The organism is Paenibacillus sp. FSL K6-1122, from assembly GCF_037977015.1.
GTDB classification, from domain to species: Bacteria; Bacillota; Bacilli; order Paenibacillales; family Paenibacillaceae; genus Paenibacillus; species Paenibacillus amylolyticus.
On sequence record NZ_CP150272.1, the window covers coordinates 749,727 to 1,672,472 of the forward strand.

754 protein-coding genes, 5 tRNA genes, 6 rRNA genes, 5 pseudogenes, 4 CRISPR repeat arrays, 5 riboswitches and 2 other annotated features (1 of these 781 cut by a window edge) are annotated in these 922,746 nt (G+C 46.4%); of the genes and pseudogenes, 547 read left to right on the forward strand and 223 right to left on the reverse strand.

Translation table 11 applies throughout. The annotated features are described in order from the left end of the window. Positions 1-438, forward strand: partial view of an IclR family transcriptional regulator gene (locus tag NSQ20_RS03470; protein WP_017690772.1) — the 3' portion only. It extends 306 nt beyond the left edge of the window; 438 of the gene's 744 nt are visible here — the last part of the coding sequence; its start codon lies off the left edge, out of view; the stop codon is at positions 436-438. Positions 439-587: 149 nt separating this feature from the next. After that, a riboswitch (TPP riboswitch) is annotated at positions 588-701 on the forward strand. 417 nt (positions 702-1,118) lie between these two features. Next, positions 1,119-2,903 carry a phosphomethylpyrimidine synthase ThiC gene (gene thiC / locus NSQ20_RS03475; protein WP_340032987.1) on the forward strand — a complete coding sequence of 595 codons (1,785 nt, stop codon included), beginning with the start codon at positions 1,119-1,121 and terminating at the stop codon, positions 2,901-2,903. A 362-nt stretch (positions 2,904-3,265) separates the two neighbouring features. Here the strand turns inward: thiC and NSQ20_RS03480 are convergent, their stop codons facing one another. From NSQ20_RS03480 to NSQ20_RS03500, 5 genes are all read right to left on the reverse strand, one after another. Then, positions 3,266-4,042, reverse strand: coding sequence for a hypothetical protein (locus tag NSQ20_RS03480; protein ID WP_101315048.1), 777 nt, complete (start codon positions 4,040-4,042; stop codon positions 3,266-3,268). 228 nt (positions 4,043-4,270) lie between these two features. Then, positions 4,271-4,960, reverse strand: a complete 690-nt coding sequence (locus NSQ20_RS03485; RefSeq protein WP_076320206.1) for a hypothetical protein — start codon at positions 4,958-4,960, stop codon at positions 4,271-4,273. Between the two features lie 182 nt (positions 4,961-5,142). Next, positions 5,143-5,310, reverse strand: coding sequence for a hypothetical protein (locus NSQ20_RS03490; protein WP_017690769.1), 168 nt, complete (start codon positions 5,308-5,310; stop codon positions 5,143-5,145). Between the two features lie 466 nt (positions 5,311-5,776). Further along, positions 5,777-6,595, reverse strand: coding sequence for a zinc ribbon domain-containing protein (locus NSQ20_RS03495; RefSeq protein WP_340031824.1), 819 nt, complete (start codon positions 6,593-6,595; stop codon positions 5,777-5,779). Positions 6,596-6,668: 73 nt separating this feature from the next. Continuing rightward, on the reverse strand, positions 6,669-7,619 hold the full coding sequence (locus NSQ20_RS03500; protein ID WP_340031825.1) for a YafY family protein: 951 nt from the start codon (positions 7,617-7,619) through the stop codon (positions 6,669-6,671). Between the two features lie 84 nt (positions 7,620-7,703). Here NSQ20_RS03500 and NSQ20_RS03505 point away from each other — a divergent pair, with 84 nt between their 5' ends. From NSQ20_RS03505 to NSQ20_RS03535, 7 genes are all read left to right on the forward strand, one after another. Continuing rightward, positions 7,704-8,399 carry a response regulator transcription factor gene (locus NSQ20_RS03505; protein WP_036614121.1) on the forward strand — a complete coding sequence of 232 codons (696 nt, stop codon included), beginning with the start codon at positions 7,704-7,706 and terminating at the stop codon, positions 8,397-8,399. Continuing rightward, positions 8,392-9,480: a HAMP domain-containing sensor histidine kinase gene (locus NSQ20_RS03510; protein ID WP_036614119.1), complete on the forward strand. Its 1,089-nt coding sequence runs from the start codon at positions 8,392-8,394 to the stop codon at positions 9,478-9,480. The genes NSQ20_RS03505 and NSQ20_RS03510 overlap by 8 nt, the downstream gene beginning before the upstream one ends. Before the next feature lie 99 nt (positions 9,481-9,579). Further along, positions 9,580-10,443 (forward strand): M15 family metallopeptidase, encoded by an 864-nt coding sequence (locus NSQ20_RS03515; RefSeq protein WP_340031826.1) that lies wholly within the window; start codon positions 9,580-9,582, stop codon positions 10,441-10,443. 28 nt (positions 10,444-10,471) lie between these two features. Next, a complete protein-coding gene (locus NSQ20_RS03520; RefSeq protein WP_340031828.1) occupies positions 10,472-11,032 on the forward strand; it encodes a VanZ family protein in 561 nt (186 codons plus the stop codon). 13 nt (positions 11,033-11,045) lie between these two features. Beyond that, complete coding sequence (locus NSQ20_RS03525) at positions 11,046-11,255, forward strand: hypothetical protein (RefSeq protein WP_076329847.1); 210 nt, start codon at positions 11,046-11,048, stop codon at positions 11,253-11,255. 217 nt (positions 11,256-11,472) lie between these two features. Continuing rightward, the gene (locus tag NSQ20_RS03530; protein WP_340031831.1) at positions 11,473-11,871 is read left to right on the forward strand and encodes a hypothetical protein; all 399 of its coding nucleotides are present in this window, start codon (positions 11,473-11,475) and stop codon (positions 11,869-11,871) included. Between the two features lie 35 nt (positions 11,872-11,906). After that, positions 11,907-12,221, forward strand: a complete 315-nt coding sequence (locus tag NSQ20_RS03535; RefSeq protein WP_339285386.1) for a hypothetical protein — start codon at positions 11,907-11,909, stop codon at positions 12,219-12,221. Between the two features lie 110 nt (positions 12,222-12,331). Here the strand turns inward: NSQ20_RS03535 and acnA are convergent, their stop codons facing one another. Beyond that, positions 12,332-15,046 (reverse strand): aconitate hydratase AcnA, encoded by a 2,715-nt coding sequence (gene acnA, locus NSQ20_RS03540; protein WP_036614112.1) that lies wholly within the window; start codon positions 15,044-15,046, stop codon positions 12,332-12,334. A 377-nt stretch (positions 15,047-15,423) separates the two neighbouring features. Here acnA and NSQ20_RS03545 point away from each other — a divergent pair, with 377 nt between their 5' ends. The 14 genes from NSQ20_RS03545 (at position 15,424) to NSQ20_RS03610 (ending at position 32,015) form a co-directional block, all read left to right on the forward strand. Continuing rightward, positions 15,424-16,428 (forward strand): amidase domain-containing protein, encoded by a 1,005-nt coding sequence (locus NSQ20_RS03545; protein WP_036614248.1) that lies wholly within the window; start codon positions 15,424-15,426, stop codon positions 16,426-16,428. Positions 16,429-16,565: 137 nt separating this feature from the next. After that, positions 16,566-17,666 carry a D-alanine--D-alanine ligase gene (locus tag NSQ20_RS03550; RefSeq protein WP_340031832.1) on the forward strand — a complete coding sequence of 367 codons (1,101 nt, stop codon included), beginning with the start codon at positions 16,566-16,568 and terminating at the stop codon, positions 17,664-17,666. A 30-nt stretch (positions 17,667-17,696) separates the two neighbouring features. Beyond that, positions 17,697-18,020, forward strand: a complete 324-nt coding sequence (locus tag NSQ20_RS03555) for a hypothetical protein (RefSeq protein WP_036614107.1) — start codon at positions 17,697-17,699, stop codon at positions 18,018-18,020. 155 nt (positions 18,021-18,175) lie between these two features. Next, positions 18,176-19,177, forward strand: a complete 1,002-nt coding sequence (gene uvsE / locus NSQ20_RS03560; protein ID WP_340031833.1) for a UV DNA damage repair endonuclease UvsE — start codon at positions 18,176-18,178, stop codon at positions 19,175-19,177. 98 nt (positions 19,178-19,275) lie between these two features. Then, positions 19,276-20,148, forward strand: coding sequence for an inositol monophosphatase family protein (locus NSQ20_RS03565; RefSeq protein ID WP_036614103.1), 873 nt, complete (start codon positions 19,276-19,278; stop codon positions 20,146-20,148). Between the two features lie 230 nt (positions 20,149-20,378). Further along, positions 20,379-20,669, forward strand: coding sequence for a hypothetical protein (locus NSQ20_RS03570; RefSeq protein ID WP_047841418.1), 291 nt, complete (start codon positions 20,379-20,381; stop codon positions 20,667-20,669). Between the two features lie 429 nt (positions 20,670-21,098). Next, positions 21,099-22,421: a stalk domain-containing protein gene (locus NSQ20_RS03575; RefSeq protein WP_340031834.1), complete on the forward strand. Its 1,323-nt coding sequence runs from the start codon at positions 21,099-21,101 to the stop codon at positions 22,419-22,421. Positions 22,422-22,671: 250 nt separating this feature from the next. Continuing rightward, positions 22,672-24,459: a histidine kinase gene (locus tag NSQ20_RS03580; protein ID WP_076254942.1), complete on the forward strand. Its 1,788-nt coding sequence runs from the start codon at positions 22,672-22,674 to the stop codon at positions 24,457-24,459. After that, positions 24,434-25,987: a response regulator transcription factor gene (locus NSQ20_RS03585; protein WP_340031835.1), complete on the forward strand. Its 1,554-nt coding sequence runs from the start codon at positions 24,434-24,436 to the stop codon at positions 25,985-25,987. The genes NSQ20_RS03580 and NSQ20_RS03585 overlap by 26 nt, the downstream gene beginning before the upstream one ends. Before the next feature lie 222 nt (positions 25,988-26,209). Then, positions 26,210-27,493 (forward strand): sugar ABC transporter substrate-binding protein, encoded by a 1,284-nt coding sequence (locus NSQ20_RS03590; protein ID WP_076254936.1) that lies wholly within the window; start codon positions 26,210-26,212, stop codon positions 27,491-27,493. 139 nt (positions 27,494-27,632) lie between these two features. Continuing rightward, on the forward strand, positions 27,633-28,535 hold the full coding sequence (locus NSQ20_RS03595) for a sugar ABC transporter permease (RefSeq protein WP_340031836.1): 903 nt from the start codon (positions 27,633-27,635) through the stop codon (positions 28,533-28,535). Between the two features lie 2 nt (positions 28,536-28,537). Next, complete coding sequence (locus NSQ20_RS03600; RefSeq protein ID WP_017690747.1) at positions 28,538-29,377, forward strand: carbohydrate ABC transporter permease; 840 nt, start codon at positions 28,538-28,540, stop codon at positions 29,375-29,377. Between the two features lie 72 nt (positions 29,378-29,449). Continuing rightward, entirely contained in the window at positions 29,450-30,691 is a 1,242-nt protein-coding gene (locus NSQ20_RS03605; protein ID WP_340031837.1) for a rhamnogalacturonan acetylesterase, read from the forward strand. A 907-nt stretch (positions 30,692-31,598) separates the two neighbouring features. Further along, on the forward strand, positions 31,599-32,015 hold the full coding sequence (locus NSQ20_RS03610) for a sensory rhodopsin transducer (protein ID WP_315370613.1): 417 nt from the start codon (positions 31,599-31,601) through the stop codon (positions 32,013-32,015). 87 nt (positions 32,016-32,102) lie between these two features. Here NSQ20_RS03610 and NSQ20_RS03615 read toward each other — a convergent pair whose 3' ends face one another. From NSQ20_RS03615 to NSQ20_RS03630, 4 genes are all read right to left on the reverse strand, one after another. Beyond that, positions 32,103-33,260: a Ger(x)C family spore germination protein gene (locus NSQ20_RS03615; protein WP_340031838.1), complete on the reverse strand. Its 1,158-nt coding sequence runs from the start codon at positions 33,258-33,260 to the stop codon at positions 32,103-32,105. Next, complete coding sequence (locus NSQ20_RS03620; protein WP_340027647.1) at positions 33,257-34,726, reverse strand: spore germination protein; 1,470 nt, start codon at positions 34,724-34,726, stop codon at positions 33,257-33,259. The genes NSQ20_RS03615 and NSQ20_RS03620 overlap by 4 nt, the downstream gene beginning before the upstream one ends. Continuing rightward, positions 34,707-35,813: an endospore germination permease gene (locus NSQ20_RS03625; RefSeq protein ID WP_340031839.1), complete on the reverse strand. Its 1,107-nt coding sequence runs from the start codon at positions 35,811-35,813 to the stop codon at positions 34,707-34,709. The genes NSQ20_RS03620 and NSQ20_RS03625 overlap by 20 nt, the downstream gene beginning before the upstream one ends. A 220-nt stretch (positions 35,814-36,033) precedes the next feature. After that, the gene (locus tag NSQ20_RS03630) at positions 36,034-36,969 is read right to left on the reverse strand and encodes a DMT family transporter (RefSeq protein ID WP_340031840.1); all 936 of its coding nucleotides are present in this window, start codon (positions 36,967-36,969) and stop codon (positions 36,034-36,036) included. Positions 36,970-37,128: 159 nt separating this feature from the next. On the opposite strand from NSQ20_RS03630, the gene NSQ20_RS03635 reads away from it, so the two are divergent. Continuing rightward, positions 37,129-38,523, forward strand: coding sequence for a PLP-dependent aminotransferase family protein (locus tag NSQ20_RS03635; protein WP_340031841.1), 1,395 nt, complete (start codon positions 37,129-37,131; stop codon positions 38,521-38,523). Positions 38,524-38,662: 139 nt separating this feature from the next. On the opposite strand, the gene NSQ20_RS03640 is transcribed toward NSQ20_RS03635, so the two are convergent. Then, the gene (locus NSQ20_RS03640) at positions 38,663-39,982 is read right to left on the reverse strand and encodes a glutamate-1-semialdehyde 2,1-aminomutase (protein ID WP_036668212.1); all 1,320 of its coding nucleotides are present in this window, start codon (positions 39,980-39,982) and stop codon (positions 38,663-38,665) included. Between the two features lie 131 nt (positions 39,983-40,113). Beyond that, positions 40,114-41,157 carry an LCP family protein gene (locus NSQ20_RS03645; protein ID WP_047841428.1) on the reverse strand — a complete coding sequence of 348 codons (1,044 nt, stop codon included), beginning with the start codon at positions 41,155-41,157 and terminating at the stop codon, positions 40,114-40,116. A 212-nt stretch (positions 41,158-41,369) separates the two neighbouring features. Between NSQ20_RS03645 and NSQ20_RS03650 the strand changes: the two genes are divergently transcribed. Genes NSQ20_RS03650 through bcp form a run of 4 tightly spaced genes read left to right on the forward strand, consistent with a single transcriptional unit; the run spans position 41,370 to position 44,513 of the window. Next, on the forward strand, positions 41,370-42,416 hold the full coding sequence (locus NSQ20_RS03650; RefSeq protein WP_036614079.1) for an ABC transporter ATP-binding protein: 1,047 nt from the start codon (positions 41,370-41,372) through the stop codon (positions 42,414-42,416). Position 42,417: 1 nt separating this feature from the next. Next, the gene (locus tag NSQ20_RS03655; protein WP_036614077.1) at positions 42,418-43,212 is read left to right on the forward strand and encodes an ABC-2 family transporter protein; all 795 of its coding nucleotides are present in this window, start codon (positions 42,418-42,420) and stop codon (positions 43,210-43,212) included. A gap of 5 nt (positions 43,213-43,217) precedes the next feature. After that, the gene (locus NSQ20_RS03660) at positions 43,218-44,003 is read left to right on the forward strand and encodes an ABC-2 family transporter protein (RefSeq protein ID WP_036614076.1); all 786 of its coding nucleotides are present in this window, start codon (positions 43,218-43,220) and stop codon (positions 44,001-44,003) included. Positions 44,004-44,048: 45 nt separating this feature from the next. Beyond that, entirely contained in the window at positions 44,049-44,513 is a 465-nt protein-coding gene (gene bcp / locus NSQ20_RS03665; RefSeq protein WP_036668208.1) for a thioredoxin-dependent thiol peroxidase, read from the forward strand. A 91-nt stretch (positions 44,514-44,604) separates the two neighbouring features. Here bcp and NSQ20_RS03670 read toward each other — a convergent pair whose 3' ends face one another. The 6 genes from NSQ20_RS03670 to NSQ20_RS03695 form a co-directional block, all read right to left on the reverse strand. Continuing rightward, the gene (locus NSQ20_RS03670) at positions 44,605-45,732 is read right to left on the reverse strand and encodes an endospore germination permease (RefSeq protein ID WP_076320364.1); all 1,128 of its coding nucleotides are present in this window, start codon (positions 45,730-45,732) and stop codon (positions 44,605-44,607) included. A 97-nt stretch (positions 45,733-45,829) separates the two neighbouring features. Beyond that, positions 45,830-46,954, reverse strand: a complete 1,125-nt coding sequence (locus NSQ20_RS03675) for an endospore germination permease (protein WP_076320365.1) — start codon at positions 46,952-46,954, stop codon at positions 45,830-45,832. An 18-nt stretch (positions 46,955-46,972) separates the two neighbouring features. After that, the gene (locus NSQ20_RS03680; RefSeq protein WP_017690729.1) at positions 46,973-47,209 is read right to left on the reverse strand and encodes a hypothetical protein; all 237 of its coding nucleotides are present in this window, start codon (positions 47,207-47,209) and stop codon (positions 46,973-46,975) included. Positions 47,210-47,215: 6 nt separating this feature from the next. Then, the gene (locus NSQ20_RS03685) at positions 47,216-48,418 is read right to left on the reverse strand and encodes a Ger(x)C family spore germination protein (protein ID WP_051447347.1); all 1,203 of its coding nucleotides are present in this window, start codon (positions 48,416-48,418) and stop codon (positions 47,216-47,218) included. Positions 48,419-48,438: 20 nt separating this feature from the next. Then, positions 48,439-49,953: a spore germination protein gene (locus NSQ20_RS03690; RefSeq protein ID WP_051449560.1), complete on the reverse strand. Its 1,515-nt coding sequence runs from the start codon at positions 49,951-49,953 to the stop codon at positions 48,439-48,441. Between the two features lie 133 nt (positions 49,954-50,086). Continuing rightward, a complete protein-coding gene (locus NSQ20_RS03695) occupies positions 50,087-50,734 on the reverse strand; it encodes a DedA family protein (protein ID WP_036614070.1) in 648 nt (215 codons plus the stop codon). Between the two features lie 240 nt (positions 50,735-50,974). Between NSQ20_RS03695 and NSQ20_RS03700 the strand changes: the two genes are divergently transcribed. The 10 genes from NSQ20_RS03700 to rrf (NSQ20_RS03745) all read left to right on the forward strand — a co-directional run bounded on the left by NSQ20_RS03700 (position 50,975) and on the right by rrf (NSQ20_RS03745) (position 67,209). Further along, positions 50,975-52,276 carry a polysaccharide deacetylase gene (locus tag NSQ20_RS03700; RefSeq protein ID WP_076320366.1) on the forward strand — a complete coding sequence of 434 codons (1,302 nt, stop codon included), beginning with the start codon at positions 50,975-50,977 and terminating at the stop codon, positions 52,274-52,276. 102 nt (positions 52,277-52,378) lie between these two features. Then, positions 52,379-53,368, forward strand: a complete 990-nt coding sequence (locus NSQ20_RS03705; RefSeq protein WP_076320367.1) for a MoxR family ATPase — start codon at positions 52,379-52,381, stop codon at positions 53,366-53,368. After that, positions 53,365-54,630 (forward strand): DUF58 domain-containing protein, encoded by a 1,266-nt coding sequence (locus NSQ20_RS03710; RefSeq protein ID WP_076320368.1) that lies wholly within the window; start codon positions 53,365-53,367, stop codon positions 54,628-54,630. Before NSQ20_RS03705 ends, NSQ20_RS03710 begins: the two co-directional genes overlap by 4 nt. Next, positions 54,617-56,980 (forward strand): transglutaminase domain-containing protein, encoded by a 2,364-nt coding sequence (locus tag NSQ20_RS03715; RefSeq protein WP_340031842.1) that lies wholly within the window; start codon positions 54,617-54,619, stop codon positions 56,978-56,980. Before NSQ20_RS03710 ends, NSQ20_RS03715 begins: the two co-directional genes overlap by 14 nt. A gap of 389 nt (positions 56,981-57,369) precedes the next feature. Further along, positions 57,370-58,908, forward strand: coding sequence for a glutamine-hydrolyzing GMP synthase (gene guaA / locus NSQ20_RS03720; protein ID WP_036668199.1), 1,539 nt, complete (start codon positions 57,370-57,372; stop codon positions 58,906-58,908). A 245-nt stretch (positions 58,909-59,153) separates the two neighbouring features. Next, entirely contained in the window at positions 59,154-59,405 is a 252-nt protein-coding gene (locus tag NSQ20_RS03725) for a hypothetical protein (protein ID WP_036668198.1), read from the forward strand. Between the two features lie 403 nt (positions 59,406-59,808). Beyond that, positions 59,809-59,908: riboswitch (purine riboswitch) on the forward strand. Positions 59,909-60,079: 171 nt separating this feature from the next. Next, complete coding sequence (locus NSQ20_RS03730) at positions 60,080-61,456, forward strand: NCS2 family permease (protein WP_047841443.1); 1,377 nt, start codon at positions 60,080-60,082, stop codon at positions 61,454-61,456. 772 nt (positions 61,457-62,228) lie between these two features. Next, a 16S ribosomal RNA gene (locus NSQ20_RS03735) occupies positions 62,229-63,781 on the forward strand. A gap of 309 nt (positions 63,782-64,090) precedes the next feature. Further along, positions 64,091-67,016: ribosomal RNA gene (locus NSQ20_RS03740) — 23S ribosomal RNA — on the forward strand. A 76-nt stretch (positions 67,017-67,092) separates the two neighbouring features. Further along, positions 67,093-67,209, forward strand: a 5S ribosomal RNA gene (rrf, locus tag NSQ20_RS03745). The 16S, 23S and 5S rRNA genes sit together here, the layout of an rRNA operon. A 183-nt stretch (positions 67,210-67,392) precedes the next feature. On the opposite strand, the gene NSQ20_RS03750 is transcribed toward rrf (NSQ20_RS03745), so the two are convergent. Then, positions 67,393-67,947, reverse strand: a complete 555-nt coding sequence (locus NSQ20_RS03750) for an NADPH-dependent FMN reductase (protein WP_036668406.1) — start codon at positions 67,945-67,947, stop codon at positions 67,393-67,395. 298 nt (positions 67,948-68,245) lie between these two features. Here NSQ20_RS03750 and NSQ20_RS03755 point away from each other — a divergent pair, with 298 nt between their 5' ends. Continuing rightward, positions 68,246-69,253 (forward strand): ketoacyl-ACP synthase III, encoded by a 1,008-nt coding sequence (locus tag NSQ20_RS03755; RefSeq protein ID WP_036668405.1) that lies wholly within the window; start codon positions 68,246-68,248, stop codon positions 69,251-69,253. A gap of 174 nt (positions 69,254-69,427) precedes the next feature. On the opposite strand, the gene NSQ20_RS03760 is transcribed toward NSQ20_RS03755, so the two are convergent. After that, positions 69,428-71,362 (reverse strand): amidase family protein, encoded by a 1,935-nt coding sequence (locus tag NSQ20_RS03760; RefSeq protein ID WP_036668404.1) that lies wholly within the window; start codon positions 71,360-71,362, stop codon positions 69,428-69,430. Between the two features lie 367 nt (positions 71,363-71,729). On the opposite strand from NSQ20_RS03760, the gene NSQ20_RS03765 reads away from it, so the two are divergent. The 24 genes from NSQ20_RS03765 to NSQ20_RS03880 all read left to right on the forward strand — a co-directional run bounded on the left by NSQ20_RS03765 (position 71,730) and on the right by NSQ20_RS03880 (position 101,069). Further along, complete coding sequence (locus NSQ20_RS03765; RefSeq protein ID WP_036668403.1) at positions 71,730-73,859, forward strand: DNA topoisomerase III; 2,130 nt, start codon at positions 71,730-71,732, stop codon at positions 73,857-73,859. Between the two features lie 74 nt (positions 73,860-73,933). Then, a complete protein-coding gene (locus NSQ20_RS03770; protein WP_017690703.1) occupies positions 73,934-74,071 on the forward strand; it encodes a hypothetical protein in 138 nt (45 codons plus the stop codon). Between the two features lie 126 nt (positions 74,072-74,197). Then, entirely contained in the window at positions 74,198-74,461 is a 264-nt protein-coding gene (locus tag NSQ20_RS03775; RefSeq protein ID WP_017690702.1) for a DUF1294 domain-containing protein, read from the forward strand. Between the two features lie 222 nt (positions 74,462-74,683). Next, a complete protein-coding gene (locus NSQ20_RS03780) occupies positions 74,684-75,118 on the forward strand; it encodes a universal stress protein (RefSeq protein WP_017690701.1) in 435 nt (144 codons plus the stop codon). 270 nt (positions 75,119-75,388) lie between these two features. Beyond that, positions 75,389-75,490, forward strand: a riboswitch (purine riboswitch). A gap of 194 nt (positions 75,491-75,684) precedes the next feature. After that, the gene (gene purE, locus NSQ20_RS03785; protein WP_017690699.1) at positions 75,685-76,170 is read left to right on the forward strand and encodes a 5-(carboxyamino)imidazole ribonucleotide mutase; all 486 of its coding nucleotides are present in this window, start codon (positions 75,685-75,687) and stop codon (positions 76,168-76,170) included. Next, on the forward strand, positions 76,167-77,369 hold the full coding sequence (gene purK, locus NSQ20_RS03790) for a 5-(carboxyamino)imidazole ribonucleotide synthase (protein WP_036668401.1): 1,203 nt from the start codon (positions 76,167-76,169) through the stop codon (positions 77,367-77,369). The genes purE and purK overlap by 4 nt, the downstream gene beginning before the upstream one ends. Further along, positions 77,366-78,664, forward strand: a complete 1,299-nt coding sequence (gene purB, locus NSQ20_RS03795; RefSeq protein WP_036668399.1) for an adenylosuccinate lyase — start codon at positions 77,366-77,368, stop codon at positions 78,662-78,664. Before purK ends, purB begins: the two co-directional genes overlap by 4 nt. Before the next feature lie 235 nt (positions 78,665-78,899). After that, positions 78,900-79,772, forward strand: a complete 873-nt coding sequence (locus NSQ20_RS03800; RefSeq protein ID WP_036668396.1) for a phosphoribosylaminoimidazolesuccinocarboxamide synthase — start codon at positions 78,900-78,902, stop codon at positions 79,770-79,772. 570 nt (positions 79,773-80,342) lie between these two features. Continuing rightward, positions 80,343-80,588, forward strand: a complete 246-nt coding sequence (gene purS / locus NSQ20_RS03805) for a phosphoribosylformylglycinamidine synthase subunit PurS (protein ID WP_017690695.1) — start codon at positions 80,343-80,345, stop codon at positions 80,586-80,588. Between the two features lie 4 nt (positions 80,589-80,592). Continuing rightward, a complete protein-coding gene (gene purQ, locus NSQ20_RS03810; RefSeq protein WP_036606071.1) occupies positions 80,593-81,282 on the forward strand; it encodes a phosphoribosylformylglycinamidine synthase subunit PurQ in 690 nt (229 codons plus the stop codon). After that, entirely contained in the window at positions 81,260-83,503 is a 2,244-nt protein-coding gene (purL, locus tag NSQ20_RS03815) for a phosphoribosylformylglycinamidine synthase subunit PurL (RefSeq protein ID WP_036668395.1), read from the forward strand. Before purQ ends, purL begins: the two co-directional genes overlap by 23 nt. Further along, positions 83,488-84,966: an amidophosphoribosyltransferase gene (gene purF, locus NSQ20_RS03820; RefSeq protein ID WP_036668394.1), complete on the forward strand. Its 1,479-nt coding sequence runs from the start codon at positions 83,488-83,490 to the stop codon at positions 84,964-84,966. The genes purL and purF overlap by 16 nt, the downstream gene beginning before the upstream one ends. Positions 84,967-85,255: 289 nt before the next feature. Next, positions 85,256-86,296: a phosphoribosylformylglycinamidine cyclo-ligase gene (gene purM / locus NSQ20_RS03825; RefSeq protein WP_036668393.1), complete on the forward strand. Its 1,041-nt coding sequence runs from the start codon at positions 85,256-85,258 to the stop codon at positions 86,294-86,296. Further along, a complete protein-coding gene (purN, locus tag NSQ20_RS03830) occupies positions 86,296-86,913 on the forward strand; it encodes a phosphoribosylglycinamide formyltransferase (RefSeq protein ID WP_036606067.1) in 618 nt (205 codons plus the stop codon). The genes purM and purN overlap by 1 nt, the downstream gene beginning before the upstream one ends. A gap of 293 nt (positions 86,914-87,206) precedes the next feature. Then, positions 87,207-88,754, forward strand: coding sequence for a bifunctional phosphoribosylaminoimidazolecarboxamide formyltransferase/IMP cyclohydrolase (purH, locus tag NSQ20_RS03835; protein ID WP_036606066.1), 1,548 nt, complete (start codon positions 87,207-87,209; stop codon positions 88,752-88,754). 129 nt (positions 88,755-88,883) lie between these two features. Further along, the gene (gene purD / locus NSQ20_RS03840; RefSeq protein ID WP_127546885.1) at positions 88,884-90,149 is read left to right on the forward strand and encodes a phosphoribosylamine--glycine ligase; all 1,266 of its coding nucleotides are present in this window, start codon (positions 88,884-88,886) and stop codon (positions 90,147-90,149) included. A 719-nt stretch (positions 90,150-90,868) separates the two neighbouring features. Next, positions 90,869-92,206 carry a hemolysin family protein gene (locus NSQ20_RS03845; protein ID WP_100526316.1) on the forward strand — a complete coding sequence of 446 codons (1,338 nt, stop codon included), beginning with the start codon at positions 90,869-90,871 and terminating at the stop codon, positions 92,204-92,206. 231 nt (positions 92,207-92,437) lie between these two features. Continuing rightward, a complete protein-coding gene (locus NSQ20_RS03850) occupies positions 92,438-93,520 on the forward strand; it encodes a hemolysin family protein (protein ID WP_036606063.1) in 1,083 nt (360 codons plus the stop codon). A 251-nt stretch (positions 93,521-93,771) separates the two neighbouring features. After that, positions 93,772-94,725: a ring-cleaving dioxygenase gene (locus NSQ20_RS03855; RefSeq protein WP_340032988.1), complete on the forward strand. Its 954-nt coding sequence runs from the start codon at positions 93,772-93,774 to the stop codon at positions 94,723-94,725. Between the two features lie 14 nt (positions 94,726-94,739). Continuing rightward, on the forward strand, positions 94,740-95,345 hold the full coding sequence (locus NSQ20_RS03860; RefSeq protein ID WP_340032989.1) for an alpha/beta hydrolase: 606 nt from the start codon (positions 94,740-94,742) through the stop codon (positions 95,343-95,345). Positions 95,346-95,562: 217 nt separating this feature from the next. Further along, the gene (locus tag NSQ20_RS03865; RefSeq protein ID WP_340031843.1) at positions 95,563-97,854 is read left to right on the forward strand and encodes a glycoside hydrolase family 3 C-terminal domain-containing protein; all 2,292 of its coding nucleotides are present in this window, start codon (positions 95,563-95,565) and stop codon (positions 97,852-97,854) included. A gap of 366 nt (positions 97,855-98,220) precedes the next feature. Then, positions 98,221-99,111, forward strand: a complete 891-nt coding sequence (locus tag NSQ20_RS03870) for an alpha/beta hydrolase (protein WP_340031844.1) — start codon at positions 98,221-98,223, stop codon at positions 99,109-99,111. A gap of 63 nt (positions 99,112-99,174) precedes the next feature. After that, a complete protein-coding gene (ilvA, locus tag NSQ20_RS03875; protein WP_017690682.1) occupies positions 99,175-100,467 on the forward strand; it encodes a threonine ammonia-lyase IlvA in 1,293 nt (430 codons plus the stop codon). Then, positions 100,467-101,069 (forward strand): GNAT family N-acetyltransferase, encoded by a 603-nt coding sequence (locus NSQ20_RS03880; RefSeq protein WP_339189872.1) that lies wholly within the window; start codon positions 100,467-100,469, stop codon positions 101,067-101,069. The genes ilvA and NSQ20_RS03880 overlap by 1 nt, the downstream gene beginning before the upstream one ends. A 155-nt stretch (positions 101,070-101,224) precedes the next feature. On the opposite strand, the gene NSQ20_RS03885 is transcribed toward NSQ20_RS03880, so the two are convergent. Then, positions 101,225-102,193, reverse strand: a complete 969-nt coding sequence (locus NSQ20_RS03885; RefSeq protein ID WP_340031845.1) for a hypothetical protein — start codon at positions 102,191-102,193, stop codon at positions 101,225-101,227. 316 nt (positions 102,194-102,509) lie between these two features. Here NSQ20_RS03885 and NSQ20_RS03890 point away from each other — a divergent pair, with 316 nt between their 5' ends. Continuing rightward, a complete protein-coding gene (locus NSQ20_RS03890) occupies positions 102,510-105,644 on the forward strand; it encodes a copper amine oxidase N-terminal domain-containing protein (protein ID WP_340031847.1) in 3,135 nt (1,044 codons plus the stop codon). A 451-nt stretch (positions 105,645-106,095) separates the two neighbouring features. Then, complete coding sequence (locus NSQ20_RS03895; protein ID WP_340027605.1) at positions 106,096-107,001, forward strand: AraC family transcriptional regulator; 906 nt, start codon at positions 106,096-106,098, stop codon at positions 106,999-107,001. Between the two features lie 26 nt (positions 107,002-107,027). Here NSQ20_RS03895 and NSQ20_RS03900 read toward each other — a convergent pair whose 3' ends face one another. Continuing rightward, on the reverse strand, positions 107,028-107,840 hold the full coding sequence (locus tag NSQ20_RS03900; RefSeq protein ID WP_340031848.1) for a DUF1129 family protein: 813 nt from the start codon (positions 107,838-107,840) through the stop codon (positions 107,028-107,030). 412 nt (positions 107,841-108,252) lie between these two features. Here NSQ20_RS03900 and NSQ20_RS03905 point away from each other — a divergent pair, with 412 nt between their 5' ends. The 3 genes from NSQ20_RS03905 to NSQ20_RS03915 all read left to right on the forward strand — a co-directional run bounded on the left by NSQ20_RS03905 (position 108,253) and on the right by NSQ20_RS03915 (position 110,458). Further along, a complete protein-coding gene (locus tag NSQ20_RS03905; RefSeq protein ID WP_047840502.1) occupies positions 108,253-108,486 on the forward strand; it encodes a hypothetical protein in 234 nt (77 codons plus the stop codon). 253 nt (positions 108,487-108,739) lie between these two features. After that, on the forward strand, positions 108,740-109,570 hold the full coding sequence (locus tag NSQ20_RS03910) for an alpha/beta fold hydrolase (protein WP_036606057.1): 831 nt from the start codon (positions 108,740-108,742) through the stop codon (positions 109,568-109,570). A 102-nt stretch (positions 109,571-109,672) separates the two neighbouring features. Then, complete coding sequence (locus NSQ20_RS03915) at positions 109,673-110,458, forward strand: class III extradiol ring-cleavage dioxygenase (protein WP_017690674.1); 786 nt, start codon at positions 109,673-109,675, stop codon at positions 110,456-110,458. Between the two features lie 172 nt (positions 110,459-110,630). Here the strand turns inward: NSQ20_RS03915 and NSQ20_RS03920 are convergent, their stop codons facing one another. Then, positions 110,631-110,843 carry a hypothetical protein gene (locus NSQ20_RS03920; protein WP_017690673.1) on the reverse strand — a complete coding sequence of 71 codons (213 nt, stop codon included), beginning with the start codon at positions 110,841-110,843 and terminating at the stop codon, positions 110,631-110,633. Positions 110,844-110,998: 155 nt separating this feature from the next. After that, positions 110,999-111,541, reverse strand: coding sequence for a DoxX family protein (locus NSQ20_RS03925; protein ID WP_036606056.1), 543 nt, complete (start codon positions 111,539-111,541; stop codon positions 110,999-111,001). 337 nt (positions 111,542-111,878) lie between these two features. Here NSQ20_RS03925 and NSQ20_RS03930 point away from each other — a divergent pair, with 337 nt between their 5' ends. From NSQ20_RS03930 to NSQ20_RS03950, 5 genes are all read left to right on the forward strand, one after another. Continuing rightward, complete coding sequence (locus NSQ20_RS03930; protein ID WP_340019217.1) at positions 111,879-112,952, forward strand: DUF3048 domain-containing protein; 1,074 nt, start codon at positions 111,879-111,881, stop codon at positions 112,950-112,952. 317 nt (positions 112,953-113,269) lie between these two features. Next, a complete protein-coding gene (locus tag NSQ20_RS03935; protein WP_017690670.1) occupies positions 113,270-113,890 on the forward strand; it encodes a DUF47 family protein in 621 nt (206 codons plus the stop codon). A 14-nt stretch (positions 113,891-113,904) separates the two neighbouring features. Continuing rightward, positions 113,905-114,894 (forward strand): inorganic phosphate transporter, encoded by a 990-nt coding sequence (locus NSQ20_RS03940; protein WP_036606054.1) that lies wholly within the window; start codon positions 113,905-113,907, stop codon positions 114,892-114,894. Between the two features lie 349 nt (positions 114,895-115,243). Continuing rightward, the gene (gene corA / locus NSQ20_RS03945) at positions 115,244-116,203 is read left to right on the forward strand and encodes a magnesium/cobalt transporter CorA (protein ID WP_036668386.1); all 960 of its coding nucleotides are present in this window, start codon (positions 115,244-115,246) and stop codon (positions 116,201-116,203) included. A gap of 128 nt (positions 116,204-116,331) precedes the next feature. Further along, on the forward strand, positions 116,332-116,793 hold the full coding sequence (locus NSQ20_RS03950; protein ID WP_036668384.1) for a DIP1984 family protein: 462 nt from the start codon (positions 116,332-116,334) through the stop codon (positions 116,791-116,793). 395 nt (positions 116,794-117,188) lie between these two features. Here the strand turns inward: NSQ20_RS03950 and NSQ20_RS03955 are convergent, their stop codons facing one another. Together NSQ20_RS03955 and NSQ20_RS03960 are read right to left on the reverse strand one after the other, a co-directional pair. Then, entirely contained in the window at positions 117,189-118,277 is a 1,089-nt protein-coding gene (locus tag NSQ20_RS03955) for a DNA alkylation repair protein (RefSeq protein ID WP_338707752.1), read from the reverse strand. Between the two features lie 133 nt (positions 118,278-118,410). Then, positions 118,411-119,052, reverse strand: coding sequence for a hypothetical protein (locus tag NSQ20_RS03960; RefSeq protein ID WP_340031849.1), 642 nt, complete (start codon positions 119,050-119,052; stop codon positions 118,411-118,413). Positions 119,053-119,498: 446 nt separating this feature from the next. Here NSQ20_RS03960 and NSQ20_RS03965 point away from each other — a divergent pair, with 446 nt between their 5' ends. Together NSQ20_RS03965 and NSQ20_RS03970 are read left to right on the forward strand one after the other, a co-directional pair. Further along, positions 119,499-119,789: a YerC/YecD family TrpR-related protein gene (locus NSQ20_RS03965; RefSeq protein ID WP_017690665.1), complete on the forward strand. Its 291-nt coding sequence runs from the start codon at positions 119,499-119,501 to the stop codon at positions 119,787-119,789. Position 119,790: 1 nt separating this feature from the next. Beyond that, positions 119,791-120,576, forward strand: a complete 786-nt coding sequence (locus tag NSQ20_RS03970; protein WP_340031850.1) for a CbiX/SirB N-terminal domain-containing protein — start codon at positions 119,791-119,793, stop codon at positions 120,574-120,576. Between the two features lie 145 nt (positions 120,577-120,721). On the opposite strand, the gene NSQ20_RS03975 is transcribed toward NSQ20_RS03970, so the two are convergent. Next, on the reverse strand, positions 120,722-121,291 hold the full coding sequence (locus NSQ20_RS03975) for a TetR/AcrR family transcriptional regulator (RefSeq protein WP_036606049.1): 570 nt from the start codon (positions 121,289-121,291) through the stop codon (positions 120,722-120,724). A 168-nt stretch (positions 121,292-121,459) separates the two neighbouring features. Here NSQ20_RS03975 and NSQ20_RS03980 point away from each other — a divergent pair, with 168 nt between their 5' ends. Together NSQ20_RS03980 and NSQ20_RS03985 are read left to right on the forward strand one after the other, a co-directional pair. After that, positions 121,460-122,386: a 2-dehydropantoate 2-reductase N-terminal domain-containing protein gene (locus NSQ20_RS03980; RefSeq protein ID WP_076253823.1), complete on the forward strand. Its 927-nt coding sequence runs from the start codon at positions 121,460-121,462 to the stop codon at positions 122,384-122,386. 71 nt (positions 122,387-122,457) lie between these two features. Then, entirely contained in the window at positions 122,458-122,874 is a 417-nt protein-coding gene (locus tag NSQ20_RS03985; RefSeq protein WP_338590858.1) for a DUF4395 domain-containing protein, read from the forward strand. Between the two features lie 181 nt (positions 122,875-123,055). On the opposite strand, the gene NSQ20_RS03990 is transcribed toward NSQ20_RS03985, so the two are convergent. Continuing rightward, a complete protein-coding gene (locus NSQ20_RS03990) occupies positions 123,056-123,772 on the reverse strand; it encodes an NPP1 family protein (protein WP_340031851.1) in 717 nt (238 codons plus the stop codon). A gap of 525 nt (positions 123,773-124,297) precedes the next feature. Here NSQ20_RS03990 and NSQ20_RS03995 point away from each other — a divergent pair. From NSQ20_RS03995 to NSQ20_RS04085, 19 genes and pseudogenes are all read left to right on the forward strand, one after another. Then, positions 124,298-125,179 carry a diacylglycerol kinase gene (locus NSQ20_RS03995; RefSeq protein ID WP_076253820.1) on the forward strand — a complete coding sequence of 294 codons (882 nt, stop codon included), beginning with the start codon at positions 124,298-124,300 and terminating at the stop codon, positions 125,177-125,179. Positions 125,180-125,712: 533 nt separating this feature from the next. Continuing rightward, positions 125,713-127,488: a 23S rRNA (uracil(1939)-C(5))-methyltransferase RlmD gene (gene rlmD / locus NSQ20_RS04000; protein ID WP_340031854.1), complete on the forward strand. Its 1,776-nt coding sequence runs from the start codon at positions 125,713-125,715 to the stop codon at positions 127,486-127,488. Between the two features lie 1,391 nt (positions 127,489-128,879). After that, a complete protein-coding gene (locus NSQ20_RS04005; RefSeq protein ID WP_340031855.1) occupies positions 128,880-129,119 on the forward strand; it encodes a phosphopantetheine-binding protein in 240 nt (79 codons plus the stop codon). Continuing rightward, entirely contained in the window at positions 129,116-130,609 is a 1,494-nt protein-coding gene (locus tag NSQ20_RS04010; RefSeq protein ID WP_340031856.1) for a class I adenylate-forming enzyme family protein, read from the forward strand. Before NSQ20_RS04005 ends, NSQ20_RS04010 begins: the two co-directional genes overlap by 4 nt. Before the next feature lie 49 nt (positions 130,610-130,658). Beyond that, positions 130,659-131,714, forward strand: a complete 1,056-nt coding sequence (locus NSQ20_RS04015) for a hypothetical protein (RefSeq protein ID WP_340031857.1) — start codon at positions 130,659-130,661, stop codon at positions 131,712-131,714. A 389-nt stretch (positions 131,715-132,103) separates the two neighbouring features. Next, positions 132,104-133,033 carry an NAD-dependent epimerase/dehydratase family protein gene (locus NSQ20_RS04020; protein WP_211083169.1) on the forward strand — a complete coding sequence of 310 codons (930 nt, stop codon included), beginning with the start codon at positions 132,104-132,106 and terminating at the stop codon, positions 133,031-133,033. Between the two features lie 13 nt (positions 133,034-133,046). Further along, a complete protein-coding gene (locus tag NSQ20_RS04025; RefSeq protein WP_340031858.1) occupies positions 133,047-133,298 on the forward strand; it encodes an acyl carrier protein in 252 nt (83 codons plus the stop codon). Beyond that, a complete protein-coding gene (locus NSQ20_RS04030; protein WP_340031859.1) occupies positions 133,295-134,653 on the forward strand; it encodes a hypothetical protein in 1,359 nt (452 codons plus the stop codon). The genes NSQ20_RS04025 and NSQ20_RS04030 overlap by 4 nt, the downstream gene beginning before the upstream one ends. Positions 134,654-134,697: 44 nt before the next feature. Beyond that, positions 134,698-135,813: a UDP-glucuronosyltransferase gene (locus NSQ20_RS04035; protein ID WP_340031861.1), complete on the forward strand. Its 1,116-nt coding sequence runs from the start codon at positions 134,698-134,700 to the stop codon at positions 135,811-135,813. Positions 135,814-135,840: 27 nt separating this feature from the next. Then, positions 135,841-136,935, forward strand: coding sequence for a radical SAM protein (locus tag NSQ20_RS04040; RefSeq protein WP_340031862.1), 1,095 nt, complete (start codon positions 135,841-135,843; stop codon positions 136,933-136,935). 42 nt (positions 136,936-136,977) lie between these two features. Next, positions 136,978-138,156, forward strand: coding sequence for a radical SAM protein (locus tag NSQ20_RS04045; RefSeq protein ID WP_340031863.1), 1,179 nt, complete (start codon positions 136,978-136,980; stop codon positions 138,154-138,156). A 32-nt stretch (positions 138,157-138,188) separates the two neighbouring features. Further along, positions 138,189-139,193, forward strand: coding sequence for an ATP-binding cassette domain-containing protein (locus tag NSQ20_RS04050; RefSeq protein ID WP_340031864.1), 1,005 nt, complete (start codon positions 138,189-138,191; stop codon positions 139,191-139,193). Then, a complete protein-coding gene (locus tag NSQ20_RS04055; RefSeq protein ID WP_017690646.1) occupies positions 139,171-139,980 on the forward strand; it encodes an ABC-2 family transporter protein in 810 nt (269 codons plus the stop codon). The genes NSQ20_RS04050 and NSQ20_RS04055 overlap by 23 nt, the downstream gene beginning before the upstream one ends. A 4-nt stretch (positions 139,981-139,984) precedes the next feature. After that, entirely contained in the window at positions 139,985-140,797 is an 813-nt protein-coding gene (locus NSQ20_RS04060) for an ABC-2 family transporter protein (protein ID WP_017690645.1), read from the forward strand. 40 nt (positions 140,798-140,837) lie between these two features. Then, positions 140,838-141,686, forward strand: a complete 849-nt coding sequence (locus tag NSQ20_RS04065; protein ID WP_340031865.1) for an FkbM family methyltransferase — start codon at positions 140,838-140,840, stop codon at positions 141,684-141,686. A gap of 5 nt (positions 141,687-141,691) precedes the next feature. Beyond that, positions 141,692-142,645, forward strand: a complete 954-nt coding sequence (locus tag NSQ20_RS04070; protein ID WP_340031866.1) for a class I SAM-dependent methyltransferase — start codon at positions 141,692-141,694, stop codon at positions 142,643-142,645. Positions 142,646-142,691: 46 nt separating this feature from the next. Next, on the forward strand, positions 142,692-143,726 hold the full coding sequence (locus NSQ20_RS04075) for a hypothetical protein (RefSeq protein ID WP_340031867.1): 1,035 nt from the start codon (positions 142,692-142,694) through the stop codon (positions 143,724-143,726). Between the two features lie 367 nt (positions 143,727-144,093). Further along, positions 144,094-144,335: pseudogene (locus NSQ20_RS04080) on the forward strand (AIPR family protein). Positions 144,336-144,367: 32 nt separating this feature from the next. Then, a pseudogene (locus NSQ20_RS04085) lies at positions 144,368-144,778 on the forward strand (methyltransferase domain-containing protein); the annotation flags it as partial. A gap of 125 nt (positions 144,779-144,903) precedes the next feature. Here the strand turns inward: NSQ20_RS04085 and NSQ20_RS04090 are convergent. After that, a complete protein-coding gene (locus NSQ20_RS04090; protein ID WP_047840529.1) occupies positions 144,904-145,845 on the reverse strand; it encodes a 2-dehydropantoate 2-reductase N-terminal domain-containing protein in 942 nt (313 codons plus the stop codon). A gap of 149 nt (positions 145,846-145,994) precedes the next feature. Between NSQ20_RS04090 and NSQ20_RS04095 the strand changes: the two genes are divergently transcribed. Then, complete coding sequence (locus NSQ20_RS04095) at positions 145,995-146,576, forward strand: TetR/AcrR family transcriptional regulator (protein WP_340031868.1); 582 nt, start codon at positions 145,995-145,997, stop codon at positions 146,574-146,576. Between the two features lie 75 nt (positions 146,577-146,651). Here NSQ20_RS04095 and NSQ20_RS04100 read toward each other — a convergent pair whose 3' ends face one another. The 3 genes from NSQ20_RS04100 to NSQ20_RS04110 form a co-directional block, all read right to left on the reverse strand. Further along, the gene (locus NSQ20_RS04100; protein WP_340031869.1) at positions 146,652-148,418 is read right to left on the reverse strand and encodes a leucine-rich repeat domain-containing protein; all 1,767 of its coding nucleotides are present in this window, start codon (positions 148,416-148,418) and stop codon (positions 146,652-146,654) included. 284 nt (positions 148,419-148,702) lie between these two features. After that, positions 148,703-149,581 (reverse strand): GNAT family N-acetyltransferase, encoded by an 879-nt coding sequence (locus NSQ20_RS04105; protein ID WP_340031870.1) that lies wholly within the window; start codon positions 149,579-149,581, stop codon positions 148,703-148,705. Between the two features lie 260 nt (positions 149,582-149,841). After that, positions 149,842-150,048, reverse strand: a complete 207-nt coding sequence (locus tag NSQ20_RS04110; RefSeq protein ID WP_076215046.1) for a DUF2536 family protein — start codon at positions 150,046-150,048, stop codon at positions 149,842-149,844. A gap of 387 nt (positions 150,049-150,435) precedes the next feature. Here NSQ20_RS04110 and NSQ20_RS04115 point away from each other — a divergent pair, with 387 nt between their 5' ends. Next, positions 150,436-151,410 carry a tRNA-dihydrouridine synthase gene (locus tag NSQ20_RS04115; protein WP_340031872.1) on the forward strand — a complete coding sequence of 325 codons (975 nt, stop codon included), beginning with the start codon at positions 150,436-150,438 and terminating at the stop codon, positions 151,408-151,410. Positions 151,411-151,504: 94 nt separating this feature from the next. Here the strand turns inward: NSQ20_RS04115 and NSQ20_RS04120 are convergent, their stop codons facing one another. Then, the gene (locus NSQ20_RS04120; RefSeq protein WP_340031873.1) at positions 151,505-152,560 is read right to left on the reverse strand and encodes an ankyrin repeat domain-containing protein; all 1,056 of its coding nucleotides are present in this window, start codon (positions 152,558-152,560) and stop codon (positions 151,505-151,507) included. Between the two features lie 252 nt (positions 152,561-152,812). Here NSQ20_RS04120 and NSQ20_RS04125 point away from each other — a divergent pair, with 252 nt between their 5' ends. Then, positions 152,813-153,382 carry a hypothetical protein gene (locus tag NSQ20_RS04125; protein ID WP_036668348.1) on the forward strand — a complete coding sequence of 190 codons (570 nt, stop codon included), beginning with the start codon at positions 152,813-152,815 and terminating at the stop codon, positions 153,380-153,382. A 170-nt stretch (positions 153,383-153,552) separates the two neighbouring features. Next, the gene (locus tag NSQ20_RS04130; RefSeq protein ID WP_124118588.1) at positions 153,553-154,719 is read left to right on the forward strand and encodes a cobalamin-independent methionine synthase II family protein; all 1,167 of its coding nucleotides are present in this window, start codon (positions 153,553-153,555) and stop codon (positions 154,717-154,719) included. 191 nt (positions 154,720-154,910) lie between these two features. Here NSQ20_RS04130 and NSQ20_RS04135 read toward each other — a convergent pair whose 3' ends face one another. Together NSQ20_RS04135 and NSQ20_RS04140 are read right to left on the reverse strand one after the other, a co-directional pair. Beyond that, the gene (locus NSQ20_RS04135; RefSeq protein WP_340031874.1) at positions 154,911-155,489 is read right to left on the reverse strand and encodes a GNAT family N-acetyltransferase; all 579 of its coding nucleotides are present in this window, start codon (positions 155,487-155,489) and stop codon (positions 154,911-154,913) included. Between the two features lie 44 nt (positions 155,490-155,533). After that, the gene (locus NSQ20_RS04140; protein WP_340031875.1) at positions 155,534-156,295 is read right to left on the reverse strand and encodes a TVP38/TMEM64 family protein; all 762 of its coding nucleotides are present in this window, start codon (positions 156,293-156,295) and stop codon (positions 155,534-155,536) included. Between the two features lie 159 nt (positions 156,296-156,454). Here NSQ20_RS04140 and NSQ20_RS04145 point away from each other — a divergent pair, with 159 nt between their 5' ends. Next, positions 156,455-157,147, forward strand: coding sequence for a response regulator transcription factor (locus tag NSQ20_RS04145; protein ID WP_340031876.1), 693 nt, complete (start codon positions 156,455-156,457; stop codon positions 157,145-157,147). Further along, positions 157,140-158,480: a HAMP domain-containing sensor histidine kinase gene (locus NSQ20_RS04150; protein ID WP_340031877.1), complete on the forward strand. Its 1,341-nt coding sequence runs from the start codon at positions 157,140-157,142 to the stop codon at positions 158,478-158,480. Before NSQ20_RS04145 ends, NSQ20_RS04150 begins: the two co-directional genes overlap by 8 nt. Before the next feature lie 195 nt (positions 158,481-158,675). Here the strand turns inward: NSQ20_RS04150 and NSQ20_RS04155 are convergent, their stop codons facing one another. Next, positions 158,676-160,211: a carboxylesterase family protein gene (locus NSQ20_RS04155; protein ID WP_340031878.1), complete on the reverse strand. Its 1,536-nt coding sequence runs from the start codon at positions 160,209-160,211 to the stop codon at positions 158,676-158,678. An 81-nt stretch (positions 160,212-160,292) separates the two neighbouring features. Between NSQ20_RS04155 and NSQ20_RS04160 the strand changes: the two genes are divergently transcribed. Beyond that, on the forward strand, positions 160,293-161,102 hold the full coding sequence (locus tag NSQ20_RS04160; RefSeq protein WP_340031879.1) for an AraC family transcriptional regulator: 810 nt from the start codon (positions 160,293-160,295) through the stop codon (positions 161,100-161,102). Positions 161,103-161,104: 2 nt separating this feature from the next. Here NSQ20_RS04160 and NSQ20_RS04165 read toward each other — a convergent pair whose 3' ends face one another. Both NSQ20_RS04165 and NSQ20_RS04170 read right to left on the reverse strand, forming a co-directional pair. Continuing rightward, on the reverse strand, positions 161,105-161,308 hold the full coding sequence (locus tag NSQ20_RS04165; protein WP_074093540.1) for a hypothetical protein: 204 nt from the start codon (positions 161,306-161,308) through the stop codon (positions 161,105-161,107). Next, a complete protein-coding gene (locus tag NSQ20_RS04170; RefSeq protein ID WP_076253794.1) occupies positions 161,309-162,472 on the reverse strand; it encodes a glycoside hydrolase family 27 protein in 1,164 nt (387 codons plus the stop codon). It abuts the gene before it with no gap. Positions 162,473-162,988: 516 nt separating this feature from the next. Here NSQ20_RS04170 and NSQ20_RS04175 point away from each other — a divergent pair. Next, a complete protein-coding gene (locus tag NSQ20_RS04175; RefSeq protein ID WP_340031880.1) occupies positions 162,989-163,696 on the forward strand; it encodes a DNA alkylation repair protein in 708 nt (235 codons plus the stop codon). A 285-nt stretch (positions 163,697-163,981) separates the two neighbouring features. On the opposite strand, the gene NSQ20_RS04180 is transcribed toward NSQ20_RS04175, so the two are convergent. After that, complete coding sequence (locus NSQ20_RS04180; RefSeq protein WP_340031881.1) at positions 163,982-164,557, reverse strand: TetR/AcrR family transcriptional regulator; 576 nt, start codon at positions 164,555-164,557, stop codon at positions 163,982-163,984. A gap of 200 nt (positions 164,558-164,757) precedes the next feature. Here NSQ20_RS04180 and lpdA point away from each other — a divergent pair, with 200 nt between their 5' ends. The 4 genes from lpdA to NSQ20_RS04200 all read left to right on the forward strand — a co-directional run bounded on the left by lpdA (position 164,758) and on the right by NSQ20_RS04200 (position 169,526). After that, positions 164,758-166,143, forward strand: a complete 1,386-nt coding sequence (gene lpdA, locus NSQ20_RS04185) for a dihydrolipoyl dehydrogenase (protein WP_340031883.1) — start codon at positions 164,758-164,760, stop codon at positions 166,141-166,143. A 49-nt stretch (positions 166,144-166,192) separates the two neighbouring features. After that, positions 166,193-166,825: an HlyD family efflux transporter periplasmic adaptor subunit gene (locus NSQ20_RS04190; protein WP_340031884.1), complete on the forward strand. Its 633-nt coding sequence runs from the start codon at positions 166,193-166,195 to the stop codon at positions 166,823-166,825. After that, positions 166,809-167,981: an ABC transporter permease gene (locus tag NSQ20_RS04195; RefSeq protein WP_340031885.1), complete on the forward strand. Its 1,173-nt coding sequence runs from the start codon at positions 166,809-166,811 to the stop codon at positions 167,979-167,981. Before NSQ20_RS04190 ends, NSQ20_RS04195 begins: the two co-directional genes overlap by 17 nt. A 363-nt stretch (positions 167,982-168,344) precedes the next feature. Next, positions 168,345-169,526, forward strand: coding sequence for a DUF4317 domain-containing protein (locus NSQ20_RS04200; RefSeq protein WP_036668338.1), 1,182 nt, complete (start codon positions 168,345-168,347; stop codon positions 169,524-169,526). A gap of 170 nt (positions 169,527-169,696) precedes the next feature. Here NSQ20_RS04200 and NSQ20_RS04205 read toward each other — a convergent pair whose 3' ends face one another. From NSQ20_RS04205 to NSQ20_RS04215, 3 genes are all read right to left on the reverse strand, one after another. Continuing rightward, positions 169,697-170,818: a response regulator gene (locus tag NSQ20_RS04205; protein ID WP_340031886.1), complete on the reverse strand. Its 1,122-nt coding sequence runs from the start codon at positions 170,816-170,818 to the stop codon at positions 169,697-169,699. Continuing rightward, positions 170,815-173,946, reverse strand: coding sequence for an ATP-binding protein (locus tag NSQ20_RS04210; protein WP_340031887.1), 3,132 nt, complete (start codon positions 173,944-173,946; stop codon positions 170,815-170,817). Before NSQ20_RS04210 ends, NSQ20_RS04205 begins: the two co-directional genes overlap by 4 nt. Positions 173,947-174,066: 120 nt before the next feature. Then, complete coding sequence (locus NSQ20_RS04215; protein ID WP_047840544.1) at positions 174,067-175,014, reverse strand: AraC family transcriptional regulator; 948 nt, start codon at positions 175,012-175,014, stop codon at positions 174,067-174,069. Positions 175,015-175,185: 171 nt separating this feature from the next. Between NSQ20_RS04215 and NSQ20_RS04220 the strand changes: the two genes are divergently transcribed. The 9 genes from NSQ20_RS04220 to NSQ20_RS04260 all read left to right on the forward strand — a co-directional run bounded on the left by NSQ20_RS04220 (position 175,186) and on the right by NSQ20_RS04260 (position 188,494). Further along, entirely contained in the window at positions 175,186-176,205 is a 1,020-nt protein-coding gene (locus NSQ20_RS04220; protein ID WP_340031888.1) for a glycoside hydrolase family 88 protein, read from the forward strand. Between the two features lie 13 nt (positions 176,206-176,218). Next, positions 176,219-178,399, forward strand: a complete 2,181-nt coding sequence (gnpA, locus tag NSQ20_RS04225) for a 1,3-beta-galactosyl-N-acetylhexosamine phosphorylase (RefSeq protein ID WP_340031889.1) — start codon at positions 176,219-176,221, stop codon at positions 178,397-178,399. A 210-nt stretch (positions 178,400-178,609) separates the two neighbouring features. Continuing rightward, complete coding sequence (locus NSQ20_RS04230; RefSeq protein ID WP_340031890.1) at positions 178,610-179,458, forward strand: GNAT family N-acetyltransferase; 849 nt, start codon at positions 178,610-178,612, stop codon at positions 179,456-179,458. 199 nt (positions 179,459-179,657) lie between these two features. Next, positions 179,658-181,460 (forward strand): sensor histidine kinase, encoded by a 1,803-nt coding sequence (locus NSQ20_RS04235; protein ID WP_340031891.1) that lies wholly within the window; start codon positions 179,658-179,660, stop codon positions 181,458-181,460. Between the two features lie 11 nt (positions 181,461-181,471). Beyond that, positions 181,472-183,046: a response regulator gene (locus tag NSQ20_RS04240; RefSeq protein ID WP_340031892.1), complete on the forward strand. Its 1,575-nt coding sequence runs from the start codon at positions 181,472-181,474 to the stop codon at positions 183,044-183,046. 175 nt (positions 183,047-183,221) lie between these two features. Continuing rightward, the gene (locus tag NSQ20_RS04245; protein ID WP_340019260.1) at positions 183,222-184,895 is read left to right on the forward strand and encodes an extracellular solute-binding protein; all 1,674 of its coding nucleotides are present in this window, start codon (positions 183,222-183,224) and stop codon (positions 184,893-184,895) included. A gap of 135 nt (positions 184,896-185,030) precedes the next feature. Continuing rightward, positions 185,031-186,005: an ABC transporter permease subunit gene (locus NSQ20_RS04250; protein WP_036606005.1), complete on the forward strand. Its 975-nt coding sequence runs from the start codon at positions 185,031-185,033 to the stop codon at positions 186,003-186,005. A 15-nt stretch (positions 186,006-186,020) separates the two neighbouring features. Then, positions 186,021-186,920: a carbohydrate ABC transporter permease gene (locus NSQ20_RS04255; RefSeq protein WP_340031893.1), complete on the forward strand. Its 900-nt coding sequence runs from the start codon at positions 186,021-186,023 to the stop codon at positions 186,918-186,920. Then, complete coding sequence (locus NSQ20_RS04260) at positions 186,917-188,494, forward strand: glycoside hydrolase family 43 protein (RefSeq protein ID WP_340031894.1); 1,578 nt, start codon at positions 186,917-186,919, stop codon at positions 188,492-188,494. The genes NSQ20_RS04255 and NSQ20_RS04260 overlap by 4 nt, the downstream gene beginning before the upstream one ends. 108 nt (positions 188,495-188,602) lie before the next feature. Here the strand turns inward: NSQ20_RS04260 and NSQ20_RS04265 are convergent, their stop codons facing one another. Then, entirely contained in the window at positions 188,603-189,547 is a 945-nt protein-coding gene (locus tag NSQ20_RS04265) for an alpha/beta hydrolase (protein WP_340031895.1), read from the reverse strand. A gap of 194 nt (positions 189,548-189,741) precedes the next feature. On the opposite strand from NSQ20_RS04265, the gene NSQ20_RS04270 reads away from it, so the two are divergent. The 3 genes from NSQ20_RS04270 to NSQ20_RS04280 all read left to right on the forward strand — a co-directional run bounded on the left by NSQ20_RS04270 (position 189,742) and on the right by NSQ20_RS04280 (position 193,171). Next, complete coding sequence (locus NSQ20_RS04270) at positions 189,742-190,071, forward strand: metalloregulator ArsR/SmtB family transcription factor (protein ID WP_017690603.1); 330 nt, start codon at positions 189,742-189,744, stop codon at positions 190,069-190,071. A gap of 166 nt (positions 190,072-190,237) precedes the next feature. Next, positions 190,238-192,013: a sulfate permease gene (gene sulP / locus NSQ20_RS04275; protein WP_340031896.1), complete on the forward strand. Its 1,776-nt coding sequence runs from the start codon at positions 190,238-190,240 to the stop codon at positions 192,011-192,013. Positions 192,014-192,181: 168 nt separating this feature from the next. Beyond that, positions 192,182-193,171 (forward strand): phosphotransferase, encoded by a 990-nt coding sequence (locus tag NSQ20_RS04280; RefSeq protein ID WP_340031897.1) that lies wholly within the window; start codon positions 192,182-192,184, stop codon positions 193,169-193,171. A gap of 100 nt (positions 193,172-193,271) precedes the next feature. Here the strand turns inward: NSQ20_RS04280 and NSQ20_RS04285 are convergent, their stop codons facing one another. Continuing rightward, the gene (locus NSQ20_RS04285) at positions 193,272-193,991 is read right to left on the reverse strand and encodes a response regulator transcription factor (RefSeq protein WP_076253775.1); all 720 of its coding nucleotides are present in this window, start codon (positions 193,989-193,991) and stop codon (positions 193,272-193,274) included. 257 nt (positions 193,992-194,248) lie between these two features. On the opposite strand from NSQ20_RS04285, the gene NSQ20_RS04290 reads away from it, so the two are divergent. The 14 genes from NSQ20_RS04290 to NSQ20_RS04355 all read left to right on the forward strand — a co-directional run bounded on the left by NSQ20_RS04290 (position 194,249) and on the right by NSQ20_RS04355 (position 213,351). Continuing rightward, positions 194,249-195,469: an ABC transporter substrate-binding protein gene (locus tag NSQ20_RS04290; RefSeq protein WP_340031899.1), complete on the forward strand. Its 1,221-nt coding sequence runs from the start codon at positions 194,249-194,251 to the stop codon at positions 195,467-195,469. Then, positions 195,462-196,421 carry an NHLP bacteriocin system secretion protein gene (locus NSQ20_RS04295; protein ID WP_340027546.1) on the forward strand — a complete coding sequence of 320 codons (960 nt, stop codon included), beginning with the start codon at positions 195,462-195,464 and terminating at the stop codon, positions 196,419-196,421. The genes NSQ20_RS04290 and NSQ20_RS04295 overlap by 8 nt, the downstream gene beginning before the upstream one ends. A gap of 43 nt (positions 196,422-196,464) precedes the next feature. Continuing rightward, the gene (locus NSQ20_RS04300; protein WP_340031901.1) at positions 196,465-198,621 is read left to right on the forward strand and encodes an NHLP family bacteriocin export ABC transporter peptidase/permease/ATPase subunit; all 2,157 of its coding nucleotides are present in this window, start codon (positions 196,465-196,467) and stop codon (positions 198,619-198,621) included. 25 nt (positions 198,622-198,646) lie between these two features. Further along, positions 198,647-201,565 carry an NHLP bacteriocin export ABC transporter permease/ATPase subunit gene (locus NSQ20_RS04305; RefSeq protein WP_340031903.1) on the forward strand — a complete coding sequence of 973 codons (2,919 nt, stop codon included), beginning with the start codon at positions 198,647-198,649 and terminating at the stop codon, positions 201,563-201,565. A 100-nt stretch (positions 201,566-201,665) separates the two neighbouring features. Beyond that, a complete protein-coding gene (locus NSQ20_RS04310; RefSeq protein WP_017690595.1) occupies positions 201,666-202,034 on the forward strand; it encodes a hypothetical protein in 369 nt (122 codons plus the stop codon). Positions 202,035-202,210: 176 nt separating this feature from the next. Continuing rightward, positions 202,211-203,515 (forward strand): cation:dicarboxylase symporter family transporter, encoded by a 1,305-nt coding sequence (locus tag NSQ20_RS04315; RefSeq protein WP_340031905.1) that lies wholly within the window; start codon positions 202,211-202,213, stop codon positions 203,513-203,515. Between the two features lie 7 nt (positions 203,516-203,522). Further along, on the forward strand, positions 203,523-204,359 hold the full coding sequence (locus NSQ20_RS04320) for a GNAT family N-acetyltransferase (RefSeq protein ID WP_076253770.1): 837 nt from the start codon (positions 203,523-203,525) through the stop codon (positions 204,357-204,359). Positions 204,360-204,375: 16 nt separating this feature from the next. After that, a complete protein-coding gene (locus NSQ20_RS04325; RefSeq protein WP_340031906.1) occupies positions 204,376-206,835 on the forward strand; it encodes a beta-ketoacyl-[acyl-carrier-protein] synthase family protein in 2,460 nt (819 codons plus the stop codon). 39 nt (positions 206,836-206,874) lie between these two features. After that, entirely contained in the window at positions 206,875-207,180 is a 306-nt protein-coding gene (locus tag NSQ20_RS04330) for a phosphopantetheine-binding protein (protein WP_083684981.1), read from the forward strand. Beyond that, positions 207,177-207,920 (forward strand): SDR family oxidoreductase, encoded by a 744-nt coding sequence (locus NSQ20_RS04335; protein ID WP_340031907.1) that lies wholly within the window; start codon positions 207,177-207,179, stop codon positions 207,918-207,920. The genes NSQ20_RS04330 and NSQ20_RS04335 overlap by 4 nt, the downstream gene beginning before the upstream one ends. 37 nt (positions 207,921-207,957) lie before the next feature. After that, positions 207,958-208,689, forward strand: coding sequence for a hypothetical protein (locus NSQ20_RS04340; RefSeq protein ID WP_340031908.1), 732 nt, complete (start codon positions 207,958-207,960; stop codon positions 208,687-208,689). A 48-nt stretch (positions 208,690-208,737) separates the two neighbouring features. Further along, positions 208,738-208,953: a hypothetical protein gene (locus NSQ20_RS04345; RefSeq protein ID WP_017690588.1), complete on the forward strand. Its 216-nt coding sequence runs from the start codon at positions 208,738-208,740 to the stop codon at positions 208,951-208,953. A gap of 2 nt (positions 208,954-208,955) precedes the next feature. Further along, positions 208,956-209,915, forward strand: coding sequence for an ABC transporter substrate-binding protein (locus tag NSQ20_RS04350; RefSeq protein ID WP_340031909.1), 960 nt, complete (start codon positions 208,956-208,958; stop codon positions 209,913-209,915). Positions 209,916-210,003: 88 nt separating this feature from the next. Beyond that, positions 210,004-213,351: an ATP-binding protein gene (locus NSQ20_RS04355; protein ID WP_340031910.1), complete on the forward strand. Its 3,348-nt coding sequence runs from the start codon at positions 210,004-210,006 to the stop codon at positions 213,349-213,351. 130 nt (positions 213,352-213,481) lie between these two features. Here the strand turns inward: NSQ20_RS04355 and NSQ20_RS04360 are convergent, their stop codons facing one another. Then, positions 213,482-214,471 carry a DUF4003 family protein gene (locus NSQ20_RS04360; RefSeq protein WP_340031912.1) on the reverse strand — a complete coding sequence of 330 codons (990 nt, stop codon included), beginning with the start codon at positions 214,469-214,471 and terminating at the stop codon, positions 213,482-213,484. 72 nt (positions 214,472-214,543) lie between these two features. Then, positions 214,544-214,909 carry a DUF6713 family protein gene (locus NSQ20_RS04365; RefSeq protein ID WP_340031913.1) on the reverse strand — a complete coding sequence of 122 codons (366 nt, stop codon included), beginning with the start codon at positions 214,907-214,909 and terminating at the stop codon, positions 214,544-214,546. Between the two features lie 168 nt (positions 214,910-215,077). Here NSQ20_RS04365 and NSQ20_RS04370 point away from each other — a divergent pair, with 168 nt between their 5' ends. From NSQ20_RS04370 to NSQ20_RS04380, 3 genes are read left to right on the forward strand one after another with little or no spacing between them, the layout of a single operon-like run. Beyond that, the gene (locus NSQ20_RS04370) at positions 215,078-217,051 is read left to right on the forward strand and encodes a serine hydrolase domain-containing protein (RefSeq protein WP_340031915.1); all 1,974 of its coding nucleotides are present in this window, start codon (positions 215,078-215,080) and stop codon (positions 217,049-217,051) included. A 54-nt stretch (positions 217,052-217,105) separates the two neighbouring features. Beyond that, positions 217,106-217,780, forward strand: a complete 675-nt coding sequence (locus NSQ20_RS04375) for a response regulator transcription factor (RefSeq protein ID WP_036605998.1) — start codon at positions 217,106-217,108, stop codon at positions 217,778-217,780. After that, entirely contained in the window at positions 217,777-219,129 is a 1,353-nt protein-coding gene (locus NSQ20_RS04380; protein WP_340031916.1) for an ATP-binding protein, read from the forward strand. Before NSQ20_RS04375 ends, NSQ20_RS04380 begins: the two co-directional genes overlap by 4 nt. A gap of 77 nt (positions 219,130-219,206) precedes the next feature. On the opposite strand, the gene NSQ20_RS04385 is transcribed toward NSQ20_RS04380, so the two are convergent. Continuing rightward, on the reverse strand, positions 219,207-220,898 hold the full coding sequence (locus NSQ20_RS04385) for a helix-turn-helix domain-containing protein (RefSeq protein ID WP_340031917.1): 1,692 nt from the start codon (positions 220,896-220,898) through the stop codon (positions 219,207-219,209). Positions 220,899-221,130: 232 nt separating this feature from the next. On the opposite strand from NSQ20_RS04385, the gene NSQ20_RS04390 reads away from it, so the two are divergent. The 3 genes from NSQ20_RS04390 (at position 221,131) to NSQ20_RS04400 (ending at position 225,802) form a co-directional block, all read left to right on the forward strand. Continuing rightward, on the forward strand, positions 221,131-222,120 hold the full coding sequence (locus tag NSQ20_RS04390) for an ABC transporter substrate-binding protein (RefSeq protein ID WP_340031918.1): 990 nt from the start codon (positions 221,131-221,133) through the stop codon (positions 222,118-222,120). A 316-nt stretch (positions 222,121-222,436) separates the two neighbouring features. Continuing rightward, entirely contained in the window at positions 222,437-223,816 is a 1,380-nt protein-coding gene (locus NSQ20_RS04395) for an amino acid permease (protein ID WP_169482379.1), read from the forward strand. A gap of 456 nt (positions 223,817-224,272) precedes the next feature. After that, a complete protein-coding gene (locus NSQ20_RS04400) occupies positions 224,273-225,802 on the forward strand; it encodes an acetylhydrolase (RefSeq protein ID WP_340031919.1) in 1,530 nt (509 codons plus the stop codon). A 26-nt stretch (positions 225,803-225,828) separates the two neighbouring features. On the opposite strand, the gene NSQ20_RS04405 is transcribed toward NSQ20_RS04400, so the two are convergent. Then, positions 225,829-226,140, reverse strand: a complete 312-nt coding sequence (locus NSQ20_RS04405) for a hypothetical protein (protein WP_340031920.1) — start codon at positions 226,138-226,140, stop codon at positions 225,829-225,831. Then, positions 226,141-226,833 carry a MerR family transcriptional regulator gene (locus NSQ20_RS04410; protein ID WP_340031921.1) on the reverse strand — a complete coding sequence of 231 codons (693 nt, stop codon included), beginning with the start codon at positions 226,831-226,833 and terminating at the stop codon, positions 226,141-226,143. Positions 226,834-227,023: 190 nt separating this feature from the next. Here NSQ20_RS04410 and NSQ20_RS04415 point away from each other — a divergent pair, with 190 nt between their 5' ends. Then, entirely contained in the window at positions 227,024-227,926 is a 903-nt protein-coding gene (locus NSQ20_RS04415; RefSeq protein ID WP_017690578.1) for an SDR family oxidoreductase, read from the forward strand. A gap of 255 nt (positions 227,927-228,181) precedes the next feature. Beyond that, positions 228,182-229,177 (forward strand): hypothetical protein, encoded by a 996-nt coding sequence (locus NSQ20_RS04420; protein WP_340031922.1) that lies wholly within the window; start codon positions 228,182-228,184, stop codon positions 229,175-229,177. Positions 229,178-229,247: 70 nt separating this feature from the next. Here the strand turns inward: NSQ20_RS04420 and NSQ20_RS04425 are convergent, their stop codons facing one another. Beyond that, positions 229,248-231,770 (reverse strand): transglutaminase domain-containing protein, encoded by a 2,523-nt coding sequence (locus NSQ20_RS04425; protein WP_340031923.1) that lies wholly within the window; start codon positions 231,768-231,770, stop codon positions 229,248-229,250. Positions 231,771-232,089: 319 nt separating this feature from the next. Here NSQ20_RS04425 and NSQ20_RS04430 point away from each other — a divergent pair, with 319 nt between their 5' ends. Further along, positions 232,090-232,494, forward strand: coding sequence for an ester cyclase (locus NSQ20_RS04430; protein WP_340032990.1), 405 nt, complete (start codon positions 232,090-232,092; stop codon positions 232,492-232,494). Between the two features lie 129 nt (positions 232,495-232,623). After that, positions 232,624-235,002 (forward strand): NdvB protein, encoded by a 2,379-nt coding sequence (locus NSQ20_RS04435; RefSeq protein WP_340031924.1) that lies wholly within the window; start codon positions 232,624-232,626, stop codon positions 235,000-235,002. 185 nt (positions 235,003-235,187) lie between these two features. Here NSQ20_RS04435 and NSQ20_RS04440 read toward each other — a convergent pair whose 3' ends face one another. Beyond that, positions 235,188-235,943, reverse strand: a complete 756-nt coding sequence (locus NSQ20_RS04440; RefSeq protein ID WP_340031925.1) for a GNAT family N-acetyltransferase — start codon at positions 235,941-235,943, stop codon at positions 235,188-235,190. A 153-nt stretch (positions 235,944-236,096) separates the two neighbouring features. Between NSQ20_RS04440 and NSQ20_RS04445 the strand changes: the two genes are divergently transcribed. After that, a complete protein-coding gene (locus NSQ20_RS04445; RefSeq protein WP_036605988.1) occupies positions 236,097-236,759 on the forward strand; it encodes a SprT family zinc-dependent metalloprotease in 663 nt (220 codons plus the stop codon). Positions 236,760-236,874: 115 nt separating this feature from the next. Here the strand turns inward: NSQ20_RS04445 and NSQ20_RS04450 are convergent, their stop codons facing one another. Together NSQ20_RS04450 and NSQ20_RS04455 are read right to left on the reverse strand one after the other, a co-directional pair. After that, positions 236,875-237,957: a saccharopine dehydrogenase gene (locus NSQ20_RS04450; RefSeq protein ID WP_340031926.1), complete on the reverse strand. Its 1,083-nt coding sequence runs from the start codon at positions 237,955-237,957 to the stop codon at positions 236,875-236,877. A 99-nt stretch (positions 237,958-238,056) separates the two neighbouring features. Next, positions 238,057-238,377, reverse strand: coding sequence for a metalloregulator ArsR/SmtB family transcription factor (locus tag NSQ20_RS04455; protein WP_017690570.1), 321 nt, complete (start codon positions 238,375-238,377; stop codon positions 238,057-238,059). 184 nt (positions 238,378-238,561) lie between these two features. On the opposite strand from NSQ20_RS04455, the gene NSQ20_RS04460 reads away from it, so the two are divergent. From NSQ20_RS04460 to NSQ20_RS04520, 13 genes are all read left to right on the forward strand, one after another. Beyond that, positions 238,562-238,948, forward strand: coding sequence for a DUF1801 domain-containing protein (locus NSQ20_RS04460; protein WP_340031927.1), 387 nt, complete (start codon positions 238,562-238,564; stop codon positions 238,946-238,948). A gap of 3 nt (positions 238,949-238,951) precedes the next feature. After that, complete coding sequence (locus tag NSQ20_RS04465; RefSeq protein ID WP_340031928.1) at positions 238,952-239,443, forward strand: isochorismatase family protein; 492 nt, start codon at positions 238,952-238,954, stop codon at positions 239,441-239,443. 260 nt (positions 239,444-239,703) lie between these two features. Further along, a complete protein-coding gene (locus tag NSQ20_RS04470; protein WP_340031929.1) occupies positions 239,704-239,913 on the forward strand; it encodes a helix-turn-helix transcriptional regulator in 210 nt (69 codons plus the stop codon). A gap of 199 nt (positions 239,914-240,112) precedes the next feature. Beyond that, positions 240,113-241,696 carry a glycosyltransferase family 39 protein gene (locus tag NSQ20_RS04475; RefSeq protein ID WP_340031930.1) on the forward strand — a complete coding sequence of 528 codons (1,584 nt, stop codon included), beginning with the start codon at positions 240,113-240,115 and terminating at the stop codon, positions 241,694-241,696. Positions 241,697-241,700: 4 nt separating this feature from the next. Next, the gene (locus tag NSQ20_RS04480; RefSeq protein ID WP_340031931.1) at positions 241,701-242,249 is read left to right on the forward strand and encodes a hypothetical protein; all 549 of its coding nucleotides are present in this window, start codon (positions 241,701-241,703) and stop codon (positions 242,247-242,249) included. Positions 242,250-242,654: 405 nt separating this feature from the next. Beyond that, entirely contained in the window at positions 242,655-243,647 is a 993-nt protein-coding gene (locus tag NSQ20_RS04485) for a phosphotransferase (RefSeq protein WP_340031932.1), read from the forward strand. 342 nt (positions 243,648-243,989) lie between these two features. Then, complete coding sequence (locus NSQ20_RS04490; protein WP_340031933.1) at positions 243,990-248,612, forward strand: amino acid adenylation domain-containing protein; 4,623 nt, start codon at positions 243,990-243,992, stop codon at positions 248,610-248,612. 11 nt (positions 248,613-248,623) lie between these two features. Continuing rightward, entirely contained in the window at positions 248,624-249,628 is a 1,005-nt protein-coding gene (locus NSQ20_RS04495; protein WP_100526395.1) for a TauD/TfdA family dioxygenase, read from the forward strand. A gap of 68 nt (positions 249,629-249,696) precedes the next feature. Next, entirely contained in the window at positions 249,697-252,792 is a 3,096-nt protein-coding gene (locus NSQ20_RS04500; protein WP_340031934.1) for an amino acid adenylation domain-containing protein, read from the forward strand. Beyond that, on the forward strand, positions 252,793-256,803 hold the full coding sequence (locus tag NSQ20_RS04505; RefSeq protein WP_340031935.1) for an amino acid adenylation domain-containing protein: 4,011 nt from the start codon (positions 252,793-252,795) through the stop codon (positions 256,801-256,803). A gap of 2 nt (positions 256,804-256,805) precedes the next feature. Then, a complete protein-coding gene (locus NSQ20_RS04510) occupies positions 256,806-257,345 on the forward strand; it encodes an aminotransferase class III-fold pyridoxal phosphate-dependent enzyme (RefSeq protein WP_340032991.1) in 540 nt (179 codons plus the stop codon). 22 nt (positions 257,346-257,367) lie between these two features. Next, positions 257,368-257,604, forward strand: a complete 237-nt coding sequence (locus NSQ20_RS04515; RefSeq protein WP_340031937.1) for a hypothetical protein — start codon at positions 257,368-257,370, stop codon at positions 257,602-257,604. A gap of 296 nt (positions 257,605-257,900) precedes the next feature. After that, entirely contained in the window at positions 257,901-259,244 is a 1,344-nt protein-coding gene (locus NSQ20_RS04520; RefSeq protein WP_340031938.1) for an MFS transporter, read from the forward strand. 194 nt (positions 259,245-259,438) lie between these two features. On the opposite strand, the gene NSQ20_RS04525 is transcribed toward NSQ20_RS04520, so the two are convergent. Continuing rightward, positions 259,439-261,679 carry an S-layer homology domain-containing protein gene (locus NSQ20_RS04525; RefSeq protein WP_340031939.1) on the reverse strand — a complete coding sequence of 747 codons (2,241 nt, stop codon included), beginning with the start codon at positions 261,677-261,679 and terminating at the stop codon, positions 259,439-259,441. A gap of 236 nt (positions 261,680-261,915) precedes the next feature. Then, on the reverse strand, positions 261,916-262,518 hold the full coding sequence (locus NSQ20_RS04530) for a hypothetical protein (RefSeq protein WP_340031940.1): 603 nt from the start codon (positions 262,516-262,518) through the stop codon (positions 261,916-261,918). Between the two features lie 238 nt (positions 262,519-262,756). On the opposite strand from NSQ20_RS04530, the gene NSQ20_RS04535 reads away from it, so the two are divergent. The 7 genes from NSQ20_RS04535 (at position 262,757) to NSQ20_RS04565 (ending at position 267,854) form a co-directional block, all read left to right on the forward strand. Continuing rightward, a complete protein-coding gene (locus NSQ20_RS04535; protein ID WP_036668294.1) occupies positions 262,757-263,329 on the forward strand; it encodes an RNA polymerase sigma factor in 573 nt (190 codons plus the stop codon). Continuing rightward, on the forward strand, positions 263,304-264,152 hold the full coding sequence (locus NSQ20_RS04540) for a hypothetical protein (protein ID WP_340031941.1): 849 nt from the start codon (positions 263,304-263,306) through the stop codon (positions 264,150-264,152). The genes NSQ20_RS04535 and NSQ20_RS04540 overlap by 26 nt, the downstream gene beginning before the upstream one ends. Further along, positions 264,133-265,008, forward strand: a complete 876-nt coding sequence (locus NSQ20_RS04545; protein WP_340031942.1) for an ABC transporter ATP-binding protein — start codon at positions 264,133-264,135, stop codon at positions 265,006-265,008. The genes NSQ20_RS04540 and NSQ20_RS04545 overlap by 20 nt, the downstream gene beginning before the upstream one ends. Further along, complete coding sequence (locus NSQ20_RS04550) at positions 265,005-266,072, forward strand: hypothetical protein (protein ID WP_340031943.1); 1,068 nt, start codon at positions 265,005-265,007, stop codon at positions 266,070-266,072. The genes NSQ20_RS04545 and NSQ20_RS04550 overlap by 4 nt, the downstream gene beginning before the upstream one ends. 210 nt (positions 266,073-266,282) lie before the next feature. Then, the gene (locus NSQ20_RS04555) at positions 266,283-266,759 is read left to right on the forward strand and encodes a GyrI-like domain-containing protein (RefSeq protein ID WP_340031944.1); all 477 of its coding nucleotides are present in this window, start codon (positions 266,283-266,285) and stop codon (positions 266,757-266,759) included. Between the two features lie 208 nt (positions 266,760-266,967). Continuing rightward, entirely contained in the window at positions 266,968-267,417 is a 450-nt protein-coding gene (locus NSQ20_RS04560) for an SMI1/KNR4 family protein (RefSeq protein ID WP_340031945.1), read from the forward strand. Continuing rightward, complete coding sequence (locus NSQ20_RS04565) at positions 267,414-267,854, forward strand: hypothetical protein (RefSeq protein ID WP_076253745.1); 441 nt, start codon at positions 267,414-267,416, stop codon at positions 267,852-267,854. The genes NSQ20_RS04560 and NSQ20_RS04565 overlap by 4 nt, the downstream gene beginning before the upstream one ends. A 101-nt stretch (positions 267,855-267,955) precedes the next feature. Here NSQ20_RS04565 and NSQ20_RS04570 read toward each other — a convergent pair whose 3' ends face one another. Further along, complete coding sequence (locus NSQ20_RS04570) at positions 267,956-268,360, reverse strand: CBS domain-containing protein (protein WP_036605969.1); 405 nt, start codon at positions 268,358-268,360, stop codon at positions 267,956-267,958. A gap of 177 nt (positions 268,361-268,537) precedes the next feature. On the opposite strand from NSQ20_RS04570, the gene NSQ20_RS04575 reads away from it, so the two are divergent. Further along, positions 268,538-270,625 (forward strand): penicillin-binding transpeptidase domain-containing protein, encoded by a 2,088-nt coding sequence (locus tag NSQ20_RS04575; protein ID WP_340031946.1) that lies wholly within the window; start codon positions 268,538-268,540, stop codon positions 270,623-270,625. Positions 270,626-270,738: 113 nt separating this feature from the next. On the opposite strand, the gene NSQ20_RS04580 is transcribed toward NSQ20_RS04575, so the two are convergent. Then, positions 270,739-271,494, reverse strand: a complete 756-nt coding sequence (locus NSQ20_RS04580; protein WP_340031947.1) for a class I SAM-dependent methyltransferase — start codon at positions 271,492-271,494, stop codon at positions 270,739-270,741. Positions 271,495-271,773: 279 nt separating this feature from the next. Here NSQ20_RS04580 and NSQ20_RS04585 point away from each other — a divergent pair, with 279 nt between their 5' ends. From NSQ20_RS04585 to NSQ20_RS04605, 5 genes are all read left to right on the forward strand, one after another. Then, the gene (locus NSQ20_RS04585; RefSeq protein WP_047840603.1) at positions 271,774-272,190 is read left to right on the forward strand and encodes a VOC family protein; all 417 of its coding nucleotides are present in this window, start codon (positions 271,774-271,776) and stop codon (positions 272,188-272,190) included. 286 nt (positions 272,191-272,476) lie between these two features. After that, entirely contained in the window at positions 272,477-273,652 is a 1,176-nt protein-coding gene (locus NSQ20_RS04590) for an FxLYD domain-containing protein (RefSeq protein WP_340031949.1), read from the forward strand. Between the two features lie 14 nt (positions 273,653-273,666). Beyond that, a complete protein-coding gene (locus NSQ20_RS04595; RefSeq protein WP_076253741.1) occupies positions 273,667-274,815 on the forward strand; it encodes a trypsin-like peptidase domain-containing protein in 1,149 nt (382 codons plus the stop codon). A 120-nt stretch (positions 274,816-274,935) separates the two neighbouring features. Continuing rightward, positions 274,936-275,535 carry a TetR/AcrR family transcriptional regulator gene (locus NSQ20_RS04600; protein ID WP_074096742.1) on the forward strand — a complete coding sequence of 200 codons (600 nt, stop codon included), beginning with the start codon at positions 274,936-274,938 and terminating at the stop codon, positions 275,533-275,535. A gap of 32 nt (positions 275,536-275,567) precedes the next feature. Next, positions 275,568-276,788: an MFS transporter gene (locus NSQ20_RS04605; protein WP_101314786.1), complete on the forward strand. Its 1,221-nt coding sequence runs from the start codon at positions 275,568-275,570 to the stop codon at positions 276,786-276,788. A 100-nt stretch (positions 276,789-276,888) separates the two neighbouring features. On the opposite strand, the gene NSQ20_RS04610 is transcribed toward NSQ20_RS04605, so the two are convergent. From NSQ20_RS04610 to NSQ20_RS04620, 3 genes are all read right to left on the reverse strand, one after another. Next, positions 276,889-278,298, reverse strand: a complete 1,410-nt coding sequence (locus NSQ20_RS04610; protein WP_100526412.1) for a glycoside hydrolase family 1 protein — start codon at positions 278,296-278,298, stop codon at positions 276,889-276,891. 42 nt (positions 278,299-278,340) lie between these two features. Further along, the gene (locus tag NSQ20_RS04615; RefSeq protein WP_340031950.1) at positions 278,341-280,239 is read right to left on the reverse strand and encodes a beta-glucoside-specific PTS transporter subunit IIABC; all 1,899 of its coding nucleotides are present in this window, start codon (positions 280,237-280,239) and stop codon (positions 278,341-278,343) included. A gap of 184 nt (positions 280,240-280,423) precedes the next feature. Next, a complete protein-coding gene (locus NSQ20_RS04620) occupies positions 280,424-281,284 on the reverse strand; it encodes a PRD domain-containing protein (protein WP_340031952.1) in 861 nt (286 codons plus the stop codon). Between the two features lie 312 nt (positions 281,285-281,596). Here NSQ20_RS04620 and NSQ20_RS04625 point away from each other — a divergent pair, with 312 nt between their 5' ends. The 9 genes and pseudogenes from NSQ20_RS04625 to NSQ20_RS04665 all read left to right on the forward strand — a co-directional run bounded on the left by NSQ20_RS04625 (position 281,597) and on the right by NSQ20_RS04665 (position 291,638). Next, positions 281,597-281,764 carry a DUF3934 family protein gene (locus NSQ20_RS04625; RefSeq protein WP_074093608.1) on the forward strand — a complete coding sequence of 56 codons (168 nt, stop codon included), beginning with the start codon at positions 281,597-281,599 and terminating at the stop codon, positions 281,762-281,764. Between the two features lie 165 nt (positions 281,765-281,929). Further along, complete coding sequence (locus NSQ20_RS04630; protein WP_036605963.1) at positions 281,930-282,361, forward strand: MarR family transcriptional regulator; 432 nt, start codon at positions 281,930-281,932, stop codon at positions 282,359-282,361. An 80-nt stretch (positions 282,362-282,441) separates the two neighbouring features. Continuing rightward, positions 282,442-283,617, forward strand: coding sequence for an ABC transporter permease (locus tag NSQ20_RS04635; protein WP_340031953.1), 1,176 nt, complete (start codon positions 282,442-282,444; stop codon positions 283,615-283,617). A 702-nt stretch (positions 283,618-284,319) separates the two neighbouring features. Continuing rightward, positions 284,320-285,869: ribosomal RNA gene (locus NSQ20_RS04640) — 16S ribosomal RNA — on the forward strand. A gap of 368 nt (positions 285,870-286,237) precedes the next feature. Beyond that, positions 286,238-289,163, forward strand: a 23S ribosomal RNA gene (locus NSQ20_RS04645). Between the two features lie 74 nt (positions 289,164-289,237). After that, positions 289,238-289,354, forward strand: a 5S ribosomal RNA gene (rrf, locus tag NSQ20_RS04650). Positions 289,355-289,553: 199 nt separating this feature from the next. Next, a pseudogene (locus NSQ20_RS04655) lies at positions 289,554-290,176 on the forward strand (deoxynucleoside kinase). Beyond that, positions 290,173-290,829 (forward strand): deoxynucleoside kinase, encoded by a 657-nt coding sequence (locus NSQ20_RS04660; RefSeq protein WP_036672670.1) that lies wholly within the window; start codon positions 290,173-290,175, stop codon positions 290,827-290,829. Before NSQ20_RS04655 ends, NSQ20_RS04660 begins: the two are co-directional and overlap by 4 nt. A gap of 326 nt (positions 290,830-291,155) precedes the next feature. Then, complete coding sequence (locus NSQ20_RS04665) at positions 291,156-291,638, forward strand: hypothetical protein (RefSeq protein ID WP_053061447.1); 483 nt, start codon at positions 291,156-291,158, stop codon at positions 291,636-291,638. A gap of 554 nt (positions 291,639-292,192) precedes the next feature. Here the strand turns inward: NSQ20_RS04665 and NSQ20_RS04670 are convergent. From NSQ20_RS04670 to NSQ20_RS04700, 7 genes are all read right to left on the reverse strand, one after another. After that, entirely contained in the window at positions 292,193-292,936 is a 744-nt protein-coding gene (locus tag NSQ20_RS04670; RefSeq protein WP_340031954.1) for a MerR family transcriptional regulator, read from the reverse strand. 332 nt (positions 292,937-293,268) lie between these two features. Beyond that, the gene (gene thiE / locus NSQ20_RS04675; RefSeq protein ID WP_340031955.1) at positions 293,269-293,934 is read right to left on the reverse strand and encodes a thiamine phosphate synthase; all 666 of its coding nucleotides are present in this window, start codon (positions 293,932-293,934) and stop codon (positions 293,269-293,271) included. Further along, positions 293,934-294,746, reverse strand: coding sequence for a bifunctional hydroxymethylpyrimidine kinase/phosphomethylpyrimidine kinase (gene thiD / locus NSQ20_RS04680; RefSeq protein WP_340031956.1), 813 nt, complete (start codon positions 294,744-294,746; stop codon positions 293,934-293,936). The genes thiE and thiD overlap by 1 nt, the downstream gene beginning before the upstream one ends. Further along, a complete protein-coding gene (gene thiM / locus NSQ20_RS04685) occupies positions 294,743-295,555 on the reverse strand; it encodes a hydroxyethylthiazole kinase (protein WP_036672665.1) in 813 nt (270 codons plus the stop codon). The genes thiD and thiM overlap by 4 nt, the downstream gene beginning before the upstream one ends. A gap of 927 nt (positions 295,556-296,482) precedes the next feature. Further along, complete coding sequence (locus tag NSQ20_RS04690) at positions 296,483-297,556, reverse strand: ABC transporter substrate-binding protein (RefSeq protein WP_340031957.1); 1,074 nt, start codon at positions 297,554-297,556, stop codon at positions 296,483-296,485. A gap of 167 nt (positions 297,557-297,723) precedes the next feature. After that, positions 297,724-298,554 (reverse strand): ABC transporter permease, encoded by an 831-nt coding sequence (locus NSQ20_RS04695; protein ID WP_340031958.1) that lies wholly within the window; start codon positions 298,552-298,554, stop codon positions 297,724-297,726. Continuing rightward, on the reverse strand, positions 298,541-299,308 hold the full coding sequence (locus NSQ20_RS04700) for an ABC transporter ATP-binding protein (RefSeq protein WP_340031959.1): 768 nt from the start codon (positions 299,306-299,308) through the stop codon (positions 298,541-298,543). The genes NSQ20_RS04695 and NSQ20_RS04700 overlap by 14 nt, the downstream gene beginning before the upstream one ends. Before the next feature lie 158 nt (positions 299,309-299,466). Continuing rightward, positions 299,467-299,569, reverse strand: a riboswitch (TPP riboswitch). A 217-nt stretch (positions 299,570-299,786) separates the two neighbouring features. Here NSQ20_RS04700 and NSQ20_RS04705 point away from each other — a divergent pair. Then, a complete protein-coding gene (locus NSQ20_RS04705) occupies positions 299,787-300,662 on the forward strand; it encodes a radical SAM/SPASM domain-containing protein (protein WP_036606150.1) in 876 nt (291 codons plus the stop codon). A 347-nt stretch (positions 300,663-301,009) separates the two neighbouring features. Further along, a complete protein-coding gene (locus NSQ20_RS04710; protein ID WP_036606151.1) occupies positions 301,010-301,678 on the forward strand; it encodes a pectate lyase in 669 nt (222 codons plus the stop codon). Between the two features lie 181 nt (positions 301,679-301,859). Here NSQ20_RS04710 and NSQ20_RS04715 read toward each other — a convergent pair whose 3' ends face one another. After that, positions 301,860-302,813, reverse strand: a complete 954-nt coding sequence (locus NSQ20_RS04715; protein ID WP_076319322.1) for a copper amine oxidase N-terminal domain-containing protein — start codon at positions 302,811-302,813, stop codon at positions 301,860-301,862. 165 nt (positions 302,814-302,978) lie between these two features. Beyond that, positions 302,979-303,089, forward strand: a riboswitch (TPP riboswitch). A 229-nt stretch (positions 303,090-303,318) separates the two neighbouring features. Here NSQ20_RS04715 and NSQ20_RS04720 point away from each other — a divergent pair. The 10 genes from NSQ20_RS04720 (at position 303,319) to NSQ20_RS04765 (ending at position 317,395) form a co-directional block, all read left to right on the forward strand. Further along, positions 303,319-303,912 carry an ECF transporter S component gene (locus NSQ20_RS04720; protein ID WP_036672660.1) on the forward strand — a complete coding sequence of 198 codons (594 nt, stop codon included), beginning with the start codon at positions 303,319-303,321 and terminating at the stop codon, positions 303,910-303,912. Next, on the forward strand, positions 303,913-305,484 hold the full coding sequence (locus NSQ20_RS04725; protein WP_340031960.1) for an ABC transporter ATP-binding protein: 1,572 nt from the start codon (positions 303,913-303,915) through the stop codon (positions 305,482-305,484). Continuing rightward, positions 305,459-306,253, forward strand: a complete 795-nt coding sequence (locus NSQ20_RS04730; RefSeq protein WP_340031961.1) for an energy-coupling factor transporter transmembrane component T — start codon at positions 305,459-305,461, stop codon at positions 306,251-306,253. Before NSQ20_RS04725 ends, NSQ20_RS04730 begins: the two co-directional genes overlap by 26 nt. Positions 306,254-306,354: 101 nt before the next feature. Next, positions 306,355-308,658, forward strand: coding sequence for a PQQ-binding-like beta-propeller repeat protein (locus NSQ20_RS04735; RefSeq protein WP_340031962.1), 2,304 nt, complete (start codon positions 306,355-306,357; stop codon positions 308,656-308,658). A gap of 131 nt (positions 308,659-308,789) precedes the next feature. Further along, positions 308,790-309,599 (forward strand): ATP-binding cassette domain-containing protein, encoded by an 810-nt coding sequence (locus tag NSQ20_RS04740; RefSeq protein ID WP_340031963.1) that lies wholly within the window; start codon positions 308,790-308,792, stop codon positions 309,597-309,599. Continuing rightward, positions 309,596-310,267, forward strand: coding sequence for a methionine ABC transporter permease (locus NSQ20_RS04745; protein WP_047841707.1), 672 nt, complete (start codon positions 309,596-309,598; stop codon positions 310,265-310,267). Before NSQ20_RS04740 ends, NSQ20_RS04745 begins: the two co-directional genes overlap by 4 nt. Before the next feature lie 51 nt (positions 310,268-310,318). Further along, positions 310,319-311,176, forward strand: coding sequence for a MetQ/NlpA family ABC transporter substrate-binding protein (locus tag NSQ20_RS04750; protein WP_127550507.1), 858 nt, complete (start codon positions 310,319-310,321; stop codon positions 311,174-311,176). A 462-nt stretch (positions 311,177-311,638) separates the two neighbouring features. Then, entirely contained in the window at positions 311,639-313,597 is a 1,959-nt protein-coding gene (locus NSQ20_RS04755; protein ID WP_340032992.1) for a methyl-accepting chemotaxis protein, read from the forward strand. Positions 313,598-313,668: 71 nt separating this feature from the next. Continuing rightward, positions 313,669-313,974 (forward strand): PAS domain-containing protein, encoded by a 306-nt coding sequence (locus NSQ20_RS04760; protein ID WP_338707819.1) that lies wholly within the window; start codon positions 313,669-313,671, stop codon positions 313,972-313,974. A 193-nt stretch (positions 313,975-314,167) separates the two neighbouring features. Then, a complete protein-coding gene (locus NSQ20_RS04765) occupies positions 314,168-317,395 on the forward strand; it encodes a response regulator (RefSeq protein WP_340031964.1) in 3,228 nt (1,075 codons plus the stop codon). A gap of 21 nt (positions 317,396-317,416) precedes the next feature. On the opposite strand, the gene NSQ20_RS04770 is transcribed toward NSQ20_RS04765, so the two are convergent. Together NSQ20_RS04770 and NSQ20_RS04775 are read right to left on the reverse strand one after the other, a co-directional pair. Next, a complete protein-coding gene (locus NSQ20_RS04770; protein WP_036672653.1) occupies positions 317,417-318,091 on the reverse strand; it encodes a response regulator transcription factor in 675 nt (224 codons plus the stop codon). 134 nt (positions 318,092-318,225) lie between these two features. Beyond that, positions 318,226-319,089 carry a helix-turn-helix transcriptional regulator gene (locus tag NSQ20_RS04775; RefSeq protein ID WP_340031965.1) on the reverse strand — a complete coding sequence of 288 codons (864 nt, stop codon included), beginning with the start codon at positions 319,087-319,089 and terminating at the stop codon, positions 318,226-318,228. A 138-nt stretch (positions 319,090-319,227) separates the two neighbouring features. Between NSQ20_RS04775 and fabF the strand changes: the two genes are divergently transcribed. After that, positions 319,228-320,466, forward strand: a complete 1,239-nt coding sequence (gene fabF / locus NSQ20_RS04780) for a beta-ketoacyl-ACP synthase II (RefSeq protein ID WP_340031967.1) — start codon at positions 319,228-319,230, stop codon at positions 320,464-320,466. Positions 320,467-320,584: 118 nt separating this feature from the next. Here the strand turns inward: fabF and NSQ20_RS04785 are convergent, their stop codons facing one another. Next, positions 320,585-321,814 (reverse strand): nitrate/nitrite transporter, encoded by a 1,230-nt coding sequence (locus NSQ20_RS04785; RefSeq protein WP_047844097.1) that lies wholly within the window; start codon positions 321,812-321,814, stop codon positions 320,585-320,587. Between the two features lie 425 nt (positions 321,815-322,239). Here NSQ20_RS04785 and nirB point away from each other — a divergent pair, with 425 nt between their 5' ends. From nirB to NSQ20_RS04825, 8 genes are all read left to right on the forward strand, one after another. Next, positions 322,240-324,354 carry a nitrite reductase large subunit NirB gene (nirB, locus tag NSQ20_RS04790; protein ID WP_340031968.1) on the forward strand — a complete coding sequence of 705 codons (2,115 nt, stop codon included), beginning with the start codon at positions 322,240-322,242 and terminating at the stop codon, positions 324,352-324,354. Between the two features lie 21 nt (positions 324,355-324,375). Beyond that, a complete protein-coding gene (locus NSQ20_RS04795; RefSeq protein ID WP_340031969.1) occupies positions 324,376-326,508 on the forward strand; it encodes a molybdopterin oxidoreductase family protein in 2,133 nt (710 codons plus the stop codon). Between the two features lie 342 nt (positions 326,509-326,850). Further along, positions 326,851-327,270, forward strand: coding sequence for a hypothetical protein (locus tag NSQ20_RS04800; RefSeq protein WP_036606163.1), 420 nt, complete (start codon positions 326,851-326,853; stop codon positions 327,268-327,270). A gap of 24 nt (positions 327,271-327,294) precedes the next feature. After that, positions 327,295-332,265 (forward strand): DUF4132 domain-containing protein, encoded by a 4,971-nt coding sequence (locus NSQ20_RS04805; RefSeq protein ID WP_340031971.1) that lies wholly within the window; start codon positions 327,295-327,297, stop codon positions 332,263-332,265. A gap of 662 nt (positions 332,266-332,927) precedes the next feature. Continuing rightward, positions 332,928-335,639, forward strand: a complete 2,712-nt coding sequence (locus NSQ20_RS04810) for a glycoside hydrolase family 3 C-terminal domain-containing protein (protein WP_340031972.1) — start codon at positions 332,928-332,930, stop codon at positions 335,637-335,639. A gap of 141 nt (positions 335,640-335,780) precedes the next feature. Beyond that, a complete protein-coding gene (locus NSQ20_RS04815; RefSeq protein ID WP_338707827.1) occupies positions 335,781-337,352 on the forward strand; it encodes a glycoside hydrolase family 30 beta sandwich domain-containing protein in 1,572 nt (523 codons plus the stop codon). A 154-nt stretch (positions 337,353-337,506) separates the two neighbouring features. Beyond that, entirely contained in the window at positions 337,507-337,632 is a 126-nt protein-coding gene (locus NSQ20_RS04820) for a hypothetical protein (RefSeq protein ID WP_282615757.1), read from the forward strand. Next, a complete protein-coding gene (locus NSQ20_RS04825) occupies positions 337,629-338,615 on the forward strand; it encodes a WXG100 family type VII secretion target (protein ID WP_340031973.1) in 987 nt (328 codons plus the stop codon). Before NSQ20_RS04820 ends, NSQ20_RS04825 begins: the two co-directional genes overlap by 4 nt. Before the next feature lie 263 nt (positions 338,616-338,878). Here the strand turns inward: NSQ20_RS04825 and NSQ20_RS04830 are convergent, their stop codons facing one another. The 4 genes from NSQ20_RS04830 to NSQ20_RS04845 form a co-directional block, all read right to left on the reverse strand. Further along, a complete protein-coding gene (locus tag NSQ20_RS04830; RefSeq protein WP_017690511.1) occupies positions 338,879-339,667 on the reverse strand; it encodes a formate/nitrite transporter family protein in 789 nt (262 codons plus the stop codon). Between the two features lie 75 nt (positions 339,668-339,742). Then, the gene (locus NSQ20_RS04835; RefSeq protein WP_340031974.1) at positions 339,743-339,973 is read right to left on the reverse strand and encodes a hypothetical protein; all 231 of its coding nucleotides are present in this window, start codon (positions 339,971-339,973) and stop codon (positions 339,743-339,745) included. A 27-nt stretch (positions 339,974-340,000) separates the two neighbouring features. Further along, positions 340,001-340,219 carry a hypothetical protein gene (locus NSQ20_RS04840; RefSeq protein WP_282319340.1) on the reverse strand — a complete coding sequence of 73 codons (219 nt, stop codon included), beginning with the start codon at positions 340,217-340,219 and terminating at the stop codon, positions 340,001-340,003. Positions 340,220-340,613: 394 nt separating this feature from the next. Further along, positions 340,614-341,603, reverse strand: coding sequence for a zinc-binding dehydrogenase (locus NSQ20_RS04845; protein WP_340031975.1), 990 nt, complete (start codon positions 341,601-341,603; stop codon positions 340,614-340,616). Positions 341,604-341,784: 181 nt separating this feature from the next. Here NSQ20_RS04845 and NSQ20_RS04850 point away from each other — a divergent pair, with 181 nt between their 5' ends. The 4 genes from NSQ20_RS04850 to NSQ20_RS04865 all read left to right on the forward strand — a co-directional run bounded on the left by NSQ20_RS04850 (position 341,785) and on the right by NSQ20_RS04865 (position 345,293). Beyond that, entirely contained in the window at positions 341,785-342,645 is an 861-nt protein-coding gene (locus NSQ20_RS04850) for a LysR family transcriptional regulator (protein ID WP_101314612.1), read from the forward strand. Between the two features lie 53 nt (positions 342,646-342,698). Continuing rightward, positions 342,699-343,799, forward strand: a complete 1,101-nt coding sequence (locus NSQ20_RS04855) for a beta-eliminating lyase-related protein (protein WP_340031976.1) — start codon at positions 342,699-342,701, stop codon at positions 343,797-343,799. A gap of 113 nt (positions 343,800-343,912) precedes the next feature. Beyond that, complete coding sequence (locus NSQ20_RS04860; RefSeq protein ID WP_340031977.1) at positions 343,913-344,383, forward strand: SMI1/KNR4 family protein; 471 nt, start codon at positions 343,913-343,915, stop codon at positions 344,381-344,383. 16 nt (positions 344,384-344,399) lie between these two features. After that, positions 344,400-345,293 carry a LysR substrate-binding domain-containing protein gene (locus tag NSQ20_RS04865; protein WP_340031978.1) on the forward strand — a complete coding sequence of 298 codons (894 nt, stop codon included), beginning with the start codon at positions 344,400-344,402 and terminating at the stop codon, positions 345,291-345,293. Here the strand turns inward: NSQ20_RS04865 and NSQ20_RS04870 are convergent. Both NSQ20_RS04870 and NSQ20_RS04875 read right to left on the reverse strand, forming a co-directional pair. Further along, positions 345,290-346,279, reverse strand: coding sequence for an aldo/keto reductase family protein (locus NSQ20_RS04870; protein ID WP_253505796.1), 990 nt, complete (start codon positions 346,277-346,279; stop codon positions 345,290-345,292). The two genes, NSQ20_RS04865 and NSQ20_RS04870, sit on opposite strands and share 4 nt — an antisense overlap. 105 nt (positions 346,280-346,384) lie before the next feature. Continuing rightward, entirely contained in the window at positions 346,385-347,419 is a 1,035-nt protein-coding gene (locus tag NSQ20_RS04875; RefSeq protein ID WP_100527698.1) for a PocR ligand-binding domain-containing protein, read from the reverse strand. Positions 347,420-347,724: 305 nt separating this feature from the next. Here NSQ20_RS04875 and NSQ20_RS04880 point away from each other — a divergent pair, with 305 nt between their 5' ends. The 5 genes from NSQ20_RS04880 (at position 347,725) to NSQ20_RS04900 (ending at position 356,101) form a co-directional block, all read left to right on the forward strand. After that, positions 347,725-348,867 carry a glycerol dehydrogenase gene (locus tag NSQ20_RS04880; protein WP_017690500.1) on the forward strand — a complete coding sequence of 381 codons (1,143 nt, stop codon included), beginning with the start codon at positions 347,725-347,727 and terminating at the stop codon, positions 348,865-348,867. Continuing rightward, entirely contained in the window at positions 348,867-350,636 is a 1,770-nt protein-coding gene (dhaK, locus tag NSQ20_RS04885; protein ID WP_340031979.1) for a dihydroxyacetone kinase subunit DhaK, read from the forward strand. Before NSQ20_RS04880 ends, dhaK begins: the two co-directional genes overlap by 1 nt. A gap of 261 nt (positions 350,637-350,897) precedes the next feature. Continuing rightward, positions 350,898-353,045: a hypothetical protein gene (locus NSQ20_RS04890; RefSeq protein WP_340031980.1), complete on the forward strand. Its 2,148-nt coding sequence runs from the start codon at positions 350,898-350,900 to the stop codon at positions 353,043-353,045. Between the two features lie 465 nt (positions 353,046-353,510). Next, positions 353,511-354,689, forward strand: a complete 1,179-nt coding sequence (locus NSQ20_RS04895) for an alanyl-tRNA editing protein (protein ID WP_036606182.1) — start codon at positions 353,511-353,513, stop codon at positions 354,687-354,689. 107 nt (positions 354,690-354,796) lie between these two features. Continuing rightward, positions 354,797-356,101 carry a DUF1963 domain-containing protein gene (locus NSQ20_RS04900; protein WP_340031981.1) on the forward strand — a complete coding sequence of 435 codons (1,305 nt, stop codon included), beginning with the start codon at positions 354,797-354,799 and terminating at the stop codon, positions 356,099-356,101. A gap of 641 nt (positions 356,102-356,742) precedes the next feature. Here NSQ20_RS04900 and NSQ20_RS04905 read toward each other — a convergent pair. Further along, a complete protein-coding gene (locus NSQ20_RS04905; protein ID WP_340031982.1) occupies positions 356,743-357,090 on the reverse strand; it encodes a DUF1801 domain-containing protein in 348 nt (115 codons plus the stop codon). Then, on the reverse strand, positions 357,087-357,662 hold the full coding sequence (locus tag NSQ20_RS04910) for a GNAT family protein (RefSeq protein ID WP_174806482.1): 576 nt from the start codon (positions 357,660-357,662) through the stop codon (positions 357,087-357,089). Before NSQ20_RS04910 ends, NSQ20_RS04905 begins: the two co-directional genes overlap by 4 nt. 255 nt (positions 357,663-357,917) lie before the next feature. Between NSQ20_RS04910 and NSQ20_RS04915 the strand changes: the two genes are divergently transcribed. From NSQ20_RS04915 to NSQ20_RS04940, 6 genes are all read left to right on the forward strand, one after another. Continuing rightward, on the forward strand, positions 357,918-358,373 hold the full coding sequence (locus tag NSQ20_RS04915; protein WP_101314624.1) for a GNAT family N-acetyltransferase: 456 nt from the start codon (positions 357,918-357,920) through the stop codon (positions 358,371-358,373). A gap of 163 nt (positions 358,374-358,536) precedes the next feature. Continuing rightward, the gene (locus NSQ20_RS04920) at positions 358,537-358,665 is read left to right on the forward strand and encodes a hypothetical protein (RefSeq protein ID WP_340031983.1); all 129 of its coding nucleotides are present in this window, start codon (positions 358,537-358,539) and stop codon (positions 358,663-358,665) included. A 95-nt stretch (positions 358,666-358,760) separates the two neighbouring features. Then, positions 358,761-360,155: an amino acid permease gene (locus NSQ20_RS04925; protein WP_340031984.1), complete on the forward strand. Its 1,395-nt coding sequence runs from the start codon at positions 358,761-358,763 to the stop codon at positions 360,153-360,155. Positions 360,156-360,445: 290 nt separating this feature from the next. Next, complete coding sequence (locus NSQ20_RS04930) at positions 360,446-361,771, forward strand: WXG100 family type VII secretion target (RefSeq protein ID WP_340031985.1); 1,326 nt, start codon at positions 360,446-360,448, stop codon at positions 361,769-361,771. 21 nt (positions 361,772-361,792) lie between these two features. Then, a complete protein-coding gene (locus NSQ20_RS04935; RefSeq protein WP_051446963.1) occupies positions 361,793-362,125 on the forward strand; it encodes a hypothetical protein in 333 nt (110 codons plus the stop codon). 245 nt (positions 362,126-362,370) lie between these two features. Beyond that, positions 362,371-364,125 (forward strand): methyl-accepting chemotaxis protein, encoded by a 1,755-nt coding sequence (locus tag NSQ20_RS04940; RefSeq protein ID WP_340031986.1) that lies wholly within the window; start codon positions 362,371-362,373, stop codon positions 364,123-364,125. Between the two features lie 114 nt (positions 364,126-364,239). Here NSQ20_RS04940 and NSQ20_RS04945 read toward each other — a convergent pair whose 3' ends face one another. After that, positions 364,240-365,151, reverse strand: coding sequence for a LysR family transcriptional regulator (locus NSQ20_RS04945; protein WP_340019325.1), 912 nt, complete (start codon positions 365,149-365,151; stop codon positions 364,240-364,242). 116 nt (positions 365,152-365,267) lie between these two features. Between NSQ20_RS04945 and NSQ20_RS04950 the strand changes: the two genes are divergently transcribed. Continuing rightward, on the forward strand, positions 365,268-366,311 hold the full coding sequence (locus tag NSQ20_RS04950; protein ID WP_076253459.1) for a 2,3-butanediol dehydrogenase: 1,044 nt from the start codon (positions 365,268-365,270) through the stop codon (positions 366,309-366,311). A 323-nt stretch (positions 366,312-366,634) separates the two neighbouring features. Here the strand turns inward: NSQ20_RS04950 and NSQ20_RS04955 are convergent, their stop codons facing one another. Continuing rightward, on the reverse strand, positions 366,635-367,147 hold the full coding sequence (locus NSQ20_RS04955; RefSeq protein WP_340031987.1) for a GNAT family N-acetyltransferase: 513 nt from the start codon (positions 367,145-367,147) through the stop codon (positions 366,635-366,637). 129 nt (positions 367,148-367,276) lie between these two features. Next, the gene (locus tag NSQ20_RS04960; RefSeq protein WP_133386495.1) at positions 367,277-368,041 is read right to left on the reverse strand and encodes an AraC family transcriptional regulator; all 765 of its coding nucleotides are present in this window, start codon (positions 368,039-368,041) and stop codon (positions 367,277-367,279) included. A 182-nt stretch (positions 368,042-368,223) separates the two neighbouring features. Here NSQ20_RS04960 and NSQ20_RS04965 point away from each other — a divergent pair, with 182 nt between their 5' ends. The 4 genes from NSQ20_RS04965 (at position 368,224) to NSQ20_RS04980 (ending at position 374,912) form a co-directional block, all read left to right on the forward strand. Beyond that, on the forward strand, positions 368,224-370,545 hold the full coding sequence (locus tag NSQ20_RS04965) for a beta-L-arabinofuranosidase domain-containing protein (RefSeq protein WP_340031988.1): 2,322 nt from the start codon (positions 368,224-368,226) through the stop codon (positions 370,543-370,545). Between the two features lie 775 nt (positions 370,546-371,320). Continuing rightward, positions 371,321-372,052: a hypothetical protein gene (locus NSQ20_RS04970; RefSeq protein WP_338707846.1), complete on the forward strand. Its 732-nt coding sequence runs from the start codon at positions 371,321-371,323 to the stop codon at positions 372,050-372,052. A 12-nt stretch (positions 372,053-372,064) separates the two neighbouring features. Further along, entirely contained in the window at positions 372,065-373,753 is a 1,689-nt protein-coding gene (locus NSQ20_RS04975) for a VWA domain-containing protein (protein ID WP_100527685.1), read from the forward strand. A gap of 19 nt (positions 373,754-373,772) precedes the next feature. Continuing rightward, positions 373,773-374,912 carry a toxic anion resistance protein gene (locus NSQ20_RS04980; protein WP_047841746.1) on the forward strand — a complete coding sequence of 380 codons (1,140 nt, stop codon included), beginning with the start codon at positions 373,773-373,775 and terminating at the stop codon, positions 374,910-374,912. Between the two features lie 121 nt (positions 374,913-375,033). Here NSQ20_RS04980 and NSQ20_RS04985 read toward each other — a convergent pair whose 3' ends face one another. Both NSQ20_RS04985 and NSQ20_RS04990 read right to left on the reverse strand, forming a co-directional pair. Continuing rightward, positions 375,034-375,573: a hypothetical protein gene (locus NSQ20_RS04985; RefSeq protein WP_101314634.1), complete on the reverse strand. Its 540-nt coding sequence runs from the start codon at positions 375,571-375,573 to the stop codon at positions 375,034-375,036. A gap of 157 nt (positions 375,574-375,730) precedes the next feature. Beyond that, a complete protein-coding gene (locus NSQ20_RS04990) occupies positions 375,731-376,324 on the reverse strand; it encodes a TetR/AcrR family transcriptional regulator (RefSeq protein ID WP_076253452.1) in 594 nt (197 codons plus the stop codon). Positions 376,325-376,516: 192 nt separating this feature from the next. On the opposite strand from NSQ20_RS04990, the gene NSQ20_RS04995 reads away from it, so the two are divergent. After that, positions 376,517-377,275 (forward strand): SDR family oxidoreductase, encoded by a 759-nt coding sequence (locus tag NSQ20_RS04995; RefSeq protein WP_062837478.1) that lies wholly within the window; start codon positions 376,517-376,519, stop codon positions 377,273-377,275. A gap of 180 nt (positions 377,276-377,455) precedes the next feature. Here NSQ20_RS04995 and NSQ20_RS05000 read toward each other — a convergent pair whose 3' ends face one another. Further along, positions 377,456-378,490 carry a LacI family DNA-binding transcriptional regulator gene (locus NSQ20_RS05000; RefSeq protein WP_036672606.1) on the reverse strand — a complete coding sequence of 345 codons (1,035 nt, stop codon included), beginning with the start codon at positions 378,488-378,490 and terminating at the stop codon, positions 377,456-377,458. Between the two features lie 446 nt (positions 378,491-378,936). Between NSQ20_RS05000 and NSQ20_RS05005 the strand changes: the two genes are divergently transcribed. The 4 genes from NSQ20_RS05005 to NSQ20_RS05020 all read left to right on the forward strand — a co-directional run bounded on the left by NSQ20_RS05005 (position 378,937) and on the right by NSQ20_RS05020 (position 384,094). Continuing rightward, complete coding sequence (locus NSQ20_RS05005; RefSeq protein ID WP_340031989.1) at positions 378,937-380,223, forward strand: maltose ABC transporter substrate-binding protein; 1,287 nt, start codon at positions 378,937-378,939, stop codon at positions 380,221-380,223. Between the two features lie 247 nt (positions 380,224-380,470). Beyond that, on the forward strand, positions 380,471-381,826 hold the full coding sequence (locus NSQ20_RS05010; protein ID WP_340031990.1) for an ABC transporter permease subunit: 1,356 nt from the start codon (positions 380,471-380,473) through the stop codon (positions 381,824-381,826). Next, positions 381,823-382,659, forward strand: coding sequence for a sugar ABC transporter permease (locus NSQ20_RS05015; protein WP_036672604.1), 837 nt, complete (start codon positions 381,823-381,825; stop codon positions 382,657-382,659). Before NSQ20_RS05010 ends, NSQ20_RS05015 begins: the two co-directional genes overlap by 4 nt. Before the next feature lie 148 nt (positions 382,660-382,807). Next, positions 382,808-384,094 carry an MFS transporter gene (locus NSQ20_RS05020; protein ID WP_340031991.1) on the forward strand — a complete coding sequence of 429 codons (1,287 nt, stop codon included), beginning with the start codon at positions 382,808-382,810 and terminating at the stop codon, positions 384,092-384,094. Between the two features lie 326 nt (positions 384,095-384,420). Here the strand turns inward: NSQ20_RS05020 and NSQ20_RS05025 are convergent, their stop codons facing one another. Beyond that, positions 384,421-386,577, reverse strand: a complete 2,157-nt coding sequence (locus NSQ20_RS05025; RefSeq protein WP_340031992.1) for an alpha-amylase family glycosyl hydrolase — start codon at positions 386,575-386,577, stop codon at positions 384,421-384,423. Positions 386,578-387,024: 447 nt separating this feature from the next. On the opposite strand from NSQ20_RS05025, the gene NSQ20_RS05030 reads away from it, so the two are divergent. From NSQ20_RS05030 to NSQ20_RS05040, 3 genes are read left to right on the forward strand one after another with little or no spacing between them, the layout of a single operon-like run. Continuing rightward, positions 387,025-388,404: an alpha/beta hydrolase-fold protein gene (locus NSQ20_RS05030; protein WP_340031993.1), complete on the forward strand. Its 1,380-nt coding sequence runs from the start codon at positions 387,025-387,027 to the stop codon at positions 388,402-388,404. Beyond that, positions 388,401-389,819, forward strand: a complete 1,419-nt coding sequence (locus NSQ20_RS05035) for a hypothetical protein (protein WP_340031994.1) — start codon at positions 388,401-388,403, stop codon at positions 389,817-389,819. The genes NSQ20_RS05030 and NSQ20_RS05035 overlap by 4 nt, the downstream gene beginning before the upstream one ends. Then, positions 389,813-391,192, forward strand: coding sequence for a fatty acid--CoA ligase family protein (locus tag NSQ20_RS05040; RefSeq protein ID WP_340031995.1), 1,380 nt, complete (start codon positions 389,813-389,815; stop codon positions 391,190-391,192). Before NSQ20_RS05035 ends, NSQ20_RS05040 begins: the two co-directional genes overlap by 7 nt. Before the next feature lie 336 nt (positions 391,193-391,528). Here the strand turns inward: NSQ20_RS05040 and NSQ20_RS05045 are convergent, their stop codons facing one another. Both NSQ20_RS05045 and NSQ20_RS05050 read right to left on the reverse strand, forming a co-directional pair. Beyond that, positions 391,529-393,301 carry an alpha-glycosidase gene (locus NSQ20_RS05045; RefSeq protein WP_036672597.1) on the reverse strand — a complete coding sequence of 591 codons (1,773 nt, stop codon included), beginning with the start codon at positions 393,299-393,301 and terminating at the stop codon, positions 391,529-391,531. 223 nt (positions 393,302-393,524) lie between these two features. Beyond that, positions 393,525-394,106: a hypothetical protein gene (locus NSQ20_RS05050; RefSeq protein ID WP_036606205.1), complete on the reverse strand. Its 582-nt coding sequence runs from the start codon at positions 394,104-394,106 to the stop codon at positions 393,525-393,527. A gap of 425 nt (positions 394,107-394,531) precedes the next feature. On the opposite strand from NSQ20_RS05050, the gene NSQ20_RS05055 reads away from it, so the two are divergent. The 12 genes from NSQ20_RS05055 (at position 394,532) to NSQ20_RS05110 (ending at position 410,984) form a co-directional block, all read left to right on the forward strand. Further along, positions 394,532-395,545, forward strand: coding sequence for an iron-siderophore ABC transporter substrate-binding protein (locus tag NSQ20_RS05055; RefSeq protein ID WP_036672595.1), 1,014 nt, complete (start codon positions 394,532-394,534; stop codon positions 395,543-395,545). Positions 395,546-395,642: 97 nt separating this feature from the next. Continuing rightward, positions 395,643-396,656, forward strand: a complete 1,014-nt coding sequence (locus NSQ20_RS05060; RefSeq protein ID WP_340031996.1) for an iron ABC transporter permease — start codon at positions 395,643-395,645, stop codon at positions 396,654-396,656. Further along, positions 396,653-397,696, forward strand: coding sequence for an iron ABC transporter permease (locus NSQ20_RS05065; protein ID WP_340031997.1), 1,044 nt, complete (start codon positions 396,653-396,655; stop codon positions 397,694-397,696). Before NSQ20_RS05060 ends, NSQ20_RS05065 begins: the two co-directional genes overlap by 4 nt. A gap of 13 nt (positions 397,697-397,709) precedes the next feature. Continuing rightward, positions 397,710-398,531, forward strand: a complete 822-nt coding sequence (locus NSQ20_RS05070; protein ID WP_062837465.1) for an ABC transporter ATP-binding protein — start codon at positions 397,710-397,712, stop codon at positions 398,529-398,531. A gap of 617 nt (positions 398,532-399,148) precedes the next feature. Next, positions 399,149-400,159 (forward strand): hypothetical protein, encoded by a 1,011-nt coding sequence (locus tag NSQ20_RS05075; protein WP_340031998.1) that lies wholly within the window; start codon positions 399,149-399,151, stop codon positions 400,157-400,159. Positions 400,160-400,337: 178 nt separating this feature from the next. Further along, positions 400,338-401,693, forward strand: a complete 1,356-nt coding sequence (locus NSQ20_RS05080) for a diaminobutyrate--2-oxoglutarate transaminase (protein ID WP_340031999.1) — start codon at positions 400,338-400,340, stop codon at positions 401,691-401,693. Positions 401,694-401,704: 11 nt separating this feature from the next. Further along, positions 401,705-403,120, forward strand: coding sequence for an MFS transporter (locus tag NSQ20_RS05085; RefSeq protein ID WP_340032000.1), 1,416 nt, complete (start codon positions 401,705-401,707; stop codon positions 403,118-403,120). Further along, entirely contained in the window at positions 403,098-404,885 is a 1,788-nt protein-coding gene (locus tag NSQ20_RS05090; RefSeq protein WP_340032993.1) for an IucA/IucC family protein, read from the forward strand. Before NSQ20_RS05085 ends, NSQ20_RS05090 begins: the two co-directional genes overlap by 23 nt. Continuing rightward, positions 404,860-406,863, forward strand: coding sequence for an IucA/IucC family protein (locus NSQ20_RS05095; protein WP_340032001.1), 2,004 nt, complete (start codon positions 404,860-404,862; stop codon positions 406,861-406,863). Before NSQ20_RS05090 ends, NSQ20_RS05095 begins: the two co-directional genes overlap by 26 nt. Further along, positions 406,860-407,636, forward strand: coding sequence for an aldolase/citrate lyase family protein (locus NSQ20_RS05100; RefSeq protein ID WP_340032002.1), 777 nt, complete (start codon positions 406,860-406,862; stop codon positions 407,634-407,636). Before NSQ20_RS05095 ends, NSQ20_RS05100 begins: the two co-directional genes overlap by 4 nt. After that, positions 407,633-409,054, forward strand: coding sequence for a type III PLP-dependent enzyme (locus NSQ20_RS05105; RefSeq protein ID WP_340032003.1), 1,422 nt, complete (start codon positions 407,633-407,635; stop codon positions 409,052-409,054). The genes NSQ20_RS05100 and NSQ20_RS05105 overlap by 4 nt, the downstream gene beginning before the upstream one ends. Continuing rightward, positions 409,014-410,984, forward strand: coding sequence for an IucA/IucC family protein (locus NSQ20_RS05110; RefSeq protein ID WP_340032004.1), 1,971 nt, complete (start codon positions 409,014-409,016; stop codon positions 410,982-410,984). Before NSQ20_RS05105 ends, NSQ20_RS05110 begins: the two co-directional genes overlap by 41 nt. Positions 410,985-411,110: 126 nt before the next feature. On the opposite strand, the pseudogene NSQ20_RS05115 reads toward NSQ20_RS05110, so the two are convergent. Then, positions 411,111-412,669 (reverse strand): annotated as a pseudogene (locus tag NSQ20_RS05115) (IS1182 family transposase). A gap of 263 nt (positions 412,670-412,932) precedes the next feature. Here NSQ20_RS05115 and NSQ20_RS05120 point away from each other — a divergent pair. Both NSQ20_RS05120 and NSQ20_RS05125 read left to right on the forward strand, forming a co-directional pair. Continuing rightward, entirely contained in the window at positions 412,933-413,940 is a 1,008-nt protein-coding gene (locus NSQ20_RS05120) for a restriction endonuclease (RefSeq protein ID WP_101314654.1), read from the forward strand. Between the two features lie 39 nt (positions 413,941-413,979). Further along, a complete protein-coding gene (locus tag NSQ20_RS05125; protein WP_340032005.1) occupies positions 413,980-415,842 on the forward strand; it encodes a TIR domain-containing protein in 1,863 nt (620 codons plus the stop codon). 40 nt (positions 415,843-415,882) lie between these two features. On the opposite strand, the gene NSQ20_RS05130 is transcribed toward NSQ20_RS05125, so the two are convergent. Continuing rightward, entirely contained in the window at positions 415,883-416,428 is a 546-nt protein-coding gene (locus NSQ20_RS05130) for a TIR domain-containing protein (RefSeq protein ID WP_340032006.1), read from the reverse strand. An 18-nt stretch (positions 416,429-416,446) separates the two neighbouring features. Then, positions 416,447-417,841 carry a hypothetical protein gene (locus NSQ20_RS05135; protein ID WP_340032007.1) on the reverse strand — a complete coding sequence of 465 codons (1,395 nt, stop codon included), beginning with the start codon at positions 417,839-417,841 and terminating at the stop codon, positions 416,447-416,449. A 353-nt stretch (positions 417,842-418,194) separates the two neighbouring features. Here NSQ20_RS05135 and NSQ20_RS05140 point away from each other — a divergent pair, with 353 nt between their 5' ends. Continuing rightward, positions 418,195-421,674 (forward strand): glycoside hydrolase family 2 TIM barrel-domain containing protein, encoded by a 3,480-nt coding sequence (locus NSQ20_RS05140; protein WP_340032008.1) that lies wholly within the window; start codon positions 418,195-418,197, stop codon positions 421,672-421,674. A 109-nt stretch (positions 421,675-421,783) separates the two neighbouring features. Here NSQ20_RS05140 and NSQ20_RS05145 read toward each other — a convergent pair whose 3' ends face one another. Continuing rightward, positions 421,784-422,233, reverse strand: a complete 450-nt coding sequence (locus NSQ20_RS05145) for a hypothetical protein (protein ID WP_340032009.1) — start codon at positions 422,231-422,233, stop codon at positions 421,784-421,786. A gap of 169 nt (positions 422,234-422,402) precedes the next feature. Here NSQ20_RS05145 and NSQ20_RS05150 point away from each other — a divergent pair, with 169 nt between their 5' ends. Continuing rightward, positions 422,403-422,876 carry a DUF4362 domain-containing protein gene (locus tag NSQ20_RS05150; RefSeq protein ID WP_340032010.1) on the forward strand — a complete coding sequence of 158 codons (474 nt, stop codon included), beginning with the start codon at positions 422,403-422,405 and terminating at the stop codon, positions 422,874-422,876. Positions 422,877-423,024: 148 nt separating this feature from the next. Here NSQ20_RS05150 and NSQ20_RS05155 read toward each other — a convergent pair whose 3' ends face one another. After that, on the reverse strand, positions 423,025-423,219 hold the full coding sequence (locus NSQ20_RS05155) for a hypothetical protein (protein ID WP_340032011.1): 195 nt from the start codon (positions 423,217-423,219) through the stop codon (positions 423,025-423,027). Positions 423,220-424,087: 868 nt separating this feature from the next. Between NSQ20_RS05155 and NSQ20_RS05160 the strand changes: the two genes are divergently transcribed. The 6 genes from NSQ20_RS05160 (at position 424,088) to NSQ20_RS05185 (ending at position 431,634) form a co-directional block, all read left to right on the forward strand. After that, positions 424,088-425,026, forward strand: a complete 939-nt coding sequence (locus NSQ20_RS05160) for a DUF4183 domain-containing protein (protein WP_340032012.1) — start codon at positions 424,088-424,090, stop codon at positions 425,024-425,026. An 82-nt stretch (positions 425,027-425,108) separates the two neighbouring features. Continuing rightward, positions 425,109-425,393 carry a DUF4183 domain-containing protein gene (locus tag NSQ20_RS05165; protein ID WP_036606220.1) on the forward strand — a complete coding sequence of 95 codons (285 nt, stop codon included), beginning with the start codon at positions 425,109-425,111 and terminating at the stop codon, positions 425,391-425,393. A 254-nt stretch (positions 425,394-425,647) separates the two neighbouring features. Beyond that, positions 425,648-426,799 carry a WXG100 family type VII secretion target gene (locus NSQ20_RS05170; protein WP_340032013.1) on the forward strand — a complete coding sequence of 384 codons (1,152 nt, stop codon included), beginning with the start codon at positions 425,648-425,650 and terminating at the stop codon, positions 426,797-426,799. 3 nt (positions 426,800-426,802) lie between these two features. Continuing rightward, positions 426,803-427,276 (forward strand): hypothetical protein, encoded by a 474-nt coding sequence (locus NSQ20_RS05175; protein WP_047841772.1) that lies wholly within the window; start codon positions 426,803-426,805, stop codon positions 427,274-427,276. A gap of 102 nt (positions 427,277-427,378) precedes the next feature. Next, on the forward strand, positions 427,379-428,041 hold the full coding sequence (locus tag NSQ20_RS05180) for a hypothetical protein (protein WP_340032014.1): 663 nt from the start codon (positions 427,379-427,381) through the stop codon (positions 428,039-428,041). 455 nt (positions 428,042-428,496) lie between these two features. Beyond that, positions 428,497-431,634, forward strand: a complete 3,138-nt coding sequence (locus tag NSQ20_RS05185) for a DUF3427 domain-containing protein (protein WP_340032015.1) — start codon at positions 428,497-428,499, stop codon at positions 431,632-431,634. Positions 431,635-431,728: 94 nt separating this feature from the next. Here the strand turns inward: NSQ20_RS05185 and NSQ20_RS05190 are convergent, their stop codons facing one another. Next, complete coding sequence (locus tag NSQ20_RS05190) at positions 431,729-432,577, reverse strand: hypothetical protein (protein ID WP_100526534.1); 849 nt, start codon at positions 432,575-432,577, stop codon at positions 431,729-431,731. A gap of 264 nt (positions 432,578-432,841) precedes the next feature. On the opposite strand from NSQ20_RS05190, the gene NSQ20_RS05195 reads away from it, so the two are divergent. Continuing rightward, complete coding sequence (locus tag NSQ20_RS05195; RefSeq protein ID WP_133120406.1) at positions 432,842-433,234, forward strand: hypothetical protein; 393 nt, start codon at positions 432,842-432,844, stop codon at positions 433,232-433,234. A 24-nt stretch (positions 433,235-433,258) separates the two neighbouring features. Beyond that, a complete protein-coding gene (locus tag NSQ20_RS05200) occupies positions 433,259-433,993 on the forward strand; it encodes a restriction endonuclease (protein WP_076329400.1) in 735 nt (244 codons plus the stop codon). Positions 433,994-434,073: 80 nt separating this feature from the next. On the opposite strand, the gene NSQ20_RS05205 is transcribed toward NSQ20_RS05200, so the two are convergent. Next, positions 434,074-434,415 (reverse strand): helix-turn-helix transcriptional regulator, encoded by a 342-nt coding sequence (locus NSQ20_RS05205; RefSeq protein ID WP_076253421.1) that lies wholly within the window; start codon positions 434,413-434,415, stop codon positions 434,074-434,076. Positions 434,416-434,556: 141 nt separating this feature from the next. On the opposite strand from NSQ20_RS05205, the gene NSQ20_RS05210 reads away from it, so the two are divergent. The 9 genes and pseudogenes from NSQ20_RS05210 (at position 434,557) to NSQ20_RS05250 (ending at position 439,993) form a co-directional block, all read left to right on the forward strand. Beyond that, positions 434,557-435,072: a hypothetical protein gene (locus tag NSQ20_RS05210; RefSeq protein WP_100526536.1), complete on the forward strand. Its 516-nt coding sequence runs from the start codon at positions 434,557-434,559 to the stop codon at positions 435,070-435,072. Positions 435,073-435,217: 145 nt separating this feature from the next. Then, a complete protein-coding gene (locus NSQ20_RS05215) occupies positions 435,218-435,490 on the forward strand; it encodes a hypothetical protein (protein ID WP_143760349.1) in 273 nt (90 codons plus the stop codon). A 160-nt stretch (positions 435,491-435,650) separates the two neighbouring features. Further along, positions 435,651-436,766, forward strand: coding sequence for a WXG100 family type VII secretion target (locus NSQ20_RS05220; RefSeq protein WP_340032016.1), 1,116 nt, complete (start codon positions 435,651-435,653; stop codon positions 436,764-436,766). Between the two features lie 12 nt (positions 436,767-436,778). Continuing rightward, complete coding sequence (locus NSQ20_RS05225) at positions 436,779-437,090, forward strand: hypothetical protein (RefSeq protein ID WP_047841781.1); 312 nt, start codon at positions 436,779-436,781, stop codon at positions 437,088-437,090. A gap of 200 nt (positions 437,091-437,290) precedes the next feature. Then, positions 437,291-437,929 carry a hypothetical protein gene (locus NSQ20_RS05230; protein WP_133120407.1) on the forward strand — a complete coding sequence of 213 codons (639 nt, stop codon included), beginning with the start codon at positions 437,291-437,293 and terminating at the stop codon, positions 437,927-437,929. A gap of 251 nt (positions 437,930-438,180) precedes the next feature. Beyond that, positions 438,181-438,630 carry a hypothetical protein gene (locus NSQ20_RS05235; RefSeq protein WP_340032017.1) on the forward strand — a complete coding sequence of 150 codons (450 nt, stop codon included), beginning with the start codon at positions 438,181-438,183 and terminating at the stop codon, positions 438,628-438,630. A gap of 40 nt (positions 438,631-438,670) precedes the next feature. Continuing rightward, positions 438,671-439,168, forward strand: coding sequence for a hypothetical protein (locus NSQ20_RS05240; RefSeq protein WP_100526541.1), 498 nt, complete (start codon positions 438,671-438,673; stop codon positions 439,166-439,168). A gap of 227 nt (positions 439,169-439,395) precedes the next feature. Next, a pseudogene (locus NSQ20_RS05245) lies at positions 439,396-439,722 on the forward strand (nucleoside triphosphate pyrophosphohydrolase). Then, on the forward strand, positions 439,706-439,993 hold the full coding sequence (locus NSQ20_RS05250; protein ID WP_243391245.1) for a hypothetical protein: 288 nt from the start codon (positions 439,706-439,708) through the stop codon (positions 439,991-439,993). The pseudogene NSQ20_RS05245 and the gene NSQ20_RS05250 overlap by 17 nt, the downstream one beginning before the upstream one ends. Here NSQ20_RS05250 and NSQ20_RS05255 read toward each other — a convergent pair. Genes NSQ20_RS05255 through NSQ20_RS05265 form a run of 3 tightly spaced genes read right to left on the reverse strand, consistent with a single transcriptional unit; the run spans position 439,951 to position 442,938 of the window. Then, the gene (locus tag NSQ20_RS05255; RefSeq protein ID WP_340032018.1) at positions 439,951-440,721 is read right to left on the reverse strand and encodes a MerR family transcriptional regulator; all 771 of its coding nucleotides are present in this window, start codon (positions 440,719-440,721) and stop codon (positions 439,951-439,953) included. The two genes, NSQ20_RS05250 and NSQ20_RS05255, sit on opposite strands and share 43 nt — an antisense overlap. Next, positions 440,696-441,622 carry a DUF2268 domain-containing protein gene (locus NSQ20_RS05260; protein WP_340032019.1) on the reverse strand — a complete coding sequence of 309 codons (927 nt, stop codon included), beginning with the start codon at positions 441,620-441,622 and terminating at the stop codon, positions 440,696-440,698. The genes NSQ20_RS05255 and NSQ20_RS05260 overlap by 26 nt, the downstream gene beginning before the upstream one ends. Positions 441,623-441,681: 59 nt before the next feature. Then, the gene (locus NSQ20_RS05265) at positions 441,682-442,938 is read right to left on the reverse strand and encodes an MFS transporter (protein WP_340032020.1); all 1,257 of its coding nucleotides are present in this window, start codon (positions 442,936-442,938) and stop codon (positions 441,682-441,684) included. A gap of 276 nt (positions 442,939-443,214) precedes the next feature. Here NSQ20_RS05265 and NSQ20_RS05270 point away from each other — a divergent pair, with 276 nt between their 5' ends. From NSQ20_RS05270 to NSQ20_RS05280, 3 genes are all read left to right on the forward strand, one after another. After that, positions 443,215-444,513 carry a galactokinase family protein gene (locus NSQ20_RS05270; protein ID WP_100526545.1) on the forward strand — a complete coding sequence of 433 codons (1,299 nt, stop codon included), beginning with the start codon at positions 443,215-443,217 and terminating at the stop codon, positions 444,511-444,513. Positions 444,514-444,679: 166 nt separating this feature from the next. Continuing rightward, a complete protein-coding gene (locus NSQ20_RS05275) occupies positions 444,680-444,961 on the forward strand; it encodes a hypothetical protein (protein ID WP_100526546.1) in 282 nt (93 codons plus the stop codon). Positions 444,962-444,996: 35 nt separating this feature from the next. Next, positions 444,997-445,275, forward strand: coding sequence for a hypothetical protein (locus tag NSQ20_RS05280; RefSeq protein WP_100526547.1), 279 nt, complete (start codon positions 444,997-444,999; stop codon positions 445,273-445,275). A gap of 148 nt (positions 445,276-445,423) precedes the next feature. On the opposite strand, the gene NSQ20_RS05285 is transcribed toward NSQ20_RS05280, so the two are convergent. The 3 genes from NSQ20_RS05285 to NSQ20_RS05295 form a co-directional block, all read right to left on the reverse strand. Next, positions 445,424-445,750, reverse strand: coding sequence for a hypothetical protein (locus NSQ20_RS05285; RefSeq protein WP_340032021.1), 327 nt, complete (start codon positions 445,748-445,750; stop codon positions 445,424-445,426). 687 nt (positions 445,751-446,437) lie between these two features. Then, positions 446,438-446,971, reverse strand: coding sequence for a hypothetical protein (locus NSQ20_RS05290; protein ID WP_100526550.1), 534 nt, complete (start codon positions 446,969-446,971; stop codon positions 446,438-446,440). Between the two features lie 340 nt (positions 446,972-447,311). Further along, positions 447,312-447,608 carry a hypothetical protein gene (locus NSQ20_RS05295; protein WP_243391246.1) on the reverse strand — a complete coding sequence of 99 codons (297 nt, stop codon included), beginning with the start codon at positions 447,606-447,608 and terminating at the stop codon, positions 447,312-447,314. A gap of 146 nt (positions 447,609-447,754) precedes the next feature. Here NSQ20_RS05295 and NSQ20_RS05300 point away from each other — a divergent pair, with 146 nt between their 5' ends. From NSQ20_RS05300 to NSQ20_RS05320, 5 genes are read left to right on the forward strand one after another with little or no spacing between them, the layout of a single operon-like run. Further along, complete coding sequence (locus NSQ20_RS05300; protein WP_340032022.1) at positions 447,755-449,197, forward strand: hypothetical protein; 1,443 nt, start codon at positions 447,755-447,757, stop codon at positions 449,195-449,197. A 35-nt stretch (positions 449,198-449,232) separates the two neighbouring features. Beyond that, a complete protein-coding gene (locus tag NSQ20_RS05305) occupies positions 449,233-449,526 on the forward strand; it encodes a hypothetical protein (protein WP_100526553.1) in 294 nt (97 codons plus the stop codon). 30 nt (positions 449,527-449,556) lie between these two features. After that, on the forward strand, positions 449,557-449,928 hold the full coding sequence (locus tag NSQ20_RS05310; RefSeq protein ID WP_100526554.1) for a hypothetical protein: 372 nt from the start codon (positions 449,557-449,559) through the stop codon (positions 449,926-449,928). Further along, entirely contained in the window at positions 449,925-450,188 is a 264-nt protein-coding gene (locus tag NSQ20_RS05315; protein ID WP_340032023.1) for a hypothetical protein, read from the forward strand. Before NSQ20_RS05310 ends, NSQ20_RS05315 begins: the two co-directional genes overlap by 4 nt. After that, the gene (locus NSQ20_RS05320; protein ID WP_340032024.1) at positions 450,119-450,427 is read left to right on the forward strand and encodes a hypothetical protein; all 309 of its coding nucleotides are present in this window, start codon (positions 450,119-450,121) and stop codon (positions 450,425-450,427) included. Before NSQ20_RS05315 ends, NSQ20_RS05320 begins: the two co-directional genes overlap by 70 nt. Before the next feature lie 84 nt (positions 450,428-450,511). Here the strand turns inward: NSQ20_RS05320 and NSQ20_RS05325 are convergent, their stop codons facing one another. Genes NSQ20_RS05325 through NSQ20_RS05335 form a run of 3 tightly spaced genes read right to left on the reverse strand, consistent with a single transcriptional unit; the run spans position 450,512 to position 454,267 of the window. Beyond that, the gene (locus NSQ20_RS05325; RefSeq protein ID WP_340032025.1) at positions 450,512-451,675 is read right to left on the reverse strand and encodes a Ger(x)C family spore germination protein; all 1,164 of its coding nucleotides are present in this window, start codon (positions 451,673-451,675) and stop codon (positions 450,512-450,514) included. After that, a complete protein-coding gene (locus NSQ20_RS05330; RefSeq protein WP_340032026.1) occupies positions 451,672-453,174 on the reverse strand; it encodes a spore germination protein in 1,503 nt (500 codons plus the stop codon). Before NSQ20_RS05330 ends, NSQ20_RS05325 begins: the two co-directional genes overlap by 4 nt. Then, a complete protein-coding gene (locus NSQ20_RS05335) occupies positions 453,146-454,267 on the reverse strand; it encodes an endospore germination permease (protein ID WP_051446976.1) in 1,122 nt (373 codons plus the stop codon). Before NSQ20_RS05335 ends, NSQ20_RS05330 begins: the two co-directional genes overlap by 29 nt. Positions 454,268-454,463: 196 nt before the next feature. Here NSQ20_RS05335 and NSQ20_RS05340 point away from each other — a divergent pair, with 196 nt between their 5' ends. The 21 genes from NSQ20_RS05340 (at position 454,464) to NSQ20_RS05440 (ending at position 476,900) form a co-directional block, all read left to right on the forward strand. After that, the gene (locus tag NSQ20_RS05340) at positions 454,464-455,357 is read left to right on the forward strand and encodes an NAD(P)-dependent oxidoreductase (protein WP_340032027.1); all 894 of its coding nucleotides are present in this window, start codon (positions 454,464-454,466) and stop codon (positions 455,355-455,357) included. A gap of 278 nt (positions 455,358-455,635) precedes the next feature. After that, the gene (locus NSQ20_RS05345) at positions 455,636-456,367 is read left to right on the forward strand and encodes a nuclease-related domain-containing protein (protein ID WP_076319386.1); all 732 of its coding nucleotides are present in this window, start codon (positions 455,636-455,638) and stop codon (positions 456,365-456,367) included. 266 nt (positions 456,368-456,633) lie between these two features. Further along, positions 456,634-457,524 carry a hypothetical protein gene (locus NSQ20_RS05350; RefSeq protein ID WP_340032028.1) on the forward strand — a complete coding sequence of 297 codons (891 nt, stop codon included), beginning with the start codon at positions 456,634-456,636 and terminating at the stop codon, positions 457,522-457,524. Between the two features lie 227 nt (positions 457,525-457,751). Next, positions 457,752-459,527, forward strand: a complete 1,776-nt coding sequence (locus NSQ20_RS05355) for a histidine kinase (protein WP_340032029.1) — start codon at positions 457,752-457,754, stop codon at positions 459,525-459,527. Then, positions 459,524-460,588 carry a response regulator gene (locus NSQ20_RS05360; protein ID WP_340032030.1) on the forward strand — a complete coding sequence of 355 codons (1,065 nt, stop codon included), beginning with the start codon at positions 459,524-459,526 and terminating at the stop codon, positions 460,586-460,588. The genes NSQ20_RS05355 and NSQ20_RS05360 overlap by 4 nt, the downstream gene beginning before the upstream one ends. Positions 460,589-460,859: 271 nt before the next feature. After that, a complete protein-coding gene (locus NSQ20_RS05365; RefSeq protein ID WP_047844113.1) occupies positions 460,860-461,777 on the forward strand; it encodes an ABC transporter permease subunit in 918 nt (305 codons plus the stop codon). 14 nt (positions 461,778-461,791) lie between these two features. Continuing rightward, positions 461,792-462,661 (forward strand): carbohydrate ABC transporter permease, encoded by an 870-nt coding sequence (locus NSQ20_RS05370; RefSeq protein WP_036606256.1) that lies wholly within the window; start codon positions 461,792-461,794, stop codon positions 462,659-462,661. 60 nt (positions 462,662-462,721) lie between these two features. Next, positions 462,722-464,377, forward strand: a complete 1,656-nt coding sequence (locus tag NSQ20_RS05375; protein ID WP_340032031.1) for an extracellular solute-binding protein — start codon at positions 462,722-462,724, stop codon at positions 464,375-464,377. A gap of 342 nt (positions 464,378-464,719) precedes the next feature. After that, a complete protein-coding gene (locus tag NSQ20_RS05380; RefSeq protein WP_036606259.1) occupies positions 464,720-465,166 on the forward strand; it encodes a tellurite resistance TerB family protein in 447 nt (148 codons plus the stop codon). A 35-nt stretch (positions 465,167-465,201) separates the two neighbouring features. Next, the gene (locus NSQ20_RS05385) at positions 465,202-465,795 is read left to right on the forward strand and encodes a TerD family protein (protein WP_036672556.1); all 594 of its coding nucleotides are present in this window, start codon (positions 465,202-465,204) and stop codon (positions 465,793-465,795) included. A 90-nt stretch (positions 465,796-465,885) separates the two neighbouring features. Further along, positions 465,886-466,461: a TerD family protein gene (locus NSQ20_RS05390; RefSeq protein WP_036606264.1), complete on the forward strand. Its 576-nt coding sequence runs from the start codon at positions 465,886-465,888 to the stop codon at positions 466,459-466,461. 93 nt (positions 466,462-466,554) lie between these two features. Beyond that, on the forward strand, positions 466,555-467,136 hold the full coding sequence (locus NSQ20_RS05395) for a TerD family protein (RefSeq protein ID WP_036606267.1): 582 nt from the start codon (positions 466,555-466,557) through the stop codon (positions 467,134-467,136). Between the two features lie 30 nt (positions 467,137-467,166). Continuing rightward, entirely contained in the window at positions 467,167-468,423 is a 1,257-nt protein-coding gene (locus tag NSQ20_RS05400) for a TerD family protein (RefSeq protein ID WP_339189525.1), read from the forward strand. Between the two features lie 191 nt (positions 468,424-468,614). Continuing rightward, the gene (locus NSQ20_RS05405) at positions 468,615-469,835 is read left to right on the forward strand and encodes an HpcH/HpaI aldolase/citrate lyase family protein (RefSeq protein ID WP_081745837.1); all 1,221 of its coding nucleotides are present in this window, start codon (positions 468,615-468,617) and stop codon (positions 469,833-469,835) included. Next, positions 469,765-471,198, forward strand: a complete 1,434-nt coding sequence (locus NSQ20_RS05410) for a phosphoribosyltransferase family protein (RefSeq protein ID WP_340032032.1) — start codon at positions 469,765-469,767, stop codon at positions 471,196-471,198. The genes NSQ20_RS05405 and NSQ20_RS05410 overlap by 71 nt, the downstream gene beginning before the upstream one ends. Continuing rightward, entirely contained in the window at positions 471,195-472,346 is a 1,152-nt protein-coding gene (locus tag NSQ20_RS05415; protein ID WP_340032033.1) for a cysteine protease StiP family protein, read from the forward strand. The genes NSQ20_RS05410 and NSQ20_RS05415 overlap by 4 nt, the downstream gene beginning before the upstream one ends. After that, the gene (locus tag NSQ20_RS05420; protein WP_340032994.1) at positions 472,346-473,194 is read left to right on the forward strand and encodes a hydrolase; all 849 of its coding nucleotides are present in this window, start codon (positions 472,346-472,348) and stop codon (positions 473,192-473,194) included. The genes NSQ20_RS05415 and NSQ20_RS05420 overlap by 1 nt, the downstream gene beginning before the upstream one ends. Beyond that, a complete protein-coding gene (locus NSQ20_RS05425; protein ID WP_036606276.1) occupies positions 473,195-474,244 on the forward strand; it encodes an ATP-grasp domain-containing protein in 1,050 nt (349 codons plus the stop codon). It abuts the gene before it with no gap. An 83-nt stretch (positions 474,245-474,327) separates the two neighbouring features. Next, a complete protein-coding gene (locus NSQ20_RS05430; RefSeq protein ID WP_100526565.1) occupies positions 474,328-475,080 on the forward strand; it encodes a hypothetical protein in 753 nt (250 codons plus the stop codon). 11 nt (positions 475,081-475,091) lie between these two features. Next, complete coding sequence (locus NSQ20_RS05435; protein ID WP_036606281.1) at positions 475,092-476,195, forward strand: toxic anion resistance protein; 1,104 nt, start codon at positions 475,092-475,094, stop codon at positions 476,193-476,195. 138 nt (positions 476,196-476,333) lie between these two features. Then, positions 476,334-476,900, forward strand: coding sequence for a hypothetical protein (locus tag NSQ20_RS05440; RefSeq protein WP_340032034.1), 567 nt, complete (start codon positions 476,334-476,336; stop codon positions 476,898-476,900). A 64-nt stretch (positions 476,901-476,964) separates the two neighbouring features. Here the strand turns inward: NSQ20_RS05440 and NSQ20_RS05445 are convergent, their stop codons facing one another. The 4 genes from NSQ20_RS05445 to NSQ20_RS05460 are packed head-to-tail and all read right to left on the reverse strand — an operon-like array spanning position 476,965 to position 479,937. Beyond that, positions 476,965-477,627 (reverse strand): DUF2642 domain-containing protein, encoded by a 663-nt coding sequence (locus NSQ20_RS05445; RefSeq protein ID WP_340032036.1) that lies wholly within the window; start codon positions 477,625-477,627, stop codon positions 476,965-476,967. Positions 477,628-477,640: 13 nt separating this feature from the next. After that, positions 477,641-478,987, reverse strand: coding sequence for an arsenic transporter (locus tag NSQ20_RS05450; RefSeq protein WP_315371678.1), 1,347 nt, complete (start codon positions 478,985-478,987; stop codon positions 477,641-477,643). Then, positions 478,988-479,125 carry a hypothetical protein gene (locus NSQ20_RS05455; protein WP_155985018.1) on the reverse strand — a complete coding sequence of 46 codons (138 nt, stop codon included), beginning with the start codon at positions 479,123-479,125 and terminating at the stop codon, positions 478,988-478,990. 53 nt (positions 479,126-479,178) lie between these two features. Beyond that, positions 479,179-479,937, reverse strand: coding sequence for a hypothetical protein (locus NSQ20_RS05460; protein WP_340032037.1), 759 nt, complete (start codon positions 479,935-479,937; stop codon positions 479,179-479,181). Between the two features lie 344 nt (positions 479,938-480,281). Between NSQ20_RS05460 and NSQ20_RS05465 the strand changes: the two genes are divergently transcribed. The 4 genes from NSQ20_RS05465 (at position 480,282) to NSQ20_RS05480 (ending at position 485,810) form a co-directional block, all read left to right on the forward strand. Continuing rightward, complete coding sequence (locus NSQ20_RS05465) at positions 480,282-481,334, forward strand: CotH kinase family protein (protein ID WP_340032038.1); 1,053 nt, start codon at positions 480,282-480,284, stop codon at positions 481,332-481,334. A gap of 244 nt (positions 481,335-481,578) precedes the next feature. Beyond that, on the forward strand, positions 481,579-483,381 hold the full coding sequence (locus tag NSQ20_RS05470) for an ABC transporter ATP-binding protein (protein WP_340032039.1): 1,803 nt from the start codon (positions 481,579-481,581) through the stop codon (positions 483,379-483,381). Next, positions 483,362-485,200: an ABC transporter ATP-binding protein gene (locus NSQ20_RS05475; RefSeq protein WP_340032040.1), complete on the forward strand. Its 1,839-nt coding sequence runs from the start codon at positions 483,362-483,364 to the stop codon at positions 485,198-485,200. The genes NSQ20_RS05470 and NSQ20_RS05475 overlap by 20 nt, the downstream gene beginning before the upstream one ends. Before the next feature lie 274 nt (positions 485,201-485,474). After that, positions 485,475-485,810, forward strand: coding sequence for a hypothetical protein (locus NSQ20_RS05480; protein ID WP_076253380.1), 336 nt, complete (start codon positions 485,475-485,477; stop codon positions 485,808-485,810). A gap of 92 nt (positions 485,811-485,902) precedes the next feature. Here the strand turns inward: NSQ20_RS05480 and NSQ20_RS05485 are convergent, their stop codons facing one another. After that, positions 485,903-487,507 carry a bifunctional UDP-sugar hydrolase/5'-nucleotidase gene (locus tag NSQ20_RS05485; protein WP_340032041.1) on the reverse strand — a complete coding sequence of 535 codons (1,605 nt, stop codon included), beginning with the start codon at positions 487,505-487,507 and terminating at the stop codon, positions 485,903-485,905. 273 nt (positions 487,508-487,780) lie between these two features. Between NSQ20_RS05485 and NSQ20_RS05490 the strand changes: the two genes are divergently transcribed. The 5 genes from NSQ20_RS05490 to NSQ20_RS05510 all read left to right on the forward strand — a co-directional run bounded on the left by NSQ20_RS05490 (position 487,781) and on the right by NSQ20_RS05510 (position 491,970). Beyond that, positions 487,781-488,764 (forward strand): phosphate/phosphite/phosphonate ABC transporter substrate-binding protein, encoded by a 984-nt coding sequence (locus NSQ20_RS05490; RefSeq protein WP_340032042.1) that lies wholly within the window; start codon positions 487,781-487,783, stop codon positions 488,762-488,764. Positions 488,765-488,941: 177 nt separating this feature from the next. Beyond that, positions 488,942-489,739 (forward strand): phosphonate ABC transporter ATP-binding protein, encoded by a 798-nt coding sequence (phnC, locus tag NSQ20_RS05495; RefSeq protein WP_340032044.1) that lies wholly within the window; start codon positions 488,942-488,944, stop codon positions 489,737-489,739. Beyond that, positions 489,736-490,587 (forward strand): phosphonate ABC transporter, permease protein PhnE, encoded by an 852-nt coding sequence (gene phnE, locus NSQ20_RS05500; RefSeq protein ID WP_036672541.1) that lies wholly within the window; start codon positions 489,736-489,738, stop codon positions 490,585-490,587. The genes phnC and phnE (NSQ20_RS05500) overlap by 4 nt, the downstream gene beginning before the upstream one ends. Beyond that, on the forward strand, positions 490,584-491,390 hold the full coding sequence (gene phnE / locus NSQ20_RS05505; protein ID WP_100526573.1) for a phosphonate ABC transporter, permease protein PhnE: 807 nt from the start codon (positions 490,584-490,586) through the stop codon (positions 491,388-491,390). The genes phnE (NSQ20_RS05500) and phnE (NSQ20_RS05505) overlap by 4 nt, the downstream gene beginning before the upstream one ends. A gap of 319 nt (positions 491,391-491,709) precedes the next feature. Further along, the gene (locus tag NSQ20_RS05510) at positions 491,710-491,970 is read left to right on the forward strand and encodes a hypothetical protein (RefSeq protein ID WP_340032045.1); all 261 of its coding nucleotides are present in this window, start codon (positions 491,710-491,712) and stop codon (positions 491,968-491,970) included. 494 nt (positions 491,971-492,464) lie between these two features. On the opposite strand, the gene NSQ20_RS05515 is transcribed toward NSQ20_RS05510, so the two are convergent. Beyond that, a complete protein-coding gene (locus NSQ20_RS05515) occupies positions 492,465-495,212 on the reverse strand; it encodes a DUF5689 domain-containing protein (RefSeq protein ID WP_340032996.1) in 2,748 nt (915 codons plus the stop codon). Between the two features lie 261 nt (positions 495,213-495,473). After that, the gene (locus tag NSQ20_RS05520) at positions 495,474-495,950 is read right to left on the reverse strand and encodes an RNA polymerase sigma factor (RefSeq protein ID WP_036606312.1); all 477 of its coding nucleotides are present in this window, start codon (positions 495,948-495,950) and stop codon (positions 495,474-495,476) included. Between the two features lie 216 nt (positions 495,951-496,166). Here NSQ20_RS05520 and NSQ20_RS05525 point away from each other — a divergent pair, with 216 nt between their 5' ends. The 8 genes from NSQ20_RS05525 (at position 496,167) to NSQ20_RS05560 (ending at position 508,899) form a co-directional block, all read left to right on the forward strand. Then, complete coding sequence (locus NSQ20_RS05525; RefSeq protein ID WP_076213505.1) at positions 496,167-496,880, forward strand: response regulator transcription factor; 714 nt, start codon at positions 496,167-496,169, stop codon at positions 496,878-496,880. After that, complete coding sequence (locus NSQ20_RS05530; protein WP_076253375.1) at positions 496,877-498,343, forward strand: HAMP domain-containing sensor histidine kinase; 1,467 nt, start codon at positions 496,877-496,879, stop codon at positions 498,341-498,343. Before NSQ20_RS05525 ends, NSQ20_RS05530 begins: the two co-directional genes overlap by 4 nt. Continuing rightward, a complete protein-coding gene (locus NSQ20_RS05535; protein WP_340032046.1) occupies positions 498,340-499,503 on the forward strand; it encodes a hypothetical protein in 1,164 nt (387 codons plus the stop codon). Before NSQ20_RS05530 ends, NSQ20_RS05535 begins: the two co-directional genes overlap by 4 nt. Positions 499,504-499,715: 212 nt before the next feature. After that, positions 499,716-500,399, forward strand: coding sequence for an ABC transporter ATP-binding protein (locus NSQ20_RS05540; RefSeq protein ID WP_036606319.1), 684 nt, complete (start codon positions 499,716-499,718; stop codon positions 500,397-500,399). Positions 500,400-500,417: 18 nt separating this feature from the next. Beyond that, complete coding sequence (locus tag NSQ20_RS05545; protein ID WP_340019398.1) at positions 500,418-501,788, forward strand: ABC transporter permease; 1,371 nt, start codon at positions 500,418-500,420, stop codon at positions 501,786-501,788. A gap of 28 nt (positions 501,789-501,816) precedes the next feature. Then, positions 501,817-502,893: an efflux RND transporter periplasmic adaptor subunit gene (locus NSQ20_RS05550; protein WP_036606321.1), complete on the forward strand. Its 1,077-nt coding sequence runs from the start codon at positions 501,817-501,819 to the stop codon at positions 502,891-502,893. Positions 502,894-503,463: 570 nt separating this feature from the next. After that, a complete protein-coding gene (locus NSQ20_RS05555) occupies positions 503,464-505,908 on the forward strand; it encodes a glycoside hydrolase family 6 protein (RefSeq protein WP_340032047.1) in 2,445 nt (814 codons plus the stop codon). Positions 505,909-506,562: 654 nt separating this feature from the next. Further along, positions 506,563-508,899 carry a rhamnogalacturonan lyase gene (locus NSQ20_RS05560; protein WP_340032997.1) on the forward strand — a complete coding sequence of 779 codons (2,337 nt, stop codon included), beginning with the start codon at positions 506,563-506,565 and terminating at the stop codon, positions 508,897-508,899. A gap of 201 nt (positions 508,900-509,100) precedes the next feature. Here the strand turns inward: NSQ20_RS05560 and NSQ20_RS05565 are convergent, their stop codons facing one another. Beyond that, on the reverse strand, positions 509,101-509,727 hold the full coding sequence (locus NSQ20_RS05565) for a histidine phosphatase family protein (protein WP_340032048.1): 627 nt from the start codon (positions 509,725-509,727) through the stop codon (positions 509,101-509,103). 181 nt (positions 509,728-509,908) lie between these two features. Here NSQ20_RS05565 and NSQ20_RS05570 point away from each other — a divergent pair, with 181 nt between their 5' ends. From NSQ20_RS05570 to NSQ20_RS05615, 10 genes are all read left to right on the forward strand, one after another. Beyond that, positions 509,909-510,922 (forward strand): helix-turn-helix domain-containing protein, encoded by a 1,014-nt coding sequence (locus NSQ20_RS05570; RefSeq protein WP_076329419.1) that lies wholly within the window; start codon positions 509,909-509,911, stop codon positions 510,920-510,922. 189 nt (positions 510,923-511,111) lie between these two features. Beyond that, a complete protein-coding gene (locus NSQ20_RS05575) occupies positions 511,112-512,617 on the forward strand; it encodes an alpha-glucosidase/alpha-galactosidase (protein ID WP_340032049.1) in 1,506 nt (501 codons plus the stop codon). Positions 512,618-513,068: 451 nt separating this feature from the next. Further along, positions 513,069-513,428 carry a PadR family transcriptional regulator gene (locus NSQ20_RS05580; RefSeq protein WP_036672526.1) on the forward strand — a complete coding sequence of 120 codons (360 nt, stop codon included), beginning with the start codon at positions 513,069-513,071 and terminating at the stop codon, positions 513,426-513,428. Continuing rightward, complete coding sequence (locus NSQ20_RS05585) at positions 513,425-514,120, forward strand: permease prefix domain 1-containing protein (protein WP_340032050.1); 696 nt, start codon at positions 513,425-513,427, stop codon at positions 514,118-514,120. The genes NSQ20_RS05580 and NSQ20_RS05585 overlap by 4 nt, the downstream gene beginning before the upstream one ends. Beyond that, entirely contained in the window at positions 514,117-514,674 is a 558-nt protein-coding gene (locus NSQ20_RS05590; RefSeq protein ID WP_340019407.1) for a DUF4825 domain-containing protein, read from the forward strand. Before NSQ20_RS05585 ends, NSQ20_RS05590 begins: the two co-directional genes overlap by 4 nt. Before the next feature lie 132 nt (positions 514,675-514,806). Further along, positions 514,807-515,577 (forward strand): amino acid ABC transporter substrate-binding protein, encoded by a 771-nt coding sequence (locus NSQ20_RS05595; protein WP_145320967.1) that lies wholly within the window; start codon positions 514,807-514,809, stop codon positions 515,575-515,577. A 112-nt stretch (positions 515,578-515,689) separates the two neighbouring features. Then, entirely contained in the window at positions 515,690-516,349 is a 660-nt protein-coding gene (locus NSQ20_RS05600) for an amino acid ABC transporter permease (protein WP_076319409.1), read from the forward strand. 33 nt (positions 516,350-516,382) lie between these two features. Continuing rightward, positions 516,383-517,138, forward strand: a complete 756-nt coding sequence (locus NSQ20_RS05605; RefSeq protein ID WP_340032051.1) for an amino acid ABC transporter ATP-binding protein — start codon at positions 516,383-516,385, stop codon at positions 517,136-517,138. 226 nt (positions 517,139-517,364) lie between these two features. Next, a CRISPR array of direct repeats spans positions 517,365-517,736; the repeat unit is 33 nt; unit sequence GTCTCACTCCGTATGGAGTGAGTGGATTGAAAT. 207 nt (positions 517,737-517,943) lie between these two features. After that, positions 517,944-518,432, forward strand: a complete 489-nt coding sequence (locus NSQ20_RS05610) for a hypothetical protein (protein ID WP_340032052.1) — start codon at positions 517,944-517,946, stop codon at positions 518,430-518,432. Positions 518,433-518,445: 13 nt separating this feature from the next. Beyond that, on the forward strand, positions 518,446-518,715 hold the full coding sequence (locus NSQ20_RS05615) for a hypothetical protein (RefSeq protein WP_340032053.1): 270 nt from the start codon (positions 518,446-518,448) through the stop codon (positions 518,713-518,715). 244 nt (positions 518,716-518,959) lie between these two features. On the opposite strand, the gene NSQ20_RS05620 is transcribed toward NSQ20_RS05615, so the two are convergent. After that, positions 518,960-519,511, reverse strand: coding sequence for a hypothetical protein (locus NSQ20_RS05620; protein WP_340032054.1), 552 nt, complete (start codon positions 519,509-519,511; stop codon positions 518,960-518,962). A 350-nt stretch (positions 519,512-519,861) separates the two neighbouring features. On the opposite strand from NSQ20_RS05620, the gene NSQ20_RS05625 reads away from it, so the two are divergent. Both NSQ20_RS05625 and NSQ20_RS05630 read left to right on the forward strand, forming a co-directional pair. Next, complete coding sequence (locus NSQ20_RS05625; protein ID WP_340032998.1) at positions 519,862-521,121, forward strand: HipA domain-containing protein; 1,260 nt, start codon at positions 519,862-519,864, stop codon at positions 521,119-521,121. A 221-nt stretch (positions 521,122-521,342) separates the two neighbouring features. Further along, positions 521,343-522,864: a CRISPR direct-repeat array (repeat unit 33 nt; unit sequence GTCGCACTCTGTATGGAGTGCGTGGATTGAAAT). A 170-nt stretch (positions 522,865-523,034) separates the two neighbouring features. Further along, positions 523,035-523,376, forward strand: a complete 342-nt coding sequence (locus NSQ20_RS05630) for a DUF4190 domain-containing protein (protein ID WP_100526593.1) — start codon at positions 523,035-523,037, stop codon at positions 523,374-523,376. Positions 523,377-523,501: 125 nt separating this feature from the next. Here the strand turns inward: NSQ20_RS05630 and NSQ20_RS05635 are convergent, their stop codons facing one another. Next, a complete protein-coding gene (locus NSQ20_RS05635; protein WP_340032999.1) occupies positions 523,502-525,688 on the reverse strand; it encodes a YhgE/Pip domain-containing protein in 2,187 nt (728 codons plus the stop codon). A gap of 77 nt (positions 525,689-525,765) precedes the next feature. Next, on the reverse strand, positions 525,766-526,344 hold the full coding sequence (locus NSQ20_RS05640) for a TetR/AcrR family transcriptional regulator (protein ID WP_100526595.1): 579 nt from the start codon (positions 526,342-526,344) through the stop codon (positions 525,766-525,768). 344 nt (positions 526,345-526,688) lie between these two features. Beyond that, positions 526,689-527,393: a CRISPR direct-repeat array (repeat unit 33 nt; unit sequence GTCGCACTCCGTATGGAGTGCGTGGATTGAAAT). Positions 527,394-527,676: 283 nt separating this feature from the next. Here NSQ20_RS05640 and NSQ20_RS05645 point away from each other — a divergent pair. From NSQ20_RS05645 to NSQ20_RS05690, 10 genes are all read left to right on the forward strand, one after another. After that, positions 527,677-528,468 carry a hypothetical protein gene (locus tag NSQ20_RS05645; protein WP_017690356.1) on the forward strand — a complete coding sequence of 264 codons (792 nt, stop codon included), beginning with the start codon at positions 527,677-527,679 and terminating at the stop codon, positions 528,466-528,468. Positions 528,469-529,085: 617 nt separating this feature from the next. Further along, a complete protein-coding gene (cas3, locus tag NSQ20_RS05650; protein WP_340032056.1) occupies positions 529,086-531,542 on the forward strand; it encodes a CRISPR-associated helicase Cas3' in 2,457 nt (818 codons plus the stop codon). 78 nt (positions 531,543-531,620) lie between these two features. After that, positions 531,621-532,343, forward strand: coding sequence for a type I-C CRISPR-associated protein Cas5c (cas5c, locus tag NSQ20_RS05655; RefSeq protein ID WP_340033000.1), 723 nt, complete (start codon positions 531,621-531,623; stop codon positions 532,341-532,343). Beyond that, complete coding sequence (cas8c, locus tag NSQ20_RS05660) at positions 532,340-534,268, forward strand: type I-C CRISPR-associated protein Cas8c/Csd1 (protein WP_340032057.1); 1,929 nt, start codon at positions 532,340-532,342, stop codon at positions 534,266-534,268. Before cas5c ends, cas8c begins: the two co-directional genes overlap by 4 nt. Next, positions 534,269-535,138 (forward strand): type I-C CRISPR-associated protein Cas7/Csd2, encoded by an 870-nt coding sequence (cas7c, locus tag NSQ20_RS05665; RefSeq protein ID WP_340032058.1) that lies wholly within the window; start codon positions 534,269-534,271, stop codon positions 535,136-535,138. After that, positions 535,125-535,784 (forward strand): CRISPR-associated protein Cas4, encoded by a 660-nt coding sequence (cas4, locus tag NSQ20_RS05670; protein ID WP_017690349.1) that lies wholly within the window; start codon positions 535,125-535,127, stop codon positions 535,782-535,784. Before cas7c ends, cas4 begins: the two co-directional genes overlap by 14 nt. Beyond that, complete coding sequence (cas1c, locus tag NSQ20_RS05675; RefSeq protein ID WP_340032059.1) at positions 535,781-536,812, forward strand: type I-C CRISPR-associated endonuclease Cas1c; 1,032 nt, start codon at positions 535,781-535,783, stop codon at positions 536,810-536,812. The genes cas4 and cas1c overlap by 4 nt, the downstream gene beginning before the upstream one ends. 9 nt (positions 536,813-536,821) lie before the next feature. Continuing rightward, positions 536,822-537,112: a CRISPR-associated endonuclease Cas2 gene (gene cas2 / locus NSQ20_RS05680; protein ID WP_026081267.1), complete on the forward strand. Its 291-nt coding sequence runs from the start codon at positions 536,822-536,824 to the stop codon at positions 537,110-537,112. 193 nt (positions 537,113-537,305) lie between these two features. Beyond that, positions 537,306-539,028: direct repeats of the CRISPR family, unit length 33 nt; unit sequence GTCGCACTCTGTATGGAGTGCGTGGATTGAAAT. A gap of 277 nt (positions 539,029-539,305) precedes the next feature. Next, positions 539,306-539,566 carry an AbrB/MazE/SpoVT family DNA-binding domain-containing protein gene (locus NSQ20_RS05685; protein WP_100528578.1) on the forward strand — a complete coding sequence of 87 codons (261 nt, stop codon included), beginning with the start codon at positions 539,306-539,308 and terminating at the stop codon, positions 539,564-539,566. 2 nt (positions 539,567-539,568) lie between these two features. Beyond that, positions 539,569-539,967, forward strand: a complete 399-nt coding sequence (locus tag NSQ20_RS05690; RefSeq protein ID WP_340032061.1) for a PIN domain-containing protein — start codon at positions 539,569-539,571, stop codon at positions 539,965-539,967. Between the two features lie 283 nt (positions 539,968-540,250). Here NSQ20_RS05690 and NSQ20_RS05695 read toward each other — a convergent pair whose 3' ends face one another. After that, complete coding sequence (locus NSQ20_RS05695; protein WP_076329480.1) at positions 540,251-541,987, reverse strand: HAMP domain-containing methyl-accepting chemotaxis protein; 1,737 nt, start codon at positions 541,985-541,987, stop codon at positions 540,251-540,253. A 458-nt stretch (positions 541,988-542,445) separates the two neighbouring features. On the opposite strand from NSQ20_RS05695, the gene NSQ20_RS05700 reads away from it, so the two are divergent. Further along, the gene (locus NSQ20_RS05700) at positions 542,446-544,419 is read left to right on the forward strand and encodes a CotH kinase family protein (protein WP_340032062.1); all 1,974 of its coding nucleotides are present in this window, start codon (positions 542,446-542,448) and stop codon (positions 544,417-544,419) included. Between the two features lie 92 nt (positions 544,420-544,511). Here NSQ20_RS05700 and NSQ20_RS05705 read toward each other — a convergent pair whose 3' ends face one another. Together NSQ20_RS05705 and NSQ20_RS05710 are read right to left on the reverse strand one after the other, a co-directional pair. After that, a complete protein-coding gene (locus NSQ20_RS05705; RefSeq protein ID WP_340032064.1) occupies positions 544,512-545,453 on the reverse strand; it encodes an NADP-dependent oxidoreductase in 942 nt (313 codons plus the stop codon). A 29-nt stretch (positions 545,454-545,482) separates the two neighbouring features. Then, positions 545,483-545,983, reverse strand: a complete 501-nt coding sequence (locus NSQ20_RS05710) for a MarR family winged helix-turn-helix transcriptional regulator (protein ID WP_340032065.1) — start codon at positions 545,981-545,983, stop codon at positions 545,483-545,485. Between the two features lie 441 nt (positions 545,984-546,424). Here NSQ20_RS05710 and NSQ20_RS05715 point away from each other — a divergent pair, with 441 nt between their 5' ends. Beyond that, on the forward strand, positions 546,425-548,113 hold the full coding sequence (locus NSQ20_RS05715; protein WP_340032066.1) for a methyl-accepting chemotaxis protein: 1,689 nt from the start codon (positions 546,425-546,427) through the stop codon (positions 548,111-548,113). Positions 548,114-548,148: 35 nt separating this feature from the next. Beyond that, a complete protein-coding gene (locus NSQ20_RS05720; RefSeq protein WP_036672489.1) occupies positions 548,149-548,793 on the forward strand; it encodes a Vat family streptogramin A O-acetyltransferase in 645 nt (214 codons plus the stop codon). A 331-nt stretch (positions 548,794-549,124) separates the two neighbouring features. Here the strand turns inward: NSQ20_RS05720 and NSQ20_RS05725 are convergent, their stop codons facing one another. Then, on the reverse strand, positions 549,125-549,397 hold the full coding sequence (locus NSQ20_RS05725; RefSeq protein ID WP_036606368.1) for an HU family DNA-binding protein: 273 nt from the start codon (positions 549,395-549,397) through the stop codon (positions 549,125-549,127). A 99-nt stretch (positions 549,398-549,496) separates the two neighbouring features. Then, entirely contained in the window at positions 549,497-549,697 is a 201-nt protein-coding gene (locus NSQ20_RS05730) for a cold-shock protein (protein ID WP_017690333.1), read from the reverse strand. A gap of 168 nt (positions 549,698-549,865) precedes the next feature. Between NSQ20_RS05730 and NSQ20_RS05735 the strand changes: the two genes are divergently transcribed. From NSQ20_RS05735 to mglC, 7 genes are all read left to right on the forward strand, one after another. Then, complete coding sequence (locus tag NSQ20_RS05735; RefSeq protein WP_047841836.1) at positions 549,866-550,768, forward strand: tyrosine-type recombinase/integrase; 903 nt, start codon at positions 549,866-549,868, stop codon at positions 550,766-550,768. Between the two features lie 334 nt (positions 550,769-551,102). Beyond that, positions 551,103-552,836 (forward strand): response regulator, encoded by a 1,734-nt coding sequence (locus tag NSQ20_RS05740; protein ID WP_340032067.1) that lies wholly within the window; start codon positions 551,103-551,105, stop codon positions 552,834-552,836. Positions 552,837-552,862: 26 nt separating this feature from the next. Further along, positions 552,863-554,650 carry a sensor histidine kinase gene (locus NSQ20_RS05745; protein WP_340032068.1) on the forward strand — a complete coding sequence of 596 codons (1,788 nt, stop codon included), beginning with the start codon at positions 552,863-552,865 and terminating at the stop codon, positions 554,648-554,650. After that, positions 554,637-555,815 carry a substrate-binding domain-containing protein gene (locus tag NSQ20_RS05750; protein WP_340032069.1) on the forward strand — a complete coding sequence of 393 codons (1,179 nt, stop codon included), beginning with the start codon at positions 554,637-554,639 and terminating at the stop codon, positions 555,813-555,815. Before NSQ20_RS05745 ends, NSQ20_RS05750 begins: the two co-directional genes overlap by 14 nt. Before the next feature lie 173 nt (positions 555,816-555,988). Further along, positions 555,989-557,050: a galactose ABC transporter substrate-binding protein gene (locus NSQ20_RS05755; protein WP_340032070.1), complete on the forward strand. Its 1,062-nt coding sequence runs from the start codon at positions 555,989-555,991 to the stop codon at positions 557,048-557,050. Positions 557,051-557,124: 74 nt separating this feature from the next. After that, positions 557,125-558,630: a sugar ABC transporter ATP-binding protein gene (locus NSQ20_RS05760; protein ID WP_340032071.1), complete on the forward strand. Its 1,506-nt coding sequence runs from the start codon at positions 557,125-557,127 to the stop codon at positions 558,628-558,630. A 15-nt stretch (positions 558,631-558,645) separates the two neighbouring features. Beyond that, positions 558,646-559,665 carry a galactose/methyl galactoside ABC transporter permease MglC gene (gene mglC / locus NSQ20_RS05765; RefSeq protein ID WP_017690326.1) on the forward strand — a complete coding sequence of 340 codons (1,020 nt, stop codon included), beginning with the start codon at positions 558,646-558,648 and terminating at the stop codon, positions 559,663-559,665. 280 nt (positions 559,666-559,945) lie between these two features. Here mglC and NSQ20_RS05770 read toward each other — a convergent pair whose 3' ends face one another. Further along, positions 559,946-560,281 carry a hypothetical protein gene (locus tag NSQ20_RS05770; RefSeq protein ID WP_340032072.1) on the reverse strand — a complete coding sequence of 112 codons (336 nt, stop codon included), beginning with the start codon at positions 560,279-560,281 and terminating at the stop codon, positions 559,946-559,948. 415 nt (positions 560,282-560,696) lie between these two features. On the opposite strand from NSQ20_RS05770, the gene NSQ20_RS05775 reads away from it, so the two are divergent. After that, entirely contained in the window at positions 560,697-562,112 is a 1,416-nt protein-coding gene (locus NSQ20_RS05775) for an ATP-binding protein (protein WP_051446985.1), read from the forward strand. Between the two features lie 677 nt (positions 562,113-562,789). Here the strand turns inward: NSQ20_RS05775 and NSQ20_RS05780 are convergent. The 7 genes from NSQ20_RS05780 to NSQ20_RS05810 all read right to left on the reverse strand — a co-directional run bounded on the left by NSQ20_RS05780 (position 562,790) and on the right by NSQ20_RS05810 (position 572,162). Next, a complete protein-coding gene (locus NSQ20_RS05780; protein ID WP_340032073.1) occupies positions 562,790-564,622 on the reverse strand; it encodes an ABC transporter ATP-binding protein in 1,833 nt (610 codons plus the stop codon). Further along, on the reverse strand, positions 564,615-566,399 hold the full coding sequence (locus tag NSQ20_RS05785; protein ID WP_340032074.1) for an ABC transporter ATP-binding protein: 1,785 nt from the start codon (positions 566,397-566,399) through the stop codon (positions 564,615-564,617). Before NSQ20_RS05785 ends, NSQ20_RS05780 begins: the two co-directional genes overlap by 8 nt. Before the next feature lie 83 nt (positions 566,400-566,482). After that, positions 566,483-566,917: a MarR family transcriptional regulator gene (locus NSQ20_RS05790; protein WP_340027338.1), complete on the reverse strand. Its 435-nt coding sequence runs from the start codon at positions 566,915-566,917 to the stop codon at positions 566,483-566,485. 314 nt (positions 566,918-567,231) lie between these two features. Further along, positions 567,232-568,179: an iron-hydroxamate ABC transporter substrate-binding protein gene (locus tag NSQ20_RS05795; protein WP_340032075.1), complete on the reverse strand. Its 948-nt coding sequence runs from the start codon at positions 568,177-568,179 to the stop codon at positions 567,232-567,234. Positions 568,180-568,239: 60 nt separating this feature from the next. Then, positions 568,240-569,256 (reverse strand): iron ABC transporter permease, encoded by a 1,017-nt coding sequence (locus tag NSQ20_RS05800; protein WP_340027333.1) that lies wholly within the window; start codon positions 569,254-569,256, stop codon positions 568,240-568,242. A gap of 2 nt (positions 569,257-569,258) precedes the next feature. After that, complete coding sequence (locus NSQ20_RS05805) at positions 569,259-570,332, reverse strand: iron ABC transporter permease (protein ID WP_340027332.1); 1,074 nt, start codon at positions 570,330-570,332, stop codon at positions 569,259-569,261. Between the two features lie 99 nt (positions 570,333-570,431). Further along, the gene (locus tag NSQ20_RS05810) at positions 570,432-572,162 is read right to left on the reverse strand and encodes an AraC family transcriptional regulator (protein ID WP_340032076.1); all 1,731 of its coding nucleotides are present in this window, start codon (positions 572,160-572,162) and stop codon (positions 570,432-570,434) included. A 489-nt stretch (positions 572,163-572,651) separates the two neighbouring features. Here NSQ20_RS05810 and NSQ20_RS05815 point away from each other — a divergent pair, with 489 nt between their 5' ends. Together NSQ20_RS05815 and NSQ20_RS05820 are read left to right on the forward strand one after the other, a co-directional pair. Continuing rightward, positions 572,652-573,653, forward strand: coding sequence for a Gfo/Idh/MocA family oxidoreductase (locus NSQ20_RS05815; protein WP_036672452.1), 1,002 nt, complete (start codon positions 572,652-572,654; stop codon positions 573,651-573,653). Between the two features lie 21 nt (positions 573,654-573,674). Beyond that, positions 573,675-574,298 carry a pyroglutamyl-peptidase I gene (locus NSQ20_RS05820; protein WP_282319213.1) on the forward strand — a complete coding sequence of 208 codons (624 nt, stop codon included), beginning with the start codon at positions 573,675-573,677 and terminating at the stop codon, positions 574,296-574,298. A gap of 1,201 nt (positions 574,299-575,499) precedes the next feature. Here the strand turns inward: NSQ20_RS05820 and NSQ20_RS05825 are convergent. Then, complete coding sequence (locus NSQ20_RS05825) at positions 575,500-576,342, reverse strand: 1,4-dihydroxy-6-naphthoate synthase (RefSeq protein WP_340032077.1); 843 nt, start codon at positions 576,340-576,342, stop codon at positions 575,500-575,502. Then, positions 576,339-577,244 carry a futalosine hydrolase gene (locus tag NSQ20_RS05830; protein WP_340032078.1) on the reverse strand — a complete coding sequence of 302 codons (906 nt, stop codon included), beginning with the start codon at positions 577,242-577,244 and terminating at the stop codon, positions 576,339-576,341. The genes NSQ20_RS05825 and NSQ20_RS05830 overlap by 4 nt, the downstream gene beginning before the upstream one ends. Positions 577,245-578,577: 1,333 nt before the next feature. On the opposite strand from NSQ20_RS05830, the gene NSQ20_RS05835 reads away from it, so the two are divergent. From NSQ20_RS05835 to NSQ20_RS05885, 11 genes are all read left to right on the forward strand, one after another. Continuing rightward, complete coding sequence (locus NSQ20_RS05835) at positions 578,578-578,967, forward strand: GntR family transcriptional regulator (protein WP_036606399.1); 390 nt, start codon at positions 578,578-578,580, stop codon at positions 578,965-578,967. Further along, the gene (locus tag NSQ20_RS05840) at positions 578,960-579,862 is read left to right on the forward strand and encodes an ABC transporter ATP-binding protein (RefSeq protein WP_047841850.1); all 903 of its coding nucleotides are present in this window, start codon (positions 578,960-578,962) and stop codon (positions 579,860-579,862) included. The genes NSQ20_RS05835 and NSQ20_RS05840 overlap by 8 nt, the downstream gene beginning before the upstream one ends. Continuing rightward, positions 579,837-581,891, forward strand: coding sequence for a hypothetical protein (locus tag NSQ20_RS05845; RefSeq protein WP_340032079.1), 2,055 nt, complete (start codon positions 579,837-579,839; stop codon positions 581,889-581,891). Before NSQ20_RS05840 ends, NSQ20_RS05845 begins: the two co-directional genes overlap by 26 nt. Positions 581,892-582,177: 286 nt before the next feature. Next, complete coding sequence (locus NSQ20_RS05850) at positions 582,178-583,281, forward strand: hypothetical protein (RefSeq protein ID WP_340032081.1); 1,104 nt, start codon at positions 582,178-582,180, stop codon at positions 583,279-583,281. 80 nt (positions 583,282-583,361) lie between these two features. After that, complete coding sequence (locus NSQ20_RS05855; protein WP_340032082.1) at positions 583,362-584,387, forward strand: alpha/beta hydrolase; 1,026 nt, start codon at positions 583,362-583,364, stop codon at positions 584,385-584,387. Between the two features lie 52 nt (positions 584,388-584,439). Further along, positions 584,440-584,979 (forward strand): nickel-responsive transcriptional regulator NikR, encoded by a 540-nt coding sequence (gene nikR / locus NSQ20_RS05860; RefSeq protein WP_340032083.1) that lies wholly within the window; start codon positions 584,440-584,442, stop codon positions 584,977-584,979. Positions 584,980-585,265: 286 nt separating this feature from the next. Further along, positions 585,266-586,924, forward strand: a complete 1,659-nt coding sequence (locus NSQ20_RS05865) for an ABC transporter substrate-binding protein (protein WP_340032084.1) — start codon at positions 585,266-585,268, stop codon at positions 586,922-586,924. A 42-nt stretch (positions 586,925-586,966) separates the two neighbouring features. Beyond that, positions 586,967-587,962: an ABC transporter permease gene (locus NSQ20_RS05870; protein WP_047841855.1), complete on the forward strand. Its 996-nt coding sequence runs from the start codon at positions 586,967-586,969 to the stop codon at positions 587,960-587,962. After that, the gene (locus NSQ20_RS05875) at positions 587,959-588,960 is read left to right on the forward strand and encodes an ABC transporter permease (RefSeq protein WP_340032085.1); all 1,002 of its coding nucleotides are present in this window, start codon (positions 587,959-587,961) and stop codon (positions 588,958-588,960) included. The genes NSQ20_RS05870 and NSQ20_RS05875 overlap by 4 nt, the downstream gene beginning before the upstream one ends. A gap of 2 nt (positions 588,961-588,962) precedes the next feature. Continuing rightward, complete coding sequence (locus NSQ20_RS05880) at positions 588,963-589,919, forward strand: ABC transporter ATP-binding protein (protein ID WP_340032086.1); 957 nt, start codon at positions 588,963-588,965, stop codon at positions 589,917-589,919. Next, positions 589,909-590,514, forward strand: a complete 606-nt coding sequence (locus tag NSQ20_RS05885; RefSeq protein ID WP_340032087.1) for an ATP-binding cassette domain-containing protein — start codon at positions 589,909-589,911, stop codon at positions 590,512-590,514. Before NSQ20_RS05880 ends, NSQ20_RS05885 begins: the two co-directional genes overlap by 11 nt. A 191-nt stretch (positions 590,515-590,705) precedes the next feature. Here the strand turns inward: NSQ20_RS05885 and NSQ20_RS05890 are convergent, their stop codons facing one another. Beyond that, positions 590,706-591,899, reverse strand: coding sequence for a MalY/PatB family protein (locus tag NSQ20_RS05890; RefSeq protein WP_340032088.1), 1,194 nt, complete (start codon positions 591,897-591,899; stop codon positions 590,706-590,708). A 410-nt stretch (positions 591,900-592,309) separates the two neighbouring features. Between NSQ20_RS05890 and NSQ20_RS05895 the strand changes: the two genes are divergently transcribed. Further along, the gene (locus NSQ20_RS05895; RefSeq protein ID WP_076329451.1) at positions 592,310-592,999 is read left to right on the forward strand and encodes a stalk domain-containing protein; all 690 of its coding nucleotides are present in this window, start codon (positions 592,310-592,312) and stop codon (positions 592,997-592,999) included. 130 nt (positions 593,000-593,129) lie between these two features. Here NSQ20_RS05895 and NSQ20_RS05900 read toward each other — a convergent pair whose 3' ends face one another. Beyond that, positions 593,130-595,139 carry a S9 family peptidase gene (locus NSQ20_RS05900; RefSeq protein ID WP_076329452.1) on the reverse strand — a complete coding sequence of 670 codons (2,010 nt, stop codon included), beginning with the start codon at positions 595,137-595,139 and terminating at the stop codon, positions 593,130-593,132. A 563-nt stretch (positions 595,140-595,702) separates the two neighbouring features. Here NSQ20_RS05900 and NSQ20_RS05905 point away from each other — a divergent pair. The 6 genes from NSQ20_RS05905 (at position 595,703) to NSQ20_RS05930 (ending at position 599,891) form a co-directional block, all read left to right on the forward strand. Next, positions 595,703-596,260, forward strand: coding sequence for an STM3941 family protein (locus tag NSQ20_RS05905; protein ID WP_076329453.1), 558 nt, complete (start codon positions 595,703-595,705; stop codon positions 596,258-596,260). Positions 596,261-596,304: 44 nt separating this feature from the next. Next, on the forward strand, positions 596,305-597,171 hold the full coding sequence (locus tag NSQ20_RS05910) for an aldo/keto reductase (RefSeq protein WP_143781503.1): 867 nt from the start codon (positions 596,305-596,307) through the stop codon (positions 597,169-597,171). Between the two features lie 225 nt (positions 597,172-597,396). Beyond that, positions 597,397-597,783, forward strand: a complete 387-nt coding sequence (locus NSQ20_RS05915) for a GntR family transcriptional regulator (protein WP_036606428.1) — start codon at positions 597,397-597,399, stop codon at positions 597,781-597,783. Beyond that, positions 597,776-598,474, forward strand: coding sequence for an ABC transporter ATP-binding protein (locus NSQ20_RS05920; protein ID WP_076251262.1), 699 nt, complete (start codon positions 597,776-597,778; stop codon positions 598,472-598,474). The genes NSQ20_RS05915 and NSQ20_RS05920 overlap by 8 nt, the downstream gene beginning before the upstream one ends. Further along, positions 598,471-599,211, forward strand: a complete 741-nt coding sequence (locus NSQ20_RS05925; protein WP_036672426.1) for a hypothetical protein — start codon at positions 598,471-598,473, stop codon at positions 599,209-599,211. The genes NSQ20_RS05920 and NSQ20_RS05925 overlap by 4 nt, the downstream gene beginning before the upstream one ends. A 179-nt stretch (positions 599,212-599,390) precedes the next feature. Beyond that, on the forward strand, positions 599,391-599,891 hold the full coding sequence (locus tag NSQ20_RS05930) for a hypothetical protein (RefSeq protein ID WP_340032090.1): 501 nt from the start codon (positions 599,391-599,393) through the stop codon (positions 599,889-599,891). Between the two features lie 244 nt (positions 599,892-600,135). Here the strand turns inward: NSQ20_RS05930 and NSQ20_RS05935 are convergent, their stop codons facing one another. Further along, a complete protein-coding gene (locus tag NSQ20_RS05935) occupies positions 600,136-601,020 on the reverse strand; it encodes a WYL domain-containing protein (RefSeq protein WP_339285837.1) in 885 nt (294 codons plus the stop codon). Further along, positions 600,968-602,323 (reverse strand): WYL domain-containing protein, encoded by a 1,356-nt coding sequence (locus tag NSQ20_RS05940; protein ID WP_339285839.1) that lies wholly within the window; start codon positions 602,321-602,323, stop codon positions 600,968-600,970. The genes NSQ20_RS05935 and NSQ20_RS05940 overlap by 53 nt, the downstream gene beginning before the upstream one ends. Positions 602,324-602,694: 371 nt before the next feature. On the opposite strand from NSQ20_RS05940, the gene NSQ20_RS05945 reads away from it, so the two are divergent. From NSQ20_RS05945 to NSQ20_RS05965, 5 genes are all read left to right on the forward strand, one after another. Further along, positions 602,695-604,188: a TROVE domain-containing protein gene (locus NSQ20_RS05945; protein WP_340032091.1), complete on the forward strand. Its 1,494-nt coding sequence runs from the start codon at positions 602,695-602,697 to the stop codon at positions 604,186-604,188. Between the two features lie 26 nt (positions 604,189-604,214). After that, positions 604,215-605,030 (forward strand): nucleotidyltransferase domain-containing protein, encoded by an 816-nt coding sequence (locus tag NSQ20_RS05950; protein ID WP_340032093.1) that lies wholly within the window; start codon positions 604,215-604,217, stop codon positions 605,028-605,030. A 413-nt stretch (positions 605,031-605,443) separates the two neighbouring features. After that, positions 605,444-607,054 (forward strand): 3' terminal RNA ribose 2'-O-methyltransferase Hen1, encoded by a 1,611-nt coding sequence (locus NSQ20_RS05955; RefSeq protein ID WP_340032094.1) that lies wholly within the window; start codon positions 605,444-605,446, stop codon positions 607,052-607,054. Positions 607,055-607,119: 65 nt separating this feature from the next. Next, entirely contained in the window at positions 607,120-609,729 is a 2,610-nt protein-coding gene (locus NSQ20_RS05960) for a polynucleotide kinase-phosphatase (protein WP_340033001.1), read from the forward strand. Between the two features lie 95 nt (positions 609,730-609,824). Then, complete coding sequence (locus NSQ20_RS05965) at positions 609,825-610,454, forward strand: copper amine oxidase N-terminal domain-containing protein (protein ID WP_282319190.1); 630 nt, start codon at positions 609,825-609,827, stop codon at positions 610,452-610,454. Between the two features lie 140 nt (positions 610,455-610,594). On the opposite strand, the gene NSQ20_RS05970 is transcribed toward NSQ20_RS05965, so the two are convergent. Next, positions 610,595-610,987: a RidA family protein gene (locus NSQ20_RS05970; protein WP_101314168.1), complete on the reverse strand. Its 393-nt coding sequence runs from the start codon at positions 610,985-610,987 to the stop codon at positions 610,595-610,597. A 276-nt stretch (positions 610,988-611,263) separates the two neighbouring features. On the opposite strand from NSQ20_RS05970, the gene NSQ20_RS05975 reads away from it, so the two are divergent. Then, a complete protein-coding gene (locus NSQ20_RS05975) occupies positions 611,264-611,515 on the forward strand; it encodes a hypothetical protein (RefSeq protein WP_091015650.1) in 252 nt (83 codons plus the stop codon). A 60-nt stretch (positions 611,516-611,575) separates the two neighbouring features. On the opposite strand, the gene NSQ20_RS05980 is transcribed toward NSQ20_RS05975, so the two are convergent. After that, a complete protein-coding gene (locus tag NSQ20_RS05980; RefSeq protein WP_017690279.1) occupies positions 611,576-612,496 on the reverse strand; it encodes an AEC family transporter in 921 nt (306 codons plus the stop codon). A gap of 121 nt (positions 612,497-612,617) precedes the next feature. Between NSQ20_RS05980 and NSQ20_RS05985 the strand changes: the two genes are divergently transcribed. The 3 genes from NSQ20_RS05985 to NSQ20_RS05995 all read left to right on the forward strand — a co-directional run bounded on the left by NSQ20_RS05985 (position 612,618) and on the right by NSQ20_RS05995 (position 615,442). Further along, positions 612,618-613,133, forward strand: a complete 516-nt coding sequence (locus tag NSQ20_RS05985; protein ID WP_100526891.1) for a mismatch-specific DNA-glycosylase — start codon at positions 612,618-612,620, stop codon at positions 613,131-613,133. A 142-nt stretch (positions 613,134-613,275) separates the two neighbouring features. Next, positions 613,276-613,851, forward strand: a complete 576-nt coding sequence (locus NSQ20_RS05990; protein WP_340032095.1) for a sigma-70 family RNA polymerase sigma factor — start codon at positions 613,276-613,278, stop codon at positions 613,849-613,851. After that, complete coding sequence (locus NSQ20_RS05995; RefSeq protein ID WP_340032097.1) at positions 613,829-615,442, forward strand: hypothetical protein; 1,614 nt, start codon at positions 613,829-613,831, stop codon at positions 615,440-615,442. Before NSQ20_RS05990 ends, NSQ20_RS05995 begins: the two co-directional genes overlap by 23 nt. A gap of 225 nt (positions 615,443-615,667) precedes the next feature. On the opposite strand, the gene NSQ20_RS06000 is transcribed toward NSQ20_RS05995, so the two are convergent. Beyond that, entirely contained in the window at positions 615,668-616,729 is a 1,062-nt protein-coding gene (locus NSQ20_RS06000; protein ID WP_339285848.1) for a LacI family DNA-binding transcriptional regulator, read from the reverse strand. Positions 616,730-616,843: 114 nt separating this feature from the next. On the opposite strand from NSQ20_RS06000, the gene NSQ20_RS06005 reads away from it, so the two are divergent. Then, positions 616,844-618,163: a glycoside hydrolase family 125 protein gene (locus NSQ20_RS06005; protein ID WP_340032098.1), complete on the forward strand. Its 1,320-nt coding sequence runs from the start codon at positions 616,844-616,846 to the stop codon at positions 618,161-618,163. A gap of 310 nt (positions 618,164-618,473) precedes the next feature. Here the strand turns inward: NSQ20_RS06005 and NSQ20_RS06010 are convergent, their stop codons facing one another. After that, positions 618,474-619,529, reverse strand: a complete 1,056-nt coding sequence (locus NSQ20_RS06010; RefSeq protein ID WP_340032099.1) for a Gfo/Idh/MocA family oxidoreductase — start codon at positions 619,527-619,529, stop codon at positions 618,474-618,476. 48 nt (positions 619,530-619,577) lie between these two features. After that, positions 619,578-620,465 carry a sugar phosphate isomerase/epimerase gene (locus tag NSQ20_RS06015; protein ID WP_340032100.1) on the reverse strand — a complete coding sequence of 296 codons (888 nt, stop codon included), beginning with the start codon at positions 620,463-620,465 and terminating at the stop codon, positions 619,578-619,580. A gap of 129 nt (positions 620,466-620,594) precedes the next feature. On the opposite strand from NSQ20_RS06015, the gene NSQ20_RS06020 reads away from it, so the two are divergent. The 3 genes from NSQ20_RS06020 to sigJ are packed head-to-tail and all read left to right on the forward strand — an operon-like array spanning position 620,595 to position 623,770. After that, entirely contained in the window at positions 620,595-621,491 is an 897-nt protein-coding gene (locus NSQ20_RS06020; RefSeq protein WP_340032101.1) for an AraC family transcriptional regulator, read from the forward strand. Positions 621,492-621,549: 58 nt separating this feature from the next. Further along, positions 621,550-622,869, forward strand: coding sequence for an NAD(P)/FAD-dependent oxidoreductase (locus NSQ20_RS06025; protein ID WP_340032102.1), 1,320 nt, complete (start codon positions 621,550-621,552; stop codon positions 622,867-622,869). Next, positions 622,859-623,770 carry an RNA polymerase sigma factor SigJ gene (sigJ, locus tag NSQ20_RS06030; RefSeq protein WP_076329466.1) on the forward strand — a complete coding sequence of 304 codons (912 nt, stop codon included), beginning with the start codon at positions 622,859-622,861 and terminating at the stop codon, positions 623,768-623,770. Before NSQ20_RS06025 ends, sigJ begins: the two co-directional genes overlap by 11 nt. A gap of 20 nt (positions 623,771-623,790) precedes the next feature. Here the strand turns inward: sigJ and NSQ20_RS06035 are convergent, their stop codons facing one another. After that, the gene (locus NSQ20_RS06035; protein ID WP_127547147.1) at positions 623,791-624,474 is read right to left on the reverse strand and encodes a serine/threonine protein kinase; all 684 of its coding nucleotides are present in this window, start codon (positions 624,472-624,474) and stop codon (positions 623,791-623,793) included. Between the two features lie 511 nt (positions 624,475-624,985). Between NSQ20_RS06035 and NSQ20_RS06040 the strand changes: the two genes are divergently transcribed. Next, positions 624,986-625,903, forward strand: a complete 918-nt coding sequence (locus NSQ20_RS06040; RefSeq protein ID WP_340032103.1) for a PD-(D/E)XK nuclease family protein — start codon at positions 624,986-624,988, stop codon at positions 625,901-625,903. Between the two features lie 167 nt (positions 625,904-626,070). Here NSQ20_RS06040 and ald read toward each other — a convergent pair whose 3' ends face one another. Further along, the gene (gene ald / locus NSQ20_RS06045) at positions 626,071-627,204 is read right to left on the reverse strand and encodes an alanine dehydrogenase (protein ID WP_340032104.1); all 1,134 of its coding nucleotides are present in this window, start codon (positions 627,202-627,204) and stop codon (positions 626,071-626,073) included. A 189-nt stretch (positions 627,205-627,393) separates the two neighbouring features. Here ald and NSQ20_RS06050 point away from each other — a divergent pair, with 189 nt between their 5' ends. Then, positions 627,394-629,064 carry a PucR family transcriptional regulator ligand-binding domain-containing protein gene (locus NSQ20_RS06050; protein ID WP_340032105.1) on the forward strand — a complete coding sequence of 557 codons (1,671 nt, stop codon included), beginning with the start codon at positions 627,394-627,396 and terminating at the stop codon, positions 629,062-629,064. 59 nt (positions 629,065-629,123) lie between these two features. Here the strand turns inward: NSQ20_RS06050 and NSQ20_RS06055 are convergent, their stop codons facing one another. Next, complete coding sequence (locus tag NSQ20_RS06055) at positions 629,124-629,414, reverse strand: hypothetical protein (RefSeq protein ID WP_124117151.1); 291 nt, start codon at positions 629,412-629,414, stop codon at positions 629,124-629,126. A gap of 318 nt (positions 629,415-629,732) precedes the next feature. On the opposite strand from NSQ20_RS06055, the gene NSQ20_RS06060 reads away from it, so the two are divergent. Then, positions 629,733-631,802 carry an ATP-binding protein gene (locus NSQ20_RS06060; protein ID WP_340032106.1) on the forward strand — a complete coding sequence of 690 codons (2,070 nt, stop codon included), beginning with the start codon at positions 629,733-629,735 and terminating at the stop codon, positions 631,800-631,802. A 38-nt stretch (positions 631,803-631,840) separates the two neighbouring features. Here NSQ20_RS06060 and NSQ20_RS06065 read toward each other — a convergent pair whose 3' ends face one another. Beyond that, positions 631,841-633,550, reverse strand: a complete 1,710-nt coding sequence (locus tag NSQ20_RS06065) for a sigma 54-interacting transcriptional regulator (RefSeq protein ID WP_340032107.1) — start codon at positions 633,548-633,550, stop codon at positions 631,841-631,843. A 395-nt stretch (positions 633,551-633,945) separates the two neighbouring features. On the opposite strand from NSQ20_RS06065, the gene NSQ20_RS06070 reads away from it, so the two are divergent. Next, the gene (locus NSQ20_RS06070; RefSeq protein WP_340032108.1) at positions 633,946-635,607 is read left to right on the forward strand and encodes a collagen-like protein; all 1,662 of its coding nucleotides are present in this window, start codon (positions 633,946-633,948) and stop codon (positions 635,605-635,607) included. 381 nt (positions 635,608-635,988) lie between these two features. On the opposite strand, the gene NSQ20_RS06075 is transcribed toward NSQ20_RS06070, so the two are convergent. The 4 genes from NSQ20_RS06075 to NSQ20_RS06090 all read right to left on the reverse strand — a co-directional run bounded on the left by NSQ20_RS06075 (position 635,989) and on the right by NSQ20_RS06090 (position 639,153). Continuing rightward, complete coding sequence (locus NSQ20_RS06075) at positions 635,989-636,864, reverse strand: SDR family oxidoreductase (RefSeq protein ID WP_036612068.1); 876 nt, start codon at positions 636,862-636,864, stop codon at positions 635,989-635,991. Between the two features lie 29 nt (positions 636,865-636,893). Continuing rightward, positions 636,894-637,373, reverse strand: coding sequence for a hypothetical protein (locus tag NSQ20_RS06080; RefSeq protein ID WP_036612071.1), 480 nt, complete (start codon positions 637,371-637,373; stop codon positions 636,894-636,896). A 127-nt stretch (positions 637,374-637,500) separates the two neighbouring features. Continuing rightward, positions 637,501-638,058 (reverse strand): MarR family transcriptional regulator, encoded by a 558-nt coding sequence (locus NSQ20_RS06085; protein ID WP_047841886.1) that lies wholly within the window; start codon positions 638,056-638,058, stop codon positions 637,501-637,503. 171 nt (positions 638,059-638,229) lie between these two features. Next, positions 638,230-639,153 carry a proline dehydrogenase family protein gene (locus NSQ20_RS06090; RefSeq protein WP_253506103.1) on the reverse strand — a complete coding sequence of 308 codons (924 nt, stop codon included), beginning with the start codon at positions 639,151-639,153 and terminating at the stop codon, positions 638,230-638,232. A 408-nt stretch (positions 639,154-639,561) separates the two neighbouring features. Here NSQ20_RS06090 and pruA point away from each other — a divergent pair, with 408 nt between their 5' ends. Both pruA and rpoN read left to right on the forward strand, forming a co-directional pair. After that, on the forward strand, positions 639,562-641,109 hold the full coding sequence (gene pruA / locus NSQ20_RS06095; protein ID WP_340032109.1) for an L-glutamate gamma-semialdehyde dehydrogenase: 1,548 nt from the start codon (positions 639,562-639,564) through the stop codon (positions 641,107-641,109). Between the two features lie 129 nt (positions 641,110-641,238). Beyond that, positions 641,239-642,543: an RNA polymerase factor sigma-54 gene (gene rpoN / locus NSQ20_RS06100; protein WP_340032110.1), complete on the forward strand. Its 1,305-nt coding sequence runs from the start codon at positions 641,239-641,241 to the stop codon at positions 642,541-642,543. 126 nt (positions 642,544-642,669) lie between these two features. On the opposite strand, the gene NSQ20_RS06105 is transcribed toward rpoN, so the two are convergent. Next, the gene (locus NSQ20_RS06105) at positions 642,670-644,103 is read right to left on the reverse strand and encodes an aspartate ammonia-lyase (RefSeq protein WP_017690253.1); all 1,434 of its coding nucleotides are present in this window, start codon (positions 644,101-644,103) and stop codon (positions 642,670-642,672) included. Between the two features lie 336 nt (positions 644,104-644,439). Between NSQ20_RS06105 and NSQ20_RS06110 the strand changes: the two genes are divergently transcribed. From NSQ20_RS06110 to NSQ20_RS06120, 3 genes are all read left to right on the forward strand, one after another. Then, complete coding sequence (locus NSQ20_RS06110) at positions 644,440-645,717, forward strand: methyl-accepting chemotaxis protein (protein WP_036612082.1); 1,278 nt, start codon at positions 644,440-644,442, stop codon at positions 645,715-645,717. 198 nt (positions 645,718-645,915) lie between these two features. Continuing rightward, entirely contained in the window at positions 645,916-646,761 is an 846-nt protein-coding gene (locus NSQ20_RS06115) for a hypothetical protein (RefSeq protein ID WP_340032111.1), read from the forward strand. Between the two features lie 267 nt (positions 646,762-647,028). Beyond that, positions 647,029-647,736, forward strand: a complete 708-nt coding sequence (locus NSQ20_RS06120) for a hypothetical protein (RefSeq protein ID WP_339189336.1) — start codon at positions 647,029-647,031, stop codon at positions 647,734-647,736. Positions 647,737-647,886: 150 nt separating this feature from the next. On the opposite strand, the gene NSQ20_RS06125 is transcribed toward NSQ20_RS06120, so the two are convergent. Then, positions 647,887-648,861 (reverse strand): ring-cleaving dioxygenase, encoded by a 975-nt coding sequence (locus NSQ20_RS06125; protein ID WP_076251315.1) that lies wholly within the window; start codon positions 648,859-648,861, stop codon positions 647,887-647,889. Between the two features lie 262 nt (positions 648,862-649,123). On the opposite strand from NSQ20_RS06125, the gene NSQ20_RS06130 reads away from it, so the two are divergent. Then, positions 649,124-649,885: a TIGR02206 family membrane protein gene (locus tag NSQ20_RS06130; RefSeq protein WP_340032112.1), complete on the forward strand. Its 762-nt coding sequence runs from the start codon at positions 649,124-649,126 to the stop codon at positions 649,883-649,885. A gap of 133 nt (positions 649,886-650,018) precedes the next feature. On the opposite strand, the gene NSQ20_RS06135 is transcribed toward NSQ20_RS06130, so the two are convergent. From NSQ20_RS06135 to NSQ20_RS06145, 3 genes are all read right to left on the reverse strand, one after another. Further along, positions 650,019-650,813: an SDR family NAD(P)-dependent oxidoreductase gene (locus NSQ20_RS06135; RefSeq protein WP_036612094.1), complete on the reverse strand. Its 795-nt coding sequence runs from the start codon at positions 650,811-650,813 to the stop codon at positions 650,019-650,021. A 205-nt stretch (positions 650,814-651,018) separates the two neighbouring features. Beyond that, positions 651,019-651,282 carry a YqkE family protein gene (locus NSQ20_RS06140; RefSeq protein WP_211081827.1) on the reverse strand — a complete coding sequence of 88 codons (264 nt, stop codon included), beginning with the start codon at positions 651,280-651,282 and terminating at the stop codon, positions 651,019-651,021. A gap of 482 nt (positions 651,283-651,764) precedes the next feature. After that, a complete protein-coding gene (locus tag NSQ20_RS06145) occupies positions 651,765-652,415 on the reverse strand; it encodes a peptidylprolyl isomerase (RefSeq protein ID WP_076327357.1) in 651 nt (216 codons plus the stop codon). Between the two features lie 256 nt (positions 652,416-652,671). Here NSQ20_RS06145 and NSQ20_RS06150 point away from each other — a divergent pair, with 256 nt between their 5' ends. Beyond that, positions 652,672-653,886: an MFS transporter gene (locus NSQ20_RS06150; protein ID WP_047841895.1), complete on the forward strand. Its 1,215-nt coding sequence runs from the start codon at positions 652,672-652,674 to the stop codon at positions 653,884-653,886. A 168-nt stretch (positions 653,887-654,054) separates the two neighbouring features. On the opposite strand, the gene NSQ20_RS06155 is transcribed toward NSQ20_RS06150, so the two are convergent. The 4 genes from NSQ20_RS06155 to NSQ20_RS06170 all read right to left on the reverse strand — a co-directional run bounded on the left by NSQ20_RS06155 (position 654,055) and on the right by NSQ20_RS06170 (position 656,562). Next, on the reverse strand, positions 654,055-655,515 hold the full coding sequence (locus NSQ20_RS06155; RefSeq protein ID WP_340032113.1) for an IS1182 family transposase: 1,461 nt from the start codon (positions 655,513-655,515) through the stop codon (positions 654,055-654,057). A 161-nt stretch (positions 655,516-655,676) separates the two neighbouring features. After that, entirely contained in the window at positions 655,677-655,868 is a 192-nt protein-coding gene (locus tag NSQ20_RS06160; protein ID WP_036611535.1) for a hypothetical protein, read from the reverse strand. A 39-nt stretch (positions 655,869-655,907) separates the two neighbouring features. Further along, complete coding sequence (locus NSQ20_RS06165) at positions 655,908-656,279, reverse strand: hypothetical protein (protein ID WP_036611534.1); 372 nt, start codon at positions 656,277-656,279, stop codon at positions 655,908-655,910. Positions 656,280-656,400: 121 nt separating this feature from the next. Then, positions 656,401-656,562 carry a hypothetical protein gene (locus tag NSQ20_RS06170; RefSeq protein WP_017690239.1) on the reverse strand — a complete coding sequence of 54 codons (162 nt, stop codon included), beginning with the start codon at positions 656,560-656,562 and terminating at the stop codon, positions 656,401-656,403. 144 nt (positions 656,563-656,706) lie between these two features. On the opposite strand from NSQ20_RS06170, the gene NSQ20_RS06175 reads away from it, so the two are divergent. Together NSQ20_RS06175 and NSQ20_RS06180 are read left to right on the forward strand one after the other, a co-directional pair. Next, positions 656,707-656,988: a hypothetical protein gene (locus tag NSQ20_RS06175; protein ID WP_036611533.1), complete on the forward strand. Its 282-nt coding sequence runs from the start codon at positions 656,707-656,709 to the stop codon at positions 656,986-656,988. Between the two features lie 153 nt (positions 656,989-657,141). Continuing rightward, positions 657,142-659,040 carry a HAMP domain-containing sensor histidine kinase gene (locus NSQ20_RS06180; protein ID WP_036611532.1) on the forward strand — a complete coding sequence of 633 codons (1,899 nt, stop codon included), beginning with the start codon at positions 657,142-657,144 and terminating at the stop codon, positions 659,038-659,040. Positions 659,041-659,117: 77 nt separating this feature from the next. Here the strand turns inward: NSQ20_RS06180 and NSQ20_RS06185 are convergent, their stop codons facing one another. Next, on the reverse strand, positions 659,118-659,360 hold the full coding sequence (locus NSQ20_RS06185; RefSeq protein ID WP_091015589.1) for an NHLP leader peptide family RiPP precursor: 243 nt from the start codon (positions 659,358-659,360) through the stop codon (positions 659,118-659,120). A gap of 66 nt (positions 659,361-659,426) precedes the next feature. Next, positions 659,427-660,362 carry a hypothetical protein gene (locus NSQ20_RS06190; RefSeq protein ID WP_340032114.1) on the reverse strand — a complete coding sequence of 312 codons (936 nt, stop codon included), beginning with the start codon at positions 660,360-660,362 and terminating at the stop codon, positions 659,427-659,429. Between the two features lie 407 nt (positions 660,363-660,769). Between NSQ20_RS06190 and NSQ20_RS06195 the strand changes: the two genes are divergently transcribed. Next, the gene (locus NSQ20_RS06195; RefSeq protein WP_339197612.1) at positions 660,770-661,507 is read left to right on the forward strand and encodes a hypothetical protein; all 738 of its coding nucleotides are present in this window, start codon (positions 660,770-660,772) and stop codon (positions 661,505-661,507) included. 37 nt (positions 661,508-661,544) lie between these two features. On the opposite strand, the gene NSQ20_RS06200 is transcribed toward NSQ20_RS06195, so the two are convergent. Together NSQ20_RS06200 and NSQ20_RS06205 are read right to left on the reverse strand one after the other, a co-directional pair. Continuing rightward, positions 661,545-662,798 (reverse strand): acyltransferase, encoded by a 1,254-nt coding sequence (locus tag NSQ20_RS06200; RefSeq protein ID WP_339197615.1) that lies wholly within the window; start codon positions 662,796-662,798, stop codon positions 661,545-661,547. A 139-nt stretch (positions 662,799-662,937) separates the two neighbouring features. Further along, positions 662,938-663,933, reverse strand: coding sequence for an LCP family protein (locus tag NSQ20_RS06205; RefSeq protein ID WP_339197619.1), 996 nt, complete (start codon positions 663,931-663,933; stop codon positions 662,938-662,940). 184 nt (positions 663,934-664,117) lie between these two features. Here NSQ20_RS06205 and NSQ20_RS06210 point away from each other — a divergent pair, with 184 nt between their 5' ends. The 5 genes from NSQ20_RS06210 (at position 664,118) to NSQ20_RS06230 (ending at position 674,634) form a co-directional block, all read left to right on the forward strand. Beyond that, the gene (locus NSQ20_RS06210) at positions 664,118-664,669 is read left to right on the forward strand and encodes an undecaprenyl-diphosphatase (RefSeq protein WP_076327350.1); all 552 of its coding nucleotides are present in this window, start codon (positions 664,118-664,120) and stop codon (positions 664,667-664,669) included. Between the two features lie 207 nt (positions 664,670-664,876). After that, on the forward strand, positions 664,877-666,613 hold the full coding sequence (locus NSQ20_RS06215) for a methyl-accepting chemotaxis protein (RefSeq protein WP_083677324.1): 1,737 nt from the start codon (positions 664,877-664,879) through the stop codon (positions 666,611-666,613). Between the two features lie 341 nt (positions 666,614-666,954). Beyond that, positions 666,955-669,948: a glycoside hydrolase family 9 protein gene (locus NSQ20_RS06220; RefSeq protein ID WP_083677336.1), complete on the forward strand. Its 2,994-nt coding sequence runs from the start codon at positions 666,955-666,957 to the stop codon at positions 669,946-669,948. 88 nt (positions 669,949-670,036) lie between these two features. After that, positions 670,037-673,312 carry a glycoside hydrolase family 48 protein gene (locus NSQ20_RS06225; RefSeq protein WP_340032115.1) on the forward strand — a complete coding sequence of 1,092 codons (3,276 nt, stop codon included), beginning with the start codon at positions 670,037-670,039 and terminating at the stop codon, positions 673,310-673,312. A gap of 527 nt (positions 673,313-673,839) precedes the next feature. Then, positions 673,840-674,634: an SH3 domain-containing C40 family peptidase gene (locus NSQ20_RS06230; protein ID WP_047841902.1), complete on the forward strand. Its 795-nt coding sequence runs from the start codon at positions 673,840-673,842 to the stop codon at positions 674,632-674,634. A gap of 120 nt (positions 674,635-674,754) precedes the next feature. Here NSQ20_RS06230 and NSQ20_RS06235 read toward each other — a convergent pair whose 3' ends face one another. Continuing rightward, positions 674,755-675,663 (reverse strand): ArsR family transcriptional regulator, encoded by a 909-nt coding sequence (locus tag NSQ20_RS06235; RefSeq protein ID WP_081745958.1) that lies wholly within the window; start codon positions 675,661-675,663, stop codon positions 674,755-674,757. A gap of 179 nt (positions 675,664-675,842) precedes the next feature. Between NSQ20_RS06235 and NSQ20_RS06240 the strand changes: the two genes are divergently transcribed. Next, positions 675,843-677,348, forward strand: coding sequence for an alpha-N-arabinofuranosidase (locus tag NSQ20_RS06240; RefSeq protein WP_100526926.1), 1,506 nt, complete (start codon positions 675,843-675,845; stop codon positions 677,346-677,348). A gap of 529 nt (positions 677,349-677,877) precedes the next feature. Here the strand turns inward: NSQ20_RS06240 and NSQ20_RS06245 are convergent. Then, a complete protein-coding gene (locus tag NSQ20_RS06245) occupies positions 677,878-678,630 on the reverse strand; it encodes an MBL fold metallo-hydrolase (RefSeq protein ID WP_340032116.1) in 753 nt (250 codons plus the stop codon). 131 nt (positions 678,631-678,761) lie between these two features. Between NSQ20_RS06245 and NSQ20_RS06250 the strand changes: the two genes are divergently transcribed. After that, positions 678,762-679,193 (forward strand): Lrp/AsnC family transcriptional regulator, encoded by a 432-nt coding sequence (locus NSQ20_RS06250; protein ID WP_036611514.1) that lies wholly within the window; start codon positions 678,762-678,764, stop codon positions 679,191-679,193. 34 nt (positions 679,194-679,227) lie between these two features. Here NSQ20_RS06250 and NSQ20_RS06255 read toward each other — a convergent pair whose 3' ends face one another. The 3 genes from NSQ20_RS06255 to NSQ20_RS06265 all read right to left on the reverse strand — a co-directional run bounded on the left by NSQ20_RS06255 (position 679,228) and on the right by NSQ20_RS06265 (position 683,385). Continuing rightward, complete coding sequence (locus NSQ20_RS06255) at positions 679,228-679,728, reverse strand: hypothetical protein (protein ID WP_338707952.1); 501 nt, start codon at positions 679,726-679,728, stop codon at positions 679,228-679,230. A 104-nt stretch (positions 679,729-679,832) separates the two neighbouring features. Then, on the reverse strand, positions 679,833-681,650 hold the full coding sequence (locus NSQ20_RS06260) for an ABC transporter ATP-binding protein (RefSeq protein WP_340032117.1): 1,818 nt from the start codon (positions 681,648-681,650) through the stop codon (positions 679,833-679,835). Next, a complete protein-coding gene (locus NSQ20_RS06265) occupies positions 681,643-683,385 on the reverse strand; it encodes an ABC transporter ATP-binding protein (RefSeq protein ID WP_338707954.1) in 1,743 nt (580 codons plus the stop codon). The genes NSQ20_RS06260 and NSQ20_RS06265 overlap by 8 nt, the downstream gene beginning before the upstream one ends. Before the next feature lie 361 nt (positions 683,386-683,746). Here NSQ20_RS06265 and NSQ20_RS06270 point away from each other — a divergent pair, with 361 nt between their 5' ends. The 8 genes from NSQ20_RS06270 to NSQ20_RS06305 all read left to right on the forward strand — a co-directional run bounded on the left by NSQ20_RS06270 (position 683,747) and on the right by NSQ20_RS06305 (position 695,316). Further along, complete coding sequence (locus NSQ20_RS06270; protein WP_315371906.1) at positions 683,747-684,670, forward strand: S-layer homology domain-containing protein; 924 nt, start codon at positions 683,747-683,749, stop codon at positions 684,668-684,670. A 934-nt stretch (positions 684,671-685,604) separates the two neighbouring features. Beyond that, positions 685,605-686,576, forward strand: coding sequence for an ABC transporter permease subunit (locus NSQ20_RS06275; RefSeq protein WP_340032118.1), 972 nt, complete (start codon positions 685,605-685,607; stop codon positions 686,574-686,576). A 15-nt stretch (positions 686,577-686,591) separates the two neighbouring features. Further along, the gene (locus NSQ20_RS06280; RefSeq protein WP_036668765.1) at positions 686,592-687,500 is read left to right on the forward strand and encodes a carbohydrate ABC transporter permease; all 909 of its coding nucleotides are present in this window, start codon (positions 686,592-686,594) and stop codon (positions 687,498-687,500) included. Between the two features lie 41 nt (positions 687,501-687,541). Next, entirely contained in the window at positions 687,542-689,137 is a 1,596-nt protein-coding gene (locus NSQ20_RS06285; RefSeq protein WP_315371907.1) for an extracellular solute-binding protein, read from the forward strand. Between the two features lie 107 nt (positions 689,138-689,244). Beyond that, positions 689,245-690,531, forward strand: a complete 1,287-nt coding sequence (locus tag NSQ20_RS06290) for an alpha-L-fucosidase (RefSeq protein WP_340032119.1) — start codon at positions 689,245-689,247, stop codon at positions 690,529-690,531. A 63-nt stretch (positions 690,532-690,594) separates the two neighbouring features. Then, positions 690,595-691,617: a carbohydrate-binding family 9-like protein gene (locus NSQ20_RS06295; protein ID WP_340032120.1), complete on the forward strand. Its 1,023-nt coding sequence runs from the start codon at positions 690,595-690,597 to the stop codon at positions 691,615-691,617. Between the two features lie 7 nt (positions 691,618-691,624). Then, entirely contained in the window at positions 691,625-694,258 is a 2,634-nt protein-coding gene (locus NSQ20_RS06300; protein ID WP_340032121.1) for a transglutaminase domain-containing protein, read from the forward strand. Positions 694,259-694,263: 5 nt separating this feature from the next. Continuing rightward, positions 694,264-695,316 carry a glycoside hydrolase family 18 protein gene (locus NSQ20_RS06305; RefSeq protein WP_340032122.1) on the forward strand — a complete coding sequence of 351 codons (1,053 nt, stop codon included), beginning with the start codon at positions 694,264-694,266 and terminating at the stop codon, positions 695,314-695,316. A gap of 151 nt (positions 695,317-695,467) precedes the next feature. Here the strand turns inward: NSQ20_RS06305 and NSQ20_RS06310 are convergent, their stop codons facing one another. Both NSQ20_RS06310 and NSQ20_RS06315 read right to left on the reverse strand, forming a co-directional pair. Continuing rightward, on the reverse strand, positions 695,468-697,768 hold the full coding sequence (locus tag NSQ20_RS06310) for an AraC family transcriptional regulator (protein ID WP_340032123.1): 2,301 nt from the start codon (positions 697,766-697,768) through the stop codon (positions 695,468-695,470). Between the two features lie 314 nt (positions 697,769-698,082). Next, positions 698,083-699,597: a glycoside hydrolase family 43 protein gene (locus NSQ20_RS06315; protein WP_127547933.1), complete on the reverse strand. Its 1,515-nt coding sequence runs from the start codon at positions 699,595-699,597 to the stop codon at positions 698,083-698,085. Between the two features lie 170 nt (positions 699,598-699,767). Here NSQ20_RS06315 and NSQ20_RS06320 point away from each other — a divergent pair, with 170 nt between their 5' ends. Then, positions 699,768-700,634, forward strand: a complete 867-nt coding sequence (locus tag NSQ20_RS06320; RefSeq protein ID WP_076319035.1) for a helix-turn-helix domain-containing protein — start codon at positions 699,768-699,770, stop codon at positions 700,632-700,634. A gap of 80 nt (positions 700,635-700,714) precedes the next feature. Here the strand turns inward: NSQ20_RS06320 and NSQ20_RS06325 are convergent, their stop codons facing one another. The 4 genes from NSQ20_RS06325 to NSQ20_RS06340 form a co-directional block, all read right to left on the reverse strand. After that, on the reverse strand, positions 700,715-701,284 hold the full coding sequence (locus NSQ20_RS06325) for a YdeI/OmpD-associated family protein (protein WP_340032125.1): 570 nt from the start codon (positions 701,282-701,284) through the stop codon (positions 700,715-700,717). Positions 701,285-701,295: 11 nt separating this feature from the next. Then, positions 701,296-701,805, reverse strand: a complete 510-nt coding sequence (locus tag NSQ20_RS06330; RefSeq protein WP_340032127.1) for a DinB family protein — start codon at positions 701,803-701,805, stop codon at positions 701,296-701,298. An 83-nt stretch (positions 701,806-701,888) separates the two neighbouring features. Beyond that, positions 701,889-702,806: a YafY family protein gene (locus NSQ20_RS06335; RefSeq protein ID WP_340032128.1), complete on the reverse strand. Its 918-nt coding sequence runs from the start codon at positions 702,804-702,806 to the stop codon at positions 701,889-701,891. A gap of 272 nt (positions 702,807-703,078) precedes the next feature. Then, positions 703,079-703,996 carry a winged helix-turn-helix transcriptional regulator gene (locus NSQ20_RS06340; RefSeq protein ID WP_036668788.1) on the reverse strand — a complete coding sequence of 306 codons (918 nt, stop codon included), beginning with the start codon at positions 703,994-703,996 and terminating at the stop codon, positions 703,079-703,081. A gap of 397 nt (positions 703,997-704,393) precedes the next feature. Here NSQ20_RS06340 and NSQ20_RS06345 point away from each other — a divergent pair, with 397 nt between their 5' ends. From NSQ20_RS06345 to NSQ20_RS06380, 8 genes are all read left to right on the forward strand, one after another. Further along, entirely contained in the window at positions 704,394-705,305 is a 912-nt protein-coding gene (locus tag NSQ20_RS06345; RefSeq protein ID WP_051154000.1) for a glycoside hydrolase family 43 protein, read from the forward strand. Positions 705,306-705,437: 132 nt separating this feature from the next. Beyond that, positions 705,438-706,778 carry a sugar ABC transporter substrate-binding protein gene (locus NSQ20_RS06350; RefSeq protein WP_340032129.1) on the forward strand — a complete coding sequence of 447 codons (1,341 nt, stop codon included), beginning with the start codon at positions 705,438-705,440 and terminating at the stop codon, positions 706,776-706,778. Positions 706,779-706,935: 157 nt separating this feature from the next. After that, positions 706,936-707,826 carry a sugar ABC transporter permease gene (locus NSQ20_RS06355; protein WP_036611613.1) on the forward strand — a complete coding sequence of 297 codons (891 nt, stop codon included), beginning with the start codon at positions 706,936-706,938 and terminating at the stop codon, positions 707,824-707,826. Between the two features lie 26 nt (positions 707,827-707,852). Continuing rightward, the gene (locus NSQ20_RS06360; RefSeq protein ID WP_036611483.1) at positions 707,853-708,695 is read left to right on the forward strand and encodes a carbohydrate ABC transporter permease; all 843 of its coding nucleotides are present in this window, start codon (positions 707,853-707,855) and stop codon (positions 708,693-708,695) included. Between the two features lie 56 nt (positions 708,696-708,751). Beyond that, positions 708,752-710,173 (forward strand): arabinan endo-1,5-alpha-L-arabinosidase, encoded by a 1,422-nt coding sequence (locus tag NSQ20_RS06365; RefSeq protein WP_340033002.1) that lies wholly within the window; start codon positions 708,752-708,754, stop codon positions 710,171-710,173. A gap of 564 nt (positions 710,174-710,737) precedes the next feature. Then, positions 710,738-711,718 carry a family 43 glycosylhydrolase gene (locus NSQ20_RS06370; protein WP_340032130.1) on the forward strand — a complete coding sequence of 327 codons (981 nt, stop codon included), beginning with the start codon at positions 710,738-710,740 and terminating at the stop codon, positions 711,716-711,718. A 193-nt stretch (positions 711,719-711,911) separates the two neighbouring features. Next, a complete protein-coding gene (locus tag NSQ20_RS06375) occupies positions 711,912-712,757 on the forward strand; it encodes an EcsC family protein (protein ID WP_282319150.1) in 846 nt (281 codons plus the stop codon). Positions 712,758-712,815: 58 nt separating this feature from the next. Then, complete coding sequence (locus NSQ20_RS06380; RefSeq protein ID WP_340032131.1) at positions 712,816-713,304, forward strand: YbaK/EbsC family protein; 489 nt, start codon at positions 712,816-712,818, stop codon at positions 713,302-713,304. A gap of 429 nt (positions 713,305-713,733) precedes the next feature. Here NSQ20_RS06380 and NSQ20_RS06385 read toward each other — a convergent pair whose 3' ends face one another. Then, complete coding sequence (locus NSQ20_RS06385; protein ID WP_036668794.1) at positions 713,734-715,008, reverse strand: MFS transporter; 1,275 nt, start codon at positions 715,006-715,008, stop codon at positions 713,734-713,736. Between the two features lie 254 nt (positions 715,009-715,262). On the opposite strand from NSQ20_RS06385, the gene NSQ20_RS06390 reads away from it, so the two are divergent. After that, complete coding sequence (locus NSQ20_RS06390) at positions 715,263-715,475, forward strand: hypothetical protein (protein ID WP_101314161.1); 213 nt, start codon at positions 715,263-715,265, stop codon at positions 715,473-715,475. A 138-nt stretch (positions 715,476-715,613) separates the two neighbouring features. Here the strand turns inward: NSQ20_RS06390 and queF are convergent, their stop codons facing one another. From queF to NSQ20_RS06420, 6 genes are all read right to left on the reverse strand, one after another. After that, positions 715,614-716,105 carry a preQ(1) synthase gene (gene queF / locus NSQ20_RS06395; protein WP_036668798.1) on the reverse strand — a complete coding sequence of 164 codons (492 nt, stop codon included), beginning with the start codon at positions 716,103-716,105 and terminating at the stop codon, positions 715,614-715,616. A gap of 147 nt (positions 716,106-716,252) precedes the next feature. Continuing rightward, a complete protein-coding gene (queE, locus tag NSQ20_RS06400) occupies positions 716,253-717,026 on the reverse strand; it encodes a 7-carboxy-7-deazaguanine synthase QueE (protein ID WP_340032132.1) in 774 nt (257 codons plus the stop codon). Further along, positions 717,019-717,510, reverse strand: coding sequence for a 6-carboxytetrahydropterin synthase QueD (gene queD, locus NSQ20_RS06405; protein ID WP_036611465.1), 492 nt, complete (start codon positions 717,508-717,510; stop codon positions 717,019-717,021). Before queD ends, queE begins: the two co-directional genes overlap by 8 nt. Next, positions 717,507-718,187, reverse strand: a complete 681-nt coding sequence (queC, locus tag NSQ20_RS06410) for a 7-cyano-7-deazaguanine synthase QueC (RefSeq protein WP_076251714.1) — start codon at positions 718,185-718,187, stop codon at positions 717,507-717,509. The genes queD and queC overlap by 4 nt, the downstream gene beginning before the upstream one ends. Positions 718,188-718,573: 386 nt before the next feature. Further along, the gene (locus tag NSQ20_RS06415; protein ID WP_036668803.1) at positions 718,574-719,278 is read right to left on the reverse strand and encodes an AIM24 family protein; all 705 of its coding nucleotides are present in this window, start codon (positions 719,276-719,278) and stop codon (positions 718,574-718,576) included. A gap of 18 nt (positions 719,279-719,296) precedes the next feature. After that, positions 719,297-719,752 (reverse strand): hypothetical protein, encoded by a 456-nt coding sequence (locus tag NSQ20_RS06420; RefSeq protein ID WP_340032133.1) that lies wholly within the window; start codon positions 719,750-719,752, stop codon positions 719,297-719,299. Between the two features lie 331 nt (positions 719,753-720,083). Here NSQ20_RS06420 and NSQ20_RS06425 point away from each other — a divergent pair, with 331 nt between their 5' ends. From NSQ20_RS06425 to NSQ20_RS06435, 3 genes are all read left to right on the forward strand, one after another. Further along, positions 720,084-720,251: a hypothetical protein gene (locus tag NSQ20_RS06425; RefSeq protein ID WP_200868507.1), complete on the forward strand. Its 168-nt coding sequence runs from the start codon at positions 720,084-720,086 to the stop codon at positions 720,249-720,251. Between the two features lie 207 nt (positions 720,252-720,458). Beyond that, the gene (locus NSQ20_RS06430; RefSeq protein WP_017690195.1) at positions 720,459-721,163 is read left to right on the forward strand and encodes a hypothetical protein; all 705 of its coding nucleotides are present in this window, start codon (positions 720,459-720,461) and stop codon (positions 721,161-721,163) included. A gap of 151 nt (positions 721,164-721,314) precedes the next feature. Beyond that, positions 721,315-722,286 (forward strand): WYL domain-containing protein, encoded by a 972-nt coding sequence (locus NSQ20_RS06435; RefSeq protein ID WP_036669185.1) that lies wholly within the window; start codon positions 721,315-721,317, stop codon positions 722,284-722,286. A 57-nt stretch (positions 722,287-722,343) separates the two neighbouring features. Here the strand turns inward: NSQ20_RS06435 and NSQ20_RS06440 are convergent, their stop codons facing one another. After that, the gene (locus tag NSQ20_RS06440) at positions 722,344-723,015 is read right to left on the reverse strand and encodes a 3'-5' exonuclease (RefSeq protein ID WP_017690193.1); all 672 of its coding nucleotides are present in this window, start codon (positions 723,013-723,015) and stop codon (positions 722,344-722,346) included. A gap of 435 nt (positions 723,016-723,450) precedes the next feature. Between NSQ20_RS06440 and NSQ20_RS06445 the strand changes: the two genes are divergently transcribed. Continuing rightward, complete coding sequence (locus tag NSQ20_RS06445; RefSeq protein WP_245837997.1) at positions 723,451-725,397, forward strand: FAD-dependent oxidoreductase; 1,947 nt, start codon at positions 723,451-723,453, stop codon at positions 725,395-725,397. A 370-nt stretch (positions 725,398-725,767) separates the two neighbouring features. Then, the gene (locus NSQ20_RS06450; RefSeq protein WP_076327341.1) at positions 725,768-727,552 is read left to right on the forward strand and encodes a proline--tRNA ligase; all 1,785 of its coding nucleotides are present in this window, start codon (positions 725,768-725,770) and stop codon (positions 727,550-727,552) included. Between the two features lie 598 nt (positions 727,553-728,150). Here the strand turns inward: NSQ20_RS06450 and NSQ20_RS06455 are convergent. From NSQ20_RS06455 to NSQ20_RS06465, 3 genes are all read right to left on the reverse strand, one after another. After that, a complete protein-coding gene (locus tag NSQ20_RS06455; protein ID WP_076327340.1) occupies positions 728,151-729,950 on the reverse strand; it encodes a 5'-nucleotidase C-terminal domain-containing protein in 1,800 nt (599 codons plus the stop codon). A gap of 172 nt (positions 729,951-730,122) precedes the next feature. Next, positions 730,123-730,539, reverse strand: coding sequence for an ImmA/IrrE family metallo-endopeptidase (locus NSQ20_RS06460; RefSeq protein WP_017690190.1), 417 nt, complete (start codon positions 730,537-730,539; stop codon positions 730,123-730,125). Positions 730,540-730,581: 42 nt separating this feature from the next. Next, positions 730,582-731,025 carry a helix-turn-helix domain-containing protein gene (locus tag NSQ20_RS06465; RefSeq protein WP_082219000.1) on the reverse strand — a complete coding sequence of 148 codons (444 nt, stop codon included), beginning with the start codon at positions 731,023-731,025 and terminating at the stop codon, positions 730,582-730,584. Between the two features lie 828 nt (positions 731,026-731,853). On the opposite strand from NSQ20_RS06465, the gene NSQ20_RS06470 reads away from it, so the two are divergent. The 8 genes from NSQ20_RS06470 to NSQ20_RS06505 all read left to right on the forward strand — a co-directional run bounded on the left by NSQ20_RS06470 (position 731,854) and on the right by NSQ20_RS06505 (position 740,772). After that, the gene (locus tag NSQ20_RS06470) at positions 731,854-732,336 is read left to right on the forward strand and encodes an ArpU family phage packaging/lysis transcriptional regulator (protein WP_076327339.1); all 483 of its coding nucleotides are present in this window, start codon (positions 731,854-731,856) and stop codon (positions 732,334-732,336) included. Positions 732,337-732,378: 42 nt separating this feature from the next. After that, positions 732,379-734,103: a GAF domain-containing sensor histidine kinase gene (locus tag NSQ20_RS06475; RefSeq protein ID WP_245837995.1), complete on the forward strand. Its 1,725-nt coding sequence runs from the start codon at positions 732,379-732,381 to the stop codon at positions 734,101-734,103. Between the two features lie 18 nt (positions 734,104-734,121). Continuing rightward, on the forward strand, positions 734,122-734,856 hold the full coding sequence (locus tag NSQ20_RS06480) for a response regulator transcription factor (RefSeq protein WP_076327337.1): 735 nt from the start codon (positions 734,122-734,124) through the stop codon (positions 734,854-734,856). A gap of 188 nt (positions 734,857-735,044) precedes the next feature. Then, positions 735,045-735,620: an NAD(P)H-dependent oxidoreductase gene (locus tag NSQ20_RS06485; RefSeq protein ID WP_036611439.1), complete on the forward strand. Its 576-nt coding sequence runs from the start codon at positions 735,045-735,047 to the stop codon at positions 735,618-735,620. Between the two features lie 47 nt (positions 735,621-735,667). Continuing rightward, positions 735,668-736,126, forward strand: coding sequence for a VOC family protein (locus NSQ20_RS06490; RefSeq protein WP_076327336.1), 459 nt, complete (start codon positions 735,668-735,670; stop codon positions 736,124-736,126). Next, positions 736,123-736,758 (forward strand): VOC family protein, encoded by a 636-nt coding sequence (locus NSQ20_RS06495; protein ID WP_076327335.1) that lies wholly within the window; start codon positions 736,123-736,125, stop codon positions 736,756-736,758. Before NSQ20_RS06490 ends, NSQ20_RS06495 begins: the two co-directional genes overlap by 4 nt. Positions 736,759-737,061: 303 nt before the next feature. Beyond that, entirely contained in the window at positions 737,062-738,012 is a 951-nt protein-coding gene (locus tag NSQ20_RS06500; RefSeq protein ID WP_143781390.1) for a hypothetical protein, read from the forward strand. Positions 738,013-738,921: 909 nt separating this feature from the next. Next, entirely contained in the window at positions 738,922-740,772 is a 1,851-nt protein-coding gene (locus NSQ20_RS06505; protein WP_076327333.1) for a DUF4127 family protein, read from the forward strand. A gap of 4 nt (positions 740,773-740,776) precedes the next feature. Here the strand turns inward: NSQ20_RS06505 and NSQ20_RS06510 are convergent, their stop codons facing one another. Further along, complete coding sequence (locus NSQ20_RS06510; protein WP_076327332.1) at positions 740,777-741,121, reverse strand: DUF3139 domain-containing protein; 345 nt, start codon at positions 741,119-741,121, stop codon at positions 740,777-740,779. 434 nt (positions 741,122-741,555) lie between these two features. Between NSQ20_RS06510 and NSQ20_RS06515 the strand changes: the two genes are divergently transcribed. From NSQ20_RS06515 to NSQ20_RS06635, 25 genes are all read left to right on the forward strand, one after another. Continuing rightward, complete coding sequence (locus NSQ20_RS06515) at positions 741,556-742,479, forward strand: hypothetical protein (RefSeq protein ID WP_143781389.1); 924 nt, start codon at positions 741,556-741,558, stop codon at positions 742,477-742,479. A gap of 400 nt (positions 742,480-742,879) precedes the next feature. Beyond that, entirely contained in the window at positions 742,880-743,080 is a 201-nt protein-coding gene (locus tag NSQ20_RS06520; RefSeq protein WP_083677321.1) for a hypothetical protein, read from the forward strand. After that, the gene (locus NSQ20_RS06525) at positions 743,080-744,543 is read left to right on the forward strand and encodes a phage tail sheath subtilisin-like domain-containing protein (protein ID WP_076327330.1); all 1,464 of its coding nucleotides are present in this window, start codon (positions 743,080-743,082) and stop codon (positions 744,541-744,543) included. The genes NSQ20_RS06520 and NSQ20_RS06525 overlap by 1 nt, the downstream gene beginning before the upstream one ends. Before the next feature lie 248 nt (positions 744,544-744,791). Next, positions 744,792-745,199, forward strand: coding sequence for a phage tail tube protein (locus tag NSQ20_RS06530; RefSeq protein ID WP_076327329.1), 408 nt, complete (start codon positions 744,792-744,794; stop codon positions 745,197-745,199). Positions 745,200-745,375: 176 nt separating this feature from the next. Next, on the forward strand, positions 745,376-745,810 hold the full coding sequence (locus NSQ20_RS06535) for a hypothetical protein (RefSeq protein ID WP_017690174.1): 435 nt from the start codon (positions 745,376-745,378) through the stop codon (positions 745,808-745,810). Between the two features lie 171 nt (positions 745,811-745,981). Next, a complete protein-coding gene (locus NSQ20_RS06540) occupies positions 745,982-747,505 on the forward strand; it encodes a hypothetical protein (RefSeq protein ID WP_340032136.1) in 1,524 nt (507 codons plus the stop codon). A 54-nt stretch (positions 747,506-747,559) separates the two neighbouring features. Further along, positions 747,560-748,189: a LysM peptidoglycan-binding domain-containing protein gene (locus tag NSQ20_RS06545; protein WP_076327426.1), complete on the forward strand. Its 630-nt coding sequence runs from the start codon at positions 747,560-747,562 to the stop codon at positions 748,187-748,189. Beyond that, a complete protein-coding gene (locus NSQ20_RS06550; RefSeq protein ID WP_076327327.1) occupies positions 748,186-749,172 on the forward strand; it encodes a phage portal protein in 987 nt (328 codons plus the stop codon). The genes NSQ20_RS06545 and NSQ20_RS06550 overlap by 4 nt, the downstream gene beginning before the upstream one ends. Next, the gene (locus tag NSQ20_RS06555; protein ID WP_076327326.1) at positions 749,165-749,575 is read left to right on the forward strand and encodes a hypothetical protein; all 411 of its coding nucleotides are present in this window, start codon (positions 749,165-749,167) and stop codon (positions 749,573-749,575) included. The genes NSQ20_RS06550 and NSQ20_RS06555 overlap by 8 nt, the downstream gene beginning before the upstream one ends. Further along, positions 749,568-750,023 carry a DUF2634 domain-containing protein gene (locus tag NSQ20_RS06560; protein ID WP_076327325.1) on the forward strand — a complete coding sequence of 152 codons (456 nt, stop codon included), beginning with the start codon at positions 749,568-749,570 and terminating at the stop codon, positions 750,021-750,023. Before NSQ20_RS06555 ends, NSQ20_RS06560 begins: the two co-directional genes overlap by 8 nt. A 4-nt stretch (positions 750,024-750,027) precedes the next feature. Next, entirely contained in the window at positions 750,028-751,167 is a 1,140-nt protein-coding gene (locus tag NSQ20_RS06565) for a baseplate J/gp47 family protein (RefSeq protein WP_076327324.1), read from the forward strand. A 137-nt stretch (positions 751,168-751,304) separates the two neighbouring features. Continuing rightward, positions 751,305-751,895, forward strand: a complete 591-nt coding sequence (locus NSQ20_RS06570) for a YmfQ family protein (protein ID WP_076327323.1) — start codon at positions 751,305-751,307, stop codon at positions 751,893-751,895. Continuing rightward, positions 751,895-752,608, forward strand: a complete 714-nt coding sequence (locus NSQ20_RS06575; RefSeq protein WP_076327322.1) for a pyocin knob domain-containing protein — start codon at positions 751,895-751,897, stop codon at positions 752,606-752,608. Before NSQ20_RS06570 ends, NSQ20_RS06575 begins: the two co-directional genes overlap by 1 nt. Further along, positions 752,609-753,244: a hypothetical protein gene (locus NSQ20_RS06580; RefSeq protein WP_076327321.1), complete on the forward strand. Its 636-nt coding sequence runs from the start codon at positions 752,609-752,611 to the stop codon at positions 753,242-753,244. Next, positions 753,244-753,663, forward strand: coding sequence for a hypothetical protein (locus tag NSQ20_RS06585; protein WP_076327320.1), 420 nt, complete (start codon positions 753,244-753,246; stop codon positions 753,661-753,663). Before NSQ20_RS06580 ends, NSQ20_RS06585 begins: the two co-directional genes overlap by 1 nt. Before the next feature lie 232 nt (positions 753,664-753,895). Continuing rightward, positions 753,896-754,396, forward strand: coding sequence for a phage holin family protein (locus tag NSQ20_RS06590; RefSeq protein ID WP_340032138.1), 501 nt, complete (start codon positions 753,896-753,898; stop codon positions 754,394-754,396). A 516-nt stretch (positions 754,397-754,912) separates the two neighbouring features. Beyond that, positions 754,913-755,860 (forward strand): glycoside hydrolase family 25 protein, encoded by a 948-nt coding sequence (locus NSQ20_RS06595; RefSeq protein WP_340032139.1) that lies wholly within the window; start codon positions 754,913-754,915, stop codon positions 755,858-755,860. 904 nt (positions 755,861-756,764) lie between these two features. Further along, positions 756,765-758,411, forward strand: a complete 1,647-nt coding sequence (locus NSQ20_RS06600; protein ID WP_340033003.1) for an ABC transporter substrate-binding protein — start codon at positions 756,765-756,767, stop codon at positions 758,409-758,411. A 207-nt stretch (positions 758,412-758,618) separates the two neighbouring features. After that, entirely contained in the window at positions 758,619-759,623 is a 1,005-nt protein-coding gene (locus NSQ20_RS06605) for an ABC transporter permease (protein ID WP_017690144.1), read from the forward strand. 230 nt (positions 759,624-759,853) lie between these two features. Next, positions 759,854-760,753, forward strand: a complete 900-nt coding sequence (gene nikC / locus NSQ20_RS06610) for a nickel transporter permease (protein WP_047841957.1) — start codon at positions 759,854-759,856, stop codon at positions 760,751-760,753. A gap of 1,291 nt (positions 760,754-762,044) precedes the next feature. Further along, the gene (htpG, locus tag NSQ20_RS06615) at positions 762,045-763,925 is read left to right on the forward strand and encodes a molecular chaperone HtpG (protein ID WP_076327316.1); all 1,881 of its coding nucleotides are present in this window, start codon (positions 762,045-762,047) and stop codon (positions 763,923-763,925) included. Between the two features lie 681 nt (positions 763,926-764,606). Further along, positions 764,607-766,022: a dGTP triphosphohydrolase gene (gene dgt, locus NSQ20_RS06620; protein WP_076209597.1), complete on the forward strand. Its 1,416-nt coding sequence runs from the start codon at positions 764,607-764,609 to the stop codon at positions 766,020-766,022. Positions 766,023-766,064: 42 nt separating this feature from the next. Next, positions 766,065-767,069 carry an MsnO8 family LLM class oxidoreductase gene (locus tag NSQ20_RS06625; RefSeq protein WP_340033004.1) on the forward strand — a complete coding sequence of 335 codons (1,005 nt, stop codon included), beginning with the start codon at positions 766,065-766,067 and terminating at the stop codon, positions 767,067-767,069. 284 nt (positions 767,070-767,353) lie between these two features. Continuing rightward, the gene (locus NSQ20_RS06630) at positions 767,354-769,066 is read left to right on the forward strand and encodes a methyl-accepting chemotaxis protein (protein ID WP_051449613.1); all 1,713 of its coding nucleotides are present in this window, start codon (positions 767,354-767,356) and stop codon (positions 769,064-769,066) included. Positions 769,067-769,403: 337 nt separating this feature from the next. Then, complete coding sequence (locus tag NSQ20_RS06635) at positions 769,404-770,381, forward strand: methyltransferase domain-containing protein (RefSeq protein WP_340032140.1); 978 nt, start codon at positions 769,404-769,406, stop codon at positions 770,379-770,381. A gap of 130 nt (positions 770,382-770,511) precedes the next feature. Here the strand turns inward: NSQ20_RS06635 and NSQ20_RS06640 are convergent, their stop codons facing one another. Then, positions 770,512-771,468, reverse strand: a complete 957-nt coding sequence (locus tag NSQ20_RS06640) for a D-2-hydroxyacid dehydrogenase (RefSeq protein WP_076319061.1) — start codon at positions 771,466-771,468, stop codon at positions 770,512-770,514. 207 nt (positions 771,469-771,675) lie between these two features. Here NSQ20_RS06640 and thpR point away from each other — a divergent pair, with 207 nt between their 5' ends. Both thpR and NSQ20_RS06650 read left to right on the forward strand, forming a co-directional pair. Further along, positions 771,676-772,278, forward strand: a complete 603-nt coding sequence (thpR, locus tag NSQ20_RS06645) for an RNA 2',3'-cyclic phosphodiesterase (protein WP_047841961.1) — start codon at positions 771,676-771,678, stop codon at positions 772,276-772,278. A 130-nt stretch (positions 772,279-772,408) separates the two neighbouring features. After that, positions 772,409-773,266 carry a cell wall hydrolase gene (locus NSQ20_RS06650; protein WP_047841962.1) on the forward strand — a complete coding sequence of 286 codons (858 nt, stop codon included), beginning with the start codon at positions 772,409-772,411 and terminating at the stop codon, positions 773,264-773,266. Between the two features lie 275 nt (positions 773,267-773,541). Here NSQ20_RS06650 and NSQ20_RS06655 read toward each other — a convergent pair whose 3' ends face one another. Then, entirely contained in the window at positions 773,542-774,756 is a 1,215-nt protein-coding gene (locus NSQ20_RS06655) for a UDP-N-acetylglucosamine--LPS N-acetylglucosamine transferase (protein ID WP_036611351.1), read from the reverse strand. Between the two features lie 382 nt (positions 774,757-775,138). On the opposite strand from NSQ20_RS06655, the gene NSQ20_RS06660 reads away from it, so the two are divergent. From NSQ20_RS06660 to NSQ20_RS06675, 4 genes are all read left to right on the forward strand, one after another. Beyond that, positions 775,139-775,720, forward strand: coding sequence for a TetR/AcrR family transcriptional regulator (locus tag NSQ20_RS06660; protein ID WP_036611349.1), 582 nt, complete (start codon positions 775,139-775,141; stop codon positions 775,718-775,720). 206 nt (positions 775,721-775,926) lie between these two features. Beyond that, entirely contained in the window at positions 775,927-778,209 is a 2,283-nt protein-coding gene (locus NSQ20_RS06665) for a YhgE/Pip domain-containing protein (RefSeq protein WP_076319160.1), read from the forward strand. Between the two features lie 671 nt (positions 778,210-778,880). Continuing rightward, on the forward strand, positions 778,881-783,479 hold the full coding sequence (gene gltB / locus NSQ20_RS06670) for a glutamate synthase large subunit (RefSeq protein ID WP_076319062.1): 4,599 nt from the start codon (positions 778,881-778,883) through the stop codon (positions 783,477-783,479). Between the two features lie 230 nt (positions 783,480-783,709). Further along, on the forward strand, positions 783,710-783,865 hold the full coding sequence (locus NSQ20_RS06675) for a hypothetical protein (protein WP_017690128.1): 156 nt from the start codon (positions 783,710-783,712) through the stop codon (positions 783,863-783,865). Positions 783,866-783,962: 97 nt separating this feature from the next. On the opposite strand, the gene NSQ20_RS06680 is transcribed toward NSQ20_RS06675, so the two are convergent. Continuing rightward, the gene (locus NSQ20_RS06680) at positions 783,963-784,331 is read right to left on the reverse strand and encodes a helix-turn-helix transcriptional regulator (RefSeq protein WP_036668894.1); all 369 of its coding nucleotides are present in this window, start codon (positions 784,329-784,331) and stop codon (positions 783,963-783,965) included. 378 nt (positions 784,332-784,709) lie between these two features. Between NSQ20_RS06680 and NSQ20_RS06685 the strand changes: the two genes are divergently transcribed. The 28 genes from NSQ20_RS06685 (at position 784,710) to NSQ20_RS06820 (ending at position 811,969) form a co-directional block, all read left to right on the forward strand. Continuing rightward, positions 784,710-785,114, forward strand: coding sequence for a hypothetical protein (locus NSQ20_RS06685; RefSeq protein ID WP_143781080.1), 405 nt, complete (start codon positions 784,710-784,712; stop codon positions 785,112-785,114). 155 nt (positions 785,115-785,269) lie between these two features. Beyond that, positions 785,270-786,028, forward strand: coding sequence for a CpsB/CapC family capsule biosynthesis tyrosine phosphatase (locus NSQ20_RS06690; RefSeq protein WP_036611338.1), 759 nt, complete (start codon positions 785,270-785,272; stop codon positions 786,026-786,028). Positions 786,029-786,060: 32 nt separating this feature from the next. After that, complete coding sequence (locus tag NSQ20_RS06695; RefSeq protein WP_235193748.1) at positions 786,061-786,816, forward strand: Wzz/FepE/Etk N-terminal domain-containing protein; 756 nt, start codon at positions 786,061-786,063, stop codon at positions 786,814-786,816. After that, a complete protein-coding gene (locus NSQ20_RS06700) occupies positions 786,797-787,474 on the forward strand; it encodes a CpsD/CapB family tyrosine-protein kinase (protein ID WP_076251431.1) in 678 nt (225 codons plus the stop codon). The genes NSQ20_RS06695 and NSQ20_RS06700 overlap by 20 nt, the downstream gene beginning before the upstream one ends. Before the next feature lie 187 nt (positions 787,475-787,661). Then, on the forward strand, positions 787,662-788,564 hold the full coding sequence (gene galU, locus NSQ20_RS06705) for a UTP--glucose-1-phosphate uridylyltransferase GalU (RefSeq protein WP_036611572.1): 903 nt from the start codon (positions 787,662-787,664) through the stop codon (positions 788,562-788,564). A 35-nt stretch (positions 788,565-788,599) separates the two neighbouring features. After that, positions 788,600-789,259, forward strand: coding sequence for a sugar transferase (locus NSQ20_RS06710; RefSeq protein ID WP_243391516.1), 660 nt, complete (start codon positions 788,600-788,602; stop codon positions 789,257-789,259). 34 nt (positions 789,260-789,293) lie between these two features. After that, the gene (locus tag NSQ20_RS06715) at positions 789,294-790,670 is read left to right on the forward strand and encodes an O-antigen ligase family protein (protein ID WP_076319065.1); all 1,377 of its coding nucleotides are present in this window, start codon (positions 789,294-789,296) and stop codon (positions 790,668-790,670) included. Then, on the forward strand, positions 790,667-791,125 hold the full coding sequence (pssD, locus tag NSQ20_RS06720) for a PssD/Cps14F family polysaccharide biosynthesis glycosyltransferase (RefSeq protein ID WP_036611329.1): 459 nt from the start codon (positions 790,667-790,669) through the stop codon (positions 791,123-791,125). Before NSQ20_RS06715 ends, pssD begins: the two co-directional genes overlap by 4 nt. Then, positions 791,122-791,601, forward strand: coding sequence for a PssE/Cps14G family polysaccharide biosynthesis glycosyltransferase (gene pssE, locus NSQ20_RS06725; protein WP_036611327.1), 480 nt, complete (start codon positions 791,122-791,124; stop codon positions 791,599-791,601). The genes pssD and pssE overlap by 4 nt, the downstream gene beginning before the upstream one ends. 38 nt (positions 791,602-791,639) lie before the next feature. Next, positions 791,640-792,707: a glycosyltransferase family 4 protein gene (locus tag NSQ20_RS06730; protein WP_340032141.1), complete on the forward strand. Its 1,068-nt coding sequence runs from the start codon at positions 791,640-791,642 to the stop codon at positions 792,705-792,707. A gap of 21 nt (positions 792,708-792,728) precedes the next feature. Further along, the gene (locus NSQ20_RS06735; RefSeq protein WP_340032142.1) at positions 792,729-793,673 is read left to right on the forward strand and encodes a glycosyltransferase family 2 protein; all 945 of its coding nucleotides are present in this window, start codon (positions 792,729-792,731) and stop codon (positions 793,671-793,673) included. An 11-nt stretch (positions 793,674-793,684) separates the two neighbouring features. Continuing rightward, entirely contained in the window at positions 793,685-794,707 is a 1,023-nt protein-coding gene (locus tag NSQ20_RS06740) for a glycosyltransferase (protein WP_076209611.1), read from the forward strand. 43 nt (positions 794,708-794,750) lie between these two features. After that, positions 794,751-795,656 (forward strand): glycosyltransferase, encoded by a 906-nt coding sequence (locus tag NSQ20_RS06745; RefSeq protein WP_340032143.1) that lies wholly within the window; start codon positions 794,751-794,753, stop codon positions 795,654-795,656. A gap of 8 nt (positions 795,657-795,664) precedes the next feature. Continuing rightward, on the forward strand, positions 795,665-797,041 hold the full coding sequence (locus tag NSQ20_RS06750) for an oligosaccharide flippase family protein (RefSeq protein ID WP_036668918.1): 1,377 nt from the start codon (positions 795,665-795,667) through the stop codon (positions 797,039-797,041). Continuing rightward, positions 797,028-798,056, forward strand: coding sequence for a polysaccharide pyruvyl transferase family protein (locus NSQ20_RS06755; RefSeq protein ID WP_340032144.1), 1,029 nt, complete (start codon positions 797,028-797,030; stop codon positions 798,054-798,056). Before NSQ20_RS06750 ends, NSQ20_RS06755 begins: the two co-directional genes overlap by 14 nt. After that, positions 798,053-799,435, forward strand: coding sequence for a sugar phosphate nucleotidyltransferase (locus NSQ20_RS06760; RefSeq protein WP_340032145.1), 1,383 nt, complete (start codon positions 798,053-798,055; stop codon positions 799,433-799,435). Before NSQ20_RS06755 ends, NSQ20_RS06760 begins: the two co-directional genes overlap by 4 nt. 32 nt (positions 799,436-799,467) lie before the next feature. Further along, positions 799,468-800,799, forward strand: coding sequence for a UDP-glucose/GDP-mannose dehydrogenase family protein (locus tag NSQ20_RS06765; RefSeq protein WP_340032146.1), 1,332 nt, complete (start codon positions 799,468-799,470; stop codon positions 800,797-800,799). A gap of 13 nt (positions 800,800-800,812) precedes the next feature. Then, positions 800,813-801,733: an LCP family protein gene (locus tag NSQ20_RS06770; RefSeq protein ID WP_340032147.1), complete on the forward strand. Its 921-nt coding sequence runs from the start codon at positions 800,813-800,815 to the stop codon at positions 801,731-801,733. A gap of 21 nt (positions 801,734-801,754) precedes the next feature. Further along, positions 801,755-803,914 carry a hypothetical protein gene (locus NSQ20_RS06775; protein ID WP_340032148.1) on the forward strand — a complete coding sequence of 720 codons (2,160 nt, stop codon included), beginning with the start codon at positions 801,755-801,757 and terminating at the stop codon, positions 803,912-803,914. A 10-nt stretch (positions 803,915-803,924) separates the two neighbouring features. After that, positions 803,925-804,509, forward strand: a complete 585-nt coding sequence (locus NSQ20_RS06780; protein WP_340032149.1) for a VanZ family protein — start codon at positions 803,925-803,927, stop codon at positions 804,507-804,509. Positions 804,510-804,593: 84 nt separating this feature from the next. Next, positions 804,594-805,115, forward strand: coding sequence for a hypothetical protein (locus tag NSQ20_RS06785; RefSeq protein ID WP_340032150.1), 522 nt, complete (start codon positions 804,594-804,596; stop codon positions 805,113-805,115). A gap of 251 nt (positions 805,116-805,366) precedes the next feature. Further along, positions 805,367-805,615: a hypothetical protein gene (locus NSQ20_RS06790; RefSeq protein WP_340032151.1), complete on the forward strand. Its 249-nt coding sequence runs from the start codon at positions 805,367-805,369 to the stop codon at positions 805,613-805,615. A 32-nt stretch (positions 805,616-805,647) separates the two neighbouring features. After that, positions 805,648-806,556, forward strand: coding sequence for an ABC transporter ATP-binding protein (locus NSQ20_RS06795; RefSeq protein ID WP_036611301.1), 909 nt, complete (start codon positions 805,648-805,650; stop codon positions 806,554-806,556). Further along, positions 806,549-807,340, forward strand: coding sequence for a DUF2705 family protein (locus NSQ20_RS06800; RefSeq protein WP_036668933.1), 792 nt, complete (start codon positions 806,549-806,551; stop codon positions 807,338-807,340). Before NSQ20_RS06795 ends, NSQ20_RS06800 begins: the two co-directional genes overlap by 8 nt. Before the next feature lie 177 nt (positions 807,341-807,517). Then, a complete protein-coding gene (locus tag NSQ20_RS06805) occupies positions 807,518-808,591 on the forward strand; it encodes an AI-2E family transporter (RefSeq protein WP_081745953.1) in 1,074 nt (357 codons plus the stop codon). Between the two features lie 213 nt (positions 808,592-808,804). Next, positions 808,805-809,200, forward strand: a complete 396-nt coding sequence (locus tag NSQ20_RS06810; RefSeq protein ID WP_036611299.1) for a GntR family transcriptional regulator — start codon at positions 808,805-808,807, stop codon at positions 809,198-809,200. Positions 809,201-809,223: 23 nt separating this feature from the next. Continuing rightward, positions 809,224-810,324 carry a DUF5808 domain-containing protein gene (locus NSQ20_RS06815; protein ID WP_340032152.1) on the forward strand — a complete coding sequence of 367 codons (1,101 nt, stop codon included), beginning with the start codon at positions 809,224-809,226 and terminating at the stop codon, positions 810,322-810,324. 55 nt (positions 810,325-810,379) lie between these two features. Continuing rightward, positions 810,380-811,969, forward strand: coding sequence for a stalk domain-containing protein (locus NSQ20_RS06820; RefSeq protein WP_340032153.1), 1,590 nt, complete (start codon positions 810,380-810,382; stop codon positions 811,967-811,969). 117 nt (positions 811,970-812,086) lie between these two features. Here the strand turns inward: NSQ20_RS06820 and NSQ20_RS06825 are convergent, their stop codons facing one another. Continuing rightward, complete coding sequence (locus NSQ20_RS06825) at positions 812,087-813,445, reverse strand: hemolysin family protein (RefSeq protein WP_282319109.1); 1,359 nt, start codon at positions 813,443-813,445, stop codon at positions 812,087-812,089. A 376-nt stretch (positions 813,446-813,821) separates the two neighbouring features. Here NSQ20_RS06825 and cls point away from each other — a divergent pair, with 376 nt between their 5' ends. Both cls and NSQ20_RS06835 read left to right on the forward strand, forming a co-directional pair. Next, entirely contained in the window at positions 813,822-815,261 is a 1,440-nt protein-coding gene (gene cls / locus NSQ20_RS06830; protein ID WP_036668941.1) for a cardiolipin synthase, read from the forward strand. Positions 815,262-815,609: 348 nt separating this feature from the next. Continuing rightward, entirely contained in the window at positions 815,610-816,521 is a 912-nt protein-coding gene (locus NSQ20_RS06835) for a YitT family protein (protein WP_036668942.1), read from the forward strand. 55 nt (positions 816,522-816,576) lie between these two features. Here the strand turns inward: NSQ20_RS06835 and ligD are convergent, their stop codons facing one another. From ligD to NSQ20_RS06860, 5 genes are all read right to left on the reverse strand, one after another. After that, positions 816,577-817,467 carry a non-homologous end-joining DNA ligase gene (gene ligD / locus NSQ20_RS06840; protein ID WP_036668944.1) on the reverse strand — a complete coding sequence of 297 codons (891 nt, stop codon included), beginning with the start codon at positions 817,465-817,467 and terminating at the stop codon, positions 816,577-816,579. Positions 817,468-817,538: 71 nt separating this feature from the next. Continuing rightward, positions 817,539-818,489 carry an RNA ligase family protein gene (locus NSQ20_RS06845; protein WP_036668945.1) on the reverse strand — a complete coding sequence of 317 codons (951 nt, stop codon included), beginning with the start codon at positions 818,487-818,489 and terminating at the stop codon, positions 817,539-817,541. A gap of 53 nt (positions 818,490-818,542) precedes the next feature. Next, a complete protein-coding gene (locus NSQ20_RS06850) occupies positions 818,543-819,640 on the reverse strand; it encodes an endospore germination permease (protein ID WP_036668947.1) in 1,098 nt (365 codons plus the stop codon). Between the two features lie 177 nt (positions 819,641-819,817). Beyond that, positions 819,818-820,687 carry a VOC family protein gene (locus tag NSQ20_RS06855; protein WP_036668950.1) on the reverse strand — a complete coding sequence of 290 codons (870 nt, stop codon included), beginning with the start codon at positions 820,685-820,687 and terminating at the stop codon, positions 819,818-819,820. Between the two features lie 316 nt (positions 820,688-821,003). Then, entirely contained in the window at positions 821,004-821,918 is a 915-nt protein-coding gene (locus NSQ20_RS06860; protein WP_017690092.1) for a Ku protein, read from the reverse strand. A gap of 202 nt (positions 821,919-822,120) precedes the next feature. On the opposite strand from NSQ20_RS06860, the gene NSQ20_RS06865 reads away from it, so the two are divergent. The 7 genes from NSQ20_RS06865 (at position 822,121) to NSQ20_RS06895 (ending at position 828,729) form a co-directional block, all read left to right on the forward strand. After that, positions 822,121-822,417: a hypothetical protein gene (locus NSQ20_RS06865; RefSeq protein WP_036668952.1), complete on the forward strand. Its 297-nt coding sequence runs from the start codon at positions 822,121-822,123 to the stop codon at positions 822,415-822,417. A 4-nt stretch (positions 822,418-822,421) separates the two neighbouring features. Further along, positions 822,422-822,598: an H-type small acid-soluble spore protein gene (locus NSQ20_RS06870; protein WP_026081228.1), complete on the forward strand. Its 177-nt coding sequence runs from the start codon at positions 822,422-822,424 to the stop codon at positions 822,596-822,598. Positions 822,599-822,865: 267 nt separating this feature from the next. Further along, positions 822,866-823,348 (forward strand): tRNA (adenosine(37)-N6)-threonylcarbamoyltransferase complex ATPase subunit type 1 TsaE, encoded by a 483-nt coding sequence (tsaE, locus tag NSQ20_RS06875; protein ID WP_036668953.1) that lies wholly within the window; start codon positions 822,866-822,868, stop codon positions 823,346-823,348. 2 nt (positions 823,349-823,350) lie between these two features. Then, a complete protein-coding gene (gene tsaB / locus NSQ20_RS06880) occupies positions 823,351-824,199 on the forward strand; it encodes a tRNA (adenosine(37)-N6)-threonylcarbamoyltransferase complex dimerization subunit type 1 TsaB (RefSeq protein ID WP_036669213.1) in 849 nt (282 codons plus the stop codon). A gap of 17 nt (positions 824,200-824,216) precedes the next feature. Beyond that, positions 824,217-824,738, forward strand: coding sequence for a ribosomal protein S18-alanine N-acetyltransferase (gene rimI / locus NSQ20_RS06885; RefSeq protein ID WP_036611273.1), 522 nt, complete (start codon positions 824,217-824,219; stop codon positions 824,736-824,738). Beyond that, positions 824,735-825,790: a tRNA (adenosine(37)-N6)-threonylcarbamoyltransferase complex transferase subunit TsaD gene (gene tsaD, locus NSQ20_RS06890; RefSeq protein WP_340032156.1), complete on the forward strand. Its 1,056-nt coding sequence runs from the start codon at positions 824,735-824,737 to the stop codon at positions 825,788-825,790. Before rimI ends, tsaD begins: the two co-directional genes overlap by 4 nt. A 284-nt stretch (positions 825,791-826,074) precedes the next feature. Continuing rightward, positions 826,075-826,433 (forward strand) — a binding site (T-box leader). Positions 826,434-826,499: 66 nt separating this feature from the next. After that, positions 826,500-826,835, forward strand: a binding site (T-box leader). Positions 826,836-827,169: 334 nt separating this feature from the next. After that, positions 827,170-828,729: a 2-isopropylmalate synthase gene (locus NSQ20_RS06895; RefSeq protein WP_091033768.1), complete on the forward strand. Its 1,560-nt coding sequence runs from the start codon at positions 827,170-827,172 to the stop codon at positions 828,727-828,729. 650 nt (positions 828,730-829,379) lie between these two features. Here NSQ20_RS06895 and NSQ20_RS06900 read toward each other — a convergent pair. Then, positions 829,380-831,338: an ABC-F family ATP-binding cassette domain-containing protein gene (locus NSQ20_RS06900; RefSeq protein ID WP_340032157.1), complete on the reverse strand. Its 1,959-nt coding sequence runs from the start codon at positions 831,336-831,338 to the stop codon at positions 829,380-829,382. A 279-nt stretch (positions 831,339-831,617) separates the two neighbouring features. Here NSQ20_RS06900 and NSQ20_RS06905 point away from each other — a divergent pair, with 279 nt between their 5' ends. The 11 genes from NSQ20_RS06905 (at position 831,618) to NSQ20_RS06955 (ending at position 839,900) form a co-directional block, all read left to right on the forward strand. Beyond that, the gene (locus tag NSQ20_RS06905; protein WP_340032158.1) at positions 831,618-832,256 is read left to right on the forward strand and encodes a 5-formyltetrahydrofolate cyclo-ligase; all 639 of its coding nucleotides are present in this window, start codon (positions 831,618-831,620) and stop codon (positions 832,254-832,256) included. 15 nt (positions 832,257-832,271) lie between these two features. After that, positions 832,272-832,775 carry a cyclic pyranopterin monophosphate synthase MoaC gene (moaC, locus tag NSQ20_RS06910; RefSeq protein ID WP_223869015.1) on the forward strand — a complete coding sequence of 168 codons (504 nt, stop codon included), beginning with the start codon at positions 832,272-832,274 and terminating at the stop codon, positions 832,773-832,775. Between the two features lie 37 nt (positions 832,776-832,812). After that, positions 832,813-833,298: a MogA/MoaB family molybdenum cofactor biosynthesis protein gene (locus NSQ20_RS06915; RefSeq protein WP_017690080.1), complete on the forward strand. Its 486-nt coding sequence runs from the start codon at positions 832,813-832,815 to the stop codon at positions 833,296-833,298. A 208-nt stretch (positions 833,299-833,506) separates the two neighbouring features. After that, entirely contained in the window at positions 833,507-833,755 is a 249-nt protein-coding gene (tatA, locus tag NSQ20_RS06920; RefSeq protein ID WP_036611264.1) for a twin-arginine translocase TatA/TatE family subunit, read from the forward strand. Between the two features lie 78 nt (positions 833,756-833,833). Next, positions 833,834-834,616, forward strand: a complete 783-nt coding sequence (gene tatC, locus NSQ20_RS06925; RefSeq protein WP_017690078.1) for a twin-arginine translocase subunit TatC — start codon at positions 833,834-833,836, stop codon at positions 834,614-834,616. Positions 834,617-835,015: 399 nt separating this feature from the next. Continuing rightward, a complete protein-coding gene (gene groES, locus NSQ20_RS06930) occupies positions 835,016-835,297 on the forward strand; it encodes a co-chaperone GroES (RefSeq protein ID WP_017690077.1) in 282 nt (93 codons plus the stop codon). A 73-nt stretch (positions 835,298-835,370) separates the two neighbouring features. After that, a complete protein-coding gene (gene groL, locus NSQ20_RS06935) occupies positions 835,371-837,005 on the forward strand; it encodes a chaperonin GroEL (protein WP_017690076.1) in 1,635 nt (544 codons plus the stop codon). Positions 837,006-837,204: 199 nt separating this feature from the next. After that, entirely contained in the window at positions 837,205-837,645 is a 441-nt protein-coding gene (locus NSQ20_RS06940) for a hypothetical protein (RefSeq protein WP_340032159.1), read from the forward strand. Positions 837,646-837,767: 122 nt separating this feature from the next. Next, positions 837,768-838,004, forward strand: coding sequence for a hypothetical protein (locus NSQ20_RS06945; RefSeq protein ID WP_315371343.1), 237 nt, complete (start codon positions 837,768-837,770; stop codon positions 838,002-838,004). A gap of 219 nt (positions 838,005-838,223) precedes the next feature. Then, entirely contained in the window at positions 838,224-839,276 is a 1,053-nt protein-coding gene (locus tag NSQ20_RS06950; RefSeq protein ID WP_340032162.1) for an NAD(P)/FAD-dependent oxidoreductase, read from the forward strand. A 276-nt stretch (positions 839,277-839,552) separates the two neighbouring features. Beyond that, the gene (locus tag NSQ20_RS06955; protein ID WP_340032163.1) at positions 839,553-839,900 is read left to right on the forward strand and encodes a hypothetical protein; all 348 of its coding nucleotides are present in this window, start codon (positions 839,553-839,555) and stop codon (positions 839,898-839,900) included. Positions 839,901-840,018: 118 nt separating this feature from the next. On the opposite strand, the gene NSQ20_RS06960 is transcribed toward NSQ20_RS06955, so the two are convergent. Continuing rightward, complete coding sequence (locus tag NSQ20_RS06960; RefSeq protein WP_340032164.1) at positions 840,019-840,705, reverse strand: hypothetical protein; 687 nt, start codon at positions 840,703-840,705, stop codon at positions 840,019-840,021. Between the two features lie 151 nt (positions 840,706-840,856). Next, positions 840,857-843,976: a glycoside hydrolase family 2 TIM barrel-domain containing protein gene (locus NSQ20_RS06965; protein WP_340032165.1), complete on the reverse strand. Its 3,120-nt coding sequence runs from the start codon at positions 843,974-843,976 to the stop codon at positions 840,857-840,859. A 105-nt stretch (positions 843,977-844,081) separates the two neighbouring features. Here NSQ20_RS06965 and NSQ20_RS06970 point away from each other — a divergent pair, with 105 nt between their 5' ends. Then, positions 844,082-844,936 (forward strand): AraC family transcriptional regulator, encoded by an 855-nt coding sequence (locus NSQ20_RS06970; protein ID WP_235431527.1) that lies wholly within the window; start codon positions 844,082-844,084, stop codon positions 844,934-844,936. Positions 844,937-844,941: 5 nt separating this feature from the next. Here the strand turns inward: NSQ20_RS06970 and NSQ20_RS06975 are convergent, their stop codons facing one another. Then, entirely contained in the window at positions 844,942-846,996 is a 2,055-nt protein-coding gene (locus tag NSQ20_RS06975) for a helix-turn-helix domain-containing protein (RefSeq protein WP_076251489.1), read from the reverse strand. A gap of 459 nt (positions 846,997-847,455) precedes the next feature. Here NSQ20_RS06975 and NSQ20_RS06980 point away from each other — a divergent pair, with 459 nt between their 5' ends. The 7 genes from NSQ20_RS06980 to NSQ20_RS07010 all read left to right on the forward strand — a co-directional run bounded on the left by NSQ20_RS06980 (position 847,456) and on the right by NSQ20_RS07010 (position 853,600). After that, entirely contained in the window at positions 847,456-848,676 is a 1,221-nt protein-coding gene (locus NSQ20_RS06980; protein WP_076319088.1) for an amidohydrolase family protein, read from the forward strand. Positions 848,677-848,737: 61 nt separating this feature from the next. Beyond that, positions 848,738-849,904, forward strand: coding sequence for a hypothetical protein (locus NSQ20_RS06985; protein ID WP_340019567.1), 1,167 nt, complete (start codon positions 848,738-848,740; stop codon positions 849,902-849,904). 256 nt (positions 849,905-850,160) lie between these two features. Next, the gene (locus tag NSQ20_RS06990) at positions 850,161-851,096 is read left to right on the forward strand and encodes a helix-turn-helix domain-containing protein (RefSeq protein WP_340032166.1); all 936 of its coding nucleotides are present in this window, start codon (positions 850,161-850,163) and stop codon (positions 851,094-851,096) included. A 27-nt stretch (positions 851,097-851,123) separates the two neighbouring features. Beyond that, positions 851,124-851,612 carry a DinB family protein gene (locus NSQ20_RS06995; RefSeq protein ID WP_076216923.1) on the forward strand — a complete coding sequence of 163 codons (489 nt, stop codon included), beginning with the start codon at positions 851,124-851,126 and terminating at the stop codon, positions 851,610-851,612. Between the two features lie 189 nt (positions 851,613-851,801). Beyond that, positions 851,802-852,089: a hypothetical protein gene (locus tag NSQ20_RS07000; protein ID WP_101314123.1), complete on the forward strand. Its 288-nt coding sequence runs from the start codon at positions 851,802-851,804 to the stop codon at positions 852,087-852,089. Positions 852,090-852,227: 138 nt separating this feature from the next. Further along, positions 852,228-852,959, forward strand: a complete 732-nt coding sequence (locus NSQ20_RS07005) for a hypothetical protein (protein ID WP_340032168.1) — start codon at positions 852,228-852,230, stop codon at positions 852,957-852,959. 119 nt (positions 852,960-853,078) lie between these two features. Beyond that, entirely contained in the window at positions 853,079-853,600 is a 522-nt protein-coding gene (locus NSQ20_RS07010; RefSeq protein WP_101314121.1) for a GNAT family N-acetyltransferase, read from the forward strand. 52 nt (positions 853,601-853,652) lie between these two features. On the opposite strand, the gene NSQ20_RS07015 is transcribed toward NSQ20_RS07010, so the two are convergent. Further along, on the reverse strand, positions 853,653-854,003 hold the full coding sequence (locus tag NSQ20_RS07015) for a hypothetical protein (RefSeq protein ID WP_127551345.1): 351 nt from the start codon (positions 854,001-854,003) through the stop codon (positions 853,653-853,655). Between the two features lie 438 nt (positions 854,004-854,441). Here NSQ20_RS07015 and rhaD point away from each other — a divergent pair, with 438 nt between their 5' ends. From rhaD to NSQ20_RS07055, 8 genes are all read left to right on the forward strand, one after another. Then, positions 854,442-855,287: a rhamnulose-1-phosphate aldolase gene (gene rhaD, locus NSQ20_RS07020; RefSeq protein ID WP_340032170.1), complete on the forward strand. Its 846-nt coding sequence runs from the start codon at positions 854,442-854,444 to the stop codon at positions 855,285-855,287. Positions 855,288-855,565: 278 nt separating this feature from the next. Continuing rightward, positions 855,566-857,383, forward strand: a complete 1,818-nt coding sequence (locus tag NSQ20_RS07025) for an APC family permease (RefSeq protein ID WP_282319086.1) — start codon at positions 855,566-855,568, stop codon at positions 857,381-857,383. A 343-nt stretch (positions 857,384-857,726) separates the two neighbouring features. Next, positions 857,727-858,689 (forward strand): sugar ABC transporter permease, encoded by a 963-nt coding sequence (locus NSQ20_RS07030; protein WP_074093958.1) that lies wholly within the window; start codon positions 857,727-857,729, stop codon positions 858,687-858,689. Continuing rightward, positions 858,686-859,507: a carbohydrate ABC transporter permease gene (locus tag NSQ20_RS07035; protein ID WP_036669010.1), complete on the forward strand. Its 822-nt coding sequence runs from the start codon at positions 858,686-858,688 to the stop codon at positions 859,505-859,507. Before NSQ20_RS07030 ends, NSQ20_RS07035 begins: the two co-directional genes overlap by 4 nt. A 371-nt stretch (positions 859,508-859,878) precedes the next feature. Then, positions 859,879-861,237: an ABC transporter substrate-binding protein gene (locus tag NSQ20_RS07040; RefSeq protein WP_340032171.1), complete on the forward strand. Its 1,359-nt coding sequence runs from the start codon at positions 859,879-859,881 to the stop codon at positions 861,235-861,237. Positions 861,238-861,424: 187 nt separating this feature from the next. Next, the gene (locus NSQ20_RS07045; RefSeq protein WP_076319092.1) at positions 861,425-862,579 is read left to right on the forward strand and encodes a copper amine oxidase N-terminal domain-containing protein; all 1,155 of its coding nucleotides are present in this window, start codon (positions 861,425-861,427) and stop codon (positions 862,577-862,579) included. 574 nt (positions 862,580-863,153) lie between these two features. After that, positions 863,154-868,316 (forward strand): S-layer homology domain-containing protein, encoded by a 5,163-nt coding sequence (locus NSQ20_RS07050; RefSeq protein WP_339197705.1) that lies wholly within the window; start codon positions 863,154-863,156, stop codon positions 868,314-868,316. Between the two features lie 296 nt (positions 868,317-868,612). Next, on the forward strand, positions 868,613-868,831 hold the full coding sequence (locus NSQ20_RS07055; protein WP_036669013.1) for an immunity 17 family protein: 219 nt from the start codon (positions 868,613-868,615) through the stop codon (positions 868,829-868,831). A gap of 608 nt (positions 868,832-869,439) precedes the next feature. Here the strand turns inward: NSQ20_RS07055 and NSQ20_RS07060 are convergent. Together NSQ20_RS07060 and NSQ20_RS07065 are read right to left on the reverse strand one after the other, a co-directional pair. After that, a complete protein-coding gene (locus NSQ20_RS07060; protein ID WP_036669017.1) occupies positions 869,440-872,028 on the reverse strand; it encodes a glycine betaine ABC transporter substrate-binding protein in 2,589 nt (862 codons plus the stop codon). Then, positions 871,994-873,223, reverse strand: coding sequence for a glycine betaine/L-proline ABC transporter ATP-binding protein (locus tag NSQ20_RS07065; protein WP_036611218.1), 1,230 nt, complete (start codon positions 873,221-873,223; stop codon positions 871,994-871,996). Before NSQ20_RS07065 ends, NSQ20_RS07060 begins: the two co-directional genes overlap by 35 nt. A 501-nt stretch (positions 873,224-873,724) precedes the next feature. Here NSQ20_RS07065 and NSQ20_RS07070 point away from each other — a divergent pair. Then, complete coding sequence (locus NSQ20_RS07070; protein WP_036611216.1) at positions 873,725-874,300, forward strand: transcriptional regulator; 576 nt, start codon at positions 873,725-873,727, stop codon at positions 874,298-874,300. 128 nt (positions 874,301-874,428) lie between these two features. Here NSQ20_RS07070 and NSQ20_RS07075 read toward each other — a convergent pair whose 3' ends face one another. Continuing rightward, positions 874,429-876,060, reverse strand: a complete 1,632-nt coding sequence (locus NSQ20_RS07075) for a helix-turn-helix domain-containing protein (RefSeq protein ID WP_076319094.1) — start codon at positions 876,058-876,060, stop codon at positions 874,429-874,431. A gap of 187 nt (positions 876,061-876,247) precedes the next feature. Beyond that, complete coding sequence (locus tag NSQ20_RS07080) at positions 876,248-877,534, reverse strand: DUF5050 domain-containing protein (protein WP_340032172.1); 1,287 nt, start codon at positions 877,532-877,534, stop codon at positions 876,248-876,250. A gap of 242 nt (positions 877,535-877,776) precedes the next feature. On the opposite strand from NSQ20_RS07080, the gene NSQ20_RS07085 reads away from it, so the two are divergent. Then, positions 877,777-878,790, forward strand: coding sequence for a Gfo/Idh/MocA family oxidoreductase (locus tag NSQ20_RS07085; RefSeq protein ID WP_340032173.1), 1,014 nt, complete (start codon positions 877,777-877,779; stop codon positions 878,788-878,790). A 32-nt stretch (positions 878,791-878,822) separates the two neighbouring features. Next, entirely contained in the window at positions 878,823-879,809 is a 987-nt protein-coding gene (locus NSQ20_RS07090) for a Gfo/Idh/MocA family oxidoreductase (protein ID WP_340033005.1), read from the forward strand. A 3-nt stretch (positions 879,810-879,812) separates the two neighbouring features. Here the strand turns inward: NSQ20_RS07090 and NSQ20_RS07095 are convergent, their stop codons facing one another. The 3 genes from NSQ20_RS07095 to NSQ20_RS07105 all read right to left on the reverse strand — a co-directional run bounded on the left by NSQ20_RS07095 (position 879,813) and on the right by NSQ20_RS07105 (position 882,476). Next, entirely contained in the window at positions 879,813-880,607 is a 795-nt protein-coding gene (locus tag NSQ20_RS07095; RefSeq protein WP_340032174.1) for a MurR/RpiR family transcriptional regulator, read from the reverse strand. Positions 880,608-880,744: 137 nt separating this feature from the next. Continuing rightward, a complete protein-coding gene (locus NSQ20_RS07100) occupies positions 880,745-881,578 on the reverse strand; it encodes an ABC transporter permease subunit (RefSeq protein ID WP_127551326.1) in 834 nt (277 codons plus the stop codon). After that, on the reverse strand, positions 881,571-882,476 hold the full coding sequence (locus NSQ20_RS07105) for an ABC transporter ATP-binding protein (protein WP_340032175.1): 906 nt from the start codon (positions 882,474-882,476) through the stop codon (positions 881,571-881,573). Before NSQ20_RS07105 ends, NSQ20_RS07100 begins: the two co-directional genes overlap by 8 nt. 444 nt (positions 882,477-882,920) lie before the next feature. On the opposite strand from NSQ20_RS07105, the gene NSQ20_RS07110 reads away from it, so the two are divergent. Beyond that, positions 882,921-884,756, forward strand: coding sequence for an HSP90 family protein (locus tag NSQ20_RS07110; RefSeq protein ID WP_340032176.1), 1,836 nt, complete (start codon positions 882,921-882,923; stop codon positions 884,754-884,756). Next, complete coding sequence (locus tag NSQ20_RS07115; protein ID WP_036611202.1) at positions 884,756-885,805, forward strand: hypothetical protein; 1,050 nt, start codon at positions 884,756-884,758, stop codon at positions 885,803-885,805. Before NSQ20_RS07110 ends, NSQ20_RS07115 begins: the two co-directional genes overlap by 1 nt. Positions 885,806-885,958: 153 nt before the next feature. On the opposite strand, the gene NSQ20_RS07120 is transcribed toward NSQ20_RS07115, so the two are convergent. The 4 genes from NSQ20_RS07120 to NSQ20_RS07135 all read right to left on the reverse strand — a co-directional run bounded on the left by NSQ20_RS07120 (position 885,959) and on the right by NSQ20_RS07135 (position 890,623). Next, the gene (locus NSQ20_RS07120) at positions 885,959-888,166 is read right to left on the reverse strand and encodes a serine hydrolase (RefSeq protein ID WP_340032177.1); all 2,208 of its coding nucleotides are present in this window, start codon (positions 888,164-888,166) and stop codon (positions 885,959-885,961) included. Positions 888,167-888,216: 50 nt separating this feature from the next. Next, positions 888,217-888,987: a DUF3169 family protein gene (locus NSQ20_RS07125; RefSeq protein WP_076251515.1), complete on the reverse strand. Its 771-nt coding sequence runs from the start codon at positions 888,985-888,987 to the stop codon at positions 888,217-888,219. Between the two features lies 1 nt (position 888,988). Next, positions 888,989-889,198 carry a helix-turn-helix transcriptional regulator gene (locus tag NSQ20_RS07130; protein WP_017690042.1) on the reverse strand — a complete coding sequence of 70 codons (210 nt, stop codon included), beginning with the start codon at positions 889,196-889,198 and terminating at the stop codon, positions 888,989-888,991. A 174-nt stretch (positions 889,199-889,372) separates the two neighbouring features. Continuing rightward, the gene (locus NSQ20_RS07135) at positions 889,373-890,623 is read right to left on the reverse strand and encodes an MFS transporter (RefSeq protein WP_340032179.1); all 1,251 of its coding nucleotides are present in this window, start codon (positions 890,621-890,623) and stop codon (positions 889,373-889,375) included. Between the two features lie 123 nt (positions 890,624-890,746). Here NSQ20_RS07135 and NSQ20_RS07140 point away from each other — a divergent pair, with 123 nt between their 5' ends. Then, positions 890,747-892,630, forward strand: a complete 1,884-nt coding sequence (locus tag NSQ20_RS07140; protein ID WP_340032180.1) for an ABC transporter substrate-binding protein — start codon at positions 890,747-890,749, stop codon at positions 892,628-892,630. A 243-nt stretch (positions 892,631-892,873) separates the two neighbouring features. Here the strand turns inward: NSQ20_RS07140 and NSQ20_RS07145 are convergent, their stop codons facing one another. Continuing rightward, entirely contained in the window at positions 892,874-894,367 is a 1,494-nt protein-coding gene (locus NSQ20_RS07145; protein WP_340032181.1) for a serine hydrolase, read from the reverse strand. 248 nt (positions 894,368-894,615) lie between these two features. On the opposite strand from NSQ20_RS07145, the gene NSQ20_RS07150 reads away from it, so the two are divergent. The 6 genes from NSQ20_RS07150 (at position 894,616) to NSQ20_RS07175 (ending at position 903,405) form a co-directional block, all read left to right on the forward strand. Next, positions 894,616-895,815, forward strand: coding sequence for a DUF4367 domain-containing protein (locus NSQ20_RS07150; RefSeq protein WP_340032182.1), 1,200 nt, complete (start codon positions 894,616-894,618; stop codon positions 895,813-895,815). A gap of 394 nt (positions 895,816-896,209) precedes the next feature. Further along, positions 896,210-897,397 (forward strand): alanine racemase, encoded by a 1,188-nt coding sequence (alr, locus tag NSQ20_RS07155; protein WP_339197723.1) that lies wholly within the window; start codon positions 896,210-896,212, stop codon positions 897,395-897,397. Between the two features lie 260 nt (positions 897,398-897,657). Beyond that, entirely contained in the window at positions 897,658-897,939 is a 282-nt protein-coding gene (locus tag NSQ20_RS07160) for a ribbon-helix-helix protein, CopG family (protein WP_017690037.1), read from the forward strand. Positions 897,940-897,942: 3 nt separating this feature from the next. Then, positions 897,943-898,293 carry a type II toxin-antitoxin system PemK/MazF family toxin gene (locus tag NSQ20_RS07165; protein ID WP_024630714.1) on the forward strand — a complete coding sequence of 117 codons (351 nt, stop codon included), beginning with the start codon at positions 897,943-897,945 and terminating at the stop codon, positions 898,291-898,293. Positions 898,294-898,528: 235 nt separating this feature from the next. Continuing rightward, on the forward strand, positions 898,529-900,718 hold the full coding sequence (locus tag NSQ20_RS07170; RefSeq protein WP_339197727.1) for an alpha-galactosidase: 2,190 nt from the start codon (positions 898,529-898,531) through the stop codon (positions 900,716-900,718). A gap of 464 nt (positions 900,719-901,182) precedes the next feature. Beyond that, entirely contained in the window at positions 901,183-903,405 is a 2,223-nt protein-coding gene (locus NSQ20_RS07175; protein WP_340032183.1) for a Tex family protein, read from the forward strand. A gap of 180 nt (positions 903,406-903,585) precedes the next feature. Here the strand turns inward: NSQ20_RS07175 and cmpA are convergent, their stop codons facing one another. Both cmpA and NSQ20_RS07185 read right to left on the reverse strand, forming a co-directional pair. Beyond that, positions 903,586-903,729, reverse strand: coding sequence for a cortex morphogenetic protein CmpA (gene cmpA, locus NSQ20_RS07180; protein WP_017690033.1), 144 nt, complete (start codon positions 903,727-903,729; stop codon positions 903,586-903,588). A 182-nt stretch (positions 903,730-903,911) separates the two neighbouring features. Next, entirely contained in the window at positions 903,912-904,268 is a 357-nt protein-coding gene (locus tag NSQ20_RS07185) for a hypothetical protein (RefSeq protein WP_047842018.1), read from the reverse strand. Positions 904,269-904,387: 119 nt separating this feature from the next. Here NSQ20_RS07185 and NSQ20_RS07190 point away from each other — a divergent pair, with 119 nt between their 5' ends. From NSQ20_RS07190 to NSQ20_RS07200, 3 genes are all read left to right on the forward strand, one after another. Next, entirely contained in the window at positions 904,388-904,849 is a 462-nt protein-coding gene (locus NSQ20_RS07190) for a SprT family protein (protein WP_036669054.1), read from the forward strand. A 93-nt stretch (positions 904,850-904,942) separates the two neighbouring features. Beyond that, positions 904,943-905,018, forward strand: a tRNA-Asn gene (locus NSQ20_RS07195). A gap of 6 nt (positions 905,019-905,024) precedes the next feature. Then, positions 905,025-905,113: transfer RNA gene (locus tag NSQ20_RS07200), tRNA-Ser, on the forward strand. Positions 905,114-905,335: 222 nt separating this feature from the next. On the opposite strand, the gene NSQ20_RS07205 is transcribed toward NSQ20_RS07200, so the two are convergent. Next, entirely contained in the window at positions 905,336-906,034 is a 699-nt protein-coding gene (locus NSQ20_RS07205) for a winged helix-turn-helix domain-containing protein (protein ID WP_340032184.1), read from the reverse strand. 107 nt (positions 906,035-906,141) lie between these two features. Between NSQ20_RS07205 and NSQ20_RS07210 the strand changes: the two genes are divergently transcribed. Both NSQ20_RS07210 and NSQ20_RS07215 read left to right on the forward strand, forming a co-directional pair. Then, on the forward strand, positions 906,142-906,801 hold the full coding sequence (locus tag NSQ20_RS07210) for a flavin reductase family protein (RefSeq protein WP_340032185.1): 660 nt from the start codon (positions 906,142-906,144) through the stop codon (positions 906,799-906,801). Between the two features lie 93 nt (positions 906,802-906,894). Next, positions 906,895-907,566: an MgtC/SapB family protein gene (locus tag NSQ20_RS07215; protein ID WP_340032187.1), complete on the forward strand. Its 672-nt coding sequence runs from the start codon at positions 906,895-906,897 to the stop codon at positions 907,564-907,566. A gap of 64 nt (positions 907,567-907,630) precedes the next feature. On the opposite strand, the gene NSQ20_RS07220 is transcribed toward NSQ20_RS07215, so the two are convergent. Both NSQ20_RS07220 and NSQ20_RS07225 read right to left on the reverse strand, forming a co-directional pair. Then, positions 907,631-908,527 carry a Cof-type HAD-IIB family hydrolase gene (locus NSQ20_RS07220; protein ID WP_338708032.1) on the reverse strand — a complete coding sequence of 299 codons (897 nt, stop codon included), beginning with the start codon at positions 908,525-908,527 and terminating at the stop codon, positions 907,631-907,633. Between the two features lie 4 nt (positions 908,528-908,531). Continuing rightward, the gene (locus tag NSQ20_RS07225) at positions 908,532-909,308 is read right to left on the reverse strand and encodes a DeoR/GlpR family DNA-binding transcription regulator (protein WP_017690024.1); all 777 of its coding nucleotides are present in this window, start codon (positions 909,306-909,308) and stop codon (positions 908,532-908,534) included. 306 nt (positions 909,309-909,614) lie between these two features. On the opposite strand from NSQ20_RS07225, the gene NSQ20_RS07230 reads away from it, so the two are divergent. The 4 genes from NSQ20_RS07230 to NSQ20_RS07245 all read left to right on the forward strand — a co-directional run bounded on the left by NSQ20_RS07230 (position 909,615) and on the right by NSQ20_RS07245 (position 910,563). Continuing rightward, positions 909,615-909,686: transfer RNA gene (locus NSQ20_RS07230), tRNA-Glu, on the forward strand. 106 nt (positions 909,687-909,792) lie between these two features. Beyond that, a tRNA-Lys gene (locus tag NSQ20_RS07235) sits at positions 909,793-909,868 on the forward strand. Between the two features lie 17 nt (positions 909,869-909,885). Continuing rightward, a tRNA-Leu gene (locus tag NSQ20_RS07240) sits at positions 909,886-909,968 on the forward strand. Positions 909,969-910,137: 169 nt separating this feature from the next. Continuing rightward, positions 910,138-910,563, forward strand: coding sequence for a helix-turn-helix transcriptional regulator (locus NSQ20_RS07245; protein ID WP_036610863.1), 426 nt, complete (start codon positions 910,138-910,140; stop codon positions 910,561-910,563). Positions 910,564-910,671: 108 nt separating this feature from the next. On the opposite strand, the gene NSQ20_RS07250 is transcribed toward NSQ20_RS07245, so the two are convergent. From NSQ20_RS07250 to NSQ20_RS07275, 6 genes are read right to left on the reverse strand one after another with little or no spacing between them, the layout of a single operon-like run. Beyond that, on the reverse strand, positions 910,672-911,643 hold the full coding sequence (locus NSQ20_RS07250; RefSeq protein ID WP_340032188.1) for an urease accessory protein UreD: 972 nt from the start codon (positions 911,641-911,643) through the stop codon (positions 910,672-910,674). Further along, positions 911,549-912,268 (reverse strand): urease accessory protein UreG, encoded by a 720-nt coding sequence (gene ureG, locus NSQ20_RS07255; RefSeq protein WP_017690021.1) that lies wholly within the window; start codon positions 912,266-912,268, stop codon positions 911,549-911,551. Before ureG ends, NSQ20_RS07250 begins: the two co-directional genes overlap by 95 nt. A 33-nt stretch (positions 912,269-912,301) precedes the next feature. Then, a complete protein-coding gene (locus NSQ20_RS07260) occupies positions 912,302-912,997 on the reverse strand; it encodes an urease accessory protein UreF (protein ID WP_083677315.1) in 696 nt (231 codons plus the stop codon). Positions 912,998-913,030: 33 nt separating this feature from the next. Continuing rightward, positions 913,031-914,749 (reverse strand): urease subunit alpha, encoded by a 1,719-nt coding sequence (gene ureC, locus NSQ20_RS07265; protein ID WP_338708036.1) that lies wholly within the window; start codon positions 914,747-914,749, stop codon positions 913,031-913,033. Beyond that, the gene (locus tag NSQ20_RS07270) at positions 914,746-915,135 is read right to left on the reverse strand and encodes an urease subunit beta (RefSeq protein ID WP_047842024.1); all 390 of its coding nucleotides are present in this window, start codon (positions 915,133-915,135) and stop codon (positions 914,746-914,748) included. The genes ureC and NSQ20_RS07270 overlap by 4 nt, the downstream gene beginning before the upstream one ends. Positions 915,136-915,152: 17 nt before the next feature. Beyond that, positions 915,153-915,455, reverse strand: coding sequence for an urease subunit gamma (locus NSQ20_RS07275; RefSeq protein ID WP_076209470.1), 303 nt, complete (start codon positions 915,453-915,455; stop codon positions 915,153-915,155). 261 nt (positions 915,456-915,716) lie between these two features. On the opposite strand from NSQ20_RS07275, the gene urtA reads away from it, so the two are divergent. The 5 genes from urtA (at position 915,717) to urtE (ending at position 920,613) form a co-directional block, all read left to right on the forward strand. Then, entirely contained in the window at positions 915,717-916,967 is a 1,251-nt protein-coding gene (gene urtA / locus NSQ20_RS07280; protein WP_338708037.1) for an urea ABC transporter substrate-binding protein, read from the forward strand. A 182-nt stretch (positions 916,968-917,149) separates the two neighbouring features. Beyond that, positions 917,150-918,055, forward strand: a complete 906-nt coding sequence (gene urtB / locus NSQ20_RS07285; protein WP_101314096.1) for an urea ABC transporter permease subunit UrtB — start codon at positions 917,150-917,152, stop codon at positions 918,053-918,055. Positions 918,056-918,076: 21 nt separating this feature from the next. Then, positions 918,077-919,168: an urea ABC transporter permease subunit UrtC gene (gene urtC, locus NSQ20_RS07290; RefSeq protein WP_127544208.1), complete on the forward strand. Its 1,092-nt coding sequence runs from the start codon at positions 918,077-918,079 to the stop codon at positions 919,166-919,168. Then, complete coding sequence (gene urtD / locus NSQ20_RS07295) at positions 919,131-919,940, forward strand: urea ABC transporter ATP-binding protein UrtD (protein WP_338708038.1); 810 nt, start codon at positions 919,131-919,133, stop codon at positions 919,938-919,940. Before urtC ends, urtD begins: the two co-directional genes overlap by 38 nt. Then, the gene (gene urtE, locus NSQ20_RS07300) at positions 919,918-920,613 is read left to right on the forward strand and encodes an urea ABC transporter ATP-binding subunit UrtE (RefSeq protein ID WP_338708039.1); all 696 of its coding nucleotides are present in this window, start codon (positions 919,918-919,920) and stop codon (positions 920,611-920,613) included. The genes urtD and urtE overlap by 23 nt, the downstream gene beginning before the upstream one ends. Before the next feature lie 30 nt (positions 920,614-920,643). Here urtE and NSQ20_RS07305 read toward each other — a convergent pair whose 3' ends face one another. The 3 genes from NSQ20_RS07305 to NSQ20_RS07315 form a co-directional block, all read right to left on the reverse strand. Further along, on the reverse strand, positions 920,644-921,279 hold the full coding sequence (locus NSQ20_RS07305) for a hypothetical protein (RefSeq protein WP_053061478.1): 636 nt from the start codon (positions 921,277-921,279) through the stop codon (positions 920,644-920,646). Between the two features lie 27 nt (positions 921,280-921,306). Continuing rightward, a complete protein-coding gene (locus tag NSQ20_RS07310) occupies positions 921,307-921,510 on the reverse strand; it encodes a hypothetical protein (protein WP_017690011.1) in 204 nt (67 codons plus the stop codon). A 266-nt stretch (positions 921,511-921,776) separates the two neighbouring features. Continuing rightward, positions 921,777-922,478: an urease accessory UreF family protein gene (locus tag NSQ20_RS07315; protein ID WP_161799427.1), complete on the reverse strand. Its 702-nt coding sequence runs from the start codon at positions 922,476-922,478 to the stop codon at positions 921,777-921,779. Positions 922,479-922,746 lie beyond the last annotated feature (268 nt).

Genomic DNA, 922,746 nt, shown 5'->3' on the forward strand with positions numbered 1-922,746 from the left:
GTGAGTCTGTACCTGCGTGATGGCAGTGAACGGATACGGATTCAGGCTGTGCAAAGTGATCAGGCGATCCGCCGAGTTGCTCCCGTTGGTGTTAGACTCCCGCTGTCTGTGGGGGCTTCCAGCAAAGTCCTGATGGCGTTTGCCACGGACGAGGATCGTGAAGAACTGATGAACGGGCCGGAATGGCCGGTGTTTATTGATCCCGCGGTGTATTTAGCGCAGATGGGAGATATCCGGGATAACGGATATGCCACAAGTTACGAGGAACGTGAGCCGGGAGCTGCCGCGGTATCTGTACCGATTATGGATCGCAGAGGCAATATTGCAGCTGCCCTCTCGGTCTCAGGACCTGTCAGCCGACTTTCGCAGGAGACATTGCATGAATACGCACCTGTGTTGAAGGATGCTGCTACGCAAATGGGGCTCATGTTATCCTGATGTTGATGTAAGTTTTTTCTCCAATAGAGTTTGATCATTTGGAATATAAAGGTTGTTTTTATGTTCCGGTTGCGCTACTCTGTAATGGACGGCCCAGCGGGGCCAGCTTCATTGAATATGAACGGCGGCTTATGTAAGCTGCAACTAATTAACGTTACTGGGGGAGTCCGAATTGTCCGGACTGAGACGGAATCGCATGAGATTCCGGACCCTTTGCACCTGATCTGGATCATACCAGCGTAGGGAAGTAATCGGCGATATGACCACAACCACCACATGATGTGACCCTTGTAGGGCTCCGTTAAGGAGCTGCATAAAGGTGCATTATTGGTGATGGACATAAAAGTCGGTTCCTTCGGGGACCGGCTTTTTTATATACAGGGAACGGGCGATATAGCGCGGATTTTATGGGCTTCTTTTTCGATAACCTGCGGAAGTGGGCTTGGATGAGGAGGGAAGTCTTATAGATCGATGATCTGTGGCAGCCTCCGTCTGTTGTTAACTGTACATGAAAAGTGTCTCCCCTGGTCTGGTGTAGGATCGCTCTTTCTTCTCTGCATTGCGCATGATTTGGGACAGGTACGTAAGCGAGCTAATGATGAAACCAACCAAACAAGCGACGAACACTGAGGAGGAGACAAGTGAACATGAGTACAGGAAATCAAACGGGACAACAAGCGATGGAACAGGAACATAACGGTCAGCAGGTGGAAAAAGAAACAGGGGCGGCCGGACGGGTCCAGCCCTTTCCGGGCAGCCGCAAAGTCTACATTCAGGGCTCACGGCCGGACATTGCTGTACCGGAGCGTGAGATAGCCCTTCATGACACGAATACTCCCCAAGGGGTGGAGCATAACGAACCGTTGCGTGTCTACGATACGAGCGGCCCGATGATCGATCCCGCATTTCATGCGGATATCCGCGCAGGTTTGCCAGCCCTGCGCACTCGCTGGATCACAGAGCGTGGCGATGTTGAAGCTTATCAAGGCCGTACGGTTAAACCGGAGGATAACGGACTGAAGCCCGGAGGAAAGAGAGCTGGAGCCGAAGAGTACCCTGGATTACGAGGCAAACCGCTGCGAGCACAGACAGGACGCTGTGTGACTCAGATGCATTATGCGAGGCAGGGAGTCATTACGGCAGAGATGGAGTTCGCCGCTATTCGTGAAGGCGTGGAACCGGAATTTGTAAGACAGGAGCTGGCGAGTGGACGGGCCATCCTGCCGTCCAACATCAATCACCCGGAGAGTGAGCCGATGTTGATTGGTCGTCATTTTCATGTGAAGATCAATGCCAATATAGGCAACTCTTCTGTATCTTCCTCCATCGAGGAAGAGGTGGAGAAGATGACTTGGGCGGTACGCTGGGGATCGGATACCGTGATGGATCTATCCACAGGCAAAAACATTCATACCACCCGGGAATGGATTATCCGCAATTCACCTGTGCCGATTGGTACGGTGCCGCTGTATCAGGCGCTGGAAAAGGTGAATGGCGAAGCGGAAGCGCTGACTTGGGAGTTGTACCGTGACACACTCATAGAGCAGGCAGAGCAGGGCGTGGACTACTTTACGATTCATGCAGGTGTATTGCTGCGTTATATCCCTATGACGGCCAAGCGGATGACAGGCATTGTATCTCGCGGTGGGTCCATTATGGCAGCATGGTGCCTTGCGCATCATCAGGAGAACTTTTTGTACATTCATTTTGAAGAAATCTGCGAGATTATGAAAAGGTATGATGTGGCGTTTTCGCTGGGAGATGGACTTCGTCCAGGTAGTATCTACGATGCGAATGACGAAGCTCAGATGGCGGAACTGGCTACGCTCGGGGAACTGACGCAGATCGCATGGAAGCATGATGTGCAGGTGATGATCGAAGGTCCGGGGCATGTGCCGATGCATAAGATCAAAGAGAATGTGGACTTGCAGATGGAGATCTGTAAAGAGGCACCGTTCTATACGCTGGGGCCGCTGACGACCGACATTGCCCCGGGTTACGATCACATCACATCCGCCATTGGTGCGGCCATGATTGGTTGGTTCGGCACGTCCATGCTCTGTTATGTTACGCCAAAAGAACATTTGGGCCTGCCCAACAAGGATGATGTGCGGGAAGGGGTCATCGCCTACAAGATCGCAGCTCATGCCGCCGATCTGGCGAAAGGCCATCCACGTGCCCAGCGCCGCGATGACGCATTGTCCAAGGCACGCTTCGAGTTCCGCTGGCGGGACCAGTTCAACCTGTCGCTGGACCCGGAACGTGCGCTGTCCTACCATGATGAGACACTGCCGGCAGAAGGGGCCAAAGAAGCTCATTTCTGCTCCATGTGTGGACCAAAGTTCTGTAGCATGCGCATCACGCAGGACATTCGTGCCTTTGCCGCAGACAAAGGGTTGTCCGAGAATGAGGCTGTAGCTGCCGGGATGCAGGAAAAAGCCGAGGAATATCGGACACGCTCCTAAGGGAGCCAAGTGATGAAGGTTTTTTGAAGCTTTAAATTATAAATATTGATTAATGTTTGGACAAGGCCAAACCCGCTTCACCGTAACTCTTGGATTCAATCCAACTTACGCCAAATCTGAAATAGGATACCTGCGATGACAAACAGCACGCCATCAGAAAGTTTAAGATTACTAGCATGTAGAAGTGCGGAAGAACCCATACCGACTAGGAACAAGATAAAAATATATAAAAATCGCATTAATTTATTCACCTCTCTTTTTGAGTGAAATGTGTAAAAGAGAACGATTTTTATATCGTTCTCTTTTGTTAATTTAAATTTATTCTACCTTATATTACATAAACATATTTAACAAAGACTTTATTAATAATTAAAATTTTTAAGTGTACCTCTGGAATCATTATCAGCAGAGCCTGAGAAGCTAACCTCTAGAGCTCCAAAACTCAATCCTACACTGCCCGTACCTTTAATGTGGTAGTAATTGGATTGTATTTGAGATAGACCACTTTGATTTCCTTGCTTTTTATGTTCTATTGTAAAGACGGCAGAGGCAACCTGTTCTGTTATAATAATGCCCCCTTTGAGATCAGCATTGAATCCAACACCATTCTCACCAGTATATGAGAAATTACGTCCACTTCCTAAAGTTGTAAACGTAGAGTTTCCGCTATACTTGACTTTATCTTCATAATACCCAGAACCTGGAACTGTTCTCCAAATTTCTTTATCAAAAGAAGCGCCATAAGCATCAGATAAGCGCCAAAAAGGCATTGATTTCCACTTTCCTGTTAATGCAACCATAAACCGCTCACGATTATTAACATTATCAGTTCGAACTATGGTTATATAATAGTCAAATTGATCATCCTTGATATTTCCAAGTGGTCCAACCTCTCCGTTGAATTCAGGTGCTGAGGCTTTTTCATGAGCCACTACTTCAATTGATCCATCTTCTTTCGAAAGACTTTTCTTAAACTCAGGGCTCCAGGATTCTATTACTTCATAAGGAATACCCTGCTTTAATAAAGTTATATCCAATTTCACAGTTTTATTCTCTGCAGAAGCGAAAGCACTGGTAGGAATAAGTAATAGGCATAGACAGCAAACCAACAGTAACTTCGATAAACGCAATAATTTCAATGTAAAACCTCACCCTCTGAGTAATTTGTTAAATTATAACAATATAAATTTATCATATAACCCTAGGTTTGTATACCTAAATTATGTATATTTAATTATTATTTTATAAATTAGGATTAATATGTATTTATGTAAATAATAAATTAAACATACTTATATTTATTATACTAACTCTTAACTAGATCACAGGAGCACATCCAATTTGTATCAATTAATTGTTTGATGCAGCTACTGTCGAGCCAAGCCCAAATCCTTCTCCAAATACGTTGCAAGCAATGCCAGCGGGCTATGGATTGGAATACCGCGATCTATTGTAACCTGTGCAGCAGCGGGAGCCATAGACAGTTGGGCCGCCACTACCGCTTTACCCGGGTACTGCTCAGCAATCTGCTGTAAGCCTTTTCGTACCGCTTCGAGATACCCTTGCTGATCTCCACGCATAATCAACTCAAATGTCCCAGGGATGCACACCGCTTCCGTCTGAGAGGTCTTGGCAACGTGTAGTTGCCCATTCTCATCCTCTTGCTGTAATGCCTGATTCAACCGTGCCATCGTTCCTTCAATAGTTGCCGGGTTGGTGAATGATATTATGTAATCTCCTGGTACTCGCCGCATCTCCTGCAATAACGGATCATCTATGCCGATCACAGGCACAGGGACCTGTATGGCTTCCTGCTCCAGTACTGTCGCAAACAGGGTGCAGGTGACCAGAATGGCATCGGCATGACACTCAGCGATCCATTGGAGCGTCTGGGCTACCTTCTCGTGAATAATGACCTCGGAAAAGTCAGCGTCATGTTTAAGACGGTCCAGACCTGGATCGACGTAATGGACCAATTCAACTTCATAAGGAGCAAGCGTCTCTTCAATTAAGGCGATGTTGGAATAATGAGCGTGAAAACAACCAATGGTGGTCATGTGCTAAGTCCCCTTTAACAGTTCGTATATGTCATGGATCTTTTAGATATTTAAACCATTATAGAAACATGCCTGAGAACTGTACAGTCGTTTATGGCTCAACGCCAATAACCGCCCTTCCGCCAAGCTGCGGAAAGACGGTTGATAACCTGACTCAACTAGGGTCGGTCCGGTGTCCATTTTTATCTAAGGGAAGGAGAAGCATTTTTCTTCGCCATTTTTTGTTGCAGAATTTCATGAAAGGATAGACCTTGAGTGTTCTCATTCTCCTTTTTAGGAGCAGTGGTCGCCGTGTTGCGCGGATATTGGTGATGGTACGGGATCATTTGCTGAATAGGCATGCGGATCATCTTGGTTCCTCCTTTGATGCGTTTTTTTGGATTATGTATTTCGACTGGTTACCATGCCAGGTGCGCATATAGGTACATGTGACTTGTTAGACGAAATAAAAGAGTTTAAAGCGTAATTCCAATTGGATTGTAGTGATTTTACCCGGTTTTAAGGAGATGTAAACGTTTTTAGGGAAATTCAGGAGTAAAGGACCTAATATGAAAGGTTTGATATGGGAGGATCGAATCGGTTGTTATGTGAATAGTCCCAATTTTAAGGAAGTCAATGGTACCCGCATATGAGGCATATTATCTGGTTAAATGATGCAAAGCATGCTAACTAACTTGGTACCATGGTCGGGTTGTTTAGGGGATAATGTAGTTCCGGATATAACAAAAAAACTGCCGAGCGAACCCGGCAGCTTGCTTGATATGAAGAAGGATGCGATGAAACTTTGATTCTGTCTGAGGTGGTATCGTGTTGGTTTTATCTACTTTGGCGAACAGCGATGTATATATCCACTTGTACACTTTCGGGATTCAGGCTGCGTTCATCATATAATTCAAAATCCCCGGTGAACGTACGATCGCTTTGTTTATCCCATGCCCACACGGCTCCCCAAGCTTCGCCAACAACCTCTGCCATCGGTCCTTTTCTGGAAGTGAATATGGCGTAAGTTGCAGGAGGGAGTAAAATGTCGTCCAATCCCTCAGGCAACGATTCGTTCGGACTGACCTCATGCCCTACCAGTATGGTGTATTCTCCGGTTATCCCATCGGTGTAATCCGTGTAACAACCATAGCGAACAACTTCAGGTGCAGGGAGGTGCTCTGAGGCAAAATAATTGTTCCAGAGTCCCTGAATACAACCTTTGCCACTGATCTCAATGGCGTTGGTTGTGCGGGCGGATACGCCGGCAAGACGTTTGCCAGGGAGCGTGACATAACGAACGGGCTGGGCAGAGAACGAATGCTCTGTTGTTACCTGACCAGGATTAGCGGAAGCAGTAGAGTTTTCAGCCAGAGATTCTGTGTGTTGATCCGTGGTATTTGTGCGCCAACGTTTCAAAAAAGGAAGCTGGTTACGCAGCATCGAACCAGCGGATTCCTCATCCATGCCTTCGTCCTTCAGAATGGCAGTGCACATCTCCGTCATGCCTTCAAGTGACATACCGGGCTGCTCAAACTTGCCCTCTTTGTAACAATAGATACAATACTCACGGGTTGTGCTTCCATCTGCTTCCGTTCCGAATTGGGAAGGGGTTGTGAGCGGCATGCCGCAGCTTTGACATACAGTAACGTTCATGATTAGTTCCTCCTCATATATGTAGAGATTGAATATATCTGAAGTATACGAGGAGGAACTGGACAGCTGTCTGTCAGGTTTGAGTTGGGGGTATATAATTTTGTACAATTTGCTCGGCGATACGGCAGATTTCATCCCGAATATGCTGAGGTTCCAATACTTCAACGTCCGCGCCGAAGCCCAGAATGAACCCATATAACCAGCTATCCTCGGGAAAAGCAACTTGGCTGATATAATACCCAGTCCCATCAGGCATGACGTTCTCGATCCCAAACCATTCTTCCGCAATATGACGGACTCGAGCATGGAATTTCAAGGTTAACCTAGCTTGATTGTCCGGACGGCTCCATTCCTGTTGCCAGGGTCTGTCCTGTGGGTTGATGACTTTACGCTCGAAGTGCTCATTAGCAAGTGTGACATCTTGCATGCGCACAAGCTTGAACATGCGAAATTGATTCCGCTCGTGACAAAAAGCATACAGATACCAGGAATGCTTTTTGAGTACGATGGTATGAGGGTCGGCGGTTCGATGAGTATGGATACCTTCCGCACTGCAGTAGGTAAAGGTTACGGGGCGTAATTGATCCATACCCTGTTCGATAAGTTCAAGCTTGATTTTCAGCGCTTCGGGATGTGTCCAAGTTGAATAATCCACGATGAATCGATTGGTATTGGCCTGAAAATCGTCATTTTTGGATTCAGGGACGATACTGCTGAGTTTTTCGACCAGAAGCTCACGCGCCGCATTAGCATGGGAAGTGGATACACTGCGTAGTGCAGTGACGATGGAAGCGAGGTCCTTGTCTGTTAATACGTTTCGATCCAGACGGTAACCCTCTGCCAGACCAATCCCGCCGCTTGCCCCCTGATACGTCACTACAGGGATACCTGCTTGACCCAATGTATCGATGTCCCGATAGATGGTCCGGATCGATACTTCGAACATATCTGCCAAGTCTTTGGCTTGTACCCGTCCACGATTGATTAGCAGCACTACGATGGCTAATAAACGCTCCAGTTTCATATGTATGGATTCCTTTCATTGGTTTATCTGTTGGATTCAAATATGTTATATTGTTGAGCATCACACATAGGAGTGGAATAAGCAATGAAGCGAATTACGATTCTGATCGCAGACGATGAAGTTGAGATCGCTGATCTGGTTGCTTTACATTTACAAAAAGAAGGATATCACACCATCAAGGCCTTTGATGGGAAGGCGGCGGTTCAAGCTGTTCAGACTCAAGCGATAGATTTGGCGATTCTGGACATTATGATGCCTGGTATGGACGGGTATGAGGTGACACGTAAAATTCGGGAACAGCATCATTTACCGATCATTTTCCTAAGTGCCAAAACGTCAGATATGGATAAAATTACGGGGCTTGTGATGGGCGCGGACGATTATATGACCAAACCGTTTAATCCGATGGAGCTTGTTGCCCGGGTTAACTCCCAGTTACGTCGTTCACTCCAATTCAGCCAGTCTGCGCCTGTGCAGAGGTCCATTCTGGAGAAAGGTGGGCTCATCATCACGCCAGATCAACATCGCGTTACACTCTACGGCAAACCAGTGGAACTAACACCGAAGGAGTTTGACATTTTGTATCTGCTCGCGAGCCACCCCAAGCAGGTGTTCAGTGCAGAAAATATTTTTGAACAGGTCTGGGGAGAAGCCTATTACGAGAGTGGGAATACCGTGATGGTCCACATTCGGACCCTGCGCAAAAAGCTGGGGGAAGATGTGAACAAGAACAAGTTTATCAAAACCATCTGGGGTGTGGGGTACACGTTTAATGACTAAACGAAGAAGTTTTCGTACAACCATGATTATGTTGCTAGGGTTAAGCATGCTTGCCTCTGGTGCAATTACCTATGGGATTTACAAGCTTATGCAAGCCTATTATTCGGGTGTCCGTGCAGAAGATCAGCTCGCTGAATATCGTCATTTTATGAGAAGTATCGGGGATATCTATTTCTTTCTGATTTTATTTATCCCACTCGCCATTCTATTTTTCTTCTGGTTTACCAAACCCTACGCGACGTATTTCAAGGATATTTCTACAGGGATCAGGCATTTGGCCAACGGTGACTTTCAGCATCGTGTGCAGATCTCCTCGAAGGACGAGTTAGGTACGATTGCGGAGGATGTGAATTTGGCAAGTGAGAAGCTAAGGGAAGCGGTAGAACGAGGGGATTTTGCTGAAAATAGTAAGGACCAGCTTGTTGTCAATCTGGCGCATGACCTGCGAACACCGCTGACGTCTGTGCTTGGATATTTAGATCTGCTCATGAAGGATGATCAGTTGACAGAGGAGCAGGTACGGCACTTTACGTCGATTGCATTCACCAAATCACAGCGCCTGGAGAAGCTGATTGATGATTTGTTCGAAATTACCCGTATGAATTATGGCATGCTGCCTATAAACAAGACACAGCTGGATCTTAGCGAACTGCTGAAGCAGATGAACGAAGAACTCTATCCTGTATTTGAAAAGAACCAACTAGTCGCCCGACTAAAAATAGACACTGACCTTACGGTATCCGGTGATGGCGAGCTGCTGGCTCGTGTGTTTGAGAATCTGCTAATTAACGCTGCACGGCATGGCAAGGATGGCATGTACGTAGATATTAATGGATATCGGGATGCAGAACAGGTCATCATTCAGGTAATTAACTATGGTGGACATATTCGTCCGGAGGAATTGCCACATATCTTCGATATGTATTACACCGGAGATCGTGCCCGGACCCCTCAGGAGGGTGGTACAGGCCTTGGACTGTTTATCGCTCGTAATATTGTGGAGCAGCATGACGGTACGATCTCGGCTCAGAGCGACGTGGTACGGACGTTATTCGAGGTTCGTTTGCCCGTCTTCCAATAAGGTTGACGTCAAAATTTAAGAAAAACTTTAAAATTGCCCTGCTTTTTCTTTAACTTGTGTTGTCTATCCTTGATATATGAGGTAAAAGGAGGAACAAGCATGAAAAAGTGGGGCTTTTTGATATGTATTATTTTGATCGGATATATCGTTACGCAATCACCGGGATGGATTCAGCAGAAGGATGAGTTGCCCATCGAGATTCAGAATACGCATGAAAATCCTGCAGGTTATACGGCATCCGTCACTGGAAATATTCATGATCAGGTACATAAGGGGAACTTGTTATTGGTTAATAAGCAATACCCCGTTGAAGCGGAAGGGGTTAAATCCGATATTGTATATGTGGCAGATGAGGATGAGCTGCTTCGTGGATATGGAATCATGGATCAGAAAATCATGTTATCCCGCCAGGTGGCGCAGGAGTTTCAGAAGATGGTCGAAGCAGCAGGCGAAGAGGGAGTCCGATATTTTCTCATCAGTAGTGGGTACAGGGATTTTGCGAAGCAGGACGAGCTTTATCGGGAAAAGGGTTCAGACTATGCGCTTCCTGCGGGACACAGTGAGCACAATCTCGGGTTATCCCTGGATGTCGGTTCCAGCTTGGCTGCCATGAATGAAGCACCAGAGGGAGCATGGCTGGAGAAGAATGCATGGAAATACGGATTTATTTTGCGTTACCCAAAGGATAAAGTGCGCATTACAGGTATTCAATATGAACCATGGCACTTTCGATATGTAGGCCTGCCCCATAGTGCTGTCATGCATGATAATAATCTAGTGCTGGAGGAGTACCTTGAATTGTTAAAAGAAAAAGAGAACATTACTGTTGAAGTAGAGGGTGAGGCGTATCATATCCGCTATTACCGTGCCACCCAAGATATGACCGTGTACATACCTGAACAAGGCCAAACTGAAATATCGGGTGATAACATGGATGGCGTCATCGTCACCGTAAAGAAATAACAGGGCAACACAAAGGAGGAGGAGCAGCATGAAGCACAACAACCAGAAGAAAAGCAAACATTACATCCTTTGGATTGCCGTTTTCACTATCTATTTATATCTGCTGACTAAGCTGATCCTGTTTAAAGGAAGCCCGGTCGATTTTGGCATCGTGAAGGATCGACTGATGGCGTTCTTGCAACAACCGGATCTGGTCCATAACCGAACCGTCAACCTGACACCATTTCAGGAAATCTCACGAGACTGGAACAGTCTGTCGTTACATCGTCCTGGCACCGCAATCCATCTGGTAGGCAATATACTGGCCTTTATCCCTCTGGGCATCTTCATCCCTGTGTTGACGGGCAACAAGTTATTCTCTGGAGTAAAGGTAATCTTGCTGTCTCTGCTGCTCAGTCTGGGCTATGAAGTGACACAGTTAGTGACTGGTATGGGCATATTTGATGTGGATGATTTGATGCTTAATACACTCGGCGGCTTGATTGGATATATTGTTTTCACTATGGCTATGGGTCTGAAAAAGGTGTTGGTGGGAGGAGAATCCCACGTGACGACGAAAAAGTTAAATTCTAAGGAAAGTCACGTGTAAGGAGGAGAAGAACTTGATTATAATGGCTGTACTGTTCATTAGCGCAGGGCTAATATTTCTCGTGTATCCACACAAGGTAACGGATGCTTCGGAAAAACAGATCACGGAGCGAGTGATCATGTCTAGATGGGTTGGCGGCTCGTTAATTGCTCTGTCGTGTTTGTTTCTGATCATGGGCACAATTCAACTGTTAGATCAAGCCGCACATCACATTGGGCATTAAAAGGCAGTTGGCCTCCTTGAAGCAACGGAGAATACACACATACTGAAACCACAGCTCCCCGTAACGTGCAGAGTGCACTTTACGAGGAGTTTTTTAGTGTTTCATAAGGTCTCAAATTTAGGATAGGATCAGTGAACTTTGCGAGTAACATCGTAAATGAGGTAGAGTAGAGATGATGCGTTAGTACCTATTCCTTACAAAAAAAGGAGGACATAATTTGTATTCATTAGCTAAAGAACTAGCAGGACGAATGAAAGCCATTATGCAAATTGAAACCGAAATTGCTGAAGCTAAGATTGATCAACAGGCTGAAGAGATCATACTTGGTATGGAACAGAGAAGATCGGCTTTAATAAATAATGTCACACGTGATGAATTAATGGTCATCCAAACAGTGATAAACGTAGGAAGGTCAGAAAGAGGGTATCGTTATCATTTTAATTCGGAAGACGTTGAGATTATTAACCTTCCCATCGAGTTAAACGAGCATGAGTTGATGCAGAAATATTCCTACTATCTGATACATAAGACCAAAGAGGAATTAGCATATGGAATTGAATATCATACGCTTGTCTCATCATTTCTAAAAGAAGGTATAGAGATCTTGAAACTCTAGACCGTTACGCGACATACTAATAGGAGGTCTGCAAGATGATAATGAAAATTTCGTATTATACGCCAGATGGATTCTACTATTATGTCCCCGATCAATATGCAGAGAAGATGGAAGAGTGGAGAATTGAATTTTCAGATTTTTTGCAGAGTATAGAGGGGAAACATCCATTCACAGAATACATAGAGTCTATTAATTATGAGGGTGAGCTGGAATATGCCGTTTTTGTAAGATGCTACGGAGGAGATGAGTTTGTAGACTGGATTAACGTAGAGAAATTAAAATGCAGAGGTATATATCGTATAGCTGAGCCACCTGATGATTCGGAAGTTGGCTTGAAGATTGATTTTTAAACATATCCCGAGTATAAAAAGCAAAGCAAAAAAAAGCTCCCCGCCACGTGCTGATTGCACGTGGCAGGGAGCTTTTCTGTATAACTTCATCACATTAATGATTTATATCATTAAGCTTTTTTCATCATTTGACGCAATACAGTTTGCAGGATACCGCCGTTATGGTAGTAATCCACGTCAACCATGCTGTCCAGACGAGCGATGACAGGGAATTCGAACTGTGTACCGTCTTCACGAGTTACGGTAACTTTCAACTCTTGTCCTGGCTTCACATCATTGCTGAGGCCAGTAATGTCATACGTTTCACGTCCGTTCAGACCAAGGCTGGACCAGCCGTGACCTTCCTGGAATTGCAATGGCATTACGCCCATGCCGACCAGGTTACTACGGTGAATACGCTCGAAGCTTTCTGCGATAACGGCTTTGACGCCGAGCAAGAATGTTCCTTTTGCCGCCCAGTCACGGGAGCTTCCTGTACCATACTCTTTACCTGCGATAACGATCAGGTTCTGTCCTTCATCCTGATACTTCATGGAAGCATCGTAGATGGACATTTCCTCGTCCGTTGGCAGGTACTTCGTGATACCGCCTTCTGTACCAGGAGCCACCTGGTTACGAATACGAATGTTGGCAAACGTACCACGCATCATGACTTCATGGTTACCACGGCGTGAACCGTAGGAGTTGAAGTCTTTGCGCTCTACGCCATGTTCTTTCAGGTACAGTCCAGCCGGGCTGGATGGTGCAATATTACCTGCTGGCGAGATGTGATCCGTTGTTACGGAATCCGCAAGCAATGCCATAACGCGTGCAGAACGGATATCTGCGATATCGTTCAACTTGTCGCCAAGCTCCTGGAAGAACGGAGGATTCTGAATGTACGTGGAGTTCGGATCCCACTCGTACAGTTCACCTTCCGGTACAGAAATTGAATTCCAACGCTCATTGGCTGTAAATACATTCTCGTACTTGTTGCGGAACATCTGAGCGTTCAGGGAACTAGCGATGGTATCCTTGATTTCCTCGGAGGTAGGCCAGAGGTCTTTCAGGAATACAGGCTCATTGTTCGTATCATAACCGATTGGATCGGTTTCAAAGTCAATATTTACGGTACCCGCAAGTGCATATGCCACAACGAGTGGTGGTGATGCCAGGTAGTTGGCTTTAACCTGTGCGTGTACACGGCCTTCGAAGTTACGGTTACCGGACAATACAGCCGCTACGGTCATATCGTTCTCAGCAATAGCTTCGCTCACTTCGTCCGGCAGTGGGCCGGAGTTACCGATACATGTTGCACAACCGTAGCCCGCAACGTTGAATCCGAGTTTGTCGAGATACGTGATCAGACCTGCTTTTTCCAGGTACTCGGTAACCACAAGGGAACCTGGTGTCAGACTGCTTTTCACATATCCTGGTTTGGTCAGGCCGCGTTCAACTGCTTTTTTCGCCAGTAGTCCCGCTCCAACCATAACACTTGGATTCGAAGTGTTCGTACAACTTGTGATCGCCGCGATCACAACAGCGCCTGCCTTCAGTTCACTGTTGGAACCGTCCGGATGCTTCACAGGTACGGATTGTTCGATTTTCTCATCGCTCAGACCGTAGCCGCCTTTATCTACAGGTGTGCGAATGATGCTGTTGAAGCTTTCTTTCATTTGTGTCAGCTCGATGCGATCTTGTGGACGTTTTGGTCCTGCAAGACTTGGTACAACAGAGCCGAGATCCAGTTCAATCACATCTGTGAATTCAGGATCAACGGTGCTTGAAGTACGGAACATGCCTTGAGCTTTGTAATAAGCTTCAACCAATTCTACCTGCTCGTCAGGACGGCCAGTGTTACGCAAATAGTTCAACGTCTCACTATCAACAGGGAAGAAACCGATCGTTGCGCCATATTCTGGTGCCATGTTGGCTACTGTTGCACGGTCAGCCAGACCGATGTTGGCAAGACCTGGTCCGTAGAATTCTACGAATTTACCAACAACGCCTTTTTTACGAAGCAATTGGGTAACAGTCAGTGCCAGATCCGTTGCTGTTGCGCCTTCGCTCAGGCTGCCTGTCAGTTTGAAACCGATAACGTCCGGTGTTACAAAATAAAGCGGTTGGCCCAGCATACCTGCTTCAGCCTCAATACCACCAACACCCCAACCAACAACGCCAAGTCCGTTGATCATGGTGGTGTGGGAGTCTGTACCTACGAGGGAGTCCGGGAATACAACGGTTTCGCCGTCCACGGTTTTTGTTGCTGCCACGGAAGCCAGATACTCCAGGTTAACCTGGTGAACGATCCCTGTGGATGGTGGAACTGCACGGAAATTGTTGAATGCCGTTTGCGCCCAACGCAAGAAGCGGTAACGCTCTTCATTACGCTCAAACTCAACTTTGATATTGTAATCAAGTGCATCGTTGGTACCAAAAGCATCAACCATAACGGAGTGGTCGATAACGAGATCGACTGGTACGAGCGGGTTGATCTGTTTTGGATCGCCGCCTGCTTTTTTCACAGTATCACGCATTGCAGCGAGGTCAACGACAACCGGTACACCGGTGAAATCCTGCAGAACGATACGTGCAGGGATGAATGGAATTTCCTTGTTATTGTCACGGCCATCTGCCCAGCCGGTCAGTTGTTTTACGTGTTCTTCGGTGATAGCACGTCCGTCGAATTGACGAATTGCTGCTTCAAGCAACACTTTAATGGAGAAAGGAAGCCTGGAAAGATCGCCGTGGCCGTTTTCCTGAAGAGCATCGAGACTGTAGTAGCGGTAAGACTTGCCTCCAACCTCAAGACTGCGAGCGGCGGAGAAATGATTCTTTGCTGACATACATGTACCTCCTTGGGATGTGTCGGTGAGATGAAGAAAACGTTCATTTAGGTGAAGAACAGGCCTTCATCGTTCCGTGTTCTTGTTCGTTAGTTTCATCAGATGAAACGTAATTTCATAATCATAACTTTAGTTTTAAGTATACCGTTTTCACCTCCGTACGTAAAGGTCTTTTTGCCTGATCAAGCAAGCTTTTGGACCGATGAAGGCGTTTTCGTGAAGCGAGCAGGAATAAGATATCTTGTGTACCTGTATTTGCCGAATTTCGGATCTCTCTCCTGAGCCGTGTACATACAACCGAAGACCCTTTCATATGAATAGTAGGAGTTTATATACGCAATGAAATATTCCAGACAGAACTCATGCCAAAGGGGGACATAGGCTTGGAACGGGAATGGAAGAGTGCCTTATATACTTACGTGAACCAGTACAATCGCTGTGAGATCGACTACCGTCCACAGACCAGCGAACGGATCGTTACCGATCCTGACTTCGTGGTGGAACGGGGAGAGCGTATGGCAAGGCTGGACGAATGGTATCGTAAGCGGCGCGCCGTGCCTCTTCGCAGCGAGACCAGCGCCAAGCTTGTGCGCACGCTTATGGATGGCCAGGAAGAAGCGGTGGTGGATGTACAATTGTATAGCAGACTGTTCTACGAGAAGAGCGGGATCACCCACCGGGAGGACCGGATTGAGCGGGAGCGGTTAACCTTTCTGCGGCAGAGTGGTGGATGGATCATTGGACGGGTCGAGCGAGAAGTGCCGGAGCGTCGCCCTGCTGGGGAAGGACGTCCGTTTCAACAAGCTGATTTTGTACAGGCGATGAATCGGCCGTTGCTGAATCGGGAAGTGTTGGGTCAAGGAAGAAGCTCACGGCAACAGTCATATCGCAGAGATCTGGCGGTTGCCTATGCAGATCGGTGGTGGAATGCGGGGAATCCGGCATTTGAGGAATTTGATGTGGATTGTACCAATTACGTGTCCCAATGTCTCTTTGCAGGGGGCGCACCCATCCACTATACTGGTAGAAGAGAAGCCGGCTGGTGGTATAAAGGGTATGTGAACGGCTCCGAAATGTGGAGTTACAGTTGGGCAGTTTCCAACAGTCTGGAGCGTTATTTGTCAGGCAGCAGCTGGGGTCTGACCGCGACAGAAGTGGAGCGTCCTGAGCAGCTGATGCTCGGCGATGTTATTCTCTACGATTGGGATGGAGATGGACGATTTCAGCACAGCACCGTTGTGACCGCGTTTGATGCAGGCGGTATGCCGCTTGTTAACGCACATACGGTTAGCAGCCGTCACCGCTTTTGGGATTACCGGGATTCTTACGCTTGGACGGAGCGGACGGTATACCGGCTTTTTCATATTGCAGATGAGTTTTGATGACGAAAGATTTTCGGGATGCGGTGACGCAGACATCCAGTTCCGTGTAAAATAAGACCAGATAATGCAAGCAGAATAACAAGGGTGCTGAGCATGCAAGCATGACAGCATCAGGCACAGATAATCGGAGGGTACACATGAGTATGGATAAATTAAAAGTAGGCGTCGTGTACGGCGGAAAATCGGGCGAGCATGAGGTGTCGCTGCAAACGGCGTTTGCTGTAACAAACGCATTTGATTATGAAAAGTATGAACTGGTTCCTTTTTATATCTCCAAGCAGGGTACGTGGAAAAAAGGACCTGTCATGCATGCGCCGTTCGCGCAGATTGAAGACTTGAAGCTGGAGCAATCGGCGGGTGGAACGCAGGATGCGCTGAACGCCCTGTTTGGCCGTTTGTATGGCGGAGCAGAAGCTCTGGACGTGATGTTCCCTCTGCTGCATGGTACGTTTGGAGAGGATGGTACCATTCAGGGCATGTTTGAGATGGCGGATATGCCATATGTAGGTGCAGGTGTACTGGCTTCTGCTGGCGGCATGGACAAAGTGGTCATGAAAAAGCTGTTTGCACAGGCTGGCATTGACCAATGTGCCTTTACGTATTTTAACGCGACACAATGGAAGCAGACAGAGCACGAAATGATCGTACAGGTCGAAGATCAGCTGGGGTATCCTTGTTTTATCAAACCGGCAAATCTGGGCTCCAGTGTAGGCATCTCCAAAGCACGTAACCGCGATGAGTTGAAGACAGCTGTCGAGTTTGCACTTCGGTATGACACGAAGGTTGTCATTGAGGAGTTCGTTGAAGTACGCGAGGTTGAAGTCAGCGTCCTCGGCAATGACGAGCCCATGGCTTCCGTTCCAGGTGAGATCGTATCCTCCGGTGAGTATTATGACTATGCAGCTAAGTATATTGATGGTCAATCACAGATGCTGATTCCAGCTCCACTGGATCCAGAGGCCGCAGATCGCATTCGCGAGGCAGCTTTGCAGGCGTTCCGTGCGATTGAAGGTAACGGTATTTCACGTGCGGACTTCTTCATTCGGAAAAATGACGGCGCTTTGCTTATTAATGAAGTCAACACCATGCCTGGTTTCACACCATACAGCATGTATCCACTTCTTTGGCGTGAGACAGGTGTATCGTATGCCGAACTGCTGGATCGCATGATTGAACTGGCACTGGAGCGTTACAACCGCAAGCAGGCACTGAATTACGAGAACGGCGTACAGGCGTAGCCTGCGACCACAAGATCAGGAGGGATATGCATGGGATTTCAGACTGAATTCAATTCCGTATGCAAGTTCAAGAATGAGCAGGAGCTGTTCGAACTGCTTGAATACGGACGCGGCAAAATGGTCAAACAGGGCTTCCGGGTATTTCCTACCGGCCAGAAAGTGATTGCATACACACCGGATAACGTGGCTGTAGCCATCGTCAAGATCGTGGTTTCCATTGCGGAGATCAACTTCCAGGGGCAAGAGGTAACTGAGGTGGAGATGCAACTCATCCGCAAATTGACTGAGGAAGAATCACGCATTCAGACTGCCCTTGCGGATGAGATGTTCTTTGGAGAGCAAGCACAGGAGTAGTTGTTGACTGTAAGTGCGGGTCGGAAGGACGGATTTGCCAGAAAACGATTATGGTCACTCTTTTAGGGTAAAACTTGGTTATATACAGTGACGGTACATCCTGACGGCTGAATATGCCGTGCGGGTTCTCCGCCCTAATAGAGAGGAAGAGATTCATGCTCGTACGCTTTGGTTACGTGGCAATGTCCGTGCTTATAGAGAACGCCTCGCCTTCCCGGACCATGACCATGTCGAGTTTTAACAAAATCGATGACAGGGAAGCGGCGATCCGCAAGCTCGAACGGATTGCAGCCGAGAACCTGCACAATACATTACGTTTGCTCAGGCACAACAAGGGTAGCCATATTCATGTATATCGCTTCTCTTCCAAATTGATTCCACTGGCAACACACGAAGACCTGAATGACTGGGACCCGTTCCCGGCACTGAAGCAGGACTTTGCGGCCATTGGTGATTTTGTGAAGGAAAATCATATGCGTGTGTCCTTTCATCCGGATCATTTTACCGTACTTAGTACCCCCCGCGAGCAAGTTCTGCGCAACTCGATTCGCGATCTTCGTCATCATGTTCGGATGCTGGATGCCATGGGGCTGAATGCCACTGCCAAGAACAATATACATATTGGTGGTGCATACGGGGACAAGCCTTCGGCGGCGCTTCGGTTTGAAGAAAACTTTTTGAAGCTGGATCGGGACATTCAGGAGCGGCTCACACTCGAAAATGATGATAAAACATTCAATGCGCCTGAGACACTAGCCGTGTGCCAGCGCTTGGGATTGCCCATGGTACTGGATATCCATCACCAGTGGGTGAACAACGAAGGAGAACAGGCATGGGATCTGTGGCCTGATATTCTAAAGACCTGGCAGTCACCGCTTGCCCAGGCAGATTCACCGGCTGATCAGCCATTGCCACCCAAAATCCATGTCTCCAGTCCAAAGAGTGAGAAGGATCTGCGAGGTCATGCTGATGGTGTGGAGGTAGAGCCTGTGCTCGATTTCTTGCGTCATATCGCAGCAGACACCCCAAGACTTGACGTGATGATTGAGGCCAAACGCAAGGATGAGGCTCTTGTGCAACTGATGCAGAAGCTGGCATTCTATCACGAAGAGGGTGTGGAGTGGGTGGACGAGTCTACCGTCATCATTCATCCGTAGTGCCAAAAGGGGCCTGGGCAACGAGAAACTTTACGACCTGTGGGGCGTATACTTTTAACAAGTATTTCAACTTTTCGTAGATTGATATAGAAAGTAGAGTGAACGCTTTGAATGAGAAGGAAAAGACACCTTATGTCGTGACAAGCAAAAGCTATACTGCCGTTGCCATTAATGCAGCTTCCAAAGCTGGCGAATGGATCAAAAGCCGTCTTGGGACGGTAGCTGAACTTGGCACCAAATATTCACCCCAAGACCTGGTGACCGAAGTGGATAAAGGAGCGGAGCAGATGATCCGCCGCCTGATTCTTACACATTTTCCCCACCATGCCATTCTGGGTGAAGAAGGCGTCGAACCGGGACCGGAGGCTTCGGCAAAAGCACTGAAAGAGGCCGAGGAAGAAGAGTTCCTGTGGATTGTTGATCCTGTGGATGGAACGACGAACTTTGTACACGGATTTCCGTTTTATTCGGTGTCCATCGCATTGGCTCACAATGGTGAAGTCATTGTCGGCGTGATCTACGACCCTTCCCGTGATGAGATGTTTGTTGCGGAAAAAGGGAAAGGAGCATATGTTCACGGAAACCGGATGCTTGTATCTGGTGAACAGGAACTGGCTCAGAGCCTGATTGCGGTTGGATTCCCGGCAGACACAACCTTTGCGTTGCCACTGAATATGGCCGCTGTGCAGGCGCTTGCTCCGCAAGTTCGTAACTTGCGTGCAGGCGGATCTGCCGCCCTTCATCTGGCGTATGTTGCCGCAGGACGTCTCAGCGCCTACACCGAAGTTGGATTGAAACCGTGGGATATTGCCGCAGGTGCGCTGCTGGTTGAAGAATCAGGTGGCAAGGTGACCGATACCATCGGAACGCCTTACCAACTGTCTGTAAACCATGTTGTTGCTAGCAATGGCAAAATCCATGATGCATTAACAGATGTGCTGAAGGAAGCGAAGGCTACCGGTCTGGAGTGAGTTTATTCAACTCATCCATGCTTTAATTACTTTTAATTGTACATTAACGGAGGGGACAGAAAGCATCTGAAGAAGCGGAGCGCTCGCCTTTATCACCGGATTTCTACCTTGGAAAAGGGAATCAAAGAAATCTGGGGATAACAGCGATCGGAAGATGGTTCTGTACACGAAGTGAAAGTGCAATAGTAATAATTAACGTATGTATGACTTTAATTAAAGGAGCGAAAACAATGGATGAATCCAAAGAACTGGAACGACGGCTCAGTGATATGCTGACGGAAGGGGACATGGAAGAGTCCGGCGACACCAATCAGCGTGAACGCCAGCTGATTCCTCCCAAGTATGAAGTGCGAATCCAGACGGAACGTGATCCAATTGTCGAGGAAACGTTAAAGTACCGGAAGATGGCACGCGAAGTGGATGATCGTTATGATCGGTATCTGGAGCGAGCTACCGGGAACAAACCGGAGAGTGACAAGGGTCATTCGATTGCTGAAGACTCGAATAAGCCGCAATCTTAACTAATCACTGAACGTCATAGCTGAGCTTAACCAGTAACAGGCTCCCCTTTAGGGAGTCTGTTATTTCATGTGTGCTCTCAGTAGAGAGGACAACACCTACTTTAAAATGATAGAATAGAGTAACACCAACCTATGTCATTGGAATGACCAATGTACTATATATTAGTGAGGTTGTTCAAAAAGTCCGCTTTTGATTACGAAGGATGCCTAACGGCATCATCAGCATCGAATATGGAATTCAGCCCAAATAAGCGGGAGGCTTACGAAGTATGTTTCCGAAGGAAACATTTTGGTTGCTCACGTAGTTTTCCTACGCTCCGCTACTCCATTTCTAGCTTCATCCCATCTTCTCGGTACTGAAAACCGACCTTTTTGAACACGTATATTAGTGTAAATTATTATAGATTTGCGAGAAGGAGTGTTACCTGAATGAAGCGTAAACGTATATGGGAAAATACAGCTGCCGGTTTAACGGTAAGCATGTTGGCAGGAATGCTGCTCTTTACATCATCTGCATTGCCTGCACACGCGGCTGACACCAAAACCGGTGTATTGCCAGCGGGTACAAACGAGACTTCGCTGACAGCGAAGAAAGATGCAGTAGCCGTAACTAAGGAGTTCCGCATCGTCACATTGGGAGATTCCATAACGGTAGGTTATGAGCCCAACACAAAAGAATTGCCTTATGGTTATGTAGAACGTTTGCATGAGCAAGGTTTGCTGCATGGACGTACACAGGTGGACAACTACGGGATTGCCGGATTGAAAACCAGTGGCCTGAAAAACTTCACTACTGCAATTAAGGATGGCAAAACGCTGACTTCTGAAGCCATTCAACCAAGTCTTCCTGATCCAAGAGCGGGACAGATCGGAGCCAATACTGCTGCAATCCGTGAGAGTGTAGCACAGGCCAATCTGGTTGCAATTACCATTGGGGGAAATGATGTATCTGAGCTTCTCGGTACAGCAGACAAACTGAGTGATCAGGATCTGCAAGCGAAGGTAAAAGAATTACTCGCAACATATACAGCCAATGTAAGTGCAACGATTAATGATATCCATGAAATTAATCCGACAGCTACAATTGTCATCGCTGATCAGTATCAACCGATGCCAGAAGTAGCCGGCAAGACACTCTATGCCAAACTGATGGAGGCATCCCAAGGTTTCACACAGACCATTGATGGCATTGCAGCACAATTCACTGCTCAGGGTACCGATGTCAAAGTCGCACACGTGGCCAAGGAGTTTGTTGGTGGTGAAGGCACGATGACACATATGATCAAAGATCGTGATTTCCACCCGAACCAATTTGGATATGCGGCCATTGCCGAAGTATTTGCCAAAACGATCTGGGGTGACTACACCAAGCTGACTACACCTGCGACAGGTGAGCCGATGAACATTATTGTGAGTGGCAAAACATTAAATACTCCTTACAAACCGATTATCCGTAACGGCAAAAACTTTGTGGCGATTCAAGACATCGTGAATGCGGTCGGTGCTACTACAGTGTGGGATAACAAAACTTCAACCGCAACCATTACATATGGAGACCGGAAAGTTGCTGTGAAGATTGGTGCCAATGCTGTGAAGGTAAATGGAGCATCGGTTACTGTGGATACACCTGCATTCCTGAATAAGGTAGGCAAAGAGTCCAAAACATATGTACCACTTGCCATGGTGGCTGAAGGTCTTGGCTTTGATGTGCAGTATGTAGCGAAGCTGAAAACTGTTTTTGTTAATCCGTAAATTGTATTTCATGCTTTAACATGATGTTATTCAACAGCCAGAATACCTTGATCTGTTCAAGGTATTCTGGCTGTTTTGTGTTCTTTTTGAGTTGCTGACACAGATGTATACCTTCTCTAATGACCTAAAATGTTGCATAAATATATCTTGTCAGATGACCAATGGATGTGTAAATATGAAAATAACTTACAATAAAACCACTAATGCATAGTATGACAGGCACCCCTCGCAAGCCAAAGGAGCGCTTAGGATGAACAAAATTAAGAACGCTTTCACAACACTGCCGATTCATCACAAAACGATTCTTCTCATCGGACTTTTGATGTTGATCAGCTTTACGTTTTATGCGTCCGTACTCCGATATGTGTTCAGTATCTATGACCGCCAGATCTATGAGAAATCCTCGCAGGTCCTCAATATGTCTTCGGTAGGTATTGAGAATCAACTTCGTGAAATTTCTAATCTCTCCTTCAAGGTGATGTCGGACGAGCCGCTTCAGCAATATCTGCTCCAACTGAAAAAGGCCGAAACGGGTTACGAGAAAAATGGATTGCGTAAAAAAATTACCAACAGGTTAGTCGCTTATGCCGGTTCTGAAAAATACGTCTATTCCATGCTATTTATCGATAATGATAATAACGTTATGGCCGCAGGCAATCGGGAGGGAATTTCGGAGTCGAAGCAAAAGGAACTGGTTGCACTGGGACAGCAATACTCGGGCTCCAATGCATGGCATACCAGTGGGGATAAACAGTCCCGACTCTTGTCGGTCCGACAGGTGAAATCCTTTATTGGCGGAGCATTTACATTGGAGGACCTCGGCACACTGATCATCCGCGTACGGCTGGACCGAATTGTACAGGACCAGATGCAAGAACCGGCTGAGGACTCCCAATTACTCATTACGGATGGAAAAGAAGTGATCTATCCAACAGAATCGTCGGTCAGTGAAGCTGAGATTGAGTCTGAATTGAAGCGCACCCAGCCCTATGGAATTGCCATGTTGGAGCAGGGGAGACACTTTGTAGCTCGTGCTCATTCTTCCTATACGGATTGGACCTATTTGTACACAACCCCGTTTGACCAGATGTTTAAAAAGATCCAGTTTGTCAAACAGTTGGTCACAGTGATCTTCATTATGATCTTTCTGGCGGCGCTTATCATTGGAGCGAGATTCTCTCGCAGTATTACCCATCCGATTGCACAGTTGATCAAAAAGATGCGTAATATCGAAAAAGGTGATCTGGATAAGCTGGAGGAGGCAGCCCTTGGCAATGTTCCGATATCTCCACAGAATGAGGTTGGACTGTTGCATCGCACATTCAAGATGATGCTTCAACGGATACGTGAATTGATTGATGAGAATTATGCGAAGCAACTGGTGATTCGTGAGACGGAGTTGAAAGCGCTTCAGGCGCAGATTAATCCACATTTTTTATACAACACGCTGGAATCGATTAACTGGCTGGCTAAAGTACAGAAGCAACGACAGATCTCGGAAATGGTTGAGGCTCTCGGATTTCTGCTGCGTAGCTCTGTGAATATGTCCGAGAAGTGGATCACGCTGGAAAGAGAGCTGGACATTGTCCGCAGTTACGTGACGATTCAGCGCACGCGTTTTGAGGAAAGACTGGATTTCGACATGGAAATTGCCCCGGAGGTAGGAACGGCACGGATACCGAAGTTAACATTACAGCCGTTGGTGGAGAACGCGATACATTATGCACTCGAACCAAGTATTGATCCCTGCCGGATTCGAATCCGGGCGAGAGCAGAGGGAGATAAGGTGATTATTGAAGTTGAGGACGACGGTCCGGGGATGACACCGGAATTCCTGGAACAACTACACGAAGGACGTATTCAGACAAGAGGACAGGGCATTGGGTTATCTAACATCCAGGAACGAATCAGACTTACCTTCGGCGATGAAGGTGGAATGGTGATGAGCAGCAAGCCCGGATCAGGAACTGTAGTATCGATCAGCATACCTTGGATCAGAGAGGACGATGACGATGTACAAAGTGATGCTCGTAGATGATGAACGTGTCATTCTGGAGGGGATTTCCCAAGTGGTCGATTGGGCCGCGGCAGGAACGGAATTGGTGGGTACGGCGAGGAACGGGATTGAAGCATTGGACAAAATCGGGCAGTCGAGACCGGATATTATTATTACGGATATTTCCATGCCAGGGCTGGATGGTCTCGGACTCATAGAGAAGGCATCTGAAGCATACCCGGGAGTACGTTTCATTATGTTATCCGGCTACAAGGAGTTCGAATATGCCCGCAGAGCGATGCAATATGGTGTGAAGCATTATTTGCTCAAACCCTGCAACGAGAATCAGATCCATGATGCATTAACTGAACTGTTGCAGGAACATCAGGATGCCCAGGTGAAGGAGCATGTTGCAGGTGAGATGAAACAGCGATTGCAGCGAGTCCTTCCACATGTGAAGGAGCAATTTCTGCTGGAGTTCATGACCAACCGCACCTATGGGCCGGTTGATCTGGAGTATTATCAGGAGCTGTTTGATTTGGAGCTTGAAGAGAACGCAGTTCGGTTACTGCTGTTCCGAATTGTAGATGAACATGATTACAGCCACTTATTTGCGATCAAAAACATTGCCAGTGACCTGCTCCCACATGTCCTGTTAAGCACAACCATTGAAGGCAAACTCCTCATTCTGCTCGCGGATTCAGCTGATCCGGCCGGACTGAAAGAAAGTATTGAAGAGGTTCGGGCAGCATTCACCAGACTATATAAATTGGAAGTGACCGCTGCGCTGAGTGAAGCAGATCGAATGATTCAGTCCCGGCGGTTGTTTCGTGAGGCATTGCAGTATCTGAACCATCGCTTCTTTATCGGTGAAGGCAAGCTGATTACGAAGAATGATCTGGTACTGGCGGGAGAATGCGACGGGGTGCATGTAGAGCAGGATGCGGAGCAACTGTGTCAGTTGATCAAATCGGGTAATACCGAGGAAACGGCGGTAGAGGTGGATCGTCTGTTTGATCTATTATCACGTCAGCAGCTGGAAATTGAAGTGACTCGCTCTTACGTAGTGCAACTGTACTCAGCTATGGTTCATGTCTGTCCACCTGAGGAGGCAACGGAATTCACCCAGCGTATGGCAGAACTGCCGCATATCGATACGTTATCTGGTTTGAAGTCTTTTGTTGCAAGCAGTACAGCCCGATTAACTTCCGGTTATTACAAAAACCATATCAGTCGCCAGTCTTCTGCCGTGGAGAAGATGATGGATATCGTGGATCGTCATTTTGGAGAGGCGGATCTCTCGCTCAATGGAGTCGCCCATCAGATGCTCTATATGAATCCGGATTACCTGGGCAAGATTTTCAAAAAAGTCACAGGCGAGAATTTTTCCAATTACGTGAATCGCCTGCGCATTGAACGCGCATGTGACCATATTCGCAGAGGCGGGGATGTGAAAGTATTTGAGCTTGCTGAATTGTTCGGATTTGGCGGGAATTCACAATATTTCAGTCAGGTGTTCAAAAAGTGGACCGGGATGACACCTACGGAATTCCGCAGGATCGGCATATAACAATGAGCTACCAATCATGTGATTCATGTCTGGGGAGGACGAACAGCGCCGAGAGGGGGACTGTTGTCCTCCTCTGTTTTTTGAACCAACAAGACGGTTTTGTGTATTCAACTATGGTCGTACATTTGCGAAAATGACATTAACAAGTTTGTGAAAGCGTTATCAGAAATAAAAAGGATAACTCGTTCACACAACCATATCAACATAAAAGGGGAGATTGGCATGGTGAAAAAGGCAATATTCCTGATGATGGCTGCTTTGCTCGTGTTTACAGCGGCATGTAGCTCAGGTGGAGGAACTGAAGGAGCATCTGGAGATGACTCAGTTACCCTGCGGATCGCTTGGTGGGGCTCGGATGCAAGGCATGAATATACACAGAAGGTCATCGACCTGTACAAATCGAAAAACCCGAATGTCAAAATCGACGTGGAATATGCTTCATTTGATGACTACTGGAAAAAGCTCGCACCACAAGCAGCGGCAAATCAGTTGCCTGACATCGTTCAGATGGATATTTCCTACATCAGCCAATATGCACAGAATGGTCAGCTTGAGGATCTAGCGCCTTATCTGGGCAACCAGATCAAAGTGGACGATGTGTCCGAGAATGTTATCAGCACAGGTGTAATTAACGGTAAACAATACGGTGTACCTGCCGGTGTTAACGTTTTGGGCTTCCAATATGATCCGGCTTTGCTTAAAAAAGCAGGAGTGGATGCAATCCCTGACAATATGACTTGGGAATCGTACGAAGCACTGGGTAAACAAACCGCGGATAAAGGTCTGTATTTGGATGGAGGAATAGCTCCGGATATTTTCTTCCACTACTTCCTGCGTACCAAAGGATTGTCGCTTTACAATGCGGAAGGAACAGGTCTTGGTTATGATGATGATCAATTGTTTGTGGAGTTCTTCGGACTTATGCGCCGCATGATCGAGCAAGGTGCAGCACCTACGCCGGATGTAGCCAACCAAACCAAAGGCATTATTGAGGAATCAGATCTCGTGAAGGAAAAAGGAATTGGCGTGTGGCAATGGTCCAACCAGTTCGTAGCCTTACAACAGGTAGCGAACCGTCAACTCGAAATCGCTCCAATGCCAGGACCAGATATGGAAAAAGGACTATATATGCAGCCAAGTATGTACTGGGGTGTGACGTCCAACTCCAAAGTGAAGGAAGAAGCGGCTAAATTCATTGATTTCTGGGTGAATGACGTGGAAGCCAACAAACTGATCAAAGGTGAGCGCGGTGTGCCAATTTCAGGAGCAATCAAAGAAGCTATCGCACCTGAGCTGAGTGACGCAACAAAACAGGTCTTTGAATTCGTAGCAGCCATGGAGCCTAAGGCTTCACCAATGAGTTCTCCGCCACCGGTTGGTTCACCTGAAGTAATCTCTTCCCTAGCAGATGTGGTTGAAGAATTGAACTTTGGCAAAATTACACCTGAACAAGCAGCAGAGACATTCCGCAAGAACGCCGAATCTGTACTTGCGAACAATAAATAACAGTTGAATGATGGCTTGCTCGTCCCACTTCAGGGATGGTCGGGAATGGGGCTACTCGCAAATGCGAGGGCCTTTCCCCGTCCAGATGACCGAAGCCGGGATGAGGGAGCAAGCTGATCCATGAAGGAGGTTCGTTCCATTGAGGCAGTATTCGTCGTTACGTAGAAACTTAACTGGATATGCGTTCATAAGCCCGTTTATTATTGGATTCCTGGGCTTCACACTCATCCCCATGTTTGTGTCCTTATATATGTCGTTCACGAGTTATAACTTATTCACTTCTCCGCGGTGGATTGGGCTTGATAACTACACCAAAATGTTTTTTGATGACCCGAAATATTGGAACTCGGTCAAAGTGACGTTTCTGTATGTATTCATTGGGGTACCGTTAAGGTTGATCTTTGCCCTCTTCGTAGCGATGGTCCTAAACACTGGCTCTCGTATGATTGGAACGTACCGGACGCTGTATTACCTGCCATCCATAATCGGTGGTAGTGTGGCCGTATCCATTATGTGGCGTAACCTCTTCAGTAATGAGGGTGTTATCAACAGTGCTCTAACGGCAATCGGGGTCGGGCCAATCAGCTGGTTTGGTGACCCGAATGCGTCTCTCGTTATGCTTATCTCACTGTCTGTGTGGCAATTCGGTTCGTCTATGCTGATCTTCCTGGCTGGTCTCAAAAATATCCCTACTGAGATGTACGAGGCAGCAGGTGTGGATGGCGCGAATCCTATTCGAAAATTTTTCAGCATTACCTTGCCACTGCTTAGCCCGATCGTCCTGTTCAATATGATTATGCAGACGATTGGAGCATTCATGACGTTTGTACCTGCCTATATAATCTCCAAAGGCGAAGGTGGTCCAATGGACGGTACGATGCTGTACTCTCTATATCTGTTCCGTCAGGCATTTATGTTTAACAACATGGGTTATGCTTCGGCCATGGCTTGGATCATGCTGATCATGATCGGTATACTCACGGTAGCTGTGTTCCTGACATCCAAGTACTGGGTGTTCTACGAATCTGAAGGAGGGAAGTAACGATGGTTTGGAGAAATGTGAAATGGCCCATTTATCACCTGTTCGTTGCAGCTCTTGCCCTCCTAATGTTGTATCCCGTACTTTGGATGCTCTTCAGTTCATTCAAGGAAAGCCGTACGATATTCGTCACAGCGGATACCCTGTTTCCTGCGGAGTGGATCTGGAGCAACTATGTAGATGGCTGGAAAGGCACAGCGGGAAGACCGTTCATGGATTACATCACGAACTCACTTGTAATCGTAGTGATATCTACCATCGGTGCTGTGATATCGTCATCGCTGATCGCTTTTGGTTTTGCCAGACTGAATTTCAAGGGACGCACGTTCTGGTTTTCCTTGATGATGTTAACACTGATGTTGCCACATGACGTGGTATTGGTTCCTCAGTACATCATTTTCACGAAGCTCGGCTGGCTGAATACTATCTTGCCAATCGTTGTACCTACATTCTTCGGAATGCCGTTTTTCATCTTCCTGATGGTACAGTTCATTCGAACGATTCCGAAGGAGCTGGATGAGGCTGCAACCATCGATGGATGTAACAAATTCAGACTGTATATCCAGATTATTATGCCGCTGATCAAGTCTTCTCTGGCGACTGCAGCCATTTTCTCCTTCTACTGGAGATGGGAGGATCTGCTCGGTCCGGTATTGTACCTGAACTCACCTGATAAATACACCGTGTCGATGGCGCTGAAAATGTTCCTCGATAGCGAATCTGCTTCCAACTGGGGTGCAATGTTCGCCATGTCCATCGTCAGTCTGGTTCCGGTTGTAGCTGTGTTCTTCATCTTCCAGAAACAAATTGTTCAAGGGATGAGCACCAGCGGATTGAAAGGATAAGCCAGATTACTGTATCTTCGTATCTTCGCCCGAATGAACGTTTACGAAAGTTAACCAAGGAGGTTATCGCTTTTGAATAAAGCTCAGGGTAGTCAGGCCGTTGCCATGGAGGCAGCGGCAGAGGGCCAGGCAGTGTCCGTGACCAGCTGGAAGTTTAACTTTGGACCGGACTTGGGAAGAGCAGATGAGACAGGGGATTATCTGAAAGTAACTGCAACAACCGCATATGAGGAACGCGGAGGGTACGGATTCGAGGCAGGATCCCTGGTGTATGAGAAACAACGCATTCGTGATTACGATGTGTCGGATCCCTCGAAACAACATCATAACAATCCGGGGCAGACAACCATGTCTGCCCGATTGCGTTCAGGTTTCTGTATTCCGCTCAAAGCATCGTTCATCGTGGATGTTCCCGATGGAACCTACCAAGTATTACTTGTTGCAGGGGATGAATTGGCTGAGACAGTGACCCGCGTGAAAGCTGGTGAAGGCAGGCTTGTACTGCCAACCATTCGCACACTTCCCGGACAATACGCAGAGGTTAGGTTCTCGGTTGTTGTTCGCGGCGGCAGACTTCGTCTGTCATTCTCCGGTCCTGCACCGAGAATTAATGCTTTGGAGATTACTCTTGCGAATCAGACCATGACCGTATTTCTTGCCGGGGATTCAACCGTAACGGATCAGCCGGAAAGTGGATATCCATATTGTGGTTGGGGCCAGCTGTTGCCTGCACAGTTCAAACATGATGTGGCAGTGGATAATCACGCCCAGTCAGGGCGAAGTTCCCGCAGCTTTATTAATGAGGGCAGATTAAGCGCCATTCTGGAGCGAATCAAGCCTGAAGATTTTCTGTTTATTCAATTTGGACATAACGATGAGAAGCCGGACCCTGAACGTGGGACGGACCCATTCACAACATATAAGGAATATTTGAAAAAGTATATCGATGCTGCACGCGAAGCCAAGGCTCGTCCAGTGCTCATCACCCCGGTGCATCGTCGCTATTTTGCGGATGATGGCACATTGACCGATACCCACGGCGATTATATCATCGCCGTGCGTGAGTTGGCCGAAGAGGAAGATGTTCCGCTGATCGATCTGGCTGAGCGCAGCCGTCTTCTGTTCGAGCAAGCGGGTGTTGAAGGCACTAAGGATGACTTTATGTGGGTACTGCCAGGCGAGTATGTGAACTTCCCATCAGGCGTGGAGGATAACACGCATTTTCAGGAACGAGGCGCCCGTCGCCTTGCCCAGCAGGTAGCAGAAGCCATCCGCGAGTTGCAATTGCAACCGCTACAGATGTATCTGCGGTAGGTTCATGCCCTTAATAATTAAGCGAGTTAATTAAATAACGAGCCAGCAAAAGTTGCCCAGCGAATAGCGAAGGCAATAAACTTTTAAAAAACAGGCGAGCGTAGCAGCGGAGGAGGGCGGAATCGGGTAGAGGGAGCGAAGCGTCCGCCTTTGGAGCGGAATTTCCCCTGCTGAGGGGGAATGAATAGAAATCCCGAGCCAACAGCGGCCTGTAGCCCGATCCGCCCGCCAAAGCGACTGCCCCGCGAGCTACTCAGGGTTTAAAAGCTGTAGCGAGTTAAACGAAGTAACGAGCCAGCAAAAGTTGCCCAGCGAAGAGCGAAGGCAATAAACTTTTAAAAAACAGGCGAGCGTAGCAGCGAAGAAGGGCGGAATCGGGTAGAGGGAGCGAAGCGTCCGCCTTTGGAGCGGAATTTCCCCTGCTGAGGGGGAATGAATAGAAATCCCGAGCCAACAGCGGCCTGTAGCCCGATCCGCCCGCCAAAGCGACTGCCCCGCGAGCTACTCAGGGTTTAAAAGCTGTAGCGAGTTAAACGAAGTAACGAGCCAGCAAAAGTTGCCCAGCGAAGAGCGAAGGCAATAAACTTTTAAAAAACAGGCGAGCGTAGCAGCGAAGAAGGGCGGAATCGGGTAGAGGGAGCGAAGCGTCCGCCTTTGGAGCGGGATTTCCCCTGCTGAGGGGAAATGAATAGAAATCCCGAGCCAACAGCGGCCTGTAGCCCGATCCTTCCGCCGAAGCGGCTGCCCCGCGAGCCCTCGGGTTTTAAGAGTTGCCCCCGCGAATGAGCCGAAGAAATCCCGAGCCAACAGCGGCCCACAGCCCGATCCGTCCGCCAAAGCGGCTGCCCCGCGAGCCCACGCATTTTTAACCTATATTGCACTCGTAAAAAAAGGAGGATGTATTTCAATGACACCTGACCAGACAGAATCAGGCACATCTGCAAGTAAGAATGTTTCAGCAGCTACAGGTCACACCTACTGGGTCATTCCGGATGGTTACATTCCCCCGGAGAGCCGGGGCACATTGGAGAGTCATGAGAGCATCTGTGTACTGAACACCAGTGCCACGGATGCGGATCTGCATATCACGATTTACTTTGAAGACAGAGAACCACTCGAGGGTATTGTCGCCGAAGTGCCAGCGAGAAGGACGAAGCACATTCGCACTGCATCGCTACGATCCGGGGAGCAGTCTATTCCGCCGGGCGTGCCTTATGCGATTACGGTTTCGAGCAATATCCCTGTTATCGTCCAGTACAGTCGTTTGGACACGACCCAGCCTGAATTGGCTTTGATGAGTGTCATGGCGTATCCATTAGGATAACTTCCCCAATCGACCGCATAGCTGGAGATGGTAAGAAGCCCCGTAACCTTGCATCCAATGCAGGTAAGGGGCTTCTATTTTTTCGTTTTATTCACTGTATTTATACGTGCTCGCATTCAGGATATCCACGTGAACCTCCACTTTTCCAAGTTTAAAACGTTGGAGTGGATCCGCCCGGTTATAGACTTCCTGTTTCCATAAGGAAAGGTTGTGGCGATATAAGTGTTCCACAAGACCATATGAATCGATCTTGCGTTCCTTGGTTTTTTCAAACGTATCTCGGATTTGGGATTCGATCTGTTTCTCGGCTTCTTGTTCCATGGCATCTGGAGACCGAGGAGCCCCATGATCTTCGGTGATGGCGCTTTTGACCGTGGTAACCAGATCAAAGGTGATGCCATCACCTTGCTTCTTCGCCTTGATTTTTGTCTTGGGATGATGAAGCAACAAGGTTAAATCAGGAGTTTTTCCACTATTCCCATATACATATAGTGGGTACTGATGTACCCGCTCATAATTTACGTATCGTGTACCATCTGCGTCTGCTCCTGCAACTCTACCCTGACTTGTACCTTTGGATATCACATAAAATCCATCCATTTTAACAAGGGGAGGCGTTTTATCGCCGTTGAACCAAGTCTCGTTCCTCGTTGAAACCGAGGGTAAAAGAACGACGGAAGCGGGTTCCCGTAATCCATCGAGAAGCTGATGGAGCCGGATAGGTTCGTAACCAGAATGCTGTTTGTATAGTCTCATGGGCTCAAATAATTCAATGGTCTGGGCGGATTGGTTCAACAATGCAGAGGGAGAGAGTACATCCGGAATGTTATGCTCTGTAGCGTAGATCCAGGGTGTATATCTCAATTGGCCTGAATGAAGAAGTGTATTAAAGATATCCTCCAGTCGACCATCCAAGACTCTTTTGGATAAAACAATAGCTTTAACATGAGTCCAGAGCGTTAGCTGCTGTGACGTTTCATACAAGTCGTTAATAGCCATGTTCAGTGTTGTACCCTCGCCCCGTCCAGTCCAGATATCCCTAGTCTCCCGGGAAGTTGGCGTTTCCTGTTTTGCAATACTGGAGAAGTCAATCAGTTGGGCATACGCAATATACTGGTTATCTACATAATCAATTCCTATCGCCGTAATGAAGTTTATACTTTGCACCTCTTTGGAATCCCAGCACCCCGTTAACAGGATCATGCAGCTTATAAGAAGGCCGCTTATGGATGCCCATCGTTTCACGGGCGTTTCCTCCGGCGAGTAGAATCCTGTGTATGAAGTGCTTCTGGGCGCTTGGTTCTTTTCATGGAAGGTGGCATGGATACGGCCTGAGTGAAGTCTCCGGGAATGTAGGGAGATACAGGTGACAGATAGGATACGCCATAACATTCCAAGGATACGAGATGCACCAACAGGGCCAAAAGTCCGATCATAAAACCGAATAATCCAAGAATGGAAGAGATGAGTAACATCCCGATCCGGATATGGGCAGTAGCCCCGCTTAGCACAGTGTTCACGAGAATATAACTAGAGATGACCGAGATCGCTACCGTGACAATAATGGTAGGGGACGTAATCCCGGCGCGAATGGCAGCATCTCCAATAATAAGCCCGCCGACAACGCTGACCGTTTGCCCCAACGCACGTGGTAATCTACGCCCTGCTTCGTTGAATAGCTCGAACATAAAAATCATTAGGAACGCTTCCAGTGTCACCGGCATGGGCAGGCCCATTCGAGTGCCAGCAATCGTTGCCAGAAGAGGCAGGGGAATCTGTTCCACATTGAAGCTAGTCAGGCCAATATAGAAGGCAGGAAAGAAACAGGCGATCAGCAGTCCTGAAATACGTAATATCCGTTCAAAAGTAACGATAAAAAAGGGTGTACTTTCGTCCTCCGGAGACTTCAATTGATTGAAAAGTGTAGTTGGTGCGATGACCGCTACAGGAGAACCTTCAATGAGAACGGCAAAACGACCGTTTAACAGGGAATCAACGACAAAATCAGGACGCTCGGTATTATCTGTAAGTGGAAAGATACTCCGAATCCCTCCCATGACAGCTCGTTCCATGATTGAGGTACCCAGAATGCCATCAATCTCAATCTGATCCAGATTGTGCCGAGCTTCTTTCAGAATGTCTGGATTGATAATATCTTTTACATATAGAAGTCCAATGGCTGTCTGGGTACGACCGCCTTTGACATATTTCTCATAACACATCGAAGATGTTTTCATTCGTTTGCGTATAAGGGCCACGTTGGTAGTGAGTTCTTCGGTGAATCCATCGCGCGGGCCTTTAACTGATGTTTCAATAGCTGATTCTTCTGGACTGCGTCCCGGGATATCAGCAATATCCACACTGCAGGACTGCACACCATTGCCGAAAATGATCACTAGTTGTCCACTAAATATCAACATATTAAGCTTGTTAGTATCTGTGAGGTCATCCAGCGGATTCAAGGTTAATCCCAGTTCTTTAGGGTGTGATTCCTCAATGATCAGGGAGTGCTGTTCCAGACGGGGAATAATAAATTGGTTAATTTGTTTACCGTCGACGAGACCGTCGCAATAAAGCAGAATTACGGGCTGATCAGATTCATCTTTGACAGGAAAGGTCTGAATAACGACATCTGCACATGGATTGAACTGCTCTTTCAAAGAGGCAAGCAGTGTCTCATGGGACGTGGTGTCAATCGCTTGATGCTCCATGATGTTTCCTCCTCTGATGGCGTGAATGGATAAAGGCAACCGTCGTTGCGATAATCGCAAGTCCGCTCAGATACACAAGATTGAACGGAAATATGTATTCGACCAGAAGCTTTTCGAAGGTCATATCATCCAGAGGATACAACATGGTTAGAATAAAGAAGACACCTAACGAGATACAACTGATAAGCCTTCTGGTAGAGCTCTTAATATTCCATATTTCTACTACAATATACATGGCGAGACTAATCCGGGTGAACGAGCCTGCGAGCCACTGGTAGATGGAAAAGAAGTCGGTCTGTGCGATGTATTTGCCCAAGGAGGCGATTCGCCATTCTTCAAAGGCGGGATATCGCATTTTGGCAGCCTCAAAAGGATCAAATTCCACAATCGCCCCGATGAGTGGGCCGACTGTCAGTCCCACAAGAATGAGTGCGAGCATCAGATACTGCCATACACGTATACGTTTGGTGAGGTGAGGCTGGATATACCAGATGAACAGCAGTTCAAACATGCCTGCAAGACTGTAAATCATGCCATTCAGCACTGGATGCCAGCCATGTTCTAACATAGGCAGTAGACGACTGTAATCCTTATATTGAGTGTTCACAATTGCAACATAGAAGCCCAGCAGTACCACCAGTGGAAGGATCAATCCTGCCGTAAATGCCAGTGAACGAATACCTTTATACGCAGCGTAGGCACAGAGAGTCATCAAAGCAATACTGGTTACCAATATTGGCGTTTCTGTCAGGTAATTTGTTTTGGCCCAAGTCGTGGTTTCGTGCAGGGTGAAATAGATTGCGCTCAGAAAAAAGAGACTGTTACCAACTCGAAAGAACAGGCCAATAGGCTTGCCGAGACGGGATGTTAACCATTCATGCAGGGTTTGATGCTGGAGGAAACGAGAGACATAGGCGAGCATTAGCGCAAATATCAGAAATGGTCCTGCTGATAACAGGACGGAAATCCAAGAATCCCTTTTGGCCGCAGCTAAAAGGGCAGGAATAATCAGAACATGGCTGATCAAGCCAACGGACAACATGATCAACATCATAGCTTGTAAAAAAGAAGGCTGTGTTCGTTTCATGCTGAGGGGTCTCCTTTTCCCAATAGACTGTCCTCAGCAGTGTTAACGTGATTGGAGCGCTTCATACCGTCAGACGAAATAACGAATACCCATGGCTTCTTTTACCTCTAAGATCGTTTCCCGAGCCGCTCTCCAGTCAAAATGCGGGGGTTGGGGAGGATGGGAGCGTATAACTCGTTGAACCGGCGAACCAACTTCCGCGCTGTCTCAATATGGGGAATCATGCTTTTATCCCACTGACCAGCCTATGTTTGCGACCGCTCATATTGGTGCCTAGCACACCGGCGATAATCAACAATGCACCAATATAGTGATGGCTACCCACTGGTTCATGCAATATCCATGCACCTCCTACGATGGAGATGAGCGTGGACAGATTGCTGAATACACTCATTTGCGAAGCCTCCAGATGGGTCAGGGCATAGCTCGCGAGCAGGGTGGAGATCATGGTGGAGAGAATTGCCAGATAAGCGAGTGCACCCAGATAGGATGTATCTCCAAGTGGTTTGATATAGTCCATCATGGAACCGCTTGACGCATGTCGGATCAGGGAAGCGGCGTTAAATACAATACAGCCAACCATCAGTGTGACCCAGGTTAATTCCATTGGTTTATACTTCTGGGTTAATGGTCTTGCAAGCACACCATACCCTGCAAAACAGACTGTGGATAGTAGCAATAATGCAATACCCTTCAGGTTACTCATAGATACGCCGCTTCCTTGCATCATGAAAATAAAGACCACTCCAGCAACAGATAGAAGCAGGAATAGCTTCTGCATCGTTGATGTGCGTTCTTTCAGGAAAACTGAAGCGAGAACGAGTGTGAATACAGGGGCCATGGCCTGAATAATACCCGCTTCCGATGAGTTGGAAGAGACAAGTCCAAAGGCTTGAAAGGCAAAAAATAAGACGGGAGATAAAAGCCCCAGTGGAATGATGCGCCACAGATCACGAAGGCTCAGTCGGATTTTGATCCAGCCAAAAATGACAGGAATGCTGACAACGATCAGCGACAGCGCGAATCGGTGGGCAAGCACATCAATGGGATGTGCAACAGTGACGGTCATTTTAACAAATAAAAAAGATAGACCGATAATAGCTGCGTACAATACAGCTGCGATATAGGCGTATCCCCGAGTGTGTGTTGTGTTCATGAATGCTCCTCCAATACAGTAGTCATAGCGCTTTATCTTTCATTATCCTGAATTATGTCAGGTTCGAGGCATGTGCTGGCCTTATTCAATATACTGCCAGGTGCATCGTGCTACAATAGATAAAAGGTTAAACTGTATCGGTACAGTTGTTGGAGAGGGATGGGTGCATTGAGAAAATACGAAGTGATTGCCGAAGCGTTAAAGCAATGGATTCAGGAACAGATGCAGCAGCAGGATCGTCGCCAGTGGGCAGATAAGGGCATTCGACTGCCAGCAGTTCGAGTTGTAGCAGAACAATATCAATGCAGTGTAAGCACGGCTATTCGTGCATATGAGTGGCTGGAACAGCGGCATTTGGTGTATGCCATACCTCAATCCGGTTATTATGCCGTACAGAACGGGACAGGTGCTCAGGACATGGACTGGCAGGGAACGTTGGACTTTGCTTCAGCTGCTCCCGATCCAAGGGTGTTCCCTTATGCAGACTTTCGTCACTGTGTGGATCAGGCGATGGAGAAGAAGCAGGCAGAGTTATTTATGTATGGCACGGATCAGGGATTACCTTCGCTTATTCTGCTGTTGCAGAAGCAGTTTGCGGATTATCAGGTGTTTGCGAGAACGGAGCAGTTTTTTATCACGTCAGGTGTGCAACAGGCACTGGCTGTACTTGCATTGATGCCTTTCCCCAATGGAAAGAGAAAAGTACTGCTTGAACTACCGACCTATCATAATATGCCCTCCCTACTGAGTGGATTAAATGTGCCGATTGCCGGTGTGAGACGTGCTCTGGACGGGCTGGATTGGGCATCACTTGAACGTCAGTTCGCTGAGGAAGATATCAAGTTTTTCTATGTCATGCCGCGCTTTCACAATCCGATTGGCACATCTTTGACTGTTGCTGAGAAAAAGAAACTAATCCGGCTTGCACAGCGGTACGATGTCTATCTGGTGGAGGACGATTATCTGGCTGATCTGGAGGACAATACGAAACAGGACCCGCTATGGTCCTATGATACCGGAGGCCGAGTCATCTATCTGAAGAGTTACTCCAAAATTTTGTTTCCAGGTCTGCGCATTGGTGTAGCTGTTCTGCCCTCACCACTAATTCAATCTTTTGGGGCTTACAAAAAAATGCTCGATATCGACACTTCTGTTCTGTCTCAAGCTGCTCTGGAGATCTATGTCCACAGCGGAATGTTTGCTCATCACAGGAAAGTGATTCGTAACCGCTATGCTGCCCGGATGCACACGGTGCATGAGCAATTGGACACATATCCAGACTTTGCTCCATTTATGGACGCTCCTCGAACAGGAGGGGAGCATACCGTATTACCTTTGGCGGGTGATGTGCCGCTTCGTGTTCTGTTGTCCCGGCTCCAAAAGCGCGGAGTCATCGTTGATACGACAGAACGGTATCATCCGGAGGGAACATATCAGGCGCATAAGGATCAGATGTTGCGCTTGAACATCTCCAATGTGCCGAAGCAGCGAATCGAGGAAGGGATGCAGAAGATCCGTGAGGAAATTTTGAAACTTCAGATCAGGCAGAAATAAATTGAAAAATCGGAATGTTGTCCCCGTAAATAACAAAAGGCGTCCACACAAGTTGATCACTTGTTGGACGCCTTCTCATTGAGTTGCTATCTATCAACGATGCAGCTTGTACGCTACATTGTGAATGGAAATATCTAATTTATTCCTGAGCCATCGCCTTGAAGGAAGCTTCTGCGGCTTCCAATGTAGCCTGAACATCCTCGTCTGTATGAGCCGTGGTCAGGAACCAGGCCTCATATTTGGATGGAGCCAGGTTAATACCACGGTCCAACATGTGACGGAAGAAGGAAGCAAACAGCTCTCCATCCGTGTCTTGAGCATGATCGTAGTTCGTAACCGGATGGTCACAGAAATGGGTGGAGAACGCACCGCGGATCCGGTTGATCGTCAGTGCAATCCCATGACGGTCAGCAGAAGCTTGCAGACCTGCCGTCAGATCGATAGCAAGGCGTTCCATTTCTTCGTATACACCCGCCCCTTGCAGGACCTCCAGACATGCGATACCAGCCGAGATGGATGCAGGGTTACCAGCCATCGTTCCCGCCTGATATGCCGGTCCGAGTGGAGCAACCTGCTCCATAACATGTTTGCGTCCGCCGTAAGCACCGATTGGCAGGCCGCCACCAATAATTTTACCAAGAGCCGTCAGATCGGGTTCAATCTCAGCATGATTATCGAGTCCGGCATACGTCTGAGTAGAACCGTAATGGAAACGGAAAGCCGTAATGACCTCGTCGTAGATAACCAGTGAGCCGTTAGCACGTGTCATGGCACAGAGGCCTTCCAGGAAGCCAGGCTCCGGCATAACCATACCGAAGTTCCCAACGATCGGCTCAACCATGACCGCGGCAACATCATCACCCCAGCGCTCCAAAGCATCCTTCAGTGCTTCCAGATCATTGTAGGGCACAGTAATGACTTCTTGTGCAATACTGGCTGGAACTCCCGCACTGTCCGGGATACCCAGCGTAGAAGGGCCAGAACCGGCAGCCACAAGCACCAGATCTGAGTGACCGTGGTAACATCCGGCGAATTTTACGATCTTGTTACGTTTGGTGTAGGCACGAGCTACCCGAATCGTGGTCATGACTGCTTCCGTACCGGAGTTTACAAAACGCACTTTATCCATGGAAGGAATAGCTTCCTTCAGCATTTTGGCGAGCTTGATCTCAAGCTCTGTTGGGGTACCGTACAGCACGCCATTTGCTGCTGCTTCCGTAATGGCCTGCGTAATATGCGGGTGGGCATGTCCTGTAACAATCGGACCGTAAGCGGCCAGATAATCAATATAACGGTTGTCATCGACATCCCAGAAGTGGGCCCCTTGGGCTTTTTTCATAAATACAGGTGCACCGCCACCAACGGCTTTGAACGAGCGTGATGGGCTGTTAACACCTCCTACAATATGTTCAAGTGCTTCTGCGTATAGAAGTTCGGAACGGGAACGTGATGTATTCATAAGATAACTTCCTTTCGTAATGCAAAATATGATAAAGAAACAAACCACAGAAAGATATGATGATTTTCTCATAATAGTATAGCCGGGCACAACGAGAGGGCAGCGTAATGGCTGCCCTCTGCATGTTTAGATTACTGAGCCGGTTGCTCTGACTTCTGATCGTCACCACTGGCTGTTTTATCTTCGGTGCTGGTTGTACTATCATCCGTTGTAGCAGGCGGGTGAATAATATCCTGAATATGCTGCTTCAATTTCTCTTCATTGGTAACCGTCAATACTTGCGCACCGCCTGCTGTACGTTCTTCTTTCAGCAGGTTCATTGGCGGAATCTGCTCACTGCCGTTCATGCTGCTCTGGTATCCGAGTCCACCCAGCTTCCACATATCGGAAAGCGTGAGATTTGTATCTACGTAAGGATTAACCTGTTCCAGAATGGCAGGCAGTTTGGCAATGGTAGTTGTTGACTGCATTTTCGCTGTTACAGCTTTCAGCAATTCACGCTGACGTTCGGACCGAGCGAAATCCGACATCGCATCATGACGGAAACGAACGTACATGAGCGCTGTCTCGCCATCCAGATGCTGATATCCTTTTTTGAGATCAATATCGTATTCGTTATTGTCTGCTTTACTTGTATAGTGCATGTCTTTCTCCACATCAAAATCAACACCGCCAACGGCATCCACCAATTTGATGAATCCCTGGAAATCCGTATACACATAATACTGTACAGGAATGCCGAGCAGGTCGCCGGCAGCTTGCATCGCTGCATTAGGGCCATGGGTGATAGCGGTGTTGATCCGCTCCTTGCCATATCCGTCAATATTGACGTAAGTGTCGCGCAGAATGGAGAACAGATTGATTTTTTTGGTCAGTGGGTCGAGCGATACAACCATCATGCTGTCGGAGCGAGGAACTTCACCTTTTTTCAATCCACGTGCATCGACACCCATAACGAGAATATTTACCGTTTCTGTGCCTTCCCATTTGGGTGGATCAGGAGTATTTACTTTCTCCACATTTTCGATGCCTGCAAATGGTGAATCGTCGCCGTCCTTTGCCAAACCGTCCAACTGATTGAGAATAGAACCGAAATAATATGCCGCTGCTCCTCCAATAATTAACACGAAGGCGGCAAGAGAAATCCATATGGTTCTCTTCGTCTTTCTGGTCATGCTAGCTCTCCTTTGTATTTGAGATGAAATAAAAAAACGAGTTCGAGTATTCAAGTAAGATCTAGTCGGAGCTTTCCGTACACATCTTTTCCCAACATAAGGGCAGGACGCGGCTCCATACTATTTTAAAGCTTGCTGAATTTTGACTGATACCATTATAATTTCTTTTTGGGCTACAAGCAATTTCAACAAAATCCAAGTGAGGTATAATCATGCTGGCGATTGATGTCAAAGATTTGCGCAAGTCGTTTAGCGTCCAGAAAAGCCGAGGTGGGCTGAAGGGCGCGTTCCAGGACCTGTTTGCACGTCAATACCAAGAGGTATTGGCTGTAAATGATATTTCGTTTCAGATTCCGCAGGGCGAAATATGCGGATATATTGGGGAGAACGGTGCCGGTAAATCAACAACGATCAAGATGTTGACCGGCATTTTGGTGCCTACTTCAGGGCAAATATCGGTTGGTGGATATGTTCCGTATCAGGAACGGGAGAAGTTTGTACAGAATATTGGTGTTGTTTTTGGTCAGCGCAGTCAATTGTGGTGGGATATTGGTGTTATCGAATCCTTCCATTTATTGCGCAAAGTATATCGTGTCGGAGAGGTCGATTTCCGCAAACGGCTGGATGAACTGGTTGAGCGGTTGCAGCTTCAGGACCTGCTAAGCCGTCCGGTACGGAAGCTCAGTCTCGGTCAGCGCATGCGCTGTGAGTTAGTTGCAGCATTATTGCATAACCCGAGTATTGTTTTTCTGGACGAGCCAACTATTGGTTTGGATATTGTGGTGAAGTCGGAAATTCGGGATTTCTTGAAAGACATGAACAAGGAGCATGGAACGACCATTCTGCTCACAACCCACGATTTGCAGGACATTGAGGCACTGTGTTCCCGGGTCATCATGCTTGATGCAGGCAACATCATTTATGATGGAGGTCTGGATCATCTCAAGTCCCAGTGGGGTAAGGAGCGGGAGATCCGTTTCAAATTTGGTTCAGCTCACAACATCAGTCAGATGCAGGAATGGACTGCTGCGTTGCCTGTACGTTGGACGGTTGAGAATGAATTGTCCGCATCCGTATGGATTCCGCTGGAACTGAACGTTTCGGATGTACTCGGACGTGTCGTTGGACAAGCTGATATTACCGATATTCAGATTATCGAGATTAACACGGATGAGATTGTGCGCAGTATTTACCAATCCGGTTCCGCCGAGCGTCCCGAGATTGTGGGAGCAGGGAAAGAAGCGGTGGGTGTATCCTGAGATGAATAGTGCATTTATTGATTTTATGCGCATCCGTTTTCTAACGATGCTGGCATACCGGGTGAATTATTACTCCGGCATTTTGATATATACGCTGAATATCGGCGTGTATTACTTTACCTGGCAAGCTATTTACGGTAGCAGTGGTGAACTCGGCGGCTTCACGGCAGCGCAGATGACCACTTACATTGCTGTATCCTGGATGGCACGTGCCTTTTACTTTAACAACCTGGACCGGGAGATTGCCGCAGATATACGGGATGGCTCCATTGCGATTCAATTCATCAGGCCGATCAATTACGTTATGGTCAAAATGATGCAGGGTCTTGGCGAAGGTATTTTCCGCTTCCTGCTGCTCATGATTCCGGGGATGCTCATTGCCATTCTGCTGTTCCCGGTTGAATTGCCTACGGCGCCATCGGCGTGGATTGGCTTTCTCGTCATGCTGTTCTTCAGTTTCCTCATTAATTCCCAGATTAATGTGATAACGGGACTGGCGGCATTCTTTGTGGAAAACAATGAAGGCATGATGCGTATGAAACGCGTTGTGGTTGATTTGTTCTCCGGTCTAATCATCCCGATCAGCCTGTATCCAGGCTGGATGTCTGCGGTGATGAAAGTATTGCCTTTTCAGGCCATTACGTATCTGCCCGGTTCTGTGTTCACTGGAAGAGTGGAAGGTACCGCCATCTGGAGTGTACTCGGTATTCAGGTGTTCTGGTTTGCCGTACTGCTGCTTCCGATGGTATTGATCTGGCGTAAGGCGCGCAAGCGTCTGTTCGTGCAAGGGGGATAACAGATATGTACTATATGGGTCTGATCTGGGAATATTTGAAAAATTACATGAAAACACGACTCACGTACCGTGCTGATTTCTGGGTGGAGATCCTATCGGATCTGCTGTTCCAGGCAACCAACCTGATCTTTATCTTTGTGGTGTTCCGCCACACGGATAACTTGGGCGGCTGGAGTGAGAGTGAAGTGCTCTTTGTTTATGGATATTTTATGGTGCCCTATGGCATCTTCAGTTGTTTTATCAATCTGTGGGGATTCAGTGAGCGGTACATCGTCAAAGGTGAGATGGATCGGATCCTGACACGTCCAGCACATAACCTGTTCCAGATATTGCTTGAAAATGTGGACCCGCCTGCACTCGTGGGCTCGTTTATCGGCTTGATCATCATGATCTTCAGCGGAGCAGAGATGGGTCTGATGCTGGAGTGGTGGCATATCCCTGCCTTAATTATTTTGGCACTCAGCTCAGTCATGATCTATGCCGGCATCTATACCACCCTGACTTCGTTGTCCTTTTATTCGGACGCGCCAACAGGTATCCTGCCGTTGATGTATAACATTCAAGGATATGGACGCTACCCGGTAACGATCTATAACCGTGCTATTCAGGTGCTGTTAACCTGGATCATTCCGTTTGCCTTTGTGGGGATCTATCCCGCAGCGTTGTTCCTGGAGAGGTCCGAGATGCATCGCATGGCGCTGCTTACACCTGTGATGGGATTGGTGTTTGGCTCGATGGGCTTGCTGTTGTGGAATTTTGGCGTGAAGCGGTATCGCGGAGCAGGTTCATAATAACGCCCTATAGCATTTCATGGGGGAGATTAGGGAGGAACTGACATGACGTTAAATGTAGGCGAATTGGCACCGGATTTTGAGCTTCCGTCCAGTACGGGAGAATCAGTAAAGCTTTCGGATTACCGCGGACAGCGGGTACTGCTTTATTTTTACCCCAAGGATATGACCTCGTCCTGTACGCAACAAGCTTGTGATTTCCGGGATCGACATGCTGAATTTGAAGGGCTGAACACGGTCATTCTCGGAATCAGCACCGATCCGATGAAACAACATGACAAGTTTATCGCCAAATATGGACTGCCTTTCACCTTGTTGTCGGATGAAGAGCACGTTGTAGCCGAGCAATACGGTGTATGGCAGCTGAAGAAAATGTATGGCAAGGAGTACATGGGTATGGTTCGCTCCACTTTTCTGATTGATGAAGAGGGGAAATTGATCAAGGACTGGTCCAAAGTTCGGGTCAAAGGACATATCGAGGCTGCGCTTGAGGCTTTGAAGACATTGTAATTAATGAACTAGACATGTGTGAATAAATACATCTTAACCGTTTCATCATTAAAGGCTGTGCTTCGCGGAATTTACCGTGAACACAGCCTTTTTAGGTGGGCAATCGTTTATGATTGGTTGAATTGTTCTTGCTCTTGCCCGAACGAAGCCGGTGCACAAGCAGTAGGAATAGCGGAATAATAAAGCTTACCGTGATATCCCAATCCACCCAAGCGGGCATGATCGTATTGGTGTAGAAAATGACATTGGGAGAAATCAGTACAGCTAACGCGAATAATAACATCGCTGATGGCAGGATGAGAGGTTTATATGTCTTTAACCGAAATAGCTGAGCTGTTCCAACGACAAAGGAGAACATATACAGCAGACTCTTGAAATAGGTAGCAATTAACCAAGCGGTTGCCATGAACGCCTCAATTCGCTCGAAAAAATTCCCGATATTAATTTTCTGGGACAGGGTATAGGAGATGTAGATGTCATGCTGGGTCAGAAAGGGGCCAAATATCATCAGTGAAATGACCAACAATGTGGTTAGTAACAGCCCTCCACATAAAGTAGCGAGTAACATGTCACGTTTGATGTGAGGCCCGGACATCACATAAGGAAGAACCATGGTGATCACGATGAGTTCACCAAAGGAAGTGAATGCTCCTCTAATGATAGACTGCATCAGATGAAGCCAAGGGGTGTTCAAGTAAGGCTGTAGATTTGAACTATCTACTTTGGGCATCAGCCCCATAAATAATAGAATCATAAATGCAACAACGATTGGGGTCAGCATTTCACTGCTTCCTCCTATTGTATGCAAGCCATGCATAAGCCCCCAGACCAGAGCGCACATAAGGATAATTAGAATGACTCGGATGGGGGTCTGAAGGTAGATCTGTGTGGTCATAAAGTCACCGACTTCACGGATACATATGACAGCGCCTATGGCGAAATAAAATAGATATGCAGCTGCTAAAACAGACCCTGCCCACCGGCCAAGTATTTTTTGGCAGATTTCAATAAGAGAAAGATCAGGATGCGTCTGATGAAGTTTGTATAGCACCCACATGATGAGCATGCCGATCGGTTGACCGATAAGAGAACAGATCCACGCATCCTGTTGACCCGAAGCAGTAACCACGGAGGGGTAGAGTAGAATCATGTCCCCAATCATGACGAGAAAGGTAAGGACTGCAAATTGCCTAATGGTGATTTTCTCCTTAATTAACATAGACACCGTTCTCCTTCTCTATATTCAGCATGGATGACTTTCATGGATGAACTCCATTTTTCCATCTAAACCAGGCTCCTTCCCTCAAAAAAAGCACTCATTCCTGTGAGGAATTGTTTGGAGTAACCGATGATGTTCTGTAAGACTTGAGCAATTGTATCAGCAGGAGACAACCCGGCAGAATGATCCCCAGTGTAGTATCCCAATCTACCCAATATGGAACAATGGTGATCACGATAAAAGTAATGCTTGGTGAGATCAGATTGGCTAATCCGAACACAAGTATGGACGCAGGGAGTACCAGTATCTGATACTGCTTAAGCTTGAACAGTTCCGCACAACCAACAATAAAGGCGTATAAGTATATCATCGCTTTGAAGTACGTAGAGATCAGCCAGGAAGAGGCCATAATGGCTTCAATACGTTCAAAAAAGTTCCCAATACTGATTTTCTGGGACAAAATAAACGAAGCATATATGTTATGTTGCGTAAGAAAGGCACCCAAGACCAGCAACGATATGGTAACGAGTGTTGCCAATACCAAACTACCTAGGCCAGCTGCAATAATTACGTCCCGTGTTCGATGAGCCTGCTTGGCAACATAGGGCAGTATCATCATGATAGGAACGACTTCACCGATTGGATATATAATGCTTACCAGAATGCCTTGCGAGATAGAGACAACACCCGTATCACTTACTGGCTTCAAATTTCTGATATCAATCTGAGGAAGCAGGCAGACTGCAAGAACGACAATAAACACAATAACGACGGGCATCAGTAGTTCACTACTTCGCCCCATCGCCTCTAATCCATGAGACACTCCCCAGGCGATCACGATGACGAACATCAGAATGATGATGCGAAGGGGAGTGTACGGGAAGATTTGAGTGGTCATGAAATCGCCGACTTCTCTCGTATGTGTGGAAGCGCCAATAATGAAAAAGAACAGGTAGAAGCAGGAAAAGAAAGTACCTGGCCAGAACCCTAGAATGCTTCGTGCCATCTGCACCAGATTTTTTTCTGGGTGCATGCTACATAGCTTCAGGAACATGGCCATCAGTGCCATCCCCAGAGGAACGCCTATAAAAGCGCAAATCCAGGAGTCTTGTTTGGCATAGGACGTGATGACCGAGGGGTAGATCAGCATCATATCCCCGACCACCATCATAAAGATGAGCGTGGTCAATTGTCTTGTTCCAAGGCGCCCCTGTTCCAGCATAATGGTCCTCTCCTTTTTCTAGGTTCCCGTCAGATGTGCCAGGAATTGATTAACAGGTTCATAGATCCACATGATGATATAGAGTGGACTGGGGAAATCCCACAGGTTGGCTGCAATCACACTGAACCCTGTGGCTATGACGAGCATTCCGCTGTACACTGCTGTTTCCCTCCATTCCTTGCGACGGATGAGACCTGGAAGATCAACCAAGCCTACAAGGCCTCCTATGACAATGACAGTAATTGTAATTAACATCCGGTCTCACTCCTTCAAATCCTCCTTGAATGAATCATCCAGTGTACCTACACGTTTGATCTGTGCATTGGCTTCATATTTAACATCCAGATTCTCAAAATATTGATCCCAATCCTTTTCAATTTTCTTGAAAAATTTAGGATCGGCATGATAAACTTCCTGACCGAATCCAAAAATGTCAATATGGAACTTTCGCCGCACTGAATTCACGGATTTTTCCATCAGTTCTATCAATCGCTCCTCACTGTCCTTTTCCAACTCTTTGAGTGTTTTCATCGAACCAATTTTGATTCCACACTCTACTGCACCAATGGAAGATACATTTTTAATTTTGATGTGGATCACAGGTTGGTCATCAATGACCTTTGCTTTTCGTTGAGTCTTGGTGCGAAGGGTTTTAAAAGTCACATTTCCTCCTTTTCGGCAAGGCAGGTGACCTATGGTAGATACGACATTGTCGCGGATATAGTTGTACCCTTTGGATTCATCTTCCGTTAACCAGCCAATCAGTTTGTCTTTTTTGAATACACTCAATCCTGTTGAAACTAGACGAGCTTTGGACTTAATCGTCGCAATATTGTCTTTGCTTCCGCTTCTCTCTGAATTGCCAAAAATCTCTACACCAGTGATTACGGGTTGTATTCCGGAAGTAAGCATATATTCCATCAACTGATCACCGGTTACAGTCGTTGTAGGAGACCAGGTCTTGGCAGACACGTCCAGAGAATTAAATAACTTCTCTGCAGGTAAATTCTCTAATGGAGTAAGTGTGTCCAATACCTTGGAAGCTGTAGTATTTCGAGCAACCATGACGTAATAATCGGGCCGGACAGTAGGTTCTCGCATTAATGCTTCCATAACATCGTAGATGCCCTCTTTACGGGCATATTCTTCACTGAACACCAGTACACGGATATGTGCCATGAATATACGGCGTGGGCTTGTCTCGGTCAGCTTTTGAATTGCTTCAAACAGCGTGGGCGCCGACGCTTCGTACAGCGTGACAGGAGTGCCATTGCCTCCCCCTGACTTGGAGGAAACTTCATTTGGCACAACGACCTGAGCGCTCACTTTAATCAAATCGCCATCCTTGTCTACACCAAGACCCAGCATAATGCCAAGTTCATTCAGCTCCTGGCGATCCCAGCATCCGGTAAGGAGAGGGAGTAGGAATGCAATGCATACAATTAATCGGAAGCACTTGTTCATACGTTGTTCTCCTTACCGAATTAACGCTTCGTTTTTTTTGTGGTTTGTCTGGTTTTGTTCGGTGTACCCGTAGAGAGTGGCCGTGTTTTCATACGGGACCAGGGCACACGAAACAGCGTATCCTTCAGATCTTTCTGAATTAGAGGTGCAAAGGGGGACATATATGGTACGCCAAAAGAACGCAAGCTGCACAGGTGTGTAACCGTAATGAGCAGAACAATTAGAATACCGTAGAATCCAAAAGCTGCCGCGAGTATCATCAATACAAATCGCAAAATTCGGACAGAGATAGACAGTCCATTCTCTGGAATGACATAACTGGATATGGCCGTTATGGAAACGATAATAACCATTGCTGCGGAGACAACTCCTGCATCTACGGCGGCTTGGCCAATGACCAGTGTTCCGACAATGGAAACGGCCTGACCGACCGTTTTCGGAATACGTATACCTGCTTCTCGCAAAATTTCATAGGTCAGTTCCATCAGTATGGCTTCAATGAAGGCGGGGAAAGGAACGCCTTCACGCTGGGCTGCCAGACTGATGAGCAGGTTGGTCGGCAGCATTTCCTGGTGAAAGGTGGAAATGGCAATATAGAAGGATGGAGCTAGTAAAGCGATAAAAAAGGACAGATAACGAATCAAGCGAATCAATGTGCTGATATCGGCCCGTTGATAGTAATCCTCCGGCGATTGGAAGAAATGCACGAACAAGGCGGGAACCAGCAGCACAAAAGGCGTACCGTCCACGATGATGGCTACTCTACCCTCAAGCAAAGCAGCACAAACCGTATCTGGACGTTCACTATTGTAAACCGTGGGGAATAAAGTTCTGGTTTCGTCTTGTACAAGTTCCTCGATATATCCACTCTCAAGGATACTGTCGATATCGATCTCATCGAGTCTTCGACGCAGTTCTTTTACAATCTCCTGATCCACGATATGTTCCAGATAGAGCACAGCCACTCGGGTTTTGGTAACCTGACCTATTTCTCTTTCTTCGATCCAAAGATGAGGATTACGGATTCGTTTGCGGATCAATGATGTGTTGGTACGCAGGTTTTCGTTGAAGCCTTCCATAGGCCCCCTAACGACGGTTTGGGAGACAGGTTCTCCAACGGATCGATCTTCCCAGCCTGCTGCACCAATCTTCAATCCTCGTACAGATCCTTCAAGCAGTAAGATAGCTGATCCCGAAAGAAGTGCATTCATTACTTCATCCATATCATCGACCAGCAATACATCACTGGCGATCAAGATATCATTCTGGAGGTAGCTGAGATGTTCATCGTCTGCAGAGAATTCAGGGAGATCACGCTTTTGCAATAATGATTCCATAATGGAGTGATTCAGGATCTGCACATCCACTAATCCATCAATGTACAACATGACTGCAGGCCATTTATGTAAACACTGGAGAGGGCGCATCATCAAGTCGTTGCTGTTCCCCATCACTTCCTTGCAGTATTCCATATTTTCGCTTAGATCCGGAGAGATTTGCCTCTGATCTTGGCGTTCCAGCGACGATTCACTCATGCCTTCACCTCACTATACACCCTATATTTTCAAGTTAGTATGACCTGGATGAATTCGGATTATCACAAAAAAAAGGAGCTGCGATTATTCGCAACTCCTTGCCTGCTTATTATAGATGGACTTTTGTCCGAATTTACTTTTGTCTTTGTCGAACAGGGGCTGGCTTGGATACGGTGGATCTTGCTGCCCATGCTTTGCGGTAACGATAGAACACGGCTACGATGAGCAATAGGCCGATTCCTCCCACGATATATGCTGCATATTGATGAGCCAGATGGAATACGGCGTTCCACTGAGGGCCAAATATTTTGCCAATGCCCAGAAACAATACAACCCAGAACAGTGCGCCTGAATAGGCGTAGAGAGCGAATTTGCGAAAGGGAACAGCGGCTATGCCCGCGAAATACCCGGTGAAATGCCTTACACCCGGAATGAAATAACCGATGAAGATTAAGGCATTACCATACTTGGCAAACCACTTTTGCGTTTTATCGAGCTTGTCCTGCTTCATCAGAAACCATTTTCCGTATCGTGTTATAAAGGGCAGTCCTGCTTTGGCTCCAATAAAATAAGTGATGGTCATGCCAATCGTTGTTCCCAGAAAAGCCAGTATGGTGAGGATTCCGAAGTCCAGATGCCCCTTGTAGGAGAGAAACCCTGCGTAAGCCATCGTTGTTTCACCAGGAAAGGGAAGTGCGATGAATTCAAGCAACAAGCCAAAAAACAAAACGCTGTATCCGTAGGACCCAAACAGATGTTGGATCTTCTCAAGCAATTCCAATAGATTTCACTCTCCTGAATACGGGGTGGGAGCATGAATACTCTCCAAGGTGTTTTAATGTGTTCTGCCTGTTCATTATGCTACCTAATCTGAAGCGAAGAATCAATCAGGCTACATAGCAAATTGTGAAAAAATATTAAACAAAATCACGTCTTTTTTCAATGTAGCCTCCATATAATTCTAACAAATCTGCTGAAGTCTATCAGCAAATTACTAGAGACGGTGGAGGTCGATTCGTAAATGGTACAGAGACCGGAATTCAGAATCAAGAAATTAGGGGGAAACTCTGCAACAACCATACATATGTTTTTAGCTGGACAGTGGTCTGTCATTCTCATGCGTATTGCGATATTGTTATGTGCATTTGCTGTATATGCAGGCACGGCTTATGCATCTTCTGCTTCCGGCTCAGGTGATCCAATCCCGGAAGATAAGAATACTCAAGACAAGGTAGTTTATCTGAGTTTTGACGATGGACCGGGTAACCATACCCGTGAAGTATTGGATATTTTGCGTAAGGAGAAGGTTTTGGCTACATTTTTTGTGCTGGGTGAGCAGGCAGAGCGGTATCCGGAGTTAATCCGTGGGCTTGTGGAGGATGGACATGCTTTGGGCAATCATACGTTTAATCATCAATACGAACAGCTGTACAGTGATTTTAAAGTGTTCTGGAAACAGATTAAGCAGACAGAGGAAGTGCTGGAGCGTATAACCGGTTTCCGTCCGAATCTGGTGCGAGCACCAGGCGGTACCTACGGGCATTTTGACCAGAGTTATTTTGATTTGCTCCAACTGGGTGGATACACCGTCATGGACTGGAACGTCGACAGTGGAGATTCCAAGCGTAGAGGTGTTCCGGCCAAAGAGATCCTCAGCAATTCCACCAAAGTACCTGCGGGAGCACGTTCCGTCATTGTCCTGATGCATGACGGTGGTGCACATGCTGAAACGGTAAAAGCACTTCCGGGTATTATCAAATATTATCGTGATCATGGATATCGTTTTGACACCATAAAGAGTACGGATCAACCAGTTCAATTCCGTGTACATCCAGATGGTAAGTATAAGGCCCGCAAGGCGCCAGGAAAGGCCTGGATCGCAGAGCATGTAGAAGCGAACGCGACGTTATGGCTTGCAAGCAAGAAGTTGAAGGTAGAGGTGGGATTGGTTGCAGCTACCTTGCAACCGGGCGAGTTCCGCATGGAGGGGCAGCGAATCATGGTGCCATTGCGTACTTTCATGAAAAAATTCGGGGGCAGCACTCGCTGGGACTCTGAAACAAGGACGGCCATAGCAGTATGGAAGGAAAGAACGATTCATGCAGACAGTGTGAGTGGAACACTGACTACAACCGGGGCAATTGAAACGGGAGCAGTACAGAGTCAAGGTGGAACCATCTGGGTTCCGTTACGTGAGCTACTGGAGCAGATGGGGTTGAGGGTGAATTCCTTAACCAGTAATGAAGCAGAGTGGACGGTAAAGGCGGGCACTTCCAGATCCATTTCGGCAATGAACAACATATTTATGTATAAAATGATCTGAAGAAAGTCATTCTTGCAGGACTATTCTCTCTACTTCCGGGCAACACTGAATCATAGATTACTATGGTTCAGGAATGCTGATGAACGGAAGGAGATCAGAGAAATGTCTTATATCCGAATGGAACATGAACATGCTGTTGAATTGTTAAACAGGGTCATGAAGCGTGTTGAGAGTGTGATTATTGGCAAAAAAACAGAGATTCGTTATGTCCTTACCGCAATGCTCAGTGGAGGTCATGTACTTCTGGAAGATGTGCCGGGTACCGGGAAAACGATGCTGGTTCGTGCCGTTGCTTCTGCACTGGACTGCTCCATGGGCCGGATTCAATTCACGTCCGATGTCATGCCGGCAGATGTTACGGGCACTTCAATCTATCATCCACATACAGCTGAATTCAAGTTTCGGCCCGGACCCGTCATGTCCAACGTTGTCCTGGCTGATGAAATAAATCGCGCTTCACCACGCACTCAGTCTGCCCTGCTGGAGGCAATGGAGGAACGACGTATTACGGTTGATGGCACAACCTATGCCTTGCCACGCCCGTTCTTTCTGCTGGCGACACAGAACCCGTTACAGTTCGAAGGTACGTACCGTCTGCCTGAAGCGCAGCTGGATCGATTTATCATGAGAATTGGACTGGGGTATCCCGATCCGGAACAGGAATTGGAATTGTTAACCCGCATGCAAGGTAGAGAAGCGATTGATGAACTTCGCCCTGTCCTGCTTGCTGAAGAGGTCGTAGCCATGCAGCGTGAAGTCAAACAGGTACATGTTGATCCGGTCGTTAAACAGTATCTGGTGGCTGTTGCTGTAGCCTCTCGCAGCCTTCCGGCGGTCAGACTGGGCATCAGTCCGCGTGGAACACTGGCCTGGATGGCTGCGGCGCAGTCATTTGCCTATCTTCAAGGGCGCAGTTATGTCATTCCGGATGATGTGAAAGAGGTAGCGGTGCCTGTCCTTTCCCACCGTATTCAATTGAAGGCCCAGAACAGAGCGGAGGTTTGGGGGCAAGTACAGGTCATTGAAGAAGCATTGTCATCGGTCCCGGTACCTGTACAGATGGCATCACAGGGAAGGGGACGGAGGCAATGACTGCGCTGGGACAACGGATTGTGAGTGCTGTCTTGGTGGTGGCTTTTGCTTCCTTGTATCAGTGGCATGGGGGCAAAGCGGCGTTGTTTCTATCCGTTATAGCTTTCTTGATGTTCACAGGAGGTCTGTTTTTCCATTGGTTCGGACCACGGCGTATTCACATCCGTCGGAAAATACACACGAACCGGATTGAGGCAGGCGAGCAGGTACGGGTTCTGGTCGAACTGGAATTCAATTGCCGTATTCCATTGTTATGGATCGTTCTGTGTGAGAACACACCTGCAGGTGTTCATCGCAAATTGATTTTCCCGGGAACACGGCGACAATTTTCCTATCAATATGAATGTTCCGGGTTACGCAGAGGAGTCTACAGATGGGATACGGGCAGATTGTATTGGGGTGATATGTTTGGCTGGAATACCCTCTCGGCAGAGACCGCAGGAGGTACACCCCTGATTGTTGTTCCTCAAGCAACGGCTTGGGGGAAGGGTGATTCGGTAGAATTCACAGCGATGATCGAAGGGACTTTGTCAGAGCGAAGAAATAGCCAGGGTAACCGTAGTCCTGAGTTCCGTGAATATCAGCAGGGTGACCCACTGGGACGAGTTCATTGGAAAAGTACAGCTAAAACGGGAAAACTTCAGACCTTTCTGCCTGATACCACGGATCTGGCCTCGCTCGGCATCCTTGTGTATGAAGGCGCGTCGGGTTATGACGTAAAACAACGGGAGAACATGGATGCACCTGCTTTTGAACGAGTGGTTCGTGCAGCTGCCCGCTGGATTCATACCGCTGAGCGGGATGACATTCCTTATCATCTGTGGATGGAAGGCGGCGATAAGAGCTATGCTGCACAAGATCAATGGCAACATGGGCCGTTTCATGCAGATGATGAGAATCATGGACTGGACAAGTTAGCGGGGGCACGAATATCCAAAGCACAATCAGGCTCTATTTCGCTTCGAACGGAGATGCTGGATGGACTGACGAGTGGGTCGCGAATTGTGGTTCTCACAGGTAAGATGGATCAGGTTCTGGCCGAATGGATCATAACTGCAATCGGGTCGGGTTATCGTGTAGAGGTGCAATTGACTGAAGCGAACCAGGACCAATTAGGATCAACGGATAGATTGATGAATGGATTGGGATATGACAGCTTAAGCTTGGAGCGGATTCGTCACAGCGGGGTGCCGATCCATGCGGTTACAGACGTTGCGTTATCTTCATTGGGAAAGGTGGAGGTAACGGATGTGGGAGCGTAATGGTAACCAGCAACCAAATTCCACTGTGGTCGGCTTAGAGTCAATGGACCGTACGAGAATAGAATCGGCCTATTCTGTATATAAAACTGTGAACCAGAATTCTGTGACGGACATAAAGGATGAGGGATATGTTAGCGTACCTGTCCTGTACAAAATTTTTATTTCGGCCATTTTACTTATACTGTCTCTGGAGTGGATATATCCTGTTACATCAACAGATCAGCAGGGCAGTGAACGGTTCTTGTCCGTAATGGCGGGATTAACGGGAGCATTGTTGCTCGCGGGGTTAATTCGTACAGGATGGATCACCGGAGTACTGATCCGATTATTCATTGCACTCACTGCGCTATGTCTGATGTACGGAGGAAGTGATCCTGTCCGTTGGGCCGTTGCATACCCTGGGATACTTTCAGCGGATATGGACACGTTTATAAATAACTGGCGATTCCACTCGATTAGTACAGAAACGAGAGGTTTGTTCATGATGTGCGGCTGGAGTATGCTCATGGCTTCTGTGCAATCCCTCGTATTGTTACGTCGAAGCGTGATGCTGTTTGGCAGTGCAACGCTGCTCTATTTGCTTTTGCTTGAATCCTTTGCGGGGCTGGATGTGTATGCTTCCGTAATACGGTCTGTCCTATGGACTTTTCTTATTCAGGCTCTGCTTCAGCTACTACGTCTCAATGGAGGAGTCACGACTCCGAGTTATCGCGGCAGCCCCTATGGCCGTTGGAGTGCAGTAACTATCGTTGCTTCTGCAGGTATGGTACTTCTCTCCGCGTTACCTGGCCAGTTTGCTTCCATTCCTCAACCTGAACGCATATCTCTGGAACAGATGGGTGAACGCATAGCTCGCTGGGCAGGTTATACACAGCACAGTAGTATCCCTGCTGCAACGGCAGTCACGGGATATAGCACAGCGGACGCGCCTATGGGAGCACCGTTGGTGCAGGGGAACTCCATCTTTTTTATAGCAAAAAGTCCAAAAGTGACGTATTGGCGAGGGGAGACCCGTTCATATTATAACGGTAGTACTTGGAGTGATCCGGGTCAAAGCTTCGAAACGGCAAGTCCATCCGGAATGCTGCGTGCTGATGGTTGGGAGAATCCAACCTATTGGAGTCGCATTCGCCAAACTGTCACGATGCAGCGAGAGTGGAAAGGACCAAATCCACTCTTTACCGGAGGCACACCGGTCAACGTAACGTTCCAGGATAAGAACAAGGATAATCAGGAAAACATGTTTTCTTTGCTGTCTAATCGCGATTCGGCAACATTGTGGCTCGCGAGCTCCGGAAACGATAAGATAGTTAAACATTATTCGGCAGACGTCATGGTTCCTGTCGCAACACCTGAACAGTTACGTCTTCTTGAGGAAACGAATAAAGGGAAAGATCCGGCAGCCATTCGGAGGGATTATCTGCAATTGCCTGCATCACTCCCTGGTCGAGTGAAGACGCTTGCCAAGGAAATCATTCAAGGCAGTGAGACCCGGTATGACGCTGTGCAGGCCGTCAAGACTTATCTGGCTGCTCATGCCGAGTATACGTTGGATACCCGTATGCCACCGCGTGGAACCGATTTTGTGGATGATTTTCTATTCGTCACCCGGCAGGGGTATTGCAATCATTTCTCTACAGCTATGATTGTGTTGCTGCGTGCAGAGGGTATCCCCGCACGCTGGGTTAAAGGTTTTGGCCCCGGAGTTGCTGACCCGGATGTGCCCAGTCAGTATGTGATTTCACAGGGAGATGCACATTCCTGGGTAGAGGTATATTTTCCGGGTGCAGGCTGGATGCCGTTTGAGGCCACGCCAGGCTTCACCATGGCGCAAGGCGCGGGCGAAGATGTGGCAGCACTTGCCGGGCCGCAGCCTGTTGCGGAGAATCCGCCGTATATGAGCGGCGGATTGGCTAATGTGGGCGCATGGTTGCTCGCCCGCGCACGGGCCATTGCCGCGGAGCCATGGCTCGCGGCAGCCCTTGTGGCAGCGGCCCTGCTGGGCGCCGCTGCTCTGGTCCGCATGCGGCGGCTACGCCCCGCGCTGCGGATAAGGCTGCTGCTGGCGTGGCCGCGCAGCAGCTTTCCGGACCGCGAGCGGCTGCTGCGTGCCGCCGCTCCGGTCTGGGCCGCGCTCGCGCGCCGGTACGGCCCGCGGCCGCCGGGTATGACGCTGCGTGAATATGCAGCGTCACCGGCTTTGGCCACAGGCGCGGACGGCGCGGACATCGCGCGGTTTGCAGCCGACTGGGAACGGCTGCTGTACGGTCCAGACCGTCCGCTGCGCGCGGACAGTCTGAACTTCCTGCGCCGGGCACTTCGTTTGGCCCGGCGGTTGCAGGCGTTGTAACACAAGGATGTCACAACGTTACACCAAAGATGCGAAGCAGCTGCCATACAGTCGCTATCGCTTTCCAATAGAGCTTGGCCACTTGTGGGTAGCTTGCGGGCAGATGAAGATCGCCATTGCTGGCGCACTGTTTTTAAACGCAACGTTTGGTTCATCGCTGCATGCCATACATAAGACGCCTTTCGCGCTGCGCTGCGAACGAGGCGTCTTTCCACGATCATACACTTGAACCAGCATCTTGCTGCCAAGCTTTTCTGTTCGAAATTTCATATTTAGAGGCATTTGGTAATCCTGTTTTGAGATGTCGAAAAAAGGAGTTTCGCCTTTCCTTGACGGTATGTTTTGTCGTTGCGTATAATTAGTTTCATTGAATTGAGGGAGGCACGGTTATGAATAAACAGAATGAAATTGTAGTTGTCCTTGACTTCGGGGGTCAATACAATCAGTTAATCGCCAGAAGAATCCGGGATCTTGGCGTATACAGCGAGCTTTTGCCGTATAATACACCGGCGGAAAAGATCGCAGAAATAGCACCAAAAGGGATCGTATTTTCGGGTGGTCCGTCCAGCGTATACGCTGAGAATGCTCCACACGTGGACCCAGGTGTCTATGACCTGGGCTTGCCAATCTTCGGTATCTGCTACGGAATGCAGCTTATGGCCCAGCAGCTCGAAGGTAAAGTAGAACGTTCCGAGAAGCGAGAGTACGGTAAAGCAGATCTTGAGTTTGCCGCTGGATCTACATTGGCAAAAGGCATTGAAGGCGAACATACGGTATGGATGAGTCACGGTGACCACGTGGTTACACTTCCTCCAGGTTTCAAACTGGATGCAGGTACGGAAAGTGCGCCAATCGCTGCCATGAGCGATGATGAGCGTAAATTGTATGCTGTTCAGTTCCATCCGGAAGTACGTCACTCTGTTCGCGGTAACGACATGATTCGTAACTTCCTGTTCGAAGTTTGTGGTTGCGAAGGCAACTGGACGATGGAGACATTCATCGATGACACGATCAAAGACATTCGTGAAAAAGTTGGCGACAGTAAAGTACTGTGTGCGCTTAGCGGCGGTGTAGATTCTTCCGTTGTAGCTGCATTGCTTCACAAAGCCATTGGTGATCAACTGACATGTATGTTTATCGACCACGGTCTGCTGCGCAAAGGCGAAGCAGAAAGTGTAATGGAGACGTTTGTCGGCAAATTCGACATGAAAGTTGTTAAAATTGATGCTCAGGAGCGCTTTATGTCCAAACTGGCTGGCGTGGATGATCCAGAACAAAAACGTAAAATCATCGGTAACGAGTTTATTTACGTATTTGACGAAGAGTCCAAGCAGTTCGATGACTTTGCATTCCTGGCACAAGGTACACTGTACACGGACATCGTAGAAAGTGGTACAGCGACTGCACAGACCATCAAATCCCACCACAACGTGGGCGGTCTGCCTGAGGACATGAACTTCAAACTGATCGAGCCACTGAGCACGTTGTTCAAGGATGAAGTACGTAAAGTCGGTACCGAGTGTGGCTTGCCGGACGAAATTGTACACCGTCAGCCGTTCCCTGGTCCGGGTCTTGCGATCCGTGTTCTTGGTGAGGTTACCGAAGAGAAACTTACCATCGTTCGTGATTCCGACTACATCCTGCGTGAAGAGATTGCCAAAGCCGGTCTCGACCGCGAAATCTGGCAGTACTTCACAGCCCTACCTAACATGAAGAGTGTTGGCGTTATGGGTGATGCGCGTACGTATTCCTACACTGTAGGTATCCGTGCTGTAACATCCATCGACGGTATGACTGCGGACTGGGCACGTATCCCTTGGGATGTGCTGGAGAAAATCTCCGTACGGATCGTTAACGAAGTTGATAACGTAAACCGTATCGTCTATGACGTAACTTCCAAACCACCTGCAACAATCGAGTGGGAATAGGGTATAGACTCTTAACGATAGATTATAAAAAATGCTCTTTTATCTGCGGTATTTCGCAAATAAAAGGGCGTTTTTTTATTAAGAAGAATATTGTGATCAAATTTTTGTAGGGCTACTTTTTTTACAAGTAATAAACTTTCAAAATTAATCCCATTTTAAAGTTGACTTCATGATCCTTTCAGGTCGGGCCTGTACAATAAGTACATACTAAGAGCTATATGGCTACTGAAAGGAGAATTGAATGTATGCGTAAAACCGACTATATGAGCAAATGGAAGATGGGCATTGGAAGTGCGTTTCTGATGGTGATGCTTGCAGGATGCGGTTCAGGAATGCAAGATCTGGCTTCCGGTTCGGGGGAGTTTCCATTTGTGAACTTAGAGGCAGCGGATGCTTCTTCCGATCAGTCCAGTAACCAGGAGTTATCCTCTGACTCAACAACAAACACAAATCAGGAACAACAAGATATACAGGATACTCCGCAGACAGAGATTTAATTAACATAGGACTGATCCGGTAAAAAGTAGTTCCGGCGTATGTCGCAAGTTGCTCCATATACCTAATGAGTTTAAGTCTTCGGAATACGAGATATCGTTATTCCTTGATCATCATTCACCTGATTGCTAAAACGCATCAGAAATATAAGCTAACCTGATTAGAGCGCTTCTCGCCTTTGGATCAGGTTAGCTTTTTTATGTTATCCTGCGGAACTTTCGCCATGAAAGAATGGACATATTCCATTGAGATCTCATCGAAAAAAGCGTATTCATTTGGGTTGTAAACCGCTGAACTGGTTCAATTTGTTAAATAATACGAACGATATTATAAAAGGGTGATATTAATATTCGTTTTTCTCATTGACAAAAACATACTGCCCTCCTAAAATAGTGATGGGAAACAAACAAATAGCGCATACTTATTCGTATAATCCTGGGGATTGGCCCGGGAGTCTCTACGAGATCACCCTAATGATCTGGCTACGAAGAGGAGAAGGCTAAGCACATGAATTCTACATGATTGCGGGGACATCACGCACATTAGAATTTTTTTTGTTCTTAGTAAAGGCATCATGCCACTCCTTGTCAGCTGAACCCTGGGTGAAGAATCTTCATCAGGGTCATTTGTCGTTTTTCAATATGGCTTCAACATCTCTAAGGGGGAGTTAGTAATTATGGATCGTTTCTTTAAATTAAAAGAAAACGGAACAAACGTTAGAACGGAGATTGTTGCGGGTCTCACTACGTTTATGACAATGGCTTACATTCTTTTTGTAAATACGTTGTTCTTGGGACAAGCCGGTGCGGGGATGTCGGATAATGCAGTATTCTTTGCAACAGCCGTCGGCGCCGGATTAATGACTATTATTATGGGATTGTTCGTGAATATTCCGATCGCACTTGCACCAGGTATGGGGCTGAATGCGTACTTCATGACTGTCGTTCTAAGTTCGAATGGAGCGATTACTTGGCAAGCAGCTCTCGGAGCGGTATTCCTTTCCGGTATTGTGTTCATTATTTTGACCGTGACGAAGATTCGTCAAATGCTGCTTGTTGCAGTTCCGCAGTCAATCAAAATGGCCATTACGGTGGGTATCGGTCTCTTTATTACCATTATTGGTTTCAAACTTGCTAATCTCGTGGCTGTAACAGTTAATGTTGCACCAGACGCAGATCTGAGTCAGCCGATTCCGGGTAGCAGTTTTAACTTGTCATTGGGCAACTTTGTAACACATCACGATGCGTTGCTGGCCCTGATTGGTTTGCTCCTTATTGCTATTCTGATGGTTATGCGCGTCAAAGGCGCTCTGCTGATCGGGATCGTAGCAACAACGCTGATTGGTATTCCGATGGGAGTTACGAATCTGAGTGGTCTTTCAGGCGCAAGCTGGTTGCCTAACTTCAGTGATCTGGCGGTTGGACAGCTGGATTTGAAAGGTGCCATCAGTCTCGGATTGTTCGAGATCATCTTCATCTTTACCTTCGTTGAATTGTTCGACACGTTTGGTACGATGGTAGGTACTGCAACGCGTATGGGGATTATGAAGGATAAGAAAAAAGGCGAGAAAACGATCGGTAAAGCGATGCTCGTCGATGCAGTTGGTGTCAGCGCAGGTGCTGCACTGGGTACAAGTACCATTACGGCATACGTTGAAAGTGCTTCAGGTGTTGAGGCAGGTGGACGTACAGGACTGACTTCGGTAACGACAGGTTTGTTGTTCATTTTGGCCCTGTTTATCGCACCGCTTGCGCTGGTTGTTCCATCCGCTGCGACGGCTCCGGCATTGATCATCGTGGGTGTGCTTATGATGAGTCAAGTGCGCAGCATTGAGTGGGATGATTTCCTGCAAGCTTTCCCTGCATTCCTTACCATTGTATTGATGCCTTTCACAGGTGGAATCGCAAACGGGATCTCCGCAGGTATCGTATCTTATGTGATTCTGGCGGTGTTCAGTAACTTGGTTACAGAGCGTAAAGTGAAAATCCACTGGCTTATGTGGATCTTGGCGCTCATTGTAGTTTGCAGATACGTATTTATTGGCGGGGAGTAAGCGTACATTAGTTTTAATGAAGGTACGGAGATAAGTTTGTTACCTTATATATGAGAAAGAAGCGGAAGCCACGGGATTAGACCCGGAGCTTTCGCTTTTTTTTTGTATTCTTTTCTTGAGCAAAATGAATTTCAAAAATGTTTTCCTTCTATATAGAAGGAATGAGTATAATGTTCTATGATCTGTTGGTTGTTTATCCAATGAAATCATCGGTTAATAAGTTCTATAACGCGATGAGTCTATACTGTATACAACTTGATTTCTCTATAATTGGATTAGGAATCATATGAAAAACCTTTTTGCGTATGTGAGTTAATTACTCCGATCATTAAAGTTAGTGCGCAGATGTATCATTTAGCTGGTTATAAGGAGATACTTGTTAAAAGGTCTACAGGGTACTCATTGTATAAGAATTTAATGTTTATCTAAAAAAGACTTGCGTTCCATAACTGTACATGGTATATTCTATTTCCGGCCAAAAAAACACGAGATAACGGTGCGGCAAGCGATTGAAATAAGCTTCGAAAGAAACTTAAAAAAAGAGCTTGCAAAGTTGGTTCGGACATGATATTATATAAGAGTTGCTGAAGAGAACGACATTCGGTAATGAAATAAGTTTGATCTTTGAAAACTGAACAACGAGTGAGTAAACATTCTGCTTGCAGAATGAACGCGAAAGTTTGAGACAAGCCTTGGCTTGGATCGACTGGAGCACAAATGAGATTTTTAATCTCGTCAGATTCAAAATGAGCTTATCGCTCTTTTCAATACTTTATTGGAGAGTTTGATCCTGGCTCAGGACGAACGCTGGCGGCATGCCTAATACATGCAAGTCGAGCGGAGTTGATAGGAAGCTTGCTTCCTTGATACTTAGCGGCGGACGGGTGAGTAACACGTAGGCAACCTGCCCTCAAGTTTGGGACAACTACCGGAAACGGTAGCTAATACCGAATAATTGTTTTCTTCGCCTGAAGGAAACTGGAAAGACGGAGCAATCTGTCACTTGGGGATGGGCCTGCGGCGCATTAGCTAGTTGGTGAGGTAACGGCTCACCAAGGCGACGATGCGTAGCCGACCTGAGAGGGTGATCGGCCACACTGGGACTGAGACACGGCCCAGACTCCTACGGGAGGCAGCAGTAGGGAATCTTCCGCAATGGGCGAAAGCCTGACGGAGCAATGCCGCGTGAGTGATGAAGGTTTTCGGATCGTAAAGCTCTGTTGCCAGGGAAGAACGCTTGGGAGAGTAACTGCTCTCAAGGTGACGGTACCTGAGAAGAAAGCCCCGGCTAACTACGTGCCAGCAGCCGCGGTAATACGTAGGGGGCAAGCGTTGTCCGGAATTATTGGGCGTAAAGCGCGCGCAGGCGGTCATTTAAGTCTGGTGTTTAATCCCGGGGCTCAACCCCGGATCGCACTGGAAACTGGGTGACTTGAGTGCAGAAGAGGAGAGTGGAATTCCACGTGTAGCGGTGAAATGCGTAGATATGTGGAGGAACACCAGTGGCGAAGGCGACTCTCTGGGCTGTAACTGACGCTGAGGCGCGAAAGCGTGGGGAGCAAACAGGATTAGATACCCTGGTAGTCCACGCCGTAAACGATGAGTGCTAGGTGTTAGGGGTTTCGATACCCTTGGTGCCGAAGTTAACACATTAAGCACTCCGCCTGGGGAGTACGGTCGCAAGACTGAAACTCAAAGGAATTGACGGGGACCCGCACAAGCAGTGGAGTATGTGGTTTAATTCGAAGCAACGCGAAGAACCTTACCAGGTCTTGACATCTGAATGACCGGTGCAGAGATGTACCTTTTCTTCGGAACATTCAAGACAGGTGGTGCATGGTTGTCGTCAGCTCGTGTCGTGAGATGTTGGGTTAAGTCCCGCAACGAGCGCAACCCTTATATTTAGTTGCCAGCACTTCGGGTGGGCACTCTAGATAGACTGCCGGTGACAAACCGGAGGAAGGTGGGGATGACGTCAAATCATCATGCCCCTTATGACCTGGGCTACACACGTACTACAATGGCCGGTACAACGGGCTGCGAAATCGCGAGATGGAGCCAATCCCAACAAAGCCGGTCTCAGTTCGGATTGCAGGCTGCAACTCGCCTGCATGAAGTCGGAATTGCTAGTAATCGCGGATCAGCATGCCGCGGTGAATACGTTCCCGGGTCTTGTACACACCGCCCGTCACACCACGAGAGTTTATAACACCCGAAGTCGGTGGGGTAACCGCAAGGAGCCAGCCGCCGAAGGTGGGATAGATGATTGGGGTGAAGTCGTAACAAGGTAGCCGTATCGGAAGGTGCGGCTGGATCACCTCCTTTCTATGGAGAATCGTTTCCTGCAACGGAAACATTCAAATACGCAGCTTAGCTGCAAAACACTCACTCGTTGTTCGGTTTTGAGAGCTCAAACTCTCAAACAGCTTGCTTTTGCATGGAGCTTGTTCTTTGAAAACTAGATATCGAAACGAAACAAACGCGAATTAGAACATTCCTTTAAGCTGAACTTGTGCAAACAAGTCAAGTGTATAAAGGTAGTTAAATTGCTTTTGTGAGGGTATCGGGTGAGAGCGACTTTTGGCTTTGCGCAAGCAAAACAAGGGAAGCGAGCGACCGAAACCGGAACAAAATGGTTAAGCTACTAAGAGCACACGGAGGATGCCTAGGCGCTAGGAGCCGATGAAGGACGTGGCGAACAACGAAACTGCCTCGGGGAGCTGTAAGCAAGCTTTGATCCGGGGGTGTCCGAATGGGGAAACCCAGCTGGGGTAATTTCCAGTTACTCACAACTGAATACATAGGTTGTGTAGAGGCATACCAGGGGAACTGAAACATCTAAGTACCCTGAGGAAGAGAAAACAATAGTGATTCCGTCAGTAGCGGCGAGCGAACGCGGAGAAGCCCAAACCAAAGAGCTTGCTCTTTGGGGTTGTGGGACGTCTCACATGGAGTTACAAAGGAACCGGTTAAGCGAAGAGGTCTGGAAAGGCCCGCCAAAGAAGGTAAAAGCCCTGTAGTTGAAAGTTGGTTCCCTCCGAGACGGATCCCGAGTAGTGCGGGGCACGTGAAACCCCGTATGAATCCGGCAGGACCATCTGCCAAGGCTAAATACTTCCTAGCGACCGATAGTGAAGCAGTACCGTGAGGGAAAGGTGAAAAGCACCCCGGAAGGGGAGTGAAATAGAACCTGAAACCGTGTGCTTACAAAAAGTCAGAGCCCGTTTTAGGGGTGATGGCGTGCCTTTTGTAGAATGAACCGGCGAGTTACGTTCCCGTGCAAGGTTAAGGTGAAGAGCCGGAGCCGCAGCGAAAGCGAGTCTGAATAGGGCGAATTAGTACGTGGACGTAGACCCGAAACCGGGTGATCTACCCCTGTCCAGGGTGAAGGTGCGGTAACACGCACTGGAGGCCCGAACCCACGCATGTTGAAAAATGCGGGGATGAGGTGGGGGTAGCGGAGAAATTCCAATCGAACTCGGAGATAGCTGGTTCTCCCCGAAATAGCTTTAGGGCTAGCCTCGGAAAACAGAGTCGTGGAGGTAGAGCACTGATTGGGTGCGGGGCCCGCAAGGGTTACCAAGCTCAGTCAAACTCCGAATGCCATAGACTTACTTCCGGGAGTCAGACAGTGAGTGCTAAGATCCATTGTCAAAAGGGAAACAGCCCAGACCATCAGCTAAGGTCCCCAAGTGTGTGTTAAGTGGGAAAGGATGTGGAGTTGCACAGACAACCAGGATGTTGGCTTAGAAGCAGCCACCATTGAAAGAGTGCGTAATAGCTCACTGGTCGAGTGACTCTGCGCCGAAAATGTAACGGGGCTAAACACACCACCGAAGCTATGGCTTGATGCTTTGCATCAGGGGTAGGGGAGCGTTGTATAAGGGTTGAAGGTGTACCGTAAGGAGCGCTGGACATTATACAAGTGAGAATGCCGGTATGAGTAACGAAAAGATCAGTGAGAATCTGATCCGCCGAAAGCCTAAGGGTTCCTGAGGAAGGCTCGTCCGCTCAGGGTAAGTCGGGACCTAAGGCGAGGCCGAAAGGCGTAGTCGAAGGACAACAGGTCGAAATTCCTGTACCACCGTAAGCCGTTATGAGCAATGGGGGGACGCAGTAGGGTAGTGACGCGGACTGATGGATGTCCGTCTAAGCAGTAAGGCTGATGTGTAGGCAAATCCGCACATTGTAAGGCTGAGCTGTGATGGGGAGCGAAAATTATAGTAGCGAAGGTCATGATCTCACACTGCCAAGAAAAGCCTCTAGCCAGGTGATGGTGCCCGTACCGCAAACCGACACAGGTAGGCGAGAAGAGTATTCTAAGGCGCGCGGAAGAACTCTCGTTAAGGAACTCGGCAAAATGACCCCGTAACTTCGGGAGAAGGGGTGCCCCGGTAGTGTGAATAGCACGAGGGGGCCGCAGTGAAAAGGCCCAAGCGACTGTTTAGCAAAAACACAGGTCTGTGCGAAGCCGTAAGGCGAAGTATACGGGCTGACGCCTGCCCGGTGCTGGAAGGTTAAGGGGAGTGGTTAGGAGCAATCCGAAGCTGTGAACCGAAGCCCCAGTAAACGGCGGCCGTAACTATAACGGTCCTAAGGTAGCGAAATTCCTTGTCAGGTAAATTCTGACCCGCACGAATGGCGTAACGACTTGGGCGCTGTCTCAACGAGAGATCCGGTGAAATTTTAATACCTGTGAAGATGCAGGTTACCCGCGACAAGACGGAAAGACCCCATGGAGCTTTACTGCAGCTTGATATTGAATTTGGGTACGATCTGTACAGGATAGGTGGGAGCCTTTGAAGCATGAGCGCCAGCTTGTGTGGAGGCAACGTTGGGATACCACCCTGATCGTATCTAGGTTCTAACCTGGTACCGTAATCCGGTGCGGGGACAGTGTCAGGTGGGCAGTTTGACTGGGGCGGTCGCCTCCTAAAGAGTAACGGAGGCGCCCAAAGGTTCCCTCAGAATGGTTGGAAATCATTCGAAGAGTGCAAAGGCATAAGGGAGCTTGACTGCGAGACCTACAAGTCGAGCAGGGACGAAAGTCGGGCTTAGTGATCCGGTGGTACCGCATGGAAGGGCCATCGCTCAACGGATAAAAGCTACCCTGGGGATAACAGGCTTATCTCCCCCAAGAGTCCACATCGACGGGGAGGTTTGGCACCTCGATGTCGGCTCATCGCATCCTGGGGCTGAAGTAGGTCCCAAGGGTTGGGCTGTTCGCCCATTAAAGCGGTACGCGAGCTGGGTTCAGAACGTCGTGAGACAGTTCGGTCCCTATCTGTCGTGGGCGTAGGAAATTTGAGAGGAGCTGTCCTTAGTACGAGAGGACCGGGATGGACGTACCGCTGGTGTACCAGTTGTTCCGCCAGGAGCACCGCTGGGTAGCTATGTACGGACGGGATAAACGCTGAAAGCATCTAAGCGTGAAGCCCCCCTCAAGATGAGATTTCCCAGTATGTAAGACCCCTTGAAGACGACGAGGTAGATAGGCTGGGGGTGGAAGTGCAGCAATGCATGGAGCTGACCAGTACTAATCGGTCGAGGGCTTATCCAATAGCAAGTGATAATTCGCATGTTTCGTTTCGAATCTAGTTTTCAGAGAACAACAACTCTGAAATGTAAGCTACGCGTTTGGTGGCGATGGCGGAGGGGTTCCACACGTACCCATCCCGAACACGACCGTTAAGCCCTCTAGCGCCGATGGTACTTGGACCGCAGGGTCCTGGGAGAGTAGGACGCCGCCAAGCAATCTAAAGACACACTTGATGATATCGAGTGTGTCTTTTTTATTTTAATCCTAAATACTTATATAAACCTTAACAGCCCTGGTAAATAACCAAGGCTGTTTACTATTTCAATATTTATGAGAATGTTAAATAACTTTAAAAGGATCATTTCTTCTCTTTCATCGATTTAAGTACAACATCTGTCTATACTTTCATTTGGTTGCAAGCCTCCCCAAGGATTGTAAGGGAGTTCTGCAATGCATGCTGGGTTTCCGAATCAATGATGACGCCTTGTTTGTTCATTTTCAATGTAATATGAGGAATGGTTAAACAGCCCTCCTGTAGAACTTGTGCATTAATCATGTTTAGTGTGAGCAATAAGGAAGCATGGGCTTTGTCACCTCCCATGGGGCTTGGGGAAGCAGCAATGACAATGGTGGGTTTATTGAGCCATTCTCCAGAAGATACAACCCAATCTAGTGCGTTTTTTAAGACCCCAGGAACGCCGTTTCCATACTCTGGCGTGCAGATAAGGACACCGTCCGAATGCTTAAGTTGGGCTCTCAAGTTCTGTACGGACACTGGACCCTCCTCGACATCGAGGTCAGGGTTAAAATGCGGCAGATCATTTAATCCATCATATACTTCAAACTTAAGGTTAGTGTGAGCCAGTTTAATCATGGCGTGCATTAGTAACGTATTGGAGGACTGATTGCGCAGACTTCCGGAAATGGCAAGGATATTTAATTCTTTTTTCATGGATATAGATCATCTCTATTCTTTAGTAATGTAGGGCAATTAGTTTATTTTCCTCCTGTTTGAATGAGCTGTCTATAAAAAACGCATATAATTAAGACATTCTTCATGTTAGTCAGGGAAAATCCACAATTCTTCATCAAAATGCATGCCATCGTTTGTATTGCTCTGGGTAATAGAATGAAGAGATCACTTTAAAATACAACTAACGAAAGAATCATAATAAATATTTTATAAAATTAGTACCAAGTACTAAGACTTAGTGCTATAATGGTAAAAAACAAGTGAGGTGACTACCGGTATGAAGCATCAATCAAAGGCAACCATCACGGCAATGGGGACGTATGTACCGGATCGAATATTAACGAATGCTGATCTGGAGAAATTGGTCGAGACAAGTGACGAATGGATTGTACAGCGTACTGGTATGAGAGAACGGCGAATTGCAGCTGAAGATCAATTTGTATCTGACCTGGCTACGAAGGCTGTAGAAGATATGATACATCGTTATGATGTAAGTGTAGAAGATGTGGATATGATCCTTGTGGCTACAAGTACACCTGAATATGCTTTCCCAAGTACGGCATCCAGAGTACAGGCTAATCTTAAGATCCCACACACGGGTGTACTGGATTTAAATGCTGCATGCGCAGGTTTTACCTACGGTTTACAGCTAGCCGACAGTCTGGTGACCAGTGGAATGTACCGCAAAGTACTGGTAGTTGGAGCAGAGACATTATCCAAAATTACGGATTACACAGACCGCACGACTTGTGTACTGTTTGGTGATGGAGCGGGGGCCTTCTTGGTGGAGAGATCATCGGGTGCTGAAGGTGACTTTATGGCAGCCATATCAGGTACACATGGAGAAGGCGGTGTACATCTCTATAAGAGTGGTCTGTCTTCGGAGATGAATGGTGTGCCTTTACAGGGCGAAGGTTGTTTAGTTCAGAATGGGCGAGAGATTTATAAGTGGGCTGTACGGACGATTCCAGAGCAATTGGGTAAACTTATAACGAAAGCTGAATTAAGCCCTGACCAGATTGACTGGTTTGTCCCTCATAGTGCCAACATGAGAATGATTGAAGCTGTTTGCGAACGTGGTCCGGTTCCTTTGGAACGTACTTTAACCAGTGTCGAGTATCGTGGGAACACATCTGCCGCTTCCATTCCGCTGGCGCTACAGATTGCAGTGGATGAAGGGAAGTTGAAAGAAGGACAGAGCGTAGCTCTCTTTGGCTTTGGCGGTGGTCTGACGTACGCAGGTCTGGTGCTGAAATGGGGCGTGCCGGACAACGTTCAGGAATGAGTAACATCCGACGGTATGCAACACAAAAATAAATAGAGAACATAAAAGAGACCACCCAAACTTCATGCTGTCATGAAGAAGGTGGTCTCTTTAGTGGGTTAACTCGTTTCAAAAAAGTGATATGATTGCATCTATTTTTTGTGTTAACCGGAATTGCTTAATCCCATAAATATTTTACGGCGTAAGCTTAGGCGCTTGGCGGTGATGTGTACCTTGTTCGTAGCTGTAAGCCAGCTTGATCAAGGTTCCTTCATCAAAGGCACGACCAAGGAATTCCATGCCTACTGGCAAACCATCAGTTGTGAAACCAGCAGGGACCGTAATCGCCGGGAAGCCGGAGAAAGGACTCAATCGGTTGTTACCACCGGAGTTTTGTCCTTCGCCAATAACACCAGCGGCTTGTGTGGACGTAGGATAGATGATGGCATCCAGGTTGTTGTCTGCCATAACTTTCAGCAGGGACTCACGTGTAACTTGGGTGCGTTTCAGGACGATGTCCTTGTATTCGGTAGTCTCCAACGTTTGGCGTGCATCCCGAGTCTTCATTGATTGTTCTTGTGACTTATCAAACTCTCCGGAAGCGATGATCTCGGACAGACTGTGATATGGAGCGTCTGCACCCAATGAGTCCAGATAGTCATTCAGTTGGAACTTGAATTCATATCCGCTGAGACTTGGGTATTTGTTGATCTCAGTCAAGTTCGGGATGGAAATGGGAACTGCGGTAGCGCCCAGTGTCTTCAGTTCTTCCACAGCGGTGTTGATCACGTCAGCAACGGCTTTTTCTTCAGCTTTGTTACTTGGGATGAGTTCTGTGGCCACACCGATGCGTGCACCTTTCAGTCCGTTTACATCCAAGAAGTCTGTATAGCTGGATGGAATTTTGCCAACCGCGTAGGCTGTAGCGACATCCTTTTTATCATAGCCGGCTGTAGCATCCAACATGATTGCAGTGTCACTAACCGTACGAGCCATAGGCCCACCTACATCCTGTGTCAAAGCCAATGGGATAATGCCTTCACGGCTGGACAGTCCGATGGTTGGGCGGATACCCACAAGGCTGTTGAAGCTGGATGGGATTCGGATCGAACCACCAGTGTCTGTACCCATGCCGGCTGCAGCAAAGTTTGATGCAATGGCTGCACCTGTTCCACCGCTTGATCCACCTGGATAGTGATCCAGGGCGTAAGGGTTCAGTGTTTGTCCACCCAATGAGCTGGATGTCGTTATGCCGAATGCGAATTCATGCAGGTTCGTTTTGCCCAAAATAATGGCGCCAGCTGCTTTGAGTTTCTTCACTTGTTCAGCATCGTGAGCAGGAATGGAATCTTTCAGACAGATACAGCCTGCGGTTGTCGGCATGTCATTGGTATCGAAATTGTCTTTTACCAAAACCGGAACGCCATGCAGAGGCCCGCGGGCACCTTGTGCTGCACGTTCTTCATCCAATTGCTCCGCAATTTGGAGTGCATCCGGGTTCAGGGTTAATACGGCGTTGATGCTTACACCTTGATCATCGTATTTTTCAATGCGGTCCAGATATTTTTGAACCAGTTCTTTTGATGTCAGTTTTCCTTGCGTCATTGCAGTCTGGAGATCCATGATGGTTGCTTCCTCCAGGACAAACGGTTTTATGTAGTTATAAATGCGGTCTTTCAGTATGGAGAGGTCATTCTCGGTAAGTACAGCGTTTGGAAGGAAGAGGGAATCGGTATAACCTTTCATTAGCCCTGCCGTATTCAATGCACCAACAGCACCTGCGAAAGTGGCTTCATCCGGGACATCTTTGAATGATACGGTAGTCGAATCCAGCTTGAGCCATTGTTGCAAGGCGACCGCAGCATCTTTACGTTGTACGGTTGTGCCGGAGAGCTTGTCCATGGTAAAAGGAACACCTGCAAGTGTAGCCGCTTCTTCCATAGCCTGAACAAATGCTACCGGAGTTGCTGGCGCTTTTCCTTTGGATACAGCTGCTACTGTTGTTTTACTCGTAGGCGTTGCCGTTGCGGCTGATGCCGAAGGTACCGTTTCTCCCCATGTTGTGGCAACAACAGCACCTGCCAGTAACAAAGCCCCACTTTTTTTCAATACAGATCCATGATAAGTCATGCATCCACGCTCCCTTCCTGTGTCTCATTGATGTGTGTAGCGATTCTGTTTCTATGCTTTTGACACATTGTATAGTTATGTCAGGTAATCTTACAAGGTTTATATTTATCCAAAAAAACGTATACATCAATACTTTACAGTGTTAATACTTACTGATGCTTCTGATTTCGTGTACTCAGGAAAACTATCAAACGAAATAATGTAATTAAAAGTGACATGAATACGACATATTGTTTAAACATGAGGTTACAGAATGCAAGTAGATTGGGAAAGGGAGAAGACAGAGCATACCTTTACCGTGAAATGATATAATGAAAAGATAGGATTAGAAGAGACATAAGGCATTACAGAGAGGAAGAGATATGAAGTGAAGACATTGGTACTCGCAGAAAAACCATCTGTAGCACGCGAAATAGCCAGAGTTATGGGTGCGCGTGATAAACATAAAAGTTATATGGAAGGCCCGAAATATATCGTTACCTGGGCGCTTGGACATCTGGTTGGATTAGCTGAACCCGAGGATTACGACAAAAAGTATGCAACATGGAATCTGGAGGACCTGCCCATTCTGCCAGATCGTACGAAATTGAAAGTACTTAAAGAGACCAACCATCAATATAAAGCCGTGCAGCAGTTGATGAAACGTCAGGATGTAGGCGAACTGGTCATTGCGACCGATGCAGCACGTGAGGGAGAATTGCTGGCTCGTTGGATCATGCAGATGGCGGGGTGGAAAAAAACTTTTAAACGCCTGTGGATTTCATCCCAGACAGATAAGGCGATCAAAGACGGATTTGCTTCGCTGAAGCCAGGCAGTCAGTTCGACCGCCTCTATGAATCTGCACGTTGCCGGGCGGAGGCTGACTGGATGATCGGACTTAACGTGACCCGTGCATTAACCGTTCGTTTCAATGCCCAGTTGTCTGCTGGACGTGTACAAACTCCGACCTTGGGCATGATTATGGACAGGGAAAATGAAATTAACGGTTTCCGCTCGCAGGAGTATGAGACGTTAACGGCAGACATGGGAGGTTTTCAGGCTGTGTGGCGGGCAGCTGGAGGAGATTCACGAATTTTCGACCCTCAAGAAACACAAGAATTGAAGAAACGGGTAGATGGGCGCAAGGGCACGATTGCCCAAGTGAAGAAAAGCGAGAAGGTTGAGCCGCATCCACTGGCATATGATCTGACGGAACTACAACGGGATGCCAACCGGAAGTATGGTTTCTCTGCAAAGCAAACATCAAATGTCCTGCAACGTCTGTATGAACAGCACAAGCTTGTGACGTATCCGCGTACGGACAGTCGATACCTCACTTCGGACATGACAGCTACGTTGAAAGAACGGCTGGATAGTGTAGCCATTGGACCTTATGCGTCTTTGGCACGTCCTTTGCTGCGCAAAAATCTGGATATCACCAAACGTATTGTGGATGACAGCAAAGTTACGGATCACCATGCGATTATCCCAACGGAGCAGACGGTACTTTTGAATCAATTGAATCCAGAGGAACGCAAACTGTACGATCTGATCGTACGTCGTTTTATCAGCCTATTCTATCCGGCAGCGAAGTACGATTCGGTTGCGATCACGGTTCAGGTGGGGAATGACTCCTTCCATGTTAAAGGTACAACGGTGAAAGAAAGTGGATGGCGTGAAGTATACGGCGGCGATTACAGCGATGATGACGATGACCGTACTGATGATGCAGCAGACCATGAGCGTGCGCTTTTGCCAGATGTGCAGCAAGGGCAGTCCGTGACGGTTCAGCGTTGCCATATTAAAAGTGGACGGACGATGCCGCCCAAACGGTATACCGAAGCTGCTTTGCTTTCCCAGATGGAAAAGCATGGACTCGGCACTCCAGCTACACGTGCGGATATTATCGAGAAGCTGGTCAGTTCCGATACAATAGATCGTCAAGGCAACAGCATGCATCCAACCGGTAAAGGAAAACAGTTGATTGAACTGGCTGCCCCGCAGCTTCGTTCACCGGATCTGACTGCCCGCTGGGAAGCTGAACTGGAACGCATCGCTCGTGGGCAAGGGAAACCGGGGCCGTTCCTGGATGGTATCCGTTCAATGGCGAAAGAGTTGGTGTCCACCGTAAAAGGCAGCAAAGCAGAGTACAAGCCGCATAATGTGTCCAATAGCCATTGCCCGGACTGTAACGCACGGTTGTTGGAGAAGAAAGGCAAGCGCGGCAAGTTTCTTGTATGTCCTACCGAGGACTGCGGGTATCGTCGTTCGGCAGAAAAGAGACTCTCCAATCGTCGTTGTGCGCAGTGCCACAAAAAGATGGAAATCAAAGAAGGTAAGGCGGGGTTATACGTACAATGTCTACCTTGTGGTATTACAGAAACGTTGGATAAGGATAAACAGCATGTGAACAAACGCGATCAGCAAAAGCTGGTGAAACAATATGCGAAGCAGGAGTCCATTGGGTCTAACCTTGGAGATCTGCTGAAGGCGGCTATGGAGAAAAAGGGAGAGTAACACGCTTGAGGGTAGTTGAAGTCGTATAAGATCCTCCGTTTTCAGGCAACGTAAGCCAAGGAGGTGATACCTACATGCCGCATAACAAACCAGAGAAGATCCATAACCAGCAAAACAAAGACAGTATTCGGGAAGAGAGTATCGCTGTGCGCCCGGACAAAGCAGCCAAAAGAGCACCAAGCCTGAACGGTATTCCAAAACAGGAGTCCTAGGTTAGAGCGAGGTTAGCGTTATTACACAAAATTGCGTTTCCCTATCCGGTGCGTTGAACATGTCTCTGATGAGGACTATAATGGAGACAGGGAGATGTCCCGGGACAGGGGGATCGCTAGAATTATATGCAAACCGGACTTATATTGTGGTTTTTATTTATTAATGTAGTTGGTTATCTGGTGATGTCGGATGATAAGAGGCGTGCGCAACAGCGTCGTGACCGTACACCCGAACGGACGTTATTCTTATTAGCATTTATAGGCGGTGCTTTGGGAGTCTGGATCGCGATGTATCGGAAAAGGCATAAGACTAAACATCCCAGCTTCACCATTGGCATTCCATTGTTGTTATTCTTAAATGCGGTAATCTATGGTTACTTTATTCAATGAACACATGGAACACATGCGTAACCATTCGAACAAGACTTACGCTGAAGTGAAAGGTGTATCATTAATTCGTCTGATATGTAAATTCATTCGTATAAATGGTTCATTGTGGCTCTGGAACGTTTAAGGAGTTACATGGTTCTGTTATTTAACTGTTAGTTTATTACATGTCAGACCGAAGCTTGCTTCGCGTGCTCTACATATAAAGGAAGGGACGGGATTCACATGTTATTTTCCAAAATATTAGTGGCTTATGATGGTTCCAAAGCTTCAAATAAAGCACTTGATCGTGCGATTGAGCTAGCTAAAGTGTCCCCAAATGCAGTACTGGATGTCATTCATGCTTTTGATTTCCCACGTGTATTTATTGGTGAGGGACTGGCTCCATTGCCACCTTCACTTAATAATGACTATTACAATCTCGCGGTACAGACGACAGATGAAGCAAAAGAGCGAATTCAGGCTGCGGGTGTAACGGCCAATGTGGACCTGATTCAAGGAGCAGCTGCGGAAGTATTGCTTGATTTTGCCAAAGAGAATGATTCTGATATCATTATTATTGGTAGCCGCGGACTGGGTGGTATTCGGGAATTTGTCCTGGGTAGTGTCAGTCACAATGTGGTGCAACATGCGCGGGTTCCAGTACTGATCGTAAAATAATGGATGAAGTGTGTACGCACTGAAAAGCAGGAAGCCGGTTGTCTTCGAGAGATTGAAGAGGAGCCGGCTTTCTTTTATGGGATGAAATGGATGGTTAAGCGAATTTAAAGAAGCAATTCCCGAACATTATATTTGTCAATATGTTAAATGTTCGTCTTTAAGTTGACATTAGCTGTAGGGGATTGTTAGAATGTTAGATGTGTCGATCAGGTAAGAATAAGGTCGAGTAGGAACGAAATATGTAATAAGAGATTACAAAAATGAACGAAGATAGTTTGATAGATATTTGCTCGTATAACGCCGGGAATAGGGCCCGGAAGTATCTACCCGGGAACCGTAAATTTCCGGACTACGAGGAGATACGGCTGAGAGTCGCATGAAACCAGATGCGGACAGCAAGCCCCCTTTTGGCATGCCCAAATGAGGGATACGTATTTCTTGGAGTCCGGTGTCCGGAGAAAATGTGATGTTTTCGCGGGTAGCGGATTTTTTCATTTCACACGTAATAAGAGTTCCTTAATAGTCAGATGTAATCAAAAAAGCGCAGACGGGAGTTGGATGTATTCATGTCACTGCAAGTCGCTGTAATTATGGGCAGCAAGTCGGATTGGGAAACGATGAAACATGCGTGCGAGGTGCTGGACGAACTGGAGATTGGGTATGAGAAAAAGGTGGTCTCCGCCCATCGTACACCGGATCTGATGTTTGAATACGCAGAGCAGGCGATTGATCGAGGATTTAAGGTGATCATTGCAGGGGCAGGCGGGGCAGCACATCTACCCGGTATGGTTGCCGCCAAAACGATGCTTCCAGTCATTGGCGTACCGGTTCAATCCAAAGCATTGAACGGTCTCGATTCCTTGTTGTCCATTGTTCAGATGCCTGGTGGTATTCCCGTCGCAACTGTGGCGATTGGCAAGGCAGGGGCAACCAATGCAGGATTGCTGGCAGCTCAAATGATCGGTGCTTTTGACCCGGATGTCCAACGTCGCTCTGAAGCTCGCCGAGAGCGCATCAAACAAGAAGTACTCGAAAGTAGTGAAGAACTATGAATAGAGCAGGGAACCAATCCGGTATAGCAGGAGAGCTAAAAAAAGTCCTGCCGCCCGGGAAAACAACCATCGGCATTCTTGGAGGCGGACAGCTCGGACGGATGATGACGCTCGCAGGAACGGCAATGGGGTATCGATTCGTTACTCTTGATCCCGCTGCGGATGCACCTTGTGGTCAAGTTGCTCGTCAGATTGAAGCTGGTTATGACGATGCCAAAGCTGCACTTGAACTGGCTCGGCAATGCGATGTCATTACGTATGAATTCGAAAATGTAGATGCAGAAGTGGCTGGGCTGCTTGAACGTGAGTCTTACGTTCCGCAAGGAAGTGCGTTACTGTACACCACACAACATCGGTTGCGTGAAAAACGTGCGATCGAAGCCGCCGGAGTGAGAGTCGCGCCTTATCGGGAAATCATAAGTGCGGATACGATGCTTGCTGCTGTTAGCGAACTTGGAGTGCCCTGTGTACTGAAGACGGTGACTGGAGGCTACGATGGCAAAGGTCAACGGGTCATCCGGGAAGCAAGTCAGGCTGTTGCGGCATACGAAGAACTTGCGGCTACTGGTGCGGAACTGGTGTTGGAACAATTCATCAAGTTTGAATGCGAAATATCGGTCGTTGTAGCGCGTAGTACAAATGGGGAGATCAAAACGTTCCCGCCAGCGGAGAACATTCATGTGAACAACATTTTGCATGCTTCAATTGTACCGGCTAGAGTTGCCGCAGATATCCAGATTGAAGCGCAAAAGCTGGCAGCAGCGGTGGCAGAATCGATGAAGGCTGTTGGACTGCTGGCTGTGGAACTGTTTGTAGCGGCGGATGGAAGACTGTACGTCAATGAGCTGGCACCAAGACCGCATAATTCTGGTCACTATACGATGGAAGCTTGTGCGACTTCTCAGTTCGAACAACATATCCGTGCCATCTGCGGGTTACCACTTGGGGACACTTCGTTATTGAGTCCGGTTGTTATGGTCAATGTGCTTGGAGAACATCTGGAAGGCATTATCGCCAGAACAGGGCAACCTGATGTAGAAGCGATAGAGCTCGGTGTGATTCCCAAGCTTCACATATATGGTAAAACCGAAGCAAAAACAGGACGTAAGATGGGGCATGTGAATCTGCTCTGTCAGGATGTTGAAGAAGGATTGCAATGGATTGAACAAACTAATCTCTGGAGGAATACAAATTCATGATTGAACGTTATAGCAGACCCGAAATGAGAGCCATCTGGACCGAAGAGAACAAATTCCAATCGTGGCTGGAAGTTGAAATTTGTGCATGTGAGGCGTGGGCCGAACTGGGTGTTATCCCTAAGGAAGAAGCAGCATTGCTTCGTCAGAACGCATCTTTTGACATCGATCGCATCTATGAGATTGAAAAAGAAACACGTCATGACGTTATCGCATTTACACGTACGGTATCTGAAAGTCTGGGTGCGGAGCGGAAATGGGTGCACTACGGACTGACTTCCACGGATGTCGTAGATACGGCTCTAGGTTATGTATTGCGTCAAGCGAATGAGATTCTGGAAAAGGATATCGTGAATTTCATTGAAATTCTTCGTGAAAAAGCATTGGCTTATCAGCACACACCAATGATGGGACGTACGCACGGTGTGCATGCGGAACCAACGACATTTGGACTGAAAATGGCATTGTGGCATGAAGAGATGAAACGGAACCTGGAGCGTTTCCGCCATGCAGCAGACAATGTACAATACGGCAAAATCTCAGGCGCAGTTGGAACATACGCGAACATCGATCCGTTTGTTGAAGAGTTTGTCTGCGAGAAGCTGGGCACGAAACCTGCGCCGATCTCGACTCAAACATTGCAACGTGACCGTCACGCAGAATATATGGCTACACTGGCGTTGATCGCAACGTCCCTGGACAAGTTTGCTACAGAGGTACGTGCGCTACAGAAGAGTGAGTTCCGTGAAGTGGAAGAAGCTTTTGCTAAAGGTCAAAAAGGATCTTCTGCGATGCCACACAAACGTAACCCGATCGGTAGTGAAAACATCTCCGGTCTGTCCCGCGTCATTCGCGGACATATGGTATCCGCATACGAGAACGTAACGCTCTGGCATGAGCGCGACATCTCACATTCTTCTGTAGAACGTATCATTCTACCGGATGCAACGATGCTGCTGAACTACATGCTGAACCGTTTTGGTAACATCGTGAAGAACCTGACGGTATTCCCTGAAAACATGAAACGCAACATGGAGCGCACCTACGGGGTACCATTCTCCGGTCGCATCATGACAAAGCTGATCGACAAAGGTTTCAGCCGCGAGCAAGCATACGATACCGTTCAACCACGTGCGATGCAAGCATGGGAAGAACAACGCCAGTTCCAGGATATCGTGAAATCCACACCGGAAATCACGGAAGTGCTGAACGAAGAAGAAATCGCAGATGCATTCAACCCGTCATGGCACCTGAAGCACGTAGACACCATCTTCAAAAAGCTCGGCTTGAACGATTAATATATAAGTCCCATAAGGCTATAGCGCAGAATGATGGTTCAGCAGGGAACGCAGAGGACAGAAATAAGCTGAAGAAGCAAAGCGTTCGCCTTTATCCCCGGATTTTCACTTTGCAAAAGTGGAATCAAAAAATCTGGGGATAACAGCGATCGGAAGATTGTTCTGTCATCGGAGTGGAGTCCGCACCATCAGGATTCTGTCCTTAGCCTTACATCTCCTGAAAGAAGGTGAGCCCATGGCACTGTCCACTGCGGCAGATCTCGTTAAAGCACCTCTGTTATATAAAGGAAAAGTACGTGAATTGTACGATCTGGGTGAACATTTTCTGATCGTGGTTACGGACCGTATATCGGCATTTGATTACGTGCTGGACCCGGCGGTTCCCGAGAAAGGAAACGTACTGAATAAACTCAGCAGCTTTTGGTTCGAACTGACGGGTGACATGATGGAGAATCACGTCGTTCATACCGATGTGAATCAACTGGGTGATCTCATCACAGACCCTGAATTGCTCAAAGACCGCATCATGGTAACCCGCAAAGCAGAACGCATTGATATTGAATGTGTCGTGCGTGGATACATCACGGGTGGGGGATGGAGACAATACGAGACGAGTGGTGAAGTGAATGGCATTAAACTGCCTGATGGACTTCGCAAAAACGCCAAGCTCGAAGTTCCTATTTTCACACCGGCAGCCAAAAACGATGTTGGTCACGATGAGGACATCCCAATGGATCGCATGAAAGAACTGGTGGGAGACGCACTCGCAGTTGAGCTTCAGGAAAAAAGCTTGCGCCTGTACGAATTCGCCCGTGATTACTGTGATCAGCGTGGCATCATTCTGGCAGATTGCAAATTCGAGTTCGGCATCGTGGATGGCAAGGTCATCCTGATTGACGAAATCTTCACCCCAGATGCTTCACGCTTCTGGGCCAAAGAGAATTATGAACTCGACATCGAGATCGACAGCATGGATAAAGAGCCAGTGCGCACCTATCTCGCCGGAACCGATTGGGACAAGAACAGCAAACCTGATCCACTTCCACAAGAGGTAGTAAAGACAACAACCGCAAGATACGTCGATATTTATAACCGTTTAACGAAATAATAAAGTTTAACGTTTGAGCGAGAGGCTATGGGAAAGTTTGGCTTTCGATCGCTGTTGCCCCCGGAATGTTTTGATTGGAATCCTTTTTTCAAAAGGAAACATTCCGGTTGCAAAGGCGAGCACTTCGTTTCTCTAGCTCAAATCTTTCCCTCCGCCAGTGTTCAAACTGGTGGGTGAGGCAATTAAGAGCGGTGGCTTCCCACAGGTAGGGGAAGCCTGAAAAATTAAGAGAATTAAATTCACTAATTACTAAAGTAACTTAAAGACCATTCGCCATTCACTGTTTTGAAGGAATGGTCAGGCTAGACCATTACACACCGTGCAACGTAAAAGGTTTAGGCCTTTAAAAAACGTCGCATGGACTAGCGGAGGGGCGGAATTGTTCTTAAAGGAGCGATAGCGTTCGCCTTTGTCCCCGGGTTTTGACCGCACAGCGGGCCAAAACAATCAAAAAACCTGGGGACAACAAGCGACCGGAAAGAACAATCCGCCCTGGAGCAAGCTCCACACCCCATGTTTAACAGCATAAAGCATTTATCCCGTTCATTACTGAGGAGGAACATAAGGATCATGATCAAAGCAACCGTATATGTCACTATTAAGCAAAGCGTACTCGACCCGCAAGGCGTAGCTGTTCAAGGAGCCCTGCATTCAATGGGATTCAACGAAGTGGAAAGTGTACGGATCGGTAAAGTCATGGAACTGAACCTGGATACAACAGATCGTGCGGAAGCGGAGAAACGATTGAAAGTCATGTGTGAAAAGTTGCTGGCCAACACCGTTGTTGAAGATTACCGCTACGAATTGGAGGGTTAATCTCATGAAATTTGCAGTTCTTGTGTTCCCTGGCTCCAACTGCGACATCGACTGTTACAAGGCAGTGGAAGATGCGATCGGACAAGAGGTTGATTATGTATGGCACACGGCTACAGATCTTTCGGCTTATGATTGTATTTTAGTTCCGGGTGGTTTCTCTTATGGTGACTACTTGCGTTGCGGAGCGATTTCCCGCTTTGCACCGGTAATGAACGAGGTAGCGAAAGCTGCTGAACAAGGTAAATATATTTTGGGTATTTGCAACGGATTCCAGATCCTGACGGAAGCGGGATTGCTTCCAGGTGCATTGATCCGTAACACTTCCCTGAAATTCCGTTGTCACGATACGGTATTGAAAGTGGCAAACGCAGATACACCATTTACACGTGACTATGCACCCGGCGAAGAGATTATCATCCCGATTGCTCACGGTGAAGGCAACTATTATTGCGATGAGGAGACGCTGGCGAGTCTGCAAGCGAACAACCAGATCGTATTTACGTATGGTACCAACCCGAACGGTTCCCTGGGTGATATTGCAGGAGTCTGTAACGAGGCTGGAAACGTGGTCGGCATGATGCCGCATCCAGAGCGTGCAGTGGATTCACTGTTTGGTTCGGAAGACGGCAAACGTATGTTTACATCTATTTTGAAAGCATGGAGGGATCGGCATGACGCAGCAGCTATCCGCTAAGGAACCAACAGCAGAACAGGTCGCAGAACATAAACTTTACGCACAAATGGGCGTATCTGACAGCGAGTATGAGCTGATCTGTGAGTTCATGGGGCGCAAGCCAAACTACACGGAAATTGGTGTGTTCAGTGTAATGTGGTCCGAGCACTGTGCTTATAAAAACTCCAAGCCATTGCTGCGCCGTTTCCCAACGACTGGACCACGTGTCCTGATGGGACCTGGTGAAGGTGCCGGTATCGTGGATATCGGTGATAATCAGGCCGTTGTATTCAAAATTGAAAGCCATAACCATCCTTCCGCAGTTGAGCCTTATCAAGGTGCGGCAACAGGTGTGGGCGGTATTATCCGTGATATTTTCTCCATGGGTGCAAGACCGGTAGCCATACTGAACTCCCTTCGTTTCGGTAAGCTGGAGAGTGATCGCGTTAAATATTTGTTCGAACATGTGGTAGCGGGTATTGCTGGATACGGTAACTGTATCGGTATTCCTACCGTTGGTGGCGAAGTGATGTTTGATGAGAGCTATGAAGGCAATCCGCTGGTTAACGCGATGTGTGTGGGTCTGATTGATCATGACAAGATTCAGCGCGGCGTAGCTAAAGGTGTAGGAAACCCCGTGTATTATGTTGGGCCACCAACAGGGCGGGATGGTATTCATGGAGCAACCTTTGCATCGGTTGAATTGACGGAAGAATCCGAGTCACAACGGACAGCTGTTCAGGTTGGTGATCCATTTATGGAGAAACTGGTGATGGAATCCTGTCTGGAATTGATCGACACGGGCATCGTGCTCGGAATTCAGGATATGGGTGCTGCGGGTCTGACATGTTCGAGTGCCGAGATGGCAAGTAAAGCGGGTAACGGTCTGGAACTGTATCTGGATCAGGTGCCACAGCGTGAAGAAGGCATGACGCCTTACGAGATGATGTTGTCAGAGTCCCAGGAACGGATGTTGTTCGTTGTAGAGCCGAAGGATGAGGCGCAGGCGATGGAGATCTTTGAACGTTGGGGCGTAATCTGTGCCAAAGTTGGTAAAGTAACGGATGATGGTCGTCTGAAATTGATCCACCACGGCGAAGTGGTCGGAGATATGCCAGTAACGGCACTGGTTGATGAATGTCCAGTGTATGACAAACCTTCTTCTGTACCTGCATACTACGAGCAAAGTGCTTCCATCGACACGCTTCGTTACGACGAAGTGTCGGATCTCGGCGGAGCGTTGAAACAAGTGCTGGCATCACCTACAGTAGCAAGTAAAAAATGGATTTATGATCAATATGACTACATGGTGCGTACAAGCACTGCCGTTCGCCCGGGTTCGGATGCGGCTGTAGTTACGATTCGTGGCACACGCAAAGGTCTCGCGATGACAACGGACTGTAATGGACGTTATGTGTACCTTGATCCTGAAGTTGGTGGACGGATTGCCGTAAGTGAAGCAGCGCGTAACATTGTATGTTCCGGTGCAGAGCCGCTGGCAATTACGGACAACTTGAACTTCGGTAACCCTGAGAAGCCGGATATTTTCTGGCAAATGGAGAAAGCGGTAGACGGTATGGCGGAAGCTTGTCGTGTGCTGGATACGCCGGTCATCGGTGGTAACGTAAGTCTATATAACGAAAATGCCAAAGGCTCCATCTATCCAACGCCAGTTGTCGGTATGGTAGGTCTCGTTCATGATACGGATCATATCACGACGCAAGCATTCAAATCCGAAGGTGATGTTATCATCCTCCTCGGCGAAACAAAAGCTGAACTGGGTGGCAGCGAGCTGCAATACGCGGTTCATGGTCAGACGGAAGGTCGTCCACCAGAACTGAACTTGCAAACGGAAAAAGCGCTGCTCAGCACGGTGCTGGAAGCGATCCAATCCGGACTCGTTCGCTCTGCACATGACTTGTCTGAAGGTGGCTTGGCTGTAGCACTCGCAGAGTCTTGTATCAGTGGTAACGTAGGAGCACAGGTGAATGTGGAGACTGCACTTCGTGCAGATCACGCCCTGTTCAGTGAGAGCCAATCCCGTATCTTGTTGTCGGCTACGCCAGAGCAAGCGGGTAAACTTGAAGCATTTGTACGTGAGCGCGGTGTACCTGTTGCTGTGATTGGACGTGTAGAAGGAAGTAACCTGACGATTGAATTGAACGGAACATCAGCCGTGAGCGAACCTGTAGGAGGTTTGGCTCAGGTCTGGGAGGATGCGATTCCATGTCTCATGAACTGACGACAGGACCGTTGTGGACAGGCGATTATTATAATGAAGGGTCCGGCAAGGAAGGACTCGACAAATTGAAAGAAGAATGCGGTGTGTTCGGGGTGTTCAGACACCCTGACGCAGCTTCGCTCTCCTATTATGGACTGCATGCGCTGCAACATCGGGGCGAAGAAAGTGCAGGCATGTGTGTGAGTGATGGCAGCCAGTTTAACTATCATCGCGGCATGGGGTTGGTGAAGGAAGTATTCACCAAAGACCTGATGCAGACGCTGACCGGGGATATTTCCATTGGACATGTCCGTTATTCAACGAGTGGTGACAGTAAACTGACAAACGCACAGCCATTGGTATTTAAATACCGTGATGGCGATTTGGCGGTAGCGACCAACGGGAACATTGTGAATGCACCAACGATCCGGCGCGAGCTGGAGCAGAGCGGGTCCATTTTCCAAACAACAAGTGATACCGAGGTCATTGCGCATCTAATTGCACGATCCTCCAAAGGGCTTGTGGAAGCGGCAAAAGAGGCGTTCCAGCGCATTGTGGGTGGTTATGCATTTCTGATCATGACCAACGACAAACTGCTCGTGGCTTCCGATCCGCACGGACTTCGTCCGCTGACGATGGGTAAGCTGGGAGATGCATATCTGTTTGCATCTGAGACGTGTGCACTGGAAACAATTGGCGCAGAGTTAATCCGTGACATTGAACCGGGTGAACTACTTGTGTTGGATGCAGAAGGTCTACATGAGGATCGCTTTGATCATCACAAACACCGCAAGGCATTATGCGCGATGGAATATATTTATTTTGCTCGTCCGGATAGTGATATGAATGGTACGAACCAGCATGCGGCCCGTAAACGGATGGGAAGCCGGATGGCGATTGAGTCGTTTGTGGATGCGGACTTGGTTACGGGGGTACCAGATTCCAGCATCTCGGCGGCCATTGGATATGCTGAACAGACAGGTATTCCGTATGAAATGGGTATGATCAAGAATAAATACACCGGACGTACGTTTATCCAGCCAAGCCAGGAATTGCGGGAGCAGGGCGTGAAGATGAAGTTGAGCGCTGTGCGTCGCGTTGTGGAAGGCAAACGTGTGGTCATGATTGACGACTCCATCGTACGGGGAACAACTTCCCGACGGATCGTGAACATGCTGCGTGATGCAGGAGCAACGGAAGTACATGTACGGATTACATCACCACCTTTCAAAAACCCGTGTTTCTACGGTATTGATACGCCTGACAGCCGTGAATTAATTGCTTCACAGTTGTCGGTGGAAGAAATTTGCCGTGAAATTAATGCGGACTCCCTGGAGTTCCTCAGTCCCGATGGACTGATTGCATCGATTCAGGGAGATAATCAGGATGATCCGAAGGGCGGACTATGTCTCGCATGTTTTGATCATGATTACCCAACCCGCCTCGACTTTGGCGGCGAGGAAAAATTCGGCTGTAGCTGTTAATCCTTAAGCCCCGCTTTGCGGAGCAACAGGGGCTAGGCAGCCAGGCGAAGCAGCTGCCCAGCGGGCTTGCCCGCAGCATAGCTGAGCGGGGTTCGCTGACCGATGGCTTGCAGCCAACGGAATCGGCGAACAATCCCGCGAGATCACGCACGAACCAACCATAGCAAGATCACACCAGCCACCTCTGCACCGCTTTTTTGGCGGGTGTCCAGAGGGCCTGCCAAGGTCCTATGGGGTCCTCCCGGGCGGGAGGATTTAGGTGGGGCGAAAAAAAAGGAGATGATTCCACTTGTCTGAAGCATACAAAAAGGCCGGCGTTGATATCGCGGCAGGTAATGAAGCGGTTGAACGGATGAAAAAACACGTGAAGCGTACCTTCCGTCCGGAAGTGATGACAGATTTGGGAGGCTTTGGCGCCCTGTTCGGTTTGAACAAAGATAAATACGATGAGCCGGTGCTTGTATCCGGTACAGACGGCGTAGGCACCAAGCTGAAAATTGCATTTGCCATGGACCGTCACGATACCATCGGAATCGACGCGGTAGCGATGTGTGTGAACGACATTGTGGTACAGGGTGCAGAACCACTCTTCTTCCTCGACTATCTGGCATGTGACAAAGTCATTCCTGAGAAAATTGAAGCTATTGTTGCGGGCATCGCTGAAGGCTGTCATCAGTCTGGCTGTGCGCTAATCGGTGGCGAGACGGCAGAAATGCCGGGCATGTACAGTGAAGGCGAATACGATATTGCCGGATTCACGGTGGGTATCGTAGACAAAGCGAAGATCATCAATGGTACAACCATTGCTCCTGGCGACACAGTAATTGGCCTGGCTTCCAGCGGTGTGCATAGTAACGGATTCTCGCTGGTACGTAGACTTTTGTTGGAAGATGCGGGACTTGATCTGCATGATGAATTAGCGGAACTGGGCGGTAAGCTGGGCGATTCTCTGCTGGAACCTACAAAGATCTATGTTAAACCTCTGTTGTCCCTGCTGGAAAAGGTAAAAGTAAAAGGCATGGCACACATTACAGGTGGTGGTTTCATCGAGAATATCCCACGTATGTTGCCTAGCAACGTGAATGTGGATATTGACCACGGCTCTTGGCCGATCCTGCCAATCTTCAACCTGTTACAGGAAAAGGGTGCTGTCTCGAACCGTGACATGTTCACCACATTTAACATGGGTGTCGGGCTTGTACTGGTCGTTAATGAAGCAGATGCATCGGAAGCGCTGCAACAACTGAAAGCATCTGGTGAAGAAGCGTACATCATTGGCCGTGTTACTGAAGGAGATGCGCGAGTAACCTTCACGGGAGCGGATGTTTAATGGCGAACTACCGCATAGCTGTATTTGCCTCGGGTGAAGGGACTAACTTTCAGTCATTGGTCGATGCAGTACGGAATGGTGGGCTGAATGCATCCGTTGATCTGCTCGTGTGTGATAAACCTTCTGCACGTGTTGTGCAGCGGGCACAGGACGCAGGCGTGGAATGTCATCTGTTTACTCCGAAAAATTATGCTTCCCGTGAAGCCTATGAGTCAGAGATCGTGGAAGTGCTCGAATCCAAAAAGATCGACCTGGTCGTTCTTGCCGGATATATGAGATTGCTGACTTCCGTTGTGGTGGATCGTTACGCAGGGCGGTTGATTAACATTCATCCGTCCTTGCTACCGGCATTTGCAGGTAAGGATGCGATTGGACAGGCATTGGAATACGGTGTGAAAGTTACGGGTGTGACCGTGCACTTTGTGGACGGAGGCATGGATACCGGACCGATTATTGCCCAGCATCCGGTTCCCATTTTGCCAGAGGATACGCCTGAGTCAATCAGCCGTTCCATTCATGCGGCTGAACAGCAGTTATACCCTGAAGTTGTTTCCTGGTTCGCGCAAGGTCTGGTTCAGTTAGACGGACGTCACGTGACTGTTAACAAACCGGTTTGATATAAGTTGAATTTTTTTACACATTAACGGAGAGGACAGAAAAAACCTGAAAAAGCGAAGCGTTCGCCTTTATCACCGGATTTTCCCTTTAAGAAAAGGGAATCAAAAAATCTGGGGATAACAGCGATTGGAAGGTTGTTCTGTCATCGGAGTGTCCCGTGTAAACATCTTGGTTCAACTTCTATAACAGAAGTCGAATATTGGTACGCATTTTGTGATATTTCTCGGGAAATAAATCGGCTGTGTTTCGTCAGGAAACGCGAAGCCATGGGACATTAAAGGAGGAGCATATTGTGAGTATCAAAAGAGCGCTGGTTAGCGTATCGGATAAAACGGGCATCGTGGACTTTTGCCGCGAGCTGTCGCAAATGGGTGTGGAGATTATTTCGACAGGAGGTACAAGCAGCCTGTTGTCGAAGGAAGGCGTACCTGTCATCGGAATTTCGGATGTGACCGGATTCCCGGAAATCATGGACGGACGTGTCAAAACATTGCATCCGGCAGTTCATAGTGGGTTGTTGGCTGTGCGTGATAACGAAGAGCACACACGCCAGATGGAAGAACTCGGTCTCGGCTATATCGATCTGGTTGTCGTGAACCTGTATCCATTCCAAGAGACTATTGCGAAACCGGACGTAGCATACGAAGATGCCATCGAGAACATCGATATTGGCGGTCCAACGATGCTTCGCTCGGCAGCCAAAAACCATGCCTTTGTCAGTGTCGTTGTAGACGCATCTGATTACAGCCAAGTGCTGGAGGAAGTGCGCAACGATGGAGATACCACTCTCGAAACTCGCAAACGGCTTGCGGCAAAAGTGTTCCGTCATACGGCGGCTTACGATGCACTCATCTCCGACTACCTGTCCAACGTAAATGGCGATCCACTGCCAGAGCGTCTAACGGTTACTTACGAAAAACTCCAAGATTTGCGTTACGGCGAAAATCCACACCAGCAGGCGGCATTCTACCGCAAACCGCTGGCTGCTCAAGATACGTTGACAACAGCCGAGCAATTGCACGGCAAAGAGTTGTCTTATAATAACATCAACGATGCGAACGCAGCATTGCAGATCGTCAAAGAGTTTGAAGAACCAGCCGTTGTCGCGGTTAAACATATGAACCCATGTGGCGTAGGTATTGGCGCAAGTATCTATGAAGCTTACGGCAAAGCATATGCTGCAGATCCAACATCTATATTTGGTGGCATTGTGGCAGCAAACCGTATTATCGACAGCGATACAGCAGGCAAGTTGAGCGAGATTTTCCTGGAAATCGTACTTGCTCCTGATTTTACACAAGAGGCTCTCGATATCCTGACGAAAAAGAAAAACATTCGTTTGCTCAAAACAGGCGAACTGAATGCTGCTCGTAAACGGGAGAGCCAATTCGTGGTAACGTCTATCGACGGTGGCATGATCGTGCAACAGTCCGATGTACACTCCATCGAAGCAAGCGAGTTGAATGTTGTAACCGATCGTGCGCCATCGGAAGAAGAACTGAAACAGCTGTTGTTTGGCTGGAAAGTAGTTAAACACGTGAAATCCAACGCGATTGTACTTGCTGCGAATGACATGACGGTGGGTGTGGGCGCTGGACAAATGAATCGTGTGGGTGCAGCCAAAATTGCGATTGAACAAGCGGGCGAGCAAGCAAAAGGTGCTATTCTGGCATCTGATGCGTTCTTCCCAATGGGTGATACGCTGGAACTGGCAGCAAAAGCCGGAATTACAGCGGTAATTCAACCGGGTGGTTCGATCAAAGATGAAGAATCCATCAAAGTAGCGAATGAATACGGAATTGCCATGGTCTTCACAGGAGTTCGTCACTTCAAACACTAGAACGAAAAAGGTTTAAATAAGGGGTGTCGCCAGTCATACTTATGACTTATGGTACACCCCCTCTTTTTTAGGTTTTTCAACACGCATTAGCGTAACAAATTCAGTTATGCACGGAGGGGAACAGAACGAATGGATATTCTGGTAGTAGGCGGCGGTGGCCGGGAACATGCAATCATCTGGGCGCTGGCAAAGAGTCCAAAGGTAGACAAGATTCACTGTGCACCGGGAAATGCAGGTATTGCTCAGCTCGCTGAGTGTCATGCCATTGCGGTAAATGAATTCGATAAACTAACGGCTCTGGCTGTAGAGCTTAGAGTGGGTTTAGTAGTTATTGGTCCGGATGATCCGTTGGCGGATGGAATCGTGAATGCATTTGATTCGACAGGTATTCCGGTATTCGGACCTCGTCGTAATGCAGCAGAGATTGAAGGAAGTAAAACGTTCATGAAGGACCTGCTGCACAAATACAACATTCCAACCGCGGCCTATGAGAAATTCGACAATTACGAACAAGCTCAAGCATACCTGAATGAGCAAACAATTCCGGTTGTCATCAAGGCAGATGGTTTGGCAGCGGGCAAAGGTGTGACGGTAGCTTATTCGCGTGAAGAGGCTGATCAGGCACTTCGCAGTATCATGGTGGACAAAGTATTTGGTGAAGCAGGAGCCAAAGTGATTATCGAGGAATTCCTCGCAGGGCAGGAAATGTCCATTCTGGCCTTTGTCGATGGAGAGACGGTTCGTCCGATGGCCGCAGCACAGGATCACAAACCTGTATTCGACAATGACCAAGGGCCAAACACAGGCGGTATGGGTACATACTCACCTTTGCCACATATCCCTGTTTCTATTATTGAGGAAGCCGTGGAGACGATCATCAAACCAACTGCCAAAGCAATGGTGTCCGAAGGACGTCCGTTCCAGGGGGTATTATTTGCCGGACTGATGATCTCGCCGGATGGCAAACCCAAAACGATTGAGTTCAACGCACGTTTTGGTGATCCGGAAACACAGGTTGTATTGCCACGTCTGAAGAGCGACTTGTTTGATATCTTCTGGGCAACCGTTCATGGCAAGCTGGCTGATATTGAGATTGAATGGAGTGATGAAGCCGCAGTATGTGTGGTGCTTGCTTCAGGAGGTTATCCGGGTCCTTATGCCAAAGGTGTAGTCATTGAAGGACTGGATCAAGTGCAAGATGCCGTGGTATTCCACGCAGGTACAGCACGTAGTGAAGCAGGAGACTGGGTTACGAATGGTGGACGGATCCTGGGTGTAGTTGGCCTTGGTGCGGATATTGCCGAAGCTAGAAACAAAGCTTATGAACAGGCGGAGCGTATCCATTTTGATGGTAAACATCAGCGAACGGATATTGCTGCCAAAGCACTCGTATAGAATGAATATAAGAGCCCGTAAAGATGTTTACCGGAAAGGTATTTGCATCTTGCGGGCTCTTTGCTACGTATATAGATGTATCTTGTGCATACGGCCGGACTTGTTTTATACGGGAAAGAATATGGGGAAGATTCAAAACGGGATTAAATCAGGGAAATCACGCATGTTTAATGCCCTAAAGTAAGGGGTAGTATTTTTATAAATTGGACTATACTAAACATGTGAAGATTATCACATTATGAGGTAATATCAATCATATTATATAAAGTATGTAACATACATAGAGACTAATTTGTGAACATTATACTGTAAGCTTGTGGCAAACCATAACGTGCAACTGGATGGTTGAGCGGGAAACATGGTATACTTTTCGGAAACAGGAATGAGTACGAGGGGAGGTGGATATCTATTGGGTAGGCGATATTGTAAATTGTCCAAATGGCGAATCTAGGTGGAGTTAAGCGAGGAACAATTGACAGCATGAGGGGTAACCCGATTTGAATGAAGAAGTTTCTGCAAGTCATTGACTTCATCTTGAATTCCTGTTTTGTAATTTTACAAGGTCAAACGTAAGACTTATACAAAAGATATCATTGAAATCAATTTTATATAAGGCAGACGTCGTGTTGAAAGACTAACAGTTGATGAATGGTTAACACAGTTAACGGATCACGCTGTAACTATCTCTGGAGGTGAATCCCTGAGAACCGGGGAAATCATTGGACATAATTACCATATTGAATATCGTTTTACTTATTATCTTGATTGCATTGACTGCATTTTTCGTAGCATCGGAATTTGCTGTAGTCAAAATTCGTACATCAAGAGTGGATCAACTGGTCGCGGAGGGCAATAAAAAGGCCGTATTGGCTAAAAAAGTTGTCTCGGACTTGGATTATTATCTGTCAGCCTGTCAGCTCGGTATTACGGTCACTGCTCTGGGACTGGGAGCGCTCGGAAAACCGACGGTTGAGAGATTGTTATATCCGGTATTCAATTATTTAGATGTACCTGCTTCAATCTCGTCGATTGCTTCCTATGCGATTGCCTTTATCCTCGTCACGTTCTTGCACGTGGTTGTTGGTGAGATGGCACCGAAAACGTTGGCGATTCAATTCTCAGAAAAACTGACATTAATGCTCGCCCCATCGCTATACTGGTTTGGTAAAATCATGTATCCGTTCATCTGGGCGCTTAATGGAACTTCACGTGTTCTTCTGCGAGGATTCGGTGTAAAGCCTGCCAAACATGATCAAGCCTACTCGGAGGATGAGATCAAAATCATCATGAACCAGAGTTACGAAGGTGACGAGAACAACAAGACCAAGCTTTCGTATCTGGAAAATGTATTTGTGTTCGATGAACGTGATGCCAAAGACATCATGGTGCCACGTACGGAACTGGTGACATTAGATCAGGATATGACCTATGACGATATTATTCCTATATTGGATGAACATAACTACTCACGTTACCCTGTCATCGAGGATGGGGACAAGGACCGCATTATCGGCGTTGTGAATGTGAAAAAGATTTTGCCTGACATGGTAGCCGCAAGAACATATCAACTAAGCGAGTTCGTTCGTGAAATCCCATTTGTTTCCGAAGTTACAAGTATCCAGGATGCAATGATTAAAATGCAGCAGGAACGTGTACACATGGCCGTGGTCGTGGATGAATATGGGGGTACCTCGGGTATCATTACGATGGAGGATATTCTGGAGGAACTTGTCGGTGAGATTCGCGATGAATTCGATGCCGATGAGGTGGCTGATATCCAGGAAACCGGAGAGAATCAATATCTCATTAATGGCCGGGTACTTTTGGATGAAGTGGAGCGGCAGTTCGGACTTAGCTTTGAAGGTAATGAAGAGATGGACACCGTTGCCGGATGGATTCAGTACCAGAAGGGTGTAGGTGTGGAAAAAGGAGACACGGTAGAACACGGCGATTATGTCTGGACCGTTGTGGATACCGAAAACTATCACATCAAACAAGTTCTTCTGGAACGAGTGAGCGGCGCACAGGTTGAGGAAGCTACTAGCGATCTGGCGTGATCTTGTCCGGAAATCTTTTAAAAATTTAAATATTTTTGCGATAACGGAGAGGACAGAATAGACTGAAGAAGCGAAGCGTCCGCCTTTATCACCGGATTTTCCCCTTTTATATAAGGAATAAAAAAATCTGGTGATAACAGCGGTCGGAAGGTTATTTTGTCATCGGAGTGGTCTGTGCAACCTTAATATAAATTTTATTTGGAGGTGAATCCCTCAACCCGAGGGAAATCATTGGACGGAATAATAGCCTTGAATTTATTTTTAGTAGCCGTATTTATAGGTCTGACAGCCTTTTTCGTTGGAGCCGAATTTGCAATTCTTAAAGTACGGATGTCCCGAATCGATCAATTGATCTCGGAAGGTAACAAAAAGGCAGTACTGGCCAAAAAAGTGGCGCACAACCTGGATTATTATCTGTCGGCATGTCAATTGGGGATCACCATCACGGCGCTGGTATTGGGAGCCTTGGGTGAACCTACTGTTGAGAAAATGCTGCATCCGCTCTTTGAGCGAATGGAAGTACCAGCGGCATTGTCTACCGTGCTTTCCTATGGTATTGCTCTGGCGATCATTACGTTCCTGCACGTGGTTATTGGTGAATTGGCACCGAAAACCCTGGCGATTCAGTTTGCAGAGAGAATGACGCTGTTGCTGGCACCACCACTGTATTGGTTCGGTAAAATCATGAATCCATTCATCTACGCGCTAAATGGAGCTGCTCGTCTGTTGCTTGGCATATTTGGTGTAAAACCTGCCGGGCATGATACCGTTCACTCCGAAGAAGAGCTGAAGCTGATTATGGCACAGAGCTACGAGAGTGGCGAGATCAACCAGACGGAGCTGGACTATCTCAAAAACATTTTTGCTTTTGATGAGCGTCTGCTTCAGGAGATTATGATTCCACGAGATAAAATTGTTACTCTGAATAAGGAAATGCCGATTGATCAGATCATTGAAACGCTGAATCGACATGAATACACGCGATACCCTGTTATTGCAAATGGGGATCAGGCTCATTTTGTTGGCTTTATTAATACAAAAGAAATGCTGACGAGTGTGGCTGCGGGTAGAGATTTCAATATGGAGACATTTGTTCACAATACGCCGAGTTTCTCCGAGCGTTCTCCAATCAAGGATGTACTGATCCAGATGCAGCAAAGCCGTGTACACATTGCAACCGTGAAAAACGAGGCAGGTGCTACGGTAGGTATGGTTACGATGGAGGATATCCTTGAAGAGATTGTCGGAGATATCAAGGATGAATACGAGCATAAAGATTTGGTGAATCCACCAAAAAGAATGAAACTGGTTTAAGAAGCAGTAATACAAAAGTGATACAGGAATAAGAAGCAACCTAATCAATCGTTATAACGCTAAGCAGGTTCCCGGAGTGATCGGGGCCTGCTTTTTGTCTTAAATCTTAATTTTAAAATAAAAGCTTGCATATTGAGGTCCAATGGATTAATATAAATTTAAAGAATCTTAATTTAAAGATAAATAACGAAAAGCAATAAATAAAAGAAGATAAAACAACCTATGATACAACTAAAACTAAGGGAGTGGAGATTATGTTCAGAACTTCAGGAATTCATCATATTACAGCTTTTGTTGACGATGCGCAGAAAAACGTTGATTTTTATGCAGCTGTGTTGGCGCTCAGACTGGTGAAAAAAACAATAAACTTTGATGCACCGGACGTGTATCACTTGTATTACGGGAATGAGCAGGGTGCACCGGGCACAATCATTACCTTTTTCCCACAGCAGAATTCAAGAAGAGGTGTCATTGGGTCAGGTCAGACTGGAGTTACCGTATATGCGGTTCCTGTAGGAAGCCTGCCTTTCTGGAAAGAACGTCTTGCTTCCTTCGATATTCCATATGAAAATAAAACCAGATTTGGTGAGCAGTACATTCGTTTCTTCGACAAAGGCGGTCTGTTGCTTGAACTGGTTGAGCGTGAAGGCGGTCAGCTAAGCAACTGGAGTTTCAACGGTGTGACACCGGAGCATGCCATCAAAGGATTTGGCGGAGCCGTATTGTTCAGCCACGTTCCTGAGAAAACCATGGACGTCTTGGTGAGCAAACTGGGTCTGGAGCAAGTCGGTGAAGAGAACGGACTCCTTCGTCTTCAGGCAAGCGGCGATATTGGTCAGATCATTGATATTCAGTCCACAGGTATCCAACGCGGGATTGGCGGAGCCGGAACGGTTCACCATATTGCATGGCGTGCCAAAGATTACGTGGAACATGAACAAATTCAGCAGGATCTTGAACAATCCGGATATCATCCAACGCCAGTCATTGACCGTCAATACTTCAACGCTGTGTATTTCCGGGAGCCGGGTGGTATACTGTTCGAACTGGCTACGGATCCTCCGGGATTTGCACGGGATGAACCAGCAGAGAGCATGGGTGAGAAACTGATGTTGCCTGAATGGTATGAACCACAGCGTGAGCAGATTGAGCAATTGTTGCCACGAATTGAAGTACGTGAATGGAAAGGAGAGTCCAAATCATGACCACAACCAATACAATGAAACATATCTATAAAGCAGGTGCTCAGCCGGATGCGCCAACAATCCTGTTGCTTCATGGCACAGGCGGAACCGAGAATGATCTGATCGGTCTGGCGGAGATGATCGCACCAGGAGCTGGCATACTTGGGGTGCGGGGTAATGTATCGGAGAACGGGATGCCCCGTTTCTTCCGCCGCCTGGCCGAAGGCATTTTTGATGAAGAAGATCTGATTGCTCGTACGGCAGAGCTGGGATCTTTTGTCGATGCAGCTGCGGTGGAATACGGTTTTGATCGGTCCAGCGTGTATGCACTGGGGTACTCTAACGGTGCCAACATTGCGGCAAGCTTGATCTTCCATCAAGCAGATGTATTCAAAGGTGCAATTCTGCATCACCCGATGGTACCGCTGCGCGGACTCGAACTGCCGGATCTGAAAGGTCTGCCTGTGTTCATTGGTGCGGGCGAGAACGATCCGATTGTACCAAGACGTGAAACCGAGGAACTTGCTTCGCTGCTCAGCGGTGCAGGTGCCGATGTAAACACGCATTGGGAGCGTCAGGGTCATCAGTTGACTCGTACCGAGGCAGAAGCCGCGGCAGCTTGGTTTAAGACTCAGGCGTAAATTGGGTGGATAGACGGTTATGAAACGTATAGAGACAGCCTGATCGTGAAGATCGGGCTGTTTTTCCTTTTTATTTTGATCATCGTCAGGAAGAAGAAATGATTGACTGGTGTTATGTAACCGTTACTAACCGGGTAAACATTTGAATGTGTGGTAGATAACCTTGTATGCTTAGTGATATAGCTATGTATCAACATCATGAACTGGAGGGGTTAATGTGGAACGTAACATCAAGGAACTGGTACAGCGTATGACACTGGAAGAAAAAGCGGGTATGTGCTCGGGACTGGACTTTTGGCATCTGAAAGGGGTGGAGCGTCTTGGCATTCCATCCATCATGGTGACGGACGGACCTCATGGGCTGCGCAAGCAGGATGGGAGTGCAGATCATCTAGGACTGACGTCGAGCGTGCCTGCAACCTGTTTCCCTTCTGCGGCAGGATTGGCTAGTTCATGGGACAAGGAGCTGGCGCGTCAGGTCGGGGTGGCTTTGGGTGAGGAATGTCAGGCCGAGGATGTAGCGGTATTACTTGGACCGGGTGTAAATATTAAACGTTCCCCGCTGGGCGGACGTAATTTTGAATACTTTTCCGAAGATCCGTTGTTATCTACGCAGATGGCTACCGGTCATATTCAGGGTGTGCAGAGCCAGGGTGTAGGTACGTCTCTCAAACACTTTGCAGTTAATAATCAGGAAGAACGGCGCATGTCGATTGATGCGGTGGTGGATGAACGGACGCTGCGTGAGATTTATCTGGCGAGCTTCGAAGGTGCGGTGAAGGATGGACAGCCGTGGACGGTGATGTGTTCTTATAATAAGGTGAACGGTACGTATGCAGGTGAAAATGAATGGTTGCTTACGGATATTCTGAAAGACGAATGGGGTCACGAAGGTCTTGTGGTATCAGACTGGGGTGCGGTTAATGAACGTGCAGATGCCCTTGCAGCAGGACTGGAACTGGAGATGCCAACAAGTGGTGGAATCGGTGAGCGTAAAGTGATCGATGCCGTAGAGAGTGGACAACTGCCGCTGGACAAGCTGGATCGGGCGGTGGAGCGTCTGCTTACGCTGATCTTTAATGCCGTTGATCAAAAGCAAGATGGGGCTACATATAACAAGGATGAGCATCACCAACTTGCGCGTAAGGTGGCAGCCGAGAGTATGGTTTTGCTGAAAAATGAAGAAGGTATCCTGCCGCTTGGGCGTGAAGGCGATGTGGCGATAATCGGGGCATTTGCGCGTAAACCTCGCTTCCAGGGCGGGGGAAGTTCCCACATTAATCCGACCAAAGTGGATGATATTGTGGAAGAGATGACACAGGTGGCTGGCGAAAGTGTAACCTTCTCGTATGCCCCAGGTTATCGGATTGAAGCGGATGATGTGGATGAGACATTGATGCATGAGGCTGTTCAGGCAGCACAGTCAGCGGATACCGCTGTTGTGTTTGTTGGATTGCCGGATCGTTATGAATCCGAAGGGTATGATCGTGCCCATTTGCGTCTGCCTGACAATCATATTCGTCTGATTGAAGAGATTGCAAAAGTACAATCACGTGTGGTTGTGGTGCTGAGCAACGGATCTCCAGTGGAGATGCCTTGGTTGCCGCAGGTGCAAGCGGTGCTTGAAGCTTATCTTGGTGGACAGGCCGTTGGTGGAGCGATAGCTGATCTGCTGTATGGAGAGGTGAATCCGTCCGGTAAACTGGCAGAGACATTCCCTGTCAAACTCAGCCATAATCCATCTTATCTGAATTTCCCGGGCGAAGGGGATCGAGTTGATTACCGGGAAGGCATCTTTGTTGGTTACCGCTATTATGATAAAAAAGAGCTGGAGCCACTGTTTCCGTTTGGTTATGGACTAAGTTATACGACATTTGAATATGCTGACCTGAAGGTAGATCGCACAGAATTGACCGATCAGGATGAAGGGAATGTGCAAGTAAGGGTCACCAATACCGGTGACAGAGCGGGCAAAGAGATTGTACAGTTGTATGTCAGCGATGTAGAGAGCACAGTTATTCGTCCTGTAAGAGAATTGAAAGGATTTGCGAAGGTGGCCCTTGAACCTGGAGAGTCCAAAGTGGTGAGCTTCACACTAAACAAACGTTCATTCGCCTATTACAACGTAGATATGAAGGACTGGCATGTGGAGACCGGAGAGTTCGAGATTCAGGTAGGCAGTTCCTCACGGGACATTCATGTGCACACACGTGTGAATGTAGAGTCTACAGCGACATTCCTTCCAACCTATACGCGTAATAGTACATTGGGTGATATCCAGCGTGATCCGGCCCATAAACAGCTACTGGACCAGGCTTTGCAACAATTCCAGGAAGCCAGTGGGTTCGGCGGTGATGATGCCGGTGATCATGCAGATATGATGGATGCGATGATGAAATATATGCCGCTGCGAGCACTGGTTGCGTTTAGCGGTGGGGCCATGACGGAAGAAGCGATGAATGAACTTCTGGAGCAGCTGAACAACAAGGATCATGGTATTCGGGGATAAGGGGCTGCGCCCTTAAACCGAGTATTCGTCCGTCCTTGGATTAAGCGATTACGATTATGCGATACGTGCAGGAACTGCGCACGAAGCAATAAGAAGGTGTATATGAGGCCCAGCCGCATAGTGGCTGGTACAGTTACCCGATCCGATCATGGATCGGGTTTTCTTTTTGCATAAGGAAAAAGGAGGGGGAAAGGAACGGTGTATGGAGGATGATCCTTGCAACGTGACAGAGGTGACAGGACTGCTGTAACTTGCTGAAGCAACATGGTTGTCGTAAAGCATGGATTATTCTATAATGAAGTAATTGATAATCATTTTCAATTAGATTCGGTGATAGATGATTATGCACGTAATCAGGAGGGGAATATGAATCCTAACCCTAGCTTACATACATTTGGTTCAAGTGCGTTTGTTCAGACCCGTGATGGTCGCAAACTACATTATATGTCCAGGGGAACAGGAGAGCTGACGGTTGTATTTGAGTCCGGTATGGGCGCCTCCAGATCAAACTGGGGACTGGTTGCACCAGCCATTGCTGAGCATGCACGTGCAGTTGTGTATGACAGGGCAGGGGCGGGACGAAGTGATGTCGACTCGGCTCCCCGCAGCCTTGAACGCATTGCAGGGGATCTTGGAGAACTGCTGACAGCTCTGGGCCCGGGCCCATTCATTCTGGTTGGACATAGCTGGGGCGGTCCGATTGTACGGGCTGCGGCAGCTGCACATCTATCTCGATTACGTGGCATTATTCTGGTAGATCCATCAGACGAGCATTGCGAAATGTATTTTTCCAAGCTTACTAAAAAGAGCTTTGCCATCAATGGTTTCATTATTCCAATCATGGCGCGAACTGGCTTATATAAGATGCTTGGCAGCAAAGCTGGAAGTGTTCAGCCTTACGATGTGGCAGCGGATCACCTCAAGGAGGATTTCACTGTACGGGCAGCCAGCACGATGCTTGCGGAAGGCAAAACGTTTCTGGATGACATGGCAGCGTTGCTGGAACATCCTCCGGCTCTGGGTAATCTGGAAGTTAGCGTGATCTCGGGTACGAACCCGGGCAAGGTAGAGGGGAAAATCAGACCTGCCCTCATCACGGCGCATCGCCAGACGGTGAGCCAGCTATCCAATGCGAGATGGATTGGGGCCGATCAATCGGGACATATGGTTATGTATACAGACCCTCAGGTCATTATTGATGAGATTGTACGAATGATAAATGATGAGAGCTCAGGCGCAAGAACAGAACAAAAGTGATACAATACAAAGAAAAGCAGTGCGCGACATTGCTAGACAATAAAAGCGGAGTGTGGAGACAACATGAAACCAGTTGAACAAGAACCAACGGGAACCACAAGTCCCGGTCGTGCCAGTGTTGGCATGGAAGATATCGTACGCGCACATCATGTGCTGCGTGAGGTCATTGTAAGAACGCCGTTACAGCGGGATGCTGTATTGTCGGCCAAATATAACTGTAATGTGTATCTGAAAAGGGAAGACCTTCAAGTGGTGCGTTCGTTCAAAATTCGAGGCGCCTATAATATGATTCGCAGTCTGACACCAGCCGAGATGGAGAAGGGTATTGTCTGTGCAAGTGCGGGTAACCACGCTCAGGGTGTTGCTTTTAGCTGTAATGCGCTCGGAATTAACGGCAAAATCTTCATGCCGAGTACAACACCGAACCAGAAGGTGAAGCAGGTCAGACGTTTTGGCGGCAGTAACGTTGAAGTGGTGCTCATCGGGGATACGTATGATGACGCTTATGCTGAAGCGATGCGTGCATGTGACGAACAGGGCATGACGTTTATCCATCCTTTTGATCAACCGAAGATTATTGCAGGTAATGGTACGGTAGCGATGGAAATCATGGAAAGTCTCGATGAGAATGCCGACTATGTATTCGTGACGATTGGTGGCGGAGGGTTGGCAGCTGGCGTGGGAACCTACATGAAGACCGTGAGTCCAGAGACACGCATCATTGGAGTTGAGCCACTTGGGGCAGCTTCCATGAGTGAAGCGATGTTCCGCAAACAGGTTGTGACGTTGGATGATATAGATAAATTCGTGGATGGCGCAGCGGTGAAACGGGTTGGCGACCTCACCTTTGATATCTGCAATAGTATACTTGATGACATTGTGAAAGTGCCGGAAGGCAAAGCGTGCACAACTATTCTGGAACTATATAATGAAAATGCGATCGTTGTCGAGCCTGCCGGTTCCTTGGCTGTTGCGGCGCTTGAGCAATATCGTGAGCAAATCGTGGGCAAGACGGTGGTCTGTGTTATTAGTGGCGGGAACAACGATATCGACCGGATGCAGGAGATCAAGGAACGTTCCCTGATCTATGAAGGTCTGAAGTATTATTTCATGGTGAATTTCCCGCAGCGTGCAGGAGCTTTACGTGAATTCCTGGAGGAAGTTCTAGGGAAAAATGATGATATCACCCGGTTTGAATATACGAAAAAGCATGATAAGGAAAATGGCCCTGCCTTGGTGGGCATCGAGCTGATGTACAAGGAAGATTACCACCCGCTCATTGAACGCATGAACCGCAAAGGTATCGCCTATACCGAACTGAACAAAAATCTAAATCTGTTCAACATGTTAATCTGATGAAACATACCAGTATGCCGTCAGATCACCACGAAACATCTCCTCTGATCAGACCTGCACGCATAGAAGATGCTGATCAGGTTATTCCTTTGCTGTATCAGGCGATAGGAGACATTGCATACGCGCTTGCGGGTGAGGCGGATCATGAGAAGGCGATGCAGATTTTGCAGGAGTTCTATGTACAGGAAAACAACCGGATTAGCTATCGTCATGTGACAGTGATGGAGCGGGATGGGCTGATTGCAGGGATTCTGGTAGCCTATGATGGCGGAGACGCAGATCGTCTGGACCAGCCGATTTTGAACCGCCCTGGACGAAGCCAGGAAGAGAAGTATGCATTGGTCAAAGAAACCCGTCCGGGGGAGTATTATCTGGATACTCTCTCGGTAAGTGAAGCTTATCAGGGGCAGGGCATCGGCCGGGCACTGATGGCTGCTTTTGAGCAGCAGGGCAGAGATCTGGGTCACTCGCAGGTATCCTTGATTGTAGAACGGGACAACGGCCGTGCACTAATGCTGTACGAACGGCAGGGATATGTCAAAGACGATGTGATTGTCATCGCAGGACATGAGTATAATCATATGGTCAAACCGATTCAATAGTGCAGGGAGCTCACGGATTAAGTCAGTTTTGATTATAGAAGCAAGAAGAAACCGCCACAGGAGAAAATCCTGTGGCGGTTTTTGTCGTGGTTATCTGTTAGGATTTAGCCCAAGTTTTGGCTTGAACCGGGTGTTAACCATGGAAGCGGATTAACTCAATAATTCGCGTAGTCGCTGACCGGCACATTCTGCTCCAGCCATTTCTCGACAGCAGTCGTTTTCTCGAATTTGGCTTCGGTTACGATGTCCATGAACTTTTCAAGTTTGGTCAGGAAGGAACTGTCTTCGGATGAGTTACGTTGTAAGACAGCTTTGTAACCTTTCTGGGCATTGGCTGTCATTTTGTTCGTTTCATAGTCAAATAAAGGCGTATTATTCAGGCCATAAAAGGTATACAAGGTATAGTTATTCATCAGGTTCTTCACCTGTTGTACCCGATTGGACTTCGGATATTCGTTCAGGAATCGTTCCTGATTCAAAGCGCGATTGAGTATCTCCTGATAGCCAATGACCAGTGCACCATCATCGGCGGCAAGGTTGCTGGTTTCAACTGCCATAATATTAATGTATTGTTTGATGTCTGGTTTCACGTACGAGATATATTTCTGAAAAGCCATATAATTCATGATCGGATAGAGGGAACCTTCCAGCATAACCAGGCGATAACCGCTATCCCGTGCCTGCTGGAGCAGCGCACGCAGACTGGTGTCGTTGGTGCGGCTCATCAGTTGGGTGAAGCTATCATTCCACTTGTAGGCTTTGATCATCTTGTCTTGAACATTAGGCACCAGTAGACGGTCCGTCATGGCTGTTAACGCCTTGTTGCGGGCATTTTCCAGTTGTAAGACCATCAGAGTTGCATGATAAGTGGTGACTTGATTGATATGAGATTCGAGATAAATATCCGCGGCAGGCAAGCCGTTCTTTTTGTAGAGCATAGACTGAAATGTTTTATATATCGTTGTTGAACTGGCAGTTGTGACTTTGGTATCTGTACTGGAAGATGCGGCTGCAGCGACTCCGGATAAGGGAGCGACAGCCGTTTGGAGCAGCATGAGGATGGCGGTGGCTGTAATGAAGGTGCGCATGCCTTTACGTTTGGCAGATTGGAACGATGATGTCATAGATATGAACCTCCCGTAGTTGAGAAAATGATAGGTGTTGTTCACTAGTCACTATACATTAACCCAATTGGTGCAGGATGTGGTTGCGGAATGGTGACAAATTCTTCTGTTATTTTTAACTTTTGGAGGGTGGAAGATAGAGGAAGTTTTCTGAGAAAATATTTTTTGTACAACTGGAAACTTTTGAGCCGATCGGAACGTCTTAGTTGTGCATAGGTAAATACAGGAATTAATGAAAAGAACAGCGAATCTATTTCGATGTTAACTAAATGCGAGAATGGGGATATGGGATATGAGGAAAGCGGGAGGAAAACAAGTGAAGAAGGTAATGTCAGCGCTGGCTGTATCGGCGATGCTGATGTCCGCACTTCCAACGTCGGTTATGGATGCAGCCGCGAGAATCAGCATATACATCAATGATGCAGAGTTATCATCTGCTCAGGCACCTGTCATGAAAGGTGGACGCGTACTCGTTCCGCTTCGGTCGATTTTTGAAGGATTGGATGCGAAGGTACAATACACGAACAGAACCAAAACGATTGTTGCAACTCGCGATGATCAGGAAGTTACTTTGAAACTTGGTTCCAAAACGGCATACATCAACGGGGAAGCGATATCGCTGGATGTACCTGCAAACACGATTAAGGGCAACACGATGGTTCCAATTCGTTTTGTCAGTGAAGCTTTTGGAGAAAAAGTTTTCTGGAACTCACGCAATCAGCGTGTAGATATCAAGACAACGGCAACACCTCCAGTGGATGAGACACAATATGCTGCATGGAACATCTATGGTTCGGTATCCGGAAGTAACGGAGATGGTCGTGACTTGACCGTGAGCTTCACACGTCCAACTTCAGAGAAGGCGGTATCTGCTTACCGGATTATGCTGGTAAAAACTCGCGATGTGAATAGCTTTACGGAGTCCTCAGCAACTGCCGTACCTTCAGCAAACTATACATCTGTTACACCGAATGGCAGCAACCCGAAACTGACACTTAATGCACAGACACGTGACGTAAACGGGGATTTGCTCAATAGTAATGAAACTTATCGTCTGTATGTACTGACTGTTGGTAACAGCAGCAATAATTATAAAAATGCATTGAACTGGTCTTCCCAAGCATTGAAGCTCAATAATGTGAAATCCACAGTACAGGCGGTTACAAGTCTGCGTGCCGCAGATATTAGTGACTATGGCGATGGCCGCGATCTGGAGATTAACTTCACGCAGCCGAGCACGACATCGAACATTACGTATTATCGTGCTTTTGTAGTCAAAGCGAAGGACTCTTCTGCGTTCAATCTGGCTACAGCGAATAAAGTGTCCAGTGCAAACTCCACGATCATATACAAAGGAAACAGTACCGCAGTGAAAAGCCAGCTGACTTCTTCGACACGGGATACGTCTGGCGAAATGATTAAAAGTGGCACAGCGTATGTGGTCTACATCTTGTCGGTAAGCACTAATACAACAACAGACAGCAAGCTGTCCGCAGCATCATCTTCACTTACGTTGTCCGTGAACACAGCAACGTCTCCAGTAATTACGCAGGTGAAGGATAACTCGGATTATGGAGATGGTCGTGACATTCAGGTGAGTTTCAACCGTTCATCAGATGAGTCCAAGGTGGCGAATTATCGCGTCTTTGTGGTGCGTAACTCGGTTGCCAGCAACTTTAATCTGACAACGGCGAGTAACCTGTCCTCCAGTCTGTACTATACGGTGAATAAAATAGGCAACAACATTACAACGACATTACCTTCATCCATGAAGGACACAAGTGGTTATAATGTAACGAATCTGCAAGATTATCGCATCTTTGTGATGGCGGTGGGCAATCAGCAAAATGGATACACGAATGCGCTGTCAGCTTCCTCCACAGCTCTGAGACTGACAACGACCGGTAACGCGGGAGTCATTAGCAACCTGGCTGTTGCGGATATTGGTGACAACGGTGATGGTCGTGATCTACGGGTTTCGTTCAACAAGGCCGCGGATGAGTCCAGAATCTCTGGATATCGAGTATACGTTGTTCGCTCCGGTAATGCGGGCAACTTCACACTAAGTGCAGCTAATGCGTCGAACTACTATACGCAGGTGAACAAAACGGGTGGTAACTTGTCAGTTACGCTTCCGAATGCATATGATACAAGCGGTTCTAAAGTCCAAGAAGGTGTTAGTTATCGTGTCTTTGTTGTATCGGTGAGCAACAGTGGGAACGCTAGCCAAAACGCAATATCAAGTTATTCAGCATTAATCACATTATCCAAAACTGCTGTATTGACTGCTCCAACAAGCATTACAGCAAAGGATATTGGTGATAGTGGCAATGGTAGCGACATAAGTGTGACGTTTAATAGATCGGCGAATGAGACTAATGTTCATCACTACCGTGTATTCGTGGTAAAGAAAACGAATGTAAGTGGATTTGATCTGGCAGAAGCGAATCGGAATCCTAATTTTATTCCCCAGAGTAAAACTGGAGGAAGCGGAAACTACACTTTGACTTTAAATAATGCAAGAACGACTGATGGCGCAAATATTCGAAATGATGAAGACTATCGTATATTTGTACTGGCGGTGAGCAATACCGGTACTATTTCGAATGCTCTATCTACGGTCTATTATGATGTTTGGTTGTCTGTAACTAGTGAAGTTGGGAAAGTCGCAATCACTGATGTTGATGTTAAGAAAGAAGAGCAAGCTGCAGGTAATGCTACCGATGTAAAAGTGACATATACAAAACCAGTCCCTGATCAAGCCATTGGACGTTATGTGTTAATGGTAGTACCTGCATCTACAACTTTCGATCTAAATGCGGCCAAAAAAACGGCGAAATCCAGCAATTCACTCGATGTTTCTGCAAGTACAGTTACAGAACTTCCTATTTCTTTATCCGATAGTAATGGTGACGAGATCAAAGCTGGAACATACAAGGTTGTTATTTTATCCGAATCATCTGATGGTAAAAGAGAATCAAATATAACTACGTCGACTCCTTTCATAATTAAAGCAAAAAAACAGGCACCAACGACTGTTGATAGCGTAACAGCTCTGGAAGCATCTGCAAGTGCATCTGCAAGTGCATCTGTAATTAATGTTAGTTTCACAAAACCTAAAAACGAAGCTGGAATTGAACGCTATGATATATACATCGTTAAGGAAAGGAGTACCACAATCGATAGCGGTCTGGGCAGCCCAGTAGGGAGTGTAATTAGTGGGGCTAACAATCCTTCAACAGCAAAGATTGAAATTACCAGTAATTCAATGGATTCAGATGGAGTTGTTCTCGGTTCAGGAGATTATAAAATCAGGGTAGTATCCGTAGTTAATGATCCTGCAAAATATACAAACAACAGGTCAAATGTATTTAATTTTCCTATCACGCTAGTATCTTCTGGAACCGACAATGGTACTGGTGCGCAAGCATCTGCTGGAGAAACTCCATAAAAATGATCAAGATTTAATGTTTGGATGCATGGAACATCTGGATATCTGATACAGTTAGTGAAGGGCACGGAAGGATTTTGAAGAAGCGTTAGCGTTCGCCTTAGTCTCCGAATTTCGACCTTTTAAAGGTGAATGAAGAAATTTGGAGACAACAGCGATCGAAGGAACGATCCGTGACCGGAACGGCCATTATCAGAAGAACATTTATTATTCAGTAAAGTAACACGCTAACTCCCTTTCCAAAAGAGAAGGGGAGTTTTTTTATTTCCATTTTGAAAATCTTGTCGTCAAAAAGGTGCCTAAGACCATTGTTACATCGGGAACAAATAATGGATAATAAAGGAAAGATTTCTATATAGATTGAACTAACATTTACATGAAACGGAGTGGCCAGTGTAAATTTCTTTAGTTCACCTTATGTAGAAGCCTATGAGCCGAAAGGAATGATGGAATGCTTGCATTTCGTTTGACAGGCCTGCCGGATTCCCGGTTGCCGCTGTACCTGTATTGTGTGGGGACACAGGAAGAGAAAGTTCTGCATAGACCGGATGGATTTCCGGTGTATCAGTTGTTTTTGTCACGCGGTGGTGAAGGGCAGTTCAAGATAACGGGAAAAGGGACATGGACGATGGGAGCAGGGCAGTTATTCATCGTGGAACCCGAGGTTGCGCATGAGTATGTGCCTCATTCCAAAGCCAAAGGAGAACTGGGTTATATCGGTATTGGCGGTACATCGGCTGGATCGGTACTACAATCCACGGGTTTGCTTCAGAACGAGCCGTGCCATATCTCTGGTTTTGAAATCATCTGGTCACGCATGACCAATCTCTGGCACGCGTTGGATCGAGGAGCAACGGAGATGTGGAACACATCAGCCCTTATCTACCAGCTTATTTTAGATATAGCACAATCGAAAATTCCATCTGATGTCGGTATTGGAGGTGTTGGATCAGGGATGCCCCGTGACGTAGCTGTAAAACACTCTAATCGGGAGACCGATCCGAGCAAGGATGCACTCATCCGAGCAGTAGCATTGATGCATACGCACTACCAGGATGACCTGTTATTGAAGCACATCGCTGACGCAGTTGGTTATTCGGTGCAGCATCTCAACCGATTATTTCACCAGCATTATGACGTGACAGGACATCAATATATGCAACGATTACGTTTGCAGAAGGCTTCGGACTGGATGGACAAGCATCCAGGAGCAAGTGTACGAGAGGCGGCAGAGACCATAGGGATGGAAGTGAACTATTTTATCCGTATGTTCAAGCGGGAGTTTGGAGAGACACCGGGCAAAGGAATCAAACATCGGAACCAGCTCCAAATGGAAAAAGACCTCACGAATTCGTGAGGCCCCTTAATCGCTTATATAACGTGTTATGCTGTTTTCTTTTGTCCAAATAAAGGCCTTACCGTTGCAAGTCCCACAACTCCGATCACTGCACTCACCCACGGAGCCAGTGCAAATACCGGAAGTTTATCACGCAGTGGATACCCTACAAAGAGCACAAGGACCACGATGACGATGTAGATGATGATTCCCTTAAGGTTAACCTTAGGTACGGTGTTCTTGTCCGCTCCTTCATCGTCCGGTCGCTCAGCAAGGCGGCGAAGCATCTCCACCAATGCAATACCGCCAACTGCCGCAACGATCAGAGAGAACAGACTGATGTGTTGGAACGGCTCCGTATCTCCGCCAGTCCAACCCACGAACAATCCCACACATCCTTGAATCAACATGACAAAAGACAAAGCCGCCCAAGCGATCATGGCATACCACATTGGTGTCCGTTTCACACGCTCTGGATTCTCAGTTGGCTGTGGTTCTACAGCGTTGGCATTCTTTTTTGATGAGGCTGTTGGACTATTAACACGGGTTGGGCTGGATTTACCCACCTCAACGGCAGCCGTCTTCTCCGGTGCTGTATTTGTAATCCCGAGTTGTGCATGGATGTCTTGTTCCAGATCAGGTCCGTATAACTCGCGAGCAGATTTGTTATCCCGCTGAGCCTGTACGATTGCTTTTCCGGCGGAGAGTATCCACTCTTCCTGTGTTCTCTCGTCCGCTGGCGCATGACGCGCAATTGTGCTGATCTCGTCATACAGTTTCACATGTTCAGGTGTCATTCGACTCATCTCAGTTATTTGCCGATTCTGTATTTCTTTAAGCTTCTTATAGGAAATCCCCAATGATTGCTCCCCCTGTCTACACACGTTCTGATCTTCCAATGGACTGAAGACCCTGACGGTATTTTAGTATACGGGAAGGGCTCTCGTTTCGCAAAGTCATTCCTTATAAAAAAGCTGCTCATGGTGGACCCATATCCATACACAGGCCAGTATAACACAGGTGCATAACAGTACCAGTTTACCGTGATGTTGAATCCATTCCAGTAGATGTTCCATGAATTCATTCCTTTCGGCAGAAGGATTCCGAGGCATATGCTGCCTATGTTTGTTCGTTTATTTTCCCCCGTTCATGTGAAAAAATACCCTCACGCCTCACAGATCTAACGATTGTGTGAAGTATGCATAAAGAGCAGCCGATTCCATCACAATAGTAGCATTTCCAACAGAAATCCAAGATTGGAGTGTGCTTGTTATGGATAAACAAACAGAATTGACGCGGAAGCTGCTACTGAACAGCAACTCCCGTGGAGTCGTGGACGAGGTTGTATCCTTTGAAGAGAACCTGGAGGATACGGAGTATGCAGAAGAACTGACAGATGGCAATTTGAAGGGAAGAAGTTTCTGGGACAATAGTGATTCGGGTCATGAGCATGAGTGGAATGGACGGGTGGAGACCCACGAGATGTTCCGTAGAAGCTACGAATAACGATCCTGTAACACTTGATTTGAATTCCAAATGATATCCGGGCCAGCTGTCATCAGCGTGGCTCATTTTTTTGTGCTTATTATCCGATAAAATGTAGATTGGTAGTCGACGTAGAAAGGTTTTTACTTACGTTGACTTGAAGGTTACGGGATGATAATATATGAATAACATCTTAATACACACTAAACTTATCGGATTATATATATTTAATAAATAAAGCTCAACAGGCTAAGCGTGGAAAGGGGAAATCGGTATGGAACGTCAGATCAGTATCCGTCATGGACAGGAAGAATTAACAGCCACGATTCATTATCCGGTTGTGAAAGATATCAAGGAGGAGAAGAGTCAGCAGCGAGTCCCTCTGGCGGTCATCTGCCACGGCTTCGTTGGTAGCCGGATTGGCGTGGATCGTTTGTTTGTAAAGACTGCACGGGAGCTGGCTGAAGACGGTTATCTGGTCTTGCGTTTCGATTATATCGGTTGCGGAGAGAGCAGTGGGGAGTACGGAGCGGAGGGACTGGAATCCATGGTGCTGCAGACCCGTTCGGTGCTGGATTACGCGGTGAATTGCAGTGATGTAGATCCTACGCGTGTTACGCTGATTGGTCATAGTCTGGGTGGTGCCGTTGCATTACTAACTGCTGTACGTGACAAACGTGTCAAAAACCTGGTTATGTGGTCCTCCGTGGGTTATCCATTCAATGATATCGTGAAGATTACGGGACGGGAAGTATACGATGAAGGCGTGAAACTGGGTGCGGCTGATTATCTGGGATACAAATTCACACCGACGTTTTTCGAGTCTCTTGCTGAACAACAGCCATTCCAAGAAGCAGTTAAGTTTAGCGGAGATGTACTCGTCGTACATGGCACGTCAGATGAGATTATTCCTGTAGACTACGCATTCCTGTATCAAAAGGTATTCTGGATGCGCCAAGAGGGCCGCTGTGACAAGGAGATCATCTTCCAGGGCGATCACACCTTCTCTTCAGGTAAAGAGCGGGAACAGCTAATTACGCGTACCAGAGAGTGGCTTGGCGAACGTCAGAAGATCGAGCAGGATTGGCAGCACTGGATGATATAAGTGGCAGGATTACAACTGTTTGGGATGTCCGCTTGGAAAAGCGCCTTCTTAAGGGTAAAATAGAGGAGTAAGCATTCTATCCGTGTCTGGAGGTTGGCAGCAATGACATTACCCGCACTTTTCATTGCGCATGGTTCTCCCGCTCTGGCGGTGGAGAGCAATGACTACACTCACTTCTTGAACCAGCTTGGAGACAGGCTGCCGGCTCCGAAAGCCATTGTCGTATTTACGGCGCATTGGGATTGTCCTGAACCGTCCGTGACGATGGATGATACACATCAGACCTTGCATGATTTTTACGGATTTCCTTCTACGATGTATACGATGGAATACCCTGCATCTGGGCAGCCAGATTTAGCGAACGAGATATGTGCTTTGTTCACCCGCAGCAATCTGGCACATCAGCCGATTCGAGGCCGAGGGCTGGATCATGGCGTATGGGTACCGTTGCTCCATATGTATCCCGAGGCTAACATACCTGTGATTGCTGTATCTGTAGACTCGCTGCGTACGCCGCAGGAACAGTATGATATTGGCCGAATGCTGGAACAGCTACGTCATGATGATGTGTTAATCATTGGCAGCGGTGGAACGGTTCACAATTTGCGATTGCTGGGCAATACGGATGAACCGCAAGAGTGGGCGGTTGAATTTGATAACTGGATTGGGGAGCGCTTGCAGCAGTGGAACACAAGAGAACTGTTTCAATATGAGAAAAAAGCCCCTCATGCACGTACGGCGGTTCCGTCGTATGGTACAGAACACATTGCACCTTTGTTCTATGCCATGGGTACAGCGGATATGTCCCGATCAGCGAAGCGTCTATTCCAGTCTTACCCTTACGGAACGCTCAGTTTGAACTGCTGGCAGTTTGGAGACGGCGTGTAACTTGGAACAGACAACAGCCTGATTATGGTGCTTGAAGCCAGTTTCGTACGGATAACATAACGTGTATTAATGCATACAATTACAATATATAAACAAAAGAAGGTTACTGTACACCCTTGAAGGGCTACAGTAACCTTTTTTCAATACGAGGACTTATTCATGCAATAGATCTTTATTTGCGGATTTCGAACAATTCACAGTCTGTACGCGAATGATAAGCGAGCTCACTAACACTGGATTGTACCACTACGGTGTTGCTGTCAAAACGGATAATGATGCCACCGGAGTCAATCTGGTGATTATCTTTAAAAACTCGAACCTTATACTTCATATTCATGGCTTCCTGGAAGTCCGCATCGGTCTCGAGACGTCGCTGGGTCGGCATATCGTGTACTCCTTTGAAGTTCAACTTTATTTCATCATAATACGATTTTCTGTGGATGGGCAAGTCAGTCAGGCATTCAGGCTGATTTTGAAAAGTAAAAAGCCCTGCTCTCCAGGGGGATTGGGAGCAGGGCCGAGAATTCTATGAATGATTGCTTAAGCTGTTTTTTGAGTAGGGCTAATCGTTGGTGTGTCTTTAGGAAGATTTCCTTTGTTGTTACGAGTGAACAATCCGCGAAGGTAAGGCAGTACCCAGTGATCCAGACCGATTTTACCTGCATTTGCACCAGCAACGACAAGGAAGATTTCCATTACAACCAGTTGAGCATTCGTGCTTACTGTTCCCGAGAAGAGGAACGCGAAGTTCATGACCATAGCCATCAGTGCTGCTAGTGTAGTGAAGCAACCGAGGATGAGACCCAAACCTACAAGGAATTCACCCAATGGGATAACGAAGTCGAACAGTCCTGCGTTTGGTACTGCGAATTTCTCAAGGAACGTTGCCCACCATGCTTGAACTGCTGGATGATCACCTGTTGCTTTTTCTACCGCACCGGCCAAGAACCCGCCAGCTTGGAATCCGCCAGTCAATTTGCTCCATCCGTGAGTCATCCAATCATAACCGATATACACCCGAAGTACTGTCAAAATCCACATTGCTACTTTGTTTTCTCTAAGCCATTGGTTTGTGCTGAACATATGAACCACTCCTTCATGGAATCTAGTGTGTGTTGTTTTTGTTTTTCTAAGTGATCACCTTTGATGTCTTTATTGTATAGTTCAAAAGTTGTTTTGTTTGTGATTAAAATCACAATCTAGTTCAAATTTTAAGTAAGGTTTGAGAAGTTCACATTTAGGACATATTTTTCTCGCAAATCGCTGTTTCAAATGTGAATTTCAAGCTGTATCAAGGCCTTCTAGGCGCAGACAAATCGGATGGGGTGTGATTAAATGGAAAGAAATACGTGAAATGGTTGCCCACATGAGACATATATCACAACTTAGAACCAGGCCATATCGTTCAGGAGGTCCTATATTGAAGCTTTTTAAATGGAACAAAGCAGCATCGGCTGCATCTCTGTTTATTCTCTCATTAAGTCTTGTTGCCTGCCAAAACCAGGAGGTGGCGCAGATGCCAGTTCAGCCAGAACCGACACCTGCACCTGTACAAGAAGAACACGTGGAGGAAACCAACACGTCTCTCTATACAGCACCTCTGACGGGTATGCCTGTAGATGAAGCGATTACGCGTCGACCACTCGCCGTAATGATTAATAATGCACCCGCAGCTCGGCCCCAATCGGGTCTAAGTTCAGCCGATATCATTCTTGAAGTTCTCGCTGAGGGAGGCATTACCCGTTTCATAGCCATCTTCCAGAGTGGAGGCGGTGCGGAGACGGTTGGACCCGTTCGCAGTATACGTCCATATCTAATTGAGCTCGGCGAGAGTTATGATGGGGTACTTGTTCACGCCGGAGGCAGTCCGGAGGCGTATTCCATTTTGCAAAGGCAGCAGAAACAGCATATGGATGAAATCTCGAATGGTGGACCTTACTTCTGGCGTTCCTCGGATCGTAAAGCCCCACATAATCTGTATACTTCAGCGGACAAGCTGAGAGAAGGGTCAGACATCAAGGGTTACAGCCATGATTTCAAGTCGCCGGTATACAATTATAACGAAGAAGGCGCGACATCCGCAGGAGAGGCAGTGAAGCAATTTGATATCCATTATTTATTGGATAGTTACCGGGTGACGTATGATTATGATGAAGTTAGCGGACGATATATGAGAATGGTGAATGGCAAGGCAGATCAGGATCTGGATAATGGGACTCAACTTGGTGCAGCAAACATCATTGTGGCAGGTGCAGATCACAAGGTGCTCGATAATGTAGGTCGGTTGTCCGTTAATTTGGAACAGGGCGGGGAAGCCATGCTTTTTCAGAAGGGCAAGATGATTCGTGGGCAGTGGGTGAAGAAGCAGGGGGATATTATCCGGTTTGTTCAAGGTGGCAGTGAAGTTGCTCTTGTACCGGGTAAAACCTTTATCAGCATTGTTCCCAATCAACCGGAATTTTCCAGTCATGTGAAGCTGGCTGCGCAGCAATAAAAGGATGTAATGAAAGAAAACAATGAAACATGTATTCATTTTGTCGTCGAAAAGGCATTATATTTGTCCTTAGCGTGAAAAGTAGAATCGTGTCGATTTTGAATTTTGATGTCGAATTGTAAACGCAGTGTAAAATCTTGACTTGAATTTACCATTATTCCAAATAATTAAGATTCATTTCAGATTAATGTGATAAGAATATAAAAAAGGATCACACCTTTTGTACAAACCATGAAACAAATATGATAAGATATCAAAGGTTGTCATTTCATGTTTCATCGGTTGTCGGCAATTTTTCTCGTAAAGGGGATAGAGCTATGAAGCTTAAGAAGAAGAAGGATATATTTTTTGAGACACTGGAGAATATGGCAGATACGGTTGTTCAAGCGGCAGATTATTTCTCCCAGCATGTTTCCAACCTTCAGGATGTGACTCTTTTTGCTAATGAAATGAAGAAGTACGAGTCGAAATGTGATGATTACGTGCATACGATCATTACAGAACTCAACAAAACATTTATCACGCCGATTGAACGCGATGATATTATGGAGCTGACAACAACACTTGATGACGTATTGGACGGACTCGAAGCAACGGCTTCCCGTTTCTATATGTACCAACTGACAGATCCAGATGATGAGTTCGTCATACAGTTTGCTGAAATTTTGCGCCAATCGGCTTACGAAATTCAGAAGGCGATCCATCTGCTGTCCCAGAAAAAATTGCTCGCGATCCGTGAGTATACCATTCGTTTGAATGATCTGGAAAACCAAGGCGATGAAGTGCTGCGCATGTGTATCAAACATCTCTTCGCTACCGTGTCTGATCCGATTGAACTGATCAAGCGTAAGGAAATTTACGAACGTCTTGAGACAACAACGGATGCTTGTGAAGACGTAGCGAACGTGCTTGAATCCATCATTATGCGTAATTCTTAAGGAGCCAGAGAATAATGGAAACAACGATTTGGGTATTGGGTATAGTCGTCTTCCTTGCACTGGCGTTTGACTTCATCAACGGTTTTCATGACACGGCCAATGCCATTGCGACTTCGGTCTCAACCCGAGCACTGACGCCGCGTCGAGCTATTCTTATGGCAGCGGTGATGAACTTTGTCGGTGCGATGATGTTCACAGGTGTTGCGAAGACGATTGGGGGGAGTGTGACCGACCCCACCACGCTGGATAACGGAATAGAGGTCGTCATAGTCACCTTGATATCAGCGATTATCTGGAACCTGGTTACATGGTGGTTTGGTATTCCGTCTTCCTCATCACATGCACTTATTGGAGCCCTTGCAGGTGCCGTGCTCGTTGGCGCAGGATCTGATAAAGTGAAATGGAGCGGATTCATTGATATCGTTGGAGGTTTGCTATTATCACCTCTGATCGCGTTTGCCATCGGTTATGTGGTCATGACGATTCTCAAATATATTTTCGCCAAACGCAGTCCGCATAACGTGAACAAAGGTTTCCGTACGGTACAGATTTTCACGGCAGCACTGCAAGCATTCACGCATGGTACGAATGATGCACAGAAAGCGATGGGTATTATTACCTTTGCTCTGGTTGCAGCAGGTGTGCAGGATAATCTGGATGTTCCGCTGTGGGTTAAAATTTCAGCGGCAACAGCGATGGCTCTGGGTACGTCCATCGGTGGTTGGAAAATCATCAAAACGATGGGTACCAAAATCTTTAAAATTGAACCGATTAATGGTTTTGCTGCGGATATTTCAGCTGCTTCCGTTATTTTCACAGCAACGTTGCTTCACCTTCCAGTTAGTACAACGCACGCGATCACCTCAGCTATTCTGGGTGTGGGTTCCGCGAAACGTTTCTCTGCGGTGAAATGGGGACTTGCTGGACGTATCATTATTACGTGGTTCATTACGATTCCGATTACTGCGGGACTGGCAGGATTGCTCTACTGGATTATTTTCTAAAAAGAGAAGTTATCCCGAACGAATTCGGGGTTACCAGACCATCTGTTCATAACTGTGTGAATATCGGGATATGTGGACAATTATACAACCAAAATCAAGAGACGCCTGTGCATGAACGTGTGGACAGGCTGGATATGTGGATAGCCATCCGTGGAATGATAAACCAAAAGAAGATATTCCTGTGGATACAGGGAACTGTGGATAGGGAAATGAGAGAAGCCAACAGGGTTGGCTTTTTTTGTTGTCGAGTTTGAATGCGTCTGTGGATATTTTGGACACGTGGGAGACGTACCTATGGTTAAAGTTGTACAATGACGTAAAGATACAGGACAAGGACGTGGTCTAATTTATGATTCGTACACTCGCCATTACACGAGAACATCAAGTCTCCGTTAACGTACCACTTACACAGCTGGATCTGAACGATTACGCCTGGGTATGGGCCGATTTTAACCAGCCAACGGAAGAGGAAAGTCGTTTGCTGGATACATATTTTCATTTTCACCCTTTAGCTATTGAGGACTGTCTGCATGTCTTGCAGCGGCCAAAGCTTGATTATTATGATAATCTGCAGTTTCTTGTGCTGCATGCACTGAACCCGTCCACACTGGAAGCCGAGGAGGTTGACTTGTTTCTCGGATCAAACTTCCTAGTGTCTTTTCATCATGGCGTATTGGAGGAAGTGGATGAAGCGTGGGAACGCTTGTTGCACCATGCACATGAACGAACCATCTGGGCGCGAGGTCCGGTGGCAGCAGCCTATACGGTGATGGACAAGCTGGTCGATCATTATTTTCCGTCTCTATTTGCCATTGAGGATGAACTGGCTGAACTGGAGAACCGGGGTGGACAGGAGTCAGTTGAAGACTTGATGAACCAGGTGTTTGATCTGCGGACTCGATTGCTGAAGCTCAGACGAACGGTAGTACCGATGCGGGATCTGCTCTATCGGGTGGTCAATTCCCAGCATGTACAGCGAACAGGCGAACATACGGCTTATTTTACCGATATCTATGACCATTTATTGAAGCTGACGGATATGATTGAAGCCGATCGGGAGATGACTGCTGACCTGCGCGATAGTTATATTTCCCTGAACTCCAACCGGATGAATCAGATCATGAAGACACTCACGGTGATTACGACTGTATTTATGCCGCTCACACTGATCGCGGGTATTTATGGCATGAACTTTGCCTATATGCCTGAGCTTCAATGGAAGTTTGGGTATGGGGCTGTGTTGCTGTTGATGTTTGTGCTTGGTGGAAGCATGGTGGCCTGGTTTGTAAAACGGGGCTGGTTTAAGTGAGAACGAGTGTAATCAGATGTTAGTAACATAAACTTGTAATAACGTGTATCCACAGGTAAAATATAACGATATGTGAATAGATTCTGGATGAATTATCCATACATATCATTGTGGAAGGATGGGATACGATGAGATTGGCAGAGGCTCTTGTACTGCGTGCAGATGAGCAGAAGAAGATAGCTCAGCTCAAGCAACGTCTGGAACGCGTAGTTAAAGTTCAGGAAGGTGAACAGCCAGCAGAGGACCCACAGTTGCTTATGATTGACCTGGAGAATACGATCCGGAGCCTGACGGTATTGGTTAAGAAAATTAATAAGACCAATGCACAGACTGACTTCACAGCTGGAGTTACGCTTGCAGATGCCCTTGCAGAGCGGGATGGAATCATGCAAGAAAGAGCATCGTTTAACGAGGTTTTGCAGAATGCGTCCATTCGCCAGGATCGGTACAGTCGTTCTGAAGTGAAGTATGAGCGAACCGTGAACATAGCAGATATTCAACAAAAAGTGGATAGCCTTTCGAAATCCTACCGGGAACTGGATTTTAAAATTCAGGAGAAGAACTGGACCATAGACTTAATCGAGGAATAAAACTGCGTCGGTAACCCTATCCAAATGAAGCGAGCATAACCCACCAACGGGAAGTTGGAAACCTGGTAGACGCTGGGCCATGTCTAACCCATATCATCATTTAGCCCAATATTGTTACAAGAATGCGCAGCATGGATGTATCGTGTATCTTTCTAATTGTTACGACCATATGCAGGTCTTTGGATAGCGGTGAGGGTGGGTAAGGGGAATTGCAGTTTGAACTACATATGAAGAAGGCCACTGGGCCATGATCTCGGGCAGTAATAAATGTCGGGAGATGATGTTTGCCAGGTGGCCTTTCTGATTCTTCTATTAGAAGTTTTGAAAAAAATGTATCCACATGTGAATAACTATTCCGCTTCAACAAGCTGTGTATAACTTATGATGACTTCCTTTTACTCCATTTCAAGAACAAAAGAAGTTGTAGCTGCTTCTTTGCCATTCACAAGAATGGTAAGCGTATGCAGACCGGCATAATATTTTCTCGTTGTGATGACTTTGAACGATTGTTTAGTGGCTACCTTGGTTCTGCCTGTCGGGTACATTTTATCGGAGCATTTGAACCGTTTGGGGGCCTGCTTGCCATTTGCCTTCATATAACCCATCTCATATTCAATTCGCAGCATCTGGGACTCGCCGCTCTCGTTAACGACATCAAACGAAAAATGAAGATCCTCGCCAATGCTAATCGTATCTTGGACAAGCTGAAGCTGCTCAATGTGAATCGAATCCTGCTCGTTATAACCAAAAAGACTCAGTGCTTTGCGATGTCCTTTCTTCAGTAATGACCTGCTGGCATGCCGGACAATCCAGTCTGTGTGTGCATGTTGTCCGTACCAGGTCGTGGCCAGATCCATAACCAGTTCAGGGTGGTCCTTGGAGATGTCATTCAGATGATTGGCGACACTTTTGCGAACATAGAGGGACTCGTCCTGTTTCAATGCATGCAGAATCGGAAGTACAGGTGTTGGATCAGTGATAAAGTTCTGGAGTTTCGCACCCCATGGCAAACGTGGCCGGCTGCCCTCACTGGCAAGTCTGCGGATATGCTCGTTGTTGCTCTCTGCCCACGCCATCATATGTTTCATCGTTTGGATTGGATAATGTTCAATAAACGGGCGTACCGCGAACTCCGAGCTGGAATAAGGTGTGAAGAGGGTCAGATACTTCATGGATAACTCGTAATCCTCTGGGTCAAGTCCGTTCACTTCGATAAAATCCGGTACAAACAGATATTCAACGCCTCTCATCGTCGGGGCGGCTTGTTCGATAATATGTAATGCTTCCTCATAATTGTCCGGCAGTACCTGGGTCAAAGCCAGTGTGATTCTGCGAATGCGCGCTTTGAATTCCAACTGTTCCCAGCCTTCGGCGAAAACCAATTCATGAAATTGCTGTGTATCCAGCTTAGGGTAGAATTGACGCATCTGTTCGCCGGTCCGATCGATTAATGCGGGAGTGTATTTATCTTTGATAAGTTCCATGGTCCGCCTCCTTTAGTTACTATCCAGTATACCTCAAATTACAGAAATAAGAACGTAAGTTCCTGGAATTTATTTGTATACGGATGGACGGTGTTAAGGCACCCGCCTTCTGTAAGGGGGTGCCTGAATCTTCTTAACCTTTGTGACTTTTGGGACGGCGCTTCGTGGAATTGGATTTGCGACGGGTTGGAGTCGTATTACGGCGACGTGGAACATTCGTTGCTTTGTTCCGACGTTTGTTTTTGCGTTTGCGGGACGGCTTATATTCTTCATAGTCTGCATCGGCCGCGCTGCTATCCGTTTTTCCTTTTCCAAAAGGCAGAATGCCCATAACAAGTTTCATCATCGGAGCCATCTGCTGGATACCACCGACGACCTTTTGCATTTTGCCTATTCCAGTCATGATTCCATCAATACCGCCGAAGCGGTCGATCATTCCTTTTAACTCACCGATGTTGGCTAATGAAAAGCCGGAACTGCCAGTAGCAGGCGCCGGTACCGGAGCTGGGGGAAGAACCTGAGCTGCACCTCCATAAAAGTTCCCGCCAGCCACACCTTGCCCATAGGGTACGACTGCAGAAGCTTCGACTTCACCAAAGCCCGGGTAATGGGGCTCTACTCCAGGATACATCGGTTGAATCTGAGTTTCATTTAAAGACCTCGGAACCACACCGGGCGGCATATAGGCAGAAGTATGTGCCTGCCGATGAGCATGAGAAGACGGACGCTGCCCTGGTGCTGGCTGGCGGTGATAATAATGCTGTGGCATGAACAATCACGTTCCTTCTATTGGATTTCGGAATTGCGTTCCATGAGTTGCATGACAGATGTACATCATAGACCCTTGTGGAACTCCCTTTTGTTATACTGTATGTCATTCGCGGAGAGACGGCGTAGGCGGGTATCCCGGAAAACGGGATATTTGCGGATTTGGGCGCATGTAAGATGGCAGGTTCACGAAGAGTAAAATGAAGTTTAGACACAAAATTGTAACATTTAGGAGGATTGAAATCCTACATAAGTAATCGGATATATACAGGTGAAAACTGGGAAAAAGCGCGGAAATTTCGCCCGATGTACACGAGGGGAGGACAATAGTACCTTTTGTAAGCGGTAACATGTATTTTTATTCTGTAGTGCGTGAAATCGGTAACGCTTGAAATACCAACTCAGGGTGAGTACAATGTAGGTACACAGTAACCGCTAGGGGATGATGATGAAATGCAGCTGAAAAAGCTAAATGATAAAAGCATTGAACAACTATTCGAGGCTATTTTGACGCTAAAAGATATTGAAGAGTGTTATGTTTTCTTTGATGACCTCTGCACAGTTAACGAGATCCAATCCATGTCCCAGCGGCTGGAAGTGGCTCGTATGTTGGGTAAAGGCAATACGTATAACCAGATTGAAGCAGAGACAGGTGCGAGTACAGCTACAATTTCACGTGTGAAACGCTGCCTGAATTACGGTAATGATGGTTATAAAATGACGCTGGAACGCCTGGGACGCTAACATGAAGAAGCCGGGTGTACTCATCATCAGTCACGGTTCACAGGAGCAGACCTGGGTGGAATCCGTCGATGACGCGATCTCCCGGTTGAATCTGCCTGTTCCATTACCGGTTGAAGCCGGTTTTCTTGAACTTGTGGAAGGACGCCTGATCCAGGACGGTATCGACCGACTGGAAGCACAAGGCGTAACCGATATTCTGGTCGTACCTCTATTTGTTTCGTCCGGGAGTACACATGTGGATGAAATTGAATATGCCATTGGTGCAAAGGAAACACCTGATCGCGAAACGGATCTGGAACCGTTCGATGTGAAGGCTCGGGTTCACTTCGGTTATCCAATGGATAGCGATCCGGATATTGCTGTGATGGTGTGGGACAAAGTCCGATTACTGTCGCAGCAACCGGAGGAGGAAACGATCCTGCTTGTAGGCCATGGGAGTATTCATGATGGTTTTCGCGAGCGTTGGGAAGCTGGAATTTCTTCCCTTGCAGAGCTTGTGCAGGAAGTTAGTGGTGTAGCCCATACGGATTATGCATTGCTGAATCCGGAGAGTGTGTACGACAAAGTGAAGTACTGGAGCGAAGAGCGGGGGAACCGAGTCATTGTGGCGCCGCTGTTTTTGAGTGCCGGTTATTTCACGAGGAAGGTTATCCCGGATCGGCTGCAGGAACTGAACTATGTGTACAGCGGTGAGACACTGTTGCCACATCCATTGCTTGGGCAGTGGCTGGAGCGCCAGATCCAGATTTTGCTGGAGAGATGTAATGAAGTTAAAGCTTCTTCTTGAAGTGATTGCTTTGGCATAGGTGTGTGACCACATCGCTCGCAGTAATGTCGCATCAATTGATTTGAACTCCATAGCTTCATAAACAATCAAACCACGTCGAAGGACGTGGTTTTTGTTTGTTGTAGATCACTTGAAAGAGATTGGGTTATCCATTAATGGGTGCGTGCAATTGCAGATGTAGCTCCAGTAAATTTATTAATTGGTCAACGATCTCCTCGGCCGGATAAGGCATGGAATTCATAATCCACCACTCCAGGAGGCCCACAGCAGCGGAAGCAAGAAACTGTATGGTGATCTCTTTTTTCATACCTTCCTGGATGCCACAGGCATCCATCTGTTCCTCCACTCCCTGGACCAACAATGTCATCAACTTACTACGGAACGCTGGAATACCTTTTTTAGTTAGAAGTGTGGTATAGGTAGAGGCATGCTGTTCCAGATAACTGAAGGTTCGGAGCAACGCATCCTTGGCCGTAACGGGTGTTGTAGTAGGGCTTTCGATCATACAGGCATCCAACAACCGCTGCAAATAGGTCTCAATGCATTGATCCAACAGGTCGAACTTGTCAGCGTAATGCAAATAGATGGTTCCTCGGTTTACATTAGCCCGATCAGCAATATCGTTTATCGTAATTTGCTCAAAATCCTGTTCCTCCAGTAACCCCACAAAAGCTTCAATTATTGCCTTTCGTGTCTTGAGTACTCGTCTGTCCATGGTCCCTCCTATGATGGTTTTCAACAATAAGGAATCATTCGTTGATTATTCAACAAAAACGGATATTTTAACGATTGAAGCACAGTAGGTGCTTTGTTACTCTTATTTTATCAACAAATGTTGATAAAACAACGATTATTTATAAACTATGAAATTGAGGGATAACCAATGAAGATATTAGTGTATGGTGCGGGGGTTTTGGGCAGTCAACTGGCGCATGTTCTGGTGCGCGGCGGCAATGAAGTCACCATTCTGGCCAGAGGGAAGCGGGCAGAGGAGCTGGAGAAGGATGGACTCGTCATCCGGCATTTTTTTCAATTCAAAACGACAGTTGATCAGGTTCGGGTAGCCAGAACGTTGGAAGTGGATGACCAATATGATCTGATTTTTGTTGTCATGAAGTATAACGATTTTCCTTCAGTGTTACCTATTCTGGCAGACAATCAGAGCAGCAATATTGTGATTGTGGGAAACAACGCAGATGCACGAAGCATGCAAAACTTTTTGGAGGAAAACAGCAGGGTAGCAAAACAGGTCGCGTTTGGATTTCATGTGAGTGCAGGGAAGCGGGAAAAGGACCGCATGTTATCGGTCGGTGGAGGCAGCGGACAAATGGTAATCGGCAGTCTGGACGGAGAGATAGGCTTTAAACCTTTGCTGGACCAAGCTTTCCAACATGTGAAATACAAGTTAAATGTTCTGAGCGATATTGATGCCTGGCTGAAAAGCCATATCATCCCCATTCTGATGCTTAATGCGGTGAGTTTTAATGAGGAGCGTGAGTTGATCAAGTTGGACGGGAATAGAAAGCAAATCCAACATATGATTGGGGCGATGGATGAAGGCTTTAGCGTACTTGAGGCTATGGGCATAACGATTATACCGGAGATTCAGGCTAAAATGATCCGCAAGCATCAACGGATGTTGTACCTTCTGTTGAAGATCTATAGCATGCTTCCGGTTCATAAGCTGGTCGCGGGTTCTTTTGGAGAGATTGAGGCGTTAAATAATGCATTTACCGATTGGAAAAAGACAACAGGCATCCCGACTCCCCATTGGGACGTGCTGAAAAGAGATTTTACTATCCTTAAATGAAGTGTTGCTCATTAACCCAATACCGACTACAATAAAACCAACTAATAAAATGGGGATAAGGAGATATACAGATGCGGGAAGTGCCCATGCGTTATGTGAAAGCAAATCAGGTCGGTATTGTATTGTTTGTTTTACTCTCGTTTGTGTTCAATCCAATTGTAGTTCTGGGAGCGCTCTGGAGCATTCAGGTGGTTGGTCTGGCTTCCAGTGGCAAGCTTAATCTGTTTGTGCAGATTGGGAAAGCTGTGTTGACTGGTAAAGGTACAGAGACGCAGGCGGTGGAGCTGCAGCGATTCAACAATATTCTGGCCGTGCTCTTCCTGTCTCTGGCACTCATCTCGTTCTCGCTTGGCTGGGTAGCCGCAGGTTATGTATTCTCCGTCATGCTTCTCGCGGCTGCAAGCGCGGCACTGCTGGGTTATTGTGTAGGCTGCACCGTCTATTTCTGGTATAAACAGCTGCGTGCAGGCAGAAAAATCGGATTTTGAGGTTATCTGATGAGCGATACGATGACAGAATAACTTATTCTTCGAGTAAGGATAAAGACGAGTCATGTTCCGAGGAGCTTTCTTGCGGCAAGCTTTTAGCTGGACCTATATGGCGATCGGGATACGATCGCATTATAATGAAATCCCCCTCAAGTGAGCTGCCACTTGAAGGGGATTTTTTTTATCTGAACCAGGCCTTATTTAAATTGTTGGTAAAATTGTTATCGTTGAAAGGCACGTTGGCGCTACCGAAGTTTGTCGTGTTGAGTGCATTTCTTGCCGCAGAAGTCAGATCGTCCCATCCGATTAAAGGCTGAGTTCCACCAACAGCGTTGGTGACCCCGAGCTCATGGTTCAGCGGCCAGGTACTATTATAGGAAATCAACGGATGGTTACCTTGTGTATTGGTATTGCTCGGTGTAACTTTGGTAAACTGGCCGTGACCGGAATATGCGATAGAGAGGATTTTGGAATTGGCAGCTGCCGGATTATCGACCCACACGACGATTCCTTCCCAATCATGACGATGGCCGAGTCCAGAGGAAGGGGAGTCTTTGGGGAAATACCACGAATACATGATAGCCCACACCCCATTGTGCCATGCGGAGCGGGAGTAGATCTGCCCTGTATTTGAGCTACAGTTCCCATTCGATGACCCGGACGTATTCAAGCCAGCGCTGGTATTGCCCTGTTGATCCACTGCGGGAAAAGGCACACAACCATGATAGACCTTCAAAAACGGCTGAAAACGCTTGGCTGCTTGTTGCATTACGGTGACTGGTGAGACTTCCTGAAATCCGACAACCTGATCATGATTGATTTCTGCTGCTTCAACAACGGTGACCCAAGGAATACATGCCATAAGAAAGACCAGGAGCATTAACATGATTTTTTTCATTTACACATCTCCTTCAAGGGTATGATGTAGTGTTAAGTCGAGGGTTCACTAAAACTATATTGGAAAAAGGTTTATGTTATTTATCTTTTCATCTTAAGATTTGTAAATTTGTAGCATATCTATGTCATAATCATATAAAGATCATCGAAATCGAAGACTAATTCCTGTCCAAGCGGGCAGAATGGTTGATTAATGAAACTATTTTACATAAAAGGTAGTGGGGAAGATTCAGGATCGGTGCGTGAGGTTTATTGGGTAATGGATGGATTAGTAGGTGCCTATATGAAAAAATATACTTATGGATTACAGGCTAGGACATCTTTACATTTGATGATATGATAGGAGTTAAAGGCTTTGGAATGAGACGGAATTCCTGATGCATAGATATAGGTAAGACGAAAGATTAGAGCAACATTAACGGAAGTTCATTATTGTGTAAAAAATATGCCCTTTTGTGGACTGATGCAACGTAAGAATATGAGGTCGTTTAGACTCATGGATAATGTGGAATAGGTGGCGTATGAGATGAAAAAAGCTCGCTTAATATATAATCCGACCTCAGGCCGGGAAGAAATGAAGAAACGTTTGGCTGATATTTTGCAGCGTTTGGATCAAGGTGGTATTGAAGCTTCATGTCACGCAACAACGGGTGAAGGTGACGCAACCCGGGAAGCTGAAATTGCGATTGAGCGCGGTTATGACATGATTATTGCTGCTGGTGGCGATGGCACGTTGTATGAAGTGATTAACGGTATGGCTGAGCGGGAGAACCGTCCTCCGCTGGGTGTGTTTCCTTTGGGAACAACGAATGATTTTGCGCGTGCACTGGGCATTCCGAGACAGTGGGAAGATTACGTGGATCTGGTCATTAACCAGCAACTTCGTCCGCTCGATCTGGGCAAAGCGAATGATAAATATTTTATCAACATTGCCGGTGGCGGATCATTGACTGAACTGACCTATGAAGTACCGAGTCGTCTGAAAACGATGATTGGGCAACTGGCCTATTATATGAAGGGTATTGAGAAAATGGCGAGCCTGTCTCCACAGGAGCTGATTATTCGTGCCGACGGTCAGGAAGAGATCCATGATGAATTCATGTTATTCCTCATCGCCAATACCAATTCGGTCGGGGGATTTGAGAAGTTGGCTCCAGGTGCAACTATTGATGATGGTCTGTTCGATGTGATCGGTGTCCGCAAATGTAATCTGGCTGATATGATTCGCCTCGTAACGCTCGCGCTGCGTGGGGAGCATCTGAACGACAAGAAAGTGGTTCATTTCCAGACGAGTCATATGGAAGTTACGTCCCCGGGATATGTACAATTGAACCTCGATGGAGAGTTGGGTGGCACATTGCCAGCTACGTTTACGAATTTGCGTCATCACTTGATGTTGTATCGTTAAACTTGGGCGGAGAATGTTCGCAGCTTGCGGAAAACAATGATGGCATAGTAGTCGTTGCACAGCATCACACAAGTGGTGAGGAGAGTTGGATTTAGCTCTGCCTTAAGGTGAGATCGAAGTGTATTTTCCAGTTGCTGTGTACGGTGGGATCGCGTATAATCTCATGTGGTCACCATGCGTTAAGCTGATACAGGGCACATTGTGGTGATTGAGTTAACGTGAACAGTGAATATTGAACAGTGAAGGTTAAAGTGCTGGTCTAGTTCGATGGTACTGCGATGGTGGTACACCGTGCTGAATGTAACAGTTTGGTCGAGTGCCGGCTGGCGGCTAACGAACTCAGAAAGCCTTAATATGGCGAAATCGCCGAATTTGCGAAAATAACGAATCTCAGCGTCGTTATTTTGGAGAAATGACCGAAAAAGGTCGGAAAACACCATCCGAGGATGATATAACGTTTCTGAAGTTCATTAGAAATTCGGAACGTTATTTTTTGATGTGATACCATATAAGAAGAAAGAAGTGAATGTACGTTGTCTAATACGAATCGCAGCGGTCGTGGAAAAAACCGCCGGAATTCGGCTGCCTCTCAGGGGCAAGGGAACGCTTCAGCGTCCCGTCAGCCAAGTCAATCATCTCGTCCATCTACACGTCAGCAGGGAAAAGAGGTGCGGCCACAAGGCGCATCTCTTTCTGCCGTTCGTCCAAAGGGAAGAGCGCGTGAATCTGCACCAATCGAAGGACTGCCTGTTAGCAAAAATGAAGAGACCGTCATCGACATCATTGGCATGAACCATGACGGTGAGGGTGTAGGTCGTGCGAATGGATACACGCTCTTTGTGCAGGGTGCGCTTCCAGGTGAAACCGTGCGTGTGCGCGTGATGAAAACCAAAAAGCAATACGGTTACGCCAAACTGCTGGAGATCGTGAAGGCAAGCCCGGATCGTGTGTCCGCGCCATGCCCGATCTACGATCAGTGCGGCGGTTGCCAGATCCAGCATATGAGTTATGCCGGACAGCTTGCTTGGAAACGCCAATTGGTGGTAGATAATTTGCAACGGATTGGCAAGTTGAACGTGATGGTGGAGGATGCGGAAACGCTGGCATCCAACGTGCAGGATGACGCTTCAGTTGGTGAGGCTAAGCTGGCGGAACGGTTGGGAAATGATGCGAACCAGACTACTGGACCGGCTACATCTGAAGTGCAAATGATCGGCAGCAATCGTATTCGCCTTCGCCTTGAAGGTGTCATGAACGAAGAGGATACGGCGCAAGGCATTCGTGTCCTCCCTACGATGGGTATGGACGAGCCATGGCGCTATCGGAATAAAGCACAGGTGCCAATTGGAGCTGCCGAGGGTGGTCTGGTAGGTGGTTTTTACGCCAAAGGAAGTCACCGGATCATCGATATGGAGAGCTGCCTCATTCAGCATGAACACAATGACGAAGTGGTCGCGAAGGTGAAGGAGATTGGCAGTCATTTTGGAATTAGCGCCTATAACGAAGAGACAGGTCGCGGATTGCTGCGTCACGTTGTCGTCAAGAAAGCGTTCCGTACAGGCGAGATGATGCTTGTCCTGGTTACGAATGGTCGAGACATTCCGTACAAAGACGAATGGATTGGCAGTATCCGTGAAGCCATTCCGCATGTGGCGAGCATCTGCCAGAACGTGAACAAAAAACAGACCAACGTCATCTTTGGCGATGAAACCCGCGTCCTGTGGGGCCGTGATGTAATCTATGATTATATCGGTGATGTGCAGTTTGCCATCTCGGCACGTTCGTTCTATCAGGTGAATCCGGTGCAGACGGAAGTACTGTATGGGAAAACGGTAGAGTACGCAGGACTGAGCGGCAAAGAGACGGTGATTGATGCCTATTGCGGCATCGGAACGATTTCTCTTTTCCTCGCGCAACATGCGGATCAGGTGTATGGGGTAGAGATCGTGCCTGAAGCGATCGAGGATGCGCGGAGCAATGCTCTATTGAACGAGATGCGTAATGTTAAGTTCGAAGTTGGTGCTTCTGAGGACGTTATACCACGCTGGAAAGAACAAGGCATCGAAGCTGACGTCATCGTTGTCGACCCACCACGAAAAGGCTGCGACCCGCGTTTGCTCGATACCATCCTGGAGATGAAGCCGGAACGCGTGGTTTACGTGAGTTGTAATCCGAGTACGCTGGCACGTGATCTTCGTGTGTTGGAAGATGGCGGCTATCGCACCGTGGAGGTAACGCCGGTGGATATGTTCCCGCATACGGTGCATGTGGAATCGGTGGCGATGTTAAAATGGAAGGGGCAGGATTAATTCCTACGCCTCTCGTTGTTCCAACTTCCTTATGGATTGAGGACGGGAAATATATAATGTATGGCTTTGATTGAACCGTCTTTAATAACTTCAATTTTTTGAATAAGTCTTTGAAGTGCCTGCTTAAAGACTTGTTGACCTTCAATTTGAAGTTCGGTGAAGCGGGATAATTGCTTTATATAGGCACGGAGTTGTTCTTCCGTGTCTTTTTTTGTACCTGTAATAATGAAGTAATTACTGATTTTGTACACACCCTAAACCTAATACAGATAGAGGTGAATTTTCTTGAACTATAGGGGCATAGATCTCATCAAGTAGAAGCTTCTTATCATCACGCTTGTAGCCAAATGTGGGTAGAGAAGCCTTGTAGGGCGGTTCGTGAAAATATCATCTTCATGTGGCTCGCCGCTGGCCAACAGCCAGACTTTCGTACCAGTAACCTCTTTCTTTCCGAACGGATGAAAGAGGTTACTGGAAACCGTGTTTACCCATGTGCTAGAGTTATAACTGATTTCGATTGGACGTCAAAGCGAGGCAACCTTCATTAACTCAGCTTTGGACGCTGATACACGTGATTCTGTATCGTGTTCGTGAGCGATTCCAGTTTGAAGTCGAGCCGTTCTCCTTATCAATATCTCCGCTCGTCTGTTTCCTCATAAGCTTAACAGTCCCTAGACGAAAACACTTCGACATTGTGGTTATGAAGCATTCTGACAATGTTTATTGTATTGGGCGTATTCTTTATGACTGGAATGGTTGCGTTAACTATATTTTCCCTTTACCATACACATTTTGAAACAATCGCAAATGAGAGAAACAACCAGATGACGAATGGAATTCCAGAGGGCATCAACGGGCTTTTTCAAAACTGTTGACAATTGGTATATTTGTAATTATATTAAATATATCGGGCGCTTGGTGCTGTAAATCTACTAGTGTAAACGCTACCAAGCAAGACTTTACGCAGTATAGTTCGATCCCGTCGAGGAAGAAAATGGAGAGTTGATTGGGGACTTACTCCCAGTTTTATATACACTCTGTTCATTTACGAGTGACATTCATCGTAGTTTTGTAGAGCATTTTCAGCAACGCTTCATTGCTTGGGAAAATGCTTTTTTCTTTGGCTTTGCGATGTTGACGATGGCAACCCTCAATTATTTCCGTCGTTGTACTCTTCGCGTCAAGCTTTTTATGTCCTGCATCGTGTCATACTCCGCCTCCAGCATGAATTGCAGAATCTCTGCATACAACTATGCAAACAACTCTTTCAGTGCAAATTCACCTTGTACATCGTTATGAACTTTTTCTTCTTCACAATACTCTCACTTGCTTATCACGTATACTATCCTCTTTAATCAGCCTTTCTAAAGATTATCTAACGGGGGAATATGATGTCTAAATCAATAGAATATATCTTGAGAGATGAAATTTTTGCTGAGCTGGACATCGAGTATCCGGAAGACCACGATACCCGTTTGTTGGACCAAGGGATCGATTCAGTAGGCTTCATCAAGCTTATTGTTTTAATGGAATCGAAGTTTAACATCTCGATCCCTGATGAAGATCTGTTATTTGAGAAGTTCTCCACGGCTGGATTAATCCTTAATTATTTGACTGTGAAAACGCTATGATGACTATCATTCAGCGTCTATTTCTGGAGGCCTCTGATCGCCAAGATCATATTATCCTTGAAGATCTAAAGCAGCAATGGACTTACGCAGAAGTGATGACAGAAGCTTACTTGATTTCTTTATATATCCACAAGAATTTTGAGCTTGAGTCCGGAAGTCATCTTGCATTATACACAAATAATGAGCCCTTGTTCATTATGGCGGCGCTGGGCATTCAATTCTGCGGTTATGTGTTAGTACCGGTTCCTTATTCGGCGTCCAATACTGAAATTGAAAATATTTTAAATGCCAGTGACGCCAAATTGGTTATCAGCAAATCTGCACAGCCATCGCATTTAAATTGCGACATACCTTGGGTTACCGCTCAGGATTTATCGCAAGAACCAATGCCTTCGTTCGAATCGATCTCGTTAACCAATCAGTCCGATCCCAATCAATGTGCGATTCTCCTTCCTACATCGGGCACAACCGGAAAATCTAAAATCGTTATGTTATCCCATTGGAATGTATTAACGAATGCGTTGGCACATGGCGGAAAGGTGGGGTATACGGATCAAGATTCGTTTCTTGTAACGATGCCCGTTCATTTCAGTTCTACGATTGTCACGCAATTAATTTCTTGTATGTTATATGGAACCCGAATTAAACTTATCAGCTTGCCCTTTCTGCCGCGCACCGCGTTTAAACTGTTTCAGAATAAGGCGGTCACGGCATTCTCAGCGGTGCCTACGCAATTGATGCACTTTGTTTCCGATTTCCATCAGACAAAGAACTGGAGTGCCTTTGATTCAATTGAATTTATTGTAATTAGCGGTGCGGCGATTCCCGCGAAATTAGTAGACCATCTTCAGACTGTATTTCCTCACGCGGACATTATTCAAACCTATGGATTGACCGAAGCTTCTCCGCGGGTGACCATGATGGAACGGGGAGAGCGCTGCCTATCCTGTGGATCACCCATAAATGACGTTTCTATTCGTCTTGTTGACGAAGAAGAGAATGAGGTTGAAGGAGCGGCTATCGGAGAAATTTGTGTCAAGGGCCCGAATGTGATGCTCGGTTATTACAAAAACCCGGAGTTAACGAACGCTACCATTGTTGAGGGTTGGTTAAAGACAGGAGATTTGGGATATTGGAATGAATCAGGGTGTCTTATACTCACAGGCCGAAAGAAGAATATCATTATATCCGGCGGTATCAATATCTATCCGGAAGAAATCGAGGAATTTTTGTACGGCTTGAAAGAAGTGGAGGAGGTCATGGTTGTTGGTGTACACGATGATCTGTTAGGCGAAGTGCCTATCGCATTTCTGAAAGTTTTTAATGAATGCCTGGTTGATATAGATGCACTGACACGACATTGCAACTTGCATTTGTCATCGTATAAAGTGCCTAGACAATGGAGGGTTATAGATAATATTCCAAAAACAAAAACAGGAAAACTGGACAGGGCAAGTACGAAGCGCTTATTGCTAAATGAGATATACTGATTCGGCATCCTTAAGCCATTTAACCAAATAACGAGGGGTGAACGAAAGGTTGAAGAATTCAACTCAAACATTGGGAAGAAAAATATTGCCGGTCAGTTATCCGATGATTACAACCTATACGCAACATGCTCATCTCTTGTCCATACTTACCCATTACGAGTGCGCACATCCATGGATATTTAGCAATTATATTCAATTATTTATTAACAAAGATTATAAACATCATTGGGGAGATTTTTATTTCCCTCTGACTTATGAGCTGCGGCCTTCGGATGCGTGCAAATGGATTACTACTCAAAAGATACATAGAGATACTGTAACAACTAAATGGGACTCTGTTATTCATTTTATTATAGAAAATATTAATGCTAATAACTATGTCCACACCATGATCAATTATTTCTACGTGCCCCTAAGCGATCGCTACAATAAACTTCAATTGCATCATGACATATTTGTTTACGGCTATGATTTGGATAGAGAGATGTTGTATGTTTCCGATTTTTTTAAGAACGGGGTGTATAGTCAGGCTGAGATATCATTTAATGATTTCAATCTTGCGTTCGACACAAATCATCTAACAACCAATCATGATTACCTTAGAGAAATGGTTTATCTGTATACATTCAATGATCAAAATCAGGATAAATTCAGTGCAGATACCCTAGTGAATTCGATAAGAAATTATTTCACTAACAAAACGCCGGAGTATTGGGAGATGTTTAACTACGGGGGCGACAGGGATAATCTTGACTTCGGCATGCAAATATACACAACTCTATTTAATTATGCGAAAGAGACATTGGAAAATAAGGCTATGCTTGATATAAGACCCTTTCATTTAATTTATGATCATAAGAAGATAATGACGCTAAGATTCAAGTACTTGTACGATAATCAGCATTTAATTGAATTAAATCAAGAGCATATAGATGAATTCACAGCTATTGAACTTCAGGCAAAGATCCTTGTGAATCTAGCGATTAAATATAATTTGACAAAGGATACGAGTATTTCCGAAAGCTTACAAACGCTGATTACGAATATAGAAAATGAAGAATCCATATTCCTTGAACGATGGCTGAAGAAGGTAGTTATTCAGTAATGTTGAGGGAGCAGATGATGTCAGTTGTGGATATCTCTTCTTGCACCCGAATAGAAGCTTTAGCGCGAAGCCCGTGGTGATCCGGGCATATTTATGGAAGGAGTGATGCCGGGATTATAATCGTTGGGAGACAGCGTGTTGAGTAAGCCAAACCGTTGCTCTTGTATTAAAGATTCCGTTTGCTGACAGCCTATTGCCTTCTTGTCTTTCAACGATCCGCATTGCTTCAAGCGCTTTTTTCCGGCACAACCACAGCGAATCCACTCACCTCAAGAATCTCTCCTGGTATTTGACCCAACATCTTGTGATTCATGCATAGAACCATATCTGTTCGATTGAATTAATAGTGGTTTCACAAACCTTAAGCAAGGGGGGGGATCATAATATTCATTGTATTAACAGGAGTCGCAGGCTTCATCGGTTCCAACCTTGCCGAGAGGCTGCTGCGGGAAGGCCATACCGTTATCGGCGTCGATAATTTTCTGACCGGGTCTACTGTCAACATAGACAATCTCTTACGGTCGCCCAATTTCAAGTTTATCGAGCATGACGTCATTTATCCGCTCGCAATTGAAGGCCCTGTCGATTGGGTGATGCATTTTGCCAGTCCTGCCAGTCCGCCCAAATATTTGTCCTATCCGATCGAAACGATGAGGGTCAACAGCGAAGGGACGATGCATCTGCTGTATCTGGCCAAAGAAAAGCAGGCTGCTTTCTTCTTGGCTTCAACAAGCGAGATCTACGGTAACCCAACTGTTCACCCTCAGCCGGAAAGCTACTATGGCAACGTGAATTCGGTTGGAGCAAGAAGCTGCTACAACGAAGCGAAGCGGTATGCAGAGGCGATCACCTACTGGATGAACAGGAAATACGGTATACCGGTAAGGGTCATTCGGATCTTCAATACATTCGGCCCGAAGATGGATTTAAATGACGGACGCGTCATTACCAATTTCATTAATGAAATCATGTCCAAGCAAAACCTTACGATTTATGGCGACGGCAGACAGACGAGAAGCTTTCAGTATATCGACGATTTGCTGGAAGGGATTGTGAGACTGCTGAGCACCACGTATGAACAGCCAGTCAATTTGGGGAATCCGGAGGAAGTTACCATACTTGAAGTCGCCCAAATATTGAAGGAGCTAATGAAGTCCAACGCGCAGTTAGAGTTTCTCCCGCTGCCGGAAGACGATCCAAGGAGAAGGAAGCCGGACATTACCATTTCAAGGACGATTATGGACTGGGAACCGGCGATCAGTTTGCATGATGCACTCGCTAGAACGATCCATTATTACCAGGGTCAATATATCCATTAAACGGGAGGTACCTATGCAAGAACAGATCATAGCGATCATATGCGAAATCAAGGAAGACGCCCAACTGGCAAACAGTTTGAACGAGCATTCGAACATCATGGAAGACGGGGGATTGGACTCTTTACAGCTAATTACTTTTGTACTACAGGTGGAAGAGCGTTTCGGTATTGAAATCGATTTTGAACAATTCGACTTCAATCTTATGGAGTCGGTAACGACCTTCTGCAATTATATCTCGGAGCTGCAGAAAACAGCGCCTGTATGAACGATAGACGCAAGTTCGAGCTCATTATCGGGACATTTGACGCGGAACGCTTCTGGCGCGACCCTAATCTAGCCAAACTGCCGTCGTTTCACGATCCTGAAATGGAGAATATCGTGATGGCCATGGATGAGCTGCTCTTCCCATTTTGCGAGGCGCAGGATCAGCTCATTACTCGCTATCGAATGAACGTTTGCCATAAAGAGTATTTGCATGAGATCGGATTTAAATTTCTTTCCAATTCAACCGATCTCGAGAGTCCTGATGTAGGAAGCGCAGGCAGAACCGCCAATATATTCGACCTGCTCACATCAGCCGATCGAATGGGTGACATGGATCTCTACTTGCTGGACGGCGCCCGGTTGTCGCCCTTCGCCGTCATTCCGGGGGCGGATCGTACTGCAGCGCGTTACGGGCTGAAACAGGATTTTCCAGCTATCGAAACGGTTCAGACTGTCAATTCGAAGCTTTATTCAACCGAATTGAACCGTCGCCTTGATCTTCGGTGTGACAGCCAGACGGTCTATTCTCCCGAAGAGCTGCTGGCAAGCGGCTTGACTTTGCTGAATCAAGGACCCTTCCTGATCAAAGATGAGTTTGGGGTATCCGGGAAAGGGAATTTGCTGATCGAGTCGGAAGCGATTTTGCAGCGAGTCACATCCTATGTCGCCGATCAGTGCAGCAAGGGAAAAACGGTTCGGTTTATTATTGAGCCGTTCCTCCGCAAGGAATTGGATTTTTCTTGCCAATTCCACATCGATTCGGACGGTACTTACCGACATATCTCAGTGCAGCAGTTGGTTAATCACAATTTCGCTTACCAAGGCTCCTATACAGCAGACGATAGGTTGCTTCATATGCTGCAGGAAGCGAAGTATTTTGATGTAATGAAACGGGCGGCTCGCGAGCTTTATCGGTCGGGTTATCACGGCGACGTATGCGTCGATTCTATGCTGTTGACAGACGGCCGCATCGTTCCGATTGTTGAGGTGAATGCAAGAAGATCGATGAGTCTGATCAAGCATTACGTTGACCGCTACCTGAAGAAGCACGACACGGCCGGGAGCATGACGCATGCGACTTTACAGTTTGCATGCGATGTATCATTCGATCAATTGCTTGAATCGCTGGACCGCGAGGGTGTTCTATATAAGCCTGATCGAGGATTCGGTATTTTACCGTTAAGCGCGAATACGCTCCTTATTAACAAAGTCGTCAGCGAGTGCAAGGGGATCCGGAATAAGCAGGTGAAAGGCAGATTATATTATTCGTTGATCCAGGGGGAATGGGATAACGAACGATTGACCGCTAAGGTTAAGGAGGTGCTGTCGTCGTTATCCTTCAAGATCGCCCGCTGATGCAGTCCGAAGCGCTTGAAGCCATGAATGGAGGAAGAAATTTTATGGGTAAGCGGAAAGTGACGATTCTATGCTCGGGTTTCGGTCTGGGTTTCTATATTCCCGGTCTGTTAGCTGCAAGTGATTTCGAGAAAAGGGATATCGCGACGGAAGTGCTCGTGTTCGAAAGCTATTTGGAGCAAGACAAGATGGATCATATTGTAGACAGCAGAAAGGCTTACCACAATAATTTCTCACTTGCCAATTTATCGGCCCGAATGCCGATGGATATACGCAACAGCATTGATTATGCCCAGGTCGAGCTATTGCTGGAGGCGTGGAAAGCGGAAGACCGGTACGAATTCATATCGTTATCCGGACACTGGATCTATATTCTGGATTTGTATAGGGAGAAGATGCTGCCGAATCAAATTCATGTAGACCTGCTCTACGTCGATTCAGATCTGGCCCCGTCTTGGAAGAGCTTGAAGAAGTTTCATTCTCGCTATGACGAGTATTACTACAATGCTTGTCTCTATGACACTGACAAGATGGAGATTCGATGCGAAATCCCAGTTCTTCATCGTACGGCACTGCCCTTCGACTCAAGGAAGCGGCGGCTTGTTGTTCATGGCGGCGGCTGGGGGATGGGCACTTATCAAAGTACAATTCCAGAGCTTGCCGGCCATAACTATGGGCTTGATATCGTAGCTTACGATTGGAAGGAAGCGAAGCCCGATCCCGATCACCGATATTGGATGAATGATCCGGAATGGTGTGCATGGGTGAAGAGTGTGAACGGCCTGCACGAGTTTCCGCCATACATCGAAATAACGGGAGAAGACACGAAGTCATACGCCGCTGAGGTTGATCACCATTGGTTATTCGATATCGCTTCGGAGGCGATGGCTATCGTGGCCAAGCCGGGAGCGGGCACATTAATCGACTCGCTTGCATCCGAAACCCCTCTTATTCTGCTGGAGCCGTTCGGAAGTCACGAGCTTAGCAATTTGGAATTGTGGGAATCACTGGGGTTCGGAATACGCTACGAGAAGTGGCGGGAGATGGATTTTTCCGTAGAGGTCCTTAGGGAGATGCATCAAGCGATCATGAACAGACCCGGAGAACGGACGAATTATGTGGATCATTATTGTGCGAGAGTCGCGTTAACGAAGGGGTAAGATTTCAATGGCAGAAGGGGTTATGCGATGAGCGTAAACAAATTGAGTATCGCCCAAGATAAGACAAAGACAAGCTATCCGAGATGGATCGTCATGCAGCTGTTGGAGGAGTGTAATTTACGATGCAAGATGTGCTATGAGTGGGGACTCGAAGGTCCCTATAAAAGCAAAAAAACGTTAGCGCATCTGGATCCGGATCTCATTAAAAAGATCATCGTCGAGTGCAGCCCGGGCAAGCCGTATTACGATTTCTTCGGCGGCGAGCCGCTGATGTACCCTTGGCTGAGCGACATTCTCGCCATGATCAATCATTATGGAAGCATAGCGGACTTCCCCACGAACGGCACATTGCTTGAGCAGCATGCCGAGATGCTAGTCGAGACTGCTCCAAATAAGATCTGGATGTCGCTCGACGGCCCTGAGGAAATCAACGATAGGCAGAGAGGCAAAGGCGTATTCAAGAAAGTAATCAAGGGGATCGAGAAGCTTTATGAGCTTCGGGAAAGCAAGGGCAAGCAATTTCCGAAAATGGGTGTATCCTTTATCATTACGCCCTTGAACTATATGTATGTTGAGGAATTTTTCTTTAAGCATATCGACTTGTCGATGTTGGACCATATCAGCATGGAAGTGCAGCTCTATGCAACGGAAGAGCAGTATGCCCAATATGTGGAGGTTCTTAGTGACAAATTCGACGTGCATGAAGCTCCTTATGCCAAGGGGATGGTCTGGCGGGACACCAGTTCGTTCAGCCAGATCGATATTCCGGAATTGACGAGACAGCTCAATAATGTTAAAGCGTATTGCTTGAAAAACCGCATCCATGTGATCACCTATCCGAAGACGATAGATGAACAAAATTTGAGTAACTATTTCTCGGGGCAATTCCATCAGATGGCTGATAAACGAAATCGGTGCTCCCTTCCATGGGTTTATGCGGAGATTACGGCAAGGGGCGACGTTTCGCCCTGCCATGCCTTCTATGATTTGACCTTCGGCAACGTGAACGAAGAGAGTTTGCTGGATATCTGGAGTAGTGACAAGTACAAAGATTATCGCGCGTATATGAAAAAAAATATGCTTCCGATTTGTACGGCTTGTTCAAGGTATTATATCTATTGATTCATGTGAATGACCTAATAAGTTTAAGAAGGGTGTGTTGATATGAATCCAAAATCAGAGATTAAACATTCCCCAAAGGATTTGCAAATATTGAAACGTACTATCAAGAATACGGTGGAAACAAAGCGGAACATGGAGAAAATAGCGGGTTACGCGACACCGTTGCCAGAGTCGGTCGGGATTAAACTGACGAACCAATGCAACTTGCGCTGTAAGCATTGCTATCAATGGAACGACACCGGATACCATCACTTTATGACACCGGAGCAGCAGCGGGAACAGCTCGACTACGGGCTGCTGGAGAAGCTGATCCTTGAGACGGAACCAGCCAAGTCGAGACTCTATATCTGGGGCGGCGAGCCGCTCGTATACAGCCATTTCGACCGTTTGGCCGATTTGCTTGAAGCCCATCCTCGCGAGACGACGATCTGCACGAACGCGATCCTGATCGAGCGAAAGCTGGACGCCTTGCTGAGAATCTCCGACAATCTGGAGCTGCTCATTGCTCTTGATGGATTCGAAGAAGAGAATGATGCGCTTCGCGGCAAAGGGGTATTCAACAAGGCGATAGATGCTATTCGGATGCTAGTCGAGCTGCGCAAGGAAAACCGATTCAGGGGCAAAATTACGATCCATACCGTCGTTAACGATGCTATGACCGACAAGCTTTACGATCTGCTGGACTTTCTGGAGGACGTCGGTGTAGATATGGTCATGGTCTGCTTCCCGTGGTACATCTCGGACGAATGCACGCAGGGAATGGACGATTACTTTGACCAGAAGTTCGACTTCCTTCCGGCGAGCGAGCACAAGGGCGAACGAAGCTGGCACGCCTTTAACTACAAGCTCGATCCGGAGCGTATCCCTGCTTTGATGAGCGAGTTGGACCGGGTGAATAATCGGGTCTGGAAAATGCGTTTACGCTACCAGCCGAATCTGGATTATGACCAGATCGAAGATTTCGTGCTCGGCAAAGAGGTGAAGAGTAAAGGCACGATGAACAAGAAGTGCCTGGCTCTCTCGAACCGGATGGATATTACGCCCGATGGAACGATTGTTGCATGCAAATTTTTCAAGGAGTTTGAGATCGGCCAATTAAATGAAGCGTCCGTACAGGAATTATGGCACGGCATGACCTACAGAAGGATAAGGGAAATGATGGATGAACGACTGACACCGGCATGTTCCAAGTGCAGTGTCTTGCATTTGCACGGTGTTTAACTATTCTACATGAGCATAAATGAGGTGAACCAGTGAGTATTATCCAAGTGGAACGCTTATCCAAAAGCTTCAATTACTACGAAAAAGAATTGGGTTTCAAAAAATCGCTAAAAAATTTAGTGAAGCGGAAATCACTGATCAAAGAAGCGGTTAGCGAGATATCACTTTTAATCGAGCAAGGCGAGATGGTCGGGTTCTTAGGCCCAAACGGTTCCGGCAAAACAACTACGCTTAAGATGCTGTCCGGCATCTTGTATCCGACAAGCGGGCAAGCGACGGTATTAGGCTATGTCCCTTGGGAGCGAAAAAAAGAATTCAAGATGCAGTTCTCGATCGTGATGGGGCAGAAATCGCAGTTGTGGTGGGATTTACCGGCGAACGAATCGTTGTACCTGAACAAATGCATTTATGAGGTCGAGGATAAGCCCTACAACCTTGTCCTGGATGAGCTTACGGAGATGCTTGATGTTAAAGATCTGCTCAATATTCAGGTACGTAGGCTTTCGCTGGGGGAACGGATGAAGATGGAGTTAATTGCGTCGCTCATCCACCGGCCTAAGGTGATTTTTCTGGATGAGCCTACAATCGGACTCGATCTGATTTCGCAGAAGCGCATTCGGGAGTTCCTGAAGTATTATAACCAGCAGACAAAAGCAACGGTTATTCTGACAAGCCACTATATGGCGGATATTGAGGATTTATGCAAACGAACAATCATCATCAATCAAGGGAAGATCGTATACGACGGCGATCTTCGGCGTGTGAACGAGCTGTTTCATGCAAAAAAGATCATCAAGCTGCAATTTACGGACGAAGTGCCGAGGCAAGCGCTAAGCGACTATGGCGCTATCATGCAACATGACGGCATGAATGCCGTCATGGAGATCGATAAGCATGACCTTCAGCGGCTTTCCAAGATGATGCTGGACCGGTTCCCGATCCTCGATTTCACAGTTGAAGATATACCTGTCGAACGAGGCATCGAAAGCTTGTATCAGAAAGATGGGGTCAGACATGAAAGCCTTACAGAAGTATAAAAGGACGTACATCCTTGCGCTTCAGAATGCGATGGAGTATCGGACCGATTTCTTTATGAGCATCATCAGCGGCGGCTTCATCATTCTCGTCCAATGCTTCCTCTGGACGGCCGTGTTTCGCAGTTCGCCGCAAGAGATTATTAATGGCTATACTTATTCACAGATCATCATTTATTCCGTGTTGTCCGGCGTCGTCTCCAAGCTGGTTTCTGCCGGCTTCGAAGGGGAAATCGCGAATGATATCAAGACGGGTGGACTGAGCAAATTTATCGCTCAGCCCATTCATTATTTCAGCTATCGGATATGCAATTTTTTCGGTGGGAAAACGGTTCAGATCGGGGTCGTCCTTGTCTTATTCGTCATACTGATGATCGTTTTTACTCAGATTTGGGGGTTTCAGCTTAGAGGGGTGCAGATCGTTATGTTCCTCGTCAGCATTCTGTTCGGACTGCTCATCAACTTCCTGCTTTTTTATTCGATTAGTGCTCTCGCGTTCATCATTACCGAGGTTTGGGGCGTTTATATCGCGTTCAACCAAGGCGTCTATCTGCTCAGTGGTGCCATCTTTCCGCTTAATATTTTCGGAGATACGTTTGCCAGAATCTCCAGCTATTTACCGTTTCAATATGTCGTATTCTTCCCGGTTAACATCATCAATGGGAGCATGGCGATTCATGAAATCGTGCGCGGACTCCTCTTACAAGCGGTCTGGGTAATTGTGCTTATGATGATTTCGAAGTTGTCGTGGGATTCCGGGATGAGGAAATATGTAGCCGTTGGAGGTTAGATCTGTGAGTATCAGCTTGACGGAGTTTCGGAAGCATGTACGTATGTTCTTTATTTTCGCAAAGAACAGCTTGGTCGGTTACATGGAATACAAAGCGAATTTCTACTCCGGTTTGATCATGGAGACCGTATTTCTGTTTTCCAAGCTGATCTATATCTTGTTCGTTTTCCAGCTCGGGATCGAAATCAATGGCATTTCTCCTGACCAGATGTTGATCTTCACGGGGACCTATACGATTATGATCGCAATCTATACAGGACTGTTTATGGATAACTTTTATAGATTCGCCGGCCATATCCGCAACGGGACGCTGGACTTGTATATGACGAAGCCGCTTTCGCTGCAGTTCATGATTTCGTTCCGGCATGTTAACTTCGCGTTTCCGATCCCGAACCTGATCGCCGGGATCACGATGATCGTACTGGCTTGGCGGCGTCTTGACATCGAGCCAAGCTTGATCCACGTGGCCGGATATATCGGCGTGATCTTGAGTAGCACGATCGTGACCTATTCAGTGCTTCTACTTCCGCAAATCCTTGCCTTCTGGACGGTGAAGTCCGGTTCGATCTTCGAAATACTCGACAAATGTTGGGATTTGAACAATATGCCGATGTATATATACCCCAAATGGCTGCGGAGAATAGGGCTGTATGTTGTGCCGATCTTGTTCATCACCAACATGCCGTCGGTTTATTTGATCGATCGATTGGACTTGTTCCTTGGGATATGGATTTTTGTAGCTCCCGTTATATCGCTTCTAGTGGTCAGGCTGTTCTGGAAGCTGGCCGTCAAACGCTATGAAAGCGCCAGCAGTTAGAGAAATGCCCTACAAACAAATTGTTGAGAAGGTGAATTGAATGAGCAAGACGGAGTATGAGGGTCATCCATTGCAGACAGAGGCCATTACAAAGAAACGGCTGCACAACGGGATTGAAATCTATCAAAACAACGAAGGAGAGACCGAGTTTCTCTACAACGAGATTTTCCACAAGGAGATGTATTTCAAGCACGGTATTACGCTTCCGGATCATGGCACGGTCCTGGACGTCGGGGCTAATATCGGCATGTTCAGCCTATATGTCAGCAGCAAGAGCGACTGCAGGGTGTATGCCTTTGAGCCACTGCCTCCGACGTTTAAACTCTTGAAGATGAATACGAGCTCGCTGCCTCGCGTAACGACGGTTAACGTCGGGCTTTCCAATGAGATCAAGGAAGCGGAGTTTGCCTATTTTCCTACGATGTCCACGGACTCTGTCCAGATCAAATACAGGGAGAACCACGATCAGGATCTCCGATACGGGTTAATCAACCATTACGAAGATAATTTCGCTGACCCGCGAATGCTAAACCGCTTTGTCGATCATCTTATGTCGCCGAAGCTTCTGAATGAACAAATCTATCGTTGCAAGCTAACTACGATCTCCGAAATGATCCGTTTTTATGATCTGAACCAAATTGATCTTCTCAAAATCGACGTGGAAAAAAGTGAGTTTGAGGTGCTGGAAGGAATCGAACCGGAAGATTGGGGCAAAATCAGGCAAATTGTAATGGAGGTACACGGACTGGACGGAGAGCAGATCAGCAGGCTCGAGAACATCTTCCAAACCAACGGCTTCTATGCCGTGATCGATTACTACGAAGATTTGAATATCCCAAATTACTATAATGTGTACGCGTTGAATCAAATGCATACGTCGGCTGGGTGATAGTCATGTTACAACATCTACATGCAAGGTTGGTATGCTCCAGCTGCAAGGGCGTGCTGGTCCAGTCGGAGGCATTGCTGCAATGCTGCAGCTGCGATGCGGTATATACGAACGATGACCGTTATGTATCGATGCTCGACCGGCGTGAGCAGTTTGTTCACCCTTCCGAATGGAAAAGGAAAGAGGCTGAAATTCGGGATTATAGCGAGATTTCGCACTCTCTTGCGCTGTCCGGTATAGGCCGATTCGCCACCTTCTTAAATTATGGTTACGTCCCGCACGGGAATGAGCAACATGCGGTGATCGAGCCCGACGATGCATGGAATAGAAACTCGGTCAAGCTGCTGCTTGAGACAGTGGGCAGGACGGCGATTCGGGAGCGGCAGGTGATCGACATCGGATGCGGCAGGGGAGGGAACATAGCAGCTCTGTCTAAATATTTTAAGCCGCTGTCTATTGTCGGTCTCGACATCTGCCCGGCGAATATTGCCTATTGCAATGCCAAATCCCGAGGGGGTGAATCTTTGTATCTCGTCGGCGATGCGGAGAATATACCGTTTGCAGACGAGAGCTTCGATGTGGTGTTAAATATAGAATCCGCACATGCCTATCCGAACCGATCACGATTCTATGAAGAGGTGTACCGGATAATGAGAGTTGGCGGCGTATTTCTGTATACGGAGCTGATGCTGGGAGATCAGGTAGCGCAGAACATCAGGCTGTTAGAGGAAGCAGGCCTGTCTGTAATCCGCAATCAGGATGTGACTTCGAATGTTCTTCTATCATGTGATGAGAGTGCGAAGCAGCGTACTGGCACACAAGGGATTGCGAGCAATGCCAAAGCGAGCACGAATATTGGAGATATCAATGAATTCATCGCATTGCCCGGCTCGAAGAAATATGAAGAGATGAAGGCTGGAACGCGGCAATACCGTATGATGAACCTTGTTAAGAGGTAATATAGCCGTAATATCAACAATAATTTTAGTATAGGAGAAATATTTTATGGAAGAAATTATTTCCCTGGACACCTTTCAGCCCTTCGACGGCATGACAAAAATGTATCCTCATCATAATTTTCCTTATTTTAATTGCGGCTACAATTTGTTGTTAACGCTTGCCAGATATTTTAAAAAAGATGAGTTGCCGATTTTGAATAATGTTATTAGTATGTATAGATTTGATAAACAAAAAATACAAACAAGAGGATATTTCAAGTTAGAGGTGTTGGATCTTGAGGAGGGAGATCAGATCCTTGAGGAAATGGGGATCTCTATTCGTAAAAAATCCCCTGAACTAGATACGTTACAAGATGAGATCATAAACTCTATTTCAAGTGGTCATCCGATTTCCATATTTATTGATTTATTTTATCAACGCGGGAGAGACTTTTACTATAACAAAAAACATGGACTGCACCCTGTTTTTGTCTATGGCTTCAATCTTACGAACGAGGAAATATATACGGTTGATGATATCACAGAATACAGACAATATTCTCTGCCATTTTCAGAATTTAAATGGTCATGTATGACTTCGGAACACGTAAAGATGCCAGACTACTTTTGGGAATATGCGCTAGTGCCCCCCGGTAATCATGAGATCTTGAACAATAAGAATTTAGCACATACAACCATCAATACATTCGTAGAAAATATGTGCAGGTATCAAAATGAAATAACGGAAAGTTTGAATAATATACGGTTGTTGGCAGAAAATTACGAGCTCATTATAAAAAATGAAACGATTATAGAAACACTGAGCAGTACTATTTATAGAAAATGTTCTGAGAAATACAGGTTAAATACTCTCTATAAGTACAACATTGATCATATCAATGCAAAACATACGCTTGACCCGTTATTGGACCAAATTATTCATGACTGGAAGACAGTAAGGATTTATTCGAATAAAGCCATCATGTCCCAAAAGTTCACTGGGGAAATCATAGACAAGTGCATTGGTTTATTTACAAAAATATATACGAATGAAGTACATTTTCATAATCAATTATTTTTAATGTTAAAGGCTTTTAGGTAAAATCACATCTAATATTGCTAGAAATGAGCCGCATCAACAGGCATACTGTGCATGTGTCTTTTCATCGTATGAAAACCGCCGCTGTCTGCATCAACACTTTAAACACAAACGGCAGAGATGCCGTTTTTTTGTTTTGATTTTGTTACAGCACACTAGTCATGTGGAGTGTTACTCACTGTTGGTCAGGAAAGACTAATAGTTGAGATGTATTTCCCTATGAACTACCGTGTCCCGTTAGTTCAACGAGGCCGTCTTATCTTTCATTTATGACAGGTGATGATCTTGTAAAGATCTATGATTAATTCGGACAGAGGCTTTTTGAGCAAAATGTAAGGACTTTTCTTCAAATAATCCATATTATAAAGAAATGAAAAGCAATTCACAGCGTGTTTGGGCTCCAAATATAGGAGGGTCACAACGCAGAACACATTGGTTTTATGAAAGAGTAAGTGGAGAATATCTCATCGAACAGGCGTATCTGACAAAAACAGAAAAACTAAATTTCAGCTCGAAAATCCGAAAACTCAACTCATTGAAAAAACCTCTCTATCTAAGAGTGAAAATTCTTGGCTTAAAAAGCCAGATGTTGTATCCAAGGGGGCGCAATAGTTTTGCTTCTTTCGCAGATTACATCACAGAGTGGAACGATCTCTCTTTTCCTGGCGCAACATGCGGATCAGGTATACGGGGTGGAGATCGTGCCCAAAGCGATTGAAGATGCGCGTAGTAATGCGATGCTGAACGAGATGCGTAACGTCAAGTTCGAAGTTGGTGCTTCCGAGGACGTTATTCCATGCTGGAAAGAACAAGGCATTGAAGCCCACGTGATCGTTGTTGATCCACCGCGGAAGGGCTGTGATCCACGTTTGCTGGAAACGATCCTGGAGATGAAGCCGGAGCGAGTGGTGTATGTGAGTTGTAATCCGAGTACGTTGGCACGTGATCTTCTTGTGCTGGAGGATGGTGGCTATCGCACGGTTGAGGTAACGCCGGTGGATATGTTCCCACATACGGTGCATGTGGAGAGTGTAGCGATGTTGGTTAGGGTGTAGTGTTTTGAAGCTACATTTACCTGTTTTAATAAATTACTTTGCCCGAAGCTTCTAAAGCTCGGGCTATAGTTGTTATAACCATTAGTAGAGTTGATGTTGGTCTGAACAATATCAAGTTTTCCAGTTTATCCTTTTTCAATAGCTTTGTGTTGTTGCTCAGTGTTTGCAAATGCCGCAGTAAGACGTGGTGAAGGTATACCTAACTTTTTTGCTTCTCTCACAACTTCAAGTACTGCAAAACCGGCTTTACTATTGTTGTATTCAATGAAAAGTCGCGGTAAGTTGCCCTTTGCAAAAATAACCTTGTTAAACAGCGTGCCGAGAAGTGCTGATGGAATTTTGGTCAACAGTAGAGTAATCGCGTCCATCTTTGCGCCTCTTGCTTTAAGTACAGGTGCCATTTCCCGCATATTCTTACCAACATTTGCGAATGAGTCACGATGATTCATAAGTGCTGGAAAACTTCCCCGTTTTAACACCTCGGTCTCCATCGCCGCATTCACGGCAAAGTGATTCCATAGCCAGCTTTGCATATCCTTTATCCAATTGATTTTAAAATGGGCGCTTTCAAATAGTTCTTTGACCTTGTTGTTTATCTGTTCCGTGCCTACACGTGGTTTTTCCAGAAATATCGTTTTTAAGAAGCCGCCCCTAAGCTTATTGTCCTCAATGCCGCCTCCTGCTCCTGGGAAACCAAAGACAACATTGTTCATAGACAAGGGCAAGATCGATGATTTTAAATCCTGCCAAATATTATTGAAAATAAGGATCGGGGTGTTACCCGCGGTAGTCGATAGTAATTGTGCTGCTTCGGGAAGTTGTTTCGTGTTGACACTCGCAATAATAAGATCGTAATTTGGGCTTATCTCCTCATGCAGCTTGACTTTCCAGTTTTCCTTGATTAACCGTTTCGCTCTTCGTGCGTCCCACATTTCAAGCGCTATATGACTTCCGAAGGTTTCTTTTCTCCCTTTTCTAACGTAAAACTCAACGGTGTGGCCTGCCTTTTCGAAAGCCCACGCGTATTGGGTCGATATTACACCTCTACCGAAAAATAAAATTCTCATCTTAGCCTCCTAATAATCAATATTCATCCTTGTTGATGATCCAACAACGTGTTGTATAATATTATTGTATTGATTCACTATACGGTCATCAACCATCAGATTTTTAATATCTGTCGGATAATTGATCGAACAGCAAACGGAGGCAAATAATGAAAAAGCAACCTGAAATTACGGACAAAACAAGGCAGACATTCATAAATGTATTCTGCGATTTATATAGCCAAAAACCCATCGAAAAAATATCTATTCAAGAGATTGCTAACCAATCAGGATATAATCGGAGTACATTTTATCAATACTTTACAGATATCTATGAGTTGTTGGACTGCGTTGAAGAGCGTATTTTGAAATCCATTAAGGAGGAAATGGCAGGCAGAGAGTTTTCTACACATACTATTCAAGATGCACTTCAATGCTTAGAAAATGCAGAGGAGATTTCAGTTCTTAAAGCTATATTGGGCGACTATGGTTCTGTTCATTTTGTGGAACGCTTGAGAAGAGAAATTCCCTTTGAGCGATTGATTGTGGGTTTTCCAACAGATGATGTCTTGGCACCATATATCATTGAGTTTTACATTTCAACATTAATATCTATGTTTCGTCTTTGGATACGCAACGACAAAGATCTATCGTCGGAGGAATTGATCAAACTGATCGATAGTCTATTTTCAAAGGGGATAACACCGTATCATATCTTTGGCACGGTCAATCCGCAGCGTTCTGGAGTGTAGCGATGATGGTTAGAAAGCTAAACATAAACATAAGGGGTTCGAGAATTTATACATAATTCTCGAACCCCTTCTTGTCTAATACACATGCACACTCGCGCCAACCACAGATTTGTTTTGTACGGAATTACCGGATAGATATACCTTTTGCAGATTAGGCAGCAGGCTTAGGGTCTCGATATTGGAGATGGCATTGTTCTCGAGATGAAGTTCCTCTATAGCTTGCCAGTTGCTCATGAATTCGAGAGAAGCCAAATTGCTGTCTTGCATAGTGAAGGAACGCAGAGCGGACATGTTGGCAAAGTAAGGCATCATTTGATCAATTTCAGTAACAGAGGTATTGTTCATGCTAAAATATGACTGGTTTAAGGTCAAATGTTCAAGTACGCTGTTCTTCGCGGCCGCCTTTTGTTCAAAGTTCAGCCTGCACTCGGAGCACACCAAAGATTTCACCTGCTTCAAACGATATAAGGCGTCGCTTTCCTTGAACAGTGACGAGTCGTAAATGTTTAAGGTCTCTAGGCGGGACAAGCCGTCCAGGGCGCCAAGACGGGTTATTTCACTGATCTCCCAGAGCGAGAGTTGCTCCAGTTTCGGGAATTTACCCAGCGCAGCCAAGTTCAATTCCCCACTTCCGCCACGGAGCGTCAGGTTGGTTGCAGCCGGGGCCTTTAGCCCGGGGAGAAAAGAGCTTGGAATTTCCACTCGCTCTACTTTAGGCAATGTCAGCGCTTCTGCATTCTCGTAGTAGCCGGACAACGTTAATTCCCGCAAAGAGGACAGGCTATTGATGGCTTTTACCGAACCAAGTTGACTTAGAGAAGCCAGGCGTAGTGTAGTAATGGAGTTTTTGCCGGTCAAGCGCTCTAGGCTCGAGATGTTTACATTTTCAATATCTAACGTTTGTAGAGCAGGCATATTTTGCACAAAGTCGATGGACTTTACGTTCGTTAAATAGGACAACTGAAGCTCCTGAAGCTGGGTCAAGGCATACAGCGGCTGCAGGTCTGTGGTTTCACTGTACTGTATGGACAAGGATGATAATCCGGTCATGGACGACACCCATCCGAGTTCATCGACAAAGGTGAGCGACAGGGACTTGATTGGCAATTGGTTTAACAAGTGAAAATCCGTTACGGACTCATCCACATAGGTAATGGATAAAGAGTTCAGATTGGGGAATTCCAGTAGTAGGGCCAACTCCTGATTGCTGCGAAGCTGCGTGGAAAGCTCCGTAATTTTAGACTTGTCGCCAAAGTAGCCCGAAAATGTACTGAAGGATTCGTTAAAAGCGCCAGCATAACTTTTTAATCCGGGCATATGGGCCAAAGTGGTTTGGTCCGTCTGGGATATTTCATAGGTATTCGTCAGGTCCAATGCCGTCAGTCCCCTAAAAGCTTCAAAATCTCGCTGATCAATCCGCTGGCTATTCAGTTTTTTGTCCTGAGTAATATAAGTGATCTTCTCGGCCTGTTCATCGCTGAAGGGATCGGAGAGGCTATATGTAAACTTCCACTGATCATTCTCCGAATGCTCTACGGTTAAATAGCGAATACGAGCCAATTCCTCCTCTGTTGGCAAGGCGGACCCTTTATCAAAGATATCTCGCAAAAATGAGAGCAGAACCTCGCTTTCAGGCATCTTTCGTACAGGCAGATTGGCTTCTGTTTTTGGATAGGTGGAGCTGTTGCTATAATAAAAATATGTACCGATCGCGCCAGTTAGGACTAACATCAGTATCAGCATTACCTTTACGGAGGCAGTCTGCTTCAGCGGTGCTTTAGGGGGCGTTCCGTGGTAATGATTAATAGTCTGGTCTACGTAATAGACATGATTTTGCTTCAATAAAAGCTCTGTTTCACAATAGGGACACTTTAAAACCTCATCCTTCTTGTATTCAATTTTTCCGTTGCAATTGGGGCAGTTTAGCGGGATAAACGCCACGAATGTCCCCTCCTTCATTATGATGGTCATAAGATCATGCTGAACGGTCATCTGATTTCATTATACCTTGTGAATTTACGTTTGATGAGAGAAAGAAGTTTCACATAACGAAGGAGCAGGGAAATCCTGCTCCTTTTTGATCTTTTTTTAATATGGTCAGGTGGTAGGTCTTATTAAATAAATCATCAAGCAATAGATGTAATCGGATGTTTAACGTGCAGAGGGTAGAGATGTTCACCATGGGTTCTTACAAATAAACCTTCATTGGTGATCGAACTTTTTAGATCAAGACCTTGATCATCTGGAGTGAAATGAAAGGTTATTTTCTCCGTATCTTCATCTGCAATCTTATCCAAGATATCTTTCATATTCATTTCGTTTAAGCTAACAACGTCGAAGAGCTCAATATGATTGTCTTCTTTCTGATAAATAACAATGACGTTTTCGTTTTCCAAGTAATAAATATCATCACTAAAGACATTCAGGCAATAAAACATGAGTATTCCTTGAGAATGATGGGTTGCGAAATGCTGAGAAACAGGCAATCTTTCCGATGCCAATTTTTGAATAAGACGTAAATCCTCCGCGTTAGTTACATTTAGTTTTCGGATGTCCGCAGGCTCGGGTGATTTTTTTGCCGTATAATTCATTGAAAAAAGATGTTCTTCCACAGGCTTAAACCCAAACTTGGGGTAAAAATCGAGCACAGATTCATTGGCAAAAAGGTACATATAATCGTACTTGTTCTCGTATTCCTCTAAAACTTTGTTCATTAAACGTGTAGAGAGTCCTTTCCCCCGATAATCAGGATGTGTCATCACCGTGCCGATTTGAATCGCTTTTTTCTTCTCACCGTGAATGATGAGCTCAAGGATGTTAACAGAAACGTTGGCAATAACCTGGTCTCCATCGACATATGAATAAGGAATGTAACGCTCGCCCCAGTATCCTTGTTGATACCAATCTTCAAAATTGATCTCAAACGTGTTGACAGCAAGCTCGAAAAAACTCTTGCGCAGTACTTCATTGTTTTTATAATTCTTCATAAATATTAATTCTTGCATGGTATTACCCCCTTAATCCTCAAAAGTGACTGTTTGTAAAGTGGTACGATCCCGTATTTAACTATGTAAAGTATGATTACAGGTGAAATTCTGCTTATAAGTTGTTGTTGGTTAAGCAAGATTTGTAACAAGAGAAAGTGGAGTTTGATATGGAAAGAGACGCGAGCGAATTCGCGTCTTCTTTTTTGCATGCTTTATAGGATATGCTTAAATGCAATTGCGTCAGTGAACTGTTTTTCACTATTGAAAATCTTGGTCCATTAATCTACGTTAAAATGCACGATTGCACTATATAACATCTTGTTGCGAAAAGGGTCAAACGTTACTTGATGTTGAACTTGCTTCACGCGCAGCATTAATGCTTTGTTCATTCCGATTCGTTCTTCGATCGCTCGTTCCAGTTCACGGAAGTCATAAGCCTGCAAACATTCGACTTTGTCTTTGATCATATCCAGTGAAATTTCCATATATCATTCAGGCCTCCTTAAAATCTCGATTTTCAGGTTAAAAGCCTGTCGAGCTTCATTTTAGAGGAGCTTTTCCAGTTCGGCAAGAGCAATCGGGCTGAAAATCTAATAAAGACGTGATAAAATCGGGAAAGGGCAATTTTGAGATCATCGAACTTCCATTAATCTGAAGATCTAATGGAAGTAATAACAGATACTGCTGTTTGAACAAAGTTACATTTGCATGGTATAAGTGAAGAAGAAGCTAGGACACCATAATGTGAATCGTAACGAAACTGCGAATGATCATGTAAATGATAGCAAGCAGATGTATGAGTTACGAATTTTACTATTTTAACTATTAATGAGGACAGAGACTGTCCTGGAATGTATAGAGGAGCTTTTGAGATGACAAAGGAAAACTTTTGGCGTGAATTGCCACGACCATTTTTTATACTGGCACCCATGGAAGATGTGACGGATGTTGTGTTTCGTCATGTTGTGAGTGAAGCAGGGCGACCGGATGTGTTTTTTACCGAATTTGCGAACACAGAGAGTTATTGTCACCCGGAGGGGCACCATAGTGTGCGAGGGCGTTTGATGTTTACAGCGGACGAACAGCCGATTGTGGCTCATATCTGGGGAGATAAACCGGAATTCTTTCGTGAGATGAGTATCGGTATGGAGAAAGAAGGATTTAAAGGCATCGATATCAATATGGGTTGTCCGGTAGCGAATGTAGCCGAGAATGGAAAAGGAAGTGGATTGATCTGCCGGCCAGCCCTTGCGGCGGAGATCATTCAGGCGGCGAAAGCCGGGGGGCTGCCGGTCAGTGTAAAAACGCGTCTTGGATTTACTGAGGTCGATGAATGGCGCGACTGGTTGACCCATATTTTGCAACAGGACATTGTGAACCTGTCTATTCATCTGCGGACGAGAGAGGAAATGAGCAAAGTAGACGCTCACTGGGAGCTGATTCCGGAGATTAAAAAACTTCGTGACGAGATAGCGCCTAATACACTGCTGACGATTAACGGGGATATTCCTGACCGTGAGACAGGCCTGAGACTCGTGGAGCAATATGGTGTGGATGGTATTATGATTGGGCGCGGTATTTTCCAAAATCCATTTGCTTTTGAAAAGGAGCCAAAGGAACACAGCAGCACGGAATTGCTTGATTTGCTACGGCTGCATTTGGATCTCCATGATCAATATTCCGAGCTTGAACCACGTTCGTTCAGCCCGCTGGCCCGTTTTTTCAAAATCTATGTTCGTGGCTTCCGCGGTGCTAGTGAGCTGAGAAACAGCTTGATGAACGCCAAAACCACTTCTAAAGTACGCGAATTGCTCAATGAGTTTGAAAGCAATGAACAGGTAGAGTAGAGTAAGACGTAATCATGGATACGGAGTATGATTCAGGTAGATTAATAGCAAAAAAGAAGCGGTATCTCTTCCGCTTCTTTTTTTGCTTTGCTGTTTAACGCGTGTACGCAGGCTTCTCCATAGCAACCGGTTGAGGATTGGCAAGCACCCATAACACAGCCAACTCGGATAATCTGGCAGGCGCATCAAAATCGTATCCATTGCGAAGCCTGCTGACCAAGTCTGCTGCCTCTTGGAGAAGTGCGGGGGCGAGTGGCGCACCAGAGCCCAGGTGACGAATCAGTGCATCCAGCATCTTGCGATACTCCGCATCCCAGTTTCCACCGCCATTATCCAATACTTCATGGGACACACGTCCTGTGATGCGGATGATCTCTCCCTGCACCGTTTGAGCGTGGCCTTGGGCCGGAATGAGATATTCCCACAGCTCTTGGTGCTGTTTGGTCCAAGTGGTTGCCTTTACCTGAATGGGGGTAGTCCCATCGTGCATGATCCGATTCGCGACCGGATCGACATCAAATAACTGGTACAGTTTGATCAGCGCGTCTGAAACTTCATCGACCTTGTCCTTATTGAACTTCTCACGGACGAATTCAAAATCCTTACCGATCCGCTTCACCGAATCTTTCATATCCGGGGTGACCGATGCTCCGGCATCCAGCAGAATTGCGGCAATCTCTGCCAGATTGACTATATCGCTATTCCTGCAATTGGCTAACCCCTTAGCTAATGGCGTATTTCCCTGTTTATTTTCTACGTTAATCGTAGCGCCTTGGTTTACCAACTCTTGAACAACTTTGGTTCGATACCCATTGATCGCTGCATGTAACGGTGTTTCATTTTGATAATCCACAGCGTCCAGATCCGCACCTAATTCAAGGAACAGGGGCACATTTCCTGACCAATGTGAGGCATGGGCATGTAAAGGCGTGCGTTGATATTTGTCGCGTGCATTAATATCTGCCCCTTGCTCTACCAGCCAACGAACCAATTCATCCGATATTTGACGAAAGCTGAGGGTCGTACCTTTGCTGTAGCCCCCGCGGGCATCCCATTCGCATTGCTCGAAAACCTCTTTTACGGTAGCGATATCATTATCTTTAACGAGTTTTTCCATATGAGCAGGTAAGGTTGCTTTCTTCGTAGCCATTACACTCTTCCTCTCCTTTGTGAATAACAACGTATGTTCCAATGGTAGGCTATGACGATTTAATAGTAAGTAGATAATTTTCTGCAATTTTATCACATAGGGAATTTTAAAACCAATAACTGGGTTTCTTCCATCATCAATTTGGTTTGCTATGTTATAATTTAGATGAATGTTGATACTGGAGACGGATTGAAAAATATTTGAAATGATCGCCGTAATTCATGCGGTAGGCTTTTGATAATAGGAGGATATATGTCCTGGAGTAAATTGAAGCAACAACTGGAGAGTTTTCTTAGTCCTGCGTTAGTTGGAAGGGTGGAGTACCGTGCTACCAGCTATAGCTATTCACCTGATAAATCAGGCAATTGTTATATTACTGTAGATAAAAAGAATGTACTCAACATGAGTGATACTACAACCCCAATCCGATGGTATCAGTCAGAGCAGGAGATCAAGAGCGACCCGGAGATCATGATTCCTGTGAGCGATGAAGAGATTGAAGCTATCAGAAAAGATTCCAAAGGACCCATTCCCGAGGATCGTCTTCAAGTCATGGCAAGAAGTAGAAAAATCTCCGTACATGCCAAAGAGCTTTTGTTGGCTCAGACCGCACTCAGTAAATCGAATTTTACCGTTGCAGCTACGACGTATTTATCCACTTCTATAGAGGATAATCTGGAGAGCAAGGATATCTTGTTTAATATTCTGGCTTTAATGGACAGACGAGTTGGCAAAAAGCGAATTCTAAATATGTCGGAGCAGGTCAAATTAAAGCATCCAGCCGTTCAGTATTTTTATGAACTGCGTCGTCGTACGGTGTGAAATTGAATAACGTTCACGGATAGAGGTACACTTTGTCGGTGACGGTTTCACTGAAATCTGTCTAATAAGTGGATATAGCTTTTAACTATAACCAGTTATGGTTTTTTAGTATCCCTTCTAACTGCTCTCAGCGTGATATGATCATTGTATACAACGAGGGGGTTTTTTACATGACTGATAAGTTCCAGATCGTAGGAAGTTTATTGCGGCCGGATGAGCTGCTGAAATATAAAACGCAAATTGAACATAATGATGATATCCAATATCCGTTCTATGAAAACTACGAAGGATATGAGAAGTGTGAGACAGAGGCAATCAAACAAGTTGTCGCAAAGGAAATCGAACATAACTTGTCCGTGGTTACCGATGGCGAATTCTCCAAATCGATGTGGCATCTGGACTTTGTATGGGGATTTGGCGGAGTGAAGCGTTACATCGCGGATCACGGCTATTTTTTCAGAGATGTGGACGGAACTTCGAAGTATGAAACACGCAAAGATATTGGACTGCGCATCACTGATAAATTGAGTGGAAAGAACCATCATTTCATTCAACTGTTCCAACAACTGCAAGACACGGCTGGCGAGCAACAAACGAAACTTTGCGTACCGTCTCCTTCCCATATTTTCGGTGAGCTTTCCTGGTCGGATAACATTGGTGGAACGGATGCTGTATATCAAAACATACAGGAGCTCAAAGAGGGTCTTGTGATCGCGTACAAGGAATTCGTGGAGGAATTCGCTGCAGTGGGCGGCAAAATTCTGCAATTCGATGATTGCTTGTGGGAATTGTTTGCAGACGACAACCCGAACTCTCCTTTTACAGGGGAAAATATTAATCAAGATGAAGTATCAGGTCTCGCTACCGAATTCATTGATATTAATAATACCGTGATTGACTTTGGTCATAGTCTTGGCTTGAAAATGTGGACACATAACTGCCGCGGCAATTATGATTCCCGCAACATGGGTGGTGGATCGTATGCCAAAATTGCGAATCTATTCCTGAAGCAATTGAAGTATGATCGTTTCTTCCTGGAGTGGGATGATGATCGTGCGGGTTCAATTGAAGCTCTGGAAGTGTTCAAGGACAGACCTGAAACGGAAATTGTACTGGGTCTGTTGTCATCCAAAACGAGTACACTCGATGATGAAGCACGTGTTGTCCGTTTGCTGGACGAAGCTTCCAAAATCATCGATAAGGATCGGCTGCTGCTGTCTCACCAATGCGGCTTTGCATCTTGTGATGGTGGTAACGAATTAAGCGAAGCTCAGCAATGGGCGAAGATTGATCAGGGGCAGAAGATTGCAAAGCAATATTGGGGCAGCACCGTCTAGGATTCAAGTTGAATGTATTGTGACCTTATAAACACATTGCTCGATCAATAGTGTTATGCACGATAATGAAACGGCGACTTTTCCTCTGGAATCTATCCAGGGAGAAGCCGCCGTATTTGTTGTGGAACGTACACATGGGTACGTACTCATTTCTATAACTTTTTTAAACTAATGATGAGGCTTGTCATTTTTTATTTCTGCGATTCACGCTGTGCCAGCCATTCCTTTTTCAACAAAGCATATTGATACGTATTCTCGTATTTCGGTGTGCCGTCCTCATTTTTGACAAATGAAATGAACTCCAAAAAAAGACCTTCCCGACGCATGCCCAGCTTCTCACACAGTTTCTGAGAACGGAAGTTATCATCCTCGACATAAGCGTACAATCTTCTTATTCCCTGTTCCATAAAGAGATTTTCGATGAAAGCATTGGCGCTCTCACTGGCGTACCCTTTCCCTTCAAATCTGCCATTAAAATTCCAACCTATACTATACGTATCTGAATTCGAATCTTTATCCGTATCGGCATCCCGATCTTCCCTCATACCAAACAGCTCACCGATCAACTCGTTACTGTCTTTCAGACAGACTGCGATGTGGGAATCGTCACTGCTTCTTTTTGCGACCTCTGCCGCAGCGTCTTCCAACGTTGAAATTCGTTGATCCATAAAACAATTCACTCTGGGATTTGCTGTGTATTCCAACAGTCCGGCTGCGTCCGTTACGGTGAAATTTCTCAGGATTAATCGATTGGTTTTAAGTATTTGCATAAGATGATATACCTCCGGTTTTCATATCAATAGATTGGCTTTGTTCATGTTGTATCTCTTTTTATTTTACGAGACGCCCTATTCGTACTATAACTGGGTATAGCCTTGGGTTTGGCTTTGGTACTGTCTGACCGGGAGAACAATCCCACCAATTTCTCCCTATAGATATAACCGAATACGAACCCGATTACAGCGATAACAGAAATAATAATGGCGATGGTGTATTGTTGCATATGAATCGTGGACCCTACAACGGTAGATGCGATGATCCATGGCAGACGACCGACGATAAGGATCGTGAAGAACCTAAACGAACTAATCGATGTAAGTGCGGCGACAAATACAAGCATGTCTTTGGGCAAGCCGGGAATCACGAAAAAGATAAATAAAAAAGCGGAGAACTTCTTCTCATCATGAATTAACGACATCCACTTATTATTTTTCTTTTGCATTAGCCGTGAAATATAAGCGCGACCGATAAAACGAGTAAAATAAAAAGCAATCGCTGAGCCTATAATCAAACCTATTGTAGTATACAAGGACCCAAGTGTAACCCCATAGATATAACCGCCTGCAATCTGTACCACTTCTCCTGGAATGGGTGCAACCACGATCTGAAGAATCTGGAATAAAATAAACATGACCGGACCCCAATGGCCTGTTGAATGAATATACGCTCTGAAGTTGTCCATGGAAGACATGATTTTAATAAGGGCAGGAGAATAATACACCAGTAGACCAATGGACAACATGATGAACAGACCCAACAATATGTTAATCATTACTTTTTTCGAAGGTTGTGGCATACCTGACGACCCCTTTGTCTAATAACTTCTACATATTTACAGTATAAGACGAAATTATTAAGAGATACCTACATAACTTCTGAAGAATTCTTAAGTCGATTGTATTTGCTGGTAGTCGCTAATAGTGCATATTATACTGAAATTAGACGGAGGGATCAGATGAGCAAGAAAATTCTAATTGCTGATGATAACAGTGAAATTCGTGAAATTGTAAGGATTTTGTTAGAGAGTGAGAATTATGAAGTGATTGAAGCGATAGATGGTCAAGATGCGATTGATAGAGTGAACGAAGAGACGGATCTCATTATTTTGGATATGATGATGCCCAATAAATCGGGGCTGAAGGCGTGTCTGGAGATTCGTGAAAAAACAAGCGCACCGATCCTGTTTCTCACTGCGAAAACGCAGGATTCTGACAAACAATTGGCCTTTTCCTCAGGCAGTGATGACTTTTTGTCCAAACCCTTTTCCTATACAGAACTTGTTTCGCGGGTGAAGGCTTTACTGCGAAGGTATTATGTTTATCGGGGCAAGGAGAAGACCGAAGAACAGGACCAAATTATCGTTAAGGATCTTACCGTCCATCAGGATTCAAAAGCCGTGTTTGTTGGGGAGAAGGAGATTGCTCTAACTGAAATTGAATACCAGATCTTGCTGCTATTGGCTAAGAAGCGACGAAAGGTATTCTCGGCAGAAAATATATATGAGAGTGTTTGGGGGCAACCCTACTTTTATACGTGTAATAACACGGTGATGGTTCATATTCGTAATTTGAGAGGCAAACTGGAGGATGACCCGCAGAACCCTAAATATGTGAAGACTGTTTGGGGGAAGGGGTACAAAATTGAATAGATTATTAATCGGAAAAAAGCTGAAGATTAAACTGGTTCTGGCGGTTGTCATTTCTTTGGTCATTTCCATAAGTGCACTCGTTATTTTACAAGTTGTTGGCGAGACTGTATTGGATAGTTATTTAAGCAAATCCACTTTTGTAGAGAACAGGCAGCAAGATGCGCTTGATCGATTCGAAGCATTTGTGGATAACCAGAATGTGTCAACCCGTGATCATGAGCAATTGTCTGCTTGGATAAGACATGAGCGCTACTTAAATCTGTATATTTTTGCAAAAGACAAATTGAGATTTTCCTCCAACACGGAGATTGATCCTGCCATTAATGAAGAGTTGTTAACTCAATTCGTGCCATCAAAAATACCCATCACCACCATCCATTTTGCGGATCAGGATGCCCAGATATACTTGGTTAGCTTTTATGAGTATCAATACTACAACCTCATTCTGATTATTGGTGTTTTCATAGCGGCCATTGTGTTCATTGTTTCCTTTCTACTGATGATTAATAAGAAAACATCTTATATTGGGGTGCTTGAACAAGAGATCAAAATACTCGAAGGTGGAAATTTGGATTATTCGATTACGATATCGGGAAAGGATGAACTGTCATCTCTGGCCCAGAGTATTGATGAGATGAGGAAATCATTTGTGGAGCGGCTGGACAGCGAGGAGAGGGTCAGGATGGCCAACCGTGAATTGATTACGGCGATTTCCCATGATTTGCGAACGCCACTCACGATTCTATTAGGATATATGGATATCATAGAGCTTAACAAATATAAGACACATGAGGATCTGTTGCAGTATATTCATAATAGCCGGGAGAAGGCCTATCAGATCAAAGTGCTGTCAGACAAACTATTCGAATATTTTACAGTATCCGCCGCTGAAGAAGAGGAAGTAGAATTTGAAGTGTATGAGGGCAGAGCGCTTATCGATCAACTCATAGATGAGCAACTAGTGGTTCTGGACGATATAGATGTGCAGGTTCAGACAGATGCACATCATGAGGAGTTTTTGCTGGAAATCAATCTGGTCGCCATGCGTCGCGTAATGGATAATATATTTTCAAATATTCGAAAATACGCCGATCCAGGGCATCCCGTTCATATCCAGATTTCTTTGAAGCAACAATGGGTCATTCTTGAGGTGAAGAATAAGATTAAACGTGTTGGCAAAAAGAAAGATAGCAACGAAATTGGGCTCGTTAGTTGTCAGAAAATGATCCAGCAGCACAACGGGACGTTGACGGTGTCGCAGGAAAAGGATATCTTTTCACTACAGATTACGCTACCTGTCATCTTCAACAAACCAACACAGACTCATATATAACGGATCTCTTGAAATGATGCTGAGTGTTCGTGGAATCCATCTTGCTGTCTAATTTTGTTACCTTAGACTGCTGTAGTGGAGGAGCTTGCTAAATAGGCGAGGCGAAAGAACATCGCTCTACCATTCACACTATACAAAAATAGCCATGCGACAGCATGGCTCTTACATATATCGCGAGAGGGCAAACCTCATGTTTTAAACAACAGGTGCATTCTGTTTCTTGAAATATTGTTCAATTAAAAACGCGAGCATCGGTCCGGGCTCAGCCTGCTGTAATTGAGCCTGATCGCCAAATTCCATGAGATACGGCTGTTCCGTAGTACAAGGAGTCCAATGAGGCATCAGCTTTCCGGTGGAGTCCGAACCGTTTGGATCACCTGTAGCAATAAAGTTGGATAAATAATTACACATCTGGCGAGCCAGATCATAATGCTTGCCTGTGAAAGGCCGCCAGCATTTGGCAAGTGTTTCGAAGAAAAACCACAGATCAACGGAGTGAAAAGTGCCTGGCTGATCCCAGCCCGGAATCTCGGCGTCGAAGTTATAATAGTAGAGAGGCGTTTCAGACGGATGACCGCTATTCGCGCGGATGGCAAGCAGAATGGCATGTTGGATCATGCGGACCGATGCTTGTTGTAGAGCATGTTCGATTTGGCCGGTATCAGCCTCACATAGCTGCAAAAAGGCAGGAGCATCTTCGCCAAATAGCTCCACAGCCATCTGCTTCAGTTCTTCCAGATTGGCTACGGCGGGACGGGTCCAAAATTCGGAAGACGTATGCCCCAGCATTACGGGTATCGCTTCGCGCTCCTTCTGAACAAAACGAGTAAACGGATCGCCTGCGCAGAATTGTTCGTCGATGACGGTTCCCCAGAAGCTTTTGTATTCGAGTGCTTTGTCACGGAGATATTCAGCATCCAGTTGTCTCGCCTCAGCCAGGGAAGATACGCCCAGGAAGCCAAAAAATTCAACCCCTGCTTGCTCTGCATCCCTTAGAGTGGAACGGACAGAAGGCACGCGGACCTTCGGGTACAACTCGGTAGCTATACCGCTCATGATGACGGCTCGCTGGAACAAGCCTTTATTTTGCGGAGAGGTCATCTGGCTGAGTACACTTCCTCCGCCTGCCGACTGTCCGCCGATGGTGATCTGGTCTGGATCACCGCCAAAGGCGGCAATGTTGCGTTTGACCCACTGGGTACCTGCTTGCTGATCAAGATGACCAAAGTTGGCGGGTGCATGGGGGGATTCGGCACTAATCTCAGGATGGCACAGGAAGCCAAAGGCATTCAGCCGATAATTAATCGTCACAACGACAATACCTCTACGAGCGATTCGCTCGCCATCAAATTCCATTTCGGCCGTATGGCCGACTTGTAGCCCCCCGCCAAAATACCAGACAAAAACAGGCAACTTCTCGTCCGTGCGTTTGGCTGGTGTCCAGACATTCAGATACAGACAATCCTCGTCCATGGGCAGGTCGGGATCAACGGCCCATTCGCGGGTATAGATATTGTTATCATCGATGACTGTTGGGGCTTGCATGGAGATAGGGGCAAAATCAAAAGCTTGCAGTACACCTTCCCAGTTCGACTGCGGTTGCGGAGCGCGCCAGCGGTTCTCACCTACAGGAGGTGCGGCAAAAGGAATTCCCTTGAAGCTGGTAATCCGCGGGTCCGCCGCGGGCAGTCCTTGCACTTGTCCATGTTCTACCGTAACCATTCTAAGCATACAACATTCTCCTCTCTGGATTTAGCATGTAAGCGTTACCGAGCATCTGATCAACGTGGCATTAGAAAGGGGGAATCAAGGTTGAATCCGATTTGGCATGAGAGCAGTAGAGCCAGTAATTTGTATTTTATCAGCGGTGGTCACAAGCCAGCTAACCCTCACCAATGGGGGCCAGGCGTGCGTGACGTTTATGCGCTGCATTATATTATCCGCGGCCAAGGGACGCTGGAGACGGGCGGCCGCGTTTTTCGGCTAGTTACGGGGGAAAGCTTTATCATATTTCCGCAAAAGGAGATTTACTATTATCCAGACCCGCAAGATCCATGGGAGTACGTCTGGGTGGAGTTTAGCGGTGAGGATGCCGGGCGGTTGCTGGGGCTGACACAGCTCTCAGAGGTACAACCCGTGGTGTCGGTCTCGCCAGAGACACTGCAGCCTTTTTTCCATCTTGCCTGGAACGCGGGTGCATCATCCTATGAATTACTGCGGGCGGATGCCCGTTTGCGTCTGCTGCTCTCCTACTATATGGAGCATTATCCAAAGGAGCCGCAGGTGGACGCCAAGGATTATGTCTGGCTGGCGAGAAAGTACATCGAGCAGAACTACTGGAAGCCAACATTGACTGTCACGGAGATCGTAAAGGCAGTTAATCTGGAGCGCAGTTATTTGTTTCGTCTGTTTAAGGCAGCAACCGGCAAGTCTGTTTTGGAGTATATTACACACTGTCGAATCGAGCGCGCCTGTGAACTGCTGAAGACGTCGGGCCTGCCAATTCAATCGGTAGCTTATTCTGTTGGTTACAATGATCCGTTATATTTTTCCAAAGTATTCAAGAAATCAACTTCACACACGCCAACAGAGTACATTACGCTGCACCGGACGAAGGTATAAAGTTAACGGAACAGGGCGCAGTTCCCGGACTCTCGGAAATAACGGATCAGCTTCTCAATAGGCTCACGTCCACAGTTCAGCTTCACTCCTATACAATCAATGCACAGAAATTGCTGAGCAGAGCGCGAGATCAATTTGAGGTAGATGCCCACATCGTCTGAAGAGAGCGGGACCTGACAGGAGGTGCACAGGCGATGTTGAGCCATCTATTTCACCAGTTTGGCCCGGACGACGAGGCAATCATGTGCTGCGACAACGGGAGCGAAGCGTTCACGGAATACGCCAAGCTCTTGATGTTCCCAGCAGTCATACAGGGACAGGGCATAACCGGCAGCATAAGGCAGACCCATATCCCAAAATTGCAAAGACAATTCCCGCTGGCTGTCGCTCAGGTTGAAGAAACCAATAGCTAGATCACCATCTGTGAGTACCTTCACCAGCATAAATACATCGTCTGTGTGAAACCATTGCGGTTCTGGTTTAATGCGGTAAGCTCCGCGCGCTTCTACATCCTGATTGATAGCGATCAGGTCAGGATTCAGGAGAATATCTTTTGTGATCTGGTTAGCCTTGCGCACGTCACATCCGATCATTAATGGGGAACCCATCATGGACCAGAGAGAGAAGTGGGTTTTATATTCGATGTCGTTGCATCCGCCGATGCTGCCGATATAATCATTGTTGCTTCCACCGTACATACCTACAATCAGCATATCCATGTCGTTATGGCAGAAGGAGCCGGTGTAGCTTTGTTTGCCCAATTGAGACAGGGCAAGTTCCTTCACTGAATCCCAATTGTCACGGATATCACCGGTGGAGCGGTACATATGAGCCCCCGATTCCCGAATCCAATCGTATACGTCGTCGGCTCCCCAGTTGCAGGCGGAGAACAGGATATCGCGTCCGCAGTTTTTGAGCGCAAGACTCATCCGTTTGTACAGCAGCTCTCCTGAGATATGGCGCGGCTTGAAGCAGTAATCATACTTCAAATAATCAACGCCCCATTCGGCAAAAAGGGCAGCATCCTGGAATTCATGCTCGAAGCTGCCTGGATACCCGGCACATGTATGTGTACCCACGCATGAATACATGCCGAATTTTAGTCCTTTGCTATGGATATAATCAGAAAGCGCTCTCATTCCACTCGGGAATTTCTCCGGGTCAGCCACCAGATTGCCACTCGCATCACGTTCCTTCAGGCTCCAGCAATCATCAATGACAATATACTCGTAACCAGCGGCCAGATAACCTTCCGATACAAACACATCAGCGACATCCCGAATTAATTGTTCGTTAATATCCCACGTAAAGGTATTCCACGAATTCCAGCCCAGGGCAGGGGCAAAGCCTAATACTTGATTGTTGCTCATGCTCTCGCATCCTTCCTCATCTCGGTTTTGTTAACAACACTAAACTGAACATAAACGATGAGTGACGTATCCTGCCATAGCTTAACGTTGCTTGGACATGGACATATGTTGCTCTGCTTGTGCTGGGGGAATTCCCTCTTCCAATCAGGCTCTGGGCAGGTATTCAGAAGTTGCCGGTAGAAGCATAAGAAAGGAAAAATGTCTGTCTGCGAAGAAGTTATATCTATCTTTTCAGGGATCTGTGCAAAACAATGGTATAGAAGTTATGATCGGTTATAATGCTCGAACAGGTTGTCAGAGCAACAGGGAAATTTGAATAGTATTCAGTTTTTTTAGGAAAAATACTCCAGTGGGGAACCCCTCATACGTAAGATAGTAATCCCGCCGTAACAATTATGCATATGCCAGAAGGGTTCCAATTGGATAATGTGCGATTTTCCATCGGTTTTTCGTTAAACATAAGTGTCTGTTTGATTTGATTAGATATATAATTTATAGGATTGGGAGTGTTGTGAAATGAATCGAGATGAAGTAATGCAGGAGCTTGAAGCGCTGGGCAAAGAACGAACGAAAAAAATCTATATCTCCAACGGTGCGCATGAACCGCTATTTGGCGTGGCAACCGGGGCGATGAAACCAATGGCTAAGCGGATCAAAAAGGATCAGCCTTTGGCGGAGGAACTATATGCAACGGGGAATTATGATGCGATGTACTTTGCTGGCGTGATTGCCGATCCCCAAGCGATGACGGAAGCAGATTTTGATCGTTGGATCGATGCTGCTTATTTTTACATGATCTCTGACTTTATCGTTGCTGTGACGTTAGCCGAGACGGATATTGCTCAAGAAGTTTCGGATAAGTGGATCGCCAGCGGAGATGAGCTGAAAATGTCAGCAGGATGGAGCTGTTACTGTTGGTTACTCGGCAGTCGAAAGGATGCTGAGTTTTCGGAGAATAAACTAATGGAGATGCTTGAACAGGTGAAAAAGACGATTCACGAATCTCCGGAACGAACGAAATATTCGATGAACAACTTCCTGTATACCGTTGCAACATCCTATCAACCGTTGCACGATCAGGCAGTGGAGATAGCCAAGGCTGTGGGACCTGTCGAAGTGAACAAGGACATGCCCAAGAGCAAGCTGCTGAATGCCTCTGAGAATATCCAAAAGGCAGTGGAAAAAGGTCGGACGGGCTTCAAGCGTAAATATGTAAGATGCTGAAATTTTCGCCGTATCGTAAGTGTTAACATACGGAACATATGGTTATCTTGGGATTGAAATCCACAATCTCGATGTTACATTGAGGACAGAAACAGCTTATAATGCGTCAGAGAGCCGTGCGCTAACACGACTCTCTAATGCAATAGCCGCTTTTAAGGGCGGTGGGCTTAACAAGAGGATACACAATTAAGTAGACCGCAACCTTTGCAAGGGTGGGCGGTCTATTTGTGTTTCAACTCGATATAGCAGCATCAAATCTACGTATAATATAAAAAACCGAAACCTCTACATATCTTTCCTTTTAACCATTTCTTTGGCTTGCTGCCTGCCCGCCGAGAGAAAGCTGTCGCTAAGCTCAGGATCACTAACAGAGCGTGCAAGTACAAGCGAACCAACCATTGTACTGAACAGTGCACGACCTCTGGACACATCAATCTCAGCCAGATTGGAGATAAAAGCGATCATCCGCTCCAATTCATGGGTAAATACCTGCCGAACCTCTTCGGACGAACGGGATATTTCGCTGGAAAGGGCGGGGAAAATACAGCTCATTTCCGTTTGGTCGCGGTGATACGGACTCAAATAATAATCGATTACTTTATTAATTTTGAAATTCTGCTCTTCCTGATCAGCCACGTTCTTTAGAAGTGTAATGGTATCACTAATGGCATATTCACAGGCTTCGGCAACCAATTGTTCCTTGTTGTCAAAGTGTGAATAGAATCCTCCATGAGTTAATCCAGCTCCCTTCATAATAAACGGGACACTCACCTCCTGGATACCATTGGTGCGAAAAGCCCGAGCAGCACTCTCAACAATCTTACCTCGTACTTTTATCTTATGTCCTTTGGGATAGGGCATGATCACTCACTCCATAGCTTCATCGTTCTGCTTTTCTAAAATATTATAGTCATCATAATAAAGCCTGTCAATTTGGCGACTGGATATCTGTTCATTTTCAAAAGGGACAATACGATTGTTGACGGTCTTAAAATATGATGGTTATAATATATTACGGTCATCATATTTTAAAATGACTTCAAATCGGGAGGTATCAGAATATGAGCAAGCTTGAATCTGTGGATACGTTAGTTATTGGATCAGGTCCAGGGGGATATGTGGCGGCGCTTCGTTCTTCGCAGTTGGGGATGAAGACGGCGATTGTTGAACGTAAACAGCTCGGCGGGGTCTGTACACATGTGGGTTGCATACCATCCAAAGCCTTAATTGCGGAATCGCATCGCTATGATTGGTTCAGACAGTTCAATCAAACTGACTCGGCAGCGACATTTAAGACTGCTCAGGATTTTAAACAGGGGGTTGTGAATAAACAGGCAGGTGGCGTCCACTATTTGTTAAAGACTGCGGGTGTGAACATTCTGGAAGGAGAGGCCCGTCTGGTGGATGAGCACACAGCCATGATCCAGCAAACTGGACAGGAGCAAATCATTTCTTTTAAAAATCTCATACTGGCAACGGGGTCTCGTCCAATTGAGCTGCCAGCATTTCCAGTTGGAGGTCGCATCTTATCTTCCACTGAAGCATTATCTCTACAGGAGGTTCCGAGTAGTCTGATTGTGATCGGCGGAGGTTATATTGGGGTGGAGCTTGGACAGATGTATGCCAAATTCGGAACCAAGGTAACGATTCTGGAGGGAGGCACTCAAGTATTGCCTGGATTCGAGGCGGAACTTGCAGCCCCTGTAGTCAAACAATTAAAGGCGGACGGCATCCAGATCGTAAACGGAGCGATTGCCGAAAAGGTGGAGCACAATGCGGATTCCGTAACACTGCATTATTCAAAAAATCAGGAGCAGCAACAAGTTACAGCAGAATATGTACTGGTTACGATCGGCAGGAAACCCAATACAGACGGCCAGTTAGGACTGGAACGCATAGGTGTGCTCGTAACGAACAAAGGACTGGTTGAGACGGATGAACAGTGCAGAACGGTTATCCCTCACATTTATGCTATTGGAGATATTACAGCCGGTCCGGCACTTGCTCACAAGGCCTCCTATGAAGCTAAAGTAGCTGCAGAGGCCATTGCGGGTCTCACCTCCAAAGTGGATTACAAGGTGATTCCACTTGTTGTCTTTTCTGATCCGGAGCTATCCAGTGTTGGAGTAAGTGAGACGGAAGCCAAAACACAGGCCATTCCAGTGGTTATTGGAAAATCTTCTTTTGGAATCAACGGAAGAGCATTGGCGTTAAGGGAAACCGAAGGTTTTGTGAAAATAGTGGCTGACCCGACTTCAGGAATTGTCATTGGCGCGCAAATCGTCGGCGTGGAGGCATCTACACTGATATCGGAGCTCGCACTTGCGATCGAGATGGGAGCAACCGTGGAAGATCTGGCCATGACGATTCACCCTCATCCCACTTTGGGAGAAGTGATCATGGAGGCAGCCGAGAACGCGGTCACCAAAATGAAAAAGCAGAAATAGTCAGCAAATTTAACCATACACGAGGATTGGGAATGGGAGAGATAAAAAGATGAAGTTAAAAGCAGGTTTGTATATCGGAATTGCGATGGTGCTCATTGTTGGAGGTTCACTTCTGGCTGTTAAAGGAAAGGATGCTGTAAGTCAGGCCGAGAGCAGTAAACAAGGCATACTTGAGGCAGAGCAAACGACATTATTTTATCAGAATAGTCCCGGGACGATGGAAGAGGTTGGTGTGTCTGCAGGTGACTCCGTGAAAGAGGGAGAGGTACTTTTCAAAGTGAAATCAGCGGGGGAGGGAGATAAGGAGGTACTTGCACCGTATGACGGGTTGGTTGACCGAGTTGCTGTAATACAGGGAGATCAAGTCCAAGCAGGAGTCCCGCTAGCAGTTGTGCAAAAGAATACGTATTACACCGACCTTTACATACAGGAAAGTGAAATTCAACAGCTTGAAGTGAATCAAAGCATTGATGTTCATTTCCCTTATTTGGATCAGCCAACGCAGGTGAAGGGGAGTATTATTTCCATCTCAACTGCTCCTCAGTTTGCGAACTTGCGTATGTCGCGGGAAAAAGGGCAAGCCGATTTAAGTATGTTTCTGGTCCGAATATCGATGGATTCGAATACCGATTTGCTTCCGGGGATGACAGCAGAGGTGAAACTTGATGAAATCACTGATTGACGAATGGAAGTACGTCGCGGACAGTAAGTATATACGGCTAATTTTTATTGGGCCAATGATTGCAGCCCTATTTTTTGGATTAATGTTCTCGCAGAATCAACTTAATAAATCACCAGTTGTGGTTATTGATGAGGATCATAGCGAATATTCACGGCAATTGATCTCCAAGATAAATGCGTCACAATATATGAGCGTCAAAAGCGTATATGCGAGCCGAATGAGTCCTGAAACATTGCTTGCCAACGAGCAGGCTGTAGCGGTCATTATGCTTCCCAATCAGTTGGGTTTGCGTCAACAACAAGGGAAATCGACGAATATCGGCATCTTGATGGATAACACGATGCCCTCGGGGTTAACAGGTATTCGCACTGCGATTCAGGAAATCATACTGACAGAGAATATGACCCTTTCCATGACACGTCTGATCCAAAAAGGGATGGATGCCGAGACAGCTAAAGGAATCGTGTCACCATTATCCCTTCAGCAGCGGATGCTGTTTAATCCAACCTCCAGTTATGTCGGTTTTATGGTGCTTGGATTTGTGAATATCGTAGTATTGATGATTACAACAAGTGCAGCGGGCTCAATTGTACCCCGGCTTCGTCAGGAAGGGAAACTGTTTGCAAACGGAAAGTCACCTTTCCAGCTATGGGTTCGGAGTGTACCTTACGCTGTGTTGAGTTCCCTTTCGCTGCTTCTAACCTATGGATTATTAAAGCAGGTGGGGGGAATGCGGTTTGAAGCAGAGGCTTATCTTTTTATCATTCCGTTAGTTGTTTATGCTTTTGCCTTGTCACTCATGGGTATGCTGATAGGATACACTGCCAAAGAAATGTCGAAAGTAAGCCTACGAACCAGTTTTGTATTGTATCCCTCCTTTCTGGCTACGGGAATTCAACTAACGCCACTGGCGTTCCCAGAACCGTTCCAAATGTTCGCATGGGCATTACCCATGAACTGGCTTAACCGTCTGATTCGTGGAATGGCGTTTAGGGACGGGGCGCTGACAGCCTATAGTCAGGAGTTGGGGGCATTGCTGATTATTATTGGCGGAGTGTCCTTGTTCATGGGATTACTGTTTCTGCGGGAAACAAGGAAAGTTTCTTCCAGCAGAGCACCCCTGTTGAATACGGATATATTGCCGAGCAGTAATTAATTTTTTAAGAATCGTTAAACAACGAAAAAAGACGCACGGGAGTCATTCCTGTTGCGTCTTTCTGTTTTCTTTTAAATCTCATTCGTGCTCCCATACGGCGAGCTATTTTCCATATTCAAAAATGGATCGTGATAAAGTGGGAAATACCATAGATTGTTTCTCATTAATCGTCATCATTATATGATATAATTTCTCACTGAGAGTACAGAAATGGAGAGCAAGAACGGCTTGATCCAGCTACTCCATAGCTGAGCCCATTTGTGACCTACTGCTCAGATGAAGACTTCCAAGGGAGCACTGGCTTTTAGGATATAGAGCTGCACGCAGATAAAATTATATATTGTGGGAGTTGTCTAACGAATCATGAATAAAAAAGAAGTCGCGCATATACGCAAGCAGTTTAAACTCGATCACGATCTACTGAATATTTACGATATTCTCAACGTGTATATTACGAAGGAAACCAATGAGGTCTATCACTGGGAGCGTCACCCGTTCGAACTGGTGGACAGAGAGAAGCAGGAGCTGTACATGGGCAATTTCAAAAAATTGCTGACAGGTGATTTGGATCAGAAGTTGTTTGAATTGAAGTTCCAGGAAGCGGCGGAGGATCCAGCACAGGTATTGCTTCACCAGGCGCTGGTAACAGGTGACCCGGATGAATGGCAGGATCTGATGTTGCTGCTCGTGGATCGAATGTTGGTGGATACGAAGTTTGAGCGGGACATGGTAGCTACGTTCGTGCGTGGACAGTATTACTTGCCGACCAAGGCTAGAAACGAAGCTACGGAAGAGAGTGAGAAGAATGAGGTGTTCGCCCATCCGTTCATTCTGTGCAGCGTAAATTCCACGGAGAAACAGCGGAAGACACTCTTGTTTGATTACGTGGAGAGAGAATTCAAATACAACATCATTGTAGATCCGATTATCAAATTAAGCACGCCAGAGCAAGGATTCTTGTACCCTAGCGTGACGGACAACTACTCCGATGTGAATCGTGTACTGTATTGTACAGGGAAATCCAATTTCCCGGATCCGCATTTTGTTGAAAATGTATTGAATGGAGAAAGATCCGTTACCGCACTGGAAGAACGGGCGATCTTCGAAGATATCGTCAAGGAAGTGGCCGGTGAACAGCTAGATTCAGCCACTATTGCACATGTATACGAGGAGATCAACCGAGTCATCGAGATTAACGAAGAGTCCCATGAGGAAGAACCTCCGAAGCTGGATTATAAAGATCTGGAACGTGTACTGACCGCAAGCGGTATAGAGGATCTGACAACGGAGAAAGTAGAACGTGCCTTCGAAACGATCGTTGACAACAAGAATTATGAGATGAAAGCGACCAGTGTTATGCCAAAGTTTACGTCCAAGTCCATTAAGATTGAGACCAAGGTTGCTACGATTTCGGTTAGCCCGCAAGACCTGAGATATGTGAAGCAGGTGAATTATCAAGGCAGACGTTGCATCATGATTGAAGTGGACGAAGATGTCGTGATTGAAGGGTTTACGCTTAATACAGAAAAACTTATAAATGAGTAATTGATTCTAGACCATGATGATGTAAAATCTTCGGACAAGGACGGATGAACGTCCATCTATTGCAAAAAGCCCAAGCCTAAAGCAACACTGAACTGTTCCCTGTCATAGTAGACCGTAGAAGACTACGATGGGAGCAGTTCAGTATGCCAAGGCATGGGCTTTTTGCTGTTTCATGATTGTCGCAACAGTTGTTTGATATCTGCTGCCGGACTGGAGCCAAGCTCCTCTTGGAGCAATTCCTCCAGCACCAGATACTGTCGCTGCGCTTCGGTTCTTCGTCCAAGCGACAGATACAGCAGGATGATCTCGCGATGAATATCTTCCCGAATCGAATCAATCTGGAGGATACGTTCAAAATAATACAGCGCCCGTAACGGCTCGCCTGCCTTCGCGTGATAGTGGGCCGCAGTTTCCATCGTCATGATGAAATCCAGTTCCAGCTGTCTGGACCACGCAAAAGCCCACTCATAATGCCTTCCTTTCAGAAGTTCACCCGTATACAACGTATCCATCCGCTCGAAGAGCTCGGGGCGATGTGCCGAGGCCTGACGCATCTGCCGGAACAAATTCTCGAACTCGTACAGATCACAGTTAATCGCTTCCCGATCGATCCGGATACCGTTCCGGTCCTTGAGAATAATCGGCACGTCACTATTATCGCCGATGGCACGCCGCACGTAGTACAGTGTGGAACTGATGTTAGTCCAGGCTTTCTGCGGACTGAGGTCTTTCCACAACGTATCGGCCAAGGCATCGCGGGTGGTTGATTTGGTATACAGCAAGAATGAAAGTAACTCTTCGGTTTTGGGCGTTCTAAGCTTGATGGGACTGTCTGCTCCAGCACCGCCGAACACGGTGAATTCACCGAACAGACGAACGTTCAGTTTGGGTCCAGGCACCGCTGGTTCAGGTGTTGTCACGGACTTGTGAAGCTTTTCCTGCAACCGTTTGATGCTGCGGTTCAGTCGCTCAGCCGTGACCGGCTTGATGACGTAATCGATGACCTCTTTGTCGAAGGCCTGCACCGCATATTCCTCATAACCGGTCACCAGCACGATTGGAAGCGAAGGATGATGTTTACGCAGTTCACCAATGAGTTGCATACCCGAGATGCGAGGCATCGTAATGTCCAGAAATGCCGCATCGAAGCTATTCTCTGCCGCATATTCACAGGCTTCCTCCGGGTCATGAAACGCACGAGATACCTTGACTTCTCCGCTTTCTGTCAAAATGCGATTCAGTCGCTTCAGCGACAAATCCTCATCGTCCACGATGATGACTTTCATCTTCATGTTTCATAACCCCCGTTCCCATCTGTGCTTAGACGTTGATTTGGAAGATCAAATGTAATCCGCGTTCCCTCGCCGTCCAGACTTTCCATCTGAAGGTGTCTACCATACAGCAGGTTCAACCGGCTGGAAATATTCCATAGTCCAACGCCGTTACTGCCGTCCGTGGATTGCCGAATCTCATCCATTCGTTGCTTGGTTATGCCGATTCCGTTGTCCTCGATGGTGAACCGTGTTTCCGTATCATTCAGATTGCGGATAGACAACATGACCCGACCACCGCGAATGCTGGACATCAGCCCATGCCGAATTGCGTTTTCGATCAGGGGCTGTAACGTGAGCGGTGGAATGTCCATGTTCCGGTTCACATCCGCATCCACATCGATAATGACCTCCAACCTTGAGCCAAAGCGGGCTTGCTCAATCGCTACGTATGCCTCGATCATCTCCAGTTCGTTCATTAGGCTAGTTTTTGAGTCCAGATGTTTAAAGTGCACACTCCGTCGTAAGTAACTCGATAATTGCAAAATCAATTGTTCTGCCCGATTTGGCGCATCCACGCACAATTCGGCAATGGCGTTCAGGGCGTTATACAGAAAGTGCGGGTTCATCTGTGACCGCAAAAAAGATATTTCCGCATCTCGCGCAGCTTGGACGGATGTTTTCATCCGAGTCAAACCGCCGATCCGTGCCAGCAGTTCCTCCGATTCGAACGGCTTGGATACAAAATCATTGGCGCCTTTCTCCAAGGCCAGCTTCAATTGATTAGCTTTATTACTCGCCGTCAACATGAGTACAGGTAACTCGGAAGGAGAGAAGCGCTCCCTGATCCGTTCCAGCAATTCGTAACCCGACATGTCAGGCATCATGATATCAGCAATGACGAGATGCACGGCAGGTAGTTTGTCCAGCAACTCCAGTACGGAAGGGGAGCGTGAAGTGACCGCATAACTGTAACCTTCCAGCTTCAAGAGATTCACTATTGTCTGCAAATTAGCCGAGTCGTCATCCACAACGATGATCCATTCGTCTTTATTCCCTTGTACAATCGTTGGTTCTTCGAACCGGAGTAGCCGATTACCAGGACCTGTAGGAGCGATGGTAAGTGGCATGACGTTGGAACGTTTCTCTCCTTTATTCTCTGCCAGCGGAAAGGTCAGGATGAACGTAGCACCCATGCCGGGTGCTGATTCCGCATGAATGGTTCCGCCATGCAGCTCGACCAGCTTGCGTGTAATGCTTAGTCCTAGACCGGTGCCTCCAGCAACGACTGGCCCCGTATCCGCTTCCTGCTCGAACGGCAGGAAGATATGTTCCAGCTTGTCCGTACCGATACCACGGCCGGTATCCACAATGCGTATTTCCGCTTTGCCTTGCACAACCGTAGCTTTGATGCTTACCGTGCCACGTTCCGTGAACTTAACAGCATTGCCGATCAGATTATGCAAAATCTGAATCAGTCGGTTGCCGTCTGCATAGATCGGCGGGAAATGCGCCGGGATGCGGTTGATAAGCTCCACCTTTTTCGCGCCAAGCAGGAAGGAGTGCATACGCATGACCGATTCGACAAACGAGTACAGATCGGTCGAAGACCGGTGGAGCGGGATGTCGCCATGTTTCATTTTCGAATAATCCAGTAATTCATCGACCAGATAGGTTAATCGTCTGCCACTTCCCGTCACGATCGCCAGATTGTGCGCTTGCTCATCGGTAAGGGGACCTTCTGCGCCTTTAAGCAGGCTTTCACTGATGTTAACAATCGCGTTCAGCGGTGTTTTGAGCTCATGCGAAGTATTGGACAGGAAGTCGTCCTTCACCTTGTCCAGCAAGAGCAACTGATCTTTGAGGGTGCGGACCGTACGATAGGCCTCGAAGAACCGAAGCACCGCTAGAAATAGCATCAGGATGCTGAACAGGACAATGGAAGCCTGCCCGATGTTCATATTTTCCTTGAGCGAGATCGAGAAGAGATTAATGTCCAGACAATACAGCATGATGCTTAAGAGAGCTGCGTACCACAGAAAAGTAGACAGCCGTTCGCCCTTCTCACTAGTTAGGAACTGTTTTGCACATTGATACAGCAACCAGATTAACAGCAACGTGTACATAACGACGACGTAAGGTGCAGCCAGCCCATAGATGGAAATAGGCAGGAGCGCGACCATACATAAGTAAGCTCCGAAGATGATCAGGATCACCGCCGTGAGCAAACCGGACAGGATGCCTGTTTTGAATCGGTAGAAGTAAAAGGTTAACAGACCCAGACATGCCACGGAGCAGAAATCTTTTAATTTATAGAGTGTGCTAAAGGAAATTTCCGTGCCCACCATGGATAACACACGTTCGCTGATCATGCCGTTATAAAGTGCATACAGCAGACAGATTAGACCAATCAGTAGCAGGGAATCGTCTCTGTTTCGGTAGAGTGCAGACCCTAGGTAACTGATGAGGAATATGATCGAAATGGTACCCAGTACAGCAAGCGTGCCAAATTCGATAGCTGTGTTGAATTGATGTTTTTTCAGCATGGCTGCTTGTTCGCCAAAAAAGAGCGGACCCGGAATGCCAGAGTCCGTGTAATCGTAATTAGCCACCCGAATCAAAATCTCAATGTCACCGCCATGATAGGGGAAAAAGCCAATCTGGGGGGAGTTGCCTGGTCGGTAACCTGCGGATTTTGCCACGGCATGCCCGTCTTCCAGCAGCTTGTTGCCATTAATGTAGATCTCGCTGGCAAAACGGATGTTCATTTTTTTGATCGCCAGTGTTCCCTCAACAGGTGCATTACGCAGTACCAGTCGATACGTGGCGAAGCCGTGGGTTGGCAGTCGTTCACCATCCACTTTAAGTCGATTCCAGGAGCCGGGAACGGTTGCATAGGTGTCGGGTGCTTTCGTTGGACCAGCCTGATTCGATGTTGCAGATTCGTCAGGAAGCAATCGCTCCCAGTAAAATTCCCACTCCCCGTCCAGCTTGATCCGCTCGTCTTGTTCAGGGTCCCAGGCCGAGAGGTCCAGAACACCTTGACGGGCATGAAGCGCAGCAGATTGTGGTTCTCTGATCGTTGACAGCAGCAGTACGGTAATAGCGAGTAAAACAGTCAGGACAACGCCTGAAATTTTTAATAACACGAAATGCTGCTCCTTTAGAGATTGTTCAATCCTTTGGTAGCTTCGGACAAAATCTCTTGTATTCTATCGGCATTGTAGCGAATATCTCTGGGGGGCGCAATCACATTTCGACAAATTCCTTCATACCCACCCCGTGAATTCCAATATTGAGGCTTTTGCAGACTGTGCTTCTGTATGAGCGCCTTTGCGCCAGGCTTTAGGCGATTCGCCCATCAGTTTGGCGAAGCAGCGGTTAAAGCTGGAGATGGATCGGAAGCCGACCTGCTCGGAGATGGACAGAATGGAGGCCTCGGTGCTTTTTAATCGCTTGCATGCCTCTTCAATCCGGGTACTGTTCAGAAAATCAAGCGGCGTGGTTCCCATAATTTCATGGAACTTGCGGCGAAAATGCGTTGTACTCAGATGACACAGATCAGCGAGGTAATCGATGGTCACAGGCATCATATAGTTTTTGGTGATAAACTCCAGCACGGGTGAGATGACCAAGTCACCTTGGAGGTCTCTTTCCCGTTCGTGATCCTGAGATGACAAGCGTTCGCTGCTCGCATGAATTCGAAGCAGTTCGATATATAGAGACATCAACAAGCCGTACGCGCTCTCCCGATAGTAGGGGGACTGCTGCTTCATTTCTTCAACGATTGAAGTTGCGAGCATATGAATTTTGGGATGCTGTTCCTTATTCAGAATGCAATTGGTTCCCTGAATCGCCCATAGATTCGGTTCAATGTGAGTTTGTGCTGTTTTGAGCGAATGACGGAAGAGTTCTTCCGGTGAAAAAAAGATATAAGCCCACAGGCTGGCGTTATTAGGTGAACTGTATGTGGTATGCGGAAGATATCGGGGAATGAACGTGATGTCCCCTGCTCGAAAAGGCACAGATTCTCCCTTAATCTCCATGATGCCTCCATCGGAATAACAGATGCCAATCTCCATGTGGTTATGGAAATGAAGATGCTCACTCTTGATATCGGATATTCTCCAGCGGTCTCCACTGAGTAACAGGACAGGGAAATCAATGGGCAGGCTGTAGTGACGATATTCGATGACCGGTTTCTTCGGTTTGGACATTTTCGAGGACTCCTATGTATAAATGATTGAAATTGCACAGTTTTGTTATGAATATGCTTAGATTGAGACTATTTTACTGCGTACAATGGGATAAGTAAAGCGTTTACAAAAATGGACGGACACCTCTCAGGGCGCACTTGGGGGCGTGTGCGCAGGGAGAGGGGAATAACAATGCTTCAAGTGAAATATGACAGAGAACAGATTCTAAACGTAATCGAGAACGTTACCAAGAAAACACTGGATATGGATCTGACATGGGATTGGCCCGGTGGAGTGGCTTATTATGGTGTATCCAGAGCCTATCAAACGACAGGCAACCAAGAGATTCTGGACAGGCTGGTGAAATGGGCAGACGAATATATCGAGCTGGGGTTGCCAAGTTGGACGGTAAATACATGTGCTATGGGCCATGTGCTCATCACTTTATATGAAGAAACCGGGGATCAGAAATATTGGGATATTGTCCTCAGCAAAGTCGATTATCTCCAGAATCATGCACTTCGCTTTGGAGACAATGTGCTTCAGCATACGGTATCGGTTTCCAATGATTTTCCGGAACAGGCTTGGGCGGACACCTTGTTTATGGCGGCATTTTTCCTGCTTCGCGTAGGTAGCAAATTAAAAGATGAAGCCATGATCCAGGATGCGCTGAATCAGTATTACTGGCATATCAAATACCTGCAAGATCCGAGCAGCAGTCTGTGGTATCACGGTTATAACAATATTAACAAGGACCACATGTCCGGATTTTATTGGGGCAGAGCGAACGCTTGGGGAGCCTATACGATGTCTCAAGTGAAACCGCAATTGAACGACTGGTACTTGTATCCGCAATGTATGGATGTAGAGTGTGCCCTTCGTGATCAATTGGCGGCTCTCAAGCTGGTACAGACCGAGAATGGCTTGTGGCGTACGGTTCTGGATGACGAAGAATCGTATGAAGAGGTGTCAGCTTCCGCGGGTATTGCAGCAGCCATGATCAATAACGGTAATCCATTGCATACCAAATACGTGCAAAAGGCACTGGAAGGCATCCTGAACAACATTAGCGAAGATGGGCGCGTGCTTGGTGTATCTGGCGGTACGGCGGTGATGAAGGATCGGGATGGCTATCGCAATATTCCAAAAGACTGGATTCAGGGCTGGGGTCAGGGCCTGGCACTCGCTTTTCTGTCCGATATGTTGAGATAGGGAGGGAACCCAAATGTCCAAATTAACCAAAGGCTCCTTTACACTACCGGGAGAATCCGGTTATGAAGCACTGACGCTTGAACTTGCCAACCGCTGGGGTGCCGATGTGATCCGTGACAGTGACGGTACAAAGTTGTCCGATGAGATTATCAATGCCGGATACGGCATCTATTCAACCATTTGCATTATTCGGGATCATAATGAGTGGGCATCCCGTAATCTGGATAAGTTGCAGCAATGTTTTCTCATTACGAATCCGAAGGTTGCTGTGCAAGATTATGTATCCATCTATCTGATGGAGGACTTCTTCGCTGAACAATTCAGGGTGAATGATTCGAAAGAAGCGTTTAAATATTGGCAAGTTTATGATCGAACGACTGGGGAAGAGGTGCCTAGAGGACAGTGGAATTATGAAAGGGAATCTGGCAATGTTGTCATTACCGGCGTTGCTCCTTGGCATAAATACACGGTGAGTTTCATGGTTTATCGGATATGGGAAGAGATTTCCATGTACAATCACACGACGAATAATTGGGACAAAGAGCATCTGATGCAGATTGACCCGATCTATACAGACACCCAAACCTATTTGCTGGATTGGATGGAAAAGTGGTGCCAAGAACACCCGGAAACAACGGTTGTACGTTTTACGTCCCTATTTTATAACTTCGCCTGGATCTGGGGCAGTGATGAGCGGAATCGCCATCTGTTCTCGGATTGGGGTTCATACGATTTCACGGTAAGTTCGAGAGCGCTGGATCTGTTTGCTCAAAAATATGGGTATTCACTCTCAGCTGAGGACTTTGTGAATGGTGGTAAATATCAGGTCACTCATATGCCTGCGAATCAGCGCAAACTGGACTGGATGGCATTTATCAATGATTTTGTCATTGAATTCGGTAAAAAGTTAATTGATATTGTACACAATCATGACAAGCTGGCGTATGTCTTCTATGATGACAGCTGGGTAGGCATGGAGCCGTATAATGACCGCTTTGAGGAGTTTGGATTCGACGGCATGATCAAATGTGTGTTCTCCGGTTACGAGGCAAGAATGTGCTCGGGCGTTAAGGCTGATACCCATGAGATTCGCTTGCATCCCTACTTGTTCCCAGTTGGCTTAGGCGGGCTTCCTACCTTCAAAGAGGGAGGAGACCCTACCCTGGATGCGAAGAAATATTGGATTAATATCCGGCGTGCGCTGCTGCGTGAGTCGATTGACCGGATTGGACTGGGTGGATATTTGCATCTGGTTGAGCCTTACCCGGACTTTGTGGATTATATCGAGAAGATTGCCCATGAATTCAGGGAAATGAAAGAGCTACATCAGGCTGGAAAGCCTTATCAGATCAAGACAAAGGTAGCCGTGCTGCATAGCTGGGGCAAGTTAAGATCGTGGACCTTGTCCGGTCATTTTCATGAAACGCATATGCATGATCTGATTCATGTGAATGAGGCATTAGCCGGGTTGCCTGTTGACGTGCAGTTTATTGATTTTGGTGATATTCGTCAGGGCGCATTGAAGGATATAGATGTCGTCATCAATGCCGGCTCTGCAGGTTCAGCATGGAGCGGTGGAGAGCAATGGAGTGACCACAAGTCTGTGGACTTATTGACACAATGGGTGTATGAGGGTGGTACCTTTATTGGCATTAACCAGCCTTCGGCAATGGACGGGTACGACAGCTATTTTAGAATGGCTCATGTGCTTGGGGTAGATGAGGATACAGGTGCAAGGGTTGTTCATGGAAAATGGTCGTATGAAGTTAATGATGAGTATGGTTTGGTGCCTGAGGGGGCCAGCATACTTCCGAAAGATAACATTTATCTTACTGATGGATCAGCAGCTGTAGTGAATGAAACGGATGGTCAGATCACACTGTCCACACATGCTTTTGGAAAAGGAAAAGGGATCTACCTGCCTTCCTTCGAATTCAGCTGGGAAAATACAAGACTACTTCTGAATTTGATTCGATTTGCGGGCAATGAATTCCATGAAACAAAGTACATCACGGATAACTTGTATACCGAGTGCGCCTACTACCCCGAGAGCAACATATTGGTTGTGATCAATAATAGCAATCAGGTTCAGTCCACGACGATCAATACAGAGCATGGAAAACAGACCGTGGAATTGGAGCCGTATGATACGGTGATCACCAAAATTGGTTTAACAAAATCGGTATCCCCATAGAATAATGACTCCATAGACCGTATTCCTTAACCAGGAAGCGGTCTATTTTAGTTATTAGGACGTGTCTGAAAACTCTGAAGAAAGCAGATTTTATCGTACGGATATTACTTTATAGTGTTAACACTATTTAGTAGAATATTTAAATAAGGATAGGGATCATGAGCCCTAATATTTTATTGTTTTCATCTTTTTAAAGGAGAGAGTGCCCTAATGTACAGTTATAAATTGTTGGACACAATAAGCATGGAGACACTTCACGAGGCGTTTGTGGATGCGTTCTCCGACTACCAGGTTAAAATGGATTTACCTTTTTGGAAGTTTCAACAGATGCTTCAACGAAGGGGTTATCACCCCGAAATATCTATGGGAGCCTTTAAAGATGAGAGAATGGTCGGATTTGTTATCAATGGACTTCGAAGCTGGAATGGAAAGACAACTGCATATGATCTTGGGACAGGCGTTGTAAAAGATTGCAGGCGGCAAGGCATTACAAGCGATCTGCTCTTGAATATTCAAAAGCTGTTAAAAGAAAAAAATGTAGAGCAATATTTGCTGGAAGTCATCCAATCCAACGAATCTGCAGTTCAGCTGTACAGTAAACAAAACTTCAAAATTCAAAGGGAATTTTCATGTTTCCAGTTGCAAAAAGATCAATTCATACCGCAAACGACCTGCACGGTGGAATGTGTGGAGAGAATCGATGTGGAGCAGTTTAAGGAATTTTGGGATGTGGAGCCCTCCTGGCAAAATTCAATTGATTCCATCTACGCTTTACCGGAAGCTTTTATCTATGTGGTTGCACGTCAGGATCAAAGCATTGTTGGCTATGGCATTATAGATCAAAAAACAGGTGATGTTCCACAGCTTGCAGTGAACCAAAATTACCGGGGCAAAGGTATTGCAAGCAGCATCCTGACAGAGATGGTCCAACGCACAGAATCTCCTAGAATCAGTGTCCTCAATGTGGAGTCTCATCTGAAACCGATGGAAGATTTCCTCTTGGTCAAATCAGGTTTTTCATATCATGTGGGCCAGTACGAAATGCTCTTGAAATTATAACGTGATCGTCGTTTCGACTTAAGATCAGATCGGGTTCATACGAAAATATGTGGGGTGTTAGTGTCTGTCTTGTTGGGCCAGTTGAACGGGAGGTTGATTAAAGGCTTCCCGGAAATCCTGGATTACAGTATCCAACCCATCCTGTACTCGTTATAATAATGTTGATATATGACATGGTTAGAGGAGACAAAGACATAACATGAGCCGAAAGAAATACTGTAAGCGTATTCAGTTTCTGGATGATTGGAGTCTCAAAACCAAGTTGTACATATTGTTCATTTTTTGTGTGCTGGTCCCGGTCCTGGTCACAAATACCGTGTTTTACCAAAGCATCAAAGGTAACATTGAAGAGAAGGAGCATAGCCGATTCAATGAAATGCAGCAAAGGATCAAGTTCAACCTGCGGAACAGTATAGACAATAGCTTGTATGTGTCCAATTTTCTCTATACCGATGGAACGCTGAACCGGTTCATGGAGTTCAAGTATCGCGATCAGGAAGACTATTACTCTGCCTACTATGATATGCTTAGCAACAACAATCTGGTCAGGTACTACTACAGCTACCAGCAGGTGAATCAAATTACGTTTTATGTTGGCAATGATACCTTCGTCAATGGAGGAAACTTCATTAAGCTGGATGATGAGGTGAAGAAAAGTGATTGGTATCAAGCGCTGATGAACACGAGCGACCATATCATGATCTATTCGTATTTTGACAAACAGCAGGCGGAGATGTCGCAAAGTCAGGGAGGACGCAAAGTAAGCATTATTCGTAAGCTGGATTACTTTGGGGAGCAGCAGGTTGAAAAGGTGTTAAAGGTTGATCTGGACTACGCTTTCATCAACAAATCGCTTAAAAATGAGGGAGCAAATGGGAAGGTGTATGTCGTTTCGGATGGCAGGGTCATTTTCTCGAACGATTCAAAAATGAATCAGACGCGCAAGCCGTTTAATCTGATTGCAAACAGTCCAATTGACCCTGTTCAATCGATGCAATCGATCCCCGTCGTATCCGAGGATTGGCAGATTGTCGTCAGCACGGAGAAATTGGACGTTCTGTCGGAGATTGTTAATTCCAAGCTTAATTTGACTTTACTAATCATTCTTAATCTGTTGGTGCCGACACTGCTAATCTGGTTGATATCCAGATCACTGGTCATCAGAGTTGATCGGATAGCGAAACACCTGGATCAAGTGAAGCATGAGAAATTTGAGGTGATATCGGGACCTGTGGGCAAAGACGAGATCGGCAGCCTGACCCATAGTTATAACATGATGGTCATCAAGATCAAGAACCTGATTGAGATTGTGTTTAAGGGCCAGGTGGAGCGGCAAGCCCTTGAGCTCTCCAAAAAGCAGGCGGAGCTGAAAGCCCTTCAGAGTCAGGTGAATCCCCATTTCATGTTCAACACGCTTGAAACGATCCGTATGCGGAGTTTGATCAAGGACGAGCTTGAAACCTCCGATGTCATTCATAAACTGGCACTGCTGTTACGTCAGACGATCAATTGGGGCGATGATCTGATTACAATTGCAGAGGAAATCAATTTTGTGGAGAGTTATCTGAGTATTCAGCAGTATCGCTTTGGTGAAAAGTTGCAATTTGCAATCCGGATCACAGACGAATCCATTGCTGCCATGATGATACCCAAGCTAACCGTTCTCACCTTTGTGGAGAATGCTTGTATCCATGGTATTGAGGGGACGTCGAATGATGGGGTCGTGGAGGTATTATTCGAAATTCGAAGTAATGAGCTGTACATTTCCATTCGAGATACCGGAGTCGGTATGGATCAGGACAAGCTGGCCTCGCTCCGCAAAATGATGCAAGACCCGAGTATGGATCGGATGAGCGAGCTTAGCAGCATTGGTATGATGAATGCATATATTCGGCTGCGGATGTATTTTGATGATTTCGTTCAGGTGCACATATTCAGTGAAAAGGGGAAGGGAACAACGATTGGCATTCAAATTCCTCTTATGCAGGCATCTCAAGAATAAGGAGCGAGGATATGATCAACGTGCTGATTGTGGACGATGAGCCATTTATTCGCCAAGGACTTCTATTGTTAATTGATTGGGAGTCTTACGGGTTTCAGATTTGCGGTCAGGCTTCCAATGGCATGCAGGCATTGGAGTGCATACGCGCTATGCAGCCCGATCTGGTGATTTCCGACATTAAGATGCCGGAAATGGACGGAATGCAGCTTGCCAAAACCTTGTACGAGCAATATAACGGTGACATCAAGCTGATTCTTCTAAGTGGATTCTATGAGTTCGGATATGCCAAGCAGGCGATTAAATACCAGGTGGATGACTACATTCTCAAGCCTATTGTGAAGACCGAACTGGTTCAGGTGCTTGAGGAGTTCAGGGTCGCATTTAATGCGCGGACGGAAGAGAAGCGATATCAGCAAAAAAAAGATCGAATTATTATGGCTCAGCATATGCAGTCAATCTTGCTTGGGGTGGCTGAGGAGGATGCTGTTACGAGTCTGCAGCCCCACTATCAAGATGTCGGCATACTGCGTTGCATCCTGATTGAGGCGGAAGCCGGTCCAGAACAGGGAACGGATTGGTGCGCTCGGGTTGAGGCATGGGTGGGCAAGCCCTTGCCGGGACAAATTTTGAAACCCTTCACAGGTGATAAAAATGCGGTTCTGCTTATGGTTACGGACCTGATGGTGAACCGTGAGGCAGTGACCTTGGAGCAATATTTGACCCGATTACATGCCGATCTGAGCCATGGTCAAGAGGCGGCTATTGCTTGTTATGTCGGGAAGGAAGTACATGAGTTGGAGGCGCTGCACGAGTCTTATCAATCCTGCGGCATAATGAAAAGCTTACGTTTCTTCACCACTTGCAGGCCCATTTATTACTTCGAACTTATGGATACGATCTTATTTGTTAATCGGCCGGGACAGTTCGAAAAACAATTATTTGATGGGCTAGTCAAGTCTATTGAGGAACAGCAGACGGATGAGTTATACAGTCATGCAAAGGCCATTTTTCGATTTTTTCTGGATGAGCGAATCGAGCCTGGTATTGTCCGCATTCACTTGCATTATTTGGCATACACATTGCTGGATCTCGTGAATAACGATACGGTTACTCCAGATTCGGGGTTGATGGAATCGACTTTTCTGAAGGTGAACTACGCGATGTTATCCATGGAGGAAAACATTGAACATTTATGCGAATTCTCGCTCATGTGCGCAGAGAAACTGAAGGAGCAGCAAAAGTCAAATGCGATGGGCGTATTAGCCAAAATCGAGGCCTTCATTCACGAGCATTACAGAGAAAATATCAGCCTGAAATTGCTTGGGGAGCAGTTTTACATGAATAGTGCATATCTGGGTCAGATTTTCAAAAAGCATTTCTCGATCAGCTTCAGTGATTATTTGAATCAATTGCGTATTGAGGAAGCCGCCCGGCTGTTGCGCAGAACAGATCAAAGAGTATACGAAATCGCAACAATGGTGGGATATCGGGATTCCGATTACTTTATTAGCCGGTTCGAGAAACTCATGGGGGAGACTCCTGCACAATATCGTAAAAGTGCCCATGCTGCGTACTCTCTTGATTAACATCCTGCACTCCTTGAAGGAGCGGCGGGATATTTTTTTTCGCAGATGCTGGAATTAGTGGGATTCCATCTATAGTTTATCCCGTTGAGAGGGGCATGGAAGCATGATAATTTTAAGTCAGCCTTTGGAAAGCGCTTTCCAAAAAGCTTCTGTCAATATAATCGATGGAGGGGTCATGATGAAAAAGGATGTTAGAAAAAGAATCAAGTATAGTGCTCTGCTCGCTTTAATACTGGTCATCGCACTCACTGGATGTACACCGGGATCGTCCTCGAAAGGGGAAAAGACAGCAGATGGAAGGGAATTGAAACAATTTTCCGCATTTTTTGCCGTACCGGGAAAAATTGCGCCTGACGATAATCGGGTGTTAAAGGCTATTGAGGAGAAAACAGGCGCCAGAGTCACGATGGACTGGCTTACGGGCCAAACAGCCAAAGAGCGGATTGGTGTACTCATTGCAGGCGGCGAATATCCCGATTTTATCGATGGGAGTGATGGTACTCAGCAACTGGTAGCAGCAGGAGCGTTAGTACCTCTTGAGGATTACATCGATAAATATCCAAACATCAAAAATTACCTGGGCGAAGACTGGAAGAAGATGAAAAATACGACGGATGGACATATCTACTTCATTCCTCAATTCGGCAATATACAAGAAAAGTCGATGAAAGTATCCCATGACGGAGAAGCATTCTGGATTCAGAAGGCCGTACTGGAGTGGGATAATTATCCGACAATCAAAACGCTTGACCAATACTTCGACTTGATTGAACGGTATAAAACAGCTCACCCGACCGTTGATGGTCAGCCAACCATTGGATTTGAAATTATCTCCTATGACTGGCGTTATTTCGCACTGGAGAACCCTCCGCTCTTCATGGCTGGTTATCCTAACGAAGGCGCAGCCATCGTTGATAAAGAAACGCTGACGGCCAAAAACTATAATACCATTCCGGAAGCGAAGGCATATTTCAAGAAGATCAATGAGGTATATCATCAAGGTTTGGTCGATAACGAAACCTTTACAGCAAACTATGATCAATATATCTCCAAAATTTCAACCGGACGTGTGCTGGGCATGGTGGATCAAGGATGGCAGTTCCTTGACGCCGAGGCATCACTCGTGAAGCAAAAATTGTATGACAAAACCTATGTACCGTTGTCCATTACACTCTCCGAGGATGTTAAAGGGCGTTATCAGAACAATCCAATCCTTAACGTGAATGGTGGCCTGGCCATTACAAAGAGCTGCGAGGATATCGAGGGAGCACTTCAATATATTAATGATTTGCTGGACCCTGAGATGGAGGTATTGAGAACCTGGGGACAGGAAGGCGTGGATTACCAAGTAGATGACAAAGGCGTGTTCTCCAGGAATGAAGAGCAACGTGCGAATTCCAAAGATCCGGACTGGGTGCTGGCAAACACGGGAAGCCCGTTGGTCTATTTCCCGCATCATGAAGGCATGACCGCTGACGGGAAAAATGCCCTTGACCCTAAGGAGCAGCCGGAGGAGTATCTTGCTACATTGAATGACATCGACAAAAAAGTGCTGAAGGCTTATGGATATACGAAGTTTACCGACTTCCTTGAGCCTGCGGAGGAAAATGAACCGTGGTTCCCAATCTATACCTATAATTTTGAACCGAATAAACCGGAGACCATCGCCAGACAGAAAATGGACGATGTAAAACGCAAATGGCTGCCCAAAGTGATTATGACTTCACCAGCCGAATTTGATAAGGCTTGGGAAGAATATCAAGCCACGCTCAAGGAAAGTGCAGATATTAAAGCGTATGAAGATGCGCTGACGGAAGAAGTCCGCAGACGTATGGAACTGTGGGGATAAAGGCCTGTCACACAGAAAGGCTATGGGGAACCCCGTAGCCTTTCTTACACGCTAGATTGGGAGATTGGATAGGAATGGAATCGATTCACCCAGACTGGGTGATATAGATAAACTCGTAAGCAAGGAGAGAAAAACATGGCCAAAAAGGAGTTGCAGCCTTCGTTAAAAACCAGCCATATCCCAGCGGGAACAAGCTGGATCGGGTACAACCTGTCCAGAATGAAAAGTCAGCGACAATTAATGTGGATGTCATTTCCGTTTATTGCGTTTATCGCTATTTTTGCGTATGGACCATTATGGGGCTGGTTGATGGCGTTTCAGAATTATAGACCGGGCATTGGTTTTATGGAGCAGGATTGGGTGGGGGTGGATCATTTTCGAACGTTATTCACGGACCCTACATTTTTACGTGTCATTCGCAATACGCTTGCGATGAGCCTGATCAGTCTGTTCCTGGGATTTGTCGGCTCGATTGGTCTGGCGCTCTTATTGAATGAACTGCGAATGGTATTGTTCAAACGCGTGGTACAGACGGTTTCCTACCTTCCACATTTCCTATCGTGGATCATCGTAACAGGTATTGTTGCGAATGTATTATCAACGGAAACAGGAATAGTGAATGTGCTGTTGACGAAATTGGGCCTGATTGATGCACCGATCAATTTTTTTGCCGAACCCAAATACTTCTGGGGGATTGTAGGTCTGTCCAGCATGTGGAAGGAAATTGGCTGGGGTACGATTATTTATCTGGCGGCCATGGCGTCGATTAATCCGAGCTTGTACGAGGCAGCTTCCATCGACGGAGCCGGACGGTTTCGTAAAATGTTCAATGTCACACTTCCAAGCATCAAACCAACGATTATTATCCTGCTTATCATCAACGTTGGTAACGTACTGAACGCAGGTTTTGAGATTCAATACTTGCTGGGGAACGGACTTGTGCAGGATGTATCCGAGACGATCGACATTTTTGTTTTGAAATACGGGATTAATCTCGGCAACTACTCACTTGCCACCGCAGCAGGCATTTTCAAAAGTGTGGTCAGTCTGGTGCTCATATTTATCGCCAACGGGATTGCCAAGTCTCTTGGTGAAGAGCGATTGATATGATAAGGGGGCAGAACTGTGAAGCGATTTAGCAGAAAACGAAGCTTGGGTGACTCTATTTTTTCCATCACCAATGGCATATTTATGTTGCTTGTCATGGTTGTTACGTTATATCCTTTTTTAAACACCATTTCCGTATCTTTCAATAACGGGCTGGATACGATCCGCGGGGGGATCTATCTCTGGCCGAGGGAATGGACGCTGCAAAATTACGTCTCCGTATTCCAAAACCCGAATCTGACACAAGCCGCATTTGTTTCGGTCGCCAGAACTGTGGTGGGAACGGTTGTACAGCTGTTCTGTACAGCCATGCTGGCCTATGTGCTGAGCCGCAAGGAGTATATGTTCAACAAATTGGTCACAACGCTGTTTGTCATGACGATGTATTTCAGCGGTGGTTTAATTCCGGGATACATGCTGATCAAACAAGTGGGGCTGCTGAACAGCTTCTGGGTATACATTATTCCCGGGTTGATCGGGGTGTTCAACATGATCGTCATTCGTACCTACATTCAGGGACTGTCCGAGGGATTGATAGAATCCGCGAAGATGGATGGAGCCGGAGATTTTCGGATTTTCATGCGCATCGTGCTTCCGCTGTCCAAGCCGGTGTTGGCTACAGTCGCTTTGTTCATTGCTGTAGGTCAGTGGAACTCCTGGTTTGACTCCATGTTGTACACGGCGGGAAATCGGAATTTGACCACCTTGCAGTATGAGCTGATGAAATTGTTATCCTCTGCGACCTCACAGGGGGGAACCGTCAATGTGGATTCATTCAAAAATGTAACCAACATGGTGACGCCTGTATCTATTCGGGCAGCAATCACGGTTGTGACGGCAATGCCGATTGTTTTACTGTATCCGTTCTTACAAAAATACTTTGTGACTGGACTAACCATTGGAGGGGTAAAAGAATGAAAAATTCAAATCAAGGCGAAAAATGCACGTATAACAATCCGATTATGCCCGGGTTTTATCCAGATCCGTCCGTATGCCGGGTGGGTGAAGATTTTTATCTGGTGACATCAACATTTGCCTATTTTCCTGGCGTTCCGATCTTTCAGAGCCGTGATCTAGTGAATTGGAAACAGATTGGGAATGTGTTGGACCGCCCTTCACAGTTAAATCTTCAGGGAGCAGGCCATTCACAGGGGATATTCGCACCAACGCTCCGGTATCATGAAGGCACCTTCTATATGATTACAACCAATGTATCACATGGCGGCAATTTTGTTGTAACCGCTACCGACCCGGCTGGGTCATGGTCTGATCCTTATTTTATTGAAGGCGCAGAAGGCATAGACCCTACGATTTTCTTCGATGACGGCAAAGCGTATTACCTTGGTACACGTCCTTGCTCCGAGGGAGTTCGTTACAATGGGAACTGGGAAGTGTGGCTGCGGGAGTTGGATCTGGGCAGTATGAAGCTGGTGGGAGACAGTTACGTTCTGTGGCGCGGGGCGATGGTGGATGTCATCTGGCCGGAAGGCCCGCATCTGTATAAGATCGATGAATATTACTATTTATTGATTGCAGAGGGAGGCACAGGGCCAAACCATGCCGTGACCATTGCTCGTAGTAAAAGTTTGACCGAAGGATACGTCGGGAATCCGAATAATCCAATCATTACACATCGCCATTTGGGTAAACGTTACCCTGTTGTTAATGTAGGACATGCCGACTTGGTGCAGGCTGCGAACGGTCAATGGTTCATGGTCATGCTTGCTTCGCGTCCATATGGAGGGAGCTATAGCAACCTGGGGCGGGAGACGTTCCTTGCTTCTGTCGTTTGGGAGGACGGATGGCCTGTTGTTAATGAGGGCCGCGGAATCCTGGAGGAGCAGGGCACATTGGATTTGAAGCCTGTTCCGGTAGAGCCGCAACTGCGTTTTGACCATTTTGACAGTGATAAACTGGGCTTGCAATGGATGTTCCTGCGCAATCCTCAGGAGGATCTATATTCATTAACCGAACGAAAAGGATACTTGCGGCTGAAGCTGAAACCGCAAACATTGAAGGAAAAAGAAAATTCCAGCTTTGTTTGTCTGCGTCAAAGGCATATGGATTATGTCGCAGCTACAGCGATGGAATTTGTGCCCGGGAATGCCAACGAAACGGCTGGTCTTGTCGTCATTCAGAACGATCTGTATCACGTACGGATTGAGCGTGCTCTGGTCGAGAATCAGCAGGTGCTGCGTGTGGTGACCGTTATAGATGGTCAGGATAGCCACATTGCGCAAATCGCGCTGGATGATGAAGTATCGCGAGTGTATATCAAACTGGCTGCGACAGGTCAGCAACTCAACTTCTATTACAGCACGGATGGAAGTCAGTATCATCTGGTGGCGGAACAGGTGGATACAAGCAGCCTGAGCACCGAAGTAGCCGGCGGCTTTGTTGGCTGTTGTATCGGAATGTTCAGCAGCAGCAACGGTACTTCTTCCGATCAGGTAGCGGACTTTGACTGGTTTGAATATGGTTCATATAAATAATATTTAGATGATAGAATAACAGAAAGTAAGCTCAATCCGGTGGCGGTAGTCCAGGGATTGAGCTTTTTTTCGTTCTTTTGCCAAACGGCTATGGGAAGGCTTTGCAGTTTATTGTCCAGCTTCATGTGTTGAGCTTTTTATGATGTTAATTATTTTACGCTGCGCATCCCTGGCTTCCGGAATCGGATAGAGGACAAAGACATGGTTCATTTTGGGGTAAACGTACGTTTGATGATCGATTCTTTGATCCGTCAGCAGTTTGTCGAGCTTCATATTATCAGGAAACAAACCCTCGTGAGTCCCGATAAAGATGCTGATTTTGCCCAGACCGGCGAAATCTCCGTAGATTGGACTGATTAACGGATCGTTCAACGGTTTGTCAGCTGCCCAGATCCGCCGGATGACATCATACCCTTCGACAGCGAGCATAGGGTCGCGGGTCTCATAATCAAATATGACCGGATTGTCCAGCAACATATCCACACAAGGTGATAACAAGATGATATCTTTGGGCTGCGGGAGATCATGCATCTTCAGATAATGGGCCAAGGCTAGGGATATGTTCCCGCCTGCGGAATCCCCCATAATGGTGAGTTGTGCCGGGTCGTCTACGGAGGCAAGCAAATCCCTGTATAGATTGAGCAGTTTCGGATACGTGTGCTGATAATTAAAATGCGGAACCTTTGGATAGATGGGAGCAACAACTTTGGCATTCAGAGCCTGAGCCATGCGGTCCATGAATTTCCAGTGTAAAGACAGCGGCTGGTGTGTATGCGCCCCGCCATGAATGTAGAGAATGACCTTCTGTTCACGGGAATGCTGATCGTTTAATGTAAACACCTGCATGTCTTCATGGGAGCGATCTTTAATGGAAGATGACAGTTTTGTTTTACCCAAGGTATAAGGTTTAATGTTTTCCAAGCCCATATGATCCAGGTGTTTGCGGGTAAGCTCGCGTGTTGAAAAAGTTTTCTTGGTATCTAACGTTCCGATATATTTCTCGAATAGAAAGCTCGTTAACGAGCGTTTATGATTATGGATATACATGTTCATTAAGGAATCACCCTTCCTGATGGAGTTCAGATATACGGTCTGTGGAGACTATAAGTAAAGTATAAAGGTTGAAGTGTACTTCAAGGTCAATCTTAATTTTTCCATCAAACCGTTTACGGTTAGAGTAAAGCATGGTACCCGTTCTATGTTATGATATTTGCATCTTCAAAAGTTCGATTGAAGGGGCATAGCGTATGAATCAGAGCATACAACAGTTTAAAGCGGATTTTTTCAAAGCGTTGGCACACCCGATGCGGATTCAGATTCTGGAGCTGCTGAGTGAAGGAGCCAAGAACGTGAATGAACTGCAAAGCATTCTGGGATCGGAAGGCTCTGCTGTTTCACAGCAACTGGCTGTATTGCGTAGCAAAAACGTTGTCCACGGAATCAAAGAAGGGACAACCGTCACCTATTCGCTGCGTGATCCGCTGATTAAGGACCTGCTGGCAGTCACCAAACAGATTTTTGACAATCATCTGGTTGATGCCATTTCCATGCTGGAAGATATTCGTAAAGAGTCCTGACACAATAAACAAGAGCAACTGGGTGTAATCTCCGGAGGTTCTTGTTTTTTTGTGTTAGGTTCCTGCTGGGATTGTGCGTAATCCGATTGACAGGACGTATGCAGGGGAGTAGTCTTTTAAATATATTCAAATATTCAAATATATGAAGAAAAGAAGGTTTTTGTACATGAAATGGATGGGGAGATATGCAGGGTACAATGCTGCCGCTTTTCGCAAGGATCTGTTATCAGGACTGATTGTAGGTATCATTGCGATTCCACTCGGTATGGCCTTTGCCATCGCCTCCGGGGTCAAACCGGAGTATGGATTGTATACCACAGTAATCGCAGGGATTCTCATTTCCTTGCTGGGTGGGTCCAAGTTCCAGATTGGCGGGCCAACGGGGGCATTCATTCCGATCCTATTTGCCATTGTGATGCAGTATGGATATGAGAATCTGCTGATCGCCGGAATGATGGCCGGTTTGATGCTTGTACTAATGGGCGTATTCAAGCTTGGGGCATTAATTAAGTTTATTCCAAAGCCGGTGACTATCGGTTTTACGGCAGGGATCGCCGTCATTATTTTTAGCGGACAAATAACGAACTTTCTAGGACTTCGAGGCATCGAGAAACACGAAGATTTCTGGTCCAATATGAAAGAAATCGGGATGCATATCTCGACGATTAATATATACAGTGTGCTTACAGCTGGAATCTGTCTGGCTGTTCTTCTGCTTGTGCCCAAGTTTGCACCGAAGGTGCCTGCATCACTGGTGGGGCTGGTTCTTTCGACGGTAGTCGCAACGTTCTTTTTTGAAGGGCAGGTGGCTACAATTGGTTCGTCCTTTGGCGCCATACCTAACTCCTTGCCTCAGTTTCATGTGCCAGAGATCACTTGGGAACGTATCGTGAACTTGCTGCAACCCGCTTTTGTCATCGCCATGCTGGGTGGAATTGAATCGCTGCTATCCGCAGTTGTTGCCGATGGCATGACCGGAAGTCGGCATAACAGCAATCGAGAGTTGATTGGGCAGGGGATTGCTAATATGGTGACGCCGTTGTTTGGTGGTATTCCTGCAACAGGAGCGATTGCACGCACAGCAACAAATATCAAATCCGGCGCAGTATCGCCATGGTCTGGCGTGATTCACGGTGTAGTGGTTTTGCTGGTACTTGTTCTCTTTGCGCCATATGCATCCCACATTCCTCTTGCCAGTATGGCTCCTGTTCTCATGCTGGTTGCCTGGAATATGAGTGAACGGAGATCCTTCATACATGTCATGAAAACCAAAACGAGTGATTCACTCGTTCTGCTGATTACCTTTTTGCTGACTGTATTTACAAGTTTAACAACGGCTGTAGAGGTTGGGTTGATTCTGGCGGTCCTTTTATTTGTTAAACGGATGAGTGAGATGTTGAAGGTTGCCAAAGTACTACCCGATCCCGATCATAAACATGAGAAAGTCATGGCCCACATGGTTCGGGAAGGACATGACTGCCCGCAAATAAGCCTATACACAATTGAAGGGCCACTGTTTTTCGGCGCAGCGGATATGTTCGAGAAGTCGGTCATGGATTCGATTCATCGGCGACCAGGCACTCTGCTGTTACGCATGGGTAAGGTGCCTTTTATGGATACAACAGGTGAATCCAATCTGGCCCGTGTTGTCAAACATATGGAGAGATCCGGGGGCAGGATTTTACTTTCAGGCATTCAGGCGCAACCGTTGGAGATGTTGAAGAGAACAGGTTTGATTGAACGAATTGGTTCGGATCATATGTTTGAGCACACGGGTGAAGCCATCAATTATGCATTAGTGCATCTGGATGTTCAGAAATGTAGGGGGTGCAAACACTTTGCCTTTCGTGAATGTGCTGCATTGTCGAGCGCTGGCACCGACCCAGAGTGTAATAACCTGCTGAAACCTGGAAAGCAAGTCAATGTAAATAGCCCTATCTAACCTGCTGATGAGAGAGATGGAGCTATAAGAGTCTAGAGAGTATTTGCTTATCAAAATATATATTCTGGAAAATAAACGAAAAATATACTATGTTATAGGTTGATAGGTGAAAGGATTACATCGTTCATCAGATGAGAAATAATCATATTAAACCGAAGGAGCAACCATATGTTCATTCAACCGACTGCTTTACGTTCAGTGCTTAACCCCAGGTACCTGGAGTCTGCATTGAGGAATCACTATGACATTGGAACATGGGAAGAATGTTTGTTTTGGCTTAGAGGACTGAATGATACTTACCGGGTTCGCACGTCCAGTGGCATGTACATTCTCCGTATCTACCGCACTGAAATCACGGAGGCAGATGTTCAGTATGAGCTTTCATTATTGTCTCAACTGAAGAACGTTCTAGGTTCTGCGGAACATACCGACATTGGAGAATACATCGAGAAGAAAGATCATACGGGATATACGGTGTTGGAGGCTGCGGAAGGCAAGCGGGTTGCTGTAATGTTTCGGTATATTGAGGGTACGGAGAACAACCTGGAGGATGAGGAGTCTTGTTACGCCTTTGGTCAATCTGCGGCTGAATTGCATGAGGCTATGGATCAGGTGAACATGGAGCTGCCACGATATGAGCTGGATCTGAAGTTACTTATTGACGAACCCCTTGAGCGAATTATCCACTATATCGGTGAGAACAATGAAGCAGCAGCATTTCTCCATACGTTTGCCACAACGTTAAAAGAACGCATCGTTGCCACTTCCAGACAAGAGCTGGACTTTGGTCTGTGCCATGGCGATATGCATGGGAATAACAATGTGTTTCAACAGGAACATCAGTTCATCCATTATGACTTCGAGTGGGCAGCCAAAGGCTGGCGTGCCTATGATTTAGCTCAAGTGAAAGTTCGAAAAAGACAGTCTGATGAGCGAAAAGCAGCATTATGGGATGCGCTCATGGCAGGATATCGTTCAGTCAGAAGTTTCTCTGCCGAAGATGAGCAGGCGGTTGATCTCTTTATTGTTGCTCGCCGATTCTGGGTGATGGGACTAGATGTTGCTTTTATTGAGAGTGATATGGGTGCGCTGGACTATGGTTCGGATTGGCTGGATAGTTTCGTGGAAGAATTCCGGGAAGCAGATATCGTTAGTTAATCATTCAATGAAAAAGAGAATATAGTTACCATCATCATGCCGCCATTCTGGCGGCTTTTTTAGTTTGAATGAACGTACATACCTGTGTGCTGTAATACGTTTACTCTGCGAATTCAACAGGCTTGTCATTGAATTTGTACCCGACACCCCGAATTGTACGGATATAGTGTGGCTTGGCCGGATTTTGTTCCAGCTTCTTCCGCAGATTATAGATATGTACCATAACTGTATGCGTATCGCCCATATGCACATCATCCCAGAGCAACGAGAAAAGCTGTTCATTTTTGTATACGCGGTTAGGGTTCTTCGCAAGATGGAACAATAATTTGAATTCCTTGGCCGACAAAGCAATGGGTTTGTCACCGACGAGTACACGATGGGTGGCTGGGTCGATGAGTAGTTGATCAAATACCAGCGTTTCATCCACCTGTTCCTCTTGTTTCTGTGGCATGTTGTTTCTCCGAATATGAGCCTTGACTCGTGCAATCAGCTCAATTGGACTAAATGGTTTGGAGATAAAGTCGTCCCCTCCCAGCCCAAGTCCGATGACTTTGTCTGTGGCTTCATCCTTACAACTTACGAACAAAATAGGCACATTACTCGTTTTACGAATCTCGCTACAGATCTGAAAACCATCCATCCCAGGCAACAGCACATCCAGGAGTACAAGATCAGGTGAATGCTCCTGTGCAGCTCGAAGTGCCTCCACGCCAGTGTATGCAGATATAGTCTGAAAACCTTCCCGTTTCAAAGACATCGTTAACAATTCATTGATTTCATGATCATCATCGACGATCAAAATCGTGTTTTTCAAAGACATAGGGCTTTCATTCTCCTTATGTATATCGCTTTGGTCAAAGTCCGTATCCTTCCAATCGTTCGTCGAAAGTCCTCGATGTATTCTGTTTCAAGTATCGCATGTGGACCGGGATAAGTCGATTGGATACATAAAATTTGATATGAAATTGAGGTTAACTTGAATTTCAATTTATGGTCTTGATGATTAGGCTCCTTCTATAATTAATGATATTAAAACTTGGGCGTTCCAGGTTTGAGCTCTGGAGGGAGATAGGTCTAGTGAATGGAAGTGGGGGGAATCGCCTGAAATGGGTGTTGTGGAGTGTGGTACTGCTTGGTGCACTGGTAATCAGTGGGTGTTCATCTGACACTGCGCCAGACCAGATCAGAGAAAAGACGCTTGGAAGCTCATCAAATGAAGTCATCGTGGGAGCTGTATGGCCTTTTGAAAAGCAGAATGAACAATTCCGTGAAGGACTTCAGTTGGCGCTGGAGCAGATTAACAAAGAGGGTGTTCTGGGAGGGAAAAAAATTAAATTGCTGGAGATGGACGATGGCGCTTCCACGACAAAGGGCATGGCCATTGCGCAGCAATTTGCCGATAATCCCTCCGTCAGCGCGGTCATTGGACATCGGGGTTCTTCCGTAACCGTACCGGCTTCACGTATATATGCCAATGCGGGCATTGTACTGTTGTCTCCGGCATCGACCTCGCCCAAACTGACCGATGTGAGCAGTCCTTATATTTTTAGAAATATACCGAATGATAATCAGATCGGGCAATCTCTTGCCCTGTATGCTGCGGGCACGAAACATGAGAATATCGCAATCTACTATACCGATGACGAGTATGGTAGAGGGCTCGCGAATGCATTTGAACGTCAGGCTACCCTATCCGGACAGAATCTGGTTGACCGCGTATCCGGTTATAAGGACGGAGCCGACATGATGCGGATTGCGAATAAATGGGAAACACTGGACACGGATCTGATCATGGTCGCGACTAGGGCTGACGAAGGCATTACGTTTGTCAAAGCAATCCGTGCGGCGGGTATGGATACCCCTATCATTGGGGGAGATGCGCTTGATTCGGCTGAGTTTGCACAAGGCGGCGGGTCCGTAGAAGGCACAATCGTCGCTTCCGTATACGATGATCAGGGACAATCGACCGTCAATCAAGATTTTCGATCAACCTATATTAAACACTATGGTAAGGCACCGGACAAATGGGCAGCACAGGCATATGATTCACTGAAATTACTCGCTGCGGGTATAGAAGAAGCAGGTTCACGAAGTCCGAAAGCGATAGCAGAAGCTTTGTCCGACCTTACATCTTGGGAGGGGGTTACGGGTGAACACTTTTTTGATACCCAGGGTGATGTTCAGGGAATGAGCATTGTAATGAAGAAGTTACAGCAGGGCAAATTTCAGACCCTGAATGAGACGCCCGTTTCAGATTCATCACGAGATTCAGCGAAAGGGGGAGGTCAGGATGAATAAACAGGTTTTTCGAAAAGTAGCCCTTGAGCGGCTGTCTTCTCCTGAACAGCTGGATAATCTGGTACGTGTCACCTCTCCCCGCGGCTGGTTGATGCTCATCGGAGCAGGTTTAATTCTGGCAGCTGCGCTGTATTGGGGAATCTTTGGCACCATGACCACGAGGGCAGAAGGACAGGGTGTATTGATTCGGCCGGGCGGCCTAAAAACGGTACACACCTCTTCAGAAGGCGCAATCTCCGATATTGCAGTGGTGGAGAATGATACGGTTCAGCAAGGAGAGGTGATTGGTCGGATCGAGCAACCGGCATTGCTTGACCAGATCAGGCAAACGAAGCTTGCTATCACCAATCTGCAAAGTGCCTCATCTCAAGGCAAGTCAGGACGTGTTGCGGAGCTGGGCAAGTTAAAACAGCAGCAGGAGCAGCAGTTACTGAACTATGAGTACCAGACTCAAGTGGTCAGTCCTTACACAGGAAAGGTCACCGAGGTGTTAGTTAAGAATGGAATGTATGTGGGTGAAGGAACGGAGATGTTCCGGATGGAGACCTACGGGTCTCAGACGGATGAATTAATAGGGGTTATATATGTGCCCGTAAATCAAGGCAAGCAGTTACTTCCGGGCATGGAAGTCCGTGTCTCGCCAAGTACCGTTAATCGTGAAGAATATGGCTCCATGATCGGGCAGGTCGTTTCGGTATCTGAATTCCCCGTAACGGTACAAGAGTTACAGTCTACATTAGGTAACGAGGGTCTTGTAGAGCAGATGGCCTCACAAGGTCTCTCGCTGGAAGTACGCGTGAATCTCTCACCTAACTCGGAGTTGTCGAGTGGATATAACTGGACAACGAAACAAGGTCCGCCTGTGCGTCTGAATAGCGGAATGACGATGGATGGAACCATTACGGTTCATTCGCAGCGACCGATTGCAACCGTCATTCCCTATTTCAAATGAGGAGTCAATATAGTCGAACAGGCATAGGGAGGATGATGGAGTAGTGGCCCCAAGAAGAGTGAAAACGCCGACGGTATTACAAATGGAAGCTGTAGAATGCGGAGCTGCCTCACTGTCGATCGTACTTTCCTATTACACAAGTTTCATTCCACTGGAGGAGCTTCGGATATCCTGTGGCGTGTCCCGTGATGGCAGTAAAGCGAACAATATTCTCAAGGCAGCAAGGCAATATGGAATGGAAGCCAAAGGGTACCGTAAAAATCCCGAGGATCTGAGAAACATGCCATGGCCGGTCATCATCCACTGGAACTTCAATCACTTTCTAGTATTGGAGGGCATTCAGAAGGATCGGGTGTTCCTCAATGATCCGGTTACGGGCCCGCGGGAGATTACCTTTGAGGAATTGGATCAGTCGTTCACGGGTGTTGTACTGACGATGAAGCCTGCGGAGGGTTATGTCCCACAAGGCAAAACGTCAAGTCTGCTTAGCTCTCTCTCCAGTCGAATCAAAGGTTCGGAGAAGGCACTGGTCTATGCGATTATAGCAGGATTGTTTCTGGTTCTGCCCGGTCTGGTCATTCCGGTGTTCAGCAAAATTTTTATTGATCAGGTCTTACTTGGACATCTGAACAATTGGTTATTCCCGCTTCTGGTTGGTATGGGAATAACGGCGCTGCTGCGTGCATTGCTGATTTGGCTGCAGCGCTACTACTTGCTCAGACTGGAGATGAAACTGGCTTTAAGCTCATCCAGTCGTTTTTTCTGGCATGTACTCCGGTTGCCGATTGAATTTTTTTCCCAACGGCATAGCGGAGACATCGCATCAAGGGTGGCCATCAATGATCGGGTCGCGCAGCTGTTGTCTGGACAGCTGGCAGTCGCTGCACTGAATTGTGTCATGATCCTGTTTTATCTGCTCCTGATGTTGCAGTACAGTGTATTGCTAGCTGTAGTTACGGCAGGGGTATCCCTGCTTAATGTTATATTCATGCAATTCATCACGCGTAAGCGCAACGATCAGAATCTGCGCTTGTTGCAGGAAAGCGGCAAGATGCAGGGTGTCTCCATGAATGGACTTCAGGTTATTGAGACGTTGAAGTCCAATAGCTCTGAGTCTGATTTTTTCGTCAAATGGTCAGGTTATCAGGCAAAACTGTTGCAATCCAATCAGCAATTTGGCGTATCCAATCAGTTTCTGATGTCTGTTCCCACACTGTTGACCAGTCTGGGGGCTGTTGCCGTGTTATTTTTTGGCGGTTTTCAAGTCATGGACGGGGCATTGACCATTGGTTCGTTGGTTGCTTTTCAAAGTCTTGCGGCAAGCTTCAGTCAGCCTGTGAATGAGATGGTCATGCTGGCAGGAACGATTCAGGAAGCAGGAGGAAGCATGAAACGTTTGGATGACGTGTTGCAATATCCGGTGGATCGTCAGATTCAATCGGATCTGGATGAAGCAGACGAACAGAAGGACAGTGCCAAGTTATCCGGTCAGGTACAGATCAGTAATCTGACATACGGGTACAGCAAGCTGGAGGCACCGTTAATTGATCAGTTTAATCTGTCTATTCAGCCAGGCATGAAGGTGGCTCTGGTTGGCGGTTCGGGCAGCGGAAAATCCACGATCGCAAAGCTGATTGCCGGAATATATGAACCGTGGGAAGGTGAGATTCGATTTGATGATCTGCGTCGGGATGAGATCTCCAGGCATCGGATGGGCAATTCCCTGGCCGTTGTGGATCAGGAGATTGTGCTGCTTGAAGGCACGATCAAGGAAAATATTACATTCTGGGATGCAACGATTCCGGAGACAGATATCGTTCGTGCAGCCAAAGATGCCGTCATTCATGACCATATCGCAGAACGTAGCGGTGGGTATGACCACATGATTTCGGAGAATGGCGGTAACTTCAGCGGAGGACAGAGACAGCGGCTGGAAATAGCCAGAGCCCTTTCAGGCAATCCGTCGATTCTGATCCTGGATGAGGCGACGAGTGCACTTGATCCGGCAACAGAGAAATTGGTCGATGACAGTCTTCGGCGCAGAGGTCTGACCTGTATTACGGTGGCTCACCGTTTGAGTACCATCCGGGATGCCGATGAGATCATTGTACTGGAACGCGGGAAGATAATTGAACGGGGAACGCATACGTTTTTGATGGAGCAAAACGGATATTACACCCGTCTTATTCAGAGTCAGTAACAGGGGTGCAGAAGGGGGTGAAAGCGTGGCAGAGCCGATCAGGCCGAAAATGGAGTCATTTTTTACAAAGGTTGGAACGATTCATGATGTGGAAGGAAATAACCCTATTCTGATCACGGATGAGAACAGTGTATGGTACGTGGCTTCCGGTTACGTGGATGTATTCGCTGTAGTCATGGAAGGAGAGAACGCCGGAACAAGACATAAACGCCGTTATATGTTCAGTCTGGATGAGGGAGCGCTCTTGTTCGGCTTTGACAATGGTCAGATGGTGGAGCGAATGGGCTTGTTGTTAACAGCGTCTGTCGGTACCAAAGTATTCCGGATAGATAAGGAGTTACTCCTGAACCGAAGAGTAAACGACCAGTGGGATAACGAGTGGCTGGCATCCAGGGTAGATCAGTGGGTTGGTAGTTGGTCGGCAGCACTGAATGTACGGAATTCACCACTTGAATTTACACTGTTGGAACCTGGGGAAGATCAGAATCTGATACCTGATCAGACCTGGAGGCCGATGCGTACCGTATGGATTAAAGTACAGGATGGCATGGTACTCTGGGGGAAAGAACATCCCGTTACTACAGAAGATGCTTGTTACATACCCGTAACGTCCTCGGGCTGGCTGGAAACGCAACAAGCGGCTGTGGTCGATGTAAAAGTAACACAGTCCTGGTTACCCACAGATCCGTCACTTCACGGGTTATATGCCTTCCATCGATTAGTCGCCAATAGGCTTGCGGTCGTGGTTGCCAAGGAACGCTTGCAGGAACAGGAACGCTTGCAACAGCGTACGGAGCATGATGATTCCTTAATGGACCATGCGCTCAAAAAACTGATTGCCGTTACCGGGCCGGATGAGCAGCAAGTTGTCTCCTTTTATTCTACTGATCCGCTTTACCCGGTAGGCAAGATCGTTGGGGACTATGCTGGTATCGTGATGAAGCCTGTTACACGAAAATTAAAAAGTCAATCGAAGCGTTCACCTGTCCAGGAGATGGCGGAAGCTTCCGGTGTGCGTTCCCGCCAGGTCGCACTTAAAGGGGAATGGTGGGAAGCCGACAATGGACCGCTTGTTGGATACCTGGAGACATCAGGCGAGCCAATTGCATTAATCCCGGCAGGGGCCAATTCTTATCGATGGGAGAATCCATTGCACGGGGAAAATGGGTTCGTTAATGATGAAATGGCGGCTACCATACAGCCGATGGCGTACATGTTTTACCGGCCTTTTCCTGCCCGTGAGCTTGGCATCAAAGACCTGCTTCAGTATGGTGCTCACCACTCGGTTCGTCGGGATCTCGTGATGGTGATTCTGATGGGGGCACTGGCTGGATTACTGGGCATTATGGTCCCGCTCGCCAGCGGTATTCTGGTGGATACCATTATACCGGAGTCTTATCGAGGGCCGTTGGTACAGATGGCCTTTATCCTCATCGCGGTCGTGTTATCAATTGCCTTGTTCCGACTCGCAGGTTCACTTGCCGCGCTGCGTATGGAAGGACGCGTGGAGAATGCGGTTCAGGCTGCCATCTGGGATCGATTGCTGAATCTGCCGGTTTCGTTCTTCCGAAACTATTCAGCCGGAGATTTGGCTTCCAGAGCGGGAAGCATCAATGCGATTCGGCAGCTGTTATCCGGTGCAGTAATCAGTTCGCTGCTAACAGGTGTGTTCTCCATTTTTCAATTTGCATTATTGTTCCGGTATAGTCCTGTTCTTGCCTTGGTGGCGGGTGGTCTTGTCCTCATCTCCATGTCATTTACCTTTGCGATTGGCCTGCTACAGGTACGTTACCAGCGCCGATTGTTGGAGCTTCAGGGACAGATTGCCGGAACAGTACTTCAGCTATTGAACGGAATGAGCAAATTTCGGATGGCAGCAGCCGAGAACCGGGCTTTCTTCTTGTGGGCCAGAGCATTTGCGGAGCAGAAAAAGTGGTCCTATAAAGTTCGGATGCTGGATAGCTTCTCCAGTGTATTTCAAGCCTTTTTCCCATTGCTGACATCAATGGTGTTGTTCTACCTGGTGGTATCTACCCGTTCAGAAATGTCGGCAGGACAGTTTATCGCCTTTTTCGCTGCATTTACCAGCTTCCTTATGGCCATGCTCGGTATGGCTACAGCACTATTATCCGTGGTGAACATTGTTCCATTATATGAACGAGCCAAACCCATTCTCAAAACGTTACCTGAAATCCATGATCAGTTGGAAGATCCGGGTGAGGTGAGTGGAGCGATCGAGATTCGCCATATCCAGTTCCGGTATGAAGAGGATCAGGCACTTGTGTTGAACGACCTGTCGATGGATATCAAATCAGGACAATATGTAGCCTTTGTCGGGGCATCAGGCTGTGGAAAGTCTACCTTGATGCGATTGTTACTGGGTTTCGAACAACCTCAGAGCGGTTCTATTTATTTCGATGGTCAGGATCTGCGTTCGCTTGATATCAGCTTGCTTCGGAGTCAGTTCGGCGTGGTGTTACAAAATAGCAAACTGATGTCCGGTGATATCTTCACGAATATCACAGGAACGTCGGATCTGACGATTCAGGATGCTTGGGAGGCCGCAGCCATGGCTGGATTCGATGATGACATCCGCAGCATGCCGATGGGCATGCACACCGTAATTTCCGAAGGTGGAGGTACACTATCCGGTGGGCAACGGCAGCGTTTAATGATTGCCAGAGCCATTGCCAAACGGCCGAAGATTCTCTTTTTTGACGAGGCAACAAGTGCATTGGACAACCGGACACAGCGTATTGTCAGCCAAAGCCTCAGCAAGCTTCAGGTGACAAGGATTGTGATTGCACACCGGCTCAGTACGATTACGCAGGCGGATCATATCTATGTATTTGATAAAGGCAGAATCATTCAGTCTGGCACCTATCAGGAGCTGATGGAGCAGAATGGGCTCTTCGCGGAACTGGCCAGCCGTCAGCTGGCGTAGATTTGAACTAAACTTGAAGTAACCTTGAGCGTTGCTTGAAACTGGGCTGTTATGCTGAATAAGGTAAGAAACCAAATCGATCTATTGGAGGAATCATTACATGAGTTGGACAGAAGAGCAGATTCAAGAAACGGTTAATGCAGTTATGGCTAAGGCAAGTTCGGATGCAGCATTCCGCGCATTGGCTGTAAGCGACATCTACGCAGCAATTCAGCAAGAAACGGGTCAAGAAGTACCACGTGAGTTCAAAATCAATGTAGTGGATGGAACAGGTTACCACGCAACGATTGTATTGCCAGAAGCACGCGGCGAGGCGGATGAGTTGACAGAAACCGAGCTGGAATCTGTGGCTGGTGGTAGCAAAGACGGCGCAACTGATTTCTTCAATGGCGTGGGTAGTATTGCCGAGGATGCAGCAAGAGCAGCCATCCGTGTTGGAGAGAATTACGGTAACGCACAAGCCAAGTAGTCTTCCTTATATACTTCATACTTATATTAAAAAGCATGGAATGAATTGGAGTGTGATCCCCTACCCAGGTAGGATCGCACTCCAAATTGCTTAACACGAGCCAAAAAGTCCGCTGTCTGAACAGGAATTCAGTGCAGCAGTCACCATGGCTACAATGACGAACAAGAGGTGCCTGCGTGTCAAGGAAGACAGCTTTCTCATTGAAATGGATCAAATCATTCTGGATGATTGTGCTCTGTATGGTAACTGGAATTGCGGCAGGATTATACGTTCCTGAGTTGGCTCATGCCGTATCACGTTTTGGCGATCTGTATCTGTCCTTTTTGAAGATGTGTGTCATTCCCATTATGATGACCGCCATCATCTCTAGCATCGGCAGTCTGTTTATCCAGAGCGGAGCGATGAAGATGATCGTTCGCATGTGCATGGTATATACCATAGCGTTGATATTCTGTGGTCTGTTGGGTCTCAGTCTTGGTGGAATCGCTCGTCCGGGTGCAGGGCTGCCAGAAGAATCCAAACATGTACTTGGGGCTATTGTATACGATCTGAGCGCCGATAACAGTGCCCTGTCCATCGAAGAGAAGCCGCAGGGGATATTTTCGTTTTTGCTTAACATGATTCCATCCAATATATTCACAGCGCTGACGGAAAACAATACGCTGCAAATCTTGTTTTTTTCCGTGATCGTTGGGGTGGCAGTCGGCATGATGCGGACACCGCAGGGAGATGACGTGCTGAAGATTGCTGATGTATTGTTTGGAGCGTTTCAAAAGGTGATCTCCTGGTCCATGTACGCATTGCCTTTTGCACTCTTCTGTATGATGGCAGGGCAGTTCGCGACACTAAATTTGGATATTCTACCTGCCATGATGAAGTTGATTATGATGTTTTACATTTCCAGCGTGATTCTGATTGTGCTATCTATTGTGATCATGGCTGTAACATTGCGGAAGCCTGTCCGGGTCATCCTGTCTGCATTGAAGGATGCGTTAATTCTGGCATTCGGTACACGGAATAGTATCGCCACCGTTCCGACCTGTATGGAGGCACTGAGTATGAAGCTTCAGCAAGATCCGCGTATCGTACAATTGGTCGTACCTCTGGGCATGATCATGTGCCGTTACAGTATGGTGCTTGTGTATACGCTTGGCATCACCTTTACCGTCCAATTGTATGATTTTGACTTTACGTTGTCGCAGTGGATCGTGGTGCTTGCAGGGGCTGTGGTGATATCGATTGCTGGTGCAGGCTCCCCGGGTGTTGTCTCTATTGGCATGATCGCGGTTATTGCGGAGATGCTGGGTCTGCCTTCCGAGGTCACCATCATTCTGCTTTTGGCTATGAATCCAATTATTGATCCTATCATTACGGCTGCGAATGTATCCATACAATGTCTAACCACTTCACTATTGTCAGCCAGAAAGGATAACTATGATCACTATCAAACGGCTAACACTCCAGGACAGGTTGAAGTATAAATCGTTCATGTTTCAGTGGTTATACAAACAAGTGGAACAGAGCTTGAATGATCCAATGGAATCTGAACGGTTCATGTTAATCGGAGCAGAATCGCAAGGTGTCCCCGTGGGCCTGCTTGTGCTTGAGCAGCGGGGTGGATACGGGCATGCAGTCTTACAGTGTATCTTCGTATCGAAGCCATGGCGCAGGCAAAAAATCGCTACATCGTTGCTCCAGGAAGCACGAATTTTAGGTATGGAGAAAGAAATGGCTACGCTCTCTCTGAGCTATTACTCTGACAAGTCTTCGACGGATACGATCGAAGCTTTATTGCATAAGGAAGGCTGGATACAGCCGCAATGTGAATCAGTCGTTTTCCATATCCATCTTGGAAGCGGAATTGCTGAGGCGACCTGGTTAAGGGAACGAGCTATCCCCAATGGGCTGGAGTTATTTCTATGGGCAGATCAGGAAGAGGGGCAACTTAGACAATCCATTGAAACAGGAGAGCTTGATTTCCCTTCATTTTTGTCTCCGTTCAAAACCTTTGCTCCCCTGGAACCAAGCAACAGCTTCGGTATTCAATCCACACAGGGAGTTCAGGGGTGGTCGATGACGTATCGACTGGACGAGGACACGATCTTGTATGATGCACTGTATATTGCGCCGGAATATCAACAGTTCGGTCTGGCTTTTCAGATGCTGGGCAGATCCATCCGGGTTCAAACGGAGGCAGGCATCCCCCACGCGATGTTCACAGTTAACCAAAGTACACCAATCATGATGAAGCTTTCCCGGCAGTGGCTTGCACCGTATTCTTGGAAGACGAGTGAGAAGCGAAGCAGTTATATCCGATTGGGATAAGGAGAGGAGGGCGAATATGAGCGACAGAGAGAATACCAACACGAAGGATCGTATCGTGATTACAGGCATGGGCGTATTATGCGCACTTGGCGATCACCCGCAGATGGTATATGAGCGTATGCTTGCTGCTGAGACCGGAATTCGGGAAGTAACCCGCTTCGACACGGATAAGTTACAGAGTTCACTTGCAGGTCAGTTGGAGGATTCCATCCGTGAAGGAGCACTTGCAGGCACAGCGGAGCTATCCATGGACTTATGTGCACGGTATGCCATCGCTGCTGCGAGGAAAGCGTTAATCGATAGTGGCCTTTCAATAGCACATGCGGATAACATGAAACATCACGACAGGGCAAAAGGAACAGGCAGAAAGCCATCCGTTTTTCCTGCGCGGATCGGACTCACGCTGGGTACGTGTAACGGTGGAGTTCTATCTTTGGAAGAACAGTGGAACCTGTCTGAGTTGGACGTTGATCATACGTCCCGGTATCCATTTTATCAGCAGGGCGATGATGCAGCGCGAGTTCTGGGTGTGGCAGGTCCGGTCGCAACGTTAAATACGGCATGTGCTGCGAGTGGTAATGCCATAGGCTATGCAAGTGATCTCATTCGCTGGGGGTATGCCGATGTGATGCTCGCTGGTGGATCTGATCCATTGTCGCATAGTGTATATGCCGGATTTAATGTACTCCGTGCACTTAATTCCCGTCCCTCTTCACCCTTCAGCACCCAATACGGATTGAATCTGGGAGAAGGTGCTGCTTTTGTGGTTCTGGAGAGACTGGACGCCGCACTTGAACGTGGTGCTACGATCTATGCTGAATTATGTGCCTATGGGTTGAGTAACGATGCCCATCATATGACGGCTTCTCACCCGGAAGGTGCGGGTATACAACGTGCAGTGGAGATGGCGATCAGCCTTGCTGGAGTATCCAAAACAGATATTGAATACGTAAACGCACACGGGACTGGAACACAGGCAAATGATCGTGCTGAAATTAGTGGTCTGCAGGGTAGTTTCGGGCCTAATCTGTCGATTCCTATCAGCTCAAGCAAAGCCTATTTTGGTCATACATTAGGTACTTCGGCTGCATTGGAGCTGGTTACCTCGCTCTACGCTATCAGGCAAGGATACGTTCCCGCTACGCTTCATTTTGAAGAAGCTCGCGAAGGCTGCGAGGATGTTGATATCATTCAACATTCGATGCGTCCGATGCGCCCGGAATATATGATCTGCAACAATTCTGGCTTCGGAGGACACAATGTTTCGCTTGTGCTGCGTACAAATGGAATTGAAGAAGAGCGGTATTCAAGCGTGCAGAATCCTGAACGTGAGAATTCACTTGCAGGGCATCCGGGCGAGGCAGTCCCCCGACGACGTGTTGTCATTACTGGAGTGGGTGCCGTCAGCAAAGGGGATATCCGTAAGGGAAGTGTACTCGGGGCTTTCGGTAAGGATACCAAACAGGTAACGGAGACGTCCTTCTTCTCCTTAAAAGATTACGATAAGAGCAAATATGAGCGCAGAATGAACCAGCTCACACAGAATACGATTGGTGCAGTCCTTGCAGCGCTGGAGGATGCAGCGCTGGGCGAGTCTCAGCGGGAACATACGGGCTTTATCTACGGTACAGCACGAGGAAGCACGAGCAGTATTTCGAACTTTCTGGAATCTGTATTTGTCAAAGGCCCGGAGTATGCAAGTACGATCTATTTCCCGCATACGGTCATTAATTCCATTGCTGGTCAGACGGCTGAGAAATTGCAATTTAAGGGATTCAATAGCTCCTTCAGCACAGGAGGCACTGAGGGATTGACTGCCGCATTGTATGCAACGGGCAAGATCCGAGAGGGAGCCCTGACGTCTTGTCTGATTGGTGCTGGAGATGAACGATCCCAGCTTGCGGAGGATATCGACCGGGCCAAGGGATTGCAGGACAGCCGTTACGAGATGACGGAAGGCAGTGTCTGTATGGTCCTCAGTGACCTGGAAGAAGCTGATCAGACGCGATCCGGGATCTATGCGGAATTGAGTGGACTCGGTGTTGCTTCTGGCGCAGCACATGACGCTTCGAGACAGAGCGAGGCGTTGATCCGGGCAGTTACCGATGCACTCCATGAAGCTGAAACCAGCATGGGGCAAATGGATCTGATTTTGCTCAATTCAGTGGGACGTCCCGGTGAATTGGAGTTAGAGCAGAGCGCCATATCTTCGATCGGGGAAGCTGTGGCCGTACCATCTGTGCCGATCATTAACCTTAATGCATGGGCTGGCTATGGAGAATCGTACAGTTCGATGTTACATCTCGCGGCGGCTGCAGAGCTTGTAAGCCCGGGAGCCATGCACGAACTTGCCAAAGGTACCTACGCCCATCTGGGCCTGCCTGAGCGAACATCTGCATATCAGCATATTTTGACCATCAGTTCTACCGTTAATGGCAGTTATTCTGCGGCAATCGTCAGTAGCGTCGCTGAGTGAACCGTGTTAATTGAAAAAAATTATAGGAGGCTTACACATATGACAGTGAATTACGAGGTAGAGATGGATGAGATCAAACAGACAATCAAACAAACGTTGTTAATTGATCGGCTCAAACTGGAGGACATCACCGCAGAGGAAATTACGGATGACATGATTTTGTTCGGTGAAGAACTGGGACTGGACTCTGTGGAGGCGTTTGAGGTTATGGTTGGTATGGAAGAAGTATACGGCGTGATGGTCGAGGACCTTCCCGCGACAGAGTTGCAGATTCATCTGAAAAATGTGCAATCTATTGCCGAACTGATTATGGCCAGAAAGACCAAAGGAACGCGAGGCCAATGACCTTTCGTGATCACGTCGTTGTGGTTACGGGGGTAACACGGGGCATAGGGCGGGCCATAGCGATGAGATTCATTGCAGAGGGAGCCATTGTGGCAGGCATTTATGTCAGGGATGACGCTGCAGCGGACCGGCTAACAGAAGAGGTGAGTGCAGCAGGCGGACGGATGCAGTTGTTCAAGGGCTCTGTTGCGGACCATGCTTTTGTAGCGGATGTGATGAAAGAGGTATTTGATACATTTGGTCGTGTGGATGTCCTGATCAATAATGCCGGAAGATCGAGCGACCAGATGGCACTGCGGATGGAAGAGCACCAGTGGAATGAGGTGCTGGACACCAATTATGTTGGTGCCTGTTATTGCTCACAGGAAGCAGTCAGCTATATGGTTCTTCAGGACAGTGGAAGCATTATCAACCTGGTGTCGGTGAGCGGTATATATGGCCGGGAAGGGCAGTGTAATTATGCAGCTTCCAAAGGCGCTTTGATGGGGCTGACGAAGTTATATGCCCGCCTGTATGCATCACACAACATTCAGGTCAGTGCCGTCGCACCAGGTATGATTGATACCGAGATGACGGGGGAGGTGTCGCAAGAGAAGCTGAATGATTTTCTGCGCCACACCCTCACCGGAAGGCAAGGGTCTGCGGAAGAGGTAGCTGAGGCGGTAATATACCTCGCAGGACCCGCGGCACGTTATCATACCGGACAGACATTAAAACTGGATGGCGGCTTTTTGCGTTAAGGGCAAACTTGAATTGGACTCAGAGGGAGGGAAGCTAATGAAAACGGCGTATGTGCATCATGCAGAGAGTACAGTTATGCAGATGATGGTTGTATATTTGTTACATCGTGGCTTGCAGATTACAGCAAGCTTCGCCACTTCAGAACAAGCAGAGCAGTTTCATTCCGATCTGTCTGTGCACGACCAGAAGAACTGCCGGACTATCGTTGCGCCGGACCTGGGAATGAAGGGAATTGAATCCGTACTGTCAGCATCTGCCGAGCATATGCAGGGGCTCGACTTCTATATTCATGGTAGTAGCTGGGTGGATGAACTGTCTAAGCTCCAAAGTGATCCGGCGGCTTTTGCTCTAACCAGCCATCGTCAGTTAAGTGAACTCTTTCTATATACCCGTGCAGCAGGTCATTTTATGGCGCGTAAACAGAGTGGACAGATGATCGTACCCATACTGGCAGATATGATGCACTATAGTGGATTTCCTTCTTCTCCGGTGTATAACCAGGGTGCCCAGGCATATGTCAAAAGCTTTGCCAAAGAGATGACGCCTTTTCGAGTCTCGGTCAATACGTTAACGTTTGGTTACTACCGTATGGAGAACCACATAAATGCCGGACGAAGTCGAAGGAAGATCTATGATATGTTCACCTTAAAACCTTCTGTGCCTGAATTGGAAGAGCTTGTACAAGGTCTAGGCCTGTTACTTGATTATGGTCAGGGCATGAGTGGTCAAAATATAACGTGGGGTTACGGTATTCCGTCTGTTCTCTGATATGATCTGAGACAATACGGCTTCAGTAATCTTCGAAAGAGGCAGAAGATGGGATATCAACAGAATGGAAACGATGCGGAGCAGGAGAACCGCCAGTCCGATGAACTGCTGGAAGAAGAACTGGAAGAGGTTGTCGGTGGACTGGCGACTGTTTCAATTGCGCGTTGCAAAGTCTGCCACATTCGAATTGCAGTGTACGAGATGAGCGTATGTGCAGCTTGTTTTCGCAAAACGCAGCTTCCACTTGCAGGAGAAGGGGGCTAACCATGATCAGAAGTTACGGCCGGCTGTGCAGCTTGCTGTTGTTCATGTTAATCATAGGACTTATCCTCTCATCCTGTACAAGCGTATCCCGAGACGCTGCATCAACCATAGCAAGTCCGCAGATTGAAACGGCTCCGTCTCGGGCAACAGAAACGGACATCACAGCATCTAAGGCAGCTAAGGGAAGTGAGCCAAGAGTTTATACTGCGGAAGAATTAGAAGGATATCCGCAAGATATTCGGGATATTTTGAGCAGGGGCAAGCTGAGGATTGGATTGAAGGTAGAGGACCGTTATCCGTTCTTTTACACCGATGAAGAAGGGTTACTGCGCGGGAGCGATGTTGAGCTTGCCAACGACATCGCTCTTAAGCTTGGAGTTAAACCGGAGTATATCCGAACAGCGGATTCTTTCGATGAAGTGATTGATCAGGTGTCTTCCGGGGAGGTGGATGTCGGCATATCCAAATTGAGTATCACCCTGGAGCGGGCGAAGCGAGTACTGTTCTCCAATGCGTATCTCCATTTCAAACAAGCACTGCTGATTAACCGCCTTCAACTTGCGGAGCTTGGCAAAAAAAACGAATTTCCCGATGTGCTAACGCTGCTTCAGCAACGTGGAACACAGATCGGCATTGTGCAAGGCACGTCTTACGTAGGTTTCACACGTGAGCTCTTCCCTACGCAAAAACAGATTGCCTACAAGAATACTTCCGAATTGTTTGATCGTGTGCGGCAAGGCGAAGTGATCGCTGCAGTTTATGATGCTTTTGAAATTTCACGTTATTTGGATCAGAATCCTGCCTACTCCCTTGACCTTCAATATGTGCAGCTGGAGGATCAGGATGACGATATTGCCATCGCCGTTGATCCGCGCCGCATGCATCTCCACCAGTGGATCAATACGTATCTTCACATGCAGGAGAAGAACATTCAGCGCTGGCTTGAAAACTATGGCATCTGAACAATAGGGTTGTGCTATGATACATGCATGAACCCGGTGGTTCGGTTTTTTATTCAGTTAAAAGAGGGGACACAGTGGTGGGAATCTCATGAATAAACGTACTTCTTTCCTGTATTACATCATCCCTGTTATGCTATTTTTTCTGATTTTTACGGTACTGATCTTGATTGAATTACCTTCTAATCAGATGAATGCAGAAGTTCAGGATGGGCGTTTAACGATTACCAGTGAAGCTCTGTCCTCTGGAGAAGGAAGTCGGTTAGATGGCGAGTGGGCATTCTATTGGAAACAATTGCTGGAGCCCAAGGATTTTGCCAGTGAACGAACGGGTCAGGTAAGTTACGTTAATGTTCCAGAATCTTGGGGGAATTATGAAATCAGTGGGCATAAGCTGGATAATACGGGATTCGCCACGTATCGTCTGGTGGTGGATTTACCTGAGCAAGATATAGAGCTGGGATTACTAACCTCAGGGATAACTTCCGCACACCGATTGTGGATTAATGGCAAACTGGTATCCGAAAGTGGGATTGTCGGACGAACGTTAAAGGAATCTTCTTCATATAAGGTGCCTGCTCTAATCCGAATGGAGGCAGGGCAGACTCAAGCTGATATTATCATTCAAGTTTCGAACTATACACATCGAAAAGCGGGTCTGTTTGGCTCTCTAACGATCGGTGAATATAATCAATTGAATCAATCCATGAAATACAAAATTGTATCCGAGAGCATGATTATTGGCTGCATGTTGATTATGGGGCTCTACCATATCCTGTTGTATGCATTGTTGCGCAAAAATCGGGAGTCTCTGTATTTTGGTCTGATCTGCATTCTGCTGGCCATGAAGAACAGCTCTGATTCCCAGTACATTTTATCAGAGCTTATTCCGGGAATGAGTGGTGATACGTTCCTTAAAATTGAGTATTTAGGCTTCTTGGGCAGCTCTCCACTTGCTCTACTTTTTTGTTACTCCATATTCCCCAACGAGATGTCCAAACGATTACGTATATTTTGGATTCCAGGGTTGCTATTCACTGTATTTATCCTGTTCACACCTACTCAGGTATATACGAAGTTTGCGTTGTTCATGCAGGCATACGCGATTCTGATCGGGATTGTGATCATTCAAAATGTGGTCCGAGCTGCCATGAAAAAACTTGCTGGGGCACACTGGATGCTGGCAGGTACCATCGTATTCTTCATTACCGTAGTGAATGATATTTTAATGAATAACGGTATAATTCAAACAGGAATCTATTTCTCATATGGTCTTCTCTTTCTCATTCTTTGTCTGTCGATTATTGTATCCACCAAATTTTCCAATGCCATGAAAACCAATGAACGTTTATCTTCGCGCCTGCTTGAATTGGATCGGGTAAAAGATGAGTTTCTGGCCAATACCTCCCACGAGCTTCGTACACCGCTCAACGGAATTATCGGGCTTACGCAGTCGTTGCTACACAGCATGGATGACCGGTTGGAAGATAACCAGCGAATGCATCTGAACATGATCGTCTCAAGTGGTCAACGTATGTCTTTTCTGATTAACGATATTCTGGATTATGCACTTCTTAAAAATAACGATGTACGTCTGAATCGAACCAAAATAAATCTGCACCAATTAGTTCAGGTAGTCCTCACCGTGGTTAAACCGCTCATTACTGGTAGGGATCTTCTATTACATAATCGAATTGATCCCCATTTTCCACCGATCGAAGCAGATGAGAATCGAATGCAGCAAATTTTGTTTAATCTGGTCGGCAATGCGATCAAGTACACACCATCGGGTCATATCGTGATTCGTGCACGGATTGTGCAGGGCGATATTGAAATTCAGGTAGAGGATACAGGGATTGGCATACCGGAGGATAAATTTGCAATGATTTTCAATCCATTCGAAAAGCTGGAATCCATTGATAACACGGGTACCGGACTTGGACTGAAAATCACCAAGCAACTTGTCGAGCTGCATGGAGGAGAGATTAAAGTACAGTCGAAAGTGAATCAGGGCTCCCTTTTCTCGTTCACCATCAGGCAGCATAAGAAGAATGTTCCAACTGCGCTACCGGATAAGCAAAACAATGAATCCATTCAGAACGGTGTAAGCACCCTTCGTTCTGTTGCAGAAGTTAAGACAGCAAGTTCACATGCTCTTAATAGGGAAGTCAGTTCCGCGAAAGAATCGGAGAGCCAACTTTATCGTGTATTAATTGTGGACGATGAGCCCGTTAACCTGCAGGTGGTGATTCAGCAGCTTGCACCACTGGCATGTGTGTTTGAAATTGCGAACAGTGGCACTGAAGCACTCGTGCGTATCAATGAGTTGCAGAATTTTGATCTGGTGATCACGGATATGATGATGGTCGGCATGTCTGGATATGAACTATGCGGATTGATCAGGGAGCGTTACAGTCTGATTGAGTTACCTATTCTAATTATGACAGCAAGTAATCGAGATGATACAATTACAGCCTGTTTTGCCGCCGGAGCCAATGATTATATATCAAAACCTATTGGACGTAATGAACTCATAAGCCGTGTACGCACACTGTTGTTGTTAAAAAGGTCTGCTCAGGAGCTGAGTCTGAACGCACAGCAGCTTGAAGAGTTGAATCAGCAGTTATCCGAGTTAAATACCAACCTGGAGCATCGTATTCAGGATCGTACAGTAGAGCTGGAGCAGAAAAATAAAGATATGGGCCGTCTGGAATTGTCACGCAGACGATTGCTGAGCGATATATCGCATGAACTGCGCACACCGATGACTGCGATTCAGGGCTATGTGGAGGCAATTGTATCCGGATTGGTGGATAATGAAGAGGATCAAAAAGTATATCTGCAAATGGTCTTGGTGAAGGCGCTGGGGCTAAACCGTCTCATTCACGATCTATTCGAGTTGTCCCGACTGGAGTCGGGCAAGTCTGAAATGATCTTTATCATGATGAACTTGCAGGAGTTAATGGATACCATTCAGGACAAATTCAGGCTGGACATCGCACGTGCTGACATGAGCTACGAATTTCAGATGAACATTACGACTGCTCAGCGAAGTGAATATCAAGTCGTGATTGATATGGATCGGATTACTCAGGTGTTGACCAATCTGGTGTTTAACGCGATTCAGCATACAGGTGCAGGTGGAATGATTCGTCTTCATTGTTCCATTGAGGAATGGGAAAATGACGGTGAATCTCCAGGACGACTTACCATCCGTGTGGAGGACAATGGAGCGGGTATTATGGAAGAGTCACTGCCATTTGTATTTGATCGCTTTTTCCGTGAGAAACATGATCGGCATGTGGTTCAGGGCAGTGGAATTGGACTTGCGATTGCGAAGGAAATTATTCAGTATCATGATGGAAACATACACGTAGAAAGTGAAGTCGGAAAAGGGAGTTCTTTTTATTTCACGTTGCCTCTGTATGTTCTGGATTAGGGAAAGACAAGGATTTACAGTAATTAAGCCATTAATGAGTGGCGTTCAACAGGAAAAACGAGTACTCAGGGTTCACCCGGGTACTCGTTTTTTGTTTTGCACGGAGCGTCTTATGAGTCGAATTAATTTGCTAGTTTGATGATGAAGAAGCGGCAGCAGCCGATGCTGCGGCAGTTGCGGCCATGGCGGCCTGCTGGGCGATGATAATATTTGTGATACTGGTTGAGATTGCTGTCGTAAGCACACCGTTCCGCAGATTCTCCACATGTTGAATGGCTACCAGAGCAGACGAGAACAGGAGCAACTCCTGTTTGTCGATTGACCAGGCACCGAAGCCTTTTTGAGTCCGTAACCAGTCATTTGTTTCCGCGACTTCATCCACTAATGACTCTCTGTCCGAAGGCAGTAGAGAAAGTATCCCGAGAGATGGTAATGTGTACGTTTTGTCCATTCGAAGATCCCTTTTGCGAAAAGCTTCATTTAAGGCAATCACACGAGCAACTGCATCCGGGGTATCCTCTCCAAGAACCAGTACCTGTGTTAACGCCTGCACACTGTTTCTGGAAGAGAACTCTGTTTTTAATTCCCCGTAGAGTTGTTCCATACGTGCCACACCAGTATCTACGTTGAGGTCGGAAAGAGCTAACATGGCAGCGAAAATGTAGTCATCCTGTCCAGTGAGGAAACGATGCTCTGCTTTCATGCCGTCATAAAATAATTTGGCCCGCTCCACCGTAGGTTGAAACTGGTCAGCTGATGTCTGAGTAGCGATCTGATAGGCGGCAATAACCAGATAATCGGAGTTGCGGAATTTGATCTCTTTCATCAAGTCATAGACATGCAAGGTGTCTGCCAGCTTCGTCTCTTCATCCGTTGTAAGGGAGAGCATGGCAGCAATGCTAATGGCCGAATTACCTCTGAATGCAGAGAAAAGTTTTGTGTTTTGCTTAATCAACTCATGGCTTTGACGAATAGCTTCCCCATCCGCTGTTTTATTCTCCGCTGCATAGAGCAGGGCAGCCAGACGTTGCATCATCGCATGTTGCCATTTGAACGACTCCTTGATGATCTGGGTATTGGAAACAAATAATTCAACTCGTTCTGCATGATGCTGCTGCATAGGCACACCTCCATATTCACTGTTATTCAACAATACCCTTCCAGCTTCCTTCATTCTGTCGGTGTAAACAGATTAGATGATTAGGAATATCAAATGAACTAAAGCGATTATTCCCATAGGGTAGATCAATGATCTGGAGAACCCGTTTTTAAATTCATTTCGAGGATGTTTTTCGAAAAAGAAGTGTAATACGGTATGTATGATGAAAAAGATATCCAGCACCCAAAATGTAACGGTCTGATATGAGCTAAAAAGAAGAGAGAGGATGATGGTATACATTGGCAGGTGAATCCAAGTGAAATACCTATAGGCTTTATCATCTTCCATATCTTTTAACACCATAAACAATTTCCACTCGGACCGCCTGATGGCATCCATTTCGTGAAGCAGAAAGAGAGACAGGTTAAACAAAAATAAAACCAGTAAAAAGTCAGGCATGTAAAGTCTCCTTTTCCTATTCAATCTGTTCCTATCTTACTAAAGGTAATTTAATTTGGCAAAATATGAAAAAAAGATTCACGCTCCGTTCATACGTGCTTGATATGCTCTCGAAAGAAAGCGTAAGGAACAGGTATAAAAAAATATGCGGAGTGGTGGGGACAAGTCATGTCATCGTTGATAAGAAAGATTTTTGGGAAAATGATTTTACTGGTGTTATTGTTAGGCATGATATTAGGGGCAACTGGATTAGGGACCATGCCACTATCGGCAGCAGTATCCAATCCGGGATTAAATTCGGGCAAATTGGAGCAAGGAGTCGTAGCGAATCTGGAGGATTCAGATCAGTTAACGGCATTCATGGATGGGATGATGGATGTGCAAATGCGATCTTTACAGATTCCAGGCGCAGTCATTTCAATTGTGAAGGATGGGAAGATCCTGCTCTCCAAAGGGTACGGACATTCGAACATCGAAGAAAATAAACCCGTTGATCCCCAAACCAGCTTATTTCGAATTGCTTCAACAACAAAGCTGTTCACATGGACCGCCGTGATGCAATTGGTTGAGGCGGGCAAGCTTGATCTTGATACAGACGTCAACACTTATCTGAAAACGGTGAAAATACCGAAAACCTATGAGGAACCGATTACGTTGCGCCATCTCATGACCCATACCGCAGGATTCGAGGAGGGCGGTGTAGGTTACCAGATCACTACCGATCCGGGGAAACTTCCCGTCTCTATTGCTGAAACGATGGCGAAACATATGCCTGCACGGGTTAAGCCACCAGGCGAGATGCTGTCGTATTCCAATTATGGCGCTTCACTCGCGGGACTTATCGTCGAAGAAGTGAGCGGTGTTGCCTACAATGACTATATACAGAAAAATATATTTGATCCGCTGGGCATGAATTATGCTACGGTAGAGGAGCCTGTTCCAGCGTCTCTGGAACCTTATGCCGCCCTTGGATACGCCCGAGCTAACGGCGAGTTTGTAACCAAACGGCCAACGTATGAGGGAGGATTTCGTCCTGCGGGATCAGCGAGCGTGTCGGCGAACGATATGGCTCATTTTATGATTGCCCATCTTCAAGACGGGCGATATGAAGATAAACAAATGCTCAAGCCGGAAACAGCCAAACTCATGCATTCTCCGGCATTCCAGTTTGATGAACGTTTACCCGCCATGGATCTGGGCTTTTACGAGTTGAATATGAATGGGCTGCGTGTGATCTCTCATGGAGGGGCCGATGAGCTGTTTAATACAGCGCTTTATCTTGTACCGAACAAAAAAGTGGGCATCTTTGTTTCCTATAGTGGAGGGGAAGGCGGAACGGCAGCAGAAGGGTTGGCGCAAGCCTTTTTTGACCGATACTATCCTGTACATGCAACTGAGCAGCCTAATGAAGCTTCTATTGAATTCGGGGAGTCTCTGGAAAAATATGCAGGCTCTTATCAATTTACACGCCGTAATCACACGAAGATCGATAAGTTTTTCAGTTTTCTGACTCAAATCAATATTGAGTTTTCGGATAACCGACTGTTTATTGGAAGTGGTGCAGATCAGCAAGTGTATACTCCGATTGGCGTGAATTTATTCCAGGAGGTCGGAGGGACACATCAGATGGGGTTCCGCACCGATGCAGAGGGCAAGGTCACGTATCTGTTTCTGGATATATTAAACCCAATGCCGCTGGAACCTGCACCGTTAATGAACCAATCGAAGTTCTGGCTCCTCTTGCTCGGCATTTCGGTTGTTCTGTTCATCACTGTATTGCATGGATTTGTTTATCGCAGACGCGAAATCAGAGTGATGCCAAAAGCGCAGAAATGGGCAGTACGGTTGTCAGCTATTACATCTATATGGGGACTATTAACCTTGGGCGCAACACTTCTCGTGTTGAACATGAATCTGATTGATCGGCTTAGCCATATTCCACTATCTTTACGTCTCTATCTGTTTATGCCGGTTATCCTTGTAGGGTTGACTGCGGCAATATTCATCATGAGCGTCCTGGCATGGAAAAACCAATATTGGACGTTACTGAAGCGTGTGCATTATACGTTCGTAATGGTAGCAGCGGTGATCTTGAGTTTATTTTTCTATCTTTGGAACCTGCTGGGCTGGCATTTTGGTTGAAGACTTCCTCCCAAGTGGAAGAAACAAGATAGATATCGGAGGCATACATTTGATATGACCAAAATCCTAGTTGTGGATGACGATGTGCATATTCGTGAGCTGATTACCTTGTTTTTGCGGAATGAAGGATTCGAGATTGTGGTAGCTAAGGACGGAGCGGAAGCACTGGAGATCGTGGGGAAATCCCCAATCGATCTGGTTATCCTTGATATTATGATGCCGCGATTGGATGGTTGGGAATTATGCAGGGAGATCCGGCGTATGGATCTGAATATGCCATTGCTAATGGTCACGGTAAAAGGGGAATCGGCCCAGAAAGTAAAGGGATTTCAGTTGGGAACAGATGATTATTTAACGAAGCCCTTTGATCCACTAGAGCTTGTAATGCGAGTAAAAGCTTTGCTGAAACGTTACCTGATTGTCTCCTCCCAGACCATTCAACTAGGGGGCATTATGCTGAATCGACGCAGCTTTCAAGTGATTCGTGGAGAAGAAACAATCAATTTGCCTTTAAAAGAATTTGAATTGCTGTTCATGCTGGCAAACCAGCCTGGGCAGATTTTTACCCGAGAACAGTTAATCATCAAGATCTGGGGGAGTGATTACGAAGGGGATGACCGGACAGTTGATGTTCACATCAAGCGACTAAGGGAAAAATTCGCTGGTGATGCACACCATTTTCAGATTGAAACGGCTCGTAGTCTGGGCTACCGGTTAGTCATCACATGATCAAAACCTTATATGCTCGTATTATTTGCACGTTTCTGGTCGTCATTGTTTTCAGCTTGCTGACCTCTTTCTTCATGGGGATATTCCTCTTCAAAAAAGAAGTAAATCATATCGGTCAGAATGACATGATTTCTGTAGGGGAGGAACTGATCCGTCTATATGAGCAAACGCAACCTGAAGACAGGGATGCTTTCATCAAAAGTATGGTTAAAGTGTCCACCTATCCCATTCATCTATATGACGTTTCGGGTAACGTAACCTTTTATGACCTAGACCATACAGAGACCGTTGAAATTGCACCAGAAGTGGTTCAAATGGTGTTGCAGGGTCAGGTCTATCGTTCTCCCGGAGAAGTGGAGCAGACGTTCATCGGTCTTCCTTTTCCATACAAAGGGGAACCACAAGCCATGTTTATGCAGTATTCTCCGCAGAATGAAAATATCATTAATCGGATGGTTTTGCTGGTATTATTGCTTGCACTGTTGATCGGAAGTTTGTGTATCCTTATTGCTGCAAGGTATTTGGTGAAGCCGATTCAGGTGTTGACGCGGGCAACCAAACGACTGGCGAAGGGTGATTTTAATGTGGAAATCCAAACAAAGCGCGTGGACGAAATGGGAGCATTGACGCAGAGTTTTAATGAAATGGCGAGTGAGCTTAAACAGCTGGAACAGATGAGACAGGATTTTGTTTCCAATGTATCTCACGAGATTCAAACGCCGCTGACCTCTATTTCCGGTTTTGCCATGGCGTTGAAAAACAGCAGCCTGGTTGCGGAGGCCGATCGTAACTATTACCTCGATATCATTATTACGGAGAGTGGACGACTATCCAGACTAAGTGATAATCTGCTGGAGCTTGCGTCTCTGGATTCTGATCATCATCCGTTCGAGACAACCACCTATAATCTTGATGAGCAAATCAGGCAAGTGGTGGTGACTTGCGAGCCTCAATGGTCAGCCAAAGGCATTCCAATTCACTTAGAATTGGCGGACGGTATCAAAATAAGGGCAGATCAGGACCAGCTTAACCAAGTGTGGATGAATTTACTAGGCAACAGCATTAAGTTTACTCCCGTGGGTGGGCGTATCGAAATACGCACGAGCCAGTCGGTAGATGGAATCTTTTTCACGATAACCGATTCGGGCATTGGAATAGCGCCGGAGCAGCTGGATTATGTTTTCGAACGGTTTTATAAAACAGACCTGTCACGCGATCGTAGCATTAGTGGTAACGGTCTGGGCCTCGCCATCGTCAAAAAAATCGTGATGCTTCATCACGGAACTGTTGAAATGAAAAGTCAGGTGGGCGTGGGGACAACGGTGATGGTTCATTTGCCTTCCGGATGATTACAAAAATGGATGTTGAGCTGCCAAAGATATTTTTCTGGTAGCTCTTTTTTGTGAGTTTTCAGATTCGTTTATCATCACGAGTTATCAGGGTAGGATTGATTACGCAACAGTTCTGGCAAAGCATGTAGCACTTGCATACGTTCCAGCGCACCCTCCATATTCCAATGCTGCCCTACGTGATACACTTTGCCGTTACACACCGCAGGAAGATCACGCCAATAGGGGCTTTCCATCCAACTCACGTCGCGCTCATAAGAAGTAGGGTCAGTGACGTCCCCATCTCTAGTTGCAGAAATCATAAAAATACGATCCCCTACATAACGCTCAAAATCGCTTTCCTCGATCTTAACAAAAGCCTCGCCTTGCTCTATTAATGTCGCTACTTCATGAGGAGGTCTGAATCCATTGGCATGGTACAGTGTGTTTGTGAGACCTTGAGAGGCCATGACATAGAGATTTCCATCATTTCCGTCCACAAGAACTGTGGCACTTTCGCCGTGTTCAAATGCACCTTTACACACATTCCACATGTATTCAGCCATGGCTTCATAGCGGATCAGCCAACGTTCCGCTTCTTTTTCTTTGCCGAAAATTTGGCCTAAGGTCCGCAAGCGGCTATCCAATGTTTGCTCACGATCCAACACAATGGTTGGAGCAATGGTATTCATTTCATCCAGAGAAATGCCATAGTAGTTGGCGACGAGAATAAGATCGGGCTTCAGCTTTCGAATCTCCTCAGGCTTGGGGGGAAAGCTGATTTCAGTTGTGTTTTGCATTGGAGCGGTATCGATGAATTGGCCTAATAGACTCTTGGGACTACCGACTGGGAACAAATCCAGGGCCATCAAGTCACTTGTTGTATTGCGATCCAGATATACGATACGTGATTTGTCCTTGGGGAGTTCTAATAGCCTTCCTGTAGAGTCACGGAAAAGAATGTCCTTGTCCCTGTCGCTTTGCTTATACATCGCTGCATACTCTCTAGGAGGCAACCCGGTCTTCTGACGAAAACGTCTGACAAAGTAATAATGATCATTGAATCCAACCTGATGGGCGATGGACTCAATGGTCTCTTCTGTCTGCAAAAGCAATTCCTTGGCTCGATTCAAACGAATCTCGGTTAGATATTCAATCGGGGTTTTGTCTGTCAGTGAGCGAAACAGCTCATTGTATTGCCATAAGGAGACCCCGGATATATCGGATAGTTCCTGCACTTTAATTTTCTCGGCGTAGTGTTCCTGCAAATAGATAAGGGTGCGTTTAACGGCATCTCTGGCATTTTCCAAAGAGGGAGCTTTCGTATTCTGCTCAGAGAGAGACAGCATCAGCATATGGAACATAGGTTGATAGGCATTGCTTTCTGCTTTGTTGATATAGGGGCGTTGACGAGTCATATCCTGAATAATGGTGTGCACGCTGGAATAGGAACGATCGGATCGCAACGTACTTCCATCAAAGGCAGGAATTGTGTCAAACCAGACGGACGAAGCCTGAACTTTAATTACATGAAAAGAAAACATATAGACAGCGAACGGCTCATGATCCTGCCTGGTTAGTACAATGTTGCCTCCGGGTCGAATATAAAAACACTGTTCTTCAATGGCAGTAAGGGGCTCTTCCCCCAGATCCAACCTGAAGTTTCCCGAAACGACAATGAGGAGACGATGCTCTTGCGAAGGCAGTATGCTGACGGGTTCCTCCATAAAATCAATCTCGCTAAGCGAATAGATTCCATGTACCTGATCGGTATGTAATAGAAGCTTCATGCCACAATCCCCTTACTAATTGATAACAATTCTCATGGAATAGCATAGTGTAAATACGCTCTTTTTTCAACCAATTGATAGGCGAGATAGAACATAACTTGGTGTTACACCTGCTAAGTATTGTCTGAAAAGCCCTGGAATTGTCCATTGATGCGCCTATACGGGATCGTTACTATAGGTAGAAGATAGTGATAATGATTATCACTAAAACAGAGTGAATGGGGAGAACGTCATGTATAGTGTGAAACGATGGGGATGGTCTATTGGTGTGGTTCTGGTGCTGAGTATCGGCCTGAGTGCTTGCAGTAGCAATGAAGGTGCGTCGGTAAATGACGGAACAACGCAGCAGACAACCGTCAAAGAAAAGGAAGCCGCTGCGGAGAAACCGGAAACCAAAGATTACGTGGATTATCTGGGACGTAAGGTAGAGATTCCAACTGATCCACAGAGGATCGTCTATTATGATAATAAAACCTTCGGGGACATGCTGGTACTTGGAGCAGATGCAGTCGGTCAGGATAGCCGATTCGAATCAATATATCAGGATCAAGTCAAGGACATTGAAGATCTTGGTGCGCCGTTGAATCTGGAAAAGCTGGTTGAGCTTGAGCCAGATCTGATCATCACAGGTCTTCACGCTCAAGGGGAGGAGTTGGATCAGATTGCGAAAGTGGCGCCGACGGTCGGAATCGACGTAGATGCTCCATTGGAGCAGCGCCTGCCTATACTTGGTCTCCTGGTGAATAAGGAGGCAGAGGCACAGCAGTGGCTGGTCGATTATGATGCGAAATCGGAGCAAGCCTGGAATGCGTTCAAACAGAGTGCAAACATCGGTCCGGATGAGACGGCAACGATATTTTTAAACACAAATCGTACGCTGTATGTTATGACGACAGGGCTGGCTGCAGACTTATACTCACCTTATGGACTGGATATACCGGATGAGGTGAACAAGGTAACGATTGATGAAGAAATGCCATGGGCTCAAATATCACTTGAGAGTCTGCCATCATTTACCGGGGATCACGTATTCCTGATGGCAGCTGGGGCAGGGGAAGATTCCGCTGAGAATGACGAACTGATGAAGTCAGCGATATGGAAGGACCTTCCTGCGGTTAAGAACGGTCATGTGTATGTGGTGGAGCAAAAGTGGAATAAACGTGATGCCTACACGATGCATGAATTTTTGAATGAACTGCCTGCCATGATGAAGCAGCAATAGTTCGGTAATAAGTAGTAGAGTTGAGAGAGCCTCCTGTTGAAGGGGGTTCTTTTTGTACTTTTTGTACTATCGTTCTACTCCACACTTTGAAATGGGCTCAGCTTGTACAATCAGACTTCACCTTATCTGACTGCCATATTCATTAAGCGGTTATCCTATACCTATATGTGTAGTGAATCCGTTTCCTCACATTCCTTGTTGTATTTCTGCGGCACATCTCGTACAATTTGGTGAAGTAATTCTGCATTGCGTTAATGTGAATGTGAAAATTAAAAATTACATCAGGAAGCTGTACACAAGAAAAGGGGAGAATCGTTTGGAATCAAAGCAACTATCTAGAGGGCTAAAGCCCCGCCATGTAGAGCTGATTGCACTCGGAGGTACAATCGGCGTTGGTTTGTTCATGGGATCGGCGAGTACGATCAAATGGGCAGGGCCATCCGTGTTGCTGGCCTATTTACTGGCCGGTATCGTTATCTTTTTTGTCATGCGTATTATGGGTGAAATGTTGATTCAGGAGCCGGTCACGGGTTCGTTTGCAACATTTGCTCACAAATATATTAGTCCGCTTGCCGGATTTCTGACCGCCTGGAGCTACTGGTTCCTATGGGTTACGGTGGGTATGGCGGAAGTTACGGCGATTGGTATCTATGTCGGGTATTGGTTCCCGGATATTCCACAGTGGCTGCCTGCACTTGCTGGGGTGCTCATCATTGCGGCGGCAAATCTGGCGGCTGTGAAGTTCTATGGAGAATTTGAATTCTGGTTTGCGATGATCAAAGTGACGGCTATTGTGGCGATGATCGTGATCGGAACAGGACTCATTTTCTTCGGCTGGGGGAATGGGGGTCAGGCCATTGGTCTGTCGAATCTGTTCAGCCATGGTGGCTTCTTCCCTGGGGGCATCAAAGGTTTCCTCTTCGCGCTGTGTATCGTAACGGCTGCGTATCAAGGGGTGGAGATGGTCGGTATTACAGCAGGCGAAGCGGAGAATCCGAAATACACCTTGCGTAAAGCGATCAAAAATATCGTGTGGCGTATTCTTATTTTCTACGTTGGCGCCATATTTGTTATCGTAACCCTGTACCCTTGGAACGAAGTGGGCGAGACGGGCAGCCCGTTTGTGCTCACCTTTGCCAAAGTTGGTATTGTTGCTGCAGCGGGGATCATTAACTTTGTGGTGCTCACGGCGGCCATGTCGGGATGTAACAGCGGGATCTACAGTGCGGGACGGATGTTATACACACTGGCTGAGAATGGGCAGGCACCTGCCTTTTTCAAAAAGCTGTCCAAAGGCGGGGTTCCCCGCAACAGTATCGTCATCACAATCTCCTTGCTGTTGATTGGGGTTGTGCTGAACTACCTGATGCCGGACTCCAAGCTGTTCCTGTACATCTACAGTGCAAGTGTTCTTCCGGGTATGGTTCCATGGTTCGCCCTGGCGTTCAGCCAGTTCCGATTCAGAAAGCGTTGGGGCAACGAGATGGCAGATCATAACTTCAAGTCCAAATGGTTCCCGATCAGCAATTACATTATCATCGTGTATCTGATCCTCGTCATTATCGGTATGGCGTTTAACCCGGATACGCGCTTACCCTTGATTGTTGGAGCTACGTTCATGGCCATCGTGGTGGCTGGATATTTCGCATTTGGCATCGGAAAAAGACAACGGGTAGATGGCGGCGAAGATCGCTAGTATCGTATTCCAAAGTCAATTTATAACGTAATTTCATACGTGCATTCCTTGAATACAATGGAAAACCTGCGGGTGATTCAGCGTCATTCAGGGAGTGCATTTTTTTATCCGCAAAATTCATGCTTGAATCTCCTGTAACTGGAGGTTTTAAGATTGGAGTTATAAAGATTGCACTAAAGCCTATTTACACTTGCCACTTCGATGACAGAACAACCTTCTGATCGCTGTTATCCCCTGATTTTTTGATTCAATTTTACAAAGGTGAAAATCTGGGGATAAAGGCGGGGTGTATGCTTCCGAAGTAGCTTTCTTTCAGAAAGCTTTTAGCATCCGCTTCTTCAGGTTATTTCTGTCCTCTACGTTCTCGTGTAAATGTTTAGTTCAATCTATATAATAGCTGCTGCGCAATAATATCATTCCGATGTAATCCGTGGCAGGATGGGAGGCTTTAAGTATATGAGGACAGTAGAATGGATTTATCTTATTTTTAACCTGCTTATGTTCGTGGGGGTAATCGGGATCGGGAGACAGAGTCAACATTTTCGGAAAATGGTATGGGGTGGATTCGTCATATCGGGTGTGCTGTTGATCATCCATGGTGTGGTCGAAGGACTACGTTGGCCGATGATTCCGGCGTATCTGCTCACGTTGGTTCCACTGGTTGTGTTATTTACAAAGGCAAGACGCCAGCAACAGTCAGGTGTAACCTCGCTGAACAGCAAAGGTTCCGGGGCATCTGCTTCGAAATCACCTGTGGCGGGGAAATTCGGACGTGTTCGAATCATCGCAACGTCTTTCCTGGTGTTGCTATACGCTGTTGTGAGCATTGGCTTGCCGCTGCTGTTCCCGGTGTTTTCGTTTGCCAAGCCAGCAGGTCCTTATGGAATCGGAACAGTATCCTACGACTGGACAGATAACAGCCGTGAGGAGTTGCTGACGAGTTCTGTCGGTGATCAACGGGAGCTGATGGTACAGATCTGGTACCCAACGAATCCAGATGTACAGGGCGCAACAGCTCCTTATGTTAATAAGCCGGAGATCTACGGGACAGCCTTCAATGAAGTGCTGAAACTGCCAAAGCTTTTATTTTCCAGTCTGAGTCAGGTCAAAACACATGCGATACAGGAAGCTCAGTTGTCTGATGCCGAAGCCAAGTATCCGGTTGTTCTTTTCTCTCATGGTCTGCATGGGTATGAAAATCAGAATACGTTCCAGGTCGAGCAGCTGGTCAGTCAAGGTTACATTGTTGTAGGCATTAATCACACGTACAGCAGTCTGGTATCCGTATTCCCGGATGGACGTGTGGCGCAATTTGAATCCGAAGGAAAAGAAGGCTTTGAACAGCTGCAATTCAGTTACATGGACAAGTTGAATGAGACATGGGTGAAGGATGCACAGTTTGTACTGGATGAGGTAGAGAAGTTGGCTGCGGGAGATCCGAGTGGACGCTTTACAGGACATATGGATCTGGACAACATCGGCATGTTTGGGCATTCATTTGGCGGAGCAACGACAGTACAGATGTTAATGGATGATCCACGTGTGAAAGCAGGCATGAATATGGATGGCGTATTGTTTGGCGAGAAACGTATCCCTGCGGAAGGCGTGGGCAAGCCGTTCCTGATGATGAGTGCAGACTCAACCGTTGCAGGTACAAGTGTGATGAGTGACGAAGAGATTGCTGCGATGGGCACGACCCGTCCGGAAGCCGAGAAATATTACGAGGAAGTGTATGAGCGCTATGAGCCGGTAACCGCAGGAGGTAACTTCTGGATGGAGCTGACCAACACCAAACATCTGAGTTTCTCCGACCTCTACCTGATCTCTCCACTGCTCGAATGGACACAGGGTGTAGAAGCGCGGGGGACACAACAGTTGGTCAACGATACAACGATTGATTTCTTCAACCACTACTTGAAAGGGCAACCGCTCCATATGGACAAGGAAGTGGGAGAACATGAATCCTATTCGTTGAAAAAAGGCTAAACGTATAAATGGAAGGAGACTGAAGTTCAGTCTTCTTCCATTTGTTTTAATCGTAACCGCATGCCCTCCTGCAACAAGTTAATGCCATCTACAATCTGGCTCCATTCGGGATTCATCACCTTGCATAGCTTGTTAAAACGCAGAATGCGATCCGTCACAGAGTCCAGCATATATCGGGCCTGTTTGCGAAAAAATACTTCTGGTGCTTCCGCATGCTCGACACTTGCATACATCAACACAAAGTCCCACACCATGCTTTGCACAGCAGGGCTATCGATTGCCCAACGTTTGTCCAGCGCTTCGGTAGTGCGAATGCGAATAGCCTCCATTTTTTTCACCTAGACGTCCGCTTCGACTTGTGGCTGATTCGCCATAATGAAGAATGGAACCTCCAGCCGAGCCAGATCAGCCCAATAGGCCGGATCATTGATCAGTTCCTGAATTTCCTTCCAAGCCAGTGTTTGCTGAGCCGTCAGTTTGGTATCTTTCATCATGTATTTATCAAAAAAGTGCAGAAACGACACTCTCCACTCCTGCGGAATGCTGTCCAGCAGATGGGATTCATCCACCTTGGCAGCAACGAATTGTTTCCGACTGCTCGCATGGGCCGTTAGGGATTCAACCAGACTGGAGATGTAGGTAAGAGACTGTTCCGAATGCAGTGAAGTGTCTTCTTCATGCTGCTTCGCTTGCTGCAAAATGGAGAGCATGGAATTCATCGTGCCGATCTGGGTTTCCAAGGCTTCAATCTGTAGATCCAGTGCCTGTGCTACCGCCAGTTCACCCGACATGAGCTTTCGAATATCCGGTATGCTGAAATTCAGATAACGTAGTGTTGTAATGAGTTCGAGTTGCCACAGGTCTTGCATTGTATAGAGTCGATGCCCGCCTTCCGTATGATTGGAGGGTTGTAACAGTTCAATCTCATCGTAATAACGGATCGTTTTCACCGTGGAGCCGATCAGTTTGGCTGCTTCACCGATGGAATAGGGTTCTTTATTTGCATTCAACGAGATCACCTCATGATTCATTATACAACCTCCAGTTAGGGAAGATTCAATGTGTGACAGTTGTCTGGGAATCCGGTTAGCTTAGTTTAAATTCCACCCAACTCGGTTACAAAGGAAAGAGTGCAACATTTATGAAAATTAAATTCACAACAAATAAAAAAATACGTTTATACGATGGATATCGTGTAAATAACCAAGGAGGAAATTGAACATGGCTAATCAAGACCAGCACACCATGCAAGATCCAACGACCCAATATCCGAAGGCTACACCGGAGTGGAAACAGCAACAGGATGAGCCGGGGCTTCAGCGTGAGATGACACCTGTTCCCGATGCGGGTGAGAAAAGTTATAAAGGCAGCGGACGTTTAACAGGACGCAAAGCAGTTGTGACAGGGGCCGACAGCGGAATTGGTCGGGCGGCAGCGATTGCGTTTGCCCGTGAAGGTGCAGATGTTGTTCTGGCCTATCTGCCGGAAGAGGAAGCAGATGCGCAGGAAGTTGTGAAGCTGATTGAGGAAGCCGGTCGCAAAGCAATTACGATGCCAGGTGACCTGAAGGATGAGAAATACTGTGAAGAACTCATTGAATCTGCGGTAAAAGAGCTTGGCGGGATTGATATCCTTGCTAACGTGGCAGGCAAACAGCAGTTTGTTGAGCAGATTGCGGATCTGACCACCGAGCAGTTCGATGCAACGTTCAAAACAAATGTCTATTCCATGTTCTGGCTCTGCAAAGCAGCTGTGAAACACATGAAGCCGGGCAGCTCCATTATCAACACATCATCGATTCAGGCATACAAACCTTCGCCAATCCTGCTGGATTATGCGACAACGAAGGCATCCATTAACACGTTCAGCAAAGCGCTGGCGCAACAGGTGGGTAGCAAAGGAATTCGTGTCAACGTTGTTGCACCAGGCCCGGTATGGACACCACTTCAGGTCGTGGGTGGACAACCAGTCGAGAAGCTGGCCGATTTTGGCTCCAATACACCGCTTGGTAGAGCAGGACAACCTGCCGAGATGGCTCCGGCATTTGTGTTCCTGGCAAGCCAGGAATCCAGCTATGTGAGCGGTGAGACACTGAATGCAAATGGCGGTACGGTTAGCCCGTAAATAGTTTAGGTAATCCGATCAAGGTATCAGAGGATACGGTCACCATATTGGGGGCGGTATCCTCTTTTTTGTCATTAAGATGAGAGAAATAAAATATTTTTATATATGAAAGCGTTCTTATATAAAACGGATAAGCTACATGGTAATATATTCAAGAACATGATCTTCGCTCCCAGCTCTGAGAGTGCGTTGCTTATACAATGAATCTGTTCAGAACAATACACTATGCCTAGGAATCGAAGGAGGAATTCTGTAATGGCCAAGAATGTACTTAAACTAGGTGACCCTGTCATAAGCACGTACACATCATATGGGACATTAACATCCGTTATGCACGAAGATTTATGGCCATGGATTTTCAATAACTTTATACAAATCAGGTATGCACATGGATGGGGAATTTTTTCGTTTGATTCTCATCAGTTTCTGCTAAGTACCTGTCCGGGAATTTCCTTTTACAACCTCCCACAAGAAATTGTGGTTAGCAAATGGGGAACATCACTTAAGCAAGTGATTACGGAAGCGATAGATATGGGATATTATCTATATATTTATGCAGATAGATACTATATTGCGTGTACAGACTATTATCAAAAAGAACATCTCATGCATGAATTATTGGTGTATGGGTATGACCTGGATCAAAATTTGATATACATTGCTGATAATCTTGATGATGGTAAATTCATACAAAGCGTATGTAGTCTGGATGAACTTGAGAAAGGCTACTGGACCATGTCTAATGAGTACAGTTTTTGGACAGAAGTGAGATTTCTCAAGCCTATCCAGAATATCAATTATGCAATTCATGTGGAGCAGATTATAACGGCGATGGAAAACTATCTTAACTCAAGCGAGACATATGACTTAGTGAGAGATCAGAAATACGATTTTGGAATGCAAGCCATTCAACGCATCTTTACCGACATTGAGCAGGCAGCCCTAGTTGGAGAAACATTGGATTCACGGGTCTTTCATCTTTTGTATGAACATAAGCTACTAATGGAGTTACGTTTATCTTATTTAATGGAGAAATTAATCATTGAGCCAGATGCAACTTTTATGGAATTAAGCACTGTTCTGAAACAGGACTACTTTAAATTGAGAAATATAGTTCTGAAGTACAATATAACGCGTGATACAAGTACACTCAGTAAAATAAGTGAGAGATTACAAGAGAATCTCATGAAAGAGAAAGCATTTATTTCTTCTTTTATTACCAGATTACAACAGGTTAAATCAATGGCTTGAAGTCATCTAACAATAGACAAAAAATCCCCTTTGCTTGTTAGAAAGCAAAGGGGATTCCTGTGTAACTAAGTTACTTCTGCAATGGTTTCGGGTCCAGAATGGCATAACTGCCTAGCGTGGCTAATTGTGCTGTATTCAGAAGGGCTTCATCCACTGCAGCGAGGGCTTCACCGGCAGCTGTCATCAGCTCATCAGAGTCAACAGGTGAGGCGAAACGGAGAATGACCCGGTTCTCTCCTTTTTTGAGTTCACTCTCAGCCTTGGTTTTGTACTCATTAATGGACGCGACTTCGAGACCATTCTGTACATAATAATCATTGGCACCGCTATCGCCATTAAACATCGCGAGCTCGGAATCAAGCCAGTAATCTTGATCCGCTATCGTTTTCTGACTTGCAGCAGTCTCATCATTGGCATTGTACAGGAAATACGGGATGCCGGAGTTCGTCAGGTTGTTGGTGGCATCTACATGGAACCATTCTTTCCCGATTTTGACCTTGTTCCATGCATGTGGAACGCCGCTGGAAGCGCCCGTTACAACGATACTTTCCAATCCCGAGAGATCGGAGAGCAATTTGTAAACGGAAGCATAGCTGGCACATACCCCAACTCCTTTGACCAGAATACCGTATGTGGTAAACGAGTCATTAAACTGTGGATCGACATTTTTGAAGTTGTTCTGCTCCGCATTCTCCAGCGCAGCATCGTCATACTTCGCGTTATCGTTCAGATAATCGTAGATGGCTTTACGTTTCTCGTCTTCGTTGATGCCATCCTTGATAATGGAAGCTACAACTTCGTTTGCTTTGGCAATAATCTCATCTTGCTTCTTCTGGATACCACCAGCCGATTCATTGTAATAAATGGAAAGGGTAAGTGTACCATAGTTGTATTCGAAACCTTCCACACCAAGAATCAATGGATTCTGGTACATCACTTTCAGGACAACATCTGAGAGTGTCGTGAAATTTTGAGCTTCGGGGAAAGCCTTTAACGAAATTTTATCTTGTGCCGCAATCATGTTTTTGGCTAAAACTTCTTCCAACGCGGAATCTGCATTAATCATTGCATCGCCTGTAGCAGGCTGAGGCACAGTTTCCTGATTACCCTGTTCTACATTTTCCTGTGTATTCGATTTCTGCTCATCTACCAGGTTATCTTCATCAGCTTCAGGAGCAGGAGCAGGTGTTTCATTGGAAGCTTCTTCAGAAGCCATATCTGAAGAATTATCAGAAGTATCATCGGAAGCCTCAGTAGATAGAGGATCAGTTGCATCTTCTGAAGTCTCAGTATCGGTTGTGGACTCTGTAGTTGAAGTTTCCGAAGCCGGTGCTTCTTCTGTTTCCGTTGCAGACTCAGGTGCATCATGATTGTTGATGATCGTTGGCACATCAGGTGCAGGGACGTAAGGTGTGTTATTCTTTGGTTCCACCAGACCGTTGCTGGACTCGGCTACGGTTTGCTGAGTGAGTCTGTCCAGGTCTGCTTGGGTCACATTTTCTACACGTACGTAACTTTTCAGAGCTGTTCCTTTAATGTGAAAAGGAATATTTGTTTCATTGAACTCTGAAATCTCTACGCTTTTGGTATCATAGACAATGGTTTCACGGGCTAGAGATCCGTCATTGTACTCAACTGTTGCTTTCTGAGGAAGTACATCTATATTCTTTAATTTCTCCATATACAATTGTTCTTTCAAAGCTGTTGGTAACTGGGAAGCAAGCGGAGCTGTAGGGACACCTCTGCTAAAATTGGATTCTTTGCCTCCACCGATTGCAGTGACGTAATATTCTCCTCGTAAACCATGGTTCTGATGAGAAGTTATCAGTTCCTTATAAGTGCCGAGCCCGCCTTTTCCATCTTTCATAAAATCATTGAAAGACGTTTCTGTCGTTACCGCAATATCTAAAGGCAGACTATTACTGAAAGCGTCCTCTGCGCCAGTTAGAGGTACATTTGTATCGAAATTGGTTAGGTCAGAACGTTCATAAATTTTATATTCGGTTGCACCCTCAACCTTGTCCCAGACCAACGTTAACCGTCTGTCTTTATCAATCTCGTATCTTAGGTTGGGCACAGGCAACTCCGATTTCACTGTAAACGGAATAATGATGGGTTGATCGAGCAGGGTTAGCTTCTCGGCATCCGGATCATAATTCAGACGAATGTAATAAATGGGGGCACCGCCCCAAGAGCCTTGATCCTTGTTCTTCATGGAATCTGAGGTTAAAACGCCCCACCCAAGAGGCCTAATAGAAACGTTGTTGCCATTGGTATCGCGAAGGGCATGTACATCGCTTGCTTTGAGTGCTTTAATATCGGTATGTACACTTATAATGTCAATAGCTGACAGGTTATTCTTCCGTAAATCTGCTTTAAACTTGAACGTAAATTCTTCATCCTGAGCTACGTTGTACATCGGCATGATCGCTTGTTCCGATTCAGAGCCGTATTTCTGCTTCAAACTTAAAATGGTAGAACCTTCTACTATTTCTGTTGGATTATTTTCGGACGGACTGCTTTCCTGCTCAGTACTCTGGCATCCAGCCAGTAACAGGGTGAGCGCAAACATAATGAAAAATAGACGTTTCATGATACACCGCTTTCTTGTTTTTCTGAGTTGCTCTAATGGCTACGTTTCTACACACCGAAAGACTAACAAAATTGGTTAAAACCCATACACGAACCTCTTAACAGCCAAACCTCCTATTAATTTCCTAATATCCTTTGCTAGTTTATGGTCATATTGACGCATTGTCAAGGTGAGAGGGTAGGTTTTAAGTCCTGTAGAACAATAGAACAGTTGTAATTCTGTAGCGGGGGGACCATGTTAAAATACAAGAGTTACTACATATTTATATATATAAACGAAACATTTGAATAGGCTGGATTGGCGTATGACAGCAGAATAGATTGTCAGAACCTTTTTTGAAGAAGTCCGATCAGGCCGGAATCCTGATTATGCAAGCAGCGTCATGGCGGAACAAGTACTGGCCCATCAAGTGATATCTGAAGAAGAGGTCACAGTGACCCGAACCCCTTCCGATTATGCAGATCATGTGCGAGAAATGATCGAAGCTTACGGGGAATTTTCACTCGAAATTCAGGAGTTGCTGACGCAAGGTGATAAAGTTTATGTGCGCTGGAGACAAACGGGTACCCATATCGGCAAAGTGGACGGATACAGTCCAACCAACCTCCCGGTGATTGAAATTGCGAGTGCGGTATACCGAGTGGAAAAAGAACAAATTGCAGAGTATTGGATACAGATCGACAGGTTGGGCATCGAGAAACAATTGGAACGTAATCGGAGCTGAGTTTCTCAGCTCTTTTTTAGTTTTCAGTTCTTTGTAAGCGTTCCCGTGTTATAATGAACAAAGTTGTATACAAGTTACCTAAAACGTTTTCTGTCTTTTAACTCCATAATCTGAAAGTGAGGTTCAGTGATGATTAAAGCAACGGAAGATAATCAATATGTTGAACTAACAAGCCCGACAAGTTTACCGAAGGCATCCGGATTCCTTTGGAATGAAAAGATGATGATTCATGTGAATTGCCGGGGGTACGCGGTGGCCCAATTCATGCAGCCCGAACCTGCCAAATACTCGTACGCGCCCAACCTGGAAGCGAAGACGTTTATGCAACCGGAGCAGCCATACTATGCCCACCATCCGGGACGGTTTGTCTACATTAAAGATGAAGTAAGTGGCGAAATCTTCTCCGCCCCGTATGAACCCGTCCGTAAGCAAGCAGATAGCTATACGTTTGCTGTCGGTAAACACGATATTCATTGGAAAGTGATTCAGGACGACATTTGCATCGAGATGTCCCTGCGTTTGCCGAAGGAAGATGTCATGGAGCTGTGGCGTGTGAAGGTAACCAATCTGTCTTCGAGAAAACGCAAGCTTAGTATCTACCCGTATTATACGGTTGGCTATATGTCCTGGATGAACCAATCCGGTTCATATGTGGAAGATTTGCAGGGCATTGTCTGCTCGGCGATTACGCCGTATCAGAAATATCAGGATTATAGCAAAATCAAAAATTACAGCGACAAAACCTATCTGCTTGCAGATCACAAACCGATTACGTGGGAAGTAAATCATGAGAGCTTTGAAGGCGAAGGCGGACTTCATAATCCTTCGGCCCTTCAGTCGGAGACGCTCGCAGGTGGAGATGCACGGTACGAGACACCTGTGGCAGTATTGCAATATAGAGTCGAACTGGAAGCGGGAGCTGAGCAGGCGTATCGATTTATCTTTGGCCCGGCTCATGATGAGACAGAGATTGAGGGCATTCGTCAGCATTATTTTGTGAAGCAGAATGAGGAAGGACAGGATGGTTTCACCGCAGCCGAGCAGGAGTATGCTGGTTATATTTCGGAAGGGCAAGGAAACATCCAGATCGAGACACCGGACAGCTGGCTAGATAATGTCGTGAATCATTGGTTGCCTCGCCAGATGTACTATCATGGCAAAACCAACCGTCTGACAACCGATCCGCAGACGCGGAATTATTTGCAAGACAACATGGGCATGAGTTATATTCAGCCGCAGATTGCACGAGCTGCGTTCTTGACCGCTTTGTCTCAGCAGCATATAAGCGGCGCGATGCCAGACGGAATTATTTTGCACCCGGACGCAGAACTGAAATATATTAACCAGGTTCCTCATACTGATCACTGCATCTGGCTTCCGGTCTGTATGAAGACCTATTTGGATGAAACGAATGACTATAGCATTTTGGAGGAACAGGTTGCTTTTACAGACAGTGAACAAAAGGTTTCCGTACTGGAGCATATGAATCTTGCAATGCGCTGGTTGATCCATGAGCGTGATGCGCGTGGGTTGAACTATATCAATCAGGGTGACTGGTGTGATCCGATGAACATGGTGGGGTACAAAGGCAAAGGCGTATCCGGCTGGTTAACCATTGCGTCGGCCTATGCGTTCAATGTGTGGGCAGATATTGGTGAACAGGCAGGGCATGGCGAGGTTGCAGCGGAATTCCGTCAGGAAGCCACTCAGACCAATGCGGTAGCCAATGAGTATCTGTGGGATGGGGACTGGTATGCCCGCGGAATTACGGATGATAACGTAGTGTTTGGCGTAAGCAAAGACGTGGAAGGACGCATCTATATCAATCCTCAGAGCTGGGCACTTATGAGCGGTGCTGCGGATCAGGAGAAACAGGAGAAGTTAATCCGTGCCGTAGAGGAGCAATTGGAGACGCCATATGGTGTCGAGAAACTCGCGCCGTCTTTCACAGCGATGCGGGAAGATGTAGGTCGAGTTACGCAGAAACATCCGGGAAGTGCGGAGAATGGTGCAGTGTACAATCACGCGGCGGCGTTCTATATTTACGCGTTGTACCTGGTGGGCGAGAAGGAGAAGGCGTATCGTCTGTTGCGTAAAATGATTCCTGGCCCCGATGCCGAGGATATTCTTCAGCGGGGTCAGCTACCCGTATTTATCCCGAATTATTATCGCGGAGCCTATCGTCAATTCCCACGTACAGCTGGGCGCTCCAGTCATCTGTTCAACACCGGCACGGTGCCGTGGGTGTATCGTTGCCTGATCGACGGATTGTTTGGACTGCAAGGTCATGCACAAGGACTTCAAGTGCGGCCGCAGTTACCAGAAGATTGGAACGAGGCATCAGTTACGCGGTTGTTCCGCGGGGCTGAGCTGAATGTAAATATGAAGAAGGATGCAACTGTCCAGCAAATTGAGGTGCATGTTGACGGTCAACGGATTGCAGGCGACATCATCAAGAATATAGAGGCCGGCGTGAAATATGAGGTGCTGGTGAAGCTGCCTTTGTAGAAAAGCGCAAGGAGTAATGCTGAACGATGTGAAGAGTTTGGAAAATTACGAAGACAAATTAAAAACTGCCTTTCCTTTATAGAAGGAGGGCAGTTTTTGCTTTCAAGATGTTGTTTTGAATTGATACGTTTGTCAGACTGAATATGATGAAAGAATCCACAAGCTAAGCTTGATTAGCAAACACTCTATTCTTTGACTCTGTACCAATAGCTATAAATCTCTGAATAACCCAGCTTGGCGTAAAGTTTCAAGGCAGGTGCATTATTCGCAACCACTTGCAGGTAACTGGAGGTAGCACCTTGTTTTTTTGCCCAATGCAATAGATGCAAGATCATCTGTTCAGCAAGTCCCCGATTTCGAAAGTTAGCGTCTGTAATGATATCATACAACCCGATATAGCCACGTTCGATGACACCAAACCCACAAGCGACGACTTGCCCATCGATCAACAGCGAGATGAAACCTACCTGTGTGCGGATATTGTTCAACATAAGTTCCGTCGTTTCCCGTTGCAGATCATTCACCTGATTTAACCTGCAAAAATGATCCAGCCACGCTGTGGTCAACTGTTCGTCGATCTGTACAGCCTGGTGTGCAGGCTCTTTGATCTCTTCCAGGCTCCTGATCTGGATACGAGTCAGATCCACAACAGTATACCCTTTGTCTTGCAAAAGCTGGTCGAGATGATCCGGCTGAATAAACGGCGTGATTTTGAATATGGTACTTAACTGATTGGAGGCATAGATGCGCTCACATTCCTCAATCTTTTTATGCACATCCAGAGTGGAGTCGTAGATAGGTTGAACGGAGTTGGCACGTTTGGTATATCCTTTGGCAAAACGCAGTACCCAGCCGTCATATAATAAGGTGGACAAGGGTTGCCAGTGGTTAAGCGATAGTTCTTCAATGGTTTTATATTCTGAATCTATGGTATGTGTCATATCCAACCTCCGATTTTATAATTAAATAATAATACATAATTGTGTATAAAAATACAACACAAACATATATATCGCCGAACAGTATGCATTATAGCCGGAGATGGTATACAATTTAATTTGGTTGAATGAATAACTTCAGAAGCGGAGCGCGTTATGTTAACTATAGAATTAAATAATCACAGCATTAACTGTCATATCCAATACGGTAAACGCAAGAAAGTGTCCATCACGATGGACTTACCTTATATGGTAACAATAAAAGCACCCAATGGTACCAGTGAAGACATGATCCGGCAACTTGTAGAGCAGCATGGGGATGTGATTTTGAAGAAATCCGCACTGATGCAGCGAGCGCTTGACGGTCCTCAAGCCAAGGAATACGAAGATGAGGGCAAAGGGAAGTTCCTGCTTTTTGGCAAGGAGCATGCACTGCATGACTTAATCCCTGTAGAGGGGCTGACAGAAGAAGAGCTGCGAGCGAATCTGAAGAAGTTTTATTTTGCCGAGTGTAAACGTATGATTGGGGAGCGCATCGGACGTTATCAGCAAGAGTTGAAGGTGAAGCCGAAGTCAGTAGAGATCGTAGATTCTCCCACCAAGTGGGGCAGTTGTAGCTGGGACAAAAAGCTTACGTTCAATTATCGCCTGGCGATGGCGCCACTGGAAGTGATGGATTATGTCATCATTCATGAACTGTGCCATATTCACCACATGAATCATGATCGCTCCTTCTGGCGGCGGATCGGTAGCATCATGCCGGATTACAAAACAAAAGAAGATTACCTGATGCGAAATGGTCGGGCTATGACACTATAATTCCAGACCCAAGTTTGTACTTGATACGATAGATCCCTCCATTATTATTCGTATAATCCGCGAAGGTCCCACTGTTTGCAGTGAGCGGCTTCGCGGATTTTTTGTTATGTCTGGATCAGGAGTGGGTTACTTGAACGCCGTATTGTGTGAAAAAATGAGTAACCGCATCCATGTCCATTCGATCATCGAACAGATGCTCAGGATAATAGACGCCTGGAGACATAGGCTTGTCCGTTGGCATCAATAGTATCTTCTCGGCTTGAACCGCAGCGCCAAGTGCAGTCATATGGGTCTGACCAACTGGGTCAGAGACCGTCATCGTTCGTTCAACCTCATTCCCTTTTGCATCCAATCCTTTCAATTGAATGACCAGATGATGTGCACTCCCAGTTCCTGGATTATAGAGCAACTTTCGCCGGAATGGCTTGAAACGTTCACCGCTGATCATCTTCCATACTCCAGTTTTAACCAGTCCCGTGAGTGCATAGGTAGATACTTTACTATCGAATGCAATGCGGAAGCTGGTTGAATCAATATGACTGGTATGAGGTAATGTGACGTGATCGGGTGTATCCAATCTGTAACATGGAGTCGTATACCCGTTCGGGAAATGAACTTTGATCGGATCTGTCATGGGATAGACGAGTCGATGTGTATTGGATTCGGTTATCTGAAAAGGAATACTCATCCGGTCCATGAAGGCTGCCGAATCAGGGCCGGCCTTATCCCGCAGCGACCATAGGGCATGAATGTTTACTTCGACATGTTGCAGAGAGTTAGAAAGTATCATGGCAAAGAGTGACGCCGTTCCTGCCATCCATCCAGAGGACAGCACTACCGGAGCATGAAGCTCTTCCTGCTCTATTGTACGGATCGCTTGATTGAACACCTCAGTCCAGCGTGTTATATCGATAAGTGGAATTTTTCTCCGCACTGCCGATACCAGTAGCCGATCATCCAGATCGTTCACTGCATTAATGATTAGCGATATATTCTCTCCTGCGTGAATCAGTGGATCGTCTGCATGGGTATCAACAACAACCGTTTGGACACGATTGGATGGAAAAGGTGCTGCTTTACCCGCAGAACGGCCTCCCAGTACCAATTCCAGATCAGGATGCCTGTCATGCAAAATGCGGGCAAGCTGTGCACCTACAGCACCATAACCTCCAGCGATAAGAACTCTTTTTCTAATCATTCTATATACCTCCGTTGATATGTTTATGTACTTATATGTTTAAACTATTGAACATATAAGAGTGAAGAAAAGGAATGCAGTACACCAGCGCGGTATGCGCTAGCTCTGACATTCCACTTCCACGAGATGAACGAGCTGTTTGAGTAATTCGATCGCATCGTTGAACTCCAGCTTGTAATACATCTCTGTACCTTTTTTCTGAACCGATAACAGCCCGGATTGACGCAATATTTTCAAGTGATGAGAGACCGTAGGGCGTGACATGGGGACATGCTCTGCAATCTGTGATACGTTCATGCTCTCTTGATCAATGAGCAGCGATATGATTCGCTGGCGAACGGGGTCTCCCAAACCTTGAAGATAAGGACTTAGATTCTCGAAAATATCAATAACTTTTTGGTTACCCATCGACTCGTTCATGGCTCACTCCGTTATAATGTTTAATTGTTTAAACATATTATAAGGCTTAGTTCACTTAAAAATCAAATTTAACATTCCAAGTTGCAGGAAAATAGCTGTTCCGCTTGTCCATTTGAAGTACAATATAAACAAATATGCCCGTACCACGAATCCATTGATGTATCCGTGGTGGAAGGAGTCCAAGATGGCTGAGAGTAACCATTATTCGGTGCTGGTAGATGAATATATCTCAGAATTTGCACCTGATGTACAGGTGAGATTACAGGCAATAAGACAGATTATTCGTGAAGCGGCTCCGAACGCCGAAGAGAAGATCAGTTACCAGATGCCTACGTATGCACAGCATGGGAATTTGGTTCATTTTGCCGCTTACCAGCATCATATTGGGTTTTACCCTGCTCCCAGGGGAATTCAAGCTTTCCAGGAGGAACTCTCCAAGTATAAAGGGGGAAAGGGGTCTGTCCAGTTTCCGCTGGATCAGCCATTGCCCGAGGATCTCATTCGCCGGATTGTGGAGTATCGAGTGAAAGAAAATGTGGAAAAAGCTCGGGAGAAGAAGCAGAAGAAGTGATAAATGGTAAAAACGGATCTCACAGCTCAGTTGGGCAAGATTGAAGCGGTTATCGCTGATTTTGAACAGCAACATGAGCCAATCATATACATGAAACATGTAGATTACGATCAGGAGGCTTCTTCACTGTTCTATAAAAATGCTGCGAACCTGGAAATTATAATGGGTACGGGTCAGTATCCCGTTATGGAGAAAAGCAAACCAAGTGCCTTCAGCAATCCGGAGCTAAGAACTTGGCTACAAGAGCATCAAGTAGAACATGTATTTATTGTTGGATTCAACATGGAATATTGTTGTCTGTTTACGGCAATTACAGCGGAACACGAAGGGTTTAAGGTAACCTTGATTGAGGACGCAACAGGTTCGGTGAACACAGCGGAGACGTATGAGATGCCGGGTCTGGATATTCAGGATTTTGTCGGTTCGATTTTGAATTGGTCGAATTGTATTGAAGTTTTATATGTGGATGAGTATAAAGAAGTGTATCGTATCTAGCGTGGTTTACATGTGACGCCGGAGATTTGAGTATGGTATAATAAGAGCAGATTAGACGTAAAATGCAAAGAGAGCCGTGCTGGTAACACGACTCCTCCGAGCAATAGCCGCTTTTAAGGGCGGTGGGCTTCGCTTAGAAAGATGATCAACAATAGACCGCATCCTTTTGCGAGGGGAGCGGTCTATTTGTGTGTATTGGACAGAATAAGGCATTCCTTGTCAACATCACAGTGTGCATTTTAGTTTGGAGGAGAATTCGTATGATCAAGGTTCATTTATCTCGTATTATGGGTGAGAAAAGAATTAATATTGCTGATTTATCCCGACTAACCGGATTACATAGAAATGGGATTGCCAAATTATATAATGAAGAAACCGATGGTGTGAAGTTCGATACGCTGAATCGAATATGTGAGGCTTTGGATTGTGAGGTCCAGGATATCATTGAGTTTATCAAGGACGAGAAGTGATCTTCAACAATTAGCTTAAGGCACTGTACTTCTCAAAAAATGGACATATAGACCGTTACCTTATCGAAGGGACGGTCTTTTTCTGTTTTTGTACACATACTGATCTGCGCCGACTGCAAGCGTTACTCCCTTTCAGCAATTTTTCAGCCAGAGCCATTATAATACTCACGGAATCCTGTATTCGAAAAGGAGTTTTTGCATGTCTAAGGTGCTGCATAAGTCGTTTTATCTCATTTTGCTCGTGTTTGTTGCGGTGTTTATTGCTTCGTCCTTGTTGGTTCGGGCACAGTACAACTACGCCTTGTATGGGGACAATCCCATTTTGGGCATGCAGCAGTGGAGTATTTTTCTCCCGGTCATTCTTTTGCTTCTTGGTTCAGGTGTTGGGTTATATGCTCTATGTCTGAAGCTGAACAAATACAGTCCGAAGGTTGTCATTCCGATTGTGCTGTTATGTTCTCTGGTCATTCAGATCATCATCATTTTTGTATTTCCGAGAGTGCCCACTGATGATTCACAGACCGTTCTCTCACTCGCCATGAACATGCTGTATGACCAAGATTACTCTTCGTTTGAAACGGGTGGTTATCTGTACATGTTCCCGTTTAACTACTCGATCGTCTTGTACCTGAAGACATTGCTGTACCTGTTTCCGGACAACTATCTGGTCATCAAACTATTTAATATTTTGTTTTCAACGTTAACAACGTTCATGATTTATCTTATTTATAAACAAGTGAATGACAGGTCTACGGAACGTGATTACGGTGTGTTGATCTTTGCAGTGACGTACCTGCCTTCCCTATTCCTGAACAACCTGATCTATAACGATGTGATTGCCACAGCATTTCTGACATCTTGTTTATACTTTGTTATTCGTTTTGTACGTGAAAAGTCTTGGAAAACCATCGTCATTGCCGCCGTTTTTCTCGCGATGGGCAATTACTTCCGAAGCATTGGCGTGATCGTGCTAATCGCTGCCATCATATATATTCTGCTGAATATGCGGAGCATCGGAATGAAGAAAGTCATCATTTTCATCTGTGTGCTGGCTATGTTGTTTAATGTACCAACCTGGACTCAGAATGCGGTTCTTCAATCCTCCGGTGCTGTGAGCGAACCTGTCGGAGAGAATGCTGCACCGGTCTATATGTGGCTGAATATGGGCATTAATCTGGAGCGTTTTGGCTTCTGGGACAATATGGAGAGTTATCAGATCTATCAGAGGCAGGCCAACTACAATAAGGCTGAGAGCGCAGCATTGTTCAAACAAGAGATCAGCAACAAGCTTTCTGAAGCAAGTGCGAGTGAGTTGGTGCAGATGTATTACAAAAAGATCATATGGACCTGGACCGAAGGGACATACCAGATGGACCGCTACGGAATCGGCAATGAAAGTTCCATGGGTGCCGGAAGAGGAAGGGGAGGCGGAATCGCGGGCTCCTACAGTTACACCAATGCGATAACAGAACTGTTACAAGGGGATTCGGCTTATCGGACAGGTTTGCTCTGGATTGTATATGTGATGAATTTCTTGATGTACTGTTTTATTTCCATCCGGTTGGTTGGTGGAATTCGTCGTAAACGGTATGATGAAGTCTCCTTAATCCTGGTCATTCTCGGATTCATCGGATTTTATATTCTGTGGGAGATTAAGTCGAGATACATCTACCCTGTATATCCGGTGTTGGTTGTGCTGTCCTATATGGGTTTCAAAGATACGTATGACTTCATATTTCATCGTAAAGGTACCTTGGAGAGATATTCCCTGAGAAAAAGGTGATCATATGCGAAAAAATAAATATTTTACATCGGTTACGCTACTCCTACTGCTGGGATGTTCGGTTATGCTTACGGCCTGTGATGTGATAACCGCCCAGAATATTACCAAGACCAGTTCTGTGCAAGGCATGAACGGTGGCGGTATGCCGAATGGTGGCGGACTGGGCATGAATGGAGGAACACCGAGAGGTGGAAGAGGCACCGCGGGCATGAATGATCGAACAGGCAGTCCTGGCATGACGCAGGGGATGATGAATGCCGACATTACTGGTAGAGTCATCTCCGTGAATGGGAACACAGTGACGCTGGCGTTACTTGAGGTGCAGGACAACTCATCCCCAAGCAGGGAATGGAAGGATACCGGAATGGAGATGAAATTGAATATAAGTGATGATTTTGTTATCACTGAAGGCATCGGGACGCCGGGTTCGGGCAATTCCAGCCCACGTGCGAATTCGTCCATTCAAGTGTCTGATCTTCAAAAAGAAAACATCGTGATGGTGTGGTATAAGGACAACACCGAGACGGTGGAACGGGTGAGAGTTGTCCAGTAAAAAATGATGGGATTATCGTCATTTTGTAATTGCTTACATTTGGCTTATCGGCTATTATGGTAACAACTGGTTTTTTGAAGGGAGTGAGCGTCATGAAACGACGGTCTAAGATGGTATGTTCTATTACTACAATGAAGGTAAGCATAAACTGAATAATTCCGGCAGACCATTCAGATGCAGGGTGAAAACATCCAGTTTCCCAGTCCGATCTGAGATCTGCCGATATATAGGGATATAACTGCTCATTTTTTCTGGCGTATGCGAGGTTTATTTGCTTGTGCAAATTTCTCATACACTCAGAATTTTTAAAAGCCGCAGGCATAGCCTGCGGCTTTTTGCGCGCAAAAATAGGCATTCGGTGGTTACAAGCAATGCACCTAAAACGATCAAAAAGGAGAAATGTCCATGTTAAAATTAAAATATTTATTCCAAAATAAAGACCTTGCCGAGATGATTCTAAAGAATTGGAGTTATGATCCTGAGTCGCTGGATATGTTTCAGTATTATCGCATATCCTCCAATGCCGTGTATCCGTTCAGAGATCAGGGGGAAGTGAGATTGCTTCGTTTTGCCCCGGTAGAGGAAAAAAATCAAATCAACCTTAGCGCGGAATTGGATTTCCTCCGTTATCTTCGAACGAATCAGTATGGAGCCATGGAGACTGTACCTTCTCATTCAGGGACGGAACTTGTAGAGGCTCACACCCCATGGGGAACGTACTATGCTTCCGTATTCAAGCGAGTATCTGGATCGCAGTTAGGAAGCATTGATTTGAATGACTCCATCCTGTACAGCTATGGTCAGGCATTGGGTGAGCTGCATCATCTATCGCGCGCATTCATGCCTGAGCAGAAGAAGAAACGCTGGATCTATACGGATGTTTTGGATTGGATGCAGGAGATCCTGAAGGGTACTTCTGGTGAAACGGCTGCTTTGAATGAGGTGGAGTTTCTTCGAACGTATTTTGCGACTTGGCCGATGACCCAGCAAAATTTCGGTCTCATCCACTACGATTTTGAACTGGACAATGTATTCTATGACGAAGGTAGCCAGTCTTGTTATGCCATTGATTTTGATGACTCGATGTATCACTGGTACGCAATGGACGTGGAACAGAGTCTGGATAGTCTACGTGAGGAGATCGAGCCTGAACAATGGGAGCAGAAGAAACAATTGTTCCTGAACGGGTATTGGTCCAAGGTGGGAGAACGTTATGATCTGGAGAGTATGTTCCCCACTTGTCGCCGTTTTGCCAACTTGTACGGTTATGTGCGTATGCTTCGATCTGTTGCAGAGCAGTGGTCATATGAGCCGGAGTGGATGAGCGGACTAAGAGCGAGGTTAGAGAGGATAATGACAGAAAAGGCAGAGCAATTCGGAAAGGTAGTCGACAGCTAAGATTTGTTCCAATTCACCCTAGGCTAGTCAAGATCCATGAGCACTGAAGTTTGGAAGAATCATTCACGTAAATTGGTCCCTCGGTCAGATGCAGATCCTCTGTATCGATCACGGGGCTTTTCATTTTGTTCGAACTTTACCGAATAATGAAAGGGAAGTGGAAATCTTGTAGAAAGGTTGGATGGGACTTTCATTCTTTCTACGCTGAAAATGGTATTTTGATGTCGAATTATATAAAAAATTGTTAAAAAAACAAATAAAATAGTTATTGATTAAATGTGGGTGGGATGATAAGTTGTAATTAACTTATTTTAGGATAAATTATATATAAAGGAGAATTAGATGGGAAATGTATGCGTCGATCTGCATCCTTTAACAGAGCATCAACAAAGAATATGGTACATGGAAATGTTATATCCAAAATCAGATGTATGGATGATTACATCCAAGATGAGCATACCGGAACCGATCGATTTCACCTTGTTAGAGCGGTCGATTAACAGGGTTTTGAAGACTAACGAACTGCTTCGAACTCGGATTATACTGGATCAAGGTGAGAATAAACAATACATCCAACCTTATGAGTACAGATCACTCAAGCATATTCATGAAGATCCAGCCTTGACCGGTGTGACATGGACTGAGTATGTGGGTAACCATCCGATTCATGTACATAGTGAAGATCTATGTCAGTTTTATACGTATGAGGGTCATGGACAATACGGATACATCATTCAGGTTCACCATATCATCTGTGATGGCCTGGGATTATTCCAGTTGACGAATGAGATTACGGCAACCTATCATGCCGAACTGAAAGATGGTAATACAAGCAGGATTGAATCTACGATTCACGATTATGAATACTATATAAATAGTGAACAACAATATCTCGCTTCCAAACGCTATGTGAAAGATCAGGCCTTTTGGAGAGAGAAGTTTCATACGATTCCCGAATTTATGGAACTGAAAGCGCACAATCCCCTTCTAACTCATACCGCAGCCAGAAGAAAAACGATGAATATGGATCACTCCATGTATGTACGTTTGAAAGATTTCTGTCGTCAGAAGAATGTCAGCGTATTTACCTTTTTTCTCTCAACTCTAGCTATTCTGCTAAATAAACTCACTCACCAAACCGATTTGGTCGTTGGAACCAACTACGCGAACCGTACTAGTAAAACAGATAAAGACATGATTGGCATGTTTGTCACAACCATACCTGTCAGGATCGGGGTAGAACGCTCTGAAACCGTGTTCACTTTGCTGCAACGCATCTCCAATGAACAAAAAGAAATATTGCGTCATCAGAAATATCCGTATAATCAGCTGATCCGTGATCTGAGAGAGTCGCTCTCCTTACCGGAACTGAACAGACTGTTCGGCATATCACTGGTCTATCGTCCAGAACGCTTTGACAAGATGCAAGGACACGATGTCTATATGGACAACAAGTTTAACGGACATGAGACGAATGATCTGCTTATCAACATTATTGAGAAAATCAATGAGGATCGTATCATATTTCAGATGGATTATCGAACCCAGTTGTTCAGTGAATCGTTCATGGACAATCTGCTCGATCAGTTTCTTACGGTTACAGAAGTCATTCTGGAGCATTCTGAACAAAGAATTGAACAGGTCAGTATTGTAAGCGAAGCCGATAAACAATCGATGCTAACCGAGTTTAATGATACCAGGGCGTCTTATCCTAGCGACAAAACGGTCATCCAGTTGTTTGAAGAACAGGCAGCTGCTACCCCTCAACATACAGCACTTATCCTGGGGGATAAGGAGATGAACTACGAACAATTGAATGCCAGAGCTAACGGCTTGGCTACGACATTGATCAGCAGAGGAATCAAGCAACGAGAACTGGTAGGCATTATTGCAACCCACAGTATGGAGATGGTTATCGCGATTCTGGCTGTTATGAAAGCCGGGTGTGCTTACATTCCGATTGATCCCGAGTATCCCGATGAGCGAATTCATCATATTTTGAAAGACTCTCAGGTAAGGTTTGTCCTGGTTAATAAGCTTGTTCATTTGCCGGACGGTCTAGAAGTCATTGACTTGCTTGAAGAAAATGATGGGCATATACCAACAGATAATCTGAATCTGACTATAGATATGAAGGATCTGGCTTATGTCATCTACACATCAGGATCAACTGGAGCACCGAAGGGTGTATTGGTGGAGCATAAGGGATTGACGAACTATCTATGGTGGGCGAGTCAGACCTATGTTACTGAAGGTAAAACGACTTTTTCACTGTATTCATCCATCGCGTTTGATCTGACCATTACCTCCATCTTTACACCGTTAATTACGGGCAACACAATGATCATATACAATTCGTCTCATAACAAGGCATTGATTACTGATGTTGTCCTGGATCCGCGAGTGGATCTGGTCAAGCTGACGCCGGCTCATCTGCAATTGATTCAGGATATGAACATTATGGACAGATCCAATGTCCGAACATTTATTGTGGGCGGCGATAATCTGAGTGCTTCACTGGCTGCGAATATTACCCGGCAAAGCAAACATGAGGTTACCATTTTCAATGAATATGGACCGACAGAGACGGTGGTGGGCTGTATGATCTATGCCTACAATCCACATGTTGACCAAACGGAGTATGTGCCCATCGGCAAGCCCATTCAGAACACATCCATATATGTGCTCGATCAATCACTGCAATACGTTCCTGTCGGTGTTCAGGGTGAATTATTGGTTGGGGGAGACGGAGTGACCAGAGGCTATCTGAACCAACCCGAATTGACGGGCAGAAAATACGTCGAACACCCGGATCATCCAGGCGAGAGATTGTACCGGACAGGTGATCTATGCAGGTTAAGAGAAGACGGTCAGATGGAATACCTCGGAAGAATGGATGACCAAGTGAAGATTCGCGGGTATCGAATTGAACTGGGTGAGGTCAAGGCAGCTTTCTTGAAGATCAAAGGAATCCGAGATGTTGCTGTAAGCGTCAAGACGGATCAGCAATCCCGTCAGTTATGTGCTCATTACGTCAGCGATGCACATGTGACCCGGAGGATGATACGGGATAATCTGGTATCTCTGTTGCCGGAGTATATGGTTCCCACACATCTGATCAAGGTGTCTTCGATTCCACTTACCATTAACGGCAAGATTGATTACTTGGCGTTATCGATAGAGAAGCCACAATCGGATGAAGAAAATGTGTATGTGGCACCGAATACTGTCATGGAACAGACGATATCTACCATCTGGTCTGAGATTCTTGGTCTGGAAGAGGTGGGTGTGACGGATCACTTCTACGAACGGGGTGGTGATTCCCTTAAGTTGATTCAGATCTATACCAGACTTTCCGAGATAGGTTTTGATTTTTCGATTAACGATATGTTTAATTTCCCTACAATCCAATCCTTAAGTTCATATCTGGATCAGGTCATGGAAGAAAAGGAAGGCATGATGAGCATGGAACAAAACACAGTGAAGAGATCCAAAGTGGATGTATTGAACGGAATTATGGACAAGCCGATCTTCCTGTCTACAGATATTCCCAGAGTTGATCCGTCACTCAAAGGTGTAATGTCATTCAACCAGGAATCCCTGTGGCTGGTTGAACAGTTCGAGGGGAAGAGCACCAAATATAATATTCCCGGACATGTCCTTTTTGAAGGCGCATTCTCGGAAGAGGCATACATCTATGCATTGAATCAGATTGTGCAGCGGCATGATGTATTGAGAACGTATTTTGTTGTAGAAAACAATACACCGGTGCAGCGAATCAGGCCTTACGAGCCTTTTGGCATTGAGGTCCAGCATACGCTGAGGGATAATTCCCAAGCCAGTCTGAAGCGTGTAATTGAAGAAGAATCCAAACACCAGTTCAACCTGGAAACCGGGCCGATGTATTATTTTGGATTGTATCGGATCCATGCACAACAATATTTTGCCTATTTTAATTTTCATCACATTATCTTCGATGGCTGGTCTCAGGATATTCTGATGGCTGAACTGGGGTCATACTATAATGCTTATCTGAGGGGAGAAAATGCAGCAACTGAGAATTTGAGTATCCAATATTCCGACTATTCACATTGGCAAAAGAATAAATGGATGACTGCCGAATTTCCGACAGTTCTGAATTATTGGCGCAACCAGTTGGGAAGTACCGTTAACCGATCGGTGAAAGTATTGCCGTATGACCGGGAGCCTTCGCTGAATAATGGGGATACCGGAGATATTCTGCTCGCAGAAATTCCGATACAAACCATTGAAATGATCAAAAAGGCCGGTATGAAAAACAATGCCAGTCTGTACATTACCATGCTCACCGCCTACAAAATGTTGCTGTACTTTTACTCGGGTGAAACCGAGATCGTCGTGGGAACACCCGTAGCAAACCGTAACCGTGCCGAAGTGCAGAGATTGATCGGATATTTCTCCAACAGTCTTGCTTTGAAGACGGTCATGGACCCCGAGCAGTCCATAGACGCCCAGATTGTTTCCGTTAGAAATACGGTATTTGAAGCATTTGATCATCAGGAGATGCCTTTCGGCAAGCTGATTGAACTGCTGAACCCGGATCGTGCTTCCGGGCTGACCCCGTTCTTCCAGACGTGGTTTGTACTTGATGTCAAAAATACGTACAACATCGAAGGGCTGAATATTGCTCAGAATGAAATTTTGTGGGGCCACAGTGGCAAGAGCAAGTGGGATCTGACGTTGAATCTCATCGAGGCTGACCATGTCATGAATGCAGTAGTTGAATACAAAACAGAGTTGTTTGGCAAATCCACCATGAAGAGATTTCTGCATGATTATATGGCTGTAGTGAAGCTGATTGCAGCTGATTCCTCACGGAGTCTTCAAGCTGTACGCCATGATTGGGAGGTGATGGCCCACGAGTACAAGATGGAGTTGCTGAATAGCAGTAAGAGCAAAAAGAAATTCAACAAAATCAAATCTTAGGAGGAATAACTATGAAGAAGAAATTTGATAAAGGTGCGCAGATGGTCATCCAGAAAGAAATTGTGAAGCAATCGTTTCTGGAGGAAGGTCAGGAACTGCCGTTGGTAATCAAACCCAATGTATCCGGTCTGGATCTGAATCAATGGTATCTCAACAATAAGGATATGGTGGAAGAGAAAATTTTGAAATATGGTGGCGTCCTGTTCAGAGGTTTTGATACTACCACACCAGAAAGCTTTTATGGGTTCATCGATGTAAGCTGCCCCGAACCGCTCAGTTATAAAGAAGGAGCGACACCGAGAACCCAAGTACAGGGCAAGGTGTATACGTCAACGGAATTTCCGAACGAGGAATCCATTGCACCGCATAATGAACTGTCCTACGTCATGACATGGCCCAAAAAAATCTGGTTCTCCAGTATCGTTGTCGCTGATGAAGGAGGAGAAACACCTATTGTGGATGTACGGAAAGTATATAACCTCATTGATCCGGACATTCGGGATGTTTTTGCAGAGAAAGGCTGGATGTTGGTTCGAAACTACGGAACTGGATTCGGACAGACCTGGCAGTATGTTTTCCACACGGAGTCCAAGGACGAGGTCGAGCAATATTGCCTGGACAACAACATGGCTTGCCAATGGAATGAGGATGGAACATTGACAACGAAGCAGGTGAGACCGGCCATTACGATCCACCCCGATACAAATGAGAACCTGTGGTTCAATCATATTGCCTTCTGGCATAGCAGTAGCCTGAACGAGGAAGTTCGCAACTTGATGCTCGAGGAATTTGGAGAGAGCGGCTTGCCATACCAGACGTATTATGGAGACGGAACTTCAATTGATGCTGATGTGGCTGCACATATTCGTCAGGCTTATGCCGATGCCACGATCGCCTTTCCATGGCAAGAGGGAGATATTCTTATGCTGGACAATATGCTGGTGGCGCATGCACGGAACCCGTATCAGGGAGATCGAAAAGTACTCGTAGCCATGGGAGAACCCGTGAGTCGTTAAGCCTCAATTGCGCCTGAAGGAAATTACATTCGAACTGAAAATACATTAGAAATGCAGGAGGATTGAACATGGAAAATGTAATGCTGGGTTATCCCCTTTCACCACAACAGAAACGACTGCATGAACTGAATAATAACGGATTAACATCACTGGTCCCAAGTGTAATTGCTGTTAACATCGAAGGTGAATGCTCCAATGATCAGATTGAATTAGCCGTGAAGAGAATAGCCGAGAAATACAGCACACTCCGCACTTCCATAGAAGCCGATCCCAATTATGGGGTCCATCTTCAGAAAGTAGATTCGGAGACCAGAAGCCGATTCCGTACTGCATATTCCGATGAACCGATTCAAGAGCAGGATATCCAAGGGCTGATCCGAAAGGAGTTGGACACATGGACAGGTGATTATTCGCTGGAGGCCATTAACGTGGATCTGTCCGAACGTTCCAAAGTGTTGATTCTCGCTTTTGATCCACAGTTCTCGGATATTGAACCTGCCGTTATTCTAGCGGATTTATCACAATTAATCGTGGCCGAGGTGGACCCTGAACTTTTGGAAGAAGAGGTACCGTACTATGCTGTATCCGAGTGGTTGAATGACCTGTTGACCAATGATGAGCATGCGGAGGAAAGAAGTTTTTGGAACAATAAACGGTTTGATCATGTTGATAAACAATTGTCCATGGTATCCGGTAGCGGAACCACGAGTATTACGATGGCAAGTTTCCCTGTGGAAGGGTCACCAGAATTGTGGGCTGAACTTGAGAAGGTAGCGGAGAAGGCTGGGAGTACAATAGATAACGTTACGCTCGCCTGTTGGAATCTGACTTTGCATCTGCTGGGCGAGGATAAGGAACTAACGGTTGGCGTACATACGCTTGGCCGACAAGATGAGGATTTGGAGAAGGTTGTCGGTGCATTGAATCGATACGTACCTCTGTACTCGGGCTTGAAAGAGGACGACACGCTGACTCAGTTTTTCCAAAGAACGACGAGTGAAGCGAAAGATAGTGCAGAATATGCAGATTATTTTGACTTCAAAATGTTTAGCAAATCGAATTCGAGTCAATCTGTGTTCTCCTATGGATTCGAGAGTCGGGATGCATCATCCGTGGTGGAATCGGGTGGTCACGCGTTCCGGGTTGTGTATCAGTCGGAACAGATTGAACCGGTTCACCTTGGACTCCATATCCAGCAATACCCTGATCGCAGAGATATCGTTCTTCGATATAACGAGGAAAAGTACACTCCGACAGAGATTGGCTACGTAGCGGATATATTCACACATATTTGCAACAAGGCCTATGTGAATCTGGATGAACTCGTATCGTCTAATATCATCCCTGATCATCTGACATTTACATTGCAATCGATTCTTCAAGGAGAGGTTCGGGAATATGCAACCTCTACATTGGTGGAGATGCTGGACGAACAAGCCTTGAAGACACCAGATCAGGTTGCGGTTGTGTCTGGTAACACTCTGCTTACGTTCCGGGAAATCCATGAGAAGTCCAAACAGCTAGCCCACTATCTGCATCGGACAAGAAGTGTCGGGCATGGAGATGTAGTCGGGGTAAGCGTGGAGAGATCTCCTGAACTGGTCATAGCCCTTCTGTCGGTGCTTCGAGCAGGTGCGGCTTATGTACCACTTGATTCGGATTATCCCAATGAGCGATTGTCCTATATCCGTGAGAATGCCCGCATTGAAACGGTGCTGTTGTTGAATAAAAACAATGAACGGCTCAATTCCCTTTTTGCTAATCCTGTGTTTCTTGAAGAAGAAGGTGAGGCAATTGCGACCGAGCCCACGGACGCACCGGCAATCGGAGTAGATGCCAGAGACATCGCCTATATCCTCTATACTTCCGGTTCCACAGGTAGACCCAAAGGGGTCAAAGTGTCACATCAGGCCATCAGCAACCATATGCATTGGATGAACAATGAATTTCCACTGAGCGGGGAAGACGCTGTATTGCAGAAAACATCGATTAATTTCGATGCATCGGTATGGGAATTCTATGCACCGCTCACTACGGGCGCAAGGCTGGTTCTTGCTGAGCCGGACAAGCATGCTGATCCCGACTATCTGCTCGATATTATTCATAAGGAACGAATTACGACATTACAGGTTGTACCTACCATGCTTCAGGCTTTGGTGGAAAAAGAAACCCTCTCTTCAGCACCGTTAAAAAGGGTGTTCAGCGGCGGAGAGAGACTGGGAATTCCGCTCCAGAAGGCTTTCTTTGCTGGTTCCAACGCTCAGTTGATTAACTTGTACGGCCCAACTGAGGCGAGTATTGATACGACTTATCATATCTGTGACAAGGAGAACGTTCATGAAACGATCGGCAGACCGATTCATAATACGAATCTGCTCGTGCTGGACTCGAACCTTAATCTTGTCCCGCCAGGCGTTGCCGGAGAGTTATATATCAGCGGAAAAGGACTTGCAGATGGATATGTAGATGAACACTTAAATGACCAGGCTTTCCTGGCACATTCTTATGCGCCGGACAACGTGATGTACAAAACCGGAGACAGGGTCCGTTATTTCCCGGGTGGTCATATCGAATACATTGGTAGGGTTGACCGGCAGGTGAAGTTAAGAGGTTACCGGATCGAACTCGGTGAGATCGAGAAAGTTCTGAATGAACATCCTCATGTGCGACTTGCAGCGGCGAAGTTGTTAGAGAAGACAGAACCATTGCTGGCTGCCTATGTAGAACTGGATAGCGCTGGAGAGATTCAGGATGTCAAACAGTGGATTTCATCCGCACTTCCCGAATATATGATTCCGAACGTCATCCAAGTGCTGGAGCATTTACCTCAGCTGAGCAATGGGAAAATTGATTACCACGCCCTGCCGGACGTGGATGTAAGTTCTGGGGCGGAATATGCCGCACCAACGACAACCGTTGAGCAGATTGTCGCCCAGATCTGGAGAGCGGTATTGAAGCGGGAGCAGATTAGCATTGATGAGAATTTCTTTGCACTCGGAGGGCATTCGCTTATCGCAACGCAGGTCATCTCTGGAATCAGACAACAGGTTGGTGTTAATCTGCCGCTACGTAAAATATTTGATGCGCCTACCATTCGTGAATTGTCCGAAGTGATTGAGAATCTGTTATTGGAAGCGAATGGTTATTCTGCGGAGGGTAATTAAGTGAAAAAATCTGGTGCAGTGATTAACAAAAGCGAACTGATTGATCGAATATTAAGTCAGATGAATGTGACCAATACAGTACAGCGCACTTCTCGCGACATCAATCGCTTTCCGCTGTCTTTTGCTCAGAAGAGATTGTGGCTTCAGCAACAGATTGAGCCGGGAAGTACGGCATACAACATGGTTTTTGCCAATGAGATTAGAGGAGAGTTCGATGAGTCAGCATTTGAGCAAGCCATCGGACTGATGGTGGACAGGCAAGAGTTACTGCAGATTCGGATTGATTCCGAAGAGGGTGTACCTTATCAGTATATTTTGAAAGAACAACCGGATTATCAATGGGTTGATCTATCGATGTATCCGGAAGATCAGGCCGAAAGGCAGATTGTTGATCAAGTTGAAAGGGCCGATGGCCCTTTTGATTTTACCCGGGATAGACTGTGCAGATTCAAATTCTTTAAGCTGAACGATCACCACCACATTTTTGTTCTGATGATGCATCATATCATCTCGGATGGTCAGTCAATCGAGATCATACGAAGAGACCTATTATCTTATTATGAACATTTCCGCGGAGTGGGCCCATTGCCGGCATATAACCCATCCGCGACCCAATATATAGATTACTCAGTATGGCAGAATCAATTACTGGGAAGTAACGAGTTTGCTAATCAGAAGAGGTACTGGCTTGATCAATTGAAAGGACACTCCTATACGCTCACTTTGCCATATGACCATGAACGTCCGCAGAAACGGAGTGAAGAGGGGAGTTCCGTATACTTCACGATTCCGGCACCTCTTACCAGCAGATTAAGGGAAATCTCGGAGAAGAATCATTCCACGCTATTTATGGTGATGTATACCTGTTTTGCGATTTTGATACGTAAGTATTCGGGTGAAACGGATCTGCTGATTGGTACGCCTGTCTCCAATCGGCCACAGTCCGATTTGGAGAAGATTATTGGTTTCTTTGTTAATACACTGGTACTGCGAAGCCGCATCAATGATCAGCAATCATTTCTGGAACATCTGGACGCTTCCAAAAATACGATCCTTGATGCATTCGACCATCAGGATGTACCGATTGATCTGTTGTTCGATGATCTGATCCAATCCAGAAATACGGGATATTCGCCATTGTTTCAGGTCATGTTCAGTCTGGCGAAGGCGGGAGATTTCGAACAAACAGATCAACAGGCTGTGTTCAGGGAGATCAAGCTGAAGCAGACCAACACATCCAAATTCGACATGTCACTGGATTTGACGGAAGATCGGGATGTGATTAAGGGTACGTTTGAATGTAGTCGGGATCTTTTCCACGTGAGTACGATCGAACGCTGGGCCAGTAATTTTATAGCGTTGCTTGAGCATATTGTGGATTATCCAGGGAAGCCAATCGCAGGGGTTGGAGCCGTTAGTGATGAAGAACGACAGAAAGTTCTATATGAATGGAACGATACCGTAATGGATTACCCTGATCATATCTGTGTACATCATCTGTTCGAAGCATCCGTATCTCAAGCCCCGGATCAAGTGGCTGTGGTGTATGGGGGAGAACAATTATCTTATCGCGATCTGGACCGTCAAGCGAATCAATTGGCTCATCTTCTGATCGAAAAGGGAATTGGACCTGACAAGGCGGTAGCCATTGGCATAGAACGTTCACTGCATTTGCCTATTGCCCTTCTTGCTGTGTTAAAAGCGGGAGGAGCCATCGTGCCTCTGGATCTGGATGCACCTGTGGAGCGAAATCGTCACATGTTAACAGATTCGGGAGCGTCCATCTGTCTCATCAATACGAATACGTTGCCGATCCCGGATGATGTTGCCCTTCTGATCGACGTATCTCAATCTGAAATATATATGGACAAGCCGATAACAGTTCCCTCGACACAAGTGGGGCCTGATCATCTGGTAGCTATTTATTATACGTCAGGCACTACAGGGAAACCCAAAGGGGTATCTGTGCGGCACCAGGGATGGGTGAACCGTATCTGCTGGATGCAGCACCAATTCAAGCTGGAATCCCATGAAACAGTACTTCAGAAAACAACTCTGACCTTTGATGATGTCGGTCTTGAATATTTCTGGACATGGATGGCAGGTGCTAGGGTTGCCCTGTTGGAACCAGGATTTCATCGTGATCCGTATGCGATCATTCAAGCTTTGAAGCAGTATGAAGTGGCCATCATCTTTTTTGTTCCGAGTATGTTGAAGATGATTTTGGAGCGAATTGGTGGGGCGGATCTGGAGCAGTTAGCGTCATTACGGGAAGTATTCTCTAGTGGAGAGGCATTGAAGCCCGAGATGGTTGCAGCGTTTCAGAACCATCTTCCCGAGCGTAATCTGCATAACAGTTACGGGGTAACCGAGGTTTCCATTGATTCGACCATTCATATGAATGTGCAATTAGAAGGTCGCCGTGCTCGAAGAAATATATCCATAGGTCGGCCAATCGGGAACAATTTCATCTACGTTCTGGACGAAATGCAGAATCCGGCGCCCATCGGGGTTCATGGAGATTTGTATATTGGTGGAGTTGGGCTGGCGAGGGGTTACTATGGAGATCCCGTAAAGACCGAACAGGCTTTCTTTGCGAACCCGTTTACGGATGGAAGGATGTATAAGACGGGTGACATTGCTTATTACGACGCCACTGGCAAGTTATACATTGTGGGCCGAATAGACAACCAATTGAAGATCAGAGGCATGCGTGTAGAATTGGGAGAAATCTCCGATGTAATCTCCAGACACGCTGATATACAGGAGTGTGTGATGCTGGCTGAGAGATGGGGAGATGATGAAGAACTGTCACTGAGTGCTTATATTCAGCTGGCTCCATCTTCTGAGATTCTCAGTACGGACCTTCGCAACTTCTGCCGAACCCTGCTGCCGAGTCACATGATTCCCTCACGCTTCATTACGATTGATCGTATTCCTCTGAACAGTAACGGTAAGTTGGACAAGGCAGCGCTGAAGCAGCTGGACCGTGGCACATTGAAGGATTATATCGCTGCTCCGCAGGATGAGCTGGAAGAAAAGGTCATGCAGATCTTCATGGATATCCTTGGTGTGGACACCATCCATCTTCATGAAAGCTTTTTCGATCAGGGTGGACACTCGATCAAAGCCGTCCGTTTAATAGATGTTCTGAACAGAACATTTCATACCGAGCTATCCGTGATCACCTTGTTTGATTACTCCACCGTGACCGAGATTGCACATATCATCCGAGAGGGGAACCTTCCTCAAGATCAATCGGTTGTTGTGTTGAAAGAAGGTGGCCGTGTTGATGACTCGCCATTGTTTCTCCTTCCGACGGGTGGCGGCAACCTGATCAATTATTATGAGTTGGTTAGCCAACTGGAAGGCCTGAATATATACGGATTTGTGCCAAAAGGATATGAAAACGACGAAGAACCGCTCTATACCGTCCAAGAGCTGGCTCAGTATTATTATGGTGTTCTTACGCAATTGCATCCGATAGGTCCCTACCGTTTGCTGGGTTGGTCCTTTGGTGGCAATGTGGCATTTGAGATGGCACGGATCATTGAAGATGCAGGACAACAGCTGGAGTGGCTGATTATTCTGGATGCACCTGCCCGAAGCCATAAACGGGATATTCGTCCAATAAACAAGATGGAGGCTCTTGCCGAATTAGCAAACAACAACGGATATGAGTTCGTGCCTAGCGGAGACTATGAGATTCAGTTAAAGGAAGTCATGCATCACTTTCCAGATGATGGAATAATTAGACATCTCAAAGTGCGTCTGGCCAATGAAGTGGCCTTTGATAACTACTATTCAGCAGAACCGATTCAGTCCGATATCCATCTGTTGTACGCAACCGCTCAGGATGAACAAAGTCCAGTTCCGTTAACGGATGCACAGGTCTGGCACGCCAAGACGACAGGTACATGCACTTCAACGCCTATTCCAGGTCATCATGAGAATCTGATCGACTACAATCATGCTGTGAATGTGGCCCAATATGTGAATCGAATGGTGTAGGGATAGAATACAAGCTTCAATTCTGCGGCCCTACCGGGACTAATGCGGTAGAAGCTGCGTTGAAGCTGGCACGCAAATATACGGGACGTACAGGTGTGTTTTCTTTCATGGGTGGTTACCATGGTATGTCCCTGGGGAGCCTGGCGGTGACCAGTAATCGGGACAGCCGACAGGGTGCTGGCAGAGCATTAGATGGTGTAACCTTTATTCCGTTTCCAAATGAACATAATCATTATTTTGATAGTGCTGCCTACATCGAATATATATTGGAAGACACCCACTCGGGTATTGAGAAGCCGGCTGCCATCATATTGGAGACTGTACAGGCAGAGGGTGGTATCTATGTTGCGGAGTCCTCGTGGTTGAAGAAAATCAGGGCCATCTGTGATCGATACGATATTTTGTTAATATGCGATGACGTACAGGTAGGAAACGGCAGAACCGGTCCGTTTTTCTCCTATGAGCGAGCGCAAATACTACCTGATCTGGTCGTTCTCTCTAAATCCATTAGCGGGTATGGATTGCCGATGTCCTTGCTGTAATGAAACCTTTCGCGGGAACCAGTTGGCCTTTATCGCTGCCAAAGCAGCACTGGAATACAGGGAACAAGTGTCCCTGGAAGAGCAGGTGTATGCGAAAGAAATCATGTTGAAGAAGATATGGAGTGAGGAAATATTGAAGCGGTACCCCAAAATTGATATTCGGGGAATTGGTCTGATCTGGGGCTGGATTTCTTCAAATTCGAACCGGATATTGCCGCAGAGGTACAGAAGGCTTGCTATGAGCGTGGACTTGTTGTAGAGCGAGTAGGCAGACACGATGGCGTGGTTAAGGTCATGCCTCCATTGAACATCTCCAATTACAATCTGCGAAGAGGAATGGATACCCTTAGGGAAAGCATTGCTTCGGTGTTGACGTTGCAAGAGGAGAAAGTTGTGCAAAAGATTTAACTTTGGATGCATCTTTCTGCTTCATGTGGAAGAGAACATCAGATTGAACCAAGCGGAGCATTAATGACTTCGCTTGTCTTCATTCTTCATAGCAGCATGAAAGAGATGTGGAATGAGTTTTAGGTTCGACGTAAGCGGAGGTGGGCCATGGAGATTTTCAAAAACAAGAACTTCAGTTTGATGTTTTTTGGCAGAATCTTGACCAACATCGGAGATAGCTTATATGCGGTATCCGCCATGTGGCTGGTCTACAATCTGGGAGGATCCTCATTTTATACAGGACTCGCGGGTTTTTTGTCCATTTTGCCGAAAATTATTCAACTGTTATCCGGACCGATGATAGATCGGATCCCGATTCGAGGGATTCTGGTATATAGTCAGTTAATTCAGGCCGCATTGTTATTAATTGTCCCTATTGCTGCATACTATGATTTTCTGAGTGTAGGCCTGGTACTCGTGATCACCCCTATTCTGAACATATGTAATACCTGGGTGTACCCTGTTCAGATGTCAGCACTGCCAAGAGTATTGGAGAAACACCAACTCACGCAGGGCAATTCCCTGTTCTCCATCGCTTATCAGGGGATTGATGTGGCTTGTAATGCCATCTCCGGGATACTGATTGTTGCGCTGGGTGCGGTATCTTTGTATTTTTGGAATGCCATCGGTTTCTTCATAGGTGCGTTATTATTCTCCCAATTGCGGATTGCTCCTTATATCATGGAATCGAAAATGAAGAAGGAACAGGATACATATGATGAGACTATTGAACAGGTGAATGGGAGTACATCGTCAGGAATGCGTTTGTTTTTTAGGAATTACACGGATGATTTAGTGAGTGGAATCAGGCTGCTTACACGGACGGCATTGGCCAAATTACTTTTTGGCATTATGGTTATTAATGCTGCGGGAGGAGCGACATTTAGTGTACTTCCCATATATAGTGATGAGATCGGTGGAGCCGATATCTACGGGTTGATGCTGATGGCACAGGCGCTCGGCAGCGTCATTGGTGCAACATGTGCACCGTATCTCAGACTGGAAAATGTGCGTTTGGGTCGGTTGTATTCTGTGGCATACATCATCTCCGGGATCGCTTGGATCGGGTGTATATTTACCCCATGGAGCTGGCTGAGCATTCTGGTATACGGACTGGCCTGGGTTCCCGGCGGAGCCGTTAACGTCATCATCAATACCGTTGTGCAGAAGGGGGTGCCGCAGCAATATTTGGGTTTGGTTTTCTCCGCGACGATGGCTTTAAGCGGTATAGCTATGCCAATAGGCAGCTTGATCGGCGGTACGTTGGGGGTCTGGCTACAGAGTTCTACAGTCATTACCTTATGTGGAATTACCGTTGTTTTGGTAGGTGTATACTGGATGTTCGATCGCGTATCCCGCAATCTTCCCAAGACGGAGCAACTGGATGAAGGATATTTCAATTTCACACCACGTGGCGGCACGGCTCGTTCGAATACCGAAATGGGGGCTTAACACTGTAGCATAATGAGACCGTCGTTCATCTCTAAATTTCATATGTGAAAAAATAAAAAAGGCACCTTCAGAAGGGTATGGGGATAACGATTGGTTATCCCGTGCCTGTTCCATGAGGTGTCTTATTCAGGTTCATTCATGTTAAACCATGTTAAACGTTACCTAAGCAATCGAATATTGCAGGTTAATTGTTGTTACTCGGTATAATCACTTATCGCAGTATGCCCCGCTTCTACACTGATCCAGTAGGAATAATCTTCGCGCAAGTCCACATAGAGGTTAAGTTCCTTTGCATCAAGGTTACTTAGCGTTAGTTTAAAATTGCCATAGGCATCTGTTGTAACCTGTTGCGTCTGGATGTGCTCTACAGCAGGCGAAGGACCATGGATTTTGATCGGCATCGTCTGGTTGGCATACGCCGGGAACGTACCTTGAAGGACCAGTGTGTGATCGGAAGAATATACTGCTTTCATGGTCTGATCCGGTAGTCCGCCGTTCTTTTCATTCTCGGTAGCTTCAGTGGCATTCTTCGGCCTGCTCCATAGTTCGAAGCCTTTTTCCTTCAGGTTCTGGAGAAAAACAACGGCCTCTGCCCGGGTCAAGGATTCTTGTCCCGCATAACCTTGCACCGTAGCTGCGGTTTTGCCTGAAGAGTATCCCATGTTCAGCAGATACCGGATGGCATCGTCGTCCTGGGTATAATTTTTACCGCCAAGCCCCGCCACGATTAAGGCTACTTCTGTTCGGTTCAAGGCACGATTGCGCAGCTTCGGATTCTGTTTGCTGGCATCCAGTTTCAGATTCAACGCGGAAGCATAGGTATAGTAACGATCACTCCAGATGTTTCCTTTGATAGCTTGTCCCTCTGCAGCATCTATGCTCTGAATGACATGGGAATTCGCATACAGCTTGAACAACATAGAGAGGAATTCGGCTTCACTCACCTGATTGTTGGGTTTGAACGTTCCATCCTCGTATCCACTGACCATCTCCTGTTGAACGGCCCATTGAATGGCATCTTTCGCCCAATGTGTACGGACATCAGTTAATTGGGGAATTCCCGTTACCGTAACAGAGACAACCGCTTCTTTCCCTTCAAAACGAATCCGAATTTCGGCTTTACCAGCCTGAAGTCCAATGATTTTTCCATCCTTGATGACAATGCGATCTGACGTCGTGGTGAAGGAAACGTTAGACTGTGGAACATAGGATGTTCCGTTATCATTCACGGCAGTGATTGAAGGCAGATCAATCTGTTCTCCTGCTCGGACTTTCAGGTTTGGTTGTCCTGGCGTTATGCGGGTAAGCGTTGTATCTTGAACACCGTCCACATGGAAGAAACGTGTGGAGTATGAGATTTCCGCTGCTGTACCGTTTTTCTTTTGCAGACCTGTAATTCGAATGTTGAACGTATCGCCGTTTTTTAACAATTGCACATCGTCGGGACGGAATATGATGGCGTAACCATATCCATATCCACCTGTCTCTACATTGAAATAGGCTTGATTAAACCATTGTTTATCCGCAGGGTCCACGTTGTAATAACCGGTTGGGAAGCCACTGTTCTGATTCTTTGCATTAAAGGTCCATGTACGTTGATCGGAAGTCCGAGTCATCTCGACCTGTACCTCAGATAGTGATGGTTTCGCAAATACATCTGTATTCAGTTGAACAGACCAGGCCTGTGTGCTGCCAAAAGCTTCGATTGGAAATGCGCCCTGATTCGGGAACAGGCTGTAGTTGAACGAAGTTCCCCCCGTTCTGCTTTTATCAAATACCTGCATGGCACTATAGTACTGATCATATGTCTTGCCTGCTTCACTACGAGTGGCGAGTCCAAATCCGATTCGTTGCAGTTGTGGACTCAAAATCCAGCGCCGATGACCGAGTCGATCAATATTGGAGGCGTCTGAATCATTCATGTAGGCCTGTATGCTTTTTGTCAGGACGTTATTCTTTGCACTGCTGGTAACGTACAGATTGGAGCTGCTGGCAGACTTTGAACCGGTGTCAAAGAAATCCTTTGGCATATCTCCTGGCTGTTTTGGAGAATGGGACAGGTATCCACCCGTGGAGACCACAACAGCCCCATGCTGGGCTTGACGATTCAATGCCGGATCAAGGACAAGATCGCCCTGTAGCCCCGTGATAAAACGATAAAAGTTGGCTGCATTCAGCCCTTGTTCCAGATAGGCGTCACTTACCACACCAGCAGAGTAGGGAGCACTTGTCGAAGGTGTCTTTGTATACAGGGGAGATGTATCATTGCCATTCATCCACTGATTCCACTTTTGGACAATCTCCTGCTGACTTCGCTCAGGTAACAAACTGTCGACCTGTTCCGCATGTGCCGCTTGAGCACCCCATAACAGAAACAGCAAACCTGCCAAGGGCAGAGTGAACAGTGAATGTATTTTATTTTTCCGATAAACCATGTTTCCAACCCCTCTCATATCTGAACGTACGAAGAACATATGCATGTTCAGCATTATGGTATATTCATCGACATTACAGCTGGTTTTGCTTAGGACCAGGCATGAGAGCATAAGGCCGAGCATGTGAAGGAGGATGTTTAAATTAGGGAGTTGGTGGTTCATTTGTTAAAAAAAGAGCACAGGCCACCCCGCTGATTGGGGACAGCTTATGCTCTTTCTACATATGTATCTACTTTTTAGTCGAGACTCAGGTCGAAATCAGGCTCACACATATAATCTAATGGGTACAAGTCATCTCGTGCCGAGATTAATGCACGGAAATGAAGATAAAGATTATTGGGTTGTACTACAATGCCACCAACACGATGGGGTATAAGTTCAGCCACGACGAAGACATCCTCGGCATTGTTACATTTAAAAAGAACATTTTTCGGATGAATGACTTCCTCCAGGTAACTGCACGTCATCACGTGAAATGTTTGTCCACGCCAGTTTGTCTTGATCACTTTATAGGACTGTGTGCGAACCAGATCCAGATAACGTTCCAGCTGGAACGTATGCTCGAATTGCGTAATATAACCTTTTTTATCTACATCAATCGTAAATTCGACATCATAGCTCACATGCATTTCATCTTTATAAGTTCCGTTCATAACCTTCATGTTGTCAAAGTGTAATCCGAATTCCGGATCATCCACATAGGGAATGGTAATGAGTTCGGGGTCAACATAATCTGTGATCTTGCTGTTCATGGATGGTGCGCTGTAATACTTCGATGGCTGAAGATCAATCGATCCAATCATGCTTCCTGGGAAACCGGGGCTGCAAGTTATTCGCATAGTCATCTCCTTCGTTGTTGGTCAGTAGTTAGACGAACGAGTAGGGAGAAAGTTGCACCAGAATAAGGAAATGAAGGATGAAGCCAGTAGTTCGCACGCCTGAGTAAATTTGGATCAGAGCCAATGTATTAATACTTCTTTTTTGAAATTTTGTTATATTCAGAAAAATATACTTCTATGCTTTTGATCTTTTACTATCCAAATTTCGTTAATTGTTTATAGAGGGGGTGAGGGAGCGTTGAATGATGAAGAGCTTATTCAAGAGATTCGCGAAGGTAGCCGTGCTGCCATGGAAGTACTGGTGAAGCGGCACTATCAGTCGATATTTGCTTATGTTTACCGGAAAACCGGAGAGTACCATACTGCTTATGATCTAACACAAGAGGTATTTGTAAAAATGATGAATTCCTTGGACAAGTATCAGAACACAGGTAAATTCAGTCACTGGCTACTGAAGATTGCAGTGAACCATTGTAGAGATTATTATCGTGGGCGGGAGTTCAAGCAGCAACAAAGAGAGAGTGAATTAACTGAGGATGCGTTCCCTGCCAGTGAACAACAGAATGTTTGGAATATTTTTCATAAGCGATTTCAGAATGAGCAAGTCAGGCGCGCAGTATTAAGTTTGCCTGATCACCAGCGAGATGCAGTCATTCTAAACTATTACAATGGATTGAAGATCAGGGAAGTTGCTGAACTTACGGGAACCAACGAATCGACCGTGAAGTCGCGCATTCGATTGGGGATAACGAAATTAAAGGAGATTATTGTGGGAGGTGAACGGGATGAAAAGCAGAGGAAACGGAGATGAACTGAATCCTGTAACAGAGTTGGAAATAGAAGAGTACAACGAAATTGCTTCATATCTGGATGAGTATCCGGTCGAATTTCCATCCGAGATGGAGATTGACAAGACAATTAGAATGCTGGATACATATATGCCAGATCCCATGAATGCTCACCTGAAACAAAAATCATCTGGGAATTCAGTTAAGGAATTGTTCCAGTTAGTTTATGGTGAGGTCGCTGTCTTCCACAAATCTTACTGGTTAGTTTGTTCAATGCTCTTGTTGTTCGGCTATTGGCTAGGTACTCACAGTACGACAGACCCGTACATGAGTGTGCTCTTTATAGTTCCTGTTCCATTTGTACTTGGTTTGCTAGAAGTTTTTAAAGGTCGAGATCAAGGATTAATGGAAATCGAACTGACCTGCAAAATCACGGCACAGCAACTGATGCTTACCCGTCTAATCGTAGTGCTTATTGGGAATATGGCGTTTGTTGTTTTGCTTAATTTACTTATATCAAGCGAAAAAGATGTTTCCATATCATGGAGTGCTATCGGCCTCTCGTATACACAGCTTATGATAGCAGCAGGTGCAAGTCTATGGCTTGCGATGCGTGTCAGAGGTGGGACAGCCGTCAGTATCTTTTTAATTGTATGGTTCGCGCTGGTTTGGCTTGTACTAAGTAATCCCGAATTGAAGACTCTACTTCAATCGATCCAGCCCACAGTACTTATAGCAATGGCTCTATGCGGAGTTTTACTATTAATCAGTCAGATCTATGAGATGGCAAGGAAATATACATCACAGACAGAAAGAGGTTACGCCTTTGATACTGACCATGGATAACGTATCCAAGAAATACAGGAACAAGTTGGCTGTAAAAGAAGTCTCACTAGAACTATCCAGTGGTGGTGTTTACGGTCTTCTTGGGCCGAATGGAGCAGGGAAGACAACATTGCTTCGCATGATTGTAGACATTTCCAAGCCCACGTCTGGACAAATTTTGTTGAACGGGCAGTCTATCCAAAACATGGGAGACCGTTATCGAAGTTTGTTGGGCTACATGCCCCAGCGATTTGGATTTTATAACCGATTCAGTGCTTATAAATTTCTCATGTATATGTGCTCTTTGAAAGGGATCGGTATTAGTCAAGCTTCAGCACGTGTGCAGGAAACGCTAGTGACGGTGGGCCTTGAAAATCAAGCACAACATAAAATCCGCACATTCTCCGAAGGAATGAAGCAGCGATTGGGAATTGCCCAAGCTTTGTTGAATGATCCACAAATTTTGATTCTTGACGAACCTACAGCTGGATTGGACCCCAAAGAGCGCATTCGATTTCGTAACATTATCGGCGAGCTGGGAAGAGATCGTATTGTAATGTTATCTACGCATATCATTTCTGATTTGGAGTTTTCATGTAAGGAGATGATTTTGTTGAATGAAGGGCAGCTAATCGCCCATAATACTCCGGAAGAGATTATGAACCGGATGAAAAATAACGTATGGAAAGCGAAATTAAATCCGCAGCAACTTGCTGATCTTACCTCTCATTTCAAAGTAAGTGGTTTGTCTTATGAGTCTGATGGAATCGTAGCCAGAATACTGGCCAAAGAACAGCCTGTCCCGCAAGCCATACCAGAATCACCTCGGCTTGAAGATGTATATATGCACTATTTTGGAGAGGAGACGAAGTCTTGATTCGTTTAACTCAATTCGAGTTTTATAAAATTATAACGCGTAAAAGTATTGGTATAGCATTGTCTATTTTAATTGTTTTTCTAGTCGTATACTCATTTTGGAGGCATCCTGGGATAATGGATGGTTCCGCCTTTTACAAACCTTATGAAGGTGCTATTACAACAGAGAAGGTAAAAGTCGCACATAATCAGTATGATTCCATTTGGGATAGTACCAAAGGTAGATACCAATATGGTGCATTGTACGATATTGTGTTTTTTTCTCCAGAGGCGATTAAGAACAGTACACGATATGATGATCGTGGCAACATCATGGAGCGAACAGTGAATGTATCCGAAATTTATTATAATAAACCTTGGGGCTACCTACTGGAATACATTGATCAATTCGGTGTAGTTTTTATGATGATTATGATTCTGTTAGGGTTGGCTCCGGTATTTACCGAAGAATATGTACTAGGTACAGCATCATTACTGCGTAGCAGCAAAAGAGGCAAAAGCAAGCTTGTATCAGCAAAATGCATTGCTTCCATATTGTACGTTGTAATGTGTGCCGTTTTATTTACTGGTGTAAACTTGGTTTTATATTGGTTAAGGTTTGGTAATCTGGCTGGGGCGGATACTTCCATACAGAGCGTGGGCATGTATGTTTACAGCTTTGATTATGAGTTCTCACCGTATACGTTTACTGCTTTTCAATATTATTTAGTTCAATTGTTTACTCATATAGCAGGTAGCTTGGTCTTTGCATCTATTGTTTTACTGGTATCGGTCCTCAGTTCTACATCCTTTATAGCTATAATTGTGAATACCGTGATAGTAGGTCTGCCATACTTGGCCTTTGACGTATTAAATTTGAATTCCGGGTCATTAAATTGGGTCGAGAAATTTTCGATAAGTACCATGATACGGGTAACAAGGCTTTATCAAACACCAATAAACTATTCCTTATTCGGACTGAATATGTCTTATTTAACCTTATATATAGTTGTGATGGCTTTCATGACTGTTTCGACTATACTTGCCACATATCGTATATTCCATAGCCGGGAAGTGTTTTCTTGAGTGAAGCTATGAGTGATTCCTTTTAGAGATATGGTTCGCAGTCACTGCGGACTTTTTTTATTTGCAGGAGTACTGGCACTATTTCCAATCTACTTACTCTTTTGATACAGTAACTGTAGGACATATCGGAGGTACATATCAACTATGAGACAACATGAATGGGTCATGGAGAACCGTGCCCCATATCGCTCTCGGAGAGGAGTCCATCTAATGAATGTGAATGAACATGTGATCGAACAACAGTCTCTTACCTTTGTGGGCATCAAACGAACGTTCTCTTGTGTGGATGGTGAGAATTTAATAGAAATTCCTAAGATGTGGCAGGATGCTTTGGCAGACGGTATTGAGGAACGTTTAAACGGGTTCAATAACGGAGCTATTCCCGGTCTGGTGGGCATCTGTGTAGATCAGAGAGAGCTGAAGGATAATCAAATGGAGTATTGGATTGCTACCTCTTACTCAGGTGAAGTGCCTGAAGGTTTGGTGTCCATCGAACTTCCCGCGTCCCATTGGGTTGTATTTGAAACGGATGAATTAAAGCCGGAAGCGATACAACGGTTGTGGCACTATATTATGACAGAGTGGTTTCTTTCCACTTCATATCAGCATGCAGGGATTCCAGAACTTGAAGTGTACAGAGGTGATGGCATACCTCCCCAAGTCTGGATACCTGTAAAATCACTATAAGAGGTTGTTCAAAAAGTCCGCTTTTGATTACGAAGGATGCCTAGAGGCATCATCAGCATTGAATATGGAATTCAGCCGAAATGTCCGTTGCTCACGTAGTTTCCCTACGCTCCGCTACTCCATTTCTAGCTTCATCCCATCTTCTCGGTACTGAAAACCAATCTTTTTGAACAGGTATTGTGAGCAAAATTGAATTAGGAGGTCTGCGATGTTATCCAATAAAGTGATTGATCATTGCCAGGAGCAAGGCTGGTGGCATGAAGATGTTCCAGCAGCCTACGAAGAAGCATTGCGGAAGCTTGGAATTGATCTTCAATCGGATTTTGCACAATTTTATTTACATGCAGAGGATGGACCAACTTTTTACAGCAGGCATCAGGAGTTGTATCAGATCTGCTGGTTTATGGAGAATACCGTATATATGGAAGACATGAATGTAGCACAGCTTACACTGGGACTTCCCGAGGCGTATATTCCACTGGACAGTTTTGAAGGTGAAGGTGGATTTTTCTACAACCGTCAGACGGGAGAAGTGGTACTGGTGGAACTGGGTGAATCGATTGAACGGTTTCTTAATGGCGAGAGTGAGCCGCAGTGGGCTGATTTCAATGCTTTTCTGGAGTGGTATTTCGTTCTGGAGGAGGAGACGGTGCAATGAAAGATCTGACACCGGAACATGCCGAACTGGAGCGACAAATTGTAGAAACGGTAGAAGCCGGTAATGTGCTGGATGAGACGCAACAACATGAACAAGCACTTATCTATTATGATCAGGCATGGGGCATGTTGCCCGAGCCGAAGATGGAATGGGAGATTGCAAGCTGGATCGCATCCTGTCATGCGAATGCACATATCGATCTGAAACAGTATGGACTGGCCAAGCCTTGGGCTGAGATATCGTTAAGTACGCGGAGTTCGGATAGAAGTACGAGTCCGTTGATCGATCTCGGCATGATCTGCATGAGACTTGAACAGCATGACGAGGCGTATTCATATTTGCATCAGGCGTATGAGTTCGGCAGAGAGCGTGCATTTCAGGGAAGTCCGAGGGACGTGTTGAGTTATTACATTGAAGAGCGGGCTAAGCGTAACTAGAATGATTCCGACCAGACCATGAAACAAAAAGGGTACCCCGGTTTGGCCAAAATATGACCATAGGAGTACCCTTTCGATTATTACGGGATGTTTGGCTTAATCTAATCCGAAATGTTACGCGTATAGTATTCAATAATATCCTTACGACGGATAATACCGAGGAAGACACGATCGACATCCACCACGGGCACAAAATTTTGGTCTGCTGCAAGTGTCAGCATATCCTCCATTTCAGCCTCAATGAATACACATTCATTATATACCCGATTGTTAATCTCATGGACCTGAACCTGATCCATCGTATCAAAAGTCAATCCGGGTGTATTTCGCATTTTCCATAACAAATCGCCTTCGGACAGGGTAGCAACATATTTTCCATCCTGGTCAATCACGGGAACGGCGGTGTAGTGTTGCGATTCCAATTGCTCAATAGCATCTTTCATGGAAGCGGTAGACTTGATATAGGCCACTTCGGCTTTGGGGAGTAAAAAATAGCTGATTTCCATCATCGGGCTCCTTTTCAGCCTTTTGCATAGCAAAAAAGCTTTAGTATGTAATCTCACTCTCCTTATTTAAACATATTATGTGAGCTTTCGGCTATTTTTAATGATAAATTCGTCAGATTTGTTTCATTGTTTAAATGGCTCTGGAAATCTATAGTGTATATTAGAGGTGATGTAACCATGAAATCCAAACGTAAATTAATGTACGGACTGCTGCCCATCTTGTTTGCAGGTGGAATCGGAATGTATCTATACATGCAGAATAACAAAGAAGCAGAGGCCAAACCCCAGACTACCGTGAATCAATACATAGAGCATCTGCAAAAAAAAGAATTTGACCAGTTGTACACCTTGATGACACCTGCTTCGCTGCAAGAGTCGGGCATGAACAAGGAACAATTTGTTGAGAAATACAATGCGATCTATTCGGGTATGGAAGTATCCACCGTCAAGGCGGAGGTTAAACCTGTGGATGTTGACAAAACGGCTTCCGATGGCAGTAAGACCGATGCAGAGAAACAAAACCCGGATATGTATGAGGTGGATTACAACCTGCAACTGACAACTTTTTTGGGTGAAGTCAGTGAGACGCATACATTGAAACTGGTCCGGCACGAGCTTGAGGACGGGGGAAAAAACTGGAAAATTAACTGGCAGCCTTCGCTGATCCTGAATGACATGGTTAAGGGCAGTAAGGTACGAGTGAGGACACTGTTCCCGGATCGTGGAGACATTGTGGATCGTGATGGTTTGCCGCTCGCTACCAAGGGCACGATGAATGAATGGGGCATTGTACCTGAGAAACTTGGTGATAACCCGGACCAGATGATTGCCCGAATCGCGAGCCATTATCAGGTTTCGGAAGATGCCATTCACAAGGCGCTTGCGCAGACATGGGTGAAGCCAGAGTATTTTGTCCCGATTGGTTCAACGGAGGAGTTTGACGTACCAGAATCTTTAAGCGGGGTTACGATGCAAAGCAAGGAAATCCGCTATTATCCACTCGGTGAGGCAGCTGCGCACCTGATTGGTTACGTGCGCAAAGCCACCAAGGAAGATCTGGATAAGGATACGGAAGGGTATTATCGCGCAGAGGATTGGATTGGTAAAGCGGGTTTGGAGCAGTCCATGGAGAAACAGCTGCGTGGTGAACGTGGTGGTCTGATCGAAATCACCGATGAATCCGGTAACTCCCGTTCTGAGCTTATTCGCAAGGATGCTGTAGATGGACAGAATGTACAGCTGACGATTAGCTCCAAACAGCAAAAGAAATTGTATCAGACTTTATCCAGTGGTGGAGACGCCGGTGCAATGGTTCTGATGAATCCGACGGACGGCAACCTGCTGGCGTTGGTCAGTGCGCCTTCCTATAACCCGAACAAGATGGTTACAGGACTTACTCAGGCAGAGTGGGATGCTTATTCGGCGAATGAGAAGCTTCCTTTTATCAACAGAGTCACTACCCGGTATGCACCAGGATCAACCTTCAAAGCGATTACAGCCGCAGCGGGACTGGTGGAGAAGGTGACCACAGCAGACAAAACCCATGATATCTCTGGCTTGCAATGGCGCAAAGATGATAGTTGGGGCGGTTATTATGTCAAGCGTGTGAAGAGTTTATCCCCGGTTAACATGGTCGATGCTCTGGTGTACTCGGACAATATTTACTTTGCCATGGAAGCGATCGAGATGGGCAGCGCCAAGTTTATTGATGGGATCCAGAAATTTGGTTTTGGCGATAACTTTGGACTGGATGAACTGTATCTGAAGCCAAGCCAATATGCCAACGAAGCACATCTGGATCTGTCGTCTGAGGTGTTACTCGCTGATACGTCCTACGGGCAAGGGGAGATGTTAATGTCCCCGATTCATCTGGCGTCGTCATTTACACCTTTTATTAATGAAGGGAAGCTGGTGAAACCTGTTCTGATCGAGGGAAAAGAAAGCACTGACCCTGAGGTAATCATTACTCCGGAAGCCGCAAATACGGTCAAGGATGCTTTGGGAGAAGTTGTTTCCCGGCAGGGAGGCACCGCCCATACCTTGAATTCAATTCCTGGGGGGCTCGCGGGCAAGACGGGAACAGCGGAACTGAAAGCGAAGAAGGGAGAGAAGGGTCAGGAAAACGGATTTTTCGTAGTGTTTGATACCGACTCTCCGACCTTCCTGTTATCGGCTGTAATTGAAGAGGTGAACGGCCGAGGTGGAAGCCACTATGTCGTGGATAAATTAAAGCCTTTTTTGGAAAAGTTGGAGATTACGCAGTAAATCCGATTTAATATATAGCCTCGCAAACATCATAAAAAGACCCGGTCACCATGTTATAGTTCGAACATGAGACTGGGTCTTTTTTAGTTTCATTTTATTCAATATGGGATCATTTATTTCCTTGCAGTGATCATGAAGCGTGCCGAGTTGGTACGAATGCCCTTCTCGTCGTGATGTTCATTCACAAACTGCTGGAATCGCTCGAAGTCAGTGTCTACCTTTCCGAAATCAGGAATGATGGGTGCATGGGTTAGGAGAAACATCAAATCTTCAGGTGTAGCGTAATGCTCCACCACATTATATTCACGGGCCTGAATGTCATGGAAACCTGCTCTTTGAAGTTCATGCTTGTATCGTTCCATCAATGTGCCAGGTTGAATGCCAAGACTCTGTCCACGGCCAAAAGCTTCTGAAAGGTTGGATTTATCATGTTCGCTGACCTGCTGGGTTAGAAATACTCCACCCTGAGCAAGAACCCTAAATACTTCTGAAGCAGAGAATCTTGAGTGTCTGGAAGATACCACATTAAAGAAGCAATCTGGAAAATCCAGTTTTTCTGCGTCCATATGAAGAAAGCGTACATTGGAATGACCGCCCGTAGCATGAAGATTATGCTGTGCGGTCTCAATCATTCCTTGAGCGAGATCAATTCCCACCAGCAATAAAGTTTCTTCCGCAATGGACAGAATGGCTTCTCCACCACCTGTTCCAATATCCAGCAACAGATCGGACGATCGCGTATGGCGAACAACTTCCTCATAGAAGTTCCATCCGATGTTCTCCGAGACAACGTTCATGGAGCTGAAGTTCCAGCCATTCGTCCGGCCTACGCGTTCATAAAAGTCAGCGTAATCTATTTTGTTTTTCATTTTCATATTCCTCCAATGTGAGTTTGTTTGAACAGGACAAGAGAGTTGTGCCAAATCGTTCTAATGTAAATGGTCGAATAGGATCAAATGGGACAGACGTGTCCCTTGATAGCTGGTACGCGTTTTGACCCAGCCCGACGACTAATTACTTCGAACAATACGGAGCAACATCCGTGTCACCTCACAAGTTGGAATGTCTCCATTATATTCAATTGACAGCGTATTCGCGAGGTGTTATTTTGAGGTGGAATGTATTCTAAGAGTTCGAGGTGATCAATGGTGGCTATTCGTGCTAAGCAGATTTTTGTCAATTTACCTGTTCAAGATTTGAAGAAATCCGTTGAGTTTTTTACCAAGGTGGGATTTGAGTTTGACGCCAATTTTACGGACGAGTCTGCTACTTGTATGATCATCGGGGAAAATATTTACGCCATGCTTCTGGTGGAGGAACGTTTCCAATCCTTCATTTCGAAAAAAATCTCCAATGCCGCCGATACAACCGAAGTCATCGTTGCCCTGTCTGTAGATAGCCGTGAGCAGGTAGATGTGATTGTACAAGCTGCCCTCGATGCAGGAGGGAAGCCATCCAACGAACCACAAGATCACGGATTTATGTACGGATGGAGTTTTCAGGATCTGGATGATCACCTGTGGGAAGTTTCCTATATGGATCTCAGCGCTTTTCCTTCGGAGTAAAAAAATGAAAATAACTAGAGCCTTCCTAGATCTATAGGAAGGTTCTTTTGCATCCATTATGACTCGTTTAAACATGAGATCTATAGAACATATGGTGTAATATTCCTTTTTACTATATGATAAATATCGATTCATGTTGGTGTTTTTTAGCAATTGATGCGATAGGCGAACCCCGGGAAAGCGAAGTATACATATGTTCTTAAGTGGAGGGATCAGGGTGTATTGTCATGTATGTGGGACCAAAAACAGTCCGGCGGATAACACGTGCAGAAAGTGTAGAACCAAATTGAAAGAAACAAGCTCTACAGAGGAACAGATCTGGGCAGAAACAGCCATTGACTTGGATAAAGGAACGCAAAAAGCAATTGATTCGTTGTCCCGTCAGCAGCAACCAGCTTCCAAACAGGGAAATACGGGTCAAGGCCTTGCATTTAGCTGGATTATTCCCATACTTCTGGCAGTAGTTGTAGGAGCTTTGCTAACGTATTATTACAAGCAGGAAACAGGTATAAATGCAGAGGTTAAATCACTGCACCAACAGGCGGAACGGGCTGCACTAGAGGGGAAATATAAAGAGGCTCTCCAACTGCTGGACAGCGCTCTAACGAAACGACCGAACTATGATGCACTTATACAGGATCGGCAAGTTACGGCGAAGGCGTTCAACTTGATGAATCAGTTGGATGAGGCGTCCACAAGTCTGAAGACAGGAAAGCTGTCCGCAGGAGACAAGACCATTCAGGCTGTAGCCAAAGCGCTGATGGAGCGGGAAGAACCTGTTTTTGCCAAAGTGCGTGCCGCATTCAACAACAGAAAGGTAACGCTGGCCGTATTGAAGGTGAAAAAGGAAATCGACAGTTTGACAACAATTGAGGCACTAGCCGAGAAGTTGGACACCATATCAGACTTGAAAGGCAAGGAAGCTGAGACAGTAGAGAAGCAAATTGTCGACAAGCTCGCAAGCATAAGTTATAAAGAGGCGGAACAGCAAGTAAAGCAAAAGAATTTCACAATTGCGTTACAAACGGTCGACCAGGGATTGTCCTATGCGCCGGAAAATGAAAAACTGACTTCGTATCGTGAACGGGTACTCAGTGAAAAAAAGGCATTTGAAAAAGCGGAAGCGGATCGCATTCAATTGGCGGAGCAACAGGCTGCAGAAGAAGATCTGATGAATCGAACGGCGGCAGTAAGTGTCGTGAACGTTGATGCGACGCTTGATATGTACGGGGATCTTTATATTAGCGGTTCATTGGTCAATAATGCAACTCGTCCGATCTCTTCCATTACAGTGTTGATTGATATTTATAATATAGACGGTATATACCTGGGCCAAACTTATGCAGATGTGTATCCAAGCTGGCTGGATGTGGGGGAAGAAGGTTTTTTTGAAACCTATTATTATGGTGTGTACGAGGAAGCGGAAATCTCTGTTGTGAATGCAACGTGGTATCTCGAATAGGAGGACAGGTTGGAATGACCAAACGAACATGGAGTACGATCATATCCAGTGCTATTATCATTGGTGCTGGAGCAGGAGGCGTGTTCTGGATACACCAGCATTCAGCAGATCAGTTGCAGGATGGGCCCAGACTGGCAGTTGTTGCCGCGAAGGAAACGGAAAATGCGGCAGCGACGACTGCCTCCAAGCAACCTGTGAAGAAGACACGCAAACAGATTATAGAAGAAAGCCAGAAGAAAGTTGTAACGATCGAGAGTAGTAGCGGATTGGGCTCTGGCTTTCTCTACAATGATCTGGGAGATGTCGTGACCAATGCACATGTGGTGGAGGGGGCGAATGAAGTAACTATTCGGACCTTGAACCATGAGGAATATAAGGGGACGGTTATTGGTATTGGGAATGAAACAGACGTAGCTGTAGTCAGGGTTCCTGATTTGAAAAAAGTTAAGCCGTTAATCATCGCCAAATCCAAAGCTGAGACCGGAGACGAGATTCTGGCATTGGGTAGTCCACTTGGGCTAGAGAACACCGTAACAACCGGAATCATCAGTGGATTGGGGCGTAGCTTTGAAATAGCACCTTACATCTATAGTAACCTCTATCAGATCTCGGCACCAATAACCCATGGCAACAGTGGTGGACCACTCATTAGTGCGGAGACTGGTGAAGTGATCGGCATTAATTCGGCGGTCGTGGAGCAGGAGGGGGGAATAGGATTCAGCATCCCTATGACTAGTGTGCTCAAGCAGGTGCAGGCGTGGTCCAAAAATCCTTCTGGCACAACGTCGGTGCGGACGGTTGGAGATACTCACCTGGGTTCAGCCACTAAGACATTGCAAGCAGAAGGAATTGTAACGGACTTTTATACAAGCCTTAATCTGAGTGATTATGTCACCGCTTATGCACTGCTCGGAAGCGAGTGGCAGAGTGCTACAACATATGCCAAGTTCAGAGAAGGATATCTGAATACAAGTGAGGTGACCATCAGTGAGGTATCCTCAGTCAATAAAGGCGATGACGAGATGGAAGTGAAGGCAATGATTACAGCAAATGAACGCAAAGATGGGGAATATATAATATCGCAATATCGGGTCGAGTATCAGTTGGGTTATGAGAATGGTCAACTGAAAATATTGCATGGTAAAGGTAAAAAAGTGAAATGATTGTGGAGGGAGAGTGGGCATGCGTGCCAATTCTCCTTTTTCATTGCTTATATTGGGTGCATCTGTTAAAATACAGAACGAATGTTCAGTATGCATGGGACGGAGTGAAATGGAATGAGTATGAATAAAAAGCAACTTCAAACCGAGCAGACCAAGAAAAAACTTGCGGATGCTTCCAAAGCCCTTTTTGTACAAAAAGGTTATAAAGCAACGTCCATTGAGGATATTGTAGCTGCGACGGGCAGCAGCAAAGGCAATATATATTACCATTTTAAAAGTAAAGAAGGTCTGTTCCTCTATCTAATCGATGAGTGGGACCGGGAGTGGGAAGAGAGCTGGGCGGCCAAAGAACATCTCTATCGCACCTCCACGGAGAAAATTTATGGTTTGGCGGAACAATTAGTTCTGGACGATATGAATCACCCGCTGACGAAGGCAGCTGATGAGTTCTTCACAGGGGAAAAGAAAGAAAATGATATTGAGGAGCGGATCTCCTTAATGTTTGAGCGGCATATTCAATTTAATAAACAAATGATAGAGCAAGGCATTGAGAGCGGTGAGTTCAAAGCAGACAATGTAGATAATCTCGCGCTCATATTGGAAAGTACCATTATTGGCCTTAGTCAGATGTCACGGGGGATGGAGCCTGATCAGGCTCTTGCGTTATACCGCCAGGCCGCTAGTGTATTCTTGCACGGGATTGCAAAAGATAAAGCTTAAGCAACATTTTGACAACTACGGAGGATGGAATCATGGCATTACTAACACGGAACAGGGGCGCACTGCTGCTGTTAATGTTTAATATTTTTCTCGTTTTTACGGGTATTGGTCTGGTTGTACCGATCATGCCTGCGTATATGGATCTACTGCATATCACCGGATTCACGGTTGGATTGCTGGTAGCGGCATTTTCCTTCACCCAGTTTCTGTTCTCCCCGCTTGCGGGTCGTTGGTCGGATACATGGGGACGTAAAAAAATTATCGTTGGTGGCATGCTGATTTTTGCCGTATCCGAGTTTATGTTTGGTGCGGTCAATGCACCAGTCTTGCTCTTCGCAGCCCGGATGCTTGGTGGTATTGGTGCAGCGATGATCTTCCCGGCGGTTATGGCTTACACCGCAGATATTACAACAGAGGAAGAACGCGGCAAAGGTATGGGATTGATTAATGCAGCGATTACAACCGGATTTATCATCGGTCCGGGAATTGGTGGATACATTGCGGACTTTGGCATTCGAATTCCATTCTACGCCGCTGGGGTTGCCGGTTTGCTGGCATCCATCATTACATTGATTATTTTGCCGGAATCCACGCGAAGCACAGGAGAGCAAACTAAACCTGTAGCTGGTGCAGAGAAGGTCAAAGCTCCGGGTATGGTATCCCAATTGCTCAATTCATACCGTGAACCGTACTTTTTCAGTTTGATCATCGTGTTTGTTATGGCATTTGGTCTGGCGAACTATGAGACGGTATTTTCACTATTTGTGGATCATAAGTTTGGCTTCACGACCAAAGACATTGCATTTATTATTACATTTGGTTCCATCGCAGGTGCGGTTGTGCAAGTATCCCTGATCGGTTGGTTGCTCAATCGATTTGGTGAAAAGATGGTCATTTCAGTCTGTCTGTTATTTGTAGCCGTATTTGTCCTGTTGACCTTGTTTGTAAGTACGTACTGGATGATTCTTGTCGTAACGTTTATCGTCTTTCTGGGTATGGATATTTTACGTCCGGCGATCAGTACACAGATGTCCAAACTGGCACAAGAACAACAGGGCTTTGTGGCCGGATTGAACTCGGCGTATACCAGTTTGGGGAATATCGCAGGTCCAATCGTAGCTGGAGCACTGTTCGATGTGAATATTAACTATCCTTATGTTTCAGCAGCTGCCGTTCTGGCGATCTGTTTCCTGTTATCCCTACGAGTACTCAGAGGGGCCAAAGCGGTAAAACAACCGAAGGCTGAAATGTAATTTTATAATTGGAAAATAAAGCTTCCATATCAATGCATCAACACCAAAAAAGTCGACTACACATGTTTCATGTGCAGTCGACTTTTTTAATAGTACGGTATTAACGGACTTCTCCATTCGTTTCAATTAGTTTTTGATACCAGTGGAAACTCTGTTTGCGGATACGTCTCAATTCCTTGATATCGAATTCCTCACGATCCACATAGATGAATCCATAACGTTTGCTTGACCCTTGATGTGTGCTGACCAGATCGATCGCAGACCAAGGGCAGAAGCCAAATACATCCACGCCGTCCGTAATCGCCAGTTGAATCTGTTCGATATGTTTATTGAAGAATTCAATACGATATGGATCGTTAACCACGTCGCCTTCCTCCAGTTTATCAAAGGCACCCAGACCATTTTCCGTAACAATCAATGGCAGGTGATAACGGGAGTAGATCTGGCGCAGGGTAGAGCGGAAGCCCACGGGATCAATTTCCCAGCCAAACTCCGTTTTTTGCAGATTGGGATTCACAGATCCTCTATATGCGCCCGGTTCACCTACGATTTCATGCTGGTCTCCTGTATGGGAGAAGTCATTACCATCGTTCAGGCTTTCACCAACCGTTTGGGAAGTATAATAGTTAAACGCAATAAAGTCAGGGTTTCCTTGAGCCAGGATGTCCATATCTCCGTCTTCAATGACAGGCGTATATCCTTTCTCTTCGAGATAACTCCAGGCAATATGGTTATAACGTCCATATACCGCCATATCGAGATAGAGCCAGTTACGAATGGCAGCATAGTTATCAGCCGCGAGTGTGTCTTCTGGTTTGGAACTCGCCGGGTAAATTACACCGATATTGGGAGCTGGGCCAATCTTGGCTTCAGGTAGCATTTCATGACACAGGACCATGGCTTTTGCTTGAGCAACCAGCATATGGTGATTTTGCTGATACAGTGTTTTTTGCGGATCAACAAGTGTTGTATCCAGTGTACCCAGAGAGCCAGGATGCAGGATTAGCATATTTTGTTCGTTGATGGTCAGCCAATATTTAACCCGATCTCCGTAGTTCTCATAAAGAGTCTTGGCATATTGTTCAAAAGCATCAATCGTTGCTCGCTTGGACCAGCCGCCTTTTTCTTCAAGCGCATAAGGAAGATCGAAATGATACATGGTCACAATGGGTTCAATACCGTATTTAATTAACTCATTAATGAGGGAATCGTAAAAGGCGAGGCCTTTCGGATTCACTTCACCTGCTCCTTGCGGATAGATGCGTGTCCATGCGATGGAGAAGCGGTAGGCTTTGAAGCCCATTTCGGCGAGCAACGCCACATCTTCTTTGTACATATGATAATGATCACTGGTTACCTTGAAGTCGGTTACGCCTTCCACATGATTCCCCATGTCGATGACAGAAGGGCCTTTACCATCTTCATTCCAGGCTCCCTCAATCTGATAGGCAGAGGTTGAACCTCCCCAGAAAAAATCTTTAGGAAATGGTTTCAGTTGAGTATGTTTCATGGTTAGTTCCTCCTAAATTAAATTCGTATAATATAAGTTGGGTCAGACTACGAGAGTCAGCAGGACATCATTTTTCTGTACCTGTTCCTGAGTTGTTTCGAACACATCCACTTCTTGTTGCGTTAGAGTGACAATGACAGGTGTTACGGTTTCGTATCCGGCTTTCTTGATCTTATCGATGTCAAACTGGATCAACAGATCGCCCTGTCTGACGATATCACCTTCCTGAACAACTGGAGAGAAGTGTTTTCCCTTTAGCGCTACTGTATTGATGCCGATATGAATCAGGATTTCCGTTCCTGCGTTGGTTGTTAATCCAATGGCATGTCCAGTTGGGAAGAGGGAAGTGACAACGCCATCTACGGGAGCGACAACTTCGCCAATCTCAGGGACAATCGCCAAACCTTTGCCCATAGCACCAGTCGAAAAGGCTGGGTCGTTAATGGTATTCAGTGCTACGGCTTTACCAGTAAGTGGGCTATAAATTTGTTCTTTCTTGATCTCCGTTGTTTTGGTCTCAGGTACGACAGGAAGTTCTGCCGGCGTACTTTCAACTGACGTGTGGGGGACAGATTCATTGGTCGCGGAAACTTTGTCTTTGGTTTTGCTTTCATAACCAAACATCACCGTTAATACCGCGGCTACCGCAAAGGAGCAGGCAATCGCAATTACGTAGACAACCGTTGGTGTATAGACAGGAATGGCAAATATATTGTGGAACACATAAGCAGTCATTTTAACACCAAAGTGACCATTGATGGCACCGCCGATCGCACCTGCGATAACCACAATAGGAATCACACGTTTATAACGCAGGATCAAACCGTATACAATTGGTTCAGTGACTCCTGCGAGTAAACCTGTAAGGCTGGTTGAGCCAGCAAGAGTGCGCAGGGTTTTGTTCTTTTTGGCTTTCAGGAAAATACCGAAAGCTACACCGATTTGTGCAAATACAGCTGCAGCAGCCATGGCTTCAATCGGATCGCCGCCAACCCCGATATTTTGTATCGTGATTGGAGTGAAGCCCCAGTGGAGTCCAAAGACAACCATGAAGGTCATGAATCCACCGAGTACAACCCCTGATAATATACCGCTGACACCAATGAGCCAAGTTACGCCGGAGGAGATCCAGTCACCTACCGTGGTACCGAATGGTCCAAAGGCCATTGCGGACAGAGGAACCATAATCATCAAAGCAATCATTGGTACAAGGAACAATTGCAGGTCTTTCAAAATGATTTTCTTGAGTAACTTATCGAGAACAGCGTAGATACTAATGGATATGAAGATTGGGAATACGCTGGCTGAATAATTCATCATGACAACCGGGATACCCAGGAATGATACATCTGAGCCCTTATCCATCAGCCCGGTGAAGCTCGGTTCCATCAGAGCGGCACCAATTACGCCAGCTACATAAGGATTGGCTTTCAGCTTCATACCTAGTGTGATCCCAAGAAAGATGGGCAAAAAATAAAATACAGCGTTGCCGGCAGCGGATAAAATCAAGTATGTGTCACTTGTATCCGACATCCATCCGAGCATGGTCAGGACAGTCAGCAAAGTTTTTAGCATACCTGATCCTGCCATAGCCGGGATTAACGGCGAGAAACTTCCGGATATAATTTCAAAAACTTTGGATAATAGCGAGGTTTTTTCCCCTGTAGACTCAGCCGATGAGGAGGAATCTCCTCCGAAATCCCGGTTTTTCATAATCTCCGCATATACATGAGCCACGTTACTACCGATGACCACCTGGAACTGGCCGCCGCTTTCAACAACGGTAATAATACCATCGTGTTTTTCAAGCGTTTCGCGTTCGGCCTTTTTCGAATCTTTCAGGTCGAATCTCAGCCGGGTCGCACAGTGGACAAGACCGTTGATATTGGCTTCTCCGCCGACGAGACGAACGATGTCATCCCCCATTTTTTTATGATCCATGTTCATTCTCCTTTGTTGTTAAGATTGCCTGAAAACAAAAAAATACCTAAACGAATGGCTATGATCATCGGAAAGATGACCTGTTGCCAATCATTTAGGTATCGCCTGCTTGAGCAGTAACAATCCTTGTCGTTAAGTTGTGAGACCTACTATATATGACGCCGAAATCGTTTGCAAGTTTTTTTTATTCCGCGTCGAGAAGCTCGTTACGGGAAGTGACACGTTGAATATGGATCGTCAAATACACCTTTTCATCAATGGACATGGCACTTTCAAACTTGTCTTCAAGGTACTGATTGATCCGTTGTGTGCATTCAAATGCCTTGCTATATTTGTCCTTCACCTGTTCATACAGAAAGTTATCTCCAGAAGCAAATTGCTCCTGTTCATTACTCAACATACGCTGCACAAAGTATTGCAGGTGGGTAATAAACCGGGAATAATTAAACGAATTTTCATCCAGGGCGATGTGGTAATGGTTGGTCACAATGTTGAAGATATCATCAATAACTTCTGTAATTTCAACGGTTTGTTTCATGCCTTGAGCATCTTGACGAGCGTTTACAAAATGCATCGCAATAAAGCTGGCTTCATGTTCATCCATTTGGATGCCGAATTGTTCCTGGATCAGCTTCACAGCGTTCATGCCAATCCCAAACTCCTTCTTGTAAAACTTCTTGATCTGCCACAAAAGGGAATTCTTCAGCCCGACGGATTTACGGTACCGGGTAATGGCAAACTGAATATGATCGATCAATGATATATAGATATTATCACTAAAAATATCGCCCATTTCCTTTTTGGCATGGCCCACAATTTCGTCCGCTAACTTCAAATATTCGACCGATGTTTCCCCAATCAGATCGATTAATTTTTGTGGTATTTTATCCGATTTCAGCACAAAGGTTTTTTCGATTTTATCCTCATCCACGGGCTGTCCGTTTTTCTTTTTGAAGCCAAGACCGTTGCCAATGACAACAAATTCGTGACCAACTTGGTTCTCAGCCCGAATGACATTGTTGTTAAAAATCTGACGGATGATCATATATGTGTTTCACCTCAATTGGTCGTAATAAAAACAAAAAACCCAAACTAAGGCTTAATAGACAGCCTTGGTTTGGGTATCGCCTGCTTACCAGTAACAATCCCGAAGAAGACGCAGCTTCCTCTTTCAATTATGTCCACTATACCGCTTTCATAACAGAATAACAATACAATGATTTATGGAAATGGACGTAAAGACGTGGATTTTTGGTATAATAAGAAATGCTGGAAGTGAATTAGATGGGCTGGGTTGCATAATAAGTTACCGAGGACGGTCATTTTTAAGCATATACAGGATTATTGGAGTGATAACATGAGCAATGCAAAAGGAAAAGGCGGCACCGGCCGTGGTACGGGTAAAAAAGGATGGAACCGTTGGCAAGCCGCTGCTAACCGGGCGAAAAGTGCACCGAAGCCTTATAAAAGTAAAGGCACAAAGAAGAAGGACGATACCGAAACTTCAAGTGGCAAGCCCGAGTAAGTGTGGCTTGACGATGCCAGAGGAGAGAGCTGCCTGACTAACGGGTGGGTCTCTTTTTGCTTGAAAAGATAAAAAATTAAATTGACAGTAATGTAAATATGGTAATAATATAGAGCTTACGCAAATTAGATGGTAGTGCTACTATATAGAGAAAGGAGCAACAGCATGCCTGTTAATATGGATGAAAATCCACTTGGACTGATTCTGTCACGGACGTATCTGGCATACAAAAAAACAACAACCAGAAATCTGAGTGAACAGGATATTACTCCGGAACAATTTGCAGTCTTGAATGAATTGAGCAAGGCTGGAAGTCATATATCACAGAAAAAACTGGCTGAATTAACAGTGCGGGACCAGACAACGGTAGGCAAAATTATAGACAAGTTGATTCGCAAAGGTCTGGTGACAAGAGAAGAAGATCCACAGGATCGCAGAGCGGTTTTGCTTTGTTTGACGGCGGAAGGACTGGAAATGAATAACGTTCTGACACCAAAGGCAAAACAGCAAGAGCAAGAGGCACTCGCCGAATGTTCTCCTGAAGAGCTTGAAGCATTCATGAATGTGATGAATCGTATCTATGAAAAGATGAAATAAATTTTTTTGAGCAATTATGTGCATGTGCATATATATGTAGTGCAATTATTTTAATTTTAACTAATGGGAGCCGTGAACGAATGAAAAGCTTCAAAGATTTTCTTAAAGTGCCACAGACAAAAATAGGGTTGGTTTTTGCATTAATTGTTCCGCTGTTATTTGTTGTGATCTGGATGACGGGTTATCATCAAGCCACGGAGAGAGTGGATCAACTTCAAGTTGCTCTGGTGAACGAAGACGGGACACAGGGAACAGAGGTGCAGAAGCAGATTGAAACGCTCGCGCCTTTCCATGTCAATGTTCTGGGATCTGCCGAGGAAGCTGAGCAACAGATGAATGCAGGTAACTATGCGATGGTTATTGTTATTCCGGAAGGATTCACTGACCAGATAGAAGGAGGTACAGAGGCGAGCTTGTCCTTTTATATCAATCAGGGAAATGCCGATGTAGCCAAATCCATTGTGGAACATGCTGCGACCGGAATGACTGCACAAATGGGTCAAGGGATTCTGGAATCCAAGGTTCAAGTGACACTCAATAACGATAGTATAAATAGCGATGAACTGAGTGCAGCTATTGGACAAGCGATGGCGAAGATGAATGAAGGGCCTGTGAAGGCTGAAATTAATAAAACGAACAGCGTGAGTGATTTTGCAACATCGATGCTGCCCATGATTCTGGGTTTTATCACCTATATTGCTTCGATGACTATGAATATTCAGTTTAATATTACGTCGAATATCATGAAGCGTACCCATTCCAAATGGGAAATCTTCTGGGGACGGCAATTGCTGTTATTGTGTATAGCTTTGATTGTTCCCCTAATTGTGGATACAGTAGCTCTTCAGTTCACGGATGTTGGGAGCTCCTTCGGCGCTTTGTATGTGTATCATGTGTTGGTGAGTCTGGCTTGTATCTGTTTTACACAAATGAGTTTTGCCCTGTTTGGTAATGCAGGCCCTCTATTTAATGTAGCGATGGTTCCACTCCAGTTGATGACAGCAGGAAATATCATTCCAGCCGAGATGCTGGCGCCATTCTACCGTTATATCGGAAACTTTCTGCCCGCTTCCAATGGGGTACAGGGATTTATGCGTTTGATCTATAGTGGAGAAGCAGTTGGGGGATACATGGTTCATCTTCTATTGATCTCGATTATTACGTGGGGAATTACGTTGCTGCGAGTTGGTATGCAAAAAGCAGGTAATGGACAAATGACGATGACGCCTCCAGCATCAGCACAGGCACAACATTAAGAGTTTCCTTCTATATATAATGTAATAACACACAAGAAAGTGGTTCACGTATAGTTATATGCGTGCATCACTTTTTTTGTTTATCTTTTATAATACCTCTACTTATACTCGTGGTAACTTACAGTGCCCCCAGTAATCTTGCATGACCTTGATAAAAGGACAACCTAAATTGAGCATATTAATGAAGCTAAAATATAAGAGAGGAGATGTAGGCTAATAAGTTTAAAATCAATTAGACATGTATTGCGATGTATGAATGGAAAGAATGTCATTTAAGCTATAATAAACTTTACACTGGGATAGAGGAGAGCAACACAGTAAGAGTAGTTGATTTGTAGTAAATGAATTTTATTAAATTAAGTATTGTAATTAATATCTATACGTGATATATTATTAATCCGGCCAAGAAAACACGGTTCAACACTGGTGTGGCAAGCAAATGAAATAAGCTTCGAAAGAAACTTGAAAAAAGAGCTTGCAAAGTTGGTTCGGACATGATATTATATAAGAGTTGCTGAAGAGAACAACATTCGGTAACGAAATAAGTTTGATCTTTGAAAACTGAACAACGAGTGAGTAAATATTCTGCTTGCAGAATGAACGCGAAAGTTCGAGACAAGCCTTGGCTTGAATCGGCTGGAGCACAAATGAGATTTTTAATCTCGTCAGATTCAAAATGAGCTTATCGCTCTTTTCAATACTTTATTGGAGAGTTTGATCCTGGCTCAGGACGAACGCTGGCGGCATGCCTAATACATGCAAGTCGAGCGGAGTTGATAGGAAGCTTGCTTTCTTGATACTTAGCGGCGGACGGGTGAGTAACACGTAGGCAACCTGCCCTCAAGTTTGGGACAACTACCGGAAACGGTAGCTAATACCGAATAATTGTTTTCTTCGCCTGAAGAGAACTGGAAAGACGGAGCAATCTGTCACTTGGGGATGGGCCTGCGGCGCATTAGCTAGTTGGTGAGGTAACGGCTCACCAAGGCGACGATGCGTAGCCGACCTGAGAGGGTGATCGGCCACACTGGGACTGAGACACGGCCCAGACTCCTACGGGAGGCAGCAGTAGGGAATCTTCCGCAATGGGCGAAAGCCTGACGGAGCAATGCCGCGTGAGTGATGAAGGTTTTCGGATCGTAAAGCTCTGTTGCCAGGGAAGAACGCTTGGGAGAGTAACTGCTCTCAAAGTGACGGTACCTGAGAAGAAAGCCCCGGCTAACTACGTGCCAGCAGCCGCGGTAATACGTAGGGGGCAAGCGTTGTCCGGAATTATTGGGCGTAAAGCGCGCGCAGGCGGTCATTTAAGTCTGGTGTTTAATCCCGGGGCTCAACCCCGGATCGCACTGGAAACTGGGTGACTTGAGTGCAGAAGGGAGTGGAATTCCACGTGTAGCGGTGAAATGCGTAGATATGTGGAGGAACACCAGTGGCGAAGGCGACTCTCTGGGCTGTAACTGACGCTGAGGCGCGAAAGCGTGGGGAGCAAACAGGATTAGATACCCTGGTAGTCCACGCCGTAAACGATGAGTGCTAGGTGTTAGGGGTTTCGATACCCTTGGTGCCGAAGTTAACACATTAAGCACTCCGCCTGGGGAGTACGGTCGCAAGACTGAAACTCAAAGGAATTGACGGGGACCCGCACAAGCAGTGGAGTATGTGGTTTAATTCGAAGCAACGCGAAGAACCTTACCAGGTCTTGACATCCCTCTGATCGATGCAGAGATGTATCTTTCCTTCGGGACAGAGGAGACAGGTGGTGCATGGTTGTCGTCAGCTCGTGTCGTGAGATGTTGGGTTAAGTCCCGCAACGAGCGCAACCCTTATATTTAGTTGCCAGCACTTCGGGTGGGCACTCTAGATAGACTGCCGGTGACAAACCGGAGGAAGGTGGGGATGACGTCAAATCATCATGCCCCTTATGACCTGGGCTACACACGTACTACAATGGCCGGTACAACGGGCTGCGAAATCGCGAGATGGAGCCAATCCCAACAAAGCCGGTCTCAGTTCGGATTGCAGGCTGCAACTCGCCTGCATGAAGTCGGAATTGCTAGTAATCGCGGATCAGCATGCCGCGGTGAATACGTTCCCGGGTCTTGTACACACCGCCCGTCACACCACGAGAGTTTATAACACCCGAAGTCGGTGGGGTAACCGCAAGGAGCCAGCCGCCGAAGGTGGGATAGATGATTGGGGTGAAGTCGTAACAAGGTAGCCGTATCGGAAGGTGCGGCTGGATCACCTCCTTTCTATGGAGAATCGTTTCCTGCAACGGAAACATTCAAATATGCAGGTTCTTAGAACCTGCAACAGCGATTCATTTCGGTCCGTCACTTCAGTGTGGATGAAATGAAGAGCACAAATTACTCACTCGTTGTTCGGTTTTGAGAGCTCAAACTCTCAAAACAGCTTGCTTTTGCATGGAGCTTGTTCTTTGAAAACTAGATATCGAAACGAAACAAACGCGAATTAGAACATTCCTTTAAGCTAAACTTGTGCAAACAAGTCAAGTGTATAAAGGTAGTTAAATTGCTTTTGTGATGGTATCGGGTGAGAGCGACTTTTGGCTTTGCGCAAGCAAAACAAGGGAAGCGAGCGGCCGAAACCGGAACAAAATGGTTAAGCTACTAAGAGCACACGGAGGATGCCTAGGCGCTAGGAGCCGATGAAGGACGTGGCGAACAACGAAACTGCCTCGGGGAGCTGTAAGCAAGCTTTGATCCGGGGGTGTCCGAATGGGGAAACCCAGCTGGGGTAATTTCCAGTTACTCATAACTGAATACATAGGTTATGCAGAGGCATACCAGGGGAACTGAAACATCTAAGTACCCTGAGGAAGAGAAAACAATAGTGATTCCGTCAGTAGCGGCGAGCGAACGCGGAGAAGCCCAAACCAGAGAGCTTGCTCTTTGGGGTTGTGGGACGTCTCACATGGAGTTACAAAGGAACCGGTTAAGCGAAGAGGTCTGGAAAGGCCCGCCAAAGAAGGTAAAAGCCCTGTAGTTGAAAGTCTGTTCCCTCCGAGACGGATCCCGAGTAGTGCGGGGCACGTGAAACCCCGTATGAATCCGGCAGGACCATCTGCCAAGGCTAAATACTTCCTAGCGACCGATAGTGAAGCAGTACCGTGAGGGAAAGGTGAAAAGCACCCCGGAAGGGGAGTGAAATAGAACCTGAAACCGTGTGCTTACAAAAAGTCAGAGCCCGTTTTAGGGGTGATGGCGTGCCTTTTGTAGAATGAACCGGCGAGTTACGTTCCCGTGCAAGGTTAAGGTGAAGAGCCGGAGCCGCAGCGAAAGCGAGTCTGAATAGGGCGAATGAGTACGTGGACGTAGACCCGAAACCGGGTGATCTACCCCTGTCCAGGGTGAAGGTGCGGTAACACGCACTGGAGGCCCGAACCCACGCATGTTGAAAAATGCGGGGATGAGGTGGGGGTAGCGGAGAAATTCCAATCGAACTCGGAGATAGCTGGTTCTCCCCGAAATAGCTTTAGGGCTAGCCTCGGAAACTAGAGTCGTGGAGGTAGAGCACTGATTGGGTGCGGGGCCCGCAAGGGTTACCAAGCTCAGTCAAACTCCGAATGCCATAGACTTACTTCCGGGAGTCAGACAGTGAGTGCTAAGATCCATTGTCAAAAGGGAAACAGCCCAGACCATCAGCTAAGGTCCCCAAGTGTGTGTTAAGTGGGAAAGGATGTGGAGTTGCACAGACAACCAGGATGTTGGCTTAGAAGCAGCCACCATTGAAAGAGTGCGTAATAGCTCACTGGTCGAGTGACTCTGCGCCGAAAATGTAACGGGGCTAAACACACCACCGAAGCTATGGCTTGATGCTTTGCATCAGGGGTAGGGGAGCGTTGTATAAGGGTTGAAGGTGTACCGTAAGGAGCGCTGGACATTATACAAGTGAGAATGCCGGTATGAGTAACGAAAAGATCAGTGAGAATCTGATCCGCCGAAAGCCTAAGGGTTCCTGAGGAAGGCTCGTCCGCTCAGGGTAAGTCGGGACCTAAGGCGAGGCCGAAAGGCGTAGTCGAAGGACAACAGGTCGAAATTCCTGTACCACCGTAAGCCGTTATGAGCAATGGGGGGACGCAGTAGGGTAGTGACGCGGACTGATGGATGTCCGTCTAAGCAGTAAGGCTGATGTGTAGGCAAATCCGCACATCATTAAGGCTGAGCTGTGATGGGGAGCGAAAATTATAGTAGCGAAGGTCATGATCTCACACTGCCAAGAAAAGCCTCTAGCCAGGTGATGGTGCCCGTACCGCAAACCGACACAGGTAGGCGAGAAGAGTATTCTAAGGCGCGCGGAAGAACTCTCGTTAAGGAACTCGGCAAAATGACCCCGTAACTTCGGGAGAAGGGGTGCCCCGGTAGTGTGAATAGCACGAGGGGGCCGCAGTGAAAAGGCCCAAGCGACTGTTTAGCAAAAACACAGGTCTGTGCGAAGCCGTAAGGCGAAGTATACGGGCTGACGCCTGCCCGGTGCTGGAAGGTTAAGGGGAGTGGTTAGGAGCAATCCGAAGCTGTGAACCGAAGCCCCAGTAAACGGCGGCCGTAACTATAACGGTCCTAAGGTAGCGAAATTCCTTGTCAGGTAAATTCTGACCCGCACGAATGGCGTAACGACTTGGGCGCTGTCTCAACGAGAGATCCGGTGAAATTTTAATACCTGTGAAGATGCAGGTTACCCGCGACAAGACGGAAAGACCCCATGGAGCTTTACTGCAGCTTGATATTGAATTTGGGTACGATCTGTACAGGATAGGTGGGAGCCTTTGAAGCATGAGCGCCAGCTTGTGTGGAGGCAACGTTGGGATACCACCCTGATCGTATCTAGGTTCTAACCTGGTACCGTAATCCGGTGCGGGGACAGTGTCAGGTGGGCAGTTTGACTGGGGCGGTCGCCTCCTAAAGAGTAACGGAGGCGCCCAAAGGTTCCCTCAGAATGGTTGGAAATCATTCGAAGAGTGCAAAGGCATAAGGGAGCTTGACTGCGAGACCTACAAGTCGAGCAGGGACGAAAGTCGGGCTTAGTGATCCGGTGGTACCGCATGGAAGGGCCATCGCTCAACGGATAAAAGCTACCCTGGGGATAACAGGCTTATCTCCCCCAAGAGTCCACATCGACGGGGAGGTTTGGCACCTCGATGTCGGCTCATCGCATCCTGGGGCTGAAGTAGGTCCCAAGGGTTGGGCTGTTCGCCCATTAAAGCGGTACGCGAGCTGGGTTCAGAACGTCGTGAGACAGTTCGGTCCCTATCTGTCGTGGGCGTAGGAAATTTGAGAGGAGCTGTCCTTAGTACGAGAGGACCGGGATGGACGTACCGCTGGTGTACCAGTTGTTCCGCCAGGAGCACCGCTGGGTAGCTATGTACGGACGGGATAAACGCTGAAAGCATCTAAGCGTGAAGCCCCCTCAAGATGAGATTTCCCAGTATGTAAGACCCCTTGAAGACGACGAGGTAGATAGGCTGGGGGTGGAAGTGCAGCAATGCATGGAGCTGACCAGTACTAATCGGTCGAGGGCTTATCCAATAGCAAGTTGTAATTCGCATGTTTCGTTTCGAATCTAGTTTTCAGAGAACGATCTCTGAAATGTAAGCTACGCGTTTGGTGGCGATGGCGGAGGGGTTCCACACGTACCCATCCCGAACACGACCGTTAAGCCCTCTAGCGCCGATGGTACTTGGACCGCAGGGTCCTGGGAGAGTAGGACGCCGCCAAGCAACAGGAAGACACACTTGATGATATCGAGTGTGTCTTTTTTATTTTAATGTAAATCATTTTATGTAATTCATTAGTTCTGATTTGACTTGTTATATACATAAAATACTGGCGTTCCAATCCTTAAAGCTGTGATACAATAGGTGAGGTCTATATAGAAAACGGAAACACGCATAAGTACGAGGAGGAACAGTGAACACGATGAAATCAGCCCCGTTTATTGCTGTGGAAGGTCCGATCGGAGCGGGGAAAACAACGCTGGCAACGATGCTTTCCCATGAATTGAATCTTCCGTTAGTTAAAGAAATCGTAGAAGAGAATCCATTTCTGGCTTCCTTTTATCAGGATATCGACGAGTGGAGTTTCCAATTGGAAATGTTTTTTCTGTGTAATCGGTTTAAACAACTGGAAGACACGGGCGTTCATTATGTAGAGCAGAATACCCCAGTCATTTCAGACTATCATATCTATAAAAATATGATTTTTGCCGATCGTACCTTAAAGGGAACGAAACGGGATAAATATCGTCAAATCTATCATCTGTTAACAGATGATCGCCAAAGCCCAACCTGGTGCTCTATATTGAAGCTGAACTCGATACGTTGATGTACCGCATTAACAAGCGTGGACGCTCATTTGAGCAGGATATGGACCCGGCATATATGGAACAACTCATCGCCGATTACAAAACAGGCATGGACTATCTGGCAAATAGCTCAAATCCGCCAGTAATCATTAAGGTCAATGCAGAGCAACTCGACTTTGTGGAACATCCTGAACACTTCAGGCAAATTGTTAATCAGGTAAAGGAGTATATCATATGAATAACTATGGCATTCCTACGAATGCATTAATTACAGTAGCAGGTACGGTTGGAGTGGGTAAATCCACGTTAACGGCTGCGCTTGCACAGCGTTTGAATTTCAAGACTTCTCTGGAACAAGTTGATCATAATCCATATTTGGAGAAGTTCTATCATGACTTTGAGCGTTGGAGCTTCCATCTGCAGATTTATTTCCTGGCAGAGCGATTCAAGGAACAGAAAAAGATTTTTGAACTGGGTGGCGGATTCGTACAGGATCGTTCTATCTATGAAGATACGGGCATTTTTGCACAAATGCATGCAGATCAAGGAACCATGTCTGCTACAGATTTCGAGACATACAGCAGTTTATTTGAAGCGATGGTAATGACACCGTATTTCCCACATCCAGACGTGCTGATCTATCTGGAAGGCAGTCTGCCTTCGATTTTAAACCGTATTACGGAACGCGGACGCGAGATGGAGATTCAGACGGACCGTTCGTACTGGGAACACATGCACGAGCGCTATTCCGTGTGGATTGATCAGTTTACAGCTTGCCCTGTGCTGCGTCTGAACATTGATGAGTATGATGTGCATGATCCGGCATCGGTGGATGCCATTTTGGCACAGATTGCAGCTGTCATTCAGCCTTCCAAGGAAGTGCAAAGGTAAGATAGAGAGAGGTTTTCAATGTAGTTTTCTCGGTTACATTGGTTATATCTATGCTACAGATATGGACAACATCCCTTCTACGGCTATTTATGCTGTTGGAGGGGTGTTTTTTTATGTGCCAAAGGAATGATTATGAGATGTTTGTGGACAAAACTAAAATGATATTCGAGCGAATAAGGAAATAGATGCTTAATATATCTTTTCTATTATGTAAATACATGGCACCAAAAGTAGAAAAATGTTGAATAATAAGTCTTTTTGTGGTTTCATAGGAAAGGTGAATTCTGGAAAAGAAGCATATGCATGACTCAGGAGGGAAAGACAACGTGGAAGAGAAACAAGGAGTTAAAATCGGTATGCCGATCATTGGTGGCTTAATTGCAGCCATTCTGGGAGGCATCGTATGGGCAGCTATTGCTGCAATGACCGATTATGAGGTGGGATTAATTGCGATATTGATTGGAGCGCTCACGGGTTACGCAGTTGTGTTGTTCTCCAATAAACAAATTGCGACGGTACATAAGATTATTGCCGTACTGTTTGCACTTGTCGGTATTTTGTTGGGGAAATATCTGACGGTGGTTTATTTTACTTCCGAACTGTTTGGTGATGTAGGCGTGATGGAACTTGTGTTTGATAGCGAGATGATCAGTGCGTTTGTGGAAACCTTCCAGGAGTACTTCAGTCAACCGATTGATTTGTTATTCATCGTGCTTGCGATTGTGTCTGCATGGCAGATTCCTGGCCGGATGGCGAGAACCAGTCTAGCTACGGATGCATCTTCATCGGATCACGCACCAAGAGCTTAATCAGATAGACGGTGGACGCTTGGCAGTAAAATGAAGAACGTTTGACAGAAGAAACTTAATGCTCATCATCCTAATCATCTGGTGAAAAGGTTATATCGAAGGACTGGGAGCAGAAGAAAAACGTAGTAAAGAGCAATCTACTTTAAAAGATATTTATAAAGTACTCAGAGTGAGCAGCAGTTAGGCATGTTCACATTGCGGCTGAGATACTTACATACATAGGGACGATACGCCTGAGGGTGTACGTCCCTTTTGTGTATACACCAGGTAGGGGGATATTGCTTATAACTTTTGCAACAATTCGGATCGATTTAATTTATTTACAACGTAACCCTAGTATATATCAACATGTTCATAAGGTTAATTACAAGAACGATATGGTCACCCCAGGAGGTAGGTTCAAATATCCGAATGGTCATTTACTGCGAATAAAGCTGATGACGAGAATATTTTTTTTTACAGGACAGGGGGTAACTTCCAGACTATCGTTTACAGTGCACATCTGACAGCAATGAGAATTGAATAATACTGTATGTGGTTGAATAAGGGCTATATTATTTGTTTTGGTCAGCAAATACAGCCATAGCATCTCTCATAAATACTGCCAAACCATCGCCAAACTGATCAATATTGCGTGTGAAGCGTTCATCGTCCACGTACATCTGACCAAGTCCTCTAAAGGCTTCAGGTGGGTAGCTTCCCATTTGGTTTAGCCAAGTGAACCACTCTTTGATGCCTGCCTGTGCCTCCTCAGATGCTGGTTCTATGTGACGAAGTGAAGCCAGATGTTTGTAGATTTCGTTCATTTGATCGGATAGAGCCTTCTGATCTGTGGTTGATTTACTGTGCAGCTTCTGATTTGCGTGATCGACGGCATGGTCTCCCCAACGTTCCCGCGCTTCTTGTTCATACGGATTCTGGCTAAAATCAAATCCTTCGAATTGTTCTTTGGCTGTCATTTTAATTTCTCCTCTCACGTGTAAAACCGTTCTATCAATGGTAGCAATCATTTGGTCCAAGCGTTGTCGCTTCTCCAGCAGAATAAGTCGATGCATTTTAAGTGCTTCTTCCGGATTGAAGGAAGGGTTGGTTATAATGTTTTTGATCTCCTTCAGAGAGAAGTCGAGTTCCTTGAAAAACAATATCTGCTGCAACCGTTCCAGGTTGGCATCTGAATATAATCGATACCCGGCAGAAGTCACTTCGTCCGGGGTTAATAGTCCGATCTCATCATAGTGATGCAGTGTGCGCACACTGATCGAGGCAAGTTCGGCAACTTCTTTTACCTTCATGGCCATGTGTGAAACCTCCTTACAACACCGATTGTACAGTGTCACGTTACGTGAGAGTCAACCGTTGAAAATGAAAAAACAAGATGCGAGCATGGAAGCTGCATCTTGATCATGGATTGATGACAGGATGTGACTGGATATGACTGGATATGACTGAATTATTATAACATTCAGTCACTTGTAGGTGAGCGGCTGTGCTTCTATGTCGAAGACATGGGTTGTTGCCGCGCCGCGGGGTGTTTTGAGGCTCCTCTGTTATGGAGAGGAGCGTGAGCAGTTGTGGGCTGCACCATGTATTCGGTGCAGCCCACGGGGCTGGCAGTGCAGGGAGAGCAGGGCTATGCCTGCATCCCGCGCACTGCCGCAGCGAACTGCGCAGCCGCTGCGCGCACGTCGGCCGCGCCCGCGATGGCGGAGATGACGGCTACGCCGTCGGCTCCAGCCGCCATCACGGCGGCCGTGGTATCGGGCGTAATGCCGCCGATACCCACAATCGGAACTGCGATGCCTGCGGCGCGCAGTTCCGCCACCCCTGCGGGGCCCAGCACAGCGTGGGCATCCGCTTTGGAGCACGTCGGGTACATGGGCCCGACGCCAAGGTAGTCGGCGCCCGCCTGCAACGCACGGCGCGCCTCATCCACAGAGTGGGCGGATACGCCAAGCATCCGCCCATCTCCAATGCGGGCGCGTACAAGCGCCGCGTCCGCATCCTCCTGGCCGACATGCACGCCGTCGGCCTCCACCGCTACAGCCAGCTCCACATCATCGTTCACGATGAACGGGACCCCGTGCTGGCTGCACACCTCGCGAAGCCGCATTGCAAGCGTGATGCAAGCTTCGCCAACCAGGGCGCCAGTTCCCTTTTCGCGGAACTGGAACAGCGTGATGCCGCCAGCAATGGCCTGGCGCAGCACTTCCACAGGGTCTTGCGTTGTATTGACGCTGCCCATCACTAAATACACCTGCATCGCGCGTCGTACCGCTTCTGCATCCCAAGGGCGCATCACTGCTCACCCCGCTGTCTGCGCTGATACGCAAAATGATTTGTTGGCCCATGTCCGGCCCCAATCCCCAGCTCATCTTCGATGGCTGCCTGAATGAATGCTCGCGCGGTCGTAACGGCAGCCAGAACAGGTGAAGCCTTGGCTAACTCTGCGGTGATGGCAGCAGAGTATGTGCACCCCGTTCCGTGTGTATGACGTGTTACCACACGAACATTCTCCAGATAATGAAAAGACTGCCCATCGTAGAGCACATCCACGATCATGCCACTTCCTTCATCATGACCACCTTTGACCAAAGCATACGTTGAGCCCATCTGTACAATCCGTCTTGCGGCTTCTTCCCGCTGGCTCAGATTGGTGATAGACATCCCGGTAAGCAGTTCCGCTTCCGGAATATTGGGTGTTGTGATCAGGGCATGGGGCAACAGCTCCGTAACCAACGCCTTTACAGCTTCCTGCTGGAGAAGGGGGGCGCCACCTTTGGCTACCATCACAGGGTCGATGACCAGATTAGCCCAACGGTATTGCTGCCATTTCTCAGCGACTAGACGAATAATCTCGGCACTATATAACATGCCGGTCTTCGTTGCGGTTGGTTGAAAGTCTTCGCCGGTCGAGTCCAATTGCTGGGCAATGCCATCGTAAGGGATGGGAAAAACGCCCTGCACACCAGTTGTATTTTGGGCAGCAATAGCGGTGATAACGGTCATGCCGTATACACCAAGTTCTTGGAATGTTTTCAGATCGGCCTGAATGCCTGCGCCGCCCCCGTTATCGGAGCCTGCAATGGTTAGCGCTTGAGCAATACTCATACTGCACCTCCACGGATCTGACGGATCTGTGCGCGTTCTGCCAAGAGGTCTGGTGTTACTTGTGCCAGTTGATTCAACAATTCAATCTGGAAGCTACCCGGCCCCTGATGAGCTGTCCGCTCTGCCGCCAGTTCAGCTGCTACACCATAAAACGCTAGCGCTTCAACAACACTGCCTAGAAGATCGGCTCCTGATTCCGCTATGGCTGTAAAAGCGCCAATCACTGAACTGAGCAGACAGCCAGCACCTGTGACCTGAGTGAGCAGGGCATGACCATTACTCGTGAGGAATGTGGATTGTCCATCAGTAATAATATCTTCTTTTCCGGTAATGACCACGACACAGCCAAGTTTATGCGCTGCCCGCTCCGCAATGCCGATTCGGTCGCCCTCACCTGATCCTGCGTCCACACCTTTAATACTCCAACTCTCACCGATGACATTAGCGACCTCTGCCACATTGCCGCGCAGTACCGTGAGACGAAGTTCACGAATGAGCATCTGCACGGTTTCCGTGCGATAGGTGGTTGCGCCAGCTCCAACCGGATCAAGCACCACAGGCACGTGATGCGCATTAGCTGATTGGCCTGCCAGACGGATTGCCTGAACGACTTTGTCATCGAGTGTACCGATGTTGAGTACCACGGCTCCTGACATCTTGGCGACATCAGCGACCTCTTCATGAGCATAGGCCATAAAAGGGGACGCACCGAGTGCAAGCAGACCATTGGCTGTGAAGGGAGCCACGACAAGGTTAGTGATATTGTGTACCAGCGGATTTTGCGTACGAACACGTTCCAGATAAGACATATAATTTCCTCCTTGTTTTGAAGTAACCCGATCGGCGGAAGTCCGATATCTGGAGTCACTCAACAGAATAATTGGATATGAGTTCCCTTGTTGAGTTGGGGCGCAGAGTCTAACAACAGCCAGATGCATTAATGCGGGAAAAGCAGAAACGTAAAATCTAAATCAATTTCATAACTCACTAAAATGGATTTTTGGAACTGGATATAGACAAATTGAATCATTCTGATCGATATCTAGCGAAACAGTAAAAAACGAAACGATACAAAATACAGAAAGTGAACCCAGGGTATTTCTCCAAACTCAGGCAAGCAATACTGTGATGGATGTTAGCATCCAACCAGTGTCTTGAAGTCCAGGCTGGTCGATACCCAACTGATTGGGGCACGATCGATCGGGGCACGACTGGTCAGACGATGTTTCTAAAGAACACAGGACGTCTTATTTGGCTGTCAGGTCCTCCTTTTGAAATGTAAGGAACATCAGACACGTTATTCCCAGAATCTCCTGACCAAAACGCTGCAAACAGCTATTTATTCTGATATAACATGTTTCAGGTTCTTTAGATTTCTGCAACCGCTCCAAATCCCTGAATAGGACGCCTCAGATTCGTTAGCGGTCGTAGCATGCTCTGTTTCGATCAAGTTAAGGAGCGTTTCAGCTCCCAGTAGGCTTGAAGATAAGCGCTAATTACATTACCAAATACATATCAACAAGCCACCCAAACGCATATCAATCTGCCCAGATGCACATCAAGCCAGTCAAACGCATATCAATCTACCCAATTGCACATCAAGCCACTTAGGATTGTTATAAATAAATTCTGATACTCCGATGCTTGCTTCAGGCCAATTCCATTCCACAAACCTTTATGCATCCGATCCTCACGTTCTTGCTAACTTTTCCTTTATTCGCGTTGCTCTCCTTTATTTACTCTCCTTGCAGAGTAATAAAAGCATCCTCGGCTTTCACCGATTCAGGAATCAAATCCTGTTCAACGAGCCATGCACGTACATTTTCCCACGATTCCATTTCCTGCCGACCAAATGGTTGGCCTTCTTCATTCATGAGTGGTAGCAGAATTGCCAGGCTTTTAGTTTCGATCTCCGGGTCAAGCGGTGATGTTTCATTCTCATGAGCGAGCAGAATACTCAAGGCTTCTTCTGGATGCTCAGTCACATATTTCTGTCCTTCCTGGACCGCTTTGACGAACCGGGTAAGTTGGTCTTTTTTTGCTTCAATGCCAGCTTCACTTGCAGTCAGGACCAATTCATAATAATCAGGCACACCATAATCGACGGGGTTAATCGATTTCATGGCATGTCCTTCTTTCTCCAAAATCAATTGTTCATGGTTAATAAAACCACCCATAATCGCATCCGCTTGTCCGGAAGCCAGCGAAGGAATCAGATCGAACCCAACGTCGACCAGATTTATGTTGTCGGGATTGCCGCCATCCTTACTGATCATCGTGCGTACCATCGCTTCGTACAGAGGAATGGAGGAATAACCAACAGTCTTTTCTTCAAGATCTTTGGGTGAACTTACGTTGCCATTTGCTTCGGTCAACAGATGCACAAGCGGGTGGCGAACAACAGCAGCAATGGAACGTACAGGAATGTTCTCGCCACGCGCGAGCAAAATTTGGGGCTGGTAGCTTAGGGCCAGATCAATTTTTCCGGCAGCAACAAGTTTGAGCGAATCATTGGTATCCGCAGGCATCTGAATATCGACATCCAGACCTTGGTCTGCAAAGTATCCTTTTTCCTGAGCCACATAGATGAAGGAGTGTACTGCATTCGGGTACCAGTCGAGCATGATAGACAGTTTATCTTTGGCGTCTGATGCTGGTTCGGTTGCAGACGGATCTGTTTGCTGTGTATTGGTTGCCGAATCTGTTGTTGGCGTATTTTGGCTAGTGTCTGTGGTGCTGCATCCGCTAACGATCAGCAAAAGGCTAATGAGCATGATGGGAAGCAGGGAGTATATACCTTTGTTATTCATAAATGAAGTACCTCATTTCATCGTTTTGGTTTGTAGAAAATGGGCAACAGCATGTTAACGATAATGTGACAGTGAACTGATTAAAGATGTTGCTGAAATTGTGCATAAGATATGTTTTGTTTTGAAGATTGTAACTACTGTATTTACATCTAATTTCTGTCTAAGTATTATCCAACCTTTCTTTTGCCTCCATGACGATGACGCCGTATGCTAAATCGTTTCTCCAGCCAGGTAATCAGTACAAACAAAACGATCCCAAGCAGAGATAACAGCAAAATGGCGGCAAACATCGCATCCGTGTTCATGTTGCTGGACATACGACGGCTGAAGTACCCTAGACCTTTGCTACCACCGAGCCATTCGCCAATCGTTGCCCCAACCACGCAGTACACCACAGACATCTTTAGCCCCGAGAAAAAAGAGGGAAGTGCCAGCGGAACCTGGAGTTTGCAAAAAATATCCCACTTGTTGGCGCCCATGGTGAGCAGTAGTTCACGCTGCTCCGGATCGCCTTGGCGGAGTCCATCGTAGGTACTGACCACAATGGGGAAGAATGCGATTAAAAATACCACCGCGACTTTGCTCCACAACGTGTAACCAAACCACAAGATAAATACGGGGGACAAGGCGATCAGCGGGATGGTCTGACTAATTACAATGAAGGGATATAGGGCCTTTTCAATCGACCGGTTCATATGCATGCCTGTTGCTAGCGTAATTCCGGTCACTATGGACAAGCCAAAACCAACAACAACCTCCATAAAGGTAGCAGGTAGATGGATAGTCAACAGCAGACGGCGATGCTCAACCAGTGAGCTTACGATGGCCGTGGGTGCAGGAATGATAAATGAGGGCACCCATCCCATACGCACAATCGTTTCCCAGATCGCCAGTAATAAGAACATGAGCATAATAAACAAACCATATTGGGAAAACGACCTCGAGAGCCACTTCGAACACCACGCCCAGACGCTGACCTCAGCTCTATCGCTTTGCATGCAATTGTTCCTCCAGTTGTTGTCTCATCTGCACGAGAGCCGGTTCGTAGATCATGTCCGAATGCCTTGGGCGTGGTAAAGGAACCGTCATCTCACGCAACTGCTGACCTTGCCCCCCTGGAGTTAACAGAATGATACGGTCACTTAACAGCAGGGCTTCTTCAATGTCATGTGTAATGAACAACACGGTTTGTCCAAAGCCCTCCCACAGCTCCAGCAACCAGCGATGCATTTCTCGTTTGGTTAAGGCGTCGAGTGCACCGAAGGGTTCATCCAGCAACATGAGCTGCCCGCCTGTAAGCAAGGTACGAAGCAATACCACCCGCTGCCGCATGCCGCCGGATAACTCATCCGGGTAGGCCTGCTCATAACCTGACAGGCCGAACCTTGCCAACCCAGCTAGGATGTTTGCCCGTAACTTGTCCTTGTCCTGTCGGCCTGGTGCAAGCTCGGCAGGCAGCATGCAGTTCTCCATGACGGTACGCCAGGATAACAGCAGATCTTTCTGCGGCATATAGGCGACTCGTCCGAGCCGTTGTCCTTGCGGGACATCAGCTATATCGATGGTGCCAACGGTTGGTTCATGCAAGCCTGCGAGCAGCTTGAAGAGCGTGCTTTTACCTGATCCGCTGGAGCCGATGAGCGAGACAAATTCTCCTTGTTGAACCTGAAGCGACACATTGGAGAGCACGGGGGAATCCTTTTTTTTCGGAAAAGCGAAGCTTACGTTGTGAATGGTTACATGGTTATCCATCTGATCCTCACCCCCTTGATGTCAGACTGCTGCAATAACAACGGCATCCTATACTCTGCAAAAGGAACAAAAAAGACCCACCCATTTCCGGAGAAATGAGTGGGTCTGTAAGTTAAATCCGCAATTTATCTTCACATACATGAAAAAATTCCGCTTACTAAAAGGCCGCTCCACTTCCCTCCGCTGGTATGATCCAGATCAGGTTCAAAGGGTCCGAATAGTCATATTCGTCTCAGCCGCAAGGCTCCCCTAGTGCAAAAGTTCAAGATATGCAGTTGTGTGTTCAGCATATATCACTTGAACATGAACTGTAAAGAGGCAGCATGATGGATTTCTTGAGATGAGCGTGGAGTCAGACCCGAACAACTGAACAATTTACCTGGGCTCCCTAACCCGATATAATAGTAGTGGCGCATATTGGCCGGATCACAAATGCAGGCGGGATTGTTCTCCCTCCGAAGCAGAATGGGGACCCGAGTTGAAAACGTTCAAAAAAGTATATATTGAGATCACGAGTATCTGCAATCTGGCATGCAGCTTCTGTCCGCAGACACAGCGTGCCAAAGGATTCATTGACCCTGAAGTCTTCAACAATATACTGGATCAAGTTAAACCACACACCAATCATATTTATCTACATGTCAAAGGTGAACCCTTGTTGCATCCCAAAATAGATCTGTTGCTCGATTCCGCACATGAGAAGGGACTCAAGGTGAACATTACAACGAATGGTACACTGCTGCCCAAGACTCAGCATAAATTGCTTGGCAAACCGGCGCTGCGGCAGATGAATTTCTCCCTGCACAGCTTCGATGGGCATGAAGGTTCAACAGATCGTGACGGGTATCTGCGTCATATTTTGTCCTTTGTACACGAGGCCGTTAAGCACAATGTCATCATCTCATTCCGACTTTGGAATCTGACGCAGGATAACTTCACAAATGCTCAGATGAATCGAAATCGGGAGACCCTTGAAGTATTGGAACGTGAATTCAATCTCGACTTCCGCATTGAGGAAAAAGTAGTTCCAGGCAGTGGGGTCAAAATTGCCCCGAATGTATACCTGAATCAGGACCATGAGTTCCAGTGGCCAAGTCTGGATGCGCCTGAAGATGACGGTAAAGGCTTTTGCCATGCACTTCGCGGTCAGGCAGCTGTGCTTGTAGATGGAACGGTGGTTCCATGCTGTCTCGATGGCGAGGGTGTGATTAACCTGGGTAATGTGCACGAGAAGTCATTCTCGGAGATTATTGAGGGTGAGCGAGCGAACAATCTGGTATATGGCTTCTCCAAACGCGAAGCTGTAGAAGAGTTGTGTAGAAAGTGCGGTTATCGTCAGAGATTTGGAGCCTGATATTTTATATCAGCAAGCCAGAAGACATTCAAGATCACACATTTGGAGACAAATGTAGTGGTCTTTCTTTGTTATTGGGGATTAAGTGAGGGGTACATACGTTACAAATGAGCATACCAGAGGTTGATATCAGCATATTGTTTGAGAAACCTGATATGCAAAAAATGCCGATATGACAGGGATTGTGCGTTGTCATGATATATCTGATCTAATGATTATTCTAGTTACCTCCCTTATTTGGTAAGATTAGGTTGTAGATCGGACAGAGGTGCACCTCTGACGATCTTCCAGTACAAGCCCAGGCTGTACACTACCAAAAAACGAGAGAATAAGGGAGGAATAAAGTTATGAAAAAAATGTTGACGTTGTTACTGTCCGCTGGTTTGGTTGCTTCTATATTTGGTGCAGTTCCGGCTGCGGCTGCGCCTACGGTTGTAAATTCAACCATTGTGGTTCCAAAGGGCACGACCTATGATGGTCAAGGCAAAACATTTGTAGCTAATCCTTCCACACTGGGCGACGGATCTCAAGCAGAAAATCAGAAGCCAGTCTTCCGTCTGGAGGCAGGGGCCACGCTCAAAAACGTAAACATTGGATCACCAGCTGCTGATGGTGTTCACTGTTATGGCAACTGTAATATATCGAATGTGGTCTGGCAGGACGTGGGCGAGGATGCACTGACATTGAAGTCTGCCGGAACGGTTAACATTACCGGTGGGGCAGCGTATAAGGCTTATGATAAAGTGTTCCAGATGAATGCAGCTGGAACAATTAACATCAAAAATTTCCGTGCAGATGATATTGGCAAACTGGTTCGCCAAAATGGTGGAACTTCCTTCGCAGTTAACATGACGCTGGATAACTCCAACATTTCCAATGTGAAAGATTCGATTATGCGTACAGACAGCAGCACATCACAAGGGAAAATTACGAATACCCGTTATTCCAAAGTACCAACGTTGTTCAAGGGGTTTGCTTCAGGGAAAACGAGCCAGTCTGGGAACACGCAATATTAGACAGAAGATTGAATCGCTGGAGTTGGTAAAAGTTTAAGCTCTGCTTGTAATTTGAAGTTAAAATATAACGCCAAAAAGAGCGTTCCAAGGTCATTGTTACAATGACTTTGTGGGACGCTCTTTGTAATGCAGATGTCATAGTATAGTTCTGCTGAGCAATGTTTTATAGAGGATGCTCAAATTATTGCTCTCCCGGAACTTCAACGATGACTTTGCCTTTCTCGGGGACAACAGAACCGGTATCAATAGAGCCCAATTTGTTCATGATTTCGTAAGAGGTTTCTTCAAGCATGCGAGAGTACTTAAATGATACGAGTGTTTGACCTGCTACGGAAGGACGAGTCCCTGCTTCAGCAACGGCTTTGTTTTTAATAAAGAACAGGTCACCGATGGTTCCGGCATTTTTGCTGATGTTAGCCTGCCATTGTAGCAGTGCACTTCCATTTTTAAGGATATAATAACTGATCAGATCGTTATCCTCAACAACGAAGAAACGATCTTTTTTACCTTGCTCAAAGATGTATTCAATGGATGAATCCACCGGACCCAAAGGATTGCGAATGTCCAGACGTGCTTGTCCCAGTTCAGAGAAGCGTGGCAGATGCAGTGCGGCTTCACGCGCCACAGTCAGATCGGAACTGTTATATTCTTTTACAATCGTAGCATCGGTAGTGTAAATGTAGGCTTCCTTGGCCTTCTGGTTCCACTGCACCTTGGCACCAAAAGCTTCACCGATGGCACGGAGCGGAAGCATCGCTTTACCATTCACCAGAATCGGCGCTGAGGATAATGTCGCATTCTGACCGTTTTTCTTCATTGTTTTGCTGTTAGGTGTAAGGACATACTTATCGCTGCCTGTGCTAATGCTGATCTCTTTTGTTTTGTTATTGTAACCAAACGTATAGTTGCCGAGGAATTGAAGCTCCGTCAATGCCACGTACGTAATACCCTGCCGTATGACAACATCATATTGAGCTTGAACATTGTTAATATAAGCTGTCGGTTTAGGTTTAGTTGTTGCGGCTTCCGCCACAGTGGATGAGAGTAAGGCAGGTGCCGTGCCTGCGGTGAGTATCGAAGCGGCAAGGACCATTTTCCATGTTTTAAGCTGCCAAACAGAATTGTAATCTTTCATCACTATCAATCTCCCTTCTAATGTTTAAGACGGACTACATAACCTAAATGTTTCATATTATGGAAAGTGAACCATCAGATACTTTCCCCTGTTACCCCAAATGAAGCATGATGATTTTTCTAGGGATTGCCACAAATACCCATCTGATGTACATTAGAAGCAATGAAATAAGTGAACCGGGAGCTCAATGAAGTTGGGCTGAGAGAGTGGCCTTGTGCTGCTGACCGTACATCTGATCTGGGTAATGCCAGCGTAGAGAACATGGATTTGCGATATGTAAGGGTGAATTGTGGGAATGAACGTGGATGAACAACAGACCTCTTTGAACTGTGGTGGTGTATCTGCCAGGGCGGAGGGGGGCTGGTTGATATTCCGTATTTCCGACATCCATCCAATACATCATTGTGAAGATTGTCCACTGTGCGTGAGGCCTGCCCGGAACCGGGGAGGCTTTTTCGTTTATTTTGATAACCCCCACAGGGAACAAAGGAAGGACGTAGAGAACATGGCAACAACAGCAGGCAACAAGCGATTGAAACTAACGGATATTCTGGTAACCATCGTGATCGCAGTAGTGTTTGGGGTGATTTACAAGATATGGGGACCTACATATGACTTGATGAAACCATTTGGCGTTCATGCGGAGCAGATGATCTACGGCATGTGGTTTATGGCGGGCACGTTTGCTTTTGTTATCATTCGTAAACCAGGCGTGGCTATTCTTGCCGAAGTTGCGGCATCAACGGTAAGTGCTTTTCTGGGTAGTGAATGGGGCATGTCCACACTTGTATACGGTCTGTTGCAAGGATTGGGAGCCGAGATATTCTTCGCAGCATTTTTGTATCGCAAAACCAATCTGTTTGTCACCTGTCTTGCAGCCATAGGAGCCGCAGCGGCTTCGCTTTTGCTGGATTACCAGTACGGGTATATTGATTCACTCTCGGCCTGGAACTACACGTTATTTATCGGATTCCGCTTCATTGGAAGCATCTTAATTGCTGGAGTGTTCGCTTATTATCTCGCCAAAGCATTGGAACTGACTGGTGTAACGCGTTCGCTCAGACCGGTATCCAAACAAGATTATGAGGCGCTGGATTAGATGAGCGGAGAGGGGAATTCGCAAGCGGTAAGTGTGACGAATCTAAGATGCAAGTTCCCGGGAGAGAAAGCCTTGGTATTTCAAGGCTTGTCTCTTTCTGTGCGTCAAGGAGAGAAAGTGCTGTTGCTTGGCCCGAGTGGCTCCGGTAAATCAACGTTATTGCAAATTCTGAGCGGTCTGATACCACGTTCGGTTGAGATTCCGATGAAATGTGATGATATTCAGGTTCCCGCCAAAGCAGGAGTGGTCTTTCAAGATCCGGATACCCAGTTCTGTATGTCATTTACAGATGAAGAGATCGCATTTGTTCTGGAAAACCGAAATATTCCGCGTGAAGAGATGCCTGCTCTGATTGAATATTATCTGAAACAAGTGGGGTCATCCTTTGAACAGAATCGTGTATTGATCCAGTCCATGTCTCAGGGGATGAAGCAGCGTCTTGCGATTGCTTCGATGCTTGCCATGGACCCGGAGGTATTGTTTTTGGATGAACCCACTGCACTGCTGGATGATGAGGGGACTTCCCAGGTGTGGGATACGGTCAGACGGATCGCCAGTGACAAAACAATCATCATCGTTGAACACAAAATAAACGAGATTGTGGATATGGTCGACCGCATCATTGTGTTATCACCTGAAGGAAAGATTGTGGCGGATGGGCCAGCACAGCAGGTATTTACTCATGAACGGGAAAAGCTGAAGGCTTATGGAATCTGGTATCCGGGTGTGTGGGATGAGCACGAGCAGGCAGCTAAGCAAGAAGAGGGAAGTGCTTCTGGAGAGCTTCAAGTGTGTGTGGATCACGGCATCTCAAGTTTGGAAGCACAGCAATCGTCTGGCTTATCGGATACACCGGGTATATCCCCCATATCTCATGTCTCACCCTTATCGCCTGTATCACCCGGCTATCAGCCTGCACTGGACTTGCAGCAGTTCACCGGATGGCGTGGGAAAACACCCTTCATTCAGGTAGAACAGGCCAAAGTATGGCATGGGGATTGGATTGGTATTGTCGGAACTAATGGAGCTGGCAAGAGTTCATTGTTGTTATCTCTGATGAATATCCTGAAAACAACAGGTCATTATGAGGTGGAAGGTCAGCCTTCTGGCAAAACGGAGCAGCTTGCAGATCGAATTGCGTTTGTATTTCAGAACCCGGAGTTTCAATTTGTGACCAACACGGTCGCGGAAGAAGTGGAATTCTCATTACTGGGGGGCAGGCATACAACGGAAGAAAGACTTGTCAGGACTGATCATATGTTGAATCAATTTGGACTAATCGACCTGTCCGAGCGTCATCCCTATCAATTATCGATGGGGCAGAAACGACGCTTAAGCGTTGCCTCTGCACTGGTGAGAGAGCAGCGAATACTGCTGTTGGATGAACCTACTTTTGGACAGGATGCCCGCAATACGTTTGCCATGTTAGCACAGCTGGAGCAATTGCGGAGAGAGGGAACAGCCATTGTTATGGTTACCCATGATCGTGAAATTGTAAAAAGATATTGCACCCGAATCTGGACGGTAAGTGAGGGGAGGTTATCTGATGCAACTGTCGTTTCCTCACCGTGAAACCTGGCTTCATAACGTCAATCCGGGATTAAAGATGATCACTCTGACGATGATGTTTGTCATCGTTATCCTCATTCACAATCTGAATGTAATGACCAACGTTGCGTTGGCGATGATGCTGTTACTGTGCTGGACAGGTCATCCATGGTATAGATTGATGCTGTACGCATCACCATTCATTCTGGTGTTTATCTCCACGTCTACAGGTATGATGATGTTTGGTAAGGGCCAAACCACATGGTATAAGTGGGGATTGATCCACATAACCGAAGAGAGTTTCTATCGCGGTCTACACTTGGGTTTTCGCTCGCTGACTATGGCCGCGGCAGGGTTACTCTTTGGTCTTACGACCAAGCCTGTGAGACTGTTTTATTCCCTGATGCAGCAGTGGCGGCTTCCCGCAAAATATGCCTATAGCTTTCTGGCCGCGATGCGCATGATCCCCATTTTGCTGGATGAATTCCAGACGCTCCGTTATGCGATTCGTATTCGTGGAACACAGCAACGCGGCTCTCGCTGGAATGTGTATGGTACACTCAAGCGTTACGCTATTCCGCTGCTGGCACAGAGTATTCGCCGTGCACAGCGAATGGCGGTAGCGATGGAAGCGAAAGGGTTCACAGATGGCGCGAGCCGCACGTATTACATTCAGATTGGCTATTCGCGAGCTGATCTGTGGTTTGTATTTTATTATATGCTCACCTTAACAGCTGCTTATTACATCGGGGTTACCTTTCCTTATCATGCTACGATGGTGGATGTAAGGTAATACGGGGAGATAGAGAGAAATATATTGAGGTAACCGGTAACTTTTTCCTGTTTGCAGCGTCTCTATTGGAAATAACTTCTAATGGATGGGGATGAACGAGAGTGAAGACGGGTCCTGACTGGCAGAGAACGGGGTACAAATGGATTACCATGACTGGATTATCAGCTGTGCTGTTGACGGGCTGGATGCTGCTGGATTCCAAAATGGTCGCCCTTGAAGGACAAGCTTTGACTACAACGCCACAAGCATTGGGGGCAAGTTCCCAAGTCTTAACTGCAAAGTTAGCTTACAAACAAGGAGACACCGTTACGCTTATTAATGACATCCCTCTGTTCAAAAACAGAAGGGACGGCAGTGTGGCTGCTGACCAGCTGGGGATTGAATACTATACAACAAAAAACGAAAAGTATACGTTGGCCACGGTTCGAGGTGAGTGGGTGCAGCTTAAGTCAACCGATCATGGAGACTTTTGGCTGCCAAGTTGGTATGCCCTGAAGGAGAGCAGAAGCATGACGGAAACAGCTCCCCAAAGCTTCACACTCCAATCAGGCAGTAAGCTTTATCTGGCTCCAGATAGTTCTACAAGCTGGTCTTTTGAGAAAGCGCTAACGGATAAGGCAGTTATTGTTGCAAAGTGGAAAGGATGGTATGGCGTCTCCATTGCCCCACGAGTCTGGAATAAAGAATCCTTCACGTATCGGCCAGGACTCTTCTGGATCAAGGCACAGGCTATAGAACAGCGGATGAATGTGGCGGATGGTTGGTTCCAACAGGATGCATCGCTACCAACTTCGGTTATACGCCATCTGACAGATATGAAGCTGAACAATGCAATCACCTCCAAACAAGTGGCTGGGTGGTTAGGCGAACCGGATTGGAAAGAGAGTTCAAGCAATTTGAATGATACTGGTTATGCAATGAGTATTGGGCAGACCTGGAGATATGAGCGGGAAGATGCACAATTTCTGGTCACATTCAACAAGAATGGCAAGGTGGTCAGGACACGCTGGAATCTACCACAGGATGAACGAAATGTTGTGGTTTCTGATTGGAACATCAGTCGGGCCGATGAATATGGGTTCACGACAAAAATGTATGGCACAACACTGCCAACGACAATCCCTTGGAAACCGGTATGGACCAACCAGGGGGATATTAACTACACTTTTTTACAAGCAGCCACGGATGACGTGCTCCTGATGAAAGGCGATGACGGTGGATTTAGCGGAGGTTACTACGAAGGTTCCATATATGCCCTTGACCGACATTCCGGCCAGCAATTATGGGGGATTAACGGGGGTTTTGGAAGACAGCAGGCAGAGGTGGATGCAGAGCGCAAATACGTTACAATCTACACCGATTATGACCCTGATAAGAAAAAATACGTGGATCGTATTCGTCATCTGAACTTGAAGAACGGAAAGGTCATGTGGACGTACACTCCTAAGCAAAATTTTAGACTAAATGGCATCACCGCTGCTAAGAACGTTGTGGTTGTGGATAACCCGGTTGTTGAGAGCTCAAGCAACAGTTGGTTAACGGTTCTGGACAGTGCAAACGGAAAAACATTGTGGACGCGAAAACTGGCTACAGGTTATGAATTATTGAACAAGAGTGCAGATGACCCCTATGTGTTGTATTGGGAAAAGAATAAGCTGGTTGCAGCCGATCCGCAATCAGGGCGAACCGTATGGAGCTTAAAGGGCAAACGATCCACCATAGAACAATTTTGGAATGATCCATATACTGGTGGAATTGAACGTCTTGATCCCTTTGCAACCACGAATGCTGAAAGATGGCTATCACTAGATAATCAGTGGCTTCTGCTTGATCTGAACACGGGGAAAAAGCTTGCCCAATTCCCTGCTCGAGTAGGACAGAGATTTGAGGAGCTGAATGATGGCATGTTGTTGATCCGTGAGAACAAAAACGGCGATCATTACGGCGAATATGAAGATTTTACAACCACCCTGTATGATGCCAAGACAGGCAAAACACGCTGGACGATCAAGGGCAAGATTGAACGAGGACTGGTGGAAGAGGATCAGTTGTATGTGATTAAGAACGGTTATCCAGCGGCTTTGGATTATAAAACGGGGGAGACGCGTTGGAATGCCAAAGATACGATTGCAACACTAAGGCATCCGACGAATCAGGGAAGTTATCTGGTCATTGATGATCAGTTGCTGTTGCCCATGGACGAAAATCTTCTCGTGATGAATAAAAAGAATGGAGCACTGTTAGGTCGTGTACATGACGTTGTGATGGGAAACCCGGAGCACCGGGACCGGGATGCGAAGAATGGAATGATTAACCGGATCGGTAATGAAGTGTATGTGGGTTCGTCGAACGGACGTTTTCGTGTATATGAAGCCAGCCGCCTGCAGGAGGCAATCTCACCTTAAAAGCTTGTCTCGTAAGGGATGTTGATTTATTATAAATGAACAGGCTTGCTCGCGCTCCGGTTATCGGCTGTGCGGGCTTTCTTCATGTGTTCTTGAAGAACCATGCATGATCATTCACGGGAGGACTCTCCATGATCTCATTATATGGTGTAAGCAAACGTTATAACGAGCGCGGTTCCCGTGCAGATCAGGGATTCGAAGCATTAAGCTCGGTGTCCCTCGAAGTGGGACAAGGAGAAATACATGGCATCATCGGATCAAGTGGTGCAGGCAAATCCACACTTCTGCGGATGCTCAACGGATTGGAAAAGCCGGATGATGGTGAGGTTGTTGTGAATGGGCAGCACCTGACCCAGATGAATGAACAGAGTCTGCGTCAGGCACGAAGATCCATTGGCATGATCTTTCAACACTTCAATCTTGTCAGTAACCGAACGGTGAGTGGCAATGTCTGCATGCCATTGGAGCTTGCGGGTATGCCCCGTGCGCAGCGAGTTGAACGTGGACTTGAGGTACTGCAGTTTGTTGGACTGGAAGACAAGGCGGGTCAATATCCTGCTCAGCTTAGCGGAGGACAGAAGCAGCGTGTGGCCATTGCACGAGCGCTGGCTAGTCGTCCGGATGTGCTGCTCTGTGATGAACCGACCTCTTCGCTTGATCCACAGACCACGAACGGTATTCTGGATGTGCTGCGACATATCAATGAAACGCTGGGCGTGACCATTGTTGTAGTAACGCATGAGATGGAAGTGGCTCGCAGACTATGTCACAGGATATCCGTCATGAAGGATGGGCGACTCGTTCGTACGTTGTCTAAAGCGGAAGTGAGCAGTATCCCTGCTCCGCAGCCTGATCTGTTGACCTCCTTGCTTGCGGGTGACGAATACGGGATGACAGGTTCGTCTCTGTTCCGTCAGGCAGAACAGGAGGACAAGTCATGAGGTTACCTGAGTCTGTGCTGAAATATCAGCATGAGATATGGCAGGCGATCGGAGAGACTTTTGTCATGGTGGGTATCTCCATTGCGGCAGCTGTTCTGATTGGGTTACCTCTGGGTACACTGCTGTACTTATTCCGGAGAGGACAACGGTATCAGAATCAAACGCTGTCCTTTGTACTCGGCAGTGTCGTTAACATCGTTCGTTCGTTTCCGTTCTTACTGCTGGTTGTATTCATGATTCCATTCACACGGATTGTTGTGGGAACGTCCATAGGTACGCTGGCGGCAACCGTGCCACTCTCGGTCATTGCAATTGCCTACTACGCCAGACTGGTGGAACAAGCGTTGCTGGATGTTCCGAGGGGAGTGGTTGAAGCTGCTGCTTCCATGGGGGCATCGACGATGCAACTTGTGGTGAAGTTTTTGTACGTGGAGGCACGATCTGGTCTTGTGCTGGGACTCACGACAGCTACGATTAGCTTCATCTCTTACTCGACGGTGATGGGTATTGTAGGTGGCGGCGGGGTTGGCGATTTTGCCATTCGCTACGGTTATCAGCGCTTCGAAACGGAGATTATGGTATTTACGATCATCATTATGATTATCCTGGTACAGATGATCCAATTCACAGGTAGCAGACTGTCCCACTGGCTGGATCGCAGATCCTGAACGGTTGGACCGTGCATTGCATTATTAAGAATAACCAATACAGATTATACGATGAGGGGTAGACATGAAATGAAAGTGAAAATGATGCTTATGTTGCTTGCAGTAATGCTGGTTGTAGCTGCTTGTGGCAAAAAAGAAGAAACACCTGCGGCTGAAGGAACAAAAGAAGGTACACAAGCTGCACAAGAAGTTACGTTGAAAGTAGCTACGTTGATTCCGCCGATGACAGATGTGCTGGATATTGTTAAACCGCTATTGAAGGAAGATGGCGTCAACCTGGAAGTTGTTGTGTTGTCAGATAACGTTCAACCAAATACGGCACTTGCGAACAAGGAAGTGGATGCAAACTTCTTCCAACACGTGCCTTACATGACCCAGTATAATGAAGCGAACAATGCGAACCTGGTGGCCGTGCAGCCCATCTATAATGCCATCTATGGCGGCTACTCCAAAAAGTACAAAACGATTGAGGAATTGCCAGAAGGTGCAACGATTGCAATTGCAAACGATCCTTCCAACATTGGTCGCTCTCTCGTGATGCTGGAGCAGAACGGGTTGATTAAGCTGAAAGAGGGCGTAGGTTTTAACGCCACACAGGCAGACATCACCGAGAATACAAAGAACTTCAAGTTTGAGGAAGTGGACTTGTTGATGCTGGCTCGCATGATGGATGATGCTGATCTGGTAGCCATGACTCCGGCATATGCCAGTCCGCTCGGTCTTACACCGAAGAAGGATGCACTGTTAACCGAGAAGGATGATTCCCATTTTGCAATCACCATGGTTGCCCGTGAGGATAATAAGGACTCCGAAGCGATCCAGAAGCTGGCTAAACGCATGGCGGGTCCAGAGGTCAAAGCCTTCTTCGAAGAGAAATATGCAGATATCGCGATCCCGGCATTTAAATAGAGAATACGTTGGTCCAATGTAAATAACCTTTAGATCTGAGCGATAACGCTTGGATCTTTTTTTTGTCGTCCGCTTGTTTATTAACAAGTATTTAGAAAGTTAACAATTTGGTCATATCCCCGGAACACTTTATTTAATAGTTTTTTCGTATAATTTGTTTGAAAATAGTTCTTTTGGATTATAAATTAAGAGATTTGTTCGAGTTTTGTAGTGTAAAGAGTGTTTTTCACAAGAAGTGAGACCTAGTTTTTTGAAAAGATGGTTTACAATCTATGAGAGCTATACAAGAGCTATATAAGTTGTATGAATCATTCAGCAATTGGCGGTTGTTCTGTCATCGGAGTGGCAAGTGTAAATAATCACTAGTTCAACTTATAAGTAGATCAAGTAAAACTAAAATTTATCTGGAAGAGGTAGAGAAATTTGTCCCGAAAAAATAGCAAATCGACCTGGTTCAACAAGATGCATAAGAACTTTAAGACCAAGCTGGTGGTGTCCTTTATTGCTTTCCTGGCCATACCTTCGTTAAGTATTGGAGTTTTATCGTATAACAGTGCAAAAGATGAAGTGGAGAAGCAAATTTTACATAGTGCGATGGAAAATGTGAACCTTGCCAGTGCAACGATAGATCTTTCAGTCAATGCCAAGCGGAACCACATTGAATATTATGCGAGTACACTCGCGGAGCAATTGCGTCAAGAAGATGCCGAGGTTCGGGTTGTGAACGAATTGAAGGGGTATGCCGCACAGAACAAAGATATCATCACCATAGGTGTAGGCACAGAGGCAGGTGTGTATCTGATGTCCTCTGATGCGGAGATGCCTGAAGATTACGATCCGCGAACAAGACCATGGTACACAGAAGCGATGGGTACTCCACAGCAGGTCATTGTTACAGACCCTTATATTTCTGCCGAGACAAAAGAGATTACCATTACGATTGCAAAGGCACTGGAAGACCAATCTGGTGTGGTCCAACTGGATCTCAATCTGGCGGACATTAGTCAATTAGTTAGCGGAATTAAAGTTGGAGAAAAGGGACATCTGATTCTGCTGGATGCCAGCGAAAAGTATATCTATCATCCGACGATGCAACCTGGAACAGATGCAACAGAAGATTTTTGGACACAAGTGTATACGAATGAATCCGGTAATTTCAACTATACCTTTGATCAGGTTGATAAGGTCATGTATTACGCCACGAATGCATCCACGGGATGGAAGGTCGCTGGCACCATGTTCTCCTCTGAAGTTGAGGATGCCGCTGCACCTATTCTGAATCGAACGATTATGGTCATCGTTTCTTGTCTTGTCATCGGAATTTTGATCATCTGGCTGGTGATGCGATCGATTGTTAAACCGATCCGTCAGTTGAAGGATCAGGCGATTCAGGTGAGCGAAGGGGATCTAACCCAGACCATAATAAGTACAAGCCATGATGAAATAGGTGAACTGAGTGAGGCTTTTGGCAAAATGCAGCACAATCTGCGTGTGTTGATTCAAAATGTGGAGAACAGCGCCAGTCAGGTAGTCATCTCATCGGATGAAATGACTCAGAGTGCGGAATCAACCAGTGCAGCCAGTGAGCAGGTAGCGCGAGCCATTCAGGAAATTGCGAGTGGTGCGGAGAAACAGACCGAAGGTATTGAACATAACCATCAGGCCATGAATGAAATTACGATTGGTATTACAAGAATCGCCGAACGTTCCATACATGTCGCTGATTTGGCGAAACATACAACCGTACAAGCAGAAGAAGGCGGCAACACCGTCAAGCAGACGGTGAGTCAGATGCAATCGATTCAAGAGACGGTAGAACAGACAAACCAATTGATTCAGGCGTTATATGAACGATCACACCAAATTTCAGCGATCACGGAGTTAATCGGAAATATAGCCAAACAGACAAACCTGCTCGCGCTGAACGCATCCATTGAAGCTGCTCGTGCAGGTACACATGGCAATGGATTCGCTGTTGTAGCAGCAGAGGTTCGCAAGTTGGCAGAGCAATCCGGGCAGTCCGTCAATGAAATCACCGTGCTGACTACGGCGGTACAGGAAGATATGGCTGCTTCCGTTCGCATGATGGAGAAGGTGACTTCAGAGGTTGGAGAGGGCATGGACATCTCTACAGAAGCGATTCGGAAGTTTGAACGTATTCTGGATAGCATGCGGGAAACGACACCTCAGATTGAAGAGATTGCTGCCACATCGCAAGAGATCACAGCAGGTGTGCAGGAAGTATCTGCAGTATCCAATGAGTTGGCAGGTATTGCTTCAGGCAACGCCGCGGCCTCCGAAGAAGTGGCTGCTTCCTCAGAGGAGCAATTGGCAGCGATGGAGCAGATTTCTTCCTCGGCTCGGGGCTTGTCTACCCTGGCTGAAGAGCTACAGCGTCTGATTAGACAGTTTAAGTATTAAACGGGGTCGTAGAAGAGAGTATCATACCGGGACAGCATCACATCATGTTTCATTAGAGGGAGTGGACAACCATGCAACTGGAACTCAAAGCCTTCTTACTGCTAACGGATGCGGTCATGATTACAGATGAGGAGGGTGTGATTCTGGATGTGAATTCCGTTTATGTAACCAAAACAGGATTCTCACGGGAGAGCACCATAGGTCAGCCTGCCCGATTGCTAATGGATACCCACTGGAGAGGGAACCAGACCTGGTCCGGCGTAGCCAAACTAATGAAGGTTGATCAGGAAGTATGGGAAGCTCAGGTCACCATAACATCGGTACATTTGGATGACTCTCTCTTTTATATCAGTATATTTAATGATGAACTTTCATGAGAAAACACGTCATCTAGCGATAAGAGTATGTTAGCTGAAAGGATCAGTTATTTTCTAAAAAATGGTCAATATCGTCGATTGAATAAGGGAGCACGGCATACTATGATTTGTGTACTGAGGAACTGCGACCATGAATCTGACAACATTCATTGAATGCATGAAATCCTGAAGTCGTAATGTGGACGGTGACCATTTGCTACGCGATCTTGTATTAAATTTCACGCTAATTTTGATCTTTGTTTTCCTAATTCATCACTATCTGAACCATACAAATGCTACCCGTTCAACATCCATCACGACTCGGATCATTATTGGTATTACGCTGAGCATGTTGGGCACGGCGCTCTATTATTTCTCTATTGTGCTTGAGGATGGTACATTGTTGAATTTCCGGGGCAGTGTGTATCTGCTAGCCGCTTATTTTGGTGGGAGTGGCTCTGCTTTCGTTACTTTTGCATTCATGTGGATGTTTCGGATTAATATGGGGCGTAATCCCTTGTTGGAGAACTGGCAGTATGCATTGACAGAGTTGTTGTTTGTCGTAGCCATATGTCTGATCTTTAAGTATATCAGGGGATTTATACAGAAGTGGTTGTCCGGAGCATTGCTGTTGATTACTGTGTATGAGTTTTCTGCACTAAAGACAAATTCCCCTTCTCTGCTAATGATGGGGCAGATTCTCTTTTTTCAATGTATCTGCCTGCTGTCCGTCATATTATTCCTGTATTATCTGAACCAAAATCATCGATATAGGAGATTGGTCATTCAGAGGGATCAGGAAATGCTAGAGATGCTTCGTATGCAGCCGGGTTTTACTTTTAAAATCCGAAAACAGAACGGAAAATTCGAGTATCTTGTGCTTGAGGGAGAGATGCTCTCCCGACTGGGCTTGGATATGAGTAGTCTGAAGCAAGATTACAAACTGGGCACATTGGATATTTTACCTCAGGAAAAGGTAGAATTTCTGCGAAAGCAGTTTAACCGGGCATGGAAAGGGGAGTCTTTTTTTTACGAGATTGAGCATGGGGGTTACTACTCACTGGTGAAGCTTAGTCCGCTGCGAGAAGAGGGTGTGGTGAAATATGTCGTGGGGTATGGACTTGATATTACGGAACACAGAGCGGTTAAACGAAGGATTCAAGAAAGTGAAGAGCGATATCGTACACTTGAACGAGTGTCGACAGACTGGTTTGTCGGTTTGGATAACAACAGATGTATTGTGTCAGTGAATCAGAAATTTCTGGATGTTCTTGGTCTCGGCAGGCAGGAAGTGATTGGGCGTCAGCTTGAAGAATTGTTGTTCATTGAGCAGCTGGAGAACTGGTTGTTCGTTTTCCAAAAAGCCTTACATCACAATATAGCACTGGATACGGAACTGAGTTTCATTGTTGGAGAAGGTCATGAGCAGCATGTTCGGGTTCACCTATCCCCTGTTAAAGTATTAAACTCGAGTGAGAAAATCAAGGCAGTCATTCAAGACATTTCGGATCACTATAGACGTGTTAAGGCTGACAAAGCAAGCCAGGCGAAGAGTGAGTTTCTCGCATTCATGAGCCACGAGATTCGTACCCCACTGAGCGGTATTATCAACTTTTCGTTGTTGCTTCAACGGACAGATCTATCTCCACAACAAAAGGATTATTTGAGTAAAATCAATGCGTCCTCCCAAACCTTGCTTGCCCTCGTAAATGATATTCTTGATTTTTCGAAAATTGAGGCAGGCAAGCTGATGTTGGAGAAGGTCTCTTTTTCACCAGAGGATGTGATCAAACGTGTCGCAGATCAGATCGGTGTGGCCATCGGGCACAAAGATATCGAAGTGATCTTTACAACCGATCCCGATCTGCCATTAACGGTGATTGGTGATCCGTTCCGACTTGAACAGGTGTTATTGAATCTGCTCAGTAATGCGATTAAATTTACGGAGCATGGATATGTAACGTTGCAGGCAGAGGTTCTTTCATTGGAGGCGGAGCGAGTTCATGTCCGTTTTGAGGTACAGGACACGGGAATCGGAATGTCACCCGAACAATTGGAACGGCTCTTTGTCCCGTTTACTCAAGCGGAACCCTCGACGTATCGAACATATGGTGGCTCTGGTCTTGGGCTGGTCATCTGTTACCTTCTGGTCACCTCTTTGGGAGGAAGCTTGCGGGTGGATAGTGTGCTGGGAGAGTACAGTCTGTTTTCATTCGACTTGATATTTGAACTTGCAGATTCGGAAGAAGAAGAGAGCTTCTCCCTGCAGACACACCCTCTCCTATATGGTGCGAATGATGTGGTTATCATTGAAGATGATGAACGGATGGGCGCAAATCTGAAGCAGCTGCTCTATTCATTCGGGATGAATCCGATGCTGTATACTTCCTTGAACCATATGATGGAAAGTGATTGGTATGTCCATCATGTAGATGGGGCAAGTTCGATGTTGATCATGTTGGATATGGATGCAGAGGAGACCGTCAACGGATCGTCATGGGATAGTTTCATGAAGCGAATGAATCAAACCAAATTTCAAATGGTGGGTTATACCCATGCTTTTAGTGAAAATGCCCTGTGGAGTGAGGAGAGATCCTTTCGCCCGGATCTCATGATGATCAAACCGATTACACGTCTGGGATTGTTCGAAGTATTACTTGCACTTCAGGGTGAAGGGCCATTGGAGAAAAAGCGGATGATAGAAGGTGATGAATCCTACTTGCTTAAATCCAAAGGGCACATTCTGATCGCTGAAGATCATGAAATCAATCAACTGGTCATTCGGGCCATGCTGGAACATACCGGATTCAAGGTGACACTGGCAGACAGTGGCACAGAGGTTTTGAAGAAATTGGACGAACAAACATGGGAACTGATTCTGATGGATCTCTATATGCCAGCTATGAACGGAATTGATGCAGCGCGACACATTCGCAAGATGAGGAAATATGATCGTACACCCATTATTGCGCTTACAGCGAATGGTTTAAAAAGGGACCATGAATTATATCTTGAAGCAGGTATGAATGCCATCCTGACTAAGCCCATACATGAACAACAGCTCACAGACATTTTGGAAATATGGATTGATCTAAAAGGCATAAGGGAGATCAATGGAATTGATGCAGATAAGGCGATCAGACAGATGGACGGCAAGCCGCATATTCTGCAATATGCACTCACGAAATTCAGAATGGAGTATGACTCGTTTCAGAAAAAACTGGCGATTCAACTTCAGCAACAGCAGATTGCTGATGTCATTCGTAGTGTTCATTCTCTTCGAGGCGTAGCTGCGAATCTGCATGCAGTGGACCTGATGTGTGCAGTTCTCCAATTGGAATCGCTCTTGTCCCGTCCGTTATTCAAAGATGAGGAACAGCGTTCAGTATTGGAGAAGGTACAACAGGAAATTGATAAAATTACCGAGTCTCTTCCATGGTGATCGGAATGAAGCTGTGTTGTTTTAAGGTGTGAACTTATATCCGACCCCCCAGATGGTTTGAATGTATTGGGGGTTTTTTGGATTGTCCTCAATTTTTTTGCGAAGCTTGGTAATGTGCACATCGATGGTGCGATCATTAATGTAGGCATCAATACCACGAATGGCTTCGATCAGGGCATACCGACTGTAGACTTTGCCAGGATTGAGAATAAACAGCTTCATGATCTCAAATTCGGAAAACGTCATCTCCACGCGCCGGTTATTCAACAAAACAGTTCTTCGGGCCAGATCGAGAGATATTCCGGATTCCTGTTCAGTGACAACAGAGCTGTTCAATATAGAGTAACGACGCAATACGGCCTCAATACGTGCCTTCAGCTCCTGCATACTGAAAGGCTTACATACATAGTCATCAGCCCCGTCTGTTAATGATCGAATCCGCTCAGAAACCTCGGTTAACGAAGAGATGACAATGATGGGGATTGCCGTATGTTGGCGCATGAGAGAACTAGGATTCTTATTACCCGAATCAGGGAGCATCAAGTCAAGAAGCAGGATATCAGGCCGCGCTTGAAGCTGTAGAAGACCATCTCTTGCGTTATCGACACGGATAACATCATACCCTTCACCTTGCAAATACAAGGATAATGTATCGCCTAACATGTTGTCGTCCTCTATGATAAGCACTTTCGTCATGATATTCCTTTCTGAACCCCCTTCTTGTAGAAGGACTAAGATCCATGGATTACTTAATATACCTGATATTTAAAACATGCAACATGAGGATGTCAAGGCTCTAACATGACTCCAAGAAGGTGAGAGACTCCGATTTAATGCTTGCCAAGATGTGGATCAGCTTCACGCTCGATCAGGCGCATCAATTTACGCTCGGTAGCGCTCTCTGGCGCAGGGGTGTAGACACTGCAACGCAGATCAGAACTACCCTGAACCTGCAACGAAGTCAGATCAAACAACATTTTGCCTGCTTTGGAATGCCTGAATTCGATTAAAACGTCCGGGGCACTACTGACGCTGCTTTGTTTCCAAAGGGTATGAAAATCGGGATGTCTGTTCATCATGTCATCCAAAAATAAATTATACCATTCATCATCAACATACTGGCCATAGTAAGCACGAAAAATTGCCAGAAATCCGCTAACAAAATCCTCCCAGTTCACCGCGAGCCTGCGAAACTCCTTTCGATCAAATAACAGACTGATCATATTCCGCTGTTCGGGGGCAATCTTTTCAAAATCGATAAAAACATGCCGGGCTGCATCATTCCAGCCGACAATGTAACAACGCCGATCCGAGATCACGGTAGGACAGTGGTGAAGTTCTTGCAAAATTTTCTGCAAGGAAGGGTGAAGTTGAACCGGTTCTTCTTCCAGTGTGGGTAGCTCCGTATGATGCTCCATGGCGAGCGAAAACAGATATTTTCGTTCATCTGTAGTAAGCCTCAGTGCCGAAGCAATGTTATCCAACACGGAATGGGATACCTGAATATCCCGACCTTGTTCAAGCCAGGTATACCATGTTGTACTCACTCCTGCCAGTTGGGAAACCTCTTCTCTCCTCAGCCCAGGCGTTCTTCTCCGACTTCCAGTGGGTAAACCGACCGATTCGGGGGAAATTTTGGAACGCTGTGTTTTCAGAAAAGTGGACAATGCCTGTAACCTGACATCGTAGTTCAATCCATCACCTTCAATCCTCGTTATCATGGTAGTCATTATACTATTATAATTGACAACTTGTAATAGGATATTCAAAAGTGCACTATTAGTGGCAGAGCGTAAGAGTAAGGTAGACAACAGCGCTGAAGGAGGATGGACATGGAACGAGTCGTGATTACAGGTATGGGAGTTATCTCTCCTCTGGGAAATGATGTAGATACATTCTGGAACGGATTGATTGAGGGTAGATCAGGTGTATCACCTATAGAACATTTTGATACAGCTTCGTACAAAACCAGAATCGCAGGAGTGGTCCGTGATTTTGATGGTGAAGAGCGTTTTGGACGCAAGGAAGCAAGGCGTATGGATCGATTCGTTCAATTTGCTGTTGCTGCTACGGATCAGGCTGTATCACAATCGGGTCTTGTGATGGATGAACTGGACCGTGAACGGGTAGGTGTATATATTGGTTCAGGCATAGGCGGCATCCAGACATTGATGGAACAAGGCAAGGTCCTGTCAGAACGGGGACCTGCGAGAGTCAGCCCAACACTGGTACCTATGATGATCTCCAATATGGCGGCAGCTATGGTCAGTATGAGGTTTGGTTGCTGGGGACCGACATTGTCGCCAGTAACAGCTTGTTCCATTGGCAATACAGCCATTGGAGAGGCTTTCCGGTTAATTCGTCATGGCGGAGCCGATGTCATTATTGCTGGAGGAACAGAAGCGGCTGTAACGGAAGTGTCACTGGCAAGCTTCGGTAATGCGACAGCGTTGTCTACACGAAATGAAGCGTTCCAAGCAGCCAGCCGTCCATTTGATGCAGGGAGAGACGGTTTTGTCATGGCGGAGGGTGCTGGAATTCTGGTTGTGGAATCACTGTCTCATGCTCTAGCAAGAGGGGCGAATATTCTTGCCGAAGTGATTGGATATGGTGCCAGTTCAGATGCGTATCATATGGTAGCTACCCACCCGGAAGGACGGGGTGCATATCTGGCGATGAAAGCATCACTGAAAGAAGCTCAGATTGGACCTGAGGACATTGATGTAATTAACGCCCATGCCACCAGTACGGAGGCAGGTGATCTGTCTGAGACGAGAGCCATTAAACAACTTTTCGGGACAGGTGCCTATGATATTCCGGTCACAGCGAATAAGTCCATGACGGGACATATGCTTGGTGCAGCAGGCGGTGCGGAGGCGATCTCACTTATTCAAAGTCTGCGGCATGGCATCATTCCTCCAACCATCAATCAGGAGCAGAGGGACCCCGAATGTGATCTGGATTATGTGCCAAACGAGGCAAGAAAAGCAGAGTTGCGGATTGGGATGTCTAATTCCTTTGGTTTTGGCGGTCATAATGCGGTTATTATTCTTCAAAAATATTCATCTTAAGCAGAAAGAAAGCCGTAAGCAAAGAACAGCGCTGCCTGATGGGGCTACGCTGTTCTTTGCTTACTTATGGATCACTCGTAAACACTGTACCTTGGTTAACGCCGAGTGGTTGTACGCCTCAGGAAGAGAGGGATGTCGATTCCGCCATGCCTTTGTTACCTCGGCTCAACCAGCTCACACGCCAGCGGGATTGCATGAAGAGAACCAGGAAAAGGGAAGCTGCTGCAATCAGGCTAAGAATGACAAAACCTGGCGTATAGGATTGATAGCTACTATACAGTTGACCGAGAATCAGCGGCAGTGCATACCCGCCCAATCCGCCAGCGGCACCTACAATACCTGTCATCAGGCCAATCTCATTGCCGAAACGTTGGGGAACCAGTTGGAACACAGAGCCATTTCCGGCTCCCAGACACATCATACCGAGGAACAGCATGACTACTACCACAGGAAGCGGTGGCATGAAGGATACTCCGATCAACATGATGCAGGCTCCAGTGTACAGGAAAGTCAGCATGCGGGTTCCGCCAATTTTGTCCGCCAGATAACCCCCTACAGGCCGGAAGAAACTGCCTGCGATCACACAGAAGGTGGTAATGTCTGCGGCACGAACAGGAGAGAGTCCATACTGGGTGTTGAAGAAGATGGTGAGATAGTTACATAATCCAACGAAACCACCAAAGGTTACACAATAGAAGGCACAGAATACCCAAGCATCTTTTTGTTTAAGCAGACTTCCGTATTGGGATAATTTCTTGGGTTCAGGCCGGTTAGGGCTATTCTTGGCAAAGATAGAAAAGAGAATGAATACAATAACGATCGGTATAATAGCAAGTCCGAACACAACTTCCCAGCTGCCAAAATGCGTAGCCAAGCGATTGGCAAATAACGTCGCGAGTACGGTACCGCTGTTACCCGCCCCGGCAATACCCATGGCCAGACCCTGATGCTCCTTGCCATACCATTGGCCTGCCAGAGGTAGCGCAGCAGCAAAGGAGGCGCCTGCGACACCAAGCAAGAGTGCCACCACGTACAGTTGGCTTAAGGAGTCAACCCATAACCAGCCGAGTAATAAAGGAACTAAGGTGACGAGCATCCCGATCTGTGCGGTCAGTTTCGGACCAATATAATCAGACATGAAGCCAAGCACAAGGCGCAGGATGGAGCCGCCGAGAATAGGCAATGCGACCAGATTGGCTTTTTCTAGCGGAGTCATCGGATAATCCAACGCTATGACAACTGCGAGTGGACCAAGCATCCCCCATATCATAAAACTGATGTCAAAATACATAAACGCCCCGAAGAGGGTGGGCTTATGCCCGCTTTTCCAAAAACTTTTGCTCTCCATCATCCATCATCGCTCCTCATCCAATTGAGATCTTCGTGATTTGTCTATGTGCTTGTTAAGGCAGAAAAAGGCCGCAATTCGTCCAGATCTGAACGATTTGCGGCCCCGTTGCCGACAGGCGGTACACGTCATTGTGTTCCCGCATCTGAGTTGATCACAGCACTGTGATTTTGATTCAAATTATAATCAAGAGAAAATATATATGTCAACAAAAATTACATGTAATTTTAAATAATTCATTTTTTTATCTTCATTCGCATTTTTAATGTCAATTTAGTTGACATTAGATTCGGATTCCCTTAATCTGAATCTAATATGAATCCACACAAAGGCGTGTGGATTCCGGAGGCAACGGTGCCCTTTTCCGAATCATGGAGAAGGGATTTTTCTGTTTATTTTCAGGTGAGAGAGATAGGGGGCAGCCCATGAGTAGAAGCAAACTGGTGATTATCGGGAATGGCATGGCTGGAGTGAAGTGTGTCGAAGAGATTATCGCACTGGAGCCTGATACGTATGAGATTGTAATCTACGGCAATGAACCCCGTCCCAACTACAATCGGATCATGTTATCAAAAGTATTGCAGGGTGAGCATTCGTTACAGGATATCATTATCAATGATTGGACTTGGTATGCCGAGCATCATATACGGCTCTGTACAGGTGAAACGGTACACCGCATTGATACCCGTGGAAAATATATAGAGACAGAATCCGGACTAAAAGAAACTTATGATGTCCTTATTCTGGCGACAGGGTCTTCACCTTTTATCCCACCGATTCCGGGAATTGATAAAGAGAGGGTCATGTCCTTCCGAACAATTGATGATTGTACGCGCATGTCTGATTATTCTAAAACCTATCGCAAGGCCGCCGTCATTGGTGGTGGATTGCTTGGGCTGGAGGCTGCGCGCGGGTTACTGCATCTGGGCATGGAAGCTGTGGTGGTACATAACGCACCTTACATTATGAACCGGCAGTTGGATCAGAAGGCTGCCACGATGCTTCAACAGGAACTTGAAGGGCAGGGTATGTCCTTTCTTTTGGCCAAAAATACGCAGAAAATTACCGGGCGATCACAGGTTCAGGGCCTTCAGTTCACAGATGGTTCCAAGCTTGAAGCACAGGTTGTCATTGTCGCTGTAGGAATTCGGCCAAATGTGGACCTGGCCAGACGAAGTGGAATCGCCACCAATCGGGCAATTATGGTAGATGACTATATGCGCACCAGTGTACCGGGTATTTACGCAGTTGGGGAATGTGCTGAACATCGGGGAATTAGTTATGGTCTGGTGGCCCCCTTATACGAACAGGGGAAGGTGCTCGCACATACACTCTGTGGACAGGAAACGCCTGAATACAAAGGATCAATTCCCTACTCACAGTTGAAGGTATCGGGGGTTGATGTTTTCTCAGCGGGTGAGATCAGTGGGGAAGGCATGCAGACTGCAATTCAACATCTGGATGGCATTCAAGGCACATATAAAAAAGTGCTGATGCAGGCTGGCAAAGTGCGTGGAGCCATTTTATTTGGAGATACAACCGAAGGAACGGCATTGCTTGGACTTGTGCAACGAGGCGCAGATGTGGCGGAATTGGCTCCGCGTGAAGGGGCTCCGGACCCGGCTGAGATGGCTGCTGCGGCATTACCGGCTCAGGAGACCGTATGTGCCTGCAACAATGTGACCAAGGCTGCGATAATGAAGGCCATTCAGGAACAGGGTCTCGAGACGGCAGATCAGGTGAAGGAGCAGACCAAGGCGTCAGGTTCATGCGGTGGCTGTCGCCCGATGGTGGCTGCTCTGTTGAAACATACGCATAACCTGAAAAATAACGGGGGTACTGGCGTGGTAGCCACACCAGATAAACCTGCTCCAATGCCTGTTTGCAGTTGTACGGATCTTGGGCATGCAGAGTTGAAGGGAATACTGGCTGACATCAATGTTCTGGAGACAGGGCTACCAGACATATCTTTGATCTTGCAGAAGCTGGGTTGGGGTTCGGAGCTTGGTTGCTCGGTATGTCGTCCCGTAATTCATTATTACTTACAGGTATCCGGTGGAACGATGGTTGTTCGAGAGCTGGAAGGTCACTCAGAGATTCAGGTACGCTGGGATGATCAGATCCCGCTTTCATCCTATGCAAGAGATGCCAGGGGGCTGGCTGCACAGCTTCGTGCGAGTTGGATCGGCGCAGCAATGCCGTCGCCCGTGAATGTAGGAGTCGCACCAGGGCCGGGATCTTTGGTGAGCGCACTGGTGCAGGATATCGGCTTGTTGGCTTCACCATCTGGGTGGGAGATCTACGCAGGCGGTCATGCAGAGCATCCGGTCAAACAAGGTGGCCTGATTGGGGTGTCTGAAACAGAGGTGCAAGCGGCCACACTCGCATCAGCCTGCCTTCAATGGTATCGCCAAACCGCTTGGTATGATGAGCCGTTATGGGCATGGACGGAACGATTGGGATTCATGTCGATTCGGGAAACGCTGCTGGATGACCAGTTACAGAAGGAACTTGCAGCTACACTTCAAGCTGATATATAGATGAAAGGCGGGGATGGAAAGATGGGATTATCCGTGAGTTCAGAACCAACAGCCTCCAAGCTGTATGTAAAGGAAACCCAGTGTCCGTATTGCAGTGTGCAGTGCAAGATGACTGTTGAAGAACTGGCTGCACCTGTTCCAGGCCAGCGTCGTGGTGAGTATACGGTTCAGGGTGTCCCGAATGAAGCCTCTCAGGGCAGGTTGTGTGTGAAGGGCATGAATGCTCATCAACATGCGCTCAGTGGTCAACGATTAATGAATCCGCTCATTCGTCGTAATGGCGAGCTTGAACCCTGTTCCTGGAAGGAGGCCATTCAGACCATCGCAGAGCGGTGTCAGAACTTGAGGGATTTATACGGAGCAGATACGGTCGGAGTATACGGAGGCGGATCTCTGACAAATGAAACAGCCTATCTGCTCGGCAAGTTTGCCAGAGTTGCATTGGGGACAAAATATATCGACTATAATGGACGGTTCTGCATGTCAGCTGCGGCTTCAGCTGGAAGTAAAGTGTTCGGGATGGATCGTGGGTTGACGTTCCGACTGTCTGATATTCCCAAGGCGGGCTGCATTGTACTTGCAGGTACCAATATTGCAGAATGCCAACCTACCCTTCTGCCATACTTCAATCAAGCGAAGGAGAATGGAGCCTTCATTATCGTTATTGATCCACGCAAGACGGCAACCGCTGCCATTGCCGACCTTCATTTGCAGGTGAAGCCTGGCATGGATGCTCTTCTGGCGGATACCATGATGAAGGTGATTATGGATGCCGGATGGGTGAACCCTCATTTTATAGACAAACGAACGCATGGTTACGAGCAATTGATACAAGGGTTGGCTGATCTGCAACTCGAACAGGCGGCACAAGCGTGCGGGGTTGATCTGGCGCTGATCCGTCAGGCGGCGATGGCATACGGTGAGGCAGAGACAGGCATGATCATGACAGCACGTGGTGTGGAGCAGCAGACGGATGGACATATGGCAGTGAGACACTTTTTGAACCTGGTGCTGGCAACTGGCAAAATTGGTAGAGAAGGCTGCGGATATGGTGCCATCACAGGTCAGGGGAACGGGCAGGGCGGACGGGAGCATGGGCAGAAGGCTGACCAGCTGCCGGGTTATCGATCCATTGAAAATGAAGCCGATCGTGCCTATGTGGCATCCGTCTGGGGTGTGGACCCTGCAAGTTTGCCAGGCAAAGGGGTATCCGCCTACGAGATGATGGAGAAGGTTCATGATCAGGAGATTCGGGCGTTGCTTGTAATGGGCTCTAACCCAGTCGTATCCAATCCCAATGTGCGTTTGGTGGAAGAAGGTCTGCGCAAGCTGGACTTTCTGATCGTGGCAGATATGTTCCTGTCGGAGACAGCACGCATGGCTGATCTGGTTCTCCCGGTTACATCTTATATGGAGAATGAAGGTACACTGACCAATCTGGAGGGGCGTGTTCTGCTCCGTGAACAGGGGCGGCCTGCACCGGGAGAAACGCTTGATGATTGGGATATATTATGCCGGATTGCCGCGCAATTGGGTAAAGCTTCTTACTTTGAATATGACACTGCTGAGGATATCTTTAATGAGCTTCGGGTGGCGAGCCGCGGCGGAGTCGCTGATTACTATGGCATTACCTATGAGCGTTTGCGTAACGAGAAAGGGGTATACTGGCCGTGTTCTGCCCTCGAAGATCAGGGAGAAGGACTGCTGTTCGGTGAACGATTCGCTCACCCGGACGGCAAAGCGGCGTTCACATTTGAATCCAGCCCGGGCTGGAATGATATATCTTCGGAGTTCCCCTTAATTCTCACCAATGGGCGTGTGCTGCCTCATTATCTTACAGGGGTGCAGACACATCGCAGTCCGGCACTGGCAGCTCGTGAATTGGAGAACTTTGTTGAACTTCACCCGGCTACCGCTGCCCGTTATCGTATTCACGATGGAGAGTGGGTAGAGATTCAATCGACGTACGGAAGCTTCACGGTTCGTTCGCGCATCAAGGATTCCATTCGGGAGGATACCTTGTTCGTGCCGATGCATTGGGGCGGCATTCAGAATGTGAATCGGGCCACCAGACCAGAGCTAGATCCGTTCTGTCGGATGCCTGGGTTCAAGACAGCAGCTGTAACCATTCGACCGTTGCGTCTGGCGAGATGATTCATACAGGTTTCAGTTTATAAAAGTTCTCAGGCGTCATAAGCTGTTCTAATGGTAGCTTAGCAGCTGCACAGTCCATATTTATATGACACTGTGCGGCTTTTTTTGCGTATATGTACGCAAGTAGGCCCTAGTTCCGTGGTTCCACGTAAACATGAGGATTGGCTCATGAATATGGATTGAATTTTAGTTATGATGTTCATTAGGGGTACATATGTACGTATTTTATATTTTATTTAGAGACAGATAATCATTTCGAGTTTAGGTTATTCCGCATCGTGGTATAGATATCGGGGCTTATGGAAGCTTCTTCAAATAGAGCAGGACAAGGGAGGTAATGCAGTGAATGTATGGATAACGGTAAAAAGTCTGGGCAAGCGCAAGCCGGTACTTGCCAAGCAAGCTGCCGAACTTCCGGAAACAACTCATACGTTAAGGCAGCTCATTGAGAACATGGTGGCTGTACAAGTAAAAGCGCTTCAGGAAAAGAAACAACAGGCAGAATTGTTCGCCTACCTGATGCCGGATGATATTGACGCGCAAGGAGCGGTGGGGAAAGTCGGGTTTGGCGCAGTATACAATGAGGGTGTTCCTGATCTGGAAGTTGCGATGGAGACAGCTATAACCGCATATGAGGATGGGTTGTACAAAGTGTTTCTCAACGATGAAGAATTGCAGGAACTGGATGAGTCACTTGTTGTAAAAGACGGAGATAACGTGGTGTTTATTCGTTTTACAATGCTAGCCGGACGTCTGTGGTAGAGAACGATGAAGGAGGAGAACAGGATGAATCAGGAAGAGCAAGTACAGGTGTATATGGATGGATTGCAGGAAAGAGCCAAGTCGTTAACAGGGGTACAGCTTGAGCTGGCAGGCTATGTTGTGGAGATCGCCGGGTCTACGTATTTACGTGGAGACGAAAAGATGTTTTTGAATACTGATAAGTTGCTTGGAAGGTTGGCTGCAGAAACACAGAAACCATTATTCGAGCCACTACTGGATGTGCTCCAGCATCTGGCGAGCGAGTCATTGGTTGCACGATTCCGTTATATCGCAGAGCGTGCGACTCGTTTCCCATACAGTAACAACTATGAACGCCGCCCTTTCCGCACATCCGATCCGGAGCAGCATGTAGAACAAGTCATCCGTAAACTGATGGGATTGTTCCGTATGGAAATGAAAAATTTCTCGCTGGAAGAATATGTGTCACTTCGTGAGTACAAGCTGGATTATTTGCATGAGATCCGTTGGGTCCTGGCGGATTGTATCGCTTATGAACTGGATCATCAGGGCGGAGATATGAAGCAGGCGCTACATGATATTATCTATGGTGACAATCAGACGGCGCTGTTAACCCATGAAATGATCAAAGGTATATTCATGAGCGATCAGGCGGATGCCTATCAGATGGTGGGTGAGCTACTCGTTGCAGCAAGGTTGCAGGAAGGGCTTCGCCAAAGCATTGTGGAGCGGATGGATGAAGGGACACTGGAAGCCTATATTTACATATTAAAAATCATTATCGACAACAACCTGATTCGTTTCAGTTCCGTGGTAAGAGCGCTTGCCGTATGGACGGGGATCGGTATAGAAGCAGCCAACCAGCGTGTTGCGGCACAGTTGATTGAACAGGCCTATCAGGCGCTTGTGCAACCAGAAGTACGCGAGGCCTGGCAGCAGGAAGCTAACGCCAACAAACTCTTTATCAGTCTTTGGGCGACAGCGGTCATTGAAGAGAATGAATTGAAGAGCAAGATAATCGAGATTATGGATCAAGGTCAGTTATATCAGAAGATTGTTGCTCAATATGTACTGGCTAACAGCCAGAACAGGGAGCTTCGTTTGGACATTGCACGTCGTTATCTGGAGGCGCAGGATACCGAGTTGATGCACTGGATTGTGACCAACTATGATGCGATGTATATGTACAACTGGAGTTTCGAGAATGGAGAGAATCAGCGTAGCGTCTACGTGTGGCCATTGCCTGCTCTTGGAGATAAGGGCTTGCGGCGTCAGGATTTTGATCGGTTCAAACAGATGCTGGCTGCCATTCCAAAAGGCGGGTCAGGTGGACCATCGGGTGTACTTGAGTATGTTCACTACCGGATTGATACGGATGATGTAGTCAAGAAAATGTTATATTTGGCCGCTTATGATATGGACCCGGAATGGATCGGGGAGGTCATCGCAATCAAGGACCGTTTAAGCCCGGAACTGCGCGGAGAACTGTTGTCCCAGTTTGTTCAGCATCCCAATAATGAGGTGCAAAGACAGTTTGTGTTTGAGAGTTTGTCTGATAAAAGCATCAGTAATCGGGAGAGTGCACTCGCCAAAGCGAAGCTGCTCACGTTGACGGTTGATGAGATGAAACAGATGGAGGCGTTGATGAAGCTCAAAACAGGCTCACTTCGTCAGAAGGTCATCCATGTATTGTTACTACAACCCGTGGACCAATTGGAGGTCTCGCTGAAGCGACTTTTGCAGGCCAAGAGTGAACTGCAGCGCTTGGGTGCGCTAGAATTATTGACCGAGATTGCGGCAGATCCAGAGCGGATAGATCAGCAGGAGCAATTGCAGCCATTGGCGCAGCTGATTGAGACACCCACTGCCAAGGAACAGAAACTACTGGATAAGCTGACCGATCAGGGGAGTCGTTACACAGCCTCTAATGGATTTGGTTTATTTGATCCGAAGCGACGTGAGCCATTGCTGGATGAGAAGCGTGATCTCAAGGGCCATAATCCGAAGGATATCTTTACACTCTCACTGGATAAGACCAGACCATTTCTGGAGGGACTTAGTGAATTAGTGCATGAACACAGGGATTATGAGTATCAAGTGGAATACTACGCTGGCTATAAAGACACATTGTTAGTCGGAGCGAGTCTTCGCTCCAAGGTTCCGTATGGAGAGCGGAATGAAATGAAGCAGATGGAACAGTTCCCGCTTCATGACGTATGGGAGAACTATATTCAACATGCCGGGTTCAGCAGTGTGGAACTGATGCAGCTATACATGGCTATACAGCTCGGGGAGTTCAATGGCAATTTGAGCGACCATTACAGTTATTTCCGTGAGCAGTATGACTATGACGAATTGCAGAAGATTCCGTTATTGGAAGGCTGGCGCAAGTCGTTTGCCGAACAGATCTATCCTCTGGATGACATCGAAAAGCTGCAGCAGATGCTGGATTCGTTAACGTATAAGGATCAGGTAGTGGCACTGATATCGGCGGCATTTCAGGATAGCGATCCGATCGACACGTTTGAAATAGCTGAGAAAACCTGGGCCTCCATTATCGCGAGTATGCCTGTTGATCGACTCGAAAAAGAGTCAGGCATGCTTCATATTCTGACTGGACCTTGGAATTATGTAGTTCGTGGCAAAATCCATGACGATAACAGCTTCAAACGTTTCTTCCAGACAGCTTACCAGTTCACCAGTCTTGTAGAGAGTAGTCAACCGCTGTCTTTACTGTCACTTGAAGATTTCCTGCGTGCGTACCAGTTGAACCTGATTGATGATCAAGAGATATATCGACAGGTGCTGGTCGGTGGGAATCGTCAGTTGTTTATTCGGGACTTAACATCCACTCGTACAGAAATGATCGCGAGTGATCCGAAGCTTGTTCAATTGCGAGATGCGGTGGTCGATCGCATTCTGGAGATTGAGCTGACCCGGGGAGAACTCTCTACAGAAGTAAGCACACTTGCCATGAAACTGGATCGAATTGAAGGCATGGAACACTGGGTACATCTGGTCTCGGCGATGGATCAGGATACATTTGTCCGTGGATATATCTATAGTTATGGGGACAACACAACACGTAAAGAGACGTTTAGCTATCTAATTCAGAATTGTCATCCACGAGATGGAGAAGATGAGAAGCGTCTTGGGGAATTGCTCCAGAAGTATCCGGTGAATGAGAAGAAATTGCTGGAAGCAGCCATGTACGCCCCGCAGTGGATGGAGATTGTAGCGAAACATCTGGGATGGGAAGGTCTACGCAGTGCGGCCTGGTACTTCCATGCTCATATTAATGAACGCTTTACTGCGGAGAAAGAAACCATCGTGGCCCACTATTCTCCAATCTCACCACAGGACTTTAATGAAGGTGCGTTTGATATCGCTTGGTTTGAAGAAGCCTATGCTGCTGTCGGGGAGGAACGGTTCAATCTGTTATACGATTGTGCCAAGTACATTTCCGGGGGATCCAACCACCGCAGATCCCAATTGTTCGCAGATGCTGCACTAGGCAAGCTTCGACTGGACGATATGCGTGAGTCCGTGTCAGACAAGCGAAACAAGGATCACTTGTTAACCTACAGTTTGATTCCATTCGCTGTAAATCGCGAACAGGATCTGCGTGAGCGATACGACTTCATTCAGAAGTTTCTGATGCAGAGCAAACAATTCGGTGCACAACGCCGTGCCAGTGAAGGTGTGGCATCGCAGATTGCACTGGGCAATCTTGCTCGTAATGCAGGTTATGCCGATGTTACGCGGCTGATGTGGGACATGGAAGCACGTAAGTTGGATGAGATGAAATCCTTTTTTGAACCTCATGCATTGGATGCTGATACGACAGCGCAATTGGTCATCGATGAGGAAGGTCAACCCGAGATGGTTATCGTTAGCAAAAGCAAGACACTCAAATCTGTACCTGCCCGGTTCAAAAAAGATGGATATATCGCTGAACTGAAAGAGCTGAAATCGGATCTGGTGGATCAGTATCGCCGGGCACGGCAGGAGCTGGAACGTTCGATGACTGCTGGAACGTCATTTACACGTGAGGAAATTGCCAGTCTGATGCAAAATCCGGTTATACAACCGCTGGTAAGAACACTTGTCTTCCAGTCAGGTGACAAGACTGGAAGATTCGATGTATCGTCCAGTGGTTTGGTTGCTCCAGGGCCGGAGGGTACGATCCAGGCACTATCGGAACAGGATCAACTGTTGATTGCTCATCCGCTTCATCTGTATCAGAGCGGAAGCTGGAGTGAATTCCAGCGGGATCTGTTCACCCGTCAGGAGCGTCAGCCGTTCAAGCAGGTATTCCGTGAGCTGTATCTTCCTAACGAGGACGAATTGGCTAATGGTACGGTGTCTCGCCGATATGCCGGGTATCAGATTCAACCGAAAAAAGCAGTAGCTCTGCTGAAAGGACGCCAATGGACTGTCAGTTATGAAGAAGGTCTGCAGAAGGTAAGTTATGAGCATAATCTGATTGCGAATCTCTATGCTATGGCAGATTGGTTCTCACCAGCAGATACCGAGGCACCTACCTTGGAGACGGTGCAGTTCTACGATCGCAAGAGCTACAAACCTGTAGCGCTGCAAGATGTGCCGCTGACGTTCTTCTCCGAAGTTATGCGTGATATCGATCTGGTGGTCAGCGTTGCACATGTGGGAGGCGTAGATCCGGAAGCTAGCCTGACAACCATCGAGATGCGCCACGTCATTGTGAACGAATCGTTGCGTCTGCTGAAGATCGACAATGTACGTTTGGACGGGAATTACGCACGAATTGATGGTGAATTAGGTGAGTATGCTGTTCATCTGGGGAGTGGTAATGTGTTCAAACAAGCCACAGGTGCACTTCATATCGTACCGGTGCACAGTCAGCATCGGGGTCGAATCTTCCTGCCATTCCTCGATGAAGATCCGAGAACAGCTGAGATTCTGTCCAAGGTGATGTTGCTCGCCGAAGATAAAAAGATCAAGGACCCGCAGATTCTTGCACAGTTACAGAACTAGAAGTGATTGAACAGAAGTGAGCCGTCCCTCTTGGGGCGGTTTTTTATTTGCTACTCCGATTTCAATGTAACTTCGAATCTCAATATAACGAGTGTAGAACAAGAATCATGGATGGAAAGTGAACAATATGGAGCAATTCCAACATAAAGGCAGCTGAAGAACCTGTTAAAAGGGACCTCAGTTGCTTTTATATTTTTGGATATTTCAATGGACCGGATTGGTTCCGTTTTCAAATAGACTTAGGACCCAGAGTGTGTCGACATATTCCTTAATCTGATAATTAATTGCATTAATTGGTTGATCGGGAGTGGGTCGAACCGACTGTTTTTAAAAGTAAAGAATTTGTTCTAAAGTAGTTACGGAAATGTAAATAATTCGTTTTCTTGTTTTGTTATCTGAATTATTAATATGGTGATTCCAAAGAACTAGGCTTGTTCCAATCGGTCATTTACCAAATTTAAGGGGATGTAATTCATGATCATGTCGGCTATCGTTAGGAAGCGAAATCTGCTGACTTGCTTGCAGGCTGCAGTTTCAGAAGCCATGTGCAGGACGACCTGAATGCTTGAAAGACTGGGATCAAGCCAGTTCGCATTCCCTTGTATACATGTATTCAATATGTGCACAAGAAAAATGATCAAGAGAGAAGGAGAACTTACAACATGAACAGAAGACTCAATCTGATTTTCCTCAAACGATGGTTTATGTTATTAATCATCGTGGCGGTTGCGGCTATGCCGCTGCACGCCTTCGCCGCGGAGGCGGAATCTGGGGCCAATCGGCCTTGGATGAACAAATCTCTATCAGCGGAAGAACGCACCGAGCTGCTGCTCAAGGAGATGACGCTGGAGGAGAAAGTTGGATTCGTAACCGGTAAAGTAAATAACTATTATGGTTTCTATAATGATGAATTGGAGCGCCTCGGCATTCCGGCATTACAGATGGCAGATGGACCCGCAGGAGTACGTGTGGCTAACCCGGATGTGCAGGACAAAAAGTCCACGGCATTGCCTGCACCCATCGCGCTTGCCGCTTCCTGGGATACCAATCTGGCCAAGAAATATGGCGATCTGATCGGTCAGGAAGCACATGATACAACACATAATGTAGTGCTCGGCCCTGGGCTGGATATTGCACGTACACCATGGGGTTCCCGGAACTTCGAATCTCTCGGGGAAGATCCGCTACTGGCTTCCGGCATGGGTGCAGCGTATGTGAACGGGATTCAAAGTAATCCAGTTATCGCTACAGCGAAACACTATATCCTGAACAACCAGGAGACGGAACGTTTCACGACCAATGCAACAGCCAGCGAACGTGCCATTCAGGAAGTCTATGCACGTCCGTTCCAGGCGATGGTCGAAAAAGCGGATCTTGGTTCAGCAATGTGTTCATTTAACCAGGTGAACGGTACATATGCTTGTGAGAACAAGGAGATGCTGACCAATGTCCTTCGGGATCAGTTTGGCTTCGAAGGGTTTGTCATGAGTGACTACGGTGCAAACTTCAGCACAGCCAAGTCCGCCAATGCGGGTCTGGATCTGGAGACACCGGGAGAGCCTTACGGCAAATGGGGAGACAAATTGCTGGAAGCCGTGAACAATGGCGAAGTCAGCGAGCAAACCGTTGATGAGAAGGTTAGACGCATTTTGCTTCAAATGTTCGATAAAGGGCTGTTCGATAACCCTGTAACGAATACACAAATCAATGCTAAGAAAGACGGCAAACAGGCACGTGAAATTGCAGAAGAGAGCATGGTTCTTTTGCAAAACAACGATAATGTGCTGCCGCTGTCCAAGAAAAACGTGAAATCCATCGCTGTCATCGGTCCGGATGCAGATAACGCATCTGCTGCTGGTGGAGGTAGCAGTCTGGTTAATCCGACGTATACTGTAAGTCCACTTCAAGGCATTCGTAACCGTGCCGGTAACGGTGTGGATGTAAAATATGCTGCCGGAACGGATCCTATCTCCGCAGGAGATGCATTTAATGGACCATCCGCCGTACCTTCTACTCTTTTATCACCAGCGGATGCTCAGGAAAGTGAAAGAGACTATGGTACAGATCGTGCGGAATACGGTCTGCGTGCTGAATACTGGACGAATAAAGATATGGAGGGTAATCCTTCTTTGGTCCGTACAGATCATCAGGTCAACATGAATCTTGGATTCTACAACTATGAAGGTTTTAACGCACAGTCTTCCAAGCTTCCAGTGACACCTACGAAATTCAATGCCAAAATGTCTGCTCGTTGGACAGGGGCGATCACAGCACCTCAAACGGGTGAATATAAACTGTCCCTGACCAGTCTAGGTTCTGCGAAACTGTATGTGGATGATAAATTACTCGTAGACAATCAAGGTGAAACATTGAGTACAACGAAGAAAGAAATCACATTCAAAGAAGGTGAGTCCCACAATATTCGAATTGAGTATCGTACGGATTTCCCGGTACAGACCAATCATGATATGGGTGCACAGGTTCGTTTCGGCTGGGAAGCTCCAGACGACGCTGTGGATATTAAAATGCAAAAAGCAGTTGAGCTGGCGAAAAAATCCGATGTTGCCGTCGTGGTAACTCGTACGTATGACAGTGAAGGTTACGTCGACCGTTCCGACCTGGAGCTGCCGAATAACCAGGAGCAGCTGATCCGCAAGGTAGCAGCAGCCAATCCCAAAACGATCGTGGTGCAAATGAGTGGTCGCGCTGTTGAAATGGATTCCTGGCAAAAAGGAGTGCCATCCATCGTTCAGGCTTGGTATGCAGGTCAGGAACAAGGTAATGCAGTGGCACGTGTGCTGTTTGGTGATGTGAATCCATCCGGTAAGTTGCCAGTGACGTTCCCATCAGATGATTCCCAGACCCCGGTATCCACTGCGGAACAATTCCCGGGTGTGAATGGGGTGGGTAACTACTCCGAAGGTATCTTTGTAGGCTACAAAGGATATGACAAAGAAGGCATGACACCGGCGTTTGCCTTTGGACACGGACTGTCTTATACCGATTTTAATTATCGTAATCTGCATGTGAAAAACACAGGTAAAGGCGATAAGGAAACTGTAGAAGTATCGCTGAATCTGCGTAATACCGGTAAAGTTGCCGGTGCAGAAGTTGTACAGGTCTATGTTGGCAATCTGCCAACCAAAGTCGAGACCCCGGAGAAACAACTTGCTGGCTGGGCGAAGGTTGATCTGAAAGCAGGCAAGCAACAACGGGTCAACATTCAACTGGATCGCAGCGCATTGTCCTATTGGGATGAAACATCGCATGAATGGGTAATGCCTAAGGGTAAAGTCCAAGTGTATGTTGGCAGTGCATCGGATGATATCCGTCTGACAGGCAGTGTGAATATCGGAAGCAAGTCCGGTAAATAAAGTTCAATAAGGGAGATTGGAAGGTTTTTCTCCCGGCGAAGTTATTTCGTTAAATGCAGTTTGTTCTACTTCATATAGATTAGGAAAATGAGTCGTGGCCTAGTGGCCGCGGCTTTTTCCGCAATGGAAGGAGAGTGAAGCATGATAAACATAGGTTGGCGAGAATATCCCAAACGATGGATGATCCTGTTGATCGCTGCTGTTTGTTTTGTCGGTATAGGAATCTGGCTTATCTTCAACCGAAGTGAACAACCCGCTCCGCCACCGGTTGTGGACAAACAGAGAACGGCCGAAGTTTGGTTAACCACGGGAGATCAGCAAAATCTGCTTGCACGACAGAAGCCCATTCCAATCACCGATCACCATGATGCAGACCCAAGTTCTTCAGTTTCTTCAACGCAGGAGCCAGACATTTCTTCGTCGGCGTTCACCATACAGATTGACCCGGACAAGACGTATCAGACCATGGCTGGTTTTGGCGCAGCGATGACGGGTTCATCGGCACATCTGATCAACGAGCTCCCAGAGGAACAGCAAGAGCAACTGCTGAAGGAACTGTTTACAACAGAAGGGCTGAACATGGATATGGTGCGTCATACGATTGGTGCCTCCGATTATTCGGTAGATGAAACAGGTGTGGCTTCGAGTTATACCTATGATGATATCGAGTCTGGCAAGGACTATGACATGGATTCCTTTTCGATCGAAAAGGATCAGGAAGTTGTGAATATGCTGGAGCGTGTAGCTGATTTGAAACCGGATCTTAAAGTGCTGGGCACACCGTGGACGGCCCCGGCCTGGATGAAGTATGGGGAGAAGACTACTAACGGTTGGTATCTGGATTACAACGATCCCCAGGTGTATGAAGCGTACGCGAGCTATTTTGTGAAGTATATCAAAGCTTATCAGGCAAAGGGCATTCCCATCTACGGGATGACGTTGCAAAATGAACCGGAGTTCACCTCGGATAAATATCCGAGTATGAGTATGGGATCCGAAGAACAAGCGATGTTCATTCGCGATTATCTCGGCCCGGCGTTACAGGATGCAGAACTGGACACGCGAATCATCGCGTATGATCATAACTGGGATCAGGCGGTTGAATATACCAGCAAGGTGCTTGGTGATGAGCAGGCTGCTGCATATATCGATGGATCTGCTTTCCACTGTTATGCAGGTGATCCATCTGCCATGTCGGAAGTGCATGAGCGCTTCCCAGACAAAAATATTTATTTTACCGAATGTAGTGGTGGGGAGTGGAGTCCTGATTTTGGCGAGAATCTGAGCTGGCAGATGTCCAATCTCATCATTGGTGCACCTCGCAACTGGGCAAAAAATGTGCTGCTCTGGAACATCGCACTCGATCCGCAAGGTGGACCTACGAATGGTGGCTGTGAGAACTGTCGTGGGGTTGTGACGATTGACTCGGAGAATAATGAAATCATTAGAAATGTCGAGTATTATGCGTTAGGCCACATCAGCCGTTATGTACGTCCGGGAGCTTTGAGAGTTGCTTCCACGCAAGAACAGGGCAAGATCGAGAACGTAACCTTCCGCAATCCGGATGGAACGATGGTGCTGGTTGCAGCTAACACGGGTGAGGCAGAAGTTTCCTTTGATGTAGTCATGAGCGGAGATTCGTTTCGATATATACTGCCTTCCCAATCGGCAGCAACCTTCCGTTGGAAGCCAAAAACGGGGGTAGAACGTTGACTCAAGATTGGAAATTATGGGTACAGATTGAATGATGGACATGGTAAAATAAACGTAGAGTTATTTCAAATTTGATGTATTAAACAAGTCCGATCCCAGGATCGGGCTTTTACATAACCTTTTACTTTTAATAGAAAAGGAGCATACGTTGGACATGTTAGTCGTTGAATATCGGGAACAGGATCATGACAAGTTGGTCGAGATCTGGGAGAGTTCTGTTCGGGCAACACATTGGTTAACCACGGGATATAATGACCACGAAGAGGAGTGTGCAGGATGACACAGATCAAGGTGACACCGGAACAACTGGAGACGGTCAGTGGGCAGTTCGCTCAGGCACATCAGCAATTATCGGGCTTCATGTCCACATTGGACGGCAAGATGAGTGTCATGCGCAGCAACTGGGATGGCATGGAGCGTGAGCGTTTTTATAACGATTATTCAACGGCTCAAGGCACGATGAAATCTGTTCTGGAACTGGTTCTGTCCATTCAGTCGGAGCTTAAGAAGATTGCCGAGCGTTTCCGCACGACAGATGAAGAGGCGGTGAGCCAGGCAATCATGACGGCGCTGACCGCAGCGCGGGCGCTATCAACCATGGGCAAAAATAAAGGCGATGATCTGGACAAAACGCCAGGTCCACCAAAGAACATGGATGAATGGGATGAGAAGGATGCCGAGAAATACCAGAACTATGAGGAAATGCTGAAGAAAGCCAAAGAGATGGGTGACGAAGAACTGGCGCAGCAGATTCAGGCCAGCATGAACATCATTCGGCTTCAGTACGAAGATGTAATCTATCAGACTGACCCCAATACGGGCAAGACGATGAAAATAACTGAGGATTCCATCGTAGGTACGTATCAGGTGAAAAGCGACAAGGGCGAAACAACCACCATCAGTCTGGATAAACAGGGCAATGTGGTGGACTATAGCAAGGATACGGAAAAGTATAGGTATTCGGAGCAAACGCACACGACCAGTCAAGGCGAGCATCTCTTTGGCAAAGCAGCACAAACGGCTACAGCCTACGGGATTGGTCTGCTGCTCACAAGCAAGACGGGCTCTGCCTTTACAGAACATGCCACTGGACTTGGTTCTTCCTTCGTCGCGGACAAATTCCTGTTCTCCGTGCCGGAAGAAGGCGAGACACGTACGATGATTTACCGTACCAATAAGGAGACGGGCAAAATTGAGAATATGATCGTGGTCACGCGCGGCGACAACGATATTGAATATACTCCGTGGCGGGAGTACTTCTAAGCCACGGATGGGTTGGCAAGCGGGCAACACAGGGCAACCTGATTGCGGCCTGCTTGCCGACCCACCCCCTGGAGCCATGTGATTGTGTATCACATGGCTATGCGTGTGGAGGGCAGGCGGCTTATCCGTGAGCCTGCCTATAGAGAAACACCCCGGCAACCTTTTCCCTGAGATGGGAAGGATGCCGGGGTGTTTTGGATTCTTCTTACCGATTAGCCACGGTCGAAGGACCGGGCCGGAAGGAGGGCTTTTTTTGCCAGAGATTAATGTGTCTCTTCATCCAGAAACGGTTTGTTCACCGCATAATACATGAAGCCCATCAGCAGCACACCACCCACCAGATTACCCAAGGTCACGGGAACCAGGTTGTGAAGCACACCTTCAAATGAGATCGTCCCCGGGTGATTCAGCACAAGTGCAATCGCGAACGTACACATATTGGCGATGCTGTGCTCGTATCCCGAGATGAAGAAGCAGAACACAAAGAGCATCATGGCAAACATTTTGGCTCCATTCTCCTTCATGAACATCGGGACAAAGAACGCCATACATACAAGCCAGTTACACAGGATTCCCCGGAAAAAGAGCTGCATGGTTGGAACTTCCATCTTATGCTCCACCACGCTTAACAGAAAACCGTTCACCTGAGACGAGTCGAACAATCCGGTCAGGTAGATTAACAGGGCAAACACAGCTGCGCCCATCAGGTTACCACTATAACTCGCAATCCACAGTTTGATCACTTCGAACCAGCGCAGTTTCTTGCGCAGCGCCGCATACGTGTAATAAAACGTATTGCCCGTGAACAGGTCACCCCCGCCATAGGCGATCAGAATGATGGCCGCGCCAAACGTAATTGCCGCCATCGGATAGGTAAATGGGGACTGCTCCATATAAAAGAAGTTACCTGTCTTAAACGCCACGATGACGCCGAATCCGATAAACATACTGGCCAGCATGGAGCGTGCGAGGTACCTGATTAAACTTTGTTTGTAAATCTTGTGTTTCTTCAGAGCTAGTTGTTCCACGTTGCGTAAAGCTTCCGTTTCCATAATTCTCCTCCAATTGCATGGTGTCTTGCTTACCATTATAACGAAATTATGGAAATTAGGGAGGGTAAACTTGGTTTATTGATTATTACTTCCTTGTTTCAATTGCAGTACCCGCATTGCAGAAGAGCCAAAATCAGGATCGGATTGAAGCGATTCTAGCGCCGATGCTGCACCATTAACTTGTTGATGTGCAACAAGAATAGCAAAGGCGGCTCCTCTGACTAATATGTTTTCTTCTCCGCTGTTTTCGTTAAAATCAGGGTGTACATTGTTGTTATTATGATTCATATCAGACATGTCAGACATATCCTATCGTTCACCTCCTGAAGAATATTATGGCTTGGGCGGGAGAATGATGGGACGGGCAGCCAAGGCTTCTTCCACAATCTGTTCAGGCGTCAGGTCTCGATCATCCCAGAAAATCAGATTACTGATCTCCGCATGTGGAACCTGCTGCTGTAGCTCCGTTAACATGTCATCCAACTCGGCTTCCGTTCCTTCAGAGTCCATCAGTTTGCGAACCAATTCTACCAAATGTAATCTATTGTCCATATCGATACCTCCTGAATGATTCATAGCGTGAACAAACTAGTCATTCCATGGGTTGATTCAATGGATCATACGTAATGAGCGCCGGAAAAAAATTGGGCTCAAGCATCAGACTAATGCGTTGTTCGTCTTGATCAGTATAAGAAATGATATAGTTTCCGAAATGAGACTCGTAGATGAAGTCTTGGAATTGAAAGGAATGTTCGGGATACTTTATCTTCACATATAACGTAGTAACTCCTCGGGCTAAGGTTTCTTTTAACATAGGAATTTGGGCCACAATGATAATAGTAATAAGAACAATTAGTATACGTTTAGCGAGACGGGTCAGATGGATTCACCCCATTATCGTTAATCAATTTTCAACAATTCATGAAGGCCCATCTCAAAATAGATGTCACTCCATAAGGATAGCCAGATTACCAAACTGCTCGCCTTTTTCCATGCGTTCGAATGCTTTTGCTACGTATTGCAACGGATATACGCCATCAATTACAGGATGTATGTCATGTTGCTCCACGAATTGCAGCATCTGGATAAACTCCTCACGGCTGCCCATAGAGGTGCCGATCAGACTGATCTGCGGGAAGAAGATAGAGCGAATCGGTAGGGTCAGATCATCCCCCGAACTTGCACCATACATCACGATACGTCCACCTGGTCTGATTATATCAAAATATTTTGGGAACATGGCTTGTCCGATGCTATCCAAGATGATGTCCACAGGTTCCAGATCGTTCTGCCTACTCCAATCGGCATGACTATCCAATGCATGGGTAGCACCCAAGCGCAGTGCCTCATTTCTTTTGGCTTCACTTCTGGAGGTGACGGTCACCGTGGCACCAGCCGCTACTGCCTTGAGCAGGGCATAGGTTGCAACACCACCGCCAATACCGGGAATGAGCACATGTTCACCTTTCTTCAATACACCGCGAGTGAATAAGGCGCGATAGGCCGTCAGGGCTGAAAGGGACAGCACACCTGCTTCCTCCCAGGATAGGTGGGCTGGCTTAGGCAGGGCATTTTCAGCAGGCAACGTTATATATTGCGCGAGCGTTCCATCCGTAGGGCCACCAACAATATCGGGTACGATGGGCACTTCAGATGCATGTTCCCAACCGAGCGTAGGATGGATAATGACTTCATCTCCTATCGCGAACCCTCTTACGCTTTCGCCAATCGCTACGATAATACCTGCTCCATCGGAACCGGGAACGAGTGGGATGTCCTGAGGGCCGCGTCCTGCCATGATGAATAGATCCCGATGATTGATACCAGCGGATTTTAATTGAATCTGCACTTCCCCGGCTTCTGGTGCCCGAGAGATTGACTCTGTATATTGAAGACCTGCAAGGCCGCTCTGGGCCGAATGGACAATAGCTTTCATGTTCAATATTCCTCCTGTCTGTGTAGCTAGATTTCACTACTGAGCCTCATTGTACAGACGGAGCAGATTCACGTAAAATGAACAAAAATGATTGTCAGTATCATTGAAAATAATAGATAAGCACTTTGCATGAATCGGATGATGCAGAATGCCGATATAATGACGAGCAGGTGATCAGGGTATGGATGCAGGTGATTTGAAAATATTTCAGGCGGTTGCCCGCGAAGGTAGTATCAGTAAAGCTGCGCTCTCACTTAATTATGTGCAGTCCAATGTAACAGCACGGATTAAACAGTTGGAGACTCAACTGCAAGTACCGCTATTTCATCGTTCCAATCGAGGGATGTCGCTTACACCAGCAGGCGAGAACCTGCTTGGGTATGCGGATAGAATATTGGAATTATTATATGAAGCAGAGCAGGCCACACAAGTGGGTAACCCACCAGCTGGTATGCTTCGTCTAGGTGCCATAGAGACAGCAGCTTCTACTTTTCTGACGCCGCTCTTGGCTGAATATACTTCATGCTACCCGGAAGTACAGCATTCGCTTGTCACGGGTGGGACCCATGAACTGAACCAGAAGGTTATCCAACATGAATTGCATGGAGCCTTAATATATGGCCCAATTGATCATCCTGAGCTGAATTATATGAAGATGTATGACGAGGAATTGGTGTTGATCGCTGAACCTGGAGTACATGAGATGTACACGTTATTGTCCAGGCCGATGTTGTTTTTTGAGATCGGATGCACTCATCGCACTCAGGCGGAATCCTTTTTGAACGATCAGGGTATCCACACGCTTAACATCATGGAATATGGAACACTGGACACGATTCTGAATGGTGTATCTGCCGGGCTCGGCGTATCATTGCTGCCACGTTCTTCGGTTACCAAAGCAGAATTAAGAGGTGAGATCGCGGTGATGTCTTTGCCTGATCCCTATTGTCGGTTGGAAGTAGGATTTGTGTATTCCCGTGGTGAACATATATCTAGTGCACTCAGCGCTTTGGTTGAGATTATTACAGAACCAGACCTATAAGAGGTTGTTCAAAAGTCCGTTTATGAACATGCACTATAAAGGAGTGAGTGATCTTGAAAGAAACTGCGTTAACGTTGGGTGATGCATTTAATCAGGCAGACTTTATTGTAGGTGGTCATGGCAGTCGCCAAGTGAAGGTACTTCAGAACGTACTGGACCAGATCGATGGAGAGGTGTTCAGTGACCACTACGGCAACGGCCCACTCATTGAAGAATTTCAGCAACAGATGGCTGACGTTCTCGGCAAGGAATCGGCGGTGTTTTTCCCAAGCGGAACGATGGCGCAGCAGATTGCATTACGGATCTGGTGTGACCGCAAAGATGCAAAACGAGTAGCTTATCACCCTCTGTGTCATCTGGAAATCCATGAGGAAGACGGACTGAAAGAGTTGCATCAGATTGAATCAATTTTACTTGCGGACAAGGATCGTTTGATTCGTTTGGAAGATGTACAAGCGCTTGATCAGGACGTTGCCTGTCTGCTGTTAGAACTGCCACAACGTGAGATTGGTGGGCAATTACCGGCGTATGAAGAACTGGAAGCGATCTCAGCCTATTGCCGTGAACGCGGGATTAAGCTACATCTGGACGGGGCACGCCTGTTTGAGATCACTCCCTATTATGAGAAAACACCTGCGGAGATTTGCAGTCTGTTTGATACGGTGTATGTTTCCTTTTACAAAGGCATTGGAGGTATTGCGGGGGCTATATTGGCGGGTGATCCGGATGTGATGCAAGAATCGAAAGTATGGAAACGTCGGCACGGCGGAGATCTGATTGGCCTGTATCCGTATATTCTGAGTTCTCAGTATTATTTCAATGAACGGATTGGCAAAATGGAGTTGTATTACGAGCAGGCTCAAGAACTCGCCTTCTTACTGAATGCGTGTCACGGGATACAAACGTTGCCCGAGGTACCTGTATCCAATATGTTCCATGTGCACTTTGCGCTCGCTGCTGCCGAAGTTGAACCAATTCTTGTGCAAATGGCTCAGCAGTATGGGATAGGAATGACTTCATATCTGAACAAGACAAGTGGGAACAGCTGTGCCTTTGAACTGTCTACGGGTGATCGTTATGAGAAAGTTCCTCAGGACAAGCTGCGTGCAGCACTGGAATGGCTGGATCAAGAGTTGCGTAAACAGGTGAGATAAGAAGTTGATTTTAATGCTCGACTCTTGTTTGGGTAAGGTGTTGCGCTTCAAGGAGAACTATTGAATTCACAACAGCTGATCAGTGGAGAAAAGTACCTTAAGGGGGAGTTCAAGTGACGTCAATAGAATTGGAACCGATTCGTGATCTTTTGGTAAAAGCCTACGATACAACAATGGGAGATGGATGTACTCCTGAGAAACAACAGAGCATTGAGGATTTTGAGCAAAAGCATAATGTAAAACTGCCCGCAGCGTATCGCGCACTTTTACTTGAGTTCGGTGCATGTAATTTCGGCGACCCTGCCTTGTATTCGGTGAAAGAACTGAGCTGGGCTTATCCGGATTTTTTGGAAGTATACCGTGAATATGAGAAAGAATACGAGCTGCCAGCTGACCTCCAACCTTTCCCGATTGGTGGATTTGGTGAAGGAAGTACGGCTATACTGGATCAAAGTTCAGGCAAGATAATGATGTTGATCCACGATGCAGGGGAAACTCCTCTGCGGGAGATTGCTGTGGACTTTAATGAATTGATGACGATGCTGGCTGAGTCGGCAATCTGGGTTCAGGAACAGATGAATTAACAAGGTAGACGGAAGGATGCGCAATTGGCTTATGGATATTCGGAAGTTAAGATACTTTATCACCGTGGCAGAAGAACTTCATTTTCACCGTGCAGCGGAAAAATTAAATATGACGCAACCACCGCTGAGCCAGCAGATTCAGAATTTAGAGGATGAGCTTGGCGTGAAGTTGTTGGAGCGCACCAGAAAAATGGTTCGTCTCACCCCGGCAGGTGCCGTATTTCTGGAACAGGCAAGACTGATCATGGCCCAGCTCGAACGATCTATTCAGCTTACACAAAAGGCAGATCAGGGCATCATCGGGCATATAACCATAGCCTTTGTGGATTCGGCTTCGGGGAGCATTATGGTGGATGTTCTTAGGAAATTTCGCGCTGCATATCCGCAGATTGAATTGACGCTGCGTGAGATGACTTCATCCCAACAATTGCAGGCACTGGAAGACGGACAGATCCATATTGGATTTTTGCGATATCAGGAAGATACTCGTCATGTCTCGTTCCGCCCCTGTCAGATGGAAACGTTGATTGCCGTATTGCCAGATCAACACCCGAAGGCTTCTCAGACTCAAGTTTCAATTCGAGAACTGGCGGATGAAGATTTTATTTTATTCCCACGGCATCTGGGTTCTCCGTTCCATCGTCTCGTTTTGGATTATTGCAGGGAGCATGGCGTAGATCCTCGAATTACGCAGGAAGCGATCCAGATGTATACGATTGTGAATCTCGTTGCGGCGGGCATGGGCATTTCCATTGTTCCGTCATCGGTGGATGTGTTCCAGCGTAAGGGTGTAGTCTTTCTTCCATTAGAAGAAAATCCGCCCTCCGTACCGTTGTATACGGCATGGCGGACGGATATGAATCAGGAAGTAGTGTCCCGCTTTATGGGCATTGTTGATGAATGTGTTTAACCCGTCTTGGCTGGATCACGCTCAATCCACGGATTCAATATTTCATCAATACGAGTCATGATCGCAGGGTCCAGTTTCACACCAGAAGCTTTTACATTCTCCAATACCTGCTCCGGCCGGGATGCACCGATAATGACGGAACTAACATACGTATGCTGAAGAACCCACGCCACAGCGAGTTGGGGGAGAGTTAGACCAATCTCTTTAGCGAGTGGAACAAGTTGTTGCACAGCGGTAAGAACATCTTCACGTAACCACTGACCAGCCAGTTTATTGAAAAAGGGTGCTCCTGCCTCAGCAGCTGCACGTGATCCGGTGGGCAATGCTGCGTTAGGCGCATATTTGCCTGATAGTATACCCTGAGCAAGAGGAGACCATGTGATCTGTCCCAGTCCTGCTTGATCGCTTGCAGGTACGACTTCTTGCTCAATCACACGCCACAACATCGAATATTGGGGCTGACTTGCAATGAAGGGGACATGAAGTTCCCGCGCCAAAGCGGCTCCTCTTGCAATCTGATCTGCGTTCCATTCACTTACGCCAATGTAATGAACTTTGCCCTGACGCACCAGATCGGAGAATGCCAGAAAAGTCTCTTCCAGCGGAGTATTGTAGTCATAACGGTGAGCGTAATAGACATCGATATAATCCGTCTGTAGCCGCCGCAATGAACCATTGCAGGCTTCCATGATGTGTTTACGTGAAAGTCCGCGGTCATTATGACCTGTGCCGGTTGGGTGACAGACTTTGGTGCATAGTTCAATACTTTCTCTTCGTATATCCTTAAGAGCCTGTCCCAGTACGGACTCTGCCTTGGTATTGGAGTACACATCTGCGGTATCAAATGTGGTAATACCTGCATCCAATGCGGTTCGCACACAAGCTTCTGCTATTCCATCCTCGACTTGCGCTCCATGCGTAATCCAGTTGCCGAGTGAAATCTCACTGACGGTTAATCCACTGTTTCCTAATTTGCGATATTCCATTCATGTCGCCTCCCTAAGTCATCTGGACTCCATTGTAACAATGGCAGATTAATAGGTGAAATATCTTTTAACCTCATCTTTGATACGAAAAAAGTATCAGTGAATCTATATCTTCTCCTGGAGGTATTTGCGATAGAGAGCAGGCGTAATTTCCTCGAACTTTTTGAATATTTTGATAAAATATCCCGATTCATTAAATCCCAGCTCATCACTGATCTGTGAGACAGGCATGTCTGTGACCTCCAGCAATTGCTTGGCCCACTTTATCTTGAGTTTTGCCAGATAGGTGGTAAAGTTCTCACCCGTTTCCTTGGCAAACAGTCTGCTGAAATAACTCGGACTCAGGTGGCATAGATCGGCCATTTGTTTGAGTGAAACTTGTTCACTCTTGTGACTGTGAATGTATTCAAAAGCAGGCTGAAGCACCGGGCTGGAGCTTTCCGTGTCACTTGGGCTGTTCTTCAGATAAGCATCCGCTATCGCATTGGTCATCTCTTTTTTGATCGACTCGATATTACGAATGGAGTAACCCGGCAGAATGGTGGAGAGGTTTAGAGTCTCCTGATTGCCTGAAGCTTTTTCGAACATTTCAACTAACAGATTTTTGTTTAGCGCTTCTTCCACAATGTAGTTGCAGAGCAGGGATAACATGTTAGAGATTTTCACAATCTCTTCATAGGTCATCACAGGTAGCTGGGCGTAATCATCCTTTAATTCCTCCAGCTTGGCTGCATGCATGGGTACGTTTTTGGACGTGACAATTTGCTCCAAGTCGCTACCCTTTTCCGGATCGGCGAGTTTCACTTGTCCTGCCATGACGGCGCCGATATATTTGCCATCAATCGTGATCGGAATCGCGATATCTATAATATTGAAATGGCATAAATACACATAAGGTTCATTCAATCGAACGGCTTCCAGACCACCGCGTGAATCACATTTTTGACAGTAGGGGAGAAGCTCCGGGTCTTTACGGACATTCTGGCAGAAAGCCTGACAGCTGCTGTGACTGGTTACGGGAATGCCTTTATAATCAACGGTGAGGATCGCCAGTTTGGTTACTGTTGCGAGAGAATCTTGTAGACGCTTCCATTTATTTAGGTCCAGAATTTTATTGATATGCAGATATTCTTTGATCATTGGTGCAACCTCCATAGGCTAACCAGATTCATAATTTAGGCCGTTAAAAGTTAGCAAGTTGTACATATTAAGATGTAATGATGACGGGTAATGTATAATGGGAGGTCAAAATTCAACCATCTCATGACAATAAGATACCATGATTGTGCCAAAAAGCAAAAAATTACGATTGTAAATTATAATAATTTGTTATCAAAGTCCACTGTAAACCTGTTGCTCATGCGTTATATTAAGGTCAATTGTAAGAAATTAAAATTTGATGTAATCACTACACTATTTCATATCCTTAGGAGGCATATAATATTATGAGAAAAGCATTTATCAGCCCAACTAAATATGTACAAGGCGAAGACGAGTTGTTGAACCTGGGGTACTTTGTTAAATCCTTCGGAGAATCTGCTTTGCTGATTGCACATCCAGATGATGTACAGCGTGTCAAAGCAAAGCTGGATGCAACAGCCGAGAAATTTAATATTACGTTTGTTGAAAGCGGTTTTAAAGGGGAATGTTCCCGTGAGGAAGTTGCTCGTCTACAAGCGATCGCGAAGGAAAAAGGATGTGACTCTACCATCGGTCTTGGTGGTGGTAAAGCCATTGATGCGGCCAAATGTGTAGCAGAAGGCGAAGCACTGATCATCTGCCCAACGATTGCGGCAACAGACGCACCAACAAGTCACTCCGCTGTATTGTACACACCGGATGGTTCTTTTGATGACTATGCTTACTTCAAACAAAGCCCAAGTGTGGTACTCGTTGATACAACGGTAATTGCCAATGCACCAACACGTTTCCTCGTATCCGGTATGGGAGATGCGCTCTCTACATACTTCGAAGCAAGAGCAACAGCAAAATCCTATTCCCGTGTAAACGCAAGTCTGCCAATGGGTTCCCGCGAAGGATATACCCCATCTGCAGTAGGTACCAATGCGGCGCTTGCACTGGCAAAACTGTGTTATGAAATGTTGCTGACTGACGGTGCAAAAGCAAAAGTAGCGAGTGACAGTAACGTCGTGACACAAGCGCTGGAAAACATCGTTGAGACCAACATTCTGTTGTCTGGTCTTGGATTCGAAAGTGGCGGTCTGGCCGCAGCACATGCAATTCACAACGGTTTGACTGTTCTGGAAGGCACACATCATTTCTTCCACGGTGAAAAAGTATCGTTTGGTACAATCGCACAGCTCGTCCTTGAAAATGCACCAACCGAAGAGCTGCATGAAGTCATGGACTTCTGTCTCGAAGTGGGACTGCCGATCAGCTTGGCGGATATCGGTGTAGACACGATTAGTCAGGAAGAGTTGTTGAAAGTGGCAGAGATCGCTTGTATTCCGGAAGAATCCATTCACGCTATGCCGTTCCCAATCACTGTTCCTGAAGTGGCTGCTGCCATTGCAGCGGCTGACCGCATGGGCCGTGAGTACAAAGCAGCTCGCCGGGAGGTAAAATAATGAAGAAAATTATTAACCAGGCCGAACATGTTGTTATGGAAATGTGCAACGGGATTGCGCTTGCCCACCCGGAGCTTGAATTTCTGAAAAAATATAAAGTCATCAAACGCAGAGAGATCCAGGCGGATAAAGTCAGTCTGATCAGTGGCGGCGGCAGTGGACATGAACCGGCTCACGCTGGTTATGTCGGTAAAGGGATGCTGGATGCAGCGGTATGTGGAGATGTATTCGCATCTCCTTCCCAAATCCAGGTATATCAAGCGATCAAGGCAACAGCCAGCAACAAGGGTACACTCCTGATCATCAAGAACTACAGCGGCGACATGATGAACTTCAAAAATGCAGCACATCTGGCTGAAGAAGATGGCATCAACGTACAGTATGTGCGTGTTGAGGATGACATCGCTGTACAAGACAGTTTGTATACCGTTGGACGTCGCGGTGTTGCCGGAACTGTACTGGTTCACAAGATTGCCGGAGCAGCAGCCGAAGAAGGCCGCAGTCTTGCAGATGTGAAATCCGTTGCTGAGAAAGCAGCTCAGAACGTGCGCAGTATTGGTTTTGGATTCACATCCTGTACCGTGCCAGCCAAAGGCACGCCTACATTCGAAATTGCTGAAGATGAGATGGAATTCGGCGTAGGGATACATGGTGAGCCAGGGATTCGCCGTGAGAAATTGGTATCAGCGGATGAGTTGGCAGGACGTATGGTCGAAGCATTGCTCGCAGACATGAAGCTGGATAAGGATGCATCCGCTGAGATTGCGGTGCTGGTGAATGGTTTTGGTGCAACGCCACTGCAAGAACTATACCTGCTCAACAATACCGTTCAGCGTGAGCTTGCTGGACATGCAGGTCTGAAGGTCGCTACTACGTTTGTAGGCAACTACATGACAAGTATCGATATGGCGGGTGCGTCGGTTACGATCCTGAAACTGGATGATGAACTAAAAACGCTGTTGTTCAAGGAAAGTGATACACCTGCATTTAAAGTATCCGGCCCTCCAGCAGCACAAGTGGCGTATTCCGAAGCGCTGGAAGCTGTTGTGGGTGAAGACGCTCCTGTATCTTACGAAGTGGAGACGGATGCATCAGCTGCGGTCATCAAAGGCAATCAATTTTCACTGGACAATGTCGTCTATCTGATCGATAAAATGGGTGAGATCATCATCAAGAATGAAGTACCATTCTGTGAATTGGATTCCCATGCCGGTGATGGCGATTTTGGTATGAGTGTGGCAAAAGGCTTCCGCCAGTTGAAACGCGAATGGAATCACATCATTAACGAAGATAAAAAAGACATCGGATCATTCCTCGATGCATGTTCCTTGGTCATCATGGAATATTGTGGCGGCGCATCCGGCCCAATCTGGGGTTCGGCATTCCGTGCGGCTGGCAAAGCAGTAGGGGATAAACAGCAATTAAACGTTGCTGAATTCGCCGAGATGATCCATGCAGCGGTGCAAGGGATTCAGTCTACAGGAGAACGTTCCTTCGGACGTGGTGCCGTTGTAGGTGATAAAACCTTGATCGATGCACTCGTTCCGTGTGCCGATTCCTGGACTCAAAGTGCGGAGTCTGGCGATGACTTCAAAACAGCATTTGCCAAAGGTGCAGCAGCCGCCGTTGAAGGTGCGAAGAAAACCGAAGACATCGTGGCACGTATGGGACGTGCAGGTGCCGTCGGTGATCGTAGTCTGGGCTACCCGGATGCTGGTGCGTATGCGCTGGGTGTTATTTTCACAGAATTATCTGAGTCGATGAAATAAGATTGGTCACGGGTTTGCCCAGCGTCATTCATCAGACAGGTATAGAGATTGAGTCAGCAAATGTTAAGCTACTATGCAGCAAGTGACACAGGTAATGGCGCCGGACGTCCGGCGCCGTTATGTGTGCCTTTTTTAGGCCATACTAAGTCAATTTTTACATGTTATCATTTACATCTAATTTGAATAGCTCTTTGGACGTATCTACAATGCACTATTATTCATTCATTTATCTAGTATTTTATATTTATTAAGGGGACCTTTATGAGAACAGTCACATCATTCTTAAAAAAACCGCAGGGGTTGTTGGTTTTATCACTCATTTTGGTCATTTTCGGCAGCTTGTTTGCTGGAATGTTCAACTCTTCCTTTTATTCCGTTAAGGTCAAAGAGATCAAATTCCAAGCCGATCATGGCACGCTATCGGGTCTGCTCTACATGCCTAAAGGGGCAGGTGCGGATGATAAACGTCCGGTCATTATTACAACACATGGATATCTGAATACGAAAGAAATGCAGGATGCACCTGCTATTGAGATGTCCCGACGCGGCTATATTGTGCTTGCACTGGACATGTATGACCACGGGGATTCCCGCTGGAGTGCAGATATTCCGGTAAAGGATCTGTTCGGAACGTTCTGGATATACTCGCAGTTTGATGCAGCCAAATATATTTATGAGCAGGACTTCACCAAGAAAGATGAGAAAGGCAATGCCTACGTGGCAGTCAGCGGTCACTCCATGGGTGGGTTCTCAACGCTGTTGTCAATGTACATGGACGAGATGAGTTCCCTTCAAACAGGATACCGTATGATCTACACAGGCATCTCAGCAGGTGCGGATTACTCTTACGCTGCGGCGGTTGCGCCACAGGATCAGCTTCAGGCTGCATTTGGCAGTCGGACGGTGGGCATGGTCGCGGGGAAATATGACGAGTTTTTCTTCAACAAATCGGATGAAGAGAAAACAGCCGCAGAGAAAGAAGTACAAGGTACGGTGACTCGCAAGGATTTTGCAGCAACGGCTTCGGGTAAAGCCTTCCTTGGCCTTGCACCTGATGCGCCAAGAGGCACGACCGATACATTTACCAAAGTACCATCCGGCGATCTGACCGTAGACGGAAAAGTGGTACGTCCTTCCCAAACGGGTGAGCATATTTTGTTTACGCCTAATCAGACTCACCCATGGAACCATTTCTCGCGTACAACAACCGAGCATCTGATCGACTTTTATGCCCATGCCTTCAATGGTGTAACGTCGCCGAACCAGACAAATGTGAATCTGGATTCTGGCAATCAGATCTGGTGGGCTAAGGAAGCCTTTAATTTTGTCGCTCTGATTGGGTTCTTCCTGATGATCGTTCCGCTGATTACGTTGCTGCTCAGACTTCCGTTCTTGCGTAACGCGGCAACAGGTGAGATTGCAACCGTGTCCGCAGCGGTCAATGGAAAACAAAAAATAATCTATTGGCTCGCTATCGCATTCAGCACCCTGATTCCAGCGATTCTATTCCCAACCTTAATGGATAAAGAGGCAAATGGATTGAATGTGCTTCGCATCATCGCTCTTATTGTAATCGCCGTGAGTGTGCTTGGGGCCATTATTGGGTTCGTGATGGCTGGAAGCAAGAAGAACGATTATACATCAAGCCGCCGGATGAAAAATATTGCGGTAGGCAGCGTAATTCTGGCTATCGTATCTCTGGTGATGTGGATCATCTTCAACTATGCAGATAAGATTGTGGTTACAAGTTCTTACTTCAATGAACCGACTACGAACCAGATTGTCTACTGGGCGCTGGTGTCGGCGTTAATTATGATTCTGGTGACCTTTGCATTCCACTATTTTTCCAAAAAGGATGCAGGAACCCGCTTCAGCGATTATGGGATCAGCCTGAACCCTGTTACGATAATTGCCAGCTTGGTAACCGCAGTACTCGCAGTAGTCATTGGGTACGCATTGTTATTCGTAGTACAGGCGATTTTCGGAACAGATTTCCGGATCTGGACGTTTGCGGTCCGTACGTTCGAGAGTGAACACTTCATTACCGCATTGCGGTATACACCGTTCTTCCTGATATATTACTTTGTCAGCGCGGTTGCTCTCAATGCTAATACACGTGGCAAACGTGGGGGCATGTTCCTGGCCATGGTCCTGAATGTTGGCGGGTTGGTGCTGTGGTTGCTGGTGCAATACGGCAAAGACTTTATGACAGGTGTGGCGTTGTATCCAGGTCAGGCATTGAATGGCATTCTGCTCTTTGCACTGGTGCCTTGTCTCATCATCGCTGCTGTGTATGCACGCAAATTGTTTGAAAAAACGAATAACGTATGGCTCGCCGCATTTGTGAACACATTATTGTTCACCATGGTTACGGTGGCGAATACCGCCCTGTTCTGGAATTTGGTTTAATGTAAAAAAAAGACATGGAATGCACCTAGGATTACACTTGACCACTCTGATTGCAGACCATACTTGATTTGACACTCAGGAACTACACAGACAGAAAACCTTTCGATCTCTCTTATCCCCGGATTTTAATGATTTTTCCCCTGAAGCTAGAAATCTGGTGATAAAGGAGCACGCTTCGCTTCTTCAGGTCCTTTCTGTCTGCTTCGCCCTTGTGTCTATAATAAGTAATATGTCTGCAATCTCCGTTCCGGTGTAATCATAGCTCAAACCATATCCAACGTTACATTAAACGTGGATATAAGTAAGGGGACCGCTCTGTAGCTTGGCTTACAGAGCGGTCTTTTTGATATGGAGGAGCGATCTTGTGTGCCTTAAATTGGATTCGCAGTTCCAGATAGTGTAATCTGGAGGTTAGGTGCAGATCGGTAAAAACCCATTTGAACGAGAAGGGATCGGGATAATTCAATGACGAAAAAAATCTATTATGACTCTGCTTACACCAGAGAGTGGCATACAACGATTACAGGTAGAGTGGACAAGGAAGACGGCGTATATGTCACGCTGGCGGAGACTGCTTTTTACCCGCATGGGGGCGGACAACCTTGTGATCTGGGGCAAATTGGCGGAATCGCTGTTCTGGATGTGAACAGCGAAGATGGTGAAGTATGGCATAAGCTGGAACGCGTCCCTGAAGAGACTGAAGTACATTGTGAGATTGACTGGGAGCGAAGATTCGATCATATGCAGCAGCATACGGGTCAGCATTTGTTATCGGCAATCACTCTGAAGCTGACTGAAGCGATGACGCTCAGCTTCCATCTTGGAACGGAGTATGACACGATTGATGTGGCTGCGGCTGAACTGGGAGCGAATCAATTGACTGCCATTGAACAAGAAGTGAATCGGCAGATCTATCGTAACGCTCGGATCAACACGTCTTGGGTTACTGCAGAAGAGGCTGCACAGTTACCACTGGTGAAGCAACCTACGGTAACGGAAGACATTCGCATCGTTGAGATCGAGGGTGTGGAGTATAACGCCTGCGGAGGAACGCATGTGTCGGCGACAGGTGAGATCGGGATCATCAAACTGTTGAAAACCGAAAAAGTGAAGGGCGGCACCCGCATTTATTTCAAATGTGGAACAAGAGCCCTGAATGAATTCACAGCTACACAAAACGTGCTCAACAGCATCATGGTTAAATTAAAGACCAGCAAGGACGAATTATTGGAGCGCATTGAGAAAATGGAGCTGGAGCAAAAACAGCTGCAAACCGAGCTGAATGCAGTGAAAACAACGAATGATGCTTACTATGCGGATGAACTTCTGGCCGCTCGGCAAGGGCTAGTGATTGCTCAGGTCTTTGAAGACAAATCGCTCAAGGATATGCAGAGCCTGGCCACCAAGCTGACGGCAGACCATGAGGGGCTTGTACTCTTTGCCAGTATCTCAGAGGCCAAAGTGGTTCTGGCACAGAACGGACAGCCGCCTGAATGGGCTTGTGGACCTTTCTTCAAAGGTAATCTTGGAGCCTATCAAGGCAAAGGTGGCGGCAGTGAAAAGATAGCTCAGGCAGGCTTTGCCAGCAGTGAAGATGCGCTTGCCTTTTATGAATTCACCAAGGACCAATTGGGACATCACTGATTCGCATTTTCCTTTAGAGACACGCAGGCATTTAAATATGGAGTAAGGGACAAGCACGTCACATTGTGGCGTGTTTTCCATTGCCAATAGTTGAAGGAGGTTGGAATATGACAGAACGAATTCCGTGTATACGGGAAGGGTGTGCAAATACCATTTTACCAGCAACAGCGTTGAAAACGGGTGGTTATTGCATGCCTTGCAAGCAGGAGATGGAACGCGAGGAGCGTCAGAGATACATTGAAGCGAATCGACGTGACGTGAACTTGTATGCAGGTATCACAGACCCAGTCGAAATTTTGAAAATCATGCACAAACCTCAGGTTCGCGATCCACTAATTCGTTATACTCCCTATGAACAACCCGAGGAACAGGTATATCTATCTTTGTCTGTAGAGCAACAAGATCAGATGAAGGATTACGCGATGCAACGGATTTGTACAGGTGATGAAGATACGGGCAAAGACATTCTGGTATATCTGGTCTGCTACCATGATATATCGTTGACTGCCGAAATTCCTGAGGTGCTGGAACAAGAGATCTATTATCCTGCCATTTTGTATAAAAGTGCCTCGGGTGAGGTTCGTGATCGTCTCTTGCAGCAGGTGAACAGCGATGATGAGAATCGGAACCACATATTGCTCATGCTGGCCCATATCGGAGATGATGTTGTCGTGCGGCAGTTCCGGCAGTGGAGACAATCTCCTCCATCTTGGGCGAACGAATTATACGTGGCACCTGAGCATTACACCACTGAAGCTGGTTGGGAGCTTACAAAAGACGGGCAGCGCAGGGAATTATTCATCACCCCAAGTTATTCACTCTATAAAGTAAAAGAGAATGAAGGACCTAACGTGGAGTTAACCGGAAGTTCACTATCGATGCTGAACCCTAGCACCAATTGCTGTCCATGGTGTGGCAATGCGTTAACCACCTTAATTAGTCTGGATGTTAAGCATCCAGCATTGAATGACGTTTCTTGGCATGCTCAGCAACTTCAGATACAGACTTGCGTGATATGCAGCAGTTACGGTGTGGTTTACATGGAGCTGGACGTAGCAGGAGAACCGTTATGGAGTTCACATAATGTCATGCCTGCGGGAATGGACGAGATTGACCTGGACGACTATGGTAAACTTGCACCGGATGTTGGCCAGCAGTTTCGGATTGCAAATGCATCGCGTCATGCATTCCATGCCAGTGAGTGGGCGATGGAGCCATCGTTATCTCAGGTCGGCGGCCATCCGGGATGGGTTCAAGATGCGGAGTACCCAACATGTCCACGCTGTTCCACGAGAATGAAGGCTGTCGCACAACTGGACTGGGGCGAGGTTGAGAAATATGGTGAGGGTATGTATTACATGTTCATATGTGAGCCGTGTCAGATGACCGCCGTATCGTACCAGCAATCTTGATGGTGGAAGCTAGTATAAAACATTATAAGCAAGTATAAGCAGTCATCTTATTATAAGATTACACCGCTGTTAAGGTTGGAATGACAGTAGTAGACAGACTATAACAAAGGGGCATCCCGAAGTTCTTGGAACTTCATGGGATGCCCCTTTGCCCTGCGCAGGATGGATGTGAGATATCTTTGCTACAGCCAGTCGTTTATGCTATTTATTTAGCCGCCAGAGTGAGAATGGGTTGTTTTTTCTACGTGCAGAGGCCGCTTGTCGTACTCACACAGTCTAACGAACCTAGCACGTCTTATTGGGTGAATTTGCAGCAGTATAGAATTCTAACGAATCATAGCCACTCTATTTCTCCAATTGTCATGGTTTTTCGAAGAAAATCGAAGGGGGTTTCTGTAATAAGACTGCTGAGATTCGTTAGAATTTCATATGCCAGTTTAACTGCGACATAAGGTGTGTCCGATTCGTTAGCGCTTGGCCCAAACCCAAACCCAAACCCAAACCCAAACCCAAACCCAAACCCAAACCCAAACCCAAACTCACCCCATATACTCTAACTGCACATTACCACTCACACATTACCACTCACACATTACTACCTAAGTTACTACTTCGGCGTATGTGCTCTTCACTACATCTCTCTACAATTCCGCAGATGCCTGCTTTAACAAACCAGCCAACCATTCATAGTCCGGCGTATCTTTTTCCTTGAGTTTGATCGTTTTGCGCTCTTCTGGGCCTTCAAATATCCCATCGGGTAGATCGAGTCCGGTTGCATTGAAGATGGTGAAAGACATGGCTTGTTTGGAAGGCGAGATGACCGCAGCGTACTTTCCGTTTTTCAAAAAATGAGGTTTCTTGTATTGTACGCGTTCCTGCACGTCAGGGATGGTATCATGCACCAACTGACGCAGTTGTCCAGCGACTTCTACTTGCCAGGGGATTTGAATCTGTTCAATAAACGCAGTAACTTCTGCATTTTTGGTCATACTTGTTCACCCTCCGTATGGATCTGATTGTGTGTTTCCCATTCTGGTCTTAGGATTCCCATCATCAAGCGGTCATAACGCTTACCATCACGATATACAGCTGAGCGTGCCCGACCTTCCAACTGAAAACCAACCTTTTCATAGGAACGGATTGCTTTGGCATTGTAGGCGATGACATCAAGGCCAACTCGGTCCAGATTCATCTCATGGAACGCATATCGTAAAATAAGATTCAACGCTTCCGTGCCATATCCCTTGTTGCGATGTTTGGCAAGTCCGATGCCAATGGCAAGCTGTCCGCAGCGGTTGTTCCATTCAATGCCATGAATGACGACAAAACCAATCAGCGTATCCTCTTCATGCGTGCGAAGTCTGAAGTAAACTTCCTTGTTCTTCGTTTCGCCCTCATCCTCCAACTGTTTCTCCGAATAGGGAATGGCCAGGTCAGTATCCACATTCCGAAGGTACTCCGGGTCTTCGTTCCATTGCAACATGGTCTGCACGTCTTCAGAGCGTGGTGGCGTCATCTTTAATCGTTTGCTATAAAACAGGTTATCCGTAGTGAGTGTCATAGGGTTCTCCTTTAAATTAAGTTAAGCTTGCTTCACCTTAGTTCCACGTTTAACTCTATGTATATTTCGCAATAGACCTCGCCCCTTTGGCATCTGATAGCCTCATCATACTGGAAATTATAGGTGAATCACAATAGCGTATTTCAGTGGATATAAGTAACCTCTTGTCATAAAACCTAACACGGTAGTAAGATAAAATGATTGATATACATTCAGTGATAAAACCAATAAAAATGTCGGCGGGAGTGGTACGTTATGGAGATCAAAGTGGATGATTTGAGTGGAGTCCAAGTTAAGGCTTTAATTGCGGAGCACTTGCAAGGGATGGCAGCAGATTCGCCTCCAGAAAGTATTCATGCGTTGAATCTGGACGGACTCAAGGAGCCCGAAATTACTTTCTGGTGTGCTTGGGAAGGGGACGACTTGCTCGGCTGCGGGGCTATCAAAGAACTTGATCCAGAGCATGCAGAGTTGAAGTCGATGCGTACCGCTTCGGCTCATCTGAGAAAAGGCGTAGCGAGAAAAATTTTGGCGCATATTATGGAGGTTGCCACAGACCGTGGTTATAAGCGAATCAGTCTGGAGACGGGTTCAATGGATTCATTTATCCCGGCAAGGAAGATGTACGAAGACTTCGGATTTGAATATTGCGAACCATTCGCGGATTATGTATTGGACCCGAACAGCACGTTTATGACGAGAACAATTTAAATGGATTTACATGAGAAACCAGTATTCTGTTTTTTTACAGGATGCTGGTTTTTTTATTTTGCAACATATCGTACATTTTAAGAGTTGGAAAACGAGTAGAATAAACTCAATAATACAGCATTAAAAGCAACGTGGTCTTGTGACGAAGAGGAGGGAGTTGTCCATGATATACTGGTGGTTTGATCATATGAATCCGCTGTTTGCTGTCTTGGTGTTATGTCCCATCATTGCTGTGGTGCTAACCTGGATTGCACACAGATTGCTTCGTGCCATTGTGGGGTATAAAACATAGGTTATGTCCATATATGTTTGGGATGAATTGGCCATAAGGAACTTCTGGGCTGATTGATGGACAATAGGGTATACTGGACATTATGTCTATGAAATATGACAGCATTACAGACGTTTTTTACATCAGGAGGACTTGAATTGGCTCAGACAGAAGGAACACTACAAAAGAAGCTTAAACCAAGACACATCAGTTTTATGGCTATGGGTGGTGTCATTGGAACGGGAATTTTTAAAGGCAGTGCAGAGACGATTGGACTCGCGGGTCCGGGCGTTATTGTCACGTACATTTTTGCCGGATTATTGCTGCTGGTTGTTATGGCCGCGATGGCGGAGATGGCTACGGTGTACAAGAACAAAAATATGAAAGACTTCGTGCAGGAGGCATTTGGTAGCAGAGTATCCTTTGTTATGGGATGGATGTACTGCTTTCTATGGCTATCGGTGTGTGTCATTGAGGTGATTGCCGCCGGAAGTTTTTTGCAGTATTGGTTCAGTGAAGTACCGCTGTGGATGCTGAGTCTGGCATGTGCGGCGTTCATTATACTGGTTAATCTGTTAAGTGTAGGTGTGTTCGGGGAATTTGAGTTTTGGCTGGCCGGGATCAAAATTGCCATGATCATTATTTTTATCTTCCTGGGTGCAGGATTGATCTTTGGCATTATCCCAAGTGACAACACGCCATATCTGCAAAATTATACGCAAGCAGGCGGGTTCTTCCCGAACGGATGGTCTTCGATCTTCTCGGCACTGCTTGTGGTCATGTTCTCTTATGGGGGATCGGAGCTGATTGGTCTGACCCTGACCGAGACGGAAAATGCAGAAAAGGTTATGCCTAAGATTGTGGGCAATTTCATGCTCAGAATTATTCTGTTCTTCACCTTGCCGATTCTCATCATCTGTGGACTCATCCCCTGGAATGAAATCGGGCCGGAGAGCAGTCCGTTTGTACAGGTGCTTGCATCCACGGGACTGCCGGGAGCAGCACACATAATGAACTTTATTTTGGTGACGGCGGTTCTGTCTGCTGCGAATTCAGGGATCTATGGTGCATCCCGGATGATGCACTCCATGGCAGTAGGCGGTGAAGCTCCAAAGGCATTGTCACAGACGAATCGCAACGGAAGCCCTGTTAACACACTTCTGGTGTGCTCAGTAGTTTTGCTCGGAGGTTCCTTGCTAGGCCTGTTCGCGCAGGATCAACTGTTCCGCGTATTGCTCGCAGTTCCGGGGTTTGTCGTAATCCTTGTGTGGATCTGTATTGCTTCATCACAGCTGAAACTACGGAAGAGATATCCGGTTCAACCGACCTTCAAAGTTTGGGGATTCCCTTATATAACCGGAGTTGTTGTACTATGTCTTAGTGTGATTGCGGTGATGTTTGTGTTTGATGAAGGTAATCGGTTCAGCATTAGCATCTGTCTTGCCGTGCTTGCGTTGCTGATTATATGGTCCCTGATTCGATTCAGGAAGACGAATAAACAAACAGTTTAGTATGAATGGGTAGTATACAAATGTAGAACAACACGACATCTCGGCGCTTGTGCCGGGGTGTTTTTTTGTAGGCACTAAGGGAACGATCTTATTTAGGAATGGGAAGATCTGTTTTTGTTATAACTGGGACAAATTAGGGGTAATACGAACTAGATAAATAAACCGGCAGTCTCTACGAAATGATCTGTGTTCACTTTATAATAAAAGCCCATCTGTACATATGAATCTTATAGCATTCTAAACAACAAATGTTCGTATAACAACGAAATATATTTAGAACGAGGTCTCCCATGACAACGATAAAAGTAACTCCTGAACAGTTGATATCTGTCTCGAAACAATTTACAACAGCTCAGAATCAGGTTTTTCAGATGAATAACATCTTGAAACAACATTTATTTGAAATCGAAAGACAGTGGGATGGTAGTACGAAGGAAAGGTTTTATGTTGATTTTATAGTTGCGCAGCGGGTGATGGATGACTTTGTCTCACTATCTTTATCCATTGCCAGAGAGCTTGAAGGGCATGCGGAGAAATTCAGACTTGCTGATCAGCAAGCTGTACAATCCTATGATGCAAGTTGCTTACCACCACCGCCAGATGAATGCAGGGCACCAGCAACCGACACCCGTAATGCTTTTCAGAAGTCTGCTGATAGTTTAGTCGAATTGGGACAAGCCTTTATGCAATCTGCGGATGATCGATATCAAAAGCGTTATGATAGTGTAGGTGGTTTTCTGGATTATTGGACATTTGGTATTCCAAGTGGTCTTGTTCAGGGGTATGTAGACAGGGCGGATAAAGCATTCAACTCCCCGAATGATGCTGCCAACTGGCTCACATTTGGTATCCATGGGACGATACGGGAAGCCACCTTTCCGACCAATGCCTGGTCCAGTGAACACTGGGCAAATATGATTGGGTTGGGAGGTCTAATGGTTGGAGGGGGTTATGCCTCCACGATGATCAAGCCGCATAATCTTCTGACTTCGTCGGGAGGCGGCGCGAAGATTAATTCATTCAATCGTCCGCCTGGTACAGGGCAGTTAACAGGTAGTTTTAATGGACATCAAGATCAACGCCTTCGAGTTCTGGATAACATTGCTGAGAGTAAAAAGGCGAGAGAATCCTCTAAGTTTTCCGAGTATCTGGAGAAGGAAAAAGAGGCGGGGACACGCATAGATAATAGTAAAGATATGTTCAGAAAAGGTATAGATGATCCATTAAAAGAAGTTCTTGGCCCTGGAAGGGAATCTCATCCCGAGAAATGGAAAGAAATTATTGATCACTTGGAATCAAACGGTGTGGAAGTAATTCATAGAGGCGAGGATATGGCGTATTCTCCAAAAAGAGGTGGACCTGGGCAGTTAATTATAAATGAGGATGCTTCAATAGGGGCACTTTTACACGAATACACACATTATCTAGACGATATGAACAAAGGTTTTCCGGGAATGAGTTATCATTTTCAGACTATGAATCGTGTTAAAATGGAATTAAATGCATACATGAGAGAAATAAAAATAGCTGATGAATTAGGTCGAAATGATATTGCTAATGCTCTGTTTGAAAATTATGTAAGAGAAAGGCAGACCCTTACGAGTCATTTGAAATAAAATTTAATGGAGGGTAGAAATATGAATTTAATAAAGAAAATTGAAGAAGGACAATGTTCGATTGATGAGTTGCAACTTTTATTAAATGAAGCAAATCCAATAGTTTTGTATCATGTAATGACTTATATAGGCAAAGAAAAATTGGCGTCAACTGCTATAAATGAAAAGCTGGAGGAACTTACATCCAGAAGAGGAGCATCAGATAAGTTAATAGGTTATTATAAAGTTGGAGATTTAGCCATAGCTACACTCATCAAATTGGACAAAAAAACAGATGAAATAGCTATTTTTAAATCAATGGATGATTTTGATAAAAAAATGATATTTAACTTGATTGAAGAGTTAGAATGGTAACTCAAGTTACAGAATAAAAATAATTATCAATCTTTGAACATACTCTAATGCTTGCATTGGAGTTTTTTTGTTCCAATGAACAAAGCTACCACGGCCATGATAGCGTTTTTATGTAAACCCAATATTTTCTTGCCTAATTCGACATATTCGTTTACTATTTTCCCATACATAGTGCTTCAAGCATGCGTTTTTTGGGTAGCGCCTAGTCAAAAAGGCTTGGGTTCACGGGAGAGGAAGAGGAGCGGATGATTGGTTTTTTTAGAAAACGTTTGGTTGTGCGCATTGTTGCAGTAGTCACACTGGTCATTACGATTATAGCCGTTGGAAGCATGCTGTTACAGGTGGCCAATATGAAACTAGCTGCGCAGGAGGCCATTTCGAGTTACAACATCCAGATTGCTCAGAGTTATGTGAATCAGCTGGATACAGCATCTTATGCCGAGTTTGCCAAGGACCCCAAGGAGAATGACGAATTCTTGAAGATTCGTGATGAACTGGATGACTTTCGCGTAAGCATTGGTGCAATGTATGTGTATTTCGTCAAAATAGATGACAAAGGTACGCCACTTATTATGGTGGATGGTATGAAGGATGCAGATAAAGCCTCACCGATTAATGAAGTTACGGATGTCCCTCAGGAGGCTGTGCAGAAGCTGTTACAGGGGCAAACAGCCAGTTCTTCGATTATTAACAATGAGGAGTACGGCGACTATATTTCCTCTTACGCTCCCATGCTGGATAGTAACGGTGCTGTAACAGGTGTAATTGGGATCGATACGGCGGTATCGGTGATCGGAAGCATTGAGTCAGATATATTGAAATCGAGTATTCCCTTCTATGCCTTATTGCTACTTATTACACTTATAGGCGTTGCTGTTGTCACGTGGTTTATCGTAAGAGGACTGCGGCCACTTCAACCGCTGAAGGCGAGTGTGGAAAAAATGGCACAGGGTGAGCTTGCAGAAGCGAACCAAATTTTGACGTCGTATCGTTTGCGCAGCCAAGATGAGATTGGAACAACATATCAAGCGATGATACATATGTCCGGTAACTTGAATAAGATTGTGAGTGACATGGTTGAAGGCGTAGCAGTAACCACAGATATTTTATCGGAATCAACGAAGGAATTTAATCGCAGTACCGAAGAGATGCTTGAGATGGGCAAGACGGTTGATCAATCTGTCGAACAGATTAGGCAGGGTGCACATACGCAGAAGCAGGGTGCAAGCGATAGCGCGCATGCGATGGAAGAGATCGCAAAAGGCATAACGGATATATCCGAATCCTCGATGGTTGTATCGGATGCGGCATCAAGTGCGCTTTCTACGGCGGAGTCCGGTAAACAGAGCATGACACTGATGAAAACACAGATGGAGAGCATCTCAAATGTCTCAAGTGAAGTTGTAGCGATGGTTCAGGTGCTGAACAACTACTCCCAGGAAATTGGTGGTGCCCTGCACACGGTTCGTGACTTTGCGAGTCAGACGAAGCTACTTGCGCTTAATGCATCCATAGAGGCAGCACATGCAGGAGAACACGGCAAAGGTTTTGCGGTTGTGGCGGATGAAGTTCGGAAGCTTGCTGAGGCCTCAAGCACATCCATGGAACGGATCTCCGACTTGCTGCTTCGTATTCAACAAGAATCACAGCAGATTGGCTCACAGATGGGGGTTACTGCAACCGAGATTGGACAAGGTGTTACGATTACCGCAGAAGCGGAGCAAGCTTTCGCCCATGTAGTTGATGCGTTCCAACTGGTGACCCGTCGCATTCAGGAAGTCTCCGCTGCGGCAGAGGAAATCTCGGCAGGATCGGAAGAGGCTGCAGCCTCCGTCAATACGATCTCGCAGATCTCAGCCGGGGTATCGGATCATTCGGATGAAATCTATCGATTGATGCGTGAACAGTCGGCCATGTTCAACAGGGTGGCACAGACCTCCACCATGCTGGAGCAGCAGACGAATGAGATGAGTGAAGCCGTACGTAAAGTGAAAGTATAGTTTGAGTTAGATGTAGCAATAGTAACGCAAGAGATAGTCAGAAAAGTGTTCCGCTCTTGGAGAAGTTGGTGTTCATCCCAAACTTCCTTCAAAGGGTGGAGCACTTTTTTAGATTTAAACTTTTAAATGATCCAGCTCTATCGCCTGTCTGAAGCGTTGGGCAAATCGTTCTGCGGCTACGGCGGACTCCTTGGACTCCGTCTGCACGAAGCCAATCTGCATTTTCGGTTGATCGATTCCAGCGATCTCTACCATCTTCACCAGACCTTCTTTCCATAAGGGATTTTGGTGAAAGGAAAAGTCGTGACCAATCGTGGCGGCAATATCGTTTCTTAACACCATGTTGATGGCTTCTGAATTATTCGTTTTAAACAGAATGGACAGAGGTCCATGATCATAGGTGAATTCCTTGATGAAGTCTTCGATGAAACCATCTCGATACAGTGCCAGCTTGTGTTCTTTTAATTGATCCGGTGTAACGCGGCTGTGCTTGGCAAGTTCAGACAGGTGATGAGTACCAACTACCAGCTTGCCCGAATACATTGGACTGAAGTGAAGTCCATCGAATTCCCGCAATTGTTTCGCATAGATCGCGATAAAGCCCAGATGGGTTTTGTTATTGCGAATATCTTCGATAATTTCCATGGACCCTTTCTCTTCAATGGAAATGTTAAGTTGTGGGTGCTCACGCTTCATATCTGCAGCAGACTGGACAAGATAGGGCATGACACTTGGAAAAGTAGCCACATGAAGCTCTCCGCTAAGAGAGGAGGCTTCGGCGTTCAGGGATTTCAATTCATCAATCCGCTGTAAAATATCCAGTGCCTTGGCAATGAATTGTTTGCCTTCGGGAGTGGGATGAGTTCCCTGCCGCGAGCGTTCGAATAGGATGATACCCAATTCTTTCTCCAGACGATGAACCGATTGGCTGATCGCCGATTGTGTGACATGTAGATGTTCCGAGGCGGCGGAGAATGACTGCGTTTTCGCAATTTCAACGACATATTCGAGCTGTTCCAGATTCATGATTTCATCTCCGTTTAGCATTAATACAACTAATGTTAACATTAGTATCTATAAATATGAATAATACATGAACAGCGATATAATATATAGACAATCATACAAAGGGGATGAACTTCATGAAAGCAGCAGTATGGTACGGCCATAAAGACGTGCGTGTGGAAGAGCGGGAGGTTCCGGTTGCTCAAGCGGGTCAAGTCAAAATCAAAGTGGAATATGCAGGGATCTGCGGCAGTGACTTGCATGCCTATCATCATGGTGTAGGAATTCAAGAAGGCGAGAATCATCCGCTCTCAGGACAGAAAGCACCGTTGACATTGGGTCATGAATTTGCAGGAACCGTAAGTGAATTGGGAAGTAATGTAAGCGGTATCAGTGTAGGGGATCGAGTTGTGGTAGAGCCGTTGTACCATTGCGGAAAATGTGAGTACTGTATTCAGGGACGTTACAACCAGTGTACTCAATTTGGATTCGTTGGACTGAATGGTGATGGTGGTTTTGCGGAGTATGTTGTTGTTGAAGCATACATGGTTCATCCCATACCGGATAACGTATCTTTCGAAGAAGGTGCGCTCGTAGAGCCTACGGCAGTAGCCTTTCACGCGGTTCGTCACAGCAAGTTGAAAGTGGGGAACAAAGTAGCCGTATATGGAGCAGGTCCAATTGGATTATTGACCATTCTGTCTGCCAAAGCAGCAGGAGCCTCTGAAATCTATGCAGTCGATGTATTTGAGGAACGTCTGGACCTGGCAGCCAAACTGGGAGCCATTCCGGTGAACAGTGCCAAAGTCAATGCAACAGAGGTGATCTTGCAACAATCGGGCGGTATTGATGTGGCTTATGAAGCAGCAGGTGTACAACCAACGATGGATAGCGCCATTGCGGTTGTCAAAAAAGGCGGAGAAGTTGTTGTCATCGCAGCGATTCCAAATCCGCTTCAAGTGAACTTCTTCGATCTTCTGGTCAAAGAAGCGAATCTAACGGCAACGCTGGCATATCGCCACATTTTCCCTGAAGTGATTTCACTAATTGCTGAAGGGTCGCTCGATGTGAAACAGGTCATCACCAAGAAAATTAAACTGGACGACATCGTTCAGGAAGGGCTTGAGCTGTTAATGAGCGACAAGAGCCATGCGAAGATTTTGGTGGAGATTGGCGGTTAAAAAATCAATAGCGATGTATTATTTCAAATGTTATATAAGTTGAACTAAAATTTATTTACACTGACACTACGATGACAGAATAACCTTCCAATCGCTGTTATCCCCAGATTTTTTTCCATTCCCTTTTCTCGAGGGGAAATCCGGGGATAAAGGCGAACGCTTCGCTTTTTCAGGTTTTTTCTGTCCTCTCCGTTATCGTGTAAATGATTAGTGCAACTTATATAGTTGACATTTATAAACGTAAAACAGACCGTCATGAAGATGATCGGTCTTTTTTACACTTCATTCTCTGTTCGCAGATCCCGTGTTGCTGTTACCCTCCACTAGGAATCATAACGGTAACAGATCGCCTTGCCCCCGTCACTCTCGGAGCTGAATTCCTTATCCTCTGTAAATCCAAAACGCTCATATAAACGGATGGCATTAACCATCTGACCGCCCGTATATAAGTACACCGTATTTTTGCCCATCTCTTTGGCAGAATCTACGCATTGCTGGAGCAATACTCTGGCAATCCCGTGACCTCTCCATTTTGGATCAACACCCAGCAGCCGAATAAACGGATAATCGATTGGCAATTCAAAGTTTGGATAAGCGTTGCGTGCTGTTTCGAATAATTGGACTGTACCGACAATCTGATCATCAATCTTCGCGATCCATAATTGCGTCAGGTAAGGATTAACCACAGACTCTCGAATATCTTTTAGGTAGGCTTCCCAGCGTTCATTTTGTTCAAAAGTCTCCCGATACTCGGCATAACTTGCAACAAGGATATCTACAATCTCTGGATGGTCTGCTTCTGTGGCAGGGTGAATCGTAACGGCAGCCGTTGTCATCTTATAATTCCTCTTCTCTTATGGGTTAAGTATGGAATATAGTTTTCTTGCATTTTACCATAACGGATTCAATCCGATTCATTCAAATTTTCTATAGGTAACTCAGTCATTTCTATAGATCATAGCGCATCAGCGATTGAGCTGTGTGGAATACAGATGATTGCGATATTCGGTTGGCGTATTGCCTTCGTATTGCTTGAACATGCGCAGGAATAGCTTGTAGTCGGAGAAGCCGCACTGTCCGGCGATTTCTTTTACACTGGCATTGGTGTTGAGCAGCAATTGTTTTGCCCGGCGAATACGTTCTGTGAGAATATAGGTTTTGAGTCCAGTACCTTTCTCGCGTTTCACCATTTTGGAGATATAGTCTTTGTTAAAATTAAAATTTTCCGCAATCTGACTCACCGTGATGTTTGTATGCAGATGAATATCGACCCACTTGCAGATATGGTCCACAATCGCATTGTGCGGACGATAATCCGCCTCTATATTCCGCTCCAGTTCTCTGAACAACAATAACAAAGCAGCGTTGGCTTCCTCCGGTGAGAAGGATGACACATGCAGCAACTGCTTGAATAACTGATTGGCCATGGAAGGTACCTGAATGGTGGCGTGTGTCCTAAACTGGTTGAATTCTGCCGACATGGCATCATAGTGAACCCAGTAGAAACTGACGGGTGTGTCGCTAATCTGGTAGCCGTAATGGGTGCGACCGGCGCGCAGAAACAACAGATCGTTGGCACGAACTACATATTGTTCCTCTTCCTCCGCGATGTACATCTCACCTTCCAGCATCAAAATGATCTCATGCACAGGCATGCTACGTCTCATGTGGCTCCAGTTGCCTTCGGATATGAACTTGCCGCACAGGTAATGTTCCAGTGGCTTTTGCATAGGACGGATTTATCCACCTTTTCTTGGATTATGAGTCTGATGTAATTGTATTTTATTTGATAGTATGGGGATATTCAAGCTATACAGTAGATTGATGAGTATTAGTCTTGTAGCTAAAAAAACGGATTTTACCCCTCAAGAATCAATGGATATCTATTACATCCCGAGAAGGAGTGAGTGTCATGATTGATACGAAAAAAGGATTTCTGGGACCGGAACATGTAGATCTGTTAAATGGTGTGTTTCAAACATCACAAGAGGTGGGGGAGCGTTACCTGTTATCGCTGGATATTGATCGATTCCTGGCTCCATGCTTCGAAGCTCATGGTTTACCTGCCCGAAAAGAGCGTTACGCGGGTTGGGAGGCACGTACCATCAGCGGACATTCCCTCGGACATTATCTGTCTGCCCTGGCTGTGACGTATCAGGCAACCGGGAATATCACGTTAAAAGAAAGACTGAATTATGCGGTCACCGAACTGGCGAGAATCCAGCAGACCACGGGAAGCGGATATATCGGTGGTTTGTCCGAAGAACCTTTCCACATGGCTTTTCGAGCAGAGAATATCGGTGGATTCAATATCGGTGAATACTGGGTTCCCTGGTACAGTGTGCACAAAATCTATCGCGGCCTGATTGACGCCTATAAACTGACTGGCAACGGACAGGCACTTGAGGTGGTTACTCGATTTGCAGACTGGGCGGTCGAAGGATTGCTCCCGATGACAGAAGAACAGATGCAGACGATGCTTCAAAGTGAACACGGGGGCATGAATGAAGTATTCGCACACTTGTATGGGATTACCGGTAAAGCCTTATATCTTGAGATCGCTAATAAGTTCACCCATCAATTGATCCTGAGACCCTTGGAGCACAAGCAGGACGATCTTCAAGGCAAACACGCCAATACGCAGATTCCCAAAGTGATCGGTGCAGCCGAAATCTACAATCAGGACCATACTCATGAGAGTTATCGGACAGCGGCAGAATTTTTCTGGGACACCACGGTGCATCATCGTTCTTATGTATTTGGTGCGACGAGTATTTCGGAGCATTACGAAGCAAAGGGTATGGAGAGTCTTGGCATCAAAACAGGAGAGAGCTGTTGTACTCACAACATGTTACATCTAACGAAGCAACTCTTTGCCTGGAATCACGATAGCGCCTACATGGACTATTATGAAAACGCCATCTATAATCACATCCTCGGCACGCAGGACCCCGATACAGGGAACAAAACATATTTTGCATCAACGCTGCAAGGCCACTACAAAATCTATGGTACTCACGATACCGCTTGGTGGTGCTGCACAGGATCAGGCATGGAGAACCCGGGCAAATATGCCGAGGCGATTTATTTTGAGGATGAACAAGACCTGTACGTCAACCTGTATATCGCTTCCCAATTGGATTGGGCGTCACAGGGATTATCCCTGAAGCTTGAAACCGACTTTCCTTATTCGGAAAAGGTAACCCTGACGATCACCGGAGGCAACGCCTCGGCTCATCTAAGATTACGTGTGCCCTCATGGCTGCAACAGCCAATGACGGCAACCGTTAATGGGGATACGGAACATCCGTATACACGGATGGAACCCGGCTATCTTTCCATCGAGCGCACATGGACAACGGGCGATGTCATCACAATCACACTGCCGATGTCACTCCGCCAGTACACTGCCCGGGATGATGCCCACAAGGTGGCATTCCTGTACGGCCCAATAGTACTCGCTGGTGCACTAGGAAACGAGGGTCTTCCGGAGGATACGATTGTGGACGAAACAGCGCTGAATCCCAAGACTGCACCTGTACCTGTGATCTGGACGGAGCAGGATGACGTACGAGAGTGGATCAAGGTTGTGGATGCAGACACGTTAACATTTGAACTTAGCAAAGATGTTACTTCCACAGGCGAAGCCGTGAAGCTCATTCCGTTCTATGATGTGCATCATGAATTTTATACCGTGTACTGGCCGTTTAACGATGAAGGGGATGCGCTGGAGAAAGAGTTGAACGATATCACGATCGACAGGGTTCAGGCTGACGGTCAGCAGGATGAGATCGGACATCAACTGGATAGCAACTGCCGTGGAGAGTACCACAACGGTTCAACCACAGATGGCCATAAGAAGTTGCATATGTGGCGAGAAGCTTTTGGCGTCAGTGGGGCTTACTTCAGTTACCAACTGGCAGTGGATCGTGAGGCAACCAATTATCTATGTGTGGCCTATTGGGGAGGAGATCATTCCACGTTTGAACGAGAAGGTACGTTATATGACAGACAATTTACTATTACTGTGGATGGAACCGTCATCGGAGAGCAGCGAATTCATATGAATAAAATTGGCGACGTGTTCTATGTGACCTACGATATTCCTGAGGCGGTTACATCAGGCAAAGATAACGTTACAGTGGTGTTCCAGGCGAAGGGCGACAATGGCTGTGCCGGGAAAGTTGTAGAGGTACGCACCACACGAAGCAAACCGGAGTCCATTTTTTCGTGAAAACAGGCATGGTGTGAAAAGGCGGTGGCCTGTCCACTGGAGGAGAGGGTTTGATAAGAAATCGACTTTCTAATTTCTAACGAACCGCACACGTCTTATATGGGCAATATTGATGAAGTGGGAAATGTAACGAATCTCAGCGATGCTATTTCATTCGAAATAGGCGATAAACAACGTCTTTTCACCTAAAACGGGAACATAACGTGTCTCAGGTTCGTTACATTTTCAGATGAGTTGAAATGCACAAAATAGCGTCACCTCAGTTCGTTAGCTGGAATACAGCATTGTGAAAATTCTTGGAAAGTACTGAGCAGCATAGAAGATACACCCCATTGTGTCACTGCGCATCAGGTCACCGGATCACTGTGGCATCAAAAACTTCACACCAAAAATGAACAACCAATGCATAAGGGACGAAAGCGGATGATCTCCGATTCGTCCTTTTTGCTTTGCTCCTTTTTCAGACAAGTCTTATATAAAAAATGACACGCATAGCTATTTTCCACGTATTACCTGATAACATTTCTTCTCCACAATCTGCTGTCTCGTAAAGCTCACTTTTTATGGATTGACCACAAAATTTCCTGCCAAGTTCCACGTTGTCCCTGAAAATATGAAATGGGATAAGCCCAAACCACGTATATTATGAGTATTCAAATATCCAATCATATCCACCTGAGAGCGTTAACATCATGTACAATAAGAATAAGTTGAACAGGAAAATAACGACACAAAGCTTCAATATATAACATGAAAGGAGGTCGGATGATTGAACATGATTAAGTACATAAAATTGTTGGGGTTGGTCCTCGGTATTGTGGCTGTGAATGTTCTCGCATTCTCACCCGGCTTTATCGGGCTGAATTTCGGGGAGGGCGCATTCACAACTGCGCTATCCGTTACCCTTCTGTTCGGCAGTGCAATGGCACTCTTATATGGAAGTTACACCTTGCTGTTCAGACAACCGGTAGTCCTGCCCGTGAAGCATATCGAAACGCATGAAGATTATGTGGAGGCACTATCTTTTTATAGACGCATCAAAGTCCTCGAAGAAGATATTACGCTGGGGCTGTCCCAACTTAGTCGAATGAAAAAGAAAAAAGAAACACTCCTGAACGTGCTTCATCAACGGTTTGATCCAGGGGAACTGAGCTACAAGAAATTTGCTTCGGTCACATTGGAAGTGGAGAAGTTGTTATACCTGAACATCCGCAGTGTACTCAACCGGTTGAATGTATTCGATGAAGCCGACTATGCCAACATGATGAAATCCAAATCCTCCACACTTCCCCAGAAGCTTTTTCAGGAAAAAACCAAGGTATACAACGATTATCTGTCTTATGTGAAGAATTCGCTCCACACCAATGAGGAAATTTTGCTCAAGCTCGATCAGTTGTTACTCGAGATTTCACGCCTCGACAGCTTTGAAGCCGGAGATATTGAACAGATGCCTTGTATGCAGGAGATTGATCAGTTAATCAAGCACACCAAATTATACAGACAGTGAGGGGTTGCTCGTATGGCCAAGAAGGGAAAGTTTTTTTTCATATCGATTGTAATGCTGGTGCTCGTATTTGGTCTGGTTTATGCAGGGATTACACTAACGTCGAACTTTGGCAAGTCGACCACACAGGTGAGCACAGAGAATGCAGGTAAGGAACTGGGAAAACTGTATGCGGACATTGCGCCAGCGACGGCGGAACCGGTCAAAGGACAGATTGATCTCGACCCGGTCGATGTGGCAGAATCACTGCCGGACATCTCCAAATTTGCGATTGCTGTAGAGAATACAACAAATGATTACGTCGAAATCTTCTCTTCCCCAGAGAAGTCGGGCAGCGGGGTAGACGGCTGGTTAACCGAAGTGGGCGAGGAGTTCAACAAAGCGAACATCACCGTTGGAGGCAAACAGGTATCGGTCAAAATCCGCAACATTGCCTCCGGAACAGCCACCGATTATATCAAGTCCGGTAAGTATATGCCGGATGCATTCACACCTTCCAACGAATTGTGGGGCGAAATGGTTGAGGCCAGTGGGGTGAAGACCGAGATGGTGTCCGAGCGATTGGTAGGGAATGTTCCGGGTATTGTCATCTCCAAAGCGAAATACGATGCACTGGTTGATACGTACGGCTCCGTTAATGTAAAAACCGTGACAGAAGCCATTGCCAACAATGAACTCGCGATGGGATATACCGATCCATTTGCCAGCTCCACAGGACTTAATTTCCTGGTGACTGCACTGAATACGTATGACAGCGCCAACCCGCTTGGCGAGAAGGCCATTGAAGGGTTCGAAAAATTCCAGACGAATGTACCGTTTACAGCATCGACAACGATTCAGATGCGGGAAGCTGCCAAGTCAGGCAGACTGGATGCCTTTGTACTCGAATATCAGACGTATGTGAATACCGCTGATCTGAAGAGTGGATACGTTTTTACACCATTTGGTGTGAGACATGATAGCCCGCTGTATGCATTGGGACAATTGCCACAGAACAAACAGGAAATCATCCAAAAGTTTGCAGAATTCGTAACTCAAGCGAAGTACCAACAATCGGCAGAAGAGTTTGGCTTCAACGGTTTGCAGGATTACAAATCCGAGCTGGCTACCGTGGATGGCGGCACGTTGTTGTCTGCACAGAAAGTATGGAAAGAGAAGAAAAACGGCAGTAAACCAATTGCCGCCGTGTTCGTGACAGACGTGTCCGGAAGCATGGACGGCGAGCCGCTTAACCGACTGAAGGAGTCTTTGCGCAAAGGTCAGAAGTACCTGGGCACCGAGAACAGTATTGGATTAGTTTCTTACTCCAGCGGCGTAACCGTGAATCTGCCGATTGCCAAGTATGATACGAACCAGCAGTCCATGTTTGTCGGAACAGTTGATAGTCTGCAAGCTGGCGGTGGTACGGCGACCTTTGACGGGATCGTGGTGGCGATGAAGATGCTGGAAGATTATATGGCTGCTGATCCAAACGTGAAGCCGCTGATCTTTGTCCTGAGTGATGGCGAGACCAACGAAGGCCATACCCTGAAGGATATTCGTGATCTGGTCGAAACGTACAAAGTGCCAATCTATACGATTGGATACAACGCGGACATCAAGGCTTTGGAGAGCATCTCCAGCATTAACGAGGCTGCAAGCATCAATGCCGATACTGACGATGTCGTGTACAAGATCGGAAACCTGTTTAACGTACAGATGTAATCAAAAGGGGGAACTGTAGATGTCATTTTCAATGGAAATACCGAGCCAGAAGGAAATTCAGAAGGTGATCGAAGAAGAGGTGAAACCCGTGCCCGCCGAGGTCGCGGAGCTTCAACAAGTGGCAAATGCCAACGTAGAGATGATCATGACACTGGATCTCGAATCCCTGGAGAAGCGCAAAGAGATTTTGCAATCCATTGACGGCTTTGGCATGAACACGATGAGATCCTCTTCTGAGAAAAACGCCTTGCTTCAAGTCTCCGTTGGACATCTGTCCAAGACAGGAGACGAGGGCGGTCAGGTCGCCAAAGGCTTGACCGAGCTGCATATGCAACTGAAGGATCTCGACCCGAGTGTGGTCGACTTTGCCAAGACCGGTTTCCTTGGGAAATTGTTCAATCCGCTTCGCGCCTATTTCCTGAAATACCAGAAGGCTGACGCAGTCATCGCTGACATCGTAACCTCTTTGGATAAAGGCAGATCCACCCTGCGTAACGATAATACAACGCTGGAGATCGAACAACAGAACCTGCGAGAACTCACAAAGCGATTGCAAAAGGAAATCCAGCTTGGCATGCTCATGGATGAGTCCATCGACGCGCAGATTGAAGCCGCCAAGGTCCGTAATGAAGACCCTGAGAAAGTCCGATTTATTACGGAAGAAGTGCTGTTTCCGCTCCGTCAGCGGGTGATGGATCTGCAGCAGATGTTAGTCGTGAACCAGCAGGGTATCATGGCGATTGAAGTAGTCATCCGCAATAATAAGGAACTGATCCGAGGCGTAGACCGTGCGAAGAATGTAACCATCTCTGCATTGAAAATTGCCGTAACTGTAGCGAGTGCTTTGTATAATCAGAAGATTGTATTGCAGAAAATTGAGTTGCTGAACCAGACGACCAATGATCTGATCGCCGGAACATCCAAGATGCTCAAGGATCAGGGGATTGCCATCCAGAAGCAGGCGTATGAAGCCAGCATCTCCGTGGATACGATGAAACAGGCGTTCACCGATGTGTTGTCAGCACTGGATTCGATCAGTCTTTATAAGCAGGAAGCTCTGCCAAGAATGCGCGAGACGATTAACCAGTTCCGTGAACTTGCGGATACCGGAGAGCAGCAGATTCAGCGGTTGGAGAAAGGGCAGAAGCTGGGGCTGTGATCAGAAGAGTGCAATAAATTTTACGTATTAGATTGTTATCATAATTCATAATTAGAAAAAGCGACCGTTCCTCATTAAATATGAGGAACGGTCGCTTTTTGGGCTTCTATGAAGATTGGTACTAACTGTCATACCCCAAGCTTCTTGCATAGGCGTATAACTGTTGTTCGCATTGATCCATTAGAACACTAGCGGTGTTTACTTTGGCATTACCCTGTTTTAGTAACGTGTAATTCACTTTGTTCTTGGATACTGCCTTTTGGTACAACAGGTACCCTTCGAGCTGAGTGTAACTTGCCTTGATAAATGTGGCGTGGATTTTCTTGATTTGCGGGTTGGCAGGCTTGATTTGTTTTGCCTTGGATACCAATTTCGTATAATTGGGGATCACCGTATTCGTAAGTTTAAGGTACATGGACTTGCGATTGGTTGAAGTTACCTGGGTGTCGATACTTTCCAAAGCGGTAAAGGCTTTGGCCTCATAAGTTTCAAGAGCAAATAACTGATTAGTGTACTCTTTAAATTCTGCATAACTCTGATCTGAATCTGAATATGTAGAGTTTACTACTTTGGCTGTATCAGCAGAAGCGGGTGGAGAAAGAAGCATCCCACCAAGCAAAACAAAACTGGTAATCAATGATATAATCCACGACTTCTTCAAATGTAATCTCATCCTCCTTTTGTTTGTATTCCATTGGATAACCTAACATATCATTACCAGAAATTACAGGAATACATTTACATAATTTTGGTGGGAAGCTTTCTTGAAATTAATCTCAATCACCCTACTAAAGGGAAGTAAGACGATTCAAAAAATCTCAGTTTTTTAACACGACATTATCCGGCTTGTAATGGATGATCTTGAACAACTCCTCGGCCATGTAGGCGGGGCTGTGCTTGAAATCTTGTCTGATCCACTCCATGATCATGCCAAATATCGCATGAGATTGGTAACTTGCCAATATTTCATGGTTGATGTGCGGAGGGAAGATATGGTTCAGATCCTGTAAGGCCAGATCCCGAAGAACATCACAGATCATGCGCTGGAAGTTGGAGGAAGCCTCAGATTTCACAACCAGTGTGTAGAATTGTGCGTGCTGGTGTACATGCTCAAATATAGTGATCGCCGAAGAGGGCATCAGATTGACTTCGAACTCTTCCTCATCCTGATAAGGTTTGCGGAAAGAAGTTACCAGATCCTGAATCACATCATCGATAATTTCGTTGAACAGGTCTTCTTTGTACTGATAATGCCTATAGAAAGTTCCTCGATTCAGGTCGGCTCGCTGCACAATATCCGTAATCGATATTTCTTTAAAGGGATGTTTTTGCATCAAATGGATGAGTGCATCCTTCAGTGCAGCTTTTGATTTTTTAATTCTTCGGTCCATCGAATTCAGAGTTTCAGACATCTATTTTCCTCCTCGCGAGTTCACTTTATTAATTAAAGTACATTCGGGCTTATAAGTGTTGTTTAACGTACAACTGGACAAGCTTTTACTGATTGAAGTGAAACGCTATGACTTATTATACTAAGGATAAGAGTTAATGAACATTTGTTTGTTAACTTATTGTAAACGAATACACAAAGGAGGATACATGGAATGAAACTTCAAGATAAAGTTGCAGTTGTTACAGGTGCTGGTTCAGGTATGGGGAAAGCAATTGCCACGTTGTATGCTCAAGAAGGCGCGAAAGTCGTCGTATCGGATATTAACGAAGAATCCGCACAAGCGGTAGTGAATGATATTAAAGCCCAGGGTGGAGAAGCGATTGTCGTTCTGGCCAATGTAGCCAAAGAAGAAGATGTGCAAAATCTGATCGATACGACGGTGAGCACATATGGTACAGTAGATATTCTGATTAACAATGCGGGCATTATGGATGGCATGGAGCCGGCAGCAGATATAACGGATGAGAAGTGGGAGAGATTGTTTGCTGTGAACACAACCAGTGTGATGCGGACAACACGTAAAGTATTGCCGATCTTCCTGGAAAAACAAAAAGGTGTTATCGTGAACATTGCTTCGGCAGGGGGCCTACACGGCGGACGGGCAGGGGCAGCCTATACAGCTTCCAAACATGCGGTCGTAGGCTTTACCAAAAATACAGGGTATATGTATGCTGAGCAAGGCATTCGCTGTAATGCGATCGCTCCAGGCGCTGTGGCAACCAATATCAGCACATCCATGGCAGGTATTAGCCATTTCGGTGCAGGGCGTCAACAGCTTGGGATGGCAATCAACCCACGCATCGGGACGAGCGAAGAGATCGCCAAAGTGGCTTTGTTCCTTGGATCTGACGAGTCCAGCTTCGTGAACGGAACTGTCGTTACAGCTGATGCAGGCTGGAGCTCTTATTAATCCATTGAAGTGCAGCCAAGCATGGAGTACGGAAATAGTGTGTGAATTAAGGAAGCCGCATGAGTATATGCGGCTTCTTTTTTTGCACCTATGCACCTATGCAACTACGTACGGTGGATAACAGCATAATATTCCGTGTAGGACAAACGTTTGCATTACTACACGGATACCCGAAATGAATCAATCTGAGGGTGGCCTTGGTTTGGAAAAGAGTGAGGATTCACGCACGATCAGACGATGGGGGATAATGACCGGATTATGAAGCTGTGGTTCCCCACTAAGAATTTTTAACAATACCTGAACGGCTGTATAACCAAGCTGATAAGTCCCAATGTCGATAGAGCTTAGGGGTGGAGAAGCCAGTTCCGATAATGCAATATTGTTAAAACTGACCACACTGATATCTTCAGGCACCAGATAATGAAGCTCGGCAAGAGCTCTCAATACCCCAAAGGCCACATTGTCATCGATGACAACAATTGCGGTGGGTCTGTCCGGCAAGGACATGAACAGCGACATCGCTCTGAATCCACTTTCCTGCAGAAATTCGCCTTCCACAATCCAATCACTATCCGCATCCAGCCCGGCTTGTGCAAGCGCTTTTTGGTATCCTAACATACGATCATGCGATAACGTAATGTCCGGAGGACCGCTGACAAATCCGATTCGCGTATGTCCTTGGGCGATCAGATGATGAGTCGCATCATAAGCAGTCTGCACATTATCGTTATCCACCATGGGTGCATTTGGATGAGCTTCACTGCGACCGATTAACACAAAAGGAAACTTTTCCGCTTCCAAAAAAGAAATGATGGGATCGTCTCGCTTGGACCCAAGCAACAGAATGCCATCCACCCTTCGGCCATGCACAAGGCGGGATATCGCATGCAATTCATTGTCTGATGATGTTTCGGTTGTTAGCAGCAATTCATAATTCATACGGGTGGCATGTGTAATAATACCTCGCAGCAGTTCCCCGAAAAAGTAATTCTGAAACAACTCTTCTGCAGGACGCGGAAGCATAATCCCAAGGGTATGTGTTGTTTTGGAAACCAGGCTCTTCGCGATGATGTTGGGATGGTAGTTTAATTCTTTCATGATTTGCTTCACTTTGAGAGACGTCTTGGTGCTGATTCTGGGATGGTTGGAAATCACCCGTGACACTGTAGAAGGGGAAACACCCGCCAATTTGGCAATATCCTTGATCGTAATCATGTAAAAAAATCCCTTCTGAACAATCGTATAAATATTCTCCTATGGTAATCCAAAGGATACGAGAAATCAATTGCTAACTGCCGAGTAAGGGATGCACGTGAAGTGAAATTAAGGAAGAAAGAGTCAGAACAAGGAAACAGGAAATTACTGTAGGTAGAAGAAGGAAATTGGTTAAAATTGAGCAAATATGGCTTGTGCAAACGTTTGTGCAGATGAAGAACGTTATTGTATGATGTGATTGTTATTGTAGCGCTTACATCAGTAGATTTACATACTTATTGACTTGTTTACCCCTACATATTTAACCGAGAGGTCATCTTGTCTCCCATTTGAGCAAACGTTTGTACAAAATGGAATATGGGATGCAAAACCTGACAACATACGCAGACAAAAGGGTGAAAAGCGCGAACTTTGTTGGACCAAGCAGAGGGAAGGGGACATTTTACATGAGAAAATGGCAAGGGGCAACATTGTCCGTCATGATGGCTTTTACAATGGCTGCGTGCGGGGCTGGAGGCGGAAGTCCATCTCCAACCACGGCAGGTGAGAATCCGGAGGAAGTTGTAGAGCTGACAGCCGAGAACCTTCAGCCTGAAGAAGGGGCAACCCTGGTGATCTGGGAGGATAAAAATCAAAGCAGCTTTATTGAGCAAAGGGTCAAAAAATTCGAAGAAAAATATGGGGTAACGGTCAAAATGGAGGAATTACCTCCAACCGATCAGGTAACCAAGCTGACGACGGATGGCCCAGCGGGTCTGGCGGCAGATGTGGTTGTTTTCCCGCATGATAAGATTGGTAGCGCTTCAGAGGCGGGACTTATTCTGCCCAATGACATATTCGAAGCAGAGACCGCAGAGAACACCAGCGACAACGCGCTGAAGGCAGTGACGTTCAAGGATATCCTGTACGGCTATCCGTACAGCGTGGAGACCTACGCCCTTTTCTATAACAAGGCACTCTATCCAGAAGCTCCGAAAAACTTTGATGAGATTATCAGTTTCGCCAAGACGTTCAATAATGTGAAGTCCAATCAGTATGCGCTGATGTGGGAATTGCAGCAATTTTACTATAACTATGCATTCCTGGCTTCACAGGGCGGTTATATTTTTGGAGACAACGGGATGGATAGCGCGGATCTCGGTCTGAATAACGAAGGTGCCCAGAAGGGCGGACAGTTCTTGCAGACGCTGAAGTCGGAAGTGCTGCCGCTTAAGATGGGTGACGTGAACTATGATATCAAAAAAGGATTATTCTCCAGCGGCAAACTGGCTATGGACATTAACGGTCCGTGGACCATTGCCGATTATCGCAATGCAGGTATTGATTTTGGCGTTGCTCCGCTTCCGGCAATTGATGGCAAACCGATGACCTCCTTCTCAGGTGTTAAAGCCTATTATGTAAATGCATTTACGCAATACCCGAATGCGTCGAAGCTCTTGGCAGCGTTCCTTTCCAATGAAGAAGCTCAGATGGAGAACTTTGACCTGAACGGTACACTTCCTGCGAACAAAAACGTAGCTGCTGATCCGAAGTTGCAGGAGGACCCGATCAATAAGGCGTTCCTGGAACAGTTCAATAACTCGACCCCAATGCCTTCGCTTCCTGCCATGGACAGCGTATGGGGACCAATCACGTCGGCCATTACGGATATCTGGGATACCGATAAGGACGTGAAGTCATCGCTGGACAATGCCGTGAAACAGATCCAGGAAAGCCTTGCCACCGTCCAATAAGGACGAACGACGAGTGCGAAGATATGCATAAGAGCTGCATAATTGAACTTCATATTTACACCAAAACGTAGAGGACAGAAGAAAGCTGAAGAAGTGAAACTAAAAGCTTTCTGAAAGAAAGCTACTTCGGAAGCATAGGCTCGCCTTTATCACCGATCGGAAGCTTATTCTGTCATCGGAGTGGTCAGTGTAAGTACACTTTTGTTCAATGTATACAGGTTAGCAATAGGCAGGGAGGAGAGAGCGAATGCAACAGCAGCATGTCCCGGTGCCCGTTGGACCGAACAGGGAAAGACAACATCGGATGACAGCGGCCATATGTTCCATCATACTGCAAGGTCTTGGACAGCTGTACAATCGACAATGGATTAAGGGAATTTGTCTACTGTTACTGGAGGGAGCGGGGCTTGCGTACCTGCTTCCTCGCCTGTCACAGGCCGTATGGGGCATATGGACACTGGGGGAAAATACACAGCGTTTTGTCAAAGTGAATGGATCCACCGTACTTCAAAGGGGAGACCATTCCATCTTTTTGCTGCTTGATGGCATTATCGTACTGCTGGTGTTTTTTGTGTTTATTCTGATCTACATCCTGAATATTCGGGATGCGTACGTCACGGGACTTGCGAGGGAAGAAGGCAAGCAGACTTTGGGCGCAGCGGCTTCGCTTCGGAGCATGATGGACAAAAACTTCCCGTATCTGTTCCTGTCCATCCCGGCGCTGGGCATTCTTTTCTTCACCGTTATGCCCATCCTGTTTACGATCACGATCGCGTTTACCAACTATTCGGCTCCAGATCATATTCCGCCAGCCAAACTCGTGGACTGGGTAGGCTTCAAGACGTTCAGTGATCTGATCCAGCTGAAATCCTGGAGCCAGACATTCTACGGTGTGCTGACCTGGACAGTCATCTGGGCCATTCTGGCTACAGTCACCACCTATTTTGGCGGCGTGTTAGTAGCACTGTTGATTGAACAGCGGGGCATCCGCTTTAAGAAGCTGTGGCGGACGATCTTTATTTTGCCTTATGCGATCCCACAGATCATCTCCTTGCTGCTTATGCGTAATTTGTTCAATGGTCAGTTTGGTCCGATCAATACGTACATGAGAGCATTTGGGCTGGAGGGATTACCCTGGCTGACAGATCCGTTCTGGGCCAAGGTCACCGTTATTGTCGTCAACATGTGGATTGGTATTCCGGTCAGTATGGTGTTGATTCTGGGTGTATTGACGGCCATCCCTCGTGATCTCTACGAGGCTGCCGAAGTGGACGGAGCATCCGCGTTTCAGAAGTTTCGGATCATTACGATGCCGTTCATTCTTTTTGCCACAACTCCGGTACTTATCATGCAGTTCGCCGGAAACTTCAACAACTTCAATGTCATCTTCCTACTGACCAACGGGAATCCATTACGGGGAGACTACCAGTACGCAGGGGCAACGGACCTGCTGGTAACCTGGCTCTACAAGCTCACACTCGACAATAACAAATTCAACATGGCTTCAGCGGTAGGTATCATCATCTTCCTCATTATCGCTTCATTCTCTATCTGGAACTTCCGCCGCTCCAAATCATTCAAGGAGGAGGACATGATTCAATGAAGACACGTAATAATCCGCTGCGTCTGGCTCTGAGTTATGTGCTGTTGCTGATCATCGCCGTTGTCTCCATCTATCCGGTGCTCTGGATCGTTCTCTCTTCCCTGAGACCCGGCGCGGCATTGTTCAGTGAACGGTTATGGCCGGAAGCATTCACGTTGACCCATTACGGGGAGCTGTTTAATAACCCGTCTTTTATGTACGGCAGATGGTATATGAATACGCTGAAAATTGCCTTTTTCACGATGATCTTCTCCACGTTGATGGTGACACTTGGGATGTATGCCTTGTCCCGTTTCCGCTTCCGTGGACGTAAAACCATTCTCTCCACCATGCTGATTCTCGGCATGTTCCCGAGTTTCATGAGCATGATTGCAATCTATATCATTTTGCTGCAAATTAAATTGCTCGACACCCACGCTGCGCTCATCCTGGTTTATTCATCAGGAGCGGTACTGGGCGGATTTATCGTCAAAGGTTTCTTTGACACCATCCCGCGCAGCCTGGACGAAGCGGCGCGCATGGATGGTGCAAGTCATCTGCGTGTATTCACCAGCATCATCCTGCCTTTATCCAAGCCGATGCTGACTTATGTGGCACTAACCAGTTTCACCGGTGCGTGGATGGACTTTATCTTCGCCCGGCTGGTGCTGCGGACGAAAGAGAACTGGACGCTTGCGGTGGGTATGTGGGATCTGGTCAACCGTTATCAGGACAGTAACTTTACGATGTTTGCTGCGGGGGCGGTACTGATTGCTATTCCAATTACCCTGCTGTTTGTTTTCCTGCAACGATTCCTGGTTCAGGGTCTGACGGCAGGAGCTTCGAAAGGGTAATACCGTGCCATAACAGCATAGTCAGCCGCGATACCTGTGGCACGCCAACCAGGCACTTCCGTGATGTCATGTCTTTATCGACTGGCAAAGCTGCGGAAGTGCCTGATTCTGTATGGGCTCGAATCATGATTAGGGAGGAACGTGATGTATGGGCATGAACCCGTCCAGTGAGCCCGAGATTATCGGATACCAAGATGGACAAGCTGCATTGCATAATACTAAAGCTCCGCCAACACTTTGGCGTAATGTTACCTTTCGCAGGATATTGTACGGCTACGGCATCTCGGTCTTCGGGGATTGCTTCAATGGGATTGCGATTAGCCTGTGGGTGTTACAGACCACAGGCAGTGCAAAGAGCATGGCAGCCGTACAGATCAGCAATATGGCTGTCAGCTTTCTGTTTGGATCGGTGGCGGGTACGGTTGCAGACCGATTGGATCGCAGGAAGCTGATGCTGGCCTCGGATGTATTCCGCGGTGTGATGGCTGTGCTGATTGCGATTAGCCTGTTCGGCTGGCATGCTCCGTTTCCGGTGGTGCTGCTGTTGCTCTCACTCTCCATGTTTTCAAGCCTGTTTCAGGCTCCTGCATTCCACGCCTCTGTAGCAAGTATGGTGGGCAGGGAGCATATTCAACAAGCAACTGGAACCATTCATATGGTGGATAATCTTGCCCGAATCAGCGGACTAGCGGCGGCGGGAGTGGCTGTTGCTGCATTTGGCGGATTCGTTGCCATATTAATTACAGGGGCAACCTTTCTGTTGTCCGCAGTCTGTGTGCTGATGGCGGGCCGCTTTCCTGAGGTACAGCGATCCGTTAGTCAGCAGACCACGTTTGCTCAGGAGTGGCGTAGTTCGTTTGGCTACATCTATCGGAATCCTCTGATCCGATCCATCGTATTGCTCAATCCGGTGCTGATTTTATTTTTCATGTCGGCCATGATGCTGGTTCAAGTGATGGCGGTCAAGGTATGGGAGGCAAATCCGGTGCAGTTTGGATTAATTGAGACCTGTATTCCACTCGGATACATGATTGGCTCTGCGTTGTTGATTGCTTCGGGGAAACGATTGAAGCGAAGAGGGAGATGGGTGTTTATTGGTCTAATTGTGTTGGGGCCGATATATATTTTTTTGGCGAATGTATCCTCACCAATTATGGCGTTGCCGTTCATCGTGGGTGGAGGTGCGATGTTCGCGTGCTGTACGATGCTCACCCAGATTATGCTGAGGACAGCCGTTCCGGACGAGCTGCAAGGAAGAGTCTATGGCGTAGTTGGAACAATCACCAGTACAGCGCCTATTCTGGGATTGACGGTTGTCTCCGTATTGGCAGATCAGTGGGGGGCAGCTTCTGTGCTGCAAGGCGTGGGCATATTACTGTTGGCGACAGGTATTCTGGCCGCTACAACATTGAAGTCGATCCGAACCTATCATTAGAAATGTGATATATAGATCCAATCTATGTTAGTTGAACTATAAACATTTACACGATAACGGAGCAGTCAGATGCAATCCGGAAAAGCGAAGCGTTCGCCTAAAAGATTTCTAAAAGAAAGCTACATTGGAAGCATACGCTAGCTCCAGATTTTCCCTGTATAGAAGGGAATTAAAATAACTGGGGGTAACAGCGATGGGAGATGGATCTGACCGTGTAGTGGTCAAGTGTAGAGTCATTTGTTCAATTTATATAGCATAATCCAATAGCAAAACCCGGAGCATACGCTCGTTAGCGTAACTCCGGGTTAGCTTATAGATGGATTATCTTATTGCCAGTTTACATTGACTGTGGCTGTACCGCTGGTTGGTGTGGTGAACGTGTGGTTGGAACCACCTTCCCACGTAATGGTTGCCCCGTTTTTCTTGAAGAATTTGAACTCCAGTTGTTTCCTGGCTGGTACACTCACATCATAGTACCAAGTTGGGTAGGCGTGGATGACCTGATTGAAAGCAGGACCAATAGCTGTTGTGCCCGTACTCCAGTTGCCCAGTTCTGCCACGTTACCTGTCAGATAGATGTTCTGACCCAGTGTGGTGGAAGCATTATTAATGACAAATCGTACAGTGACCTGATCACCCGTAAGGATGGTGAAGTTGTTATACGCATTGCTGTTAACGCCGTTCGCAGCTACTTTCACAGCATAATTGCCTGCGGCAACAGCTGGGATCGTTACTTTGATCTGCGTATCTTCCCAGGATGTGATCGCAGCACCGGTAACGGCTGTTGTACCGAAGTATACCGTACCTTTGGTGGAGCCAAATCCACGTCCGCTAATGGTAACGACATTACCCGGTTTGCCCATCACCGGACCTACATGCCCGATCGTTGGTGTAGTTTCGCTCGTTGTATATTGCCAGACCGCTGTTGCTCCGGCTGCCAGTGTGAAGGAAGAGACGTTGCCATTGGTGGAAGTGATGTTATTACCGTTCAGTGCACCGCCCAGTACATCGGTGTAGTTGCCTGTTGGTAGTGAAGTGCTTAGATTCGAAATGCTTGCTGGTGTGGAGAGATTACGGTTCACCGCAACAACAGCTACACTTTTGCCAAATTTGCGTTCATAAACGTACACATCATTATTGATCCAGCGTTGCTGAGTGGAGCCATAGGCAATCGCGGGATTGGATTTGCGCAGAGGGGCCAGCTTGCTGATCACGTTGAAAGCAGTGGTTGTTTTGGAGAAGGAAGGCATTTTGGCCCGATTATCAGGGTCTCCGTTACCCGTCAGATACTGCTCGGTACCATAATAGATGGCAGGTACGCCGCGGGAAGTCAGCGTGAAGGCCAGCGCTTGTTCCAGACGACGGTTGTTCACGGCACTTGTTTTGAACCGATCCATATCATGGTTGTCGATGAACGTGACCTGGTCATTCACCTGATTGTAATCTGCCGCTGTGCCTGTAATCATCGAATCCAGAGCATACATGTTGGATGTGTTATCCCTGAAGACGTCACGCACGGCAGAGTTAAAGCGGAAATCAAGCAGGCTCATCCCGGATTCGTTGGCAAATTCCGTGTTATCCGCATCAGATGCAGCAGATCCCAGGAACCATTCACCGAAAGTGAATACAGGTTTATGTGCATAGATGGAGGACATCCAGCTCTTTTGCCAGCCGAGAGGCATATGTTTCACCGCATCAACACGAATACCATCCACGCCCATATCGAGCCATAGCTTGATTGCATCTTTGAAATATTGATCAATGGTACTGTTATTGTGATTCAGGTCAGCGAGGTCATAGAGGTTTTTGTAGATACCATTCTCCAGGGAGGAAAAATCGGAGCCGCCGTTGTGATGGAAATATCCATTTGTATCATTTGTGTATCCGCCAACAAGATTACCGTTATCGTACAACTTGCCATTCTCAGCAAAGGATGTATCGGTTTCCATGGCAGGAGACGTGTGGTTTGGTGCAAAGTCAATGACGATCTTGATGCCTTTGGCATGAGCAGTTGTAATCAGATTTTGAAAATCAGCCATCGTTCCGAAATACGGATTGGTCTTCTTGAAATCACGTGCCCAGTAACCATGATACGCTGTGTTGATCACGCCGCCGTAGTTGATGGTAGCGAAGATATTTTCGACCGGTTGGGAGATCCACAGTGCCGTAACGCCCAGATCGCTAAAATAGTTATCGCTGATTTTGTTGATCAAACCCTGCCAGTCGCCTCCGCAATACAACTTCAGGTTACTACAAGTGGCATCGTAGGCAGCTCCAGTAGGATTGTTGGAAGGATTTCCGTCCAGGAAGCGGTCCGTAAAGATCTGATAGATGACGTCTGTACTAAAGTTCTGCTTGTTGGTAACCGCGGTATCCGCATCGGCATAGATCGCTGAAGCAGGCAGATAGGGAAGTGCGCCCCCTGCAAGTAAACTGAGTGTCAGTGTTGTGCTGAGGAGTACACGTTTGGCCATTTGAAACATAGTAATCCACCCTTCTCGTGAATGTAGTAGTTTAGATAAACAACCAACCCGGCTCTTGAATAATAGCGCTTTCAATACAGCGAAGTGTTACGCAGTGGATTGAAGACTTCCCTCCTTTTGACACGCCAACAACCCCGGCATCTCCTTCGGGAGTTACCGGGGTTGTCCTAAACCGCTCAGGTTTAAAAGCATGGCCCTCGAGTTATGATCACAACGTTATCGTAAGAAATATTGGATCTTATGTCAATAACTTTTTTGGGAGCATTTATTTTCTATTTTTATGTTTACAAAAGCACGTCCGGGGATTTAAACTATTCGCAGATTCACAATATAAGGGCTATGTATCCCGGAACACTTACGTGTGTTCTGGGACAACCCCGTCTCTTCTGAGGCGGGGTTATTTGTATTATGCAGTCGAATCGGGAGAAGAGAGGCGGTTGATGATCGTTGAGTACCCATTCTGTCATCGAATGTTTGGAAGGCATTCAGGCGTCGCGGCTGGGCAATATCCGCAACATTTATGTGTACCTCCCGCCCGGTTACCATGAGCAGGCAGCTCGGCATTATCCGGTTCTGTACGTTCATGCGGGGCAGCGGGCTTTTGGTCTATCCGGGCCAGGTAATGAAACATGGAATATGGATCAGGCAGCGGACGGACTAATTGCCTCCGGGCAGATTGAATCACTGATTATTGTCGGCATTACACATGTCCGTCCAGTCACGCACAACGAATTCTATCACTTCATCGCTCCTGAGAGAGAGGCCGTGAGTGTGGGGTGCTCAGGCATCGCCTATGAACATTTCATCATTCATGAGCTCAAGCCGATCATTGATCATCGTTACCGTACACTGCCGGACAAGTCGAATACCGGGCTGTTGGGTTCATCTGCCGCGGCGCTTTGTACATTGCACATGGGGATGAGAAATCCGGATGTTTTCGGAAAACTGATCATGATGTCGCCATTCTATGTGGATGTGCAGCTGGACGAAACATCGGAAAGTGGACTGTTGGAAGAGAACATGTATCGCTTGCCAGAAGAGGTACCCGACGTTCGAATGTGGATGGATATTGGAGATACGGAAGGTCTGTTTCTGCCTTCCCAGGTCAGAAGGGTAGCTCATCAATTACTTGAACGCGGAGTAGGATCGGATGAGGAGTTGGCATTTCTGGAACAGCAGGGTGCCTGCCATCAGGAAGGTGACTGGGGAGCACGCGTTCACCTCCCGTTACTGTACATGTTCGGCCACGTGGGTAAGCCCTCCTCGCTCGAACTGCTTGGAAGGGATGTCATCGGACTAGAGGGTGGAATGACCGTGTGTATCAATGCACAAATGCACTACGAGAGTGGGTTGGTTCAGAGTCTGCTGCATGGGAATTATACTTCGAGTGACCCAAATGTGCTTCAGGTTCATGCGAGTGGAGAGTTGGTTCCTGTCGGTATTGGAAGTGCATCCATCACGCTGACTGTGGGGGAACTGTCTGCTACACGCATCTATACCGTCGTTCCTGAATTGTCAACTCACGTAGAGGTCTGCATTCGTGCAGAGGTAGCTCCCGACGAAGACTCGGAGGAAACGATATATGGTGGGATGGGTATGAAGCTTGTCCGTTCTGGTAAAGGTCGATATGAAGGTAGTTACCGAGTCCCGCGTGATAGTGGGTTCTCCTTCCGGTTTACACGTGGTTTCCGCCGTTTCGAGACCGATGTGGAGGGCAAACCTATTGCCAATCGGGTATTTCGAGCGACAGATGATATGTCTGTGCATTACCTAATCCAATCCTGGGGCAGTACGTCAGCCAAAACGGGAACAGGAGGCCCAAAATGATCATTCCTTCATTCGCTCCAGTGCTGGACATTCCTTATTATTATCCCTGCAATTTTCCTCTGATTCATGAAGTGCTCCATCGACAAGGATCCATCACAAGTCTTGCACTGCTGGCGGCAAGTCGGTTGTACAGCCTTCCTTCGTGCGGGGATAACGGACTGGTGAAGCCTTATTTTCACAAACTGGATTATGTAGAGCCAATCTGGGAGATGTATGGTCAGCGACAGCTGGAAAGCTTCGAGGAAGGCAAGACGCAGATCCGGCAGTATATTGGCGAAGGTGGGCTTTTTTTGGCTACAGGAACCAGTTATCACCTGCCTTACTGTGAGGATTATCAGAATCCCGAGTACATTCGCAAACATGTGAAGCAGGGCTCCCGACTACATCTGGTAGACCATTGGATTGCTGTATATGGTTTGGAAGATGAGCATGTTCACGTCTACGATCCCGTGCCCTCCAAGTATAAGGGAAAGGTTACTCAAAGGGCCTTTCATGACTTCTGGAAAGGTAACCAAAGCATACCTGAGCTTGCGCAGGCCAAACGCAAAGAAGAACTCCGAACGTATGGAACCATGGACATTCGGGCGACTGTGAAGCTGGACTCTGACGGTTACCGAGACATGTTGATCCAGGCGTTAACAACGCAGATTGAAGAATTTCTGACAGGCCGGACGATTACGCAAGGAGAGCGGAATTTTCATTTTGGACATGTGGTGTCTCTGCGACTCTTAGATGCACTGCGTGGGGCGAATGAAGGGGATCAGGCCAATGAAATGTTAATATCGGGTCTGCTGTTTGATATGCGATGGAGTCGATATTTTCTTCGAGATCTTCTTCAGGAGTCTGCCTTATGGCTCGGTTCTCCATTTGATCAATATGCGAGAGAATTCAGCGAGATCATTGTACGTTGGGAGAAGGCCTATAATATGCTTCAGGTCAGTCGGATAAAGCAGCGTGAGCAGTGGAAAGTACAGCTAACAAGTGTAATTAAAATGTTGGTCACAGATGAATGGCAATGGTATGAGTCACTTCGACAGTCCATACCTCAGGCAGATTGCTTCCCACGTCAGGCCGTGTTAATGATTGGACAAGAACACAGGGAGGATTTGCTCCGTATCGTATTGGATAGTTGCCGGGAGTTAAACGCGTACCATAATACAACGATTCCACTTGGTGAGGGTGGTAACGCTCCACTGTACGGACGAAGTGGGCAACTGGATTCGCTGGAACTCGTGTCATTGCTTGCAGTGGTAGAGCAGGGAATCGAAGATCGATGGGGAACGGGGATGGGAGCCGCACTGGCGGAGATGGCTACTGCTTCCATGCCTGAAAGCCCATATCAGACCGTGGATTCACTTGTTGATTATCTCGCACAGCAATGGGCGCCTGACGGTAAGGAGGATGCAAGATGTTGAACCAATTCTTGCTTGAACGATTCGCGGAACAGGGACAGCAACCTGCGCTGATCTGGAAAGATCAGGAGTACAGCTATCGGTGGCTGCTGGAACAGGTTGGCATCATGAGTAAGTGGATTACAGCAGAAAAGCTGACTGGGCAACTTGTAACGCTGGAGGAAGATTATTCTCCCTATGCAGCGGCAGCATTGGTTGCTTTGCTCGGACAAGGGTGTATCGTGCTCCCCATGGATCGGAACCTGGTTGAAGCCAAACGAGAGGAATATATCCAGCTGGCACAGGTGAAGTGGCGTTTAGGCGTTGAAGAAGGCAAGTTGTGCATTCGGCAAACATGTGAATTATCTGGAGAGGTTCCTGTGTTGTTATCCTCGCTGGCACAAGAAGGCGTAGGCGGACTTGTACTCTTTTCATCCGGATCAACGGGAGTGAGTAAAGCGACTGTGCATCGTGCAGATCGGCTGTTACATGGTTTTCGGCGGCAGGTTCGGCCTTTGCGAACGATTCCATTCATGATGTTTGATCATATCGGCGGTGTGAATACAATGCTGCAATCCCTGTCCAGTGGGGGCTGTCTCTGTATCATTGCAGATCGATCTCCCGAAGAAGTGTGCCGAACGATTGAGAAGTTTCGTGTGCAGGCTCTTCCGGTCTCCCCAACATTCATGAATCTGTTGCTGCTGGGTAGAAATGATGAGGGGTATGATCTGTCGAGTCTCGAAGTTGTGTCATACGGATCGGAAGTGATGCCTGAATCCGTACTGGCAGCCTGGAACCGGAGATATCCACAACTAAGGACGATACAAGCCTATGGCATGTCTGAACTTGGCATTCTGCCAACCCGCTCCAAAGAGCCAGGCTCGCTGCTGTTTTCCATTCAAGATGAAGGGGTCAAGTGCCGGGTGGTGGAAGGAGAATTACAGATCCATACCGAAACTGCGATGATCGGATATTTGAATGCACCTTCACCTTTTACAGAGGACGGGTGGCTACGTACTGGGGATGAAGTTGTGCTGGAGCAGGGTTACATTCGTATTCTGGGACGTCGTTCCGAGATCATTAACGTAGGGGGACGGAAAGTGTATCCTGCCGAGGTCGAGGGTGTTCTGGAAGAGATGGAATGTATTGAAGCGGCCGTAGTTTCGGGAGAACAGAGTGGTATCACGGGTCAGAGGGTGAAGGTGACGATCCGGCTGGCTACAGAATGTACTCTCACCGATCTGCGGCGATCCATCTGGGAATATTGTCAGGACAAGCTGCCTTCATACAAGATTCCGCAGAAAATCGTAATTACACAGGGAGCGCTCGTAAGTTCAAGAATGAAGAAAATACGAAAACCAATGACTTCGACACCCTTCGCCTCGGCTGGGAAATAGGTCGCTGCCTCGAAGAGTTTCACCTTGCTTGAATCGGTATCGCTAACGAACCTCAAACATCGTATTGAGGGGATAATCAAGAAAAGTAAAACCTAACGAATCTCAGTAACGTTATTGCTTCAAAAATACGGCTTCGGGTCTCGAAAATCGACGTATTGGACGAAATAAGGTCTCTCTGATTCGTTAGGCATTTAACCCGCGTATAATGAAGCGAATAAGGTGTGCTGGGTTCGTTAGAATATGACGTACAAGATGCAGAAGAGGCTGTCCTTGGTCGTAAATATGACCTGGAGGACAGCCCTTTGAAGTTATTTTCCCTTGTTAGCTGTATTTATCTCAGGCCTCAGCTGGTTGTTTAACCTCAAGTTGCATCAGGGAGAATCCGTATGCTTCCAGATCGAGGGTCAGTTTATTTTGCCGTGCTTCCACGGTGTTGGATGTGAATAGATTTCGCCAGATGTTACGATCTCCCAAGGGGAGTTCAAGGGTGCATGGTTCATCACCAGCATTAAGAACAAGAAGCATGCGCTCTCCCGTATGCGAATCCAATCGTTCGATGGCAAGACAAGGGTCTCCGGCTTTTGCATATACAATCTTCAGTTCTGTGCTGCGCAGGGCAGGGTGCTGTTTGCGAAGGGCAATCGTACGGGTGAAAAATTCCAGAAGCTCGCGATTCTGCTTGCTCTCATCCCACTCCATACACTTGCGGCAACCCGGATCATATCCCCCATCAAGTCCCACTTCGTCTCCATAATAGATACATGGGACACCTGGATACGTAAGCAGCAACGTAACGGCAAGTTTCATCTTGCGTTCGTCTCCATCACACAAGGTCAGCAGTCTGGGTGTATCATGACTTCCGAGCAGATTGAAGGCCGCTTCGGTCACAGGTTGTGAATAGGCTGCGAGCAGTTTGCCGATCTCATTTGCGAATCCAAGTCCATCGAGCTTGCCATGCACCGTATAGTCCAATACCGAATTGGTAAACGGATAATTCATCACGGCATCGAACTGGTCTCCCTGAAGCCACATGAGCGAATCATGCCAGATCTCACCGAGCAGATAGGCGTCAGGTTTAATGGCTTTTACCGTCTGACGGAATTCGCGCCAGAACTGATGATCTACCTCGTTGGCTACATCAAGCCTCCAGCCGTCAATGTCCATCTCCTCAATCCAGAAACGACCTACCTCTAGCAGGTATGCCTTCACTTCAGGGTGTTCCGTGTTCAGTTTCGGCATGAGCGGTTCAAAGGCAAAGGTGTCATAAGTCGGTATGCCATTCTCCACACGTGGCGGCCAGTCCTTGATATAGAACCAATCTGCGTAGGGGGAAGAGGGACCATTCTTCATGACATCGACAAAAGGAGGGAACTCTCTACCGGAATGATTGAATACCGCATCCAGAACAACGCGTATACCGCGCTGATGACAGGCGTCCACGAACGCTTTGAACTGTTCATTGGTACCAAAGTGAGGATCAACCTTCATGTAATCGCCTGTATTGTATTTGTGATTCGTCGTGGCTTCGAACAGCGGACAGAAGTAAATGGCATTGATGCCGAGCTGACTTATATGATCCAGATGATCCAGCACACCTTGGAGATCGCCGCCGAAGAAGTTCACCGGTGTAGGCTCTCCTCCCCAGGGTTCAGCATTTTTGGGACTGAGGGATGGATCGCCATTGGCATAACGTTCAGGGAAAATCTGATAAAACACAGCGTCCTTAACCCAGGCAGGCGGTTCAAAAATGTCGACTGGATTCATAAATGGAAAATCAAAGAATTCGAGCGGATGATCAGGCAGCGCCTGCTCGAATCCGCGCTCCGTCATCCAGACCGATACCTCTCCTTGAATCAGTTGGAAACCATACCGTAATCGGCGATAGGGAGGTGAAGTCTCAGCTTCCCAATAATCGAACATTTCATCCCGGGCAAAGATGTGCATGGGGATGTGTGTGATCGTCCGATCCCAGGCATATTTGTCTCCCGTAATCGCAATCACCGCATCCAGGTCCCCACGTTTGGACCGAAGTCGGAGGTGCATGGTCGAGCGGTCATACGCATAGGACCAATTGAGTTTGGGGCGATGGTAAACGGCTTCAAGAATCATGTAAATCACTCCTCGTCAGATGATGAAATTCAGATAAAAGTGGCCATTAAACGCAAAAAAAGGCACAACCTCAATTGTTCACGAGGTTGTACCTTTCGGCAGCATAGCCTTTTGATTATAGTGCTATTATACGAACTAACTCAGCAAAAGAAAACACTTTTTTTCCTTAAATTTCAAATTGTTTTATTCGAAATGTAGGACGCATATCTGCAATTACTTTTTTTTATAAATCAAATCCAAGTTTATTGGCGTATGCAGAGAATTCTTTGTGAAATTTCTCGATATTTTTCTTGCCGGTAGCAATTTTGGCATTGGCTTGTTTCAGGACAGCGCTGTTTACCGTTGTTTTGGAGACAGATTTTTTAGCGAGTTGGAATCCTTCCAGCTGTGTATAGCTACCTTTGATCAAGTTGGCATGGATTTTTTGCAATTCCGCATTTTGCGGTTTGATCATCTTCAGCTTTGATACATATTTGGTGTAGTTAGGAATCGCTGTATTGGTCAGTTTCAGGAAAACGGACTTGCGATTGGATGATGTGATGTAAAATCCACCTCCCAAAGCATTGAAGGCTCTCTCCTCATATACCGATGCCATATCCAACTGATCAAGGTAGCCCAGGAAATCTTCTTCTTCGACTGTAGGGATCGGTTCTTGTTCTGACGTGTCAATTTCTTCATAGTATTCGTCTTCCGAATATGTATTGGTTGAGTCATCCGCAGCAGCGGCATAGGACCCTACAGGTGCGAACACCCCGCCGAGCAAGACAAAACTCATAATGATTGATAGTACCCATGATTTCTTCACGTGTTAATATCCCCTATCTATAGATGTGATTTTATTCCAATGGATAATCTAACATAGTACAACAAGAAATTACAGGAATTGTTTTACAGTAAATTCATCAGTCAAACGCATATGAATGAATAATGAGTCACTAGCAAAAAGGACATGTATTAGATGAAGCTAAAAGTAAGAAGAGAGATTTGTATATTTAGCAGGTAAGAAAAAAATTACATATATGGTTTATGTGGAGGCGTATTGTATCGATATATATTGTATTGGTTTAGTTAATTTATCTTTATTTACTGTTGTTTTATGAAGTTACAGAGTTCGACAGGGAGTGAGAAGTTTTTCCAAATAAAATGCTTGTATAATGATTTCATCTCCATTACAATACAATTGATAATGAGATTCAATATCATTTAGATAAAAAAGGGGAGACGGATTTCATGTATAAAGTAAAGAAAAATCTATACATTTATGCAGCACTTATTCTGATGATTTCACTACTTGCTGGTTGTGCTTCGGGTGGAAGTGCCGAGACAACAAATACGTCCAGCCAAGCTGCAAGCAGCAATGAGAGCAATAATGAAAGTGATACAACTGCCAGTGCGACTGAAGATCAGACCCGAGTGATCAAACATGCCATGGGCGAAACCACAATCAAGGGAACCCCGCAAAAGATCGTGACACTGTTCCAGGGTGCGAATGATGTCGTTGTTGCACTTGGCGTGAAACCGACAGGCGTGGTGGAATCCTGGGTTCAGCAGCCAGTCTATGAATATCTGAGAGCAGATCTGGACGGAGTTCCACAAGTAGGACAGGAATCGCAACCCAATCTGGAAGAGATCAACAAGTTGAAACCCGACTTGATTATTGCTACGAAGATCAGACATGAAGAGATCTATGAGCAACTGTCGCAGATCGCACCAACGGTAGTGACGGAGACGCTTTTTGACTGGAAAGAAACGGTGAAAACTGTTGGGGAAGCGATGAATAGGGTTGAGCAATCGGATAAATTGTTGTCTGATTGGGATGGCCGTGTAGCTGATTTCAAAGAGAAAATGGGGGATCGTCTGCCAATTGAAGCAACCATCACGAACTTTAGAGCCGATCAGGTTCGTATTTTCTACATGGGATATGCGGGTAAGATTCTGAATGAACTTGGGTTCACCAGACCTGCCGGACATGACGCAGACACATGGGGAGTTGAATTGACTTCCAAAGAAAACATTCCAGATATGAATGCAGACATGATCTTCAACTTCAATTCAGGCACAGAAACAGATGCCATTCAGAAAAATTATGATGATTGGACCAGCAGTCCACTGTGGAAAAACCTTGATGCAGTCAAGAATAACCAACTGGTTCAGGTCGATGAAGTGGCCTGGAACATGGCAGGTGGATACACATCAGCCAACATGATGCTGGACGATCTATATAAGCAGTTCAACCTGAACTAACGAACAGGAGCAGGACCTGCCATGCACCAGAACATTCGTTAACGAAGTGTATGGGCAGGCAGGTCTTTTATCATTTTACAGATGAAAGAGTGAGAGTATGTTTCCCCTTTTTACAAAGGCAAGCGCCAAGATCTATGGACTGGTTGGTTTATTCATATTACTTCTACTTGCTTGCCTAGCCAGTATGATTCTGGGACGTACGCATATCACGTTTCAGATGGTATGGGAAGCACTGCAATTCTATGACGAAAGTTCTGTGGAACATGTGGTTCTGCTGACGGAACGGTTGCCACGTACGGTTATTGCTGCTGTTGTAGGAGCAAGTTTGGCAGTGGCGGGTGGGCTGATGCAGGCATTGACACGTAACCCGCTGGCATCACCAAGTGTGTTCGGGATCAATTCTGGTGCGATCTTTTTTATTGTTATTGCCATTGTTGTATTGCCCGTATCTTCGCTCACTACCATGATGTGGTTTGGTTTTGCAGGGGCTGCTGTAGCCGCGGCAATTGTATATGGGCTAGGTTCCCTAGGTCGTGATGGCCTGACACCGATCAAAATTGTACTGGCAGGTACGGCAATCTCCGCGTTATTTGCCTCGTTCACACAGGCCATTCTGGTGCTGGATGGAACCGGATTGCAGGATGTACTGTTCTGGCTTGCCGGTTCAGTAAGTGGACGGACGTTGGATATGTTATATCCTGTTCTGCCGTACATGACAGCCGCAGCTATTGTCTCTTTGTTCATGGGCAGAGCCATCAATCTGCTCTTGACGGGTGACGATATCGCCAAAGGCATGGGACAGAATGTACTTCTGGTCAAGGTGCTCATGGGAATTGTTACGGTATTGCTGGCGGGTGGTTCGGTTGCCGTAGCCGGTTCGATCGGTCTCGTCGGTCTGGTTGTCCCGCATATCATGCGTGCATTTGTAGGCAACGATTACCGCTGGCTTGTTCCTTACTCTATTGTAGGGGGAGCGATTCTGCTGCTGTCCGCGGATGTGGTTGCAAGGTTGGTGATCATGCCACAGGAAGTTCCACTGGGTGTCATGACTGCACTGATTGGCGGACCCTTCTTCGTGTATATTGCCCGCAAGGGGGTGACGAAGATATGAGGAAGCTGTTGACTTTCCGCAACAAAAAAGACACTGTCTCAGTGCAATTGGAACGAAAATCACTGGTTGTCATCGGTGTATGTATCCTCTTGTTCCTGATGGCAGGAGTGGTCGGTACCAGTGTAGGCAGTGACTTTATTTCTCCGCTGGATGTGCTCAGAACGATATTTGGTCTGAATGCAGGAGAGCATGACTTCGTCGTGCTGACCTTAAGACTGCCACGGGTGTTATTATCTCTGCTCGTAGGAGCAGCCCTCGGTATGTCAGGCGCGCTTCTGCAAGGCATTATCCGTAATCCGCTGGCCTCACCGGATGTCATCGGAATCACTGGCGGTGCAGCTGTTGCGGCTGTAGGTTTTGTTACATTGCTGGGCGGGGCGGTAAGCATCAAGTTGTTACCACTGTTCGCCATTGTCGGTGCGCTTGTGACTGCATTGATCATCTATGTACTTGCCTGGAAAAAGGGAGTCAGTCCGATCCGCCTGGTGCTGATCGGGATTGGAGTGTCAGCCATTACCGGAGCTGGAACGACCTTTATGCTGATCCTGAGTCCATTCTACACGGCAGGTCAAGCCTATATCTGGCTGACAGGAAGTATATACGGAGCATCGTGGACCGATGTCCGAACGATTTTACCGGTTATCGTAATTGTTATACCGCTGGCGATCTGGTTCGCTCGCAGTCTGAATGCACAGGAGTTCGGGGATGATCTGGCCACAGGGCTGGGTGTAACTGTACAGCGGCATCGTTCAGCGTTGTTGTTATGCAGTGTACTGCTGGCGGGAATCGCCGTTGCGGTTGCCGGAACCATTGGTTTTGTAGGCCTGATCGCTCCACATATTGCCCGAAAGCTGGTTGGACGGATGTTTGGCAGTATGCTGATTGTGTCTGGACTGGTTGGTGCTCTGCTTGTATTTGCGGCAGATCTGATTGCCCGCACTGCCTTTCTACCGCTGGATGTTCCCGCAGGGGTATTCACCGCAGGCGTAGGCGCACCATTTTTCCTGTATTTGTTGTTCAAGAATCGAAATCAGTTTTGAGGAGGAGAGAGCTGTGAGTATTCTGGAAGCCAAGGAGCTTACGATCTCCTATGGAGCAGATCCCATTATTGAAAATTTAAACCTGACCATTCCCAAGGGACAGATTACCGTCCTGATTGGCAGCAACGGCTGTGGTAAATCTACGCTGCTGCGTACGATGGCCCGGTTGCTGAAATCCAGCTCCGGTTCGGTGCTGCTGGATGGCGAAGAGATTGCAAAGCTGCCGACCAAGGAGATTTCAAGGCGCATGTCCATCTTGCCGCAGGGTCCGACCGCTCCAGAAGGATTGACAGTGAACCAACTGGTCAAGCAAGGACGTTATCCACATCAAACATGGCTGAAGCAATGGTCTCGTGAGGATGAGCGTATGGTCAAGCTGGCACTGGAATCCACACATCTGACAGAACTCGCGGATCGACCTGTGGATGCATTGTCCGGTGGACAGCGTCAGCGTGCCTGGATTGCGATGACACTTGCGCAGGGTACCGAAACGCTACTATTGGATGAACCTACAACCTATCTGGATATGACACATCAGATTGATATCCTCGATCTGTTGTTTGAGTTGAACGAACGGGAAGGACGCACGATTGTTATGGTACTTCATGATCTGAATCTGGCATGTCGTTATGCGCATCACATTGTGGCTGTTCACAACAAGTCGATCTACGCAGAAGGCAAACCGGAAGATATTGTTACACAGGAGATGGTTCGTAAGGTTTTCCAGATGGAGTGTGAGATTGCGGTTGACCCACTGTTCGGTACACCAACCTGTATCCCGCATGGAAGGGGAAGGAAGCTGAATGGAGAACAGCGTTATACACAACTGGCTTGAGGATCAAAAAGTCCGTTTTTGATTCGTTCAATAGTTAATCAAAACTCCACATCAACTCCATTGTATGATCATGCAGATAACAAATTAGGCAAGCCGTTGGTAAAACCATGTCCCAGGCTTGCCCGGTTTGTTGTGCCTATTATTCGATAAAAGCATACCTGCATTGACTCAAACTTACACTAAATTAAATCTTATTTTTCCTTAAAAGTTTATTATTGACAATATAACTCGAATTGCCATAAAATAGATTTTATATGATATTGATAATCATTATCAATATTGAATTACAATAAAAATTGATGAACGTATGAGCAATATAAGTTGAATTAATCATTTACATGCAACGGAGAGGACAGAAAAAACCTGAAAAATCGGAGCTATAAGCTTTCTGCAAGAAAGCTACCCCGAAAGAATACACTTGTCTAAAAGCTTTCCGAAAGAAAGCTGCTTCGTAAGCATAAGCTAACCCCGGATTTTTCCCTTGAGAAAAGGGAATCAAAAAATCTGGGGATAACAGCGATTGGAAGGTTGTTCTGTCATTGTAGTGTCAGCGTAAATAATCTTTAATTCAACTTATATAGGAGCGAGTACCTTCATTCGATCGAGGAGGATTTTCAGTGTTTCCGAAAGGGATTCATAATCTGCAAAACCGACTCATTATAAGCAAAGCGAGAGAAATGGGCATCAACTGTGAGCCACTTCTTGAGGGATGCGAAGATTTTCTGAAGCTGTCTGTAGGGGACAAAGAGATCATCATTAACAAAACCAGATCTCATCGTCTGCCGTTAATCGCTGGACTGCTCGCGAAGAACAAGCAGGCATGTAATATGTTGCTGCATGAACAGGGAATGCCTGTACCGTCATTTATCGTGATCCCGGAGATGGGAAGCGAAGCAGTAGCTTTTCTGAATAGATACGGCTCTATTGTAGTGAAACCACTGGATGCGAGCAGCAGCATGGGCGTGACGCTGGATGTGCGTACTGAAGAAGAACTGGAGACAGCCATTCAGCTTGCGAGTGTCCACGGCAGCAGCATTATGTTACAGCAATATGTGACCGGGATTGATTACAGAGTGCTGATCATTAACGGTGAAGTGGCGGCTGTGAACCAGTATCGACCTGTCTATGTCGAGGGAGACGGAACTTCAACTGTTGGGGCATTGATCGAGCAGTTGAATCAGGAACGAATCGAGATGACGCACATTGGGGAGTATGAAGCATTTCCCGAGGTTAATGCAGAAACGGAACGACTGCTGGAGGTATTACATGCACAAGGGACAACACTGGATGAAGTTCCTGCCGCGGGAAAAGAAATCGAGTTATACAATCTCCGCAATTCTGCCGCCGGAAAAATCAGTGAATTCTACAAGGATTGTACCGAAATCATTCATCCCGAAAATGCCCGAATGATCATTCAGGTGGCAAAGACTCTTCAGATCGATGTAGCAGGAGTCGATGTTCGTTGTTGTGATATCCGCACTCCAATCTCCAGAGATGAGGGAGGCATCCTGGAAGTGAATGCCTTGCCAGATCTGACACACCACGTCTTTCCCCATGGTGGAACAACTCGTGATGTGGTTCGGTTATACCTGGAATACCTGTGTCAGGAGCAACTTGAATATAAATAAATATAGCTTATAACAACGTATAGATGACAATATATAACGGATAACAGATAACGGATACCATCATTTAATTTGGACCTCACCATGATTTTGAACCAATACCAGGTCATATGCAAAAGTAGAACAAGAATCACAGGCAGCAGGTTCAGCCTGAATCGATTATAAGGAGCGTTAGAGGGCTATGTCAGTAGAGGTGCAGACGGAATATCTGAAGATGCAAAATGAGAAGGAATCCAATGCAAGATCGTACCCGAGACATTTCCCACTTGTCATTAACAAGGCCCATGGGGTGAAGATTACCGATACGGAAGGCCGCGTATTCTACGACTGCCTGGCTGGGGCAGGAACATTGGCGCTGGGGCATAACCATGACACGGTGGTCAACGCCATTCGCGATGTTCTGGATCAGCAGATTCCGCTTCATACACTGGATCTGGCAACACCGCTGAAGCTTTCATATATGCAAGAACTATTCTCCATCCTTCCGGTAGAGATGCGAGACACAGCCAAAATCCAGTTCTGTGGTCCAACCGGAGCGGATGCGGTAGAAGCAGCCATTAAGCTGGTCAAACATGCAACAGGTGGCAAGTCTATTCTTGCCTTTCAGGGAGGTTATCACGGTTCGACCCAAGCGACAATGTCGATGAGTGGCAACCTGAGCAAGAAACAACATCTGCAAAGCCTGCTGCCCGATGTTCATTTCCTGCCTTTTCCTTATGAGTACCGCTGCCCATTTGGTGTTGGTGAAGGCATGACGGCCCGGTTAAGCGCACAGTATATCGAGAACTTGCTCGATGATTGCGAGAGCGGTATTGCGGCACCGTGTGGGGTCATTGTGGAGACGGTGCAGGGTGAAGGTGGAGCCATTCCGGCAGATATCGAATGGCTGAGGGAGCTGCGCCGAATCACGGCAGAGCGAAGCATTCCACTTATCATCGACGAAGTGCAGACAGGCATTGGACGGACAGGACGAATGTTTTCGTTTGAACATGCCGGGATTGTACCTGATGTAATCATCTGCTCCAAAGCGGTTGGCGGAAGTCTGCCGATGTCTGTCGTCATCTATAAGGAGGAGCTGGATCGATGGCAGCCTGGTGCACACACAGGTACGTTCCGTGGCAATCAGCTGGCCATGGCAGCGGGACTTGCTACACTTCGTTATATTCGGGAGCAGGATGTTTTGAACAATGTGCATCTGCGCAGTGAGCAGTTCATGAATCAACTGAATGCAATGAAAGAGCGGTATGCAGAGATTGGTGATGTGCGAGGCAGAGGACTGATGATTGGCGTTGAGGTGGTTGATCCAATGGGACGCAAAGATCGTCTGGGACATTATCTGCCTAATGGTGCGCTGGCTGAGTCTATTCAGCGTGAATGTTTCAAGAATGGATTAATTGTAGAACTGGGCGGGCGTCATTCAGCGGTTGTTCGTTTTTTGCCGCCGCTGAATATTACGGAGCAAGAATCGGGTGCAATCCTTGCGATCTTTGAGAAATCGGTAGCTGAAGCGATTGCCTTAGCAACAGCCGCATGCTGAAGCTTTCCCTGATGAAGAGGCATGCAGTATTACTCGCGATTCTGATCGGTGCTTTTTCGCTGGTACTGACCAACAGTGCATTTAACCTGCTGCTGCCTTATTTTGTGCAATATTATCAGATCTCTACGACAGCAGGCGGATGGATCATTGCCTTGTACATGCTGGCTATGACGTTAACGATGCCGCTGGCTTCCCTGATTGTGGACCGACTAGGGCGTAAGCAGACGTATATGTTGGGCATCAGTATCTATGGACTGTTCTCGGTAGCAGGTGCGTTGTTTTATCACTCTATTGAAGTACTCTTGCTGGTTCGTTTCATGCATGGCGTTGCCGCGGGGCTGATGATTCCGTTATCACTTGTGCTGTTGTTTGATGTATACGGACCGGAGGTACGAGGGCGAATTACCGGAGCGTGGGGCTTGCTGCTTATGCTCGCTCCGGCTGCCGGACCTACGCTGGGGGGCTTCATCATTCAGTATGGACGGCTTGAAATGCTGTTCTGGCTCAATGTGCCACTGGCTATATTCTCGTTGATCGGCTGCGGTCGAGTCATTCAGACCTATATCCCTGCCCGTAGGAAAAAATGGCATCCAACCAGTGTCATGATGCTGATCTGCGCTGTAGGTGCCCTTAGTCTGGGGGTACAGTTGTACGCAAGTCCTGTCGTGGAAGTATGGGTACCTTGGCTGCTGATTGCTCTCGGTGTGGTGCTGCTCATTCGTTTTGTTCAGACCGAGAACAGTCGCAAGGAACCATTGATCCGGTACCAGTTGCTGCGGCGTAATGCCATCTTTCCGCTGACTGTATTGATCTCGACCATTCAGGATTGTGTCATGTTTGGCGTAATCTTTGCATTGCCACTATTGTTCCAGGATGTCTTCCACCTGTCGCCTGCCTTATCTGGTGCGTTATTCATTCCCTTGTCGATCTGTACAAGTCTGTTCATGTGGATTGGCGGCAGCTTGCTGGATCGCGGTCGGTCCATACATTTTATCGCATGGGGGACGTTGCTGGTTTCGATATCGATCTTATCGTTTGCGGTTCTGCCCATGGGATCGTCAATATGGATCATCGGGATGCTCATGGCGTGCCGCGGAATTGGCGTTGGCCTGTCAGGCATGAGCATCTCTGCAATTGGTCTGCAAGCATTACCAGACGAAGACATGCACGAAGGGTCGGTGTTATCAACCACGATTGAGCGTCTGGCTTCTTCGTTTGCGGTGATGGGCTTGACCTTGTATTACGATCTGCGTTGGCAATGGCTTGCCGGGGCAGGAACGTCCATGGAGATGGCAAAATGGGGAGCACTCAAAGAGATCTGTATCGGACTTGGCTGCGCCATACTGCTTACACTTCCCCTGGTCTTACTTATAACCCGAAAGAAGGTTGGCATCATTGTTCGAGATGGAAAACAAGCTCCGGTCTGAAGCTGAGCAGCAGGCCCATGAACATTCGTGCAAACTGCTGCTGAACTGTTATATCCGTGAGCTTGCGCTAGAGAAGGAAAGCGATATTCGGATCAATCCGAACACGCTGACGTACGCTGTTAATTTTCAAGCCAGTAGGGTGAAGGTGACAGGACGCTTGTCTTATTACTCTGCCACAGGGGAGCATGAATACCTCAGCATGGAATCTGGCGGGGAAACGGTGCATTATGGCGACCTGGTCCGTTGGATCACATCTGAGCTAAGTGGAAATGGGGAACAGGGAGCGAGTTCGGATCAACATGGAATGAAGAAAAGTGTGATGGAAATGAAGCGTTCACTTGAGGTGGAGAATGTACATCCATGGGGTGAGAATACGAATCGGGTAGAGCTGGCGTATGCCAGAGATTTTGCACAAAAGGTAGATAACAGTGTCGGTAACCTCACGTTGTATATCGAACAAGCAGCCGGTCTCGACATCCACGACTATTGCACATCGGAACAGTCTTTGTTGTATGGTCATCCGTTTCACCCTTTCCCGAAGAATTCCAAAGGCTTCAGCGAGCAAGATGTTCAGAACTACAGTCCGGAGTTACGGACATCATTTCAACTCTGTTATATCGCCGTGAGGCCGGATGTCTACATGCAGGAATGGGTCGATGACGAGGCGGCAATGGATTTGCAAGACTTACTGTGGAGCCATGTGGAGCCTATTTTAAAAGAAAAGAGTGAAATGTATGGGCTGCTGCCTGTCCATCCATGGCAATACGCATACATATCACGATTGTCCGAGGTACAGTCCTATTTTCGAGATGAAAAATTAATCCTACTCGGTAGTGCGGGGCCTACCGTCTACCCAACCTCTTCAGTCCGTACGGTTTATGTTCCCGAATGGAACTGCAATATCAAGCTGTCACTGAACATGCAGATCACCAACATGATTCGCACTAACAGTGCTGAGCAGATGCGCAGAACACTGGATGCCTCCAAGTACGTCAGGCAGCATGACTGCTTCGGTGCTGAACCGAACACGCATATTGCGTATGAGACAGGCGTAGCGACTTGTGCTTTTGAAGATGAAGAGTTAACCAGTCTGTTTACGATAGCTTATCGACCCATTGAGTTTGATGTTGAGAATACGTATGTCTTATCCAGTCTGGTTGAAGCACCGCTTCCCGGGATGCGGTCGAGACTGATGGCGATGCTGGGTGGTGGACGTGACATTGCTGAGCGTTGGCTGGAACGTTATCTGAAATGTTCTCTGCTGCCGATTGTACGGGCGGCGGGAGAGAAAGGCATTCATTTTGAAGCTCATTTGCAGAATACCCTTGTGACCTTAAAGGATGGGTTGCCTGTTGAGTTTATCGTCCGCGATCTGGAAGGGGTCAGTGTGGATGAGGAACTTATAAGTGAGCAGGATCGTTCTGCGTCCGATTTATTATTTTATTCGCGAGAGAAAGCCTGGGCGCGGACATCGTACTATTTTATCGTCAATCATCTGGGGTCTCTGATTCATGCCATGGCGCGAGATGTGAACGTCCCCGAGGAGCATTTCTGGAAGCAAGTACGTGAGGTACTTGTGGAGGAACTGGAACGAACGGGCAATGAATATGTGCAACATCTGCTGACAACGGATGCATTTCTGGCCAAACAAAACTTGGTGAGTTGTGTAAGAGGGATTAGCCAGACCCCGGATTACGTGCCGGTGAGCAATGTAATGAAACGAATAGGGAGTGAAGTGCGTGGGAGTCGTGGGATACAGGGCTGAAGCAGGCGGCAGGACAGAAGCAGTCTACGTGGGTGTACAGGAACGGATCATGCGGCAGACACTGGAGGCAATGTGGTTCGAAGGCATTCTGGACAGTCATGTAAGTGGGAGCGAATGGCGAACCGAGGGACTTACATCTTCCGGTCATTCTGTGGCGTACACATGTGAAGCCGAACGGAAGTTTTCATTTGGCCGGGTGAAGGTGAAGAAGGGTTCGATCCAAAGAGAAGGCGTACCTTGCACCGATCTGGATCTGTTTTTGGAGGAAATCATGCTGAACGCGTTGAAGGGTGCAAATGTGACGGCTTTTATCCAGGAACTACTCGAAACGATGGCAAAGGACAGCCAGTGCCAAGCTATATTGCCCTTGAACATTCCGAATGAAGATCGGCATTATGATGCGCTTGAAAGTCACATGACCGACGGTCATCTGTACCATCCGAGTTATAAGTCGAGGTTGGGATTTTCTTTGAAAGACAATCTGGCCTATGGCCCTGAATTTAACTCGGAGGTTTCATTAGTCTGGGTTGCTGTGAAAAAAGAATTTGCTCAGACCGCTGTATCCGCGGGTTATAGCTCGGAAGAACTGGTGGGACAACATCTGACCGTAGAGGATATGCAGCGATTTCAACAGATCCTGCAACAACAAGGTCGAGGGGATATGAATGAGAAATCACAGGCGGGTGCAGACGGGTATCCAATCGATACAGAAGTTCGTGGGACCATTCGTGGAAGTGTTGGGAAGACCAATCATGAAACAGCTCATGGAAAGGACAGCGAAGCAGTCTGCGGCCCTGGAAGTGAAACAGGCAAGGTTAGAGAAATAGGTTCTGACGCAGGTGATCGATATGTGTTCATTCCGGTTCATCCATGGCAGTGGGAGCACCAGTTGGAATCGGTATATGCCCGTCAACTGATGGATGGGGACATCGTATATCTCGGTCCATCGTCTTCGCCTTATCGTGCGCAGCAGTCGATCCGTTCGCTGTCGAACAGAGTGAACCCGGAAGCCCCTTACATCAAGCTGGCCCTCAGCATTACCAATACGTCGAGCACCCGTATTCTGGCACAGCATACGACCCAGAACGCGCCATTGATCAGCGATTGGCTGAATGAACTTGTTCGTGAAGATGAGCTGTTGCAGCAGGCGCAGTTTGGCATTTTAAAAGAAATCATGGGATTGTCTTTCCGTTATGAGCAGTTGCCTGTAACTCAGTATGGACGAGCCTACGGTACACTCGGTGCCATCTGGCGGGAGAATGTTTCTGTTCACCTGAAGCAAGGTGAGACGGCGTGGCCGCTGAATGCGCTGATGTTGGTACAGCCGGATGGTGTTCCATTTATCCAGGATGCTGTAGAACGACATGGTGTGGAAAAGTGGAGCGGGGCCCTTGTTCGCACAGTTACACTGCCGATTATTCATTTGCTCTATGCACACGGGATTGCGCTGGAATCTCATGCTCAGAATATCATTTTGGTACTGGAAGATGATCTGCCGAAACGAATCATTATCAAGGATCTGCACGATGGTGTTCGCTACGTACCGGATCAATTGTTACACCCGGAACGGGCTCCGAAGCTGAACCCCGAGCCGGAAACTCACCGTAAATTCAATCGGTATTCCTTCATCTATGCCGGAGATGTGTCGGAAGTCCGCGATTATACGTATGACGCATTCTTCTTTATCTGTATGACAGATATTGCGTTGGCTTTGGAGAAGTTTGGATTGTCCGAAGAAGAGTTCTGGCAGCTGTGCGCAGGTGTTATTGTGGATTACCAGAAGAAGCACCCGGAGTATATGGAACGGTTCGTTGCATTTGACCTTTTTGCCGAAGATGCACTGATCGAAGAGATGACGAAGCGCCGTCTGTATGGGGATGGAGAGTTATATTTCCGCAAGGCGAGCAATCCGCTTAAGATATCAAAGGATGTACTTGAATCACAGAGGACACCCGAATTAAAGGGAATCGTCGAATGAGGATTAACACGCTGAAGGAAAAAATTGCACGCAAACAGCCCGTATACGGTCTTTTTGTATCGATCCCGCACCCGGTCATCATTGAGATGATCGGACATGCGGAATATGACTTTGTCATTATTGATCTGGAACATGCCGCAACATCCATGGAATCGGTGGAAGAGTTGATCAGGGCGGCAGAACTGGTCGGCCTTACCCCGTTGGTACGTATCTCGAAAGTGGAGCGAGCGGAGATTCTTAAGGTGCTGGATTGTGGCGCACAAGGCATCGTCATTCCGCATGTCGAGCAACTGGAGCAGGTGGAAGAAGCGGTTCGTCACGCCTACTACCATCCGGTTGGCACGCGGAGCTTGAATAGTGGTCGTCCCGGTGTATTCGGGAAATATCCGCTCACGGGATACATTGGGGAAGCGAACCAACAGGTGATGGTTGTACCCATGATCGAAAGTGTGGAGGGCGTGCGGCAAAGTACACAGATTCTGTCTCACCCTCAGGTGAGTTTTGTATTGGAAGGGGCAGCGGATCTGTCGCAATCCCTCGGTGTGCCATGGCAGACAGAGCACCCGGATGTGAGACGTGCACTGGATGAATTGCATGCTACTGCCCAGCAGTGCAAAGTACCTTATGCAACGGTCACCAGAGGTGTGGAGGATATGTCGCTTTGGGCTGAGCGGGGAGTACATATATACGTGCTTGGTGATGATCGGAATACGGCGTTTCGGGCCTTTGCCCAAAAACGGAATGACTACAGGAATGCGGGTGGGCAGATATGAAACCTAGTGTATGGCATGCGATTGATGAACTGCAACGCGGGATGGAAGAACCGGTGTGTGCGTACGTTTACGACCTGGCTGGCATTCAGGAGCAAGTACGTCAGATGTTGGGCAGCATGCCTGGGAACACAGAATTGTTCTACGCCATTAAGGCGAATCCTGATCCGCGGATCATTGAGGCTTTGCTTCCATTGGTGAAGGGCTTTGAAGTGGCTTCGATTGGAGAGCTACTTAAGGTTAGAGCGGTAAGTCGCGAGGTTCCGATTCTGTTTGGAGGTCCGGGTAAAAAGGAGAGCGAACTAATGCTAGCGATCGAGCATGGCGTGAGCTACATCCATGTGGAAAGTTTGCTGGAGCTGCGGCGGATCATTGCGATTGCGAAAGAAAGAGAGAAGGAGCATGGGCAGGCGCAGGTACAGGAGAACAGGCAGAAGCAAGAATGGGAGCAGAAACCGGAGCAGAGATATACGCAAGCATACGGCGAGGAACTGATGCAAGAGCAGAAGCAAAAACAGGATCAAGAAAATGAGCCGAAACACAAGCAACAACAGAAGCAAGCGCAGGAGGTGCGCATTCTTCTTCGAATCAATCTGCGAAGCAGTACGTTACCTCGGACGAAGATTGTTATGGGTGGTGGGCCGAGTCCTTTTGGAATCGATGAAGAGGCGGTGGAAGAAGCCATTGAACTCATTCGTGTGGAAGGCGCGGGTGTGGTTCGGTTAAGCGGGTTCCATTTTCACTCCTTGTCCAACAATATGGATGCCAGGCTGCATGCGGAGATGATCGAGCTGTATTTGCAAAAGGTGGAGCAGTGGCAGCAGCAGTATGATCTACCTGTGGAAGTGGTGAATGCAGGAGGTGGATTCGGTGTCACGTATGATGGCAGTCCCGGATTCAACTGGCCTTTATTCACATCGTTGCTAGAACAAAGTGAAGCCAGACAACGCCTTGCGTCACGTGGAGGCCAGCTGTATTTTGAATCGGGTCGACTTCTGGTGGCAGACCATGGATATTACGCGGCAGAGGTTACGGATATCAAAACCTCTCATGATCAGTATTTTGCCGTGTTAAGAGGAGGTACGCACCACAATCGTCTGCCTGCTTCATGGGGGCATAACCACCCGTTCCAGATTATGGAGACGGACCGTTGGAAGCATTCATTTGCCCGTCCAGAGGTAAGAGGTCGTCGAGTCCATATCGTAGGTGAGCTATGCACACCCAAGGATCGCATGCATTCTGATGCGGAGGTAGCACTGCTGCGCGTGGGAGATATTGTTTTGTTTGAAAAGTCTGGGGCTTATTGCTGGACCATCTCGCATCATGATTTTCTGGGGCATCCGCACCCGGCATTCCATTATCTAACGGAGGACAATAATCATGTCAACACTGATGAAACGTTCCAGTCTGCAAGCCGCTGAACGCCGGATTATGGCGGATCTGATGAATTCATTCTTGTCGGAGCAATTACTCCCACTGGAGGATCACCCATTCATTGATTTTACCGCATCACCTGCACCGTTCCGTCGATTGTACAAGGGATATGACAGCGAAGGTAGGAAAGACAAGGGAAGAACAGCATTAGCAATTTTAGATAATGGGATCGAGACTGGCATCAGGGTGGACGAGCTAGCGGAAACAAATGATTCCGACAAGACAAGTGAGGAAAAGGGCAGCGAGCATAATCAGAATGTAGCTTCTCGCTATAGATTGCACACTCAAGGGGTACTGTGTCTGGTTGAAGCAGGAGTAAGACAGGGGACTCAATGGGTTCAGGGTTCACCGATCTACGAGGAGAAAACTGATGGAAGCTGGGTTCTCCTTAATACTCCGGCAGAAGTTGGACGTGCGGTGTTACAGAGGGCTTTGTCGGATAAGGCCTATTCGCAGTCTGGGGTGGCGGAATTCCTGGTTAGTCTGGACATTGCTGTGGAGCAGTATGCTTTGGGCTGGGAACAAGTCCAGTATCTGTCCGCAAACGTCCCGGCTTCTGCGTATGAATGGTTTATTAAAGGTGAACGTGTTGCGGCATTGCGGGATCGTCCATTTCACCCATCGTCCAAAGCCAAGGTGGGATTCAACGCCGAAGATGTAACACGGTATGCAGCGGAATTCGGGAAGGCGATTTCGCTGCGCTGGGTGGCTATACGGCTGGATGCCGTGCAGCAAGGTTGCGAAGATGGATTGTCCATTTTGGACGTGTTAGACGATGTTCAGCGCGGAGAGGTGGAAGCCGAGTTTGCCCAGAAAGGAATTACGTTGCACGAATACCTGCCTATGCCTGTCCACCCGTGGCAATTGGAGCATGTAATTCTTCCCCGCTTCACTGGAGAGATCGAAGAAGGCAGCATTGTCGTATTGGAGGTAGAAGTGGGCGACGTACAGGCAACATCCTCTCTGCGCTCGATGGCTCCATCAACTGAATCCACCCTAATGCTCAAGCTACCGGTTAGTGTGCTGTCTCTGGGGGCTGCTCGTTATCTTCCGGTAGTCAAACTTCTGAATGGTCTTGCTGGAGAACGCATGTTAAGGCAGGCCGTTGCTTGTGACGAGACGTTGAAGGACAAGGTGTATATGTGTGAAGAGCAGAACTGGTGGGGCTTTATGCCAGAATCCATGGGACTGTTCGATGATCATCCACGCCATCTGGCTGCACAGATTCGTGTGTATCCCACTGAGTTGTTGGGTGAAGCCTACAAAGTCATTCCAATGGCCGCACTGGGTGTGAATCTGGAAGGGCATCATCTATTAAACGAGATTCTGGGGGATACCCTGAGCAGCACGGATGTTCTCGAGTTCTATACCAGCATAGCTACGACGTTTTATGATATCGTGATGCGTCTGTTCAAGGTGGGCGTTGTACCTGAGATTCATGGTCAGAACTGCTGTCTGGTGTTGAAGGATAATGAGGTAAAAGGTCTCTTGTTCCGCGATCATGATTCCGTGCGTTTGTATCAGCCTTATCTGGACAAGCATGGCATTGCAGACCCTGCCTATCACATTCGTCCAGGCTACTCGAACAGCCTGTATAACGAGACGATTCAGAAGCTGATCTTCTATGTGCAGTCTTTGGGGACGCAGGTGAATCTGGCTGCGATCATGGAGGCACTGAGCGAAGTGTATCACATCCCGGAAACGAAGTTATGGGAGATCACGGAGCAGGCTTGGAAGGAAGCGCTGCAGAAAGTGCAGCTTCCCGAATCTGACCGGGCCGCGCTCGCTCATGCGATATTCGAGAGCAAGGAGTGGCCCGTGAAGTTAGTTGTCCGTCCGCTGCTTGAAGCGGATGGGGTGCCTGGCGCGATGCCATCGGGCAAAGGCATAGGGTGGAACCCTTTTTACAAGGGGTAGAGGTTTAGGTGAGTTTAAAGGTGAATAAAACATATGCAAAGAAGTGGGGCTGTCTCAAAAGCCCTGAAAAGCGTATCGGCAAAAAGAAATAACACTCATAGGTTCAAAAAAGGACAAAGCAGAGGTTTATCCTGCTTTGTCCTTTTTGCGTTTTTCCGTCATTGCGGCTTTTTTAAGCAGATTGTGGGCAAGGCAAAGCCACCCGACCTCCAGGCTTACTTTTTGCAAGCCGCGAAGCAGGAATCTTCGGAATCCCCGGTTGTTTTTGATTTGTCCAAATACACTCTCTGGCTCCGTCATGCGCTGAACAGAAAGGGTGTATCCTTCCTCGCTGCGCAGTCGTTCCCTCATCTCGTTTTTTTGCCGCATATAGGTCAGACTGATCGCGATCTCCCGATTGCCTTTGGCTTTGGTGCATGTTGCTTTCAGAGGACATGTACTACAATCTTCACTTCGATAATGGCGGGTACGAATCGTGTAACCACTTTCCGTGACTGTCTCGCTTTCGTACCGAAAATGTAACGTCTTCCCAGCCGCGCAGGTCCATGTATCTTCCGATTCGTTATAGCTCCAGTTGTCCACCTTGCCAATCGCTTGCTTCCACGCCCTGGTTTTCTCCTTGTGATACGTCCCATATTTGACGATTGCCTGGATATTTTGCTCTTCGAAATAGCTGTAATTCTCTTCACTTCCATATCCTGCATCTGCAATGACGGTCTTCGGTCTTTTGCCGAGCGTTTCTTCAAAATGATCGAGATGGGGCTTCAGACATTTCGTGTCTGTGGGTCGCTGGTGCACCGTGTAACCCAAAATAAATTGGTTTTCCGTTCCAATCTGCACATTGTATCCGGGCTTCAATTGACCATTTCGCATATGATCTTCTTTCATTCGCATGAACGTTGCGTCCGGATCGGTTTTGCTATAGCTATTCCGCTCCCCTGCGGTTTGAATCTGGTGCTCATACTTTTGCAGCCGCGGTAGCAAGTCTTTGCGTAACTGGCGTACGGCTTTCTTTACGATTTTGTTTTTCGGTTTTTCTTGTAAAGATTCCTCCAGTTGCTCAACGGCTTTTTCCAGCTTTTCTGCCGTGAGTGCAGACGCTTCCCCGAGCTCAGGGAGGTCTGTACCCGCATGAAGCGCATCTTCTTCACTTTCGGCGGCTTCGATGGTTTGGAACAGGGTATGTACTTTTTCTTGCAGCTTGGCCTGGTACTTGACGACAGCTTTTTTCCAGACAAAGGTGTACCGATTCGCATTCGCCTCAAGCTTGGTTCCGTCCAGAAAGTAGTAATCCATGGACACGTATTGCTCCTGAACCAGCAGTTCCAGCACATGGGTAAACACCGTTTCCAGTACTTCTTTCATCCGCTCGGAACGGAAGCGATTGATGGTCCGAAAATCCGGTTGTTGCCGTCCGGCGAGCCACATGAACATGATATTTTCGCGAACAGTCTTGGCGATTTGCCGGGATGAATAGATGCGTTGGGTGTAGGCGTAGATGATGATTTTGGTGAGCATTTTGGGATGATAACTATGACGCCCCCGCCAGGATACGCCGAGTTGAAAACGGAATCGCTCAGGCGATTGATTGCGTCATTTACAACACGAACGAGGTGGTTTTCGGGGATAACTGTCTCCAAATCCATTGGCAAGAAAAGTTGATCCATGGTATATTGAATGTACAAAGAAACCGTCTCCTTTCAAATGGTGGGTCGCACTTCCATTTTACCAAGGAACGGTTTCTTTTTGTTTTACAATTTGGAAAACAGAGCTGTCCCTACCCATTTTTATGACTTATGGGACAGCCCCTTTTAGATTTGCTTAACAATAATCTTGCAGTTCGAAGTGTAATAAATTACTGAACTATATACAGTCTTCATGCAGGGAATGTCATTTCCATGCCGAAACTTTTAATTAAGTTAGAAATAAGCAAGTTATGGAGGAACTTATGAGTAAAAATAATTGGTTTATTAGAGCCGGAGAGAATGCATATCTCTTTGAAGAGTTCAAAGAAACACAGATGATAGCCATTGGTTGGAATGAAGTAGGTTCATTGGCACAAGTGAGACATATCGATGATGTGAAGAAGCGACTTCGTGACGAGTATCCCGACTATAAGGATGGCAAAGTAAATATAACAGCGGGTCAGTTAATCAGATTTGCTAATGAAATGAAAGTAGGAGATTTGGTTGTTACATATAATCCTCAAACACGCGAGTATCTGATTGGGGAAATTACTTCAGACTATGAATTTGGTGAAGGGGTTATTTCGGACAAAAATCACTATAGAAAGGTGTTGTGGAACGGGCTAGTTAATCGGGATGTTTTAACAGCGAACACACGTAATTCTCTAGGTTCGATAATGACTCTTTTTGCATTGCAAAATGAAACAGTGAAGGAACTGATCCATTTTTTGAAATCCAAAAGTGCTGAGTCTTTTGAATCACAACCGGAAGAAACTGAGAAAGAACAGGCAGAACTAGATACAATCAAGGAAGATGTAATTGAGAGAGCACATGAATTTATAAAGGACAAATTCAATCATTTAGATTGGGAAGAAATGCAGAGTCTGGTAGCTGGTGTCTTAAGAGGCATGGGATACAAAACAAGAATATCTGTAAAAGGACCTGATCGCGGAAGAGATATTATTGCATCTCCAGATGGTTTGGGGCTGCAACAGCCTAGAATTATGGTGGAAGTTAAACATAGGAAAAACGCGATGGGATCCAATGAGATTCGAAGTTTTATCGGAGGGTTAAGACCCGGTGATCAAGGAGTTTATGTTTCAACTGGGGGATTCACCAGAGAGGCTAAGTATGAAGCAGAACGTTCTAACATTCCAGTTTCTTTGGTAGATGCAGATCTTCTGGTAGAGCTGATTAATCAGCATTATGATGCATTTGATTCAGAGGCTAAATCATTAATGCCCCTAAAGAAGATATATTGGCCTTTATAATTTTTATTTTATAACAATAACAATCAAGGAGAAAATATAATGACTGTGTATTTTTTACACCCTACTCTTACTATAAATCAAAATTCGCAAGCTAGTGTTTTATTCAAAGAATGCTTAAAAGAGTTATTAGAACATATTAACGCTTCGCCTGTTCAAACATTAAGTTCTCTATCTTCTGTTAAATTATATCCAGATGATGCAATTGTTTTTTTTAATAATCAGGAGAGAACTTATAGTAAACAGATAGATAGTTTCTTTCATGACGCGTTGGAGGCAGAGTGTCAGGTTATTTCCATAGCTACTTCTAAAGAGACTCGTTATCCACCCTACATTTTTGAAAAAAAACAAGCTTTTGATTTTCTTGAAAACCTCAGGAATCGCTCATTAACTGAAGATAACATTCCTACTTTGGCATTATCATTAGCTAGGAAAATCATCACCAAACTGCAACCTACCTTAACAAAGGATAGGATGAATTTATTTATTAGTCATCGAAGAGTGGACGGAGAAGATATGGCTTCAAGAATCTGTAAACAATTACGGCAAAGTGCTGAGACTAGAGTTTTTCGGGATCTTATTGATATAAGTGTTGGAGAGAGTGCCCAGGAAGTAATTGAGAAACGTTTACTAGAATCGGATGCTGTCATTCTTATTGATACACCGGAGGCCTCGACATCTTGTTGGGTCCAGAAAGAAATTAAGATGGCATTGTCTATTAATATTCCTATCGTCTGGGTTCGTGTGGGAAGTGAATTGAATAGAGGGAGTTTTGAGGTTTTACCTTATGATACACCTCACTTTATTTATGAGAATATGGATCTTGTGAATGGTGAATTCACTCCGGAGGATATTGAAGCTTTTATCCATAGGGCGTTTAACTTATCTAGAGATCAGGCAATAGCTGTATTTGATCATTACAATGAACTTAAATCACTTGCCAGAATTCATAATTTACATATAGAAGAGATTGATCGGAAAAATATGTTCTTACGCATTCGAATACCTAGGGCGGCATCTAGATATGTCCAAAAACCAATCACGCATCTGGTTCAATTTTATGGAAGAAGACCGGAACCGAGGGACATTGAAAATATTAAGGAACTTATTAAGACAAATGATAATCCAACCATAAACACTTTTTACGATTCAGCCTTACTAGTGGCTCCGATTCTAGGGTATGAAACAGCGCAAGTGCTTGATAATGAAGATAGTTTTGTGGATTCTTTTGATGAATTTCTAAACTATATTGAAAGTTGCAATACAATTGGTATTGGGAAAGACTTGAATAAATTCATGGTGATCTCAGGTGCCTTTCCAGATTGCGAGCCTGAATATCAACAACATTTGTTAACAGCAATCCACGCCATTGTTCAAACGTTACTGAGTAGAGGCATTGGAATTATTTTTGGAGGACATCCTACTTTTAGACACATCATTTTTAGTATTGCCGAGAGGCAGAGAATTGAAGATCCTAGAACTATGGTTAAGCTGTATCAATCAAGATGGTTTATCTCAAAAGAGATGGAGGAAGAATTCAGTAAACACTCCACTCTTCATGTTATTGAAGCTGAAAATAATCAAAATGCTAGTTTATTCAAAATGAGGAAAGAAATGATAGAAAATCCAGAAGCAGTTGGGATGATAGTGATAGGTGGGAAAACTGTAAAAAACAATCCTGAACCAGGTATAGATGAGGAAATCAATATTGCTGAAGAATCAAATATGCCTATATTTCTTATTGGTTCAGTGGGAGGAAGAAGTTCGGAAATTGCTTCTGAATATAAAAAGACAGGTTGGATTAGAAGTAACAATGAACTTACCAATGCAGAGAATGAAAAACTACTTGTGAGTCTAGACTATCGTGTACTTACGAAGATGATAATAAGTAATTTGAAGTTATAGCAGCAAAAAACACCCTTAGTGGGTGTTTTTTTAACTGCTTTTATAATGATGATCCAGATTCTTTCAATTTTTGTTCAAGTTGATCTGCAATTTGTTTTGGACTTAACTCCCTTGCATCCAAGTATGCAATGCTATCTGTAATACCAGGGACAGAAGTATCATCCAATATTATGGGAATTATACTGTTGTCGTGTTTTAGAAAATTACGTACTTGTATGCTTTGGAATTCGTGAAGAGTCCACTTCTTCTTCATATAATATTCAGAAATTACAACAACACAATAGCGAGATTTGTTGAAATACACTTCTGCTAAATGCGAATATAAATTGTTTCCTATAAGTTGACTAGATTGGTCATTGTCATAAAAAACTCGAATCTGAGCTTTTTCTAATAATTTAAAAAGCATCTCAACGAAAGACCTATCTTCACCAGCAAAAGATAAACCAATATCAAATTGGAAACTGTTTCTCTGATTAGTATCTTTTTTAGCAGAGGATGCGAGGTTCTCAATTGTAGATATAGTTCCAGCAATATTTGTTGCATGAACTTTACCGCCTGTAATAACTACACCATTATTATTTTTCAACTGTTTCTCCTCCTTTAACTAACTGCTTACAGCGTCTTTGAAGATTTGATTGATTTTCCCCATTTTCCCTGCTACATTCTGTGCATTCAGCGTGCCACCCGTCATCATGACACCATTATTAATAATAGTTTCTTGTCGTGCTTTAAACTCGCTTGTATCGACATTAACTTCATCTAAATATTGAATGATGCTCTGGAATAATCGCTGTTCAATTTTTTTGCGATACATCTCAACATCAGACTTTTGGAAGAAATTTTGTAGGTTATTCGCAGCTGCCATCTCACGTATACTTTTTTCGGCACCATAATTGAATAGTTGATTATCTTTAATCTGGCTTTTCACCTGATTAGTTTTGGATGAGGCATATAGATTTATGAGCCATGTAATGATATTGGCAGGTGATTTAACTATAGAAATAAAAGCGGGAATAATTGATTTAAACAAGGATTGAATGATAAATGCAGTTGGGATCCGCTTGTTTTGTTTATCGATTTCATAAAATTCTTTTTTTAGTGGATGCAGAAGATAGTTTTGGACTTCCAAATAAAGATTTTGTTCTGAACAACTAATTCTAAAAAATGTTGTGAATATAAAATTGCTCTCCCAACCTGTAACTTGTACAGATTTAAAAAAACGGATGTGGTCATCTTGCATAGCTTCAAAATCTTGTAAATCGATAGCATCTACTTTATTTTTTGGGATGCTCATCTCATCTTCTAAAAATCGTTTATCATTTCGGATTCTACTTCCATCAACATAGAGACCATTGTGTAATTTCATTGTTGATATGTTTAAATCTGTCATTTTACTGTCTATGTAGGTATATAAATCTGAACTGTTTAAGTGAATATACTCATCTTTATCTGTATTTCTAAGTTTTGTTTCAGCTGAGAAAGACCAGCCAGATATACGATTACCTGATCCAACAAAAGGTGAGTAATCTGCATAATATATTACGTTACTTTCTTTAACTTCTTCTAAAGCTTTTATTCGTTTCAACATGGCAGGACTTAAATTTGAATAATCATTATCCTCAATATTAAAGTTATCTTTGGACAATTTGTTCTTAACCAGCCACATGGAGTAGATTCTTTGAAATACTTGAATAGCATAAGAAAAAAATAATGGCCATAATAAAACAGATACAAATGCATACAAAATTCCTAACAGTCCAAATCTATCAATAGCGGACAGAAAGCACCACAGAATGGAAACCGAAATTATTCCATCACCAATTAAATCTCGGGATCTTGCTTGTAAACTGTGAGAGGCTATCCTTGTTAAATCTACTCCAAAACAGGGCGGAATAAACTTATAATTGTTATAGACAATTTGATCTAACAGGTCCCGTCTAAATTTACGGTCCAATTCTGCTGCTGCACACAAGTAACGCGTCAACCCTTTTTCTTCCATAAAACTATTGATACCTCCAGTATAAATATAATCGTGATAAAAGAACTATTATAATAATGATTCAAAAGTAATATATTGTCAATTGAATATGAGATTAAAGGCCTGTTTTTTGGATGAATACAGTATGACTTATTGATTTAAAGACATTTGATTTTGATTTTTAATGAATAATTCCATATGTTTTCAAATCTATATAAATTCTTAAAGAATTGACTTATATAAACGCATCAGATGGTATAATCGGGTTATGTGTTATAGTCATACTTGTGTATTACCGAAAAGGTTTTCGGAAAAAGAGACATCTACTGTTGTAACCGCAATCATAATTTACTTCAAGAAAGTGAGAAACTAACATGAATCAGAAGAGACTATTTAATGATGGATGGCAATTTGCGAAAAGCAAGCTGGATGTTACGGAACCTGCGGGTCTGGTGTATGAACCTGTGGAGCTTCCCCATGATTGGCTGATATATAATACGCTTGAACTGTATGAGGACAGCATTGGATGGTACCGCAAGACGTTCCATTACACGAAGGATGGGCAGCAGCTTTTGCTTTGTTTTGATGGCGTATACATGGACTCTTCGGTGTATGTGAACGGGCAGCTGGTTGGGGAGTGGAAGTATGGATATTCTGCTTTTGAACATGAGATCACGAATGCACTGGTGGAAGGCGACAATGAGATTGTGGTCAAAGTGGTGCATCAGAGCCCGAACAGCAGATGGTATTCCGGGGCCGGAATCTATCGCCATGTGTGGCTGAAGACGAGAGACCGCAACCATATTGTTACGGATGGAACGTATGTATCTATTCAGCAACAACCGGTTGGCTGGCAAGTGGAAGTGGATACGGAGTTGAACCTGGAACAGAATCAGCAAGCAGAACTGGTGCATACGATCTTGTATGAAGGTCAAGTGGTGGCATCCAGCCAAGCTAATGTTACGGCTTCGGTGGGTGAGAAAGCAGTTGTATCAGATAGCCAACAGATCATTGTGGAGAATCCAAACTTGTGGAGCCCAGATGCACCGCATCTGTATGAACTGGTGACGGAGCTGCGGTTGAACTCGAATGATCAGGAACAACGGACAGTTGAATCGGTGTCACAGCGCATTGGATTCCGGGATATCAAGCTGGATGCCAATGAAGGGTTCCACCTGAACGGAGTCAAGATGAAGCTGAACGGCGTGTGTGAACACCACGATCTTGGGGCGCTGGGAGCTGCTTTTAACCTAACGGCACTGCGCAGAAGATTCGTTTTGCTCAAAGAGATGGGCGTTAACGCCATCCGCACCGCGCATAATATGCCTGCCAAAGAGTTCATGGAACTCGCCGATGAGATGGGTATGCTGGTTGTGTCGGAAGCCTTTGATATGTGGGAACGTGCTAAAACCCCATACGACTATGCGAGATTTTTCCCAGAGTGGGTGCATACCGATGTGAAGAGTTGGGTGAAGCGCGACCGTAACCATGCCAGCTTGATGATGTGGAGTATTGGGAACGAAATTTACGATACCCACGCCGATGAACGTGGACAGGAAGTAACCCGAATGCTGATGGATTATGTGCTGGAATTTGATCCAAAAGGCAATGCAGGCGTAACGATTGGTTCGAACTACATGCCTTGGGAAAATGCACAAAAATGTGCGGACATCGTGAAGCTGGCAGGCTACAACTACGCGGAAAAATATTACGACAAACATCATGAAGAGCATCCGGACTGGATCATCTATGGTAGTGAGACTTCTTCCGTAGTACAGAGTCGTGGCATCTATCACTTCCCGTTCGAACAGCCGATTCTGGCAGATGATGACGAGCAGTGCTCGGCTTTGGGTAACAGTACGACGAGCTGGGGCGCGAAGTCGGCGGAATATTGCATTTTGGCAGAACGGGATACACCGTATTCGCTGGGTCAGTTCCTGTGGACCGGATTCGATTATATCGGAGAGCCGACACCATACCATACGAAGAATTCGTATTTTGGACAGTTGGATACAGCAACGTTCCCGAAAGACTCTTATTTCATTTACCAAGCGGCTTGGACGGATTATAAGAAAAGTCCGATGGTTCACCTGTTCCCTTACTGGGATTTCAGCCCGGGTCAGATTATTGATGTACGCGTGTGCAGCAACGCGCCGAAGATTGAGCTGCATCTCAACGGTAAAACCATTGGTACGTACGATATCGATCATGCCAATGGAACACAGCTGTCAGGCTGGTGGAAAGTGCCTTACGAAGAGGGCGAGCTGAAAGCGATCGCTTATGATGAGAACGGTCAGATCATTGCAACCGATGTGCAAAGATCCTATACGGATGCGAAGAAGATTCGTCTGCAAGCGGATCGGGAGCAGCTACAAGCGAATGGTACAGACCTCATTTTTGTAGAAATTGATGTGGAAGATGAAGCGGGTAATCCGGTGCACAATGCGAACAACCGCGTGCGAGTTCAGGTGACTGGTGCAGGACGATTACTGGGTCTGGATAACGGGGATAGCACGGACTATGATCCATACAAAGGGTTGAGCAGAAGACTGTTCAGCGGCAAACTGATGGCGATCATCGGAGCAACAAATGAACCTGGAACGGTCCGGATTGAAGTTTCTTCCGAAGGGTTGGAAGGGGCTACGGCTGAGTTCGAATCGCGGGTTGTGGATGCGGAACTTATTGATGAGAAACAAGTGCAACCTGTCTTCATGAACAATGAAGAACGTCCAGTGCTTACGGGGAATGCTCAGGAAATTCCTTTGCGGAAAATCGAGATCATCAGTACTGCAGGACAGTTGCTCGATCCGTCCAACCCGGAGTTAATTGTAACCGCCAAGCTGTATCCAGAGAACACTTCCTATCGCGACATCGAGTGGGCTGTTGTGAACGATGCAGGAATTGAATCCAACATTGCCAAGGTGGAAGCTGTTCAAGCAGAAGCGGGCGACAACGGTGAGCATCAACATGCGGTGAAGGTGTCGGCTATAGGTGACGGGGAGTTTAGACTTCGCGCAACCAGTACCAACGGTACGGATAAAACGAAACTCATCTCGCAGCTGGAGTTCAAGGCGGACGGTCTCGGCACAGCCTACAAAGATCCATACGGCTTCATCACGGGCGGACTGTACGATTACACCAAAGGTGAGGTTGGTAACGGCAATGAGCGCGGGGTAGCGACAAGTCGTGACGGAGAGACGCATGTAGGCTTCCGTAATATTGACTTCGGACCATACGGCTCCGATACGATTACCATTCCAATCTTTACGTTGTCCACTGAGGAGTACTTCATTCAGATCTGGGAAGGTATGCCGGATGAAGAGGGAAGCACGATGATTGCAGATGTGGTTTATGACAAAGAGTCCATTTGGAATGTGTACCAGGAAGAGACCTACCAATTGTCCAAACGCCTTAGCGGAATTACATCTATCTGTTTTGTACTGAAACAGAAGATTCATATTAAAGGATTTTCCTTCGAGCGTCAGAGTCGGGCCTTTGAACAGAATGCGGCTGCATCCTGTGATCATCTCTACGGAGATACGTTTAAAATTGAGGGTGACCGTGTTGAAGGTATCGGGAACAACGTGTCGCTGGAGTTTGAAAACATGGACTTTACGGCAGAAGGCACATCCAAGCTCGTGATTTACGGTCATTCACCAATTGATAAAAATACGATTCATATTCGCTTTGCAGGTGCGGACGGCCAGAGCAACCAGCTGGTTGAGTTCACGCAGTCGGGTGGATATGAGGAGCGGGTGTTTGAGCTTGAGCAGGTGAAAGGTGTGCAGAAAGTAAGCTTTATCTTCCTGCCAGGCAGTCAGTTTGACTTCGGCTGGTTCCGATTCGAGAAATAAATGTGATTGAAAATATAAAACCCCTTCAAGCAGGCATCGATTCATGGGAACGTGGATCTGAATCGCTTGCGTGAAGGGTTTTTCTTGTATGTAGGTGTGAGAGAAAACATCAATGAACCTGCTCTGCTTCAACTGAGAGATCTAAGTGATGACCTATTCTGCTATAAATGTACAACTTAATATCCGTGTCTTGTAATGCAAGCAGGTTGATCGTTTTATCACTATTTCTGTTGATAGATGTTTCCATAGGTTCACTTACTTCATCTACATACATTCTCACATATACCGTGTGGTTGCTGTTGTTTTCAATCGATATGTTGGCATGTGTCCCGTTCGAAGCAACCATTGTGAAGCTGCCGTTGTATGCGGAACGACCTTCATGTTGAGTTGGTGCAATGAGCAGAACAGATGTAGATGTTGGGAAGGAGCGCTCCATTTCAAGGGCAAAACCGGTTGACTGCCGTTCGTTAGTTGAAGCTAGAGTCGCTGTATTGGCCGAATGGGTGGATATGAGTACAGATAGAGCCAGTGCTACACCGAGCATTGTTTTTAATGTCATTAAACTAACCCCCTACTGAATGATAAATCATTAAAATTTTCGTTCCTGTTTATACATTTCTATGATTCTAAACGTTTGGGACAACGAGATAGTTACATATAAATGACAAAATAAGCATAATCATGCAACAAAGGATAAGATTGAAACGTTTCATACATGAGGTGATGGAATGAGAAAAAGTATGCTTATCCTATCGTTAGCTTTAATGCTGTTAACTGCCTGTCAGGCAAATGAACCAACAACGAATCCTTCCGGTATTACGCAAGCTTTTCCAGAAATTATTGAGCCGCATAATCCAGAGCAAGCGGAGCAAAGCGGGGATGTGGTTGTGCTTCATGGAGGCATACGGAACGAAGATAAGTGGAACACATTTATGAAGAATGTGGAGAAAAAACAGCAGGATCAAGTTCGTGTAACGATGTATACCATTGAAGGTGGGCCCATTATCCAGGAATCGATCTATGATGGTACAGCTATTCAATCGACTTACGATAACTCAAGGGATGCCTACGGCTCCAAACAGGGAATGAAGACCGACACTTGCAAAGGGATCGGGACAATGAAGAGTGAGCAGGGACATATTTTTTACGTGTTAACCGGGTGTGAGAAGGAAGAGAACCCCTTTTGGATGCCTAAGTTGTAAATGAGATGTATCCACATGCAAATTTTTAATAAAAACTGTGAAGCCGAGGCTGGCTATGCAGGTTTTTGTTTCTATTTGAAAGGTGAAAAATCGAGATTTTATCTGTACAAAGCATTGACTGTCCACCGCCCTGAATCTCACAACCCAACTACACTTCATGATCTGTATAGGTTGCCTTACGAAGTGTGATGGTAAGCTCATCTACGGTTTTGGTTTGAAGTGGGATGTTTGAATCGGGAAGTGCGGATTCTTCTTTATTAGTTACAGAAAAATAAAGCACAAGTTGAAGTATCAATATGATAAGAGCAATAATGATAGCGATAATGATATTCCTTTTGCTCAATGTGCATCTTCCTTTCAGCGAATAGATTTTTAATGAAGTGAATTTAGTGGTTAATAACCAATTATATCATATTTTGGGTGTTGATATAAATGAAGAGGCTTTTGGTGTTATGTATTTTGATACTTTTAGTGACAGGATGTAGTCAGAACAATAGAGAGAAAGCTATTGATTATCTAACGTAAAATCAAAGAAATGATGCATCACTCATTGTATTTACCGACCGAAATTCGGAGCGGTCATTTATTGTTAAGTTACAGACGCAATTAAATGAAGTGAATAACGAGAATTTGAGGGCAGAAGGCCCAATAACTAACGTAACCTTTTATAATGTTCGTGATGAGAATAAGTTTAATTATGAGAAGATTTTTGGTCTGAAATCATATCCATACATGATCCTGTTCGAGAAAGGCCAGATTACACTGGAGACGCAGGAACCGGAAGAGATCGTTCAGCATTTTAAGAAGAGGTGAGGGTCTACTAAAAAGAAGTTTGATCCCGAGGGATCGTCTGAGTTAAACATACAGTGAGGTCCTACTGGGGAGACAATGAAGCCATGCTGGCAAGACAAAGGACAACTATAGCAGGACTCTTGTCTTTTTTATTGGGCTTCCCTCATAGTTATTCGCACACTCTTCAAATGTGCTAAGGACATAGTATAGGGCATATATACTGTGTGCCTTGGCCTAAGGAGATGACCATTTTGAAATATCTGAACAAGAGGACAGCCACCCTCAACAAATTAAGGCCCAGTCGTTCTACGTCGAAATGCAGAAACAAACACTTGGGAAAGCGAAAGAAATGCCATATTATCCGTAGATCTTATCGGAGAAAACGCTGCGCACTGAAGCGTCCATTAAGATCACAGAAAATGGCCCGTGACAAAAAAGTCATTGCATTACCGAGAGGGGGAGGCAGCAACCCGGTATGTTGTGAGCCCGGCCCCCTGCTCGCTCCGTTGAGACAACATGAATTGGGGACTGTGAGTCTCCCTGGAACGCAAGGTGTGGCAGGTGCCCAAGGCCCCGCAGGCCCTCACGGCGGGCCGGGTCAACAAGGGGTTCCCGGAGCGCAGGGTCCTGTTGGTCCTCACGGTGGGCTGGGTCAACCGGGAGTTCCGGGAGCGCAAGGCCCGGCTGGTCCTCAGGGTGAAACGGGTCAACGGGGAGTTCCCGGAGCGCAAGGCCCCGCAGGCCCTCAAGGTGATTCGGGTCAACCGGGAGTTCCGGGAGCGCAAGGCCCGGCAGGTCCTCAAGGTGAGCCGGGTCAACCGGGAATTCCGGGAGCGCAAGGCCCGGCTGGTCCTCAAGGTGAATCGGGTCAACCCGGAGTTCCCGGGGCGCAAGGTCCGGCTGGTCCTCAAGGTGAACCGGGTCAAGCAGGACTTCCCGGAGCGCAGGGTCCCGCAGGTCCTCAGGGTGAGCCAGGTCAACCGGGAACTCCCGGAGTCCAAGGACCAACGGGTCCCCCAGGTGAGCAAGGTCCGCCGGGCACCGTACCCGGAATTGAAATCATTCCTACGGCAAACCGTTACTTCTATTTTCCGGATACCGATCTGGATTTGTCGGCATCGGTTGTAATTCCTGCCACAGAATTCACAAATGACGATGGCGACAGCATAACCGAATTTGCCGGGGTTGGACTTACTAGTTTCAACAATCTTTATATAAACGGGATTGTCCAACCAGGAAACTCATACAGTGTAAGTGCGGAGAGGTTGTTTTTTTCGTCACAAAACGGTGTGATCTTTGCAGGGACACCTATCACTATCGAGATAATTATAATAACAGCCAATATTATAAATGGTTAAAATTGGATTTAGTTGCTGGTTCCTTTGCCTTCACTACTCCCAAACCTACCACATATACTATGTTAGGTAGGAGGTGAGAAACATGCCACTTGTGACACCATTTCAGAACAGTTTAAGATTTGTTGCAACCATTGGTGATGGGACCGGCACTGGGGCAACGTTTGCCATTGCTGCGACTGCTTTTACAAACGACGCTGGTGTAGCTGCAACCGCATTTCCAGGCACCTACAACTACTACAATCTTTATATTAATGGCCTTATGCAAACAGCAGATACGTCCTCGGCTACGACTACTACAATTACAATTCCAGGTGGAGATGCATTAAATGATGGAACTCCAATTGTTGTACAATTTGTAGTGTCTTAAAGAAGATTTAATCCTACTGTATCGTTATCTTGTGCGACTTCTATCTGTGATAGAAGTCGTTCTTTTTGTACAAGATACCCAGTCGACTCAACGGCATTCATCATGCATTAATGTGCAAAAATAGTTACCCAAGGATGTAGCCCAACTACCGGATAACCTCTGAGGAAATGATCCTTCCGTTTGATTCCAATCCTCCTTCTCACTTGTTAAAATTTAGGTACATAAACTACGGTCAGGTTGGCGGTGAATAGGAAATGCAGCGAATTGAGGTACATCCCGATCTATTGGAGGAAAAGGCCCGGTTGGTCCAACAGAAGAAACAGGAACTGGAGCGAATGGTCGGGGAACTGGAGAAATCGATCTATATGTTGCAGTCCGATTGGTCTGGTGTGACAGGAGAGCGATTCTTTTGGGATTTTATGCAGGTGAAAGAAGTGTTCCCGACTACACTCGGGCTGTTGGACGAAATCCAGAAAGAGTTAACGTTTATCGCCATGAACTTTAGAACAACGGACGGCTCAGGTGAGGTCGCGCTGTACATTCCAGAAGAGCTGAAGCGCAATTTCGCTGTAGGGCTGCTTGATAAATCAGTAGGAGAAACAATAACGGGAATGGGGCAGACGGCAGAAGCTTTCTTCGATAACCCGTTCAGTACAATAGGCAGTGTGGCATATGCCATGACAGTGGGCAAAGTTGTAGACGTTGGGCGAGGTATTCAGTTTGCATGGGATACCGCTTGGGGTACAGGAACAGCGAGGTCAGATATAGAGCAATTTGTAGAAGAGCAGAAGAAACAGATCGATAAGAGTGGTGCAGGGTATTACGGTGGAGCGATGACTGGGCAGGCTTTGGCGTATGTTTTGTTTGGCAAAGCTTTACGTTCGAAGGACGACATTGGGTCGGGCGGAGGAAAGCCGGAGTCGGAGAAGGGGAAAGGCGGGACAGGTAATAGAGATATGACTGAGCCTACCCTACCCTCGGGAAGCAAACCAACGGGAAATTATGGAGTAGGTGATTCTCATGGGATAAAGAAACAAAATGAAACTGCTGACTTCTTAGCTGAACAAGGTTATGAAATCAAAATGTTAGACGAAATAAATGGCGGAAATGGCTATGGAATCAAGGCAACTTCTAATCCTGACTTTTTAATTCACGGTAAGGTTTTTGACTGTTACTCGCCTAAGGAAGATGCAAACGTAGATAATATTCTTCGAAACATAGCAACGAAAACTAAAACGCAAGCGGAAAGAATCGTTGTTAACCTAGATGAGTTTCCCACTGAAAAAGTTAGTGAACTTAGTCAAGGAATTATCAGAAAAGCAAATCCAACCGGAGATTTGAAAAATCTGAAAGAGATTTTATTCGTTAAGGATGGTAACATAACACGGGTGTTTGGGGAGGATTAATAGATGGACTATGAAATATTTTTACAAAGTAAGCTCGATCGTAATTCTTTGGGGAAACTGATCGAGCAATATGTCACTGAATCGGTTGTTGAGAAAGCTTCATTCCAAAGTAATGCAGAGGAAATAGTAATTGGCAGTAGATTTTTTACGTTGCATCTTGAAATTGAGGATATTTCTGATATCACTTTTGTTCGACAGCATTATAACTTAGATGTGAATGTATGCATTAGAACTCAATTGTTTGGCAGTACTTTTTCTGAAGGTATAGAGCATATTTTCAGCATTATTAGTAAGCTAATAAAACATACTGAGGGAAATCTTTTATTCCTAGAAGATGGTTCTACTCAACTACTTAGAATGGAGAATGGTCTGTTGGTGGTTAATAATCGGTTGGATGAATATCAAACTAAATACCTAACTCCAAGCCTTCTTCTTTTACTTGACCGTCCTTATATTGAAAAGGAATTATCAAGTTAAAAAAAGCAGCAGGTAATGAAATAATGATACTACTCAAAGGCACTTCTACCAGGCAAACGTAGAGGTGCTTCTTACTATAAAATCCTAGGAGAACGGTTCGCTATGATACTAAAAAAACGAACTTTAATAATCGGATGCTGCATTGGCTTTGTATTTTTACTTGTTCTAACCTATAGTCTATATAAAGAAAAAAGAATGTATGAACAGTACCTAACGATGAATGTACGACAAGATATGGTTGATATGAAAAGTGCGATTATAAATAATGATATTTTGTTTGAGCGAATACTTAAGAATGTGAAAATAACAAACGAGATGGTTGAGGATGGAGAACAAGCCAGCCAGCTCTATTACAACTTTACAGATATGACGCAGATTATTAATAAATATAACATGATGAATCTAACTTTCAGTGAAGAAGCCAATTGGCTGGTAAAACCCGCATCTTTATTCACAAACGATCTAGGTCAAGATGATGTAATGCCACCTACACTTCACCGCATACGAATGACATTCGAGAGACTGGACATAACCAGTTATCCTGTAACACCCGAACTTAAAGCCAGGATCGAGGAGTATCAGCAGTTAAACCAGCGATGGCTGAACATTGTTGGGGATTTTGAATCCAAGGAAACTAACGAGAATGATTGGCCCAAAGTCTTGAATGATCTGGAGAAAGAGAGCCGAAATTATTTTCAAGAGAATAATGTAGATTTCGTTGATGATGATGTTTGGAGAGACGCATTCAATCCAAGGTACGAATGATACTTATGAGTATGCTTGATGACTAATAAATTTAAGAGGTTCTACGGTATGAAAGGAGATGAGGAGTATATCCATCCTAGAAATAATTAATGAATTTGCAGTGATTCTTTTACTCATTGGTACCTTCTTTTACTTTCTAGAGCTACGTAAAATCAAAAGGCAAAGGAAATTAACGGTTATAGAATACATCATGTATGTCACGATTCAAGTTGGGTACTTACTTTGGGCAGGAAGCAGTTTGATAATGTTAATTTCATAATAGCTCACACTAAAAGTGGAGTACTCCTGCCGTTCAGAGGCGATAGAGAGTGCTCCTTTCTCTTATATACAAACAACTAATGAATTTTTTCCCATGCTGGACGATAATAGAGTAGAGACCATATTTACCAATACCAAGCATGTAATGAAATCACCTACATATACACAACCATCCTACACCCACACGAGGTACATTCATGAAACAAGGCATATATGAACAGCTTATCAACACAATCACGAGGCAGGAGATTTCGGAGCTGGACCCGGATGTGTATCACATTGGCACCGAGAAGTTGGATGCAGAGGAAGCGCGCAAGCTGCTGTCCACGTATTTGGCGGCGGTAACCCGGCGAGCGCTCAAGATTGTGCGGGAACAGACGGAAGATAAAACGGCAGTATTGGCGCAGATTCGAACGTGTAATGAGATTATTGCTACCTTGAAAGGTACGCTGGGGGAAGAAGAGTACAATGAATTGCAACTGGATGAGCAGGGGGAAGTGTTGACCCATGTGTATTCCAAGCTGAACAGCATTCGTGCGGTCCGGGATACCAAGATCGTTCGTCCAGATACACCGATCTCCCAAAGCTCTTTGTTCACAGGTGCAAAGTCCGAACCGAGTATGTTATTAGAGTTGCAAAAGGAGATCGTGACAGCCGATCGGATCGATTGGCTGGTATCGTTTATCAAATTCAGCGGGCTCCGCCTTCTGCTGGAACAGCTTCAACAGTTCACGGCTAGTGGCGGGAAGCTGCGGATTATCACGACCACCTATATGGAGGCGACCGACCTGAAGGCCATCACTGAACTTAGCAAATTACCTAACACGGAGATTCAGATTTCGTATGATACCAAAGTGACTCGGCTGCACGCCAAAACGTACATTTTCCACCGTGATACTGGCTTCACTACTGCCTATGTCGGCTCCTCTAACCTATCCAACCCAGCGCTGACCAGTGGTATGGAGTGGAACCTCAAGGTGACGGAGAAGGATTCACTCGACGTGCTGCGCAAGATTGAAGCGACCTTCGAGAGTTACTGGAATGACCGTGAATTCACGCGATATGTAGCTGAGGATGAAGGGCATGAGGCACAGTTGAAGGCGGCTCTGAATCGTAAAAAAGATCAGTCCAACCACTTTCACCTCGACATCCAGCCTTACGATTATCAAAAAGAAGTGCTGAAACAGCTGGACGCCGAGCGTACGCTGTATGGACGAACCCGCAACCTGATCGTCGCCGCCACAGGCGTTGGCAAAACAGTCATCTCTGCCTTCGACTACAAGCGATTCCGGGCAAGCCATGCGGGAGCTAAGCTTCTTTTTGTCGCCCATCGGGAAGAAATCTTGAAGCAAAGTCGGGACACGTTCCGGTATATCCTGAAGGATATGAACTTTGGTGAGCTGCATGTCGGGAATTACCGAGCAGAGGCGCTGGATCACTTGTTTGTTAGTATTCAGAGTCTTAACTCCATGAAGCTGACGGAGATCACCAGCCCAGACTATTACGATTACATCATTGTGGATGAATTCCATCATGCGGCTGCTCCTTCATACCAGAAGCTGTTGTCCCATTACGAATCGAAGATTTTGCTGGGACTTACTGCGACACCGGAACGGATGGATGGCAAAGACATTACCGCCTACTTCGATCATACGATTGCCGCCGAGATCCGTCTGACCGATGCGATTGATCGGAAGTTACTGAGTCCTTTTCAATATTTTGGCGTCACCGATACTGTCGATCTATCTCAGGTGAAGTGGTCGCGTAAAGGCTACGATCTGAACGAGCTGGAAAAGCTCTACACTCATAACAAAATCCGTGCCAACCAGATCATCCAAAGTCTGAACAAATACGTAACCGATCTGGACGAGGTGAAGGGACTTGGTTTCTGCGTAGGGGTGGATCATGCGATGTATATGGCAAAAATATTTAACGAAGTCGGCATTCCATCCATAGCCCTGCATGGCGGGTCGAGCGAACAGGAACGTCATTCTGCGAAAGGACAGCTGGTGAACGGGGAACTGCGCATGATCTTTGTCGTGGATCTGTACAATGAGGGCGTGGATATCCCTGAGGTGAACACCATTCTGTTCCTGCGTCCTACCGAAAGTCTGACCGTATTCCTGCAACAGTTGGGACGTGGACTACGGATGGCGGAAGGCAAAGAGTGCCTGACCGTGCTCGACTTCATCGGACAAGCGCATCAGGAGTACAGGTTCCAGGATAAATTCCGCGCCCTGATCGGCGCTACCAAACATTCCATCTCGTACTACGTCGAGAATGGCTTCTCGAACCTACCTCGTGGGACGTTCATTCAATTGGAAAAACAAGCGAAGGAATACGTCATGCGCAACCTCAAGCAGATGAGTCGTAATCGCAGAGCGTTGATCCAGAAGCTTCAAACCTTCCAACAAGACACTGGACTGCCACTGACCTTGGCTCATTTTGTAGAGCATCACGGGATGACACTATATGAATTGTATGGTGGACGCACGGGCAAAAGGTATTTCCGTGGCATGTTGGCCGAAGCCGGATTAACAGCACCTATAGAAGATGAACACGAAGAGTACATCCGCAGATTGCCATCTGTGTTAACGATCAACTCCCGAAGCTGGCTGACGTTCCTGATCGACTTTGTTGAAAAAGGCAAAGAAGCAACCACCGCCGATGAACGGCGCATGTTGATCATGTTCTATTACACCTTCCATCGGGCTGCGCCCGAGAAGCTAGGACTGAGCAGCATCGAAGAGGGTGTGCAGCGTGTGCTTTCTTCTGAGGCATTCCGAGCAGAGCTTGTGGATATTTTCAAATATAATCTGGCTCATCTACGATTTGTGGATAAAAGAAATTCGTTTCCGTACACTTGTCCACTGGATATCCACTGTATGTACTCAATAGACCAAGTGCTTGCCGCCTTTGGCTACTGGAACGCTGAGCAATCACCCGCCTTCCGTGAAGGCGTGAAGTATTTTGCCAATGAGCAGACTGATATTTTCTTCATTACGTTGAACAAATCGGACAAAGACTTCTCACCCTCCACGCTGTATGAGGACTATGCGATCAACGAGCGTCTCTTCCATTGGCAGACTCAGAGCCGGGTGTCCGAGCATACGGCTACAGCGCAGCGATATATTCATCATCGAGAGACGGGCAACCGGATCGTGCTGTTCGTGCGGGAGTATAAGGAGGAGCATGGCTATACGTCTCCGTTTGTGTTTCTGGGCGAAGCCGATTATGTGAGTCATGAGGGGAACAAACCGATGAGCTTCGTATGGCGACTGCGGGAAGAGATGTCTGCGAAGATGGTGACAGTGGCGAATAAGTGTATTGTGTGAGTTATATGTAATAACAAAAGACACAACAGAAACTCCTCAAATCCAGAGAGAGTGTTGTGTCTTTCAAACGAGAGTTAGATAAAAGCCGTTATTATTATTTGAATTGAGGCCCTTCATACCCATTGTTATCTGATCCAGAGGGCCCAGCATGTATGCCTTCTTCAATTGTCGCTGGAACCTTGTCTTTACTAGTAGCTGATTCTTGACTTTCTGGTTTGTTTTTTGTCCAAACTTCATCGCCTAGAGCAGGGGACTGCCACCAATAAAAATCACGGTACACTAGATCTGTTGTCAAATATAATAACGTTGAATGATTACTTTCATCATTAATGGTCAGTTCATATTGAGAAACTCCAATGCCATCAGAATCATTAAGCGCTGTGATCCATTGCTCAATTTTAGGAACAAGACTGTTTACCTCTGAGATTTCCGTTGTAAGCACAATCGAGGCGAACTTTCCACCTAGCTCGTTATCCGTAACTTTCGCCGATTCCACAGTTACACCGTTTGCCTTCAGTTCACTATATATAGCGTTCTGGACTGATTCAGAATCGAGCTTACCCACAATCTTAGATGAGAAGTCTGGTATTCGGGTAATGTCATTAGAAACACCATTGTATATATTCTGACCATTTTTGCCTGTGATCGTGAGATCAACATTTTGGATTTGTGAGGTTCCATTAACACCACTTCTTACTTCATTTCGGATTTTTCGGATGGCTTTAATATCCTCTATGGTTGCTTCTCCAGAAGTAGAAGTTGATTTTGTTTCCAATTTTAAATTTTTCTCTTGGGTGGTGATTTTAGAAATAACCACTCCTTCCTTAATAAGCTGATCTTGGATTAGTTGGGTAGGACTTTCAGCAGAAATAGAGTTCATGTAAAATGCTCCGCTTAGGACGATAACTGCTGCTGCGACAAGAAACCACTTTTTATTTCTCATTATCATTATCCTCCTTATAAAAGATTAAGTTTAAGGTCCATAGACTCGGAAATTTGCATTATTGGTCTTACTGACCGAATAAGGGCTACCAGCGGTTGGGGCTGTATCATTTACAGTCCAAACTCCACTTGAATTTTTATAAGATACACTTGTAAATCTAAACGGCCCCATCTGTGTATTTGTTGCATGACTTTCTGCGTTAGCTTGAACATTGTTATAGGTACCTAGGTTCCAACTACCCTTATCATAACCAGCAATATATCCGTGCCATTTACTATCGTAGAGTGGACCACATATCATAACAGCAGATTCGGCTTCAGTATTAGTTATCCTGGTGATTGGATAGCAGGAGAGGAATCAGATAATGGAGATGGTAAGCAGCTATATGTGGGCAACCCGGATATTGATATTCGAGTATATGGCAGTCATGTTTTCGAAGGTATAGAAGATTCAGTATCAGAATCGATGAAATATCAAAGTTTAAAACTCGATAGCGGAGTAAAGGCAGATATGTGGGTTGGTTATGAGGATGGAATGGTTTTACTGGAGTTATCCTGGATGTCTGATGATGAAATTGAATACACCTACTACGTTAAAGTATCAAAAGATTTTTTTAATGAAAATGAAAAACTATACTTCGTATTGCTAAAAGTATGAAAGCTATCTAAGGAGATTAAGTGAATGAATGAAATTATATGGCTCGTTATTGGTGTTGTTACATTATCAGTTGTTGCTGGACTGTTACAGCCTTCTAAAAAGAAAAAAAGAAGAAAGTCTCAACCACGGAAGAAACAGACTACCAAAAAATCTGCGAATACTGGATTTAATCGTTCCTCCTCTACGTGCAGATCTGACGAAATAATTCTAACTTTACCATTAGATAAAATGACGGGAGCAGAGTTCGAGCGGCTATTGACACTTTATTTTAGAGACAATGGCTATACGGTAAAAGAAGTTGGTGTTGGAGGTAGGGATGGTGGAGTAGATTTGGTTATCACTGATAAGCGTGGCGAAAAAACAGCGGTTCAGGCAAAATGCTATGCTGATCATAATAAGGTGCAAGTAATGACTGTTCGTGAGCTGGTAGGTGCGAAAAGGAATCATGACTGTATTTTGTCTCTGATCGTGACGACATCTGATCTTACGGGTCCAGCAAGAAAAGAAGCAGATCAATTCAAAGTGGATTATTGGCACGGTGGTTTAGTAGACAGCAAGCTACGCAGTTGGGGGAAATGGACGCCTTCCAATAGAAAAGTAAAAACTACTACGACCAAGAAAGAGCAATCTTTATCTAAAACCGTATCTAATATCAAGTGCAGTTGTGGTGCTGCAATGGTTAAACGTAAGAATAAAGCTGGGGCGGAATTTTGGGGATGTAGTAGCTACCCTACTTGTAGAAAAACGAAAGCTATCTGAGTGACCTTAATAAAATGACGGAGAAACAAAGGCAAAGCAGCTTGTAAGCTGCCTTGCCTTTGTTATTTTTATGTTCAAGATCACTTTAAGATTTCACGTATCACATTTTTGGTTAGTTGAATACTGTCAGGGGAGGCATCTCTTAACATTTCTAAAATCTCCTGTATAACTACTTCTGACTCTGTGAAATGAAAATCCTCGTCTACATAAGCAAAAAGCTGTATTAAGTTTACTTCAAGTGACTCAGCGATTTTAGCCAGATTCACCAAAGAAACATTCTTTTCTCCACGTTCAATCTGTCCTATGTATGAAAAATGAAATCCACCTTTTTCTCCGAGGGATTCCTGTGAATAGCCTCTTTCTTTGCGTAGTGCGCGAATTCTAGCTCCGACCAGCTTCAAAACTTCTCTGTCCTCGTTCATGGTATTCACCTCTCTATGTTCAAAAGTGTAGACAAGTTTCCTCAAGGTAAACACCAAACGAAGAATATAAATAATTTATTTGATTACTATATGTATCAATTTATTGTATAATACTGGTATTAACTCTTTGGAGGGATGACAATGGCAAGAAATTGGTCCATAACCGGAGCACATTGTAATCACCAAGTAGATTTTACCCCACGTTTGCAAGACCATGATATCTCCACACAACCTAGGTCCAAACACATTCCTGCTTACCACATGCTATGTACCACAATAACGGCCTATCACCAACATGCTAAGTATCATCTCAGACTTGCCGTCATCATGCGTAATCACAATCAGCTTAAAGCCTGTCTAATTCTATGTGATTGGGCTCTAGCCTCCATGATTAAGGCGCTTTATATCCATAAGTATCATTCAGTTCATCCACCCAAAGAACTCACCATGAATGAAATCTTGCCTTTAGTGCATACGGAGACTGAACCCGGACTAGATATTGCCTTGTTCATCGGCACGATGCAACATATGTCATCTTTGGAGGATTGTCCACACGATCAACCACTAAAACTAAACAACATCGAAAGTCTTATTCAACGAACGAAAGAGATATTGGATGATCTATCTGCACGTTTGATGAAGGATTCATCCGAGTAAGATGTTTTTTTAATTGATCATTTGGGTTAAATGTTTGATTTATCTATGTTACGCTTACAAGATGATATCATCCAAATAAAGGATATATGATGCAGAGAATACAAAGGATGCTCTTTGCTTTGCGTCTGGAAAGTAGGTGTACATTTTGAAAAGAGTGATTGCTATCGCGTTTTTTATATTATCTATATTGGAATTGGTTACATTAATCCTAATTGGTAAAAGCATGATGACTGGATACATGGAACCGAGTACGTTTAGAGGGATAATTTCATTCCCACTAGGCGCTACGTACCTCTCGATCTGGATGTTCTTTTCACGGCAAGAGTTTACCGGAGGACGAGTCGCGGCACAGATCAGTTTTACAGCGGCATTGTTAACGGCGTGCCCGTTGGTGTGTTTGTTAATTATTTTCTATTAAATCAAGAGATTAAGAAGATTTCCTTTGAATTAGGACCTATGAAGTACGTTGTTGGAAATATTGTTATGGTGAGAAAGGAAATATTAGGATGTTAGAAGGATGTATATACATCAAGCTTCTGCTAACATGGTAAAATCCTATTTCAAACGCGGAGAATGATATGAGTACAATTAAGGTGACACCAGAGCAACTGTTGTATGTATCCAGACAGATCGAGCAGGGTAGGCAGCAGTTGGAGGGTATACGTAATGACCTGACCGCACGGATCGGATTCATCCAGTCTCAGTGGGCGGGAGCAACGCAGGAACGATTTTTCTATGATTTTCAGCAGTCACGTCCAGTATTGGACCGAGCACTGGAAAGTATGGTTAAGTCATCCCAAGATCTGTTCGCGATTGCCGAGAGATTCGAACAAGCAGATCAGGAACAGGTGAGCTTGGGAGCCGTTGCTGGACAGATTGCTGTCCATACAATGATGAACCATAATATAAGTAACACAGAAGAACAACGACGAATGGTATATAACCCTTTGTTTGGAGTTAACATGCCTGCCAGTGAAGCAGAGGATGGGATGCCAGGGCAAAAGGAGTTTGTTAAGTATTGGGAACAGGGTGGTACCTATGAGGAAATGAGGGCTGGGCCTAAGCAACCGGTGTCTAGTGGGGGAGATATATATGATGAACAGATCAGCGCATTTAAGGAAGGTCATCATCCCGTAACTGGAGAATCCATACCAGCATGGCAAGCAGCAGTTTCTATAGGAGGTCTACAGACTGCTAAGCTCGTATTGGCTTTTACTGGAATGTATAATAGGGGTTATAAGGTTCCGAAAGAAGGATTAGGATTCCCAAAAGGTATGATCGGTGGAAGAATTACAGTAAGTAATGAGAGAATTCACCATGCTTCACTTGGAGATTTTAATTCTAAAAATAGATTGATCAATGGTGGTCACGGTCAAGATAATATTAATTACTTACTTAAAAATAAGATCGCATTTAACATTACTAAAGAATATGAAAACGGTGTACGAGTTGGTAATATACCTAATCACAAAAATAAAGCAAAGCGAAGTGGAGAGGGCCAAGCATGGTTCCCTAAGGAATGGACATCGGAAGATATCAAAAAGTCAGGTGAGCATGTAGCAAATCTGCCTGAGAATAGAGTTAAGGGTGACGGTGAATGGATGTTTGGAAACTATAATAACGTTAGAGTAGGAGTGTTCAAGAACGATGGACAGATCGGAACGATTACTCCAGATAACTCAAGACAACCGTGAGGAGAGTAAAACTTGGTAGACTACAGTGAAAAAGTTATCTCATTAGTAAAGAAGAGAAAAGATTTACACCCCGACGATCCAGCTATTCAAACGATATGGAATGAGATGGTAGACATTCTAAAAGAGAATGAGCAGAGCGCCATATCATTTCTAAATCAATGCGGAGAAGAAAATTTATATTGGCTGAGTGAGATATTTGAAGATCTATCTTCTGAATTCCAAAGTCCAGCATTTATAGATTGTCTCATTCAACTGCAAAAGAAGTATCCTGATCTGGATATGGAGCAGGATATAGAATATGCGATTCAATCCATTGAAGAATAATGTTAAAAACATAAGCCTATTTCAACTCCTATACGGAGTAGTCATGGGCTATTTTTATCTCCTCAATCCAATCGACTACTTTACAAAATCACCCCATCCCTTCAGTTGAAAGTATCCAAGCCCAAGAAGCTTAGGGCAGACGAAGATGATTTGTATTGGATCATAGATATAGATGGTGACTTTAACATAATTGGAGTGAGATGATGAGAGTTCAGCTTAAAGATACATTAGCATTACAAACCAATTTATCATTTGATCAAAAATATATCGTATTTGAAATAGAGTCTGCTCCTTCAGGAGATACGTATTACAGGATTGAAAATGATGCTATGCGGGTTGTTCCTTATGATTCGTCACTATTTAATGTAGTTTCAGATAAGTTAAATGGTGACTGGACTATCTTAGATAAGCCTAATCAATCATCAGCCAGATTGCCAAGAGAGATTGCATACATGACATTTTGGGAAGAGTTTTACAATGATGAACCCAAGGCTCTACGGGCGTTTAATCAATCTAAGGCTAGATTATATCTTGAAGAGTTAGATGATACCGAAATCAAAGATATTCTGGAGAGTAACAACGAGGAAGAGATTTACTTTGTCTTAAATACGTTAATCAGGACGAAGTGTGACACGTTTACGAACGAAATGATCCAGTTTGCCAAAAAGAGGCTGGAAGAAAATCGTTATCCAGAGGATAATATATTATTGGCTACATTCCAATATTTGAGTTTGTTTCAAGAAGAACATATCAATGAATTCTTTGTATACTACTTGACCAACATCGAACTTGGAAATGATGAATTAACAGAGATCGTGAGTAATTACTTTGCCTCATAACAGATATGGTGAGTGGATATGGGGCAAACCTTAGAGAATATCATCTTTGATTTTAAGAAAAAACAACTTTCTGAGAGGGTTACTTTTTCAGATGTAACAGGAAATTTTTTTATTGTTGACCATGATGGAGAATACAATTGTGCAGGCAGGTATGCAAGAATAAGATCATTGAAAGTATCAGGAAAACATAGTTTTCAACAAATGAATAAACGGACTCTCAAGTGGGTGGCATGGTGTCAAAAAGTATTTATATGAAGAACAAAGAAGAGGTGCTTGCACCGGAACTTATGGCGTATACCTTGGCCAAATTAGGTTCGTATGAATGGAATAGAACAGAGATGTATAATCCGAATCGGATATATGAGAAACCTGCGGGTTTTTATTTTAGATTCCATAACGCTGATCAGCTTTACGAGCAATTAAAGCATTGTATTCAGCACTTTAAGGGCAACCTTGAGTGGACGATTTATGTAAGTCCGTTAACCAAAAACCAAAATTACGTTATTGAGCCGGCGGATGTGCACCATGCTAAACAAACTGAGGCATATCAGGTGAATTTGGAACTTGAGGAAGTGCTTCAAGATTCATATAAAGAAATCTGTGAGCAAGCCATTCAGGACATTCCATTGTTATGTAATCATATTGAGCAATGGTTTGAGTTGGAACATAAGCAACTACATCCGCCTACAATACCGAATTAATGTGATATGAAGAATTACCTGATGTAAGAGGGTTTGTATTGTGGAAAGTTTAGAAATCATTTTAATTGATTTTAACAAAAATAATCTGGATCAATTCATTAAGAATGACTTGAACATTCCGGCGGATTGGATCAAAAGTTCTCACTTTTATGATAACCGTAGTGAAAACGATATTGAATTTCAGCAAATAGAGAGCCTTGAAGAGGTTCTTTCTCCTAAGGGAACGGGGAATATATTATTGTCTCATCTTAATCTGGGTCATACCTTTAACGATGTGATGATTGTATTTTCATTTGATGAGGAATCTGGAGATATTGTAATTAATTTTCCTGAAGAGGAATTGTTCAGCGGAGAAAATTCAGAGACAACGTTAAAAGCTCAGAAGTTAATAGAGTATATTCTTGATATTAAGAACAAGTATGCAATTGAGAAAGTTAGAATTGGTTATGAACCAGCTATGGATGATGACACTTGCTTGGTCGAGATTGATAAAGAAATGATGGATACGTATATTATTGTCTCAAAACTGTTGGCTTAGAATCCTTCTGAACCAGAGTTTGATGCAGAAAAATAGACATTAATAATGGCAGAAAGCCCATTTCAACTCGAATACGAGTTGAAATGGGCTATTTCTATCTCCTCATTCCAGTCCAATTGCTTTGTAAAATCAACCCATCCCTCCCAATAGCAAGTGGTATGATGGCAAAAAGGGAGATTCTGGCGCGAGGCTCGAAGGCTCTCACAGCAGAAAGGATGTTATGCCACATGCCTACATATAACAAATTGGTGCGGGACAAGATTCCGCATATTATCACATCCAGCGGTAAGGAATGCCGCACACGCATTCTGGACCCATAGGAGTATAAGCAAGAGTTAAGAACGAAGCTGCAAGAAGAATCGGATGAGTATGTAAAAGCAGCAAGCGATCAGGAAGCGCTGGAAGAATTGGCAGACATGCTCGAAGTGATTCGGGCGCTGGCGGAGGTGCATGGTGCGAATGCGGGGCAGCTGGATAAGCTACGGGCAGACAAAGCCGAGGCGCGCGGTGGATTCCAGGAACGGGTGTATCTGATCGATGTCGACGAAGCTTAACGTTAAACTCATTATAGATAACTTGGCAGACGAACTGATTGCCCGGATGCAGCATGCATCCGGGATCTATATTATGACGTCCTTTATCATGCAGTCCGGGGTGCGGATGCTCGCGGGAGATTATTTGTATATCACTCAGCCGGAAGGACTACGGGCGCTCTGTGAGGTTGATCCACGAATTGAGACACGTTTGTGGCGAAGTATGGGTACTTCTTTTCACCCGAAAGCTTATCTGTTCGATGCCGATTGTATAAAAAACATAATCGCTTGATACAAAAACCTCAAAAAATCCTCATCGCCAAACTGATCAAAATAACCCGCGTAGCGACGATCCATCGTATAGGCTTCAGCAATACACCTCAGAATCTCAATATCACAGACCATAAACTGCTCCAGACAACTCTTCCATTTACGCACTAATGCTTGTACCTCACGAGAAGCAGGGGACCGATCCTGATGCTTCGCCAATTCCCGAAATACTTGCTCCATGTTGACCGAGAACTGCTGGTAGGCTTTTTCTTGCTCTTCCGCAGACAGCTCGCTCACATTAGCTTCGAATTCCTGATATTTCTCGGTATCTCCGTAGATGAACTTCGCTTCGGATTCATATTGCTCTTGAATGGACAGGATGGAAGAGTTGTCAAACAGATGAAGATGAGAGATATCCGTCCCATCCACATACTCGTCCAACTGGTCGATGATGGTTTCGAGCTTTTGTGTGCGTTGAACGAGTGTACTGCGATGCTCTCTTAGAATATCTTTCTGTTCATCTTTGGAGAGCTGCATCATGGCCGCAATGTCTTTCAATGAGAAATTCATTTCTTTGAACAACAGAATCATCTGCAGATTCCCCAGTGCCTCTTGATCGTAATACCGATAGCCATTGTCTTCGACTTTGCTCGGTTTTAATAGATCTGTTTTATCATAATAATGTAATGCACGTTTGGTGATGCCAGTGATCTGAATGATATCTTTAACGGTGAAATAGGGTGTCTTCATTCCAAAAATCCTTTGTTTCAGCAAGAATGACACTTGCCGGAGTGATGGTTGCTTCGGTGATCGGTGTACCTGTTTTGTTCAGATAATATTTAATTAAGTGATAACCGCAAGAATAGCCAGCCGCATAGGGCATACCTACGGGCGTGAAGTTTTGCATGATGGCAAGTTCATCGCCGTATAGATACGGATTAATTTGGTCAAAACCGGTGACATACAGCTGATCTTTTATCTTTGGTTTAATTACTTTATTCAAAGTATCCATATCCGTCTTAGCTACCCAGGGGCCTAGCAACTCTTCTCCATACAGGGATGTCGCAAAGCTCTCGGCCAATCCCTCACTAACAACCATTTCCCCAAGCGTAATCTGTGGATTCCACTGGATATATTGATACCTTACGTTATGATTGCATTCATGGGCTAACACGGATTGCATACGAGGTAGAGTATACCTATTGGGGATCAGGTTCGCAATAATATAACCCGGGATTCCACCATCTCCGCTGATGCCTTCGTTCATGGTGAGTGAAGGACTGTTCTTGTCGCCTAATAAAATCGTATATAGGTATTCGGAGACCGATAGCTCAATCCCGTGATCTGTAAAGGTGGATAGACTTGTACAAACAGCTTCATGACACTGTTGCCAAAATGCTTCAGACGAAATCGTTGCTAACGATTCGTTAATCTCAGGTGTGATATCTGCTGGAGCGATATTCATAAAGTTATTCATCATAATCACGTCGAAGCCGTGAGGCTCTTGAGAGCGAAACGGGATCTGTTGAATGTTCCATTTGTTCATGAATGGACTCATCATTCGCTCGCGGTATAACTCCAATTTCTCATCGGGTGCAGCCTGGATGATCTCCTCATAGATTTGATCTGAACGTAACGCGGTAATCTTCATCCTTAATCTCTCCTTCATGTAAGCTTGAGATCATTATCAAGTATGACCTAACGTAACAGTCAAGCGTTGATGTCACGCTGCTGGCTCTCTGAATGATTCTGCATCTTCATTGCGTATATCAGAGCAGACAGGATATAGATCAGGCTTAACAAGAGATAAGGGAGTTGAAGCGAGAATACGCGATCGAAAGTCGTTTCACTAACCCGCACCAATAATCCGCCGAGAAGCGTACCGATGGCACTAATTCCAAAGGACAAAAAGCGAAACACACTTCCGACCCGGCCGAGCATCTCATTAGGAACGGAACGTTGCAGGATGGAGGAACGGGTAACATTGTAGACAATAATGAAAAATGCAGCACAGAAGTACAGTCCACCTACCATATAAGCATTCGTGGTTAACCCCACCACACCGTAGATGATTCCCATGCACAAAATGGAGGAGATAATCAATTGTTTTGTACTCCATCTCTTACGCATATAAGCCACAGCCTGGCTCCCTACAATGCTGCCGATTGTTGCAATGGAGATGAGAATACCGAATGCAAAAGCATCCAACTGAAGCACATCGCGTACAAAAAAGATCTGAGTAGCCAGAATGATCGAATACATCAGCGTAATGGTGACAGACAGAATGGCTAGTCCGCGGAGAAAACGATCATGATAGACATATTGAATACCGGACCACATCTCGCGTTTCCAATTCTTCATCGGGCGAACTTCCTTCTTGGTTTTTTCCGTATCCCCTGGATAGAAGTTTCCCTTCAAACTGATTAAAAAGAGCAGAGCAATAACAGCTGTTACGGCGTCTATGGCAAAAGGGAAAACAATATGCAGGGTTATAATGAACCCTCCCAGAGCAACGCCCAGAATATCACTTGTGATTAACTGTCCGGCGGTGAACTGCCCATTCGCTTTCTCCAACTTACTCTCATCTACCAGTTGTGGGATGACCGTCTGCACTGTGCTGTCGAATACAACTCGGCTCAGGCCAATACCAAACATGAACAGAGCCAGAATCGGAATGCTCACCCATCCCCCCCAGATACATAACGTTAGGACAAGCAGAAGGATCATTCGCGTAAAGCCTGCGCCAATCAGCATATGTTTGCGTGAGTATCGGTCGATGAGGACACCCACGGGTAGACTGAAGAGAAGCCAGGGTAAACGAAGTGCCGTCATGGTGACAGAGGCATACAGCGTATCGCTTGTAAGGGTTGATATAAGCCAAGGAACTGCAGCAAGCGTAAGTCCATCACCCAAAAATGTAAGAGAAAATGCGCCAAATAACTTGGTATAATTCGACTTGATTTTCATCGTTCCCTCCACCAATAAGATGTAAAGCATAGCAAATTTAAGATTGGAAGATAATGTGTTTTCACTTAAACCAAATTTAAGTTATTCTAAAATGGTTTTCAATCCTATTTTTACATTAAATAACTTCACAAAACGCTTACAAACTTTCAATTCTACCCTACCTTTTCCGCTACGAAGCTGAGATAATGGGAGAGGAATAAGGCATGAAACAGACACAACAACCATGTTCACCAACAGTCTAAAAATAAAAGCTGCATATCCATAGGAGGATTATTAATGACGACAAAACCATTGAATCTGATCCAATCCACGGAGGGCCAAGCGTTGCTTGCCCAAATGTATGGACAATCACAAGTAGAAGAACAGACTGCACGTTACACGAAGCTGAACGCAACGTTCGAAGAGTACTTTGGCGCGCAAGAAGGAAGCAAGTTGTTCAGCGCAGCAGGACGTAGCGAGATCGGCGGCAATCACACAGATCATAACCATGGTAAAGTCCTGGCGGGCAGCATTACGCTGGATACACTTGCGGTGGCTGCGCCAACGGCAGAATCGGTTATTACTTTTTATTCGGAAGGCTACGACAAGAAATATGTAATCGATCTCACGGATCTCACGCCAAATACGGAAGACGATGGCACAACAGCATTGATTCGCGGTATGGCTGCGGGATTCGGAGAGTTTGGACACCAGGTTGGCGGCTTCCAAGCGTACATCTCCAGTAACGTATTCTCGGCATCAGGACTCAGTTCATCGGCGTCATTTGAGATGCTGATCTGTACGATTTTGAATCACTTCTATAATGATGGAGCACTGGATGTTGTCACCTTGGCCAAAATCGGTCAGTATGCGGAGAATCACTATTGGAACAAACCTTCCGGTCTGCTGGATCAGATGGCTTGTGCGTACGGCGGACTGATTGCCATTGATTTTGAGAATCCTGCACAGCCGGTTATCGAGCCTGTTCAATGGGATTTCCAACAGAACGGTTACTCATTGGTCATTGTGAATACAGGTGGTAACCACGCCGATCTGACGGAAGATTACGCTGCTGTGCCATATGAGATGAGAGCGGTTGCTCAGGCGCTGGGTAGTGAGTATGTTCGGGAAATTACAGCTGACGCAATCTACGCCAACCTCAAGAAGGTTCGTGAAGCTGCTGGGGATCGTGCCGTGCTACGTGCGCTTCATTTCCTGGAGGAAAACAATCGTGTCGATGGTCAAGTTCAAGCGTTGCGGGATGGACGTTTTGCTGATTTCTTGAAACTGATTACGGCGTCCGGTAACTCATCATGGAAGTGGTTGCAGAATGTATATCAGAGTGGTGCTGTGAAGGAACAGGAGATTGGCATCGCGCTGGCACTGACCGAGAATTATCTGCAAAACCTGGGTGATGGCGCTTGTCGTATTCATGGTGGTGGATTCGCAGGGGTTATTCTGACGATCCTTCCGAACGAAAAAGTAGAAGAGTATATGTCCTGGATGCACGACATGCTGGAAACGCCGATTATCGTCGTTAATGTGCGCGCACAGGGTGCAGTATGCCTGAATACATTGATTGCTAACGCGAGCTAAATAGCACTCAGTTAAATAGTTCTAACATGATTCTACGAAGTCTGGGCTATGCCCGGGCTTTTTGGATTGTCCATTTTTTGAAAAAACCTCAAACTTTGAAGGTCTGTAATGTGTTATTTAAGTAGTGGCTATATCTCAATAATGTTCTTATGGGAGGAAGGGTCAGATGAGTACACCTACAGTGGCTGGTCAGGAAGAGGCTCAATTATACGAGGAGTTGCGGCGTGCGATCGATGAATTCGAAGAGGGCGAGCAGCGGCAAATAGTTCTGAGTCGGCTGGTCAGACGGCTCAGGTTTGCCAAGTGGCGCAAAGATCGGATGCGCAAAGTTGATACATACTGCCAAAGGATCAAACCCGTGACACTTTGGATCATCTTAGCCACAGGTGCACTTGCACCAGTCCTGTTATTTAGCATGTTCATCTGGGTATCTCTATGGGTAGAGTAGTGGACAGCTAGAGAGATAAGGAGGATGGACCCCGTATGTTATTTATTGTGTTTTTTATTGCGATCGTATTTGGTGCTTTGTTGATTTTTCGGATGGATGAGGAGCGAAGGGTAAAAGCCGGAGCGCTGACAGTGGTCGTATTCAGTATTCTGCTGTGTATGCTACTTATATTCCAATTGGTGAGTCACGGAGGTGACTCGTTCACCTATTTGGGGTTTTTCAACATGACGTATGGAGCTGCGAACGTATGGATTCACATCTTTATTGTGATGACGCTGGCGGCGTTACTGACGTATCTGGGTGCGAGTGAGTAGCAGAGAGGTGAGGTTAGACAGTGAGGGGGGGAGGAATACTCGTCACTGTCTAACCTTTTGCATATAACGAAGTACAACTGATCTGACCCAAGAGCCATGCATCTCTACAAGGCTCTTGGGTACTATCAATTCTTTTAGGCTCATACATCTACTTAAGAGGTTTGATGTCATCAGGTGCTGAGCCTGTTTTGACTTCATAAGTATCATAATCCACCATTGCAAATATTTCTTGAGTTTTATTCCCTTTTACGTACCCCGTTAGTGATACCGTATGAGACAAGTCAGATGGAATGAATTTGTGGCCTGTAAACTCAACATCAATTCCATAGGTTTCTTTAAAATAAGCTAGGTTTGCGATTTCGACTTTTTGTACAATTTCTTTTTGCTCGTTGGACATGCAACCGCAAAATACAGTGATACTTATACTAATCAATATTAATAGGGTTAGAGGTGTACGATATTTTTTATTGAGCACATCTACCACTCCTTGTTGGAACTTATTTGATTTTCTTGTCGAGTAACTCTTTCGGTACAACAGCTGTTTGAACTTCAAATGTATCATAATCAATTAGGATAGTGATTTCGGTTTCCTTATGATCTTTAACATGTCCACTCAAACTAATATTGTGGCTAAGATCTTTCGGCATAAATTTATGATCAATGAATTCCACTTTAGTATTATAGTGATTAATGAAGTATTGATGACCCACTTGAGTGGCTTCTTCAATAATCTTGTCTTGATTCGTTATAGAGTTACATCCTCCCAATATAAGGGATAAGATTATAAGTATAAAAGATACAGATTGAATATTTTTAAAAATAATCTTTAACCTCCTATATATGTTAACTTAGCACATTATAATATACTTTAACTTTTTAGATCAGTAAACAGAGAAGAGTTTTTATGGATACCTATATAACTGATAAAACATATAAGGAAATTTCGGAACTGCCCTATCTTAATTTGTATGAAGGAGAGAAGATTTCGTAATCGCTGATCAGCAACGACTGATACAACAGGAACAGAAGATACGTACGATTCATGGAAGGTTGCAGTAGGATACAGTAATTGTCTAAATCTGCTCATAAGTAAAGAGTCAGATAGGAAGTGATCCTCCTACCTAACTCTTTACTTTCCTTGGGTAAGCAGTGCTATAACTGATTAGTGTATATCAGTAGTATTCCTGTTCAATGTTTGAATTTTCTCTTGAATATACTGGTGGTAATCGCGGAAGCTGCTGATGTGATGCAAGGAATCAGAATTCTCGGACTGAATCTTAATTTTACCGTCCTGAGGCAGATTTTTCATCTCAGCAATGACGGATTTGGAACCTTGGATATCACCGGACATGTCCTGGATTCGCTGTAATAATGCCGGATGTCCTTCATGTTGGAGCATTTCGGCGAGCGGTCTCATTTCCTCCAACTTTTGGCTCGACCGTTCAAGTGTGGTCATTACTTTGTCTCCATCTGTACTTGCACTAAGCGAAACCATTCGGTGAATATGGTCTTTCTCCATACGTTCAAGCGCCTCAAGATGGGAAGCTTCCAGTCGTTTGGGATCGCTCCAACTCTCCGACCGAACGGTGTCATTCTGTTGCTGGGAAGCATTGTTCGCAGTGCCATTACCACAGCCCCATAACAGAGATGAGCAGGTTAACACGGCTCCAACGGCGATGATACTTTTTAACCTCATGCTGTCACTCCTTCGATAATTTTCCTGAAGGTAGTATGAGCTATAATATCCAAAATCATGCTTCTTCTCTTCATTTCTGTCCCATAATTAAGCATATCACTGATTTTATCTGGTAAAAATGGCCTAGAAGGATTCATTATTATTTGCTATTTAAACTCATATTACAGACTTTCTACTTATTTTTGCAGGCATGTGTTTTCGGGTGTGTAGATATTGATTTATAATAAATGGATATAAATACAGGTAAATTGTTACAAATAAACTACGTCTAACAACTGCAAAAAAAGAGACCTGGACGTTTTCTCCAGGTCATTCCTAATGAAACATTAACATTGGTATATTACTTTGCTGTTTTTTCTGGGGAAGAAGGTACTTCCTTTTTTGGATTTCGACTATCGATAAACCAGCCTGGTCCTTGTACACTGATAACCTCCTGTGAGTCGTAGTTATAGGAAACTGTGATACGTTCATCCTCATGTCCCGTTATATGACCGTATAGATATAGACGTGAATGAATGGAAGGATCATCAATATCGTGACTCGTTACAATAAAGTCCGCATTATAGTATTTCTTTATGTACTGAACACTTATTGGTGTAGCTGTTTCTACAATACTTTGCTTCTCTGAGGTAGACATACTTGAACATCCTCCTAATAAGAATAGAAAAATAAGTACGGTCAGAGCTATAGGCTTTATTTGCATAAGCGTTAATTCTCCTTTTATGGAAATAAACTCTAAAGACACTTTAATACAAATTATTGTAATAGACAAGGTGGGGTATCATGACATACATAAATGATAAGACCTATTGGACCATTGCTGATGAGGTATACATACGAGAATTACCATCATCCGGATATAAAAATGAAAATCTTCCAGGTTGGACAATAGTTGAACCGAAGGGAGCAATACTCCACGATACGAATGGTTCGGGATTTGATGCTTCAGTGTTTTACAATGAGGATAATAATCAAGTTATTATTGGTTATAGAGGAACTGAACCACCTGATCGTCCCAAATGGAGTGTACTAACAGACTGGGAGACTGATTTAAATGATGTTGTGGGTAATCGAACCAAGAATTTGGAGGAAACTCACAATTATATGGAGCAATATAAGGAAGAGATTGCCTCGCTACCTCTGCATAAACAAATGCCTTTTATTGAGGCTGAGTCTAGGTATCAGAATAATCAATTTGTTCAGGCAATGAACCTCTTTGATAAAGTGAAGGAGGAGTACCCAGAAGCTGATATATCAACGACTGGACACTCGTTGGGAGGTGCTCAGGCGGAATATGTGGCGATTCGTAATGGAATATCGTCAGCTAGTTATAATCCGCCAAGTATTGTGCATTTACTTCCTGATGATTTACAAGAAAAGGTTCGGAACGGAGATTATTTGAAAACGAATGTGGCCTATGTCCATCCAGGGGATTCTGTGGGGTCTGGTATGAAGAATGCTGAGCAGCATGTCGGTGCTACTTATTATATCAATTCGACTTTTGAAGATGCTAATCGATACGAGACCATCCCCATGTTCTTACCGGCACCTCGGGAGACGTGGTGGGAACAAAGATTGTTTGGTGACAAGTGGTCGTTTGAATTTATTCGTGTTCCGTCTATATCCGGAGAACAAAGTGTACTATCTAAGTTTTTGGATTCCATGCTAGTGGGTCAGAGAACACATAGTATGGATCATTTTACATTCGATGAGAAAGGGAACATAAGTAATACATTGTATACGATAGATGGGCGACGTGTGGATGGTCAGCCTAGAGTAGAAAATTATTCAGAGATGATGAAGGCAAGAGAAGAGTTTAAGGAAGCGATGAATATGCTTGTCGAGAAGCATGGTTCTGCTATGGGAGGTTTTGGCCAACTTGCGGCAGCATTACTAGGAATCAGCCCAGTCGATATGAATAGACAGAACTCAGCGTACTATGTTGGCGACCAACACGGAAGCACCATTCAGCTAACACCTGAGGAACTTGGACATGCTTCCAGACAGATGCGGGATAGTCTACATGGTTTTGCCAATGATGCGCGCTCTTCAATCCAGATGTTTCAAGCGCATATATCAACAAGTGAGAGCCAGTCCTTTACACCCATTGCCTATGATGCTACAGCAACGTTGGAGCGGGTCAATCGGTGGTACCAAGAATCCATTACAGAGATCGCAGATTATATCGAACGAAAAAGACAGGATTTTGTTCTGGCAGATCGATAATAGTTTAGTTGCAATGAACTACAGGAGGTGTACATATGGGGAGAATATCTGTCTCTCTGTCAGATTTGAGAAGAGCGATCCAGCAGTGTGAACAGTTGCAGCAACGCTTGATTCAACAGGAACAGCAGATGCGAAACATATATGGAAGACTGCACGATTGGAAGGGGGAGTCTGCAGTACAGTTGTCTGCAAAAATGTCGACATTTCTTGAAGGAACTACATCCAAATTAGCAGAGTTAGAAGCACACAAAGAACAATTAAAACAATATATAAGGAAGATGGAAGAGGCCGACCGCGAAGATCGACGCAAAGCTCAGTACCCTTATTAATCGTCCTTATTTTCCGAACTGGGGGGAATTATGTATATCTATAACAATTTGATATGGCGCTGGACCATCAATCTTCTATATCCTGCCATTATCTTTGTATTCCAGAGCTGGGGCCCGATATTGGATTCTTGGACAGGTCCTATTTTGTTCGTCGCGGTTTTCTGCTTTCTATGGAGCGATGTGAAAGACTTGTTCCTCTCGACAGGATTGACATGGTTTATTGCCATCCCGTGTTGGTGGTATTGGATTGAACGTCCGAAACCATCGTTCGGTGCAGAACATTTTGCCGCACATCTATGGCTAATTGTACTTATGTATATTGTCTTTGTGCTCATTCCCCAGACCTTAATCCTGACTACTCGGTTGCGGGTAATGGATTATATTAGGGGGAAGCAGATATGAGTCGCATCAAAAGAATCAACAAGCCATACTTCATCTTCCTCATCTGGAACATACTTATGATCGGCGCTGTACGTGGATTAACCTTCCAGCATGAACCCGGTAGAGGTGTGTCTGGTAACGGTAACCTGGGACTTCTGGTGTTATTCCCATCTCTTCTGACCTTCCTGATTCTATGTATCTGGACGCAACTTTGTCCAAATGGTGGTTATATGATCAGCGTCAGCGCTGGGGAGGAAAGGTGCATGTCTGTGTACCCTTGATTGCTCTCCTACTGTGTGTGTTGTCAGTCTTTCTGGAGTTACGTATCATCGATGACTTACGTATGCAACTCAATGGATTTACGAATGATCCGAATTCGGCAGTATACCGTTTTGGTTGGCTGAACCAATACACGAACACACTATTTTACAACGTGCCGATCCTGCTGTTCGGCCTGTCTCTCTCAATGCTGACAGGCTGGCTGATGGAATGGAAACTTCGCAGTCATAGATCCGCATGATTCGAATTGCAAACGAACGACATCCATCTACACAAACACCCCTTATCCGGCTGCATACCGGACAAAGGGTGTTTTGCGTTCTGGCTACACTTTCCTTTTATATTTTCCTGTATACGGGATCGTGAGGTGGATTTTCAGATCCTTAATCGAGTCTTCCGTAAGCATCATCTTGCTGCCATTGTTTGATAACTTACGCCAGAGTTTCGGATTTTTGCGATACAGCTTCTCCTGAAGACCGTAAATATCCACACCACGCTCAAGGCCGTGACGATAGGTCTGCATGATCTGCTCCCGTAACTTCACTTCACTAATCTGGATCATCTCTTCATACGAGGTGGGCACCAGGTATTCGTACAGGGCGGTGAGGTAGTGGGCATCAATGTTGAACGTAACGTCTTCACCCTGAATGACAGGTTTAATTTTGATCTTTGGTAATCCTACACTGAGCGCCCCGTAGATCGTTCCATCCTTTTGCACAAGCAAGGGAGCACGCCGCATGTCCTTGATTAGCCAGTGATAACCGGGAAGCTGACTGCGTGGAAAGTATTCAAAGTCATAGCCAGTCTTTTCGAAAAAGGCCCCTTCCACCAGAAACAAATCATGTTTCTTCTCATTCTCAGCCCACTGGGTATCGTTCAATGCAAGACTCGGCAGATACGTCGTGGTAGCGGGATCATTATGTGTTGCAATGAGCTTAAAGCTAAGCACAGGTGGGTACAACGATTCTTCCATGTACGTGGGGAGTGGATTGTGAAGAATGCTGTCCAGTGGCGACATATTATAGATGGACGTTGCACTCAGGAGTTTCTCCAGAGGCTCTCGTGTTCCATACACCCAAGTTGTATAACGGGATTCTGGAAATCGTCCCAGCATGTCGAACACTTCTTTGATATGTTTGCTGGTCAGCACACCTTCGGCCATAACAATGGCTGTCACATGCCCCCAAGCCATGTGTAATTGAGCCGTACGGAACAGTTCGTTCAGCGCCAGACTCATGGTTTTCCCTTCGGCATGTCCGACCCATACAGGCGGTGTATCTGCACTTTTGGTTGAACTTTCACTTTTGGCGACACTGGCAAAATCCAGCGTTTGTACATACAGGTGATACATGCCGTCCTTATAATCAATCCCAAAGGCTTTGGCGTAGTCCACCTGTTGAATCTCAAAGGCACTCCAGCACCCACTTGTCATCACGCACATCGATAGGCTTAACAAACCCAGCAAACATCGCTGTAACAAGTGTTTCATCGTTCGTTCCCTTTCTTGCGGGGCTCCTGGGTCTCGAGATAGACGGGTCTTCGTTTACCTAACCCCTTTGGCAGTTTGAATAATGAAGCTATCGCTTGTTTGAAATGAAGCGGTGTTAACGGCGTGAGATACGGAATGCCAAATGATTTGAGATCGGTCAGGTAGATAAGGAACATAATCAACGACAGGATGAACCCATAGATGCCGAGGGATGCCCCCAGGACAAAACAAAGGAACCGCAGGATCAGCACAGAACTGGTCATGACCTGATTCACAATGGTTGCTCCAGCTACGACAGTAACTGCGATGATGACAATCATGAGGGGAGAGACCATACCGGCTCGAATGGCGGAATCTCCGATAATCAGACCTCCAACGACAGTTAGTGTCTGGCCGATGGCACTTGGCAAACGTACCCCTGCCTCACGGAACAGCTCCATCAGCAGCATAATGAGAAACATCTCCATTCCCGATTCCATCGGAAGTCCCATGCGTCCAACTGAGATCGTTGCGACTAGAGGAAAGGGGATCTGATCCATATGAAAGGATGTCAGCGCAATATAAAAGCCGGGCAGGAACACGGTGATCATCAGGCCAAGAAAGCGCAGCATCCGTCCTACGTTTACAGCCAAGAAGGGAAAGCTGGCATCCTCCGGGGATTTGAGCAAAAGAAACAGATTGACTGGCCCAATGATGGCGCTGGGATTGCCGTCGACAATGAGGATAAAACGTCCATTCAGGAGACATTCTGCAGCAAAGTCAGGCCTGCCCGTATAATGGGTGACGGGAAACAAAGTAATCTTCGAAGGCGACAGCAATTCTTCCAGTTCATTGGCGGTCAAGATGCGTTCGGTCTCAATCTTACGCAACCGATCCTGGACGTCTTCGATCAGCTCCGGATTGGCGATATTTTTGATATACATCAATGCCACCTTGGTTGCAGAACGTGAACCGATCAGTTCGATATTGCAGGCCAGTTGGTTCGTACGCAGACGGGTGCGTATCAAGGCAACATTAACGGCAAGTGGTTCAATGAACCCATCTCTTGCCCCGCGGATCGAAACTTCGGTGGTCGATTCCTCCGGTGTCCGAGTAGGGATGTTAGATATATCAATACTCCACATGGTTTGCAGGGAAGGAATACAGATCAACATATGGCCTTCAAAAACACGGAGAGACATCAGTTCAGTTCCAAATGCCGGATCTTGCAGATCCATTCGGGTCCAATCTAGGCTGATGCACTTTTCAATATCGGATGTACGGATAAAGTGTGTATTTTCATATGTTCGTTTGAGTTCCGGGAGAATAATATCGTAGATCGCTTCACTATCTACCATACCGCTGCAATAGGTCATAAGGAGTTGCATCGGAGGTTCTCCGATCATATGACTATTGATGATAACATCATCAGATCCGGCAAAAAAGGTATTCAGGTTATGCTCGTTCATTCGGAACGGTTCAACGTCAGGATTATTCTTGGGCTGGGTTGAGATCGGCATGATCGGGAGCCTCCTTGTCCTTTTTATGGATTAATGCAGCAATGGTTAATATCACGGTAACGATTGAGACATAAGCGAGCATGACCGGGAACTGAATATGGTCCACATAATAATCCACGTAATCAATGCGCCACCATTGCATCGCCATGAAGCTCATGATGACGGTAATGGTGAGAATCGCGATATATCGTTTCTTCGGTCTGCGGAAATTCAGCAGATCCACGATGAGATACATGGATATGGCCACCCTTGCAAAGGAACCACTAAGCCACTGATAGATGGATAGAAAATCAACGTGTTGCAGCAGCTTGCCGATATTCACAAGTTTCCATTGCTCATAGGGACTGTTTCGTTGTTTGGCTGCTTCTTCGGGACCAAACTCCACGATGGCTCCGATGGTTGGTCCGATCGCCATACTGAGCATAAACACGCCGAGGATCAGAACATGCCACCAACGAATTTTGCCTTTGACTTCATGTTGGAACAACATAAGAATCCAGATCTCCATAAGTCCGGCAAGAGAGTAGATCATGCCCCGCCACACGGGACCCATACCGTTCTCCATAATCGGGAACAATAGACTGTAGTCTTTATATTTCATATTGGCGGACATTACAAAATAACCAAGCAAAATGACAAAGGGCAGCAGCAGACTGGAAGTCATCGCAATGGAGCGTATGCCTTTAGCCGCTGCCCACGCGGCAACCAATGCTCCGCCACCTGCCAGAACATAGGGAGGTGTGAATTGAAGATACGTGGATACGGTCCAGTTGGTTGTCTCATACAGCGTATGCGTGCCAAGCGTGAATAGCAGAATGGAAGCGGAGATCCGGAAGATCCAGGAAGGGACCGCCCCGAATTCTCGCGTAATCCAATCTGTTAATCGTTGTCCACGTACTCGTCGAATGATGATATACATCATACATAGAAACAACATGAAAAAAGGTCCTGCCGCCACGACAGACAACCATCCGTCTCTGCCGCCAGCTTCGAGAATTGCTGGAATGGACAAGACATGGCAGACCAGTCCGGCACTTAATAAAATGATGGAAAAGGATAACCAGATGGTAATTTGACCTTTTTCACGACTCATGCGAATCCTCCTTTCCAATGAAGGAAGTTTCCGTTAGGTTGTACAGCATACAGGAAGTTGATTCCTTTTTCAGATTTTTTCACAGAAAGCGGCAAACGAGATGGACGAGCCAGACAGAAAGCTTTAACATACAGATATAGCAATGTCCGAAGACAAGCACTGAGCGAAGTATAGAGAAATAGGGAGGAAACCGGCGATGACAAATACGACGAAGACACCTGGAGAGACAAAAGTTGGCTTTATTGGTACAGGCGTGATGGGTAAAAGCATGGCTGGGCACATCCAGCAAGCGGGATATCCACTGCATGTGTACACACGAACTGCTGCCAAAGCGGAAGCGTTGGTGAAAGAAGGTGCCGTATGGCATGACACACCAGGCAAACTGGCTGCCGCGTGTGATGTCATCATCACAATGGTGGGGTATCCGAAAGATGTAGAGGAGATCTATCTCGGTGAGGATGGTCTCGTAGCCACTGCCAAACCGGGTTCATATCTGATTGATATGACGACCTCAAGTCCGTTACTGGCTGCACGAATCTTTGAAGCTGCGGAAGCCAAAGGACTGCATGCACTGGACGCACCTGTGTCGGGCGGTGATATCGGAGCGCAGAACGCGAAGCTGTCCATTATGGTTGGTGGTAGTTCGGAGGCCTTTGAAGCCGTGCGTCCGCTGTTTGAGCAGATGGGCACCAACATTGTGCTGCAAGGCAAGGCGGGAGCTGGGCAGCATACCAAAATGTGCAACCAGATTGCCATTGCCTCTGGCATGATGGGTGTATGCGAAGCACTTGCCTATGCCAAGACGTCTGGTCTGGACGCGGAGACCGTGCTGAAGAGTATTGCTACCGGTGCAGCCGGAAGCTGGTCACTCAGCAATCTCGGTCCGCGCATGATCGCAGGCGATTATGAGCCTGGATTCTATGTGAAACATTTTATCAAAGACATGGGAATTGCACTGGAGTCTGCAAAAGCGATGGGCATGAAAACGCCTGGGTTGGCTTTGGCCGAATCTCTGTATCAGGAAATAGCGAATAATGGTCTGGAAGAGAAGGGTACTCAGGTGCTCTACACCTATTATCTTCAGGCTTAACAACCAAGAGAACAGCAGCGTATTCTTTTTCTATTCAGGAAAGGGTTGCGCTGTTTTTTTTCAATTTTGCGGTTTATTTATGCGTCTAAAGTCACGGAATTGGTTAAATGTTCATATGTACTTTGCATATTGGAGAGATTTTGATCGTTTTCCCTTTATTTTTACCCCGCTTTATCCGACATAAGTAATAGAAGTTTACATAATGAATGTGTCAAAGGATGTTATTCCTCCTGTAATGGTCACCCGTAACCCACACTATAATAGAACGGAGCTTGCCCATGTTCAAGAAAATCCTGTCTCTGTTCAAGACACAACCAGAGCTTGCGAACCAGATTACAGCCTCCGCTTCAGCGTTACCATCAACGACAACCATTCCCCCGCGTATGGTCCGTAGTAAGCGCAAGAAAAAGGCGGAAGGGGATTGGATACGCCAGCCGGAGGAACCTAGTACAGCAGATCAGCTGATAGGTCTTCCAAGTCAATATAAAGTGCTGAACGACCTGCTCGTTACCAATCCGAAGTCACGCTCCGGTTATTCGCAGATTGATCATGTCGTGATCGGCCCTCGGGCAATCTTTGTAATCGAAACTCGAAATCTGACGACAGGTGAGATTCGCGGCGGAAGAAGAGAGGCCAATTGGTCGGTCAGCAGCAGCCGGGTCAAAATGTACAATCCACTCATGCAGCATCGTGCACATGTGGAAGCCATCCATGCACACCTCGGAGACTACAAAAGAGTACGCCTTGTCTCCATGGTGACTTTCACCAACCGTTGCCGCATCAGTGTTGATCCTGCTGTGAGGTATGTGAACTCGGATGAACTGATCATCTACGATCATGAATTGGTGGAAACGATTCAGCGGAAGACGGAACGACTTGAGAGTGAGGTTCCCGAAACCGTATTTCAAGAGAAAGATATTCAGGCGATCTACGCTCTGTTATCATCGGTTAATTCCACGGATCCTCAGATTCGGTCAGAGCATATGGAGAAGGCTAAAGGGATCAAATAATTACGCTTCACAAACACTGTTGTCCATACGGGCGGCAGTGTTTTTGCGTTGCGGTGGTAGTTAATGCGCGCCTAGTAAAAGGCTTTAGACACAGGTATATCGTCGTATACAACCGGTTTTTAACTTATGATAGAATGTAGACCATGTCCAATTGTGTGAATCAAGCATGTTATATGAAAGGATATTTTTGTAAGTAAGTGTTCAAGTCTTGGAGCCAGAGGTTAATGGTTCTCAGGAATATACATACGATAGGGGAAGATTATACGATGAAATGGAATTATACGATAAAGACGTTCACAGTCATGTTCAGTTTGGCAACGATTCTGACAGCTTGTGGTGGCGGAGCTAAAGAGACGTCATTGCCGGAGTCTGCTTCCGGTACAGAAGTTGCTTCATCAGAAACAAGCAGCTCGAATGCTGCTGTAACAGAAACCGCAGCAACCGGTTCGAAGGGGAGTGAGGAGACAGGTTCAACTACAGAAGAATCTTCTTCAACTGACGACGGCAAGATTGGAAAGGACTCCACACTGGAAGAGTTGAAGCAGCAGTATGCCGATAAACTTGGTTATATCCGTATCCCGCTTACGGATCATCCGATGCGTCGAGTTAGTGAGGAAGGTTCCAAAAATATTAATGTGGCCAACTATAGTGATGCCGTTGTGGACATGAATGCAGAGGTTCCAATTCATTCGGATTCGCAGCGGTTAATTGATGATGCCTTTCCATTTTTCACAACCGTACAAGCACCTGATGAATCTTATATAACTTGGGAAGAAGCAACCAATCTGGAGCGTGCCATGGTGAAAACACTGTTTATCGCCCGTGAAGGTCTGCTAATTACTGAGGATGCGATGAAAAATAAGGATTATAGCAGTACATCATTCCAGGATTCGATGGATTTCTTCAGGGTCACAGCGAAATTTGAATCCATGGCACCTGTTGCACAGCATCCGCGTGACATTACGTTGAGTACGCTATACGACAAAGCACGCACGTCATGGGGCAAGCTTGCTGCGATGGACCCGGAGCAGGATGAAGCGGCGTTTGCCGAGATGTACAAGACGACGAGAACCGATGCCAATAATGCCATGGGGTTGCTTAATGTTCTGTTGTCTACGAATGAGGAAGAACGGATCAAAGAGATTTACGGGGAATAAAAATGCCGTGATCCAGAGTTAATCTGGATCATCCCGGTAACATGTCTGGATCACATGCCTACAAACTCTGACCACCGCTTGAAGCGGGGTCAGGGTTTTTCTGGTTTTTTCCAATAGGTGTATGATATGTTTTTAGGAGTAAGACATGTACGGAATATAGGTGAGGTGTGTGAAAGATGTGGTGGATGAACTTTTGTAAACGCTTTAAATTTAAAACGAAGCTAATCTTGTTTTTATCTACCGCAACGGTCTTAATCTCCGGAATCACAGGGTTGATCACCTATCGCATCCATATCGACCTGTTCAATGAAGAGGTCAGTCGCCAGTATAGTCTTACCGCAGAACAGATTCTTGCACGTCTGGATTCCAGGGTACACGACATGTATAAAGTCACCGATTATATCACACTGAATCCCTCCGTAAAAAATGCCATCAAAGCACAGACCTCTGGCATCTCGTCCTATGATCAGATGAAGCTAGAAGATGAACTGGATGATCAGTTGTATCAGGTAAGGCTGGATGCACCGGAGATCATGGGGCTCCGCATATATGACCTGAAGGATAACATATTTAATCTCGGCGCCTTTGCTGGCTCATTTCAACAGATGGATCCTTCCTATCTGGCAGAGATGGTTCATAGACTGGAAGGAACGGGCGGCGAATATGGTTGGAATCGTTTGGGGCCGGATGCCTTCTTGCAGGAGGAACAATCCAATTGGATTCTGGCGGGACGATTAATGCGGTCTGTTGATCTGGAGACCTATGGCGTCATGTTAATTCTGTTTAACACCTCGTTGTTCGAATCGTATCTCAAAGATCTGCGACTGAACGAGGAAGTTGCTGTCTACTTGTTTGACGCAGATGGTGAGCTTCTATATGCCTTTCATAATCAGGATGCGGATCCACCACCACTGACCGAGCTAAGCCTAGGGGCGACGGAGATCAGGGACGAGCAAGGAACAACCCAATTGTATACGAAGCAAACGTCAGACAAAGCGGGCTTCACCCTGGTCAGCAAGGTCTCACTCGCTCAGATTCAGAACAAGGGAAAGATCATTGTAAAAGTTGCTGTGTTCTCTGCGGTAGCCAGCATATTATGCTCCTGGTTCATCATTACCGTAATTAGCGGCAGACTGTTGCGTCCACTTGCGAGTCTAGTCAACGCGATGAAAAGAGTGCGTGATGGACAGTTCGATACACGGGTACGGATCGAGACACGGGATGAGCTCGGTTTCATCGGTGAACGATTCAATGCAATGGCTTCCCGGATTGATACGCTTATACATGAAGTGTACGAGCGCGAACTCAGTGAAAAAGAAGCTGAACTCAAAGCTATTCAGGCCCAGCTGAATCCCCATTTTCTGTATAACACGCTGAGCATGTTTTTCTGGAAGTTCTATATGCTTGGTGATGAGAAATCGGCTCGCCTGGTCACTGCCTTGTCCGAGATGTTGCAGTATACGCTGGAACCTGTGCAGCAACTGACGACCGTGCAGGATGAGATGAAGCAAATAGATCACTACCTGCAGATTCAGCAGGCCCGGTATCAGGAAGCCTTGTCGATTGAAATTGCCGTTCCTGCTGAATTGTTTCGCTGTCAGGTGATCCGGCTGTTGCTTCAGCCCATCGTGGAGAATGTTTTTGTTCATGCCTTCTCGGACAAAAGGAACAACCGCCATCTGGAGATTCGTGGCTCGCGGCAAAACGGGCATGAAGGAGAGCCGGATCTGCTCATCATTGAAATTTCAGATAACGGCTGCGGTATGCACGCATCGGTCATTGAACGCATTATGACGCCAGTGGCACATGCAGATGAGGAACGTCAGCACATTGGCATGCGGAGTGTACTTCGAAGAATTGAGTTGATTCACGGTGAACCCTACGGTGTACAGATCGAGTCGACTGTGGGAGAGGGTACGCTAGTACGTCTTCGTTTGCCTTATCAGATCGGTGAGGACTTATGCCGGGAAATTCAGGTGACTGAGAGGAGTAGGTTCTGTTGAATGGACGTATGCTTGTAGTGGATGATGAAGCATTATTTCGTCAGGGTCTGATTCATCTGGTTCGCAATAACCCCCTCGGTTGGGAGGTCGTTGGGGAAGCTGCCGATGGAGAAGAAGCGATACAGGCTGTACACAGCTGCACACCTGATCTGATCATTACGGACATCAACATGCCTGTGATGGATGGTCTAGATTTGGCCGAACGTATACACGAGAGTGGACTGGACATTATGATTATCATTTTGACAGGTTATCGTGAGTTCGAATATGCACAGCGTGCCATCCGATATGGAGCAATTGAATTTTTGTTAAAGCCGTTCTCGCTCGATGAAGCATGTCAGGTGTTACAAAAGGCACATGAACGATATCGCCGAAAACAGTCCGACATTCGGATCAGGGAACAATACAGCCAGGTGGACCGTACCGAGAGACTGCGAGAGGAACTGACTTTGTTGTTGCTCCACCATCAATTCGGATCGATAATGAATCGGATCGAGATGTTGCTAGAAGAAGCGTCCGGGATGAGCTTGTCACAAGGCAAAGCGGAGATTCATATGCTTATGAAGGTCATGACGGACTTACTAGTACAACAGCTTCAGCCTCAGGAATCCGGTGGTATGGACTCCACTGCCCCAGATCCACTACTCTGGATTCATACCATACCCGAAGTCATCGCTTGGGCCAGATGCAAGAGCGAAGAGTGGGTGGATATGCTGATGCGGCTAACTCAGGAACAGCAGGATCATGTCGTTACACGTGTTATACAGTATATTGAAATGAACTATTCCAGCACATGCACGTTGCAGGCCGTGGCTGCCCATGTTCATGTGACACCCAACTACTTGAGCCATTTGTTCAAAAAAGAAACAGGACAAGGCTTCAGCCAATATGTCAGCAAGCGCCGAATTGATAAGGCGAAGCTGCTGCTGCACAGCACTCGGCAGAGCATGGCAGATATAGCGGAACTGACCGGGTTCGATAACTCCAGTTATTTTACAACCGTATTCAAACAGATGACGGGGGTATCTCCCCGCGAATATCGCAAGCAAGTAGCCAAGTGAAGTGCCCGGTAGCAATCCCCCTCGAACTGCTGCAGGGTCTCAAATTAAAGAGAAGCCTTCTCTTAATATCTGTTCGTTTCCAAGGTCAACCCCACCATGTGGGGTTATTTTGCGTAGAAAATTATAAAAGGATCGTTAAATAACAAATGTTTACGCTTACATTTTTATCTAAAATACAACTATAGTACATCAACAGCAGAGAGGAGTGATGGATGTGAAGGGGGAACTGACCGCAGGTCCGCCGTCTGGATTACAACCGCCGGACAGTGAAATGAAGCATCGGATTCGGCAGCAGCGGCTTCGACGATTCAAGATGAATATACCGTTAATCTTGATGTTTGTTCCGGTGATTATGTTCTACCTTACCTTTCGTTATGCACCCATCGGAGGACTGGTCATGGCCTTTAAGGATTACAACTTCTATGATGGGCTGTGGAACAGTCCATGGGTGGGCTTTCAGCATTTTCAGACGCTGTTCAGTGATCCGCGCACGGTGGAGATTATTCGCAACACCTTGTTCCTCAGTCTGTTAAGCATCATTATCGGGTTTCCCATTCCGATCATTCTGGCCATTATGCTGAATGAAGTGCGAAACATGGCCTTTAAGCGAACGGTGCAGACGGTGGTCTATATGCCACACTTCTTTTCCTGGGTCATCATTGCGATGATGATCATGACGGTGTTCTCTTTGGAAAATGGGATCGTCAACCGCTGGGTCGAGGCCTGGACGGGAGCACCTTATCCGTTCATGTACAACAAGGGTTCGTGGGTAGCGGTGTTTGTTGGCTCAGGGATATGGAAGGACATGGGCTTTAATGCCATCATTTTTCTCGCGGCACTAACGACCATTGATCCGAGTCAATACGAGGCTGCACAGATGGATGGGGCCAGCAAAATGCGCCAGATCTGGCATGTCACCCTTCCGGGTATACGCTCCACCATTATTCTCCTGCTGATTCTGTCGATGGGGCGGGTGATGGAGGTCGGATTCGACCAGGTGTATATGCTTCAGAATTCCAATGTCAATGAGATAGCGGATGTAATCAGTACCTATATCTACCGCACCGGTCTTCAGGGAGCACAGTTCAGCCTGACAACGGCGATGGGATTGTTCGAATCACTGGTTGCATTTATCCTCATTTTCAGTGCCAATTATATCGCGCGGCGATTTAACGAAGGTTTGTGGTAGGGAGGGAGAACAGCATGAGAAAAACCAAAGGAGAAAAAGTCTTTTATCTAATCAATTATGTATTGTTGTCATTGGTTGCCGTCAGCTGTATCCTGCCCTTACTGAACATTGTTGCCTTGTCATTTAGTGATGCGAGAGCGGTAGTTTCAGGTCAAGTGGGGTTATGGCCCGTCGATTTCACCTGGTTCTCCTATCACAGCCTAATTACGGGGACGCCGATTCTGAATGCATTCTGGAACAGTGTGGAGATCACATTGATCGGTACAGGGCTCAGCATGGCGGTGACAATTATGGCGGCATATCCGCTGTCACGCAGACATTTTTATCACCGGCGCTTCTTTACGATGGCGATGGTGTTCACGATGATTTTCAACGGTGGACTCATCCCGACTTATTTGGTCGTGCAAAATCTCGGTCTTGTGAACAGTTACGGCGCGCTTTGGCTACCGGGTCTGGTGAGCACGTACAACATGCTGATTATGCGATCTTATTTTGAAAATCTGCCGGGGGAAGTGGATGAGGCTGCGCGCATCGATGGTTGTGGTGAACTGGGGCTTTTGTTCCGAATCGTGTTGCCATTATCCAAACCTTTGCTGGCGACTATTGCTCTCTTTTACGGCGTGGGTTACTGGAATTCGTTCATGAGTGTGATGATTTATATCAATGATACGTCCAAATACAACATGACCGTGCTTGTCCAAAATATGATTATGTCCAATCTGAATGTACAGGATTTTACCGATCCAACGATGATATCTAATCTGACCCCGGAAGGCATCCGGGCAGCAGCTGTCATTGTGATGGTCATACCCATTTTGGCAGTGTATCCGTTCTTGCAGAAGTACTTCGTTAAAGGGGTCATGCTTGGATCAATAAAAGGTTAAAGCAGGCTGTGGGTTAACCCGCATGGGTTCATAATACAGGAGAGAAAGAGGGTCTTATCTATGGCGTTAACGATGAAGGCATGGATGAAGTCGGGTCTCGTTCTGGGCTTGATCGGTGGTTTGCTGGCGGGATGTACAGGAGGTAACGGTAGCGAACAGGCGGAAGGCGAAGGCAACAGGGGGAACATTACGTCAACGATCTATGATCGGGGCGCGGTCCCAAGCGGCATGGGTACGATCGAAGATAATATGTGGTCCAAGTGGATTAACGAGAATGGCCCGGCAAATGTAAAATATACAGCAGTTCCTCGATGGGAGTCCCAGTCCAAACTTAACGTATTATTCGCTTCTGGCAGTGCACCGGATATCATTTTTGAATTCGGTACGCCGATCCGTAACACACTGTTTAATCAGAAACAGCTGATGCCGCTAAATGAGTTGATCGAGAACTCGAGTGTGGAATACAAAGCCTTGATGGAGAAATATCCCCAGCTCAAGAAGGCCGGCATCAAAAGCGATGGTAAGCTCTATGAAGTGGGACGTATGAACGAGGTGTTTCCACTAACGAGCTTTTTCATTCGGGAAGACTGGCTGGAAAAGTTGAATCTGGAGGTACCGACTAATGAGGAAGAGATGCTGGCGGTAGCCAAGGCCTTCACGGAGAATGATCCCGATGGAAACGGAGCTAAGGATACATACGGCATCGGTGGATTCCAGTTCGGCGATACAGCGGGTCTGTTCCGCTATATGTACAACGCCAACTGGGTGAATGTGGAGGACGGGGAGATGGTGGTTGGTCCCAACAACATGAAAGAAGCCACAGCATTCAAACGTGCATTATATGAAGCAGGTGTGGTCGATAAGGACTTATTGACCGACAAGGACGGGGCTAAGGCGAAGCAGGATTTCTTGAATGGCAAAATCGGTATGTACGCGGCCATGACTTCGGATTATACCGGGTTTGCAGCGAAGGAACTGGATACACTTATGCAGAATGTTCCTGAGGCCAAATTAAAGGTCATCGCTCTGCCAACCACGTCCGTAGGACAGCACACGATGGTGTGGAATAACCCGGTTCAGATGACTGCAGCTGTGAATGCACGAGCCAAAAATCCGGAAGCAGTTATGCAATATATCGATTTTCTGACCAAAATAGAGTCAGGCCGAACCTTCAAAAATGGATTTGAAAACACGCATTATACGTTGAACGATCAAGGCTGTCCGCGTATCTCGGATCAGGAGAAATACAAGCAGGAGATCAGCTGGGCAGGCGATTACGCCATGTTGTACAGCCGTCTGGAGGAAGGCAAATGCGGGTACACAGAAATGCTGTTCAGCGAAGAGATTCCGTCGCAGAAGGAAGGACTTCGACTATTCAAGGAAGCGCGTGAGGTATACATGACGGATCTTCCTGTAGGAGAGGGTGTTACCCATTCGGAACATATGCCGCAGCTACCCAAGGAGCTTCAGGTGAAGTTGACCAATGTGACAACAGCGATCAACGATATCTTTACCCGCTCCATCATTGGTGGAAGCAAATATACAGTCGAACAGGCTGCAACGGAAGCACAGCAGAAGTGGGAGCAAGGCGGGGGCCCGGAGATTGAAGCATGGTACAAAGACTGGTGGGGCAAGGAAAAGGATAATGTACTAGTCTGGGACGACTTCTATGAAATCTATGAACAACAACAGGCTGATTTTGAAAAATCGGAATAAATTCATGGATTCAAATCATTCATACGGTTTATAATTTTGGTATTGGTAGAAATAAGCGCTCTGATCCCCTGATCAGAGCCTTTTTATGTTTGGACTTCAAATAGGGGAAATTTGACTGAAAAATGAAGTGAATAGAAAGTTCTCGCATCTCGCTTGAAACTATATCCAGAACGATGCGTATCATAAGGTATTAATTGTTTTTTAATGTAGAAAATTGCCGTATTTCAGAGTATAGTTAAGGAATAATTTAACTTATATTCAACATGATGTAGACATGAAAGTTACTGAAAAATCTTGAAAAGAATGTACGGAACACCAGGTTGAAACTATTGGAGGTTGAGTATGAGTTCATTTAAAAGCTGGTTAAATTCAACAAAACAAGGACTTGAAGAGCAAGTCAAAAAGTTTAAAAATAAAGATTTTATGGATGCCGTGGTTGCAGGTTGTGCACTGGTTGCTTTTGCAGATGGTTCCATTGATGAAGCAGAAAAGAACAAGATGGCTGGTTATATCAACCTGAGTCAGGAATTGAAAGTATTTGATATGGCTGAAGTGATTACACGTTTTAATCATTATGTCGCGAACTTTGAGTTCTCTCCAGAGATCGGGAAGCAGGAAGCGCTGAAAGCTATTGGGAAATTCAAAGCCAAGCCGGATGTAGGACGCGTTATTGTGGGTGTATGCAGTGCGATTGGTTCAGCTGACGGCAACTTTGATGATCAGGAGAAAAGAGTCGTTGCCGAGATATGCATCGTACTTGGACTGAACCCGAGTGAATTCAATCTCTAAGTAGCTATTTTACATATGAAGGGAGGTGAAAATCAGTGGCAAGCATTAATTTGGTCAAAGGACAAAAGATTGATTTAACCAAAGGCAATGCAGGACTTACTGAGGTGATTGCTGGTCTCGGTTGGGACCCGGTAACTGCCAAAGGTTTCTTTGGAAGAAAAAAACAAGCGGATATCGATTGTGATGCATCGGCGATCATGTTGAATGAGGAAGGCAAGTTGGTCAAGGACTCCAACCTGGTTTGCTTCCACAACAAACAAAGTGCATGTCGTTCGGTTATCCATTCTGGTGACAATCTAACAGGACAGGGAGACGGTGACGACGAACAGATCAAAATGGATCTGTCCCGTATTCCTGCTGATGTTCATAAAGTATTAATCGTTGTTAATATCTACGATTGTGTCAATCGCAAGCAAGATTTTGGCATGATTGAGAAGGCTTATATTCGTATTCTGGATGGTAAAAATTCCAGTGAGCTCGTGAAGTTCAATCTATCCGAAAACTACACAGGTTCAACGGCGTTGATCTGTGGTGAATTGTATCGTCATGGAGGCGAATGGAAATTCTCAGCAATTGGAGAGGGTTCCCATGCGGTACATATCAACGAACTCGCTCGCAGGTACTCCTAAGTACAAGATTTAACCTAAATCGACAATAATCCTGATATTCATATGTCACGATAACTACAATACACTTAAATAAGCGAGGATGATCATACGATGGCAATTAATCTCTCTAAAGGTCAAAAAATCGATCTGACTAAAACGAACCCAGGTTTGACAAAAATCACAGTAGGCTTGGGCTGGGATACCAATAAGTATGATGGCGGAAAAGACTTTGACCTGGATGTATCGGTATTCTGTGCCAATGCAAACGGTAAAGTAGAAGGCGAGAAAAACTTCATCTTCTTCAACAATCCACAAAATGAAAATGGTTCTGTTGTTCACACCGGTGACAACCGTACAGGAGATGGCGATGGTGATGATGAGCAGATCAATATCGACCTGCCTAACGTACCCGCAAATGTAGAGAAAATTGCATTCTCCATTACAATCTACGAAGCTACAGAACGTAGCCAGAACTTCGGACAAGTCTCCCGTGCTTATGTGCGAATCGTTAACGAAGCAAACAGCGAAGAACTGATTCGTTTCGACCTGGGAGAAGACTTCTCCATCGAAACAGGTGTAGTTGTTGGTGAATTGTATCGTCATAGCGGCGAGTGGAAGTTCAGTGCCATCGGTAGTGGTTACCAAGATGGATTGGTTGGATTGACACGCGACTACGGTTTGCAATAGGACGTACAGTACGACTTACAGGATGGGAAGAACCGTCTCCTGGACGGTTCTCCTTTTCATTTAATCACATATTTTGGAAAGGTGGAAAAACAAATGACGATCAGTCTTGCCAAAGGACAACGTATTGACCTGACTAAGACGAATCCGGGCCTTACCCGTGTGGTGGTTGGTTTGGGTTGGGATACAAACAAATATAGTGGTGGAGTCGACTTTGACCTGGACGCTTCGGCTTTTTTGTTGTACGAAGATGGAAAAGCCAAAGGTACGGATGACTTTGTTTTTTACAACAATCCAAGCGGCGGTGCGGGTTCAGTGACACATACCGGTGACAATCGTACGGGTGAGGGTGACGGCGATGATGAACAAGTTGTTGTTGACTTCAGCAAAATCCCTGCGCACATTCACCGGATCGGTATTACGGTAACCATCTATGATGGAGATGGACGAGGGCAGAATTTTGGACAAGTCTCCAATGCTTTTGTTCGTGTTGTAGATGCTGCAAGTGATCGGGAAGTGCTTCGTTTCGACCTCGGAGAAGACTACTCTACCGAAACAGCTGTAGTATTCTGTGAGTTTTACCGTGCAGGTGCGGACTGGAAATTCCAGGCGGTAGGCAGCGGCTTCACTGGTGGACTATCTGCTTTATGCAAAAATTACGGGCTGGATGCACAATAACATAACTTGGCATAGAAAGGTGATTCTGCTATGGCGATTTCTGTCGTGAAAGGCCAGAAGAGTGATCTGACCAAAACCAATCCGGGCTTGTCCCGTCTAACGGTAGGCATTGGTTGGGAGGCAGCCTCGGGTGTAGAGCTGGACACATCAGCATTCCTTCTGGGTTCAGACAATAAAGTGGCTGGAGATGAGGATTTTATCTTTTATAATCAGCCCTCTACCTCGTTCATCACGTACATGGATGGTGGACAGGTTGGTGGCGAGAAGAAACAATTCGCCATTGATCTTGGCAAAATCCCTGCCCGAATTGAGAAAATCGCCTTCAGCTTGACGATTCATGACGGTGAAGCACGACGCCATCATTTTGGACAGGTTCAGCATGGTTTTCTACGGTTTGCCAATGCAGCTACAGGTCAGGAAGTAATGAGATATGATCTGGGAAGCGGTTTTACAGTGGAGACCGCGATTGTCATCGGTGAATTGTATCGCCATAACGGAGAATGGAAGTTCAATGCGATAGGATCGGGTTTTGCAGGTGGTTTGAATGCACTCTGCGCTAACTTTGGTGTGGATGTAGATGGTGGATCAGAACCTGCACCAACGACTTCAACCGTTCCTCCGACAGCTGTACCTACTCCACCACCCCCGGTGCCCGCACCAGAACCGACGCCTTCCCCTGTGAATTCGATCAATTTCAGCAAAATTGAATTGAAGAAGAAGGGCGACACCATTAACCTCAAGAAAAATGCGGGGGGACTTGGTGAAATCCTGATTAACCTCAACTGGAATCAACAGGGTAGCAAAGGGTTATTTGGTCGCAGCAAGAGTGTGGATCTGGACTTGGGCTGCCTGTTCGAGATGAAGGATGGTACACGAGATGTGATTCAGGCATTGGGACAAACGTTTGGTTCACTCAACCGTTTCCCTTATATTGCACTGGATGGGGATGACCGGACGGGATCGGTTAAGACGGGAGAGAATCTGCGGATTAATGGTGCCCGTATCTCGGAAATTGAGCGCATCTTGGTATTTACCTATATTTATGGTGGTGTGGCCAACTGGTCTCAAGTAGACGGTGTGGTAACTATCCAGCAGAAGGATGGCCCGGATATCATTGTCCGAATGAATGAATACGGGAGCCCGCTTGGCATGTGTGGCATCGCGATGTTACGCAATGTGAACAATGAGACATTCAGTATTGAACGAATCGTGCAGTTCTATAATGGGCATCAGGCGTTGGACGAGGCTCATGATTGGGGAATGCAGTGGGTTGCGGGAAGAAAGTAATCATTTGTATTTATTCAATATATAAACGCTGTATCGGTCAGCACCATTGCAAGGATACTGTTGACCAACGTTATCCTCGATAATAGACCATCAATCCCTCCAGACTAAGGAGGGATTGGTTTTTATGCCCCGACAGCTGGAATCAACTATTGCAGATTGGCTATTGCCAAAGGTGCGAGGAGGAGACAACCCTGAAATATTTTAACTTTTTGAGTCTGGAAGAAGAAGATACTTTATTTTTCTCTTCACCCGTCTCGTTCAATCACCGGACTTCCAAAGATCTACTGGCATATGCTGTTGGGGCTGCTTTATATATGCCCGCGACGCGCACACATATCGCGGACGACATTATGAATGGTAAACATGAAGGTCTGACGACCATTATTATTGATCTGGAGGACGCTGTGGGTGACGACCAAGTAGAGTTTGCCGAGCAGTGTCTGGTACAGCATCTAACTCAACTGATGACTTATATGGAGACAGGCATGCTGAGTCAGGATCAAATGCCTCTTCTGTTTGCTCGTGTACGTTCACCACAACAGTTGGAACGTCTCATTGATACGTTGGGAGAATTGGTGTCCATGCTGACAGGCGTGGCATTGCCCAAGTTTTGTGTGGGCAATGGAAGAGCCTATTTCGACCAGATCCGCAGTTATAATCAACGGAAACCGGATCATTATCCCGTTCTCTATGGAATGCCTATATTGGAAACGGCTTCAATTATATATCGGGAGACACGTTGGGAGACCTTACTGGGCCTTCGTAACATCCTCGATGAAAATGTTGAATATGTGCTCAATGTACGCATTGGTGCGACCGATTTCTCCAGCTTGTTTGGACTACGCCGAAGCCCGGAACTGACCATATACGATATCGCCACGATCCGTGACTGCATCTCGGATATTATCAATCTGTTTGGACGAATGGACAAGCCGTATGTGATCTCAGGTCCTGTCTGGGAATATTTCAGTCAGCGGGAGCGCGTGTTCAAACCTCAATTACGACAGACTCCATTCGAAGAAACCCTGGGCAAATCTGGGCTGCATCTGAGAATGAAATATATTACGAACACAATGGATGGATTGATGCGTGAAGTCATGATGGACAAGGAAAATGGAATTGTAGGCAAAACGATCATTCATCCTTCTCATATTAAGCCCGTACAAGCGATGTACGTTGTTACACATGAGGAATATTCCGATGCACAAGACATCATCGCCCGTAATGACGGTAGCCTGGGTGTGTTCAAAAGTAATTACTATAACAAAATGAATGAGATTAAACCACACTTGAGCTGGGCGAATCGAATTCTAATCCGATCACAAATATATGGGGTGTTACATGAACAGCAGCATTTTGTCGGGCTCTTGCCCAAGCATGAACAACAACATAACTACGTTCCCAATTCTTGATCAATTCAGTCTGAACGTTCAGGTTACACATAACCCGTTGCAACTTCCACTAGAGTCTCTATTTTCCATGGCTGCACGCATCAATAAGAAACGTTCATTTCTGTTTGTAAGCAAACTGCTGGGCAAGCACATCCCGGTTAACCCGTATACCTCGCTTCTGAGTGGCGCGGCATTGGCTGTTCTGTTATATGAGCACCTGACTGAGGAGACGGAAGAGGCGAAAGTTCAGATCACCGAGTGGAAACGGGAAATGGTCGAGGGGCTGATTGATCCCCAACAAGCCCGGCAAGTGTACAACATGTTGTTGCAAGAAAGCTTGAGTTTGCCGGAAACGATTCGTTTTGTTGGTTTTGCCGAGACCGCTACAGCGTTGGGTCACAGCATGTACGAGATGTTTGCTGATCAAGCTTCTTATATTCACACCACTCGCGAGTATGTTCCAGCGATGCATCCAGATATTCAATTTGAAGAAGAACATTCCCATGCGATGGCTCATCGTTGTTATGCGATGGATCATGAAGCTTTTGCAGGAGAGGGCCCGATTGTTCTGGTGGACGACGAGATTACGACGGGCAAAACGACGTTGAATATCATTCGGGATATTCAGGCCAGATACCCCCGGAAGCAATATGTGATTGCTTCGCTGTTGGACTGGCGTACGGAAGCGGACGAGAATCGATTTGCCGAGCTGGAAGCTGAACTTGGAATTACTATTACACCGTTAAGCCTGTTGAAGGGTCGCATTGAAGTAGTGGGTACTCCACAGATGGAAGCAACACAGCAAGATGAGCAGCTATTTCATCCTGCCGTAACGCTTCAGACTTCTACCGTTGCCGATGACTTCGAACAGCTACATGCCACTTCGGAGGATGGTGAAGGCAAACGCAGCACAGCGAGCTACGTCCAACATACGGGCAGGTTTGGTATGCAATCCCGTCATAATGGCGAATTGCGCCAGGAGATTAGCCGGATTGCAGAACGGCTTCGGACGCAGCGTACGGGAGAGCGGACTTTAGTGTTGGGAGCAGGGGAGTTCATGTACATTCCGATGCGTATTGCTGCCGAGATGGGAGAAGGCGTGTTGTATCAATCCACTACCCGCAGTCCAATCCATACCCATCCGGCTCCAGGATATGCTGTTCGTAGTGGTGCCGGATATGCCTCACCGGAAGACGCATCCGTTCGTAACTTTATCTATAACATCGCCCCGGGACAGTATGACGAGATTTTTGTTCTGCTGGAGAGACAGATGTCCGAAGAACGAATGGAACCGATGTTGAAGGTACTGGGGCAGTTGGGGTGCAGACACATTCATATCGTATATTGCGGCTTGCCAGAGAAGACAGGGGACAACGAGCAATGAACTTAACTACACTGGAGCTAATCAGACAACGTGAGATTCCGTCTCCCGAACCGATGGGCAGTTATGCTGCATCGGACGTTGTTTTCCTACTGAAGGATATCAGCCATGTTGATCTGGAAAAGGGAACGGGTGAACGGGAGCAGGCGATCCAATCCGGGGTTCATTATTCGGAGATGCTGCCCGTGGAATACCAGCCCACAGCAGAATACATCGAGCTGTTCCATCAGACACTGGAACAATCCGCTGCAAGAATCGCGCGTCATACCGCCATTGTGGCTGAGAAGATTGTAGAGCGCAGGGGACTGAATCTGGTGCTGGTATCTCTGGCTCGAGCCGGAACACCTGTGGGCATCCTGATCAAACGTTATATTGAATTGAAATACAAAGTGACGATTCCGCATTATAGCATTTCTATTATCCGTGGCAAGGGTATGGACGAGAACGCAATTTTATATATTTTACAGCAGCATGGTCTGGAAACAGCTATTCAGTTTGTAGACGGTTGGACAGGAAAAGGGGCTATTCGCAAAGTGCTGAAAGAATCCTGTGACCAAATGGAACGGACTTATGGCATAAGTCTCGATGATGATCTTGCCGTGTTGGCTGATCCGGGGCAATGTTCAGGAACTTTTGGGACAAGGGAAGATTATCTTATTCCTAGTGCTTGTCTGAATTCCACCGTCTCGGGACTCGTGAGCCGTACAGTACTTCGGGATGATCTGATTGGGCCGGCAGATTTTCACGGGGCCAAATGGTATCGTGAATGGTCCTCTGCGGATGTGTCGACCGAATACGTGGATACTATTGCTCAGCATTTTCCGCAGATGATGGACCTGACGGAGATTCAAACGGAGGACAATGCTACTGGTACTTCGGAAATCACCTGGAAAGGCTGGCAGGATATCGAGTCCATCCAGCAATCCTTTGGCATTGCGAACATCAATCTAATCAAACCTGGAATCGGAGAAACAACCCGGGTGTTACTGCGCCGTGTCCCTTGGAAGATTCTTGTGGACCGTCTGGATAATCCGGATTTGCAACATATCATGATGCTCGCCAGAGACAGAAATGTGCCGGTTGAGGTATATCCGGGACTAACCTATTCCTGTTGCGGCATTATTCAATCCCTGGGAGGTGGAGGAGAATGATGATCTACGCAAGTGATCTGGACCAGACGCTGGTGTACTCCCGTCGTGCGCTCCGTATTCCCGAAGATACACCGGGACTTGTTCCCGCAGAGTGGATTAACGGCAAGTTGTCCGCTTTTATGTCAGCATATGCATTGGAGCGGTTGCAGTCTTTGCCACAAGACATTGTATTTATGCCTGTGACGACACGTACCGTGGAGCAGTACCGGCGCATTCATATTTTTCAGAGCGAATGTATTCCGAAATATGCGGTGACGAGTAATGGTGGCAACATCATTGTTGACGGTCAGGTAGACGATGAATGGAATCTGCATATTCGTTCTTTGCTTCGTCAGCAGGCAGCTACTCCCGAAGAGATCCTGGATTTATTTGACGATGTGCTGAGCCCGGAGTGGGTAATTAATCAGCGATTGTGTGATGAGCTGTTCTTTGCATTGCTAATCGAACGTGACAAGCTTCCAATGGAGCATATTGCGGAAAAGATTCGGGTGTTAGAGACGCTGGGATGGGAGAGTTCGATTCAGGGACGGAAGCTCTATCTGGTGCCTTCGGCCGTGAACAAACGAGCTGCAGTGGAGCATATTAGGCAACGCATTGGCGATGTGCCTGTGATTGCTTCGGGTGATTCCTTGCTGGATCGTTGTTTGCTGGACTTTGCGCACTACGCCATTGCTCCGTCTCACGGAGAGTTACATGTGGAGAGACAGCGTGTACCTGAGCAGATACCGTATCAATTTACAGAACAATTCGGTGCTTTTGCAGCAGATGAGATTCTCGATTACGTTCACCGTCTTCATAACGATCAACAGACCCAGATAGACCATGCCGAGATAAGGGAGACCGTATAAATGAAAAAAATGAAGATTTACTTCAACCGTTGGTTCTCTGTAACGTATCATTATATGAATGCGATTCGGGACAATGAGGACGGTATGGAATTTGAGATCTACGGTACTCATCCTGATCCTGGACATATGGCATTACAGGGCTGTGATGTTGCAGAAGTTGAACCGCGTCTAACGGGCCGGGAGTATGTTGATTTTTGCCTCGACTTTTGCCGTCGTCATCAGATTGATGTGTTTATTCCACGCTGGAACATGCTGGACATCAGCAGACATATCTCCCTGTTCGAAGAGATCGGTACACGGGTTATCGTATGCTCGGACACGGAATTGCTGGAACAATTGATGGAGAAAGACCGGTTCTATGAATCGGTGCGTGAGAAGGGCATTATGGAGATTCCGGATTATTTCACGGTCAGTAATGCTGCACAATTCCAGCAAGCCTATGAGGCGCTACGTGCACGTGGACACGATGTATGCTTCAAACCATGTAATGGTGAGGGTGGTATGGGATTCCGAGTGATTAATAATGAACGTGATCCGTTGCAGGAGTTGTTCGGATACGCGCTTAACTCCATTTCGTATGAAGATGCCCTGCGTGCGTTCTCTTCTGCTCCGTCCTTTCAAAATGTCATGGTGATGGAGGTACTGGAAGGATATGAATACAGCATTGATTGTCTTTCGGATCGCAATGGGAAACTTATAACGGCTATCCCGCGTAGAAAAGAAAGAGGACGTTTGCGCTTGCTTGAAGAAAACGAGGAATTGCTGGCGATTGCCCGCAATGTGGCAGAAGTATATCGGATTCCTTATAATTTTAATATACAGATGAAATATCGCAAGGATACACCGAAGCTGCTGGAGATCAATCCGCGTATGTCGGGTGGGTTGCACATGTCTTGTCTGTCGGGCGTGAACTTCCCGTATCTGGCGGTCAAGTCTGCACTTGGCCATGATATTGGACCACTTCATCCGAAGTTTGGCATACTGGGAAGTCATATCGAACAGCCATTTATAATCGACGTTCAGAAGGTAAGCGGAGTACACCACGTCTAGCTGAGAATTTCCCTCAACATTGACACCTTCTGGATGGTTTTTTTACAATACGGATAAGTGTTGTTAAGGCAGGAGGACAAGTAATGTTACGGAAAACGAAGATAGGTATAGGCGCATTGGTCGGTTATGGTCTCGCGGCGATCACGAGTCCCTTTCTACCGGATGTCATCACGTGGGCAATTCCGGCACTGGCAACTGTGGTCGGAGGATTGATTCCTTCACGTTCCACGCCACGTACACAGGTCCAGGGTTCGTCATCAGCCCCTGTACCCATTACAGATATCGGAAATGAACCATCCCGCTTGAATGGTGGACAAGCACCGAGCACAGTGCCAACAGGGGCGCGAGAAGCTTCTCTGGCAGAGCCCCAACCGAGCTCCACTCCCGCACAGCATGCGGGCACAGAACAAGCGAAGCCTTCCCGGACCGAACCAGATCCTGTATTCGATCCGGTGATTGAATACCTGGAAGTACTGGAGGACATGATCATCTCCGAAGGTCAGAAGAACGAGCTGGATAATGAGATCGTGGAGAAATCACTCGCGTTGTTTGCCCGTTTGCAGCGTGTGATTCCTTCCCTTCAGGAACTAAATAACGGAGATATCAACCATACGGTGCGCAGACTTATTTTGAAAGACCTGAACGGTTTTATTAATCCATTTTTACGTTTAAGTGGAGAAGCCAAACGCAACAATCGGCGTATGCTGCTGAATGGTCTTCGAGACGTGGATTCCAAGATATCGGATATTGTATCAACGATTGAACATAAAGACTTAATGGAGCTCCAGAACAAAGCGGAACTAATACATCAACGGTATAACAGCTCTGAATTATAGGAGGGATTGGCATGGCAACGGAATGGGCTCAGTTGAAGCAGGAAGATGAGCAACGGATTAACCAGGAAGCAACACAGCTTATTCAGAAAGTGTCCCAAAGTGATCCGGCTCATCTGGATACCTTAATGGATGATATCGGCAAGTTGGGCGTGAAAACACAAGAGAGAGCAGGGCAGACTCTCAAGTTGCTTGATCGTCCAGTCAATGAATTGATGTCCGGGAACCGGGCAGAGGTATCAAACATGATCCTGAAGCTCCGTGATGAATGTGAGAGTTTGCAGCAGAGTAAAAATGTGAGTTTTGTCGGGAAGTTGTTACGTAAAAGCCCGCTGAAAAACTATGTATACCGTTATCAATCTGTTCGCACGAACATTGATGCGATCATTAACGGGTTGCGGGACGGCAAGGACAACCTGGAAGAAAGCATCGTAAATATGCGCCAATTGAAACGTTCCTCCATTCAGGAGATCTACAATCTGCAGACCAAAATCTCTTTTGGTAATCAATTGAAAGCATTGTTCGAAACCGAGATTGCCAAGCCTGAGAACGAGAATCGTAAAGCACATCTGGAGCGTGGGTTGCGCAAAGTGGTAACACGTACCCAATCCATGACAGAGATGATCATGCTGTACAATCAGGCAATCGCAGCTACCGACATCATTAATGATAACAATGACAAGCTGATTGATTCAGTGAACAACGCCATTGATAAAACAGCGAATCTGATCACCGTTTCGGCCATGATTGCCATGGCTCTTAATGATCAGGAGAAGGTCATTTCTGCTGTGGAAGCTACGAATAAGACGATTGAAGATCAATTCAAGGAGAACGCCAGATTGTTGAAGACAACAACAGAGAAAACAAATGAACTGTTGTCTAAACCTGCGATGTCCCTTGAAGCGGTCAATCAAGCGATGGGTGATCTGATGTCTGCACTGGATCTGTCCGAGCAGTCCAATCGCCGGATCATCGAGAGCTGTAATGACTATACCAACAAGATGACAACCCTTAACGCCAAAATGAGTGATCGACTGGGTCTGGAAGGACCGAAGGCTGCTGCCATTCCGGAGAAAAACAAACCGGATTCCAGTGCATTAGGATCTTTCCTGGATTAGGGTAGGACTCGCTGCATATCGTATCGAGATTGGTACATGGTTTTATTTTCTACGAGGGACGCCGAGTGCGTCTCTTTGTTTCATTTATTTGATAGAATGAAGGTAAAATCTGGGGTTGTGCGAAGGAGCTTGCTGAACATGCTGGACTTTTCATTCGAGATTATTGATGAGACCAAGATTAATATTCAATACAAATATGGCAGTGAGTTCTTTAACTTTAACCTGTATTATGCAAACGGGGAGTGGACGCTGCATCCTTTTGACGGCATACTGATCCAAAACCGTGAAATGTGCAGTCTGATTGTATCGGAGCTGCTCCGTAACAAAGATTTTCATGTCATGTTGGCTAAAGAGAAAATCATCTTATCCCAATTACGCACCAGTGTTAACCTCCAGTCCAATGAGCCGGATGAATGGGTTGCAGATCGAAGAAACGCGGATTATTCCAGTCCTGATGATGAGTTGATGGATTACATAGGGAACCACAGTTTCGAAGACATATTACAGCTTGAGCAAGAACAGATTGAGGCCAGAGTGCAATTCTTCCAACAGAGCATTCAGAGAATGTTTATGGAGGGGCTTGGACCGGAAGATGCTGATTTCATCAAAGTTCAGGCCGTGATTCGGATATATAAGGAGACATACGATCGTCTTGGTGAGTTGAATGATCATAATAGGGGTGATCGTGGACGCAGAAGATGGTAGGATGTAAAGGTGAAAAAAAGGTTCATCAGCCATAGGCAGATGAACCTTTTTGTTCTTCTGATATTCAAGGGAGATGAATGGTTTGGATATGATCGGTATGCATAATTAAAGAAGTCCCATCCGCTTCTACCAACGCAAGCAAGTGGCTGTCTGCACTCTTCAATAACCCTGCTCGGTAAGGCTTGCAACCGAGGTTGAGTACAACAAGTTCACCTATCATTTTATGAAGTTGCTGATCGAGTGTACGGGAGAGTGACATGGACGAAGGTTGCATAGGGAAATGTTGCTTACTAAGGGAATAGGGTGTGCTGTTAGTAGGGGAAGGAATAATATACTTCAGATGATTAATGGAAACATAGATAGAATGATATAACGGAGAGTAGAACATAAAGTAGTCATTCATAATATTTGTAATATAACCATGCAATGTTTTCCCTCCGATGGAGATTTCACTGAAACGTCCACGGGCGTTCATCAGCATTTTGCGGTAAGAGATGTTGGTGTGATCCATCTCGGGGTCGGGTGTTGGCAAAACTATACTTGAATCATCTGCCGTATTGACATGCATGGATTGAACATGATGAAGTGGAATATAAACAAATCGCTGATTTCCGTAGACTACAATCAAATCCTGGCCTACATCAATGATCTCACCCTGGATCGGTAGTTTACAGCCAGACAGCTCCAATTCGACGGATTTACCCAGCCAGTGTGTTACAAGTTCCACAGTATTCCTCCTCTCAATAGAGAATAGATGTCCAAATATATAGTGAAATTAGGCTAACAATTAGACTTATTGGTATCACAATAAAGGTAACTTTCATATACTGTTTCCAGGAGATTCGAATATGATGAGTCTTTAATATATACATCCAAATTAACGTTGCCAAGGTGCCAATAGGCGTCAGCAAGGCTCCGATATCACTTCCCAGAATGTTGGCAAGATACGCAAGATGCAGTTGAGATTCACTTAGTGGAAGATCTGTAACAGCAAAGGTCCCAATCATGACGGAGGGCAAATTGTTGAATAGATTGGAAAGCAGAGTGAGCATTAACCCCGACACAGCAATGATGCTGGCATTTCCTCCTTCTATTATAGGTTTCATCCACTGAATGATTGACGCGGTCAAGCCTGCGCGGTGAAGACTATCCACAATGACATAAATGCTGAAGGCAAAGAGTAGAATGTGCCAGGGCGTTTGTGTTATCACATCTTTGAGTCCAGTCCGGGTGCGATACCAACGCACAGCGAGCATGAGAATAACACCAGTGATTGCAACTACCTCCATACGTATACCGACTTGCTCAGCTAGAAAATATCCTGCACGGATAAATACAACGATACCAATACAGACACGGAACAGCCACCAGTCTACTTTATTCTCAGATTCAGTTGTCTGCAGCGGATGATATCCTGAACCTGATGAAGACTGCAGGGATACAGGGAAATGATGAATAACTTTGGGAATACTTCTGCGAAAATAATAGAACAGCAGTACAGTCATCACCATGATCGCAAGCATGGATGGCACAAACATCATCTGAGTATAAGTATTCAGATTTAAGCCAACCATTTGTAAAGCAATCAGATTAGCCAGATTACTAAGTCCAATTGGCGCACTGGAAGCCGTGGCGATTAGAGCACCGGAGATCAGGTAGGGTAACTGTTGATGCATTTTCAGACGAAGGATAGAACAGATTCGAATAATGATCGGAGTTGTGATCAGAATACTGCCATCATTGTTGAAGAAGATGGTCATGAGAAAACAAAGTAATAGAATTAGCCAGAACAATCGAAAGCCGGAACCTCTTGCTTTCTCAATCATATTCAAAGCGATCCAGCGAAAAAAACCGATGCTATCTAGAATAATCGACATGACAATGGTAGAGAGGATTGTTACGGCTGCACCAGATACGATCCCGAAGATTCCAACAATGTGAGCATAGCTGCTCACTCCAGTTAAAATAAGAAGAAGGGCGCCAAGCGAGGTGGGTATAGATTCATTCAATCCGCCAGGACGCCACATCAGGAAAATGACAGTGATGATAAAGACCCCGAAGGTTAACCACAACTGGTAGTCAGGCATTTACTGTGATTCACCTCCCAAGGGGAGAAGTCCTGACGAAGCCTGAAGCAGATGTTCATGGGATGGAGTGGGCCTTCCGGGTGTAACGATCCAGTAAAAAGGCACACCAATCAAGACTAATGCGACGAAGATCAACATGATAATTCCCCCCTTTAAGCTGGTAGATAACTTAAGTTGTCAGTTTATTTTATTTACTTCTTTTTACCGCCGGATTTGTTGCCACGGGATTGATTGCCTTGGCAACCTTGGCAACCTTGATTGCCTCGCGACTTGTTGCCACCTGATTTATTGCCTTGGGATTGATTGCCTTGAACTCGTTGCCCCTGAGAACGATTGCCTTGACTGCTCCGCGACTTGTTGCCGCCGGACTTATTCCCCTGAGCTTGGTTGCCTTGAGCTGCTTGGTTCCCTTGAGAACGATTGCCACGCGACTTGTTGCCTTGAGCCGCCTGATTACCTTGGGCTGCTTGGTTTCCTTGACTTTTATTATTACTGCTGTTGTTGTTGTTGTTGTTGTTGTTGTTGTTCCCACCACCACGTACGAGGGATACGGATTTCACATGTTGCATCGGAATACGAACAATCTCCTGATTTTTCAAAGTCATGATCAATTGGTTCTGGTTGGCATCGGCCAGGATGCCTTCCACTTTTTCAGGTCCTCCCCGGTTAATCTGAACATGGCGGAAGCGGAGTGCTTGCATAACGCCCAAAAACGTGTTGGAAGGAATAGGGTTCCCCATGGTTGCATTTCGGTTACCACCGGAACGGCCTGTATCTGTTATGCTTTTGACATGTGATTCATTAACGTAGACAATCCCTTCTTTGCAGTTCATTGCCATGTAGTCCATGCGTACGTCCGTAAGTGTACCTTGTATTGAATCAGGTCCTCCCCGGTTAATCTTAATCTCTCTTCCCAACAAACCTCTTATTCCTTGACCATTCATAGACATTGTGTTTGACCCCTTCCATGATATAAGTTCAGATGGACAGAAATGGTGGATGTAAATGTGATCCCTTCCATTCGTCATTCGTGTCTGTCTGTAGTTTAAGCATATGTGACATGCTTCTTGGAGGGACTAGCCAGTTAACTATATTTATACCATTTCAGCTATAATCTATGAAAATGATGTAAATTTATAGATTAATAACTCGGTTATTCCGCATTATGACAAGTGAATTGGGATGTGATAAGTATCAGGACTGTGCATTCGCCCGTACGACTTTCTGTGCATCTGCATAGGATGATGTAAGAGCCTACGGGCGAATCTTACAGGTACTCGAAAGGCGGATGGAAATGGCTCTACCTGTCTACCATATCAGCTTGTCTCCAACCGAATATCAACAGTTAACGTCCAATATATGGTCAGAGACGTTTGTGAACAGCACGATGCAGATGGGCGGTAAGCCGTTTCCGATCCGGCTTCGATACCGTGGAGGACATACACGCGGTTATCCCAAAAAATCATTTGAGATTCGTACATCCAGCCGAACGTATCATTTTAATGCGGAGTATGATGATCCTTCGTTGTTGCGTAATGCACTTTCTTTTCGTTTTTTTGAGTCGATTCGTGTACCCGCACCGTCTACACAACACTGCGTACTCTATCTGAACGGGCAGCTTCTGGGTGTATACCTGAGGATCGAAGGAGTGAAATCCTTCTTTTTTCGCCAACGGAAAATCCCTGTGCGCAGTATCTTCTATGCGGTGAATGATCATGCTGGTTTTATGATAAATTCGAATTCCTCTTCAACAAGTACCGATCTATTGTCAGGGTACAGCTTAATTCGTGGTAAAGATGTGGATCGCACAAGGCTACGTAACTTTATTCAGCAGTTGAACATAAAGTCCAGGCTGGAATTGTTTCGTTTTTTACAGTCGAGGGTGGATACAGACAATTATTTACGCTGGTTAAGTGGAGCTGTGCTTACAGGGAACTTCGACGGATTTCATCAGAATTACACATGGTATGAGAAAATCAAAAGCGGAAAATATGGCATCCTGCCTTGGGATTATGAGGGTACTTGGGGGAGGAATTGTTATGGAACACGAGTTGACCCCAATCTTGTTCGTATTCAGGGGTATAACAGACTTACCGGACGATTGCTGGCATTCCGCAGTTTCCGTCAACAATATAAAAAGCTGATGCGGCAGCATCTGATGAATGCTTTTACAGAGAAGCGAATTATGCCTCTAGTCCATCGATTGCACAATGAGATTCGGGAAGATGTCAACAAAGATCCTTACATGAAATGGCCCATGGATGTATTTGCAGGTGAACCGGAAAGAATTCGCGAATATGTGCTGAAACGTCGGGAGTATCTAAGTGAAAAACTACGTCAGCTGTAAGCACTAACTAGCGTGGGGAAGGGAGACCTTCCTTTTTTTACTGCCAAAATGAAGAGAAGTTTATTGTATTGGGAAAAGTAGGGTAATAAGAATAGAAGCGGCATTGTAAAATACGCTATAATAACCATATGTGTACATAGAAATGATTACATATTGGACGCTGTGGAGAAAACAACATGTCTAATGGAGGCTCTGAGCTGGAACATGTTATCGGTTTAGGGTGCTCCGAGCCGGAGGAATGCTTATGATCAAGCTGTTGTACTACTTGAAGAAGTACCGAGTTGCCGCGATTGCAGCCCTGGTCATGATGTTAATTGAGCTTGCGGTGGAGCTGGCTCAGCCTTATCTGATCTCCAAGATCATCGATAACGGGATTCAGCAGGGAGACTTATCTGTCGTCTGGTTGTGGGGCGGTGTGCTAGTTGCTAGTGCTGTTGTGGCTTTTGCTGCCGGAATTGCGAGTTCGTTCTTTGCATCCCATGCAAGTCTGGGGTTTGGATACGATCTGCGGGAGAAGCTGTATGAGAAAGTGCAAACGTTCTCTTATGCCGTCTTTAACCGGTTCGCGACATCGTCCCTGATTACCCGATTAACGGGGGATGTGACCCAGGTTCAGGACACCGTCTTCATGAGTCTGCGCTTCATGACACGTGTGCCCCTGGTGGTGATTGGTAGCATGATTATGGCAGTAATCGTGAACCCGAGGTTGGGTCTGCTACTGGTTGTCATGGTGCCTGTACTGCTCATTGTTGTGGTGTGGATGATCAAAAAGGCAGCGCTGCTGTTCCGCAATGTGCAGCGCAGACTGGATGCCGTCAATGGAGTCATCCAGGAGAATCTGACAGGCATTCGGCTGATCCGTGTCTTCGTACGGATGGGCCATGAGATCGAACGCTTTGCCGGATTCAGCGGCAAGCTGATGAAAGGCACAATCTCCGCGCTGCGCTTGACGGAGACCACGATGCCGTTCATGTTGCTGATGATGAACGTTTGTATCATCGCCGTGTTATGGTTTGGACGAGTCGACATTGCCTCCGGTAATGCAACCGTGGGTGAAGTGGTCGCCGTCATTAACTACCTGCTTCGCACAATTGGTGCCATGTCTGCGTTGTCATGGATTCTGGTAACCTTCTCCAGAGCAAGCGCTTCGGCGCAAAGGCTGAATGAAGTGTTTAATACAGAGGACACGTCGGAGACTGAACAGACGATATCAACGTCTGCACCATCTGCTGGATCTATGAAATCTTCGCATTTTCCGCAATCTGTATACCCAGCGAAGAAACAGCGCGCTGTGCAGGGAGCGGTTGAATTCCGCAGTGTAGGCTTCAGTTATCCGAATAGTGAAATTACAGTTTTGGATAACATCACATTCACTGCAAAAGCGGGGGAGCGTATTGCCATTATGGGAGCAACTGGCTCAGGCAAATCCTCGCTGGTACAGCTCATTCCGCGGTTATACACAGAAGATCAAGGAAAGGTACGGATTGATGGTACCGATGCATCAGAGCTGGATCTGTCCATGCTGCGTGGTGCGATTGGTTATGTGCCGCAGGAGGTTGTCCTGTTTACCGGTTCCATCCGGGAGAATATTGCCTGGGGTCAGGAAGATGCTACCTTGGATGAGATCGTGGAAGCCGCAAAGCGCGCGCAGATCCATGAAACAATTGAGAATTTACCAAACGGTTATGATACATTGCTGGGTCAACGGGGAGTGAATCTCTCCGGTGGACAGAAGCAGCGACTTTCCATTGCACGAGCACTGGTACGTAGACCAAGAATTTTGATTCTGGATGATAGCACAAGTGCGCTGGATGTGGCTACAGAAGGCAGACTGCTCGATGCACTGGAGGAATTGTCGTGTACCACGTTTATCATCACCCAGAAGATCAGTTCAACCACTTCGGCGGACCTTATTCTGCTGCTTGATGATGGACAACTCATTGGGCAAGGAAAACATGAAGACCTGATGGAGTCGTCAGAGCTGTATCGTCGAATCCATGAATCACAATACGGGGAGGGTGCACAGCATGTTCAAAGCATTCATTGAGCCTTTCCGTCAGCCGCCACCGCCGATTGATCCGGAGACGTTACGATCAGGTGGTGGTCGCAAACCCAAGGCACGGGCGAAGAATTGGTCAGGTACGCTAGGTCGTATCTGGGCCTATCTGGCACGTCGCAAGGTTAAGCTGTCCATGGTACTGTTGATGGTGTTTGCCAGTTCCGCACTCGCTTTGCTTGGCCCCTACATGGTGGGGGTGGCCGTGGATGATTTCATCGCGGGCGAAGCCGGCGCAAGCTGGACTCGGTTTCTGATTGGATTAACCGCAGTGTATGTTTTGTTCTCTCTTACATCCTGGTTACAAAATATATGGATGATCGAAATTGCACAGGAAACTGTGTTCCGCATGCGGTATGATCTGTTCTCCCATCTGCACAAGCTGCCGATTCCATTCTTCGGTAAACGCCAGCAGGGGGAGATTATGAGTCGGGTGACCAATGATATCGAGAATGTGAGCGGTACGTTGAACAGCTCGGCGATCCAGATTTTTTCGAGTGTTTTAACCCTGCTCGGAACGTTTGGGGTTATGCTCTGGCTCAGCCCGCTGCTGACCCTGCTTACCTTTATCGTTGTTCCTTTGATGGCCATCGGCATGCGTTGGATAACGCGCAGAACGGGACCGCTCTTCAAGGAGCGGCAACGCAATCTCGGTGAACTTAACGGTTACATCGAAGAGACGTTATCCGGGCAGCGGATCATTAAGGCATTCTCGCAAGAGGAACGGGTGATTCGCGGTTTTGAGGAACGGAATACCCGCATCCGGATTTCCGGTTTCTGGGCACAGACGATCTCTGGTTTTATCCCGAAACTGATGAATGGATTGAACAACCTGAGCTTTGCGATTGTGGCGGGCATCGGTGGTATTCTGGCGATTCAGGGTTCGGTTACAGTTGGGGTGATTATTATCTTTGTAGAATATGCCCGTCAATTCACCCGTCCGCTCAATGATCTGGCGAACCAGTGGAATACGTTATTGTCCGCGATTGCGGGGGCTGAGCGCGTATTCGAGGTGCTGGACGAAGATGAGGAAGCGAAGGATGAAGGGGCAGCGATATCTCTGGACAAGGTAGAGGGAGCCGTTGGCTTTGACAAAGTATCCTTTGGATACGATGAAGGACGTAACATTTTGCATGAGATCAGCTTTGAAGCCAAACCGGGGGAGATGATTGCCCTTGTGGGTCCGACCGGAGCGGGGAAAACAACATTAATTCAGCTGTTATCCCGTTTCTATGATCCAACAGGTGGCACATTAACGGTAGATGGTCGCGATATGACCACCATTCGGCGTGAGAATCTGCGGTCACATATGGCATTTGTACTACAAGATTCATTTCTGTTTCAGGGCACGATTCGAGAAAATATTCGGTTTGGCCGTCTGGACGCAACGGATGAAGAGGTGGAAGCAGCCTCCCGGCTGGCGAATGCCCACTCCTTCATTGTGCGAATGAAGGATGGATACGACAAAGTGCTCCAGGCCGATGGGAGCGGCATTAGTCAGGGGCAGAAGCAACTACTCGCCATTGCCCGGGCAATCTTGGCAGATCCATCGATACTCGTACTGGACGAAGCGACGAGCAGTATTGATACTGTTACGGAGATTAAAATCCAGGAAGGGTTGCAACGTCTGATGCAGGGACGAACCAGCTTTGTCATTGCCCATAGGTTGAACACGATCCGTCAGGCCGACCGGATTCTGGTGCTGAAGGATGGGCAGCTACTGGAGCAAGGCTCGCATGATGCATTGCTGGAACAAGGCGGTTTCTACAGCGAGCTGTATTACAGTCAGCTGCGTAAAAAGGCGCAATAGTCATTTTGGATAATATGGGACATGTATTAGAGAACTTGTAGGTATGTAAAAAGAGCAGGGATGAGGGCACGATGCTCCTCAATTCTGCTCTTTTTGCATATTCCCTTGAAGGAAAATGGAAAACGGAACTGTGATTGTATGTTAAAATAAGGATATATTGGAATAGGTCCGTTTTTGGACGGTTGCCAGCGGTTTTGAAGCATGAGAATGAATTTTTACACGTATGCCTGTAGTCAGTCATGTGATGCATTAAAAGAGAGGAGGGCAATGCGGAATGGAATTCAAATTTGGGAATGCTGCTATTCTTCTACCCCCTGTTCACATTATTATTATCGCAATCATTATTATTTTCATTCTAGTAAGGTGGAGCAAGCAGTTAGAAACAAGACGTTTTACGGTTTTCTTTTACTTTTTGATTAGTACGTTCATTACGCCAATTTATTCTCAAAGTACAACAAATGGTGTCTTTGAGCTATGGATCCCCGCAGGGTTTATTTTGGTTTTCTTTTATTTGATTCGTAGCGAAAGATATCATCCATCTAAAATGAAAGCGAGTATCTTAGGATTTTCAATAGCATTATATCAGTTAATCCTTCAATATGTCGGATGAAGGGACAGGACAGGATAATTCAACAAGAACAAGTAAGCAATAGGTTGAAAACAAAAGAGCAGATCCTGATCACAGGACCTGCTCTTTCTCATTTAACTTCCAATAACTTTCCAGTTATTAGCCTGCTCCACCGTTAATGGCTGGTGTCTGCGGATGTAATCTTCCACCAGTGCGGCCATATCCGTGGCACCTTCGTGCAGTACCTTTTTGCCCGGATACATCGCATAATCTCCGCCGCCAGCAGCACGGTAGCTGTTCATCACCACAGAGTACATGCCATCCATGTCCATGGGTTTGCCTTCACGTTCCAACTTCACAACTCGACTGCCTACAGGTTGGGAAATATCCAACTCGTACTCCATGCCAGCCCACATATCGTAATTATAATGTTGGGGTTTGGGCTCCATATAAGCCGGATTGACTGCCACCTCACCAGAAGCATTCACTTCAAAGTAACGTGCCGTTTGTTCCAGTGCCTCCCGGATATCCTGACCACTCAACTCCAGCACCGTCAGAGTATTAGGATAGATGAAGTTGGATAACACGTCCCGAACGGTGATGTGACTCCCGAAACCGCGAGCTTCTTCACTCAGCATGGCGGTATTGGAGAGCTGCGCTCCAGTCGCTTCCATCTGCACTTGATGTACAAAAGCAATGAATGGATGTGCCTTGAGTCGCAGAGCCGTAGCATTGGTGATGGTTAAATCCCCAGCCACCTCGCCAATGGGTTGATCAAGCCATGCTTGTGCCTCAGTTTCCAGCTCTTCCGTCAGTTTCATGACGGTTGCATCAGGTTCAACCTCATGATGTTCATCCAGAAGTAACAACCGAGCCTGCTTATCTGTAATCTGCCACTTCCCGCCCGATGATTGCTCCAACTGAACGGATACATGCCCTGCACCATTTCCACTGAATCCCGGCTGAATGACGGTTACACCATGAATAGTAGCTGTAAGCTGACGATGCTGATGTCCGGTAAGCAACACATCGATGCCTTCAATGTCCCGACAGATGGCATAGCCTTGATTTTCTCCAGTTAACCGCTCGGTAGGCTCTCCTGTTTCCAGATCACTCTCAAACCCGCCGTGATAACTGACAACCATTACATCTGGTTGTTCATGTTCATGGATATAGCTAACCCATGTACGAATCGTCTCCAAGGCATCATGGAACTGTAACCCCTCAATATTTTTCGGATGCTCCCAGTTTGGAATGTAATGCGTAGTTGCGCCCAACAGGGCTACTTTGACACCCGCAGACAAGGTTTTGATTAGATACGGAGGACCGAAGGCAGGAATGTCTGGTTGCTCATCTTTTACAATATTGGCAGACAGCCAGGGGAAATTAGAAGCTTCAACTGCTCCGCGCAACAGACTCTGACCATAGTTAAACTCGTGATTGCCCATCACCGCAGCATCATAACCGAGTTCATTCAGTACCGTTATGAATGGATGCACCTCGTTTTTGGAAACCTGTGAAGCTGCATAGGAGGCCAAGGGTGATCCTTGCAACAGATCCCCGTTATCCACCAGCATCAATTCAGGTGCACGTTCACGTTCCTTGCGAATCAGGGAGGCCAGCAGGGCAAGCCCAGCCGGGCGGTAGGCATTGGTATTGTAATGAATGGGACGGATCGCCCCGTGCAGATCACTGGTATACAGAATATCGAAGCTTGCCGTATGGTTTGTGGATGTCATTTTACAATCTCCTCTAATATATAAGTTCAGATATATGGAATTACTATAAAACGGAGAAGAATGAATAGCCTGAAGAACCGAAGTATACGCCGTTATCTCCGATGTTCTTCTTATATCTTCAACCATAATGAGCCTATTCTAACAGATACAAGTCGCGCTGACAGCCTGACAGGAAACTTTACAAAACTCCAAATTTCGTTTCACATCGCGCTAATATTTGGCAACTATAGTAGATAAGTACTGAAAAATAGAAACTCTTTGGAGGGTGTTCGTTTGAAGAAGTCTGCTTTATTTGTACCATTGTTGATTTTGGTTCTGTTTCTGAGTGCTTGTGGGTCTAGCAGTAGTACAACAGGTTCGGCTAACGGGGATAATTCGAGTTCTAATGCATCCGGTACGTCTACGGCAGAGACAGAGAAAGCTGTCGAAGGTTATGTGCCAACTGAATTGACGGTTCAATTTGTTCCTTCCCAGAATGCAGATACGCTTGAAGCCAAAGCGAAACCGCTGGAGAAGTTGCTTGGTGACAAACTGGGCATTCCGGTAAAAGTCAGCGTATCCACCGACTACAACACAATTATTGAAGCAATGGCTTCCAACAAAGTAGACGTAGGTTTCTTGCCTCCGACAGCTTATGTACTGGCTAAAGAAAAAGGCGCTGCGCAGGTTATTTTGCAAGCACAACGTTTCGGTGTAAATGATGAGACAGGTGCTCCAACCGAAGAGTTGGCGGATTCCTATAAATCCATGTTCATTGTAAAAAAAGACTCTCCGATTCAATCCATCGATGATCTTAAAGGTAAAAAAGTGGCTTACCAAAACGTAACGTCTTCCGCAGGTTATGTATGGCCAGCAGGTCTGTTGCTGGACAGAGGCATTGATCCATTAAAAGATGTAACACCTGTAACGTTGAAAGGTCATGACCAAGGTGTTATCGCTGTATTAAACGGTGACGTTGATGCAGCAGCTATTTTCCAAGATGCCCGCAACACGGTAGCTAAAGACTATCCGACTGTATTTGAAGATACACGTGTACTGGCGTTCACTGAGCCTATTCCTAACGATACCATTGCCGTTCGTACAGACATGAATGCAGATTGGACTGCGAAGATCAAACAAGCCTTCATCGATATCGGTAAAGATACTGAAGGTCACCAGATCATCAAAGAAATCTATACGCATGAAGGTTATGTAGAGTCCGATGATAGCAAGTTTGAGATCGTTCGTCAGTATGGCGAAAAAGTGAAAGGTGAATAATTTTGATCCAAAAGTAGTTCGGGATCTGTTCACATTGTAGTAGCTTTCTTGGATGGGAACAGCTTAATCGTAGCAATGGACAGGCCAGTTCAGCGTGATCTACGCTGCGCTGGCTTGTGCCATTATAGCAAGGACTCATGTATGGTTGATCATTATGAATGAAAGAAGGATATTGTCATGATTGAGCTTCATAACGTTACCAAAACTTACGCTAACGGTACCAAGGGCCTGGATAATATTAATCTGAAATTTAAGCAGGGTGAATTCATTGCTGTTGTGGGTCTGTCCGGTGCGGGTAAATCAACGCTCTTACGCTCCATTAACCGACTACACGACATTAGTGAGGGCGAGATTCTGATTAACGGAAGTTCCATCACGAAGGCACAAGGCAAACGGCTGCGCATGATCAGACGTGACATCGGCATGATTTTTCAGAGCTTCAATCTGGTGAAACGCTCTAGTGTACTACGTAACGTACTCGCTGGACGGGTTGGGTACCATTCCACCATGCGCACCATTATGGGTCGTTTTCCAAAAGAGGATATTGAACTGGCGTTCACTGCGCTGGATCGCGTGAATATTTCGGAGAAAGCTTATTCCCGTGCAGATCAGTTGTCTGGTGGACAACAACAGCGTGTGGCTATTGCCCGTGTACTGGCACAGGAAGCAAAAATCATTCTGGCCGACGAACCGGTTGCTTCACTTGACCCGCTTACAACAAAACAGGTCATGGATGACCTGAAACGCATCAATCAAGACCTTGGGATTACGACCATCGTCAACCTTCACTTTATTGATCTGGCGAGAGAGTATGCGACCCGTATTGTCGGATTGCGAGCAGGCGAGGTGGTCTTCGACGGCCAGGTAGAAGAGGCAACGGATGAGCGCTTTGCAGAAATTTACGGCAGACCAATTCTGGCTGACGAATTGTTGGACAAGCAGGCTGTGCATGAGCAGGGAGAAGTTGTGGTATGAAGGGGCAGTCCAACGTTCCACTTCAGAATTCAGGCGGAGTGGGGAAGGAACCTGGTTCCAGCCCGGCTCAGGTTGTGAATCGCCCAAAACCGCCTGGGCGTACGAAACATTTGCTCACCTTAGTGATCATTCTGCTCCTTCTGTGGGCCAGTGCCAAGCAGACGGATGCCAGCTTCACGGAGTTGTTTGAAGGTTTTCCCAACATGCTGGATCTGCTGAAGGAGATGTTCCCGCCCCGGTGGAGTTACTTTGATAATATCGTGCAAGGCATGCTTGAAACGATTCGAATGGCCCTGATTGGGACAACCATTGGTGCGATTATTGCGATTCCAGTCTCGATTATCTGTGCCGGTAACCTGATGCCAAGTCGCTGGATCTACTATCCGGCGCGCTTTCTGTTGAACCTGATTCGGACCGTGCCGGATCTGTTGCTTGCTGCTTTGTTCGTTGCTGTGTTTGGTTTGGGGCCAATCCCCGGAATCTTGGCACTGGCTGTGTTCTCGATAGGTCTGATCGCGAAACTGACGTATGAGACGCTGGAAACCATTGATCAGGGGCCGCTGGAAGCGATGACGGCTGTTGGTATGAACCGGATTCAGCTCATTGTATATGGCGTGGTGCCGCAACTGGCTGCCCAGTTCACATCCTATGTGCTGTATGCCTTCGAAATTAATATACGTGCGGCTGCCATTCTGGGACTGGTGGGAGCCGGAGGAATTGGACTCTACTATGAGGCCACACTTGGGTTCCTGGAGTATGACAAGACCAGCGTAATCATTCTGTTTACCCTCGTCATCGTTCTGGTCATTGATTATGTAAGTACTAAGCTGCGGGAGAAATTGCTATGATGAAAAATGAAACAAGCCGCATCCGGCCTAAACCACGGAAGAACCCGCTACGCTGGGTCATTGTGTTACTGTTAATCCTTGTGTATGTCTGGGCGCTTGCCGGTGTACCGTTTACTGGTTTCAAGGAAACTGCCGCTCAGATTATGAAAGCCATTGTAGCCGGAATTTTCTCACCGGACTGGGAGTTTGTATATTTGCCTGAGGGAGAAGACCTGCTGCGTGGACTGCTAGACACGTTGGCAATCTCCGTACTAGGTACTGTAATCTCGGCCGTGCTCTGTATTCCATTTGCCTTCTGGTCTGCCCGTAACATGAGTGGGCATCGTTCCATCTCGGGTGCAGGCAAAATGGTACTCAGCTTTATTCGCACGTTCCCTGAGATTATCATGGCCTTGTTGTTCATTAAGGCAGTAGGTCCCGGATCGTTTGCAGGGGTTCTCGCCCTTGGGTTGCACTCCATCGGCATGTTAGGCAAATTGTACGCGGATGAAGTTGAAAATATCGACTATGGCCCATCTGAGGCGCTGCTTGCCTCCGGAGCCAATCGTATGCAGCAGTTGTGGTTTGCCATCCTGCCACAGGTTATGCCTGGATTCCTGAACTATACATTGTATCGGTTCGAGATCAATGTACGTTCCGCGACCATACTGGGGGTAATCGGAGCAGGGGGGATTGGTACACCACTGATCTTTGCATTGAGCACCCGGAACTGGCCGCGAGTAGGTATAATCCTGCTGGGTATTATCGTGATGATCACGATTATCGACTTGATCTCGGGGTATATTCGTAAGAAGCTGGTGTAAGGGTTAATGTGGCGCTACGAATATACTAGATGATAAATTAAGATAAGTTGATAGCGTAAGAAGAGAGGGCTATTCGGTGCCGGAATATTGGCAGGGATAGTCTTTTTTTGTGTCTGTAAATAAACATCGGTGCGTTCTTGTTGCTCAGCTAACCGTCGAGGAATAAGAGGATTCCAAGAATATGCATCACAATGATTGAGTTATTTTCCAAATCCATGTAATATTAATAGGTTTCTATATAAAGGGAATTAAGGATATTAATCAATACTCCTCATAGATAGCCATACAAGAAATGAGTTTTTCGAAAGGAAGGTGACCTATGGATATATTTTATTTTATATGGATTGTATTTATGGTGTTAATATTGCTGTATAGAATGATTTTTCAGAAGTTTAAAAAACATAACAGAGAAAATATTGGGCTCAGTGCAATCCTGATCATTTTCACGGGAAGCAGTTATACGTTTACACAGATGAACTTGATTTTTGTCATTAGTGTCATCGCCGTGGCCGTTTATTGTGTTGTATGGAACAGCATTCTATTTGTTAGAAATGGCTATGAGCCAGAACGTTTGAAATGAACCCGTTCTGCATCGGCGATAAAGAATTTAAACAATGTAGCATAGCCTTGCGGGAACTGGGCTAAGGAACCTGAGAGTCCCTGTTTAGCCTCATAAGGCATCACTGGAATTCTAACGAATCGTAGTGACGCTATATGTTGCGTTTTGCCCGATTTAACCCTTTGGCAACTGAAATGTAGTTAAATAGCGATGCTGAGGTTCGTTAGATTTTAAAATTCGGCCCAAATGGCCGAATAAGATCTGTCAGGTTCTTTAGCACTTAGGAAGTGTCTGGAAAGGCTGAAGCGGCATAACTATCATTAGTGCTGCAAGTGTCTACTTTCTGGGCAGAGGTTCTACATGCACGATTGTCAAAAAAACGTGACTACTTCACCCGTTTCACCGATATATGTGCTTTCAACTAAAAAACCGAAACCATGTTGCCCTGTGAATCAGGCAATGTTGGTTTCGGTTTTTTAGTTGCTTGGTTAAACGTTAGGCTTCTTTACTGAGACTTAACTAGCCAAAGGCAATGCTTTGGTAACTTGAACCGTAATTGTCTCGGTGCTGGTTACGCCTGCAGCGTTGATCAGCTCAGCACGATATGTGTACGTTCCGTTAGCGCGACCCGACAATTCCGTTGTAGCACTTTGAGAAGCAGGTGTTGCCGCGTTCAACGCTTGTGTATCAATCAATACATCATTCTCATAGAGACGGTATTCGGTTGCATTTGTACCCCACCAGAGGTTCATGGATACGTTATAGTTGCCGTCACCATCCCAGTTGTTTTGGGACAACGTAGCTTTGCCTGGAGCAGCATTGGTTACTTGTACCGTCAGCACGTCACTGCGTGTTGTGCCTTTGTCATTGGTCAGCTCAGCTACATAGGTATACGTGCCGTTGGCTTTGCCTGTAATGGCGGTTTTGGAGGACTGAGCCGATGGTGAAGCCGCAGTCAACTTCTGCGTATCGATCAGAACGCCATTCTCATACAGTTTGTACTCAGAACCGTTTTCACCCCACCAGAGGTTCATGCTTACGTTGTACGAACCTTCGAACAGGCCAGTGGTATATCCATTATCAGAAGAAAGCACCGGTTTACCCGGTGCTCCTGCAGCTGGAGTGGAAGGCACTTCGCCGCCACCTTGCTCTTCAGCAGGTACAAAATCATTCAAACTTCTAGGTTTCAATTGATATACATCTTTGAAAATAGCGGAAACGCCTGTGATATCGATTTTGTCACCAGCAGCATAAGGGAAGGAAGTCTCCGTCACACCTGTACGGGTGTCTACACGGATGTGTGTGCTCGTTCCATCTGCTGCTACCGCGTCGAATTCAAAAGATCCAACTGGTGTAGCACTGATGATATTCTCAATCGTTACATTTTTCAATTGAACCAGTTGACCTTGGTTCGCATCTGTAATTGCAGTAACCTCGATTGGAGTAGGTACGGAAGCCGTACCTGTTTTCTCAATCGCAACGATATCGGTAAGCTCGAACTCGCTGTTATAGATGGTTGTTGCTGCTGTTACTTTCACCTTGTCACCAGCATGGAAGCCGCTAGTGTGCTGGAATACGTAGATTCCAGCAGTTTCATCTTGAAGATAGAAGGCTTGTCCACCAAATGCACCTGGCTCTGTCGTCACAACACCTTCGATGGTTACGGTAGTGCCAGCAGCTTTGGTGCGTGCTTCAGCAACGGTGATAGCTGCTGGAATCGGTCCTTCTTCTTCCGGAAGCTGTTCTGCTGGCACATTGCCAACAGTCACGGCATTGGTGATCAGGTTGCTGCCATTCAGACGCAGACGCAAGCTGGCAGCGCCAGTTGTACCTGGTTTGATCCGGACGTTCAGATCTTTGATCCCGCGACCTTGGCTGTCCGAGGTTACACTGAATGTGGAGCTATACCCGTACGAAGTTGGCCAAGTACCACTTTCATTCTGGATCATGGCGACCTGTGTTCCGCCAGTCAGATAGATACCGGCACTATAACCGGATACGGTTGTGTTCGGAACCATGTTCTCCACAACTACACGAATCTGGAAATCTTCTGCATTCGGAAGGGTATCCTGTTTCACGAAGCTGTATGCAGCGTTCGCACTGGATGCAGGGCCTCCGTAAGAACCAGCCTTGAACGTGGAACGATCGTACCACTTATATCCGGCAGCAGGTGCGGACCAAGGTTCAGCCTGTGGTTCTGTGGAAGCAGCCGGCTCTTCGAATGGCAACAGCGCTGTAGCTGTGTCCAGTTCAAGTCCGTTCACTTCAGTCAGGCTTGTGTAGTTCTCTTGTGTAGCAAGCCAGTTTACGGTGTTCACGAGCAACACGGCATCATCGGCTTCTTTAAAACCGTCATAAGTTGTTTTGCGTGTGCCTGTCTCTTCACGCAAGTATTTTGGTGATGCATCTTCTACTGGAGAGGAGTCACCGATGAAGGCAGCTTTACCTGCGCCCAGCTTGGATACAGCCACGTAAGGACCTTCTTCAATCCCGCCGCCGTTGTAGACACCTTGGTCTACCGCGTTATTCCATTTTGCGTTGGTTTTTGGCAGGTACACAATACCTTTTGCCTTTTCCGGATCGGTGATTGCAAGTGTTGAACCTGCGTGCATGGCTACAGCCGATACGCCTTCTGTGATGCCGAAGGCTTGATCTGCCGGTACAACGATATTGGCGTTGATATCGCCAAGTGCGTTATAGCGGAAACGTACGCCGAAGTTATCGGACAACCAGTCCGAGCCGGTTACATTTTGCATCGCTTCAGAATTACGCTCATCGGTGCTCATACCTTTGGCCGGATCTTCGAATGCTCCCCGACGATAGCCGTTGATGACTTCAGAGCCATCCCAGCGGTTTTTATTACGGTCTGCATTATAGTGATCTCCAACAAAGAAGATGCTGCCGCCCGTTTCAACATATTGTTTCAGTGCTGTTTGTTCGGATGTTTTGAAAGGAACTTGAGGCTCTGCAATAACGAATACGTTATACTCTTTCAGATCATCATAGGTAAATGGAGTTGTCTTGCGAAGTTCTTTGACATAGTAACCATCATTCGCGAGTGCATTCCCGAAGTCGGAGAAACCTCCATCAATGACCCAGTCTGCAGCTCCAGCCGTTTGGCCGTGAGAGTTGTCGAACAATACTTTTTTACCTGCATTTTGGTTCACAACCTTTGCCTGGATGAACGGTGCCGGGTCTGTCGGTCCTTCCGCATGAACCGATGCATCTCCGTTCCATAATCCGACCTGAAGCGGCAAAGCCATGGACAATGCCAGGAGTGATTTTAAAAATACTCCTCGCATACCTGTTAATTTACCCAACCAAATCCCTCCCAAATATTAGTTGATTCATGAGTTCGTCCATATTCTACCACATGAAAATCTCACATAGTCATAACAATTTGTAAAAATTAACTCGATATTTGTAAAATTGGGTCTTTTGACATATCCATAGGTATTTCGGTCCCGTCATAATCCATTCATTTCTGCGTGCATATTGATTTTACGCAAATAAAAAGCCATCTCTTATGAGATGACTTTGGCCCGAATTCGATTGACGGCATGGAAGACAGAGGATTTAATCATGCCTTCACTGCGATTCACCAGCTCTGCCGTTTCCTTAATGGAGTATCCATGGATGAGGCGAAGTTCTAATATTTTACGATGTTCGGTGTTGTTGATATGGGAAACAAGATCATGAACACCTTCGCTAATTTCAAGGTGGGATGTATCGACGTGATGGGTAGGTACCTCCAGACGGCTGTCTCGTCTGAGTGTACGGGTCCGCCTGCGGAAGCTGTCCATCGCCAGGTTACGGGCAATGCGTTTGAGATAATAGAGAATGCGATCTTCAGGGATATCTACGGTAACGTTCATTAGTCGAATGAAACAATCCTGTGCCAGATCTTCTGCATCTTGCGGTTGTTTGACGATATGGGATAGATACCTTGTGATTTCTGATTTATAGTTGATATAAGCATCATTAATTTGAGTGCTGTTCATATGATGTGAATCCCCCTTGGATACAGATCAGGCTTGGGTCCGGTCTGGTATGAGTCTCTTTATGATCCAAGTATATCGGGATGTTGTTTCCAAAAGGTTCAGAGTTGTATCGGAGTTGTAACATTTCGTGCTTCCCTCTATTCAAGCATACGGCTTGGGATACAAAATAAAGGCAGATGAAGGAAATTCATAGAGCAGGGAGATTACGAAAGTATCATGAGAAAAAAAGAGATTTTAATTATTGAGGACGAGGAGTCCATTCGCGATATTTTGTCCTATTCGTTACGTAAGGAAGGATTTGAGATCAAGGAAGCAGCTACGGGAAAAGAAGGTCTGGATCTGCTTCGGGATTCGAAGCCGGATCTGATCCTGCTGGATCTGATGCTGCCAGATATGAGCGGTTTTGATGTGTGCAGGCAACTATCTGTGAACTCCAAGATACCTGTCATCATGATCACTGCGAAGTCGGACATGCTGGACAAGGTACTTGGCATGGAGCTTGGGGCGGATGATTATATCACGAAGCCTTTTGATATCCGTGAGGTGGTTGCGCGCATTCGGGCGATTTTTCGCCGGATTGATCTGATCAGCGAGACACTGGAGAATCAGTCCTATGAGGTGGTAAGGCTAGGCAAGCATATTGAGATTCGCAAGGATGAACGGGAAGTGTGGAAAGACGGGGAACGGGCCGGACTTACGAATAAAGAATATGATCTGTTGTTATTTCTCGTGACCCATCATCGTAAGGTTCATACACGTTCTGAACTGCTGGACAAGGTATGGGGATTTGATTTTGCAGGGGATACCCGAACGGTGGATATTCATGTGCAACGGATTCGCAAGAAACTGGATAGTGGTGTGCAAGGCATTTCGATGATTGAAACGGTATTCGGTGTGGGGTACAAGCTGAATATTCAGGTACAGACATGAAGTGGACGATCCAGTTCAAAATGGTGGTGCTATTCTCGGTCATCGTCTTTATCGGATTCTCCGTCCTGCTGATTCTGTCCAATAAGGTAGCTCAGGAGAATATGTACCGGGAAGTGCATGAGGATATGGTGCAATCCAAAAGAAATCTGGACATTGCGCTGAATCAGTACTTTCTGATACATAACAAACGCATGAGCAGAGACTCGCTCGAAGCAGGGAGTCGCGAGCTCGCGGAGCAGATTGGATCAGCCGTTGGTGGGGAGATTACGGTATACCGTCCCGATGCTTCGCCCTACGGATCTGCTGGTAGCAAGGTTAACGTTGCTAAGCGCTCTGACCATCCTGATGTGGAGGAAGCCATACAATCTCGGATCGCTTATACCACAGTTGTGGATAAAGGTCGGGTCACAGCAAGTCTGTCCTTCCCGCTTCAGATGGATCAACAATTGATTGGAATTGTGCAGTTGGAGAAGGATTACACCGACTTGTACAAACGCAATCTCCGGTTCCAGAATACGATCAAGCTGTTTGCAGCGGTTATTTTCGTATTTGTATTTATCGCATCCATCTTTATTTCCCGGAAAATTACACAACCCATCCGTGTACTCACGAAACGTTCTGCGGAAGTGGCCCAAGGAAGTCTGAATGCGGACATTCAGATTACAACCAAGGATGAGATCGGTGAACTGGCTTCAAGCTTCACCGTCATGATTGATCGGGTTCGGGAGCAGATTGATGTGATTGAGCGAGAGCGGGACGAAGTGAAGCAAGTACAGGCGAGAAGCAAGGTCTTTTTTGACAATGTGACGCATGAATTGAAGACACCCTTAACGACGATTCTGGGATACGCCCAGATTTTACGGGATAACGGATTTACCGACCAGGACTTTTTTGACAAGGGTATGAATTATATCATCAAGGAAAGCCAGCGTCTCAACACGATGGTTGCGGATATTCTGGAGGTCTCGGTCTCCTCTGCGGTCATTCAGGCATACCGGTTCGAACGTATCGATATATCAGATATTATTCGTGAAGCTTGTGAGGACATGTCTATTAAGGCGAGCAAGTACAATATAGGCATTCACTATGAGTTGGAGGAACATCAGTATTTACAGGGAGATCGGGATAAGTTGAAAGAGGTCTTCCTCAACATCCTGGATAATTCGGTCAAGTACAGTGATGTGAACTCCATTATCGAAGTACAATCCTTCCGGTTAGGTGATTCTATCGCTATTGTGATCCGTGATCAGGGGGAAGGAATCGGTGCTGAAGCGCTCCAACATGTATTTGAACCCTTTTACCAGGATAAAGGAATCAACAGGGCCGAGAAAGGCAGTGCCGGGCTGGGTTTGTCTATTGTGAAGAACATCGTTGAGCGTCATGGAGGAACAGTGGAGATGAAGAGCATCATGCGGGAAGGGACACAAGTGAATATCAGTCTTCCGGGGGAAATGAACGCATGAGACATCCTGGATTTTGGCGTAAAAACCGTGACAGATTGATGCTGTCAGGGTTGTTGATCGCATTTGTCAGCGGGATTTTTGGGATTGGGAGCCTGTTCAGTCTCGGAAATCTCAAACCAAGAACGGTAATTTTGCCAAGTGAGCAGTTCAACAACCGTCTGGCACCACCACCGAGCAGTACGATTCAGATCGAGTCGGCTACCAAGATTCCAAATGACTTTGCGATCTTTGATTTTGAAGTGTTAGACCGGAATACGATTATATTTAATCAGCCGGAATTTTCCTATTCAGGGCTCAAGTTGTCTCTCCTGCATCTGGATGATAAGGAAGTGAAAAACATTGCGGCTAATACGGATTACGGTGTAACGATCAGCCCGGATCACAAGAAAATCATTTACTCCCAGTATCGGGCAGGTCAGACGCAGAAGACAACGTATGAGTATATAATACAGAGCGGGGAACGTCGCAAGCTTCCGTACGACAACTCGTATTATCGAGTGTTTGTAGGGAACGAATCCTACATCGGTCAGGATGATCTGTTATTTAAACAAGTTGATCTGAGCCAGGGGACGAGTCATGTCATCTACACGAATGAAGAGCTGATGAGCATGTTCACAGGACCAAAACAAGGGAAAGGTTCGAGTGATACGTTTATCGTTATGGATGTGTTGCAGGTCAGTGAGGATCACCAACAGTTTTATATACTGGTGATGCTGAAAGACAAGTATGCCATCTATCGTGTATCGCTTGAGGATGAGCATGAAGTGAAGGCGTATGCTGCAATGGAAGACATTCAACAGTACAAGTTGCTGAAAAATGGTGACATGCTCATCCAGGGAACGATGAATAAGGTACAGGGGCTGTATCGGTATCATGCAGCAGAGGAGCAGTATGACCTGTTATTACAAGGTTCGATCTGGAGCTTCGATCTGGATGCAGATGAATCCCGAATAGCTTACTTTTTCCCGATGGACAGTCAGAATCAGAAAAATGAGTTGCATGTTGCCTACCTGAATGACAGCAAGATTTCGTCGGATACGGTGATCTATCGCAATATTGATAACTTCATCAGTCTGAAATGGAATGACGATGAATTATTTGCTGTAAGCAGCTCAGTGGATAAAAGTGAAATGTACCGCTTTAGTTTCAGAGCCTGGTAAGCTGCGGAAAGTATATGAACATAAGACCTTGGTCTGATGGAGCGATAGCTGCTCTGCGGACAAGGTCTTTTTGTTATGACATGTTACAAGTTGGATACAACTGCGGCCAGCCCAGATACATCTCCACCCTATAATAAAAGGGAATGTGCTACGCGAATCTTTTTGAACAACCTCTGTACATATTTAGCAAGTAGAAAGGAAGAAATGCAGCAATGCTTCAAGTTGAACAATTATCCCACTCGTTCCGCAATGGCCAGGGAACTGTGCCGGTGCTTCAGGATATCAATCTGACGATTGGAGAAGGCAAAATGGTAGCCCTGCTGGGCAGTTCTGGTTCGGGTAAATCCACACTGCTGAATCTGATGGCAGGGCTGATGAAACCGGATCAGGGCAAGATTCTAATTGCGGGACAAGATATTGTACGTTTCAGTGAGAATCGCCTGGCTGAGTTCAGGCGCAGTCATATCGGGTTTATTTTTCAATCCTATGAACTGCTGTCCAATCTTACGATCCGGGAAAATGTAGAATTACCCTTGGTTTTTATGGGGATAAGCCCTTCGAAACGCAAAGCAAAAGCATTGAAGTTGCTGGAACAAGTGGGACTGGGTGAAAAAACAAAATTGTTCCCGTCCCAGTTGTCGGGCGGTCAACAACAACGTGTCAGTATTGCACGTTCGCTCATTACCGAACCCTCGGTGATCTTTGCAGATGAGCCAACGGGAAATTTGGATACCGAGACGGAGGAAGAGATTATTGCGATTTTGCAGCAGCTTAACCGGGATATGAATACAACCTTTGTCATTGTGACACATGAAGCAGAGGTCGCGGAGCAGATGCAAGTTGTGCTTACACTGCAACATGGAATATTGGTTGAAGAGGCTGTAAGGGAAGTTTGAGGCAAAAGGAGAGGAAATGTGAGAATACGGGATGTAGCACGTATGGCCTGGGGACAGATCATTCGTAGAAAAATGGTCACGCTGCTGTGTATGATGGGGCTGTCCATCGGTTCTGCCGCCATGATCATTGCACTTAGTGTGGGGCAGTCTGTACAGACCTATAGCGAGAAAACATTGAACGACAATTACAAGATGGATGAAATTACGATTACGCCTAATGAGGGCATTCGTACCGGCAACGGCAAGGGGAATGGTCAGACATCGAAGTTTGAACGGGGAGCATTGACGTTGGAAAAGATTCAGATTATCCAAAGACTTCCTCATGTTGTTGCCGTGGCTCCCATGTTAAAGCTGGATTCGCTGGAAATGGTGCTTCCGGATGGTCGCAGCACGTATGTTGAGGTCATTGGTACCCAGCTGGAGACCCTGGGCGGGTTTGGATACAAGTATGCTGAGGGACGTGGGGCAGAGGATGGTCGTATGGCGGTAACCAGTTATGGGGCTGCATTTGGACTCGTGGACCCCAAAGTAACTCAGAAGTTATTCGAGCAGTTGAATGCTGATCCATATAACAATGAGCTTTTGGAGCAGTTTACGGAAATGTCTGCGAAGCAGGATCAGTTGGTGCAACAGCGTATTCAGTTTCGATATGAAGATTATGCGAATGCGAGTAAAACCAAAATGAGTGGTTCTATACGCGTGTCTGGAGAACTGATGAAGCCTTCCAACATGGATGATATGAGCGCTCAAAACGATAAAAAAGTATATCTGCCGCTCGATACAGCTCGTGCATTACAGGATGAGCTTGGATTACAGCAGGCCGACAGCAGTGCGGCCAAGCATCTTAACTCAGCTCTGGTCAAGGTTGAGGACAAACGTTATGTATCCCAGGTGGAAGAACAGATTAAAAAGCTGACTTTAAACACACAGAGTAATCTGTTCCAGGAGGAAGCGATGGCAGGTCAATTGGCGATGTACCAAAAAGCGGCATTGGGGATCGGTGGTTTTATCATGCTGCTGGCCTCATTATCCATTATTGTAGCGATGATTATGTCTACGCATCAGCGTCGTAAACAGATTGGTGTGATGAAGGTGCTGGGCGCAAATCTGTGGCAGATCCGTCAGATGTTTATTACGGAAGCAGCGATGCTTGGATTAATGGGCGGCGTGGCTGGTGTGGGGATCGCCTTTGCTGCCCTCGGCGGGGTGAACAGTCTGCTGGCGAGTCAGATGGCAGATCAGATGAATGGTCCGATGACCGTCGTTATTCAGCAGTCGGCTCTGCCACTTGGCATCGTTTTTGCTGTTCTGGTTGGCATTGTATCGGGGATATATCCGGCAATCAGCGCATCTCGGACCAATGCATTAACTGTGATCAAATCAATGTAATTTTATCAGCGAAAGGGAAATTGGGCACATGAAGAAATGGATTAAAATTATCATCACCGTTGTACTTTTGGCAGGTGCAGGGTACTGGCTGTATGAAAAGTACAAGCCAAAACCGGAGGCGCCTATAGAGATTCCGCCCCCGATTACCTTTGATGTGACACAGGAAACGATGACACAAACGATACAGGTGAAAGGGAAATCCGTATACACCGATCAGACGGATATCTTCGCTCCGTATGCTTCCAACATCAAGCAGTGGCACGTGAAAAGTGGTGAGCAGGTGAGCAAAGGCGATATCCTGTTTAGCCTCGATACTTCCACGTTACAAACGGAAGTAGAACAGTTGCAGAGTGATTTGGAGAAAGCTCAGCTGGAAAACAAGATGAATCAGGTTACCCTGGATCAGGCGAATATGAGTGAGTCCCTTGGCGTGACGGAAGAGGAGCGCAAGAAGGCATTTGCAGATCGGGAAGGTAAACGCCTGACGAATGAATTGAACCAAAAAGCATTGGTCCTCAAGGAGAAGGAGATACAGAAAAAGCAGGCAGTAATAAGTAAGTCTGTTGTGTATGCTTCCGCTTCCGGTATATTTCAGATGAATGAAGAGGATAGCAAGACACGTGCGGTGACGGAAGGACAGCTGATCGGGTCGATTACAAACATCAGCAAACTGAAATTTATGACGATTGTTGGTGAGGAAGAAATGTTCAGGCTCAAGGTGGGCATGCCAGTTAAGGTGCGAATGACAGCGCAGAAAGACCTGCAATTCACCGGGAAGGTGAGTAAGGTGTCCAAATTCGCCCGCAAGAGTACCGATACGGACCTCAAGCAAGCTTCACAGTTTGATGTGGTCATTGATCTGAAGCCGGACGCCAGGATGTATGGAGGCGTGAGTCTGGAAGGCGATATCGAGACAATGCGGAAGGATAAAGTGACGGTAGTGTCCAGCCTCGCGATCATGCGGGATCAGACCGAGCCTTACGTACTGTTAGACAAAGGCAATGGACAGACCGAGCCGCTGACGATCCAGGCTGGAATGGAATCGGGGGACAAGACAGAAGTAGTTAGTGGCCTGAAACCGGGGGATATTGTCGTTTTGCCTTAGATGTAGGAATATAAGAACAAGACATTATATGTAGTGACTAGCTAGGCGAACGGTTAATTCGGCATTGAAAAACACGAGGTTCATTGTGGCAGATTGCCACGATGGACCTCGTGTGTCTTTTGGAGCAAGGGATGTCCAGATTCCTGCCTGAATTATGGAAAAAAATATAATTAAATTTATATAATTCAATTTACAGTAAAATTTACATGTCGTATAATCAGAACATAAGGAGGTGACACCGAACATCATGTTTGTAGATGGATAGGCGAAGGCCTTTTTTTTAACTGTTTGAAGAAAGCGCTTACCCAATTTAGGATTCAGACATCCTATAAGTCATTATTCACACTTCTTCATGTCTAACACACGTTCAACCACACCCACCATATTATACTCATTCACATGATTCGCCCTCACACACCATTTGTTTGCTCAAGATTACAGTGATACAACCATTTCTTTTGGAGGTGATACAACCAACTCATCCGAACGTTCTCTTCGTGCTAAGCATCATAATGACACAGAGGATCAGACATGAGTACAACCCAATCTAACTAAAGGAAAGGTGGAACTATGAAGACTAAATTGAAAACCAAATCGAGAGGTAAGAAGATCCTGCGCAAAGGTGTAAAGCAAATGTTGGCAGCAACGCTGCTCGCGGCGGGGATTTTCCCTGGACTGTCTCCAGGCTTGGCTCAGGCGGCTGAAGCACATGTGGATAATCCATTTGTAGGGGCAACGGCCTATCTGAATCAGGACTATTCAGCTCTCGTGGATACATCCATTGCACTGACCAACGATGCGTCGTTGAAGGCCAAGATGGAGACCATCAAATCGTATCCAACCGCAGTATGGGTTGACCGGATTGCTGCAATCTATGGCGGTACGGACAACGCTGGTCGCAAAAGTGTAGAGCAACATCTTGATGCCGTTCTCGCTCAAAAGAAACCGGGTACACCAATCACCGCTTCATTTGTTATTTACAATCTGCCCGGACGGGATTGTCATGCACTTGCATCAAATGGTGAGCTTCCACTAACACAGGCGGCACTGCAGACCTATAAAACGGATTATATTGATGTGCTCGCAGATATCTTCGCAGATCCGAAGTATCAGGATATTCGCATTATTGCTGTCATTGAACCGGACAGTCTGCCTAACCTTGTGACCAACCTGAGTACACCAGCTTGTGGTCAAGCCAGCTCAACAGGTATCTATGAGGCGGGTGTGAAGTATGCATTGGACAAGCTGCACGCCATTCCAAATGTGTACAACTATCTGGATATCGGCCACTCCGGCTGGCTTGGGTGGGATAACAATCGTTCTGCAGCAGTCGCGCTGTATACAAGTGTTGTGCAAGGGACAGCCGCAGGTCTGAGCAGTGCAGATGGCTTCATTACAAATACAGCAAACACTACACCGCTGGGGGAGCCGAACCTGTCTAACCCTGATCTCAATATCGGTGGACAACCGATTAAATCTGCCAAGTTTTATGAGTGGAATCCTTATTTTGACGAAACCGATTTCACTGCTGCGCTGTATGCCGATTTCGTACAAGCTGGCTGGCCAAGCAGCACAGGTTTCCTGATTGATACTAGCCGGAATGGGTGGGGCGGGGTAGACCGTCCAGCATCTGCTACGGGCAGCAACATCAATGATTATGTGAATTCCGGACGTGTAGATCGCCGGGAGCATCGGGGGAATTGGTGTAATGCCAGTGGTGCAGGTATTGGTGAAGCACCTAAGGCTGCACCAGGACCAGCGCATCTGGATGCTTATGTATGGGTGAAACCTCCGGGTGAATCTGATGGCTCCAGCTCCGAAATTCCGAATAACGAAGGCAAAGGTTTTGACCGGATGTGTGATCCAACCTTCACAACTCGGGATGGTGTATTAACAGGTGCGTTGCCTAATGCTCCGGTATCGGGTCACTGGTTCCATGATCAATTTGTGGCACTGGTGAAAAACGCATTCCCTGTACTGCCTGCAAGTAACGGTGGAGGCAACCCTCCGGGTGGAACAACAGCTCCGGCAGCACCAGCAGCATTGACAGCTTCTGCCGGTAACGCTCAGGTCTCCTTGACGTGGACAGCTTCTACAGGGGCTACAAGTTATAGTGTGAAGCGGGCACTGAGTGCATCAGGTCCATTCACAACAGTTGCAGCTAATGTAAGTGGAACATCTTACAGCAACACCGGTCTGATCAATGGTACAACCTATTATTATGTGGTAACGGCAACTAATGCAGTAGGTGAAAGTGTTAACTCTGCAGCAGCAACAGCTACACCTGTTGCAGGTGTAGCTGCGCCAGCTGCACCGACTGCTCTCACAGCAACTGCAGGCAATGCACAGGTGAGCCTAACGTGGACCGCTTCTACAGGTGCAACAAGTTATGATGTGAAACGCGCGCTGAGTGCAACAGGTCCGTTCACAACGATCGCGGCGAATGTGAGTGGTACGTCCTACACGAACACTGCCCTCACGAACGGCACAACGTATCATTATGTGGTAAGTGCAGTGAATGCAGCAGGGCAAAGTGCCAATTCCGCTGTAGCTTCCGCGACACCTCAAAGTGTTGTTGTACCAACGAGTGATCTTGTCGTGCAATATCGTGCTGGAGATACCAATGCTCAAGATAGCCAGATCAAACCGTATTTCAACATCAAAAATCTGGGTAGTACTGCTGTGAATCTGAGTGATCTGAAGATCCGGTATTACTTCTCCAAAGAAGGCTCAGCGGCGATGGATTCTGCCATCGATTACGCTCAAGTTGGCGGAGCCAATATCCAGCGGACCTTCACAGACTCGTATGTGGAGCTGAGCTTCACATCTGCAGCTGGCAGCATTCAGGCTGGTGGACAGACTGGAGACATCCAGCTTCGCATGTACAAAACAGACTGGTCCAACTTTGACGAGACGAATGACTACTCTTTCGATCCAACGAAAACATCCTACCAGGATTGGAACAAGGTAACACTCCACCAAGGTGGAAACCTGGTATGGGGTATTGAACCTTAAACTTTACTTGTAACTGTCTTAACCGCAATCCTCTGTGTGTTAGAGGATTGCGGTTTTTTGCTATGCTTTACAAGAGTCATTCTAGATTGAAGTTCTTGATCAACTGAGAAACGTAGTGGAGGGGACGAAATCGATTCTGAAGAAGCGAAGCGTTCGCCTTTATCAACGGATTTTTCCCTTGGAAAGGGGATGGAAGAAAATCCGGGGATAACAGCGATCATAAGAACGATTCGTAACCGGAACGGATAACCCTCAGAGTTGCAAGTACTTATTTCCTAATGACTCCTAAAAACACTGATTATTAATCGTTTTGGACGGATATTTGCCTAGGGTCTGGCAGACAGGATGTCTATAATAGAACCCGATGGGCGGGATTCCCTCGCTCGGATTGGAAAGAGAATGGAAGGGGGACCGCACTCTGGTAGTCGGGCAAGCTGATTTCTCTTTTTTAATTTTGTAAGCGTAATCATTTCGGGTTGAAACCTTCTTTCGAAGAAGGCCTCTATGAATTATCGAACGTCTAATCATCATCGATGTGTACAAGCGTTACCCATTCTGTCTCAAGGAGCGTGAAGGTAGATGAACTCAGGAACAACAACGCCGGTACATAAAGGATCGGTGTCAGGCCGGCAATTCGGTCGCAAGAAGGCTCGTATGCCACTTGCAGCCAAGGTGCTCTCTTCGGCACTCAGCGTAGCTTTGCTCATTGGAGGAACAGCTGGCGTTACGGGAGCGGAAGCTTCGAACGGTAATGGGGCGACGGAGGCTGGCCTGCAATCACATAAGGGGGGCAGTCACGTGAAAGAGATTCAACTGGAATATCTGGATCGGGGACTGGTGGCTGCATCGACATCTGAAGGTGTTTTTCTCAGTTGGAGATTGCTTGGTGACGAGGCCACAGGGTATAGCGACAAAGGGCTGACAGGTACGGACTTTAACGTCTATCGTGATGGCAAAAAGATCGCTACCGTCACCGACAGCACCAACTATGTAGATACCGCGGGTAAATCGTCTTCCCGTTATGAAGTGGCGGCGGTGAACAAGAAGGGCAAGGAAAGCAAACGCAGTGCATCCGTCAAACCTTGGGCGAACGGGTATGTGGACATTGCACTGCAAAAACCCGCCGATGGTGTGACGCCTGCGGGAGAAGCTTATACGTATTCCGCCAATGACATGAGTGTGGGTGATGTGGACGGGGATGGTCAGTATGAGTTTTTCGTCAAATGGGACCCTTCCAACGCCAAGGACGTATCGCAAAAAGGGTACACCGGTAAAACCTACATTGATGCTTACACCCTGGACGGTCAGTTGTTGTACCGGATCGATCTTGGGGTCAATATCCGTGCAGGTGCTCATTATACACAGATGCTCGTTTACGATTTTGACGGGGATGGCAAGGCCGAGATGATGTTCAAGACCGCTCCAGGTACGAAGATTATCAAATATAACAAAAAAGGAAAAGTAACCTCCGAGAAGTACATCACGCTTCCGAAGCAGGATCGCAAGGCAGGGTATTCGAACGAAGATGATTATCGTTTAAGTGCGGATGGTTACTACGATCATATGGTGGATATGTTCAGAAACTGGCATAAGCACGACGAGGTTGTGAAGGGGAACTGGCCTGCGACATTAGAAGAAGCTTTTGGAATCGAGAAAAAATATAATTACCCATTATCTCAGCAGGATGCCGAGAGTCTGGCCGACTACTTCATTGATGTGTACGCGGTAGAACGCAGTAACCGCAATGAGCTGCGCAAGTTTGAAGGTTTTATCGTGGATGGACCCGAGTACGTTACAGTATTTGAAGGTAAATCGGGCAAAGAGCTGGAGACCATCCCATATGAACCTGAGCGTCATGATGATGGCCTGATGTGGGGCGATTATGCGATGGCACGGATCGAACCGGGCAATCGGGTGGACCGTTTCCTGGCAGGCGTGGCGTATCTGGACGGCAAGAAACCGTCTGCAATCTTTGCACGCGGGTACTATACACGTTCAACGATGGTTGCCTACAATTGGGACGGCAAGAAACTGAAAAAGGAATGGAAAGTGGACAGCGGTTGGACGCCGATGAAGAACCCATTTAATGACGGACCGCACGGCGTAGATGGTACAGATCCGCAGTACGGCTCCATTACAACTCAGGGAGCGCACTATTTCAGTGTGGCGGATGTGGATGGTGACGGCAAACAGGAGATTATCTATGGCTCCGCCACGATTGATCATGACGGCAGCGTGCTGTACAGCTCAACAGACCTGATGCCTGCCGAAAGTGCTGCACCGGGAACCATTGCCCGTCTGGGTCATGGGGACGCACTTCATGTGGCAGATATCGACCCGGATCGTCCGGGACTTGAAATTTTCATGGTTCACGAGGGTGGTCCGTGGGCGCCATACGGCTATTCCCTGCGTGATGCGAAGACCGGAGAAGTAATCTATGGTGGGTACACGGGGAAAGATACCGGTCGCGGCATGGTGGGTGATGTTGATCCGACTCGCCGTGGGCTGGAGACATGGGCTGTAGGTTTGTGGACAGCTAAGGGTGAGAAAATCAGTGATCAGATGCCGGGAACGAATATGAATATCCGTTGGTCTGCCGATATGACGACACAGATCGTTGATGGTGCGATTGATGTTACACCAACCATCAAAGACTGGAATCGTGGCACGGTGCTGACGGCAACAGGCACATTGACTAACAATCACACCAAAGGTACACCTTCTCTCGTAGCTGATATCTTCGGGGATTGGCGGGAAGAGATGTTGGTGAGAACCACGGACAGTTCAGCGATCCGTATCTATCTGAGTACCGAGAAGACAGACCGCAAGCTGTACACGCTGATGCATGATGCGATGTATCGTGTGGGCATTGCCGGACAGAACAGTGGATACAATCAGCCTTCCTATCCGTCCTTCTATATGGCATCGGATATTGACTGGTCGAAAGTAACGCTACCTAAGTTCTACACGCCAGGTAAGGGCGGAAAGTAAGCAGGCTGGATGAGCACTGCCTAGCAATAGCACTACAACATGTGAGCCTGTAACGTAAAGCAGCGTTGGCATTTTTAAGAATTGGCATCGAAGCTTAAAAGCTCTGGAATCCCAATGTGTCTCGCACATGGGGTTTCAGAGCTTTTTTCACATAAGGATCTGCGGATAAAGCTTGGCGTTTGCTCAGCCATCCATGTTACGTCATTTTTTTACATCGTTGGAGTCTAGATGCACGGTAGAAGCGAATGCTTTAATGGTGTAGTTACCTTGATCATGGATCAATGTGGTGATGGAGCACTCGGGGATCAATTGGTTCTGCATAGCTATAAAATCGGAATGCCAGACGTTAAGCTCGCGCTCGGTAAAGGTTTGCACCAGAAAATCAGTAATGAGTCCACCATGTGTAACCACAATAATGTTACTGTTCTCTGGCTCTTCATTAGCTAATTCGGTTAGGAGGGAGGCCAGACGTTCACCAGCCTGTTTGGCCGAGTCTCCCACGGGTGGAATGTAATCTGGCTCAGACGTACATCGATCCCACATCGCAATGAATTCTTCGAATGACTGATCCGGGCAATCGCCCCAATTGGCACGTTCGCGCAGGCGAGGATCTTCGGTTATATGAAAACGGGTGTGGCGGGCAATCATACTTGCGGTTTCTTGGGCTCGTCGAAGTGGGCTGGTCAGGATCTTAGTAATGAGAGAGGTGGCTTTGGCAAAATGAAGTGCTGTGGCTTCGGCTTGTAAAACCCCTTCGGAATTGAGGGGGACATCCCCGATTCGTCGTTCTTTGAGACCGTGTCGTACCAATTGAAAGGTGGTACTCATGAGTGGAAACCTCCTTAAGTATAGACAGTTTACATAAAGGATTAGATAGTATGCTAATTATATATTTATCTAATTAAGTAATGCAATGATGGTTTTAACGAAGACAGTTTATATTCAACCTACAGAATTGCTACAATGAAGAAAAGTGAGGATCGATCGTTGTAGGAATGGAGGTATGGATATGAGCATTACAAAGCACTGGACAGGAAGCCTGTATCAGGAGGCATTGCGAACAGAGGACTGCGGGCCGCGTTTCTACGCGTACTATTACAAGCAGTGGGACAACTATCGTATGTCCTATCACCATCATGATTCCACAGAGATCATGTATATTATTTCGGGAATGTGCCGGGTGGATGTGCAGATGCCGGATGGGGGCTCGGAGCAGGCTGTTTTGAAAAAAGGACAGTTCATTATGCTCGACGCAGGTGTCCCGCACCGTTTACTGGTGGAAGATGGCGTTCCTTGCCGGATGCTTAATGTGGAGTTTGCATTCTCAAACTCGCCTCCTGGACAGCTATCCATTCGCCAACTCGCGCTGGAAGAGGAAGAAGTCCACACTCTACTCACTAATGCTTCGCCATATCTGGTACTGCCTGACCCGGAAGAGGTGTATCACATTATGAAAAGTCTGGTGCTGGAACTCGATCAGCGTGGTCTGCTGGAGCAAGGAAGATCGAACGTGCCGATGAAGATCATTCCGCCAGAGGAAAGGTTGCATCACCGCGAGGCCCGAAATCTAACGTCTCCAGAACAGGGCATGCTGGTGCGTACATTGTTCATCCAGTTGCTGGTCCGTGTTGCACGTCTGCGTGGAGAAATGAGCCGGAGTGCGCCAGATCAGGCGGAACTGTACGTCAAACGAACCATTGAATTCATGCATCACAATATGGATCGCAACATTCAGATGAAGGATATTGCGGCAGCCGTCAATCTGCATCCAGGCTATTTACATCGTATTTTTCGTCAGCACACGCAGCGCACACCTACCGACTACCTGACGATGCTTCGCATGGAGAAGGCCAAGATGCTGCTTCAGCAGACGAATATTCCTATTTCGGAAATCTCTGACTATGTTGGAGTAGGCAGTCGTCAGTATTTTCATATGTTATTCAAGAAGACGACGGGCATGACTCCGGTCGAATTTCGCTCCTCTATGGAACGACATGTTAGTCAGTACCCGTCGGATGAATGAGCCGATTGCAGTTATTTTCGAAGACATATCGATTAGTGGGACTGGCGCGTAAAAGTTAGGATTTTTGACAACAAGATCTTGAACAGGTCATGATTTTGATAACGCTTCCCTATATGCGGTTGGTACAATGATTTCATGAAGAGAGTCATTAACCGAAGCGAAAGATTCGGATTAGGGGAGGACATAGGGATGTCTTTTAAAGTGGCGTTTATCGGGGCAGGAAGTATCGGATTTACACGGGGATTGTTAAGGGATTTGCTGACGGTACCCGAGTTTAACAACATCGAGATTGCGTTCTGCGATATTAACCAACACAATCTGGACATGGTGACTGAGCTGTGTCAGCGGGATATCCGTGAGAATGGATTGAAGATTCAGATTCAGCCAACAACGGATCGGAAAGAAGCGTTGAAAGATGCGAAGTATGTACTGTGTACGATTCGTGTTGGGGGACTGGAAGCATTTGCAACCGATGTGGATATTCCACTGAAATATGGGGTAGATCAGTGTGTCGGTGACACGTTGTGTGCAGGTGGCATTATGTATGGACAACGCGGAATCGCTGAGATGTTGGATATCTGTAAAGATATTCGTGAACAGAGTGCACCCGACGTACTGCTCTTGAACTATTCCAATCCGATGGCGATGCTGACATGGGCTTGCAACAAGTACGGCGGTGTGCGGACGATCGGACTGTGTCATGGTGTACAGCATGGTCATCATCAGATTGCGGAAGCTTTTGGATTGAAAAAGAGTGAAGTGGATATTGTCTGTGCCGGCATCAACCATCAGACGTGGTATATTCAAGCGTCTCATGAGGGCAAAGACCTTACAGGTGATCTGCTCGAAGCCTTCGAGAAACATCCCGAGTACAGCCGCACCGAGAAAGTGCGGATCGATATGCTGCGCCGCTTCGGTTACTACAGCACGGAATCAAATGGTCATCTGAGTGAATATGTGCCGTGGTACCGCAAACGTCCGGAAGAGATTAACGAATGGATCGACCTGGGCAACTGGATCAACGGAGAGACGGGTGGATATTTGCGGGTGTGTACCGAGGGGCGCAACTGGTTCGAGACTGATTTTCCAAACTGGATGAAGGATGAACCGATGCAATTCATTCCGGAAAAACGGGGCGAGGAGCACGGTTCGTATATTATTGAAGGGCTTGAGACGGGACGTGTCTATCGTGGACATTTCAATACCGTTAATAATGGAGTCATCTCCAACCTGCCGGATGATGCGATTATTGAGGCACCGGGATATGTGGATCGTAACGGTATCTCCATGCCGCATGTAGGGGATCTGCCACTTGGCCCAGCTGCGGTATGTAATGTGAGCATTTCCGTGCAACGGCTCGCGGTTGAAGCCGCGGTGAACGGAGATGACAAATTACTTCGTCAGGCGTTCATGATGGACCCGCTCGTGGGTGCCGTGTGTAATCCAAAAGAAATTTGGCAGATGGTCGACGAGATGCTCGTTGCACAGGCCGAGTGGTTGCCGCAGTACGGAGATACGATTGCAGCTGCAGAAGCAAGACTTGCTGCAGGTGACTTGATTCCAACAAAGGAATATGAAGGTGCAGCACGTCTTAAGGTGAAAACAGTGGAAGAGATGCAGCAGGATCGCGATGCCGCGAACAAAAACGCGGGGGAATCCGATAAAGGGAAAGATCGCGAGAAAGTGCAGCAATAGATAAAAATGCGTAAGGGCCTCTCCGAAATGGAGGGGCCCTGTTTGTTTCTATTTTTTTTCGACACCACGGATAACAAAGGCAAAAGAGGTATCACCCAAGGAAACCTGGGAATTTTGAGGGGAAGTCCAGCGGGCAAAGGCTCCATAATAATGAGTACCTTTTTCCTGCGCTAACTGGAATGAACCTTCTCGCAAAGAGTTGAGGGTGAGGCAGTTTTGTTTGTACCATGACTTGGAGTAGGATTACAGCCGGATAATATAAGCAAAGTTGAAAGAAATAACAATGTGGTCAATGTTCTTATCGTATTGAAGAATTTTATTTGCAAGAGAGGAATGTTGCTAGTGTTACTCTTGCGATGCATATTTACCATGTGATACATATTACCTTTACAGACATAGTAATGTGTCTTATAGTATACACAGGACGGAAGAAAGTCGGTGAAACTCGTAGATGGATGTGCAAGTGATTAACAGTGATCTGATTCGGGGTAATATTGACCCCATCATTCTGAGTGTACTTATACCCGCAGATAACTATGGTTACAGCATTATTAAGGAGATCTATCGTAAGAGCGGAGAGCAGTTTGAATTGAAGGAACCTACGCTTTATTCCAGTTTGAAGAGGCTGGAGAAGAGTGGATATGTGGAGTCCTACTGGGGGGGAGAGACGCAGGGAGGACGACGCAAATATTACCGAATTACAACGCAAGGCCTTGAAGCCTATAGAGAGCAGGTTCATGCTTGGCAAGCAGCCAAGGCACTGATTGATTGCATGATTGTCACTGGAGAAAAAGGAGATGAAGACCTATGAGATTGGAAGCTCGCATCACCCGTCATGTGAATCGTTTGTTCGTTCACGCACAAGATACATTAGACAATCGAGAATTAAAAGAAGAGATTCACAGCAATCTCGCTGCGCGGATTGACGATTATATCTCGCAGGGTATGAGTGAAGAGAAGGCGTTCCAGACCGCCATTCAGCATATCGCTGGTATGGATGAAGTGATGAGTGACCATCGAAGGGTACAACGTGTTCCTTACTGGACAGCGTTGTTGCAGTCTGCTCTGATTTATAGCCTCGTAGCCTGGATCATTACCATTCCAATGAGAGTGCTGATGCAAGGCTCCGCCATAAACAATCTGCTTATGATCGTGAGTCTCATTGTTGGTGGCATGTATGTATTGTATCTGTTGATCAACAAGACGAACGATTCTGCAACCTCCGTGAAAACCACGGTTATTCGAATCCCTGCCTTAGTGCAGTGGAATCGCAGGATATGGTGGTTGTGGGCAGCATTAATACTCGTACTATGGGGAACGCAGGCAGCGTTACGATTCGGAAGCAACATCTGGTTTAATCGACCCATTCAGGTGGATGGACCCTATCAGTTTGCTGTGATCGTCATTGCCTTTGCCATCCCATTACTGAGTGTTATTATTCCTTTGGTTGTGCATCGGGCGTATCGGATCGTTAGTAAGTATGAAGTGAGTGATGCGTTATGAGAATTAGAAACATATGGATTATAACACTTGTTGTGTTGGGCATCAGTGGCTTAGTGATTGTTGAAGGTTTCGTTAATCCGAAGATCGAGGCGAAACAGGCTCGGTACGAGGAAGAGCAGCAGAATCCGCTGACACATGATTTTGCCACTTTAGCCAAATATCGCAGTCCCTACATGGGTGATAATTCAAACCTTAGTCATCTGAATCAGGCTTTACCTTTACGTGAAAGATTGAATGGTTACCAACTGTACCCGGAGACGTTCACGGTCCAAGTGAATTATAGCTTGGATACGCGTGGGATGGATGCAGAGGCACTTGAGCGGATACTTGTATATAATGCGGTTGCGAACTTTGTTATGATCGATAATCTGGAGCAGATCGTCTACCAGTTTGAGAATACCAGCCATACCTTACATCGTGAATCTGCCCAACAATGGACAGGTACGGAATTAAAGGAGCTTCAGAACCCGGAGCTATGGAATTCGACTGTACGCGAGAAGCTGGTGGAACCGGCACAAGTGAAAGAGGTTTTTTCACAGATTGTTGACAATTAAGCTGCATGAAATAGAAGGAAATAGGCAAGAGACTCGACTCTTCTCCCATGCTATGTTATTATAAATCTCTGATAACGTGGTAACGAACTAAAGCGTTTGGGTTTTGGTTATAGACATGGAGGGGTTCGAGAGATGAGAAAAAAAGCGATTCTACTATTATTCATTAGTATATGTGTATTGATTGTGGCTGGTTGTTCCAGTTCCGCAAGCAAAGACGATAACACGATTGTTGTAGGAATTGATGATAAGTTTGCTCCAATGGGTTTCCGGGACGAGCAGAATGAAATTGTTGGTTTTGATATTGATTACGCAAGAGCTGCAGCGGAGAAAATGGGTAAAGAAATCACATTCCAGCCAATCGACTGGTCTTCCAAAGAATCAGAGCTGAACAGTGGCCGGATCGACATGATCTGGAACGGGTACACCATTACGGATGAGCGCAAAGAGAAAGTGCTCTTCACGAAGCCGTATTTAGAAAATAGTCAGGTAGCCATTACCTTGGCAGACTCACCAATTACAAAGCTGGATGAACTCGATGGCAAAAATGTTGGATTGCAGGCGCTGTCCTCAGCGGCAGATGCACTGGCAGCAAGTCCCCTGAAGGATAAAGTGAAAGCTTCCGAATTCAAGGATAACGTGCTTGCACTGACGGACTTGAAAACGAAACGTCTGGATGCGGTCATCATTGATGAAGTGGTAGCGAGATACTACATGTCCAAAGAAGAGGGAACATTCAAACTGCTGGATGAATCTCTTGCACCGGAACAATATGGCATTGGTATCAAAAAAGGCAACGAAGAGCTTCTGAATCAGCTGCAAAAAGCACTGGATGAGCTGAGTGCAGATGGAACAGCAGCTAAAATCTCCACCCAATGGTTGGGTGAAGATAAGGTTCTGAAATAGGCAGGTTATACACCTGATATATAGTTAGAAACAAAACGGACCCCGTATTCCATGCTGGAGCGATTCATGCCCCAGAGGAATGCGGGGTTAACAGATTAGAGGAGACAAAACAATGAGTTGGGATTATTTATCGACCATTTTAAAACCTATGCTAGAGGGTGCGCAGACCACCGTTTTCATGTTCTTGCTAGCGATCGTGTTATCTGTACCGCTTGGATTTGCGGTCACGCTTGCGATGAGAAGCCAAATTAAACCACTGGCATGGATTGCCCATACGTATGTATATGTGATGCGAGGAACACCGCTGCTGCTCCAAATTCTATTCTTCTGCTTTGGATTACCGTTGCTTCCGGTGATTGGAGAGTATCTGGTGTTTGATCGTTTTGTTGCAGCGGGGATTGCGTTCATCTTGAACTATGCGGCGTACTTCGCTGAAATCTTCAGGGGCGGACTGCTTTCCATTGATAAAGGTCAACATGAGGCAGCTAAGGTACTGGGGTTAACAAAGTGGCAGACGATGACCAAAGTCATTATTCCTCAGATGATTCGTGTAGTATTGCCCGCAACGGCCAATGAGTCCATTACGCTCATCAAGGATACGGCACTGCTCTATGCCGTGGCTGTGCCTGAGCTGTTGTATTACGCCCAAGCGGCGGTAAATCGCGACATAAAGCTGTTACCTTTCTTCGTGGCGGCGGTTATGTATCTGCTCATGACACTCGTACTCACCGTGCTGTTCAAGGCACTTGAGAAGCGGTTTTCATTTGAATAAATTAAATCTGATCAATCAAAGGACTGTCTGCATATGACACATATAATAGAAGTAAATCAATTGAGAAAATCATTCGGCACACTTGATGTGCTGAAACAGGTATCCTTCAACGTGGAACCAGGCGAAGTAATTGCGGTGATCGGGCCTTCGGGTTCGGGGAAAAGTACGATGCTGCGCAGCCTGATTCATCTGGAGGATATTTCGGGCGGAACGATTCGCATTCAGGATCAGACGTTGGTTGATAATGGCCGTTACGCGGGTGCCGCAGATATTCGCAAGATGACGGATCGTATGGGTATGGTATTCCAGCATTTCAACTTGTTCCCGCATCTGACCGTACAAGATAATCTGGAACTTGCACCGAAAACTTTGAAAAAAGAAAGCTCAAGCGTCATTCGGTACCGCAGTCTGGAATTACTCGGCAAAGTAGGGCTTTCGGACAAGGCCGATGTCTACCCTGGTAATCTGTCCGGTGGACAGAAACAGCGTGTAGCCATTGCTCGTGCACTGATGATGCAACCAGACATTCTCCTGTTCGATGAGCCGACATCGGCACTCGATCCGGAGCTGACAGGGGAAGTGTTACGTGTCATCAAACAACTGGCACAGGAAAATATGACCATGATGATTGTCACGCATGAGATGGGCTTCGCCCGTGACGTTGCGGATCGTGTATTCTTCATGGATAACGGGGAAATTGCAGAGGCAGGTCCACCAGAACAGATCTTCGGCAATCCAAAGCTTGCACGTACCCGGACGTTTTTGCAGCGGGTGGAAGTGGAGAGGTAGAAGACTGAACGTAGAGGTAGCCAGGTGCGAATGCCAAGCTCACATGAAATCCCTGGGAGATTCGCACCTCAGAATTTGTCGAAAGGGTCATTTTTGTTCCCTTTTGGTAATAAATACTTGAATATTCTGGATGTGGTAGATTAAAATGAATATAATAATTAGCTCGATAAACGAAAACACGTAATAAGGTATATACTCATATGCTGCTGTTACGTGTTTTTTCGCTGTCTCACTCCGTATGGAGTGAGTGGATTGAAATATAGCGCCCCTCAAGTTCCACGGATTCGGTGTCAGTCTCACTCCGTATGGAGTGAGTGGATTGAAATCGAAGAACACAATGATTAGTACAACCGCCGCAAGCGTCTCACTCCGTATGGAGTGAGTGGATTGAAATTTACTCGGTTGAGATATCAAACAACTTGCATTATGGTCTCACTCCGTATGGAGTGAGTGGATTGAAATTTAACAGTAACAGTCGACATTGTATTGTAATAAAGTCTCACTCCGTATGGAGTGAGTGGATTGAAATTTGATCCGAGTCAGGTCATGCTGGAAGCTGTAGAACGTCTCACTCCGTATGGAGTGAGTGGATTGGAATTGCTTCAGAGCAGTAGTCGATGATATTTCTGAAGATACAAGCAGACGTTGCATTTCTTCTCTGTCTACACAAATATGCTCGTTCATGTCTTTGTTATTATATACACAATAATAAATATATAAAATTTATTGCATATTAGATATATTTGACATTTTTTATAAGTATATGTATGATTATTTCATACCAAATAAAGGAGTTGTTTGAATTATGAGGATGTTGAAAAACAAATTTTCTATCATTATGTTGGTGTCAGCAATGTTTTTTAGTTTAGTTGGTAGTACCTACGCTCAATCTCAAAACTCTGTAGATGCGAATGGTATGACAAAAGAAGAAGTATTAGTTGCTAATCTACTTATTGAGCATTTAAAAGTCGATGAGAAAACAGGGTTATTTTATTTCGTTGATGAAGCTCAGTTAAAGGAAACTATACTCAATCAAGCGCCTAATACCAGTTATGAACAGATAAGGAAAGATATTGACCAGGTTAACGGCCTTATTGAAGAAAACCAAAAAGACGGTCCAATTATTCAACCCTATGGCGCCTGTTCAACTGCATTGAGTCTGATCGGATTATTTCATGGCGTTCAAATGAATTTAGCAATGCTGATTTTGGGTGTTGCAACCACGCCAGCACTGTTCGCAATTACGGCGATAACAGGGGCTATATGGGTTGGAGGCTCCTTATTATGCCCATAGGGGGGTATACTTGATGAAAACTTTCTTGGATCGTTATATAATTTCAACTAATTTCTTGTTATTGCTAATAATACTTTCGCTGGCATACACACAATTTTACAGTAGTAATGTTTTACTGTATTTTTTCCTTGCAGCTGTAACCAGTGCATCTACTTTTTTTGTTGAATTTCTATTTAACAATGCAAATTACGAAAGAAAAATAAAAGCCAAAAGAATGGCCGTTTACATCATGCCTTTCAATATTATTATTTTTGCTGTAGTAACTTATTTTTTACAAGTTTGAAATTAGAGTCCGCTCGATTCAATAACACTGCACTCTTTTATAAGAAAGAGCTATAATTTTATGGCTTCAGGCTGTGGAGAAACCCCCTGTTTTTGCAGGGGGTTTAAAGTCGCCTTTTATTTCCTGTAAAATGGAGATGAAGACAGCGATATTGATTGGACTATTATTGGTGAGTTTAATGAGGACCGAGCTAGTAAATTTATGAGCAACCGATAGCTATGACTAATGGCTAACTTAAGATCAATTAAGATACATATCCGTCAAACAGCCAAACGCCTTCCGGGGAACGGATGAAAGAGAACTCGTACGCAATATTTCCCTCGGAACCCTTGGTTTTGATAAGTTGGGCGATGAACAGCATAAAGTGATCTGAATCCTTCGGATCATACCCTCTGAATTCGAATTCATCCCAATGGATGACTTTAAGGAAAGGGACTTCATAAGGGCCTCCTCCATACAGAATGGTCTTGATGTTGCTTTCTTTGGATATATTCACATTGGGAGAGGAAACGGATTCCAGATACGCGATATCTCCAGACTCCATGGCGGCCATCAGACGGAACGTCAAATTCAAGGTTTCTGTTAGGTTATTTCTGATCTCTTTGCTATGCGCTTTCTCCTGAAGGATAGTGAGCTGTTCCTGAAGACGAGCGTTCTCTTCACGCAGTTCCTTAATAGATTGAGCATCTTCCATATTGCGCTCTATCTGTTTCAAAGTCTCGACAGACCTATCCGTTTCACTGCACCCAGTCACTAAACAAATTGCTGTTAAGAGTAAAGTTATTAGTTTATACATAATACACCTCCACATCCTTAAAATAGAATATCATGTATACTCTTCAGTCATGCTTTAGCTCGTTGGTACGTGAAATACAGCTTTCCCCCCGTTTCTTCGACCTCACTAATGTGCTGCACCATGAAATACGCAAAGGTAGCAACTAAACCAATGGTAGTAAACATACATAGAAGTCCAATTTGATCCCAAGTTACACAGAACTGACGCGTGTAGGAACGATTAACGTTGCCACACAAGTGCAACTTCAACATCTTTCAGAAGAGGAAAATGGAAATTTATCAAGCGTTCATGACCAGGCTATTGCCAACTTGGTATAATGAAGGCAGGAACCGAGAAATGGAGTGAAGAGTATATCGGAATTCGGGAATAAAGCATACACACTCATGCACAAGAACGAACCCGTGGCTGAGATTAAACTGGATGAAGCAACAGTCTCCATTTCATCTATTGGACAGGTCTATGCGAAACACCATGTACCCGTAGGGATACCTGTCAAAAAGGGGGAAATAGATCGTGCGGCACTGAATGAATGGTGGAGAGGGCGTGCGATTCCAGCTAGTCGGGACGGGATTCAAGAAGCACTGCTCGAGTTGAGCTTGTCTGTGACACAAAAACTGCTGGATAAAAGCTACGGACTCAGCTTGTCCGATCAATACTGGATTCGTCCATCTGCATCGGATTTGAGATGGAGCGACATTAACTTTTTCGACAACTCCTTTTCCGAGGATGTAGGGAATGTGTTGTTCGGGCAAGGCTCGTCAGATGCCATGAATCTGATGTCACCAGACAACACCTCTGATGGCTGGCTGAAAAAGAAGTGGGTAATCATGGAAAGCAAACGTTGTTTGGTGAAAGGGGGAAGTGGCGCTACCCAGCAAGAACCGTACAATGAAGTGATTGCGAGCAAGATCATGAAGCGGCTGGGCGTCCCCCATGTTCCGTATACGCTGATGGAGCAGGAAGACTATCCTTACAGTGTGTGCGAAAATTTCATTACTCCACAGACGGAACTCATTACTGCTTGGTATGTGATGCATACTGAGCAAAAGCTCAACCATGTTTCGGTGTATCAGCATTACGTGAATTGCTGTACAGGGTTAGGCATTTCAGGTATTACTGAAGCGCTTGATCGAATGATCGTCGTGGATTATCTGATTGCCAATGAAGATCGGCATCAGAACAATTTTGGTATGATTCGCGATGCGGGAACGTTGGAATGGATCGGTCCAGCGCCGATTTATAATAGCGGGTCCTCGCTTTGGTTTTCCAAGCCGCTTGGCTTGATTCGTGCCGAAGGCAAGCTGACCTGCAAGCCATTCAAGCAGGATCACGATGAGCAGATTAAGCTGGTGACCTCCTTTGATTGGTTGGATTTGTCCACACTGGACGGAATTGAAGAGGATGTGCGAGATATTTTCGGGGATTCACTCTTTGTAGACGAGGCTCGTTGTCATGCGATTTGTCAAACTCTGAGAGGGCGTATAGAGCGTTTGCAGGAGATGGTCCGTTCCCGAAACATGTTGGGCTGGGTGGATGACCAAAGTACCGATGTCAAAGTGAACATTGCGTACAGTGGCCTTCAGGAGGATGAAGAGGAGCGGGAACGTTAGATAGACTGTTGTTACCGTGATATGAAGCAGGTGCGAATGCCAAGCTCACATGATTTCCCTGGGAGATTCGCACCTCGAAACTTGTCGAAACACTCTTTTTCGTGACCTTTTGGCAATAGAATTTAGATGAAATAGATGGAGTAAAGGTTTTAACGAAGAAAAAATACTGAATATACGTTAATATCCTCTCAAGAGATATGGATATTACGTCCTTTTTCGCTGTCGCACTCTGTATGGAGTGCGTGGATTGAAATCCCGGACTCGATCCGGGTCATTGTCTCAGGCGGTCGCACTCTGTATGGAGTGCGTGGATTGAAATTATGGATCAATCCATTAGCAGCAGGCGAGATCGGTCGCACTCTGTATGGAGTGCGTGGATTGAAATACGGAATTGGTCTTTGGTGACGCTGTGAACGCTGGTCGCACTCTGTATGGAGTGCGTGGATTGAAATCCTTATCTAGTGTTTTTCTTTCCTCAATTATTTCGTCGCACTCTGTATGGAGTGCGTGGATTGAAATCCTCTTTCTTGGGTGACATGTCTTCCACGGTGCTAGTCGCACTCTGTATGGAGTGCGTGGATTGAAATCACGTGGAACGTTATATTTTGTGGGGATAAATCGGTCGCACTCTGTATGGAGTGCGTGGATTGAAATAATGGTGATTGTGAATTGATCGAAGGATGTACAGGTCGCACTCTGTATGGAGTGCGTGGATTGAAATTGCCTACCCTTACGCTTGAAGGTTGCGATGTATTCAGTCGCACTCTGTATGGAGTGCGTGGATTGAAATAACCATTTTGGATGTAATCCCTTGTCCACTATCCGTCGCACTCTGTATGGAGTGCGTGGATTGAAATTTGGAACTGAAGGAGCGGACAAGCAAAGCCAATAGTCGCACTCTGTATGGAGTGCGTGGATTGAAATTGAATTTGTCCTGAATTAGACCTGAATGGGGCGAGTCGCACTCTGTATGGAGTGCGTGGATTGAAATCCATGCTGCGGACATGTCCGTGCTATATCTTTTCGTCGCACTCTGTATGGAGTGCGTGGATTGAAATCTTCTGCATCTTTGACCGTATTAAATGTGATTTTCGTCGCACTCTGTATGGAGTGCGTGGATTGAAATAGGTTTGGTGTAGTAGTGACGTTTGAATTTGGTGTGACGTCGCACTCTGTATGGAGTGCGTGGATTGAAATGTACTAACGATGAAGAATCAACGTGTCATGGAAATGTCGCACTCCGTATGGAGTGCGTGGATTGAAATTTCCAGAAGCTATTCCGTACAATGAAGGGTCGTCGGTCGCACTCTGTATGGAGTGCGTGGATTGAAATAGTTTAGTGAAGAACACGTTCTCGGCTTGCTTCGCGTCGCACTCTGTATGGAGTGCTTGGATTGAAATTGCCTTGGTTGTAATGGTTGTCAGCGGGTCCGTAGGTCGCACTCTGTATGGAGTGCGTGGATTGAAATTTCCAGTAGATTTGATCTTTGCTATCTCTTCTGTTAGTTGCACTCCGTATGGAGTGTGTGGGTTGAAATGAAGAAGGCTTCGACATGCTCAAGGTTGTACGGTTTTGTCTCACTCCGTATGAAGTGTGCGAATTGAAATGGTAATAGCGATCTACCAGAGGTAGCTTCGCCGGAGTAGCGCTCCTTGTGGGGTGTGTGGATTGAAATACCCGCTTACTCTTTACTTGTTGTGATTTAGGGTGTCACACTCTGTATGGAGTGTGTGGATTGAAGTAGCGATCCCTTCTCGGAGCTCAGTTTGATCAATCCCTCGTATGCATCTAGCCTTTGGTAGTCGATAAAGTAAATATATTTAATATAATCGGAGTATTTACAAAATATGGAGTTCTCTATTGCTAATAATCGATTATAATGAACATACTTAAAGAACAGGGAGGATTTACCTTGGAACATCGCGAAAATGATGTGGATCGTTATTATAACGACACATTGCCACCACCGCCTTATGTAGTACCAAAGACCAATAGTAAGTCGATTGTATCACTAGTTTTGGGGATTCTGTCCGTCACGATTCCTTATGTGGGTATTGTAATCGGCATCGTTGCGATTATATTTGCATCTTTGGCCTTCAAAGAGATCAGAGTTCGCATGGAGCAAGGAAAAGGGTTAGCGATTGCTGGTCTTGTCTGTGGAATCATAGGTACAGCCATTTATGTATTACTTATTTTGCTCGTACTATTGTTTAATTTCGCTATCTCAAGTTCTGAAATTTACTCTACATATTAGAAATATGAAGTTAGCAAACTTAGATTGTATCTAAAACTAGAAAAGCAAAGGCGTACCTTAGCCAACACCTCTGTTGTCCATAAGAGGGGGCTTAGGTACACGCCTTTGCTTTTTAATTTACGAATTTACAGGTGAAGTGCGACTTCACTGCTCACGTTTTCGTTCTCCGTGGTGCGATGCATCAGGAAATAAGTTAAGGTTCCTCCCAAACCAATCACTGCAAAGATGCACAGAATTCCGATCTGATCCCAGGTTACACTGAACTGTCCACTCGAGATAACTGCTTTATAACCTGTTACCGAATAGGTCATAGGCAGCCATGGATTAAACACTTTCAGCCAATTTGGAATTAGTTCGAGCGGGAAGGTGCCTGCACTGGTGGTGAGCTGGAAGATCAGCATCAGAATCGCGAGGAAACGACCCGGATTCTCCAGCCAAGTCACCAAAGCCTGAATGATGTACATGAAGCTTAGACTGGTAACAAAGCTGAACAAGAGGAACAATGGAACGCTCTGAACCTCCAGACCCAATACGGACAATACGAGCCAGGAAGCGAGAAGGGACTGGACAGCACTCATGATCGTGAAAGCAAGGGTTCTGCTCACAAAACGATTCCAGCTACTCGCATCGGTAACCGTACTGCCGCGTGTGGGTACAACTAGCGTTGCAATCAATGCTCCGACAAACAGCCCCAATGACAGAAAGTATGGGGAGAATCCAGTACCATAGTTGGGCACTTCGTTATGTTTATGCTCATCCACCTGAACAGGCTGTGCATACATTTCAACAAGTTCATCCGTCTTTTTCACACTGCTAGTTTCATCGGCCGCTTCATTAAGCTTGGTGGCAAGTTCGCCAGAGCCGTCGGTTAACTTGGCCGTGCCTTCTTTTAATGCTCCTGCACCATCATCTAGCTTGTGGGAACCGTCGGCAATGGTGGTGATTCCGTCTGAAAGCTGGTTCATACCCGTAACCAATTGGCCTGCACCTACATTTAACTGACTCGAACCATCTGCAAGTTTGGCTCCTCCGGCTGTTGCTTCGGTCAACTTGGCGTTAAATTGTTGAAGGCCCGTTGCAAGCTGCTTATGTCCGGTCGATAATTGTGTCACTCCTTGTAAAAGTTGCTGTTCACCCTGCACTAGTTGGGTGCTGCCTTGATGCAGTTGCTGTTGCGCAGCCTGGAGGCGTTTGCTGCCTTCCACTAATTGCTGTCCGCCTTGATAGATCTGTTCGCTGCCAGTGGCAACGGCCTGACTTGCTACCAGCAATTGCTGAACAGCAGGGCTCGCGGCAAGCTCGGGACTCGCTTCGGCTAATTGGGCAAGACCTTGCGCAACGGCCTTAGCACCTTCACTCACTTTGCTACTACCTTCGACTGAGGTTTGCAATCCGGCTGCCAGTTTCGCACTTCCTTGCTCGGAAGCCGCGAGTCCTGCATCCAACTTAGCCGCGCCTTCCTGAGCGGATTGAATGCCAGCCTGTAACTGTTTGCCACCTGCTTCAGCCTGCAATGCACCGTTACCCAGCTTCGTGCCTGCTGCCGCCAATTGGGATAATCCATCGGACAGAGAGTTGGCTCCTGCATGAAGCGTGCCGATTTCTTGTGCCAAGGTAGCTGTACCCTCTTTTAACGGTGCCACACCTGTTTCCAGTTTGTCGGTTCCATCCGCCAGTTTGGACAGGTTCTTTTTCAATGTGGCAGCACCGTCATCCAGCTTGGTTGCGCCCTCGTTGATCTTGTCAGCACCAGCTCCGGCATCTGATAAACCGCTAGAGATCTTCTCCACCTGATCCAGTAACGTTTCGGTATACGACTCACTTACTTTGGCGGAGATTTTGGATTTGATCTGTTTGACCGCAGTTCCACCAATCTGACCCGCGAGGAAGTTGTATCCTTCATTGGGCTCATAGATCAGCTCCGCTGATTGCGGGTGATCTTCCATCAGAGTGGTAGCTTTTGCTGAAAAATCCTCGGGAATCACAATCGTCATATAATACGTGTTGTCTTGCATACCTTTTTCTGCTTGTTCACGAGTCACGAATTGCCAGTTGAAATCGTTGCTTTTTTTCAATTCATCGACCAGATTCTGACCGACCTCCAGTGATTTGTCATTGTAGACTGCACCCTGATCTGTGTTGACCACGGCTACAGGTAATTCATTCATTTTGCCATAGGGGTCCCAGAATGCGTTCAGGAACAGGCCGCTATACAGCACCGGAATGAACAGTACAACGAGAATTGGAATAAATACTTTTGGTTTTTTGAAGGCGGACTTCAGATCCTGCCCAAATACGTGGAATGATTTCATCATGTTCTCTCCCTATCCTTACGCTAATCCGTTTGTTCTATCTCTATTATGTTCTGAAGCTATTGGCACGCTCTTCTCTAAGTGGGGGATAAGCCATTCTTGAGAAAGAGGCCCACAAAATCCTTGATCTGATCCTTATGCAGCGTAGGATGCGCTTTGTTCCAATCCGAGGTTAAGGTGACATACAGCTTCAGCAGGACAAAAGAAACCAGCTTGGGATCATCTCTGCGAATCTGCTCTAACTCCATGGCACGGCTCACCTGACGCTCCAGATATTCGAGAATGGCTGTCTCCACTTTTTGCAGACCTTCTTTGGCCTGTGGTGTACCGAACTCGTTAACCTCCTGAAAGAGCTTGATCAACAGCTCATGTTCCTCACGATACTCCAGCAAAGAATCCATACTCATATGCACGTTATCCAGAAAGGAATTCTCTTCCTTCACCGTTTGCTCCGTAATCTGTCTCATATCCGCAATGATTGAGCACAGAATCTCGCTAAACAGTTCTTCTTTATTATCGAAAAAAGTATAGATCGTTCCCTTGCCCACATTGGCAAGTCTCGCAACCTGCTCCATCGTTGTGGCCTTGTAGCCAAACAGGGCAAAGGATTTCTCGGCAGAATCCATCACCTGTTGCCTTCGATCTATCGTTTTCATCGCATATACACCTCCTTGTAGGTTGAAAGGATAATGGGTAAGGTAAACCCTAATTTTTGACCAATTTACTATTATGGTCAGTTGGTCGTTAACAACTGTAGCACTTGAGCAGGGAAGGTGGATGTGATCTTTGTCATAAACGGATAGGACAGGTGCGAATGTGATGCTCACATGAAAACCCTGGGGGATTCGCACCTCAGAAATTTGTCGAAATGGGCAAAATTGTTACCTTAAGGCAACATGTAGGCATAATTTGATTGAATAATGATATGGAAAGTCATAGAATAATAGTGAAAAAACGTGTTTTTGATGGTTCGGGTTGTTGAGATACGTGTTTTTTCGCTGTCGCACTCCGTATGGAGTGCGTGGATTGAAATTACTGTTGGCGCTGCAATGGAACAACAAAAGATGTCGCACTCCGTATGGAGTGCGTGGATTGAAATACGTACACACCATTCATCAAGTTGGCGGCGGTCGGGTCGCACTCCGTATGGAGTGCGTGGATTGAAATTCTACAGCATCCTGTATGTGTTTGGCTGTCTCGGGGTCGCACTCCGTATGGAGTGCGTGGATTGAAATCTCTAGTGGATGATTGATAACCGATCCTTGCCGCGCGTCGCACTCCGTATGGAGTGCGTGGATTGAAATTGTAGCAATGTTGTTGTCTTTGCAAGGTTCATGGTGTCGCACTCCGTATGGAGTGCGTGGATTGAAATACGTAAGCAATCTCTTTAGCAATAACAGAACTCTTGTCGCACTCCGTATGGAGTGCGTGGATTGAAATACAGTACAAGTAATATCAATCATAAAAGATGAGCGTCGCACTCCGTATGGAGTGCGTGGATTGAAATCTCTGTTATCCCCGGTGGGGTGAGCTATTTGCTAATGTCGCACTCTAAATGAGTGCGTGAATTGAAATACGACAAGCCTTGGAAGCGAGCTGCACAGCGTTGGGTCGCACTCTATACGAGTGCGTGGATTGAAATAATCCAAGCGCTTTTATGGGTTATGTGTTCAGTCGCACTCTGTGTAAGTACGTGGAATGAAATCTTTGTAGTAGCGTTGTTACAGGTACGGGTGTCTGATCGCACTCCGTATGGAATGCAAATCGAATCCCTAAAAAAGTCTTACCTTTCTCATGCTAAGCATGGATAAGTGGGTAGGACTTTTCTATTTCAGAGAAATAAAAAATATTAAGTATAGAAAAAATACTGAAAACTGAAATGTGCTATTAAATGCAGCATATTTTAAGATCTTTTGTTAAACAATAGATTTGACCTATGGTAGAAACATCAATATAATGTTATTAATTGTAAAATAAGGAGGAAGGGTATGTCGAGGTATTATGATGGATACGGATTAGACTCGACTGTGACACTTCTCAGAATAGCTTATGGTCTTGACAACTGGAGAGAGGTCGTTAAGTTAGGTGAAACACTTTATGAAGAATCACTTCGTATATATAATTTACAAATGTTGACTAAGGAACAGGACATCGTTGAAATACATACGCAACGGGCAATAGTATATTACATTGGATACAGTCGTTTGATGCAAGGAATAGCGTATCAAAAACTACTAGAGTTTGATAAAGCTAGGGAATGCGTATTACAATATAGTGATTTTCAGTGGATTAAATTGACTAATCAAGAGACACTTAATGAAATTGAATTTTATAGCGATATAGCCAAGATCAATTTAATGGTTTTGGATTTACTTGAGGGTAATGCTACAAAGCTTGATGAATACGTAGCTTACATTCAAAAGTCAAAAGGTGAGATCATGTCTGGAATATTAACTCTCCTTGAAGCCAATCGTTTAAATAATTTACCTATTCAGGAGTTTGAGTATCTATTTGAAAAACATCGCTTGATTAGTGATACTACCATAATGACAGATATTGATGTTTCTTATTATCTAAAATTTAGTTTTGAGTTGGCGATGTACTATAGCCGTAATGGTAATGACTCCGATGCAATCGACATCTTACTGAATTGTTTGGCAATATCTCCTAAAATTAATCAGAATAAGATAAAATATGTAGCCTTTTTTGAAAAAATCAGAGAGCAGGCTACACATGCACAAATTAACACTTACAAATCTATCTTAGAGGGGATGTTATGATGAAGAAAAGAAATGCTCTAAATATGGTGTATTCAATTGTTTTGGCAACGTTAGCAGTACTCCCAATTGAGAGTATAATGCAGTTATTTAATCATGGCGTTGGTCATTAATTTTTAAATAATCTACTGAATACAGAAAATCTGTCCAAAGTATAAACTATACCCTAAAGAGTAGACACTTTAAAAAAGTTCTCTATGGGGTATTTTTGTTGTATGCCACGATTTAGGATTAACTCAGGAGTAAAAATATTTATGCGTTACTTTCTGCTGTCGCACTTTATACGAGTGCGTGGATTGAAATTTCCTTCCTAGGTAGGTTGATTGGTGCCCACTGTGGTCGCAATCTATACAAATGCAATAAAGTTGCAATCACAAGTCAAAAGACTTACCATCATCTACACTAATCTGTAGCATGAGGTGAGTTTTTTTATATTTGATTTGAATACAGTTTTGACTTAGCTGCAAAAGTATTACTGCCTTCATAAAAAATTACATAATATTCTAAAAATACAGGGTTTTTAGAAGGGAAATGTATTTTGGTGTCGAAATTTACAATGTGAGTCTTTTTGCCTATGGATCTGGGATTAATGTCATGAAATTCAGTGGAGGTGAAGTGGTGTGACCTATATTGCGCATATCTGTCAAAAGGATGGAAGAATACAAACCGTTCAGGATCACTTAGTAGAGGTTAAGCAAGGAGCGGAGCAGGCTGGAGAGAAGATCGGCGTTAAATATTTGGCAGGGATTGCTGGTCTTCTGCATGATATGGGCAAAAATACAGATCTTTTTCGAAACTACATTCAGGAAGCTGTCGCAAACCCGGATGCCCCTCCTCGCAAAGGTTCAGTTGATCATTCGACTGCTGGTGGCAAGCTGCTGCACAGCCTTTACCATGGAAGCGGCACAACGCTGGAGTCAAAGTACACAGCGGAGTGGATTGCCAATTGTATTATCTCCCATCATCAGGGTCTAAGAGACTACATATCACCTGATAAAACTTCACCTTATATGGAGCGAGTCATTTCCAAGGAACTAGATCAATATGAGCAAGCAAAAGAAGAATTTTTCAAACACAATGCCCCAGACCTACTCAACCATATGTTTAAACAAGCGATTGAGGAGCTTCAACGATACATAAAGATTATCAAAGAGCATAAACTTCCGCCGATTGCAGGAGCACTGCTTATCAAGTATATGTTTAGCTGCCTGATCGACGCGGATCGCACGAATACAAGGCGATTTGAAGAAAATGAAACTTTAGCAGAAGAAATCAATTACAAGACTTTTTTTCAACAAAGCTATGAATTACTATCTCAACATTTAAGCAAGCTTGAGCACAGTAGTATAGTAGACACACCCATTAATCGATTGCGACGTGAAATGTCCCGGCAATGCGAACAATTTGCGTATCGTCCATCAGGAGTGTACACCCTTTCCATACCAACAGGTGGGGGGAAAACCCTTGCCAGTATGCGCTACGCGCTCAGACATGCCATTGAACATAACAAACAGCGGATTATATATATCGTTCCGTACACCACCATCATTGAACAAAATGCGGCTGAGATCCGCAGTATTTTGAAGAACGATGACATGATTTTGGAACATCACTCCAACGTGGTGGATGACAAGGATGACGAACGCCTTGAGGGCGACGAAGGGGAAACCCTGGATTTGCGCAAAAAGAATCTCAAACTTGCCCGTGATCATTGGGATCGGCCGATTATTTTTACGACCATGGTTCAGTTTTTGAACACCTTTTATGCCAAAGGAACCCGAAATGTCCGCAGATTACACCAGCTTTCCAATGCAGTCATTGTATTTGATGAAGTGCAGTCGGTTCCCGTTCATTGTATCTCCCTCTTTAATGCTGCACTGAATTTCCTGCATGTGATTGGGCGATCCAGCCTGTTGCTCTGTACAGCGACTCAGCCTGCATTGGATTTTGTGAAGCACAAGCTACATTTCTCCAAGCAACCGGAGATTATTCAGAATTTAGATGAGGTCGGACGAAGCTTCAAACGAGTTGATTTACAGGACCTTACGCGGGAATCACCTTCGGGCTGGGGTGCAGAGGAAGTATCTTCTTTTGTCCAGGAACAGATGAGGGAAGTGGAAAGTGTGCTGGTCATTTTGAACACAAAAACAGCGGTCCGTAAACTGTTTGAACAGTTGAATGAGGTGGAATGGCTAAGAGAGAGTGGCGTTCAGGTGGTTCATCTGAGCACCAATATGTGTGCTGCGCATCGCAAAGAGGTTTTATCCGGGGAGTATGGCGTAATTCCGAGATTGGCAAAGGGTGAACGTATCATCTGTGTGAGTACACAGCTTATTGAGGCGGGTGTGAATATCAGCTTTGATTGCGTGGTTCGTTCCTTGGCTGGTTTGGACTCGATTGCTCAAGCGGCTGGACGATGTAACCGGCATGGGAAAGATAAGGTTCGTAATGTGTACATCATTCGCTCATCGGATGAGGTATTAACGAATCTGCCTGAGATTCAAATTGGTGCCGAGAAAACGGAACGTGTGCTTCAGGAATTCAAGGATGACCCGGGTTCGCTCGGCGATGACTTGTTATCTTCAAAGGCAATGTCCCGTTATTTCGAATATTATTTTAACGATATTGGAGACAAAATGCATTACCCCATTCCTAAGCTTGAACAGAACTTGTTTGATCTGATGGACCGTAATCGTTATTACGTGGATGCCTATAAGAAGAAGCATGATTGTAGGCCAGAGGTTGTGAATCATTATGCGATCGCTACGGCAGAGAAGTATTTCGAAGCCATATCCACGAACGCCACGCCCGTAATTGTTCCTTATGGGGAAGAGGGAAAAGAATTGATTTTGGACCTGAATGGAGCAATTGAACCTGGCGAAATGAGTGCGTTATTACGCAAGGCTCAGCAGTATACGGTGAATATCTACGATCATGAACTTCGAGCATTGGAGAAAAATGGAGATGTGAGATCCCTTTTGCATGGACATGCACTGGCATTAAGGGAACCTGCATACTCCGATGATTTTGGCGTGGAATCCAAGGGTGAGGGTGCTTGGGAAACGATTATGGTTTAGAGTACATGTCTCATTACATCTGGGAGATTCATGACACATGTTTCTCCCTCCTATACCCCATAGAAAGGAGCTGAAATGTTGAGAAATCAAATCGAATTTGAGGTTTCGGGAAAATATGCGCTATTCACCGATCCACTGACCAAGTTGGGCGGAGAAAAATTCTCTTATCAGATCCCTACATACCAAGCCCTCAAAGGGATTGTTGAATCTATTTACTGGAAGCCAACGTTGACCTGGATTGTAGATGAAGTCCGTATTATGAATCCAATTCAGACCGAATCAAAGGGTATGCGTCCGATTGAATATAGCGGGGGCAACACACTGGCCTATTACACCTATCTAAGAGATGTGCGTTATCAGGTGAAGGCTCATTTTATATTTAATCCGCATCGTGAAGATTTGATACATGACCAGAACGAACATAAACATCACAATATCGCCAAACGAGCAGTTCAGGTTGGGGGACGAAGAGATATCTTTCTGGGGACCCGTGAATGTCAGGGGTACGTTGAACCGTGCCGGTTTGGTGAAGATGACAGTTTCTATGATCGTATAGGTGAGCTTGATTTTGGCACGATGCTGCATGGAATCAGTTACCCGGATGAAACAGGAAGCAATGAGCGAGAGGTTCGTCTGTGGAAAGCGAAAATGCAGCATGGTGTCATTCAATTTATCCGTCCGGATGAATGCACATTGGTGCGCAAAGTGGGAGAAGGTACAGCTAAAATATTCGATGCAGGGAATATGCAATCTGTAGATGATCTTCATTCAGAATGGTTTGGAAATGAGGTGAGTGAATGAGTTGGCTTGCCAATTTAAGCAGAACGTATGATGATCACGCTAAGGTTGTCGGACAATTTGAAATGAAGCAAAATGGCAAGGAATACGCTCTGATTCCAATCTCGCACACAACACAGACCGCCCATATTGAAGTTCATCTGAATGGAAAAGGAGATATCGTAAATGCCAAAGTGGTAGAAAAGAATGATGGCAGTACGATTATTCCTTGCACCGAAGCTTCCGCAAGCCGAACGAGTGCGCCCGTACCGTATCCGCTTTTTGACAAGTTATCCTATGTTGCAGGAGATTACACTCAGTTTTGCGGAGAGGTCAAGGGAACACCGTATCAGGATTATTTGACCCAACTGAAGGCTTGGTGCGAATCTCCATTTAGTCACTCTAAAGTACAGAGCATACTTCACTATGTTAGTAAAGGCACGCTGATTGCTGATCTAGTCGACAGAGGCATACTTCATGCGGATAGTCGAGGAAAGCTACTGGAGAAGTGGACCGCAGGACCAGGTGACCAGGAAGGCGAGAAACCAAAAATTTTTAATGTCATCGCAGCAGATCAGAGTGGGGCATTTGTTCGATTTGCTGTAGATATTCCAGGAGAACCCGAATCCAGATTATGGCGGGATGCTTCGGTACAGCAGTCTTTTATCCATTTTTACGAGATGAGTTTGCAGGACAAGGATATCTGTTTCGTGACAGGTGATTACCTACCAGTTGCTGATAAACATGCTTCTCGCATACGTCACTCAGGGGATAAGTCCAAGTTGATCTCAGCTAACGACTCTAGTGGATTTACGTATCGGGGGCGTTTTCGTACCAGTCGTGACGCAGCTGTAGTAAGCTACGAAGCTTCACAGAAAGGGCATAACGCTCTGAAGTGGCTTATTGATCGACAAGGAACCACCATTGATGGCAAAGTGTTTCTGGTGTGGGGAAGCACAAGTCTGGATATGCCAGAACCTCAAGAAGATGCATTTAGCTTGTGGGATGAGGATGATGAGGAAGCATTTGCTGGCGGGGACACAACTCATAAGGAGTTTGCTTTGCAAATCAGGAAGGCGATTGGCGGTTACCGATACGATGGGGAGTATAACTCTAAACATGAAGTGACTTTGATGACACTGGATGCGGCCACACCAGGGCGAATGTCGATTATGTATTATCGGAGTTTAGATCAGAACGAGTATTTGGATCGAATATTAGCTTGGCATGAGAGCTGTTATTGGTTACATCGTTATCGGAAAAATAAAAATGACAAACCCGTCTCGTTTGTTGGGGCGCCTGCGACCAAAGACATTGCATTTGCAGCCTATGGTCCACGAGCCAGTGACAAGGTAGTTAAGGGATTAATGGAGCGAATGCTCCCATGTATCATAGATGAGCGACCCATTCCGCTGGATATCGTTCGCAGTTCTATCCAACGTGCATCCAACCCGGTAGGCATGGAAAATTGGGAGTGGGAGAAAACACTGAGCATTACTTGCGCACTTGTTAATAAGAAGGAGGGGTATGGAGTGAGTCTGAATACAGAAACAACGGATCGTAGCTACGTATTTGGCAGAATGCTTGCCATTGCAGATGTATTAGAGAGAAGTGCTCTGGGTAAAGAGGAAAAACGAGCGACAAATGCCATTCGATATATGAACGCCTTTGCACAACGACCAGGCAGAACTTGGAGCATTATTCAATCTAATCTCCAACCTTATCAAGCGCGGATGGGGACGGGTGCCAGATATTATAATTCGTTGCTGGATGAAGTTGGAGATAAACTACAGTTGGAAGATTTTTCAGACAAGCCACTTACGGGATTATACTTACTAGGCTTCTACAGTCAGCGTAACGATTTATATACAAGTAGGAAAGATAAAGAAGCCGCAGCTACACTTGATAAAGACGATGAAAACCAATTGAACGAACAAGGGGATAACTAAATGAGTACACTTGATCACAAAATCGATTTTGCTGTTGTACTGTCTGTTCGTAATGCCAACCCGAATGGTGATCCATTGAATGGAAACCGTCCTCGTCAGAACTACGATGGCTTAGGAGAAATCTCGGATGTATGTATCAAGCGTAAAATTCGTAACCGCCTTCAGGATATGGGAGAGTCCATTCTGGTGCAATCCGATGAAAAACGGAATGATGCTCACCGTTCCATTAAAGATCGTGTCGATGCCAATGAGAATGTACAAGAGCATGCCAAAGGTAAAAAGGCAAATAAGGATATGTATGCAGAAGCCGCTTGTCAGTCCTGGATTGACGTACGTAGCTTTGGACAGGTATTTGCTTTTAGCGGCACAGATGTATCTGTGGGGATTCGGGGTCCGGTATCGATTCATACAGCGGTTAGTTTGGATCGGATTGACATCTCAAGCATGCAGATTACGAAGAGTGTTAACTCTGTCACAACAGCTAAAGATCCAGACAAAAAAGGTTCAGACACGATGGGCATGAAACACCGCGTAGATTTTGGAGTTTATGTTTTTTATGGAAGTATCAACACGCAACTGGCAGAGAAGACCGGATTTAAATATGAAGACGCGGAGAAAATTCGTGAATCACTGAGAACCTTATTCGAGAATGATACGTCCTCGGCCCGTCCTGATGGTAGCATGGAGGTTCACCAGTTATATTGGTGGGAACATAGCTCCAAAATGGGGCAGTATTCATCTGCGAAAGTACATCGTTCTCTGCAAATTGAATTGAAGCCAGGCGTAGCAGAAGCAAAGTCCTACGATGATTATAATTATACAGTGGTGCCGCTGGAAGGCTTGGCAGTCCAAGAATATGAAGGACTATAACGAAGAGGATTATCTGCTGCTTTCGGGGATTCAGCATTTTAACTTTTGCAGAAGGCAGTGGGCATTAATTCATATCGAACAGCAGTGGGAAGACAATGTGCGTACCATTGAAGGAGATCATTTGCATCGAAAGGCAGATCAGCCAGCGCTTCGTGAAAAACGAGGCGATAAACTAGTGGTTCGTGCACTTCCGGTACAATCGAGAGAACTTGGGATCACAGGCATCTGTGATGTGGTTGAATTCATTCGTGATCCATCTGGAGTTCCACTTGCGGGAGAGGAAGGGTTATACCTTCCTTATCCTGTTGAATACAAACGCGGCAAGCCCAAACGAAATGATTCGGATCACTCCCAATTGGTAGCACAAGTCATATGTCTCGAAGAAATGCTCGTATGTGATATTCCCAAGGCCTATTTTTATTATGATGAGATCAAACATAGGGTTGAAGTCATAATTACTGCGGCAGATCGGGAACGAGTGAAGGCAAGTATTCAAGAGATGAGACATTATTTTGAACGGAACCATACACCCAAAGCCAAAGCAGGACCACACTGCCTAAGTTGTTCTTTGAACAATATATGTGTGCCTGATATCTTGAACAAACGCTCCGTTTCAAGTTACATCGAAAGCAGGTTGAATGAATGAAAAAGCTGCTGAACACCTTATTTGTAACATTACCCGATACATACCTTGGACTGGATGGGGAAAACATTGTGGTGAAGCAGGAGGAAGAAATTCTTGCTCGCTATCCGCTACATAATTTGGAGGCCGTTTGTACCTTTGGCTATGCTGGAGTAAGTCCAGCACTGATGGGGGCTTGTGCGTCACGCAATGTTAGTTTGACATTTATGACACGAACGGGGCGATTCCTCGCACGGGTGATTGGTGAGGATCGAGGAAATGTGGTTCTTCGCAAAGAACAGTATCGTATCTCGGACGATGAGGTGCGTAGTGCGCGGGTTGCTCGTAATATGATTACAGGCAAGTTATACAACAACAAGTGGATTTTGGAACGAGCCACACGGGATTATGCACTACGTATCGACACGGAACGAATCAAGAAGGTTACGGAGTCGCTAGGTGAAACGATGAAGCTGTTGCGCGAGGTGGAGCAATTGGATATATTGCGCGGATTGGAAGGATCGGCTGCCGTTCAATATAACTCTGTGTTCGATGATCTGATTCTCCAGCAAAAGGAGTCATTCTACTTTTATGGACGCAGTCGGCGACCTCCCTTAGATAAAGTAAATGCGTTATTATCCTTTGCCTATACCTTGCTCGCTAATGACATGAAGTCTGCACTTGAATCTGTCGGACTTGATGCATATGTCGGTTTTTTGCACAGGGATCGTCCTGGCAGAGCTTCTCTTGCATTGGATATGATGGAGGAACTTCGAGGAGTGTACGCAGACCGATTTGTACTTTCTCTCATTAATAAGAAGGTAGTTAACGATAAAGGTTTTTATGTGAAAGAAAATCTCGCAGTGATTATGGATGATGAGACGAGAAAGAAAGTGTTAAAAGCATGGCAAGAACGCAAACAGGAAAAGATTATGCATCCGTATTTGAATGAAAAAATACCTTGGGGGCTTGTGCCCTATACCCAAGCTTTATTACTGGCGAGACATATACGTGGGGATCTGGATGAATATCCTCCGTTTCTGTGGAAGTAGGTGTAATGATTGCTTATTTTGATTACGTATGATGTAAGCACGATAGATAGTGAAGGCCGTAGAAGACTATCTAAAGTGGCGAAAAAGTGTGTGGATCACGGTCAGCGAGTACAAAACTCGGTGTTTGAATGTATACTGGATGCTGCCCAATTTAGACGATTAAGATTCGAACTGGAAGAATTAATTGATAAGGATACAGATAGTCTTCGTTTCTATAACTTAGGTGATAATTACAAAAGTAAAGTTCAACATGTAGGTGCCAAAGATTCTTATGATATGGGCGATCCGTTAATACTCTAGCAGGTGCGAATGCCAAGCTCACATGATTTCCCTGGGGGATTCGCACCTCGGAATTTGTCGAAAATGTCCTTTTTGTGACCTTTTGGCAATGATTTATGATCGGAAATTTGTGATAACCGTTTTAAAGAAGTAGAACTATCGAAAATACGTTAATAGTTATTCTTCAAGCATAGTTATTACGTCACTTTTCGCTGTCGCACTCTGTATGGAGTGCGTGGATTGAAATTTTAATGTCTCCGGGGCAACACCTATCATCTTAGGTCGCACTCTGTATGGAGTGCGTGGATTGAAATCTCCTCAGTGTCGTCTGCAAAGGCCTCTCGGCCCCGTCGCACTCTGTATGGAGTGCGTGGATTGAAATTTTTCTCATTGGCGGATCAACCATCATGCCGCTATAGTCGCACTCTGTATGGAGTGCGTGGATTGAAATACTTTCCTTTGCTTGTTGATTTGGAGTTGATGTCGCACTCTGTATGGAGTGCGTGGATTGAAATCTAGTAGGCGGTACAAGTTTAACGGAACGCTGGAGTCGCACTCTGTATGGAGTGCGTGGATTGAAATTTCTTTTGTATATTCGATAACTTTTATCATTCGAGTCGCACTCTGTATGGAGTGCGTGGATTGAAATTACTTATAACGGATGTGGGTAAGTTAGGTGTAACAGTCGCACTCTGTATGGAGTGCGTGGATTGAAATCTAACGAACCGGGTAATTGTGGAATCGCGGGTAACGTCGCACTCTGTATGGAGTGCGTGGATTGAAATACGTCCGCCACGCAAACCACCTCCTAAGCTTTGGGAGTCGCACTCTGTATGGAGTGCGTGGATTGAAATACGCCGCCCAATTCCCTATTCCCCGCTATGGCTTGGTCGCACTCTGTATGGAGTGCGTGGATTGAAATTAACCACTGCATTCGTTAATGACGTTTACTTTGGAGTCGCACTCTGTATGGAGTGCGTGGATTGAAATTCCACCACGATCCTTAAATCCAAAGCCAGCTTATAGTCGCACTCTGTATGGAGTGCGTGGATTGAAATCTCTTGGAGAATACGTGTCAGTCCGAATACTGGTGGTCGCACTCTGTATGGAGTGCGTGGATTGAAATGGGACATCAAACTCGAATGCGTCACCCGGCTTTAGTCGCACTCTGTATGGAGTGCGTGGATTGAAATGTTATTTTTGCAATTGCCGGTCTCGCAACGGTGGTGTCGCACTCTGTATGGAGTGCGTGGATTGAAATTACACCCGAAATTGTGGAGGGTATCAAGCGCGGTAGTCGCACTCTGTATGGAGTGCGTGGATTGAAATATCAATCCCTCGAAGTTGATCTGCAAGAACTTTTCGTCGCACTCTGTATGGAGTGCGTGGATTGAAATACCTCATGACCACGATGATAAGCATCCACTAATAGTCGCACTCTGTATGGAGTGCGTGGATTGAAATTAATCTACGGCAACGCCATCTACTCCGAAGAGGGGTCGCACTCTGTATGGAGTGCGTGGATTGAAATCTTGTTGAATACGAATAGCCTGTTTAAAGTTTGTAGTCGCACTCTGTATGGAGTGCGTGGATTGAAATATACAGGGTGACGATTCGCCACCCTGCTAGTTAGAGTCGCACTGTATGGAGTGCGTGGATTGAAATAGCCAAACACCCTGGATCAACTCCATGGCGTCCTTGTCGCACTCTGTATAGAGTGCGTGGATTGAAATTCTGCATACGTTCCAGCGAAGTCCACAGCAGGATACTTCGCACTCTGTATGGAGTGCGTGGATTGAAATCGTATATAACGGTCACATTGATTCTGTCGTGTATAGTCGCACTCTGTATGGAGTGCGTGGATTGAAATTTTCATTTCGGTTAGTATCTTTTCATAGTCTGACGTCGCACTCTGTATAGAGTGCGTGGATTGAAATATTGTCCTTAATGACCATGTTAATGGGAAATAACTCACATTAAAGAAGTACATTGGAACGGCAAATACCTACTTATGACTGGGAAGTTGAAGTTTATAATTCACATGAACATGTAAAACACCTTTGGGCTTACATATTGACGCTGAAATTACTCAGCATTAGAAATTCAATTCCAATTGACTATACTTGGAATGTATATTACCCAACGTAAAAAGTAATACTTGAACATTAAAGTAGTACATTATAATATAGGTAATAGAGTAGGAGGTAGTAGTGTATGAGTATGTATGAATCAGGTAAGGTAACTTCGAAAGGACAGGTTACAATTCCAGTTGAGGTAAGGAAACAACTAGGTATAGCTACAGGCGACAAAATTATTGTAATTATCCAAAATGGCGAAGCAAAATTAGAAGTTAGGAAACAGAAGAAGTTAACTGATCTTGTAGGAATCTTAAAGACAGGTCAAGAACATGATCTTCAGGAAGCTAGGAAGTCAGCGATTGACTGGGTGGGGAACAGTTACAAAAAAGGGGAATAGCAATGGATTTTTTGGCTGATACAAACATACTAGTACGGTTGTTCACTCAAGACGATAAGGAGCAGTTTGAAAAAGTTTCTGAAATGCTAGATAGCGGGGATTTTCAGATAATTGTTTCATCACCAGTAATTATTGAAACATGTTGGGTACTGAAATCACATTACAAGCATTCTAATGTTGATGTAGGAAATGCCCTGCTTAGTCTATCGCAAATTGATAACATCATCTTTGAAGAAAATTACATGAAAGATGCGTTAAGGCTGTTTGTTGAAAAAGGTAACGTTGACATTGTGGACTGTTATCTTAGCGCAAAATCAAAAACAATTAACATGCCAGTAGTAACATGGGACAGTGATTTTACGAAGCTGGGATGCGAGTATTACAAGCCAAATCAACTTTAAATGTTGTTAGGTGATTGAAATTCTGGTAAGAGGACGAGAATGGATTTTGTATCTAACTGAGCTCCTAATTCCTGTAATAAAAACACAGATAGTTGTACTAGCTTTTGCCATTGGAGGTTCAACAATCAGTTGATGACACCACTGTCTGTTAAATGATACCGGGAAGGTATAGAACCTACCCACCTAAGTTGGTAACAACAAAAAAACCAAGGCTTTGAGTGTAGTCACTCATGAGCCTTGGTTTTTACTGTGTCGTATTCTTGTTCTCTATATCCTATTAATTCTATTCTGCGCGTACTTTAAAGAATGAAATCAGTTCTTGAAGTTGCTCGGATACAACCGAGAGCTCATCGGAGGCACTCACAATGGCTGCCATGGAGGCTTCCTGCTCATCAATTGACTGCTCAATTTGTTTACTGCTGCTTGCTGCTTTGCTGACATTGGCAGACAGTTCATCGGCCGTGGCAGACATTTCCTGTGTGCTTGCCGAGATTTCTTCAGTAGAACTGGAGATATCCTGAATCTGGTTTGCAACTTTATTCGTAGCAGTCAGAATATTCTCGAAGAATACACCAGTCTCTTGGGTAACTTCCAAGCCTTTGGTAACTTCCTTGGAACCCAACTGCATCGCTTCGGAAGACTGCATGATATCCCGTTGAATTTCTTCAATTAACTGTCGAATTTGCTTCGCTGATTCCTGCGATTGCTCTGCCAGGTTACGTACCTCGCCTGCAACCACCGCAAAACCTCTTCCTTCTTCACCTGCGCGGGCTGCCTCGATTGAAGCGTTAAGTGCAAGCAAGTTGGTTTGTCCAGCAATCTCCGTAATCACGTTAACAATGTTGCTAATCTGGTTCGAGTTATTTTCCAAAGACTGAATCGAGTTTGACGTATTTTGCACCGCACCCGAGATCAGGCGCATCTGCTCAATGACTTGTTGCATCACCACATTACCTGTGCTGGAGCGCTGCTCCATGCTGAGTGCTTCATCTGCCACATCGGCTGAGCTACTGGCGATCGTCTGCACTACCGTTGACATCTCTGTCATGGCACGTGCGTTCTCCACAGTGGCTTTGTCTTGTGACACCAGTCCAGTAGATATTTCTCGAATATTGGTGCTGATGGATTGAATGTTCACATTATTTTTCTCGGAAATGCCCAGTAGTTGTTTGGAAGATTCCGAGAGGTGATGTGAAGCATTCTGTACTTTATAGATGGTTGTATTGAAGCGATGGATCATCGCATTAAACTTCTCGTTGATGATACCCAGATCATCTCGCCCGGTATCGATGGTTACGTCCAGATTACCCGTGCTGACTTCTTCGATACCTTTCATCAGATTGCGGATCGGAAGCAACGTTCTTTTCAGCAAAATGAATTGCAATACCATGAACAGGATCAGGAAACCGATCAGGAACATCAAACCGTACGTAAGCAGTTTGTTCAGGCCTTTTGGAACGGCACTTGCATCTACATCGAAGTAAAGAGCAGCATACATGGAGCCGTCTGCGTTATTAATCGGATAGATCAGAGTGGTCCAGGTTCCGTACTCATCCGTGTAGAAATCACTGAAGGCAGGTTTTCCGTCCTTTTTCATCTGTTCCAGCACTACGACGTTATTCTGAGGCAACGGGTACATGGCACCTGCGGGCAGGTTACCTTCCTCGAATGGTTCCAACAGGTTCGTTGGAATCGCGATGATGGACGTTCCGTTTCCTTGCTCAAGTTCTGAACCAAAAATGTACGCTTGCGCGATGTTTGGATAGAATTCATGGATGGAATCGAGATAAGCTTTCATTTCCAGCTGTACAGGACCGGAGTAGCTTTTTTCCTTAGCCGCTTCTGCCACTTTGGCAGTGTCGAGATCATCGTACCATTTCTGGGTAATGACGGTAGCCTGGTCGTGCAACTGTTCAACCAAGATATTTTTTTGCAATTGATACGCGGCAGTAATCAGGATTACACCGATCAACATGATGCTGCCGAATGAAATCACCAAATTTTTGATAAAGAAAGGCATGGTACTCCAGCGAAGCTTATTAAACAAGATGGTTCACTCCTTCTACGATTGTGACGAAGGACTTACCCTGGGTGTTGTACACGCTATGTAATTGTTGACTTAAAAACTGTGAAATCGTCCCTTAATATCCTGTCTGATCAAATTCTCTTTTGTTTCTAAAAGTTTTTCGTAATGGGTTTTGCTATTCACGTATATGAACTCCAGGTAAGTTCTACTCTTCAGATATATCGTTATATAGGCATATTAATATTAGATATTTGCATCAAAATAGGACTTATGAACCGGTTCCAAGGTTATAATTGCGCTTTTTTTCATTATATTTCTTGTATATCCATGAAAATTTCATAGTGATACATATCATTTTTGATCGCGTTTAAGATTCACTAAAGGTTTGTCCCCTACCATGGTTACATAAGCCTCAGTTGCTTAACAGAAACCCAAGAAGGAGGATTCATCATTTGAATATTTTATTACGAAAAGTTGCAGTAACGGCATTGTCCGTGACGATGGTAACGACATCTTTTGGTCTGATTGCAAGTCCGAATGCGGCATATGCCGCAGAGAGTACAGCGACAATCTCAAGTGCGGGCGTGACGCAAGCTTATGAATCGTTGTTTCAGACGGATAACGTCATTGATGTGAATGTAACGATTGATGATACAGACTGGAAGAGCATGCTCGAAAGTCCGCTGGATAAGGATTATAAGAATGTTAGTGTGGAAGTGGATGGCAACAAGCTGGACAATGTCGGTTTCTCCACCAAGGGCAATCTGACCCTGAAAGCTGTAGCCTCAATGGAAGATTCGGACCGTTACAGCTTCAGACTGAAGTTTGATAAATACGACAAAACACAAACCCTGCTTGGACTGGATAAAATGGTACTAAACAATAACTACGCCGATCCGTCGTACATGCGTGAAGTTCTTCACTATGAAGCACTGCGCAGCATTGGCATGGATGTACCAATGACGAACTATGTTAATTTGTACGTTAACAGCGAGCTGGTTGGTTTCTATACTGGCGTTGAAGCGGTGGATGATAGCTATCTGGAGCGCAACTACGGTGAGGATTACGAAGAAGGTGTCCTCTATGATACGGATGAGAAGAGTTATCTTCAATATGAAGAGGGCAGCGACTACAGTACAATCACCAAAGACTTGGGTACGGATAAGGACAAAGTCAAACTCAAAACCTTTATCCAAACGCTGAACGAGATGCCAGAAGGTGAAAAAGGTGATATTGAAAGTGCACTGGACGTGGATTCAGCGCTTCAATATATTGCAGGCAACATGGTTTTTGGCAACTATGACAGCTATAACGGCGACAAAGGACATAACTACATGCTCTACAGTGATGCCGCGGGCAAGTTCACCGTTGTTCCTTGGGACTTCAACATGTCCTTCAACGGGTACTCGGGTGGAGGTGGACGTGGCACAACAACCGGATCAACCACGACCAACACCAACGCAACAAACGTATCTGTGGACGAGCCGGTACTAGGCATTAACATGGAAAATGTACCGATGATTAATAACCTGCTTGCTGTGTCGGAGTATAAGGAAAAATATTTGAGCTACGTCAATGAACTGACAGACTATATGGAAGGCATTCAGGATCGTATCACTGGCCTTGCCAATGAGATTCGTCCTTATGTGGAAGCAGACCCAACGAAGTTTTATACGACAGAACAGTTTGAATCCAACATCGCTTATTCTGCAAATGCAGACGCGGCAGGTGGTATGGGCGGTACACCACCAGCAGGATTTGAAGGCATGACCCCACCTGAAGGCATGGAAGGTATGACTCCTCCAGATGGAACAACACCTCCAACTCAGCCGGGTGCTGCAACTGGAAACGGTACAACAGATGCAACAACGGGTACAGATAATACGCAGACACGCCCTAGTGGTAACTTTGGCGGTGGGGGCGGAGGCATGGGCTCCATGGCAGCCGGGTCACTGACGACATTTGCACTGAACCGTCTTGCGAATCTGCAAGAGCAACTTGGACGTGAAGTGACGCCTTTACCTGAGACTTCGGAAGAGACAGGTTCGAATACCTCATTTGGAACAACCGACAAAACCATTACCGTAACTCTCGATGGTAAATTGATCACATTCCCGGATCAGGACCCGCTGCAGCAAAGTGGCCGAGTGATGGTACCTGTGAACGCAATTCTCGAAGCACTAGGTGCAGAAGTGACTTGGGACAAAACGGAGAAGACGGTAACAGCTGTACTGAATGACCAGACCCTTGTGCTCAAGATTGGAAGCAGCACCGCAACCGTAAATGGAGAGACACTCGAAATTGATGCACCAGCGATCATTCAAAACAGTCGCACACTCGTGCCTGTACGCTTCATCTCAGAAGGACTGGGACTTACCGTGGACTGGGATCAAACCGCTGCACAAGTAAGCCTTACATCCAAATAAGAAAATATTTCCTGCAGATCACCGTTGTTGTATGGAGAATAAGAAAGGGATTCGATGGTCAGATCGAATCCCTTTTTGTTCTTATTGTCAGGTTAGACGGAGCGAATATCCAGCAAAATCCGGCCTCGTCCATGTCTGGCCTCACTTTTGGCATGCGCTTGATTCGCTTCACTTAAAGGGAAGATGGAATCAATCTCTGAGCGGAGGGAACCGTTAGCGATTAGCTGAGCGATTGTGTACAGATCCTCTGATGTCGGGAATTTGGAATTAAACTTGGCTGTAACACCATACTGCGCTGCTTTTTCGGCAGAAGGCAGTTGAGTTAACGATACCAGTTTGCCCCCAGGTTTCAGAACACCCCATGAGCGATCTTCGATCTCTCCACCGACCGATTCAACAACCAGATCTACATTGCTTACCAGCTCTTCAAACAAGGTTGTCTTGTAATCAATCACTTGATCGGCACCCAATGAAGTAACAAAATCAACATTGGCACCAGACGCGGTAGCAATAACATGAGCGCCTTTCCATTTTGCAAGCTGCACTGCGAATTGTCCGACACCGCCCGCGGCAGCGTGGATCAGAACGGTTTGCCCAGCTTCCAACTCACCTTCGGTGAACAGTGCTTTCCATGCCGCTTCAGCTCCGCCTTTAATGGTCGCAGCATCCTCAAAACTCAGGTCGTCTGGCATATGCACCAAATCCGTAGCAGGAGCCATACCATACTCGGCATAACTTCCGTTCACATTACCAAAAACACGATCTCCCGGCTGAAAGGTATCGACACCCTCTCCCACGGTTTCAACGATGCCTGACATGGCCGTTCCGGGTGTATAAGGCAGCTCTTTGACAAACACGTTTTGCAACCAGCCGTTACGAATCTTCCAGTCCAGTGGAATGGCTCCAGCATACTGAATGCGTACCAGAACTTCGCCGGCAGGTGGCTGGGGCTTATGGACTTCCTGTTCGAACTGTAATGTATCGGGTCCTCCGTATTGATGAATCTGAATAGCTTTCATTTTGGATGTATGCATTGTGTACACGCTCCATTCGTTAAGGAAATTTAGGATAGGGATGAATCAATCTGTGCAGCAATTTTCTGTGAAAGAGATAACAGTAAGTTCTTTTCTTCCTCGGAGAGGCCAGCTGTGGTGATCTGCTCCACTTGGCGCCAGGCGTTATTCACTTGATCCTCCAGTGCGCGTCCGGCTTCTGTTAGGGATACAATGGTCACCCGTCCATCTGTTTTGGAACGACTCCGAGTAACGAGACCGGCATCTTCCAGACGGCGAACAGACTTGGCTATGGTTGAGTGATCCAGGCGAAGTGTGCGACCCAATGAGTTTTGGGATTGATGGTCTTGTGCATATAACTGCATCAGCATAATCTCTTGACCGGGAAAAAGCCCGGTATCCCGAATCAACTGCGCAGCAAGACCCTTGTGAGAGCGTGCCAGAGCAAAAATGCTAAAGCTGATGGGATACTGCGCTACTGCACTGAATTCCTCATTATTTAATTCCTGGAGATTATCAGGCTTTTTGAAATCATCTTTGGCTGTCATCATGTACCTCAACTTTCTTAATTGTGTTGTCGGCAACATAAATATAACACTTGAATATGTGGTTGGCAACATAAATCGAACTAAACACTTCTACATGAAACGTAGAGGACAGAAAGAACCTGAAGAAGCGGAACGTTCGCCTAAAAGCTTTCTGAAAGAAAACTTCATCGAGAGGTTGTTCTGTCATCGGAGTATCCAGGTATATATTCTTTAGTTCAACTTATACAGCTCCTCTAAATTTCCAGACAGCAGAACATTCTTACATGATTACGGATAATGCGTAAAATATTAGATTTATAATTTCGATTACTGTGATAAAAGTCACTGAAATATTATAAATATTGTGAACACTCCTACCGATAAGACTATAGTGATATTCGAAACGGAATCGAAATTGGCTTGAATATCCCCACAATTACATAGGGAAAAGGGTGGCTCACACACATGCGAAGCATGAGCATCGGTACCAAAATAAGTTTGATCGTTATCAGTATATTTATCGTCTTCTCTTCAGCCGTGGCGGTAAGTGTAATCCTGGAGATGAGGCAGGGGATCACGACATTTGCTACAGAGAAGGCAAAGCGAGATTTGGAGATGGCGAATAGTATCATTACATATAAGCATCCAGGAGATTGGGCCATTAAGGACGGACAATTATTCAAGGGAGATACCGCGCTGGAAGGAAACTTTGAACTGGTGGATGAGATTGGAGAAGCTTCTGGTGACACGGTGACGATCTTCCGAGGTGACGAACGTGTTGCAACAAATGTCATGGTGGACGGAAAGCGTGCTGTTGGCACGAAGGTATCGGACGAGGTCGCCCAGACCGTTTTGCAGCAAGGGGAAAAATACTTCGGTGAAGCCGTGGTTGTGGGTCAGAAATATCAGACGGCCTATGAACCAATCAAGAACGCATCCGGAGAGATTATCGGAATTTTCTATGTTGGCGCTTCTCAATCGTTAATTGATGTGATTATCTCCTCGTTCCTCAAGACATTCCTGATCGTATTCCTGCTTGCAATGTTAGTCGCAATTACCCTGATCCTGCTGTACGTTCGCAGGGTGAGAGTAAGAATCGAACGGGTATCCGTAGCGATTAAACGTGCGGGTACGGGCGATTTCACACAGCCAGTTGTGGACAACGTCCAAGACGAGATTGGCATGCTGGGCATGGGATACAATGAGATGAGAAGTAATCTCCAGGTCATCATTCAAGGAGGACTTCAAGCTGCGGAGAAAGCAGAGCAATCGACTGGGCTGCTACTGAAGATTGCGGACCAAACGTCCAAAGAATCGGCGCAGATTGCATCCTCCGTTGAACAAGTCGCACAAGGAGCCGAGAGTCAGACAATTAGTACGGAAGAAAATCTGCAGGCCATGGAAGAAGTGGCGATAGCCGTACAACGCATGGCGGACAAGGCCTCCAGCATCTCGGACTCTGCTTTGTATTCACGCAAACAGGCTGAAACAGGAGGTGAAGCGGTGCAACTTACCGTTCAGCAGATGTCTACCATTGAATCTTCCGTTACCACAACGGATGAAGTCATTCGTATGCTGGAAGAGAAGTCGGCACAGATTAGCCAGATGGTTTCCGCCATTCATGAGATTGCAAATCAAACGAATCTACTTGCCCTCAATGCATCCATTGAAGCAGCAAGAGCAGGGGAGCATGGCAGAGGATTTGCCGTCGTATCTACCGAGGTTCGTAAACTGGCTGAACAAGCCGGAGACTCTTCAGATCGTATTGAAGAACTGGTCGAAGCCATGGAACAAGATATGCAGCAATCGCTATCGGCCATGTCGAGAGTGAAGGACGAAGTACAGGAAGGACTGCGCTTGACCCGGGAAACGGAGCAAAACTTCAGCCTGATCCGGGATACAAACCTACGTATTGCTACAGAGATTGAGGACATGGCTGCGACAAGTGAAGAGATGTCCGCAGGCGTGGAGCAGATTGTAGCTTCTGTGCATGAGATCGCTCGCCATGCGCAAACGGCTAGTACCAATTCACAACATGCTGCCGATTCTGTCCATGAACAGCTCAAGTCGGTAGAGAAGATCAAGGCATCTGCGGCTATTTTGTCTGATGTGTCGACAGAGCTGCAGACCTCACTTAGTCCGTTTAAGATTTAATATCTGTTACAATAGGGAAAAGGAGGGACTACAATATGGCCCCTGATAAAACAAAACTTTTCCCGAATGAGAATATCCGTACGGTATGTTACATTCAAAACCTGCCGCCGCGTTCCAACGTGGACATCGGTGATTATACGTATTACAGTGATAACACAAATCCGCCAGAGCAATTCTATGACCGGATACAGCATCATTATGACTTTATCGGTGATCGCCTAGTCATTGGAAATTTCTGTGCAATTGCGGAAGGTGTGACATTCATTATGAATGGTGCGAATCATCGGATGGAGGGTATGACCACGTATCCGTTCAACATTTTTGGTGGAGGATGGGAGCGTGTGACACCTACACTGGAACAACTTCCATATAAGGGTGACACGGTACTGGGGAACGATGTATGGCTTGGACAAAATGTAACGATCATGCCTGGTATCACGATTGGAGACGGGGCAATTGTTGCCTCCAATTCAACCGTTGTTAAGGACATTGAACCCTATACGATTGTTGGTGGTAATCCAGCCAAGACTGTTAAAAAGCGTTTTGACGAAGAGACGATTGCACTGCTGCTGGAATTGAAGTGGTGGGATCAGGACGAGGAATGGCTGGATACGCATTTGGAACGTCTTGTCTCTGCATATGATCTACAGATCTTGCGCGAACTTCTGAACAGCAAATAGGCTGGATGTGCATTGTGCTTAAAAGACAAAAAAAGCTGGTTCCTGATGGAGCCGGCTTCCAAGCAAATCAGGCCCTGGACCGTTTTGAGCGGATCAGGGCCTCTTGTTGTCCAAGATGAAATGTTAATTTAACGGGTGGGTGGTCGTAGGGTACAATCAGACTTTGTTGATGGGGGCTTCAAATGAGTGTGATTTTCTGTATGATCCGAGTTTGTCTGTTTGCCTGAATAAAAGTTAATGATATCATCAACGGTAGTAAACACGACATTTAAATCCATATTATCATTGTGTGTTTGAATAAAAACCTCTTTTCAATAAGTTGTTGCGTTGTTTAATTTAAAGCTTCTTTCATGCTTAAACCTGCTGTGAATACAGGAACTTTACCTGCAGGTAGTTGAATTTCTTTGCCTGTTTTCCGGCTTCTTCCCGTTCTTGCCTCACGCTTCTGCACTTCAAATTTCCCGAATCCGACCAGTTGAACTTCTTTGCCTTCTTTGAGAGCTTCGAGAATCGAATCCAATACAACGGTTACAGCTTTTTCAGCATTCTTCTTGGAAAAACCGCCAGCCTTGGCTACTTCTGTGATCAATTGTTCTTTATCCATGGGGAATACCTCGCTTTCATTCTTGGGATGTGGAAACTTTGCTGTGACACATATGTGTAAATAAAAAGCTGCCTTATTAATAAGGCAGCTTTCATATAATTAAAGTTTAGTAACGTTCTCAGCTTGTGGTCCACGGTTACCTTGAGTTACTTCAAATTGAACGCGTTGACCTTCGTCCAAAGATTTGTAACCTTCACCTTGAATTGCACTGAAATGAACGAATACATCTGTTCCTTCTTCAGTTTCGATAAAGCCGAATCCTTTATCCGCGTTGAACCATTTCACTGTACCTGTTTGCATGTGATTCCTCCAAAAAATAAGTTTTTAGCCGATCATTATGACGAGTATAATTTAAAATTGACACTCACCTGGTGCATTTAAACCACGAACTTGATGTCCGCTAATGTATCGATTAATATGATAATACCATGTCCGCTAATATAAGTCAAGATTTGGAGGTATTTTCTAATGAATCAGTCATCAGGGGTTTCGGTGCAGCGGGAACCGACAGTAGAGGAATTCATACATATGCTTGCTAAAGAGGGAGAATTACATCCCAAAACCGTGAAGGAATATGCAAGTGATCTGAAGCACTTTATCGAATGGTACAAGGAAAGCACCATGCTCAGCGAAGAGTTCTCACTGCGAATTGAAGATGTGGATACATCCACTTTAGTCAGTTATCGTGAAGATGCTCACAAAGTTATGTTATTGAAACCAGCCACCATTAACCGGAGATTGATTACGCTGAAGCGTTTTTTTAAATGGGCTGTCTTGGAATCCAGGCTCAGTCATGATCCTTCCAAACCATTAAAATTCATCCCGGAAGACAAAGTAAGTCCACGCCGAATGACATTGGAAGAAGAGCAGGCATTCCTCGCGGCAGTGGAGTATGGTAATTCCCTTCGTGATCAGACCATCCTCACCCTTATGTTTCACACAGGCTTGCGAACGATGGAGGTATGCAACCTCAAGCCTCATGATATCGAAATTGGTAGACGAAGCGGTCACCTGACAGTGAGCGCAGATAAACGCAACGTGCAACGTAAGATCCCTCTGAATATGCAGTGTGTTGTCATGTTGAATCAGTACTTATCTGATCTTGCTACCGATCGTGCGTACCTTTTTCCCTCAGAGAAGACAAATGATCGTTTAACGGAGAGAGCACTGCGCCACCTGATTAAAAAAGTAATGATAACAGCAGGGCTGGAAGGACTGAGTTCACACGACCTGCGTCATCGTTTTGGCTACGCCATGGCTGAGCATACGCCACTGCACCGTTTGGCCGAGATAATGGGACACACCAACCCAGATACAACAATGATTTATTTTAAAGCATTAAGTACGAATCATCGTAAAGAACAAGAATGAAGACTGAATTATAGTCAGAATCAAAACACCTCTTATTAGAAGTACTTCGAAATTTTCCGTGTTTGTATTACTTTAACCTACCTTTAGCATTCATATACGATCCTTCACATTTCACTTAGGCACTGCCCGACAGGGTTGCCTTACCTCTACTAAAGAAAGCGATTACATATCCCTGATAATATTGTATATTATGATGGCAACCTTGGAACAGATCAACATGAGCCTTTGCATTTGCTTCAATTCGGTGAGCAATAAGAAATCAAATGGATTCACAATGCTACATATATATTCGTTGATAGGGCTAAGGCCGTCATCAAAAGGGAGGAATCCAAACGTGTACCGGGTACTGCTGGTGGATGATGAAGAAGATGTGCGTGAAGGACTTGTTGTAGAGGTCGATTGGGAAGCGCTCGATCTGCGGATAGTCGGTTTGGCTGAGAATGGGCGGGAAGCATTGGAGATGGCGGAGAGGGTAGAGCCGGACATTGTGGTGACGGATATCAGCATGCCATTCATGAATGGTCTGGAACTCGCACAAAGATTGAGGAAACGTAATCCACTCGTAAAGGTGGTCATTTTGACTGGATATGATGAATTTGATTATGCGAGGCAAGCCATCTCGTTAAGTGTGGACGAATATCTACTGAAGCCGTTCTCGGCAGGACATCTCACAGAACTGCTCACAAGACTGCGCGCCCAGATGGCGTCTGAAGTGGCTGAGCGTGAAGATGTACAGCAGCTGCGTGAGCACTATCATACCAGTTTGCCTTTATTACAGGCAGATCTGATGGCGACCTTGCTCCATCGGCAGAAGTCCTCGACATATATTCATAGTAAAGCCAAACAATGCGGATTGGATCTGAAAGGAGAACGTTATGGTGTGTCCGTATTGACACTGCATATGGATGGAGATGTGCAAAAGGAGAAGTCTGAGGGAGTATTCAGCGAGCCCCCACAGCGACATAACAAAACAATATCCGAGGTAGCGGACCAGTCTGAGATATTCGTTCCCGGAGGTTCCTTGCGTCAATCTGAGGATGCTGAGCTGAAACGCTTTGCTGCACTTAACATTGCGGCAGAAGTTTGGGCGGAGCATGGGGCTGGTCATGCCTTTATGCATCAGGAGACGATTGTCCTGCTCTATGTGGATCGCACGGGCGGTACAGATGGAGTGAAGAGGCAACAGAAGGCATTGGAAAATGTGATGCGCAGCATCAACCACTATTTACGTATCCCGGCTACGGTGGGCTCTGGTCAGATTGTGGATACACTCGCGGATGTGAATCATGCCTATGAAGATGCCCTGCTGGCATTGGATTATCGGCTTGTGCCCGGGACAGATTCAATCATATACATTGCGGACGTGGAGCGACAGACGGCGGGCAAGTTGCGTTTTGATGAGTTGAAGCAGCAGACGTTGACACGATGCCTGAAGGCAGGTACACAAGCAGAGCTGGAGGAAGCACTTGCGATCATTTTCCGGGAAATTACAGTGGAACACGGGCGAAGTGATATTCAGCTCTATTTAATTGAAGTGTTAACAACAGTATGGAAGGCAGCACAGGCATCAGGGGAAGAAATGGAAGACATCTTTGGTGCAGGGTTTCAGTTGTATGCGGATTTGTTCCGACTGCCGGGACTTACTGATGCACAGAAGAAGGTACGGGAAGTCTGTCTACTCGTACAACATCGCATTGCGAGCGGACGCCAGCATGTATACAAGGACATTGTCGAGCAGGCGTTAGTCTTCACGAAAGAGCATTATGCCGACCCGGACCTGTCCATTCAGAAGGTGTGCGGGCATTTGCATATCAGCTCCGGTTATTTTTGTGGCATTTTCAAAAAAGAAGTACAGCTTACCTTCCTGCAGTACCTGATGCAGATCCGAATGGAGGCAGCGCGTGAGCTGCTTCGCTCGACCGAGCTGAAGTCGTTTGAGATTGCGGAGCAGGTTGGCTTTGCCGAACCCAACTACTTCAGTTTTTGTTTCAAAAAACATATTGGCGTCTCGCCCAAAGAATATCGTAAACAGGCTTCCGAGGCGGCAAGTGAAGGTTCAATCCGATGAAGTTCTTGTCCAGATGGGTGAAATCCATGGGAGTTCAATTACGCTCTCGTCTGCGTTCGTCCAGAGTCAGCAGTATCCGGTTTATTATAACGTGGTCCTTTTCCGTCTTCATCGTCTTGGTGCTAACCATCATGGCGATGCTTCTGCATGACAAGTTCACGCAGGCTGCCGAGCGAAGTGCGGAACTGACGACGAGACAGATTGTGGATCAGGTTAGTTATAATCTGGAGGATTACGTCCGCAGTATGTCGCATCTGTACCGTGCCATTGAGGAACACATGCTGCGTGACGGGACATGGGAAGGGGAACTGGTGGACAAACAGCTTGACACACTGCTCAGCAGTCGTGAAGATATCATCTCGATTACTTTGCTTGATTCCACGGGGAAATTGCTCAAGAACCGACCTACAGCCGAATTAAAAACCAGCGCCCATGTGACACAGCAAGGGTGGTTTCAGTCTGCGCTTCGTGTGCCGGATCACCTGAGTTTCTCGTTACCTCATATTCAGAACATGTACACAGGCCCATATAAATGGGTCGTTTCCATGAGCAAAGGCATAACGATACGGCAAAATGGTCAGGATCGGCAGGTTATTTTGCTGGTCGATATCAATTTCAAACAGATGGATGAACTGAGCCGTCGGGTCAGTCTGGGGCAACGAGGATACGTGTATATCATCGATGAGAGTGCGGGCAATATCGTGTACCATCCGCAGCAACAATTGATGTATATGGGACTCAAAAGCGAGAATATCGAACAGGCTTTGGTGGCTTCCGGCAGTTACGAAGATGAAGCAGATGGGCAGAAAAGGCTGAATACCGTAAAGTCCGTTGCCAATATCGGGTGGAAAATCGTCGGTGTTGCCTATCTGGATGAGATTATGACAACGCGTCAGGAAGTGAACGGATATCTCATTCGTGTATTGGTCGTTGTACTGGTACTGGTCATTCTTGTCTCGCTGTTCTTATCCTCCAGTCTGACTCGTCCGATCCGGCGAATGGAACGTAAGATGAAGGCCGTGGAGCGCGGGGATTTTAACGTGGAGTTGCCTACTACTGGGCCGCTGGAAGTGGAACGACTATCCCGTCGCTTCAACCTGATGGTCAATAAAATCCGCACCCTGATGGATGAAATCATCCATGAGCAGGAGCAGAAGCGGCGTCTGGAGCTGGAAGCCTTGCAGGCCCAGATAAATCCGCATTTTTTGTATAATACGCTGAATTCAGTAGTGCGAATGGTAGGCATGAGTCGCAATGAAGAAGTGATTACGATGATCACGTCTCTCTCGCGCCTGTTCCGTATCAGCCTTAGTCAAGGTAAGACGATCATTACGATCAGGGAAGAGCTGGAACATGCGCAGCATTATTTGACGATTCAACAGATGAGGTTCAAGCGCAAATTCAACTTTACGATTAAGGCAGATGATACGCTTCTGGATTGCCTGACATTGAAGCTGGTGCTCCAGCCCTTGATTGAGAACGCCATTGTTCATGGCATCGAGTACCACATGGACGAAGGAAGTATTGAGGTTGATGTTTTTCGTGAGGACAACAAGCTGGTGTTTCGCATTATAGATAATGGGGTCGGCATGACGGAAGAACAGATGTCGGGATTATTAAGTGGTCGTCCTGTGGTCAAAAGCGGTGCAGGCTCCGGCGTAGCGGTACGCAACGTACATGACCGAATCCGGCTCTATTATGGAGAGGCATATGGCCTTGAATTTGCAAGTGAGTTGGAAGAAGGCACCACGGTCTGGGTTCGGATTCCCATTCAATCGCAGCAGAAGGAGGGCGAGCCTAATGACAGACAATAAGGAGAATAGGGGCGATATCCACAGCCACAGAGTTGTAGGGTCATACATTCGTACGTTTTGGAAAAAGGTTGCTGCGAGCTTCCCTGGAATCCGGAAATGTCGGTTAGTAACCCAGACAGCTGCAAGCTGCTGTCTGCTCATATGCAGTGCCTGTGGCTTATCGAGTCCCGATGCTACGGCAGTACCGCCACGTATCGCGCTGATTACGCCAGCTGGGACAGGGGAACTTGCGGAAGCTATCCGACTTGGCGCCGAAGCGGCTGCCAAAGAGAGCGGGGCCGAACTGATTACCGTGGAAGCATACCCTTCCGATGGTGATATGTACACGCCTGCCATTCTGGACTCTGCTGGAAGTCAGATGCAGATCAAACAGGCAAATATCAACAGCCATACGTTGTCTCGCAGTGGGCGAGAGCAGGCTCAAGTGGAGGCCGCCGCATCGGCTCTGAAGCAGGGGGCATCAGCTCTATTGGTTGATCCCCTAAGTGAAAAGGCACTTAGTGACATCATTCAGGAGGCACAGACAACAAATTCCGATGGAACCATTGTTCCTGTCATTGTGCTTAACGATGAATTTCCCGTGAAAGGCATCACCAGTTTCATCTCGATGGATAATGTTGAGGCGGGAAGACAGGCCGGCCAGGCTATGGCGGAGCTTCTGGAAGGGAAAGGGCATGTGGCTTTATTGGGCCCCGATCCTCTTAATTCGGGTCTGATTCAGAGAGATCAGGGAGTTATGGAAGCCTTGGTACAGTATCCTAATATTCAAGTGGAACCCAAATCGATATGTAATACACGGGATGGATGTTGGCAGACTGCGAAGCAATTGCTGGACCAGCAGGAGGTAGATGGTTTCATTACTCTTCAGGAACCGGCTTCCCTGGGAGCAGCCGATGAACTGAATCGACGCAAATCTGCGGACAAGGTTAGGATTGTTGGATTCGGCAGTGAACAACAGCAACTGGAGCAATTGCAAGAAGGGGTCTTTGATCATCTCATCGTCCAGAATGGATACAGTGCAGGTTATCTGGGATTGAATCAAGCCGTTGCGCGGCTGAACAATCAACAGGTGCAAGCGAGAGTGTTACTTGAGACCAAGCTGGTTAGTACAGACAATATGTTCTGGATGGATAACCAGAAGCTGTTGTTTCCTTTTGTACAATGAACCAATGCTGGAACGAGTGCCGGAACGAATACTGAATGAAGAATTAAGGTGTTTGTTAACTTGAGGAAGATTTCGATAGAACAGGTGAAGATATTGTATTCGAATTTAATGTAAACCCTTTCATAATAAAGACATCGGTGAAGCCGAATGAACTTGGGGGAGGTCATTAGGATATGAAGAAAACATGGATGACACTGTTGATTACGGCATGTATGGTTGTGGCGGCGGGGTGTAGTAGCGGCGGAGACAGCGCAGGTGGAAGTACGGGAACAGATACAGGAGGCCAGAAAGCAGCCGGTACGGAAACGCCCAAGATTGGTGTTGCCATCTACAAATTTGACGATACATTCATGACGGGTGTACGTAATGCCATGACCGCAGCAGCGGAAGGTGTCGCGACTTTGGATATCGTGGATAGCCAGAATGCACAGCCGACCCAGAATGAGAAAGTGGATCTGTTTGTGTCCAAGAAATACAATGCAATGGCCGTGAACCCGGTGGACCGGACGGCGGCAGGTGTCATCATTGACAAGGCTAAGGCAGCGAACATTCCAGTGGTATTCCTCAACCGTGAGCCAGTGGCTGAAGATATGAACAAATGGGATAAAGTGTACTACGTAGGAGCAAAAGCGGAGGAGTCCGGTACGATCTCCGGTCAGCTGATTGTGGATTACTGGAAAGCACATCCGGAAGCGGACAAAAACGGCGATGGCAAACTGCAATACGTCATGCTGAAAGGGGAACCGGGTCACCAGGATGCAGAGCTTCGGACCAAATATTCGGTTCAGGCGATCCAGGATGCCGGTATCGAAGTGGAAGCACTGGCGGAAGACACGGCGATGTGGGACCGGGTGAAAGGTCAGGAGAAAATGCAGGCGTTCCTGGCTTCCCATGGTGACAAGATTGAAGCCGTTCTCGCAAACAATGATGACATGGCCTTGGGAGCCATTGAGGCATTGAAAGCAGCCGGATACTTCAAGGACGGCAAATCCATGCCGGTTGTAGGTGTGGATGCAACAGCTCCAGCCATTCAGGCTCTCCAGGATGGCACAATGCTGGGCACGGTGCTTAATGATGCCAAGAATCAGGGTGCAGCCACGGTGGCACTGGCTTCCGTACTTGCCAAAGGTGAGACACCAACAAAGGAAAATACCAAATACGATATTACAGATGGTAAATACGTCTGGATTGCATACAAAAAGATTACAAAAGACAACATCGCCGACGCCCAATAACAGCACGAGACAGGGACGTCCGACATTCGGGTAGCGTCCCTTTTTTGCCGGTCATATGGAAGGGAGGAACCAAGATGGAGTCACCTTACCTGCTGGAGATGAATGGAGTTTCCAAAGCATTTCCGGGTGTGCAGGCACTAAGTCAGGTCACATTGAAAGTAAAGCCGGGGACGGTTCACGCCTTGATGGGAGAGAATGGAGCTGGGAAATCCACACTTATGAAATGTCTGTTCGGCATGTATCACCCGGATGAAGGAACGATACGTATCGAAGGAAAGGATGTGGATATTCCGAATTCCAAAGCGGCACTTCAGCAAGGCATATCCATGATTCATCAGGAGCTGAATCCGGTCCCGCATCGTCCGGTGATGGAGAATATATGGCTGGGTCGTTTTCCGATGAGGGGAATACTGGTGGACGAGAAACGGATGTATACCGATACGCTGGCCCTGTTCAAGGACTTGAACCTGGATATTGATCCGAAGGCTCAGGCGGGAACACTGTCTGTCTCCAAGATTCAATCCATGGAAATCGCCAAGGCGGTCTCTTTTCAATCCAAAGTCATCGTCATGGATGAGCCAACTTCTTCCCTGACAGGCAAGGAAGTGGATCAGCTCTTTACCATTATTAATGAACTGCGCAGTCGCGGCGTATCCATTATCTATATTTCACACAAGATGGAGGAGATCCTAACGATCTCGGATGAAGTGACAATCATGCGTGATGGCTTCGTTGTCGGGACATGGGATGCTACTGATCTAACGACAGATCTGATCATTACGCGTATGGTTGGCCGTGATCTGGACGAACGTTTCCCGGAACGGACGAACGTACCCGGTGAAGTGATATTAAAAGCCGAGGGTCTGACATCAAGCCAGTCCAAATCGTTTTGTGATGTATCTTTTGAGCTGCGAAAAGGTGAAGTGCTTGGCATTGGCGGCCTGGTTGGAGCACAGCGGACAGAACTGATTGAGTCCTTGTTCGGACTGCGCGGACTCGCTTCGGGTACCATTTCAATTCATGGGCGCAAGGTAAGGATTAACTCCCCCGCAGCAGCGAAGCGTCATAACATTGCGTTACTCACGGAAGAACGAAGGGTTACAGGGATATTCCCCGTGTTGTCGGTGTATGAGAACACGATCATTGCCAGTCTGGGACGCTACCGAAATCGCGTGGGCTTGCTGGACGAGAAAAAGGGCCGGGAAGAGGCACGGGAACAGACGCAGAAGTTCAGAACCAAAACGCCTTCAGTTAACACGCTGATTCGAAACCTGTCTGGCGGCAATCAGCAGAAAGTTCTGCTGGCCCGTTGGTTATTGACCGACCCGGAGATACTCCTGCTGGATGAACCGACACGTGGAATTGATGTAGGGGCCAAGTTTGAGATTTACACCATTATTACGGAACTGGCTCGTCAGGGCAAAAGCATTATCATGATTAGCTCGGAGATGCCCGAACTGCTGGGCATGTCGGATCGCATTATGGTGATGAGCGAAGGGCGTCTCACCGGAATCGTGGACGGAGCCGAGGCAACAGAGCAGGATATTATGAGGCTGGCCGCGCAGCAGCGGATGGCTTAGTCAGGAGGGAAACAGATGAACACACAGATGATCAATCAAGTGAAACAATATGTAACACAACGCGCCATCTTTATTGTACTGATCCTGCTCATTATTGGTATTGCGATTGCCGATCCGAATTTTCTGGCCTTCTCCACACTGCGGGACATCTTACAGCAGTCCTCCACACGGGCCATTATTGCGCTCGGTGCAGCCTTTATCCTTGTCACGGGCGGGGTCGATCTATCCGCTGGACGGGTGGTTGGTCTGACAGCGGTTGTATCGGCATCGATGTTGCAAATTGATGAATATGCCAATCGCTTCTTCCCCGATCTGCCCCACTTATGGGTGGGTCTGCCGATCCTTGTCGGGATTACCGCAGGTCTGTTTGTGGGATTGGTCAATGGACTCATTGTCGCCAAATTACATGTGCCTCCTTTTATCGCAACGTTGGGTACGATGGTTGCCGTGTACGGACTGAACTCCATTTATTTTGATACGGAACCCAATCAGTCACAGCCGATCGGAGGATTGCGACCGGACTTCACTGTCATTGGCTCTGGATACATTGATCTGGGCGGGGGTTATTCCATCCCGTATATTGTCCTCATTGCTATTGCGGTGGCATTAATCTGCTGGGTGATCTTTAACAAAACACGTCTAGGCAAAAACATGTACGCGATCGGTGGCAACATTCAGGCAGCGCATGTATCCGGGATTCATGTGGCACGCAACCTGGTTGCGCTGTATGCCATTGCCGGTGCGTTGTATGGCCTGGGTGGTGTGCTTGAGGCAGCACGCACAGGTGGAGCAACAAACAATTACGGTAACATGTATGAACTGGATGCGATTGCCGCATGTGTGGTAGGCGGCGTATCAACGGCAGGAGGTATTGGAACGGTACCCGGGGTTATGGCGGGTGTGCTGATCTTCGGGGTCATTAACTATGGTCTAACGTTTATCGGTGTAAGTCCATACTGGCAGTTGATTATCAAAGGATTGATCATTGTTGCTGCGGTGGCTTTTGATATCCGTAAGTATATGGCGAAAAAATAAGATTAACGTGAAAAGGTTACACCGTTGTACTCCGAGTGCAGTACCATCCTCCGATCGCCCTTATCCCCTGATTTTCTTGATTCCCTATATTAATAGGGGAAAATCCGGTGATAAGCGTATGCTTCCGATGTAGCTTTCTCCTAGAAAGCTTTAGGCGAACGCTATCGCTTCTTCAGATTGGTTCTGCACTCTACGTTATGGTGTAAAAATTCCATTCATCTTATATGGTAAAGCAACAAAGAAGCCAGCCCTCGGGATATAGAGAGCTGGCTTTAATTGTTTAACCATTGACCATCCAATCGATAACGGGGATAACTGGTCCAATGATGCATAAGAGCAACATAAATCCGGCGAAGTTATAAGATACACTTGTGCCATAATGTGAACGATTTTTTTTGGCGATCAAGAAGGCTGGAATCCAGAAGAGGGCTGCTACTACAAAAGGAATGTGAAGTCCTTGAGTTCCGTTGCTATAAATAGGTATGTTTATTAAGTTAAAAAGATAATGACTGATCATAAAATTTGTTGTGCCCCATTGGAAATTAAAGGCGAGACCCATCAATAGTACGAGTAGAGAGAGCGTTCCGAGGCCCAGTGGTTTTCGTTGTGTTGTCATGTGATATCCTCCATAAGAAAGTATTTATCCTAAATTAATCCATTAATGTATTGTACCACAATATTGATCTATGCGAAGAGGAATTGTTTCACTTTTGTTGATTACAATTACATCATATGTCCTATTGCCTTCATAATTTATACATTCGTGCGAATTTGACGAGCCTCCACTAATCGACAACATCAGCTAATCATAATCGATATAATACATGTACATAAGTTATTTGATGTGAGTTTTATGTCAAAGGGGGCGAGGCTGTTTGCTTAGTTACACGATGAAAATGGTGATATTCCCGCTAGGTTGTCTGCTTGTCATTCTGTCCTCTTATGTTCTCAGGCTTACCCCTAATATGGCAATAATGTCACTTTCGGCGACATTATTGGTAGCAAGTATTTATGGGGAGAGACGATATCCTGTGCTGCGAAAATTTCAGTGGATTTTTCTAGGGATATTCCACTATTTCAGTGAACTGAACTGGTGCAACATGCTGTATTATATGCTCATTATTTCAATGATCCAGGACAAACCAAGGTTGACGCAGACCTTGCCGATTTCGTTGCTGCTTATGCTGCAATATACGTTGATTCGGCTTTCGTATGTGCCTGTAGATACATATGCTTTGCTGGTTTCGTTATTTGACCTGTTAACCTCGGTTGTTATCATTTTTTTGTATCATACCTTAATCAACAGTGAGGTCGAGAAGCGCAGGCTTCGGGAAAAAAATCGGTTCCTGACCCTGCATGATCCGCTTACCGGACTGTTGAATTACGAAGGTTACATGGAGGTGTTACATAAGACAGTAGAAGAGCAACGGTCTTTTTTGCTTGTCCTTTTGAACGTCAATAACTTTAGCGGCTTTAAAAAAGAGTCAGAAGATCCTTGGTGTACGGTAATCACAGGTACAGGCCAGATGATCAGCAATCATTTCACCGAGGCCTATGGCATATCCCGGTATGCAGGAGACCGATTTGCGGTCGTTTTGCCAGAGATACAGGATGTGGAAGAACGAATGTCGTCACTACTATCCGTGCAGCTTCAAGGACTCCAGGTAAGTTACAGCATCTCCCTGTACCCGGAAATGTCGGATTCGTTGCAGCACTTTATGACGGTAGCCGAGGATAGGCTGCTTCAACAACAGCGTAGCAAATGGCTGAAAAATGAAGAAGAAGTATTTCGTTCCGAAAGACTAAGGGCTGTGGGTGAACTGGCCGCAGGTATGGCTCACGAAATTCGAAATCCGCTTACCGCAATTCGGGGATTCCTGCAGTTGTCACGTGGACAAGCGTTTAATATCGCGCCATGGTATGAAGTGATTATGGGCGAGGTGACAAGAGTAACCGATCTGACGGCTGAATTTTTGCAGTTTTCCAAACCACATGCGAATCACATGAAGCCTGAACATTTGGGTCACTGCCTTGAACGAGTGATGTCTTTGACCGAGTCAGATGCGGCATCTCGAGGGCATCAAATTACGCTTGAAATGACTAATGAGCCAGTTGTGATCATCATGGATCGAGATAAAATTGTGCAGGTTTTGATCAATCTGATTCGTAACGCTTTTGAAGCAATGACAGACCCTGGTGAGGTCCATATGGATTTGTTGCAGGACGGAGACGCAGTGCTCATTTCAATTACAGATACAGGAAGCGGCATTCCGGAAAATTCGCTATCCACAATCTTTAATCCATTTTATACAACCAAAGAAGAAGGTACGGGACTTGGACTTGCACTCTGCCAGAAAATCGTTCAGGATCACAATGGTAAAATTACCGTCCATAGTGAAATGGGGGTTGGTTCCACCTTCACGCTTCATCTGCCAATGGAGACGTAAATCATATAACTTACCAGAGATAGCAATTAAGTAGTCATTAGACAAAAACATAAAAACGCCGCACGGGTCCAGAAGAACCCCGTGCGGCGTTTAATATTTCGATTAATAAGTTGATGTGTGGAGACTACATTGGTTCAGATCATTTTAGCTATATAAGAGTGTGTCTGCAAATTCAAGTAAGCGATATGATGATGGAGGTCAGCGTATAAAAGTCTGAAGTTCAAGCCGGTTGATCCTGGCGAATGGGTAGTCGATTTTCTAAGGAACATAGGACGTCTTATTTGGCCTTCAAGTCCTTACTTTAATTTGTAAGAAACTTCAGACACGTTATTTCCCAACATCCCATGAAAAAACGCTGAAAATGGCTGTTTATTTGGATATAACGTGTCTCAGGTTCTTTAGATTTCTGAGGGAGCTTCAAAAGCTTGAATAAGGCGCCTCAGATTCGTTAGTTTACGCTCTTGCTCTGTTCCAACCGTGAGCTGGACGATGTCCTCAAGCCCGCCCGGCACGGAGTGGAGCTTTTCATTTGGAATAGAGAAAATCCACTTTTGTGGCATATTGATCGCTTGTTCGCACGCGAAGGACATGTTCTCCCACATTCAGGATACAGCGCAATTACTTGCTCCATACGCGCTAAGGTCCGCTTCGGCATGGAGTAACTTTGCAGAGTCGCTTTAGTTCGACTTATTGAGCTGTCCCTGATGTAACTGATAGTAGAATCCTTGTTGCTTCATCAACTCATCATGGTTGCCCCGTTCAGCGATCTGTCCATCATCAATGACGAGAATCTGATCGGCTTCACGAATCGTGCTCAGTCTGTGGGCGATGACAAAGCTGGTACGGTCTTTCATTAAAGTGCGCATCGCTTCCTGGATCTTCATCTCTGTACGCGTATCAATGCTGCTTGTTGCTTCATCCAGAATAAGAATGGCCGGATCAGCCAGAATTGCCCGGGCAATGGTCAGCAGTTGTCGTTGTCCCTGACTCAGGTTGCTTCCCCCGGAAATGATGGGGGTGTCGTAACCTTGTGACAGTTTGCGGATGAACGAATGTGCATTCGCCAGCTCAGCCGCTTGCCTGATCTGTTCATCGGTTGCGTCGGGCTTGCCGTAGGCGAGATTGTCGCGAATGGTACCCGAGAACAGGTAGGCATCCTGAAGTACAATGCCGAGTTGCCGACGGAGTTGATCCTTCTCCAGTTCCGAGATGTTACATCCATCGATGGTAATCCGTCCGCCTGTAATCTCGTAGAAACGGGGTAACAGGTTGATAATGGTCGTTTTGCCTGCGCCGGTGGGTCCAACAAGTGCAATCATCTCACCAGGTTTTGCAGTAAAACTGACCTTCTTAAGAATGTCTCGCTCCGCACTGTATCCGAAAGAGACGTCTTCAAATACCACTTTACCTTGAATCTGGTCCAGTTGTTTCTTCTGTTCCTCTACGTATTCGCTAGGTGTATCCATAATGTGGAACACACGTTCAGCACCTGCGATTGCAGCCTGAATCAGATTGTACTGATTGGCCAGATCGTTGAGCGGCCGCTCAATCTGGCGGGAGTAAGCGAGAAAGCTGACGATCAGTCCGATGGACGTCATTTCATGATAAGCCATCCATCCACCTACAGAAGCGAGTATGGCAAACCCGATATTATTCATCACGTTCATCGTAGGTCCAACCAAACCCGAAACGGTCTGGGCCTGTGTGCTGGATGTACGCAGTTTCTCGTTCAAATTCTCAAAATGTTGATGTGCCTGATCCTGACGGTTATAAGCCGCTACGACTTTTTGTCCAGCAATGGTTTCCTGAGCATACCCATTAAGCTCACCAAGTAATTTCTGCTGGGCGGTGAAGTGTTTGCGTGTTCTTGACGCGATCAGGCGAGTGGCGATGGTAATCAAGGGTACAGTCACCAGACTGAGCAGGGTAAGCCGTACATCAAGTGCAAACATGATTGATAAGGAACCAACGAGCAGGATGGCACTGGACATCAATTGGGTTACGCTTTGGTTCAGCGTTGTAGATACGTTATCGATATCATTGGTCGCCCGGCTCATGAGATCCCCGCTTTGATTTTTATCAAAAAAATGGACAGGCAGCTCTTGTAGTCGGGAGAACAATGCATGTCGCAGATCCTTAACGGTCAGTTGGGACACACCAATCATGACATAGGATTGAGCCCACATCAGGAGTGAGCCAAGGACATACACACTCAGCAAAAGAAGACATTCCTTCAGCAAACCCGCTGTTACTTTGGGCACAATATGTTCGTTTACGGCGCGGCCGAGAAGGTAAGGTCCTGCCAGATTGAGCAGTGTTCCAAGAGCCGTCAGCACTAATGCAGCGATAACTCCTTTGCGATGACGTCCCATGTACGACCATACCCGAATCAGGGCGTGGCGAGCATTTTTGGCTCTGACTTTGGGAACAGGTCCTCTGCCCGCTGGTCCGGGTCTTCCGATGGGAGGCACGACCGTTTGTTGTATGGAGGAAGATGCAGGTTTAGCCAAATTGAACATCCTCCTTCCGTTGCTGCGAATAATAGATGGCTTGATAGTGTGATGAATGAGCCATAAGGTCATCATGTGTGCCTCTGGCAACGATCTGTCCTTCATCAATGACATATATACAGTCTGCATCCTTCACGGAGGAGATCCGCTGTGCAATCAAAAAGGTCGTGCTGTCTTTCATCAAGGACTGCAAAGCCTTCTGAATGCTCGCTTCCGTACGCAGATCAACAGCACTGGTACTATCATCCAGAATCAGTACTTCCGGTCGCATGAGCAGGGCGCGTGCAATGGATATCCGCTGTTTCTGTCCACCGGACAGATTGACCCCGCGTTGACCCAGCTCCGTGTCATACCCATCTTTCAGTTTCATAATAAAATCATCCGCTGCCGCAGCTTGTGCCGCAGCACGCAATTCAGCATCCGTTGCACCGGGCCGGCCGAAACAAATGTTATCCCGGATGCTGCCGCTGAACAGGATGGATTCCTGTAGCACAATGGACACACGGCTGCGAAGATCCTGAAGATCCCAGTGGCGAACGTTCACTCCATTCACGAGCACTTCACCCTGCGAAGCATCGTATAGACGGGGAATCAGCTGCACCAGCGAGGTTTTGCCTGAACCAGTTGAACCGATCAGGGCCACTTTCTGACCCGGGCGAGCCTTCAGGTTAATGTCAGTGAGTGCATGGTCTCCGTCATAACGGAAAGATACGTCTCTGAACTCCACTTGACCGCCTGTGTGGGAGGGAAGAGAAGACGTTTGGTTTCGGGACTGATCACGAGTAGACGGGGATGACTGTACATTCCCGGAGTTATCGGTTCCCGATTGAATATCCGGCTGTGTATGTAACACCTCGTTGATCCGTGCAGCTGATACCTTGGCGCGGGAGAAACTCATCATCATCATGCCGATCGACGTGAGGGACGAGAGTACAACCGTGACATAGTTGATAAAAGCAATCAGATCTCCGGCAGCAATATCGCCTCCCACTACCTGGAAACCTCCGAACCACAGCACCGCTACAATGGTAGCGTTCAGCATCAGGCTGAGTACGGGTGCATTCAGTGTGACAATACGCCAGGCTTTGACGGCAGTTGAGGTGTAATCTTCATTGGATTGTTTGAACCGCTTTTTCTCCAGACGCGCACGTGCAAACGCCTTGACGACACGAATGCCGGCAAGATTCTCCTGAAGCACAGCGTTGACCTGATCAAGCTTGCTCTGCACACTGGCGAACAGTGGATAGGAAGCTTTTATCAGAATAAATAAAATAATAAACAGCACCGGTACAGTCGCAATAAGAATTAAAGCCAGCTTTACACTGATCGTAAACGCCATGATGATACTACCGATGATTAGCATTGGTGAACGGATAAACATCCGTAGCAGCATCTGTACAAAGGTCTGCATCTGGGTAATGTCACTGGTCAGACGAGTGATCAGAGATCCTTCCTGAAACGTATCCAGATTGCGGAAGGAGAAGGTTTGAATATGGTCAAACAGTTCCTGGCGCAGATCCGTGCCGTATCCAACGGCAGCTTTGCTTGAATAGAGTGTACAGCCTGCGCCGCCAACCCAGCCGATTAACGCAACAAGTAGCATGATCAGACCTGTAGTCACGATATGGGGCAGATTCCCTGCAAGTACACCATCATCCACGATGCTGGACATCAGCTTGGGCTGGAGCAGGTCCATGGTAACCTCAAGTACCATGAGCAGCGGGGCGACGATTGCCGCCGACTTATACGGGGTCAAGAATCGTTTTAACGTCCACAATAGGGAATCACCTCAATCTTCATAGCATAAGTGAATCAATTTCATAATACCTTTAGCTGCTTCAATCGCGAATCTGCATCACCTCAAGATTCACGCAGGTTTTGGAGCATACGATGTGCAAGTGCAGACATGATCTCGGATTCTTCCGGTGTAAAATCTTTCTGGGCTTGCTGTTCCAATTCCTGAATCACTTCTCTCAATTCTTGTAGCGCGGAGCGCCCCTGATCCGTCAGGTATACCCGCAGACTGCGCATATCTTTTGGGTCTGCTTCACGTCTCACATAACCGGATGATTCCATGCGCTTGAGCATCACGGTTACCGTTGCGGGACTGCGCTGAAGTTGTTTGGCCAGGTTTTTCTGGGATTGGCCATCTTCCCGTTCAAGCTGGAACAGCAAAGGGGGCTGCCCCGGGTATAACTCGGGGTGGTTCACAAGTTTCTCATGAACCTTGTAGCGTTTCAGTTTCACGAGTTCGGATAGCTGTCCCATTAACCGATCATTTTGGACTGGGTTCATATCATCTACTCCATTTCTACCTTCATTCCATCTTCTCGGTACTGAAAACCAGACTTTTTGAACATGCACATTTAGTTAGTCGACTAAATAAATCTTAAGTTTGATTTGAAATATCGTCAAGTGAATACAAGTCGTTAATTTTGGATTTAAGGTATTTCCAGGTCGATTGGCTGGAAAGTAAACAAGTAAAATAGATAAGAAAAAAACAAAAACCTCTGCTTTGAGCGGAAGAGAGTATGATAACTAACTCTGTTCCGGTCTCTAAGAGAGGTTTTTTGGTATTGTGACACGTTAAGTGTGGAGTGTAAGGAAAATCATTTTTTGGAGAACATTTCTTTGGCTTCATCCATGGCCATTTTATTACCGATCGATGAATAATCCAGCCAAGGTTGTGCGCCAATCGTGTAGACATGGCCGGCTTTGACTGCTTTCAGACCTTGCCAGATCGGATTGTTTTGCAGCTCCTTGAACATGGTCTGGGCTTCATCATCCGAATTCACAACTACAAAGATCGCATCTGCATCATAGTCCGGCAATATTTCACGAGAGACGACTTGATACGGTTTAGTCGAATCGATATCTGTGATCCCTTTGGCAGGAGTCAGACCGAGATCCTCATACAAAATGGGACCCATGGGACGGCGTGTACTGAATACACGTAATTCTTTGGCAGTAACACGGATTGCCATCACAGTACCATCACCAATGGTGTCGTTAATGAGGGACTTCACTTCTTCCGTTTCGGTTGCGTAGTCCTGAATGTATTGCTCGGCTTCCTTCTCGCGATTCACGAGTTTGCCAATGTCTTTCAGATGGTCGCGCCATGTACCGTCATCCAGATTGAAGACATGCACCGGAGCAATTTTTTCGAATTTGGCAATATCACCACCGGAGAATTCTTCGTCCAGATAGATCACATCGGGTTTCAGGGCAAGCAAAGCTTCCATATCCGGGTCTTTAACCGGACCAAGTGGCGTTGTATTTTGAAGTTGATCAGCAACATGGGACAGGAAACCTTTGGCTTCGCCACCGATAACGGAACCAACCGGAGTAATGCCAAGAGACAGCAGATCATTGGTCAAGTGAATCGACATGGAGGCAATGCGTTGCTCTCCCGAATTTGCACTGTTGTCTTGATTGTTGCTTGAAGTATCCGTGGACGAACCACCAGAAGCAGATGATGAATTATTGGTCGTTCCACAGGCTGCAAGCACAAGCACCAGACAGATACTCATGACAAGCATAAGATTTTTCTTTAACATGGGTAGTCACATTCTCCTTGAACATCTCTTGGATGTCTTTATTGTTTTTTGGAAAAAAGATCACTTGCTTCGTACTAACAGGTACAAAAAGTAAGGTGCACCAATCGCGGCAACCACCACGCCTGCCGGAATGGCATTAGGCTGAAAGATCGTTCGCCCGATCGTATCAGCGGTCACCAGAATAACCATACCGATGAGCCCGGCGGCTGGGATCAGATGCCGATGCATCGGACCCACAAGCCTACGCGCCAGATGTGGCGCCGCCAGACCGATAAAGCCGATTCCACCAGCCATGGATACACTGACGGCAGACAAAGCCACGGCACAGAGCAGCAAAATAATACGCTGGGATCGGACAGGTGTCCCGATACTGGTTGCGGCAGCATCTCCAAGATTGAAGGCATCGAGCGTTTGGGATCGACTCCAGATGTACGAGATACATAACACCACCCAAGGAAGCAACGCTTGCACATGAATCCAATCCCGGCCCCAGACGCTTCCTGCCAACCAGCGAGCGGCAAAGGAATAGGTGTCTTCATCCAGACGCAGGGATAGGTAGAGTGTCAAGGCATGGAACCCGGCCGCTACCGCGATTCCCACCAGAATCAGCTTAATGGGTGATACGCCGTTATGGCGATCATAAGATAACAGCATGATGATCAGGGCAGCGGCCACACTGCCTGCAAAAGCAAACAACGGGATCAGCAAGGCCACAGAGCCATCCATCGTAAAGGAGAGACTAACAAACACCATTAGTCCAAATGCAGCCCCTGCATGTAATCCCAGAATGCCCGGGTCCGCCAATGGATTGCGGGTGATCCCTTGCAAGGCTGCTCCGGCAATACCAAGTCCAGCTCCGGCCAGTACAGTTACCAGGATGCGAGGCAGTCGGTAATCAAACAGTACAATCTGATCATCCGAACTGCCATTACCAAACAAAGTCTGTAACACAGCCGCTGGGGAGAGACGAATGGTTCCCGTGTTCAGGCTGATCACAATAACGGCAATCGCGATGCAGAGCAGCGTGATACTGACAACTATCGAACGTTTACCTCGAGAAGGTGTATTAAAATTCATCGCTACAAGGCCCTCCTTTCTTTACGGGCCAGATAGAGGAAGAACGGTACACCGACAAAAGCGACCATAATGCCTACCGCGAGCTCCTCGGGCGGGTTCACGATGCGTGAGCCCAGATCGGCGAGCACCAGTAATATCGCTCCAAGTAGAGAAGACATCGGAATGATGAGTCGATAATCCACACCCACCAGTTTGCGGGAGATATGAGGGATGACAAGTCCGACAAATCCAATCGAGCCTACTGCCGACACGGACACACCAGCCAGCACAACAACCGCTGCGAGGGCGAGAAACCTCGTCCAGCGCAAGTTGATCCCGAGATTAATCGCTACTTCTTCACCGAGTGACATAAGCGATACACGCCGGGCGAGTGGCATAATCAGTACTAGTGTGGCGAGCAGTACGGGGAGAATTAACTTCAGATGCCGCCATTCTATTCCGCCAAAACCTCCCGCATACCAGAAGGCCAGATCCTGACTCAGGTCAAAATAAATGGCAACTCCTGTGCTGAGCGAGGTTAACATGGCTGCAATAACGGCTCCGGCAACGGTCAGTCTGATGGAATTCAGACCACCAGGTGCTGCCATTCCAAGCAGGAAGATAAGCAGTGTGCCCAGAACAGCCCCGAGGAAAGATAAAAACATAATCCAGCCGTATGGCAGTCCGGGCCAAAAGGCAAAGCTCAATGCTACGACAAAAGTGGCTCCAGCATTGATGCCCAGAATGCCCGTGTCTGCCAGCGGATTACGCGTAATGCCTTGCATTAAAGCTCCTGCAACAGCAAAGGCAGCACCGATAATAACCGCGGCAAGGACACGAGGCAGCCGCAGCTCATGAATAATCTGATGTGGTGTCAAAGCTGGGTTGTACTGAAATATGGCAGCCCATACGGTTTCCAGCGTTAGCCCTTTGGCACCTAAAGAGATTGCGACAAACATACTTAGCAGCAGTATGGCTATGGCAGACAAAAACGTCAGCCCAACGGTCACTGCAGATTTTCTTGAATTAGACGGACGATGTGGCAGTCCCGGATGTTGAATACGGGTCACTCCTTTGGTACCAACAACGTATTTCATTGTTATTGATTATCATTATCAATTAGTGATCATTATAGAATCTTAATTCAGGCCCGTACATGGCATAAATTAAGATTCTGGAGATGGACATTTTTTAGATTACAAAAGTGAAGGTTTGTTCGTCAACATAGAGAGCGCTTCATCGAGCTGGATGTTGATGGAATATGGAGCATATACGACCCATGAGTTCCAGTCGATGAGATGTACACGTCCGTTTTTTACCGCAGGATGGCTGTTCCACAGTGGATTTGAAGCCATCTCTTTCAACAGTGTTGCCTTTTCATGCATAGAATTAATCGCCAGTACCAGCACATCTGCCTCCAGTCCGTCCCATTCTCCTGGTGTGAAGGGTAGCCAGTTGAATCCAACGCCGGGAGATTTGCCAGCCAGTTCGGTCTGAATGCGCTGAGGTGCGGCCAATTGCAAGGTTCGATAAAAAACATGTCCAAAGTTCCGATGACTGTACATCCGTGGACCTTTAGGGGTCAACGTGGCCACGGCAACGGTGATGTTCCCGACGAGTTCCTTGATTTTTTTGCGTGCACGCTCTGCCTTGCGTTCATGTCGATCCAGCCAATCTGTCGCTGCCTGGGTACGATCCACAATGGATGCAATCTGATGCAGATGACCAAAGACATCTGTCTGATTCCAGGGAATCGTGATGATGGGAGCGACATCGCCAATATGCTCCATCGCTTTGGCAGCTGCATTGTCCTTGGTCAGAATCAATTCAGGATTCACATCCAGGAAAGCCTGACGTCCCTGTTCCCAAGGTTCGTAGGCGTGGAAGGGCAACGTCAGCGATTTGGGCATATGAGGAAGATGGCCTTGGATCTGAGCTGCGCATGGCGTGATGCCAAGTGTCATCAGGTGGTCCGTGTATGGATAGGAGAGCGACACGATATTCCGGTGGACCTGCTTCGAATAGGAAGTTGGCGCATAACCGGCATGGTTTCGGAAACGTCGGCTGAAATAAAATTCGTCACGGTAACCCACTTTACGAGCCACATCACGGATACGCAGATCGGAAGTGAGCAGCAATTCCTTGGCCCGGTTCATACGCAGATGAGTGATGTACTCAATCGGATTTTTCTGCATGCGGCTCTTGAATAGCTGCGAGTAATAGGACGGGTGCATGTCAGCCAGTTCAGCCAGCTTCTCCAGCTTGATCTCGTGCATATAGTTTTCGCGCATGTATTGCAGGGTGGACCTGAGCCACTGTTCGGGTTCATCCTGCCCAGCCCCCACGTCAGTCTGGTCTTCTTGAGGCCAGAGCATATGTAACAGTTCCGTCAGGAAGAGCTGTGCTTTCAAGCCCCTTTCCAAACCTTCATTGCTTAATTGTGTAAGCTGTGCGGCAATGCGCTGTATACCGTAAAATGGGCCCTGAATCCAGCCTGTAACAGGTGAACTGAGCTCACGTTCGTAGATTCGTCTGGCTTTTGTTTTCTCCGTAGCCCGATACATATCAAAGTGAATGATATACAGTTCAATATCATGTTCTTCATCACTAAACAGTTCAATTGCAGTTCCTGGTAGGGACAGACAAGCTGATTTGCGAACCACGTGAGATTTGATTCCATTCATGATCAGTTGGCCTGTGAATTTGTGCATGTATATGAAGGTATGATGAGCTAGCTCAGTTGTGGACCAGCGCCATTTCCCACGGGTTATTATATGTTCTGCCTGACGAAGTTCAATCAGGGTATCATTCAGGAAGGCATCCAGGCCTGCCCGGGTTGAGGATTCCTTTTCTGCATTGGGACTCGTCTGCTGATGTAACGTGTGTGGATTCATGCCGCTGTGGGCGGTACCGGGGATGGTAGTCATGTTGCTATGCGACCTCCTCTCTTTGGAACAGTTTAGGTGATAATTGAATCTGGAACGTACCATATTTTCTCGGACATGAAGGTCTATCTTAAACGTCTATTGATACGTTTGGCATGATGTAGTGAATACTGGCTGCCTTGTCAAAAGCACGTTTGCAGTATAGCCAGATGTTTTATGAATAGCACAGGGTATATGATCCCGTTATCAGATGTGATCGATAGTTTAACCAGATTGTCGCTAGTTACAAGTATGTTTAGGGACAAGACTTCTTGGCCCTAGTCTGCTGATAATCTTAGCAAATCTACTGGAGAATTGAAATGTACACAGATATGTTCGAGGCCCTGATGAGCTTGAAGTCTATTGAAAGCACATAATCGAAATCGTTTTCTGACGTGAGCGTTTCTTTTTGGTAAAATAAAGGGGATAACATGTTGGCCTGATCTGAATCATGAACCTTTTCAACTCAAATTGCAGTAGGGAGGCTTTAATATGACAGAAGTAGTGGGACGGGACAAAGTACGCTGGGGCATTATGGGCACGGGATGGATTGCATCCCAGTTTGCAAGGGATTTGGAGCATGCGGGAAACGCTGTGAAAGCAGCGGTAGGTTCACGGACAGCGGGAAGCGCGGAGAAGTTTGCAGCTGAATATGGTTTTGCACGCGCTTACGGTTCTTATGATGAAATGCTGCAAGATCCTGAGGTAGATATTATCTATGTGGCAACACCTCACCCTGTGCATAAGGAGAATGTAATGGCTTGTCTGGAGGCAGGCAAGGCGGTGCTATGTGAAAAGCCGTTTACGATGAACGCGCGTCAGTTGGAGCAACTGGTGGAGACGGCACGGGAGCGTAACCTTTTCCTGATGGAAGGGATGTGGACACGCTTTTTGCCACCGATCGCTCAAGCCAGAGCATGGATTGCAGAAGGACGAATTGGTGAAGTACGTTTGCTCCAGGCAGACTTTGGATTCCGTGTCGGCTGGGAGCCGGAAGGTAGGTTGCTTAATCCGGATCTGGGTGGAGGCGCATTGTTGGATGCAGGGGTGTACCCGATCTCCTTTGCATCGATGATCTTTGGTGAACAGCCCCAGCATGTATGGAGTACAGCCAATATCGGTGAGACGGGTGTGGACGAGCAATTTTCCGTGTTGTTGTCCTATTCCGAGGGACGTTCTGCATCACTGAGTGCTGCCATTCGTCTGAACCTTAGCAATGAAGCGGTCATATACGGTACGGAAGGCAAGATTCGTCTACCTTTATTCCTGGCGGGCAAAGAAGCCTATCTGCATGTGAATGGTCAGGACGAGCCGGAGAAGTTCACGGATGATCGAACATGTATTGGTTATGCTTTTGAGGCAGAAGAAGCGGGACGTTGTATCCTCGAAGGTCGGACGGAGAGCAACACCATTAAACTGGACGAATCCTTGGAAATCATGAAGCTGATGGACACGATTCGGGGCCAGTGGGGATTACGTTACAAATCGGAGTAAACAGACAGGAGCTGACGTGTGATGGTGAAGATTCTGATATCCGGGTTTGAACCTTTTGGCGGGGATGCGGTGAATCCGACGGGGGCATTAATGGATGCTCTTGCAAACGAAGTGATCGAGGGTGCTGAGCTAAAAACAGTACTGTTGCCCGTGCACTTTGATGAATGTGCAGACCTGCTGATCGCAGAGATGGAAGCCTATCGGCCAGATGTCGTTATCGCCTGTGGGCTGGCCAAGGGCAGAACATCCATCACACCGGAGCGGATCGCCGTGAATGTCAAAGATATTCCGCCAGGCTCCTACGCGGATAACCAAGGACAGCGTCCTGTGGACGAGCCAATTGTAGACGGCAGCCCGGACGGTTTGTTCTCCACGTTGCCCATACGTGCCATGGTGAATGACATGTCCGCAGCGGGTATTCCAGCTACCGTGTCCAATACAGCAGGTACATATATCTGCAACAACACGATGTATCGGGTACTGGATCACATTCGTATAGGGCATCTTCCGATCCGTGCAGGATTTGTACACTTTCCTGCCTCCACAGAGATGGCTGTGTTGCAGCCTTCCGTTCCTTCGCTGCCTATTCCCATGATGCTGGATGCGCTGCGGATCATGATCCGCACGGTTGTGGCTGATTCGTAGGGGATGGTTGCGATTGTTCGGCTGCGGTTGCAGGAGAACGTAGGCGAGGGTTAGATTCGTAGACCGCTGTTGTGAGAGGGAGAGCAGTGGGGTGGATGATGGAGTACAGTAGGGTTCAAGATGACTTGGAGAGCGTGTAGTTGCATGGTTTTTGTCTGCTTCGATCTTGGGTTGAGCAGAGTGTTAGATATGAGTATAAATATGAAGTTGAATATAAAGTGAAAAAAAGAGCTGTCCCATCGTCATAAGTCTGACGTTAGGGGACAGCTCTTTCTATTTCGTGTGTAGTCCAACATGGTTAGTGAGGTCACTAGTTTGCAGCAAAAAATCTTGATGAAAGTTTTTTGCCTAGTTAAAAATTAGACTCTAAAACCGCAAACCGCAAACCGCAAACCTCAAATCCGAAACCCATTAAGGCTTATACAACTGTTGTTGGAAAGTAGGAATTCAGCAAAACAGGTACGGGGCAGTTAAAGGACAGACTCCGATTCGTTGCCCTCCTGGATGCGACCTTTACTACCCCTAAGTAACTAAGCTCTTAAGAAACAAGACGCAAGGACACCACCATCACCCTGGCTAGCTAAGTGGTTTGTATCCACGAAAACCCCGAATAGACTTCTACGAAGCTTACTCCTCAGAACACCTTGGAACGGACTCAAACGAACCGAGCACACGCTATTCTAGGAAAATCTGCACATACCAATTTCTAACGAATCGTAGGATCGTTATTGGGTGGAATGAAGCGAATTTGTTGGTGATATGACCGATTTCTAACTGAATAGAGTGTCTGGGATTCGTTAGAATTTTCGTAGCATGATATTTGGCTAAATAAGGTGCACTGGGTTCGTAAGAGAAAAAAACTGCGAATTTGTAGCACCCTAAGTCTACTTTTAAAAACCACTTAAATTTCGAATCCCCGAATAGGCGCTTCTACGAAGCTTGCTCCTCAGAGCGTCTTGGAACGGACTCTAACGAACCGAGCACACTCTATTCGCCGAAAACCCGCACATACCAATTTCTAACGAATCGTAGGATCGTTATTGTGCTTGAGTGTGAGAGTTATCGGCAATTTGAACGAGATTTAGCCGAATACGGTGTCTGAGATTCTTTAGAATTCTCATACCACGTTATTCGGCTAAATAAGATGTGCTGTGTTCTTTAGATATAGAGCGAAGAGAAACTAACTCAAATTAAATCAAAGTTAGATTCGCAACAGATCAAGGTCGAACTCGGGAACGAGTCCTTCTTTCATGGCGCGGCCAAGCAGTGCAGTGATTGCACCGTAACCATCATCACCCAGGTTGGCGCTGAACTCGTTAACGTACAGGCCGATATGCTGTGCAGCTACAGCAGGGTCCATTTCTTGGGCATGTTCCATAACGTATGCTCTCGACTCATCGGGGTGCGCCCATGCATATTCAACGGAGGCGCGTGCCCATCCGGCGAGGGCATGAGCATCCATGTTGCGACGTGCGATGATCGCTCCAAGCGGGATCGGAAGGCCTGTGTCGCTTTCCCACCAGTTCCCGAGATCTGTCATTAGTTTGAGATCATAATTCTGGTACGTGAAGCGTGCTTCATGGATGACAAGTCCGGCATCGATCTTGCCGTCACGTACAGCAGGCATGATCTGGTCGAATGGCATGACAACAATCTCGCCTACACCACCCGGAACATTTTGCGCTGCCCACAGACGGAATAATAGATATGCTGTCGAACGTTCACTTGGCACAGCAACCCGTCTTCCAGACAAATATGCTGGGTCAGTCGTGCCATTGGCGGTCAGAACCAAAGGACCACAGCCTCTGCCAAGTGCGCCTCCAGCAGGAAGCAGAGCATAGTCAGATAACACGTATGGCAGTGCTGCATAAGATATTTTCATCACTTCAGGTGTGTCGGGTCCATCGGGATTTGCCGCCAGACCATTGGTAATATCAATATCAGCATAACGGACATCCAGCTTAGGTGCTCCCGGGATTAAACCGTGCACCCACGCGTGAAAGATAAATGTATCGTTTGGACAAGGGGAAAATGCAATTTTCATGATGTAATAACCTCCCGTAAAATGGAACTTGCGGCCTGGAGCGCATCGAGGGCGTCCTTGATGCGCCAAGCGTCGCGGTCGCGTGGACCGACCGCGTTGGATATGGCCCGCAGTTCGAGTGCTGGCACGCCGAACTGCTGGGCAGCTGTTGCCACGCCGAAGCCTTCCATGCCTTCGGCGGCGGCATCCGGCACGCGGCGCAATAGCTCCGCAGCCGTCTCCGCTGTTCCGGTCGCCGTGGACACGGTGACCGCAGTGCCTCCGCTGACAGCGAGCCCGGCCCGCTGCAGCTCATGGCGCAGGCGAGCGGCAAACTCCGTGTCCGCCGCCACAATGGACGAGCCGAATCCGAGCTCGTCCACACTAAGGAAGCCGTCTGGCGTCTGTGAGCCCAGATCGGCAGCAACCATGGCGTCGGCTACCACGAGGGAGCCGACGTCTGCCCGGCCGGGGAACCCGCCGCCGATGCCGGCACTGATCACCAGCATGTAGGCTGGTGAACTACCGGTCCCGGCAAGGGGCCCCGGCCTTGAAGATGTGGCAGATGCCTGTGCCACATCGGATGGGCTTGGCGCAGTGGAACCCTGCGCCAACGCCCTAGTGCTTGCAGCCGCTACGGCATATGCCAATGTAGCGGCTGTTCCCGCAGCGGCCGAGGCTGGGCCAACGCCCGCAGCGATGACGTCAAATCGTTCCGCGGCCGTATTTCCCAAACCACGGAGGACCGCATCTTTCTCCGCATCAACCGCGGTTACAATTAACACACGTTGTGATGAATTTGCTTGTACCGGACTAGTATCTGAAGTCGTTGTTGCCCCGCTTAAATCTCCCTGTTGGTCACTAGTCTCGAATGAGGCGTTCGCTTTATTATTCTGATCTTTATCCTGTCTATGTTCATTCATCTCGGATTCTCCTTATGAGGTATTAGAAGTGTAACATATGCCTCCATAGTATCTTTCTTACAGCAAGCTTCTAGTTACACTTCTTAGGGTTACTACTTACTTCTATATTTTCGTGTAAATGTATAGTTCAGCTTATATAAATGGAATTCGGGCATATATTTGTCCACTACAAAAGGACATTTATCTTGATTTTGTCTTTCAAAGAGTGGACACTTTTTCTAAAAAGATACTATATCCATCCATGAATATGAAACACTACATATAGATGTTTTCAGATATAAAATTAAAAATGATCTATATGTAGAATATCAATTCCGAAGTGCTTCTCATGTCCGTGTCCACCCTTTGAAAGACATATCTACAATATGTATGCTCAGTGCGGACAGCACGAGTTGGCCCTCCAAACGAACAGATAAACGATTCAAAAGGCTGGAGTCTGCCCGACCCATCCAACGCGAATCATATATAGCCTTAGGATTTTAGACCAACAAGCCAAATGAATAACGGTCCAGTCTACACTCGACCACTGCATAGTAGCTTATTTGTGCAAACCCGAATTTTAAGCAAATACACAGTTTTGCTAACTCTGATATAGCTGCCCACTTTACGGCCTACCGTTTGTGCAGACAATAGGTCTATAACACAACACAACACAACACAACACAACACAACACAACACAACACAACACAACACAACACAACAAATCTAACGCATAACAGAACGAACAACCAACCAACCAACCAACCAACCAACCAACCAACCAACCAACCAACCAACCAACCAACCAACCAACCAACCAACCAACCAACCAACCTATCAGGTTAAACATGCAAAAAAATAATCAATATGCAGTGATTGTCGAACACTTCATCTCCATCATAACGGAAGGGGAAAGACCTGAACAACATTTGCATGTAATTCTGTCAAAAGCGGTCAAGCAAAGATTTTGGGTAGCCGTATCACTTCGAGTAGCCACATCTAGCCACATCGCTTCAGATAGCCGTTTTGCCTCACCCCATGTGAACGCCACCCTGATCGAGCCCCGTCGTAAGCCGGAATGAACCTGCTTCCCCAAATTATATATGTCATTTAAACCATATAACCTATCTTTATTAACGTACTCCCAATAAAACAAGAAGTCAAAGTCAACGGTTGACAATTCGTTTTAACTGTATTAATAATAGTAGTACAGTTAATACACCTAAGAGTTGAATACGTACAGCTGTACAGCTTAGGTAATGCCTTTTTACACCCAGATAACTACACATACACCTCAGATACAGTCATTTAAACCCATAGGTTATTCACACATTTACAGAAAGGAGGTGCGGGATGTTCGAATTAGATGTACGCAGCCGTAAGGCGATCTACGAGCAACTAGTGGACAAAGTCAAAGAAATGATCGTATACGGTATTCTAAAGCCCGACGAGCAGCTTCCTTCCGTTCGTGCGTTATCCACGCAGCTGACCGTGAATCCAAATACGATTCAGAAAGCGTATCGTGAGCTTGAACGTGAAGGTTACATTTATTCTTTGCAGGGAAAAGGGAGCTTCGTATCATCGTCAGTGGAACATCCGAATGAAGCCATGAGAGATGAGATCAGAGAGTCTCTGGTGAAGTTGATTGCAGAAGCTTCGTATTCTGGTTTGACCAAAGCAGATATGACGCTTTTGTTTGAGGAAGCGATGGCCCGTATAGAGAAGGAGGAGCCTCATGATTGAGCTGAATCAAGTCGTCAAAGCATTTGAACAGGAAAAGGCAGTGGATGGCGTAACGATGCACATACATAAGGGGTCGATCTATGGTTTGCTCGGTTCCAACGGGGCAGGCAAGACATCGCTGCTCAAAATGATGGCTGGTATTTACCGTCAGGACAGCGGGACTGTTCGTATCGAAGATAATGAGATTTATGAAAATATGGATCTCAAAGGCCGCACAATTTTTATGGCAGATTCACCCTACTTTTTCCCGCAATCTTCAATAACTCAGATGGCTGCATTTTATCGTTCGGTATATCCGCGCTGGAATGAGGAACGGTTCAAGCAACTGGCTACCGTGTTCAAACTGGATGTAAAACGCAAGTTACATCGTATGTCCAAAGGCATGCGCCGTCAGGCAGCCGTATGGCTGGGACTTAGCTGTATGCCTGAAGTACTGCTGATGGATGAGCCGATTGACGGCCTCGACCCGGTCATGCGCCAGCAGATCAAAAACTTGCTGTTCCAGGAAGCGGCTGAGCGTCAAGTAACTATTGTTATCTCGTCGCACAACTTGCGTGAGATCGAAGATCTGTGTGACCATGTGGCGATTATGCACAAAGGCCGAATTATTGTAGAGAAGGATCTTGATGATCTGAAGGCCGATACGCATAAAATCCAAGTCGCATTCCGCCACCCGGACCATGCCAAAGCCATGGATGAGCAGATTGATATTTTGCATGAAGAGAAACGGGGAAGTGTATCCCTGTACATTGTCAAAGGCAACCGACAACAGGTAACGGATCAATTCCGTGTACATGATCCGTATCTGCTGGATGTACTGCCTTTGACGCTCGAAGAAATCTTTATTTACGAAATGGAGGACGCAGGGTATGATATTCAACCGATTGTTCTGTAACCGGGGCATCCTGATCCAAAATTTCAGACAACATGGATGGATAGGGATTTTATATCTCATCACATTGTTGTTCTCACTTCCGCTATATATTGGAACACAATATATAGAAGTACCTCTGGAAATCACCAGTCTGTTTCAGGCTAATGAAATTCATCTGGTATTTGCGCTGACCTTTCCTGTCGCCATAGCGCTGCTTCTCTTCCGCTATATTCAAACTGGTGCGCCTGCGGATTTATACCACAGTCTGCCCTTACAGCGTAAACATCTGTTAACGATGAATCTGTTGACCGGATATGTCATGATTCTGCTTCCGATCTGGATAACCACCGGGATTACCGGGTGGGTATGGGCGGTGCTCGATCAACCATCCTATATTTTCAGTGGTCATGATATCTGGATGTGGGGCGTGACGATGAGCATCTTCTCATTGTTTATGTTTACCCTGACGGTTGCCGTGGGAATGTGTATAGGCCAATCTATTCTGCAAGGACTTACAGTTTTTGGTCTAATATTAATTCCGGTGATCTTTTGGGGAGTTTATGAGCTTCATTTACAACGTTATTTGCTTGGCTTTACGTACAATAATTCGAGTAACTTTAACATGGAAAAAACATCCCTGCTCTTCCGAATGAGCTCTATGGGTTATTATCCTCCAGAATGGGGGGAATTGGGAATTTATGCGGCTATAACTTGTATACTCTTCGTGTTGTGTTATGTGCTGTATGCGAGAAGACATGTAGAGTCGGCGACACAAGCAATTACGTTCAGGATCGTCAAACCCATCTTCCGTTTTGGATTCATGTTCACATTGGTATTATTAGGAGGTGCCTACTTTACCAGAATTGCTCCTGAAGGATCAGGTGTATGGGGTATCTTTGGTTATCTGCTAGGTGGTGTGGTTGGTTATATTGGTGCTGAGATGATTATACGTAAAACATGGCTCATCTGGAGCAGCAGGTTACTCCCCCGGTTTGCAGTATATGGTATCGTGGCAGGATTAATTTTGTATATCCCTGTAGCCGATTGGAACGGTTACGCTAATAATGTGCCCTCAAAGGAAAATGTACAAATGGTACGACTGGGGGGAGACCATTACATCTATGTGAATGATAAAAGTGTAAAACTGGATGGTAGCCCATTTTATTCAGATACTCCGGGTTATGTGGATGCTGTGCTTGCACTGCATCAGAAAATTGTGCACTCCGATCTGCCCTTGCTCGAAAGAGTACGTAATCAGAACAGCGGTCAGAACAGAAGCAACGATGAATATGTATTGATCGACTACCAACTCAATAATGGGAAAACGATGACACGTAGGTATCAGATTCCCGAAGAAGAATTCAGGCAGGAATTAGCAGAGGTGAAACAGTGGGAAGATTATAAATCAACGACTTATGACACCTATGCACTGGATGAAGATGTTCGCAGTATTGGTATTCGATCCAGTCTCAACTCGGAGCGTAAAGTATTCATTAGCGATCCTAAGCTGATTCGTGAATTCAAGGAACTTTTGAAGTCTGAAATACTCAATCAGACATATGAGGACCAGCTATCCTCATGGGAATCGTTCGCTTCGATAGAAGTCTATCAGGATTATCTTGATGAAGCATCTTCCAAAGAAAAGCTGGATCGACCGAGCCACAGTGTGAGTTATCAGTTCAAGGCAAGCTATGGCCGCTTGATGGAATGGCTCAAACAGAACAATCTCTATGATCAACTTACGGTATCGGCTGAGGATATGGCTTCTGCCCAATTTGTTAAACAGGAGATTGATAATCAAGGTAAATACAGAATGGTGTATCCTGAGCCTAATTTTGTGGATGTAAATATCGATGGTAACAGACAGGTCGCTACCAAAAATAAAAAAATAATCAGCGATCTGCTACTGCGACAAAGAACCGGTTTTTACACCGATCAGGATACGGTCTACCAAATTAAGCTCAACTCGGTAAGGGGACCGAACATCTATATGATGCTGAAAGAAGAGGATCTGACCGAGGAAATGAAAGCTATTTTGGTCAATCAATAAGCTGGGCTGTATCAGTTGTTAACTATAAGCGGGAAGGGTTCTCCCGTTGATCGAAAGTTTTATTCAACCAGTGAAACCAGATTTACTTGACCAGACACAGTGAATGGAATATATTAGAAAAAGTAAAGGTTCGAGTGACTCGTTCAATCGAATCTCATATGGAACGGCTTATGAGGGAAGCACCCGTAAGAGCAGGCAAATGCCTGACTTGCGGGTGCTTTTTTGTCGTTCGTTGATTTCGTTGGCTATTCTGCTAAATATTTTAGAAGAAAGGGTGTAGAGACACATGCAAACAGAAGCATGGAAGGAAACGATAAATGAACAGGAGGCCATGGTATGTTGTTCCCTATTGGAACGATCAAGCTCTCATAACTTCATAGAACATCACGGTTTAGTAGAAGAGAAGAAGGGGCGACAGCATATCGAAGATATATCTACAGAAGAAATAGCTTTAATGGAGACGAGTGACATTCTATTCCCTTCTCCAATAGCAGGTAGCCATAGTCACATGATGGAACAAAGTAACGTCCGGCGTCGTCAATTGCCATCGTTGACTCATCTTATTTTTGGATCACGCCTGCTTATAGGGCTTGTAATTCTTTTCAGCGCAGGCACGATCTATTTTGCTTCTTCAGTGGAGGCTGCGGGCATAGATCTTGGCGTAACCGCGCAAAAAGCATGGGATTCTGTTTTGAACAAAGCCGACGCACAAACCAAGTTAACGTTGAAGCAAGCGTACGAGAAAGTGGGGAACTGGAAGGCTCAAGAGCAGGTTTGGGAACAAAAAATAAAGACACTTCATGCCGCCAATACCGCGGAATTGGAGCGATTACGTGTAGAAATAAGACAAACCGATGATGCGAAGGTCGCAGCTCTAGCTGAAAAGGTGAAGCAAACCCAAGCCCGATATGAACCACTATTCGCTCTCTATAGTTCAGTCAATAGACAGTTGGATGCAGCCAAAGCCGTCAAAAATAAGGAATGGAGTGCAGCGATCCGCACACAGGCAGATACGTTGAGACCCGTTGTGAAGCTTGCCAGAGAAGACATCCGGATCAAGAAAAAGGAACTTGCTGAAGCACGTAAACGGAAGAGCGCTGAAATAAAACGTTTACGAGCTATGCTAGCAGGGGCCGACTCCGCGAAGAAACAGATTCAAACGGCTAAAAAACAGGCGAGTCTGGCAAAAGAACGATATTCCAAAGCTCTACAACAGTTCAAACAGAGTACAAAACAAAGCCAAACGTCACGTGTACTCAGCTCATTGAACACCTTGGCGTCTGTAGCAGAGAAGTGGGCAGGAACAAAACAAAGTATTCATACACTGGAGCAAAACGTATCCACTACGTATGTGAAAGTCAGACAGGAAATCGCCAAGAGACCCAAATAAGAGGAAACCCGGTCCTCTCTGCAACGTACACAACTTTAGATGTAAAGACGCTTCGATGATGATGGAACGAGGTGGAGCTATTGCAGTCCAAGTTGGAAACGAAACGTACGGGGGCAAAAGGTTTTAAACGTAAACGTTACTGGATTCCCAGCGTTGTACTAATTTTGATCATAGGTTTTATTGGGATTGGTACACAATGGACACCCAAAATAACGGTATTTTTATTAAAATCATTAATTGAAACTGCTAATACAGACACAAATAGCAAGGACACTATGCTCTCGGGTGGGATAACTCGTGTTGTGGATGTACCCTATGCAGACGAAGGGCGTAATGACAGTACACTGGATATCTATTATCCTTCCGTAACATCGGAACCTTTGCCTGTTGTGTTGTGGGTTCATGGTGGTGGATGGGTCTTGGGTGACAAAAAGGATATCGCAGATTATGCCGTACAATTAGCCAAACAGGGTTACGTTGTCGTCAGTATGAATTATGCGCTCGCACCGGATACGAAATATCCCATGCCCGTGATCCAGACGAATAAGGCCTTGACCTACGTGAAGAACCATGTCAGTGAGTATCAGGGTGACCCGGAAAACATATTTCTCGCAGGCAATTCGGCAGGTGCCCAGATTGCAAGTCAGACTGCGGCAGTGGTGACCAATCCATCTCTGGCTAAACTGATGAATATAACACCGGCCGCCCAGCCAGAAGAGCTGCGTGGGGTTCTTCTATTCTGTGGTCCTTACAATCTAAGTACGGTAGCCAATACAGGTTTTCCACTCATACGGACGTTTCTTTGGTCATATACGGGAGTCAAAACATTTGAAGACTATCCACGACTGCATGAAATGTCGACCGTGCTTCAGGCCACAGCAGCGTACCCGCCTGCATTTATTACCTCAGGCAATGATGACCCGTTGACCAGTCAATCGATTGAGCTGGCACAAGTCTTGAAGCGCCTTGATGTTGAGGTGGAAACCTTGTTTTTCTCAAACTCATCAGAGAAGCTGGGACATGATTATCAATTTGATCTGGAGAGTGACGCTGGACAACAGGCGATACATTCGGCAGTACGATTCATGCAACAGTATAGTCGATGAGCAGACAAGTCTGTGGTACACTCGAAGCAAATGAGGGCGCAGGAGGAGAAGTATGGCAGATAAAGAAGATTTGACCCGGTTCGGGGTGGCGTTTCCTACACCTCTAATTGAGCAGTTTGACCAGTATATTGAGGAACAGGGATACAAAAACCGATCGGAGGCTTTCCGTGATCTTGTTCGCAAAACATTACTGCAACCTTCTGCATTACAATCCGACCAGGATGTGGCAGGCACCATTGTGATGGTCTACGATCACCATATCAGTGATCTTCCCATTCGTTTGATGGAGCTGCAGCACGAGGTGCATCATGACATCATTTCCAATATGCACGTGCACCTGAACCATGACCAATGCCTGGAGGTAATTGCCGTACGAGGGAATCTGGGACGATTGCGTCATTTGCATCAACAGATCCAGGTACAAAAAGGTGTTTTGTATGCGGAGTTGTCCGTGACTTATGTAGATGAACTCAACAAACTGGCTCATGCTCAGAGTAGCGGTCAGGTTGGCAATCCGGATCAAAGTCTGGATCATCACAATCAAGGTGCGGGTCAGCATGGTCACAGTCATCATCATCGTTCTGCGGAGTAAGACAAATACGGGTGTAATTTCTATGAAAATATAGCAAATCTAAAAAAACAGACTATTGGTTAGATGCCAACCGTCTGTTTTTTTTGTTTGTTATAATACCTGACTTTATAGAGCGCTACAAATGCTCGGTTATACAACTTTTTATTTATTAATTCTGAAATATGAAAAAATATGGATTATGAAGTGAACTTTGTTGACATATGGTTTGTGTTTTGTGCTACAATTTCTCTGAAAAGTAACACGAAAAAAGGGAGTGCAGCACAACTTTAGAGGGGGAACGACCAGAATGGGCAGATTTTCATGGAGATGGGGAAAACGAAAAGGTAGAACAGGATTAGGCATTTTGCTTGTATGTTCCATTGGTTTATCTGGTTGTGCACAGAGCACAGCGCCAATAGCTTCATCAGCAGAGAATGGACAGTCAGGTACAGCCTTAACCAAAGACGAATTGGTGCTGGCGGTTGGCACCGAGCCGGAAGGTGGGTTTGATCCAACAACCGGATGGGGGCAATATGGGTCACCACTTTTCCAGAGTACCTTGCTGAAGCGGGATGCCAAGTTACAACTGGTTAATGATCTGGCTACGGCATACTCAGTTAGTGAAGATGGGCTGACCTGGACGGTTACACTCCGGAACGATGTAAAATTCTCTGATGGGGAGCCACTTACGGCTGAAGATGTAAAATTTACGTTTGATACGGCTGCTCAGAGTGGGTCTGTGATTGATTTGACGAATATGGCTGATGTGAAGGCACCTGATGATAGCACAGTTGTATTTACACTGAAGTCGCCGCAGTCTACATTCATCAGTCTGCTGACGACACTTGGCATTGTACCTGAACACGCCTATGGCGCTGATTATGCAGAACATCCAGTCGGATCAGGGCCGTACAAGCTGGTTCAGTGGGACAAAGGACAACAGGCCATCGTGGAAGCGAATGAAGAATATTATGGTAACAAGTCTGCATTCCACAAACTCACCTTCCTCTATCTGGATGAAGATGCAGCCTACGCCGCTGCGCAGGCAGGTACGGTGGATATCGCTGCTATCCCGGCAGCGTTTAGCAAACAACAGGTGAATGGCATGACATTAGAGGCCGTGAAAACCGTAGATAACCGGGGCATCATGTTCCCCATGCAACCTGCTGGTGCCAAGTCGGGCGATGGTCTTCCCGCAGGGAATGATGTGACATCTGATCTGGCGATTCGCCAAGCGGTGAACGTTATGATTGATCGTGAGGCTTTGGTTGAGGGTGTACTGGAAGGGTACGGTCGTCCGGCTTATTCCGTCAGTGATGATCTGCCTTGGAACAATGCAGAAGCTGTATTTACAGATGCCAATCTCGAAGAAGCGAAGCAGATTCTGGCCGCTGGTGGCTGGGTGGATGCGGATGGTGATGGTATCGTCGAGAAAAACGGCGTTAAGGCCGAGTTCAATCTGCTTTATTTTGCAGGTGATTTAACAAGACAATCTCTGGCACTGGCTGCTGCGGATATGGTAGCCCAGGCGGGAATCAAAATCAATGTTGAAGGCAAAAGCCGTGAAGAGACAAAAAAGATGGCTTACTCCAACGCTGTATTGTTTGGGTGGGGCAGTCATGACCCTTTGGAAACCTATAACCTCTATAGCAGTACTCACAAAGGAGAAGGGTATTACAATGTGGGGCTGTATAGTAATCCTGTCGTGGATTCTTGGATGGACAAAGCCCTTCAGGCAACAAGTGAAGAAGAGGCATTGCCGTTCTGGCAGAAAGCGGAATGGGATGGAACAACAGGTTTCAGTTATCAGGGTGATGCGCCATGGGCATGGCTCGTAAATATAGATCATCTGTATCTGGTTACGAATGGACTGAACATTGGTGAGCAGCAGATCCATCCTCATGGTCACGGCTGGCCGGTGACAACCAATCTGGAGGAATGGTCCTGGGATAACAGTACAAAGTAGGAAACGTACCGGTAGCTTTAGCCTGAATTGGGGAGAGATTGGATGACAGGCAGGAATGGATGGGCCAGATTTGTTGGTTTTAAAATGTTGCGACTTGTATCTCTATTGGTTGGAGTCAGTGTGTTGTCTTTTATATTAATGCAATTCTCTCCTGTTGATCCGATCGAAGCCTACATTGGTGGAGACATGATCAGGGTAAGCGCCGAACAGCGCAGTTTAATCGAAGAACGTTGGGGATTGAATGAATCTCCCGTGGAACGATTACTAACCTGGGGACAAACGCTGATTCAGGGAGATCTGGGGACATCAATGATCTACAGACAGCCTGTAGCGGATATTATCCAGGAACGATTCATGAATTCTGTCGCACTTATGGCTGTAGCTTGGATATTATCCGGCATCATTGGTTTCACTCTTGGTGTAGTTGCCGCCATGAGACGGGATTCGAAGCTGGATCGCCTGATCTGTTGGTATTGTTATACGCTGGCTTCCACGCCAGTATTCTGGATTGCGCTGTTGCTGCTGATGGTATTTGGTGTGTGGCTTGGATGGCTTCCGGTTGGGCTTGGAGTACCCGCCGGGATGTCAGCTGATCAGGTTACATGGGGAGATCGGGTTATTCATATGATTTTGCCAGCGTTGACTCTCAGCCTGACCGGGGTAGCCTCTATTGCTTTGCATACCCGGCAGAAGCTCACAGATGTGCTCGAGTCAGATTATATTCTGTTTGCGAGAGCGCGAGGTGAGCGTGGATTTCAGCTGTTCCGTCGACATGGGTTCAGACATGTTGTTTTGCCAGCCATCACGCTGCAGTTTGCTTCGTTCAGTGAACTGTTTGGTGGGGCTGTGCTTGCAGAACAGGTATTTTCATACCCCGGCCTTGGTCAGGCAACGGTTCAGGCGGGGTTGCGTGGAGATGTTCCATTGCTGCTCGGACTTGTGATGTGCAGTGCAATCTTTGTTTTTACAGGTAATATGGTTGCCGACATTCTGTATCGCTTGATTGATCCACGGATGAAGGAGGAGCTGATGTCATGAAGCAGACGGTAGAACGCTCCTCCGAGCAGACGACAGAAACAGCCAAAATACAGAAAGTGAAAACTGCGAATCAAGAGGTACGGTACAACATTAATACCGAGTCTCTACAAGCTGGGAATGGAACAGGAACATCACGCCCATCGAGAAAAGATTATACGGCTGCCAGAGACCAAAATTTCCGCAACCCTCGCCAAAGAGCGGTGATCTGGGGAAGCCTGGCGGTGATCTGGATTGCCGTTGTGTGGTTGACGGGCAGACTGCTTCCCGCTGGTTCTACGCTGACTTCACTAATGGATCGGAATTTGGCTCCAACCTGGGCGCATCCATTTGGCACAGATTGGCTCGGAAGAGATATGTTCATGCGTACGTTAAAAGGATTGGCAACCAGCATTCAAGTGGGATTGCTTGCTGCATGTGGTGGCGGATTGATCGCACTGCTGTTGGGTTTGACTGCCGCTTCAAGCAAGGTTGCTGACCGGGTAATCTCATGGATTATCGACCTGTTCCTGAGTGTACCTCATCTGGTATCGCTAGTTATGCTGGCCTTTGTATTCGGTGGAGGTCTGGCAGGAGTGGCGGCAGCGATTGCGCTGACGCACTGGCCGAATCTGGCCCGGATTGTACGAGCGGAGATGATTCAACTGAAATCCGCAGAATACATTCAGATTTCACACAAGTTGGGTCAATCGCGGTTACAGATTGCGGTGCAGCATATGCTGCCACATCTGGTTCCACAACTGTTCGTGGGCGTATTGCTAATCTTTCCCCATGCGATTCTGCATGAGGCGGCCATTACGTTTCTGGGGCTGGGGCTGTCCCCGCAACAACCGGCAATCGGAATTATTTTGTCAGAGTCGATGAGATATTTATCTGCTGGCATGTGGTGGCTCGCCTTTTTCCCTGGACTGGCATTGTTGCTGGTTGTTCGTGCGTTTGATGTATTGGGCAATAGTCTGAAGACTTTAACGGGTACGGGTAGTTCAAGGGAGGTGAGGTAAATATGGCTCTTCTTGATATTGAGGGAGTGTCGGTGTCATTTCGGCGCGCTCGCGGCTGGTTTGGGCACGAACAGACTTACGTCATTCAGAATCTGGATCTTTCCATAAATGAGGGCGAGATCGTGGCTGTTGTAGGCGCAAGCGGATCGGGTAAAAGTGTGCTGGCGCAGGCCATCATGGGCATTCTACCTGCCAATGCCAAGTTGGAAGGTAGAATTAGATATAATGGCGAGCCTTTAACCCCAGAGCGGCAGTTTCATCTGCGTGGAGATGAACTGGTGTTAATCCCGCAATCCGTCAGTTATTTGGACCCCCTGATGAAGGTGGGAAGGCAAGTTCAGCCGGTAACCCGAAATCCGGGACGGAAGCGCGGCTTCATAACTCGATCCCATATGAAAAAGACGGAGCAGGAGCTGACGGAGCGATATCATCTTCTTCAAGGAACAGCCGGAAAGTACCCGTTTGAGTTGTCCGGAGGTATGGCAAGGCGGGTGTTGATGGCGACAGCGACCTCAGGTCAGCCCAAGCTGATCATTGCAGATGAGCCGACACCAGGCATTCATCCCGAAGTGCTGGCCGAGACGATGAAGCAATTTCGCGAGCTTGCAAATGAAGGCGTAGGCATTCTATGGATCACCCATGATGTCACGACAGCCCTGACGGCAGCGGATCGCATCGCTGTATTTTATGCAGGTACCAATGTAGAGGCGGCGCAGGTGGATGATTTTAAAGGGAATGGAGAACGTCTGCGTCATCCATATACAAAAGCGCTCTGGAATGCGTTGCCGCAGAACGGATTTCAGCTACTCCCAGGCTCCCAACCGTTGGCAGGTCAAGAGATCACGACAGGATGTTCATTTGCTCCCCGATGTAGCGTAGCAACCGCTGTATGTACCCGCGAACGTCCAGAACTTCGTAAGGTACGAGGCGGAGAAGTGAGGTGTTTCCATGTCACTTGAAGCACGGGACGTGAGTTACCGTTACGATCCGAAATCGTGGGTGTTCCAGCAGATGAATATGCAGGTGCAACAAGGCGAAGTCGTTGGCTTGTGGGGACCAAGTGGGTGTGGCAAAACAAGCCTTGGTCGCATCCTTGCAGGATATGCCGAACCTGTGGCAGGACAAGTACTTCTGGATGGGAAACCACTCCCACGTACAGGAGTATGTCCGGTTCAGCTGGTGTTCCAGCATCCGGAGAAAGCTGTGAATCCACGCTGGCGAATGGGCCGCGTGCTGCAAGAGGCGTCTGTGCAGGATGAACAGTTGCTCGAAGCATTGGGTATTCAGCAAGCCTGGTTGGACCGTAGGCCGAGTGAATTATCCGGTGGAGAACTGCAACGTTTCTGTGTGGCGCGGGCACTTGGTACAGCGACACGTTACGTGATCGCAGATGAGATGACAACGATGCTGGATGCCATCACTCAGGCACAGATCTGGCATACCGTGATGGAAGTGGCTCGCCAGCGTGATCTGGGATTACTGATCATAAGCCATGATCGGGATTTGCTGAACAGGTTGTGCGACAGAATTACACCGATGCCGATATCGATGTGACTGTAATTTTAATTATGTTTTGAATAAATAAAATGATCGAATACAAAGGGGTGCCCCTTGTGAAGTCATTGACCATGAATATGAGTCATGGACTTGACTACGGGGCACCCTTTTTTCTCTTTTGACAAATATTCACCATTTAACAAACAGTACACGTTTTGTTCGCAACGTACATAGATGTAACTGACAGCTTATTTGCCCGACACATTGCTTAACAACACAGATAACCTGCGCATCGCCTCTTCAACCGTGGAACGTGGACAGGCTACATTAATGCGCATGAACCCTGAGCCCTCTGTTCCAAAGAAGCTCCCGTCATTGAAAGCAAGCCCTGCTTCATGAAGAAGCATATTGCATAGTTGTGCATGTGGGATATTCAGCTCCCGGAAATCCATCCATAACAGATAGGTCGCTTCGGGCAGATGCATCTTAATCTGAGGCATATGTTCCGCAACATATTGCTGTACATACTCCATATTTCCACGGATATAGGCAAGGCACTCATCCAGCCATTCCTCGGCATCATTGTAAGCAGCTTCGGTTGCGACAGCCCCCAGTGTGCTGATATTGGCAAGTCCCATCGTTTTTACACCCTGCGCGAACGATTCCCGTAACTTAGCATTGGGGATAATGATGTTGGATGTGCAGAGGCCAGGAATGTTGAACGTTTTGCTTGGAGCCGTACAGATGATACTTAGATCAGAGACGGCGTCCGAGATCAGGGTCAGTGGTGTATGAGTTCCGCGCTGATGAACAAGATCGGCATGGATTTCATCTGAAACCATCAGTACGTTGTATTGCAGACACAATGACGTAAGCCCTTCAAGCTCTTCACGAGTCCATACCCGTCCAACCGGGTTATGAGGACTGCACAGAATCAGCATTTTGACCCGACCGGTCTGTAAGCTGGATTCCAGTTGTTCCAGATCCATCGTGTAATGACCGTTATTCTCTACCAAAGGATTGGTGATCAGTTCACGGCCCTGACCACGTACTACTTCATAGAAGGGAGCATACACCGGGGTTTGGATGACTACAGCATCTCCCGGTTGAGTGAATCGTTGTACAGCAATGCTGAGTGCGGGCACAATACCTGGAGTGAATACAATCCAGTCATCGTTAATTTTCCAGTTGTGGCGCCGTTCCATCCAGCCTGCAACAGCTGTATGATACGCTTCAGTCCGTACTGTATAACCAAAAATCCCGTGCTCCATCCGAGTTTGCAGGGCCTGAATGACGGATGGTGGAGCAGCAAAATCCATATCGGCCACCCACATCGGAAGCGCATCAGCGGCTCCGAAGATATCCTCAAGCGCATCCCATTTTTCTGATCCGGTAGAGATCCGGTTAATAGACTGATCAAATGTACTGGTATTGTTATTCATCGTATTTAATCCCCCTTGAGTTCCGTTCCTTCGACCACAAATCGACAAATAATTATCTAATACATTGGTTAATTTCGCAACTGTTGTGCGTGTATGATTAGCTTCATATGTATGGTCCGGGATTCAGGACTTTATTCATATAAGAACAACTTAAGGAGCTGGAGAACAGCGGGCATACGACAAAGACTATTTTTGTACGCCCTTGGTCCTGTTTTGTCCATTTATCGTTTACAACCTCTTGTCAGATGCTATTATATTGCTAACATTTGGTGGAACAACGGGCTGTTATCCGAATAAGCTCGTACCCATACATGATGAGCATAACTACATGAGTCTTTCGCGTACATCGAGCGATCGCTTGAATCGTATTATGCATAAGGCTGACATTTGAACTCAGGAGGCGTTTAGGGATGAAAAGCAAAAAGTGGTTGATTGCTGCAGGTGTGTTTGGCATGGTGTTAACCGGATCGGCAGGTGTATATGCAGGTACACAACTGGAGACAATCAAAGCTTATCTAAACCATGGGCTCGCCATCGAAGTGAACGGACAGAAATTTACACCGACAGGTGACCAGGGCAAAAAGCTTGCGCCAATTACATATCGAGGCAGTACATATCTCCCGGTTCGTTCGATTGCCGATGCGTTAAAGACCGAAGTGAAGTATGATTCCCAAAACAATAAAGTAAGCATTGGCTCTTCAAGCTCCTCCGGTGGGTCAACATCCAGCGGCAACAGCGGATCGACATCACCATCTACAGGCACGAACTCACAGGCGGCAGGTGTGAAGTCGAAGTATCTGCCTGCAGATTTCCCATTACCTAAGGACGCAAAGGCGACAAGTCTCATTGAGAACATAATGGATGGTGACAAAAAAGTAGTGCTCACGTACACAACCAAAGAATCATTGCTAACCGTTGGAACATCCTACAAAGACTACTACCAGACCAAAAACTTGAGTCAGAACACTCAGGATATCCAGGCAGATGGCTTCAGCATTGTGGGTCGTGAAGATGGCAAATATGCCGTAACGATCACAGGTTCGGTGTCTGCAACCAACAAGGATCTGAATGAAATCACCGTAGTGTGGGGCGAAGAGTAATCTTTCCTTCTATAAAAAGTGAACAGCCAAAGCCGCCCGTTGAAATCATAACAGATTTCATTGGACGGCTTTTAGGGTTGAATCCATATCTGGTTCTATACTCTGAATTAATAGTCTAAATATTAGTCCGTTACAGGTACTCGTTGAACCATCCGGCAATATGCTCCAAACGGCGTACCCTCAAGTGAGGGTGACCTCCGCGGGACAACTCGTGGTTTGCCCCTGGGAAACGAACAAGTCTTGTGGTCTGCTTGCGCCGTTTCAATGCAATGAACAACTGCTCGGCTTGTTCAATTGGACACCGCAGATCCTGTTCGCCATGCAAAATGAGCAGGGGAGTACTCACGTTGCCCACATAAGCGAGTGGGGAATGTTTCCACAGCTTTTCCGTGTCATCCCACGCGTTACCGCCAATCTGGTCTTCCGTGAAGAAATATCCAATGTCACTTACACCGTAGAAGGATAGCCAATTGGAGATGGAACGCTGGGTAACAGCCGCCTTAAAGCGGTCCGTGTGTCCAACAATCCAGTTGGTCATGAAGCCACCATAACTGCCCCCGGTTACGCCCAATCGTGATTCATCGATAAACTCATACTGGGACAGGGCATAATCCACACTCTCCATGAGATCGCGATAATCGCCACCGCCATAATCTCCGCGACAGGCGTCTACAAACTGCTGCCCGTATCCGAGGCCACCGCGTGGATTGATATACACAACAGCGTAGCCTTGTGCGGCGAGAATTTGGAACTCGTGCATAAATGTAAAACCATACATCATGTGCGGGCCGCCATGAATCTCCAGAATGGTCGGGATTTTGACCCCGTCGACCATGCCATGAGGTTTCATGATCCATCCTTGCAGTCGCAGGCCATCTGAGGAATTAAACCAGAAGGTCTCAGGTGTACTAAGGTGGATCTCATCCTCAAGCTGTGGATTGCTGCGGGTGAGCTGAATCGGTTCTACCTCAGGATCTTCCGGTTGTTCATATATATATAGATCACCAGGATTTAGTGTATCGGCTACAGCGGCAACGATCTGCCCGTTTTCCAACTCGGCAAATTGATAAATCTCCCGTTCGTCAGGCCATATATAGTCGGCACTGCTGCCGTCTCGAGCGAATTTGGCGATGCGTACACTACCATGGATGGTCGCCAGACAGAAGATTGAAGAACCATCCCTGCTGAATACTGGCCCCGTGGTTGTCAGATGTGAACGCATGTCGCCAACAATGCTGTGATTCAACTGTACGTCCCAATCCGTGCTCAGACATACGAGTTCACCACCTGATATCTGAAGGGTGTACAACTTCACAAGCGTGGCATTTCCATAGGAACGGTCACTGGCGAGCAGTGCAAGAGATTGTCCATCCGGTGCAAAGGCCAGTCGGCTGAACGTATACCCTTCCGGGGTCAACTGTTGCACATCCGATCCGTCTGCTTTGGCAAGGTACACATGATTAGTCAGGGTGTAATCATTATGGTCCTCGCCTTCTTCAGGCATCTGCGCAATCCAAGCGATGGATGTTCCGTCCGGGGACCAGGCGTAGTCTCCGACGTCATAATGACCTGTAGTTACAGGAATTGCTTCCGCATCGATCGGTGCGAGAGCGAAAAGGTGGGAACGTCGACCGTTCCACAATCCACTGGCATCTGACTTCATGCGAATCCGGTCTACGACATGTTCTTGCAGCAGTTTGGGTTTATCGTCTATAGGATCTGTATGTTCTGATTCTTCATTTCCGCTCATATCCACGGATGATTTCACAAGCAAAGTATGACCATCTGGTGACCAGAGTAGGGAACTGACGCCATGTTTCAGGTGACTGATTTGCTGTGCTTCCCCGCCATCTGATGCGATAATCCACACTTGGGATTTCCCATCAACCTCTCTTAAAAAGGCAAGCTGAGACCCATCGGGCGACCAGGCAGGGGAATGATCCTTCTCACCAGAGGTAAAGGGCCTGTCCTTCTGACTCCCCAGATGCAGCAGTCTTAGGTGAGAACAATAACCGTCACGTGCTTCATTCGTTTTCCGGCTTACATATACCAGTTGTCCGCCTTGAGGGGACGGAGTTGGATCATTAACCCATGTAATCTGATAAAGATCTTCCGATGTTATGCCGCGCTGACTCATCATTGTTTGTCCTCCCACCATGAATTAGAATTGGTTAATTTCCTAACCTTTCCATTTATATTAACGGAAAGCAAGGGACAGGACAATAAGTGTAATGAGGGAGGGGGAAGACATTTAACAATGTATATTCATTGAATTAAATATTTGCACGTAACGTAGAGGACAGAAATAACCTGAAGAAGCGGAGCGTTCGCCTAAAAGCTTTCTGAAAGAAAGCTGCATCGGAAGCATAGGCTATCCCCGGATTTTCACTTTGAAAAAGTGGAATCGAAAAATCTGGGGATAACAGCGATCGGAAGGTTGTTCTGTCATCGGAGTGGCCGGTGCAAACATTCTTTAGTTCAATTCATATAGGTGTGTTAAAAGGATTTGCTCGAAGGATGACGAATCCTAATGTTGAATAAGCGCAGAAATGACGAAAAACGGTCTAATTTTAATGTTTAACATTGGTGAATTTGGTTTAATGTACAATGCAATTCCTGTTCTACATTTCAGGTATTTGGTTCTTAGCCATTCGTTTATATAGAACTCGTATGATTCAGTCGCAATGGAGGAGGAACGTCACGTTGAGCACATCCTATGAGCAACATGTGGAATATCCAAACCGGAAACGAATGGCGTGGCTTACGGCAGGGGCGGCACTCTTTGTGGCAGCCGGATTTTTTTTGATTTTTGATCGTTCTTCAGTTACGAATGATTCCATCCTTTCGGATGTGATTGGACTTCTATCCATTTTGTTTTTTGGGCTATGTTTCTGTTACAGTCTGGTAAAGATGATTAAGAAGGAACCTTCTTTTGTAATCGATGAGGATGGGTTTGTGGATGCATCTTCTTATACCGCAGGAGGAGCCGTGGCTTGGAACGACGTTGAGAATATTTTTATGTATGAATTGATGGGACAGAAAATGATCGGGGTCAAATTGCGGGACGAGAAAGCCTTTCTGGATCGCCAGAACGGGATGAAACGCAAATTGATGACGGTCAACAGCAATATGGTCGATGCGACCATCAGCGTTGCCCAGAGTAGCCTCACAGTGCCACTGGATCAATTGTATATCATGATGATGAGCCACTGGAGACATGTGAGTGATAATATGATTTATGATTCGTATAGTCGTCGTTAGAGAGGTCACAATGTCCATAGAGTCTTCAGAATGGAGGAATATAGATGATGCATGGTAATCAAACACGCACGATTCTACTTCCGGATGGAACTGCACTGCCTGCGATAGGACAAGGCACATGGAACATGGGAGAGAAACAATCCAGCCAGCAAGAAGAAGTACGCGCACTGCGTTCCGGCATTGAACTGGGAATGACCGTGATTGATACGGCGGAGATGTATGCAGAAGGCGGGGCAGAAGTTGTTACGGGAAAGGCCATCGCGGGCTATCGTGATGAAGTTTTTCTCGTATCCAAAGTGTATCCCCATCATGCGGATCGCAAGCAGATGATTACGGCCTGTGAACGTAGTCTTAAGCGCTTAGGAACAGATCGCCTGGATCTGTATCTGCTCCACTGGCGAGGGGGAGTACCACTCGAAGAGACGGTTGAGGCTTTGGAACAATTAAAGCAATCTGGTAAAATTCTTCGCTGGGGTGTATCAAACCTGGATACAAGGGATATGCAGGAGTTATGGAGTCTGCCGGAGGGGTCTCAGTGCATGGTGAATCAGGTGCTCTACCATGCAGCTTCGCGTGGTATCGAACATGATCTACTTCCTTGGATGCGGGAACGGAGCGTTCCTGTAATGGCGTATTGTCCCCTGGCTCAGGGTGGCAGACTTCGAAGTGAATTGTTGGAGCATCCAGTCATTCAGGAGATTGCACAGGATCGAGGAGTTGCGACTTCGCAGATCGCATTAGCCTGGGTGATCAGGGATGGAGATGTGCTGGCGATTCCCAAGGCGGTACAGCTGAATCATGTGGCAGACAATGCAGCAGCAGTGAATATCGTTTTGACACAAGAGGAACTCGCCCGTTTGGATGAGGCATTCCCTGCACCTAAAGGCAAAGTACCTCTAGATATCGTGTAGCTGGCTCTTTTTTATTGGATAAGCATATGAATAAGGTAACAATACGATTAATAAAGTTATGCAGAGCAGATCTTCACGATCTGCTCTTTTTTTTGTATGGATATCAATAGTCGAAGCTGGCCCATCAATTGAGCGAATATATATTTTAACAAATGGGCTTTACAACACTATTTCACTAGTGTACTATGTAACTAACACACCAGTACAGAGAGGAGCGAGAGCTTTGTGACTATAGAATTTGATAACAATTTACCAATCTATCTGCAGATCATGCAGTACATCAAGAGACAGATTGTAACCGGGACACTTCAGGCAGGTGACAAAATTCCTTCGGTTCGTGAACTGGCAGCTGAACTACAGATCAATCCAAATACAGTACAACGGACATTTCAGGAGCTTGAGCGGGAAGAAGTGGTCGAAACCAAACGGGGCTTGGGCAGATATGTGACCAGTGAGGAGCGGAAGATTATGACGATCAAAAAAGAGATGGCCGGTGAATTGCTGGAACGCTTTCTGACCGGAATGCAGGAACTGGGGATCGAAGAGCAGGATATCTTATCCATCGTAGCCGATGCCGTTGCGGAAGGAAAGGGAGGAACAACGCATGAGTAACATCCTTGAACTGAACCAGATCAATAAAACATATGGCAATAAGAAAGCGCTAAGTAATATTACATTGGATATTGCACCGGGACGAATCGTAGGTCTGCTGGGTAGCAACGGTAGTGGAAAAAGTACGCTCATGAAGCTGGTTGCAGGTTTGTTGCATCCGAGTAGCGGAACGATTCAAGTCATAGGTAAGCCTGTTGGGCTGGAGACGAAGGCGTTGGTTTCATTTATGCCGGATCGCCCATTAACCGAGAAGTGGATGAGAGTGCGGGATGCGATTGCGTACTATCGCGATTTCTATGCTGATTTTGATGAAGAGAAGGCGCGGGAGATGCTGGACTTCATGAACCTTGTCGAGAGTGACCGGGTACGGCATCTGTCGAAAGGGATGAATGAACGACTACAACTAACACTGGCACTTTCTCGTAAGGCTCGTCTGTATTTGCTGGATGAACCGATTGGCGGAGTAGATCCGGTTGCGCGTGGCAAGATTCTGGATGCGATCGTCAAATTCTATGATGAAGACAGCAGTCTGATCATCTCCACGCATCTTGTGAATGATATCGAACGGATTTTTGATGAAGTTGTCTTTATTCGCGAGGGTGAGCTGGTGATGCGGGAAGAAGTGGAAACGCTCCGTCTGAAATATGGGAAAAGTGTGGATGAGATGTTCAAGGAGGTCTATGCGGAATGATGACATTATTGAAGTATGACTTTAGAAGGAACTGGAATACACTGCTGGCTGGGCTAGTTATTTTGATTATCGCTCAAGTGGGGCTTTCCCTTTTCGTGTCTGAGGTCACAGGGATTGTGCTTGGCATTATGGGTTATGTTGGAGTAGGTGTGGCTATTTATGTGAAAATGATCAAAACATACACGTCCAATATCCGCTCTTATAATCGCCGTCTGTTACCCGTAACGGGCCTATCACATGTGTTGTCTCCTTTGATCTTTGGACTACTTTGCGGGTTGGGGTTAGTCATTATATTCGCGACTCATGCCTACATCTATATCTCAATGAAGCTACGAATGAACATGGCTACCAATATTGATCTTTCGGGTCTGCATGTTTCGGATTATATTAGTTTGTTGCTGTTTAGCGCATGGGTTATGGTATTCATGACCGTCATTATCTTCCTTTCGATCTCGATTGCAGGCAGCTTCCGTTGGAGAACGGGGCCATGGATTGGAATCGTTGCATTCTTTGTCCTCGTTAATCTGCTTGGCTGGTTGGAAAATATCATTACGACAGGACGTTTCAGTCCAAATGAGATGTTCCGGTATACGGAAGAAAGTACAGGTATTGCAATCACAGCCAATGGTGTACTATGGTCGGACGGCATGTGGGGAAGCATTGTATTTGAAGTCATTGTGGCGGTCATCTTGGTATGGGCTACCATTTACTTGAACAACAAAAAAGTCGAAGTTTGATGACAGGATAATTTGAACGTGATGCGAGCAACCAGAGTTGCTCGTTTTTTGCATCCAGTAATAATCCACTTTTTGAATCCATTACCATTAATTATACGTATATATAAATATATTGTGTGCTCGATGCGAGATTAGTTTAAAGAGAACAAAAGGATATGTAAGCGAAAGGAGGAAGCGTTATGGAATTATACTTCAGGGATAACTTTTTTAACGCAGGTTACACCGAGATTATGAATCCGAACCAGGAACAGGCCGGGCATCTGGATTTGAAAAGTGTCTTTGGTTCTTCGCTTGATGTATCGGATAACACGGGATTGGTCTGCAGCGGTAAATTTCGCATGTTAACGAATCGTTGGGATATCACTGCAGCAGATGGGAGACATCTGGGTGTGCTTCGGCCCAGATTTAGTTTTTTTAGTAAAAAGTATGAATATGACGCAGGATCACGAGGTACATATGATGTGTCTGCCCCAGCATTTTCGCAGGAATATGATATAAGTGGCAGTGGTGGCCGCATCGTGGCCAGTTTCCGTCGCACCAGCGGCTGGTTTAGTTCAGGGGCATTTGTATTAGATAACCAGTCGGAACAACTGGACACGTATGAATTAATTGCAGTGGTCATGGGCGTGCACGCGATTAATAAAAGACGGAACTCGGCTGCCAGCAGTGGTGGAGCGTAGTACAGGAGCGCATTAACCGTCATCTTAGCAAAGGCAGTCCCTTCAAGACTCGTTTAACCTTGTTCATAGCAATGTGTTGGACACTGGAAACGATTTTAAGTGGAACGGAGTAAAGCTGGTTGCCACTTCACGATATTTTACGAGCAAGCAGGTATACCAAAAAGGTTTGGATGAGATTCTCCAGACCTTTTTTTATATGGGTTTGCTTTTGAGCAATAGTTATGGTTAACCCAATCTTACAAAATCATTGACCATCGGCTTTCGCAAGGGAGCCTTCCTCACGTTGGCGGTGCTGAACTTCATTGGAGCATTCGGAATGCATATCAGGATCTTTTTCCGCATAACGGGCTAATGCCTTCGCAGCTGTTTCGGACATTCGCTCCCGCAGCACTGTGTGGTCAGCAATTCGAACCCGTTTGCCGAGAAAACGCATTTTGGATAAGACGTAATCCATCTCATTGCGCGGAACGGTCAGCTCGATCCGATATGTCTGCTTGGCTTCCAGGTACTCGACCTGTTTTTCGAAGCAGGAGAAGGCATAGAGGATTCGGGACAGCTCCTGATTGAACTCGGGCAGTACCTCGATGGTGATGGTCGTTTTACGCTTCTCTGTTATCGCAGCAATTCGGGCAGTGTAACCCGAGGCGGTATCCGGTTCAACCGGTTGGGCTTCCACGGTAACGATGCTGTGCAGCTTGGTCGACATGAGTTTGTCGAAGCGAGGAGCATACCAGAGCACGTACCATTCTTTTTTGACCATGGAATACTCCAGTTTGTACGGGAAGCCGAATTCATCATGGCTCGTGCGTCCATTGCGGACGCGACCCGTCATGCGAAATCCCTGATGATGCAGAATGATTAGCCGTAACTGTCGAAGTAGTGGGTGAGAGACACTGTTTTCTTCGCTTTTGGCTTTTTCGGTCAGGTAATCCTGAAGGTTCAGGTCCTGCTCACCATTAAGCATGTTGTACATTTTATCCAATGTTACAGGGCTCAGCGCTTCTCTCGCAGCAGGGTGATTCAGCATCATGCGAAGCCAGGCCCGTTCCTGTGAGGTCCAGGTGAACAGTCCGGTTTCATTCAGTCGTGTCATCATCTGGTAATTGAACATCTTCTCGAACAGGTTCATAATACTCCGCAATCTCCTTCCATTCCTTGATCATCTCTTGGCGTAGTCTCTGAGGCGCGATTACTTCACAGCTTGAGCCAAAACTCCGCAACCACGGTTTGATCTCGGTGGTACCGTTGACCTGGATTTCGTAGAGAAAGGTATGATCCGTTTCGGGTATAATTTTGCCCCATTGACCTTGCAGACGAACCCGATCCAGAATAAAGTTGCGCTGACCACGCTCCGGGTGGAAAAAGCGAGCTTGAACCGTCACGGTATTTCCCGTATCCACGAGCCAACTGTAGCGACTAATGTCGGTCCACTGCTGCTTCAGTTTGAGCATGTATTGCTCTTCTACTGAATCCTGTTCCTCCAGTTGGGTTATGCCTTCCATGCGGAATTTCACAAAGCCGCGCCGGCCCTGATATCCAATTACATACCAACGACCATACTGATGGTCATAGATCACTTCAAGGGGCACGATCCGGTTGGATCGACCACCTGCTTCCCGTTCAAAGCGTGGATTCGTATTCTGTGAACTGTAGCTGGATGGTTTTTTCGGTGAATAGTATAGGAACTGCACACGTTTACGCTGACGAATCGCACTAAGTAGCGTGTAGAGATGAGCTTCGTCCAGGATACGAGAATAATAGTGATACTTATAGATATAGGGCTCGGTAGCTTCTTCTTGCGGGAAACTTGCCGTAATGGCTTTTTTTAAACTGTCGCGCAATAAGTACCCCTGTACGGAAGGAACCTGGGTGTTCGCCATCATATCCACAAAATCATACAACTCCAGCTGTTCCTCCGCTGTCAATTCGGTAAGGACGTCCTGTTGTAAAGCATATCGATACGGTCTGCCACCCGGCTCTTTTCGGATAACCCCAACCTCTTCCAGATACTTCAGATCGGAACGAATGGTTTTCTCGTCAGGTAACGCCAGATCCTCCGGCAGATCAGCACAGCAGGCGTCCAGCAGTTCCATCGCGGTCAGGGTTTTATGTTGTAAGGTATGCAAAAGGACAGAAAGCCGCTGAACTTCAGTCTCTTTCATCGACTTGGCGCGGAAGAGGAAGAGCAACATAGGCTCTGCCGACTCCCCGTATTGGAAGCGGACGAGATCTGCCATTTCCCGGCCTGCTTCGGCACTTGAGCGTTGGTCGGCGACGGTCTGCATGATTTCTTTTAATCTGCGATTGGTTTTATCAAAGGTATGTACGGATATGCCAAGTCGCTCGGCATACTGTTTACGGTTATACGCACCGCTTGTTAGGGATAACATGCGTAAGAACTGAATTTCTTTGTCAAAACTCTCTCTTGCCATGAACATTCACTCCTCGTTATCACTTCATTGTAGCAGGATGAGCGGAAGGTTTCATTTTAAACTTATGAAGATTGACTCCATTTCAGAAAATGATTCGTCGCCATACTTTCGCCATGTTCGCGTGCAAATGTGTGAGGCATAATAAGGTTGTGAAGCGGGGCAGCAACAAGCGCTGTGGATCAAGGTTCCGAGGCGCCAGGGAGGGTTACTTCGACTGTTAATCGACCAGGTCGTTGGTTCGAATCCAATCGCCGCCGTTCATGGCGGTGTAGCTCAGCGGTAGAGCGGGTATTATACCTTCCCACCTTTTTCCTCGGAACATTTTATTATGAAAGAACAGCAAATAGACTCACACCGGGAGGTCATGAGTGATGAGCAGAGCGAAACAATTATTTAATCAACCTCAGCCAACGACACGTAATCATGGGGGCTACGGAGCCTATGAGCGATTGGTGGAGGAACAATATATACAGATGTTGATGACCAATACATTGAACAATACGTTTTATACAGATACACAGCAACTGATGGACGATGCGATGGTCAGTCATCAGGAGATGGCTGAGGTCGATGCAGGGTTTATGGCGCGGGCGCTGGTCTATGCTCGTAATGAAGGTTTGATGCGGTTACAGCCTCTATACGGGCTGGCACTCTTGTCCAAGGTGGACCCAGATCAGTTTGCAAAGGTGTTCTCCAAGGTCGTACAGACACCGGCTGACTTGGCCGATTTTCTGACGATTCTAAGAGGAACTGGTCGGGGACAGGGCGGGCGAGCGGTTAAGCGTCAGGTGAGTCAATTTTTGAACGGCATTACTGAATATTGGGCCATCAAATACAACGGGCGTGGGCGTGGATACAGTCTGGGCGATATGATCGCTACAGCACATCCCAAGCCGATAGATACGAAGCAACAAGCCTTATTCCGTTATTTGCGCGGGCATGAGGTGGATCTTACGGAACTTCCGCAGTTGCAGGCGCTTGAAAAGCTGAAAGCTACCCCAAACCCGGCAAGTCGGATGCATCTGATCGAGAAAGGTAAACTCCCGTATTCGGTGGTCACCTCGATCATGCAACCGACACGTACGGTGTGGGAGGCGTTAATGTCACAGATGCCGACTTTTGCGTTGCTGCGCCATCTGAATGCAATGGATCGTGCGGGAGTTTTTGAAAAATCGAAAAATATCGATTACGTAACAGGTCGTCTAACGGATGCAGAAGCCCTGCGTAAGTCGCGCATCTTACCATTCCGATTCGCCAGTGCATATGAAATGATTGCGAGGGAAGAGCTGCGGGATGCTTTGCGACAAGCGGTAGAGATATCCATTGGCAACCTACCAACGCTGCCGGGAAGAACGGCTATTTTCCTAGATCGTTCCGGTTCCATGCAAGGGGATTATTTACGGATTGGTTCGGTGCTGGCACTGGCGCTTTATAAGCAAACAAGAGGTAACGCACTGTTCTGGTTATTCGACCATATGGTTGAGGACGCTCGTCCCAAGATGGATGAGAGCATCCTTTCCCAAGCTCACCGTATTCGCGCACAAGGTGGAACAGACACCGGTCGACCAGTGCGGGAACTACGGGATATCGGAGAAAAAGTGGATCAGATCATTATGATCACCGATGAACAGCAGAATGAAGGCAGCCCGTTATATGCTGAGCTTGAGCGATATCGGCGGATGATGAATCCGGAGCTGAAGGCATTTATTGTGGATATAGCACCTTATCAGCAGGCAATGGTACCGCCACGGGATGGAAAAACCTTTTACATCTACGGTTGGAGTGAAACGGTATTGACGTATATTGCCGAGACTGTGGCAGGATATGATACACTCGCGAACCGGGTGAGAGGGATAGAGATTTAATTGAGGGGATTTGGAGGCGGCTGACCATGAGCTACGTTCATGAAGAAATGAGAGATACGATTAGACAACAGCTGAAGCAAATTGAACAGGAGGAGCAGGTAAGGATTATCTATGCCTGTGAATCGGGCAGTCGAGCCTGGGGATTTCCTTCACAGGATAGTGATTATGATGTGCGTTTCCTGTATGTGAGACCGCTGGAGTGGTACTTGTCGATTGAGGATAAAAGGGATGTGATCGAACGCCCAATTAGTGACCAGCTCGATATCAATGGTTGGGATCTGCGCAAGGCGTTGAAGCTGTTTCGCAAATCAAATCCACCACTCTTGGAGTGGCTGCAATCCCCCATTCAGTATGATGAACAGTATAATGTGGCACAGCATATCCGTGCACTGTCGCCTTTGACCTTCTCGCCAAAGTCCTGCATGTATCATTATCTCAATATGGCAAAGGGGAACTTCCGCGATTATTTACAAGGGGACCAGGTGAGGATTAAAAAGTATTTCTATGTTCTTCGTCCCTTACTGGCTTGTGGCTGGATCGAACGTTATGATGCAATGCCACCGATGGCATTTGAAGAGCTTGTGCAAGAACTTGTACCTGCGACTACACCGCTATATACGGAGATTCATGAATTGCTGCGCCGGAAAAAGGAGGGCGAGGAACTGGATCTGGAGCCGCAGTTGCCAGCAATACAAGCTTTTTTGGCGGAGAAGATCGAGCATTTTGAACGAATGGCTGGCCAGATGGAGAATGAGCAGATTATTCAATTTGAAGAATTGGACCGGATTTTCCGTTTTGCATTACAAGAGGTGTGGGGCGAACAACTAGGGAGTTTCTTCTAACCAGGGGCGAACGATTCGATGATGAATGTCCGCGTCCGAACGTTTTATAGTCCAGGTCGGCTGGCTGAATGTGAAGAATCACGAGGGAGAGTATGTTCTAAGAAACACAGGACGTCTTATATGGCCTCCAGGGTGCCTTTTTAAAATGTAAGGAACATGGGACACGTTATTGTGCGAAAAAGTCGGATAAAAGGCTGGAAAATGGCGGTTTAGCCCCATATAGCGTGACTTGGGTTCGTTAGGTTTCAAGGGGGCTTCTCATCATGAAATAAGACGCCAGCGATTCGTTAGCGCTCCATCATGCACTTGTGTTGCTTTGGCTCCGGGACGTTTAAGTACGCTTGGGCTTTCAGCAGGTTTGAAGACATGCTCTAGTGCGTGACGACATTTTTCATATATAAGGAGGAGAACTGATGCATCTGATCTTGAAAGCAAGCGGCGCTGACGCGGGGGTTGTATCCCATTTATTAGCGAAGAATCCGCTGAATATATATGACCGCGTAGACAAAGGTGTGCGTGTAAGAATGGTGTACACTGCGGCTACAGAGAACGAAACAGAAGTACTAATTCATGCCGAGCCTGATCCTGTGGATCTGGTCAGAGGTACACCTGATGGGTATGACATTACGCAATATATCAATGATCGTGAGTTCGTAACCAGCAGCCTGTTCTGCTCTTACATACGTGGGGCGCTAGGAACAGCCCTGAATGGTAAGCCCAAGGAAGACTATGTGCAATGGGTAGGTCATGCTTTTGAGTTGGAACTGACCTTTGGACCGGTGGCTTCCGATCTGCCGGATCGAGTTGTGGAAGAATTGTTCTCGCCATTAGGATACGCCGTTTCGGTGGAGCGTGGAGAACTATCGTATTCATTTGATCTGAAAAATAAAAGCACGGTTCGCCATATCATCCTGCGTGGACGTAACACGGTACAACATGCACTGCGTCAGCTTTTTCTACTGATTCCAGTGCTGGATAATTACAAACATTATTTCATCAGTGAAGATGAGATCGATAAAATCAAACGGTATGGTGAAGGGTGGCTGGATGCTCACCCACTGAAAGAACTCATTGTGAAGCGTACGTTGCGTTTTACCGAACTGATTCGGCAGTATGAGCGTCAAGAGGGTGCTTTGACTGTGTCCTTTGGACAGGAGAGAGGAATAGGCCACACCTCGGAATCGATTATTCAGGAGAATAAAGCAGGGCATCAGGAAGAAGGAGAACAAGAGTACCTGGGGTCCGAGTCCGATAGCGATGAGAAGCAACTGAATGCAGATTCTAGAGGTCCAGGTGAAGGTACAGATGCAGATACAGAGATAGAAGATGGTGATGCAAAGATTGCTGATGTAGATACAGGTACAGCTGGAGGAGATGGCGGGCAATCTGAACAATCTGAACCTCCTGTGCGGTTAAACGAGTTGCGTTATCGTGCGATTACAGATGTGATTGCAGCGTTGCCAGTCAAACGGAGCATTGTAGATATGGGAGCAGGGGAAGGCAAGCTATCTGCCCGATTGGCGTACATTCCCGGTGTGGAGTCGATTCTGGCCGTTGAACCTTCGGGCCAGTCACGACTTCGGGCCATGGAGCGCTTCGCGAAGCTCGAGGGTCGTTCTGGAGTGGTGGCTATGCCCGAGCCAATCATCGGTTCACTGTTTTATTTTGACGAGCAGATGCAAAACCAGGACGTTATGATTCTGTGCGAAGTGGTTGAGCATATCGAGGAATATCGTCTGAACGGAATTATGGATACAATCATGAACGATTATCAGCCAGAAGTGCTACTGGTCACTACACCAAACAAAGAATATAACGAAGTGTATGCAATGGAGCAGGAAAGTTTCCGTCACCATGATCATCGCTTTGAATGGACTCGTGCGGAGCTGGCTTCCCGGTGTGAGGAATGGACGCAGCACGGGAACTATGGCTATGAAATTAAGGGTATCGGTGAGCATGTAGAGGGCTATGGACAACCTACCCAACTGGTCATTTTTGAACGGAGAAAGGAGAGTCTATCATGAGTGGAAAAACGGGTTCTAGCGAAACAGGTGGTGTGGGCAGAGGACAGCAGGATCGGAAAAATGAGATGAAGGAAAGACAGCGGGAGATCCGTCTGCCCTATGCAGGTATCGTCGTTCTTGTTGGCCCGTCCAACAGTGGCAAAAGTACGATGTTGGATCGTCTCGTTGCAGAAAGTGTCATTCGCCGCACAGAAGCCGTCTCGTCAGATCAATTCCGCATGCTGGTTGGAGATGATGAGTATGTGGATTGGAAACACCGTCCCCGCAGTGAAGCGGATGTGATCTATGCGGAGTATCAGCAAGTATCGGCCAAAGCATTTGAGGCGATGGAGGCGATGCTGGCAACCCGCTGCCGTCTGAACAAGCTGACCTGGGTGGATGCGACACATCTGTATCCCGAGGATCGCGAGCGCCTGATTCAGGTGGCAAGAAAGGCTCATGTGCCTGTGATTGCTGTGGTGCTGGATATCCCTGAAAAAGAGCTGCTGGAACGTGATGCCCAGCGGGAGTATCCGCGTGGACGTCAACGGGTGAAACAACAGGTGCAGCAGTTCAAGCGCACATTGCGCTCGATCCGTGAGGATGGCTTCGATGCCAGTTATGTGCTGAAGCAGCCGGATGAGATTACGTTTGTCCGCACATCCAATCCGCTGGTGACCGACATGGGTACAGGTATTGATATCATCGGAGATATTCATGGCTGTTACGATGAAATGATGGAAATAATCGTGCGTCTCGGGTATGTGGACGAGGATGGAAGTGGTCTGTACCGTCACCCTGAAGGACGGAAATTGGTTTCCGTTGGTGACGTAACGAGCCGTGGGCCAGAATCTTTAAAATGTCTGTTGTTCTGGCAACGGCATTGTGCCGCCGAGCTCGCTTACATGATTGACAGTAATCACGGCTGGAAGATCGCGCGTTATCTGGATGGTCGTGACGTTACGTTGAGTCATGGTGACGAACGGGTGGAGATGGAACTGCTACAGTTTGAGCGGGAGCAAGGCCAAGAGACAGCAAAGCGAGTACGTGCAGAGCTTAGGGCATTTCTGCTTGATGCACCATCTCATCTGGTCTTTTCCCGGAACGGGGTAAGACAGGTGGTTGTAGCACACGCGGGAATTCGAGATCATTTTATCGGAAAACAGTCCAAACGCATTCAGGATTACTGCCGATATGGCGATGTAGAGGGTACGGATGAGCAGGGTCGGCCTGTGCGCAAGGATTGGTACGTGGATCACAATTCGGGTGAATGCATCGTCTGGGGACATGATCCCCGTCCATATCCTACGATTGTGAATGATACGGTCAACATTGATCAAGGTGTCGTTTTTGGTGGCATGCTCACTGCTTGGCGAATGCCAGAACGTGAGGCAGTCAGTGTTCCGGCGAAGCAGGATTATGCGAGGGATCCGGATAGTCCATTAAAGCGCTGGGAACAGCGGCGTTTTGCTCCTCCCAACATACGTAAGTTCAAGGAGGGTTTCACGGTTCAGACAGCATCCAAACTTGATGTGTTTGTGCACGGTGAGGTGGCGAAGACGGCAATTGATACGTTTTCCCATTATACTGTACCGCTGGAAGAACTGATTTACATCCCGCCTACGATGAGTCCGCCGCCGAGTGTCTGTTCTGTAGAGGGATATCTGGAGCATCCACAGGATGCGTTCCATTATTATCGCTCACAGGGCGTTACCCGTATGGTTGCCGAGAAGAAACACATGGGCAGCCGGGCCATTTTGCTTCTTTTCCGCGATGAGCAAGCTGCGGTGCAACGAGTGGGTAGGCCGATGTTGGGGAACATTGTGACCCGGACGGGCCGATCCTTTTTTGACCCTTCGACAGAGCAAGATGTGCTTTCCAGATTACATGCGGACTTGACCGTAGACGGTTATTTTGAGCGTCATCAAACGGAGTTTGTATTGCTCGATGCGGAGATTGTACCTTGGAATCTAAAGGCGCGTGAGCTGATTGCTTCACAATATGCACATGTGGCTGAAGCCTCTATGATGGATCGCTCTACGGTGCTGGACAAACTGCGCGAAGCTCAAGCAGCAGGTCGTAACGTAGAGGAGTGGTTGCAGGAAACAGTAGGTAAACTCACTAATTCCCAAACGTTCCGCGATGTATTCCAGAAATACTGCTGGGATGTGGATGATATCGGGGACATTCGGATTGCGCCGTTCCATACACTTGCACATAGCACGGGAGCATTTTGGGAGCAAACACATGAATGGCATATGGAACAAAACCGTGAGTTCGCCCGGATGTCGACCTTGATGATGGAGACGGAATATCGCGTGATCGCAAGTGAGGCAGATGAAACGGATGTCATTCGTTGGTGGGATGAGATTACGGAGGAAGGACATGAGGGGATTGTGATCAAACCCGAAACATTCCGCTCCTGGAATAACAACAAAATCATCCAGCCTGCGATAAAAGTACGAGGACGTGCATATTTGCACATTATCTATGGTATGGATTACCTGGCACCCGAGAATCTGTCCCGACTTCGTAAACGCAAAACGTCCAAAAAAGAACGTCACGCCTTAATGGAGAGTGCCTTGGGCATGGAGGGGATCGAGCGCTTTATACGCAGAGAGCCAGTGGAACGAATTCATGAATGCGTGCTGGCGACGCTTTCGCTAGAATCAGAGCGAGTAGACCCGCGTTTGTAAACTGTTATGTGAAAATAAATTTTGTTATTAACCTATATTGTATGGGTAATTATGGTATGATACTCTGGCTAAACTAATTGCTGGAGGTTATCCGTATGCGTATCAAAGTAATAAGCAGTTTGCTTGCCATTTTTATGATTTTTGCTACTGTTGCGTCTGCCCATCCGGGAAGAACAGATGCAAATGGGGGACATACCTGTCGAACCAACTGTGCAAAATGGGGGCTGAAACAAGGGGAATATCATTATCACAACGGAGGTTCTTCTTCGAGTTCCAAATCTTCCTCTTCAAGTTCATCCAGTTCAGGAAGTACCAAGAAAAGTAACAAGTCTTCAACGGCAACCCAAAAGAAAGCCACTCCTAAACCAGAATATATCAAGTCTGCTGTTCAGGTGAAGGTGAATGGTTCCAAGGTTATTTTCACCGAGTCTCCAATTATAATGAATAACACAAATCTCGTACCTCTGCGTGAGATGGCCAAAGCAATGAAAGCCAAAACGTCTTGGGACAGTAAGACTCAGACCATTACCGTTACCAAAGACAAGTACAAGCTAATCTTTACCTTGGGCAGTAAAAAGGTGAAGGTTAACGGAAAAGAAGTCACCCTACAGGCAGCACCCAAAGAAATTAAGGGAACAACGTACATTCCACTCAGAGTTTTGGTAGAAGGGCTTGGGGCATCCCTCACTTCATCTGGTAATACGCTGACGGTGAAAGTCAAATAATAAGAATAAGAATAAGAATTCATAAAGAAGCAGGTTCGGAGTTTATCCGACCTGCTTTTTTTGTGTGTGTATGAACTTCGTTATAGTGAGTAATTTATCAGGCTGTTTTTCTTAGTGCGGAGCGTTAGGGATTTTCCGAATCAGTTGGTATGAGCAACGGCGCGAATCTCAATCAGTTGATGAGGGAAGGCCAGACCCGATGTCCCAACCATCGTAACAGCCGGACGATGAGTACCAATGTACTCTTTATACACGGCAACACATGGCTCAAGATGCTCCTGCGGGTGAACCAAAAAAATCTCCAGTTCAGCAATGTTCGACTTGGTCACGTTAAATCCTGCGAGCACGCGATCCAAGTTATCCAATGTCTGGCGAACCTGTGCTTCAATATCTTCGACACCAATAAACGTCCCCTGCATATCATGCGAAAATTGACCTGCAATGTAGATCGTACCGTTAACACTGTATCCCTGAGCAACGCTGAATGCTTCTTCCCACGGGACACCGTGGCTATAGATTTGAGCTGTAGACATATAGTTCTCTCCTTTGGGAATTCAAGATAAGGTTAGTATAAACGGAGAAAAACGACTTGGGCAGTACGCACTTTCATGACAGTGACTATCCATTAGGATAGTGTAAACACGGTGCTTGTGAGCCTAACGACTCATTTCAGAGAATCTTTATATCAGGATATTTAATTTAGGTATAACTAACTTAAGTCCTATATCCTTCCACTATAATCTGGGTAATAATTATAGTAGGCAAGTGATTAATGGAATCTCATAACGTAACGATAGGGGGTAACCTGTATGGCATCTGTGATTCTGCTGGTGAAACAGACGGAGGACGATGAGAAGGTTATTTATCGCTTCGGACCGAATGAGCGAAAGATGGGGCTCATTGAGATGAATAAGATCAAGGAAAGTGTGAGGGAACTGGAACCTGTCCAGGTGGATGGGGTAAGTCCGAGTTTTTTCTTTAACCGAGCTGCGCAGCGACTCGTACGATGTTTATTCAGGGAAGGCGGCAAGTTCCCGGAACGAACGACGTTTGAAACATAGTTTCAGCACCACAAAATAAGTCCACAACCCTGCTCATGGGTCATGGACTTATTTTTCATTTCAGAACGTTTTGGCATAAGAGATCAGTGCGGTAATGGTGATGATATTAAGCAACGTTGAGATTAGCACCGTCTGGGCTGCAAAATCGGGTTCGTTATCGTATTCTTCTGCGAGAATGGATGCGTTGACACCCGTCGGCATACCGGAAGCGATAATAAGTGCCTGTGCAGCGATACCTTCCAACCCAAGCAGTAGCACAATTGAAATCCCGATAGCCGGGCCAATCAGAAGGCGCAAAAATGTGCTAATATACACATCAAGACGGTACAGTTGAATTGGATATTTTACAATCTGTGCTCCGAGCGTCAACAGTGCCACGGCAACCATACTTTGCTGCGCATAGGTCAGCGGCATGGACAGGAACGTAGGCAAGGGAACCTTCCACATGTGTAACAGAATCCCCAGCAAGAGTGCATACGGAACGGGCATTTTAAGAAATCCAATAATCACGGCACGGTAATTACCTTTGAGCTTCGCGCCCTGAATGGACAACACGCCATAGGTAAATGTCAGTAATGCCTGCAAAGACATGACCAGTGCCTGAATGGAAGAGGCGAGTGGATCCCCGCGGAATACCAGCGCATTGATGGGCAGTCCATAGTTGCCTGCGTTATCCAGCATAATACTGTTGTTGAAGGCAGCCTTCATGCCTTTATTCATCCGAAGCGAGCGCGCAAATACAGAACCTACAATATAGAGAATCAATACATATATCGCGTAAAAGAGTGTCACGGTCCCAAGCAGTTCGCCCGACATATCCGAGTGGTACATGCTCATAAAGACGGCTGCGGGGGTAATACAATAGAAATTGATTTTGGCGAGGGTGTACAAGTCCAGCTTGAACACCTTTTGCATCCAGGACCCGACGGCGATCAGGAGAAAGACGGGCAGGACGACTTCAAGCATGATGTCTGCAATCATTAGTTCAGCTTCCTTTTTCATGGAAATTTCAATCCGATTTCGAAAATACTTTGCTTATTATATCATTTTATACACACACGAAAGATGTAATTAGTTAAAAAAGATAAGGGGGCTTCCGATCATGATTCCAGATCATCTGGATGTTGGTTTATCGATATTGTTTATTGGTTTCAATCCGAGCATTACGTCTGGAGAGACGGGTCATCATTATGCTTACAAAGGAAACCGGTTCTGGCGCATCCTTGAACGGTCGGGATTAACCCCGCGTTTATATGATGCACAGGAGGATGGAGAGTTGCTGAAGCTGGGATATGGATTCACGAATATTGTGGCCCGTCCCACCAGAGGTATGGAGGATATTACGAAGGAAGAGTACGCAGAAGGACGACAGATTTTACGGCAAAAGTTGGAGAAATACCGACCGGACATCGCTTGTTTTGTCGGAAAAGGTGTATACACCCAGTACAGCAAGCGTACCAAAGTGCAATGGGGATTTCAGGACGACCCGGTCGTCAAGGAAATTCAGGAGTTCGTCGCTCCGTCGTCCAGTGGACTCGTGCGCATGTCGATGGATGAGATTGTGGCGATCTATTCCCAGCTTGCTGATTTTGTTGCGGAGAAGAACAGGGAAGATTAAGAGGCAAGTAAGCAGAGTTCACCCAGTCGGCTTTGCCGATAAGGGCGAATTCTTTTTTTTGGATAAAGTGAGAGGTTTCGGGAACGGCTTCCGTCTATATAGTACAGAACCATGCATGGAAGCTGTAGAGAAGGGGGATTACATGAATCAACAGATACCGGAGGAGGAGCTTATTCAGCGTATTGTTGCAGGGGATAAGCAGTTGTTCTCCGTGCTAGTGGATCGATATAAAAATAAAGTCTACGGCATCATGCGCGGAATGGGCGCGAGTCATCCGGATGCACAGGATCTCGCTCAGGATACGTTCATTCGTATCTATCGTCATCTCCCGTCGCGGCGGGAGGGAAGAAGTTTCTCGTCGTGGGTGTACACCATTGCGGTGAATCGGATGCGGGATTTTATACGGGAAAAGAAACCCGTCATGTCTCCGGTCGATCAGGGGATCGAACCTGTCAGTAATGAAACACCGGAAAAGCGTGTGCTGCATAAAGAGATGCAACGTGAGATATATCGACAGCTCGAACAGTTACCTGAATCGTATCGCCTGGTGTTATTACTGAAGTACACAAACGAGTTGAGCTATGAAGAGATTGCAGACATTACAGGTATGAGTTCAACCAAAGTGCGCAACGCCCTTTATCGCGGGAAAAAAACGCTGAGGAAGCAAATGGAACGCAAAGGAGGTTTAGCTACGTATGAAGCCTATTTCAAGGGATGAAGATCGGTTGTGGGAGGAGCACCTGTATCGTGAGGAGCCGGACGCGGATTTTACGCTTAAGGTCATGCAGAAGCTGGATGGCGTGTCCATGGAAAGTGGAGAAGATCAGTATCCATTCGTGAAAAAATCCATGAGAGCGCATTGGATGCATCGGACTGGAATCGTTGCAGCGGCAGTTGTGATTCTTGCGGGAGGGGCCTGGTTTGCTTTTGAACGAACAGCAGAGCCGCCCTACCCCTCAGTGAGTGCTGTGGATCACCCGCCACTACCGAACATGGCTGTGCCGGAAGAGTTGAAATATTCCTATTTTGCAGATGATTACAAACGTCTTAAACCTCTCGGACTTGTAGTTAATCCGGATATCAATATCAATGACCAGGGCTACACGCTTAAAATTGAAGACGTGCTTGTAGACCGATCACATATGGTAATGACCATGCAACAAACAACACCTGATGGATTAGGGTTATCACGGTCACTGTCTGCGATGGGGAGAATTCATGTTACGGATGAAGAGGGACGACAGGTTGCTACTCTTGCAAGAGATACCAGAACTAAGGGTTCTGTAACTGAACGATTGTTATTCCAGTTTGATGATGAAATTCCGGATCAGGTGGTCGTGCGGGGTGAACTGCGTAATCTAAATGTGGGCGGATATTATGATTACGAGAAGAAATCCTACGAAGATAGAGATGTTACGGTGGATTGGAGCTTCCAATTCAATATCGATATGACCAAAGCCAAATCATTGGCTGTTGAAAATTCTATGGATAACACATATACGTCGCCAGAAGGACTAAAGCTTGATATGACACAGCTTGTACGTACGCCAAACGGAACCCGGCTTGACCTGAATGTGAGTCTGGATGATGAACTTCGTGCCAAAGTTGATGAGAATTGGGCGAGCTATATGAGTATCATCTACCATCTTGAGATTCCTGAAACAAATGAATATCGAATTTTCAATGGAATAAGACCAGATGCCCGTCAAGCCAAGTTCCAGCTCCAAGATCAGAGTGACTTAAGGAACGGTGGGCCGTTGAAGTTGTCAGAGACATGGGACCCTGCGTTGGTAACGGTAGATGCGAAGAACATTCGCTTTGTTCTGGATGGTTACACCCTCCCGGTGAAGGAAGAGAAATCAGTGGAAGTTGATCTGAAGAGGATGCGTAAGGACGTTAATTTTTATACTTTTGTACATTTTGAACAGCTTGGAGATGAAATATTGTTTTATGATTTTGAGTACGAGCCACTGATGGAATCGTATGATCCTCCGAAGATTGATGTAAAGGAAGGGTATTCACTAGTTCTGAAGGGGAGTGGGACGTTCCGAAATGCTTTCATGGGTGATCGCTGGGTTGCAGTAGATTCGGATGGAAAAGAGTATCCTGTTGAAGTGAACGGTTATCCGGATCAACCTAATAATAACGGTGAATACGTTGAAGATGATCTGCAATTAAAAATTCGGGGGTTTAACGAAGAAAAGGGTACAAAATTCACTTTGAAAAGAACCGTAGTCAATAGAGAGTATCGCGATGTGAATTGGGAAGTGGATCTTCCGTCGTACAATAGCTTGCCTTGGCTGAAATAACCACTAGTACAATTAGACATGAAGTAAATGAAAGCTTCGAATGGATGTATAAGGATGGATCAACAGATTTAAGTGTGAATGTACAGGAATATAAGGATATAAGCCTAATATACGAAAAAGGCCCTGCATAATGGTATGCGGGGCCTCTTTCGTATGTACCAGATTTACGGAGAAGGCAAGTACCTAACGAATTTATCTTCAGAAAAGAGCAGTACCCTTTCTGAATTATGCCGATTCCCTTGGAATCAACGTAGTGGATAACATAACCGTTTCTTTTGGTGTCCCCGGGCGTTCGATTCGGCGTTGCAAAGCCTCGACCGCGCGCTGTCCAAGTTCCTCTTTACACAGATTAACTGTGGTCAGGGGCGGGGAGGACGTAACCGCAGAGTGTACATTGTCGATACCGATGACAAGGCAATCTTTAGGTGTGGAGATGCTTATCTCCTGTAGTTTGTGCATCCATTGCAAAGCAATATCATCATTAACACCGATCCAGGCGTCAGGACGTTCGTCATCTGGCATGTTTTGAATTTTGGTGGCCAATTGGTTAACCCATTCCCCGTTCTCATACGGAATGTTCCATTCTCTGAAGCTGGTCGTATGACTGGTGTCCACATGGAAATGATTCAAAGCCAACTCAATCCCGATTTTCCGCTGGGCGAAGCTCGCAGCACGACCATCATCTGTGATGAGGCCGATCCTTCGGCAATTCATAGACATTAGATATCTAGCCACGGTGATGCCAGCTTCCAGATTATCATGGCTGATCGTATCACAATTCAGCAGGGGCTCCTGATGATCTACCAGAATAATAGGACGGCCTGTCTGAGAGAGTCTTTGCAGAACCGTATGAGGGAAAGCCCCCATGACAATAATCCCGGCACAACGTTCCCAGTCCAAATGAGGAGCAATGGCTTTTTCGGGAGAGGTGTTCTCGTCCGTCACTCCGAGTGAGGGAGATACAATGGCATGATGCCAACCACGCTCATTACAGGCGGAGATCATGCCTGACAGAACACGTTGCCAGTAGTGGGGTTCACCGCGGTTGAGCTGATTCATGCAAATGAGAACAAACGGTGGATCGGACGGATCTGCATGGTTTGCAGTAGCAGAACTATTGCTAGTACCTGGAGTACTTTGGCGATACCCCAGTGCCCGAGCGAGTTCCAGAACCCGTGCGCGTGTTCCTTCACTGACACCCGTCTTGCCACTGAGTGCGCGGGAGACGGCATATTTGGATAATCCGAGCTGGTCAGCCAGCGTCTGAATGGATACTTTGCGTGACATATCATTACTCCTTCATTTGACGATCATCTTCTGACACAGTACACTTACAAATAATAATGTTATTATAAATTATCATAACAAAAATAACAATATAGTTATAAGGAGACGACATCCATGGAACAGTTCAGATTACCGAAAATCCCTATGCCGCATCTGGAATTGCCGCAAGCTGTGCAGGATATTCTGACTGAGGCGGACGAGCGTTTGCAACATCGACCGAGATTGCTGACTCAGTTTCGCAATTGTTTTCCGAATACACTGGAAACGACCACGAAGCTACTGGAGGATGGGACAACCTTTGTGATTACAGGGGATATTCCCGCTATGTGGTTACGGGATTCCGTAGAGCAGGTCATGCATTATGTTCCACTTGCGAAGGATGATGAGAAGTTGCAGCGTATTATCGGAGGCCTGATCAAACGGCATACGTTCTACGCTGATCAGGATATCTATGCCAATGCGTTCAATGAAACAGCGAATGGATGGCATTGGGATGCCAATGATGAGACGGAGATGTCACCTTGGGTGTGGGAACGGAAGTTTGAATTGGATTCTCTTTGTTTCTCCATGAAGCTGGCTTATACATATTGGCGGGAGACGGAACTTACGGATATATTCGATGAGCGCTTCAAGAAAGTGATGGAGAATATCGTACAACTATGGGAGACGGAGCAGCATCACGAAGAGCAATCACCTTACCGGTTCATGCGGCGCAATTGTCCTGCCCATGATACGCTACGTAATGAAGGATTGGGTATGCCGGTGAATTATACGGGGATGATCTGGTCCGGATTTCGTCCGAGTGATGATGCCTGTGATTTTCATTATAATATTCCGGCGAACATGTTCGCTGCGGTAACCTTGCGCCAGATGGGGGAGATCGCGAAGTGGGTGTTCCGAGATGAACAACTGGTAAGCCGGATGGCTCGTTTGGAAGAAGAAATACGACATGGTATTGCCCTGTACGGTACTTACCGTCATCCAGAGTATGGGCAGATTTATGCCTATGAGACGGACGGTTACGGCAACTTTTGTCTGATGGATGATGCGGGCACACCTGGACTGATGTCTATACCGTATATGGAGTATGCTTCGATTGAAGACAGGGTGTATCAGAACACACGGCGATTCATTTTAAGTAAGGAAAATCCGTTTTATTATGAAGGGCGGGTAGCCAAAGGTATTGGTAGCCCTCATACCCCTCCGGGATATATCTGGCACATGGCGCTATCCATGCAGGGTCTGACTGCAGACAATGACGAGGAAATACTGGCGATGATTGAATTGCTGGAGAACACGGATGCGGGTACTGGATATATGCATGAGGGTTTCCACGCCGATGATCCAAACACGTTCACCAGACCATGGTTTGCCTGGTCCAACAGCCTGTTCTCGCAGTTGGTGTATAAGGCAATGAAAAAAGGAATTCTATAAAATGATGAAAGTTCAAAAAAATACTCACTGCTCGCGAAGCAGCCGTTCCGGTTACGAATCGTTCTTTTGATCGCTGTTATCCCCGGATTTCCTGATCGACTTTTGTAAAGTCGAAATCCGGTGATAAAGGCGAACGCTTTGCTTCTTCAGAATCGATTTCGTTCCCTGCACTGCTTTTACTATAGAGCGCGACTGTTTTTTGAACGACATCATTTTTTAGAATAGGGGAGTAGGTAAAAAAACAAGAAAGCCCAAACTGCTGAACTTTGCAGTTTGGGCTTTGTTTATGATGAGATACACAGGCGCTTCGCTATGTGTTTTTCAGTAGATCGGCGATGAACACTTTCTGTCCTGTGCGGGCGCTTTCCAGGGAAGCGAGGACCATGGCCATGCTGAACTGGTTATCACTGCAATCGGTCTCAGGCAGTCGGCCGGATTCCAGTGCGGCGAACATGTCTTCGAGACAGCCGTGATGTCCTGTTTTGTCCATGACAGGCAGTTCCGCTTCAATCCGCTCACTTGGCTGGAAAAAGGATGGTTTGCCGTCAGCATCCAGGCTTTGCGCAGTAACTACTTCAGCATAGATGTCATCATGACCATCCCAGATGGAGGTTCCTTTTTCACCGATTACGCGCCAGCTTGCTTCCCATGATGTGGGTACACCTTCTGCGCACCAAGATCCGCGATAGTTGAATACGGACCCGTCAGACATCTCAAATATACATAACGCCATCGCATTGCCCTGATACCAGGAACCTGGAGGGTTGAACTCATGGCAGTACACCGATACTGGGTTGGCTCCGAGAATATACCGTGCCTGATCAAACGTATGTATCGCCATATCGAGCAGTAGCGGACTATCCATCAGATCACGGAATCCACCGAAGTGTGGCCCGAGGAAAAAGTCGGCTCCTGCGTAACCTACCTGCCCTATAGCTCCGCCGGAAATGAGGTGCTGGTAGGCGCGGATACGCGGATCAAAACGGCGATTCTGCATGACGGCTTGAATGTGTCCTGTGCTGCGAGCGGTTTGCACAATATCTGTGCAGTCGGAGAAGGACTCTGCCAGTGGTTTCTCGCCAAACACGTGACATCCTTCCTTCAAGGCCGTCATAGCAATGCCGTAATGACTCGCCGGAATCGTGACATCAAATACGATATTTGCACCAGTCGTTTGAATGGCTTCACGGATATCGGTGAACGTGGGGCAGGTGAGGCCATGTCTTGTAGCAAAAGCAAGGGCTGTCTGTTCATACAGATCGACCAGTCCGACGATTACTGTATCTGGCCTTTGCAAGGCATAGTCCGCCCATGTGTTTGCCATGGCACCGCAGCCAGCGATAATTACCCGATAAGGATGAGTCATGTTCTCATCTCCTTCGCATGGATTGTGTTATACAGCTCGTATTGTTTCCTATACCGGATTGGGCACAAAATCGCCGCCGCGGCATTGTTTCAAATATCGCAATGCATGCACCTGTCCGGTCATTTCGAGTTCGTCTTTGTAGACGGGATCATGCCAGCCTTCAATATCAATCGTACCCTGATAACCGTTCTGGCGCAGAATGGTGATAATGTCTGCCCAGTTGTTATCCCCGAAGCCGGGTGTACGGTGCCAGACAAATTCCCGTGGACCGTGCACGCCGTATTCCTTAACAATATCCCAGGCAATCGTGGCATCTTTGCCATGTACGTGGAAGACTTTGTGAGCCCATTTGCGTAGCTGTGGAATAGGATCGATCAGGCTGGACATTTGATGGCAAGGCTCCCACTCCAGCCCAACATTTTCATCTGGAACAGCATCAAACATCATCTCCCAGGCCGTCGGGTTATGGGCAATGTTCCAGTCGCCTGTCTGCCAGGTGCCGCCCATATCACAGTTTTCAAAAGCAATGCGTACACCCCGGTCTGCTGCCCTACGTGCCAGTTCACCAAATACTTCCTTGAACCGGGGGATGGACTCGTTAATGGGTTGATCGGTCAATCGTCCGGTGAACCCGGAGACGATATCTGCACCGAAGAGTTGTGCGTGATCAATCACCCGCTCCCAGCTTGCCAGTGTATCGGCGTTGTCTCTGGCTCCGGTGAGCGGATTACCAAATACACTCACCGCGGAGATGACAATGCCTTGTTCGTCCACGATTTCACGGACACGTTTGGCTGTCTCAGCCAGGTCCAGGTCACCAGTTGTTTGCCAGAAGGTCAGGTTAAATGATTCGAAGCCATGTTGCATGATCTGCGGGATAACGCGGACGGCGTCCTGCCCGCCTACAAGGGTACCGATGCGTAATGATTTATTCATGGTTGTATTTCACTCCAATATTGGCTTATAGTACTTCGTGACACACTCATTATAGCCGTGGATTAACGGGATGGCTCTAAACAATCTTGTGTAATAATAGTCGGATCTTGTGAAGAGGGGGGAGAAGTCGTGCTGGATCTGAAAGCGCTTCACGAAAATACCCGAATTGACCATAAATCACATCCATTTCAGCTGTTCCAAAATCGGTGTTCAGATATGAAAGTTGAAGAATGCATTCTGTATTTGCATTGGCATGAACATTTTGAACTGATTATTATGCGTAAGGGCAGTGCGCTGTTTCATATTGATAGCAAACCTTATGTGGTTCGAGCAGGTGAGGTCATCATCATTTCTGGAGGTACATTGCATGTCGGATATGCTCTGGATGAGGGGGATGTGCATTATGATTCTGTTGTGGTCAACCGTGCACTGTTCCATGATTTCACTCATGATCCTGTGCATGAGCAATATGTCGCGCCGTACTTGGAAGGAAGAGTGAGATTTCCGGTCAAACCGGCAGAGGAAAACACAGCCTGCACAGGCTATTATTCTTTGTTAAATGAAGCTGTGGAGGAAATGGCGTTACAGCCCCCGGCTTATCAGCTCGTGGTGAAATCCAAGCTGCATGCCTTGTTCACCCTGCTTGCGCGAACCTTTATGCCGCAGCAACTACCGGATAAAACGGTCGGATCGTATTTTCCAAACCGTGAACGTTTCAAACAGTTGATTGCACAGGTTGAAGCGGACCCCACAGGCAAGATGTCTGTTACGGAAGCGGCAAGTCATGTGGGATTAAATGCGTATCACTTCTGCAAAATGTTCAAAAAGCTGACCGGACGTACCTTTGTGGAATACGTGAACGGGTGCAGGATGAGTGAGGCAGAGCAGCTGCTGCAAGGCAGTAGTCTGACCATTACAGAGATCGCCGCCAGAGTTGGCTGCGACAATGCCAACTATTTTACGAAGTTATACAAACAGTACAAGGGAGTAACTCCTTCTGGGGGGCGAATGAAGAAGCAAGTCTGAGTCACAAAAGTCCGCTGCTCATCGTCATGTATGCATTAAGCGGAGGGGATTGATGTACATGACAGAGCATCATAATGAGCCAGTATGGGATGTTATCATCATTGGAGCAGGCATTGCCGGTTTAACCGCCTCGATTTATCTGGCCCGTGCAGGAAAGACTGTACTGTTGCTCGACAAAGGGGTAAAGCTCGGAGGACGCGCTATCTCAAATGAGATTGAGGGAGCACGCGTGAACTTGGGGGCTCATGCTCTCAGTAAAGCAGCGTTGCCCATTCTCCATGAGGTAGGCGTCACACCTATCGGATCAGTACCGAAACCGCCAGATACATTGGTGTTTGAAGGAACAAACGGCGGGAATAAGACAATTTCCCTAGCACAGCTCTTGCTCGGATCGTATTTGAAATGGAGAGAGAAGTGCCAGCTTCTTCGGTTCTACAGTTCTCTCCGAAAGGTAGATACATCCGTTTTGCATAACGTTAGTTTGCAGACTTACCTGGAAACCCTGGTATCCAGTCCACGTGTACGTAGTGTCGTATTTGCGCTTGTTCGTTTGAGCACCTATTGCGATGCTCCTGATCAGGTAAGTGCTGGCGCCGTCATTGAACAACTCAAACAGAACCAAGTATTGTATATAGATGGAGGTTGGCAATTCCTCGTTAGTCGGCTCACAGAACAAGCTCAGCAGGCGGGTGTATCCATCCGCACAAGCTCGGTCGTACGAGAAATTGCCGGAAGTTATCCTCAGATGATGGTTTCCTTAAAAGATGGTTCACAGTTGACGACTCGCCACGTCTTATCAACGGCTGGCCCATTGGATACTTTAGCTCTGCTTAATCCTGCTCTTTCACCCATTGAAGCCAAACTGTATCACAAGTTAACTCCTGTTCGAGCCGCATGTCTGGATCTCGTCGTGTCCGGGATGCCTCAACCGAAAACAAAATTTGTTTTAGGCGTAAATCATCCTTGGTACTACTCCAACCATTCCGCCGCGGCCTCCTTATCAGAGAACCCTGTATATGAAGTTGTGCATGTGATGAAGTATTTGTCGGAATCATCAAAATCGGATCCAAGGCAGGATGAAGACGAACTAAAGGGCTTTCTCGATTTGATTCAGCCGGGGTGGCGCGAGCATATCATTAAGCAGCGGTTTCTTCCACGAATGCTTGTCTCACATGGCAGTGTCACAGCTGAGAACGGAGGTCTCTCGGGTAGACCTGGATCTGAGATCACAGGAAGACCGGGGCTCTATGTTGCTGGCGATTGGGTAGGGGATGAAGGGATGCTGATTAATGCCTCTCTGGCGAGCGCAAAATGGGCTGCTCAAATGATAATAGAAGGTAGAGGAATAGATAAGGAAGGAATACATTATGGAGATTGAATTGGTATACAGGACATATAGACCCCTTCTTCTTTCTATCGCATATCGTATGCTGGGATCTGTCATTCATGCTGAGGATGTGGTTCAGGACGCATTTGTAACAGTACAGCAGCAGGGTATTCATAAAGAGGGTAGCTCTGTTCGGAACCTGAAAGCATACTTATGCAAAATGGTAACTAACCGTTGTCTCGATTACTTGAAATCAACACGTAAAAAAAGGGAACTATACGTCGGGACATGGCTGCCGGAACCTCTGGTGCAAAATTATAAGGCTTCTCGAGAATCCGTTTCAGCGGTGGAACATGATCCACTTCAAACGATTGAACTGGAAGATACGATTTCGTACGCCTTCCTGGTCATGCTTGATCGGCTAACCCCAATTGAGCGCGCGGTATTTATTCTGCGAGAAGCTTTTGAATTTGATTATGGCGATATAGCAGACTTCTTGAACAAGACGGAGGTCGGCTGCCGGAAAATATACAGTCGTCTTAAACGTAAAATCCAGGACGAGCCGGAAGTCGAGTTGACTCCCAGCGTTCAGTCCGAGCAGCTTGCGCTTCGTTTCCTCCAAGCCACGTCGAGTGGAGACATGGGAGGACTATTAAAAATGCTTTCCCACGATGTCGCCTTGTACAGTGATGGTGGTGGTAAAGTTGTGGCAGCAATTAAACCCGTTACATCAAGCCAGCGGGTGCTAGCGTTCATTCAAGGGCTCTTATCCAAAGGGGACAGCGCTGGTATTGTACGTCTGGTCAAGGTCAATGGACAACTAGGATTTGTATTAAGCAGCCCCTCTGAGGCATTCCCGACTGTGGTCAGCCTAGCTTTTAGAAACGATTGTGTTGAGCGGATCTATATCTTGCGTAACCCGGATAAGCTGCAACATCTGAATTTAGGTTAAAGTGAAGTGAATTTGGATACTCATTTCATAAATCTGGAGAACAGACGATTGGCTTTCTTGGCGAGGTCGTCCATTTTGACGTTGGCATGATCGAACTGATTGTATCCCCATTTGATCGTTTGCAGCATGCGTGGAGATATGGGCGTTCCTTTGATCCGTGGATAGATGTTGTGATAAGCCCAGACGAGATGCTCCCAGCGATTGTCATTACCGTCCTGAATATACTCGGATACGTCAATCACTTTCCCGCGTCCGTTCTGAAGTATTACATTTTTCAGATGAATGTCGCGAGGGTTCAACCCGCGACTGCGAACAGCTTCTCGCGCTGCGTCCACATCGAGCATCACCTGCTCGGGGACGGAGATTCCCTTTTCCAAACATTCCAGCAGTGTATCCCCGGGTTCAAAACTGATCACAAGCACATTCCGGCCGCTGCCGTAATAGGTAGGGAAGTATGGCAGACCTTTGAGCTGCTCGTATACCTGTTTTTCATTTTCGAGTTTGTCCAAGGCATGATCCGAGTACATCTTGAAGGCATACTGCGGCAAGCCGTCATACGTAAATACAGCCGCATCCGTACCTGTGCCAATGCAATTCAATCCTTCTACATCGCCGATGATGTTCACGAGCTCATTCCGGTCGCTTCCGATGACTTGGATCTGTTGTAATGCTTCTTCCGCCTGGAACCAATCCGGTCGATTCATGGGTGGTGCCTCCTTTTAGGATATGCCTGTACAATTTTTTTTCATATAATCATTTTCTAACGAACCGAGTAAGTCTTATTTCGCGTAAATCGGCAGATCTGAAAATGTAACGAATCAGAGACACGCTATTGGCTCATTTGCTTGCAGTAAACATGTTCTACAACCGAATAAGACTAATTAGCTTGTCTGGGGTTCGTTAAGTTCCGTAAAACCTCATGATCCACGTGATAAGGTGTGTGAGATTCGTTAGCGCCGGGCCAGCACTGGCTTCGGGCTAGACCGTACTAACATCGCGGTCCCGAATTCGTGCCCTCTATAGAGTATATTATGCGTTCTGCTCCGCAATTTCATCTTTTGGTGATGTTACTATATAAACGATACGGATCGAATCGGAAACGGTTGCGTCAGAAGAAAATAACGGAAGCGCGCTTGCGGCAAGGTTGCCCGGGCTTTATACTGTGAGCATTAAGGGATCTTATGCAGATCCGGCATACAGAAAGGCAGATTACTTATGGCACAATACCCGCAGTGGTCTTATTCGCAGTCGCGGGCGAGTATGTTCGATGAGTGCCTGCGCAAATATTATTATCATTATTACGGTGCCCATAACGGTTGGAAGACAGACTCTGCTGATGAGATGCAGGTTCGTCTGTACCGTCTGAAGCAACTCAGCAATCTGTATCTTGTCTTTGGGGATCTCGCACATCGGATGTGTGAGTCGGCGGTACGCAGCAGGGAAGAGGGCAAAGATAAACCGCGTGAACACTTCCTGGAACAGACGATACGCAAGCTGCTGAATCAGGCGTATGTGGAATCCATGGACGCGGATCAGTGGCGACTGAACCCCAAGAATCGCACGATGTTGTCCGAGATCTATTACGGGGATGATACGTTAAATGACCGGATCGCCACGATTAAGGAACGGGCTTCGGCCTCTGTCGGTAACCTGTACCAGACGCTTACGTGGGAGGACTTGTCCCGAGCAAGTACGGACATTCTGGAGATCGAGAAATGGGATACCATGATGCTGCACGATACGCGTGTGTATGTGAAGATGGATTTATTGTATCGACGCAGTAACGGCAATATTGTTATTGTGGACTGGAAGACGGGCAAAGAAGATGACTTCTCAGATCAGCTAATGCTGTACGCGTCCTATGTAAGGGAGCACTACCGAATTCCTTTGGAGCAGATTGAGCTGCGTGTGGAGTACTTGTTAACCGGAAAACACCGGGAGTTTACAGCGACAGAAGAGGATATCCGGAAGGTGGAGGAGAACGTGGGTCGTTACATTGAGGAGATGCGATCCTGCGTGGAGGATGAGTATTACAACCGTCCCAAGGACGTCACCTACTTCACAGCGATGCCATCGCACCGGTCCTGCCGGGATTGCAACTTCCGCGAAGTGTGCAGTGAGCGAGCAGTCTGAAGCGCCCAAACCGTAGGAAACTAAAGGCCTTATACCAAACAACGAGCTATTTCATATGTGAAAAAAATCAAGAAGCGCAAGCCGGGAACATCATCTGCCCGACTTGCGCTTCTATTGCGTCCCACAGGCCTGGCGACAAGGCGCCGGATGGAACGATCATATCAAGATTACTGGACAGCGGCGGTATTCTCCAGCGCCTGACCCGCAGGAACATAGGCATGCCCGAGATCCCGGGCAACCGCCTCATACGTGATGTGTCCATTCAGCACGTTAACCGCGCTGCGAATGGACGAACTGCCGCGAATCGCGGCGGCTGCACCGTGGTTGGCCAGCTGCAGCGCATAAGGCATGGTGGCGTTGGTCAGCGCCACCGTGGAAGTACGCGGCACGGCGCCCGGCATGTTCGCCACCGCGTAGTGCACGACGCCATGTTTCACATAGGTCGGTTCATCGTGGGTTGTGATATGATCAATGGTCTCAACGATCCCGCCCTGATCAATCGCCACATCCACAATGACCGAGCCCGGTGCCATCGTCTTAACCACTTGCTCGCTGACAAGTGTTGGCGCCTTGGCGCCCGGAATCAGCACCGCACAGATCAACAGATCTGCCGTTGCAACAGCTGTTGCAATGTTGGACGGGCTGGATACTAGCGTGTGGATCTGATTGCCGAAGATATCATCCAACTGCCGCAGACGATTCAGATTCAGGTCAAGGATGGTCACATCGGCGCCAAGACCAATAGCAATTTTGGCTGCATTTGTTCCCACCGTTCCGCCACCAATAATGACTACTTTCCCCCGACTGACGCCGGGTACACCGGACAACAGAATGCCCTTGCCACCTTCCGTTTTCTCCAGTAACTGTGCTCCGATCTGGGAGGCCATACGGCCTGCAACTTCACTCATAGGGGTTAACAGGGGGAGAGCGCTGTTGACCTCCAGCGTCTCATACGCAATAGCCGTTACCCGGCTTTTAATAAGGGCTTTGGCAAGCTCCGGTTCCGCTGCGAGGTGCAGGTATGTGAACAGAATCAGTCCCGGACGAAAATATCCATATTCACTGGCAAGCGGTTCTTTCACCTTGATGATCATATCGGCTTCGGTCCACACGGACATGGCATCCATCCGAATCTCGGCGCCCGCAGTTTGATATTCATGATCCGTGAATCCACTGCCGTTCCCCGCGCCTTGTTCAATCAGTACCTGGTGACCGGCTCTGATGAAATCAGCAGCCCCGGCCGGAGTCATTGCTACACGATTCTCATTGTTCTTGATTTCTTTGGGAATTCCGATTCTCATCACCATGCACCTCGTCCATTTATTGGTTGTTAGCTTATACTACAAGTTTATGACTTGGATAATCGTTTTGCACCTTACTTGATGTCTAATCTTTAGAAATTGAACTCAACATATTGTCGAAAAAGACTGTTCAGGACATTTGTCCATGGATTATAATGTAAGAAAAAATAACACGAAGAGGGATCGCCATTGCGAAATGACCGTGTGTTTACGATCAAAGATATCCTTGCACGTCCGGTATTTGGCCGAGCACGACTAGCGGCAGGGAAGGATGGAGTGAACCGTCAGGTTGGCTGGGTTCATGTATTGGAGATTACCAATGTATCTCCATTCGTAAGCCCCCATGATCTTATTTTATCCACTGGACTGTGGCTTCAATCGGAAGAAGGGCGCGAAGAGTATCTGCTTCAACTCATTGGCAGTGAGGCAGCCGGGCTGTGTGTGGAGTTTGGAACCAGCATATACGGAATCCCGGAAGAACTGATTGAACTGGCGGACAGACACCAGTTTCCGCTAATCGTATTTGAGCAACCGGTCCGTTTTGTCGAGATTACACAGGATATTCACTCTCTACTCATTAATCATCAGCACCAGTTGCTGAAAAGTCTGGAAGCATACTCCCGTCAGCTTCAGCAACGAACATTACAGAGTACGGATATGTCTGCTGTGCTGAACCTGCTACATGAGTACGCTGCCAAACCGGTGGTGTACATTTCGTCCATGGAGCCAGGCAGTTTTGTGCCCGAACTTGTTCCGGAGACGGAACAGGCCATCTATACCTGGTACGAGCATGAGGTAGAACATCTGGATTTGAATGATTCAGATACTGAATTATGGTTCCACATCGACGAAGAGAAGGCTCTGCTGTGTCATCCGGTCGTCTGTTTTGGCCAGGTATTTTCGGCTGTAGGCATGATTGTGCATCCCGCAGCTCCAGTGGAATATCTCAAGCTGTTGCTCGATTATACGGCGAAGGCGGCGGCAGCGCTCACGCTTCGTTCCCAGTTTCTTGAAGAGAAGATGGTCCGCAATCAGAATGAACTGATCCAGGATCTGATGAATGGCAACATCCATCAGGAGGAACAGGCTCAGACTCGAATGGGGCTTCGTTTGCTGGTGAAGGGACAGTACTGGTTTGCAGGAGGGGTCATCGAGATTGAGCATCGATTGAAGGGTACAGGCCGGGAGCGAATGGAAGCGAATCATCAGGATGTTCTTGTCCTGCTTCGTTCCCTGCTCAAGAAGAACAATCTGCCTAGCCTGATTATGCTGAAGAACAACCAGGTATATCTGTGTTGTGCGAAGGAAGCGGTAACGACTGCTGCACGTCATCAGCTGCTACGATTGCTGGAAGGAATCGCTCTGGACGTGAAGCGGTTTGCGAGCCGTAACTTGAAACAGGTTATGATTCATGTGGGATTTGGCAAGTTACGCAACCGTTTGACCAGCCTGCCGGAGAGCCTTCAGGAGGCCTATCAGGTGATCGAGGTTTCAAGATCGGTAGATCCGATGGAACATGTTCACTTTTACGAACGTATGGGTATATATCAAATGTTAAAGGCGTTACCCCAATCCTTCCTGCAACCCTTTGTACAGGATCACCTGGGTATGTTGATTGAACATGACCAAACGCATCACCTGCGATTGGTAGAGACGTTGGATGCTTACCTGCAGAACTTTGGTTCCAAACGGGATGCGGCCGCCCAGTTATTTATTCATCGGCAAACGTTGTACAACAGACTGGAGAAGCTGGAAGAACTGATGGGGCCAGGTTACATGGATCAAGGGAGAAGAATCTGTCTGGAGATGGCGCTGCTCGCGCACGTGATGATTGAGAATGGGCAGTGGCAATCCTCTTGATGAGGTGAAAGGGATGCAACACAGACTGTGCATCGATCTTACACTACCTTGAGCACAGTCTAGCAGTTTTTACTAATCCGCCGGGTGTGTCGTAATGAAGCAGGCAGGCGTTGCAGAGTGGAAGTGGAGCGTCGGCCCCGATAAAGCTTCGTTTGACCGGAGGAAGGTGCCAGTGATAATGAAGAAGGAGCAGCCAGCCGATACGGGGGTGACGACCGGTCGGGACGTCCTTCCTGTTCTGCTTCATTGTCCTCCATTGAAATGCCACTTTGGTGCAGCCATTCATTAAGTCGTTTAGGATTGATTCCAAGTTGTCCGCTCAGATTACAGATATCGAGGTTTATTCTCACACAAATCCGCCTTTCCTGGAATATCGGGCTGGTAGTAGGGTATGAAAGGGAAGCATGAATTCGAGATCGGTAAATGCTCATGTACATGTTGGCTGTGCTTGATTGGCGGAATGATCCATTATGTTAAGAAGTAGCGCGGAGGGTTCTATGTAGACCTTGTAAAAACGTTTCCATGTCCGCTGTTTTGAATATTTACTATAAATTGGCTTTTAACAAGATTCTATCACTTCACACCCAGTTGCGCGTCTCAATATAGTCTCAATTTTGTGAGAGAAAAAAGTATATTAAAAGTACCAGTATCTAGTACGGAGGACATATATGGGAAACAGTAGTGAGGCTCAATACGACAAATATGTTGAGGATGGCAAACGGTTCATTGGTCGAACCAAGGAACTGACGACACTGGAGCGGTGGTTCAATCATCCGGAAGCCCCATTAACCATATTTTCAATTACGGGCATGGGAGGAATTGGTAAATCTTCCTTGCTTTCAGAGATGTTATCTGTCTCTCGGGATCGAGGAGCGAGGGCAATCTGGATGGATGGTCGATCATGTGGGGCGACTCCTTCCGTTTTTATGGATTATTTGTCCTCTACATTAGGCTTGGAAACAATGGATAGTGAAGGATACCCGCGACCATTGAGTCTGCTGAGAGACACATCGATCGAGAAGAGATTGGTTCTGGCCGTGGATAATTATGAAGAGCTTGCTCTGTTAGAAAGCTGGTTCATGGAAGTCTTTGTATCCAAACTTCCGTTAAGAGGGATACTTGTCATTCTTGCATCACGCCCGGAACTGGCGTCCACCTGGCGGACACATCCCCGATTACATCAGAGATTTATACAGATGCGGCTTCAACATTTCACAGTTGATGAGATTACGGAATACATCACGGTGGCAGGCTTTCTGAATCAGGGGATGGCAGGTACCATTACGAGAATGACCGATGGACATCCGCTGGGGCTGGCGCTTGCTGTAGAAGCTGCAGATCAGAGGAGGAATCTCCCACAGTCCGAATGGGCTGAACTGTCCCATATGATCAGTGCTCGATTATTATTGGAACTTACGACACCCCGTCTGCATCCTGTAGTGGAGGTAATAACACTGCTTGAGACAGCCAATCAGGAACTATTATCATCTGTCCTGGACATGACTGTGACGCAAGAAGACTACCACATGCTGAGACAGATGTCGTTTATCCGTTCCGGTCCGGATGGTCTTGGACTGCATGACATGGCCAGGGTACATCTGCTACGGGATTTTCGACAGCGTGAGCCACATCGGTTGCAGACATTGCGTATCAAGATTGCGAAGCTGCTGAAACCGCTACATGAACATGCAGGGGCTCATGAGCGTCGCCAGATCGCCCGGAAGATGCTGTTGCTGTGTCAGGAATCCATGCTTCAATACCGCAAGTACGCGGATGTGTCCCGTGATTCCTTGTTCTCACCTCTCGAAACGATGAGAAGCGAGGATCTGCCCGTTCTGCACAGCCTGTTACAGCAATGGTGCGAGTACAGCGTGGAACCATGGCAGGCGGTATCCTATGGTCCCTTCCTGGATGAACTGGCGCACCGTTATCCCGAAGGAATCGTATTAATGCGTGACAAGCTTGGGGAGACAATCGCCATGTTCATTACCATTCTTGTACATAGGGAGAGTAGTGAGTTGTTACTAAAATATTTTCCAAATGAGATGTATGAATGTTTCACACCACAGGAACTTGAAAACGACCCGGATCAGAGTGATACGCACTTTGCCTTGCTGGCTGCGGCAAGAGATGATGTGCCTGGTTATACACGAGAAGAACTGGTGGGATACATGGCACTGGATCGACTATCTCTACTGGGTGATGGTGCACGAGCGATACTCGTTGCAACGAATCCTCACCTGAAACTATTTTTGCAGAGCATTGGATTCCAGATGCGAAGAACCCGCACCCGTGTCTGTGACAGATTCGAGGACCAGGCGGACATACTTGATTTGGATTTGCGTAGCGGGCAATTCGGAGAGTGGGTCATGTCTCTGCTTGATCCGGAATCAACAGAGGATCGTATACAGCCGGAAACAACGGAAGTGGATGGTGTAATCTGGACTGAACAGGATGTTCGCAAGATGTTGGGGGATCTTCGTTCCCCGGGAGAATTACATGAATATGCTGGCAGGGTTAGAGGAGTAAAGGATGGAATCCAGTTACAGCTGTATGTCATTGATCTGTTGGAAGGCAGAGTACATGGCCTATCTCCACAAGATCAGATGCTGTTATACGCGGCCTACTGGACGCATGCTGGCAATCCAACTGCCGCAGCCCAGACGTGTTCCATGAGTCGGGCGACATTCTATCGCCATCTCAGAACAGCGCTAACTCGCTTGGCGCGAATTTTGTAGGGTTCATCATACCGATAATGACGATAAGAAGAGGCTGGTCATAGACCAAGCCTCTTCATGCGGTTATAGAGCGTTGCCCTGGAGATGCCAAGTTGCTTGGCGAGTGTTCGTTTGTTGCCACCTGCTGCTTTCAGATATTGAATTAGAAGTTGCGCCTCATAGGTGTCCAATTTTTGCTGGTAGGTAACACCGGAGATAAGTTCGGAATCATCGGAGTGATCTAATTCGTTCACATGTGCAACGGATCGAGGTTCTGGTTCTGCTCCTGCCGAATCCTGACGTTGCTGATATTCGTTGTTGGCATGTGAATGAATTCCGGATGTCAGTTGGATTTCGGACTGTTCTTGTATGGTGAGGGAAGTGAGGGTATCGGGCAGATATTCCTGCTTCACCTCACCATCTGTCGTCAGAATGGTCAGGCGTTCGATCACATTTCGTAATTCACGTACATTGCCTGGCCAATCATATTGGAACAGCAATTTGAATACTTCAGGTGGAACCAACTCTATATGACGGTTATAGAGCAATGAGAATTCTTGAAGGAACGTTTGGGTTAACTCATAGAGATCTTCCTTGCGCACACGCAGAGGAGGGATGACAAGGTTAATGACATTCAGCCGATAGTAGAGATCTTCTCGGAATTGATTGCGTGCAATCATACTCCGTAGATTCTGATTGGTCGCAGCGATAATCCGGCAGTCGGCCTGTTTCATTCGCGTTCCCCCCACAGGAAAGTAACTCTTCTCCTGCAACACCCGAAGCAGTTTCACTTGCAATTCCAATGGCATCTCACCGATCTCATCCAGAAAAAGAGTACCCCCTTCGGCAAGTTCAATCTTGCCCTTTTTGCCTTTGGGATCCGCTCCGGAGAAGGCGCCTTTTTCGTAGCCGAATAATTCACTTTCGAACAAGGAAGCGGGAATTGCCCCGCAGTTAATCGCTATGAACGGTGCCGTCTGCAATTCACGAAGATCATGAATGGCTTTGGCGAATAACTCCTTGCCTGTGCCACTCTCTCCGAGGATAAGTACGGTTGCTGAGGTGGTGCTGATCTTGCGAATGGTATCCATGCACTGCTTGATGACCAAGCTGCTGCCCTTGATTCTGGCAAATGGATCTAATTCGGGACGTAGCCGAGCAACGGCTTTTTCCAGATGTTGAACTTTGGATGTCATATGTAATAGTTCCTGATGTAATCGGATTTCGGTTGTTATATCCACTTCGGCAGCAACTGCACCCACAATATGTCCATCCAGTTGGACAGGACGAGCATTAATCAGGGCGAAGAGGTCGGGCCGTGGCTGATGCTGTTTGCGATAGACCGTTTCGCCGGTATACAACGTCTTGAGAGACTGTAACCGATCTGGAGGGAAAAAGTCCGCTGCGGGTTGTCCGATGATGTCTTTTTTGCTGATCGAAAAAACATGCTCCGCGCCAGTTGTCCAGTAGGCCACCTTGGCATCTTCATTAATTAATGTCAGAGCTGAACCCGCTGTCTCCAGTGTGGTCTCAAAATAAGCTTCTATTAGGCGATGCGCATGCATCATGGCATGCAAAACATCGGATACGGCGATATATCCCAATAGAGGGCCATCATCCTGAATGAATAAATAAGAAGATGTGTCGAATAAGCAGAAGGCATCTACCAACGATGTTGATGACGGAATGGTAAGTGTGGGGAGGTCTGTATCCAGAACATCCATATCCTTACGCAATAAAGACATTAATTCTGGAAGTAAATGTTTCATCGATATCACCTCAGTTAGGGCATAACTTTCAGAACTGTACCTGTTACAAGGAACTTTTATGATCGGAGTAAATGGAAATATTTGAGTGAGATAGTTATCCATATTATAGCTTTCAAAGTGAAGTGTGTATAGATTTTTTGACATGAATCATACATAAGACAATCGGAAATAGTGGTTAATTTTGTTTTGTACAACTAGAATACGCTCTCAATCTGAAGCGAAAGTGAAGCATTCATGAACATGACAGTATCAGTTCGTTAATCTCAACACATTCACTGGGCAGGTTAAGTGATTCTATATGTTGACTCTCAATTTGTCCACACCATTAAGTATCGTCTGAATAATACTATACCAAGGACTGAAATGAATGAATTCAATCGAAGGAGGGTGATGAAATGGCGATTCTATCAACTGGGCCCATTGAGAATAATATTTCAGGAATAACGGGGATCCGACCAACTCAATCCGTTACGGTCAAAATCGATAACCGGAATGCGACAGATGTGTTCACAGTGCTTCTTCGGGGCTATTACCTTAATGGAGTTAGAACATTATATGTAGAAGAACTGCTCAATGTATCACCTAATCAGGTCATAACCAAAGTTTATAATGGGAATTTTGATGCTTTTGAGTTTGTATTTTCAACCTCAGACACGGCTGCTCCAGAAGCACAAATATCCGTATGGGGTAAAAATGCCGCAGGCGAATTAGTCGCGGCTCACCGATTGGTATCCCAGGAGTTATTGGGAGAAACGCTGAGCACAACGGGTGTAACTGGAGCCACTGGAGCCACGGGTATTACGGGAGTAACAGGAGGCACCGGAGCTACTGGAGTGACAGGAGCTACGGGAGTAACGGGAGGCACTGGGACCACCGGAGTAACAGGAGCCACGGGCGTTACGGGAGTAACGGGAAGCACCGGGGTCACCGGAGCGACGGGCGTTACGGGAGCAACGGGAAGCACCGGGGCCACCGGAGTGACAGGAACCACGGGCGTTACGGGAGTAACAGGAGGCACAGGGGCCACCGGAATAACAGGAGCCACGGGCGTTACGGGAGTAACGGGAAGCACCGGGGCCACCGGAGTGACAGGAGCCACGGGTGTTACGGGAGTAACGGGAAGCACTGGAGCTACTGGAGTGACAGGAGCGACTGGTGTTACAGGAGCAACGGGAAGTACCGGGGCTACCGGAGTGACAGGAGCCACTGGTGTTACGGGAGCAACGGGAAGCACCGGGGCTACTGGAGTGACAGGAGCCACTGGTGTTACGGGAGCAACGGGAAGCACCGGGGCTACTGGAGTGACAGGAGCCACGGGTGTTACGGGAGCAACGGGAAGCACCGGGGCTACTGGAGTGACAGGAGCAACGGGCGTTACAGGGGCCACCGGAATAACAGGAGCCACGGGTATTACGGGAGTAACGGGAAGCACTGGAGCTACTGGAGTGACAGGAGCGACTGGTGTTACAGGAGCAATGGGAAGTATCGGGGCTACCGGAGTGACAGGAGCGACTGGTGTTACAGGAGCAACGGGAAGTACCGGGGCTACCGGAGTAACAGGAGCCACGGGTATTACGGGAGTAACAGGAAGCACTGGGGTTACCGGAACAACAGGTGTCACTGGAGCAACCGGTACAGCAGGGCAAGGGTTGTCCTCTTATGCCTATATTTTTAATACTTCAGCTCAAACTGTAGCTATTGAAGCGGATGTAATCTTCGACAGCAACCAAAATCTTACTAATATTACTCATGCGCCCAATACCGCTGCGATTATTATTGGTAATGCCGGGGACTATGCGGTGTTTTTCAACGTTGCAGGTGTGCAGGCAAACCAATTCACCCTTTATCAAAACGGAGCCCCTGTAGGTGGCAGTGTCTATGGTTCAGGAGCTGGGACTCAACCGAATCCAGGCATGGTCATTATTACGGCTGCTCCCGGTGATGTGCTGACATTACGGAATCATTCCAGCGCATCAGCTGTTGGTCTGCAAACACTAGCAGGTGGAACACAGACCAATGCTAATGCTTCTATTCTTATTCAACAGTTAAGTGGTTAACTTTTAAATAATAAATGGGTGTGTCCAGAAAAATAGACATTTAAAATTGTGGTCCTATCTCATAATTAGTGGTTGACAGTCTTCGGGCGCAAATCATGGGAAGTTCTCACTTTAATAATTTTCGCATTAAAAGAGTCATAATATAAAGTCTAGCCGCTCTTTTTGAGTGGCTAGACTTTAGCTTAATTAATAGTTAAGTTCTCTCATTAAAAACATTATTACCGGCTAGGATTCCTGTAGAGCTCATAACCATCCTCTAGAACGCTGAAGTTCGTTAAACTTAGCATTTTTGTTTATCGCTTTAATATGCGGTGGGGTCGTTAGCGCTTGGAGCGAGAGAGCCCCTTTTCGTTATTGTATAACTTGGTTTACAGCCTTGGTTTACAGCCTTGGTTTAAATGCATCTCGATGTTCTCTCAGGAATGCATCAAGTGAACGCGGCGCTCTGCCAAGCAAGCGTTGGACCGTATCCGTCGGCTTCTCTGGCACAACGGAAGACATCGTCTGAATTTCCACCACGTGGTCTGCAAGCCAAGGAGGCATCTGTCCATGTTCGATCAGATCCGTTCGAAGCTCCTCGGGTTTGAGGTTGAAGAATCCGATCGGACGATTGAACAGGGTGGACATTTTATCTGCAATCTGTGCATAAGTGAATGCTTCGGAACCGGTAAGCGTATAGATGCGGTTCACTGGTTTGTCTCTAGTCAGCACTTCTGTGGCAATATCTGCGATGTCTCGGCAATCGATGAAGTTGCACGGGGAATCTCCAATGCAGCCGAAGAATACATCTTGAGTTGTAATGGTTGGTGCGAGTCGGAGCAGATTTTGCATAAAAGCATAGGGCCGCAGCATTGTATATGTCATCCCGGATTTCACTAGAGCTTGCTCGATTTGTTCATGCCAGCCTGCTACAGTTACTGGTGAACGTTCGTCATATGCTGGGCTGGATATTTTGACGACATGCTTGACTCCCTCTTGCGCAGCCATCTGAATAATGGATGTCTCTAGTTCCACTTGTTTAGGGTTGTTGGATAACGCTAGAAATAGTTGACTGGTACCCGCCAAAGCTCTGCGCATGGATTCGGAATCATTTGCATCGGCAGCACAGATTTCAATCCCGGACAACGCCAAGTCCGCCATTTGTTGACGAAGCTTATCCGGCTTTCTACTTACTGCCCGAACGGGAATACCTCTTTCCATCAAACGTCTCAAAAGTACATTTCCAATCATGCCTGTTGCTCCAATAATAGTAATCATGTTTCAATCTCTCCTTATAATGAACTTGTTTATTTGATAATGTAAGCTCGCCAGCGCCATGTCATGATCGTACAAGCTATTGCACCTGACAATGGAAAATCGAACCCAATATGATCCAACCAAGCCCATGAAGAACTCGGGTTTACGATCTGCAATACATTAGAAATCCCCCACGCCGCCACCAAGCCAAACCCTGCGCCTGCAAGTGCCAAGCAGCCCACGACAATGATTCGGGGGGCTTTTGCCACCCACCGTGTGCGGTTCTTACGGTTACGAAGCCAGAGTCCGGCCCATAGAGCCATAAGCAGAGACGCCCCTCCAATCGTTGTTAAAGCTCGTAACTGAAGGACTTCATCAGCGGTAACGATTCCCCCGATGCTTGCCATGATGGCAGGAGACAAGTAGGCCGGGATTAATTCACGCCACAGCACAAAAGGTTTTGGGGGAGGATTAGCAGCTCGGTTTGGATAAGCTTCCTCGGAATGAATGGGGTCATTAAGGTTAACCATATCACTACTCCTTTTTTGTTTAGAAATCACTGATTTGCTTTCATCTATAAGTAATTAGGAGCCTAACTATATGGTAATGAAAATGGGCTAGTTGAACTAGCCCGGTTCACCTTTCTTCGTTATGCTCCTAGGATTTTGGTTCGGAGAAGTCGTGTGACTCATCTGTAAGTGCAGCAATACCTTGTGTTACACGCCCCAGCAGGTTGAGAAACACACTCCTTTCCTCGATCGTAAGTAATCCAACCATCGCTTCCAGTCTGGCAAAATGTTCCGCAGCCATATCCGTTAGTTTCTTCGCACCTTTGGCGGTCAAAATGACTGACTTCTGACGACCATCAACGGAACTCGTCCGACGAGCAACCAGTCCGTCGCGTTCTAAAATCTCGATTAGACCAGTTACGGTAGCACGGGTTACACCCAGATTTTCCGCCAGTTGGGAGGGCAGTTCTTCTCCTTCGTGATCTTCAAGATCTGCCAACAGACGATATCGTCCTGTCGATAAACCAAATCTGGAGAAATGGATTTCTGCAGCATGCCCAAGTTTGGCTCCTGCTACCATCAGTCTGGATGCGACAAGCACGGCTTGTGCATCCACGTCTAATTGATAGCGATCAACCTGACGCTTCGTTTGTACTAACGAAGGGATGAGGTACATATCAGTTGTTGATTTGTTTTGATTGTCCATACATATAGTATGGCGCCTAACTATATAGTTGTCAACTTTTGTTTAGACCATTCGTCAAGTTGGATGCTCTCGTAAAGTGTTCGTACACAAAAAACCATGTGCCTAGAAAAAAAGAGGCGACATGGTTTTCTTTTGTCTTTTTTCATATATATTGATCCAGTTGGAGAATAACTATCGGAACATATTCTTAACGACCATCCAGAGATTAGCCGGTTTTTCGGCCAAACGGCGGGTATAGTACGGATACCACATGGTGCCATAAGGTACGTAACAGCGAATGCGATAGCCTTCTTTGGCGAGACGTTCCTGTTCGCTCATCCGCAGACCATATAACATCTGGAATTCAAAGGCATCCGGCGAGATTCCCCGATCCTTGGCGTATTGTTTCGTCCAGTTAATGATGTGATCATCATGCGAGGCAACCGCAGTGTACACACCCTGATCGAGGTGATTACGAATCATCGTTTTGAATTGATGAATGACTTCAGAAGTATTCTGATAGGCGACTGATCCGGGTTCTTTGTAAGCACCTTTAACCAGCCGAAGCCGAATACCTTCCCGAATCATATCACGTGTATCTTCTTCGGTGCGATGCAGGTAGGCTTGCAATACTGTGCCTGTATTATGCAGTCCTTCCGAGTGCAGTCTTCGGACAATATCCAGCGTCGCTTGAGTAAATGGACTATCCTCCATATCAATTCGAACAAATAGATCATGTAATTTGGCTTGTGCGGCAACGGTACGAATATTTCGATAACCCTCTTCAGGGTCGAGTGCGAGGCCCATCTGGGTTGGTTTCAGCGAGACGTTGGAGTCTACGCCTTCACGTGCAATGCCTTCTACCAGTCGTACATACTCATCCCTGTACAATGCCGCTTCGCTCAGGCGGGTGATGCCTTCACCCAGATGATCGAGTGTAGCCATAATGCCTTTATTATTGAGTATGTGGATCTCTTCGAGAGCTTCTTCCAAGGTGTTTCCTGCAATAAATTTGCCTGCCAGCTTCTTACCATATCTAATGGACAGGTTCTCTACAGCTTTGTTTCCTGCCACGGTTAATAAGGTTTTGCGATATATTTCCGTTCCCACACTCATTTTCGTTTCCTCCTTCAGCATTGTGCAAACTTAATTCAAGCAAGAAACGTGCCAGATTTGGCGATGGTCTACTATTTTTCATGGAGATTATCTATTTAAATTGAACTAAACATTTACACAAAACGGAGAGGACAGAAAGAACCTGAAGAAGCGGAGCGCTCGCCTTTATCCCCGGATTTTCCCTCTATAAAAAGGAAACAAAAAAATCTGGGGATAACAGCGATCGGAAGGTTATTCTGTCATCGGAGTGGCCCGTGTGAATTTTCTTTAGTTAATTTAACGAGAAAAATATTTCAGTCTCAACCGGAGTTGGCACGGATTTTGCTACATATATTTGGTGATGAGTAACATGCAAAATAATTCAGGCGAGCAGCCAGCGAATCCCACATCCTGAAGGAGGAATCATTGATGAATATCCCTTTTGTTAACGAACCATTCACACCCTTTGCAGTCCAGGCGAACCAGGAAGCATTTGAAGACGCACTTCGTCAGGTAGAAGCTGAACTTGGGCAGGAATACCCGATTATTATTGGTGGGAAAAAAATAACAAGCAGCCGCACGTTAACTTCCGTGAACCCCGCAGCCAAGAATCAAGTTGTCGGAACGATCCATCAGGCAGATCGAGAATTGGCCGAAAAGGCCATTCAGACAGCGGCGGAGACATTCCACACATGGAAACATACTGACCCGAATGAACGGGCCCGTTATCTATACAAAGCAGCTACCATTATGCGCCGTCGCAAGCATGAATTCTCCGCATGGATGGTCTATGAAGCCGGCAAGACTTGGCCTGAAGCGGATGCGGACACAGCGGAAGCCATTGATTTTATGGAATTCTATGCACGGGATATGCAGCGACTGAGTGAACCGCAGCCCCTCGTGCGGATTGCAGGGGAAGATAATGAACTGAGTTATATACCGCTGGGCGTTGGTGTTGTTATTCCACCTTGGAACTTCCCGCTGGCGATTATGGCAGGCATGACCTCTGCTGCACTGGTATCCGGCAACACGGTGGTATTAAAGCCCGCCAGCACAACGCCGGTGATTGCCGCGAAGTTTATGGAGCTACTCGCAGAAGTTGGTCTGCCGGATGGCGTCGTGAACTTTTTACCTGGACCAGGCAGTGAAGTGGGTGATTATCTCGTGGATCATGCGCTCACCCGGTTTATCAGCTTCACCGGTTCCAGAGATGTAGGACTTCGAATTAATGAACGTGCAGCACGAACAGCTCCAGGTCAGAAGTGGATCAAACGGGTTATTGCAGAAATGGGCGGGAAGGATTCTATCGTTGTAGACAGTGACAGTGATCTGGAACTCGCGGCAGAGTCCATTACCGCTTCGGCATTTGGTTTCTCAGGACAGAAATGTTCGGCGTGTTCCCGTGCCATTATTCATAAGGATGTATATGATGAAGTGTTGCAAAAAGTGATTGAACGGACACAGAAACTGACGATGGGCAGTCCACTTGAAGTTGGCAGTCAGGTTGGGCCAGTTATCGATGACAAGGCATATGCAAAGATCACGGAATATATTGAAATCGGCAAGGGCGAGGGGCGTCTTGTGCACGGTGGCGGTACCGGGAACGTCGAAGGATATTTCATTGAACCAACTATAATTGCCGATGCTGACCCGAAAGCCCGAATTGCTCAAGATGAGATTTTTGGACCTGTGCTTGCGTTCATCAAAGCAGGATCATTCCAGGATGCATTGGATATCGCTAATAATACAGACTATGGTCTGACCGGCGCGGTGATCTCACGAAATCGTGAACATCTGGAACAGGCAAGACGTGAATACTTTGCGGGTAATCTTTATTTCAACCGGAAATGTACCGGAGCACTGGTAGGCACACATCCATTTGGCGGATTTAACATGTCAGGCACGGATTCCAAGGCAGGTGGAAGAGACTATCTGCTGTTGTTTACACAGGCGAAGCTGGTATCCGAGAAATACTAAGACAGGAACTCATGATCCAACTAAAAACTTCTTACATTTGCTTGAATAGTATGCTATTATCCCTGCAAATCCTTTTGTTCGTATAAGAAACACAGATGCTTATTGCCGAAGGCATAAGGAGGGTAACGGATGTTAGGTGTTCAGTTGGTACAGGAACAACGTATTCGGCTGTCCATCACGCCGGAGATGAAACAATCCTTTCATTTGCTAACCATGTCTGGCCAGGATCTGACCCGTTATTTGCAGGATGCGGCGGAGGAAAATCCGGTGCTTGAACTGGAAGAACAAGCTGCGCCCCTTGCCCGGATTCCGCGGCGAATGGATCAGCGCAGGTATGGTTCCTATGATCCGCTGCTTCAGGCCAAAGGTGCCGAACCTACTCTGGAACAATTGCTGATTGCGCAAATTCGAGTGATGACAATTCCAGACGAATTGGAAAATATGGCCGTATATTTGGCAGGGTGCGTTAATGATGATGGTTATCTGACGGTTGAACTGGCAGAGGTGCAAGCAACACTTGAGCTTCCGATGAGCAAGATTGCAGCGGGACTGGATCTTCTCCAATCGCTGGACCCTGCTGGTGTAGGGGCGCGGAATCTGCAAGAATGTCTGTTGCTCCAGATTAGACGTGATCCATCAGCCTCGCTGAATGCGGAATGGATGGTGGAAGCGGGATTGGAAGCACTGGTTCCTTTTCACCCAGGTAGAACAGGGAGACGATTAGGCATGACTTCGCAGGAAGCTCAGACTGCCTATGACTACATTACACGTCTCGATCCCAAGCCCTGTCGATCCATCGGATGTACAGAACGGCCACATTACATTATTCCGGATGCCATTGTTGGGTTGCGTAACGGTGAGGTCCATTATAGTTTGCATGCAGCAGGTAATCCTCGGGTATCGATGAATGAAGCGTGCTTCCGCTGGATCAAGGAAGAGGTTCCGGACGCAATCTGGTCTACCCGCGTGGCAGAGGCGAGGGCTATTATTCGGAGTGTACACTTGCGGCGCAGAACTTTAGTGCGTGTGCTGGCGGCAGTGATGGAAGAGCAAAAGCACTTTTTGGTCAAAGGCCCATCCGCGCTAAAACCGCTTAATCTGGCTGTTATTGCAGAGAAGATTGGCATGCATGAATCAACGGTAAGTCGTGCGGTGAACGGTAAATACATTGAGACCCCACATGGTGTATATGAACTCAGAGCTTTTTTTGCCTCGGGAATCAGTACAACGTCAGGGAATAAAACATCAGCATCAGCGGTGAAACGTAGATTAAAAGAAATCATTCGCATGGAACAGACTCAGCGTCCATACTCGGATAGTCATTTGGCCACATTGCTCGCCGAGGAGGGAATTATCATCTCCCGCAGAACGGTTGCCAAGTACAGGGAGGAACTTCAGATTCTGCCTTCCCTTGAGCGTAAACGTTGGGCTTAATCGAATAGCTGGCGTCTTATCATCTTTGGATACAAGAATAAGAACCCCCGCAAACCGGATAAACGGTCTGCGGGGGTTCTTGTTAATTATTTGTGTTTGGGTTGCTGCATTAGTTTTCCTGATTACCTACAAACGTTCCATATTACGCAGGAAGTGTTCTCCGGCAATCCCTGGTGTAGTCATCTGTTCCGGATGAAGAATCTCTTCCAGTTCTTCCGGTGTCAGCAATCCGCGTTCGAGAATAATCTCTTGCAAGGAAAGTCCAGTCTTGAGCGCTTCCTTCACAATGGAAGCTGCAACATTATAACCTAAGTGTGGGTTCAACGCCGTAACCACACTGAAACTTTGCTTCATGATTAATTCGCAGCGCTCACGGTTAGCTTCCATCTCTTCAACTGCATAACGCGTGAAAACATCGATGCCGTTATTCATAATTTTCAGCGATTGCAGCAAGTTGAACGCAATAACTGGGCCCATGACATTCAGCTCGAATTGACCGGCTTCACACGCCATACAGATCGTATGGTCGTTCCCCATCACCTGGAAGGATACCTGGTTAATGACTTCCGCCATAACGGGGTTGACTTTGCCCGGCATAATGGACGAACCTGGCTGACGCGGTGGCAGGCGCAATTCATTGAATCCTGCACGTGGACCTGAAGCCATCATGCGAATATCATTACAGATTTTGGAAAGGCTAACCGCACATACCTTCAGCGCCGCTGAAAGTTCCAGATAGGCATCTGTGTTCTGCGTTGCATCCACGAGATCCTCAGCTGTTTGTAGTGGAAGTCCGGTAACATCAGACAGGTGCTCTGTAACCTTGACGATATATTCGGGTTTGGCATTGAGTCCTGTACCTACCGCAGTTGCACCCATGTTAATGGTAAGCAAGCGGCGATTGGCAAATTCAAGACGCTCAATATCCCGTCCGATTACACGGGCATAAGCTCCGAATTCTTGTCCAAGGCGAATAGGTACGGCATCCTGAAGATGGGTACGGCCAACCTTGACCACATCGTTGAATTCCACTTCTTTTTTACGGAACGCATCCTGTAGTCTTTTCATCGTAGCGAGTAACGTCTCCGACAGTCGGTACGCCGCAATGCGCAGTGCTGTAGGAACCACGTCATTAGTAGATTGGGACATGTTCACATGATTATTGGGATTGCAATGGAAGTAGTCTCCCTTGCTTTTGGTTAACAGTTCCAGCCCGCGATTGGCCAAAATTTCGTTCATATTCATATTCATGGAGGTGCCTGCACCGCCCTGAATGGAGTCTACAATAAAATGATCCAGATGATGGCCTTTCATCATTTCTTCTGCTGCCATGACGATCACATCGCCAATCTTGCTCGGCAGCATCTTCAACTCCATGTTGGTAATGGCTGCTGCCTTCTTCACCGCAGCCAGAGCCGTGATCAGCTCCCGGTGTACCGGAACGCCGGTAATCGGGAAGTTTTCCACGGCCCGTACCGTTTGAATTCCGTAATAAGCATAAGCCGGGATTTCTTTTTCACCGATAAAATCTTTCTCCGTCCGTGTGGACATAGTAGACATCTCGTTCGCCTCCAGTGGCATCAATAAAAATAGTTCGGCTCCAGCGTTGCTGAAGCGCACTCAGTATATCATTTAAGCAAAATGGATGCCAATCTAAATCATTTGGCCTCTTGTGCCGATAATAAATAAAATTAGGGATATTTAAATGGGATATTATTCAATTTTTAAGAAAGTGAGGGGTGGCCAAGCTTGTCTTATACATTATGCGCTATATGGTAGAGAAGTCATGCATGAACGGCAAGTATGAGGGGGAATAGAACGTTTTCAGTGATGTATATCACATGAAATTTGGTACTTGATTGGTAAAATAGGAAAAAAGGACTACGGGGTGTGCACATGAAATGGACTTTAGGAGCAAAGACTGTCGCAGGTCTGGTACTGATTTCGATTATTACCTACGGAACTAGCGGCTTTTTTATATTTTTTGTCAAAGACTGGATTACATTAGATATTCCGAATTGGGTATACATATCGATTATTTTGATCATGGGAGTATGCTGGAACGGGATTCTGGGATGGTTTGCCTCACGTTGGCTGACTCGTCCAATCGTTCATCTGTCCCGGGCTGCACAGCAGGTGTCAGCGGGGGATCTGACAACCGAAATTCCACAGCGACGCACGCAGGATGAACTTACTGTATTATATGATGCTTTTCGCGCAATGGTTTCTAACCTTCGAAGCATTGTAAATGATATTGCAGACAGTACAAGAACGACTTCACAGAACGCACAGTCTCTGAGTGAAGCAATTACCCAGGCCGCTGAACAGATCGAGATGATGTCGGATGCGGTGGATCATATTGCGGTAGGCGTAGAAGAGCAGAAGGTCACTTCCCATCAATCTCTGATCACTGCGGATGAGATGCTGAACGATTTCCAGCGTATGCATAGCCAGTCCATGGACATGACAGAGATGTCGGGTCAGATGGAACGATCGGTGGATCATACCAAACAGACTTTCTCATCGTTGATGAAAGGGATGGACGAGCTGGCGGAGTCGCACAATCGTTCCCGCGACATTATGCTGTTGCTGGAGAAGGAAGCCTCCGATATTGAGGTAATTACCCAGTCTGTCAAAAACATCGCAGAGGAAACAGGGTTACTTGCCCTGAATGCTTCCATTGAGGCTGCACGAGCTGGCGAAGAAGGTTCTGGTTTTGCAGTCGTGGCGCAGCAGATCCGCAAGCTGGCAGACGAAAGTAAGGAATCGGTACACCGTATTAATGAGCTGATTAGTCGTGTGCAAGAGCGGATCAGGGAGACAGCCCAACTGTCTCATGAGCAGCATGGTCTCGTGGTTAATGAATCGGAGCGGACCGTCTCTGTGGATCAGACGTTGCATGAACTGACAGGAACAGTGGAAGTATTTATGAAGGGTGCGCATGATATCGGTTCCAAGATTGCAGAACAGACCGGTCGCGTGGAGCAAACGCACGGTCATGTGAAGAAGATCCAGGGGAAAGCCGGATCGTTCTCGGATGAGGCGAGACGAATTATGGATGCCGCACACGAAGAGACAGCCATCATGGAGGAGATTTCATCCTCGGCTGAAGAACTGAGACAATTAACGGATCGGTTATTGGACAAAACCAAAGCATTCCGGATGCAGCCTTAAGCTGTGTTCGGGATTTTTTTTGTTTTTGGAGAACAGTTTTGGCATGAGAATTTGCTTATTCTGGTTAAAGCCGAACGTTCTTTCGTGAAAACGAAAATTTGTAAAGATTATTTTATGAAAGATTAACAAATTCGCAACTTGCAGGCGATAAATGAAGATATAATAGGATTATCACAACAGATAAAGGAGCCCAGTATATTGAAAACTTGGACAGGTATCCTGCTGATGATTATTTTGGCGGTAGCTACGATTAGTACAACTTCGGCTGCCAGAACCATGAATGAATCGCAAAAACAGCTTAACATAGATGATCAATCCAGCCAGACCGAAGTGGTCGAGGCTTCCAATATAGATAAACTGCATGACACAGCGAAGACAACACAGGAATCCATTCCCGTGAAAGAGGAATACGTTTCGGTAGCTCCAGAGAATGAGAACGTCAGATTATACCCTATGAAAGTTGAGGGTTCAGGATATATATATAACGGAATGATTTTGGAAGTGGACGGCAAAACGCGAGAATTTAGTGATTGGCAGGGAGAAGGCGGGTCTTACAAACCCGAAGTGCACGAGCTGGATCTGAATGGAGACGGCCAGAAAGAAATTATTGTTTTGTACACAGAAGGTCATGGAACAGGTATTTATTTGGGACAAGCACGTATCATTAATCCGGTAACGCTGGAAGAGATGAAGATGCAATCTCTGGATGAGATTGCGAAACAACATGTGAAGTCAAAAGTTACGGTTAGATCAGACCGTGTGGATGTGGATGTCGCCGTTGATGGGGTTCAAGCAGAACCTTTACGGATCGAGGAAGATACGAGTGGCGGCGTATATAACGAAGAGTTGGGATTCGGTGGAGTTACCTATTACAGTGTAGAGGACGGCCAGCTTGTCGTATCAGCAGCAGGATCTTACGGTGCGGCTTTATATGCGGGTGATCTGACATTCACTTATGAGTATCAAGATGGCGAGTGGAAGGCCGTAGATTTGAAGTACAGCACGGAAGTGTATGAAGAAGAATATTATGAAACTTTTGATTGATACCATCCTGTTTATATCGTAGTGCATCGGGAATTGAAAGTTCTCAAGTGTGGAATTAAGTGAACATCTGACAAGAATATTTCCTTTCTGCGTATACGGACAGTGGGAAACAGGACGAGGCTGAAAAAAATCGGGACATACAGCCTCGTTTTGTGCTGCCTACAGATAGGAACTTTGTACTAAAAATGCAGTAAACAATTGACATTATCACTTTAGTCGTTTAAATGTATAAAGGACAAATCATTTTAACATTCAGGAGGGATTTTGATGAAGAAAAAGGTTGTACTGGGTTTGATGGTAGGCACATTAACGCTTGGGATCGGCACAGGTGCACTCGCAGCAACAGGACTGGAACAGATTAAAGCCTATCTGAACAGCAAGATTACGCTAAAAATGAATGGTGCCACGGTGACAGCCAAAGATGCCAATGGTAAAACAGTGTTGCCTATCACTTACAACGGAACGACTTATTTGCCTGTGCGTGCTGTGGGATCTTTGCTTGGGACAGAGATCACGTATGACAGTGCAACTTCATCCGTCCTGATTGGTGGAACGAATGGATCTGCGCCCGTAACCAACGGAAAAGTAACGCTGAGTGCACTTGGAACATCCGTACTGGGATCTACCGCTTGGCACACCAAAGATCCTAAGGATACCACATATAAAGGCAAGGATTACAAGGATGTTTATCTGCATAATGATCCTACGAAACAGGGGGATGATATCCAGATTAATACGGGTAAAAAGTATTCCTCTCTGCACTTGGAACTTGCCGCGCTGAAAGGAAATCAGGAGATTCATATCTATGATCAGGATCTCGCGACACTCAAAAAGTTCAATATCACTCCAGAAAGCGGTATGATGAGTCTAGATGTGGATGTTAAAGGTACAGACGCTGTCTATGTAGAGATTGTATCTGAAGATCCGGGTTCGGCTCTGTTTGTACCGCTCACAACATCGTATCTGACGAAGTAAAACACAATCTGCAAGTTTGCGACCTTACAGAAGGGGCAAGGCAAGCATAAACATAAAAAAACGATGATTCACTAGGCGATTCCTGAACCGTATCCGGTATTCAGAGTTGCTTAGTGAACATCGTTTTTTATTTTCTTTTTGTTACGAATATTAACGAATGACGGTATCCAGCGGTTTGAGATTGGCTTCAATCTCGGCGCGGCGACCTTCAAGGAATGGAGGCAAAGCAAGCGATTCACCCAGATGCTCCAATTCTTCGTCTGTATCAAATCCCGGACCATCGGTTGCAAGTTCGAACAGAATACCGTTTGCTTCACGGAAATATAGGGAGCGGAAGTAGAAGCGATCTACAAAACCGGAGTTAGGGAATTGGAAGTTACGAACCCGTTCCACCCATTGTTTGAGTTCTTCTTCGTTATCCACACGGAACGCAACATGGTGTACGCTGCCACGTCCAGGACGCTCTTGGGCAAGGTCATTCCGTTCCTCAACATGCACCTCGGAGCCGCTACCACCTTCACCGGATTCAAAAACGAGTACATCAGGTTGACCTGGAGTAAAGGCAGGGTAACTTCCTTTAGCTCTGAAACCGAGCAGTTCGGTAAGAACCGGAGCGGTAAGGGAAGCATCTTTTACCGTAAGATGGATAGGGCCAAGGCCTACAATGCCATACTCGGCAGGCACAGGGCTCTGATCCCATGGTTTACCACCAGCGACACCTGTATTATTTTCATCCGAGACCAGAATCAGACGTTGTCCTTCAAAGTCTGTGAACGAAAGCGTGGCACGACCACCCCGTTCAACAATCTCTCCATGTGGGACTTCGAATTCGTCAAAACGTTGCTGCCAGTAAGTAAGTGCCGCATCACTTGGAACGCGCAGTGACGTTCCGGATATGCTGTTCACCCCTTCACGAGTCTGTCCGGCCATCGGAATCTCGAAGAAGGTAAGTTCGGTACCCGGATTGCCTTTTTCATCGCCATAGAAGAGATGGTAGACGGACACGTCGTCCTGGTTGACCGTTTTTTTAATGAGGCGCAGACCCATGATGTTGGTGTAGAAACGATAGTTCTGATCGGCATGTGCTGTAAGAGCGGATACGTGGTGAAGTCCTTTGATTTGCATAATAATTCCTCCTAGATGAAATGGGATAGTGTAAATGTTCAGTTGAACGTTTGTTAAGTACGGTATATTTTATTTCGATTAAGAAAGTTACTAACTTTTCGTTTGTTTTGTTTCTGAATTTATCTTAACATAAAGATATTTAAATTACAATGCTTATTTAGAATTCCAACTGGACAGCTCTTTCATTCAATGGCAAAATGAAAAAGTTAACATTAAAGAGAGATACTGTTGGTGAGATCCTTGTAAAGGAGAGAAGAGATGCATGGCGTATCCAACATGGCTGGACCCTTATGATGCAGAGCCGTTTATCCTGTTCTCCACTTCACATATCGTTTCAATTAGCGTAATTACAGCAATGATTGTACTGATGTTTTTGCTTCGACACCATCTTCGATCATGGTCAGAGAGGGCACGCCGCATACTGCGGATTGTTCTGGCCTGCATCATGTTTGCCTGCGAAATCGTGCTGCAACTCTGGTATGTGTATGGAGGGATATGGAGCCTGCAGACTTCACTGCCACTCGAACTATGCAGTCTGTCTCTGCTATTATCGGCGTTGTTACTGTTAACACGCAGTCGACTGTTACATTCTGCACTGCTGTTTGCAGGTATTGCTGGAGCCCTTATGGCGATCCTGACTCCTAATCTGGGTTATGTTTATGCACATTTTCGATTCATTCAATTTTTCGTTGCTCATGCCTGTATCATTCTGGCTTTACTCTACATGACCTGGGTAGAACAGCTGCGACCTAGCTGGAGATCTGTAGCAGGTTCGATGATATTTGTGAATGTGGCAGCACTAATCGTATACATTGTAGATGTCATGCTTGACGCGAATTACATGTTTTTGAGACACAAACCGAGTACACCCTCGGTGCTGGATGTGCTAGGTCCGTATCCCATGTACATCCTTGGGGAAGAGATCCTTGCATTAGTCTTGTTCTCGCTGATGTACATTTTGCTCTTTGCCATTCCAGATCGGTTGAAGCATCGTGTGAAAAAAGGTAAAAGCTCCGCGGTATAGGGATAATCCTAGTAGTTGCGCCTGCGCCGCATTATAAACTCTTTATATAAAACATCCCGCAGTAACCTGACTGGATCAGGTCGCTTGCGGGATGTTTGGGCGTTGTCCCTGAATGGGGCCAGCTTTTATATGTTTATCCACGGAGCAGAGATTCCGCACCATCCACGTAGATTCGTGTACCTGTAACATGAGAGGCTTCATCGGAAGCGAGGAACAGGACGAGGTTTGCGACTTGCTTCGACGTTCCGGGTTCGCCCTTAAGCGGATGTTCATGACCCTCAGGGAATTCAACGGGAATCTGTACTTCTTTCAGATCATCCGACGGATAGGTATTATCATCAATATTGGTATCGATGGCACCTGGGCAGACGGCGTTTACACGGATCTTATAACGAGCCAGCTCCAGTGCAGCCATCTTGGTAAACGCAGTTTGTCCCGCTTTGCTGGAAGCGTATGCAGAGAAACCGATCCCTGAGAAGACCCGGTTACCGTTGATGGAACTGGTGATAATGATGCTGCCGCCATGTTCTTTCAGATGGGGAATAGCATATTTTACGGTTGCGAAGGTTCCTCGCATATTGATCTCCATCGTCTGGTCCCAGTCCTCGATTTCCATCGTTTCAATCGGGGCCATTGTTCCGTTAATGCCTGCATTTGCAAATATAATATCCAGTTTACCCGCTTCAGCCGCAGCCTGATTGATCGCCTTCTGCACATTATCCGGTTTGGAGATATCACATTCGATCACATACGCTTCTCCGCCAGCCTTTTCAATCGTCTGTTTTGTTTCCTCCGCATTTTCGGGTGTGCGATCCAGCATGTACACTTTGGCTCCATGCTCGGCGAAACGAATAGCGGTAGCTTGACCAATACCGGATCCACCTCCGGTTACAATCGCGACTTTGCCTTCCAAACGTTGTTCTGTCATCTCTGATCCCTCCATGAGTTAGATTAACGTTGTACGCTCTACTTCTAACATACCCGGCTCAAGATGCGTGAATCATATGTGTATATATCAAAAAGAACAGGACCGCAATGCGGCCCTGTTCTGGAACAGATCATCTTCATCATCTGTCTGCTGTAATATTATTTTGGCATGTGTGATAGGAGACACCCCTAGGTCATGCCCTGGCTTACTTATGTTTCTTCCAGTCCATTGCACTGTTATTGAGCAAATATTCGAAATCGTTATCCCGGCGCTTCTGCTCCGCTTGGCGAGCTTCTTCTGCCTGCTGACGTTCCTGCTCTTTAAGAGCCGCTTCTGCAGCCTTGGCTTCATCCGCCTGAGCTTTCAGCTTCTCCAGCACATCACTGCTAAGCAGATCCTTCAGTGTTGTGGGTTTATCCTGTGCTACTGCTGTTTTGGGAGCAGGAGTGCGTTTTTTGGATTTTGCCATAGGAAAATCTCCTTTCCAAACATGAATCAGGTTCCATTTATCGTACAGTAGTCATAGTATATCAGGTTCCCGTAAAGCATTCCATGAATCTGCGGAACAAAAGCAGGAAAACGAGGGTTGCGTGACGAATGAAAACGGGTATAAAATCATATACTATTACCGATACTGCGACTATTCCCTGGAGAAAGGAGTCGTTGTTCGTGGAAGTAAACCGTGGTTTACTGAAAGGGCTTGCATGGGGCGTTGCCTTTAGCTGCCCGTTATGGATTGCGATTATCGGCTGGTTACGTTTGATGGGATGGATGTATTGAGGATGATGCCGGAAGAGGTCATTTTTTATAAAGTCATATATGTAACCGTTATCATTAAAATCAATAAATAAAGCTCTGCCTTGCGAGATACGCACAGGACAGAGCTTTGTTTGTTTAGAGTTACTTTCAAGTCATAACCATGGATTATTATCCGTTTGGAAAGGAAGTTAATTAAGGCATTTTTACCGGTTCTGGATACTCCAGACCGTGGGTATCTACCGTAACTTTTTTCATAACTTGATCGGAAACCGGTTTGTCACCTTCACCTATTTCCTGAGCTGCAATGTTATCCACAACTTCCATACCTTCGGTCACTTTTCCAAAAGTAGCATAGGCATTATCCAAATGATCCGCGTCAGCTAACATGATGAAGAATTGGGAGCCTGCGGAATCCAGATCTCCATCTTTTCGTGCCATGGAAATAACTCCGCGAGTATGATTCAGGTGGTTTTTGTGACCGTTGGATGTAAATTCGCCCTTAATCGTGTATCCCGGGCCGCCCGAACCGTTACCATTTGGGTCACCACTTTGAACCATAAAGCCCGGAATGACCCGGTGAAAGATCAGGCCGTCATAGAACCCTTTATTCGCAAGGGAGATGAAATTATACACCGTGTTGGGCGCAATCTCGGGATAGAGCTCAATAACGATCTTTTGACCATCCTGCATCTCAATGGTAGCCACCGGGTTTGGACCTTCAGGTGCGGCCGGGACCGGCGCTTGCTCGGCACTGGTTGCAGGGCGTCCGCAACCACTAATGACGATAAGCAGCATCGCAAGAACGAGCGATACTGCGGTTGTTTTTTTCCACCGTAAAGACATGAAAACGTTCCTCCTTGCATCTCTGCATTATATATTTTCTCCAAATCATATTTGGATATTTACCCAACTATCATACCGTTTTTGTGGACAGGATGGCAATGTAATACATGTGTTTGTGGTGAACAAGGGATGGCCTTCATGGAATGATGGGTGTAAAATAAGGAAAATGCTTCCGCATCGGGGACGTACGGGTCTGTTCCGTCCGCTCCAATATACGGCAGTCCCGGCGTCAGTAACGGAAAGGGCGTGCGGGTATATGAACTTCTCGTGGAAGCGCAATCTGGTCATATTGTGGATTGGTGTATTTTTTTGCAGCACCGCCTATTCGATCTCGATTCCATTTCTGCCCCTGTTTCTAAGTGCTGACTTGGGGGTTCGTGATCACCTGGAGTTATGGTCAGGACTGGCGTTTGGCATTACGTTTCTCGCGAGTGCACTCGTGTCTCCTTTCTGGGGATCACTGGCTGATAAATACGGACGCAAACCCATGTTGATCCGGTCGGGATACAGCCTTGCCGTCTTGTATTTAATCAATTATTTCGTGCAGGACCCGTATTCACTGATTGTTGTTCGATTGTTTCAGGGTCTGCTTGCAGGGTTTGTTCCAGCAGCGATTGCCCTGGTAGGTACAAATACACCTGAAGAGAAGACTGGTTATGCACTTGGTATTATGTCCACTGCAGGAGCCACGGGTGGTATTATCGGACCGTTAATTGGTGGCGTGGTGAGTCATTATTATGGCAACCGGAATGCATTTTTGTTTTCGGCTATTGTTGTGTTAGTCTCAGCAATCATCGCAACCTTTTGGGTAAAAGAAGAGAACTTCAATCGGAACAAAGCGCGTTCCCACGTCATGGATGACATTCGTGAAGCAAGAGCGAATCGTTTGTTTATGACGGTGCTTGGCATGATGGGCATATGTACGTTCTCCGTCATGATTCTGGAGCCATTATTGACGGTCTATGTGATGGAGATGGGCGTTCAGCCGGATCGTGCCTCACTCAGCTCGGGTATTATTTTCTCAGCGGTGGGGGTAGCAACAGTTATTATGGCGCCGCGTTGGGGCAAGATTGGTTCAAGGATTGGATACGGTAAAGTGTTGATCATTGGACTGGTTGGTGGGGCTGTAGGGAATCTTCTGCAGTTCTTTACAACAGGTTATATCGCTTTCGGCATTTTACGATTTGTGTATGGTTTATTCTTTGCGGCTGTATTTCCAGCAATTAACGCCATGATTGTGCAGGCTACCGCATCGAGTTTCCGGGGCAGGGCTTTTAGTCTGAATCAATCCGCTGCCCAGATCGGGACGATGGCGGGACCGATTATTGGTGGTGTACTTGGGGGCTGGCTGCCGATACGCTGGATATTTATTATTAATGGAGTGGCATTGATCATCACTGCGATTGTAGCGAAGTGGTCAGGATTGGATCACAAACTGCCCGTGGCAAGTAAGGTTTCCGCTAAGCGTTGATGCTAAATCACTAAGAGAAAGTGAACTTACAGGTAACAAAAAAGATGACGCTGTGAAATTACGAGGCCACTGAAAAACTTACCATTTCAATTGTTAAGATTCATTTTAAATCAAAAAGGCTATATTTCGTTCACATTGGAACGGAATATAGCCTTTTTCTCTATCCTTTTACTTTGAGTCTTTCATGAGTGTAATGATTCGCTTGAGATTAACAGTAAATATGGCCATGGCACCTTGCATTTGCATGCCAACAAGACCCGAGGACGATGCAACATCATACCCGTGTCTGTGCTTGAGTTCGCTATTTTTCGCTTCAATTTTATAACGTTCTTTTGATTTTTCTTTGAAACCATCGCTATTTTGAAATGCCTCATGTTCCTTATGTTCGGTCGATTTGATGGTTACAGAATAGGTTTTACTTTTCGCACCTTCTTTATAGCACCCGTCTTTCATTGGGCATACTTTGCATTTTTCAATGTCAAACATGTAGGTATCCTTTTGGTTATTATTCATACCTTTCTTACCTGTGCGCGCTCTTTGAATCGCCATATGTCCAGCTTTACAAACGTACATACATGCATCTTTATTAAACTCAAATTCATCTTCTTTTTTACGAGTTCCTTGTGTGATATTAGGGTTTAATTTTGATATTAATTGTAGTTCTTTGTGATTGGCATATTGAATATTATCTTTTTCAGAATAGGCAGTATCTCCAATGACGGTATCGATCTTCATACCTGTGTCGCGACTTTTTTCAATGAGAGTTTGGAGTTGTTTTCCATCACTTTTCTCACCAGTCGTAATTACCGCAGCTGTAATAATTCGTTCTCCATTCATAGCAAAATGTGTTTTGTAACCGAAGAACGAGGAGTCTGCCGTTTTGTGACCTATTCGTGCATCTGGATCATTGCTGAGTTGAAAGTGCTCATGGTGATCAGCTATGATTTCTTTTAAGTAGTTCAGCTTTTCTTTCACCTTTGGGTATTCACGGAGGGATTCTTCTTTTTCTACTGTATCTACAACTTTTTGGCAATAGTCCAGTTCATCAGATAATTCGTTCGTCGTTGTTTTCGGTGGGAATTTATCCTTCATTTTTTCATCGATCTTGTAAACGGATTTTCTCAACAACTTAGACTTTTGCACTAATATTTCTTTGGGTGATAGCTGATTAAATCGCGCTTTCGTATGGGTGGCATCCACAATAATTGCACTGCTTTTGATAATTTCTTTTTCCAACGCGATCTCCATGGTCTTTTGAATAAGTATGTCGAGGAGGTTCACATCTTTCAGGCGAAGCTTGCGAAACTTCGTTAGTGAACTAGGATTAATGACTTCATCTTCAGGCGCCATATCTAAAAAGTACTTAAAGGACATGTCATATTTAGAACGTTCCACAACATCCGCATCGGATACATCGAAAATGGATTTCAACAATAGGTATTTAAACATTCGAATGGGAGGCACTGCATTGCGACCATTGTCGAGGCAGTATCTATGTTGCAATTCTACCTGAACAAATGAAAAATCTACGAGATCATTGATTTGACGAAGCATATTATCTTTAGGTACGACGATATCGTATATGTCCATAAATGCACTAAGGTTAAGAGATTGTTGGTTTGAAATCATCCGAGACACCACCTGAAATTAATCATTTAATTATACAGGAAAACAGATATCCCTCCTCAAAAAAATGAGGAGGGATATCTGTTTATAGATGTTGGACTTTTTCAGTGGCCTCTGAAATTACAGACGTCATCTTTTTTAAGTCTACTACGGATCTATATAAGTTAGTCATCCGAAGAGGGCTTACGAGAAGCCTTCTCTTTGGGAATGGCATGTTCGACCGCATCACGTTGATCCTCATCCTCAAGTGCTTCGGGGAAGGAGTCCTCAGTGAACAGTCCGAAGTCCGGGTCAATATCCCGTTCGGTCACGAGATTATCCGGTTCATGCACATGCTTTTGGCGATCTTCCTTCATCGTGTATGCACCTCCTCATTCAGGATGTCATAACAGCTGTTAATGTCGCGGTGGAATGTCGTTCTCTGGTTTAGCATCCGCACCAGCACCATTAAGCAAGTCGGTACCATGCAACGCATCCGGATCGGGTGCAGCAGGATCAACCGGACTGTTCGGTTGCAGAAGATCTGCATCCGGTACAGATTCCAGCGGTGTCTCAGCCAAACGTGAATCCAATTCCGGCTCATCCACAGCGGTTGCGGCTACGGGTGCCAGATCCGAATCTTCCGTAACAATCCGTCTGCCGGAAACTTCATCAAAGGTGTCCATATCGCCTTCCGGGACTTCCGTCTCTGGTGGAATATCGCGGGACCTCTGATAACGGTCATAATAGCGGTCGCTCTCTTCGTTACTAATTGGTTTGTCAGACATGAGTAACACTTCCTTTCATTGTCGGTTGTCCAAAGCTTCTTACTCCGTAGTTACCCAAAGCGCTAGTGTTGTAATCTTGCACAGGTTATTATCTCCGGGTGTTCACTACGATATGAATGCCTTAGAATTTGGGGAATACATATTTAACCAAGAAGTATAAGAATCCGAAAAAGATAATGATATACGCGGCATATTTAATAAATGTGGAAGCGACCATACTTGAATCCGATTTATGCTGAACATCCTTATGTTCTACCTCAACCGTACGATGGGGCTCATTCATTGTAATCATCTCCTTAGCGTGTTTGTTTGCTTTGAGAAACCATTACACCCGGAGCAAAGGATTGAATCGCAGCCACCGTTTTTACAGCTTTTCCTGTTTTGCCTATGTTATGATGAAGCTTGAATATGTAAGGGAGGGATTCATGTGGACTGGTATACACTGGGGAATATGATCACACGCATCCGTATCGGGCAAAAGGCGTCCACACCCGGGTTCTCCCGTACCGTCATCCGTCGTCCGGATGGTTTGTTTTGGGTAGGCGGTATATGGTCTGGGCAAGTTGTCCAGTTACGGGATTTCCTTTTTTCCGACATATGGACCATCTATGATGATGAGGAGACAGAGCAGTGGCTTGAATTTCGCAGTCAAGTTGAACAGAAAGAACGGGAAATGATAGTGAACCAGTTCGAAGACCTGCGTGATTAATTGAATAACTTTAACAATAAAATGGAAATAAGACTATAAATCGACTTAAATGTGAAATTTCATTTTATCTCAAGAAGGTGACGTGACAAACGGTGGCGAATGATAAATGAGAGAATCTAAGATAGGGAAAATTAGAACTTTGAGGTGCTGTGAATGAAAAATGTGCCCAAAGCTATCGTCATCTTATGGATGAGTGTATTGATTATTCTAGGCATGCCACATGGGATAGTCTTTGCAACTACAGGAGTGGTTCAGCAACCTGTATCCATTACAGGATGGGAAGTAAAATGGGGGAACGTTGACGATCAAGGATTCATCAGTGAGGTTAAGGGAGCAGACGAAATATGGGAAAAGCAGGGCAGTGATAAGTTAGAGTATAGCAATACGGATCGATCGAATTCTTTGTGGACTCGCCTGACCATTCCTGAGTTGAGTGAGGAAAGTTCAGCCATTCGATTTGAGAACATTAAAGGCAATCATATTGTTGTTTATCTGGAAGACCGCAAGGTCTACGAGAACTATCATTACAATTATGATAATAATGCTGTGTTGCTGCCCTTATCCAGCGAAAATTCAGGTGACACGCTCTATGTATGGTCGCAAAATGAAAAAGGCCGTCTGGGGATACAAGGTATTGTTCAGGTGGGACCTTATGCCGCGTTACAGGAGAAATATATTCATAACGGACTTATTGATGTAATTTTGGGCGCGACCTTTGTGTTCACAGCGATTACGATGCTGAGTTGTACATTCTTCCTTGGCAAATTCCATAAGGGATTATGGATCTCGCTATGCATCGTGATGGGTTCCATCGGCACGATGATCATCACGTACTCGCAATTTTTGTATACGTTCTATCAGGTATATGGTGACCTGTATTCCGTAGTCTTTGATCTGGCGATGCTGCTGGGTATGCCAGCGCTATGTTATTTTTTTGAACAGATTATCGGGCCTGGACTGCATGGAATCTTCACCAAACTGCGAAAAATACTATTCATATATTCAGTTATCGCTGTGTTCTCTCTATTTATCTATGTTACTTCAGGTGGGCAATGGGAGATCCTCTACAATCTGCTCGTACAGCGTGTGGTTGGCATTGTGCTGGTCATTCTGCTGACGATCCTGTTGGTTGGTACCATCGCCAAAGCGCTGCAACGAAATCGGGAAGCTATGCTGCTTGCGACAGGATTTGGTACATTTGCCTTGATCAGTGTGGCTGAACTGTTGTGGTATTATCAGCGGAGTGGGACGTATCATCTGTTATGGTGGAAATGGTCCATGGTTGCATTTGTGATCTCGTTGATTGCCATTCTCGGAAGTCGTTTTGCCGAAAAACATACTAAAGTTCTAGAGTATTCCAAGGAACTGGAGCTGTTCAACAATGAGTTGCAGCGATCCGAAAAGATGGAGATTATTAGTGAATTGGCAGCTTCCGTTGCGCATGAAGTACGTAATCCACTTCAGGTGACAAGAGGATTCCTGCAGCTTATGACAGAACAGGAAGACAACAAAAATAAGGGGTATGTGCGAATTGCACTGGAAGAACTTGATCGGGCTTCGGGCATCATAACGGATTTTCTTACCTTTGCCAAACCTGAGTTTGACCATATTATCTCGCTCAATATCTCGGATGAGTTCAATCATATTGAAGGCATTCTTGTACCGATGGCTAACCTGGAAGGTGGAAAAATCACCACCGACATTCCGCCGGATCTATATATTCGAGGCAATTCCTCGAAGTTTAAGCAGGCTTTTATCAATATTATTAAGAACAGTATTGAAGCTCTGCAGGGACAAGGTCAGATTGATATCTGGGCGTATAAGCAGGATGGAATGATTAAGGTGCATGTCAGGGATAACGGAGAAGGAATGGACGAGGAAGCACTCTCCCGGTTAGGTGAGCCTTATTTCTCCAATAAAATCAAAGGCACAGGCCTCGGCATGATGGTGACATTCCGAATTGTTGAAGCGATGCAAGGACAGATCAGCTTTACAAGCACCAAAGGGGTAGGAACAGAAGCGGTTGTATCTTTTGTCGAGTTCGTCGATTGACGAACTCACAGAAGGATACAGCGGCTTTTTTTGTTCCTACCCCTAATTTCTTACACTACAAGATTAGCTCACCCGAATTAACTTCTCCAAGGTCCGCAATTCACATCATAATTTACTTTGGAAGGATTGGGAGGTATGACAAGTACATAGTCATTCTGCTGCTCCTCAACAGTACGTACCTGAATGTGCTCCGGAATTACGATGCCAAACGCTTCACGAAGCGCCTGCTTCGGATTGGAGTGCAATTGTTGTCTGAAGTGCTCGTCAGTCCAAGCCTTTTCAATAATATCCTCATGCAACGTTTTCTCTGATACCATCATCGTCAACATTCCCTTCATATTTAAAATTAAACTGAATCAGCTTAGTCCTTATGCTCAGAATCCCAACTATTGCTCGCTAATCCAGTGATGAAACCCGCCTTGGAGAAGCTGTTTCTTCCGTTGTGTAATGTCCTGAACAGCTTGTACTAAAGTGCTGCATAAATAAGAATCAAACGCTTCTAGCTGCGATATTCCTAAGTTAGACGATGTTAGTGTACGATTATAGTGATAAGCAATGTCTACGTAAGAGTTCATGAGTTGTGTATTGTATACATTGTCATGTATACGTTCGCTTAGAGGTTGAACTGGATAGTTGTGATTCAGTGCTGCGGATATGTGGGAGAGGTAGCTGTTGTAGTTTCCATGCACAGCATCTTGTTGCGTGTCTGTGAAGTCATCGGTCATCTGGAGTGTCATGAGTGTGATGTTGATGGCAGAACACACCGGGGTGATCCGGTCGGACTGATTCAGCAGAAGCAGTGCACCAGTAGCTCCAATGAGGAGAGGGGCAGCCTTTTGCGCAATCAACAAGGGATTCTGTTGGAAATAATCAATGGAATGCTCACCCGTAACACTCACGGCCCAATCCACTACATATTGTCTGAAATAGACCCAGAACGTGGAGGAAGGATTGAATAATACCGAGTAAGATTGAAGTGCATCCATGTAATATAGATTACCCAGGGATAACTTCAATGTGGCATTCTCCGGTTGTTCATCCATCACGTCGTCCTGATTCAGAAAATATAACATATGGATGAGACAGGCTGTACTTAATTGGTGTGCTTTCTCTGGGGGTAGTTTATCTGAATGTTGCATCCAAAGTGGAGTGATGTACCCGATGTAGCTGTGTCCCGAATCTCGTAACAGCGGATTAACCGAACGAAGCTGCTCTAATGCATGTCCTGACAAGGGTTCGGGATATTCCCGTACGAGTTGTTCCGCTGAAGCAAACACGACCTCCAGATCGGATCTAAACGGATCTAACCAATCTTTCCGCATTGTTACATATCGTCCTTCCTACGATAAGGTAATCCAGGACTGTTCAACTATATTAGTTGAAATAATCATTTACACGATAACGGAGAGGACAGAAAAAACCTGAAAAAGCGAAGCGTTCGCCTTTATCACCGGATTTTCCCTAAAGGGAAATAATCAAAAAATCTGGGGATAACAGCGATTGGAAGGTTGTTCTGTCAGCGTAGTGTCAGTGTAAATAATATGTAGTTCAACTGATATAGATCATGAAGTTACACTTAGTATAGCGGAAATAAACTGAAAAAAATAGGATTTTTTGTGATCAATTGTGAGAAAAATGATGACTTTTTGTATTTTATGGCATAAAAAAGTGGATTTTAGGCTCAAACTAGGAAGGCACAGGATTTCGACATCGGAAAGGCGGCAGAAAAATGAATTTGAAATGGAAAACATGGATGGCAGCCGGATTGGTAGCCGTAGTTATAACAGCAGCAACAGGACATGTAGCATTCGCTGATTCAACGGTTCGGGCTGAGGAACATGTCGATGCGTCAAAAGCTTCTTCCTCCGGCAAACCAGCGAAGCCATGCATGCAGGCAGGACACGGTCTGTTTATGATTGGTGAGACGGCAGACTTGCTAGGGATTGGACTCCGGGATCTGAAAGAACAGATGGAACTTGGCAAGACGTTGTCCCAGATTGCGAAAGAGCGTAAGGGACTTAGTGAGGAGCAGTTATTGCAGAAGTTGAAGCCTACACTGGCACAGCGTTTGGATCAAGCTGTAGAAGAAGGTTGTCTCACCAAGGAACAAGCTGCAGCCACGAAGGCAGACATGGATACAAAGTTGAAAAAGGTCATCAATACCCCGCTGCGTGATTTGCGGCGTGAATTTGCCCACCATGGCAAACGTTCCATGGTAGATAAAGGTGAAATTGCCCGGTTTATTGGAGTCACCCCTGCTCAACTGCACGAGCAGCTTCAGGGAGGGAAATCCCTGGCTGAGATTGCTCAGGCAAAAGGCATTAGCGAAACGCAGCTGGTGGACAAGCTGAAGGAACAATTAACGGGTGATCTGAAGAGATTTGTGAATCAGAAGGGCAACGTGCATCCAGCCCCGGGTCCCCAGGAACCTGTTCCTGGACGATCAACTTCGAGCGAAGTGAAATAAAGAAGAGCGTCTCCATGAGGGGACGCTCTTCTTTATTTCAAAATGGCTCACTCGTTCCCGTACTGCGAGTTGGGCCGGGTGACGGAGTTCGCTCAAGTGAATTTCTTTTATCCACAGCAGCTGATGAATTAGGTATAGAACGTGGTTTACGCATTAACCCTACGGTGAAACGTGAGCCAGGAAGCTTGGATAGCGTCCAACTGATTGCAAGAGCAATCCCAACTGTTACAAGGAACGATAGCAACGTTACAGGCAGATGCCATCCACTGAGATGAAGCGGTCTGGTTACATAAGCGATCGCGTAGATCACCAGTGCATGAACCAGATATCCACCAAATGAATAACGGCCAATCCAGGCTAAGAGGCGCTGAAACCGTGTATCTTTGCCCCGCATTAGTACAAGGAAACCATACATCATAAACATCTGAGCCATAATGATCAGGAATGTGGTTGGTTTCAGATAGGTAGAGATATTCAGATTCACAACATCCCCTGACCCACGCAGCACATCGTAACCAAGCCATATATACATCCCTATAAACAGACAGATCGTCCATGGCAGGATCTTCGTGGTCCAACTCCTCCAGCTATCCACTGACCAGGCACATACGGCACCCAGTAAAAAGTAAAACCAGTACATCACCCATGAATAGGAGCGATATTGCAGCAACGTTGACCAAGGCTCAGACATGGATTCTGTCCAGCCCCCCATATTATAGTAGGACCATTGCATAAGCAGGGCATATAGTGCTGCCGCAAAGAGAATTAGTCCGATAATGACTTGCATGGGCGTGAAACGTGAGGTGTTCTGGATACGTCTCTGAATGGTTTTTGCTCCTGTCCAGAACAGGGGGAACAGAATATAGAACTGAAACACCATAATGACAAACCAGAGATGATATCCCGTCTGTGGTATAAACAGTTCACGAATCAGACTGCGAAAATCCGGTATGCCTGCACGCCAGAACGCGGGGGTGAAGATACGGACAGAAAGCCAGTAGATCAGTGTCCATACGACAAACGGCATATAGATATCGCCAAATCGCTTTCGAATGAAGCGAGGGTAATCCGGTTTGGTGTTACGATGATGGTAAAACAACATTACACCCGATAGAAATACAAACGTTGGCGTACCAAATCGGGTCAGATGATAAATCATGGTCAGCATAATGGAATCCGGTTGTTCAATATCAGCGCGATAGATATACTCAGCGATACTATGCTGCATGACGATTGCCAGAAAGGCAATGCCCCGCAGTTCGGTCCATTCCGTTATTCGCGGTTTTTTCACATTGTAATCCTCCCTCCAGGAACCGGAGTTCATCATATAAGGGTACCTGTTAAACATTAAGGCTGCATTAAATGGAGAAAATAGGTACTAAAAAAGACGGCTTTGGCCGTCTTTTCTATTGATATATCTCATGCTTGTTTTAGTTCTGTTCCTCTGATGATAGAGTCTCTGAGGACGCGGCATCTTCTTCAAACAGTTTCTGAATGTAGGACTGGAGTTTGGTCACATCAACACCCAGTACCTGAGCTGAGCCGACCAGTTCATTGGTGAGTAGTTTGTTCGGTGGAATCTGCTGCTGATCAATATCGTTCACGTGGATATCGAAGCCAAGTGATGCGAGTTTTAACATCTGAGTTGGACTGAGGTCTGTCTCAATATAGGGAGCGATCGCTTCCAGGATATCCGGGATTTTGAAAAGCGACGTGGTGCTCTGCATTTTCTTGGCCAGCTCGGTCATGAAGATCCGCTGCCGTTCGGTGCGCGTGAAATCCGAGGTGGCATCATGCCGGAACCGAACATATTGCAGAGCGGTTTTGCCGTCCATATGCTGCAATCCTTTTTTCAAGTCAATGTCGTACATATGTTTATCTGCTTTACTGGTGTAATACATGTCTTTCTCCACATCGATCTCAATGCCGCCTACCGCATCAACAAGTGCCATGAAACCTGTAAAGTCTGTGTAGACATAATGCTGAATGGGAATACCGAGCAGATCACTGACGGTTTGTTTAGTCAGCTCCGCACCCCCGTAGGAAAAGGCTGCATTAAGTCTGCTTTTGCCATGCCCGGGAATGGCTACATAGGTATCACGCAGTACGGAGAATAGATGGGCTTTCTTGGTGACCGGATCAATGGAAGCGACCATGACCGAGTCCGAGCGTCCTGCATCGTCGCCTCTTGAGTCTCCACCAAGGAGCAGAATGTTCACCCGTTCCTGGCCCTCCCATCTGGGAATCGTTGTCGTTGGTGTGTCTGAATCGTTGTCTGTGCCGGAAGAGGACGAGTTGGATGAAGTCCCGGAAGCCGTGGAGATGCTATTGGCAAAATGAACAATCGAATATCCGTAATAGACAACGACACCTGTAACTGCAAGTGCCAAGGTCAGGGCTGTACCCCATAACCATTTTTTAAGCATAATCTTCACCTTTCTATGATTGAACTGATATGTAACCCAAACTAGTTTAACAAAAAGAAAGCAAAATGTCCTCTTTGATTTCGTAACTTCGGTCAATGTGAGTAATGTTTGACAAATAGTTAGTGTATATTTATTATGTAAAAAATAATCTTGTTTTGTGTAATGGGGGTATTAAAAGCCAGTTATGAATCAATCACTATTTAATTGGATTAATCAGTTTGCAGACCAAATACCGTTTCTGGACTGGTTTATGATCACATCATCCGAGTATGCGGTTTGGATCATGATCGCACTGCTCGTTGTTGTATGGTTTCTCGGCGATCCATCGAAACAACGAATTGTTTTCTATGCCTGTGTGGCTTCCATTGTAGCGCTGGTTCTGGCCAAATGGGGGATTTCACCAGCGGTCGGTCACCCAAGACCTTTTGTAGAAGGGACTGTGCATCAGCTGGTTGCCCATGTACCTGATCCTTCTTTTCCAAGTAAACATGCTTCCTTTGTATTTGCTCTGGCGGCTGCTTCATTCTTTATTGGACGTCGCTTCGGGTTATGGATGTTGTTACTCGCTGTGTTGACAGGGGTGTCGCGTGTATATGTTGGTGTGCATTATCCAGGAGATATTCTGGGAGGATTCATTCTCGGAAGTCTGCTTAGTGTGGTTCTGATTACAACCCGCAATTATACCAAGTCGATTCCCGACTTTTTCATTAATATACACCGACGTGTTTTTCGTTAGCTTTTGAAAGCAATGTCTAGTGAAGTTTTGGTAGTTTAGTTTATTGAAAGAAGTCTCTTATCTCTGGTTCTGCCAAAGATGGGAGACTTTTTTTGTGTTATGTTCGAAGTTACATGAAATTTACAGAAATTGAATTCTAACATCTACAATTCACGACGATAGGTGACGATATATTATAAATATGTATTATTTTGAGGAGTGGGACACATGGAAGACACGCGGGGGAATAAGTTGGGGATATTGAAGTTAACGATTCGAGGCAAGTTACTGACTGGTTTTCTCATAGTCGTGGCTCTGTTGATTGTTGTAAGCGTTTATGCGTTAATACAGATCCATAATATGTCTGGTAAAGCCAATGATGTGGACCAGACCTGGATGCCGAGTGTAAGCCTGTTGGGTATGATGAATGGTGATGTTTCGGATGTAGAGCGGTTAGCGCTGGCCATTATCGTTGAACAAGACGAAGAAGAAAACGTCAAGGTGAATGAAGCGTTAAAGTTGCTCCTCACGAAGATTGAAGATGAGCGTAAACAGCTGCTAACGTTCATTGAGAGCAATGATGAAGCAATGAAGCTCTACAATGATTTCAGTACGAATTATGATGCTTATGTGGAGAAAATGCCTGCATTCATAGAATTCGGTATTGCAAATAACTATGAAGAAGCAAGTAGACTGCACACTGAAGCCTATCCATTGTGGTATACAGCTAACGACACGATTGCCAAGCTGATCGAATCTGGGAATAAAGGATCGGATGCAGCAACGAATGATTCTGTCGAGTTGGCTGAGAATACATTTAATGTGATTTTGGCCGTGACGATTTTTGCATTCCTGATCGCCGTGTTCATTGCATTCTTCATTGCAAGCATCATCTCACGTCCAATCAAAAAGATGAATGAAGCGGCCATGGCTATTGCCAATGGTGATCTGACGGGTGAGACGATTGTGCTCAAGAACAAAGACGAATTGGGAACGCTCGCGGCTTCCTTCAATACCATGAGTGGCAATTTGCGCTCCATGATTGAATCGGTATCGATGACTTCCGAACAGGTAGCAGCTTCATCGGAAGAGCTTCTTGCAAGTGCAGAGCAGAATACTCAAGCATCGGAACAGATTTCCGAAACGGTTGAGGAACTGGCCGTGGGCACGTCAGATCAAGTTGATATTGTGAAGCGCTCTTCACAGGCGATGAATGAGATGGCTCTCGGATCAGAGCAGATTGCCGAGCTTGCTCAGAGTGTATCCGTATCTGCTGTGGATGCGGCGAATCAATCTTCCGAAGGAAATATGATTATTCAGCAAGCGGTTGAACAGATGGGTTCTGTTCGGAATTCCATTGCTTCGCTGACTGAATTGGTTACAGGGCTGGGGGAACGTTCAGCAGAGATTGGAACCATTACCGAGGTAATCAACAACATTGCTCGGCAGACCAATCTGCTTGCACTGAATGCAGCCATTGAAGCCGCACGAGCAGGAGAGCACGGACGTGGTTTCGCCGTAGTTGCGGGAGAAGTGCGTAAGTTGGCTGAGGAATCTTCTACATCTGCGCAAAGAATTACGGATCTCGTTCAATTGATCCAGAAAGATACGGATCATGCTGTTCAGGCAGTGAAAGTGAACAGCAGTGAGACAGAAGCAGGAATCGAGATGGTTACTGCGGCAGGACAAGCGTTCGAGCAGATCTCGGATGCGGTCAACAAAGTAGCGGGTGAAATCCAGGAAGTATCTGCAGGTTCAGAGGAAATGTCGGCGAGTACAACTGAGGTTGTAGGATATGTAAGTCAAATCTCCAACATTGCTGGAGAGGCAGCGGGCGGGGTTCATAATGTATCTGCCGCAACTCAGCAGCAGTTGGCTTCGATGGAAGAGATTGCATCATCCGCGGGTTCATTATCCAAAATGGCCGAAGAACTGCAGGAGCAGATTAACAAGTTCAAAGTGTAACCAATGAGATGTTCTGATACCTAAGGTGTAGAGAAACATACTGACAGGATGGTCAGAATGCCATTCGATTTGTACTGTTTATGATAACAAGGGCGAGAAGCTGTTTCTCTAACGCGCATATGCGTTAGAGAAACAGCTTTTTTTGTCACATGACGCAGAGCAGGTCACAACAATGTTATTTCAGAAGTCACCAACGCTTATATAGCTGGTGAAACAAACGGTTATAATGGTAATTAATGGTGGAACTTACACTGAAATACACCATGGGGAGGAGCGATATAAACTTGCAGTCCAGAGTAATGCATACGGAATATTGATGAAGAGGAGATGAATAGTTGAACATGAAGGGGAGCTGGTGGAGACGAGTCGCTATGATCGCGTTATCGGCAGGACTACTGGCAGGGAGTTTATCGATGGGCACAGGAATTCGTAAGGCGGATGCGGCCGCCGGAAATCAAAACTATGCTGAAGCACTGCAAAAGGCCATTTACTTCTATGAGGCACAGCGTTCGGGTCCGTTGCCAGCGAGTAATCGGGTCGAATGGCGTGGTGATTCGGGCATGCAGGATGGAGCTGATGTAGGCGTTGATCTGACCGGAGGATGGTATGATGCCGGAGATCACGTAAAGTTTGGTTTTCCGATGGCTGCTTCCGCAACGATGCTCGCCTGGTCTGTCGTGGAATACAGCGACGGATATGAACAGGCCGGACAACTGGAGGAGATCAAGGATAATATCCGATGGGCGACCGACTACTTTATGAAAGCGCATACGAAACCAAATGAATTATGGGGACAAGTGGGGGCAGGCAATACCGACCATGCTTGGTGGGGTCCTGCAGAAGTCATGCAGATGAACCGTCCTTCGTTCAAGATAGATGCTTCATGCCCGGGCAGTGATCTGGCGGCAGAAACGGCTGCAGCGCTGGCAGCGTCATCGATTGTATTTGCAGATGATGATCCGGCATATTCGGCAAGACTGCTCCAACATGCGAAAGAGCTGTACAACTTCGCAGATACATATCGGGGGGAATACACCGATTGTATCACTGATGCTGCAGCGTTTTATAATTCGTGGACAGGATACGAAGACGAGCTGGCATGGGGTGGCGCATGGCTTTATTTAGCCACTAATGATAGCGCTTACTTGTCCAAAGCCATTGCAGCTACGGACCGGTGGTCTTCTAGCGGAGGCTCAGCCAATTGGCCCTATACCTGGACACAAGGTTGGGACAGTAAACATTATGGTGCCCAGATTCTGCTTGCCCGTATTACGTCCAGTTTGAACATGCTGGAGGCGACAAGATTTATTCAGTCGACTGAGCGCAATCTGGATTATTGGACGGTTGGAGTCAATGGGACACGAGTCAAGTATACGCCAGGAGGTCTGGCGTGGCTGGATCAGTGGGGATCGCTCCGATATGCAGCGAATGCATCCTTTATTTCTTTTGTATACTCCGACTGGGTCAGTGATCCTGTGAAAAAGTCAAGATATCAGGATTTTGCTGTCTCACAGATGAATTATATTCTGGGCGATAATCCGCGTCAGAGCAGTTATGTGGTCGGATATGGGCAAAATGCACCTCAACATCCGCATCATCGGACCGCTCACAGTTCATGGCTGAATAACGAAGATTTCCCGGCTAACCATCGCCACATTCTGTATGGTGCCATGGTCGGTGGCCCGGATGCATCGGATGGATATACCGATGATATCGGGGATTACGTGAGTAATGAGGTCGCAACCGATTACAATGCTGGTTTTACCGGCGCACTGGCAAAGATGAATTTGCTGTTTGGTCAGAATCATCAGCCCCTGGCGAACTTCCCTGCACCTGAGGTGAAGGGAGATGAGTTCTTTGTGGAGGCTGCGATCAAATCATCAGGTGCCAATTATACGGAAATCAGAGCACAGCTTAATAATCGTTCCGCTTGGCCTGCCCGAATGGGAGATCAACTTTCTTTTAAGTATTTCCTGGATTTGAGTGAAGTGTATGCTGCCGGACGTACGGTATCGGACGTGCAAGTGACAACTTCCTATACGGAGGGGGCGACGGTATCCCAACCAGTTGTGGTGAATGCAGCCCAGCATATCTATGCCATTACGGCGAACTTCGGTAATACCAAGATCTATCCAGGTGGGGAAGGAAATTATCGTAAAGAAGTACAGTTCCGCATTACAGGCCCACAGGGTGCATGGAATGCCAGCAATGATCATTCGTTCCAGACGCTGACCACAGGCACTCCTGTGAAGAGCATATACCTTCCAGTCTATGATGCAGGGGTGAAGGTGTATGGACAGGAGCCTGGTGTTACACCAGTCACGGTTCCAGGCGCACCTGCTGGCGTGCAGGCTGTAGCGGGAAGCAGTCAGGTTAACCTGACCTGGGCCGCTGTATCCGGGGCCGAATCGTATACGGTGAAGCGTTCCGAGGTGAGTGGAGGACCATATACAACTGTTGCGACAGGGGTTAATGGATTGACCTACACAAACACGGGACTGACCAACGGGACGGCTTATTATTATGTAGTGTCTGCTGTGAATTCAGCAGGGGAATCATCGGGTTCTGTGCAGGTGTCGGCTACCCCGCAAGCAGCTTCGACGGTGCCGGGAGCACTGACTTTAAGTGGGACAGCTGGCAATGCGCAGTCGGTCCTGACTTGGACAGCAGCCTCGGGCGCTACTAGCTATAAGGTACAACGTTCGGTGGCAGGCGGGACATATGCAGATGTGGCAACTGGATTGTCTGTGCTGACTTACACCGATACAACAGCACTGAATGGTACCACGTACAATTACCGGATTGCAGCCGTGAATGCGAACGGACAGACACTGTCCAATGTCCTGGCATTGACGCCTTCTGCACCTCCGGTGACCACCGGTACACTCGAAGTGCAGTACCGCAGCGGAGGGTCCGGGAATTCAAGTAATGCGGTGACTCCGCAGTTCAACGTGAAGAATACCGGAACACAGGCGATTGATCTCAGTACCGTGAAGATCCGATATTATTTCACCAAGGATGGTGCCGATCAAATGACCTTCTGGTGTGATTATGCCGAGATGGGCACGGCCAATGTTGAAGGTACATTTGTCGCAGTGAATCCGGCGAAGGGTACCGCAGATACGTATCTGGAGATTAGCTTCAAGCCTGGAGCAGGCAGTTTGGCCGCTGGAGCAGAGACCGGCGTGATTCAAGCACGCTTTTCCAAAAATAACTGGAGCAATTTCGATCTAAGTAATGATTATTCCTATGATGCTTCCAAGACGGCTTTTGCCGCATGGAACAAGGTAACCGGGTATCAGGGAAACACCAAAGTATGGGGCTTGGAACCGTAACTAGCTCAAGATCATTGGCCGAATAGCAGCATGGGCAGACCAACAGCACTTATATTCAATTTCCACTATTCCAGGGAGGTATATATTAATGTTGAAATCAGCTGCGAAAAAAAGTTTAACAGCCATGCTGGCGGGAACCGTCATGTTGACCGGATACACCGGACTCTGGGCAGGGCCGCAAACAGCGCATGCCGCAGATCAGGCCATCGAGATTCAGGCAGACAGCATTAATGAAGTTCGGTTTTTGCAATTATATGATCAGTTGAAAGATCCGGCGAACGGATATTTTTCGCCAGAGGGTCTGCCGTATCATTCCATTGAGACCCTGTTGAGTGAGGCCCCGGATTATGGTCATATGACGACGTCAGAGGCATACAGTTACTGGCTGTGGTTGGAAACCATGTATGGTCACTACACTGGAGACTGGTCCCAACTGGAAGCAGCTTGGGACAGTATGGAGAAATACATTATCCCGGTCAACGAAGGTGACGGCAAGGAAGAACAGCCTACGATGAGCTCATACAACCCGAACAGCCCTGCTACGTATGCAGCGGAAAAACCTTTTCCTGATCAATATCCATCGCAACTTAATGGTCAATATGCAGCGGGTAAAGACCCGATTGATGCCGAACTTAAGGCGACCTATGGTAACAATCAGACCTATCTCATGCACTGGCTGGTCGATGTGGATGACTGGTATGGATATGGAAACCTGTTGAATCCATCACATACGGCTACCTATGTGAACACGTTCCAGCGTGGGGAGCAGGAGTCTGTGTGGGAAGCCATTCCGCATCCATCTCAGGATGATAAATCTTTTGGTAAGGCAAACGAAGGCTTCATGAGCTTGTTCACAAAGGAAACTCAGGTACCGTCAGCGCAATGGCGTTACACTAACGCCACGGATGCCGATGCGCGTGCTGTACAGGTGCTGTATTGGGCGAAGGAGATGGGATACAACAATCCGGAATATCTGGATAAAGCGAAGAAGATGGGGGACTATCTGCGCTATGGCATGTATGATAAATACTTCCAGAAAATTGGAAGTGCAAAGAGCGGTACACCAACTCCGGGTACAGGCAAGGATTCCAACATGTATCTCATGGCTTGGTATACGTCTTGGGGAGGTGGCTTGGGTCAAGGTGGGGATTGGGCTTGGCGCATTGGAGCGAGCCATACCCATCAGGCTTATCAAAACCCGGTTGCAGCGTATGCTTTGTCTGATCCGGCAGGCGGCTTGATTCCGGAATCAGCAACAGCGAAGGCAGATTGGAATGCTACGCTGAAACGTCAGTTGGAATTCTACACTTGGCTACAATCCCATGAAGGAGCTATCGGCGGGGGAGCAACCAACAGTCTGGATGGTTCATACAAAGCCTATCCGGCAGGCGTAAGTACATTCTATGACATGGCTTATCAGGAGGCACCTGTATATCGTGATCCGGATTCCAACACCTGGTTTGGATTCCAGGCATGGCCGCTGGAACGTGTAGCCGAGATGTACTATATTCTTGCGGAGAGCGGGGACTTGACCTCTGAGAACTTCCAGATGGCCAAGAAGGTAATCACGAAGTGGATCGACTGGAGTAAGGATTATGTATTTGTAGGTGAGCGTCCGGTGACGGATGCGCAGGGCTATTATCTGAATGCGGCTGGACAGCGCATTTTGGGTGGAACTAATGTTCAGGTAGCAACAACGCCGGCGCCGGGTGAGTTCTGGATTCCGGGTGGTCAGGAATGGCAGGGTCAACCGGACAAATGGAATGGATTCAGTTCGTTTACGGAAAATCCAAACTTCCGTGTAACGACCAAAGATCCAGTGCAGGATACAGGAGTTCTGGGAAGTTACGTTAAAGCTCTGACCTTCTTCGCAGCCGGAACACAGGCAGAGAACGGTACACTTAGCGCGGAAGGCCAAGAAGCCAAGGATTTGGCTGAGGCTTTGCTGGATACAGCTTGGGATTACAATGATGGTGTGGGGATTGTTACGGAAGAAGAACGTAAAGACTACTTCCGCTTCTTTGCCAAAGAGATCTATATCCCAGCGAACTGGTCTGGAACCTTTGGTCAAGGCAATACGATTCCAGGTACAGCAGGTGTACCTTCCGATCCGGCGAAAGGTGGCAATGGCGTATACATTGGATACTCCGATCTGCGTCCAGCCATCAAGCAAGATCCGGCATGGGCTTACCTGGATAATCTGTACAAAACGTCATATAACACAACCACGAAGCAGTGGGAAAACGGTACACCTACCTTTACGTATCACCGGTTCTGGTCACAGGTGGATATGGCTACAGCGTATGGCGAGTATGATCGTCTCCTCGGAGATTCCGATAGTCCGGAAGTGGAAGTACCCGCTGCTCCTGCTGGCGTAACAGCAACTGGAGGAAGTGAGCAAGTGGTTCTGAATTGGAACGCAGCCGCTGGTGCAGCCTCGTATAACGTGAAACGTGCAGAAGTGAATGGTGGTCCTTATACGTCTGTAGCGACAGGGGTCACAGGATCGACATTCACGGATACAGGCTTGACCAACGGCACAACGTATTATTATGTCATCACTGCGGTGAATGCCGTAGGTGAGTCTGCACCGTCGACACAGGCATCTGCAACACCACTCGCAGGTACCGTTGTGCCAGGCGTATTCAACCTTACTGGAACGGCTGGCAATGCCCAGGCGGTCCTGACATGGACTGCATCAACTGGAGCAGCGAGTTATAAGGTACAACGTTCGGTAGGCAGCGGGGCATATGCTGATCTGGCAACAGGTTTGACCGCACTGACGTATACCGACGCTACAGCGGTAAATGGTACGGCTTATAATTATAGAGTCGTAGCTATTAATACGAGTGGTCAGACGAATTCAAATGTATTGGTGTTGACCCCATTGGCACCTCCAGTTACAACGGGAACGCTTGAAGTACAATACCGTAATGGTAGTTCAGGGGCTTCGGTCAATGCGATTACTCCACAATTTAATGTGAAGAATACTGGTACAACTGCTGTGGACTTGAGCAAAGTGAAGGTCCGGTATTATTTCACCAAGGATAGTGCCGCTGATCTGAGTTTCTGGTGTGATTATGCACAGATTGGCAGTGGTAACGTGGAAGGGCATTTTGTTTCAATAGATCCGGCCAAGGGCACAGCAGATACGTATCTGGAGATTGAATTCAAAGCGGGTGCCGGCAGTTTGGCCGCGGGTGCCGAAACCGGAATCATCCAGGGACGTTTCTCGAAAAACAACTGGACGAATTTTGATCAAACGAATGATTATTCCTTTGATTCCACCCAAACGGCCTTCAGTGCCTGGACAAAAGTGACGGCTTATCAGGATGGCGCCAAGGTATGGGGAATTGAACCTTAAATGAGTTGATCAACCAATTGTAGAGTGATGTTACTCATCATTCAGGTTAAGCCGGGGAGAAATCCCTGGCTTTTCTTTTCTTATGGAAAAGCAAAAATGAAATACAAAATAATCAAACGGACACTGCTGATAAATCGATCCGTATTGGGGCTGGAGGCAAAAATGTGAATTCGGGGAACGGTAATCGGCAAATGAATCATAGTAATGTTTACCATATTTGCGATTTTAAACATTAAAATCTAGGTCATATGGCATATGCCCTGAATGAGAAACGACCTAACTCTTTTATCGCGGTAAAATGAAGTATATCAAATAGTTACAATAATTTAACCTTTCAAAAAGAAGGGATCAGCAGTGGATTTTTCCAGTAGATTATGGACGCACCCTGATACTTAATGCTCAAGTTCGCCTATATCAATACAGGACTTTTGACTGATGAACGTTATGGAGAGCCCGTTTACAATGGGGCAAGCCCGGGAGAACCAAGCCAGGTTAAAATTCTGTAACATCAGGGGGAACTCGACATCATGAACTGGAAAAAAACGATTATTACGGCAAGTGTCACAGCAACGATGCTGATGGGAAGTCTGACGACAGGAGCACTAACGGCACAGGTATCGGCAGCTGCTGTTAACAATTCACAAGTAAAAGTAATTTGGGGCGTAAACTTACGCACAACACCTTCTTCTTCTGCGAAGATTGTTCGCTTGGTCGCTAAAGGGGAAACGGTAACGGTGCTTCAGCAATCCGGTTCGGATTGGTATAAGATTAAGGATTCTGCTAACCGGACAGGCTACATATCTTCTTCATCCAAATACACACAAGCGATTAGTGGCGGCACAAGCGGATCGGGTTCGAATAGTGGTACATCGGTGACCGGCAATGCATCTGTAGAAAAAGTGATTGCAGCGGGAATGAAATATTTGGGAACACCTTATGAGTTCGGAGCCAGTCGTAACAGCACAGCTACTTTTGACTGTTCCAGCTTTGTACGCCAGGCCTTCATTGATGCACTGGGCATCAAGCTTCCAGCGGATTCCCGCAAACAGGGAGACTATGTAAAAGCCAAGGGTACAGTTCAGACGAACTGGAAAAACCTGAAACGCGGCGATCTGATGTATTTCATGTCGTATAAAGGCAGCTCTGCATCATCGTATTCGGGCGTGAATAAATCTAGCGCAACCATTACGCACACAGGGATTTACCTGGGCAACGGCAAGGTATTACATACGTATTCCAACGCTGGCGGTGGTGTAACAACTAGTGATATCTCCGGCAAACACTGGGAGTATCGCTTCCTGTTTGGTGGCAGTGCGCTGTAAGTTAGAACAAGAACTTTCTTAAATAATCTACGCATGTTCATATGCATACAAAACACCTCCCATTCTGCCTTTGACAGGCGACTGGGAGGTGTTTTGGTGTTATTTATTATTTTGAAGAACTCAATCGTGATAGTACAGCCGGAACAGGATATCCTGATTGTAGTTGCCGAATCCCTCACCATATAAGGTAAGCCCGCCTACATGCTGCGCATCTTCCTCCACAGAAAGACGAAGAGTCCACTGGTTGCGTTCGACCGGGATATCTGCGAGTGTAATGTCGGATAGATGTTGTCCATCAATAAACGTACCCTCATTGGTAATTCGCAGTACCTTGAGCATGCCGTACTGATTGACACTGTCACTCCACCATTCCGGGGTGAACATGCCACGTCCGTTGCCTGAATCTCCAGGGCTTGTCCATTCCCCTAATCGGATGCCATTCAGCATGAATGTAATATCCGAGGGCCAATTCGGATTCACCGAAGGGGCTTCTGATCCGATCTCGAGGGCCAGTTCAATGGCATTGATCTGCTGTCCGGATAAAATATAGTTTGGAATTTTGTACTCCACAAATCCACGGCCAAACCACAGAATATGCGCATGCATCCGCTCGGGGTCGAGAAAATAACGAGGGTCATCATACTGTCCGATAACATGATTGGATGTAGCCAGACCACATGTCGGATAGACGTCAAAGTGAGTATAGTGTCCCACAGGGACGGAAACCTCGTGAAGCTTGCGGGCTGTCCCACTTTCCTGCGGCATGGAGATGCCAATCCAGTCTACAGCAAGGCTGTTCATTTTATGTGTGCCGCCGTCTTTGCGTATCATTTTGGACTGAATAATGCCTACATCCTGAAGTTTGCGGACATGCATGGTCACGATGGCACTACTCAGACCCAGTGAAGCAGCAAGGTCCTTCACATTCATCGGGGTCTCTGCAACAAGGCGGATGATCTGTAGACGGACTTCACTGGCAAGTGCTTCATATAGGGGGAGCCATTCGGCATCGGTATTTGCTCTAATCACAATTGTTCCTCCATTTTATCTGTATAGAATTAAGTTAAACATAAATTCAGTAAAAAGAATAACATTTTGCAAAATTCAGGTTGAAATTAAGGCTACAATCGATTTTAATATAAATATGAACGTTGATCCATAGAATATCAATTAATTTTTATATTAATCTTAGGGAGTTGAAATTCATTATGGAAAAAGCAAAAATGACGGTAGATAAAGATTTTACTATTGGTGTAGTGGATAAGCGCTTGTACGGATCATTTATTGAGCATCTGGGACGTGCCGTCTATGGCGGGATTTACGAGCCGGGGCATCCATCAGCGAACGAACAGGGTTTCCGCACGGATGTGCTGGAGATGGTCAAGGAGTTGAATGTACCGATTGTACGTTATCCTGGAGGTAATTTTGTATCCGGTTACAATTGGGAAGATTCGGTTGGACCTGTGTCAGAACGCAAACGCAGACTGGAACTGGCCTGGAGAACGATTGAGACCAATGAATTTGGCTTCAACGAATTCGTGGACTGGGCGAAACAGGCTAATTCTGAAGTGATGATGGCGGTCAATCTGGGAACACGGGGTACGGATGCAGCTCGCAACATTGTGGAGTACAGCAACCATCCGGAAGGTTCGTACTATAGTGATCTTCGCATCAAGCATGGATACAAGCAGCCGCATGCGATCAAAACATGGTGTCTGGGCAACGAGATGGATGGTCCTTGGCAGATTGGTCACAAAACGGCAGATGAGTATGGACGGTTAGCTGTTGAAGCGGCAAAAGTCATGAAGTGGACGGACCCGACAATTGAGCTGGTAGCCTGCGGAAGTTCGAATCTGAATATGCCATCGTTCCCGGAATGGGAAGCAACGGTGCTGGATCATACGTATGATCACGTCGAGTATCTGTCCTTGCATCAATACTACGGCAATCAAGAGCAGGATACACCAACGTTCCTAGCACGCTCGCTTGAAATGGATCGTTTTATCGATACCGTGAAGGCGACCTGTGATTATATCAAAGCGAAGAAACGCAGCAAAAAGACGATGTATCTCTCCTTTGATGAGTGGAATGTATGGTATCACTCCAATGAAAATGATTCGAAGATGGACCCTTGGCAGATTGCTCCGCCACAGCTTGAGGATATCTACAATCATGAGGATGCACTGCTTGTTGGTTGTATGTTGATCAGTATGCTCAAACATGCGGATCGGGTTAAAATGGCCTGTCTGGCACAACTCGTTAACGTGATTGCGCCGATCATGACAGATACGGGTGGTGGTTCATGGAGACAGACAATCTTCTATCCATTCATGCATACATCTCTCTTCGGACGTGGAACAGCATTGGTACCATTGATCCAGTCTCCAAAATATGATACAAAACAAATCACAGATGTCCCTTATCTGGAAGCTATTGCGGTTCATAACGAAGAGCAGGGTGAAGTGACTGTATTTGCAGTCAACCGTCATCTGGAAGAATCCCTTCCGCTCGAAGTGGACCTGCGTAGCTTCGGGAAGTGTACCGTGATCGAGCATATCGTGCTGGAAAGTGATGATCTCAAAGCATCTAATACGGCAGCACAACCAAACCGCGTTGCTCCTCATAATCGCGGGGGTGCAGTTGTATCTGATACTCTGATTACGGCGAGCTTGGCAAAAGCATCATGGAACGTGATTCGTTTGAAAGTGCAGTAATGGATTAGCATAAAGGGATGGGACACGTTGGAGCGCAAAGGCAGGCTTGATGCCTGAGAAGGAAGCCAGCGAACAGCGGATTAGCGTGTTCCTTCAATCAAAAAAGCTGGGTGCGAGTTCATCGCATCCAGCTTTTTCCGTTATATTTTATAGGGAAAGGGAAGGCATGGGGGACATGAGTGATGATGTGGCAGACAAGATAGCATATAAGTTAGGTAACGGCGTGTGTTGAAAATGAAGTGCACAGTCCTGTCATACGCATACGCGCTAACGAATCTAGGACACCTTATTGTGCCGACTATTGCTATAGTAGAAATTTAACGAATCGGAGACACGTTATCCTTGCAAAAAGACGGATGAATCTCGGTAAAAGCATGCCCAGAGCGGAAATAACGTGTCTCCGATTCGTTAGGATATCAGATTAGCCAAAAACAGACTAATAACGTGTGCTGAGTTCGTTACAATCCACCCACCTGTGTGAAAAGGTTAATTCTCTTCCGCTTTGATTCAGCGTAGCTTCCGCTCCAATTTAAAACTCAAAACTTTCACCGTCACGTGGGATGAGCACCTGACCATCCAACTGCTCGGATGCCAGATAAGTCGCAAGATCCGTACGAGACATCACACAATGGTTAATCGCATCCATGTGCACAGCGATGACATGAGCAGACGGCGCATGGCGCTTCACGGCGACAACGTCAGGCCCGTCCATCGTAATGGGATCACCCTCCACGAAGCGTGCACCTCCGGCATTCACGACAATGACTTCAGGCGTATATTGGCGGATGGCCTCAGCAGGTTCTTCACACCAGATGGTATCCCCCGCAATATAGGTGACAGGTTCTCCATCTGTTTCAAGTACGAAACCGGACACTTTGCCCATACGTTCACCGATTTCACCTGTGCCATGTTGCCCGGATGTACGGGCGAATCGGACAGAGTGATGCTCATGTTTTTCATCTACAGCTGTTACATCCGTGAATCCAGCCTCCAGAAATACGTTCTCGTCCCCAGGCTGGCAGATCAGGGGAATGTCTTTGCCAAGTTGTTTCGCCGCGGATTCATCCCAGTGGTCCACATGGGTGTGTGTCACAATCAACAGATTCGGATTCAGATAATCCGTTTCGAGTTCAGGCAGACCGACTCTCGGGTTATGTAGCTCATTCGGTGTGTTCGGGAATGCAGGCATGACTTCGGCGTCCATCAACATCGGATCAACGAGAATGTTCAGCCCTCCGTATTCCAGCCACAGTGTAGCATTGCGAATCAATTGAATTTTCATTATATTTGCACTCCTTCGAGTTGTTTAATAGTATTACCCTATATGGTATACAACCCGTTTAACGGCGTACATAACATGATGAATGGAATTAGGCCACGCTAATTTCACCGTGAAAGGATTGCTGAAGCAAGATGAATGAAATGATAGATGACACGGATATACGTATTTTGCAGATTCTGATTCAGGATGCCAAACGTTCTCACAAAGAGATCGGTGAAGAGGTTCATCTCACGGGACAGGCGGTTGGTGCAAGAGTGCGCAAGTTGCAAGATCTGGGTGTGATTGAAGGGTATACGGTAAAATGGAACCCGGAACGCCTTGGCCTTGGTCTACAGGCCTTTGTCACAGTTTTCTTGAACTCCGGCGACAGACATGCCGCCTTTCGTACATTCATTGCTGAACGTGAGGACATCGTTGAAGTCCATCGCGTCAGTGGAGAAGGCTGTTATCTGATGAGAGTGCAGACTGGCACCACAGAGCAGCTTGGCCAACTGCTTGAAGCGTTGTTGCCTTACGGCAATTACAAAGTCAGCCTGTCCATAGGTGTAGAGAAATCACAGTGATGTGTGGGGAGCTTGTCCTCATCCATCCCGGTACTCAACGATCCTGTTTCTGTTCCAGCAAAGTCTCCTGAAGTAAGGACACCGCCTGGTTCAGCTCTTTTTTGCTCAGCAGATGATCTGTCTGAATATGAGACCGTGTGCCGTCCTTTAAGTACAGGACAAACATGGGAGAAGCGGACAGGAGCCACTTGCTGCGGGCAGGTGAGGCGAGTTCGACTTTGCGAATCTGGCTCCAAGCAATCTTACGTTTGCCCGTGCTTAACGCATCATCATCCCAGGATAACAACACGGCAGGGGTTCTGGTTAGTCGTGACACAAACATGAAGAATAGCGGTCCGATCAACCACATACCCAGCACGGCTGCAATGGAATAGTATATGGTCTCCAGTCTTTCGGCTTGTCCGTCCACGATGATCCATAATAAGCTCACGCACAAGAGAAGGAAAAGGAAGCATAAACTTCCCTTCCATAGAGCTGTACTGCGTTGGTAACGAATCTGCTGATGGTCACGCTTGGGTGTTTCGGGTTGTTGCATGGATGTTCCTCCTAATTAACAATGCTGATCGATATGCCAAACGTGCCGCCTGCATAAGCAGAGCGGCATGTTCAACGTTCTGTATTTACTATAACTCAGGTTCATTACCCTGATATAGCTGAATTTTTACCTGCATCACGCGCATGGGTGTACAAGTCTGCATATACACCTTTGGCTGTGATTAGTTCCTGGTGCGGTCCTTCCTCCACAATCTCACCATTTTCCATCACCAGAATTCGATCGGCATGCATCACCGTAGACAGGCGATGAGCAATGACAATGGTGGTGCGTCCCTGGGATACCGATTCCAGCGCCTGCTGCACAAGCTGTTCCGTGTGTGAGTCCAGATTGGCGGTTGCCTCATCCAGGATGAGCACTCGGGGTTGGAACACCACGATCCGGGCAAATGAAATCAACTGCCGCTCCCCAGCGGATAGTCCGCTTCCGCGTTCGGATAGATGTGTATCATATCCGTGAGGCAAACGTGAAATCATCGCATGTGCCCCGACAAACCGGCAGGCCTCAATTGCCTGCTCTCGCGTAATATCCTCACGAAACATTCTCACATTATCAATAATGGAACCGGAGAACAGGAAGGGTTCCTGTTGAATCAGACCCACGATACGATGAAGCTTAGCCTGCGGCAGATGCCGGATATCAGTACCATCAATCTCGATACTGCCCTTGTCTACATCATAGAAGCGATTGAGCAGGGAGATTAGGGTGCTTTTGCCAGCGCCTGTTGTGCCCACGATACCTACCATTTCACCCGGATAGAGGTGCAGGTTCATCTGTTGGATCAAAGGCCGGTCTGCCCGATAACCAAACGACACATCATTAAAATCAATCTGACCCATCACATTTTTTGGTTCCAGCAAGGAAGCCATACCGGGTTTGGGATCGGCAACTTCAGGCTGTGTATTCAGAATGTTCCAGATGCGATCCATTGATACGGTCGTGGACTGGAATGTATTCCATTGCATCGTAATCTGGTTAATCGGTTGAAAGAACTGACGAATATAGCTGATAAACGCATACAATACCCCGACTTGCAGGGACTCACCCAGTACAGCGCGACCTCCAAGCCAGACCATCATAACCAGTGCCGCATTGCCAAGGATATCAAACGTCCGGTTGAAGATAACATTGGAGCGGGCTTGAGCAATGTTGGCTTTCAGGTGAAGTGCGTTCTGTTCCGAGAAACGTTTCTTCTGTTCTTCCTCTTGGTGAAAAGCCTGAATCAGAAACATACCGGACAGGTTCTCCGCCGTAAATGCGATCAGACGGGAAAGACGCGTACGGGCATTTTGATAAGCTTTTCGCAGTCGACTACGGAATAATACCGCAACCACCGCAATGACAGGCAGAACGATCAGGGAGTATGTCGCCAGCACAGGATCAAGTTGGAACATAAAGACGATAATGAGCACCAGCATCATACCATCCCGAATCAGACTGAGCAGTACTTGAGTGAAAAAGCTGCTGATGGTCTCCGTATCACTGGATACGTTCGTGACCAGACTGCCGATATGAAAACGGTCAAAGAAGGACATGGACATCTTGGAGATATGCTTGAACAGGTCCTTTCTGATCCGGGATACAATGTTCTGACCCACATGCTGCAACAGATTATTCTGGATATAGGTAAAAATAAAACTGATGACAGCCAGCCCAAGAAAGATGGCTGTGAGCTGAACGAGAAAGCCCACACTGGTCTGGCCCACGGCCAGATGATCATCGATGGCGATCTTCACCAGATAGGGTTGCAGCAGATCTGCCGATATGCCAAGCAGTGAGCAGAAGAAGATACCGGCAAAAGCCCATTTATGCGGTTTGGCGTATGCCATCATCGCCTTAAACGAAGTTCGTTTACTCTGATCGGCCTCTGCATCTGGGTGAAGTTCAGCGTTAGTGTTAGACATGATGTAATCCCTCCTCCTGCAAACGGTAGGTGGCCGCATATAACCCCTTGGCAGCCATCAACTGCGCATGTGTTCCCTGTTCAGCGACTCGCCCTTCATCCAGAACGATAATATCGTCCGCATGACGGACCGCGCTGATGCGATGAGAGATGATTAATGTAGTCTTGCCCTTGCCAATCTCGCGCAAACTGCGCAGAATACCACTCTCGGTGACGGCATCAACCGCGCTCATACTGTCATCCAGAATAAGTAACTGTGCTTGTTTGATCAGTCCTCTTGCAAGGCTGGTTCGCTGACGTTGTCCACCAGACAGGGTGAGTCCACGTTCGCCAAGCAGTGTATCGAAGCGATCAGGAAAACGGACAATATTATCATAGATCATGGCTTGCCGTGCACTATGTTCCACTGTATCCAGCGATACTTCCCGGTCGCTAAATGCGATGTTATCTCGGATGGTGGTACTAAACAGGAATCCATCCTGAGGGACATAGGCGATGCGCGATCTTAGACTTTCCAGCGACAGCTGCCGAATATCGGTACCATTGATGCGAATTGTTCCTTCAGGTGGTTCATATGTACGCAGCAATAGCTTAACGAGGGTGCTTTTACCTGAGCCGGTCTTGCCTACAATACCGACCGTTCGCCCGGCACGGATATTGAGTTGAATGTTTTTGAGAGCAGGAGATGAACTGCCAGGATAGGAGAAGGTTAGATTCTCCATGGTGATATCTTGTACGGTTTGGAGCGCTGTGGCTTCAGGAAGTTCACGTACATCTGCTACTTCGCTGAGCAGGTCATTCACCCGCTCCAGTGATGCGCCTGAGCGCTGAACGGTATTAATAACATTGCCGATCTGTTGAAGCGGTCCCATAATAATGCGCAGATATAAGGTTAAGGCGACAAAACTCCCGAGTGTAATAGAATTCTGCATGGTCATAATACCTCCGACAAGCAGAGAAACGACCAATGAGATGGCTCCCAGCAGCGGGAGCAATGCTTGAAACAACGAAGACAGACGAACGAGTCGAAGCTGTTTGCTCTTGATCTCATCGACGGTGGTTCCAAAGCGTGCACGAGCACTGTCTTCGATGGCAAACGTCTTGGTTACGCGAATGCCACCCAGCTGCTCTTCCGCCGATTCCGTCATGGTTGCAAGAGCTTCCTGCACGTCGCGAGAGCGCTTGCGAATCCGCGGACCAAAAAACACGACCAGAAATGGGATCGCCAGCAAAGGGACAACACTGATTAAAATGAGCGTCAACGGAATCCCGCTAAGCAGCATCATGACAATGCAGGACAACAGCAGGAAGGTGGCATTGGTCATGAGTGTCACACCATTGGATATCGCTTCACGTACGGAAGTAACGTCATTCATGACATAACTGAGGAGTTTTCCGTTCCCCTGTTTGGAGAAATAATGTTCGCTAAGTTCGGAAAACTTACTGAATATACGCTCACGCGTCATGAATTCGAAGCGTCGACCGAGCTTCATAATCATGAATTGCCCGGTACCGAACAGCAGATTATACCCGATGGCAATAGCTAGAAGGGACAGGCTGTACCTTACGACCGTCTGCATCTGAAGCGTGTTCTGCATCAACTGATCCGTGAAGCTGCCGAGTATGCGGGGCAAGGATGCTTGCCCGACATTGGAGGCAATAATCAGAAGAACAGCAACCAGATAAACAGGCCAGTTCGACACAACATAACCGCGAAGTAATCCTTTCTTGGACATAAGCGTTGTTCTCCTTTTGTTATAGGTGAAGTCAGTTCAGCAGGTGGAGTCAAGAAAAGGGCCGACACCTGTTATTAGCGCGTCGTGCCCTCTTACTGTATGCGATCCAGTTCGTTGTTTATCCGTCATCTGATAGATTTCTCTATTCTTATTTTTGCGCTAATCCGATGGGATGTCAACGAAGCCACTTAGCAAAAAGCAGGTGATTTAGATTATCGGCGTTGGAGAAGGGTTCTATGCCGTGTTCTCGTGTTGTATTCACCAGATGTCGAAATTACTGAAACATTTTCTAAGGATGCCCCGTCTGTAGGAATGAAGAGGTAAAAAATAGGCTTTACTAATCATATGGAGGTGCCAGGAAATGAAACATAAAAAAGGTTTGGCTGCAACACTTGCGCTCTGCGTTTCTTTGACAGCAGGAGGTGCATCGGTATTTGCTTTCACAGATGTGAAGGATGAAGGTCAGAAGTCGATTGTGGATTCATTGAAATCAAAAGGTATTGTTAGCGGAGTAACAGCGGATCTGTTCCGTCCAGATCTTGCATTGTCCGAGCCACAGGGTGTTCAACTGATTGTGAATGCATTTGGTCTGAAAAATGAATTTGCGGAAGCATCCGCTCAGAATAAAATCAGTCCGGATACGTGGTATGCCGATGCGGTGCAGGCCGCTACTCAGAATGGACTGTCCATTCCGGTTGAAGTGAACCCGCAGGGCAAGATGACACGTGAACTGTTTGTCATTTTGCTGAATGAAGGGATTAACACAACCGGGAATTATCCGGTCATCATGAAGTATAATCTTGTTAAGGACGAAAATAAAATCGGTAAGGACGCCATATCTGCAGTCCAGAACCTGCTGAACATGAACATCATTGAACTGGATAAGGACGGTAACTTCCGTCCAGATCAGTCGCTTACCCGTATGGAGGCTGCAAGCATGATCTTCAATGCACTTGAATTTGTGGATAAACACGGCAATGGCGGCTCAGCAGAGCCAACTCCAACCAATCCAGGTGAAGGCCAACAAGCGATTGTACCTGAAGTAACAACGACAAAGGTTGATGACAAAACAACCAAAGTTAAACTCAGTGCTGAAATGCCGCATCCTGGTTATGGATTGAAGATTGATGATGTGAAATTGGAGAAGGATGGACGCGCTATCGTGCTCTATTCCATTATTCAACCTGATCCAGACATGATGTATCCGATGGTTATCACCAATGTGACTGCAGAAACGGATATCCCAACAGGGTATACAGCAGAAGCTCAACCTTCTGGTAAGTAAATTCACTGCAAACCCTACAAACTGAACATGGTTAAAACGGATGTGTATCTTCAAAACCATTCTCCATACATGTATGGAGAGTGGTTTTTTATTTGAGTTGAAACTGTACACAGGTTTTCATATGATTATTTATATTACATTTAGTGTAATTAATCCTGTCGCTTTTTTATAAAGAAATGGATATCTACTTAGGATGTAAAGCCAGTTCGTGTTAGCGGAATGGCTTTTTTTAATGGTCTTTTCCGAAATATCTACTGTTTTCAGATTCCACACCTTGTGCAAAATTTACATATATGACTCCAAATTACTAGTGTTTATAAGCGTTTATGTATCCTGAAGGCAAAGATAAAAACAACATATATACGAAAGAGGGAGGAGAAATATAGAATAAAGGCAAGCCATTACAGGCTTGTAGTTTGTGAGAGATGTATGATAGATAATATTACATTTCATCACGTCGGTAAAACCTTGAAACCTGCAAACCTTAGAATTCAGTATGATGGCTGTAGACATCAATACCATGTCCCATGCGTATATGTGGGTTTTGACTTTAAGGTCTGTTTTCTAACCTAAGTTCGGATCTGACATCTTTCAAGTTCATGTGATGAAACTCTCAATGACAACTACAGGAGGGAAATAGGTCAAATTCTACATGTTTTATACCCGCGAAATGACAATGACAAGCTGGCAACAAAAGTGTAAACCCCTGTTGTAACAGTATATTCCGTGATTTTAGAAGTGAAGATGGAAATGGCATATTTACGGATTCGAAAATGATCCATAAACTCAGTATGTAAGCGTTACCAATTAAGGGGGGGAACAGAGCCGCTCGTTATGGAGACGCGGTTCGGAACTCCTTCTTATATTAAAACAGGAGTGCTTCGCTCTTCCTCACAAACGGCCGGATTTTCATTAGAAAAGGAGGAAACAACTGATGCAGCTAAATGGGGAGTCTCCCTCGACGCAAAACTTAACGGTAAACACGATTCCGAATAGCAAGAAAAATAAATTATGGAGAAGGACGATTCGGAACTGGGAGTTGTATCTGTTTATTGCGCCAGCCTTTTTATACTTTCTGATATTCCATTATGGTCCGATGTACGGCATACAAATTGCATTTAAAAACTTTATCCCAACGCTTGGTGTCACAGGAAGCCCATGGGTCGGATTCGATCATTTCATCCGTTTCTTCAATTCGTATTATTTCTGGGATTTATTATGGAATACCCTTAGCATCAGCTTGTATGAGCTGGCTATAGGTTTTCCACTGCCGATTATTCTGGCGTTAGCGTTCAATGAAGTGAAGGATTCCATCTTCAAGCGTACTGTGCAGACCGTCACGTATGCACCGCATTTCATTTCGGTCGTGGTGATGTCGGGGATGATCATTACCTTTTTATCACCCTCGTCAGGCATGATTGTCAATTTGGTACAGGCTCTTGGATTCCAGGCACCTCAATTCCTGACGGACCCTGCGTGGTTCAAGACAGTGTATGTACTATCAGGAGTCTGGCAAAGTGCAGGCTGGGGCACCATTATATACCTTGCCGCTCTATCGGGTGTGGACCCGCAACTGCATGAAGCGGCTGTGGTGGATGGTGCGAGCCGTTTCAAACGGATTTTGCATATTAACATTCCAGCGATCATCCCTACGATCACCATCTTGTTAATTCTGAATATGGGCAGTATTCTGGGCGTCGGATTCGAGAAAATCCTGCTGCTGCAAAATCCGCTGAACATGGGCTCGTCCGATGTCATCTCAACATTTGTCTATCGGTCCGGTCTGGTTGATGCGCAGTACAGTTTCTCTACGGCGGTGGGATTGTTCAACTCCGTAGTGAATGCGATTCTGCTTATTACCGTGAATCAGATTGCACGCCGCACCAGTGAAAACAGCCTGTGGTAAAAGGAGGGAATACACATGTCATCCGCTGTGAAAGAAAGCAGAAGTGATAAATTGTTCTTATTGTGCAATTACATCTATCTGACGGTAGCGCTCGTCATTGTGCTGTATCCGCTGTTATACATCATCAGTGCTTCAATCAGTGATCCCAAATATGTAGCCTCTGGTGAGATGTGGCTACTGCCAAAAGGGATTACGTTTGAAGGTTACGCCCGGGTGTTTGAGAACACCAACATCTGGATTGGGTACAAAAATACGATTATCTATACCGTTGTAGGCACCATCGTTAACCTGATTGTTACACTACCGGCAGCCTATGCGCTCAGCCGCTCGGACTTTGTGGGACGTGGATTCTTCATGGCGATGTTTATGGTAACGATGTTCTTCGGCGGAGGGCTTGTCCCAAGTTACCTGCTGGTCAAGGATCTTGGTATGGTGAACAGCATGTGGGCACTTATTCTGCCCGGGGCTGCATCCATCTGGAATATTATCGTATGCCGGACGTTCTTCCAATCGACCATTCCCAAGGAGTTACAGGAAGCGGCGCATATTGATGGGTGTACCAACACCCGGTTGTTCATCAAGATTGTGCTCCCGCTTTCGATGCCAATCATTGCAGTGATGGCGCTCTTCTATGGAGTCGGACACTGGAACAGCTATTTTAGTGCCATGATCTATCTGAATGATTCTTCCAAGTACCCGCTGCAGCTCTTTCTGCGCCAGATTCTGGTGCTTCAAGAAATGGCGGCTCAAGGGGGAGGCGCTATCGATACGTCTTCAGCAACGGCGATGAATACCAAAGCGGAGATCGCTGCACTGGTCAAATATGCTGTCATTATTGTTGCCACCCTACCGGTCATTGCGGTGTATCCATTCCTCCAGCGTTACTTTGTACAGGGTGTTATGATCGGTTCCGTTAAGGGATGATCTTAATCCATATACCACATTAAACAAGGGGAGTTGTTGTTATGAAAAAGCTTCGCAAGGCTTCATCCATTACACTCTGTCTCACCTTATTCGCAACATTGCTTGCAGCTTGTGGTTCAACCAATGAAGATGGAGGCACGACCTCCAAAGTAGAGGGGGTCAAAAAGGAAGGTTTCCCCATTGTAGACAAAACGCTAACGTTGAAGGTCATGTCCCAGGATGCGGGCGTAGCCGATTGGAGCACCATGCCTGTGCTGCAAGAAATGGAGAAACTGTCGGGCATCAAGCTGGAGTACCAGCTCTCACCAATCGACAGCTTTGAAACGAAGAAAAATCTGGTTTTCGCGAGCGGAGACTTGCCGGATATGTTCTATGCTGCGGACCTCAAGCCAGCCGAGCAGGTGACTTATGGCAGCCAGGGCATCCTGATCCCGTTGGAAAAATACATTGACGAAGGTTACGCCCCAAATATCAAAAAGATTCTCGATGAGAACCCGGATGTCCGTAAATCATTTACAACACCTGATGGGCATATGTATGCACTCCCATTCATTGATAAAGCCGCCGTGTGGTATAGAGGCCCAATGTGGTACAACGGGGAATTCTTGAAGGCACTTAACGTAGAAGAGCCCAAGACTACGGAAGAATTGTATACGTATCTCAAGCGTGTAAAAGAAGAAGATCCCAATGGCAATGGCCAGCAAGATGAAATTCCGCTTACTTCTGTAAAACTTGATGATCTTCGCATGTTTTTCTTCGGCTTCTGGGGAATGTACAACGAAGGCATCTATTCCGATAAGGACGGTAAAGTTCACTATCCTTATCAAGAAGAAGGTTACAAAGGTTATCTTACATTCATGAACCGCTTGTGGAAGGAAGACTTGCTGGATCATGAGACCTTCTCTCAAACAGGTGATCAGAAAAAAGCTAAAGGTGAAAGCAACAAACTTGCACTGTTCAACGATTACCATCCATACTTCACACTCGGTGGTGAACCTAGCACGGATCATCCGCTGATGACACCCGTGAAGAGCGAGGTGGCAGACTCTCCGGTATACGGCAAGCATCCGGGCATGTCGGCTCGCGGTACCTTTGCTATTACAAGCAGCAACCCGTCACCCGAGGCGACGATGCGATGGATCGATTACCTATACAGCTATGACGGTGCGACACTGTTCAATCAAGGTCCGGAAGGTGTGCTGTGGAAATTCAAAGACAAGGAAAATCACGTGAAAGAGTGGCTCCCCGTTCCTGGCGGCGGTGATCGTGAGGAATACCGGGGTAAAATCACGCCGAACTTTGGTATCTTGACACCGGGTATTAATGATCCGGATGTAGCGAAGGGTCTTCGCACCGAATTTGATGAGTGGATTGACACGCAAAATCAAGAGAAGTTGGTACCTATCGGAAAAGCACCATTTCCTAACGTTTATTTGACGAATGAAGAGCAAAGCGAAGCAACCGCTCTATTGTCTGACCTGGATACGTACGTTAAACAGATGGAAGCGAAGTTTGTGACCGGCCAGGAACCACTTGAGAACTGGGATAAGTACATTGCACAGATGGAGAAAATGGGCAGTGACCGTATCATCGAACTGTATCAGGGGGCATATGACCGCTGGAATTCGGGGCAATAAGGCCTATCGAGGTACATCCCATGCAGAAAGAGAGCAGTTAGCTTCAATATTGTTAGCTGCATTAAATTTTTCGCATATAAGAATTCTTGCGGGAGGTGTGAACCGTTATGCAGAAATGGTTTGAAGAAGCCAAACTGGGGATATTCATTCACTATGGCATCTATGCGGTGGACGGGGTTGCGGAATCCTGGTCCTTCTATAATGGCAGGATATCCTATGAAGAATATATGAAACAGTTGGATGGTTTTACGGCATCGGAATTCAATGCGGAGAAGTGGGCGGAATTGATTGAGAAGTCTGGTGCCCGGTATGCCGTATTAACAACGAAGCATCATGACGGCGTTGCTCTATGGGATACGCAATATAGTGATCTCAATGTTGTTAAACAGACACCAGCGAATCGGGACATTGTGAAGGAATATGCGGAAGCGATTCGGGAAAAGGGCATTCATCTGGGGATGTATTACTCACTCATTGATTGGTCACACCCGGATTATCCTAGCGTGTATGAAGGTGGAAAAGTGCCTGAGGATCTCAGCAGTGTCAACCGGCACTCAAGTCCTGTGGACGGCGTTCAAGATCAGGCAAAGTGGCAGAAGTTCCTGCAATTCAATAACCATCAACTGGAAGAGGTTTTAACAAATTACGGAAAGGTGGATCTGCTGTGGTTTGATGGGGACTGGGAACGGAGTGCCGAGCAGTGGAATCTGCCGGAGTTCAAGCATTATCTGCAATCTTTTAACCCGGATATCATCATCAACTCCCGCCTTCAAGGTTATGGGGATTACAAAACGCCTGAGCAAGGCATTCCGATCACAAGACCGGAGGGACCCTGGGAATTCTGCACCACGATCAATAGATCTTGGGGTTATGTGCCAACAGATCATAAATACAAATCGTTAAATCAGATCATTCGAATGTTCTGCGACTGCATTTCGATGGGCGGTAATATGTTGCTGGATATCGGTCCGCGTGAAGATGGCACCATCGATCAGAGGCAGGAGGATATTCTGCTTGGACTGGGAGCTTGGATCCGAACCCATGAAGAGGCCGTCTTTGGCACGGGTGAAGGCATTATGCCTCGCTATTATCTGGGGGGAAGCACTGTATCCGAGGATCGAAAGACGCTGTACCTGTTTGTGTATGACGATCCAAAAGAGAATGTGTGCATCAAGGGTCTCTGCAATCCGATCAAGAAAATTACCGTGCTGCATTCGGGCAAAGAGCTTAATCATGAGATTCATGGGGGCGTGCCTTGGTTCAATATCCCGGGGACAACGTGGATCAAGATGACCCCGAAGGACACGCATGAACAGGTGACCGTTCTTAAGCTCGAATTTGATGAGGAGCTGGAAATGTACGGCGGCTCTGGGGCCGTTGTCACCCATAACTAACCATTACGGGGAGGGCGTGTGCTGGTAGATGCATGCCCTCCCTTACGAATTGGAGAGAGTGACATGAACAGAATTGGAGTGCCAGAACCCAGGATTGAGTATGCTCCCAAACATTATATATGCAAGCGTGCGCAGGAACCATTGGTGTTAGACGGTCGTGTGGATAAGGCATTCTGGGATGCGGCTCATTGGACGGAGGATTTCGTTGATATCGAAGGTGATCTTCGTCCGAAGCCAGAGAAACAGACACGGGTAAAAATGCTGTGGGATGAAGACTATTTCTATTTTGCTGCCGAGCTGATTGAAGATCAGATATGGGCTACCCTGACTGAACGTGATTCCGTTATTTTTTATGACAATGACTTCGAGATTTTTATCGATCCCGACGGGGATTCCCATCAATATTATGAGTTCGAGATCAATGCGCTCAATACGGTATGGGACCTGTTATTAGTGAAGCCTTATCGGGATGGTGGGCCTCCGGTTAACGGTTGGGATATCAGCGGTCTCAAGACGGCCGTATATATCGATGGGGAACTGAACAGACCTGGTGCAGAGAATCGGAAATGGAGCGTGGAAGTCGCTATTCCCTGGGCCAGTCTGAAGGAATGTGCCGAAGGAATCCGTCCACCTGCGCCGGGTGAGTTCTGGCGTGTCAACTTCTCGCGTGTGGAGTGGCAAACCGAGGTACAGGACGGTGAGTACCGCAAGGTGCTGAATCCAGATACGGGTAAACCTTATCCGGAGGACAACTGGGTGTGGTCACCTATGGGTATTATCAACATGCATTACCCGGAGTTATGGGGTTATGTTGTATTCTCGGATGACGGAACGGATCAGTCGTTTGAGTTGCCTGAAGACGAACGAATCAAATGGGAGCTTCGCAAGCTCTACTACCGTGAACGTAATTATTATGAAACCCATGGTGAATTTACACAGGATGTGAAGCTGCTTTTGGGTGAGGAATCGTTGAGCTGTGAGCCTGTTATTGAAACGACTCGCAGCCTGTTCCAGATTACTGCGTCGTCTTCGGACGGAACGGCCTTGATCTGTATTCGGGAAGACGGAAAGCTGTGGAAGGAGTGATAACGCAATGACCAGCCAAACTTTGGTATTTTCCCTTGATGCACAGTTATTGGAGAGGATCGAGCAGAAGTTCCAGGAGAAGGTACGTTTTGCAGAGGCCCGCAAATCGGAGTTGTTTCATATTTTTCAGCAGGAGCTAACGCAAGAAGAGACATGGGCATTGAAGTATATATATGCCTATATGCCGGTAAACGACCTGGCTGATTATAACGGGGACCTGTTCTTGAGCCATGTACGCCGGGCTTTGGACACCCGTAAACGTGTGCCTTGGGGAGATCGCGTTCCGGATCATCTGTTCCTTCATTTTGTGCTACCTTATCGGATAAATACAGAAAATATTGAAGATTACCGCGGGTTGATGTATGACGAATTAGCCGAGCGGACAGCAAAGTTATCCATGGCGGATGCCATTTTGGAGACCAATTACTGGTGTCATGAGAAAGCGACCTATATTGGCAGCGATCTGCGCACGATATCACCGCTGACGATGATCCGGAATGCTCGTGGTCGATGCGGCGAAGAATCCACGCTGGCGGTGGCCGCTCTTCGCAGCATCGGCATACCTGCCCGTCAGGTCTATACGCCGCGCTGGGCTCACTGTGACAGCAATCATGCTTGGGTAGAAGCCTGGGCAGATGGTCAATGGTATTACATCGGGGCATGCGAGCCGGAAGCCCGTCTGAATCAAGGGTGGTTCAGCCCGCCAGCCCGCAGGGCCATGCTGATTAATACGAGGATCTATGCCGACTATCCCGGACCAGAGGATATTACGCTCTCCGAAAAGGGATATACGGAAATTAATTTACTTGAGAACTATGCGCCCACACGCAACATCTATGTGAAGGTGAAAAATGAACAGGGAGAGCCCGTACCCGGAGCGAGTGTCCGTTTGGAGCTGTACAATTCGGCTGAATTCTATCCGATTGCCGAGATTAGGACGGATGCACAAGGGGAAGCGACCTTTAAGACTGGCCGTGGTGACCTTTTGATTCGTGGGGTCAGCGGAGGCAAGTGGAGTGAGGTCCTATTCAAGGCTCAGGAAAATAAGGATGTAGAGCTTGTGCTGAACTCATCAGAGCAGCCTACAGGGATTGTAGATTTCGATATGGTTCCTCCTCAGGAAAGGGAGGGAGAGGTCGTGGTTGCATTACCGGAAGAGAAGATTGAGATTCATAATCGTCGTCTGGAGGAAGGAGCGCAGACCCGGAGCGAGTATGAGGACACGTTCCTGAGTGAGGAGGAAGCTGTCTCGCTGGCTAAAAAGGTTGGACTGCCCTCGGTACGTGTATGGGATATTCTCCGCAAGGCACGGGGGAACAGCCGGGAGATTGTAGCTTTCCTAGAGGAACGTTCCAATCCATACGATGAGTGGCCGCTCCGGTTGCTGGAGTCGATGAATGAAAAAGATTTAATTGATACTTTTCGACAGACGCTGGATGATCATCTGATCGGTGCACTCTCGCAACAAGGATCATGGGCGGAATATACGTTCGTGAGATACATCCTGTGTCCGCGGATCTCCTATGAGATGCTGGTCCCTTATCGGGGTGTATTCCAGAATGCCTTTTCGGCAGATGAAGCGGCAACTTTCAGGGAGAATCCCTCGCAACTTGCCCGAATACTGGAACAGCAATATGAACACTATGAAGATCTTCCTAATCTAAAAGGCAAAGGGAATCCAATAGGGACGTTTAGTCTAATGAAGGGAGACTTTCAGTCACTGGATATTTTGTTTGTGGCTGTATGTCGCAGTTTGGGTATTCCGGCCCGATTACATCCCAGCGCACAGAAACCACAGTATCTAAGTGATAGAGGCTGGGAGGATGCAGTGTTTAGTCTCACCTCACCTCTAACTCAGGAGAGCACAAGCTGGGGGATGCTCCAACTTCATAGGGATATAAAAGTTCCGCAGGATACACCTGAAGCATCTTATTTCGAAAATTTCTCGTTTGCCCGTCTGGAAGATGGCGTCTATAAGACATTGATTTATCCTTATGGCAGTACGGATGTCTATAGCGAGCCATATGAGGTTGAGGCAGGAGCTTATCGCTTAACGACAGGCATTCGTCTGAAAGATGGAACGGCAAAAGTACGATTCGTTTACTTTACCGTGAACGCCGGAGATACCACTGAGGTTGTATTGTCTTATCGTGAGACTGAGGTTGATATTCCTGTACTGGGTAAACTGGCACCAGGAAGTGTATTGACCCGTCTGGATGGTTCAGAGGTAGAACTGGAGGAACTTCTGGGATCGGAGGGTGCCATTGCAGCCTGGATTGAACCGGAGCGGGAACCGACCAAACATCTGATTCGTGAACTGTGTGAGCTGGCAGAGCCGCTGGATAAGTTGGGAATACCCATCGTACTCATGATCGGAGATATGGAATGGAACGCTGCCTTTGACCCTGCTGGTTATCCAAAACTGCCTGTACGCACGGTTTTTGTACGAGATTCCAGTTATGCTTCCTTGTCCGGCTTCAATTCGAAGCCTGCGGCTTATGAAGCGGGTTATCCACATCTGTTCGTGATGGATACTCAGCATCAAGTTCGTTATTCGGCTTCCGGCTACAAGATTGGTACCGGGAAGGAAGCCTTGCAGATTGCTGTTGCGATATCTCAATCATTGAACAGATCGGAGTGAAGAGAGTGACGAAATATATCGCTGCGGGTTATGCTGTTGATTCAGTTCTTCCCGACATGACACATGAGGATCTCTTGAAGTTAACACATCTGAACGTAGCCTTTGGACATGTCAAGAATGATGCAATCACCACCGAGCATTTAAAAAACGGCCATGTGATTCGGAACATCAAGCGGGAGCATCCAAATCTTACAGTGCTGTTGTCTGTAGGCGGATGGAGCGCAGGCGGTTTCTCTGAAGCCGCCTCAACCCAGGCGGGGAGGGACAGCATGGCTGCATCGGCGGTTAGGGTGCTGGAGGAATATCTTTTTGACGGGATTGATCTGGACTGGGAATATCCTTGTTACGGTGAAGCTGGTATCGCATCCAGTCCTGATGATAAACGGAATTTCACTTTACTTCTCAAGACGATCCGTGAGGCACTGAGTGCCAAGGGAGAAGAGGATGGCCGTCATTATCTGCTCACCATTGCAGCAGGGGCTGATCAATACTACGTTGATGGTACAGAGATGGCTAAGGTGCAGCAGTACCTGGACTACGTGCAGTTGATGACCTATGATATGCGTGGCGGTTTTCAAGTTCTGACCGGACATCATACGAATCTGTACACGCCAACCGGAGATCTGTTTCGAATCAGTACGGATGCTTCCGTGAACCTGTTTGTTAGCGCAGGCGTTCCAAAGGAGAAAATTGTGATCGGAGCTGCGTTCTATTCCCGGATATGGACTGAGGTTCCTGACCGAAACTACGGGCTCCATCAAATGGCCGGTAGTACAGGCGGATATGGACCATCATTTGCCGAGCTGGAAGCGAAGTACATTAACAAGAATGGTTACACTCGTTATTGGGATGAAGAAGCCTGTGCACCATTTCTGTTTAATGGATCCAGCCTCATTTCTTATGATGATGAAGAATCGATTCAATGCAAATGTGATTACGTAAAGGAACAAGGTCTGGCCGGAATCATGTTCTGGGAGTACGGCTGTGATCCAACTCACCGTTTGCTGGGTGCAGTGCATCAAGGGCTGAAGGTTCTTCCGGCTGGGAAAATCGGATAAGGCCGCTGGCCGCGACGAAGCAGATTATGTCTTCGGACTAAAAACATACGAAGGGGCCGTCCTATACGTCATGCTCATGACGTATAGGACGGCCCCTTGTTTGCGATATTTTGGTCTAACGAATCTGGCACATGTTAGACGATATCACCATTTATCCAATACATTCCTCGTCATCATCATCAGGAGAATCGGCGGAGCCGTTGGGACGGTGCATTTTACGGTATTGCCCTGGGGTATAACCCGTCTCTTTTTTGAATTTACGGATGAAGTTTGGTGTATCCAGGTAACCGACACGCGTGATGATATCTTTTAACGGATCGGTAGTATGAAGCAGTAGTCGAATGACCTCATCCATCCGTTTCTGCCAGATATATTGGGTAAAGTTCATGCCGATCTTTTCTTTAAATGAACGACTGAAATAGGATGAAGAGATCGTGAATTTCGATGAAATCGTACCTAAACTGAGATCATAATCAGAGAAATTGGCATCGATATAAGCCACGATTTCATCCATAAGAGAGCTTTCTTCCGTCTCACTCTTCGCCTCGACATGGGCGCAGATTTCGGCGGCAAGGCCTGTCAGTTTTTTCTCCAAATCCTCTAACGAGTCGTAGGAAGTGATCCTTGGAAGTTGATCAACCACATGGTGGATTCCAAGCTCCGAAGCGGTTTTGAGCATTGTATTCAGAATATCAAAGCAGATGCAACGCAGCAGCGGTACAGACGGCATTTCGGATTTCAGGGTATTCAACGCAGTTGACACCATCTGAACTGCCACATCATAGCTGCCTTGTTTTAAGCTTTGAACCAGCTTTAATAACACATCCTTAGGGACCCAGAAGGAAGAATCCTGTACATCGGAACCGGAAAGGTCGTTAAAGTATGTACTGCTGCCCTGTCCATGCAGCATCGATGCTTCCAGAGCGGTCGAGGCTTCAATGTAGGACTGATTCAGCTGTTTCGGATAAGTGTACCGATTGCCTATCCCGATTGCGGGCGCAACTCCGGTGTGTTCAATCACCATCCATTGCAGTTTTTCAACGATAGGCTCCATACGGATATTCAGGCTTCCTTCATGCCCAATTTCGGCATCGAATCCCACGATAAGGGCCAATTGGTCTGCCTGTGGCAGCTCTACGCCGTAAGCATATGCAGACAACTCCGGCAGGTCCACATCGTTCATCAGCTGCATGACAGTAGGTTGCTCGGGGTTACCACCGATAGGAAAAGAATGCATTTCCCAGCCCATGATCATGACAAAATAATGGGATCGGTTAAAGCGTATGCCAAGCTTATCCGTAAACTCAGAGGGGAAATCTCCGGTGTGACCGTGCTTCAGCAACATGAGCAAAATATGATTGCGAGCATAGGGCTCCTGAAGATCTACGCGCTGACTATAATCATGCAGTGTTTTCTTGATCCATTCCAGCTCGTTGGTGGTGGAGGATGGATCAGGATCATTTTTCAACCGAATGAACTCCATTAAGTCTGAAATCGGATGGTACTGTCTTCGGGCCAACATAATGGCGAGGAACGTGCCCATCACCACCATGAAGGAGAAAACAAGAACAACAAAGGTGCGAATATGAACGATTCGGCTAAAAAATTGGTTGCTGGGCATAGCGGTTACATAAGTCCAACCCGCATCCGATTTAACGGATACAACCGAATGTGGTTCTTGATTTAAGGAGATGCTGTGCGTTCCGGGTTCAAGAGCAAACAGAGCGTTTACTTCCTGTTCGGATATGATTTCTCCCTTGTAATTGGCTGCCAGTACTTGCCCGAAATTATCGAAAATATAAGTCATTCCGTGATAGTCGCTGAGGATCGAATCAATTAAGCCCGTCAGATTGGACTCGTGAATCAAGTACATGACGGTTCCATGGGCAGGCGTATTGTTAGGTGCAATCGGTACAAGGTAGGCCAGCATGGAATTGGGTATTCTGGTTCCTTGGACGACCTGCTCCGCTGGACGTATTGTGGGGGACTGTACGTTATTCAAATCCCGGATCATGTCTGTTTTGTTCCACGTAGTAAATTTGTAGCGGCCAGTGAATACATCCAGGTTCTCAGAACCTTGAGAAGAATAGATGTTATCATCTTCACGGAAGAACAGGAATAACTCATCGATAATGGAACTGGTGGCTTTGTATTTGACCAATGCGCCGATTGATTCCCGGCTATAGTACGGATGGTGGGTCCAATACCGCGTTAACTGCTCATCGTAGGCGATGCGAAAAGCGATGTCTTGGAGTTCTTTCATGCGATCATCAATGACAGTTTTGGCTTGAGTGAGCTGATTGACATTGGTCTGTTCAATCTCTGAACGGAGCGTGTTCACAGCGTTGTGATAAATAATGATGGTTAAAATAACAAGAGGGATAAGGAAAATGGAGATATAGGATAGGGTGTACTTAAACAGAAGCTTGGACTTGAAGTGATTCCATTTCATATCTGCAACCTCCCGTTTATCTTAGTGCTGCAGCGATAGCGCTCTCATATGGGCAGTGAAGTTATTGCCAAGATGGTAGCTGCTGGGGTGTTCCTTCTAAAAATACTAGGAGAACTTCTCTAATAAAGCAATGGTTCTTTTATAAATTCCAGTGCAATCCGTAAGAAAGATATAGCTATAGCAAAATCCCCTCAAAGTTCACTCATTTCCTTATGCTACCACACAAGGCTTTTCAAAGAGTATCTACTTTAAGGGGATAATTTTAGCTGATCATATATTATATTTTCTATTACTGAATATAGGAGTTACAACGATTATTCGTCCAGAGGTTCATAGTCAAACCAATCGAAACTTGCAGGCGTACACTCCCCCGATGGAGCATGAGCGTACATGGCGATCATCACACCTGTGAAACCACTTGCTACTTCGGTAGATAACAGATGTGTTTCCCCTGAACCCACTTCGATGGCATCGGATGAACCTTGCTGGTAGAGGAACGTGAAGTGATTACGGTCAGCCTTGATTTGTAATACAACCGGCCCCGTGTCACAGTCAAGCACCTGTTCGGTTCGCAGAGAGCCGACGGTTCGCCGCAATACGATTTTCTTCTGCCCATAGACCTGTGTTACAGCCAAATCGTAATGATATTTATTATTCATAAATAAGGTTAATCCGGCTTCCTCACCGCTCGCAAATGGCTCATAACACAGCTCGGTGGCCATATTGCATAAGAAATGGCTCAATCGACGCCCAACAAAGGCTGGATTTTGTCCATCATCGAGTGAAACCGGCTGACCCCGCAGGATGAGTTGCCCGGGATTTTCTGTGAGTGTCCAACTATTCGGAGCCGGGTTCCGTAAGAAGATCCAGTTCATGTCCAAAGTTGGTTCGTCAAAATGATCCCGTATAGCCCGAGGTGACCAAGGATGCTCAGGCAATGAAGGTCCGGTCATCTCTGGTTCAATATGTCCGTCCACACCGATTATCGGCCAACCGTCATCCGTCCAAGTGACAGGTGCCAGGAAGGTCTCGCGTCCGAGATGGTGTCGCATGGGGTAACCTGCTGGACGAAGGCCCAGACATACGGCCCACCAGCTTCCATCCTGGATCTGGACAAGGTCTGCATGACCGGTTGCGTGAATGCTGGATTTCATGCTCCGATTGGACAGAATCGGATTATGAGGACACGGATCAAATGGTCCGTATGGCTCTGTGCTCCGAGCGATGGTCTCCATATGGCCATACTCGGTTCCACCTTCGGCGATCATCAGATAATAGAGGCCGTTTATTTTATACATGTGGGGAGCTTCGGGGGCTGCTCCTCCGGTTCCAGTCCAGATCAATCGACTATCGGTTAGTCTGGCTCCGGTCGTGATGTCTATCTCGCACTGATAGATGCCTTCGCCTTCATCGCCGTTACAGGCCGTTTGAAAATACACACGTCCATCTTCATCAAAGAAAAAAGAGGGATCAATGCCGCCCTGATCAATAAAAATCGGAGCAGACCATGGTCCCTCGGGCAGGGCACTACGCACATAAAAATTTCCGCCGCCGCTGACATTGGTTGTTGTCATGTAGAACCAGCCATCATGGTGCCGGAGTGTTGGGGCAAAAATGCCGCCAGAACTGCCCGCGTTCGCTAAAGGGAGTTGCTCAGTTGTTGTGAGGACATGGCCGATCTGTCGCCAGTTCACAAGGTCTTTGCTGTGGAAGATGGGCACACCAGGGAAATATTCAAAGGTACTGGTTACCAGATAATAGTCTTCATCTACACGGCAGATACTTGGATCTGGATAAAACCCCGGAATGACCGGATTGGTATATTTCATCATTTATGCTCCTATTCATTTCGAGAGTTTAGTATGAATCTGGACACATTGAAAATCCCTGCTACAAGGCGAATTATAACGCTTATAAGTATATGGAACCTTGATTTTTCGGTCTTGGAATAGCATGATATAGACATTCAACCCAACTATGTTCGCGGAGGGGAATGCTTTTGAGTAATGCATATTTGAGATGGTTTACCTCGGACCATCAACAATTTCCGTTTTTTATCCAGTACGGTGGACATGTTGAGGACATGGAGCTTCATAATCATATGGATTTTACGGAACTTGTGATTGTTCTGAATGGTCATGCAACCCATGTGGTGAACACCGAAGAATTTTTTATTAAAAAAGGGAACGCATTTGTGATTAATGGCGACACCCATCATGCGTATAAAGACCCTCATGATTTTAGGATCTGTAACATTATGTTCAGTCCCGAGATGCTTGCTTCGGCTGGGCCCGATCTGAGAAAATCTAACGGCTTCCAGGCGCTGTTTGTTTTGGAACCGTTTTATCGTAATATTCACTCCTTTCCGAGTAAATTGGCGTTATCCATTTCCAGTCTGGAGTATGTAGAATCACTGATATCGTTCATGATTGAGGAGTATCAGAGTAAACAGCAAGGGTATCAGACGATGTTGATCTCACGTCTTACGGAGATGGTTGTTTATTTGTCGAGGCAATATGATACACAGGAGAAAGGGATCGAAGGTAATAATCTGATGCATCTGGCAAATGCCATTTCATTCATTGAAGATCATTATCTGGAGCCACTGTCGCTAGAGGATATTGCGGGGAAGTCAAATATCTCAATAAGGCATCTGAATCGGATTTTTCGATCCTATTATCAGATGACCCCGATCTCTTATCTGCAAAAGTTGCGTCTGGAGAAGGCATGTCATTTGTTGAAAAACGGGAATCTGTCCATTACGGAAATTTCGTATGAATGCGGGTTTAACGACAGTAATTATTTTACCCGCCAGTTTAAGAAAGCCTTTGGCGAATCCCCCAAAACATACAGGCAGACTCATTAATACCTGATCGAATATAAAACACCAAAACAGGGCCTCCTCATAGGGAGGTCCTGTCTGCTGTCTCAGGGAAAAGGGGGAATTTAATAGTCCAAAAGCCGTCCGTTGTCATGCCACTGACCGTACATTTTATTTTCCTTTGTGTTGGTTATGAACTTATCCAATCTGCTCTGGAATAATACTGGCTGATTCTTAACACTTTGGATCGTATCGATCCGAACGTTTTGGTACAGGGTAGGGAAGGCCATGAAATTTGCAAAAACCTGATGGTCTTCTTTCAGCCTTTGTTCGATCACACCATCAATTATGAAAGCAGTTGGCTCCATAACAGGAAGAACCTGTCTACCCTCGTCATGCATGAAGCCCAACTTTTCAAGACGACGGACACGTTCCTTGTTCAATTCAGTCCATGAGCTGCGTTTACTTCTAGGAGATAATCTCTGTGCTAATTGAGTCTCGGATATTTTCTTTTTGACTCCATCGATCCAGCCAAAGCACAGCGACTCCTCAACCACGTCCAAATACAGCAGGGTATTCGGCACGGGTTTTATGCTTATTATTACCCAGCAAGATTTCTCAACTTTTCCATGTGTCTGCAACCAATTTCTCAATTCATCCCTCGACGTCATGGGGATACAATGTACATTTTCCATCCGATTGTCAACTATACTTGAGCCGGTTCCTGATACCAAAAGAGTGAATAGTCATTCATGATGGAGGCATACCCCAATTGACGCAGCATGGTAGAAACATTGCCTCGATGATAGGTTCCGTGGTTAACCACATGGATGACGATATCCGATAAGCTGGTTTCACGAACTCCTGCAAATGGATTATTGAGTAGAATGGTTTGCTCCAGATCAGCTTGGCCTCGTAACCACTCACTGTATTGTGCCGACAGGTCGGTAAAACATTGGAAGTACTCATCCACAGAACCGTGAATTTCACTATTGAGTGGTATGCATGCTTGCAGTGCCTCGGGCATCCCGGTGCCAGTTAACACCAGATACCACATCTTATCCACTGTATAGATATGGCTGAGTGCGTGAGCAATAGTTGGATATGAACTGTTCACTTCCTGACTCAGTACAGAAGAGGGCAGTTCCTTGATTCTGCCCAGGATGGTTTGGTTGGCCCATGCGTGGTAGTTATACATTTGTTCCGGATGATTCATTGATGATCGTCTCCTTTAATTTGGCGATGGATTAGATGAACTTACTGAGATGATTATAAAAAAAGAAGTATGACAACAGCGTGTCATACTTCTTCATAGAGCTTAAGTGCGTTTCGAAGTTGTTCTTTCAGAATGTCTCTTAATTCAATCGGTTCAAGTACCTCGGCACCACTGCCTAAACTAAGTAGAAACGACCATAACCACTTGGCTTGTAACGGTTGATGAACCGGGATACGCATCGTCATACTTCCATCCTCGTGAAATTGCTTATCTGCCTGTTGAAAATGATCCATGGCTTCCGCGAGCGCTTCCGGGTTCACCCGAAATACTACATCACTTACCTGATCTTGCCATGACGGATCTGACACAACCGTCTCTTGGGGAAGCTCAAGGTGGGGTTGGAAGTGTTCCGATGTCAGTTGCACGTTCATCATCCGGGACAGTCGGAACTCGCGATAATCCTGCCGTGTCTGGCAAAATCCATATACATACCAATTACGATATTTAAAATGGAGTCTTACCGGTTCCAGATGGCGGGGTGTATGTTCATTCTTTGTATTGATGTAGTCAAAACGGACAACCTGATGATCCGTAATACCTTTACGCAGATGAGGAAGGGCATCAGGTTCGGTTCGGCGAGTCTCCAGATCCACCGATAGACTTGAGGTTTGATGCTCCGGCCCAATCGTTTGCAGACGTTCAATCGTGCCTTGTGCACGTGCATCTTCGAATACTGTGGATAGACTGCTCAGGACCGTGATCAGGGAGTCCACATCATAAGAACCGAGCAAGCTTTTATCCATCTTGTATCCGTCCATCATGCCGTAGCCACCTTTGAGTCCCTGATGGGAGACGACCGGGAAGCCGGCGGCACAGATTACATCAATATCCCGATAGATTGTTCTTGGGGACACCTGAAACTCTTCCGCCAAGGTGGAAGCAGACAATACTTCGTGGTTCAGCAGTTTATATATGATTGAGATTAATCGCTCCAATTTCAAAAGGTATCCCCGCCCGTTATTCCATTTTGTCTTTATAGGCCATTATTATATCACGCCAGGGTAAACAACATGGAGGATTACAGAGGGTCTATAGGAGGCCATATCATGCAGTAAGTTTTGTTCCAACATGATTGGACAAGTTCTTCGGTGTGATGAAACAAAAAAAGAGTGCTGGATAGCACCCTTTCGAAGACACATGATTGTTGTTGTGTTGAACAGTTACGTTAGCAGATCGGTCGAACTTCATATCAAGTGAATAGTCAGAGCTGGTTCTACTCTTCTTGTACGTTATAGAGAACCCGAGCGAGCAGATTCTGTCCATAGTTTCCGAAGTTCTTACCAAAGATCGTTAAGCCCCGTTTGTTCAAAGGTTCGTCCGTAACGGCAATGCGGAAGTGAATATCGCTTTTGTAATCCAGCCCAATCTGGTCCAGCGTTACGTCCGAGATGCGGCATCCGTCAATATAGCTGCCTTCCTGTGTAATCCGGATCAGCTTCAGCATGCCGTACTGATTCAAGTGCGGAGGCCACCATTCCGGATTAAAGGTACCGCGTGTATTGCCAAAATCCCCCGGACTTGTCCAGCAGCCAATCTCAATCCCATTGACATAGAAGTAAATATCCGAAGGGTAATTGTCACAAAAGCCAGGGGCCTCCGAACCCAGTTCCATCGACAACTGAATTTCGCTAAACGACTGATTAGGCTTGAGATAGTTGGGAATCCGATATTCCAGATAACCTTCAGCCAGCCAGATCATCTCCGCATCAATTCGCAGTGGATCAGCAAAGTACCGCGGATCATCGAACTCTCCAACAATGCTGTCCCGGGTAGCGAGACCACATGTAGGTGCTGCCTGATAATCGCTGTAATGACCGACCTGAATTTCCACCTCATAACGATTGTTAATCTCTTGTGAACGCAGATCAACCATCAATTTTTCCTCATTGAGATAACATATCTTCTGAATTCCATGTTTGCCAACGGCGGTGTTGATCTCGATCAATCCGCTCTCTTCAAGCTTCTTGATATGCATCGTGATAGCACCATTGCTCAGTCCCAGCTTGGTTGCTAGATCATTGAGATTAAGACTTTGGTTCTTGGCCAGCAGCTCGATGATCTGAATCCGGATTTCCGAACTAAGCGCTTTGAAGATATTCACACCCGACATCAGATCTTTAATATAAATCATAGGTGGATTTCCTTTCCCCGTTCTGAACAAAGTCTTCGACACAGACATTTGCACATTTATATGTTTTATTTCAGATAATTATAAATCATTCCCTCATGGAAGGGAAGGGTGGAGAAATAGAAGCCAAAACCCTTGTATATAGCGCAAATACGAGAATATAACCTATTTTTTGTCCACTATTCCGGTTAAAATAAGTGTTAATCAGTTCACATATATTTGAAATATACCATTGAAATGTAATGTAACCGCTTTTATAATCCTATTATACCTAAATTGATTCAATACTTCATGAACCTAATTAACCATTTGAACAGGAAAGGTGGAGTTTGGTTTGGAAAAGTTAAGCAATGTGAAGAGGTTTAAGTGGAAACGGTTGGCGTTACCGGCATTACTTGTGATGGTATTACTGCTGGCAGGTCAGTCAAAAGCTTTGGCGGCATTCTGGAATCTGACCGGAGATACCGCTGTTCATGATCCGTCGATTATCAAAGAGGGCAGTTCCTGGTACACCTTTTCAACGGGCCCGGGCATTCAAGTATTGAAATCCGATAATGGTTCGTCCTGGTATCGTGTTCCACAAATCTTCTTAAGTAAGCCATCCTGGTGGGCTTCTGCCGTTCCGGGACAAAGCGGATTGGATGTATGGGCACCGGATGTAGAGCAGTATAACGGAAAAGTATGGCTCTATTATTCAATCTCCACCTTTGGCTCCAATCGGTCTGCGATTGGTCTTGCTTCTGCGAACAGCATTGGGGCAGGGCAATGGAAGGATGAAGGATTGGTGCTTCAAACCACGACCGCCAATAATTATAATGCCATTGATCCAAATCTGGTCATTGATGCTTCAGGCAATCCATGGCTGGCCTTTGGTTCTTTCTGGAGTGGCCTGAAGATTGTCAAGCTGGACAAAAACACGATGAAACCGACGGGAAGTATAACTTCCATTGCTGCGCGCCCGAATAACGGAGGTGCTATTGAAGGACCAAGTATTGTATATCGTGGCGGCTACTATTACCTGTTTGCTTCCATCGATTCTTGCTGCCAAGGGGTGAACAGTACCTACAAAATGGTCTATGGACGTTCGACCAGTATAACAGGCCCTTATGTGGACAAAAACGGAGTTAATATGCTGAATGGTGGCGGAACGATATTGGATACAGGCAATGTGAAGTGGAAAGGTCCAGGTGGTCAGGACGTGTACAACGGCAATGTCATCGCAAGACATGCCTATGATGCAGAGGATAATGGCAATCCTAAATTGCTGATTAATGACTTGCTTTGGGACTCGAGTGGCTGGCCGAAATACTGATTTATTTTATATAAATATAAAATGTTTTATAAAAGTGTTGACTAAAGTGATCTGGATTTGATAAATTTAACAACAGAAATCTTATTTCATCCAATTGAATACGGTTACAAGTCCAGATCAGGAGGGGTTCAGATGGTAAAGAAAAAGAGTTGGGTCACATTTATGCTTCTTATGCTGGTAAGTGCGCTGGTACTCGCAGGTTGCGGAGGAAGCAGCGGTGCAAGTGGGGACAAGGAGTTAACGTTTATGTTCCGCGGCGGTACTGATGAGCAGAAAGCATACCAAGCGGTGGTCAAGAAATTCGAAGAAGATCATCCGGGTGTGAAAGTCAAAATTATCGTAACGGCTGCGGATCAATATGCAACCAAGCTAAGAGCGGCAATTACAGGCAACAGCTTGCCTGACGTATTTTATATCAATCCGGGTGACGTGAAAGCGTATGTGAACAGCAATGTGCTGATGAACCTCACTTCGTATATTGAAAACAATCCGGATGTTGATCTCGATAATATCTGGAAATACGGCGTGGACCTGTATCGTTATGACGGCCAAATGGCAGGTCAAGGTGATATCTACGGTATGCCGAAGGATCTGGGGCCATTTGCACTGGGCTACAACAAAACGTTGTTTGAAAAAGAGGGCATCCCACTCCCTGACAAGGATAAACCATACACATGGGAAGAGTTCATCAAGGTGAACCAGCAAGCGACCAAGGATACCAATGGAGATGGTAAACCGGATGTATACGGTACTGGATTCAACGTACAGTGGGCCCTGCAATCCTTTGTATGGAGCAACGGTGGGGATTGGTTGGATGAGACCAAAACAAAGGTAACGATTGATGATCCGAAATTCGCTGAAGCACTGCAATTCTTCGCGGATATGCAGAACGTATACAAAATTACACCTTCCATTGAGGAAGCGCAAACATTGGATACGTACCAACGCTGGATGAAAGGTGAAATGGCTTTCTTCCCTGTAGGTCCATGGGATATGAGTACATTTGAGAAATTACCTTTCGATTATGATTTGCTGCCATTCCCTGCGGGATCAACTGGCAAATCGGCAACGTGGATCGGATCTCTGGGAATCGGAGTATCTGCCAAAACGAAACATCCAGAAGAAGCAGCAGCATTGGTGAACTACCTTACGGCTTCGAAGGAAGGCATGCAACAACTGGTAGATGCCAAGGTACAAATTCCGAACTTGCTTGATATGGCAGACGAGTGGGCCAGTGATACATCCACGAAACCAGCCAACAAACAGGAATTCATTGATATTGTTGAAGATTACGGCCGGGCTCTGCCAGGTAACTACACGTACAATGCGGAATGGTATGACCTGTTCTTCACGGACATCCAGCCGGTATTGGATGGCAAGATTACAGCCGCAGACTATGTGAAGCAGCAACAACCGAAAATGCAAAAACTGCTCGACAAAGCGGTTGAACAAGAAAAGAAATCTCAGAAATAGTAGATAGGAAAGGGTGATGCCGGCAGCCTGCAATCATGCTACTGGCATCATTCGTATTGGAACTTATTGGATTCCATACGGGCATGTGGCATTCGTTGATCGACAAGGTTCAATCGAAGAATGCCACATGCTGATACTAGAAACAGGGGTGAACGCCGTGATTACGAAATCGAGTTTGTATCGCAAAGAGATGCTGTACGGATATCTGTTTATTTTACCTCCGATTCTTGGATTGCTGATCTTTGTCATGTTCCCGTTCCTCTACTCCCTTTATGGTTCCTTTACGGATTGGGACGGACTGGGACAGATGAACTTTATCGGTTTGGCCAACTTCAAGGATTTGCTCACGGATGACCTCTTTTACAAAGCGATGTTTAATACATTCTTCCTGATGCTTGGTATTCCAATTGGTTTGTTGCTCGCATTATTGCTGGCAATGGGTCTGAATCGTAAAATTCCCGGCACGACGACATTCCGTGTGATCTATTACATTCCGGTTATTTCTTCCCTCGCTGCGGTGTCCATCATGTGGAACTGGGCGTACAACGGGGATTACGGTCTGGTGAACCAGTTCCTTGACCTGTTTGGGATTAAAGGTCCTAACTGGCTAGCGAACAAAGACACGGTTAAACCGGCTTTGATTATTATGACGGTGTGGAAAGGCTTGGGATACACGATGTTGTTGTACCTGGCAGCACTGCAAAGTGTATCACGTACATACTACGAGGCGGCTGAGCTGGATGGAGCGAACGGGTTCCAAATCTTCCGCAATATCACCTGGCCTATGGTGAAGCCAGTTACCTTTTTCCTCATTGTTACAAATATCATTGGCGGTTCCCAGATCTTCACCGAGATGAACATTATGACACCTACGGGTGGTCCTGAATACTCTTCGGCATCAATCGTTTTCTACATCTGGCAGAAAGCCTTCAGTAACTTGCAGATGGGTTATGCCTCAGCAATGGCCATGATTCTTGGTATTTTCATTTTTGTCATTACCCTGGTGCAATTCAAAATGAACGAAAAATCAGCCTATGATGGGGATTGATTGTCAAGGAAAGGAGTGAACCGGAGATGTCTTACAGTCAAAAGAGGAAATTAACAAACTCGATCATCTTTATCGTACTCGCGATTGGGGCGATTGCGATGATTGCACCACTGATCTGGATGTTGTCCACTTCATTGAAGGAGAAGCAGGATGTGTTCGCGCTTCCGCCTGTGTGGATACCTGAAGTATTCCAATTTGGTAAGTATAAAGAAATCTGGGAAGCCGGTCCCCTACTCAGCGGGATCAAAAACAGCCTCATCGTTGCGGTGAGTGTAACGGTGGTGGGTACGTTTACGTCCAGTATCGCTGCCTTTGCTTTTGCCAAATTAAGATTCCCACACAAAAATAAACTGTTTCTCGCGTTGCTGGCATCCATGATGATTCCTTATCCAACAGTCATGATCCCGCAATTCATCATGTTTGCAAAGCTGGGCTGGGTGGATACGCTGTTGCCACTGATTGTTCCTGGCCTGTTCGGTAACGTAATCATGATCTTTTTCCTGCGCCAGTACCTGCTTAGTGTACCTGATGCAATTATTGAGGCGGCCAAAATCGATGGAAGTTCCTACTTCCGGCTGTACTCCAGTATTACGTTTCCGCTCATCAAACCGGCGATTGCTGCACAGCTGATTCTCTGGTTCATGGGCATCTGGAACGATTATCTGGCACCTATTATTTATCTGAATTCACCGGAGAAGCAGACGTTACAGCTCGTTATAGCAAACTTTAATGCCACGTATGCGATTCAAACCGATTATCCGCTTATTATGGCGGCGTCAATTGTGGCTCTGTTACCTGTATTAATCATCTTCCTGATCTTCCAGAAACAGATTATTGAGTCGGTTGCAATTTCGGGAGTGAAGGGATGAACCAGCGGAAGAAATTCCGACGGTGGTCGAATTCAGGAAAAGGAGTGGTTGCTTCCATGTTGTTATTGTTGGTTGTTGGAGCTGCGGGTTGTTCCGGAGAAGGAGCAGGAGAAACGGTGTCCCGTCCCGTCTTTCCTGAAGCTCCTCAAGATACTCAGTTGTATGACACTTCCATTTTGGATGATGAATCACGCTGGACGGTGAACAATGCGCATGATCCGGCCATTATCAAAACAGACCAGGGATACTACGTCTATTCCACAGACGTTCGTGTAGCAGGAGAAGCGAAACCCGGCGTCATGGTACGCAAATCAGATGATCTGATCCACTGGAAGTGGGTAGGTCAAGCTCTCCCGGGTATTCCGCAAGAAGCGCTGGACTGGACAGGTGCGGTCAATCTGTGGGCACCGGATGTGGTCCAGGCTGGTGATACCTATCGGATGTATTATTCGGCTTCTTCTTTTGGCAGTACACAGTCGGCTATTGGTCTTCAGACATCCTCATCTCCCGAAGGTCCATGGACAGATGAAGGACTCGTTGTGAAAACCTCTGCGAATGAACAAGACAAATTAAATGCCATTGATGCCAATCCCATTGTGGATGCCGAGGGCAATTCGTGGATGGTATACGGTTCGTTCTTTGACGGCATCTATATTGCGCCACTTGATCCCGACACCGGGAAATTCAAGGACGAGGGTTATGGTACTCGCATTGCCGCTCGTGATCGTGCAACTGAAGAGGGTGCAGTGGAAGGTCCATACATTGTGTATAACCCGGAGTTCAAAAAGTATTATCTATTCGTCTCCTATGATTCCTTATTCGAAGATTATAACGTGCGGGTTGCGCGTGCTGATTCGATCACAGGACCGTACACAGACATAAACGGCAATAACATGCTGGATACAGATTATCTGCCGCAATATGAGATCGGCACCAAAATTCTCGGCGGTTATCGTTTCACAGAAGGCGAGGGCTGGGTTGCGCCTGGACATAACTCCGTTCTGAAGGACGGAGACGATTATTACATCGTGCATCATGCACGGGGCGAGACGGATAAAAACTGGCCATATCTGCATGTACGCAAAATGTTATGGACGAAGGATGGCTGGCCTGTGGTTTCACCTGAACGTTACGCCGGTGAGACAGCACAGGACATTCCGAAGTCCATGATTGCCGGGGAGTGGGAAGGCATGGCGCTTGATCCGTCCGTAGACGGGCAGATTCAAGCCGTGCCTTATACCCTAACAAGCAAAGGTAAGATTAAAAGTGAAAAAGGTTCAGGGACCTGGACCTTTGATGACAAACAAACACTGACGTTGAAGTGGAAAGAAAGCCCATGGGGCGGAGCCTCCACGGAAGAGCTGAAGCTGCTCCCGTCCTGGGACTGGGAGCGAAGCCAGCCCGCGTTGGTGGTAACAGGCCTCAATGACCGCGGTGTAGCGGTCTGGGGCAAGCAGATCAGCGCAGCGGAGGAGTAAGGGGGCGAGCAGCGAGCGCGGTAAGAGCGAGCTGCTGCGCCAAGGTGCACAAGCAGTGAGGGGGAGGAAGAAGCCGCAGGAGCGAGTTTGGCATCCGATTTCAACCGTCAAGAGCGGTGGGGAAAAGAAATCGGAGGACAAGAGAGCACCAAGGCCCTGCCACCCCCGAACGTCCGCTGTGCATGACAAAGCTGGCCTATAGCTCTGCGGCCAGCCCAGCATTACATGGGGAGAGTTGACCCTGCGAAGCGGTCGACCCCATAAGATCGAGCCAACAAAAAAGGCTCGAAGTGAGGTTGTAACCCGGCGAGCGCGGTGAGAGCGAGCTACCGCTCCGAGGGTGCACAAGCAGTGAGGGGGAGGAAGGAGCCGCAGGAGCGAGTTTGGCATCCGATTTTAACCGCCAAGAGTGGTGGAAAGAGAAATCGGAGGACAAGAGAGCACCAAGGCCCTACCACCCTCGAACGTCCGCTGTGCACCACCCCAAAAGGGTTTTCGCTTTTTCGCAATTGGGTTACATCCCCAAACTTCGAGCCAAACAACATTTGAAAGGGGAGCATTCCCATGACTGATTCCATTACATTTACTAATCCCATCCTGGAGCAGCGTGCTGATCCGTGGGTGTACCGTCATACAGACGGTTACTATTATTTCTCCGCTTCCGTGCCAGCCTTTGACCGGATTGAAATCCGAAGAGCAGAGACGTTGGAAGAGTTAAGAGATGCTGAGCTGGTAACGGCTTGGACGAAGCGTGACACAGGGCCAATGAGTGCCAACATTTGGGCACCGGAGATTCATTTTATCGATGGCAAATGGTACATACACTACGCTGCCGCTCACACCAGTGAGACTAACGAAGGTCTGTTCGATCATCGGATGTATGTCCTGGAGAACGATTCCGCGAATCCACTCGAAGGAGAGTGGGTAGAGAAAGGGCAGATTCACACCCGGTGGGAATCATTTGCGCTGGATGCAACGACCTTTGAACATAAGGGAATCCGCTATCTGGTCTGGGCACAGAAAGATCCCGATATTGTGGGCAACTCCAACCTGTACATTGCCGAAATGGAGAACCCATGGACGCTACGCGGCGAACAGGTTATGATCTCTACGCCAGAGTATGATTGGGAGATCATCGGCTTTAAGGTCAATGAAGGAGCAGCCGTGATGCATCGGAATGGGCGTTTGTTCATTGGCTACTCGGCCAGCGCGACTGATTACAATTATTGTATGGGTCTGCTCACTGCAGATGAAAATGCCGACTTGCTTGATCCGGCCAGCTGGGTGAAATCACCCGAGCCGGTATTCCAGACTTGTGAAGCGAACGGCCAATACGGTCCGGGCCATAACAGCTTTACGGTGTCACCGGATGGCAAGACCGATATTCTGATTTATCATGCGCGTAATTACAAAGACATCGAGGGTGATCCCTTGTATGATCCGAACCGCCATGCCCGTGCTCAAGTGATTCATTGGCGTGAAGATGGCACACCTGATTTCGGTGTTCCGGTCCCAGATGGCAGCGCAGTAGCAGAAGCAAAATAAGAGGTAGTGAAACCTTATATGAGAGCCCTTAGTTAGCGAGTGATGCTGATTAAGGGCTCTTCTGTGTGTGAACGATAAGATAGAGTGGCCTGAACATAAGTGTCCTGGACACAAAACAAAGCAACCACAACGACGATCTCTGCGTATGAGAGAGATACAGATTACGATGCAGAACCTATTAGGAGGATCACATATGGATTCACGCGAGACGTTGGACAAGGAACTTGAACAGATTTTGAAATGGGAGAAACAACAGAAAGACTTGTTTATTTGGGATAAAATCGGGCGTTTGCCCTTTGCGATGTTGGATAAAGTGATGCCTAAAGCGCTGAAACAGAAGATCGGAGATTCCCTGAACGACGTGGGTCAGTATGTGCAGAATGGGGGCAAGTTCCTCGTACAGAAGAAAAAAGTAGCCAAGCTGCTGCAAGAGGAAGCTGAGAGGTCAGGTTATTCCATGATGGACACGACCTATCGTCTGGAGCAGGAATCTGAAGCGGAGGGGACAGCAAAGATTCATAGTGTAGAGAATCTGCCACTTCAGGTGCTGGACCGGGTGGCCGATAACATCACAGAGAGTCGAACCAAGTTTGCCGCGGCTCAGGGAGCAGCTACAGGGTTTGGTGGCATTGTAACCATAGCAGCAGATATTCCGATGGTGATGGGGCTTTCTCTGAAGGTACTGCAAGAGATGGCTCTATGTTATGGTTATGATCCGGATGAACCGCTGGAGCGCATCTTCATTGTCAAATGTCTGCAATTCTCTTCCGCTGATATTGTAGGTAAGAAAGCGATCATTGAAGAACTGGCCGCTTATGATGATCCCGACAAACCCATTGAAGTGGTATCGCAGATGCAGGGGTGGCGGGAAGTGTTTAACTCCTACAGTGAATCTTTTGGCTGGAAGAAGCTGTTCCAACTTGTGCCGATTGCAGGCATGGTTTTTGGTTCGGTGAGCAACAAAAATACAATTCGGGATGTAGCCGAAGCAGGCAAAATGTTGTACAAAAAACGGCTGATCCTTCAGCGTTTGAAGTAATCTTACAGAAGAAGTTATATTATAGAAGAATATTTATATTGAAAGAGATGAATTGGATATGTTAAACAAACAGGGTTTCTATGATCTTTTAGATCGCAATAATATCGTTTATGAGAGTATTGAACATCCCGCAGTATACACGATGGAGGAAATATTCTCTTATCAGATTCCACATACAGAACGTATCGTTAAAAATCTGTTTCTGCGTGATGACAAGAAGCGCAACTATTACCTGGTGACGATTGCTGGAACGAAGTCCGTTGATTTGAGAAGTTTAAGCGAAAAGATACCTAGTCGCAAATTAAGTTTCGCCAGTGAAAAGGATTTGTTGGAGTTACTCGGATTGGAAAAAGGGCACGTCAACCCTATGGGGGTTCTCAATAATATTCAGAAAAACGTGACCGTAGTTTTTGACAAGGATTTAGATGGTCAGAAAATTGGAATTCATCCCATGGAAAATACGGCAACGGTATTTCTTGAATTTGAAGATGTGAAGGAACTGATTACAGCTCAAGGTAGCAGCGTTGTCATGTGTGACGTGGAATAAACGGTTGAAGCTAAATACGAGAAAAACATATATAACAAAAGGGTTCCTACCGCTCTGTGATTACAGAGTTGGTGGGAACCCTTTTTGTTATGGCTAGACTTTTTATTTAGACTGCTAATGTAGGTGACTAAAGTGAAATCTAACGAACTCAGCAGACGTTATTCGGCGATATTTTACTAATCCCAATTTTTAAAGAATCTCAGACACATTATTTCTGCATTTCACACGCACATTCCAAGGTTTTCGGCCTTATTCTCAGGAATAGCGTTGCTCAGATTCTTTAGATTGCGAAACCAGCAGTATTCGTTCAAATAAGTGCTGTCAGGTTCGTTAGCGCAACATAACATCTTATAAGGGCAATGCTGAATGTTGCCACGTAAGGATTGGATCTAATATAGAATAAAAAGTGGACACCTGTTGATGTATTTTTTACTCTTCACTACCGTTTTCTTTCGCCCAGATATTCAGTAATTTATCGGATGGAAGCAGGAATGTGAAAATCCCGAGCAGGGGTAGGAAGCTGCACATCTGCATTACCGGTGATACGCCGAAGACGTCAATCCAGTTCCCCAGCACGAGTGCGCCCAGGCCTCCCATACCAAATGCCAGACCAGTAATTAGACCAGAAACCGTTCCGATTTTGCCTGGAATCAGCATTTGCGCGTATACAACAGTAACCGAGAAGCTGGATAACATGATAAAACCAATAATGGTTAGCAGTACGCCTGTCCAGAACAGATTCGCATAGGGCAGCAACAGAGCCAGTGGAGCAGCTCCAGCCATGGACAGGAAGATCAGGTTACGTTTGCCGAATCGGTCCGCCAAGGGGCCTCCGAAGAACGTGCCAAGTGCTCCAGCAGCCAGGAACAAGAAGATATAGATCTGCGCGTCCTCTGTGGACAATCCAAAAGTATCTTTCAGATTAAACGCATAGAAGCTGCCAATGGAAGCGATATACCAGGAACGAACAAAGACGAGCAAGATCAATAGCGTAATGGCGGCAGTAATCTTTTTGCGCAAAGCAGGATTGGGTGCACGACGGGCAGCAGCCTGTCTACGCAGATATCCTCCCGATTGCAGCATACGTCCATACCAACGGGCGATGTAGATCTGAACTGCAATCCCCATGGCAGCAATGCCTGTAAATCCAATGGCACCGAACAGTCCAAACGGGATAAAGATCCAGCGTGTAAGCAATGGGGCAAGGGACTGTCCGGCGTTACCACCAACTTGGAAGATGGACTGTGCCAGTCCACGGCGTTGACCAGCAGCCATATGGGATACCCGTGAACCTTCCGGATGGAAAGCGGCGGAACCCAGACCGACAAAGATAACGGAGATCAGGACAGCCATATAACTGTCGGCGAAGGCCAACAGCAACATGCCGGTAAATGTAAAACCCATGCCAATGGGCAGGATAGATGGTGTCGGTTTTTTATCAGCAAACCAGCCTACGACAGGCTGCATAATGGATGCGGTAAAGTTAATAGCAAATGAGATCCATCCGATCTGAGTATACGTGAGATGCATGGAATCTTTTAGAATCGGAAAAATGGCTGGAATAACCGACTGGATCGAATCATTGAAGAGATGAACCAAACTGATGGCAATGAGTATCCGGTAAACGGTGCTTTGGGCATCCGATCCGGGTGGGGCTTTCGAACGCGCTGTGGCGTCCTTGGTTAAAGTGGATTGAGTAGACATGTACAATTCTCCTTTGGTCGCGGTCACGAGGGATCAGCGCCTGATGTTGTAATATATGCGTGTAAGCATATTGTTACATAATAGGATAGATTGATTGGACCGACAAGGGGAACAAGGGAAAACGTTGATGAATTGAACTCTATTTCCGAGGTGTTTTTTTAATAGCATTACATTTACAAAATAAACGTATTACTTTAGCATCTACTGTAAGAAGACCTATATTTATGTGTAATAAGGATGGAGGAGGGATGGATATGAAATCCTTATCACCTTATGAATCCGCCAAACGTGAGTTGGTGATGACTATTTTGTATATGGTTGTAATAACGTTTCAGGCTATATATGTTGCCCCAGCATCTTTGTCTGTTGCTATCGTCATATTTATCATTTGTCAGTCAATTGGTGTGCTGATGTTGCGACATTACATCAAAAAAGTCAAAAAACTGAAGAATGATCAATCTACTTGAATGCGCTGCGATCCCACTGCATCGAGAGACTGAGTTTCTAAAGGTTTATACTAAAAAGCCGAACTTCTTCAGATTTGAAGAGTTCGGCTTTTGGCATTCTATGATTCTATTTTATACAGAATGGATGAACCTGACGAATTAACGATTATCAATCGTTTCCGGATACATATCATGATTCATCATACGATGGTCGGCCATCTGCTCGTACTTTGTTCCCGGCTTACCATAGTTCGTATACGGGTCAATGGAGATACCGCCGCGCGGTGTGAATTTGCCCCATACTTCGATGTAGCGGGGGTCCATCAGCTTGATCAGGTCGTTCATGATGATATTCACACAATCCTCGTGGAAATCACCATGGTTACGGAAGCTGAACAGGTACAGCTTGAGTGATTTACTCTCGACCATTTTCACATCCGGAATGTAGCTGATATAGATCGTTGCAAAGTCCGGCTGACCCGTAATCGGGCACAGACTAGTGAACTCCGGGCAGTTGAATTTCACAAAATAATCGCGGTACGGATGTTTGTTGTCAAAGTTTTCCAAGATTCCGGGATCATATTCAAACGTATATTTAACGTTCTGGTTGCCCAGCAACGTCACATCTTGCATCTCATCAGGTTGTCTCATTGGTTATTAAACGCTCCTTGTTTCCGTCAAAGCCCGAAGCCTCGCGGTATATATAAATAGGCAATTTTGCCTGTATAATTCTCTTCATTGTCTGAGGACATTTCGTCCTCATCCTACATTAGCCGCCCATTCCACCTATCCTGCCCATCACACGCCGCGTTTGTTGCCCCATACCAACGTATGAAGCTGTGGAAGCACACGAACGTTGTTCAGGTCATCGGAGGCACTGACTTGGTCAATCAGCCACTCATAACGAGCAAGCAGTGAGGACACCAGATCTGGCGTTTCAGCGGAAGTCACATCCAGGTTCCCGGTTTGTAAAAATAGATCCGTGCCCGGATACCGTGCATGCACACGGCGGGCATAGTCCAGGTCTGTCTCATCGAAGATCACGATCTTCAGACTGTGACTTCGTTCTACCGGGCCAACGGCCAGCCGTTCGATCAGATCATCCAGCACGGCCCAATCGGTGTCCATGCCGGAGCTCGGTGGCTTGGGCGAGACGGTGACTTCGTCAATGTTCGCCAGCCAAGGCTGCCAGCGGGAGCCCTGTGTCTCCACCGCAGTGCGGATGCCGTTCTCCCGCAGCAGGGCAACCAACCCGCCCAGCGAAGCGAGCAGGGCGGGATTACCGCCAGAGATAGTAACATGGGAGAAACGGGTGCCGCCAACGCGGCGCAATTCTTCCCATACATCCTCTGGCGTAATCATTCGAATCAGGTCCTTGCCACTGCCGTCCCAGGTAAAGGCCGAGTCGCACCAGGAGCAGCGATAATCGCAGCCGGCGGTACGAACAAACATCGTTTTTTGTCCGATGACCATGCCTTCGCCTTGAACCGTCGGACCAAAAATCTCCATCACGGGAATACGAGCCTCTTTACGAGATCCCTTCTCATTCACCTGCTGTGTCACACTACTCATCGATCATCCACTCCCGTCTCGCTTCCGCGTAACTGGTTGGTGTCTCGAAGAGTCGGACAAACTCTGTCCGCCCACCATCGGTCAGCCCGGCATAGGGTTCCGTCTGGAGCGCATGTTCCATCTGTTCGAACAGCCAAACGACCATATTCTCGGCTGTTGTATTCATTAAAGGAAGTGTCTCGTTAAGGTACTGATGATCCAGATATCCCTCAATTTGAGTTTTCCATATATCTTTGATATGTCCAAAATCAACTGTCAGCCCGGTTTCACCCGGATAACCGCTGATGCCAAAAATAACTTTATACGTATGACCGTGCAGGTTCTTGCACTTGCCTTCATAACAATGCAGGTGATGTGCTGCGTCAAAGGTGAATTCTTTGCTTACAAGCACACGTTTGCGGTGGTAGCGCAGCTGGGTGGGCAGAATATCTTCTCCGATGCGTTGCAGATGCTCTACAATACGGAATGTTCCAGGCTCTCTCATCGTACATCCACTCCCGCCGATTCAGCAGCAGTACGTTGCTGTACATAGCGATCCAGTCCGGCTTTGCGCAGTTTGCAAGCGGGGCAATCTCCGCATCCATCGCCGATCACGCCGTTATAACAGGTCAGAGTACGCTCACGGACATAATCAAAAGCACCAAGGTCATCGGCCATCTTCCACGTTTGGGCTTTGTCCAGCCACATGAGCGGGGTATGAATGACAAATGGATAGTCCATGGACAGGTTAAGCGTCACATTCATCGACTTCACAAATGAATCCCGGCAATCCGGGTATCCGCTGAAATCCGTCTCGCATACACCTGTAACCAGGTGACGAGCTCCTTTTTGCTTGGCCATAATGGCCGCAAAACTGAGGAACAGCAGATTCCGTCCATCTACAAATGTACTCGGCAGTTCGCCTTCTTCATGCGTAATCTCCACATCCGTGCGAGTGAGCGCATTGGGGGCAAGCTGATTTAACAGGCTCATATCGAGTACCGTTTGCTGTACCCCCAGATCACGAGCGATCTCTGTTGCACATTCAATCTCTAACTTGTGGCGCTGACCATAATCAAACGTAACGACCTCTACTTCGGCAAACTGTTGTTTTGCCCAGAACAGACACGTGGTACTATCCTGACCGCCGCTGAATACAACGACTGCTTTTTCTTCGTTCAACATAAAAAAACCTCTCTATCTTCTTGAGATCAAACCATGCACATAGGCATAGAGTGTCGGAAGAACAGAGAAGTTCATGAACTGGCATCCATCAAAAAACACACCTTCTCGATAACCGCTTCAAAAAAGCAGGCAAGAGTAAGTGTCCTTAGTTTTTTACGTACATGATTGCATGGTGACCTCAACGTGTACGCAAGACTTATACTGACCATCACATGGTCAAGTCTTATAGAGGGAGTTCGCGAACCTCTCCCATGCCACAGGCATGGATTTTCTTCTTCAATTGTCTGAACCATTATAACATGAAACGGTGTGGTGACCACCCCACTGGAGCATAGTGGCAGCTAATTGGTCGGCTCCATCAACTAACAGCTTATTTGATCAGTTTATTTGATCAATACATTGCCGAAAGGGATCACTTCTTTCAGAATTCGTTTGAACAGCCCCTCATCGTTAAGATCCTGTTCCAAGCGGTGATTCTCACGTCCCGCCTGAAAGAGTACAGATCCATGCCCTGTCATCTTCCAATGATAATTCATATGCTGACTGGCAAGGTTGTTACCATATACGGTGAGTTCCAGATGTGCATTTTCGGGATAGGCAATAATGCTACCAGCATCCACATAGAGCGGCGCTGTTGGGTGAAGTTCCTGTTGGCAGACCTGACCTTGAGTGAGCAATCCGATTTTGCCTTTGCCGGAAAATTTCATTTTCACTGCATCACGGGTGATCAGCATGTTTTTGATTTTCTGAATTTTGGTATGCATGGTTACACCATCAGAGTAGAAGAACAGGTGGCGGAAGTCATAGAGCAGATCACTGTCCTCCGTGAGCTCCACTTCCTTCATAGTGAATCCGGGAGGCAGGGCAGCCACAAATTGGCAAGGTCCGGTGATTTCAGATTTAATCAGCTTTTTTTTGCGATATATGCCCGTGATATTCATGAATTTATCATTGCGACTCCCACTTGGACCGCGGAAGGCCACAATCTGCTGCGGATGCAAAATATGAAGGCGGTCATCTTTAATCAGTGAAAATGTGACGACTTGTCCTGCTCCGCCTGCTTCAGCATTGTTCAGGTGTATGTTCATGCAGTTGCTCCTGTTCTTTTATACTCGGCCGGAACGGCGACGCATTCCCCAGCGCATCACACGAATCAGAACAAAGTAACCCAATATGAGAGAAACGACAGTGATGATCGTCGTCTGAATTCGTTTGGTGGTAGTTGCTTTGGCATTCTGGTCGTCTTGTAATTTACTTACCATTTCAGTGAGTTTTTGGTTCTGAGCCAGCAGTTGTTCGTTCTGGGTCTTAAATGCTTCGACATTGGCTTGGGCTTGTCCCAACTGAGCAGACGTTTGATTTAATTGCTCCATCGTTTGCTTATAACTTTCCTGCAGAGCGTTCACTTCTCCGGGCAGTTCGGAGACTCGCTCCCATCCGCTGTATATATCCGTAAAAATATTGGCACTGGCTGCACTTACTGTCGAAGCGATCGAAACGGTAAATAGAATGCATGTGGTGAATAACACCCGAATGAAATAACCCTGAATGGATTTTGGCATCGTTAACACCTCTTTCTTCGGTTAGATAGATCAATCGCCGAATTCGTCGTCTATTGTTGAAATACGGCTCTTACATTATACGTCAAAACCGGGACGATGGGTTCAAGATGATATCGTTTTATTACCCGAAATATATAAAATTATTTAGGAACAGGGCTGTTTAGCTTACAAATCTGCGGGGTAATAGAACGATAGGCAAGCATACCGGACCGTTTTACAGATCTTTTACTTCAGTTCCGGGTGCATGCTATTCACAAATGCGCAATTTAATGAACTATACCAATATATCCGATTGAATATAAGATCGTGAACATGAAGGAGTAGAAACATTATGTATACAGCAGATCAGAACACATCAACCAAAACGATTATGATCACTGTTAATGGAGAGCCAGTAGGGCGTAAGCTGGTCATTGACAGTGTCACCTATGCACCGGTAAACGAAGTAGATGGTGTACAATATTTACACAAAATGGGAATCGATCATCCTACTGTTTAATTTGGGACTTGTCATAGATAAGTGATTGATAAGCTTGGCATAATGCCAGGCTTTTTCGTCGTTTATTGTCGTATTGAGACGGATTTAGGGATATAAAACTATTATATTGGAAAAATTTAATGAGAACATGTGTTCCGTGACAATATAGTGTCCATTCACCCTGATAACTTAGAAGATAATACACATAAATCGGGGGAGAGACTACCAGTGAACTCAGTCTTTGAAGTATCTTATTCGTGGAATAAAGAGGCCATACCGACAGGGGGAGCCGACCCCGTATATATGATGGTAGAGTGGCGTAACGGTGCCCCTGCCAAAAGACTTAGGAAAATAGCACCCAAAATTGTATCAAGAGATTTGGAACTTTTGCTCAAACCGGAATATGGAGTACAGCTAAAAGGCATTTATGGATGTCGTTCCAAAGAAACGGATATTGGCTGGTTATTGAGGCTTGGGGATATGTACAAGGGAGAAAGTAAACAAATTTTGCTTGAATTCGTCATGGGACCCCGTGTATCAGGAAAAGCTGCCGTATGTTCAGCCTACTGGAGCACAAGGAAGTTGAAGCAAAGTCAACGTGTATTGTTACGAAGAGAACAGTTGTATATTCAGTACACCAGTCATCTGGGCATGCTGCGACAGCCAGAAGATCCCAAGGTGGAGAAGACGATCAAATTAAGTGAAACGGTACCCTTGATCAAACAAGCCCTGCGCGCCTACGAAAGAGGCCGGGTTCAAGAGGGAAGTAATATGTTACGTCGTCATGCTGATGCCTTGTTAATTGAAGCTGCGCGGAAGCAAGATCTGGACTATTACGCGGAAGCCGAGATCGTTGAAAAGTTGCGTTATCACTATGAGATCACGTTTACAACAGGATATCATGATCGTGAAAAAAAGATATTAGGGGAATAGGGTTGATTTCAGATGTTAACGGTATAGAGAGAGTCTACATATTTGAAGGTGAAGTTTAGGAGAAGGTCGAATGTATGTATCAATATCATATTAAACAATGGATGGAGTTGTATCAAATTTATTGAAACAACATCGTGGAGGGTCCGGCAAAATGACAGACCGACTAATCCGATTAATGCGCATTATAACGCTGGTGCAGGCGAAGCCAGGCATACTGGCACGTGAGCTCGCCCAGCGATGCGAGACGACGGAAAGGACGATATACCGCGACATGGAGGCCCTCAGTGCAATGCATATCCCGATCGCCAATATGGGACACGGGCAAGGGTACATGTTTATCAGCCAATTTGCCATGTATCCGCTAAATTGGTCTGATGAAGAAGCCCAAGCCTTCATGCATCTTGCTGAAGTTATGGAGAATATTCGTCCTTTGCTGAAACCTGCTTTTGAGAGCGCTTATGAGAAAGTGGTTGCTGCGAGTCAGAAAAACAAAACAGAACGAGTGGAATGGTCGGAGCAAATTAGTGGATTGTTCAAAGCGGGATTGCCAGCATGGCAAAATGAAAACAACGATTCGCAGAATCAATCCATGATTACCCTGCTTCAGGCTGGCATTTCACAGAACACCATTGAAGGGGAGTATCTGTCTCAAGGTAAAAAAGGGATCGTACGTATAGATCCTTACTGTCTTATCCCTCGTGAATACAGATTTGAGCTGTTAGGGTATTGTCACCTGTCGGAGAAGCTTCGAATATTTCAGGTGAGCCGGCTACAAAAGATACGAATATTGCCACGCACGTTTCGCAAAGAGGATTATCTGATGCAATCGCACTTCCGCATTCCTTGGGCATACGAGGGAAGTACGGAGTGGACTGCGTTCAAAATTCGATTTGCACCCCATGCTGTGGAGCGTGTGATGCAGGAGCAATTTTTTTTACGACCCATCCTAACCATTGAACCGGAAGGTAGCCTGTTATTTGAAGCCATATTAAGTGATGTTGACGAATTTCTTGTATGGATATCTAAATATGGACCTGATGCGGAAATTCTCGAACCGGAGATCTGCCGCATCAAGATGAAAGAACGTCTAAACTATTGGCAACAAATGTACAATAAAAGTTGAGATTAGAATGCCACCTATCCTAAGCCAAAACACGATTAAGTACTGTGCTGTGGACGGTTACTCTTTGGTTTTGAAAAGGCTTGCCAGATTGCCAAATGGAGATTCTTTCTCTTCATCTTCTGTGGAGCTGGAATAAACAACCTTGGATGTAATGCCCTCATCATCGGCTGCACAGTTGTTTTCCAGAGTGAAACGGTCAAATTGATGCATAAACACCTTGGCTGTATTGATGGCATCATCCAAGGCACGATGCTGGGTACCATCAAATTCAATTCCGCAGATTTCAAGAGCCTGAGCGAGTCCGAGTTGACGGAACTTGCCTTCTTTACGAACGGTGCGGGACCATTGTTGCTGGAGATCGTTATGATTGGTGATCCAGGCCACATCAAGTTGATGGGTGCGACAATGAGAGATCAGTTTGCTGCGGTCATCGGGTCCCCAGGAACACATGTAATAGGGGTCACTTCCCATCCAGGCGATGAATTGATTCAGTGCTGCCGGAAAAAGAGGGGCTGCATCAATATCTTTCTGTGTGATACCTGTAAACTGAATCGTGTCAGTGGAAAGAACAGACTTATTGGAAGGACGAACATACGTATGGAACGTATCCGTTACGACCAATCCATCCGCACTTTCCGTAACTTTGACGGCACCGATATCAATAATTTCAGAAGAATAGCGAGTATTGCGGCTTACCGTGAATTCAAGATCATATATGATATATGGCATAGGACAAACTCCTTTATCGATTAATACCTGTGATAGATTTCTATTTCTCTATATTACAGGGAACGTGCTGCCATGTCAGCCATCGCCAGAGAATTCATTGTAGTCAGGATGAACGGACAGTCTGAGTGTTTAATGATCTTTCTAATGCATTTCCGGTTTTGGTAAGTCTTTACTTCGCCAAAAGTGGTCGTTATAATGAGGAAAGTTAGGGACTTTCCTATGTTTTGTTTGTATTTATGGCAACATAAAAGTAGAATTTTACGTCTTATTATCAGAACTTCCTAACACGGTTTGAAGTGTTGGGGAGTTTTTTATTATTTATAGCATACTCATGTAGGAAAGGAGAAAAAGTTAGTCGGTTGTTGGTATAACATAGGAAAACTACTTCACGAGTTAGTATTATTGAATTTAAAGTACATATGGAGGTTTGTTTCTTTGATTAGTAGAAAATTGAAAATAACAGCAATTATAGCCAGTGTGTTTATTGTTTTAATGAGCGCTGCATATGGTGCATTCTATATTTGGAACAAGAATTATAAATTTAATAATAATTATGTATGGCAGCCTTTGGAGGACGTGCAATCTACACTAAACCTGAAAGATTCCTATAACGTTATTGTAGCCGGAACGGATCCGGAAGGTATTACTGCTGCCTTATCAGCTGCTCGTAATGGGATGCGTGTATTGCTGGTAGAAGCAAGAGATCGCAACATGTTGGGAGGATTGTTGACCGAGGGAGGCCTTAATACACTGGATCTAAATTATTCCCCTGAACAACCGCAGTTATTGAGTAGTTTGCGGCAGCCTGACTTTTTGAACAAAGGTATCTTCCAGGAATGGTTTGACCAGATCGAGGGTAGTTCATTTGATACCAACACAGCGGCTAACATTTTCTATCGGATGGTTCGTTCTGAACCTAATATTGACCTGTTGATGAATGTTAAGGAATTAGTCCCCCTTACTGAACAATCTACGGGAGATCACACGACAATAACGGGTATGAGCATAACTAAAGAAGATGGAACAACTGTTCAGATTGCAACCCGCTCCATCATTGATGCAACGCAAGATGCGGATATTGCAGCCGCTGCAGGAGTTCCATACTCCATAGGTAGACAAGATATTGGAGATGGTAAATCCAAAATGGTCTCTACGCTTGTATTCAAGTTAAGCGGTGTTACTGATGAGGTATGGCAAAAGTTTAGGGAAAGAGAGGGAACCGGGGTTGATAAGATGAGTGCTTGGGGGTACGGTGATGCTAGAAAATATGAATCCTCCAATCCACAACATATTAAGATTCGAAGTCTGAATATCGGAAGACAAAATGATGATACAATCTTGATTAATACGATGCAAATCTTTGGGGTAGATCCGTTAGATCCGATATCTGTGAAAAAAGGTCTGGAAATCGGGCGTAAAGAAGCCCCACTAATTGTTGATTTTCTGAAGAAAAATTATGATGAATTTGCAGGGCTAAAATATGCTGGAACAGCAGACGAGCTTTACGTGAGAGAATCACGTCATATCTATGGCGAGTACCGATTAACATTAGCTGATGTCATGGAAAATCGTGATCATTGGGATGCTATTGGATACGGCTCATACGATATTGATATTCAGAGCACGAGTGTTGGAAATCCCGGCACGATTATGTTGAGTCCGATTCAATATGGTGTACCTTTTCGCTCGCTTGTACCGCTAAAGGTTGATGGTTTGCTCGTCGTTGGACGTGCAGCAAGTTTTGATACAATCCCACACGGTAGTGCAAGAGTTGTCCCACTGGGAATGGCAGAGGGAGAAGCAGCAGGAGCGGCGGTCAAGCTGGCATATATCCATAAGGAGTCCTTCCGCGAACTCTCAACTTCCGAAGAGCGAGCATCTGAACTACGTAAGATGCTGGAGAATCAGGGGATGGATCTGAAAGTACATCGTTTCGAACAGCCTGATTATATGGAGCATAAGGATTACAAGGGATTGCTGGCTGCAGCGAGTATGTATATGACTTCAGGCAATTATAATAACGATGGTTGGGAACTGGATAAAGGAATGAATCCAGAACGATTTTTAAGTAAATTGAAAAGAATGCAAGCGATGTTTCCAGAAGCCTACACAGGTAGTGCTGACCAAGCTCTAGCAAATATGGAGAATGCCGTAACCCTACCTTTAACGTTGGATCAGGCTACGTATATGTTATGTCTGGCAATGGGATCTTCAGAAACGGAAACTTCACTTGAACAGGCACTTGCTCATTTGCAAACACAAAACTTTATAAGTGCCGACACGCTTGCTGGCATTGCTGACAAGAACAATCTTACCAATGGGGATGCGTTTATGCTCATTCGTGATGTAGTGGAGTATTATTCTGGAGTTGTATTCGACTAATTGGTTGACAATTACTTGTAAATGAACTAATGTGGTCAAAAATGATAACAGCGTTATAACGAGGACATGATTGTGCAAGCCAGCTTCAACAGAGAGGGAACAGTGTGGTGCAAGGTTCCTGTAGCTGCTTCATAAATTCCTACCTCGCGAGCTGCGGAAGAGAATGCCCATACAGGGTTGCAACCTCCGCCGGCAGGGCCCGTTATGCCCCGTAGGACTGCATGTTACAGATCGCATAGGTTGCGAACGGATTAATTTGCAGTTAAATAAGGGTGGTACCACGACACATTCGTCCCTTGACGGATGTGTCTTTTTGCTGTTTATGCGCCGTATTTGATAACAAAAAAAGGAAGATTAGGAGTGTGTTATGATGCGTCAAAGTGAAATGCTTGTCCCAACATTACGTGAAGCGCCAGCGGAGGCAGATGCAGCGGGACATCGCTGGTTACTGCGTTCCGGCATGATTCGCCAACTGGCAGCAGGGATATACAGTTACCTGCCCCTTGGACGGCGTATATTGTTAAATGTTGAACGGATCGTTCGTGAAGAGATGGATCGTGCTGGATGTCAGGAAGTGTTACTGCCGATTATGCAGCCTGCGGAGTTGTGGGAAGAATCCGGAAGATACACACAGTATGGTCCCGAATTGATGCGTCTGAAGGATCGTCATGCACGGGAATTTGCTCTTGGACCAACACATGAGGAAGTCGTAACCGCTTTAGCGCGGGACGAGGTGAGTTCGTATCGTAAGCTGCCATTCACCCTGTACCAGATCGGAACCAAGTTCCGGGATGAGCGCCGTCCTCGATTTGGATTGCTGCGCGGTCGTGAGTTCATCATGAAGGATGCGTACTCTTTTGCTTCGGACTGGGAAGAGCTTGATCGGACTTATCAGGCGATGAACACGGCATATAGTCGCATTCTGGAGCGTTGTGGTCTGGACTATATCCGTGTTGAGGCTGACGCAGGAACGATTGGCGGTCAAGGAGAAACACATGAGTTCATGGCAATTGCTGATGTGGGTGAGGACACAATTGTAACCTGCAAACATTGTGGATATGCTGCAAATCTGGAGAAAGCGGGTTATCAGACTTCTGGAGATATGGAGAAAAAAGAAGGAAGCTTGGAAGTTCCAGCTGATTCTGCGAATGCAGACTCCGCGCTTCAAACGGATCAACATTCAGGAGTGGAAACCGTAGTACGTATCTCGACACCTGGCGTTCGTACGATCGCAGAGTTAACCACTTTTGTGGGCAAAGGTGCTGAACATATGATCAAAACGCTGCTTTATGTGGCGGATGGTCAGCTCGTCGCTGCGCTTGTGCGTGGAGATCATGAACTGAATGACATCGCATTGAAGCAGGTGTTGGGGGCAGAGGAACTGATCCTTGCAGACGATGCAGCCATTGCGGCACATCCAAATCTGAAGGTAGGATTCCTGGGTCCGATTGGACTAAATCTGCCGATGGTGGTGGACGCTGACGTGGCAGCGATGAAGAGTGCAATTACAGGAGCCAATGAAGTGGATGTGCATCTTTCCGGCGTACGCCCAGGGATTGATTTTGCATTGGAGCGAGTAGAACGAATCCGCTTTGCTGCGGAAGGGGATGCTTGTCCAACATGTGGATCACCACTTGTGTTTACCAAAGGTATTGAGGTTGGACACATTTTCAAATTGGGAACGAAATATAGTGATGCCATGGGCGCTTCATTCCTGGATCGTAATGGTCGCCAGTGTGCGCCCGTCATGGGATGTTACGGCATTGGCGTATCCCGCCTGATGGCCGCTATAGCTGAGCAGTATGCAGGAGATGATGGCATAAAATGGCCTGCTGCTGTTGCGCCTTATGATGTGCATCTGATTACAGTAAGTTGGAAGGATGAGCAGCAGCGTCAGCTCACCCTCGAACTGGAACAACAATTGATCGATAGCGGTTACACGGTATTGGTTGATGATCGGGATGAACGTCCGGGTGTGAAATTCAAGGATGCGGAGCTGATCGGATTGCCTGTGCAGATCGTTATTGGCCGAGGAGCAGCCGAAGGACAGGTCGAACTGGGATCACACGCACTTGCAGCAACAGGTGAATCGAAACGAATCGGGTTGACGGCACAGGAAGCTGTACGTTATGTGAAGGAACAGCTCACTTCCTAAATTCAGGGGATCTTCTAATTATATGAGTTCATATAATAGTACCGAATATGATGCGGTAGCTGATTTTGATTGCTGAAATTCCAATCTGAGCATGAAAAAGAGGGCTATAGGCATGCAATTTGGTAGGATTTTATGAGTGATATCATACGAAATAACTATATTTGGATAGTTGTATTTAGTATACAAATGATTTTATGATTAAGGATTTGAAGATGATCATACGCAGGCAGATTTATGTGCAAGTATGCAATGTTGAGAAGATAGAGATGTCGAAATTAAATGTACAATAAACGCATGAACACGGTCATTCCGGAGAGTTCTTATATAGTTCGGTGTCGAAGGCACATGATAAAGTTGGTCCGTAAAGGCCAGGCTGGGATTTATTTTTGCCTCAGATGATTGTCAGGATCAGCAGGATATGTCCACAGGAAATGTTCAAGTATCTGATGTGGATTGATGTTTAAGAATGGAGAACCAAAAGGGTGTCCCCTTAACCAGTAATCTGGCTTTGGGGACACCCTTTTAGTTATGACAAGATAGATCGGTATGCTGATGCACTATAAGCGGTCATGCCTATATGCACTTTGCTTTGCTGAGCTTAAGAAGCTGCAGGCAATTTCAATTGTTGACCTGGATAAATCCAGTGTGGATTTTTGATATTGTTCAGCTTTTGCAATGCCTGCCAAGTTGTGCCGTATTGTTTGGAGATAGAGTACAGGGAATCTCCGGATTTCACAACATGCAGTTTGGCTGGAGCTGGTTTGCTCGGCGTTGGTTTAGACGGTTTTTCCGGTTTTGGTGTTTCTGTTTTTGGCTTGGTTGGAGCTGGTGTTTCTGTTGCCGGAGTTTCCGGCTCTACTGCAGGTTTTACCGCTTCACTGATCCGACCATCTGTTTTGATGTCTACAGCGCCAAGCTTCTGCATGTAATTGATCAATGCCTCGTCCAGCGCGCCATACATACCCGTAGTTGGATATTTGGCAAACATGGTGTATTCGTCACCACCAACAGCTGTGAAATCATTGGTTGCCAGTGTATACATTGCTTCCGGATCAAGGGCTTTATCGCCCACGGTTACGGAATGTACACGGCTACCTTCTGCAGCGGAAGTGTCGATTTTGAACTTGATACCAGATACTTGCGGGAATCCACCGCTTGGTTCCGGGTAGGAAGCTACACCGACTTCAAGGGCTGCCAGAATATCGGATCCTTTCACTTCAAGGGTTACTACTTGATTACCAAAAGGAAGCACTGTGATGATATCACCTTTGGTTACGATCCCTTTTTCGATGGAAGAACGGATACCGCCACCGTTAGTCAGTGCAATATCGGCTTTGCTGACATCACGAATGGCATCTGCAAGCAGGTCACCCAGGTTAGTTTCTCCTGCACGTACCTGTTCACGTTTACCATCCAGCAGAATAGCTGTATTGGCTACTTCTTCTTTCAGGATAGGTTCTTGTTCTTTTTGAATGGAGTTCACGAGAGTCGCGACTTTCTCATTTGGTTTGATGTCTTTTGCTTCCGTTTCATCAATTAATGTTGCTTGTTTCTTTGTTACTTTACCACCATCTACCCATAGATCAATGACACCTACGTAGTTAGTGTATTCTCCTGCACTTGCAATCAATGTTCCGTTATCGGATACAAGGCCATCTTGCAGTACAGTGTGGCTGTGACCATCGATGAATACATCGATGCCAGGAACTTCTTTAACAACTTTAAAGCTAGTATCGGTGCTGGACGCGTCTTGTCCAAGATGTCCCAGAACAACAACAACATCTACTTTGCTGCGGATTTCGTTTACCAGAACTTTAGCTTCCGCAGATGGATCTGTAATATCAAGACCTTCTACGTTTTTTGGATTCGTTTTGTACAACGTTTCCGGTGTAGTCAAAGCGATGATACCGATCTTCACGCCATCTACTTCTTTAATGAGATAAGGATCGAAGAGACGTGTTCCGTCTTTTTTCTTCACATTGGCACTCAGCATGGGGAAGTTCATCATGTCTGCCAGTTCGATCAGACGATCTGAACCATAGTTGAATTCGTGGTTACCCGGTACGATGGCTTGGTATCCCATTTCATTCATGACTTTCACGATGCTCTCACCATTCACAAGAGTGGCAAATGTTGTACCATGCACAGCATCTCCAGCATCGAGCAAGAGTGTGTTCGGATTTTCGCTACGATATTTGTCAGCGATTCCAGCTACTTTGGCAAAACCCATAGCAGGTGAAGATTCAACTGCACGGGCATGCGTATCATTCGTATGTAGAATGGTAATGTGTTTACCTGTGCCCGGAGTGGTATCCGTTGCAGCTGCGGCAATACCTACACTGCCAAACAGCAAACAGACCGTTAGCAGAAGTGAAACGTAATTCTTCCAGATTTTCATATGAATCCGAAACCTCCCAAAATAATAATCTACTTGAGCGTTTACACAGCTCAAATAGTATTTTAACAGACTATTATTAGGAAATCTCGCGAATTACGTAAAAATAAGTAACCTGAAAGTGACATGTAAATCTGCTGTTGGAAAATATAATCTTCGGAAAGAACGTATGTTCTTAAAGTGTGTAAAAAAAATGCTGCGCTTCACGCGGCAGTCCGGTACGTAAACAAAATTTCTCCAAAGATTCATCCGGTTCAGGCATCACTCCGGAGGTTAGCAATTGAATGGCAAAACGATTGGCCTGTCTTTCCAGCTTGCCTGGAGCAAAATAGGAATGTTCCTCCAGAAAGAATCGATTAATCCCTTTATGAAGTCGGTCGTGTCCAAGCTCATGGGCGCACACGAACCGTTGCCATTCCGGCGGCAAATCATTGTGTATGACGATAAACCTGCGCCGGAGCTTGCGAAAGTACAGTCCCTTGGTGGACTTCCCCAAATTGGTGAAACGAATCTGTATTCCAACCGCGCGGGCAATGCTGAACGGGCAGTTGGTCCGGTGTTTTCGAATCAGCTTTGTTACGATGTCATCCATATGATCTCACCTGCTGCCTCATTAAATTCAGTGGGTCATGCCTCATGGGCGATTGTCCGATTCGTCTGTCTTTTTGCGTTTGTTCATCTGTTTGGCTTCCCAGAACAGACCTGTCAGCACATCCTTGATTCGTTTCTTGTCCTCTTCATCGAGTGGAATGCCGTCAAACATCAGATCATCATCGTCTTCCAACATCTTTTTGAAATCACGACGGTCTTTGTATGTAGCCCATTCCGGTACGTCCTGAAGTTCAGCAGCACTCCCTGGTTCAATATAACCGGCCTGCTTCATCATCTCTGTATAGGGCACCGAGAGTGCATCTGAAATCTTGCGGATGGTCGCTGGTTTTGGCACACCCCGGACCCCATTCTCAATACGTGAAATCTGTGAGTTGCTTATTCCGGCTGCTTCGGCGAGCTGATTGATGCTGTATCCCTGTTGCTCGCGCAGTTGTTTCATATAAGGACCAAAAGCGTGCTCCACAATTATGCCAACTCCTTCGATTCGTACAAGTGCTTGAGTTATAAAGAAGGCAGTTGGATGGGGGAGGTAGGTGTGCGTTCAATGCCCGTTTCGGATTCGGATCGTTCTTTTGATCGCTGTTATCCCCAGATTTCCTATTTCCCTCTCTAAAGGGAGAAATCCGGGGATAAAGGCGAACGCTTCGCTTCTTCAGAATCGATTCCGTCTCCTTCACTGCGTATGCGCGTGATACACACCTAAGTCCCTTCCCTAAAAATCAGTGGCTTCTTTATAAAAATCAAATGACTTGTACGGAAGTTCATTAATTAAACAGTACTATATCGTATATATACCATTAGGTAAAGAGATATGAAACAATTATGCCAAAAGGCATAGGAAATGAGAGCGAAGGTTTTATTTTATCGTTAAAACGAACCAAAATGAAGGTTTACTCCGATCTCCAGAAAGTGGTATCCTCAAATAGAAATACGAACAATATACGAACAAAATGTAAAGTTGAGGCAGAGCGTGTGTTTTGTAATCACCTTCTGGAAAGCGGAATTCCCTGAATTATTGCGGTTTGGAGTGATTCCAAAAGGCAACAGGGGAAAATTGAAAAAATGTCGTTACTTTTTTAGGGAACTGGACAACTCTATGGATAAGAGCGTTTTGCCATCGTTCACGATTGCAAAACAATTTCATGTGAAAAATTGAATGAGTGATATGAGTTGAGAAATGAAAGTGCTAAAGATGAAGTGGTTGCATGTTTAACTAGGTTGTCTGTCATCAGAGTGATCATGCGAAACTATTAGAAATTTATTTTATAAAGAATACTAAAGGAGGAAGATAAATATGGAATTGACGCTGCCTGAATTGGACCGACGCAAAACGCAAACAGCTGTTGAAGCTGCGCTGGAAAAATACCGAATCTATAAAACCATTGCATTTGAAGAACGAGAGGTCATGGTGACGGCAAGTTACGCCGAGCGTTTCCACGGTGCAACCAATGTGACGGGGGATTCCACGGCGAGAACGGCAATCTACAATGTGGACTTGCAGCGCGCGCGTCAGGCATATTGCGATACGATTGATTTTGTTGTATCCCGGCTGAGTGAAAAGGAACGTGTACTCGTCTGTGAACGATATCTGAAAGACGATGATGTGTTTGACTATAAAGTGTATAACCATGTGTTTGATCCGCCTGTCAGCAAGGATACGTATACGAAGATTCGTACACGTGCTTTCTATAAAATGGCACTGGCTCTGTCAGATCGAGGTCTGATTAATATGGAGCCTTTGTCTGTGTCCCGCAAAGAGCGACAGAAGCTGGGCTGAGTGAGCGATTGAAGAAGTTGATCCTTTAATATCCAAGGTGGATTGGTTACAATAGTTGAACAAACCACAGTTGGTACAGCCAAAGGAGAGAAGTCTGCGATGTCGGAAGAAGTCGGAATGCAGGAAATGGTCACGTTGAAGATAATCGCGGAAACGCTCAATACGTCCAATGATCTGAACTTAATGCTGGATACCGTGGTCGGCAAATTACTGGAGTTGACCGGATTAACGGCAGGCTGGATGTTTCTGATTAATGAACGTGGAGACTATACCTGTGTTTCGGATTACAATCTGCCCCCGGCATTACTGCGTGAAGATAAAGAGCCCATGCGAACGGGTACCTGCTGGTGTGTGAACCGCTTTAAGGACGGTCAACTCAATCATGCGGTCAACATCATTAACTGTAAACGGCTGGAGGATGCGGTGGAATTCCAATGGGGAGATACCCATGATATTACCCACCATGCAACCGTCCCGTTAAGGTCAGGTGAGAAGATGCTCGGCCTGCTCAACGTGGCTGCGCCAGCCAAGGAACATTTCAGCGACAGTGAACTGGCGCTGTTACAGGGCGTGGCATACCAGATTGGTAGTGCGGTAGAGCGGATGAGATTGTATCGCACGGAGCAGCGACGAGCTGATCTGTATGCCAAGCTGGGGGAGTTCAGCACGGCCTTGGGTCTTGCAGTGAACGAATGCACCAATTCTGATGCTTTTTGTTTAAAAGTTGTACAGCTGCTTGGGCAGCATTATGATTGGCCTTTTGCTACAATCATTCAGCAGAAAAGCGGAATGTTCGTTTTGCAGGCAGCCTATGCAAATGATACGGTTCGAACGTTATCAGGTACTCCGTTATCTTCCGAAGTGACGAGCCACATTAACCATGTAATCAATAGTCATCGTGTAACATCTCTGTCTGGGACAGAGATCGCTGAAATATTTACCCTGTGCAAGCCTGACCAGACTACGAATTCCATTGCCTCGGGAATTGCTGCTCCACTTCCGTACCATACGCCGGGAGAAACGGGAATTCTGGTGATCGGAATAGGAACATCAGGTCCTGCACAGGCGGACCGTGAAGTGCTGGAGGCATTGGCCGAACATATTGCGGCCTCATGGGAGAGTCTGAAGCTGGCGGAGAATCGCCGCGAACTTGCACGAATGGAAGAGAGAAACCGGTTGGCTCGCGATCTGCATGATTCGGTTAATCAGATTTTATTTTCACTATCGTTAACGGCTAAAGGCGCGGAAAGTATGTTATCCGGCTCCGAGCAGTTGCTCCCGGCAACGGAAGCGTTGAAGGATATTCGGGCTTTGTCTCAGGAGGCTCTCAAGGAAATGCGCGCATTGATTATGCAGCTCCGTCCCGCGGGACTGGAAGCAGGGCTGCTCCATGCACTACAGGAATACGGCACAAGCCAGGGGCTTCAAGTGGTGACGAATCGGACGGGAATGCGGTCTTTACCACGTAATATAGAAGAAGCATTGTGGCGAATCGGACAGGAAGCGCTGAATAATGTACGGAAACACGCGGATGTTCCTTCTGCTGAGGTCACCCTCAAGTTAAGTAATCATGAAGTGGTGCTCACTGTCACAGATCAGGGAAAAGGTGGTGCGAACAGGCCAAAAGCGTCGTCTGGAAGCTCCCTTGGCCTGTCCATTATGAAGGAACGGGCTCAATCGCTCGGAGGCAGCTTAGAAATAGTGAGTTCTTCCCGTAAGGGAACGACAGTAACGGCAGTCATTCCACTTCCGTTCGAATCTGTATAAAGTCAGGGGGAAGAAGAGATGCCGATTACGATTTTGCTCGCAGATGATCATGCGATGGTGAGACGGGGGCTGCACGTTTTTTTGACGACACAGCAAGACATGAAGGTTGTGGGCGAAGCATCGAACGGACAGGAAGCATTGGCTCAGGCGGAAGTGTTAAAACCTGATGTGGTATTAATGGATCTGCATATGCCGGTCATGGACGGAATCGAAACAGCCAGAAGGCTGCGCACGTTATTGCCAGCAACGCGAATCATTGTGCTCACCTCGTTTTCGGATCAGGATCATGTCGTTCCTGCTGTTCGCGCAGGAGTTAAAGGATATCTACTCAAGGATATTGAACCGGAGGATCTGGCTGTAGCCATTCGCAATGTGCATGCAGGTCAGGTGGAATTGCATCCTGACGCAGCAGGTCAATTGATGCATGTGATGGCTTCATCCGATTGGTCCATAAATGAACAGCAACCACAGCATATACTGACAGATCGGTCAGCAGACAATCAACATCAGGAGCCAAAGCAGAAGGGGAAATCAACTGAAGCGTCTCTTGGCGGACTGGATATGCTCACTCGCCGTGAACAAGAAGTCTTGGGGCTGATTGCTCAAGGATTGAGCAACAAGGAAATTGCAGTTCAATTGGTCATCACCGAAAAAACGGTCAAAACCCATGTCAGTCATCTGCTCGACAAACTGGGACTGGCAGATCGGACGCAAGCGGCTCTTCATGCCGTAAGAAATGGCTGGGTCGTGTGACCAATTCCGACATATGTTCATACTTAAGTCGTATAAACTCAACCTAAAGGTTGAGTTTTTTGGTATTTCAAGTTAAGTCTATCTGCTGACGATTTGGATGCAAAAGAAAGGTAAGATAAGAGTAGAAATAACAGATCGGTTGAAACATGAGAGTTTGAATTATAAAAAAACCAAGGAGAGTGACATGAATGAATATTGTTATTTTGGCAGGAAGCAATCGGAACAATGCAACCAGTACACGTCTGGGAGAGTATGCTGTGGAGATTATTCGCGGTCAGGGACATCAGGCCAGCCTGTTTGATCTGTATCAGACACCACTCCCATTCTACGCACCAGATGAAAAACAAGCGGATCATGAACATCTGGCAGACCTGAATACACGTATGCTCGCGGCTGATGCGATCATCCTGTCTACACCAGAGTATCACGGCAGTATTAGCGGTGTGCTCAAAAATGCACTGGATCACCTGAGTCAGGCTCATTTCAGCGGCAAGCCCGTCCTGTCCATCAGCTCCTCTGGCGGAGCGGTGGGGGTAAGTTCGCTTTTACAACTGCAAGCGATTGTTCGCAATCTGCATGGCATCAATGCCCAGGAGTGGATTTCCATTGGTGGTGCGCAGCGCAGACGATTCGAAGCGACATTTGACGGATATGAAGAGTACGAAGGCAGTCAGGATATAGAGGACCGGGTGCAGCGGGTTATTGGATCGTTTTTAAATCTGGCACAGACGTTAACGAATGCGCGGAATTCAACCATGAGTTGAGAACCAAGGAAGATGAAAAATCGGAAAAGGAAAAGAGGTTGAGCATTATGATTACTGGCATATTTGAAACACATCTAAACGTGACGGATCTGGAGAGATCCCATCATTTCTATGAAACGGTCCTTGGTTTACCTCATGCCTACGGGCAGAAAGAACGTGGGAACTCCTTCTACTGGATTGGTGGAAAAGGAAAAGCCATGCTGGGATTGTGGCAAAAGGAATCTTCCGAGGTGAAACGTCAGCACTTTGCTTTTCATGTATCTCTGGAGGATATGAAACACGCGGTGGCTCACTTGGAGAACAAAGGGATCAAGACACAGAACTTCCTGAATGATGATATCGGTGAACTGTACGTCTTCGGCTGGATGCCTGCGGTATCTGTATATTTTAAGGATCCAGATGGTCATTTGCTTGAATTCATCGCCATGCTCCCGGATGAAGCGAAGCCTGAACTCGGCATGGTGCCGTGGAGTCAGTGGGAGGAGATGCAGGAGAAGACCGTATGATGATTGAAGAATTACAGTTATATACAACACGGATGGAGGACCTCAAGCATTTTTATCGTGATACGTTGGGAATGGAGGTGTCCAATGCGACGGATCAGGCCTTCAACCTGCAGGTTGGAAGGACAAAGATGATTTTCAAACCGTGTGAAACAGATCGTGAGCCCTTTTATCATGTGGCCTGGTCGATTCCGACGAATCGGTTCAAGGAAGCGAAGCAGTGGGCTGCATCACGTGTTGTTTTAAGCAGGGAGGAAAATCGGGATGAGACATACTCTGCTAATTGGGACTCTCATTCTCTCTATTTCGAAGATCCAGCAGGCAATATTATCGAGCTGATTGCTCATCATCGTATTCAGAACGAGAGTGACCATGACTTCTCGACTCAAGATATATTACAGGTGTGTGAAGTTGGACTGGTGACGGAGGATGTTCTGTCTACGGTGAATGAGCTTCAGCAGATTGGACTCACGCGATGGGGTGAGGTTAGTGATACCTTTGCTCCTGTAGGAGATGTACATGGTTTATTTATTGTGGTGAAGAAGGATCGAACATGGTTTTTCTCCAAGCAAAAAGCAAAGATCTATCCCCTGGAAGTATCCATCCGTGGCGTGGGCAAGCTTCGAATTGGCTAAACTTTGTATTCCGGGGCAAAACGGGCATATGTGGAGCATTTCCATCATGTTATAGAAGTAAACGCTTTATTTATTAATTAGGATATATAAGTTGAACTAAATTTACACGATAACGGAGAGGACAGAAAAAACCTGAAAAAGCGAAGCTGAAAGCTTTCTGAAAGAAAGCTACTTCGTAAGCATAATCTCACATTTATCCCCGGATTTTCCCTTAGGAAAGGGGATCGAAAAAAAAATCTGGGGATAACAGTGATTGGAAGGTTGTTCTGTCAGGCTTACAGATGATGAAGGGTGGTGGCAAGCTTGGATCGACGTTTGTTGGAAGATGGACTAGCGATTATCGTTTCCAGTCGGGAACGTACAGGAGATCTGTGGCACGCCCATTATGGGGCGGGTGCGATTGCGGCATATTTTTGGTTGCGGGAAAATCGTCTCACTGCCCTTGCCGCCGGCAGTGTTACCGCCGAAGCAAAAGCCATGCTTCGCCAGCATGGAATCAGCCCTGGTCAGACCTCTCCGATTGGTGAGATGATGCCCAGGGAAGATGCCGAGGCGTGTATTACGGACGCATTGGATCGAACGATTGGAGAGTTGCACTGGGTTGGACACCAGGCCATCTACGGGGCAATCAGTCTGAAAGCCATTCGCGAACTGGATGGATGGGGCACTGCGGAGGATATTGGTCGGCTGGTTGAACTGATCGATTCATTCGATCGAACCATCCCGGGAAGATCTTGGATGAACACAACGATGAAAGAAATTCGCAGTCTGAAGCCTGAGAAAAGCGATGGTTTCCCCGAGATTGAAAATCCAGTTCAGTTGTCACGTCTGATTCTGGATGAGCTTGGGGCGTTTCAGACTATCTATCACGCGGAAGCGCATCATGATCTAATCGGTCATATGCTCACCTATGGACATGCGCTTAACATATTATATGAATTGGGTTATCCGGCATTATTCCACAAAGGCATTCCGCCTTTCCTTACCATGGTGAAGGCACTACGCTTAAGCCGAGATGTGGATATTGAACAGGAGATGCCGACATTGCAATCACCCGTAGACCTGCTGCCACTAGAACGGGCGGAACGATCAGTGGCGCTCCCTCATGAACTGGAATATTGGCTCACTGACAGACGTTCCCGTGACTGGAACGGAGGTCATGTATTTAAATTCCCGTTCAGTTTTTATCATCATGCGAAGAACGGGGAACCTATACCGGAAACATGGGAGAATTTTCGTTATATCATCGCGTGAGATAAAGCCAACAATATGGAACAAACGATATAAAACGAAGGATATGGAACCAACGATATAGAATCAAAATGAAGAGCACTTGCCAAAGCTGGCAGGTGCTTTTTGGTGTTCTAGCGTTAATATTCCAAGCTACTGAAAGCCGAAGCGGATCCGAATGTGTCCGGAGTCTGCATGTTCGAGAATGCACCCTTCATTTACGAGCCCATGTCCTTCATGTGCGATAAACGCTCGTAATATCGTAAAAGGCGGATTGTCTCCCTTCTCATGCAGAGCTCTGCTCCAGACGGATTCGAGGTCTTCCCTCCGGTTTGCGGTTGGAGCAAAGCCTAGAGGCGTGAGAGCTAACGAATCGGAGGCGTCTTATTCAAGGATTTGAAGCGTCTACAGAAATCTGAGGAACCTGAGACAAGCTATATTAGAATAAACAGCTGTTTTCGGCGGTTTTGTCTGGGCATTTAGGAAATAACGTGTCTTATGTTCCTTATCATTTAAAAAGAGGACCTGAATGCCAAATAAGACGTCCTGTGTTCTTTAGAAAATCATCTATCCATTCGCCGGAATTAGCGGGCTGGGACTTCAAGCTTTTTGGACACGGGCACCCATTATTCTAAAATCCATCATCGTATAGCTTGTTTGAATTGAAATGCACACATTAGTTTTATTCAGATTAAAACCGACAATTGTCCGCCCCGGACACGACTACATTCAGGCGTAATTCATCCCGTTTACCATCAGCGCGAGTGGGGAAAGGCGGTAAAATGGTATTATCGGATCAGCAGCAAGGAAGACACACCGACAGCTCATACGCTAACGTACAGCCGGCCAGGGGGCCGGTTTTTTAATTCGGTGATTGCATCCTTGCCCTGATCGGGTATTAAAGACTAAACAGATAACAGGAGGCTACGTGATATGAAAACAGTATTGTATGTTCCACTGGATGATCGTCCAGCGAATCTGGATGATGTGATTGTGCAAGGGAAAGCAGCCGGTATCCATATCGTTACACCGAACCTGAGTGATATTAAGAATCGTCTGGACTCGGAGAAAACCGTAGATGGCACAACGCTGCTTGGCACCTCAACGCCGGTTTATGGCAAACCGTCCAAGATTCACGACTTTATTCTGAAACATGCTGCCAAGGTCGACGGATTCATTATCTCATCCGATATGCTCGCTTATGGCGGTCTGATTGGCAGTCGTCAGCTCCGTGAAGATGGAGGAGGCGCCTATCCAGAATACGATGATGAGACGACGCGTTTGCTGGATGTGATCCGCGTGATCAAGCAGAAATATCCACGCAAACCCGTATTTGTAATGGACACCATCATGCGTTTGGCTACAACTTCGTTTGCAGATGGCTTGGCGCTTGATGCGTATAATGAGTCCCGTGCATTGATGCAGCAGCCACGTCAGACATACACTGAGTTTGAGGATATTATCGAAGGTTATAACCTGTCCCCGGATGGAGTGGAATATGGGACAACGACCTATTTTGATAAAGAACAGTATTACAATACAAGACAGCATAAATTTAAAACAAATCTGTACATTCTGGATCAACTGGCTCGCACAGGTTATATCGATTTCCTCGCAGTTGGAGTCGACGATGCTAACACGCAGGGTGTTCAGATCAATGAAATCAAATATGTAGAAGCGCGGATCAATGAATGGCTGGGTGGAACCAATGGGCAAAATCCGGATCGAGCTATCGTCTTGCCGGATGCGGATGGTCTGGGGCACGCTTTGGTTGCTCGCATGGCTAACCAGTTGTTCCGAGGCGGGGCGAGGACACGTTACGCAGTGAAATATTTTGGTCCTCACGGCAATACCATCATTAACACGTATGAATACATGGATGTACACGAGAATGTGGTTCGTCATGTGGATATTGTAGGTGGTGTGCTTGTAGCGGATTCGGCATATCCTGAACCGGAGGTGGTGACGGATGTGAGTGCTGGCTTGGAAAATGAACAGCTAGTGGCTGTAGCAGCCGATCAAGTTGTCCCGTTTGACATGACCTCCGAACTGGATCGTATGACGAAGGGTCATCCGGGTAATTCCGGGGAGAACACAAGCATCGATATCGAGATTATTGCCATTACGGCTCTGGATCAGGTACAGGCTGCGTTGGAGCAATTGACGCTGAATAGTGAGCAAGGTCTGCCTTCGGTATTGATTGATTTTGTGGGTAAAGGACCAGCCAATGTTGATGTTGCCGAAGCATTGCTCAACAGTCCATATACTGGACGGGTTCTGGGTTATAGTGCATGGAATACACCAGGTAACAAGATCGGTATTGCTGTGGGTATGGGGCAGTCGAGGTACGCATTGATCACAACAGAGAAGCATGAGCATAAGTTGCGAGATGCTATGAATGCGCATGGATCGCTGTTGTTTAAGCGTTTCCTGAAGGATTACTACTACAAAGCGGTAGCGATTGCGGACATCCGCACGTATTCCCGAGCCCATGCGCTGTATACCAACGTGGCTACCCTTTCGGATCAAAATATGTTGCTGTTCAACTCGGAGGAAGACTATGCCCATTTGCAAACATTGCTCCGTGATTTGATGCAGACTTACACAACGGCACTTGCGAATAAAACAGCCTTCCAGACAGGCAATGTGGCGATTAAGCAGATCTGTGATGACGAATTGTCTTATGCGACGTATAGCAGTGCGCTGCTGGAATATGGGAATCCTGATTTCATCTGGGGCCGTGCATTTGAGATTACGTTGAACCCGCAAGTTACGTTGAACTAAACTGTTATTTTACCATGGGCTCCTCATGTTTGGGCTCATCACTGGTATGACTGTACTGCTTAATCTCGCCGTTGTTAAAAATGATATATTGGTACTTCGCTTCGAGTTCATCCGCGAATGTTACTGAGGCACCGTAAGGTGCTTCAGAACTTTTTGAGGAGTAAGTACCTTGTACTTCGATAAGCTGTTCGGGTGAGTAACCTTTCTGTTCAATCAGGTAAGTGGTTACCTGTTGTTCAGCATCATTTTTCTTGAGCGGATTACCAAGCAGTCCGAAGTAAGCCCAGCAGGATATCCCGAGTATAAATGCTAAGATGACAAGTGAAGTGATCTTGAATGTTTTACTCATAGGTATTTCTCCTTCTTTTACGTAAGCGACAATGAATTTGATAATGAAATTTTAATATATTTGGATAAATTTATCAATTAATTGATCTTAAAGCTTACTTAGGTATTCTTTAAAATGATGATTCCAGAATCGTCTTTTTTCCACCCGAACGTCTCCCTTAATCGCACCGAAGTCGTACGGAACACCATCCGCGCTAGGAATGAAAGGGTGTAAGATTGTATTATCGGATCAATAACAAGGGACGCACCGAAAGCACATACGCTAATGTACAGACCGGCCAGGTGGCCGGTCTTTTTGATGCGGTGAATGTAGTCCCGGTACTGGTTCGATAGCAATACAGACTCTGAGTTAAAAGGGGGAGTCTACTGCTGCTGCATTGTCGCTGCACGGTGTGGGCAGATCTCAAACTTGCAGCCAAAGGGGGCGAAATGAATGTGTCTATGAGAAATGAAATTAGTACTGTCATGAGCACCGGTAAAATGAGTAAGCTCATTAAAAAAACGCTGAAACAGAAGCTCGCGGTACTTGTTCCAGATTGGGACGGTCGTGTGCTGGATGCACCTGCGTCAGGCGAAGTTTTGGCCGGGCCTTGTGCAGTGGTTGTGTTTGCCGAAGAAGTGCCGAAGTCTGCCTGGGCGGGATACCGACGGATCATCAAAATCTCCCCATACGCTCGTCCAGAAGATGGTGGCGCTGAACAAGTGGAAGCTTGGTCAGCCCATCTAATCGAAGGGTTACACCAGGTAAGGCTCGTGGATGAAGCAGGTGAGGCCTTCACCTGTATCTATCTGGGTTCTTCAGATAGTGACCGGGTGGATGCAGGGTCTGGAATGCTTACGCGCAGTCTGCGGTTTGGGGTGTATGTTCCTGAAGACTCAGGAACTGCTGTCACTGAAATAGGGGATGCGTGGCTAGCTGCGCTTCAAGACTGGACACAGCAAGAGCTTGGCTCGAACTGGTCGGTATATGGTGATGTCTGGCCTGGAGGATATGAGATGCCGTCTGTGTTATGGCGATTGGCCGGATGCAGCACGTCTGTGGCGGGCACTTCGGCATTGGAGGTTCGACAACAGTGGATTGGGCATGTGCTCACCGATCATTCGGTGCTAACAAGCCAGACCGTTACTCGGTTGGTAGAGCAACTTGCAGTGCAATCTCGTCTTGCCGTCACTGAAACGGGTGGCGAAGAGCACGAAGGTAACACACGGTATGTAACGGTGGATGAAGTCACGGCAGATTTACAGACGGATGCGTATCTGAACGGACAGATTCGCCTGACGTTGCAACAGCGGATTCGTCGTCCGGGTACGAATGTACCTTTGATTCGTGAGATCCACCATAGCAAAGGCATGGAGTAAACGTTAGTCGAGAGGAACCTTCTATTAGAGGTTGTTCAAAAAGCCCGCTTTTGATTACAAAGGATGCCTAACGGCATCATCAGCATCGAATATGGAATTCAGCCGAAAAAGCATATGCTTAAGATGATTGTTTCCTTCTGAAACATGTAGTTGCTCACGTAGTTTTCCCTACGCTCTGCTACTCCATTTCTAACTTCATCCCATCTTCTCGGTACTGAAAACCGATCTTTTTGAACATGCACTTTTAAGAGTGGTTCCAGATTATAGCTTTGAAATGATAGATGTAGCTTCAACATTATAGCTTCAAATTCATAGGTTCATAGGATCAAAAATTCATAGGTCAAGTTTAAAGATCATCGTTTAACGAATTCATTAGTCCAACAAATGAGGTGAGATGGCAATGGCAAGCTCAGTGAAAAAAAGCAAACAGACAGCCCAGCGGTATACACGGGCAGAGCTGATGAATCATGCAGAAGCCCTCTTTGCCGTTAAGGCAGAGGTGCTGTACGGTGCGCTGTACGAAGCGGCGCAAGAGACGTTTTCCATAGAAGAAACGCAAGAACGAATTAACCAATTTATGAAAGCGAAGGTGAAGGGATAATGGCAGGTGGAATTTGGGAGCAAACAAATCGTCCGGTCCTTCCGGGCTTATATATGAATTTTCAGGCGGCAGCATCTTCGGCCATTCAAGCGGGTACGCGGGGAACGGTCGTGGTACCAATCAAGGCCAACTGGGGTCCTGTGGGGACTTTTGTTGAAGTAGGGAGCGAAGCGGCGATTGAACGTATCTATGCGGCGAATGTGCTGGATAACGGTACGGCTTATACTTCCTTGAAGCTCGCCCTGTTGGGTGGGCCGAAGAAGTTGCTCGCTTATCGGGTAGCAAGTGCTGCGGCCAAAGTAGCCACGCTTACTTTGAAGGACAGCAGTGATGCCAATGTGCTGCAACTGGATGCGAAGTATCCGGGAGATCGTGCAAATGGATTCTACGTCACCATCCAGCCAGGTGTGATTGATAATACGAAGCATGAAGTGCGTCTCTTCGAAGGGAACCGGATGTTGTATGCGCTCCTGACAGCGGATATTACAGCAGCTTCTCTGGCAAAAGAGATTAACGCGGATGAACAAAATGTCTGGGTAACGGCTCAGGCGATTGGCGATGGTACTGGCGTGGTTGCTGCCGTTGCGGGTGCGGCATTCAAAGGTGGCGTAAGTGGCAACGATGACCTGACCAATGCAGAGTACATTGCTGTACAGGGTGCGCTGGAAGGGGAGCAATTCGACGTCTTGGCTTTGGATCAGGCGGCTGATGCACCTCTGCTTGCGAGTTTTGCGGCATGGGTGAAACGTGTACGTAGTGAAGGTAAACCGGTGGTGGCCGTATTTGGCGGTTCCGCAGCGGACGATACCTCTGCTACAGCAGCACAAAAAGCAGCAGCACGTTCGCTTGCGCTGAACCATGAAGGTGTGATTAATGTCGGTACAGGCGTGCGCCTTGGGGATGCATTCTACAGCTCGGCGGAAACATCCGCCTATGTTGCAGGTCTGATCGCCGGACAACGTCTGAACCAATCCACAACCTATGCAGCTACTCCGTTCGATGATGTGACACGTCGCTGGACGCGTGCAGAACAGGAGCAGGCGGTACACAATGGCGTATTTATTTTCTTCCATGATGGACGTCAGGTGAAAGCACTTCGCGGTGTAAACACACTGGTAACGCCAGCCGCTGGACAGAATAATGCGTGGAAAAAAATCCGTTCCATTCGTGTGTTGGATGCGATCAACACGGATTTGCAGCGCTCCGCGGAAGATACGTACATCGGTAAAGTGAACAATACCGAAGAGGGTCGTCAGGCACTGATTAGTGCCATGAAGGCCTATTTGGCGTTGCTTGCACAGAGCAATGTGATTGAAGCCGACGGTTATGATGTCATTCTCGACCCGGCGTATTATGGTGCAGCACCAGTTCTTAAGCCGGAAGCGGATCAGGTATTCCTGCAATGGAATGTGAAGCTGACGGATGTGATGGAGCAGTTGTTTGGTACATTTTACGTGCAATAAGGTTGTGTGAAAGGAAAGAACCGTTTTCTAGAATAATTACTACACGTTGAACTGATGGTTTACACGATAACGGAGAGGGCAGAAAAAATCTGAAGAAGCGAAGCGCTCGCCTTTATCCACCGGATTTTCCCTTTATTATGAAAAGGAATCAAAAAAATCTGGGGATAACAGCGATCGGAAGATTGTTCTGACTGCGGAGTTATACCGTGTAATATTTATTAGTTCAACGAACCCAAGGAGGAAAATATATGTTGGATGCGTCAAGAGTAATTCTCGGTACCCATGGTCAGTTGCATATCGATGGTGTGTGGCAGACAAACATTAACAAGTTGGAAGCGAGTGTGGAGATTGAAAAGCGTGAGCTGAACCTGGTCGGTAACGACTGGAAGGTGCACAAAAACGGCACGAAAAAAGGAACAGGCACGATGACGGGCTACAAAGTCACTTCCGATATGATCCAGCGCGGCTTCACCAAATTTGAGATCATTTCCAAGCTGAACGACCCTGAATCGTATGGACATGAGAGCGTTTTGCTTAAAGGTTGTATGGTGGATAAAATTCAGCTTGCCAACTGGACAGCTGGCGAAGAAGTACCGGAAGAAACAGGCTTTACGTTTGAAGGATTTGAATTGCTGAATCCGATTGTGGCGAACTAAAGATTGGAATAGGCACGTGTGATTGAGCTAGTTTGCTCAAGCGTGATTGCATAGTTACTTCATATAATATGGACACCAAAGCAGGCCGAGCTGATCTCGGTCTCTTTGTTGTCTCTACAGGCTTGTAAGCTGGCATAGATAAACCCATTTGTGAAATGAGAAGGAGATTAACCCCGATGAGTATGAATGAAAATATGTCCGAAGAACAGATTTTGGATCAGTTGTTTGAAGCAGCAGAACGTTTGCCAGAGGAGAATGTGCGCATTCAGCGTCTGGATCTGCTGTTGACCTTGCGTGGACTGACGTCCTCCAAAGTGGATCACATTCGCGAACGCTGTACGATTCGAAAAACGACCAAAGGCCGCACCGAGGAAAAGGTGGACACCGAAACATTTAACGCGCTGCTCATTTCTGAAGCAACCGTGAAATTAAAAGTCCGCAGCCTGGAATTGTCCGGCTGGGGAGACACCCGCATTACAGGCCGCATGAAGTTGTCCGGTGGCGAACAGGCGGTACGTCGTATGTTGCTCGCTGGTGAATTGGATGCCGTAGGTGATAAAGTGCTGGAGCTGTCCGGCTTTGGTGTGGAGATTGAAGACCTAAAAAACTGATTCACTCCGGCGGAATGACCACGTTCCTGTATCACATGTGGGTACGTCATCATCTCCGGCCCGGAGAGTTCTGGTCTTTGCCACGCGGGGAGCGCTCGCTGTTGATTGCGTTCTCGGAAGAAGAGATAGAAGGTGCTCTAGAAGAATAAAGGCCAATGGAGGTGAGGTAGTTTGTTTGAAAATATAGTTAGTAATGGTATTAAATCATTTAGCAGGTTGAGGAATTATATGGGGAAATCCAATAAAAAGAAAGCTTTTAGCTCACCTGCTATAAGTACAATTCATAAAATTGTTTCTAAGAATACGAAATTAAAAAATGATAATACAATGAGTAAAATTAATAAATCTAATTTTATAAAAAAAAATAAAAGTTTGGTCAAATTAATTAAAGGTACAGGTTCACTAATAGCTACTGTAGCAAATCAGAAAAGTTATCATAATGGCTATGAATGGAATAAAAAAGCTAAAAACAAAGATTCGTGGATAGACAACAATGTAGAGTGGCTGAAGAAAAAAGGGAAAGCGGGTAAGGATGCTACGTTTTCTTGGTTCAGCAATAACGCAGAGTGGCTGAAGAAAAAAGGGAAAGCGGGTAAGGATGCTACGTTTTCTTGGTTCGGCAATAACGCAGAGTGGCTAAAGAAAAAAGGGAAAGCGGGTAAGGATGCTACGTTTTCTTGGTTCAGCAATAACGCAGAGTGGCTGAAGAAAAAAGGGAAAGCGGGTAAGGATGCTACATTTTCTTGGTTCGGCAATAACGCAGAGTGGCTAAAGAAAAAGGGGAAAGCGGGTAAGGATGCTACGTTTTCTTGGTTCGGCAATAACGCAGAGTGGCTGAAGAAAAAGGGGAAAGCGGGTAAGGATGCTACGTTTTCTTGGTTCAGCAATAACGCAGAGTGGCTGAAGAAAAAAGGAACAGCGGGTAAGAATTATTTAGGATCGAAATGGGTCCAATTGAAAGAGTGGTACAAAGATATCGATTTAAAAGAAAAGTTTAATAACTTTTTTGATTTTACAGGTACAATAAATGATTTTAAAGACTTTGGAGAAAATTTTATTGAGTTTGGAAAAAAAAGGGGGTGGGGGGTCCATCCCAAGGTAGAAAATATGTGGTCAAGCCCCTTAGCAAAAAAAATCAGGTCATTTGGAAAACGAGCATTTCCGATCCTTGATTTCGGATCTATTATTAATGATGTAGCTCAAGCTCCTACAATAGATGAGAAAATTATTGAATTGAATAAAGCTGTATTTAGCAAAGTTGGTTCTGCTGGTTTAAGTGCTGTAGGAGGATTTTTAGGTTCATTTATTCCGGCACAGCCAGCTACAGTTCCAGCTTTAGCTTATGGTGGTTCATTACTTGGTGACTACTTAGGTGAGAAGTTAGGTGAATTAAGTGGTAAAGGTCTAACTAAGATTTGGCCTAAAACTTGGTGGCCCTATAAAAACGAAAAAACTTCCAAGATTAATCCAACTAAAAATTTAAACTTGAATAAATCAAAAACGCATAACTTGGTAGGCTCTATAAATAAAACGTCTCCTTCGCAGCACATTAATGTGACTTTACCCACAGGAGCTATCCAAATTTCAAATAGCAGTAACAAGGTGGATTACAATGGTATGGTCGCACAAATAAGTGCTCATTTTGTGAAAGAATTAAGAAAAGCGATGGAAAATCGAAAAACTATCATGGCCTAAGCAGAAAGGAGGCCGTTTATGACTGTATTGGAAGATAACGCGGAAGGGATCAGAATGGAATTTACCCTGATTGATGGGAAAACAAAGTTCCAGTTTCCAGTAAAACCGGAAGAACTGACAATCTCCCGTTCCAAAGGGTACGAAACGATTAATATGCTGGAGCATGGCGAGTTTGATTTTGCACAGGGGGAGAAGGTGAAGGAGATCACCTTCTCTTCTTTTTTTCCAAAAGAGTATGACGCGTCCTATTGCATGTATGAAGATTTGCCTGATCCGCGGGTAGCGATGAATATGCTGAATACGTTTCTAATATCGAAAAAGCCGCTACGCTTCATCATTACCGACACGGGGGTGAACGTGCCAGTATATCTGATCTCGCATAATACGACCTTCCGGGGCGGCGAGAGCGGGGATATTTACTTCGATATTACGCTGCGCACCTGGCGGGACTCCAAGGTGGAGAAGGTTGGCGCGGCTACATCCGCGAGCAAGTCAGGTTCTCGTACGGATTTAAAAAAGAACAGCAAGACCTACACCGTCAAATCTGGGGACTCCCTGTCCAAAATAGCAAAGCTTGAGCTGGGCAGCAGTTCCAAATGGAACGAGATCTACAAGCTCAACGCAAAGATCATTGGTAGTGATCCGAACCGGATCAAACCCGGACAAAAGCTGGTGATGCCATGACCTACAAGGTCATTGTCGACGACAAATACGACATCACCAAGTTGGTGGAGACGATTAAGCTGAAGGACTCGCTTGACCAGATTGCCTATCAGGCTAACATCCGGCTGGCGGTGTCTGCATCTTCCGGTCTGCCTTCGATCTCACCCGGCATGGCGGTGCGGATTAGCGGGGTTCCTTTTGGCGAAAAATCTATGGTTCACTTGCTGCATCCTGCGGTCATCTGGGAGGTGGAAAGCTCGAACAGCGGCACCAAGCGGCTGTCTCTCACGGTGTACGACCGGATGATTTATCTGGAAAAATCGGAGGACGAGTTCCTGTTGCCTAAGGATCAGACCGCTACGCAACGACTTAAAACCTACGCCAAAGAGTGGAAGATTCCATACGCTACATTGCCAGAAACCAAGACAAAGCTGGGAAAAGCCGTGTATCGGTCACAGACGATCTTCTCGATGATGTTTGCCGATCTGAAAGAAACGGCGAAGTCCGGCGGGGAAATGTACCATCCACGGATGACGCCCGGTGGGTTGCAGCTCTTCCAGGTTGGAAGTAATGCAAAGGTGTATGAACTTGATCGACTAATTGATCTGACCCAGATGCGTACGCTCGAAGGGGCGGTTACCAAAGTTAAAGTGATGGCAGCGTCGGAGTCACCGAGTGGCAAAGAAGTTCCTTCCAAAGTGCTTGCAATTGAGCAGAATGGTGTGGAAGAACTGGGCACATTGCAAAAGCTGGTAGAGGACGATCAGGTGAAATCGACAACTGCCGCGAAAAAACTGGCGAAAAGTCATCTGACGGGTATTCAGGAGACTTTTACAATATCCGCACCGGATGTGAATACGATTCGCGCCGGGGATGCAGTGTTGTTAAAAGGACTGAAGCTAATCGTCATGTCGGTCAGCCGTGATCTGTCTGCCGGACCTGGAACGATGACGTTAGAGTTGGGGACGGCTGAGCTGGTGAAAAGGAGGCATTACCTTGAATAAAGATGATCCGTATGGGCATTTTGCCGACGTCATGCGGGGTGCGATGAGTACACATTCTCGTCAGGCCGTGAGCGGGCTGGGCGCGGTACTGGGTACGATGACCTCATCCGGCGTGAAGCTGGATGATTTCAAGCACGAAGTACAGGATTATCTCGTGGCCGAGTTGCCGGGCACGCTTGGACTACCGGAGCGCGAGGCTGCTGGCGCGATTTCCGGCATACCTGACGTGGCAAACGGCGGAACGACGGGCACGGGACGGTTTCTTTTGCAAAAAGAGGAAGTGGAAGAAACAGTGTTGTCTCTTGGTAAAGGATTAAAAGCGGGAGATCGCGTGCTGGCGATGCGGGTGAATGGCGGTAACGACATTGTGGTGCTGTGTAAGGTGGTGAGCGCTCATGCCTAGTTTGTTCCCGGAAACGGGTGTGGTATGGGGAGATGAGGAAGATCTGTCGGGGGCGGATTCGGAAGAGGTACGCTTTGGGCGGAGCTGGCGATTTGACTACGATGCAGGGGATTTTGTGCTGACCCCAAGTGGCAAAGTAGCTGCGGCGAGTGGGCATGAAGCCTGGGTGCAGTGGTGCATTAAGGCAGTGAAAACGCCAAGGTACAGACATGTGATTTACTCCCGAAACTACGGTTCGGAGCTGGAGGATCTGGTGGGTCAGGGCGACAGTCGGGGTGTGATGGAAAGTGAGATTACTCGGATGGTGACGGAGACACTGCTGACTGATCCACGGACGGATTCGGTAGACCAGTTTACGTTTGATTGGAATCGGGAGCAGTGCATGTTCTCGTGCCGGGTGACGAGTGTGCAGGAAGAGATGTTTATTCTGGAAAGTGAGGTGATCTGACGGGATGGCTGAGATTCCGCGTTATTTGGAGGACCAGACGGAGGAACAGATTATGCAGCGTATGCTGGATCGTCTGCCCGCGGATCTGGATAAGTCGGAAGGATCGTTTCTGTGGGATGCGGAGGCTCCGGTTGCGTTTATGCTGTCTGAAGCGGCATTGTGGGCGCAGGAATTACTTCGGCGAGGGTTTGCTAGTACTGCGGCGAGCAGTGATCCGAATTTTCGTTCGGAAGAGCTGGATCTGCGGGCAGGAGAGCACGGCATCACGCGGCGGGCTGCTGTGGCGGCACAGGGTTCGGTGAGGTTCGTGGGTACGCCGGGGAAAGTGGTGCCTGCGGGAACGGTCGTGGCTACACTCGCGGATGAAGTATCTGCTGAAGCTTCGCTCGAATATGAGACAGTGGGACGTTTGGAACTGGATGCAGATGGTTCCGGGGTGGTAGGCGTGCGAGCCCTTGTTGCCGGAAAAGAGAGTAATGTGCCTGCGGGCACGGTAACTGTGCTCTCTACACCTGTAAGTGGCGTGACTTCTGTCACGAACGTTGATGTGATCAAAGGCGGTGCAGATATTGAGGCAGATACGGCGTTGCTGGAACGCTTTTATGCCAAAGTCCGCAACCAAGGGACAAGCGGCAACAAGTCGCAATATGTGCAATGGGCCAGTGAAGTGCCAGGTGTTGGTGCAACGCGGGTTATTCCGTTATGGCAGGGGCCAGGCACGGTGGGATTGTATCTGCTCGACACGGACAAACGTGCTGCGGGAACCGACCTGGTGGGGGCCGTGCAGAAGTATGTTGACCCCACGCAGGATGGACAGGGTGAAGGCGTTGCACCAGCAGGTCCGGTCGTGTCCGTGATGCCAGCCGTGGAAGTGCCGATGAATATTCAGGTGAAGCTGACGTTGGCAAGTGATGCGACACTCGCCGATGTACGAGCATTGATCGAACGCGGGGTGACCGCGTATTTGAAACAGTTGGCTTTTGCCGATCCACTCGTTCGTTACACTCGCATTGCCGCGATTCTGTTGGATATTCCGCCGATTATCGACTATTCGGAGCTTACCGTGAACGGTGTGAGCGACCAGAATATCGAGATGACCGCGAGTCAGGTGGCGGTGCTGGGGACGGTGGATGTGTATGAGTAGTGTTGGACAGATGGTGGACGAGGAAGTAGTTTTGGAGTGTGGAGACCAAGAAAGATTGGGAGAGGTACGCCGATCTGAGTTGAAGCTGGTGAGCGAGACGCTCCATGTTGATGTGCAAGGAAGGGAGGGGACAGGGCATGAGTGCTCCTTCTATTGTAGATGTTGGACTGACGAGTGAGAAAGGGCGGGAGTTGTTCTCGTATTTGCCCAGGTATTATGAGACTTCTCGTGTAATGCAGGCCGATATGCAGACCAAAGGCAGCGAAATGGATCTGCTGTACCAGGCGCTGGATGAGACGCTGGAGCAGTTTTTTGTCCGTACAGCGACGTGGGGGCTGGACTTTTGGGAGCAGGAGCTAGGTATTGAGACGGACCGTCTCAAACCTGTGGAGCAACGGCGTGCGGTGGTGGAGTCGAAGCTGCGCGGGGCAGGAAAGTTCTCGGGCAGGCAGGTTGCGAATGTGGCCGAGGCATATGCCGGGGGCAAGGTGGATGTAACTTTTCAGCCAGAAGCATGGAGTTTTACGGTGAGCTTTGTGGATACGATGGGCATCCCGCCCAATATCGATGATCTCAAACGTGCGATTGAAGAACTGAAACCGGCCCATATGGCCGTGGAATATAAATATCGCTATCTGGTCTGGGATGATCTGGACGACAAACAGATGACATGGGACGAACTCGATGCCGCGTCCTTGACGTGGAATGAACTGGAGGTGTGGGCGTAATGCCAAAAGAAACAGATCGACTAAAATTGCCTCTCCCCTTGGGGAACGAGAACGTGACCCGGGAGAGTATTAACGGGATTTTTGAAAAGATTGACGCAGGCGTTGCAACACGTGAATCCATACTTATACCTGCGGAATCTGATCTTAATAGCTATATTACAGAAGGGGAATATTATTGCCCAACGAATGCCACAGTAGGAACTTTAGCTAATTCTCCAGTAGGAGTAGCCTTTCATTTGACGATAGAAAGACATGCTGGTGTGGTCCAAACTCTAACAACCTTTGAACCGAGTAACCTACAAGTTTTTCAAAGGAACTACTATGTCGGATGGGGTCCATGGAAAAAAGTACCTACAAGAGAGGAACTTGAAGATGTCATCCCCCAAGCAAATGCTAGTGCGCAGACATACGTCAACTCCAGACCGTGGCAAAAGTTCCCGTTAACCCAGGATACTGGTATGGAGAAAAGCTTGTCAGGCGGTTCAGGCTTAAATGCAGTCACTACACCAGGATATTATTACATTGTCAACCCTGTTAATGGACCTACTAGTTTCGGTAATTACCATATCGAGGTGGTGGCGCAGAGTGCAACCAACTTGATTCAAAAGGCAACTTCCGCTTCTGACCCACCTAATGTATATGTACGGAGCTTGGTAGGGACAACGTGGTCATTATGGGTCCTGCAAAATAAAAGAGTATGGGGGGCGTTGTGAGTGGCTGAAACACCTGTTTTATTATATGCCAATAATCTACCAACTCCAACGAATTCGGTCATTTATACAGCTCCAAGCAACAAGGTCGTCGTTTTAAAGTCGCTTATAATCTGCAATTTGCAGGACACGCCAATCATATTCCACATGCAAATAGAAGGGGTCCAGGTCGCAACGAGTAAAAACTTGCGAGCCAATGAAACTTTGGTTATTCCCATCGCTGATTTAGTATTAAGACCTGGAGCACAGCTTAGGGCTTGGTGTCCTTCTGGAGTTTGCACTGTTCGACTTTCCGGGGTTGAGCTTGATGGGACAATGGAACAGAATGGTTTATATTTAATTTCTACATCAGTGGGACAGAGTGGGAGTCCAAAAGAAATCATCACGCCGAGAGGCGTACCAAGTATTATTAAATCTATGGTTTTCTGCAACCCCACCAACACAACAGTGATGTTGGGAATGAGAATTGGTTACTTTGCCGACAACTACACTTTAATCAAAAATTACAAACTATCAGCGTATGAAACAATACACATCCCATTCGTTGATACTTTTCTACTGGGCACAGATACATTAACCGCATGGATCGATCAACCATTCATAACAACATGCCACATCGTCACAAAGGTGGTGACCTAATGCCGACACTTGATAATTATTCACTGAGCAATTACGGGTTGGGTGGGTTTGACAAGGACGCACCTATGAAATTGTTATATCAAAGTGCCGCCATCAGTTCTTCTAGCAACACATTGTCTTCCCTTAGTTTCGACCAACCACAATTCGCCGGACCCAATTTTTATTATATATCCGAAGTAAATCCTACTGGTGTAATACCAAAAATGATAATCGTCAGAAGAGATATTGGTGTGACAACAACCAGTGTATTTTTGAGAGATGTAAAAAACACATCGGGTTATTCCCTTTGTTTTTGTAGCGCGGCAGGAGGGAATTTCATTTCTATTTCTACAAACGCAACTTTTTATGTAACCACTAACTCAATAAGGTTGCCAGTCGCAGTTAACAGCACCAATTACATTTGGGAAGCATGGGGATGACATAGAGAGATAGCAGGGGGAAAGGGTGTGACGTTGTGAGTTGTGAAAGCTTTTACCGCATACTCATATTCCTCACAAATTCCGGCTTTCACAGCGGTAAAGATGAAAATGATGGGCGGCGGTTATAGATGTGGCTTATGAACTATTTTGTTTCATAATCTATTCAAACTAGTTTACTCAATTCGTTTAACAAATTCTCACATAGATACACAAAACCAAAAGAGGTGAAACCATGGAACGATGGGAAACCCTATGGAAATGGGGAATTGCACTCATGAGCAGCTCAGTAACCTACTTCTTCGGAGGTTGGTCAGGCGTCCTGGGTGTACTACTCGTGTTTGTCATCCTCGATTACCTAACGGGTATCGCGGCGGCGGGTATGAGTGGCAAGCTAGAAAGCAACATCGGCATGTTCGGCATCGCACGAAAGGTATTTATATTTGCAATGGTATCGGTGGCTCATCTGGTGGACGGTGTTCTGGGAGACGGACATTTGTTCAGGGATGCGGTCGCCTTTTTTTATATCGCAAATGAGTTGTTGTCCATTATCGAAAACGGGGGTAAGTTGGGCGCTCCAATTCCGCCAGTGATTCGGCAAGCCATTGAAGTGCTCAAGGGCAAAGGGGGAACCGGGGAACTTCCCGGTAACTTCTCCCCGAAGAGCAAAGATTCTTTTTCCAATCTAGAAACAGAGGATGTTGAATCTTCTGAAACTCAAGATAACGTTAAATAGTTTGAAATATTTTTAGTGTCTTCTTTACTATACCGTTGCTGAACATCGCAAGTGTAGTTTTTTTGAACTATATACATCTATACAGATTGAACTTAACATTTTCACACAATAACGGAGAGGACAGAAAAAACCTGAAAAAGCGAAGCTAAAAGCTTTCTGAAAGAAAGCTACTTCGTAAGCATAATCTCGCCTTTATCCCCCGGATTTTCCCCTTTATAAAGAGAATCAAAAAAATCCGGGGATAACAGCGATTGGAAGGTTATTCTGTCATCGGAGTGTCCGTGTGAACAAGGCTCAGTTCATTTCCAACACATCAGGGACACGCACACAAGCAACCCCTGATCCAACCGCATTAACTATAGGAGCATTTTGCATCAATCCAGAGAGTGACATCCAATCAGCAATGTATAGATCAGAATGCTCTAATCTGTCTATACTTTTACCCGGGAACGCTTTAATCGAATGATGTAAAATGCTGAACAAACGGCAATTTGCCGCATAAAGGGTGTGAGAAACATGCAAACGAGAAGTTCGGGCAACACACAGGGCATTGACGTCTCTCGTTACCAGGGCAATATTGACTGGGCGAAGGTGAAGGCAAGTGGCATGACATTTGTATTCATCAAGGCAACTGAGGGACAGACATATACCGATCCGAATTACCAGAAAAATGTAATAGGAGCACTGGCGGCGGGCTTGATGGTGGGAACGTATCACTTCTTCCGCGCGACATCTACCGATGGTGCCAAGGCAGAAGCGGCACATTATGCCAACACACTTAACAAAGTTGGGGGCGCCAAGGCGTTACAACTGCCACCCGTCATGGACTACGAGAACAACCCCGGCAACCTTAGCAAAGCGCAGATGAATACAGTTGCCAAAGCTTTTTTAACCGAATTACAACGTCTGACAGGTGTGAAACCGATCATATACACGGGCAATTCATTTGCCGGGAATTTTGATACATCACTCAGCTCATACGATCTGTGGATCGCACGTTACAGCAACACCCGTGTACCGGACGACCAGCTGGCATGGAAGCGTTGGACGTTCTGGCAGTATACGGATTCGGGCAAGGTGAATGGTATTAGTGGCAACGTGGATATGAATGAATTCGAGGGAACAGCGGCACAGCTCAGAGCAAGATACGCAGCAGCAACTCCGAAACCACCGGAGCCATCCAATCCAACGAATCCAAGTCATCCGAATCCACCAACTGAACCACCGAAAGGGGGCGAACCGATGACAGCCGAAGAGAAAGCAACGTTTGATGCGCTCAAATCCCAGGTCGACAAACTACAGGCGCGTCAGCAAATGGAAGTTCCAGTATGGGCAAAGGCAGCTGTGGATGCAGCACTGGCATATGACACCAAAAATCCATTGTTCAGCATCGATAATGGGGCGAGTTATGATTTTTACCGTTTTATTACCGTGATGCATCGCAGAGGTTTGTTTAAAAAGTGAGCTGATTCTTAGCAAATTTAAATGTGGATTTTATCTGAATGTGGATTGAGTGGAGAAGGGACATGGGACGATTTTTGTCGAACTGTGTTCCTTTTTTGTGTTTTATGTAAGTAATATTAACGCATATAATAAAGTTAAAGACTTATGTCTGTAAATCTCTTGTCTAATTGATTAATGTGATGTAAAGTAAGTTACACGAAATTGTTTTTCACCACAGTTTATTTACACAATCCTCCTCATCATGACAAAACCATAACACATGAAGTTATTGTAATGTCTCCCTGTTGTACAATCCAACATCTCAAGATGACTCGTTCTTACATTTTACACATCCAATCTGCAAGAGAAAGCCACCGATTTAACAACTTACACGATTCATCAAACAACCTAGCCTATGTTGAGTTTCTTTCATTGCTAACGAACGATAACGATACCTAATCCGGTCTCCACACTCCACGCCCAAGGAACAGACTTTATTGCATAGCCAGCAGCGTAGTATCCATATGCCCATCAGTATTTTTAATCTACCAACTTAAACCTGCTCTTACCAGTCCATAACCGTTCACTGTTGCTTATTGACCTTAGTTCAAATAAAACGCAACAATTTCATAGATTCAACTCACAAGATCCGTTGTTGAACCTTTTTCATTTTCTATAAAAGTAATCAAACGACGTCCTAAATCCATGTGCACGATCTGAAATTTACCTGTATTCTATACGTGTCCCATGCTGTTTTTACATTTTATACACATGTCTTACTTTTCCCAAAACTTTAATTCAGGTATCGCAGGCATCTAAAGCCTTTTATATGATACATAGCACCAAACCGATTGCCAACATTGGAGATCTTTCATGCCAGCATCACACACATTATGAGACAGGGAAGGGTGTTGTACGTATGCGAATGAGAAAAAAATGGATGTCCGGTGTTCTAACGATGGCTTTGAGTACCGTATTGGTGTTGTCTGGTTGCTCCAGTAATGAGAGTGGAGAGACTACGCCTGCTCCGGCGGAAGGAACCGACCCTCCAACCGAAACGGTAGCGCAGGATACGATGATTATGGGCCGTGGTGGGGATTCCGTAGCACTCGACCCGGCGATTGTTACCGATGGGGAGTCGCTGAAGATTGGGCATCAGGTGTTTGATTCATTGCTGGACTACAAGGAAGGCGGAACAGAGGTCATTCCTGGGCTAGCGGAGAGCTGGGAGATTTCGGCAGATGGACTGAAGTATGTGTTTAAGCTGAAGTCCGGTGTGAAATTCCATGATGGAACGGACTTCAACGCAGAGGCTGTTGTGTTCAACTTCAACCGCTGGGGTGATCCGGCGAGTGAATATAAATTCGAAGGAGATTCCTTCGATTATTACGACTCCATGTTTGGTCCAGAGGACGGGCGTGTGATCAAGGAAGTGAAGGCGACGGACGAGACTACGGTGGAGTTCACATTGAACCAGCCACAAGCGCCTTTCCTGCAAAATATTGCGATGACGCCATTTGGCATTGCCAGCCCAACCGCGATTCAGGAGAAAAAAGAAAACTTCAAGAGCGAGCCTGTGGGCACCGGCCCATTTGTATTCAAAGAGTGGAAGCGTAACGACTCCATCACCCTGGAGAAAAACGCGGATTATTGGAAAGAAGGACTGCCGAAGCTGAACAAAGTAATCGTTCGTTCCATTCCGGATAATACCGCTCGCTTCAATGCACTGCAAAACGGCGAGATTGATGTCATGGAAGACCTGAACCCGGACGATCTGTCCATCCTTGAAGGCAACAGCGAGTTGCAGAAGATCGAGCGTCCACCGTTCAACGTGGCGTATATCGGCTTTAACTTCAAGAAGAAACCATTTGATAATGTCAAAGTAAGACAAGCCCTCAATCATGCGGTGAACAAGCAGGCTCTTATTGATGCGTTCTTTGCTGGACAAGCTGAACCTGCCGTGAACCCAATGCCGCCAACGCTGTGGGGATACAACGATACCATTGAGGATTACCCATATGATCTGGAAAAAGCAAAAGCTTTACTGGCCGAAGCTGGCTTCCCTGACGGATTGCCTGATCCGGTAACCTTCTATGCAATGCCGGTATCCCGCCCGTATATGCCTGATGGCAAAAAGGTGGCCGAGGCGATCCAGGCCGATTTTGAGAAAATCGGAGTGACCGTCACCATCGAATCACCGGAGTGGGCAACGTATCTCGAAGATACAAAGGCCGGGGAGAAGGACGACATTTACATGCTCGGATGGACAGGGGACAATGGTGACCCAGATAACTTCCTGTATACACTGCTGGATAAAGATGCCATTCCAAGCAACAACCGCAGTTATTATGTAAACGAAGAGTTGCATGTGTTGCTGACCGATGCGCAGAAAGAAACAGATCAGGAGAAACGTGCGGAACTTTACAAACAGGCACAGGCAATTATCAAGGAAGACGCACCGTGGATTCCACTCGTGCACACCACGCCAATTCTGGCGGGTAAATCGAACCTGCAAGGTTTCGTTCCTTCTCCACTGGGCACAGAATCCTATGCCGGTGCTTATTTTGAGTAAGCTGTAAGTTGAACTTATCCATTTCAGGATAACTGTGATCTGAAGATGGCACTACAGTTCGGAGTGATTACGTTTTAATTCTTTCATACAAAGCGCTGGTTAGACGAAATGCTTGGCAGAACCCACATCCGGACGTAACTATCCAAAGCATGCGTTTTTGCCGGCGCTTTTTATTTTGCACGATATGTCGAAGGCAGGTGAACAGGATTGAACAGCTATATTGTCAAACGTGTGCTTGTGTTGCTGCCCGTACTGCTGGGCATGACCCTGATTGTTTTTTCCATCATCCACGCGATTCCGGGTGATCCGGCCGAGACCATACTTGGGCAAAAGGCAACTGAACAATCCAAGCAGGCCCTTCGTGACCAGCTAGGTCTGGATAAACCCTGGTTCCAGCAATATTTCGCCTACTTGGGCGATTTGCTCAAAGGTGACCTGGGAACATCCATCCGCACCAAGGTGCCTATTGCCCAGGAAATTGTGCCTTATCTGACAGCAACACTTGAGTTAACGATGGCAAGTATGTTGTTTGCTGTCATTATTGGGGTGAATGCCGGGATTGTCAGTGCATGGAAGCACAACTCCTGGTTTGATTATTGCTGTATGGTCATTGCTTTGGTGGGTGTATCCATGCCGATCTTCTGGCTCGGTCTGATGGAACAATGGCTGTTTGCGAACAAGTTACAGTGGCTGCCGTCCATTGGACGCATGAATGCACGTGATCCGGTGGAAGCCATTACGGGCTTGTATGTGCTGGATACGATGATTGCTGGACAATGGAATCAGTTGTGGACCGTAACGAAACATTTGATTCTGCCAAGTGTTGCACTGGGAACGATTCCAATGGCTGTTATTGCCCGGATGACCCGTTCCAGCATGCTGGAAGTGATGAGTTCCGATTACATTCGTACAGCAAAGGCGAAGGGACTGGGTCCGTTTTTTGTCGTATATGGACATGCGCTCAAAAATGCGTTTATACCCGTGCTTACGGTTATCGGCATCCAGACCGGATCGTTGCTCGGGGGTGCGGTGTTGACCGAGACGATCTTTGCTTGGCCTGGCGTGGGACGTTATATATATGAAGCAATTAGTTCACGGGACTATCCGGTGATCCAGAGTGGCATTCTGATCGTGGCGTTCTTTTTCGTGGTGATCAACCTGATTGTGGACTTGCTCTACGCCGTGTTCGATCCGCGGATTAGTTATAAATAGGAACTCCATCAAGAACCAATCTGCAGAATCGAAGCTAAAAACTTTCTAAAAGAAAGCTACATCGGAAGCATAGGCTACGCATGAATCACCATATTTTCACCTTTAAATAGGTGGATCAATATAATCTGGGGATAACAGCGATCAGAAGATGATACTGTAATCGTAGGGCTTGAGTGTAATAGAACGCGTTGATCTTTTGTTATATTCATGTTCAAGAAAGGAGACACCGCATGGCCAAATTATCGACCAATACCGGACCATCCATTGACGCTGCGTCGGCGAGCACATCCGGTCCATGGCGGGAAGCGTGGAGAACGTTTCGGAGAAATCGGCTTGCGCTTGCGGGTTTGATCATTATCGTATTTTTTATCCTGTTGGCCTTCCTCGCGCCATACATCGCACCTTACGATTACAAGGAACAGGTGCTGGTGGATCGGCTTCAGTCCCCTTCGGCAGAGCATTGGTTTGGTACCGATGATCTGGGGCGTGACGTGTTTTCCAGAGTGCTGCATGGGGCGCGTATTTCCTTGTGGGTGGGCTTTTTCTCCGTCATTGGTTCCATTATCGCGGGTACGCTGCTTGGTCTCATTGCCGGATTTTATGGAAGATGGGCGGACATGCTTATCTCGCGTCTATTTGATATCTTGCTCGCCTTTCCGGGGATTTTGCTGGCCATCGCCATTGTGGCGATATTGGGCCCGTCTTTGCAAAATGCACTGCTCGCCATTGCCATCGTGAACATCCCGACCTACGGAAGATTGGTGCGTTCACGGGTACTCAGCTTGAGACAGGAGGAATTCATTACGTCGGCACGGACACTTGGAGCGGGCAATGGGCGAATCTTGTTTCGCCACATCTTGCCCAACAGCCTTACTCCTCTGATCGTGCAAGGTACACTCGGAATTGGGACTGCGATCATCGAAGCTGCTGCACTCGGATTTCTAGGCATGGGTGCACAACCACCCGACCCCGAATGGGGTAAAATGCTGTCGGACTCCCGTCAGTTTATACAAAAAGCACCGTGGACACTGATCTTCCCCGGCGTTTCCATCATGTTGACCGTTCTCGGCTTCAACCTAATGGGCGATGGCCTGCGCGACACCCTTGATCCGAAAATGGCCAAAAAGTAGAATTATCAAACTCAAACTCAAACCGTAACTCTGACCGTGACCGTAACTTGTAACCCAAGCTCGAACTCAGACTGCAATTTTGATTGAAACTCTAACTCTGCAAGCCTAACTTTTTCTGTAACGCAGCATGCGTGCCAAAGGCAACGTTAACACTAACCGTAAGCACTAATTTTTATCACAATCCTATCTCAAACCGTAACGGCCATCTTTTGCTTCAACTCTAACGAACCCGGGGGACCTTATTGTACGATTTCCAGCCAATTTCCCAGTCTAACGAACCTCACACGCGTTATTTTGCGAAAACCTGCGGAAAGTCTCGAAAGGTTGGCTAAAGTCGAGAAATAGCGTGTCTACAATTCGTTAGATTATGAAGTCATCTCAAAAAGGCCAATTAACGCCTCTGAGATTCGTTAGCGCGTGACTGTCATGCTGCTCAAGACATTCAAGCAACCACAATACCAACATACCAAAATACCAAAATACCCATACAATATACGTCAGTCTCAACACAGTAAGGCCGAGGATACTCCAAGGTACATTAGATGGATATGTTTTAACGCTATCTACTACAGCAACAGAGACATTACAATCTTTCACTATGCCGGTTCGAACTCTGGTTCGGGTCGGCTTTTGTTTTACCTGCGGGATTACGGTAAAATGATTGGTGATGTGCAAAAGTTAAAGAGTTATTCGATCTTTTAGTTAAAATAACCGCATACGTATTGACACCCAATTTTCCCATATGTTATATAAAAGGAAGGGTTTAGCACTCCGATCATTAGAGTGCTAACAGATGATGTTTTTACTATAAGCTTACATATGGAATGATTCTGATTTTGAAAATAGATATTGAACCTGAGTAGAACATGCGAAGCCAAGGTATGCAACAGACTTGAAGCAAGATTCCACGTTTAAGAGATATCACTTCATTGATGTCCTTTATCCTAAAAAATCAGTCGCTGATCAGATGCAAAAGTAGTGCAGGGGACGAAATCGATTTGGAGGAAGCAGAGCGTTCGCCTTTATCACCGGATTTCTCCCTTTTAAAAAGGGAATCAAAGAAATACGGGGATAACAGCGATCCGAAAAACGATTCGTAACCGGAACGGCTACATTGCAGAACGTCGTGCACTTATTTTTACAATGAGCCAGTTAGAAGTGAATCACAATATCTGTGGACTAGAGCGATCAAAGGTTTTTGAGTCTACTAATGGCCGCAGGATTATCTCAGTTGCTTTCTATTTTCAATCAAATCATTCGATATCCCAATTTGAAAGGAGTCCAACCACTCATGGCTAAAAAAGAATTCCAGGCAGAATCCAAACGTTTGCTGGATATGATGATCAACTCCATTTACACCCAAAGAGAAATCTTTTTGAGAGAATTGATCTCCAACTCCAGTGACGCCATTGATAAAATTTATTACAGAGCACTTACCGACGATTCGCTCGTTTTCAACAAAGAGGACTACTTCATCAAGCTCACGATTGACAAAGAAAACCGCACGCTCACACTGACGGATACCGGAATCGGGATGACGCAGGAAGAGCTGGAGAACAACCTGGGGGTTATCGCGAAGAGTGGTTCCCTGGCGTTCAAGAAGGAAAATGAGGCTAAAGACGGTCACAACATCATCGGACAATTCGGGGTAGGTTTCTACTCGGCATTTATGGTGGCGGACAAGCTGACCGTAACAAGTAAAACGCTGGGCAGCGACGAGGCTTGGAAATGGGAGTCCGAAGGCGCGGATGGTTACACGATCACACCAGCTGAGAAAGATTCAGTAGGTACAGAGATCGTCCTGACGATCAAAGAAAATACTGAAGAAGATTCATATGACGAATTTTTGGAAGAGTACCGCTTGAGATCCATCATCAAGAAATACTCCGACTTCATTCGCTACCCAATCAAGATGGATGTAACGGGTCAACGTCCAAAAGAGGGCACGGAGAACGAGTTCGAGGAATACCAAGAAGAACAAACCGTGAACAGCATGGTGCCGATCTGGCGTAAAAATAAAAGCGAACTGACCGAAGAAGACTACACGAACTTCTATATGGAAAAACGCTACGGTTTTGACAAACCGCTTAAACACTTGCATATTAGCGCAGATGGCGCTGTGGTATACAATGCAATCCTGTTCATTCCGGAGAATACGCCGTTTGATTACTATACGAAAGAGTATGAAAAAGGCCTTGAACTCTACTCCAACGGTGTATTGATCATGGATAAATGCGGTGATCTGTTGCCAGATTACTTTGGATTTGTTAAAGGTATGGTGGATTCCGAGGATCTGTCCCTGAACATCTCTCGTGAGATGTTGCAACATGACCGTCAGCTTAGCCTGATCGCAAAGAACATTAAGAACAAAATCAAGAGTCAACTGCAAAGCCTGCTGAAGGACGAGCGTGAGAACTACGAGAAGTTCTACCAAGCGTTTGGTCGTCAGTTGAAATATGGCGTATACAGCGATTATGGTGTGAACAAGGATACATTGCAGGATCTGCTGTTGTTCACGTCTTCCAAAGAGAGCAAACTCGTGAGCCTGGACGAATACGTCTCCAGAATGCCGGAAGATCAGAAGTACATCTACTATGCATCTGGTGAGTCCATTAGCCGTATTGAGAAGCTGCCGCAGATCGAGGGTGTTCTTGAAAAAGGGTACGAAGTATTGTACTTTACCGATGACATCGACGAGTTTGCAATCAAGATGATCACGAACTACAAGGAGAAAGAATTCAAATCCATCTCCAGTGGTGACCTGGGCATCGAAGATAGCGCAGACAAAGAAGAAACGGACGCACAGGACAACGACAACAAAGAGTTGTTTGAAGCGATGCAAGCTCAATTGGCAGGTAAAGTCAAAGCGGTTAAAGCTTCCAAACGCCTCAGAAGCCACCCGGTATGTTTGTCCACCGAAGGTGAACTGACGATTGAAATGGAGAAAATCCTGAAAGCTATGCCGAACAGCGAAAACGTACAAGCAGACAAAGTGCTCGAAATCAACGTAAATCACGATGTCTTCAAATCGTTGAAAGACGCTTTCGCTCAGGATCAGGAAAAGCTGAACCTCTACACTAGCCTCCTGTACCACCAAGCATTGCTGATCGAGGGGTTGCCAATTCAAGATCCAGTAGAGTTCACTAACGATATCTGTAAGGTTATGGTGTGAAAATCCTTCGTACAAGGGTGCGATAATATCCTTGATGCAAAAGTTCATGTAGCTTCAAGAGTAGACTGCGTGAACATTAAGTTTAGTAGCTAAATCGCAACGCTGCATCCACCATATTCATCCGACAGGGCATTTCCGTCCTGTCGGTTTTTGTTTTTTACCCACAACGGGGAGGGTGCAGGGGAGGCATACTATCATTGAAACAAATGATGATATTTTCTAAATTGAACTTGATTTTCACTCGATTTTAGCGAGCTGGATGATGAATACCATTATGTATTTTAAGGACGCAAAAGTAGTGAAGGGGACGGAATCGATTCTGAAGAAGCGAAGCGCTCGCCTTTGTCTCCGGGTTTTTCCCTTAATAAAGGGAATTCAGAAAACCTGGAGACAACAGCGATCAGAAGAACGATCCGTAACCGGAACGGCCACCTGGTGGCACAGTAAGTACTTATGGTTGTTCTGCTATGGAGCGAGCATATGTGAATAATGAGTTCAATATGAATCATTATCATTTAGATGCACGGATGATAGTCTGGCAGGGTATAATAAGAGAAGATGACTGTTCATTACAAGTTGATGTAAGAAGAGATGACAATCGCAGACAGGTTTTACTTTTCGAAACCACAGATGTTGTGTATAATCACTCAAAATAGAGACAGTCGGCTAGGAGTGATCCCCATGCAATGGAACGATCTGAGAGAACATAGACAATATCCTGAATTAACCAAATTGGATGGATCTCGTGCAGCGTATGAACGGGACTATTCGAGACTCATTCATTCACCGACCTTCCGTCGGTTACAGGGCAAATCGCAGGTGTTTGGCGCAGGAACGGGTGATTATTATCGTACTCGCTTGACCCATTCCCTAGAGGTGGCACAGATTGCACGAGAGGCTGCCCGAAGTCTGATTCGCCGTTTTCCCGAGGTGGACTGGGACCGCGCGGACAACCCCGGCCTTATTATTGATTCAGAAGTGGTGGAGTGCGCTGCAATCGCACATGACTTCGGTCACCCGCCTTTTGGACATAAAGGTGAAGAAGTATTGGATGGTATTCTGGATGACCTCATTAACACCGAGGCTAAGAAAATCATGAAAAAAAGCCGCAGCGCCAAAGTTCCAAAGGTCGAGTCTGAAGTACGTGCTGAGTTAAAACGGAAATACGAGCATTTTGAAGGCAATGCGCACAACTTCCGTCTCATTATGCACTTGGAGAAACGTGAAGATATCGACGGCCTGAATCTGTCTGATGCGGTGTTACTAGGAATCAACAAATATCCGTACCCTGGGACAGAGAGCAAAAAAGGCATGTATCATCATGAGTGGCAATATATTCGGGAGATCCGTGATCGCTGGAACGTGCCGGCAGGCAAGAAGACGCTGGAAGCACAGTTGATGGACCTTTGCGATGATATTGCGTACTCCTCACATGACCTGGAGGATGGCATCAAAGCAGGCAAAATTGAAGTACATGAGCATTTTTTGCAAGATCCGCATGTGAATCGACTGATTGTGGATAAAATTACAACGCTGGAGGATCTGTTTTGGAACGGATGGACCCGAGAAGCGATTGGGCAAAAGGTAGAAGAGGTCCTCGCTTCGTTCCTGCGCATCTGGAATGAAAAGATGCCGTTCTGCGAGCATGATTACTCGCGTACCCGCCGTGAGGTGAAGGCCTACTGGGTGAGCTTTTTTGTAGGAAGCCTGGGCGTTATTGACGACGGCGACTGGAAGAAGGTAACTTTTGTCCGTGAAGGGGCTGAAGACCTCGATATGCTGCGTACGGTGAGTGTGCTCAAAAGTTTTGCCTGGGTAACCATGATTCGTGACCTGCGTGTGCAGCGGCTACAGAAGCGCAGTGAGTGGATGATTAAGCGATTATGGGATGCATTCCTCGATCCGGAAACGTCCAAATCCATTATTCCATCCGACTGGCTGCAGCGGTATGAGAAGGATCAAGCCAAAGCCCAGCCGATCTGGACTTGGGAACACATGGTGATCGATTATATCGCAGGAATGACGGATGCATTTGCCGAGAAAATATATAATGAACTCTACGGTCTGAAGGTGGGTTCGATCTACGATCTGGATTAAAATTAACCGATATAAAGGGAGATGAGACGCGTGGCTAAGCGAATGAGTGAGACGTTCAGTCTGGGCGTACTTGACCTTGTTCCAAGGTTAGACGATGCCACAGCGGAACAGGCGCTTCAACAATCGGTGACACTTGCGCAACATGCCGAGGCTTGGGGATACGCCCGATACTGGACGTCAGAGCATCATGATATGGCTGAACTGGCCTCGGCCTCTCCTGAAGTACTGTTATCGCACATCGGAGCAAGGACAACAACGATCCAACTTGGCTCTGGTGCGGTCTTGTTGCCGCATTATAGCCCGCTCAAGGTTGCGGAGTCGTTCCGCCTGCTGGCTGCGCTCTATCCGGGGCGCATTGAGCTTGGGCTCGGACGTGCTCCTGGCGGTGGACCTCATGCCACGATGGCACTCAGTGGCAATTATTTGCAACATGTGTCCAAGCTGCCTGAATCACTCGCAGCACTCACAGAACTGCTCGAAGACCGCTACATGTATGAGGATCATCCCGTGACAGCTCGTCCGATTCCCAAGCTTCCGTTATCACTCTGGATGTTGGGAACTAACGTGAAGAGTGCAGAATTTGCGGCACGGTTTGGCATGGGGTATGTTTTTGGTCAATTCATGAGTGATGCCGATGGTACAGAGGCTGTAAGGCGATACCGAGAAGGATTTATGCCTAGTGCAACGATGAAGGAGCCTGAGGTTATGGTGGCAGTCAGCGTATTGTGTGCCGAGTCAGAGACGGATGCTTTGGATTGGAGTCGTGACATGGCGGAGAGGCGTAAGCTGAATGGGAAAGAAAATTCAACTGAGCCGAATTCAAGTGGTACCGCGGTCTCTAATACGAATGATGAAGCCGTTAGTGATCAAAATGAATCGGTACGGCACTATGCAGGTACACCTGAGCAGGTATGGGCTCGATTAAAAGAGGTGAGTCGAAGGCTGGATACGGAAAGGTTGCTTCTGGTTACGACAGGACCAGATTATGAGCGCAGGTTGGATTCATATCGATTGCTGGCTGAGCATAAGACGGCAATACTGAACTAGGCTGATCATTTTATGATGTTAGCCGTTGAAATCCGAACAAACCGAAGAGCTGCAGATCGGGACTTTACCGTATGCTGCAGCTCTTCGGTTTGGACTTTGTCAAGATTCAACAATCTTTTACAAAACCAAGCATCTTAATGACAAAATAATGTTATAATACTTTACGTCTATTTTCCTATCGATATAATATAGAGAAGTTCTTTTGACAAGAGGTCAAAAGAAGGGAAAACAATGACATAAGCACCTGAATTCGGGATGACCGAAGAGGTCAAGGGGGAAATCATATGTTCAGCAGATTCAAGATCAAGAGTATCGGTCTGCGTATCAGCATCGCGTTCTACTTGTTAATCCTCTGTTTAATTATTTTGAGTGTCACGATTGTCACCCGGATGAATTCAATTGAAACCAACACGAATGAAATTACGAACAATTGGATGCCATCAATCCAGCAAATTAACCGGTTAAATTATACCACAGAACATGTTCTGTCACTAAGTTATCGTCACTTTGATGCGGATGAAACAGACAAGGCATTTTTGTCAGAAGAGCGTACCAAGTATATTCGTGAAACGACGCAGGCGATTAAAATCTATGATCAGCAGGAGAAGTCTGCGGAAGAGCTCGAACACTGGAATGCGTTCAAGAACAAATGGGAAGCGTATCTCAAGATTAATACGCAATCGATCAAGCTGAGTGATGAGGGTCAGACACAGCTGGCGAAGGAAGTAGCTGATAAAGGTGCTGATTCCTTTGACACCATGCAAGTCGATCTTGATTATCTTGTGGAATACAATCAGGAACAATCCAATCTTGCGGCGGCCCAAACGATCAGATCAGTACAGGATGGTAGATTAATCATCATTATCGGTGTTCTTGTCATGATTGCCATTACAGCGATCAGCATTCCGATTATTCGTTCACAGGTCGTGAAACCACTGCTACGTGTCATTAGTGCGGTGAAACTGATTGCAGAAGGCCAATTGAATGTTCAGGACATACATACCAAACATGAGGATGAAGTTGGTGTTCTGGCCAAAGCGGTGAATGACATGAAAGGTAACCTGACTTCCATGGTTCTGAGCGTCAGACGAATTGCGGAAGCTGTTAATCTACAAAGTGGGGAACTGGCAATATCCTCAGAAGAGGTTAAGATTGGTAGTCGCCAGATTGCTGTGACAATGGAAGAGTCAGCCAAGGCCGCAGAGAGCCAGGCAGAGACAGCCGTGGAATCAGCTCGTACGGTTGAAGTGTTGAATGATCACATTCAGAGTCATACGGAACAAGGCAGCCAGTTGCGCGTCATGTCGGATCGTGTACTGGAACAAGGGCTGAATGGTCGCAAGGTGATGGAACAGTCGGTGCAGCAGATGCAACAGATTTCCGGCTCGGTCTCGGCTTCCATGGACAAAATGGAACGGTTGAATCGTAAAAATGAAGATATTTCCAAGCTGGTTCAAGTCATTCATGACATTGCACGCCAAACCAATCTGCTGGCATTAAATGCCTCCATTGAGGCAGCTCGTGCGGGAGAGAGTGGACGCGGATTCGCCGTAGTGGCATCAGAAGTGAGGAAGTTATCTGAGGCTGTGCAGACTTCGGTTGAAGAGATCACGGCGATTACCGAGGATATTCAGCAGGAGTCACAAGGGGTGGTTGCGGAATTACGTACGAACGTTCAGGAGACCGAACTGGGTCAGGAACATGTGCTTACTTCAGGTCAACTCTTCCGTACAATTAATGAATCGGTGGAAGGCATGGTTGGTGTCATCGGCACCATGACAGATGGTCTCGCAGGCATGCAGGAAGCAAGCGGAAGAATGAATGATTTCAGTCAGCAGATTTCCGCTGTTTCGGAACAATCGGCAGCGAGTGTGGAAGAAGTTTCTGCATCGGCGGAAGAGCAAGTAAGTTCTATGGAAACGATTAGCGGCAACATTCAAAGTCTGAAAGAATTATCGGAAGATTTGCTTACATCCATTGAAAAATTAAAAATATAACCTTCTTATAATAGAAGAAGCTGGAATCACGCAGGCGCTAATGGTGAGAAATCAGTATGATATATGAGCTGTTGGCCTATAACGTTTACTGGCAAGGACGATTAGATTTCCAATGTTATAATCTCAAAATAAAGTAAGGCGTTCCTCAACAATGGGAACACCTTATTTTTTTTCTTCCAAATAGATACGTGCAAGGAAATGGATAGTTGTCTAGGAGCCTAACATTGTATACAATGACTACCTGAAAGCAAACGTATGAGTCGTATTTGATATGTCTTCAATGAGCTTACTATTTATATAGAAGAAACATGATTAATGAAGGAAGGAGAGGGGGATTTTGCCTGATGAAACACTTGGTATTTACGCTACTTCTGGGAAACACCTCTACACCTTTGCTTGCCACGAGAACGAGCAAGAATTATGCATGTTGGAGCTGAATACGCTGCTTGAACCGAGTTTGGAGATCCGTATGGATATGGGGTCGTATGTGTGGTCTGAACGATGTATTCCACCTGGACGCAGTCCTTTTATCCATGGGAGACTGGACGTGATCGGCGAAGGGAGCAGCATGACTGATCTGCTTCCTTTTGCCAGAGATATTCATCTGTTGCCAGAAGAGACATTTAAGGTAGTTTGTCTGAAAGAAGGGGATCAAGCCCCTGATTATGCACAGTCTCGTCAACTGGAAAAAGAAGTTGGTATGTGTATTAAAGGCAAGGCACAGATGAAACAACCTAAGGTGACTTTCGGCCTAATCCGAACAGGAGAAAAATGGATCTTGGGCCAGTGGACAGAAGCGGATCGATCATGGCAGATTCATCGGCAGAAGCCGCAAAATTACTCAACTGGATTTGGCATCACGCTTGCGAGAGCGCTGGTTAATATTGCTGTTCCGAGAGTAGAAAATCATCGCTTGCTTGATCCATGCTGTGGTATGGGAACGGTTGTGATTGAGGCTTTATCCATGGGAATTGATGCAAAAGGTAACGATCTCAATCCTCTGGCTGTCCGAGGTGCACGTATCAATCTGCCGCATTATGGATATGATTCGGATCGAATCACACTGGGGGATATGAATGAACTGCAAGATTTGTATGATGCAGCAATTCTGGACATGCCCTATAATCTCTGCTCTGTACTTCCGGATGCTGAGCAACGAGCCATGCTGGAGAGTTTGCGCAGATTGGCAAAACGGGCAGTGATTGTTTCCACAGAGTGCGTAGAAGAGCACTTGTTGGAAGCGGGATGGACGGTAAAAGAGTACCGAACAGTACACAAAGGCACGTTTATACGTCATATTTGGCTGTGCATGTAAGCGTGAAAAAACAAAACCGCTACCTCTAAGGGAATTTAGATTTCCCAGAGGTAGCGGTTTTTATTGCGTACATATCAATTGATATCGTTGATATGATTTGCACAATATTGCATGGGAACGGGTGTTTGTGTTAATATTTATGACTATAATCCACAAGGTTCACCGGCAGGGTATCGCCAGCGACGTAAGCTTCCAGATTTTTGACGAAAATATCGACTGCTCGATCCGCGTATTGCTCTGTACTTCCTGCGATATGAGGCGTAATTAACACGTTATCCATGCCCCATAGCGGGTGGTCTGCAGGAAGAGGTTCTTCTTCGAACACGTCCAGTGCGGCGAAGGCAACTTGGCCGTTTTGGAGTGCATTCAGCAAGGCTTCCGTTTTCACACTGGGGCCACGGCCTACATTGACAAAGCAGGCACCGGATCGGAACTGCTCAAATGCAGTTTGATCATATATATGTTTGGTTTCATCAGTTAGCGGTAAAATGTTAATTACATAATCGCCCTGGCTCAAGGCTTCATGTAAACCGGTCATGTCGTACATTTGGTCCACATTGGGGACATCCTTACCTGAGCGGCGAACTCCGATCGTGCGCATGCCGAGTGCTTTAAGAATACGGGCTGTTTCCGTACCGATCTCACCTACACCAACGATGACCGCTGTTTTGCCATGCAGTTCCGGCAGTGGTTTGGCAGGAGCTTTCCATTCGGCCTGCTGTTGATGCAGCATAGCTTGTCTCAGCCAGCGACTGTGGGATAACATCATGCCCAGAATAATTTCGGTGATTGGAATCGCGTGAACTCCATTTGCACTGGTGACCTGAACGTTCTTTTGTTGCAAATCTGCGAAGGGGAGATTGTCCACACCAGCAGACCAGACCTGAACCCACTTCAACAGGCTATCCTGTTTCAATGCATGTTCTGTGACGAGTGGGGACCAGCCGAGAATAATCTCAGCTTCTTTCAACTCAGCGGGGTCCAATTCCTTGGCTTTTCCGAATTTCAGGGTGTATCCTGGTGCAGTATTCTGAATTCGTTGTTGCTGTTCTTCGGATAGAGATGGAAAACATACAATTTTACCCATAATGTGTGGTCCTCCTGAGATAAATAGTTTGATGAGTTTGATGATTAAAGTGTATCAGATTTGGTGTTGGATGTGCATTAAGGTGGGAAATGCAGGAATCTAGCCTTATTTGCAAATGGTTATATTTGTGTCACTCTATACTTACCCAACTTGAAACGATATGTATAGTTATGAAATAATAGAGCGAACTTTAGAGAGGTGTATGCAATGAATAACCAATCACATCAGGATCATTCATCCCGACGGGAAAGATTGTTTGTAGCAATTCGTCTTCCTGTTGCTGTTCAGCAGTCTCTTCAGATGGATGCGAGGCTTGTACAGAACAAGCTAGATTTTCGTAAATGGACAGATCATAGAGATTATCATATAACCTTGCAATTTCTGGGGGATACGTTAGTTAGTGACATTGGGCACCTGCGAAAAGCATTGCGCTCAGCAGCAAGCGGATTTCAGCCGTTTGAACTTCAGCTTTCCGACTGGGGCACATTTGGACTTGAAGAAGCACCTAAGGTGCTTTGGAAAGGTGTTAGCGGAGAGATAGAGCACTTGTTTTCATTGCAAAAACAAATCGTGCAGGCAACTTCGCCCCTGGGGTATGAAGCTGAATTAAGACCTTATGCTCCCCACATTACCATTGCCAGAAAATATCTGGGACAGCTTCCAGGTAATGAAAATAAAGGGATATCTGGAGTGCTTCCGGAACATTCCACAGGTGTTAATTCATGGATGGTGGAGGACATTGTACTTTATGTGACAAGGCTGGGACAATCGCCAATGTATGAGGCCGTGGATACGTTCACTTTTTCCTGATAATCATTTTTATGCCATAAAATCACATTGACATAACGTTTATCCCTATGTAATATTAGCCATCGTTATTCAAATTCTTTTTTTTGGGTTACTTAGTTAAGGGAATTGTTTCGACAGGAGGAATCTTCGAATGAACATTATAAGCAAAAATCGTTGGGTAGCACCGATGTTATCAGTGCTGCTTGTATGTATAGTGGGGGTAAATGTCGTTCAGGCGACGGGGAAGTGGAATGAAGCTAGTGATAGTAAACAGATGACCGAACTTGCGGCTTCTGGGCAAAATAACCAAACATCTACGCAAGAAGAGAGGCGCATGATGGAAGATGGGACAAGTCTGTCCTCTAATCTGTCTGCCCAAACCGTAGCGTGGACTGAATCTCTGCCAGCGAAGAACTGGCTTACGACTGCTCAAGAAGAGCAGGAATTGCAAGAAGCCAAGGCCAAGAACAAAGCTAGAGCGGTAGCTGCGGCCAAAGCCAAAAAAGAAGCTGCACTGAAATTGGCCAAAGTGAAACGTGCCAAAGAAGTCGCTGCTGTAACAACTCCCCCCCAAAAACTATACTTTACACGGACCAAACTTCTGAACCAGGAAGACTCGAAACTTGCAACCTGGTCATACAGTGTGTCCGATAAAGAACTGCATCTGCTGCAAAAAATCGTCATGGCAGAAGCGGAAGGTGAACCGTACGAAGGCAAAGTGGCAGTTGCCAATGTTGTCTTAAACCGGCTGCGGTCAGCCAATTTTCCCGATACCATTTACAAGGTCATCCATCAGAAATCCCAGTTTAGTCCTGTAGCGAACGGACGTATGAAACGTGTGGTTCCCAACGAGGACAGCATCAAAGCAGTGAATGCTGCGTTGAATGGGAAGAAGGAAGTTGCCGATGATACGTATTATTTCTTATCATTGACGCTTGCTGACGATCTGACAGTTGCCCGCTCGCAGAAAAAAGTAAAAACGATCGGTCATCATACTTTTTACAAGTAATCGACCCGTAAATTCTGCAAACAGGCAGGGTAGTTAACTGTGTGTGCTTCACACGGCCCTTGAAAAAGCCTGAATCGTAGTTTTATTTCGTTATTTAAAAATATCGTTATACTCTAAATTACCCTTTTTTCTGCCAAATCATACGGTGGAATGAGTGAAAATAAAAGAAGGTTCCCTTCCAAAAATTCGGAAGGGAACCTTCTTTGTATATCGTGAGCAATTGTCTTGCCCCCAATAACACCTCGTGAGAGCTGTTCTATAGGTCCGTAGAGGCATCAGAATGGTATTCTGGTACCAGACAAGGACGTGGCAGTAATTCCGGCTGTGAAGCGCTCCAAGGAGGTTGTTGTGACTTCGGCTGTAGTCGGAAACAATAAGTCATGAACAGCTTGAGCACAGCACTTCGGATCATAGACCGAATGGTTACCTGAATGATGCGCTACGTTCAGCGGGCTTTCAGTTTGAGTAGATGCCTGCTCCACTAGTTGTCTGAAACGATTGGTGATCACGTCGGCAGAGTGAATGACCTGGCCGTATCCGGCTTGTACAAAGTATTCACAGTTCTCTTCCTCTTGACCTGCAATCGGAGGGATAAACAACATCGGTAGACCCTTGGCCAGCGCTTCAGTGCATGTCATGCCGCCTGGCTTCGTAATCAGCACATCGGATACATCCATCAGTTTACTTACTTCCCGTGTATATCCCAGAATACGAATATTCGGATGCTGGAAGCAAGGCATTTCCTTCATTTTTGCGATCATTTTTTCATTGCTTCCTAGACAGAAGACCAATTGAACACGATCTGCCCAAGACGTGAGAGCTTTCATATGATCCTCATCAAACGAAAGTCCCCATCCACCACCCATAAGTAGCGCTGTAGGCATGTTCTGAAGCCCCATCTCTTCCCGTAGCTTCACCTTATCTCCTGCTTCCCAGAAGTCTGGATGCACAGGGATTCCCGTGATCTGAATATGGGAGGGATCAACACCCCGGATCTCAAGCAATGCTTTGACCTGAGGGGTAGAGACCAGATATTTGTTCACTTCCGGATTAATCCATGTTCCGTGCACGTCATAATCCGTCACAACCGTATAGAGCGGGATATTCAGACCCTGGCGTTTAAGCCGGGAGATGACAGCATTCGGAAAAGGATGGGTACAGATCACCGCATCGGGTTTCAGTTGGGATACGACCTGTGCCGTCTGTGTATAGAAAATTCGGTGCAACGCCAGCTTGGTAAAACCATTTAATGATTTATTGTACTGTGTGCGGTACAACAGGCTGACCAGTTTGGGTTGAACCGATAGTGTCTTTCGATATGCAGAGAAAATTAGTGGAGCTACCGTTGGGTTCAAAAATTTGCCTAGTTCAATGACACGACTGTGAACATGTGGACTGACTTTTTTGATGCCATGTGCCAGCGCATGAGCGGCCTGAGTGTGACCGGTACCGAAACCTTCCGATAATAAGAGCACTCTTGGTTTTCGCATGAGTTCACCTTTATTCATAAGTTTTAATTCAAAATGAAGATATTCATTGTTTATTCTAGCTATGGAATGCGTTACTACATGAATATACATTGAAGCGCAAAATCATGTTTCTTCTATGAATATTTACACCATATATCTTACAATGAGACAACCTAAACTTCATTATATACACGTATTATCTGAGTCATCTTACACTATAGACGACGAAAGAAGGAGTTTCCACTGCATTTAGGTTAAAAAATATTAACACAATTTTTAAAATGTTAGGGTTGCAATCTGTTTTCGAAGGTGGTATTGTAGTTTTTGACCGAATGACTGAATTGTATTTTTGGTCATTTATGTAGAGCGATTGAACAATGAATGTGATTAAAGGAGGGATTAGATGGCTCCGATTGACAGGAGACAGCAGGTTATTCATGCAGCAGCCCAGTCGTTTGCCATGTTTGGATACAAAGCAACGACGATGGATCAGGTCGCCAAGATTGCGAACGTTGGCAAAGGAACGATCTATACGTTTTTCACCAATAAGGAACAATTGTTTGATCAGATCCTGGTAGAAGTGATTCAGGAAATGAAAAACATCGCACATCGTGAAGTACATCAGGAAAGTGCATTTTTCGATAATCTGTTTCGGGTACTGGATGCCTTGTTGGAGTTTCGTCGTGATCACGATCTGCTCGTTAAGTTATCTCAGGAGCTGAAGGACTTTGGAACGCTGCAGGCCAAGGAAGGTTTGGACAAGGTGGAGAAAGTAATCTCCGACTTTCTGGCTAAGGAGCTTGAGAAAGCAAAAGACAATGGAGAGATTCGAGATTGTGATCCGCAAGTCGTCGCATTTATGATGATTCGCCTGTATATTGCACTCACCTCAGACTGGAGCAAACAACATCAACCGCTGAGCAAAGAGGAAATCAAGACTTACTTTCGCCTTTTCTTAATGGAAGGAATTGCTGCTGTAACGTAATCCGAATTTAATCTACTATAATATAAGGATTTTCACGTGTATCAAGCAGGGAGGCTTGTCGGAAGACAGGTTGTTTTTTTGTCCTGAAGTGACCGTTTGAGGAAAGTGGTCACTTCGTGTTTCAGTATGTTTTCTGGAATGCGACATTGTATTTCATTATGGTTATTCCTGCTCATGGAGCAGAGAGATTAAGGGGAGAAAATGACATGAAATCTTTATCCGTGTTTTTCAAGGATGTGGGATCGGCCGTGAGAAACCCGAAGGTGTTGATCCCTGTTATCGCAATTATGTTTATACCGATCCTGTATAGTGGCATCTATCTGGCGGCCTATTGGGACCCGTATGGTCATGTGGATGAGATGCCGGTTGCCGTTGTTAATCTGGACAAAGGCGCTGAGTTGGAGGGCAAATCCCTCCATGTAGGTAGTGATCTGGTGGATGAGTTGAAGAAAAATGCCGATTTTAAATGGGATTTTGTCAGTGCCAGTCAAGCCAAAGAAGGCATGAATAATGACAAATATTATATGCAAATTACGATTCCGGAGAACTTCTCATCCCAAGCAACAACATTGCTCGATGACAAGCCGGAGCCGGCTGATCTGATCTATGAACCGAATGGCAATTATAGCTTTGTTGGTGCACAGATCGGTAAGACCGCTATTAAGGACCTGAAAGCAAAAGTCTCAGCCAAAGTAACGGAATCCTATGCAGAGACATTGCTCGACAAGTTCTCCGAAGTATCGGATGGCTTGGCTGAAGCAGGCGATGGGGCGGGTGAACTGAATACTGGCGCAGGCAAACTGGATGATGGTGCTGTTAAGCTCAAGGATAACCTGGCGAAGCTTGCATCCGGAACGCTTGAACTTCAGGAAGGACTTTCTCCATTAAGTGATGGTGTTAACGCGCTGCACACAGGGGCAACCAAACTTGAAAGTGGAACATCAAATCTTGTATCCGGTCTGCAACAGCTTCAGGCAGCTGCTTCGAGCCAGCTTCAGAGCGGAGCAGATCAGTTGAAGGATGGTAGCGCCAAGTTGGAAACTGGACTCCAGTCTTCACTGGATGGCACAAGTAAGTTGCAGGCTGGTCTGAAATCATCAGAACAGGGCAGTGCGAAGCTGTCGGATGGTCTGCAAAGTGCTGTTCAGGGCAGTGGCACTCTGGCAACAGGCCTGCAATCGGCTGTAGATGGCAGCTCCAAGGTTGCTGATGGTGCACAGGGTGTAGCCGCCGGATTGAAACAGCTTGCTGCATCGAACCCCGAACTGGCTGAAAATGCGGATGTACAGAAGCTGCTTGCAGCAAGTGAAGCTGTTGCTGATGGCAGTGCACAACTGCATGAGAGCGAGCAGAAGCTGGCACAAGGTGCAGATCAGCTGCATCAGGGCAACCAGCAACTGGCTGCGGGTGCAACCGAGCTTCATGGAGGTCAGGAGCAACTTCTTGCTGGTGCGAACCAGCTGGTGGATGGTCAGAAACAATTGCTGGCTGGTGCAGGGCAGCTTAGTCAAGGAGGAGCGAAACTCTCCGATGGTCTGAAGCAGTTCAGCGGCAAATTGGGTGATGCTGCAAGTGGCGGTACATTGCTTGCAGATGGTGCCAAGCAGCTGGGCTCAGGAACAACAGCTTTGCAAACGGGTGTAGGTAAACTCAGTGGTGGCGTTAGTTCACTAACCGATGGTTCCAAGCAATTGGGTGATGGCGCGGGCAAACTGGCTGACGGCCTTACTGAGCTAAAAGATGGCTCGAGTGAATTGGAAACCAAGCTGAATGATGCCGCACAGAAAACATCCGAAGTTAAGAAAACGGATGATGTAGTGAACATGTTCGCTGAACCGGTAAACTCCTCGGAGAATACAGCAGAGAACGTGAGTAATTATGGTACAGGATTGACACCGTTCTTCCTGTCGATCGGTCTGTTTGTGGGATCGTTGATTTCCACGATTGTATTGAAAATGCGGGAAACGTCCGTACCTGGTGCAACAGGCTGGAATCGTTTTGTCAGCCGGACACTGGTATTTGGGTCCGTGAGTATTTTCCAATCGGTTATCGTGGCAAGTTTCATGTTATATGGTCTTGGACTGGAGACGCACAGCGTAGGGCTGTTCTACCTGTTTACCATTATTACGGGGCTGACCTTCATGTTGATTGTTCAGGCACTTGTAACCTGGCTGGATCTGCCTGGACGTTATGTTGTCATTCTGCTTCTGGTCTTCCAGCTTGCGGCTAGTGCAGGGACCTTCCCTGTAGAACTGATTCCATCATGGCTTCAGGCATTTAGCCCTTGGTTGCCAATGACACACAGCATTATGGGCTTCAAAGCCGTGGTATCGAGTGGTAATCTGGATGTGATGTGGCATCAGGCAGGTATTCTTAGCATCTATGCAGGTGTATCCATTCTGCTGACGCTTGCTTACTTCCTCTGGAATGGCAGACGTCCGAAAAAAGAAGTCGAACAGGCTGATTCTGGTCAAGTTGTGACGGCATAAGTCGAACCTGATCTTCAGCAGGGTCATATTTTTGAAAAAAACTTTATTTTCTTGTAGTGAAATTATGCAATATAGTAGTCAAATAGTGCAAATAGCCTGTGACCCCAAAAAGGGGTTGCAGGCTATTTTGTATACAAATGCATAGAGAAGTAAAGTTTCGCTGGCTTAAGCAGTGAAAATTTGGTGGAATTATGGATAAACCTAGGCTGCACATGGAACGATTTTCTTCTGTCAGCAATTTAATTCAGTTGTACTCTGGCTTAAAAAGTGTATAATTATTCGAAAAAGAGATGAATTTAAACGTCACTACTGTAATGCTGTACTGCAAAACATTTCTTATCAGAGGTATTAAAAAGTTTAAATTGCGCTGATGTTAGGTCGGTGTTAAAATAATAGAACTATATCAAAAAAACGTCGCTCCATTTCAGTAGCCGTGCCAGCGGCTGCGTGTTGATTTATACAGGCTGTTTGCCGGATCGTCCGGATCAGCTCATCTCATTTAATGGCTTCTGCCCAATAGCAGGCATTATTTTTGACAGTCTCATGCTGTCACCTCTTCTATCTAGCAGGCTCTATCGCAAGCGAAAGGCCAGCTCCTCCCGTTTCATTGTTGCCTGTTGCCTATGTTCTTGATCTTTCCGAAATACTTCATTATAGAAAGGTTGCGTTCCATGAGACACATCGGATTACCTCCAAAACAGGGTCTGTATGACCCGCAGTTCGAAAAAGACGCATGCGGAATGGGTTTTGTTGCCAACATCAAAGGAGTACCTTCACACGATATCGTTAGTCAGGCACTGACCATGCTTAGTAACATGGAACACCGTGGAGGACAGGGAAGTGAGCCGAATTCCGGTGACGGAGCAGGTATCCTGATTCAGATTCCACATCGCTTTTTTGCAGAGGAAGCGAAACGCCTTGGTTTTGCATTGCCTGAACAGGGATTCTATGGCGTAGGGATGTTGTTCCTTTCCCAGGACCCTGCCATTCGCAGTGCGCATGAAGAGAGCCTTAAGAAGATTATTGAAGAAGAAGGTCAGACGTTCCTGGGTTTCCGGGATGTTCCTACTTTTGATGAAATGCTTGGCCGTTCTGCGCTTGCAGCAAAACCTTATGTACGTCAGGTGTTTATTGGAAGATCCGCAGATGTGAAGGATGAGCTTGGATTCGAGCGTAAGCTGTATGTTATTCGCAGACGCGCTGAGCTGGCTATTCGTTATTCGGCAGATGAAGCAGAAGGTGGTTCGTTCTACCTTCCGAGCATGTCTTGTCGCAAAATTGTATATAAAGGCATGCTGACAACTGAACAAGTTGGCGGGTTCTATCTGGATCTGCAGGAAGAACTCGTGGAATCGGCCATTGGACTTGTGCATTCCCGTTTCAGTACCAACACCTTCCCAAGCTGGGAACGTGCCCACCCGTATCGTTTCATGATCCACAACGGTGAGATCAATACGATGCGTGGTAACGTGAACTGGATGCATGCACGGCAATCCTTGTTCGAGAGCGAGTTGTTTGGTAACGACATCGCGAAAGTAAAACCGGTTATCAATCCGGACGGTTCGGATACAGCCATGTTTGATAACACGCTGGAGTTCCTGTATCTGAGTGGTCGTTCCCTGCCACACGTGGCCATGATGATGGTTCCTGAACCTTGGAGCACGGATGAGGGAATGGACCCTGCCAAAAAGGCATTTTATGAGTATCACAGTACGATGATGGAGCCTTGGGATGGACCAGCAGCAATGGCCTTTACAGATGGTTTGCAGATTGGTGCAACACTCGACCGTAATGGATTGCGTCCAGCTCGTTATTATGTAACCAAAGATGACCGTATTATCCTGTCCTCCGAAGTTGGAGTACTTGATATTGCGCCGGAAGAGATCCTGTACAAAGATCGTCTGCGTCCAGGTCGGATGTTGCTTGTGGATACACAAGAAGGCCGCATCATCGCGGATGAGGAAGTAAAAGCAATCATTGCAGCCGAGAATCCGTATCAGGATTGGCTTGATGAGCATTTGATGGATCTGAGCGAGTTGCCGGACGCACCGGAACTTCCTGATCCAAAACATGATAACGTGACCCAGCTTCAGCTCGCTTATGGTTATACATTTGAAGAACTACGTAAAATCCTGGAGCCGATGGCAACAACAGGTATGGAAGCTACGGGTTCGATGGGTTATGATGCACCGCTGGCTGTGCTGTCCGATCGTCCACAGCGTCTGTACAACTACTTTAAACAGATGTTCGCCCAGGTAACCAACCCGCCAATCGATGCAATCCGTGAAGAGATTGTAACGTCTACGGCAACAACCATTGGTCCTGAGCGCAACTTGCTGAACCCTGAACCGGAGAGTTGTCGCCAGATCCGTCTGGATACACCGGTATTGTCTAATGAAGACTTTGCGAAGATTCGCCATGTGCGTCGCCCAGGCTTCCGCTCCATGACGATTCCAATCTTCTTCACCGCTGCGGAAGGGGCAGAAGGACTTCGCAAAGCGATGGATTTGCTCTTCGAAGCTGCAGATCGTGTCATCGACAAAGGTCATAACATTCTGATCCTGTCTGACCGCGGTGTGGACGCAGAGAATGCTGCCATTCCTGCATTGCTTGCTGTAGCAGGTCTGCATCACCATCTGATTCGCCAGGGAACCAGAACCAAAGTCAGCATTATGCTTGAATCGGCAGAACCGCGTGATATTCACCACTACGCGTTGCTGCTGGGTTATGGTGTAAGTGCGGTGAACCCTTATCTGGCCTTTGAAACGCTGGATGACATGATTCAGCAAGGATTGCTGCGTGGTATCTCGCATGAGAAAGCAGTGAAAAACTACATTAAAGCAGCTACCAAAGGCGTTACTAAAGTGTTGTCCAAAATGGGGATTTCTACGATTCAATCGTATCGTGGAGCTCAAATCTTCGAAGCGGTAGGTCTGAAATCAGACTTCGTTGACCGTTACTTTACCTGGACACCTTCCCGTATCGGTGGAATTGGGTTGGAAGAAGTGGCAGCCGAAGCGTTGACACATCATAACCGTGCCTTTACGGAAAAAGACGGTAACGATAAAGTATTGGATTCTGGTGGGGATTATCAATGGCGTAACGACGGAGAAGAGCATCTGTTCAATCCGCAAACCATTCATACCCTGCAACACGCGGTACGCACTGGGGATTACAAGCTGTATAAAAAATATTCCAAACTTGTGCAAGGTGAGAATGATCAATTGTTGACCATTCGTTCCATGCTGAAGCTGAAACCGGTGGGAGCTTCCATTCCACTCGAAGAAGTTGAATCCGTAGAAGATATCATGCGTCGTTTCAAAACAGGTGCAATGTCCTTCGGTTCGATCAGTAAAGAAGCGCATGAAGATCTTGCCATCGCAATGAACCGTGTTGGAGGTAAATCCAATACCGGTGAAGGTGGAGAAGATCCGGCTCGCTTCATTAAAGATAGCAACGGGGATTCCCGTCGCAGTGCGATTAAACAGGTAGCATCCGGACGTTTTGGTGTTACATCCAACTATTTGGTTAATGCCGATGAGATTCAGATTAAAATGGCTCAGGGAGCTAAACCAGGTGAAGGCGGACAGCTGCCAGGACGTAAAGTGTATCCTTGGGTTGCTGAAGTCCGTGGTTCAACACCAGGTGTAGGTCTGATCTCGCCACCACCGCATCACGATATCTACTCGATCGAGGATCTGGCAGAGCTGATCTATGACTTGAAAAATGCCAATCCGCGTGCTGAGATTAACGTGAAGCTGGTATCGGAAGTGGGCGTGGGTACCATCGCAGCTGGTGTAGCCAAAGGCCGTGCTGATATTATCCTCGTCAGCGGTTATGACGGTGGTACAGGTGCATCACCGCAAGGTTCGATTCGCCACGCAGGTATGCCTTGGGAACTAGGTCTTGCAGAGACACATCAAACGTTGATGCTGAACAATCTGCGTGACCGTGTCGTCCTCGAAACAGACGGCAAAATGCTTAACGGCCGTGACCTAGCGATTGCAGCCTTGCTTGGAGCAGAAGAGTATGGTTTCTCTACAGCACCGCTCGTTGCACTTGGCTGTATCATGATGCGTGTCTGTCAGATGGATACCTGTCCGGTTGGTGTAGCGACACAGAATCCGGAATTGCGTAAAAATTATATGGGTGATCCAGCTCATGTGGTTAACTTCATGCGATTTGTTGCTGAAGATGTGCGTGAGATCATGGCTGATCTTGGTTTCCGTACTATTCAGGAGATGGTCGGGCGTACAGATTGCCTCGAAACGGTAGAAGCCGTAGATCACTGGAAGAAAAAAGGTGTGGATCTGTCTGTATTGTTGCACGTGCCTGAAATGCCGGAAGGCTCTGCACGTTACCGTACACAGCATCAGAATCACCAATTGGAAGAAACGCTGGATATGCAACAATTGTTGCCACTGGCACAGTCTGCTATTGAATCCGGTCAACCGGTTGAAGCGGTGCTTCCAATTACAAACGTTAACCGTGCAGTAGGTACCATTTTGGGTAGTGAGATCACACGCAAATATGGACTCGCAGGATTGCCTGAAGATACGGTTAAATTCAAATTTGTCGGCTCTGCCGGACAAAGCTTTGGGGCCTTTGTACCTAAAGGTATGACCTTGACCGTTGAAGGGGATTCCAATGACTACGTAGGTAAAGGACTGTCCGGAGGTAAACTGATCGTGATGCCTTCTCCGAAAGCAACGTTTGAGGCGGAAGATAACATCATTATCGGTAACACGGCTCTCTACGGAGCAACAAGCGGCGAAGCGTATATCCGTGGTATTGCGGGTGAGCGATTTGCTGTACGTAACTCGGGCGCCAAAGTAGTTGTTGAAGGTGTAGGCGACCATGGTTGTGAGTATATGACAGGTGGACGTGTCGTTGTACTGGGGGATACAGGTCGTAACTTTGCAGCAGGGATGTCCGGAGGTATTGCCTATGTGTATGATCCGGAAGGCACATTCCTGAAACGTTGTAATCTGGAAATGGTTCTTTTGGAGCGTATCGAAGATGTGGCCGAAGGTGCAGATCTGCGAGGCATGATTCAACGTCATGTTGCCAACACAGGAAGTGCTGTCGGTCAGCGCGTTCTGGATAACTGGCAAGATGCGCTGAATCAGTTCGTTCGGGTTATTCCGAAGGACTTCAAACGTATGACAGAACAGATCGAACGGATTCAGGCAACAGGTTTGACTGGAGAAGCAGCGCTGCTTGCAGCGTTTGAAGCGAATATGCGTGAACTTGCACGTGCTGGAGGTTAATAACTTCCTTGTTCCAAGGTGTAAGTGCATGAACAGGTTGTATTAAGAATAATAGGAGCAATATGGTTGCCATTCCGGCACCATATTGCTCCTATTTTGCTTTCGACAAAATTAGAACCCCATCAAAAAACGTTATCGCCATGAGACGACAACATCGAGGAACTTTCTCAAGTATAATAAGGCTAGTTTTGGAGGGCAGGGAAAGTATAAAGATAAGAGAGGTTAGCGGAATGAATATGAAGCATCCAAACAGGGACGATCGTAGGCCGACAGGTAAACAAGTCGAAGCAACCCAGATGGACATCATGAAGGTGTTACTGCAATGCGGAATCGACCCGGAGCGTTGGAACCATTTCGTATCCTCCGTCAACAACAAGCGTCCTTGACACAATAGACAAGCATGGAATGAAAAAGAATTAAGACACAAAAAAAGCCCAGAAGCCAGAGAGGTTATCTCTCGGGAACTGGGTCCTCTTTTCGGGTTTAGTCCATGCTGCGTTCCATTCGGACAAATGCAATAAAACGACGTGCCTCTTCTTCGGTTAAAGACTTCCCATCAATCATCAGATCGAAGCGTTCTAACACTTCTTTGTCCGATAACTCCAAGGTATCCACGAAATCACGTACGTCTTCATCCATCACGACATCACTTTGCTTTGTACGTCCTATAAGATAATCAATAGACACATCAAAGATGTCAGCAAGTCTCGTTAACACTTCGAAATCCGGTTTACGTCGATTCTTCTCGTAGTGGGAGAGAGCAGCTCTTGTAATATGAATGGAGCTCGCAAGTTCTTCTTGAGTAAGTCCCCGCTGTTCCCGTAATTCCGCAATGCGATTTCCGTAGCTCATAAGCTATTTCCCCCTGAACGACATCAAATATATATTGAAACAATCCTGAGCCAAGTGTTTGATCAGGGCAGCTTTCCTGCAAAAGAGTAACTCCTCATGTGTTTCCTTTAACCCATTTCCATTTGTAAATAGGTCTGTCTAAGGACATCTCAAATTGTCGTAAATCAAAAGAACCATGTCCAAATACCGCTTGACATGATACGTATTGTATCGTAAATTGGACGTATGGAGTTACAAAATGTATCATTTGGGATATTTTAAGTATCTCCTGGTTGCCTGGACCATATACCTGTGAGAAGGAAGTAGAGGCAGTCCATGTAGGCTAATCCATTCTAAAGGAATGAAACCATGTATTCAATAATTCAGGAATGGGCTGATATGAAATTAAATGTCCATATGTACATTCAGGAGTTTCACGGGAAAATGGTAGACCGCAAAAGACGCCCTGTTCTGTTACTTGGAATGGACACTCAAGCAATCACCTTCCTGAGCGACCTGAACTTGCCGGTATCATCAGAAATGATCATTGGTTTGGATGTTGAAGATCAACATGTATGTGTACGACTTCACGCAAGGTTGCAATGGAAACAGCCCTTCGGAGAGCTCACAATGTATCATTCAAACTTGCATATTCAGCACGAACAGAAACTATATATAACTGGACAGTTAAACACAATGCTTACTGAAGTTCAGTTTCCCGCGGTTTCCCGTTTTCAGTATGAAAAGGCAACAGAACAAAAGGCTCTGCAAGAACCCTATCATTACATTGATTTCACCATATAATTCCAAGTCGATTCTTAACATTTTCTGAACAAAACATGTACTTAACGCCATTTTACTATATTTCATAGCGTTATGCATTAGTTCTTTAACACCAAAAGCATTTGCGCAATGAATAAAGGGGCGAGGGGGCTCATACTATTTCAGGAAGTTTGGATATGGTTGAAATGCACTGCCACATATTATCCGGCCTAGATGATGGTCCTGTTCGAATGGAGCAGTCCGTTGCGATGGCTGAGAAGGCGGCAGCCTCAGGAATTACCTCCATTATTGCTACTCCGCATCACCTGAACGGGCAATACAACAATGAACCGATGGTGGTCAATCAGGCCGTGAACCTGCTCCATGCAGAACTTCGCAAACGTAACATTCGCCTGGAGATCCGTCCCGGACAGGAGATCAGGGTGCATGACAACCTGATTGGAGACTTATATGCAGGAAAGTGCTGCACACTCGCCGGAAGTCGTTACATGTTGCTGGAACTGCCCTTTGGTCATATTCCCTCACAGTTCCCCAGGATACTGCATGAATTACGAATAGCGGGAATTACCCCTATTATTGCTCATCCGGAACGTAATCGTGTCATTTTGAAGAAGCCAAAGTTGTTGGCTGATTACTTGAGTCAAGGCGGACTATGTCAGCTCACAGCTCAATCTTTCACTGGGCTTTTCGGACGGAAAGTTCGGCAGTGGTGTTTTCATTTTTGCAAAGAAAACGGGTTTCATTTCATTTCATCAGATGCACATGATACGTGCAAAAGGACATTTGCCATAAGTGAAGGAGAGCGGGCCATCGAGCGTCGATTTGGAGCTGAAGCCGTTAAGCGGCTGGCAGAGAATGCGTCGCACATTCTATCAAATTCGTGTCTGGTCACAGAACGCTGGAAACCTCGCAAATGGCTACTGTCCATCTGGTAGTTACATAGGATAGATCACAACGTATAGGAGGAATGAAAGTGGAACTGAAAGGATATTTTCGACTCTTACAAAAGAAACTGTGGTTGATTGTTGCAATTGCTTTGATAGCCGGTGTGGGTGCAGGGGTTAAAAGCATTTTCTTCACCCAGCCCATCTATGAGGCAAGTTCCAAACTGATCGTGAACCAGACCTCTAACGTTCAAGGCCAGGCGATGATGGACTTCAGCATGATTCAAACCAATATCAAACTCATTAACTCATACAGAGAAATTATTAAATCTTCCGCCATTATGGATAAAGTCGCTACCACGTATCCGGACCTAGGCTTAACCTCTGCTCAGCTCATGAATAGCACTTCCGTCTCTACAGCCAGCGAATCCCAAGTGATGAGCATAACTGTACAAGGGACTACCTACGAAAAAGCCGCAAAAACGGTCAATGCCATCTCCAACGTGTTCCAATCTCAAATCCCCCTAATCATGAAAATCGATAATGTGGCTATCCTCAGTGAAGCAAAAGTGGATAGTAACGCATCTCCAATCAATATGAAAACCACATTAAGCATCATTGTCAGTCTGTTCGCAGGTCTTGTGCTCGCCATTGCACTTGTATTCCTGATGGATTATCTGGATGACACATTCAAATCCGAAACTGAGCTTGAAAAAGAGCTGGGCCTACCTGTGCTTACAGTGATATCCAAAATGAAAAAAGACGATCTGAAAAATACGAAAAATTACGTATCTCAACAGAAAGTGGGGGATGGCAAATATGTCGCGGCTAACCAATGAAAATAACAGTCTGGTGACCTATTTTAACTCCAAATCTCAGATCTCGGAGGGATACCGTAAATTACGGACGAACATCCAGTTCTCCTCAATCGACAGTCATATCAAAAAAATCATGGTGGCTTCCGCTGAATCCGGCGAAGGCAAGACCACAACGATTAGCAACCTGGCGGTAACCTATGCCCAGGAAGGCAAAAAAGTTCTGCTGATCGATGCGGATCTGCGTAATCCTTCTTTGCACCAGGTGTTTTCTGTACCGAATCATATCGGTCTGAGTAGTGTGCTGTCTAATCAGTACAGTGTGGAAGACGTGCTTAGAGAGAGTTATATCGACAATCTCCAATTGTTCACTTCTGGCCCAATTCCGCCGAACCCTTCCGAGATGATCGGTTCCAACCGGATGAAAAGGCTGATTGAGAAGTTAGAGGATCATTATGATGTCATCATGTTTGATACACCGCCGGTGCTTGCAGTAACGGATGCACTCATTGTGAGTTCGCTGTGTGATGGTGTGCTGCTGGTCGTGAACTCGGGCAAGGTCAAGAAGGAACTGGTGAAGAAGACCAAGGCTGCTCTGGAGCATGTGAATGCACGAATCCTGGGCGCAATCCTGAACAATATCAAAAACGCTGCAGTTCCGGTGGGCTACGGAGAGAAGTAAACCTTCCATCCAATGCTCCCAAGTAAACAGGTAATGTCTACTGCACCTTTATCACTGTAGGCACTCGGTCATGCTGTGGGTTCAATGAACCTTAGACGTTAATCGTCGAAGGTATGACGTGAGGACGGGTTAGATGCCCTGGTTCAACTTTTATCAAACTAAAAAAAAAGAGGATAGGGTGGTATTTATGAAAAAAGTGAGAAAAGCAATCATTCCTGCAGCTGGACTAGGTACACGATTTTTGCCAGCCACAAAAGCGATGCCCAAAGAAATGCTCCCTATTGTGGACAAACCAACTATACAGTATATCGTTGAGGAAGCCATTGCCTCTGGAATCGAAGACATCATCATCGTAACGGGTAAAGGGAAGCGGGCAATTGAAGATCATTTCGACAACGCTTTTGAACTGGAGCACAACTTGCTGGAAAAAGGGAAACTGGGCTTGCTTGAAGAGGTCCGCAAATCCTCTAACGTGGATATCCACTACATAAGACAAAAAGAGGCCAAAGGACTTGGTCATGCTGTCTGGTGTGCACGTAACTTTATCGGTGACGAACCTTTTGCCGTGTTGCTCGGAGATGACATCGTCGTATCGGAAGTTCCGTGCACCAAACAATTGATCGATCAATATGATCAGGTTCAACATTCCATTGTTGGCGTACAAACCGTACTGGCTGAACAAACAGACAGATACGGCATTGTGGACCCGCTTCAATCGGATGGCCGTTTGACAGAGGTTCTCAGATTCGTAGAGAAACCTGCCCAAGGCACAGCGCCATCCAACCTGGCGATTATGGGGAGATACGTACTGAGTCCAGAGATTTTCGAACATCTGGAGCAACAAGAGATTGGTCAAGGGGGAGAGATTCAATTAACAGATGCGATTCAGCGCTTAAATGAGACACAAGGAGTGTATGCTTACGATTTCGAGGGAGTACGTTATGACGTGGGCGAGAAACTGGGATTCATTTTGACAACTATCGACTTCGCTCTGCAAAAACAGGAACTTAGAATTCCAATGCTGCAAGCTCTGCAACAGATTCTGGAAAAAGAGTCGGTAGAACATGTAGCCGGGGGGGAGTTTGAATGAGTCCATCTCCCCAAACGAAGGAAGCGGAGATTGTTATGGACCCAAGTCTGGGGTACAATGCATCAACGATGTCAGGACAAAATGCGGATAAAGTGTATCTATTTATGAAAAGAATGCTCGATTTGCTGGGTTCTTTCATAGGTTTGATCATTTTGTGCCCCTTGTTTGCGGTCATCGGATTACTGATCAAAATCGAGGCCCCGCAGGGGTCTGTTTTTTTTCGTCAGGTACGGGTCGGACAGAATGGAAAAGAGTTTCATATGTACAAATTCAGGTCGATGGTTGCGAATGCAGAAGATCTGCTGGAACAGCTGATTGATCAGAATGAAGTGAACGGGAATATGTTCAAAATGAAAAATGATCCCCGCATTACCCGGATTGGCAAGTTCATTCGGAAAACCAGTCTGGATGAGCTGCCACAGTTGTGGAACGTGTTCAGAGGAGAGATGAGTCTCGTTGGACCCAGACCGGCTCTGCCCAGAGAAGTGCAGAACTACACTTCCTATGACAGACAACGTCTTCAGATGATCCCGGGATGTACGGGATTATGGCAAGTCAGCGGTCGAAATAGTGTTGGTTTTGAGGAAATGGTGGAGCTGGATCTGACGTATGCCCGTGAGCGCAGCATGATGGTGGATATCAAAATTATCTTCAGAACGTTCAAGGTGCTGGTAGGTTCGAAGGATGCGTTTTGAAACACGATTCTGGCTTTGAGGTGGCATAGCAGATATGCAAAAGACCGGTATACTTGCTGCATTAAATATGAAGTCGTTTAATATCATTCTTTTTTCGCTGGTAATTGTCTTCGCAGCAATCTATCTTCCGCTAGTCTCGGTTGTTGCACTCATAGCTGTGATTCTGCTGGGCGTTTATATTAAACAGCCCAGCTGGATTTTTATGATTCTCATCGTAAGTTTTTCATTATCCATTGATAAAATATTTAGCATTCATCTGGCAGGACTGGATTCGCTGTCCTTCTACAAGCTGGCGATTCTGGGTTTTGTCGTCTCTCTTTTTCTACGCTTTGGTATTCGCAAAGAGTTGATATATCCTGCACTGGCGATTGGTTTTTTATTTGTGGAGAGTTATTTTCTATCTGATCTGCCCAGTAAGGTTAGTCCGCTCGATCCATTCAAGGCCTTTCTGGGAGTCATTGTTCCTTTTTTGTTGCTGATGCCCCATTTTTCAAGAGAGATCAGTCAACGAATTATACGTGTACTCGCATGGTTGCCGCTGTTCAGTCTTGCTGGTGGTTATATTCTGCAACTCGCCGGCATATTGTCCATTACTAACCTGGAGATGTCGGGAGTAACCCGGTTACAGGGTGCCAACATCGCCGCGCATCTGGCCATGCTGTGTTTTATCTCCATCTGCGTCTGTCTGATTCAGATCAAGCAAGGCCATCAGGTAGTTCTGTATTACATGCTTACCTTGACACATCTGGTCATTCTGGTCCAGACGGGAACAAGGGGGCCACTTATTGCGCTTATACCGATTATTCTGGTCTACCTCTTTGATCAACTGAAAGCCTTCATCAAAGGAAGAGTCAGTGCCATTATTCCTCTCATTCTGTTTGTTGTCGCTGTGGCCTATATGGTGATTGCGCAGTGGGACAATTATGAGATGAGATCAGAGAGCAAAGGCCTGTCGGGAAGGGATGTAGCCTGGAATTATTTTATTGGCAAAGCAAATGAGTATCCGATATTTGGACGTGGACTCGGCTCAACTCTCGTAGCGAATGATGGAAGTATTTTTTCTGGCTTCGTTGTTCCTCATAATGAATACATTCGTTTTTATTACGATGGCGGGTTAGTTGGAGCCATTCTGTTGTTTCTATCGCTGCTGCTGGTGTTTCGGGCTGTTTACTTCCGATTGGGCGGCATGATCCGGTTGTATTTTGCCGGAATGATTATCGGTTTCCTGACCTATTCCTTTTTTGACAATACCCTGTCCACGGTTCATCTGATTGCTCCATTCTGTATCTTCCTGAATGCGTTATATGCTACGGGAAATGGAGTCCATTCCAAGTCAGGGGCTGAAGCAGAAGTGGATATACAGATACAGCGAGCCAAGGACGTATCCTTTTCAAAGGAGATTAGAACATGAAGGTCTGTTTGATCAGTTCTACAGGCGGACATTTTGATGAATTAACCAAAATTATTCCTGCGGTTGAAGAACATGATTATTTCCTGATTACCGAGAAGAACAAAAGCAGAAAAGTCGATTCGGCACAGGGCAAAGTATACTTCTTAATGCAGCAAGAGCGTAAAAATGCAATGTTCTTGCTAATCTTTGTGGCTAATATTATCAAATCGTTCTTTCTATATCTGCGTGAGCGTCCAAAGGTGATCATTACAACAGGGGCGGGAGCCACATATCCTTTTTGCCTTATCGGTAAAATCTTTGGCGCCAAGCTGATCTACATCGAAAGTTATGCCAAAATCTATTCCTCCAGCGCAACCGGGAGATTGATGTACAAAATCTCGGATGAGTTCTTCATCCAATGGGAAACGTTGCAGGATAGCTATCCCAATGCAAAGTACAGGGGGGCTTTATTTTGATATTTGCTATCGTTGGAACCCAGCGTTTTCCCTTCAATCGGATGTTTGAGCTTATTGATGAGGCGATTGAGGCAGGAATTATTGAAGAAGAGGTTGTTGCCCAATCCGGATATACCGAGTATCAGCCGCGGAATTTCACTGTGATTCCCTTCCTTACCCAGGAAGAGATGAATGAATATGTGGAGCGCAGCAGATGCATTATTTCTCATGCGGGTGTTGGCTCCATTACAAATTGTCTTGAACGCGGCAAGCCCGTTATTGTCATTCCACGCCGGAAAGAATGGGGCGAACATGTGGATGACCATCAGCTTGAAATCTCCAAGGTTTTTCAGGATAACGGCTATGTGGCCGTCGCGGAGAGTCAGGCTGAATTACAAAAACTGGTTCCTTGCATAGAGGAGCTGACGTTCCAGCCTTATGTGAGAAAACAGTCTGATCTGATCTCATCCATTAAAAATTACGTGAACAGTCTGTAAGAGGTATGAAGATTAACCATGAAAAAAAGGAGTCTATCATGAAACCAAAAGTATTGGTTGTTGGATCATCCTTGAAGGATATGGGCGGAATTGTGAGTGTCATCAAAAACATTGAGGATTCTTCCATCTCGGAAATGTATGCTATGCAGCGAGTCGAAACGTATATCACGGGCAGCGTGTTCTCACGGCTGCTTATTTTTATACGGGGATTCATGCAATTCTGGATGAAGTTGTACACGTTCAAGCCGGATATCGTGCATATTCACATGGCAAACAACGGGAGCTTTTATCGGAAGTCTCTATTTCTGCTAACCGCACGAAAGTTGTTTCGAAAGTCAGTTATTCTGCATATTCATGCGGCCAGCTTTGATGATTTCTACAATCAATTTGCTCTGCAGCGCAAGTATTGTCACTACATTCTGAATCAGGCAGACAAGTTGATTGTCTTGTCCCAGACATGGAAAGAATACTTTGCTACGATTGTGCCGGAGACAGCGATTGAGGTTCTTTATAACGGGGTCTTTGTCAAAGAACCGTTTGTAAGAGAACAACAAACAGCCGTTAATGCTCTCTTCATGGGCAGACTGGGTGAGCGAAAAGGAGTCTACGATCTGCTTCAGTCCATTCAGCAATTAAAGGCGCTGGGCGTTACAGCCACCTTTAATCTGGCAGGGGATGGTGAAGTCGAAGAAGTCAAAGCAATCGTGCAGCAGTATGGAATAGAGGATCGTGTCAATGTACTCGGCTGGATTAACGGAGAGCAAAAGGAAAAGCTGATGCGGGAAGCGGATCTACTGGTCCTGCCTTCTTATCATGAGGGATTACCTATGGCCATACTTGAAGCAATGAATTGTGGCTTGCCCATTATATCGACCACCGTCGGAGGCATCCCCGAAGTGATTACATCCGGTCATAATGGGCTGTTAATCGAGCCGGGAGATGTGCACGGGCTGACATCAGCGCTGGAATATCTCATCACGGATGAAGAGGTTAGAGCAAGAATGGGTTCACATAACAGAGAGATTATATCGGATAAGTTCGATATGAATCTTCTCGTGGGCAGATTATCAGGAATATATGATGCACTTCAAGTGAAGGTATCCTAGTGAACAGGAAAAGGTGATGAAATGAACCCCTTGGTATCTTGCATCATTACGACCCATAACCGGGCCGAGTTATTGAAAAATGCGTTGAGAAGTGTACGTGAGCAAACACATCCGTATCTGGAGATTTTCATTGTGGATGATGGTTCAGAAGATCAGACGCCAGAGATCTGTCAGGCTTGGACCCGGGAAGATTCACGGATTCGGTACATCCGAGTTCCATATCCCAAAGGAGCCAACCATGCACGGAATGTAGGGATATCCCAAGCCAATGGCAAGTACATTGCCTTCCTGGATGATGATGATGAATGGATGCCTGACAAAATAAAAACCCAGGCGGAAGTGTTGGAGCGTTCACAGGAATCATTCACCTTTTGCAGCAAGTATCTCGCATACACGAATGAGCAGCATCAGGTGGTCAAACGGAAATTGTCGGTGGAACCTCGCGATGTTATTCGGTATGAGGATCTGCTTACATTCAACTGGATTGGGGAAACGTCCAAAATCATGGTACTTACCTCACTGGCCCGTGAAGTTCGATTTGATGAAAATCTGACATCCGCTCAGGATTATGATTTTTATCTGCGTATATTGAAACGAGGCTACATCGCCGTGAATGTGAAAGAACCGCTGGTGGATATCAACATCCATAGTGGTCCACGAATTTCAACCTCTACAACGGCCAAGTACAAGGGCCAACGCAAGATTATTTTGAAATACTACAATGACATGTCCAAGGAACAGAAGCGCCGTCAGTTACACCATTATCGAATGCTCGAATGGTCGAGAAATAGAGTTCGCAATAACGTTTATTTGAAAAAAGCACTGTCGCTGTACCCTTGGTGGAAAGATTGGGTGCTGCTCAAGCGTAATACCAAAATTATGATGCAAGGATTTCTAATGAGATTTCATGCAAGGCGCGCAGTTGGAACGTATACAGAGGAACCTGTGCGAATGAAACTAAAGTAAGAGGTGTCTGGATGGAAAATCCGACGGTGTATATGCTGCCCAAGATGATTGAGAACAATAAATTCAATGAGCTGTTATCCGATTCCATTGAGAACAAAGGATGGGAAGTGAAACAGTTTACCAAAAGAGATCTAATCAAACTGAAAAAAAATGATGTGCTGCATTTTCATTGGCCCAGCTTCTATTACAGAGGTTCTTCCGTGCTGACAACAGTGATCAAGTCCATTCTGTATGTATTGATGATTTGTTTTGCACGCTTGCGCGGGGCCAAATTGTTCTGGACGGTGCACAACATCTGGCCACACAACAGCGGCAAGACGCGGTTTGATTATTGGATGAGAAAAATACTGGTCCAAAATTGCTCCAAGCTGATTGTCATGGGCAAACCCTTGATCTCTGAGATCTGTTCGACGTTTGGGATTGATTCCAGCCGAATCGAGGTTATTCCGCATGGACATTACAAGGGAGTGTATCAGGGGAAAGGCGTGAATATCCGCTCCCGGTTTGGCATCCCGGAGGATAGTTATGTGTATGCGTTCTTCGGTCAGGTGTCGCCGTACAAGGGCGTGGATGATTTGCTGGAGGCATTCAAGGATCTGGATTCCGAACAAGCCCATCTGTTGATTGCCGGTAAAAAGGTAAAAGATTATGACCTTGGAGATGAATTTCTCAAGAGTGGACATATTCATACTCATTTTCATTTCATCGAAGATGATGAATATTCGGATTATTTTGATGCAGTTGATTCGATCATTCTTCCATACAAGCAAATTGCCACTTCAGGCAGTGCGATTCTGGCATTGACCTTCTGTAAACCGGTGGTGGCACCACGGATTGGCTTGTTGGAGGAATACCTGCCCGAAGATTGTGCGGTCCTCTACGAACCTTCCGATCCGGATGGATTGCTCAAGGCAATGAATATGATCCGGTTAAAACAATCGGAGTTTCAGGAAGGCAGTGGTTTTGTCAAAGCGTTGGAGCGGCTGGATTGGCCAGTGATTGCCCAAAGGACACTTACCTTGTACTCCAGTTAGTGCAGATGAACGGGTGGACCTAATTGAAAAATATGGGGATGAAATGATGAAGGTAACCGTCGCGATCTGTACGTATAACCGTGCTCATGATGCGGTAGAGGCCATACGAAGTGCAATACAACAGAATTACGCAAGCAGCAACTATGAGATCATACTCATTGATAACAATTCAAAAGACAACACACGGGAAATCGTGCTCCAAACCATCTTGCAGCAAGAAAACCATTCGATCCGTTATGTGTTGGAAGAAAAGCAAGGCTTGTCTGTGGCACGTAACCGGGCCATTCACGAGGCACGCGGCGAGTATATCCTATTCCTTGACGATGATGCCTTTGCTTGCAGGGATTGGATTCGCCAGATCGTTAGTGTGTTTGAGATGAATGAAAATATCGGTTGTGTCGGTGGCAAGATTGACCCGATCTGGGAAGTGCCTGAGCCAATGTGGATTCCACCGGAGAACAGGTCGCTGTTCACCATTCTGGATTTTGCAGATGAAGTCACTGAAATGAAAAGTCCTTATATTCCATTTGGGGCAAATGTGGCTTTTCGTTTATCCGTCTTTGATCAACTGGCTCCCTTCCGTGAAGACCTTGGAAGAGTGGGTAACAACCTCCTCTCCAGTGAAGAGAGTGAGTTGATTGCAAGAATACGGACAAAGTTCAAGGTATATTACACGCCGTACGGCGCTGTACAACATAAAGTAGCCAAAGAGCGAACGACAAAGAACTGGTTTCTGCGCCGAATCTATTGGCAAGGTGTGAGTGATGCCATTCGGGATCAGGATCGTGGTGTTGTGCGTACGGCCAAACATGGCATCAAGCTTGCACAGGGGATCACAACCTCACTGATCTACATTTATAATTCAGATCGGTTCACACGTCAGCTTGCCAAAGTATGTTACCGAAACGGCATGATTGTTGGGTCGCTTCGTCAAAACAGTAAGGGATGAGGATCGCTATGGCGCAAGTTGCACTTCGCAAAGTATTCAGAGGAAACGGCTTAATGAGTGCCATATTTCAGACAAGTGGGACCAATCTGCTCGTCATGACACTGACGATGTTGTCTTCCATTTTGACGTCACGCATGTTCGGGGTAGAGGGAAAGGGTGCGTTTTCGGCCATTCTATTTTGGCCTGCGCTCTTAACCGGATTGGTCGGATTCGGACTACCGACTTCTATCATTTATAACATCAAACAGAGCGCAACCGAGAAGAGTGCACAGTATGTTCGGTTAAGCTTTCTTTTTCAAGTTCCGGTGTGCATTATCATTGGCATTGTGGCCTGGTTTGGATTGCCTTTCTGGCTCTCCAGCTTTCCGCCGGAAGTAGTGCAGATATCCAGATGGTATACGATTGCTACCGTTCCTGTACTTATTGTCATCAATCTCATATCAGCCCTCTCGCAGAGTCGGGAGAAATTCGCTGTATATAATGGTATCCGGTTAATGATCCCCCTGTTTAATGTAGGCGGGCTTTTTGTGTTATGGGGCCTGGGCATGCTGAGCATTCAGCTCGCGGCTGCGATCTATTTTGTAACCAGCTTCTCAGTGGTGGCGTGGGCTATCTATGCCAACCGTAATGAATTAAGACTGAGATGGTTCAAGGATCGGGTGGACCAGAGTTCGGCCAAGAAACTTTTTGGTTATGGCAGCAGGGTGTATGGTGTTGAATTGTTAGGAACATTGTATACCCAGTTTGATAAAATCATTATTTTGGCTTTGCTCACCCCGCGTGATTTTGGACTGTATTCCGTCGTATTTGCGTTATCCCGAATCTACAATGCGGTTCAGACGGCGATTAGCAATGTTGTTTTCCCAAAAGTGACTGGATTGCCCCAAGAGCAGATTATTCGAACAGTTGGCAGAGCTTTCCGCATCTCGCTCATGGTCATGATGATCATTGTAATACCCACTATGTTTGTGGGGAACTACCTGATGGGTCTTCTGTTTGGCTCCGAATTTTTGGAAGCGAGCGTAGCGTTTTATATTTTGGCTGTGGAATGCATTATTGGTGGTGGCTCCTGGATTCTGGCATCCGCATTTAATGCACTTGGTCGGCCTGGACTTGTGATGATCAGACAGCTCATTGCACTCTCGGTGACGGTGGCTTTGTTCTTTGTATTCACCCCGCTGTGGGGGCTCAACGGAATTGCAATTGCCTTATTGATCGGGTCCATTGTACGAATGGTGGTTACTGTGGCTGCGATGAAGATTGTATTTAAGGTGAAGTTTGCCGCCATGTTCTATGACAAGGAAGATCTGACGTTTCTCTATGAACGGTTAAATAAAAAAAGAAGAAGAGTCACCCAAGGAGGAGATGGAGATGCTGGGCACTAACAATATTCATCCAATGGAAGAGTTGAAGGGACATTTACGTCAGATTTTGAAGGTCATTCCACCGCGTACCGAAATCTATTATTTGGATTACCCGGTGCATAGCAATGGTGGCGACTTGTTGATTATGAAAGGTACTGAGGCTTTCTTCCGGGACAATGATATTCATGTACGTGCCAGATACAGCATTCTGGATTGCCCTTTGTCCCTCAAGGTACCGGAAGGTATCACGATTGTGTTGCACGGGGGAGGTAACTTTGGTGACTTGTACCCTGCCCATCAGAAATTGAGAGAGCGCATGATTGCCCAGCATCCGAATCACCGGATTGTCATTCTGCCACAGACGATGTTTTATAAGAGTGATATTGAATTGAAAAAGACAGCCCAAGTATTCAATCGTCATAAGGATGTGCACTTTTTTGTCCGGGATACCTTATCTTATGATATAGCCAGTAAAGAATTTCAACAAACCAATGTGTATCTATCTCCGGATATGGCGCATCAGTTGTGGCCTCTTAAGTCCAAGAGCAAGCCTACTGCAGAGATGTTGTATTTCTTCCGGAAAGACATTGAGAAAACTCAGAATCAGGTGCATTACGAATCCGTCAGTGGACCCAAGGCCACGTTTAAAGACTGGGAGACATTGTACAACCGGGTAGACCGGAAGATCATTCGCATGATTACATCCCGGTTAAAGTCAGGGAAAGGCAGCTCTTTTGCCCGCTGGTTGTGGTACAAATACTCTGATCGGATGGTACATACGGCCATTAAGGAATTCAATCAATACCAGACCATCACGACATCCCGTCTGCATGGACATATTCTGGCCTGTCTCCTGGATCAACAGAACATCCTGCTGGATAATTCATACGGCAAGAACTCGAATTATTATGCAGCTTGGACAAAGAGCAATCCGGCAGGCAGATTGGAATCCAATCAGACCAGCACATATAACAAACCAACCGAGACCGGCAAGGGAGCAAGTACGGTTGTGTTGTCGGATGGTGCAGCCCTATGAGAAGTATTCTGTTATCCGGTGGTTCTGGCAAGCGTCTCTGGCCGTTATCCAACGATTCCAGATCCAAGCAATTTCTTAAAGTTCTTCATGGGCCAGAGGGAAGTCCGGAATCCATGGTACAGCGGGTATGGCGACAGCTGAATCATGCCGGACTTGCATCAGAGGCACTTATTGCGACCAGTTTGCCACAGGTGGAGATTCTGACTTCTCAGCTGGGAGACGATGTGAGACTGGTTGTGGAGCCTGAGCGCAGAGATACGTTTCCTGCGATTGCGCTGGCAGCCTCCTATCTGTATTCCGTAGAGAGTGTGAGTCTGAATGAGACGATTGCAGTGTTGCCTGTAGATCCCTTTGTTGAAAAAGAATTCTTCGAAGTGCTGGCAACCTTACCGGAGATGCTTGATAAGTCTGGTGCTGATCTGGCCTTGATGGGAGTTGTGCCGACGCACCCGTCAGAGAAGTACGGATACATCATTCCGCAATCCCAATCTTCCAGTGAAAATAACAATGAATACGTGAATGTAGCGAAGTTCCAGGAAAAACCCTGCGAATCCGATGCGGTCCTCATGATTGAGCAGGCCGCATTATGGAATTGCGGGGTTTTTGCTTTTAAGCTTGGTTATTTGATTAATCTGCTCATTGAGATGGAACTGCCGATCCAGTATGACGAAATGCTGAAGCAATACGGAAGATTGAACAAGATCAGTTTTGATTACCAGGTTGTCGAGAGAGCCAATCAGATTATCGCTATTCCGTATAACGGTTTCTGGAAAGATCTAGGCACGTGGAACACACTCACGGAAGAGATGGGAAGCTCGGTTGTAGGAAAAGGGTGGATTACGGGAGATTCCCTGAATACTCATCTGGTCAATGAATTGAACATTCCGGTTGCCATATTGGGATTGTCGGATGTGGTGGTCGCCGTGAGTCCGGATGGCATTCTCGTCAGTGACAAAGAAGCAAGCCCACGGATCAAGGAAATCTTGAAGAACGAGGATCAACGCCCCATGTATGAGGAGCGCAGGTGGGGTTGCTACCGGGTTCTGGATTACACAAGAAACGAAGCTGGCGGCGAGGTTCTCACCAAACGAATCTGCATCAGTGCCGGGAAAAACCTGAGTTATCAATACCATTTGCTTCGCAATGAGGTATGGACGGTTGTATCGGGAACTGGGGAATTGATTCTGAATGGGCAGAGCCGAATGATTGGGCAAGGAGATACGGTGATCATTGACCGGAGTATGCTTCATTCCGTCAGAGCCGTTACGGAACTGGAGATCATTGAAGTACAGATCGGCAGTCAGCTGATTGAGGAAGATATCGTTAGAGTGTCTACCGAATGGCAGGACATTGTTCAGACATATGTGAAGCACGCGTAACCAACACATTAGAACATGGGGGAGATTATGGAATGAATATTACGGTGATTGGCACAGGGTATGTGGGTTTGGTATCAGGCGTATGTTTTTCGGAACTGGGAAATAACGTGATCTGTGTCGACAACAATGTGGAAAAAGTGAATATGTTAATGGACGGTCATGTTCCGATCTATGAACCGGGTCTGAAGGATATCATGAATGCCAATATGAAAGCAGGAAGGCTGTCATTCACCACCAACATTCAGGATGCTATCAGTCGTTCGGATATCATCATTATCGCGGTGGGTACGCCATCCCTGCCTAATGGCGAAGCAAATCTGAGCTTTATTGAGCTTGTCGCGCGAGAAATAGGTTCTTATATGGATAATTATAAAATAATAATGACTAAAAGCACTGTTCCTGTCGGAACTAACGATCGTATTCAGGAATGGATCAGCAGTCTGACGAATCATTCATTCGACATGGCATCGGTACCGGAGTTCCTGCGAGAAGGTACCGCTGTCCAGGATACGCTCTATCCTGACCGGATAGTCATTGGGACACATAGTGAGCGGGCAGTCGCCACGTTGAAAGAGCTGCATCAGCCATTAACCGATCAGATTATTGTTACGGATATTCGCTCAGCCGAAATGATTAAATATGCATCCAACGCTTTCCTGGCAACCAAGATCTCATTTATCAACGAAATCTCTAACATCTGTGAAAAAGTAGGAGCAGATGTCAGCCGTGTTGCCGAAGGCATGGGCTATGACAGACGAATCGGTGCCTCCTTCCTCAAGGCAGGCATTGGTTACGGAGGTTCCTGTTTCCCTAAGGATACACAAGCTCTGATTCAAATTGCAGGTAATGTGGATTATGACTTCAAACTGCTGAAGTCCGTGGTGGAAGTGAACAAAGATCAACGCTTCAACGTCATTCGTAAACTGGAAGATGCACTAGGCTCACTCGAAGGGAAGGAGATTGCGATCTGGGGGCTTGCTTTCAAACCGGATACCGATGACGTTCGTGATGCTCCGGCGATTGAGATCATTCAACGTTTGCTTGAGCAGGGAGCGGTGATTCGGGCATATGACCCCATCGCTACCGAGAACTTCCGCAAAGAGGTGGATTCCCCATCCATTACGTGGGAAGAGCGTGCCATGAAAGCGGCGGAAGGTGCTGATGCACTCTGTGTTTTGACGGAATGGAAAGAGTTCATGGAGGTTAATCTGACTGATTTGGCAGCGCATATGAATCAACCCATCCTGATTGATGGAAGAAACATCTACGGAGAAGATCAGATTAAAGATACGTCCTTCCAATACTACTCCGTTGGTCGTCCAGGTCTAACCAATATCGATGGAAGAAAAACGGCAGTCATCTGACGGAGGCCATAACATGAGACGCGGGATCAAAATAACATTAGGTGCCATTTCCCTTGTTGCAGTTGTCATGATTGGATATTCTGTGTATCTGTATTCGCATGTTAAATCAGCGGCGGATCAAATGTATGAACCCCGGGAACCCATCAAGCAGGTATCTATTGTAGACCAGCGGGGTGGGGGAGATTTCCCTGTGGACATGGAGAATGAAGAACCTTTTAATGCTTTGATTCTGGGTGTGGATGAACGTTCCAATGATCGGGGGCGCTCCGACACCATGATTGTATTAAGTGTTAATCCTGCGAAACAATCCGCACTTATGTTTAACATCCCCCGAGATACCAGAACGAATATTGTTGGTCACAGCACGGAGGATAAGATCAACCATGCCTATGCTTTTGGGGGCGTTAACATGTCTGTGCAGACCGTGGAACAATTGCTCAACGTTCCCATACATTACTACATGAAAGTGAATATGGAGGGCTTTGCACAAGTAATCGACATGGTGGGTGGAGTGGATGTGAATAACCCGTTTGCATTTGACTATGAGGGTTACCGGTTCGAGCAAGGGAATATTCATCTGGATGGTGAAGCTGCTTTGGGATTTTCGCGGATGCGTTATGATGATCCGAAGGGAGATCTCGGGCGGAATGACCGCCAGCGGGAGATCATCAAACAAGTGCTGAAGAATACGGTCCAGGTATCCAACGTATTGCAACTGGAGACGTTGCTGGACGAAGTCAGTGCTCACGTCAGAACCGACGTTACCTTTGATGAGATGAAGCAGATGTTCTCCAATTATCGTTCGGTACTGGATCATATTGAATCCGTTGAGATTAAAGGCACGGGCAAGAAAATAGACGGAGTGTATTACTATATCGTGGAACAATCGGAACGAGACAGGATACATCAGATGATTGAAGAACATTCAAAATGATCGGATAGGGCGGTGAACCAGATGCGTATCTCCAGGCTAATGAAATTGTCCCTGATTGTGCTACTAATGTATATGCTCATGATACCGGCAAGTACAAATTATGTTCAATCAGCTCAAAACTATCAATGGAATAATATACCTATTGGTGGTGGGGGGTACGTTACAGGGGTGGTTATTCATCCGACTGAGCCTGATCTGGTTTACGCTCGAACTGACGTTGGAGGAGTATATCGGTTGGATACAGCTTCAGGAGATTGGGTTCCACTACTGGATCATTTTGGAGATGAGGACAGCAATCTGTACGGCGTGGATGGAATTGCGCTGGATCAGCAAAACCCCAATGTCGTGTATATCGCTGCTGGGAAGTACGGTAACGTGGGACCGAGTGATATTTTGAAATCCACGGATCGGGGAGAGACCTGGACTCGAACCGGACTTAATCTTCGGAATGAATCGAATGGAAATATCCATCGAGCCATGGGAGAGAGCATCGCAGTTAATCCCACGAACTCCAATTACCTGCATGTGGGTACACGATATGATGGATTGTACACTTCCAGTGATGGTGCAGCCACATGGAGCAAGGTATGGGATGTACCTAGCGGACTGTCCGGTGAGGGAATTCGGAGTGTAGCTTATGGATTGAATCCCGTGACAAAGCAAGGTCAAGTTGTGTATGCGGGGGTTCGCGGCATTGGTGTGTATAGCAAAGCACCAAGAAGCAATGGGCAGACCACTTGGCAACTTACCGGGAGAAGTCCCGAATATCCTGCACGTATGACTGTGGCGAAGAACGGGACGTTGTATGTGACCACGGATAATCAGGGCGTCTACAAGTTCAATGGTGTGCAGTGGACAAATATAACACCCAGCTCCAGTTACTCATCTTATTATGGAATCACGATTGATCCCAATAATGATAATCACATCCTGGCAGCCGTTCGAACAGGCGGAGATAATCTGCCACTGTATCGTTCCGTTAATGGCGGACAGAGTTGGACAACAGTGAGCAAAACGCTGGTATCCAAACCGTCCTGGTGGACACCCAACATGTTTTTCTCAGCGACATCCAGTATCAAGTTTGATCCGCATAATCCGGGCACCGTATACGCTACAGACTGGTTTGGCGTGTACAAGACGGAAAATATCAATGGTACCAATGGATTGACTGGAAATACAGCGAGTACTTGGGAAGCCATTACTGATGGTCATGAAGAAGTCGTCGCACTCACGGCATCCACACCACCTCAGGGTGTTTCATTCTTTAGTGGTTTAACGGATCAAGTCGGATTTAGACATGAAAATGTAACCGATGTTCCTCTTAATAAAATCCCGCTCGCAGGTATGCGAGAAATTGTGAGTATTGACTATCACGAGGCAAATCCGAATTACATGATATTTCTGGGAAGCAGTGACTGGTATGGTACCACCACACGTTTATTTGTCTCTTCCAATAACGGAGTTACGGTAACTCCAATGAATGTTCCGGCTGGCTCCAAACTGGGGAGAGTCGCCTATTCAGCCATTAATCCAAATGTAATTGTTTATTACCCCCAGACCGGTAATCCGGTCAGAAGCACGAATCGTGGCGCAACATGGCAAAATATGAATGGTGCCCCTTTTCAGGCCATCGGGGGGAATATGGTCTTTGCCTATAATCATCCACTGGCTGCGGATCGCATCAATGGATATAAATTTTATATGTATGCTGCTGGTTATCTGTATCGGTCTACGGATGCAGGTGCCAACTGGTCCAAAGCGAATACGGTTCGCCTTCCGATTAATACGGATATCAATACAAGCTTCATTAAAGTCGAGGCTGCACCTGGCGTGGCGAATAATGTATGGGTGAGTCTGGGAACCGATGGATTATATGCATCAACGAACTCTGGAAATACATTTTCCAAGATCCAGGGTGTGCAGAATTCCAAATTATTTGCCTTTGGTAAAGCTCAGCCCGGCAGATTGGTTCCGGCTGTCTATGTATATGGCACCGTAAATAACGTGAATGGATTCTTCCGTTCCGATGATATGGGGGTAACCTGGAACAATATAGGTCCTTTAGGTAATGGAATCGGGCTGGGCAATGAACCGCAAATTATGGCGGCAGACCGTCAAATCTATGGTCAGGTATATGTAGGTACAAATGGCAGAGGCATGTATGTTGGATCAATAGAATAACGAGAGAGATATGAAAGTGGTGAAGATTAAAATGATGGAGGAGGGCTCCGGGCGCACGAGACAAAAGCATGTACGAAGAACATACGGATTTCTCATTGCTCTGCTGTTGATTGTGATCTGGATTCTGGTCATCTGGTCCATGTCCACGCAATCCTCTCAACAGCAAGACATTCAGCCTTGGCTTCATAAATGGTCTCAAAAATTGCACATCGGTTTTACACTTCCTGATGTGCAATTCACTTACGGGGAGTATGAGTATTCGCTGAAGCAGCGGCCGTATGATTTTGCAGAGTTCATCTTTCGCAAGAGTGCGCACTTATTTGTATACGCTGTGCTCGCCGTGCTTGTGTACGGCGGGATGCGGTACAGAAGAACCTCCCTTGTGACCAGTATCGTTTCTGCTCTGGCTGTGGTGTTTGTTATAGCCTCCATTGATGAGTATATTCAGAAGTTCAGCCCGGATCGGACAAGCTCGATACGTGATGTTGGAGTAGACTTGCTCGGCGGCTGCTGTGGGATTGCCATATATGCAGGACTTCAGTCCATGATCCGAAGGATCAGAAAAGGAAAGCGTACTTCTATTCACAGCGAGTGATTTCCCAGGAAATTAGATGTATCGTTCAACTTCTACTTGTCTGCCATCCATCATAAGTATGGAGTAGGACAAGGAGGACTGGACATGCTGCGAAGAAGGAACCGGAATGCTTTGCTCAAAAAGATCGGGTTCATCGCGATCATTGTATTATTGCTGTGGTTGATTGCCAGAACCATTCCGTATTTGTTTCAGGCAGATACATCGGATGAAGCTGCTGCTGTTGCCGAAGAGTTTTACAAATATGAGCAGACGGGTGACTTCGGTAGTTCATGGGAACTTTTTCATCCCCTGATGAAAGAGCGGTTTCCCAAGAGTGCTTACGTACAGAACAGAGCACATATATTTATGCAGCATTTTGGCGTGGAAACGTTTGAGCTGGAGATGGAAAAGCCGGAGCGCGAGTTCGATGTAACCGTGATCGATGGCGTTAAGCCATTTTCTGAAGCCTACAGAATCCGGGTCACCCAGAAGTACTCAGGTACCTTTGGCCAATTCGATATTGTGCAGACCTGTTATCTGGTAGAGGATGGCGATGAGTGGACCTTACTTTGGTATTATCCAAATCAGAAAAACGAGGATACCTCGAAGGTCGACAATAGTGACTGATCAGGAAATAGTATTAACCCATACATTGAACCGAATTGTATCATTTACCTAACATAAGGCTCCAAAAATGCGAGACTTTTGTCGCATTTTTGGAGCTTTTTTTGTTTTTTGCTTGTTTTTATAGCTTTAAAGCCTTGACATTAGTCCCGGTGTCAAGTAAATTACGAGATAGATACAAAATGTATCAATTTTCAGCGTCTAACGACAAATAACAAGGACTTCTAAGCTCCTTGTGAGGGGAAGGAATATCATTGATCGAAACGGGCCGCTTTTACTGTGTCAGTTGTGGGATGATTGTGTCGGTCACTAGAAGCTCTGTCGAAATGAAAGAGGGCAATGGAGGCAATCACGTATTTCGCACCGGATTCTACCGGAGTGAAATGCCGCTTGGATGCTGTGAAGCGTGTGTAGTTGAAGCGAAACGTCAGGGGAAATCCCAGTTTGCGGGACAATATACTAAAGATTATGATACACTATGTGCATATGAGAAACGGGCATGAATGATGTGCTCGTCCATGAAGGAGGGGATTGAATGCAGCAGGAGCCGGTCGTCCGGATTCAGGGCGTCAGCAAGATCATATCCTCCCGATCATTGGTCAGCGACCTGACTCTGGATATTTCTCCGGGGCAGGTTTTTGGTTTTTTAGGACCTAATGGCGCGGGAAAAACAACGACGATTCGAATGATGGTTGGACTGATGTCCATCAGTAAAGGTGATATTTTCATCTCGGGACACAGTGTGAAAAATGAATTTGAGCAGGCGGTAGCCCAGGTAGGAGCTATTGTGGAAAATCCGGAAATGTACAAGTTTCTGACCGGGTACCAAAATCTCGTTCACTTTGCCCGCATGTCGCCGGGAGTTACGAAGGAACGTATTGCGGAAACAATTGAGCGTGTGGGGCTCACAGCCCGTATTCACGATAAGGTCAAAACCTATTCACTTGGCATGCGCCAGCGTCTGGGGGTCGCGCAAGCGATATTACATAAACCGAAGCTGCTTGTACTGGATGAGCCGACCAATGGTTTGGACCCACAGGGTATACGGGAACTGAGAGATTATTTGCGTCAGCTCACCCAAGAGGAAGGCATTACGGTCTTTGTATCCAGTCATTTATTGTCGGAGATGGAGCTGATGTGTGATACGGTGGCCATCATCCAGAATGGCAAGTTGATTGATGTAAGAAACCTTCGGGCTGAAGCCGGTTCGGATGCATTAATCGAAGTTGCTTTTGAGCTGAATGATGCTGACCGCGCTGCGGATCTGATTCAGGGTGCTGTCGTACAGGGCAATGTCCTGGTGATGCGGGTGTCTCGTGAGCAGATTCCGGATATCAATGCCAAGCTGGTTAGCGAAGGGTTTCAGGTATACGGTATTCGTAACGTGACTCACACCCTGGAAGAACAATTTTTGCAAGTCACTGGGGGTGGAGGCATTGGGTAGTTTTGGTAATCTGATATTAAATGAGAATATGAAAATTTTTCGTCGTCCCCGTACCTGGATCATGTTATCGATTCTGGCGCTGATCTCGCTATTAATGCCAGTGTTACTGCGAGAAGGAATGGGGTCCAATGAAGTTTTGTACTGGGAAGCGGCTGTAACGACCATACAGATTACGTTTTTCCTAAACACGATCTTCTGTGTCGTGATTGCAGCGGAATCGGTTGCGGGCGAATTTACCTGGGGAACCATTAAGTTATTGCTGATCCGTCCATGGTCACGAAGCAAAGTTCTTGCTTCCAAATATCTGACCGTCGTTGGCTTCAGTATTGTCAGTACACTGCTGATCATCGCGATGGCCATGCTAACGTCTTATATCCTTTTCTCGCATGATGCTCCGGGAGGAAGCAGTAGTCCGGCTACGAATGCTCTGACGTTATGGGGATATTTGTACGTTGATCTGTTCATTACGCTTGCGATTGCCTTTATGGTGTCCTCTGTATTTCGTTCAGGTGCACTTGCGATTGGATTATCTCTGTTCATTATGTTCTCACAGAGTATCTTCTCACTCATATTCAATCCGGTCCGTTATGAGTGGGCCAAGTATGTCCTATTCAACAACATGGATCTTAGCAAATACATGACCTCCGGGGCAGATTTTGCGCTAATGGGTGGTCCAAGTGCAGGAATGACACTGGGTTTCTCCATTGCAGTTCTGGCGGTGTATTACGTTATTTTCATGGTGATTTCCTGGGTTGTATTCAGCAAAAGAGATGTGGCAGGCTAACGCCTGCTTCTTTTTTTTGCTCCAATGTTTGTTTTGGAAAGAAAATAAGTGTATATTCAGCATCGCCTGTGGCATGACTGTCATTTAAGGGTACTTAGTATCATAAGTAAATGACTAGATATACATATGAACGCCGCAGTCACTTTGGCAGAGCAGCGCATGGAGGGATCACGTTTCTTGATAAATAACAAGTTCTACCGCATATGTACAGCGATTATTCTGCTGCTGCTCATCGTGTATCTGGGGGAAAAAGTGAACTTTATTTTCAGCCCCCTGACCTCACTGATTCACATCATCATCATTCCGCTGCTGATTGCTGGTTTCTTCTATTATCTGCTGCGCCCGCTTGTCGATTATATGGAAAGGCATAAGATCAAACGTGCATTATCAGTTCTGATTATTTATGTCGTAATTGCATTAATACTTGCAGGTTTTAGTGTGCTTGTATGGCCTTCCCTGCGTGAACAATTGATGAATTTCGTGGAGAATGCTCCAGCGTTGGTTACTTCACTCAGCGATCAGTTGAATGCACTTGAAAAGAGTAATGTTGTATCCAGATACCTGCCTGATGATTCCAATCTATTCTCACGATTATCCGATGTTCTGAGCCAAGGGATCACTCAGGTAACCAATTATGTCTCCGGGTTATTCTCCGTGGTATCCAATCTGGTTATTATTCTGGCAACGTTCCCGATCATGTTGTATTACATGCTTAAGGAAGGCAGCAAGTTTGGAACGAATCTAACCTTATTGTTGCCAAGACATTATCGGAAGGATGGGGAAGAAACCGTCCATGAGATCGATGAAGCATTAAGCAACTATATTGTTGGCCGGGTTATTGTTAATGTAGCCTTGGGGATTCTGATGTACATCGGTTTTCTCATCTTAGGTTTGCCTTACGCATTGCTGCTGACGGTTGTATCCATTATTCTGAACTTCATCCCTTATGTGGGTGCTTTGCTGGCAGCTATTCCGGTTGTCATTGTTGCGTTTATCGAATCACCTTCGATGGCGATCTGGTCACTGGTCATCATTGTAATCGCACAGCAAATTCAGGATAACCTGATCTCACCTTATGTCTATGGCAAACAGCTCGATATTCATCCACTGACTACCGTTATCCTTTTGCTCGTGGGTGCTGACCTGGGAAATATCTTGGGTATGATTATCGTGATTCCCCTATATATGATTCTGAAAATTATAGTTCGCAAAATCCATTATCGGATTGTCGAAGATAAGACTGAAACTTAAATGGAATTTGAAATACAACGCTGTCATGTGCCACTACTGATGTTTTTTGTTGAATCACATCGATAAGCTCAACAGGTAAGCCGCATATCAATGGTGAAGGGTCAGGTAAGTTTGCCCTCACCATTGATATGCGGCTTTTTTTCATACATATTGTTCACTCATGTTATATCTGTTATACTTGATATATAACAGATAACAAAAGAAGGTGAACCCTTGATTATTCAACTGGATATGCAATCCGAACTTCCCATCTATTCGCAACTTGTTTATCAAATTATTGAAGGCATTGCTAGTGGTGAGTTACAGCTAGGTGAGGCGTTACCTTCGGTTCGGAATTTGGCCGCAGATATCGGTGTTAACCTTCACACCGTCAACAAGGCTTATACACTACTCAAGCAAGATGGATACATTCTGGTTCATAGACAAAAGGGAGTTGTAGTGAACCCTGATGGAATGCCTGGTTTAACGGATGATTTTTTGAAAAAGCAGCAAAGAGAATTAAGACCGATTATTGCGGAAGCGATCTGTCGAGGAATGACCAAAGAAGAATTATCTGCGGTGTTAGACCAAATGTATGATGATGTGAAGATGGGTCACAACAAAGAGTAAAGAATCAAGGGAGTGTGTTATGTATGCAGCTATTTAGTATATTACCTATCATTTTAATCTTTGCTCCATTAGCCTTACTTCTATCTTTTACACCATATCTGACAAGGGAAACCATTAGCTTTGGGGTTACGGTAAGTCAATATAATTACTACACACCCATCTTACGTAAGCTAAGAAGTACGTTTGCTACAGTAAGTCTGATCGGAAACGGGATGATTATACTTGTCTGTCTGTATTTTCTCCGATCTGCTAATGAAGATGCTACCGCAATGATTACCGGTGTTAGCACAATGATATTTATTGTGTACTGGACAGCGCTACACATCTTATTTCATTTCAAGATGAAAAAGATAAAAGGAACACTTACAACTGTAGAAGCACCTCAAAGAGTTAAAATCGATACCACCTTCCGCCAAAATAAACTCACCTATTCCAACTATTGGTTTCTCATTCACATTGCTATTATTGTTGCCATTGCGATCATTTCGATCCTGAATTATAAGGCACTACCTAACGTCATTCCAATAAAATATGATCTTCAAGGCCATGTCACTTCCAGTGTGCCTAAAACTTACCTCTCGGTACTGGCTATTAATCTTGTACAGCTAGGAATCATTGCACTTATGATGTTGGTTAACTGGAGTATTAAATCAAGCAAACAACAGCTTACTACGTCTAATCCGGGCCAATTTGCTACTGAAAATATTCAATTCCGCCGTAAATGGTCCCTATTTACGCTTGTAACAGGATTACTTCTTACCATCTTATTTGCCTTTATTCAGATCAATATGTTCGTCCCTAATCTGGTCTTGTTAACAGCTATTAGCTTCATCACTCCTGTGGTGATCGTGTTAGGTGTTGTATGGCTGTCTCTCACAGGCAGACAAGGCGGTGGCAAAATTCGTAATCAACAAGAGGACCACGAACGATCTAAGGAGCAGCCTGTGAATGACGATGATTATTGGAAGCTTGGGTTTATTTACTTCAATGCCAATGATCCTTCTTTAACCATAGAAAAGCGTTATGGAATAGGCTGGACAATTAACTTCGCTCGTCCACTATCTTGGGTCCTGTTGTTATTCATCATTGCTATTGTTGTTATAAGCATAGTCCTGAGCCAATAAATGCTCATAATGCTATGCATATGATAGATGAAATTAATTAGGAGGAGTTATTACAATGAACAATTGGAAAAAGCTATTACTTTCTCTTACTTTCGTAGGTCTCATCCTTCCGGTAACATCCATCTCAGAAGCTGCTAAAAAATCCGCTGGTAGTGAAAATCTTGTTCCTATTCGTGAGATTGCAGAAAAGAATGGGGCTGAGGTATCTTGGCAACAAAAGACAGGAGAAATCACAATACGAAAAAGTGAGCTTACGATTGTAGTTAAGGTAGGAGAGAAACAGGCGATGGTGAATGGGCAAGCCATATCCTTAGACAATCCTGTTCAGTTAACGAAAGGAACTACCTATATGGATGGGGCATTTCTTTCCGAGACGCTGAAGGCAGCACCTGAGGATATATTCATTTCCCTTATTAGTGAGGGCGATGGCAAGGAGGCTGCCAAGTATGTTCATACCTCTGTGAGTGGAGTGTTGTCACCCACGTTGTTGAGTCAGCTGTGGGGAGCTTTAGAAGGACAAAATGGAAAAATTACAAGTGAAGCCATAGCTAAGCATGTAGAAAATAATACAGTGCATCGCAATGTTACCTATACGTTCAAAACAGAGCTGACTCGTTTAAATATTACGGTCAGAATGAATCATAACGGACTTGTAGATGATTTGCATATTGCCGCCGCTACTCCCGATGTGTATCAAAAACCAAGCTACGACGACCCATCTGCCTATACAGAACAAGACATTACGGTTGGTCAGGGTGATTTAGCTTTGCCAGGGACATTAACTTTGCCCAAGGGAGAGGGACCTTTCCCTGTTGTCATTCTGGTACACGGATCTGGGCCTAGCAATCAAGATGCTGCCATTGGTGGTGCAAAGCCATTTCGCGATCTTGCGGTAGGTTTGGCTTCACAAGGAGTTGCTGTATTAAGATACGATAAGGTCACGTATGAGCATACCTATAAGGTGGCTTCACAGCCTAAATTCACATTAAAACAAGAGAGCGTAGATCAGGTAAACGATGCAGTGGAATTGCTTAAAAAGAATGCACATATTGATTCTACAGCGATTTTTGTAGCTGGACATAGTCAAGGCGGGTTTGCAATGCCATTAATCATTGCTGAGGATAAACAACATGATATTGCAGGAAGTATTCTACTTGCTGCACCAAGTAGTAGCTTTGCGGATGTGCTTACCGAGCAGCAGGACGAATTGGTAGAGCGGATGAAGCAGCTTGGTTTAGACACGGATGTCATTCAAGGGCAAGCTGATTTTTATAAAAATGTGGCTGCGATGGTTAAAGATCCAAAATATTCTGTAGATCATCTTCCTGAGGCGTTTCCACTTCAACCTGCTTATTGGTGGTTTGAGCAGAGAGATTATGTGCCTGCGGAACTGGCTAAAACACAAAATACACCTATGCTTGTTATACAAGGCGAAAACGATGTGCAAGTGTCTATGAATCAATTCCAAACCTGGAAATCGTCTCTCCAAGGTCATTCCAATGTAACGTACAATAGCTATCCAAAGGTAAATCATCTTTTATCCAGCTATGATGGACTTTCAATCGGTCAAGAGTACGCTGAGCCATCTAATGTCTCCAAAGCCATTATCGATGATATTGTGAAGTGGGTATTAAAATCAAACTAAAAACAGGAGTTCCATTCTTGGTTGAATGATTACATGGAGAAGTGACGGATGGGGCGAGATATAAGTAAGAAGAGCACTTACCGATGTAGGCAAGTGCTCTTTTTTTACAAATTTGCTTTATTTAGCCAAATTAGGCCTTTTCTCGTCTTCTTCGGTGTAGTCAGACATGGTCAGTGGTTCCTTGGGAACAACGGCCACTTTGTAGAACCGATTCTTGTCTTTTTCCAGCAAAACAAAGATTAGATTCTCGAACTCATATTCTTCCTGTTCGTTCATCTCGGGACGATGGCTGTAGAGCCATCCACCAATGGTGTCCCACTCATCTGCATCCAGGCTGGACATAAACATGTCGTTCACCTTCGATAAGGAAACCTTGCCGTCCATAATGACATAGTTCTCATTGATGACTTGAATATCTTCCACTTCGTCTGCGTCGAACTCGTCGCGAATCTCACCAACAATCTGCTCAAGCACATCCTCGATGGTTACAATTCCGGAAGTTCCTCCATATTCGTCGACAAGTACGGCGATATGTACGCCATCCTTCTGCATTTTCTTGAGCAAGTCCTTCACAGGAGTTGTTTCGTGAACAGCCGATACAGGCTGAATCAGGGAGGATAGATCAACAGGTTCATCGTTTCCGTAAAGTTCCAGGAAGAATTGTTTCGTATTAATGATACCGATGATATCGTCTTTACTCTCATTCACTACTGGAAAACGTGTATATTGTTCTTCACGAATGATCTCCAGGTTTTCCTCGTTTGTTCTATTCACATAAAGGCAGACCATATCGGTCCGGGGTACCATGATTTCTTTGGCTAACATCTCATCAAAAGCAAAGATCCGGCTTACATAACCGAATTCAGCTTGGTTGATTTTACCACTCTCAAAGCTTTCATTAATGATGATCTGCAACTCTTCTTCGGAGTGTGCATCTTCATGTTCAGAAGCAGGTTTGATTCCGAACAGTTTCACCAGTTGGTTCGCTGAGCCGTTTAACAGCCAGATAAAAGGATACATAATTCGGTTAAACCAGATGATAGGTGTAGACGTCAGCAGTGCAACAGTCTCGGCTTTCCGGATTGCAATCGTTTTTGGAGCGAGTTCACCAACCACAACATGCAGATACGTGATGGAAGCAAACGCGATTACAAATGATAAGAATGAAGAAACCGCCTCAGGAATTTGCAAGCTTTCAAACACAGGGTGGAGAATCTTCTCTACCGTTGGTTCACCCAGCCAGCCCAGTCCCAGAGATGTGATCGTGATTCCAAGCTGGCAGGCAGACAAATATCCGTCCAGATTGGCAACGGCTTGTTTAACAGCCAGCGCACGCTTGTTTCCTTCTGCAATCATTTGATCGATCCGGCTCGGACGAACCCGTACCAGAGCGAATTCCACTGCGACAAAAAACGCCGAAAGTCCTATCAAAAAAGCAACCAATACTAAATTTAACGCATACCTCTCACTTTCCATTCACTGCTCTTCTCCTTTAGGTAATAAGTTTTTAACGATTATTATATCTAATTTTACGTAAGAAGACCACCTCCAGACAAAGAAATGAGGAAGAGTCTGGAAGGTGAAATGAGCAGATTGGCGTCACAATGCGAATCTGCTCCATCATTAAACTGATATGTAGAAGGTAACACAGTCAGAATATACAATGAACGAAGTACAAATTTGAATTTCCAGAATCAAGTATTCCGTCTGCTTATGTAAAGTTTTATCTAAGCAAACGTTACGAATAGGGGGTACATTGGGTATCTATGATTAGCTGTATACATAATCGTCAAAGATGTGTAGGTGAGAGAAAGGCAAGGCCATGAAGCTTGCCACTTGAGGAGGAAGCCGAATGTTCTGGCTGGTCATTATATTACTCGTATTTATTTTCCAGGCAGCCACAATTCTTTTGCTGGAATTTCGTAATCCGGCTAAAGCTGTGGCTTGGCTGTTTATTTTGTTCTGCGTGCCTTTGATCGGTTTTGTAGTGTACTATTTTGTGGCGCAGGACTATAACAAACGAAAAAAACTCCGCAAGGGTGGATCGCGCATCTTCCGTGAAATGAAGGAAACGATCTGGGAACAAGCCCACATCATTGGAGATGTCGAACAGATGCCTGGCGATCGTTTCAGCCACCAGCATCGATTGTTTAACCTGTTATCCCATCTGTCGGAGAGCCCGATTACAGGTTGTAACCACAGTACGGTGCTCACAAATGGTGAAGAGGCGTTTGCGGCAATGCTGAGGGAAATGGAAAAAGCAAAGCACCATCTGCATGTGGAATTTTACATTTTCCGTGATGATGTCATCAGCACCAAGTTTCAGGATGTCATGATCCGCAAGGCACAGGAGGGCGTGAAGGTTCGGTTTATATGTGACGGTCTCGGCAGTCACAAGATGAGCTGGAGTTTTATCCGCAAACTGCAAGATGCAGGTGTGGAGTTTCATTATTTTCTACCGCCACTGATTGCCACGATTGACCGAAGAGTCAACTACCGGAATCACCGTAAAATCGTTGTTGTGGATGGACAGGTTGGTTTCGTGGGTGGCATCAATGTAGGCGATGATTACCTTGGACAATATCCGGAGGTGGGTTTCTGGCGGGATACACATGTACAGATTGAGGGAGATGCCGTATATTTCCTGCAAAGTACATTCCTGAACGACTGGAAATTGGCTTCCGGTGAGCGAATTACCGAACCCCAGCTTGCGGAATTATTTCCACCACATATCTGTAGCGGGGAAGAACGAATTCAGATTCTGGCCAGTGGGCCGGATCAGGACTGGGATGCCATTCAGGAAATGTGTTTTGGGGCGATTTCGGTAGCCTGTGAGCGGATTTATATTACCACCCCTTATTTTATTCCTGATCCTGCCCTGTATGAGGCACTCAAAACAGCTGCTGTCAGTGGTGTTGATGTGAAAATTATCATTCCGTATCAATCCGATTCAAAGCTTGTTCATTTGGCATCCCTTTCATATGTAGAGGAACTTCTGCGAGCAGGTGTTGAGTTCTTCCAATATCGCAAAGGTTTTGTACATGCCAAAGTGATGATTGTGGATGAGTTGCTTGCAACAGTAGGCACGGCCAATATGGATATGCGCAGTTTTTTTTGCAATTTTGAGTTAACGGCTGTCCTATTCGAGTCCTCTCCGATTCGTCGTTTGATCACTGACTTTGAACGTGATCTCGGGGAATGCAGTCAGATCGATGGGGAGGTATTTCAGAAGCGTTCACGACGGCAAAAAGGCGCAGAAATGCTTTCTCGGATGCTTTCTCCGCTTCTTTAGCCGATTTAGGGCAGATTTCTGAAGATAAGTTCACTTTTTGTGAATTTATCTTCTTTTTGCTAAGTATTTTGCGCAAATTTGATCTTTTATGATATAATAGATATATAAATCATGTCTTGGCGAAGGAGGGGAGTCTGCGGGAAAACAGGCTCCCTTTTGCTCTCTTTTGAAAGTGCAAACCGGGATGAATAACATTTTGAATCCATTTTATATCGCCTTTAGATGCTTGCGCTGTATAGCCAGGGTACATATAGAACGCAGTTTGCTGTTCTCCATATGTAGATTCACCCTGAGTATTTAAATGATTTATAAAATGGATTCACACACTGATTTAACGGGGGGGATACCATGTCCAATGTAACGGTGAAAGAACTAACAGCCAAGCAAGCTGACCGCGGGGTCAAAAGCTCGGTGTTTACATTAAAGCTGCTGCAACGTATTGTGATGATTCTGATCGGTGCTGCACTAATGGCTGTATCGCTTGAAGTGTTTCTCGTACCGAATGGTGTTATTGATGGTGGGATTACGGGGATTTCAATTATGGTGTCAGAACTTACACATCTGCCACTCGGAGTGTTCCTGACCTTGCTCAACTTGCCTTTCCTGATTCTGGGTTACAAGCAGATTGGTAAAACTTTTGCGTTATCCACGCTGCTGGGGATCGTGGTCATGTCCATCGGGACATCATTATTGCACCATGTGCCTGCATTAACACCAGGGGAGCCTTTGCTCGGAGCTGTATTTGGCGGATTGATCCTGGGTGTGGGTGTCGGACTTGTTATTCGGTCTGGCGGTTCACTGGATGGTACGGAGATTGTGGCGATCTTGCTTAGTGAGAAGTCACCTTTGTCTGTAGGACAGATCGTATTGTTCATTAACGTGTTTATTTTCGCAGGTGCAGGATTTGTATTCGGCTGGCCGAATGCCCTGTATTCCATGATTGCATATTATATTGCGATGAAGATGATTGATATTGTGAATGAAGGACTTGACCAGTCCAAATCGGTATGGATCATTAGTGAGAAATATCGTGATATCGGTTCAGCCCTGACAGACCGTCTTGGTCGTGGTGTAACTTTCCTGGATGGAGAGGGCGGATTCAGCGGGGACGAGAAAAAGATCATTTTTGTCGTGATTACCCGTTTGGAAGAAGCGAAGCTGAAGACCATCGTTGAAGATTGGGACCCGCAAGCCTTTGTGGCTATCGGTAACATTCATGACGTGAAGGGCGGACGTTTCAAGAAAAAAGGTATCCATTAGCGATTGATATATACATGAATGATAATAGCCGACACCCTTGTGATGAGGGAGTCGGCTATTTTTTCTTCAAATGTTTGAGAATGAGCTCTACCGGTTGGGGTTCAACAGCTGCGATTAAATCACCGGTTTGGTTCAAGCGTTCAATAATGTTCATCAGATGGTAATCCTGGATGGAGACGTTGCTTCTAACCTCATCCCAGGTAAGGGGTGTAGAGACAGTGGCGCCGGATTTGGCACGTGGTGTATAGGGAGCGGCAAGGGTCTTGCCTCCATAATGCTGGAGATAGTCAAAATAAATGCGGTCTCCACGGTCCTTTTTAAGTCGTTCCAGTGTGAACAGATCCGGGTGCTTCTGAGTGACATATTTGCCGACAAAATAACCAACCTCTCTCAATTCATCAAAGGTTACACCTTGCACAATGGGAACGATGATCTGAACTCCTGTTGCGCCCGAAGTTTTGGGAATGGACCTCAGACCAAGGGAAGTCAGGGTTTCGCCAACGATGAGTGCAGCTTGCATGATCCGCGGTTCATGTTCCTGAGAAGGGTCCAGATCAATCATCCATTCACTGGGCAGATGGCTTCCCACAGTATGCAGAGAAGGATGAAATTCAAGTGCAGCCAGATTACCAAGCCATAACAATTCGGGAAGTCCATTCATGACCACATATCGGATGCCGTCGTGAACTTCAGTGCGCACATAATCTGGTACAGGCTCAGGGGCATTCTTTTGATAGAAAAATGTTCCTCCAGCGCCGTGGGGATACCTTATCGTGGTGAGAAGTCGATTGCTCGTATACGTGAGCAGATAAGGAGCCAGAGCGGCCAGCTTTTGCAGATAGATGGCTTTGGTAACACCCACTTCCGGCCATAAGAGCTTGTCCGGGTTGGTGACCGTCAGCTCTGTGCCTTCTATTATGATGGTTCCCTGGATCTTGGGGGCCATGTGGAACACCTCCTATGTGCTTAATGAATTATTGAAACATGGGCCGAAACACGAGTGAAGCGAACTCTTCATCATGGAAGAAGCTGGTTCGCCAGGCAATCCTCGCGGGTTACATCCGCGAAGGTCTGGATACTGGGATGGCGTAGAGTGTTATGATGAGTCAGCTCCATATATTGCACTTTGACTCCTATTCGCGGTTCCACCCAGGTGGTCTCTGCACTGCGCTCGGGTACATTATGGAACGGTCTGTCCTGCCTGATCAGAGGCTCGACTTGATGTGTGAGTTCCCGCCACGTATTGGAGTTCAATTTGCCAGTCCCGACATGACCAATATAGACAAAATCAGGCCCATCATATACACCGACCGCGACGGCATTCACAATACCGCTCCGGTACGTGACTCCCCCGATCATCGCATATACATCATGCATGATTTTGACCTTCTGCCAGCGCTGATCCTTGCCCTGTATGCCATAACTGCTGGTGAGATCCTTGCAGACGATGCCTTCCATCTGATGTTGTCTCATGACCGTAAGCAGGGAAGAGGCATCAAGTGTATTGGTGACCTCCTGAACATGGGGAGCGTTGTTAAGGACCTCGTGCAACAGGCGCTGTCGATCTGCCAAAGGCTGATCCGTCACCCATTTCCCCTCATAGAACAGGATATCAAATACCATATATGTGACCGGAATCTGATGTATGGCTTGGGCGATACCTTCGGGTCTGCTCATCCGATCCCGCCGCAGAACGTGATAAAACGAAGGTTTTCCGGTGTCTGGGTCCAGCGCAATAACTTCTCCATCTAAGATATAAGAGGAGCCTGAACATAGATTGCGTGGTGTTACCAGCTCGGGATACTGTGCGGTTCGATCATGTAATCTGCGATTCACCAGGCGCAACTCATGCCCGTCCTCATAGGCAAGCATGCGGACTCCATCCCACTTGACCTGGGCAATCCATTGCGGTCCGGTGGGCAAAGTATCTCTGGAGATAGGTTCGAACGGAATCAACGGTTTGAACATGGGGAACTCCTCTCTCGTATCAACCAATTAGCGCAGGTTAATTTGGAATTTAGTTATATTTTTTGAAAACGGGATTTCATATGATGCACCAGAATGAGCAGTAACGGAAGTGCTATGCCACAGGTCAGATCCCAATCAATCCAATAGGGAATAACGACCTTGAGATAAAAGTTCTCGTTTGGAGAGATTAGAATAGACATGGCGAGAATAAGCATGGCACCCGGCAGGATCAGAGAACGGTGACTGGACAAGCGAAACAGATGAGCGAGGCCCAGGACAAAACCGTAGAAGAACAGAGCGGCTTTGAAGAAAACTGCAATAATCCAGACCGATGCTATGAAAGCTTCGATGCGTTGCATAAAGTTTCCGATATTGATCTTCTGTGAAAGGTTGAATGAAGCGAACCAGTGATGCTGGGTCATCCATGGTCCCATGACGAGCAGACACATACTTAGCGTCAGTGTGAGTAACAATCCGCCAATCATCCCTGCTAACAGGATGTCCTTCTTCAGATGGGGTTCATTTTTAGTGTAGGGAAAAAACATCATGAAGATGCATAGCTCACAGTAGGGATAGGTGAGTACAGCAACAAAACCTTTGAATGGATCAAGAAACCCTTGTGCCAGCACAGGTTGGATGTTGGCCAAACGTACATGGGGGATTAGACACACCGTCAGAATAAGCAGAAACAACACGATCAGAGGAAGAAAGACCTCAGCAGTTTTACCAATGCTCTCCAGACCCGACAGAAGCCCCCAGACAAGCGCATACATAAAAACCAAATGCAGAATCAGTAATGGAGATTCCGGCAAGATCTGAGTAGACATAAAATCGCCAATCTCCCTAATGAACGTTGAGGTACTGATCAGGAAATAAAAGAGATAAAAAGAGCCAAACAAGGTTCCGATCCAGGGTCCCAGTGTTCGAAGAGCATTTTGAATCAGATTTAACCGGGGATGCAGTTTGTAGGCAACTAGCATAATGAAGAGTATTCCCAAGCCCCCTACGACTCCCAATAAGGCTGATAACCAGGCATCCTGATGAGCGTAGGATGTGATCATGGAAGGGAAGACCAGAATCTGCTCCCCAATTGTGCACAGGAACATGAGTGAAGCGAGCTGTCTAACTGTCAAACGTCCCTTTTCGATCATGAGGTATCTCCTTAACATATCTTGTCTATGTATTGGTTAGAATGCACCAATTGTGCCAGTTTTATAAAAGCCAACTCAAAAAGCCCGGGTAACTGATCTCTCTGTGATGTAGAGAAATCAGTTACCCGGGCTTATTAAAATGAGGTTAAGCAAACATATTGTAACGCCTAAACAAAATCAGTTCGCAGTTGTCAGACGTATACGAATATTTTGTGGGTCTACCGTAAACCAGGTACCCTCCACTTGGGTAACGACTGCACCGGATTGACGCAATTGCTCAAGTGCCTGATCCAATTGTTCCTGTGTGGCGTACACAATGGTGAAGTAGTCAATTCCTGTAGCGTTATCTGGATTAACAGGTGCGTTCACTCCCGCCCAGATATTAAGTCCCAGATGATGATGATAGCCACCTGCGGATACAAATAGTGCTGACATGTTGGCGAAGTTACCCACGATATCAAAACCGAGTATGCCAGTGTAATAGTTGCGAGCTTCTTCCAGGCTGCGGACGTGGAAATGTACATGACCAATAACGGTGCCAGTAGGCAGACCCTGCCAAGGTTCATTCTCCGAGATGGCAAACAGGCTTTCCACATCAACAGGATCACTTGCCATCACGTAGTTATTGTCGCTATCCCGTTTCCAGGTATCACGTGCACGGTCCGCATAGATCTCAATCCCGTTCTGATCGGGATCGGAGATATAGAAGGCTTCGCTGACTAAGTGATCGCCTTGGCCGATATCGATACCGGATGCAGCCAGATTACGAAGAGCAAGACCCAGGGACTTACGGTCAGGCAGCAGGATGGCGAAATGATACAAGCCAGCGTGTGAGCGTTCCGGCAGGGTAATTCCATCCGTGAGCTCTTCCAATCGCAGCAGGGACTGTTTTCCGTCGGCTGTCAACGTGGCCACTTTGCCACTACGCTTCAGTAATTTTAATCCAACCACTTCGGTATAGAACTTAATTGAACGGTCTAGGTTCATAATTCGCAGACTCACTTCACCCAGATGGGTTGTGGCAGGGATTTGATATGTTGTATTCATGATTGTTTCCTCCTGATAATAGATAATATGGGTGCTCGTTTAATTGTGTATATGCGTTGAAAACGGATTATTTAATTGCATACTGTTGAAGTAGAATTACAGGGTGACTGTATATTCATAAATAAGTTACTTTTCATAAGTTAATATAAAATATAAATCAGCTTTCGTCAATTGTATTTTGCAATTATAACTGGAGTTTTATTGACAAGAACTGCTTCAATAGTTCTGTAAAACAAAAAAATCCGACTGTAAAGCCGGACTTGAGTTGAACGCATTACACACGCATATAACGGAATCGGTCTTGCCTTAGCGACATTCAAACTTTTGGTTTGGGTGTCGCCTTTTTTCTTTTGGCTGGTGCAGCAGGTGTATCGGATTCTCCTCCGGCAACCGCTTGAGCAGGCGTTTTTCGCGGTGCACGTTTCTTAGGCTTGGCCGTTGTTGTCCCAGGGTCAGCCGGAATAGGCTTCACGGCCTCGATACTTGCCTGCAAGGCAGCCATCAAATCCATCACATTGGCTTCAGGTTTGGCTGGAGCAATTTTGATTTCTTCACCTGCCACTTTGTGCTGGATAAGATCCAGCAGTTTGCTGCGATAGTCATCGGTGTATTTACCGGGTTCAAAAGGTGTGGACAATTGATCAATCAGCAACTTTGCCATCGTGAGTTCCTTTTCATTCACGTTCTGCACTTCCGGCAAGTTGGGCACCTGGGAGACAGGACGAATCTCGTCCGGATAGAAAATCGTCTCCATGGAGAGGCAATCTTCCAGCACACGTATTGCAGCCAGACTGCTTTTCGAGCGAATGGAGATTTTGGCGATGCCAATTTTGCCGGTATCCCGCATGGCGTTCATCAAGAGCTGGTAGGCATTTCCACCAGCCTGATCGGGCGATAGGTAATATGTTTTCTGGAAATAGATCGGATCAATCTCAGTCAAGTCGACAAAATCCAGTATGGTAATGGTTTTGCTGGTGGAATCATTTAACGCTTCCAATTCATCTTTCTCGAAGAGTACAAACTTTCCTTTTTCATATTCATAACCTTTGGTGATCTCTTCCCACTTCACGTCCACTTCACAGGATGGACATTGACGAACATAAGCGAGCGGGCTGCCGCAGACTTTATGGATATAGCGCATGGAGATGTCTTTGTCTTCGGTAGCCGAGAACATTTTGACAGGGACATGCACAAGGCCAAAACTGATTGCACCTTTCCAGACGGTATGCATAGATCGGCTCCTTTCATTGAGGTACCTTTATATTTAATAGTATGGGCATCTGGCGCGAGGGATAATCGTCTTGTAGACGAACGAATTCGTATGGTTCGGCGAGACTCGGGGATGATAACAGAAACATGTTTGGATTCCGACAGGAAGACGAGCATGGGATTAGGTAGTTATTCTCGCAGCACATATGCCGGGAGGTGCAATATTGAAGAATAGACGTGATGAGGAAGAAGCACACAAGCATGCATTTTCTCCGTACCCTCTTGCTGAAGCCGAAAGTGCTGAAGAATTCTATACACCTGCTACAGCTGTAAACTGGGAAGCGGTCACTTCGGAAGAATTGCCCCTTGATCGTGAGTCGTTCATGCTCGACATTGATCGGATGGTGAATGAAGGGTTAGGCGGGGGACAGGTTACGGAAGATAACGGTTATATTGGTGAAAGTACAACAGATAGCATGGTTCGAGAGTCACATGATGATCCGGAAGGGGAGTATGAATAAGATGATGGATGCAAAGCGCGCCAAAGCGATCTATGATTCGAAGGATACCATTGCCGTTACGCTGGAGGGAGATCCAGTCTGGATCGAGAATGTGGATGAAGCCAATGGCATGGCAACCGTTCAGGTTGGCAGCAGGCCGGGAAATACCCAGACGGTTCGTGTGGATCGTTTGGAGGAGTAGATACAAGATGCATTTAGTTATTGAGGCATTCGAGAATGAATAAAAGCTGAAATATATGTATAACACGGCCGGTACCGGGAGGTGCCGGTTTTTTGGTTTTTCCTAATAGGTGTCTGAAACTTCGAAGGAAGCGAGTTTTGAAACATGTCTAATAATGCACGTTATATTTCCGCTCGCCTCCTTGGATGTTGCGGGGGAAGAAAGGGACCGATATAATAAGGTTCAAAGTGAACTCAGGCGGCTGGACCGCCAAAGGTGGGGCGAATATTGAATCAGACGCACGAGCAGTGGGTGTATCAATCCCATGGCATTGCAGATACAGAAGCACTCGCTTCCGCACTCGCCAGACAGGCAAACGCCGGCATGGTGATTGCTTTGGATGGTGATCTGGGGGCGGGAAAAACGGCATTTTCACAGAAATTTGCCTGGCATTTGGGTGTACGTGATGTGGTAAGCAGTCCCACATTCACGCTAATCAAGGAGTACGAAGGGCGTCTGCCTTTATATCACATGGATGTATATCGCATATCGCTGGAAGAAGCGGATGAGCTTGGACTTGATGAATATTTCTATGGAGCCGGAGTCAGTCTGGTGGAGTGGTCGAGTATAATTCCCGAATTGCTGCCGCAAGAGCACTTGCATGTGCAGATTGAAACAACGGGCCTGGAGGATCGAACGATTACACTGGATGGGTACGGCGAGACTTATGCAGCCATATGCCGACAGTTCAGACAGAATGGAGTCAAATGATGATGGAAGATTTACAAAAAGAGCCGCGTCAGCGGTTTTTGGCGTTGGATACATCCACCGCAGTGATGGCAGCTGCGATGATGGAAGATCATGCGCTTCTGGAAGAACGCAATGAACGGGCTGAGCGTAACCATTCGGTACACGTCGTACCGGTGATGGAGCAGCTGCTGGCCGCCAGCAACACACAGCCTGGGCAACTTGACGGCATTGCCGTTGGCGTTGGCCCAGGCTCGTACACGGGCATCCGCATTGCGGTGACCGCGGCGAAGACACTGGCCTGGGCGTGGGACATCCCCGTAGCCGGGGTGTCCAGCCTTCAGGCCATCGCCTGGGGCGGCTGGCACAGCGGCCTTGCCACCAAGGCGGAAGCTGCGGCAGAAGATGCCGCAGCAGGGGCTGGCGGAACGCCATCCGCGGACCAGGGCAGCACAGGTGCTGCCCCTGTCCACTGGATCGTTCCGCTTGTGGATGCACGGCGCGGTCAAGCGTGCACCGCGCTGTTTGCCTCCGCCGGGAGCGATGCGCCCCGGCGTCTGGCGCCTGATGCCATCCGCAAGATGGACGGATGGCTGGAAGCCCTCGCCGCCCGCATGGCGGAGGCGGCGCCGGAAGAGCGGCCCGTAGCCGTCTGGATCGTCGGCGAGACGGGCCCTCATGCTGCGGCAGCGGCGGAGCTTCGCTGCCCCGCAGGAACGGCGCTCCAGCTCGTACCTTATGAGCTGGAAGGCCGCTGGGTTGGGCGCCTTGGCGCCGCCGCGCTGCTTGCAGGTCAGCGTGATGACGTGCATGCGCTGGTGCCGAACTACACCCAGTTGTCTGAAGCGGAAGCCAATCTGCTGCGCAAAGGCTGAAGGGGGAGGGGAAGCAGATGGACAATGTGGCGAATAATAAGCAGGAAACAACGCTTCAGTTCAGGTTCATGACACTCGCGGATATTCCCGATGTGATGGAGATTGAACATGAGGCCTTTACCCTGCCCTGGACGGAAGAAGCATTTCAAAATGAATTGACACACAATCATTTTGCTAAATATATGGTGATGGAATTAGATGGAAAGGCCATTGGCTATGCAGGTATGTGGACAATCATGGATGAAGCCCATATTACCAATATTGCAGTCAGAGGCGCGTACCGTGGACGCAAGCTTGGTGAAAAGTTACTGGATGAATTAATGAGCACAGCGGCTTATCTCGGGATGGAACGAATGACGTTGGAGGTCAGAGTCTCGAACAGCATTGCTCAGCGTTTATATCAGAAAAAAGGGTTTGAATCGGCGGGTCTTCGTAAAGGATATTACTCCGATAATGGGGAAGATGCGATGATTATGTGGGCGAACTTGCCGTCTGCAGGCCGGAGCGGCGAAGAGGAAGGAAGCGTACTGGATTCATGAACGAAATTAATGAAAAAATAAATTCTGCACCATCCTACATTTTGGCGGTGGAGACAAGCTGTGATGAAACATCGGTAGCAGTAGTCAAAGATGGACGGGAAGTGCTGTCCAATCTGATCTCAAGTCAGATTGAGACGCATAAGGCATTTGGTGGAGTAGTACCTGAAGTGGCTTCACGGAAACACGTTGAAGTCATTACGTTGATGCTGGAACAGGCGATCGAACAGTCGGGCATTCGTCCACGTGATCTAAGTGCAATTGCCGTGACGCAAGGTCCTGGACTGGTCGGGGCATTGCTGGTAGGAATCGTTGCAGCCAAAACGCTGGCGATGGCTCTGGGCAAACCGCTCATTGGCACACATCATATTGCGGGGCATATCTATGCCAACCGACTCACACATGAACTTCAATATCCGGCGATGGCACTGGTCGTATCAGGTGGACATACAGAACTTGTGCATATGGAATCCGAGGGCAAATTCAAACTAATTGGTCGTACACGTGATGATGCTGTAGGTGAGGCGTATGACAAAGTAGCGCGCGCACTGGGGTGTCCTTATCCGGGTGGCCCGCATGTGGACCGAATGGCATCTGAAGCGGAGGATGTAGTGCCATTACCACGGGTATGGCTGGAAGCAGGTTCGTACGATTTCAGTCTCAGTGGTCTGAAGTCTGCTGTACTGAATGTGCTCAACCAGGCCAAAATGCGCGGAGAAACCTTGGAGCCTTCTGCGGTTGCACGTGGTTTCCAGGAAGCTGTTGTTGAAGTGTTGGTGGAGAAAGCCGTTAGAGCAGTTCGTGAATATGGTTCACGTCAACTGTTATTATGCGGTGGTGTTGCAGCTAACCGGGGGTTACGCTCGGCATTACAGGAGCGATGCACGAAGGAAGGGCTTGAACTGTTGATCCCGCCAATGGAGTATTGTACAGATAATGCGGCCATGATTGGAGCGGCTGCGTATCTGAAATGGCAGCGGGGAGAAATTGCTGAATTTGATGCGAAGGCAGATCCGGGACTTTCTCTGGAGGAATGGTCCGTTCAGTCCTTATAGAGGTTGTTCAAAAAGCCCGCTTTTGATTACGAATGATGCCTAGCGGCATCATCAGCATCGAATATGGGATTCAGCCGAAATGTCCGTTGCTCACGTAGTTTTGACTACGCTCCGCTACTCCATTTCTAGCTTCATCCCATCTTCTCGGTACTGAAAACCGATCTTTTTGAACACGCACTTATAGTTTATATAAACAGGCAGTTTGAGATTAAGAGTTGACAGCAGGGATGTAAAGAATGTATATTTAGTTACAAATTTAAACAGGAATTCAGATTCCTGAACTGATAAACGCGATGAACAGGAATAGTAAGGTCATTCCCGGTCTTAGAGAGCTGCGGTATGGTGCAACGCAGTCGAAGGAAACCTGAAACTCACCTGGAAGCGGAACGATGGAACACGGTGACTCCCTGGGAGAATCCGAAGGCCGATCATGGCCCAAAGTACATGGTTACGGGTTGCCTCCGTGAATGGGCCGTTGTCGGTAGGACCGTTATTATAAGGATCAACTGACGATAACTGAGGGGGCTTTCAGGCTGCTTTAAGTGATCCGGATATGCGAAAGCATTCAGGGGTTGTCTTGAATGAACAGGAAGGAAGTCAACAAGAGTGGTACCGCGAAGGTGAACAGCCTGTCGTCTCTTGCATTATTGCATGAGGTGGCAGGTTTTTTTGATTTTCAAAATAAGGCTGAATGAAGTTAGGTCATATTATAAATGTGATGAACGGGAGCAGTAGAATGACAAAGCGCTCAGAGAGCTGCGGGGTGGTGCGACGCAGTGGCTGGAATCATTCGAATCTCGCCCGGGAACGGAGCTGTGGAAGCTTGGGATGATATCAATCGCCCAGTTGTTCTGATGGACAACAACATGTGTTACACAGCAACGGTTAACCCCCGTTATAGGGTGTTTCTCCGAATTCCAGTGGTGTCGTGCGTGTACGTACATCCAGCGGATCGGAGACGACGAGGTGGATGGAGTCCGGCGCAAGCCTGGCCCATCAAGCGAGAGTGGTACCGCGGAGGGGATAATAACCCGCCGTCTCTTATATGAGATGGCGGGTTATTTGTGTTTGCTGCCGGCAGCAGGGTGGGCATGGGAAGAACCATATGGGGATTGAAAAGTCAGAGGATCAGGGTGTAAGTCGACGTACACTCTGTCATGAGGGTAAGCGGATATACAACGAACGAGTAACGAACATTGAACAACAAGTATAGGCACGAAACATTCAACAGGTATTACTGATCACCAAGGACTAAGCTACAAACAACATACGCGTTTACAAACAAAACATATAACAACAGGGACGGCGATCAGCGGGTGTTCTGTGGCACGTGGATCGTAACGAAAATATTTATAAAAATTTGATGGAGGTTGATGGATATGACAACAACTAATAACAAACGCATGATTGAGATTTTTGATACAACGCTGCGTGATGGAGAACAGGCACCAGGAGCAAGTCTGCAACCCGAGCAAAAGATTGAACTGGCACACCAACTGGCTTCTCTGGGTATCGACGTCATTGAGCCTGGATTCCCGATCTCCAGTCCAGGTGAGTTCGCGGCGGTTCAGGCGATTTCGAGACAGTTGCAGAACGTGGAGATCTGTGGATTCGCGCGTGCGGTCAAAGGTGATATCGATGCAGCAGTTCAAGCAACAGCGGATGCAGCACGTCGCCGAATTCACCTGTTTATCTCTTCTTCGGATATTCATATTGAACATCAACTACGCCGTCCGCGCAGTGAAGTGGTGGCTACCGCTCGTGAGATGGTATCTTATGCACGCCAGTTCACGGACATCGTAGAGTTCACAGCCATGGACGCTGCTCGTACCAAGATGGACGATTTGATTGAAATGGTTGAAGTCGCCATTGAAGCTGGAGCGAGCATTATCAATCTGCCGGATACGGTCGGTTATGCCCTGCCACATGAGTATGGCGAGATGTTCCGTCGGGTGCGTGAGGGTGCAAGAGGCGGCGATCAGGTTCGTTATAGTGCTCACTGTCACAATGATCTGGGCCTGGCCGTAGCCAATAGCTTGGCTGCGATTGCCAATGGAGCTACCCAGATTGAAGTGACCATCAATGGTATCGGAGAACGGACGGGGAACTGTGCACTGGAAGAGCTGATTATGGCGCTGGAGACTCGGGGAGACGCAATTGGTGCAACGACGAACATTAAGCTGAATCAGCTGTATGAGACTTCACGTCAGATTAGCCGTGCGATGCACTTCCCGATTGCGTACAACAAACCAGTGGTGGGACGTAATGCGTTCCAGCATGAATCTGGCATCCATCAGGATGGTCTGCTGAAGAATCGGAACACCTATGAGATTATGGACCCGGAAGCGCTGGGTATTCCGCGCAGCATGATTATTTTGGGCAAACACTCCGGTCGTCACGCCCTGAAGGATCGGGTTCGCAAATATGGTTTTGAGCCGGATGAGCAACAGATGGAGCAATTGTATGAGGTGTTCAAAGAAACCGCAGACCAGCAAAAAGTGGTCAGTGACGACCAGTTATTGCAGATGGTTAGCCAGACCATGAATATTCCTGCACAGGACTATGAACTGGTTGAATTGCAGGTGACGGCGGGCAGCATGACGGATCGAATGGCCGCTGTACGTATTCGCACAAGCGCTGGAGAACAATCTTACTCCGCTGTTGGCGGTGGACCCGTGGATGCGACCATTCGTGCGATTGGTCAGAGCATTTCCGATGATATTGCATTTGTTGATATGGAGATGCATGCATTGAGTGGGGGAGAAGGTGCAAGTGCAGAAGCTGTAGTTACCGTGGAGCGTGCAGGGCGTGAGTTCCGGGGGACGGCAACACATAATGATATCGTCATGGCTGCCGGTCTTGCTTATGTAGCGGCTTGTAATGCTGCTGGGCTGAAGGCGGAATCTTCCGAACATCATGAACAAGAAGCACATGCGTAAAACATCTTTGCCAGATCGCATCTACAGCGACAATAGTAGCAATTGCAATTCGATGTAAATATGCATGGCATATAGTAAATAAATGACGGGCAGGCCTTGAACAACAAAGGTCTGCTTTTGTCTTATTATGGAGGTACATTGAGGAGTGGAATGATGCATTTGTCAAGGTGTGACTATAGTTATCCACATATCCAGTGTAATTTGTGGGTAACTACCGCAAAGTCAAACCAGTATAGTTTTCGAAAGGAAAAGGGTTTAGGGGATAGAATGACTCCTTACTATCCACAAAGTTGTGGATAAAGTGGATAACTTGGTGGATAAATATGGTTTTTGTGTGTAAAAGGCTATTCTACCGCTGTATAATTAAGCTTATTAATGTGCTTGCTATCTTGCTTTCTTGTGGATAAGTGTGAGGAAAAGGGGGATAAAAATATTTCTCTTCATTCGAGTAAATTTGACAAAAGCCAAAACAGCTTCCTAACCTTCGTAGGTTAGAGTTCAATCTCAAGGAACATACAGAACATAAGGTGCATGGCTTCAATACTCGTCCTCAACAAACAAAAAGCTGATCCCAATAAGGAATCAGCCGGTGGTACAACTATACTTGTATTGGAGTGATCAAGCCATGGTCTGAGTCTGTACTATTCGTACTATTCCATGGCTAGTTCTTCCCAGTCCTCGTATGCCTTGGTGAGTTCTGCTTTGTGTTCCTCCGATTGTTGCTGGAGTTCTTGCAGCTTCATATAATCCTGATAGATTTCAGGCAGAGCCATCTGTGCCTCAAGTTCGGTAATCTTCGATTCCAACTCTGCAATCTGTTGTTCCAAAGCTTCCTGCTTGCGTTGACGGTTGCGCTCTTCACGCTTCGCCTGTTTTTCCGCTTCGAATGAAGCCGCTCCAGATTTTTCGGTTGTGGCTGTGTTCAGATCGGATTTGGACGAGTTCTTGGACGAAGCCTGACGTGCCTCAGCAGCTTCACGTGCGATGTCCTCAAGCTCCTGTTTTTTCTCCACATAATCATCGTAATTACCGAGATATTGTTCTGTGCCGCCTGGATGAAGTTCAACAATGCGTTCAGCCATTTTATTGAGAAAATACCGGTCATGGGAGATGAACAGCAGGGTGCCTTCATAATCCATTAATGCCGCTTCCAGCACTTCTTTGGCAAACAGGTCGAGATGGTTCGTAGGCTCATCCAGAATGAGCATATTGGCTTCCTTCAGCATCAGCTTGGAGAGAGAGACACGTGCTTTCTCACCGCCGCTGAGGGAGGAGATTTTCTTGAGCACATCGTCACCGCTGAACAAAAAGTTCCCCAGTACAGTCCGAATGCGTGCTTCTTCCATCCCGGGATAGGCACTCCACAGTTCTTCCAGAACCGTGTTGGACGGATTGAGCCCAGTCTGTTCCTGATCATAATAGCCAATCTGCACTTTTGTTCCCCATTGGATCTCCCCGGTTACCGGACGTAAACTTCCCGTAAGACACTTCAGCATGGTGGATTTACCAATACCGTTTGGACCAATCAGAGCAACCGTTTCCCCACGCCGCAGATCGAAGGATACGTTGCGGAACAATGGAGAAGCCTCGTCATAAGCGACGGACAGCTGATCCACTCGAAGCACTTCCTTGCCTGACATAACGGCGGTTTCGAAGGAAAAATGGGCTTTTTTCAAATCTCCCATCGGTTTATCAAGCCGCTCCATTTTGTCGAGGGCTTTGCGCCGGCTTTGCGCCCGTTTGGTCGTCGAAGCACGTACAATGTTTTTCTGAACAAAATCTTCCATCTTGGAGATTTCGCCTTGCTGTTTCTCATATTGCTTCATCTGAGTTTCATATTCGGCAGCTTTGAGCTCCATATAACGGCTGTAATTTCCCGTATATTTTTTGGAGCGGTGACGTTCGATCTCAACGATGGTTGTTACGAGTCGATCAAGGAAGTACCGGTCATGGGATACCACGAGCAGTGCGCCTGAATAACCTCTCAGATAATCTTCCAACCAAGTAAGGGTGGCGATATCGAGATAGTTGGTAGGCTCGTCCAGCATGAGCAGATCAGGTGCCTGAAGCAAAATACGAGCAAGCGCAAGGCGTGTCTTCTGCCCGCCGCTCAGAGTAGCAATGGGAGTGTCTGGCGAAAATTCGCCGAATCCCATCCCGTGCAGTACGCTGCGAATGCGGGTTTCCATCTCATAACCGCCATGGTCCTTGAACCAGTCGGAGCGTTTCGCATAACGTTCCAGCAGGTCAGCATACTTTTTCTCGTCTTCCATCTGGGCAGGGTCGGCAATATCACGTTCCATCTGACGCAAATCAGCTTCAGCCTGTGTCAGGTGAGCGAAGACGTTCATCATTTCTTCCCAGATGTTACGGTCGGATTGCAGCCCGCTGTTCTGAGCGAGGTAACCGAGCGTCGTTTCTTTGGACTTGAAAATCTGTCCTCCGTCATAGGACATTTCACCGGCTACAATTTTGAGCAAAGTGGATTTCCCGGCACCGTTTACACCAACGAGGCCGATGCGCTCGCGTTCTAATATTTGTAAGTTCACGCCGTCCAGGATTGGATCGACACCAAAACGTTTGATAATTCCGGATACTTGCAGCAGCATAAAATTAAGTTCCTCCATAGGTCCAGTTCTTGATATGACAACTATATCCCAGTTTACATGAAATACAGAGCAATTGCACCGATTGGGAACGCATGGGGCATGTAGTCTTTTTGATCAATCAATGATAAACTGAAAGAAGGCATGTTATTACATGAGGATTTTGCAGAAAATGAATCATTTTAACCATTTCAACAAGATGACAACTGGTCATAACATATAAATTGTTTTTAATGAGAGCTTTTTTCTACCTTCCCTATCAACAGGAGGTTATTCAAGGATATGCAGGATCATGCGGAACTGAAAAGTCAGCTTCGATCCAGACTAAGACAGAGCCGTGATCTGATGGATGCAAGCATGCGTCAGCAGGCAATGACTAAGATTAACGCTGGAGTGAAGCGGGAGCTGGAGCGCCTTAGACAGGCCAAGAGTAAGGTCATGAACAGACCACTCGTTATATTCAGTTATTTGTCCTATGGAAGCGAAGCATCCACAGCTTTTCTGTTTCAAGAGGGCTGGAAACATGGAGATGTGATGTTTGCACCAAAAGTATTGGCGAATCCACCCCGAATGGAGCTACGGCGAGTGACTGGAGAACAGGATCTGGAGCCAGGCATATGGGGGATACCGGAACCCAAGGATTCCTGTGAAGTCCTGACGTCTGAAGATTGGCCTGATATCGATCTCGTATTGGTACCGGGGCTTGGTTATGATCTTCATGGGGGGCGTATTGGTTATGGTGGCGGTTATTATGATCGTTTTGCCGAGACGCTTGCAGCAACATGTGTGATGACGGGCAAGAAACCATTGATGGCTGCGATGGTATTGCCGGGTCAGCTACAAGAGGAGATCCCGATGGACCTGCTCGATCTGCGGATTGATCTGTTGATAACAACCGAAGGTATATTACATATCGAATAAAGGGTTGTGATGTGATTGAGTTCAGAAGTGAACAACGGCCAGGCTTCCGGTGGTAAACTGACCCATTTTAATGAACAGGGGCGGGCCCGGATGGTTGATATCTCAGGTAAGGAAATTACCGTACGTACGGCTGTGGCTGTAACCAAAGTGACGATGAATCCAGATACACTGGAAGCGATTCGGGAGGGCCGAATCGGCAAAGGTGATGTTCTGGCTGTGGCTCAGATTGCCGGGATTCAAGGCGCGAAAAAAACGTCGGACTGGATTCCGATGTGCCATCCGCTGGCACTGACGGGTGTGGATATTCGTTTTCATGATAATGGAGTGGATGAATTACACATTGAAGTTACTGTCAAAACCGAAGGCAAAACAGGTGTTGAGATGGAGGCGCTCACGGCTGCCTCAGCTGCAGCACTGACGGTCTATGACATGTGCAAGGCCATGCAAAAAGATATGATTATCGGTCCAACCATGTTGAATTCCAAGAGTGGTGGCAAAAACGGTGATTACAGCCGATAGGCAATATTTATTTTCATAGAGGAGAAGGGTGATCTTTATGGTGTGGAGAACAGCAATCCTGACAGCCAGTGACAAAGGAGCCCGCGGGGAACGTGAGGATACGAGTGCACAAGTCATTCGGGAGCTGGTGGAAGAAGAGCTGGGTGGTCAAATCGTGGAGTACCGTATCGTTCCGGATGAACCCGATGAGATTATTGCGGCTTTGATTGAGATGACGGATTATTTTCACGCCGATCTGGTGCTGACTACCGGTGGCACGGAGCTGGCCATTCGTGATATTACCCCGGAAGCGACCCGGCGCGTAATTGAGCGGGAAGTTCCTGGGATGGCAGAGGCTATGCGGTACAGTGTAATGAGCAAAAACCGTTCTGCAATGCTGTTCCGTGGGGTATGTGGTATTCGTGGACGTACGCTGATTGTTAATCTGCCAGGTACACCAAAGGGTGTGCACGAACATCTGGCTGCCATTATGGATCAGCTTCCGGAAGCGCTACTGATGGTTACGGGTCAGTTCAAGCAATAATCGAGCATGGACTCTGGGGCAAGATATCCAATTAGCCATGACCGTTGTTAGATTGTTCTAGTGACATCTCTTATTTGTGAATTTTGCGGGTTATGTAAGTGGTTACATCTATGGTATGATGGGCTTAAATTAAGAACGCAGCAGAGACATCTATGAACATCTGGCCGAGTATGCGCATCTTCGAAGCTTGAGACGAGGAGGAATATCAATGTTAAGTTCCATTGGACCTACGGGTTTTATTTTGCTGGCCGTGATTGCATTGTTGTTGTTTGGACCCAACAAACTTCCGGAACTGGGACGTGCAGTTGGGCGTACCTTCCGTGAATTCAAAGAGGGCGCTCGCGAGATTATCTCTGAGGATGACTCGTCCAATCGCAAAGAGCAGGAGAAGGCGAAACCGCTGGCGGCTGAGAGCACACCTGCAGACAAGCCTGCTGATAAACGCCTGCCGGAATAATCTTGACGGCAATGAAAGAGAAATCCCTTCCTGCCGGAAGGGTTTTGTATTTTAAGCTGGCAATAATGGGGGGCAGGCATGACGCAGCAAATGGAAGAAATGTCGATTACGGAACATCTGAGTGAGCTGCGCAAGCGGCTGATCTATGTACTAAGCATTTTTGTGCTGGGACTGATTGCAGGATTTTTTGTGGCGGACCCGGTATACCAATATTTGACCAAGGCAGAGTCGGCAAAAGGTTTTGTATTACATGCCTTCTCGTTCTGGGACGGGATTGGCATCTATATGAAGATTGCAGGGTTGTTCTCACTTATTATTACACTGCCGTTTACGGTGTATCAGATCTGGAAGTTTGTTAGTCCAGGGCTAAAGCCGCGCGAGCGAAAAGCAACGCTGAAGTATGTGCCCTATGTGTTTCTTTTATTTCTGACAGGTATGGCTTTCTCGTATTATGTTATTTTTCCCATGGCACTCGCCTTCACAACAGCGATTACGGAGAAGATGGGGCTTGTGGAGACCTACGGGATGAAACAGTATTTCAGCTTCCTGTTTGGCATTGTGTTGCCTGTGTCCCTGTTATTTGAACTTCCTTTACTTATTATGTTTCTGACAGGACTGCGGATTCTGAATCCAATTCGTCTTCGCAAGATGCGCAGAGTCTCTTATTTTGTTCTGATCTTCATTGCAGTGGTCATTACACCTCCAGACTTTATTTCCGACCTTCTGGTGATGATTCCCTTGCTCTTGTTATATGAGATCAGTGTGTTATTATCCGCAATCGTATATCGCAAGCAGCTTGCAGCCGATGAAGAGATCGAATCCCGCTACGTTCGTGCCGAGGATAAGAAACATGCGGGCTGAATGAGGATAAGCTGTAATGTGCCCGGAAAAGACGGTATGTTCTTATCCGGGCTATTTCTGTAGACTGCCGACAACACGACAGGACAAGCAGGCATATTATGTCCAACAATGGATACAATGGGGAAGGGACTGTCTGTTAACGTTGCAGAAGGGTTAAACAATTTCGTAGAATAAGATTAGTGAATTGCAACATAGAACCAGGCACAGCGGGTGTAATTTGGCTATGTTTGTGTAAATTCAACGTAAATTCTCGCAGGAATTCGTCAAAAGGACTTGAAATCATGCTTCAAGTTGAGTATCATAAAGTTGGTTGTTAGCACTGAACACTGTCGAGTGCTAATACATATGGCTACAACCTACAATGTAACGTTATATAATTTCAAAAGGAGGCTATTTTTCATGATCAGACCTTTAGGTGAACGCGTATTGGTAGAACCACTGGAGCAAGAACAAACAACTTCTTTCGGGATCGTACTCCCGGACTCCGCCAAAGAAAAACCGCAAGAGGGTAGAATCATTGCAGTTGGTGCTGGAGTATTGAAAGACGGCGTACGTGTAGCTCTGGAAGTGAAAGAAGGAGATCGCGTTATTTTCTCCAAATATGCCGGTACAGAAATCAAATTCGAAGGTAAAGAATATTTGATTATGAAAGAAAGCGATATTCACGCGATTCTCGACTAATTCAAATTTAATCGGATAACCGAACCATATAGCACGACCATTTTCCAACAAAAACTAGGGAGGTTTTCTTAACATGGCTAAAGACATTAAATTCAGTGAAGACGCTCGTCGCTCCATGCTTCGTGGTGTGGACGCATTGGCTAATGCAGTAAAAGTAACACTCGGTCCTAAAGGCCGCAACGTGGTTCTGGAGAAAAAATTCGGAAGCCCGCTCATCACTAACGATGGTGTAACCATTGCTAAAGAAATCGAACTGGAAGATGCATTCGAGAACATGGGTGCACAACTGGTTAAAGAAGTAGCAACAAAAACCAACGATGTTGCCGGTGACGGTACTACAACAGCAACTGTATTGGCGCAAGCGCTGATCACAGAAGGTCTGAAAAACGTAACTGCAGGCGCTAGCCCAATCGGTATCCGTAAAGGGATCGACAAAGCGGTTAAAGCTGCGGTTGCTGAATTGCAATCCATCTCCAAACCAATTGATTCCAAACAATCCATCGCACAAGTTGCAGCAATCTCTGCAGCTGACGAAGAAGTAGGCGAACTGATCGCTGAAGCTATGGAAAAAGTGGGTAAAGATGGCGTTATCACTGTAGAAGAATCCAAAGGATTCGCTACAGAGCTTGAAGTGGTTGAAGGTATGCAATTCGACCGTGGATACATCTCTCCTTACATGATCACTGATACGGACAAAATGGAAGCTGTTTTGGACAATCCGTACATCTTGATCACAGACAAAAAAATCTCCAGCACGCAAGACATCTTGCCATTGCTTGAGAAAATCGTTCAACAAGGCAAACCGCTGGTATTGATCGCTGAAGATATCGAAGGCGAAGCACTGGCTATGCTGGTTGTGAACAAATTGCGTGGTACATTCAATGCTGTAGCTGTTAAAGCTCCAGGATTCGGTGACCGTCGTAAAGCCATGCTGCAAGACATCGCTGCCCTCACTGGTGGCCAATTGATCACGGAAGAACTGGGTCTGGACCTGAAATCCGCTGTTGTGGAACAACTGGGTACAGCTCGTCAAATCCGCGTAACTAAAGAAAACACAATCATCGTTGACGGTGCTGGTAACAAATCCGATATCGATGCACGTGTTAGCCAAATCCGTACACAATTGGAAGAAACAACTTCCGAGTTCGACAAAGAGAAACTGCAAGAGCGTCTGGCTAAATTGTCCGGCGGTGTAGCAGTAATCAAAGTTGGTGCGGCTACTGAAACAGAATTGAAAGAACGCAAACTTCGCATCGAAGATGCCCTGAACGCAACTCGCGCTGCGGTTGAAGAAGGTATCGTATCCGGTGGTGGTACAGCGCTCATGAACGTATATAGCGCGGTTGCGGCTGTAGCTCTGTCCGGTGACGAGCAAACAGGCGTAAACATCGTCCTGCGTGCTCTGGAAGCACCAATCCGTACAATCGCAGCTAACGCTGGCGAAGAAGGTTCCGTAATCGTGGAACGTCTGAAAAAAGAACAAACTGGCGTAGGCTTCAACGCTGCAACTGGCGAGTGGGTTAACATGATCGAAGCTGGTATCGTTGACCCTGCGAAAGTAACTCGTTATGCATTGCAAAACGCGGCTTCCGTAGCAGCAATGTTCTTGACTACTGAAGCAGTTATCGCTGACAAACCAGAACCAGCAGGTGCTGGTGGTGGAATGCCTGACATGGGCGGTATGGGTGGAATGGGCGGCATGATGTAATAAAGGTGTTAAAAACCTTTAAAGCATCATGTGCCTGGCAGAGTGAATTCTCGTTACGATGTGACAAGAATTTGTGAAGCAGTCACCGTTACAAATTACAAATAATACAAAAACCACTTCTTAATTAAGGAGTGGTTTTTGTGTTGTTGAGTATTTGTATAATCAAAGTTAGTATCAAGAGATCTGGAGGGCATATATCATGAAACATATTAGAAAAATGATAGTGGCAGGTTTAGTGTCTGCTGCTGTTATCATCTTAAACTATAATTTCACTTCTGATTCCGAACGAAAATTTGTAAAATTAAATGAAGCTAGTGATACTCCATTAACTACATTCACAGTAATTAATAATGAGGATTTCGCAGGCACTACAAATACGCATCAGTTTGATATTCCAACAGGGTTTAGTTATGTGAAAGTGAGTTTTAAAAACACGGGTTCGAAACACTTCACGTTTACGATCAATGAAGGATCTACTAGTGGAACCGCGATAACGTCTGGCAGTGTTCCAGCAGATGGGAAAGAGCATACATATTATAGTGACAAAGCATTGTCGACGGGCTCGTATTATGTAAGTACCTCTTCTGCGCAAGGGATGTCGGGCATATTGGATGTTTCTCTTGGAACTGATGTTAATTAAAGATTCGGTAATTCGCTCTAAATGTAGATTTGAAGCCCTGTGATTGAAACCTCGTTCCTATGGTTTCGTATGTACTGTGATACATAGAGAGATTATCAGTAACGACTTGAGGAGGAAATGATTTGAGAAAGGGTACAAAGTGGACATTATGGATACTGGGCTTGATGCTCGCTGCAATATTTATCAACTTTTTTATGAATCTATATAGCTTTGCTTATGCACTGATTACTGTGCTTATACTTGCCTTTATGGGGTGGGGTTTCTTAGTGAAATTAAAGAACGACGTTCGTCAGCATGAAGATTACCATAGAAGAGAGCATCAGTCTGCGAACGATGACATCGATAGATATACCAGGTAGAATTCAACCAACCTATCATACTTTGCACGTAGCATACATGAGAAGTTATAAGAAACTTGCACTGAAATGATTAAAAGGCTCCCGTGAGGGAGTCTTTTTAATGGCTGATCTTGTAAAAGGAAGTAGTGATGTTTTCTTCTATTGCTAAACAGATAGTTGTTAAGTAAAATAAACATATGAACAAGTGCTCATATATTAATACATAAAACGATATTGGGGATGATACATATGTACGATGTATTGGTTATCGGAGCTGGGCAAGCAGGCTTGGCAGCAGGTTACTATCTTCAACAGTCGGGGTTAACCTTTTTAATCGTTGATGCTGCCTCATCTATCGGGGAATCTTGGCGTAAACGGTACGATTCCTTGCGTCTTTTTACCCCACGAATGTATGATGGGTTACCGGGAATGCCGCTTAGTGGAAATGAAAATAGCCTGCCAAGCAAAGATGAAATTGCAGATTATTTTGAAAACTATGCTAAACAAATGGAGCTTCCAATAAAGTTAAACTGTAAAATCTCCCGTCTCTCGAAGCAAGATGAGGTGTACTATGCTGAAACCAATGATGGAACGATTGAAGCGCGCAATATTATCGTTGCCACGGGGCCTTTCCAGACCAAAAATGTTCCTCATTTTGCGAAAGCATTATCCGAGCATGTGATTCAGCTTCACTCATCAGAATATAAAAATATCTCTCAATTGCTTCCTGGAACAACAGTAGTTGTAGGCGGAGGGAATTCAGGTGCCCAAATCGCCGTAGAGTTGACATCAGATGATAAGCAAACCGTATACATATCCATAGCTCGAAATATTACCTTTAGGCCTTTGCATATTATGAGACGAAGTATATTCTGGTATTTTGAAAAGCTCGGAATATTACGTGCAAGTGCAGATCGTATGGTTGGAAAATGGTTGAGAAATCAGCCTGAGTACGTATATGGCTATGAGTTAAAAGAATTGATGACCCAGGGAAAAGTTAACCTGCGCCCACGTGCCATTGATGCAATAGATGACCGCATCCTATATGAGGATGGTAGTGAGACACAAATAGACAATATTATCTGGGCGACTGGGTTTAAGCGAAATGATAGTTGGATCGATATCAATACTGTTTTTGATGCCCAAGGTGTAATTATACACGAGAGAGGCGTATCACCGGTTGCTGGACTGTACTTTGTAGGGCTACCTTGGCAAACATCACGGGGTTCAGGACTGTTGGGATGGGTTAAATATGATGCTCAGAAAATCGTTAATCATGTGATACAAAGGTAAGACGCATTAAACTATATAAATTGAACTAATCATTTACACGATAACGGAGAGGACAGAAAAAACCTGAAAAAGCAAAGCGTTCGCCTTTATCCCCGGATTTTCCCCTTCGGAAAAGGAATCAAAAAAATCTGGGGATAACAGCGATTGGAAGGTTATTCTGTCATCGTAGTGTCTGTGTAAATAACTTTAGTTCAACTTATATAGATTAGATATCAGGAATGATTAGCAAATATCACAACTCACATTTTTGGGTATATTCCTAAAAGGAGGGATTTTATGAAATTATTTAAATTGCCATTGATTCTTTGTACTATATTAATTGTATCTATTTTGTCAGCTTGTGGTGCGGATGATAGGTTACACGGAAAGAGCGATAACTGGGATGTTTCTCTACAGAGATCAACAGGGAGCTATAGTATTACTTATATAGGTGATGAAAAGCGCATAAAGGATTTTGTGTTTGACCTTACCGGCAATAATATAAAACAACAGGGGAAGGCGCTTGAGGAGCAAGGGGTACCGTTCAGTATGTCGGGAACGGCTACTGAGGCGGAGAAAACGAAAGACCCGATTACCTTTAAAATGAGTTGGAACAATCAAAGCGAGACTGTAACTTTTGAGTAACTCTCACATGCGGGAGGTGTTCATCATTGGTTTGGTGGCAATTACTGAATCATTTCAATAGTACATTTTACACGAAAGGCCGTTCCTTCATGGAGCGGCCTTTTTGCACAATCGTATCTTATTTCGCAACAGTTATTTCAAAAGTAGAGTGATCAGAATCCTGTACGCTGAAGCGATATTCCAATCCGTTGCGAATAGTCGCTCCATCAAAATCAGACTGATTCACATCACGATCCAATAGACCGATATCCTGGATGACATCTTGTGCATCGTTATACGTGTAATCACTATTGGTTGTGAGAATGAGTGTGGCGATAGCAGTCAAGAAAATTCCACCTGTTGGTTTACGCGTATCACCAGTTCCGTACAACCTGACTTCCTGTATGCTCTCATCTGTATTCACTGAACCAACCAAACGCAACTCGTCATTGAGTACATACTCGAAAGTGTCAGTGCCCTGCTCGGAAGAGTCTTGTATATTCAAGCGGGTAATACTCAAACCATTCAGTCGGTATTTTCCTACGGCGCCATTAAACTTGTTTTTAAATTCATCGGTAGTCATGTGGAGGCCAGAAAGTTTAATCTGGGATGAAGGGGTCTGATCTATTTCAGACTGAGTAGAGTTCGAAGATAAATTCAGCATCCCATACAAACCTATTGAAGCAATCGCAAAATAGGCTGTCGTTAGAAAAATATATCTGATCGGCAACCTATCACCTTTGCGAATAGATAAGATCATCCCAACAACAAATCCCAAAAAAGCGATAAATCCAAGAATGAAGAGAGTGGTAAACAAATATTGCAAAGTCTCACCTCGTAATAGAGTAATAGCTGGTACGAATCTTTCTTGCACCTCATTCATTATAATGTTCCCATGACAAAGTTCAAACTCCCACTATTCACTGCCCCAACAAAAAAAGCACTGCCGGCATGCTGCCAGCAGTGCTTGCTTGATGTTATACAGGTTTTACCGTAAAGGTGAAGTGATACGCGCGGTTGGCTGGCAAAGTGTATTCAGGATGGGTACGTGCGCCCCAGCTGTCATCTCCGCCAACACCCATTTGTTTGTAATTGATGCGTGCGATAGTCTGTGTGCTCTGAGGTAATTTGTACACATGGTCGTTTGCTTCCAGTTCCTCCGGTGTCCACGGCAACGCATTGATTTCAAATGGTATGGTGGCTTCAACATGAAGGCCAAGCTGACCATCCGCTGACGTAACTTCAGCAAAGCGTACATCCGTTTTGTTACCACACTCTTGTGGTTTCAGATATGGAACAAATTGATCTCGAACCGCACCTGTGTAATAACCGAGACGTGCACTGGTCAGACGGTCTGCGTAGTTGTCATGCGGGCCTCTGCCGTACCAAGAGATTGTATCCAAGCGGTTATTCAGTTGCAACAGCATACCGAATTCCGGTAGATCAGGTAAGCCTATGCCTGGAATAAGGTTTTGACTGATTTCCAATACACCATCCGCATCAATTCGGTATGTGATGGACAGCGTACATCCCGGATGTTGATCCCACGTATAATCGGTCGTTACGAGAATACCTTGCTCGTCTGCATGGTGCTCGAAGCGAATTAATCTGCTGGTAGCGTGAGCATTTCTCCAGAACGCAGAACGATCATTCAGGCGGTTCCCCATATCGTTGTCTGTCATGGCTCTCCAGAAATTCGGCCGGACAGGTGCGAGCAATTGCTCCTGATTGTTGATCTGATAGGACGTTAACGCGCCAGTAGCTGGATTGAAGCTCAACGTGACTTGGCCTGTAGTCACTTTCAATTCATCTTGCAGCTCTTTTACCTGCGGTGTATTGCCTTGCCCTTGGTGTACCTGTTGGATTGGACGCAATCGCGGAGATACCACGAACTGATCCCAGGCAATCTCATGACCTACTCCTGCCCATTTGGTTGCGATTTTTGTAACCAGAGATACAGTCAGCACCGCTTCCTGGAACAGATCGGACGATGGAGTGTACGGGATTCGGACTTCAACCGATTCGCCAGGAGGTACCGCGATATCCAGTGTGCCGTTCTCTACAGACTTGCCATCGTGAGTTACTGTCCATACGAGCGAATATTCGCTCAGATCCGTGAACAGGAACTGGTTTTTGATACGAAGCAGGCCGTCTTTGACATCAACGGTTTCCATACGAACGTTCTGATAACATTTCTTCACTTCTTCCAGCTTCGGTGTAACTGTCTTATCGGCCAGAATGAGTCCGTTCCCGCAGAAATTTCCATCATGAGGGGATTCACCGAAATCGCCGCCATAAGCAAAATATTCTACACCGTCTGCCGTAGTGGTACGAATGGACTGATCGACCCAGTCCCAGATGAATGCACCCTGCAACACATCATATTTATCGAACAACTCCCAATACAGATGCAGACCTCCACAAGAGTTACCCATGGCATGGCTGTATTCGCAGATAATATAGGGTTTCTTCGGACCCTTCATGCGCGCGTATTGCTCCACATCTTGTGGGCTGATATACATTGTCGATTCAATATCGCTTGCCGAATCAGAAGGGCGATAATGGAAGGTACCTTCATAATGAACGAGACGAGTTGGATCGACTTGTTTCAGATAATCGTACATGGCGATGAAGTTATCGCCGCCGAAGGATTCATTACCCAGAGACCATATAATCACGGACGCATGGTTTTTGTCCCGCTGGAACATCGAGTTACAGCGATCTATTACGTTGTTACGCCATTCCGGCTTGCTCGCGGGAATGTTGTTTTCATTCATTTCCTTTTGCCCATATTCCCAGGTACCGTGAGTTTCCAAGTTCGTTTCGTCAATGACATAGAGGCCATATTCATCACACAGTTCGTACCAGAGTGACTGATTCGGATAATGGGATGTACGCACCGCGTTAACGTTATAGGACTTCATCAACTCGATGTCACGGATCATGTCTTCCCGTCCAATGGCTCGACCCTTATCCGGGGAAAATTCATGACGATTGACGCCTTTAAATACAATGCGTTTGCCATTGATTTGCATCAGGCCGTCCTTCAGTTCAAACTTACGGAATCCGATCCGGCTACGGACTGCTTCCAGTGTTTCGCCTGATTCGTCCTGAATGGACAGCACAAGTGTATACAGGTTAGGGGACTCAGCGCTCCATAGTAGCGGCTTCATAACCTCTGCTGACAACTGGAATGAAAGTTCATCCTCGCCCTGGAAAGTAACGGCTGCAGTAAGTGGTTGCTTCAGCACTGTCTGCTGTTGTGCATCATAGAGCTGCGCCTGAACGGACAATTCGGCAGGGGTCTGCGCGGCATTATGATTAATTAATTTCAAATCCAGCAGTAGCTCCGCATCCTGATACGCGTCATCCAGTTCAGTACGAACAAAGAAATCGGCGATCTGAACCGGTGAAGGTGAATGCAGGTATACACCACGGAAGATGCCGCTTAACCGCCAGAAATCCTGATTCTCCAGCCAGCTCGCATCACACCAACGGTATACCTCCACAGCCAGCTTGTTCTCACCTTCGGTCAGATATGGAGTGATATCAAATTCTGCGGGCGTGAACGTATCTTCGCTATAACCGACCAGCTCCCCGTTCACCCATACATAAAAGGCAGATTCAACGCCCTCGAAGTGCAGCAGGACAGGCCGGTCTTTCCAGTCAGTAGGAACCGTAAACGTGCGGATGTACGAACCCACCGGATTATAGGTTGTTGGTGCAAATGGTGGCTTCAATTCAGGCTCACGCTCGACCCACGGGTACGTCATATTTGTATAGTGGGGATAATCGTAACCTTGCAGCTGCCAGTTGGAAGGAACGGCGATCTCGTCCCAGTCACTGGCATCATAGTTGTTCTCATAAAAGGATGTAATCCGTTGCTCCGGTGTCTCCGCAAAGGCAAACTTCCACTGACCATTCAGTGATTCGTACCATGGCGATGCGCTGGAATCATTGGACAATGCTTCTGTTATAGATGGAAACGCTACCATAGAAGCATGTGCGGGTAGACGGTTTACTTGAAAAGTCTCGGGATTATTGTTCCATTCCGGGTATCCATTTGCCGGAGGGGTGTGTACCAGTTTCTTTCGCATAACAGCAACTCCTTCTGAAATGTTATAATATTGTCATTATAGAATTGAATTGATACTTAGAGAATAAAGAATATTGCCCATATATATCACAATATGAAACTAACGATGAAGAAAGTGGTGTACTGGATGGATACCCGGATTTTTTTTGGTAAAACAGAAGAAGCTGCTCGCCTGCCGATCTATATGACCACGGTTGGTTACTGGGAACACCAATATGAAACTGAGCGTCCAGAGGGATTCCCGGATTATCAGATCCACCAGATTATTCATGGTCAGGGGAGACTGATTATACAAGAGGACGAGTATATCGTCGGACCGGGTGACGTTTTCTTTCTGTATCCCGATGTTCCGCATCGATATATGCCCATCAGTGACCGTTGGGAACTGGCTTGGGTCTCGTTTCAGGGGAGAGAGGCTAGCCAGTTATTATCTTATGCGGGGATAACCGGTTCACGCGTATGCAGACTCAGGACAGCAACGCTGCTACGTGGCCTGGAGCAACTTCTGGTTAGAGGAGAGAATGGCGGTGATACGGATTACGCAGATTACGACGTGGAATGCTCCAAACAATTATATGCCCTGCTGCTGGATCTGAAGCCACTGCTCATCGCATCCGCCAATTATAATGATGAACTGGAGCGCTTGAAGCCTGTGCTGCGTTATATCGCAGAGCATCTGGATCGTTCACTGTCGCTGAAGGAACTGGCCGATGTGGCTGTGGTATCTCCCCAATATTTGTGCAGGCTGTTTCAGAGGGCACTCCACACCAGACCTGTATTTTACGTGAACCAAGAACGGATCAATCGGAGCAAACAACTCATGTTCAGTGAGAGAGAGCTTCGAATATATGAAGTGGCTGATCGGGTGGGTTACGAGAATGCCAGTTATTTCTGTGCGATGTTCAAAAGGCATACAGGCATGAGTCCAGAGCGTTTTCGCAAACTGCACGGACTGAATTGATGGAGTTACAATTTTAGTGCTCCACTTGCGGTAGGAGCAACAGAGTACACTTCACTTAAATGACATGCCAGATACACCTTCATCCAACCCTCGGAATCGTTCAGATCAACACCTAGAATCTCCTCTATTTTGCGCAGGCGCAGGTACAACGTATTGGTATGAATATGCAGACGTTCGGCTGTGGCTTGCACAGATCGATTCGCGGCAATGTAGGTTTTGAGTGTGAGTTCAAGCTCTCCTGATTTTTGCTGTTGAAGAGGGGACAGAATTTCGTGAATGTAGTTCTCGATATCGGAAGGTTCCTGGTTCAGAAACAAGCGATTGATCCCGATTTCTTCGTAGAGCATCAGGCCCGCTTTGTTTTGTTTCAGCAGAAAGGACAACGAGCGTGTAGCCTCGTCATTGCTTTTGGACACATACTCAAGCCCTTGATACAGTCCACCGATGCCGATAGATAGGGCAGGAGTCTTAGAGGTGGTCCATTTCTCCACAGCCGTTTCCAGCCTGCTGATGATCCAGTGTCTGACCTTGGGCTCGGATGCCGCAGCCAGAATCGTAATTTTGTGATGTGCACTGAACAATAGATGTTCGCGGGTGCCCAGCTCCTTTTCGATAAATCCGATCAACTTGCGCACCCAATTTTCAGTTGTTTTCATGTCGGGATGTTCCCCATAGAGCTGCAATTGAGCGACGAACAAGGACTGATGGGCTGGCAACTGAAAGCTGGAAAGTCGTGCCTCCAACTGCTGTGGTTCTCTATATTGCACGAGATCGCTGAAGAAATCATGGTTTTTCCGATAGGACATCTCGGTGAGTGAGTAGGTATTCACCATCTCCAGCATCACAATAGCTCCGCCTTGTTCCAAAATCACATGATCCAACTGACCTAACGGATGATCTAATTGGATGGCAAAACAGCCAAGCACCAGAGATCCGTTCACAATGGGATAGAGGTAATAATCGCTATGATCCGTTCCACCGGACAAGGTGATGGGGTTAAACTGACTGTCCAGAGCGGTATAGATATCGAGCTCACTTAGCAAGACACTTTCCGGGATGAGCGGGTACCAGTCATTTCTCGCCATGTCCACATAATAGGTGGGAAGTTTCAGCATCGACCCAACCGTCTCAATGATATGTCCGAGGCTCACATGTTCAATGGAAAGTGCCGTGAATTGATTATGAATTTCATTGCGGCTAACGAGATATCGGTTCGTCTCCAGCAGTTCTGAATACATGGTGGCGTTGGAGATGGCAATGGCTGCCTGATCCGCAAATCCCTGCATTACATTCAGATCATGTGGGGCAAATCGTCTGTTTTGTTCAAATTGGTATACCAGCATTACACCGATTTTGTGAGTATTCATTGTCACGGGAACGGCGATAAGTCCTTTTGCCATAATACCGTCAGGCAGTGAACTTACAATGATATCCGCATTCTCCTGACTAACATTGCCCATATCTTTAAAGGCATCATCCGGTGTGCTATACATTCGGCCAATGCCTTCCTCGTATACTTTTCCCGTAATGCCCTCATCCAGCTCGCCCTGATATTGATACACGCTATCCTGAAAACCGACTTTGGCTCTAGGAATCATCTTGCCAGAGTCCGGATCAACCATCATGAACAGTCCGCAGGAAAGGGAGGGGATGACATGGAGCGCATTCTCCATGATTTTGAGTAACAAATCGTTCAGCTCCAGGGAACAGGTCAGCTCCCGCAGTCCGGTCAACCATCGATCATTGTGTGCACGTTCCTTCTCAATCTGTTGCTTCAGCAGTCCTTCCCGAATCAAAGACTCCAGACGTTCACTCTGTAGCAGGGTAAGTTGTTTCTGGGTATCGATAACCACACGAATGTTGATGTTAGACAAAAAAACAAACGTGTACCTGAGAATCTTCCAGGATGACTCAATCTGTTCTTGATCTGTATATTCAGGTAACTCTCCTTCACGTAGCCAGTTATTCCACTGGAAATCATATTCATCCTTGATCCAAATTCCGTACGGAACAGACCCAAAGACTTGAACCATAAATGAGCGAACCGCTTCATGAATCATAGCAAACGTACTCCTTTTGTGTTCACATGGCAGAATGCTTACATATATAACATGATCTTCACTATGCTGTGTGATTTATATTTTGTATTGTGTATATCACCATAATTAATATTAGAATGCTGTTGCTATCAACAATGACATTATACATTTGCAACTTATATAATGTCATTAACTTTAACACGATACAATTTCATCGTAGTACAACAGTAGAGCTGTAAATCGAACAGATATACGTAATATTTAAGTTCAACTTAACTTTTTACACGAGAACGGAGAGGACAGAAATAACGTGAAGAAGCAAAGCGTTCGCCTTTATCCCCGGATTTTCCCTTTGGAGAAGGGAATTAAAAAAAATCTGGGGATAACAGCGATCGGAAGGTTATTCTGTCATCGGAGTGGTCAGTGTAAATATTCTTTAGTTGAACTTACAACCAAGTCTGAAAATGAGGTGGAGTACAGATGAGTCAAATTACTGCTTTTGTAGGTGCATTGTTGATTGATGGACAAGGTGGAGAGCCTGTTTCCGATAGTGTGGTCCTGGTTGAGAACGGGAAATTCATAGCTGCGGGTGCAAAAGCAACCGTTCCAATTCCGGAACATGCCGAGCTTGTTGATGTAACAGGCAAAACGGTGATGCCCGGATTAATCGATGCCCATGTCCATGTACACGGGGCCAAAAATCTAAATATGGCTGCGGTGGCGCTGGAGGCCAATGAACTCCAGATGGGGAGAGCACTTCAGGATCTGCCGAAGCTGATCAACGCAGGATTCACAACCGTCAGGGATGTCGGTAGCCATGTTGCTGTATACATTCGCGATCTGATCAAGGAAGGTGTGGTGAAGGGGCCGCGGATTAAAACTTCCCGTCATATGCTCTCTCAGACGGGTGGACATGCAGATATCCATATGATTCCAACGGAACTGAATATCTTCACCGTGTGTGACGGGGTTCCGGAAGTCATTAAGGCAACACGCACGCAGTTCCGTGAAGGGGCGGATTTCATTAAAGTGTGCTCCACAGGCGGGGTACTTTCGGAGAAAGATGACCCTCGCTGGTCGCAATTCCGCATGGATGAGCTGAAGGCGATCGTGTATGAAGCGGAAGCGGTACAGTCTTATGTGGCTGCACATGCGCAAGGTGTACAGGGGATCAAAAATGCGTTGGAAGCGGGCGTACGCACCATTGAACACGGGATCTACATTGATGAAGAAGGCATTGGCATGATGCTGGATCAAAAGGCGGTTCTGGTTCCAACGCTGGCCATTGTACATCGGATCATCAAAGAAGGGCATAAATACGGTGTTCCCGAATTTGGCATCCGCAAAGCCAAAAGTGTATATCAGGAGCATATTGAGAACATGATTATCGCGCGTAAGGCAGGCGTAACCATTGCAGTAGGGACAGACTTCTGCACGTGTGCACCTGTTGAGCATGGCGGGAATGCACTAGAACTTCGATTGCTTGTTGAAGATGTTGGATTTACGCCGATGGAAGCGATCGTAGCCGCAACAAGAGATGCGGCGAGAGCGATGCAGATGGAAGCGGAGATCGGTACGATTGAACCTGGCAAAGCTGCTGATCTGCTGGTACTGAATGTGAATCCGTTGACGGATATTGGACTGCTCGAAAACACAGAGAATATCGAACAGGTCTATTTATCAGGTGAACGCTTGAAATAAGAACGATGGTTCTACGTGTACTGAACTGCACTGACAACATAGAGAATGGGGAGAAGTCACCATGTTTAGTCAACCGATATATATCGCCACAGTATTGCTTGTTATTTTAGCTATAGGGGAACTGGTTTCGATCTGGTCCAAAGCGCGAATTCCTTCCTTGCTTGTTATTCTGATCGGATATTTGCTGCTGAACTGGGCGGGGTTATTTCCTAAAGGAGTGGTATCCAGCTCTGCTTTGACGGCGTTCGGGGCTCTCATGGTGGCTCCGCTGATTGTACACATGGGAACATTAATACCGCTGAAATTAATACGTTCCCAATATAAAGCAATACTGATCTCATTGTTCGCATCACTCACGGCGACAGGTCTTATCCTGTTAATCGTATCACCGTTCTATGGTTATCCTACGGCTGTTGCCGGATCAAGTCCGGTTGTTGGTGGCATTATCTCTTATCTGATCACAACCACGAAGTTGCAGGAGATGAATCTGGGTCATCTGATTACAATTCCGGCTGTTATTCTGGGTATTCATTCCCTCGTGGGGATGCCGATTGCAACCAATATGTTGCGCAGATATGCGTTGAAACTGCAGAAGCAGGGCGCTTTTGAGAACAAGGTTGCAGGGGAAGGCCATGTGAACATTAAAGAAGCGAATGCTAAAACATTCCTTCCGCAGCGATTCCAGACCGCACCTATTCTGCTGTTGCTCTTGTTCATTATGGGTAGTCTCTCCATTTATCTAGGTAATGTAACCGGACTTAGCTACAGTATCTGGGCTCTGTTGCTGGGGGTTCTCGGACATCTGATCGGACTGTTCCCATCTCGTATTCTGGATAAAGCAAGTACATCGGGAATTGCCATGATAGGTCTGATCGTAGTCGTTATGACAAGTATGGAGTCGATCACTTTTGATGCGGTGGTTAGTTCCATTATTCCAGTGTTGTTCATTATCGCAATCGGTGTAATCGGGGTGCTGATCGGTGGATTTGTTGGCTCCAAGCTGTTCAAATGGGACCCGCTCAAAGGTCTGCCTGTGGCACTGACTGCACTATTCGGTTTTCCGGGGGACTACATTATCTGTGAGGAAGTAAGCCGTTCAGTTGGACGTGATGAAAGTGAACGCAAAGCCATCCTCGATGAGATTTTAACGCCAATGCTGGTAGGTGGATTCACAACGGTCACAACAGCATCCGTGTTAATTGCGTCCATACTGATCAAGACACTTTAAGAGGTTGTCAAAAACGGTCTTTTTGAACACGCACTATAAGAAAAATTGATGTTCTTTTCATCCCAATTTCAGTTTCCATTAAGGTTGGGAAGGTAAGATAAGTCTTGTAAACCCCTTCTCGTGTTAAATAGATGTGTGACTGGCCCTATCGGATTGTCCTCCGGTAGGGCACTTTTTTTTCTTCATTTCTGCGGTTGGTGGTATGATAGATGAATACATAATGTGTAACCAACTCTAGTGACCGGAGGATGGAATTGTGGATCACAGTTTGCACCCGTTGTTTAAGCCTATTCAGATGAATGGAACGTACCCTAACAGTTATTATGTTGAGAAAGTACCTGCTACTGGTCTGATGGCTTATGTGGCCTGTTATTGGGAATCAGGATCTCTTCCGAACACACATGCGGATGTTGCTAAGAGAGAAGGTCCAGAGCGATCGATGATGACGGTACCTGCCCGGGTATTACCGGATGGTTGCACGGACATGCTGATTACATACGACCCAGTCTGTTCAGAGCACTCCTATGCTTACTGTGGCAATTATACACAGCCGTTCGCTGTACCTGAGCCAGCCGATGATGGTTCCCCTGCTGGAGACTACACCTTTGGTGTCCGGTTCTTCCCGGGTGGAGCGCATGTCTTCCTTGGCATGCCTCTGGAGTGGTTTACGGATAAGCGAATTGCCCTTCAGGAATGTTGGCCGGAGAAGCTGAACGAGCTTCAGGAACGGATGGCTGAAACGAATCATTTTGCAGAGCGAGTAGAGGTTATGAATGCGTACTTGAGTCCGTTGCCCGTGCAGGCAAGCACATCGGAGAACGATCTGATGAAAAACGTGCTTCACCGTATCTTTATCGATGGGGGACGTATGAGTGTCCAAGAGCTGGCGATGCGTGAAGTGATCAGTGAGCGGCAGCTGCATCGCAAGTTCTCGGAGTGGGTCGGAATCAGCCCCAAACGATTCAGTGAGGTGGTTCGTTTTCATCGTGTGCTGAGTGATATTCATCAAGGGAACAAGGCAGATTGGGCAATGCTTGCCCAGAATCATGGATTTTTTGACCAAGCCCATCTAATTCGGCAATTTCGCAAGTTTTATGGAGAGACTCCGTTGACGGCAGCCAGAGAGCACGGCAGAATGTTGTCCGATTTGTACAATAGATCTGTAGCACCTTCGGTTATACTGAAGTCGTGAGAATAAAAGATAAGGGAGACATCATATATGAATGGAACATTGCAGATTCGGGATCACTTGTTAAATGAATTGGAAACAGGCGTACGGACGGGGGCTTCGTTAATTCGCTTGATCCGTTCGGAGGATTGGTCGTATCGTCCACAGGAGAATATGCGTTCATTGGTGGAGCTAGTGCATCACTTTATCCAAATCACGGCATCGGATCTTGCCATTATGCAGGAAAAAGGTGAAGCTGAGGTTGGGCTGGTGGAGAATAGTCTGTCGGGGATTCAGGATATCGAGAAGCTTGAAGCAACGTTATGGAGTAATTTCGAATCCTACAAAGCGTATATCACGGGATTGAGCGAAGATGACTTTTTGAATCGTTCAACAAAAGCTTTTTATATGGAACATGGTCACTTGCAGGTTCAATGGCAGATTGAAACGGTAACGCATGTATTCCATCACCGTTCGCAGCTGTATAACTATCTCAAGCAGCAGGGCCATGAACTGAACTTTTTCATGCTGTATGCGTAATTAAACCTGTAATATTAAAGTAAGCTTAGTTGGCTCCACCGGATGGTCCGGTGGGGCTTTTTTTGCGTACATTCGTCTATCAATCTATGAAGTCTATCAAAATTGGACATTATGACGCTGGTAATTCACCGTTGCTTTAATAGATTTCAAGCATAGAATACCGTATCAAAGCAAAAGGAGGTGATTTCAATGGCCATCCTTTTACCGCAACAGTTTTACAATCTTCCAGCCGGTGTAGGCAAGTCTTACTACGAAAACTTGGCTGGAGGCACCAATGCCAGCGCTACAGTGAACAACTTTGGACCTTTTCCGGTATCTCTCGTGATCACACGTGTTAATGCACCAGTAGTCACTTACGTTGTTCCTGTAAACAGCAGCCTTACCATTTCTGCAGGTGGAGTTCTGGTGTTTGCTTTGTTAGCTAACCTTGGGGGCGCAGCTTCCGGAACAATTCAATTTGCCGTAGGTGATTTGTAATTGGTGTGAACTGGATTGGAATGGCCTCTGTCGGACATCTTGTCGGCAGGGGTTTTTCTTTTTTTTATGTGGAACCTTCTGGATTGAAAGTGATATTATACTAGAGTCTTATTATTTGATTAATAGGTTGTTATAAGAATGAATTTCTTATACAGCGAGAGAAAGGGAGATTTGATGTTTAGAAAGATGTTCATCTGTATTTTGGGGATAACCTTAGGATTGTCTGCAATCCTGTCACCACATGTTGCTCAGGCGGCGAATGAAAAGACTACTCTGGAGTATGGCAATGGGGCTACATATTATGGAGAGACCAAAAATGGAAAACCTCACGGGAATGGAACCATGACCTGGGGGAAAACCAAAACCTACAAAGGAAGCTGGGCACAGGGAAAACGTTCGGGACACGGCGTATATAAAGTTATAACACGCGGAGAGGACAGTATTACAGAGTCCAAGTATGATGGGAACTGGAAGAGTGACAAGAAAGATGGTCAAGGTAAACTTGAGATAAAAAAAACTTCTCTGGATGATGTGATGTTAAGAATGCGTCTTCAGAGTGGGGCGTTTGTCAAAGATCAATGGGTAACTGGGTATGATATTCAGCATGCAGCAGTAGCAGACCCTCCATATTCGTTTGCTTACAAAGATTCGAAAATGAGTCTTAAAATCTTGGGAGATGCCGGAAATATTTTGAATGGATTAAAGAATAACTATTTCTTCTCGTTTACATACCAAAAGGGAAAAATATATAAAAGTGTTGGTGTTGGAGATGAGTATGATCGCAAGCAATTTAGTTCTTTTATAAAAAGTGTAGAAAAAGAGATCAAGCCTCATATCAATCAATTTGAGAAATTGGCTAAGCAATTATAAGTGTAATTAGAAGGTATGAACGTATACAGATTATAAATGTTGTTTATCCTGACGGTCATTCGATTAATTTAAGGTATAAGCTGCACGTGAACTGGTGTTGGCATACAGGAGGTTAGTCGATGATGAACAGAACAATCTTATTTGAAACTGAACGGTTGGAATGTGCGACTTGGAACGAAGGAGATCGTGCGCTGGCGTTTGCATTGTGGGGCGATCATGAGGTTGCCAAATGGATTAGCAGCAAGGGATTTCTGAGCGAGGATGAGGTAGAGGCACGATTGACACAGGAGATTCAAAGGCAGAAGGAAGCGGGTGTGCAATATTGGCCCCTTTTCGAGAAAGAGTCGGAGGTGTTTGTCGGTTGCTGTGGCCTGCGTCCGTATTCTCCTGAAGAGGAAATCTATGAATTGGGATTTCATCTAACTCGGGATCACTGGGGCAAAGGGTATGCCCAGGAAGCGGCGCGGGCGGTAATTGGTTATGCCTTTGACACAATGAATGTGAAGGCACTGTTTGCCGGGCATCATCCGGATAATGAAGTGTCACGTCACATCTTGATTAAGCTGGGATTTGAGTATACTGGTGATGAACGTTATGAACCGACAGGAAAGATGCATCCATCATATGTGCTGCGAAAATAAGAAACCCCCGACCAATGAAGGACAGGGATTGAGGGCATCTAGTTTCCTTTTTTTATAGAACTAGTTCATTCGAAACAATCCGATGTGCGGTGACGATTTGCCCGTTGCTATCTTTTCCCCACACTGAAATTTCAGTTAATGCAGCTGCGCCTCCACCCGTTGTGAATACATATTCGTATCCATCCAGGTTGGCATAGTAGGTTTGAGAGAAGACTTGCCCGGGGGTCAGATTAACGGATTGCAGCACATATAAGGTCCTCGTTCCATTCAGAAAATAACCTTCAATGAGTACATTGGACGTATTGATGGAATCGGTGTTGACCATTTTGATGGTGACTTGTTGTGTAGGCCTGCTGCCACCGGAGAGGTTGTTCTCGATCGGGCCTGTAGAAAGGACTGCCATAGGTCCATCTCCTTTTTTTATGAATGACTTTTTCTGAGAAAAGCTAGAATAGCATATGTTAGAATCGACAAAAGCGTTTGGACAGAGAGAGATATGTACTGAATGAAAAGGAGGAACTGAATCTTCTGGCCAAAGGGGATATATGTTTTCATGCTTTTTTTATTTCGCTTTCAGCTTCTATTAAGGTAGCAGAGGTAAGATAAGTCTTGTAAACCCCTTCTCGTGTTAAATAGATGTGTGACTGACCCCGCCGGGCGCCGGTGGGGTATTTTTTTGTTTTATTTTCAAATAAACAAAACTAAACAAAGAAAAATAAAAGGTTAATTCTGTGTTTGTTATTGACTATCAAATATAAACAAAGGTATAATGAATGTGAAATAAGGAACTTACTATGTACGTGGCAAGCCATTTGATTTTCAATATAAGGAGAGATTGATCATGAACGTGACCCTTAGCAATGAAACAACGCAGGCTGCAGGTTTCCATATCCCATTTGTCCGTGAGATGGCTGAGATTACACAACATATGTGGAAAAATGGCTGGGATGAGCGCAATGGCGGTAATGTCAGCTATCTGCTGGAGGAAGAGGAAGTTGCCCAATATATCGATATCCATCATGTGATTCGCAAGATCAAACCGGCATTTTCGGTGCAGGAGTTGGCAGGCAAGTATTTTATCGTGACCGCATCGGGCAAATATTTCAAAAATGTACTCGCTGATCCGGAGAGTAATCTAGGGTTGCTGCGTGTATCGAAGGATGGACAGGAGCTGGAAGTACTCTGGGGATTGAAGTCCGGGGCGAATCCAACAAGTGAGTTGCCTACACATTTCATGAGCCATATCGAACGTTTGAAATTGGACCCGAACCACCGGGTTGTCATGCACAACCATGCCACTCATGTATTGGCTATGACGTTTATCCACGAATTGGATGAGGCAAAATTCACGAAAACGCTGTGGCAGATGTGCACGGAGTGTGTGGTTGTATTCCCGGATGGGATCGGCATTATTCCATGGATGATTCCTGGATCAAACGAGATTGGACGCGAAACGGCTGAGAAAATGAAAGAATACCACGCGGTCATCTGGCCGCAACATGGCATCTTTGGAACAGGAACAACGATTGACGAGGCATTTGGTCTGATTGAGACGATTGAGAAGGCAGCCCAGGTGTTTATGCTGGTTGCCGGTCACGAGATCCGGCAGAGAATTACGGATGAGCAGCTGACCACACTGGCACAAGCGTTTGGTGTTACTCCTCGTCCCGGAATTCTGGGCAGTTAAGGAAAGCTGTATTGTTTTATAGTCAACGCATAGATCAAGGAAGTGGTCTTGGGTTCATTGAACCAAAGGCCATTTCCTTTTTTTTGACGAACAATCGTCATTTTGGTTCAAAAAAGTTCAAATTGCTGAACAAGAATGGCTTTGTTATCGATTATTGAATCGTAGAATGCATTATCACGCGCTGGCGAAATTCGGGTGAAATGACGTATTGTCAACGGCTCTGCGATTTTGCATAATAACAATGCTTCACAGATGAGAGACGGAAGGAAGTTATGATCATGCTTGGCAAAATGAAGAGAATCTTAATAGGCAAGCCCATGAAATCGGCTGAACTGGATGGAGAAAAATTGGGGAAATGGAAGGCACTCGCCATCCTGTCCTCGGATGCCCTATCGTCCGTTGCCTACGGTACGGAACAGATTTTGCTGGTGCTCGTTGCGGCCGGATTCGCCGCCCTGTGGTACTCCGTTCCGATTTCCATCGCCGTGCTGGGATTACTCGTCATTTTAATTTTTTCCTATCGCCAGACGATATTTGCTTATCCAACAGGGGGCGGCGCTTATATCGTAGCCAAGGATAACCTGGGTACAACATCCAGTCTAATTGCCGGAGGATCTCTGCTGGTCGATTATATTTTGACCGTTGCGGTAAGTTCGTCCGCAGGGACGGATGCGATTACGTCGGCTTTTCCTATGCTGCATGACTACAGTGTTGTGATTGCTCTGATTATGATTGTTTTTCTAACCATTATGAATTTGCGGGGAGTGACGGAGTCAGCGTCTGTGCTGGCGATCCCCATTTATCTGTTTATCTTTTCGATTGCGGTTCTGATTATCTCGGGCGGAATCAAATTTCTTGCCGGGGGGATGGAAGCAGCTGCACCAGAATTCGGAACTAGTCTATCCCATGTGAGTATGTTTCTGTTATTAAAAGCATTCAGCTCCGGTTGTTCGGCCTTGACTGGCGTGGAAGCGGTAAGTAACGCAATCCCGAACTTCAAGCAGCCTGCTGAGAAAAATGCCGCGGGTACATTACTGCTCATGGGTTGTATTTTGGGAGCCATGTTCATCGGTATCACCTTACTGGCTTATGGGTACGGAGTGAAGCCTGATCCCAAAGCAACGGTCATCTCCCAGATTGCTGAAGCGACGTTTGGCAGGGGCACGATGTATTTTATCATCCAAGGTGTAACGGCACTGATCCTGTTCCTCGCAGCCAACACAGCTTATTCGGCTTTTCCGCTGTTATCCTTCATGATGGCAAAGGATAAATACATGCCGCATGCATTTATGGTCAGAGGAGACCGCCTTGGTTTCTCAAACGGGATCATTTTCCTCAGTGTGATGTCTGCGCTGCTGGTGGTCGGGTTCAAAGGGAATACGGAAAGCCTGATTCCGCTCTATGCGGTTGGGGTGTTCATTCCATTTACCCTGTCACAGCTCGGTATGATGATTCGCTGGATCAAAGTCAAGCCGTCTGGCTGGCAGATGAAGTTGCTGGTCAATACCGTCGGTATGCTGACTACACTATCGATTACCCTGATTTTTATTTTCACCAAGTTCACGCAGACATGGGTCATCTTTATCTTTTTGCCGTTCGTTGTGTATGTGTTCATGCGTATTCACCGTCACTATTGCAACATTGCAGATGAGCTACGGATTGATATTCAGGTTGATAAGCCAGCCAAAAAAGGCAATACGATAGTCATTCCTGTTGCGGGCATTACCCGGGTCGTTATGAATACGATCAGTTACGCCCAGACGATGTCGGATCACGTCGTCGCGCTGTACATTGGATTTGATGATGAGGCGATACGCAAGATGGAGCAGAAGTGGGAAGAGTGGAATCCAGGCGTTCGTCTGGTTGTAATCAAATCGAGATACCGTAGCATTATGGGGCCGCTGAAGAAATTCATTGATACAGTAGAGTGGAAAACGGCTGAGACCGATCACATCACCATATTGATTCCGCAATTCATCACCAAGCATTGGTGGCAAAATGTACTGCACAACCAGACCAGCTTCATGATCCGAGCCTATCTGATCAATTACAAAGACGTGATTGTCACCACGGTGCCATATCATCTTAATCGTTAACTCGAACGGTTAATCGCTTTACCTCGTTTGGAAGATTTACAGATTATTGTAAAATGAGTCGCTTTTATTAATAGACAAACGTTCATATTCCATTTACACATCAAACCGCAGGGATATCTCCAAACAGGGGAGTTCCTGCGGTTTTTTGTCATGAAATCTAATTCTAATTCCGGCGTAGAGTTGATCCCTGGTTCCGTAAAGTCCCTTATCCATGATTAACGTTACGTTGATTCAGAATGAATTTTGCTGTGACATTCGACTCTTACACTAGATAACGTGGTGCTGAAGTTGATCTAACATTTCACACACACTGAATGCGTGAAACAAGGGGGAAGAAAATCCGATGAGTGAGCTTGATAACCGGATCAGCTTGCCCGCCGCCAAACGGCGCGTATCCGGTACGAGTGAGCGCCGGACAGCCTCGCTGCGTGTGCAGCGAATGCGGGAGAATCTGCTGGCCTATGGTTTCCTGGCACCATCGCTGCTTTTGTTTGCAGTGTTTCTGTTTTACCCGATGTTTAAGTCCGTGTACCTGAGTCTGCATTCCACAGATCCGACGGGACAGATTGCGGCTTACGTAGGACTGGATAACTTCAAGGCGGTGTTCCAATCAGGACTGTTTATGCAAGGGATGAAAGTGACATTACTATTTGTCCTGTTTACAGTCCCCACGGGCATGCTGGCTGCTCTGATTCTTGCTGCACTGACTCACAACCGGTTCAAGGGAATGCGTGTGTTCCAATTTGTATTCTCGCTGCCCGTGGTGTTATCCGTTGGTTCGTCAGCGGTGATCTGGAAGTTTCTGTTCCATCCGACCCTGGGCATGCTGAATTATCTGCTTGGCAAAGTAGGCATCGATCCAATTCCCTGGCTCACCAGCCCGGATTGGGCATTGATTTCGATCTCCATCATGACGATCTGGATGAACCTTGGATTCAACTACATTATTCTATCCAGTGGTTTGGCAGGCATCCCGGATGAGATCTACGAGAGTGCCAAGATTGACGGCGCAGGACCCTTGCTGACGTTTCGCAAAATCTCGATGCCGCTACTGTCACCAACGTTATTCTTTGTTACGGTCGTATCGATCATTGGCGCTTTTCAATCGTTCGGTCAGATCAACATTCTAACCCGGGGTGGCCCGATGGATAGTACAAATGTTTTTGTCTATTCCATCTATCAGGAGGCTTTCGTTAATTTCCGCTTTGGTACAGGTAGTGCACAGGCACTGATTCTGTTCGTGGTGATTATGCTGCTGACTCTGATCCAGTTCAAATGGGTAGAAAGGAAAGTGCATTACCAATGAGTGCGACATGGACCAAAACGCTGTTGTATGTATTACTGACGATCTGTGCAGCGCTTGTGCTGTATCCGGTGATGTACACCTTTTTCATGGCCGTGATGACGCCGGAAGATGCGAGTGCTTATCCGCCGCATATCATTCCAAATTCAATCGATCTGTCCAACTTTAGCGAAGTATTTGATATTGTTCCGATCGGTCGATTTATCGGCAATACCTTTCTTGTCGCAGGACTGACAACGCTTGGTCAATTGATTACAGCGAGTATGGCAGCCTATGCTTTTGCGAAAATGCAGTTCAAAGGCAAAAACGTCATCTTCAGCATGTTTGTCGCAACGATGATGATTCCATGGGAAGTGACGATGATCCCCAACTACCTGACGGTTCGCAGTTGGGGCTGGCTAGATAGTTACCAGGGGCTTACCGTGCCGTTTCTGGCAACGGCGTTTGGTACATTCCTGCTAAGACAGTTCTTCATGCAGCTACCCAAGGAATTGTTCGAGGCGGCGAGGATCGACGGTTGTGGTCATATTCGCTATTTCATATCGCATGTCTTGCCATTGTCCCGTCCGGCACTTGGAACACTGGCAATCTATTCATTCTTAAGCATGTACAATTCGTATCTCTGGCCGTTGCTGGTGACAAACACACCGGAAATGAGAACCGCACAGATCGGAATCTCGATGCTGGAGTTCCAGGAATCCACAGCGTGGAATCTTGTATTTGCCGGAACAGCCATGGTCATTCTACCATCCTTACTGTTATTGATCTTCGGGTTGAAACAGCTTGTCCGCGGTATGGCCGCAGGCGCGCTAAAGGGGTAGGAAGAGAAAGTTTTACAACTATTTAATTGAAGTGGAAGCTCTGAAGGTTTTGATCTAAAGATTTTAATTTAGAGGTTTTGAATTAAACCATGTATCAGCTCTTAAGGTCTGGATACCAGGAGCGAATAAAATGAGGCTCGTGCTTCAAATAAAATGTTGAAATGAACGACGGTAGTAGTGGAGGGGACGAAATCGATTCTGAAGAAGCAAAGCGTTCGCCTTTATCCCCGGATTTTCCCCTTTGATAGGGGGAGTGAGAAAAATCCGGGGATAACAGCGATCAAAAGAACGATTCGTAACCGTAACGGCCACACCGCGTCATCCCCAAGATTTTATTGTACGCGAGCCATATAAAAGGAGAGCGATTTCGTTTGAAAAAAAGAGGAACATTCGCATTAATGCTGGCTGCACTCATGTTGGTCATTTCCGCTTGCGGAACAAAAGCTGAAACAAGCAGCCCGGCAAGTGGAGCACAAGCAGAAGCGGCCGCAGCTGAAACAACACAATTGACGTGGTGGCATTCCATGTCTGGCGCTGGGGAGAAAGCCATTAATCAACTCGCTTCCGATTTTAACGCTAGCCATCCCGACATTCAGGTGAAACCCATCTATCAAGGGAAGTACGATGAGAGCTTGAACAAACTCAAAGCATCCATGGGCTCAGACAGCGGTCCAGACATTATCCAGGTCTACGAGATCGGTAGCAAGTTCATGATCGATTCGGGCATGATTACGCCAGTACAACAGTTCATTGACAAGGATCAGTTCGACCTGTCCCAACTGGAGCCAAACATCATCCGATACTACACCATCGATGGCAAATTGAACGCCATGCCGTTTAACACATCCAACCCGATCCTGTATTACAACAAGGATATGTTCAAAGCAGCAGGTCTGGACCCGGAGAACCCGCCGAAGACGTATGAAGAGTTTGAGCAAGCAGCAAAAGCACTGGCGAAAGACGGTAAGCCAGGTGCATCCATGGCGATCTACGGCTGGTTTATGGAACAGTTCTTTGCAAACCAGAATGCAGATTATGTAAACAATGGAAACGGAAGAAATGAAGCAGCCACAGAGTCTCTGTTGAACTCCGAAGCTGGAGTGAAGACTTTAACGTGGTGGAAAAAGATGATTGATGAGAAGACCCTCTCCAATCTGGGACGTAGCACAGACGATACAACAGCAGCATTTACCGCTCAGCAAATCGGTATGACCCTAGATTCCACGGCTGGCCTGCGTAAAATCGTAGAAGGTTCCGGTGGCAAGTTTGAACTGGGAACAGGTTTCCTGCCTCGTCCAGCGGATGCCAAAGAAGGCGGCGTTGTAGTGGGTGGAGCGAGCTTGTACATCATGAATAACAAATCGGAAGCGCAACAGCAATCGGCGTGGGAATTCATCAAGTACTTGGCTACACCAGAGGTACAAGCGAACTGGAGTGTTGCGACAGGATACTTCCCTATTACGACAGCAGCCTACAATGAGCAAGTATTAAAGGATAATATGGCGAAGTACCCGCAATTCCAGACAGCAGTCGATCAATTGCACGCTTCCGCAGATTCGACAGCAACATCCGGGGCATTAATGGGTGTATTCCCGGAAGCCAGACAACTTGTCGAAGGAGCGATTGAAACGGTCCTGAATGGACAAGGTACACCACAGGAAGCATTGGATGCAGCAGCCAAACAAATTACAGACAAGATTGCGCAATATAACAGCACGGTGAAGAAGTAATTTAATTCATATCCATGTTGAATGCAGTGATTAAGCTGCATTCAATTTTTTTGTTTTACTAAAGAGAAAGACTAACATTTTTTGTTAATGATTCCGAAAATAGAATAGGAAGCTGAAAGGGGTATCCCAATACATGGATTCATGAAAAGCAATGGACAATATTAAAAATAAGAAGGAGTACAAGTGAATGAAAAGAGTAACGGTTCTAATGATGGCATTTATGTTGTTGTTTGTTTCAAGTGTTTATGCGGAGGAACTTAAAGTTAAAGATATTGAACTCATCCCTAATACTTCAGTTTCGGTCGGTGGTAAGATTAATCTTAATATAGTTGTTGTGTATGATGACGAAAATTCAATACATAGCGATAACGATCCATACTACAGAAGAAATACAGGTCTTACAAAAACAGATTATACGATCAGTGAACCTCATATACTTCAAGTGCTGAGCACTGGGATGGTAAAGGTAATAGGTGTAGGTTCTTCAACAATTACTGTTAAAGTCGAAAATGTTGAAAGATCAGTTACTATTTCAGGTAGTTTGGATGAAGCAATTGATGGAGGATACATAAAAAATGGTGTGACTCTTGTTCCGATGAAAGAGGTATTTAAGGCACTGGGAGGGAGTGTTAGTTACATTGCTCAACAGGACGCCTTCGAGATTAAAGTTGGTTCTACCAAACTAACTCTCCCGAAAACGGGAACAAAAGCAACGTTAAATGGAGAGCCATTAACTCTCAAGTCCCCGTTGCTTGTTCATAATGGCGTAACTTTGTTTCCTGCTTCTGTTCTCTCAGATGCTCTGGATGGAACTGTGACTTATAACTCTAAAGCTAAGCAGATGCAAGTATCCATTGGTAAAGGTAAAATGACTATTAATATTGAACTACCTCAAAAACAAAACAGTGTAACAGGAACAACTCCAACAAAAGGGAAACTTTATGCTGTGCCAGCTACTGGAGATATGAAAGGGTGGAGCATTCTCAAGGGTCATCCTTACGAAAAAAGCATCCGTGTGTACTTCAAAATCAATGGGTCAAATGTACAAATATATACTAAGGATATAAGGAAGGTAGATCTGAATAAAAAAGTAACATGGACCGATTTAGAGGGGAAAAAACACACGAATACGGTAAAACAGTTATATACTGTTTTTGGGGAATTAAGTAATGAATATACTAGTGACATACTATATAAAATGTTTGGAAAAACATATTCAGACTGGATCGGGTCAACTTCACTGAATGCAGATCGATACGTTGACCAATACTTGGAGCAACAAGGATTAATTGAACCCTATGGAAGTAATATTACTTTGACACCAGACACAGAAGTGTATTGAAAACCGTCTGTAACATTTCGAAAAAGTGAAATTAGTATCATTTTTCATATTTTATATTATCCCACAAGAAAGTCTCTGAGAGTAATTGGAGATGTTCTTGTGGTTTTTTTTTTTAACATTCTATTAACTCATACTGATTTTGCGCTTAATAGTTCTCTTTTATACTCAGTTAATGTGGTGATCTAAAGTGATCCGTACATATCGTTTTATCATGTGAAAATGCATGTCTCAAGACTCAGGTTTTAGTGGGTTTAAAGAAATGAGTACTGTTACTAAATGTCGAATTCGTATATATATTCAGTATAAATGTCAATTTAATTGACGTTAAGTAACCGTATATCTAACATTTATATAACTTTAATAGGCTTAATAACGTGTTTTTAGTTAAAAGTTAGTACTATTTATTCATTATTATAGAGGTTAGTTTAGAAAATGTGATATAAGTGTTCTATTTTCTTTCATAACGAAGAAATATTGTTTACACAAGTCTGTTATTCAGTTATCTTATATTTGAACTAATGTACAAACTGGCTGAACAAATGATTGCCAAGTTGAAAACATGGGGGTAGTACGAATGAACAACAAGCAAGTGAAACGTTGGGCACAAGGGTTTCTGGTTTTCGTTCTTGTCGTTACAGGTGCGGCACCAATAGGTGGATTAAGTAGCACCGCATATGCTGATGAGGAAAGTGTAGTAACGGAAGAGCCGCACACAAGTGTTCAGGAGACTTCCATACCGAATACTGTCCCAACTGAAGAATCGTCAGACCTCGAGGGGACAGAGTCACCAACTAACGAAGATGGTGATTTTGATGGAACTGAAAGTGAAGAACCAGTTGAGACGGATAACTCAGAAGTACAGGAAGCAGACGAGACTGGAATCATATCCATTGCTGATGCGAGAGTCCTTGCACCAAATACAAATGTAGCCGTTTCAGGTGTCGTAACGTACAGTGAACTCTCCGGAGAATTCACGAATTATTATATCCAAGACGAAGAGGCTGGCATTGTAGTCCGAGCGAAGAATCAGGTTGATGTGGGGGATCGCATTGAAGTATATGGTCCAATTACCCACTACAGCGGACTCGTCCAGATCGAGAAGGATAAGTCAGGTTTTACCGAAGGATACATGAAGGTCACTGAGCAAAATGTGACACTCCCCGGACCCAAAAATATGGTGTCCACAGACTTTGTCAGACCAGCAGACCAAAGTAACAAAGGTCCGGGCGAAAAGTACGAGGGAATGTTTGTCGAAGTAAGAGATATTCAGGTAACACGGGGCAGTAGTTCGACGTTTTACGCTACGGATAGTCATGGTGCTGAGATGACGATTTATGCCAAAAACTCTCCTACCGCGCTAACTGTTGGCAAAACCTACGAATATGTGCAGGGTGTTCTGACATTCAACAGTAATTACGGATTAGAGATTTTGCCTAGAACAGCCGCAGATGTTGTAGAAAATAGCCTGTCTGTGATGGCAAGTGTTCCATCTGGCGGGATTCCCCGGAACAATGAAGTCACATTAACCTCTCCAGCCAAGAGTGCAGTTGTACATTACACGACGGATAATACAGAGCCTACTTCTTCTTCCGCCGTGTATAGTAGTCCGATATTGATTGATCAAGACATCGTAATCAAGGCTGTTGCCATTCTTAATGGACAATCCAGTGCAGTGTACACCTTTACGTATCAAGTACTTCCTGATAAAGAAAACGTGCGTATCCATGATATTCAGGGCGCAGGACATACCTCTGTTTTTAACGGATACGATGTTAAGGATATTGAAGGTATTGTTACCTCTGTCAGTACAAGCAGTTTTTACATGCAAGAGCTTCCGGGCGAGATGGACGATGATAACCGGACATCCGAAGCCATTCAGGTTTATAAACCAAGTCATGGAGTTATCGTTGGCAATCAGGTGAAGGTATCTGGGAAAGTTACGGAATATGGGGCGGTTAACGAATTAACCACCACGCAGATTACGGCGAGTGCCATTGTAAAAGTAATAGATAAGGTAGATCTACCTGCACCTGTGAAGTTGGGTGTCAATGGACGTGTAATTCCAACCGTCATTGACTCAGACTCTTTTGCAGAATTTAATCCCGAGACGGATGCTATAGACTTTTTTGAAAGTTTGGAAGGCATGCGTGTTGAACTGGAAAAGCCTGAAATTATAGGTCCTTACTCCAGTCAACCGGGTCTGGCCGTTGTTGTGGATAATGGTGAGAATAATCCACTTCGCACACCTAACGGTGGTGTTATTCTGACCGATAACAAGAAAGATATGAATGAGAGTGATCTCAATCCGCAGCGTCTATTTATCGGCAAGAAACCTTCCAAAGCAGTAAAAACAGGCGATAAGTTGGATGGTAATGTAGTCGGAGTAATGACCTACTCTAGTGGAAATTTCAAGGTGAGTCCTGAAGGGAATTTACCAGCAGTTATCCCGGGAGAAACGAAACAAGCGACTACTTCCATTGAACAAGCGGCAGATAAACTGACCATTGCTACGTTTAATGTGGAGAACTTCAGCAAAAAAGATTCAACACGAGCCAGTAAAATCGGTAAAATCATCGTGGATAATCTGAACACGCCAGACATCATTGGCATCATGGAAGTTCAGGATAACGATGGCGATGCCGACACGGGTACAACAGCGTCCAATGAGAGTTTTCAGACGCTAATTGATGCAATCAAAACGAACAACGGACCAACATATCGATATAGTGAGATTTCTCCGGAAAATAACAAGGATGGCGGGGCACCTGGTGCCAATATTCGTGTAGGGTTCCTTTATCAGCCGAACCGTGTATCGTTCGCTAACGGTATCGGAAAAGGAAATGCTACGACAGCGATCACAGTCAAAGCTGACGGCAGTCTCTCCAATAATCCGGGTCGTATTGCACCAGGGGACGAGGCGTTCGCCAGCTCCCGCAAACCGCTCGCTGCTGAATTCGAATTCAATGGTGAACGTGTAGTGGTGATTGCCAATCACTTCAATTCCAAAGGTGGAGACCTGAAACCTTTTGGAAGTATACAACCTGCCACTCGAAGCAGTGAAGTTCAACGTGCGAAGCAAGCTGCATTGGTGAATGGGTTTGTGAAAGAGTTACTGAACAAAGACCATGAGGTAAATGTCGCTGTTCTTGGTGATTTTAATGATTTCCAATTCTCGAATACTTTGAACATTGTTGAAGGTAATGAACTGGACAATCTGGTAAACGAACTGCCAGAAAATCAGCGGTATTCCTACATCTATGATGGAAACTCCCAGACACTGGATCACATTTTGGTGAGTAAAAATCTGACTGAGACGGCAGCCATCGAAGTGGTACATGTGAATGCCGATTTTGAGACAGCAGATGGACGAGTGAGCGACCATGATCCATTGCTTGCACAATTGAGTATTGGAGATCCAGTGGAAGAAGGGGACTTCAACCTGCGCGTACTGCACACAAACGACACGCATGCGCATCTGGATAACATCCCACGCCGAGTAACGGCAATTAAGGAAGCGCGCAATGATAATACCCTGGTGCTGGATGCAGGGGACGTATTCTCTGGTACATTGTACTTCAATCTGTTTAATGGTCTGGCTGATCTGGAGTTCATGAACATGATCGGATATGATGCCATGACCTTTGGTAACCATGAGTTTGATAAAGGTCCAAGCGTACTGAAAGCATTTATTGAAAAAGCAGAGTTCCCGTTTGTAAGTGCTAATATTGATTATTCAAAGGATGCGAGCTTGAGTGGTTTGTACAACAATAGCATCGGTGATCCGGGTGAGAAAGCTGAAATCTATCCGGCGATTATTACGGAAGTGAATGGTGAGCGAGTCGGTATTTTCGGACTGACAACACCTGATACGGTATCTCTTTCTTCACCAGGAGATGACTTGAAGTTTGCGGATTACAAGGCAAATGCACAAGAAACTGTACAAATGCTGCAAAATGAAGGTATTAATAAAATCATTGCTTTGACTCACCTTGGCTACTCTGAGGATCTGAAATTAGCTGAAGCCGTAGAAGGAATCGACATTGTGGTAGGTGGTCATTCACACACCATTCTGAACGCACCAGTTTTGGTGGATACCCATGCGGACCCAACTTTGGTTGTGCAGACTGGGGAATATGACGTTTCTCTTGGTCAATTGGATGTTACGTTTGATGAAGCAGGCGTATTGAAGAAGTGGAACGGCAAATTATTGAGTCTGGATGCCAAAGATGCTAACGGCCAATTCGTCTATGCCGATGATGTGGAAGCCGCAAACAAGCTGAAAGAATATGCGCCTCAGCTGGAACAGTTCAAGAAAACGGTTATCGGTAAAACAAATGTCTTCCTGGATGGAGAACGGGGCAATGTGCGGAAACAGGAAACCAATCTAGGAAACCTGATGACAGACGGTATGCTGGAGAAAGTGAAATCCATTGTGCAGGAGAATGATGTCAAAGGATACGTCGCGATCCAGAACGGCGGTGGCATTCGTGCTTCATTCCAGACAGGTGATATTACGCTGGGCAATCTCCTGACTGTGATGCCGTTCGGTAATAATCTGTCTGCGTTGAAAATGACAGGCAAGGAAATCACAGCCGCGTTGGAAAATGGCGTTAGTGGTGTGGAAACGGGAGAAGGGCGTTTTCCGCAAGTAGCGGGTATGCGTTTCTACTACGATTCCACGAAACCAGGCGAGAAAATTGATGCAACGACCAATACCGTGACCCAAGTCGGTCAACGTGTGATCAAAGTTCAGATTAAGAATACAGATGGTACCTACTCGGATATCGATCCGAACGGGTATTATATCGTCGCTACCAATTCATTCATGGCTAACGGTGGAGACTTCTATCGTGCTATGAGAACGGCAAAAGATGATAATCGATTCTACGAATTAAATCTGGTCGATTATGAAATCTTCCATGAACATCTAGACCGTGTAGGTAATGTGAATCAAGTGACGGAAGGACGCAGCACGGATCTGAAAGGTACGCCACTTCCGGGGGACGGAAATGGAAGCAATCCTGGTAATGGTGGCGGCAATAATGGAAGTAATCCGGGCAGTGGTAACAGTGGTGGAGGGTCTACAACACCTACTCCGCCTGTAACTCCAATCACACCGACTACACCAACCAATCCTACAAAACCAACTACGCCAACCGTTCCTGGTAATGGAGGTACTAATCCAACCACAACGGGTATAGACCTGAAGGACATCGGAAATCACTGGGCAGCTGCTGCCATTGAGCAGGCCATTTCCCGGGGAATTGTGAACGGGTATCAGGACGGTAATTTCCGTCCGAATGCACCAGCGACACGCGCCGAATTCATTGTTATGTTGGGCAGAGCATTTGAACTTCCAGCCAGCAACAAAGCATTGACGTTTAAGGATGCTGCCGGGATACCTGCATGGGCGCAATCCTTTATTGCTCAGGCAGTGGATCAAGGCATCATTAGTGGATATACGGATGATACGTTCCGTTCATCGGGTAAAGTATCGCGGGTAGAGATGACGGTTATGCTCGTCAGAGCACTCGGTCTTCCGGTACAATCCAATCCGGCATTGAGTTTCGCGGATGCAGATAAAGTACCGGCGTGGGCTGTTCCATATATCGCTGCTGCATATGAGGCAGGACTGGTGAAGGGAACAGGGAAAAATATGTTTAACCCCCTCGCTGAAGCAACACGTGCTGAAGTGGTAACCTTGTTATTGTCAGCAAGCGAGTTGCAAAAACAATAAAACGCATGATATAGACGGTTTAGAACAGCTTGCAGACTTCCATCTGCAAGCTGTTTTTTTTACTAGGGCGTGTCTGAAAACTCCGAAGGAAGTAGATTTTGCCGAATTTTCGTTTCAAGCAAGGAAGTTTTCTGCAGGCGTGCCGGGGCACGTCAAGGGAAAGTGACGCAGCAGGGGGCGAAAAGGCGGTGAAAGATGCACTTCAGCGAGTTTTGAGATACGCCCAATTAATGCCTGTTAATTTTCACCAAGTGAAGGTATAGTAGACAGGATTATATTGAAGGAGTGTTGACGTAATGCAAGATCAACCCGTTTTAATCGCACTATTTGCCATAGCGGCAGGGATTTTTAGTTTACTCGGTGGTATCAACAATTGGGATTGGTTTATGAAGAGCTTTAGAGCAGGAATTTTTGTGAAGACCATTGGACGGCAGGGCGCAAGAGTGGTGTATGGTATTCTCGGTGTTGTCATGATTACCATTGGGGTACTATTGTTGCTGATTGGTAAAGTGTAGGAAAAGAGAAAAAAATTGCAGGGTGTGAGTACATAATTCAGTTTTACAGCTTTTAATGTAGAAGGTAACGATTAGTACGTTTAGCTTTATGCTTGAGATTTTCGAGGTTAGTTCGGGTGTGGAGATTAGCATTTTAAAATGTCTTGAAGCTCAAGCCTTTATACCCTGGGGAAAGGGAGAAATTTTCCAAGGAACTCAGGACGCCTTATTTCGCCTTCAGCTCTTCTTTTTACAAAGTAAGGAACATCAGACACGTTATTTACTGGAATCTCTAACAAAAACACTGCAAACGACTGTTTTAATCTGATATAACGTGTCTCAGGTTCTTTAGATTTCTGGAATCACTTTATATCCTTGAATAAGACGTCTCCGATTCGTTAGCGCTTGTACTTGCTCTGCTCCAATCGTGGGTGAGTAGCTGACTCCTGATCCTATCCAGAGCGAAGCTTTTCATTAAAAGGGAGATAATCCACTTTAACGGCACTTCAGGTACATTCAGGCTTTGATTATGTTTGAAGACATTCCCAAGTAAAAGTTACACTCAAAAAGACCACCGAAAAATTTCGGTGGTCTTTTACCAAATTCAGGTTTATCCATCTCAATCTGGTTTAATTATCTTTTAAGTCTTCAACAGAGTTGATATCCATGTACGTTGGAACAACCAGACCTTGTTTAACTCCTGTCATGCTGACAGCGATATCTTCAATCTGGTCTCCATATGTCTTCCAGTAGTCCCCATGTGTAAGCGGGAGCCAAACGGCTGGAGAAGCATCGATATCACCTGCTGCCAAGCCTGCCCACATGGGACCAGCTTCGACTTGCAGTGCTTTGACTGTGTAACCCAGATCCGTCTCAAGCACATACTTCATCAGGTTGGTACTCGCAATTTCAGAGTCCCATGCAACATAACCGAGACGTAAATTGTCACCTTTAACCGGGGTTAACCCCTTGGTCCATTCTTCAATTTGGTCCGGATGTTTTTCCGCATAAGTCTTGGCAGCTTCTTCAGGCGAAACGCCCTTTTGAATGTCTACCATGATTTCACTCATTTGATCTGCAGTCCAATTAAAACGAGAGAAGAACTCATAGGCAACGGGATGATCTTCCTTGATTCCCTTACGTCCAACCGTGTGAACTTCCTCTGCATCGCCGAAAATTAAGTCGGGATCATCCAAATACTTCAGATCATACTGATTGAACATCCAGTGTGGAGTCCAACCCGTAACGATGATGGGTTCTTCATTTTTATAAGCTTTGTCCAACGATGCAGTCATTGCTGCTCCGGAGCCTTCAATCAGATTCCAGTTAGACAATTCATAATGTTTAATGGCGTTTGCTGTGGCCTTCATCAGACCTGCACCCGGGTCAATACCAACAATCTGGTGATTAACCTCTTCGCCCACATTAGCACTTGCCGATGGAGTGGAAGAAGCGGCACCTGTCTCCAGATCTGCAATCGAGTTTACTTCAGTCATGTACTTAGGAACCACGAGGCCTGTACGTACACCTGTCATATTAGCCCCCAGATCGTCCACCTGGTCTTTGTAACGTTCCCAGTAGTCTGCGTGTGTCAATGGCAGCCAAGCTGCTGGAGAGGCATCTACGTCGCCTGAGGCAACACCCGTCCACATTGGTCCGGCTTCGACTTGCAGAGCGTTAACTTTATAACCCAATTCGTTTTCCATCACATATTTCAGCAAGTTCGTACTTGCGATTTCGGAATCCCAAGCCACATAGCTGAGTTTGAATGCATCACCGTTCACTGGAGTCAGACCTTTGGTCCACTCTGCAATCTGATCGGCATGTTTCTCAGCATAAGCTTTAGCTGCTTCTTCTGCGGATGTGCCATCCTGGATAGCAGTCATCATTTCACCCATTTCATCCGATGTCCATTGGAAACGGGACAGGAATTCAAACGCAACAGGGTGATCTTCTTTCAGACCTTTGCGGGCGATGGTATGAATTTCTTCAGCATCACCGAAAGATTTTTCTGGATCTTCCAGATATTTAAGATCATATTTGTTGAACATCCAGTGCGGAGTCCAACCTGTAATAATGATTGGGTCTTCATTTTTGATCGCTTTGTCCAGCGTGGCTGTCATGGCTGCACCAGAGCCTTCAATCAGAGTCCAGTCAGTCAATTTATAGTCTTCGATCGCTTTTGCAGCGGACTTCATGATACCAGCCCCTGGATCGATACCAATAATCTGATAGTTCACTTCTTGACCTACAGCATTGGCAGCTGAGTTGTTGCCGCCAGCCGAAGTTGTGCCACCAACGAAGTATTGTGAGAAACCAGCTACAAGCACAAGGAATGTTGCCGCAGCAGTGATCCATGCTTTTTGCTTGGCTGTAATGCGTGAGGTCTTTTTGCGACCTGGCATAAATACATTTTGTGTAAAACGGTCCAGTACAATCGCGAGTACAACAACGGCCAGACCGGCTTCGAAACCTTTACCGATTTGAAGCTGTGTTACAGCACGATAGACTTCCGCACCAATACCTTGTGCACCAATCATGGATGCAATAACAACCATGGACAGTGACAGCATGATGGTCTGGTTAATACCGGACATCACGGTAGGCAAAGCGAGTGGAAGCTGTACTTTGAACAACTTTTGCATGGAAGTTGAGCCGAATGCATCAGCTGCTTCAACCAATTCACTAGATACCTGTCTGATCCCCAAGTGAGTCAGACGAATCGTTGGCGGAATCGCAAATATAACGGACGCGATAACACCTGGAACGACACCTAGACTAAAGAATGTAACCGCAGGCAGCAAGTAGACAAATGCAGGCATCGTCTGCATGAAGTCAAGCAGCGGTGTAATGATACGCGCCGCAGTTTTACTGTATGCAAGCCAGATTCCGACAGGTACACCAAGCAGGATCGAAACCAATCCTGAAGTGATAACCAGGCCGAGTGTGTCCATCGATTGGGACCAGTATCCCAAGTTATCTACGAGCAAGAACCCGATAACCGTAAATAGTGTCAGTGGGAGTCGTCCTACGAGGAACGCAAGAACACCCAATATGGCAATGAACAGGAGTGGATGGGGCAGCATGAACAGCCCGGAGAAGAATCCAACTACTGCCTGAATAACAATAGAGATTACATTAAACAATCCGGAGAGCGAGGAGCTCATCCAGTCAACGATGGATTCAATCCACGATGCTAGTGGTATTTTGGGAATCATTCTCAAGTTCCTCCTTTACTGCAACTTCACCGCTAAGTGCACCCAGCAGGGCACCGCGGACGATAACACCTTGCAGACGGCCATTCTCACCAACAACAGCGAGCGGCACATGGGCTGAACTTACAATCTCGAACAATTCATGAATCAGGGTTTCAGGCGACACCGTCGGCCCGTCCGTGATCAGAATGTCATTTAATACTTTATTTTCGCGCATTGCACGGGTTGCATCTTCTGCAGTAATGACACCAAGCAGCTTCTTCGAACGGTCAATGACAAACAGATTAGAGACACCATTTTCGCGCATGAGTTCGAGGGCTACCCGAGGACCTCGGTCAAGTGTGATTGTCTCAGGGCGACGCATGACGTGAGCGGCAGTGAGGACCTTGGACAGATCCACGTCTTCGACGAAGCGGGCCACATATGAGTTGGCCGGTTGAATCATGATTTCTTCCGGTGTACCGATCTGCACAACTGCGCCGTCTTTCATGAGGGCAATACGATCGCCGATGCGCAGCGCTTCGTCCAAGTCATGGGTAATGAAAATAATGGTCTTTTTCATTTTATCCTGAAGCTCGATCAACTCATCTTGCATATCACGGCGAATCAATGGATCAAGTGCACTGAAGGCTTCATCCATCAGTAGTACTTCCGGGTCATTGGCAAGTGCACGCGCCAAGCCGACACGTTGCTGCATCCCGCCACTAAGTTCATCTGGCATTTTGTCTTCCCAGCCTTTAAGGCCAACCAGCTCAAGTGAGGTTTTTGCCTTCTCCCGGCGTACTTCCTTATCTACTTTTTGTATTTCCAATCCATACTCCACATTATCAAGAACGGTACGGTGCGGGAACAACGCAAACTTTTGGAAGACCATGCTAATTGTTTTCCGGCGCACTTCGCGCAATTGTTCTTTGTTCATCTTGCGTAGATCCTTACCATGGACCAGAATTTCTCCGGATGTTGGTTCAATCAGACGATTGAACATCCGAACCAGTGTGGATTTACCACTCCCGGACAGTCCCATAATAACGAAAATCTCGCCTTCCTTAATGTCCATGTTGACCCGGTTGACACCAACCGTTATCTGTTTTTCTTTGGCCAACTTTTCTTTACCCCAACCTTGCTCCAGTAATTGCAGACCTTGCTCGGTTTGGGGTCCAAACAATTTACTTACGTTTTTCACTTCAAGTATGGTCATGTTTTCACCCCTTCTGATGTGTTGTGCACTTCGAACGGCTTTCAGCATCCATAAGCCCATACACTTATGCGCCCAGCCACGAAATCCGGTAATTGTTGCTTCGCTTCCCGTCTTTCTGGGTAACGTTTTTAAGTCTAACAATACTTAACCAGTATATCAACCGAATAAACAGTACATAATGTTTGTACAGTAAAAACTGTACAAAGTTTTTCGTCCAAATACTCCGTCATTCTCCTTATTCTGGCTAATAAGGCAGCTTTACATTTGACATTGCTTTTCCTACAATAGAAAATGAGCTGAATTGAAGCTGAATTTTTTGGTTAAAAGATAGTCATAGGCAATTGTAGCCTGGTAAAGTTCCCATTTTCATACATTGGGTGAATGAAAGCCCTCTGGCATATATGATGTCCGGCCGAGTGCTTTCCCATGTAAGCAGGACTTTTAAAGTGTTGCAATTATTTCGCCAAAGACTGTGGAATGTTCAGAATGGAGGTTGCAAGCATGGGCTTGGACCATTTACAAGAGGAACAGCAGGCAACCGTGCTGAAGATTCGTAAGCGCGTCATTGAAGCCATTGGACGTAATATGGATCTTTACGGCGTTACGCTGTCGACGGGACACTTATATGGATTGCTATTTTTTGCAGACAAACCAATGACCCTTGACGATATGGGACGGGAAATGGAAATGAGCAAAACGAGTATGAGTACAGGTGTACGAACACTGCTGGATTTGAAAATGGTAAATAAAGTGTGGAGCAAGGGCTCCAGAAAAGACCTATATGAAGTGGAATACGACTGGCATCAGACGTTTACGGATTATTTTGCGATTAAATGGAGAAAAGCCGTGGAGAGTAACCTTCAGATTCTACGCAAATCAATTGAAGAACTGAATCGGTTAGTCGAAGGTCTGGATGAGCAGGCAGACGCTGAACTTATCCACATTCTGATGGAAGACAAACACAAAGTTTTGCAAGCGGAAGCATATTACAAATGGTTGGATCGGTTGATTGATACCATGGAAAATGAAGAGATATACAAGCTTGTTCCGAAGGAAGAGATCAAGGAACATTCATAATTACATGCAAAGGGCCCTTTCCGTTATAGGAGAGGGCCCTTTGGCCTGTGCAATATCTTACTGAATTATTAATGAAGGAACATGATGTAAAAGATAATCTTGCCCATCGTATCGACCTATGTTCACATCTAATGTCCGATCAGACCTGCCTGAGGAAAGACTACAGACTGCTGAGTAATCTGTTCCAGTTCGTTCAGAATCTGCAACCGGCCACCCGGGGTCCAGCATAACCGTTGCCAGTTCGAAATATCGTGAACGTTACCATACAATACAGCAGGGGATCGATTCCACGATGCCGTTTGTTTCATGCGTCGGAACACCTTTTCACTGGCAGGTTGAAGCGAAGCACGATGGATTAACAGGTAATCCGTGTCCAGCACGGGAATACTATCCGCTACATACTCATTTCTGGAACTTTCGGGAGATACAAGCTGAGCATGCTGAAGTCCCAATTCAGCATACAACAAGTTATTTAATGGATGCTCGCCAGTCCCTTGTAAGCGAATGAACTGGTTCGTAATCTCCATCAGAGCCAACCGTTTTTGTCCGAAATAGGGTTGCAGGTTCAGGCTTGCTTCAAGCTTGCGAAACTCAAGTTCTTTGAAATTCAGCAACGCTTGTTTCTCACGTCCGACCAGTTCGGCTATGCGAATATGGTTCTCTTTCCAGTCATCGGTAGACTCCAAGATGATGGTGGGTGCAATACTTTTCAGGCGATCGTAATAGGGCTTGTGGTAAAAGTCACCGATGATCAAGTCTGGCTTCGCCTGCCGAAGTTGATCGAATTGTCTGGTTAATCGGCGTTCTTGTTCATATTCATCCGATTCTCGGTCAAACACACCTTCACCTTCCAGCACAGCTACCGGGCGCAGTCCAAGCGAGGCCAAGTTCTCATGAAATCCCATAATGGATGCCGTAGCTACGCGAAGTTGATCTCTTTTCATATATACGCTGGGAGCAATCCCCAAGGTTTGTTTGAATTTGCGGCTAAAATAATACTCATTGCCATACCCGACAGATACCGCGACGTCTTTTAGGACACAGGATTCCTCTGTCAGCTGTTTTTTGGCTTCGTTTATACGTAAACGATTCAGGTAATCGGTCGGTGACATGCCTTTGGCCTTCTTGAAACTGCGTGAATAAGAGCTGGGCGTGAGTCCAGCAATCTTGGCAAGCTGATCCATGCTGATTCCTTCACTCATGTAACGTCGCATATACATAATACTGCGTTCCAAGGCAGGGTCCACTTTCTCATGATTGGCTTCCAGCCGGTTCTCTGAGAGAAACTGCAGCAGCTCATGCAGCTGGCTATGTATGCTGATAAAATGATCCGGTTGAAGACCGCGATAGGTTTCATACAGTTGTTCCAAACGTAATACAGCCTGCTGCTCATGACGAACCAGCAACCTGCCTGTCTCCCAATCCAGCGGGAAGGCAGGTGAAGAGGTCATTTTCCATTCACCGCGCACTTGCTGCAAACATACCGTATCCATGCTTAGCAATATACATTCGGTAACATTCGAGCGTGCAGCGGCCTCGATGGTTGTTCCTGGCTTCAGTACAAACAAGCTGCCCGCTTGCGCCGTATAGACTGTATCATTCAGGACCAGAACACCGTCTCCTTGCAAAATAAGACAGAGCATGGGCCGTGACACCGTCTTGCCTTGCACACGGAAATTCTCCCCACGACGCACACGGCACATGGAGGAGAGGAGCGGTAGAGATGAGGTTTCAGCAATGAAGGGAAACTGTTCAGTCATACGGACCATCCTTTTGTCTTATTTTTCTTAATGATAACAATTATCATTCTCATATGGAAGATATTTTTGAAAAATAGTTTTCGACAACCAAAAAAGGACTACCAAGAGCCGTTATGGCTGCATGGTAATCCTTTTTGTTATGGACATGTCCGTTGAATGGGCTATACGCCTGAATCAACATGATATGTTAGTACGGTGTCACCAATAGAATATTGTCGAGGAAAACGTCACTCATTACTTTTTTCCCTGTTCCACCCGTTTGCACGTGATACAAGCGATATTGATCTTTGGCATTGATGTAGAAGAGGCCCGCAACATCATCTCTGATATGGAATGCATCCCATTCGTCCCCGGTAAGTTTCGTTACCTTGAGGGCTGTATTAACCGAATAGAGTCCGTTGTTGCCCGAGATGTATGCAGCCGTAGATGTACCATTGGTCAATTGATTCGCAACATACGTTACATTGTTCAGGTTCAGATTGGCAGACTTGGTCACTTTGTTGCCCGAGACCGTTTTGGCATAAGCCTTTTTGTCTGCATCAATAAGGACAACCTTGTCTGTACCTAAGGCACTTACTTCACGAACGCTCTTGTTATGAAGTTGAAGTGTTTTGGCTGAAGTGGTTAACGCAAACGCTTTGCCTTTGGCATAATTATAATCCTTATTGCTGTCGAGAACGATTCCTTTGTTATACACGTAAAGATTGTTTCCCCAACCACCGGAATATACAGCATTCACATCCAGTTTGGCTTTGGGATTAACAGCGGTCGCTTTGCCAGTGTTGTAGTTCACCTTATACATGACAACAGCATTGGTGGAGTAAAACTCCTCGTAGGGGTCTGTATTTACCATCAGTTGCAGTACGTTTTTGGCTTGATTCGTAAAATAACGTCCTTCCACTGCGCCTGCGGCAATCCGCTGCACAGCTCCAGCACCGTTGGACGTTTTGGACACGATCCACGTGTTTCCATTAACCAACGCATTATAGTAGGCACGCCCTTTGGTTACCAGGAGGAATGGGAAGTCGGTATCAGCCTTGTCAGCAATCTTGGTGACAGATGAAGCGTCACTATTGCCATTCGCACGATAAATGGTACCTGTAGCATCCAGATAATAGATGAATCCGTTATCCGTGTAATAGCTGAGTACATCTGTAGCAAATGTCTCTGCCGCATCGCTGGACCCGTCATTTGGAACCCGAAGCAATGTTGTGGAAGAAGCAGTCTGCGTGTAGTAGAGATATGAGCCTGCCGCGTGCAAGTCCACACCTTGGAAATCAATTAATACTTCTGTTGTATTGCTGCCATCCGCGGATACTTTGTACAAAACTCCGTCGGACTCATAATACACTGTGGATTGGCTAAGTGAAGCTGCCTCGGCTGCGGTTCCACCTCCCAATGTCACTGCTGCAATGAGTGCAAATAACAGCAATGTACAGATGGTGCGTTGTACGTATGTATACCCTGTTTTCATTCGTTCATCGTCCCCTTCGTTCTTCTATATGTATGTTGTTAATTCCTTATGTTATATCGGTAAACTATGGAAGATATGTTAGCTCTCAAACATGAAAAAAGAAGAGAATGAAATTGAATTTCATAGTCATTCAAACCTGAAATCAAATTGCGCATGATGCTGCCAATCCCGTCCCAAAGCATTCTCCGCCTGACTTGATCGTGATAACATTACACTCAACCAGAGCAGAGGAGTGAGCGATCATGTTAATGAATGTGGCGATCATCGGATTTGGGAATGCAGTGGTGAATTATCATTTGCCTTATCTGGACAAAAAAGAAAACATCAAGGTGAAGACGATATACCGTCGGGAGGAAGATCGGGTTGGCGATACAGAGCGTGAATCACTTTATCCCGAGATTACTTTTACAACGAATATCGAAGACATATTGCAGGATGATGAGATTGAATTGATTGTTGTCGCTACCCATGTGGATAGTCATGTAGAGTACGCCAAGCTGGCATTGGAACACGGGAAACATGTACTGGTGGAGAAACCTTTTGCCTCCACTTCTGCGGCAGCCAAAGATATTTTTGAACTAGCCAATCGTAAAAATCTCATCGCCATGGCAAATCAAAATCGCAGATTTGATGGTGACTTTCTGACATTGAAGAAAGTGATTGAGAGCGGCAAACTGGGGAATATTGTTGAAATCCAGTCCCACTATGATTATTTTCACCCACAGTATGCGAGAAGTGAATTTGGATTGATGCATGGCTTGGCCGTGCATACGATCGATCAGTTAATCTCCATCTATGGCGTAGCTGACCGTATTAATTATGATGTTCGGAGTTTGATCGCGCCGGGTGAATCCGATGATTATATCGATATTGATTTTCGTTATGGACGAATGAAGGCCACGATTAAGTGCAGTCTGCTTGTGAAGATCGAACATCCAAAATTCATGGTACACGGGGATCGAGGGAGCTTTGTTAAATATAGCAGCGGACATCAAACGAAAAATGGAGATGGACGAACCAGGGTATCCATTGAAGCTGAACCGGAGAATAACTGGGGTACGATTAGTTATGTGGACGATGAGGGAATATCACATACGGAGAAAGTTCCTTCGGAAGCGACAGACTATGGCATTTTATATGATCAACTGCTTCAAGCCATTCGACATAACGGTGATAAACCGGTCAAGGATGAAGAGGTTTTATATGTATTGGATATTTTACATGACGGAATCGAAGCAGCGAAGAGAGCCAACTGACAAACAACCAACGACAGGAGCGAAACGATATGCTGAATATAGCAACGATTGGTACAGGGTCCATTGTAGATGCCATTTTATCTGCGATCAATGAGCTGGAAGATGTTACGTGTACAGCGATGTACTCCCGGAAGAGAGAGACAGCACAGGAGCTTGCGGGTAAGTATGGGGTCGATACCATCTATACGGACCTGGAATCCCTATTTTCAGATACAAATGTAGATCTCGTATATATTGCTTCACCAAACAGCATGCACTACGAACAGGCCTATCAGGCACTTCAACATGGCAAACATGTCGTCTGCGAAAAACCGTTCACGTCCACGCTTCAGGAAGCAGAAACGCTGATTGCACTTGCACAAGAAAAGAAACTGTTGCTGTTTGAAGCCATCTCCAACATTCATCTGCCCAATATTAAAGTCATACAGGAGCAACTACCAAAGCTTGGTCCGATCAAACTCATCCAGTGTAACTACAGTCAATACTCGCGCAAATACAATGATCTGCTTGCAGGGGAAACGCCGAACGTATTCAATCCACATTTCTCTGGTGGCGCGCTGATGGATATCAATATTTATAATCTGCATCTGGTCATGAATCTGTTTGGCAGTCCGAATACCGTATCGTATACCGCGAACCAGCATGCAAACGGCATTGATACGTCAGGAGTAGTGGTTCTTAAGTATCCGGAGTTTATTGCGGAATGTGTAGGTGCCAAAGACACAAACAGCATGAACTTTGTGCTCATTCAGGGGGAGAAAGGTTATCTTCAGGTTGTGGGAGGAGCAAACGGTTGCCGGGAGATCAAGCTTCAGATCGGGAATGAGCCTGCTGAGGCGTATAATGCGCAGACCAAATCCAATTGGCTGTATTATGAGTGGGAAGCGTTCAGGGACATCCATGCAAATGGGGATCACAAACGGTGTTACGAACTACTCGAACACAGCCAATCTGTGATGAGTGTACTCATGAGTGCGCGTAAGGATGCCGGAATTGTATTTGCAGCGGACCAGCGTTAATCGTTAATACGTATCGCTAATGCTCCCCATGTATAACATGTCGAAAATGTAGAGTACCGAGACCATCGAAGACATTTTGGATAGCCTTAATTGTTCATTGTATCCATAAGCCAGCAGCGTTTCATCACAATGTCTGGAGAGGGTTGAATGGTTGTTGCCTGTGACCGCGATGACTTTCATCTGTTTGTTCCTCAGCACTTTGGCAGCTTCAATCATGGATTGATTCTCACCTGTGTGTGAGATAACAAAAGACAGCGTCAGGCTGTTGGGATTCATCGTGTTCAAGTAATGCATGTTGGGACTATTATGAGCAATCGCAGATATGCCGAGTTCATTCCACTTGGCACAAGCCTGCTGAGCCAGATAATAATTCATATCACTGCCATAGATATCGATACGTACGGATTCTTTGACCCAGCTCGCGATTCGTAGCAAAACAGGAGCATTTAACATCCGGCGCGTATCATCTAGCGCCTGCTGATACAGGTAAGGAACTGAGTCGATGGCAGCCAGCACGTTGCCTTGTTCTGCAATTACATGATCCTGCGTCTGCAACGCGGAAGGTATCTGTTGATATTCAAGAGCAAGCTTGAGCTGAAAGTCTGGGTACCCCTTGGTACCCAGCTTTTTGCATAAGCGAACAATGGTGGATGAGCTTGTATAGGTCTGCTGAGCCAGTTCATGGGCAGTGGAATCGAATACAACTTCGGGATTGTTCAGAATATAGTCCACAATATGTTTCTCCTGTGCTGTTAATTGTGAAGCATATTTTAATTTTTGAAGTAGTTTGGATTCCATACAGTTGTTCCATTCCTCTCTATAAATCATCCCATAGCATATATCTCCACATCATAACCTGCACTTATTTATTTCTCAATCTGTATAGCGGAGCGACAGTGTAGTTTGTTGATTTTCGTCGCTACACTCCACATCATTCAGATCTGACTTTCCGCCAGTTGCTGACGACTATTCCACGACGTGACCAGACGAAGAAGAACCACACTTATGAGTAGGAGCACTGCTCCAATCATGACTAACATCCAAGGACCAATCAGCAGCATGCCACTGGCTTGACCAGCGACTAAGGCGATGAGGGGGAGGACAATTAATCCGCCGAGCTGATAGGCTTCCTGGAACCCACGGACCTTGGCCGAGATCAGGACGTTTAATAAAATGACCATAAGACTGCAAGCGGGAACAACCCACACGACAAGTATTATCCAGTTCAGATTGGGAAACATCAACGTTCCAAACATGGGATACATCAGAATATTGGCAATGATTCCGTAGATCAGGAAAGTAACCCAGGATAATAGAATGGAAGGGATCAGGGCAGCTAGCACTTTACCTTTAAAAAGAGTGTCCATGCTGATCGGTGTGAACAACAATCCTTCCAGCGTCTTGCGTTCCTTCTCACCAGCGAAACTATTGGCCGTCAGAATACTGGAGGCCATTACCGGAATGATGAGAAACAAGGGAGCGAACATATACATGGCCAAGTAATAGACAATACGATGATTATCTGTAGGCATGGAAGCAAGTTGAGGAATCTGTCCGCCATGGGTTAATGCATCCAATGATTCGAGTAGAAAGCTGATGTTGCCCAGAGAACGAAGTTCCATTCTGGAGGCCGCCCACAGGAGAGCAGAGGGCATAATGATTCCGATAATCAGTGGAACGATCAACATGGGCAACCAGAGCTGAACGCTGGCTGTGACGGACCGAATATCTTTACGTACCAGTGCACGTATGGCTTGGCGGTTATTCATGGTGGTGTGCCTCCCTTATGGCAAAATAGATACTTTCCAGATCACTGCCCGTGATGCGGGCCTGATAGACTTGACCATGCTCCGTTAATTGCCTTAGCAGTAATGGAATATCTTCACGCGATGTAAGCTGGAATGTCGCTTTATGTGCGGAGATTATTTCAGGTGTAAAGTCGGTTGTCGTGTGCCATCCATCGGGCATGTCGGCTTCTACTTCGAGTTTCGGAGTGGACAGGTACCGGCTAACAATCTCCTGTTCCGTGCCTTCCTCCACGATGCGCCCCTTTTCCATGAAAATATAATGATCACAGACGGCTGACAACTGGGACAGCACATGGGATGAGACCAGGATTGTCATCTTTTCTTCCTTATTTAACTGACGGATAATGCGCAGAACCATCTGAATTCCATCCGGATCCAGGCCATTGGTGGGCTCATCCAGAAACAGGATGGAAGGACGGTGCAAGAGTACTCGTGCAAGGCCCAAGCGTTTCTTCATGCCTGTGCTATAGGTGCCGACTTTTCGATGCTGATAATCCTGCAACTCGAACAGATTTACAAGCTCGTCGATTCGTTTCTTGGCATGCTTCAGGCCAAAAACATCTGCGAAGAAAGTCAGATTATCACGCCCGCTCATATTTTCATATAATCCACTTTGCTCGGTAAGAGTGCCACACATGGCCAGTACTTTCTCCGCCTCACGAGCGGCGTCCAATCCGTTAATGGTTACCTGTCCACCGGAAGCGCCTAAGACACCATTCATGATACGGATCAGTGTGGTTTTGCCTGAACCGTTGGGTCCAATCAACCCGGTGACACTGCCTTGTTTAACTGTGAAACTGACATCATGCAGTGCTTGATGCACCTTGAATTGCTTGGATATGTTGCGTACTTCGATCATGTATATTCACCGTCCGATCTGAGTTTGGAGATTATACGTGTGGTAGGCTGATATCGTTCAAATGGACGACAAAAAAGATCTATTCCTCCTTCAATAGTCCCGAATGTAAGATGCACATTTACCCTGAAGTCTGTCTGAAATCGGGTCTCAGGTTTGTTTTCACTCTGCCTTGTAACATGTATCCTTATTTTAGGGTAGAACATCCGTTTCATTGCTATTCATAACGTGGTAATGGAAGATAAGTCCTTACGTCTCATGAATGCCTGAAATATGCATATAACGCCGGTCTTGGTTATTCAGGGCCGGCTTGACGTGATGTTTTGGCGTGCCTGTCACGGGGAACGTCTGTTTCTAACGATTACATAATGAATTCGTCTAACACATCCATATGAATACATCGTATGGGTACATATTGTGTTCGACGTAGAGGAAGGTGAGTGAATCATGACAGCATCCAATGAATATCGTTTTCAAGTGAACCTGAGCGGGATGATCCAGATTTTATCCAACCATCTATATAGCAGTCCGAAAGTGTTCTTGCGAGAACTGATGCAGAATGCGACTGATGCGATTACCGCACGAACGGAGGCGGAGCCAGGGTATCAGGGTGAAGTGCGTGTTGAACTGACGGGAACAGGTGAGCAATTGACCATGATGGTGGAGGACAACGGCATCGGCTTGACCGAAGCTGACATCCATGAATTCCTAGCGATGATTGGACAATCCTCGAAGAGGGGGCAGCAAGCGCTGCTGGATGGAGAGACTTCGTTTATCGGGCGTTTCGGGATTGGGTTGTTATCCTGTTTCATGGTGAGTCACGAAATTGTCATGCTGACGCAATCCGCGAAGGGCGGCCCTTCGATGGAGTGGCGGGGCAAGCCGGATGGCACCTATACGATTCGACAGTTGGACACACAGCTGTCCCCGGGGACCAAAGTATATCTGCGTTGCACACCGGACGCGGCGCACTACTTTGAACCAGAGTATGTGAAAGAAGCTCTGTTCTATTACGGAGCATTATTGCCGTATCCGGTCACGTTGTATCATGACGGCGCGCAACATGTGGTGAATAGCGAGACACCAATCTGGCTGATGGACCCTGCACTCGCACGTTCACGCAGAGCGGAGGTATTGGCTTTTGGTGAACGTCTGCTTGGCGAGCAGTTCCAGGACTTCATTCCGTTGACGACAGCTTCAGGCCGTACCGGAGGTATTGCTTTTGTACTGCCACACGCGGTTAATCTGAATGCCAAGCGTTCTCACCGGGTTTACCTGAAGCGAATGCTGATTTCGGAGAAGGCTGAGAACATTTTGCCAGAGTGGGCTTTCTTCGTGAAATGTCTGATTTGGACAGATGAGCTTCAACCGACGGCATCACGAGAACATTTTTATGAAAATGAAAAGCTGGAGGAAGTTCGCTCCGAACTCGGAGACGCACTTCGCAAGGGACTGGCCGACATGGCTGAGAGCCAGACGGAACGGCTTCAGAAGCTGATTCGCCTGCATGCCCTGTCCATGAAGGCACTGGCTGTGCAGGACCAAGCATTTTACGCGATGATTCATCGCTGGTTGCCATTTGAGAGTACGAGGGGGCACCGTGAACTGGGTGAGCTAATTGATGAAGGAGAGACGTTGTATTTCACGTCCTCTGTTGATGAGTACCGTCAGATTCATCATGTGGCATCCGCACAATCGATGCTGGTGATTAATGGTGGTTACATCTATGACAGCGAGTTGATGGCGACACTGCCAATGACCGTGCACAACGTACACACGGAGCGGCTACAGCCGGATCAGGTCTCGATGAGTTTCACCGATGTGCCACCCGCTGAGCGTAATCAGTATTATGATGCATTGCGACTGGCCGATTCTGCCTTACAGCGCTTCCGTTGTCGGGCTGAGGTGAAAGGTTTTAAGCCATCGGATCTGCCAGTGTTGTTCACACTGTCTCAGGAATCCTCAACCCTGCGTGCGCTTGAAAAAGCAAGCGAGGAGAGCACGGAATTGTTCTCGTCTGTTCTGGGTTCATTGTCTTCTAGTATGAGTTCAGCAGGGTACTCAACCTTATATTTGAACGTGAGTAATCCGATCATTCAGCGGGTACTGACATCACCGGATGATCAGATGACACCGATTGCCATCGAGATGTTATACGTCAATGCACTGATGATGGGGCATTATGCCATGAGCAAGCAGGAGCTTGAAGTGTTAAATCAGGGCATTGTTCGTTTTATTGATTGGGGTTTGCGTGCAAATACAGATCGTAAGGGGGAAGCCTGATGAAGACAGAGATGGATTTTGAAGAACTGATGGACGAGGCCTATGGTTTGCCCAATGGTCCGGCGAAACTTGGTATGCTGGAGGAAGCAGCAAGAGTCGCCGATGTGAACGGCATGGAGGAAGAGGCATATGAAGCAAGATCGGAGATTGTGGAGACAGCAACATTCTGTGGTTATCCGATGAAAGCGCTGATTGCTTTTTCCTGGCAGCTGGGCAAGTTCGACCAACAACCCGAAGAATATGATGAAGAAACGTTAATGTGGTCGTACAAATGGATATTGGGCAAGATGCCCGACTTTCCGGAAATATCACGCGAGAAGATCCTGGAGCTGTTGGAGGATTTCGGACGGCGTTTCAAGTCCTACGGTTACAGCGAACGCTCCTACTGGTATTATCGGTTCCGGATCTTTATGGATTTTGGGGAGCTGGAGGAAGCGGGACGCAGTTATGATCGATTCAGAACGATGGATCGTGACTTTATGAGTGACTGCGAAGCCTGTGAGCAGGATGAGATTATGCGATATTTCTTGTTAAAAGGAGACGATGAGAAGGTGTTGGAGGCGGCACAGCCTATCCTGAAAGGGCGTATGAGTTGTGCGGAGATTCCCCATCTGACTTTATCTGAAATTTTGATGCCGTTATATCGACTGGGACGGACTGCGGAAGCAGATAAACATCAGACCAAGGGATATCGCCTGATCAAAGGCCAGAACGATTTTGTGCAGAGTTTTGCGGAGCAGATGGATTATCTCACACGTACGAATCCGGCAAAAGGCATTGATGTGCTGGAGGAAACACTGGTGTTCGCTGCTGATCATGAAGATCCTTACGCTAAAATGTTGTTTTATGCCAGAGCGGCATCGTTGCTTCGCCGCTGGGTGGAAGAATCTCCAGAATACCGATTGCGTTTGCCAGCATCCTTCCCCTATGAAGGTGACCCGGGCGACCTGCTCAAGCTGGCCGATTACTTTGCGGAGCATGCTCAGACCGCTGCAGCCAAGTTTGATCAGCGCAACGGGAACCACCATGTATCTTCGTTGATCGAATAGAGACGGATATAACCCAGTAACAGATCGCTATAATAAGTTATGAAAAGTAACGAAACAGGCTTGTTCAAGAAGGATCGTATCCTTCTGAACAAGCCTGTTTTTTTCTTGCATCATAAGCATGATCAATCTAATCGGTATGAAGATGTTTTATTTTTATTGTGCTGAAGTCACAGAAGGGACCGGCGCTGGTACAGGAACCGGCGCAGTTTCAGATGTCTCATCTGCAGGCTCAGCTCCTTCAGCAGGTTCTGCTTGTGGCTGCTGAGCAGCCATCAGTTCAGCGACGATTTGATCTGTTGGTTGGGTAAGCAGCGCATACATGATCGCAGCCTCTTCCTGACGAATCAGAGGTTTGCGGGAAAGGAAATCAACAGAACCATCCTCCATTACCTTCACCTCGGGTCCATGGATACCAAGCTTCGCCATCATCTGAATGGCTGGTACAGCCCATGCATCTGTGTGCCCCGCAAGTTTCACATCATTGAACAGTTCGCTAGGATATTGCAGTTGCATAATTCTCCACATCATGACCATGGCTTCCTGTCGGATAATCACTTGATCCGGCTTAAATTGCTGTTCGTCCGTGCCAGTAATCATACCCAACTCATATCCGAGTTGAATATATCCGGCTGCTGCATGATCTGCCCAGTCGGTGCCAGCAGGAGGCGTAGTTTTGCTGGGCTTCAATCCACTCAGTTTAAGGGTGTTCTCAATAAATTCAGCTCGTGTCACACCTGTTTTTGGTTGGAAAGACTTGTTGCCATCATTCTCATAATATCCAAGAGATTGTATGGCATAGATGGCTTCGGCATAAGGACTGTTCTCACGAACATCCCGGAAGCCCATAGGCTTTTGACCTTTTTTCTCATAACCCATAGGGTTGAGGTAAGGTTCTTTCATGTATGTGGTTCCATCTGCATATTCTTTGAATGCTGTGAATTGACCAGTCAATTCATCTTTGAAGAGATTATCTTCCACCTGAATCAGGTTGCGTTGACCCAGGAATACATCGTTAATGCTCAGTTGTCCTGGCTTATCCCCGCCACCTTTCAAGGAACTTACAATCGTGCTAAGTCGAAGATCTGCGTACAATCCGGTGAAGCGTTGCAGCTCAGCTGCGGATTGCGGCGTGTATTCCTTGAACTGTACAGGCTCTGCATATTCCGGGAAGAAGCTCTGGATGAATGCAGGGTAGAACAGGTTACGAAGTGCTCCATTTTGATTATACGTCAGGAAAACGCCTGTATTTTGCTCGGGAATAAGGAAGAGATAAGAGCTGAATCCGGTCAGGTCGCCTCCTTTTGTAATAACTTTTGGACTACTTCCTGCTCCGGGAAGCTGAAATGCAGCTTCGAATCCATACGACGTGTTTGGTAACAGTGGATGAATGGAAGAACGGTACTGTTCCATACTTTTTACCGTGGATTCCTTGAAAATTCGCTTGTTGTCCTTCACGCCATCATTCAGGAACGCAATCATGAACTTCCCGATGTCCTCAGCGGTAGACAACATGCCACCTTGAGGCATTGGTGTTGGAGAGATGGTGTAAAGATCAAGCGGATTGTGTGCCGCATCATAGCCCGTGGCCAGCTGCTTTTGGAACTTTTTGTCCAGCATGAAACTGCTATTATCCATTCCTAGCGGTTTGAAGATATGTTGTTGCATGTAGGATTCAAAGGGCTCGCCGCTTACATTTTCAACAATCATGCCAAGCAGCAAAAACGAGAAATTATCGTACATATAGGCGCTACCAGGCTCGCGAACGACAGGAGGCATGTGTTGCTTAGCGTAATCCTCCATCGCTATGTACTTGTCGAAATCAGTATGGATGTCTTCCTGCTGCGGATCACGAATCTCGAATCCGGTCGTGTGTGTGAGCAGGTTCTCCACAGTTACAGGTTTGTCAAAAGGATTATCGAATTCGAGCCCTTTCACATAGGTCTGAAAATCAGCTTGCAGATCAACCTTGCCTTGCTCCACTAGCTGCATTACAGCAGCTGACGTGAACGTTTTGGATACAGAGGCTACACGGAAGGCCGTATTTTTCGGATCGATCGCTGTTTTACTCTCCACATCGGAGAAGCCATATCCTTTTTCCGCCAGAACTTTGCCATCCTTCACAACAACAACGGAGGCTCCCACATAATGGGGTTTTGCCTCAGGTGAATCGAAGAATGAATCCAGAAAAGCTGTAGCCGATTCAGTTGTCAGCGCTTTCGTCTTTCCTTGTTCAGCAGCTAATGGAGTCACGGTCTCCGCCTGAACTGCGGGTACCCACAGACTGAGAGACAGAACCGCAGCCATAAAAGCTCCTGTTAGGGAGGTGAACCTGAAACGGGTCTTTCGTTTGGATAAATGCATGCAAACACTCCTTTATGAAAATATTTACAAAATAGTTACCTACCCATGTATTACTGATTACTCGCACGATAGGTTTCACGATAATAGATTCCAATGTTGGCAATCCAGATCACAGAGAGCATCACAATTGGGAATGGAGCAAAGGTAAAGAGCATCGAATATAGAACCATAGAGACCATTCCAACACCAAGAAGTACATTCATCATCTGAAAAGAACGATAGGCTGCGCGATAGACAATCCATTTCTCGCCTTCATCCAGCTTCTCAAAATGATCCTTCTTCATGTTGCGCGAGTTCAGATCCAGAGTGCGCTCAGGATAATAACGGTTGTATCGCTTCACAGTCAGAGTTTGCACGACCACAACGATGATAATAGAGATACACGAAGCAACAAAATTCAAGAGGTTGAACAGTTCTGGAGAATTCGGCATGGTTCGGTTGGATGCATACAAGGATAAAGCAAGTGCTGCCCAAGTAAACGTAAGAATAACGCTGAATCCGCTGAGGATCATCGCTTTACCGAGGGAGCGCTCTGCGGGAGAGATGAGTGAATCGGAATCTCCATAAGCGTCATCTTCCATGGGAGGGACAGATGGCGTGCGGGAGAGACTGAAGATGTTCCACACCGTCATAACTACCACAAGAGCCGCCAGGATTGCGAATAAAAGATCATAGTCATAATACACGGACAGCGTCCAGTTCAAGTCAGAAGGGAGTTTACTGACTCCGCTAGCTCCGAGAAAACCAACTACAGCGCCACCTGCAGCATACAAGGGAAGACGCAACCGCTTTTTAATGGACGAGGATGATGAATTTTTCATTTTAATCTCCACCTTTCAGTTCAAAGATTTTTTCGACAGGTTCACGAAATACATGTGCTATTTTTAGTGCCAGAACGACCGACGGAGAGTAATCTCCACGCTCAATCAGGGCAATGGTTTGACGGGATGCACCAATGAGTTTGGCCAGTTCTGCTTGGGATAGCCGGTCTCTGGCTCGTAACTCCCGAACGTGATTGTGTAATTCTTCCACTTGCTCACCTCCATGAACCTAATGTACATGATATTTGACTAAATGTAAACTATAATATACAAAATGTTAAAGATAATTTACTTATGAACGTTGATCATGGACATGAAAAAGAGAGCCAGTTGGGCTCCCTAGGATGATTATTTTGTTGCCGGAAAAGTTGCCAGAAAAGTGAAATCAAGATGCATCTGCACACGGCAGATGTTGATTTTGTTCCTCTGCCCTCCGAAGTAACATTCGGAAAAAGACGAGCGCTCCAAGCCCCATCAGGATATACAGACCAGCCATCGCATAGGAGGGCAGAAAGGCTCCAATGGTTAACCCGAGACTGCCGAGAAGGGCAGCAACGTTGTAACTCAACCCGTCAGCAGCCATATAGGCAGCACGGTCCGAATCTGGAATCATGCCCGCGAGCATGACCTGACGAACAGGGGCGTACATCAATTCTCCAATGGTTAGCAATATAGCGGATGAGATGAGTAACCAGGCCCAGTTGCTGAAAGCAAGTACGGTGAAACCTGCGGTGTAGAGGAGCATACCAACAGTCATAATAGATCGGGACTGGAAGCGACCTATCCATCTGGTGAATGGAATGGCAACCAAGGAAACCATTACGGTGTTGATGACCATGATCAGGCTGAACATATGCAGACCTGAGATATCTGAGCCGAGCAGTTGGGCGGTGAATTCATTTTTTAGACGAACAGCGATGTATTTATCCAATTGAAATTCCAGGGAGACTGCAAGTACAGTGGCCGTGAAAAATATCATGAAACGTTTGTCCTGAAAGACCGCCCAGTACGTTTTCAGTATGTTCCTCTGGATGGGAGCATCGCCATAACCTGATCCACGTTTATCCATTGTTTCGCGAATCATAAAGATCAAAATAAACAGGGTAGCTAGGCTTTCAAGGCATACCAGACTGAACAATAGGAAACGAAATGATTCGAAAAATAGCCCGCCCATCAGTGCACCAAAAGTTACAGCAACGTTTGTTGTCCAATATTGCAATCCATATACATAATGACGTTCATGTTCACTGCTCACGTCGACAATCATGGCATTAGCAATCGGCACGGTGATCCCTGAACTGAGACTGCTGAGCAGAAACATGAGACAAGTGACAATGATCGAATCCATCCACGGCGAATTGGCGATGGCCAAGCCGAGTAGAGCCATGACTTGGAGACTTTGTGCGATCACCATTAATTTTTTTCGTCCAATTCGGTCAGACCAATATCCTGCCCACAATCCCACAATCATGGAAGCGACAATATTGACCGTCAGCAATAACCCCGCCAAACCTGCGCCAATCTGAATACTCAGATAGATCGCCATGAATGGAATGATGGACTTCTGGGTCAGATCGGTGAAAAAATCAGTAATGATACGTATCCTGATGTTCGGGTGCAAATCGGCGTATTTCATAAATCGTTGTTCTTCCTTCCCACTGGTCATGTTGATGTTACTGAGTATAATGGAGGAAAACCTGAAGAAAAACTGTAGAAGCATCCGGATGGATTTCGTATTTTAGCAGAAGGTAGGGTATATATGGACGTATCAGAACATTACATTCAACTGCGATTAAACTTTCCACATGTACATGATGAACAAGAAGTACTTACAACGGTAGGTGAACTTGCCGATCTTTTATGTTGTACCATGCGCAATATGAACCTCATTATGAACAAATTCAAGGAGAACGGATGGGTCAGGTGGAACCCGCAACGCGGAAGAGGCAAAAAATCGATGCTGGTATTTTGTGTCCCGTTGCTTGAAGTGGCGCGTGAACGGTTTGACCATCTCCTGGATGGGAACAGGATGGAGGATGCCTATGAACTGGCCACCACCTTGCCAATTACGATGAGAGAACATCTGATGCAGCAAATGCAACATCAATTTGGTCTGCGTTCGAATGGAGAGGACAGAGGACGAGTGGATACATTGCGGATTCCACGGAATATCCCTTTTAAGACATTGGATCCCACGCAGACGGCCATGTGGGGAGAAGTTTTTATTGTTGCGGAGGTTTTTGATCGTTTGGTTCGTTATAATGCTGAACACCAGGTCTGTGAACCGAGTCTTGCTGTGGCATGGGAGAGTCATTCAGAGGGGAGGGAATGGACTTTTTATCTGCACAAAGGTATACCCTTTCATCATGGAAGAATATTGGATTCAGATGACGTGAAGTTTACCTTTGATCGCATTATCTCTGACAATAGTAACCCGTGCAGGCCTCTGTTTGGATCTATTGAGCGCATAGAGACTTTGGACGAATTGACTGTACGTTTTGTGTTAAACAAGCCTAACTTCATGTTCCCGGATCTGATGAGCAGTATGTCTGCATCGATCTTGCCGAGAGATGTGGAGATGAATCCGCTCCATCCGATTGGAACAGGACCTTATCGGTTGACGCGTCATGATTCCAAGCTGCTTGTGTTGGAAGTATTCCCTTCCTACTTCCGAGGCCGAGCCTATATTGACCGCGTTGAAATATGGCAACTTCCCCATTCTGGGAGGGTGGAGTCCGTCATCAAGCATAATATATTTCCGGATGCGGAGCCTCGTGCCGTGCAGCATGAGATGCAGGGTGGCATGTATATGACGTTTAATATGCAGAAGGAAGGGCCGCAGCATGAGGTGAATTTTCGCCGGGCTGTTCAACAGCTATTGAATGCGCAGGAGTTGTCGCAAGCGCTCGGAAGCACGAACACGCAGGCTGCTTATAGTCTGATTCGAGGACGAGTACAGCAACCTTTAAAGGTGGGTTCAGATCAAGGGGAGCCAGGGAAACAGCAATCGGAACAACCGGATGGTTCGGTCACACCTGTACCTGACCTTTCCGTGGAGACCTCACTGGCGCGGGCCTCAGCATTATTGCGTCATAGCTCTTATCAAGGGCAGAGTTTAAGTCTGTGGGTGGAAGAAGGAGAGAAGATGGAGACGGATATGGTCTGGTTTGCAGAGAGATGTAAACAGATTGGCCTACATATCAACATTATGCCGGGAGATCCGGTCCACGCAGTCTATCAAGATGGGTTTGGGGATTGTGATCTGATCTATACGGGAGAAGTATTCAATGATCATGTCGTGCTGAGTCTCGTGACGATGTACACCTTCCAGAATACGTTATTCCTGATTGCGATGAATGATTACTGGAGACATGAACTGGAACAGGAATGTGGACGAGTGGTCATGATCCAGGAAGCTGCGGAGCGGTTGAATAGATTGATTCGGCTAGAAGATCGACTGATTCAGGAGGCATTGCTTCTGCCCACATACAGCTTCAAGGAAGAACACGCCCATCATGATTCACTGAGAGATTATCGTCTTGCGGGGTATGGTCTGCCTGATCTGCGCAGATTGTGGGTGAAGAGAAGCCCTGGGGCCGCTGAAGAGGATACGAGTTATCCGGTGTATATTCCGTTGTGGTAGGATTAGCTGCCACAACGGAAATGAATCAGGCGTTTTCTATATAAATTGAACTAAACATTTATACAAAATGGAGAGGACAGAAATAACCTGAGGAAGCAGAGCGTTCGCCTTTATCCCCGGATTTTCACTTTATGAAAAGAAATCAAAAAAATCTGGGGATAACAGCGATCAGAAGGTTGTTCTGTCATCGGAGTGACCAGTGTAAATATATTCATTAGTTCAATTTATATAGGTTCAGATCATTTACGAAACCCTGATGAATTCAATAGGCTTTGTACCCGGTTCAAGCAACAAAGGAATGGAGATGGATTGAGCAACTTCTGAAGATTCATTGAGGGTAAACGTATACGTGATCTTCAGACCGAATAACACAAATTCGACGGAAAACGTATCTTTCCCTGTGTATTCCATGGGCATTTCAATGGCGTTAAAGGTTGCTTGCAACCCGTCCGTTGTCTCTTGAATCGACATCTCGCCATAACCAGGATGCGTGTAAATACCCGCATAAGCGGTGTAAGGGCGATCACAAGGTATGATGTGAGGTTCTTCAATATTTTCCTCAACCGCAGTGTCTGCTTGAATAGGCACTTCCAGAGGATTCTCCGGATTAGCCTCCGTTTCTGTTGATTCTTTCCCCATTAATTTTCTCAATTTGGAACTCCAATTGACGGGCTCTAATCCAAGCAGTCGGTCCATGATATGAAAAGCAACCGTATACGGAATTATACTTCCGTTGGTATTGCTCAGAACCACGATTCCAATCTGCTCCTCTGGCAAAAAGGCAACTTGTGATGCAAAGCCATCAATAGCCCCACCATGATGAATCATGGCATGTCCACGATAAGGCTCAATCATCCAACCCAGACCATATGTACTCATAGGCAGTTCTTGGCTTATGAATGGCGAATCACTGGGCATCTGAGGACTATGCATAATCTTCATCTGTTCCTTAGATATCAATGACGTTCCTTCCCATTGACCTTGATGCAACTGGAATTGAAGCCATGCAATCATATCGATTAGATTGCTGTTAATGGAACCAGCAGGTCCTATGGCATCAATGGCTCGAAAAGGTATTCTCGTATTCTGACCATCCTTCTCCATATAAGGGTAAGCATAGTCAGGCTGAAGTTGCATTTTTTCAACAGAGAACAGACTTGAGTTCATACCCAGCGGATTAAATAGAGTCTTCTGAACCATCTGCTCCCACGAAGTTTCATTGAGCTGTCCAACCAGATAACCTGCCGTCATGTACATCAGGTTCTGATACTGCCATTTGTTTCGGAAATCCTGATTTGGCTCCAGATACTGTAATGTTCGAACAAGTTCTTCTCTTGTAAGTGGGGAGTTGTACCATACCAACTCATGCCTTGGAAGACCGGAACGATGACACAGCATGTCGCGAATAGTTATACGTTCTGTTGCGATCGGATCAAACATCTGGAAGTCTTTCATATACGACTTCACAGGGGTATCCCAGTCCAGTATTCCCTGATCCACAAGCAGAGCAGCGGTTGCTGCGGTAAAGGCTTTGGTACTTGAACCGATGGCAAACAACGTATTAGGGGTAACTTTAAGTTTGGATTCCATGTCACGATAACCGTAGCCCTTTTGCCAGATGACTTCATCCTTATGGATCACAGCCACCGCTGTGCCGACACCATTCCATAATTGAAGCTGCTCGTCGATGAATTCATCCAGTCCTTCCAGTGATGTGCTAAGCTTTGTTGTCGTCATGCTTTTCCCTCCCAATATTCAATAAAACGAATAATCTCCTACAATTCACTATGCCTTTTCTGGATAAAGTTAACATCCTCCCTGAGACTGATTTTGCGTAGCAATGCCGTATTAACGGACTTCACCGATTGCTTGTCAAACTAGTCCGCATATATCGAACAAGTCCCTCATAACATGTACTAATCAAGTAGGGGTTCTGCTGCAAGCACAATCCTGAAGTGAAAACATGTGCTAAAGGGGATGATGTCATGCGCCGAATATCATGGATGCTTGCCATGGTATTGGTCTTATCGGTCTTGCTTGCCGCCTGCGGGAAGAAGGATGCGGCAGCTGTGGTCAAAGATCTGAACGAAGTCGTAGGAGAGATGGAAAGTTACCAGGGGGCAGGCGTGATGACGCTGCATACCGGAGATACGCCGCAGCAGTACAAGGTCGAGGTATGGCATCAGAAGCCTTCCTATTATCGTATTGCGTTAACGAATGCCAAAAAGGATGTAACACAGATTGTGCTGCGTAACGATGAAGGTGTGTTTGTTTTGACACCGAGCCAGAACAAAAGCTTCCGTTTTCAGAGCAACTGGCCAGATAATCAAGGACAGGTATATCTCTATGAAACATTGATTCGGAGCATTACGGGGGATACAACCCGTCAGTTTGCGGATGAGAAGGAGAGCTATGTATTTGATGTAGCTGCCAATTATAATACACATGCACTCGTCAGACAGAAGATCTGGCTGAATAAAAGCGATTATGCACCTAAACAGGTGGAGGTATCCGACTCCAATGCCAATGTTGTAGTCGATGTGAAATTTGACTCCTTCAAATTTGGTGCTGCATTTGAGAAAGACGCCTTTGACATGCAACGTAACATGACAGCCGCTACAGAAGAAGGCGGCAAAACAGGAACGGACTCCGGTGTGACTCCTGTGGAACAAACCGGTAATGAGGGCGGTAAAGAACCTGCCAATCCTCAGACTGCGCCGGAACCTGACGGAGCTGTCACTGATGGACAGACGGGTGTAGGTGGGGACACAGAGCAGCAAGATACAGAAGGTGCTGCAACAGGTCAGGAAGGCGAAGAGCCAACACTCGCAGAACCGGAAGGTGCAGACAGCTTCGGAGTAATTCAGCCGACCTATGCTCCGGAAGGTGTGCAGCTCAAGGATGATCAGATTCTGGAAGAAGCGGGAGACTATTCGGTTATGCTTCGTTATGAAGGAACATATAATTACACGATATTCGAAGCCAGACCACAGGATCGAGCTGTATCACTTGCTCCATCCAGTGTAGTGGATCTTGGATTCACGCTGGGGATGATCAGCGGAGATGCATTGAAGACTCTGACATGGATGACAGATGGCATAGAATATCGGATCACCAGTGCCGACCTGCCTCAGAACGAAATGGTACGCATTGCAACATCGATGCAGGAAGAGTCAGGCAAATGATTTTTGAACAAATGAACGAATAGTAGCATAAACATAAGGAATGCTAAGAAGCATCGGAGACCTGTTCTCCGATGCTTTGCTTTGATGTAAGAAAGGTATTCATTTAGCGCTGTTTTTCTTACCCGATACACTCAATAAAGCAAAATGCGCTTCTACGCAGAGGGAACCGGGTAAATAATCGATATAAGCAGATTTTGCTTGGGTGAAAAGTGGAATTTTGCCCTGCTAATCTCGCTTATCGGTCTTCTTCTGTGTTCGCATTTGTTCTTCAAACGGCGCACCTTACATCTGTTTTTGGATGCGAAACTTCGGTTCATTTGACAGTCACATGCTGGAGCATTACGATGGAGTCTGACGTGAGCCGGATTAAGATGATTAGAGAAGGTGACTTAACGTGCAAGGACAATATCGGCCGACCCAAGCGGAGATCAATTTGGATCATTTGTGTACTAACGTAGAAGCTTTCCGCGAGGCATTGCCACAGGGCATGAAATTCCTCGCCTGTGTGAAGGCCAATGCCTATGGACACGGAGCGGTGGAGACGGCTAGGGAACTGGAACGAGTGGGTGTGGATTACTTAAGTGTGGCTTTTCTTGACGAAGCTCTAGAACTGCGACAACATGGGATTACGATTCCAATCCTGGTACTGGGTTATACGCCGCCTGAAGGGATCGCTGTTGCATGGCAACATGATGTGACCGTCACACTGTTCAGCAGAGAAGTGCTTGACGCCATTCGACATCTGGATGCGAGCACATTCGCTAACCAACTGAAGGTTCATATTAAAATCGACAGCGGCATGGGCCGATTAGGTCTGTTGCCTGGCGATGAGGCATTGGCTTTCATTCAGGAAGTAGCTTCGCTCAATCAGGTGATGCTGGAAGGCATGTTTACCCATTTTGCCAGAGCAGATGAAGAAGACAAAACCTATACACTGGAGCAGTATAGACGGTTCCAAAGCGTAGTTCATGCGCTCAGGGATCAGGGATGTTCCATCCCGATTATACATACGGCGAACAGCGCCGCTGCCATTGATACACCGGAATTGTCCTATGACATGGTACGTGTGGGAATAAGCCTGTACGGACTGTATCCTTCGGCTGAAGTGAATCATCAGGTGGTGAAGCTGTCCCCGGTATTGACGCTGAAGACAAAAGCGGTTCTGGTCAAAACACTGCCACCCCATTGGGGGATCAGTTACGGAACCCGTTATTTTACGCAAGGGTACGAACGAATAGCGACACTGCCGCTCGGATATGCAGACGGATTCTCCAGAATGCTAACAGGTAAAGCACAAGTGCTTGTACGCGGCCGCCGCGTCCCTGTCGTCGGTACAATCTGCATGGATCAGTGTATGGTGTCGTTACAATCTTTCGCGGAAGAGGCGGAAGAAATTCAAGTCGGCGAAGAGGTTGTCCTCATCGGTCATCAGTCTGGTGGCGTAATAACCGCAGACGAGGTGGCATCCCAGCTCGGTACGATTGCTTATGAAGTGATCTGCATGATGGCACACCGCATTCCGCGGGTATATACCCGCGGGGGAGCAGCAGTCGCCAGAATCAATCCACTTTTGACATCCTGACAGGTAAACTGGACGTCATTCCCAATAAACTTTTTTTCAGAACAGAAGGAAAACTGTCGGAGCATCTCGAATTATGTATGACGGTAAGGATTTAATTCCTGAATTGAGATGTTTGGTCTGTACGAATATTGTTCCCCGTGTTTATAATGGAGTACAGCATACTTGATATACTCGGGGCATATATATTCCTTTGTATAAAAGTTCTGGAAAAACGTAATACTGGTTCACAATGGCGAAAGGTTTGTGGGGGTGGAAGAAAGGTGGCCAACTTGCAGAACACCAAGCGGATCATGATCAGTTTACCTGATTATCTTTTGCAGGAAGTGGATGGCATCGTAGCGCTGGAGAATTCCAACCGCAGCGAATTGATTAGGCAGGCTATGAAGCTGTATTTAACGGAGCGTAAGAAACGTTACATCCGTGAAACGATGCAGCGAGGGTACATGGAGATGGCAAAAATTAATCTGACCATGGCATCCGAAGCCTTTCATGCGGAGGAAGATGCGGACAGCACTCTGGACCGCTTAGTTAGCGGGGTGTAGACATTGATCGTAAAACGTGGTGACGTTTTTTTTGCGGATCTTTCTCCCGTTGTCGGTTCCGAGCAAGGTGGAGTCAGGCCGGTTCTGGTGATCCAGAATGATATCGGCAACCGGTTCAGTCCAACTTGTATTGTGGCGGCTATCACCGCCCAAATCCAGAAGGCAAAGCTGCCAACGCATGTTGAAATTGATGCGGCGGCACACGGCTTTGACCGGGACTCGGTTATTTTGCTCGAACAAATACGGACGATTGATAAACAGAGGCTGACTGACAAGATTACCCATCTGGACGAGGAGACCATGAAATTGGTCAACGAAGCCTTACAGATCAGCCTTGGTTTAATCGATTTTTAAGGCAGCAACCAGCGTCTTGTACGCTGCCCTGCCGTCCGTTGGCAATGGATGTTCCCGTAAGGGAACACACTGAATTCAGACTGTAACCAAAAGAGCGTATGACAACCTTCGGGCTGTTATGCGCTCTTTTGATTAAAGCTTGATGAAAGCGTAGAACATTGGCGATCTTTTCGCTATAATGAAACCTGAGAAACCGTTTACCCGAAAGACCTATATATAGAGGTGGAGGAGACATATGAGCATTTACATCAATCAAGAGAAACTTCAATTTCATTTACAGACCCGTGAGGCCAGTTACGTATTTCAGGTACTGCCTTCAGGATATTTGGTGCATTTGTATTATGGCAAAAAATTACGCGACACCGATCTGAGCTGGTTGCATGTTCGTACAGAACGAGCATCTTTCAGTCCGAACCCGGTACCAGAGGACCGTACGATTTCATTTGATACATTGGCAGTGGAACTACCCGTGTATGGCACAAGTGATTTCCGTAATCCGGCTATCCAACTGGAACTTGAGAATGGCTCGACGGTTTCGGAGTTTACGTATACAGGTCATCGATTGATCAAAGGAAAGACAGCGCTTACCGGACTGCCAGCAACGTATGTTGAATCCGATGAAGAAGCAGAGACGCTGGTTATTGAGTTGGAAGACCGCGTTGCAGGCATCAAAATCGAGCTTTCTTATACAGCCTTTACGGCATTTAATGCAATTACACGCTCGATGCGTATCGTTAATGAGAGCGCTACCTCAGTGAATGTGGTGCGTGCGCTCAGTTCTTCTGTTGATTTCCCGCACGCGGATTATGAATTGTTGCAATTGTCAGGTGCATGGACACGGGAACGTGATATCGTTCGCAGACCGCTTGCGTCAGGCCTGCAAGGGATTGAGAGCCGTCGCGGTTCAAGCAGTCACCAGCAGAATCCATTTATTGCGCTGATGACACCAGGCACGGATGAAGACCAAGGTGAAGTTTACGGATTCAGTCTCGTCTATAGTGGCAGCTTCACCGCACAGGCTGAAGTGGATCAGTTCCACACCACACGTGTATCGCTCGGGATCAACCCGTTCGAGTTCAGCTGGAAGCTGGAGCCACAAGAAGCGTTCCAGACACCTGAGACGGTTATGGTATATTCGGCTGCAGGTTTGGACGGCATGTCACAGTCCTACCACGAATTGTATCGGGAGCGTCTTGCGCGTGGTAAGTTCCGTAATGCGGAACGTCCGGTTCTGGTCAATAACTGGGAAGCAACCTACTTTGGATTTAATGCAGACAAGATTGAGCAGATCGCTCGCGCCGGACAGAAGCTGGGTATTGAGTTGTTTGTCTTGGATGATGGCTGGTTTGGACATCGGGACAGCGACAATTCCTCATTGGGCGACTGGATTGTAGATAAGAACAAATTGCCACAGGGTCTGGATGATCTGGCTAACCGTGTAACAGGTCTGGACATGCAGTTCGGTTTGTGGTTTGAACCAGAGATGATCTCACCAGACAGTGAGATGTACCGTGCGCACCCAGACTGGTGTCTGCATGTGCCTGATCGTCGCCGGACAGAAGGACGTCAACAACTGGTACTCGACTTCTCTCGTCAGGATGTACGTGATGAGATTGTGCGCATGTTAACAGACGTACTTGGTTCTGCACCAATCACTTATGTGAAATGGGACATGAACCGCAATATGACGGAAGTGGGTTCTGCATTGCTTCCGGCAGATAGACAGCGTGAGACAGCGCATCGTTACATGCTCGGACTGTATGATGTTATGGAACGAATCACTTCGGCGTTCCCGAACATTCTGTTCGAAAGCTGTTCAGGTGGTGGTGGCCGCTTCGATCCAGGTATGCTGTATTACATGCCACAGACGTGGACAAGTGATAACACGGATGCCATATCCCGCTTGCGGATTCAATACGGTACGAGTCTTGTGTACCCGGTAAGTTCGATGGGATCGCATATCTCAGCGGTACCGAATCATCAGGTCAACCGGATAACTTCTCTTGAGATTCGGGGACATGTTGCGATGTCGGGCAACTTCGGGTACGAGCTGGACCTGACAAAATTCACGGAGGAAGAGAACGACATCGTGAAAGCCCAGGTTGAGCTGTACAAGGAGATTCGTGGAACGGTTCAATATGGAACATTCCGCCGTTTGCTCAGTCCGTTTGAAGGCAATGAGACGGCGTGGATGTTTATTGCACCGGACGGAAGCGAAGCTGTTGTATTCTACTTCCGTGTGCTCTCTGAGCCCAATGCGCCACTTCAGCGCCTGAAGCTGAAAGGATTGGACCCTAATGCGGATTACCGTCTGAAAGGCGGATCGGAGACCTTTACTGGCGATGCCCTCATGTATGGCGGTATTCCGGTAGGCAGCACATCAGGAGACTATCTGAGCGAGATGTTCCGGTTCGAGCGCGTCTAGATAAGTGAACTGCATTTTATTTACATGCATACTCCGATGACAGAACAACCTTCCAATCGCTGTTATCCCCAGATTTTTTGATTCCCTTTTCTCAAAGGGAAAATCCGGAGATAAAGGCGAACGCTTCGCTTTTTCAGGTTTTTTCTGTCCTCTCCGTTATCGTGTAAATGAGCAGTTTCACTTATTAGATTGCTATTGTATTTAAAGTTTTAAAAAAATGGAGGACCGAGGAGCGTCGTGATGACGATTTTCGGTCTTTTTTTGACGTAATGGGGAAGGCTGGAAGATGACATCATTCTGTCAGAACTTGTATGCTTGCGGATTGATGGAAATCTGGACGTGATTCTGTGATAATATAGGGTAGAGTGGAAGAAACAAATGGTTCAACTATACTGTAATTACAGCAGCAAAGCTGCCCTGAAATGATTGTAACGAACGATTCAGGAAGGAAAGAGGGATTTATTTTGTCTGAACAGGAAACGGTTCTGGAACCCAATGAAGAAACAATAAAGGCAGAACGCCATGAACGAATCATCAAACAGGTAGCCAAGGAACTGTCACTGTCCTTGAAGCAGGTCCGCACAACGTCGGAGCTTCTGGACGAAGGCAATACGATTCCATTTATCGCCCGCTACCGTAAAGAAATGACTGGAGAGCTGGATGAGAACCAGCTGCGATCGATTGAAGAACGCATTGTTTATCTGCGCAATCTTGAGGATCGCAAATTGGAAGTCATCCGTATTATAGAGGAACAGGGCAAACTGACCGGAGAACTGAAGCAATCCATTACGCAAGCTGTGAAGCTGCAGGAAGTGGAAGATTTGTATCGACCTTACCGTCAGAAGCGGAAAACGCGTGCCAGTGTGGCAAAAGAAAAAGGTCTTGAGCAGCTTGCTGTATGGATCTGGGGTCAACCGAAACAAGGAGATGTACTTCAGGAAGCTGCGAAATATATCAATGCTGAATTGGGTGTAGAAGATGCGGAGTCGGCGCTTCAGGGAGCCAAAGACATTCTCGCGGAGAATATCGCAGACGATGCTGCCATTCGTGCCTGGATTCGTCGGTACACCTTGGATCACGGGATGCTGACTTCTGAAGCGAAGGATGCTCAAGAGGAGTCCGTGTACGAGAATTATTATGATTACCGCGAATTAGCCAAAAAAATGCCTCCACACCGTATTCTCGCAATTAATCGCGGTGAACGTGAGAGTATTCTGAAAGTCGGCCTGGACGTACAGGCAGAACCGGCCCATCGCCATATGGAAGGACAGATCATTCGTGGTGCTTCTGCCGTGCAGGATATCCTGCGTGATGTGATTGAAGATGCATACAAGCGGCTGATTGCGCCTTCCATCGAGCGAGAAGTTCGGGGAGAACTTACGGAAAAAGGTGAAAATCAGGCCATATCGGTATTCTCGGCCAATCTGCGTAACCTGTTGCTTCAACCGCCGATTCACGGCAAACGTGTGCTGGGTGTCGATCCGGCCTATCGTACCGGTTGTAAACTGGCTGTAGTAGATGATACGGGCAAACTGCTGGAAGTGGCTGTGACCTACCCAACGCCACCACACAACAAGAAACGTGAAGCTGCCGAAGTATTCCATCGGATGATCAAGCAATATGATATCGGACTAATCGTCATTGGTAATGGTACCGGATCACGTGAGACAGAGCAATTTGTTGCCGAGATCATTCAGGAGAACGGTGATGAAAGTCTTGTGTATCTGATTGTTAACGAAGCAGGCGCGAGTGTATATTCTGCATCCAAGCTGGCCCAGGAAGAATTCCCTGATCTGGATGTTGCGGAGCGCAGTGCAGCTTCCATTGCTCGCCGGGTACAAGACCCGCTGGCGGAGTTGGTTAAGATTGATCCAAAAGCCATTGGCGTGGGTCAATATCAGCATGACGTATCCCAGAAGATTCTCGAAGAAAGCCTGAAGGCTGTCGTCGAATCCGCAGTTAACCATGTGGGTGTGGACGTGAATACAGCATCACCATCGTTGCTGTCATATGTTGCCGGAGTTAACGCTACGATTGCCAAAAACATTGTGAAGTACCGTGAAGAAAATGGCCGGTTTACGAACCGCCGTCAGCTTCAGAAGGTGCCACGTCTTGGTGCGAAGACTTATGAGCAGTGCGTAGGCTTCATGCGTATTGGTGAGGGCGAGAACCCGCTGGACCGTACACCTATTCACCCTGAGTCTTACAAGGTAGTGGATCAGCTGTTCAAGGAGCTTCAGGTTGCACTGGACAAGCTGGGCAGCAAGGAACTGTCGGTATTACTATCAGAGCAACAGCCAGAACAATTGGCTGTGAAACTGGACGTAGGTGTGCCTACGTTGCGTGACATTCTGGACAGCTTGCAGCGTCCGGGGCGTGACCCGCGTGAAGAAATGCCGTTGCCAATCTTCCGTACAGATGTATTGAAAATTGAGGATCTGGTGGAAGGCATGGAGCTGCAAGGTACGGTTCGGAACGTTATTGATTTTGGTGCTTTTGTTGATATTGGGATCAAGAGTGATGGGCTTGTCCATATTTCACAGCTCAGCAACGGGTATGTTAAACACCCGATGGATGTTGTATCTGTAGGTGATAATGTAACGGTCTGGGTTATGAATGTGGATACCAAAAAAGGCCGTGTCGGCCTGACGATGAAGAAGCCTGCTTCTGCGCAACAGTCTTCTTAAATAGTAGGATTGGAGAACAGCCTTCCCTAACCAGGAAGGCTGTTTGTTGTCGACAGTAATAGTCCCGTTATCCGTTCTAATTGCTCTAGTAAGTACGGTGGGCAATATGTGCATTTTCTTAAAGTGCGTGTTCAAAAGGCCATCTTTCGTAATCCAAAGCAGACTTTTATGAACTACCTCTTAAAGTTCGTTCTCCGCGCTGCGTGGTGTGCCATTTGCTGGTTTGTTACGATAAAAGAACCAGCATTCGTTCAGCAACTTGATTTGCCGGCTGTCCTTTTTGTGAAATGCACGCATCAGTTGATTGCAAAGCCATTGAGGCAAGGGTATCTCCTCCTCTTGCATAATTCATCTGTACGTTAGCATATGTGGCAATAGCCTGGACTGTGCGGGATAAGTGGAGCCCTCCGGCAAATCAATCTGGTTCACTCAAAAAAAAGCACAAATCCCAATTCAGGGAAATGTGCTTTTTGTTCTCATCATTATAAAATGATACCTGCGGTGAATTAGAGAGCTTCCATCTCTTCTTCATACCATTGTTCCAATTGGGCCTGAAGAGCCCGGATTTCGGTAAGCAGAGAAATCAAAGGATAATGGCTTTCACGTAGTACTGCAAAAGATTCTTCAAGCGCATTGATATAATCAAGGCCGCCGATGATAGTAAGATTTTCGTTTAGGAGATCGAGGCTGTCACATTCGGCGATCGCCCAAGGCAGGACAGGGACATCTGCTGCAGTGAGTTTATCAATTTCCTTGTGCAGGCGCAGGTTGAGCGCACTGAGTTGATAGGCGTAATCTGCGGGCATTTCCACGAACTGCAAGTGTTGTTCCTGCTGCAGGATGACATAGCGCATTGTAGGCATAACGAGTAATAATCTCCCCTCATACATTCTACTTGACAGTGTAGCCTACGAAACGGTTAAAATTCAAGTATTATACCGGAAAAACAAATGCTCCGAGGGGGTGCAAGGAGAGGATATCGATGGAAAATGAGGAATTGCAACAATGGATTGAACAGGTATCACTGGATCATTTCGGAGTGCCGTTCACCCATGAAGCGTTGTTTAACAGTCGCCTGACCACGACGGGTGGGCGTTATATGCTTAAAAGTCACCGGATTGAGATCAATCCGCATCAACTCGAAGCCTATGGGCGAGATGAGGTTGAGAAAATCATCAAGCATGAGCTGTGTCACTATCATCTGCATATTCGTGGGCGCGGCTATCAGCATCGTGACCCGGAATTCAAGGCTTTATTGCAGAAGGTAGGCGGTTCGCGTTACTGCCAATCACTTCCTGACGGCAAAGGCAGAAAGCCGCTGCCATATCGTTATAAGCTGGTGTGCAAGAGCTGTGGTACGGAATATTTGCGCAAGCGGAAAATAGATCCTAAGCGTTATCGTTGTGGTCGTTGCGCGGGAAAACTGGGGCTTCAGAATATCTGATGTGCGTTTCGTTCAATGTATTAAAGAAAGTGATGGAAGGGATGTTGACTTGGATTATTAATCATGGTAGATTAATCTTATTCAAGTTAATTTTCCCTGATAGCTCAGTTGGTAGAGCACTCGACTGTTAATCGAGTTGTCACAGGTTCGAGCCCTGTTCGGGGAGCCATTTCTTGGAGAGATACCCAAGTGGCTATAAGGGGACCCTCTGCTAAGGGGTTAGACTGCGTAAGCGGTGCGAGGGTTCGAATCCCTCTCTCTCCGTTCTGAATTAAACTTCTCTGCAAAGGGATGAGAACCCTAAAGGTTCGTCGGAGCATAAGCTTCGTTAGCAATACTTCGCAGTCTCGAACGAAGTGAGAGTACTCCTCTTTCTCCGTTCTGATTGCACAAAAAATCCTCTTCACATTAGACCGGTTAACGGTCAGTGTGAAGAGGATTTTTTGCGTTTACTGATCTTTGGTTATCGCTCGTATACACTTCTGCTTAAAGTGAAATGCTCAACACCTCGTATAAACCTTTCTTGCCTGCTTCCGTTACTTCGACAGAGCGACTTCCTGTTTTTTGACGAATCCAGTCCAGTTCCGCTAACCGATGTCTGAGTTGTTCCCCAAGCATACCTGAGAGATGATGACGGCGTTCGCTCCAATCCAGACATTTGCGAGCGATGGCCCGGCGTGATCCCGGCTTCATCTGAAGTTCAATTCCGAACGTAGTGAACCACTGTATTCCTTTCTCTGTAACTTGATAATCCTTGCTGTGTGCCTCTTCGGGGTCTGAAAGATACCCCTTTTGTACTAAGGCTTCACAGAGCGAGATTCCCAATTTCCCGGCCAGATGACCATAACAGGTCCGTGCATGACTCAGTTGTTGAAGCTGATCGGATTGTTTGAGAGAGCGGATCTGTACAGGTGGAGCAATACTGGCCATGCTTTCAATCAGATTAGCAATTTCTTTGTTTGCAAGACGGTAGTATCGGTGGCGCCCTTGTTGTTCAACTTCGAGTAATCCTCCCTCTACGAGTTTAGCTAGATGGCTGCTTGCCGTCTGGGGAGTGACACTTGCCATATGAGCAAGCTCTCCTGCGGGCAACGCACGGCCATCCAGTAAGGATGATAGAAAAATAGCGCGGCTTGGATCAGCGATTAACGACGCAATAACAGTAATATTCGGATATACATTCATACTTCGATCATACCTGAACTATTACTGTATTACAATCGAGTTGTATCGTCCCATAGGGGTCAGATTGAGCTTATAAAGCATTGGAATGGGAACAGGAGAGGTACAGGATGAAAAAGATAACGAAACAGTACTTCGCTACAGAGCAGTTGTCCGCGAGTCAAGAAGTGATTCAACATGAGACGATTAATCCCAGTATTTTATATTATGGTACGCCTGTAGTGCTGCTGAGCACATTAAATGAGGATGGATCAACCAACCTGTCACCATTATCCTCGTCTTGGGCACTGGGGGATTGTCTGGTTCTCGGTCTAGGTACACACGGCAAAGCCTATGAAAATCTGAGTCGACACCCGGAGTGTGTAATTAATCTGCCGGATGCGACCATGTGGAAACAGGTTGAGGCATTGGGTCGTTATACGGGAGTTACCCCGGTTCCTGAGGAGAAAAGGAAGATGGGCTATGAATATTGTCATGATAAATTCACTGTAGCTGGACTGACATCTGAATGCTCGGTTCAGGTGGCGCCAGATAAAATAGTTGAATGTCCGCTCCAGATTGAAGCGGCTGTACAACACATACGTATTCCCGAACATACACCGTTCATGGCGATTGTTGAAGTGAAAGCGTTGAAGGTGCACGCGCACACAAGACTAATATCTGGACCGAACAAAATTAATCCGGAGGAATGGCATCCGCTGATATATAATTTCAGACATTATTTCGGATTGGGCAAGAGACAAGGGGAAAATTTCCGGGCAGAGAATTGACCTGAGTAGAGGCTTTTTATTAGTCAGTGAAAGATTGGGTAATAGTAAAGATAGACTCATGTAAGCATATACATAATGAAAGAGGTGATGTGCATGGAAGTGGAATATTTGATGCGTGTACTCATAGCTGGAATATGTGGTATGCTAATCGGATATGAGCGCAAGAATCGAATGAAAGAAGCGGGTATCCGTACTCATTTTGTGGTCGCTGTAGGTGCTGCCTTGATGATGATTGTATCGAAGTACGGATTTCAGGATCAGGCTGGCTGGGACAATCTGTCCCTAGACCCTTCAAGGATCGCTGCACAAGTCGTTAGCGGTGTGGGGTTCATTGGAGCGGGCATGATCTTCACACAGCGTCACACGGTCAGGGGATTGACCACAGCGGCTGGCATATGGGCTACGGCAGGCATGGGACTTGCTGTGGGTTCAGGTCTGTATTGGACGGGTGCAGGCGTGACGCTGCTTATTGTCGTGGCACAGATGTTACTGCATAGACCCACACGCTGGCTGGTATCCGCCCGAACAGAGACGTTAACCATCCATCTTCAAAATGAGGGAGAGGCCCTGAAGACGGTTTTGGCACTGCTGGGACAGGAGAAGATCTCAGTCATCGGATTTAAGACTGAACAGCAAACAAGCACAGACTCCGTGGAAGAGACTGTGCTTGAGTTCACATTGCAACTGCCGGGTTCATACCGGGGCGAGCAACTGATTATTTTGTTACAGGATGTGCCTCACGTTCGATCTGCTGAGTTAAAATAAAGAGAACCTGCATGGCTCAACAGGTGACCATGCAGGTTCAGTGCTCAATTCAGGATGGGTTCGATTACTGACCTTCTCCGACAATCGTTTCTGGGCGGGATACCGGTTTACCCTCGAGCAGGCACTCGATGGCATGGGCAACACCGTGCTCCACATTGGTCAGCGTTATGGCTTTGGCTAATGCCTGGATTTCGGGTTCGCCATTACCCATGGCGATGCCGAGTCCTGCCATTTTTAACATGGAGACATCGTTGAAGTTATCGCCAATAGCTACTGTATCCTCCATGGAGATGTTCAGGTGAGCCGCCAGTTTGGTGAGGGCATTACCTTTGGAGACGTCCGGGTGCTGCATTTCGAAGTTATGCTCAAAGGATACAACCATAGCGACATCAGATCGGGAAGAGAAGTATTCTCGTCCTGTCTTTACTTTGTCCGGATTCATGGAGAAGGCCATAATATTATAGATGTAGGCTTCTGCCGGAATTTCGAGATGGCTGTTTACGCGGTGGTAGTCTTTTTTGTCATAGTGTTTCTTGATGGAGCGAATCATGCGTGCAATGTCCTCACCAGGGTTCGAACCAAGAACACGTTCCATCTCGGCGAGCAAGGTCTCATGACTGCTACGCGGGGCATAGATGCCTTGTTGCGTTGAAGCCTCATAATAGACATCATGATCTTCCAGCCACTGCATGACGGAAGCTGCTGTATCACGCTCAAGCGGAAGATGGAATAAACGTTCACCGTCTGCGTCATGAATTGTCGCTCCGTTGGAGCCGATAATTGGGGTTTTGATTCCGCCTTCGCGGCTGATGGTCACAACATCGGAATAGACACGTCCTGTTGCGATGGTAACTTTCATACCGGATTGCTGGGCCTTTTGGATGGCTGCGGCATTCTCCGGGCTAATCTGGCTATCTATGTTCAACAAAGTTCCATCTAAATCTGTGGCAAATAATTTCATATATTTACAACTCCTTATCATCTGTTGGTTCAGGAATGAGAATCTCAACCTGTTGTTCGGCTAGAAAAACAAGCCATTCTTTGGTTGGCCATTGATCCGTAATCAATACATCCACCAACGACCAGTCGGCAAAACGATAACCATAACGTCTATCAAACTTGGATTGATCTGCAAGAACAACAACTTTCTTGGCAGCTTTCATCATTTGGTGTTTAATTTTCCCTTCCTCTTCGGAAGCACTGAAGCCATCCATGGTGATACCGCCAATTCCGATAAAGGCTTTATCTACATAATAGTGGGAGAGGGTCTCGATAACAGAGGTACCGTAGACATAACGTTGTTCCTTATCTACTTTGCCTCCGAGCAAACGAATCTGGACAGCAGTGTGATTGGAGAGAAGATCAGCGGAATGAATCGAATTGGTAATGACGGTACAGGATTTGCCGTTTAAGTTCTCGGCACAGGCCTGCACAGTCGTGGAAGAGTCCAGAATAATGATCTCGCCTTGCCTTACAATGGCCGCAGCGAGTTTTCCGATGGCCCTCTTTTCCTCAGATACATCGAGTAAACGGTCTTTGTAGGATCTGAATTCTTGCGGAGGAGGGGGGAGAATCGCGCCGCCACGTGTTCGGATAATGGCATCCTGTTCCTCAAGCTTAATCAGATCCCTGCGTGCAGTATCCCGTGATACATCAAACAAGGCGACAATATCATCGGCTGAGATGCGATTGTGTTTGCGTAGATGTTCAACAATGAGCTGCATTCGTTCTTCTTGAAACAAACATGTCACCTCCGAGTGTATGGATGACCGTACTTATACTGATACTTTAATTATAAGTATTTTTAATGTGATTTGCAATATTATAAGTGAACGTAAGTTTTTATAAGTGTTTTGATGAATGATTTACATTGTTCCTGCACGGGGATGACATTGGCATGAACGGGAGGTGGCTAATAAAGGGGCTCGGAAGAACAGTATGTAATGGGCAAAAAGGCTTGAAAAATAAATTTCAAAAAAAGTATTGCAAGTTCAAATTGTCCTGTGGTATACTCATTCTTGTCGCCAAGAAAGACAACTTGTTATTAAGGCCCGTTGGTCAAGGGGTTAAGACACCTCCCTTTCACGGAGGTAACAGGGGTTCGAATCCCCTACGGGTCATATCTTCACCACCTCATGAGATCTACATTTTCGATGAGTAATCCTCAAAGTCATTGCTCTTATAGACAAGAATGAAGCATGGCACATCCGGTGAAGTTTACAGCAAGAGCCATTAGCTCAGTTGGTAGAGCACCTGACTTTTAATCAGGGTGTCGAAGGTTCGAGCCCTTCATGGCTCACCATTTTTACAATTGAATATGCGGTCGTGGTGGAATGGCAGACACGCTATCTTGAGGGGGTAGTGGGTGTATACCCGTGGAGGTTCGAGTCCTCTCGACCGCATCACAGCAACAATATAAGATAGACTTCTATGATCATTCATGGGAGTCTATCTTTGTGTTATACGATATACCTCATCCTGTTCCAGGCATATAAAGGCTGAGCATTCAGGAATAATGTGGTATAATTCAAGCAGATGAGTTGATTATTACGGTTGGAAGGCGGTTCTTGTATGCAGTCGATCTATGAGCGAATTGAACACCTGATTGCCGAACGAGGAATGACCAAGAAGGCTTTCTGCCAACAGCTGAAGATTAGCACAGGCAATCTGGGTGATTGGAAACGTGGCAAGTCTATTCCGAGTACGAATAAATTAATTGAGATTGCTTCGTTTTTTGATGTGAGCCTCGACTGGCTCATGATTGGACGTCCATCGAAGGAAGCGATGGTTCGGGAAAAACGGGAGGATTATTTTTTTGACGTTTTGCGGCAATTGAATTGCCAAGAAAGTGAATTATCGACTGTGGAACAGTCTTTTATCAGCGAATATATTGAGTTCACCCGTTACCGTAAATCCAAGGAAAGCAAGGATGCTGGCGACTATCGCTATAAACCTGAGAACAAATCAGAGAACGATTCTGAGGAAAACGAAGCGTAAGTGATATGAGCAGCATCCATAGACTGAATGTACAAAAACCTCTGGACTAATCCGAACACACTCGGAGACAGTTCAGAGGTTTTTTGGTGTTAACTATGCTTGATGCCCTTATTTACGAAAGACAAGAGTTTCTTTGCCCAGCAGATGGGGGCGGAGTGTGTTCCAGATATGAAGACACTGCTCCTGAAGCTCCCAAGCTGCCATGCCAAGGAGTCGAACGCCGATGCCTCCGGTTGCCAGCAAACTTGCACCTGCGAGCATTCGTCCATCTGGTGGCAGCGCGGATCTGACTTGCTCCAACTCCACAGTACCAAGCCCCGGGGCGATCATCCATAACGCAGCAGTATGTGTGTAGTGAAGGAGAGACGCCGAGTGTTTGGGATCATCGGTATCCGGTTCGAGTCCGAATCGATCCCAGACAGCCAGTTGCTCACCTTGCCATATCTCCGTCAAGCTGCGGTAACGCTCGAATTGGAACGCTTCTCCCCGATGAATCCGTCCGGCAGACCAGATATCTGCATAGGCCAGGATTGCCTGTTCTTCCAGCTCAAAGGTTACAGCGAGCGAAGAAGAACTTCCCTTGAAGGGAATGACGCATTCAGGGAAGTATTCCAGCGTGGCCCCTTTTCCCAACCGAAAGTGATGATTAACGGATGAAGGAATGGAAGGTGTGGGATGGAGTCTGGTAGCAGATGTGCTGCTCAACATGACATGGGTGCCTTCACCTAATTCCCACTCGGAATGATAAAGATCCCCGTTAAGGACTCCGGGCGAGACGTCTGACGTGTACACACATAATTCGGTTCCGCCTCCGGGAGGTCGAAAGGATCGGCTAAACCTGAGCGGTGCGCTGTAATAACGATCGGTCATGACAGTCCGGTCGCCTTGAAAGGCAAAGGTGGCCCGAAGCTCGCTGCGGCGTGTGACGGGCGCACCTGCACTTTCATTCCTATTTATCTCTGTTCCGGTGGGGACAGAAGATGAATTAATGCGAGTGAGTGCCATGTTCATGGCTGTGTGAATGCAGATGTGCAGCGGAAGCATCGTCATCCATATATTGATGTTCAAGCCAGTGGACAATCTCGGACACACCTTCACCGCTCATTAGATTAGACATGACATAAGGGCGGCCTTCGCGTACCCGCTCGGTATCATTTTTCATAACTTCCAGGCTTGCTCCAACATAAGGGGCGAGGTCGGTTTTGTTGATTAACAGCAGGTCTGAGCGCGTGATGCCGGGACCGCCTTTGCGAGGGAGTTTCTCTCCTTGAGCAACGTCGATAATGTAGATGAACACATCAGCGAGTTCCGGACTGAATGCAGCGGAGAGATTGTCGCCGCCGCTTTCGATGAAGATCAGTTGCAGATCCGGGAAACGTTCAATTAACTCATCAACTGCTTCGAAATTCATGGAGGCATCTTCACGAATAGCCGTGTGAGGGCATCCGCCTGTCTCTACGCCGATAATGCGCTCTGGTGCCAGTGCATTCTGACGCAGCAAGATTTCGGCATCTTCCTTGGTATAAATGTCATTCGTGATGACAGCAAGGCTATAACGTGTACGCAGTGCCTTGGACAGCTTCTCCACAAGGGCTGTTTTACCTGAACCTACCGGTCCGCCAATTCCAATTCGCATCGGACGACTCCGATCAAATGCTTTACGTTCCCACTCCGGATGATGCGTATGATTAGCTCCTCCACACATAACAATTCCTCCTAAGTTAGATAAAAGTTGTAGTTAAGACATAAACAGCCGCGCGGGTAAGGTCTCATGCCGCATGGCGTAGATTTCCTGGGCAATTCCGAAGCTGTGCATATCTTCCGGGTCATTTTCCCGAATGAGAGCCCATTCCGCTTCGATATCATCAAGCAGTTTCTGAATCAACATCTGCGCTTCGGTTTGTCCGATGGGCAGCAGGCGAAGTGCGCTGTTCACATAAGCGTTCACTGAGGTATACAGATGCCCGGTAACGGCTTCATCCAATTCAATCTCCAATTGATAGTTGATATAACCGTGAATGGTCGTGATGCCACAATACGCGCCGTATTCCCGTATGGCCTCATCAATTAGGGAAAAGTCCATCCATGGATAGAGTGAACGGGCCAGCTTGAGCAGTCGTTTTCCCATTTTGTGGCCGCTTTCCCTAAGTTCCCGAGGGGAGCGCTGGGCGTGGACACGTTTATCATACAGGGCAAGTAGAGCGGCATCTTGCTGTTTTATCGCCTGATAGACGCCTTTGATGGCAAGACCATCTAGTCGTACAAGACTGGAATGAAGCTGGCTGCGAATAAACTGTTCAAGCTGCGCGGTATTTTGCACGGTGCCATCATGCGTGTAAGCTTCCAGACCGAAGGAGTGGGAGAAACCACCGATGGGCAGGGCCGAATCCAGCAGCTGAACATAACGGAGTAGCTTCGTGCCACTATTCATCATGAGTGCCCCCTTATTAGCTAATCCGTATTCCTATCAAAACATAAAGTACCGCTGTGCCATAGGCAACTCTTCTGCGGGTTCGCAGGTGAGAAGCTCACCGTCGGCGCGTACTTCATAGGTTTCGGGATCGACTTCAATGACAGGGGTGACGTCGTTATGAATCATGTCTTTTTTGCTGACTGAGCGACAGCCTTTAACGGGTTCAACCCGCTTTTTCAGGCCCAATGATTCTTTGATCCCGGCATCTGCTGCGGCTTGGGAGACAAAGGTGATTGATCCGCTGGCAATGGCGCTACCATAAGCTCCGAACATCGGTCTGCCAAATACGGGCTGAGGTGTCGGGATGGACGCATTGGGATCACCCATCTGGGCAAATGTAATCATGCCACCCTTGATGACAATCTCGGGTTTAACACCGAAGTAGGCCGGTTTCCATATGATTAGATCTGCCAGCTTTCCAACTTCCACCGAACCGACGAGATGACCGATTCCGTGTGCGATAGCTGGATTGATGGTGTACTTGGCGACATATCTCTTGATCCGATCGTTATCGGAAGGTGAGTTCGGGTTGAGTTCAAGTTTGCCGCGCTGTTTTTTCATTTTGTCGGCTGTCTGCCAGGTGCGGATAATGACTTCGCCCACTCGGCCCATGGCTTGTGAATCGGAACTAATGATGCTGAACACGCCAAGATCATGCAAAATGTCTTCGGCTGCGATGGTTTCGGGACGAATCCGCGAATCTGCAAAAGCTACATCTTCCGGGATGGAAGGGTCCAGGTGATGACACACCATCAACATATCGAGATGCTCTTCTACAGTGTTGCGTGTGTACGGTCGTGTTGGGTTGGTTGATGAGGGGATAACGTAGGACTCCCCAGCGGCCCGGATAATATCCGGTGCGTGTCCGCCACCAGCGCCTTCCGTATGGTACGTGTGGATCGTCCGGCCGTTGATTGCAGCCAGGGTGTTTTCGAGAAATCCGGTTTCGTTCAATGTATCGGTATGGATAGCCACTTGAACATCATGTTCCCCGGCGGCAGTCAGGCAGGCATCGATAGCGCTTGGGGTAGTGCCCCAATCCTCATGCAACTTCAGGCCGATTACGCCCGCTTCAATCTGTTCGATTAAAGGTGCGGTGTTGGAACTGTTACCTTTGCCAAGGTAACCGATGTTCATGGGAAAAGCCTCTGCCGATTCTAACATCCGGTGGATGTGCCAGGCTCCTGGTGTGCAGGTGGTGGCTTTGGTTCCTGTTGCCGGTCCTGTTCCGCCGCCGATCATGGTCGTGACCCCGGAGGATAATGCAGTCTGAATCTGCTGTGGGCAGATGAAATGAATATGGGTATCAATACCGCCAGCGGTTACAATCATGCCTTCACCGGCGATGATTTCGGTGGAAGCACCGATGACCAGTGCGGGATGAACACCATCCATTGTATCCGGGTTGCCGGATTTGCCAATGGCGCAGATGCGACCATCTCGAATGCCGATATCCGCTTTTACAATGCCCCAATGATCGATGATGATGGCGTTGGTGATAACAGTATCGGGAGTGCCGTCACTGCGAAGTGCAGAGGTGGACTGGCCCATCCCATCGCGGATGACCTTGCCGCCCCCGAACTTGCTCTCATCACCGTAGACGGCATAATCATGTTCAATCTCTGCCCATAGTTCGGTATCCGCAAGTCTTACGGCATCACCGGTTGTGGGTCCAAACATGGACGCGTATTGTTCGCGGCTCATTCGTTTCATGAAGGTTCACCTCCATCTTGTATGGGAGGGGAGAACGTCTTCAGGAATGCCTCCAGTTTCAGTGGATCAGGAGCTTGATCCGCAGAGCCTTCGGTTAATCCGTTGAACCCGTGAATCTGGCGTTTGCCGCCAAAGGTCGTGAGTTCAACCGGTTTCTCTTCACCAGGTTCGAAGCGAACTGCGGTGCCTGCCGGAATGTGCAGACGATGTCCAAAAGCTGACGTGCGATCAAAGTCCAGTGCTGCATTAACTTCATAGAAGTGAACGTGAGAGCCGACTTGGACGGGGCGGTCGCCGCGATTAAGGACAAGGAGTCGTAGGGTTAAACGATCCGGATGACAGATGATGTCGTCATCTGGCTTCAAACGGTATTCACCAGGAATCATGGTTTCTCCTGCCTTTCTCAGCGTATAGGTTCATGTACAGTAACCAGTTTTGTACCGTCAGGAAATGTGGCTTCTACCTGTACTTCAGGAATCATATCGGGAACACCATCCATACAGTCTTCGCGTGTCAGGATGGTGCCTCCGTATCTCATTAATTCGGCAACACTCATTCCATCCCGTGCTCGTTCCATCAGTTCGGAGGTCAACAAGGCGATGGCTTCGGGAACATTCAACTTAAGTCCGCGTGCTCTTCGTTCACGGGCGAGGTTAGCGGCCACGGTAATCAGGAGTTTTTCCTTTTCCTGCTCAGTCCAGTGCAAGGCAATCCGACCTTTCGCTTATAATGTCTGATATGTTCATGGATCATATTGTATGTTAAATATACTCACACAGGGTGAATCCTTTGTCAATAAGCTTCAAGGCATATTAGCAGTATGCATGAAACGAGTAGGCATGAAATAAAATTATGTAAGCTATATTGACATGAAGAGAGTAACCCTCCATAATTTGGATCAACGAACATTTCGGACGCAAATGACCTTAATGTTCGTCAATAGACTAAAAAAAGGGAGTGTAGGCTATTGAAGAAGAGGTCGGTCAAGTTATGGAGTATTTTGCTGGGTGCGGTCATTGTGATGACAGGATGTGTGGAGGGCACTGCGCCGCCTGAGGCTTCAGGTTCAGGTGGTACAGGAGAACCATCTGCATCCGGTGATACGATTAAAGTTGGCATTCTTCACTCTCTCAGCGGAACGATGGCGATCAGTGAAGTATCTGTTAAAGATGCGGAGATGCTTGCCATTGAAGAGATTAACGCCGCTGGCGGAGTTTTGGGTAAACAGATCGAGCCTGTAATTGAGGATGGCGCTTCGGATTGGCCTACTTTTGCGGAGAAGGCTGGGAAGTTACTGCAGCAGGATAAGGTTGCTGCTGTATTTGGTGGATGGACCTCTGCAAGTCGGAAGGCTATGCTCCCAGTGTTTGAACAGAACAAGGGTCTATTGTTTTACCCGGTGCAATATGAGGGATTGGAATCGTCGCCAAATATTTTTTATACAGGAGCAACAACCAATCAACAGATCGTTCCATCCGTAACCTGGTTACTGGAGAACAGGGGCAAGACGTTTTATCTGCTCGGTTCAGATTATGTATTCCCAAAAACGGCCAATCAGGTCATTAAGGCGCAACTCGCAGCAGAAGGCGGCGAAGTGGTGGGTGAGGAATATACACCGCTGGGACATACCGATTATAGTACGATCATTAGCAAAATCAAGGCTGCGAAGCCGGATATTGTATACAATACACTGAACGGAGATAGCAATGTGGCCTTCTTCAAACAATTGAAGGATGCCGGAATCTCCTCGGATCAGATGACGACCCTCTCGGTAAGTGTGGCGGAGGAAGAAATCCGTGGTATTGGCGCAGACGTATTGAAGGGACATCTGGCTTCGTGGAATTATTATCAGACAACAGATACACCTGAGAATGCAACATTTGTTGCCAAGTATAAAGAAAAATACGGTGCTGATCGAGTGACAGCTGATCCGATTGAAGCGGGATATGTGGCGGTTTATCTCTGGAAGGCGGCGGTGGAAAAAGCAGGATCAACCGACGTGGAGAAGGTGAAGGCAGCTGCCAAGGGTCTGGAGTTTGATGCCCCGGAAGGTAAGGTAACCGTGGATGGAGAGAATCAGCATATCTACAAAACCGTACGGATCGGTGAGGTGCAGGAGGATGGGCAGTTCAAGGAATTATGGAATTCTGGTGAGCCTGTCAAGCCGGACCCTTATCTGAAAACGTATGAATGGGGAGCAACCCTCAGCGCTAAATAACATAGAAACCTCGCAATAAAACAGGCAACTCGCTTCAAAGCAGCTGAAACATAAACGAGGGTGTGACAACACATCCTCTTACCTTATCGCGGTAAAGCGTTACTGTGATGTGGAAAATGTTACTGCCCATAATTGAATTCATGTGAAATATCGAGAGTCACGGTATGGAGGAGGGGATAGCGATGGATATGTTTATCCTGCAGATGTTCAATGGTCTGAGTATCAGTTCAATTCTGTTGTTGATTGCATTGGGGCTTGCAGTAACGTTTGGGCTGATGAATGTCATCAATATGGCTCACGGTGAACTGATCATGATCGGTGCATATGCAACATATGTAACACAAAATCTGTTCATGTCCTATGCTCCAGCAACGTGGTTTGGTGCCTATTTTGTTGTGGCTCTGCCGATTGCGTTCATTGTAGCGGCTCTAATTGGCTGGTTGCTTGAAGTGGTTCTGATCAGGCATCTGTATGGCAGGCCGCTTGATAGTCTGCTTGCGACATGGGGTGTAGGCATGATGCTGCAACAACTGGCCCGTACGATATTCGGAGCGCCGAACGTGGGAGTATCCAGTCCGGCTTGGCTCAATGGGGGATTGGCGATCTCGGATGGTATTGTATTTCCGTATAAACGAATCTTCATTATCGCACTGGTTGCGGTGGTGCTGCTGTGTATGTATCTCTATATCTATCGAACATCTTCCGGAAGACGAATGAGGGCTGTAATGCAAAATCGGAGCATGGCGGGGTGTCTTGGGATTTCGACCCGGCGGGTGGATGGCATGACCTTTGCGATTGGTTCGGGCATTGCCGGAATTGCTGGCTGTGCATTAACGCTCATTGGTCCGATTGGTCCTTCGCTTGGTACGTATTATATTGTGGATGCGTTCATGGTCGTTGTTCTGGGTGGCGTTGGGAAATTGGTTGGAACCGTGTGTGGTGCATTGGGGATTGGTATGTTCAACACGCTGTTCGAAACCTATACCTCGGCCTCCATTGGCAAGGTGCTTGTGTTTGTATGTATCGTTGCTTTCCTGCAATGGAAACCACGCGGATTGGTCGCGATGCGCACACGGAGTCTCGATTAACGTGAAAAAGGGGGTTAGTTCATGTCCGCTTTACTCAAGACTGGCAGTCTGAAAATGAGGATTATCTGGGCGGTTGTACTGATCATGATGTGTCTTGCTCCACTAATCTCCACGGAGTTTCGTCTGAGTCTGTTAGCCAAGTTTTTGGCGCTGGCAATCCTGGCCATCGGTCTCGATCTGATCTGGGGATATGGGGGTGTGTTGAGTCTTGGGCATGGGGTGTTCTTTGGTCTGGGTGGGTACGCGATGGCGATGTATCTGAAGCTTCAGGCCAGTGGAGCAACACTTCCTGATTTCATGGGATGGAGTGGTCTCAGTGGTCTGCCGTGGTTCTGGGAACCGTTTCGCTCTTTCCCGGTGGCGCTGTTATTGGGGATAGCCCTTCCGGCATTGCTTGCCTTTGCCCTGGGGTGGTTTACGTTCCGTAACCGGATCACCGGTGTTTATTTTACCATCCTGACTCAAGCCTTGGTTCTCATTACGGTAACACTCTTTGTTGGTAAACAGGAATGGACGGGTGGGACAAATGGCATCACCGGATATAATTCGATCTTTGGTTTTACACTTCATTCCGCTGGAACGACGATTGCTCTCTACTATATAACGCTTGCTGTTCTGGTGATCGCTTATATGCTCTGTCGTCGAATGGTGAACAGTCGGTTCGGCCAAGTGCTCGAAGCTGCGCGTGATGGAGAGAATCGGGTGCGATTCCTCGGATATGATCCGGCAGGATATAAAACGCTGGCTTTTGCTTTTTCCGGTGCGCTTGCAGGTATCGCGGGCATGTTGTTTGTTCTTCAGGTGGGTATTATCTCGCCATCGATGATGGGGATTGTACCCTCCATTGAGATGGTCCTGTGGGTTGCATTGGGTGGTCGCGGTACGCTTATTGGAGCGGTTATCGGAGCGGTGGTGCTGAATGCAGCCAAAACAGGCATAAGTGAGGCTTACCCCGAGGGGTGGCTGTTCGTCATTGGTGGACTCTTTGTAACAGTAGTTTTGTTCATGCCAAACGGTATTGTAGGTGTATATCGTCATGTCGTTCGCTTGCTGAAGCGGAGAGGAGAGAGTGCGCATGTCCAAGTCACTCGGGAAAAACCTAAAGTCTACTGAGGAATCAGCGGTGTTGGTAGCCGAGGATATTACGGTAGCCTTTGGTGGGTTCGTTGCTGTCAAAGGCATGAACCTGAAGTTGCATGAACATGACCTGCATTTTCTGATCGGACCCAATGGTGCTGGAAAAACAACGATGCTGGATGTGATATGTGGCAAAACAAAACCCATGTCCGGCTCGGTGAAGATGGCGGATGGCACGGAATTAACACGACTGAAGGAGCACCAGATTGTTCGCAAAGGTGTGGGACGCAAATTCCAGGCGCCATCGATCTTTGCGGGTCTGACGGTGCAGGAGAATCTGACGCTGGCGGCGGAGACTCGCCGTTCCCCTTTGCAAGCCATCGGTATTCGTCGATATGGGAAAATGAGTGCTGCCATGGAGCATGTTACCCTCCAGATTGGTCTGCGAGACCGCGTTGATGCTCGTGCAGGAGCGTTATCGCATGGGGAGAAGCAGTGGCTGGAGATCGGCATGCTGCTTCTGCAGGAGCCACGGGTGTTGTTGCTGGACGAACCAGCCGCAGGCATGACGGATGAAGAAACACACAAGACCGGGCGACTTCTGCAAGAGATTGCGCGTGAGCGCTCGGTTGTGGTGGTGGAGCATGATATGGAGTTTGTGCGAGAGTTCGCAGCCAAGGTAACGGTGATGCATGAAGGAAAACTGCTGAAGGAAGGTACGATGGCGGAGGTACAGGCAGACCCGAAAGTGGCGGAAGTGTATCTGGGCAAAAGGAGGGATGACCATGCTGTCGCTGCAACGAATTGAATCCGGCTACGGGGAAAGCAATGTGCTTCGTGGTGTGAACCTGGATGTACAGCCTGGACAGGTGGTGTGTCTGATGGGCCGTAACGGTGTGGGGAAAACAACGTTGATGAAAACATTAATGGGGCTGCTCAAATCACGCAAGGGCAGTATTCAGTGGCAAAATCAGGAGTTATCCACCTTGGACTCAGCCAAGCGGGCAAGGGCAGGGATTGGTTATGTACCGCAGGGGCGGGAGATTTTCCCGCAGCTTACGGTGAAAGAAAACTTATTGCTCGGTCTGGAGACAAGTGCACCGGGAGTAAAAACGTTCCCGGAGGATGTACTGGCGATGTTCCCGGTGCTTGCTACGATGTATGGACGGCAGGGCGGGGATCTGAGTGGTGGACAGCAGCAGCAGTTGGCATTCGCCCGGGCATTGGCTTCGCGTCCGGGGTTGTTGCTACTGGATGAGCCGACAGAAGGCATCCAGCCTTCTATCGTGGAGGACATTCGGCAGGTTATTTTGCAGCTCAAGGCAAAGGGGGACCTCTCGGTTCTGCTGGTAGAGCAGAGTATTGATTTTGTACGAAGTGCCGCAGATTACATCTATATCATGGACAAAGGAACCATAACCCTGCATGGGACACCGCAAGAACTGGATATGTCGCAGTTTGAACATCATCTCTCCGTATAGTTGTAGTTAGTCGGCCAGTGGAGAAAGGTTTTAGGAGCGCTTGTCCAGGATATTCGAGTATTTCGGATATAACCGCCGGATGCATTCCGGACAGATGTCATGCGTGAATTCGGCGTGGGTATGCTTCTCCAGATAACTCTCAACGGAGTTCCAGTGTTCCTCTTCGTCCTTGATTTGTTTGCAGACAGCGCAAATAGGCAGCAGTCCGCGCAATGTGCGCACTTCAGACAATGCTTTCTTCAATTGGTGTTCTGTCTTTCTTTGTTCGGTAATATCCATGTGTGCAATTAAAGCGAGATCGGTATCCAGAATTGAATTTGAATAAGATAGAGGGGTGAGTTCTACACGAAACCACCTCTTTTCGTTGTATACAGTATACACGCAGATGTCATATGTATGATTTCGATTAAAGGGTATTCCGCGTTCTTTCAAATTCTGTGCGACAAGTGCCATGTTAGCGTTCTTGCCTCGTTTTGCCCAGGCTTCCGTCAGGTGCAGGTAGTGTCTATGACTACTGTGTATATCCGGGTTTGGTGAGCATTGACCAAGTCCCTGTTGCCAGGCACGGTTACAACTTTGGATAATCCAATTGTCATCAACAATGATGAGCTGGTGACGTATGGACTGGAACGACAGCCTCTCCAGATCGGATGTAACATGTCTCATGGATGAGACCCTCCTTTGGCAGAAATCTTATCTCAGTTCATCTGGAATATCCAAAATATCAGCGACCAGGTGTCTGAATCGGGTTGCTTTGCGTGTGCCGTGAATAAGATTGGATAAACGATAGGGTGGGATGCCATGCTGTTCACAAAAGGTCTTCTGGTCCACTTGAAGTTCGGTTAGCCGTCGTTTGATGGCCCATCCGAACGGAGTAACTGGTTTTTTCTTGTTCAAAAGGGTTCACCCCTGGTTAGAATGTAGTATTCAGCCGCTCTTTCTTCATGTAGAATATATAGAAATGCGAGCTGTATGTTTCATTATATACGTAAATTCGTCATCTAACAATTAAAAAAGACGGAAAAAAGTGTATTTTGTGATTATAAATGGCGTAAATACGTAAATAAAACAAATAAAATGACAAAAAACACGTCGGCAAGGAGGTTGCCGCGTGTTTTTTAGTTTGTTTGAATGAAGGGGAGCAGGTATGAGGAGGAAGAGGATTAGGCCCTGTAGGCATGAAGTCCAGCTCCGAGCATATGGAAACTGGGGAAAAACGATTTCATGGACATCGAGGTTGGCTGTGCCAGTCCATCCGCAGCCGAGGCGCTGACGGTCTTCCATTCATTCTCCAGATCTGTGGCCAGGCGGACCATCAGATCCTTGGTTGTATCGTTGTTCAGGGGAATGACTTTGGAGGCTTCGGTTATGCAGGCATTCATGGCTGAATGCAGGTAACCAAGGACCGCCTCCTCGACCGGGATGTCGAGGTGGTGGTTAATCCAGGCGTGAACAGTGGAGAGGCAGCCAACCGAATCATATTTGGCAAAGATCTGTTCGAGCTGGCTGAATTCAATCCAGGGGTGCAGAGCGCGTGCGAGTCTGATCAATCGTTTACCCATGGCGGCAGCTTGTTCTCTGAGATCTCCAGGGGTTCGCTGAACATGGACGAGCTTGTCGATCAGAGCTATCCGCCATGTATCCTTGTGATCTGTTGCGGTATAGATGCCTTTGATAGCCATACCTTCAAGACGAACGATGCTCGGATGCAACTGACAACGCATGAATGATTCGAGATCTTCAGCATTACGAATGGTACCCTCCCTGATATGGATATCCATGCCGAAGGAATGGGTGAACCCTCCAACCTGAATAGAGGAATCAAGCAGTTTGACATAATCGAGCAGCTTATTCCCACGGTTCACAATCATTCGCCTCCTGTGTTCGTTTAATGTAACTTAAAGTGACATTTATGTTCCTTTTTGTTTGCTTTGTGTTTAGAAATCCGAATTATATGATAGTTATCATCCCATGAATGTCCGCTTTTTGTCAATGGTATCCGTGAAATTTAATGGATTAAATCTGGGATTTAATATTTGTGTTATTTTATATAACTTATTGTGTTATTTATTTTGCGAAGTGCAGGGAGGACTATATATAAGGAAGGACTATATATAAATGAACCAACAAGAT

Excerpts from the sequence above, each read along its gene's own strand:
- NSQ20_RS06060 (WP_340032106.1), top strand. The coding sequence starts at position 629,733 with ATGGGAAACAGTAGTGAGGCTCAATACGACAAATATGTTGAGGATGGC.
- NSQ20_RS04400 (WP_340031919.1), top strand. The coding sequence starts at position 224,273 with ATGAGGACAGTAGAATGGATTTATCTTATTTTTAACCTGCTTATGTTC.
- NSQ20_RS05180 (WP_340032014.1), top strand. The coding sequence starts at position 427,379 with ATGATACTAAAAAAACGAACTTTAATAATCGGATGCTGCATTGGCTTT.
- NSQ20_RS05310 (WP_100526554.1), top strand. The coding sequence starts at position 449,557 with ATGTATATCTATAACAATTTGATATGGCGCTGGACCATCAATCTTCTA.
- NSQ20_RS04700 (WP_340031959.1), bottom strand. The coding sequence starts at position 299,308 with ATGGATAACCATGTAACCATTCACAACGTAAGCTTCGCTTTTCCGAAA.
- NSQ20_RS03705 (WP_076320367.1), top strand. The coding sequence starts at position 52,379 with ATGTCTTATATCCGAATGGAACATGAACATGCTGTTGAATTGTTAAAC.
- NSQ20_RS04935 (WP_051446963.1), top strand. The coding sequence starts at position 361,793 with ATGAATTTAATAAAGAAAATTGAAGAAGGACAATGTTCGATTGATGAG.
- nikC (WP_047841957.1), top strand. The coding sequence starts at position 759,854 with ATGGCCAAATTATCGACCAATACCGGACCATCCATTGACGCTGCGTCG.
- queD (WP_036611465.1), bottom strand. The coding sequence starts at position 717,510 with ATGAGAGAGCCTGGAACATTCCGTATTGTAGAGCATCTGCAACGCATC.
- NSQ20_RS03675 (WP_076320365.1), bottom strand. The coding sequence starts at position 46,954 with ATGCTGGAACAGGGGCGCCTTGGAACAAGACAATTGACCACGCTCATC.
- NSQ20_RS06185 (WP_091015589.1), bottom strand. The coding sequence starts at position 659,360 with ATGATGGTATCAGAGAAAACGTTGCATGAGGATATTATTGAAAAGGCT.
- NSQ20_RS05010 (WP_340031990.1), top strand. The coding sequence starts at position 380,471 with ATGCAACAGCAGCATGTCCCGGTGCCCGTTGGACCGAACAGGGAAAGA.
- NSQ20_RS06145 (WP_076327357.1), bottom strand. The coding sequence starts at position 652,415 with ATGTCTTTACGGTGGAAAAAAACAACCGCAGTATCGCTCGTTCTTGCG.
- gltB (WP_076319062.1), top strand. The coding sequence starts at position 778,881 with ATGAGACACATCGGATTACCTCCAAAACAGGGTCTGTATGACCCGCAG.
- NSQ20_RS06025 (WP_340032102.1), top strand. The coding sequence starts at position 621,550 with ATGACAGAGCATCATAATGAGCCAGTATGGGATGTTATCATCATTGGA.
- pssD (WP_036611329.1), top strand. The coding sequence starts at position 790,667 with ATGAAGGTCTGTTTGATCAGTTCTACAGGCGGACATTTTGATGAATTA.
- NSQ20_RS04725 (WP_340031960.1), top strand. The coding sequence starts at position 303,913 with ATGAGCGGAGAGGGGAATTCGCAAGCGGTAAGTGTGACGAATCTAAGA.
- nirB (WP_340031968.1), top strand. The coding sequence starts at position 322,240 with ATGAGTAGAAGCAAACTGGTGATTATCGGGAATGGCATGGCTGGAGTG.
- cas4 (WP_017690349.1), top strand. The coding sequence starts at position 535,125 with ATGAAGGACTATAACGAAGAGGATTATCTGCTGCTTTCGGGGATTCAG.
- NSQ20_RS05045 (WP_036672597.1), bottom strand. The coding sequence starts at position 393,301 with ATGATTCTTGAAGCCGTTTACCATCGCCCCAAACTCAATTGGTCCTAT.
- NSQ20_RS04460 (WP_340031927.1), top strand. The coding sequence starts at position 238,562 with ATGGCTGAGAGTAACCATTATTCGGTGCTGGTAGATGAATATATCTCA.
- NSQ20_RS04605 (WP_101314786.1), top strand. The coding sequence starts at position 275,568 with ATGGCATTACTAACACGGAACAGGGGCGCACTGCTGCTGTTAATGTTT.
- NSQ20_RS05550 (WP_036606321.1), top strand. The coding sequence starts at position 501,817 with ATGAAGAAATGGATTAAAATTATCATCACCGTTGTACTTTTGGCAGGT.
- NSQ20_RS06280 (WP_036668765.1), top strand. The coding sequence starts at position 686,592 with ATGTCATCCGCTGTGAAAGAAAGCAGAAGTGATAAATTGTTCTTATTG.
- NSQ20_RS04610 (WP_100526412.1), bottom strand. The coding sequence starts at position 278,298 with ATGAAACATACTCAACTGAAACCATTTCCTAAAGATTTTTTCTGGGGA.
- NSQ20_RS03760 (WP_036668404.1), bottom strand. The coding sequence starts at position 71,362 with ATGACTTATCATGGATCTGTATTGAAAAAAAGTGGGGCTTTGTTACTG.
- NSQ20_RS06325 (WP_340032125.1), bottom strand. The coding sequence starts at position 701,284 with ATGGAAAATGTACATTGTATCCCCATGACGTCGAGGGATGAATTGAGA.
- NSQ20_RS05895 (WP_076329451.1), top strand. The coding sequence starts at position 592,310 with ATGAAAAGCAAAAAGTGGTTGATTGCTGCAGGTGTGTTTGGCATGGTG.
- NSQ20_RS04490 (WP_340031933.1), top strand. The coding sequence starts at position 243,990 with ATGGGAAATGTATGCGTCGATCTGCATCCTTTAACAGAGCATCAACAA.
- NSQ20_RS07270 (WP_047842024.1), bottom strand. The coding sequence starts at position 915,135 with ATGATTCCTGGTGAATACCGTTTGAAGCCAGATGACGACATCATCTGT.
- fabF (WP_340031967.1), top strand. The coding sequence starts at position 319,228 with ATGGAACGAGTCGTGATTACAGGTATGGGAGTTATCTCTCCTCTGGGA.
- NSQ20_RS06695 (WP_235193748.1), top strand. The coding sequence starts at position 786,061 with ATGAAAGTGGAACTGAAAGGATATTTTCGACTCTTACAAAAGAAACTG.
- NSQ20_RS04745 (WP_047841707.1), top strand. The coding sequence starts at position 309,596 with ATGAGGTTACCTGAGTCTGTGCTGAAATATCAGCATGAGATATGGCAG.
- NSQ20_RS04970 (WP_338707846.1), top strand. The coding sequence starts at position 371,321 with ATGATTAAGTACATAAAATTGTTGGGGTTGGTCCTCGGTATTGTGGCT.
- cas1c (WP_340032059.1), top strand. The coding sequence starts at position 535,781 with ATGAAAAAGCTGCTGAACACCTTATTTGTAACATTACCCGATACATAC.
- NSQ20_RS06420 (WP_340032133.1), bottom strand. The coding sequence starts at position 719,752 with ATGCCAAAATCCATTCAGGGTTATTTCATTCGGGTGTTATTCACCACA.
- NSQ20_RS05040 (WP_340031995.1), top strand. The coding sequence starts at position 389,813 with ATGTTGAACCAATTCTTGCTTGAACGATTCGCGGAACAGGGACAGCAA.
- NSQ20_RS04165 (WP_074093540.1), bottom strand. The coding sequence starts at position 161,308 with ATGGCTCAACATCGCCTGTGCACCTCCTGTCAGGTCCCGCTCTCTTCA.
- NSQ20_RS04940 (WP_340031986.1), top strand. The coding sequence starts at position 362,371 with ATGATTGGTTTTTTTAGAAAACGTTTGGTTGTGCGCATTGTTGCAGTA.
- NSQ20_RS04385 (WP_340031917.1), bottom strand. The coding sequence starts at position 220,898 with ATGAAGCTTCTATTACATACCGATCAGGTACATGGAATCTATTCGCTT.
- NSQ20_RS06385 (WP_036668794.1), bottom strand. The coding sequence starts at position 715,008 with ATGTCTACTCAATCCACTTTAACCAAGGACGCCACAGCGCGTTCGAAA.
- NSQ20_RS06370 (WP_340032130.1), top strand. The coding sequence starts at position 710,738 with ATGACTGATTCCATTACATTTACTAATCCCATCCTGGAGCAGCGTGCT.
- NSQ20_RS05840 (WP_047841850.1), top strand. The coding sequence starts at position 578,960 with ATGATTGAGCTGAATCAAGTCGTCAAAGCATTTGAACAGGAAAAGGCA.
- NSQ20_RS05815 (WP_036672452.1), top strand. The coding sequence starts at position 572,652 with ATGACAGAAGTAGTGGGACGGGACAAAGTACGCTGGGGCATTATGGGC.
- NSQ20_RS06435 (WP_036669185.1), top strand. The coding sequence starts at position 721,315 with ATGACAGACCGACTAATCCGATTAATGCGCATTATAACGCTGGTGCAG.
- NSQ20_RS05910 (WP_143781503.1), top strand. The coding sequence starts at position 596,305 with ATGATGCATGGTAATCAAACACGCACGATTCTACTTCCGGATGGAACT.
- NSQ20_RS05800 (WP_340027333.1), bottom strand. The coding sequence starts at position 569,256 with ATGAATTTTAATACACCTTCTCGAGGTAAACGTTCGATAGTTGTCAGT.
- NSQ20_RS05950 (WP_340032093.1), top strand. The coding sequence starts at position 604,215 with ATGAGCTACGTTCATGAAGAAATGAGAGATACGATTAGACAACAGCTG.
- NSQ20_RS06120 (WP_339189336.1), top strand. The coding sequence starts at position 647,029 with ATGAAGAAAAAGGTTGTACTGGGTTTGATGGTAGGCACATTAACGCTT.
- NSQ20_RS06165 (WP_036611534.1), bottom strand. The coding sequence starts at position 656,279 with ATGTCTGACAAACCAATTAGTAACGAAGAGAGCGACCGCTATTATGAC.
- NSQ20_RS06300 (WP_340032121.1), top strand. The coding sequence starts at position 691,625 with ATGACCAGCCAAACTTTGGTATTTTCCCTTGATGCACAGTTATTGGAG.
- NSQ20_RS04120 (WP_340031873.1), bottom strand. The coding sequence starts at position 152,560 with ATGGCTACGAAGAAAGCAACCTTACCTGCTCATATGGAAAAACTCGTT.
- NSQ20_RS05520 (WP_036606312.1), bottom strand. The coding sequence starts at position 495,950 with ATGAACAGCACTCAAATTAATGATGCTTATATCAACTATAAATCAGAA.
- NSQ20_RS06375 (WP_282319150.1), top strand. The coding sequence starts at position 711,912 with ATGGATTCACGCGAGACGTTGGACAAGGAACTTGAACAGATTTTGAAA.
- NSQ20_RS05615 (WP_340032053.1), top strand. The coding sequence starts at position 518,446 with ATGAAAACTTTCTTGGATCGTTATATAATTTCAACTAATTTCTTGTTA.
- NSQ20_RS03725 (WP_036668198.1), top strand. The coding sequence starts at position 59,154 with ATGCGTAAAACCGACTATATGAGCAAATGGAAGATGGGCATTGGAAGT.
- NSQ20_RS03555 (WP_036614107.1), top strand. The coding sequence starts at position 17,697 with ATGGGATTTCAGACTGAATTCAATTCCGTATGCAAGTTCAAGAATGAG.
- purN (WP_036606067.1), top strand. The coding sequence starts at position 86,296 with ATGGCGAACTACCGCATAGCTGTATTTGCCTCGGGTGAAGGGACTAAC.
- NSQ20_RS04240 (WP_340031892.1), top strand. The coding sequence starts at position 181,472 with ATGATCAACGTGCTGATTGTGGACGATGAGCCATTTATTCGCCAAGGA.
- NSQ20_RS06425 (WP_200868507.1), top strand. The coding sequence starts at position 720,084 with ATGTATACAGCAGATCAGAACACATCAACCAAAACGATTATGATCACT.
- NSQ20_RS07245 (WP_036610863.1), top strand. The coding sequence starts at position 910,138 with ATGCAGTCGATCTATGAGCGAATTGAACACCTGATTGCCGAACGAGGA.
- NSQ20_RS05745 (WP_340032068.1), top strand. The coding sequence starts at position 552,863 with ATGGGAGTTCAATTACGCTCTCGTCTGCGTTCGTCCAGAGTCAGCAGT.
- rhaD (WP_340032170.1), top strand. The coding sequence starts at position 854,442 with ATGAACGTGACCCTTAGCAATGAAACAACGCAGGCTGCAGGTTTCCAT.
- NSQ20_RS05830 (WP_340032078.1), bottom strand. The coding sequence starts at position 577,244 with ATGAATGAACATAGACAGGATAAAGATCAGAATAATAAAGCGAACGCC.
- urtD (WP_338708038.1), top strand. The coding sequence starts at position 919,131 with ATGTCCAAGTCACTCGGGAAAAACCTAAAGTCTACTGAGGAATCAGCG.
- NSQ20_RS05260 (WP_340032019.1), bottom strand. The coding sequence starts at position 441,622 with ATGAAGATTACCGCGTTACGTTCAGATCAAATCTATGAGGAGATCATC.
- NSQ20_RS03485 (WP_076320206.1), bottom strand. The coding sequence starts at position 4,960 with ATGACCACCATTGGTTGTTTTCACGCTCATTATTCCAACATCGCCTTA.
- NSQ20_RS05025 (WP_340031992.1), bottom strand. The coding sequence starts at position 386,577 with ATGTTTCAAATGGCCAAACGTGTACTCCTCAGCACAACACTGACACTC.
- NSQ20_RS04465 (WP_340031928.1), top strand. The coding sequence starts at position 238,952 with ATGGTAAAAACGGATCTCACAGCTCAGTTGGGCAAGATTGAAGCGGTT.
- NSQ20_RS06510 (WP_076327332.1), bottom strand. The coding sequence starts at position 741,121 with ATGAGTAAAACATTCAAGATCACTTCACTTGTCATCTTAGCATTTATA.
- NSQ20_RS04105 (WP_340031870.1), bottom strand. The coding sequence starts at position 149,581 with ATGCAAGAATTAATATTTATGAAGAATTATAAAAACAATGAAGTACTG.
- NSQ20_RS06260 (WP_340032117.1), bottom strand. The coding sequence starts at position 681,650 with ATGTCTAACACTAACGCTGAACTTCACCCAGATGCAGAGGCCGATCAG.
- tsaB (WP_036669213.1), top strand. The coding sequence starts at position 823,351 with ATGGAAGATTTACAAAAAGAGCCGCGTCAGCGGTTTTTGGCGTTGGAT.
- NSQ20_RS06345 (WP_051154000.1), top strand. The coding sequence starts at position 704,394 with ATGGTATTACTGCTGGCAGGTCAGTCAAAAGCTTTGGCGGCATTCTGG.
- NSQ20_RS06655 (WP_036611351.1), bottom strand. The coding sequence starts at position 774,756 with ATGCGAAAACCAAGAGTGCTCTTATTATCGGAAGGTTTCGGTACCGGT.
- NSQ20_RS05230 (WP_133120407.1), top strand. The coding sequence starts at position 437,291 with ATGATGAGAGTTCAGCTTAAAGATACATTAGCATTACAAACCAATTTA.
- NSQ20_RS04330 (WP_083684981.1), top strand. The coding sequence starts at position 206,875 with ATGACAGTGAATTACGAGGTAGAGATGGATGAGATCAAACAGACAATC.
- NSQ20_RS06525 (WP_076327330.1), top strand. The coding sequence starts at position 743,080 with ATGGCAGGTGGAATTTGGGAGCAAACAAATCGTCCGGTCCTTCCGGGC.
- NSQ20_RS03710 (WP_076320368.1), top strand. The coding sequence starts at position 53,365 with ATGACTGCGCTGGGACAACGGATTGTGAGTGCTGTCTTGGTGGTGGCT.
- NSQ20_RS06455 (WP_076327340.1), bottom strand. The coding sequence starts at position 729,950 with ATGAAAATCTGGAAGAATTACGTTTCACTTCTGCTAACGGTCTGTTTG.
- NSQ20_RS04540 (WP_340031941.1), top strand. The coding sequence starts at position 263,304 with ATGAAAAGCAGAGGAAACGGAGATGAACTGAATCCTGTAACAGAGTTG.
- NSQ20_RS05990 (WP_340032095.1), top strand. The coding sequence starts at position 613,276 with ATGAATCAACAGATACCGGAGGAGGAGCTTATTCAGCGTATTGTTGCA.
- NSQ20_RS06590 (WP_340032138.1), top strand. The coding sequence starts at position 753,896 with ATGGAACGATGGGAAACCCTATGGAAATGGGGAATTGCACTCATGAGC.
- NSQ20_RS03500 (WP_340031825.1), bottom strand. The coding sequence starts at position 7,619 with ATGAAACTGGAGCGTTTATTAGCCATCGTAGTGCTGCTAATCAATCGT.
- NSQ20_RS06090 (WP_253506103.1), bottom strand. The coding sequence starts at position 639,153 with ATGAGTGTGGGAACGGAAATATATCGCAAAACCTTATTAACCGTGGCA.
- NSQ20_RS07010 (WP_101314121.1), top strand. The coding sequence starts at position 853,079 with ATGATGAACAGAACAATCTTATTTGAAACTGAACGGTTGGAATGTGCG.
- NSQ20_RS05935 (WP_339285837.1), bottom strand. The coding sequence starts at position 601,020 with ATGAACCTGTTCGAGAAGATGTTCAATTACCAGATGATGACACGACTG.
- NSQ20_RS05735 (WP_047841836.1), top strand. The coding sequence starts at position 549,866 with ATGAATCAGTCATCAGGGGTTTCGGTGCAGCGGGAACCGACAGTAGAG.
- NSQ20_RS06815 (WP_340032152.1), top strand. The coding sequence starts at position 809,224 with ATGCAGCTATTTAGTATATTACCTATCATTTTAATCTTTGCTCCATTA.
- NSQ20_RS07205 (WP_340032184.1), bottom strand. The coding sequence starts at position 906,034 with ATGAATGTATATCCGAATATTACTGTTATTGCGTCGTTAATCGCTGAT.
- NSQ20_RS03520 (WP_340031828.1), top strand. The coding sequence starts at position 10,472 with ATGAAGCACAACAACCAGAAGAAAAGCAAACATTACATCCTTTGGATT.
- NSQ20_RS04500 (WP_340031934.1), top strand. The coding sequence starts at position 249,697 with ATGGAAAATGTAATGCTGGGTTATCCCCTTTCACCACAACAGAAACGA.
- NSQ20_RS04115 (WP_340031872.1), top strand. The coding sequence starts at position 150,436 with ATGACAAAGGAAAACTTTTGGCGTGAATTGCCACGACCATTTTTTATA.
- NSQ20_RS06785 (WP_340032150.1), top strand. The coding sequence starts at position 804,594 with ATGCTGCGAAGAAGGAACCGGAATGCTTTGCTCAAAAAGATCGGGTTC.
- NSQ20_RS03655 (WP_036614077.1), top strand. The coding sequence starts at position 42,418 with ATGAATAGTGCATTTATTGATTTTATGCGCATCCGTTTTCTAACGATG.
- pruA (WP_340032109.1), top strand. The coding sequence starts at position 639,562 with ATGAATATCCCTTTTGTTAACGAACCATTCACACCCTTTGCAGTCCAG.
- NSQ20_RS05080 (WP_340031999.1), top strand. The coding sequence starts at position 400,338 with ATGTCAGTAGAGGTGCAGACGGAATATCTGAAGATGCAAAATGAGAAG.
- NSQ20_RS04265 (WP_340031895.1), bottom strand. The coding sequence starts at position 189,547 with ATGAACATGTATATCCATAATCATAAACGCTCGTTAACGAGCTTTCTA.
- NSQ20_RS04850 (WP_101314612.1), top strand. The coding sequence starts at position 341,785 with ATGGATGCAGGTGATTTGAAAATATTTCAGGCGGTTGCCCGCGAAGGT.
- NSQ20_RS05515 (WP_340032996.1), bottom strand. The coding sequence starts at position 495,212 with ATGGCTTTGCCGCTTCAGGTCGGATTATGGAACGGAGATGCATCGGTT.
- NSQ20_RS04075 (WP_340031867.1), top strand. The coding sequence starts at position 142,692 with ATGGAAGAAATTATTTCCCTGGACACCTTTCAGCCCTTCGACGGCATG.
- NSQ20_RS05995 (WP_340032097.1), top strand. The coding sequence starts at position 613,829 with ATGAAGCCTATTTCAAGGGATGAAGATCGGTTGTGGGAGGAGCACCTG.
- NSQ20_RS05400 (WP_339189525.1), top strand. The coding sequence starts at position 467,167 with ATGGCGATTTCTGTCGTGAAAGGCCAGAAGAGTGATCTGACCAAAACC.
- NSQ20_RS04785 (WP_047844097.1), bottom strand. The coding sequence starts at position 321,814 with ATGGAGAGCAAAAGTTTTTGGAAAAGCGGGCATAAGCCCACCCTCTTC.
- NSQ20_RS03515 (WP_340031826.1), top strand. The coding sequence starts at position 9,580 with ATGAAAAAGTGGGGCTTTTTGATATGTATTATTTTGATCGGATATATC.
- NSQ20_RS05945 (WP_340032091.1), top strand. The coding sequence starts at position 602,695 with ATGAGCAGAGCGAAACAATTATTTAATCAACCTCAGCCAACGACACGT.
- sigJ (WP_076329466.1), top strand. The coding sequence starts at position 622,859 with ATGGAGATTGAATTGGTATACAGGACATATAGACCCCTTCTTCTTTCT.
- thpR (WP_047841961.1), top strand. The coding sequence starts at position 771,676 with ATGAATAACCAATCACATCAGGATCATTCATCCCGACGGGAAAGATTG.
- NSQ20_RS03585 (WP_340031835.1), top strand. The coding sequence starts at position 24,434 with ATGTACAAAGTGATGCTCGTAGATGATGAACGTGTCATTCTGGAGGGG.
- NSQ20_RS03905 (WP_047840502.1), top strand. The coding sequence starts at position 108,253 with ATGGATAAACAAACAGAATTGACGCGGAAGCTGCTACTGAACAGCAAC.
- NSQ20_RS04415 (WP_017690578.1), top strand. The coding sequence starts at position 227,024 with ATGGCTAATCAAGACCAGCACACCATGCAAGATCCAACGACCCAATAT.
- NSQ20_RS07190 (WP_036669054.1), top strand. The coding sequence starts at position 904,388 with ATGGAAAATGAGGAATTGCAACAATGGATTGAACAGGTATCACTGGAT.
- NSQ20_RS04340 (WP_340031908.1), top strand. The coding sequence starts at position 207,958 with ATGAAAACGGCGTATGTGCATCATGCAGAGAGTACAGTTATGCAGATG.
- NSQ20_RS05390 (WP_036606264.1), top strand. The coding sequence starts at position 465,886 with ATGGCAATTAATCTCTCTAAAGGTCAAAAAATCGATCTGACTAAAACG.
- NSQ20_RS06795 (WP_036611301.1), top strand. The coding sequence starts at position 805,648 with ATGCAGCAGGAGCCGGTCGTCCGGATTCAGGGCGTCAGCAAGATCATA.
- NSQ20_RS05465 (WP_340032038.1), top strand. The coding sequence starts at position 480,282 with ATGGCTCTACCTGTCTACCATATCAGCTTGTCTCCAACCGAATATCAA.
- NSQ20_RS05170 (WP_340032013.1), top strand. The coding sequence starts at position 425,648 with ATGCAGCGAATTGAGGTACATCCCGATCTATTGGAGGAAAAGGCCCGG.
- NSQ20_RS07215 (WP_340032187.1), top strand. The coding sequence starts at position 906,895 with ATGGAAGTGGAATATTTGATGCGTGTACTCATAGCTGGAATATGTGGT.
- NSQ20_RS05105 (WP_340032003.1), top strand. The coding sequence starts at position 407,633 with ATGAAACCTAGTGTATGGCATGCGATTGATGAACTGCAACGCGGGATG.
- NSQ20_RS05870 (WP_047841855.1), top strand. The coding sequence starts at position 586,967 with ATGACAGGCAGGAATGGATGGGCCAGATTTGTTGGTTTTAAAATGTTG.
- NSQ20_RS05750 (WP_340032069.1), top strand. The coding sequence starts at position 554,637 with ATGACAGACAATAAGGAGAATAGGGGCGATATCCACAGCCACAGAGTT.
- NSQ20_RS05060 (WP_340031996.1), top strand. The coding sequence starts at position 395,643 with ATGTTTCCCCTTTTTACAAAGGCAAGCGCCAAGATCTATGGACTGGTT.
- NSQ20_RS05535 (WP_340032046.1), top strand. The coding sequence starts at position 498,340 with ATGAGACATCCTGGATTTTGGCGTAAAAACCGTGACAGATTGATGCTG.
- NSQ20_RS04215 (WP_047840544.1), bottom strand. The coding sequence starts at position 175,014 with ATGTCCAAACCGAAGAAACCGGTCATCGAATATCGTCACTACAGCCTG.
- NSQ20_RS07140 (WP_340032180.1), top strand. The coding sequence starts at position 890,747 with ATGGACGTATCAGAACATTACATTCAACTGCGATTAAACTTTCCACAT.
- NSQ20_RS06825 (WP_282319109.1), bottom strand. The coding sequence starts at position 813,445 with ATGGAAAGTGAGAGGTATGCGTTAAATTTAGTATTGGTTGCTTTTTTG.
- NSQ20_RS05120 (WP_101314654.1), top strand. The coding sequence starts at position 412,933 with ATGAGTAAAAATAATTGGTTTATTAGAGCCGGAGAGAATGCATATCTC.
- NSQ20_RS05250 (WP_243391245.1), top strand. The coding sequence starts at position 439,706 with ATGTCGACGAAGCTTAACGTTAAACTCATTATAGATAACTTGGCAGAC.
- NSQ20_RS03630 (WP_340031840.1), bottom strand. The coding sequence starts at position 36,969 with ATGAACACAACACACACTCGGGGATACGCCTATATCGCAGCTGTATTG.
- NSQ20_RS05315 (WP_340032023.1), top strand. The coding sequence starts at position 449,925 with ATGAGTCGCATCAAAAGAATCAACAAGCCATACTTCATCTTCCTCATC.
- NSQ20_RS06640 (WP_076319061.1), bottom strand. The coding sequence starts at position 771,468 with ATGGGTAAAATTGTATGTTTTCCATCTCTATCCGAAGAACAGCAACAA.
- NSQ20_RS06750 (WP_036668918.1), top strand. The coding sequence starts at position 795,665 with ATGGCGCAAGTTGCACTTCGCAAAGTATTCAGAGGAAACGGCTTAATG.
- tatA (WP_036611264.1), top strand. The coding sequence starts at position 833,507 with ATGTTAAGTTCCATTGGACCTACGGGTTTTATTTTGCTGGCCGTGATT.
- NSQ20_RS04270 (WP_017690603.1), top strand. The coding sequence starts at position 189,742 with ATGAATCAGAGCATACAACAGTTTAAAGCGGATTTTTTCAAAGCGTTG.
- NSQ20_RS03750 (WP_036668406.1), bottom strand. The coding sequence starts at position 67,947 with ATGAAAAAAGAATTAAATATCCTTGCCATTTCCGGAAGTCTGCGCAAT.
- NSQ20_RS07100 (WP_127551326.1), bottom strand. The coding sequence starts at position 881,578 with ATGAATAACCGCCAAGCCATACGTGCACTGGTACGTAAAGATATTCGG.
- NSQ20_RS04825 (WP_340031973.1), top strand. The coding sequence starts at position 337,629 with ATGACACAGATCAAGGTGACACCGGAACAACTGGAGACGGTCAGTGGG.
- NSQ20_RS05435 (WP_036606281.1), top strand. The coding sequence starts at position 475,092 with ATGGCAACGGAATGGGCTCAGTTGAAGCAGGAAGATGAGCAACGGATT.
- NSQ20_RS05570 (WP_076329419.1), top strand. The coding sequence starts at position 509,909 with ATGAGCATTACAAAGCACTGGACAGGAAGCCTGTATCAGGAGGCATTG.
- NSQ20_RS04090 (WP_047840529.1), bottom strand. The coding sequence starts at position 145,845 with ATGAGAATTTTATTTTTCGGTAGAGGTGTAATATCGACCCAATACGCG.
- NSQ20_RS06085 (WP_047841886.1), bottom strand. The coding sequence starts at position 638,058 with ATGGACAATCAAAACAAATCAACAACTGATATGTACCTCATCCCTTCG.
- NSQ20_RS06560 (WP_076327325.1), top strand. The coding sequence starts at position 749,568 with ATGCCTAGTTTGTTCCCGGAAACGGGTGTGGTATGGGGAGATGAGGAA.
- NSQ20_RS06170 (WP_017690239.1), bottom strand. The coding sequence starts at position 656,562 with ATGAATGAGCCCCATCGTACGGTTGAGGTAGAACATAAGGATGTTCAG.
- NSQ20_RS05560 (WP_340032997.1), top strand. The coding sequence starts at position 506,563 with ATGCCACTTGCAGCCAAGGTGCTCTCTTCGGCACTCAGCGTAGCTTTG.
- NSQ20_RS04045 (WP_340031863.1), top strand. The coding sequence starts at position 136,978 with ATGAATCCAAAATCAGAGATTAAACATTCCCCAAAGGATTTGCAAATA.
- NSQ20_RS05730 (WP_017690333.1), bottom strand. The coding sequence starts at position 549,697 with ATGCAAACAGGTACAGTGAAATGGTTCAACGCGGATAAAGGATTCGGC.
- NSQ20_RS06040 (WP_340032103.1), top strand. The coding sequence starts at position 624,986 with ATGGCACAATACCCGCAGTGGTCTTATTCGCAGTCGCGGGCGAGTATG.
- NSQ20_RS04250 (WP_036606005.1), top strand. The coding sequence starts at position 185,031 with ATGGCCAAAAAGGAGTTGCAGCCTTCGTTAAAAACCAGCCATATCCCA.
- NSQ20_RS03910 (WP_036606057.1), top strand. The coding sequence starts at position 108,740 with ATGGAACGTCAGATCAGTATCCGTCATGGACAGGAAGAATTAACAGCC.
- NSQ20_RS03640 (WP_036668212.1), bottom strand. The coding sequence starts at position 39,982 with ATGAATACATCACGTTCCCGTTCCGAACTTCTATACGCAGAAGCACTT.
- NSQ20_RS07145 (WP_340032181.1), bottom strand. The coding sequence starts at position 894,367 with ATGACGACAACAAAGCTTAGCACATCACTGGAAGGACTGGATGAATTC.
- NSQ20_RS05980 (WP_017690279.1), bottom strand. The coding sequence starts at position 612,496 with ATGATTGCAGACATCATGCTTGAAGTCGTCCTGCCCGTCTTTCTCCTG.
- NSQ20_RS07260 (WP_083677315.1), bottom strand. The coding sequence starts at position 912,997 with ATGATGAATAGTGGCACGAAGCTACTCCGTTATGTTCAGCTGCTGGAT.
- NSQ20_RS06520 (WP_083677321.1), top strand. The coding sequence starts at position 742,880 with ATGGCAAGCTCAGTGAAAAAAAGCAAACAGACAGCCCAGCGGTATACA.
- NSQ20_RS05085 (WP_340032000.1), top strand. The coding sequence starts at position 401,705 with ATGAAGAGGCATGCAGTATTACTCGCGATTCTGATCGGTGCTTTTTCG.
- NSQ20_RS06600 (WP_340033003.1), top strand. The coding sequence starts at position 756,765 with ATGAGAAAAAAATGGATGTCCGGTGTTCTAACGATGGCTTTGAGTACC.
- NSQ20_RS05410 (WP_340032032.1), top strand. The coding sequence starts at position 469,765 with ATGAACAGCAGCATTTTGTCGGGCTCTTGCCCAAGCATGAACAACAAC.
- NSQ20_RS05875 (WP_340032085.1), top strand. The coding sequence starts at position 587,959 with ATGAAGCAGACGGTAGAACGCTCCTCCGAGCAGACGACAGAAACAGCC.
- NSQ20_RS04530 (WP_340031940.1), bottom strand. The coding sequence starts at position 262,518 with ATGCGAATAACTTGCAGCCCCGGTTTCCCAGGAAGCATGATTGGATCG.
- NSQ20_RS06360 (WP_036611483.1), top strand. The coding sequence starts at position 707,853 with ATGTCTTACAGTCAAAAGAGGAAATTAACAAACTCGATCATCTTTATC.
- NSQ20_RS06110 (WP_036612082.1), top strand. The coding sequence starts at position 644,440 with ATGAAATGGACTTTAGGAGCAAAGACTGTCGCAGGTCTGGTACTGATT.
- NSQ20_RS06490 (WP_076327336.1), top strand. The coding sequence starts at position 735,668 with ATGATTACTGGCATATTTGAAACACATCTAAACGTGACGGATCTGGAG.
- NSQ20_RS04070 (WP_340031866.1), top strand. The coding sequence starts at position 141,692 with ATGTTACAACATCTACATGCAAGGTTGGTATGCTCCAGCTGCAAGGGC.
- NSQ20_RS06130 (WP_340032112.1), top strand. The coding sequence starts at position 649,124 with ATGGCGTATCCAACATGGCTGGACCCTTATGATGCAGAGCCGTTTATC.
- NSQ20_RS06900 (WP_340032157.1), bottom strand. The coding sequence starts at position 831,338 with ATGCTGCTGCAAGTATCCGGAATTATCAAACGTTTTGGTGTCGATCCA.
- NSQ20_RS06685 (WP_143781080.1), top strand. The coding sequence starts at position 784,710 with ATGAAATTAAATGTCCATATGTACATTCAGGAGTTTCACGGGAAAATG.
- NSQ20_RS07120 (WP_340032177.1), bottom strand. The coding sequence starts at position 888,166 with ATGCATTTATCCAAACGAAAGACCCGTTTCAGGTTCACCTCCCTAACA.
- NSQ20_RS04595 (WP_076253741.1), top strand. The coding sequence starts at position 273,667 with ATGACCAAACGAACATGGAGTACGATCATATCCAGTGCTATTATCATT.
- NSQ20_RS04580 (WP_340031947.1), bottom strand. The coding sequence starts at position 271,494 with ATGAAAAACAAAATAGATTACGCTGACTTTTATGAACGCGTAGGCCGG.
- NSQ20_RS05885 (WP_340032087.1), top strand. The coding sequence starts at position 589,909 with ATGTCACTTGAAGCACGGGACGTGAGTTACCGTTACGATCCGAAATCG.
- NSQ20_RS04630 (WP_036605963.1), top strand. The coding sequence starts at position 281,930 with ATGCCTGTTAATATGGATGAAAATCCACTTGGACTGATTCTGTCACGG.
- NSQ20_RS05940 (WP_339285839.1), bottom strand. The coding sequence starts at position 602,323 with ATGGCAAGAGAGAGTTTTGACAAAGAAATTCAGTTCTTACGCATGTTA.
- NSQ20_RS04190 (WP_340031884.1), top strand. The coding sequence starts at position 166,193 with ATGAAGTTAAAAGCAGGTTTGTATATCGGAATTGCGATGGTGCTCATT.
- NSQ20_RS04740 (WP_340031963.1), top strand. The coding sequence starts at position 308,790 with ATGATCTCATTATATGGTGTAAGCAAACGTTATAACGAGCGCGGTTCC.
- NSQ20_RS04600 (WP_074096742.1), top strand. The coding sequence starts at position 274,936 with ATGAATAAAAAGCAACTTCAAACCGAGCAGACCAAGAAAAAACTTGCG.
- NSQ20_RS04750 (WP_127550507.1), top strand. The coding sequence starts at position 310,319 with ATGAGGGGTAGACATGAAATGAAAGTGAAAATGATGCTTATGTTGCTT.
- NSQ20_RS04770 (WP_036672653.1), bottom strand. The coding sequence starts at position 318,091 with ATGACGAAAGTGCTTATCATAGAGGACGACAACATGTTAGGCGATACA.
- NSQ20_RS05635 (WP_340032999.1), bottom strand. The coding sequence starts at position 525,688 with ATGAAATCATTCCACGTATTTGGGCAGGATCTGAAGTCCGCCTTCAAA.
- NSQ20_RS06820 (WP_340032153.1), top strand. The coding sequence starts at position 810,380 with ATGAACAATTGGAAAAAGCTATTACTTTCTCTTACTTTCGTAGGTCTC.
- NSQ20_RS04420 (WP_340031922.1), top strand. The coding sequence starts at position 228,182 with ATGGCCAAGAATGTACTTAAACTAGGTGACCCTGTCATAAGCACGTAC.
- NSQ20_RS05270 (WP_100526545.1), top strand. The coding sequence starts at position 443,215 with ATGACGACAAAACCATTGAATCTGATCCAATCCACGGAGGGCCAAGCG.
- NSQ20_RS04350 (WP_340031909.1), top strand. The coding sequence starts at position 208,956 with ATGATCAGAAGTTACGGCCGGCTGTGCAGCTTGCTGTTGTTCATGTTA.
- NSQ20_RS05420 (WP_340032994.1), top strand. The coding sequence starts at position 472,346 with ATGATCTACGCAAGTGATCTGGACCAGACGCTGGTGTACTCCCGTCGT.
- NSQ20_RS04930 (WP_340031985.1), top strand. The coding sequence starts at position 360,446 with ATGACAACGATAAAAGTAACTCCTGAACAGTTGATATCTGTCTCGAAA.
- NSQ20_RS04805 (WP_340031971.1), top strand. The coding sequence starts at position 327,295 with ATGAATCAGGAAGAGCAAGTACAGGTGTATATGGATGGATTGCAGGAA.
- NSQ20_RS04180 (WP_340031881.1), bottom strand. The coding sequence starts at position 164,557 with ATGCCCTATCCCAAAGGACATAAGATAAAAGTACGAGGTAAGATTGTT.
- NSQ20_RS05280 (WP_100526547.1), top strand. The coding sequence starts at position 444,997 with ATGTTATTTATTGTGTTTTTTATTGCGATCGTATTTGGTGCTTTGTTG.
- NSQ20_RS03650 (WP_036614079.1), top strand. The coding sequence starts at position 41,370 with ATGCTGGCGATTGATGTCAAAGATTTGCGCAAGTCGTTTAGCGTCCAG.
- NSQ20_RS06065 (WP_340032107.1), bottom strand. The coding sequence starts at position 633,550 with ATGAAACATTTACTTCCAGAATTAATGTCTTTATTGCGTAAGGATATG.
- NSQ20_RS07035 (WP_036669010.1), top strand. The coding sequence starts at position 858,686 with ATGAGTGCGACATGGACCAAAACGCTGTTGTATGTATTACTGACGATC.
- NSQ20_RS03970 (WP_340031850.1), top strand. The coding sequence starts at position 119,791 with ATGAAGAAGCCGGGTGTACTCATCATCAGTCACGGTTCACAGGAGCAG.
- NSQ20_RS07110 (WP_340032176.1), top strand. The coding sequence starts at position 882,921 with ATGACAGCATCCAATGAATATCGTTTTCAAGTGAACCTGAGCGGGATG.
- NSQ20_RS03880 (WP_339189872.1), top strand. The coding sequence starts at position 100,467 with ATGAAACATACCAGTATGCCGTCAGATCACCACGAAACATCTCCTCTG.
- NSQ20_RS06980 (WP_076319088.1), top strand. The coding sequence starts at position 847,456 with ATGAGTCAAATTACTGCTTTTGTAGGTGCATTGTTGATTGATGGACAA.
- NSQ20_RS04230 (WP_340031890.1), top strand. The coding sequence starts at position 178,610 with ATGTACAGTTATAAATTGTTGGACACAATAAGCATGGAGACACTTCAC.
- NSQ20_RS06295 (WP_340032120.1), top strand. The coding sequence starts at position 690,595 with ATGAACAGAATTGGAGTGCCAGAACCCAGGATTGAGTATGCTCCCAAA.
- NSQ20_RS05200 (WP_076329400.1), top strand. The coding sequence starts at position 433,259 with ATGAATGAAATTATATGGCTCGTTATTGGTGTTGTTACATTATCAGTT.
- NSQ20_RS06975 (WP_076251489.1), bottom strand. The coding sequence starts at position 846,996 with ATGATTCATGAAGCGGTTCGCTCATTTATGGTTCAAGTCTTTGGGTCT.
- purQ (WP_036606071.1), top strand. The coding sequence starts at position 80,593 with ATGAAATTTGCAGTTCTTGTGTTCCCTGGCTCCAACTGCGACATCGAC.
- NSQ20_RS03870 (WP_340031844.1), top strand. The coding sequence starts at position 98,221 with ATGAATCCTAACCCTAGCTTACATACATTTGGTTCAAGTGCGTTTGTT.
- NSQ20_RS04455 (WP_017690570.1), bottom strand. The coding sequence starts at position 238,377 with ATGAACGAGTCGATGGGTAACCAAAAAGTTATTGATATTTTCGAGAAT.
- NSQ20_RS05595 (WP_145320967.1), top strand. The coding sequence starts at position 514,807 with ATGAGAAAAAAAGCGATTCTACTATTATTCATTAGTATATGTGTATTG.
- NSQ20_RS06070 (WP_340032108.1), top strand. The coding sequence starts at position 633,946 with ATGGCGATTCTATCAACTGGGCCCATTGAGAATAATATTTCAGGAATA.
- NSQ20_RS05975 (WP_091015650.1), top strand. The coding sequence starts at position 611,264 with ATGGCATCTGTGATTCTGCTGGTGAAACAGACGGAGGACGATGAGAAG.
- NSQ20_RS04365 (WP_340031913.1), bottom strand. The coding sequence starts at position 214,909 with ATGCCTGACTTTTTACTGGTTTTATTTTTGTTTAACCTGTCTCTCTTT.
- NSQ20_RS05590 (WP_340019407.1), top strand. The coding sequence starts at position 514,117 with ATGAGAATTAGAAACATATGGATTATAACACTTGTTGTGTTGGGCATC.
- NSQ20_RS06850 (WP_036668947.1), bottom strand. The coding sequence starts at position 819,640 with ATGATCGAAAAGGGACGTTTGACAGTTAGACAGCTCGCTTCACTCATG.
- NSQ20_RS07000 (WP_101314123.1), top strand. The coding sequence starts at position 851,802 with ATGGCCATCCTTTTACCGCAACAGTTTTACAATCTTCCAGCCGGTGTA.
- NSQ20_RS05620 (WP_340032054.1), bottom strand. The coding sequence starts at position 519,511 with ATGTATAAACTAATAACTTTACTCTTAACAGCAATTTGTTTAGTGACT.
- NSQ20_RS06415 (WP_036668803.1), bottom strand. The coding sequence starts at position 719,278 with ATGAACATACACCTGAACAATGCTGAAGCAGGCGGAGCAGGACAAGTC.
- NSQ20_RS03575 (WP_340031834.1), top strand. The coding sequence starts at position 21,099 with ATGAAGCGTAAACGTATATGGGAAAATACAGCTGCCGGTTTAACGGTA.
- NSQ20_RS03920 (WP_017690673.1), bottom strand. The coding sequence starts at position 110,843 with ATGCCGACCCAGCGACGTCTCGAGACCGATGCGGACTTCCAGGAAGCC.
- NSQ20_RS05710 (WP_340032065.1), bottom strand. The coding sequence starts at position 545,983 with ATGATGACAGCCAAAGATGATTTCAAAAAGCCTGATAATCTCCAGGAA.
- NSQ20_RS05440 (WP_340032034.1), top strand. The coding sequence starts at position 476,334 with ATGCTGGACTTTTCATTCGAGATTATTGATGAGACCAAGATTAATATT.
- NSQ20_RS05330 (WP_340032026.1), bottom strand. The coding sequence starts at position 453,174 with ATGCCGATCTCAACCCAGCCCAAGAATAATCCTGACGTTGAACCGTTC.
- NSQ20_RS03690 (WP_051449560.1), bottom strand. The coding sequence starts at position 49,953 with ATGAGTGAATCGTCGCTGGAACGCCAAGATCAGAGGCAAATCTCTCCG.
- NSQ20_RS07125 (WP_076251515.1), bottom strand. The coding sequence starts at position 888,987 with ATGAAAAATTCATCATCCTCGTCCATTAAAAAGCGGTTGCGTCTTCCC.
- NSQ20_RS07085 (WP_340032173.1), top strand. The coding sequence starts at position 877,777 with ATGTTAATGAATGTGGCGATCATCGGATTTGGGAATGCAGTGGTGAAT.
- nikR (WP_340032083.1), top strand. The coding sequence starts at position 584,440 with ATGGCAGATAAAGAAGATTTGACCCGGTTCGGGGTGGCGTTTCCTACA.
- rpoN (WP_340032110.1), top strand. The coding sequence starts at position 641,239 with ATGTTAGGTGTTCAGTTGGTACAGGAACAACGTATTCGGCTGTCCATC.
- NSQ20_RS04565 (WP_076253745.1), top strand. The coding sequence starts at position 267,414 with ATGAAAGATCTGACACCGGAACATGCCGAACTGGAGCGACAAATTGTA.
- NSQ20_RS07150 (WP_340032182.1), top strand. The coding sequence starts at position 894,616 with ATGCGCCGAATATCATGGATGCTTGCCATGGTATTGGTCTTATCGGTC.
- NSQ20_RS04095 (WP_340031868.1), top strand. The coding sequence starts at position 145,995 with ATGAAAAAGCAACCTGAAATTACGGACAAAACAAGGCAGACATTCATA.
- NSQ20_RS03645 (WP_047841428.1), bottom strand. The coding sequence starts at position 41,157 with ATGACCAGAAAGACGAAGAGAACCATATGGATTTCTCTTGCCGCCTTC.
- NSQ20_RS04325 (WP_340031906.1), top strand. The coding sequence starts at position 204,376 with ATGAGCGACAGAGAGAATACCAACACGAAGGATCGTATCGTGATTACA.
- NSQ20_RS06650 (WP_047841962.1), top strand. The coding sequence starts at position 772,409 with ATGAACATTATAAGCAAAAATCGTTGGGTAGCACCGATGTTATCAGTG.
- NSQ20_RS06965 (WP_340032165.1), bottom strand. The coding sequence starts at position 843,976 with ATGCGAAAGAAACTGGTACACACCCCTCCGGCAAATGGATACCCGGAA.
- NSQ20_RS03490 (WP_017690769.1), bottom strand. The coding sequence starts at position 5,310 with ATGATCCGCATGCCTATTCAGCAAATGATCCCGTACCATCACCAATAT.
- NSQ20_RS07005 (WP_340032168.1), top strand. The coding sequence starts at position 852,228 with ATGAATTTCTTATACAGCGAGAGAAAGGGAGATTTGATGTTTAGAAAG.
- NSQ20_RS05685 (WP_100528578.1), top strand. The coding sequence starts at position 539,306 with ATGAGTATGTATGAATCAGGTAAGGTAACTTCGAAAGGACAGGTTACA.
- NSQ20_RS04445 (WP_036605988.1), top strand. The coding sequence starts at position 236,097 with ATGTTAACTATAGAATTAAATAATCACAGCATTAACTGTCATATCCAA.
- NSQ20_RS05275 (WP_100526546.1), top strand. The coding sequence starts at position 444,680 with ATGAGTACACCTACAGTGGCTGGTCAGGAAGAGGCTCAATTATACGAG.
- NSQ20_RS05460 (WP_340032037.1), bottom strand. The coding sequence starts at position 479,937 with ATGTCTATGAATGGTCAAGGAATAAGAGGTTTGTTGGGAAGAGAGATT.
- NSQ20_RS05790 (WP_340027338.1), bottom strand. The coding sequence starts at position 566,917 with ATGAACCCAGTCCAAAATGATCGGTTAATGGGACAGCTATCCGAACTC.
- NSQ20_RS04900 (WP_340031981.1), top strand. The coding sequence starts at position 354,797 with ATGACAGAACGAATTCCGTGTATACGGGAAGGGTGTGCAAATACCATT.
- NSQ20_RS03580 (WP_076254942.1), top strand. The coding sequence starts at position 22,672 with ATGAACAAAATTAAGAACGCTTTCACAACACTGCCGATTCATCACAAA.
- thiE (WP_340031955.1), bottom strand. The coding sequence starts at position 293,934 with ATGCGCCCTTGGGATGCAGAAGCGGTACGACGCGCGATGCAGGTGTAT.
- NSQ20_RS06390 (WP_101314161.1), top strand. The coding sequence starts at position 715,263 with ATGAAATCCTTATCACCTTATGAATCCGCCAAACGTGAGTTGGTGATG.
- NSQ20_RS07080 (WP_340032172.1), bottom strand. The coding sequence starts at position 877,534 with ATGAAAACAGGGTATACATACGTACAACGCACCATCTGTACATTGCTG.
- NSQ20_RS05845 (WP_340032079.1), top strand. The coding sequence starts at position 579,837 with ATGATATTCAACCGATTGTTCTGTAACCGGGGCATCCTGATCCAAAAT.
- NSQ20_RS06860 (WP_017690092.1), bottom strand. The coding sequence starts at position 821,918 with ATGCATACCGTCTGGAAAGGTGCAATCAGTTTTGGCCTTGTGCATGTC.
- NSQ20_RS04910 (WP_174806482.1), bottom strand. The coding sequence starts at position 357,662 with ATGACACTCACTACGGATAACCTGTTTTATAGCAAACGATTAAAGATG.
- NSQ20_RS06545 (WP_076327426.1), top strand. The coding sequence starts at position 747,560 with ATGGAATTTACCCTGATTGATGGGAAAACAAAGTTCCAGTTTCCAGTA.
- NSQ20_RS06565 (WP_076327324.1), top strand. The coding sequence starts at position 750,028 with ATGGCTGAGATTCCGCGTTATTTGGAGGACCAGACGGAGGAACAGATT.
- NSQ20_RS05090 (WP_340032993.1), top strand. The coding sequence starts at position 403,098 with ATGGAAAACAAGCTCCGGTCTGAAGCTGAGCAGCAGGCCCATGAACAT.
- NSQ20_RS04235 (WP_340031891.1), top strand. The coding sequence starts at position 179,658 with ATGAGCCGAAAGAAATACTGTAAGCGTATTCAGTTTCTGGATGATTGG.
- NSQ20_RS06730 (WP_340032141.1), top strand. The coding sequence starts at position 791,640 with ATGAAACCAAAAGTATTGGTTGTTGGATCATCCTTGAAGGATATGGGC.
- NSQ20_RS06700 (WP_076251431.1), top strand. The coding sequence starts at position 786,797 with ATGTCGCGGCTAACCAATGAAAATAACAGTCTGGTGACCTATTTTAAC.
- NSQ20_RS04975 (WP_100527685.1), top strand. The coding sequence starts at position 372,065 with ATGGCCAAGAAGGGAAAGTTTTTTTTCATATCGATTGTAATGCTGGTG.
- NSQ20_RS04295 (WP_340027546.1), top strand. The coding sequence starts at position 195,462 with ATGAATAAACAGGTTTTTCGAAAAGTAGCCCTTGAGCGGCTGTCTTCT.
- NSQ20_RS06080 (WP_036612071.1), bottom strand. The coding sequence starts at position 637,373 with ATGGTTAACCTTAATGACCCCATTCATTCCGAGGAAGCTTATCCAAAC.
- NSQ20_RS03685 (WP_051447347.1), bottom strand. The coding sequence starts at position 48,418 with ATGAACAAGTGCTTCCGATTAATTGTATGCATTGCATTCCTACTCCCT.
- NSQ20_RS05145 (WP_340032009.1), bottom strand. The coding sequence starts at position 422,233 with ATGACATTAAAAACAATGCTCGGTGTAGCACTGGCTCTATCTGTACTC.
- NSQ20_RS06155 (WP_340032113.1), bottom strand. The coding sequence starts at position 655,515 with ATGATTTCAAACCAACAATCTCTTAACCTTAGTGCATTTATGGACATA.
- NSQ20_RS04820 (WP_282615757.1), top strand. The coding sequence starts at position 337,507 with ATGTTAGTCGTTGAATATCGGGAACAGGATCATGACAAGTTGGTCGAG.
- NSQ20_RS06190 (WP_340032114.1), bottom strand. The coding sequence starts at position 660,362 with ATGCGGAAAGATTGGTTAGATCCGTTTAGATCCGATCTGGAGGTCGTG.
- NSQ20_RS04035 (WP_340031861.1), top strand. The coding sequence starts at position 134,698 with ATGGGTAAGCGGAAAGTGACGATTCTATGCTCGGGTTTCGGTCTGGGT.
- NSQ20_RS06680 (WP_036668894.1), bottom strand. The coding sequence starts at position 784,331 with ATGAGCTACGGAAATCGCATTGCGGAATTACGGGAACAGCGGGGACTT.
- NSQ20_RS07170 (WP_339197727.1), top strand. The coding sequence starts at position 898,529 with ATGAGCATTTACATCAATCAAGAGAAACTTCAATTTCATTTACAGACC.
- NSQ20_RS03755 (WP_036668405.1), top strand. The coding sequence starts at position 68,246 with ATGAAGCATCAATCAAAGGCAACCATCACGGCAATGGGGACGTATGTA.
- NSQ20_RS03950 (WP_036668384.1), top strand. The coding sequence starts at position 116,332 with ATGAGATTGGCAGAGGCTCTTGTACTGCGTGCAGATGAGCAGAAGAAG.
- NSQ20_RS05540 (WP_036606319.1), top strand. The coding sequence starts at position 499,716 with ATGCTTCAAGTTGAACAATTATCCCACTCGTTCCGCAATGGCCAGGGA.
- NSQ20_RS04390 (WP_340031918.1), top strand. The coding sequence starts at position 221,131 with ATGTATAGTGTGAAACGATGGGGATGGTCTATTGGTGTGGTTCTGGTG.
- NSQ20_RS03885 (WP_340031845.1), bottom strand. The coding sequence starts at position 102,193 with ATGACATCATCGTTCCAATCTGCCAAACGTAAAGGCATGCGCACCTTC.
- NSQ20_RS05530 (WP_076253375.1), top strand. The coding sequence starts at position 496,877 with ATGAAGTGGACGATCCAGTTCAAAATGGTGGTGCTATTCTCGGTCATC.
- NSQ20_RS05175 (WP_047841772.1), top strand. The coding sequence starts at position 426,803 with ATGGACTATGAAATATTTTTACAAAGTAAGCTCGATCGTAATTCTTTG.
- NSQ20_RS06625 (WP_340033004.1), top strand. The coding sequence starts at position 766,065 with ATGAGTGAGACGTTCAGTCTGGGCGTACTTGACCTTGTTCCAAGGTTA.
- NSQ20_RS05810 (WP_340032076.1), bottom strand. The coding sequence starts at position 572,162 with ATGACTACCATCCCCGGTACCGCCCACAGCGGCATGAATCCACACACG.
- dhaK (WP_340031979.1), top strand. The coding sequence starts at position 348,867 with ATGAAGAAAATTATTAACCAGGCCGAACATGTTGTTATGGAAATGTGC.
- NSQ20_RS06365 (WP_340033002.1), top strand. The coding sequence starts at position 708,752 with ATGTTGTTATTGTTGGTTGTTGGAGCTGCGGGTTGTTCCGGAGAAGGA.
- NSQ20_RS06160 (WP_036611535.1), bottom strand. The coding sequence starts at position 655,868 with ATGAAGGAAGATCGCCAAAAGCATGTGCATGAACCGGATAATCTCGTG.
- NSQ20_RS06245 (WP_340032116.1), bottom strand. The coding sequence starts at position 678,630 with ATGAAAATTCAATTGATTCGCAATGCTACACTGTGGCTGGAATACGGA.
- NSQ20_RS05380 (WP_036606259.1), top strand. The coding sequence starts at position 464,720 with ATGAGTTCATTTAAAAGCTGGTTAAATTCAACAAAACAAGGACTTGAA.
- NSQ20_RS04575 (WP_340031946.1), top strand. The coding sequence starts at position 268,538 with ATGAAATCCAAACGTAAATTAATGTACGGACTGCTGCCCATCTTGTTT.
- NSQ20_RS05955 (WP_340032094.1), top strand. The coding sequence starts at position 605,444 with ATGCATCTGATCTTGAAAGCAAGCGGCGCTGACGCGGGGGTTGTATCC.
- NSQ20_RS05295 (WP_243391246.1), bottom strand. The coding sequence starts at position 447,608 with ATGTCTACCTCAGAGAAGCAAAGTATTGTAGAAACAGCTACACCAATA.
- NSQ20_RS03985 (WP_338590858.1), top strand. The coding sequence starts at position 122,458 with ATGCGGGAAGTGCCCATGCGTTATGTGAAAGCAAATCAGGTCGGTATT.
- NSQ20_RS07070 (WP_036611216.1), top strand. The coding sequence starts at position 873,725 with ATGGGCTTGGACCATTTACAAGAGGAACAGCAGGCAACCGTGCTGAAG.
- NSQ20_RS06105 (WP_017690253.1), bottom strand. The coding sequence starts at position 644,103 with ATGTCTACTATGTCCACACGGACGGAGAAAGATTTTATCGGTGAAAAA.
- cas7c (WP_340032058.1), top strand. The coding sequence starts at position 534,269 with ATGAGTACACTTGATCACAAAATCGATTTTGCTGTTGTACTGTCTGTT.
- NSQ20_RS05055 (WP_036672595.1), top strand. The coding sequence starts at position 394,532 with ATGTATAAAGTAAAGAAAAATCTATACATTTATGCAGCACTTATTCTG.
- NSQ20_RS03570 (WP_047841418.1), top strand. The coding sequence starts at position 20,379 with ATGGATGAATCCAAAGAACTGGAACGACGGCTCAGTGATATGCTGACG.
- NSQ20_RS06895 (WP_091033768.1), top strand. The coding sequence starts at position 827,170 with ATGACAACAACTAATAACAAACGCATGATTGAGATTTTTGATACAACG.
- NSQ20_RS04560 (WP_340031945.1), top strand. The coding sequence starts at position 266,968 with ATGTTATCCAATAAAGTGATTGATCATTGCCAGGAGCAAGGCTGGTGG.
- NSQ20_RS05965 (WP_282319190.1), top strand. The coding sequence starts at position 609,825 with ATGCGTATCAAAGTAATAAGCAGTTTGCTTGCCATTTTTATGATTTTT.
- NSQ20_RS04195 (WP_340031885.1), top strand. The coding sequence starts at position 166,809 with ATGAAATCACTGATTGACGAATGGAAGTACGTCGCGGACAGTAAGTAT.
- NSQ20_RS05205 (WP_076253421.1), bottom strand. The coding sequence starts at position 434,415 with ATGAACGAGGACAGAGAAGTTTTGAAGCTGGTCGGAGCTAGAATTCGC.
- bcp (WP_036668208.1), top strand. The coding sequence starts at position 44,049 with ATGACGTTAAATGTAGGCGAATTGGCACCGGATTTTGAGCTTCCGTCC.
- NSQ20_RS05640 (WP_100526595.1), bottom strand. The coding sequence starts at position 526,344 with ATGAAAACGATAGATCGAAGGCAACAGGTGATGGATTCTGCCGAGAAA.
- NSQ20_RS06570 (WP_076327323.1), top strand. The coding sequence starts at position 751,305 with ATGAGTGCTCCTTCTATTGTAGATGTTGGACTGACGAGTGAGAAAGGG.
- NSQ20_RS07055 (WP_036669013.1), top strand. The coding sequence starts at position 868,613 with ATGCAAGATCAACCCGTTTTAATCGCACTATTTGCCATAGCGGCAGGG.
- NSQ20_RS06220 (WP_083677336.1), top strand. The coding sequence starts at position 666,955 with ATGAAGGGGAGCTGGTGGAGACGAGTCGCTATGATCGCGTTATCGGCA.
- NSQ20_RS06535 (WP_017690174.1), top strand. The coding sequence starts at position 745,376 with ATGAGTATGAATGAAAATATGTCCGAAGAACAGATTTTGGATCAGTTG.
- NSQ20_RS04520 (WP_340031938.1), top strand. The coding sequence starts at position 257,901 with ATGGAGATTTTCAAAAACAAGAACTTCAGTTTGATGTTTTTTGGCAGA.
- NSQ20_RS05585 (WP_340032050.1), top strand. The coding sequence starts at position 513,425 with ATGAGATTGGAAGCTCGCATCACCCGTCATGTGAATCGTTTGTTCGTT.
- NSQ20_RS07065 (WP_036611218.1), bottom strand. The coding sequence starts at position 873,223 with ATGACCATACTTGAAGTGAAAAACGTAAGTAAATTGTTTGGACCCCAA.
- NSQ20_RS05015 (WP_036672604.1), top strand. The coding sequence starts at position 381,823 with ATGAAGACACGTAATAATCCGCTGCGTCTGGCTCTGAGTTATGTGCTG.
- NSQ20_RS05365 (WP_047844113.1), top strand. The coding sequence starts at position 460,860 with ATGAAGCATCGGATTCGGCAGCAGCGGCTTCGACGATTCAAGATGAAT.
- NSQ20_RS06485 (WP_036611439.1), top strand. The coding sequence starts at position 735,045 with ATGAATATTGTTATTTTGGCAGGAAGCAATCGGAACAATGCAACCAGT.
- NSQ20_RS03625 (WP_340031839.1), bottom strand. The coding sequence starts at position 35,813 with ATGAAACGAACACAGCCTTCTTTTTTACAAGCTATGATGTTGATCATG.
- NSQ20_RS04425 (WP_340031923.1), bottom strand. The coding sequence starts at position 231,770 with ATGAAACGTCTATTTTTCATTATGTTTGCGCTCACCCTGTTACTGGCT.
- NSQ20_RS06715 (WP_076319065.1), top strand. The coding sequence starts at position 789,294 with ATGCAAAAGACCGGTATACTTGCTGCATTAAATATGAAGTCGTTTAAT.
- NSQ20_RS05150 (WP_340032010.1), top strand. The coding sequence starts at position 422,403 with ATGAGAAAAAGTATGCTTATCCTATCGTTAGCTTTAATGCTGTTAACT.
- NSQ20_RS04380 (WP_340031916.1), top strand. The coding sequence starts at position 217,777 with ATGATCAAAACCTTATATGCTCGTATTATTTGCACGTTTCTGGTCGTC.
- NSQ20_RS05265 (WP_340032020.1), bottom strand. The coding sequence starts at position 442,938 with ATGAAAATCAAGTCGAATTATACCAAGTTATTTGGCGCATTTTCTCTT.
- NSQ20_RS04245 (WP_340019260.1), top strand. The coding sequence starts at position 183,222 with ATGATGAAAAAGGATGTTAGAAAAAGAATCAAGTATAGTGCTCTGCTC.
- NSQ20_RS05880 (WP_340032086.1), top strand. The coding sequence starts at position 588,963 with ATGGCTCTTCTTGATATTGAGGGAGTGTCGGTGTCATTTCGGCGCGCT.
- NSQ20_RS04335 (WP_340031907.1), top strand. The coding sequence starts at position 207,177 with ATGACCTTTCGTGATCACGTCGTTGTGGTTACGGGGGTAACACGGGGC.
- NSQ20_RS04620 (WP_340031952.1), bottom strand. The coding sequence starts at position 281,284 with ATGATCATCCGTCAGATTTTTAACAACAATGTCATTCGGGCTGAGAAC.
- NSQ20_RS06915 (WP_017690080.1), top strand. The coding sequence starts at position 832,813 with ATGGTGTGGAGAACAGCAATCCTGACAGCCAGTGACAAAGGAGCCCGC.
- NSQ20_RS06150 (WP_047841895.1), top strand. The coding sequence starts at position 652,672 with ATGAACTTCTCGTGGAAGCGCAATCTGGTCATATTGTGGATTGGTGTA.
- NSQ20_RS03715 (WP_340031842.1), top strand. The coding sequence starts at position 54,617 with ATGTGGGAGCGTAATGGTAACCAGCAACCAAATTCCACTGTGGTCGGC.
- NSQ20_RS05255 (WP_340032018.1), bottom strand. The coding sequence starts at position 440,721 with ATGAAGACACCCTATTTCACCGTTAAAGATATCATTCAGATCACTGGC.
- NSQ20_RS04205 (WP_340031886.1), bottom strand. The coding sequence starts at position 170,818 with ATGAAGATGAAAGTCATCATCGTGGACGATGAGGATTTGTCGCTGAAG.
- NSQ20_RS04915 (WP_101314624.1), top strand. The coding sequence starts at position 357,918 with ATGGAGATCAAAGTGGATGATTTGAGTGGAGTCCAAGTTAAGGCTTTA.
- NSQ20_RS04865 (WP_340031978.1), top strand. The coding sequence starts at position 344,400 with ATGCGCAATTGGCTTATGGATATTCGGAAGTTAAGATACTTTATCACC.
- NSQ20_RS05305 (WP_100526553.1), top strand. The coding sequence starts at position 449,233 with ATGGGGAGAATATCTGTCTCTCTGTCAGATTTGAGAAGAGCGATCCAG.
- queF (WP_036668798.1), bottom strand. The coding sequence starts at position 716,105 with ATGAGACAACCTGATGAGATGCAAGATGTGACGTTGCTGGGCAACCAG.
- NSQ20_RS04135 (WP_340031874.1), bottom strand. The coding sequence starts at position 155,489 with ATGCAAATACTTAAAACCAATCGATTAATCCTGAGAAATTTCACCGTA.
- NSQ20_RS05555 (WP_340032047.1), top strand. The coding sequence starts at position 503,464 with ATGAAGACTAAATTGAAAACCAAATCGAGAGGTAAGAAGATCCTGCGC.
- NSQ20_RS04375 (WP_036605998.1), top strand. The coding sequence starts at position 217,106 with ATGACCAAAATCCTAGTTGTGGATGACGATGTGCATATTCGTGAGCTG.
- ureG (WP_017690021.1), bottom strand. The coding sequence starts at position 912,268 with ATGTGTGGAGGAGCTAATCATACGCATCATCCGGAGTGGGAACGTAAA.
- NSQ20_RS06740 (WP_076209611.1), top strand. The coding sequence starts at position 793,685 with ATGGAAAATCCGACGGTGTATATGCTGCCCAAGATGATTGAGAACAAT.
- NSQ20_RS04835 (WP_340031974.1), bottom strand. The coding sequence starts at position 339,973 with ATGTCTGACATGTCTGATATGAATCATAATAACAACAATGTACACCCT.
- NSQ20_RS07095 (WP_340032174.1), bottom strand. The coding sequence starts at position 880,607 with ATGGAATCCAAACTACTTCAAAAATTAAAATATGCTTCACAATTAACA.
- NSQ20_RS05610 (WP_340032052.1), top strand. The coding sequence starts at position 517,944 with ATGAGGATGTTGAAAAACAAATTTTCTATCATTATGTTGGTGTCAGCA.
- NSQ20_RS06135 (WP_036612094.1), bottom strand. The coding sequence starts at position 650,813 with ATGACAGAACAACGTTTGGAAGGCAAAGTCGCGATTGTAACCGGAGGT.
- NSQ20_RS03495 (WP_340031824.1), bottom strand. The coding sequence starts at position 6,595 with ATGAACGTTACTGTATGTCAAAGCTGCGGCATGCCGCTCACAACCCCT.
- NSQ20_RS06195 (WP_339197612.1), top strand. The coding sequence starts at position 660,770 with ATGAATTTGAAATGGAAAACATGGATGGCAGCCGGATTGGTAGCCGTA.
- NSQ20_RS05335 (WP_051446976.1), bottom strand. The coding sequence starts at position 454,267 with ATGAGTCGTGAAAAAGGTCAAATTACCATCTGGTTATCCTTTTCCATC.
- NSQ20_RS06745 (WP_340032143.1), top strand. The coding sequence starts at position 794,751 with ATGATGAAGGTAACCGTCGCGATCTGTACGTATAACCGTGCTCATGAT.
- NSQ20_RS06275 (WP_340032118.1), top strand. The coding sequence starts at position 685,605 with ATGCAGCTAAATGGGGAGTCTCCCTCGACGCAAAACTTAACGGTAAAC.
- NSQ20_RS06265 (WP_338707954.1), bottom strand. The coding sequence starts at position 683,385 with ATGTCCAAGAAAGGATTACTTCGCGGTTATGTTGTGTCGAACTGGCCT.
- NSQ20_RS06270 (WP_315371906.1), top strand. The coding sequence starts at position 683,747 with ATGAAACATAAAAAAGGTTTGGCTGCAACACTTGCGCTCTGCGTTTCT.
- NSQ20_RS06005 (WP_340032098.1), top strand. The coding sequence starts at position 616,844 with ATGGAACAGTTCAGATTACCGAAAATCCCTATGCCGCATCTGGAATTG.
- uvsE (WP_340031833.1), top strand. The coding sequence starts at position 18,176 with ATGCTCGTACGCTTTGGTTACGTGGCAATGTCCGTGCTTATAGAGAAC.
- NSQ20_RS03620 (WP_340027647.1), bottom strand. The coding sequence starts at position 34,726 with ATGGAGCATCAAGCGATTGACACCACGTCCCATGAGACACTGCTTGCC.
- NSQ20_RS05425 (WP_036606276.1), top strand. The coding sequence starts at position 473,195 with ATGAAAAAAATGAAGATTTACTTCAACCGTTGGTTCTCTGTAACGTAT.
- urtC (WP_127544208.1), top strand. The coding sequence starts at position 918,077 with ATGTCCGCTTTACTCAAGACTGGCAGTCTGAAAATGAGGATTATCTGG.
- ald (WP_340032104.1), bottom strand. The coding sequence starts at position 627,204 with ATGAGAATCGGAATTCCCAAAGAAATCAAGAACAATGAGAATCGTGTA.
- NSQ20_RS05705 (WP_340032064.1), bottom strand. The coding sequence starts at position 545,453 with ATGCATACATCCAAAATGAAAGCTATTCAGATTCATCAATACGGAGGA.
- NSQ20_RS05140 (WP_340032008.1), top strand. The coding sequence starts at position 418,195 with ATGAATCAGAAGAGACTATTTAATGATGGATGGCAATTTGCGAAAAGC.
- NSQ20_RS04040 (WP_340031862.1), top strand. The coding sequence starts at position 135,841 with ATGAGCGTAAACAAATTGAGTATCGCCCAAGATAAGACAAAGACAAGC.
- NSQ20_RS05970 (WP_101314168.1), bottom strand. The coding sequence starts at position 610,987 with ATGTCTACAGCTCAAATCTATAGCCACGGTGTCCCGTGGGAAGAAGCA.
- NSQ20_RS04555 (WP_340031944.1), top strand. The coding sequence starts at position 266,283 with ATGAATGTGAATGAACATGTGATCGAACAACAGTCTCTTACCTTTGTG.
- NSQ20_RS04495 (WP_100526395.1), top strand. The coding sequence starts at position 248,624 with ATGAAGAAGAAATTTGATAAAGGTGCGCAGATGGTCATCCAGAAAGAA.
- NSQ20_RS05350 (WP_340032028.1), top strand. The coding sequence starts at position 456,634 with ATGAAATGGAATTATACGATAAAGACGTTCACAGTCATGTTCAGTTTG.
- NSQ20_RS03965 (WP_017690665.1), top strand. The coding sequence starts at position 119,499 with ATGCAGCTGAAAAAGCTAAATGATAAAAGCATTGAACAACTATTCGAG.
- NSQ20_RS03955 (WP_338707752.1), bottom strand. The coding sequence starts at position 118,277 with ATGGAACTTATCAAAGATAAATACACTCCCGCATTAATCGATCGGACC.
- NSQ20_RS05455 (WP_155985018.1), bottom strand. The coding sequence starts at position 479,125 with ATGTTGATCTTCGTCGCATTAGTCTTGATTGGTGTGCCTTTTTACTGG.
- NSQ20_RS04140 (WP_340031875.1), bottom strand. The coding sequence starts at position 156,295 with ATGCCACAACCTTCGAAAAAAGTAATGATTAACATATTGTTGGGTCTG.
- NSQ20_RS06985 (WP_340019567.1), top strand. The coding sequence starts at position 848,738 with ATGTTTAGTCAACCGATATATATCGCCACAGTATTGCTTGTTATTTTA.
- purF (WP_036668394.1), top strand. The coding sequence starts at position 83,488 with ATGTCTCATGAACTGACGACAGGACCGTTGTGGACAGGCGATTATTAT.
- NSQ20_RS07075 (WP_076319094.1), bottom strand. The coding sequence starts at position 876,060 with ATGACTGAACAGTTTCCCTTCATTGCTGAAACCTCATCTCTACCGCTC.
- NSQ20_RS05960 (WP_340033001.1), top strand. The coding sequence starts at position 607,120 with ATGAAGGAAAGACAGCGGGAGATCCGTCTGCCCTATGCAGGTATCGTC.
- NSQ20_RS05185 (WP_340032015.1), top strand. The coding sequence starts at position 428,497 with ATGAAACAAGGCATATATGAACAGCTTATCAACACAATCACGAGGCAG.
- NSQ20_RS05565 (WP_340032048.1), bottom strand. The coding sequence starts at position 509,727 with ATGAGTACCACCTTTCAATTGGTACGACACGGTCTCAAAGAACGACGA.
- NSQ20_RS06460 (WP_017690190.1), bottom strand. The coding sequence starts at position 730,539 with ATGGATGACATCGTAACAAAGCTGATTCGAAAACACCGGACCAACTGC.
- NSQ20_RS03935 (WP_017690670.1), top strand. The coding sequence starts at position 113,270 with ATGAAGCTTAAGAAGAAGAAGGATATATTTTTTGAGACACTGGAGAAT.
- NSQ20_RS06180 (WP_036611532.1), top strand. The coding sequence starts at position 657,142 with ATGAAAAATGTGCCCAAAGCTATCGTCATCTTATGGATGAGTGTATTG.
- NSQ20_RS06350 (WP_340032129.1), top strand. The coding sequence starts at position 705,438 with ATGGTAAAGAAAAAGAGTTGGGTCACATTTATGCTTCTTATGCTGGTA.
- NSQ20_RS03990 (WP_340031851.1), bottom strand. The coding sequence starts at position 123,772 with ATGAAAAAAATCATGTTAATGCTCCTGGTCTTTCTTATGGCATGTATT.
- NSQ20_RS05920 (WP_076251262.1), top strand. The coding sequence starts at position 597,776 with ATGAGTAACATCCTTGAACTGAACCAGATCAATAAAACATATGGCAAT.
- NSQ20_RS06660 (WP_036611349.1), top strand. The coding sequence starts at position 775,139 with ATGGCTCCGATTGACAGGAGACAGCAGGTTATTCATGCAGCAGCCCAG.
- NSQ20_RS06780 (WP_340032149.1), top strand. The coding sequence starts at position 803,925 with ATGAAAGTGGTGAAGATTAAAATGATGGAGGAGGGCTCCGGGCGCACG.
- ureC (WP_338708036.1), bottom strand. The coding sequence starts at position 914,749 with ATGAAACGAATGAGCCGCGAACAATACGCGTCCATGTTTGGACCCACA.
- NSQ20_RS04990 (WP_076253452.1), bottom strand. The coding sequence starts at position 376,324 with ATGTCTGAAACTCTGAATTCGATGGACCGAAGAATTAAAAAATCAAAA.
- NSQ20_RS05865 (WP_340032084.1), top strand. The coding sequence starts at position 585,266 with ATGGGCAGATTTTCATGGAGATGGGGAAAACGAAAAGGTAGAACAGGA.
- NSQ20_RS05770 (WP_340032072.1), bottom strand. The coding sequence starts at position 560,281 with ATGACAACACAACGAAAACCACTGGGCCTCGGAACGCTCTCTCTACTC.
- NSQ20_RS07220 (WP_338708032.1), bottom strand. The coding sequence starts at position 908,527 with ATGAAATTATTTGCCACAGATTTAGATGGAACTTTGTTGAACATAGAT.
- NSQ20_RS03770 (WP_017690703.1), top strand. The coding sequence starts at position 73,934 with ATGCCGCATAACAAACCAGAGAAGATCCATAACCAGCAAAACAAAGAC.
- NSQ20_RS06675 (WP_017690128.1), top strand. The coding sequence starts at position 783,710 with ATGAATATGAAGCATCCAAACAGGGACGATCGTAGGCCGACAGGTAAA.
- sulP (WP_340031896.1), top strand. The coding sequence starts at position 190,238 with ATGAAATGGATGGGGAGATATGCAGGGTACAATGCTGCCGCTTTTCGC.
- NSQ20_RS05850 (WP_340032081.1), top strand. The coding sequence starts at position 582,178 with ATGCAAACAGAAGCATGGAAGGAAACGATAAATGAACAGGAGGCCATG.
- NSQ20_RS05480 (WP_076253380.1), top strand. The coding sequence starts at position 485,475 with ATGGAATTCAAATTTGGGAATGCTGCTATTCTTCTACCCCCTGTTCAC.
- NSQ20_RS05000 (WP_036672606.1), bottom strand. The coding sequence starts at position 378,490 with ATGATTACGATCAAGGATATTGCCAAATTGGCGGGTGTTTCCCCTTCT.
- NSQ20_RS03925 (WP_036606056.1), bottom strand. The coding sequence starts at position 111,541 with ATGTTCAGCACAAACCAATGGCTTAGAGAAAACAAAGTAGCAATGTGG.
- NSQ20_RS03780 (WP_017690701.1), top strand. The coding sequence starts at position 74,684 with ATGTTATTTTCCAAAATATTAGTGGCTTATGATGGTTCCAAAGCTTCA.
- NSQ20_RS06550 (WP_076327327.1), top strand. The coding sequence starts at position 748,186 with ATGACCTACAAGGTCATTGTCGACGACAAATACGACATCACCAAGTTG.
- NSQ20_RS03535 (WP_339285386.1), top strand. The coding sequence starts at position 11,907 with ATGATAATGAAAATTTCGTATTATACGCCAGATGGATTCTACTATTAT.
- NSQ20_RS04815 (WP_338707827.1), top strand. The coding sequence starts at position 335,781 with ATGATAAACATAGGTTGGCGAGAATATCCCAAACGATGGATGATCCTG.
- NSQ20_RS04755 (WP_340032992.1), top strand. The coding sequence starts at position 311,639 with ATGCATAAGAACTTTAAGACCAAGCTGGTGGTGTCCTTTATTGCTTTC.
- NSQ20_RS04065 (WP_340031865.1), top strand. The coding sequence starts at position 140,838 with ATGAGCAAGACGGAGTATGAGGGTCATCCATTGCAGACAGAGGCCATT.
- acnA (WP_036614112.1), bottom strand. The coding sequence starts at position 15,046 with ATGTCAGCAAAGAATCATTTCTCCGCCGCTCGCAGTCTTGAGGTTGGA.
- NSQ20_RS05220 (WP_340032016.1), top strand. The coding sequence starts at position 435,651 with ATGAGTACAATTAAGGTGACACCAGAGCAACTGTTGTATGTATCCAGA.
- NSQ20_RS05370 (WP_036606256.1), top strand. The coding sequence starts at position 461,792 with ATGAGAAAAACCAAAGGAGAAAAAGTCTTTTATCTAATCAATTATGTA.
- thiD (WP_340031956.1), bottom strand. The coding sequence starts at position 294,746 with ATGAGTATTGCTCAAGCGCTAACCATTGCAGGCTCCGATAACGGGGGC.
- NSQ20_RS06215 (WP_083677324.1), top strand. The coding sequence starts at position 664,877 with ATGGAAGACACGCGGGGGAATAAGTTGGGGATATTGAAGTTAACGATT.
- NSQ20_RS07185 (WP_047842018.1), bottom strand. The coding sequence starts at position 904,268 with ATGCCTACAATGCGCTATGTCATCCTGCAGCAGGAACAACACTTGCAG.
- purK (WP_036668401.1), top strand. The coding sequence starts at position 76,167 with ATGAATAGAGCAGGGAACCAATCCGGTATAGCAGGAGAGCTAAAAAAA.
- NSQ20_RS06905 (WP_340032158.1), top strand. The coding sequence starts at position 831,618 with ATGCAGGATCATGCGGAACTGAAAAGTCAGCTTCGATCCAGACTAAGA.
- NSQ20_RS04925 (WP_340031984.1), top strand. The coding sequence starts at position 358,761 with ATGACAGCATTACAGACGTTTTTTACATCAGGAGGACTTGAATTGGCT.
- NSQ20_RS04840 (WP_282319340.1), bottom strand. The coding sequence starts at position 340,219 with ATGGACAATAGATTACATTTGGTAGAATTGGTTCGCAAACTGATGGAC.
- NSQ20_RS06035 (WP_127547147.1), bottom strand. The coding sequence starts at position 624,474 with ATGAATCGACCGGATTGGTTCCAGGCGGAAGAAGCATTACAACAGATC.
- NSQ20_RS04030 (WP_340031859.1), top strand. The coding sequence starts at position 133,295 with ATGAACGATAGACGCAAGTTCGAGCTCATTATCGGGACATTTGACGCG.
- guaA (WP_036668199.1), top strand. The coding sequence starts at position 57,370 with ATGAATAAACAGAATGAAATTGTAGTTGTCCTTGACTTCGGGGGTCAA.
- NSQ20_RS06000 (WP_339285848.1), bottom strand. The coding sequence starts at position 616,729 with ATGTCACGCAAAGTATCCATTCAGACGCTGGCTGACCAGCTCGGATTA.
- groL (WP_017690076.1), top strand. The coding sequence starts at position 835,371 with ATGGCTAAAGACATTAAATTCAGTGAAGACGCTCGTCGCTCCATGCTT.
- NSQ20_RS05605 (WP_340032051.1), top strand. The coding sequence starts at position 516,383 with ATGACACATATAATAGAAGTAAATCAATTGAGAAAATCATTCGGCACA.
- NSQ20_RS05930 (WP_340032090.1), top strand. The coding sequence starts at position 599,391 with ATGGAATTATACTTCAGGGATAACTTTTTTAACGCAGGTTACACCGAG.
- NSQ20_RS05600 (WP_076319409.1), top strand. The coding sequence starts at position 515,690 with ATGAGTTGGGATTATTTATCGACCATTTTAAAACCTATGCTAGAGGGT.
- NSQ20_RS04280 (WP_340031897.1), top strand. The coding sequence starts at position 192,182 with ATGTTCATTCAACCGACTGCTTTACGTTCAGTGCTTAACCCCAGGTAC.
- NSQ20_RS06140 (WP_211081827.1), bottom strand. The coding sequence starts at position 651,282 with ATGGCAAAATCCAAAAAACGCACTCCTGCTCCCAAAACAGCAGTAGCA.
- purB (WP_036668399.1), top strand. The coding sequence starts at position 77,366 with ATGATTGAACGTTATAGCAGACCCGAAATGAGAGCCATCTGGACCGAA.
- NSQ20_RS05345 (WP_076319386.1), top strand. The coding sequence starts at position 455,636 with ATGTTCAAGAAAATCCTGTCTCTGTTCAAGACACAACCAGAGCTTGCG.
- NSQ20_RS05715 (WP_340032066.1), top strand. The coding sequence starts at position 546,425 with ATGCGAAGCATGAGCATCGGTACCAAAATAAGTTTGATCGTTATCAGT.
- tatC (WP_017690078.1), top strand. The coding sequence starts at position 833,834 with ATGACGCAGCAAATGGAAGAAATGTCGATTACGGAACATCTGAGTGAG.
- NSQ20_RS03895 (WP_340027605.1), top strand. The coding sequence starts at position 106,096 with ATGCTTGCATTTCGTTTGACAGGCCTGCCGGATTCCCGGTTGCCGCTG.
- NSQ20_RS06970 (WP_235431527.1), top strand. The coding sequence starts at position 844,082 with ATGAAGAAAGTGGTGTACTGGATGGATACCCGGATTTTTTTTGGTAAA.
- NSQ20_RS06315 (WP_127547933.1), bottom strand. The coding sequence starts at position 699,597 with ATGAAATATACCAATCCGGTCATTCCGGGGTTTTATCCAGATCCAAGT.
- NSQ20_RS05135 (WP_340032007.1), bottom strand. The coding sequence starts at position 417,841 with ATGGAAGAAAAAGGGTTGACGCGTTACTTGTGTGCAGCAGCAGAATTG.
- NSQ20_RS04920 (WP_340031983.1), top strand. The coding sequence starts at position 358,537 with ATGATATACTGGTGGTTTGATCATATGAATCCGCTGTTTGCTGTCTTG.
- NSQ20_RS06835 (WP_036668942.1), top strand. The coding sequence starts at position 815,610 with ATGTCCAATGTAACGGTGAAAGAACTAACAGCCAAGCAAGCTGACCGC.
- NSQ20_RS03730 (WP_047841443.1), top strand. The coding sequence starts at position 60,080 with ATGGATCGTTTCTTTAAATTAAAAGAAAACGGAACAAACGTTAGAACG.
- NSQ20_RS05210 (WP_100526536.1), top strand. The coding sequence starts at position 434,557 with ATGGCAAGAAATTGGTCCATAACCGGAGCACATTGTAATCACCAAGTA.
- NSQ20_RS04895 (WP_036606182.1), top strand. The coding sequence starts at position 353,511 with ATGACGAAAAAAATCTATTATGACTCTGCTTACACCAGAGAGTGGCAT.
- NSQ20_RS04345 (WP_017690588.1), top strand. The coding sequence starts at position 208,738 with ATGGGATATCAACAGAATGGAAACGATGCGGAGCAGGAGAACCGCCAG.
- groES (WP_017690077.1), top strand. The coding sequence starts at position 835,016 with ATGATCAGACCTTTAGGTGAACGCGTATTGGTAGAACCACTGGAGCAA.
- NSQ20_RS04905 (WP_340031982.1), bottom strand. The coding sequence starts at position 357,090 with ATGACCAAAAATGCAGAAGTTACTGCGTTTATTGAACAGATTCAAATC.
- NSQ20_RS05395 (WP_036606267.1), top strand. The coding sequence starts at position 466,555 with ATGACGATCAGTCTTGCCAAAGGACAACGTATTGACCTGACTAAGACG.
- NSQ20_RS06205 (WP_339197619.1), bottom strand. The coding sequence starts at position 663,933 with ATGCTTAAAAAATGGTTATGGGGTACAGCCCTGACCTTGGCACTTGCA.
- NSQ20_RS07305 (WP_053061478.1), bottom strand. The coding sequence starts at position 921,279 with ATGAGACATGTTACATCCGATCTGGAGAGGCTGTCGTTCCAGTCCATA.
- NSQ20_RS05100 (WP_340032002.1), top strand. The coding sequence starts at position 406,860 with ATGAGGATTAACACGCTGAAGGAAAAAATTGCACGCAAACAGCCCGTA.
- NSQ20_RS06075 (WP_036612068.1), bottom strand. The coding sequence starts at position 636,864 with ATGATTACTATTATTGGAGCAACAGGCATGATTGGAAATGTACTTTTG.
- NSQ20_RS06015 (WP_340032100.1), bottom strand. The coding sequence starts at position 620,465 with ATGAATAAATCATTACGCATCGGTACCCTTGTAGGCGGGCAGGACGCC.
- NSQ20_RS04615 (WP_340031950.1), bottom strand. The coding sequence starts at position 280,239 with ATGGATCATAAAAAAATGGGGGATGACATCGTTCGTCTCGTCGGCGGA.
- NSQ20_RS06845 (WP_036668945.1), bottom strand. The coding sequence starts at position 818,489 with ATGTTCAAACCGTTGATTCCGTTCGAACCTATCTCCAGAGATACTTTG.
- NSQ20_RS05005 (WP_340031989.1), top strand. The coding sequence starts at position 378,937 with ATGAGAAAATGGCAAGGGGCAACATTGTCCGTCATGATGGCTTTTACA.
- NSQ20_RS07135 (WP_340032179.1), bottom strand. The coding sequence starts at position 890,623 with ATGAAATACGCCGATTTGCACCCGAACATCAGGATACGTATCATTACT.
- NSQ20_RS05755 (WP_340032070.1), top strand. The coding sequence starts at position 555,989 with ATGAAGAAAACATGGATGACACTGTTGATTACGGCATGTATGGTTGTG.
- mglC (WP_017690326.1), top strand. The coding sequence starts at position 558,646 with ATGAACACACAGATGATCAATCAAGTGAAACAATATGTAACACAACGC.
- NSQ20_RS04715 (WP_076319322.1), bottom strand. The coding sequence starts at position 302,813 with ATGAAAGATTACAATTCTGTTTGGCAGCTTAAAACATGGAAAATGGTC.
- gnpA (WP_340031889.1), top strand. The coding sequence starts at position 176,219 with ATGTCCAAATTAACCAAAGGCTCCTTTACACTACCGGGAGAATCCGGT.
- NSQ20_RS04710 (WP_036606151.1), top strand. The coding sequence starts at position 301,010 with ATGAAAAAAATGTTGACGTTGTTACTGTCCGCTGGTTTGGTTGCTTCT.
- NSQ20_RS07105 (WP_340032175.1), bottom strand. The coding sequence starts at position 882,476 with ATGATCGAAGTACGCAACATATCCAAGCAATTCAAGGTGCATCAAGCA.
- NSQ20_RS06505 (WP_076327333.1), top strand. The coding sequence starts at position 738,922 with ATGAAAACAGTATTGTATGTTCCACTGGATGATCGTCCAGCGAATCTG.
- NSQ20_RS04145 (WP_340031876.1), top strand. The coding sequence starts at position 156,455 with ATGAGCAAGAAAATTCTAATTGCTGATGATAACAGTGAAATTCGTGAA.
- ilvA (WP_017690682.1), top strand. The coding sequence starts at position 99,175 with ATGAAACCAGTTGAACAAGAACCAACGGGAACCACAAGTCCCGGTCGT.
- NSQ20_RS05485 (WP_340032041.1), bottom strand. The coding sequence starts at position 487,507 with ATGACATCCACAAACCATACGGCAAGCTTCGATATTCTGTATACCAGT.
- ligD (WP_036668944.1), bottom strand. The coding sequence starts at position 817,467 with ATGGCCCCCAAGATCCAGGGAACCATCATAATAGAAGGCACAGAGCTG.
- NSQ20_RS05825 (WP_340032077.1), bottom strand. The coding sequence starts at position 576,342 with ATGAAAATTGCATTTTCCCCTTGTCCAAACGATACATTTATCTTTCAC.
- NSQ20_RS06530 (WP_076327329.1), top strand. The coding sequence starts at position 744,792 with ATGTTGGATGCGTCAAGAGTAATTCTCGGTACCCATGGTCAGTTGCAT.
- NSQ20_RS05035 (WP_340031994.1), top strand. The coding sequence starts at position 388,401 with ATGATCATTCCTTCATTCGCTCCAGTGCTGGACATTCCTTATTATTAT.
- NSQ20_RS05890 (WP_340032088.1), bottom strand. The coding sequence starts at position 591,899 with ATGAATAACAATACCAGTACATTTGATCAGTCTATTAACCGGATCTCT.
- NSQ20_RS05510 (WP_340032045.1), top strand. The coding sequence starts at position 491,710 with ATGGATATATTTTATTTTATATGGATTGTATTTATGGTGTTAATATTG.
- thiC (WP_340032987.1), top strand. The coding sequence starts at position 1,119 with ATGGAACAGGAACATAACGGTCAGCAGGTGGAAAAAGAAACAGGGGCG.
- NSQ20_RS05160 (WP_340032012.1), top strand. The coding sequence starts at position 424,088 with ATGGCCCGTGACAAAAAAGTCATTGCATTACCGAGAGGGGGAGGCAGC.
- NSQ20_RS03670 (WP_076320364.1), bottom strand. The coding sequence starts at position 45,732 with ATGTTAATTAAGGAGAAAATCACCATTAGGCAATTTGCAGTCCTTACC.
- NSQ20_RS07210 (WP_340032185.1), top strand. The coding sequence starts at position 906,142 with ATGAAAAAGATAACGAAACAGTACTTCGCTACAGAGCAGTTGTCCGCG.
- NSQ20_RS03510 (WP_036614119.1), top strand. The coding sequence starts at position 8,392 with ATGACTAAACGAAGAAGTTTTCGTACAACCATGATTATGTTGCTAGGG.
- NSQ20_RS04810 (WP_340031972.1), top strand. The coding sequence starts at position 332,928 with ATGAACAGAAGACTCAATCTGATTTTCCTCAAACGATGGTTTATGTTA.
- NSQ20_RS04055 (WP_017690646.1), top strand. The coding sequence starts at position 139,171 with ATGAAAGCCTTACAGAAGTATAAAAGGACGTACATCCTTGCGCTTCAG.
- urtE (WP_338708039.1), top strand. The coding sequence starts at position 919,918 with ATGCTGTCGCTGCAACGAATTGAATCCGGCTACGGGGAAAGCAATGTG.
- NSQ20_RS06470 (WP_076327339.1), top strand. The coding sequence starts at position 731,854 with ATGGAATTGACGCTGCCTGAATTGGACCGACGCAAAACGCAAACAGCT.
- NSQ20_RS05110 (WP_340032004.1), top strand. The coding sequence starts at position 409,014 with ATGTCAACACTGATGAAACGTTCCAGTCTGCAAGCCGCTGAACGCCGG.
- NSQ20_RS04890 (WP_340031980.1), top strand. The coding sequence starts at position 350,898 with ATGAGAACAGTCACATCATTCTTAAAAAAACCGCAGGGGTTGTTGGTT.
- NSQ20_RS06760 (WP_340032145.1), top strand. The coding sequence starts at position 798,053 with ATGAGAAGTATTCTGTTATCCGGTGGTTCTGGCAAGCGTCTCTGGCCG.
- phnE (WP_100526573.1), top strand. The coding sequence starts at position 490,584 with ATGATGAAAAATGAAACAAGCCGCATCCGGCCTAAACCACGGAAGAAC.
- NSQ20_RS04285 (WP_076253775.1), bottom strand. The coding sequence starts at position 193,991 with ATGTCTTTGAAAAACACGATTTTGATCGTCGATGATGATCATGAAATC.
- NSQ20_RS04125 (WP_036668348.1), top strand. The coding sequence starts at position 152,813 with ATGTCCTGGAGTAAATTGAAGCAACAACTGGAGAGTTTTCTTAGTCCT.
- htpG (WP_076327316.1), top strand. The coding sequence starts at position 762,045 with ATGGCTAAAAAAGAATTCCAGGCAGAATCCAAACGTTTGCTGGATATG.
- NSQ20_RS06210 (WP_076327350.1), top strand. The coding sequence starts at position 664,118 with ATGAATCAATCACTATTTAATTGGATTAATCAGTTTGCAGACCAAATA.
- NSQ20_RS06480 (WP_076327337.1), top strand. The coding sequence starts at position 734,122 with ATGCCGATTACGATTTTGCTCGCAGATGATCATGCGATGGTGAGACGG.
- NSQ20_RS04720 (WP_036672660.1), top strand. The coding sequence starts at position 303,319 with ATGGCAACAACAGCAGGCAACAAGCGATTGAAACTAACGGATATTCTG.
- NSQ20_RS04830 (WP_017690511.1), bottom strand. The coding sequence starts at position 339,667 with ATGGAAACGGAAGCTTTACGCAACGTGGAACAACTAGCTCTGAAGAAA.
- NSQ20_RS06755 (WP_340032144.1), top strand. The coding sequence starts at position 797,028 with ATGCTGGGCACTAACAATATTCATCCAATGGAAGAGTTGAAGGGACAT.
- NSQ20_RS06710 (WP_243391516.1), top strand. The coding sequence starts at position 788,600 with ATGGACCCAAGTCTGGGGTACAATGCATCAACGATGTCAGGACAAAAT.
- NSQ20_RS03860 (WP_340032989.1), top strand. The coding sequence starts at position 94,740 with ATGAAACATATCTATAAAGCAGGTGCTCAGCCGGATGCGCCAACAATC.
- NSQ20_RS07115 (WP_036611202.1), top strand. The coding sequence starts at position 884,756 with ATGAAGACAGAGATGGATTTTGAAGAACTGATGGACGAGGCCTATGGT.
- NSQ20_RS03800 (WP_036668396.1), top strand. The coding sequence starts at position 78,900 with ATGGCACTGTCCACTGCGGCAGATCTCGTTAAAGCACCTCTGTTATAT.
- NSQ20_RS04660 (WP_036672670.1), top strand. The coding sequence starts at position 290,173 with ATGAATAACTATGGCATTCCTACGAATGCATTAATTACAGTAGCAGGT.
- NSQ20_RS06285 (WP_315371907.1), top strand. The coding sequence starts at position 687,542 with ATGAAAAAGCTTCGCAAGGCTTCATCCATTACACTCTGTCTCACCTTA.
- NSQ20_RS04635 (WP_340031953.1), top strand. The coding sequence starts at position 282,442 with ATGAAAAGCTTCAAAGATTTTCTTAAAGTGCCACAGACAAAAATAGGG.
- NSQ20_RS05325 (WP_340032025.1), bottom strand. The coding sequence starts at position 451,675 with ATGAAACACTTGTTACAGCGATGTTTGCTGGGTTTGTTAAGCCTATCG.
- NSQ20_RS04220 (WP_340031888.1), top strand. The coding sequence starts at position 175,186 with ATGCTTCAAGTGAAATATGACAGAGAACAGATTCTAAACGTAATCGAG.
- NSQ20_RS06255 (WP_338707952.1), bottom strand. The coding sequence starts at position 679,728 with ATGCAACAACCCGAAACACCCAAGCGTGACCATCAGCAGATTCGTTAC.
- NSQ20_RS06765 (WP_340032146.1), top strand. The coding sequence starts at position 799,468 with ATGAATATTACGGTGATTGGCACAGGGTATGTGGGTTTGGTATCAGGC.
- NSQ20_RS04730 (WP_340031961.1), top strand. The coding sequence starts at position 305,459 with ATGCAACTGTCGTTTCCTCACCGTGAAACCTGGCTTCATAACGTCAAT.
- NSQ20_RS06585 (WP_076327320.1), top strand. The coding sequence starts at position 753,244 with ATGCCGACACTTGATAATTATTCACTGAGCAATTACGGGTTGGGTGGG.
- NSQ20_RS06950 (WP_340032162.1), top strand. The coding sequence starts at position 838,224 with ATGATACATATGTACGATGTATTGGTTATCGGAGCTGGGCAAGCAGGC.
- NSQ20_RS05415 (WP_340032033.1), top strand. The coding sequence starts at position 471,195 with ATGAACTTAACTACACTGGAGCTAATCAGACAACGTGAGATTCCGTCT.
- NSQ20_RS05690 (WP_340032061.1), top strand. The coding sequence starts at position 539,569 with ATGGATTTTTTGGCTGATACAAACATACTAGTACGGTTGTTCACTCAA.
- NSQ20_RS07045 (WP_076319092.1), top strand. The coding sequence starts at position 861,425 with ATGAAAAGAGTAACGGTTCTAATGATGGCATTTATGTTGTTGTTTGTT.
- NSQ20_RS04625 (WP_074093608.1), top strand. The coding sequence starts at position 281,597 with ATGAGCAATGCAAAAGGAAAAGGCGGCACCGGCCGTGGTACGGGTAAA.
- NSQ20_RS06310 (WP_340032123.1), bottom strand. The coding sequence starts at position 697,768 with ATGAAATGGAATCACTTCAAGTCCAAGCTTCTGTTTAAGTACACCCTA.
- NSQ20_RS03680 (WP_017690729.1), bottom strand. The coding sequence starts at position 47,209 with ATGTTAATTACAATTACTGTCATTGTCATAGGAGGCCTTGTAGGCTTG.
- NSQ20_RS05695 (WP_076329480.1), bottom strand. The coding sequence starts at position 541,987 with ATGCCTTTCTTTATCAAAAATTTGGTGATTTCATTCGGCAGCATCATG.
- NSQ20_RS04870 (WP_253505796.1), bottom strand. The coding sequence starts at position 346,279 with ATGGAATATCGCAAATTAGGAAACAGTGGATTAACCGTCAGTGAGATT.
- NSQ20_RS06340 (WP_036668788.1), bottom strand. The coding sequence starts at position 703,996 with ATGATTTATATTAAAGATCTGATGTCGGGTGTGAATATCTTCAAAGCG.
- NSQ20_RS05340 (WP_340032027.1), top strand. The coding sequence starts at position 454,464 with ATGACAAATACGACGAAGACACCTGGAGAGACAAAAGTTGGCTTTATT.
- NSQ20_RS04450 (WP_340031926.1), bottom strand. The coding sequence starts at position 237,957 with ATGATTAGAAAAAGAGTTCTTATCGCTGGAGGTTATGGTGCTGTAGGT.
- NSQ20_RS04945 (WP_340019325.1), bottom strand. The coding sequence starts at position 365,151 with ATGAATCTGGAACAGCTCGAATATGTCGTTGAAATTGCGAAAACGCAG.
- NSQ20_RS05470 (WP_340032039.1), top strand. The coding sequence starts at position 481,579 with ATGATCAAGCTGTTGTACTACTTGAAGAAGTACCGAGTTGCCGCGATT.
- NSQ20_RS04260 (WP_340031894.1), top strand. The coding sequence starts at position 186,917 with ATGAAAAATTCAAATCAAGGCGAAAAATGCACGTATAACAATCCGATT.
- NSQ20_RS04880 (WP_017690500.1), top strand. The coding sequence starts at position 347,725 with ATGAGAAAAGCATTTATCAGCCCAACTAAATATGTACAAGGCGAAGAC.
- NSQ20_RS04175 (WP_340031880.1), top strand. The coding sequence starts at position 162,989 with ATGAATCGAGATGAAGTAATGCAGGAGCTTGAAGCGCTGGGCAAAGAA.
- NSQ20_RS06735 (WP_340032142.1), top strand. The coding sequence starts at position 792,729 with ATGAACCCCTTGGTATCTTGCATCATTACGACCCATAACCGGGCCGAG.
- NSQ20_RS06010 (WP_340032099.1), bottom strand. The coding sequence starts at position 619,529 with ATGACTCATCCTTATCGGGTAATTATCGCTGGCTGCGGTGCCATGGCA.
- phnC (WP_340032044.1), top strand. The coding sequence starts at position 488,942 with ATGATTGAGCTTCATAACGTTACCAAAACTTACGCTAACGGTACCAAG.
- NSQ20_RS04320 (WP_076253770.1), top strand. The coding sequence starts at position 203,523 with ATGTTTCAGTGGTTATACAAACAAGTGGAACAGAGCTTGAATGATCCA.
- NSQ20_RS07050 (WP_339197705.1), top strand. The coding sequence starts at position 863,154 with ATGAACAACAAGCAAGTGAAACGTTGGGCACAAGGGTTTCTGGTTTTC.
- NSQ20_RS06770 (WP_340032147.1), top strand. The coding sequence starts at position 800,813 with ATGAGACGCGGGATCAAAATAACATTAGGTGCCATTTCCCTTGTTGCA.
- NSQ20_RS06240 (WP_100526926.1), top strand. The coding sequence starts at position 675,843 with ATGGAAAAAGCAAAAATGACGGTAGATAAAGATTTTACTATTGGTGTA.
- NSQ20_RS07025 (WP_282319086.1), top strand. The coding sequence starts at position 855,566 with ATGCTTGGCAAAATGAAGAGAATCTTAATAGGCAAGCCCATGAAATCG.
- NSQ20_RS05720 (WP_036672489.1), top strand. The coding sequence starts at position 548,149 with ATGGCCCCTGATAAAACAAAACTTTTCCCGAATGAGAATATCCGTACG.
- NSQ20_RS05795 (WP_340032075.1), bottom strand. The coding sequence starts at position 568,179 with ATGTTAAAGAAAAATCTTATGCTTGTCATGAGTATCTGTCTGGTGCTT.
- NSQ20_RS03980 (WP_076253823.1), top strand. The coding sequence starts at position 121,460 with ATGAAGATATTAGTGTATGGTGCGGGGGTTTTGGGCAGTCAACTGGCG.
- NSQ20_RS05065 (WP_340031997.1), top strand. The coding sequence starts at position 396,653 with ATGAGGAAGCTGTTGACTTTCCGCAACAAAAAAGACACTGTCTCAGTG.
- NSQ20_RS05820 (WP_282319213.1), top strand. The coding sequence starts at position 573,675 with ATGGTGAAGATTCTGATATCCGGGTTTGAACCTTTTGGCGGGGATGCG.
- NSQ20_RS04485 (WP_340031932.1), top strand. The coding sequence starts at position 242,655 with ATGTTAAAATTAAAATATTTATTCCAAAATAAAGACCTTGCCGAGATG.
- lpdA (WP_340031883.1), top strand. The coding sequence starts at position 164,758 with ATGAGCAAGCTTGAATCTGTGGATACGTTAGTTATTGGATCAGGTCCA.
- cls (WP_036668941.1), top strand. The coding sequence starts at position 813,822 with ATGTTCTGGCTGGTCATTATATTACTCGTATTTATTTTCCAGGCAGCC.
- NSQ20_RS04955 (WP_340031987.1), bottom strand. The coding sequence starts at position 367,147 with ATGACAACGGCTGCCGTTACGATTCACCCTGCCACAGAAGCAGACCAT.
- purE (WP_017690699.1), top strand. The coding sequence starts at position 75,685 with ATGTCACTGCAAGTCGCTGTAATTATGGGCAGCAAGTCGGATTGGGAA.
- NSQ20_RS06450 (WP_076327341.1), top strand. The coding sequence starts at position 725,768 with ATGCGTCAAAGTGAAATGCTTGTCCCAACATTACGTGAAGCGCCAGCG.
- NSQ20_RS05235 (WP_340032017.1), top strand. The coding sequence starts at position 438,181 with ATGAAGAACAAAGAAGAGGTGCTTGCACCGGAACTTATGGCGTATACC.
- NSQ20_RS04025 (WP_340031858.1), top strand. The coding sequence starts at position 133,047 with ATGCAAGAACAGATCATAGCGATCATATGCGAAATCAAGGAAGACGCC.
- NSQ20_RS05300 (WP_340032022.1), top strand. The coding sequence starts at position 447,755 with ATGACATACATAAATGATAAGACCTATTGGACCATTGCTGATGAGGTA.
- NSQ20_RS05760 (WP_340032071.1), top strand. The coding sequence starts at position 557,125 with ATGGAGTCACCTTACCTGCTGGAGATGAATGGAGTTTCCAAAGCATTT.
- NSQ20_RS03505 (WP_036614121.1), top strand. The coding sequence starts at position 7,704 with ATGAAGCGAATTACGATTCTGATCGCAGACGATGAAGTTGAGATCGCT.
- NSQ20_RS07060 (WP_036669017.1), bottom strand. The coding sequence starts at position 872,028 with ATGATTCCCAAAATACCACTAGCATCGTGGATTGAATCCATCGTTGAC.
- NSQ20_RS06595 (WP_340032139.1), top strand. The coding sequence starts at position 754,913 with ATGCAAACGAGAAGTTCGGGCAACACACAGGGCATTGACGTCTCTCGT.
- NSQ20_RS06440 (WP_017690193.1), bottom strand. The coding sequence starts at position 723,015 with ATGCCATATATCATATATGATCTTGAATTCACGGTAAGCCGCAATACT.
- corA (WP_036668386.1), top strand. The coding sequence starts at position 115,244 with ATGATTCGTACACTCGCCATTACACGAGAACATCAAGTCTCCGTTAAC.
- NSQ20_RS05805 (WP_340027332.1), bottom strand. The coding sequence starts at position 570,332 with ATGAAATACGTTGTTGGTACCAAAGGAGTGACCCGTATTCAACATCCG.
- NSQ20_RS04795 (WP_340031969.1), top strand. The coding sequence starts at position 324,376 with ATGGGATTATCCGTGAGTTCAGAACCAACAGCCTCCAAGCTGTATGTA.
- NSQ20_RS05375 (WP_340032031.1), top strand. The coding sequence starts at position 462,722 with ATGGCGTTAACGATGAAGGCATGGATGAAGTCGGGTCTCGTTCTGGGC.
- NSQ20_RS06495 (WP_076327335.1), top strand. The coding sequence starts at position 736,123 with ATGATGATTGAAGAATTACAGTTATATACAACACGGATGGAGGACCTC.
- NSQ20_RS06330 (WP_340032127.1), bottom strand. The coding sequence starts at position 701,805 with ATGAATCATCCGGAACAAATGTATAACTACCACGCATGGGCCAACCAA.
- dgt (WP_076209597.1), top strand. The coding sequence starts at position 764,607 with ATGCAATGGAACGATCTGAGAGAACATAGACAATATCCTGAATTAACC.
- NSQ20_RS05645 (WP_017690356.1), top strand. The coding sequence starts at position 527,677 with ATGTCGAGGTATTATGATGGATACGGATTAGACTCGACTGTGACACTT.
- NSQ20_RS06575 (WP_076327322.1), top strand. The coding sequence starts at position 751,895 with ATGCCAAAAGAAACAGATCGACTAAAATTGCCTCTCCCCTTGGGGAAC.
- purD (WP_127546885.1), top strand. The coding sequence starts at position 88,884 with ATGGATATTCTGGTAGTAGGCGGCGGTGGCCGGGAACATGCAATCATC.
- NSQ20_RS06665 (WP_076319160.1), top strand. The coding sequence starts at position 775,927 with ATGAAATCTTTATCCGTGTTTTTCAAGGATGTGGGATCGGCCGTGAGA.
- NSQ20_RS03635 (WP_340031841.1), top strand. The coding sequence starts at position 37,129 with ATGGGTGCATTGAGAAAATACGAAGTGATTGCCGAAGCGTTAAAGCAA.
- NSQ20_RS06125 (WP_076251315.1), bottom strand. The coding sequence starts at position 648,861 with ATGCAAATCAAAGGACTTCACCACGTATCCGCTCTTACAGCACATGCC.
- NSQ20_RS04440 (WP_340031925.1), bottom strand. The coding sequence starts at position 235,943 with ATGACACATACCATAGATTCAGAATATAAAACCATTGAAGAACTATCG.
- tsaD (WP_340032156.1), top strand. The coding sequence starts at position 824,735 with ATGAACGAAATTAATGAAAAAATAAATTCTGCACCATCCTACATTTTG.
- NSQ20_RS04760 (WP_338707819.1), top strand. The coding sequence starts at position 313,669 with ATGCAACTGGAACTCAAAGCCTTCTTACTGCTAACGGATGCGGTCATG.
- thiM (WP_036672665.1), bottom strand. The coding sequence starts at position 295,555 with ATGTCTTATCTGGAACGTGTTCGTACGCAAAATCCGCTGGTACACAAT.
- NSQ20_RS03995 (WP_076253820.1), top strand. The coding sequence starts at position 124,298 with ATGAAAAAAGCTCGCTTAATATATAATCCGACCTCAGGCCGGGAAGAA.
- NSQ20_RS05985 (WP_100526891.1), top strand. The coding sequence starts at position 612,618 with ATGATTCCAGATCATCTGGATGTTGGTTTATCGATATTGTTTATTGGT.
- NSQ20_RS04435 (WP_340031924.1), top strand. The coding sequence starts at position 232,624 with ATGATTAAAGCAACGGAAGATAATCAATATGTTGAACTAACAAGCCCG.
- NSQ20_RS04470 (WP_340031929.1), top strand. The coding sequence starts at position 239,704 with ATGATCAAGGTTCATTTATCTCGTATTATGGGTGAGAAAAGAATTAAT.
- NSQ20_RS03940 (WP_036606054.1), top strand. The coding sequence starts at position 113,905 with ATGGAAACAACGATTTGGGTATTGGGTATAGTCGTCTTCCTTGCACTG.
- NSQ20_RS04130 (WP_124118588.1), top strand. The coding sequence starts at position 153,553 with ATGACTGATAAGTTCCAGATCGTAGGAAGTTTATTGCGGCCGGATGAG.
- NSQ20_RS06690 (WP_036611338.1), top strand. The coding sequence starts at position 785,270 with ATGGTTGAAATGCACTGCCACATATTATCCGGCCTAGATGATGGTCCT.
- NSQ20_RS03700 (WP_076320366.1), top strand. The coding sequence starts at position 50,975 with ATGGTACAGAGACCGGAATTCAGAATCAAGAAATTAGGGGGAAACTCT.
- NSQ20_RS04570 (WP_036605969.1), bottom strand. The coding sequence starts at position 268,360 with ATGGAAATCAGCTATTTTTTACTCCCCAAAGCCGAAGTGGCCTATATC.
- NSQ20_RS04525 (WP_340031939.1), bottom strand. The coding sequence starts at position 261,679 with ATGGTTTATCGGAAAAATAAAATACATTCACTGTTCACTCTGCCCTTG.
- NSQ20_RS06940 (WP_340032159.1), top strand. The coding sequence starts at position 837,205 with ATGAAACATATTAGAAAAATGATAGTGGCAGGTTTAGTGTCTGCTGCT.
- NSQ20_RS03600 (WP_017690747.1), top strand. The coding sequence starts at position 28,538 with ATGGTTTGGAGAAATGTGAAATGGCCCATTTATCACCTGTTCGTTGCA.
- NSQ20_RS06380 (WP_340032131.1), top strand. The coding sequence starts at position 712,816 with ATGTTAAACAAACAGGGTTTCTATGATCTTTTAGATCGCAATAATATC.
- NSQ20_RS05020 (WP_340031991.1), top strand. The coding sequence starts at position 382,808 with ATGGGCATGAACCCGTCCAGTGAGCCCGAGATTATCGGATACCAAGAT.
- NSQ20_RS04875 (WP_100527698.1), bottom strand. The coding sequence starts at position 347,419 with ATGATCAAAGAATATCTGCATATCAATAAAATTCTGGACCTAAATAAA.
- NSQ20_RS04360 (WP_340031912.1), bottom strand. The coding sequence starts at position 214,471 with ATGCAGCAGCATCATGCAGAACGAGTTGAATTATTTGTTTCCAATACC.
- NSQ20_RS04355 (WP_340031910.1), top strand. The coding sequence starts at position 210,004 with ATGAATAAACGTACTTCTTTCCTGTATTACATCATCCCTGTTATGCTA.
- NSQ20_RS06250 (WP_036611514.1), top strand. The coding sequence starts at position 678,762 with ATGAATGAAATGATAGATGACACGGATATACGTATTTTGCAGATTCTG.
- purS (WP_017690695.1), top strand. The coding sequence starts at position 80,343 with ATGATCAAAGCAACCGTATATGTCACTATTAAGCAAAGCGTACTCGAC.
- NSQ20_RS04965 (WP_340031988.1), top strand. The coding sequence starts at position 368,224 with ATGATTGATACGAAAAAAGGATTTCTGGGACCGGAACATGTAGATCTG.
- NSQ20_RS04170 (WP_076253794.1), bottom strand. The coding sequence starts at position 162,472 with ATGAGCAACAATCAAGTATTAGGCTTTGCCCCTGCCCTGGGCTGGAAT.
- NSQ20_RS04950 (WP_076253459.1), top strand. The coding sequence starts at position 365,268 with ATGAAAGCAGCAGTATGGTACGGCCATAAAGACGTGCGTGTGGAAGAG.
- NSQ20_RS05575 (WP_340032049.1), top strand. The coding sequence starts at position 511,112 with ATGTCTTTTAAAGTGGCGTTTATCGGGGCAGGAAGTATCGGATTTACA.
- NSQ20_RS06230 (WP_047841902.1), top strand. The coding sequence starts at position 673,840 with ATGAACTGGAAAAAAACGATTATTACGGCAAGTGTCACAGCAACGATG.
- NSQ20_RS03550 (WP_340031832.1), top strand. The coding sequence starts at position 16,566 with ATGAGTATGGATAAATTAAAAGTAGGCGTCGTGTACGGCGGAAAATCG.
- NSQ20_RS04960 (WP_133386495.1), bottom strand. The coding sequence starts at position 368,041 with ATGCAAAAGCCACTGGAACATTACCTGTGCGGCAAGTTCATATCCGAA.
- NSQ20_RS03975 (WP_036606049.1), bottom strand. The coding sequence starts at position 121,291 with ATGGACAGACGAGTACTCAAGACACGAAAGGCAATAATTGAAGCTTTT.
- NSQ20_RS05430 (WP_100526565.1), top strand. The coding sequence starts at position 474,328 with ATGTTACGGAAAACGAAGATAGGTATAGGCGCATTGGTCGGTTATGGT.
- NSQ20_RS04695 (WP_340031958.1), bottom strand. The coding sequence starts at position 298,554 with ATGCAAAGCGATAGAGCTGAGGTCAGCGTCTGGGCGTGGTGTTCGAAG.
- galU (WP_036611572.1), top strand. The coding sequence starts at position 787,662 with ATGAAAAAAGTGAGAAAAGCAATCATTCCTGCAGCTGGACTAGGTACA.
- NSQ20_RS05580 (WP_036672526.1), top strand. The coding sequence starts at position 513,069 with ATGGATGTGCAAGTGATTAACAGTGATCTGATTCGGGGTAATATTGAC.
- NSQ20_RS06995 (WP_076216923.1), top strand. The coding sequence starts at position 851,124 with ATGAATGGAACATTGCAGATTCGGGATCACTTGTTAAATGAATTGGAA.
- NSQ20_RS05900 (WP_076329452.1), bottom strand. The coding sequence starts at position 595,139 with ATGATGAGTCAGCGCGGCATAACATCGGAAGATCTTTATCAGATTACA.
- NSQ20_RS05925 (WP_036672426.1), top strand. The coding sequence starts at position 598,471 with ATGATGACATTATTGAAGTATGACTTTAGAAGGAACTGGAATACACTG.
- NSQ20_RS05450 (WP_315371678.1), bottom strand. The coding sequence starts at position 478,987 with ATGCCTGACTACCAGTTGTGGTTAACCTTCGGGGTCTTTATCATCACT.
- phnE (WP_036672541.1), top strand. The coding sequence starts at position 489,736 with ATGAAGGGGCAGTCCAACGTTCCACTTCAGAATTCAGGCGGAGTGGGG.
- NSQ20_RS05525 (WP_076213505.1), top strand. The coding sequence starts at position 496,167 with ATGAGAAAAAAAGAGATTTTAATTATTGAGGACGAGGAGTCCATTCGC.
- NSQ20_RS03660 (WP_036614076.1), top strand. The coding sequence starts at position 43,218 with ATGTACTATATGGGTCTGATCTGGGAATATTTGAAAAATTACATGAAA.
- NSQ20_RS06955 (WP_340032163.1), top strand. The coding sequence starts at position 839,553 with ATGAAATTATTTAAATTGCCATTGATTCTTTGTACTATATTAATTGTA.
- NSQ20_RS06225 (WP_340032115.1), top strand. The coding sequence starts at position 670,037 with ATGTTGAAATCAGCTGCGAAAAAAAGTTTAACAGCCATGCTGGCGGGA.
- NSQ20_RS04670 (WP_340031954.1), bottom strand. The coding sequence starts at position 292,936 with ATGGCCATGAAGGTAAAAGAAGTTGCCGAACTTGCCTCGATCAGTGTG.
- NSQ20_RS05165 (WP_036606220.1), top strand. The coding sequence starts at position 425,109 with ATGCCACTTGTGACACCATTTCAGAACAGTTTAAGATTTGTTGCAACC.
- NSQ20_RS06855 (WP_036668950.1), bottom strand. The coding sequence starts at position 820,687 with ATGAATACAACATATCAAATCCCTGCCACAACCCATCTGGGTGAAGTG.
- NSQ20_RS05835 (WP_036606399.1), top strand. The coding sequence starts at position 578,578 with ATGTTCGAATTAGATGTACGCAGCCGTAAGGCGATCTACGAGCAACTA.
- NSQ20_RS04200 (WP_036668338.1), top strand. The coding sequence starts at position 168,345 with ATGAATAAAAAAGAAGTCGCGCATATACGCAAGCAGTTTAAACTCGAT.
- NSQ20_RS06870 (WP_026081228.1), top strand. The coding sequence starts at position 822,422 with ATGGATGCAAAGCGCGCCAAAGCGATCTATGATTCGAAGGATACCATT.
- cas8c (WP_340032057.1), top strand. The coding sequence starts at position 532,340 with ATGAGTTGGCTTGCCAATTTAAGCAGAACGTATGATGATCACGCTAAG.
- NSQ20_RS04410 (WP_340031921.1), bottom strand. The coding sequence starts at position 226,833 with ATGAATCATGAGGTGATCTCGTTGAATGCAAATAAAGAACCCTATTCC.
- rimI (WP_036611273.1), top strand. The coding sequence starts at position 824,217 with ATGGACAATGTGGCGAATAATAAGCAGGAAACAACGCTTCAGTTCAGG.
- NSQ20_RS04110 (WP_076215046.1), bottom strand. The coding sequence starts at position 150,048 with ATGGAAATTTCACTGGATATGATCAAAGACAAAGTCGAATGTTTGCAG.
- NSQ20_RS05125 (WP_340032005.1), top strand. The coding sequence starts at position 413,980 with ATGACTGTGTATTTTTTACACCCTACTCTTACTATAAATCAAAATTCG.
- NSQ20_RS04005 (WP_340031855.1), top strand. The coding sequence starts at position 128,880 with ATGTCTAAATCAATAGAATATATCTTGAGAGATGAAATTTTTGCTGAG.
- NSQ20_RS06630 (WP_051449613.1), top strand. The coding sequence starts at position 767,354 with ATGTTCAGCAGATTCAAGATCAAGAGTATCGGTCTGCGTATCAGCATC.
- NSQ20_RS03915 (WP_017690674.1), top strand. The coding sequence starts at position 109,673 with ATGACATTACCCGCACTTTTCATTGCGCATGGTTCTCCCGCTCTGGCG.
- NSQ20_RS07015 (WP_127551345.1), bottom strand. The coding sequence starts at position 854,003 with ATGGCAGTCCTTTCTACAGGCCCGATCGAGAACAACCTCTCCGGTGGC.
- queE (WP_340032132.1), bottom strand. The coding sequence starts at position 717,026 with ATGAGTAGTGTGACACAGCAGGTGAATGAGAAGGGATCTCGTAAAGAG.
- NSQ20_RS03775 (WP_017690702.1), top strand. The coding sequence starts at position 74,198 with ATGCAAACCGGACTTATATTGTGGTTTTTATTTATTAATGTAGTTGGT.
- NSQ20_RS04480 (WP_340031931.1), top strand. The coding sequence starts at position 241,701 with ATGCGAAAAAATAAATATTTTACATCGGTTACGCTACTCCTACTGCTG.
- urtB (WP_101314096.1), top strand. The coding sequence starts at position 917,150 with ATGGATATGTTTATCCTGCAGATGTTCAATGGTCTGAGTATCAGTTCA.
- NSQ20_RS05475 (WP_340032040.1), top strand. The coding sequence starts at position 483,362 with ATGTTCAAAGCATTCATTGAGCCTTTCCGTCAGCCGCCACCGCCGATT.
- NSQ20_RS04475 (WP_340031930.1), top strand. The coding sequence starts at position 240,113 with ATGTCTAAGGTGCTGCATAAGTCGTTTTATCTCATTTTGCTCGTGTTT.
- NSQ20_RS04845 (WP_340031975.1), bottom strand. The coding sequence starts at position 341,603 with ATGAAAGCTATTGTCCATTCGGCCCAGAGCGGCCTTGCAGGTCTTCAA.
- NSQ20_RS06290 (WP_340032119.1), top strand. The coding sequence starts at position 689,245 with ATGCAGAAATGGTTTGAAGAAGCCAAACTGGGGATATTCATTCACTAT.
- NSQ20_RS05190 (WP_100526534.1), bottom strand. The coding sequence starts at position 432,577 with ATGAGAAATAAAAAGTGGTTTCTTGTCGCAGCAGCAGTTATCGTCCTA.
- NSQ20_RS04310 (WP_017690595.1), top strand. The coding sequence starts at position 201,666 with ATGAGTTGGACAGAAGAGCAGATTCAAGAAACGGTTAATGCAGTTATG.
- NSQ20_RS04155 (WP_340031878.1), bottom strand. The coding sequence starts at position 160,211 with ATGCTTAGAATGGTTACGGTAGAACATGGACAAGTGCAAGGACTGCCC.
- NSQ20_RS04995 (WP_062837478.1), top strand. The coding sequence starts at position 376,517 with ATGAAACTTCAAGATAAAGTTGCAGTTGTTACAGGTGCTGGTTCAGGT.
- NSQ20_RS03590 (WP_076254936.1), top strand. The coding sequence starts at position 26,210 with ATGGTGAAAAAGGCAATATTCCTGATGATGGCTGCTTTGCTCGTGTTT.
- NSQ20_RS03610 (WP_315370613.1), top strand. The coding sequence starts at position 31,599 with ATGACACCTGACCAGACAGAATCAGGCACATCTGCAAGTAAGAATGTT.
- purL (WP_036668395.1), top strand. The coding sequence starts at position 81,260 with ATGACGCAGCAGCTATCCGCTAAGGAACCAACAGCAGAACAGGTCGCA.
- NSQ20_RS05290 (WP_100526550.1), bottom strand. The coding sequence starts at position 446,971 with ATGAGGTTAAAAAGTATCATCGCCGTTGGAGCCGTGTTAACCTGCTCA.
- NSQ20_RS04370 (WP_340031915.1), top strand. The coding sequence starts at position 215,078 with ATGTCATCGTTGATAAGAAAGATTTTTGGGAAAATGATTTTACTGGTG.
- NSQ20_RS04690 (WP_340031957.1), bottom strand. The coding sequence starts at position 297,556 with ATGAATAACAAAGGTATATACTCCCTGCTTCCCATCATGCTCATTAGC.
- NSQ20_RS05725 (WP_036606368.1), bottom strand. The coding sequence starts at position 549,397 with ATGGATAAAGAACAATTGATCACAGAAGTAGCCAAGGCTGGCGGTTTT.
- NSQ20_RS07030 (WP_074093958.1), top strand. The coding sequence starts at position 857,727 with ATGAGTGAGCTTGATAACCGGATCAGCTTGCCCGCCGCCAAACGGCGC.
- NSQ20_RS04980 (WP_047841746.1), top strand. The coding sequence starts at position 373,773 with ATGTCATTTTCAATGGAAATACCGAGCCAGAAGGAAATTCAGAAGGTG.
- NSQ20_RS06775 (WP_340032148.1), top strand. The coding sequence starts at position 801,755 with ATGCGTATCTCCAGGCTAATGAAATTGTCCCTGATTGTGCTACTAATG.
- NSQ20_RS04010 (WP_340031856.1), top strand. The coding sequence starts at position 129,116 with ATGATGACTATCATTCAGCGTCTATTTCTGGAGGCCTCTGATCGCCAA.